Source organism: Paraburkholderia bryophila, from assembly GCF_013409255.1.
Classification (GTDB): domain Bacteria; phylum Pseudomonadota; class Gammaproteobacteria; order Burkholderiales; family Burkholderiaceae; genus Paraburkholderia.
Window position 1 is genome coordinate 806111 of sequence record NZ_JACCAS010000001.1, and the last position, 918839, is coordinate 1724949.

General features: G+C 62.8%; 844 protein-coding genes, 9 tRNA genes, 3 rRNA genes, 1 other RNA gene, 8 pseudogenes and 5 riboswitches (2 of these 870 running past the window's edge). Of the genes and pseudogenes, 340 read left to right on the forward strand and 525 right to left on the reverse strand.

Annotated elements, in window-relative coordinates:
* From GGD40_RS03465 to GGD40_RS03475, 3 genes are all read left to right on the forward strand, one after another.
* Positions 1 to 277 carry the 3' portion of a hypothetical protein gene (locus tag GGD40_RS03465; RefSeq protein ID WP_179742794.1) on the forward strand. Its footprint begins 47 nt before the window's first position, so the window shows 277 of its 324 coding nt (coding positions 48–324); its start codon lies beyond the left edge, outside the window; its stop codon occupies positions 275 to 277.
* Between the two features lie 88 nt (positions 278 to 365).
* The gene (locus tag GGD40_RS03470) at positions 366 to 1511 is read left to right on the forward strand and encodes a glycerate kinase (RefSeq protein WP_179742795.1); all 1146 of its coding nucleotides are present in this window, start codon (positions 366 to 368) and stop codon (positions 1509 to 1511) included.
* Between the two features lie 63 nt (positions 1512 to 1574).
* Entirely contained in the window at positions 1575 to 2027 is a 453-nt protein-coding gene (locus GGD40_RS03475; protein ID WP_105508287.1) for a MarR family winged helix-turn-helix transcriptional regulator, read from the forward strand.
* A gap of 66 nt (positions 2028 to 2093) precedes the next feature.
* Here GGD40_RS03475 and GGD40_RS03480 read toward each other — a convergent pair whose 3' ends face one another.
* Both GGD40_RS03480 and GGD40_RS03485 read right to left on the reverse strand, forming a co-directional pair.
* A complete protein-coding gene (locus GGD40_RS03480) occupies positions 2094 to 3587 on the reverse strand; it encodes a DUF3999 domain-containing protein (protein WP_179742796.1) in 1494 nt (497 codons plus the stop codon).
* A complete protein-coding gene (locus GGD40_RS03485; protein WP_179742797.1) occupies positions 3584 to 3742 on the reverse strand; it encodes a hypothetical protein in 159 nt (52 codons plus the stop codon). The genes GGD40_RS03480 and GGD40_RS03485 overlap by 4 nt, the downstream gene beginning before the upstream one ends.
* A 120-nt stretch (positions 3743 to 3862) precedes the next feature.
* Between GGD40_RS03485 and GGD40_RS03490 the strand changes: the two genes are divergently transcribed.
* Positions 3863 to 4150, forward strand: coding sequence for a hypothetical protein (locus GGD40_RS03490; protein WP_179704962.1), 288 nt, complete (start codon positions 3863 to 3865; stop codon positions 4148 to 4150).
* Positions 4151 to 4255: 105 nt separating this feature from the next.
* Here the strand turns inward: GGD40_RS03490 and GGD40_RS03495 are convergent.
* Positions 4256 to 4342 (reverse strand) — tRNA-Leu (locus GGD40_RS03495).
* 218 nt (positions 4343 to 4560) lie between these two features.
* On the opposite strand from GGD40_RS03495, the gene GGD40_RS03500 reads away from it, so the two are divergent.
* The gene (locus tag GGD40_RS03500; RefSeq protein WP_179704964.1) at positions 4561 to 5394 is read left to right on the forward strand and encodes a squalene/phytoene synthase family protein; all 834 of its coding nucleotides are present in this window, start codon (positions 4561 to 4563) and stop codon (positions 5392 to 5394) included.
* 12 nt (positions 5395 to 5406) lie between these two features.
* Here the strand turns inward: GGD40_RS03500 and GGD40_RS03505 are convergent, their stop codons facing one another.
* The 3 genes from GGD40_RS03505 to GGD40_RS36780 all read right to left on the reverse strand — a co-directional run bounded on the left by GGD40_RS03505 (position 5407) and on the right by GGD40_RS36780 (position 8862).
* Positions 5407 to 6624: a DUF1501 domain-containing protein gene (locus GGD40_RS03505; RefSeq protein ID WP_179742798.1), complete on the reverse strand. Its 1218-nt coding sequence runs from the start codon at positions 6622 to 6624 to the stop codon at positions 5407 to 5409.
* A 61-nt stretch (positions 6625 to 6685) separates the two neighbouring features.
* Entirely contained in the window at positions 6686 to 8245 is a 1560-nt protein-coding gene (locus tag GGD40_RS03510) for a DUF1800 domain-containing protein (RefSeq protein ID WP_179744868.1), read from the reverse strand.
* A 290-nt stretch (positions 8246 to 8535) separates the two neighbouring features.
* Entirely contained in the window at positions 8536 to 8862 is a 327-nt protein-coding gene (locus GGD40_RS36780) for a hypothetical protein (RefSeq protein WP_257030334.1), read from the reverse strand.
* Positions 8863 to 9092: 230 nt separating this feature from the next.
* On the opposite strand from GGD40_RS36780, the gene ompR reads away from it, so the two are divergent.
* From ompR to GGD40_RS03530, 4 genes are all read left to right on the forward strand, one after another.
* Complete coding sequence (ompR, locus tag GGD40_RS03515; RefSeq protein WP_006048917.1) at positions 9093 to 9827, forward strand: osmolarity response regulator transcription factor OmpR; 735 nt, start codon at positions 9093 to 9095, stop codon at positions 9825 to 9827.
* Positions 9828 to 9871: 44 nt separating this feature from the next.
* A complete protein-coding gene (locus GGD40_RS03520; protein WP_035550334.1) occupies positions 9872 to 11221 on the forward strand; it encodes an ATP-binding protein in 1350 nt (449 codons plus the stop codon).
* Positions 11222 to 11419: 198 nt separating this feature from the next.
* Entirely contained in the window at positions 11420 to 11968 is a 549-nt protein-coding gene (locus GGD40_RS03525; protein WP_035550336.1) for a peroxiredoxin, read from the forward strand.
* A gap of 74 nt (positions 11969 to 12042) precedes the next feature.
* The gene (locus GGD40_RS03530; RefSeq protein ID WP_179704968.1) at positions 12043 to 12567 is read left to right on the forward strand and encodes a carboxymuconolactone decarboxylase family protein; all 525 of its coding nucleotides are present in this window, start codon (positions 12043 to 12045) and stop codon (positions 12565 to 12567) included.
* 92 nt (positions 12568 to 12659) lie between these two features.
* Here GGD40_RS03530 and ispF read toward each other — a convergent pair whose 3' ends face one another.
* Both ispF and ispD read right to left on the reverse strand, forming a co-directional pair.
* Positions 12660 to 13139: a 2-C-methyl-D-erythritol 2,4-cyclodiphosphate synthase gene (gene ispF, locus GGD40_RS03535; protein ID WP_179704970.1), complete on the reverse strand. Its 480-nt coding sequence runs from the start codon at positions 13137 to 13139 to the stop codon at positions 12660 to 12662.
* Between the two features lie 93 nt (positions 13140 to 13232).
* The gene (gene ispD, locus GGD40_RS03540) at positions 13233 to 13946 is read right to left on the reverse strand and encodes a 2-C-methyl-D-erythritol 4-phosphate cytidylyltransferase (protein WP_179704972.1); all 714 of its coding nucleotides are present in this window, start codon (positions 13944 to 13946) and stop codon (positions 13233 to 13235) included.
* A gap of 120 nt (positions 13947 to 14066) precedes the next feature.
* Here ispD and mfd point away from each other — a divergent pair, with 120 nt between their 5' ends.
* The 4 genes from mfd to mscL all read left to right on the forward strand — a co-directional run bounded on the left by mfd (position 14067) and on the right by mscL (position 20598).
* Positions 14067 to 17549 carry a transcription-repair coupling factor gene (gene mfd / locus GGD40_RS03545; RefSeq protein ID WP_179742799.1) on the forward strand — a complete coding sequence of 1161 codons (3483 nt, stop codon included), beginning with the start codon at positions 14067 to 14069 and terminating at the stop codon, positions 17547 to 17549.
* 196 nt (positions 17550 to 17745) lie between these two features.
* Entirely contained in the window at positions 17746 to 18972 is a 1227-nt protein-coding gene (gene argE / locus GGD40_RS03550; RefSeq protein WP_179742800.1) for an acetylornithine deacetylase, read from the forward strand.
* A 55-nt stretch (positions 18973 to 19027) separates the two neighbouring features.
* Positions 19028 to 20050 carry a pyridoxal-phosphate dependent enzyme gene (locus GGD40_RS03555; RefSeq protein ID WP_179742801.1) on the forward strand — a complete coding sequence of 341 codons (1023 nt, stop codon included), beginning with the start codon at positions 19028 to 19030 and terminating at the stop codon, positions 20048 to 20050.
* Positions 20051 to 20151: 101 nt separating this feature from the next.
* Positions 20152 to 20598, forward strand: a complete 447-nt coding sequence (gene mscL, locus GGD40_RS03560) for a large conductance mechanosensitive channel protein MscL (protein WP_179704980.1) — start codon at positions 20152 to 20154, stop codon at positions 20596 to 20598.
* Between the two features lie 139 nt (positions 20599 to 20737).
* Here mscL and GGD40_RS03565 read toward each other — a convergent pair whose 3' ends face one another.
* From GGD40_RS03565 to GGD40_RS03575, 3 genes are all read right to left on the reverse strand, one after another.
* Positions 20738 to 22711 (reverse strand): hybrid sensor histidine kinase/response regulator, encoded by a 1974-nt coding sequence (locus tag GGD40_RS03565; protein WP_179704982.1) that lies wholly within the window; start codon positions 22709 to 22711, stop codon positions 20738 to 20740.
* An 89-nt stretch (positions 22712 to 22800) separates the two neighbouring features.
* A complete protein-coding gene (locus GGD40_RS03570) occupies positions 22801 to 23292 on the reverse strand; it encodes a response regulator (RefSeq protein ID WP_179742802.1) in 492 nt (163 codons plus the stop codon).
* 129 nt (positions 23293 to 23421) lie between these two features.
* Complete coding sequence (locus GGD40_RS03575) at positions 23422 to 25032, reverse strand: sensor histidine kinase (protein WP_179742803.1); 1611 nt, start codon at positions 25030 to 25032, stop codon at positions 23422 to 23424.
* Between the two features lie 398 nt (positions 25033 to 25430).
* Between GGD40_RS03575 and GGD40_RS03580 the strand changes: the two genes are divergently transcribed.
* Positions 25431 to 25925, forward strand: a complete 495-nt coding sequence (locus tag GGD40_RS03580) for a hypothetical protein (protein WP_134960000.1) — start codon at positions 25431 to 25433, stop codon at positions 25923 to 25925.
* A 50-nt stretch (positions 25926 to 25975) separates the two neighbouring features.
* Here GGD40_RS03580 and GGD40_RS03585 read toward each other — a convergent pair whose 3' ends face one another.
* Both GGD40_RS03585 and GGD40_RS03590 read right to left on the reverse strand, forming a co-directional pair.
* Positions 25976 to 26200, reverse strand: a complete 225-nt coding sequence (locus tag GGD40_RS03585; protein WP_179703159.1) for a hypothetical protein — start codon at positions 26198 to 26200, stop codon at positions 25976 to 25978.
* Entirely contained in the window at positions 26200 to 28707 is a 2508-nt protein-coding gene (locus GGD40_RS03590; RefSeq protein ID WP_179742804.1) for an AsmA family protein, read from the reverse strand. The genes GGD40_RS03585 and GGD40_RS03590 overlap by 1 nt, the downstream gene beginning before the upstream one ends.
* 225 nt (positions 28708 to 28932) lie before the next feature.
* Here GGD40_RS03590 and GGD40_RS03595 point away from each other — a divergent pair, with 225 nt between their 5' ends.
* Together GGD40_RS03595 and GGD40_RS03600 are read left to right on the forward strand one after the other, a co-directional pair.
* Positions 28933 to 29712: an ABC transporter ATP-binding protein gene (locus GGD40_RS03595; RefSeq protein WP_257030336.1), complete on the forward strand. Its 780-nt coding sequence runs from the start codon at positions 28933 to 28935 to the stop codon at positions 29710 to 29712.
* Positions 29709 to 30515, forward strand: coding sequence for an ABC transporter permease (locus GGD40_RS03600; protein WP_179742805.1), 807 nt, complete (start codon positions 29709 to 29711; stop codon positions 30513 to 30515). Before GGD40_RS03595 ends, GGD40_RS03600 begins: the two co-directional genes overlap by 4 nt.
* Positions 30516 to 30540: 25 nt before the next feature.
* Here GGD40_RS03600 and GGD40_RS03605 read toward each other — a convergent pair whose 3' ends face one another.
* Together GGD40_RS03605 and GGD40_RS03610 are read right to left on the reverse strand one after the other, a co-directional pair.
* Complete coding sequence (locus tag GGD40_RS03605; protein ID WP_179704990.1) at positions 30541 to 31104, reverse strand: DUF6013 family protein; 564 nt, start codon at positions 31102 to 31104, stop codon at positions 30541 to 30543.
* 324 nt (positions 31105 to 31428) lie between these two features.
* Positions 31429 to 32445 (reverse strand): zinc-binding alcohol dehydrogenase family protein, encoded by a 1017-nt coding sequence (locus GGD40_RS03610; RefSeq protein WP_179742806.1) that lies wholly within the window; start codon positions 32443 to 32445, stop codon positions 31429 to 31431.
* Between the two features lie 146 nt (positions 32446 to 32591).
* On the opposite strand from GGD40_RS03610, the gene GGD40_RS03615 reads away from it, so the two are divergent.
* Positions 32592 to 33545 (forward strand): LysR family transcriptional regulator, encoded by a 954-nt coding sequence (locus GGD40_RS03615; protein WP_179742807.1) that lies wholly within the window; start codon positions 32592 to 32594, stop codon positions 33543 to 33545.
* A 68-nt stretch (positions 33546 to 33613) separates the two neighbouring features.
* Here the strand turns inward: GGD40_RS03615 and GGD40_RS03620 are convergent, their stop codons facing one another.
* The 4 genes from GGD40_RS03620 to GGD40_RS03635 form a co-directional block, all read right to left on the reverse strand.
* Positions 33614 to 33937, reverse strand: a complete 324-nt coding sequence (locus tag GGD40_RS03620) for a hypothetical protein (protein ID WP_179704997.1) — start codon at positions 33935 to 33937, stop codon at positions 33614 to 33616.
* 80 nt (positions 33938 to 34017) lie between these two features.
* On the reverse strand, positions 34018 to 36849 hold the full coding sequence (gene ligD / locus GGD40_RS03625) for a DNA ligase D (protein WP_179742808.1): 2832 nt from the start codon (positions 36847 to 36849) through the stop codon (positions 34018 to 34020).
* A 52-nt stretch (positions 36850 to 36901) separates the two neighbouring features.
* The gene (gene ku, locus GGD40_RS03630; protein WP_179742809.1) at positions 36902 to 37987 is read right to left on the reverse strand and encodes a non-homologous end joining protein Ku; all 1086 of its coding nucleotides are present in this window, start codon (positions 37985 to 37987) and stop codon (positions 36902 to 36904) included.
* Between the two features lie 243 nt (positions 37988 to 38230).
* On the reverse strand, positions 38231 to 39460 hold the full coding sequence (locus GGD40_RS03635; protein WP_179742810.1) for a cytochrome P450: 1230 nt from the start codon (positions 39458 to 39460) through the stop codon (positions 38231 to 38233).
* A 277-nt stretch (positions 39461 to 39737) separates the two neighbouring features.
* Between GGD40_RS03635 and serB the strand changes: the two genes are divergently transcribed.
* On the forward strand, positions 39738 to 40577 hold the full coding sequence (serB, locus tag GGD40_RS03640) for a phosphoserine phosphatase SerB (protein WP_179742811.1): 840 nt from the start codon (positions 39738 to 39740) through the stop codon (positions 40575 to 40577).
* Between the two features lie 72 nt (positions 40578 to 40649).
* On the opposite strand, the gene GGD40_RS36785 is transcribed toward serB, so the two are convergent.
* The 14 genes from GGD40_RS36785 to GGD40_RS03705 form a co-directional block, all read right to left on the reverse strand.
* Positions 40650 to 40781, reverse strand: a complete 132-nt coding sequence (locus tag GGD40_RS36785) for a hypothetical protein (protein WP_257030337.1) — start codon at positions 40779 to 40781, stop codon at positions 40650 to 40652.
* 50 nt (positions 40782 to 40831) lie between these two features.
* Positions 40832 to 41281, reverse strand: coding sequence for a hypothetical protein (locus GGD40_RS03645; protein ID WP_179705005.1), 450 nt, complete (start codon positions 41279 to 41281; stop codon positions 40832 to 40834).
* A 198-nt stretch (positions 41282 to 41479) separates the two neighbouring features.
* A complete protein-coding gene (locus tag GGD40_RS03650; protein ID WP_179742812.1) occupies positions 41480 to 42664 on the reverse strand; it encodes a cystathionine beta-lyase in 1185 nt (394 codons plus the stop codon).
* Positions 42665 to 42818: 154 nt separating this feature from the next.
* Entirely contained in the window at positions 42819 to 43508 is a 690-nt protein-coding gene (locus GGD40_RS03655) for a hypothetical protein (RefSeq protein WP_179742813.1), read from the reverse strand.
* Between the two features lie 88 nt (positions 43509 to 43596).
* Complete coding sequence (gene bktB, locus GGD40_RS03660; RefSeq protein ID WP_179705011.1) at positions 43597 to 44781, reverse strand: beta-ketothiolase BktB; 1185 nt, start codon at positions 44779 to 44781, stop codon at positions 43597 to 43599.
* A 74-nt stretch (positions 44782 to 44855) separates the two neighbouring features.
* Positions 44856 to 45806 carry a sugar kinase gene (locus GGD40_RS03665; RefSeq protein WP_179742814.1) on the reverse strand — a complete coding sequence of 317 codons (951 nt, stop codon included), beginning with the start codon at positions 45804 to 45806 and terminating at the stop codon, positions 44856 to 44858.
* 3 nt (positions 45807 to 45809) lie between these two features.
* Positions 45810 to 47201 (reverse strand): 30S ribosomal protein S12 methylthiotransferase RimO, encoded by a 1392-nt coding sequence (rimO, locus tag GGD40_RS03670; protein WP_179705015.1) that lies wholly within the window; start codon positions 47199 to 47201, stop codon positions 45810 to 45812.
* 293 nt (positions 47202 to 47494) lie between these two features.
* On the reverse strand, positions 47495 to 48517 hold the full coding sequence (locus tag GGD40_RS03675; RefSeq protein WP_179742815.1) for a tRNA dihydrouridine synthase: 1023 nt from the start codon (positions 48515 to 48517) through the stop codon (positions 47495 to 47497).
* Between the two features lie 205 nt (positions 48518 to 48722).
* Positions 48723 to 49343 carry a polyhydroxyalkanoate synthesis repressor PhaR gene (gene phaR / locus GGD40_RS03680; protein WP_179705019.1) on the reverse strand — a complete coding sequence of 207 codons (621 nt, stop codon included), beginning with the start codon at positions 49341 to 49343 and terminating at the stop codon, positions 48723 to 48725.
* A 133-nt stretch (positions 49344 to 49476) separates the two neighbouring features.
* Positions 49477 to 50217: a 3-ketoacyl-ACP reductase gene (locus tag GGD40_RS03685; protein ID WP_179705022.1), complete on the reverse strand. Its 741-nt coding sequence runs from the start codon at positions 50215 to 50217 to the stop codon at positions 49477 to 49479.
* Positions 50218 to 50439: 222 nt separating this feature from the next.
* Positions 50440 to 51621 (reverse strand): acetyl-CoA C-acetyltransferase, encoded by a 1182-nt coding sequence (locus GGD40_RS03690; protein ID WP_179705024.1) that lies wholly within the window; start codon positions 51619 to 51621, stop codon positions 50440 to 50442.
* A gap of 103 nt (positions 51622 to 51724) precedes the next feature.
* Positions 51725 to 53572: a class I poly(R)-hydroxyalkanoic acid synthase gene (phaC, locus tag GGD40_RS03695; RefSeq protein WP_179744869.1), complete on the reverse strand. Its 1848-nt coding sequence runs from the start codon at positions 53570 to 53572 to the stop codon at positions 51725 to 51727.
* A gap of 623 nt (positions 53573 to 54195) precedes the next feature.
* On the reverse strand, positions 54196 to 55053 hold the full coding sequence (gene pgeF, locus GGD40_RS03700; protein WP_179742816.1) for a peptidoglycan editing factor PgeF: 858 nt from the start codon (positions 55051 to 55053) through the stop codon (positions 54196 to 54198).
* Entirely contained in the window at positions 55050 to 56387 is a 1338-nt protein-coding gene (locus GGD40_RS03705) for an RluA family pseudouridine synthase (protein WP_179742817.1), read from the reverse strand. The genes pgeF and GGD40_RS03705 overlap by 4 nt, the downstream gene beginning before the upstream one ends.
* A 38-nt stretch (positions 56388 to 56425) precedes the next feature.
* Here GGD40_RS03705 and GGD40_RS03710 point away from each other — a divergent pair, with 38 nt between their 5' ends.
* On the forward strand, positions 56426 to 57286 hold the full coding sequence (locus GGD40_RS03710) for an outer membrane protein assembly factor BamD (RefSeq protein ID WP_179705028.1): 861 nt from the start codon (positions 56426 to 56428) through the stop codon (positions 57284 to 57286).
* 165 nt (positions 57287 to 57451) lie between these two features.
* Here GGD40_RS03710 and rlmD read toward each other — a convergent pair whose 3' ends face one another.
* The 6 genes from rlmD to surE all read right to left on the reverse strand — a co-directional run bounded on the left by rlmD (position 57452) and on the right by surE (position 63630).
* Complete coding sequence (gene rlmD, locus GGD40_RS03715; RefSeq protein WP_179705030.1) at positions 57452 to 58870, reverse strand: 23S rRNA (uracil(1939)-C(5))-methyltransferase RlmD; 1419 nt, start codon at positions 58868 to 58870, stop codon at positions 57452 to 57454.
* 115 nt (positions 58871 to 58985) lie between these two features.
* The gene (locus tag GGD40_RS03720) at positions 58986 to 59762 is read right to left on the reverse strand and encodes a 3'-5' exonuclease (RefSeq protein ID WP_035550433.1); all 777 of its coding nucleotides are present in this window, start codon (positions 59760 to 59762) and stop codon (positions 58986 to 58988) included.
* A 4-nt stretch (positions 59763 to 59766) separates the two neighbouring features.
* Entirely contained in the window at positions 59767 to 60849 is a 1083-nt protein-coding gene (rpoS, locus tag GGD40_RS03725) for an RNA polymerase sigma factor RpoS (RefSeq protein WP_179742818.1), read from the reverse strand.
* A gap of 11 nt (positions 60850 to 60860) precedes the next feature.
* Positions 60861 to 61790 (reverse strand): peptidoglycan DD-metalloendopeptidase family protein, encoded by a 930-nt coding sequence (locus GGD40_RS03730; RefSeq protein WP_035550437.1) that lies wholly within the window; start codon positions 61788 to 61790, stop codon positions 60861 to 60863.
* A gap of 5 nt (positions 61791 to 61795) precedes the next feature.
* Positions 61796 to 62875 (reverse strand): protein-L-isoaspartate(D-aspartate) O-methyltransferase, encoded by a 1080-nt coding sequence (locus tag GGD40_RS03735; RefSeq protein WP_179742819.1) that lies wholly within the window; start codon positions 62873 to 62875, stop codon positions 61796 to 61798.
* Positions 62872 to 63630 (reverse strand): 5'/3'-nucleotidase SurE, encoded by a 759-nt coding sequence (surE, locus tag GGD40_RS03740; protein ID WP_179705036.1) that lies wholly within the window; start codon positions 63628 to 63630, stop codon positions 62872 to 62874. The genes GGD40_RS03735 and surE overlap by 4 nt, the downstream gene beginning before the upstream one ends.
* Before the next feature lie 261 nt (positions 63631 to 63891).
* Between surE and GGD40_RS03745 the strand changes: the two genes are divergently transcribed.
* On the forward strand, positions 63892 to 64866 hold the full coding sequence (locus GGD40_RS03745) for an NADPH:quinone oxidoreductase family protein (RefSeq protein WP_179705039.1): 975 nt from the start codon (positions 63892 to 63894) through the stop codon (positions 64864 to 64866).
* 147 nt (positions 64867 to 65013) lie between these two features.
* On the opposite strand, the gene GGD40_RS03750 is transcribed toward GGD40_RS03745, so the two are convergent.
* The 8 genes from GGD40_RS03750 to ffs form a co-directional block, all read right to left on the reverse strand.
* Positions 65014 to 65838 carry an ABC transporter permease gene (locus tag GGD40_RS03750; protein ID WP_179705041.1) on the reverse strand — a complete coding sequence of 275 codons (825 nt, stop codon included), beginning with the start codon at positions 65836 to 65838 and terminating at the stop codon, positions 65014 to 65016.
* A 94-nt stretch (positions 65839 to 65932) separates the two neighbouring features.
* Positions 65933 to 66745 (reverse strand): ABC transporter ATP-binding protein, encoded by an 813-nt coding sequence (locus tag GGD40_RS03755; protein WP_179742820.1) that lies wholly within the window; start codon positions 66743 to 66745, stop codon positions 65933 to 65935.
* Between the two features lie 163 nt (positions 66746 to 66908).
* Positions 66909 to 67946 carry an ABC transporter substrate-binding protein gene (locus GGD40_RS03760; protein WP_179742821.1) on the reverse strand — a complete coding sequence of 346 codons (1038 nt, stop codon included), beginning with the start codon at positions 67944 to 67946 and terminating at the stop codon, positions 66909 to 66911.
* Between the two features lie 76 nt (positions 67947 to 68022).
* On the reverse strand, positions 68023 to 69297 hold the full coding sequence (locus tag GGD40_RS03765) for a CaiB/BaiF CoA transferase family protein (protein WP_179742822.1): 1275 nt from the start codon (positions 69295 to 69297) through the stop codon (positions 68023 to 68025).
* Between the two features lie 133 nt (positions 69298 to 69430).
* Positions 69431 to 70027 (reverse strand): recombination mediator RecR, encoded by a 597-nt coding sequence (gene recR, locus GGD40_RS03770; RefSeq protein ID WP_179705047.1) that lies wholly within the window; start codon positions 70025 to 70027, stop codon positions 69431 to 69433.
* A gap of 256 nt (positions 70028 to 70283) precedes the next feature.
* Positions 70284 to 70610, reverse strand: coding sequence for a YbaB/EbfC family nucleoid-associated protein (locus GGD40_RS03775; RefSeq protein WP_007182071.1), 327 nt, complete (start codon positions 70608 to 70610; stop codon positions 70284 to 70286).
* A gap of 101 nt (positions 70611 to 70711) precedes the next feature.
* Positions 70712 to 73432, reverse strand: coding sequence for a DNA polymerase III subunit gamma/tau (dnaX, locus tag GGD40_RS03780; RefSeq protein WP_179742823.1), 2721 nt, complete (start codon positions 73430 to 73432; stop codon positions 70712 to 70714).
* Positions 73433 to 73672: 240 nt separating this feature from the next.
* Positions 73673 to 73771: signal recognition particle sRNA small type (ffs, locus tag GGD40_RS03785), an RNA gene on the reverse strand.
* Between the two features lie 462 nt (positions 73772 to 74233).
* Between ffs and trxA the strand changes: the two genes are divergently transcribed.
* The 8 genes from trxA (at position 74234) to GGD40_RS03825 (ending at position 83350) form a co-directional block, all read left to right on the forward strand.
* Positions 74234 to 74560, forward strand: a complete 327-nt coding sequence (trxA, locus tag GGD40_RS03790; RefSeq protein WP_035550463.1) for a thioredoxin TrxA — start codon at positions 74234 to 74236, stop codon at positions 74558 to 74560.
* Between the two features lie 239 nt (positions 74561 to 74799).
* On the forward strand, positions 74800 to 76068 hold the full coding sequence (gene rho / locus GGD40_RS03795) for a transcription termination factor Rho (protein WP_144143367.1): 1269 nt from the start codon (positions 74800 to 74802) through the stop codon (positions 76066 to 76068).
* Between the two features lie 219 nt (positions 76069 to 76287).
* Positions 76288 to 76764 carry a MerR family transcriptional regulator gene (locus tag GGD40_RS03800; RefSeq protein ID WP_176058089.1) on the forward strand — a complete coding sequence of 159 codons (477 nt, stop codon included), beginning with the start codon at positions 76288 to 76290 and terminating at the stop codon, positions 76762 to 76764.
* Entirely contained in the window at positions 76761 to 78317 is a 1557-nt protein-coding gene (locus tag GGD40_RS03805; protein WP_179742824.1) for an MFS transporter, read from the forward strand. The genes GGD40_RS03800 and GGD40_RS03805 overlap by 4 nt, the downstream gene beginning before the upstream one ends.
* 15 nt (positions 78318 to 78332) lie before the next feature.
* Complete coding sequence (locus GGD40_RS03810) at positions 78333 to 79166, forward strand: M90 family metallopeptidase (RefSeq protein WP_179705053.1); 834 nt, start codon at positions 78333 to 78335, stop codon at positions 79164 to 79166.
* Between the two features lie 289 nt (positions 79167 to 79455).
* Positions 79456 to 79722: a type B 50S ribosomal protein L31 gene (locus GGD40_RS03815; RefSeq protein ID WP_179705055.1), complete on the forward strand. Its 267-nt coding sequence runs from the start codon at positions 79456 to 79458 to the stop codon at positions 79720 to 79722.
* 488 nt (positions 79723 to 80210) lie between these two features.
* Positions 80211 to 81968 carry an ArnT family glycosyltransferase gene (locus tag GGD40_RS03820; protein WP_179705057.1) on the forward strand — a complete coding sequence of 586 codons (1758 nt, stop codon included), beginning with the start codon at positions 80211 to 80213 and terminating at the stop codon, positions 81966 to 81968.
* 2 nt (positions 81969 to 81970) lie between these two features.
* Positions 81971 to 83350, forward strand: coding sequence for an MATE family efflux transporter (locus GGD40_RS03825; RefSeq protein ID WP_179705059.1), 1380 nt, complete (start codon positions 81971 to 81973; stop codon positions 83348 to 83350).
* Between the two features lie 165 nt (positions 83351 to 83515).
* On the opposite strand, the gene GGD40_RS03830 is transcribed toward GGD40_RS03825, so the two are convergent.
* Both GGD40_RS03830 and GGD40_RS03835 read right to left on the reverse strand, forming a co-directional pair.
* Positions 83516 to 83953, reverse strand: a complete 438-nt coding sequence (locus GGD40_RS03830; RefSeq protein WP_179705061.1) for a carboxymuconolactone decarboxylase family protein — start codon at positions 83951 to 83953, stop codon at positions 83516 to 83518.
* Positions 83950 to 84399: a MerR family transcriptional regulator gene (locus GGD40_RS03835; RefSeq protein WP_179705063.1), complete on the reverse strand. Its 450-nt coding sequence runs from the start codon at positions 84397 to 84399 to the stop codon at positions 83950 to 83952. The genes GGD40_RS03830 and GGD40_RS03835 overlap by 4 nt, the downstream gene beginning before the upstream one ends.
* 337 nt (positions 84400 to 84736) lie before the next feature.
* Between GGD40_RS03835 and GGD40_RS36630 the strand changes: the two are divergent.
* Both GGD40_RS36630 and GGD40_RS03840 read left to right on the forward strand, forming a co-directional pair.
* Positions 84737 to 84959, forward strand: a pseudogene (locus GGD40_RS36630) (helix-hairpin-helix domain-containing protein); the annotation flags it as partial.
* Between the two features lie 198 nt (positions 84960 to 85157).
* A complete protein-coding gene (locus tag GGD40_RS03840; protein ID WP_179705064.1) occupies positions 85158 to 85586 on the forward strand; it encodes a YidB family protein in 429 nt (142 codons plus the stop codon).
* A gap of 136 nt (positions 85587 to 85722) precedes the next feature.
* Here the strand turns inward: GGD40_RS03840 and clpB are convergent, their stop codons facing one another.
* Both clpB and GGD40_RS03850 read right to left on the reverse strand, forming a co-directional pair.
* A complete protein-coding gene (gene clpB / locus GGD40_RS03845; protein WP_179742825.1) occupies positions 85723 to 88320 on the reverse strand; it encodes an ATP-dependent chaperone ClpB in 2598 nt (865 codons plus the stop codon).
* Between the two features lie 119 nt (positions 88321 to 88439).
* Positions 88440 to 88949, reverse strand: a complete 510-nt coding sequence (locus tag GGD40_RS03850) for an Rrf2 family transcriptional regulator (protein WP_179708740.1) — start codon at positions 88947 to 88949, stop codon at positions 88440 to 88442.
* Positions 88950 to 89394: 445 nt separating this feature from the next.
* On the opposite strand from GGD40_RS03850, the gene GGD40_RS03855 reads away from it, so the two are divergent.
* A complete protein-coding gene (locus tag GGD40_RS03855) occupies positions 89395 to 89946 on the forward strand; it encodes a group III truncated hemoglobin (RefSeq protein WP_179742826.1) in 552 nt (183 codons plus the stop codon).
* Between the two features lie 155 nt (positions 89947 to 90101).
* Here the strand turns inward: GGD40_RS03855 and GGD40_RS03860 are convergent, their stop codons facing one another.
* The 6 genes from GGD40_RS03860 to GGD40_RS03885 form a co-directional block, all read right to left on the reverse strand.
* Positions 90102 to 90578, reverse strand: a complete 477-nt coding sequence (locus tag GGD40_RS03860; RefSeq protein ID WP_179742827.1) for a molybdenum cofactor biosynthesis protein MoaE — start codon at positions 90576 to 90578, stop codon at positions 90102 to 90104.
* A 36-nt stretch (positions 90579 to 90614) separates the two neighbouring features.
* Positions 90615 to 90872 (reverse strand): molybdopterin converting factor subunit 1, encoded by a 258-nt coding sequence (gene moaD / locus GGD40_RS03865; RefSeq protein WP_035550499.1) that lies wholly within the window; start codon positions 90870 to 90872, stop codon positions 90615 to 90617.
* 26 nt (positions 90873 to 90898) lie between these two features.
* Positions 90899 to 92137: a molybdopterin molybdotransferase MoeA gene (locus tag GGD40_RS03870; RefSeq protein ID WP_179742828.1), complete on the reverse strand. Its 1239-nt coding sequence runs from the start codon at positions 92135 to 92137 to the stop codon at positions 90899 to 90901.
* A 243-nt stretch (positions 92138 to 92380) separates the two neighbouring features.
* Positions 92381 to 93832, reverse strand: a complete 1452-nt coding sequence (gene thrC, locus GGD40_RS03875; protein WP_179742829.1) for a threonine synthase — start codon at positions 93830 to 93832, stop codon at positions 92381 to 92383.
* Between the two features lie 8 nt (positions 93833 to 93840).
* Positions 93841 to 95172 (reverse strand): homoserine dehydrogenase, encoded by a 1332-nt coding sequence (locus tag GGD40_RS03880; protein WP_035550505.1) that lies wholly within the window; start codon positions 95170 to 95172, stop codon positions 93841 to 93843.
* A 92-nt stretch (positions 95173 to 95264) separates the two neighbouring features.
* A complete protein-coding gene (locus GGD40_RS03885) occupies positions 95265 to 96515 on the reverse strand; it encodes a pyridoxal phosphate-dependent aminotransferase (RefSeq protein WP_373565254.1) in 1251 nt (416 codons plus the stop codon).
* A gap of 502 nt (positions 96516 to 97017) precedes the next feature.
* Here GGD40_RS03885 and GGD40_RS03890 point away from each other — a divergent pair.
* The 12 genes from GGD40_RS03890 (at position 97018) to GGD40_RS03945 (ending at position 110366) form a co-directional block, all read left to right on the forward strand.
* Positions 97018 to 97392 (forward strand): Mth938-like domain-containing protein, encoded by a 375-nt coding sequence (locus tag GGD40_RS03890; RefSeq protein ID WP_176058079.1) that lies wholly within the window; start codon positions 97018 to 97020, stop codon positions 97390 to 97392.
* 273 nt (positions 97393 to 97665) lie between these two features.
* Positions 97666 to 99387, forward strand: coding sequence for a glycosyltransferase family 39 protein (locus GGD40_RS03895; protein WP_179742831.1), 1722 nt, complete (start codon positions 97666 to 97668; stop codon positions 99385 to 99387).
* A 25-nt stretch (positions 99388 to 99412) separates the two neighbouring features.
* Positions 99413 to 99784, forward strand: coding sequence for an SMR family transporter (locus GGD40_RS03900; RefSeq protein ID WP_176058077.1), 372 nt, complete (start codon positions 99413 to 99415; stop codon positions 99782 to 99784).
* A gap of 281 nt (positions 99785 to 100065) precedes the next feature.
* The gene (locus GGD40_RS03905; protein WP_179742832.1) at positions 100066 to 101217 is read left to right on the forward strand and encodes a DegT/DnrJ/EryC1/StrS family aminotransferase; all 1152 of its coding nucleotides are present in this window, start codon (positions 100066 to 100068) and stop codon (positions 101215 to 101217) included.
* Positions 101218 to 101223: 6 nt separating this feature from the next.
* Complete coding sequence (locus GGD40_RS03910) at positions 101224 to 102267, forward strand: glycosyltransferase (protein WP_035550521.1); 1044 nt, start codon at positions 101224 to 101226, stop codon at positions 102265 to 102267.
* A complete protein-coding gene (locus tag GGD40_RS03915; protein ID WP_179742833.1) occupies positions 102264 to 103211 on the forward strand; it encodes a formyltransferase in 948 nt (315 codons plus the stop codon). Before GGD40_RS03910 ends, GGD40_RS03915 begins: the two co-directional genes overlap by 4 nt.
* Positions 103208 to 104254 (forward strand): bifunctional UDP-4-keto-pentose/UDP-xylose synthase, encoded by a 1047-nt coding sequence (locus GGD40_RS03920; RefSeq protein WP_179742834.1) that lies wholly within the window; start codon positions 103208 to 103210, stop codon positions 104252 to 104254. The genes GGD40_RS03915 and GGD40_RS03920 overlap by 4 nt, the downstream gene beginning before the upstream one ends.
* Before the next feature lie 10 nt (positions 104255 to 104264).
* Positions 104265 to 105158: a polysaccharide deacetylase family protein gene (locus tag GGD40_RS03925; protein ID WP_179705080.1), complete on the forward strand. Its 894-nt coding sequence runs from the start codon at positions 104265 to 104267 to the stop codon at positions 105156 to 105158.
* A 147-nt stretch (positions 105159 to 105305) separates the two neighbouring features.
* Positions 105306 to 105767 (forward strand): peroxiredoxin, encoded by a 462-nt coding sequence (locus tag GGD40_RS03930; RefSeq protein WP_179742835.1) that lies wholly within the window; start codon positions 105306 to 105308, stop codon positions 105765 to 105767.
* A 356-nt stretch (positions 105768 to 106123) separates the two neighbouring features.
* Positions 106124 to 107983 carry a PhoH family protein gene (locus GGD40_RS03935; protein WP_179742836.1) on the forward strand — a complete coding sequence of 620 codons (1860 nt, stop codon included), beginning with the start codon at positions 106124 to 106126 and terminating at the stop codon, positions 107981 to 107983.
* Positions 107984 to 108190: 207 nt separating this feature from the next.
* Entirely contained in the window at positions 108191 to 109435 is a 1245-nt protein-coding gene (locus GGD40_RS03940; protein ID WP_179742837.1) for a C40 family peptidase, read from the forward strand.
* Positions 109436 to 109559: 124 nt separating this feature from the next.
* A complete protein-coding gene (locus GGD40_RS03945) occupies positions 109560 to 110366 on the forward strand; it encodes an SDR family NAD(P)-dependent oxidoreductase (protein ID WP_179742838.1) in 807 nt (268 codons plus the stop codon).
* Between the two features lie 64 nt (positions 110367 to 110430).
* Here the strand turns inward: GGD40_RS03945 and GGD40_RS03950 are convergent, their stop codons facing one another.
* The 10 genes from GGD40_RS03950 to GGD40_RS03995 form a co-directional block, all read right to left on the reverse strand.
* Complete coding sequence (locus GGD40_RS03950; RefSeq protein WP_179705089.1) at positions 110431 to 111441, reverse strand: inorganic phosphate transporter; 1011 nt, start codon at positions 111439 to 111441, stop codon at positions 110431 to 110433.
* Entirely contained in the window at positions 111441 to 112067 is a 627-nt protein-coding gene (locus GGD40_RS03955; protein WP_035550545.1) for a DUF47 domain-containing protein, read from the reverse strand. Before GGD40_RS03955 ends, GGD40_RS03950 begins: the two co-directional genes overlap by 1 nt.
* Before the next feature lie 207 nt (positions 112068 to 112274).
* Positions 112275 to 113663, reverse strand: a complete 1389-nt coding sequence (locus GGD40_RS03960; protein WP_179705091.1) for a replicative DNA helicase — start codon at positions 113661 to 113663, stop codon at positions 112275 to 112277.
* Positions 113664 to 113797: 134 nt separating this feature from the next.
* Positions 113798 to 114250, reverse strand: coding sequence for a 50S ribosomal protein L9 (gene rplI / locus GGD40_RS03965; protein ID WP_179705093.1), 453 nt, complete (start codon positions 114248 to 114250; stop codon positions 113798 to 113800).
* Between the two features lie 27 nt (positions 114251 to 114277).
* Positions 114278 to 114553, reverse strand: coding sequence for a 30S ribosomal protein S18 (rpsR, locus tag GGD40_RS03970; RefSeq protein ID WP_035550554.1), 276 nt, complete (start codon positions 114551 to 114553; stop codon positions 114278 to 114280).
* A 2-nt stretch (positions 114554 to 114555) separates the two neighbouring features.
* Positions 114556 to 114855 (reverse strand): primosomal replication protein N, encoded by a 300-nt coding sequence (gene priB, locus GGD40_RS03975; protein ID WP_035550556.1) that lies wholly within the window; start codon positions 114853 to 114855, stop codon positions 114556 to 114558.
* Between the two features lie 53 nt (positions 114856 to 114908).
* Entirely contained in the window at positions 114909 to 115283 is a 375-nt protein-coding gene (gene rpsF / locus GGD40_RS03980; protein ID WP_035550559.1) for a 30S ribosomal protein S6, read from the reverse strand.
* 156 nt (positions 115284 to 115439) lie between these two features.
* Positions 115440 to 116519: a zf-HC2 domain-containing protein gene (locus GGD40_RS03985; RefSeq protein WP_179742839.1), complete on the reverse strand. Its 1080-nt coding sequence runs from the start codon at positions 116517 to 116519 to the stop codon at positions 115440 to 115442.
* The gene (locus GGD40_RS03990) at positions 116509 to 117267 is read right to left on the reverse strand and encodes an RNA polymerase sigma factor (RefSeq protein ID WP_179742840.1); all 759 of its coding nucleotides are present in this window, start codon (positions 117265 to 117267) and stop codon (positions 116509 to 116511) included. Before GGD40_RS03990 ends, GGD40_RS03985 begins: the two co-directional genes overlap by 11 nt.
* Positions 117268 to 117420: 153 nt before the next feature.
* Positions 117421 to 118335 carry a LysR family transcriptional regulator gene (locus GGD40_RS03995; protein ID WP_179705100.1) on the reverse strand — a complete coding sequence of 305 codons (915 nt, stop codon included), beginning with the start codon at positions 118333 to 118335 and terminating at the stop codon, positions 117421 to 117423.
* Positions 118336 to 118632: 297 nt separating this feature from the next.
* Here GGD40_RS03995 and gcl point away from each other — a divergent pair, with 297 nt between their 5' ends.
* The 4 genes from gcl (at position 118633) to GGD40_RS04015 (ending at position 123411) form a co-directional block, all read left to right on the forward strand.
* Positions 118633 to 120408 carry a glyoxylate carboligase gene (gene gcl, locus GGD40_RS04000; protein WP_035550570.1) on the forward strand — a complete coding sequence of 592 codons (1776 nt, stop codon included), beginning with the start codon at positions 118633 to 118635 and terminating at the stop codon, positions 120406 to 120408.
* Between the two features lie 172 nt (positions 120409 to 120580).
* A complete protein-coding gene (hyi, locus tag GGD40_RS04005) occupies positions 120581 to 121390 on the forward strand; it encodes a hydroxypyruvate isomerase (protein ID WP_179742841.1) in 810 nt (269 codons plus the stop codon).
* A gap of 115 nt (positions 121391 to 121505) precedes the next feature.
* The gene (locus GGD40_RS04010; protein WP_179742842.1) at positions 121506 to 122414 is read left to right on the forward strand and encodes a 2-hydroxy-3-oxopropionate reductase; all 909 of its coding nucleotides are present in this window, start codon (positions 121506 to 121508) and stop codon (positions 122412 to 122414) included.
* A 595-nt stretch (positions 122415 to 123009) separates the two neighbouring features.
* Positions 123010 to 123411 carry a DUF3597 domain-containing protein gene (locus GGD40_RS04015; protein ID WP_179705108.1) on the forward strand — a complete coding sequence of 134 codons (402 nt, stop codon included), beginning with the start codon at positions 123010 to 123012 and terminating at the stop codon, positions 123409 to 123411.
* Positions 123412 to 123560: 149 nt separating this feature from the next.
* Here GGD40_RS04015 and GGD40_RS04020 read toward each other — a convergent pair whose 3' ends face one another.
* The 6 genes from GGD40_RS04020 to GGD40_RS04045 all read right to left on the reverse strand — a co-directional run bounded on the left by GGD40_RS04020 (position 123561) and on the right by GGD40_RS04045 (position 129911).
* Positions 123561 to 124604, reverse strand: coding sequence for an asparaginase (locus GGD40_RS04020; RefSeq protein WP_179742843.1), 1044 nt, complete (start codon positions 124602 to 124604; stop codon positions 123561 to 123563).
* A gap of 76 nt (positions 124605 to 124680) precedes the next feature.
* A complete protein-coding gene (locus tag GGD40_RS04025; RefSeq protein WP_179742844.1) occupies positions 124681 to 125607 on the reverse strand; it encodes a CysB family HTH-type transcriptional regulator in 927 nt (308 codons plus the stop codon).
* Between the two features lie 98 nt (positions 125608 to 125705).
* On the reverse strand, positions 125706 to 126764 hold the full coding sequence (locus GGD40_RS04030; protein ID WP_179742845.1) for a sulfate/molybdate ABC transporter ATP-binding protein: 1059 nt from the start codon (positions 126762 to 126764) through the stop codon (positions 125706 to 125708).
* Positions 126764 to 127810, reverse strand: coding sequence for a sulfate ABC transporter permease subunit CysW (gene cysW / locus GGD40_RS04035; RefSeq protein WP_179742846.1), 1047 nt, complete (start codon positions 127808 to 127810; stop codon positions 126764 to 126766). The genes GGD40_RS04030 and cysW overlap by 1 nt, the downstream gene beginning before the upstream one ends.
* Positions 127807 to 128703 (reverse strand): sulfate ABC transporter permease subunit CysT, encoded by an 897-nt coding sequence (gene cysT / locus GGD40_RS04040; protein WP_179742847.1) that lies wholly within the window; start codon positions 128701 to 128703, stop codon positions 127807 to 127809. Before cysT ends, cysW begins: the two co-directional genes overlap by 4 nt.
* Before the next feature lie 167 nt (positions 128704 to 128870).
* A complete protein-coding gene (locus GGD40_RS04045) occupies positions 128871 to 129911 on the reverse strand; it encodes a sulfate ABC transporter substrate-binding protein (protein ID WP_179742848.1) in 1041 nt (346 codons plus the stop codon).
* 313 nt (positions 129912 to 130224) lie between these two features.
* Between GGD40_RS04045 and lexA the strand changes: the two genes are divergently transcribed.
* The 3 genes from lexA (at position 130225) to GGD40_RS04060 (ending at position 132164) form a co-directional block, all read left to right on the forward strand.
* Positions 130225 to 130875: a transcriptional repressor LexA gene (gene lexA, locus GGD40_RS04050; RefSeq protein ID WP_179705120.1), complete on the forward strand. Its 651-nt coding sequence runs from the start codon at positions 130225 to 130227 to the stop codon at positions 130873 to 130875.
* A 136-nt stretch (positions 130876 to 131011) separates the two neighbouring features.
* Entirely contained in the window at positions 131012 to 131368 is a 357-nt protein-coding gene (locus GGD40_RS04055; RefSeq protein ID WP_035550593.1) for a hypothetical protein, read from the forward strand.
* A gap of 130 nt (positions 131369 to 131498) precedes the next feature.
* Positions 131499 to 132164 (forward strand): DUF2939 domain-containing protein, encoded by a 666-nt coding sequence (locus GGD40_RS04060; protein WP_179705122.1) that lies wholly within the window; start codon positions 131499 to 131501, stop codon positions 132162 to 132164.
* A gap of 157 nt (positions 132165 to 132321) precedes the next feature.
* Here the strand turns inward: GGD40_RS04060 and GGD40_RS04065 are convergent, their stop codons facing one another.
* Entirely contained in the window at positions 132322 to 132786 is a 465-nt protein-coding gene (locus tag GGD40_RS04065; RefSeq protein ID WP_179742849.1) for a universal stress protein, read from the reverse strand.
* Positions 132787 to 133091: 305 nt separating this feature from the next.
* On the opposite strand from GGD40_RS04065, the gene nodI reads away from it, so the two are divergent.
* Together nodI and GGD40_RS04075 are read left to right on the forward strand one after the other, a co-directional pair.
* Positions 133092 to 134006: a nodulation factor ABC transporter ATP-binding protein NodI gene (gene nodI / locus GGD40_RS04070; RefSeq protein WP_179705126.1), complete on the forward strand. Its 915-nt coding sequence runs from the start codon at positions 133092 to 133094 to the stop codon at positions 134004 to 134006.
* 143 nt (positions 134007 to 134149) lie between these two features.
* Entirely contained in the window at positions 134150 to 134989 is an 840-nt protein-coding gene (locus tag GGD40_RS04075) for an ABC transporter permease (protein WP_179742850.1), read from the forward strand.
* Between the two features lie 64 nt (positions 134990 to 135053).
* Here GGD40_RS04075 and GGD40_RS04080 read toward each other — a convergent pair whose 3' ends face one another.
* Complete coding sequence (locus GGD40_RS04080) at positions 135054 to 135476, reverse strand: hypothetical protein (RefSeq protein WP_035550606.1); 423 nt, start codon at positions 135474 to 135476, stop codon at positions 135054 to 135056.
* A 364-nt stretch (positions 135477 to 135840) separates the two neighbouring features.
* On the reverse strand, positions 135841 to 136803 hold the full coding sequence (locus GGD40_RS04085) for a LysR family transcriptional regulator (RefSeq protein WP_179742851.1): 963 nt from the start codon (positions 136801 to 136803) through the stop codon (positions 135841 to 135843).
* A gap of 141 nt (positions 136804 to 136944) precedes the next feature.
* Here GGD40_RS04085 and GGD40_RS04090 point away from each other — a divergent pair, with 141 nt between their 5' ends.
* Both GGD40_RS04090 and GGD40_RS04095 read left to right on the forward strand, forming a co-directional pair.
* Entirely contained in the window at positions 136945 to 138342 is a 1398-nt protein-coding gene (locus GGD40_RS04090) for a M20 family metallopeptidase (RefSeq protein WP_179742852.1), read from the forward strand.
* A gap of 119 nt (positions 138343 to 138461) precedes the next feature.
* On the forward strand, positions 138462 to 139745 hold the full coding sequence (locus tag GGD40_RS04095) for an MFS transporter (RefSeq protein ID WP_179705134.1): 1284 nt from the start codon (positions 138462 to 138464) through the stop codon (positions 139743 to 139745).
* A gap of 77 nt (positions 139746 to 139822) precedes the next feature.
* Here the strand turns inward: GGD40_RS04095 and GGD40_RS04100 are convergent, their stop codons facing one another.
* Positions 139823 to 140875, reverse strand: coding sequence for an NADP(H)-dependent aldo-keto reductase (locus GGD40_RS04100; RefSeq protein WP_179705136.1), 1053 nt, complete (start codon positions 140873 to 140875; stop codon positions 139823 to 139825).
* 159 nt (positions 140876 to 141034) lie between these two features.
* Here GGD40_RS04100 and GGD40_RS04105 point away from each other — a divergent pair, with 159 nt between their 5' ends.
* Complete coding sequence (locus GGD40_RS04105; RefSeq protein WP_035550621.1) at positions 141035 to 141247, forward strand: DUF3820 family protein; 213 nt, start codon at positions 141035 to 141037, stop codon at positions 141245 to 141247.
* A gap of 273 nt (positions 141248 to 141520) precedes the next feature.
* A complete protein-coding gene (locus GGD40_RS04110; protein ID WP_035550623.1) occupies positions 141521 to 141763 on the forward strand; it encodes a hypothetical protein in 243 nt (80 codons plus the stop codon).
* A gap of 129 nt (positions 141764 to 141892) precedes the next feature.
* Here GGD40_RS04110 and cysC read toward each other — a convergent pair whose 3' ends face one another.
* Complete coding sequence (gene cysC / locus GGD40_RS04115; RefSeq protein WP_179742853.1) at positions 141893 to 142429, reverse strand: adenylyl-sulfate kinase; 537 nt, start codon at positions 142427 to 142429, stop codon at positions 141893 to 141895.
* On the reverse strand, positions 142426 to 144012 hold the full coding sequence (locus tag GGD40_RS04120; protein WP_179742854.1) for a tetratricopeptide repeat-containing sulfotransferase family protein: 1587 nt from the start codon (positions 144010 to 144012) through the stop codon (positions 142426 to 142428). The genes cysC and GGD40_RS04120 overlap by 4 nt, the downstream gene beginning before the upstream one ends.
* A gap of 369 nt (positions 144013 to 144381) precedes the next feature.
* Here GGD40_RS04120 and GGD40_RS04125 point away from each other — a divergent pair, with 369 nt between their 5' ends.
* Positions 144382 to 144729 (forward strand): hypothetical protein, encoded by a 348-nt coding sequence (locus tag GGD40_RS04125; protein ID WP_179705142.1) that lies wholly within the window; start codon positions 144382 to 144384, stop codon positions 144727 to 144729.
* Complete coding sequence (locus GGD40_RS04130) at positions 144693 to 145397, forward strand: hypothetical protein (protein ID WP_179742855.1); 705 nt, start codon at positions 144693 to 144695, stop codon at positions 145395 to 145397. Before GGD40_RS04125 ends, GGD40_RS04130 begins: the two co-directional genes overlap by 37 nt.
* 395 nt (positions 145398 to 145792) lie before the next feature.
* Here the strand turns inward: GGD40_RS04130 and GGD40_RS04135 are convergent, their stop codons facing one another.
* The 7 genes from GGD40_RS04135 to GGD40_RS04165 all read right to left on the reverse strand — a co-directional run bounded on the left by GGD40_RS04135 (position 145793) and on the right by GGD40_RS04165 (position 148925).
* Entirely contained in the window at positions 145793 to 145966 is a 174-nt protein-coding gene (locus GGD40_RS04135; protein WP_179742856.1) for a hypothetical protein, read from the reverse strand.
* A 363-nt stretch (positions 145967 to 146329) separates the two neighbouring features.
* Positions 146330 to 146719 (reverse strand): DUF1353 domain-containing protein, encoded by a 390-nt coding sequence (locus GGD40_RS04140; RefSeq protein WP_179742857.1) that lies wholly within the window; start codon positions 146717 to 146719, stop codon positions 146330 to 146332.
* The gene (locus tag GGD40_RS04145) at positions 146716 to 147156 is read right to left on the reverse strand and encodes a hypothetical protein (RefSeq protein ID WP_179742858.1); all 441 of its coding nucleotides are present in this window, start codon (positions 147154 to 147156) and stop codon (positions 146716 to 146718) included. The genes GGD40_RS04140 and GGD40_RS04145 overlap by 4 nt, the downstream gene beginning before the upstream one ends.
* Before the next feature lie 41 nt (positions 147157 to 147197).
* A complete protein-coding gene (locus GGD40_RS04150) occupies positions 147198 to 147422 on the reverse strand; it encodes a hypothetical protein (protein WP_179742859.1) in 225 nt (74 codons plus the stop codon).
* Between the two features lie 8 nt (positions 147423 to 147430).
* On the reverse strand, positions 147431 to 147916 hold the full coding sequence (locus tag GGD40_RS04155) for a hypothetical protein (protein WP_179742860.1): 486 nt from the start codon (positions 147914 to 147916) through the stop codon (positions 147431 to 147433).
* Between the two features lie 83 nt (positions 147917 to 147999).
* Positions 148000 to 148572 (reverse strand): glycoside hydrolase family 19 protein, encoded by a 573-nt coding sequence (locus tag GGD40_RS04160; RefSeq protein ID WP_179742861.1) that lies wholly within the window; start codon positions 148570 to 148572, stop codon positions 148000 to 148002.
* 2 nt (positions 148573 to 148574) lie between these two features.
* Complete coding sequence (locus tag GGD40_RS04165) at positions 148575 to 148925, reverse strand: hypothetical protein (RefSeq protein ID WP_179742862.1); 351 nt, start codon at positions 148923 to 148925, stop codon at positions 148575 to 148577.
* Between the two features lie 187 nt (positions 148926 to 149112).
* Between GGD40_RS04165 and GGD40_RS04170 the strand changes: the two genes are divergently transcribed.
* The 3 genes from GGD40_RS04170 (at position 149113) to GGD40_RS04180 (ending at position 150453) form a co-directional block, all read left to right on the forward strand.
* Positions 149113 to 149400 carry an XRE family transcriptional regulator gene (locus GGD40_RS04170; RefSeq protein WP_179742863.1) on the forward strand — a complete coding sequence of 96 codons (288 nt, stop codon included), beginning with the start codon at positions 149113 to 149115 and terminating at the stop codon, positions 149398 to 149400.
* Positions 149401 to 149585: 185 nt separating this feature from the next.
* Positions 149586 to 150215: an SGNH/GDSL hydrolase family protein gene (locus GGD40_RS04175; RefSeq protein ID WP_257030475.1), complete on the forward strand. Its 630-nt coding sequence runs from the start codon at positions 149586 to 149588 to the stop codon at positions 150213 to 150215.
* Positions 150216 to 150225: 10 nt separating this feature from the next.
* Entirely contained in the window at positions 150226 to 150453 is a 228-nt protein-coding gene (locus GGD40_RS04180; RefSeq protein WP_179742865.1) for a hypothetical protein, read from the forward strand.
* Positions 150454 to 150464: 11 nt separating this feature from the next.
* On the opposite strand, the gene GGD40_RS04185 is transcribed toward GGD40_RS04180, so the two are convergent.
* From GGD40_RS04185 to GGD40_RS04375, 39 genes are all read right to left on the reverse strand, one after another.
* Positions 150465 to 150890, reverse strand: coding sequence for a phage tail assembly chaperone (locus GGD40_RS04185; protein ID WP_179742866.1), 426 nt, complete (start codon positions 150888 to 150890; stop codon positions 150465 to 150467).
* Positions 150891 to 150897: 7 nt separating this feature from the next.
* Positions 150898 to 152328: a gp53-like domain-containing protein gene (locus GGD40_RS04190; protein ID WP_179742867.1), complete on the reverse strand. Its 1431-nt coding sequence runs from the start codon at positions 152326 to 152328 to the stop codon at positions 150898 to 150900.
* A gap of 9 nt (positions 152329 to 152337) precedes the next feature.
* A complete protein-coding gene (locus tag GGD40_RS04195) occupies positions 152338 to 152934 on the reverse strand; it encodes a YmfQ family protein (RefSeq protein WP_179742868.1) in 597 nt (198 codons plus the stop codon).
* Positions 152935 to 154098: a baseplate J/gp47 family protein gene (locus GGD40_RS04200; protein WP_179742869.1), complete on the reverse strand. Its 1164-nt coding sequence runs from the start codon at positions 154096 to 154098 to the stop codon at positions 152935 to 152937.
* Between the two features lies 1 nt (position 154099).
* Positions 154100 to 154543 carry a phage GP46 family protein gene (locus GGD40_RS04205; protein ID WP_179742870.1) on the reverse strand — a complete coding sequence of 148 codons (444 nt, stop codon included), beginning with the start codon at positions 154541 to 154543 and terminating at the stop codon, positions 154100 to 154102.
* A 59-nt stretch (positions 154544 to 154602) separates the two neighbouring features.
* Positions 154603 to 155229: a phage baseplate assembly protein V gene (locus tag GGD40_RS04210; RefSeq protein ID WP_179742871.1), complete on the reverse strand. Its 627-nt coding sequence runs from the start codon at positions 155227 to 155229 to the stop codon at positions 154603 to 154605.
* Positions 155229 to 156347, reverse strand: a complete 1119-nt coding sequence (locus GGD40_RS04215) for a phage baseplate assembly protein (RefSeq protein ID WP_218900804.1) — start codon at positions 156345 to 156347, stop codon at positions 155229 to 155231. The genes GGD40_RS04210 and GGD40_RS04215 overlap by 1 nt, the downstream gene beginning before the upstream one ends.
* Positions 156347 to 157780, reverse strand: coding sequence for a DNA circularization protein (locus GGD40_RS04220; protein WP_179742872.1), 1434 nt, complete (start codon positions 157778 to 157780; stop codon positions 156347 to 156349). Before GGD40_RS04220 ends, GGD40_RS04215 begins: the two co-directional genes overlap by 1 nt.
* Entirely contained in the window at positions 157777 to 159492 is a 1716-nt protein-coding gene (locus GGD40_RS04225) for a hypothetical protein (protein WP_179742873.1), read from the reverse strand. Before GGD40_RS04225 ends, GGD40_RS04220 begins: the two co-directional genes overlap by 4 nt.
* Before the next feature lie 331 nt (positions 159493 to 159823).
* Complete coding sequence (locus GGD40_RS04230; RefSeq protein ID WP_179742874.1) at positions 159824 to 160168, reverse strand: phage tail assembly protein; 345 nt, start codon at positions 160166 to 160168, stop codon at positions 159824 to 159826.
* 3 nt (positions 160169 to 160171) lie between these two features.
* Positions 160172 to 160549 carry a phage tail tube protein gene (locus tag GGD40_RS04235; RefSeq protein ID WP_179742875.1) on the reverse strand — a complete coding sequence of 126 codons (378 nt, stop codon included), beginning with the start codon at positions 160547 to 160549 and terminating at the stop codon, positions 160172 to 160174.
* A gap of 61 nt (positions 160550 to 160610) precedes the next feature.
* Entirely contained in the window at positions 160611 to 162095 is a 1485-nt protein-coding gene (locus tag GGD40_RS04240; RefSeq protein WP_179742876.1) for a phage tail sheath subtilisin-like domain-containing protein, read from the reverse strand.
* Positions 162092 to 162271 carry a DUF2635 domain-containing protein gene (locus GGD40_RS04245; protein WP_179742877.1) on the reverse strand — a complete coding sequence of 60 codons (180 nt, stop codon included), beginning with the start codon at positions 162269 to 162271 and terminating at the stop codon, positions 162092 to 162094. The genes GGD40_RS04240 and GGD40_RS04245 overlap by 4 nt, the downstream gene beginning before the upstream one ends.
* Before the next feature lie 9 nt (positions 162272 to 162280).
* Positions 162281 to 162841, reverse strand: coding sequence for an ATP-binding protein (locus GGD40_RS04250; RefSeq protein ID WP_179742878.1), 561 nt, complete (start codon positions 162839 to 162841; stop codon positions 162281 to 162283).
* Complete coding sequence (locus tag GGD40_RS04255) at positions 162838 to 163161, reverse strand: head-tail joining protein (RefSeq protein ID WP_179742879.1); 324 nt, start codon at positions 163159 to 163161, stop codon at positions 162838 to 162840. Before GGD40_RS04255 ends, GGD40_RS04250 begins: the two co-directional genes overlap by 4 nt.
* Before the next feature lie 2 nt (positions 163162 to 163163).
* Complete coding sequence (locus tag GGD40_RS04260; RefSeq protein ID WP_179742880.1) at positions 163164 to 163403, reverse strand: hypothetical protein; 240 nt, start codon at positions 163401 to 163403, stop codon at positions 163164 to 163166.
* On the reverse strand, positions 163403 to 164458 hold the full coding sequence (locus GGD40_RS04265; protein ID WP_179742881.1) for a major capsid protein: 1056 nt from the start codon (positions 164456 to 164458) through the stop codon (positions 163403 to 163405). The genes GGD40_RS04260 and GGD40_RS04265 overlap by 1 nt, the downstream gene beginning before the upstream one ends.
* Positions 164459 to 164545: 87 nt before the next feature.
* The gene (locus GGD40_RS04270) at positions 164546 to 165223 is read right to left on the reverse strand and encodes a head decoration protein (RefSeq protein ID WP_179742882.1); all 678 of its coding nucleotides are present in this window, start codon (positions 165221 to 165223) and stop codon (positions 164546 to 164548) included.
* A 31-nt stretch (positions 165224 to 165254) separates the two neighbouring features.
* Positions 165255 to 165833, reverse strand: a complete 579-nt coding sequence (locus GGD40_RS04275; protein WP_179742883.1) for a hypothetical protein — start codon at positions 165831 to 165833, stop codon at positions 165255 to 165257.
* A 21-nt stretch (positions 165834 to 165854) separates the two neighbouring features.
* Positions 165855 to 166748: a S49 family peptidase gene (locus GGD40_RS04280; RefSeq protein WP_179742884.1), complete on the reverse strand. Its 894-nt coding sequence runs from the start codon at positions 166746 to 166748 to the stop codon at positions 165855 to 165857.
* Entirely contained in the window at positions 166748 to 168379 is a 1632-nt protein-coding gene (locus GGD40_RS04285; RefSeq protein ID WP_179742885.1) for a phage portal protein, read from the reverse strand. Before GGD40_RS04285 ends, GGD40_RS04280 begins: the two co-directional genes overlap by 1 nt.
* Complete coding sequence (gene gpW, locus GGD40_RS04290) at positions 168379 to 168627, reverse strand: gpW family head-tail joining protein (RefSeq protein ID WP_179742886.1); 249 nt, start codon at positions 168625 to 168627, stop codon at positions 168379 to 168381. Before gpW ends, GGD40_RS04285 begins: the two co-directional genes overlap by 1 nt.
* Positions 168628 to 168638: 11 nt before the next feature.
* Positions 168639 to 170624 (reverse strand): phage terminase large subunit family protein, encoded by a 1986-nt coding sequence (locus GGD40_RS04295; RefSeq protein WP_179742887.1) that lies wholly within the window; start codon positions 170622 to 170624, stop codon positions 168639 to 168641.
* Positions 170608 to 171180 carry a hypothetical protein gene (locus tag GGD40_RS04300; RefSeq protein WP_179742888.1) on the reverse strand — a complete coding sequence of 191 codons (573 nt, stop codon included), beginning with the start codon at positions 171178 to 171180 and terminating at the stop codon, positions 170608 to 170610. The genes GGD40_RS04295 and GGD40_RS04300 overlap by 17 nt, the downstream gene beginning before the upstream one ends.
* 118 nt (positions 171181 to 171298) lie before the next feature.
* On the reverse strand, positions 171299 to 171919 hold the full coding sequence (locus GGD40_RS04305; protein WP_179742889.1) for a hypothetical protein: 621 nt from the start codon (positions 171917 to 171919) through the stop codon (positions 171299 to 171301).
* A 347-nt stretch (positions 171920 to 172266) separates the two neighbouring features.
* Positions 172267 to 172698: a hypothetical protein gene (locus GGD40_RS04310; RefSeq protein ID WP_179742890.1), complete on the reverse strand. Its 432-nt coding sequence runs from the start codon at positions 172696 to 172698 to the stop codon at positions 172267 to 172269.
* Positions 172695 to 172892 (reverse strand): hypothetical protein, encoded by a 198-nt coding sequence (locus GGD40_RS04315; protein WP_179742891.1) that lies wholly within the window; start codon positions 172890 to 172892, stop codon positions 172695 to 172697. The genes GGD40_RS04310 and GGD40_RS04315 overlap by 4 nt, the downstream gene beginning before the upstream one ends.
* On the reverse strand, positions 172889 to 173155 hold the full coding sequence (locus GGD40_RS04320; protein ID WP_373565256.1) for a hypothetical protein: 267 nt from the start codon (positions 173153 to 173155) through the stop codon (positions 172889 to 172891). The genes GGD40_RS04315 and GGD40_RS04320 overlap by 4 nt, the downstream gene beginning before the upstream one ends.
* Positions 173152 to 173403 carry a phage portal protein gene (locus GGD40_RS04325; protein WP_179742892.1) on the reverse strand — a complete coding sequence of 84 codons (252 nt, stop codon included), beginning with the start codon at positions 173401 to 173403 and terminating at the stop codon, positions 173152 to 173154. The genes GGD40_RS04320 and GGD40_RS04325 overlap by 4 nt, the downstream gene beginning before the upstream one ends.
* Positions 173404 to 173566: 163 nt before the next feature.
* The gene (locus tag GGD40_RS04330) at positions 173567 to 173893 is read right to left on the reverse strand and encodes a hypothetical protein (protein WP_179742893.1); all 327 of its coding nucleotides are present in this window, start codon (positions 173891 to 173893) and stop codon (positions 173567 to 173569) included.
* The gene (locus tag GGD40_RS04335) at positions 173893 to 174315 is read right to left on the reverse strand and encodes a hypothetical protein (RefSeq protein WP_179742894.1); all 423 of its coding nucleotides are present in this window, start codon (positions 174313 to 174315) and stop codon (positions 173893 to 173895) included. Before GGD40_RS04335 ends, GGD40_RS04330 begins: the two co-directional genes overlap by 1 nt.
* Before the next feature lie 14 nt (positions 174316 to 174329).
* Positions 174330 to 174695, reverse strand: coding sequence for a DUF4406 domain-containing protein (locus GGD40_RS04340; protein ID WP_179742895.1), 366 nt, complete (start codon positions 174693 to 174695; stop codon positions 174330 to 174332).
* Positions 174692 to 175339 (reverse strand): hypothetical protein, encoded by a 648-nt coding sequence (locus GGD40_RS04345; protein ID WP_179742896.1) that lies wholly within the window; start codon positions 175337 to 175339, stop codon positions 174692 to 174694. The genes GGD40_RS04340 and GGD40_RS04345 overlap by 4 nt, the downstream gene beginning before the upstream one ends.
* Complete coding sequence (locus GGD40_RS04350; protein ID WP_179742897.1) at positions 175336 to 175938, reverse strand: DUF1064 domain-containing protein; 603 nt, start codon at positions 175936 to 175938, stop codon at positions 175336 to 175338. Before GGD40_RS04350 ends, GGD40_RS04345 begins: the two co-directional genes overlap by 4 nt.
* The gene (locus tag GGD40_RS04355) at positions 175935 to 176942 is read right to left on the reverse strand and encodes a helix-turn-helix domain-containing protein (protein WP_179742898.1); all 1008 of its coding nucleotides are present in this window, start codon (positions 176940 to 176942) and stop codon (positions 175935 to 175937) included. Before GGD40_RS04355 ends, GGD40_RS04350 begins: the two co-directional genes overlap by 4 nt.
* Complete coding sequence (locus GGD40_RS04360) at positions 176939 to 177751, reverse strand: ParB/RepB/Spo0J family partition protein (protein WP_179742899.1); 813 nt, start codon at positions 177749 to 177751, stop codon at positions 176939 to 176941. Before GGD40_RS04360 ends, GGD40_RS04355 begins: the two co-directional genes overlap by 4 nt.
* Positions 177744 to 178049, reverse strand: a complete 306-nt coding sequence (locus GGD40_RS04365; RefSeq protein ID WP_179742900.1) for a hypothetical protein — start codon at positions 178047 to 178049, stop codon at positions 177744 to 177746. The genes GGD40_RS04360 and GGD40_RS04365 overlap by 8 nt, the downstream gene beginning before the upstream one ends.
* Before the next feature lie 311 nt (positions 178050 to 178360).
* Positions 178361 to 178585 (reverse strand): hypothetical protein, encoded by a 225-nt coding sequence (locus GGD40_RS04370; protein ID WP_179742901.1) that lies wholly within the window; start codon positions 178583 to 178585, stop codon positions 178361 to 178363.
* A 22-nt stretch (positions 178586 to 178607) separates the two neighbouring features.
* A complete protein-coding gene (locus tag GGD40_RS04375; RefSeq protein ID WP_179742902.1) occupies positions 178608 to 178955 on the reverse strand; it encodes a hypothetical protein in 348 nt (115 codons plus the stop codon).
* Here GGD40_RS04375 and GGD40_RS04380 point away from each other — a divergent pair.
* From GGD40_RS04380 to GGD40_RS04470, 20 genes are all read left to right on the forward strand, one after another.
* Positions 178939 to 179940 carry a S24 family peptidase gene (locus GGD40_RS04380; protein ID WP_179742903.1) on the forward strand — a complete coding sequence of 334 codons (1002 nt, stop codon included), beginning with the start codon at positions 178939 to 178941 and terminating at the stop codon, positions 179938 to 179940. The genes GGD40_RS04375 and GGD40_RS04380 overlap by 17 nt on opposite strands.
* Positions 179940 to 180746: a hypothetical protein gene (locus tag GGD40_RS04385; protein WP_179742904.1), complete on the forward strand. Its 807-nt coding sequence runs from the start codon at positions 179940 to 179942 to the stop codon at positions 180744 to 180746. Before GGD40_RS04380 ends, GGD40_RS04385 begins: the two co-directional genes overlap by 1 nt.
* Positions 180747 to 180953: 207 nt before the next feature.
* Positions 180954 to 181130, forward strand: a complete 177-nt coding sequence (locus GGD40_RS04390) for a hypothetical protein (protein ID WP_179742905.1) — start codon at positions 180954 to 180956, stop codon at positions 181128 to 181130.
* A 375-nt stretch (positions 181131 to 181505) separates the two neighbouring features.
* Positions 181506 to 181706 (forward strand): hypothetical protein, encoded by a 201-nt coding sequence (locus GGD40_RS04395; protein WP_179742906.1) that lies wholly within the window; start codon positions 181506 to 181508, stop codon positions 181704 to 181706.
* 32 nt (positions 181707 to 181738) lie between these two features.
* A complete protein-coding gene (locus GGD40_RS04400) occupies positions 181739 to 182098 on the forward strand; it encodes a DUF1566 domain-containing protein (RefSeq protein ID WP_179742907.1) in 360 nt (119 codons plus the stop codon).
* A gap of 30 nt (positions 182099 to 182128) precedes the next feature.
* The gene (locus tag GGD40_RS04405; RefSeq protein WP_179742908.1) at positions 182129 to 182599 is read left to right on the forward strand and encodes a DUF1566 domain-containing protein; all 471 of its coding nucleotides are present in this window, start codon (positions 182129 to 182131) and stop codon (positions 182597 to 182599) included.
* A gap of 14 nt (positions 182600 to 182613) precedes the next feature.
* Positions 182614 to 183087 (forward strand): HNH endonuclease, encoded by a 474-nt coding sequence (locus GGD40_RS04410; RefSeq protein WP_179742909.1) that lies wholly within the window; start codon positions 182614 to 182616, stop codon positions 183085 to 183087.
* A gap of 28 nt (positions 183088 to 183115) precedes the next feature.
* Positions 183116 to 183358, forward strand: coding sequence for a hypothetical protein (locus tag GGD40_RS04415; RefSeq protein WP_179742910.1), 243 nt, complete (start codon positions 183116 to 183118; stop codon positions 183356 to 183358).
* Positions 183355 to 183567 (forward strand): hypothetical protein, encoded by a 213-nt coding sequence (locus tag GGD40_RS36635; protein WP_179742911.1) that lies wholly within the window; start codon positions 183355 to 183357, stop codon positions 183565 to 183567. Before GGD40_RS04415 ends, GGD40_RS36635 begins: the two co-directional genes overlap by 4 nt.
* A 38-nt stretch (positions 183568 to 183605) precedes the next feature.
* Entirely contained in the window at positions 183606 to 184271 is a 666-nt protein-coding gene (locus GGD40_RS04425) for a DNA-methyltransferase (RefSeq protein ID WP_179742912.1), read from the forward strand.
* Between the two features lie 24 nt (positions 184272 to 184295).
* Positions 184296 to 185678 (forward strand): ISL3 family transposase, encoded by a 1383-nt coding sequence (locus GGD40_RS04430; protein WP_179742913.1) that lies wholly within the window; start codon positions 184296 to 184298, stop codon positions 185676 to 185678.
* Between the two features lie 133 nt (positions 185679 to 185811).
* Positions 185812 to 186465, forward strand: a complete 654-nt coding sequence (locus tag GGD40_RS36795) for a DNA cytosine methyltransferase (protein WP_373565257.1) — start codon at positions 185812 to 185814, stop codon at positions 186463 to 186465.
* A gap of 89 nt (positions 186466 to 186554) precedes the next feature.
* A complete protein-coding gene (locus GGD40_RS36800; protein ID WP_257030338.1) occupies positions 186555 to 187139 on the forward strand; it encodes a hypothetical protein in 585 nt (194 codons plus the stop codon).
* A 12-nt stretch (positions 187140 to 187151) separates the two neighbouring features.
* Positions 187152 to 188606, forward strand: a complete 1455-nt coding sequence (locus GGD40_RS36805) for a hypothetical protein (RefSeq protein WP_257030339.1) — start codon at positions 187152 to 187154, stop codon at positions 188604 to 188606.
* Positions 188603 to 188989, forward strand: a complete 387-nt coding sequence (locus GGD40_RS04445) for a hypothetical protein (RefSeq protein WP_179742914.1) — start codon at positions 188603 to 188605, stop codon at positions 188987 to 188989. Before GGD40_RS36805 ends, GGD40_RS04445 begins: the two co-directional genes overlap by 4 nt.
* Before the next feature lie 9 nt (positions 188990 to 188998).
* A complete protein-coding gene (locus GGD40_RS04450; RefSeq protein ID WP_179742396.1) occupies positions 188999 to 189589 on the forward strand; it encodes a hypothetical protein in 591 nt (196 codons plus the stop codon).
* Positions 189582 to 190046 carry a hypothetical protein gene (locus GGD40_RS04455; RefSeq protein ID WP_179742915.1) on the forward strand — a complete coding sequence of 155 codons (465 nt, stop codon included), beginning with the start codon at positions 189582 to 189584 and terminating at the stop codon, positions 190044 to 190046. Before GGD40_RS04450 ends, GGD40_RS04455 begins: the two co-directional genes overlap by 8 nt.
* Positions 190043 to 190255, forward strand: coding sequence for a hypothetical protein (locus GGD40_RS04460; protein WP_179742916.1), 213 nt, complete (start codon positions 190043 to 190045; stop codon positions 190253 to 190255). The genes GGD40_RS04455 and GGD40_RS04460 overlap by 4 nt, the downstream gene beginning before the upstream one ends.
* Positions 190255 to 190491, forward strand: a complete 237-nt coding sequence (locus tag GGD40_RS04465; RefSeq protein ID WP_179742917.1) for a DUF4224 domain-containing protein — start codon at positions 190255 to 190257, stop codon at positions 190489 to 190491. Before GGD40_RS04460 ends, GGD40_RS04465 begins: the two co-directional genes overlap by 1 nt.
* Complete coding sequence (locus GGD40_RS04470) at positions 190488 to 191609, forward strand: hypothetical protein (RefSeq protein ID WP_179742918.1); 1122 nt, start codon at positions 190488 to 190490, stop codon at positions 191607 to 191609. Before GGD40_RS04465 ends, GGD40_RS04470 begins: the two co-directional genes overlap by 4 nt.
* Before the next feature lie 122 nt (positions 191610 to 191731).
* Here GGD40_RS04470 and GGD40_RS04475 read toward each other — a convergent pair.
* Positions 191732 to 191807 (reverse strand) — tRNA-His (locus GGD40_RS04475).
* Between the two features lie 89 nt (positions 191808 to 191896).
* On the reverse strand, positions 191897 to 192898 hold the full coding sequence (gene dusA, locus GGD40_RS04480) for a tRNA dihydrouridine(20/20a) synthase DusA (protein WP_179742919.1): 1002 nt from the start codon (positions 192896 to 192898) through the stop codon (positions 191897 to 191899).
* A 331-nt stretch (positions 192899 to 193229) separates the two neighbouring features.
* Here dusA and GGD40_RS04485 point away from each other — a divergent pair, with 331 nt between their 5' ends.
* The gene (locus tag GGD40_RS04485) at positions 193230 to 193496 is read left to right on the forward strand and encodes a hypothetical protein (protein ID WP_035550634.1); all 267 of its coding nucleotides are present in this window, start codon (positions 193230 to 193232) and stop codon (positions 193494 to 193496) included.
* Positions 193497 to 193665: 169 nt separating this feature from the next.
* On the opposite strand, the gene GGD40_RS04490 is transcribed toward GGD40_RS04485, so the two are convergent.
* Positions 193666 to 193908 (reverse strand): hypothetical protein, encoded by a 243-nt coding sequence (locus GGD40_RS04490; RefSeq protein WP_179705146.1) that lies wholly within the window; start codon positions 193906 to 193908, stop codon positions 193666 to 193668.
* Between the two features lie 115 nt (positions 193909 to 194023).
* A complete protein-coding gene (locus tag GGD40_RS04495) occupies positions 194024 to 194221 on the reverse strand; it encodes a hypothetical protein (protein WP_105508460.1) in 198 nt (65 codons plus the stop codon).
* 231 nt (positions 194222 to 194452) lie between these two features.
* Between GGD40_RS04495 and GGD40_RS04500 the strand changes: the two genes are divergently transcribed.
* Complete coding sequence (locus GGD40_RS04500; protein WP_373565314.1) at positions 194453 to 194764, forward strand: hypothetical protein; 312 nt, start codon at positions 194453 to 194455, stop codon at positions 194762 to 194764.
* A 17-nt stretch (positions 194765 to 194781) separates the two neighbouring features.
* Here the strand turns inward: GGD40_RS04500 and GGD40_RS04505 are convergent, their stop codons facing one another.
* From GGD40_RS04505 to ssuD, 4 genes are all read right to left on the reverse strand, one after another.
* Positions 194782 to 194997, reverse strand: a complete 216-nt coding sequence (locus tag GGD40_RS04505) for a TOBE domain-containing protein (RefSeq protein ID WP_011488137.1) — start codon at positions 194995 to 194997, stop codon at positions 194782 to 194784.
* Positions 194998 to 195054: 57 nt separating this feature from the next.
* Positions 195055 to 196155, reverse strand: a complete 1101-nt coding sequence (locus GGD40_RS04510) for an ATP-binding cassette domain-containing protein (protein WP_179744873.1) — start codon at positions 196153 to 196155, stop codon at positions 195055 to 195057.
* Entirely contained in the window at positions 196155 to 196988 is an 834-nt protein-coding gene (gene ssuC, locus GGD40_RS04515; RefSeq protein ID WP_179705148.1) for an aliphatic sulfonate ABC transporter permease SsuC, read from the reverse strand. Before ssuC ends, GGD40_RS04510 begins: the two co-directional genes overlap by 1 nt.
* Positions 196989 to 197057: 69 nt before the next feature.
* Positions 197058 to 198218: an FMNH2-dependent alkanesulfonate monooxygenase gene (gene ssuD, locus GGD40_RS04520; RefSeq protein ID WP_179705149.1), complete on the reverse strand. Its 1161-nt coding sequence runs from the start codon at positions 198216 to 198218 to the stop codon at positions 197058 to 197060.
* 513 nt (positions 198219 to 198731) lie between these two features.
* Here ssuD and GGD40_RS04525 point away from each other — a divergent pair.
* Positions 198732 to 199157: a hypothetical protein gene (locus GGD40_RS04525; protein ID WP_105508464.1), complete on the forward strand. Its 426-nt coding sequence runs from the start codon at positions 198732 to 198734 to the stop codon at positions 199155 to 199157.
* Between the two features lie 26 nt (positions 199158 to 199183).
* Here GGD40_RS04525 and GGD40_RS04530 read toward each other — a convergent pair whose 3' ends face one another.
* Entirely contained in the window at positions 199184 to 200314 is a 1131-nt protein-coding gene (locus GGD40_RS04530) for an enoyl-CoA hydratase/isomerase family protein (RefSeq protein WP_179742920.1), read from the reverse strand.
* A gap of 46 nt (positions 200315 to 200360) precedes the next feature.
* Positions 200361 to 201176 carry a TetR/AcrR family transcriptional regulator gene (locus tag GGD40_RS04535; RefSeq protein WP_179742921.1) on the reverse strand — a complete coding sequence of 272 codons (816 nt, stop codon included), beginning with the start codon at positions 201174 to 201176 and terminating at the stop codon, positions 200361 to 200363.
* Between the two features lie 135 nt (positions 201177 to 201311).
* Between GGD40_RS04535 and GGD40_RS04540 the strand changes: the two genes are divergently transcribed.
* The gene (locus GGD40_RS04540; RefSeq protein ID WP_179705157.1) at positions 201312 to 202313 is read left to right on the forward strand and encodes an NAD-dependent epimerase/dehydratase family protein; all 1002 of its coding nucleotides are present in this window, start codon (positions 201312 to 201314) and stop codon (positions 202311 to 202313) included.
* 44 nt (positions 202314 to 202357) lie between these two features.
* On the opposite strand, the gene GGD40_RS04545 is transcribed toward GGD40_RS04540, so the two are convergent.
* Together GGD40_RS04545 and GGD40_RS04550 are read right to left on the reverse strand one after the other, a co-directional pair.
* Positions 202358 to 202783, reverse strand: coding sequence for a DUF1488 domain-containing protein (locus tag GGD40_RS04545; protein WP_257030340.1), 426 nt, complete (start codon positions 202781 to 202783; stop codon positions 202358 to 202360).
* The gene (locus GGD40_RS04550; protein ID WP_035550656.1) at positions 202783 to 203052 is read right to left on the reverse strand and encodes a hypothetical protein; all 270 of its coding nucleotides are present in this window, start codon (positions 203050 to 203052) and stop codon (positions 202783 to 202785) included. Before GGD40_RS04550 ends, GGD40_RS04545 begins: the two co-directional genes overlap by 1 nt.
* Positions 203053 to 203306: 254 nt before the next feature.
* On the opposite strand from GGD40_RS04550, the gene GGD40_RS04555 reads away from it, so the two are divergent.
* Both GGD40_RS04555 and GGD40_RS04560 read left to right on the forward strand, forming a co-directional pair.
* Positions 203307 to 203498 carry a hypothetical protein gene (locus tag GGD40_RS04555; RefSeq protein ID WP_105508468.1) on the forward strand — a complete coding sequence of 64 codons (192 nt, stop codon included), beginning with the start codon at positions 203307 to 203309 and terminating at the stop codon, positions 203496 to 203498.
* An 81-nt stretch (positions 203499 to 203579) separates the two neighbouring features.
* Positions 203580 to 203960, forward strand: a complete 381-nt coding sequence (locus GGD40_RS04560) for a hypothetical protein (protein WP_179742922.1) — start codon at positions 203580 to 203582, stop codon at positions 203958 to 203960.
* A 35-nt stretch (positions 203961 to 203995) separates the two neighbouring features.
* On the opposite strand, the gene GGD40_RS04565 is transcribed toward GGD40_RS04560, so the two are convergent.
* Positions 203996 to 204328 carry a DMT family transporter gene (locus tag GGD40_RS04565; RefSeq protein WP_373565315.1) on the reverse strand — a complete coding sequence of 111 codons (333 nt, stop codon included), beginning with the start codon at positions 204326 to 204328 and terminating at the stop codon, positions 203996 to 203998.
* Between the two features lie 10 nt (positions 204329 to 204338).
* Positions 204339 to 204836, reverse strand: coding sequence for a heme-degrading domain-containing protein (locus GGD40_RS04570; RefSeq protein ID WP_179705161.1), 498 nt, complete (start codon positions 204834 to 204836; stop codon positions 204339 to 204341).
* A gap of 270 nt (positions 204837 to 205106) precedes the next feature.
* Between GGD40_RS04570 and GGD40_RS04575 the strand changes: the two genes are divergently transcribed.
* A tRNA-Met gene (locus GGD40_RS04575) sits at positions 205107 to 205183 on the forward strand.
* A gap of 172 nt (positions 205184 to 205355) precedes the next feature.
* Here GGD40_RS04575 and GGD40_RS04580 read toward each other — a convergent pair.
* Positions 205356 to 206408 (reverse strand): iron-containing redox enzyme family protein, encoded by a 1053-nt coding sequence (locus GGD40_RS04580; RefSeq protein ID WP_179742923.1) that lies wholly within the window; start codon positions 206406 to 206408, stop codon positions 205356 to 205358.
* A 295-nt stretch (positions 206409 to 206703) separates the two neighbouring features.
* Between GGD40_RS04580 and GGD40_RS04585 the strand changes: the two genes are divergently transcribed.
* From GGD40_RS04585 to GGD40_RS04610, 6 genes are all read left to right on the forward strand, one after another.
* The gene (locus tag GGD40_RS04585; protein ID WP_179705165.1) at positions 206704 to 207249 is read left to right on the forward strand and encodes an NUDIX hydrolase; all 546 of its coding nucleotides are present in this window, start codon (positions 206704 to 206706) and stop codon (positions 207247 to 207249) included.
* Positions 207250 to 207258: 9 nt separating this feature from the next.
* Complete coding sequence (gene aat, locus GGD40_RS04590) at positions 207259 to 208011, forward strand: leucyl/phenylalanyl-tRNA--protein transferase (RefSeq protein WP_179742924.1); 753 nt, start codon at positions 207259 to 207261, stop codon at positions 208009 to 208011.
* A gap of 329 nt (positions 208012 to 208340) precedes the next feature.
* Positions 208341 to 209162 (forward strand): arginyltransferase, encoded by an 822-nt coding sequence (locus GGD40_RS04595; protein WP_105508475.1) that lies wholly within the window; start codon positions 208341 to 208343, stop codon positions 209160 to 209162.
* Between the two features lie 227 nt (positions 209163 to 209389).
* Entirely contained in the window at positions 209390 to 210367 is a 978-nt protein-coding gene (locus GGD40_RS04600; RefSeq protein WP_257030478.1) for a quinone-dependent dihydroorotate dehydrogenase, read from the forward strand.
* Between the two features lie 169 nt (positions 210368 to 210536).
* Positions 210537 to 211331: a cystine ABC transporter substrate-binding protein gene (locus GGD40_RS04605; RefSeq protein WP_179705171.1), complete on the forward strand. Its 795-nt coding sequence runs from the start codon at positions 210537 to 210539 to the stop codon at positions 211329 to 211331.
* A gap of 174 nt (positions 211332 to 211505) precedes the next feature.
* Entirely contained in the window at positions 211506 to 212165 is a 660-nt protein-coding gene (locus GGD40_RS04610) for an amino acid ABC transporter permease (protein ID WP_179705173.1), read from the forward strand.
* A gap of 66 nt (positions 212166 to 212231) precedes the next feature.
* Here GGD40_RS04610 and lepB read toward each other — a convergent pair whose 3' ends face one another.
* From lepB to GGD40_RS04640, 6 genes are all read right to left on the reverse strand, one after another.
* Entirely contained in the window at positions 212232 to 212933 is a 702-nt protein-coding gene (gene lepB / locus GGD40_RS04615) for a signal peptidase I (RefSeq protein WP_179705175.1), read from the reverse strand.
* Positions 212934 to 213098: 165 nt separating this feature from the next.
* Positions 213099 to 214118 carry a Gfo/Idh/MocA family protein gene (locus GGD40_RS04620; RefSeq protein ID WP_179742925.1) on the reverse strand — a complete coding sequence of 340 codons (1020 nt, stop codon included), beginning with the start codon at positions 214116 to 214118 and terminating at the stop codon, positions 213099 to 213101.
* A 142-nt stretch (positions 214119 to 214260) separates the two neighbouring features.
* Entirely contained in the window at positions 214261 to 214983 is a 723-nt protein-coding gene (locus tag GGD40_RS04625; RefSeq protein WP_179705179.1) for a FadR/GntR family transcriptional regulator, read from the reverse strand.
* 433 nt (positions 214984 to 215416) lie between these two features.
* Positions 215417 to 216250 (reverse strand): class I SAM-dependent methyltransferase, encoded by an 834-nt coding sequence (locus tag GGD40_RS04630; RefSeq protein ID WP_179742926.1) that lies wholly within the window; start codon positions 216248 to 216250, stop codon positions 215417 to 215419.
* Positions 216251 to 216295: 45 nt separating this feature from the next.
* Positions 216296 to 218239, reverse strand: a complete 1944-nt coding sequence (locus GGD40_RS04635; protein ID WP_179742927.1) for a serine aminopeptidase domain-containing protein — start codon at positions 218237 to 218239, stop codon at positions 216296 to 216298.
* Positions 218240 to 218401: 162 nt separating this feature from the next.
* The gene (locus GGD40_RS04640) at positions 218402 to 219379 is read right to left on the reverse strand and encodes a glycosyltransferase family 2 protein (RefSeq protein WP_179705184.1); all 978 of its coding nucleotides are present in this window, start codon (positions 219377 to 219379) and stop codon (positions 218402 to 218404) included.
* A gap of 270 nt (positions 219380 to 219649) precedes the next feature.
* On the opposite strand from GGD40_RS04640, the gene GGD40_RS04645 reads away from it, so the two are divergent.
* Positions 219650 to 221107 carry an oligosaccharide flippase family protein gene (locus GGD40_RS04645; RefSeq protein WP_179742928.1) on the forward strand — a complete coding sequence of 486 codons (1458 nt, stop codon included), beginning with the start codon at positions 219650 to 219652 and terminating at the stop codon, positions 221105 to 221107.
* Between the two features lie 42 nt (positions 221108 to 221149).
* Here the strand turns inward: GGD40_RS04645 and GGD40_RS04650 are convergent, their stop codons facing one another.
* From GGD40_RS04650 to GGD40_RS04710, 13 genes are all read right to left on the reverse strand, one after another.
* Positions 221150 to 221875: an immunity 52 family protein gene (locus tag GGD40_RS04650; RefSeq protein WP_179742929.1), complete on the reverse strand. Its 726-nt coding sequence runs from the start codon at positions 221873 to 221875 to the stop codon at positions 221150 to 221152.
* Between the two features lie 6 nt (positions 221876 to 221881).
* On the reverse strand, positions 221882 to 222484 hold the full coding sequence (locus GGD40_RS04655) for a restriction endonuclease fold toxin 5 domain-containing protein (protein ID WP_179742930.1): 603 nt from the start codon (positions 222482 to 222484) through the stop codon (positions 221882 to 221884).
* A 54-nt stretch (positions 222485 to 222538) separates the two neighbouring features.
* A complete protein-coding gene (locus GGD40_RS04660; RefSeq protein ID WP_179742931.1) occupies positions 222539 to 223249 on the reverse strand; it encodes an immunity 52 family protein in 711 nt (236 codons plus the stop codon).
* 11 nt (positions 223250 to 223260) lie between these two features.
* Positions 223261 to 223851 (reverse strand): restriction endonuclease fold toxin 5 domain-containing protein, encoded by a 591-nt coding sequence (locus GGD40_RS04665; protein ID WP_373565316.1) that lies wholly within the window; start codon positions 223849 to 223851, stop codon positions 223261 to 223263.
* Positions 223736 to 224224 carry a hypothetical protein gene (locus GGD40_RS36810; protein WP_257030342.1) on the reverse strand — a complete coding sequence of 163 codons (489 nt, stop codon included), beginning with the start codon at positions 224222 to 224224 and terminating at the stop codon, positions 223736 to 223738. Before GGD40_RS36810 ends, GGD40_RS04665 begins: the two co-directional genes overlap by 116 nt.
* Positions 224217 to 224720 (reverse strand): DUF4123 domain-containing protein, encoded by a 504-nt coding sequence (locus tag GGD40_RS04675; RefSeq protein WP_179742934.1) that lies wholly within the window; start codon positions 224718 to 224720, stop codon positions 224217 to 224219. The genes GGD40_RS36810 and GGD40_RS04675 overlap by 8 nt, the downstream gene beginning before the upstream one ends.
* Positions 224721 to 224723: 3 nt before the next feature.
* Entirely contained in the window at positions 224724 to 225146 is a 423-nt protein-coding gene (locus tag GGD40_RS04680; RefSeq protein WP_179744874.1) for a PAAR domain-containing protein, read from the reverse strand.
* 201 nt (positions 225147 to 225347) lie between these two features.
* The gene (locus tag GGD40_RS04685; RefSeq protein WP_179742935.1) at positions 225348 to 226469 is read right to left on the reverse strand and encodes a glycosyltransferase family 4 protein; all 1122 of its coding nucleotides are present in this window, start codon (positions 226467 to 226469) and stop codon (positions 225348 to 225350) included.
* Positions 226466 to 228847 carry a hypothetical protein gene (locus tag GGD40_RS04690; protein WP_179742936.1) on the reverse strand — a complete coding sequence of 794 codons (2382 nt, stop codon included), beginning with the start codon at positions 228845 to 228847 and terminating at the stop codon, positions 226466 to 226468. Before GGD40_RS04690 ends, GGD40_RS04685 begins: the two co-directional genes overlap by 4 nt.
* A gap of 13 nt (positions 228848 to 228860) precedes the next feature.
* Complete coding sequence (locus GGD40_RS04695; RefSeq protein WP_179742937.1) at positions 228861 to 230018, reverse strand: glycosyltransferase family 4 protein; 1158 nt, start codon at positions 230016 to 230018, stop codon at positions 228861 to 228863.
* Entirely contained in the window at positions 230015 to 231193 is a 1179-nt protein-coding gene (locus tag GGD40_RS04700; protein ID WP_179742938.1) for a glycosyltransferase family 4 protein, read from the reverse strand. The genes GGD40_RS04695 and GGD40_RS04700 overlap by 4 nt, the downstream gene beginning before the upstream one ends.
* Positions 231194 to 231204: 11 nt before the next feature.
* Positions 231205 to 232773: a hypothetical protein gene (locus GGD40_RS04705; protein WP_179742939.1), complete on the reverse strand. Its 1569-nt coding sequence runs from the start codon at positions 232771 to 232773 to the stop codon at positions 231205 to 231207.
* The gene (locus GGD40_RS04710) at positions 232773 to 233306 is read right to left on the reverse strand and encodes a GNAT family N-acetyltransferase (protein ID WP_179705216.1); all 534 of its coding nucleotides are present in this window, start codon (positions 233304 to 233306) and stop codon (positions 232773 to 232775) included. Before GGD40_RS04710 ends, GGD40_RS04705 begins: the two co-directional genes overlap by 1 nt.
* 291 nt (positions 233307 to 233597) lie before the next feature.
* Here GGD40_RS04710 and GGD40_RS04715 point away from each other — a divergent pair, with 291 nt between their 5' ends.
* The 10 genes from GGD40_RS04715 to GGD40_RS04760 all read left to right on the forward strand — a co-directional run bounded on the left by GGD40_RS04715 (position 233598) and on the right by GGD40_RS04760 (position 247340).
* Positions 233598 to 233849 (forward strand): acyl carrier protein, encoded by a 252-nt coding sequence (locus GGD40_RS04715; protein ID WP_035550733.1) that lies wholly within the window; start codon positions 233598 to 233600, stop codon positions 233847 to 233849.
* Positions 233846 to 235105, forward strand: a complete 1260-nt coding sequence (locus GGD40_RS04720; RefSeq protein WP_179742940.1) for an acyl-CoA dehydrogenase family protein — start codon at positions 233846 to 233848, stop codon at positions 235103 to 235105. The genes GGD40_RS04715 and GGD40_RS04720 overlap by 4 nt, the downstream gene beginning before the upstream one ends.
* 4 nt (positions 235106 to 235109) lie before the next feature.
* Positions 235110 to 236177 (forward strand): amino acid--[acyl-carrier-protein] ligase, encoded by a 1068-nt coding sequence (locus tag GGD40_RS04725; protein ID WP_179705218.1) that lies wholly within the window; start codon positions 235110 to 235112, stop codon positions 236175 to 236177.
* Positions 236174 to 237277: a DUF1839 family protein gene (locus GGD40_RS04730; protein WP_179742941.1), complete on the forward strand. Its 1104-nt coding sequence runs from the start codon at positions 236174 to 236176 to the stop codon at positions 237275 to 237277. Before GGD40_RS04725 ends, GGD40_RS04730 begins: the two co-directional genes overlap by 4 nt.
* 73 nt (positions 237278 to 237350) lie before the next feature.
* Positions 237351 to 239927: a glycosyl hydrolase 2 galactose-binding domain-containing protein gene (locus GGD40_RS04735; protein WP_218900808.1), complete on the forward strand. Its 2577-nt coding sequence runs from the start codon at positions 237351 to 237353 to the stop codon at positions 239925 to 239927.
* Positions 239928 to 240557: 630 nt separating this feature from the next.
* Positions 240558 to 241292 (forward strand): Crp/Fnr family transcriptional regulator, encoded by a 735-nt coding sequence (locus GGD40_RS04740; RefSeq protein ID WP_006048767.1) that lies wholly within the window; start codon positions 240558 to 240560, stop codon positions 241290 to 241292.
* A gap of 35 nt (positions 241293 to 241327) precedes the next feature.
* Entirely contained in the window at positions 241328 to 242722 is a 1395-nt protein-coding gene (locus GGD40_RS04745) for an undecaprenyl-phosphate glucose phosphotransferase (protein WP_179705224.1), read from the forward strand.
* 2 nt (positions 242723 to 242724) lie between these two features.
* Positions 242725 to 243675, forward strand: coding sequence for a glycosyltransferase family 2 protein (locus GGD40_RS04750; RefSeq protein ID WP_179742943.1), 951 nt, complete (start codon positions 242725 to 242727; stop codon positions 243673 to 243675).
* Between the two features lie 37 nt (positions 243676 to 243712).
* Positions 243713 to 244912 (forward strand): polysaccharide biosynthesis/export family protein, encoded by a 1200-nt coding sequence (locus GGD40_RS04755; protein WP_179705228.1) that lies wholly within the window; start codon positions 243713 to 243715, stop codon positions 244910 to 244912.
* 22 nt (positions 244913 to 244934) lie between these two features.
* Positions 244935 to 247340: a polysaccharide biosynthesis tyrosine autokinase gene (locus GGD40_RS04760; protein WP_179742944.1), complete on the forward strand. Its 2406-nt coding sequence runs from the start codon at positions 244935 to 244937 to the stop codon at positions 247338 to 247340.
* Positions 247341 to 247479: 139 nt separating this feature from the next.
* On the opposite strand, the gene GGD40_RS04765 is transcribed toward GGD40_RS04760, so the two are convergent.
* From GGD40_RS04765 to GGD40_RS04775, 3 genes are all read right to left on the reverse strand, one after another.
* Positions 247480 to 247902: a helix-turn-helix domain-containing protein gene (locus GGD40_RS04765; RefSeq protein ID WP_179705231.1), complete on the reverse strand. Its 423-nt coding sequence runs from the start codon at positions 247900 to 247902 to the stop codon at positions 247480 to 247482.
* On the reverse strand, positions 247899 to 248339 hold the full coding sequence (locus GGD40_RS04770; protein WP_257030344.1) for a type II toxin-antitoxin system HigB family toxin: 441 nt from the start codon (positions 248337 to 248339) through the stop codon (positions 247899 to 247901). Before GGD40_RS04770 ends, GGD40_RS04765 begins: the two co-directional genes overlap by 4 nt.
* 159 nt (positions 248340 to 248498) lie before the next feature.
* Positions 248499 to 249716, reverse strand: coding sequence for a glycosyltransferase family 4 protein (locus GGD40_RS04775; RefSeq protein WP_179742945.1), 1218 nt, complete (start codon positions 249714 to 249716; stop codon positions 248499 to 248501).
* Between the two features lie 168 nt (positions 249717 to 249884).
* Between GGD40_RS04775 and GGD40_RS04780 the strand changes: the two genes are divergently transcribed.
* Complete coding sequence (locus GGD40_RS04780) at positions 249885 to 251276, forward strand: glycosyltransferase family 4 protein (protein WP_179742946.1); 1392 nt, start codon at positions 249885 to 249887, stop codon at positions 251274 to 251276.
* A 149-nt stretch (positions 251277 to 251425) separates the two neighbouring features.
* Here the strand turns inward: GGD40_RS04780 and rpiA are convergent, their stop codons facing one another.
* From rpiA to rnr, 3 genes are all read right to left on the reverse strand, one after another.
* Positions 251426 to 252121, reverse strand: a complete 696-nt coding sequence (gene rpiA, locus GGD40_RS04785) for a ribose-5-phosphate isomerase RpiA (protein WP_179705237.1) — start codon at positions 252119 to 252121, stop codon at positions 251426 to 251428.
* Between the two features lie 75 nt (positions 252122 to 252196).
* Complete coding sequence (gene rlmB / locus GGD40_RS04790; RefSeq protein WP_035550768.1) at positions 252197 to 252940, reverse strand: 23S rRNA (guanosine(2251)-2'-O)-methyltransferase RlmB; 744 nt, start codon at positions 252938 to 252940, stop codon at positions 252197 to 252199.
* Between the two features lie 199 nt (positions 252941 to 253139).
* Positions 253140 to 255659: a ribonuclease R gene (gene rnr, locus GGD40_RS04795; RefSeq protein ID WP_179742947.1), complete on the reverse strand. Its 2520-nt coding sequence runs from the start codon at positions 255657 to 255659 to the stop codon at positions 253140 to 253142.
* A 342-nt stretch (positions 255660 to 256001) separates the two neighbouring features.
* Here rnr and GGD40_RS04800 point away from each other — a divergent pair.
* Together GGD40_RS04800 and GGD40_RS04805 are read left to right on the forward strand one after the other, a co-directional pair.
* Positions 256002 to 256088: transfer RNA gene (locus tag GGD40_RS04800), tRNA-Leu, on the forward strand.
* A 238-nt stretch (positions 256089 to 256326) separates the two neighbouring features.
* A tRNA-Leu gene (locus GGD40_RS04805) sits at positions 256327 to 256413 on the forward strand.
* A gap of 141 nt (positions 256414 to 256554) precedes the next feature.
* On the opposite strand, the gene GGD40_RS04810 is transcribed toward GGD40_RS04805, so the two are convergent.
* The 8 genes from GGD40_RS04810 to GGD40_RS04845 all read right to left on the reverse strand — a co-directional run bounded on the left by GGD40_RS04810 (position 256555) and on the right by GGD40_RS04845 (position 263700).
* The gene (locus tag GGD40_RS04810; protein ID WP_179742948.1) at positions 256555 to 256944 is read right to left on the reverse strand and encodes a BON domain-containing protein; all 390 of its coding nucleotides are present in this window, start codon (positions 256942 to 256944) and stop codon (positions 256555 to 256557) included.
* Positions 256945 to 256973: 29 nt separating this feature from the next.
* Positions 256974 to 258119, reverse strand: a complete 1146-nt coding sequence (locus GGD40_RS04815) for a porin (RefSeq protein WP_179742949.1) — start codon at positions 258117 to 258119, stop codon at positions 256974 to 256976.
* Positions 258120 to 258363: 244 nt separating this feature from the next.
* A complete protein-coding gene (locus tag GGD40_RS04820) occupies positions 258364 to 258720 on the reverse strand; it encodes a Rieske (2Fe-2S) protein (RefSeq protein ID WP_179742950.1) in 357 nt (118 codons plus the stop codon).
* A gap of 21 nt (positions 258721 to 258741) precedes the next feature.
* Complete coding sequence (locus GGD40_RS04825) at positions 258742 to 259302, reverse strand: RBBP9/YdeN family alpha/beta hydrolase (RefSeq protein WP_179705247.1); 561 nt, start codon at positions 259300 to 259302, stop codon at positions 258742 to 258744.
* A gap of 19 nt (positions 259303 to 259321) precedes the next feature.
* Positions 259322 to 260170 (reverse strand): TauD/TfdA dioxygenase family protein, encoded by an 849-nt coding sequence (locus GGD40_RS04830; protein ID WP_179705249.1) that lies wholly within the window; start codon positions 260168 to 260170, stop codon positions 259322 to 259324.
* A gap of 10 nt (positions 260171 to 260180) precedes the next feature.
* The gene (locus tag GGD40_RS04835) at positions 260181 to 261161 is read right to left on the reverse strand and encodes a quinone oxidoreductase family protein (RefSeq protein ID WP_179705251.1); all 981 of its coding nucleotides are present in this window, start codon (positions 261159 to 261161) and stop codon (positions 260181 to 260183) included.
* A gap of 75 nt (positions 261162 to 261236) precedes the next feature.
* A complete protein-coding gene (locus GGD40_RS04840) occupies positions 261237 to 262559 on the reverse strand; it encodes an MFS transporter (protein WP_179742951.1) in 1323 nt (440 codons plus the stop codon).
* 85 nt (positions 262560 to 262644) lie between these two features.
* The gene (locus GGD40_RS04845) at positions 262645 to 263700 is read right to left on the reverse strand and encodes a 3-keto-5-aminohexanoate cleavage protein (protein WP_179705255.1); all 1056 of its coding nucleotides are present in this window, start codon (positions 263698 to 263700) and stop codon (positions 262645 to 262647) included.
* Positions 263701 to 263906: 206 nt separating this feature from the next.
* On the opposite strand from GGD40_RS04845, the gene GGD40_RS04850 reads away from it, so the two are divergent.
* A complete protein-coding gene (locus GGD40_RS04850) occupies positions 263907 to 264908 on the forward strand; it encodes an AraC family transcriptional regulator (RefSeq protein ID WP_179742952.1) in 1002 nt (333 codons plus the stop codon).
* 6 nt (positions 264909 to 264914) lie between these two features.
* On the opposite strand, the gene GGD40_RS04855 is transcribed toward GGD40_RS04850, so the two are convergent.
* On the reverse strand, positions 264915 to 266246 hold the full coding sequence (locus GGD40_RS04855) for a chloride channel protein (RefSeq protein WP_179705257.1): 1332 nt from the start codon (positions 266244 to 266246) through the stop codon (positions 264915 to 264917).
* 492 nt (positions 266247 to 266738) lie between these two features.
* Between GGD40_RS04855 and GGD40_RS04860 the strand changes: the two genes are divergently transcribed.
* The 8 genes from GGD40_RS04860 (at position 266739) to GGD40_RS04895 (ending at position 278989) form a co-directional block, all read left to right on the forward strand.
* Entirely contained in the window at positions 266739 to 267953 is a 1215-nt protein-coding gene (locus GGD40_RS04860) for an MFS transporter (protein WP_035550784.1), read from the forward strand.
* Positions 267954 to 268340: 387 nt separating this feature from the next.
* Positions 268341 to 269228 carry a TetR/AcrR family transcriptional regulator gene (locus GGD40_RS04865; protein WP_179742953.1) on the forward strand — a complete coding sequence of 296 codons (888 nt, stop codon included), beginning with the start codon at positions 268341 to 268343 and terminating at the stop codon, positions 269226 to 269228.
* 303 nt (positions 269229 to 269531) lie between these two features.
* The gene (locus tag GGD40_RS04870; RefSeq protein WP_179742954.1) at positions 269532 to 272030 is read left to right on the forward strand and encodes an acyl-CoA dehydrogenase; all 2499 of its coding nucleotides are present in this window, start codon (positions 269532 to 269534) and stop codon (positions 272028 to 272030) included.
* A 216-nt stretch (positions 272031 to 272246) separates the two neighbouring features.
* Positions 272247 to 273677: a 3-oxoacyl-ACP reductase gene (locus GGD40_RS04875; protein WP_179742955.1), complete on the forward strand. Its 1431-nt coding sequence runs from the start codon at positions 272247 to 272249 to the stop codon at positions 273675 to 273677.
* 2 nt (positions 273678 to 273679) lie between these two features.
* Positions 273680 to 274633 carry a MaoC/PaaZ C-terminal domain-containing protein gene (locus GGD40_RS04880; protein ID WP_179705265.1) on the forward strand — a complete coding sequence of 318 codons (954 nt, stop codon included), beginning with the start codon at positions 273680 to 273682 and terminating at the stop codon, positions 274631 to 274633.
* 37 nt (positions 274634 to 274670) lie between these two features.
* A complete protein-coding gene (locus tag GGD40_RS04885; protein WP_179742956.1) occupies positions 274671 to 275972 on the forward strand; it encodes an acetyl-CoA C-acetyltransferase in 1302 nt (433 codons plus the stop codon).
* A gap of 149 nt (positions 275973 to 276121) precedes the next feature.
* On the forward strand, positions 276122 to 277957 hold the full coding sequence (locus tag GGD40_RS04890; RefSeq protein ID WP_179742957.1) for an AMP-binding protein: 1836 nt from the start codon (positions 276122 to 276124) through the stop codon (positions 277955 to 277957).
* A gap of 42 nt (positions 277958 to 277999) precedes the next feature.
* Positions 278000 to 278989, forward strand: coding sequence for a DUF1571 domain-containing protein (locus GGD40_RS04895; RefSeq protein WP_179742958.1), 990 nt, complete (start codon positions 278000 to 278002; stop codon positions 278987 to 278989).
* Here the strand turns inward: GGD40_RS04895 and GGD40_RS04900 are convergent.
* The 6 genes from GGD40_RS04900 to GGD40_RS04925 all read right to left on the reverse strand — a co-directional run bounded on the left by GGD40_RS04900 (position 278986) and on the right by GGD40_RS04925 (position 283491).
* On the reverse strand, positions 278986 to 279405 hold the full coding sequence (locus GGD40_RS04900; RefSeq protein ID WP_179742959.1) for a hypothetical protein: 420 nt from the start codon (positions 279403 to 279405) through the stop codon (positions 278986 to 278988). The genes GGD40_RS04895 and GGD40_RS04900 overlap by 4 nt on opposite strands.
* Before the next feature lie 43 nt (positions 279406 to 279448).
* Positions 279449 to 281026 carry an FAD-binding oxidoreductase gene (locus GGD40_RS04905; RefSeq protein WP_179742960.1) on the reverse strand — a complete coding sequence of 526 codons (1578 nt, stop codon included), beginning with the start codon at positions 281024 to 281026 and terminating at the stop codon, positions 279449 to 279451.
* Between the two features lie 33 nt (positions 281027 to 281059).
* Positions 281060 to 281533 carry a hypothetical protein gene (locus tag GGD40_RS04910; protein ID WP_179742961.1) on the reverse strand — a complete coding sequence of 158 codons (474 nt, stop codon included), beginning with the start codon at positions 281531 to 281533 and terminating at the stop codon, positions 281060 to 281062.
* A gap of 319 nt (positions 281534 to 281852) precedes the next feature.
* Positions 281853 to 282689, reverse strand: a complete 837-nt coding sequence (locus GGD40_RS04915) for an anti-sigma factor family protein (RefSeq protein ID WP_179742962.1) — start codon at positions 282687 to 282689, stop codon at positions 281853 to 281855.
* Positions 282689 to 283219: a sigma-70 family RNA polymerase sigma factor gene (locus tag GGD40_RS04920; RefSeq protein ID WP_179705281.1), complete on the reverse strand. Its 531-nt coding sequence runs from the start codon at positions 283217 to 283219 to the stop codon at positions 282689 to 282691. Before GGD40_RS04920 ends, GGD40_RS04915 begins: the two co-directional genes overlap by 1 nt.
* A 131-nt stretch (positions 283220 to 283350) precedes the next feature.
* On the reverse strand, positions 283351 to 283491 hold the full coding sequence (locus GGD40_RS04925; protein ID WP_179742963.1) for a hypothetical protein: 141 nt from the start codon (positions 283489 to 283491) through the stop codon (positions 283351 to 283353).
* Positions 283492 to 283839: 348 nt separating this feature from the next.
* Here GGD40_RS04925 and hfq point away from each other — a divergent pair, with 348 nt between their 5' ends.
* Positions 283840 to 284370, forward strand: coding sequence for an RNA chaperone Hfq (gene hfq / locus GGD40_RS04930; RefSeq protein WP_179742964.1), 531 nt, complete (start codon positions 283840 to 283842; stop codon positions 284368 to 284370).
* 20 nt (positions 284371 to 284390) lie between these two features.
* Here the strand turns inward: hfq and GGD40_RS04935 are convergent, their stop codons facing one another.
* Entirely contained in the window at positions 284391 to 284618 is a 228-nt protein-coding gene (locus GGD40_RS04935; RefSeq protein ID WP_179705287.1) for a hypothetical protein, read from the reverse strand.
* Between the two features lie 351 nt (positions 284619 to 284969).
* Here GGD40_RS04935 and GGD40_RS04940 point away from each other — a divergent pair, with 351 nt between their 5' ends.
* Positions 284970 to 285161 carry a hypothetical protein gene (locus GGD40_RS04940; protein WP_179742965.1) on the forward strand — a complete coding sequence of 64 codons (192 nt, stop codon included), beginning with the start codon at positions 284970 to 284972 and terminating at the stop codon, positions 285159 to 285161.
* 203 nt (positions 285162 to 285364) lie between these two features.
* On the opposite strand, the gene GGD40_RS04945 is transcribed toward GGD40_RS04940, so the two are convergent.
* From GGD40_RS04945 to GGD40_RS05010, 14 genes are all read right to left on the reverse strand, one after another.
* Positions 285365 to 286093, reverse strand: a complete 729-nt coding sequence (locus GGD40_RS04945) for a DUF2968 domain-containing protein (RefSeq protein ID WP_179705291.1) — start codon at positions 286091 to 286093, stop codon at positions 285365 to 285367.
* A gap of 47 nt (positions 286094 to 286140) precedes the next feature.
* Positions 286141 to 287532: a sigma 54-interacting transcriptional regulator gene (locus tag GGD40_RS04950; RefSeq protein ID WP_179705293.1), complete on the reverse strand. Its 1392-nt coding sequence runs from the start codon at positions 287530 to 287532 to the stop codon at positions 286141 to 286143.
* A 10-nt stretch (positions 287533 to 287542) separates the two neighbouring features.
* Positions 287543 to 289318, reverse strand: a complete 1776-nt coding sequence (locus GGD40_RS04955) for a TadG family pilus assembly protein (RefSeq protein WP_179742966.1) — start codon at positions 289316 to 289318, stop codon at positions 287543 to 287545.
* Between the two features lies 1 nt (position 289319).
* Positions 289320 to 289694, reverse strand: coding sequence for a DUF3613 domain-containing protein (locus GGD40_RS04960; protein WP_179742967.1), 375 nt, complete (start codon positions 289692 to 289694; stop codon positions 289320 to 289322).
* 73 nt (positions 289695 to 289767) lie between these two features.
* A complete protein-coding gene (locus tag GGD40_RS04965) occupies positions 289768 to 290625 on the reverse strand; it encodes a tetratricopeptide repeat protein (RefSeq protein WP_179742968.1) in 858 nt (285 codons plus the stop codon).
* Positions 290626 to 290638: 13 nt separating this feature from the next.
* Positions 290639 to 291646 (reverse strand): type II secretion system F family protein, encoded by a 1008-nt coding sequence (locus GGD40_RS04970; protein WP_179742969.1) that lies wholly within the window; start codon positions 291644 to 291646, stop codon positions 290639 to 290641.
* Between the two features lie 2 nt (positions 291647 to 291648).
* On the reverse strand, positions 291649 to 292665 hold the full coding sequence (locus GGD40_RS04975; protein WP_179742970.1) for a type II secretion system F family protein: 1017 nt from the start codon (positions 292663 to 292665) through the stop codon (positions 291649 to 291651).
* Positions 292658 to 294028: a CpaF family protein gene (locus tag GGD40_RS04980; RefSeq protein WP_179742971.1), complete on the reverse strand. Its 1371-nt coding sequence runs from the start codon at positions 294026 to 294028 to the stop codon at positions 292658 to 292660. The genes GGD40_RS04975 and GGD40_RS04980 overlap by 8 nt, the downstream gene beginning before the upstream one ends.
* A gap of 3 nt (positions 294029 to 294031) precedes the next feature.
* Positions 294032 to 295273 (reverse strand): fimbrial protein, encoded by a 1242-nt coding sequence (locus GGD40_RS04985; RefSeq protein WP_179742972.1) that lies wholly within the window; start codon positions 295271 to 295273, stop codon positions 294032 to 294034.
* Positions 295274 to 295405: 132 nt separating this feature from the next.
* Positions 295406 to 296815 (reverse strand): type II and III secretion system protein family protein, encoded by a 1410-nt coding sequence (locus GGD40_RS04990; RefSeq protein ID WP_179742973.1) that lies wholly within the window; start codon positions 296813 to 296815, stop codon positions 295406 to 295408.
* 40 nt (positions 296816 to 296855) lie between these two features.
* Positions 296856 to 297809, reverse strand: a complete 954-nt coding sequence (cpaB, locus tag GGD40_RS04995) for a Flp pilus assembly protein CpaB (RefSeq protein ID WP_179742974.1) — start codon at positions 297807 to 297809, stop codon at positions 296856 to 296858.
* Between the two features lie 115 nt (positions 297810 to 297924).
* Positions 297925 to 298389, reverse strand: coding sequence for a TadE/TadG family type IV pilus assembly protein (locus GGD40_RS05000; RefSeq protein WP_179744875.1), 465 nt, complete (start codon positions 298387 to 298389; stop codon positions 297925 to 297927).
* Between the two features lie 32 nt (positions 298390 to 298421).
* Positions 298422 to 298922 carry an A24 family peptidase gene (locus GGD40_RS05005; protein ID WP_179742975.1) on the reverse strand — a complete coding sequence of 167 codons (501 nt, stop codon included), beginning with the start codon at positions 298920 to 298922 and terminating at the stop codon, positions 298422 to 298424.
* A gap of 140 nt (positions 298923 to 299062) precedes the next feature.
* A complete protein-coding gene (locus GGD40_RS05010) occupies positions 299063 to 299239 on the reverse strand; it encodes a Flp family type IVb pilin (RefSeq protein WP_179742976.1) in 177 nt (58 codons plus the stop codon).
* 657 nt (positions 299240 to 299896) lie between these two features.
* Here GGD40_RS05010 and GGD40_RS05015 point away from each other — a divergent pair.
* The 4 genes from GGD40_RS05015 to GGD40_RS05030 all read left to right on the forward strand — a co-directional run bounded on the left by GGD40_RS05015 (position 299897) and on the right by GGD40_RS05030 (position 305920).
* Positions 299897 to 301474, forward strand: coding sequence for a collagen-like triple helix repeat-containing protein (locus GGD40_RS05015; protein ID WP_179742977.1), 1578 nt, complete (start codon positions 299897 to 299899; stop codon positions 301472 to 301474).
* 200 nt (positions 301475 to 301674) lie between these two features.
* Entirely contained in the window at positions 301675 to 303096 is a 1422-nt protein-coding gene (locus GGD40_RS05020; RefSeq protein WP_179742978.1) for a collagen-like triple helix repeat-containing protein, read from the forward strand.
* 313 nt (positions 303097 to 303409) lie between these two features.
* Positions 303410 to 305116 (forward strand): ShlB/FhaC/HecB family hemolysin secretion/activation protein, encoded by a 1707-nt coding sequence (locus GGD40_RS05025; RefSeq protein WP_179742979.1) that lies wholly within the window; start codon positions 303410 to 303412, stop codon positions 305114 to 305116.
* Positions 305117 to 305434: 318 nt separating this feature from the next.
* The gene (locus tag GGD40_RS05030) at positions 305435 to 305920 is read left to right on the forward strand and encodes a DUF2147 domain-containing protein (RefSeq protein WP_179742980.1); all 486 of its coding nucleotides are present in this window, start codon (positions 305435 to 305437) and stop codon (positions 305918 to 305920) included.
* Positions 305921 to 306029: 109 nt separating this feature from the next.
* Here the strand turns inward: GGD40_RS05030 and GGD40_RS05035 are convergent, their stop codons facing one another.
* The 6 genes from GGD40_RS05035 to typA all read right to left on the reverse strand — a co-directional run bounded on the left by GGD40_RS05035 (position 306030) and on the right by typA (position 315892).
* Entirely contained in the window at positions 306030 to 306479 is a 450-nt protein-coding gene (locus tag GGD40_RS05035) for a transposase (RefSeq protein WP_179705317.1), read from the reverse strand.
* A 162-nt stretch (positions 306480 to 306641) separates the two neighbouring features.
* On the reverse strand, positions 306642 to 307739 hold the full coding sequence (gene zapE, locus GGD40_RS05040) for a cell division protein ZapE (RefSeq protein ID WP_035550883.1): 1098 nt from the start codon (positions 307737 to 307739) through the stop codon (positions 306642 to 306644).
* Between the two features lie 90 nt (positions 307740 to 307829).
* Positions 307830 to 309260 (reverse strand): dihydrolipoyl dehydrogenase, encoded by a 1431-nt coding sequence (lpdA, locus tag GGD40_RS05045; RefSeq protein ID WP_179705319.1) that lies wholly within the window; start codon positions 309258 to 309260, stop codon positions 307830 to 307832.
* Positions 309261 to 309406: 146 nt separating this feature from the next.
* Positions 309407 to 310684, reverse strand: coding sequence for a 2-oxoglutarate dehydrogenase complex dihydrolipoyllysine-residue succinyltransferase (odhB, locus tag GGD40_RS05050; RefSeq protein ID WP_179742981.1), 1278 nt, complete (start codon positions 310682 to 310684; stop codon positions 309407 to 309409).
* A 144-nt stretch (positions 310685 to 310828) separates the two neighbouring features.
* Positions 310829 to 313690: a 2-oxoglutarate dehydrogenase E1 component gene (locus GGD40_RS05055; RefSeq protein ID WP_179742982.1), complete on the reverse strand. Its 2862-nt coding sequence runs from the start codon at positions 313688 to 313690 to the stop codon at positions 310829 to 310831.
* A gap of 375 nt (positions 313691 to 314065) precedes the next feature.
* Positions 314066 to 315892 carry a translational GTPase TypA gene (typA, locus tag GGD40_RS05060; RefSeq protein ID WP_179705323.1) on the reverse strand — a complete coding sequence of 609 codons (1827 nt, stop codon included), beginning with the start codon at positions 315890 to 315892 and terminating at the stop codon, positions 314066 to 314068.
* A gap of 344 nt (positions 315893 to 316236) precedes the next feature.
* On the opposite strand from typA, the gene GGD40_RS05065 reads away from it, so the two are divergent.
* The 4 genes and pseudogenes from GGD40_RS05065 to GGD40_RS05080 form a co-directional block, all read left to right on the forward strand.
* Entirely contained in the window at positions 316237 to 316755 is a 519-nt protein-coding gene (locus tag GGD40_RS05065) for a MarR family winged helix-turn-helix transcriptional regulator (RefSeq protein WP_179705325.1), read from the forward strand.
* Positions 316756 to 316801: 46 nt separating this feature from the next.
* Positions 316802 to 318319: an efflux transporter outer membrane subunit gene (locus GGD40_RS05070; protein WP_179705327.1), complete on the forward strand. Its 1518-nt coding sequence runs from the start codon at positions 316802 to 316804 to the stop codon at positions 318317 to 318319.
* A gap of 79 nt (positions 318320 to 318398) precedes the next feature.
* Positions 318399 to 319643 (forward strand): HlyD family secretion protein, encoded by a 1245-nt coding sequence (locus GGD40_RS05075; RefSeq protein ID WP_179705330.1) that lies wholly within the window; start codon positions 318399 to 318401, stop codon positions 319641 to 319643.
* 19 nt (positions 319644 to 319662) lie between these two features.
* A pseudogene (locus GGD40_RS05080) lies at positions 319663 to 321237 on the forward strand (DHA2 family efflux MFS transporter permease subunit); the annotation flags it as partial.
* 128 nt (positions 321238 to 321365) lie between these two features.
* On the opposite strand, the gene truB reads toward GGD40_RS05080, so the two are convergent.
* The 9 genes from truB to GGD40_RS05125 form a co-directional block, all read right to left on the reverse strand.
* The gene (gene truB, locus GGD40_RS05085) at positions 321366 to 322301 is read right to left on the reverse strand and encodes a tRNA pseudouridine(55) synthase TruB (RefSeq protein WP_179742984.1); all 936 of its coding nucleotides are present in this window, start codon (positions 322299 to 322301) and stop codon (positions 321366 to 321368) included.
* Between the two features lie 110 nt (positions 322302 to 322411).
* Positions 322412 to 322777: a 30S ribosome-binding factor RbfA gene (rbfA, locus tag GGD40_RS05090; RefSeq protein WP_179742985.1), complete on the reverse strand. Its 366-nt coding sequence runs from the start codon at positions 322775 to 322777 to the stop codon at positions 322412 to 322414.
* 200 nt (positions 322778 to 322977) lie between these two features.
* Positions 322978 to 325950, reverse strand: coding sequence for a translation initiation factor IF-2 (gene infB / locus GGD40_RS05095; RefSeq protein ID WP_179742986.1), 2973 nt, complete (start codon positions 325948 to 325950; stop codon positions 322978 to 322980).
* Between the two features lie 94 nt (positions 325951 to 326044).
* Entirely contained in the window at positions 326045 to 327520 is a 1476-nt protein-coding gene (gene nusA, locus GGD40_RS05100; RefSeq protein WP_035550919.1) for a transcription termination factor NusA, read from the reverse strand.
* The gene (gene rimP, locus GGD40_RS05105; RefSeq protein ID WP_035550921.1) at positions 327517 to 327975 is read right to left on the reverse strand and encodes a ribosome maturation factor RimP; all 459 of its coding nucleotides are present in this window, start codon (positions 327973 to 327975) and stop codon (positions 327517 to 327519) included. Before rimP ends, nusA begins: the two co-directional genes overlap by 4 nt.
* Before the next feature lie 615 nt (positions 327976 to 328590).
* A complete protein-coding gene (gene rluB, locus GGD40_RS05110; protein WP_179742987.1) occupies positions 328591 to 330483 on the reverse strand; it encodes a 23S rRNA pseudouridine(2605) synthase RluB in 1893 nt (630 codons plus the stop codon).
* Positions 330484 to 330546: 63 nt separating this feature from the next.
* Positions 330547 to 331596: an SMC-Scp complex subunit ScpB gene (gene scpB / locus GGD40_RS05115; RefSeq protein WP_179742988.1), complete on the reverse strand. Its 1050-nt coding sequence runs from the start codon at positions 331594 to 331596 to the stop codon at positions 330547 to 330549.
* 370 nt (positions 331597 to 331966) lie between these two features.
* Positions 331967 to 333208, reverse strand: a complete 1242-nt coding sequence (locus GGD40_RS05120; RefSeq protein ID WP_179742989.1) for a pyridoxal phosphate-dependent aminotransferase — start codon at positions 333206 to 333208, stop codon at positions 331967 to 331969.
* Between the two features lie 101 nt (positions 333209 to 333309).
* Positions 333310 to 334212, reverse strand: coding sequence for a LysR family transcriptional regulator (locus GGD40_RS05125; RefSeq protein WP_176057997.1), 903 nt, complete (start codon positions 334210 to 334212; stop codon positions 333310 to 333312).
* 409 nt (positions 334213 to 334621) lie between these two features.
* Between GGD40_RS05125 and GGD40_RS05130 the strand changes: the two are divergent.
* Both GGD40_RS05130 and GGD40_RS05135 read left to right on the forward strand, forming a co-directional pair.
* Positions 334622 to 335017: pseudogene (locus GGD40_RS05130) on the forward strand (transposase); the annotation flags it as partial.
* A gap of 296 nt (positions 335018 to 335313) precedes the next feature.
* Complete coding sequence (locus tag GGD40_RS05135) at positions 335314 to 335568, forward strand: hypothetical protein (RefSeq protein ID WP_035550940.1); 255 nt, start codon at positions 335314 to 335316, stop codon at positions 335566 to 335568.
* Between the two features lie 286 nt (positions 335569 to 335854).
* Here GGD40_RS05135 and GGD40_RS05140 read toward each other — a convergent pair whose 3' ends face one another.
* Positions 335855 to 336178, reverse strand: a complete 324-nt coding sequence (locus GGD40_RS05140; RefSeq protein ID WP_179705342.1) for a hypothetical protein — start codon at positions 336176 to 336178, stop codon at positions 335855 to 335857.
* Positions 336179 to 336443: 265 nt separating this feature from the next.
* On the opposite strand from GGD40_RS05140, the gene GGD40_RS05145 reads away from it, so the two are divergent.
* The 3 genes from GGD40_RS05145 (at position 336444) to GGD40_RS05155 (ending at position 338154) form a co-directional block, all read left to right on the forward strand.
* Entirely contained in the window at positions 336444 to 337163 is a 720-nt protein-coding gene (locus tag GGD40_RS05145) for a YdcF family protein (RefSeq protein WP_373565317.1), read from the forward strand.
* A gap of 251 nt (positions 337164 to 337414) precedes the next feature.
* Positions 337415 to 337660, forward strand: coding sequence for a hypothetical protein (locus GGD40_RS05150; protein WP_111933697.1), 246 nt, complete (start codon positions 337415 to 337417; stop codon positions 337658 to 337660).
* A 236-nt stretch (positions 337661 to 337896) separates the two neighbouring features.
* Positions 337897 to 338154, forward strand: a complete 258-nt coding sequence (locus tag GGD40_RS05155) for a hypothetical protein (protein WP_035550951.1) — start codon at positions 337897 to 337899, stop codon at positions 338152 to 338154.
* Positions 338155 to 338262: 108 nt separating this feature from the next.
* Here the strand turns inward: GGD40_RS05155 and GGD40_RS05160 are convergent, their stop codons facing one another.
* Positions 338263 to 338553 (reverse strand): putative quinol monooxygenase, encoded by a 291-nt coding sequence (locus GGD40_RS05160; RefSeq protein ID WP_179705346.1) that lies wholly within the window; start codon positions 338551 to 338553, stop codon positions 338263 to 338265.
* A 590-nt stretch (positions 338554 to 339143) separates the two neighbouring features.
* Here GGD40_RS05160 and GGD40_RS05165 point away from each other — a divergent pair.
* On the forward strand, positions 339144 to 340442 hold the full coding sequence (locus tag GGD40_RS05165; protein ID WP_179744876.1) for an EAL domain-containing protein: 1299 nt from the start codon (positions 339144 to 339146) through the stop codon (positions 340440 to 340442).
* Positions 340443 to 340473: 31 nt separating this feature from the next.
* Here GGD40_RS05165 and arfB read toward each other — a convergent pair whose 3' ends face one another.
* Positions 340474 to 340878: an alternative ribosome rescue aminoacyl-tRNA hydrolase ArfB gene (gene arfB, locus GGD40_RS05170; protein ID WP_035550959.1), complete on the reverse strand. Its 405-nt coding sequence runs from the start codon at positions 340876 to 340878 to the stop codon at positions 340474 to 340476.
* A 165-nt stretch (positions 340879 to 341043) separates the two neighbouring features.
* Between arfB and GGD40_RS05175 the strand changes: the two genes are divergently transcribed.
* Positions 341044 to 341685 carry a VC0807 family protein gene (locus GGD40_RS05175; RefSeq protein WP_179742990.1) on the forward strand — a complete coding sequence of 214 codons (642 nt, stop codon included), beginning with the start codon at positions 341044 to 341046 and terminating at the stop codon, positions 341683 to 341685.
* Here GGD40_RS05175 and recD read toward each other — a convergent pair whose 3' ends face one another.
* The 3 genes from recD to recC are packed head-to-tail and all read right to left on the reverse strand — an operon-like array spanning position 341686 to position 350764.
* Positions 341686 to 343695, reverse strand: a complete 2010-nt coding sequence (gene recD / locus GGD40_RS05180; protein ID WP_179742991.1) for an exodeoxyribonuclease V subunit alpha — start codon at positions 343693 to 343695, stop codon at positions 341686 to 341688.
* Positions 343692 to 347390, reverse strand: coding sequence for an exodeoxyribonuclease V subunit beta (gene recB, locus GGD40_RS05185; protein WP_179742992.1), 3699 nt, complete (start codon positions 347388 to 347390; stop codon positions 343692 to 343694). Before recB ends, recD begins: the two co-directional genes overlap by 4 nt.
* Complete coding sequence (gene recC, locus GGD40_RS05190; protein WP_179742993.1) at positions 347387 to 350764, reverse strand: exodeoxyribonuclease V subunit gamma; 3378 nt, start codon at positions 350762 to 350764, stop codon at positions 347387 to 347389. Before recC ends, recB begins: the two co-directional genes overlap by 4 nt.
* A gap of 201 nt (positions 350765 to 350965) precedes the next feature.
* Here recC and GGD40_RS05195 point away from each other — a divergent pair, with 201 nt between their 5' ends.
* Entirely contained in the window at positions 350966 to 353299 is a 2334-nt protein-coding gene (locus GGD40_RS05195; RefSeq protein WP_179742994.1) for an FUSC family protein, read from the forward strand.
* 49 nt (positions 353300 to 353348) lie between these two features.
* Here the strand turns inward: GGD40_RS05195 and GGD40_RS05200 are convergent, their stop codons facing one another.
* From GGD40_RS05200 to GGD40_RS05215, 4 genes are all read right to left on the reverse strand, one after another.
* A complete protein-coding gene (locus GGD40_RS05200; protein WP_179742995.1) occupies positions 353349 to 353558 on the reverse strand; it encodes a hypothetical protein in 210 nt (69 codons plus the stop codon).
* 132 nt (positions 353559 to 353690) lie between these two features.
* A complete protein-coding gene (locus GGD40_RS05205) occupies positions 353691 to 353972 on the reverse strand; it encodes a hypothetical protein (protein WP_176057989.1) in 282 nt (93 codons plus the stop codon).
* Positions 353969 to 354451 carry a DUF2778 domain-containing protein gene (locus tag GGD40_RS05210; RefSeq protein ID WP_179742996.1) on the reverse strand — a complete coding sequence of 161 codons (483 nt, stop codon included), beginning with the start codon at positions 354449 to 354451 and terminating at the stop codon, positions 353969 to 353971. The genes GGD40_RS05205 and GGD40_RS05210 overlap by 4 nt, the downstream gene beginning before the upstream one ends.
* A 710-nt stretch (positions 354452 to 355161) precedes the next feature.
* Positions 355162 to 355773 carry an alpha/beta fold hydrolase gene (locus GGD40_RS05215; RefSeq protein WP_179742997.1) on the reverse strand — a complete coding sequence of 204 codons (612 nt, stop codon included), beginning with the start codon at positions 355771 to 355773 and terminating at the stop codon, positions 355162 to 355164.
* A gap of 322 nt (positions 355774 to 356095) precedes the next feature.
* Between GGD40_RS05215 and GGD40_RS05220 the strand changes: the two genes are divergently transcribed.
* Positions 356096 to 357040 (forward strand): cupin domain-containing protein, encoded by a 945-nt coding sequence (locus GGD40_RS05220; RefSeq protein WP_179742998.1) that lies wholly within the window; start codon positions 356096 to 356098, stop codon positions 357038 to 357040.
* Here the strand turns inward: GGD40_RS05220 and GGD40_RS05225 are convergent.
* A complete protein-coding gene (locus tag GGD40_RS05225) occupies positions 357037 to 357996 on the reverse strand; it encodes a LysR family transcriptional regulator (protein ID WP_179742999.1) in 960 nt (319 codons plus the stop codon). The two genes, GGD40_RS05220 and GGD40_RS05225, sit on opposite strands and share 4 nt — an antisense overlap.
* A 291-nt stretch (positions 357997 to 358287) precedes the next feature.
* Positions 358288 to 359139 (reverse strand): tetrahydrofolate dehydrogenase/cyclohydrolase catalytic domain-containing protein, encoded by an 852-nt coding sequence (locus GGD40_RS05230; protein WP_179743000.1) that lies wholly within the window; start codon positions 359137 to 359139, stop codon positions 358288 to 358290.
* 155 nt (positions 359140 to 359294) lie between these two features.
* Positions 359295 to 359378, reverse strand: a riboswitch (ZMP/ZTP riboswitch).
* Between the two features lie 396 nt (positions 359379 to 359774).
* Between GGD40_RS05230 and GGD40_RS05235 the strand changes: the two genes are divergently transcribed.
* Both GGD40_RS05235 and GGD40_RS05240 read left to right on the forward strand, forming a co-directional pair.
* Entirely contained in the window at positions 359775 to 360056 is a 282-nt protein-coding gene (locus tag GGD40_RS05235) for a hypothetical protein (RefSeq protein ID WP_179743001.1), read from the forward strand.
* A gap of 38 nt (positions 360057 to 360094) precedes the next feature.
* A complete protein-coding gene (locus GGD40_RS05240; RefSeq protein WP_179743002.1) occupies positions 360095 to 360499 on the forward strand; it encodes a DUF2471 domain-containing protein in 405 nt (134 codons plus the stop codon).
* Positions 360500 to 360599: 100 nt separating this feature from the next.
* On the opposite strand, the gene GGD40_RS05245 is transcribed toward GGD40_RS05240, so the two are convergent.
* Entirely contained in the window at positions 360600 to 361067 is a 468-nt protein-coding gene (locus GGD40_RS05245; RefSeq protein WP_105509998.1) for an Lrp/AsnC family transcriptional regulator, read from the reverse strand.
* A 138-nt stretch (positions 361068 to 361205) separates the two neighbouring features.
* Here GGD40_RS05245 and GGD40_RS05250 point away from each other — a divergent pair, with 138 nt between their 5' ends.
* Positions 361206 to 361772 (forward strand): cysteine dioxygenase family protein, encoded by a 567-nt coding sequence (locus GGD40_RS05250; RefSeq protein WP_179743003.1) that lies wholly within the window; start codon positions 361206 to 361208, stop codon positions 361770 to 361772.
* A gap of 147 nt (positions 361773 to 361919) precedes the next feature.
* Here GGD40_RS05250 and GGD40_RS05255 read toward each other — a convergent pair whose 3' ends face one another.
* The 4 genes from GGD40_RS05255 to GGD40_RS05270 form a co-directional block, all read right to left on the reverse strand.
* The gene (locus GGD40_RS05255) at positions 361920 to 364568 is read right to left on the reverse strand and encodes a mechanosensitive ion channel family protein (RefSeq protein WP_179743004.1); all 2649 of its coding nucleotides are present in this window, start codon (positions 364566 to 364568) and stop codon (positions 361920 to 361922) included.
* A 174-nt stretch (positions 364569 to 364742) separates the two neighbouring features.
* Positions 364743 to 365390, reverse strand: a complete 648-nt coding sequence (locus GGD40_RS05260; protein WP_179743005.1) for an NAD(P)-dependent oxidoreductase — start codon at positions 365388 to 365390, stop codon at positions 364743 to 364745.
* A 132-nt stretch (positions 365391 to 365522) separates the two neighbouring features.
* Positions 365523 to 366002: an Rrf2 family transcriptional regulator gene (locus GGD40_RS05265; protein ID WP_179743006.1), complete on the reverse strand. Its 480-nt coding sequence runs from the start codon at positions 366000 to 366002 to the stop codon at positions 365523 to 365525.
* An 88-nt stretch (positions 366003 to 366090) separates the two neighbouring features.
* Positions 366091 to 366570 (reverse strand): hypothetical protein, encoded by a 480-nt coding sequence (locus GGD40_RS05270; protein ID WP_179743007.1) that lies wholly within the window; start codon positions 366568 to 366570, stop codon positions 366091 to 366093.
* A 325-nt stretch (positions 366571 to 366895) separates the two neighbouring features.
* Here GGD40_RS05270 and GGD40_RS05275 point away from each other — a divergent pair, with 325 nt between their 5' ends.
* Positions 366896 to 367477 (forward strand): DJ-1/PfpI family protein, encoded by a 582-nt coding sequence (locus GGD40_RS05275; RefSeq protein WP_105509880.1) that lies wholly within the window; start codon positions 366896 to 366898, stop codon positions 367475 to 367477.
* 188 nt (positions 367478 to 367665) lie between these two features.
* Positions 367666 to 367992: a hypothetical protein gene (locus GGD40_RS05280; protein WP_179705381.1), complete on the forward strand. Its 327-nt coding sequence runs from the start codon at positions 367666 to 367668 to the stop codon at positions 367990 to 367992.
* 69 nt (positions 367993 to 368061) lie between these two features.
* Here GGD40_RS05280 and GGD40_RS05285 read toward each other — a convergent pair whose 3' ends face one another.
* On the reverse strand, positions 368062 to 369831 hold the full coding sequence (locus tag GGD40_RS05285; protein ID WP_179743008.1) for a sensor histidine kinase: 1770 nt from the start codon (positions 369829 to 369831) through the stop codon (positions 368062 to 368064).
* A 408-nt stretch (positions 369832 to 370239) separates the two neighbouring features.
* On the opposite strand from GGD40_RS05285, the gene GGD40_RS05290 reads away from it, so the two are divergent.
* Positions 370240 to 371427, forward strand: coding sequence for an ammonium transporter (locus tag GGD40_RS05290; RefSeq protein WP_179705386.1), 1188 nt, complete (start codon positions 370240 to 370242; stop codon positions 371425 to 371427).
* A gap of 70 nt (positions 371428 to 371497) precedes the next feature.
* Here GGD40_RS05290 and GGD40_RS05295 read toward each other — a convergent pair whose 3' ends face one another.
* On the reverse strand, positions 371498 to 371851 hold the full coding sequence (locus GGD40_RS05295; protein WP_179743009.1) for a DUF190 domain-containing protein: 354 nt from the start codon (positions 371849 to 371851) through the stop codon (positions 371498 to 371500).
* Between the two features lie 134 nt (positions 371852 to 371985).
* Positions 371986 to 372046, forward strand: a riboswitch (Fluoride riboswitch).
* Between the two features lie 80 nt (positions 372047 to 372126).
* Between GGD40_RS05295 and crcB the strand changes: the two genes are divergently transcribed.
* The 4 genes from crcB (at position 372127) to mntP (ending at position 375193) form a co-directional block, all read left to right on the forward strand.
* The gene (crcB, locus tag GGD40_RS05300; protein WP_179705390.1) at positions 372127 to 372507 is read left to right on the forward strand and encodes a fluoride efflux transporter CrcB; all 381 of its coding nucleotides are present in this window, start codon (positions 372127 to 372129) and stop codon (positions 372505 to 372507) included.
* Positions 372508 to 372633: 126 nt separating this feature from the next.
* Positions 372634 to 372817, forward strand: a riboswitch (yybP-ykoY riboswitch).
* Between the two features lie 14 nt (positions 372818 to 372831).
* Complete coding sequence (locus GGD40_RS05305) at positions 372832 to 373422, forward strand: TMEM165/GDT1 family protein (RefSeq protein WP_179705392.1); 591 nt, start codon at positions 372832 to 372834, stop codon at positions 373420 to 373422.
* A gap of 36 nt (positions 373423 to 373458) precedes the next feature.
* Positions 373459 to 374367 (forward strand): cation diffusion facilitator family transporter, encoded by a 909-nt coding sequence (locus GGD40_RS05310; RefSeq protein WP_257030345.1) that lies wholly within the window; start codon positions 373459 to 373461, stop codon positions 374365 to 374367.
* Positions 374368 to 374446: 79 nt separating this feature from the next.
* Positions 374447 to 374620: riboswitch (yybP-ykoY riboswitch) on the forward strand.
* A gap of 6 nt (positions 374621 to 374626) precedes the next feature.
* Positions 374627 to 375193 carry a manganese efflux pump MntP gene (mntP, locus tag GGD40_RS05315; protein ID WP_179743010.1) on the forward strand — a complete coding sequence of 189 codons (567 nt, stop codon included), beginning with the start codon at positions 374627 to 374629 and terminating at the stop codon, positions 375191 to 375193.
* 60 nt (positions 375194 to 375253) lie between these two features.
* On the opposite strand, the gene GGD40_RS05320 is transcribed toward mntP, so the two are convergent.
* Positions 375254 to 376216, reverse strand: coding sequence for a DUF1571 domain-containing protein (locus tag GGD40_RS05320; RefSeq protein WP_179743011.1), 963 nt, complete (start codon positions 376214 to 376216; stop codon positions 375254 to 375256).
* 565 nt (positions 376217 to 376781) lie between these two features.
* Here GGD40_RS05320 and GGD40_RS05325 point away from each other — a divergent pair.
* From GGD40_RS05325 to GGD40_RS05340, 4 genes are all read left to right on the forward strand, one after another.
* Positions 376782 to 377618 (forward strand): IclR family transcriptional regulator, encoded by an 837-nt coding sequence (locus GGD40_RS05325; protein WP_179705398.1) that lies wholly within the window; start codon positions 376782 to 376784, stop codon positions 377616 to 377618.
* Between the two features lie 360 nt (positions 377619 to 377978).
* Positions 377979 to 379394, forward strand: coding sequence for an MdtA/MuxA family multidrug efflux RND transporter periplasmic adaptor subunit (locus tag GGD40_RS05330; RefSeq protein WP_179744877.1), 1416 nt, complete (start codon positions 377979 to 377981; stop codon positions 379392 to 379394).
* An 18-nt stretch (positions 379395 to 379412) separates the two neighbouring features.
* A complete protein-coding gene (locus GGD40_RS05335) occupies positions 379413 to 382547 on the forward strand; it encodes an MdtB/MuxB family multidrug efflux RND transporter permease subunit (RefSeq protein ID WP_179743012.1) in 3135 nt (1044 codons plus the stop codon).
* 3 nt (positions 382548 to 382550) lie between these two features.
* Positions 382551 to 385865: an efflux RND transporter permease subunit gene (locus GGD40_RS05340; RefSeq protein WP_179743013.1), complete on the forward strand. Its 3315-nt coding sequence runs from the start codon at positions 382551 to 382553 to the stop codon at positions 385863 to 385865.
* Between the two features lie 682 nt (positions 385866 to 386547).
* On the opposite strand, the gene GGD40_RS05345 is transcribed toward GGD40_RS05340, so the two are convergent.
* The 4 genes from GGD40_RS05345 to GGD40_RS05360 form a co-directional block, all read right to left on the reverse strand.
* Entirely contained in the window at positions 386548 to 387000 is a 453-nt protein-coding gene (locus tag GGD40_RS05345; RefSeq protein WP_179743014.1) for a hypothetical protein, read from the reverse strand.
* A gap of 962 nt (positions 387001 to 387962) precedes the next feature.
* On the reverse strand, positions 387963 to 388427 hold the full coding sequence (locus tag GGD40_RS05350; protein ID WP_179743015.1) for a hypothetical protein: 465 nt from the start codon (positions 388425 to 388427) through the stop codon (positions 387963 to 387965).
* A 100-nt stretch (positions 388428 to 388527) separates the two neighbouring features.
* A complete protein-coding gene (locus GGD40_RS05355) occupies positions 388528 to 389091 on the reverse strand; it encodes a peroxiredoxin (protein ID WP_179743016.1) in 564 nt (187 codons plus the stop codon).
* 307 nt (positions 389092 to 389398) lie between these two features.
* On the reverse strand, positions 389399 to 390730 hold the full coding sequence (locus tag GGD40_RS05360; protein ID WP_179743017.1) for an EAL and HDOD domain-containing protein: 1332 nt from the start codon (positions 390728 to 390730) through the stop codon (positions 389399 to 389401).
* A 290-nt stretch (positions 390731 to 391020) separates the two neighbouring features.
* Between GGD40_RS05360 and GGD40_RS05365 the strand changes: the two genes are divergently transcribed.
* Both GGD40_RS05365 and GGD40_RS05370 read left to right on the forward strand, forming a co-directional pair.
* Entirely contained in the window at positions 391021 to 392835 is a 1815-nt protein-coding gene (locus GGD40_RS05365) for a putative bifunctional diguanylate cyclase/phosphodiesterase (protein WP_179743018.1), read from the forward strand.
* A gap of 106 nt (positions 392836 to 392941) precedes the next feature.
* Positions 392942 to 394399, forward strand: a complete 1458-nt coding sequence (locus GGD40_RS05370) for an HDOD domain-containing protein (protein WP_179708761.1) — start codon at positions 392942 to 392944, stop codon at positions 394397 to 394399.
* Positions 394400 to 394543: 144 nt separating this feature from the next.
* Here the strand turns inward: GGD40_RS05370 and GGD40_RS05375 are convergent, their stop codons facing one another.
* Entirely contained in the window at positions 394544 to 395974 is a 1431-nt protein-coding gene (locus GGD40_RS05375; protein WP_179743019.1) for an EAL and HDOD domain-containing protein, read from the reverse strand.
* 267 nt (positions 395975 to 396241) lie between these two features.
* Here GGD40_RS05375 and GGD40_RS05380 point away from each other — a divergent pair, with 267 nt between their 5' ends.
* Positions 396242 to 397000: an acetoacetate decarboxylase gene (locus GGD40_RS05380; protein WP_176057972.1), complete on the forward strand. Its 759-nt coding sequence runs from the start codon at positions 396242 to 396244 to the stop codon at positions 396998 to 397000.
* A gap of 143 nt (positions 397001 to 397143) precedes the next feature.
* Here the strand turns inward: GGD40_RS05380 and GGD40_RS05385 are convergent, their stop codons facing one another.
* Positions 397144 to 397938 (reverse strand): ABC transporter substrate-binding protein, encoded by a 795-nt coding sequence (locus GGD40_RS05385; RefSeq protein ID WP_179743020.1) that lies wholly within the window; start codon positions 397936 to 397938, stop codon positions 397144 to 397146.
* A 639-nt stretch (positions 397939 to 398577) separates the two neighbouring features.
* Here GGD40_RS05385 and GGD40_RS05390 point away from each other — a divergent pair.
* The 5 genes from GGD40_RS05390 to GGD40_RS05410 all read left to right on the forward strand — a co-directional run bounded on the left by GGD40_RS05390 (position 398578) and on the right by GGD40_RS05410 (position 404217).
* Positions 398578 to 401256, forward strand: a complete 2679-nt coding sequence (locus tag GGD40_RS05390) for a type VI secretion system Vgr family protein (RefSeq protein WP_179743021.1) — start codon at positions 398578 to 398580, stop codon at positions 401254 to 401256.
* Positions 401253 to 402548 (forward strand): hypothetical protein, encoded by a 1296-nt coding sequence (locus GGD40_RS05395; RefSeq protein ID WP_179743022.1) that lies wholly within the window; start codon positions 401253 to 401255, stop codon positions 402546 to 402548. The genes GGD40_RS05390 and GGD40_RS05395 overlap by 4 nt, the downstream gene beginning before the upstream one ends.
* Positions 402549 to 402565: 17 nt before the next feature.
* On the forward strand, positions 402566 to 402976 hold the full coding sequence (locus GGD40_RS05400) for a lysozyme inhibitor LprI family protein (RefSeq protein ID WP_179743023.1): 411 nt from the start codon (positions 402566 to 402568) through the stop codon (positions 402974 to 402976).
* A gap of 320 nt (positions 402977 to 403296) precedes the next feature.
* Entirely contained in the window at positions 403297 to 403605 is a 309-nt protein-coding gene (locus GGD40_RS05405; protein ID WP_179743024.1) for a phage baseplate assembly protein V, read from the forward strand.
* A 108-nt stretch (positions 403606 to 403713) separates the two neighbouring features.
* On the forward strand, positions 403714 to 404217 hold the full coding sequence (locus GGD40_RS05410; protein WP_179743025.1) for a hypothetical protein: 504 nt from the start codon (positions 403714 to 403716) through the stop codon (positions 404215 to 404217).
* Between the two features lie 136 nt (positions 404218 to 404353).
* Here the strand turns inward: GGD40_RS05410 and astE are convergent, their stop codons facing one another.
* The 14 genes from astE to GGD40_RS05480 form a co-directional block, all read right to left on the reverse strand.
* Positions 404354 to 405424 (reverse strand): succinylglutamate desuccinylase, encoded by a 1071-nt coding sequence (astE, locus tag GGD40_RS05415; protein WP_257030346.1) that lies wholly within the window; start codon positions 405422 to 405424, stop codon positions 404354 to 404356.
* The gene (gene astB / locus GGD40_RS05420; RefSeq protein WP_179743026.1) at positions 405408 to 406748 is read right to left on the reverse strand and encodes an N-succinylarginine dihydrolase; all 1341 of its coding nucleotides are present in this window, start codon (positions 406746 to 406748) and stop codon (positions 405408 to 405410) included. The genes astE and astB overlap by 17 nt, the downstream gene beginning before the upstream one ends.
* 9 nt (positions 406749 to 406757) lie before the next feature.
* On the reverse strand, positions 406758 to 408221 hold the full coding sequence (gene astD, locus GGD40_RS05425) for a succinylglutamate-semialdehyde dehydrogenase (protein WP_179743027.1): 1464 nt from the start codon (positions 408219 to 408221) through the stop codon (positions 406758 to 406760).
* Between the two features lie 2 nt (positions 408222 to 408223).
* Positions 408224 to 409261, reverse strand: a complete 1038-nt coding sequence (gene astA, locus GGD40_RS05430) for an arginine N-succinyltransferase (protein ID WP_179743028.1) — start codon at positions 409259 to 409261, stop codon at positions 408224 to 408226.
* Positions 409258 to 410352: an arginine/ornithine succinyltransferase subunit alpha gene (gene aruF, locus GGD40_RS05435; RefSeq protein WP_179744879.1), complete on the reverse strand. Its 1095-nt coding sequence runs from the start codon at positions 410350 to 410352 to the stop codon at positions 409258 to 409260. Before aruF ends, astA begins: the two co-directional genes overlap by 4 nt.
* A 67-nt stretch (positions 410353 to 410419) precedes the next feature.
* Positions 410420 to 411655, reverse strand: coding sequence for an aspartate aminotransferase family protein (locus GGD40_RS05440; RefSeq protein ID WP_179743029.1), 1236 nt, complete (start codon positions 411653 to 411655; stop codon positions 410420 to 410422).
* Positions 411656 to 411768: 113 nt separating this feature from the next.
* The gene (locus GGD40_RS05445; protein WP_035551096.1) at positions 411769 to 412818 is read right to left on the reverse strand and encodes a GlxA family transcriptional regulator; all 1050 of its coding nucleotides are present in this window, start codon (positions 412816 to 412818) and stop codon (positions 411769 to 411771) included.
* Positions 412819 to 412843: 25 nt separating this feature from the next.
* Positions 412844 to 413635: an ABC transporter ATP-binding protein gene (locus GGD40_RS05450; protein ID WP_134960228.1), complete on the reverse strand. Its 792-nt coding sequence runs from the start codon at positions 413633 to 413635 to the stop codon at positions 412844 to 412846.
* Between the two features lie 109 nt (positions 413636 to 413744).
* Positions 413745 to 414458, reverse strand: coding sequence for an ABC transporter permease (locus tag GGD40_RS05455; protein ID WP_179705429.1), 714 nt, complete (start codon positions 414456 to 414458; stop codon positions 413745 to 413747).
* Positions 414459 to 414462: 4 nt separating this feature from the next.
* Positions 414463 to 415152 carry an ABC transporter permease gene (locus GGD40_RS05460; protein WP_179705431.1) on the reverse strand — a complete coding sequence of 230 codons (690 nt, stop codon included), beginning with the start codon at positions 415150 to 415152 and terminating at the stop codon, positions 414463 to 414465.
* Positions 415153 to 415532: 380 nt separating this feature from the next.
* On the reverse strand, positions 415533 to 416486 hold the full coding sequence (locus GGD40_RS05465) for a patatin-like phospholipase family protein (protein WP_179743030.1): 954 nt from the start codon (positions 416484 to 416486) through the stop codon (positions 415533 to 415535).
* 22 nt (positions 416487 to 416508) lie between these two features.
* Positions 416509 to 417060 (reverse strand): hypothetical protein, encoded by a 552-nt coding sequence (locus GGD40_RS05470; RefSeq protein ID WP_179705435.1) that lies wholly within the window; start codon positions 417058 to 417060, stop codon positions 416509 to 416511.
* 525 nt (positions 417061 to 417585) lie between these two features.
* The gene (locus tag GGD40_RS05475; RefSeq protein WP_179743031.1) at positions 417586 to 418776 is read right to left on the reverse strand and encodes an acyl-CoA dehydrogenase family protein; all 1191 of its coding nucleotides are present in this window, start codon (positions 418774 to 418776) and stop codon (positions 417586 to 417588) included.
* Between the two features lie 138 nt (positions 418777 to 418914).
* On the reverse strand, positions 418915 to 419808 hold the full coding sequence (locus GGD40_RS05480) for an ABC transporter substrate-binding protein (protein ID WP_257030481.1): 894 nt from the start codon (positions 419806 to 419808) through the stop codon (positions 418915 to 418917).
* A 276-nt stretch (positions 419809 to 420084) separates the two neighbouring features.
* Between GGD40_RS05480 and GGD40_RS05485 the strand changes: the two genes are divergently transcribed.
* Positions 420085 to 420996 carry a LysR family transcriptional regulator gene (locus GGD40_RS05485; RefSeq protein WP_179743033.1) on the forward strand — a complete coding sequence of 304 codons (912 nt, stop codon included), beginning with the start codon at positions 420085 to 420087 and terminating at the stop codon, positions 420994 to 420996.
* 85 nt (positions 420997 to 421081) lie between these two features.
* On the opposite strand, the gene GGD40_RS05490 is transcribed toward GGD40_RS05485, so the two are convergent.
* The 5 genes from GGD40_RS05490 to GGD40_RS05510 all read right to left on the reverse strand — a co-directional run bounded on the left by GGD40_RS05490 (position 421082) and on the right by GGD40_RS05510 (position 426352).
* Complete coding sequence (locus GGD40_RS05490; protein WP_179743034.1) at positions 421082 to 422683, reverse strand: rhodanese-related sulfurtransferase; 1602 nt, start codon at positions 422681 to 422683, stop codon at positions 421082 to 421084.
* Positions 422680 to 423288 carry a cysteine dioxygenase family protein gene (locus GGD40_RS05495; protein ID WP_179743035.1) on the reverse strand — a complete coding sequence of 203 codons (609 nt, stop codon included), beginning with the start codon at positions 423286 to 423288 and terminating at the stop codon, positions 422680 to 422682. The genes GGD40_RS05490 and GGD40_RS05495 overlap by 4 nt, the downstream gene beginning before the upstream one ends.
* Positions 423289 to 423321: 33 nt before the next feature.
* Positions 423322 to 424287 carry an ABC transporter substrate-binding protein gene (locus tag GGD40_RS05500; RefSeq protein WP_179744880.1) on the reverse strand — a complete coding sequence of 322 codons (966 nt, stop codon included), beginning with the start codon at positions 424285 to 424287 and terminating at the stop codon, positions 423322 to 423324.
* Positions 424288 to 424430: 143 nt separating this feature from the next.
* Positions 424431 to 425261: a class II aldolase/adducin family protein gene (locus GGD40_RS05505; protein WP_257030347.1), complete on the reverse strand. Its 831-nt coding sequence runs from the start codon at positions 425259 to 425261 to the stop codon at positions 424431 to 424433.
* 11 nt (positions 425262 to 425272) lie between these two features.
* Complete coding sequence (locus tag GGD40_RS05510) at positions 425273 to 426352, reverse strand: LLM class flavin-dependent oxidoreductase (RefSeq protein WP_179743036.1); 1080 nt, start codon at positions 426350 to 426352, stop codon at positions 425273 to 425275.
* A 306-nt stretch (positions 426353 to 426658) separates the two neighbouring features.
* Between GGD40_RS05510 and GGD40_RS05515 the strand changes: the two genes are divergently transcribed.
* Positions 426659 to 427654: an LLM class flavin-dependent oxidoreductase gene (locus tag GGD40_RS05515; protein ID WP_179743037.1), complete on the forward strand. Its 996-nt coding sequence runs from the start codon at positions 426659 to 426661 to the stop codon at positions 427652 to 427654.
* 76 nt (positions 427655 to 427730) lie between these two features.
* Here GGD40_RS05515 and GGD40_RS05520 read toward each other — a convergent pair whose 3' ends face one another.
* Together GGD40_RS05520 and GGD40_RS05525 are read right to left on the reverse strand one after the other, a co-directional pair.
* Positions 427731 to 428684 carry a LysR family transcriptional regulator gene (locus GGD40_RS05520; RefSeq protein WP_179743038.1) on the reverse strand — a complete coding sequence of 318 codons (954 nt, stop codon included), beginning with the start codon at positions 428682 to 428684 and terminating at the stop codon, positions 427731 to 427733.
* Between the two features lie 161 nt (positions 428685 to 428845).
* Positions 428846 to 430027 carry an MFS transporter gene (locus GGD40_RS05525; protein WP_257030348.1) on the reverse strand — a complete coding sequence of 394 codons (1182 nt, stop codon included), beginning with the start codon at positions 430025 to 430027 and terminating at the stop codon, positions 428846 to 428848.
* Positions 430028 to 430444: 417 nt separating this feature from the next.
* On the opposite strand from GGD40_RS05525, the gene GGD40_RS05530 reads away from it, so the two are divergent.
* The 3 genes from GGD40_RS05530 (at position 430445) to GGD40_RS05540 (ending at position 435532) form a co-directional block, all read left to right on the forward strand.
* Positions 430445 to 431743, forward strand: coding sequence for a D-amino acid dehydrogenase (locus GGD40_RS05530; RefSeq protein WP_179743039.1), 1299 nt, complete (start codon positions 430445 to 430447; stop codon positions 431741 to 431743).
* Positions 431744 to 431797: 54 nt separating this feature from the next.
* Complete coding sequence (locus GGD40_RS05535) at positions 431798 to 433246, forward strand: N-acyl-D-amino-acid deacylase family protein (protein WP_257030349.1); 1449 nt, start codon at positions 431798 to 431800, stop codon at positions 433244 to 433246.
* 81 nt (positions 433247 to 433327) lie between these two features.
* Positions 433328 to 435532 (forward strand): OsmC domain/YcaO domain-containing protein, encoded by a 2205-nt coding sequence (locus GGD40_RS05540; RefSeq protein WP_179743040.1) that lies wholly within the window; start codon positions 433328 to 433330, stop codon positions 435530 to 435532.
* 702 nt (positions 435533 to 436234) lie between these two features.
* On the opposite strand, the gene GGD40_RS05545 is transcribed toward GGD40_RS05540, so the two are convergent.
* The 4 genes and pseudogenes from GGD40_RS05545 to GGD40_RS05560 all read right to left on the reverse strand — a co-directional run bounded on the left by GGD40_RS05545 (position 436235) and on the right by GGD40_RS05560 (position 440756).
* Positions 436235 to 437194: a hypothetical protein gene (locus GGD40_RS05545; RefSeq protein WP_218900820.1), complete on the reverse strand. Its 960-nt coding sequence runs from the start codon at positions 437192 to 437194 to the stop codon at positions 436235 to 436237.
* A complete protein-coding gene (locus GGD40_RS05550; protein WP_373565258.1) occupies positions 437187 to 438020 on the reverse strand; it encodes a DUF2515 family protein in 834 nt (277 codons plus the stop codon). Before GGD40_RS05550 ends, GGD40_RS05545 begins: the two co-directional genes overlap by 8 nt.
* Before the next feature lie 68 nt (positions 438021 to 438088).
* Positions 438089 to 439420 (reverse strand): annotated as a pseudogene (locus GGD40_RS05555) (type VI secretion system Vgr family protein); the annotation flags it as partial.
* Positions 439421 to 439631: 211 nt separating this feature from the next.
* A complete protein-coding gene (locus GGD40_RS05560) occupies positions 439632 to 440756 on the reverse strand; it encodes an alpha/beta fold hydrolase (protein ID WP_179743043.1) in 1125 nt (374 codons plus the stop codon).
* A 590-nt stretch (positions 440757 to 441346) separates the two neighbouring features.
* Here GGD40_RS05560 and glgC point away from each other — a divergent pair.
* The 5 genes from glgC to GGD40_RS05585 all read left to right on the forward strand — a co-directional run bounded on the left by glgC (position 441347) and on the right by GGD40_RS05585 (position 447473).
* Positions 441347 to 442612 carry a glucose-1-phosphate adenylyltransferase gene (glgC, locus tag GGD40_RS05565; protein WP_179705464.1) on the forward strand — a complete coding sequence of 422 codons (1266 nt, stop codon included), beginning with the start codon at positions 441347 to 441349 and terminating at the stop codon, positions 442610 to 442612.
* Positions 442613 to 442770: 158 nt separating this feature from the next.
* Positions 442771 to 444231 (forward strand): glycogen synthase GlgA, encoded by a 1461-nt coding sequence (glgA, locus tag GGD40_RS05570; RefSeq protein ID WP_179705466.1) that lies wholly within the window; start codon positions 442771 to 442773, stop codon positions 444229 to 444231.
* 285 nt (positions 444232 to 444516) lie between these two features.
* Entirely contained in the window at positions 444517 to 445383 is an 867-nt protein-coding gene (pdxY, locus tag GGD40_RS05575) for a pyridoxal kinase PdxY (RefSeq protein ID WP_179705468.1), read from the forward strand.
* Between the two features lie 125 nt (positions 445384 to 445508).
* Positions 445509 to 445970 carry a hypothetical protein gene (locus GGD40_RS05580; protein ID WP_035551167.1) on the forward strand — a complete coding sequence of 154 codons (462 nt, stop codon included), beginning with the start codon at positions 445509 to 445511 and terminating at the stop codon, positions 445968 to 445970.
* A 354-nt stretch (positions 445971 to 446324) separates the two neighbouring features.
* Positions 446325 to 447473, forward strand: a complete 1149-nt coding sequence (locus GGD40_RS05585) for a branched-chain amino acid ABC transporter substrate-binding protein (RefSeq protein ID WP_179705470.1) — start codon at positions 446325 to 446327, stop codon at positions 447471 to 447473.
* Between the two features lie 67 nt (positions 447474 to 447540).
* On the opposite strand, the gene GGD40_RS05590 is transcribed toward GGD40_RS05585, so the two are convergent.
* Together GGD40_RS05590 and GGD40_RS05595 are read right to left on the reverse strand one after the other, a co-directional pair.
* Positions 447541 to 449436 carry a DUF3857 domain-containing transglutaminase family protein gene (locus GGD40_RS05590; protein ID WP_179743044.1) on the reverse strand — a complete coding sequence of 632 codons (1896 nt, stop codon included), beginning with the start codon at positions 449434 to 449436 and terminating at the stop codon, positions 447541 to 447543.
* Positions 449437 to 449510: 74 nt separating this feature from the next.
* Positions 449511 to 450176: a hypothetical protein gene (locus GGD40_RS05595; RefSeq protein WP_179705472.1), complete on the reverse strand. Its 666-nt coding sequence runs from the start codon at positions 450174 to 450176 to the stop codon at positions 449511 to 449513.
* A gap of 334 nt (positions 450177 to 450510) precedes the next feature.
* Here GGD40_RS05595 and GGD40_RS36815 point away from each other — a divergent pair, with 334 nt between their 5' ends.
* Complete coding sequence (locus GGD40_RS36815) at positions 450511 to 450645, forward strand: hypothetical protein (protein WP_257030350.1); 135 nt, start codon at positions 450511 to 450513, stop codon at positions 450643 to 450645.
* A 289-nt stretch (positions 450646 to 450934) separates the two neighbouring features.
* Here GGD40_RS36815 and hutG read toward each other — a convergent pair whose 3' ends face one another.
* The 8 genes from hutG to GGD40_RS05635 form a co-directional block, all read right to left on the reverse strand.
* Positions 450935 to 451747, reverse strand: coding sequence for an N-formylglutamate deformylase (hutG, locus tag GGD40_RS05600; protein ID WP_179743045.1), 813 nt, complete (start codon positions 451745 to 451747; stop codon positions 450935 to 450937).
* A gap of 81 nt (positions 451748 to 451828) precedes the next feature.
* A complete protein-coding gene (locus tag GGD40_RS05605; protein WP_179743046.1) occupies positions 451829 to 453226 on the reverse strand; it encodes a formimidoylglutamate deiminase in 1398 nt (465 codons plus the stop codon).
* Positions 453227 to 453241: 15 nt separating this feature from the next.
* Positions 453242 to 454459, reverse strand: coding sequence for an imidazolonepropionase (hutI, locus tag GGD40_RS05610; protein ID WP_179743047.1), 1218 nt, complete (start codon positions 454457 to 454459; stop codon positions 453242 to 453244).
* An 85-nt stretch (positions 454460 to 454544) separates the two neighbouring features.
* Entirely contained in the window at positions 454545 to 455219 is a 675-nt protein-coding gene (locus GGD40_RS05615) for a HutD/Ves family protein (RefSeq protein ID WP_179743048.1), read from the reverse strand.
* Positions 455220 to 455221: 2 nt separating this feature from the next.
* Positions 455222 to 456910, reverse strand: a complete 1689-nt coding sequence (gene hutU / locus GGD40_RS05620; protein WP_179705482.1) for a urocanate hydratase — start codon at positions 456908 to 456910, stop codon at positions 455222 to 455224.
* A 67-nt stretch (positions 456911 to 456977) separates the two neighbouring features.
* A complete protein-coding gene (gene hutC / locus GGD40_RS05625; protein ID WP_179705484.1) occupies positions 456978 to 457673 on the reverse strand; it encodes a histidine utilization repressor in 696 nt (231 codons plus the stop codon).
* Between the two features lie 45 nt (positions 457674 to 457718).
* Positions 457719 to 459242, reverse strand: coding sequence for a histidine ammonia-lyase (gene hutH, locus GGD40_RS05630; protein WP_179743049.1), 1524 nt, complete (start codon positions 459240 to 459242; stop codon positions 457719 to 457721).
* 333 nt (positions 459243 to 459575) lie between these two features.
* Complete coding sequence (locus GGD40_RS05635) at positions 459576 to 460472, reverse strand: LysR family transcriptional regulator (protein ID WP_035551193.1); 897 nt, start codon at positions 460470 to 460472, stop codon at positions 459576 to 459578.
* Positions 460473 to 460577: 105 nt separating this feature from the next.
* On the opposite strand from GGD40_RS05635, the gene GGD40_RS05640 reads away from it, so the two are divergent.
* Both GGD40_RS05640 and GGD40_RS05645 read left to right on the forward strand, forming a co-directional pair.
* The gene (locus tag GGD40_RS05640) at positions 460578 to 461474 is read left to right on the forward strand and encodes an NAD-dependent epimerase/dehydratase family protein (RefSeq protein WP_179743050.1); all 897 of its coding nucleotides are present in this window, start codon (positions 460578 to 460580) and stop codon (positions 461472 to 461474) included.
* 156 nt (positions 461475 to 461630) lie between these two features.
* Complete coding sequence (locus GGD40_RS05645; protein WP_035551199.1) at positions 461631 to 461813, forward strand: hypothetical protein; 183 nt, start codon at positions 461631 to 461633, stop codon at positions 461811 to 461813.
* 108 nt (positions 461814 to 461921) lie between these two features.
* Here GGD40_RS05645 and GGD40_RS05650 read toward each other — a convergent pair whose 3' ends face one another.
* Both GGD40_RS05650 and GGD40_RS05655 read right to left on the reverse strand, forming a co-directional pair.
* A complete protein-coding gene (locus tag GGD40_RS05650; protein ID WP_179743051.1) occupies positions 461922 to 463277 on the reverse strand; it encodes an APC family permease in 1356 nt (451 codons plus the stop codon).
* A gap of 151 nt (positions 463278 to 463428) precedes the next feature.
* Positions 463429 to 464265, reverse strand: a complete 837-nt coding sequence (locus GGD40_RS05655; protein ID WP_179743052.1) for a carbon-nitrogen hydrolase family protein — start codon at positions 464263 to 464265, stop codon at positions 463429 to 463431.
* 242 nt (positions 464266 to 464507) lie between these two features.
* Between GGD40_RS05655 and GGD40_RS05660 the strand changes: the two genes are divergently transcribed.
* Positions 464508 to 465371 (forward strand): response regulator transcription factor, encoded by an 864-nt coding sequence (locus GGD40_RS05660; protein WP_179705503.1) that lies wholly within the window; start codon positions 464508 to 464510, stop codon positions 465369 to 465371.
* Positions 465372 to 465400: 29 nt separating this feature from the next.
* Here GGD40_RS05660 and GGD40_RS05665 read toward each other — a convergent pair whose 3' ends face one another.
* The 4 genes from GGD40_RS05665 to GGD40_RS05680 form a co-directional block, all read right to left on the reverse strand.
* Positions 465401 to 466141, reverse strand: coding sequence for a DUF899 domain-containing protein (locus GGD40_RS05665; RefSeq protein WP_179743053.1), 741 nt, complete (start codon positions 466139 to 466141; stop codon positions 465401 to 465403).
* A 62-nt stretch (positions 466142 to 466203) separates the two neighbouring features.
* The gene (locus GGD40_RS05670) at positions 466204 to 466632 is read right to left on the reverse strand and encodes an SRPBCC family protein (RefSeq protein WP_179743054.1); all 429 of its coding nucleotides are present in this window, start codon (positions 466630 to 466632) and stop codon (positions 466204 to 466206) included.
* Positions 466542 to 466964, reverse strand: a complete 423-nt coding sequence (locus GGD40_RS05675; RefSeq protein WP_179743055.1) for an ArsR/SmtB family transcription factor — start codon at positions 466962 to 466964, stop codon at positions 466542 to 466544. Before GGD40_RS05675 ends, GGD40_RS05670 begins: the two co-directional genes overlap by 91 nt.
* A 290-nt stretch (positions 466965 to 467254) precedes the next feature.
* Positions 467255 to 468637: an NCS2 family permease gene (locus GGD40_RS05680; RefSeq protein WP_179743056.1), complete on the reverse strand. Its 1383-nt coding sequence runs from the start codon at positions 468635 to 468637 to the stop codon at positions 467255 to 467257.
* 471 nt (positions 468638 to 469108) lie between these two features.
* Here GGD40_RS05680 and GGD40_RS05685 point away from each other — a divergent pair, with 471 nt between their 5' ends.
* Together GGD40_RS05685 and GGD40_RS05690 are read left to right on the forward strand one after the other, a co-directional pair.
* A complete protein-coding gene (locus tag GGD40_RS05685) occupies positions 469109 to 470068 on the forward strand; it encodes a PRC-barrel domain-containing protein (RefSeq protein WP_179743057.1) in 960 nt (319 codons plus the stop codon).
* On the forward strand, positions 470065 to 471315 hold the full coding sequence (locus GGD40_RS05690) for an MFS transporter (RefSeq protein ID WP_179705515.1): 1251 nt from the start codon (positions 470065 to 470067) through the stop codon (positions 471313 to 471315). Before GGD40_RS05685 ends, GGD40_RS05690 begins: the two co-directional genes overlap by 4 nt.
* A 154-nt stretch (positions 471316 to 471469) precedes the next feature.
* On the opposite strand, the gene GGD40_RS05695 is transcribed toward GGD40_RS05690, so the two are convergent.
* From GGD40_RS05695 to GGD40_RS05705, 3 genes are all read right to left on the reverse strand, one after another.
* Entirely contained in the window at positions 471470 to 472744 is a 1275-nt protein-coding gene (locus tag GGD40_RS05695) for an IS256 family transposase (protein WP_373565318.1), read from the reverse strand.
* A 73-nt stretch (positions 472745 to 472817) separates the two neighbouring features.
* Positions 472818 to 474191, reverse strand: a complete 1374-nt coding sequence (locus tag GGD40_RS05700; protein ID WP_179743059.1) for an MFS transporter — start codon at positions 474189 to 474191, stop codon at positions 472818 to 472820.
* Between the two features lie 98 nt (positions 474192 to 474289).
* On the reverse strand, positions 474290 to 475453 hold the full coding sequence (locus GGD40_RS05705) for a M20 aminoacylase family protein (RefSeq protein ID WP_218901030.1): 1164 nt from the start codon (positions 475451 to 475453) through the stop codon (positions 474290 to 474292).
* A gap of 126 nt (positions 475454 to 475579) precedes the next feature.
* Here GGD40_RS05705 and GGD40_RS05710 point away from each other — a divergent pair, with 126 nt between their 5' ends.
* Positions 475580 to 476530, forward strand: coding sequence for a LysR family transcriptional regulator (locus GGD40_RS05710; protein ID WP_179705521.1), 951 nt, complete (start codon positions 475580 to 475582; stop codon positions 476528 to 476530).
* 56 nt (positions 476531 to 476586) lie between these two features.
* On the opposite strand, the gene GGD40_RS05715 is transcribed toward GGD40_RS05710, so the two are convergent.
* Positions 476587 to 478023 (reverse strand): aldehyde dehydrogenase family protein, encoded by a 1437-nt coding sequence (locus GGD40_RS05715; protein WP_179705523.1) that lies wholly within the window; start codon positions 478021 to 478023, stop codon positions 476587 to 476589.
* A gap of 232 nt (positions 478024 to 478255) precedes the next feature.
* Here GGD40_RS05715 and GGD40_RS05720 point away from each other — a divergent pair, with 232 nt between their 5' ends.
* Complete coding sequence (locus tag GGD40_RS05720) at positions 478256 to 478627, forward strand: cupin domain-containing protein (RefSeq protein WP_035551235.1); 372 nt, start codon at positions 478256 to 478258, stop codon at positions 478625 to 478627.
* Between the two features lie 125 nt (positions 478628 to 478752).
* Here the strand turns inward: GGD40_RS05720 and GGD40_RS05725 are convergent, their stop codons facing one another.
* The 3 genes from GGD40_RS05725 to GGD40_RS05735 form a co-directional block, all read right to left on the reverse strand.
* Positions 478753 to 480144, reverse strand: a complete 1392-nt coding sequence (locus GGD40_RS05725) for an NAD(P)/FAD-dependent oxidoreductase (RefSeq protein ID WP_035551237.1) — start codon at positions 480142 to 480144, stop codon at positions 478753 to 478755.
* A gap of 71 nt (positions 480145 to 480215) precedes the next feature.
* On the reverse strand, positions 480216 to 481865 hold the full coding sequence (locus GGD40_RS05730; protein WP_257030352.1) for a purine-cytosine permease family protein: 1650 nt from the start codon (positions 481863 to 481865) through the stop codon (positions 480216 to 480218).
* A 26-nt stretch (positions 481866 to 481891) separates the two neighbouring features.
* Entirely contained in the window at positions 481892 to 482158 is a 267-nt protein-coding gene (locus tag GGD40_RS05735) for a hypothetical protein (protein WP_179743060.1), read from the reverse strand.
* Positions 482159 to 482252: 94 nt separating this feature from the next.
* Between GGD40_RS05735 and GGD40_RS05740 the strand changes: the two genes are divergently transcribed.
* Both GGD40_RS05740 and GGD40_RS05745 read left to right on the forward strand, forming a co-directional pair.
* Complete coding sequence (locus tag GGD40_RS05740) at positions 482253 to 482645, forward strand: hypothetical protein (RefSeq protein WP_179743061.1); 393 nt, start codon at positions 482253 to 482255, stop codon at positions 482643 to 482645.
* A 425-nt stretch (positions 482646 to 483070) separates the two neighbouring features.
* Positions 483071 to 483766: a heavy metal response regulator transcription factor gene (locus GGD40_RS05745; RefSeq protein WP_179705531.1), complete on the forward strand. Its 696-nt coding sequence runs from the start codon at positions 483071 to 483073 to the stop codon at positions 483764 to 483766.
* Between the two features lie 29 nt (positions 483767 to 483795).
* On the opposite strand, the gene GGD40_RS05750 is transcribed toward GGD40_RS05745, so the two are convergent.
* Positions 483796 to 484689: a LysR family transcriptional regulator ArgP gene (locus tag GGD40_RS05750; protein WP_179705533.1), complete on the reverse strand. Its 894-nt coding sequence runs from the start codon at positions 484687 to 484689 to the stop codon at positions 483796 to 483798.
* 98 nt (positions 484690 to 484787) lie between these two features.
* On the opposite strand from GGD40_RS05750, the gene GGD40_RS05755 reads away from it, so the two are divergent.
* On the forward strand, positions 484788 to 485405 hold the full coding sequence (locus GGD40_RS05755) for a LysE/ArgO family amino acid transporter (RefSeq protein WP_179743062.1): 618 nt from the start codon (positions 484788 to 484790) through the stop codon (positions 485403 to 485405).
* Between the two features lie 203 nt (positions 485406 to 485608).
* On the forward strand, positions 485609 to 486418 hold the full coding sequence (locus GGD40_RS05760; protein ID WP_179744884.1) for an alpha/beta fold hydrolase: 810 nt from the start codon (positions 485609 to 485611) through the stop codon (positions 486416 to 486418).
* 27 nt (positions 486419 to 486445) lie between these two features.
* Here GGD40_RS05760 and GGD40_RS05765 read toward each other — a convergent pair whose 3' ends face one another.
* On the reverse strand, positions 486446 to 487384 hold the full coding sequence (locus GGD40_RS05765; RefSeq protein ID WP_179743063.1) for a LysR substrate-binding domain-containing protein: 939 nt from the start codon (positions 487382 to 487384) through the stop codon (positions 486446 to 486448).
* 176 nt (positions 487385 to 487560) lie between these two features.
* Here GGD40_RS05765 and GGD40_RS05770 point away from each other — a divergent pair, with 176 nt between their 5' ends.
* A complete protein-coding gene (locus GGD40_RS05770; protein WP_179743064.1) occupies positions 487561 to 488217 on the forward strand; it encodes an RraA family protein in 657 nt (218 codons plus the stop codon).
* Positions 488218 to 488337: 120 nt separating this feature from the next.
* Positions 488338 to 489555 (forward strand): pyridoxal phosphate-dependent aminotransferase, encoded by a 1218-nt coding sequence (locus tag GGD40_RS05775; protein ID WP_179743065.1) that lies wholly within the window; start codon positions 488338 to 488340, stop codon positions 489553 to 489555.
* Positions 489556 to 489792: 237 nt separating this feature from the next.
* Here the strand turns inward: GGD40_RS05775 and GGD40_RS05780 are convergent, their stop codons facing one another.
* Both GGD40_RS05780 and GGD40_RS05785 read right to left on the reverse strand, forming a co-directional pair.
* Positions 489793 to 491067, reverse strand: a complete 1275-nt coding sequence (locus GGD40_RS05780; protein ID WP_373565319.1) for an IS256 family transposase — start codon at positions 491065 to 491067, stop codon at positions 489793 to 489795.
* A gap of 42 nt (positions 491068 to 491109) precedes the next feature.
* The gene (locus GGD40_RS05785; RefSeq protein WP_179743066.1) at positions 491110 to 491982 is read right to left on the reverse strand and encodes a M48 family metallopeptidase; all 873 of its coding nucleotides are present in this window, start codon (positions 491980 to 491982) and stop codon (positions 491110 to 491112) included.
* An 81-nt stretch (positions 491983 to 492063) separates the two neighbouring features.
* Here GGD40_RS05785 and GGD40_RS05790 point away from each other — a divergent pair, with 81 nt between their 5' ends.
* The gene (locus GGD40_RS05790; protein ID WP_373565320.1) at positions 492064 to 493338 is read left to right on the forward strand and encodes an IS256 family transposase; all 1275 of its coding nucleotides are present in this window, start codon (positions 492064 to 492066) and stop codon (positions 493336 to 493338) included.
* On the opposite strand, the gene GGD40_RS05795 is transcribed toward GGD40_RS05790, so the two are convergent.
* Positions 493319 to 493930, reverse strand: coding sequence for a hypothetical protein (locus GGD40_RS05795; RefSeq protein WP_179743068.1), 612 nt, complete (start codon positions 493928 to 493930; stop codon positions 493319 to 493321). The two genes, GGD40_RS05790 and GGD40_RS05795, sit on opposite strands and share 20 nt — an antisense overlap.
* 246 nt (positions 493931 to 494176) lie before the next feature.
* On the opposite strand from GGD40_RS05795, the gene GGD40_RS05800 reads away from it, so the two are divergent.
* From GGD40_RS05800 to GGD40_RS05810, 3 genes are read left to right on the forward strand one after another with little or no spacing between them, the layout of a single operon-like run.
* On the forward strand, positions 494177 to 494767 hold the full coding sequence (locus GGD40_RS05800) for a hypothetical protein (protein ID WP_179743069.1): 591 nt from the start codon (positions 494177 to 494179) through the stop codon (positions 494765 to 494767).
* On the forward strand, positions 494764 to 495345 hold the full coding sequence (locus GGD40_RS05805; protein WP_179743070.1) for a hypothetical protein: 582 nt from the start codon (positions 494764 to 494766) through the stop codon (positions 495343 to 495345). The genes GGD40_RS05800 and GGD40_RS05805 overlap by 4 nt, the downstream gene beginning before the upstream one ends.
* A 43-nt stretch (positions 495346 to 495388) precedes the next feature.
* Positions 495389 to 495634 (forward strand): surface-adhesin E family protein, encoded by a 246-nt coding sequence (locus GGD40_RS05810; RefSeq protein WP_179743071.1) that lies wholly within the window; start codon positions 495389 to 495391, stop codon positions 495632 to 495634.
* A gap of 832 nt (positions 495635 to 496466) precedes the next feature.
* On the opposite strand, the gene GGD40_RS05815 is transcribed toward GGD40_RS05810, so the two are convergent.
* The 7 genes from GGD40_RS05815 to GGD40_RS05840 form a co-directional block, all read right to left on the reverse strand.
* The gene (locus GGD40_RS05815; protein WP_179743072.1) at positions 496467 to 496619 is read right to left on the reverse strand and encodes a hypothetical protein; all 153 of its coding nucleotides are present in this window, start codon (positions 496617 to 496619) and stop codon (positions 496467 to 496469) included.
* 131 nt (positions 496620 to 496750) lie between these two features.
* A complete protein-coding gene (locus GGD40_RS05820) occupies positions 496751 to 497002 on the reverse strand; it encodes an excisionase family DNA-binding protein (RefSeq protein WP_179743073.1) in 252 nt (83 codons plus the stop codon).
* Positions 496992 to 497372: a hypothetical protein gene (locus tag GGD40_RS05825; RefSeq protein WP_257030353.1), complete on the reverse strand. Its 381-nt coding sequence runs from the start codon at positions 497370 to 497372 to the stop codon at positions 496992 to 496994. Before GGD40_RS05825 ends, GGD40_RS05820 begins: the two co-directional genes overlap by 11 nt.
* Positions 497344 to 497658, reverse strand: a complete 315-nt coding sequence (locus GGD40_RS36820; RefSeq protein ID WP_257030354.1) for a BPSL0761 family protein — start codon at positions 497656 to 497658, stop codon at positions 497344 to 497346. Before GGD40_RS36820 ends, GGD40_RS05825 begins: the two co-directional genes overlap by 29 nt.
* Positions 497642 to 498007: a hypothetical protein gene (locus GGD40_RS05835; protein ID WP_257030355.1), complete on the reverse strand. Its 366-nt coding sequence runs from the start codon at positions 498005 to 498007 to the stop codon at positions 497642 to 497644. The genes GGD40_RS36820 and GGD40_RS05835 overlap by 17 nt, the downstream gene beginning before the upstream one ends.
* A 50-nt stretch (positions 498008 to 498057) precedes the next feature.
* Positions 498058 to 498186 carry a hypothetical protein gene (locus GGD40_RS36825; protein ID WP_257030356.1) on the reverse strand — a complete coding sequence of 43 codons (129 nt, stop codon included), beginning with the start codon at positions 498184 to 498186 and terminating at the stop codon, positions 498058 to 498060.
* A 303-nt stretch (positions 498187 to 498489) separates the two neighbouring features.
* The gene (locus GGD40_RS05840; protein WP_179743074.1) at positions 498490 to 499011 is read right to left on the reverse strand and encodes a DUF6471 domain-containing protein; all 522 of its coding nucleotides are present in this window, start codon (positions 499009 to 499011) and stop codon (positions 498490 to 498492) included.
* Between the two features lie 922 nt (positions 499012 to 499933).
* On the opposite strand from GGD40_RS05840, the gene GGD40_RS05845 reads away from it, so the two are divergent.
* From GGD40_RS05845 to GGD40_RS05870, 7 genes and pseudogenes are all read left to right on the forward strand, one after another.
* Complete coding sequence (locus GGD40_RS05845; protein WP_179743075.1) at positions 499934 to 501265, forward strand: hypothetical protein; 1332 nt, start codon at positions 499934 to 499936, stop codon at positions 501263 to 501265.
* Positions 501266 to 502163: 898 nt separating this feature from the next.
* Positions 502164 to 502328 (forward strand): annotated as a pseudogene (locus GGD40_RS37325) (TnsD family Tn7-like transposition protein); the annotation flags it as partial.
* A gap of 135 nt (positions 502329 to 502463) precedes the next feature.
* Positions 502464 to 502685, forward strand: coding sequence for a hypothetical protein (locus GGD40_RS36835; protein ID WP_257030357.1), 222 nt, complete (start codon positions 502464 to 502466; stop codon positions 502683 to 502685).
* Positions 502686 to 502687: 2 nt separating this feature from the next.
* A complete protein-coding gene (locus tag GGD40_RS05855) occupies positions 502688 to 504214 on the forward strand; it encodes a TniQ family protein (protein ID WP_179743077.1) in 1527 nt (508 codons plus the stop codon).
* A complete protein-coding gene (locus GGD40_RS05860; protein ID WP_179743078.1) occupies positions 504211 to 505146 on the forward strand; it encodes a hypothetical protein in 936 nt (311 codons plus the stop codon). Before GGD40_RS05855 ends, GGD40_RS05860 begins: the two co-directional genes overlap by 4 nt.
* Positions 505147 to 505281: 135 nt before the next feature.
* Positions 505282 to 507630, forward strand: coding sequence for a hypothetical protein (locus tag GGD40_RS05865; protein WP_179743079.1), 2349 nt, complete (start codon positions 505282 to 505284; stop codon positions 507628 to 507630).
* A gap of 34 nt (positions 507631 to 507664) precedes the next feature.
* The gene (locus GGD40_RS05870) at positions 507665 to 508249 is read left to right on the forward strand and encodes a hypothetical protein (protein WP_179743080.1); all 585 of its coding nucleotides are present in this window, start codon (positions 507665 to 507667) and stop codon (positions 508247 to 508249) included.
* A 112-nt stretch (positions 508250 to 508361) separates the two neighbouring features.
* Here the strand turns inward: GGD40_RS05870 and GGD40_RS05875 are convergent, their stop codons facing one another.
* Positions 508362 to 509882 (reverse strand): hypothetical protein, encoded by a 1521-nt coding sequence (locus GGD40_RS05875; protein WP_179743081.1) that lies wholly within the window; start codon positions 509880 to 509882, stop codon positions 508362 to 508364.
* A 544-nt stretch (positions 509883 to 510426) separates the two neighbouring features.
* Here GGD40_RS05875 and GGD40_RS05880 point away from each other — a divergent pair.
* From GGD40_RS05880 to GGD40_RS05890, 3 genes are all read left to right on the forward strand, one after another.
* Entirely contained in the window at positions 510427 to 511518 is a 1092-nt protein-coding gene (locus GGD40_RS05880; RefSeq protein WP_179743082.1) for an ArsO family NAD(P)H-dependent flavin-containing monooxygenase, read from the forward strand.
* On the forward strand, positions 511515 to 511937 hold the full coding sequence (gene arsC / locus GGD40_RS05885) for an arsenate reductase (glutaredoxin) (protein WP_179743083.1): 423 nt from the start codon (positions 511515 to 511517) through the stop codon (positions 511935 to 511937). The genes GGD40_RS05880 and arsC overlap by 4 nt, the downstream gene beginning before the upstream one ends.
* A gap of 86 nt (positions 511938 to 512023) precedes the next feature.
* A complete protein-coding gene (locus tag GGD40_RS05890; protein ID WP_179743084.1) occupies positions 512024 to 512743 on the forward strand; it encodes a hypothetical protein in 720 nt (239 codons plus the stop codon).
* 8 nt (positions 512744 to 512751) lie between these two features.
* On the opposite strand, the gene moaA is transcribed toward GGD40_RS05890, so the two are convergent.
* The 3 genes from moaA to GGD40_RS05905 all read right to left on the reverse strand — a co-directional run bounded on the left by moaA (position 512752) and on the right by GGD40_RS05905 (position 516977).
* Entirely contained in the window at positions 512752 to 513879 is a 1128-nt protein-coding gene (gene moaA / locus GGD40_RS05895; RefSeq protein WP_179743085.1) for a GTP 3',8-cyclase MoaA, read from the reverse strand.
* Between the two features lie 79 nt (positions 513880 to 513958).
* Complete coding sequence (locus GGD40_RS05900) at positions 513959 to 516436, reverse strand: arsenate reductase (azurin) large subunit (RefSeq protein WP_179743086.1); 2478 nt, start codon at positions 516434 to 516436, stop codon at positions 513959 to 513961.
* Between the two features lie 16 nt (positions 516437 to 516452).
* On the reverse strand, positions 516453 to 516977 hold the full coding sequence (locus GGD40_RS05905) for an arsenate reductase (azurin) small subunit (protein WP_179706283.1): 525 nt from the start codon (positions 516975 to 516977) through the stop codon (positions 516453 to 516455).
* A 68-nt stretch (positions 516978 to 517045) separates the two neighbouring features.
* On the opposite strand from GGD40_RS05905, the gene GGD40_RS05910 reads away from it, so the two are divergent.
* The 4 genes from GGD40_RS05910 to GGD40_RS05925 are packed head-to-tail and all read left to right on the forward strand — an operon-like array spanning position 517046 to position 521200.
* A complete protein-coding gene (locus GGD40_RS05910) occupies positions 517046 to 518032 on the forward strand; it encodes a substrate-binding domain-containing protein (protein ID WP_257030358.1) in 987 nt (328 codons plus the stop codon).
* A 10-nt stretch (positions 518033 to 518042) separates the two neighbouring features.
* The gene (locus tag GGD40_RS05915) at positions 518043 to 519500 is read left to right on the forward strand and encodes a sensor histidine kinase (protein WP_179743087.1); all 1458 of its coding nucleotides are present in this window, start codon (positions 518043 to 518045) and stop codon (positions 519498 to 519500) included.
* A gap of 14 nt (positions 519501 to 519514) precedes the next feature.
* On the forward strand, positions 519515 to 520852 hold the full coding sequence (locus GGD40_RS05920) for a sigma-54-dependent transcriptional regulator (protein ID WP_179743088.1): 1338 nt from the start codon (positions 519515 to 519517) through the stop codon (positions 520850 to 520852).
* A gap of 39 nt (positions 520853 to 520891) precedes the next feature.
* On the forward strand, positions 520892 to 521200 hold the full coding sequence (locus tag GGD40_RS05925) for an acylphosphatase (protein ID WP_179743089.1): 309 nt from the start codon (positions 520892 to 520894) through the stop codon (positions 521198 to 521200).
* 114 nt (positions 521201 to 521314) lie between these two features.
* Here the strand turns inward: GGD40_RS05925 and arsB are convergent, their stop codons facing one another.
* Positions 521315 to 522388 carry an ACR3 family arsenite efflux transporter gene (gene arsB, locus GGD40_RS05930; RefSeq protein ID WP_179743090.1) on the reverse strand — a complete coding sequence of 358 codons (1074 nt, stop codon included), beginning with the start codon at positions 522386 to 522388 and terminating at the stop codon, positions 521315 to 521317.
* A gap of 2 nt (positions 522389 to 522390) precedes the next feature.
* Positions 522391 to 522906 carry an arsenate reductase ArsC gene (locus GGD40_RS05935; RefSeq protein ID WP_373565259.1) on the reverse strand — a complete coding sequence of 172 codons (516 nt, stop codon included), beginning with the start codon at positions 522904 to 522906 and terminating at the stop codon, positions 522391 to 522393.
* 248 nt (positions 522907 to 523154) lie between these two features.
* On the opposite strand from GGD40_RS05935, the gene pstS reads away from it, so the two are divergent.
* The 8 genes from pstS to GGD40_RS05975 all read left to right on the forward strand — a co-directional run bounded on the left by pstS (position 523155) and on the right by GGD40_RS05975 (position 529172).
* Positions 523155 to 524174 carry a phosphate ABC transporter substrate-binding protein PstS gene (gene pstS, locus GGD40_RS05940; RefSeq protein ID WP_218900823.1) on the forward strand — a complete coding sequence of 340 codons (1020 nt, stop codon included), beginning with the start codon at positions 523155 to 523157 and terminating at the stop codon, positions 524172 to 524174.
* A 62-nt stretch (positions 524175 to 524236) separates the two neighbouring features.
* The gene (gene pstC / locus GGD40_RS05945) at positions 524237 to 525268 is read left to right on the forward strand and encodes a phosphate ABC transporter permease subunit PstC (RefSeq protein WP_257030483.1); all 1032 of its coding nucleotides are present in this window, start codon (positions 524237 to 524239) and stop codon (positions 525266 to 525268) included.
* Positions 525268 to 526125, forward strand: a complete 858-nt coding sequence (gene pstA / locus GGD40_RS05950) for a phosphate ABC transporter permease PstA (RefSeq protein WP_179743092.1) — start codon at positions 525268 to 525270, stop codon at positions 526123 to 526125. The genes pstC and pstA overlap by 1 nt, the downstream gene beginning before the upstream one ends.
* On the forward strand, positions 526112 to 526900 hold the full coding sequence (gene pstB / locus GGD40_RS05955) for a phosphate ABC transporter ATP-binding protein PstB (protein ID WP_257030359.1): 789 nt from the start codon (positions 526112 to 526114) through the stop codon (positions 526898 to 526900). The genes pstA and pstB overlap by 14 nt, the downstream gene beginning before the upstream one ends.
* Positions 526901 to 526909: 9 nt before the next feature.
* Complete coding sequence (gene phoU, locus GGD40_RS05960) at positions 526910 to 527623, forward strand: phosphate signaling complex protein PhoU (RefSeq protein ID WP_179743093.1); 714 nt, start codon at positions 526910 to 526912, stop codon at positions 527621 to 527623.
* 11 nt (positions 527624 to 527634) lie between these two features.
* Complete coding sequence (phoB, locus tag GGD40_RS05965; RefSeq protein ID WP_179743094.1) at positions 527635 to 528363, forward strand: phosphate regulon transcriptional regulator PhoB; 729 nt, start codon at positions 527635 to 527637, stop codon at positions 528361 to 528363.
* Between the two features lie 66 nt (positions 528364 to 528429).
* Positions 528430 to 528714: a hypothetical protein gene (locus GGD40_RS05970; RefSeq protein ID WP_179743095.1), complete on the forward strand. Its 285-nt coding sequence runs from the start codon at positions 528430 to 528432 to the stop codon at positions 528712 to 528714.
* A 131-nt stretch (positions 528715 to 528845) separates the two neighbouring features.
* The gene (locus GGD40_RS05975) at positions 528846 to 529172 is read left to right on the forward strand and encodes an ArsR/SmtB family transcription factor (protein WP_179743096.1); all 327 of its coding nucleotides are present in this window, start codon (positions 528846 to 528848) and stop codon (positions 529170 to 529172) included.
* A gap of 34 nt (positions 529173 to 529206) precedes the next feature.
* Here GGD40_RS05975 and GGD40_RS05980 read toward each other — a convergent pair whose 3' ends face one another.
* The 4 genes from GGD40_RS05980 to arsH form a co-directional block, all read right to left on the reverse strand.
* The gene (locus GGD40_RS05980; RefSeq protein ID WP_179743097.1) at positions 529207 to 529980 is read right to left on the reverse strand and encodes a metallophosphoesterase; all 774 of its coding nucleotides are present in this window, start codon (positions 529978 to 529980) and stop codon (positions 529207 to 529209) included.
* Positions 529981 to 530137: 157 nt separating this feature from the next.
* Entirely contained in the window at positions 530138 to 530614 is a 477-nt protein-coding gene (locus GGD40_RS05985) for an ArsI/CadI family heavy metal resistance metalloenzyme (RefSeq protein ID WP_179743098.1), read from the reverse strand.
* 1 nt (position 530615) lies between these two features.
* Entirely contained in the window at positions 530616 to 530945 is a 330-nt protein-coding gene (locus tag GGD40_RS05990; RefSeq protein ID WP_179706248.1) for an ArsR/SmtB family transcription factor, read from the reverse strand.
* 9 nt (positions 530946 to 530954) lie between these two features.
* Positions 530955 to 531731 (reverse strand): arsenical resistance protein ArsH, encoded by a 777-nt coding sequence (gene arsH, locus GGD40_RS05995; RefSeq protein WP_179743099.1) that lies wholly within the window; start codon positions 531729 to 531731, stop codon positions 530955 to 530957.
* A gap of 162 nt (positions 531732 to 531893) precedes the next feature.
* Between arsH and GGD40_RS06000 the strand changes: the two genes are divergently transcribed.
* The 3 genes from GGD40_RS06000 to arsN2 are packed head-to-tail and all read left to right on the forward strand — an operon-like array spanning position 531894 to position 534328.
* Positions 531894 to 532577 carry a hypothetical protein gene (locus GGD40_RS06000; protein WP_179743100.1) on the forward strand — a complete coding sequence of 228 codons (684 nt, stop codon included), beginning with the start codon at positions 531894 to 531896 and terminating at the stop codon, positions 532575 to 532577.
* Between the two features lie 22 nt (positions 532578 to 532599).
* Positions 532600 to 533859, forward strand: a complete 1260-nt coding sequence (locus tag GGD40_RS06005) for an MFS transporter (RefSeq protein WP_179744889.1) — start codon at positions 532600 to 532602, stop codon at positions 533857 to 533859.
* Between the two features lie 34 nt (positions 533860 to 533893).
* Positions 533894 to 534328, forward strand: coding sequence for an arsenic resistance N-acetyltransferase ArsN2 (gene arsN2 / locus GGD40_RS06010; protein ID WP_179743101.1), 435 nt, complete (start codon positions 533894 to 533896; stop codon positions 534326 to 534328).
* 142 nt (positions 534329 to 534470) lie between these two features.
* Here the strand turns inward: arsN2 and GGD40_RS06015 are convergent, their stop codons facing one another.
* Together GGD40_RS06015 and GGD40_RS06020 are read right to left on the reverse strand one after the other, a co-directional pair.
* Entirely contained in the window at positions 534471 to 534689 is a 219-nt protein-coding gene (locus GGD40_RS06015) for a DUF2188 domain-containing protein (RefSeq protein WP_179743102.1), read from the reverse strand.
* A gap of 194 nt (positions 534690 to 534883) precedes the next feature.
* Positions 534884 to 535468 (reverse strand): hypothetical protein, encoded by a 585-nt coding sequence (locus GGD40_RS06020; RefSeq protein ID WP_257030360.1) that lies wholly within the window; start codon positions 535466 to 535468, stop codon positions 534884 to 534886.
* Between the two features lie 219 nt (positions 535469 to 535687).
* Here GGD40_RS06020 and GGD40_RS06025 point away from each other — a divergent pair, with 219 nt between their 5' ends.
* Positions 535688 to 536299, forward strand: a complete 612-nt coding sequence (locus GGD40_RS06025; protein WP_179743103.1) for a hypothetical protein — start codon at positions 535688 to 535690, stop codon at positions 536297 to 536299.
* Between the two features lie 123 nt (positions 536300 to 536422).
* Here GGD40_RS06025 and GGD40_RS06030 read toward each other — a convergent pair whose 3' ends face one another.
* Complete coding sequence (locus tag GGD40_RS06030) at positions 536423 to 537319, reverse strand: DUF2971 domain-containing protein (RefSeq protein WP_179743104.1); 897 nt, start codon at positions 537317 to 537319, stop codon at positions 536423 to 536425.
* A gap of 291 nt (positions 537320 to 537610) precedes the next feature.
* On the opposite strand from GGD40_RS06030, the gene GGD40_RS06035 reads away from it, so the two are divergent.
* A complete protein-coding gene (locus GGD40_RS06035; RefSeq protein WP_179743105.1) occupies positions 537611 to 538393 on the forward strand; it encodes an 8-oxoguanine DNA glycosylase in 783 nt (260 codons plus the stop codon).
* Between the two features lie 21 nt (positions 538394 to 538414).
* On the opposite strand, the gene GGD40_RS06040 is transcribed toward GGD40_RS06035, so the two are convergent.
* The 14 genes from GGD40_RS06040 to GGD40_RS06105 form a co-directional block, all read right to left on the reverse strand.
* A complete protein-coding gene (locus GGD40_RS06040) occupies positions 538415 to 539071 on the reverse strand; it encodes a nitroreductase family protein (RefSeq protein ID WP_179743106.1) in 657 nt (218 codons plus the stop codon).
* The gene (locus tag GGD40_RS06045) at positions 539058 to 539654 is read right to left on the reverse strand and encodes a 7-cyano-7-deazaguanine synthase (RefSeq protein WP_257030361.1); all 597 of its coding nucleotides are present in this window, start codon (positions 539652 to 539654) and stop codon (positions 539058 to 539060) included. Before GGD40_RS06045 ends, GGD40_RS06040 begins: the two co-directional genes overlap by 14 nt.
* A complete protein-coding gene (locus tag GGD40_RS06050; RefSeq protein ID WP_179743108.1) occupies positions 539651 to 540850 on the reverse strand; it encodes a PfkB family carbohydrate kinase in 1200 nt (399 codons plus the stop codon). The genes GGD40_RS06045 and GGD40_RS06050 overlap by 4 nt, the downstream gene beginning before the upstream one ends.
* Positions 540851 to 541907: 1057 nt before the next feature.
* The gene (glmS, locus tag GGD40_RS06055; RefSeq protein WP_179743109.1) at positions 541908 to 543725 is read right to left on the reverse strand and encodes a glutamine--fructose-6-phosphate transaminase (isomerizing); all 1818 of its coding nucleotides are present in this window, start codon (positions 543723 to 543725) and stop codon (positions 541908 to 541910) included.
* 64 nt (positions 543726 to 543789) lie between these two features.
* Positions 543790 to 544812 (reverse strand): UDP-glucose 4-epimerase GalE, encoded by a 1023-nt coding sequence (gene galE, locus GGD40_RS06060; RefSeq protein ID WP_176057921.1) that lies wholly within the window; start codon positions 544810 to 544812, stop codon positions 543790 to 543792.
* A 57-nt stretch (positions 544813 to 544869) separates the two neighbouring features.
* The gene (locus GGD40_RS06065) at positions 544870 to 545769 is read right to left on the reverse strand and encodes an endo alpha-1,4 polygalactosaminidase (RefSeq protein ID WP_179743110.1); all 900 of its coding nucleotides are present in this window, start codon (positions 545767 to 545769) and stop codon (positions 544870 to 544872) included.
* A gap of 70 nt (positions 545770 to 545839) precedes the next feature.
* Complete coding sequence (locus tag GGD40_RS06070) at positions 545840 to 546979, reverse strand: endo alpha-1,4 polygalactosaminidase (protein WP_179743111.1); 1140 nt, start codon at positions 546977 to 546979, stop codon at positions 545840 to 545842.
* A gap of 134 nt (positions 546980 to 547113) precedes the next feature.
* Positions 547114 to 548487: an exopolysaccharide Pel transporter PelG gene (pelG, locus tag GGD40_RS06075; protein WP_179743112.1), complete on the reverse strand. Its 1374-nt coding sequence runs from the start codon at positions 548485 to 548487 to the stop codon at positions 547114 to 547116.
* Entirely contained in the window at positions 548487 to 550145 is a 1659-nt protein-coding gene (gene pelF / locus GGD40_RS06080; protein ID WP_179743113.1) for a GT4 family glycosyltransferase PelF, read from the reverse strand. Before pelF ends, pelG begins: the two co-directional genes overlap by 1 nt.
* Positions 550142 to 551152, reverse strand: a complete 1011-nt coding sequence (locus tag GGD40_RS06085; protein ID WP_179705568.1) for a hypothetical protein — start codon at positions 551150 to 551152, stop codon at positions 550142 to 550144. The genes pelF and GGD40_RS06085 overlap by 4 nt, the downstream gene beginning before the upstream one ends.
* The gene (locus GGD40_RS06090) at positions 551145 to 552557 is read right to left on the reverse strand and encodes a PelD GGDEF domain-containing protein (RefSeq protein WP_373565260.1); all 1413 of its coding nucleotides are present in this window, start codon (positions 552555 to 552557) and stop codon (positions 551145 to 551147) included. The genes GGD40_RS06085 and GGD40_RS06090 overlap by 8 nt, the downstream gene beginning before the upstream one ends.
* Before the next feature lie 82 nt (positions 552558 to 552639).
* Positions 552640 to 553191, reverse strand: a complete 552-nt coding sequence (locus tag GGD40_RS06095) for a penicillin-binding protein activator LpoB (RefSeq protein WP_179705572.1) — start codon at positions 553189 to 553191, stop codon at positions 552640 to 552642.
* Positions 553192 to 553226: 35 nt separating this feature from the next.
* A complete protein-coding gene (locus GGD40_RS06100) occupies positions 553227 to 557228 on the reverse strand; it encodes a tetratricopeptide repeat protein (RefSeq protein WP_179743114.1) in 4002 nt (1333 codons plus the stop codon).
* Positions 557221 to 559989 (reverse strand): polysaccharide deacetylase family protein, encoded by a 2769-nt coding sequence (locus GGD40_RS06105; RefSeq protein WP_179743115.1) that lies wholly within the window; start codon positions 559987 to 559989, stop codon positions 557221 to 557223. Before GGD40_RS06105 ends, GGD40_RS06100 begins: the two co-directional genes overlap by 8 nt.
* Before the next feature lie 719 nt (positions 559990 to 560708).
* Positions 560709 to 560787: riboswitch (cyclic di-GMP riboswitch) on the forward strand.
* A 57-nt stretch (positions 560788 to 560844) separates the two neighbouring features.
* Between GGD40_RS06105 and GGD40_RS06110 the strand changes: the two genes are divergently transcribed.
* Positions 560845 to 561705, forward strand: coding sequence for a spherulation-specific family 4 protein (locus GGD40_RS06110; RefSeq protein WP_179743116.1), 861 nt, complete (start codon positions 560845 to 560847; stop codon positions 561703 to 561705).
* A gap of 36 nt (positions 561706 to 561741) precedes the next feature.
* On the opposite strand, the gene GGD40_RS06115 is transcribed toward GGD40_RS06110, so the two are convergent.
* From GGD40_RS06115 to GGD40_RS06135, 5 genes are all read right to left on the reverse strand, one after another.
* Positions 561742 to 562593 carry an ABC transporter ATP-binding protein gene (locus GGD40_RS06115; protein ID WP_179743117.1) on the reverse strand — a complete coding sequence of 284 codons (852 nt, stop codon included), beginning with the start codon at positions 562591 to 562593 and terminating at the stop codon, positions 561742 to 561744.
* The gene (locus tag GGD40_RS06120) at positions 562593 to 563336 is read right to left on the reverse strand and encodes an ABC transporter permease (RefSeq protein WP_179705580.1); all 744 of its coding nucleotides are present in this window, start codon (positions 563334 to 563336) and stop codon (positions 562593 to 562595) included. The genes GGD40_RS06115 and GGD40_RS06120 overlap by 1 nt, the downstream gene beginning before the upstream one ends.
* A gap of 22 nt (positions 563337 to 563358) precedes the next feature.
* Positions 563359 to 564012, reverse strand: a complete 654-nt coding sequence (locus tag GGD40_RS06125; protein ID WP_179743118.1) for a VOC family protein — start codon at positions 564010 to 564012, stop codon at positions 563359 to 563361.
* 87 nt (positions 564013 to 564099) lie between these two features.
* Positions 564100 to 565152, reverse strand: coding sequence for an ABC transporter substrate-binding protein (locus GGD40_RS06130; RefSeq protein WP_179743119.1), 1053 nt, complete (start codon positions 565150 to 565152; stop codon positions 564100 to 564102).
* Between the two features lie 57 nt (positions 565153 to 565209).
* Positions 565210 to 566139 (reverse strand): fumarylacetoacetate hydrolase family protein, encoded by a 930-nt coding sequence (locus GGD40_RS06135; protein WP_179743120.1) that lies wholly within the window; start codon positions 566137 to 566139, stop codon positions 565210 to 565212.
* Between the two features lie 265 nt (positions 566140 to 566404).
* Between GGD40_RS06135 and GGD40_RS06140 the strand changes: the two genes are divergently transcribed.
* Positions 566405 to 567064 carry a GntR family transcriptional regulator gene (locus tag GGD40_RS06140; RefSeq protein WP_179705588.1) on the forward strand — a complete coding sequence of 220 codons (660 nt, stop codon included), beginning with the start codon at positions 566405 to 566407 and terminating at the stop codon, positions 567062 to 567064.
* Between the two features lie 23 nt (positions 567065 to 567087).
* Here GGD40_RS06140 and GGD40_RS06145 read toward each other — a convergent pair whose 3' ends face one another.
* Positions 567088 to 568041: a dihydrodipicolinate synthase family protein gene (locus GGD40_RS06145; RefSeq protein WP_179743121.1), complete on the reverse strand. Its 954-nt coding sequence runs from the start codon at positions 568039 to 568041 to the stop codon at positions 567088 to 567090.
* Positions 568042 to 568174: 133 nt separating this feature from the next.
* A complete protein-coding gene (locus GGD40_RS06150) occupies positions 568175 to 569137 on the reverse strand; it encodes an alpha/beta hydrolase (protein WP_179743122.1) in 963 nt (320 codons plus the stop codon).
* 234 nt (positions 569138 to 569371) lie between these two features.
* Here GGD40_RS06150 and GGD40_RS06155 point away from each other — a divergent pair, with 234 nt between their 5' ends.
* The 6 genes from GGD40_RS06155 (at position 569372) to GGD40_RS37330 (ending at position 575403) form a co-directional block, all read left to right on the forward strand.
* Complete coding sequence (locus GGD40_RS06155) at positions 569372 to 569800, forward strand: VOC family protein (protein WP_179705594.1); 429 nt, start codon at positions 569372 to 569374, stop codon at positions 569798 to 569800.
* An 8-nt stretch (positions 569801 to 569808) separates the two neighbouring features.
* Positions 569809 to 570756 carry an NAD(P)-dependent oxidoreductase gene (locus tag GGD40_RS06160; RefSeq protein ID WP_179743123.1) on the forward strand — a complete coding sequence of 316 codons (948 nt, stop codon included), beginning with the start codon at positions 569809 to 569811 and terminating at the stop codon, positions 570754 to 570756.
* A 97-nt stretch (positions 570757 to 570853) separates the two neighbouring features.
* Entirely contained in the window at positions 570854 to 571879 is a 1026-nt protein-coding gene (locus GGD40_RS06165; protein WP_179705598.1) for a porin, read from the forward strand.
* Between the two features lie 203 nt (positions 571880 to 572082).
* Positions 572083 to 573123, forward strand: a complete 1041-nt coding sequence (locus tag GGD40_RS06170; protein ID WP_035551342.1) for a porin — start codon at positions 572083 to 572085, stop codon at positions 573121 to 573123.
* Positions 573124 to 573142: 19 nt separating this feature from the next.
* The gene (locus tag GGD40_RS06175) at positions 573143 to 574945 is read left to right on the forward strand and encodes a hypothetical protein (protein WP_179705602.1); all 1803 of its coding nucleotides are present in this window, start codon (positions 573143 to 573145) and stop codon (positions 574943 to 574945) included.
* A 146-nt stretch (positions 574946 to 575091) separates the two neighbouring features.
* Positions 575092 to 575403, forward strand: coding sequence for a c-type cytochrome (locus GGD40_RS37330; RefSeq protein WP_373565321.1), 312 nt, complete (start codon positions 575092 to 575094; stop codon positions 575401 to 575403).
* A gap of 398 nt (positions 575404 to 575801) precedes the next feature.
* On the opposite strand, the gene GGD40_RS36640 is transcribed toward GGD40_RS37330, so the two are convergent.
* The gene (locus GGD40_RS36640) at positions 575802 to 576041 is read right to left on the reverse strand and encodes a hypothetical protein (protein ID WP_218900825.1); all 240 of its coding nucleotides are present in this window, start codon (positions 576039 to 576041) and stop codon (positions 575802 to 575804) included.
* 3 nt (positions 576042 to 576044) lie between these two features.
* On the opposite strand from GGD40_RS36640, the gene GGD40_RS06180 reads away from it, so the two are divergent.
* Positions 576045 to 576722 (forward strand): response regulator transcription factor, encoded by a 678-nt coding sequence (locus GGD40_RS06180; RefSeq protein ID WP_179705607.1) that lies wholly within the window; start codon positions 576045 to 576047, stop codon positions 576720 to 576722.
* A gap of 236 nt (positions 576723 to 576958) precedes the next feature.
* Complete coding sequence (locus GGD40_RS37210; protein ID WP_179743124.1) at positions 576959 to 577315, forward strand: hypothetical protein; 357 nt, start codon at positions 576959 to 576961, stop codon at positions 577313 to 577315.
* 205 nt (positions 577316 to 577520) lie between these two features.
* Here GGD40_RS37210 and GGD40_RS06190 read toward each other — a convergent pair whose 3' ends face one another.
* The 11 genes from GGD40_RS06190 to GGD40_RS06240 all read right to left on the reverse strand — a co-directional run bounded on the left by GGD40_RS06190 (position 577521) and on the right by GGD40_RS06240 (position 588623).
* The gene (locus GGD40_RS06190; protein ID WP_179705611.1) at positions 577521 to 578921 is read right to left on the reverse strand and encodes an amino acid permease; all 1401 of its coding nucleotides are present in this window, start codon (positions 578919 to 578921) and stop codon (positions 577521 to 577523) included.
* Between the two features lie 140 nt (positions 578922 to 579061).
* Positions 579062 to 580291, reverse strand: a complete 1230-nt coding sequence (gene kynU, locus GGD40_RS06195; protein ID WP_179705613.1) for a kynureninase — start codon at positions 580289 to 580291, stop codon at positions 579062 to 579064.
* A 78-nt stretch (positions 580292 to 580369) separates the two neighbouring features.
* Entirely contained in the window at positions 580370 to 581392 is a 1023-nt protein-coding gene (locus GGD40_RS06200) for an amidohydrolase family protein (protein WP_179743125.1), read from the reverse strand.
* Positions 581393 to 581418: 26 nt separating this feature from the next.
* Positions 581419 to 581943 carry a 3-hydroxyanthranilate 3,4-dioxygenase gene (locus tag GGD40_RS06205; protein WP_035551364.1) on the reverse strand — a complete coding sequence of 175 codons (525 nt, stop codon included), beginning with the start codon at positions 581941 to 581943 and terminating at the stop codon, positions 581419 to 581421.
* A gap of 33 nt (positions 581944 to 581976) precedes the next feature.
* Positions 581977 to 582405 (reverse strand): RidA family protein, encoded by a 429-nt coding sequence (locus GGD40_RS06210; protein ID WP_035551368.1) that lies wholly within the window; start codon positions 582403 to 582405, stop codon positions 581977 to 581979.
* Complete coding sequence (locus tag GGD40_RS06215) at positions 582402 to 583178, reverse strand: 2-keto-4-pentenoate hydratase (RefSeq protein WP_179743126.1); 777 nt, start codon at positions 583176 to 583178, stop codon at positions 582402 to 582404. The genes GGD40_RS06210 and GGD40_RS06215 overlap by 4 nt, the downstream gene beginning before the upstream one ends.
* Positions 583175 to 584212, reverse strand: coding sequence for a 4-hydroxy-2-oxovalerate aldolase (gene dmpG, locus GGD40_RS06220; protein ID WP_179743127.1), 1038 nt, complete (start codon positions 584210 to 584212; stop codon positions 583175 to 583177). Before dmpG ends, GGD40_RS06215 begins: the two co-directional genes overlap by 4 nt.
* A gap of 30 nt (positions 584213 to 584242) precedes the next feature.
* Entirely contained in the window at positions 584243 to 585193 is a 951-nt protein-coding gene (locus GGD40_RS06225; RefSeq protein WP_179743128.1) for an acetaldehyde dehydrogenase (acetylating), read from the reverse strand.
* An 11-nt stretch (positions 585194 to 585204) separates the two neighbouring features.
* Positions 585205 to 586026, reverse strand: coding sequence for a 2-keto-4-pentenoate hydratase (locus tag GGD40_RS06230; protein WP_179743129.1), 822 nt, complete (start codon positions 586024 to 586026; stop codon positions 585205 to 585207).
* Entirely contained in the window at positions 586023 to 587522 is a 1500-nt protein-coding gene (locus tag GGD40_RS06235) for a 2-hydroxymuconic semialdehyde dehydrogenase (protein WP_179743130.1), read from the reverse strand. Before GGD40_RS06235 ends, GGD40_RS06230 begins: the two co-directional genes overlap by 4 nt.
* A gap of 123 nt (positions 587523 to 587645) precedes the next feature.
* Positions 587646 to 588623, reverse strand: a complete 978-nt coding sequence (locus GGD40_RS06240; RefSeq protein ID WP_179705627.1) for a LysR family transcriptional regulator — start codon at positions 588621 to 588623, stop codon at positions 587646 to 587648.
* Between the two features lie 204 nt (positions 588624 to 588827).
* On the opposite strand from GGD40_RS06240, the gene GGD40_RS06245 reads away from it, so the two are divergent.
* Positions 588828 to 588989, forward strand: a complete 162-nt coding sequence (locus GGD40_RS06245; protein WP_035551387.1) for a DUF1328 domain-containing protein — start codon at positions 588828 to 588830, stop codon at positions 588987 to 588989.
* Positions 588990 to 589142: 153 nt separating this feature from the next.
* Here GGD40_RS06245 and GGD40_RS06250 read toward each other — a convergent pair whose 3' ends face one another.
* Both GGD40_RS06250 and GGD40_RS06255 read right to left on the reverse strand, forming a co-directional pair.
* Entirely contained in the window at positions 589143 to 589772 is a 630-nt protein-coding gene (locus GGD40_RS06250) for a GNAT family N-acetyltransferase (protein WP_179705629.1), read from the reverse strand.
* 56 nt (positions 589773 to 589828) lie between these two features.
* Positions 589829 to 590758: a LysR substrate-binding domain-containing protein gene (locus GGD40_RS06255; RefSeq protein WP_179743131.1), complete on the reverse strand. Its 930-nt coding sequence runs from the start codon at positions 590756 to 590758 to the stop codon at positions 589829 to 589831.
* A gap of 102 nt (positions 590759 to 590860) precedes the next feature.
* Here GGD40_RS06255 and GGD40_RS06260 point away from each other — a divergent pair, with 102 nt between their 5' ends.
* Positions 590861 to 591748: an EamA family transporter gene (locus GGD40_RS06260; protein ID WP_179705633.1), complete on the forward strand. Its 888-nt coding sequence runs from the start codon at positions 590861 to 590863 to the stop codon at positions 591746 to 591748.
* Positions 591749 to 591796: 48 nt separating this feature from the next.
* On the opposite strand, the gene rfbC is transcribed toward GGD40_RS06260, so the two are convergent.
* Together rfbC and GGD40_RS06270 are read right to left on the reverse strand one after the other, a co-directional pair.
* On the reverse strand, positions 591797 to 592348 hold the full coding sequence (gene rfbC, locus GGD40_RS06265) for a dTDP-4-dehydrorhamnose 3,5-epimerase (RefSeq protein WP_179743132.1): 552 nt from the start codon (positions 592346 to 592348) through the stop codon (positions 591797 to 591799).
* Between the two features lie 120 nt (positions 592349 to 592468).
* Positions 592469 to 593464 carry a GlxA family transcriptional regulator gene (locus GGD40_RS06270; RefSeq protein ID WP_179705635.1) on the reverse strand — a complete coding sequence of 332 codons (996 nt, stop codon included), beginning with the start codon at positions 593462 to 593464 and terminating at the stop codon, positions 592469 to 592471.
* Positions 593465 to 594222: 758 nt separating this feature from the next.
* Here GGD40_RS06270 and GGD40_RS06275 point away from each other — a divergent pair.
* The 6 genes from GGD40_RS06275 (at position 594223) to GGD40_RS06300 (ending at position 602799) form a co-directional block, all read left to right on the forward strand.
* Positions 594223 to 594597, forward strand: a complete 375-nt coding sequence (locus GGD40_RS06275) for a hypothetical protein (protein ID WP_179743133.1) — start codon at positions 594223 to 594225, stop codon at positions 594595 to 594597.
* A gap of 324 nt (positions 594598 to 594921) precedes the next feature.
* The gene (locus GGD40_RS06280; protein ID WP_179705639.1) at positions 594922 to 595845 is read left to right on the forward strand and encodes a LysR family transcriptional regulator; all 924 of its coding nucleotides are present in this window, start codon (positions 594922 to 594924) and stop codon (positions 595843 to 595845) included.
* Between the two features lie 16 nt (positions 595846 to 595861).
* The gene (locus tag GGD40_RS06285) at positions 595862 to 596536 is read left to right on the forward strand and encodes a response regulator transcription factor (protein WP_035551406.1); all 675 of its coding nucleotides are present in this window, start codon (positions 595862 to 595864) and stop codon (positions 596534 to 596536) included.
* 243 nt (positions 596537 to 596779) lie between these two features.
* Entirely contained in the window at positions 596780 to 600037 is a 3258-nt protein-coding gene (locus GGD40_RS06290; protein ID WP_179743134.1) for an efflux RND transporter permease subunit, read from the forward strand.
* Positions 600027 to 601229 (forward strand): efflux RND transporter periplasmic adaptor subunit, encoded by a 1203-nt coding sequence (locus GGD40_RS06295; protein WP_179743135.1) that lies wholly within the window; start codon positions 600027 to 600029, stop codon positions 601227 to 601229. The genes GGD40_RS06290 and GGD40_RS06295 overlap by 11 nt, the downstream gene beginning before the upstream one ends.
* Before the next feature lie 64 nt (positions 601230 to 601293).
* Positions 601294 to 602799, forward strand: a complete 1506-nt coding sequence (locus GGD40_RS06300; protein ID WP_179744891.1) for an efflux transporter outer membrane subunit — start codon at positions 601294 to 601296, stop codon at positions 602797 to 602799.
* A 133-nt stretch (positions 602800 to 602932) separates the two neighbouring features.
* On the opposite strand, the gene GGD40_RS06305 is transcribed toward GGD40_RS06300, so the two are convergent.
* On the reverse strand, positions 602933 to 604111 hold the full coding sequence (locus tag GGD40_RS06305) for a porin (RefSeq protein ID WP_179705643.1): 1179 nt from the start codon (positions 604109 to 604111) through the stop codon (positions 602933 to 602935).
* Positions 604112 to 604436: 325 nt separating this feature from the next.
* On the opposite strand from GGD40_RS06305, the gene GGD40_RS06310 reads away from it, so the two are divergent.
* Complete coding sequence (locus GGD40_RS06310; RefSeq protein ID WP_179743136.1) at positions 604437 to 604715, forward strand: DUF4148 domain-containing protein; 279 nt, start codon at positions 604437 to 604439, stop codon at positions 604713 to 604715.
* Between the two features lie 325 nt (positions 604716 to 605040).
* Here GGD40_RS06310 and GGD40_RS06315 read toward each other — a convergent pair whose 3' ends face one another.
* The 4 genes from GGD40_RS06315 to GGD40_RS06330 form a co-directional block, all read right to left on the reverse strand.
* Positions 605041 to 606138 carry a porin gene (locus tag GGD40_RS06315; protein WP_179708780.1) on the reverse strand — a complete coding sequence of 366 codons (1098 nt, stop codon included), beginning with the start codon at positions 606136 to 606138 and terminating at the stop codon, positions 605041 to 605043.
* A 360-nt stretch (positions 606139 to 606498) separates the two neighbouring features.
* The gene (locus GGD40_RS06320) at positions 606499 to 607212 is read right to left on the reverse strand and encodes a response regulator transcription factor (RefSeq protein WP_179743137.1); all 714 of its coding nucleotides are present in this window, start codon (positions 607210 to 607212) and stop codon (positions 606499 to 606501) included.
* Between the two features lie 35 nt (positions 607213 to 607247).
* Positions 607248 to 608645, reverse strand: a complete 1398-nt coding sequence (locus tag GGD40_RS06325; RefSeq protein WP_179743138.1) for a sensor histidine kinase — start codon at positions 608643 to 608645, stop codon at positions 607248 to 607250.
* Positions 608646 to 608658: 13 nt separating this feature from the next.
* Positions 608659 to 609336, reverse strand: coding sequence for a response regulator transcription factor (locus tag GGD40_RS06330; RefSeq protein ID WP_179705654.1), 678 nt, complete (start codon positions 609334 to 609336; stop codon positions 608659 to 608661).
* A gap of 383 nt (positions 609337 to 609719) precedes the next feature.
* Between GGD40_RS06330 and GGD40_RS06335 the strand changes: the two genes are divergently transcribed.
* On the forward strand, positions 609720 to 610085 hold the full coding sequence (locus GGD40_RS06335) for a DUF4148 domain-containing protein (RefSeq protein ID WP_179705656.1): 366 nt from the start codon (positions 609720 to 609722) through the stop codon (positions 610083 to 610085).
* Positions 610086 to 610207: 122 nt separating this feature from the next.
* On the opposite strand, the gene GGD40_RS06340 is transcribed toward GGD40_RS06335, so the two are convergent.
* The 21 genes from GGD40_RS06340 to GGD40_RS06440 form a co-directional block, all read right to left on the reverse strand.
* Entirely contained in the window at positions 610208 to 613417 is a 3210-nt protein-coding gene (locus GGD40_RS06340; protein WP_179743139.1) for a multidrug efflux RND transporter permease subunit, read from the reverse strand.
* Positions 613418 to 613429: 12 nt separating this feature from the next.
* The gene (locus GGD40_RS06345) at positions 613430 to 613999 is read right to left on the reverse strand and encodes a GNAT family N-acetyltransferase (protein WP_179743140.1); all 570 of its coding nucleotides are present in this window, start codon (positions 613997 to 613999) and stop codon (positions 613430 to 613432) included.
* 4 nt (positions 614000 to 614003) lie between these two features.
* Entirely contained in the window at positions 614004 to 614570 is a 567-nt protein-coding gene (locus GGD40_RS06350) for a GNAT family N-acetyltransferase (RefSeq protein WP_306456573.1), read from the reverse strand.
* Positions 614571 to 614613: 43 nt separating this feature from the next.
* A complete protein-coding gene (locus GGD40_RS06355) occupies positions 614614 to 615975 on the reverse strand; it encodes a TldD/PmbA family protein (protein WP_179705662.1) in 1362 nt (453 codons plus the stop codon).
* Positions 615975 to 617411 carry a TldD/PmbA family protein gene (locus GGD40_RS06360; RefSeq protein ID WP_179743142.1) on the reverse strand — a complete coding sequence of 479 codons (1437 nt, stop codon included), beginning with the start codon at positions 617409 to 617411 and terminating at the stop codon, positions 615975 to 615977. Before GGD40_RS06360 ends, GGD40_RS06355 begins: the two co-directional genes overlap by 1 nt.
* A gap of 31 nt (positions 617412 to 617442) precedes the next feature.
* A complete protein-coding gene (locus GGD40_RS06365) occupies positions 617443 to 619092 on the reverse strand; it encodes an ABC transporter ATP-binding protein (RefSeq protein WP_179743143.1) in 1650 nt (549 codons plus the stop codon).
* Entirely contained in the window at positions 619089 to 620201 is a 1113-nt protein-coding gene (locus tag GGD40_RS06370; protein ID WP_179705666.1) for an ABC transporter permease, read from the reverse strand. Before GGD40_RS06370 ends, GGD40_RS06365 begins: the two co-directional genes overlap by 4 nt.
* Entirely contained in the window at positions 620155 to 621207 is a 1053-nt protein-coding gene (locus GGD40_RS06375) for a microcin C ABC transporter permease YejB (protein WP_035551435.1), read from the reverse strand. The genes GGD40_RS06370 and GGD40_RS06375 overlap by 47 nt, the downstream gene beginning before the upstream one ends.
* A gap of 8 nt (positions 621208 to 621215) precedes the next feature.
* Positions 621216 to 623174, reverse strand: coding sequence for an extracellular solute-binding protein (locus tag GGD40_RS06380; protein ID WP_373565322.1), 1959 nt, complete (start codon positions 623172 to 623174; stop codon positions 621216 to 621218).
* Positions 623175 to 623411: 237 nt separating this feature from the next.
* The gene (locus GGD40_RS06385) at positions 623412 to 626147 is read right to left on the reverse strand and encodes a TonB-dependent receptor (RefSeq protein ID WP_179743144.1); all 2736 of its coding nucleotides are present in this window, start codon (positions 626145 to 626147) and stop codon (positions 623412 to 623414) included.
* Positions 626148 to 626525: 378 nt separating this feature from the next.
* Positions 626526 to 627101 carry a helix-turn-helix domain-containing protein gene (locus tag GGD40_RS06390; RefSeq protein WP_179743145.1) on the reverse strand — a complete coding sequence of 192 codons (576 nt, stop codon included), beginning with the start codon at positions 627099 to 627101 and terminating at the stop codon, positions 626526 to 626528.
* Between the two features lie 303 nt (positions 627102 to 627404).
* Positions 627405 to 628610, reverse strand: a complete 1206-nt coding sequence (locus GGD40_RS06395; protein ID WP_179743146.1) for a tetratricopeptide repeat protein — start codon at positions 628608 to 628610, stop codon at positions 627405 to 627407.
* 9 nt (positions 628611 to 628619) lie between these two features.
* Entirely contained in the window at positions 628620 to 629048 is a 429-nt protein-coding gene (locus tag GGD40_RS06400) for an ExbD/TolR family protein (RefSeq protein WP_179705675.1), read from the reverse strand.
* Positions 629049 to 629106: 58 nt separating this feature from the next.
* Positions 629107 to 629529, reverse strand: a complete 423-nt coding sequence (locus tag GGD40_RS06405; protein ID WP_035551443.1) for an ExbD/TolR family protein — start codon at positions 629527 to 629529, stop codon at positions 629107 to 629109.
* 12 nt (positions 629530 to 629541) lie between these two features.
* On the reverse strand, positions 629542 to 630459 hold the full coding sequence (locus GGD40_RS06410; RefSeq protein ID WP_134960345.1) for a MotA/TolQ/ExbB proton channel family protein: 918 nt from the start codon (positions 630457 to 630459) through the stop codon (positions 629542 to 629544).
* A 76-nt stretch (positions 630460 to 630535) separates the two neighbouring features.
* Complete coding sequence (locus GGD40_RS06415; protein ID WP_179708786.1) at positions 630536 to 631198, reverse strand: energy transducer TonB; 663 nt, start codon at positions 631196 to 631198, stop codon at positions 630536 to 630538.
* A gap of 1097 nt (positions 631199 to 632295) precedes the next feature.
* Positions 632296 to 638187: an excinuclease ABC subunit UvrA gene (gene uvrA, locus GGD40_RS06420; RefSeq protein ID WP_179743147.1), complete on the reverse strand. Its 5892-nt coding sequence runs from the start codon at positions 638185 to 638187 to the stop codon at positions 632296 to 632298.
* 287 nt (positions 638188 to 638474) lie between these two features.
* Positions 638475 to 640085, reverse strand: a complete 1611-nt coding sequence (locus GGD40_RS06425; protein ID WP_179743148.1) for an amino acid racemase — start codon at positions 640083 to 640085, stop codon at positions 638475 to 638477.
* A gap of 160 nt (positions 640086 to 640245) precedes the next feature.
* On the reverse strand, positions 640246 to 641559 hold the full coding sequence (locus GGD40_RS06430) for an MFS transporter (RefSeq protein WP_179743149.1): 1314 nt from the start codon (positions 641557 to 641559) through the stop codon (positions 640246 to 640248).
* Between the two features lie 71 nt (positions 641560 to 641630).
* Positions 641631 to 642971 carry a CaiB/BaiF CoA transferase family protein gene (locus GGD40_RS06435; RefSeq protein WP_257030362.1) on the reverse strand — a complete coding sequence of 447 codons (1341 nt, stop codon included), beginning with the start codon at positions 642969 to 642971 and terminating at the stop codon, positions 641631 to 641633.
* Positions 642971 to 644734, reverse strand: coding sequence for an acyl-CoA dehydrogenase family protein (locus GGD40_RS06440; protein ID WP_179743150.1), 1764 nt, complete (start codon positions 644732 to 644734; stop codon positions 642971 to 642973). Before GGD40_RS06440 ends, GGD40_RS06435 begins: the two co-directional genes overlap by 1 nt.
* A 145-nt stretch (positions 644735 to 644879) precedes the next feature.
* On the opposite strand from GGD40_RS06440, the gene GGD40_RS06445 reads away from it, so the two are divergent.
* Positions 644880 to 645806 carry a LysR family transcriptional regulator gene (locus GGD40_RS06445; protein ID WP_179705685.1) on the forward strand — a complete coding sequence of 309 codons (927 nt, stop codon included), beginning with the start codon at positions 644880 to 644882 and terminating at the stop codon, positions 645804 to 645806.
* Here the strand turns inward: GGD40_RS06445 and GGD40_RS06450 are convergent.
* On the reverse strand, positions 645776 to 646093 hold the full coding sequence (locus GGD40_RS06450; RefSeq protein ID WP_035551458.1) for a single-stranded DNA-binding protein: 318 nt from the start codon (positions 646091 to 646093) through the stop codon (positions 645776 to 645778). The genes GGD40_RS06445 and GGD40_RS06450 overlap by 31 nt on opposite strands.
* Before the next feature lie 182 nt (positions 646094 to 646275).
* On the reverse strand, positions 646276 to 647175 hold the full coding sequence (locus GGD40_RS06455) for a LysR family transcriptional regulator (RefSeq protein ID WP_179743151.1): 900 nt from the start codon (positions 647173 to 647175) through the stop codon (positions 646276 to 646278).
* 138 nt (positions 647176 to 647313) lie between these two features.
* Here GGD40_RS06455 and GGD40_RS06460 point away from each other — a divergent pair, with 138 nt between their 5' ends.
* Positions 647314 to 648057 (forward strand): SDR family oxidoreductase, encoded by a 744-nt coding sequence (locus tag GGD40_RS06460; protein WP_179705691.1) that lies wholly within the window; start codon positions 647314 to 647316, stop codon positions 648055 to 648057.
* 137 nt (positions 648058 to 648194) lie between these two features.
* Here GGD40_RS06460 and GGD40_RS06465 read toward each other — a convergent pair whose 3' ends face one another.
* The 3 genes from GGD40_RS06465 to GGD40_RS06475 form a co-directional block, all read right to left on the reverse strand.
* Positions 648195 to 649220 carry an aldo/keto reductase gene (locus tag GGD40_RS06465; RefSeq protein ID WP_179705693.1) on the reverse strand — a complete coding sequence of 342 codons (1026 nt, stop codon included), beginning with the start codon at positions 649218 to 649220 and terminating at the stop codon, positions 648195 to 648197.
* 90 nt (positions 649221 to 649310) lie between these two features.
* Positions 649311 to 651020, reverse strand: a complete 1710-nt coding sequence (locus GGD40_RS06470; protein WP_179743152.1) for a tetratricopeptide repeat protein — start codon at positions 651018 to 651020, stop codon at positions 649311 to 649313.
* A 264-nt stretch (positions 651021 to 651284) separates the two neighbouring features.
* The gene (locus GGD40_RS06475; RefSeq protein ID WP_179705695.1) at positions 651285 to 651845 is read right to left on the reverse strand and encodes a DUF4142 domain-containing protein; all 561 of its coding nucleotides are present in this window, start codon (positions 651843 to 651845) and stop codon (positions 651285 to 651287) included.
* 419 nt (positions 651846 to 652264) lie between these two features.
* On the opposite strand from GGD40_RS06475, the gene GGD40_RS06480 reads away from it, so the two are divergent.
* A complete protein-coding gene (locus GGD40_RS06480) occupies positions 652265 to 653245 on the forward strand; it encodes a chemotaxis protein CheV (RefSeq protein WP_035551471.1) in 981 nt (326 codons plus the stop codon).
* A 318-nt stretch (positions 653246 to 653563) separates the two neighbouring features.
* Here the strand turns inward: GGD40_RS06480 and GGD40_RS06485 are convergent, their stop codons facing one another.
* Positions 653564 to 654637 carry an asparaginase gene (locus GGD40_RS06485; protein ID WP_179743153.1) on the reverse strand — a complete coding sequence of 358 codons (1074 nt, stop codon included), beginning with the start codon at positions 654635 to 654637 and terminating at the stop codon, positions 653564 to 653566.
* A gap of 140 nt (positions 654638 to 654777) precedes the next feature.
* Positions 654778 to 655698: a LysR family transcriptional regulator gene (locus tag GGD40_RS06490; RefSeq protein WP_179743154.1), complete on the reverse strand. Its 921-nt coding sequence runs from the start codon at positions 655696 to 655698 to the stop codon at positions 654778 to 654780.
* Between the two features lie 124 nt (positions 655699 to 655822).
* Between GGD40_RS06490 and GGD40_RS06495 the strand changes: the two genes are divergently transcribed.
* Positions 655823 to 656761 (forward strand): DMT family transporter, encoded by a 939-nt coding sequence (locus tag GGD40_RS06495; RefSeq protein ID WP_179743155.1) that lies wholly within the window; start codon positions 655823 to 655825, stop codon positions 656759 to 656761.
* Positions 656762 to 656814: 53 nt separating this feature from the next.
* Here GGD40_RS06495 and GGD40_RS06500 read toward each other — a convergent pair whose 3' ends face one another.
* The 6 genes from GGD40_RS06500 to GGD40_RS06525 all read right to left on the reverse strand — a co-directional run bounded on the left by GGD40_RS06500 (position 656815) and on the right by GGD40_RS06525 (position 664616).
* Positions 656815 to 658062, reverse strand: coding sequence for a metal-dependent hydrolase family protein (locus tag GGD40_RS06500; protein WP_179743156.1), 1248 nt, complete (start codon positions 658060 to 658062; stop codon positions 656815 to 656817).
* A gap of 90 nt (positions 658063 to 658152) precedes the next feature.
* A complete protein-coding gene (locus tag GGD40_RS06505) occupies positions 658153 to 659460 on the reverse strand; it encodes an MFS transporter (RefSeq protein ID WP_179705703.1) in 1308 nt (435 codons plus the stop codon).
* A 222-nt stretch (positions 659461 to 659682) separates the two neighbouring features.
* Positions 659683 to 660600 (reverse strand): LysR substrate-binding domain-containing protein, encoded by a 918-nt coding sequence (locus GGD40_RS06510; protein ID WP_179743157.1) that lies wholly within the window; start codon positions 660598 to 660600, stop codon positions 659683 to 659685.
* 57 nt (positions 660601 to 660657) lie between these two features.
* Entirely contained in the window at positions 660658 to 661911 is a 1254-nt protein-coding gene (locus tag GGD40_RS06515; protein ID WP_111934680.1) for an MFS transporter, read from the reverse strand.
* Positions 661912 to 662069: 158 nt separating this feature from the next.
* Positions 662070 to 663194, reverse strand: coding sequence for a P1 family peptidase (locus GGD40_RS06520; RefSeq protein ID WP_179743158.1), 1125 nt, complete (start codon positions 663192 to 663194; stop codon positions 662070 to 662072).
* Positions 663195 to 663212: 18 nt separating this feature from the next.
* Positions 663213 to 664616, reverse strand: coding sequence for an APC family permease (locus tag GGD40_RS06525; RefSeq protein WP_179743159.1), 1404 nt, complete (start codon positions 664614 to 664616; stop codon positions 663213 to 663215).
* A 123-nt stretch (positions 664617 to 664739) separates the two neighbouring features.
* Here GGD40_RS06525 and GGD40_RS06530 point away from each other — a divergent pair, with 123 nt between their 5' ends.
* The 3 genes from GGD40_RS06530 (at position 664740) to GGD40_RS06540 (ending at position 668193) form a co-directional block, all read left to right on the forward strand.
* A complete protein-coding gene (locus GGD40_RS06530; protein WP_179705709.1) occupies positions 664740 to 665543 on the forward strand; it encodes a helix-turn-helix transcriptional regulator in 804 nt (267 codons plus the stop codon).
* A 272-nt stretch (positions 665544 to 665815) separates the two neighbouring features.
* Positions 665816 to 667171 carry a sensor histidine kinase gene (locus GGD40_RS06535; RefSeq protein WP_257030363.1) on the forward strand — a complete coding sequence of 452 codons (1356 nt, stop codon included), beginning with the start codon at positions 665816 to 665818 and terminating at the stop codon, positions 667169 to 667171.
* Entirely contained in the window at positions 667168 to 668193 is a 1026-nt protein-coding gene (locus GGD40_RS06540; RefSeq protein ID WP_179743160.1) for a response regulator, read from the forward strand. Before GGD40_RS06535 ends, GGD40_RS06540 begins: the two co-directional genes overlap by 4 nt.
* 19 nt (positions 668194 to 668212) lie before the next feature.
* On the opposite strand, the gene cqsA is transcribed toward GGD40_RS06540, so the two are convergent.
* Together cqsA and GGD40_RS06550 are read right to left on the reverse strand one after the other, a co-directional pair.
* Positions 668213 to 669508: an alpha-hydroxyketone-type quorum-sensing autoinducer synthase gene (cqsA, locus tag GGD40_RS06545; protein WP_179743161.1), complete on the reverse strand. Its 1296-nt coding sequence runs from the start codon at positions 669506 to 669508 to the stop codon at positions 668213 to 668215.
* Between the two features lie 226 nt (positions 669509 to 669734).
* Positions 669735 to 671156, reverse strand: coding sequence for an aldehyde dehydrogenase family protein (locus tag GGD40_RS06550; protein WP_179743162.1), 1422 nt, complete (start codon positions 671154 to 671156; stop codon positions 669735 to 669737).
* 123 nt (positions 671157 to 671279) lie between these two features.
* On the opposite strand from GGD40_RS06550, the gene GGD40_RS06555 reads away from it, so the two are divergent.
* On the forward strand, positions 671280 to 672221 hold the full coding sequence (locus GGD40_RS06555) for a LysR family transcriptional regulator (protein WP_179705717.1): 942 nt from the start codon (positions 671280 to 671282) through the stop codon (positions 672219 to 672221).
* 180 nt (positions 672222 to 672401) lie between these two features.
* Here GGD40_RS06555 and GGD40_RS06560 read toward each other — a convergent pair whose 3' ends face one another.
* On the reverse strand, positions 672402 to 673304 hold the full coding sequence (locus GGD40_RS06560; RefSeq protein WP_179743163.1) for a LysR substrate-binding domain-containing protein: 903 nt from the start codon (positions 673302 to 673304) through the stop codon (positions 672402 to 672404).
* Positions 673305 to 673443: 139 nt separating this feature from the next.
* Between GGD40_RS06560 and GGD40_RS06565 the strand changes: the two genes are divergently transcribed.
* From GGD40_RS06565 to GGD40_RS06590, 6 genes are all read left to right on the forward strand, one after another.
* The gene (locus GGD40_RS06565; RefSeq protein ID WP_179705719.1) at positions 673444 to 674766 is read left to right on the forward strand and encodes an NAD(P)/FAD-dependent oxidoreductase; all 1323 of its coding nucleotides are present in this window, start codon (positions 673444 to 673446) and stop codon (positions 674764 to 674766) included.
* Between the two features lie 29 nt (positions 674767 to 674795).
* Complete coding sequence (locus GGD40_RS06570; RefSeq protein WP_179743164.1) at positions 674796 to 675536, forward strand: amino acid ABC transporter ATP-binding protein; 741 nt, start codon at positions 674796 to 674798, stop codon at positions 675534 to 675536.
* A gap of 51 nt (positions 675537 to 675587) precedes the next feature.
* Entirely contained in the window at positions 675588 to 676406 is an 819-nt protein-coding gene (locus GGD40_RS06575; protein WP_179705722.1) for an ABC transporter substrate-binding protein, read from the forward strand.
* Between the two features lie 77 nt (positions 676407 to 676483).
* Positions 676484 to 677284 (forward strand): amino acid ABC transporter permease, encoded by an 801-nt coding sequence (locus tag GGD40_RS06580; RefSeq protein WP_179705724.1) that lies wholly within the window; start codon positions 676484 to 676486, stop codon positions 677282 to 677284.
* Between the two features lie 26 nt (positions 677285 to 677310).
* On the forward strand, positions 677311 to 678648 hold the full coding sequence (locus tag GGD40_RS06585) for an NAD(P)/FAD-dependent oxidoreductase (RefSeq protein ID WP_179743165.1): 1338 nt from the start codon (positions 677311 to 677313) through the stop codon (positions 678646 to 678648).
* Between the two features lie 9 nt (positions 678649 to 678657).
* On the forward strand, positions 678658 to 679341 hold the full coding sequence (locus GGD40_RS06590; protein ID WP_179705728.1) for an SDR family NAD(P)-dependent oxidoreductase: 684 nt from the start codon (positions 678658 to 678660) through the stop codon (positions 679339 to 679341).
* 113 nt (positions 679342 to 679454) lie between these two features.
* Here the strand turns inward: GGD40_RS06590 and GGD40_RS06595 are convergent.
* The 5 genes from GGD40_RS06595 to GGD40_RS06615 form a co-directional block, all read right to left on the reverse strand.
* Positions 679455 to 679544 (reverse strand) — tRNA-Ser (locus GGD40_RS06595).
* A 60-nt stretch (positions 679545 to 679604) separates the two neighbouring features.
* Complete coding sequence (locus tag GGD40_RS06600; RefSeq protein ID WP_179743166.1) at positions 679605 to 681623, reverse strand: sodium:solute symporter family protein; 2019 nt, start codon at positions 681621 to 681623, stop codon at positions 679605 to 679607.
* 4 nt (positions 681624 to 681627) lie between these two features.
* Complete coding sequence (locus tag GGD40_RS06605; RefSeq protein WP_179743167.1) at positions 681628 to 682056, reverse strand: DUF4212 domain-containing protein; 429 nt, start codon at positions 682054 to 682056, stop codon at positions 681628 to 681630.
* A gap of 142 nt (positions 682057 to 682198) precedes the next feature.
* Positions 682199 to 684181, reverse strand: a complete 1983-nt coding sequence (acs, locus tag GGD40_RS06610; RefSeq protein WP_179705734.1) for an acetate--CoA ligase — start codon at positions 684179 to 684181, stop codon at positions 682199 to 682201.
* A gap of 307 nt (positions 684182 to 684488) precedes the next feature.
* A complete protein-coding gene (locus tag GGD40_RS06615) occupies positions 684489 to 685937 on the reverse strand; it encodes a hypothetical protein (protein WP_179743168.1) in 1449 nt (482 codons plus the stop codon).
* Positions 685938 to 686222: 285 nt separating this feature from the next.
* Here GGD40_RS06615 and GGD40_RS06620 point away from each other — a divergent pair, with 285 nt between their 5' ends.
* On the forward strand, positions 686223 to 687107 hold the full coding sequence (locus GGD40_RS06620; protein ID WP_179743169.1) for a DUF1521 domain-containing protein: 885 nt from the start codon (positions 686223 to 686225) through the stop codon (positions 687105 to 687107).
* A 150-nt stretch (positions 687108 to 687257) separates the two neighbouring features.
* Here the strand turns inward: GGD40_RS06620 and GGD40_RS06625 are convergent, their stop codons facing one another.
* The 17 genes from GGD40_RS06625 to sctC all read right to left on the reverse strand — a co-directional run bounded on the left by GGD40_RS06625 (position 687258) and on the right by sctC (position 701383).
* Positions 687258 to 687701: a hypothetical protein gene (locus GGD40_RS06625; protein ID WP_218901041.1), complete on the reverse strand. Its 444-nt coding sequence runs from the start codon at positions 687699 to 687701 to the stop codon at positions 687258 to 687260.
* Entirely contained in the window at positions 687701 to 689050 is a 1350-nt protein-coding gene (locus GGD40_RS06630) for a FliI/YscN family ATPase (RefSeq protein WP_179743171.1), read from the reverse strand. The genes GGD40_RS06625 and GGD40_RS06630 overlap by 1 nt, the downstream gene beginning before the upstream one ends.
* An 11-nt stretch (positions 689051 to 689061) precedes the next feature.
* Positions 689062 to 691140: a flagellar biosynthesis protein FlhA gene (locus GGD40_RS06635; protein ID WP_179743172.1), complete on the reverse strand. Its 2079-nt coding sequence runs from the start codon at positions 691138 to 691140 to the stop codon at positions 689062 to 689064.
* A gap of 1 nt (position 691141) precedes the next feature.
* Positions 691142 to 691882, reverse strand: a complete 741-nt coding sequence (locus tag GGD40_RS06640) for an EscU/YscU/HrcU family type III secretion system export apparatus switch protein (protein ID WP_179743173.1) — start codon at positions 691880 to 691882, stop codon at positions 691142 to 691144.
* A complete protein-coding gene (locus tag GGD40_RS06645; RefSeq protein WP_179705750.1) occupies positions 691879 to 692613 on the reverse strand; it encodes an EscT/YscT/HrcT family type III secretion system export apparatus protein in 735 nt (244 codons plus the stop codon). Before GGD40_RS06645 ends, GGD40_RS06640 begins: the two co-directional genes overlap by 4 nt.
* Positions 692614 to 692624: 11 nt before the next feature.
* Positions 692625 to 692900: a type III secretion system export apparatus subunit SctS gene (sctS, locus tag GGD40_RS06650; RefSeq protein WP_035551582.1), complete on the reverse strand. Its 276-nt coding sequence runs from the start codon at positions 692898 to 692900 to the stop codon at positions 692625 to 692627.
* Positions 692897 to 693541, reverse strand: coding sequence for an EscR/YscR/HrcR family type III secretion system export apparatus protein (locus tag GGD40_RS06655; RefSeq protein WP_179743174.1), 645 nt, complete (start codon positions 693539 to 693541; stop codon positions 692897 to 692899). Before GGD40_RS06655 ends, sctS begins: the two co-directional genes overlap by 4 nt.
* Complete coding sequence (locus tag GGD40_RS06660; RefSeq protein WP_179743175.1) at positions 693538 to 694509, reverse strand: FliM/FliN family flagellar motor switch protein; 972 nt, start codon at positions 694507 to 694509, stop codon at positions 693538 to 693540. Before GGD40_RS06660 ends, GGD40_RS06655 begins: the two co-directional genes overlap by 4 nt.
* Complete coding sequence (locus tag GGD40_RS06665; protein ID WP_179743176.1) at positions 694506 to 695300, reverse strand: FliH/SctL family protein; 795 nt, start codon at positions 695298 to 695300, stop codon at positions 694506 to 694508. The genes GGD40_RS06660 and GGD40_RS06665 overlap by 4 nt, the downstream gene beginning before the upstream one ends.
* The gene (locus GGD40_RS06670; RefSeq protein ID WP_179743177.1) at positions 695294 to 695956 is read right to left on the reverse strand and encodes a hypothetical protein; all 663 of its coding nucleotides are present in this window, start codon (positions 695954 to 695956) and stop codon (positions 695294 to 695296) included. The genes GGD40_RS06665 and GGD40_RS06670 overlap by 7 nt, the downstream gene beginning before the upstream one ends.
* On the reverse strand, positions 695953 to 696900 hold the full coding sequence (sctJ, locus tag GGD40_RS06675; RefSeq protein ID WP_179743178.1) for a type III secretion system inner membrane ring lipoprotein SctJ: 948 nt from the start codon (positions 696898 to 696900) through the stop codon (positions 695953 to 695955). Before sctJ ends, GGD40_RS06670 begins: the two co-directional genes overlap by 4 nt.
* Positions 696900 to 697211, reverse strand: coding sequence for an acyl carrier protein (locus tag GGD40_RS06680; protein WP_179705762.1), 312 nt, complete (start codon positions 697209 to 697211; stop codon positions 696900 to 696902). Before GGD40_RS06680 ends, sctJ begins: the two co-directional genes overlap by 1 nt.
* Positions 697211 to 697669, reverse strand: coding sequence for a tetratricopeptide repeat protein (locus GGD40_RS06685; RefSeq protein WP_257030365.1), 459 nt, complete (start codon positions 697667 to 697669; stop codon positions 697211 to 697213). The genes GGD40_RS06680 and GGD40_RS06685 overlap by 1 nt, the downstream gene beginning before the upstream one ends.
* A gap of 70 nt (positions 697670 to 697739) precedes the next feature.
* Positions 697740 to 698087: a hypothetical protein gene (locus GGD40_RS06690; RefSeq protein ID WP_179705766.1), complete on the reverse strand. Its 348-nt coding sequence runs from the start codon at positions 698085 to 698087 to the stop codon at positions 697740 to 697742.
* A 15-nt stretch (positions 698088 to 698102) separates the two neighbouring features.
* Positions 698103 to 698363 (reverse strand): hypothetical protein, encoded by a 261-nt coding sequence (locus GGD40_RS06695; protein ID WP_179705768.1) that lies wholly within the window; start codon positions 698361 to 698363, stop codon positions 698103 to 698105.
* Positions 698341 to 699438: a hypothetical protein gene (locus GGD40_RS06700; RefSeq protein ID WP_179743180.1), complete on the reverse strand. Its 1098-nt coding sequence runs from the start codon at positions 699436 to 699438 to the stop codon at positions 698341 to 698343. The genes GGD40_RS06695 and GGD40_RS06700 overlap by 23 nt, the downstream gene beginning before the upstream one ends.
* Positions 699428 to 701383 carry a type III secretion system outer membrane ring subunit SctC gene (sctC, locus tag GGD40_RS06705; protein WP_179743181.1) on the reverse strand — a complete coding sequence of 652 codons (1956 nt, stop codon included), beginning with the start codon at positions 701381 to 701383 and terminating at the stop codon, positions 699428 to 699430. Before sctC ends, GGD40_RS06700 begins: the two co-directional genes overlap by 11 nt.
* A gap of 429 nt (positions 701384 to 701812) precedes the next feature.
* On the opposite strand from sctC, the gene GGD40_RS06710 reads away from it, so the two are divergent.
* The 12 genes and pseudogenes from GGD40_RS06710 to GGD40_RS06765 all read left to right on the forward strand — a co-directional run bounded on the left by GGD40_RS06710 (position 701813) and on the right by GGD40_RS06765 (position 710298).
* Positions 701813 to 702112 (forward strand): ribbon-helix-helix domain-containing protein, encoded by a 300-nt coding sequence (locus tag GGD40_RS06710; RefSeq protein WP_179705775.1) that lies wholly within the window; start codon positions 701813 to 701815, stop codon positions 702110 to 702112.
* Positions 702113 to 702272: 160 nt separating this feature from the next.
* Positions 702273 to 702683, forward strand: coding sequence for a hypothetical protein (locus GGD40_RS06715; protein WP_179743182.1), 411 nt, complete (start codon positions 702273 to 702275; stop codon positions 702681 to 702683).
* Between the two features lie 113 nt (positions 702684 to 702796).
* Positions 702797 to 703408, forward strand: a complete 612-nt coding sequence (locus GGD40_RS06720; RefSeq protein ID WP_179743183.1) for a hypothetical protein — start codon at positions 702797 to 702799, stop codon at positions 703406 to 703408.
* Between the two features lie 21 nt (positions 703409 to 703429).
* A pseudogene (locus tag GGD40_RS06725) lies at positions 703430 to 703531 on the forward strand (DMT family transporter); the annotation flags it as partial.
* 197 nt (positions 703532 to 703728) lie between these two features.
* A complete protein-coding gene (locus GGD40_RS06730; protein WP_218900830.1) occupies positions 703729 to 704295 on the forward strand; it encodes a TIGR00645 family protein in 567 nt (188 codons plus the stop codon).
* A 55-nt stretch (positions 704296 to 704350) separates the two neighbouring features.
* Positions 704351 to 705874 carry a fumarate hydratase gene (locus GGD40_RS06735; protein WP_179705782.1) on the forward strand — a complete coding sequence of 508 codons (1524 nt, stop codon included), beginning with the start codon at positions 704351 to 704353 and terminating at the stop codon, positions 705872 to 705874.
* A gap of 206 nt (positions 705875 to 706080) precedes the next feature.
* A complete protein-coding gene (bfr, locus tag GGD40_RS06740; protein WP_105511903.1) occupies positions 706081 to 706560 on the forward strand; it encodes a bacterioferritin in 480 nt (159 codons plus the stop codon).
* 156 nt (positions 706561 to 706716) lie between these two features.
* The gene (murI, locus tag GGD40_RS06745) at positions 706717 to 707610 is read left to right on the forward strand and encodes a glutamate racemase (RefSeq protein ID WP_179743185.1); all 894 of its coding nucleotides are present in this window, start codon (positions 706717 to 706719) and stop codon (positions 707608 to 707610) included.
* Between the two features lie 238 nt (positions 707611 to 707848).
* On the forward strand, positions 707849 to 708085 hold the full coding sequence (locus GGD40_RS06750; protein ID WP_035551619.1) for a (2Fe-2S)-binding protein: 237 nt from the start codon (positions 707849 to 707851) through the stop codon (positions 708083 to 708085).
* Between the two features lie 277 nt (positions 708086 to 708362).
* Entirely contained in the window at positions 708363 to 709103 is a 741-nt protein-coding gene (locus GGD40_RS06755; RefSeq protein ID WP_179743186.1) for an energy transducer TonB, read from the forward strand.
* Positions 709104 to 709130: 27 nt separating this feature from the next.
* Positions 709131 to 709862, forward strand: a complete 732-nt coding sequence (locus GGD40_RS06760; RefSeq protein WP_179743187.1) for a MotA/TolQ/ExbB proton channel family protein — start codon at positions 709131 to 709133, stop codon at positions 709860 to 709862.
* Between the two features lie 16 nt (positions 709863 to 709878).
* On the forward strand, positions 709879 to 710298 hold the full coding sequence (locus GGD40_RS06765) for an ExbD/TolR family protein (RefSeq protein WP_179705792.1): 420 nt from the start codon (positions 709879 to 709881) through the stop codon (positions 710296 to 710298).
* Positions 710299 to 710706: 408 nt separating this feature from the next.
* On the opposite strand, the gene GGD40_RS06770 is transcribed toward GGD40_RS06765, so the two are convergent.
* Complete coding sequence (locus tag GGD40_RS06770; protein WP_179705794.1) at positions 710707 to 711693, reverse strand: LysR family transcriptional regulator; 987 nt, start codon at positions 711691 to 711693, stop codon at positions 710707 to 710709.
* A gap of 123 nt (positions 711694 to 711816) precedes the next feature.
* Here GGD40_RS06770 and GGD40_RS06775 point away from each other — a divergent pair, with 123 nt between their 5' ends.
* The 4 genes from GGD40_RS06775 (at position 711817) to hemP (ending at position 714387) form a co-directional block, all read left to right on the forward strand.
* Positions 711817 to 712695 (forward strand): pirin family protein, encoded by an 879-nt coding sequence (locus GGD40_RS06775; protein ID WP_179743188.1) that lies wholly within the window; start codon positions 711817 to 711819, stop codon positions 712693 to 712695.
* A gap of 254 nt (positions 712696 to 712949) precedes the next feature.
* Positions 712950 to 713348 (forward strand): OsmC family protein, encoded by a 399-nt coding sequence (locus tag GGD40_RS06780; RefSeq protein ID WP_035551634.1) that lies wholly within the window; start codon positions 712950 to 712952, stop codon positions 713346 to 713348.
* 87 nt (positions 713349 to 713435) lie between these two features.
* Positions 713436 to 713918 carry an SRPBCC family protein gene (locus GGD40_RS06785; RefSeq protein WP_179743189.1) on the forward strand — a complete coding sequence of 161 codons (483 nt, stop codon included), beginning with the start codon at positions 713436 to 713438 and terminating at the stop codon, positions 713916 to 713918.
* Positions 713919 to 714126: 208 nt separating this feature from the next.
* Positions 714127 to 714387 (forward strand): hemin uptake protein HemP, encoded by a 261-nt coding sequence (gene hemP / locus GGD40_RS06790; protein ID WP_179705800.1) that lies wholly within the window; start codon positions 714127 to 714129, stop codon positions 714385 to 714387.
* A 314-nt stretch (positions 714388 to 714701) separates the two neighbouring features.
* Here the strand turns inward: hemP and GGD40_RS06795 are convergent, their stop codons facing one another.
* The 5 genes from GGD40_RS06795 to uvrB all read right to left on the reverse strand — a co-directional run bounded on the left by GGD40_RS06795 (position 714702) and on the right by uvrB (position 720555).
* On the reverse strand, positions 714702 to 716108 hold the full coding sequence (locus GGD40_RS06795; RefSeq protein ID WP_179705801.1) for a 4Fe-4S binding protein: 1407 nt from the start codon (positions 716106 to 716108) through the stop codon (positions 714702 to 714704).
* Entirely contained in the window at positions 716105 to 716950 is an 846-nt protein-coding gene (locus tag GGD40_RS06800; protein ID WP_179743190.1) for an FTR1 family iron permease, read from the reverse strand. Before GGD40_RS06800 ends, GGD40_RS06795 begins: the two co-directional genes overlap by 4 nt.
* A 67-nt stretch (positions 716951 to 717017) precedes the next feature.
* On the reverse strand, positions 717018 to 717350 hold the full coding sequence (locus tag GGD40_RS06805; protein WP_035551649.1) for a cupredoxin domain-containing protein: 333 nt from the start codon (positions 717348 to 717350) through the stop codon (positions 717018 to 717020).
* Positions 717351 to 717495: 145 nt separating this feature from the next.
* Positions 717496 to 718044 carry an iron transporter gene (locus GGD40_RS06810; protein WP_035551652.1) on the reverse strand — a complete coding sequence of 183 codons (549 nt, stop codon included), beginning with the start codon at positions 718042 to 718044 and terminating at the stop codon, positions 717496 to 717498.
* Positions 718045 to 718464: 420 nt separating this feature from the next.
* Complete coding sequence (gene uvrB / locus GGD40_RS06815; protein ID WP_179743191.1) at positions 718465 to 720555, reverse strand: excinuclease ABC subunit UvrB; 2091 nt, start codon at positions 720553 to 720555, stop codon at positions 718465 to 718467.
* A 312-nt stretch (positions 720556 to 720867) separates the two neighbouring features.
* On the opposite strand from uvrB, the gene GGD40_RS06820 reads away from it, so the two are divergent.
* Complete coding sequence (locus GGD40_RS06820; RefSeq protein ID WP_179705809.1) at positions 720868 to 722067, forward strand: amino acid aminotransferase; 1200 nt, start codon at positions 720868 to 720870, stop codon at positions 722065 to 722067.
* 108 nt (positions 722068 to 722175) lie between these two features.
* On the opposite strand, the gene GGD40_RS06825 is transcribed toward GGD40_RS06820, so the two are convergent.
* The gene (locus tag GGD40_RS06825) at positions 722176 to 723414 is read right to left on the reverse strand and encodes a DUF3734 domain-containing protein (protein WP_179743192.1); all 1239 of its coding nucleotides are present in this window, start codon (positions 723412 to 723414) and stop codon (positions 722176 to 722178) included.
* Between the two features lie 10 nt (positions 723415 to 723424).
* Entirely contained in the window at positions 723425 to 724222 is a 798-nt protein-coding gene (locus tag GGD40_RS06830) for a 3-hydroxybutyrate dehydrogenase (RefSeq protein ID WP_097391917.1), read from the reverse strand.
* 223 nt (positions 724223 to 724445) lie between these two features.
* Here GGD40_RS06830 and GGD40_RS06835 point away from each other — a divergent pair, with 223 nt between their 5' ends.
* Positions 724446 to 725417 carry a potassium channel beta subunit family protein gene (locus tag GGD40_RS06835; RefSeq protein ID WP_179705813.1) on the forward strand — a complete coding sequence of 324 codons (972 nt, stop codon included), beginning with the start codon at positions 724446 to 724448 and terminating at the stop codon, positions 725415 to 725417.
* 212 nt (positions 725418 to 725629) lie between these two features.
* Positions 725630 to 726475: a 23S rRNA (adenine(2030)-N(6))-methyltransferase RlmJ gene (locus tag GGD40_RS06840; protein WP_179743193.1), complete on the forward strand. Its 846-nt coding sequence runs from the start codon at positions 725630 to 725632 to the stop codon at positions 726473 to 726475.
* Positions 726476 to 726526: 51 nt separating this feature from the next.
* On the opposite strand, the pseudogene GGD40_RS06845 reads toward GGD40_RS06840, so the two are convergent.
* The 4 genes and pseudogenes from GGD40_RS06845 to cueR form a co-directional block, all read right to left on the reverse strand.
* Positions 726527 to 726826 (reverse strand): annotated as a pseudogene (locus GGD40_RS06845) (ABC transporter substrate-binding protein); the annotation flags it as partial.
* 165 nt (positions 726827 to 726991) lie between these two features.
* Complete coding sequence (locus tag GGD40_RS06850; protein ID WP_179743194.1) at positions 726992 to 727345, reverse strand: hypothetical protein; 354 nt, start codon at positions 727343 to 727345, stop codon at positions 726992 to 726994.
* A 234-nt stretch (positions 727346 to 727579) separates the two neighbouring features.
* The gene (locus GGD40_RS06855; protein WP_081935903.1) at positions 727580 to 727726 is read right to left on the reverse strand and encodes a DUF3563 family protein; all 147 of its coding nucleotides are present in this window, start codon (positions 727724 to 727726) and stop codon (positions 727580 to 727582) included.
* A gap of 305 nt (positions 727727 to 728031) precedes the next feature.
* Positions 728032 to 728454, reverse strand: coding sequence for a Cu(I)-responsive transcriptional regulator (gene cueR / locus GGD40_RS06860; protein ID WP_105511922.1), 423 nt, complete (start codon positions 728452 to 728454; stop codon positions 728032 to 728034).
* A gap of 124 nt (positions 728455 to 728578) precedes the next feature.
* Here cueR and GGD40_RS06865 point away from each other — a divergent pair, with 124 nt between their 5' ends.
* Together GGD40_RS06865 and GGD40_RS06870 are read left to right on the forward strand one after the other, a co-directional pair.
* A complete protein-coding gene (locus GGD40_RS06865; protein ID WP_179743195.1) occupies positions 728579 to 728812 on the forward strand; it encodes a heavy-metal-associated domain-containing protein in 234 nt (77 codons plus the stop codon).
* Between the two features lie 13 nt (positions 728813 to 728825).
* Entirely contained in the window at positions 728826 to 729752 is a 927-nt protein-coding gene (locus GGD40_RS06870) for a dTDP-4-dehydrorhamnose reductase family protein (RefSeq protein WP_179743196.1), read from the forward strand.
* 107 nt (positions 729753 to 729859) lie between these two features.
* On the opposite strand, the gene GGD40_RS06875 is transcribed toward GGD40_RS06870, so the two are convergent.
* The 9 genes from GGD40_RS06875 to GGD40_RS06915 form a co-directional block, all read right to left on the reverse strand.
* A complete protein-coding gene (locus tag GGD40_RS06875) occupies positions 729860 to 733348 on the reverse strand; it encodes an error-prone DNA polymerase (RefSeq protein WP_179705821.1) in 3489 nt (1162 codons plus the stop codon).
* Positions 733349 to 733353: 5 nt separating this feature from the next.
* A complete protein-coding gene (locus GGD40_RS06880) occupies positions 733354 to 735201 on the reverse strand; it encodes a Y-family DNA polymerase (RefSeq protein WP_179743197.1) in 1848 nt (615 codons plus the stop codon).
* Positions 735101 to 735940, reverse strand: a complete 840-nt coding sequence (imuA, locus tag GGD40_RS06885; RefSeq protein ID WP_179744894.1) for a translesion DNA synthesis-associated protein ImuA — start codon at positions 735938 to 735940, stop codon at positions 735101 to 735103. Before imuA ends, GGD40_RS06880 begins: the two co-directional genes overlap by 101 nt.
* 632 nt (positions 735941 to 736572) lie before the next feature.
* Positions 736573 to 736686 (reverse strand): 5S ribosomal RNA (gene rrf, locus GGD40_RS06890).
* A gap of 146 nt (positions 736687 to 736832) precedes the next feature.
* Positions 736833 to 739713 (reverse strand): 23S ribosomal RNA (locus tag GGD40_RS06895).
* Between the two features lie 322 nt (positions 739714 to 740035).
* Positions 740036 to 740111 (reverse strand) — tRNA-Ala (locus tag GGD40_RS06900).
* Positions 740112 to 740170: 59 nt separating this feature from the next.
* Positions 740171 to 740247 (reverse strand) — tRNA-Ile (locus tag GGD40_RS06905).
* A 65-nt stretch (positions 740248 to 740312) separates the two neighbouring features.
* A 16S ribosomal RNA gene (locus GGD40_RS06910) occupies positions 740313 to 741843 on the reverse strand.
* Together the 16S, 23S and 5S rRNA genes with 2 tRNA genes alongside form the textbook arrangement of a ribosomal RNA operon.
* Positions 741844 to 742327: 484 nt before the next feature.
* Positions 742328 to 743443: an AI-2E family transporter gene (locus GGD40_RS06915; protein ID WP_179744895.1), complete on the reverse strand. Its 1116-nt coding sequence runs from the start codon at positions 743441 to 743443 to the stop codon at positions 742328 to 742330.
* Positions 743444 to 743715: 272 nt separating this feature from the next.
* Between GGD40_RS06915 and GGD40_RS06920 the strand changes: the two genes are divergently transcribed.
* The 4 genes from GGD40_RS06920 to GGD40_RS06935 all read left to right on the forward strand — a co-directional run bounded on the left by GGD40_RS06920 (position 743716) and on the right by GGD40_RS06935 (position 747684).
* The gene (locus GGD40_RS06920) at positions 743716 to 744930 is read left to right on the forward strand and encodes a DUF2863 family protein (RefSeq protein WP_179743198.1); all 1215 of its coding nucleotides are present in this window, start codon (positions 743716 to 743718) and stop codon (positions 744928 to 744930) included.
* Positions 744931 to 745162: 232 nt separating this feature from the next.
* Positions 745163 to 746041: a response regulator transcription factor gene (locus tag GGD40_RS06925; protein WP_179743199.1), complete on the forward strand. Its 879-nt coding sequence runs from the start codon at positions 745163 to 745165 to the stop codon at positions 746039 to 746041.
* 112 nt (positions 746042 to 746153) lie between these two features.
* Positions 746154 to 746828, forward strand: a complete 675-nt coding sequence (locus GGD40_RS06930) for an energy-coupling factor ABC transporter permease (RefSeq protein ID WP_179708794.1) — start codon at positions 746154 to 746156, stop codon at positions 746826 to 746828.
* A 169-nt stretch (positions 746829 to 746997) separates the two neighbouring features.
* A complete protein-coding gene (locus GGD40_RS06935) occupies positions 746998 to 747684 on the forward strand; it encodes a BspC domain-containing protein (protein WP_179743200.1) in 687 nt (228 codons plus the stop codon).
* Between the two features lie 145 nt (positions 747685 to 747829).
* Here GGD40_RS06935 and GGD40_RS06940 read toward each other — a convergent pair whose 3' ends face one another.
* Together GGD40_RS06940 and yaaA are read right to left on the reverse strand one after the other, a co-directional pair.
* The gene (locus GGD40_RS06940; protein ID WP_179743201.1) at positions 747830 to 748984 is read right to left on the reverse strand and encodes a M14 family metallopeptidase; all 1155 of its coding nucleotides are present in this window, start codon (positions 748982 to 748984) and stop codon (positions 747830 to 747832) included.
* Between the two features lie 42 nt (positions 748985 to 749026).
* On the reverse strand, positions 749027 to 749809 hold the full coding sequence (yaaA, locus tag GGD40_RS06945) for a peroxide stress protein YaaA (RefSeq protein ID WP_179705831.1): 783 nt from the start codon (positions 749807 to 749809) through the stop codon (positions 749027 to 749029).
* Positions 749810 to 749866: 57 nt separating this feature from the next.
* On the opposite strand from yaaA, the gene GGD40_RS06950 reads away from it, so the two are divergent.
* Positions 749867 to 750376, forward strand: a complete 510-nt coding sequence (locus GGD40_RS06950) for a putative toxin-antitoxin system toxin component, PIN family (protein WP_179743202.1) — start codon at positions 749867 to 749869, stop codon at positions 750374 to 750376.
* Complete coding sequence (locus tag GGD40_RS06955; RefSeq protein ID WP_179743203.1) at positions 750373 to 751545, forward strand: pyridoxal phosphate-dependent aminotransferase; 1173 nt, start codon at positions 750373 to 750375, stop codon at positions 751543 to 751545. Before GGD40_RS06950 ends, GGD40_RS06955 begins: the two co-directional genes overlap by 4 nt.
* 136 nt (positions 751546 to 751681) lie before the next feature.
* On the opposite strand, the gene GGD40_RS06960 is transcribed toward GGD40_RS06955, so the two are convergent.
* Positions 751682 to 752329: a glutathione S-transferase family protein gene (locus GGD40_RS06960; protein WP_179705837.1), complete on the reverse strand. Its 648-nt coding sequence runs from the start codon at positions 752327 to 752329 to the stop codon at positions 751682 to 751684.
* A gap of 133 nt (positions 752330 to 752462) precedes the next feature.
* Here GGD40_RS06960 and GGD40_RS06965 point away from each other — a divergent pair, with 133 nt between their 5' ends.
* Genes GGD40_RS06965 through GGD40_RS06990 form a run of 7 tightly spaced genes read left to right on the forward strand, consistent with a single transcriptional unit; the run spans position 752463 to position 758867 of the window.
* Positions 752463 to 754031 carry a 3-hydroxyacyl-CoA dehydrogenase gene (locus tag GGD40_RS06965; protein ID WP_179743204.1) on the forward strand — a complete coding sequence of 523 codons (1569 nt, stop codon included), beginning with the start codon at positions 752463 to 752465 and terminating at the stop codon, positions 754029 to 754031.
* Positions 754028 to 754816 (forward strand): oxepin-CoA hydrolase, alternative type, encoded by a 789-nt coding sequence (locus GGD40_RS06970; protein ID WP_179743205.1) that lies wholly within the window; start codon positions 754028 to 754030, stop codon positions 754814 to 754816. Before GGD40_RS06965 ends, GGD40_RS06970 begins: the two co-directional genes overlap by 4 nt.
* 11 nt (positions 754817 to 754827) lie before the next feature.
* Entirely contained in the window at positions 754828 to 755544 is a 717-nt protein-coding gene (locus tag GGD40_RS06975; protein ID WP_179743206.1) for a histidine phosphatase family protein, read from the forward strand.
* A 20-nt stretch (positions 755545 to 755564) separates the two neighbouring features.
* A complete protein-coding gene (locus GGD40_RS06980; RefSeq protein WP_179743207.1) occupies positions 755565 to 756671 on the forward strand; it encodes a phosphotransferase in 1107 nt (368 codons plus the stop codon).
* Positions 756672 to 756720: 49 nt separating this feature from the next.
* Entirely contained in the window at positions 756721 to 757980 is a 1260-nt protein-coding gene (locus GGD40_RS06985) for an acyl-CoA dehydrogenase family protein (protein WP_179743208.1), read from the forward strand.
* Positions 757977 to 758108 (forward strand): hypothetical protein, encoded by a 132-nt coding sequence (locus tag GGD40_RS36845; protein ID WP_257030367.1) that lies wholly within the window; start codon positions 757977 to 757979, stop codon positions 758106 to 758108. The genes GGD40_RS06985 and GGD40_RS36845 overlap by 4 nt, the downstream gene beginning before the upstream one ends.
* A gap of 57 nt (positions 758109 to 758165) precedes the next feature.
* On the forward strand, positions 758166 to 758867 hold the full coding sequence (locus GGD40_RS06990; protein WP_179705849.1) for a glutathione binding-like protein: 702 nt from the start codon (positions 758166 to 758168) through the stop codon (positions 758865 to 758867).
* Positions 758868 to 759067: 200 nt separating this feature from the next.
* Here the strand turns inward: GGD40_RS06990 and GGD40_RS06995 are convergent, their stop codons facing one another.
* The 30 genes from GGD40_RS06995 to GGD40_RS07135 all read right to left on the reverse strand — a co-directional run bounded on the left by GGD40_RS06995 (position 759068) and on the right by GGD40_RS07135 (position 787553).
* Positions 759068 to 759544: a MaoC family dehydratase gene (locus GGD40_RS06995; RefSeq protein WP_179743209.1), complete on the reverse strand. Its 477-nt coding sequence runs from the start codon at positions 759542 to 759544 to the stop codon at positions 759068 to 759070.
* Positions 759541 to 759999 carry a MaoC family dehydratase gene (locus tag GGD40_RS07000; protein WP_179743210.1) on the reverse strand — a complete coding sequence of 153 codons (459 nt, stop codon included), beginning with the start codon at positions 759997 to 759999 and terminating at the stop codon, positions 759541 to 759543. The genes GGD40_RS06995 and GGD40_RS07000 overlap by 4 nt, the downstream gene beginning before the upstream one ends.
* Positions 760000 to 760034: 35 nt before the next feature.
* Positions 760035 to 761162 carry an acyl-CoA dehydrogenase family protein gene (locus GGD40_RS07005; protein ID WP_179743211.1) on the reverse strand — a complete coding sequence of 376 codons (1128 nt, stop codon included), beginning with the start codon at positions 761160 to 761162 and terminating at the stop codon, positions 760035 to 760037.
* 10 nt (positions 761163 to 761172) lie between these two features.
* Complete coding sequence (locus GGD40_RS07010) at positions 761173 to 762369, reverse strand: acyl-CoA dehydrogenase family protein (RefSeq protein ID WP_179743212.1); 1197 nt, start codon at positions 762367 to 762369, stop codon at positions 761173 to 761175.
* Between the two features lie 48 nt (positions 762370 to 762417).
* Positions 762418 to 762843, reverse strand: coding sequence for a DUF1178 family protein (locus GGD40_RS07015; RefSeq protein WP_179705860.1), 426 nt, complete (start codon positions 762841 to 762843; stop codon positions 762418 to 762420).
* A 244-nt stretch (positions 762844 to 763087) separates the two neighbouring features.
* Positions 763088 to 763612, reverse strand: a complete 525-nt coding sequence (locus tag GGD40_RS07020) for a helix-turn-helix transcriptional regulator (protein WP_179743213.1) — start codon at positions 763610 to 763612, stop codon at positions 763088 to 763090.
* 52 nt (positions 763613 to 763664) lie between these two features.
* Positions 763665 to 763910 carry a hypothetical protein gene (locus GGD40_RS36850; protein ID WP_081935907.1) on the reverse strand — a complete coding sequence of 82 codons (246 nt, stop codon included), beginning with the start codon at positions 763908 to 763910 and terminating at the stop codon, positions 763665 to 763667.
* Positions 763911 to 764233: 323 nt separating this feature from the next.
* A complete protein-coding gene (locus GGD40_RS07025; protein WP_179743214.1) occupies positions 764234 to 764821 on the reverse strand; it encodes an NUDIX domain-containing protein in 588 nt (195 codons plus the stop codon).
* A 43-nt stretch (positions 764822 to 764864) separates the two neighbouring features.
* On the reverse strand, positions 764865 to 765161 hold the full coding sequence (locus GGD40_RS07030; RefSeq protein ID WP_111930369.1) for a DUF2818 family protein: 297 nt from the start codon (positions 765159 to 765161) through the stop codon (positions 764865 to 764867).
* Positions 765161 to 766633, reverse strand: coding sequence for an NADH-quinone oxidoreductase subunit NuoN (gene nuoN / locus GGD40_RS07035; RefSeq protein WP_179743215.1), 1473 nt, complete (start codon positions 766631 to 766633; stop codon positions 765161 to 765163). The genes GGD40_RS07030 and nuoN overlap by 1 nt, the downstream gene beginning before the upstream one ends.
* Positions 766634 to 766658: 25 nt before the next feature.
* On the reverse strand, positions 766659 to 768149 hold the full coding sequence (locus tag GGD40_RS07040; protein ID WP_179705868.1) for an NADH-quinone oxidoreductase subunit M: 1491 nt from the start codon (positions 768147 to 768149) through the stop codon (positions 766659 to 766661).
* A 14-nt stretch (positions 768150 to 768163) separates the two neighbouring features.
* A complete protein-coding gene (gene nuoL / locus GGD40_RS07045; RefSeq protein ID WP_179743216.1) occupies positions 768164 to 770248 on the reverse strand; it encodes an NADH-quinone oxidoreductase subunit L in 2085 nt (694 codons plus the stop codon).
* A 17-nt stretch (positions 770249 to 770265) separates the two neighbouring features.
* Entirely contained in the window at positions 770266 to 770571 is a 306-nt protein-coding gene (gene nuoK / locus GGD40_RS07050) for an NADH-quinone oxidoreductase subunit NuoK (RefSeq protein WP_006052894.1), read from the reverse strand.
* Between the two features lie 20 nt (positions 770572 to 770591).
* Positions 770592 to 771293, reverse strand: coding sequence for an NADH-quinone oxidoreductase subunit J (locus GGD40_RS07055; protein ID WP_179705872.1), 702 nt, complete (start codon positions 771291 to 771293; stop codon positions 770592 to 770594).
* 204 nt (positions 771294 to 771497) lie between these two features.
* Positions 771498 to 771986: an NADH-quinone oxidoreductase subunit NuoI gene (gene nuoI, locus GGD40_RS07060; protein WP_179705874.1), complete on the reverse strand. Its 489-nt coding sequence runs from the start codon at positions 771984 to 771986 to the stop codon at positions 771498 to 771500.
* A 15-nt stretch (positions 771987 to 772001) separates the two neighbouring features.
* Positions 772002 to 773066, reverse strand: coding sequence for an NADH-quinone oxidoreductase subunit NuoH (nuoH, locus tag GGD40_RS07065; protein WP_035551759.1), 1065 nt, complete (start codon positions 773064 to 773066; stop codon positions 772002 to 772004).
* A complete protein-coding gene (gene nuoG, locus GGD40_RS07070; RefSeq protein ID WP_179743217.1) occupies positions 773067 to 775400 on the reverse strand; it encodes an NADH-quinone oxidoreductase subunit NuoG in 2334 nt (777 codons plus the stop codon).
* 111 nt (positions 775401 to 775511) lie between these two features.
* Positions 775512 to 776840, reverse strand: coding sequence for an NADH-quinone oxidoreductase subunit NuoF (nuoF, locus tag GGD40_RS07075; protein ID WP_179743218.1), 1329 nt, complete (start codon positions 776838 to 776840; stop codon positions 775512 to 775514).
* On the reverse strand, positions 776837 to 777322 hold the full coding sequence (gene nuoE / locus GGD40_RS07080; protein ID WP_179743219.1) for an NADH-quinone oxidoreductase subunit NuoE: 486 nt from the start codon (positions 777320 to 777322) through the stop codon (positions 776837 to 776839). Before nuoE ends, nuoF begins: the two co-directional genes overlap by 4 nt.
* A 130-nt stretch (positions 777323 to 777452) precedes the next feature.
* Entirely contained in the window at positions 777453 to 778706 is a 1254-nt protein-coding gene (locus GGD40_RS07085) for an NADH-quinone oxidoreductase subunit D (RefSeq protein WP_035551767.1), read from the reverse strand.
* A 9-nt stretch (positions 778707 to 778715) separates the two neighbouring features.
* The gene (locus GGD40_RS07090; protein WP_179705880.1) at positions 778716 to 779318 is read right to left on the reverse strand and encodes an NADH-quinone oxidoreductase subunit C; all 603 of its coding nucleotides are present in this window, start codon (positions 779316 to 779318) and stop codon (positions 778716 to 778718) included.
* A 21-nt stretch (positions 779319 to 779339) separates the two neighbouring features.
* The gene (locus GGD40_RS07095) at positions 779340 to 779819 is read right to left on the reverse strand and encodes a NuoB/complex I 20 kDa subunit family protein (RefSeq protein ID WP_006052903.1); all 480 of its coding nucleotides are present in this window, start codon (positions 779817 to 779819) and stop codon (positions 779340 to 779342) included.
* 62 nt (positions 779820 to 779881) lie between these two features.
* Positions 779882 to 780241, reverse strand: coding sequence for an NADH-quinone oxidoreductase subunit A (locus GGD40_RS07100; RefSeq protein ID WP_007175615.1), 360 nt, complete (start codon positions 780239 to 780241; stop codon positions 779882 to 779884).
* Between the two features lie 163 nt (positions 780242 to 780404).
* A tRNA-Leu gene (locus GGD40_RS07105) sits at positions 780405 to 780489 on the reverse strand.
* Between the two features lie 113 nt (positions 780490 to 780602).
* Positions 780603 to 780980, reverse strand: coding sequence for a preprotein translocase subunit SecG (secG, locus tag GGD40_RS07110; RefSeq protein WP_179705882.1), 378 nt, complete (start codon positions 780978 to 780980; stop codon positions 780603 to 780605).
* An 81-nt stretch (positions 780981 to 781061) separates the two neighbouring features.
* Complete coding sequence (tpiA, locus tag GGD40_RS07115) at positions 781062 to 781844, reverse strand: triose-phosphate isomerase (protein ID WP_179743220.1); 783 nt, start codon at positions 781842 to 781844, stop codon at positions 781062 to 781064.
* 146 nt (positions 781845 to 781990) lie between these two features.
* Positions 781991 to 783007, reverse strand: coding sequence for an NAD(P)H-quinone oxidoreductase (locus tag GGD40_RS07120; RefSeq protein WP_179705886.1), 1017 nt, complete (start codon positions 783005 to 783007; stop codon positions 781991 to 781993).
* Between the two features lie 218 nt (positions 783008 to 783225).
* Entirely contained in the window at positions 783226 to 785361 is a 2136-nt protein-coding gene (gene pnp / locus GGD40_RS07125) for a polyribonucleotide nucleotidyltransferase (protein ID WP_179705888.1), read from the reverse strand.
* A 362-nt stretch (positions 785362 to 785723) separates the two neighbouring features.
* Positions 785724 to 785996 carry a 30S ribosomal protein S15 gene (gene rpsO, locus GGD40_RS07130; RefSeq protein ID WP_134960466.1) on the reverse strand — a complete coding sequence of 91 codons (273 nt, stop codon included), beginning with the start codon at positions 785994 to 785996 and terminating at the stop codon, positions 785724 to 785726.
* Positions 785997 to 786221: 225 nt separating this feature from the next.
* Positions 786222 to 787553, reverse strand: a complete 1332-nt coding sequence (locus tag GGD40_RS07135) for a branched-chain amino acid ABC transporter substrate-binding protein (RefSeq protein ID WP_179743221.1) — start codon at positions 787551 to 787553, stop codon at positions 786222 to 786224.
* 190 nt (positions 787554 to 787743) lie between these two features.
* Here GGD40_RS07135 and GGD40_RS07140 point away from each other — a divergent pair, with 190 nt between their 5' ends.
* From GGD40_RS07140 to GGD40_RS07150, 3 genes are all read left to right on the forward strand, one after another.
* Positions 787744 to 788325 carry a hypothetical protein gene (locus GGD40_RS07140; protein ID WP_179743222.1) on the forward strand — a complete coding sequence of 194 codons (582 nt, stop codon included), beginning with the start codon at positions 787744 to 787746 and terminating at the stop codon, positions 788323 to 788325.
* 242 nt (positions 788326 to 788567) lie between these two features.
* Entirely contained in the window at positions 788568 to 789203 is a 636-nt protein-coding gene (locus tag GGD40_RS07145) for a carbonic anhydrase (protein ID WP_179743223.1), read from the forward strand.
* A gap of 186 nt (positions 789204 to 789389) precedes the next feature.
* Complete coding sequence (locus GGD40_RS07150) at positions 789390 to 791024, forward strand: SulP family inorganic anion transporter (RefSeq protein WP_179743224.1); 1635 nt, start codon at positions 789390 to 789392, stop codon at positions 791022 to 791024.
* 100 nt (positions 791025 to 791124) lie between these two features.
* Here GGD40_RS07150 and GGD40_RS07155 read toward each other — a convergent pair whose 3' ends face one another.
* The 6 genes from GGD40_RS07155 to GGD40_RS07180 all read right to left on the reverse strand — a co-directional run bounded on the left by GGD40_RS07155 (position 791125) and on the right by GGD40_RS07180 (position 798258).
* Positions 791125 to 792672: a 2-isopropylmalate synthase gene (locus GGD40_RS07155; protein ID WP_179705898.1), complete on the reverse strand. Its 1548-nt coding sequence runs from the start codon at positions 792670 to 792672 to the stop codon at positions 791125 to 791127.
* A 411-nt stretch (positions 792673 to 793083) separates the two neighbouring features.
* A complete protein-coding gene (gene pssA, locus GGD40_RS07160; protein WP_111930397.1) occupies positions 793084 to 793950 on the reverse strand; it encodes a CDP-diacylglycerol--serine O-phosphatidyltransferase in 867 nt (288 codons plus the stop codon).
* Between the two features lie 24 nt (positions 793951 to 793974).
* Positions 793975 to 794613: a phosphatidylserine decarboxylase gene (locus tag GGD40_RS07165; RefSeq protein ID WP_035551798.1), complete on the reverse strand. Its 639-nt coding sequence runs from the start codon at positions 794611 to 794613 to the stop codon at positions 793975 to 793977.
* Positions 794614 to 794754: 141 nt separating this feature from the next.
* Entirely contained in the window at positions 794755 to 795771 is a 1017-nt protein-coding gene (gene ilvC, locus GGD40_RS07170) for a ketol-acid reductoisomerase (protein ID WP_074763518.1), read from the reverse strand.
* A gap of 120 nt (positions 795772 to 795891) precedes the next feature.
* On the reverse strand, positions 795892 to 796383 hold the full coding sequence (ilvN, locus tag GGD40_RS07175) for an acetolactate synthase small subunit (protein WP_035551805.1): 492 nt from the start codon (positions 796381 to 796383) through the stop codon (positions 795892 to 795894).
* Positions 796384 to 796494: 111 nt separating this feature from the next.
* Positions 796495 to 798258 (reverse strand): acetolactate synthase 3 catalytic subunit, encoded by a 1764-nt coding sequence (locus GGD40_RS07180; protein WP_179705900.1) that lies wholly within the window; start codon positions 798256 to 798258, stop codon positions 796495 to 796497.
* 363 nt (positions 798259 to 798621) lie between these two features.
* Between GGD40_RS07180 and GGD40_RS07185 the strand changes: the two genes are divergently transcribed.
* The 11 genes from GGD40_RS07185 (at position 798622) to GGD40_RS07235 (ending at position 808420) form a co-directional block, all read left to right on the forward strand.
* A complete protein-coding gene (locus GGD40_RS07185) occupies positions 798622 to 799185 on the forward strand; it encodes an RNA polymerase sigma factor (protein ID WP_012432361.1) in 564 nt (187 codons plus the stop codon).
* On the forward strand, positions 799182 to 799610 hold the full coding sequence (locus GGD40_RS07190) for a DUF3619 family protein (RefSeq protein WP_179705902.1): 429 nt from the start codon (positions 799182 to 799184) through the stop codon (positions 799608 to 799610). Before GGD40_RS07185 ends, GGD40_RS07190 begins: the two co-directional genes overlap by 4 nt.
* 16 nt (positions 799611 to 799626) lie before the next feature.
* The gene (locus GGD40_RS07195; protein ID WP_179743225.1) at positions 799627 to 800391 is read left to right on the forward strand and encodes a DUF3106 domain-containing protein; all 765 of its coding nucleotides are present in this window, start codon (positions 799627 to 799629) and stop codon (positions 800389 to 800391) included.
* 12 nt (positions 800392 to 800403) lie between these two features.
* Entirely contained in the window at positions 800404 to 800919 is a 516-nt protein-coding gene (locus GGD40_RS07200; protein ID WP_179705906.1) for an RDD family protein, read from the forward strand.
* A gap of 193 nt (positions 800920 to 801112) precedes the next feature.
* Positions 801113 to 802054 carry a UDP-2,3-diacylglucosamine diphosphatase gene (locus GGD40_RS07205; RefSeq protein ID WP_179743226.1) on the forward strand — a complete coding sequence of 314 codons (942 nt, stop codon included), beginning with the start codon at positions 801113 to 801115 and terminating at the stop codon, positions 802052 to 802054.
* Positions 802055 to 802084: 30 nt separating this feature from the next.
* Positions 802085 to 803116, forward strand: coding sequence for a glycosyltransferase family 4 protein (locus GGD40_RS07210; RefSeq protein WP_179705908.1), 1032 nt, complete (start codon positions 802085 to 802087; stop codon positions 803114 to 803116).
* Positions 803117 to 803136: 20 nt separating this feature from the next.
* Entirely contained in the window at positions 803137 to 803835 is a 699-nt protein-coding gene (locus GGD40_RS07215; protein ID WP_179743227.1) for a diacylglycerol kinase, read from the forward strand.
* A 311-nt stretch (positions 803836 to 804146) separates the two neighbouring features.
* On the forward strand, positions 804147 to 804872 hold the full coding sequence (locus tag GGD40_RS07220; RefSeq protein WP_134960478.1) for a TetR/AcrR family transcriptional regulator: 726 nt from the start codon (positions 804147 to 804149) through the stop codon (positions 804870 to 804872).
* A gap of 2 nt (positions 804873 to 804874) precedes the next feature.
* Positions 804875 to 805459 carry an LOG family protein gene (locus GGD40_RS07225; RefSeq protein WP_179705912.1) on the forward strand — a complete coding sequence of 195 codons (585 nt, stop codon included), beginning with the start codon at positions 804875 to 804877 and terminating at the stop codon, positions 805457 to 805459.
* Between the two features lie 57 nt (positions 805460 to 805516).
* Entirely contained in the window at positions 805517 to 806263 is a 747-nt protein-coding gene (locus tag GGD40_RS07230) for an SDR family oxidoreductase (protein ID WP_179705914.1), read from the forward strand.
* Positions 806264 to 806527: 264 nt separating this feature from the next.
* Positions 806528 to 808420 (forward strand): ArnT family glycosyltransferase, encoded by a 1893-nt coding sequence (locus GGD40_RS07235; protein WP_257030368.1) that lies wholly within the window; start codon positions 806528 to 806530, stop codon positions 808418 to 808420.
* Between the two features lie 17 nt (positions 808421 to 808437).
* Here GGD40_RS07235 and GGD40_RS07240 read toward each other — a convergent pair whose 3' ends face one another.
* The 15 genes from GGD40_RS07240 to GGD40_RS07310 all read right to left on the reverse strand — a co-directional run bounded on the left by GGD40_RS07240 (position 808438) and on the right by GGD40_RS07310 (position 824584).
* Positions 808438 to 809076 (reverse strand): DUF924 family protein, encoded by a 639-nt coding sequence (locus GGD40_RS07240; protein WP_179743228.1) that lies wholly within the window; start codon positions 809074 to 809076, stop codon positions 808438 to 808440.
* Positions 809069 to 809482: a group II truncated hemoglobin gene (locus GGD40_RS07245; RefSeq protein ID WP_179743229.1), complete on the reverse strand. Its 414-nt coding sequence runs from the start codon at positions 809480 to 809482 to the stop codon at positions 809069 to 809071. Before GGD40_RS07245 ends, GGD40_RS07240 begins: the two co-directional genes overlap by 8 nt.
* A 26-nt stretch (positions 809483 to 809508) precedes the next feature.
* The gene (locus GGD40_RS07250; RefSeq protein ID WP_373565323.1) at positions 809509 to 812025 is read right to left on the reverse strand and encodes an ABC transporter permease; all 2517 of its coding nucleotides are present in this window, start codon (positions 812023 to 812025) and stop codon (positions 809509 to 809511) included.
* 62 nt (positions 812026 to 812087) lie between these two features.
* Positions 812088 to 812699: a DUF4126 domain-containing protein gene (locus tag GGD40_RS07255; RefSeq protein ID WP_035551846.1), complete on the reverse strand. Its 612-nt coding sequence runs from the start codon at positions 812697 to 812699 to the stop codon at positions 812088 to 812090.
* A 278-nt stretch (positions 812700 to 812977) separates the two neighbouring features.
* On the reverse strand, positions 812978 to 813298 hold the full coding sequence (gene sugE, locus GGD40_RS07260) for a quaternary ammonium compound efflux SMR transporter SugE (RefSeq protein ID WP_105511605.1): 321 nt from the start codon (positions 813296 to 813298) through the stop codon (positions 812978 to 812980).
* A 166-nt stretch (positions 813299 to 813464) separates the two neighbouring features.
* Positions 813465 to 814163 (reverse strand): two-component system response regulator KdpE, encoded by a 699-nt coding sequence (gene kdpE / locus GGD40_RS07265; RefSeq protein ID WP_179705922.1) that lies wholly within the window; start codon positions 814161 to 814163, stop codon positions 813465 to 813467.
* The gene (locus tag GGD40_RS07270; protein WP_179705924.1) at positions 814156 to 817014 is read right to left on the reverse strand and encodes a DUF4118 domain-containing protein; all 2859 of its coding nucleotides are present in this window, start codon (positions 817012 to 817014) and stop codon (positions 814156 to 814158) included. Before GGD40_RS07270 ends, kdpE begins: the two co-directional genes overlap by 8 nt.
* Before the next feature lie 197 nt (positions 817015 to 817211).
* A complete protein-coding gene (kdpC, locus tag GGD40_RS07275; protein WP_035551864.1) occupies positions 817212 to 817790 on the reverse strand; it encodes a potassium-transporting ATPase subunit KdpC in 579 nt (192 codons plus the stop codon).
* A gap of 31 nt (positions 817791 to 817821) precedes the next feature.
* Positions 817822 to 819906, reverse strand: coding sequence for a potassium-transporting ATPase subunit KdpB (kdpB, locus tag GGD40_RS07280; protein ID WP_179743231.1), 2085 nt, complete (start codon positions 819904 to 819906; stop codon positions 817822 to 817824).
* Between the two features lie 64 nt (positions 819907 to 819970).
* On the reverse strand, positions 819971 to 821776 hold the full coding sequence (kdpA, locus tag GGD40_RS07285) for a potassium-transporting ATPase subunit KdpA (protein WP_179743232.1): 1806 nt from the start codon (positions 821774 to 821776) through the stop codon (positions 819971 to 819973).
* A complete protein-coding gene (gene kdpF, locus GGD40_RS07290) occupies positions 821773 to 821865 on the reverse strand; it encodes a K(+)-transporting ATPase subunit F (RefSeq protein ID WP_007583461.1) in 93 nt (30 codons plus the stop codon). The genes kdpA and kdpF overlap by 4 nt, the downstream gene beginning before the upstream one ends.
* On the reverse strand, positions 821862 to 821975 hold the full coding sequence (locus tag GGD40_RS07295) for a hypothetical protein (protein ID WP_028196918.1): 114 nt from the start codon (positions 821973 to 821975) through the stop codon (positions 821862 to 821864). Before GGD40_RS07295 ends, kdpF begins: the two co-directional genes overlap by 4 nt.
* A 261-nt stretch (positions 821976 to 822236) precedes the next feature.
* Entirely contained in the window at positions 822237 to 823214 is a 978-nt protein-coding gene (locus GGD40_RS07300) for a quinone oxidoreductase family protein (protein WP_179708796.1), read from the reverse strand.
* Positions 823215 to 823306: 92 nt separating this feature from the next.
* Positions 823307 to 823696, reverse strand: coding sequence for a methylglyoxal synthase (locus GGD40_RS07305; RefSeq protein WP_035551868.1), 390 nt, complete (start codon positions 823694 to 823696; stop codon positions 823307 to 823309).
* A gap of 108 nt (positions 823697 to 823804) precedes the next feature.
* Complete coding sequence (locus tag GGD40_RS07310) at positions 823805 to 824584, reverse strand: SDR family oxidoreductase (protein ID WP_179743233.1); 780 nt, start codon at positions 824582 to 824584, stop codon at positions 823805 to 823807.
* Between the two features lie 220 nt (positions 824585 to 824804).
* Here GGD40_RS07310 and upp point away from each other — a divergent pair, with 220 nt between their 5' ends.
* The 9 genes from upp (at position 824805) to rng (ending at position 833054) form a co-directional block, all read left to right on the forward strand.
* Entirely contained in the window at positions 824805 to 825455 is a 651-nt protein-coding gene (gene upp, locus GGD40_RS07315) for a uracil phosphoribosyltransferase (protein ID WP_035551870.1), read from the forward strand.
* Positions 825456 to 825826: 371 nt separating this feature from the next.
* Entirely contained in the window at positions 825827 to 826555 is a 729-nt protein-coding gene (locus tag GGD40_RS07320) for a YebC/PmpR family DNA-binding transcriptional regulator (protein ID WP_035551871.1), read from the forward strand.
* A 107-nt stretch (positions 826556 to 826662) separates the two neighbouring features.
* Positions 826663 to 827961 carry a phosphoribosylamine--glycine ligase gene (purD, locus tag GGD40_RS07325; protein WP_179743234.1) on the forward strand — a complete coding sequence of 433 codons (1299 nt, stop codon included), beginning with the start codon at positions 826663 to 826665 and terminating at the stop codon, positions 827959 to 827961.
* Positions 827962 to 828151: 190 nt separating this feature from the next.
* On the forward strand, positions 828152 to 829075 hold the full coding sequence (hemF, locus tag GGD40_RS07330) for an oxygen-dependent coproporphyrinogen oxidase (RefSeq protein WP_179743235.1): 924 nt from the start codon (positions 828152 to 828154) through the stop codon (positions 829073 to 829075).
* Positions 829076 to 829103: 28 nt separating this feature from the next.
* The gene (locus GGD40_RS07335; protein WP_179743236.1) at positions 829104 to 829856 is read left to right on the forward strand and encodes a nicotinate-nucleotide adenylyltransferase; all 753 of its coding nucleotides are present in this window, start codon (positions 829104 to 829106) and stop codon (positions 829854 to 829856) included.
* Between the two features lie 4 nt (positions 829857 to 829860).
* Positions 829861 to 830319: a ribosome silencing factor gene (rsfS, locus tag GGD40_RS07340; RefSeq protein WP_179705938.1), complete on the forward strand. Its 459-nt coding sequence runs from the start codon at positions 829861 to 829863 to the stop codon at positions 830317 to 830319.
* Between the two features lie 64 nt (positions 830320 to 830383).
* Positions 830384 to 830854, forward strand: a complete 471-nt coding sequence (gene rlmH, locus GGD40_RS07345; RefSeq protein WP_179743237.1) for a 23S rRNA (pseudouridine(1915)-N(3))-methyltransferase RlmH — start codon at positions 830384 to 830386, stop codon at positions 830852 to 830854.
* Between the two features lie 82 nt (positions 830855 to 830936).
* Positions 830937 to 831575, forward strand: coding sequence for a Maf family protein (locus GGD40_RS07350; protein WP_179743238.1), 639 nt, complete (start codon positions 830937 to 830939; stop codon positions 831573 to 831575).
* 9 nt (positions 831576 to 831584) lie between these two features.
* Complete coding sequence (rng, locus tag GGD40_RS07355) at positions 831585 to 833054, forward strand: ribonuclease G (RefSeq protein WP_035551889.1); 1470 nt, start codon at positions 831585 to 831587, stop codon at positions 833052 to 833054.
* A gap of 34 nt (positions 833055 to 833088) precedes the next feature.
* Here rng and GGD40_RS07360 read toward each other — a convergent pair whose 3' ends face one another.
* Entirely contained in the window at positions 833089 to 834111 is a 1023-nt protein-coding gene (locus tag GGD40_RS07360; protein WP_179743239.1) for an SGNH/GDSL hydrolase family protein, read from the reverse strand.
* A 230-nt stretch (positions 834112 to 834341) separates the two neighbouring features.
* On the opposite strand from GGD40_RS07360, the gene GGD40_RS07365 reads away from it, so the two are divergent.
* The 4 genes from GGD40_RS07365 to GGD40_RS07380 all read left to right on the forward strand — a co-directional run bounded on the left by GGD40_RS07365 (position 834342) and on the right by GGD40_RS07380 (position 839065).
* Positions 834342 to 834767, forward strand: coding sequence for a CopG family transcriptional regulator (locus tag GGD40_RS07365; protein ID WP_179705945.1), 426 nt, complete (start codon positions 834342 to 834344; stop codon positions 834765 to 834767).
* A gap of 96 nt (positions 834768 to 834863) precedes the next feature.
* Positions 834864 to 836078, forward strand: a complete 1215-nt coding sequence (locus GGD40_RS07370; RefSeq protein WP_179743240.1) for an extracellular catalytic domain type 1 short-chain-length polyhydroxyalkanoate depolymerase — start codon at positions 834864 to 834866, stop codon at positions 836076 to 836078.
* A gap of 130 nt (positions 836079 to 836208) precedes the next feature.
* Positions 836209 to 838617, forward strand: a complete 2409-nt coding sequence (locus GGD40_RS07375) for an ATP-binding protein (RefSeq protein WP_179743241.1) — start codon at positions 836209 to 836211, stop codon at positions 838615 to 838617.
* A 10-nt stretch (positions 838618 to 838627) separates the two neighbouring features.
* On the forward strand, positions 838628 to 839065 hold the full coding sequence (locus tag GGD40_RS07380; RefSeq protein ID WP_179708798.1) for a response regulator: 438 nt from the start codon (positions 838628 to 838630) through the stop codon (positions 839063 to 839065).
* Positions 839066 to 839138: 73 nt separating this feature from the next.
* Here GGD40_RS07380 and GGD40_RS07385 read toward each other — a convergent pair whose 3' ends face one another.
* The 3 genes from GGD40_RS07385 to GGD40_RS07395 form a co-directional block, all read right to left on the reverse strand.
* On the reverse strand, positions 839139 to 840812 hold the full coding sequence (locus GGD40_RS07385; RefSeq protein WP_179743242.1) for a sensor histidine kinase: 1674 nt from the start codon (positions 840810 to 840812) through the stop codon (positions 839139 to 839141).
* 20 nt (positions 840813 to 840832) lie between these two features.
* The gene (locus GGD40_RS07390; RefSeq protein ID WP_179743243.1) at positions 840833 to 841501 is read right to left on the reverse strand and encodes a biliverdin-producing heme oxygenase; all 669 of its coding nucleotides are present in this window, start codon (positions 841499 to 841501) and stop codon (positions 840833 to 840835) included.
* A gap of 194 nt (positions 841502 to 841695) precedes the next feature.
* On the reverse strand, positions 841696 to 842505 hold the full coding sequence (locus GGD40_RS07395; RefSeq protein WP_179705953.1) for a mechanosensitive ion channel family protein: 810 nt from the start codon (positions 842503 to 842505) through the stop codon (positions 841696 to 841698).
* A 130-nt stretch (positions 842506 to 842635) separates the two neighbouring features.
* Here GGD40_RS07395 and GGD40_RS07400 point away from each other — a divergent pair, with 130 nt between their 5' ends.
* Entirely contained in the window at positions 842636 to 842851 is a 216-nt protein-coding gene (locus GGD40_RS07400; protein ID WP_179743244.1) for a hypervirulence associated TUDOR domain-containing protein, read from the forward strand.
* 23 nt (positions 842852 to 842874) lie between these two features.
* Here GGD40_RS07400 and GGD40_RS07405 read toward each other — a convergent pair whose 3' ends face one another.
* Positions 842875 to 844587, reverse strand: a complete 1713-nt coding sequence (locus GGD40_RS07405; RefSeq protein WP_179743245.1) for a putative bifunctional diguanylate cyclase/phosphodiesterase — start codon at positions 844585 to 844587, stop codon at positions 842875 to 842877.
* Between the two features lie 452 nt (positions 844588 to 845039).
* Here GGD40_RS07405 and GGD40_RS07410 point away from each other — a divergent pair, with 452 nt between their 5' ends.
* On the forward strand, positions 845040 to 845960 hold the full coding sequence (locus GGD40_RS07410; protein WP_179743246.1) for a LysR family transcriptional regulator: 921 nt from the start codon (positions 845040 to 845042) through the stop codon (positions 845958 to 845960).
* 215 nt (positions 845961 to 846175) lie between these two features.
* Here GGD40_RS07410 and GGD40_RS07415 read toward each other — a convergent pair whose 3' ends face one another.
* The 5 genes from GGD40_RS07415 to GGD40_RS07435 form a co-directional block, all read right to left on the reverse strand.
* Positions 846176 to 847360 (reverse strand): NAD(P)/FAD-dependent oxidoreductase, encoded by a 1185-nt coding sequence (locus GGD40_RS07415; RefSeq protein ID WP_179743247.1) that lies wholly within the window; start codon positions 847358 to 847360, stop codon positions 846176 to 846178.
* Positions 847357 to 847524 (reverse strand): rubredoxin, encoded by a 168-nt coding sequence (locus tag GGD40_RS07420; protein ID WP_074284961.1) that lies wholly within the window; start codon positions 847522 to 847524, stop codon positions 847357 to 847359. Before GGD40_RS07420 ends, GGD40_RS07415 begins: the two co-directional genes overlap by 4 nt.
* A gap of 27 nt (positions 847525 to 847551) precedes the next feature.
* A complete protein-coding gene (locus GGD40_RS07425) occupies positions 847552 to 848646 on the reverse strand; it encodes an aromatic ring-hydroxylating dioxygenase subunit alpha (protein WP_179743248.1) in 1095 nt (364 codons plus the stop codon).
* Between the two features lie 161 nt (positions 848647 to 848807).
* Positions 848808 to 849308 carry a GAF domain-containing protein gene (locus GGD40_RS07430; RefSeq protein WP_179705965.1) on the reverse strand — a complete coding sequence of 167 codons (501 nt, stop codon included), beginning with the start codon at positions 849306 to 849308 and terminating at the stop codon, positions 848808 to 848810.
* Positions 849309 to 849450: 142 nt separating this feature from the next.
* On the reverse strand, positions 849451 to 849876 hold the full coding sequence (locus tag GGD40_RS07435) for a TOBE domain-containing protein (protein WP_179743249.1): 426 nt from the start codon (positions 849874 to 849876) through the stop codon (positions 849451 to 849453).
* A gap of 212 nt (positions 849877 to 850088) precedes the next feature.
* On the opposite strand from GGD40_RS07435, the gene GGD40_RS07440 reads away from it, so the two are divergent.
* From GGD40_RS07440 to GGD40_RS07465, 6 genes are all read left to right on the forward strand, one after another.
* Complete coding sequence (locus tag GGD40_RS07440) at positions 850089 to 851834, forward strand: SH3 domain-containing protein (protein WP_179743250.1); 1746 nt, start codon at positions 850089 to 850091, stop codon at positions 851832 to 851834.
* Between the two features lie 157 nt (positions 851835 to 851991).
* Positions 851992 to 852459 (forward strand): VOC family protein, encoded by a 468-nt coding sequence (locus GGD40_RS07445; RefSeq protein ID WP_179743251.1) that lies wholly within the window; start codon positions 851992 to 851994, stop codon positions 852457 to 852459.
* Between the two features lie 614 nt (positions 852460 to 853073).
* Positions 853074 to 853559, forward strand: coding sequence for a Csu type fimbrial protein (locus GGD40_RS07450; protein ID WP_244146936.1), 486 nt, complete (start codon positions 853074 to 853076; stop codon positions 853557 to 853559).
* A gap of 17 nt (positions 853560 to 853576) precedes the next feature.
* Positions 853577 to 854311, forward strand: a complete 735-nt coding sequence (locus GGD40_RS07455) for a fimbrial biogenesis chaperone (protein WP_179744896.1) — start codon at positions 853577 to 853579, stop codon at positions 854309 to 854311.
* Between the two features lie 119 nt (positions 854312 to 854430).
* Positions 854431 to 856914 carry a fimbria/pilus outer membrane usher protein gene (locus GGD40_RS07460; RefSeq protein WP_257030370.1) on the forward strand — a complete coding sequence of 828 codons (2484 nt, stop codon included), beginning with the start codon at positions 854431 to 854433 and terminating at the stop codon, positions 856912 to 856914.
* Positions 856911 to 857867, forward strand: a complete 957-nt coding sequence (locus GGD40_RS07465) for a Csu type fimbrial protein (RefSeq protein ID WP_179743252.1) — start codon at positions 856911 to 856913, stop codon at positions 857865 to 857867. Before GGD40_RS07460 ends, GGD40_RS07465 begins: the two co-directional genes overlap by 4 nt.
* A 21-nt stretch (positions 857868 to 857888) precedes the next feature.
* Here the strand turns inward: GGD40_RS07465 and GGD40_RS07470 are convergent, their stop codons facing one another.
* The 5 genes from GGD40_RS07470 to GGD40_RS07490 form a co-directional block, all read right to left on the reverse strand.
* Entirely contained in the window at positions 857889 to 858275 is a 387-nt protein-coding gene (locus GGD40_RS07470) for a hypothetical protein (RefSeq protein ID WP_179743253.1), read from the reverse strand.
* Positions 858276 to 858417: 142 nt separating this feature from the next.
* Positions 858418 to 859221, reverse strand: a complete 804-nt coding sequence (locus GGD40_RS07475; RefSeq protein ID WP_179743254.1) for a transglutaminase-like domain-containing protein — start codon at positions 859219 to 859221, stop codon at positions 858418 to 858420.
* 312 nt (positions 859222 to 859533) lie between these two features.
* Positions 859534 to 861069, reverse strand: a complete 1536-nt coding sequence (locus GGD40_RS07480; protein ID WP_257030371.1) for an HdeD family acid-resistance protein — start codon at positions 861067 to 861069, stop codon at positions 859534 to 859536.
* A 66-nt stretch (positions 861070 to 861135) separates the two neighbouring features.
* Positions 861136 to 861489, reverse strand: coding sequence for a hypothetical protein (locus GGD40_RS07485; RefSeq protein ID WP_179743255.1), 354 nt, complete (start codon positions 861487 to 861489; stop codon positions 861136 to 861138).
* Between the two features lie 252 nt (positions 861490 to 861741).
* A complete protein-coding gene (locus GGD40_RS07490; protein ID WP_179705983.1) occupies positions 861742 to 862665 on the reverse strand; it encodes a recombination-associated protein RdgC in 924 nt (307 codons plus the stop codon).
* A 217-nt stretch (positions 862666 to 862882) separates the two neighbouring features.
* On the opposite strand from GGD40_RS07490, the gene GGD40_RS07495 reads away from it, so the two are divergent.
* The gene (locus GGD40_RS07495) at positions 862883 to 863452 is read left to right on the forward strand and encodes an ester cyclase (RefSeq protein WP_179743256.1); all 570 of its coding nucleotides are present in this window, start codon (positions 862883 to 862885) and stop codon (positions 863450 to 863452) included.
* A gap of 85 nt (positions 863453 to 863537) precedes the next feature.
* Positions 863538 to 863870 (forward strand): hypothetical protein, encoded by a 333-nt coding sequence (locus GGD40_RS07500; RefSeq protein ID WP_179705988.1) that lies wholly within the window; start codon positions 863538 to 863540, stop codon positions 863868 to 863870.
* 23 nt (positions 863871 to 863893) lie between these two features.
* Here GGD40_RS07500 and GGD40_RS07505 read toward each other — a convergent pair whose 3' ends face one another.
* The gene (locus tag GGD40_RS07505; protein WP_176060432.1) at positions 863894 to 864739 is read right to left on the reverse strand and encodes a glycosyltransferase family 2 protein; all 846 of its coding nucleotides are present in this window, start codon (positions 864737 to 864739) and stop codon (positions 863894 to 863896) included.
* A 78-nt stretch (positions 864740 to 864817) separates the two neighbouring features.
* The gene (locus GGD40_RS07510) at positions 864818 to 865762 is read right to left on the reverse strand and encodes a glycosyltransferase family 2 protein (RefSeq protein WP_179743257.1); all 945 of its coding nucleotides are present in this window, start codon (positions 865760 to 865762) and stop codon (positions 864818 to 864820) included.
* Positions 865763 to 866333: 571 nt separating this feature from the next.
* Between GGD40_RS07510 and GGD40_RS07515 the strand changes: the two genes are divergently transcribed.
* Complete coding sequence (locus GGD40_RS07515; protein ID WP_179743258.1) at positions 866334 to 867521, forward strand: glycosyltransferase family 9 protein; 1188 nt, start codon at positions 866334 to 866336, stop codon at positions 867519 to 867521.
* Positions 867522 to 867738: 217 nt separating this feature from the next.
* Here the strand turns inward: GGD40_RS07515 and msbA are convergent, their stop codons facing one another.
* A complete protein-coding gene (gene msbA / locus GGD40_RS07520) occupies positions 867739 to 869532 on the reverse strand; it encodes a lipid A export permease/ATP-binding protein MsbA (RefSeq protein ID WP_179743259.1) in 1794 nt (597 codons plus the stop codon).
* Positions 869533 to 869790: 258 nt separating this feature from the next.
* Between msbA and GGD40_RS07525 the strand changes: the two genes are divergently transcribed.
* Positions 869791 to 870552 (forward strand): glycosyltransferase family 2 protein, encoded by a 762-nt coding sequence (locus GGD40_RS07525; RefSeq protein ID WP_179743260.1) that lies wholly within the window; start codon positions 869791 to 869793, stop codon positions 870550 to 870552.
* 185 nt (positions 870553 to 870737) lie between these two features.
* Here GGD40_RS07525 and dnaE read toward each other — a convergent pair whose 3' ends face one another.
* Positions 870738 to 874322 carry a DNA polymerase III subunit alpha gene (dnaE, locus tag GGD40_RS07530; protein ID WP_179743261.1) on the reverse strand — a complete coding sequence of 1195 codons (3585 nt, stop codon included), beginning with the start codon at positions 874320 to 874322 and terminating at the stop codon, positions 870738 to 870740.
* Positions 874323 to 874755: 433 nt separating this feature from the next.
* Here dnaE and GGD40_RS07535 point away from each other — a divergent pair, with 433 nt between their 5' ends.
* Positions 874756 to 875619, forward strand: a complete 864-nt coding sequence (locus tag GGD40_RS07535; RefSeq protein WP_179706001.1) for a sulfurtransferase — start codon at positions 874756 to 874758, stop codon at positions 875617 to 875619.
* A gap of 37 nt (positions 875620 to 875656) precedes the next feature.
* Entirely contained in the window at positions 875657 to 876556 is a 900-nt protein-coding gene (gene gluQRS / locus GGD40_RS07540) for a tRNA glutamyl-Q(34) synthetase GluQRS (protein ID WP_179706003.1), read from the forward strand.
* A gap of 249 nt (positions 876557 to 876805) precedes the next feature.
* On the opposite strand, the gene GGD40_RS07550 is transcribed toward gluQRS, so the two are convergent.
* The 6 genes from GGD40_RS07550 to purT form a co-directional block, all read right to left on the reverse strand.
* Complete coding sequence (locus tag GGD40_RS07550) at positions 876806 to 878314, reverse strand: DEAD/DEAH box helicase (RefSeq protein WP_179706007.1); 1509 nt, start codon at positions 878312 to 878314, stop codon at positions 876806 to 876808.
* Between the two features lie 424 nt (positions 878315 to 878738).
* Positions 878739 to 880175, reverse strand: a complete 1437-nt coding sequence (locus tag GGD40_RS07555; protein ID WP_179743262.1) for an aldehyde dehydrogenase family protein — start codon at positions 880173 to 880175, stop codon at positions 878739 to 878741.
* A 34-nt stretch (positions 880176 to 880209) separates the two neighbouring features.
* Positions 880210 to 881862: an acetolactate synthase large subunit gene (locus tag GGD40_RS07560; protein WP_176060426.1), complete on the reverse strand. Its 1653-nt coding sequence runs from the start codon at positions 881860 to 881862 to the stop codon at positions 880210 to 880212.
* A 330-nt stretch (positions 881863 to 882192) separates the two neighbouring features.
* Positions 882193 to 882561 carry an MliC family protein gene (locus GGD40_RS07565; protein ID WP_179706011.1) on the reverse strand — a complete coding sequence of 123 codons (369 nt, stop codon included), beginning with the start codon at positions 882559 to 882561 and terminating at the stop codon, positions 882193 to 882195.
* Positions 882562 to 882676: 115 nt separating this feature from the next.
* Positions 882677 to 882853: a DUF6726 family protein gene (locus GGD40_RS37215; protein ID WP_373565324.1), complete on the reverse strand. Its 177-nt coding sequence runs from the start codon at positions 882851 to 882853 to the stop codon at positions 882677 to 882679.
* Between the two features lie 253 nt (positions 882854 to 883106).
* On the reverse strand, positions 883107 to 884327 hold the full coding sequence (gene purT / locus GGD40_RS07575) for a formate-dependent phosphoribosylglycinamide formyltransferase (RefSeq protein ID WP_179706013.1): 1221 nt from the start codon (positions 884325 to 884327) through the stop codon (positions 883107 to 883109).
* Positions 884328 to 884552: 225 nt separating this feature from the next.
* On the opposite strand from purT, the gene GGD40_RS07580 reads away from it, so the two are divergent.
* Both GGD40_RS07580 and GGD40_RS07585 read left to right on the forward strand, forming a co-directional pair.
* The gene (locus tag GGD40_RS07580) at positions 884553 to 885140 is read left to right on the forward strand and encodes an META domain-containing protein (RefSeq protein ID WP_179706015.1); all 588 of its coding nucleotides are present in this window, start codon (positions 884553 to 884555) and stop codon (positions 885138 to 885140) included.
* Between the two features lie 138 nt (positions 885141 to 885278).
* Complete coding sequence (locus GGD40_RS07585; protein ID WP_179743263.1) at positions 885279 to 889493, forward strand: FtsK/SpoIIIE family DNA translocase; 4215 nt, start codon at positions 885279 to 885281, stop codon at positions 889491 to 889493.
* Between the two features lie 110 nt (positions 889494 to 889603).
* Here GGD40_RS07585 and GGD40_RS07590 read toward each other — a convergent pair whose 3' ends face one another.
* Entirely contained in the window at positions 889604 to 890911 is a 1308-nt protein-coding gene (locus tag GGD40_RS07590; protein ID WP_179743264.1) for a lactonase family protein, read from the reverse strand.
* Positions 890912 to 891169: 258 nt separating this feature from the next.
* Between GGD40_RS07590 and GGD40_RS07595 the strand changes: the two genes are divergently transcribed.
* Positions 891170 to 891322: a DUF3096 domain-containing protein gene (locus GGD40_RS07595; RefSeq protein ID WP_081935917.1), complete on the forward strand. Its 153-nt coding sequence runs from the start codon at positions 891170 to 891172 to the stop codon at positions 891320 to 891322.
* A 203-nt stretch (positions 891323 to 891525) separates the two neighbouring features.
* Here the strand turns inward: GGD40_RS07595 and GGD40_RS07600 are convergent, their stop codons facing one another.
* Positions 891526 to 891771: a hypothetical protein gene (locus GGD40_RS07600; protein WP_179706023.1), complete on the reverse strand. Its 246-nt coding sequence runs from the start codon at positions 891769 to 891771 to the stop codon at positions 891526 to 891528.
* A gap of 230 nt (positions 891772 to 892001) precedes the next feature.
* Between GGD40_RS07600 and GGD40_RS07605 the strand changes: the two genes are divergently transcribed.
* Entirely contained in the window at positions 892002 to 893891 is a 1890-nt protein-coding gene (locus GGD40_RS07605) for a glycoside hydrolase family 15 protein (protein ID WP_179743265.1), read from the forward strand.
* Positions 893892 to 894072: 181 nt separating this feature from the next.
* Positions 894073 to 895350, forward strand: coding sequence for a polyhydroxyalkanoate depolymerase (locus tag GGD40_RS07610; protein ID WP_179706026.1), 1278 nt, complete (start codon positions 894073 to 894075; stop codon positions 895348 to 895350).
* 147 nt (positions 895351 to 895497) lie between these two features.
* Here the strand turns inward: GGD40_RS07610 and GGD40_RS07615 are convergent, their stop codons facing one another.
* The gene (locus GGD40_RS07615) at positions 895498 to 896130 is read right to left on the reverse strand and encodes a TetR/AcrR family transcriptional regulator (protein WP_179706028.1); all 633 of its coding nucleotides are present in this window, start codon (positions 896128 to 896130) and stop codon (positions 895498 to 895500) included.
* 235 nt (positions 896131 to 896365) lie between these two features.
* On the opposite strand from GGD40_RS07615, the gene rsxB reads away from it, so the two are divergent.
* The 3 genes from rsxB (at position 896366) to GGD40_RS07630 (ending at position 898474) form a co-directional block, all read left to right on the forward strand.
* Complete coding sequence (gene rsxB / locus GGD40_RS07620) at positions 896366 to 897262, forward strand: electron transport complex subunit RsxB (protein WP_179743266.1); 897 nt, start codon at positions 896366 to 896368, stop codon at positions 897260 to 897262.
* Between the two features lie 29 nt (positions 897263 to 897291).
* The gene (gene nth, locus GGD40_RS07625) at positions 897292 to 897936 is read left to right on the forward strand and encodes an endonuclease III (RefSeq protein ID WP_179743267.1); all 645 of its coding nucleotides are present in this window, start codon (positions 897292 to 897294) and stop codon (positions 897934 to 897936) included.
* Between the two features lie 103 nt (positions 897937 to 898039).
* Positions 898040 to 898474 carry a DUF1841 family protein gene (locus GGD40_RS07630; RefSeq protein ID WP_035551992.1) on the forward strand — a complete coding sequence of 145 codons (435 nt, stop codon included), beginning with the start codon at positions 898040 to 898042 and terminating at the stop codon, positions 898472 to 898474.
* Positions 898475 to 898587: 113 nt separating this feature from the next.
* Here GGD40_RS07630 and GGD40_RS07635 read toward each other — a convergent pair whose 3' ends face one another.
* Together GGD40_RS07635 and GGD40_RS07640 are read right to left on the reverse strand one after the other, a co-directional pair.
* The gene (locus GGD40_RS07635) at positions 898588 to 898971 is read right to left on the reverse strand and encodes a c-type cytochrome (protein WP_035551995.1); all 384 of its coding nucleotides are present in this window, start codon (positions 898969 to 898971) and stop codon (positions 898588 to 898590) included.
* 58 nt (positions 898972 to 899029) lie between these two features.
* Complete coding sequence (locus GGD40_RS07640; RefSeq protein WP_035551998.1) at positions 899030 to 899398, reverse strand: c-type cytochrome; 369 nt, start codon at positions 899396 to 899398, stop codon at positions 899030 to 899032.
* Positions 899399 to 899687: 289 nt separating this feature from the next.
* On the opposite strand from GGD40_RS07640, the gene GGD40_RS07645 reads away from it, so the two are divergent.
* From GGD40_RS07645 to GGD40_RS07665, 5 genes are all read left to right on the forward strand, one after another.
* A complete protein-coding gene (locus GGD40_RS07645) occupies positions 899688 to 900530 on the forward strand; it encodes an AAA family ATPase (RefSeq protein WP_179706035.1) in 843 nt (280 codons plus the stop codon).
* 105 nt (positions 900531 to 900635) lie between these two features.
* On the forward strand, positions 900636 to 901811 hold the full coding sequence (locus GGD40_RS07650) for a vWA domain-containing protein (protein ID WP_179743268.1): 1176 nt from the start codon (positions 900636 to 900638) through the stop codon (positions 901809 to 901811).
* A gap of 56 nt (positions 901812 to 901867) precedes the next feature.
* On the forward strand, positions 901868 to 903088 hold the full coding sequence (locus GGD40_RS07655; RefSeq protein ID WP_179743269.1) for a benzoate/H(+) symporter BenE family transporter: 1221 nt from the start codon (positions 901868 to 901870) through the stop codon (positions 903086 to 903088).
* Between the two features lie 247 nt (positions 903089 to 903335).
* Positions 903336 to 904289: a transaldolase gene (gene tal, locus GGD40_RS07660; RefSeq protein ID WP_179743270.1), complete on the forward strand. Its 954-nt coding sequence runs from the start codon at positions 903336 to 903338 to the stop codon at positions 904287 to 904289.
* A 202-nt stretch (positions 904290 to 904491) separates the two neighbouring features.
* Complete coding sequence (locus GGD40_RS07665) at positions 904492 to 904902, forward strand: VOC family protein (RefSeq protein WP_179706041.1); 411 nt, start codon at positions 904492 to 904494, stop codon at positions 904900 to 904902.
* 24 nt (positions 904903 to 904926) lie between these two features.
* Here GGD40_RS07665 and GGD40_RS07670 read toward each other — a convergent pair whose 3' ends face one another.
* The 4 genes from GGD40_RS07670 to GGD40_RS07685 all read right to left on the reverse strand — a co-directional run bounded on the left by GGD40_RS07670 (position 904927) and on the right by GGD40_RS07685 (position 909184).
* Entirely contained in the window at positions 904927 to 906051 is a 1125-nt protein-coding gene (locus GGD40_RS07670; protein ID WP_179743271.1) for an FUSC family protein, read from the reverse strand.
* Between the two features lie 129 nt (positions 906052 to 906180).
* A complete protein-coding gene (gene mctP, locus GGD40_RS07675; RefSeq protein ID WP_179706045.1) occupies positions 906181 to 907731 on the reverse strand; it encodes a monocarboxylate uptake permease MctP in 1551 nt (516 codons plus the stop codon).
* Positions 907731 to 907970, reverse strand: coding sequence for a DUF3311 domain-containing protein (locus GGD40_RS07680; RefSeq protein WP_035552017.1), 240 nt, complete (start codon positions 907968 to 907970; stop codon positions 907731 to 907733). Before GGD40_RS07680 ends, mctP begins: the two co-directional genes overlap by 1 nt.
* 293 nt (positions 907971 to 908263) lie before the next feature.
* Positions 908264 to 909184 carry a spermidine synthase gene (locus GGD40_RS07685; protein ID WP_179743272.1) on the reverse strand — a complete coding sequence of 307 codons (921 nt, stop codon included), beginning with the start codon at positions 909182 to 909184 and terminating at the stop codon, positions 908264 to 908266.
* Positions 909185 to 909317: 133 nt separating this feature from the next.
* Between GGD40_RS07685 and GGD40_RS07690 the strand changes: the two genes are divergently transcribed.
* Positions 909318 to 910013: a mobilization protein gene (locus GGD40_RS07690; protein ID WP_179706049.1), complete on the forward strand. Its 696-nt coding sequence runs from the start codon at positions 909318 to 909320 to the stop codon at positions 910011 to 910013.
* A 64-nt stretch (positions 910014 to 910077) separates the two neighbouring features.
* On the opposite strand, the gene GGD40_RS07695 is transcribed toward GGD40_RS07690, so the two are convergent.
* The 4 genes and pseudogenes from GGD40_RS07695 to GGD40_RS07710 form a co-directional block, all read right to left on the reverse strand.
* Complete coding sequence (locus tag GGD40_RS07695; RefSeq protein ID WP_179743273.1) at positions 910078 to 910578, reverse strand: pyridoxamine 5'-phosphate oxidase family protein; 501 nt, start codon at positions 910576 to 910578, stop codon at positions 910078 to 910080.
* Positions 910579 to 910757: 179 nt separating this feature from the next.
* Positions 910758 to 911234 carry a DNA-deoxyinosine glycosylase gene (locus tag GGD40_RS07700; protein ID WP_179743274.1) on the reverse strand — a complete coding sequence of 159 codons (477 nt, stop codon included), beginning with the start codon at positions 911232 to 911234 and terminating at the stop codon, positions 910758 to 910760.
* Positions 911234 to 911971 (reverse strand): chorismate--pyruvate lyase family protein, encoded by a 738-nt coding sequence (locus GGD40_RS07705; protein ID WP_179743275.1) that lies wholly within the window; start codon positions 911969 to 911971, stop codon positions 911234 to 911236. The genes GGD40_RS07700 and GGD40_RS07705 overlap by 1 nt, the downstream gene beginning before the upstream one ends.
* Before the next feature lie 103 nt (positions 911972 to 912074).
* A pseudogene (locus GGD40_RS07710) lies at positions 912075 to 913412 on the reverse strand (hypothetical protein); the annotation flags it as partial.
* A 301-nt stretch (positions 913413 to 913713) separates the two neighbouring features.
* On the opposite strand from GGD40_RS07710, the gene GGD40_RS07715 reads away from it, so the two are divergent.
* A complete protein-coding gene (locus tag GGD40_RS07715) occupies positions 913714 to 913983 on the forward strand; it encodes a hypothetical protein (RefSeq protein ID WP_179706057.1) in 270 nt (89 codons plus the stop codon).
* 163 nt (positions 913984 to 914146) lie between these two features.
* Here the strand turns inward: GGD40_RS07715 and htpG are convergent, their stop codons facing one another.
* Positions 914147 to 916045 carry a molecular chaperone HtpG gene (htpG, locus tag GGD40_RS07720; RefSeq protein ID WP_179706059.1) on the reverse strand — a complete coding sequence of 633 codons (1899 nt, stop codon included), beginning with the start codon at positions 916043 to 916045 and terminating at the stop codon, positions 914147 to 914149.
* Between the two features lie 178 nt (positions 916046 to 916223).
* The gene (locus GGD40_RS07725; RefSeq protein WP_179743276.1) at positions 916224 to 917678 is read right to left on the reverse strand and encodes an aminotransferase-like domain-containing protein; all 1455 of its coding nucleotides are present in this window, start codon (positions 917676 to 917678) and stop codon (positions 916224 to 916226) included.
* Between the two features lie 320 nt (positions 917679 to 917998).
* Between GGD40_RS07725 and GGD40_RS07730 the strand changes: the two genes are divergently transcribed.
* Together GGD40_RS07730 and GGD40_RS07735 are read left to right on the forward strand one after the other, a co-directional pair.
* Entirely contained in the window at positions 917999 to 918688 is a 690-nt protein-coding gene (locus GGD40_RS07730; RefSeq protein ID WP_179743277.1) for a VOC family protein, read from the forward strand.
* A 77-nt stretch (positions 918689 to 918765) separates the two neighbouring features.
* A protein-coding gene (locus tag GGD40_RS07735) for an aminotransferase-like domain-containing protein (protein ID WP_179706065.1) crosses the window boundary here: on the forward strand, positions 918766 to 918839 show its beginning. It continues 1123 nt past the right edge of the window; only the first 74 of its 1197 coding nucleotides appear in the window; the start codon lies at positions 918766 to 918768; its stop codon lies beyond the right edge, outside the window.

Here is a 918839-nt window from a genome sequence, read left to right on the forward strand (position 1 = left end):
CCGTGCCGCTTTTCGACGTCGCTTCACAGCGTGGCGTTGCGTCGATTGCGCGCCTGCGCCGCTGGCCTTGCAGGCCACCGGCAGCACGATTGGGTCCAAAGAGCCGAATATTTTAGCAAACTATTTGCGCGCCCAAGCGGGATTCCTCGATTCACCGCATTTTTCTCGTGATTCGGGCCGCTTTCCACGCCGTTTCGGCGCGGTTTCCGCCAGGTTCGGACGATCCTGGCTATGCCGTTCGACATATTCAGTCGGCGCGCCCATGCTGATAAAGTGACGCACGCGCTCGGGGCTGCGCCCGCACTTCTTCCGCAGTGTCGTCGCCGTACCCGCCCTCGCCACGATTCCAAACTATCAGAGACACCATGCCGAATTCGCCGTCCTCGCCCGTCGTCGTCATTGCTCCCGACTCTTTTAAAGGCTCGCTTAGTGCGGACCAGGTCGCGCAGTCGATCGCCTCAGGCATTCGCCGCGCCCGCCCCGACGCCGAAGTACGTATCTGCCCGATGGCCGACGGCGGCGAAGGCACGCTCGACGCCATGCTCACCAGCGGCGGCGAACGCCGCACGCTCAACGTGCGCGGCGCGGCCGGTCCGGTGCGCGACGCGCTCACGGGTCTGCTGGCCGACGGCAGCGCGATCGTCGAAACGGCGGAAGTGGTCGGCATTACGGATCCGGTGGGCATGGGCGTGCCGGTCGAGGCGCGCAGCACGCGCGGCATGGGCGAAGCGATCCGCGCGCTGCTGGACGCGGGCGTTCGGCGCTTTTACGTGGCGCTTGGCGGCAGCAGCACGAATGATGGCGGCGCCGGCCTGCTGGCCGGCCTCGGTCTGAAACTGTTCGACGCGCAAGATCAGGAGCTCGACGCCACGCCCGAGCAGCTCGCGCGCGTCGCGCGGCTCGACGTGTCGCAACTCGACGCGCGGCTGGCCGTCACGCAATTCGTCGGTATGTCCGACGTCGACAACCCGCTGACCGGTGAGCACGGCGCCACTGCGGTATTCGGTCCGCAAAAAGGTGTGAAGCCGGAGCAGATCGCGTCGATCGACGCCGCGCTCGCTCGCTTCGCCGATCTGCTCGAAGCGGCGCTCGGGCGCAGCGCGCGCGACCTGCCGGGCGCGGGCGCGGCCGGCGGCCTCGGCTTCGCGCTGCATATGCTCGGCGCGCAATTCGAGCCGGGCGCGGAAACCGTCGCACGGCAAATCGGACTCGACGCCGCGCTCGAAGGCGCGAACTGGTTGATCACCGGTGAAGGCCGTTCGGACGTGCAAACGCTGCACGGCAAAGCGCCCTTCATCGCCTGTCGCCACGCACAGGCCGCGGGCGTGCCGGCCACGCTGCTGTCCGGCGCGGTGGACTCCGCGGCCTTGCCGCGGCTCGCCGAATACTTCAGCGGCTGCTTCTCGCCGGCGCCCGGCCCGATCACGCTCGAGGTCGCGATTCGCGACGCGGCGCGGCTGCTGGCCGACGCGGCCGAACAATTGACGCGCCTGAAATTCGGCGCGCGTTGACCGACGGGACGGTTGCGGCAACAATCACAGCGCCGCGACCGCATCACTCACTACGGGAAGACCATGAAGGACTCCGCCAAAGCCGGGCTCGAGCAGTTCCTCACGTACCGCCTGCATGTGCTCAACAAGCTTGCCGAGCGTGGCATCAGCGAGCGCTATCAGGACAAGCTCGGCGTGACCTTGCCTGAGGCGCGCGTGATTGCATCGGTGGGCTCGTTTGGACCGTTCTCGATCATGGAACTGGCGCGGCACGCCAACCTCGACAAGAGTCAGGCGAGCCGCGCGGCGGAAGCGTTGATCAAACAGGGGCTCGTGAAACGCGAGCCGAGTGCCGAAGACGGCCGCGTCGTGCTGGTCTCACTGACCCCGGAGGGTCGCGCGCTGTACCGGAAGGTGATGCCGATCGCGCGCAAGTGGAACGGCGATCTGTTCGATTGCCTCGACGAGCAGGAAAAAGTCGCGTTCGGCCATGCCCTCGACAAAATCATCGAAACGATGATGGCGCGCGAGGAGTGACACGCAAAGGCGGCGGCCGGGTCGGCATGCGCTGAACTCAGGCTGCCGTCACGTTTGACGCTGGACTCAGGCTTTGCCGTCACCTTTGGCGTTGGCATTGGCGTTGACGCCGGACCGCGCGGCATCCGCATCATCAGCCGGAGCGTTCATTGCTCCGGATTCGACGGGCAAACCACTTGCCATCGCGCCACTCGCCCCGCCAACTTGCGCATGTGCGCGAGCACCGCGTGCGAGCCGCCATGCGAGCGCCGCGAGCGAACCCACCCCCAGCAACAACGCCGCCCATATCAGGTAGCGACGCCGCGCATCCGGTGGCGCGGGCTGGGCATCGGCGTCCGGCGCAAGCGATAGCGATAGCGCGTCGCCCACACGCGCCGTCGCCGCAACCGACGACGCGCCCGCCAACACCTCATCCCGACTCACCGCCGCCGACACGCTCGCGGCACTCCCCACCGACAGCGTGAACGGCGCGGCCCCATGCGCGGCGAAAAGCAGTGTCGCCGGACGCCAGCCAGCCGCCACCGTCAAGGCGCCGTTACCCAGTCCGCCATTGTGCGTATCGACCACCACCCGCCATTGACGATCGGTATCGGGCGCGAAAGAGAGCGACGGATTGCTTTGCTCGACCGTGCCGTTGTGCAAGCGGAACAGCGTCGCGCTCGACACTTCGCGCCACGGCGCGTCCAGCCCCGTGCGCGAATAGACAACCGCCGGCGCCACCGTATCGGGCTGCGGCAAATTCAGACGCAGACGGTCGACCGGATACGCGCCGCCCGTCGCGAAGAAATACTCGCCCGGCTTCGGCCCGGCATGAGCGACGATGCCTTCGCGCCACGTCCGCTGCGCGTCGGCGCGTTGCGCGTGGACGGCGACGGCCTGCACTTCCATATCGATCGACTCGACATAGGGCGTGCCGTCGAGCCAATGCAGGCGCAGATAGCGCGCCTGCGCGCCGTCCAGTTCGATACGATCCTGGCTCAGCGCGCTGCCGTTGGCGTTGACCTTGAGCAGTTGCGCATCGCCGGCGGGTTGCCAATGGCGCAAGTCGTCGCTGGCTTCGACCGTGACGCGCCCCTGGTAATTGTCGTCCCGCAGGTGGACGAGCAACGCGCTCACCCGACCCGCGCGCGCCGCACGCCCCGCGTCGATCAGATCCGTGTCGTGCTGTTCGCGGGCCGGCGGGGCCGCAGTGGCGCGCAGCGAGCCGTCGGCGGTCATCGCCACGCCGAATGGCGCGCCGGACGCACCGGGCACGGACGACGGCAACGGAAACCAGTTCACCGACCGCAACGTGGGCGCGCTGCGCGCGGCGTCGCGTGGTATCTCGATCGAGTACGGCATGGCTTCGCCGGCGCTGTCGAAGACGCGCACGTCGCCCAGATCGCTGCGTTGGCTCGCCGCGTAGACGGCGGCGGGCAACGTCACGCTGTAATAAGCCGCGCCGTTGTCGAGTTGCAGCGCAAAACGCTCTGCGAAATTGTCGGCAGCCGACGCTGGCGCCGATGCCCACGCGAACACGAACGCACAACACCAGCCGGTCAGTTTCAGGACACGCTTCATTGCTCGGTTTCCACGACCACAGCCTTGGGCGGCAACGGCTCGACGCAGCCGACGAGCAGCCACATCGAACCCATGCCGATGAACAACACAATCTGCTCGACGACGCTCGCATGCAACAGATTAAACAGAGCACACGCGCCGCGAGAGCAGCGCATTGAACCACACGAACGACACAGCCACCATCTCGCCGCCACGCGACGACCCGTCAACCGTGTCAAAATTCGGCAGCGGCCACCGAGCCTTCAATCTCCCACATTTCATCCAAGGAAGTTTCAGTGGACATCAACAAACAGGTCGCGGCTCTCACCGCTTCGGAACTCCAGACCGCCGGCGCCAGCCAGGCGACGGCGATTGCCGTCAGCGTACTGCTGCGTCATCTGCGCTCGCCTGAACTGGCGAAACTGTTGTCGTCGGCATTCGAAAACCATCAGGCCGTGATGTTGAAAACGCCGTGGCCCGAGCCGATGCTGCAAGCGTTCGACTCGACCCGCCGTTTCCTCGAAGGCGCGGCGCAAGCCGAGCTGCCGGGCATGCAGGCGCAACCCGACGCACCGGAAGCTTGAGCACAGCCGGGCAGCACCTGCCCGGCGTCCCACCGAAAAACACGAGACGAAAACAAAAAACCCCGTCAGTCCAAAGACTTAACGGGGTTCTTCGCTACAGATAGATGGTGCGAGGGAGGGGACTCGAACCCCTACACCCTTGCGGGCGTCAGGACCTAAACCTGGTGCGTCTACCAATTTCGCCACCCTCGCAGCCGGATCGACGCAATGCGCCTATCCGATGTCCTGCAGGCTTACGGCCGCGTTCAAAACTCGCGCCCGAAACCGTAAGCGCGAGATTCTAACCGATAGATTCGCGCTTGTCTGCATCTGCGGGGCATCTGTCCGGACGGCGCCGATGCTACAATTTTTGGCTCGATGCACAAACCACGTGCCCCTTCTTTGCCGCCTGTTCCCCACACGCCCATCCAGTGAATTTCGACGACTATTGCCAGCAGAAAGCGGCACCCCCCGGATCGGGCACCTACTACGCGCTGCGTCAGGCGTCCGCGAAAAGCCGGCCGTTGCTCACCGCGCTGTTCGCGCTACGCCGCGAGTTCGAGGAAACGGTCAAGGAGACCAGCGATCCGACCATCGGCCGGACGAAACTCGCGTGGTGGCAAAACGAATTGGCCGCGCTGGCCTCGGGCTCGCCGTCGCATCCTGTGTCGAAGGCGTTGGCTGCGTATCTGCCCGACGTGAAGGCGGCGTATCCCGCGCTGCAGAACTTGCTCGCCGGCTTCGAGATGGACCTCGACCAGGCGCGCTATCTCGACTATCCGAATCTGCGGCGCTATGTGCAAGGCGTCGGCGGCACGTTCGCCGCGCTGGTGGCGCGCGCGGCGACAAGGCGCGCCGCGGACAGCGAACAAGCTTCGAGCTGGTCCACGCCGCTCGGCGACGCGCTGCTGCTCGCGCAGCTCGTGGTCGAGACCGGCAACGATGCCCGCCACGGCCGCATCTATATTCCGATCGACGAGATGCAGCGCTTCAACGTGACCGCGGCGGATCTGATCAATCGAAAATATACCGATGCGTTCACCGACCTGATGCGCTTCGAGACCACTCGCGCGCGCGAGGCGTTGCATGCCGCGCTCGCTGCCGTGCCTGCTGCCGAGCGTCGCGCACAGCGCACGCTGCTCGCGCTCGCCGCGCTCGCGCTGGCGCTGCTGGATGAGATTGAACGCGATGGTTATCACGTGCTGCATCAGCGCATCGCGTTGACGCCGGTTCGCAAGCTGTGGATCGCGTGGCGCGCGAAGTAGACGCGCCCCACATCACGCACGCAATAACGGCAACGGCTCGAACCTCTGCTGCAAAATCGCCGACGCGTCGAGCCCCCACCACGGCCCCAACACCGTCGCATAAAGCTGCCGGAAATCCACGCCGACCGGCAGGTTGCCATTGCCGTCGAGTCGCGCGAGAACCGGCGGCACGCCGTACAACCCGCCGCGCACGCGCCCACCCATCACGAAGTGCGGCGCCACGGTCCCATGGTCCGTGCCGTTGCTCTGATTCTCACGCGGACGGCGCCCGAACTCGGCATAGGTCATCACCAGCGTGTCGTCCCAGCGGCCGAGCTCGGTCAGCGCCGACTTCATCGACGCGAAACCTTCCGCCAATTGTTTGAGCAGCGCCGCCTGCTGACCCGGCTGGTTCTGGTGCGTGTCGAAGCCGTTCAGCGTCAGACGGATCACGGCGACGCCCTGCCCGCTCTTCGGTTTTTCCTGCGACGTATCGCCGGCCGCTAAAACCTGCATTGCCGTTTTGATCGAGCTGCCGAACGCGCCGCCGGGAAACACCGTCTTCAACTGCGCCTGACCTTGCGTGGGACGCAGCCGGTCCGCCGCTTTCACGATGTCGTTTTCAACGTCGAGAATATGCGCGAGTTCCGGGTTGCGTTCGTGTAGCGAGACCGGCGTCGCGAGGCGCGAAGCCTTGACGAACTGCGCCGGATTGACCAGCGCGATCGCGCGCGCGCCATTCGCGAGCGGTCCCATTTCGGCGCTGCCGATCACTACGCCGTCGGCGGCAAAACCGGGCGGCACCGGCGATTGTGCAAACGCGCGGGTCAGCCAGCCTTCGCGCAGATACTGGTCGGAGCGCGAGGCGGTGTCCCAGATCTCGATCGAACGGAAATGCGAGAGGTTCGGTTGCGCGTAGCTCACGCCTTGCACGATCGCCAGTTGCTGGCTGTGCCAGAGCGGCATCAACGGCTGCAGCGACGGATGCAGGGCCGTGCGCTCGTCGAGCTGAATGCCCTGCTCGCGTTTGATGCCGATGTTCTTGCGCAACTGATAGTAAGCCGGATCGGCGAACGGGATCACGGTGTTCAAGCCGTCGTTGCCGCCTTTCAGTTCGACGAGGATCAGCAGGTTGTCGTAGCCGCGAGCCCGCGAGGCGCCGAGGCCATCGAGCTGCGCGCCGAACGCGCGAGGCAGCCAGAGCGTCGCGCTCGCGGCGGCGCCCATCGAGAGAAAGCTGCGTCGTTTCATCCTGCACCTCGTTCGATCGTCATGGCTTGGGTGGCTTGCTTCAATGGCTTGCTTCAGCAGCTCACTTCAACTGATAAGCCGGGTCCATCAGCAACGCTTCCAGGTACGCGCTCGCGGTCGAATCGGTTTCGATCGCGTCCACCGGCGTCAGCGGCAAGACCGCGTGCTGCAGCTGCAACTCCGCCGACAACCCCGGCTTCGCCGTCGGCGCGGTGTTGTAATGCGCGAGCCACGTGTCGATATCGAAGCGTACGCCGCCTTGCGCGTTTTGACCCGTTCGCGCGATCACACGTTGTAACGGCGAATTACCTGCCATGCCGCTAGCCGGTGCGCCACTTGCAGCGACCTTGCCGCTCATCGCACCGTTCACCGGCTTGCTCATCGGCCGCGGCCTCGCGGCCTCCGTCGCGCGGAACAATTGCTCAACAAACTGCTTGCGAGCCAGCAACGTCGAACTGTTGATCCAGGTCGTTCCGCCCGGCCAGCCTTTGACGTTCGGCGGATAAAACAGGTTTTCGCCGAGGTTACGGATCTCCGCGGCGAACGGCGCGGTGTTGTCGTAACCAATATCGAACGCGCGCAGCGTGCCCACCACGAACTCCGCCGGCGACTTCACGAGCACGCCGCGATCGTCGTCGTCCCAGAACGCTTCGCTCATGAAAAGGCCGCGCAGCGCGACCTTGATGTCGTAGTGACTCGCGCGGAACTGCGCCGCGATCGGCGCAATGCGCGCCGGGTCCGGCGTATCGGACACGAATTCGCGCCACAGCTTGCTCGTGACGAAGGTGGCTGTGTCCGGCCGCGCGAGCAGAATGTCGAGCACCTGATCGCCGTCGAACGGACCGGCCTCGCCGAGCACCGTCTTCTCGCCATCGTCGTGCTGGTTCGCGCGCCACACATAGGCCTGCGTGTCGGGATCGAGACTCCAGCCCGTGTATGCGCGCGCGGCTTCCGACACATCGCGCTGCGTGTAATGGCCTTCGCCTAACGTGAACAACTCCATCACTTCACGGGCGAAATTCTCATTGGGCTTACCCTTGCGATTGCTCGCGCCGTCGAGGTATTGCAGCATCGCCGGATCTTTCGCGACGTCGTGCAGCATCTCGCCGAAGTTGCCGAGCGCGTCACGGCGCAACAGCATGTTCTGCTGCGCCATCTGCTGCGGATACCCGACCTTGTCCTGCCCCGACGTGAAGTGATTGGCCCAGAACAGCGTCATGCGCTCGGTCAGCGGCGACGGCGTGGTGAGCATCTCACGTACCCACCATGCGCGTAACGCGTCGTAGCGCTGGCCACGCAGACGTTGCTCGTCGCGGCGCTGATCGTCGCTCCACGTTTTACGGATCTCGCGCGTCGGAATCGGTTCGAGCACCCACTCGGGCAGCGGCGTCAGCGTTTCGGTTCGAGTGCCCGCGAGCACCTTGTCGACGGCCTGAGCGCGCGTGAGTCCCACGTATTGGGCGACCTCGGCGTTGTCCGGTGCGAAGCCGACACGCGTCAGGAAGAAGCGCGCGTCGTCGGCATCGAGCAGGCCTTGCTCGCTGTCGGAAGTATCGGCAGCCGCCGATGCCGTGGCCCGATGCTTCGCGTGCGGAACACGAGGCGTGCCCTGCTGCTGCACGGCCGACGCCGGCGTAGCGGAGACCACCGCGCAGACAACCGCCGCGAGCACGCTGGCCGATGCGGCAAACACCGTGCCGCGATTACCACGTTCTGGCAATTTCATCATGGATCATCCGGGTTGACGCAAGGTCACGGAGCGGCGCTTGCCCATCTTGTGCGTGGCAAGCGGCGCTCTGCTTTGACGATTCAACGGCAGATCGGACGGGAAAGTTGACGGGGGAAGTGCAACGAAATTTTTCACGCGAGGACGCTGCGCGAGATGCCGGCCAGGGGCAGGCACGGAAATAGCTATCGCTTATAAAGTTCGCGGACAGCATCTTCGATATGCTGCCGTAACAGACGCCGTTCGTCGGGCGTCATATGACCGTCACGACGACGTTGATCGAGATCGGGAGGAACTGCGGTGCGCAACATCACGTCGGAAGCGGGACGCTCGATATTGGCGTTATGGCGATTGGGTCTAGGATTGGCGGGTCTGGGCGCGCGTTCGCTCGCAGCTCTGTCGGCGGAAGGCTGGGCATGGGCGAGCGTGGGTCCCAGTGAACCTGCGAGCGTACCGGCAACTGCCAGTGCAATAACGCTCAGGCGCACATTTGGCCAAACCCCTCCCTTCATGTTTTTCCCTTCGTGGCGCGGCAACCGGCTACCTCAAATGCGTATACAAACCCCGGTAACTAGCCGGGTGCGAGAGTTTTTAGTCGAGTGAAGTATCCACCGAACAGCCGCATTCAGTAAAGCAGTCTACCTGCCCGTGCTTTACGTCGTGCCACAGTGCGGGTAAATTTTGTAACTGACTGTAACCCGATAAATGATGCAACCGCGCACCCCTTTCTAATCGCGCTAAGATGCCGACCATGGAAACTAAAAACCCTTCGAAAATCCTCGTCGTCGACGACGATCCGCGCCTGCGCGATCTGCTGCGCCGCTACCTCGGTGAACAGGGCTTTAATGTCTATGTTGCCGAGAACGCGCCGTCCATGAACAAGCTCTGGGTGCGTGAGCGCTTCGATCTGCTCGTGCTCGATCTGATGCTGCCCGGCGAGGACGGCCTGTCGATCTGCCGGCGCTTGCGCGGCAGTAACGACCGCACGCCGATCATCATGCTGACGGCCAAGGGTGAAGACGTCGATCGTATCGTGGGCCTCGAAATGGGCGCCGACGACTACCTGCCCAAGCCATTCAACCCGCGCGAACTGGTCGCGCGGATTCACGCGGTGTTGCGCCGCCAGTCGCCGTCCGAATTGCCGGGCGCGCCGTCGGAAACCACCGAGGTGTTCGAGTTCGGCGAGTTCGCGCTGAACCTCGCCACCCGCACGCTCACCAAGGCCGGCCAGGAAATCCCGCTGACCACGGGCGAGTTCTCCGTGCTGAAGGTGTTCGCGCGTCATCCGCGTCAGCCGTTGTCGCGTGAAAAGCTGATGGAGCTGGCGCGTGGCCGTGAATACGAAGTGTTCGACCGCAGCCTCGACGTGCAGATCTCGCGTCTGCGCAAGCTGATCGAGCCGGACCCCGGCAGCCCGCGTTTCATTCAGACCGTATGGGGTCTGGGTTACGTGTTCATCCCCGACGGTGCAGCCTGAGTTTGTTCTCGCCTCCTGTTTTTGAATTCAGATAAGAAGGGCCCATGCGGATCGACCGGCGCCTCCTGACGCTCGCGTTCGGCGGCCTTTTCTGGCGGACCTTTCTGTTGATCGCACTGTTGATCGCAGTCAGTCTCGCCGCCTGGTTCCAGAGCTTCCGGGTGATCGAACGCGAGCCGCGCGCGCAGCGCGTGGCGTTGCAGCTCGTGGCGATCGTCAAGCTCACGCGCACCGCCCTCCTTTATTCCGATCCCGACCTGCGGCGCGCACTGCTGCAGGATCTGGAGAGCAATGAAGGGGTGCGGGTGTACCCGCGCGAAACCACCGACAAGTACAAGCTCCAGCCCGACGAGTCGCTAAACCGCCTGATCGAACACGACATTCGCGGCCGGCTCGGCGACGACACGGTCATCGCGCAGAGCGTGAACGACATTCCCGGCGTCTGGATCAGCTTCAAGATCGACGACGACGATTACTGGGTCGCCCTCGACCGCGATCAACTCGACAACGCCACCGGGCTGCAATGGGCCGGCTGGGGCGTGTTCGCGCTGGCGCTGTCGCTGTTCGGCGCGGCGTTTATCACGAGTCTGGTGAACCGGCCGTTCGCGCGCCTCGCCATGGCCGCGCGCAAGGTCGGCTCGGGCCAGTCGCCCGAACCGCTGCCCGAGCGCGGCATGGGTGTGGCCGCCGAAACCAATCGCAGTTTCAACCAGATGGTGCAGGACCTCGAACAGCTCGAGGCCGACCGCGCGCTGATGCTCGCAGGGATTTCGCACGATCTGCGCACCCCGCTCGCGCGGCTGCGGCTCGAAACCGAAATGAGCCCGTCCGATCAAAGCACCAAAGACGCGATGGTCGACGACATCGAGCAGATGGACATGATCATCGGCCGGTTCCTCGATTACGCGCGGCCCGTGCAACGTGTTCCGGAACCTGTCGACCTTTCCGTGATCGCAGGAGAACTGGCTGCGCGCATGCAGAGCGAAGACAGCATGCGGCTGATTACGCGGCTCGCGCCGTCGGCGGTGATCGAGGCCGATGAAACCGACATGCGGCGGGTGGTCGGTAATCTGCTGGAGAACGCTCGCAAGTATGGTTTGAGCGACGGCGACGGCATTCCGCACGTGATTCTGGAAACGCGGGTGTCGCACTCGCGGGTTGAACTGTCCGTGGTCGACGAAGGCCCCGGGATTCCGGAAGACCAGTTGGCGCTGGTCACACGGCCGTTCTATCGTGTGAACTCGGCGCGCACGCAGGCGAACGGCACGGGCCTCGGCATGGCCATCGTGCAGCGCCTCGTGGGCCGCTACCGCGGTGCGCTGCGATTGCGCAACCGCACGCCGGGCCCGGGTCTCGAGGTCACGATCGAGTTCCCGCTGGCCAAAGGCGCCTGAGCGGAAACCGGCGTCAGGCGCCTCGGCGCGCCGCCTGCGGCCCACGGCCGCATTGAATAATTGCCACCCGTTCGATTAGCTTGACGCTATAGAACGGGTGGTCCAATAGAACCATAGGGGACACCGTGTGACGCGCTCGTGTGACGAGTTCGGAGCCTAAGACATGCTGTTTTTTCCAACTTACGAAGGAGTATTCGCATGAAAACCGTTGGCGATAAAATCGAAGCGTTCACCATTGCCGCTGCCAAGCCAGGCTTCAACCATCACGAAGAAAACGGCGTCTCGGCGTTCGAAGAAATCACGGAGCAGTCGTTCCCGGGCAAGTGGAAAATCATTTATTTCTACCCGAAGGATTTCACCTTCGTATGCCCGACCGAAATCGTCGAGTTCGGCAAACTGGCCAACGACTTCGAGGAACGCGACGCCGTGCTGCTGGGCGGCAGTGTCGATAATGAATTCGTGAAGCTGGCCTGGCGTCGCGAGCATAAAGACCTGGACAAGCTGAATCACTACGCATTCGGCGACGTGAAAGGCGAGCTGATCGACCAGCTCGGCGTGCGCGACAAGGAAGCCGGCGTGGCACTGCGCGCGACTTTCATTGTCGATCCGGACAATACGATCCAGCACGTGTCGGTGAATAACCTGAACGTGGGCCGCAATCCGGAAGAAGTGCTGCGGATTCTCGACGGCCTGCAAACGGACGAACTCTGTCCGTGCAACCGCTCGGTCGGTGGCGCAACGCTGTAAGCCGTGTCTTCAAAAGCCCGTCAAGCTTGAAAAAGCCGCGGGCTTTTTTATCGGCAACCTGATAGGAGATAACAATGGAATTCTTGTCTTCGATTAAGGCGCGCGTACCGGACTACGCCAAGGACATCCGGCTGAATCTGGACGGCACGATTGCGCGCTCATCGCTGGAAGGAAACGATGCGGTCGGCGTGGCATTGGCGGCGGCATTCGCCGCGAAGTGCACGGTGATCGTCGACGCGATTCGCAATGCGGGCGTGTTGTCGCCCGAAGAAACGAATGGCGCGCTCACGGCGGCCGCGTTGATGGGCATGAATAACGTCTGGTATCCGTACGTCGAGATGACGGGCAGCGCGGATTTGAAATCGCAGCCGGCGCAATTACGGATGAACGCTTATGCGTCGCATGGCGGCGTAGATAAACGACGCTTCGAGATGTATGCGCTGGCGGCGTCGATTATCGGCAAATGCCATTTTTGCGTGAAGTCGCACTTCGATACGCTAGTCGCCGAAGGCATGAGTTCCACGCAATTGCGCGATGTCGGCCGGATCGCGGCGGTGATTAATGCCACCGCGCAGTGTATTGCCGCCGAGAGTAAATAAAACTTCGGTCAGCGCGCAGCACGATGATTTAATCGCCGCTGCGCGCGCGACCTGAATGAGCCGTACCGGATTGATGCAGCCCAACCCGCCGGTCAGTTCTTGATCAACAACACCGCGGCCTGCGCTTCGATACCCTCGCCTCGCCCGAGGTAACCGAGCTTCTCATTGGTCTTCGCCTTCACATTGACGCGCTCCAGCGGCAGGCCGAGATCGGCGGCGATATTCGCGCGCATGCCTTCAATATGCGGCGCGAGCTTCGGCGCCTGCGCAACCACGCTGCTGTCCACGTTCGCGATCGAAAACCCCGCCGCCGTCACGCGCGCAAAACACTCGCGCAGCAAAACGCGGCTATCCGCGCCCGCGAACTTCGCGTCGGTATCGGAGAAATGACGGCCGATGTCGCCCATTGCCGCGGCGCCGAAAATCGCGTCGGTGATCGCGTGCAGCAGCACGTCGGCGTCCGAATGCCCGAGCAAGCCGCGCTCATAAGGAATCGTCACGCCGCCGATAATCAACGGCCGTCCCGGCACCAACGCATGCACGTCATACCCCTGGCCAATTCTGAAATCCATATGCGTCAAGTCCTTAAGTCCGCTTATTCACTGAAATTAAATTCGAAATTGCGATCGAGCAAAGCCGATCCGAATTCAGAACGAATTCGTTGATCACGAAGCCGACACCCGGCTCAGAATCGCCTCGGCCAGCTCGAAATCTTCCGGATACGTCACCTTGAAGTTGCGCAGGCTGCCTTGCACCAGCTTCGGCGCGTGACCCAGCCATTCGATCGCGCTCGCCTCGTCGGTCAAATCGTGGCCGTCGGCCTGCGCGCGCAGAATCGCGTCGCGCAACATGCCGATGCGGAACATCTGCGGCGTCTGCGCCTGCCACAAACCGTCGCGTGCTTCGGTATGGGCGATACGGCCGTCGCTGGACGCCGCGTCGATCCGCTTCAGCGTATCCGCCACCGGCAAGGCCATGATGCCGCCCACGGCGTCATCTTTCAGCGCGCCGACCAGCGCGCGGATCAGCGCGGGCGTGATGCCGGGCCGGGCCGCGTCGTGCACCAGCACCCAATCGTCGTCGTGCGCGCCGAACTCGGCGAGCGCCTGCAGCCCGTTCAGCACCGACGCCTGGCGCGACGCGCCGCCGCAACGGCGCACCGCGAAGCGCAGCCTGCCGAAGCGGCGGCCGTCGAAGTGCTGGTCGTCGGGCGCGATCACCAGCAGGGTTTGGGCGAATTCGCTGCAGGCGTCGAAGGCCGCCAGCGAGTAATGCAGCATGTCGCGCCCGGCTACCGTGCGATATTGTTTGGGCATCGCGGCGCCGGAACGGCTGCCGGTGCCGGCGGAAGGAATCAGGGCAAATAGGCGGGAAGTCACGAGGGCGGAGGCCGCGAAGTCAAAGTAAAGGACGGATTTTATAATAGGTCCTTCGCATCCATGCCCGGACACGCGTAAACTTGCGGCTCACGTGTGAGCCCGAGGCCGCCTTTTTTCTTTATGCCAGACATCGCCGCATCATCGCAGTCCTCCCCGCCCGTCGCGCTTGTCAAGGCCGGCCAGCGTTTCGCCTTCGACGGCACGCACGGCTCGTCCGACGCGCTGCTGATCGCCCGCTACCATCTCGCCTATCGCGAGAAGGTGCCGCTGCTGGCCGTCGTGTGCGAAAGCGCCGTCGATGCGCAGCGTCTGTCGCAGGAAATCGGCTTTTTCGCGCCCGAGGCGCGGGTGCGCCTGCTGCCCGACTGGGAAACGCTGCCTTACGATACCTTTTCGCCGCACCAGGACCTGGTGTCCGAGCGCCTCGCCACGCTGCACGATCTAGGCGAAGGCCGCTGCGACATCCTGCTGGTGCCCGCCACCACGGCGCTGTACCGGATGCCGCCGGCGTCGTTCCTCGCCGGCTATACGTTCTCGTTCGCCCAGGGCGAGCGTCTGAACGAGGCGAAGCTCAAGGCGCAACTCACGCTGGCCGGCTACGAACACGTGAGCCAGGTGGTACGTCCCGGCGAGTACTGCGTGCGCGGCTCGCTGCTCGACCTGTTCCCGATGGGCTCGCCGCTGCCGTACCGGATCGACCTGTTCGACGATCAGGTCGACTCGATCCGCGCGTTCGATCCGGACACGCAGCGCAGCCTCTATCCGGTGAAAGACGTGCGCCTGCTGCCGGGCCGCGAATTCCCGTTCGACGAAGCCGCGCGCACGGCTTTTCGCAGCCGCTGGCGCGAGACCTTCGAAGGCGACCCGAGCCGCGCGTCGATCTATAAAGACATCGGCAACGGCGTGCCGTCGGCGGGTATCGAATACTATCTGCCGCTGTTCTTCGAGGACACCGCGACGCTGTTCCACTATCTGCCCGAAGGCGCGCAACTGGCGTTCATCGGCGATCTGGACGCGGCGATCCGGCGCTTCACCAACGACACGAAGCAGCGCTACAACTTCCTGTCGCACGATCGCGACCGGCCGATTCTCGAGCCGCAGCGGCTGTTCCTGTCGGACGAAGATTTCTACACGTTCGCCAAGCCGTTCGCGCGGCTCGTGCTGCCCGCCAACGCGGGCGGCGGCTGGTCGACCCCACTGCCGAATCTGGCGATCGACCGGCATGCGGACGACCCCGTCGCCGCGTTGCGCGCGTATCTCGCTACCACGCCGAACCGCGTGCTGTTCGCCACCGAATCGGCGGGCCGCCGTGAAACGCTGCTGCAATTGCTGGCGGACAATCATCTGCGGCCGGCTTCGAGCGACAGCTTCCAGGACTGGCTGATCGGCGACTCGCGCTTCTCGCTAGGCGTCGCGCCGCTCGCCACCGGCTTTGCCGTGCCGGTCGACGGTATCGCGGTCATCACCGAAACAGAGCTTTACGGGCCACTCGCGCGGCGCGCCGGGCGCCGCCGCCAGGAGCAGGCGAGCAACGTCGATTCGATGGTGCGCGACCTCTCCGAGTTGAAGATCGGCGATCCGGTCGTGCATTCGCAGCACGGTATCGGCCGCTATATGGGTCTGGTCACCATGGACCTCGGCGAAGGCGAAACCGAGTTCCTGCACCTGGAGTATTCCGGCGACAGCAAGCTTTATGTGCCGGTCTCACAGTTGCACGTGATCTCGCGCTATAGCGGCGCCGATCCGGAAAGCGCACCGCTGCATTCGCTCGGTTCGGGCCAGTGGGAAAAGGCCAAACGCAAAGCCGCGCAACAGATTCGCGATACCGCGGCCGAACTGCTGAATCTTTACGCGCGCCGTGCCGCGCGCGAAGGCCATGCGTTCGCGCTCGAACCGAAAGACTATGTGAAGTTCGCCGAGAGCTTCGGCTTCGAGGAAACGCCGGACCAGGCCGCCGCGATCGCCGCCGTGATCGGCGACATGACGAGCGGCAAGCCGATGGATCGCCTGGTGTGCGGCGACGTCGGCTTCGGCAAGACGGAAGTGGCGCTGCGCGCGGCATTTATCGCGGTGATGGGCGGCAAGCAGGTCGCGCTGCTCTCGCCCACCACGCTGCTCGCCGAACAGCACACGCAGACCTTCACCGATCGCTTCTCCGACTGGCCGGTGCGGATCGCCGAACTGTCGCGCTTCAAGTCGACCAAGGAAGTGAATGCCGCGATCCAGCAGATCAACGAAGGCACGGTCGACATCGTGATCGGCACGCACAAGCTGCTGTCGTCCGACGTGCAGTTCAAGCGCCTCGGGCTCGTGGTGATCGACGAGGAACACCGTTTCGGCGTGCGTCAGAAAGAAGCGCTGAAGGCGCTGCGCGCCGAAGTGGACGTGCTCACGCTGACCGCCACGCCGATCCCGCGTACGCTCGGCATGGCGCTCGAAGGCCTGCGCGATTTCTCGGTGATCGCCACTGCGCCGCAAAAGCGGCTGGCCATCAAGACCTTCGTGCGTCGCGAGGAAGACAGCGTGATTCGCGAGGCGATGCTACGCGAACTGAAGCGCGGCGGCCAGGTGTACTTCCTGCACAACGAAGTCGAGACGATCGAGAATCGCCGGCAGATGCTCGAAGCACTCGTGCCCGAAGCGCGTATCGCGGTCGCGCACGGTCAGATGCATGAGCGCGAACTCGAACGCGTGATGCGCGACTTCGTCGCCCAACGCGCCAACGTGCTGCTGTGTACGACCATTATCGAAACCGGCATCGACGTGCCGAGCGCCAATACGATTCTGCTGCACCGTTCCGACAAGTTCGGTCTCGCGCAATTGCATCAGTTGCGTGGCCGCGTGGGCCGCTCGCATCACCAGGCGTACGCGTATCTGCTGGTGCACGACCCGCAAGGGCTGACCAGGCAGGCGCAACGCCGCCTCGAAGCAATCCAGCAGATGGAGGAACTCGGTTCGGGCTTCTATCTGGCCATGCACGATCTGGAGATTCGCGGCACCGGCGAAGTGCTCGGCGACAAGCAGTCGGGCGAGATTCAGGAGATCGGCTTCCAGCTTTACACCGACATGCTGAACGACGCGGTGAAGGCGCTCAAGGAAGGCCGCGAGCCCGACCTCACCGCGCCGCTCGCCGCCACCACCGAGATCAACCTGCACGCGCCGGCGATTTTGCCCGCCGACTATTGCGGCGACGTGCAGGAGCGTCTGTCGCTGTACAAGCGTCTGGCTAATTGCGAACACAACGATTCGATCGACAGCATTCAGGAAGAGCTGATCGACCGCTTCGGCAAGTTGCCGCCGCAAGCGCATGCGCTGGTGGAGACGCATCGGTTGCGGCTGGCGGCGAAGCCGCTCGGCATTTCGAAGATCGATGCGGGCGAAACGGTGATCGGTTTGCAGTTCATCCCCAATCCGCCGATCGACGCGATGCGGATCATCGAGATGGTGCAGAAGCACAAGCACATCAAGCTCGCAGGTCAGGACAAGCTGCGCATCGAAACGCGCAGCCCGGATCTCGCGGTGCGTGTCGCGACGGTCAAGGAGACCTTGCGTGCGCTCGGTTCGCCGAGCCGCGGCACGGCGCCGGCCGCCGCTGCGCGATGATGAATTCCGCCGTTACGACGTGATTCATGGTTGCACGAGCGCACGCCCTCATGCACGCACTCACGCGCGCAACGTGAGAAAAACGGGGGACGTCTAGCGTCTTTCGGTTCATGCTGCGGTGCGCAAACGCGCTCCGCAGCATACGGCTGAGTTTTTTTTGGGTATGATCGAAAGACTCAAATGCCGGAGTCTTGTCATGTCTCACGTCGCTGAATCAGCGCAGTCCTCGTCAACGTCCGCTTCCGCCGCCTCGCTTTCGCTCCCCTGGATCACCCGCCTCGTGTCGATGGACACGGTCAGCCGCAATCCGAATCTCGGTCTGATCGAAACCGTGCGCGACGAACTGCGCGCGGCCGGTGTCGACGCCACGCTCACGCACGACCCAAGCGGCAAATGGGCCAACCTGTTCGCGACGATTCCCGCGCACAACGGCGAGACCAATGGCGGCGTGGTGCTGTCGGGTCATACCGACGTGGTGCCGGTGGACGGTCAGCAATGGGACAGCGATCCGTTCAAGCCGGAGATTCGCGGCGACAAGCTGTACGGCCGCGGCACCTGCGACATGAAGGGTTTTATCGGCGCGGCGCTGGCGCTCGTGCCCGAGATGCAGCGCACGAAGCTCGCCAAGCCGATTCACTTCGCCCTCTCGTTCGACGAAGAAGTCGGCTGCGCCGGCGCACCGCTGATGATCGCGGACCTGATGAAGCGCGGCGTGAAGCCGGACGGCTGCATTGTCGGCGAGCCGACCAGCATGCGCCCGATCGTTGCGCACAAGGGCATCAACGCTTACGAGTGCTGCGTGCGTGGCCAGGCCGCGCATTCGTCGCTCACGCCGAAAGGCCTGAACGCGATCGAGTACGCTGCGCGCCTGGTCTGCTACATCCGCGACATGGCCGATCAGTTCCGCGAGCAAGGCCCGTTCGACGAACTGTACGACGTGCCCTTCACCACCTCGCAGACCAGCACGATTATCGGCGGCAATGCGATCAACACCGTGCCGGCCGAATGCAAGTTCCAGTTCGAATTCCGCAACCTGCCCACGCTCGACCCCGAACCGATCTTCGCGCGCATCGATCAATACGCGCGCGAAACGCTGTTGCCGAAAATGTTGCGCGAGCATCCATCGGCAGCAATCGAGATCAGGAAGATCGCCGCGGCGCCCGGACTCGATTCGTCTGAACAAGCCGCGATCACGCAGCTCGTGCGCGCGCTCACCGCCGACCAGGACAAGCGTAAGGTCGCCTACGGCACCGAAGCGGGGTTGTTTTCGCTGGCGGGCATTCCGAGCATTGTGTGCGGCCCCGGCGACATCCAGCAGGCTCACAAGGCCAACGAATTCGTCGCGCTCGACCAGTTGGTCGCGTGCGAGCGCTTCCTGCAAAAATTCATTCACAGCATGTCTGTCGACGCACACGCACTCTGAAACCGAGCGGCACAAAATAGGTCTTACTCGTACCGACATAAAACACCCACCCGCCATGTCAACCGCCACACCGCAGCACACGGACCACACGATCGACGGCGAGCCGATTCCCACGCTCGACGACATCGCCACTCAGCATTTTGCGTTGGCGCCGTGGGTGACGCGAACGCCGGTGTTCGACCGGCTCGACTTCGCGTCGCTGGAAGGCACCGTGGTGAACTTCAAGTTCGAACTGCTGCAGGCGGGCGGCAGCTTCAAGGCGCGTGGCGCGTTCACCAACCTGCTCGCGCTGGACGAAGCCCAGCGCAGCGCCGGCGTGACCTGCGTGTCGGGCGGCAATCATGCGGTGGCGGTCGCGTATGCGGCCATGCGGCTCGGCATCGGCGCCAAGGTCGTGCTGTTTCGCGCGGCCAATCCGGCGCGTGTCGCGCTGTGCCGGCAGTATCGCGCCGAGATCGTGTTCGCCGAGGACATTGCCGAAGCCTTCGAACTGGTGCGCCGTATCGAGGCTGAAGAAGGCCGCTATTTCGTGCATCCGTTCAACGGTTATCGCACGGTGCTAGGCTCGGCCACGCTCGGCTACGAATGGGCCACTCAAACGCCCGACCTCGAAGCGGTCGTGCTGCCGATCGGCGGCGGCGGGCTCGCGGCCGGCGTCGCCACGGCCATGCGGCTCGCGAATCCGCGTGTGCATGTGTACGGCGTCGAGCCGGAAGGCTCGGATGTGATGGGCAAGAGTTTCGCCGCCAATCACACGGTCAAGATGGGCCACATGCACGGCATCGCCGACTCGCTAATGTCGCCGCATACCGAGGAATACAGCTACGAGTTGTGCCGCCGTCATATCGACCAGCTCGTCACCGTGTCCGACGATCAGTTGCGCGCCGCCATGCTGACCTTATTCGGACAACTGAAGCTCGCCGTCGAACCGGCCTGCGCGGCCGCCACCGCGGCGCTGCTCGGACCGCTGCGCGAACAGCTGCAGGGCAAGCGCGTGGGCGTGCTGTTGTGCGGCACCAATACCGACCCGGTCAGTTTTGCCGCGCATATTGAACGCGCACGTCATAGCGCGTCATAGTTTCCTGAATAGAAATCCGCTCATGGCTTTCCTTGTCAAAGGACTAGCCTATCCTTCTCAGGTTGGTATCATTCGCTAATCGATATCTGGGAGGAACCTCTATGAGCATGGTCAAGGAATTCAAGGAATTTGCCCTTAAGGGCAACGTGATGGATCTCGCCGTCGGTGTGATTATCGGCGGCGCGTTCTCCACCATTGTCAATTCGATTGTTAAAGACCTGATCATGCCGGTTGTCGGGCTTGTCACCGGTGGCCTCGATTTCTCCAATAAGTTTGTTCGCCTCGGCGACATTCCGGCTAGCTTCAAAGGCAGCCCCGAGTCGTATAAAGACTTGCAGACGGCAGGCGTGGCGGTGTTCGGTTATGGCTCGTTCATCACCGTGCTGATCAACTTCATCATTCTCGCGTTCATCATTTTCCTGATGGTCAAATTCATTAACAATTTGCGCAAGCCGGATGAAGCCGCAGCGGCAGAACCGGCCCCCACGCCGGAAGACGTGTTGCTGCTGCGTGAAATCCGCGATTCGTTAAAGAATACGCCGCGTTAAAGCCGGGGCCTCCGGCGTGTTAGCCGAGGCGCGGTTGAGTAGAAAAAGCCTGTTGCGATGAAAATCGCAACAGGCTTTTTTCCGACCAAAACATCACGCGCCGAGACACGACGCAACGCAACACGACAAAGCAAAGCCTTTAAGCGCCCTTCTGCGCTTTCAGACTCACCGCGCTGTCGATCATCGCCTCGAGCTGGCCGAAGTTGACCGGCTTCGTCAGATGCGAAGTAAAGCCGGCGGCCACACAACGGCGCACATCCTCGTCGGTGCCGAAGCCGGTCAGCGCCACCGCCGGCGCATCCGAATGCTCACGGAACGCCTTGATGAAGTCGAGACCGGTGCCGTCGGGCAAGCCCACGTCGCTGACAATCAACTCGAACGTCTGCAACTGCGTGGCAGCCAAGGCGTCGTCCACGCGACCCACCACCGTCACCTCGTGACCCAGGCTGCGGATCAGTTGCGCCATGACCTCGGCGGTATCCTCGTGGTCTTCGATCAGCAGGATGGTCAGCAAAACGCCCGAGCGCACCTGGTCGGGCGCCACGACCGGCGGCGGAACGGCCGGCGCCGCCGCGGTCGGCAGCGTGATCGTGAAGGTCGCGCCGCAATGCGCGCCGGGACTTTGCGCGATCACCGTGCCGCCATGCACGTCGGTTAGCGCCTTGGTGATCGCGAGCCCCAGTCCCAGTCCACCGAACTGGCGCGTCATATTCTGATTGCCCTGCTCGAACGCGTTGAAGAGCTTGCCGATCTGTTCCGGCTCGATGCCGATACCGGTGTCTTCAACCGATATCTGCACCTGCATGCGTTCGTCGCGGGTGCGCAAATAGATATGGCCGCCGTCCGGCGTGAACTTGGCGGCGTTGCGAATCAGATTCCACAGCATCTGTTGCAAGCGTGCGCGGTCGGCCAGCACGTAGTGGTGCTGCGCGTCTTTATGCACGTGCACGTCCTGCTGCTTCACCTGAATCTCGCTGCGGAACAGTTCGAGCACGCTGTCCATCACTTCGTGCACGTCGACGGTTTCCAGCGACAAACGCAGCTTGCCGTTCGCCACCCGCGTGAGGTCCAGCAGATCGTCGATCAGCCGCGCTTCGAGTTCGACGTTGCGGCGAATCATGCGCACGCTCGCGCGCGCCTGCTCGGGTAGGTCCGGGATCATTTCCAGCACGCTGGCGCCGGCCAGCACCGGCGTGAGCGGCGTGCGCAATTCGTGCGACAGCATCGCGAGGAAACGGTCTTTGGCGCGGTTGGCGTCTTCGGCGATCTGGCGCGCGGCCTGCTCCGACGCGAGCAGCCGCTCGCGCTCCTCGATCGCCTCGCGTTGCGAATGAATGTCCGTGCAACTGCCGAACCATTTGCTGACTTGACCTTCGGCGTCGCGCATGGCCACGACGCGGGCGTCGAACCAGCGGTATTCGCCGTCGTGACGGCGAATCCGCAACTCGTGCCGATAGTCGCCGGCATGGCTGGTCACCGCTTTGAGCCAGGTAAGGCGGATTTCCTCGCGATCGTCCGGATGCACGGCTTCGAGCCACGCGAGACCGTACGAACTGCTGTCGGGGAGACCGGTGTAGTCGTACCACTGCTTCGACAGGAAATCGCAGTCGCCTGCGGCGTTGCAGGTCAGCACGAGGTGCGGCAGCGCCTCCGACAGCGTGCGGTAATGCTGCTCGCGATCGCGCAGCAGCAAGGCTTCGTCCGACGCGCGCTGCAAACGCACTTGCGAGAGCACCCGCTCGACGGCTTCGGGCAGGTAATCGAGGTAATCGCCGGATTTCGGCACCACGTCGGACACGCCCGCGCGCAACGCTTCGATCACGCGCGATTCGTCGGTAAAACCGGTCACGAGGATGGCGGGAATCCGCACGCCTTCCGAACGCAAACGGCGAAAGAAGTCGAGTCCTGTCTCCGGTCCGCTCAACTGGTAGTCGAGCACCAGCAGATCGGGCGCGCCGCCGGCGAGCCGCTCGCGGGCCGCTTCGACGCCGGCGCAGATCGCGACCCGGCAGCCGGCGCGTTCGAGCGACTTGCGCGCAAGCCGCAGGATGCCTTCGTCGTCGTCGACGACCAGCACATAGGCGGCTTGCTGCGTGGACACTTCTTCGGTCATGCGGAATTCTTTCACGGATTCGGATGGATCAGGTTGTCATGCGCGGCTTTCGACCCGCTTCATGGGCGCGGTGCTCGACGGGCGCGGCCTTACGGCGCCCCGAGGCGATGGCCCGACGGCAGCTTCACCACCTGCAGGAAGAAGCCGAGCCGGCGCACGGCTTCGATAAACGCCTCGTATTCGACCGGTTTGGTGATATAGACGTTGCACCCGAGCTCGTAGCAGCGCGCGATCTCGCGCGGGTCGTCGGTGGTGGTCAGCACGATCACCGGCACCGCGGCGGTCTGCGGCGATTCTTTCAGACGGCGCAGCACTTCGAAGCCGTCCACGCGCGGCATTTTCAGATCGAGCAGCACGACGAAGTTCGTCAGATCCTCGCGCGCGGGGATCGCCGTGGCGGGATTCGCGTCAGGGTCGACGACCGGCGGCGGACCGAAGAAATAGTCGAGCGCCTGCTGGCCGTCGCGAAACCGCACGAAACCGTTCGATACGCCGGCACGGCGCAGATTGCGCTCGACGAGCGTGGCATGACCGTCGTCATCTTCGATCAGCACGATGCTGACCGTTTCCCCGTGACTCATAAGCTCTCCGTGCAAACAGGTAGCTGAACCATACCGCTTCTGAATTGTTCTAGTCGCGGCGTGGGTGATTGGGCGTAAGGTCAACACAGGCCCAACCCCACCGCCAGCCTCCAGACCCAACGCCCGGGTTCAATTCCGCGTGGGCTGTTCCGGCAACACCACGAAAAAGGTCGACCCGGCGCCTTCCGCCGACTCGACCCACACGCGCCCGCCATGCCGCTCCACCGTGCGCCGCACCACCGCGAGACCAATGCCGTCGCCGTTCGCGACGTCGCCATGCAGACGCTGGAACGCGCGGAATACCTTCGACATGTAAGCCGCCGGAATGCCGAGGCCATTGTCGCGCACGTAATAAGTGCGCGTGCGCACGGCGCGCGGCTCGGACTCGTCGACCGGATCGGGCTCCAGCGCGCCGACCTCGATGCGCCCAAGGCGCGCCGGGTCGAGGTAGTTCAGCGCGTTGCCGATCAGGTTGCCGAAGACCTGTTCGATCGCACCCGGGTCGCCCCATGCTGGCGGCAGTTCACGCACCGTGACCACCGCCGACTGCTGCGCGATCGCGCCCTCCAGCGCGTCGACCACCCGGCCGACCACTCGCCCGACGCTCACCCGCTGCCACTGGTATTCGAGCCGGCCGGCGCGCGAGATGCGCAACAGCGCGTCGATGATCGCGGCGGCGCGCGTCACCGCGGTGCGCAGATATTGCAGGGACTCGCGCACGTCGCCGTCGAGAATGTGCGTCATGCGTCGCTGCTCGCCCTGCGGCAGGCCGGCTGCGTCGACGATGCTATCGAGTTCGTCGCACGAAACCTGCAGTTCCTTCGAAAACCCTTGCAGGTTCACCAACGGAGAGCGCAAATCGTGCGACACGCTGTAGATGAACATTTCATTATCTTGCGTCTCCTGACGCAATTCCTCGTTGACGCTCGCCAACTCCTGCGCACGCGCTTCGAGCCGCGTCTTCAGCGTGGCCTGGTCGGCTTCCGCCGCGCGCAGGCGGGCGCCGGTCTGATGCAGCACCGCGTCGAGCGCGGCGATTTCGTCGTTACCCGACAGCGGCGGCGCCAGCGTGCGGCCGTTGCCTAGCCGTTCGGCATTATCGGTCAGCACCTCCAGCCGCCGGCCGATGCTGCGCGCGAACACCACGGCGGTGGCGGCCCAGATCAGCATCGAGCCGAGCACCGCGGCGATCAGCGCGTATTGCTGACGTTCGCGCCGCCGCGCGAGCGCCGCCGCGCGCTCGGCGTCGAGCCGCGACGCCTCGTCGGCGAACGCCGTCAGTTCGTCGCGAAACAGCGCGATCTGCTGCGGCAGCGGCTCGGTTTCGAGCGCGGTGAAGTTGGCCGGGCTGCGCCCCGCGTGCAGCGCCTGCGAAATCTCGACGGTCTGCGCGCGATAAGCCTCGATCGCGCGCTGCATCTTGTGAACCCGCTCGACCTGCTGCGGCGTATCGGCCACCAGCGTATCGAGATTCGACAGCCGGTCGCCGAGATCGACCCACACCGCATGGCGGTCGATAAACGACGGATCGCCGACGGCCATGCCCGTGCGAACCCGCGCGGCCTGACGCAGCAGCGGGTCGACAATCGCCGACGACTGATAAAGAATCTGCTTGCTGTTGGAGACCCACTGCGCAGCCTGCGCTGTCTGCTCCTGGGTATCGAAGACGACGCCAAGAAGCGCCAGCTCGACCACGCTCGGCACGGCAATCAGCAGCAGACCCTTGGTGAATAATTTCATGTTCGCCCGAAGGTCGAAGGGTCGGTCAGGCCGCGGCGGCTCGCGAGGACCGGTCGCGTCACGCGGTGCGCGCGCCGCCGCGATGCCGCAGCGGCGGTACGGCGCGGTGCAGCCGGACGGGCCATTATCGACGTGAATCCGAGATATTTCAACGTAGCGGCAAGATGCGCTGGCCCACACAAAAGTGACTTTTTTATTGATGCGACTTGTTTATTCGGCGCGTCGTGCGTCTATCATGGAGGCAGATGTGCTGGGAAGGGAAAGCGCGCGGCGAGGCGGTTCGGCATGATTCGTGCGGGAGGCGGTGGGGTCGGCGTAGCCGTCGAATCACCGTGAATCCGGCCTTGTCGTATGCTATAAAAGATCGACGTGCGGCGCGCGAAGCCGGGAGTGGTCGCATGAGGACGCTGCGTTTCTTGCAATTCTTTTTCAGGCGAATTTTTATGGCCTTCCCGAAAAAGCGTAGGCGCGCGAAGGTGGACGGCGATGAGTCGTTCCTCGCGGTACTACGGCATTTCAAGCCGTTCGGTCAGCTCGACACCAAGATTGCGCGCGCTCGCGCGCAAGACGAGCCGGTCCTCTATGCGCATGTGCTGCCCGGGCTCGACGTGCTCTTATGCAGCGTGCGCGGCGCGCAACCGCCCTATCCGGCGCCGGCCGAATTGCGGCGGCGCTGCATCGAATCCATTACCAACGCGCTGGAACAACCGCTCGACGGCCTCGAAAACGGTGGCTACTGGTATGAAGCGGATGGCTTCGGCTTTCTGGTCTTCGCCAGCCGGGCGCGCGGCAAGATCCTGACGGAGTTCGGTGCAACGCGCATTGGCGGCGCCCGTCGCGGGGTGCGTCGGCAGGATGCGGCGGGAGATGCCGCACCGAGATCGCTACGCTAGGCGCGTCTCTCGTTCGAAACATTCAATAGCTGACAACGCCGCTGGTTTCATCAGGCGGCGTTGCCTTTTCTCGCTCGCCCTGATTGATCCATCCGCGCCCGGTAGCACCTGCGCGTATGCGCGCGGTGTGGCGGTTTTTGCTGGGCGTCAATGTGGTCAGCGCCACGGTCATGCATCGGCGGTACGCTGATCAGCCACAGAAAGACCAGCGACAAGCCGCCGCCCACACTCCAGCTCAACCAGTCGGCAGGTAATAGCGTCATCAGCATCGACATCAGCTCCCCTTGTACTCGGCGGCGCTAGCCGGCGACATCGCGGCGGGCTTCCGGTTCGATGCGGGCGCAGCGGCGGGCGCAGCAGCGGGCAACGAGGCGCCGCCCGACGCTTTATTGACCGGCGCACCGTCCAACGAAATGGCGGCCTTGGGCTGCTGCTTGACGCCCGGCGGCGGCGCGGTCGGCGCCTGCCGGACCTGGGCCAGCAGTTGCGCGCAGGGCAGCGGCTTGTTGTTGCTCGGCGCGAGCAGCGGAATCAACGCGGCGAACGGATTGATCAGCCCGAGACCGATCGCCGCCCCGCCGCGCAACGCCAATGCGGCGGCATTCACGCCAACGTGCGGATCCTTGAAGGTGCCCTTCACGTACAGCGGCGAGCGCAGCGAGAACACCCGGAAGCCCTTGGTGTGCGGATGCACGCCCAGATCCAGGGTCTCGTCCCGCAGATTCACGTTACCGTCGATGTTGATCACCGCGTCGTCTGTATCGAGCGCGAACACGCGCGAATCGAGCACGCCGTTGGTCGCCACGAAATCGGCGGCCGCGCAGTTGATCTTCACGTCGCGATTGCCGAACAGCTTTTCGTACACCACGTTCGCCACGTTCAGGCCCGCCGCTTCCATGATCAGCCGGCTCACGGTACCGTCGGTGACGAGCGCCTTCACCTCGCCGTTCGAGGTCGCCGCCAGCGCCGCGGGCGAATTGCCGGTCGCGGTCAAAGCGGCGTCGCCGTTGATTTCGCCGAGCGCGTTTTGCATCGTCTTGAAGTTCGGGAACAGTTGCTTGAGCTTCAGATGCCGCGCCGACGTCGCGAAGCGCCCCTTCAGCGGCGTCGTGCTGCCGTCCAGATGAATATCCGACGCGAGCGAGCCGCCGGCCACGCCGAACTTGAGCGGTTCCAGCGACAGCACGCCGTCGGTCATCACCACATGCGTATAGAGATCCGTGATCGGCAGATCCGTATTCTTGACGATGCGCCGGCCGGTGAACTTCACGTCGGCGTCGATCGCCTTCCAGCGGTCGGTGCGGAACTCCTCGACCGGCAGCGCCTTATTGGACGGCTGCGCGGTCGCGTCGCCGCGCTTGGCCTTGCTGGCGTTCGAGTCGGCGCCGATCACCGGCGCCAGATCGGCGAATTGCAGCACATGCGACACCAGTTCGCCCTGCAACAGCGGACGCGGCTCACGCGCGGTATAGGTCAGCGAGCCGTTCAGATCGCTGCCGCCCACCCGGCCTGTAAAATTTTCATACTTGAATACGTTGCCGGTGGACTTGAACTGGCCGACCAGACGACCTTCGGTGGCATACGGCGGTGTGTCGGGCAAGGTCACGCCCGTCAGCGAATAGAGTCGCGCCATGCTGTTGCCTTGCAGCCAGAGGCGCAGATCGACCGCCGCCAGATGCGCCGGATCGGTGATCGTGCCGACCAGGCCGACGTGCAGATCGCCCGCCTTGACGTCGGCCTGCACCGGGAACGGCCGGTCCGCGTCCTGCAGGGCCAGCACGCCGCCCACCTTGCCGCTGCCGGACACCGGCGTCTTGTTGTAAGTCCCTTTGATGGTCCAGCCGATGGCGTACGGCGGAATCTCGCGCTTCGCTGCGCCGCTTGCGTTGGCTTCACTTCCGGCCGTCGCGCTCGACGTCGCCGTCGCGCCCGATGCCGATGCGGCCGCGCTTGCGCCCTCGCTCGCGCCACCGGCGACCAGCGCGCCCGAAGCGCCCGTGGCCGGCGTGACCCCCGACGCGTTGATCTCCGTCGCTGATGCCCCCGAAGCAGCCGCAGCCGACGCAGCAGCCGCTTCCGACGCCGCCTGCGCATTAGCCTGCGCGGTCAACTTGCTGGCGCCCGAACGCCCGATAGCCTCCGCCGACGACTTGCGCGACGCCTCTTCCTGCTGCTTCATCGCTTCGCCGATCGGGATCGGTTGGCCGAGCGTGTCGATCGCCATTTGCAGATCGACCTTTTTCTGCTGATCGGACAGCGCGACATTGCCCTTCGCGAACGCGATATCGTGCAGATCGAGCTTCCATTCGGACGGCCCGCTCGACGACGCCAGCTTGAACGTCCAGTTATTGCGCCCGTCGAGCAGGCGTTCGAGATCGACCGACGGATTCACGAGGTTGATCGCCGGAATCACGATGTCGTGCGCCAGCAGCGGCAGCACCTTGACCTGGAAGTCGATCTCGTCGAGCGTGGCGAACTGCGGCTGTTTCGTCCAGTCGGGGTTGCCCACCGTGATGTTGGCCGCCGAGAAGCGCGGCCAGGGCACCCAGGCGCGCCAGCCGGTTTCGCCGACCGGATGCCGCCAGCCGACCTTCAGATCGCCGTTGATCGCGAACGGCCGGCCGATCGCCTGCGTGACCTTGTCGTCGATATAAGGGCGGGCGCGGTTCCAGTCGAAGGTCAGAATGAAGATCACCAGCGCGGCGATCAGGATCACGATGATCGCGAGTATCCATGCGATGATTTTTCCGATCCGTCGCCCGACTGTGCTCGATCCTGCCATTGAAAAGCTCCGCTTATTTCTACGTTGCGTATCGCACAGCACGTATCGTGCCCGATTGCGGCAGTTAGCGAGGGTTGTGCGGCCAGCGGCTCGTGTGGCTTTATCATGCCGCATGGCCCTGCCGCGGACCAGCCGTGATGACCTGAAATTGATGGGCGTCATGGCCGGGTCGCGGCGGCTTTCGGAACACACCCTCCCCACGCCGAACCACCCCATACCCCACTCATGACCGACGTTCCCTTTGTCCTCGCCGACGGCATTGCCCGCCGCGACGCGCAGCGCGGCCAGATGCTGTTGCAGCCGACCCGCTTCGCCCTGTACGCAGGCGAGCGCGTCGCGATCACCGGGCCGTCCGGCTCAGGCAAGAGCGTGTTCCTGCGCGCGCTCGCGCTGCTCGATCCGCTCGATGCCGGACGCATCGTGTGGCATGGCGCGCCGGTGGAACGTGCCGTGATTCCGCGTTACCGACGTAACGTCGCGTATATCCGTCAGCGGCCCGCGTTGCTCGACGGCAGCGTCGAAGACAATCTGCGCTATCCGTTCGAGTTGCGCGCTTATCGCGACGTGCGCTTCGATCGCGCGCGTGCGGCAAGCCTCGCCGTTCAGGCCGGCCGCGCTGATGACTTTCTCGACAAGCGCGCAAGCGAGCTGTCCGGTGGCGAGGCGCAGATCGCCGCACTGATCCGCGTGCTGCAACTCGCGCCCGAAGTGCTGCTGCTCGATGAGCCCACCGCGTCGCTCGACCCGGAGTCGTCGCACGCGATCGAGGGCCTGGTGCACGCGTGGTTCGACGCCGAGCCGGGCCGTCATGCGTCGATCTGGGTGTCGCACGATCCGGCGCAAGCCGCGCGTATGAGCGAGCGCCATCTGACCATGCGCGCGGGTGTGCTCGACGAAACGGTACAAGCCGCGCAAGCCACGCAAGCCGCACAAGTCGACCCGACACGCTCCGCCGCGCCGATGCCTCCGGCTTCGCGGCAGGACCACCAGGAGCTCGGCCAATGACCCTGCAAAACCTGAGTCTCTGGGACGTCGCGATCGCCGCGCTATTGATCGTCGTGAACGGCGTGGTGTCGGTCGCGCTGAAGCTCGATCTCGAACGCCAGCTCGCCTGGGCGGCGCTGCGCACCGTCGTGCAGTTGCTCGCGATCGGCTACGTGCTCGGTTGGGTGTTCCGTTACGACCACTGGTTCGTGGTGCTGCCGCTGATGATCGTGATGACGCTGATCGCCGGTTTCGCGGGCGCGCAGCGCGGCAGCCGCACGTATGCCGGGCAGCGCGCGGATAGCGTGCTGTCGATCTGGGTCAGTTCGTGGCTGGTGGGCGCGGTCGGGCTGTTCGTCGTGATCCGGATTCACCCGTGGTACGAACCGCAATATGCGATTCCGATCCTCGGCATGATTCTCGGCAATACGCTCACCGGCGTGTCGCTTGGTATCGAACGGATGACCGAGGAATTGACCGCGCGGCGCGACCGCGTGGACATGGCGCTGGCGCTCGGCGCGACCCGTTGGGAAGCTGCTCAGGCGCCGGCGCGCCAGGCGGTGCGCGCGGGCATGATGCCGACGCTGAACCAGATGGCCGTGGTCGGCGTGGTGAGTCTGCCCGGCATGATGACGGGCCAGGTGTTGGCCGGTCAGTCGCCGTTGCAAGCCGTGCGGTATCAGATCGTGATCATGTTTCTGATCGCGGCTTCGTCGGCCTTGGGGACGGTGGGCGCGGTGCTGCTGACGTACCGGCGGCTGTTTTCCGCGGAACACCGGTTCCTGTCGGCGCGGCTGGTGGAGCGGGCGGCGGCGCGGCGTTGAGGTGCCACGCCGCTCAGCTCATCCCTCAACGCTTCGCGCTAACAGCCACTTCCGTGCCGTCGTTCAGCGTCAGCGTTTTCGTGCTGCCGTTGACCGGCATCGTGAAACGCAGAATCTGACTGACGCTCACGTCGTTCGGACACTTGAGCGTTTTGCCGCCGGCCGTCACCGTCTTGATGCCGTGCGGCGTCTGCGCCTGGAAGCTCAGTTGCACGCTCGCGGTGCCGTCGGCGGCGACCACCGGCGCAAAGCGGATCTGCGTCTGACGGATCATCGCGCCGTTGGTATCGACCGGTAGCGACGCGTAGTTCGGGCAGGCATCCGTCGCCGCGACCGGGCCGCCCGGCGGCACGGTTTTCCATGTGAAGTCGTCCGATTCGCCGGAGCGGATCGTGCGCGTTTCCTGGGAATTGCCGAACTGCTTCGACGTGACGCGCACCGTGTAACGGATCGGACCGTCGAGCGCGGATTGGGAGGTCACCGTGATCGGCGTGGCCGCGTGCGCCGCCGGCACGAGCAGGCCGGGCGCGAACGCGCAAGCGAGAGAAGCGACAACGGACACGGCGGAGAGTTTGAAGCTGAAGCTCATACTGTCACCTCGTTGTTGTGTCGCTGCGTGCCTGTTTCAGCGCGACTGCCAGAGCAACGCCCGGTGCAGGCCGCGCGGTAAGCGGGCCGCGATGGGCCGGGGCTGGCCTCGCCAGCCGGGTCGCGAGACACGCAACTGTTTTCGCATGATGCGCCACCAGTCTAACGCCTCGCGACGCCGCGCGCGCTGCGCGGAGATCGGGTGTTACCCCGCTTGCGGCGAAGCGTTTTCTGCGCGTGTGAAGCGGAACCCGCACGACGGCCGGCGCGCATCGCTGCGGCGCCGGCCTTGCATCGTCAAAGCACGTTCAACCGACGGCGAGGTTCAGAAACCCGTCAGCACCAGCTTGCCGATCGCCCGCCCCGCTTCGAGCAGTTGATGCGCACGGCACAGATTCGCGGCATTGATCTTGCCGAGATCCTCGCCGACGGTCGTGCGCAACGCGCCCGAGTCGACCAGACGCGCCACCTCGGTCAGCAGCTTATGCTGCTCGATCATGTCGGGCGTGCCGAACATCGAGCGGGTGAACATGAACTCCCAGTGGAACGCGGCGCTCTTCGCCTTCAGCAATTCGACCGGCACGGGCTTGCTGTTCTCGACGATCGTGCAGATGCCGCCTTGCGGTTTGAGCACGTCCGCCGCCGCCGGAAAATTCTTGTCGGTGTCGTTGAACATCAGCACGTAGTCGACCTGATCGATGCCGAGCTTTTTCAGTTGCGCGGGAATGTCGCCGAAATGATCGACGATGTGATCCGCGCCCAACTCCGTGGCCCACTTCGCCGATTCGGGACGCGATGCGGTCGCGATCACCTTCAGCTTCGCCAGTTGTTTGGCGAGTTGAATGCCGATCGAGCCCACCCCGCCCGCGCCGCCGAAAATCAGCACCGTGCGACCTTCGTCCGCGCCTTGCGGCGACACGCCGAGGCGGTCGAACAGCGCTTCCCACGCGGTGATCGCCGTCAACGGCAGCGCGGCCGCGTGCGTGAAATCGAGCGATGCGGGCTTGTGTCCGACGATCCGCTCGTCGACCAGATGAAACTCGCTATTCGCACCCGGCCGCGTGATGCTGCCCGCATAGAACACCGGATCGCCGACCTTGAACAGCGTGACGTCCGGGCCGACCGCGACGACCGTGCCGGCCGCGTCCCAACCGAGAATGCGCGGTTCTTTTTCGACGTTGTCTTTCGGCGCGCGCACCTTGGTGTCGACCGGATTGACCGAAATGGCTTCGACCTTGACCAGCAGGTCGCGGCCGGTGGCTTCGGGTTTCGGAATGTCGACGTCGACCAGGGCTTCGGCGTTGTCGATCGGCAGATAACGGTAGAGACCAACGGCTTTCATACAGACTCCTGTTCGTTCGGATGAGAGGAAGGATCGGTGACGCGGCGGCGCGCCACGTCGTCGATCCCATGAACGTCATCGTACGGCGATTCTTATTCGCGCAAAACCGGCATAATCTCTGAAACATCTTTTTGATTTTCAGAAGAATGACGCCTACCGGCCCACTACCCCGATCATCATCCGCCGAACGCGAGCGGCTCGACCTGCTCGACGTCGCGTTGTTCGTGCGCGCCGCGTTGCTCGCCAACGTGTCGGCGGCCGGCCGCGAATTCGGCTTGTCGGCGGCGGTGGCCAGTTCGCGGATCGCGCAACTGGAAAAGCTCCTTGGCGCCCGATTGCTGCATCGGACCACCCGCCGCATCAGCCTCACGCAGGACGGTGAAGTCTTCATGACGCGCGCCGAAGCGCTGCTCGATGCCGCGGCCGCCGCGCGCGCGGCAGTTGGCCGCGGCCAGGCCGAGCCGCAGGGCCGGCTGCGGGTGTCGATGCCGTCGTCGTTCGGGCGCCAGCATGTGTCGCCGGTGATCAGCGAATTCCTGCGCCGCCATCCTGGCGTGAGCGTCGATTTGCGGCTGACCGATCAACTGGTCGATCTGGTCGACGCCGGGATCGACGTGGCGATCCGGATCGGCGTGCTGAAGGACTCGTCGCTGGTGGCGCGCCGTCTCGCGGTGAACCGCCGGGTGCTGTGCGCGTCGCCCCACTATCTGGCGGAGCGCGGCACGCCGCGTCATCCGTCGGATCTGCCGCAGCACGAATGCATGATCCTGTCGGACCAGCGCGACTGGGGTTTCGTGACGCCCGCCGGGCCGCTCGACGTGCGCGTGAGCGGACGCCTCGTGACGGACAACGGCGAAGTGATCCGCGATGCCTTGCTCGCGGGCTTCGGCATCGCACTTAAATCGACGTGGGACGTGGCGCCGTATCTGCGCAGCGGCGACCTGGTCAGTGTGCTCGACACGTATCCGCTCGCCGAGCAGGTGGCGATCTGGGCGGTGTATCCGAGCCGCGCTTTCGTGCCGCCTAAGACGCTCGCGTTTATCGAGTTTCTTGCCGCGCATTTCGGCGATCCGCCGTATTGGGATGCGGCGGATGCGTGAGGTTTTTTGAGTGCGCCGGCATGGTCGGCGGTCGGCGGTCGGCGGTCGGCGGTCGGCGGTCGGCGTCGTCAATGCTTGCCGCTGCCGCCAGCGCTTTTACCCTTGCCTTTCCCTGCGCCTTTGCCATCGGAATTGACGTCAGCGTGCGCATCATTCTGGGTCTTCTGCTGATACTCGTCGCCGCCGCGGCGGTCGGTGTCCTTCAGCCCGCGCTCCAGATCGCTATGCGCCTGCTTGCCGACATGACGTGGCTCGCCTTCATGTTGCGATTCCGGCTGCTGATCGGCTTCGTGCGGCAAGGGCGCGGACGCCTCCTGCATCGAACGGGGCTGTTTGCTGGCGTGCGGGTCGGCCTTCCTGTCGCCGTCCGACGATTGCGGTGTGGTCTTCATGGTTGACTCCTTGTTGATCGAACGAGGTGATGGGCTGGATTGCCGATTGCAGATTACCGATTGCCGATTGCCGATTGCCGTTAACGCGCGCCTTCCAGTCGTTTTTTCATGGCCGCGGTGAGACGCTGACGCGTCCTGGCATAGTCGGCCCACGGATCGCGCTTAAGGTCGGTCAGGCGCTCGTGCAGGTTCTCGATGGTCCATTGATCGCCGGCCGTGGTCGTGGCGACTTCGTCCCACGACAGCGGCACGGAAACGCCCATCCCGGGCCGCGCGCGCGCCGAGAAGGCGGCCACCGTGCTCGAGCCACGGTTGTTGCGCAGATAATCGACGAAGATTTTCCCCTTGCGATTCTGCGCGCCCATCTTCGCGCTGAAATGCGTGGGCAGCGTGGCCGCCATGTGCTGCGCGACCGCTTGCGAGAAGCCCTTCACGTCGTCCCAGCCGGCCTGCTTTGCGAGCGGCACGACCACGTGCAGCCCTTTACCGCCGCTCGTCTTGCAGAACGACGCGAGGCCGAGTTCTTCGAGCAGCGAACGGGTCAGTTGCGCGGCCTCGATCATGCGTTGCCAGTCGAGCGACGCGTCGGGGTCGAGATCGAACACCATCCGATCGGGCTTTTCGATGTTCGACACGACGGCATTCCAGGTGTGGAATTCGACCGTGCCCATTTGGGCCGCGCCGATCAGCGCCTTGAGCGTGTCGACAGTGATCAGCGGCGGATGGCCGGGGTCGAGGCCGGGATGCTGCTCGACGTTCGGAATCGACAGTTTCTGGCTGTGCTTCTGAAAAAACAGCTCGCCGCCGATGTCCTCGGGCGCCCGCACCAGCGAGACCGGCCGGTCTTTCAGATGCGGCAGCATCCAGTCGGCCACGGATTCGTAGTAGCGCACGAGGTCGATTTTGCGCGTGCCGGTGCTTTTGTCGATCACGCGGTCGGGGTGCGAGATGCGTACGTTGGCGACTTCGGCGGAGGATGCGGAGGATGCGGGGGATTTGGCTGTCTTCGCCGCAGCACGCTTTTTCGGCGCAGCGTCGGACGCGGTATCGGTTTGCTCTTGCACGTCGGCTCCTTGACAGGGGGCTTCCTTGACGATCTGGCGCGCCGGTTTGTCATTGCGCAAACTCACGAACGACGCCTGCCGCACGATGCCATCGCCGGTCCATTCGGCGAAGTTGCACTCGGCGACGAGCACCGGCTCGACCCAATGTACCGGCGTGCGGCTGCGCTCGCGCGGCGCAGCCGCAAACGGCATGCGTTGCGTCTCGTGAGCATTGAGCTGCTTCTTGAGCGAGCGCAGCAGCGCGGCGTCGAAGCCGGTGCCGACGCGTCCCGCGTAGCGCAATTGACCGTTGCCGCCGTAGACGCCGAGCAGCAGCGCCCCGAACGCCGCGCGGCTGCCGGCCGGCTCCGAATAGCCGCCGATCACGAACTCCTGACGTCGCCGGCACTTCAGCTTGATCCACGACGACGAGCGCCCCGACAGATAGCCGCTGTCGCGCCGCTTGCCGATGATGCCTTCGAGCGCCATATCGCACGCGCTTTTCAGCAGATCGTCGGCGCTGAACTCGAAATCGTTCGAAAAGCGCAGCACGGTGTCGTCGACTTCCTCCAGCAGCGCGCGCAGGATGGCGCGGCGCTGTTCGAGCGGCACGCCGCGCAAGTCGTAGCCGTTCAGGAAAGGCAGATCGAACAGATAGACGACGATGTCCTGCGGGCGATTCGAGTCGAACGCATTTTGCAGCGCCTGAAAGCTCGGCACGCCGTGTTCGTCGAGCACGACCGCTTCGCCGTCGAGCCACGCGCTGTCCACGCCGAGCCGCTCGAATGCCTTGATCTGCTTGCTGAACTTCGCGGTCCAGTCGTTGCCGGCGCGGGTGAATATCTTGACTTTGGCGGCTTTGGCGGTTGAGTCGATGCGGGTCAGGATGCGGTAACCGTCGAACTTGATTTCGTACGACCACGCATCGCCCGGCGGAGCGCTGTCGATGAGCGTCGCCAGTTGCGGCTTGAGGGTGGCGGGCAAGCGGGCTTTGAGCGCGCCTTCTATCGACGGTGACTGGGCGAGTTCACGCAGCGATTGCGTGGTACGCGTCGCGACGATGTCGGGGCGGTTGTTGCGGTCTTTTTTATCTGGACGAGCGCGGGAACGGCTGGTGGAGCTTTTCTCCGCGCCCTTGCTGGAGACTCTGCCGGAGCTTTTGTCGGAGCCCTTGTCGGTGTCGTCGTCGAGGCCTTTGCCGGCGCCCCTGTCAGCCCGCTTCGGCGTGGCGCTACTTCGTGACGCCGTCTTGGCTCTTTCACCGCGCGAAGAAGCACCGTCGCCCAGCACACTCCCCGGCTGCGCCTTCAGCACGTCGTACTCGCTTTCCTCGCGCGCTTCGTCGTCGCGCTCCTTGATCAACAGCCACTGCTCCTTGTCGCCGCTTCCGCGCATATGGCTGCGCACGAGCGTCCAGCCGCCGTGCAGCTTGTCGCCATCGAGCTTGAACTTGAGCTTGCCTGCCTCATAGGATCGAAGCGCCTCCTTCGCGCCGCCGAGCGGCTCCCACGTGCCTCGATCCCAAACGATCACTGTCCCCGCGCCATAATTGCCGGGCGGAATCTCCCCTTCGAACGAGCCGTACTCGACCGGATGATCTTCGACATGCACCGCAAGCCGCTTCACCGACGGATCGAGACTCGGCCCTTTCGGCACGGCCCACGACAGCAGCGTACCGTTCAGTTCGAGGCGGAAATCGTAATGCAGACGCCGCGCGCGATGCTCCTGGATCACGTACGACAGCGCTTGATCCGCTTTGTGCGAGGCACTTTTCCGGGCGGTTTTCTTGCGACCGACGCGCGCGCCCGAAGGCTCCGGCGTTTCGTCGAAACGTCGCTTGCGGGTGTAGAGATCGAGTCGGTCGGTCATGGCGATGACGTCGTCGCGGATTGGAAGAACGTGGCGCGTGAGAGGCGGGCCGTCAAGCGGCCGCCCGGCGTTTGCGCGCTGCCGGCGCGGATGTGGATGTGGATGCGGTCTTTGACGTCTTCACTGACTTTGACGCGGCACGACTTGCGCCGCCGGCATTGCTGATCCGACTACGCGTCGCACTTGTCGTACGCGCCGTACTTGCCGCACCCGCTCCGCGCGTCGAGCGAGGTTTTTTGCGAGCCGGTGCGCTTGCTTCGGCATCCGCATCGTCGCCGGCTTCCTCTGCGTCATCTTTATCGTCCGCGGCACGCTGGCGGCCGCCGGTCGCCGGCTTGCCTTTGCCGCGTCCCAGACTACGTTTGAGCAGATCGGACAGATCGAGAATATCGGCCGAGCGACGCGACTCGCGCGGCGTTTCGACTTCAGTGATCTCCTCGGTCTTACCCGCACGGATCTTGCGATCGACGAGCGTCATGATGTCGTCGTGGAACGTGTCGTGATAGTTCGACGGGTCCCAGGCGTCGCTCATGTCCTCGATCAGCTTTTTTGCCATGTCGAGTTCGCGCGTGCTCACGCCGGCGGCTTTCATGCCGTCGGCCGGTAGCTTGAATTCGTCGAAGTCGCGCACCTCGGTGGCCCAGCGCAGCGTGTTGAGCGCCAGCACGGGCCCGACGGGAATCAGCGCGGCAAGATGCTGCTTGTTGTGCAGCACGACGTTCGCCACGCCGATCTTGCCGGTCGCTTTCATCGCTTCGCGCAGCAGCGCGTAGACCTTTTCCCCCTTGCGATCCGGCGTCAGGAAGTAAGGTGTGTCGAGATAGAGGAACGAGATGGCCGGCGCGTCGACGAAAGCAAGAATGTCGACCGTCTGTGTCGACTCGGGATTCGCCGAGCGAATCTCGTCGTCCGACAGCACGACGTATTTGTCCTTCTCGTATTCGAAGCCGCGCACGATGTTCTCGCGTGTCACGTCTTTGCCGGTGCGCTTATTGATCTGCTTGTAGCCGATCGGGTCGATCGTGCGTTTGTCCAGCAGATTGAAACCGACTTTCTCCGACTGCGTCGCCGGATACAACTGCACCGGCACGTGGACGAGGCCGAAGCTGATTGCGCCCTTCCAGATCATGTGTGCCATCGTCTGCTCCGTTGGCCTGAGAGCTTAGATGAAGCAGGCAACGTGCCACGGGTTAATGCCGCGGAATGGACGCACTGCGCGGCTGCGCCGCGCCGACTGCGTCGAAGCGCGGACTGTAAGTCTTGCGTCAGACCGGCAAAAGCTACGGAGCCTAGCGCCGCGCTTCGGAGCGCGGCGCTGCGCTACGAAGCCAGCCGCTGCACTACGAAGCCGGCCCCCGCGCGAAGCGGCCAGCCGCTGCGCCTAAAGCTCCACCGGCACTGCGGCGAACCCTCGAAACCGCACGCGCCCGCCGCGCGTCGGCTCACCGTCCAGCCGGTAGTCCGGAAACCGCTGCACAAACCGGCCGATCGCAATCCGCGCCTCCAGCCGCGCGAGCGACAACCCCGCGCACTGGTGAATACCGAAGCCGAACGCGAGATGCCGGTTCGGCGTGCGACGAATATCGAACCGGTCCGGCTCCGTGAATTGCTCGGGATCGCGATTGGCCGCGCCGATGCACAACGTGACCGGTGTGCCGCGCGCGACCGCGACGCCGCCGATCTCGGTGTCGACCGTCGCCATCCGGTTGCCCAACTGGTTCGAACTTTCGAAGCGCAAACATTCCTCGACCGCGGACTCGATCAGCGACGGCTCGGCCAACAAAGCGCCGCGCGCCTCAGGCCAGTCGGTGAGCGTGACGAGGCCATTGCCGATCAGGTTGGTGGTCGTCTCATGCCCGGCGTTCAGAATGAAAATGCAGTTCTGCAGCAGTTCCATCTCCGACAACTGCTCGCCCCCCTCTTCGCCCTGAATCAGACGCGTCAGCACATCGTGCTGCGGGTCGCCCGGCTCGCGCCGCCGCCGCGCAACCAGATCGCGCAAATACGCGACGAATTCGTTGACCGCGCGATTGCCCCGCTCGAGTTGCGTGTCGGTGAGCGACGGTTCGAGCGCGCCGAGTATCGCGAGCGACCAGTCGCGCAACGGCTCGCGCTCAGCGTGCGGCACGTCGAGCAGATTGCCGATGATCTCGACCGGAATCGCCGAGGCGAACTCGCCGATCAGATCGATGCGCCCGCGTTCGGCAGCCGCGTCGAGCAGACCATTGACGAGCCGGACAAGCCCCGGTTCCATCGCCGCGATCGCGCGCGCCGTCAACGCCCCCGCGATCAGCTTGCGCACGCGCGTATGACGGGGCGGATCGTTGAAGACCAGACTCGTTGTGTGATGCGTGTAGAGCGGCGAGTCGCCGTACTTCGGCTTGAATTCGACGGTCTTGTCGGATCTGAAGGTTTTCGGATCGCGATACACGGCCTGGACGTCGCGAAACCTTGTCAGAAACAAAGAGCCGTCGGGCATGCGTCGGATCGGTTCGTGGGTGCGTAGCGCGTGGTAGACCGGATAGGGGTCGGCGTAGAACGCGGGGTTCAGATGGCGCAGATCGAAGTCGCGCGCGAGGGTGGATGGATCGCTGGCGGTCGCCGGGGGCATGCGTTGTCTCCGTAAGGGGTGCGCCTCATTGGTTGGTGTCGTTGCGCTTCGTGCCGTGCGCGGCGTGACGCTGGTGGCGCTGGTGGCGCTTGCGTAGCTGCGGCGGCATTGATGGCGGCAACGATGAAGAGGCGTCGTTCGATGCGCCAGTATGAACCGGGCGCTTCAGGATTGCACCCACCCGTGCTCACCCGAACGCGCGTCGGCGACCCGTTACAATAGCGGGATTTTCCGCGCGCGCTGCGTCCCCGTCCTCTTCTGCGTCTCTGCGTCGTCCATGAACCTCGTCATTCAAAGCCCCGCTCCTCTTTCCGTCGACCATCACAAAACGCTGATCGCGCTGGCACGCGGCTCGCACGCCATCCAGATCGACGCGAACGCGCTTCGCATTGCCGACGCCAACGTCGACCAGCGCGCCGACCTCGATGTCTACTGCGCCACCCACAGGCTGGACTACGCGTTTGTCGAACCGGGCCGCGAGCTGAGTGACTTCGGGCTGGTCGCAATGGACATGGATTCGACGCTGATCACGATTGAATGCATCGACGAAATCGCCGACTTCTGCGGCCTGAAAGCCGAAGTCGCCGCGATCACCGAGGCCTCGATGCGCGGCGAAATCAAGGACTTCAACGAGAGCCTGACGCGTCGCGTCGCGCTGCTTCAGGGTCTCGACGCCAGCGCGCTCGAACGTGTTTACGAAGAACGTCTGCAACTCTCGCCGGGCGCGGAACAGATGCTGGCGGGCGCCAAGGCCGCCGGATTGAAAACGCTGCTGGTATCGGGCGGCTTCACGTTCTTCACCGAAAAACTGAAGCAGCGCCTGGGTCTGGATTTCATCCGCGCGAACACGCTCGAGATCGTGGACGGCAAGCTGACCGGCAAGGTGATCGGCGAGATCGTCAACGCCGACGTGAAAGCACGCACGCTGCGCGAAATCTGCACCCAGTTGAGCATCAAGCCGACTCGCGCGATTGCCATGGGCGACGGCTCGAACGATCTGAAGATGATGGCCGAAGCCGGATTGTCCGTGGCATTCCGCGCGAAGCCGGTGGTGCGCGAAGCGGCTAGCGTGGCGTTCAACTACGTGGGACTGGATGGTTTGTTGCGGCTGTTCTGATGCATGAATGCTGGCGGACTTTTACGAAATTCCGCCAGCCGAAATCCTGCCGACCGGCGTTGACCGGGTGGCTTATCTATTTAGGATATCGATAAGAAGCGCCACGGACGTGAGCAGAGCAGTGACCGTCGCAAAGGTGCCGACCCGCACCACAAAGCGTTCGACGTTTTCGCTGGATTCGAAATAAGTGGCTATTGTCTTCATACGTACCTCGTTGAAAACCGCAGTCTAAATGCCCTGCTATCTGAAAAAACCTATAGCGGATAGGTGTGAATGATTGCAAACAAAATAGCGGCGGCGGCCACCAGGAAAATCGACGTGCCGATCGCAGCTCGCGGAAATCCTGCCGCAACGAACGCGGTGCGCTGAGCGCGCCCCCTTGCTCTTGCCCGTTCGTCATGCGCGTCGAGCAGGCACGCCATGACGATGACCGAACACGAAAAGCCAACCAGACAACAGGCCACCGTGCCGATCTCCAGCATCGACACGTTGTCGCTCCCGCGCTCCAACTCCGTCAATCCCTCATAAATCGCGGACGCACACAAGCCGGTCGCACACCAGAACAGTTGGCCGTCTTTCACCGATGCGGCGATCAGTGTTCCCGCCGCGCGCCAACCGCGCGCGGGTGCGACGAGCGCGAGCGTAAAGATCGGGCCGATGATCGGCACGCCGAGATTCAGCAACGTCCAGAAGAATAGATTCATCGAAACTCACCATGATGGGGCAACCGTTAGTCGGGATGCACACCATCGTAGCGGCGCAACGTCGCGCTGAACATTCGGCCGGATGGTCAGGTCAACCGGCTATCTTGACAAACAAAAAAGCCCATCGGGGGCACGTCCCAATGGGCTTCACGGTCCTTCGAATCTTCAGTGAATGTTCGCGGGATACGGCTCAGGCGTTCAACCCAATGCCGTCAGACTCTGTTCGATATCCGCGCGCAGATCCGCCGCTTCTTCGAGACCCATGTAGAAGCGCACCAGGGTGCCGCGATGCGGCCATTGCCCGGCGGTACGCATCGACGCGACGTCGTACGGCATCACGAGGCTCTGCGCGCCGCCCCAGCTCCAACCGATCGAAAAGAGCTCGAGCGACTCGCAGAACGTGTCGATTTGCGCCGCGCTGTAGCGGCCGTCGAACACCACCGAAAACAGCCCGCCCGCGCCCGTGAAGTCGCGTTTAAAAAACTCGTGACCCGGACAATCGGCCAGCGCCGGGTGCAACACCGCGGCGATTTCAGGCCGCGTCTTCAGCCAGATGGCGAGTTCGAGCGCCGCCCGGTCATGCTGCGCAAAACGCAGTTGCATGCTCGGCAGGCTGCGCAGAATCAGCGAACAATCGTCCGACGACACGCCGATACCCATGCGCATGCGCGCCGCTTTCAGCTTCAGATGCAGTTCGCGATCGACGGTAATCGTCGCGCCCATCAGCACGTCGCCGCCGCCCGATTGGTATTTGGTCAGCGCCTGCACCGAAATGTCGACGCCGTGGTCGAACGGCCGGAAACCGAGCCCGGCCGACCACGTGTTGTCGATCGCCGTGATGACGTTGCGCGCCCGCGCCACCGCCGTGATAGCCGGCACGTCGGCCACTTCCATCGTCACCGAGCCGGGCGCTTCGAGCCAGATAAGCCGCGTGTTCGGCTGGATCAGATCGGCGATGCCCGCGCCGATCAGCGGATCGTAGTAGCGCACCGTGATGCCGAAATCGCGCGCCAGCCAGTCGCCATGATCGCGGTTCGGCGAGTAGACGTTATCGGGAATCAGCACGTCGTCGCCCGCTTTGACCAGGCCGAAATACACATTTGAAATCGACGACAAGCCGGACGGCTGCAGCAGCGCGTGATTGCCGCCTTCGATCGTGGCCAGCCGCTGCGCCAGCACCAGCGAAGTCGGCGTGGCGTGCAGGCCATAGCGCCACTGCGCGTCGTTTTTCCAGTCGAGCGCGCGCATGGTTGCGAGATCGGGGAACACGACCGTCGACGCGCGCGTGACCGGCATCGAGAACGACTCGAAGCCCGGCGTGAGCTGGTCCTCGGCACGCACGATACGAGTTTGCAGAGCGCGTTTGAGTTTGGATTGGGTCATGGTGAGACTCGGTGAAAGACAGACAGATACGAAGAGTACGTGGTTTCACGACAGACGCCACAGCGGTCGCAGCCGACGAGCGGGTGCGGTTCATGCACGGACGCGCGCACGGACCCGCTGACGCGCGAACCTTGAGGCACGCGCGTCAGCGGATTCATTCGCCGGTTTGCAGATTGCTGACGCCGCCCACGGCGTGGCCGCCGTTTGCGGGTGCCGAACCCGGCGCAGCAACCACTCCGCCCGCGGACGCCTGCGGTGCAGCGACAGCCTGATTCGCGCCGACCGCCGCAGTCGCCGAGGCCGGTGCGCCAGGACGCGGCACCGCCTGTCCCGCCGCCAGCGGCTTCAGATCGAACGGCTGCGGGTCGGAATCGTCGACATTCATACGATCGCCCGCTACCGAACCGTCCGCCGCGAACTTGCCGACCCAGTTGCCCGTGATATGCGTGCCGTCGTTCGATTCCTCGACTTCGAGCGTGTCACCGTCGTGGTCGCCGGCGATCAGGATCACCTCGCCGGTGTCCGTGTATTGATACTCGCCATGCACGCCGGACGGATCGTCGGTTTTCGCGCCGAGTCGCAGCACGATCTGACGCGCGCCCAGCATGCCGGCGTAGCGCGGGAATTTCGCGAACTCGGGGCTCGGTTTGAGCGGCAACTGGATCGCCGGGGGCGCCGCCAGCTCCTTCACCGCGTCGCTTTCCGCCCAGGCCTGCGTGGGCATCCACGCCCCCGCGCCGGCACACAGCAAGGCGGCAACACTCATCACGGCCCAACCGCGCCGCCGCTTTGCTGCGTGCTTTGCTGTGTTATTCGCTGCGTTCTTCGCGTTCAATTCCTGCATCAAATCCTTCCTCGTTGCTTGCTAGCTGCTCGCGACGATCGCGACCGTCGCGAACTTCAGATCTCGAATCTTGGACGCGGAATCAGACTCAGATCCGTTCGAAGATCGCCGCGATCCCTTGTCCGCCGCCGATACACATCGTCACCAGCGCATAACGGCCGCCGACGCGCTGCAACTCATACAGCGCCTTCACGGTGATCAGCGCGCCGGTTGCCCCGATCGGATGACCGAGTGAAATGCCCGAACCGTTCGGGTTCACCTTGGCCGGGTCGAAGCCGAGCTCCTTGCTGACCGCGCAAGCCTGGGCGGCGAAGGCTTCATTGGCTTCGATCACGTCGAGATCGGCGACCGTCAGACCCGCGCGCTCGAGCGCCTTGCGGGTGGCCGGCACCGGACCGATGCCCATGTAAGCCGGATCGACGCCCGCATGCGCATACGACACCAGCCGCGCGAGCGGTTTGATACCGCGCTGCTCGGCGACACTGCGCTCCATCAGCACGACGGCCGCGGCGGCGTCGTTGATGCCCGACGCATTGCCGGCCGTGACCGTGCCGTTTTCCTTCGCGAACACCGGCTTGAGCTTGGAAAAATCTTCCGGCGTGGCGTTCAGGCGCGCGTGTTCGTCCGTGTCGAACACGACGTCGCCCTTCTTCGACGGAATCGTGATCGGCAGGATCTGGTCCTTGAAGTAGCCGTTCGCGATCGCGTTGGCCGCACGGCGATGCGATTCGAGCGCCAGCGCATCTTGCGCTTCGCGCGAGATGTCGTATTGACGCGCGACGTTTTCGGCGGTCACGCCCATGTGGATCGACTGGAACGGGTCGTTCAGCGCGCCGACCATCATGTCGACGAGGCGCGCGTCGCCCATGCGCTGGCCGAAGCGCGCGGCGGGCATCGAGTACGGTGCGCGGCTCATGTTTTCCGCGCCGCCGCCGATCGCGATGTCGGCGTCGCCGAGCAGCACGCTTTGCGCGGCCGAGATGATGGCCTGCAAGCCCGAGCCGCACAGGCGGTTCACGGTCAACGCGGGCGCGTGCTGCGCGACGCCGCCGTTGATCGCGGCCACGCGCGCCAGATACATGTCTTTCGGCTCGGTGTGCACCACGTTGCCGAACACGACGTGCCCGACTTCGTCGCCCGATACGTTGGCGCGCGCCAGCGCTTCACGCACGACGCGTGCGCCGAGATCGGTCGGCGGAAAATCCTTCAGACTGCCGCCGAAACCGCCGACTGCCGTACGCACACCGCTCACCACCACTACGTCTCGTTGCATCGCTCGCTCCTCTTCTAGTCTCTCAAGATAATCTTGCCGGGGACCCGCCGCGCTTGACTTCGAAGCGCGTGGCGTCAGCCCGCCAGCCGCTGTTCGACGGCCGCCCGCGAAGGAATCGGCGCGACCGCGCCGTAGCCTTGCGTGGACAGCGCCGCGGCGACGTTCGCATAGCGCGCCGCGGTAAAGGGATCGTCACCCGCCACCACGCGCGCGATAAACGCGCCGCCGAAGCAGTCGCCCGCGCCGGTGGCGTCGACGGCATCGACGGTGAGACCCGGCACGACGCGCCGCTCGTCCGGTGTCGCGATGTACGCGCCTTCCTTGCCCAGTTTGAGCGCGACCACGCGCGGGCCGTGCGACAACAGGAAATCGACGATCTCGTCGCGGCCGGTCAAACCGGTGAGGTCGGTCACGTCGTCCCAGCTCGGCAGGCAGATGTCGGTCTGGCGGATCGCTTCGAGCATCACGGCGCGTGCCCGCGCCAGCGGCCACAGCTTCAAACGCAGGTTGGTGTCGAAGCTCACGCGCACGCCATTGGCACGCGCATGCGCGATCGCTTCAAGCGCCGCGTCACAGGCGCTCAGGCTGATCGCGAGGCTGATTCCGGACAGATGAATGACCTTGGCCGCGGCAATCGCGTCGCGCGGCAGATCGTGCGGCGCATAGCGGCTCGCGGCCGAACCGGCGCGCAGATAGTCGAACGCGTGGCCGTCAGGTCCGTGCGACACGAAATACACGCCGGTGGACGCATGCTGATCGACTTTGACCAGCGCCGTGTCCACCAGCTCGCGTTCCCACAGATCGATCAGCAGACGGCCGAAATGATCCGCGCCGACCGCGGACACGAAACCGGTCCGCGCGCCTTGCCGCGCGGCGGCGATGCAGAAGTTCGACGTATCGCCGCCGAAGCCTTGCAGATAGTTCGGCCGATCTTTCGCCGACTGGTTGAATTCGATCATCGCCTCGCCGAGCGCGAGGATCTCGGGAGTCCGTGCCGGCTGGGCAGCGGTTGCGCTAACCGTCATTGTTTAAACCTCGCCCCACAGATCGTGGCCGTCGGCGCCGGTGATTTTCACCGACACGAAATCGCCGACCTTGTAGCGCTTCGACGCCTTGGTTGTCGGCGCGATATACACGACGCCGTCGATCTCCGGCGCGTCTGCCGCGGTGCGACCGATGCCGCCGTCGGCATTGATTTCGTCGACCAGCACTTTCAGCGTCTTGCCGACCTTCTTCGCGATGCGCTTCGCCGAGACTTCTTCGGCCACTTCCATGAAACGCGCGCGACGCTCTTCGCGGACTTCGTCGGGCAACGCACCGTCGAGTTCGTTGGCCGTGGCGCCTTCCACCGGCGAGTAGGCGAAGCAGCCGACCCGATCCAGTTCCGCTTCGCGGATGAAATCGAGCAGCGTCTGGAATTGCTCTTCGGTCTCACCCGGGAAACCGGCGATGAACGTGCTGCGGATCGTCAGATCCGGGCACATTTCGCGCCACTTCTTCACGCGCTCCATCACCTTCTCGGCGTTGGCCGGGCGCTTCATGCGCTTGAGCACTTCCGGATGCGCGTGCTGGAACGGCACGTCGAGGTACGGCAGCACGTGGCCCTTGAACGGGCCTTCGGCCATCATCGGAATCACGTCGTCGACGCTCGGGTACGGGTAGACGTAGTGCAGGCGCACCCAGGCGCCGTACTGCGCGGCGAGTTCGCCGAGCGCGCCGACCAGGTCGGTCATGCGCGTCTTGATCGGCTTGCCGTTCCAGAAACCCGTGCGATATTTGACGTCGACACCGTAGGCGCTCGTGTCCTGCGAAATCACCAGCAGTTCCTTCACGCCGGACTTGAACAGGTTCTCCGCTTCGAGCATCACGTCGGCGACGGGACGCGACACGAGGTCGCCGCGCATCGACGGGATGATGCAGAACGTGCAACGATGGTTGCAGCCTTCGGAAATTTTCAGGTACGCGTAGTGGCGCGGCGTGAGCTTCACGCCGGCGGGGGGCACGAGATCGACGAACGGATCGTGCGGTTTGGGCAGATGGGCATGCACGTGCTGCATCACTTCGCCCAGCGCGTGCGGGCCGGTCACGGCCAGCACCTTCGGGTGCACTTCTTCGATCAGGCCGGAACCGCTCGCGCTCTTCTTCGCGCCCAGACAGCCGGTGACGATCACCTTGCCGTTTTCGTGGAGCGCTTCGCCGATCGCGTCGAGGCTTTCCTGCACCGCCTCGTCGATGAAGCCGCAGGTATTGACGACCACGAGGTCCGCGCCGTCGTAGGTACCGGAAATCTCGTAACCTTCGGCGCGCAGCTGGGTGATGATCTGCTCGGAATCGACGAGGGCTTTCGGGCAGCCGAGGCTGACGAATCCGACCTTCGGAGCTGAGGCGGTCGGCGCGGCGGGGGAAGTGGTCTGCGACATAGGGTGGGTCCGGCGTATAGCGGTGACGGTAACGACAAATGGGGACGGTGCAAGACGATGCAATACGGCCTGCGGGGCGGCAACACAACCCCGGGCGAACGCCCGCACACGCAACCTACTATTGTACCGTGCTGACGGGCGGGTGTTCGCGCGCCGCGTGCGCTGCAAGCGGACCACACTGCGGGTTGGCCGCTGCAAATGAAAACAGCCGCTTAAGCGGCTGTTTGGCGGTCTAGGACCGTATTTGTCGCCGAGTTGCCCCGTTCGACGATCGATCAGGCAGGGCCTAATCGTTATAGGATCGTAAGCAACGGACGCTCGCCTGTCAATACTCCGATTGGCGTAGGATCCGGCGCAAAACCCTTGAGCGCCAACGACTCTTCGATCACCTCGAGAATCTCCCGCGAATCCTGCAACCTCCGGATCGACGCATGCAGCTCGACGGCCTGCGACCAGGTGCGCTTCAGATAGCTCAGCCACATCTTGACGCGCCCGTGCTCATGAAGATGCGTGGCGCGAGCCTGCAATTTCCGCAGATACCCGGCGATGTAACCCAACACGATCTGCCATTCCTCACCGGAGGGATTTCGCGCCATCAAGCCGCGTATGCGCAGCGCCAGAAAGGGATCCGACACCGCGCCACGCCCAATCATCACGTCCTCACAGCCGCTGACGGCCCGGCATCGCTCCCAGTCCGACACCGTCCATACTTCGCCGTTCGCAACGACCGGCACGTCGACGGCGGCGTCGATCGCGGCGATCCACTCCCAGTGGGCCGGCGGCCGGTAACCGTCGTCGCGGGTTCGGGCATGCACGACGAGAGACGCCGCGCCCGCTTCCGCCAACGCCACCGCGCAGTCGATTGCGAGCGACGTATCGGCCACGCCGAGGCGCATTTTCGCGGTCACGGGAAGGCGCGCGGGCACGGCCGCGCGAACCGCCGAAACGATCCGGCTCAGTTGTTCGGGGTCGCCCAGCAGCATCGCCCCGCCGCCGTGCTGATTGACGATCTTCGCGGGACAGCCGAAGTTCAGGTCGACGCCATGCGGCGACAGGCGAGCGGCACGCTCCGCATTCGCGGCCATCCATTCAGGATCGCTACCGAGCAACTGGATCACCATCGGCGTGCCGCTGAGGGTGCGGCCACCGTGCAGGATTTCAGGCGCTTCCCGTTCGTAGACGCGATCGGGCAACAGCGAACCCGTCACGCGGACGAACTCGGACACGCACCCGTCGAAGCCGCCCGTGCTGGTCAGCACGTCACGCAGCACGTAGTCGGCGACCCCTTCCATCGGGGCGAGAAACAACCGACTCACGGCGAGGCGAACGCTGCGTCAATGCAGCGCTGTTGCCGGAAAAAGGTGGGAGTGGGACATCCACGAAACATGAGATCGACCGTCGGAATGGGGATGGAATGGGCGGCCAGAGCGCCCTCTCCGAAGAAAATGCCCCCCACACGCAGCCCGCGATTGTACCGCGCGACGCCATGCGCCCGCGGCCGGACCGCCCACCCTTGCGCCCTTACTTCTTCTCCGGCTCCGGATTGCTTTGCGGAGTGGCCTGCGGATTACCTGGCGCCGTGCCGGCATTGGCCGGACCGCCGGGCGTAAACGGGAAGGTCGCGAACATCGACTTCGCCTGGGTCTGCATCTGCTCCTGCATCTGCACGAACATGTTCTTCGACTGCTCGATGTAGCTGGTCATCATGCCCTGCATCATCGGCGCCTGCATGTTCATGAATTGCGACCAGACTTCCGGGTTCATCGCCTTGCCTTCGTACAGATTCTTCGACTGGTCTGCGAGCTTCGCCTGAATGTCGATGAAGGCCTGGATGTTCTTCTCGAGATACGTGCCCATCATGCCCTGCATCGCATGACCGTAGAAGCGGATGATCTGCGACAACATGGACGACGAGAACATCGGCAAGCCACCGCTTTCCTCGTCGAGAATGATCTGCAACAGAATGGCGCGCGTCAGATCCTCGTTGCTCTTTGCATCGATGACCTTGAAATCCTCCTGATCCAGCACGAGTTGCTTCACGTCAGTCAGCGTGATGTACGTGCTTGTCTCGGTATCGTAGAGCCGACGATTCGGATATTTCTTGATCAGTCGTTCGGCTGTTTTCTTTGTAGTAGTAGTCATTTAACGCCTTTGAGCGCGAGTTGAGCGCGGAAACGGCGTCATACCGGCTGCGCAATCGGGCCATTGCGCAGCGAGACGCCGCCGGAACCATCTGAGCCATGGCGCGCTGCCTTGTGAGCGGCGCGCCGGTGACTCAGCCCATATGCAAACCACCATTCAGCGAGAAGTCAGCGCCCGTCGAGAAACCCGATTCTTCCGACGCGAGCCACGCGACGATCGAACCGATTTCGTCCGGTTGGCCGAGACGGCGCACCGGAATCGTTGCGACGATTTTCTCCAGCACGTCCGGCCGGATCGACTTGACCATATCGGTGCCGATGTAGCCCGGCGACACGGTGTTGACCGTCACGCCCTTGGTGGCCACTTCCTGCGCCAGCGACATCGTGAAGCCGTGAATACCGGCCTTCGCGGTCGAGTAATTCGTCTGGCCGAACTGGCCCTTCTGACCATTCACCGACGAGATGTTGACGATCCGGCCAAAGCCTCGCTCGACCATGCCGTCGATCACCTGCTTGGTGACGTTGAACAGGCTGGTCAGGTTGGTGTCGATCACCGCCGTCCAGTCTTCGTGCGTCATCTTGCGGAACACGACGTCGCGCGTGATACCGGCGTTATTCACCAGAATGTCGACCTCGCCGACTTCGCTCTTGACCTTGTCGAACGCGACCTTGGTGGATTCCCAATCGCCGACGTTGCCTTCGGACGCGATGAAATCGTAGCCCAGCGCCTTCTGCTCTTCGAGCCACTTCACACGGCGCGGCGAGTTCGGGCCGCAGCCCGCGACCACCTTATAGCCTTCTTTGTGCAGCCGTTGGCAAATGCTCGTGCCGATGCCACCCATCCCGCCCGTTACGTACGCAATTCGCTGTGTCATAAACCACACTCCGTTATCGTTTTCGAGGCGCCGACCGACGCCTCTTCCCTCGCCTGATGCATCATCTCCGCTGCCGCCGGGCGACCGGCCGACGAGGCCATTTCAGCCACACGCTCCCTGCTGCCTTGCGGCGCGCGGCATCCCTACATAGCACGGAACCGGCGCCTCATGGACGCCCGCCCCGCGCGACACACCTACCTGTTGAACCCGAACTCGAACCGGTTAATCGCGCTCGATCGCCAGCGCGACGCCCATGCCGCCGCCGATACACAGCGACGCCAGACCCTTCTTCGCATCGCGCTTCTGCATTTCGTGCAGCAGCGTGACGAGAATCCGGCAACCGGACGCACCGATCGGATGGCCGATTGCAATCGCGCCGCCGTTCACATTGATCTTCGACGTGTCCCAGCCCATCTGCTGATTCACGGCGCACGCCTGGGCGGCGAACGCTTCGTTGATTTCCATCAGGTCGAGGTCGGCCGGCGTCCAGCCCGCGCGCTCGAGACAGCGGCGCGAAGCCGGCACCGGGCCCATGCCCATCACCTTCGGATCCAGACCCGAGGTGGCGTACGCCTTGATGCGCGCGAGCGGCTTGAGGCCGAGCGCTTCAGCCTTTTTCGCCGACATCACCAGCACCGCCGCGGCGCCGTCGTTCAGACCCGACGCGTTGGCGGCCGTGACCGAGCCTTCCTTCGAGAACGCCGGCTTCAGACCCGACAGCGCTTCAGCCGTCACGCCGTGGCGCACGAATTCGTCGGTCGCGAAACGCAGCGGCTCGCCCTTGCGTTGCGGAATCTCGACCGGCACGATTTCGTCGTCGAAACGGCCGGCCTTCTGCGCGGCTTCCGCCTTGTTCTGCGACGCCGCTGCGAACGCGTCCTGCTGCTCGCGCGTAATGCCGTATTCCTTGGCGACGTTTTCCGCCGTCACGCCCATGTGATACTGGTTGTAGACGTCCCACAGGCCGTCGACGATCATCGAGTCGACCAGCTTCGCGTCACCCATGCGGAAACCGTCGCGCGAACCCGGCAGCACGTGCGGCGCGGCGCTCATGTTTTCCTGGCCGCCGGCAATCACGATGTCGGCGTCGCCCGCGATGATCGCGTTGGCCGCCAGCATCACGGCCTTCAGGCCCGAGCCGCACACCACGTTGATCGTCATGCCCGGCACGGCATTGGGCAAGCCCGCCTTGATCAGCGACTGACGCGCCGGATTCTGGCCGGAGGCCGCAGTCAGCACCTGACCCAGAATCACTTCGCTCACCTGCTCGGGCTTCAGACCAGCCCGTTCGAGTACGGCACGAATCACCGTGGCGCCAAGCTCGGGCGCGGCGACCTTCGCCAACGACCCGCCGAATTTGCCCACGGCCGTACGGGCGGCCGATACGATCACAACATCAGTCATTTCCATATCCTCCGGGCAAGCCGGCCAACTGCGCCGCAGCCCGTCAAGTTAAAAATCTCGTTGCTCAATCTCGCAGCACTTGCGCTGTGACACGCGTTCAAACCTACTCCCGTTGCCGCACATAACGTCCCGGCGCCGGCTCGATCACCGGATAGTCCGCCGAACCGGCCGCCGCGCGCGGCTTAACCTTTTTGCCGCCGTACTGGTCGAGCCACGTGGTCCATTCGGGCCACCAGCTGCCGGGCACTTCAGTTGCCGCGTCGAGCCATGCGTCGGCGCTTCCCGGCAGCGTCTTCGCATCGCCTTCCAGCATCCAGAAATTGCGCTTCTTCTTGGCCGGCGGATTGATCACGCCCGCGATGTGACCCGACGCGCCGAGCACGAATTTCAACGGCCCGGCGAGCAACGGCACCGACGCATACGCCGTTTGCCACGGCACGATATGGTCTTCGCGTGAACCGTAGATGAAGGTCGGCACGTCGATCTTCGACAGATCGACCGGCTCGCCGCAGGTGGTCAACGCACCCGGCTCGCGCAGACGATTCTCGAGATACGTGTTGCGCAGATACCAGACGTACATCGGACCCGGCAGGCTGGTCGAGTCGCTGTTCCAGTACAGCAGATCGAACGGCACCGGCGTGCGACCTTTGAGGTAGTTGTCGACGACGTAGTTCCACACCAGATCGTTCGGCCGCAAGAACGAGAACGTGTTGGCGAATTCGAGACCGCGCATCAGGCCCGGCTTCGCGCCGCCCTTGCCGCCGATGGTCTGCTCGCGCATCTGCACATGTTGCTCGTCGACGAACACGTCGAGCACGCCCGTGTCGGTGAAGTCGAGCATAGCGGTGAGCAAGGTCATGGACGCGGCCGGATGTTCGCCGCGCGCCGCGGCCACTGCCAGCGCGGTGGCGAGCATCGTGCCGCCCACGCAGAAACCGAGCGTGTTGATCTGCTCACGGCCGCTGATCTTGCTGACCGTCTCAATCGCGGTCAGCACGCCCTCGCCGATGTAGTCGTCCCACGTTTTATGCGCGATCGACTGATCCGCATTGCGCCACGAAATCAGGAACACCTGGTGCCCCGAATCGAGCCCGTGCGCGACCAGCGAATTCTCCGGCTGCAGATCGAGAATGTAGAACTTGTTGATGCAAGGCGGCACGATCAGCAAAGGCCGCTCGCGCACGGTGGCCGTGCGCGGCTTGTACTGGATCACCTGCATCAGCTCGTTTTCGAACACGACCGAGCCTTCGGTGTTCGCGAGGTTCTCGCCGACCACGAAACGCGATTCGTCGGTCTGCGAAATCTTGCCGCGCTGCAAGTCGCCGAGCAGGTTCATCACGCCCTGGCGCAAGCTCTCGCCCTTGCTGTCCAGCAAGGTTTTTTGCGCTTCCGGATTCAACGCGAAGAAGTTGCTCGGCGAGGCCGCGGCGGTCCACTGCTGGACCGCGAAACGGACCCGTTCGCGCACCTTCGGATCGGTGTCGAGCGCGTCGACCATTTCCTGCAGATAGCGTGCGTTCAACAGATACCAGGCGGCGGTAAACGCGTAGGCCGGCGCTGCGCTCCATGCGTCGGAACTGAAGCGGCGATCCTTGAGTTCGGGGGACTTGACGGCCGACGACGTGGCTTGCTGGATCAACTCCAGTGCCTCACGCGAATAATCGGCCTGCAGCTTTTGCAGCCGCTCAGAAGGAATCGCGGCGCTCGGAATATTCAACCCGGCGAAAGATGGCAGCGACGGCATGCCGCCCGCGGCCAGCTTGCTGAAGTCGGGCATGCCAGGGAACGACGGCATTGGCGGCAAACCGAATCCCGCCATGGGCGGCACGCCCATTTGCGGCATGTTCGCGATAGAGGGCATCTGCGGCATGGCGAACGGCAAGCCGTTGCCGCCCGGCGGCGTACCGACCGAACGCCACGCATTCATCCACAGGTCGAGTAATTGCTGCATGCCTGCGGCCGGCGTTGCACCGCTCGTACCGGCCTGCTGCGTCTGCTCCTTCGAGGAGTCCGTGCTGGGGGAAGCTGAGGAATGTGATGCTGCCATGCCTGCTTTTGACCGGTAAGTCCTTGCGGACGGGTTGAGAGGCAGGTTCGTGCGCAAGTGGGCGATTGCTCGCGACCTCGTCACGCCCTGTCCTGCACGAGGAGCCGTGAGGAACATTCTTGCTCCCCATCGCAAGGCATGTCAATGCTTGTTCCCGATTTTGCCGCAGTGCGATAGTTTTTTAATTATCGTTTTCCCTGTGTAGAAGATCGCGCTTTTGCGACATGAATGAACCGAAGTGCAAACAGGCGAAAAAAGCTCCCATAGAGCATGGGCTTATGTGTGTTTATCCGTTCGCGTGTGACGCTTTTTTGCGGCAGTTTTGCGCTAGCGCAGAGAATTCCGGCAGTGCAGCAAAATAGCGGACCGCGTCTCCGAATAAACCCTCATACGCAGGTCCGTAGGAATGGGCCGCGTGCTTCCCGACAGGCGTTCCGGCGAGCCCCAAACGCAGCACGCCCGCATGATCGCGCCGGTGAAACAAGGCGTGGTCATGCGGGCGTGAGCGGCTAGTTTTTTCTGTTGATCTAGTCGGCGATCTTATTGGCCTGATCGTCCAGCCAGATCAGCGCGGCCATACGGCCGGTCTCGCGATCGCGGCGATAGGAATAGAAACGATCGCGTTGCGTCACGGTGCAAAGATCACCGCCGACCACGCGCGTCACACCGAGCCGCTGCAAACGCAAACGCGCCAGCGCCGGCAGATCGGCGAAGTATTTACCCGGATTGTGCGGATGCTCGACGAACGCATTCGCCGTCGCCTCGCGTTGTGCGCCGTCCACGCCGTTCATGAAGGCGTCACGCACGTCTGCACCGACCTCGAATGCATCGGGCCCGATCGACGGGCCAAGATAAGCGTGCAATGCGCTCGTCTCGACACCCGCGAGTTCGGCGACGCGCTGCGCCGTCTGTTCGACGATGCCCGCCGCCAGGCCACGCCAACCTGCGTGCGCCGCGCCGACCGCGCGGCCTGCTTCGTCGCAGAACAGCACCGGCATGCAGTCGGCCACCATTACCACGCAAACGGTGCCGGGACGATCGGTGATGCTCGCATCGGCGCGCGTCGGCGCATCGCTCGCGTGACGCTGCGCCAGCACGTCTTCCGCTCGCACTATCCCCGCGCCGTGAATCTGCTCGAGCCACGCGGCCTCGCTCACGCCGGCGAGCGTCAGCAGCCGCGCGCGATTGATCGCGACCGCGGCCGGATCGTCGCCGGCTTTCATGCCCAGATTCAAACCGCCGGGCTGCTCCGCGCCGTCCTGCCAGCGGCCGAACGGCGGCAGACTCACGCCGCCGTTGCGCGTGGTGACCAGCGCGCGCACGCGCGGCGACACGTTCCACGCGGGCTGCACGAGATCGGCAAAGCTCAGTTCCGGCACACTCATGCGCGATCGTCCTTGTCGTGGGGACCGGCTTCGTCCTGATCGTCGTCGCCGTGGTCGTCGTCGCCGGGTTCGTCGCCGTGGTCGTCGTGGTCGTCGTCCGCGTCGTCGTGGTCGAGCGCACCGTCTTCGTCGGCATCGCCGTCGAGCGACGCGTCGTAGTCGTCGTCCTCGTAGTAGGTCTCGTCGAACTCGCCCGCGTCGTCGCGCCCGAGACCCAAGGCCACCGACAACGCCTCCATGTCCTCCGGCACATTGGCGCGCCAGTTCATCGTGCGGCCGGTTTTCGGATGCGTCAGCCCCAGCCGCCATGCATGCAGCGCCTGACGCGCGAAGCCGCCGGGCAGCGGCTTGACCGAGCGCTTGCCGCGCGCGTGCCCATACACCGGATCGCCCAGCAGCGGATGCCCGATATGCGCGCAATGCACCCGAATCTGATGGGTGCGGCCGGTTTCCAGATCGCAGGTAATCGCGGTCACCGGCTGGCGCTCCCAGATCGCCGTTTCGACGCGCCGGAAATGCGTGCGCGCCGGTTTGCCCGTCGCGCCCGTCACCACCGCCATGCGGGTGCGTTCACGCGGATCGCGGCCGATTGGCGCGTCGATCGTGCCGCTCTCGGGCATGTTGCCCCACACCAGCGCGAGATACCGGCGCTTCACCGTGTGTGCCTGCAACTGGCGCACCAGATCGGTTTGCGCCTCGAGCGTGCGCGCCACCACCATCAGCCCGGAGGTTTCCTTGTCGAGCCGGTGCACGATGCCCGCGCGCGGCAAGCCCGCCGCCGCGTCGCCGTAGCGGTACAGCAGGCCGTTCAGGAGCGTGCCGCTCCAGTTGCCGGCAGCCGGATGCACGACCATGCCGGCCGGCTTGTTGATGACCACCAGCGTATCGTCTTCATAGACGATCTCGAGCGGCACCGGCTCCGGCGTGAACGCGAGCTGTTCGGGCAGCAGATCCGGCACGAGTTCGATGGTCGCGCCGAGCGGCACCGGCTGGCGGATCTTCGCGGGCTTACCGTCGATCCGCACGCGCTCCGCCTCGATCCAGCTCTGCAGCCGGTTGCGCGAGAACTCGGGGAATACCCTCGCCAGCACCTTGTCGAGCCGGTCGCCGGCCATTTCGTCGGGCACGACGATGTAGCGCGGGGTCTCGTCCGTGACGCGGTTAGCCACCGTCGGCACAAGGCTTTGCGGGTCGACGGCGTCTAGCGCGTCGCTGCCGAGATCGTCGTCGAGGGAATCGACGCCCAACGCGTCGGACGGGTCAGCGCTTACGCTATAATCTTTGTTGCTATTCCCGGCACCGGTTGCGGTACCTGGAGTATTTGAGCGGGTCATTGAGTCTGGGTCACCTGGACGTAAAGCTAGACTGGAAAATGCGAGCCTTGAACACCATCACTAAAGCGGCGATCAATTTGGCGGCCATCAAGAAGGCGGCCCGTAAAGTGGCCGGATACATTGCGTGTGCCGCAGCCGTCGCCGTTGTTGCGGCTTGTCACGGCCTGCCGGAGAAGACCGACGAAACGGCAACGTGGAACAACAACAAATTATATACGGAGGCGAACGACGCCTTGAGCGGTGGTGATTTCGGCAAGTGCGCGAAGTACTTCGAAATGCTCGAGGGGCGTGACCCGTTCGGCCACTTCGCGCAGCAGGCGCAGATCAACGTGGCGTACTGCAACTGGAAAGATAACGAAAACGCCGCCGCCGACCAGGCGATCGACCGCTTCATCCAGCTGCACCCGGATCACCCGGACATCGCCTACGCGTACTACCTGAAGGGCATGATCCACTTCAACGACGACCTCGGTCTGTTCGGCCGCTTTTCCGGCCAGGACATGAGCGAGCGCGATCCGAAGTCGCTGCGCGAGTCGTATGACGCGTTCAAGATCGTGGTCGACAAGTACCCGAACAGCAAGTACGCACCGGACGCCGCGCAACGCATGCGCTATATCGTGAACGCGCTGGCGTCGCACGAAGTCCACGCGGCGGATTACTACTACCGCCGTGGCGCATATGTCGCCGCGATCAACCGCGCGCAACTGGCGCTGACGCAATACAAGAACGCGCCGGCTATTGAAGACGCACTGCACATCATGATGCTGTCGTACCAGAAGCTGAACCAGCCGCAACTGGCCGACGACACCAAGCGCGTGCTGGCCGGCACCTTCCCCGACAGCCCGTACATCACGGGTCATGCACGGCCGGGTAAGGAAAAGTCGTGGTGGCAGTTCTAAGCCGCACCACGGCACGCTGAAATTAAGCGTCAGCCTGGAATGAAAAAACGCCACGACCCAAGGTCGTGGCGTTTTTGTTTGTGCGGCTAGCTCGGCTTGTAGGACTTGCAGGCCTGACTGCCCACCGATCAGCGCGGGCCAGCGGCGGCCCGGCGACCGCAGCGCTCAGTCCCGTTCGAACAGCGCAATCGACTCCACATGCGACGTGTGCGGGAACATGTTCACCACGCCCGCGCCCACCAGCCGGTAGCCGGCATCGTGCACCAGCAGCCCCGCGTCGCGCGCGAGCGTTGCGGGCGCGCAGGAGACGTAGACGATGCGCTTCGGCAGCGGCCCATTGCCGCTCTGCGCAATCTCCACGAGCGCCCGGGCGACGGCCAGCGCGCCTTCGCGCGGCGGGTCGATCAGGAATTTGTCGAAGTGGCCGAGCGCGCGGAAGTCGTCGGCGGTGACTTCGAACAGGTTGCGGCACGCAAACGACGTATGTCCGGCCACACCGTTCAGCTCAGCATTCTCTAGCGCGCGCGAAGTCAGCGCCTCGCTGCCTTCGATCCCCACCACCTCCCGCGTAATCCGCGCGAGCGGCAGCGTGAAATTGCCGATCCCGCAGAACAGATCGAGCACCCGATCGGACCGCGCCGGCGCCAGCAACCGCAACGCGCGGCTGATCAGTACGCGGTTGATCGCGTGATTCACCTGGGTGAAATCGGTCGGTTTGAACGGCATGCGGATGCCGTATTCCGGCAGCGTGTAGTCGAGCTGCTGGTCGAGCGGATAGAACGGCGCGGCCGTTTCCGGGCCGCCCGGCTGCAGCCACCACTGCACCTTGTGCTGGTCGGCGAAATCGCGCAGCACCTGTTCGTCGGCCTCGGTAAGCGGCGCCAGGATGCGCAGCACCATGGCGGTGACCGACGAACCTACCGCCAGCTCGATCTGCGGCATACGCTCGTAAATCGATAGCTTGCGGATCATGAAGCGCAGCGGCATCAGCATGGCCGATATATGCGGCGGCAGCACCTCGCAGGTCTTCATGTCGGCGATATCGCTGCTTTTCTTCTCGTGAAAGCCGATCCGCATGCCGCCCTTTTCGGGCAGGAAACGCACCGCCAGACGGGCGCGATAGCGATAACCCCAAGCCGGGCCATGAATCGGCCGGAACACGGTTTCCGGACGCAGCTTCGCCAGATGCTGCAGATTGTCCTCGAGCACGCGTTGCTTGACGGCGACCTGCGCGCGGATGTCGAGATGCTGCATCGAACAGCCGCCGCAGGTATCGAAGTAGCGGCATTTAGGCTGCGTGCGGATCACGCTTTCGCGCAATACCTGCACGACCTCGGCTTGCTCGAATTTCGCCTTGCTGCGATGCGTCGAATAGCTGACGCGCTCGCCGGGCAATGCGCCTTCGACAAAAATCACCTTGCCGGGCGTGCCGTCTTCGGTCTCGACGCGGCCGACGCCGCGCGCTTCCATATCGAGCGAAACGATTTCAATGACCGGCTCGTTGCCGGTGACGACGAGTGCGGGCGCCGGCCGGGACGACTTCTGTCGCTTCGGCGAGCGACGATGGGGGGCAGTTCGGGACACCTGCGACTTCCTGACAAACTTGGGGGAAGGCGAGATTGTAGACGAAGCGCCCGCCTTGCCAGCGATTCGGGAAACGAAGCGCCAACGGCGAGCGGGCTAGCGGGCTATCGGCCTGCTACTGATCGAACGCCGCCAGGTACTCGGCCCATTGCGGCGCTGCTTCCTGCGCGAGCGCATTTTTCACCAGATTGATTTCGTCGGCATATTCTTCGGCGGAAAACGCGCCGCGAATCAGCTGGAACCGGCAATACAGCAGGTAAGTATTCACGACGTCGGTTTCGCAGTAATTGCGGATTTCTTCGATCCGCCCTTCCTGGTAGGCGTGCCACACCTGGCTACCGTCCATGCCCATCTTGCCGGGGAAGCCGCACATCTTGGCGAGCGCGTCGAGCGGCGCGTTGGCGCGCGCCTGGTACATGGCGAGCACGTCCATCAGATCCGTGTGACGCGCATGGTAGCGGCTGATGTAGTTGTTCCACTTGAACTCGCGGTCGTCCTCGCCGAGATCCCAGAAGCGGGGAGCGGGAATGCCGTTGACCAGCGCCCGGTAGTTCAGCACCGGCAGATCGAAGCCGCCGCCGTTCCACGACACGAGCTGCGGCGTGTACTTCTCGATCACGCGATAGAACGATTGCACCAGCGCGGCTTCACCGTCTTGCAGTGTGCCGAGCGAGCGCACGCGGAAGCCGTTGTTGTCGCGGAATACGCAGGAAATCGCCGCGACCCGTTGCAGGTGATGCGGCAGGAAATCGCCGCCGGTCTTTTCGCGGCGCGCGGCGAACGCGTGCTCGGCGACTTCGGCGTCGCTCAGTGTGGCGGGCAAATTGTCGAGGCGGCGAATGCCGGCGACATCGGGAATCGTCTCGATGTCGAATACAAGAATCGGTGTCATCAGTCTAGAGAACGGCGTCCTTGCGAACGCCATTAGAGGCGAAGAAGCGCTTCAAACGCACCAGCGCTTCCTGTTGGATCTGGCGCACACGCTCGCGCGTGAGGCCCATTTCGTCGGCCAGCTCTTCGAGCGTGGCGGGTTCGATGTGGTTGAGCCCGAAGCGGCGCTCGATCACATGACGATGTTTGTCCGACAGCCGCGCGAGCCACGCCCGCGTGAGCGTTTCCAGTTCGCGATGCTGGACTTCGGCGTCCGGCGACTGGCTTTGGTCGTCGGACAGCAAGTCGAGCAGGCTGCTGGCCGGATCGAGATCGAGCGGCGCGTCCAGCGACGCGGTGTGCTCGTTCAGCGCGAGGATGTCGGTGACTTCGTCGGTGGTCTTGCCGGTCAGATAGGCAATATCGTCGATGCTGGCGTCACGGCGCTCGGCCGCTTCGCCGGAGTTCATCGAATTCTTTTCCAGATGGCGCTTGGCGCGCAGCACCTGATTGAGCTCGCGAATCACGTGAACCGGCAAACGCACCGTGCGCGCCTGGTTCATGATCGCGCGCTCGATACTCTGGCGGATCCACCAGGTGGCGTAAGTCGAAAAGCGGAAGCCGCGCGTCGGATCGAATTTTTCGATCGCGTGCATCAGGCCGAGGTTGCCCTCTTCGATCAGATCGAGCAGCGGCACGCCGCGGTTCAGATAACCCTTGGCAATGCTGACCACGAGCCGCAAATTACGCTCGATCATGACCTGCCGCGCGTCGAACTCGCCGGCCTTCGCAAGACGCGAGTATTTCTGCTCTTCCTCGACGGTAAGCAGCGGCTTGACGCTAATGCGGTTCAGGTAGTGCTGAATGGTGTCGGCCGTCAGCTCGGCTTGCAACAGCGCGCGGAAATCGTCGGCGTCGGGTGCGGCTTCGGGCGTGCTTTCGCGGGCGTCGCCGCCCTCTTCCGCGCCGCTCTGACGCTCGTCGAGATCGCGCTCTTCGGCGATCTCTTCTTCCACTTCCGAAGCGCCGCTTTCCTCCACCGAAGCGGATACAGCTTGGCTGGTCTTTCCAGACTCGGCTTGCGGCGGGCGGCGCTTCGTTTTCGGCATGGTCGTTTCGCTTATTGCGGCGGCAAATACTTCAGTGGGTCGACAGGTTTACCCTGCCGGCGAACTTCGAAATGCAACATCACGCGGTCGGAATCGCTATTGCCCATCTCAGCGATTTTCTGCCCCTTCGTTACCGCGTCTCCCTCTTTTACCATCAAAGCGCGGTTGTGTGCATACGCCGTGAGATAAGTTGCATCATGCTTGATGATAATGAGATTGCCGTAACCACGCAGCCCATTTCCGGCATAAACCACGCGACCATCCGCCGAGGCTTTCACCGGGTCGCCGGCCGCGCCGCCGATATTGACGCCCTTGTTGGTCGAATCGTTGAAGGTGCCGAGGAGCGGCCCGCGCACCGGCCAGGCGAAGCTCACGTTGCCAGCCGCGGCGCCCGAATCGCTGGCGGCGCCCGGCGCCGGCGGCGTGAGCGATGCGTTGTTCGCGCCCGAGCCGTAGATCGGCGGTGCGGCAACCCCTGCTGCCGCGCCCACGGCCGGCGGCGTGCTGCCGAGCGGCGCGCTTTGCACGGCGCCGCCGTTGCCGATCGGCGCGGTCGACACGCCCGGCGTCAGCGCCGCGGTGTTCGCACCCGGCGGCACCACGCGCAGCAACTGATCCACTTCGATCTGATTCGGGTTGGTCAGATTGTTCCACGTCGAGATGTCGCGGTAGTTCTGGCCGTTCTCCAGCGCGATCCGATACAGCGTGTCGCCCGGCTTCACGCGATAGTAGCCGGGCGGCGGCGGGCCGAGCGGCACCGGCGGCTGCGCAGCCTGCGTGCCGAGCGCGCCGCTGCCGGAGCGGTCGATCACGGGCGCCTGGTCGAGCCTCGTCGCGCATGCCGTCATCAGCAGGGACAAGGCGAGCACGCACACGCTACGCTGGGTTACGGTCATCGGGACATTCAGGCTGGTTCTTTGCATGGCGCGCAACATACTCATCGGTGTTAAATCACTCCGGATTTTAAGGGTACAAAGAAAACGCGATCAAGCCGTGACTCGCGCCATTGCGCGGGCCCGGTCCGCTCAACCAGAGTCAGCACCTGATTCTGGCCTTCCTGCGAGCCGACCGGCGCAACCAGACGGCCGCCGATCGCGAGTTGTTCAAGTAATGCCGGCGGTACGTCGAGACCCGCCGCGGCGATCAGGATCGCGTCGAACGGCGCCGCCGCCGGCAAGCCCAGCCGCCCGTCGCCGTAATGCAGGCGAATGTTCGGAATGCGCAGCGGACGCAAGTTTGTCTTGGCGCGTTCGGACAGCGGCCTGATGCGTTCGATCGAGTAAACCTCGCGCGCCACCTGGCTCAGCACCGCCGCCTGGTAACCGCAACCCGTGCCGATCTCGAGCACCGTGTTCAACGCGCGGCCGGCCGCGGCCAGTTCGATCATTCGCGCGACGACCGACGGCTTGGAGATCGTCTGGTGATGACCGATCGGCAACGCCGCATCTTCGTAAGCCTGGGCCGCGAGGCCCGGGTCGACGAACATGTGACGCGGCACCACCGACATCGCATTCAACACACGCTGATCGGTCACGCCGTTCGCACGCAGGCGTTCGACCATGCGTTCGCGAACCCGTTCCGAAGTCAGTGCCAAGGCGCCGTTCAATGCGACGTTCGGCGCGGCGGTGCGCTCGCTCGCGCGGGGTTTCGCCGATGGCGCCGAGTGCGAAGCCGCGCGCGTGCTCAACCCCGGCATGGCGGGTTTGAGCGGCGCTTTGGCCGACGCCGCGGCTTGCGGCTTAGGCGCAATGACGAGCTGGGACGGCGCTTGCGACTTGGCCTGCACGGGAGACTGAACCTGCGCTCGGGCCTGCACCGCCGCTTGCGGCTTAGCTTGCGACTTCGCTTGCGCCTTGCCGCCAGCAGCAGCCGGCGACTTCTTGGCCGGCTGCTGCCGCGCATTCAGCGCCGCGCTCGCGGCCAACGCCGCCGCGCGTATTTCGCCCGGGCGCCCTTCGGGCCGGCGCGGTTCGCGCACCAGGTCCTCGAGGCCGAGCGGAAAACGCTTGGCGCGCTCGCTGGTCATGAAGCGCTGCTGCCGGCGCGCAGCCAGTCGCGCGCCGCGGGCAACATTTGCGTGTGGGTCAAATCGAGCTGCAGCGGCGTGATCGACACGTGGCCATTGGCGACGGCGTGGAAGTCCGTGCCTTCGCTCGCGTCGCGCGCGCTGCCCGCCGGGCCGATCCAGTAGATCGGTTCGCCGCGCGGATTGGTCTGGCGGATCACCGGCTGCGACGGATGCCGCTTGCCGAGACGCGTGATCTGCCAGCTTTTGAGTTGCTCGTAAGGCAGATTGGGGATATTCACGTTCAACAGCGGATGCCCGGCCAACGGCTGCTGGAGATAATGCGCGACGATCTCGGTGGCGACGCGCACCGCGTCGTCGAGATGCACCCAGTCCTTGTCGACCAGCGAGAACGCGATGGCCGGCACGCCGAACATGATGCCTTCCGTAGCGGCGGCGACGGTGCCTGAATACAGCGTGTCTTCGCCCATGTTCTGACCGTTGTTGATACCCGAGACCACGAGGTCGGGCGTATGGTCGAGCATGCCGGTCAGCGCAATATGCACCGAGTCGGTGGGCGTGCCGTTCACGTAGTAGAAACCGTTCGCCGAACGCAAGACCGAGAGCGGCCGCGACAGCGTCAGGGAATTCGACGCGCCGCTGCAATTCTGTTCGGGAGCCATCACGGTGACGTCTGCGATCGGCTTGAGCGCTTCGTAAAGCGCAGCAAGGCCTGGCGCCAGATAACCGTCGTCGTTGCTGAGTAGGATTCGCATGCGGCGATTGTAACCGAGGAAAGATGGCGCGCGGACGACAGGGCGGCCCGCGTTCGCCCCGTATGCACGACGCACACGCGAGGGTTATGGCGACCCGGCTTGAGTCGCATGATGACATGCGTATCGAGCGCGTCCCGCACACTCAACCGCGCGCGCCACGAGGATAAAAACGCACGGTCGTGCTGATTGTTTTACACTCGACACGCTTACCAAGCCTCGAAGAAAATCCCTCAGTAAGACCCTGATCGATATGGAGACACGATGCGCGCGATTCGCTGTAATCAATACGGCCCGCCGGAGAGCCTGGTCGTCGACAATCTGCCGGACCTCGAGCCGCCGCCTGGCCATGTGGTGATCGACGTCAAAGCCGCGGCGGTCAATTTCCCCGACGTGCTGATCATCGAGAACAAATACCAGTTCAAACCGCCGCTGCCCTTCACGCCCGGCTCGGAAGTCGCGGGCGTGGTGCGCGCGGTCGGCGCCGACGTGACCCAGTTCAAACCGGGTTCGCGCGTGGTCGCGTTCACCGGCCAGGGCGGCTTCGCGGAGCAGGCGCTGGCGCCGGCCGCCGCGTGCGTGCCGCTGGCGGACGGCGTCGACTTCGACGTCGCCGCGGCGTTCACGCTCGCGTATGGCACCTCGCATCACGCGGTGGTCGATCGTGGCGCCTTGCAGGCCGGCGAGACCATGCTGGTGCTCGGCGCGGCCGGCGGCGTCGGCCTCGCGGCGGTCGAGATCGGCAAGGCGCTCGGCGCGCGCGTGATCGCGGCGGCATCGAGCGACGAGAAGCTCGCCACCTGCGTGAAGCACGGCGCGGACGCGACGATCAACTACAGCACCGAAGACCTGCGCGAGCGCATCAAGGCGCTCACCGACGGCAAAGGTCCCGACGTGATCTACGACCCGGTCGGCGGCATCTACGCGGAGCCGGCGTTCCGCAGCATCGGCTGGCGCGGCCGCTATCTGGTGGTCGGCTTCGCCAATGGCGAGATTCCGAAGCTGCCGCTCAATCTGACGCTGCTCAAGGGCGCGAGTCTGGTCGGCGTTTTCTGGGGTGACTTTGCGAAGCGCGAGCCGCAGCGCAATCATGCGGCGTTCCAGCAGATGACCCAGTGGATCGGCGAAGGCAAGCTCAAGCCGTACGTGTCGGCGCGCTATGCGCTGGAAGACACCGGCCGCGCGTTGCGCGATATGGCCGAGCGGCGTGTGATCGGCAAGGTGGTGATTACGCCGTAGCCTTCGGGCTGTTGCTAAGCCGTGCTGCTTGAAGCGCAGCGAACCGTCGAACAGCGGCCTTACAAAACAGCCCTGAAAAACCCAAAAAAAACGGCGCGCGGTTTTCAAACCGCGCGCCGTTTCCTTTGAGCCTCGTTGTCGTTGCGCCTACAACTTTTCCGTCTCGCCCGATTTCGGTTGCCACTTCATCAAACGCCGCTCGCCGACGCCGACGATCGCATCGAGAATCAGCGCGAAGGCGGTCAACACCAGAATCCCGGCGAACACGGTGTTGATGTCGAAAGTGCCTTCGGCTTGCAGAATCAGATAGCCGACGCCGCGCGCCGAGCCCAGATACTCTCCCACCACCGAGCCGACGAACGCCAGCCCCACGGCCGTATGCAAGCTCGAAAACACCCAGCTCATCGCGCTCGGCAAATACACGAAGCGCAGCAACTGCTTGCGGTTCGCGCCGAGCATACGCGCGTTGGCGAGCACTACCGGACTGACTTCCTTCACGCCCTGGTAGACGTTGAAGAACACGATAAAGAACACCAGCGTGACGCCGAGCGCGACCTTCGACCAGATGCCCAGACCGAACCAGACGCCGAAGATCGGCGCGAGAATCACGCGCGGCATCGAGTTGGCGGCTTTGATGTACGGATCGAACAGCGCGCTCGCGAGCGGTGACAGCGCGAGCCACAGACCGACGCCGAGTCCGAGCGCAGTGCCGAGCGCGAACGCGAGCACGGTCTCGACCAGCGTGATCCACAGGTGCAGATAGATCTCGCCGCCCGTGAACCACTCCCAGATGCGCTGCAGCACCTTCTGCGGTTCGCCGAAGAAGAACGCGGCCTTGTTGGGATCGTCGAAATAGAACGGCGGCAGCAGCGTCGGACTGGTCAGCACGTACCAGAGCACGAAGCACAGCACCAGCAGCAGCCATTGCCAGATCACCAGATTCGCCCGGTTCGGGCGCAACGTCTTCCACATGACTCGGTTTGCCTTCGACGATGGATTGGTCCACGTTCTTCACACGCACAGGCCGCGCTGGTTCATCCCGGCGCAACGCAGGCACGGGCCGCGCCTAGACGGCGGTCAGTTGCTGCTGATACCCCTTCAGCACCTCATCGCGCAGCACGCTCCAGATCTGCGCATGCAACTCGACGAAACGCGGATGCGCACGGATTTCGGCGACGTCGCGCGGACGCGGCAGATCGATCGTGAATTCGCCGATCGGATGCGTGCCCGGCCCCGCCGACAACACCACCACGCGGTCCGACATCGCGATGGCTTCGTCGAGATCGTGGGTGATAAACAGTACGGCTTTGCGTTTTGCCGCCCACAGGTCGAGCAATTCGTTTTCCATCAACTGACGCGTCTGGATATCCAGCGCGGAAAACGGCTCGTCCATCAGGATGATGTCGGGATCGAGAATCAGCGTCTGCGCCATCGCGACGCGCTTGCGCATGCCGCCCGACAACTGATGCGGATAGCGGTCGCCGAAACCGCCGAGGCCGACGCGCTTCAACCACTCGTCGGCCTTGGCGCGGGCTTCGAGCGGCGGCACGCCGTGAAACGCGAGGCCGGCCATCACGTTATCGATCGCCGAGCGCCACGGCATCAGCGCGTCCGCCTGAAACATGTAGCCGGCGCGCCGGTTGATGCCCTTGAGCGGCTCGCCGAATACGCTGACCGTCCCCGACGACGGCCCCAGCAGTCCCGCGCCGACGTTCAGCAGCGTGGACTTGCCGCAACCGGTCGGCCCGACCACCGAGACGAACTCGCCCGGCGCGATGCGTAGCGTGGTGTCCTTCACGGCCGTGTAGCGCTGCGCGCGGTTGTCGCGCGCAGCGAACGTGCAGGTGATGTTGTCGAGCGCCAGGGCGGCAACGGTCATCGTTCAGCTCGCTTGTTCGGAGTTCGGTTGGGGCTTGAGAAGTGGTCCTGGCGGTGCGGCGTCGTCATGGCGTGACGGCGCAGCATCGCGACAGCGCGGCCGGTTGCGAAACGCGCAACAGCGGCGCACGTCGCCACCTTCGACCTCGTAAGCGTCGCGGCGCTTACGCCTTGACGGTCGCCAGCGCTTTTTTCACGAAGTCGTTGGTCCACGTCTTCGACAGATCGATCGGCTTGCCCTGCACCGCCGGGTCGAACGCCTGCAAGGTCTTCAACGAGGTCGCGGGACCGTCGACGGGCATCAGGCCGTCGGGCGACATGGCTTCCTTCACGTGCTGCCAGGCGTCCAGATAGACCGCGCGGTCGCCGAGCAGATAGCCTTCCGGCACCGTGTTGATCAGCTCGCTGCCGGTCGCCGTTTGCAGCCACTTGAGCGCGCGCACCATCGCATTGGTCAGCGCCTGCGTGGTGTTCGGATTCTTCGCGATGAAACTCTGCGACGCGTACAGGCAACCCGCGGGCATGTCGCCGCCGAACACGTTGCGCGTATCGGCCAGCGTGCGCGTGTCCGACACGACGCGAATCTCGCCGGTGCGTTCGAGCTTGGTCATCACCGGATCGAGATTGGCGATCGCGTCGATCTGCCCCGACTGCAACGCGGCGATCGCGCCGGCGCCCGCGCCCACGCCGATAAACGCCACGTCTTTCGCGCTCAATCCGGCCTTCGCCAACACGAAGCTCGCCATGATCGAGGTCGACGAACCCGGCGCGGTCACGCCGATTTTCTTGCCCTTCAGATCGGCGATGGATTTGTAGTTCGGCAGCGTCTTCTTCGACACCGCGAGCACGATTTGCGGCGCGCGACCTTGCAGCACGAACTCGCGGAACATCTGCTTCTGCGCCTGCAACAGCAAGGTGTGTTCGAACGCGCCGGACACCACGTCCGCGCTGCCGCCCACGGCCGCCTTCAAGGCTTGCGAACCACCCGCGAAATCGGAGATTTCGACGTCGAGCCCTTCGTCCTTGAAGTAATTGCGACGTTCCGCAATGGTGAGCGGCAGGTAATAGAACAGGTTCTTACCGCCGACCGCGATCGCGACTTTGGACGTTTCAGGTTTGCCCTGCGCGAAGGCAAGCGGCGAGACGCCGAGCGAGACGCCCGCAAGCGCGACGGTGCCGGCGAGGAAGGATCTGCGTTGCATGGTCTTTTGTCTCCAAACTTTTTTTTGTTGTCCGGTTTTTTCTTTTTACCGCGACGCGCGCTCAACTCAATCGCATTCAGACAATCTGTTGCGCGTGCAACCTTGCAATGTCGTCAGCATCATAACCTAGCGATTGCAGGACTTCATCGGTATGTTCACCCAGTTCCGGACCCAACCAGCGCGTTTCGCCGGGGGTGGCCGAGAGCTTCGGCGTGACCGCCGGCAGCGTGATTTCCTTGCCGTCCTGCCACTTGAAGCGCTGGATCATCTGACGCGCCATGAACTGCGGATCGGTGAACATATCCGCGACGCTATAAATGCGGCCGACCGGCACGTCGGCGGCATTCAGTACCGCAAGCGCTTCGTCGATGGTGCGCGTGGCGAGCCAGGTGGCGATCGCGGCGTCGATTTCCAACGTACGCGGCACGCGCCCGTCGTTATGCGCGAGGCCGGGATCGTTCGCGAGATCGTCGCGCTCGATCGCCACCATCAGACGCTTGAAGATCGGATCGCTATTGCCGCCGATCACGATGCTGCCGTCGCGGCACGGATACGTGTTCGACGGCACGATGCCGGGCAGCGACGCGCCGGTGCGCTCGCGCACCATGCCGTACACGCCGTATTCGGGCACCACGCTTTCCATCATGTTGAAGACAGCCTCGTACAACGCGACGTCGACCACCTGCCCTTTGCCGCCGTTCACCTGCCTGTGGTGCAGCGCCATCAGCGCGCCGATCACGCCGTGCAGCGCGGCGATCGAATCGCCGATCGAAATGCCGATGCGCGGCGGCGGCAAATCCGGATAGCCGGTGATATGGCGCAGGCCGCCCATCGACTCGGCGATCGCACCGAAACCGGGCCGGTCGCGATACGGTCCGGTCTGTCCGTACCCGGACAGACGCACCATCACGAGGCCGGGATTTTCCGCGGACAGCACGTCATAGCCGAGCCCGAGTTTCTCGAGCAATCCCGGCCGGAAATTTTCGACGACGATGTCCGCTTCTTTCGCGAGACGTCGCACGATTTCCTTGCCCTCTTCGGCCTTCAGATTGATCGTGATGGATTTCTTGTTGCGCGCCTGCACGGCCCACCATAGCGACGTACCGCCGACTTCCGGATAGAGCTTGCGCCATTTGCGCAGCGGGTCGCCGCCTTTGGGGTCTTCGATCTTGATGACCTCGGCGCCGAACTCGCCGAGAAAGCGCGCGGCGAACGGGCCGGCGATCAGCGTGCCGAGTTCCAGCACCTTGACGCCCGCGAGCGGGCCTGTGGGGCTTTGGGTTTGGGTGGCCTGCGCGCCGGGAATGTCTTCAGGCGCGGCGTTCGCGTGGGATTCGGGAGTGGCGCTCATGGGTCTCCTTGGTTCTAGGCTGGGCTACGCGGCGTGCACCGCGACGACCGGGCGCGCTGGCGGCGCACGCGTTCGCGACGAAAGCTTTTGCGATGCCGCCGCGCGCGATGCAGCGATGCAGCGGTGACGCGCGTTACATCGAGCGACGGTCGAGCATCGCGCGGGCGATCGTGCCGGCGTCGACGTATTCCAGCTCGCCGCCCACCGGCACGCCACGCGCCAGACGCGTGACGGCGAGGCCGCGCGCCTTGAACGTTTGCCCGAGGTAGTGCGCGGTGGCTTCGCCTTCGTTGGTGAAATTGGTGGCCAGCACGACTTCCTTGACGACGCCGTCCGACGCGCGCCGGACCAGCCGGTCGAAATGAATTTCCTTGGGACCGACGCCGTCGAGCGGACTGAGTCGTCCCATCAGCACGAAATAGAGGCCGCGATAGGTCATGGTCTGCTCGAGCATGATCTGGTCGGCCGGCGTTTCGACGACGCACAGCAGCGAAGGATCGCGCTCCTCGTCGAGACAGGTCTCGCAGATCTGCGCCTCGGTGAAGGTGTTGCACTTCTCGCAGTGCTGCAGATGCTCGGTCGCGAACAGCAGCGAGCGGCCGAGTTTTTCGGCACCGCCGCGGTCGTGCTGCATCAGGTGATAGGCCATGCGTTGCGCCGACTTCGGCCCGACACCGGGCAGCGCGCGCAGCGCTTCGACGAGCGCCGACAAGGCGGAAGGTTGTTTCATGCGGATCGGCGTCGAAGTGGAATGGCCCGGGTGGGCGGATCACGATGCGGTTGAGGCGATCGGTTTCTACCATCGCGGCCTGGGTTCGCATTCGAGGCGCGCACGATGCGAACCTCCAGCGAACCGCAGCCGGTTTGTGTCCAACCGGAACAGGCGCGCCGCGGATGCTGCACTGCCAGCATGCGCGGTTCGCGCGTTCCGTTCGCGCCGTGGCTGCGACAGCCGCGGCGCCGACTCCGCCTTGCGGCGGTGTCGTTCAGAACGGCAGTTTGAAGCCCGGCGGCAGCGGCAGGCCCGAGGTCATGCCACCCATTTTTTCCTGGGCGGTGGCTTCGGCCTTGCGCACGGCGTCGTTGAACGCAGCGGCGACGAGGTCTTCCAGCATGTCCTTGTCGTCGGCGAGCAGGCTCGGGTCGATCGAGACGCGGCGCACGTCGTTCTTGCAGGTCATCGTCACCTTCACGAGACCGGCGCCCGACTGCCCTTCGACTTCAATCAGAGCGAGTTGCTCCTGCATTTTCTTCATGTTTTCCTGCATCTGCTGGGCTTGCTTCATCAGCCCGGCGAGTTGACCTTTCATCATGGACATGCTCCTTCTAGATAGCGTGAAATTCGGAAATCGGGCGCGTAATGCACGTTAGGCAAGTTAGGGCCTACCGGCCTACCGGCTTACCGCGCGGCGAATCAGTGGACCGACGGCGCGCCGGCTGAGCCGGCGTCCGGTGTAATCGGGCGGATCGAGCCGGGCACGATGCTCGCGCCGAACTCGCGGATCAGCGACTGCACGAACGGATCGGCGCCGATCTCGCGCTCCGCTTCCTGCTGGCGCTGCGCGCGCGTCGCGGCGTCGTGCGCGGCGGCCGTGCGGCGGGCCGCACCGACTTCGACCAGCACCTCGACGTTGCGGCCGAGCTTGTCGGCGAGCGCGCTTTTCAGTTTCGCGACCTGCGAGGCTTCCGCGTACTGCGGCACCGGCACGTTCAGTTTGAGCGTGTTGCCTTCGAGCGCCATCAGTTCGCTGTTGAACGCGAGCTGATAGGAAATACCCTTGAGCGGGAGGTCGACGGCCAGCGCCGGCCAGTCGCCGTTGAAACCCAATGGGTCGAGCGGCACGGCGGCCGGCAGTGGGCGCTTGTCGATCGCCGGCGCAGGCGACGGCGCGGGGGAGGCGTTCATGCGCACGTCGTCCGGACCGCTATCGAAGACCGGCATGTAGCTGTCGTCCGGCGCGCCGTAGTAGCCGTCGTCCGAGGCCGACAACGGCATGTAGTCGTCGGGCGGCATGTCGTCCCACGGAGGCACCGGCGAGCCGTTCTGCTCGGTGCCGTTGCGTTGGGCGCCATCGCGTTGCGCGGGCGACGCTGCGCGCGGTGCGGCGGCCGGCGGGGCGTCTTGCTGCGGCGCGCGACGTGGCGCGCCCGGCGTCGGCACCGGGACGACGACGCGAGGTGCGGCAGGTTTCGGCGTGGGCGCGGCGGCGGCCGCTGCTGTGGCGCGGCCACGATCCGATGAAACTTTCAAACCGGCACTGCGCAGGACGTCGAGCGCGGCGCTTGCTCCACCGGCGCGACGCGGCGGGATGCCGGCGGCGGGCGACGGTTCCTGCGACGCGACGGCGGACGCGGCCTCTTCCGCGCGTGCGAACGCAGCGGTTGCAGGTGCGGTTGGTGACGACGCGGGTTGTTGGTCTTCGAGGCGGCTGGATGCGGCGGAAGCTGGTGCTGCGATTGGGGCGCTGATGTTGTCCGATGCCGGTGGGACTTCCGTCGCAGCCGGGGCGTGAAGGCCGGGCGCGGCAGCTTCGGACGCAATCGGGGCGTTCAGGTTAGACGCTGCGAGCACTTCTGAAGCAGCCGCGGCGTCGACGTTAGGCGCTGCGGAGATATCTGAAGCAGCCGTGCCGTCGATGTCATTAACCGCTGAGACTTCTGACTCGGCCTTAGTACTCACGCCAGATGCTGCTGAAACATCGACTGCGGTCGCGGCGCTCACACTCGACGCCACAGGCGTTTCGCTCGCAGCGGATTCAACGGGGGCGTCGTCCCACGGAGCCAGGGGAGTTGCCTCGATAGCACCCGTGGATACCACCTCAGTTGTCGAGGTCGCCGACGCGGCCGTCGTTCCGGGCGCGACACGCGGCGCCGACGGCGACAGCGACGGCGACGCGACGGCCGCAGTCGATACAGCCGCAGCCCCAGCCGAAGAACCCATCGCCCCCTGCTGCGCAGCCACCGCCGGCGCACCGGCGCGCCTTGCACCACCGGCACCCGTTGCCCCCGGCGCGCGGCTCGCACCCACCGCGCCGCCACCGCCGCCCGTAGGCGCCGGTTCGAACGCCAGCATGCGCAGCAACGTCATCGTGAAACCGGCGTATTCATCGGGCGCGAGGCCCAATTCACTCCGGCCGATCGTTGCGATCTGATAGAACAATTGCACGTGCTCGGCGCTGAGCGCGCCTGCGAAACGACGCAGATCGGCCGCCTCCGGCCACTCGTCCAGCACCGACGACGGCGCGAACTGCGCCCACGCGATTCGATGCAGCAAGCTCGCCAGATCCTGCAATGCCGTCGAGAACGACAGGCTGCGCAGCGCCATCTCGTCGGCAACCGCGAGCAACGCCGCGCCGTCGCCGTCGGCGAGCGCGTCGAGCAGGCGAATCAGATAGCTCTGATCGAGCGCGCCGAGCATGCCGCGCACCGCTTCTTCATTGACCTGATTGGCCGAGTACGCGATCGCCTGATCGGTCAGCGACAGCGCGTCGCGCATCGAGCCGTCGGCGGCGCGCGCGAGCAGGCGCAGCGCCTGCGCGTCGAACGGCACCTTTTCTTCGCCGAGAATGTGCTCGAGATGCGACACGATATGGCCGGCCGGCATCTGCTTCAGATTGAACTGCAGACAGCGCGACAACACCGTGACCGGAATCTTCTGCGGGTCCGTGGTGGCGAGAATGAACTTGACGTGCGCGGGCGGTTCTTCCAGCGTCTTCAACATCGCGTTGAAGGCGTGGTTGGTGAGCATGTGCACTTCGTCGATCATGTAGACCTTGAAGCGCGCGTCGACCGGCGCATAAACCGCGCGCTCCAGCAGTGCCGCCATTTCGTCGACACCGCGATTACTCGCCGCGTCCATCTCGACATAATCGATGAAACGCCCTTCGTCGATCTCGCGGCACGCGCGGCACACGCCGCACGGCGTGGAGGTCACGCCGGTTTCGCAATTCAGCGCCTTGGCGAAGATGCGCGACAGCGTGGTTTTGCCGACACCGCGCGTACCGGTAAACAGATAGGCATGGTGCAGACGGCCGCCGTCGAGCGCGTGCGTGAGCGCGCGCACCACGTGCTCCTGTCCGACGAGCGAAGCGAAATCCTTCGGCCGCCATTTGCGTGCGAGAACTTGATAGGTCATCCGGAAATTGTATCAGTAACGATGCCGCGCAAAACCGATTCGAGACGGCGCGCGAACGCGTGTGACCGCTTCATTGAAACGGGCTAACGGACCGATAGAAAAAATTGGCGGGGACGAGCGGAAAACGCGATCGCGGCCTCACGACATGCATGAGAATTGCGGCATTGCGCATGACTCAGGGTAAAACAGGAGATGGGGGGTGAAGCGAAGAAAACCGACGACAGAAACAGAAAAAAGCAAGGTGACGAGCCTAACCCTCGGCACTGGTGGAAAACGGCTGTGGCTGCTTCGTTCCCGACCTGACCAGATTGACCATCCCTCCATGCGAGGAGGCCCGTCACGAAACATTCTATCACCGCTTGGGCCGTCGCGCGACTGTTAATACGATCAAAGTGACATCGATGCGCCGAATCGCAACCTTCGCACGTTATCGACAACGCAAGGGCAACGCAACGCGCTGCGCGCAATCGCGCGTGCCGCGCACTTGTGTTTGCTGCGCCTGCCACCAGATAGGCTGCGTGGCGGTCAGCAAAACGTCGCGGCGATTCATCGGCAGGTGTCGGCCCCACTGCCCCTGATGAGTACTATCGCCCCCGGCAACGCATAGCGAATTAAGCTAAACTGCCGTACGGATGACCCGCAAGCGCGCGCCTTCCGCGCATGTCAGCATAAGTCGACGACTTTTCAGGCGTGTGTCGGTTGGGCTCCGATTGCGGCAAAGCGAACGGAAGTTTCCCTAGATTTTGACGTATCGTGGCGAGCAATTCAGGCGGGCCTCGAACCGATAGAGGTATTCATACAATGAGCGAAAACATCAAGCATATTAGCGACGCATCGTTCGAACAGGACGTCGTGAAATCCGATAAACCCGTGCTGCTCGATTTCTGGGCTGAATGGTGCGGTCCGTGCAAGATGATCGCGCCGATCCTCGACGAAGTCGCGAAGGATTATGCCGATCGCCTGCAAATCGCCAAGATCAACGTCGACGAACATCAATCGACGCCGGTCAAGTTCGGCGTGCGCGGTATCCCCACGCTGATCCTCTTCAAGAACGGCGCAGTCGCCGCGCAGAAAGTCGGCGCACTGTCGAAGTCGCAACTCACCGCGTTCCTCGACGGCAACCTGTAAAGCAATGCGCGTCGGCGCGCATGCGGACCCCTCGCGGTCCGCATGCGCGCTGAGTTGAGCATGTTGTCAGTCGGCAACATGCTCAACAAGAAAGATGCCATGCCGTCGCACTGACGGAAATTGGCGTGTGCTATGCTAGAATCCGCAAAACGTCGAAAAGACGTGTAAGTCCTTGAGCGGTTCCGCTCACTCTCCTCCCAGATTCCATTTCGTCGCACCTTCTCCTGCGGGTTCTCCGTATGCATTTATCCGAGCTTAAGACTCAGCACGTGTCCGAATTGATCGAGATGGCCAATGGCCTCGAGATCGAAAGTGCAAACCGCCTGCGCAAGCAGGAGCTGATGTTCGCCATTCTAAAAAAACGCGCCAAAACGGGCGACACGATCTTCGGCGACGGCACGCTCGAAGTGCTGCCGGACGGCTTCGGCTTCCTGCGTTCGCCGGAAACCTCGTACCTCGCCAGCACGGACGACATTTACATCAGCCCGTCGCAAATCCGCCGCTTCAACCTGCATACGGGTGACACGATCGAAGGTGAAGTGCGTACGCCGAAAGACGGCGAACGCTATTTCGCGCTGGTGAAGGTGGACAAGGTCAACGGCCAGCCGCCGGAAGCCTCGAAGCACAAGATCATGTTCGAAAATCTGACGCCGCTGCACCCGAACAAGGTGCTGCTGCTCGAACGTGAAATGCGTGGCGAAGAAAACGTCACGGGCCGCATCATCGACATGATCGCGCCGATCGGCAAGGGCCAGCGCGGCCTGCTGGTGGCCTCGCCGAAGTCCGGCAAGACCGTGATGCTTCAGCACATCGCGCATGCGATCAAGCAGAACCATCCCGACGTTGTGCTGTTCGTGCTGCTGATCGACGAACGCCCTGAAGAAGTGACCGAAATGCAGCGTTCGGTGGCCGGCGAAGTGATCGCCTCCACGTTCGACGAACCCGCTGCACGTCACGTGCAAGTCGCCGAAATGGTGATCGAAAAAGCCAAGCGCCTCGTCGAAATGAAGAACGACGTGGTGATTCTGCTCGACTCGATCACGCGTCTCGCGCGCGCCTACAACACGGTCGTGCCGGCCTCCGGCAAGGTGCTGACGGGTGGTGTCGACGCCAACGCGCTGCAACGTCCGAAGCGCTTCTTCGGCGCCGCGCGCAATATCGAGGAAGGCGGCTCGCTGACCATCATCGGCACTGCGCTGATCGAAACCGGCAGCCGCATGGACGACGTGATCTACGAAGAGTTCAAGGGCACCGGCAACATGGAAGTGCACCTGGAACGCCGTCTCGCTGAAAAGCGCGTCTACCCGTCGATCAACCTGAACAAGTCCGGCACGCGCCGCGAAGAGCTGCTGATCAAGCCCGAAGTGCTGCAAAAGATCTGGGTGCTGCGCAAGTTCATTCACGACATGGACGAAGTCGAGTCCATGGAATTCCTGCTCGACAAGATTCGCCAGACGAAGAGCAACTCCGAATTCTTCGACATGATGCGTCGCGGCGGCGGCAGCTAAGCAAGGCTTCACGCCGACCCGACTGCACCGGTTTCGCAAGCCCGTCACACGCAAAAGAAAGCCGCTCGCCGCAAACGAGCGGCTTTTTTTCGTCCGTGCAGCGGGGTTTTAGACCCTTGGATTTCGTTTGCTGAATGTCGGCCGACGACCAAACATGTACGTGAACGTACACGTTGAAGTACAATGCGACGGTTACCTGCGATAGCTGCACCACCACTTATGCCAACGGACTCCCCCACTCTGCTCACGGTGCGCGACGCCGCCGAACGCCTCGGCGTCACACCGCGCACCTTGAAGTACTACGAGGAACGCGGCCTCGTCTCGCCCACGCGCAGCGAGGGTCGCTACCGGCTTTACGACGAGGAAGATCTCAAGCGCTTCGGGCGCATTCTGCGATTGCGCTCGCTCGGTTTTTCGCTGCACAGCGTTACTGAAATGCTCAAACGGCCGCTGGAACCCGTCGACGGCGGCCTGCGCTATTCGACCGAATCGCTGCAGCAGATTCACGACGCCATCGCGCAACAGGTCGAAGCGCTCGACGCCCGTATCGAATCGATGCGCCGGGAACTCAAGGAAGCGCAAAAGCTGCGTGCCGAACTGAGTCCCGACGTCGACTATCTGAAGCGGCGCCTCGCGGGTGAAAATGCGGAGGCGTTGCTGGCGCAACGGCGCAACGCGCGGGCCAAATCGAAATGACCGCGGCATCCCCCCGCGCGCCGCTATTCAGCGTCGACAAACTGCGCGGCGATTTTTTCCCCTGGGCGCTGGCCGTCGTCACCGGCCTCGACTACTTCGACAATTCGATTTTTTCGTTTTTCACGAGCTATATCGCGGGCGGCATCAACGCATCGCCCGACGAACTCGTGTGGGCCTCGAGCGCGTATGCGGTCGCCGCCGTGCTCGGCATCCTGCAGCAGCAATGGTGGGTCGAGCGCGTCGGCTACCGGCGTTATGTCGCCGGTTGCATGCTGCTCTACGCGGCCGGCGCGGTGGCCGCGGCACTGTGCGAATCGTCGATCGAACTCGCATTCGCGCGCGGCTTTCAAGGCTACTTTATCGGCCCGATGATGGGCACCTGCCGCATTCTGATCCAGATGAGCTTCACGCCGCAGCAGCGGCCCGCCGCCACCCGCGCGTTTCTCGTGCTGATCGTGTTGAGTAGCGCACTCGCGCCGCTGATCGGCGGTCAACTGGTTGCCCATTTCGACTGGCGCGCGCTCTTTCTATGTACGGCGCCGGTCGGCGTTCTGTTCGCCGTACTGGCGTTGCTTGCGCTGCCCGACGCCGGCAACCGTCTGCCCGAAGAGCGCGGTTCGGCGCATTTCTGGCCGTATCTGATCTTCGCGTTCGCACAAGGCGCGCTGCAAATCGTCATGCAGCAGGTGCGCTTCCAGTTGTTCAGCGCATCGCCCGGCCTGATTCTGCTGACGGTCGCCGGCATTACCGCGCTCGGCTGGTTCGCGTATCAGCAATGGCATCATCCATCGCCGCTCATGCGCCTGCATGCGCTGCGCGAGAAGGTCTTTCAGGTCGGACTCGTGCTGTACATGTTCTATTACTACATCTCGACCGTGTTCAGCTATCTGATCTCGCGCTTTCTCGAGAGCGGCCTGGGTTATCCGGTCGAAAACACCGGACGACTGGTGGGCGTCACGTCGCTGATATCGGCGAGCGCGCTGTTCGTCTATCTGCGCTATGCCAAGCTTCTGCCGCGCAAGAAGTGGATCATCGTACCGGGCTTCGCGGTGGCCGCGTTCGCGGCGGCGTGGATGACCCGCATGTCGCCCGGCGTCGGCGAGGCGGCGCTGATCGTGCCGTTGCTGTTGCGCGGCTTGCTGTTGCTGTTCATCGTGCTGCCGGTCGCCAATCTGACCTTCAGAATCTTCGCGATCGAAGAATTCACGCACGGCTACCGGCTGAAAAATATCGTGCGACAACTGACTATCTCGTTCGCGACGGCTTCGGTCATCATCGTCGAACAGCATCGCCAGGCGCTGCATCAAACTCGCCTCGCGGAGTTCGTGAATCCGTACAATCCGTTATTCCAGAACTCGCTTGCCGCCTTGACTCAAAGTTTCGCCGCCGGCGGCCGCTCGCCGTCCGAGGCGCATTCGCTGGCAATTGTGGAAATCAGCCGGACGGTCGCGACCCAAGCCAGCTTTCTGGCCTCGCTGGACGGCTTCACCTTCCTCGTCGGCATTGCGATATGCGGCGGCATCTTTGCCGCGTGGCAAAAACAGATCGACTAAAGGTTGCATCAGGTCATGCTCACGAAACTCACCCAATGGCTGGGCACGCGCCGCCGCGACCGCGCGCTGCGCGACTACGCGATCGACGACGCGTTATGGCAAGCCACGCTCGGCGGCCTGCCGTTCCTCGCGCATCTCGGGGCGCCGGACCTGGCGCGGCTGCGCGAACTGACCAGCCTGTTCATCGCGCAGAAGGAATTCTCGACCGCGCACAAACTCGAACTCACCGACGCGATGACCGTGGCGATTGCCGCCCAGGCTTGCCTGCCGGTGCTGAATCTGAGCCTCGACCTGTATCGCGGCTGGGTCGGCGTGATCGTCTATCCGGGCGAATTCGTGATCCGCAAAACGGTCGAGGACGAAGACGGCGTGGTCCACGAAGTCGAGCAGGACGCGAGCGGCGAAGCGTGGGAAGGCGGCCCCGTGGTGTTGTCGTGGGAAGACGCGCAGATGACGGACGGCACGGACGCCTACAACGTGGTGATTCACGAGTTCGCCCACAAGATCGACATGCTCAACGGCGAGGCGGACGGCCACCCGCCGCTGATGCGCCGCTGGCACGCGCCGCTCGACTCGCAGGCGTGGGCGGACGTGTTCGATCACGCGTACGACCAGTTCTGCGCGAAAGTCGATGCGGTGCCGGAGCGGCGCTGGGCGCGCTTCGAGCGCGATTCGCTGATCGATCCGTATGCGGCGGACCATCCATCGGAATTTTTTGCCGTTTGCAGCGAGGCGCTGTTCGTGCAACCGCAGGCGTTCGAGGCAGCCTACCCGGAGCTGTACCGGTTGCTGGCGCGTTTTTACAGGCAGGATCCGGCGCGAGTCGGACTGACTTTCGCCGCAAATTGACCGGCGCAACGCGGCCACCCGATCCACGGTACGCAATTTAAAAGAAGCCCCGCAGCGCCCGCCAGCCAAGCGTTGCGGCCTCTTGGGCTCTGTAAGGGCGCAGACCTCACGGATAACGGCTGGAACCACGCCCAGTGCTAGCAAAAAGCTGGCACAAAAGTCGTCAAGCGACTGATTTTCTGGCATAATCGCCGTTTTTCGACCATAGGCAAGTGGCTCGCGCCTAGATGCGGTTCGCATTCACTGCGGTCGCACGCGGGTTGGCTACCGCCAGATTAAAGGGAAGACCATGAAAGAAGGCATTCACCCGGATTACCGCGAAGTTCTGTTCATCGACATGTCGATCGACTTCAAGTTCGTGACGCGCTCCACCATCAACACGCGTGAGACTGGCGAATTCAACGGCAAGACCTACCCGTTGGCCAAGATCGAAGTGTCGTCGGAATCGCATCCGTTCTACACCGGTCAACAAAAGATCATGGACACGGCAGGCCGCGTCGAGAAGTTCAACAAGAAGTTCGGCACGCGCGCTACCGGCAAGGCAGTAGCAAAGTAATACCCGCGGCGGTGCCGGTTTCGACCGGCAGCGAAGCAGAAAAGAGGGCAGCGCGAGCTGCCCTTTTTTGTCGCCGTGCCTGGCGCTCGGGGTGCGCTTAAGGTGCGCTGACGTTGGCTTGGGCGCGCTTCGACGGCGAGCGGATTGCATGTCGTGTCGGTCGCGCCCGATTCCATCCGGGCTTCGGTGCCAAGCGTGCCCTACCCGCCGCGTTGCCCGCCACCGTTGTCAGTCTTGCCAGCAGGCCGCGTCAGACTGCCCGCCCATCAGCCGGCACGACCCTGAACGCAAAACCACGCTCCGACGCAACACGACGCGCCCTGTATTACCGCCTCCCCCAACCACGTTGCGCGCCGTTACCGGCCGTGACGCGCATCCCACGGCACGACTACAATGCCGGATGCTCCAGATTAGCCATTCCAGCCGGCCCACCGGTCCGGTCCCAGGCTGCACCGCTTAAGTTAGCTCATCCAATACCTACACACCGCATGAGACCTGTCGTTCGCCTCACTGCCTCCGCGACGAGTGCCCTGCCGCGCTGGCTGCTGCTGACCATCTGTATCGTCTACGCATCGTTCGGGCTATTCGGCCGTGATCCGTGGAAGAACGAGGACGCAGCAGGCTTCGGCGTCATGTGGACCATGGCGAACGGCGGCGCCCACGACTGGCTGCTGCCGAACCTGGTCGGCAAATACATTACCGAAGACGGCCCGCTCGGCTACTGGCTCGGCGCCAGCGCGATCCGCGCGCTCGCGCCGTGGGTCGACGCAAGCAACGCGTCGCGCGTTTTCACGGGCCTGCTGTTCTGCACGGCTTGCGCATTCGTCTGGTACGCCGCCTACCTGCTCGGCCGGCGCGCCGAGGTCCAACCGTTCAAATACGCATTCGGCGGCGAGCCGGAACCGCGCGACTACGGCCGCACGCTCGCCGACGGCGCACTGCTGATCCTGCTCGCGTGCTTCGGGCTGGCCGAACGCGGCCACGAGACCACCCCGCAACTGGCGCAGTTCGTCGGCATCGCGATGATGGTGTACGGACTCGTGCGCACCATCGACAAACCGATTCAAGGCTCGCTCGTCTGGGGCGTCGCGCTCGGCCTCGTCACGCTGGCGAGCAGCCCGGTGCTGGTCGGCGCGCTGCTGCTCGGCACGCTGGCCATGCCGCTGATCGTGCGCGAGGCGCGTTCGCGCTGGCTGCTGCTGGCCGGCTTGCCGGTCGCGCTCGTGCTGGCGCTCGCATGGCCGATCGCCGCGCTCACCGCCTATCCCGACGACGCCGTCTGGTATCTGAATCAATGGGTTCACGTCAGCTTGAGTTCATTCGCTGGGCCGCCCGGCTCGGTCGCCGCGTATGCGCTGAAAAACCTGCCGCTCTTCACGTGGCCCGCGTGGCCGCTCGCGCTGTGGGCGTGGTTCAGCTGGTCGGGTCTGCGGCGCGCGCCGCACGTGGCGATTCCGCTGTCGGTAATCGGACCGCTGCTGGTGCTGGTGATCCTGCAAAGCCATCAGTCGAACCGGCTTTACATGCTGCTGTTGCCGCCGCTCGCGGTGCTGGCCGCGTTCGCGCTGCCCACGCTCAAGCGCGGTGCGATCAATGCGATCGACTGGTTCGCGCTCCTGAGCTTCACGATCCTCGGCAGCTTCGTCTGGTTGGTCTACGTGGCCGGGCTGACCGGTTTCCCGCATCCGCTCGCGCGCAACCTCGCACGTCTCGCGCCGGGCTTCGCGCCGCAGTTCAAGATTCTGTCGTTCGTCTGCGCGGTCGCCGTGACGGTCTGCTGGTTCGTGCTGGTGCGTTGGCGCCTCGCGCGTCATCCGAAGGTGCTGTGGCGCAGCGTCGTGCTCTCCAGCGCCGGCACCACGCTAATGTGGGTTCTGCTGATGACGCTGGCGCTGCCGGTCGTCAACTACAGCCGGACCTATAAAGACGTCGCCGAACAGATCGCGAGCCATCTGCCGGAGGACTACACCTGCATTTCGCCGGTGCGTCTGGGCAATGCGCAGATCGCGACGTTCGCCTATTTCGGCGACATGCACTTCTCGTTCGACCAGGACTGCGACGTGATCCTGCGCCAGGACACCCAGGAATACGGCGAGCCGAGCTCGATGCCGGACTACATCTGGAAGCTGGTGTGGGAAGGCCGCCGCGTGGCCGACCGTGACGAACGCTTCCGTCTGTACGTGCGGATCGACCGGCCCAAGCCGCCGGTCGTCAAGCGCCGCAACTGGCACAAGAAGCCCGACTGACCATGCTCGCCGACGTACGGAAAATCGCCGCGCTCGCCTGGCCCGTGCTGATCGGCCAACTGGCGATCATCGCGTTCGGCGTGATCGATACGGCGATGGTCGGCCGCTATTCGGCCGTCGATCTGGCCGCGCTCGGGCTCGGCTCGTCGATCTACATTTCCGTCTACATCGGCCTGACCGGCATTCTGACCGCGTTGCAGCCGATCACCGCGCAACTCTACGGCGCGCGCCGCTACGCCGAGATCGGCGAAGAAGTCCGCCAGGCGCTGTGGCTCGCGCTGGCGCTCACCGTGATCGGCTTCCTGATCCTGTATTTTCCGGGGCCCGTGCTGCACGTGGCGCGCGTGCCCGAGGCGCTGCACGAGCGCACGGTCGCGTACCTGCGGATTCTGGCGTTCGGCCTGCCGGCCGGCCTCACGTTTCGCGTCTACAGTTCGATCACCAATGCGGTCGGCAAACCGCGGCTCGTGATGATCCTGCAGATCGGCGCGCTGCTGCTCAAGGTCCCGCTCAACACCTGGTTCATCTTCGGCGGGTTCGGCTTGCCGGCGCTCGGCGGGCCGGGTTGCGCGCTCGCCAGCACGATCATCAACTGGGGACTCGCGACGCTCGGCATGGTGCTGCTGACGCGCGTCGACCTGTTCAAGCCGTTCGAGATTTTCGCGCACTTCTGCTGGCCGGTCTGGCGTCGTCAGGCGGCGCAGTTGCGACTGGGCATTCCGATGGGCCTGTCGTACCTGATCGAAGTTACGTCGTACACGTTCATGGCGCTGTTCATCGCGCGCTTCGGCACGACGACGCTCGCCGGTCATCAGATCGCCGGCAACATCGGCGCGGTGCTGTATATGACGCCGCTGTCGATCGGCATTGCGTCGTCGACGCTGGTCGCTCAGGCGCTCGGTGCGCATCGTCCGGAAGCGGCGCGCACGCTGTCGCGCCACGGCATCGTGATGGCGATGGCCATCGCCTGCTGCTACGGCGCGATCATGCTGGTGCTGCGGCCGTATGTGATCGAAGGCTATACGACCAATGCGCAGGTTGCGGCTGCGGCGCTACCGCTGGTGTTGATCGTCATCTGCTATCACCTGTTCGACGCGTTGCAGATCACCACCGCGTTCGTGCTGCGCGCGTATAAGGTGGCGGTCGTGCCGACCGTGATCTACGCGGTCGCGCTGTGGGGTGTGGGGCTGGGCGGCGGGTACGTGCTCGGCTTCAATGTGACCGGCGTGACGCCGGAGTGGCTGACCGGCGCACGGGGTTTCTGGGTCGCGAATACCTTGAGTCTGGCGATCGCCGGTATCGGCTTGCTCATCTACTGGCGGACGGTGAGCAAGCGGTACTTGCGCGAGGGCGCGGGGCTGCCGGTCGATTCGGCGGTTTGATAAGGAACGTTGGGAGCTGGTAGCCACCGGCTCGAACTCATCCACCGACGCGCCATGTGTCGAGGTGGCTTGCCTTATCTGACAGTTAGTTGCGTTCGCACTCGTAAAAAGCGGCCGCGCGAAGCCGCCGCTTATGATCCCCTACTCCGCCGACACGGGAAAATTTCAGCCGGCGTGCGCCGCTTCAGGCGCCGACAATGTCTGCGCCGCCTCAGCCTCCCGATCATGCCGCTCGAAAATCTCACGCGCCGCGAACAACGCATTCAGCGCGGCCGGAAAGCCCGCATAGAGCGCCATCTGCATAAACACCTCGACGATCTCCTCGCGCGTGCAGCCGACGTTCAACGCCGCCTCGATATGCACCTTCAACTGCGGTTGCGCGCAACCGAGCGTCGCCAATGACGCAATCGTCGCGATCTCACGCGCCCGCAGATCGAGCTGCGGCCGGCTATAAATATCACCGAAGCCGAACTCGATCAGCAGACGGCCGAAATCCGGCGCAATCGGCGCGAGCGCGGCGATAACCTGTTCGCCGGCCGAGCCGTCGATTTCCTTCAGTTTGTCCCAGCCTCGGGTGTAGCGGTCGTTGTGTGCGTGGTTCATGGTGAGTCCTTTTCCTGATGTGAAAGCGCCTGAGGTTCGTCGGTGTGTCGTGTCGAACGATCCGCTACCGGTGCTTGGGCGGCCGCTTCGTAATAAGCGATCTTGTCGACGATTGCGCCGAGATTGATCTGCAACTCGGCGATCCGCGCCAAAACCGCATCCCGATGCGCCACCAGCAAATCGCGCCGTGCGCCCATGGTCGGCTGACCGTCGGCGCGTAACGCCGCGAACGCCTGCATCCCGGCGATCGGCATGCCGGTCGCCTTCAGACGCATCACGAAGCGCAGCCAGTCGAGATCGGCCGGCGAATACAGGCGATGACCCGCCTCCGTGCGCCCGACCGCCCGGATCAGGCCAGCCTGTTCGTAATAGCGCAGCGTGTGCGCGGACACGCCGAGCGTTTGCGCGACCTGGCCGATGGTGAGTGCCTGGGAGATATTCGACATGACGGAACTCAGGTTAGGACTTCGAGTGCACTCTAAGTCAAGAGCTCGATGCTGTCATTTGTCTGTGTCGTTCTCTTTTGTGGCGCGCGGCAATGGGATCGATAAACTCAACAATGCCTGTTCGACAGGCAAAAGCTTTAAATCTTGTTCACACAGATTTACTTGTCACAAATCGATCGGTATAAATCGTCCGCGTTCGCAAATAAGGGCGCGCGATTTGTTCTATGCTTAAGCGCAACGCGCGGCTGACAGGTGTGTCGTCCCGAACCGCTCCGGGTTGTTCTGAATCGTTCTGAGTCTTCTTGAGTTGTCTTTCGCGGCTAACTTTTTTGCCCTCAACCTCGAAGCGGCCGGGCTGACGATCAACGGTTCAGCCACCCCGCCGACCGGCGCTGCGGCCGCGACGAAGTCGGGCCGCAGCGCCGGCGGCGACGACAGCAACGACAGCAACGACAGCGTCGGCCAACGCGCCGGCCGACGCGTCGGGCACCAAGGCTTCGAAGAAGAAGGCAAAGAAGAGCAAGGCAGCATCAGCCGCGGCAGCTTCAGGCGGCGCATAACCCGGGGCAGCGCAGGCAGCGAGCGTTCCGTGCGAGGCGTGAAGCGTGGCGTGTGTGATCCAAGCATCACCGCGCTGCACTACACGCAGCAGCATTGTCTAACCGTCGCCAGACCTGCTTCACACGGCGCCGCGCAACCGCGCGGCGTTTTCACCCGCCGGCTCGTCAAACGCGCGTCGGCATTCAAGAGAGACCGTCATGAGCCTACTCGACACACTCGGTTCCCTGATTGGCAAATCGCCTGAAGGCGGCGGCCAGCAAGCCCTGGTTTCAGCCGCCCTCGAATTCGTCAACAACCAGCCCGGCGGGCTGAACGGCCTGATCGACCGTTTCAAGGAAAAGGGCCTCGGCGACGTCGTCACGTCGTGGGTCAGCAACGGCGACAACCAGCCGATCTCGGCCGACGCGCTGCACAGCGTGCTCGGTTCGGACGCCGTCACGAGCCTCGCGGCCAAGGCCGGCGTGCAGCCGGACCAGGTCACCGGCCTGCTGTCGCAGATTCTGCCGCACGTCGTCAACGCCGCCACGCCGGAAGGCGAAGTGCCCGCCGAAGGCAAGCTCAATTCGACGACCGTGCTCGGCGCGCTGGGTGGCCTGTCGGCGCTGTTCGGCAAGGGCAACGCCTGAATCCACGACGCTCGCATTTAGTGGGGCCTACCCGTTGATCGGGTAAGGAAATCGGGCGAAAAAAAAGGGGCAACGAAGACCACTTCGTTGCCCCTTTTCTATTCATCGAGCCGGGCCCGACGCGAACGCATTTCGCTCAATGCACGACGCGTTCGAACACCAGCTTGCCGTCTTCCACTTCGACCGGAATCACGTCTTTCGGACCGAACTTGCCGGCCAGAATCAGCTTGGCGACCGGGTTCTCGATCTCCTGCTGGATCGCGCGCTTCAACGGCCGCGCACCGAACAGCGGATCGTAGCCCACCTTGCCGACGTGCGCGAGCGCCTCGTCAGACACCTCCAGCTGCATATCGAGCTTGGCCAGCCGCTCGTGCAGACGCTGCAACTGGATCCGCGCGATCGACTGGATATTCGAGCGGTCGAGCGCATGGAACACGACGACATCGTCGATCCGGTTCAGGAACTCGGGCCGGAAGTGCAGCTTCACCTCTTCCCAGACCGCGTCCTTCACCGCTTCCTGCGGCTCGCCGACCATTGCCTGAATCACGTGCGAACCGAGGTTCGAGGTCATCACGATCACCGTGTTCTTGAAGTCGACGGTGCGGCCCTGGCCGTCGGTCATGCGGCCGTCGTCGAGCACTTGCAGCAGCACGTTGAACACGTCCGGGTGCGCCTTCTCGACTTCGTCGAGCAGGATCACGCTGTACGGCTTGCGACGCACGGCTTCGGTCAGATAACCGCCTTCTTCGTAACCGACGTAGCCCGGCGGCGCGCCGATCAAACGCGCGACGCTATGCTTCTCCATGAATTCGCTCATGTCGATCCGGATCAGGTGATCTTCCGAATCGAACAGGAACGACGCCAGGGCCTTGCACAGCTCCGTCTTACCGACCCCGGTCGGGCCGAGGAACAGGAACGAACCATACGGCCGGTTCGGATCCGACAGACCCGCGCGCGAACGGCGGATCGCATCGGCCACCGCGGTGATCGCTTCGTCCTGCCCGACCACGCGGTCGTGCAGTTTTTCTTCGATCTGCAGAAGCTTTTCGCGCTCGCCCTGCATCATGCGAGAGACCGGAATGCCGGTGGAACGCGACACGACGTCCGCGATTTCTTCCGCGCCGACCTGCGTGCGCAACAACCGCCGACGCGTCGGATTGCTCTGCTCGTTCGCTTCGGCCTGGGTCACTTCCTTCAGTTGCGCCTCGAGCCCCGGCAGCTTGCCGTACTGCAACTCGGCGACCTTTTCCAGCTTGCCTTCCCGCTGCAAGCGGACGATTTCCGCGCGGGTCTTCTCGATCTCTTCCTTCAACTGTGCGCTGCCCTGCACCGCGGCTTTTTCAGCCGTCCAGATTTCGTCGAGGTCCGAATAGTCGCGGTTCAGTTTCTCGATTTCTTCTTCGATCAACTGCAGACGCTTTTGCGACGCTTCGTCTTTTTCCTTCTTGACGGCTTCGCGTTCGATCTTCAACTGGATCAGGCGACGATCGAGCCGGTCCATTTCTTCCGGCTTCGAATCGATTTCCATCTTGATCTTCGACGCGGCTTCATCGATCAGGTCGATTGCCTTGTCCGGCAGGAAACGATCCGTGATGTAGCGATGCGACAGCTCCGCCGCCGCGACGATAGCCGGGTCGGTGATATCGACGCCATGATGCAGCTCATACTTTTCCTGCAAGCCACGCAGGATCGCGATGGTCGCTTCCACCGACGGCTCGTCGACCAGCACCTTCTGGAAGCGGCGTTCGAGCGCGGCGTCCTTTTCGATGTACTTGCGGTATTCGTCGAGCGTGGTGGCGCCCACACAATGCAGTTCGCCGCGCGAGAGCGCCGGCTTGAGCATGTTGCCCGCGTCCATCGCACCTTCGGCCTTGCCCGCGCCGACCATGGTGTGAATTTCGTCGATGAAGACGATGGTCTGCCCTTCGTCTTTCGCGATATCGCTCAGCACGGCCTTCAGGCGTTCTTCGAACTCGCCGCGATACTTGGCGCCGGCCAGCAGCGCCGCCATATCGAGCGACAGCACGCGCTTGCCCTTGAGCGTTTCCGGCACTTCGCCGTTGACGATGCGCTGCGCGAGACCTTCGACGATCGCGGTCTTACCCACGCCCGGCTCGCCGATCAGCACCGGATTGTTCTTGGTGCGGCGTTGCAGGATCTGGATCGAACGGCGGATTTCGTCGTCGCGGCCAATCACCGGATCGAGCTTGCCCGCGCGCGCGCGCTCGGTCAGGTCGACGGTGTATTTCTTCAGCGCTTCGCGCTGGCTTTCGGCGTCCTGGCTATGCACCTGCGAGCCGCCGCGCACCGCCGCGATCGCGCTTTCGAGCGACTTGCGCGACAGGCCGTGCTGACGCGCGATGCGGCCGGCTTCGCCTTTGTCGTCCGCCACCGCGAGCAGGAACATCTCGCTCGCGATGAACGTGTCGTTGAGCTTCTGCGCTTCCTTGTCCGCCTGATTCAGCAGACCCGTCAGCTCGCGGCCGATCTGCACGTTGCCGTCGGTGCCCTGCACCTGCGGCAAGCGCGTCATCGCGTCGTTGAGCGCCGTTTGCAACGCCTGCACATGCACGCCGGCCCGCGACAGCAGCGAGCGTGCCGAACCATCCTGCTGCGCGACGAGCGCCGACAGGACATGAACCGGTTCGATGTATTGATTGTCATGACCGACCGCGAGACTCTGCGCGTCTGACAGTGCTTCCTGGAATTTAGTGGTGAGTTTGTCGATTCTCATCAAGAGACCTCCAATTTCGAATACCACCAAAATGAGGCGTTTTTTCCAGGTTTCAAGCGCTTTTTTGCCCTTCGCGACAACTATTTAACATTTGACGCGAACGAACTGCCTGGCCGTCCTCAGGACACCGGCGCGGGGTTGCTGCCGGCCGGCCCAACCGGCGCAAGCGGCATGATCGGGATGATGCTGCTCAAGCCCAGCAGCGCCGCCAGCGGCCCATGCGGTTGCGCGACTTCACCGATGGTATGCCGGTCGAGCTCGGCAAGGAAGGCATTACGTGCCGCTTCGAGCGCGCCGCGCAAACGGCATTGCGGCGTAATGACGCACGAACGGCGCGCACCCTGCTGGTCGGGAAAACAGCCGACCAGCGCGAAGTCACTTTCCGTGGCGCGGACGATTTCGCCGACGGTCAACGCGTTGCTTTTATCGGCCAGCCGCAAGCCGCCGTTGCGCCCGCGCACGGTCTCGACCCAGCCGAGTTCGCCGAGTTGCTGAACCACTTTCATTAAATGGTTCTTGGATATTCCGTATGCATCCGAGATGTCCTGAATCGTCGATAAGCCCTCGCCACGGACAGCGAGATACAGCAGAACGCGAAGCGAATAATCCGTGTAGTCGGTCAGTCTCATAAGTGCAGGTATCACGATGAGCGCAAGCCGCGATCCGGAGGAAAACCGCGCCGACGCAAGGGTTGCCGGGGACCGCCTGTTCGCCCTAAGATGCAGGCGCAACGCATGTTTTATTGTTTTGCGCTGACAGACGGAGTTTCTCTTTCGGCAGTAATGGTAACGTTTCCCGCGTAGTTCATTCATACGAAAAGGAAGGGTTTCGCGGCTTACTTCTTTGAGTTTGCCCCTCTTTGAGGCCATTCCTGACGCTCTGTGGCGCGGTGTGGAGATAGACGTCGCGGGTTGCAAGCATTTGGCATACTCGTTGGCCACGGTTATTGGCGGCGTTGACTGGTCGCACTTGCCGGCCGCGCTCATTTGCCGCCCGCATTTGCCGCAGTCATTGGCCACAATCATGTGCCACTCTCATTCGCCAATTCAGCTGGCCGTATTTTCTGGAATCCGCATGAACCCGTCTTTCCCCGCCGCAACGGCCGTCGAGCGCGCCGCCGAGCCCACCGAGGCGAACGTCCGCGATCTCGTCTATGCCTTTTACGACCGCGTGCGTGCGGATGCGCTGCTCGGCCCGGTTTTCGATGCAAGCCTCGCGGGCCGCTGGGACGAGCATCTGCCGAAGATGTGTCTGTTCTGGGGCAGTCTGGTGCTCGGCGCGAAACAGTATCGCGGCAACGTGCAGCAGGCGCATCAGCCGCTCGAAGGCGTCGAGCCGCAGCACTTCAGTCGCTGGCTGTATCTGTTTCTGGATACGGTCGAGTCGCGCTATGAGCCGGCCGCAGCGATCCGTTTCATGGAACCGGCGCTACGCATCGCGCAGAGTTTGCAGTTGAGTCGCTTCGGCTGGGATTACAAGATTCCGGCGGAACAGCAGGCGCTGCTGGAGCGCGTCGCGCCAAAGCGCGCGCGGGATGAAGAGGACGGCCATGACGCGGCGCGTCAGCCGGGTGGGCCGGGTGAGCCTTTTCCGACGCGGATTATCGGCCGGGCAAGGGATGAGTGATTGTCTCTGGCTCGCTAAGCCAAACGCCGCTTAAAGGCTTGATAGCGGACGTAACCGGTTCCTGCAAGCTGCCGGACTGCGACCGACCGACGAAGGTAGGCCGCTCCTGGGCGGCCTCCGTCCGGCGAGACGTAGTCGTCCCCGAACCAGCACACTTACTTCTCCGTCCGGTTCCCTGACTCGATGCCCCAGCGCGCCAGCGCGGCGTCATCGGTGACGCGGGCGTCGACCCAGCGCTCGCCGGCCTCCGTCTTCTCCTTCTTCCAGAACGGCGCCTCGCTCTTCAGATAATCCATCACGAATTCACATGACGCGAAAGCGTCCCCGCGATGCGCCGCGGTCGTCGCCACCAGCACGATCTGATCGAGCGGATAAAGCTTGCCGACCCGGTGCACGATCAGCACCTCGATGCCCGGCCACCGCTCGCGCGCGCTGCCGACGATCGCTTCCAGCGACTTCTCCGTCATGCCCGGGTAGTGTTCGAGCTCCATCGTTTCGACCGCGCTGCCCTCGTTCAGGTCGCGCACGGTGCCGACGAAACAGGCCACCGCGCCGATCTTCGGATTGCGCGCGCGCAACGCGGCGACCTCGGCGGTGAGGTCGAAGTCTTCGGTCTGGACGCGAACGGGCATCTGGGGCTCCTGGTGGTTGGGTGAGGCTGCGCGCGATCAGCCGCCCGTGACCGGCGGAAAGAACGCGACCTCGCAGCCTTCCGTAACGCGCGTGCCGGCGTCCGTCATCACGTGATTGCAGGCCATGCGCAGCGCGCGGCCCTCGGCCAGCGTGTCGGCCCAGGCGCCGCCACGCACGCGCAGCCACGCACGCACGTCGCCGACGGTGGCGATGCCGTCCGGCAGGTCGACCGTTTCATCGGCCAGATCGAGCGCTTCGCGCACACTCGCAAAATATCGCAATTGAATCTTCATCGGGATGCCGCCGGCGCGTGCCGGCCTCAGTTCAGCAATTCGGAAAAGGGAATGAACCGCACGGTCTCGCCGGCGCTGATCGCGTGGTTCGGCGGATTGTCGATCAGACCGTCGCCCCACACCGTCGACGTCAGCACGGCCGAGCTCTGATTCGGAAACAGATCGAGGCCACCGGCCGGGTTGATACGGGCACGCAGGAATTCGTTGCGGCGATCGGCCTTGCTTTGCGTGAAGTCCGCGCGCAGCGACAGCATGCGCGGCGCAACCGTCTGCACGCCGGCGAGGCTCAGGATGAACGGGCGCACGAACAGCAGGAACGTGGCGAAGCTGGACACGGGGTTGCCCGGCAGACCTATAAAGAACGTTTCCGACGCGGGTGCCTCTTCAAGCGCCGCACCCCGCCGCACCGCACCGAACGCCAGCGGCTTGCCAGGCTTCATCGCGATCTGCCACATCGACAGACGGCCTTCGGCCTCGACCGCCGGCTTCACGTGATCCTCCTCGCCCACCGACACCCCGCCGCACGTCAGGATCAGGTCATGCGCCACGGCGGCCTCCCGCAATGTGGCGCGGGTCGCGTCCAGCTTATCGGCGACGATGCCGTAATCGGTCACGTCGCAGCCCAGCTTGTCCAGCAGACCGCACAGCGTGAAGCGGTTCGAGTTGTAGATCGCGCCGGGTTCGAGCGGCTCGCCCGGCATGGTCAGTTCGTCGCCGGTGAAGAAAACCGCCACCTTGACGCGCCGCCGCACCGCCAGCGTCGCGCAACCGACCGAGGCGGCCAGTCCCAACGCTTGCGGCGTGAGCCGCGTGCCGGCCGGCAGGATCACCGAGCCGCTGCGAATGTCCGCGCCTTGCGCCGTGATCCACTCGCCCGGTTGCGGGCTGTGCAGGATCGTGACCTGGTCGCCGGTGGCTTCGGTTTGCTCCTGCATCACGATGGCGTCCGCGCCGGGCGGCACCGTTGCGCCCGTGAAGATTCGCGCTGCGGTGCCGGGCTTCAGCGGTTCGGGCGCATGGCCGGCCGGAATGCGTTGCGAGACCGGCAAACGCTTATTGCCAGCGGCCGCGAAGTCCACCAGGTCCGCCACGCGGATCGCGTAGCCGTCCATGGCACTGGTGTGCATCGGCGGGACGTCGAGCGGCGAGATGACGTCGGCCGACAGAACCCGGTTCAGTGCTTCCAGCGTGGCAATCGACTCGGTGCCGTCGATCGGGCTTGCGGCGCTGAGCAGGGTCGCCAAGGCTTCGGCGGTAGTGAGCATCGGAGCGCGGGGCGTGGGTGTGGACATCTCTGGTTTCGAAGCCGCAGGTTAAAGGAATATTGTAGCGGCCGACGCCGGCGGCATGTGCCACGGCGCGTTATGGAGGGATTTATGGTGTTTGGGGCGCTTGCCGCGGGGGTTGGCGGCAAGCATTCTGACGGGCTAGCCTGCCAGCCCGTCCAACCAGCTATTCAGCCAGCCGAGATGCGTGAGCCGTTCGACTCACCCACCCCCGCAAAAAACTTAACCGCCCGTATTCGCGACGATAAAGTCCTTCACACGCTGCGCATCCGCCGGCAGCACTTCGAATCGCTGCGGCAGCGACTCCAGCCCCTCGAACGCGGCCGGCCGCTCCGGTTCGCGCAGCAGCGCTTCGCGGATCGTTTCGCCGAACTTGATGGGCTGCGCCGTTTCCAGCACGATCATCGGAATACCCGGCTGCAGATGCTCGCGCGCCACCTTCAGGCCGTCGGCCGTATGCGTGTCGATCATGGTGTCGTAGCGCTCGAACACGTCGCGGATCGTTTCCAGGCGGGTCTCATGACTGCTGCTGCCCGACACGAAACCGAACTCCCGCACACGCGCGAAATCGCCGCTCGCGGCGAGGTCGAAGCCGCCCTTCTCTTCAACGTCGCGGAACAGTTGCAGCACGCGCGCCGGATCGCGACCCAGCAGATCGAACACGAAACGCTCGAAGTTCGAGGCCTTCGAAATATCCATGCTCGGGCTGCTCGTGTGATACGTCTCGGCGGCCTTGCGCACACGGTAGATGCCGGTGCGGAAGAACTCGTCGAGCACGTCGTTTTCGTTCGTGGCGACCACCAGCTTCTCGATCGGCAGACCCATCATGCGCGCGATATGACCCGCACACACATTGCCGAAATTGCCCGACGGCACCGTGAACGACACGCGCTCGTCGTTCGACTTCGTCGCGGCGAAATAGCCCTTGAAGTAGTACACGACCTGCGCGACGACCCGCGCCCAGTTGATCGAATTGACCGTGCCGATCTTGTGCTTCGCCTTGAACGCGTGGTCGTTCGAGACCGCCTTGACGATATCCTGCGCGTCGTCGAACACGCCTTCCACCGCGATGTTGAAAATGTTCGGGTCTTGCAGGCTGTACATCTGCGCGGTCTGGAACGCGCTCATCTTCTTGTGCGGCGACAGCATGAACACGCTGATGCCCTGCTTGCCGCGCATTGCGTATTCGGCGGCGCTGCCGGTGTCGCCCGAGGTCGCGCCGAGAATGTTCAGCGTCTGACCGTGTTTGGCCAGCGCGTACTCGAACAGGTTGCCGATCAACTGCATCGCCATGTCCTTGAACGCGAGCGTCGGCCCGTTCGACAGTTCCAGCAACGCGAGCGGCGCGCCGTTCTCGACGCCGAGCGTCTTCAGCGGCGTGATCTGCGCGGCGCTTTCGTCGTCGCGCACGTTGCAGTAGGTCGCGGCCGTGTAGGTCTTGCGGGTCAGCGCGCGCAGGTCTTCGGCGGGAATGTCGTCGCTGAATTTCGACAGGATCTCGAACGCGAGGTCCGCGTACGGCAGCGTGCGCCAGCGCGTCAGTTCGTCGGCGGTAACGCGCGGATAGTCAGCCGGCAGATACAGGCCGCCGTCTTTCGCAAGACCGCCCAGCAGAATCTGGGAAAAGGTGTGGCGCTCGCCGGCTCCGGCGCCGCGCGTGGAAAGATAGTTCATAGTTCGGCCTAGTTCAGCGCTTCCATGCGCAGCTTCGTGACTTGCGAGACAACGGTGCTCAATGCTTCGATCGTTTTGATCGCGGCGTTGACGTGCTTTTCGACCGTTTCGTGCGTGATCAGGATGATGTCGGTTTCGCCCTTGCCGTTCGCGTCGACCTGCTCCGATTCCTTCTGCAGCAACGCGTCGATCGAGATGCCCGTATCCGCCAGAATGCGCGTGATGTCGGCCAGCACGCCGGTCACGTCCGCCACCCGCAGACGCAGGTAGTAACCGCTCGTCACTTCTTCGATCGGCAGGATCGGAGTGCTAGACAGGCTGTCCGGCTGGAACGCCAGATGCGGCACGCGATGCTCCGGGTCGGCGGTATGCAGACGCGTCACGTCGACCAGATCGGCGACGACTGCCGACGCCGTCGGCTCCGCGCCCGCGCCCTTACCGTAGTAGAGCGTGGTGCCCACCGCGTCGCCATGCACGACGACCGCGTTCATCGCGCCTTCCACGTTGGCCAGCAGGCGCTTTTCAGGAATCAGCGTGGGGTGCACGCGCAATTCGATGCCCTTGTCCGTGCGGCGCGCGATGCCGAGCAGCTTGATCCGATAGCCGAGTTCCTCGGCGTATTTGATGTCGATCGCCGCGAGCTTGCTGATGCCTTCCACGTAAGCGCGGTCGAACTGCACCGGCACGCCGAACGCGATCGCGCTCATGATCGTCGCCTTGTGCGCGGCGTCCACGCCTTCGATGTCGAAGGTCGGATCGGCTTCGGCATAACCCAACTCCTGGGCGGCCTTCAGCGCGGTCGCGAAGTCGAGCCCGCGGTCGCGCATTTCCGAAAGAATGTAGTTCGTGGTGCCGTTGATGATGCCCGCGATGTACTGGATGCGATTGGCCGTGAGCCCTTCGCGCAGCGCCTTGATGATCGGAATGCCGCCCGCCACCGCCGCTTCGAACGACACCATCACGCCGTTGGCGCGCGCCGCTTCGAAGATTTCCGTGCCGTGCACCGCGAGCAGCGCCTTGTTGGCGGTGACCACGTGCTTGCGGTTCTTGATCGCGCGCAGCACCAGATCGCGCGCCACGCCCGTGCCGCCGATCATTTCGGCCACGATATCGATCGACGGATCGTCGACCACCGCGTTGAAGTCATCGGTCAGCGCCACCGTGCCGGCTTCCGTGCCGAGCGCCGCTGTCGCCTTCGCGGGATTGCGCACGGCAATGCGCGCGATCTCGATGCCGCGGCCCGCGCGGCGTTTGATTTCTTCCTGATTGCGGCGCAGTACCGTGAAGGTGCCGCTGCCTACCGTGCCGAAGCCCAGCAGTCCAACTTTGATCGGTTCCATGCAGCGTGTGTTTTCGATTAGAGGTTTAAAAGGGAAATCGGGCAGGCGCGTGGCACGGCGCGGGTGGGCCGCGCCCTGCTCCATATTCTGCGCTAGGCGGTGTGACGCTTGCGGTAACCGTCGAGGAAGCGTGCGATCCGGTTGATCGAATCCGCGAGGTCGTCCAGGTTCGGCAGGAACACGACGCGGAAGTGATCCGGCGTCTTCCAGTTGAAACCGGTGCCCTGCACGAGCAGCACGCGCTCTTCCAGCAGCAGATCGAGGATGAACTGCTGGTCGTCCTGGATCGGGTAAATCTTCGGGTCGAGGCGCGGGAACATGTACAGCGCCGCTTCGGGCTTCACGCAACTCACGCCGGGGATCGCCGTCAACATGTCATACGCGAGTTCGCGCTGTTTGTACAGGCGCCCGCCCGGCAGGATCAGGTCGTTGATGCTCTGGTAGCCGCCCAGCGCGGTCTGGATCGCGTACTGGCCGGGCACGTTCGGGCACAGGCGCATGGAGGCCAGAATGCCGAGTCCTTCGAAATAGTCTTTCGCGTGACGGCGGTTCTCGCCGGCGGTGAGGCCCGAGATGAACATCCAGCCGGCGCGGTAGCCGCAGGCGCGGTAGCTCTTCGACAGGCTGTTGAACGTGACGGTGAGCACGTCTTCGGAAAGCGACGCGAGCGCCGTGTGCTTCTTGCCGTCGTAGACGATCTTGTCGTAGACCTCGTCGGCGAAGATCACGAGGCCGTGCTGGCGCGCGATCTCGATCAGGCCGAGCAGCAGTTCGTCCGAATACAGCGCGCCGGTCGGGTTGTTCGGGTTGATCACGACGAGCGCGCGCGTATTCGGCGTGATTTTCGCGCGGATGTCGTCGAGGTCGGGCATCCAGCGATTCGACTCGTCGCAGATGTAATGCACCGGCGTGCCGCCCGACAGGCTCACGCCGGCGGTCCACAGCGGATAGTCGGGAGCCGGCAGCAGGACTTCGTCGCCGTCGTTGAGCAGCCCCTGCAGCGCCATCACGATCAGCTCGGAGGCGCCGTTGCCGATGTAGATGTCGTCCAGTTCGACGCCATGCACGCCTTTTTGCTGCGTGTAATGCATGATCGCCTTGCGCGCGGCGAACACGCCCTTCGAATCGGAGTAGCCCGACGAACCCGGCAGGTTCAGGATCATGTCCTGAATGATCTCGTCAGGCGCTTCGAAGCCGAACGGCGCGAGATTGCCGATGTTCAGCTTGATGATGCGGTGACCTTCTTCTTCGAGCCGTTTCGCATGTTCGAGGACGGGCCCGCGAATGTCGTAGCAGACATTCAACAACTTGTTGGACTTGAGTATCGGTTTCACGGCGGGCACGGGATCCTGGTTGATGACTTGGGCGAACCAGCGCGGGCGCGCAACGCCGGGCGGTTCGCCGATACGGGGAATTCGGTCGCGATTCGGTCGCAGTCCGGCGCGATGTGGCCGCGATTCGGCCGGCGACGACCGCCAGACGCGGATTGCACCGCCTTGACCGGCTGTGGGTCGAAACACAGCCGAAAGGCGCGCGAAAGCGGCAAAACCAAGGCAGGTAGCCGGTAGGTCGCGCCCCGTATCGTCAACGCGGCTTGTGGCGGCGGATCGGCGAGGGGCGCCGCAAGGCGGCTAAAAAGTTATAATTTAGCGGATTTTGGCCGACTTCCGCAATGCACCAACCGCAACGGCAAGCCTTTTCGGCCCTTTTGAGCGCTGTGGGTCGCGCTGTGGGCCGCGTTGGCCCTCCCGTGTCCTACGACTCGCGTCGCCCCGCCCCGCCTGCGTCCCGTGCGGCCGGGTCACGGCCTCGCAAGATGTCCCACGACGACTTCGGAAAACGAATTTGAAATTACATCAGGATGCCAGCGGCGCCCTCAACACCGTCACCGGTTACGGCGCCGACTACGTCGAAATCAATCTGGTGCGTCATTCGGGCAGCATTCTCGTGCTGCCCAACGCGCCGGTCATTCCTTGGCCCGTCTCCTCGTTCGACCAGTTGAGCGCCGAGCATTTCGCCATGCTGGTCGACGCCGCGCCCGAAGTGGTGGTGTTCGGCAGCGGCGAACGGCTGCGTTTTCCGCATCCGCGGCTGACCGCCGCGCTCACCGCGAAGCGCATCGGCGTCGAAACCATGGACTTCAAGGCCGCCTGCCGCACGTACAACATTCTGATGGCCGAGGGCCGCAAGGTCGCGGTCGCGTTGCTGATCGAAGGCTAGCGGAGCCGCGGGCGCGGGTTGGCGTCCGGTTGGCGCCCTTGTGCGGCGGCGACGGGTCGATCCGGCTCGCGTACGGGCCGTAGAGAAAGCGGGCGAACGTTTCCCTACCCGCCATCCAGCAAGTTCACGCAGCTAAACAGACCGCCCACCCTGGTCGCGCCGGGGCCAATAACGTACACTGCGCGCCATCGGAACCGGGCGCCGTTTCCCAACATTTCCAGACAACACCGCTTCGCCGCCCCGCGCGGCGTCGCCAAACAGGTTAAAGAACCCATGAACGATATGCCGTCGAGGCTACCGCTCAACCGCACGACGATCCTGCTGCTCGTGCTGGCACTCGCCGCGATCTGGTTCGTGCCGCTCGGCTGGCGCCATCTGCTGCCGAGCGACGAAGGCCGCTACGCCGAAATGGCGCGCGAGATGTTCGTCACCGGCGACTGGATCACGCCGCGCTACAACGGCTACAAGTACTTCGAGAAACCGCCGCTGCAAACCTGGGCGAACGCGCTGACATTCGCCTGGTTCGGCATCGGCGAATGGCAGGCGCGGCTTTATACGGCGCTGACGGGCTTTGCCGGCGTGCTGCTGATCGGCTTCACCGGCGCGCGCGTGTTCAACGCAGCGACCGGCGTGTTCGCCGCGATCGTGCTGGCCACGTCGCCGTACTGGAACCTGATGGGCCACTTCAACACGCTCGACATGGGCCTGTCGTTCTGGATGGAGCTGACGCTATGCGCGCTGCTGCTCGCTCAGCGCCCCAACCTGCCAACCGCGAACGTACGGGCGTGGATGTGGGTGTGCTGGGGCGCAATGGCGCTTGCGGTGCTGTCCAAGGGCCTCGTCGGCCTGATCCTGCCGGGCGCGGTGCTGGTGCTCTACACGCTGATCGCGCGCGACTGGGCCGTCTGGAAGCGTCTGCATCTGATCGGCGGTCTGATCGTGTTTTTCGCGATCGTCACGCCGTGGTTCGTGCTGGTGCAGCAACGCAACCCCGAATTCCTGAACTTCTTCTTTATCGTCCAGCAGTTCAAGCGCTATCTGACGCCTGAGCAGAACCGGCCGGGACCGTTCTACTACTTCGTGCCGGTGCTGCTGGTGGGCTTTCTGCCGTGGCTATCGGTGACCGTACAGAGCCTGCGCCACGCGCTGCGCCTGCCGCGCCAGCCGAACGGCTTCGCGCCCGTCACGATGATGCTGGTGTGGACCGGCTTCATCTTCCTGTTCTTCAGCGCGTCGCACTCCAAGCTGCTGTCGTACACGCTGCCGATCGCCCCGCCCATCGCACTCGTGATCGGCATGTACCTGCCGCTCGTCACGCGCGACCAGTTGCGCCGTCATCTGGCCGGCTATGCGCTGTTTCTCGTCGTGGCCGCGTTCGGCGCGCTGTTCATGACGCGTTTCGGCAGCGAGCGCAATCCCGCCGAGCTGTACGCCGAATACCGTAGCTGGGTGCTGGCGGCGCTCGGCGTGGCGTTCGTGCTAACGCTGGCTGCGTTGTGGCTGAACCGCCGCAGCCGGGCCGGCAGCCTCGGCGCGCTCGCCACCTTCGGCGCGGCGTGGCTGCTGCTCGGCACGATTGCCGGCACGGGGCACGACGTGTTCGGCAGGCTGAGTTCCGGCGCGCCGCTCGCGCCCGCCATCAAGGCCGAGATCGCCAAGCTGCCGCCGGACACGCCGTTCTACTCGGTCGGCGTGCTCGACCATACGCTGCCGTTCTACGTCGACCATACGATGATCATGGTCGCGCACCCCGACGAACTGGCGTTCGGCATTTCCGTCGAACCGCAGAAGTGGCTGCCGAGCGTCGACGCCTGGGTCGAACGCTGGAAGGCCGACCGCTACGCGCTCGCGCTGATCCCGCCGTCCACCTACGAGCAGTTGCTCAAAACCGGGCTGCCGATGCAGGTGATCGCCCAGGACTCGCGCCGGGTCGTGGTCGCGAAGCCGCTGGCGCCTGCGGGCACGGCGCCGGCGCTGGAAAAACCGCAATCGTGACCCCATCTCAGGATCAGATCGTTCAATGAATCCGATTTCTCTCTTCTGTATCCTCGCCGGCGTGACGTTGAACGCCTGCGCGCAGTTGCTGCTCAAAGCCGGAACGAATGCCGTTGGACACTTCGAATTCACCCGTGCGAACATCCTGCCCATCGGTTTCCGGATCGCGACCCAGCCGCCGATCATCGCCGGGCTGGCCTGTTATGTGATCAGCCTCGTCGTGTGGATCGTCGGCCTGTCGCGGGTGGACGTGTCGATCGCCTATCCGATGCTGTCGCTCGGCTACGTCGTCAATGCGTTCGCGGCGTGGTATCTGTTCGGCGAAGTCATGTCGGTGCAGAAGCTGATCGGGATCGGCGTGATCCTGATCGGCGTGCTGATCCTGGCGCGCAGCTAGGCGTCATGGCCCGGCAGCGGTGTGCCGGGCCCGATTTATTACCGTTTATTGCCTGCGCGGCCCGGTGGCTCAGCGGCTCAGGTCGACGGCGCACTGACTTCGAAAAGAAGCCGTCGGCGAACACATGGAGCGGCCCACCACGCCGGCTCAGCAAGACGTAAGCTTGACCGCGGTATGCTGCGCGGTTGCACCTTTTTTAGTTGTGGCCTTGGGTTTGTGCGGACTTTGTGGTTTACTGCGCGCCCTCTGGCTGACAAGCCTTTCAATCGAGCGAAGCATTCATGACCCAGCCAACCGTGCCGTTTTTGCCGTTTGTGAAACCCGAGATCGATGAAGAAACGATTCAGGGTGTCGCCGAGGTCCTGCGCTCCGGGTGGATCACCACCGGTCCGCAGAATCAGCAGTTCGAGGCGGCGCTCTCCGAGTTCTGCGGCGGCCGTCCGGTGCGCACGTTCAATTCCGGCACGGCGACGCTCGAAATCGGGCTGCGCATTGCCGGCGTGGGCGAAGGCGACGAAGTCATCACGACGCCCGCGTCGTGGGTCTCGACCAGCAACGTGATCTACGAGGTCGGCGCGACGCCGGTATTCGTCGACATCGATCCGGCCACGCGCAATATCGACCTCGATCTGCTCGAAAAGGCCATCACGCCGCGCACCAAGGCGCTGATTCCGGTGTATCTGTCGGGTCTGCCGGTCGATATGGACCGTCTGTATGAAATCGCCCGCGCGCACAAACTGCGCGTGATCGAAGACGCCGCGCAAGCGTTCGGCTCAAGCTGGAAAGGCGAGCGGATCGGCAAGCTGGGCGACATCGTGTCGTTCAGCTTCCACGCGAACAAGAATCTGACTTCGATCGAAGGTGGGGCGCTGGTGCTCAACAACGAGGAAGAAGCGATCCTCGCGCAGAAGTACCGTCTGCAAGGCATCACGCGTAGCGGCTTCGACGGCATGGATTGCGATCTGCTGGGCGGCAAGTACAACCTGACGGACGTCGCCGCGCGCGTCGGCCTCGGTCAGTTGCCGCATATCGAGCGATTCACCGCGCAGCGCCGCAAACTGGCGCGGGCGTACTTCGACGGCTTCGAAGGGGGTGCCGCGGTCAAGCTGGGCTTGGGCCTGCCGCTTGCGGACTTCGACAACAGCAACTGGCACATGTACCTGGTCACGCTGCCGCTCGAGAAACTCTCTATCGACCGCGCGGGTTTCATGGGCGAACTGAAAGAGCGCGGCATCGGCTCGGGCGTGCACTACCCGGCGATCCATCTGTTCTCGCTGTACAAAGCACGCGGTTTCCGGGAAGGCATGTTCCCGCACGCCGAGCGCTACGGCGCGAGCACCGTCACGCTGCCGCTCTTCACGCAGATGAACGAAAGCGACGTGGCGCGGGTCTGCCGCGCGGTCAATGAAATTTGCGAACAATACGGAAAATAAGCGGAAATGAGTTATTCGGAACATCGCGCTGTCGCACCGGAAGTGTCGATCATCATCCCGGTGTACAACGAGGAAGCCGGGCTGGCCGCGCTGTTCGCGCGTCTGTACCCGGCGCTCGACGCGCTCGGCACCGGTTATGAAGTGATCTTCATCAACGACGGTAGCCGCGACAAATCCGCCGCGCTGCTCGCCGAGCAGTTCCGCGCGCGCCCCGACACCACCCGCGTGATCCTGCTGAACGGCAACTACGGCCAGCACATGGCGATCCTTGCGGGCTTCGAGCAATCGCGCGGCGAGATCGTCATCACGCTCGACGCCGATCTGCAGAACCCGCCGGAAGAAATCGCCAAGCTGGTTTCGAAGATGCGCGAAGGCTACGACTACGTCGGCACGATCCGGCTGCAGCGCCAGGACAGCCTGTTCCGCCGCAAGGCCTCGCGCGCGATGAACCGGCTGCGCGAACGCATCACCCGTATCAAGATGACCGACCAGGGCTGCATGCTGCGCGCTTACAGCCGGCACATCATCGACACGATCAATCGGTGCGGCGAAATCAACACGTTCATTCCGGCGCTCGCGTACACCTTCGCGCAGAATCCGGTCGAAATCGAAGTCGCGCACGAAGAGCGCTTTGCCGGCGAATCGAAGTACTCGCTGTATTCGCTGATCCGCCTGAATTTCGACCTCGTGACCGGTTTTTCGGTGGTGCCGCTGCAGTGGCTGTCGTTCATCGGCGTGATCCTGTCGCTCGGCTCCGCGGCGCTGTTCGTGCTGCTGCTGATTCGCCGCTTTATCATCGGCGCGGAAGTTCAAGGTGTGTTCACGCTGTTCGCCGTGATCTTCTTCCTGCTCGGCGTGATCATCTTCGCGCTCGGGCTGCTCGGTGAATACATCGGCCGGATTTATCAGCAGGTGCGCGCGCGTCCGCGTTATCTGGTGCAAACCATTCTCGAGCAGCGCGACGGTACGACCGTGGCCGAAGCGCCGCGTCAGGCCGTCGTGCAGGCCGTGCAGGCCGCGCCGCTGGTCGACCAGGGGCCGAATCCATGAAGCCGCGCGCCGTCGTATTCGCGTATCACAACGTCGGCGTGCGCTGCCTGCAGGTCCTGCTCGCGCGCGGCGTCGAGGTGGCGCTGGTCGTCACGCATGAAGACAGCCCGGCCGAGAACATCTGGTTCGGCAGCGTCGCTTCGGTCGCAGCCGAACACGGCATTCCGGTCGTCACGCCGGCGGATCCGAAGAGCGCCGAACTGCGCGCCGCGGTGAGCGCCGCGCGGCCGGACTTCATCTTCTCGTTCTACTACCGCCACATGTTGCCGGTCGACCTGCTGGCGCTCGCCGCACGGGGCGCTTACAACATGCACGGCTCGCTGCTGCCGAAGTACCGCGGCCGCGTGCCGACCAACTGGGCGGTGATCCACGGCGAAACCGAGACCGGCGCGACGCTGCACGAAATGGCCGCCAAGCCCGACGCGGGCGCGATCATTGCGCAGACGCCGGTGCCGATCCTGCCCGACGACACCGCTGCGCAAGTGTTCGACAAAGTCACGGTGGCCGCCGAGCAAACGTTGTGGCGCGTGCTGCCCGCCTTGCTGGCCGGCGAAGCGCCGCATCTGCCGAACGATCTCTCGCACGGCAGCTATTACGGCGGACGCAAGCCGGAAGACGGCCGCATCGACTGGACGCAATCCGCGCAGCAGGTCTACAACCTGATCCGCGCGGTCGCGCCGCCCTATCCCGGCGCGTTCACGGATTTCGACGGACAGCGTTTCATCGTCGCGCGCGCGCGCCTGGCCGCGCCCGGCGCGCTTCGCTCGGATTTGCCCCCGGGCCTGCACGTAAGCGATAATGCCGTTTTCGCGATCTGCGGCGACGGTCGCGCGATCACGATCCACGAGTTGCGGCGCCAGCTCGACGGCAGCGAAACTGTCGTCACGCCGGCCGAATTCGCCCAGCTCACTCAGATTCCCTCCCAAATTCCTCGCTCCTCATGAAAAAAGTCCTGATTCTGGGTGTGAACGGCTTCATCGGCCATCACCTGTCCAAACGCATTCTCGAAACGACCGACTGGGAAGTCTTCGGGATGGACATGCAGACCGAACGTCTGGGCGACCTCATCAATCATGAGCGGATGCACTTCTTCGAAGGCGACATCACGATCAACAAGGAATGGGTCGAGTACCACGTCAAGAAATGCGACGTGATCCTGCCGCTGGTCGCGATCGCCACGCCCGCCACGTACGTGAAGCAGCCGCTGCGCGTGTTCGAACTCGACTTCGAGGCGAACCTGCCGATCGTGCGTTCGGCCGTGAAGTACGGCAAGCACCTCGTGTTTCCGTCCACGTCCGAGGTCTACGGCATGTGCACGGACGAGCAGTTCGATCCGGAAGAATCGCAACTGTCGTACGGTCCGATCAACAAGCCGCGCTGGATCTACGCGTGCTCGAAGCAGCTGATGGACCGCGTGATCTGGGGTTACGGCATGGAAGGCCTGAACTTCACGCTGTTCCGTCCGTTCAACTGGATCGGCCCGGGCCTCGACTCGATCTACACGCCGAAGGAAGGCAGCTCGCGCGTGGTCACGCAGTTCCTCGGCCATATCGTGCGCGGCGAGAACATCAGCCTGGTGGACGGCGGCGCGCAGAAGCGCGCGTTCACGGATATCGACGACGGCATCGGCGCGCTGATGAAGATCATCGAAAACAAGGACGGCATCGCCACGGGCAAGATCTACAACATCGGCAACCCGACCAACAACTTCTCGGTGCGCGAGCTCGCGCACAAGATGCTGGCGCTCGCGGCCGAGTTCCCGGAATACGCGGAACTTGCAAAGAACGTGCAACTGGTCGAAACCTCGTCGGGCGCGTACTACGGCGCCGGCTATCAGGACGTGCAGAACCGCGTGCCGAAGATCGACAACACGATGCAGGAACTCGACTGGGCGCCGAAGTCGACCTTCGACGAAGCGCTGCGCAAGATTTTCGAAGCGTATCGCGGCCACGTCGGCGAAGCCCGTGCGCTCGTCGAACAGCAATAAGGGCTGATCCTTGGCCCGTATCGTTCTGAAGATCGACGTCGACACGCTGCGCGGCACCCGCGAAGGCGTGCCGAATCTCGCACGCATCTTCGACCGCTTCAAGGCGCGCGCCACTTTCCTGTTCAGCCTCGGGCCCGACCACACCGGTTGGGCGATGCGTCGCGTGTTGCGGCCGGGCTTTCTGAAGAAGGTGTCGCGCACCTCGGTGGTCGAACATTACGGCGTCAAGCAGTTGATGTATGGCGTGCTGCTGCCCGGTCCGGACATCGGCGCGAAGGCGTCGGCGGAAATGCGCGCGATCCACGAAGCCGGCTTCGAGTGCGGCATTCATACGTGGGACCACGTGTACTGGCAGGACAACGTGCGCGCGAAAGACCGCGCATGGACCGCCGCGCAGATGGGCAAGAGCCATGACCGTTTCGTCGAAGTATTCGGCGCGCCGCCGGTCACACACGGCGCGGCCGGCTGGCAGATGAACGGCCACGCGTTCGAGCAGATCGACGCGTGGGGCATGCGTTACGCGTCCGACGGCCGGGGCCGTTCGCCGTATCTGCCGGTGGTCGACGGCAAGACGCTCGCGCATGTGCAGATGCCCACCACGCTGCCCACGCTCGACGAAGTGCTCGGCGTGGACGGCGTCGATCTGCACAACGTCGCCGCATGGATGCTGAAGCACACCGAAAACAATCCGCACGATCAGGTGTTCACGCTGCACGCGGAACTCGAAGGGCAAAAGCTCGCGCCGATTTTCGAACAGCTACTGGACGGCTGGCGCGCGCAAGGTCATACCTTCGCGACCATGGGTGATTACTACGCCACGCTAGACCGCGACACGTTGCCATCGTACCCTGTTACGTGGGGCGAACTTCCAGGCCGCTCCGGCGAGTTGATTGTCCAGCCCTGAGCGGACCGCCAACCGTCGGCAGCCCGCCTGACGAACCGGCCGCCGCGCGAGACCATGCCGCGCGCCAGCCACATCCCCCAGCCTCGATGCCAGGCCGACGCCGCCACAGCCCTGCTGCGGCGCCGGCCATAACAACCGGAGAACCTCGTGCCCATCGCAGTCGACCAACCCATCCCCGACTTCACCGCCCCCGCTACCGGCGGCGAGATCACGCTGTCCAAACTGCGGGGCAAGAAGGTGGTGCTGTATTTCTATCCGAAGGACAACACGCCGGGCTGCACGACCGAAGGCCTGCAGTTCCGCGACCTGTATCCGAAGTTCAAGAAGGCCGGCGCGGAAATCCTCGGCGTGTCGCGCGACAGCCTGCGCTCGCATGACAATTTCAAGGCGAAGCTCGAATTGCCGTTCCCGCTGATCTCCGATCCGGAAGAAGCGTTGTGCGCGCTGTTCGGCGTCATGAAAATGAAGAAAATGTATGGCAAGGAAGTACGGGGAATCGAACGCTCCACGTTCCTCATCGACGCTGAAGGGGTGCTGCGCCAGGAGTGGCGCGGCGTGAAGGTGCCCGGCCACGTCGACGATATTCTGGAGGCTGTACAAGCGCTTTGAGGCGCGCTATATTGGGCCGCAATGAGTGCCTGTCCACCCCAAATTTTTCGCCGCTGCGCCAGACTCGACGGCCGTTTTACCGGATCTGCCGGTGCTGTCGGAGTCGTGAGGCGCAACGCGAGCATTGAAGGCGAGCCGCTTGCCCCGTACGCCGGGGCGGCGGCTTTTTTAATTGCGCGCGGCCGTTCGTTCACTCGGCTGCGTGCTTCCGTTAAGGAGCCGATCGAAACCCAGGCGAACCGGCATCTCTAGACCGAATGCGCGCCTCCGGGCGCAAACTGCGTGCGCACTCACTGGCACCAGCAGAATGCGACAGGCGGCGCACGATATGTGACCCGATTAATTCGAGGGAAACCATGCCTTTGCCTACTCCCCCCAGCAAGCTCGGCAATCTCCTGCCGCCTGACGAATACAAGGCCAAAGCCGCTACGCCGGCGCGCTCCGCCTCGAAGAAACAGGCTGGCGACGGGGAAGCCGCAGAGTCGGCCGATTACGGCCGCGCGAACGTCGCCAAGCCAATGGCGAATGCCGCCAATGCCGCGACCACCTTGCGGACCGTGCCGGCGTCGTCGGCAACCCCTGTTGCGAATGCTTCCGCGGAGCAAGCTGCTCCGGCGCGCGGCCGCAAAACGAAGCAAACCGCTGCCCTGTTGCAGCCGGTTCCCGCCGCCCGCCCGCACGCCGAGCCGGCCGCACCCGCAGCACAACCGGTGGTGGCGCGCGCGCCGAGCGCGAAGCAGGCCGACGCCGCCGCACCCGCAGCCGTTGCGCCCGCCACACGCGGTGCCGGCAAGAAACGCAGCACGAGCGCCGATCCGGCCGAAGTGCAGAAGCTGTTCGTGCTCGACACGAACGTGCTGATGCACGATCCAAGCTGCCTGTTCCGGTTCGAGGAACACGACGTCTATCTGCCGATGATGACGTTGGAAGAACTCGACAACCACAAGAAGGGCATGTCGGAAGTCGCGCGTAATGCTCGCCAGGTGAGCCGTACGCTGGACGCGCTGGTGGCCAACGCCGGCAATATCTCCGACGGCATTTCGCTCGCCCGTCTGGGTAGCCGCGAGGCGTCAGGACGTCTTTTCTTCCAGACCACGCTGGCCACCATCGAACCGGTGGAAGGTCTGCCGGAAGGCAAGGCCGACAACCAGATCCTCGGCGTCGTGCGCGCGTTGCAGCGCGACCGGATGGATCGCCAGGTCGTGCTGGTGTCGAAAGACATCAACATGCGCATCAAGGCGCATGCGCTCGGCCTGCCCGCCGAAGATTACTTCAACGACCAGGTGCTCGAAGACAGCGATCTGCTGTACTCGGGCATCCGCGCGCTGCCGCAGGACTTCTGGACCAGGCACGCGAAGGGCATGGAGAGCTGGCAGGACACCAAAACCGGCACCACGTATTACCGGGTGACGGGTCCGCTGTGCGCATCGATGCTGGTCAACGAGTTCGTCTATCTGGAGCCGCAAAACGGCGAACCGGCGTTCCATGCGCTGGTGCGTGAGTTGAACGGCAAGACCGCGTTGCTGCAAACCTTGCGCGACTACGGCCACCACAAGAACAACGTGTGGGGCATCACGGCGCGTAACCGCGAGCAGAATTTCGCGCTGAACCTGTTGATGAATCCGGAGATCGACTTCGTCACGCTGCTGGGTCAGGCCGGTACCGGCAAGACGCTGGTCGCGCTCGCGGCCGGTCTGGCGCAGGTGCTCGACGACAAGCGCTACAACGAGATCATCGTGACACGCGCCACGGTGCCGGTCGGTGAGGACATCGGCTTCCTGCCGGGTACGGAAGAGGAAAAAATGCAGCCGTGGATGGGTGCATTCGACGACAACCTCGAAGTCCTGCAGAAAACCGACGACGCCGCCGGCGAATGGGGCCGCGCCGCCACGCAGGAGTTGATCCGTTCGCGCCTGAAGGTGAAGAGCATGAACTTCATGCGCGGCCGCACGTTCGTGGACAAGTATCTGATCATCGACGAGGCGCAGAATCTGACGCCGAAGCAGATGAAGACGCTGGTCACGCGCGCGGGCCCGGGTACGAAGATCATCTGTCTGGGCAACATCGCGCAGATCGATACGCCGTATCTGACCGAAGGCAGTTCGGGGTTGACGTACGTGGTCGACCGCTTCAAGGGCTGGGCGCACAGCGGGCACGTCACGCTGGCGCGCGGCGAACGTTCGCGGCTTGCCGATTACGCGTCGGAAATTCTTTAAGTTTCAATTAGTTAGAATTTTTCAGAAGCCGCCTCCGGAATCTTCCGGAGGCGGCTTTTTCATTGCCGACGCGTTTTGCGCAGAGCAACACTTAGCGCATGAACTTCAAGTAATTTGTCAAGACTTCTTGCCGGAGCGATGCGCGACGGGCTACTATCCCGAAATCGTCCGCCGTTAAACGAGCGTTTACCCGCTCTCCTCGTCTTCATGCGCCGACTCGCCCTTTCCTTGCTGACCGTTCTGCTGCTTGCCGCCTGTGCCGGCGCGCCGCAGAAGACGTCGTCGCGTGGCGCGTCGGGCAGTTCGATCGTCGTCGCCAATGGCGCTTATCATGCGCCGCCGCCGGGCTTTCCGAATTTCGTCGATCACAGCATCGGCCGCGAGGAAATCTCCATTCAGGCGATGGGTCTGGTCGGCATTCCCTACCGCTGGGGCGGGAATACGCCGGATAGCGGCTTTGATTGCAGCGGACTGGTTCGTTATGTCATCGCGAGGGCGGCTTCGGTGAATCTGCCGCGCACCACGGCGGATATGAGCGGACGCGGCGAGTCGATCGAACCGGACGAGATCGCGCCGGGGGATCTGATTTTCTTCAACACGACGGGACGGCCGCATTCGCATGTCGGCATTTATGTCGGCAAGCTGCGCTTCGTCAATGCACCGTCGACGGGCGGCACCGTGCGGCTCGATTATCTGACCAACCCTTATTGGGCCAAGCGTTTCGACGGGATTCGCCGGGTCGCCGCACCGGCCGCAACGCCGGCGCCGTTCGATACGCCGAGCTATCAGGCCGCGACGCCGCAGCCTGAGCGGGTTGCGCCGGCTTATGCGGGGGTGGCGGCGGGCGCTGCGATGCCGGCAGCATCGGTGGCCAAGGCTGCGGTATCCGCACCGCCGCCGGCTTATGCCGCGGGCGTGCAGCCGGGGCAGTCGGCGCAATGGCAGGCGCAACCGCCGTCATCACCGTCGTGGTCACAGCCGGCGACTCGCGTCGCGACGGCGCCTCATGCGCCATTGACCGCCGAGGCGCAACCCGTCGCAGCCGCAGCGACTTCGCAAGCCGATCCGTTCGAACCGCCGCCGCCCGGCATGAGCGCCGCGCAAATCCAGGCCCGCGCAGCGGGCGCTGTGTCGCCGGCGCCGGTTCCGGCCGCTCAAGCCAGCGCGTATGACGGCACGCTCGGCACAGCCCCCGCTCAGCAGGCGATGACCTCACGCGCCATCCCGCAGACGGCGTCCACTCGTGCGCCCGACCCGATCGACGCCGCCGCGGATGCGTTCGAACCGCCGCCGCCCGCATCGGTGGCCGCACGTCAGGCTCAGCAGGCGCAGCGAGCCGATGCGAATGACGGCGTGCAGATCATGCGAGCCTCGACGGCCTCGCGCGGCATCCCCGCTCCGACGCAAACCACCGACGACCCCATCGCCCGCTTCGCCAACAGCAACTTCTAAGCGTCCTTGCCTTGTGCGCGGATTCGTCGGCGCGGTGGGTGGCTGCAGGCATAAAGCGCCCCGCCACACCCGCGCCGCCGATCTGCTATCGTCATCGATATTCTTCCGACAGCGGGTGGTGACGATGGATCTTGGGCTGAAAGACAAGGTGGTATTGATCACAGGCGGCAGCAAAGGAATCGGCCTCGCCTGCGCCCGCGCGTTCGCCCTGGAAGGCGCCAAAGTCGCGATCGTCTCACGCGATCCGGCCAACCTCGCGCGCGCTTACGAGCAGTTAAAGCAGGAAGGCCTGCACGTACACCGAACCCGCGCCGATCTGCACGAGCCGCATAGCGCTGCGGATATCGTCGAAGAAGTCAGCAGCGCGGTCGGTCCGATCGACGTGCTGATCAACAGCGCGGGCGCCGCGCGACGCTACGATCCGGAAACGCTCGATGCCGACGCGTTCCGCGCCACCATGGAAGCGAAGTATTTCCCCTACATCTACCCGCAGCAGGAAGTGCTGCGGCGCATGGCCGATCGCGTGAAGGCCAACAGCGGCGCCGAACCGGGCACGATCGTGAATATCATCGGCATGGGCGGCAAAATCGCGAGCGACATCCATATTGCGGGCGGCGCCGCGAATGCCGCGCTGATGCTCGCCACCGTCGGCCTGGCGCACTACTACGCGCGCTACGGCATCCGCATCAACGCGATCAATCCGGGAGCGACGCTGACTGAGCGCGTCGAAGAAGCGGTCAAGCTGGAAGCGACCCAGCAAGGCATCGAAAGCGCGGAAGCGCTCGCACGAGGGCAAGCCAAGGTGCCGCTCGGTCGCTATGCCAAACCGGAGGAAATCGCCGACGTCGCGCTGTTTCTGGCGAGCCGCCGCGCGAGCTATGTGACGGGCGCGATTGTCCCGATGGATGGAGGCAGCGCGCCGCTGATCTGAGCGACGCGCTGTTATTCGAGCGTCAATTACCGAAGGAGCGGCGCGCGTGAAACGCCCGCTGCCCTTACAACAAACGGTGGCCGAGCCACCAGGCGAGCGCGGAGAGCGCAGCGGAGGCCGGAATCGTCAGAATCCACGCCCAGACGATGTTCCCAGCCACACCCCAACGCACCGCGCTCAGCTTCCGCGTTGCGCCGACACCGACGATCGCGCCGGTGATCGTATGCGTGGTGGACACCGGAATGCCGAGCCACGACGCGGTAAACAGCGTGATCGCCCCACCCGACTCCGCGCAAAACCCGCCGACCGGCTTGAGCTTGGTGATCTTCTGCCCCATCGTGCGGACGATCCGCCAGCCGCCGAACAGCGTGCCGACACCCATCGACAGATAGCAACCGCCGATCACCCACAGCGGCGGCGCATCCGCGATTGAGGACGCATACCCGGTCGCGATCAGCAGCATCCAGATAATGCCGATGGTTTTCTGCGCGTCGTTGCCGCCGTGGCCGAGGCTATACAAACCCGCCGACACCAGTTGCAAACGCCGAAAGCGCCGATCGACCTTGCTGGGCGGCGTGCGGAAGTAGATCCACGAAACCGCCAGCATGAAAAACGACCCGAGTACGAAGCCGAGCAGCGGCGAGATAAAGATGAACGCGACCGTCTTCATCAGACCGTCGAGATTCAGCGAACCCCAGCCCGACTTGGCCAGCGCCGCACCCACCAGTCCGCCGATCAACGCATGCGACGAGCTCGACGGAATGCCGTAATGCCAGGTGATGATGTTCCAGCCGATCGCACCGACCAGCGCGCCGAAAATCACGTAATGGTCGACGATCTGCGGGTCGATCGTGCCTTTGCCGACGGTCGCGGCCACCTTCAGGTGGAACACGAAGTACGCGATCACGTTGAAGGCCGCCGCAAAGGCCACCGCCTGCTGCGGCTTCAGCACGCCGGTCGACACGACGGTCGCGATCGAATTCGCCGCGTCGTGAAAACCGTTCATGAAATCGAAAATCAGCGCGACGGCCACCAGGCCGGCAACGACCCAGATAGCGAGTTGTATCGATTGCATTATGCGTTTTCCAGCACGATGCCTTCGATGATGTTCGCTACGTCCTCACACTTGTCCGTGATCGTCTCGAGCAATTCGTAAATTGCTTTCAGCTTGATCAGGGTCTTGACGTTGTCTTCTTCGCGGAACAGTTTCGACATGGCCGAGCGCAGCACGCGGTCGGCTTCCGATTCCAGCCGGTCGATGTCCTCGCAGGCCTTGAGGATCTGGCTCGCCTGCTTCATGTCCGACAGCAGGCCGACGGCGAATTGCACGCGCTCGGAAGTCGCCGTGCAGATGTGCGCCAACTGGCTCGCCTCGGAGGTCACAGCCTGCACGTCGTACAGCGAAATGGCAGTGGCGACGTCCTCCATCAGATCGAGGATGTCGTCCATCGTGGTGATCAGCTTGTGGATTTCATCGCGATCGAGCGGCGTGATGAAGGTCTTGTGCAGCAGGTCGATGGTTTCGTGCGTGAGCTTGTCGGCAGCCTTTTCGGCTTTCTGCACGTTCTGCTTGTGGGTCTCGGCGTCTTGCAGATTGTCGATCAGCAGTTCCAGCTCACGGCTTGCTGAGACGATGCACGCTGCGTGCGCATTGAAAATTTCAAAGAACTTGCCCTCGGTGGGCATGAATCGACCGAACATTGGGATCCCGAAAATTGGTCACGGTATGGCTGACATAAAACCGCCACATTGTACCGTTCCGAGTCCCTGATCACACTTTCGAAAGCGCCGTTACAACAGGCGCTGCGCTTAGCGCTTCCCTTCTCGGCGGATTTCCCGTGAGCTTTCAGCGGGGGTTCCGCGGGCGTTGACGAGGGTGTTGCCGACGCCGCTTACCGGCCTGCCCGATCAATCGCTGTAGAAATTCTGCGCGCCGGCAAAGTTATCGAACTTCGTGAATTGACCATGGAACGTGAGCCGAACGGGACCGATCGGACCATTCCGCTGCTTGCCGATAATGATCTCCGCGGTGCCCTTATCCGGACTGTCCGGGTTGTAAACTTCGTCGCGGTAGATGAACAGGATCACGTCCGCGTCCTGCTCGATAGCGCCGGATTCGCGCAAGTCGGACATGATCGGCCGCTTGTTCGGGCGCTGTTCGAGACCCCGGTTGAGCTGGGACAACGCGATCACCGGCACGTCGAGTTCCTTGGCAAGACTCTTCAGCGAACGCGAGATTTCCGAAATTTCGGTCGCGCGGTTTTCACCGGACGACGACGAACCGCTCATCAGCTGCAAATAGTCGATGATGATCAGCCCGAGCTTGCCGCACTGCCGCGACAACCGGCGTGCGCGAGAACGCAGTTCCATCGGGTTCAAACCACCGGTTTCGTCGATGAAAATCTGCGCCTCGCTCATTTTCTGCACGGCGTGCGTGAGCTTCGGCCAATCCTCGTCGGTCAGACGGCCGGTACGCATGCGGTGCTGATCCAGCCGGCCGACGGAGCCGAGCATACGCATGGTCAGTTGCGAACCCGGCATTTCCATCGAAAACACCGCGACCGGCAGGCCGTACTCGACCGCCACGTATTCGCCGACGTTCATCGAAAACGCCGTTTTACCCATCGACGGACGGCCCGCGACGATGATCAATTCGCCGCCGTGCATGCCCGAAGTCATGCGGTCCAGATCGACGAACCCGGTCGGCGTGCCGGTCACATCGCTCGGATTGGCGCTGTGGTACAGCGTGTCGATCCGCTCGACCACTTGAGTCAGCAGCGGCCCGATTTCGAGGAAGCCTTGCGTGCCACGCGCACCGTCTTCGGCAATCGAAAACACCTTCGATTCCGCCTCGTCCAGCAACTGGCGAACTTCCTTACCTTGCGGATTGAACGCGTCCGCCGAGATTTCGTCGGCCACGGACACCAACCGGCGCAACACCGCGCGATCGCGCACAATTTCCGCGTAGCGGCGGATATTGGCCGCGCTCGGCGTGTTCTGTGCGAGGGCATTCAGGTAAGCGAGGCCGCCGACTTCTTCCGCCTTGCCCGACGTGCCGAGCGCCTCGTACACCGTGATCACGTCGGCCGGCCGCGTGGCCGCGATCAGCTTGCCGATGTGTTCGAAGATGAGGCGGTGGTCGTAGCGGTAAAAATCGCTCTGCGACAGGAAGTCGGCGATGCGGTCCCACGCCGCGTTATCGAGCAGCAGGCCGCCCAGCACCGATTGCTCGGCCTCGATCGAATGCGGCGGGACCTTCAGCGACTCGATTTGGGGATCTTTGGACGGTGCGTTCATGGAGAGGAATTATCGGGTAATCGGGCAGCGACGGCGAGGGGAAAAGCTAAAAACCAGGCACAAAAAAAGGCAGGGGCCGGTCACCCGGCCCCTGCCTTTTGCCAGCAACTTCCTGGCCAATACGACTTTGATGCTTAGACGTGTTCGCCGATCACAGCCACCGTCACATCGACGAGAACGTCGGTGTGCAGCGAAACTTGAACTGCGTGTTCGCCAACCAGCTTCAGCGGGCCTTCCGGCAGACGCACTTGCGCCTTTTCCACTGCGAAGCCTTGCTTGACCAGTGCGTCAGCGATGTCGGCGTTCGTCACCGAACCAAACAGACGGCCGTCAACGCCAGCCTTCTGGTTGATCTGAACCGTCGAGCCTGCCAGCTTTTCGCCTTGAGCCGTAGCAGCCGCCAGCTTTTCAGCGGCGATCTTTTCGAGTTCAGCGCGGCGAACTTCGAATTCAGCCAAAGCTTCCTTCGTTGCACGGCGAGCTTGCTTTTTCGGGATCAGGAAGTTACGTGCGTAACCGTCCTTGACCTTCACGATGTCGCCCAGGTTACCCAGATTGACGACTTTTTCCAGAAGAATGATTTGCATTCGGATGCTCCTTATCGCGTCGTCGGGTTAGGCCTTGTGCTGGTCGGTGTACGGCACCAGCGCGAGGAAACGTGCGCGCTTGATTGCCGTATCCAGCTGGCGTTGATAATGCGACTTCGTACCCGTGAGACGCGCCGGCGTGATCTTGCCGTTTTCGCCGATGAAGTCCTTCAGCGTGTCGAGGTCCTTGTAGTCGATGTGATCGACATTAGCGGCCGTGAAACGGCAGAACTTCTTGCGCTTGAAGAGCGGATTTTGTTGCTGACGACGCTTGTCGAATTTCTTACCAGTCGGGCGGGGCATGTTCAGTCCTTTCCAATGTCCTGCAATGCTGTGATGTGAAATACCAGAGTTCTTGCGTTGCGGTGCTTTTTCGCCAGAAAGCCGGTGAAGAGCGTTTCCACGCCCATCTGACAGCTTTCGAGCTTACCGCTCGCCTCGCCTGCCGCTACCGCCTGCATGGTCAGTTCGACTTGCCGGGTAATACCGGCTTCGACGACTTCCGTGCGGTGGTGCAACGTGCAACCTGCAATCGGAACGCCGGCGGGGGTGTACCGCACCGGTTCGCGTTCGACGACGCTGGCCGTGAGTTGCAGCCGATTCATGGAGCCTTGGGCAAAAGCGACGCTGGAGTCTCTGGTAGCTTAAATAGTGTGTCTTAAGCCTGCGCTTCAGACGGTTGCGTAGCAGCCGACTTCTTGGCTTCTTCGCGCTGCACTTCCTTCATCATCGGCGACGGGCCGGTTTCGGCCTTCTTCAGCTTGACGATCAGGTGACGCAGAACAGCGTCGTTGAACTTGAATGCGTGTTCCAGCTCGTCGAGCGTGGTTTGGTCGCATTCGATGTTCATGCAGACGTAGTGAGCCTTAGCGAGTTTCTCGATCATGTAGGCCAGTTGGCGACGGCCCCAGTCTTCGATACGGTGGATCTGGCCACCGTGCGAGGTGATCGTGGACTTGTAACGCTCGATCATTGCGGGCACTTGCTCGCTTTGATCCGGGTGCACGATAAAGACGATTTCGTAATGACGCATATTCACTCCTTGTGCTGACTTATGGATTTAAGCCACCCGGGCGTCGAACCGGTGTGGCAAGTGAGAAGCCAAAGAGTGTAACCCGAATGGGGCCGGGTTGCAAGATATCCCGTTAATCCGCGGCCCGAATCGGGTGTGTTTTCAAGGGTTTAGTACTCAACTGCCCTCCGAGCGTTCGCTGCCCGACTGCAGACGCGCCTTCAGCGCCGCTTCCAGACCGGTCAATGCATCCGGCGCGGCGTCCGTGATCGCCCACCAGGTCATGCCCGCCGCGCTCCAGTGGGCGATCGAGTAGCCTTCGCGCTCGAGCGTCGCGGGGGCCGTGGGCGCTGCGCCTTCCGTGTTGTGGCCCGTGCCGCCGGAACCTGCTTGCGGAAAGACGTACACGTCGATCACATGCTTGCGGTAGTGGTACACCAGCACACCCACCCGCTGATGCGCGAGGTAATCCAGCCGCCCGCCCTCCAGCGGAAAGCCGCTCGCCGCGAGGTCTTCGACCGGCGGCGAATAGTCCAGCCGACCGTTGAACCACGGTTTGACCGTGTGCTTGTCGGTCGAAATCACGTCGATGTCGCGGCCGGAAACCTGCGCGCGCACATGGCTTTCCACCAGCTCATCGGCGAATGGCGAGAGGTCGGCGGGACGGCTCAGGTTCAGGGTCACCACCGCTGCGCCAGCGCACAACGCGATGGCCAGCGCGGCGAGCCAGCCCGGCGCGAGCAACCGGGACGCGCCGCTCCCACCGCCCGCGCCACCCATGCCGATCGGCTGGCCGAAGCCACCGGACGGCAAACGCCAGCCATCCAGCCAGCCCCGCCGACGGCGCGGACGTGATGGCGCCCTGGCGGCGTCCATCGCGCTGTCCGGTTGCGGGCCCGTTGCCCGTGGATCGTCTGCCGCGGTGGCCGGCCCTTCGATCGCGGCTCCCGGCCGTTCGGTTGCAGTCAGCGGCTGTCCAATCGCGAGGTCCGCTCCATCGGTCGCAGTCAGCGGCTCAGCCGCCGCGACAGCCCCTTCCATCGCCGGCAAGCCAGCCAGAATCCGCGCTCGCAGCGACTGCGGCGCGCGATGATAAGTCGCCGCCCGCAATGCGCCCCGCAAGGCGCCCAGATTCTCGCTCTCACGCCGGCAGGCCTCGCAGCTCTCGATGTGCTGCTGGACACGCCGCGCATCCGGCGCGGGCAATTCATGATCGGCGTTCGCATCGAGGAGCGGCCGTGCTTCGTTACAGTCCATCTGGCGTCTCCTGAGCGTGGCCGGCGTTACCGCCGGGGTTATTGAGTGGCCGTCCGTTGGCGGATGCCCGCAGCGGCGTGACGGTGGCCGAAGCGGTGGCCGGAACAGCACCCGAAACACCGCCCGAAGCAGCACCCGAAGCACCAACAGCCCCCGCCTTGCCGCCACCAGGCGCCGCCATCAGCAGCGCGGCCAGCTTGCGCCGACCCCGCGCGAGCCGCGACATCACCGTGCCGATCGGCACATCGGCCACGATCGCGATCTCGCGGTAGCCCATTTCTTCCAGTTCGCGCAGGATCAGCACCTCCCGATACTCAACCGGCAACAACGCCAATGCCTCGTGCACGCGCTTCGTGTCCTCGTCGCGGATCAGTAGCGCCTGCGGATCCGCACCACCGACGCTCCAGCCGTCGAACGCGGTGTCGTCCATGGTGTCGTCGAACTCGACCGTTTCGTGCGACGACGCGCGCCGCCGCCATTCCGTGTACCAGGTGCGTCGCACGATCGCCAGCAGCCAGGGCCGCGCGGTGTCGCCGCGAAACGTGTCGAAAAACCGGAACGCCCGCATGAAGGCTTCCTGGACGACATCGTCGGCGTCGCTGGCGTTGCCGCATAGCCAGCGCGCGAGGTTGTAAGCCGCATCCAGATGCGGCAGCGCGAGCTGCTGGAAACGGCGGCTCCTGGCGGCATCGGTTGCGGAATCGGCATCGCCGTGCGCGCGCGCGGCGTCTGAATCGGTCTGGACCACCTGGGCCCTCCAGGGCATTGCAGCTAGGCGAATCGTGGCTTGTCGTGAAGCGTTCATGACCACATAACCGGCGACAGGCCGAGTTTATTCCCGCGTCGGCAGCGAAACCTCCAAATAAGACGAGAAACAGCGCGCGCCCATGCCAGCAAGCCACTAATAAGCCGCCCGGTTCCAGTAATCCTCGCTGGCATACACCTCTTTCAGATAATCGATGAAATACCGCACCTTGGCCGGCACATACCGCTGCTGCGGATACACCGCGAGGATGTCGTAGTCCGGCAACGCGAACTCGTCGAGCACGGTTTCCAGCTCGCCGCGCACCAGTTGCTGCTGGATCTCCCACGTGGAGCGCCAGCCGAGCCCAAGCCCTTCCGACACCCAGCGATGCAGCAATTCGCCGTCGTTGCAATCGAGCGTGCCGCCCACCCGCACGGTCGCCAGTTTGCCGTTACGGCGAAAATACCAGCCGCGGTTCTGGCCGCCTTGCAGATTGAACGCGAGGCAGTTGTGCTGCGGTAGGTCTTCGAGGGTTTTCGGCTTGCCGTGGCGGCGAAAATAGTCGGGCGTGCCGCACACCACGCGCCGGTTGGTCGCCAGTTTCACCGCGACGAAGTTCGGATCGACCGCGCCGCCGATCCGGATCGACAGGTCGTAGCCCTCGCGCACCAGGTCGACCACGCGGTCGGTCAGATTGAACGACACCTGCAATTCCGGCTTGTCGGCAAGAAACGGAGGCGCGAGCGGCGCGACGTGTTTGCGGCCGAATGCCGCCGGCGCGGACACGATCAGGTGGCCGTTCACCGCGCGCCGCCCGGCGCTCAGTTCGTTTTCCGCCTGATCCCATTCGGTCAGCAGGCCACGGCAGCGCTCCAGAAACGCCGCGCCGTCTTCGCTTACCACGAGGCGGCGCGTCGAGCGATACATCAACTTCACGCCGAGGCGCTTTTCCAGCGCGTCGATACGCCGCCCCAGAATCACCGGCGACACGCCCTCTTCCAGCGCGGCCGCCGCGAGGCTGCCGGCGTCCGCCACGCGCACGAAGGTTTCGATCTGTTTGAAGCGATCCATCTTTGTCTCCTGTCGACCCGGGGCCGCGCTTCAGCACTTACCCTGGGTCTGATGCAAAACCGTTGCGGTCTTGTCTCAAGGGGCCCGAACCGCGCACCGGCCCACTGCGCGACAGCTTGCCGCAGCCCCGCGCGGTCCCGCGCCGCTCAACCGCGCTAGCGCTCGCACGCCGCCGCGATTCCATACTTTTTGTTTCGAAATAAGCGACCCGGACTGATCTTATCAAACCTTTAGGTCAGGCCTACAGTGCGTTCAACACCCTTAGTTCGCCAATTTCCAGACATTCAGGAGACATTCATGGCCAAGATGAGAGCCGTCGACGCAGCTGTGCTGGTGCTCGAAAAAGAAGGTATCGACACCGCGTTCGGTGTACCGGGCGCCGCGATCAACCCGTTCTACTCGGCCATGCGCAAGGCAGGCAACATCAGCCACGTGCTGGCGCGTCACGTCGAAGGTGCGTCGCACATGGCCGAAGGCTATACGCGCGCTCAACCGGGCAACATCGGCGTGTGTATCGGCACGTCGGGCCCTGCGGGCACCGACATGATCACCGGTTTGTATTCCGCTCAGGCCGACTCGATTCCTATTCTGGCTATCACGGGTCAGGCGCCGCGTGCGCGTCTGTACAAGGAAGACTTCCAGGCCGTCGATATCGAATCGATCGCCAAGCCCGTCACCAAGTGGGCCGTCACCGTGCGCGAGCCGGCGCTGGTGCCGCGCGTTTTCCAGCAGGCATTCCACCTGATGCGCTCGGGCCGTCCGGGTCCGGTGCTGGTCGACCTGCCGATCGACGTGCAGCTCGCCGAAATCGAATTCGACATCGACACGTACGAACCGCTGCCGGTCTACAAGCCGAAAGCGTCGCGCAAGCAGATCGAAGCCGCACTGACGTTCCTCAACGACGCGGAAAAGCCGCTGATCGTCTCGGGTGGCGGCGTGCTGAATGCAGCCGCTGAAGACCTGCTCGTGACCTTCGCGGAAACCGTCGGCGTGCCGGTGATCCCGACGCTGATGTCGTGGGGCGCGATTCCCGACGACCATCCGCTGATGGCCGGCATGGTCGGTCTGCAAACCTCGCACCGCTACGGCAACGCGACGATGCTCGCCTCCGACTTCGTGCTCGGTATCGGCAACCGCTGGGCGAACCGTCACACGGGCAGCGTCGAGGTGTACACCAAGGGCCGTAAGTTCGTGCACGTGGACATCGAGCCGACGCAAATCGGCCGCGTGTTCGGCCCGGACCTCGGCATCGTGTCGGACGCGAAGGCCGCGCTCGAACTGTTCATCGAAGTGGCGCAGGAATGGAAGGCTGCCGGCAAGCTGAAGGATCGTAGCGCGTGGGTTGCCGACTGCCAGCAACGCAAGCAAACGATGCAGCGCAAGACCCACTTCGACAACGTGCCGATGAAGCCGCAGCGCGTCTACGAAGAGATGAACCAGGTGTTCGGCCGCGATACGTGCTACGTGAGCACGATCGGTCTGTCGCAGATCGCCGGCGCGCAATTCCTGCACGTCTACAAGGCGCGCAACTGGATCAACTGCGGCCAGGCAGGCCCGCTCGGCTGGACGATTCCGGCAGCGCTGGGTGTGCGCGCAGCGGATCCGCAACGTCAGATCGTGGCGCTCTCGGGCGACTACGACTTCCAGTTCATGATCGAAGAGCTGGCCGCGGGCGCGCAATTCAAGCTGCCGTATGTGCACGTGGTGGTGAACAACTCGTACCTCGGCCTGATCCGTCAGGCACAGCGCGCGTTCGACATGGACTTCTGCGTGCAGCTCGGTTTCGAGAACATCAACGCGCCGGAAACGAACGGCTACGGTGTGGACCACGTGGCAGTTGCCGAAGGCCTGGGTTGCAAGGCGATCCGCGTGCACAAGCCGGAAGACCTGAAGCCGGCGCTGTTGAAAGCGCAGTCGATGCTCTCCGAGTTCAGCGTGCCGGTGATCGTCGAAGTGATTCTGGAACGCGTGACCAACATTTCGATGGGCACCGAGATCGACGCGATCAACGAGTTCGAAGAACTGGCCGAGAAGCGCGAAGACGCGCCGACCGCGATCAGCATGCTCGACTGAACTGCGCGACGCTGTAAGTAGAAGTAGATGAAGTGACGTGAGGACGATTGGGCAGCGCGGCGGTGTATCACCGCAACGCGCCGCCTGATCGCCGCACGACGCGCCCCATCGCGCGTCGCACCACAAGCTGCACGAAGTTATTCCATTGACCGACCAGAGAGCCAAACGCATCATGCCGAAATTCGCAGCGAATCTCACCATGCTGTTCAACGAAGTCCCGTTCCTCGACCGCTTCGCGGCCGCAGCCGACGCGGGCTTCCACGCCGTCGAATTCCTGTTTCCGTATCCGTACCAGATCGCCGAACTGAGCGAACGTCTGCAACAGAACCGCCTCAAGCTGGTCCTGCACAACCTGCCCGCGGGCAACTGGGAAGCGGGCGAACGCGGGATCGCGTGCCTGCCGGATCGCGTCGGCGAATTCCAGGAAGGCGTGGGCCGCGCAATCGAATACGCGAGCGCCCTGAAAGTGCCGCAACTGAACTGCCTCGTCGGCATTCCGACGGCGGGCGTGGATGCGGACAAAGCGCGTACGACCATCGTCGAGAACCTGCGCTTCGCCGCCGGCGAACTGAAGAAAGCCGGCATCAAGCTGCTGGTCGAACCGTGCAACTCGTACGACATTCCGGGCTTCGCGCTGAACCGTTCGGGCGAAGGCCTCGACGTGATCAACGCGGTCGGTTCGGACAACCTGTTCCTGCAATACGACATCTATCACATGCAACGGATGGAAGGCGAACTCGCGGCGACCATCAGGAAGAACCTGCCGCAGATCGCGCACATCCAGCTCGCCGACAACCCGGGCCGTAACGAACCGGGCACCGGCGAAATCAACTACCCGTTCCTGTTCAATCTGCTCGATTCGCTTGGCTACGACGGTTACGTCGGTTGCGAATACAAGCCGCGCACCACCACCGCTGCCGGCCTCGGCTGGGTGCAAAGCGTGGCCGGGCAGACCCGCGGCGCAGCTCACGCCGCTGCCTGAGCGCGTTGAGGCCTGAAGGCCTCGACGAGCGGCATCAGGCGCATGACGCCCGAGGGACGCCCCCTTGGGCAGCCCCGACACGGGGCACCCCAAACAACACTGGAGATTCAGACACATGGCAAAGATCGGTTTTATCGGCCTCGGCATCATGGGCGCGCACATGGCGCGCAACCTTATCAAGGGCGGTCACACGCTGATCGTGAACGGTGCGTATCCGGTGCCGGACGATCTGAGCAAAACGACGAGCGTGGTCGCGAATTCGACCGCCGTCGCGCAAGCCGCCGACATCGTCATCATCATGGTGCCGGACACGCCTGACGTCGCCAATGTGCTGTTCGCCGACGACGGCGTCGCCGCCGGCCTCACGCAAGGCAAGCTGGTGATCGACATGAGCTCGATCTCCCCGCTCGACACGCAGGAGTTCGCGAAGAAGATCAACGCGCTGGGCGCGGACTACCTGGATGCGCCGGTGTCCGGCGGCGAAGTCGGCGCGCGCGAAGCGACGCTGACGATCATGGTGGGCGGCCCGGAAAAGGCGTTCGCGCTGGCCAAGCCGCTGTTCGAACTGATGGGCAAGAACATCTCGCTGATCGGCGACAACGGCGCGGGTCAAACCTGCAAGGTCGCGAACCAGATCATCGTTGCGCTGAACATCGAAGCCGTGGCTGAAGCGCTGCTGTTCGCATCGCGTTCGGGTGCCGATCCGGAGCGTGTCCGTAAAGCGCTGATGGGCGGCTTCGCCTCGTCGCGGATTCTCGAAGTGCACGGCGAGCGTATGACGAAGCGCACGTTCGATCCGGGCTTCCGCATCGAACTGCACCAGAAGGATCTGAACCTCGCACTCGACGGCGCACGCAAGCTGGGTATCGCGCTGCCGCATACGGCGAGCGCGCAGCAACTGTTCAGCGTGTGCGCGGCAAACGGCGGCAAGGCATGGGATCACTCGGCCATGGTGCGCGCGCTGGAAATCATGGCGAACTACGAAGTCGCGCAAGCGCCGGGTAGCGAAGCCAAGGCTGCTTAATACCGATCGTCTCTTGACAGAGCATCGTTACAGATCGTCGTGATGGTTGCGTTCGCAACGTCGTGACGATCGCAGGTGGGGCGCCCGGTTCGTCGTGCATAGGCACGGCGGAACGGGCAAATCGTGCCGCTCTGGGCTGAGAGCGGCAAGTGGGGTCCGCAGCGGCACCCGGCGGCGCCGGGGAAGCCTTGGTCGGTCAGACGTCGTCGTCGGGTGTCCGGCTGTCGGATTTCATGCTTATGCTTTTTCAGCCAATCTCTCGCAGCGGGTGCATCATGCACACCGCCCGTGCGCAGCTGAGTTCAACTCTCAGCGTGCGCTTGCCTGCGCCTACGGGGCTGCACGTTCAGTCGCAAGCCCGCTTGCATTTGCTTGCAACTCCGTCTTCTCTTCGCGACCTTATTTGACACACCGGTCCGCGCTTTTCTCCTACACTCGTTGAGTCTGGTTGCCGGCTTACGTGCGTTCGCATGCGGCTTGCTACACGCGGTAACGCAGGCCTCTGTCTTATTCGCCCGTTTCCCGTTTCGCAACCAGTGTTCAACCCGTGAGCGAAGCCTGCTTGCGCCAGTAACCCCTCTGCAAAGGATTCAGAATGAGTATCTTTGGTGACATCGTCAACAAGCTCTTCGGCAAAGCGAAGCCCGATCAGCCTGCACCCGCGGTTGAGCCGACCCCGGATCCGGCAGCCGCGCAAGCTGCCGCGCCGGACGCCGCACCGGCGCCCGCGCCGCTCGCCGACGTCGACGTCGCTGCCGTCATGGACCAGTTCGTGAGCGAGAGCGGCCAGACGCTGAACTGGCGCACGTCGATCGTCGACACGCTGAAGGCGCTCGGCGTCGACAGCAGCCTCGATCATCGCAAGCAGCTCGCCCAGGAATTGAAGTACACCGGCGACACGAACGACTCGGCAAGCATGAACATCTGGCTGCACAAACAGGTGATGCAAGCGCTGGCGGCGAATGGCGGCAAGTTGCCGCCGGATCTGGCGGCCTAAGCGCTGGCTGTTCGAATCAACCGCAAGCAGAAATGACAACGCGGCGCCCGGGTCTTACCCGGGCGCCGCGTTGTCATTGAAGCTTCAACTGCGCTGACTCGCTGAGTTGCGGAGTCAATGAACCGCTGACTCGCTCAGCGCGCAACCGATCAGTACGTATCGAACGTCTTCTGCAGCGCCACCGGCCCCGTGCCGCCCGCGGCCAGCGCCAGCATCAGCAGCACGCGCGCCTTGTACGGATTCAGCGCACCCGCGCTGACGAAACCGAGCGCGTCGTCGGCCGCGGCGCCGTTGCGCATTACATGCCCCGATCCCACGCGCGAAGAACGCACCACCGCAACGCCCTGCGACGCCGCGTCGGCAAGCGCCTGCTGCATCGACATGTGAATCGAACCGTTGCCCGTGCCCGCCACGACGATACCGCGCACACCGGCGGCCACCAGCGCATCCACCGCGATTCGCGACACGCCCGCATAGCTCGCGACGATCTCGACATGCGGCCACTTCGGCCCAATCACGAATTCGGTTGCCAGCGTATGCGGCCGCACCACGGCGCGCTGGAATTCGACCCTGCCGTCCTGCACCCAACCGAGCGCGCCGATCTCGGGCGACTGGAACGCGTCCACCGCGTAGGTGCTCGTCTTGACGACGTCGCGCGCGCTGTGAATCTTGTTGTTGAAGGCCACCAGCACGCCCTGCCCGCGCGAGCCCGCATGCGCCGCGACGGTGACCGCGTTGAGCAGATTCAACGGACCATCGGCTGACAACGCCGACGCCGGACGCATGGCCGCAGTCAGCACCACCGGCTTATCCGACTTGACGGTCAGATGCAGCAGATAGGCGGTTTCTTCGAGCGTATCGGTGCCGTGCGTGATCACCACACCGTCGATCCCGTCGGTCGCGAGCAGCGTGTTGATGCGCTGTGCGAGCGTGGTCCACAACGGCATGGTCATGTCTTTGCTGTCGACGCTGGCAATCTGCTCGGGCGCGATACGCGCCACCGTGGACAACGCCGGCACCACGGAAAGCAGTTGCTCGACGCCGACCACACCGGCCTGGTAACCGGAGGTGTTGGTGGCGTCCGCGGCCGCGCCGGCGATCGTGCCGCCGGTCGCGAGCACGGCAATGCACGGCAGCGGCGGCGTAGCGCCTTCGCCCGAAGGCGCGGCGGAAGAGGAAGTCAGAGTATTCATGGCGGCGATTGTAAGCGATGCGCCGCGCGCCGCCATGCGTGAAAAAACGGATGTCCGTTCGTTTCGGTTCTGAGCCTTAAACCGCTTCGCGCAACTGCGCCGCGATTTCCGCTTCGTTCAATTGCGGCGCGAACATTTCGATCAGCCGGTACGCGTACGCGCGCAGGAACGCGCCCTTGCGCAAACCGACCCGCGTGGTGCTCGCTTCGAAAAGATGCTGCGTATCCAGCGCGACCAGTTCGGTATCGCGCTTCGGATCGTAGGCCATGGCCGCGACCACGCCGATCCCCATGCCGAGTTCGACGTAAGTCTTGATCACGTCGGCGTCGATCGCGGTCAGCACGACGTCGGTCAACGCGCCCGCTTTCGCGAACGCCTGGTCGATATGCGAGCGGCCCGTGAAATCCTGGTCGTACGTGATGATCGGGAATTCGGCGATCTCGTCGAGCGTCAGATTCTGCCGGCCCACCAGCGGATGATCCTTCGGCACGACCACGATGTGATGCCACGAATAGCACGGGAACGTGACGATATCGGGGAAGCGGTCGAGCGCTTCGGTCGAGATGCCGATATCCGCTTCGCCGTTGATGATCATCTGCGCGATCTGTTGCGGGCTGCCCTGGCGCAGCGCCAGATGCACCTTCGGGAACACCTCGGTGAATTGACGGATCACCTTCGGCAACGCGTAACGCGCCTGCGTGTGGGTGGTCGCCACGACCAGGTGGCCGCTGTCCTGATCGGCGTACTGACGGGCCACACGGCGCAGATTTTCCGCATCGAGCAGCATCCGCTCGATCAGTTGATGCACCGCCTTGCCCGGTTCGGTGAGACCTGTCAGGCGCTTGCCGCGTCGAATGAAAATGTCGACGCCGAGTTCGTCTTCCAGATCCTTGATCTGTTTCGACACGCCCGATTGCGACGTGTACAACACGTTCGCCACCTCGGTCAGATTCATGTTCTGACGCACGGCCTCGCGCACGAAGCGCAATTGCTGGAAGTTCATCTGTATGTCTCCGGTTCAGCCAGAGTTGAGTTATTTGAGTTTGATTGAAACACCGAGTTTGATGCCTTGCCTGCCATGCTCTCCGGACAGGCGCCCTACTAGTGCGCCGGAAACACCCGCAACGCGCGCGGCACGGCGGTCACGCCGTCGCCGACCGCCAGTTGCAGATCGCGCCACGACTCGCGATCCAGCTCGGCTTCGAGCAGAGTGCCCTCGCGGCCCGCGAGCTCGACCCGCACCGAGCCGCCGAGCGTCACCACGCGCCGCACGTCGACCACGATCCCTTCGCGATGCCCGGACGCTTGCGGATACAACTGCAGGTCGTGCGGCCGTACATAGGCAAACGCCGGGCCGCTGAAATCGGCCTTGATCGATACCGGCAACGCGGCGCCGTCCACCACGAAACCGCTCGCGTCGACGTTGCCGTGCAGACGGTTGGCCGCGCCGAGAAACTCGTACACGAACGAGGTTTGCGGATGGTCGTACACATCTTGCGGACTGCCCACCTGCTCCACGTGCCCACGATTGAGCACGACGATACGGTCGGCCACTTCGAGCGCTTCTTCCTGATCGTGCGTGACGAAGATCGTCGAGATATGCAGATCGTCATGCAAGCGCCGCAGCCAGCTACGCAATTCCTTGCGCACCTTCGCGTCGAGCGCGCCGAACGGTTCGTCGAGCAGCAGCACTTTCGGTTCGACCGCGAGCGCGCGCGCCAGCGCAATCCGCTGCCGCTGACCGCCCGACAATTCCGACGGATAACGTTGCGCGAGCCAGTCGAGTTGCACGAGCTTCAACAGTTCATGCACCTTCTCGCGAATCACCGCTTCCGAAGGCCGCTCCTTGCGCGGCTTCACGCGCAAGCCGAACGCGACGTTCTCGAACACCGTCATATGACGGAACAGCGCGTAATGCTGGAACACGAAACCCACTTCACGTTCGCGCGCGCCGACCGTCGCGACGTCCTGGCCTTGCAGCTCGACCTGGCCGCCGTCCGCGTATTCGAGTCCGGCGATCACGCGCAACAAGGTGGTCTTGCCACAACCCGACGGCCCGAGCAGCGCAACCAGTTCACCCGGCGGAAAGTCGAGCGAGACGTTATCGAGCGCGACGAAATCGCCGAAGCGCTTCTGCAGGTTACGAACAGTGATACCCATTACAGCTCTCCTTGCTTGAGCGGGTGTTGCGGCGAGACAGGCGTTGCCTTGAACGATGGCGATGGCGATGGCGATGAGGCAGCGGCCAGCGCGACGGGACCGGCATACGCGGGCACGTCGCGCGCGGCCGACAGTTCCGCCGACATATGGCGCTCGGCGAGCAGCTTCAGCCCCAGCGTGACGAGTGCGAGCAAGGCCAGCACCGACGCCACGGCGAACGCCGCCGAGAAGTTGTATTCGTTGTAGAGAATTTCGACGTGCAACGGCATCGTGTCGGTCTGGCCGCGAATGTGGCCCGACACCACCGAGACCGCGCCGAACTCGCCCATGGCCCGCGCGTTACACAGAATCACGCCGTACAGCAGGCCCCATTTGACGTTCGGCAGCGTGACGCGGCGGAAGATCTGCCAGCCCGACGCGCCGAGCACGTGAGCGGCTTCTTCCTCGTCGTTGCCTTGCGCCTGCATCAGCGGAATCAGTTCACGCGCAACGAACGGGAACGTGACGAAGATCGTCGCGAGCACAATGCCCGGCACCGCGAAGATGATCTGCACGTTGTGGTCGATCAGCCACGGGCCGAACCAGCCTTGCGCGCCGAACATCAGCACGTAGATCAGGCCCGAGATCACCGGCGAGACCGAGAACGGCAGATCGATCAGCGTGGTCAGCAGCGCCTTGCCGCGGAATTCGAACTTGGCGATACACCACGAAGCCGCGAGGCCGAACACGAGATTCAGCGGCACGGCGATCGCGGCGGTAATCACGGTCAGCTTGATCGCCGACAGCGCGTCCGGATCGGCGAGCGATTCCAGATAGAACCCGAGGCCCTTGCTCAACGCCTGATAGAACACGGCGACCAGCGGCACGACCAGAAACAGCGTGAGAAACAGCAGCGCGACGGCGGTCAGGAGCCAGCGCACGACGGGCGCTTCGGTGACCGGATCGGGGCGGCGCGACACGTTCAAGGGCGCGCGCGGTGCAACGGCGACGGCAGCGACGGTCGCACGGTCGGCGCCGTTCACGTCATTCACGGACTGGCGGCTCATTGCGCGCCTCCGCCGATCGCCGCGACGCTGACCGCAGCCGGCGCCGGACTCGCGCCACCTCGACCCGTGCGGCGTTGCAAATACCACTGCAAGGTATTGATGAACAGCAGCATCAGGAACGACACGACCAGCATCACCACCGCGATCGCGGTAGCGCCCGCGTAGTCGTACTGTTCGAGCTTGGTGATGATCAGCAGCGAGGTGATTTCCGATTTCATCGGCACGTTGCCGGCGATGAAAATCACCGAGCCGTATTCGCCGAGCGCCCGCGCGAACGCCAGCGCGAAACCGGTCAGCAACGCGGGGAACACGGCCGGCAGCACGACGCGGCGAAACGTCAGCCAGCGCGACGCGCCGAGGCACGCGGCGGCCTCTTCCTGCTCGCGTTCGAACTCTTCGAGCACCGGCTGCACCGTGCGCACCACGAACGGCAAACCGATGAAGGTCAGCGCGACCAGCACGCCGGCCGGCGTGAACGCGATCTTCAGGCCGAGCGGTTCGAGAAACTGGCCGATCCAGCCGTTGCCCGCGTACACTGCCGCGAGCGAAATGCCGGCCACGGAGGTCGGCAGCGCGAACGGCAGATCGACCACGGCGTCGACGATGCGTTTGAACGGGAACGTGTAACGCACCAGCACCCACGCGACCAGAAAGCCGAACACCGCGTTGATCAGCGCGCCGCCGAGCGCGGAGAAAAACGTCAGGCGATACGACGCGAGCACGCGCGGCGAACTCACCGCCCGCACGAACTGAGGCCAGTCCAGCGTAGCGGTCTTGAGAAACGTCGCCGCCAGCGGAATCAGCACCACGAGGCTCAGATAAGCCACGGTGATGCCAAGGGTCAAGCCAAAACCGGGCAACGCGCTCGGTTTTCGGAAGGTCAACGTCGTCATGCTGGTTACTCGTTCAGGTTGATGCCGGTGTTGCGAGGACCGAATTCCGGCCGCCGGGCCTTGGGCGGCCAAAAGCGCGCCCATGGGGCGCGCTCGGGGGTCATGCGTTGCCGTTGGCCGGCCACATCGTCGCGTTGCTGCGTCGGGGTTGACCGGCCAAGCCGGCCTTACTGCGGCGCGTAGATCGAATCGAACACGCCGCCGTCGGCAAAGTGCGTCTTCTGCGCGTTGGTCCAGCCGCCGAACGAATCGTCCACCGTGTACAGCTTCAGCTTTGGAAACTTGGCCGTCAGCTCCGCCGGCACCTTGTTCGAACGCGGACGATAGAAGTTGCGCGCGGCGATCTCCTGGCCTTCTTCGCTGTACAGGAAGTTCAGATACGCTTCGGCCACCTTGCGCGTGCCGTGCCGGTCGACGACCTTGTCCACCACGGCGACCGGCGGCTCGGCCAGAATGCTGACCGACGGCACGACGATTTCAAACTTCTCCGGGCCAAACTCCTTCAGCGACAGGAACGCTTCGTTTTCCCACGCGATCAGCACGTCGCCGATACCGCGTTGCACGAAGCTGGTGGTCGCGCCGCGCGCGCCCGAATCCAGCACGCCGGCATTCTTATAGAGCTTGCCGACGAATTCCTTGGCCTTCTGGTCGTTGCCGCCCGGCTGATGTTCGGCATACGCCCACGCCGCGAGGTAGTTCCAGCGCGCGCCGCCCGAGGTCTTCGGATTCGGCGTCACGATCGACACGCCCGGCTTGATCAGATCGTCCCAATCCTTGATGTGCTTCGGGTTGCCCTTGCGCACCAGAAACACGATCGTCGACGTGTACGGCGACGCGTTGTCCGGCAAGCGCTTTTGCCAACCCTTGTCGAGCAGGCCCTTGTTGGCCAGCGCGTCGATGTCGTAGGCCAGCGCCAGCGTCACCACGTCCGCCTGCAGACCGTCGAGCACCGAGCGCGCCTGCGCGCCGGAGCCGCCGTGCGACTGCTTGAAGGTGATCGTCTCGCCGGTCTTCGCCTTCCATTCCTTGCCGAACGCCTGATTGATGTCCTGATACAGCTCGCGGGTCGGATCGTAGGACACGTTCAGCAGCGTCGTGTCGGCGGCCTGCGCCTGCGCCATCACGCCGAGCGCCCCGGCCGCGCCCAATGCGAGCGCCGCGATGATTTTTCTGGTCTTGCCTGCCAGCCCCGTACCTTGGTCGTTCATGTCAACTTTCTCCGCGTTGTGGTCCGCTAAAACAGCGTCTGGTGTTGTTCTACGTCGCGGTCACGTGCACATGAGCGCCAACTCGGAGGCCAGTCTATCGAAGAGCTTTCATCATTAAAAATAATGTTTCTTCATTCTTTAATACTCAAAAGTGGTAATGACAGCTGGGTAAGGCGTTGCGGCACGAACGTGGGCGTTGGAACGCCCTTTTGCGGCGCTGTAGCGGCACCCGAAGCGACGAACTTAAAGTAAAGCTTGAATTGCGCCGAATACTGTATAAAAATACAGTCACCTGTTCATACATACAGTGGCCATGACCAAACTCACCGCACGACAGCAGCAGGTTTTCGATCTGATCCGCCGGGCTATCGAACGCACCGGTTTTCCGCCCACCCGCGCGGAGATTGCCGCGGAACTGGGCTTCAGCTCCGCGAACTCCGCAGAAGAGCATCTGCGCGCGCTCGCTCGCAAGGGTGTGATCGAACTCGCAGCCGGCGCATCGCGCGGCATTCGCCTGCTGAGCGGGCCGGATGACTCGCCTTACCAGTTCACGCTGCCGCACTCGAGCATCATGCAACTGTCCCTGCCGCTGATCGGCCGGGTGGCTGCGGGTAGCCCGATCCTCGCGCAGGAACATATCGCGCAGCACTATGCGTGCGACCCGGCGCTGTTCTCCAGCAAGCCCGACTACCTGCTGAAGGTGCGCGGGCTGTCCATGCGCGACGCGGGCATCTTCGACGGCGACCTGCTCGCCGTGCAGAAGAAGAGCGAGGCCAAAGACGGCCAGATCATCATCGCGCGGCTGGGCGACGACGTGACGGTCAAGCGCTTGAAGCGCCGGCCGAACGGCATCGAACTGATTGCCGAGAATCCCGATTACGAAAACATCTTCGTTGAAACCGGCAGTGCGGAATTCGCGCTGGAAGGAATCGCCGTCGGGCTGATTCGCCCGGGTGAGTTTTAAGCGGTTTGTCTTTGGTGGGGCGTTGGTTGGTTCGTTTGTTTGGACGACACCACCTCGACGCCGCCCCGACACAGCACTAACGCCGCATCAACGTCGTACTCACGCTGCATCATCTTTGCATCGCCTGGAGAGACTCATGGAACGCCTTGCCCGCTTGCTGCCTTTTCGCCAGTTCGGTCGTCTGCGTCATCTGCGCAAGCTGGTGCCCTGCTCGTTGATCGAGGCATCCACGGCGAGCACGCCCTCGCTATTCGATTCGCTCGACGAGGCGTCGAATTTACAGGCGGCGCTTCCGTCTTCCTTGCCGGCGTTTGCGCGCGTGTCGTTGAACTCGGGACTGAATACGGCGGAACCGGCCCGTCGCGCGCCGGTGCGTGTCTATCACGGGCCGTCGCGGCTCATCATGGTCGGCACGGTCGACGCTGTCTGCCGCATGATCGATCGCTGCATCGCCGAAGAAGCGAATGTGCACGGCGCAGTATTCGAAGGCTGAGCGGTTCGGTTCTGAGCGATTGGATTCTGTTCTGAAGCGGTTGTCCTGTCGCATTGCCGGAATCAGTCAGGGATCGTTTTGGCGTGGCCGCGGTCCACGTTAGATCACACCTGATAGAGAGTCTCACTCGATGGCTGTTTCGACCCGCACGAAGAGCAGCGCCACCCGGCCGCTGATCGTTACGTTAATTGTGATCGTGGTGATTGCCGCGCTAGGTTTCGCGTACGCATCGCCGTATCTCGCGCTGAACAACCTTAAACGCGCAGCGGATGCGCGCGACGCGCAAACCGTCAACCAATACGTCGATTTCCCCGCGTTGCGCGAGAGCCTGAAGCAGCAGGTGACCGGCTTGCTGACGCGCCGGCTCGACGCACACAGCAACGGCAATCCGCTCGCCGCCATTGGCGCGATGATCGGCGTGGCGCTGCTTGGTCCGCTCGTGGATGCCTATGCAACGCCAGATGGCGTCGCCGCGTTGCTGAACGGCATGCCGCCGCGCGGCAACCCTGGCGAGCGGCCACCGGTGCCACCCGCGGCGAATAATCCGTCAGCGGCTGAGACGCCTGCGCCGACACCGGCACCGTCCGCTGCGCCAACCCAGCCCGACGCGGCCGCCAACAACGCGAACCCGGCCGCTACACCGTCGCAACCGCCGCAAACCACGGCGGGCTACCGTGGCCTCAACGAATTCGTCGTCACGTACCAGCATGGCGCGGGCGACGCGCGTTACTCGGCGATCTTCGCGCGCGAAGGCTTGTTCACGTGGAAGCTGGCCGCGGTCGATCTGAACCCGTGAGGTCCGGGTAACGTTCGAGCGATGCTCAATTGCGAAGAACCGGCGCGGTTCGATCACCGCGCCGCTCGGACAGGCACTCGGACAAGCGTGAACACGCATTCAGAAAAGCCCAGCGAACACGCATAGGCAATCCTGAACTTGCGCCCCGCTCACCCCATCAAGCCGCCTCTTGCTGCTGCTCCTGCGCGGAAGAGCACGCCACCAGAATGCTGCACGAAATGCGGTCGAGCAGCGGCGTATTGCCGGCGCCCATCCACCATCGCGACAAACCGGTGCGGCAACGGTGGCCGACCACGACGAGATCGACATGCAACTCGTTAGCGAGATTGGCGATCTCGTCGATCGGATGACCGAAGGCGAAATGCCCTTGCGCAGTGACGCCGCGCTCGGTGAGCCAGTCCACGCCTTCCTGCAGAATGTCGCGGGCGGATTTTTCGAAGCTGCCGCACGCCACGTCGGTGAGAAGGCCCGCGCTTTGCGCAATGCTGGAGCGCATATCCACAACGGATAACAAATGCGTTTCCGCTTTCAGATCCAACGCGAGATCGGCGCCGCAACGTAGCGCTTTACGACCTTCGCGCGAGCCGTCGTAGCACAGCAGGATTTTTTGGTAGCTCGCCATGATTTTCTCCCTTCGCGCGGAAAGTGCGCTTTGAATCAATCATGGTGCGCCGCAATTCAGCTTGCAAGGGATGGAAAACGCTAACTGCGCCCTAAACCGGTGCGCACGGCGATGGCGCGGCGATGACACGGCTAGGGCAACGCAATGACACGGCGCCAGGACCTAATGCCGCAGTGCAAGAAAGCCCTTCTGGACGCCCGGGTGCCAGGCATCGTCGGCCAATCGATGTCCTAGAATAGGCAGCCTTCCCGATCATTACGTTCATTCGCATCAGTCGCGCCCTTTCCCGGAGCCTCGTTCGATCCATGTCTGAAGCCGCCATTGAATTCCATCAGGTCAAAAAGCGCTACGGCGACAAGACGGTCGTCGACGGGCTGTCGTTTCATGTGAACGCCGGCGAATGCTTCGGCCTGCTCGGCCCAAATGGCGCGGGCAAGACCACCACGTTGCGCATGCTGCTCGGCATTGCCGCGCCGGATGCCGGCACGATCCGTCTGTGCGGCGAGCCGATTCCCGGCCGCGCGCGCGTGGCGCGGGCGCGGGTCGGCGTGGTGCCGCAATTCGACAATCTCGATCCCGATTTCACCGTGCGCGAAAACCTGCTGGTGTTCGGCCGCTACTTCGGGTTGAGCGCCGCGCAATGCCGTGCGATGGTGCCGTCGCTGCTCGAATTCGCGCGGCTCGAAAGCAAGGCCGACGCCCGCGTGAGCGAACTATCGGGCGGCATGAAGCGGCGCCTCACACTGGCGCGCGCGCTCGTCAACGATCCCGACGTGCTGATCATGGACGAACCCACCACCGGTCTCGACCCTCAGGCACGGCATCTGATCTGGGAGCGGCTGCGCTCGCTGCTCGCGCGCGGCAAGACCATTCTGCTGACCACGCATTTCATGGAAGAAGCCGAGCGGCTCTGCCATCGGCTATGCGTGATCGAAGAAGGCCGCAAGATCGCCGAAGGTGCGCCGAGCGAGTTGATCGCGTCTGAGATCGGCTGCGACGTGATCGAGATTTTCGGCCCCGATCCGGTGGCGTTGCGCGATGAACTCGCGCCGCTGGTCGAGCGCACCGAGATCAGCGGCGAGACGCTGTTCTGCTATGTGAACGACGCGCAACCGGTGCATGCCCGGCTCAAGCAGCGGGCCGATCTGCGCTATCTGCACCGGCCGGCGAATCTGGAAGATGTGTTTCTACGGCTCACCGGCCGCGAAATGCAGGACTGATCGTTGCGAGCGCATTGAGTGCATCAAGCGCTCACGCCTATCGCAAGCATCGCGTGCATCACGCCGGCCACCCGCCACCGCACCTGATCGCCATAACAACGCCCCGAAGGAAATTCCCTCGGGCAAACAGCACGAGACACGCCATGGACGCACGCACCTACGACACCCCCGACCAGGCCCCCAGCGACAAGCCCTCAGCCCAGGAACCCTTCGCCGCGTTCCCCACCAATGCGGTGAACTGGGTTGCGGTATGGCGCCGCAATTTTCTGGTGTGGAAGAAGCTCGCGATCGCGTCGATGTTCGGCAATCTGGCCGATCCGATGATCTATCTGTTCGGTCTCGGCTTCGGGCTCGGGATCATGGTCGGGCATGTCGACGGCGTGTCGTACATCGCGTTCCTCGCGGCCGGCACGGTGGCTTCGAGCGTGATGATGTCGGCGAGTTTCGAGTCGATGTATTCGGGCTTCTCGCGCATGCACGTGCAGCGCACGTGGGAAGCCATCATGCATACGCCGCTGACGCTCGGCGATATCGTGCTGGGTGAAGTGATGTGGGCGGGCAGCAAATCGATGCTGTCGGGTGTGGCGATCATGCTGGTGGCGGGCTCGCTGGGCTATGCGAATTTCCCGTCGATGCTGCTCGCGTTGCCCGTCATCGTACTCACCGGGCTCGCGTTCGCGAGCATCGCGATGATCGTGACGGCGCTCGCGCCGTCGTACGACTTCTTTATGTTTTATCAGACCTTGGTGTTGACGCCGATGATGTTGCTGTCCGGCGTGTTCTTTCCGACTTCGCAATTGCCGGTCGCGGCGCGCGTGGTCACGGGTGTGTTGCCGCTCGCGCACGCCGTCGATCTGATCCGCCCGGCCATGCTGGGCCGGCCGGTCGAGCATGCCGCTCTACACCTGGCGGTGCTGGCCGTTTATACGGTGGGCGGGTTTATCGTTGCGGCGGTGCTGTTCCACCGCAGGATGATGAAATAGGCTTAGGCCTTCGATGCGGCGGATTCGCTTCAGCGCCCATGACTCGCGGTGATAAAAACACCGCTCAGTCTTCGTCGTCCGTCCACGGAATATCCACGTCGGAGATAAACGCGACCGTCGCAAACGGCCCGCCATCCTGACGGCCAATTTTGCCGTCGGCGCGCTGCCATTCGACGCGGAACACCGTGGCCGGATCGTCGGCGATCAGACGCACCGTGCGCACTTCGTCCGGATCGGATTCCTCGACCGGACCGTCGAGCGAAACCTGCAGTTCCTGCGGCCACAGGCCATCGGCCGGATCGTAGATCTTGTCGCCGTCGGGAATCAGCGTGAAGGCTTCCACGCCGATCGTCGCCGAGGCTTCCACGATCATCTTGCCGAGCGCGCGCAGCAGTGCCGTGGCCCGTGCCGAATTCGCCTGACGGATCGCCAGATCCCCGCGCGTCAGCGCCTGCTCAAGTTTTGGGTTTGTTTTTTGTTGCGCCATTCGATGTCCTGAGTCCTATCGCTCTGTTGTGGACAGCGCGCCGTTGCAAGTGCGCGCCGCTCTCCATTTTTCGGGCTGAATCCTACCACCGGCGTCCCCAAAAGGGACGCCCTCCGGACATGCTTTGCTGCATCGCACGCCGTGCGGCGCAGTTCGACAGCCCGCCCCGCCCGCCTCCACCACAGTTTAGGTCGTGATTCGCGTTCCGGCAGGGACATTTGGCTTTCAATTGGCCAGGCAGGACAGCGCAGCAGGCGTACGCGTCCAGCTATCGCGCTGGCCCGACGCGTCGGCAGCGCCGCCGCGTCGAACGCCGACGCTGAACCTTGGCGAGCGCCCATTGTATGGCGCGCGGCTTCGACCGCTAGCCGCCACGCGGGCTCCGTTTTCGCGCTGCCTTCGGCCTGCCGCTCTCCGCCGGCTTCGGGCCACCGATTGCGGCGATCAGATGATCGCGAAACGCCCGCACCGCTGCCGGCAGTTCGCGCCCCGCCATGGTCTGCAACTGGATGCTGCGCTGGCGCAGTTGCGGATGGGTCAGCGGCATCACGACGAAGCCATCGCCGGCATAACGGTCGCGAACCGACAACAGACCCGTGAACATGACCGCGCCGCTCTTCTGCGCATAGCGGTACATCGCGCCGCTGTTGTTGGAGGTGAGATCGGGCTCGAGCAGGATGCCTTCGAGCGCGCAGGTAATGTCGATCAGCTGGCGAATCGTCGTGCCCGGCACAGGCAGCACCAGCGGATAAGACCGCAGGTCGGCGAGCGACAGCTTGGCGCGCGCGGCCAGCGGATGATCCGCGCGCAACAGCGCCAGCACCGGCGCAGGTTCGGTGTGTTCGACCTTGACGCCCTTCTCCGGCGCGAGGCTGAAGGTCAGTGCGAGATCGGCGTCGCCGTCGCGCACGCGGCGAGTGGCCTCGCCCGGCGACATGACCGAAAGCATGAAGTCGATGCCCGGATACTGGCTGCGAAAACTCGCCATCTCGGCGGGCAGGAAATCCGCGGCGAACCCTTCCGAACTCACGATCTTGATCATGCTGCCGTGCAGGCTCTCGAGGCCGCCGATCTCCTTCATCACATGTTCCGCTTCGAGCAAGCTGCGGTGCGCGTAAGCGAGCAACCGCTCGCCGGCCTCGGACAGCGCCATGCCGCGCGGGCGCCGTTCGAACAGCGCGACGCCGAGTTCGCTTTCGAGCCGCGCGATCTGCCGGCTGATCGCCGATATCGCGACGTGCAGCCGTGCGGACGCGTCGCTGATCGAGCCGGTGCGCGCGACTTCGACGAAATAGCGCAATGCGATGCCGTGCAGGGAAAGTGTCATGGGGTGTCTCTCAACCTTTGCCTTTTCGGCAACGCAAGCTTCGAAATACGATCATTGTGACAAAAAAAACGGCCTCCTAGAATCGGTTCGAAGCTGCACATCGCCCCGCATCCGCATTCCGCCCCGCATTGGAGACACACCATGAGCCGCAACGAGGCCATCGAACACGCGACACAGCATTTCGAATCCGGCGCCTTTCTCGAGAACCTCACCCGCCGGGTGGGTTTTCGCACCGAGAGTCAGGAAAGCGATCGCGCCGCGACGCTGCTGTCGTATCTGACCGACGAAATCGCGCCCGAAGCGGAGGGCCTCGGCTTCACGTCGCGCATCGTCGATAACCCGGTCAGCGGCCTCGGCCCCTTCCTGATCGCCGAACGCCACGAAGCGGCCCATCTGCCCACGGTGCTGATCTACGGCCACGGCGACGTGGTGCGCGGCTACGACAGCCAGTGGCGCGCGCCGCTCACGCCGTGGGCCGTGACGATCGAAGGCGAGCGCTGGTACGGCCGCGGCACGGCCGACAACAAAGGCCAGCACAGCATTAACCTTGCCGCGCTGGCGAGCGTGCTGGCCGCGCGCGGCGGCCAGCTCGGCTTCAACGCGAAGCTGTTGATCGAAATGGGCGAGGAAACCGGCTCGCCGGGGCTCGACGCGGTGTGCCGCGAGCACGCGAGCGAGTTCGCCGCCGACGTGCTGATCGCCTCCGACGGTCCGCGTCTCGCCGCGCGCCGCCCGACCGTGTTTCTCGGCTCGCGCGGTTCGGTGAACTTCAAGCTGTCGCTGAATCTGCGCGACGGCGCGCATCACTCGGGCAACTGGGGCGGCCTGCTGCGCAACCCGGCGACGGTGCTGGCCAACGCGCTGGCGAGCCTCGTCGATGCGCGCGGGGTGATCGCCGTCGACGGTTTGCGCCCGCCGCCCATTTCGGAGGCGGTGCGCCGTGCGCTCGCGGACATCACCGTCGGCGGCGGTCCGGGCGACCCCGACGTCGACGACAACTGGGGCGAGCCCGGCCTGAGCGCGCCCGAACGCGTGTTCGGCTGGAACAGCTTCGAAGTGCTCGCCTTCAAGGCGGGCAATCCGGAGAACCCGGTCAATGCGATTCCGTCGTCGGCCTTCGCGCATTGCCAGTTGCGTTTCGTGGTCGGCACCGATTGGCGCAATCTCGAACGGCATCTGCGCGCGCATCTGGATGCGCACGGTTTTTCGCTGGTGCAGATCGACGTCGAGCGCGGCGCGCCGGCCACGCGTCTCGATCCGGACGATCCGTGGGTCACGTGGGCGGTCGCGTCGCTCGAACAGACCACCGGCAAGAAAACCGCCGTGCTGCCGAACCTGGGCGGCACGCTGCCTAACGAAGTCTTTGCCGACACGCTCGGCCTCCCGACCATCTGGGTGCCGCACTCGTACCCGGCCTGCTCGCAGCACGCGCCGAACGAGCATCTGCTTGGCCCCGTGGTGCGCGAAGGTCTGCAGATCATGGCGGGCTTGTTCTGGGATCTCGGCGAGAACTCGCCGCATCAGAAAAGCGCAGCCTGAGGCAGTCCCGACCACCCGCACAACCGCACAAAAAATTCGCGAAGCCCGGGCCAGCGCCAAGTCAGTCCCCGGGCCCGCGCCACTCGCCCCGCCGCATCCGTCACGAGAACACGTTCACGATGATCACGTCCACCTTGCAAGCCAGCGCCGCGCGGCCGTCTGCCGCGAAAGCCCATCGCATCATTCTCGCGGCGTCGATCGGAAACGCGCTCGAATGGTTCGACCTCGTCGTCTACGGCTTCTTCGCGGTAACAATCGCGAAGCTGTTCTTTCCGGCGCGCACCGAAGCGATTTCGCTGATGCTCACGCTCGGCACCTTCGGCATTTCGTATCTGATCCGCCCGCTCGGTGGACTCGTGCTCGGTTCGCTCGCGGATCGCGCCGGACGCAAGGCATCGCTGTTGCTGTCGATCGCGTTGATGATGGTCGGCACATTGACGATCGCCGTGATGCCGCCGTATGCGGCGATTGGTTTATGGGCGCCCGCGGGCATCATGCTGTCGCGCCTCGTGCAGGGATTTTCGGCGGGCGGGGAATTCGGCGCCTCGACCGCGTTTCTGGTCGAACATGCGCCTGAGCGGCGCGGCTTCATGGGGAGCTGGCAGTTCGCGAGTCAAGGTCTTGCCACGCTGCTCGCGTCCGGTTTCGGCGCGCTGCTGACGAGCCAGCTCACCGCAGCGCAACTCGAATCATGGGGCTGGCGCGTGCCGTTTCTATTCGGCCTCGCGATCGGTCCGGTCGGTTTCTATATTCGCCGCTACGTGGATGAAGGCGCGGAGTTCGCGGCCGAGCCGAAAGCCCGCACGCCGCTGCGCGATCTGTTCGGCACGCAGAAGCTGCGTATGTTGCTGGCGATCGGCTCGCTGATCATTTCGACGGCAGCGAACTACATGATCCTGTACATGCCGACCTATGCGATCAAGCAATTGCATCTGCCCGCTTCGACCGGATTCGCGGCGACACTCGCAACCGGCTTCGTGCTGACGATACTGACGCCGTTCGCCGGTCATCTGTCCGATTCGCTCGGGCGCATCCGGATCATGGCGTTCGCCGCCGTGCTGATGCTGCTGACGGTGTATCCGGCCTTTGTGTATATGAACGCGCATCCGTCGTTCGCGACGATGCTGCTCGCGCTGATCTGGATCGGTGTATTGAAGGCGACGTATTTCGGCGCGTTACCCGCGTTGATGTCGGAGATCTTTCCGACGCAGACACGCGCGACCGGTCTCTCGGTCAGCTACAACATCGGTGTCACGGTGTTCGGCGGCTTTGCGCCGTTCGTGATCACGTGGCTGATCGACGCGAGCGGCAATAAGCTCGCGCCGGGGTTTTATCTGATGTTCTGTGCAGCGGCCAGTTTGCTGGCGCTTTATGTGGTGCGGGCGAAGCTGAAGATTCGCTGAGCTTCTTCGAGTTTCACCCGCACCGCCAATGCGTCACCCATGCTTCAGTGACGCTTCAGTAACGCATCACCAACGCTTCAGGGCGCCGGGTTCGGCTGCAATTCATGCAGCGCATCGATTTCCGCGAGGACTTCCGGCGACAGTTTGACGTCGGCGCTGGCGATGTTTTCCTTCAACTGATCGAGCGAGGTCGCGCCGATCAGATTGCTGGTCACGAACGGCCGGCTATTCACGAAGGCCAGCGCGAATTGCGCGGGCGACAGGCCGTGACGTTTCGCCAGCTCCACGTAACGCGTGGTCGCCTGCACGGCCTGCGGCTTGCTGTAGCGCTGGAAACGTTCGAACAGCGAGATGCGCGCGCCGGCCGGCCGCGCGCCGCCCTCGTACTTGCCCGACAGCCAGCCGAACGCGAGCGGCGAATAAGCGAGCAAGCCGACGTTGTCGCGATGCGCGTATTCCGACAGCCCCGCCTCATACGTGCGATTGAGCAGGCTATACGGGTTCTGAATACTGACGATGCGCGGCAAGCCGAGCTTTTCCGCCGCGCGCAGAAACTGCGCAACACCCCACGGCGTTTCATTCGACACACCGATGTGACGCACCTTGCCGGCCTTCACGAATTCGGCGAGCACCGACAGCGTTTCTTCGATCGGCACCGTGTACTCGTCGTCCACCCATGGATACGCGGAGCGGCCGAACGTCATCGTGCTGCGATCCGGCCAGTGCAGTTGATACAGATCGACGTAGTCCGTTTGCAGACGCTTCAGACTGTCGTTCAGCGCCTCGGTGAGGTTCGGCCGGTCGAACTGGTTGCCCGCGCCGCGAATATGGCGCGGGTTATGCGGTTGACGCGCCGGGCCGGCGATCTTGGTGGCGAGCACGATCTTCTCGCGCGCGCTGCGATGCTGCGCGAGCCACGTGCCGATGAAACGCTCCGTCGAGCCTTGCGTTTCAGCGCGCGGCGGCACGGGATACATTTCGGCGGTGTCGATCAGGTTGATGCCGTGATCGAGCGCGTAATCGATCTGTGCGTGCGCTTCCTGTTCGGTGTTCTGCTCGCCCCATGTCATGGTGCCGAGACCGATCAGGCTGACCTGCACATCGGAGTCGCCGAGTCTGCGGTATTCCATTGAACTGTCCTGTTGATTGTGTGAACGGAATCGGCGACGTTACCATGTCGGCGAATAGCCTGCAGCGAGGCTAAAATGCAGGGGCGGCGAACCTTGCTCGCTTGTTACCCGTTATTGCCCGCTCCCCGCTCACCGCGTTTTTTTGCCGACCTTTGCATCATGAACCCCGAACACCTCGAACTGCTGGTCACGCGCGTGATGCCCTACGGGAAATATAAAGGCCGTGTGATTGCGGACCTGCCGGGTCACTATCTAAACTGGTTTGCTAGCCAGGGCTTTCCGCCCGGCGAAATCGGCCGGCTGATCGCGTTGATGCAAGAGATCGATCACAACGGTTTGAAGCCGTTACTCGAGCCTTTACGTAAGCGCTGACATCCTTACCCATTCTTCGCGAAACGCTTGCGTGATACGTGATCGAGTTACGCGTTGAAAGCAGGTTGAAGCACTGCGAAGCCGGATGAAAGTCGTTGCGCAGGCAACGTGCAAGCAATGTAGGCTTGTACAAATTCATACAGACTTTTTCTTGCGCCGCACGCGTGCATGGACTTAAATCGGCATGTGCGCTCGCGCAGTCCTGAATGGTTCGCCGCGTGGTTTGCACCGTGGTTTGAACACTCCTTCGCACGTGTCATTGCCCGCCTCTTCATGTCTGAATTCAGTCTCTCCGCACTGCTGGAATTTATCGGCCACGACCTCTCACCCGTGCGTGCGGTCCTCGCGTTTTTTCTGATCGGCTATCTGGTGGTCGGACTGCCCGTGCATTTCCGCCAGGGCGCCGCGTCGCGCGATATCTGGGGCACCGCCGCCGGCGTGACCATGGCCGCGATTTATGCGGCGTTTATCATCGGTGTGTACCCTGCGTTGCATCATCCGGGCTTGTTGCATTGAAGGTGGACGCGCACGTGCTTGAGCCCTGGCGGCGGCTGCAGCGAGCGCCAGGGCAATGAGCTAGCGGGTTTGATGGTTGCGCGCCGCGTCGACCTGTGAGGGCACGCGGCGTCGGAAGAAGAAAACGCGTTAAGCCGGTAAGCGACCCTGCGCTATATGGGCGAGCAACCGGTCTACTGCCTGTTCGACCGGCAAGCGGTCGGATTCGATCACCACGTCGGGTGCGAGCGGTGCTTCGAAGGGATCGGAAATACCGGTGAAATGCGGGATTTCGCCACGCCGAGCGCGTGCGTAAAGTCCCTTCGCGTCGCGCGCCTCGCAGACGGCCAACGGCGCGTTCACGAAGACTTCGACGAAACCTTCGCCGACAATCTCACGCGCCGCGCGCCGATGCTGATGCTCAGGCGAAATCACCGCGGCAATCGCGACAAAACCCTGCTGCATGAAAAGCGCCGCGACGTGCGCGACGCGGCGCAGGTTTTCGGTGCGGTCCTCGTGCGTGAAGCCGAGATCGGCGTTCAAGCCGCGCCGCAACACGTCGCCGTCGAGCACGATCGACGCCTGTCCCATGTCGTTCAGGCGCTGATGCAACGCGTTGGCCAGGGTCGATTTGCCCGCGCCGGATAACCCCGTCATCCAGATCACCGAACCACGCGATGCGCTCATGCCGGGCGCTCCGGGTGGTCTGCATTTACCGTGCCGGGCGCGACGTTCACGTCGGACTCACCGGCCGCCAGCTCCGGACCCAGACCGTCAAACAACGGCTGCAGCAGCGCCCGCCTCGGCTGCCAGCGCTGCAACGAAGTTTTGTAGATCGGACGACGTACCTGCGTTGCGCTGGCCGTGCTCACCTGACGCGTGGTCTGATGAAACGAGAGGCAGCGCTCGTCCCAGTCGAGCCCGCAATGCGCGAGGATGCGGCGCACATGCCCTTCCAGATCGTCGACCAGCTCTTCGTATTTGACTTCGATCATCACGCCCTCGGGTAGCACGCTTTGCCAATGCTTCATCAACGCATCGTAGGCGCGGTAGTAACGGCCCAGTTCGCCGAGATCGTAACCGAACGGCACGTCATGAAAGACTCGCGAAAAAATCGACAGGCAGGTCTGCAACGGCGAACGGCTGCTATGAATGAATCGCGCGTTCGGCAGTGCCAGATGAATCAGCCCGATGTTGATGAAGTTGAACGGATATTTGTCGACGAAATGCTTGTAGCGCTCGCCGCCCGGCATCGTACTCTGGATTTCCGGCAACGCTTCGTGCATACGCCGCAGATAGTCCGCGCCGAGCGCGTGCAACGGCGCGGCATCGGCGTGCGGCAACCCTTCGATATCGATCCTCAACGGATCGCCTAAGCCTCGGTGGATGCCGCTCACCAGCGCCTCGCCGAATTCCGTGCGCTCGCCGGCGCCGAACACCTTCGGATGACTCGCCAGAATCTGTTCGATCAGCGTGGACCCCGAGCGCGGCATACCGACGATAAAAATCGGCGCCGCCGACGCATCGCCTAACCCGCCTTTGGCCGCCAGCACCTCCGCGCCGAGCAACTGCGGCAAGTGCGAAAACAGGCTCAACGCCTCCGCTTCGACATAACGCACGCCGGGGCGGCGCAGCGCATTGGCCATCAGGAACTGGTCGAACGATTCGTCGTTGCGGCCCATGTCGGACAGCGCCTGACCGTACGCGAAGTGAATCTCCGACTGATTCTCCCGCGTCATCGAATCGGCATGGTTCGCCAGATGCTCCATTGCCGCGAACACCGGATCGTCGACGGCGAGACGCTTGGACTGCACGAAGTTGCGGTAATAGAGCGGCGCCATGGGCGCGGCTTCGATCGCGTGACGATAGGCTTCGTGCGCTTCGTCGAAACGGCCGAGCGCATGCAGACAGTTGCCCAGATTGTTGTGCGAACCGTCGGCCTTCGGATTGAGGCGCACGGCTTCGCGATACGCGTCCAGCGCCGGTTCGAGCCGGTGCATCTGCTCGAAGCACCAGCCGAGGCCGTGATACGTATCCGCGTTGAGCGGATCGAGCGCGATCGCTGCGCGGTACGCCTGCACGGCGTCGGGAAAGCGGTTCAGAACGGCGAGCGTCGCAGCGCGGCGCTCCTGGACGATGGCGTTGGCGGGGTCGAGCGCGCGCGCAGTGTCGAAGCGCTGCAGCGCGCCTTCGAGGTCGCCGCGCGCGGCGCAGGCTTCGCCTTCGGCGCACCATTCGGATGCGGTAGCCGGTTGTGGATCGTGCTTCATTGACGGCTGTTTCTTTCGCAGGCTGCGCATTGAGCGGTCCTGGCAGTGGGCGGATGCGTCCTCGTCGTTCAGCGCGGTGCAGGCGCACATCACGCGCTGAACTCGAGGGGTATTGTCTGATGCGAAATTAACAGGCCCGCCATACAGTTGCGTTTCGAAATTTTAACTAACTGTTACAACCCGAAGTCGCGGTGACGCTTTGCAAGGCCTCTGCAATGCGTGGCGGCTAAGGCGTTGCATCTTTGTCGATGTTTCGTCGACGTGGACAGCGATCGATCAGCCGTAATCTGCGGACACAAATGGCGCTGAACTCCTGAGCCCGCGATTTTTCTGATCCTTATACCAGGAGAAAATCGCCAGGAGAAAATCGTGAGCAGGCTCGTTGCATCGATGGCGCTGTTGGCGGTAACGGCAAGTCTCACCGGTTGCGTGGTCGCGCCGCCCTATGACTACGCGTACGCGCAACCGTATTACCCCAACTATGGTTACGCGTACGGGCCGCCGTATGGACCGGTTTATGGTTCGGTCGGCATCTGGGGCGGCTGGGGCGGTTGTTGTTACTACCGTGGCGGTGGCGGCTATTGGCGTGGCCGCGGAGGGTGGCATGGTGGTGGCTGGCATGGCGGCGGCGGTGGCTATCACGGCGGCGGGTACGGTGGGTCCCACGGCGGAGGGAGTTCGTGGAGCAGCGGCGGGTCGGGGGGACGGGGGCGTTGAGGCGGGGGCGCTATTGTTCGGAGTTGTTCGGCGATGCAGAGGTCAAAACAAGCGGTGTCGAAAATCAACGCCGACTGCCAAAGCAAAAACGGCGTTGTGATTTCTCACAACGCCGCTCGTCAAACTATTTATTACTTGAATTCTTTGGGGTGGCTGATGGGGCTCGAACCCACGACAACAGGAATCACAATCCTTGTGCAGTTTCGTTGCAAAACAACAACATAGAGTGTTTCGGTGGAATTCCCTATGGCGGCAAACCCATGCTGGGCATGGTGGGATTTCCCCATCTTCCAAGGTTTTTGCGGCTCAATGGCCCGGTATATACTGTTCATCCATACAGTATTTTGACCGCGATCATGCGTCACCGCCCGCCCCTGACAGCCGCTGAGCTGGCCGAGATTTACGACCGAGAACCGACCGAGGCGGTGCTGCAGCTTCTTCGGGAAATCCACCGCTTACGCTCGACGATCCGGCGTGCCGATCAGATACGAAAGATGATCGGAAGCGGTGGTCATTCAGCCGTGGCCTCGACCGTGTGGGAATGCTTTGAACGCGAACTTGACGCAGAACCTTGCTTGACCGACCCGCCCACGGCGCGACAGCAGAAAATTCACGATGAGCGAATGAGAATGCTTGATGTGTGGCGAAGGAATGGCCGGAAGGGATAGGTCAAGACGCGCCAGCGAGGCTGGGCTTATTGATGGGACGCAACATGCGGCCCTGCAGGGATGAAGAGACGCCGGGCGCCCGGGCCTGCATATTTCAGCCCGTTATGATCTCGCGAATGATGAAGATCAGACCCATAACCCCGGCCAGAGCCATTGAAGTCTTGGCCGTCTTAAGGGCCTCCTCTAGGATCTTGCTGGAGATAACGGATCCCACCAGGAGCAGGAATGCGGGGACAGTGGCCCCATTCAGGAAGTCGACTACCAAATCGCGCTGCGTGAAGCAGGGGGCGCGCTTGAGCCACCGGCGCTTAACCGGCTTTACGAGCATCGCGCCTAGCCCGCATACAATTGTGCCTATGTCGGCGACACTTCCATCGATCGGGATTAGCACGCGCTTAGACGATGTGCGCAGCCTTCAGCAGGGCGGCGGTAAGAAGGCCGCCGGCCATAGCGCCGCCGATAGCCTGATGTGAACCACCGAAGCCCAGCCAGCCCGCAACAATATTCGCGACGGCGGCGCCGACGATGGCTCCTGCAATAGCGAGTCGAGCAGTTTTGAGAGTCTTCATGGATAGCATCCGTCTTCCCCGGTGTTTTTATTGTGCTGTGATGCAGATGCCGACGTGGTCGGCAAAAAGCGTTACTAACAATTGCCACTATTCTAACGGTTTCACTGACGGTTTGCGCGCGCGCCATGAATTGCGTCGCAAAAATTCGATGCCAGCTACGACCGATGAAAATTAGCCCAAAATTTCCGCTCGCGAATAGAAGATGCTAGTTTCCGCTCAAAATTCAAGCACCTACGGTGATCTGGGGCCGAAAATTTGGAAGTAATTTCCGTTTGCCACCAATTGCAAACAAAGGGTCAATCAAAGTGCGCGCGGGAACAAGGCGGGCGATGCCGCGTCATGACATCGCCCCTAGGTACCACCCTAGGCCGTCGCTGGCCCGCTACCCCAATGCGACCAACCGAACGCGCGCACGCCAGCCCACATCAGGAATGCGCGCCACGCCGGCACGCCGGTCACGAGCGACGCCTCGCGCAAGACGGCGTCAGCCACCTCGCGCGCGACTGGGTGCTCGGTATAGAGCCAGTCATGCAGCGCGGACGCTTCGTGCGCGCTGTCGGCTGTCAACAGGAACGCGACGGGCGTCCGCGGCACCGAGGCGAAGTCTGTCTCGAAGCCTACGGGCACCGTGAATTTCAGCTTCGCCACGGCCGACTGATACACCAGCGGCGACGTCAGGCGCCACGTCCCTCGCCCGCTGTTGGTCGCATCGCTGACAAGCTCAACTTGCAGCTCGGTCAGGAAGGCGCTCACGATGGCGTCGCACCGGACGCGGGCGCCGGCGCAGCGGTCGGCGCACCGAACTGCGCGAGCGCCGCAGACAACGCCACCTGGAACGCCATCAATCCGATCTGCGCACTCGTTTTTGCCGCCGAGTCGATCGGCAGCAAGCCAACCACCTGCACGGCCGCCGGGATCGACGTATTCACGAGGTTCGACACGCTGGTCGGATTGATCGACGCATTCGCAGCACACAGCGCGGCGTTGTCTTTCACGACTTCGCCGAGAATGAGTTGCTGAGCCGGATCGGATACCGTCATTGCCTGGACGGACAGCAGCGTCGGCTGAACGACCGCGCAGGCCTTCGCGACTTGAGTCTGGAAGTCGGTGGCAACCGTCACGGTCTCAGCACAGCCAGCGAAAGCGATGGACAGGACTACGCCTGCCGCAAGCAGCATAAGCTTCTTCATGAATTTTCCTTCGGGGTATTGCCGCGTGCGCGGCGAGACGGTTACTGCTGAGCCGGCGCGACGGCCGTTGCTTGCTTGGCTGACGTACGAGCTGCGACCACGTTGCCAATCGCATGGATGGACGTCACGATGGCACCCGCCACCAGCAACTGAACTTCGGGCGGCATGACACCTTTGCAGCCCGTGGCGACCCATTCAATGAGCGGCACGAGCGAAGCAGCTGTCAGGGTGACACCGCCGGTTACGAGGCTGGATGTTTGGTTCATTGAGGCTCCTATCCTGCGTGGTGGATGACTTCGGCAGCCGAGAACTGATAGCCCTCTTTGCCGTACTTCTGTGCGACCCAAATCGGGAACGGCAACGCATGCATGCCCTCGTCTTTCCCGATGTGGTGCGGCTTGCAAAGCAACATGCCGTTGACGGTCATGTCGTCGACGAACTGAGTCCAGTCGGTGAAGTTGTCCCAGTCGAATGCCTGGATAGCAGAGCCCCACACGCCGGCCTGCGCATCCGCCTTGAATCGATCCCAGTCGATCATCTCGGCGAACGAGCGTTCGATCGGATGGTGATGCGCCTCGAGCGGGTGGCCGCTCTCCTGCGCCGTCGCGTTGCAGATGAAGCAGCGGCCGCCTTCGCGCGCGATCAGCTCCTTGCGCGTGCGCTCGAACAGCGCAGTAGTCTTGCGTGGCTCGTGGCCTGGAATGTTGACGTCGACCGTCAACGTCTCTTTCTCTTCGTGAATCTGGGTAACGTCGGTCATGGCCGTAAACGAGAAAAGCCGCACGAGGCGGCTTGATTTGAATTATTCGCGAGACGAATAAAAGGCAAATATTCGTCTGGCAGTTAAGAGATCCCCAATGCCTTCTTTGCGGCGCCGTAGAGCGCGAGACGCTCGGTGTAGCCGTTCGGCATCGCCTTCGACGTCGCATTGCCGAGATTCACCGCGCGCGACACGCCAAGGAAGTTGCCGTCGACACCAAGCGCGCTCAGCTTCCGGTTGAACCAGTACCAGCCTGCCGACATTGCCGCGTTGCCCGCTTGCTCAAGCAATTCCGGATGGTTCAAAAGATCGAGATCAAGGCTGACCGCAGCGAGCGTGTAATTGCGCCGGCCGGTGATCTGGATCAGGCCGCGACCGCAGAAAAGACGCCCGTCGCCCGGTTGGGTATTGCCTAGTTCGCTCGCCTTGGTCGACGGTGGCTCATACGCCTGCTGCGCCAATGTCGGCCCCCAGATCTCGCGCGTATAGACCAGTCGCGCAGACTCCACGCCCGTCGTTGCCAGAAACGCCGCGACGTCTAGCGGCTCGACGATCCGATACTTGTCGCATGCCGCCTGGATCGGTTGAAGCCACTGTGCCGCGCGCAACTGTGTCGCGCCGCAACCGGCCGCGATGATTGTTGATGTGAGGTTCATGATCAGTCCAAAGTCGGCCACTTGCCGTGCATGAGCGCGCCGATGATGCCGAGCAGCGCGAGAAACGGACTCAGGAAGATCGCGACCTTCCGAAGCAGCCGCGCCATATTCACGAAGAAATTGGCGCTCCGCCGGGTGCCGCTGAAAATCTCGACCAGCACTTTCGTATCGGCTTCGATGCGGGCTGATCGCGCATCGGCCGCCTTGGTCAACTCGGTGTTCTCTTCGATGGAGTCATGGACGCCTTTGAAGCGGCGATCCATCTGGGCCTGCATCTGCACGAATTGTTCATCGACCATTGCGAATCGTTCCTCATTGCTGAGTCTTCGCTCGTTTTGCGCTGGATGGTTCATTGAGCCCCGGGCATAAAAAAAGCCGCTCTAGGCGGCTGTTCGTCGAATCGTCGTCTTGTTACTTGACACGTAGGCCGAATCGGCCTACCTTGCGTATTAGCGGCTGCGCGATCGCGCGGCCCACATCCGATGAGGAAAACCATGGACCGCTTTCGTCTCGCCACTTCTGGCGCTGGAATCACACGTCATGCAATATCACCCTCCATCGCCGGAAGACCTCGCTCGCCTGAAGGACGAATTGGGTCTGAGCAGCGCACAAATGGCCGAGCTGTTCGGCCTGTCTGGCGGCCGGCATTGGCGCAAGTACACGGGTGGAGCGGAGCCCCAGGGAATCAGTCCGCTCCCTCTGTTCTTCGCCGCTGCCCGTCTGGAACTAGACGAGACGACGATAGAACGCGTGCTGCAACGCATGCGCCGAGTCGGAGCCGCGATCGACTTGAGCGGCGGCTCCCTGGCGCTCGATGGAGAGCAGTAGGCGCACTTACGAATACAGGTATCATCTCGCGCTGGCGCACAGCAGAAGCGGGGACATTCATGACGAAGGGGTTGATCGTTTCCGCACTGGGGATGTTTGTAATGGCCTGCAGTGGATGTGGAGGCGGAGGTGGCGGAAGTGCAACCACGACTTCGAATGCACAGAAACAGCCTGTCACGATCGCCATGTACGGCGACTCGACAATGGCTGGCTATACCTATCCGAACGGTCCATGCGGAGCGGCCGGGACCGGCGCGTGCGACCCGTCGACAGCCGTGATCACTCCGGACAACGCGCCATACAACATGGCGGCGTCGCTGGCTGCACAGCTCATACCCGTTACGGTTTCGAATCAGGGAGTCAGCGGCGCCGAGCTGTCCGATCTGATCGCGGGGCGCCATGGCTACGCGCAGTCATGGGCGCAGACGCTTCCCTCGCTTAACGCCAGGATCGCCGTGGCCAATTACGCGATCAACGATCTCGGGCGCGGCGATGAAACGCCGGAACTCTACGGGCAATATCTTGCGGCATGGGTGGACAGCGTGCGAGCAGCGGGCATGATTCCGGTGCTCGAAGAGCCGAACCCAGTTTGTCGCCCAGGCTATGAAAATCTACCCGCCTATGTGGGTCAGATGGATTCGGTCGCGGCGCAAAAAAACGTGCCTCTGATCGACCAGTATTCTTATTTGCTGTCTCTCCCCAACTGGCAGGGAATGCTCAGTGATTGCATGCACCCGAAGCCGGAGATGTATGAAATCAAGGGTAAGCGCGAAGCGCAGATAATCGGCCCGATCGCTGCCTCACTCGGATCATGATGATGACGTGATGAAGCCGAAATTCAGCATTCACCTTGATGGAAGGATCGTTTTTCGACTTGCGACCGTCGGCGCGGTCTTCGTCATGGCTTCGTCGCTGGCTGGCCTGTCGCATCCATCCAATGCTGCGATGGGCCTGTCGGTTGCATGGTCTCTTTTCTGGATGGTGCTTGAGATCGTTTGGTCCGAAGCAGAAGACAACGGCGACGATGACGACGATCTCGCAAGCAGGTGGTAATGCCGTTGCCACTATTCCTGAGGTTCGGCCGCAGCCGGGGGTGCCGTAGGCCAGTCGACAGAGGTCGGCCAAGTCGGCTGTTTTGAAATGTCGCGCAGCGACTGGCGGTAAGAAAGCCATGTCTGATACTGCGCGGTAGAAAGGGACGTGCCCGAACCAGCATCTTGCTGATCTCGATGCCTATTCACGACCCATTCGCATTGAGACATGATCAGGTCTCGTTGCGCCCTAGCAGAAGCAGCTTTGTCATCTGCGGTAGGCTCCGCGGGCGGATAGATCGAAAGGACTCCATCCTTAGAAAACGTAAAGGTATAGCCAGCCGGCCGAGCCATTGCCGATTGCCAATCGGCGTCTGATACTTCAATCAGATCGGCGGGCAACTCAGCGTATTCGACATCTTCGGGATAACCGCTTCCCATGGAAGGAGAGAATTTCATTTTTTCCTCAATACCCTAAGGCAACCCAAACGATGTTGATGCCGCTCGTCCCCACACCGCTCGATGCGAGATAGGCGATCATCCCGACTACTGTCGATGTAGCTGTGCCGAGGCCTATCACGTAGTTCCCGGACGCGGTGCCCGGTATTACGCGAAGGAATCCATTTGGGAATGCGATCGGGAATGTGACGTTGACGTTCCCGCCGGAGCCAGAGACCGCGAGGCCCCATTGAACAATCAAACCGTTCGGCAATTTGGCATAGCCCCCGTTCGCCACAAACGAATTGACGAATTGCCCCAGTTGCACCGCATGTGCCGAAGCCGACGCTGCACCAACGAAGATTGGGGCCGCGTTGGGGCCCGTGCCTAGCGCTGCCCAGTTTGCTTCTTGCGAATAAAGAGAAGGAGTGGTGCCTTGCTCAACCTTGATGCGCCGGAAAACAATACCGAAAGCGGACGAGGTAACGCCGTTCATAACCAACTGCGGGACAACATATGCGGTATTCGTCGGCGTCTGGGCAGTTGTCGAATAGCGGGTGAGTGAGGAGTTGGGAACGGATAACGTTCCGATATTGGAAATATAGCTACCGCCCGAGGTGTACGCCGCGAGAGAAATCTGCACGGTACCCGACGCGCCATTCGAAACGTCCATCGACAGACAGACATTCTGGCCGGCTCCGATCGGCACTTGTTGGCAGGCAACTGCGAACGTATAGGCGGCCAAAGCCCCAGAGTTCGAAAAGAAACTGCCGATCTCACCACTCGTGTCAACGAACTGGGAAAAAGAACCCAGGGTCCAACCAGTGGCCCCGAATTCACCCGAGCTATTGAATAGCAGGTTCGGGTTGTTGGTGCCGTTGATTTTGCCTGATGCATAGAGCGCCGGCACTTGCTGCGTACCGCCCGCGCACTCCATCAGAACGCAGATCGGATTTCCGCTATTCACGCCTGCGATGGTCGCGTGCATGAGGATAGCGGTACCGTTGAGAAGCAGCTCGCTCCCTTGCAACGGCTGCAGGCCGAGGCCATAGATCGGGATTGCGGTCAGGCCGTCAGGCGCATACGTCGACGCTCCGGTGTTCGTGTGTGCGATCTTGACCGCTTGCACGACACCGTCGACCCATGTGCCGGCGATGAGCGGCGTCGCATTGGATGCGGTGTACGCATTGACGGTACCCGTGTCCGCGAGCACGAGCGTGTTCTGGCCAATGCGCTTGATCGCGGCAAGCACCTGGTTGTAGGTCGTCTTGCTCAACGTCAGGCCTGCGCTGGTGACGATGTTCGCCAGCTCCATCATGAGCATATTCATGAAGTCGGCATCGAGAATCGTCGCAGCTACGCCAGTTGCCGGATTTCCGTTCGTGAAGAAACCTTGCGTGCCGGCGGCCGCGGGCGTGGGCAACGATGCTGCGGCTGTCGCCTGATCGGTTTGGTACATGCCTGTCCCTTAGTGATATGCGAAGTTCAAATAGGTGTGTGCGGGCTTGATTTCCGTGAGCTCGCACTGCAAGACGGCATTGCCCCAACTCGCCAGCGCCTGGCCGACGTACGAGGTGCCAATGTTGAAATACGTCACGGTGTTAAGCGGGGAATTGATCTGCCAAGTAAAAGCCCAGTCCTGGGTGCCCAGTTGACTACCCATGCGCTGCTGACCAATTCGGAACGGCGTGAACTCGGTAACGGTCACCGTGTAGCCCAACGTCTTGGCATAGCCGATGAAATACGGAACTGACTGGCCTCCGCTATTCGTGAGGCGCGCAACAACCTGCTGCTGCCGACCCTGAAGCGTCGGTGATGGGCCGGCGCATGGATCTGGCAAACCGAGCGACGCCTCCCACTGAGGCAGAAGCTCAACCGACGTCAGCGGAAATGCATCGACGAGAAGCGCGTTGTTTGCTGCGGTATGCCGCGCCCACGTCGGAGCGAGGCCGGCGACGACCTGAGCCTGTACGGCCGTCGGATCGCGCGGCCACACCAAGCCCCTAGGCATGCATGCCTGAAGCGCCGTGGTGAAGTCGGACGCCTGATAGTTAGGCGCTGTCATTTACGGATTCCAGGTAATCGTGCCGAGTACGGGGAGCTGCCCTGTCGTTCCGACGATGTTTCCGGTCGGCGCCGCTATAACGAAGCCTTGCGTACCGGAAATGGCCGCGATTGCCGATTCGATATAGGACAGATAGATCGTTCCGTTCTGCCCTGCTGTCGTGCTCAACGGTGAGCCATAAAGCACAAAAATCCCGGAGATTGCAGATTGGATTGCGGCCTTCGTCGCAGCCGAGAAGCTGGCTGTTCCGCTGATCGTGAAATTCACAACTTGCTGCATCGGCGCAACTGACCACACCAGCGCCGTTGCAGGCCGAAGTGGATAGATCCAGTTCGCCACCGTCAACAGATCCAATGTCGCCGTCGGCGTGCCGCGCGTCTCGAGCGTCGCAACGCCATTGACGCCTTGCGGGAATCCGCCGTTCAGCGCTTCAGTCACGTCGAACATCGTGTACACGACGACCGTTCCCGCGCCGAAACCGTTCGCGTTGCACCACGCGCGCGTCACGCCATTGACCTCACTCGCCCAGGTGATGTAGTCCTTCACTGCTCCGCCCTGAGGCGGGTTCTGGTACGCGAACAGCATTCGCGGACGGAGGCTCGCATCAATTTCGACGTCGGCGCCGCCGGTGAAGGCGGTCGTGACAGAGCCCGTCGACGAAATGCCCGCAATCGCGGTGCCGAGATTCATCACCGTGCCGACGGCGCAGTTGCCAAACGCGCCAGTCAGCCCCGTTGGGTCCGCGTTCGCCACTGCGTTGACCGTCACAGAATTGCCAACCACCACGCCAAGCGACGTGGTCGTGAATGCAACACCGTCGCCGCGCGTCAATGGCGAGCCGATCGGAATCGACGCCGTGCTCGACGATGCGGGGAACGTCACCTGACCCGGAGTCACCGAACCGGCCTGCGTGGCCGCTTCGCGATAGATGCCCTTCAGCGCCGCCCATGCCTCGAGGAACTCTTCCGTCGCCGTGAATGGGTTCGATTGCAGCGAAACCCAGTCGGTGTAGCCGTACTGCAGATTCGCGAGGCCGGCGAGCGCGGTGCCGAGAACCTTAAGCGCGGAGAATCGTAGGAGCGGATCTGATCCGTTCGGGCTCGCCTGAATGTCGGCGGCCACCTGCGCGCGTAGCTGCGTGAGTGTTGGTCGTGCGAAAGGCATATCAGTTAATCCCCGCCCATGCCCAGGTGTAAAGGCCAGTAGTCAGCAACGTGCCGTTCTGTTTGTATGCAGCGATCTGAGCGCCCAGCGTCGACTGGCGCGGCCACGAGCATGCGATGTCGAAGCGTGCTACCACGCCGTCATCGACAAGCCACTGAAGTGCTTCCGCGAGGTAGTCATAGGCTTTTTGAAGCGTTTCCTGCGTTTGCTTCGCGCGCCGCAAGAGCCAGATTCGTGAACCAATTGGCACGTCGTCGTCGGCCCACCAACCGCGCGGATCATTAGTGCCATCCGGGATCACATCGCCCGGCTGTGCCATGCGATCGGTGAAGATGCTGATGAGGATTGCGGTCTGGAGGTCGTTACCCGTCGCCAGCACGGGCCCCGACATCGTGAAATCGCCGCGGTTGTTCGCGGTATCCCAGGAAATCGTGATGTCAGCCATTTCGTCCGGGCGTAAAAAAGCCCGCACGCGGCGGGCTGGATTTGCGTGACTCGACGAAACTAGTTCGCCATCACATTCGAAGTGCCGGGTGCGGCTGGCACGTAGTGGTCGTGGGAATTGACCGCACCGCTCGGTAGAAGGACGTCGGGCGCGCTGATTGGCGCCGTGAATTGTGCAGTCCCCTTGCTACCAGACGCCCCGCTTTGACCGATGTTTCCGTTGATCTGTACGTTTCCGTTCAACACGATGTTTGGAGCATTCACCGTAAGAGTCCCGCTGGCGTTGCATGTGACGTTCGATGCGTCGTTGACAATTACCGGCTGCCCCCTGGCTTCGACAACAATACCGCCGCTCGCAGTGAGATACACCGACTTGCCGTCCTGGCTGTACAGCATCGATTCACCAGCGGCGAGCCCCCTTGGACGCGACTGCTGGTGATTCGTCGCAAATACGGCACCCGCGCCGTTATCGCCCGCAATATGGAGAGCGAGCACGTCGGCGCCGATCGGTGGATTGGAAGTGAAGCCAAACTCGGCGAGGCGCAGCCTATTGTCAGAGGTGATCAGCCCATTCATACGGACCTGCATCTTCTGCACGGGTCCGCTGTCGTCGACGTAGGTCGCACGGCCGCGACCGAACATGCCACGCAGCCGCATGAAGATGCGCTCGATTCCAGTCGAATCCATCAGTTCACCATGTTCACGTCGGGCGCAAGCGGATTGAGAATGATCGGTTGCTGATAGAAGGCGGCCGGCGGCATGACGACGACATCCGCCGTTGTGCCATCTGCCCCACGCTTGTATGTCACATCCGAGATCAACCACCTCTGCTGCTTTAGCTTCAGCTTCGGAAGATCGATCGGCACGAGTGTGTTGGGCGTCCACAGCACGCCCGCCGAATCGCGCCAGCTATCCGTGGCCACCTGCACAGCATAAGAGCGCCCATAACGCCGCGCCATCTCCCATTGCGCACGCTGCGCAGCGACGTCCTGACCGCCGAATACTGACTCAGCGACGATCGCTCGATAGCGCAACCGCTGAACGGTCGCATCACGCACGCTCGCAATCAGATTTCCGCCATCGCCGATGTCCTCGCACGTGTCGAGGCTCTGCCGGACAGCGTCATAGTCGGAGAAGCGGCCGTCCATGCTGTTCAGCGCACTCGCAGAGAGCACGTTCACGCCTTCCTTGAATCCGCACGCGGCTTGTTGGGTGCCGATGCCGGAGAGCAACAGACTGCCGTCGGGCTGGTCGTACAGCAGAAGCGCGCGAAACCGGCACAGCCGTTCAAGCACGTCGTAGATCGGCTCGCCGACCATGATGTTGAGCTGCGGTATCGGATCGCCTTGATTGGCGCCGTCGGCCAACGCGACCGGCACGCCATAAACGCCACACAAAGTTTGCGCAATCTGGAGCAACGGCATATTCAGCAACTGACCGCCCGTCCACTTCGCCGAACAATCGACAAGATCCTGGCATTTGCTGCGACCAGTAATGCGGATGGTGTGCTCCCGCGCGTTGTAACTCGGCAGGTATCGGTCGACGAAACCGGACAGCACCTTGTCCGCGCCGAGCAGCACCTCAACCTGGTCGCCCTCTTGCACGTCCACGTCCGACACGTTCTCATAAGGCTCGGTGAATGAGACCTCAAAATCCGACGGGCATCGCTCAATCCCGCGCGACAACCGGACTCCTAGCCACCCTGTGATGTTCCGGGTGTTAGACGTCGTGTACGTAGGTTGCCCCAGTGCTGCATTGAGGTTTCGTGTACACGTCGACACCCTGAGGGTGATCTCGTCATCCATCAGCTAGCGAGCGCCTGAAAAGTCGTTGGGCAAAATGCCGGGTGCCGCGGTGCGATCTGCTGCACAAGCCCCGGCTCGCGCGTCGGATCACGATAAATCCGGTTTGCAAGCACAAGGGACGGTAGAGCCGCCTGAAACTTGAACGTCGCTATCGCTGCGAGGTCTGCGCCCCGCACAGTCATGTCAGCAACAATGGATTGGCGAACAGTCCGCAACGCCTGGTAGCTGTTATCGTCCCCGGCATCGCCGGCTACGGTGATCTCCGCATCGAACAGATCAACGGCGCTGGCCAACGTCGTGTTTGCATCGTCATGGGATGCCGGCTGATAGGTCGTAAGCACCACAGCGAGCTGCGCAAGCGCATACCGCCGCAGCAGCGCCGCCAACGCCACCTGCATGACGCTCATTGCCGCGCCGATCTGGCCCGGCGTAGTCACCGCGCTCTGCGAATACTGCGCCAGTACGCTGATCATCCTGACCGAGTCGGCTGGATCGGTAGCGGCCGCCGAGACAGAGGCAATGAACGACTGTGCTGCAGCCCCGAGTGTTGCTGAATCCGATGGGTTAAGCGCAGCGGTCTGAAGCGCGACACCAGCCGAGACGACCGCAGCACGCGCGGCAGTCGCGGACGACAATAAGTCATTCGCCGTCGTGCTCGGCGACACCTGTACGTTAGCGCCCGCGAACCCGTTGTTAGCCCCGCCAAACAGTCGACCGAAGTTACCGAACAGCGTAGAGACAGTGCCGATCACACGCTTGACGTCGTTGATTGCCGTAACACCGAGCTGGTACCAGCCCACCACGGTCGAAACCGCCTGCTGCACGACCGCAGCGCCAGCCTGAATTGTCGTCGATGCGGACTTCACAAAATCTTCCAGCGCGGCGACTCCTGTCAGCGAAGCATTGTTTATGCTGGCGTCACCCGTCGAGATCACCGATGTCGGAAAAATTCGATCACCGGACACGATCAGTGTCAGGCGGATTTCGAACACACGACCCAAGTCGGTGCGCTCCATCGTCTCGACGCTGAGACATGCGACATTCTTGATCATGCCGAGTGTCGGATGCACCAGCGTCTGGTTACCCGGCGTCTCGCAGATCTGCAGCAGCTTGTCGCGCTGCGCGACGACCGGGCCCGCCTTCGTGATCAGGTCGTCCTCAACGAGGAACCCAAGCACTTCGAACTGGCGCCCCTTCTTACCGAGATCCTCGACCCATACTTCGTCGCGGAATGGGTAGTTGTGAACAGCCTGCTTCCGGCCAGCCGCGGTCCGAACCGACTCGATACCGAACGGCAAACCTCCGTAGCTCGCCTGCTTCAGCGAACTTAGCCAGCTCCCTGCCTGGAATCCTATGAGGCTCGCCAGGCTGCCCACCGCGGACGCAACACCACCGATACTACCGGCAACATTCAAAACGTCTGCAGTGCTCAAGGCATTGACCCCATGGCGTAGTTGACCTTCGTCGGCAGGTATCCGCCGTCCGGTGTTTTTGCTTCTACCCGCGTGCCGACCGGCACATTACTGAACGTCACGTGCAGGGCGGCCTGCTGGAGCTGCGCGACGCGTGCGTCGTGGCCGTCATCACCAGTCGGCCGCACCGTTCCGCTGACCGTCGTGCCGCCCTGCTGCATCCCCGCGACAGTCGCATTTCCAATCTGCTCAGGTGAATACGGTTGCTGGCCATTCTCTGCGCGGATCATCCCGGCAATGATTGAGGCGACCTGCCGCGGGTCGCCAAGATCCGGCTTGACGTCTGCGCCCAGACCTGACGCCGCCGACATGATCTTCGTGTAATTCGCTATTTGCAGAGGCGTATTGCCCGTGCGTGCGCCACCAGTCCACTTGTCCTGAATCTGCGCCAGCGTCAATCCGCGATAGTTGCGTTCGAGGTTCGACACTGCTGCCGCTATTCCACGCTCGGGCGTGTCGTATTCGATCTCCCGATTGTGGTCCAGCATGTTCAGCGGATTATTGCTCCGGATGCCAAGCGTAGTCTTCGCGCCGGCCTCGGCCGGATTAGCACCGCCCTGAAGCGACGAGGCAATCTCGGTATTCGAGCGACCCGCCGCGCGCGCGGCGAGCGCACGCGCGAAGTCGCCGGCCGGAAGATGCGTCGACGCGGCAAGCCAATCTCCATTGCGAACGTCTTCGACACCCTGCTTATTGTCGACGTCAGGCAGCCCAGCCAGCTTCGCTACTTTCAGCGCACCCCATGCCGCGATGCCGGCTAAGCCGAGCGTGCCGAGTGCGCTCGCTGCCGCTGGAATCGTGGTTGTCGTGAGGGTGATCAGGCTGGAGATCAGGTTCAACACGCCCGCGATCGGGCCCGCGAACTTGATTGCCGCAATAGCGATCGCTACACCCTTTACTCCGCCCAGATTGTCCCAAAGCACCTTTGCCTCGGACGCAACTTCGTCCCAATTAATTTTCGAGAGCCAGTCGACGAGTTTCTGTACCGACCCGGAGATCTTGTCCGCGATTTCCGCGCGATGCGTGTCCAGCCATTTCGCGAATCCATTGACCAGCGGATCGAGAATCGGAATCAGCTTTGATCCGATGCTGTTCCCAAGGCCAGTGACAGAGTCATCGAGGTCGTTGATGTCCTGATGAAACTGCGCAGCGCGCGCCACCTCGTCCGCCGTCGGAACGAGACCTTTCCGGAACGCGCGCGCCTTGTCCGCACCATAGGTGCCTTGCTGCAGCATAGGCAGCAACCCACTCATGCCGAACGTCCCCGCCACGTCGCGCTGCGCTTCGACAGACTTCTGCCCCTCTATCGCCTTCATCAGACGTTGCTGGGTTGAGTAGTAGTCGATCGTGCCGTCCTTGTTGCGCTGGATTTGCACGCCCATCTTCTGAAGCAGCATCATGGCGTGCGGATCTGCGCCGAACGCTGCCGCACGAATCGTCATCTGCGACCCGCTCATCGCCGAGTCAAACTGATCGGCAGAGACGCCAGCACGTTTTGCGGCCACATGCCACGAGGCGAGATCCTGCGCATTCATCCCCAGCAACTTCGACGACTTGCTCAGGTTGAAACCGAACGTACCGAACTTCGTCGCTAGCGCGGTCAAACCAGCTAGCGAAGCGGCACCGCTGATGGCGGTCAAGCCCGGGATGATTTCGACGATCTTGTCGACCACGCCGGACGCGGCCCGCTCGACGCTGCCGAGGCTCTTGGTGAGCTTTGACAGCCCCACCTGGCCGACATTGCCGAGTTTGCCGACCCGCTTCTGCGCCTTGTCGATCGGATCGGTGATCTTACCGAGAGCTGTCTTGATCTTGTTGACCGTAGCGGTCGCCGCGTCGTCGGCCCGGATGCGAATGACGAATTCTTGGGCCACACTCAATCCTTTTTAGCCATGCGTGCGGCGTGGTACGCGTAATTACGTACCTCGCTCCACGTCATCCGTTTCGTTTCGCTGGGCTGCCAGCGCCAGAAACGCTCAACCAGGCGGACGGTATGCTCCCAATCTACTGGGAGCCCCCCGCGTTTCCCTCGGGGTCGTCCTCATCCGGAGGCGTCAGGTACGCGCTCAGATAGTCTTGTGCCTTGTAATAGTCACGCGACTTGATCTTGCCGAGCACAACCATCGGCACGCCCGAGATCTCGCTGATCAGCCAGCGCATAGACTCCAATGCGCCCTTGCTGCCAGCCCTTTTAACGAATTCGGTGATCTGGTCGAGATTCGGCTCTTCGAGATTGATCTCGTCATATACCGTTTCGCCATCGCTCCCCTTCGTGGTTACCGATTTCGACAATTCAATTGTCAGCATGGGGGGCGGCAGAGCGCGCGGCTTTTTCTTTTCGTTGTTCATGACTTAGCTCACCGACACGGTTTGTTCAGTTACCTGTGGCCCCTTGAACACCAGTTCGAACTTGGCGTCCTCGGTGTCGACCTCCTGCACGTCCGTCGCACCCATGTTGCGGCCCGTAACGATCTTTCCGTTCGCTAGCTCGAGCACAATCGTCGAGTTGCGAATAGCATTGAAATCAGCGACGGTCATGTCGCCGGCGTCGCGCAGCGACATCGAGATGGACGGCGCGACGGGCGTTTCCTTCCATCCGTGAAAGCCATCCGGCCCAACCAGTTCCTCACGTTTCACCGTCGAAACGCTGTACTTGGCGCCGCCCTCGAGTTGCCGAGTTACGCCGTCGATCGCTACCCTCGCGATACCGGCGAGAAGATTGCTGGACATCTTGTGCCCTCCAGAAAATTGAAAAGCCGCCCGTAGGCGGCCTCGTTGATGCAATCAGGCGTTATTGAAGGCGGAACTGAACGAGGATGCCGAATGTACGCATCTGATTGACCGGCGTGCCTGGCCACAAGATGTCGCAGCGATTGGGATTCGCCGTGTTCTTCTGGACGACGAGCGCCGCATTGAACGCGTCCGCATTCTGCGTATAGCCGCCGTCGGTACGTTCACCATACAACGCCCGAATGTTCGCAGCGATGTCGTTCGGCGTGGTGAGCCCCGAATTCGCAGGTGGCCGCGAATCGTTGTCGGCCAGTTTGCAGCGAGCATATTTCGAAGCGAGCATCGCTTGCATCGTGCGAATTTCGAGCATCAACTGGAACATCGTTTCGAGTTCCAGGTAGCTATTGTCAGGGACACCTTGCGTGTTGTCCTGGTACGTCGTGATGATGTTCTCGGTCAACACGGTGCCGTCCTGCCGCACAGTGAACGTCGAGATGCCGTCATACAGTAGTGTTTCGCGCTGGTTAGCAAGGAACTGCGATTGGTTGGGAGGCGCCAAAACGCCCAACAACGGCATGTCCTGCAACGGAATTCCAGGGTCAGCACGAACGCTGACCGCAGTCTGTGCGCACAGAGCCGCTGCCCACAACCAACTCGGAGTCGGGCTTCCGTAGAAGCCCAAAATCGTTTCGTGCTGGTTGTTGCGCGTGAGTCCCAGTGTCGTCTGCGATGCGAAAGTTCCCGCATACGCACCGAGCGCGTGACCGTAGAGCTGTTGCGTCCAACTCCACCGGCCGGTTTGGTCGTTCAAGAACTGCTGCACGGCAAGCAGCGACGCCGTGTCGGTATACGGCGACGCGATGAAATCGAACGTCATGTTGCCGAGATTGCCAAGCGCCGTGGTAAGCGTCGGGTTGGTCGCGCCGCCAGTCATCGCAGTGACGGTATACGCGAGACCCGCGGGCGTTGCCTCGCCGCCAGCCGTACCGTAGTAGTTCAGACGGATGTCGATCTCATTCCCGCAGAGACCCTTGTTGTCCGCGGTCAACGTGACGGTGCTGGTCGTCACCGACGCGGTAACCGGCATCGCCGGCAACAGGTTGATCGCAGCCGACACGGCCGTGGCGATTTGCGCCGTGGTCATGCTCGCCGTGACCGGAATGGTGACCACCTGGCCCGCGATATACAGCGAGATCGTGCCGTTCGCCGTCGGGGCGGCGGTGAAGGCTATCGAGCCGACAGCCGCTACCGCTCCGCTCGCATCGGCCAGCGGCAGATACCATACTTCACCGAAGCTGTCGTTGAGTCGATACGTCGCCAACATGTTGGCGAGCATCGAGCTAGCCCCACCCTGTAGGTTCGCATCGCCCGTGCCGCCCGAGATGATCGGGACGTTAGGAGTGGCGATACCTGCCGCAGTGATCTGGCCAATGATCAGCGCGCGCTGATTACCCTGCGCCGTATTGGCTTGCGAGTTGTCGAGCTCGAAGAACGAGCCAGGCAGGCGCAGGCCGGCGGGAATGACTCGGAACGGAACGTCGCTCATGCTTTTTCACCTTCCCTCGCAGGTGCCGATTTCGCGGTCACCAGCACGACGTCGCCATCGTTGAGAATCTTGGTCCAGAGGATGCTGTCGTCGGGCACGTCGATGCCATCGGCCGGCAGCAATTGCTTCGTCTCCGGGTCCCGTACGGACAGGCCCGGTGCAGGTTTGATGCGCATTCGGCGCTCCTACGAAATGGATTGGGGAAGATCGATCGAGAAATACGGCTCGGTCGTGCCCTCGGGTTCGACCACGGTGACGTCAATGCCCTGCAAGGGGGTGCCGCTCGCCTGATAGAACGCCTCGGGCCCCTGTACGAACTCCATGCCGATCTCGACGACCGCCGAGCCGACGTGTTGCTCGGCTTCCGGTGGACCCGGCACGAAACGCGTTCGGAAAAACGGGAACTGCTGCAGCAAAGGCATCAGGCCGGAGTAGTTGATGACGGCCGCCTTGATCTGGTCGCGCAGCGTCTCAAGCTGCACGCGCAATGCGGCTGCACCAGCATCAGATGCGGCACCAGGACTTTCCGCGCGTGCCTCGACGCGCAAGGTCGCGGTCACGGTGAACGCTGGTGATCCGCTTCTGCCGAAAGACTGGCCATCCTCGTCGTCGACCGTGACAAACAGCACCGGATACTCGCCATCCCAGGACGGCTGATCCCGCGGCGAGAACACATTCGCAGCAGCGTCTGTCGTCGAAATGAGCGCCTGCACGGCGATGTCTCGAAGCTGATTCGAGGTCGTCATGCAACGGCCTTGAGGATGATGTTGAGCCAGCCAATACCGTCGGCATGCTTGTCGAACAGGATGTACACCTGGCCATTTGAGAGCCGCGTCAGCGAGTCGTTCTTAACCGGCGGCGACGAAAAATCCGCTGCGCGCACTCCGACGCTGGGGGCGGTCGTCGTCCATCCGATCCCGCCCTCGCCATTGTCGAAAGACCGCTTATAGGCATCGGTGAAGACGCCCTGCACCGTGAAGGGTTGGCCGCCAGCGGCAGGCTGATACGACAACGGCTCGCCGAACGCACCGTTGATGGCGACGTTCAGCGAATCGAAGTCGACCATGATCAGCCCCGAGTGATTCGGGGGCCGCCGATGCTACCGAACGTCGGGCCGTCATCCAGGGGGATGACCGGCTCTTTCGGGTCAACCAGAAACCCGCGAGCCTGCAACCGCGATACCTCGCCGGCTGGGAGATCGATCTCCTCACCCGCGAGGTGCCGCTTACCCAACGTGTCGAAGACCGTACGACCACGCGCGACGACCGCCTTCACCATCTTTTTCGGTGAAATGGTCAGTTCGGCCATCAGTTCACCACCGCCGGGCAGACGTTCGCCGAGAAGCAGGCATTCACGCGACTCGGGATGACGATCGGCGACGACTGCATCATGATGAAACGCTGGCCCGGATCGTTCTCGACCCACGTCTTCGGCGCGTACGGCATCGGCTCGTAGTTGAAGGCCGGGTCCATGATCATGCCGAAGGCGCGCGTACCGAGCATTTGCGGACCGGACATGATGATGTCGCCGTCGGGAAGCATCGGCTGCTCCACGCCGTTGTCATCGACATACCAGTCGTTGTAGACCCACAGGTCATACTGGCCCCACTTGCCCTTGTACACAGCGCCCTGCTCGATCTGCGCGCCCGGGTTGATGATGTTGCCGCTCTGGGCCAACGTCGGGTACATGATCGCGCCCTTCGCCAGCGGATCCGCCAGGAAGCCGGTCCAAGCACTCGTCGAGAAGACGATGTCGGTCACCTTGGCGCCCGACTTCTTCAGGATGACGTGCTGCCAGTCTTCGATGTTCTGCGTCGGCGTTGCGGTTCCTGCAGCGACGTTCGCCGGCGTCCATTGCTGCCCGGCGCTCAATGCCACCGTCAACGACGGATCGCGGCCGAAGTCGACGACAACAGTCGGGAAGCCTTCGCCCGAAATCGTGACCTTGCCGCCGAGCAGCGCCTGCGCAGCCATCCATTCGAGGCGGCGATTCAGAATGTCGATCTGGTCGGTCATCTCCGCGGCAAGATTGGCCTGCTCGCGCTCGATGCCCTTCAGGTCACCGCCAATGCGTTCGCCGATCTGGCGCATCACGGGCTTGCGCAGATCGGGCGCACGCTTGTCCTTGATGTAGGCGGGCTTGAATTCATTCGTCTGGTAGCGGCGTTGCTCGACCAGCTTGCCTTCGACGAGCGGCGAAACGAACGGTGCCATCCGGCGGATACCGACATCGACGTCGATCGACACCTTTTCGGAATCGGCCGTCACGATGTTGCGGAAGAACTTGTCCAGCAGAAACTGCTGCGCCACTTTCAGATTGGGCACAACCTGAACGAGCGTGTTGGTGTCGTAAGTGAAGCTCACGGTGTTGATCTCCAGTGTCTACGGATCTGTGCGCCCAAAACAAAAAAGCCCGCGGAAGCGAGCTTTTTTGCGTGGGAACGGGACGGTTTAACTCGGATCCGCAGCGGAGACCGAGGACTTGACGAAGATCGTCGCGCTGCGCAGTGCAGCGGTAAGCGTCGTGATGTTCCACGATGCGTCGTAATTCAGCGCGTTGCCGTTGACTTCGGCCATGAGATACACGCCGGTGGTCACCGGACCGCTGGTCGCGTCCGCCGCGTCGGCGAGGATCGCCACCGGCGTCTGACTACCATCGCTCGCCGTCTTGACCGACAAGATGTAGGTGCCGGCGCTGTCCGGAATCGTCAACGTGAACGAGTCGTTTGCGGCGAAAGCCGTACCGCCAGCGGTGATCGTGAAGTTGAGTCCGGACTGCGAGTATGCTGTGCCGACAGTTGCATTCGGCAGTGCATTGCCTTCCGGGTCGGTGACCGTGAAAGTCGTCGCGCCGGTGGCTTTCAGCGTGTACGCGCCCAGCTTCACACCTGCGCCGGTGCTCGTCGAGCCGACAGTGCCGTTGCCGGCGTTCGTGCCGGCGGCGACTTCCACGCTGCTCGAGCTGATCATGCCTAGAACCGAGCCACGCGGCAGCTTGCCGGCGCCCAGGACGATCGGCTGCGAGACGATCTTGAGGTTGCCCGCAATGAGCTGATCCGGGATGTACGTTTCCGCGTAGATGCCCGGTTGTTGGGGATTGTCCCCGATCGAATTGACGGTGAGCGTCATTGACGTTGCTCCTTACTGGATTGGGGACGGGTTACGCTTCGCCGAGGCGTTTTTTGTTCGCCATGACGATCTGTTGCGCCATGGTCGGAGCTGAACCGCTCGCGCTACCGGAGCCGGGGTTCGGCGTCGTGGTGCGCGACATGCGGTCGTCCAGCGAGGAACGGCGTGATCCGCCGGCCGCGTTGGCCGCGTCGAGTGCCGCGATCGCCGCCTTCGACGACATCTTCGTGTCGAAAGCAAACACCCCGGCTTGCGCGGCGGCGCCGATATTGATGCCGTGCGCGATGATGCAGGCGCAGCGCGTACGCTCCGTGGCACGAGCAGCCTTTTTCGCGCCGTCCGATTCGTCGTCGCCGTCATCGTCTTCAGCGCCCGCACGGCGCGCTTCTTCTTTTTCTTTCTCCTCGGCCGCCCTGCGCGCGTCCTCTTTTTCCTTCTCTTCTTCGGCGCGGTCCTTCTCGTCCAGATCTTCCATGCGCTTCGCGTAGTCCTCGTCGGACTCGTCTTCGCGCTGGTCGCGTTCGTCTTGTTCAGCGCGTGCGGCACGCTTGCCATTGCTCAACAGATGGGCGAACGGCATCGCGCCCGCAAGGGTCTTCGTAATGCTCATGAGGTTCCTCTCACAGGTGGGTTAGTCGGCCAGCTGGTCAAGCAAGGCCAATAGCGCCGCGTCAGGCGCCATCACTGCGTCTGCAAGGCCACGGCTGACGCCGTTTGCGCCCATAAAGCAGGCGGCTTGCGTATCGCGAACCTCATCGGCCGCGATATTCCGGTTGCGGGCGACTGTCTCAACGAACAGTTCGCCCATGGTGTTGATGTCGTCCTGCGCTGCTGCAAGAGCTTCCGGCGACAGCGGAATCTCAGGATGAAAATCCGCTTTGCGATCACCGTAGGTAATGAACGTCACGGCAAAACCCGCCGACGTCAGCGCCTTCGACCAATCGATATGCATCGTGATAACGCCGATCGAACCGACGCCACCTGTACGCGGAACAATGATCCGATCAGCTGCGCTCGCGATCGCGTATGCAGCCGAATAAGCCGACTCCGAAAGGATGGCCCAGATCGGCTTGTCGCCGCGCAGGTTGTAGATCGTGTCGACGAGATCGAAACAACCGGCGACCTCTCCGCCCGGTGAATCGACATCGAGCACAATCGCCTTGACTCCAGGATCAGCGTGCGCGCTGAGAATGCTCTGGCGAAGACCGTCGTAGCCAGTCATGCCGGAGTACGGTCGCAGGCAACCCAACTTCTGCACCAACGTACCCTGCACGCCAACCATTGCGATCGACGTGTCGCCGATCATGTCGTAGCCAGGATCGACAACGCGCCCGGCGCGGGAAAATTCTGCGCCGTCTTCGTCCCACGCGCCGAAAGCCATTGGCTGAACAGCCGTGCCATCGAGCCGCGTGAGCTGCGACACGCCCATGCGCTCGGCCAGCGCCGACATGATGACTTCAGCCTTCTCCCGGCGGATCGCAAGCGGCGTGTTGAATAGCCTCTGCGCGAGGTGTGCGAACCGCATTACTCTTCCTCCGGTAGTTTGCTGGCTTCCTTCGCATCCGCGCCGACAAGCGACGTCGGAACCGGCAGTCCAAGGCTGCGATACCGCTCGGCTTCGATCGCCTTGCGGTCAGCAATATCACGCCAGTCGCTACCCGACACCTCGGCGGCTTCATCTTCGAGCGACGACAGCCCCGCGTTGATGCCAAGAATGGCGCCCTGCCGCTCTTTCACAATGTCGACCAGTCCACGACCCGGACCCATCCACTTGGCTCGCGAATATGCAGCACGCGCCTCGACGAAGTCCGGCGCACTAGCTGGCATCGGGTAGCTGTCAATTTCCACTGATTCTTCGAGCCACGCCGTATAGACCGGCTGCGCCTGACCTGAGGCGAAGCCGAGCCGACGACGGTGAAATGTCTTCCATGCCTCGAGCATGGCCGAGCGGTACGAGCTGTAGTTGACCTCAGCCCAGTTTTGACTGATCTGTTGCGCAGCCAGGCCGGTGCCGGCAGCGAAATTTCGAAGCATCGCGCTTTCGAAGGACGCGAAGTTTGCACTTGGTCGGTTCGGCGCAGCAAAGCCCAAGGTCTCCCCTGGGTACAAGTGCGTCATACCTACATCGCCGAGGCGCGTTCCGCGTTCCCGGTGGTATGAGGATCGCTCTTGCTGATACGCACTTACCTTGCTGCTACCCGCTACGGCTTCCTCGACGAGCTCACTGTCAAACGGGCTCTGGATATATGCGGCGAAGAAGGCGTTGACGATCGCGGCATCCAGTTCCGTGCCGTCATATTTGATCAGCATCTTGAAGCGGGTGAGCACCGGTGTCAGAAAGCCAATGCCACGGTGTTGCGCCGCGCGATCATGCTCGAAGTGATGCACGATGATCGGGCGACCCCACTCGGTTTCGCGCTCGATGCGATCCCAATGCACGCTCTGTGCGGCGCTAAACCAATCACCCTGATGCGCGCGCCGAATCCAATAGGCTACAGCCACGCCGTCGGGATCAACCTCCACCCCGCCGCGCATGTTCTGCTGGTCAAACCGCAATTGCGGATTGGAAAGGCGGTCGGGATCGATAATCTGAAGCGCAGTCGCATACCGCGCACGCCCGTAGCCGACACGCTCCGGCTTCCAATGAAGCATGGACAGGCTGTCGCCGTCGATCAGTTGATGACGAAACGCCAGCTGCATCATCTGTGGGAAATTCTGAGCGCGCTGCGAATCGCAGTAAAGACCGCTGTCGTGCGCCCATGCGCGCCAGTTCGCTTCGACCTGCTGGCCCCACTCGTCGGCCCACACATGATCGAATGCTTTGTTGCCCGTCAACGCTTGGAGCGAGCGATAGTCAGGCTTCGCTATCGGCCGGAAATCCGGACCGATAACGTTGTCGACCGTGCGCATTACCGCCGCGGTCGCCCATCCATCATTTCGAATCAGGTCGCGCGCGCGCGAAACAATCCGGTCGCGCGACATGTTGATCTCCCCATCGGGAGACCACAGGTACGGCATCCAATCTTCAGTGTGCGCGCCGTAAAGGTCGGCCGCATCGTACGACGTGTTGCTTCTACCTGCCAACATAGACGCCCGACCCGGGCTTCGCGGCAACGCGTTGCCGTCGGGGCCTAGAATCTGCACGGGATTGTCCATTAGCTATATACGAAGCGTATTTGACGGCGCGCCCGGCGGATGATGCCGAGCTTCTGTTGAAGGATCGAGATGGCGCCGTCCAGTAGACCCAGATCGGTCGCTCGGTACGTAACCGACTTTGCCCCATCACTCTGCGAGTAGCTGGCCTGCGCCACCTGCTGACCGGCCATCAGTTGGTCGTACGCCGACAGCAACGCCGTAAGCTGTGCCTGCAGGTCAGCCCTGCTGCGGCCGTCATAGGCACCCATATGATCCTCAGTTAAGCAAGTTGACTGGCTCGGGAAACGGTCGGGCCATCGGCACCGATCACCTTTACTGACGGTCCGCGCGACAGCGCAACTGGCGCCTCCAGTACTGGTGCTGTCGGTTCCGGCGTGGGCGCGACGTATCCGAGTGCCGTGTGCGCAGCCTTCACTTCGTCGGCCGTATGGTTTAGCTTCAAACCCAGATGCGAGAGACCGCACAACGCGGCATACCCGTACACCCGACAGTCGAGCGCCTCGTTCGCCCGACCCGGCGGAAGATCCCAAACACGAAACTTCTGGCCGCCCGACGTTTTGACGAGAACACGCTCCGACGTGAGCTGCGCGAAATAGTTGATGTCGCGATCGGCCGGAAAATGCATGTAACCCGGTCCCGGCGCTTCCTTGTGAAGACGATCTCGAACAACGTCTTTCGCGGCATTCACGCCGAGTATCACCGGGCGGAAGGTTGCCTTTGTGCGTCGGCTCGGCTTCTTCGTCGGCCAGACCGGATTGCGCTTTCCAGCAACTGCCGACTCGCCCTTGATAGCCCAGACGCGGCGCCCAAGTCGCTCCTTCGAAAAGTCATACACCTTCTGCGTGTGATGGCCGCCCGAGTCGATACAGACTGCGAGAGCCTCAAACCCGCGACCGTCAGCCCGATACCAGACGCGCTTTAGAAGTGCATCCAGCCGGCTCCATGGATCGGGGGTTTCCATGTCGCCTTCGATCACCTCGTGCGCAATCGACCAGCTCTCTTCATTGCGCCCCCAGCCGATCACCTCTATTTCGAAACGGTAATCTTGCGTGTCGACCCCGACCGTGATTACGGCCACGCCGTCTGGCACCTCCGCCGGCCACACTTCGCAGCGGGCCACCAGCTTGTCTTCTTTCAGCGCACGGTCGCCACGGTCTTCATATGTTTCGCCGAGCGTGGTATTGATGAAAGTCTGACGCTCAAGAGGATCGTCTTTCACCTCAAGCCATTCCGCCACCAGGTTCCGCCAACTCGCGTTAGGAAACAGGCTATAGGCAGTCCAGACGTGAAATCCTGCGTGGCCAGCAAACGGCTTTCCGGCGCGCCATTCGCCGCGCGCAACCATCTCAGGCTTGTCGGCGTCATGAATAATGCAGCCGTTGTGCCGACAGACGTAGTAGACGGTGTCGGGCAATCCCTTGCCAGCATCGTCCTTGCCCCACTTCATGCCGTGCGGCGTATCAGGGCCACCCCATTCGAGCACCTGAAATTCACCGCAATGCGGACAAGGCACGTGATAGCGACGCTGATCGCTCGTTTCGTAGCTGCGCTCGATACGGCTATAGCCCTTCACCGTCGGCGTGCTACCGAGAATGATTTTGCGATTCCAGAAAGACTCCGTGCGCTTCACGCCGAGCTTGATCTGGTCGCCTTCTTTGCCGGCACCCTGCACCGGGTATCCGTCGACTTCGTCGAACGCAACGATGCGTGCAGTGATGCGGCGGAAACCACCAGGGCTGTTCGCACCGACGAACGACATTGAAGAGCCGTTGCGAAACACCCGCTTCAGGATTCTCTGCTTCGCATCTTTCTTCTTCAGATCGCCGACGATCTCCGCGATTACTGGCGTGTCGCGCAGCATCGGTTCGATTTCAGTCGTGCTGTAGTCTTCGGCATCCTCGACGCGAGGCTGGACCACCAGCATCGGCGACGGATCCTGATGGATAAAGTAACCAGCGACGTGGTCGAGAATCTTGGTGTAGCCGACACGCGCTGATTTCTGGACCGTGATCCGCTCTACACGCGGGTCGGTTATCGCATCCATGATCCCGTTTTGGTACGGAAATGCCCGAAACTTGCCGGTCTGCGCACTGGTCTCGCGCGACAACACAGCGTATTTGGCGGCCCACTCGCTCAGCGAGAGTTTGGGCGGCGGTTGAATATTGCGCCGGCGAGCAGCCAGCAGTTCACGCAGCAGCGTGTCGTACCCGGTGGCATAGCGCCGCGCCTCAGCGTGCGACTCCATCCCGGGTCAACTCCTCGAGCGCTTCAACAATGATTTCCTGCAGAGCGTCTTGCAACTCGACCGGTGTCTTCAGCAACTGGAGTCGAGGCGCATGCTCTGCGGGGATAGCCAGCAAGCGCGTTCGGACCTTGGCATACTCCTCGCCGACGGCGCGGGCGACGTCTGCAACGGCTACGACGAGACCGGCATCGCGGTCGTATTCGAGCTGGGTCTGGAGTGCCAGATAGTTTTCCTTGACGCGCTTCGCCTCCTCGATGTTCATGTCTGCGCCGGTCGCAACCAGGTGACGCACCGCAGCCTCGGCTGGGGTCTCGCCATCCCTGATCGTTACCTTCTTCGATGCGCGGGTAACGCCGGCCATAGCTTTACCCTGGCCGTTACCTTCGGCGCCCTGGGTAACTGAGCCGACGCCCTTCGTGCGATAGCGTTTGATGTTCGCGTCGGACGCTTCGACATCGACCTCATCGCCCGCAAACACAAGCCAGCCGCGCTCCTTCCACTTGGTGACCGTTTTCGGACTCACGCTGTGGCGGCCTGCGTACTGTGACTGGTTCATGGCCGGTCGTTTTACCTTTTACCCAAATTTGAAAATTTCTCAGCTAGAGAAACATCGCAGTGCGCAATTGTCCGTGACCCTCCTTCTCTGGAGGGGACCCATTCGATTTGGGGGGGCATCATCGCGCGGCCGCCATCGCCTTCGCGATCGCTTTGTCCAGTTCGCCGCGGAACGTCGATGCCACGACACGCTGACCGACACCTCGGAAGTCGAGCCGCTGCGTCGCTTCATGCGCGTCCTCAAACTTGATCATCAGCTTCAGACCAGCTCGCTTGCCGCGTGTCTGCTTAGTTCGCTGCCACACGCCGTCAACAACACCCGCCTTTGTTTGCACTTTCCCAACAAACACGTTTGGCTTTGCTGACAGGCGCTTCACGAGATTGCGTGGCAGGTTGCCGTATTGGTTCACCTTGGCAGAGATCGGCTTCAGCAGCGCTTGGCTGTTCAGCTTGTTCAAGCCACCCGTCTCATACGGCAGAAGATACGATGCAGCGACAGGCTTCACGTACACCAACGCTACCAAGTCTGACTTGGTAGCGCGTTTTACGGCGATGGAATTGACAGTGAACGGCGTCGGTGCGTCAAGCACCTTGCGCATGTTCTCTTGCTCAGCGAGCTTGACTATCTGTGCCGTCGCATTGATTGCCTGCGCCGTTGCAAATGGAAGCTGTTTGCGAGCGAGATCGTCGAGCGCCTTGGCTACGCGCTTAATGTCGGTCCTTACCGAAACTGTGAACATCACCGCTCACGAACGAATAAAAGCGCCCCGCGCGTGGCGAGGCAAATCCGACGACTCTCATCGCGGAGGAGACAGGTCGAGAGCGAAGCGCCGACAAGTCGGATGGCGCTATGCCTGTTTAACCCGGTGGGGCGCTCTTCAGCGCATACGCTCTCGGATTGACGTCGTTCGGTTGTGTTCTGCGTAGCCTGCCTACGCGTAACGGCGTCAGCCCGAGAGCACACAAAAAACAAAATCCGCGAGTCGTTTGACTGGCGGGTTCTTGTGAGAGGCAGTAATTCAGCCTTTCACAAATCATAGGTTTTTACCCCGAAAGTGTAAACCGTCATTTCGGAAACCAAAATGGTTTACACCTGAAATTCATGGGTTGAAACGCTGAATTCGACAGGCGCACCCATCATGCGCCGGTAAGAAGAATATGCTTCGCCGCGCGCTTTCCGCATTGCCTTGTAGAAGCCTTGCGTCGTGATCCCCATCTCTGCGGCGACCAACTTAATAGGTCTGAGACGGTGGATGTAGAAGTGGTACATGGCCGTCTTGCCTGTGCTCTCGGGTTGCGACAACAACGACAGGTTGAAATAACTAAGGTCGGCCGACAGAATCGCATTGGGCGGCTCGCCAACGCGGGATGGCTGAAGCCGCGCCAGAATCGTCGGCGGGATCGGCGGCGCAAACAGCCGGCGCGAACGATGCCACTCAGCCCACTGCAAGCAGAACATGTGCAGTTCTTGATTCGGGTCTTCCTGCTTCTCCTGGGCCTGCAATTGATCGTTGATCATTTATTCCCCGCGCGGTATCGGTTGCATCGAATCATGTTGAATACGTCTTGCTGCGCCTTCTGAATTCCCTTCTGACACAAAAACTTGCGGAAGCCCGGTGTGTAATCACGGTTAAGATCCCGGCAACCGGCGCAGGTCGTTTCCTGCCGCTCCTGCACGATGATCATTGGATCGCGCTGCTCGGGCAGCCTCATACACACCCCATCGACGCGCGGTATTTCGCATAGGGCTTGCGAATGTACTGATCGAACCGCGCACGCGCAGCGGGGTCGTGGTCGAGATCCGCGCGGCTCGCGATCCCGCATACCGTTCGAATGAACTGCGCCGCCATCGACGCGCCATGGCAGGGGTTTTCCTGAATGAAGCTCACCCAATCCCAAAACGCTTGTTCGTTCGACCACATGCCGGCCAGCTTCGCGAGTTCGCCGCCCTTTCGGCGTTCTGCCAGCGCGCTCACATGACCACCGTGAAGTGAATGCCCCAGTGCATCAGCCAATCGACCAGTGCGGCCCGCAGCTCGGCGGCACGCGGAAACGCGAATTCGACCTGAATCCGGTTTTGCTCAAGCACTTCGATCTGCCCAACCAGCGGGCAACCGTCGAAGGAAATGAGCTTCACCTTGGTGATACTGTCGACACGCTGGCTGCTCGACGCGATGAGGCTGTCCGGTATGTCGGCGTATTGGATGTAGGCGTGTGCGCTCATGCCTCGGCTCGCGGCGAAGTTAAGGGTGTCGGGCTGGGCTTGTGGGCGTCGCAGTATTCACGCCCTTCGTGCTGCCAATGTGCCTTGACGCGCGGGCCGAGCTTTCGGCACACGCAGCAGTAGCGCCAGCCACCACGCTCCACCATTTCCTTCGTGATTCGCTTCATGCCATCTCCCTCACGTTCCACTCCGGTTCGCCGCTGGCAAGAAACGCCGCTAGCGTCTTTCGATGCGTGTTCACCCACACTTGCACGCGAATCGTCCCGTCCTCATTGAAACCGGCCACTGAGACGTGCTCGCGCAAATCGTCGCCAATCTCTATGTCCGCGTGGATATAACCTCGGCCGAACGTTCCACCGCTGCGATCGTGCGACTCACATACCGGGCCATAAAGGCGCGTCGCCTTGAACCAGTCGCCGTGATATGTCGACTGCGCGCGGCCGCGCACGCGGCGAAGCGACTTCAACGGGATATTCACAAACACCTGCATTACGCTGCCTCCTGCATTTCCAATCCCATCTTTCGAGCGCGCCGCTGCTCCCATTGCGAAAACCCGGCGTCAAACCTTGCGAACTTCTCCTCACGCGTCGCCGGGCCTTGATCGAGCCATTGGTGGCAAAGCATGCAGCCCGGCAACGTCCGTTCATGGCTCGCCTTCAACCCCATGCCCTTGCCAGCGCTCAGCCGATTGTCGTGGCACGGCACCACCGTCGGATCTGCCCAATCGCTGCGCGCGCATTTCACGTTCAGGAAGCACGGTTCGCCGCGGCACGCCGCTAGATACTTCGCGCCCTCCGCGACCGTGACCCGCCTCTTCCTGGTCTTGATCGCCGCCTTGCGCATCAGCGTCTGCATGTGAAACGTCGTCTTGAAGGCGTCCGTTTGCTTGCGCATGAAGCCGGTACGCTTCATCGGGGCCGACCGCTTCACGCCGTCTCCACATCGAGCAGTTCAATGACAGCGTCCTGCGAGATCACCGGAAAGTCGCCGGCTATTCCCATCAGGCGGCGCGCCTGAAATACCCTCAACCCAAGATCGCGCGCAAGGTTGTGTTCGATGGACGCGCCCCGTGACTCGTTCCATCGCGGCAATAGAGCTATGCCGTCGCAGTCCAACAATTGCTTAATGTCGGCGCGCATGCAGACAAGCCATTCAGCATTCGTACCGGCGTTGATCTCTGCAGGATTGACGATGTCGAACCCCAAGGCGCGCAGGCGCGCTGCTTCGGCGTGGAACATTGGGAAGTTAAGTTCCGCGTAACCCGTCATCGGACCGGCGAGGTAAAGTTTCATGCTGTCTGACTCCCAACGCGCGCCATGGACGAAATGGCGTCGAATACAACGCGATCGGCCTGCCGCATACGGGCAGCCGGGAGGCGGTATTTTTCGTCCTTCAGTCGCTCGAGCACCGGGTCATAACTCGCACGCGTCGGCGCGGGCGCAGCATTTGGCTTTGCCTTCGCTCGCGGCGAGCCTTCTCTCTTGGCCTTCACAGGTCGCTCGACGCGATTACGCTCCCGAAAGCGTGCCGAATAGACCTTAGCGGGCGTGTGCGCTGCCGGCGGCCGCACGGCGTTCGTGCCCGGACCAGCCTTGAAAACGTAGCAGCGGTGAACGCCGATATATGCGTGAACGTGGAATCTGACGCCGTCCGCCAGCAGGCGCAATTGCTCACCCACGTATTTCTTGCGGCCACCGACGGCCTTCACTACCTCGCGTATCGTGCGCGGTTCGCCGTCGGACATGAGTTCGTGGATGAGGCAAAGAACGCTCTGGCCGCGGGCCTTCACTAAGCCGATTGCGTGAGCCTTTGCCTCAATCGAATCAAAGGAACGACGCGGCAAGCGATGGGCCTGCGATTCCACGGTTTCCGTCGATGCGTAGATTTCGCGGAGAGTGGCGATCTCATCTTCGGAATATTCGACAATCTGATTCATTTAACCTCCCTGATCTGGATGCCGCGCGCGGCCATCAGATGACGTTTGATGCGGTATCCCTCAGTGACGCGACCCTTCACGTCTTCGACGACCGTCTCGCCGCCCTGCTCGTAGACGAAGTCCGCGACATAGCGCAGCGGCGGCCGTTTTCGGCCCGCGATCACCACCCCGTCGGCCAAGATGAATGGCACCTGCAGCTCGAGTTCGCTGATCTCGCCGCGAACCTGCATTTGCACCAGCTCGTGCCAGCGATGCATTTCCCGCTTGCTGTCGAACTTGATGCCGCCGCTCTCGCACTTCGTGTTGCGGTACTTCGACGGCTTCACTGGCTTCGTAAGGCTCGCGAACGTCTTGCCCAGAGGCGTCGGGCTGCCGATCTGTGCCGCGGTGCGGGCCGAACCGGCAATGCTCAAAGCAATCGCCGGTGCGCCGACGCCGTCGGCAATGTCGTCGAACGCCGGCACCGGCGCGAGGCCAAACTTCTCGGCAAGCTTCTTCTGTGCGTATCCAGGCCTAGGCGCGCGATCTTCGCGCACGTTCGCCGTACCTACGGTCTTCGTCCCTTCCGGGTAGCGGAGTGCGGTCGTGCGGCTGGTCATGCAGCCTCCGCGTGCGCGGCCTTGTCGCGCGGAATATCGTTGAAGTACCCGTAGAGCGCGTCGTATTGCTCGTCGCCGAAGCGCGCCGCGTCGCGCAGCATCTCTTCCATCCATTCGCCCGGGCCGGCCGCCTTCACCACGCGCGCCTTGAAGCGCATGAAGACCTCGCCTTCCTTTTGCGTGACGCCGAGCTGCTTGCCGCGCTCCGCGACGCCGGCATTCGACTTGTGCCAGTCCGCCGCGATCAAACCGGCTGCAGCGCCCCCGACAGGCAGCGATTGGGCCTTCACCGGAAACAGCCCAGTCCAACCGCGCAGCACGGCTTCCTCGACGCTGACCTCGGGGCTCTGCCCAGAAGCAGCGAGCATTTCGAGTTTCTTGATCGACACGCGTGCCGCCGGCCGAGTCCAGGGGGCGTCCTTGCTTTTCGCTTCGCGGTGTTCGCACCACATGTCCCACACAACGAACGGAATTGCCTCAGGCAGTTCGATGTTCAAAAGCTCTGCATGCAACGCAACTCGCGGCTCTCGCCGCGCAGGTTGGTGGTTCTCTGATGGTTCTTCTGGTGGTTCTTGGTGAATCGGGTGCAACCCATTGCACCCTTTAGCGAAACCCGTTGCACCCTTTGTGTCGCCCGTTGCACCCTTTTGTGCTGCCCGTTGCACCCTTTTTATGGGTGCAACGCTTGCGCCCTTTGAGCCAGACGAAAAGGGTGCAATTTCTGCTCCGTTTATCCATTCAGGATTGATGCGGTATTCGCACGCGCGACCGCGCCCGCCGCTAGCGTTTGCAACCTTGATCAGCCAGCCGCTTTTCACCATGCCTTGAATCTGATACTGAACCGCGCGGGGCGAGCGGCGCACCTTTTCCGCCATCGTTTCAATGCTCGGGAAAATGTGCTCGCCGCTGTCGTCGCAGAAGTCCGCGAGTTTCAGCGCGAGCAACAGCTCGTGATCCTCGCCGGGGTAGCGATCCCAAACCATCGTCTGGATCTTGATGCTCACGCAGTAGCTCCGTCGGCATCACCAACCAAGTGGAGCACCCAGCGCAGCGCCTCGGCACGCATGCTCATCGGTCCAGCACGATCTATCTCGGCGAGGATTTCTTTGCGCGAGCGGATCTTGGGAGATTTGTCGCCCATCACGGCCCTCTGCGCTCGCGATCGCGCATGACCGGTCGAGCTCGATCCCGCCGCGATCAACTCGCTCACCTTGCCGCGCTGCTCGTCGGGCGTCAGCTTTGCGAGCAGCTTCGCGTGCGTGACATTGACCGCACCGCTTTCGACTGCCTTTTGCACGGCCGAGCAGCATTCGAGCAACTGGAGGGTTGCGCGGACTGTCGGTACCTTGCAGCCGAAAATCACGGCGATCTCGTCTTCGCCTCGGCCGATTGCCATCAGGCGCCGCATCTTCTCGGCGCGGCCCAGCGGTGAATCGGACTGGCACACCTCGTTTTCGCTCACGATAATGTCGAGCGCGTCACGGGCCTTACCCTTGTGCACGATCGCTGGAATCTGAATTGGCGCCACACCACGAGCTTGACGCCACTCGTTCGCGAGCCGGGACGCCTTCACCCGCTGCCGACCGACGACGATCTCGACCGCGCCCGTCTCGGGGTTCTTCTGGATCAGGATCGGCTCGATCACGCCTTGGTAATCGATATTGCGCGCGAGATCCTCGTCTACCGGCAGATGCACGCGCGGGTCGTAGAGAGGGGAGGATTCGTCCACGACCAGCACCAGCACGGCGGGGTCAAAGAAAAGGACGTTGGTCTTGCCTGACGCGCCGTACGCGTCGATCGAATTTTTAGCCATGCACCACCACCGCGAGAAGCTGCTGCGGCTTACCCGTGGCCGTCTCCGTTCTGCGCCCGACGACAACCAGCCGATCAGCGTCGAGAAGCTCGCGAACTCGCCCGCAGACGCTCGACAGCTTGAGATTGGTGATTGCGGCGATGTCCTCGCGCGTGAGATGTGCGCGCACATGCTCAAAGGCGTCGAGCACCATCCGTTGCTTAACGGACAGATCCTTGACGGTCAGTGCGTGAAAAGCGTCCTGCTGCGTTTCAGCCACGCGGCGGCCAGAGCGGCCGCTGTAAAAGCTCGCTTCCATATGGGCTTCAGTGAGGAATACTAAATCGGGACATAAGACGCCTGGTTCGCAAGAGGCTTATGTGTCGATTCATCCCATTTGATGCGCCGGCCAGTCCCGGCCTGCTGCACTGCCCTACTTCGTCCCCTCGTGTCCCTTTTTGGGACGCGCTTCGAATGCCAATACCAGCGGGTGTGAGTACCCGTATGCGCTCTTCAGGACGTGATACCCGAGCAACTCGGGGGTCGAAATCCCCTCTTTCGCTGCTTGCACCGCCAGATCAGCCGCCTCCGGCGTCGGAAGCTCAACGGTAAGGCTGGTCTTGCGCTGCGTCATGCGGCCACCCGCGTCCCGTTCTGGGCCGAATTGGCACTGCGGTCGATCAAGTTGGCTGGCAAATTCCCAACTGTGCCAAACAACAGGAGATCAGCCATGCGGGACAAAGCCGCCGAATCACTCTCGATGCCGTGCAATGCCTTGAACGCCTGCATGCCGTCATACGTGCGATCGGAAAGCCGGGTCTTCACTTCGTTTCGATACTCGGTGCGACGTGACATTTCTTCCTCCTTTCAAAGGGAACTACTCTTGATCTTCTTTCGGCAGATCGCCGACCGGCGGCTGCACGTCATCGCTTGCAGCGATCGAATCGAAGCCATTTCCCCAGATGTCGGGCCGCAGCTCGGCCAAGGTAAAGCGAGAGTCGTGAGCAACAATGCGCTTGCAGAGCGCGTTACCGGGCTTCCGCGTGCCCCGAGAGCACAGATACAGATAGTCGACGCTCGCCTCGACGGCATCAGCGAACGCTTCGCGCTCAGCGGGCTTGGTCGTCTGGAAATAGGATCGAAGGTTCATGCTTCGATGATAGATCATTTTGATTTGCTTGAGCAAATCTTTTTGCACGTTGATCAAAATGATTGATTCATCCACTATCGCACCCATGAGAACGGTTAAGGACATCCGCCGGGATAACGCACGCTCACTGGCAACAGATGGGCCGGCCGAGTTCGCGCGCGCAATCGAGAGCACCACCCAACAGGTGAATCAAACGATCGGGCCGAATCCGACTCGAAACATCGGGGACCTCCTTGCGCGCCGCATCGAGGCCGCTTACGGGAAAACCATTGGCTGGCTTGATGTTGACCACACCAAACCCGCGTTTGAAAGCGAGAAGAGTGTCGACAAGGCGGCGCTGATCCCGCAATCCGAGTCACCCAAAACGGATAAAGTTGTTGCTGCAAAACTGACCTCACCGCAGCGCTTGAGAGCAGCGCTCGGCCCCATGAATCTGTCTGCCGAAACTCTTGCAGCAGTCGCAAAGATCGGTGTGGACGTGTCCTCCCAATGGCTCGATGGCGAAGGCCCAGAAATCACCCTTGTGCAGGCCGTCGCTATTCAGAACACATATGGCGTCAATGCGGTTTGGCTGACCAAAGGCAAAGGGGAAGCTGGCGTAGCGGTTCGTTTCAACGACGAGTTCCGCCCGTTTCCGATTACAAATTGGAAACCGATTCCGGTGGTGGGAATGGCGCAGCTGGGTGACGATGGACACTGGGCGGATCTTGAGTATCCGGTTGGGCACGGCGATGGGTATGTGGACTTTCCCTCTCGCGACCCCGACGCATATGCCCTACGGTGCGCGGGCGACTCAATGCGTCCGCGCATTAGAGACGGCGAATACGCAATCATTGAACCGGGACATCCTGTCGAGCCGGGCGATGACGTCCTCGTCAGATCTAAAGACGGTCGCGTGATGATCAAGACCTTCCTCTATCAGCGCGCCGGCCGAATCCACCTTATATCAGTCAACGAAACTCATCCGCCCGTTATATTCGAAGCCGATGAAATCGACCGCATGCATTTCGTGGTGGCTACAGCGCGCGCTTCGATGTTTCGTCCTGGGAGTGCAGACTGATGCGCACTCGTTCCCCTGCTTGCGTAAATGGCCGATTGCGTTGTGTCGTTGTGCTCGCAGCGGCATTCGTCTCGCTCGGCGCGCAGGCGGCGGAAGACAGAGTAATCCTCGCGCAGAAGGCGAAGATTAACGAAGCCTGCACTACCCTTGGCTCTCAAGGCCTTACATGCAAGTTCATCAAGGCCTCCGACATCGACGGCGCGGCAGGCGACGCGCGCTTATGGGTTCCCTCCTCATCCGGGGATCTCGGTGCAATGATGCAACTTCCGGCGGACAGGACAACGTGGCTCGAGCGCGGAGCGGGGACGGAATTCTTTGCGCAGGCGCTGATCTACCAGCGCACTGACCGGCTCGGCATACCCTACTTCTCCGCGCGCATGGCCGTTTTGAGTCGAGTTGGTTCGAACGCGCCGCGCTACGTGGACGACAAAGATGATCTCGCGTGGGCGACCTTCGATTCCCGCCTTAAGTCGGCGCCAGAGGGAAGCGAAGATGCGACTTCATACCTTACTTCGGTGGATGTCGCTGCAGCGAGCGAGGCGGCCGCGATCGGAGACGCGAAAAGCAAAGCTGCGGCCGACGTTATCTACCGTCAGTCCCCCGAGTTCCGGCACGCCACGCTGCGCGCTAACGCCCTCGTATGCGTTCAACTCATAGCCGGCGCCAAGTTAGACTTGGAGCGCGACTCACGCATGGCGGCCATCTCTGGCTACGAGGATGTCGCCGTAAGGCAGAGCGCCGCAGCAACTATTGTGCGATGCCAAGACGTCATCCGTTCAGCTCAGCACGAAAACCTAAAAAAATAACTCCCCGCTATCGGTAGAAATTATTGATAAGTATCTTTGCGCGACCAAAGCAAATCATTTTGCTTGATTAAGCAAATCATTTTGATATACTTCATCTCAAGCGCTGACCAAGCGCGAATGTGACAAGCGCCCTAAGTTGATTGGATTCCAGCGAGTCCCATGTTCTTAGGGCGCATCTCACCACCTTCCAGATTGCTGGAGTGAGAGATGAACGTCCGGAAAGCAATGCACCGCGCTGCAACCAAAAGCCTCGACGGCCATTGCCGTTTCGTCGCGCAGCTCGGCCGCACCGTCGTAGTTCTCTCACTCTCTGATCTGGCCCACTGTCCGAAGGCGCGTATTCAGGTTGCCTTCGCTCGCGGCAAAGAAGTCTTGCCGCGGTGACGGGAGACGTTGAGATGCAAGTCAATCAACCGCAGCACACCGAGCAAAGCCGGTCGCTCGACGAGCTCGCCTACTTCACGCGAGGCGAAAAGTGAACCGCGCTGCTTGCGATAACGATCTGCTCGCAGCTTCCCGCGTGCAGTCCAAGTTCGGCGCCGGCTGCGCAATCACGGCTGTTGTGATCGGTTGCGTCTGGTATCTCTGCGTCGCTTGGCGCGCTGGGGTGTTCTGATGTGCGAACAAATCCGAATCTGGGTCGGCGCAGCCGCTGTCATCGCCATCTACCTCCTGATGTGCTCGGGCTTTGAGGCTCGTCAGGCCGCCGTCGAACGCTGCAGCGTAGTTCGCTGCACCTGATCCCGTAAAGGCTCACCCATGTACACAGACCTTGATCTATGTTTAGCAGTCCTTGGCGGCATGTGGGTCGGGGGCTGTTTCGGTGTGATCGTTGGCGGCATAAACCGGGCCGCAAAGCATGCAGAGTTTCAGGAGCGCCGCAAGCAGTTTCGCGTGCCCGCGGCTCACCGCGAGTTTGAACACGAATGCGATGCGCATTTGCCGCGCGTCGGTGAATAACCAGCAAGTCTACCCCTCCCCAAGGAGACGTAATGCAACAACTTCAGATTCCTCCGCTTGCAGATGGCGAGATTTATCTCATTGGCCTGGTAGACGCGAATGGCGACGTCGAGCACACCATCCTACTGCCCGGTGACAACGATGACGCCTCGCAGGCGGAGCAACTGGCCTGGGCTCAAAGCATTGGCGGCGATCTGCCGAACCGCATCGAGCAAGCCGTGATGCTCGCGAAGTTCCGCGATCGCTTCCAGAAAGACGCGTACTGGAGCAACGAGACATGCGACTGGAATTCCTCTTGTGCCTGGTTCCAGGGCTTCGGCGGCGGCGGCCAGGACGGCACCCACAAGTGCGCCGCGCTCCGCGCGGTCGCCGTCCGCAGATTCAAGAATTAAGTCATTCATCCATTCAACAGGAGCATCGCAATGACGATCACGCTTGAAGCTATTGAGGCCGAACAAACTCGGATCGGCGCCATGATCGCGGCTTTCAAGGCGCAACCGCACGCGACGGAATATCGCGTCGACGGCGTCACGATCCCACTCGCGGCCGGAGAGCGCGTCGCCGGGCCGGTGCTAAACGATGACGGCACGCTGAGCCACTACCTGATCAAGTTGCCCGGCGCGTCCGAAGAAATGGTCAACCACCAGGGCGCTCGCGCCTATGCACACGGTCGTTGCGCTGTGACGCCGACGCGTCGTGAGGGGCGTCTCTTGCAGGCGAACCTGCCTGACGAACTTCCCGAAGAGGCCATTTGGCTCGATGACGAATACGACGGCGATTCCTCTTTTGCCTGGTGCCAGGACTTCTACGGCGGCATCCAGTTCAGCGGCGGCCGCAAGAGCGCCGCGCTCCGCGCGGTCGCCGTCCGCAGATTCATTCCTTCAGTGATTTGATCATTTAATCCGCCATGGCATTCAACAAACTCTCGCTGCAAGACAAGTTACTCACCAAGACCGAGCGGGTTGGTGAATGCCTTGTGTGGACGGGGCAAAAATGCCCGAAAGGCTACGGGCGAATTCGTATCGGTGGGAAGCTCCGCAGAGCTCACATCGTGCACTACGAGTTGCACCATGGGCCAGTTCCAACCGGGAAAGTCCTGCTGCATTCCTGCGATACGCCCGCGTGCATTCATTTAGGCCATCTTTCTCCCGGCACTCAGTTGGAAAACGTGCGCGACATGTTTGCCAAAGGGCGCGCCAACAAAGCCAGAGGCGAAAAAGCTTCTAAGGCAAAACTTACTGCCGAGCAGGTTTTAGAAATCCGGCGTCGGTATGAGCCCGGCAAATATGGGCGTGGCTCGCGAGTCTTGGCCAAAGAGTTTGGCGTTTCCAGTGCATCGATTTTAGCGGTCGTGAAAGGCGAATCGTGGGCGCACATCTAACAGCCGTGAATTGGAAAGGAGCGCTGCGATGAAGGATTTCGGCCAGTGGTTGCGCGACGCGCCTCCCATCCCAGACCCGCTGGAAGTTGACGCGGCTACCGCTCATATCGCGTCGCTCGAAGATGCTGGCGTAATCGACCTGATGAACGACGGCAGTTATATGGTGCGGTGCTGCGTTTGCGGGAGAGACGATGAACTGCCGTGCGACCCGGGCGAGATCGATGTTGGCTACGAGCACTACTGCAATGGTTCGCCGAGGTGCTGTCCGTGACCCCGACGAAAACAATCCTGCAGCCGATCGAGCGCGGCGTGGACTTCGTCGGCCACCTGATCAAGCCGTGGCGCCGCTCGACTCGACCGCGCACGGTCAATGAAGCGCTGCGCCGCACGGCCGCCGCCGCGCCGGCCGATGTGCATCAGCTCGCTAACAGTTACTGGGTAATCGGAATAACGTGTGGAAACCATGATGATGAATTATAATTGTGGAACGGAATTTCGTGTGGAACAGGAGAATCTAAATGGCAGAGAAAGTAACCATCGGCAATGCGGAGCTTTGGCTGGGAGATTGCCGAGAAGTGCTTTGCTTGCTGCCGCCATGCGACCTCGCGCTTACCGACCCGCCGTATGGAATTGGTTTCGCAGCCCAGCCAACCAAATGGCAACGCAGGGATGGGCAGGCGCCGGAGGATTGGGACAACATGACTCCTCCGGCATGGCTCTTCGGCCTGTTGGCGGAGAAGGCTCAAGAACTCATCATCTGGGGTGGCAACTACTACGACTTGCCGCGAAGCCGGGGATGGCTGACCTGGTACAAGCCCGACTCTCCTCCAAGCATGGCCAGCATCGAACTGGCGTGGACCAGCATGGACATGAACGCCAAGATGTTGTCTCACTCCATTTCGGCGACGAATGCGGAGCGCGTTGGCCATCCGACTCAGAAGCCCGTTCGCGTGATGGAGTGGTGCCTGAGCTTCGCCAAGGATGCGAAGACAGTTTTGGACCCGTTCATGGGGAGCGGCACCACGGGCGTTGCATGTGCCACGCTCGGGAAGCGCTTCGTCGGCATCGAGCGCGAGCCTCGCTACTTCGAGCTTGCCTGTCGGCGCATCGAGGCGGCACAGCGGCAAGGGAGCCTGTTGGAGCAGTCCGAACCGGAGGCGTTGCCCCAGCAACTGAGCCTCTAGCCGATTCCACACTAAAATCCGGGGATGAAAGACATTCTCGATATGGAAGGTTGGTCGCTGACCGACAAAAGGACCGAGGGATTGGTGGAAACCTTCTCGGCGGAATACGTGCACGAGCCAATCGCCTGCTCCAAGTGCGGCGGCATCAAGTTGTACCGGCACGGCACCAAGAAGACGACGTACGCGGACGCGCCGCTGCGTGGCTTTGCAGCCAAGTTGGAGGCAACGGTGCGCCGTTACCGGTGCCGGGATTGCGGCGAGACTTTCCTGCAGCCGCTGGGCGGCGTCCTGGACGAGCGCCGAATGACGGTGCGCTGCGCGGAGTTTATTGCCAAGCAGGCCCTGAAGCACACGTTCGTCCATGTGGCCCGCGAGGTCGGAATCGACGAGAAGACGGTGCGAGCGGTGGCCGCGGAGCGTATGGGCGAGCTGGGAGCCACGCACAAGCCCCGGCTGCCCAAGGTGCTGGGAATCGACGAGACGAAGATTGCCGGCGAGCTGCGCCTTGTCCTGACGGACGTGGAAGGCCGACGGCTGCTCGATATGCTCCCCGCACGGGACAAGGGCACCTTGGCTGCCTGGTTGTGGCAGTTCAAGGACCGCAACGCCGTCAAGGTCGTGACAATCGACATGTGGCGACCGTACCAGCGGCTGGCCGCCGAACTGCTGCCCAATGCCGTCGTGGTCGTGGACAAGTTCCACATTATGCGGATGGCCGGCGAGGCGATGGACCGCGTGCGCATTCGGCTTGCCAAGGTGAAGCAGCCGGAAGTGCGCCGGCACTGGGTTCGTTCCAAGGTGATGCTCAACAAGCGGCCGCACAACCTGACCGAGAAGCAGCGCTTCAATCTGGAAATGTGGCTGGACAACGAGCCCGAGATTGCGGCGGCCTATCGCGCCAAGGAAGCGTTCTACGGCCTGTTCGACCTGCCGAAGGACGAAGCAATCAGGGCGTTCGACGGCTTTGCTGCCTCGGTCGAGTCGTCCGTCAAGCCGGAGTTCAAGCCGTTGCTGACGGCCATGCGGAACTGGCGCAGCGAGATTCTGGCCGTCTTCGACCACAAGTACACGAACGCCTTCACCGAGTCGCTGAACAACCTGACCAAGCACATCGTAAAGGCCGGGCGCGGATACAGTTTCGAGGTGTTGCGTGCCCGCATCCTTGCCAACTACGGCGACCCGGTCAAGGAACCGCTCTTCTTCGAGTTCTTGCTGAGGGACGACGGGAACCCATGCGCGAACTGCGGGCTGCCGTGCCGCGCCGAGGACATGCACCTCGTGACATTGCCGCCGGTGACTCGTGGACAGCGTACGAAGCGCGCCCTGGTCTGCGGGGTCTGCGAGCCGCGTTTCAACACGGAGAAGGTTATTGCTCATCGCAAGACTTCCACACGGAAAACCGGATAGCCCAGTTACTTCGGGCTGCTGCGGCAGGCGTCAGCCAGCCACCACGACCGCGCGCGGCTCGCGAATGTCGTTCGGGATCGCGGGCATGCGGTCAACCATGCGCTGACACAGACCTATTGAGGAGGAGTATGACGTGGCTTTACATTCCATCGAACTGTGTGCCGGCGTCGGAATGCTCGGAGAGGGTGCCCGAGCTGCATTCGAGTATCTCGGACACAAACATCGAACCGTTTGTTACGTGGAGCGGGAAGCCAGTGCCGCCGGCCAAATTGCTGCGCTTATGGAAGCGGGAGCGCTTGATGAAGCGCCTATCTGGTCTGACCTTCTCACGTTCGACGGCACAGCGTGGCGCGGACGCGTTCATTGCGTCATTGCCGGTTTCCCATGCCAAGACCTTTCCGTTGCCGGGAGGCGCGCCGGTCTCAACGGGAAGCGTTCTGGACTCTTCTTCACCGTCCTCGACATCGCGGATGCTTGCGGTGCGGAACTCCTCATTCTGGAGAACGTGTCAGGCATCACTTCTGCCACCGCCGCCGTTATGGACGAAACCGAAGGCGAACTCTTCGAGCGCGCGGCCTCCCGAGTCTTGGGAGAACTGGCCGACCGCGGTTGGAATGCGGAATGCCTGCTTATTCGAGCGTCCGACGTCGGTGCAAATCACCAGCGCGAGCGGTGGTTCTGCGTCGCCTGGCGCGTGGCTGACACCCTTCGGGATGAACGGAATCACACAGGACGGCAGAGTGGGTGCGGGGGGGCGAATTTGCGAAACAGGTCACGCAATGGATGACGCCAGTTGTTCCGAACGGTGGCCGCTCAGTGTCAGCGGAAGTAGTGGCGAGTCGAGGCAGCACGGAAAGCGGCAAGCGGACCGTGGGATTGGAGTCGGAAGTTCGTCACTGGGCCACACCGACCAGCAGCGAGAACAGCAACCGTACAACGAAAATGGCACCGAGTCACGGAAACGGGCACGGAATTGTGCTGGCGGGGCAGGCATGCCAACGGGCGACGCCGAAGGCAAGCGAGACGGATCAGGGTGTTTGCCCATCCGAGATAGCGCGTCGCTCACCGGGTCTGCTGACGCAAACGGCGACTTGGGCAACGCCAACAGCGCGGGATCACAAGGACGGCGCGACATCGCTGGAGAACGTCGAAGTGAACGGGCTACTCGGCCGTCAGGTGCTGGCGACATCTTTGCACCCGGTCCACTCGACGATCGATGGCCGGGAATTGTCGCCGACCGCCCGGACCTTGCGCCAGCGACTGAACCCGGCGTTCGCATGCTGGCTGATGGGATGGCCTATCTGGTGGACGAATCCCGCAATCACCAACTCCGTCAAGTTGGAAACGGCGTTGTGGCGCTCCAAGCTGCAACGGCAATTGTCGAACTTCTTCGGCGAGCCGACTTCGCATGAGCCAGCCGCGTTCATCGAAGCAGCCGACGAAGCCCTAACCCAATCCTGAGAGAGAAGAATCATGAGCGATACCCGAGAAGCATTACGGCGCGTTTGCGCAGATATTGGTGCAGTCTCAGCGCTGCTGGGATTTGACGATTATCCAGGCGTTTTTGCGCTATTGCGAAAGATAACCGATCTAATCACTCGCGAAGCTGCGACTGTGCCGCCGATTGATCTGATAATCCGCGACGTTTGCGAGTCTGACGCAGCCGATCCCAACGCGGCAAACTCAATCTGCATCGAGGTCGATGATCTCAGGCTGATTCTAGAGAACCGCCTCGGCGCGGAACTTGCCGCCGCGCCTGCATACCCCGCCACCCTGAAAGCCAGTAACGACAAGGGTGACAGCGATATTTCTGGCATCCAACTCGCCGCGTCTGTGCAGAGCGCTGAGTGGCTTGCCGAAGCGGATCAACTAATCATGCGGCTTTGCGACACCGTGTATACGTGGGCGCGAGGGCCGAAATACTACGAGCGGGAACTCGCGAATCGCAATGCGTCGAACGCGGCCTGCGACGTGCTGAAAGCGCATCTTCGCAAGCACGTTGCCGCCGCGCCTGCATCCTGCACCGACGAGAGCCCAGCGGCGAAGCGGTACTTCCATCCGTCGTGCTCGGTATTCGAAGACATGCTGCGTTCGCTGCAACACGTCGAGGCGGTATATCGGCTGAACGTGGTCGGTGATTCTGGCGATCCGAGCAGCACGCTGGACAATTTACAGCGGGTCATTGCTCGCGCGACCGCCGATTTCCTTCCCCGCGCTGACGAGAGCCAGTCTCACACGGATGACCTCGCCGTCGACACGTTCGCGCGCGTGATGAAGGGCAAGCTCGCCACGGCGCGCGAGAAGGGTCGCGGCGGCTGGGAGCAATGCAGCCCGGTCGACCTCTCACGTTTTCTGCGCGAGCACGTCGAGAAAGGTGACCCGCGAGACGTGGCGAACTTCTGCATGATGCTTTGGCACCTCGGCGCGCAGATCGCCCCGCTTCCGCGCGCCAGCGACGCCGAATCTACTGGCATCTGTTTTTTCTGCTCGATGCCTATCAACGGGGTGCATGAGACGGATTGCCCCCAAGCCGCTCAGCCAGTCGCAGACGATACCTGGGCGACGGCCGTGCAACCGGTCCGATATTTTGTCTATGACAACGAGTGCGGATATGAAGAGTTCGCCACCGACGACGAGCGCGACAAGGCTCATCGCGCGGCGATCGAAGGATACCTTGACGACGGATGGTCGGAGGGGGTTGAAAGCGTCGTATCCGGAATCGTTACCCACAAAACCACCCAAACGAACCTTGAAAATGAGCCGTCGCCGTGCGCTGCACATCCAGACCACGATGACGACGCGTGCGAGGCATGCGTGGCGTGGGGCGAATGGCCGAATCACGACTTCGAAACATCCTGCCAATACGAACCAGAGCGCATCGACCGCGCCGACGATACCGGCGTGGTTAAGACGGGAGAGGCGACGTGAGCGGACTCTTCTACCTTCAGGACGGCCGTAGCTATGTCGGCAACGACGTGCTCTGGTGGGCGGAGAAGGGCCAAGGCGGATACACAACCGACATGCGCAAAGCGCGACTGTTCACGAAGGACGAAGCGCAGCAGTATCACAACGCGCGCGAGACCGACATTCCGTGGCCGAAGGAATATATCGACGCCAAGACGCGGCCGGCAGTCGATATGCAGTACATCAAGCGCGATGAGGCGCTACAAGGCACCGGGATCACGATCATCAAACCGACGATGCCGCCGCGCTACGTCAACCGTTGCGGCGGATGCGGCTGTTTCCTGAGTGACGTCCAGGTAGTTGATAGCTGCGGCTGCCCGAAATGCGGCGCCGACAATCGGCCATAAGGAACCGAAATGACCCCCACCCCAAAACAGGAAGGCGCGATGACGCTGACAGAAGCGCAGACGCAGATGATGGAGCGAGTGATCACCGGTCTTGAGCATGATGAAATGCAAGAAGCTGCCGATCTGATACGCGCCCTTCTCGCTGCCCAGCCTTCGCAAGCACAGGCAGGGGAGGCGCGAAACGTTGAAGGATTGACGCGTGCCGAATTCGAGAGCCGCCTGCGTATCGGATACCAGCACGACAACATTCGTTCTCGCGAGCGCGGACGTGACGCACCAATCAACGGGCTTACGGCAGAGCAGGAGCGCGAGATCGCCGAGCGAGTCGAGCTTAATTACCCGGTCTCCGGAACATTCGCTTGCCCTATATGCGGCAAGGATTCGCCCCACGAGCATAGGGGCGAAGAGATCGCCAAACATCGTGCCGCCCCGCCCGCATCGCCAGTCGCGAGCCACAACGAGCGCGCGGGACTGACGGAGGCGCAGCGCGAGGTTCTATGGTCCATCGTGAGGCGATTGGATCGGGGATACAACGTCGATGTCTGCGCGAGAGAACTGCGCGCTCTGCTCGCCGCACGCACCGGAGGCGACGATGCGTGACGTCAAGCAGTTCGAGCGCTTCAAGGCATACATGGATAGCCCGTGCCACGAGTTGGATCAGCGCGACCTTGGGCGTAACGACCCGCATCGTCTTGTGTTCGCCGAATGGGGTGTTCCTCAGGAGTTTCTATTGTGGCTATGGCAGGCTGCTGAGAAGGCCGCCCTCACCCCGGCAACCGATGGGCAGCAGGTGGTATATCAGGTGCAATCTACGGCCGGCGGATGGGTTGACGTCGCTGAAACACATTACGAGCGCACGCCGCTGGAAAAGCGCATCGTCTACACCCACCCCGCGTCACCGGATAGCGTGCGCAGGGACGCGCTGGAGGAGGCAGCGAAGGTATGCGATGAGCGAGCCTTGCGCCTCACGGTAGCCCAATACGTTCGCCGTGAATCGCAGAATTGCGCGCTGGCTATCCGCGCCCTGTCTCAACAGCCAGACCGAGGCCAATCATGACCGAGCATGAAGCCTTTATGGCGTTCTTCAAAAAGCGCTGGCCCGAGTTCGATCACCCGACCAAATCGGCGTTTGAGGTATGGCAGGCATCGCGGGCAGCAGCACTGGAAGAAGCGGCTGATCTGGCGGAAATGTACGACTCGGGAACAATAGAAGGCCATGAGATCGCAGGTCTGATCCGAGTCCTGTCTCAACAGAAGGAGGGGTGATGGCTGCGTACCTGACACGGCAGGAGCTGTCCGAGCTGGTCGGGTGCCAGCCGCGCAGCCTCGCATGCATGAAGCGCTGGCTCGAGCGCAACCGGTGGCCGTTCGCGGTCAGCATCGCCGGTATCCCGCAGGTGTCGCGCGACTATTGCGACGCACGGCTGCACGGCACTGCGCCGCGCGCCGCCGAGCTCGCCGACGATGAACAAGAACCCGACTTCGCAGCACTCGAAAAATGATCGGACGACGCAAACGGCCGGACGGGTTACCGTTCCGCCTCTACGCCAGCTATGGCAAGCACAAGGTCAGCTTCGGCTACAAACTGCCTTCCGGGAAGTGGGCGTTTCGCCTGTCCGCGCCGGCGCACAACAAAGACGCCATCGCCGACATTCGCAAGCAGGCGGTCGAGCGCGCCGAGGCGCTGAATGGCGACGCCGTCGAGCCCGGCACTGTCGAGGCGCTGATCGAGGATTACTTCGAGTGGCAGGAGCGCATGGCCGCCAGCGACGAGCGGCGCAAGGCACAGATCACGCTGGACGAGAATCGCGTCGAGGCCAAACGCCTGATCGTTGTCTTCGGGAAAATGTCGCCGAAGTCGATCAAGCCGAAGCACGTCTATGGCTACCTGGATAAACGTGCGCAGCTCGGCGCGCCGGCGAAAGCGAACAAGGAAATCGCGCTGCTGTCAGCCGTGTTTGAATACGGCCGCCGGCGCGGCCTGATCGAAGTGAATTCGTGTCGCGGCATCGAGTACAACCCGACGCAGCCGCGCACACGCGTCGTCGCGGCCGCCGACGTGCTGCTCGCCGTCGAGGTGGCGCGATCACGGCGCAGCGTCGGCGATCAACATGCAGCGTCGACATACCTGACGCTCGCGCTGTGCGTGCAGACCGCATACCTGACCGTCAGTCGGCCAACGGAAATGCGCGAGTTGCGGCGCCAGTCGATCAGCGCGGACGGCATCAGCGTGCCGATCGGCAAACGCAAGGCCGGCGAGGCACCGCGCGCGAAACTCGTCTTGTGGTCACCCGAGCTCAAGGCCGTAATCGAAGAGGCCCTAGCGCTTCAGCGGACGGCGAGTATCTACGTGTTCGGCAACACGTCGGGCCAGGTCTACACGCGCAGCGGGTGGAATACGAGTTGGTCTCGGCTGATGGGCTATTGCGAGATCGAGGCGAAGGCGCGCGGTGTTTCGTTCGAGCGTTTCGCGCTGCGCGACATGAGGCCGACGGCGGTTACGGATCGAATGGATGAAGGCGACAGCCGGATTGTCGACGCGACCGGCCACGTCGACGAGCGGATGATCAAGAAGACGTACGACCGGCGCAGGGCGCGAAAAGTGCGCGCCACGCGGTAGAAACAAAAAAGCCCGCGATTAGCGGGCCTTTCTTTCTGACTCATCTTCCAGAAATTGGAATCTTATCTTCCAAAACCTGTAACAAGTCAGTCTCTACTATCGCGGAAACCCGCGTGAATACTTGGGGTGGCTGATGGGGCTCGAACCCACGACAACAGGAATCACAATCCTGGACTCTACCAACTGAGCTACAGCCACCACTGACATCTGCTTGACTTGCCTAAAAACTCTGGCTCGTCGATGAAGAAACGAGATTATACGAACAAGAATTACGTTTGCCTAGTCCTTTATTCAAAAATTTCGACTGGCTCACGCAGATGCTGTCTTGCCTCGTTGAATATGCTCAGATCGCGCGCGGCGAGGCGCTTGCTATCCGACAACACGCGACGCCATCCACGCGCACCGGCCTCGCCACGATAAAGACCGAGCGCATGGCGCGTGATCGCGCCGAGGTACGTGCCGCGCGCCATTTCAGCCGCGCAATACTCGATCAGCTTCGCTTCGACCTGCTCGCGCGTTAGTGACGTTTGCGTCGAGCCGTAGAAGCGTGCGTCGACGTCGGCCAACAGATACGGGTTGTGATAAGCCTCGCGCCCGAGCATCACACCGTCGACGTGCTGAAGATGCGTTTCCACTTCATCGAGCGTTTTGATGCCGCCGTTAATGATGATCTCCAGATGTGGGAAATCACGTTTCAACTGATAAGCGTAGTCGTATTTGAGCGGCGGAATCTCGCGGTTTTCCTTCGGACTCAAGCCCTTGAGAATCGCATTGCGTGCATGCACGACGAAAACGTTGCAGCCCGCCTCGGCGATCGTGCCGACGAAGTCGCGCACGAAACTGTATTCCTCCACGGCGTCCACGCCGATCCGATGCTTGACCGTCACCGGCACTGAGACGGCATCGCGCATGGCCTTCACGCAGTCGGCGACGAGTTGCGGCTCGTTCATCAGACACGCGCCGAATGCGCCGCGCTGCACGCGCTCGGACGGGCAGCCGCAGTTCAGATTGATTTCGTCGTAACCCCACTGTTCGCCCAGTTTGGCCGAGCGGGCAAGGTCGGCCGGCTCGCTGCCGCCGAGTTGCAGCGCGACCGGCGCTTCTTCCGGCGTAAACGCGAGATGGCGCGGCACGTCGCCGTGCAGCAGCGCGCCGGTGGTGACCATTTCGGTGTAAAGCCACGTATGGCGCGAGATCACGCGATGCAGCGAGCGGCAGTGACGATCGGTCCAGTCCATCATCGGTGCGACGGATACGCGGCGGGGACTGGGCGTTTGAGGTGAAGACATGGGGTGGCCAACGGCTTGATTCAAAACACGGATTTTACAGCAACGCTTGAAATCACCAGTCTGGGCGACCGTCTTCGTCCGAATAACCTGCGTGCACAAGCGGTCTTTCCTCCTCAAACCCGCCCGTCCATCGGGGTCGGAACGTCGCTCGCCCTTCTCCCACCGCCCTCCGGCCGATTATTTCAGTATTGAGAACAGTAATTTCAAATTATCAGCACAAATTCTCGATAGTAGGGGTATACACTGCCCTTCATCGACGTTGCAGACACACCTCACCGGCCCCTGCGACGCCTTCCTGAACTGAAGTTGAAACGTTTATCGGAGTCACACCATGAACACCAAGCTTATCGCCGCTGTACTGGTTGCTGTTTCTGCCTCGATCGCCGCTCCCGCTTTTGCTAGCGGCTACGGTCCGGCACCGTCGTATCGTCCGTCGGTCGGCGCCCCGGCTTCGCAACAAGGCCAGAACGCCCAAACCGTCGCGGCAGAACGCGTTCAATCGGAATCGAACGCTTACGGCGGTGTGAAGAGCGTGTCGTCGCAATCGGGTACGCGTGAAGCGACGTCGGGCCCGCAATCGGTTTTCTTCGGCCACTAAGCCGTTGCTGTTGAATCTGCTGCCGCCACGGGCAGCAGATAAGCTGGGCGCCGCGCATGATGCATTCATGCCGGCGCCCAGTTTGCGTTTACAGCGGTTCGTGCCGGCTTGATGCGGGTTTCACCGCCGTGTTGTCGACCTCGTCTCAGCGTCGCATGCACTGCCGACGCTACGGGGCGATGCCCGCATCGATCGTCTCGCGCCCCGCGCGAAAGGCCGCCTCCGCCGCCGCATGCTCGGTCGGCCAGAGACTGTCGATCCTCACGAGCCGCCAGTCGATCACCACGGCGCCGCTCCGCAGCACCCGGAAATGCGCTTTAACGCCGGTCAGCACCTGCTCGACCGCGACCTCGATGTCGTAGTCTTGATAGCGCTCCTGATAATCCCCCATGTCGAGGCCTTTCGGCTCCATGGTCGCCTCCGTGGTGACGCGTGGTGTCAGCTATGGAATCGGTCTCGGGATGGACGCGCGGCCGCACTTCCCCGGCGAGCGCTAGCTCGCGCATCGTGCCGCCCTACCCTGACGATCAATCGCAATCGCCCGACAGATACTGCCGGCCGTTGCAGGTGATCTCGACCTCGCCGCTGCCCGCTTCGGTAACCAGGCCGCTCGCCAGCAATTCAGCCGCGACGGCCTGCGCAAAGGCCGGCGCGGGCTGGCCGACGCCGACATCGTTCAGGCGTCGCAACGCCTCGATCGCTTCGGGACTCAATGATTTGGACATCGCCGTCTCCCGTCGGGATGATCAATTCATCGTAGCAACTTTCAGAGCGGTATGCAGCCGTGCGTCGAGGCATAGGGATTGCGTGCGCAGGTTGTTGGATGCGGCACGTTGAACGTGCGAGGTATCCAGCCAGACAAGGCCGTACGCGCAGAGGAGAAGGACATGAAACGAAGCAGATTGGCGGCGTTAGAAATGGTGACCGCAATGGTGACCGCAACGTCGAATGTAACGTTGAACGCAGCACTGACCACAGCATTGAAAGCGGGCGTCGCGCTCACGCTGTTCGGTGCGAGCGGCACGCTGACGTTCGCCCAAACGCCTCGGCCCGTGCAAACCGCACCGACCGCACAGACAGTACAGACAGCACAAACCAACCCACCCCCTCAACAAGACAGCAACGCGCCCATGGCCAAGCCGCCGGAGGCGGCCTCAGGCGCCGGCGGTTCGAGCAATCCGGACAACATGCCGGTCAAGCGTCCGCCCAAACCAACCAACGACCGGATGATGCGCCAGCCGCCCGCCAGCGGTGCAAACGCGAAATAGCGCGTCCAGCATCGGCCTCAAAGACGCGCGATCGACACCTCCGTCGACTTCACCAGCGCCACCACTTCCGAGCCGACCTTCAGGTCGAGTTCATCGACCGAGCGCGTGGTGATGACGGAGGTGACGATACCGAACGGCGTATCCACATCGACCTCGGACACTACCGGCCCGCGGATAATTTCCTTGACCTTGCCTTTGAACTGATTGCGTACGTTAATTGCGGAAATGCTCATATCGGGTAACTCCAAAGTCCAGAAAAGCGATTGAAAAAACAGGTCAGGCAAGGAATCTCAGACGGCCCAGCGGACCTCGGTCGGTCGAATGACACGGCCTTCGTCACGTGCTTCGACTGCGCGCTGAGACAGCGCGTCGTCATTCGGCACGGTCTTCAGCACGCGTTGCAACACATGGTCTTCGAGCGCCGCGAAACCCGCCGATGCGCGCGCCCGCGGACGCGCGAGCGGCACCGGTTGATCGAGCGCGATCCGCCCTTCTTCGATCAGCAGAATCCGGTCGCCGAGTGCGACGGCTTCGTGCACGTCGTGCGTGACCAGCAATGCGGTAAAGCGATGCTCGCGCCACAGACGCTCGATCAGCGCGTGCATTTCGATCCGCGTCAACGCATCCAGCGCGCCGAGCGGTTCATCGAGCAGCAGCAATTGCGGACGATGCACGAGCGCCCGTGCCAGCGCGACCCGCTGACGCTGCCCGCCGGAGAGCTGCGCGGGCCAGCCGTCGGCGCGTTCGAGCAGGCCGACTTCGGCGAGCACGGCGCGCGCGTCGTCGCGCGCGCTGCGGCCGAGGCCGAGCATCACGTTCTGCAGCACGCTCTTCCACGGCAACAGACGCGCGTCCTGGAACATGATGCGAGTGTCGAGCGGGCCGCCGTCTTCGGCACGTTTGTCGAGCACGCCCGTGCTGGCTTTTTCGAGGCCGGCGACGAGCCGCAGCAACGTCGATTTACCGCAGCCGCTGCGGCCGACGATCGCCACGAAACTGCCGCGCTCGATCGACAGATCGAAATCGGCCAGTACCGTGCGCTCGCCGTAGTGCTTACCGACGCCGCGCAACTGCACCGAGTAATCGGCGGAACCCGCGGCTGCCCCCGCGGCGGAGCCCGCGCCTGAACCCGCGCCGCCTCTCTCAACCGACCTCGCAACCGCCCCGGCAGAAAAATCACGTACCACCGCAAGCCCACGCGCATCGTCACGCGTCGCCGCGCCAACCGCACGCACAGCCCCCACCTGAGCAACCTCATGCGACGCATCGTCAAACTCAAATCCCGCCGCTTCCCCAGCATCACGATCGGCAACACGCGTTTGCGCCAGCTCAGCTTCGAGATCGCTGCCGGCGATCCCGCCAAACGACGTCGAAAAAGTCGTCGCGTTCATCATTTCGCTCCTCGTTGATAAGCCGGATGCCAGCGCAACGACACGCGCTCGAGGCTCTTCGCCAGCACGTCGGCGAGCTTGCCGAGCCCCGCGTACAGCAGAATGCCGACCACCACCACATCGGTTTGCAGGAACTCGCGGGCGTTCATCGTCATATAGCCGATGCCCGACTGCGCGGAAATCGTCTCGGCGACGATCAGCGTGACCCACATCAGCCCGAACGCGAAACGCACGCCGACCAGAATCGACGGCAACGCGCCCGGCAACACCACATGCCGGTACAACGCGAAACCCTTCACGCCATAACTGCGCGCCATTTCGATCAGGTTCGCGTCGACGGAACGGATGCCGTGAAACGTGTTCACGTAGATTGGGAAAAACACGCCGAGCGCGACCAGAAAAACCTTGGCTTCTTCTTCGATGCCGAACCACAGGATCACGAGCGGAATCATCGCCAGTGCGGGGATGTTGCGGACCATCTGCACGGTCGAATCGAGCGCGATTTCGGCGGGTTTGAACAGCCCGGTCGCGAGCCCGAGCACGAGACCGATGCCGCCGCCGATCGCAAAGCCCGATACCGCCCGCCACGTGCTGACCTTGACGTCCGCCCACATTTCGCCGGACTGGATCAGCGACCACGCCGCCTTCACGACCGCGAGCGGTTCGGGCAGCACGCGCGTCGACAGCACGCCGCTGCGCGCGGCGAGTTCCCACGCGAGCAGAATCGCCAGCGGCGCGAGCCACGGCGCCAGATGCGCGCCGATTCGGCGCAACACGCCCGAGCGCGCGCCCGCGTTTTCGTTTCGATCCGCATTCACGGTAGCTTGAGCCATGATGACTTTCCTGATTGCCTAACCGACAGGTGCGACGGATGCGACGGGTGCAAGTAGAGCGCGCCGCGCTCAGCTCGAACTCGCCGCCTTCGGCAGATAGTTATTGCCGACGATCTCGCCGAACGGACCCGACAGCGGTCCATTCGATGTCTTGTTTTGCCGGTTCGGCAGCAGCGGAAACACCAGTTCGGCGAAACGATACGACTCCTCGAGATGCGGATAGCCGGACAGAATGAAGGTATCGACGCCGAGTGCTGCGTACTCCTTCATCAGCGCCGCCACCTGCTCCGGATTGCCGACCAGCGCCGTGCCCGCGCCGCCACGCACGAGGCCCACGCCCGCCCACAAATTCGGGTAGACCTCGAGCTCCGCGCGGCTGCCGCGTTTGCCGCCGTGCAAGGCGGCCATACGACGTTGTCCTTCGGAGTCCATCTTCGAGAACGACGCCTGGGCGCGCGCGATGGTTTCGTCATCGAGCTTGCTGATCAGTTTGTCGGCGGCGGCCCACGCTTCTTCTTCGGTCTCGCGCACGATCACGTGCAGACGAATCCCGAACTTGATCGTGCGGCCGTGCGCCGCGGCGCGCGCGCGAATGTCGGCGATCTTCTTCGCGACGGCTTCGGGCGGCTCGCCCCACGTCAGATAGGTATCGATATGCTCGCCCGCCATGTCGTGCGCAGCCGGCGACGAGCCACCGAACCACAGCGGCGGATGCGGGTTCTGCACCGGCGGATATAACGCCTTGCCGCCCTTCGAACTCAGATGCTTGCCGTCGAAGTCGATCGCGTCGTTGGTATGCGACGCGGCGAGCAGCTTGCGCCAGATATGCAGGAATTCGTCGGTGATCTCGTAGCGCGTGTCGTGATCGACGAACACGCCGTCACCTTCCAGTTCGGTCGCGTCGCCGCCGGTCACGACGTTGATCAGCAGACGTCCGTTCGACAAACGGTCGAACGTCGCCGCCATGCGCGCGGCCAGTCCCGGCGACGAAATGCCCGGACGGATCGCCACCAGAAACTTCAGACGTTTGGTCGCAGCGATCAGGCTCGACGCAACCACCCATGCGTCTTCGCATGAACGGCCGGTCGGCAGCAGGACGCCTTCGTAGCCGAGCGTGTCGGCGGCCACGGCGATTTGCTGGAAGTAGTCGTAATCGGCTGCGCGTGCGCCTTGGGACGTACCGAGATAGCGGCTGTCGCCGTGAGTCGGAATGAACCAGAACACATTCATGTGCTGCTCCTGCTTGTTCGAAACGGGTTTGAATGAAGACGCCGCGGAAATTGCCCGCGCACACGCCGGCCGCGCGCATCCCACGGGCAGCGGTCTGTCAGCGGCCCGGCGATGCAACGCAAAAGAGGATGAAGAAAAAGTGGCGGTAACCGCGCCGGCTAGCGACGACAGCGTCGGCGCGCGTACGCCGGGCGGCGGATGAAGATCGGCATCAGGCAGGACATCGCGACAGCTTCCCTCGACCAGACGTGCGCGTGCTGCGCTCGATTAATTGGGCGACGGCGGTAAACACCGTCTGCATGGAGAAGCAGTCTAGGGATCGGGCCGCGGCTTTTGAACGATTTTTTTTAGCTTAGGTTTTCCACTTTCGTGATTAGCCCGACGTTAAAGCATACGGATGTTGCGCGCCGTGCACGCAGGAAAGCGGAGGTCCCTAGATATAATGGCGCACGTTTCCAATAACCCGGTGCAGGCCGCGCGAACCGCGCCGCCTGAGCTCTCGCGGTGCACTGCATGCAAAAACTCATCCTGCCGTTCGTCGCCGGTTTCCTGGCTTCCCTGTTCTTTCACGAATCGACGCTGGCGCTGTTGCACGCAGCCGGGCTGATCGACCCGACGGGTTTTTCCACCGCACCGTTTTTACCGCTCGGGTTGCCCGAGTTCATCGCCAATGCTATCTGGAGCGCATTCTGGGCCGTGCTGATGGCGTGGCTGTTGCGCGTCGCGCCGCAACGGCGTGCGCCGTGGGTGCCGGCCTTCGTGTTCGGCGGCATTGCGTTGACGGCGGCGAGCGTGTTCGTGGTCGATCCGCTGCGCGGCATCTGGCCGAGCGGCAACATGCTGCCGCGCCTCGCGGTGGGGTTCGCGGCCAATGCAATGTGGGGCTGGGGCGCGCTGGTGTTCATGCGCGCCTTCATGGCGAGTGAGGACGAGGAGTAAGCGGGCTTAAGCGGGACTAAGCGCGCTTAACTGCGCAGATCCCGCAGCGGGTGTTCGCTCGCGGGCCACGGGCTTTCGAACATGTTTTCCACGTCGGCCGCGCTCACGTCTTCAATGCGCGCGAAACGCCAGCGCGGCGCATTGTCCTTGTCGATGATGCGCGCGCGAATGCCTTCGACCGTATCGCCGCGCGTAAAGCACGAACGCGTCAGATCGAGGTCGCAGCGCAACACGTCCGCCATCGAAGCCTCGGCGCGCGTCACCACTTCCAGCGACACCGCCATCGACAACGGCGAGCGTTCGCGCAACACCGCGATCATCTGTTCGGCCCATTCGCCGCTGTCGCCGTCGCGTGCCTGTTCAAGCGACGCGAGAATCCGCGCGACGTCGGGCAGCGCGAAATGCCGGTCGATCAACGCCCGCGCGTTGGCCAGCGACGAAGCCTCGGGCGACGGCACGACCTGATGCGCCAGCGCTTCGCGCTCGATGCACGCCACCACGTCCGCGCCGCGCTCGAACGGCTCGCTGCGCAAGGTGTCGACCAGCGCGGGTAAGGCCGAGTCGTCGAGATAGACATCGGCGAGGCCGGCGTATAGCGCGTCCGCCGCGCCGATGGTCTCGCCGGTCACTGCCAGATAGCGACCGATCGCGCCCGGCGTGCGGGCCAGAAACCAGCTCGCGCCGACATCGGGAAACAGGCCGATGCGGGTTTCGGGCATCGCCATCTTCGTGGAGTTCGTGACGACGCGCAGGCCGCCGGTGCGATGCGCGCCCTGCGAAATGCCCATCCCGCCGCCCATCACGACGCCGTTCATCAACGCGATGTACGGCTTCGGGTAAGTGAAGATCGCGTGATTGAGCTGATATTCCTCGATGAAGAACACGTCGCGCGCGTCATGCTCGCCGCGTTGCGCGGACTCGTACAGAAAGCGGATATCGCCGCCCGCACAGAACGCGCGCGGATGCTGGCTGCGCACCACGACCGCGATCACGTCGGGATTGTCGCGCCACTGGTCGAGCGCCGCGTGCATCGCGCGAATCATGCCGGTAGACAGTGCGTTGAGCGCCTTCGGCCGCTCCAGTTCGATGAAGCCGATGCGATTGGCTACGTAAGTCGCGACTTCGTCGCTGACGGCAGGCGAGGCGGAAATGGACATGGCGTGCTACGCGCGACGGCGCAAAAAGAAATGGAACTGAACGTTATCACGCGCTCGCGGCTTTCGGTTTGGCGCGCGGCTCGGGGGTGGGTTTGGCGGCGGGTTCGGCGGCGGGTTTGGCGGCGGGTTCGGGGGCGGCCTTCGCAGCGGGCTCGACGCCTGCATTGGATGGGCCAAACCAGACGTCGAGCGTCAGGTTCAGCACCGTGTCGAGCGGAGCCGTTGGAAACACCGGGCACGTGAGGTTCAGCGCGACAATGCCATGCAAGGTCGCCCAGAAGGCCTCGGCCCACACGCCCACGTCCGCCGATGCGGAGAGACGCCCCGCTGCCTTCAACTCTTCGAGCGCGCCAAGCATGATGTGAAGCGCCGCGGCGCCGGGGTCGTCGTCCGTGTGCGCGGCTGAGTCCGACGATGCCGACGACGTCGTTGCATCTTCGACTTCCGCACCGGCCTCCTCGTCCGCCGACGCTTGCGCCTTGCGCGCCGCCCCGCCCAACGCCGCGCCGGTGTAGCTCGGATCTTCCATGAAGATCAGTCGGTAAGTCTGCGGATGCTCCACCCCGAACGCGATATAAGCGCGCCCGAGCGCCTTGAGCCGCTCAGCCGGATCGGCGATCCGAGCATGCGGCTCGAACGTCGCCAGCAATTGCGCATAGCCCTCCTCGCACAACGCCTGCGCGATCTCGTCGCGGCTCGCGAAGTGAAGGTAGAGCGTGGCCGGTGAATATTCGATGGCGTCGGCGATCTTGCGCATGGATAGCGCGGCAAAGCCTTCGCGCATCACGATGCGCCGCGAGGCATCGAGGATGCGTTCGCGCAGTGCCTGCTTCTGGCGGTTCTTTCGTTCAGCGATTCCCATGACATGTATTTTCGGGTTGACAAACTGAAAAGTCAAATTAAACTGAACACCGTTCACTGAACGTCGTTCATTAAATTTTAAGTCATCAGGAAAATTCACTCGCGGCGTGATCGGGCGCCATCTCAAGGAGTCGTCATGGAAACAAACGGGAAAGTCGGACTGTTCGGTGCCGCGGGTGCGGCAGGTCAGATCATCGCGGCAGCGCTGAGCGCCGCGGGGCGCGATTACCGCGTGGTCGGCCGCTCGCGTCAGCCGCTCGAAGCGGCTTTCGGTCAGGATCCGCACGCCGAAATCGTCACCTGGAATCCGGACGATCCCGCTTCGATCCAGGCGGCCGCCGCCGACTTGCAGACCGTGATCTATCTGGTCGGCGTGCCCTACGACCGCTTCGCCGAGCATCCGCCGCTGATGGAACGCACGCTCGCCGGCGTGACGGCGGCGGGCGTCGAACGTTTTATCCTGATCGGCACGGTGTATCCGTACGGCCGCGCGCGCAGCAATCCGATTCGCGAAGATCATCCGCGCGAGCCGCACACGTTCAAAGGCCAGATGCGCCTCGCGCAGGAAAAGCTGGTGCTCGCGGCGCACGGCCGCAACGGTCTGTCGACGCTAGTGCTGCGCCTGCCCGATTTCTACGGCCCAGGGATCGAGCGCAGCCTGGTGAACGGCGTGTTCGAAGGCGCGGCCAACGGCACGCGCGCACAGATGATCGGCCCGGTGGATGTGCCGCACGAGTTCATCTATCTGCCGGACGCCGGCCCGGTAGTCGAAAAACTCACGCGTACGCCCGAGGCGTATGGACGCTGGTGGCATCTGGCCGGCGCAGGCACGATCACGCAACGCGAAATGGCGCGGCAAGCCTATGCGCTGGCCGGCCAGAAACCGAAGCTGATGATCGCCGGCAAGACTATGCTGCGCGTGCTCGGCCTGTTCAATCCGTTGATGCGTGAGCTGGTGGAGATGAACTACCTGATGACCGAACCCGTCGTGATGGACGACACGGCGTTGACCGGGTTGATCGGGCCGATTGCTAAAACGTCGTATGAGGAAGGCATCCGGCTGACGTTCGAAGCCGCACGGAAAGCGGCTTCGGCAAAGGCTGCGGCAGGCGGTGGTGGTGCGGCGAAAGCGGCGTGATTCAGGAGGGTGGGTTCAAGTGCGAAACCGAACCGCCGCGCCGCTCACCCCGCCGCGTTACCCGGCGGGAAGTGTCCGCTTTTAAGCAGCACGGGCGTGCCGTTACTGATCTGCAGATGCTCGCGCGCCACGGCCTCGATGCGCTCGCGGCCGGCGTCGAACGCGCGCAGCCAGCCTTCGAGATTTTCGCTGTACGCGCCGAAGTGGTCTTCGAGCGCCTCGACCGAGATCGCGCACGGCACCGGTTCGCCATCCACCAGTGCGGGAAAAACGACAGTGAGATTGGAATCGCGGTAAGCAGGCGCGTCCGCGGGAAACCGAATTTCCATGGTCGCCTCATCAGAAGTATCCGGCGGGAGATCGGGGCCGGCGCGCATCCGCCGGTCCCGGAGAACCCTGCTATGGTACTCGCGCGTCCGGACCACGGTCCAGCCTGCGACGGCCTGCTGCTTCGCGTCGCGCGTCGTCATCAGTGACCTCCGAGCAGCCGGTCGACGTAGTCGCGCGCCGCCTGTTCGACGAAGCCGAGCGCCTCCTCCTCGCTGCCGAAACGCTGCTCGCCGCCCAGTTCCAGCAAGGTCTCGATCCGGTGCGGATCGTCCGGACCGAGCTCCGCGAGACTCACCGAACCGATGTAAGTCCCGCCGACGGCATGGGCCGGCGCCGCGTTGGCCGGCACGAGGCGCGCGGCGGCGCTGATGTAATAGCCGCGATAAGGTCCGCTGACCCGTTCAGCCATCTTCGTTCTCCTCGTTGCAGTTGATGTGGCGATTTGTGTCGTCTGGCGTCGGCGTGGATGCCGCATTGGGTGCATGAAAGCTCACCGCAATCCGTTCACCCATCGCCAACGACGAGTAAGTAAGGCGCTTCGCCAGCCGATAAGTTCGCGCCTACTAGACCGGATCGCACTTGTGCCACGCCTGCCGGTCGAACAGGCTCCGCGGCACGATCCGTGCTGACGGAAGACGCCTTTTCGAGTTCAGCGAGCGCAATATGGGAAAATATTTTCTGCGGAACCACGAACTGCCCGAGCCGGATGCGGCGAATCGATGGTTTGCTTACGCCGAAAGCCACGGCATCGACATTCCGAAAGCCATCAGCATCTGGGAAGACGCGGCCACCGTCAGCGGCACCGAAAGCCGCCGGCTGGTCAGCGCAGCGGGCATCACGGTCGAGACGCCCTAGGCCTGGCGCCCGGGCCTCGTCCCTCTTCGCTTCGCGCCGGTACGGCGCGCCCCGGACATCTATCTGAAAGGAAACCTCACGATGCAATTCATGACGCAATCGCACCGCGCCACCCGCTTCTGCCTGAGCGCCACGCTCGCCATGTTGCGTAAGGCGACCCTGCCTGTCGCGCTGCCCGCTGCCGTGTTGCTCGGCGTGGGCCTCGCCGGCTGCGCATCGTCGAACACCACGTCGTTGATCAATCTGCCGAACGGCCAGACCGGCTTCGCGGTGAATTGCAGCGGCGCGGACGCCGCGTCGAGCTGGGCCTCGTGCTACGTGCAGGCCGGCAAGGCCTGCGGCGCGACCGGCTACGACATCGTGTCGAAAGACAACGACGAAGGCGGCGCCGCGGGCGGCAGCGTGACGAACGTCGTGTCGGCGAACGTCAAGAACCGCTCGATGATCGTGCGCTGCAAGTAAACGCCCGGCGTGACGCCCGTGGAAGCGTCAGTGCGTCAATGCGCCTGCATCTTCGAAAAGATATTCAACACCGCGACGCCGGCAATAATCAGCCCAAGCCCGATGATGGCCGGCAGGTCCGGCACCTGCCGGTACAGCACCAGCGCGACAAGCGTGATCAGCACGATGCCGGCGCCCGACCACACTGCGTAGACAATGCCGACCGGAATACTCTTGAGCGTCAGCGACAGGCAGTAAAACGCGATGCCGTATCCGATCACCACGACCGCCGACGGCACGAGCCGCGAGAAACCTTCCGAGGCCCGCATCGCCGACGTCGCAATCACTTCGGCGACGATCGCGATGCCGAGCAGCGCATAAGGAGGCATCCGCATCGCGTCAGGCCTTTGCAAGCGCGAGCTTGCTGTAGTCATGGCCGAGATGCGCGCACAGCGCTTCCACCACCAGCTCATGATCGGCGCGCTGCGGCAGACCGGACACCGTGATCGAACCGATCACGCCGACGCCGGTCACCGTCAACGGAAACGCGCCGCCATGCGACGCGTATTCGGTGGCCGGCAACGCGTGCTTATCGGCAAGCGTGCTGCCGGCCTGCTGCATCTTCAGACCGATCGCGTACGAACTGCGCCTGAAATGCGCGACCGTGTTGCCCTTGCGGCGCGCCCAATCCACGTTGTCCGGCGTCGCGCCATCGAGCAGGCTGAAGAACAGCGGCTGACCGAAGGTGCGCACGTCGATCGCGGCGGCGATACCGCGCGCTTTCGCGACCTCGTGCAGATAGACGCCAACCTGCCATGCGCGGTCGGCGTCGAATTGGGGGAACACCAGCGCGTGTTCCTGGGCGGCAATCATCTGCAGATCGTGTGCGATATCCATGGCGTTCGGAGCAAATAAGAGTTGAGGCGGTCGAGGCGCGCGTCGATGTCGATGCATGAGTGCGGTCAATAACCGCCTACGACGCGCCGCGCGAAGCGAACCTGGATTCTAGCGTAGCGCCTTACGATGGCCTTCCGGCATACGACGCAAGCAATGCGTACGACGACTTGCGAACACGTCACCGGGAGAATTCAAGCGCGGAGTGAAGTCGATTCTTAAATAGCTATTGCAGCGACGTGCCGTGTACGCTATACTCTTTTCTTCGACGGACGCGGGGTGGAGCAGTCTGGCAGCTCGTCGGGCTCATAACCCGAAGGTCGTAGGTTCAAATCCTACCCCCGCAACCATCAAGCATTTAAAGGCCTGATTTCTCACGAAATCAGGCCTTTTCGCTTTTCCGGGCTGGCTCGTCTACCTGCCCTGTTCACATCATTCGCGTTCCCCGTTGGCTGACTCGCGTTCGCACAACACGCACACGAGCCAGCCGGTCAATCTGGCAGCCAGGCTGCGATTCAACCACTACGCGGTGAGCTGCTCATAAAGCGCGTCATAGTAGTCACGGCAACTCGCCAACCGCAACGCCGCGCCCAGCAAAATGTCCGCACCCACCGACGGCGTTTCGTTCACGATCGGCACGATCACATTCGCCAGCCAGCCTTCGCCGTGAATCACGTCGATGGTCACATGCTCATCGTAGTAATCGAGCTCGTTCAAATTGCCCAAGCCGACGCGCCGGCATCCACGCGCCAGCTTTTCGTATTGCGACGGATCCAGCAGTTCCGTCATCGCCATGACGCCTAGCAGCTTGAAGTAATGACGGCGGTTCAGACAGGTCAGCATGAAGAGATTGTGGCCGGCCAATCCTTGCCAGCCGAGTTCGCCGGCGTGATTGTCGTGCGCGCGGCCCACTCCGACGGTTTCCAGCAGATGCTGGAACAGACTCACATGACTACGAGCGGCTTCGCCGCGTCCGGATTCGTCCCAGAAGTTTTGCGCGAGTTCTTTGCGCACGCCTTCTCTCGATCCGACCATCGAAAACAGCAGCAGATCGAAGAAGCGGATATTCAACGCGCTGTCGCTTTTGAAAAACGCGATCACCTGTTCCCGCGACGCGTCCTTCTCCAGAAAATCAAACAGCGGATGCGCCGCCACTGGATGCCGCGCCCACAGGTCCTTCAACGAGCGCACCATCGCGGCGCTATCGGACGCGCCGGTTTCCATGTCGAGCCGCCCCACTTCACTCTCGACCCACGCGCGCTCGATGCGACTGCGAACACGCGTCAACGTTGGATTGAATTGATTCGCCGTACGCGGCGACGTGCCGTCCATCACATGCAGGTCGTAAAGGGAAAAAAGCGCGCGATGCACTTCAGTCAGCGCCACCGGATCGCGATCGGCAAACGCGCGATTCAGCGCGATCTTCAGTTGGTCGAGAAACCGCGCCTCCCAATCGGGCTCCTGCTCGACCCACTCCTCGAGCGCCGCGCAATCGCACAGCGCGGAAACCGCGAGATCGAGCGGCATGGACAGAATGGACGCCAGAAGCGCTAGCGTAGCGCTGATTCCGTTCATGGGCCAATCCGCCTTATTTTTTGCGTGTACCTCGTTCATGCTTAACCCCTTCTAGTTTTTGTGGACCCGGCCAAAGCGCTCAATACTATCGAAAGCGTTCCGTATCGAACGTTAGATTGCGCGTGAGATTTCGTACGTCGGACAAAGCCTGGACGATGGACGGAAACATCCCCTGCACGCAGTCGGATGAGTTCGCGACGCACGCCGGCGCGCCGAGTTTTCGTGCCTATCGCGAGCCATCAGTGAAACCTCGGCCCAGTGATAAACTCCCAACACCCTTTCTCGTGCCCATCCTATGAAATTCTGTTCTGTCTGCGGCCACGGCGTCAGCTTGAGCATTCCGCCGGGCGACAACCGCGAGCGCTTCGTCTGCGGCAATTGCGGCACGGTGCACTATCAGAATCCGCGCAACGTGGTCGGCACCGTCCCGGTCTGGGACGACAAGGTGCTGTTGTGCCGTCGCGCGATCGAGCCGCGCTACGGCTACTGGACGCTGCCCGCGGGTTTCATGGAGATGGGCGAGACCACCGCCGAGGCCGCCTCGCGCGAAACGCTGGAAGAAGCCGGCGCGCGCGTCGAGGTGCAGAGCCTGTTCTCGCTGCTGAACGTGCCGCACGTGCATCAGGTGCATCTGTTCTATATGGCGCGGCTGCTCGATCTCGACATTGCCGCCGGCGAGGAAAGCCTCGAAGTCAAACTCTTCGAGGAACATGAAATTCCGTGGGACGAGATCGCCTTCCCCACGGTCGGCCAGACCCTGCGCTTCTTTTTCGCCGACCGTGCCGCCGGCAGTTTCGGCCTGCACACGGGCGACATCTTCCGCTCGCTGCGCGAAGGTTGAGCGGCGCCCATGGTGCCCTGGCTCGGACCTGACGATCCGTTTCCCTCTGTCGAGCGTGCCCTCGGCGCCGCCAGCGGCGCGCCGGGGCTGCTGGCCGCCAGCGCCGACCTGCTGCCGTCGCGGCTGATCGACGCTTACCGGCGCGGCATTTTCCCGTGGTACTCGGACGGCCAGCCGGTACTGTGGTGGAGCCCCGACCCGCGCATGATCCTGCGGCCCGCCGAGTTCAAACTATCGCCGTCGTTGCGCAAGACGCTAAAACGCGTGCTGCGCGACGACGCGTGGGAAATCCGCGTCGACCATGATTTCGCCGGTGTGATGCGCGCGTGCGCGCAGGCGCCGCGGCGCGGTCAGCGCGGCACGTGGATAACCGCGGACGTGGTCGAAGCGTATTCGTCGCTGCATCGTGTCGGCGATGCGCACAGCATCGAAAGCTGGTTCGAGGGCAAGCGTGTGGGCGGTTTGTACGGCGTGTCGTTCGGCCGGATGTTCTTCGGCGAATCGATGTTCGCGGAGGTCACGGACGCCTCGAAGATTGCGTTGTCCGCGCTCATCGGCCACTTGCGAAGCCATGGCATCGAGTTGATCGATTGCCAGCAGAACACGTCGCATCTGGCCTCGCTCGGCGGTCGCGAGATCGCGCGCAAGGCGTTTATCTCGCATGTTCGCGCGACGGTCGGCGCACCGCCGATTCCGTGGCGCTTCGACAAGGCGGTGCTCGCGACGCTGCTCGCGCAGCAGCCCGTCGCTCCCGATTGCTGATCACACGCCGAAACAGCCCGCCGCCATCCGCAATATACTTACCGCTACAACTCGCGTCGCCCGTTTGATGATTCAATACCAGAGCTTCATCGCCGCAGCCCCGCGAAAATTTTCGTGTTACCGTTTATGCAAGCTTTCCGGCACGACCGTCTGCCGACCGGCCACGCTAAACGATTGATTGACAAAGCAACACCCGCGCTGGCGCCGAGAGACAGCCAGCCGGGAAGAATCAGGCCGAATCCGGATCCGTCGCCTACCGAGCCATGGGTCACGAGCCGTCACAGGCACGCCGGGTTTGCATTACCAGAGACGCTTCGAGAGCTGCCAACGTGACTCATCCCAACGAGCTGCCTCTTTCACCGCTTTCCGCGCTGCAATTTTATGCAACGGCGCCCTATCCCTGCAGCTATCTGGATGGCCGCATCGCGCGCTCGCAAGTCGCCACGCCCAGCCACCTGATCAATTCCGACGTCTACACCGATCTCGTCAAGGCCGGCTTCCGGCGTTCGGGCGTGTTCACCTACCGGCCGTATTGCGATGGCTGTCGCGCCTGCGTGCCGGTGCGCGTGCCGGTCGACCAGTTCGAGCCGAACCGCACGCAACGCCGCGTCTGGAAGAAGCATGGCCAGTTGATCGCGACCGTCGCGCCGCTGCACTACGACGAAGAGCACTACGCGCTCTATATGCGCTATCAATCCGCGCGGCATGCGGGCGGCGGCATGGACCGCGACAGCCGCGACCAGTACGAACAGTTCCTGCTGCAAAGCCGGATCAACTCGCGGCTGGTGGAGTTTCGCGAACCGTGGCCGGATCAGCCTGATGTGCCCGGCATCCTGCGCATGATCAGCATGATCGACATCCTCGGCGACGGGCTCTCGTCGGTGTATACGTTTTTCGAGCCGGGATTGGCGCACACCAGCTTCGGCACCTACAACATCTACTGGCAGATCGAACAGGCGCGCAGCCTGAAGTTGCCGTACGTGTATCTCGGCTACTGGATCCGCGAAAGCCCGAAGATGGCCTACAAGGCGAATTTCCGGCCGCTCGAAGGCTTGATCGACGGCGCCTGGCACGTGCTCGACCCAGAGAGCATCGACATGCCGCCAGTCGATCTGGCGATCCACGGCCGGCGCGGACCGCTGCGGCCCTGATCCTGCCAGTGAATTGAACCCCGGGTGACGCCGCCGGCTACGCCCGAGTTACGCCCCGAGTTACGACCCGGGCACTCCCAAACCGCGCCCCCACCGTTCGCCCCGCTTTCAATCAGTCTCATTAAAGCCTCAAAGCCGTTAAAATGGAGGGTTCCCATTTTCCGGCCGCCCGGCTTCGTCCCGTGTTCAGTTCCCTCTACCCGCTTGTACGCGCCCAACTCTTTCGCATGGACGCGGAAGACGCTCACCACCTGACCTTGCGCATGCTTGCCGCCGCCGGCCGTACCGGCCTCGCGGGCGTGCTCGCGCCGCGCGTGCCGGATGCGCCGCGCACCGTGATGGGGCTGACGTTCCGCAACCCGGTCGGGCTCGCCGCGGGGCTCGATAAAGACGGCGCGTGCATCGACGGTCTGGCCGCGCTCGGTTTCGGTTTCATCGAAGTGGGCACGGTCACGCCGCGCGCGCAGCCGGGCAATCCGCGGCCGCGCATGTTCCGTCTGCCGCAGGCGAACGCGGTGATCAACCGGATGGGCTTCAACAACGCGGGCGTCGACCAGTTCGTGAAGAACGTGCAAGCCGCGCGCTATCGCGGCACGCTCGGGCTGAACATCGGCAAGAACGCCGACACGCCGATCGAACGCGCCGCCGAAGACTACCTGTACTGCCTCGAACGCGTGTACCCGTTCGCGAGCTACGTGACGGTCAACATTTCGTCGCCGAATACGAAGAACCTGCGCCAGTTGCAAGGCGCGGGCGAACTCGACGCGCTGCTCGCGGCGCTCAAGGACAAGCAGCAGCGTCTCGCGGACCTGCACGGCAAGCTGGTGCCGCTTGCGCTGAAAATCGCACCGGATCTCGACGACGAACAGATCAAGTCGATCGCCGACACGCTGCTGCGTCACCGGTTCGAAGGCGTGATCGCCACCAACACCACGCTGTCGCGCACCGCCGTCGCCGGCATGCAATACGGCGACGAAGCCGGCGGCCTGTCGGGCAAACCGGTGTTCGATGCGTCCAACGAGGTAATTCGCAAGCTGCGCGCCGAAGTCGGCGAAACGGTGCCGATCATCGGCGTCGGCGGGATTTTCTCGGGCGAGGACGCGCGCGCCAAGCTGGCGGCCGGGGCGGCGCTGGTGCAGCTCTACACCGGCTTCATTTACCGTGGACCGGCGCTGGTGGCCGAATGCGCACAGGCGCTGCGTTAAGCGGCAATGACGACGGCGGTGGCGCCGGCCTCAAGGTCGTCCATACCGCCAACGCTATCCATGCAATTCGCATGGGAATATAGACATAAACAAACAGTATTTAGGTTTCGATAGTCTGCTTTGTTATGCTTTCGTCTGTTAAAACGCCAGACGAACAAAAAGGTACAGGATGAAATTGGGCTTGCTGAAAAAGCTTCTGGTCGCCGGTCTGATCGGCGCGTCGTTCACCGCCGTCGCCGCGCACGCGGACGACCTGCTCGACCAGGTCAAACAGCGCGGCACGTTGCGCATCGGCCTGGAAGGCACCTTCCCGCCGTTCAACTCGAAGACGCCGTCGGGTGAACTGGTCGGCTACGACGTCGACGTCGCCAAGGCCGTCGCGGCCAAGCTCGGCGTGAAGCCGGAATTCGTCACGACGGAATGGAGCGGGATCATCGCCGGTTTGCAGGCGGGCAAGTTCGACGTGATCGCCAACCAGGTTGGCGTTACGGACGCGCGCAAGCAGGTGCTCGACTTCTCGCCGGCTTACACGTACTCGGCCGCGCAGTTGATCCAGCGTAAAGACGACACGCGCCAGTTCAAGTCGCTCGACGACCTGAAGGGCAAGAAGCTCGGCGTCGCGCTGGGCACGAACTACATGGACATGGCCAAGGCCGTGCCGGGCATCGACGTGAAGACGTATCCGGGCGCGCCCGAATATCTGCGCGATCTGGCCGCCGGCCGTCTGGACGCGGCGCTCAACGACCGTCTGATGCTCGCGTATCTGATGAAGAACTCGCAGTTGCCGCTGCGCAGCGGCGCGAACGTCGGCGCGGGCAACCCGTCGGGCATTCCGTTCAGGAAGGGCAACCCGAAGTTCGCCAAGGCGATCGACGACGCGATGAACCAGCTCGAAGCAGACGGTACGTTCGCGAAGATCTCGGACAAGTGGTTCGGTATCGACGTCAGCAAGCCGATCAAGTAAGCGGCGCTGCATGAAACGAAGGGCGGCATCGTGATCGATGCCGCCCTTCGCTTTTTGCACCACGCCCGAAAATCCGCCGACGTTTATGATGTGCGCTTTGCGCGTCAACGCCGACGGCAATCCGACGGCACCCCGACGCCAACCTCACGCCAACCCGACCCGACGCTCCCGCTCATGTCCACCACTTCCCTGCTCGTCCAATCGCTTCCCGTGCTTGCACAGGGCGCCGTCCTGACGGTCAAGTTCGCGGTTCTGTCGATGTTCTTCGGCCTGCTGGCCGGCGCCGTGCTCGCGCTGATGGGCGTGAGCCACAACCGCGTGCTGAAGTGGCTCGCGCGCATCTACGTGAGCGTGATGCGCGGCACGCCGCTGCTGGTGCAGATCTTCGTGATTTACTACGGCTTGCCGAGCTTCGGCATTTCGCTCGATCCGACGCCGGCCGGCGTGATAGCGCTGTCGGCGAATGTCGCGGCGTATCTGTCGGAGAGCATGCGTGGCGCGATATTGGGCATTCACAACGGCCAATGGCTGGCCGCCTACAGCCTCGGTCTCTCACGCCGCCAGACGCTGCGCTATGTGATCGCGCCGCAGGCGCTGCGCATTGCCGTGCCGAGCCTGTCGAACAGTTTGATCAGCCTGATCAAGGACACGTCGCTGGTGTCGGTGATTACCGTCACCGAACTGCTGCGCAGCGCACAGGAGATCATCGCGTCGACCTATCAGCCGCTGCCGTTGTATCTGGCCGCGGCCGCAGTCTACTGGGTGATGTGTCAACTGCTCGAAGGGGTGCAGCGCTGGTACGAACGACGCCTCGCGCTGCCGTCACGCAACTGAGCATCCGCTTGAGCCTCCTGCAGTGCCTCCCGCAGCGAGTCCGGAAAATCGCTCAGCTCGCGTCGTCTAGCGGCTCGCGAGCGGCGCCGCGTGCGGGTCCAGCGCGGCGCCGAAGCGCTCGAAACGCGGCGCGTAGTAGTGGTCCGGGTCGAGCGAAAACGCCACGTGACGCGTGCGGCCCATCAGCTCCTTGCGCGGAAAGAAACCGAAGTAACGCGAGTCGGCGCTGTCGTCGCGATTGTCGCCGAGCATCAGATACTCGCCCGGCGGCACCGTTACCGGCCCAAACGAATTGCGCGGGCTGGGCGCGTCGGGCGCGAGCCGCATCGTGTGCGTGACACCGTCGAAGCGCTCGGTCAGATAATCGCCCGGCGAGGTCGCATCGCCCGGCAGCGGCTTCAGCTTCAGCGGCTGGTAATCGGCGCGCGCGCCGTTCACGTACAGCACGTTGTCGCGCATTGCCACGCGGTCGCCCGGCACGCCGATCAAACGCTTGACGATCAACTCATGCGCGACCGACGAATCGATCGTGACGATATCGCCGCGCTGCGGATCATGCAGATGCGCGATCGTGATGTGCGTGAGCGGCACGCGCAGATCGTAGGCCATCTTGTCGACGAAGATCCGGTCGCCTTCGCGGATCGTCGGCAGCATCGAGCCGCTCGGCACGACATTCCAGTCGGCCACGGCGCTGCGAAACAGCACCATCAAGAACAGAAACGCGACGAGGCTCTTGTTGTCGCGCCACAATTTTCCAAGCATGCGCATGGCAGGCGGCTCCAGTGGAAGGTGTTCGAAAGCTGCGGGCCGACGGCGCGATTGAATGCGCGGCGTGGCCCGCGCAAATCGTACCACCGCCTCGGCGAGCCACGCGGCGATGCCAGCGACGAGCGGCGCCAAACCGCGCATCGGCCGCACGCCGCGGCGCAGCCCTCACTCCCCCGCGAACTTCAGCCCCAGCGCCGCGCGCGCGGCGTCGGCCATCGCGATCATCTGCACCGACGTGCTGTGCGGCATCAGCGGACTCTCCAACCTCCCCGCGCGAATCAGCTCGCAGAAATGTGCGCTCTCGTAGTTCAGGCCACCGCCTTCGAACGGCTCGTCGAGTTCGACCACGCGCCCATCGGCGTAACGGATCGTGGCGCGCGACGGATTCCACCACGGCTCGTGAATCGTCACGTGGCCGCCTTTGGCCATTAGCAGCGCGTCGCCCTTGCCGTGCAGATCGAGCCCGCAGAACAACTGCGCGATACCCCGCTCGTGCTGGCTGTTCAGGCTCGCGAACAGATCGACGCCGGTGGCCCCGAGCCGCCCGAGCGTCTGCACCTCACGCGGTGCGCCCAGCCAGTCGACCGCGAGAAAGATCTCGTAGATGCCGATATCGAGCAGCGCGCCGCCGGCATGCTCGAACGACAGCGACGGATGATCGTCCGGCACGCCCGGCACCGAACAGCCGGCGCGCACGAGTCCGACGTCGCCGATCGGCTCGGCCGTTAGATGCGCGCGCAACTTTCTGTAGAGAGGATAGAACGGCGGCTTCATGGCTTCCATGAAGAGCCGTTGCGCGGCGCGCGCGGCGTCGAGCACACGCTCGAGCTGCGGCTGGTTGATGGTGGCGGGTTTCTCGCACAACACGTGCAGGCCGGCTTGCAGTGCGGCGATCGCGTAGTCGGCGTGGCTGTCCTGAACGGTCGCGATATAAAGCGCGTCGATGCCGCTCGCGAGCAGCGCGTCGAAATTCGCGCAGACCTCGCCGCCGAATTCTTCGGCAAAGGCCTTGGCGGGTTCCGCGCGGCGCGACCACAGCGCGCTGAGTTGCGCGTGCGGCACGAACGCCAGTCCCTGCGCAAAGCGGCGGGCAATCCGGCCGGTGCCGACGATCCCCCAGCGAATCACACGGTCCGGTGAAGATTGCTGGGTTGCGTTTGCCGCGGATGTTGACGTAGTTGTCATTGTTTCTTCGAGTCCATGCAGTTCCGAACAGGCGCTATTGTCGCGCATGCCGCTCGCTCACGCGTGAACATGAGCTTGCGTCGTCCGTGCTGCAAGGTCGTCGAAGACAATCCGCCTGCCGCCGTCGCGGCAGTGGGCGCGCTTATTCGCGCGTGACGGGCGGTTCCCCGGAAAACTGGCTGCCGATTTCTTCCGCCGTGTAATCGATCATTGCGAGTGAGGCGATTTCCGCTTCCTTCGGATCGCGCCGTTCGATCGCGTCGACCACCCGCCGATGCGAATTCACCGCCGTCTCCCACAGCCCTTCCCGCGTGCTGACGATCGGATTGACCGTCGACAGCGCGCCGCGAATGATCGCCGCCATCTGCTTGAAGAACTGATTGCCGCTCGCCACCACGATGCGGGTATGGAACAGCTCGTCGGCTTCCTGATAGCCGGGCTCGCCCGGCCGGATCGCGCGGAACGCCTCGAACGCCTCGCGAATCCCCGCGATGTCGGCGGCGCTGCCGCGCGCGGCCGCCTGCGCCGACGCGCGCGGTTCGATCAGGATGCGGAACTCGATCACGTCGCGCAGAAACAGCGGATCGGGCTTCGCGCGAAAACGCCATTGCACGACGTCTTCGTCGATCATGCGCCAATCGCTCATCGGCCGGATGCGCGTGCCGATCTTCGGCCGCACGTCCAGCATGTCGCGCGCGAGCAGCATCGACAGCGCCTCGCGCATGACGGTGCGGCTGACGTCGAACTCCTTCGACAGCACATCCTGCGGTGGCAGGATGGCGCCGTACTTCTCTTCGACGATGCCGGTGACCAGTCCGTCCATGACTTTGCTCACCAGCGATCGATCCTTGTTTGCCTGTTCCATGACACTCTCCCCGAAGCGGTGTTTGCCCCCGCGTAGCCTGTTGATCAAGCGGCCCTCGTGTGTCGTTTTATTGATGCTACCTGGTTGTTTTACGATACGTTGCTAGCTTCAAAACAGATGCGCCAGTTGGGAAACGTCCTGACAGGGTTATCCCTCTGAAGAATTGTTTCGTCCGTGTAACGCCGCATATTTTGATGGGCCATAAGCTTGCGTCCCAAGCATGCCTGCGTTGCAAAATTTGCATAGTGCGAAGACGCACGTAGCGCAGCGATTTGTCTGACCGACACGGCGCGGTGGCGCGCCGCTGGCGGAAAGAGACGGGGCAGCGTCCGAACGACACGTTCGGCGGAGAAGATGACGGCGCGGCTCGATCGCGCGGCGTGCGCGATCCCGAAGGGCGCGAGCGCGAATGCGCCATCGCGAATGCGCCATCTCAATCGAAGCGGCAGGCGGCCATCGGCTTGTGCGCGATGAAATGAAACCACCACGCGCCGCTGTCCTCGACGTCGTCGGGAATACGGTTGCCTTCGCAACTACCGAACACCGTATCGCTTTGAAAGCCGACCTGCGCGAGTTGGCGGCGCTGCTCGCCGAGCGTCGTATAGACGATCACAATGCCGAAGTTGTGCGCGGCCGCGGTCTTCACCGCGTAAGCGCCGTAGTCGTGATTCAGCTTCACATGGCGCAGATAGTTCAACGTGCCGAGCTGAAACCGCCGCACGGAAATCAGCGTGCGCCAGCCGAGCTTGAGCGGGTTGGGCGTGAAATGCGGCAACAGTTGCCAGATGTTCTCGAGATAGCCTGGGCCGCCACGGTTGTGCGAGGAGAACAGCACATAGCCGCCCGGCCGCACCACGCGATACATCTCTTCGAGAATGCGCACGCGGTCGTCGTAGTCGACGCAGTCGATCCCATTCCAGCTGAACTCGGCGAGTCCGTAGTGACCTGACGGCAACGCCGACATATCGCGCGCGTCCATGTGCCGCAAATCGCGCGTCGGATAGCGCGACCTCGCCAGCTCGAGCAGGCTCTCGGTGTAGTCCACGCCGGTGTAGTCGTTCGAGATCGCGGTCATCAACGGAATCGTGCGACCGGTGCCGACGCCGATATCGAGCACGGGCGTACCGCTGCAACGCGGCGCGAGCCAGCCGAAGGCGGCCTCCTCGCCGGGGTCCGAGAAGGTCTTCTCCTGGGTGAAGACGCGCGCGGCGTCGGCCGAATTCCACGCAACGCGATTGATGCGATCCAGTTCGGTTTGACGATGCATGGCGCTCCTCCCCGGAAGCTCACGTGTGCGGGACGTCCCGCGCAATCATGATGCTTCTCCGAATAGACGAACCGCGCGCGCCCGCTTTACAAGCCATTGCGCGGCTCTCGACTGCCGCCAGCTGGAGCGCGTCGCACGCGCGTCGTGGGCTGGTTCGGTGTCGGTCCGCGCGATCTCGCTGAAGCTGTCGCGATAGAAATTCTCAAAGTACGACATCACGTTTTCCTGCGCGCTCGACGACAGGATCGCGTGATCGGTCCGCTCGCAAAACGCCGCGCGAACGTGATGAAAACGCCGCAGCCGCGCACCGTGCGCGCCGAAGTGACATTCCAGTTCCTCGACGCCTTCGTCGAGCACGCCGTAGACGAGACGCGTCTCGGCGCCTTTGGCATCGACCGCGGCAATCAGGCGGTGCGCTTCGCGCGCGCCCAGTTCGATGCCGCTCAGGCGTTCGAGCCGGTCGGCCAGCGTCGCGGCGACACGAGCCGCGAAGCGCGCCGTCAACTCGCGCGCCACCGGCAAGCCGCCCGACTGCCCCTTCAGCACGCGCAGCCATTTACGCGGCTGGCACATGGAGCGCAGATAACTGCGCGTCGACCCGAAGGTTGCGGGCGCAACCGCCGGCTTGCCCTGCTCGTCGCAGAGGTTGCGCCAGGTGAATTTCTGCAGGTTGACCAGCACCGCGCCGGTCACGGCCGGTTCGCGCGCGGCGGCATGCAGGCCGATATAGGCGCCCGCGCAAATGCCGAGCAGCACCGCGCCGCGATGCCCTTGCGCGTTCAGCCAGCGGGCCGCGCACGCGGCATCGTCGACGCCTTCCGGCGCGTACAACGCGTCGAGGTTCAAGCCATCGACGGAAGGCAGGCTGTCGCCCAGACCGCGGAGGTCGACCCGCAGCGAACTGACGCCCTGTTGCGCGAGACGCCGTGCGAAACGCACGCTGAGCCGCGCATTGCCGATCCGCGATACGGCGCCTGTGTTCAACAGCAGCGCGGCCGGCGCGGTGGCGCTTGCATGCGCTTCGCACCGCGCGGCGGGTGCGCAGTAGATGCCGAATAACCTGCCGCCATCGAGCCATACCGGCGTCTCGACCACGTTCGGTGCGACGGGATGGCCGGCGATGTGGTCAGTAGCGTGAGTGGCCACATGAGTGGCTGAATGAACCGCAGCGTGGTCCGCAGCGCCGCCGACATTCGCGCGCGCGCTCGCCATCGTGTCGCCGTCACGATCCGTCAGCCAGTTTTCAATCGATGCAAACGCGGCTCGCGGAAGCTCGCTGTCGAGCGATTCCAGCATGAACTTGCTGTATTCGTCGAACGGCTGCCGCTCGACTTCGAGTCCTTGCTCGCGATAGTGCGCGACCAGCGCGTCGACGCGTCCGGCGTCCAGCGAATCGAGCACGAGCACGCGCGCGGCGGGCTGCTGCGCGTCGCGTCGCAAGTCGACGGCGCGCAGACTCTCCAGCGTGTCCTGATAGAGACGAAAACCGTAGGCCTCGACGAAGGCGTCGGTATCGGGTTCATGAACGCAATCCATCGATGCCGGGATCGACAGCCACTGCCGGTAATGCGCGCGCAACTCACGCTGATAATTCTTGCCGGACAGCACCGGCGCGAGCAGCACGAGGCCGTCCACGCCGCCGAGTTCCTGCGCCGCGAGCGCGGCCAGCGTGCCGCCCAGACGCAACCCGCACAAGCTGACGCGCGCAACACCGGTGGACTCGCGCAGCCACGCGACGGCCTCCTTGATGCTGTCGATCCACGCGCGCCAGCGGCCGGGTTCGCTCGCGTCGCCGGCCGAGTCGCCGGTGCCGGGGTAGTCGAAGCGCAACACCGGCATGCCGCGTTCGGCGAGCCGCTCGGCCAGTCTGCGCAAACCGCGATACGTGCAGAGCGCGTCGTAGCCGAACGGAGAACACAACACCACGCCATGCGGCCCATTCGCCGGATGGAACCAACCGAACTGACCATCGAAGACTACTGGCCTCACGCTTCGCTCCTCACTGTGCTTACCTTTCAAGCATTACAACAAACCTCATACCTATCCTCTGTACGCCTTGCCACATAGCCCTTGTGACTTCGAGGCGCGGACGGCACGGATAGCGTTGTTGTGCGAAAGACAAGCTTCAATGAAACGATGCAAAAAATAGATTCAGCCGCCGTGCGGCGTACGCAGCGCAAAAGTGGAACGGGCCGCGAGCAGCACGTGATAGAAAAACCGCGCGCGCAGTCGGTCGCGCATCGGGTAATGCTTCGATAGCAGCACACGCCATGCGTTGGCCGGTTCGCCGGCTCGCGCATACGCGGACGCGGCGCGCGGCGCGACCCGGCGCAACGCGTCGTCGCGGGCGGCCTGCGCCGCGGCCGGCACGCGGCTCGCGCGCAGTTGCGCGAACGCGTGCATGGCGGGCAACGCATGGGTCGAAATGGACTGCGCCGTTTCGCGCGATATCGACACGAACTCGTCCACGAAACAGATTGCGGCGGCGTCGACGCTCAGGCGCAGACCGAAATCGAAATCGCACGCCTCGCCCACCTCGGCCACCGTGCGATAGCCGATCCGGCGCGCCGCCAAGGTATCCACGAGGTAGCCGTTGTTCGGGAACATCTGGTCGATGCCGGCCAATGCGGGCACGGGCAAGCGGCCGGCGCGTTCCGGCACGCGGCGGTAGTCGACGTTCAGTCGTTCGGTGGCTTGCGGGCGCGGCGTGCCGTCGTCGGCGATCACACGCTGTTTGCCGAACGCCGCGGTCAATGCCGGGTAGCGCTGCCAGCAGGCGTCGAGACACGTCAATGCGTCTGGCTCGAGCAGATCGTCATCGTGCAGCAGCACGAGGCGTGCGCCCTGCGCACGTGCGAATAACCGGTTGACGTTGCCCGCCTGGCCGAGCCGCGGCGTGTTGCGTTCGTAGCGGATGGGCCGTGTGCTGCGCGAACGGCAGCGTTCCACGAGGTGTTGCGCGCGGTCGTCGGCCGAGTCGTCGCCGATGACGATTTCGAATTCACCGTAGGTTTGCGCGAGACAACTGTCGATGGCCTGTTCGAGCAACGCAGGCCGGTTGCAGGTGGGAACGCATAGGGAGATCAACCGTGCGTTCAATCCACTCTCGCCGTTCTCGCCCTGCTTCATGGTCAAACCCCGTTAAATAGCGACACTGAGTGCCGATGCCGAGGGTGTCGCAACGGCCCTACCCTCTATTGGCTATTCATTTAACCCTGGCGGATCGCAACTATCTGTACGGCCACCCACACAGGCACAAGGGGCACCAGGGCACTATTCGAGGCTGCGACGGGACACCGACGCCGACGTGCCACGCATGCCGCAAGGTGCGGCCGCGAACCGACGGCGTCCGCGACGAACCCCACCATTGAAGGACTTCAGCCGCCGGACAAGGGCACCATGGAAAGAAGTATCGTCAGGAACATCTTCATCAACTTCGCGGGAGCGATCGCGCCGACCTTCGTGTCCCTGGTGACCGTGCCGGCGTACATCCATCTGATGGGCGTGGAGCGCTACGGGGTCATCAATCTGGTGTGGGCGCTGATCGGCTACTTCAGCGTGCTCGATCTCGGCACGAGTCTCGCGACGGAAAATCAGATCTCCAAGGCACGCGCCGCCAACGACGATTCGATCGAGCGGATTTTCTGGAGCGCGTGGTTCATGAACCTGGGCACCGGCATTGTCGGCGGGCTGCTGATTTATCTCGGCACCTTCATTTACATCACGCATGGTGTGAAGATCGAACCCGAGTTTCAACGCGAAGTGATGGCGAGTCTGCCGTGGATCGCGGTGGCCGTGCCGATCGCGAACGTCTCGTGGGTATTTGCCGGTGCGATCAACGGCGTGGAGCGTTTCGCCAGTTTCAACATCAATCAGACGATCGGCACCGCGCTGTTTCAACTGCTGCCGTTGGCGGCGATTTTCTGTTTTTCGCCTTCGCTGGCCGTCGTAATACCGGCGGCCGTGCTGGCGCGTTTGATCGCGGGCGTGATGCTTGGCGCGGCCGCGTTTCGCGCCATCGGCATTCGACGTGTAAGGATGCCGCAATGGCGCGTAATGGCAGAGCTGTTTCGTTATGGTCGCTGGATGCTGCTGTTTTCCGGCGCCAACATGATTGCGTCGACGCTCGATCGGGTGCTGGTGGGCGCGTTGCTCGGCGCGCGCTTCGTGACTTACTACGCGACGCCGCAGAACCTCATCACGCGTTTGAATCTGCTGCCGGTTGCGATGGTGCGCACGTTGTTTCCGCGACTCTCGGCGGTCTCGCGCGCAGATGCCGATGCGCTCGCGCATCGGGCGCTCGCGTTTCTGAACGGCGCGTTCACGCCTTGCGTGATCGTCGCGTTGTTCGCGTTGAAGCCGTTTTTGATGCTGTGGCTCGGGCCGACGGTGGCGGCTGCGGCGCCGGTTGCTAGTGTGCTTGTGCTAGGGGTATGGCTGAGTGGGCAGTCGGGCATTCTGGGGATTCTGATTCAGGCGCAGACGAGTCCGGCGGCCATTGCCGGGGTTAGCTGGATCGAATTACCGGTGTTTGCCGGCGCGCTGTGGTGTGGGATTCATTGGTTTGGGATCATGGGCGCGGCGGCTGTCGTGGTGCTGAAGAGTTTCTTCGACTATGCGGTGTTGCTGGTCTTCTCGCGGCTGCATGTGTGGTCCATCGTGCGCAATATGCTGGTTCATCTGATGTTTCTGCTTGTTGCGCTTGCGTTGGCTGAAACGATTACGGCGCTGCCTGTGAGTATTCTGGCGGCGCTGGCGCTAGCGGCGGCGAATCTGGGGCTGTCGCTGCATGGGTCGAGTGAGTTGCGTGGGGTGGTTTATAAGGTTTGGGCGCGGGTGACGTTGTCGATGAGTTAGTGTGGCTTTTTTTGTGAGCGGGCTGGTCGACCGCCGTCCGGCTCAAAGGTCCGCGTAGCGAGGCAGTAGATTCTGATCGACGAGGCGGATCTCGATGCGGTTGGCGATTTCGATGTGCTCGGGGTTGTCCATCGAGAAGACGGTGTCCGTTACGCTTACGATGATCGTGCCGGTCTGGTTCTTGCCATTCACGGGTACAGGGATTAGCGCGCGAGCTTCTGGAACCTGTTGCACGGTGATGATCTTCGGTAGGTAGAGCATCCAGCCGACGCCGGGTTTGTCGTCGAAGACCTGCTTTTCGAAGTAGCCGGCCGGCGAGGCTTCAACAACCATAGGCTGGAACGTCGCAACGATTGTCCTGACTACGTCCGCGAGATCGTCGGCCGCTGCAAAACAGGCGGGCACACCCACTCTTAATGCAAAGTTGTCCGCTAGCACCTTTGCATCGGACACGCGACACGACATGGACGCGCCCTCGTTCGGTCCCGTTCTGGTATTCCAGATAGCGGCATGGGACACGTTCGATGCTCCCCTTCTGAATTCCTCAGTGAGGACGGCGATCGCCGGCGAAGAAGCCGCACCGTCGGCGGTGAATGCTGGGTACTGTGTCGCTTCGTCAAGAGTATTCCCCTTCAGAGACCAGTTCGCACGAGTCATCAGCGCGCTCTTCGTCGAAAGCGTGTCGACGATGGTGGACTCGCGGGCCAGCATCGCCGGGAAATCGCTGGACGATAAGAATGTGTCCCGGAACATCGCGTTGATTTCCATATCCGCTCAGGGTTGATAGGTGGAATGGATGCCGAGGAGCGCGAGTAGCCTGGTCATTTTGCGTTGCGTGAGAGGTGTCTGAAAGTACCACGTCAGACGCGTTGGCGGATTCAAGCGCACTTCGGTTCCTTGCGTCATTGCCTGATCTTCCATGGATTCGAATCCTTTAAAAAAGTCCTCCGCGCCAGGTATAGAGCCGTCGACGAACTGGTCATAGTTGCCCTTGGTCTCCTGCAGAAGACAGTCGACAGCTTGGAATCCATCAAAGTCGATCTTCAGCCAATGCCACTCTTCACTCCAACGGCATGCTTCCTTGTCGAATGCAAAGCCCGTGACGCGCGCCTGGTAGCGGTATGCGTTCCAATTCGCGCCGTGTCTGCGGTGAATTCTCGATCCTGAGTCCGGCGGGCATTTCTTGCAGGTCTCGCCAGTACGCGGGAGCGTTCGCACTGCGGGCGTGGCCTTGCTGTCCTCTTTCGACTTGTCACCCGACACACTGCCCGTTGCCGCCGTTGCCGCGCCACCCAATAACGCTCTGCCCGCGCTCAACAAAACTGGCCCGAGTTCCGCGACTGCTGCCTCTAACAATGGCGCGAATAATGTCCCCATACGTCAATCCTCTCTGTCTTTTGGTGGGTGATTTAATCTGGGCGGCTATCCGTCTCAAAGGTTCGTGTAGCGAGGCAGTAGATCCTGATCAACAAGGCGGATCTCGATGCGGTTGGCGATTTCGATATGCTCAGGGTTGTCTACTGAGAAAACGGCGTCCGTTACGCTCACGATGATTGTTCCGGCTTGCTGTTTGCCCGTCGTTTTTACTGGAATCAGTGCGCGCGCTTCGGGAACCTGCTGCGTCGTTATCACCGTTGGCAAGTAAAGCATCCAACCGACACCAGGCTTGTCATCAAAGACCTGCTTCTCGGCGTAAGCGCGCGGCGCCACCGCCACGTAGGCAGGGGAAAAAGCCTCGATCGCCGCCAACACCACTAACTCCATCGACTTGAGGTCGCTGAACACGGCATCGTTATAGAGACTGACCTCGAAGGAATCCGGCAGGTACTTGTCTCCAACTAGACAGGCAAGCGTCGCCCCCTCGTTATGGTCCTCATCTCCATCCCATAGTGCAACGGACGTGAACGAAGAATCGTTCGCATATCGATGACGGAGGACGGCGACAAGCGCCGCGGACGGCAGTCCGTTCTCGAATGCACGATACATGTGCGCTTCTTCCCGACTGTCCCCTTGCGCATACCAGTCGGCGAACCGTGGGTCGATGTTCGCCATCGCGTCCGTCACGTGCCGAATACGAGTAAGGATTGCTGGAAAATCGGTCGAGGTTAGTAACTCATCGCGGAATTGAAGCCTGATATCCATTTGTACGTTCACTACGGTTGATAGACAGAGGTAACAGCGAACTCCCGCAGCACCGGGAGCATAAAACTCCGTGTTCTTGGCGTTTGGAAATACCATACGAGTTTGGCTGGCGGATTCGCACGAGTGACGCGAGCCTGCTTACCGATCATTTCGGACATGGTTTTGAATCCCTGGAACCACTTCAAGGGCTTATCAGGCGCAGAAAAAAACTGATCGTAGTTTCCCTTCGCTTCCTGCAATAGACAGCCGGAGGGCTGAAACCCGTCGAAGTCAATTCCTAGCCAATTCCATTCGTCGCTCCACTGGCACTGCTCTATATCGAACGCAAAGCCAGTAGTACGTGCCTGATACCGATAAGCATCCCAATTGACACCGTGGCGCCTGCGCACTTTGGCTCCTTCTTCCGGCGGACACTTCTTGCAACTCTCACCCGTCCGCGGCAACGCGCGCACCGCAGGCGTACTTTTGCTGTCGTCCTTCGAAGCATCACCTGTCGCGCTTCCCATTGCCCCCGTAGCCACGCCACCCAACAAAGCCCTTCCAGCGCTCAACAAAACCGGCCCAAGCTCCGCGACGGCGCTCTCCAACAACGGCGCCAGTATCGTCCCCATACGTCAACCCTCCCACAAACTCTGGATGTTCAATCCGCCAGCGCAACACACGCAGAAAGTCATGAAACCGTTCGTCGGCCGAGTTAGCCGAGTTACTCGACCGCTTGATCCAAACCCGCATCGCAGGCTTCTCATAGAAGCCAGGCGAATAAGCTTCGAGTCGCAGAAACTCGACGAGATGAGCATCTTCCCGAAGACCAAATCCTCGCGCGACGTTAAAAGCACGCCACAGCCGCTGCCAAAGAAAAGCGGCGTCTGCCAGTTCCGGCTCTTCGCCTACCAGATCCTGCCGCACCCGCTCGACAAAACCTTTCGCGTCGATATCGGCAAGCGCCGCCACCTGTTCCGCAGTCAACTCAATCATCCGAATGCACTCTGATCAGTTCGCCATCGACCTGCACCAACCAATCGAACGTCGGCACAAAAAACGCCGCACGTTGCGACGACGACAACACCCGTGCGATATCGCCCATAACGCGAGCGTCATAGAAGCGCAATAGCGCCGTACCACCGTTCGGCATCCGCACGTCTAACCGCTCGCGCAATTCCCGCGCGAGCGATTGAAACCGATACGCCGTAGTCAACCACGACACACCCGAAGCGCCCGCCGCAAGCTTCAGCAATCCGTGCCGCATCGCCATCGAAGCGCTATCGAAATCGATCAGCCACGGCCCCGCATCGGCGAGCGAAGCGTCGGGCGTGTCGTCGAACAAAGCAATTGCGGCAGAGCACCGTTCAAGCGCGGTCGCTCCAAACGCGTCGCCATAAAGCAGCCCGTCAACGAGCGCGTAAAGCCGAACAGGCAGTGAGGTCTGTACCCGACGCTGCGTCAGATAACTTTCGAGTTTCGACAACGGCATGCCCTACCCTCGCATCACCGTCGTCGCGCCGCTTTCGGTAGCGGCTCTCAGACATTCGACGCAAAGCGTCGGCGCAGGGCCAAACGATTGAACATCGGCCGATCCTGTGCCGATACCATCACGGCGAGAAAGATCGACCTCACCGCTATCTTCGATTGTCATTCGGGATTGAGACGCGATAAGCACCGCGCCGCAGGTGGCCCGCATGCCATCCACCGCCGTATCTCTCCCATGCATCCGATGCGGAAAACGACGCCCGAGCAAATCGTCCGAGATCGCAAACACGCCCTTGCAAAGCGGGCAAAGAACCTTGTGTCCGACGCCCGCTATCGCTCGTCCGTCGATCGTGGATTTGTCGTTACCTTCGAGTACACGACCGCCGTGTGACGTCGTGTCACCCTCGCGAATGATGGCGCGTTTCACCACTGGCTTCCCTTCGTTCATTAAACAGGCGACGAAGGATTTCATAACGCAAACGGCCGCGCTACCTGCCTGGACTAGCAGGTAGCGCGGCCGTTTAGACCCGCTCCGTCTCAAACAAGAACCGCACGCATCGGAACAAATAAGATTGTTCAGTAATCCGTCTCAGCCACGCTTATATCGCGCCCCTTTCAACCTAAAGTTTCCTCAAGACTTCTCAGGCACCGCGAGATTCGAAGTCACCATCGTCGCAAACCGACGCGGCTGACAACTGGCCAACGTCCGTTCATAAATCGCGAGATAACCGTCACTCACCTGCTGCACGCCGAATTTGTCGAGATTGAGCGGCGCTCGCGCGCACAACGCGGCGTGTGCATCGGCATCCGTCAACAAGTGTCCCAACGCGTCGGCCAGCGCAACCGGATCCTGCACCGGCACCAGCACACCGGCCTCACCGCCATCGAGCATTTCCGGAATACCACCCACCCGGGTCGCGACAATCGCACGCCCCGTCTCACGCGCCTCGCACAGCACGAGCCCCGCCGCCTCATAGTGCGAGGCCAGCACGAACACATCGGCCTGCGCGAGATACGCGCGCGGATCAGCTACAAAACCTTCAAAGCGCGTTTGCTCCGCGACACCCAGCGTCAAAGCGAGCGCTTCCATTGCCGCACGATCAGGCCCATCGCCGACGAGATACAACACCGCGTCCGGCACACGTCGGCGCAGCAGCGCGAACGCATTCAACAGATCGCCGATGCCCTTGCGCTCATACATCCCCGACACCGTGACGATGCACGGATGCGCCAACTGCGGCGTCGACGCCACCGGCGTCCCGGCAAGCCGTGGCGTGCCGATCGTGCCATTTCGCACCACGCTCAACCGCTCACGCGGAATACCACGCCGCGCCATCGCGACCGCTACCGCATCGCTGACCGCCACCACGTGATCGCCGATGCCCATCAGCGAAGCCGTACGCTGAAACTCGTTATGCACCGTCGTGACCAGCACGAAGCGCCGGCTGAACGCGCTAAAGCGTGCGATCAAAGCGCCGGTCATCATGTGCGCATGCACGACGTCGGGATCGAACTGTGCGACGAGCCGCCTGAACCCGGCCACCATCGCCGGCACACGGGACGGCTTGGGCGACTGCGGCAGCACCACATGACGCACGCCGTGCCGCGCCAGCAGTTCCTCGAAACCGCCGCCCGCCGAAGCCACGATCACCTCGTGCCCGGCGCGCGCCTGCAGACACGCAAGGTCGATCATCACGTTGACGATGCCATTGCCGATACAGCGCGCGTGATTGGCGAGATGGATGATTTTCATGGGATTTGCGCAACATTCGTTGAATGAGTCGGCGCCGCCGCTTGCGGCGCAGCCGGCGGCATGAAGCGGTACATCAGCGCCTTGCCGTAGGCATCTTCTTCAGCCAGCACGAGGTATTCGCCCGACGCAAGACGGTGCGCGGTGAGCGGCATCGGCACGTCGGCCCAGCCGCTTTTCGAGCCGACTTCGCGGCCGGGCGACAGACGGCCGACGTCGTGTCCCGACGCGCGGTCGTAGACGCGCACGATCGCGCTGCGCGTTTCGATCGCGAACACGTAGTCGCCCGCCACCGCGAAGCCGCTGATCGACGACCAGTCCGGCGCGCCACGATCGGGCAAGCCGATCACATAGCGCAGCACCGGCTTGCCGCTCTTCCAGTGGTCGTAACGCGCGAGTTGCGAGCCCGCGCTATTCCAGTTGTCCTGCACGAACGGATGCGCGGGCGTCGAGCCAGAGACGAACATCGTGTCGTCGTCGGGGAAGTAGTTCATCCGCGCGATCCGGTAAAACGGTGCGGGCGGCGGGTACTGCCGCATCGCCGCATAGCGGTAGATCGGATTGCCCGCGTGGTCGAAACCCTGCAACGGAAACTGGCGGATACCCTGCGATTCGGTGCCTTGCCAGATGTCGCCACGGCTGTCGACCCACCACGCGCGCAGTGGCGGCGCGTTGGTGCTGCCGGTGCTCTGATCGAACGCGGACGCGGAGAAATCGCCCTTGCCGGTCGCGTCGCGCCAGATCCATTCGCCCTGCGGCGGCTGGTTGGGCGGCCACGTGCCGTCGATATGCGCCTGCGAAAAGAGACCCGATGGAATCGCGGTCTCGCGGTCGTCGGCGAAACGATAGATGCGCAGATACGACGAGTACATATCGGTCGTATAGAGCAGCCGATGTCCGCGCACGTCGCGCACCATCGGCATGCCGCGCTGACCGCCGAGATACAGGTGAAAGTACGGGTCGTACGGATAGCGGAAACGGTCCGCCGTGTAGCCGGCGTACGACCACTCTTCACCGGCGGGCCGCGACAGATCGAGCGTGAAGCGCTTGCTGCCGGTGTAAATGGAAGGCGGCTCGCCGTCCACGAACTGCGCGCCGTCGACGAACAACAGCCCTTGCAGACTGAAACGCTGCGCACCGTCCGGCGTGTAGCTTTCGAGCAGCGCGCCGTCGAAGGTGCTCGGCCCCGCGCCGAACGGCCGCGGCCCTGCGCCGTTCATCGACACGTAGAGATTGCCGGCGCGATCCACGCCGACCCCTGTCAGTCCGTTGAAGCGCTGCGGCCCTGGCGCGCCGGCCCGACCGGCGTAGATACCGCCCTGCTGGCCGAAGCTCGCCGACAGTTGCATGCCCGCGCCGGGTTGAGACGCCGCCGTAAAAATCAGTATCTGCTGACGCACACCGTTATCCGCGACCAGCAGACGTCCACGCGTATCGACGGTCAGATCCACCGGCACGACACCGGCAGGCAGCGCCAGTTCGCCAAGCCGCGCACCGTCGCGCGCATGGTGAACCACGCGCCGCGCGCCATCCGTGCGGCTGTTCTCGATGACCCACAGCGAACCATCCGGCGCGAGCGCGAGACGGCCTGGCTCATGCACCGGAAAACTGCCGACCGGCTGCATGGTCTGCGCGTCGAACATCTGCACGCGATTGTCGAGTTGATTCCCGACGAAGAGCCGTGTTTCATCCGCGGCCAGGCCACGAATCGCGTAATCCCCTTTGGCCGGATACGCCGAAATCAGCAGATACGCGAGATGCCCGCCCGGAAACTTCACCTGCCCAGCGAACGGCACGCCGTCGCTGATGTCCGCACGACTGCGGCGCGCCACGCCGGTCCACTCTTCCCCCTCGCGCGGTGTCGGCCGATGCTTGGCTTCCTCGTTGCCAAGGCTCACCACCGTCTGCGCGGTGTAGACGTATTCGTCGTTCACCGCGATCGCATCGCCGCCCATCATTCCCCAGCCGTGCGACTCGCCGCCGTGCCTCACCAGTTCGCCGTTGCGGTATTGACCGAGTTCACCGCCGCCTTCGTCCCACGGCGCATTCGTGAACACGTCGCCATTCGGCGCGACGGCAATTGCCTGCACGTCGATCTGCATCCAGCGCTTGTCCGCGTAGCCCCACGTATTGCCAACCCACGAGGTCCGATACGACAACGACGGATGCGCCAGCGCCGCCAGCGCTTCGGCCGCCGGCACGGCGGCGGAGGCGACGGTCAACGCGCGCGCGCCGGCCGCTTCGGCAGCGCGCGCCAGCGTCGCGCCAGCGCCGGTCACGGCGCCGCCCGATCCGCCGGCACTCAGCAGCACCAGCACCGGCAACGCCAGCGCCGCGGCGCACACCGCACGTTCGAAAGTTTTTCGGGTGGGACGTCGCATGATCACGGCCGCGTCAGAACGCGTCGATCGCTTCGCGGTAGACGGCGGCGACCTGCGCGGCCACGACCGCCTGATCGAAATGCTTGCGCGCATACGCGCGGCACGCCGCGTTGTCCGGCACCGCGCGTTGGCCGAGAAGCACCTCCATGATGCCTTCGCCGATCGCCTTGAAGCCGCCCGACGGCAGCACCAGTTCCGCCGACAGCGGCGCCACCGCTTCGGGCAACCCGCCGACCGGCGTCACCAGCACCGGCGTGCCGGCCGCCAGCGATTCGATCGTGGTGAGACCAAAACCTTCGAGCGATACCGTCGGCACGACCGACAGATCGGCCGCGCGATACCACAGCGGCACTTTGTCATCCGCGACGAAACCCACTAGCTGAACGTTGCGCTCCAACCCACGCGCGACGATCCGCGCCTGCAGTTGCTCTTCCAGCGGCCCGGTACCCGCGATCGTCAGCAGCACATCGGGCAGCGCGGGTTTGACGATGGCCATCGCATCGATCAGATCCTCGAGCCCCATGCGCGACACGAGGCGGCGCATACAGAACAGCAGCGGACGATCCTGCGGCAAACCAAGCCGCTCGCGCGCCTTGATCCTGGTTGCGCGTACATTGAATCGCGCAACGTCGACGCAACCCGGCACCACGCGAATCCGTTCCTCGCGCACGCCATAGGTTTCGTGAAGCAGTTGGGCAAACGCCCGCGACAGCACGATATGACGCGTCGCGCCGCGATAGACGAACCGTTCGAGGGCGAGTCGCGCCGCGCGCGACCAGCCGCCACCGCCGCCCGGATACGATTCGGCCGCCCACGGCCCATGAAAATGCACGACCTTCGGCACGCGACGAAACACGCCGGCAGTCGGCGCCGCATACAGCGCGAAATGCGAGGCGACGACATCGGGCATCTTCGCGGCGCGCAGCGCACGCGACTGCACGCGCGAGCCCCACAGCCGCGCACCCAGTTGCTCCTGCGCACCGGCGAATGCCAGCACGCGGCCGCCCGACGCGTCGAACACGCCGGGGCTGCCCGCCACCATGCCGCGCACGCTGACGCCCTGGTCGGGCAGCGTGTCGATCAGGGCCTTGAACATACGATCGAGGCCACCGGGCCGTTCGTTGAACCAGTGCATGCCAATCTGCAGCGAATCGATTGGAGTCCCACTCATAATTTCACCGGCGCGCTCGCGCAGTTGGACGGCATCGCGTGGGCTGTGCGCCGCGCGTGTACCTGTTCATAGACGGCCAGATAGCGCTCGGCCATCGCGTGCCAGCTCAAGGTGCCTGCTACTTCGCGCGCGGCCGCGCCGAGGTTTCGCGCGTAGGCCGGGTCGCTAGCCAGACGTTCGATCGCGGCGGCCAGCGCCGTCGCGTCGTTGGGATCGTCGAGCACCATGCCGCTGTCCGCCGTGATCACTTCCGCGCCGCCCGCGGTGCGCACCGTGATCACCGGCAAGCCGGCGGCCAGCGCTTCGAGCAGCACCAATCCCATCGGCTCGTAGCGCGACGGAAACACGAACGCATCGACCGAGCGCATCAGCGCGGGCATGTCCATCACCATGTCGGTGAAGTGGACCCGCTGCGTCAAACCGAGCGACGCCACCAGCGCCGGATACGGACTGTTGTGCAAAATGCCGGCGACGGCGAGATGCACGTCGACGCGGGTCTGCACGAGTGCGTGCAGCACGGTGTCGAGATTCTTGCGCGACATCCGCAGATCACCGGCGAACAGCAGCATGAACGGTGCGGACGGCAAGCTGAAACGCTCGCGTTCCGACGCACCGGGCGTGAACTCGCCGACGTCGACGCCGTTATGAATCACCTGCACGCGCGCCGAGCCGATGCCGAGCGCGCGCACCTCGCCGGCCACTTTCTGCGAGACCGGCACGATCACGTCCGCGTGCCGGAACGCCCATTTTTCGCAGGCGATATTCAGCAGCGTGTAGATCACCTGATACGCGTGATACAGGTTGTGCAGCAGTCGAAACGGATAGAAGCCGCAGCGATACCAGCCGTCGTGTACGAAATGTGCCGCGTTGACATCCGCGCGCGCCCACGCGATAAAGCCGTTCACATGCACCACGTCGAACTCGTCGCGATGCGCGCGAATCCAGGCGCCGCAGCGCCACGCGAACATCTGGTACTGCACGAGCTTGGTCGGCAGCCGGCTGCCGGCAATCCGCACGAAACGCACATGCGGATGCTCGATCAGTTCGGCGGCTGCTTCGGCGGCGAGCAGCGTCACCGTATGACCCGCCGCGAGCGCCGCCTGCACGATCTCGTAGTTGACTCGCCCTTGCCCATCGTTTTTGCGCACGACATGGGTGACGATCAGAATCCTCATCCTGTGGTCCTTCATCTGACTTTCTTCAGGTACTGTTCGACGCGTCGAGCGACCGCGCCGGAAGCGGGCCGCGGCGTTTGACACTCGCGCGCGTAGCGCAGCGAAATGACCGGCAGGGTCACGCCGAGAAAGAAGAACATTCCCGACACGGAGGTCAGCGTGTTGATGAAAATCATCATCGAGAAAATCGCCACGGCCACGCCGACGCCCGACACCGCCATCAGATCGGTGGGATGCAGGCGGCTCGCGCGGTACGCCCGCCACATCAGCATCAGCACGCCGGTCGTATACAGCAGCGTGCCGGGCCAGCCCATCACGAAGGGCACTTCCATCAGGCCGCTGTCGAAATCGACCATGGCCTGCGATTTGTTATCGGAGAGCTTGGTGCCCAGCCCGATCGAGCCGAAGCCCTGCCCCGCGATATCCGTAAACGCCGACGAAAAGAAACTCTTGTAGAACTCCGCGCGCGCCTGATAGCTGTTGTCCTGGCCGAGGTCCTGCATCGTGCTGAAGCGCGCCATGACCGGCTCCGCGACCTGGTCGATCATCATCAGCGGCGTGGCCATCACGGCCAGACCCAGTACGCCGGCGAGCAAACGCAGGCGGCTTTTGCCGTCGAGCATCGCGAACGAATACACCAGCGCGATCGCGAAACCGCCCCACGTGCTGCGCGCGCTGGTCAGCAGCAGCGCGGGAATGCCCACGCAGCCGAGTACGATGCGCGCCTTGCCGCGCGCCGCGAACGACATGAGCAGTAGCGCCATCAGCGTGACCGCGAACGGGCCGCACGAATTCATCGTGCTGCTCACACGCATGCCGAACGGCACCGGCTGCCCCTCGGATTGCATCTTCGACGCGATCAGCCAGAACGCGTCCCACGGCATCGGCGAAACGAATTCGAGCAGGCCATACAGGCTCATCAACAGTCCGCCGAATACAAAGGTCTTCAGCAGCACCCGGTGATAGTCGGGGTAATGACGCCATGTCACGGTCAGGTAAAACGCCACCATCACCGGATACAGCCAGTTGATCAGCGTGTAGGTGGCCGGCGCGGGACCGACCTGCGCCATTCCGATCACGTACGCGTAGAACAGCGCGATCACGATCAGCACCAGCGGCGCCGCGCGGCGCTGGCCCAGCAGCGTGACGTGCTTGAGCAGCGTCAGCCCGGTCAGCGCGACGGCCAGCAACGGCGCGACCATGATCGGGCTCTGGTCGTTGAACGCACCGTTGACGAAGTCGGCGAGACGCCGCACTTCCGGCGTGAGGAAAAACAGCCAGCAGACGAAGCCGAGGTAATGCGCGGGCGAGCGCCAGTACAACACCAGCGCGACGCCGAACGCGCCGAGCGGGAAGAAAAATTCGACCAGCCGGCCTTGATGCAGCAGCACCAGCAGCAGGGTCACGGCGAATAACGCCAACGGCAGGCGCAGCGGATGACGCAGGCCTTTCGTTGGCGTACCTGAGGTGGCCGCCGGCGGCGCCGCCGGCGCTTCGCCGTAGGGCGGCCCGGGCGGCTTCAGTGGCTTCGGGACGGCGAGCTGAGCGGCACGCGAAGGCGTGACCAGCATCCGCCCCATCACAACAGCTCGAAGGTATTGACGAGCACCGCGCCGTCGCGCTCGCGGCGGCGCGTACCGAAGCGCGGCGCGCTGCTGCGCACCTGGCGCGTCAGGCCGATGAACGGCACGCCGTGTTCCAGATACGGTCCTTCGGTCTTGCGAAAGCCGAATTGCTCGTAGAAATCGCGCAAGCCGAGCGGCGCGCTCACCCGCGCGGCGTGTCCCGGCCAGCGTTCCGCGATCGCCTGCAACACACGTTCGATCAGCAGTTCGGCGGTGCCGTCGCCGCGCCGCAGCGGGCTCGTCAGCACCTTGTCGATGGTGATTTCCGGATCTTCCGCGTCGCCGGGCTGCAAACGGGCGTAGGCGAGGATCGGCATGGGCCGCGCGATGTCCTCCACCGCGAACACGTGCAGCGAGTTTTCGTCACGGCCGTCGGCGTCGAGACAGACATGCGACTGTTCGACCACGAACACCGCGCTGCGCGCGCGCAAAATCAGATATAGCTCGCGTGCCGAAAGCTGCTCGAATTCCAGCGTTTTCCAGTTCATCACGTTCCCCAGCGGTCAATGAGTTCAGCGAGCGCGGCTTCGCCCGCCGCCCTCGACGGCCTGGCTCGACAGGCCGGCACGTTGTCATGGCTACACGGTACTTCCGCGAAACGCGCGTTTCCGTGCGGCATCGCACTGACGCTGGGCTTTGACAATTCTTAAATACGACTTATTGGAAAACGGCCGTGCTCACCGCGGCAACCACCACCCCGCAACCACCACATGCGCGCGTTTTCCGCCAGAACCATCCGAGAGACCGTTCCAACTTCAACAATCAGGGGGCACCACACCATGAAAACCGCATTGCGACGCATCCTTTCCGAATCGGCCCGCCTCGATGTCCCGCCGGACAGCCTGGCCGACGACGCCGATCTGTACGCCGCGGGCCTGTCCTCGCTCGCGACCGTGCACCTGATGCTGGCCATCGAAGATCAGTTCGACATCGAGATCCCGGACCGTCTGCTGACGCGCCGGCTGTTCTCCAGCATCGATTCGATGGCCGCCGCGATCACCGAGCTGCAACAGGCGAAGGCGGCAGCATGAACACGCCGCTGCTGGATGCGGCCGCCGCCCAGCCCGGCGGCGACGCCGCCGTCGTGCTCACGGCGGTCGAACCCGAGCCCGGCTGGCGCGCCGCCGCACAACGCTGCGCCGCGATCGCCGCCCAGTTCGCCGACGCGGTGGACCGCGACGCGCGTTTCCCGAGCGAGGCCTTCGACGCGCTCAAACGCGAGCGCCTGCTCTCGGTGATGGTGGCGGTCGCCTTTGGCGGCGCCGGGCTCTCGCTCGCGGAAGTCGGCGCGATCTGCGAGATCCTCGCGCAAGGCTGCGCCTCGACCGCGATGGTGTTCGCGATGCATCAGATCCAGGTGGCGTGTATCGCGGCGCATGGCAGCGGCTCGGCGTGGCATCGACAGTTGCTCGCGCAACTGGTCGAGCGGCAGTGGCTGCTGGCTTCGGCGACGTCCGAGGAAACCATCGGCGGCAACATGCGCACCAGCGCCTGTTCGGTCGAACTCGACGGCGCGCGCTTTCGGATCGAAAAGCTCGCCCCGACGATTTCGTACGGCGCACACGCGGACGGCATTCTGGTCACCGCGCGCCGCACCGCCGAATCGGCCGCGGCCGATCAGGTGCTGATCGTCGCGTTACGCGAAGAAACGCAGCTCGAAAAACGCGGCGGCTGGGATGCGATGGGGATGCGCGGCACCTGCAGCGAAGGCTTCCGGCTGGTCGCCGGTGGTCTCGCCGAACAGATTTTGCCAACCCCGTTCGCCGAGATCGCCGACCAGACCATGCTGCCGGTCTCGCATACGCTGTGGGCGTCCGTCTGGACCGGCGTGGCCGGCGACGCGGTGAATCGCGCGAAAGCCTTCTTCCGCGCCCAGGCCCGCTCGACACCCGGCGCGGTGCCACCGGCCGGCTTGCGCCTTGCCGAAGCGGTCGGCCTGCTGCAGATGATGCAGGCGCGCCTCGCGGTCGCGCTGGACGCTGCCCGCGCCGCGCACGACGCGCGTCATGGCCGCTCGCAGGCCGATGCGCCGCTCGCGGCCCAGCTCGGCTTCGCCTCCGACATGAACACGCTGAAGACCAGCATCTCCAACATGGCGCTGCAAGTCGTGCATGAAGTGCTGATGATCTGCGGCATGGCGGGCTACAAGAACGGCACACCGTATAGCGTCGGCCGCCATTTGCGCGACCTGCACTCCGCGCCGCTGATGATCAACAACGACCGCATCGCACAGAACACGGCGAGCCTGTTGCTCGCGCAACGGCCTGCCGCTCCGGGGAGAGCCTGACAAAATGAACACCATGACCGACACGGCCGCACTGGCCGGCGCTTCTGCCGCTGCTTCTACCGACCAACCCGCCGCGACGAACTTCCGCGACGAACTGCTCGCCGCGGGCCTGCTGATCGACACCGGTGAAAACGGCCTGTACGGCCGTAGCCAGATTTTCGAAGACGTGCTGGACCGCCTGAACGTGGCCATCACGCATCTGGGCGCGGACCAGCAGCCGGAAGTGCTGCGCTTTCCGCCGGCCATGCGCCGCACCGACTTCGAAGATAGCGAATATCTGAAGAGCTTCCCGAATCTGGCCGGCACGATCCACTCGTTCTGCGGCAACGACATGGGCCACCAGCGCCTGCTGCGCGCACTCGACGACGCGATGACCGAGCGCGACGACGATCGCGCGGATGCGTGGATGGAACAGCAGAAGCCCACGCGCGTGGTGCTGACGCCGGCCGCCTGCTATCCGATCTATCCAGTGATGGCGCGGCGCGGTCCGCTGCCGGCGGACGGCCGCACGATCGACGTGCTGTCGTATTGCTTCCGCCACGAACCGTCGCTCGATCCCGGCCGCATGCAGATGTTCCGCCAGCGCGAATACGTGCGTCTGGGCAGTCCCGCGCAGGTGATGGCGTTCCGCCAGATGTGGATCGAACGCGGCTCGCTGCTCGTCACGCTGCTGCAACTGCCGGTCGAAGTGGACCTCGCCAACGACCCGTTCTTCGGCCGCGGCGGCAAGATCGTCGCCGACAGCCAGCGCGCTCAGGCGCTCAAGTTCGAACTGCTGATTCCGATCGCCGATCCGCGCGGCAAGACCGCCTGCCTGTCGTTCAACTATCACATGGACCACTTCGGCGCGATCTGGAAAATTGCCTGCGACGACGGCGAGGTCGCGCACACGGGCTGTGTCGGCTTCGGCATGGAACGCATCACGCTCGCGCTGTTCCGGCATCACGGGCTCGACGTGAATGCGTGGCCCGACGACGTGCGCGCGCTGCTGTGGGGCGATACCGAGGCACGCGTGGCGCACGGCATGCAGACGCTGCCCGCCACTGCACCCGGCGCCGGAGAGAGCGCATGAACCCGTCGCTGACACCTGCGCCGACGGGGCCGCAAACGGCTTTTCCGTTGGGGCGCCGCGTCGATTTGCCCACTCAGGACGGTGCCTCCTCGGCCGTGCCCGCTGTGCCCGCTGTGCCCGCTGCGCTCGTCACACCCGCCGCGCATTTGCGGCAGCACGCGCCGCATGCGCTGCATCAGGGCGAGCGCGTGTGGCAGGAAACCAATTGCTACGTCGATCTGTGGATCGAACTGCTGCACGGTTTCGGACTCGATCCGCGCGCGGCATTGGCCTTCACCGTCACGCAGGACTTCGAAGGCGATCAGTTCACGTTCTTCAAATTCCCGCTCGAAGACCTGGAGCGGCTCTACGGCACCCAGGTGCAGGAACTGGCCATTTACGATTCGCTCGAAGCCCGCGTGCTCGCGCAAACCCAACGCGGCCATACCGTGCTGGTGGAAGTAGACGGCTTCTATTTGCCGAACACGCGCGCCACGTCCTACCGGCGCGAGCATCCGAAGACCACGGTGGGCATCGACTTTATCGATCCCGCCGCGCGCCGCCTCGGCTATTTTCACAACACCGGCTATCACCAGCTCGACGGCGACGACTACGACGGCGTGTTCCGCAAGCTGCCGCAATTCGCGCAGCAACCCGACCTGCTGTTTCCGTATGTGGAATTCGCCAAGCAGGCGCGACCCGCGCTGGAGGGCACCGCGCTCGCGGAAACGTCGGCGGAACTGTTGTGCGCGCATCTGAGCCGGCGGCCGTTGACCAATCCGATATCGCAGTGGCGCGCCGCATTTCCCGCGCATCTCGACATGCTGCTCGAACGCGGCGAGGCGTTCTTCCACCCGTACTCGTTCAACCTGATGCGGCAGCTTGGCGCGAACTTCGAGTTTCTGTCGAAGTATCTGCTGTGGCTTGGCGCGCAAGGCTTCGAGATGCCGGCCACGATCCCGGCCGCGGCGCAAAGCATCGCGGCGGAGTCGATGGTGATGCAGTTCCGGCTCGTGCGGGCGATTGCTCGCAAGCGCCGCGACCTGTGCGAAGACTGTTTCGACGTGCTCGAAAGCGCTTATGAGAAGACGCTGCCGCCGCTCGCCGCGCTGGTGGCATGACGTCTTGACGGTGTGATGTCGTGATAGATCGTCTGACGCTTCAAAGAACACTCGGGGATTCGCCGTGGATGTAATGACGATCGACCCGACGCCCGCCGAAGCCGAAGCCCATGGCTTGCTGGCGGACTCGCTGTGGCCGCAACGCCTCGACAGCGGCTGGCAATGCGTCAGTACGCCGCCAGGCGCTTGCGCGTCGCCCGCCGACCTGCCCGCGCAAGGCTGGCTCGCCGCGCCGGTACCCGGCACGATCGCGAGCGCGAGGCGTGCCGCCGGCCAGTTCGACGTAGCGCACCCCGCCCCGCTCGCCTTCGACGATCACTGGTACCGGCTCACGCTGACCGGCATCGGCCGACGCCGCTTGCGGCTGCACGGTCTCGCCACGCTCGCCGAAGTCTGGGTCGACGGCGTGAAGCGTCTCGATTCCGACTCGATGTTCGTCGCGCACGATCTCGACATCGAACTGAGCGGCGATACCACGCTCGCGCTGTGCTTCCGCTCGCTGACTCCCGCGCTCGCGGCCAAACGCTCGCGCGCGCGCTGGCGGCCGCGACTCGTGACGCCGTCCACACTTCGCAATGTGCGCACGACGTTGCTCGGACATATGCCCGGCTGGTGTCCTTCGGTGCAGGCGGTGGGACCCTGGCGGCCCATCGAATTACTGAGCGACGCGCGCCACGCGATCGACACGATTGATCTGACGAGTCGCGTCGATCGCGACGACGGCGTTGTTTCGCTAACGCTACGTTTTGTGCATCCGCAGGTTGGCGACGACTGCCGTGCCTCGTTAAATTGCGGCGACGCCGTTTCGTCTTTGCAATGGACCGACGCTTACACACTGAGCGGCAGCGTCCGTGTACTTAACGCCCAACGCTGGTGGCCGCACACGCACGGCGAACCCACTTTATATCCGCTGACATTGCAGCTCGATGACGCGCGTGTGTCAGCCGAGCCGTCGTCGCATTCGCTCGGTTCGATCGGTTTTCGCAGCATCGAAGTGGAACGCGGCGCGGACGGCATGGGCTTCGCATTGCGTATCAATGACCTGCCGGTGTTCTGCCGCGGCGCCTGCTGGACCAGTGCGGATCTCGTCACGCTCGCCGGCAGCGAGGCGCAATTGCGCCACGCGTTCGCGCTGGCCCGCGACGCGGGCATGAACATGCTGCGCGTGGGCGGCACGATGGTGTACGAATCCGATACGTTCTACGCACTCGCCGACGAATACGGCCTGCTGATCTGGCAAGACTTCGCATTGGCGAATTTCGACTACCCGAACGACGCCGCATTCAGCGCGTCGATCGAACGCGAAGCCAGCCAGTTTCTGACCCGCACGCGCCGCTTCGCGGCACTTGCGGTGCTCTGCGGCGGCAGCGAAGTCGACCAGCAGGCGGCCATGTTCGGCCTGCCGCCTTCGATGCGCGCGCAACCTTTATTCACCGAACAGTTGCCCGCGATCGCCGCGCGCGAACGTCCGGATGTGCCGTACGTCGGCAACTCGCCGTCCGGCGGCGTGTGGCCGTTTTCGACTAATGAGGGCATTACCCATTACTACGGCGTCGGCGCGTATCAACGGCCGCTCGACGACGTGCGCCGCGCGCAGGTGCGGTTTGCGGCGGAGTGCCTTGCGTTCGCCAACGTGCCCGACCACGCCACCCTGCACGACGTGCTCGGCACGATCCACGCGCACGATCCGCGCTGGAAAGCCGCGGTCCCGCGAGACCCGGGCGCGGGCTGGGATTTCGACGACGTGCGCGACCACTATCTCCAGTCGCTCTACGGCGCGGAGCCGGCGCGCTTGCGCTACGAGGATCCGGAGCATTACCTGGATCTGTCGCGCGCGGTGGTCGCCGATCTGATGAGCGACGTGTTCGCCGAATGGCGCCGCGCGGGCTCTGGTTGCGGCGGCGCGCTGGTCTGGCAGTTGCAGGACTTGCGCGCCGGCGCAGGCTGGGGCGTGATCGACGCCACAGGACGGCCTAAAAGCGCGCTGCACGGCCTCGCGCAGACGCTCCAGCCCCTGCAGGTGCTGATCACCGACGAAGGCCTCAACGGCCTCGATATTCATCTGCTGAACGAGCGTGCTGAACCGTTGCACGCGCAACTGGAGCTGGTCTGCCTGCGTGACGGCTGTGTAAAGGTGGTGTCCGCGAGCCGCGCGGTCGAACTCGCGCCGCACAGCGCGCAGCGCCTGAGCGCCGCCGACTGCCTCGGCCAGTTCTTCGATTTCACGCACGCGTACCGCTTCGGCCCGCGCGCGCACGACGTCACGATTGCGACACTGCGCGACGCAGCGGACGGCCGGGTTGTGTCGGAAGCGTTTCATCTGCCGGAGCGCCGCGTCGGCGAGCGCCATGATCTGGGCTTGAGCGTGACTGTCGAACGCAATGCCGCAGGCGACGGCTGGCAACTCGTCATCGAAGCGAAGCGTTTCGCGCGCTTCGTTCATATCAATGACACACACTACCGGGCCGCGCGCGACTGGTTTCATCTGCCGCCGAACCGCCCTTGCGTCGTACCGCTCATCCCACATGCCGAACTTCGCGAAATGGTTGCGTCCGCATCCAACCCGGCGTTTAAAGCCGATGCAACATGCGCGGCGCCGGCCGGTGAAGTGCGCGCGGTCAATGCGATTTCCGCCAGTTTTTACGGCTGAGCCCGCGCGCCGATCGGACCGGTCCCTCAAGAACCGCATGAAACCTCGCGCTGCGCGAAGCCGCCTGTCTGGTCTGCGGAATCACTGTCGGAATTTGCCCGACTATCGGCGGCTCGAACCCGGCGATTCGTACGGCACCGTACGCAGCGTATAGAACAGTTCTGAATCAAATCCGGCACATCCCGGACACCGCTCGACAACCCTCATGCAAAGGGCATTGCATCCGTGAGACACCCTCTGCAAGGCTCTGCCCAACACCCACAAACTCAATCCGATCAAGGACTTGAGCCGGATAAAAATCCCCCGCGCGAGACCGGCCCGTGATTTGTGGGTTGTACATATTTGAAACAAAAAGCCACATTTTGCTTCGCGCATCGTCAAGTCTTCGCTCGCTGCGCCGCACCAGTGCTGGTTTTCCCCAAGGTTGGCACGCTCCTCGCTAAAGGAAGAGCGCAACACCGCGTCACCGCAAACGAGATCTACAAAAACGGCGGCGGCGCACCAGGCCAATACGGGGCCGGTCCTGTTCATCCTCGCTGCTCGCCAGGCAGCACGTCGTTATCAAGGATGCAGGCATCGGATCAAAAACAGGGAGTCACGCAGCGCGCGACTTCCACGCGAGGACCGATCATGTTGACACTTCAATCAGATCTGCACGGCAACCATTTGCTTGGCGCATTGCCTTCCCACGAATGGCAGGCGCTAGCTCCGCATCTCGAACTGGTTCACCTGCGCACTGAGCAGTTGCTGTGCGACTCCGGTCAACGCATCCATCACGTCTACTTCCCCACCACCGCCATCATCTCGATGCTCTCGACGATGGAAGACGGCAGCTCCGTCGAAATCGCGGCAGTGGGCCGCGAAGGCATGACCGGCGTGCCGGTGCTCACGGGCGGCGAAACCATGCCGAACCGCGTGCAGGTGCAATGCGCCGGCTTCGCGTACCGCATGAGCGCACAGGCGCTCAAGCAACAGTTCGCCCGTTCGGACTTCCTGCGCCGGCTGATGCTGCTGTACATGCACGCGCTGCTCACCCAGGTCGCGCAAACCGCCGCCTGCAATCGTCACCACGCGCTGAACAAGCAACTGTGCCGCTGGCTGCTGATCGAAGTGGATCGCGTCGCGTCGAACGATCTGACCGTCACCCAGCAACTGATCGCCGACATGCTCGGCGTGCGCCGCGAAGGCATTACCGAAGCGGCCGGCAAGTTGCACGACGAAGGCCTGATTCACCACAGCCGCGGCCACATCAAGGTGCTCGACCGCAAAGGCCTCGAAGCCCGTGCCTGCGAATGCTACGGCCTCGTCAAGCGCGAATTCGACCGCCTGCTGCCGCGCCTGCGCCAGGCCGAAACGGTCGAATAAGCAGGGCCTCGTTCGACTATCGGGTAATTTCAATCATGTTCAGGAATACTGCGCGATGCCTCGACGCACTCTTCGTGATTGCGGGAGGCCTGCTCGCTCACTGGATGCGCTTTTCGACGCCGATCGCGTTGTCCGACACCGAGCGCCTGTTGATCGCCTTCAACTGCGTGCTGGTGCTGCTGCTGTTTCCCGGCTTCGGGGTGTATGACACGTGGCGCGGCAAAGCCTTGAGCTCGATGCTGGCGCGCGTCGCCGCCGCCTGGCTGGTCGTTGTCGCCACCGCGCTCGTGCTGGCGTTCACGCTGCATCGCATGGATGCCGTGTCGCGTTTGTGGTTCGGCTATTCGACGCTGATCTCCGGCGCGCTGATCGTGGTCACCAAGTGCGTCGTGCACGTAGCGCTGCGCAGCGTGCGCCGCCGCGGCATGAACTTCCGCACGGTCGCGATCGTCGGTGCGCCCGGCTTCTCGCGCACGCTGCTCGCGCATCTCGAGCACGCGCCGCAAGCGGGCTTCAAACCGGTCTGCGTGTTCGATACGAGCGACCCCCGCATCGACGGTGCCGGTGCCTATGGCGCGCGAATGAAACGCCTGCCGGTGCTGACCGATCTGAACACGTTCGTCAACAAGGTGCGCGACGAACACGTGAACGAAGTGTGGCTCGCGTTGCCGCTCTCCGAAGAACATACGATCTATCGCTTCACGCGGCTGTTCAGGAATGACTTCGTGAATCTCCGCTTCATTCCCGACGTGCGCAGTCTGTCGCTGTTCAACCATGCGCTGGTCGATGTCGTCGGTTTACCGACGCTGAATCTGAGCGCGACGCCGTTCTCGTCGCCGCAAATGTGGCCCAAGCTGATCTTCGACCGGCTGTTCGCGGCGGCCGCGTTGCTCGCACTCGCGCCGGTGTTCGTCGTGCTCGCGATCGGCATCAAGCTGAGTTCGCCGGGACCGGTGTTCTTCCGCCAGACGCGCAAAGGCGTGGATGGTCAGCCGTTCGCCATCTACAAGTTCCGCTCGATGACCGTGCATCAAGAAGCGCACGGCCAGATCACGCAGGCCACGCGCCACGACGCGCGCGTCACGAAACTCGGCGGCTTCATGCGCCGCACCAGTCTCGACGAGTTGCCGCAGTTTCTCAACGTGCTGCTCGGGCAGATGTCGGTGGTCGGTCCGCGTCCGCACGCGGTCGAACACGACGACCTCTACAAGGATCAGGTGTACGGCTACATGCACCGCTACCGCATCAAGCCGGGCATTACCGGCTGGGCCCAGGTGAACGGCTATCGCGGCGCCACCACCAAGGTGGAAAAGATGGAGGCGCGCGTCAAGTTCGATCTGTTCTATATCCATAACTGGTCGTTCTGGTTCGACATGAAGATCGTGCTGATCACGATCTTCAAAGGCTTCGTCGGCCACAACGCATTCTGATCATGCCTCTTCGGAACCCGTTGCTGAAAGTCTCCGTGATCGTGCCGACCTATCGCCGGCCGGTCGACCTCGCGCGCTGCCTCGCGGCGTTGCAACGACAATCGCGCGCGCCGGACGAAGTGATCGTGGTCGCGCGCACCGACGACGCCATGACGCACACCGCGCTGCGCGATCCGGCGGTGGCGGGCACGCTGCCGCTCACGGTGGCGCTGGTCGACGTGCCGGGCCAGGTCGCGGCGCTCAATCGCGGGCTCGATGCCGCCAGCGGCGACGTGCTCGCCATCACCGACGACGACGCCGCGCCGCACGCCGACTGGGTGGCGCGTATCGCCGCCGCGTTCGAACACGACCCGCGTCTCGGCGGCCTCGGCGGGCGCGACTGGGTGCATGAAAAAGGCCGCGTGCTGGACGGCGAACAGCAGCGCGTGGGCAAGGTCACGGCGGCCGGCATGATCACCGGCAATCATCACCTCGGCGTCGGCGACGCACGCGAAGTCGACATTCTGAAGGGCGCGAATATGAGCTACCGGCGCGACGCGGTGCGCGCGCTGCGTTTCGACGTCCGTCTGCGCGGCACCGGCGCGCAGGTCCATAACGACATGGCATTCAGCCTGAGCGTGAAGCATGCCGGCTGGAAGCTGATGTATGACCCGCGGGTGGCCGTCGATCATTACCCCGCGGAACGTTTCGACGACGACCAACGCTTCAAATTCAACGACGCGGCTTTCTATAACGCGTCTTTTAATCTCCGACTCATCATGTGCGAAACCCTGACGCCCTCGGGCCGATGGGCATTCGTCGCGTACTCGACGCTGATCGGCAACCGCGCGGACCCGGGGTTCGTGCGCGCGTTGTCGCTGGCATTCGAGCGCGGCGGTGTGGCGTTGGCGCTGCGCAAATGGTGGGTCGGTTTACGCGCAATGCGCGGGGCATGGCAGGAAGCGGTGCGTTGATGCGATGGCGCGCAAGCTTCACGCGAGGGACCAAACAATGACTATCAAGACGATCGCCGCCGGGCTCGCGGCGGCCTCTCTATGCGCCTGTTCGCTGGCGCCGGGGCCGTATCTCGACACCAACCGCCTGACACCGCCCGCGCCGCCCGAGCAGACCGCGGACAAATTTCCGGTGCGCGCGATCGACGTCGCGTACTTCCGCCAGCAGCGCGCGGCGGCGGTGCCGGCCGTCTGCCCGTTGTCGTGCCTGACCGCGCAGACCCGCGCGGGTTACGACTACCGGCTTGGTATCGGCGACCAGTTGAGCATCATCGTCTGGGATCACCCGGAACTGACCGGCGGTGGCACCGGCGTAGCGAGCCTGCCGCCGTTGCCGAGCGCTGGCGGCGGCGCGGCGCCCTCGCCCGGACCGACGCAGACGCAAGGCGCGACCCCGATCGCGCCGGCGCTGTCGGGCGGCGGCGAAGGCGGCCTCACCGTGCGGGTCGCCAACAACGGCACGATCTTCTTCCCGCGCGTGGGCCGCATCAAGGTGCAAGGCCTGGACGCGCAGCAGGTCCAGGAAATGTTGACGAAGCGCCTGTCGAAGACCATTCGCGATCCGCAACTCGACGTGCGCGTCTCGGGCTTCAACAGCCAGTCGGTGCAGGTCACCGGCAACCTGCGCACCCCGGCTTCGGAGGCGATCACCGACGCGCCGCTCACCGTGCTCGACGCGATCAATCGCGCGGGCGGCGCGTTGCCCGATGCGGATCTGCAAAACGTGGGCGTGACGCGCAACGGCAAACGCTACACCGTCGACGTCGCCGCGCTGCTCGAAACCGGCGATCCGCAGCAGAACGTGCTGCTCAAGGACGGCGACATCATCGACGTGCCGGACCGCTCGAATAGCCGCGTGTTCGTGCTCGGCGAAGTGAACAAGCCCACCTCGCTGCCGATGAACCGCGGCCGCCTGACGCTTGCCGACGCGCTCACTGGCGCGGGCAGTCTCGACGTCAAAACCGGCGACCCGCGCTTCGTCTACGTGGTGCGCGGCGCCGACAAGACGCTCACGCCGGATGTCTATCAGCTCGACATGACCCAGGTCGACGCGTTGATGCTCATGACCAAATTCGAATTGCAACCGAAGGACGTGGTGTACGTGCAGGTCTCGAGCGCGGCGCGCTTCAACCGCGCGCTCGAACAGATCACGCCGACACTGCAGTCGCTGTTCTACACCGTGCAGCTCTCCAGATAATGCGCACGCAACGGAGTCTCCTATGAGTACGTACGACATGCTGGAGCCGGGCCCGCCGCCCGGCGGCGACGAAGACGCGGTGATGCGCGATCTGCTGCGCACGGTGATGGATCAGATCTGGTGGGTGCTGGGCATTGCCGGCAGCATCATTCTCGCCGCGGTGATCTATACGAAGATCGCCACGCCGATCTATTCCGCCGACGCGCTGTTGCAGGTCGACACGCAGAGCAATAACGGCGGCGCGCAGAACCCGAATTCGCCGTCGCTCGTGCCGACGGCAGGCCCGATGCATACCGACGCCGAGATCGAAATCATCAAGAGCCGCGCGGTGGTCGAACCCGTGGTCGAACAGTTCAAACTGAACTTCAGCGCCTCGGCGAAGACCATGCCGGTGCTCGGCAAGATCACGTCGCTGTTTACGCATCCCGGTAAACCGCTCGGGGCCTTCCTCGGCATGCGGTCGTATGCATGGGGCGGCGAGCAATTCGCGGTCGATTCGATCTCGGTGCCGAAGTCGCTCGAAGGCGCGCGTTTGACGCTGAATGTGCTCGACAACGGCCGCTATCAACTCACCGATGCGTACGGCCAGGAGATCCTGACCGGCGTGGCCGGTCGACCCGCCACCGGTAGCGACGTCACGCTGTTCGTCAAGACGCTGGTGGCGCGCCCCGGCACGACCTTCTACGTGACGCGCTTCAACCAGCTCGACGCCGTCTCCGGTCTCGCCGCCGGCCTGCAGGTCAGCGAGAAAGGCCGCGACACCGGCGTCGTGCAACTGTCGTTCATGGGCACCGATCCGCACGCGATCACTGCCATCACCAACGCGGTGGCGGCCTCGTATCTGGCGCAGCGCACCGAACGCGCGCAGGAAGAAGCGAGCCATATGCTCACGTTCCTGAACAGCGAGTTGCCGCATCTGCGCGACGAGGTGAAGAAGGCCGAGACCGCGCTGTCGCAGTATCAGTCGAAGGTGGGTTCGTTCCAGCCGACTCAGGAAGCCGGCGTGTATCTCGCCGGTGGCCTCGATTACGAGAAACAGATCGCCACGTTGCGCATTCAGCGCGCGCAACTGCTGCAACGCTTCACGCAGGAAGCGCCGGAAGTGCAGCAGGTCGATGCGCAAATGGCCGCGTTGACGCGCGAGAAAGCACGCTTCGAAGATCACTTCACCACGCTGCCGAGTTCCGAGCGCAATGCCCTCGCGTTGCAACGCGACGCCAAGGTCGCTGAGGAAATCTACGTGGCGCTGCTGAACAAAACCCAGGAGCTGTCGATTTCGCGCGCCGGCACGATCGGCAACGTGCATATCATTGACGACGCATTGCTGCCGTCGCAGCCGGTACGGCCGAAGTCCGCACTGATCATTTCGGCGGGCACGCTGCTCGGCGTGATCGGCGGCATTCTGTTCGCGTTCTGCCGCCGCACGTTCTTCACCGGGGTGGCCGATCCCGAGTTCGTCGAGCGGCGTTTTCAATTGCCGATTTTCGGCTCGATCGCGTTCAGTCCGGAACAGGCGCGTGCCGACAAGCAGTTGAGCGCCCAGCGCCGGGCCGCGCTGCCCGCACCGCGCTCCACACCGACCGAGGTGCTCGCGTTGCAGTCGGGCGTGATCGCGCGGCTGCGGCCGGGCGCGAAGGCGGCGGCAAGCAAGGCGCGCCGCCGTGCCAGCGTGCCGGTCGGCACGCAGACCGTGATTCCGTCCGGCAAGACGCCGATGCGGCCGCTGCTGGTCAAGACGCATCCGTACGATTCGACGGTGGAAGGCTTGCGCGGGCTGCGCGCCACGCTGCAGTTCGGCCTGCTCGAAGCGCCGAACCGTATCGTCGCGATCACGAGCCCGGCGCCCTCGGACGGCAAGAGCTTTCTGTGTGCGAACCTCGCCGCGCTGATCGCGGAGTCCGGTAAGCGCGTGCTGCTGATCGACGCCGATCTGCGACGCGGCCGGCTCGCGCAATATCTCGGCCGCTCGCCGAACGGCGGCCTGACCGAACTGCTGACGGGTCAGGTCGATCTGGAAACCGCGGCGCGCACGACCGGCGTGGACGGCTTGCACTTCATCGCGGCGGGTGCTTATCCGCCGAATCCGTCGGAGTTGCTGACGTCGGCGCGCTTCAGCGAAATCCTCGCGCGCTTCGAGCAGGATTTCGATCTGGTGATCGTCGACACGCCGCCGCTGCTGGCCGTGGCCGATGCCGCGGTCGTCGCCAATCTGGCCGGTTCGACGGTGCTGGTGATGCGCGCCGGCGCTCATACCGAAGGACACCTGGCCGAAGCGCTGAAGAAATTGCGGCGGGCGCGGGCGCGTGTTGTGGGCGGTGTGATGAATGCGGTACCGTTGAAGAGCCACAATCGCTACGGGACCTATGACTACGCGTACGCGTACACGTATTCTGCCGGCGATCCGCCGGATATTCATGCGCCGCAGTAGGTGGGTCGGCAAGTAGCCCGGAAGAGCGTCAAACAAAAGGGGCTGCGCCTGATTCAGGCGCAGCCCCTTCTAGTTTGCTCGACGAGCGCGCGGCGTGGTTTGAATGCGTGCGCCGCACGCAAACCACGCCGCGCCGTTTTTACAGAAACGCGCTGACGTCAGTATGAAAACGCACGGCCAGCGCCTTGGCGACCTTTTTGCTGATCGCCCGCCGGCCCGCCAGGATATCGCTCACCACGGTGGGCGAAGCGATACCCATCAGATCCTTCTGCCTGAGCCCGTGCGTTTCCAGCAGATGCCGCAGCACCTCGCGCGGTTCGGCTTTCGGAATCTCGACGTGCTGCTCTTCCCAGCGTTCGATCAGGTCGGTCACGATCGCGAACAGATTGGCGAGCGGATCTTCTTCGTTGCCGCTCAGATGATCGGCGAGCGAGTTGGCGAGACGCACCATCTGCTGGTAGTCCAGTTCGTTGCGGATGGGCGTGATCGGCAACTGGGTTTGCAGCGAGGCCCAGGTTTGAGCGATGTCGGGAAAAGCTCCCGGAAGGCGATCGGCATTCATGAGTTTAAATTCTTCCTCGTCCAAAGGTCGTACTCCGCATGCGTCAATACGTGACGAACGAATAACGACTGCCTGTTGTAGTGAATCGCCGCGACGATCCGGAACCGGTTGCCGCCTACATCGAAAACGGTGTATTGCGGCGGCACGTAGTCCACGGCGGCGAACGTCTGCTTCAGGTCGTTATAGCCATACGCGAGGCAAGCCTGCGCCAGTGAATACCATGTCATTAGCGCACTGCGCGCGCCCGGATGTCTGTTTATAAAGTCCAGCAACGCCTTCTTTGAAATGACCCGCATCGTATTTCCTCGCCTGGTTTCGCGCGCTGAACATGCACGCTCCACCTGCAAGGCTAAACATTGCGGCACGGCGCCGATAGCTGGCCGGATGGCATAAGACAAACGCCTGCTGATCGGGTACTGCGGTACGACAGAAAGCATTTTATTCGCGTAACGCGAACTTCGCAAGATGCGAATAACGAGACAGCCTGGCGACGTCGAACGGTCACGCGGGCTCGTGCTGACGGCGCATGCGTGCGCATCGCCGCGAGAGCACACGCACACGCGCAGGATCAAACCACACTCATGCGCCCCCGTGCTTCAACGTCCCCAACTGCTTTCCTGGGCCGGTTCGCCGGGCCATCCCAGCTCGGGCGCGGCCAGATCGAGTTCATTGCGTTCCACGATGCTGAGCCGTTGGCGCAGCCCGCCCGCGGCGATCGTGCGCGTGACTTCGGCCATGAACGCGCGCCGGAACACCGCCGCCGAAAAACGTTCGGCGTTCGCGCGACAGGCGGCCGGCGTGATCTGGTCACGTTGCCGTTCGAAGCGGTCGATCGCGCCGAGCATGGACACCACGGTCTGGCGCGCGAAATACACGCCGGTGGGATGCGGCTCGCCGATCGGCACCACCGTTTCGAGCGCCCCGCCCTTGCCGTAGGCGATCACCGGTGTGCCGCAAGCTTGCGCTTCGAGCGGCACGATGCCGAAGTCTTCTTCGGCGGCGAACACGAACGCGCGCGCGCGTTGCAAATGGTCCTTGAGCACCTCGAAGGGCTGGTAGCCGAGAATCGTCACGTTCGGGCCGGCCTTGGCGCGAATCGCCGCCATTTCCGGCCCGTCGCCGATCACGATCAATTGCCGGTGCGGCGTCGCGCTGAACGTCTCGACGATCAGATCGATACGCTTATACGGCACCATCCGCGACGCGGTCAGATAGAAGTCTTCCTTGTTCGTGCACAGTTCGAATTCGTGCACGTCGACGGGCGGCGGCACCACGGCCGCGTCACGCCGGTACGTTTTCATCACGCGCCGCGCGACGAATTGCGAATTCGCGATCAGACGATCGACGCTGTTCGCCGAATGCGAGTCCCAGCCGCGCAGATAGTGAAGCAACGCGCGCGCGGCCCATGACTTCGGGCCGGTCAGCAGATTTGCTTCGCGCAGATATTGATGCTGCAGATCCCACGCGTAGCGCATGGGCGAATGCACGTAGCTCACGTGGGTTTGATCCGGGCCGACCAGCACACCCTTGGCGACCGCGTAGGAACTCGTAATGATCAGATCGTAGCCGGACAGATCGAACTGTTCGACCGCGAGCGGCATCAGCGCCAGATACGCGCGATAGCGCCGCCGTGCGAACGGCAGGCGCTGAATGAACGACGTGGTGACCGGTTTTCCGCCGAGCGGCCTGCGGTCTTCGAGGAAGTCGACAAGACTGAAAAGATCCGCGTCGGGAAAGCATTCGATGATCTGTTCGAGCACCTTCTCGGCGCCACCCGGTGCGACGAGCCAGTCGTGCACGATCGCCACTCTCATGATCTCCCCACCTATTGATGAACGCCTCCAGGGCTTAGCGAAGAGTGTATGTGCCGCATCGTTTGCCGTGCGTGCGCGTGCCCACATTCGACGCGCGACAGTGCGCGAATAATTAAGCATCGCGATTCGCCTCTTGCGAATCCGCGCATCTCAATTACTCGCCTTCCTATGCGCCCGACGATCGACGCTTCGCCTCCTGTCCATGCTTTGCCGCGTATTCAGCCTGTACCGATCGAGACGTCTAGTGCGTCGGTTGCTTTGGGCGCTTCTGTGGGTTCTGCTGCTTTTGTTAGTGCCGCTGCGCCTGTTGCACCTGTCGCTCCAGACGTCACGACGATGGAAGCCACGCGTGCGTCCGTGTCGCCGAGCGTGCTGTTCGTCGATCAGAGCGGCCAACTCGGCGGTGCCGAATTCGCACTGCTGCAACTGGCCGGACATTGCGCCGCGTATAGCGAAGTCGTGCTGCTGTCCGACGGTCCGTTTCGTACGCGGCTCGAAGCGCTCGGCGCGCGCGTGCAGGTGATCAGCGATGCGCGCGTGTCGGGCATCGCGCGGCAGGCGTCGGGGTGGAATTGTTTGCGCGTCCTACCGGGCATATTTCGCCAGGTGCGGGCCATCGCCGCGCGCGCACGCGATTTCGACGTGCTGTTTCTCAATACGCAGAAGGCGCTGGTGCTCGGCGTACTCGGCAAACCGCTGCATCGCAAACCGGTGATCTGGTATCAGCACGATATTCTCACGCGCAACCATTTCGGCCGCGTGCAGTTGACTGTCGTCAAATGGCTGGTGCGTTTCGCGGTCGATCAGGTGGTGGTGAATTCGCAGGCCTCGGCGCGCTCGCTCGCGGCGTTGACGGGTGTCGCAGCGGACTCGGTGCCGGTGATTTATAACGGCATCGATGCGGCTGCGTTCAGCCGTGGGGAAGGTGCCGATGGTGCCATTGGTGCCATTGGTGCCGATGGTGTCGATCGTGCGGACATCGCCGCGTTGCGGCACCGCCTCGGCCTGCCCGCCGATGCATGGCTGGCGGGTCTGTTCGGCCGGCTCGCGCCGTGGAAAGGCCAGCACATCGCGCTCGACGCGATCGCGCGTTTGCCTGGGACGCATCTGGTGCTGGTCGGCGCGCCGCTCTTCGGTGAGGACGCGTACGCGCAGCGCCTACACGAGCAGGCAGCGGCGTTGGGCATTGCGGATCGCGTGCACTTCGCGGGCTTTCAGGACGACGTGCCCGCGTGGATGAGCGCGATGGATGTGATCCTGCATACGTCGACTGAACCGGAGCCGTTCGGGCGGGTGATCGTCGAAGGCATGGCGGCGGCGCGCCCGGTGATTGCGGCGGCGGCGGGCGGCGTGACCGAGATCGTGCGGCATCGGCACAATGGCTGGCTGGTGAAGCCTGGCGATGTCGGCGCATTGGCGGAGGCGATCGGCACGTTGCGGGACGATCCCGTGCTCGCGCAGCGCCTCGCGCGACAGGCGCGGGATGATGCGCGGTCGGCGTTTTCGGTGGAGCAGTATCTGGAGAAGATGACGCAGGCGATCCGGCGGGTTGCGCGATGAGGTGGGTGAAGCGTGGGTTGCTGCGTGGGTTGCTGCGTGGGTCGTGGCGCTAGTAGATGCGCTAACCGCCGTGGGTTCTGAAAACCCACTGAAGAATACGCGCGTGAGCCTTTCTCAACAGACTCACGCGCGGTTCAAACGTAGCTCGATCAGTCCTTGCTGTACTCGATCGTTTCAACGCCGGTGTCCGTGCCGAGCAGGCACAGATTCGCACCACGGCCCGCGAACAGACCCACCGTCACTACGCCCGGCCATGCGTTGACATGCATTTCCAGCGTGCGCGGGTCGCTAATGCGCAGACCTTTGACGTCGATGATTTCGTTACCGTTGTCGGTAATGAACGGCACGCCTTCTTTCGTCACACGGACCACCGGCACACCGCCGAGCGCGGTGAGTCGGCGGCCGATCGCGGTACGCGCCATCGGCACGACTTCGATCGGCAGCGGGAAGTTGCCGAGCGTGTCGACCAGCTTGCTCGAATCTGCAATACAGACGAATACGTCCGACACCGACGCGACGATTTTCTCGCGCGTCAGCGCGCCGCCGCCGCCCTTGATCATCGCGCCGCTGTGGTCGATCTCGTCCGCGCCATCCACGTACACGCGCAGCGAATCGATTTCGTTCAGGTCGAGCACCTTGAAGCCGTGCGATTGCAAACGCGCGGTGGTGGCGAGCGAGCTCGACACCGCGCCGCGATAGCGCGACTTGCTGGCGGCCAACGCGTCGATGAAACAGTTCGCGGTGGAGCCGGTGCCGACACCGATGATCGAGCCTTCCGGCACGGTGGCGTTCACGTAGTCGGCGGCGGCCTGGCCGACCAGTTGCTTGAGTTCGTCTTGAGTCATGGGAGAGGCTGGCGTGCAGTAAAAATGGCTAGTTTACCGGAGTGGCGCGTGGGGCTCGGGGATAGCTTCCGCGATTTACTTCTTCACCGACCGTTGACGCACCGCTTCGAACAGACACACGCCGCTCGCCACGGAAACATTCAAACTCTCCACCGTCCCGGCCATCGGAATCTGCATCACCATATCGCAGGTATCGCGCGTGAGACGGCGCATGCCCTCGCCTTCCGCGCCCATCACCAGTGCGACCGGGCCATCCAGTTCCGTTTCGTACAGGCTCTTGGTGGCTTCATCCGCCGTGCCCACTACCCACACGCCCGCATCTTTCAGCTCACGCAGCGCGCGCGCCAGATTCGTCACGGTGATGTACGGCACGGTATCCGCCGCGCCGCTCGCGACCTTCGCCGCCGTCGCGTTCAACCCGACCGCACGATCGCGCGGGGCAATCACCGCATGCGCGCCGGCGGCATCCGCCACCCGCAGACACGCGCCGAGGTTGTGCGGATCGGTCACGCCGTCCAGCACCAGAATCAGCGCCTTACCGTTGATACCGTCGAGCAGTTCCGCCAGGTTCTGCGCGAGCGGCATGTCGGTCGCGCGCGCCACCACGCCCTGGTGACGCTCGGTGTGCGAGAGACCCCACAGACGCGTTTCGTCGGCGGCGATCAGACGCACGCCGGCTTCTTTCGCCGTGTGCAGAAATTCGGTCATGCGACGATCTTTGCGCGTTGCGTCGTAATAGACCTCTTCGACCGTCGACGCATCGTGCCGCATACGTGCGGTCACTGCGTGGAAACCGTATAAAACCTTGAGACGTGACATGACTGATACAACCTTTGATTGAGCGCGACTGCAACGCGCGCTGCTGTGATGAAGACGAGCTTGAGTACTTGGCTGGGCGCTTCGTTACGCTACCCGCTTGCAGGTTTTGCTCGATTACTTGACCGCGTTAAAACGAACACCGCGCGCATCGGGTACGTTGCTCCGTACCCGATGCGCGCGGTTCTAAAACAAGGCCGCTTCAGCGCTTCTTGCGAGCCTGCGATTTCGCTGCCGGTTTGGCCGCGGCGCCATGCTTCTTCGCCGCACCGCGCGCCGCGCGTGCTTCCTTCACTGCGACGGTTTGCGCCGGCGCGGCTTTCTTGCGCCGTGCTCCCGGCGCGGAGGCGTTACCACCGCCACCGCCGTCCATGGGCGGCAACGAGCGCACGCGCGCCCCACCGCTTTCACCCGACCCCGACGACTTGTCGGCCAACGCGCCACGCGCTGCCGGCGGCTTGATCGGCGTATCGCGCACGAGGCGGAAGTCGATCTTGCGCGCATCCAGATCGACGCGGCTCACCTGCACCCGCACACGATCCGACAAACGGTAGCGGATGCCGGTGCGCTCGCCGCGCAACTCGTTCTTGATCTCGTCGTACTGGAAGTAGTCGGAGCCGAGTTCGGTGACGTGCACGAGGCCTTCGATAAACAGCGAATCGAGCTGCACGAAAATGCCGAACGACGTCACACCGCTCACCATGCCGCCGTACTCTTCGCCGAGCTTGTCGCGCATGAAGTAGCACTTCAGCCAGGCTTCGACGTCGCGCGAGGCTTCGTCGGCGCGGCGTTCGTTGGCCGAGCAATGCAGACCGAGTTCTTCCCAGATCGCCACGTTGTTCGCGCGCGCACGGCCACGTTTTTCTTCGTCGGCCTGCTGCATGGCGCGAGCGCGCGGCGACAGCGCCGTATTCAACTCGATGCCTGGCGGCGGCTCCGGCTGATACTTGCGGCCCTGCAGGATCGCGTAGATCGCGCGGTGCGTAAGCAGATCGGGATAACGGCGGATCGGGCTCGTGAAGTGGGCATACGCCTCATACGCGAGACCGAAGTGGCCGATGTTGTCCGGGCTGTAGACCGCCTGCTGCATGGAACGCAACAGCATGGTTTGCAGCATCTGCGCGTCGGGCCGCTCGCGGATCTGCGCCATCAGTGCGGCGTAGTCGCTGGCGTGCGGTTTGTCGCCGCCGGCCAGCGAGAGACCCATGCCGCGCAGGAACGTGCGCAGATTCTCGAGCTTTTCCGGGGTCGGGCCCGCGTGGATGCGGAACAGACCCGGATGCTTGTTGCGCTTGAGGAAGTCGGCCGCGCAGACGTTCGCGGCCAGCATGCATTCCTCGATCAGCTTGTGCGCGTCGTTGCGGGTGCGCGGGATGATCTGTTCGATCTTGCCCTGCGCATTGCAGACGATGTACGTCTCGGTCGTGTCGAAGTCGATCGCGCCGCGCTTCTGACGCGCCGCGAACAACGACTTGTACACGCCGTACAGATTCTGCAACTGCGGCAGTAACGCAGCGCGGCGCGTGGCCTCCGGACCCTTGGTGTTTTTCAGCACCGCGGCGACTTCCGTATAGGTCAGACGCGCGGCGGAATTGATCACGCCGGGGTAGAACTGATAGGCCTTCACTTCGCCGCGCGTGGTGACGATCATGTCGCACACCAGCACGCAACGGTCGACGTGCGGATTCAGCGAACACAAACCGTTCGACAGTTTCTCCGGCAGCATCGGAATCACGCGGCGCGGGAAATACACCGACGTGCTACGTTCGATCGCGTCGGCGTCGAGCCCGCTCTTCGGGTGCACGTAGTGCGAGACGTCCGCGATCGCGACGATCAGACGGAAGCCCTCGCCACGACCCACTGGCACCGGCTCGCAGTACACGGCGTCGTCGAAGTCGCGCGCGTCTTCGCCGTCGATCGTGACGAGCGGCACGTCGCGCAGATCGATGCGATGCCGCGCGTCGACCGGACGGACTTCGTCGGGGAGCTTGGCGGCTTCGTCGAGCGCGGCCTGGCTGAACTCGTGCGGCACGCCGTATTTGCGCACCGCGATTTCGATTTCCATGCCGGGATCGTCGATATCGCCGAGCACTTCCACCACGCGGCCAAGCGGCTGCGAATGACGGCTCGGGAAATCGGTCAACTCGACCACCACCACCTGGCCGACCTTGGCCTTCTTGGTGTTCTGCTGGATCAGGATGTCGTGGCCGATGCGCTTGTCTTCAGGCGCCACGATCAGCGCGCCGTTCTCGTTCAGCAGACGGCCGATCACGCGCTTGTTGGCGCGGTCCGTGACCTCGACGATATGCCCTTCCGGACGCCCGCGCCGGTCATAGCCGACGATGCGCGCGAGCACGCGGTCGTTGTGCATGACCTTCTGCATTTCGCCGGTGGGCAGGAACAGATCGTCCTGGCCGTCGTCGCGAATCAGGAAACCGAAACCGTCGCGATGACCTTGCACACGGCCCGCGACGAAGTTCGACGGATGCGTGAGTTGATAGAGATTGCGCTGATCGAGCCGGACCTGGCCGTCGCGCTCCATGGCGCCTAAGCGCTTGAAAAATCCTTCGCGTTCCTGGCGCTTGATCGACAGGGCTTCGGCGATGTCGTTCGCGGCCAGTGGCGCTTCGCTCGTGCGCAGGACGCCCAGAATTTCTTCGCGGCTTGGAATCGGATACGGGAATTTGCTCAAGGGCTTGTCGATGATTTTTTCTCGTTGCATGGACGTCGGATCGGCGATGTGGCTTGGCTTTAGGAAGCGTTTGCTTGGCGCTTGAGTTGCACTTGCGATTGCACAGGAAAGACTCTCTCGGGTCCGGCTCGTTCAAGGCTGAGTCCGACGGGCGAGTGTGCACCGTGCCAACGAACTACTGCGAGGCATTCTAACACCCGTCTTGCACGCCTAGCGGCCCGTCAATAGTCGCTGTGCCGTCGATATGACGTCGTCGCGAAACGCGGGCGGACTCGCTATCGCGATGTTTAAGCAAGTTCTTAGAAACTTCCCAGAAACGCTTGACAGGCATGAATCTGTCGCTATAATGGCGTTCTTTGCAGTTCATCACCTGCCCAGGTGGCGAAATTGGTAGACGCACTAGGTTCAGGTCCTAGCGGTGGCAACACTGTGGAGGTTCGAGTCCTCTCTTGGGCACCAGATTCAAAAGTAAAGCCGCCTCCGGGCGGCTTTACTTTTTGTGTGAGACGAGTTGATACGGCTCCCGCTGTTCGGAACCGATCGGGTCGTTTTCATGGCGTTGGCAGGACGGTAGTCGGTGGTGAAGTTTCACTTCGCTGCCTGATTTAACCGGGCGATTGAAGCAGCGAAGTTTGTTTGTCGGCAGGGTTGACACGCTGAATCTTCACGCTAAAATAGCGGTCTAGTTTGAAGACGTGCCCAGGTGGCGGAATTGGTAGACGCACTAGGTTCAGGTCCTAGCGGTGGCAACACCGTGGAGGTTCGAGTCCTCTCCTGGGCACCACAAGTTGTTCCGGCTTAAGCCGAAAGTAGTTCGAGAAACCCCGTAAGATTAATCGTCTTACGGGGTTTTTTGTTTGTGCCGTCCATATGGAACGCGGCGAGCCCCACCGCCTTGAACCGGCCTTGAACCCGCACTATCCGACTACATCCCACCCAGCGGTTTCGCCACCGTCAGCTTATTGGTCACCGAAGTCACCCCTGCCACGCTCCTGGCGATCGCCGCGACCTTGTCGATCTGCGAAGCGTCCGTGACCGTGCCGTTCAGCGTGACCGCGCCGTCTTTGGCGATGACACTGATATCCCCGGCACTGATCTCCTTCTGTTTCGCGATCGCGGCATAAACCTTCCGCCGCAACACACGATCTGCCTTCCTTCCGCTGACCGGCGCCGATGCGCCGGACGCCGCCGTCGTGGATGCGTTCGGCGCGCTGGCCATTGCACCCGCCATCTGGCCCGTCTGGGACCATGCGCTCATGCTCACCACAGCGATCGCCATGGCGACCGCCAACTCGCGTACCTGAATGCTTGTCATCGAATCCTCCGGTTGTTATGGCGACGCGATCAGAAGTTGTGGCGGATACCAATCATGGCCGCCGTGGTGGACACACCCGGCGCAACCGGCGTCCCATAGACGATCGTCTGGTTCATCGTCCCCTTGTTGCTGACATACCCGACTTGCGCGTACGCCTTCGTCCGCTTCGACAGGCTGTATTCGGCACCCACGGCGAACTCGCTCGAGTGGTTCGCCGAATTGTTCCGGTCCTTCAGGTAGTAGAAGCCGGACGTCACCTTGAAGAACGGACTGAACTGGTAGCCAAGACCACCCGAGGCCATTTCGAAATCCGCGGTGTTGCTTCTGGCCGGATTTTTGCCGATGCCGTACGAGCCGGATATCGACAATCCGCCGATCGTGTACATCGCGCCGAAATAGTAGAAGCGATTGTTGTCCTGGCCCGTTGCAGAGATAGCGGGCGCCGCCGGATAGGTCAGCGGGAACGGATTGGTGTCGTGTCCGTTGTAGTACACGGCGGACAGATTCAGGCCGTAGTTCGAATACTTGAGCACGGCCGACTCGCGCGTGCCACCCTGGAACTGGCCGGCGACGCCGCCCGGCGCGTACTCGAGCGCAAGCGATGCGCCGTAAAACTTCGGCGACGTATAGACCAGCGCGTTGCTGTCGTACAGCGCGCCGATCGGCGCATTCGTGCTGGTGCCGGGCCAACCGGCCACCTGATTGATGCCCAGCCAGGCGGTCAGGATGCTGCCGAAATACTGCGCGCCGCGAACGTCGGTTTCCGCCATCGCGTAGATCATCGGGATGATCTGCCGGCCGGCGTCGAAGGTGCCGAACGGCCCGGATGCGCCGATCGTCGCGTACTGGTTGAAGATCGCGGTCGTACCCGGTGTGTCGGACAAACCCGACTTGCCGTTCGTGCTGTTGAACGAGCCCTGCAGCTTGAAATTGATCTTGTATCCGCCACCAACGTCTTCGCTTCCCTTCAAGCCCCAGAAGCTGGAATAGATGCCGCCGTCCTTGAGTTGATAAACATGCCCCTGGTTACGCGCGGTCGGCTGGAACGTGGCCGCCGAGGTGCTTTGAAACAGCAGTCCACTGTCGACCACGCCGTACAGCGTGACCGACGATTGGGCATGGGCGGCCACGGCGAACATCAGCAGCGCCGCGGCACTGCTCAATTTCAATTTCATTCTGTGTCTCCTATGTTGCGCCGGTCGTCGCCGGCGCTTTTCTGGGTGTTGCTCGAATGAAGCTGCGTTGCTGCAAACCGGCGTGTCAGGCCGGGAAAAGATAATCGGCGAACTGCTGCCGCAACGGCTGCTTAAGTACGTTGCCAGTCGCGCCGTGCGGAACCGAGTCGACGAACGCCTTGCTGCATCATCAAACCTTGCATCGTTGCTTCTCCTGATGGGTTGTACAGTCGCATGCGCTGGATCACGTCGCCGCAGGGCCCGTGGATGCCTGCGCGGGCGTCGCGCTCGGCCCATCGAAACTCATGACCAGCTTCGAACCCACGGCCCGGACCGGGTAAGTCGTCAGACCCAACCCGCCCGTCCCCGGCGTGCAGCCGCTGCGCAGGTCAAATCGCAGGCCGTGCGCGGGGCAGCGCAGCACGCATCCCTCAAGCCGGCCACTCGCGAGCGAGGCCCCGTTGTGGGGACACGCGTCGTCAATGGCGTGGAGCGTGCCGTCGATGTTGAACAGGACGATGCAGCGCCCCTCGACGAAGGCCAGCTTGCGTTGGCCCGGCGCCAGTTCATCGACTGTCCCGACCGGTATCTCGCGTGACATTTCGCGCTCCTTTAGTTCCGCTCAGACAAGCTCACGGATCAGCGTCTCCGCCCTCGCCCACTCACCGAAACCCGCTGCGGGATTCAGGTGCCCGACTTCGCCGAGGTCGACGAGGCGGCTACCCCAGTCTTTCGCCATGGCGGCCACACGCTCGAACTGCGCGAGCGGATCGTTGCGACTCGCGCCGACGATGCTTGGGAACGGCAACGGCTCTCGCGGAATCGGAAGCCAACCGTTCTGAATCAACGCCTCCATGTCGGGATAGCCCATCGGGAGCGGTGCTTCGAGGTCGGCGGGCGCGGCCAGCAACGCGCCGTGAATCCTGCGGCTGTGCTGCTGCGCCCAATGCACGGTGATCATCACGCCCGCGCTGTGCGCGACCAGGATCACCGGGCCGTCGATCTCCGCGAGGGCCGCATCGAGTGCGGCAACGCGTGCCGCACAACTGAGTTTGTCGCGTTCGAGCGGCGGCACCGAGACCGCGTTCGGCAGCTTGTCCTGCAACAGGGTTTGCCAGTGCTCCGCGACGTGGTCGCGCAAACCCGGGACCATCAGAATGGTCGGTGTCGTATCGAGAGACATGAAGTGGTCTTTTGCGCGCTCAGTAAGGCTTGTCGCCGACGATTCCAGCGCGTTCCATCTTGCGATGGCACGGCGGGTAATCCATCACCGCGTAGTGCTGCGTGCTGCGGTTATCCCAGATCGCGATGCTGTTGGGTTGCCAGCGCCAGCGCACCTGATACTCGGGAATGTAGGCCTGGCTGATGAGATAGCGCAGCAGATCGCCCGCGCCCGGATTGGCGTCCTGCCCGAAGCGCACCCGTGCCGGCGTGTGGTAGTTCGTGAAATGGGTGGCGAAAGCGCTCACGAACAGCACCTTCTCGCCGGTCTCGGGGTGCGTGCGCACGACCGGATGCTCCGCGTCCGGAAACTGCGCCTTCAACGCATGACGTTTCTCGATCGGCATCGCGGCGCCGAAGCTCGCCTCGATACTGTGGCGCGCGCGCAGATCGGCAATCTGGCTTTTGACGTGCTCGGGCAGGTTCTCGTAGGCAAGGACCATATTCGCCCACATCGTGTCGCCCCCCACGGGCGGACACTCCACGCAGCGCAGCACCGCACCGAACTGCGGCGCGTCACGCCACGTGGCATCCGCGTGCCACGCGTTTTCGTACCGGTCGTTGGGCTGATCCGGGGTCTTGTAGATGCGCACCAGGCCCGGATGATCCGGATCGCTGCCCACGACCGGATGGTCTTCCAGTTCGCCGAAACGGCGCGCAAACGCCAGATGCTCGGCGCGCGTGATGCCCTGATCGCGCAGGAACAGCACCCGATGTTTCAACAGGGCCGCGCGGACCTCGGCAAACAGGCCGTCGTCGTGAACGGCATCGGCGAGATTTACGTTGACCAGCTCGGCGCCGATCGCGCACGTCAATTGTTCGACTCGCATGGTCAACTCCTCAGATGACGAAGACCGACGACCCGGTCGTCTTGCGCGATTCCAGATCCCGGTGAGCTTGCGCCGCATCCTCGAGCGCGTAACGCTGGTTGAGTTCGATCCTGATGCGGCCCGCGGCGATATGCCCGAAGATTTCGCCGGCGAGTTCGTTCTTCTCGGCGGGATCGGCGATATAGTCCGCGAGCGCCGGGCGGCTCAGATACAGCGATCCCTTCATCGCCAGAATCTGCGGATTGAACGGTGGAATCGGACCGGACGCCGTGCCGACGCAGACCATCAAACCGCGCCGCTTGAGCGAATCGAGCGAGGCGTCGAAAGTATCCTTGCCGACGCTGTCGAACACCACGTTCACGCCAACGCCGTTAGTCAATTCGCGCACGCGCTTCGCCACGTCTTCCCGACCGTAGTAGATGACATGGTCGCAGCCATGCGCGCGGGCCACCTCACCCTTGGCCTCCGTTGAAACCGTGCCGATCACGTTGAGCCCCAGCAGCTTCGCCCATTGCGACACGATCAGACCGACACCGCCGGCGGCCGCATGCAGCAGGAGGGTGTCGCCCGCCTTGAAGTCGTGAATGCGGCGCATCAGATACGCCGAGGTCAGGCCCCGCATGGTCATCCCTGCAGCCGTTTCGCAGGAAATCGCCGCGGGCAGCTTGATGAGCGGCGCCGCCGGCACCAGGCGTTCGGTGCTGTAGGCGCCAAGGGTGTTGATAAAACCGGTGTAGGTCACGCGATCGCCCACCGCGACGTTCGTCACATCCGGGCCGATCGCCTCGACTACACCCGCGCCCTCGACACCCATCCCCGCAGGCAGCGCAACCGGGTACAGACCGCTGCGGAAGTACGTGTCGGCGAAATTCAGACCGACTGCCTGATGCCGCAGACGGACCTGTCCGGCGCCGGGGTCGCCCACTTCGACGTGCTCGTAGCGCAACACTTCAGGACCACCGGTTTCATGGAAGCGCACTGCTTTCGCCATGTTCAATCTCCTATCCAATACTCAAATTACTCAATTGCGAAATAAGGGGTGTTCGGCGCGAGCTGCGCGCCGGGGTCAGCGCACGGCCTGCTGACGCAGGGCGTTCAGGCGATCCAGATCGCCCGCGTAGTTCCGCTTGCCGATAAAAAATGCGACCGCTGCAACGAGCGGCGCGAACGGAACCAGTTGCAACGCGCCAAGCAAGCCGATCCGGTCGGCGATCACGCCGGTGAGTACAGCAGCGGGGGCGAGGCCCAGCAGATTGTTCGCGAGCGTGAGCGTCGCAAACGCCGACGCGTGAATCGACGGCGGGGTGAGGTTCGCCACCATCGCACCCGAAGGGCCGCTAGCGCCTGCGCAAAAGAACATGCCGGCGCCGATCACCATGAGCTGCAACGGGCCCGCAGGCATGCGCAAGCCGATCGCGAGCAACACGAAACACGCCAGGCAGAAAGCGATCGCGGCGCCCCACTTCCGTTCCCGTGCATTCCTGCTGAGGCGGTCGGCCAGGTTGCCGCAGACCACCATGCCGACGCCCGTCACCAGCACGAACACCGCCGCGCCCATTGCCGCCTTACCGGTGGTCATGCCGTAGTAACGGTTCAGGAAGCTCGGCATCCACGCCCAAATAGCGGCGGGGACCAGTAGATGGATGCCGCTGCCGACATACGCACACACAACGGACTTCGTCGAGAAGAGCCCCTTCATCAACGCGCGCAAGCTCATGCGCACGCCGAGCCCGTCCGTCAGCCTGCTCATGCTTGCCGGCTGCAGCGGCGCAAGTCGCTTTTCGGTGACGATCAACCGGTAGACGACGACCAGCACGATCCCCATTGCCGCCATCGCGCCGAACGCCGAACGCCAGCCCAGATGCGCCGCGACCGTGCCGCCGAGCGCCATGCCCAGCACCGAGCCAAATGCTCCGCCCGCCATGAAGGTGCCGGTGAGCGTGGAGCGCAGCCGTGCCGGAAAGATGCTCAGGACAACGGCAATGCCGACGCTGCCGTAGGCGGCTTCACCGATCCCGACAAAGGCACGCGCCAGCAGCATCTCGCCGTAGTTCGTCGACAGCGCGCAGCCCAGCGTCGCGAGGCTCCACAACGCCGCCATCAGGACGATGCTCTTCACGCGGCCCCAACGGTCGGCGAGCACGGACAGCGGGAACGTCAGCACACCGACCATCAGCGCGACCACGCTGCTGAGCGAACCCAGCCGTGTATCGGAAAGCTGCCATGTGGCCTTGAGCAACGGAAACACGGCGTTCAATACCTGCCGCGACATGTAGTCGGAGAGCAGCAAGCCAACCGTCAGCGCAAATACCACCCAGGCATAGACTCGCCCGTCCGCTTGTACTGCCGGAACATCGCCCGTTGTGGGTTCAGCATGCTGCATGAGCATGATTTGTCTCCTCCGCGTCCAGCTCGTTAGCAGGCCGTCTTTGAAGCTCGACGTCGACGACCGGCGTCGGCCGCCTTCCAGTCCGTCACGCCGCGCGCAGCGGCAGATTCCTGACGCCCGCCTGGCGGTTCGGCGCCATGCCGTTGGCAGCGAGGGTCTCGTCGACCGTCTCGTACTGCACGCCGATCCGGTAGATCTCGCGTGCTTCCTTGCCGGTGGCGATTTCACGACCCAGTTCACGCGCGACGCGCACGCACTGCTCAATCTGCTGCACCGACGTGAAGCGTTTGCCGTGCTGGTCGATGATCGTGTCTTCGATGCCGCAGCGCGGATGCAGACCCATCGCCATGGCCATCATGTTGAACGGCAACACGTTCTTGAGCAACGACTCGGCGGTGAGCGTGCAGCCGTCCGGCGCGCGATGCACGAAGTTGGCGAAGTTGAACGGGTTCGGGCCGTCGAAGCCGCCCCCAATGCCGATCCAGGTCAGGTTCAGCGGCCCCTTGTAGACGCCCTTGCGCACGAGTCGCTCGAGCGTCTCGAGCGCGTGAATGCCGGTCAGCTGGAAGTGCGGCTGGATGCCCGAGCCCTGCAAGCGGCGCAAATGCTCCTCGACCCATGCCGGGCCCGCCGGCACGGTCATTTCACTATAGGCCGCCATGAGCGCGGGATTGGCCAGCGAGGTGCCGGCCAGGTACTCCGGATAGAGCAACTCCATGATGTTCATCTGCGTGGTGTTGATCGCGACCGTCACCTGATCCGGCTTCGGGTCGAGATCGGCCAGCATGTGTCGCGTGTCGTCGGACAGCCACTTCGCGGCCTGTCCGTCGTCTTCCGGCGCGAACGAAATCGAGCCGCCCACCTGGATGATCATGTCGGGCACGGCGGCGCGCACGCCCGCGATCAATTCGTTGAACTTCGACAGGCGCTTCGAACCCTTGCCGTCCAGTTCGCGCACATGCAGGTGGAGGACCGTGGCGCCGGCGTTATAGCAGTCGACGGCCTTCTCGATCTGTTCTTCCATCGTCACTGGAATGTCTTCCGGAAAATCCTCCGGCGCCCATTCCGGACCGTACGGGGCAGTGGTGATGACTACCTTGTCCTGATTCTCAGGGTGCAGCGAATCGTCGAGAAATTGCATCTCATTCTCCAGTGTGGGGGATGGCCTTCCGATGCCGCGTCATGTCACGCAAAAGCACCGAACCGATGTCCGCACATTACGGGAATCGCGCGGTACACTTTTGTGATTGCGCGCCATCGTTTTAGGTTTTCATGCCACTCGGTGAAAGTACCTAGAACAGGGCCGGCACGGCACGACACGACGCAGGGTCAATACGGAGGGAAGAGATGGAAACGATGCTGCGGTCGGTCGCGATGAGCGGTTTTTTCGATGTGACGCGGCGGCTCGGACTGAACCCGATCGAGCTTGCGCAGCAGGTCGGGCTCGATGCCGCCGCGCTGGCGAATCCCGACGATCGTGTGCCGGCCGCCGCCTGCTGCCGGCTGCTGGAACTCACGGCCGACAAAGCGTCGTGCGCGTCTTTTGCGCTGCAAATGGCGGGGACCCGGCAGACCTTCGGAACCGGTATCGTCAATATCCTGCTCGCGCACAAACGCACGCTGCGTGAGGTGTTGGTGGCGGCGGCCGAATACCGGCATCTGCTCAACGAAGCGCTCGCCATTTACGTCGAAGACGCCGGCGAAACCGTCACCATTCGTGAAGAGCTCGTCGTTGAACCCGGTACCCCGACGAAGCAGGCGATCGAACTTGCGCTGGGTGTTCTTGCGCGCCATTCCAGCGCGCTGCTCGGCGACAACTGGAAACCGCGTGCCGTCCATTTCACTCACGCCCGACACCCGGACCTGACGTTTCATCGACGCTTCTTCGGCTGTCCGCTGGAGTTCGGTAGCGACTTCAATGGCTTTGTGTGCGCGGCCGCCGATCTCGACTACCCGAACCCGGCCGCGGATCCGGAATTGGTGCGCTATGCCGAGAGCCTCGCCACGCCACTGAATGTGACGGGCGCGGATTCAACCGCGCTCGAAGTACGCAAGGCGATCTATTTGCTGCTCCCGCTTGAGCAGGCCACGGTCGAGCGGGTTGCCCGCCATGTGCATCTAAGCGTACGCACGATGCAGCGCCAGCTCGAAGCGGCCGACACGCGCTTCTCGACGCTGGTCGAGGAAGTCCGGCGTGAGCTTGCCGTGCGCTATATGAGCAACCCGCGCTACCCGATCGGCCGGGTCGCCGCACTACTGGGTTACTCGCAGCAGGGGTCGTTCACGAAGTGGTTCACTTCGCAATTCCGCATGACCCCGCGTGACTGGCGGAACAGTCAGTTGACATGACGAAACTTAGCGCGCTTTACTCCCCGCGCCCCAATTGAAACCGAAACCCAACTGCAGCGACGGCAACCACTTCGCGCAGGCCTGAAAACCCAGATACGCACCGCCGACAGCGAACAGCACCGGGATCAGGAAATCCTGGCTCACGCGGGTAAATTCGAACATCAGCACGACAGCCGTGATCGGCATCTGCATCGAGGCGGCCAGAAACGCTGTCGCACCGACTACCGCGAAGCCGCCCAACGAGGCGCCCGGCCAGATCAGACTCCACAGTCCGCCGAGCACGATCGCGAGCAATGCGCCATTCGCGAGCCCCGGCGTCAGCAAGCCACCTTCAGCGCCCGCACGCAAACTGCTGACGGTGATCACGACCTTCAGCACCAGCAGCATCGCGGCGAGACCGATCGTCAAGCCACCGTCGAACGCGAGGCCCGCCGGTCCTTTGCCGTTGCCGAGCAGTTGCGGAAAATGCATGGCCAGCACGCCGATGATCGCGAAGTTCAACAGCGACAACACCGGCAGACGCCAATCCTTCGGCGCTGCTGCCCGCGAACGCTTCGTGATCTCGGTGAAACCCCACGCCGCCGCGCCGAAAATCGGCCCGCATACGACCGACCACACCACCAGCGACGCGCTCAGCGTCAGCGACGGCACGAGATACTGATGCTCGTTGCCCAAGCCCGCCTGAGCGACCAGCGCAGCCACCGCCGACGTCACGATCGCCGGCACCAATGCCGTCCAGCCGAACGTGCCGAGCAGCACTTCGAGCACGAACACCGCGCCGCCGAGCGGCACGTTATAGACCGCGGCGAGACCCGCGCCGGCACCGCACGCCACCATGATGCGGCTCTGCGCGACCGACAAACCCGCACGCCGCGACAGCCAGCCGGCCAGCATCGAGCCGATCTCGCGCGGCGCCACCTCGCGGCCGAGCGGCGAACCCAGCGCGACGGTGACGATCTGCAGCACAGCGTGAACGGTTGTGCTCAACAGCGGCATTTGCGGATCGTCGGATTTGACGGCTTGCCGGATGCTCACGAGCGGGCGGCCGAAACGGTACAGCGCCCACCAGCCGAGCCCCGCCACCAGTCCGCACAACGTCAGCACGAGCACGCGACGCTCGGGCGCCGCGGCGCTCACACCCTGCAGAAAACTTTCGCCGCTGATCAGGTGCGTGACGCTGTAACCGTAGGCCAGGTGCTGAATGCCGTGCAGCAGCAACGCGAGCAGCATGCCGCCGAGACCTGCGCCGAGACCGGTCAGCAAGGTGACCACGGCCAACGCCGGCAGCGAACCCCGTTCGCGGCGCACCGGTTGTGAAGTGAGGGATTTGACGGACATGGCGCGTAAGCGGAAGCAAAGTGGAGAGAATTTCGCCATATTATTTCGCAACGCAGCATGAGTCCAATGGATTTTTAATCTCGACTAATGCGTCCGACGCATAAGTTATACGATCTGCTTTTCGGGCGTTGTTTCGGTGACGGCGCAGGCCCGCCATCAACCGGAATCATGCGTGCAGCACCTCTATCCGCGGCCGCCATACCGCTGTCAAATCGACCGTTTTCCGACTCGAACCGGCATTAAATTGACATTACAAATAGCAAATTTAGAATCAAACAAAATTACTACAATAATTACATTAACCAAACATAAAGCCTGCATCGCAATGCGGCATCCATTCCGTTCCAGGGATTAATACGGATAAAAGTGCGTTCATCCATGCAAGCGCTTAACGCTCGGCGTACACTCGCTCGAAGCCCATGCCACGGGGCTGCGGGGCTGCAGAGCCGCCCGTCGGAAACGCGGGTTATTAGAGACTCAGGAGAACAATCAATGAGCTGGACACGGGAACAGAGAAACGTCACGATCGCCGCCTATCTGGGCTGGACACTCGACGCATTCGATTTCTTTCTAATGGTGTTCGTATTGAAAGATATCGCGGCGGAGTTCAATACGAAAATCCCGGCGGTTGCCTTCGGCATCATGCTGACCTTGATGATGCGTCCAGTCGGCGCATTGATTTTTGGCTGGCTCGCCGACAAATACGGCCGCCGTCCCACGCTGATGGTCAACATCGCGTGTTTCTCGCTGCTGGAATTGCTCTCCGGCTTCTCGCCGAATCTGGCTACCCTGCTCGTGCTGCGCGCGCTGTTCGGTATCGCGATGGGCGGCGAATGGGGCGTCGGCGGCGCGTTGACCATGGAAACCGTCCCGCCGAAATCGCGCGGCTTCGTCTCCGGTTTGCTGCAGGCCGGCTACCCGAGCGGCTACCTGCTCGCGTCGGTGGTGTTCGGCGTGTTCTATCAATACATCGGCTGGCGCGGCATGTTCTTCGTCGGCGTGCTGCCCGCGCTGCTCGTGTTGTATGTGCGCGCGCACGTGCCGGAATCGCCCGCCTTCAAGACGCTCGAAAAGAAAACCCGTCCGGGTCTGCTCGCCACGCTCAAGCAGAACGTCGGCCTGTCGATCTACGCGATCATTCTGATGACCGCGTTCAACTTCTTCTCGCACGGCTCACAAGATCTGTATCCGACCTTCCTGCGCGTGCAGCATCAGTTCGACGCGCACACGGTGTCGTGGATCACGATCACGCTGAACGTCGGCGCGATTTGCGGCGGCCTGTTCTTCGGCTCGTTGTCGGAGAAGATCGGCCGCAAGCGCGCCATCTTCATCGCCGCGTTGATCGCGTTGCCGGTGCTGCCGCTGTGGGCGTTTTCGAGCACGCCGATTCTGCTCGCGCTCGGCGCATTCCTGATGCAGATCTCGGTGCAAGGCGCATGGGGTGTCATTCCAGTTCACCTGAACGAAATCTCGCCCGATGAAATCCGCGCGACCTTCCCGGGCCTCGTGTATCAGCTCGGCAATCTGATCGCGTCGGTGAACGGCCCGCTGCAAGCGAGCGCCGCGGAAGCGCACGGCAACAACTACGCGCTGATCATGGGTACGGTGATCGGCATCGTCGCGGTGGTGATCGCGGTGCTGATTCCGTTCAGCCGCGAGCGTCGCGGCATCGACATGACGCAGTCGGCGAAAGAGGCCGTGGCCTAGATTCAAGCGTTCGAACTAAACAGCTATTTTGCTGGCCCACTCGCGGCCGCATTAGGGCACAATAGGTGCAAAGGCGGCTCGATCCGCCACGACGCGAAGCCAGCGTCGCATAGAGAATGCAGCAGTAAGCCGGGCCAAACAGAGTAGCAACGCCATACGAGGCCGTTCCGATTTCGATCGGAACGGCCTTTTTTTATTTCCGCGCGTTTTGACGCACCGCGCAAACCGGGAAAGCCAGACTTTCGTCAGGTCTTCTAGAGGAGTTAGTCCACAGCGGACACTTGATCGCAGTCCTCATCCTTCTTATCCTGAAAAAAACGGCTGTTTCAAATAAACATTTGAATCGCTTGTTTGCGGGCCGGACGCCCGGCAACTGGGAGACGCAACATGGCAGTTCGCACAACAGGCCGGCACGCCGGCGATACGAAGTCCCGCATCCTCGACGCCGCCGAAACCCTCTTTATCGAATGCGGCTATGAGGCGATGTCGCTGCGCCAGATTACTTCGCGGGCCGAAGTGAATCTCGCGGCGGTCAACTATCACTTCGGCAGCAAGGAATCGCTGATTCACTCGATGCTGTCGCGCCGCCTCGACAAGCTGAATCAGGAGCGTCTCAAGCTGCTCGACCGCTTCGACGACATGCTCGGCGCGCGTCTGACCTGCGAGCACGTGCTCGGCGCGATGTTCATTCCGGCACTGCGTTTGTCGCGCGATCCGCGGGTGGGCGGCAAGGCGTTTCTGCGCTTGCTGGGGCGCGCGTATACGGATCCGTCGTCCTTCATTCGCGATTTTCTGAATGCGCATTACGAGTCGGTGGCCGTGCGCTTTTTCGACGCGTTTCAGCGTGCGTTGCCGCATCTGCCGCGCGAGGAACTCGGCTGGCGTCTGCACTTCGCGATCGGCGCGTTGTCGGGTGTGCTGGCCGGCACCGATACCGACAGCCTGATCTCCGAGTTCTCGCAGGGCAAGTCGATGAACGACCTGCAGTTGATCGCGCGTCTTGCGTCGCTGATGGTGGCCGCGCTCAAGGCGCCGCTGCCCGACAGCACGCAACTGGCCGCGTTCGCCGCGGTGCTGGGCGACGCGACGGAGAGCGGTGCGGACTGTCCGCTGGAAAGCGCCGTGCAGGCGTCGAACCCGGCCGGCGCGACGCACTCGGCACAAGGCGCAATGCAGTCGACAGAAGCCGATGCGGCGGATGCGCGAGACGGCGAACATCGCGGCGGCGCCATGGACGCCAGTTCGTTTCAGCACGCGCTGCACGGCACGGCGTGACCGCAACAAGCATGCGAGGCAATGCAATAAGCAACGCAAAAGCAACGCAACACGTCGAGCAGTTCAACGTGGACGGCACCGTGACGGTCCGTCCACGCGCAACGCGGAATGAAACGTGCTCATGAAAAACCCAGAGTCGAACAGCCCGTCTAAAGCCCGCACCTAAACGACGTCGCGGTGTCGAACCGAGACACGACACCGGCAACGCCGCCCGCGAACCGAAGCAACAGAATCAACAGAACGCGAGCCCGTCCGCGCCCCGTGGAGGCGTTCGCACGCACCATCGAAACAGGAGGAAACGTCATGCCGTGGTTCATCCTAGTGCTCGTTATTGCCGCCCTGGCGCTCGTCTACGTTCAGGCGCGCGCCGCCTGGTGGGTGGCCTTCCTGATCGTCTGGGTCGCGGCCGCGCATTTCAGCGGCGCAGCGGGTCCGGTGGCGACGACGTTGCTCGCGATTCTGTTCGTCCTCCCTGCCCTCGTCCTCGCGGTGAAACCGCTGCGCCGCGCGTGGCTCACGAAACCGGTGCTCGACATCTTCCGCAAGATCCTGCCGGAGATGTCGCCGACCGAGCGCGACGCGATCGAAGCCGGCACGGTCTGGTGGGACGCCGAACTGTTCTCCGGACGCCCGCACTGGGACACGCTGCTCGGCTACGGTCCCGCCACGCTGACGGCGGAAGAACAAGCGTTCCTCGACGTCGAATGCGAACAGCTCTGCGATCTCGCGAACGACTGGGAAACCACCATGATCTGGCAGGACCTGTCGCCGCAAACCTGGCAATACATCAAGGAACGCGGCTTTCTCGGCATGATCATTCCGAAGCAGTACGGCGGCAAACAGTTCTCCGCGTACGCGCATTCGCAGGTCATCATGAAGCTCGCCACGCGCTGCTCGGCTGCCGCTGTTTCGGTGATGGTGCCGAACTCGCTCGGCCCCGCCGAATTGCTGATGCACTACGGCACCGAAGAGCAAAAGAACCACTATCTGCCGCGCCTCGCACGCGGCGAAGAAATCCCCTGCTTCGCGTTGACGAGTCCGTACGCGGGTTCGGACGCGGCAGCGATTCCCGACGTCGGCATTGTCTGCAAGGGCACGTTCGAAGGCCGTGAAACGCTGGGCTTTCGCGTCACCTGGGACAAGCGCTACATCACGCTCGGCCCGATCGCGACCGTGCTCGGCCTCGCGTTCCGCGCGCTCGATCCGGACCATCTGCTCGGCGCGAACGACGAACCCGGCATTACCTGCGCGCTGATTCCGACCGACCATCCGGGGGTGAATATCGGCCGCCGTCACTGGCCGTTGAACGCGGTGTTCCAGAATGGCCCGAACTCCGGCAAGGACGTCTTCATTCCGCTCGACTGGGTGATCGGCGGCCGGGCGCAGGTCGGCAACGGCTGGCGCATGTTGATGGAATGTCTCGCGGCGGGCCGGGCGATTTCGCTGCCGTCGTCGAATGTGGGGATGGCGAAGATCGCCGTGCGCGGCACCGGCGCTTATGCGGCAGTGCGCCGCCAGTTCCGCACCGCTGTCGGCAAGTTCGAGGGCGTGCAGGAAGCGCTCGGCCGCATGGGCGGCAACCTGTACGTGATGGACGCCGCCCGCAGGCTGTCCGCGCATGCCGTCGACCTCGGCGAAAAACCGTCGGTGATTTCGGCGATCGCGAAGTATCACATTACCGAACGCGCCCGCATGGTCATCAACGACGGCATGGATATCGCCGCCGGCAAGGGCATCTGCATGGGGCCGTCGAACTTTCTCGCGCGTGCCTATCAGCAGGTGCCGATCGCGATCACCGTGGAAGGCGCGAACATCCTCACGCGCTGCCTGATCATCTTCGGCCAGGGCGCGATTCGCTGTCATCCGTACGTGCTGAAGGAAATGGCCGCGACCCGCGAAACCGATCACGCGAAAGCCCTGCGCGATTTCGACGACGCGTTCTTCGGCCACGTCAGCTTCACACTGTCCAACGTGGTGCGCAGTCTGGTCTACGGCGTCACGGGCGGCGCGGTGATCGCCGCGCCGCGCACGGCGTACGCGCCGCTGCACGCGTACTACCGCGCGGCCACCCGTCTATCGACCGCATTCGCGTTGCTCGCCGATGTCTCCATGTTCGTGCTGGGCGGCGACCTGAAGCGTCGTGAACGGATCTCCGGACGGCTGGGCGACGTGCTGTCGCAGCTCTACCTGATCTCGGCGACGCTCAAACGTTTCGAAGACGAAGGCCGTCAGCAGGACGATCTGCCTTTAGTGCGCTGGGGCGTCGAAGACTCGCTGTACAAGGCGCAACACGCGCTCGACGGCGTACTCGCCAACTATCCGAACCGCCTCGCCGCCGGCCTCGTGCGCGTGCTCGCGTTCCCGTTCGGGCTGCCCTACCGCGAGCCGGCCGACAGTCTCGGCAGCGAGATCGCCGAGTTGATGCAGACGCCCGGCGCGGCGCGCGACCGTCTGGTGTCGGACTCGTACGTGCCGCATCCCGACGTCGACGCGCTCGGCTACGGCGAGCTGGTGTTCCAGTTGAACCCGCGCTTCACGCAGATCGACCAGAAGCTGCGCGAAGCCGTCAAGCAGGGCCTGCTCGAACCGATGCCGCAAAGCCTGCCGCAACTGGGCGCGTGGACCGACGCGGCGCAGCGCCAAGGCCTGATCGACGCCGACGAGCGCCGCGTGCTGGACGACTATGCCCGCTATGGCGCGCACGTCGTGAAGGTCGACGACTTCCCGGCCGACTTCGACCTGTTCGCGAGTTTGCAGAAGCGCAAGGAGTCGCTCGAGAAGGCGTTGGAAATGGCAGCTTGAGCGCGGAAAGAACCGTATGAAAAAAACATCCGGGGATGGCGCACCCGAGGCGCCGAACTCAGTGCACACTGACACACGTTTGACGTCCCGCAAGGGGGCCGCCTTCAGGGCGCCCCTTGAAGTGGTGCTCAACGAGGCTTGCCCCAACGGCGCAAGCTTCGAAGCGCCCGCCGGGAGAAGCGCGTACGGGACGTGGCCAGCGGAGCAAATCACTCTATGAACGACTCATACCTGAACTTCGTCAACTCGCCATTCGGCGCGCGCCTCGCGCGTTCGCTCGGCTTGCCGAAGCCCGAGGTGCTGCACCGCTATCGCGCGGACCAGCCCGAATTCGGCGGCATGGTAGCGCTCGGCGCGGGTCGCGAGCCGCATCTGCTGGACGCGCTCGCGAATCTGGTGGCAAGCATCGGCGTGACCAGCGTCGCGCATGAAAGCGCCGGGCTATGGGTGCCACTCGCGAATCGCCGCGGTTTGATGACCGGCCGCTTCGAAGCCGCGGATGGCGGCCCACACGGTCGACTCGCCGCGCTGCTGTTCGATGCGAGCGGCATTGAAGACAGCAGCCAGCTTGAACCGCTTCATGGTTTCTTTCACGACACGCTGCGCTCGCTCGGCAAGTGCGGTCGCATCGTCGTGCTGGGGCGGCCGCCGGAGAGCTGCGCGAATCCGCGTCAATGGACCGCGCAGCGCGCGCTCGAAGGCCTCACGCGCTCGCTCGGCAAGGAGGCGCGGCGTGGTATCACGTCGAACCTCGTTTATGTCGAGCGCGGCGCTGAAAGCGGGATTGAAGCGACCTTGCGATTTTTTCTGTCGCCACGCTCGGCGTATGTGTCGGGTCAGGTGGTGCGGATCGGCACGGTGAACACCGCCAACAACCCCAGCTTGCCCGCGTCCGCGTCCGCCTTCGACTGGACCCAACCCCTCGCCGGCCGGCGCGCGGTCGTCACGGGCGCGGCACGCGGCATCGGCGCCGCGATTGCGAGCGCGCTGGCGGCCGAAGGCGCGCACGTGATCGGCATCGACATTCCGTCGGCGCGCGACGCGCTCGACGCCACGCTGCGTCAACTGAACGGCACCGCGCTCGCGTTCGACATCGCCGCGCCCGAAGCGCCCGCGCAGATCGCCGCCGCGCTCGACGAACAGGGCGTCGACATCGTCGTGCACAACGCCGGCATCACGAAAGACAAAACCATCGCGAAGATGACCGATGCCGCGTGGCAACACGTCATCGACATCAATCTCAGCGCGCAGGAACGGATCGACGACGCACTGCTCGCCGCCGGCATTCTGCGCGACGGCGGCCGGATCGTCGCGGTGTCGTCGATCAGCGGCATTGCCGGCAATCTCGGCCAGACCAATTACGCGACGTCGAAGGCCGGCGTGATCGGCCGGGTGCAGAGCATGGCGCCGCATTTGCGCGCGCGCGGCATCACGATCAACGCGGTCGCGCCCGGCTTTATCGAAACGCAGATGACCGCGAAGATTCCGCTCGCCATTCGCGAAGCCGGCCGCCGCATGAACTCGATGAGCCAGGGCGGCCAGCCGGTCGACGTCGCGCAGACCATCGCGTGGCTCGCGCATCCGGGGTCGGCCGGGGTCAGCGGCCAGATCGTGCGCGTGTGCGGCCAAAGCCTGATTGGAGCGTGAGCATGGCCGAGCCCGGCGATCCGTTCGACGACAGCGGCGCATCCGGTGCATCGGGCGCATTCGGCGAGCGCCGGGCCGACGCGGTCCGCCCGAAGACCGTCGTGATCGAACCGCTACCCGCGCCGGCCAAACTCTATGCGCGCGCGTTGTCGGGCATCGTCAAGCGCGGGCGGCCCACGCAACTGCCGGCGCTGCGCCTCGTGCGCCCCGCCGTCGCGCTCGATCCGGGCGCGGTCTGGCGTTACGCGCGGGTGTGCGGCTTCATCCCGGAGCACGGTGTGCCGCTCACCTATCCGCATCTGCTTGCGTTTCCGTTGCATCTGCTGATGCTGACCGATCCCGCGTTTCCGTGGCCGGCGCTCGGGCTCGTGCATCTGGCCAATCACGTGCGCCTGCGCCGCCCGCTCGCCTATAAAGATCTGCTGCGCGTGGAGGTCGAGTTCGGCGCGCTGTTGCGTCACGACAAGGGTCAGGCGTTCGTCCTGCACACGCGCCTGTACCGGCGCGGCGAAGCGGTGTGGGACGGCGACAGCGTCTATCTGAAACGCGGCGTGCCGGCGACCGGCAGCGCGCTCGCGCCGCTCGAGCTCGGGCCCGACACGCTGCAGCGCATCGCGCGCTGGCAGTTGCCGTCGCAACTGGGCCGCGACTACGCGAAGGTCTCCGGCGACTACAACCCGATCCACCTCAGCGCGCTGTCCGCGAAGGCCTTCGGTTTTCCGCGCGCGATCGCGCACGGCATGTGGACGCTGGCGCGCGCCGCCGCCGCGCTGCAACCGCCCAAGCCGCTCGCCGAAGGCACGCTCAGCGCCGAATTCAAATTGCCGATGCTGTTGCCGGGCGAAGCGTCGTTATGGAGCGCGTCGGCTTCGCTGATTGAACGCGATATCGAAGTGCGCGACATCAGCGGCGAAAAACCGCATCTGCGTGGCCGCATGCAGTGGAAACTGCTATGAGCCGCCTCGTCAAAACAAGAACCTCAAGGAGCCGAGCATGACCCACCCGCAGCCAGCCGTGCGCCGCGTCGCCATCGTCGGGGGCAACCGGATTCCGTTTTCCCGCTCGAACACCGCGTACGCGACCGCGTCGAATCAGGACATGCTGACCTTCACGCTGCAAGGCCTGATCGATCGCTACAACCTGCACGGCGAACGGCTGGGTGAAGTCGCGGCGGGCGCCGTCATCAAGCACTCGCGCGATTTCAACCTGACGCGCGAAGCGGTGCTGTCCACCACGCTCGCGAAAGAAACGCCCGCCTACGACGTGCAGCAAGCCTGCGGCACCGGACTCGAAGCGGCGATTCTCGTCGCCAACAAGATCGCGCTGGGGCAAATCGAAGTGGGCATCGCGGGCGGCGTGGATACGACCTCCGACGCACCGATCGGCGTCAACGAACGGATGCGCAAGATCCTGCTCGAAGTGAACCGCAGCCGCAGCACCGGGCAGCGCGTCGGCGCACTGACCAAGCTGCGGCCCGGCATGTTCTTCAAGCCGCTGTTGCCGCGCAATGGCGAACCTCGCACCGGCCTGTCGATGGGCGAGCATTGCGAGATGATGGCCAAGCGCTGGAACATTTCGCGCGAGGCGCAGGACGTGCTCGCGTACGACAGCCACCGCAAGCTTAACGAAGCGTACGCACGCGGCTTCGTCAACGATCTGATGACGCCGTATCGCGGCCTCTCGCGCGACAACAATCTGCGCGCCGACCTCACGCTCGAAAAACTCGCGAGCCTGAAGCCGGTGTTCGACCGCGACGCCGGCACGCTGACCGCCGGCAATTCGACGCCGCTCACCGACGGCGCCTCCGCCGTGCTGCTCGCGAGCGAGGACTGGGCGGCTCGACATGGCTTGCCGGTGCTGGCCTATCTGAGCTGGTCCGAAACCGCGGCGGTCGACTTTTTCGACAAGAAAGAAGGCCTGCTGATGGCGCCCGCCTACGCGGTGCCGCGCATGCTCGCGCGCGCCGGCCTCACGCTGCAGGACTTCGATCTGTATGAAATTCACGAGGCGTTCGCGGCCCAAGTGCTGTGTACGCTCACCGCGTGGCAGGATGACGAGTATTGCCGCACGCAGCTCGGCTTGCCCGGGCCGCTCGGTGCGATCGACCGCACGAAACTGAACGTGAACGGCAGCTCGCTCGCCACCGGCCATCCGTTCGCGGCGACCGGCGGGCGCATCGTCGCCGGTCTCGCGAAGATGCTTGCGCAACTCGACAAACCGGCCGGCACCGCGCGTGGGTTGATATCGATCTGCGCGGCGGGCGGCCAGGGCGTGGTGGCGATTCTGGAGCGTTGATCCGGCGCGCCTCGTTCGCCTCGACGAATTGTGTTGCTTCACGAAAGATTGCTGCAAACTTTGCTTTGGATTGCTTCGACGCACGCTCGGATGACTGGTCGCACGACCAGCACACAAACAGATGAAGCCACCGCTTCTGGAGACGACCGATGACCCAGCCCGCTCAAACCCCGCTCTCGCCCGCCGATCAGGCGTCGGCCGCCGTGAATGCCGCGCACGCGACCAGCGCCTCGAACGCCAGCAACGCAGCTAACGCGCCGCTTGCCGCGAACGCCGCACCGAACACCGACGGCATCTGGTACGCCTCCTACCCGTCGGACGTACCGCATGACATCGACGTCGGGCAATACGAATCGATTCCGCAGTTCTTCGACGAGTGCGTCGCCAAGTTCCGCGAGCGGGTTGCGTATGTGAGCGTCGGCGCGAACCTGACCTACGGCGAACTCGGCCGCAAGGCCACCGCGTTCGCCGCGTATCTGCAGAGTATCGGCGTGAAACCCGGCGAGCGTGTCGCAATCATGCTGCCGAATACGTTCCAGTATCCGGTGTCGCTGTTCGGCGTGCTGAAAGCCGGCGGCGTGGTGGTCAACGTCAATCCGTTGTACACCGTGCGCGAGCTCGCGCATCAGTTGAAGGACAGCGGCGCGACCACGATCATCGTGTTCGAGAACTTCGCGAAGACGGTAGAAGACTCGCTGCCCGGCACCAAGATCCAGAATGTCATCGTGACGGGTCTCGGCGATCTGCTCGCCGACGGCCTGAATCTGAAGGGACGTCTGCTCAACTTCATGCTGCGTCACGTGAAGAAAATGGTGCCCGCGTACAACCTGCCGCAAGCCGTGCCGCTGCTCAGCGCACTCGCGACCGGTTACACGCGGCCGGTCACGCCGGTACGTCTCGCGCACAACGACATCGCGTTCCTGCAATACACCGGCGGCACCACCGGCGTCGCCAAGGGGGCGATGCTCACGCACAAGAACATCATCGCCAATCTGCTGCAGGCGAAAGCGTGGTCCGAAGGCCAATTGACCGGCGAGATCGAAACCGTGCTCACGCCGCTGCCGCTTTATCACATCTACTCGCTGACGGTGAACGCGCTGATCTTCATGGGACTCGGCGGGCGCAACATCCTGATCGCCAATCCGCGCGACATGAAACGCGTGATGATGATCATCCGTCACGAGAAATTCACCGGCATGACCGCCGTGAATACGCTCTACAACGCGTTCCTCGATAACGAGGAGTTCTGCAAGCGCGACTTCTCGAACCTGAAGCTCGCGATGGCCGGCGGCATGGCGACGCAGAAGTCGGTGGCCGAGCGTTTCAAGGCGGTCACCGGCAAGCCGATCATCGAAGGTTACGGGCTCACCGAATGCTCGCCGATCGTCTCGATGAATCCGGTCGACCTCAGCAACATGCGCGACTTCGAAGGCTCGATCGGTCTGCCCGCGCCGTCCACCCAGGTGCGCTTCAAGAAAGACGACGGCAGTTGGGCCGGCATCGGCGAGGCGGGCGAATTGTGCGTGAAGGGACCGCAGGTGATGAAAGGCTACTGGAATCGCCCGGACGAAACCGCCAAGGTGATCGACGACGAAGGCTGGCTCGCCACCGGCGACATCGGCGTGATGGACTCGCGCGGCTTCATTCGCCTGATCGACCGCAAGAAGGACATGATCCTGGTGTCGGGCTTCAACGTCTATCCGAACGAAATCGAAGACGTGATCGCCGCGCATCCGGATGTGCGCGAGGTGGCTGCAATCGGCGTGCCCGACGCAGCCCAGGGCGAGCGCGTGAAGGTGTTCATCGTCAAGCGCAACCCGTCGCTGACCGCGGAACAGGTGATCGCCCATTGCCGCAAGAATCTGACGGGCTACAAGGTGCCGAAGCTCGTCGAGTTCCGCGACGAGCTGCCGCAAACCAACGTCGGCAAGATTCTGCGCCGCGCGCTGCGCGACGAGGAACTCGCGAAGCAAAAGGCTGCCTGACAGGCAAGGCGCTTTGCGTCGCTTAACCTTTCGGAGAGATTCATGAAGCACCGCCTGTCCGCACGCTCACGCCGCTTGTCGGTGGTCATGGGTCTTGTCCGGCGCGGCGCATCGCGCACCGCAGCGTCGCGCACCACGCTGGCCGGCGCGTTGGCGGCGCTGGCCTTCAGTCTCGCCGCGCCGTCCGCGTTCGCGCAAAACGACGACACCCCGCCGCCGCTCGATACCGCCACCAGCGTCAAGGCGCCGACCACGCCGTCTTCTCAGGTCGGCAAGCTCACGCTGGACCAGCAGGTCAAATGGCTGCGCGCCGCGCAACAAAGCGGTGCGCTGGAAAAGCTCGACGACGCGCAACTGGTCGCGCTGTTCCAGTCGCTCGATCCGCTGACCTTGCCGCGCTATATCAAGGAAGGACCGAACGGCTACCCGTCGTACGAGTTCACGATGTCACGTTCTGAACGTATTCACGGCCAGTGGCCCGACAAGCCCGATCACATGCTGGTGCGTCTCGCGCACGACCCGCTGCGGATCTACGCGAAATGGTTGCCCGACGGCGCGCATGCGGGCCAGGAAATCATCTACGACGAGTCCAAACGCACCGATGAAATGTACGGGCATCTCGGCGGCATCATGAACGTGATGCCGTTGTGGACCTCGCTGAACGGCGCGCTCGCCCGCGCGCAATCAAATCACCAGGTGCGCGATCTCGGCACCGAGTACATTGCCGCGCAATATCTGTCCGAAGGCAAGAAATATGTCGAGGCCGGCTTGCCGCGCTCGACCCAGGTGGAAGTCCAAACGATCGACGGCGTGCGCGTGGTGGCTTTCACCTTCGAAACGCCGACCGGCCAACCACAGTTCTACGCGAAGAAGGAAACGCTCGGGCTCGATCTGCGGCATCCGTATTTCCGCACCGTCGAGTCTTATAACAACGACGGCAAGCTCTTCGAGAAGATCGTGTTCGAAACCATCACGCCGAAAACCTTCGACGATTCGACCTTCGATCCGAAGAACAAGGCGTATAAGTTTTAGCGTTGAGGGCGGACGGTGAAGACGAAGGCCACATGGGAAAACTGCGAGGTTGAAGCCTTGTTTTTTCCGCCGTGTGCCTCGCACCGATACCCTGCGCCCGTGGCAAGTTGCTTGAGAACGAAGTAATCGGAAGCCCGCGTGAGGCCGATCAAAGACGGTTGCGTCCTCAACGAAGTCCGATCGAGAAGCGGCACAAGCGTCGTGTACCAGAGCGCGCCGATGTCGTCGCCCGCGTCGAAGAGCGGAAGCTTCAGACGGTTAGCGTATTCGGCGAATGCGGGGCCGTGCGTCAACGTGGTGTCGACAATCGCCAGCGTGTTGGGACGCGCGTCGGCATTCGCGAGCGACGGCCACGCCGCACCCGCTGCCGCACTCGACAACCACGCGCCGCTCATCATGAAAGTGCGTCGGTCCATTGCCTGATCCTGTCGCTGCGAGTCGCGTACCTGCCCGACACGCTCACGTGTATCCGCGCCGATCCCGCCATTTCTCCGGCCAGATCCCCTGCTTACCCGGCGCGAGAATCCCGTTCGGATCGAGCGCGTCCTTGATCGTTTCCGACAGCCGCAGCAACGCGCCATCGTTGAATCCATACTGCGCGGCGGCAAAATCCATATACGCGAGATGCGCACGATATTGACCGTATCCCGCCGCGCGCGCATCGCTCATTAGCGAACGCAATAACTCGCCGGCCTGCTCAAGCTGGTACGCGTCGTCACGGTCGAAAATCGCCGCGAAGATGTGATGCAGATGCCGCACGCCCGCCGTGAATCCACCGTAGTAATCGAAGCCGTATTCCGCGGCGCGCGTCTTGATCATCGTGTATTGACGCAACGCGTCGCGCCCGCTCGCCGGACACACCGGCGCGAAGTCCACATGCGCGCCCGCGCCGCCGCGCCAGTCGAGCATGCGAAACGCGCTCATCGCCGGCACGCCGGCGAGGTTGCGATCGCCACCCGCTACGGGCTGCGCATCGCCCGTATAGCGCGTGGCGGAAAACTTCGCCTGCGGCACGCGAGCGAACGCGCGCTGCACGATCGCGTAACGCGCGTCGATCAATTCCGGCGCGCCGTAGAGCGCGAAATGCAGATTCCAGCGGCCGACCCCCAGCTTCTTCAGCATGGCCGTCACCGCACTCTCGGGCATGGCGCCCGTGCCTTCGTACCACGGCGAGCGCGCCGACAGTCCCGCTGCGCGACGCAACCCGCCTTCGATCACCGCGTTATTGCGGATCGTGTCGTCGAGCCGTAACGGCCGCAAGATTTCCACGATCGCATCGAGATCCGTTTCGTGCTGAAACTGGATTTCACCGAGCAGATACGCGGGCGGCGTGGGCATCAGCCAGACACCGAGCTTTGTGACGATGCCGTAATTCGACTGCATGAACATCGCGTCGAACGACGGCCCGTAGCCCGGCCGATACAACTGCCATGCGGTGCCGATATCGATCCCGCCCATGCCGGTGCGCAATACGTCGCCGTTGGCGAGCACCACTTCCATGCCGCATTGGGTCGCCGCGTGATCGCCGTAGTCGGTATAGCCGAAGCCGCGTTCGAGCGTATTGCCGACCACGCTGCCCCAACCGGCCGCAGGCGGATCGACCCACAGCCGGTAACCCTTGTCGCGCAAATGCGCGTACAGATCGAAGTAACTCACGCCCGGTTCGACCAGCGCATAGGCCAGCGTCTCGTTCACTTCGATGATGCGGTTCATCCGTTGCAAGTCGAGCACGACCGATCCGGACAAACGCGGCGCGGCGCCGCCATACGCGAAGTTGCGGCCGGTCGAGACCGTCCACAGCGGAATGCGGAATTCATTGGCAATCCGTAGCACGGCGCGGATTTCATCGACGGAGGCCGGCAGCAGCGCCGCGCTCGCCGAAAACTCGCTGGCCTCGCCGGGCGCGAACGGATCGAGATACGCGGCGAGTCCATCCGCCGACGTCACCACGTGCGGCTCGCCGACGATTGCCCGCCAACCGGCGAGCGCGCGATCGAACTGTGCGGCGGATACTTCCGGCGGCAGGCTACGGGTCAAGGCGTCTCCCTCGCGGGCGATAGCCGCGGCGCGCTAGCGACGCATGCCTCCACCACCCATGTGCGCCCCACCGCTCCACACATGCACGGACGACCCGCCGTGCCAGCCACCGCGACCACCCACGCCATACGATCCACGTACATAGCGGACATGATCCATATGATGAAAATGATGAAAACGGTCGACGAAAATAACCGACACGGCGACCCCGAACACCACCGGCGGCCCCCAGTACCACGGATCGTAGTAATAAGCCGGCGCGAGCGCGCCGGCGTCGTCCTGAACGATCTGCCAGGTGCCGTCCGGTTGCAGACACGCGCGTCCGCTGACCTGCTGCATGACGCCGTCGATTTCCGCCTGACCCACGACGAACCGGCACGCCGACGTATCGGCCAACGACGCGTCCGGATCCGTTTGCGCGCCGGCCGGCGCGGCGCAAAGCGCACTCAGACACAGACAGGCTACGCCGGAACCGAGCCTCGTGCCGAACTGATGAAATGTGAGCATGATGTCGCTGCCTCGACGCGTCGGCGTTGCGACGCGAAGAACGCATCGACACCGTAAAGACCCCGTCGGTTTGCCTTGCCCGAAATCCTGCGATGACGATGCGCATGCATGCATCGGGGCATGCGCTTGCAGGATCCAGCAACGAGTAAACGAAGCGTCGCGCGACGCTATTCCGGCCGTACAAAAGAAGCGCGGCGTGTTTCTGTTACCACGTGTTGCAGCGCGAGCGGCCGGTCTGAGAACCGCGCGTTTTTATCATTCACGGCCTGCCGCAAGACTCACCGCAACATGCGGTGCGCGGGCACGGTTGGTTGCAAAGTCACTGCCACGTCTCCGGCTTGCCGCCGAGCGCGCTGCATACATCGACGGCAATGGAGCGCAGCTTGCCCTCCGCGATCGGTCCGGACAACGCGTAGCCCATGCCGTCGCTGATCCAGTAGAAGGTGCGCCGGTTGCCGTCGCGGAACAGGCGGAATGCGGTTTCGTCGCGTGCGATGCCGGTCACGTACAGCGTGAGCCGCGCGCCGCCGGCGTTCTCGTACATGAACTGCGCGGCCGGCCCCGCTTCGCCGGGCAACAGACGCCCACCCACGAGCGAATAACCGTACTCCTGCAACGACGGCACCGACAACGGCCGGTTCAGACGTTTGGACAGCCAGGTGATCAGATGCTCTTCGTCGCTCGCGGCCACTTCCACCGGATGACGCCGCTCCGGCGTATACACCGCATAAGCGACATCCGCCCGCTCGGCGAAGCTCGGCGGCTGGCCGCCCAGACCGCCCCACGCGCCGCCCGTCAGGCGCGGCGCGAGCGGCCCGAGGGCCAGCGCGATGCCCGCACCGGCGACGAGCCAGCATGCCGCGATGCCGACGCGTTGCCACCACGGCGCCGCACGACGCACGACGATAAAACCCGGCTCCGACGTAGCGTCGGCGCGTTCGTCATATTCACGCCGCAGCGGCGCACCGCACAACACCCGCAGCGCGGCCTTCTGCGCGCGCCACGCCGCGACCCGTGCGGCGGCCTGCGGATGCTGCTCGAGTTTCGCTTCGAGCGCGGCGCGTTCGGCGGCCGGCAATTCATCGTCGACCCATGCCGACAGCGCTCGCAGATCGAGCCCGTCGGGCAAGCCGGCTTCGTGGTCGTCGTTATTCATCACGGATTTCTCACCACTTTCAACGGCGGAGTTTTGCGCGCCGGCTCCTGAGCCGGCCCTTCCGTCAACAACACGCGCAAGTGCTCACGCGCACGCGAGAGCCGCGACATCACCGTGCCGACCGGCACGCCGAGCGCACGCGACGCTTCCTGATAAGACAGTTCCTCCACGCCAACCAGCAACAGCACTTCACGCTGCTCGAGCGGCAGGCGGTACAACGCGCGCTGCAAATCGCGCAGCACCAGACCGTCCACCTCGCCCTGCGGCGCTTCGAGATTACGCCACGGCGCGCTGTCGTCGTCGACGGCGATCTCGCGGCGGCCACGCAGTTGATCGATATACAGATGCCGCAGAATCGTGAGAAGCCACGCGCGCAGATTGCTGTTCGGGCGGAACGCGGTCCAGCGGGCGAGCGCACGCTCCGCCGTATCCTGCACGAGGTCGTCGGCCCATGCGCTGTCGCCCGTCAGTGCGCGCGCGTAACGGCGCAACTGCGGCAGCCAGGAGATCACTTCCGCTTCGAAGTTCATCCAGTCGGCGACGCTCCCAGGAAAATGCCGGACCGTGCCAGGTTGGACGGGCTCCGCTCAGAAGAACTCGCGCGACGCGGCAGGTTCGGGGGTACTTGCAACACTCGCAACGTTCGTGGCACTCGAGGCATTCAATACCCGCCGCTGCTGCCGTTGCCGCTGCTGCTCGACGCACCGGTGTCGGTGGCTGACGTGCAGGCGCTCGTCACGAGCGAACCGAGCGCAAGCGCGAGCAACACGAAGATGGCGGAAAGAACGCGGGACGATTTCATGTTGAGTCTCCTCATTGCCGGCGACATGCGTCAGCCTGGCATCCAGTCGGCCTCGCGCACAATGCGACGCTGCCCTACCTGTCATAACGCAGACGAGCGACGATTTATTCCGTTCGCGGCCTCGTCACGCGCTATCTTTTTTCCGCCATCGACGCCCCGAACGCGTGGGCATGGCGGAACAATGCGCTATTCATCGGCAGATTCGTAACGCAACGTTACAGCCAGGCGTTATCGGATGCTTATGTGCGCACAAGCCGTTATAGTGGACGCAGTTCGCCCGCCGACGCGTTCCGCCCCGACACAGGGTAGAATCGCGGCGAACAACCGTATTTCTAACCTGAATTGTCCATGGCTTCCGCAGAATCGCATCCGCAAAACGACTTCATGAACGCAGCGCGCAAAGAACGAAAGCGCGTGGAGATTTATCTCGTCAACGGCATTCGCCTGACGGGGTGCATCGAGTCGTTCGATCAGTACCTGGTGATGCTGCGCACGCCTGTCGGCCTGCAAGGCATCTACAAGCGCGCGATCTCCACGATCCAGCTCGACACCGGCACACGGCCGGCGCCGCGCACGGGGCGCCCGTCACATGGCGAGCACACCACGCGGGGGCCGCACGGCTCGCGTGAGCCGCGTGATCATCGTGAGCCGCGCGAACCGCGTGAACCGCGCGAGTCGTATGGCGCACCGTCATCCGACCGGCCCGCACCCGATCGCAGCAGCGGCAGCACGTCAGACGGCCCGGTGGTCGTTACACGCCGCCGGCGTCTGTTCGGCACGGGCGGTGGCGACGGCGGCAACCACGGTGGCGGCAATCATGGCGGCCATAGTGGCAATGGCGGCAATGGTGGTAACGGCAACAACGGCGGCAGCGAGTAAGCAGCCGCTTCGGCGCTCGGCTACTCCTTAGGATGGCCGAGCCGCATCAAGATTTTCTCCAGGCGCACTAGCTGCTGCTCTGTCAGTTCGAATCCGCATTTGACGGCCATCACGCGGCGGCGCCAATAACCGGCGTCCAGCATGCGTAGCGCCGGTTGCCGCGTGGCCCAATCCAGGTGTTCCAGTTCTGCTTCCACGACGTGCAACGCGTTGAAGCGCGGCCCGCTCGCGGTTTTTTTCCGGTCCATGTTATTCGCTGCCTGGTGATTCGCGAGGGTCCGCGGGTTTCAGCCTGCATCCCTGCCGAATGGGACACAGCCGGTTCACGTCGTGCGGCAGGGTGTGAGCGCCGGCCCACGCGGCTGGTGAATGTCGCGGCCCCTTGCTTGCCGTTTATGCCTGACGGCGACACACGGAAAACGAATTGATGCCGGATGATTTGAAGTGCTGTTTGGCGTCGAATTCGGCGAGTGGTTTTTGTGCGCCGCAATTGAACGGGCATGTTTGCCGTGTGCGACGCCTTAGGCCGTTCGGCCGATGCTCGTCGACGGCCGCCATGCGCTATGCTGGGGATCGTCTCTCTTCGAATGGAGCCTGACATGACCAGCAAGAAGCACCCTGCCACTCATCCCGCGCAAGCAGAACCACCGCCCGTGGAGTCGGACGACAGCCGTCTCGACGAGGCGCTCGACGAAAGCTTTCCCGCCAGCGATCCGATCGCCGTCGACACGACTAATCCGCATCGCTCGTCGGAAAAGGAAACGTCTTCGCAGGGAAAGAAGCAGCATTAACGGTACGCCACCGCAGAGCGCGGCTGCCGAGGACGAGGAAGACTCAAAATGAATCAGGCGGCCCGAAAGCCGCCTGATTATGTCTGCATCGATAACGGCTCGAAGACAGCGATAAGGCGGTCAACCCGCCCCATCCTCTCAGCAAACCACGCAGCGCCATTTACACCGCACTACCGATCTGCGAGGTCTTCAGGCCATCGCACTCAGTGCGACGGCAAACCGCTTTCCAGTTGACGCTGCAGATCGCGCACCTGGCGTTGCGCGGCGCGCAACTGGTCTTGCGCGGCAGCCTTCTGCTGAGCCAGCGCCGAGGCTTCGGCACGGCTCTGTTGCTGCTGGCTCGCCACGATGCTCTGCTGCTGACGCGCTACGTCGAGGTCGGCCTGCAGGCGATTCGCGCGATCTTGCGACAGCGCGATCATGCGCTCCGTGAAGGCCTTCTGCGCTTCGAGCTGCGTGCGGCGAATTTCGACATCCGACAGTTGCATCGTCTGGCGCACGAAATCCTTATAGATCATGTCGGCCCGCGTGGCGTCCTGCGTCTTGATGACGCGCCAGAAATTCTTCTGTTGGAACAACGCCACGTAGTACGTCATCTCCTTGCCATAAAACAGCAGGCTCGCGCCGTAGCTGCCGTTGTACGTGGTGCGCAATTCCGCCAGATCCGCGCCGTGGATCATCTGCTGCAATTCCGCGACATTCCCCGCGGCGGATTGCTTCGCCTCGTCCGGCGTCAAAGCGGTGGTCTGGGCCGCTCCGGCTTGCGTAGTGGCCGGCAACGCGGTCGTCGTGCCCGGCTGGGAAACGACGCCAGCACCGCCGCCAGCGCTCGCGCTGCTGTCCGGCAAAGCCTGCGCATAGACGCCTTGCACGGCCCCCAACGCGATGAAAGCGGCCAGGGTGATCTGTCGTAGTTTCGACTTATGGTCCATGTAATTCCTGCTTAAACAGTTTTTGTTTTAGTACAACCGTCTCATTATTACTCACTTTCGCGGGTTTCGGGCTCCTCGTCGAAAATTTGGTACTTGCGCATCTTCTCCCACAAAACCTTACGACTGATGCCCAGATAAAGCGCCGTATCCTGGCGACGCCAACCGTTTGCGTCGAGCGCGGCGAGCACGCGGTTGCGTTCCGCCATGTCCCATTTGCTGCGGTCCACCACCACCTCGGCCACGCTCTCGGCGGGCACCGGCTGGCTGCTGCGCGCCAGCGCCAGCAGCCGCTGCAGGCGGGCCGCGTCCCACGCGCCGATCTGGCGCACCGTCACGCCGATCCGCTCGGCGAGATTGCGCAGCTCGCGCACGTTGCCGGGGAAGTAGGTGTCGGCAACGGCGTCGGCGAGCCAGTACGGCAGATCGGGTAACGCCGACAGACGCTCGTTGCCGACCACCTGCGAAATGAACGCCTTGAAAATCGCGATCTTGTCGACCGCGCCGCGCTCTTCGAGCGACGGAATCTTCAGCTCGATCACCGCCAGCCGGTAGTAAAGGTCCGCGCGAAACGTGCCGTCTTTCACCAGTTGCGGCAGCACCTTGTTGGACGCCGCCACCAGCCGGAAATCGAGCTTGACCGGCGTGGCCGAACCGATCCGCGTGACCGCGCTGTCTTCGAGCACGCGCAGCAGCTTGACCTGCTGGTAGAGCGGCAAGTCGCCGATTTCGTCAAGGAACAGCGTGCCGCCGTCGGCCTGCTCGAAGTAGCCTTTATGCGCGACGACCGCCCCGGTGAACGAGCCTTTCGAGTGGCCGAAGAACAGCGATTCGAACAGGCCGTCCGGAATCGCGCCGCAGTTCACCGCGACGAACGGGCCCTGCCCGTAACGGCTATGTTTCTCGTGCAGCAGTTGCGCGATGCGCTCCTTGCCGACGCCGGTCTCGCCATGCACTAGCACGCTCGTGTCGCAGTCGGCGAAGGTGTCGACCTCGTGCAGCAGCGCCTGCATGCACTCCGAGTTGGCGATCATCGCGTCGGATTCGTGCGTCTTGGCGCTGTGCGCGCGAATCTGCGCGACCAGCTTCATGACCATGCCGCGCAGTTCGGCGCAGGTGAAGTCGAGCGGCAGAATGTGCGAGTACTCGGACGGATAGCTGGTCGGATCGTGGTCGCGCGGCGCGGCGCCGACCCACACGACCGGGATGCCGTGCGCGGCCTGCCAGTCGCGCAGGACCAGCGCGCCGCTGTCGATCACCGAGACGCTGATGATCGCGAGCGATGGCCGCGACGCGGTCCGTTCAGGCGAAATCGCGACATCGTCTGCGCGGATCACTTCGACGTCGAAGCTCGCCATGCAGCGCGCGACCCGGTCGACGATATCGGCCTTGCCCTCCCAGACGTAGATATCGAGTTCCTCGATTTTGGCGGTGGTTCTCATCGTGGATAGGCTAGTTGACCAGTTGCGGGACGCCGCATGTCAGCGACATGTTGTGGACGGTAGCCGTGCCGATTTGCACGCCGAGCAGCGAGAGCGTCGGAATGAGCACAGTGTCGAGCAGATTGAAGACGGTTTGAAGCAACGGCGTCACGGCGCTCGTGACGAGGCTGAGCAGCGGCGTCAGCAACGCGGACAGATCGTAATTGCCCAGTAGCACGATATGCAACGCCGAAGGCAACGCCGCCAGCAGCGGTGTGGCCAGCGCCGAAGCGTCGGTACCGACCGGATTGGAATTGGCGCTCGCCGTGGAGTCAAAACTGCCCGACGAACCGTTGAACACGATCGGCGTCGAGCCGGGCGTCAGCGAGTATGGGCCGAGAGCGTTCAACTGGACGCTCGCCACGTTGCCGACCAGGATCACCGAAATGTTCGCCAGCGCGATCGGCCCGCCGCAGCTTGAATTCGTGCCGAGGCACAGCGCCGCGATGCTGGGCTGCACCTGAATCGTGGCGTTGGTGGCCGCCTTGCTGCTTTCGCAGTCCACCGAACTCAGCGTCGCCTTGCCCGGCGCGATCTTCAGGTTCAGCACGATCGGCGTGCTGAGCGCCGAGATCGTCGCCACGCCGAGAGGCAAGGTAGGCAGCGGAATCGGCAGCAATGTCACCATCGCATTGATCGACGCCGTGCGTGCTACCGTGCGCGCAGTGGAAACGCCGCCGACCGTGGTCGTGCCGCCCTCGCCCACCGCCAGCACAGGAGGCTGGGTGATCTGCAGCGACAACCCGGCCACGCCGGCTAGCCCGGCATTCACGTTGATCACCGGCGCGGTGCCGTTCGGATTGCTCTGCGCGATCTGCGCGGCGACCATCAACGCATCGAACGCGTTGATGGTCGCGGTCGCCGCGGCGTTCGGATTGGCCAGTCCCAGCGCGAGCAAACCTGGCGCGCTCGCGCCGTTGTCGCCGATCGTGATGTTCTGTGCGCCCGGCACCGCGACGGCAAGCGTCTGCAGCAGCGCCGCGTCGACCGTATTGCCACCCACCTGCAACGCCTGGACCATCGCGACCATCAGCGACTGATAGCTGACCGTGGTGCCGAGCAGGCCCTGCATGCTCGACGCGCCGAGCGCCACCATCAGATCGCCCAGCTTGATATTCGAGGACGCGAGGCTCTGATAATCACCCACGCTCAACGACACCGTGGTCTTCAGCAAACCGCCGAGAATCGCATTCAGCAGCACCGATTGCTGCGTGTTGAGCGTGGCAATGCCAGTGCTCAGCGAGAACGCGTCGATGTTGGATGCCAGCGCGGTGGCCGTCGCCGCAATGGTGCGCGTCGGTCCGAGAAAGAAATACGGCACGGACCGGCTCACCCGCACCTGCACCGCGTTGAGCGGGTTGCCGGCCGTGCTGAAGTACGTATTGGTGCTGGTATCCCAGCGCCCGCAGGTCGTGTTGAGGGTGGCGCCGGTCGGCAAGCCGTTGGCCGTCGCGTTCTGCTGGGCAGCCGAGGTGGCCGTCGCGCAACCGCCCGAGGAACTGACCATCTGCACCGCCGCCATGGCCGACAGATCGGCCGTGCGCTGCAACTGCCGGCGCGCGAAATACACATTGCCGATGTCGATCGCGCCGAGCGCCGCGATCGCGATGCTCAGCCAGATCGCCGCGAATATCGCGACCGCCCCGTGCTGCCGACGCACGCCGGCCGCGCACGCGCCGCCGCGCCGCGCCGCGAACGGGCGCGCGCGGCGAGCGGCGAAGACGACGGCGAACCGGCGGCTGCGCATGTCAGTTCGCTCCGCCACCGGCACCGCCGTTGCCGCCACCGTTACCGCCGGCTCCGCCGTTGAGGGTGGAACCATAGAGATCGGGAATCTTGCTTTTGAACGACTCCATGTACCGCCGGTACGCAAGACCAGCTTCCGCGCCGAGCATCGGCTGCGCGGGTGCGGCTTGCATATTGCTGCTTTGCAGATCGAGCCAGGTTCTGGTCGAATGCCCCACTTCACTGCCCCGAACCGGCGGTTGCTGTGCCTCGGCCGGCTGGGCGGCATCGCTTGTCTGCGCCACGGCGCAAGCCGGCACGCCCAGCGACATCGCCAGCGCCGCTGCCACGCTCCATAGCGGCACGCGCCCGCTGCACTTTACTTTTTTGTCTTTCATGTCCGCCCCCTGATTGATCGACCGCTTGCTCACTACAACGTCACGCCGCCCTCACGACATGGTCACCGCGCAGTCACTGCGCGAAGCGCTGCAACACGCGCGGCGCCGGCTCGATACCCTGCACGCTCGCGACGGTCCCAGCGGCACCCGTCTGCCCGAACTGCTGTTGCGCCGAAGCGGGCTGAGCCCGCGTCCGCGCGCGTCCCGCCGCGGCAATCTTCGCCGCGTCGCTGCGAATCGCCGTGCGTACCTCCGGCGTCAGCTTCTGCTGGTTCATCACCGCCAGCGCCTGCGACTGCTCGCCATTGGCGAGCAGATAAAGCACCACGTTGCTGACGATCTTCGGATTGTTCTGGTCGAGTTCGCCCGCCTTCATCAGCGGCACCCGCGCGCCGTTCACGTCGCCCTCGCGCAGTCGCGCGTAACCGAGATCGGACAGGATCGCCGCGTCGGTCGGCTCAAGTCGCGCCGCCTGCTCCAACTGCTGCGCGGCGCGCGCGAAATCGCCCGCCGCGCCTGCGATCAGACCCAGACCGCGGTAGCCGCGCGCCGCCAGCGGCGTCTTCAGCAGCAGTGCGTAGGCGTCCGCCGCCGCGGCCGGCTGATCGGTCATGCGCAGCGCGTCGGCGCGCAGCAGATTCGTATCCGGGCTCACGCCGTACTGCTTTTCATAGGCGTCAATATGCGCGAGCGACGCGAAATAGAGCCCCTGCGCCTGCATCTGGTCGATCAGTCCGAGATACACGCCAGGCGTGTCCGGCTTGGGATCCTGATTGGCCCGCTGCGCCATGGCCGCGCGCTCGGCTTGCGGCCCGACGCCGTAGCCGGCGAGATCCTTCGACGCGCAGGCGGCGAGCAGCGCACACACCGCCAGCATCGACGCGCCGCGCGCCGCGCGTGGGACGAATTCAAACGATAAACAGTAAGCCATTGCGCAATCCCTGCTATTTCATCGTATGGAGCGAACGCACGACAGCCAGCACGCCAGGGCCGGCCGTCACGATCATCAACGCGGGCAGCAGCGTGACGATCATCACGCCCGTCATCTTCACCGCGAGCCGGCCGATGCGTTCGCGCAACATGGCACGGCGCGCTTCTCGCAGCCGGTCGCCGAACTGCTTGAGCGGTTCCTGCACCGCGCCGCCGTGCCGATCGACCTGCACCAGCAGACGCACCACCGCGCGCATGTCTTCGTTATCGTAACTAAGCGCAAGCCGATTCAGCGACTGCTCGCGGGTACGGCCCGTGGCGAACTGGCGCTGCGCGATTTCAAGCTCGGCCGACAACACCGGCAATACGCTGCCGAAATCGTTGACGATGACCTGGAGGCTCTGGTCGAGCGACAGCCCCACTCCTTGCAGCAAACGCAGCAGATCCACCATCAGCGGCAATTCGTCCACGACCTGGCGCCGACGCCGGCCCGCGCGGCGTTTCAGCACGATCTTGGGCAACATGAAACCCAGCACCAGCGCGATGATGACCAGCATCACGTAACGCGGCCCGGTCACATACCCGCGCGCCAGCGTGCCGGCCAGCACCGGCAACACCAGTGCGGTGAACAGCCGCGCCACCAGGAACAACCCGCGCGTGCGCGTGTCCACGAAGCCGCATTGTTCGAGCACGCGGCGATCTTCTTCGGCAACGACCAACCGGCCGAACGGCGTGTCGAGCCAGCGAATACCTCGATGCGCGAAGTGCTCGAGCAAACCTTTGAGCCCGCTGCGCCGCAGCTCGCGCGGCTGGACTTTTGCGGCACCCGCGGCACTCTCCCCGCCTCGCGCCGTTGCCGCGGCAAGCGCCGCTGTCTGCAGCGCGCGTTCGTCGAGCGCATGCCCTAGCGTGCGCTCGGTGCGCCGCTGCGCCGCCACGCGCGTCAGCACCACGCCGGCGATCAGCAACAAGCCGAGCGCGGCGAGCGCAAGCGCGAGAGCGGTCAGCTGCTGGGCGTGCATCGTCATCCCCTCAGACTGGCCATGCGGTACAGCAGCCACGCGCCGACGATCTGAAGCGCGAACGCGAGGTAGATCATCTGGCGTCCCGTGGGATCGAACCACATCGATCCGAAGTATTTGGGATTCGACAGAATCATGAAGCCGCCGATGCCGACCGGCAGCGCCGCCAGCACCCACGAGGACAGCCGCGTTTCCGCCGACATCGCCACCAGTTCGCGCTCGGCCTGTTCGAGATCGCGCATGAACGACGACATGCGGTCGAGCATCACGTCGGCTCGTCCACCGTATTTGACCGACAGACGCAGAACGGCGCCGACCAGTTCGAGCTCGCGCACGCCGTAGATCAGCGACACCTGGTACAGCGCGCGATCGATTTCGACGCCGCTGCGCAGCATCCGCGACACGTAGTCGAGACATTCACGAAGGGGCGCTTCGCTGGTCTGCAACGCTGCCTGAAACGCTGCGGGCACGCTGTTGCCGAGCGTGATCAAACGCACGATGCCGTCGAGAAACGTCGGCAGTTGTCGCACGATCTGCTGACGGCGTTTGTTCGCGCGCATCGTCAGCAAAAAATAGATAAACATCGTGCATGTCGACAGGGTCGCCACCGCGGCGAACGCTCCGCCGACCGCCGCGACCCATGCACTCAGCAGCCCCACGATCGCCGCCACGCCGATGGACGGCCCTTTCACGTTGACAATGCCGGCACGCGCCATGGCGTGTCTGAGCATGAAACTCAAGCGCGCCTTCAGGTAACGCCCGTGTGCAAGCCAGCCCGCATTGGCAGGCGGCGCCTGCGGCACGATGGGTGCAGGCGCCGCGCCGCGTGGCGACGCAACACGCGCACCGCCTGCACCGGCGCCCACGGCGGCGCCCGGCATCGCCGCCGCCATCCGGCTATCGATAAAGCGTTCGGCACTCACCTGGCCTTTGCGTTGCGCGCCGCGTTGCCAGACCAGCAACGCCAGCGCTGCGCACAGCAGCGCGAGCGCCGCAAAGACCAGTGACGCGCTAGACATTGAAGCCTCCACCGAAGCCGCCGTTACCGCCGCCAAAACCGGCGTTGCCGAACGCATTGCCGCGCGGCTCGCCACCGCCCAACGCCTGACGGAACCGCACCAGCTTCGGCGAATGCGGATGAATGCCGAGCGACACCCAGTTGTCCAGCTCGTCGCCCTCGGCGGTCATGACCGGCTCGTAGCGATACAGCTCCTGGGTCGCGATGATGTTGTCCGACAGCCCGGTGACTTCGGTAATCGACAAAATCCGCCGGCGGCCATTCGAGAGCCGGCCGATCTGCACGATGAAGTCGACCGCGTTGGCGATCTGGCGGCGCAAGCTCGACTCGGTGCCCTGGAAGCCCGCGAAGCCGGCCAGCATTTCGAGCCGGTACAGACATTCGCGCGGCGAACTGGCGTGGACGGTGCCCATCGAACCGTCATGGCCGGTGTTCATCGCCTGCAGCATTTCGAGCACCTCGCCGCCGCGCACTTCGCCGACGATGATGCGATCCGGCCGCATCCGCAGCGTATTGCGCAGCAGGTCGCGGATCGTCACCACACCCGCGCCGTCGAAACCGCCCGGCCGGCTTTCGAGCCGCACCACGTGCGGATGGTTCAGCGACAGCTCGGCCGTGTCCTCGATCGTGACGACCCGCTCCGGCTCGGGAATATGAAACGCCAGCGCGTTCAGCAGCGAGGTCTTGCCCGAGCTCGTACCGCCCGACACCAGCACGTTGCAGCGCGCCGCCACCGCCGCTTCTAGCAGCGCGCCGATTTCCTCGTTGTAGGTGCCGTTGCCGAGCAGGTCGTCCGGCCGCATCGGATCTTTCCGGAATTTCCGGATCGACACGATCGGGCCGTCGATCGACAGCGGTTCGATCACCACGTTCACCCGGCCGCCGTTCGGCAGACGCGCGTCGACCATCGGGTTCGACTCGTCCAGACGCCGCCCGATCGGCGCGAGAATGCGGCGGATGATCCGCAGCAGATGCGCGTTGTCGGCAAAGCGCACCTGGATGCGCGTCAGAATGCCGTGCCGCGACACGTACACGTCGTTGTAGCCGTTGATCAGAATATCTTCGACGGCCGGATCGGCGAGCAGGTCTTCGATCGGCCCGAAACCCGCCAGCTCTTTCGTCAGCGCCTCGGCGATCAGGCGCACCTCGCTCTCGTTGATCGGAATGCGGCGCAGCCTGACGAAGCTGTCCATCTCCAGATCCACGAACTGGTTGATCGCGTTACGCGACCAGCGGCCGAACTCGGAGCCGAGTTCCTCGATACGCGTCAACAGATGTTCGTGCGCAGCGTTCTTGATATCCTGGAACTGCTGGCTGTGCGCGAACGAAGGCGCGTCGTCGGCAAATTCGATCTCTTTTGCCATCGTCTATGACCGCTTGTGAGTGGTTGGGATGAAACGCTTGAGCGCGCCAAGCGCCGATTTACCGTGCACCTGCGCGGCCGCGCGCTGCGCGCCGCCGAGACGCTCGATCAACGGTTCAAGCGCGCGCGCATACGGATCGCGCGCGGCGACGTCGACCAGCAAATGCCCCTGGTTGACCGCCTGACCGAGCGCGACGCGCCGCTCCGGCAAGGTGGCGAGCAACGCAATGTCCAGACGCTGCGCGATCTGCGCGGCGGCGAGGCCGAGATCGGCGTCGAACTTGTTGACGATCAGGCGCACGTTCGCGGTATCCACGCCCTCTTCGCGCAGCGCGTCGAGCACGCCGACGGCCGACACGATCGACGCGACGCCCTGGTCGCACAGCAGCCAGGTTTCATCGGCGGCCTGCACCACGTGCGCGATGAATTCGCTATTGGCAAAGCCGCCGAGGTCGATGATCTGCTGGTCGAAGAACGCCCGCAGCCGGTTCAGCAAACCGATCGACGACGAGTACGACACCTCGCGCATGTCGGCCAGGTTTGGCGGCAACGTGGTCAGCGCGAGACCGCTCGTGTGATGCGACAGCGCGGTCGACACGAAGGTCTGATCGAAGCGGCGCAGATTGCGCACGGCTTCGACGAAATTGAATTCGCTGCGCGTGTTCAGCAGCAGCGAGCCGTCGCCGGCCGGCAGACCGAGATCCAGCAAGGCCGCCTGGCGTCCCTGCGCGACGTCGCGCCGTTGCAGCATCACGGCGAGATTCGCGGCCAGCGTGCTGACGCCCATGCCGATGCGCGCGCCGAGCAGCGCGGTCACATGACCATGACGGCTGACCGGCTCGACCTGGTTGTCGAGCACCTGGCGCGTGATACGCAGCGCGTCTTCGGCCGGCGCGGACATATCGATGAAATCGCGCACGCCGGCGCGCAGCGCGGCCAGTGCGCTTTCGGGTTCAGCCAGCGTGCCGAGCGCGACGATCTGCATGCCCGGATAGGCGTTGCGCACCGCGCTCGCGGCCGCACTCGCCGCGGCCGCGCGGCCGCCCGAAAAGTCGACGAACACCAGCGACGCATTGAGCGTCGCGATGCGCTGCATCAGCATGGTCGGATCGAGCGTGGCGGACTCGACCACGCCGGCGCCTACCAGCGTATCGGTAAGCCAGTGCACGTGTCCGTCGGTAAGCGACGCGAACACGAAATAGTCGGTGACCGCCCGTTCAGTCAATGAATGCGTTCTCGCGTTCATGGGGAACATCCTCATGCGGCATGGGCTGCAAGGCCGCCGCTTCGTCCTGCTCGCCGGCGAGCATGCGCTGATCGCACGCCCTGCGGCTTGCTGCTTCAATCCACCGGCGCGGCGCCCGCGCGCGCGCCGCGTTCATTTCGAAAAGCCCGGCGCGGCGTCGCGTGCCGCCACGCCGCCAATCAACGAACGCCACACCGGCGCGTCGCGCTGTTCGGACTGCTCGCCCGGCGTCGACGGCAAGGTCGCGCCCTTGGCCAGCGGCGACACCAGATGCGGCGTCACGATGATCACCAGCTCCTTCTCGTTCTGCTGGTAGTTCAACTGCTTGAAGAACGTGCCGATCACCGGCAGATCACCGAGCAAAGGCACCTTCGACACGTTCGACGCCGTCTCGCGATCGATCAGCCCGCCGATCACGAAGCTCTCGCCGTCACCGAGTTCAACGGTGGTGTCTGCGCGCCGCGTCGTAAACGCGGGCACCGACACGCCGCTGATCGTCACCGCGTTCGTGAAGTCGAGCTGGCTCGCTTCCGGCGCGACCTTCAGCGCGATGCGCTGCGGACTCAGCACCGTCGGGGTCAACGTCAGCCCGACGCCGTAGGGCTTGTAGACGATCGAGGTCGAACCCAGCGCCTGCGGCACCGGCACTGGGATCTCACCGCCGGCGAGGAAGCTCGCACTCTGGCCGGACAGCGCCACCAGCGTCGGCTCGGCCAGAATGCGCGCGAGATTGTTGTTTTCCAGCAAGCTCAGATTCGCGAACAGCCCATGCGTGGCGGAGTTGAACAGCAGATTGAACGCCGACGTGATGGGCGTCGTACTGGTCACCTGCGGCTGCTGCCCCGCCGTGGCCGACACCGAGGTCAGCGCCGACGGCGCGTACGAACCGAACGAAAAACCGTTGTTCTGCTTGAAAAAGTTGAAGCCCATTTCCTTCAGCACCGTACGGCTGAACTCGACCACCCGCACATCGACCTGAACTACCGCGCGGCTCGCCACCATCGACGTGTCGAACACCGAGCCGTCCTTGCCGAGCGAGCCCTCCGCCGCGACCACGGCGCGCTGGTGCGCTTCCATCGTCGCCGCCGAACCGGACACCACCGCCGTGCCGCCGAGCACCTTCAGGCTCGGCGTGTCGGGGCCCAGCAGCGATGCCGCCGCCGGAGTGATCACGTTGACCGTATAGGTCAGCGGCGCGTCGCGATCGCGCTCCCACACCATCAGACTCGTGGTGCCCGCCGCCTTGCCGATCAGCAGCACGCCACCGCGCTTCTCGCCCTTGATGATCAGCACGTCGGCCACCGCCGGATCGCCGATCGCCACCCGCTGCAACGCGTGGCCACCCGCGAGCGAACGCTGCGCGCCGACCGTCAGCTCAATGGTCGGCGCGACTGCGCCCGGTAGCGGCGCCGCCTGCACGGCCTGCGTGGCCTGCCCTCGCTGTACCACCACCGGTCCGGCCGCGTCGGTCGCCACCGATACCGCCAGCAGCGTTAGCCCAAGCCAGGCGGTCATGCCAGATACAACAATCCGTTTTGTCATGTAGTCATGGACGAGTCAGGCCGCCCGCTCCCTAAACCGCTTACCAGGCGACCGTTTCGGCGCGCCCACCCCGTATCACTTCGATACCGCTCTTTGTCGTGTTCGTACTGGCCGTGACGCGTGTCGCCGGCACCGGCATATGCGACGGCAGCGACGGCAATGGCGGCCGCGCGCCCGCCCCCGCCGGGCCGCTGCTGCCGGACAACGTATCGAGCGCCACGCCGGCCGCGGCGCGGGTCGAGTCCTGCAGAGGGTCGGTCGCGCCCGCGCGGGCCGCCGTCTTCAGGACACCCGGATAAGCCGGCAACAGGCTTTCATCGAGAACTTCGGCATCCTTGGGATTACGCAACGCGAAGATCAGACGGCCCGCGCTTTCGGCGAGCGTCAGGCGATCGACGTCGGCGACCGGCACCGCCAGCACCGCGGTGCGCACCATGCCGTTCGGGTCGCCCGAGGTGTCGCCCACCGCGCTCGCGTTGCCGAACGCCAGCACGCGCACCTTCGACATCAGCAAACGCGCCTGGGTACGATCGACCTCGCCGCCGGCCATGCCGCCGTCACGCTTAAGCGTGAAGAACACATCGACGAAATTGCCGGGCCGCAGCCGGTTGCCGACCGCGTTGCCTTCGTCGACGCGCACGGCCAACGCCCGTTCGCCGGGCTCGATGCGCTCGGCCAGTCCGGACGACAACTGCGCCTCCATCACCGGCGAGTCCGCAACGATGTCCGCATTCGGCACCCGCCCGGCCAGTTGCGCCGGATCGGTGAATGCGCCGTTCGGATTGATTGGCAGCGTCTGGACGCGCAGCTGGTCGACCGTGATCGCCTTGCCCGCCGGCAGCGTGTGGCTGGCCACCACCACCGGGAAACTCGCCTGCGTCGGCGCGACGACCGCCACCGGCGGCGGCCGGCGGGACAATGTCCACGCGAACAGACCCAGCAGCAGCGCGACCGCGATCAGGACGCCGGCGAGAACTTTGGTCAGATTCGGCATGAGGAGTCGCTGCATCGATAGGACAAGGCGCGGCCGTGCGAGCGTCGCTGGGCGCGTACCGACCCGCGCGCCTGCAAACCATCGCGGATGGAAACGCGAAGAACCGGAGCGTGCATCATTGAATGTTCTCCGGATTGAGTTGAACTGTAGCGGTACTGTTGAGTGTTTTCGGCAACGTCACCCCCAGGATCGCCAACGTCGGCACCAGAGGATTGCTCTTGTAGTCGAAGCTGAGCGCGACGCTGATGCATTGCATCGCATTGGCGGGACCGCACGACGCCGACGTCGGCGTGCACGTCAACGCGGTTTTCACGAGCGACGCGGCCATCAGGTTCGCGGCGCTGCAGGCCGCCTGGCCGCGGTTGTAAAGCGCGTTCTGCAACGAGGTGCTGCTCTGCCAGTTCAGCGCGGCGCGCGCGCCTTCTTCCGCGGCCAGCGTCAGGTTCTGCTGGGCCACCATGATCAGCGCGAACGTGACGATCCCGTACATGATCACGAAGAACAGCGGGAAGATCACCGCGAACTCGACGGCCACCGAGCCGCTCTGCCCGCGCCGCCGGCGGCCATGCTCACGCAGCAACGGCTCGCGCCGGAAGGGCTCCCGTGACGGCTTCATTGCACGCCTCCCGCCAGTGCCTGCAGCAGCAGCCAGCCACTCGCCGCGCCCGTCAGACAGGCTGCGTAAGGGGTCGATGCCTTGCCGGCCAGTTCGAAAGTCGGGCCGCCGTGACGGCCGAGGCCGGCAAGGCGGGTGCGCGTCACGATCAATAGCCACAGCGCATGAAGGCCCGCGGCGAGACTGGCCGCCATCCACAGGCCGACCAGCGCATGCATGCCGCACCACGCCCCCAACACCGCGAACACTTTGACGTCGGCCGCACCCATGACGCCGAGCGCGAAGAACGGCAATAACGCGACCAGCCCGATTAACGCGCCGATTGACGCCTGCGTGATGGAAACACCAAATGGCCCGCATTGAGCGAGCGCACAGACGAGTGCCGCGACCAAACCAGCGGCAATCATTGAATTGGGAATACGCCTGTAGCGACAGTCGCAAAAAGCAACCGAAGAGGCCCAGACGATAAATAACAGTACCCCGACGAAAACTTTCATTTCACACTCGACACGCGAAGCAACGCCATGCGCATTACCAAGCAATACGCATTAACGAGGATGGCAGTGGCACAAAAAAGGCCGCAAAGCGAACGGATCGGTGAACGCCGGTTGCTTCGCGGAACTTTTAAGAATGCTGGTTACGCCGCCGCTACGTTGACCTGCGCGAGAATGTTCGTGAACACGGTTTCAATGCCGGTGCCGATCTGGCCGACCGTCACGGCCACGGCGAGCACGATCAACCCCGCGATCAGCCCATATTCGATGGCCGTCACGCCCTTGTTATCTCTCAGGAAGCGTTGTGTGAACTTTTTCATTTTTACCCTCGGACTTCATTTATTTCGTTTGTTTACCAGCTGCCTCGAACGGCGAATTCTTTAGCGCTACGGACCATTGAGCTCTCATTCATGGTCCTGTTTGTTGCGCTGCGGTAACACTCGCCTTGCAGCCTGCTTCAATAAAACGCGTCAGTGTCAGCTGTCTGTTCGATAACGCACCTCCGTCGCCAATCTCTACTGCTTTCGGGTTTTATAGCCGAACAATCTTATTTAAGCAATTGTCCGCTTCCCTGATCCCTATAGCCTATGCGTTTTAACGCTTCACACAGGTTAACGGCAGTTCGTGCGTTGCAGCACATAGTACTAACCATAAGTTAGATTCGCTGCACTAATTATTTGTTTGAACAGAACGTTTCAAGCGCGCCAGTCCCTGCTTTGCGCTTGCGTTACGCCGTACACCGTAACGGCGCGCGTGGCTCGTTACGTTACGCAACGTCGATTAACGCGTAATGCATCGCTTCAAATACCGTCTTTCTGATTTAGCGCCCACTCCATCAAAACATCGCAGAGCCTTATTGCGTATGGCTCCGCGGCATGTGTTGAAAAAAACCTGTGGATTGCTCAGGCGAAATGGCACGGCTCGTGCAGAGATAGGCACGCAGCAGCACCAACAACCACATGCGATCCGAGGGCGACATGAACATTCAAACGACCAACACGACGGTACGGACAACCCTGATGGCGACAAGCATTGCCGCGATGCTCACGCTGGCCGCTTGCGGCGGTTCCGGCAGCCTCAGTTCCGGCACCGGCAGCAACGGCAGCGGCTCCGCCGGCGGCACACTTTCAACCAGCGGCAGCGGCTCGATGGGCTCGGGCGGCTCCGGCACCTCGGGCACCACCGTCGGTTCGTCCGGCACGAGCGGCACGTCGGGCAGCTCCGGCACCAGCGGCACCTCGGGCACCAGCGGCACGACCCCGGTTGCGAACGCGCTCGGCACGGTGGTGGACAACGGCGGCGGAATCATCGGCGATGCCGGCCAGACGGTGTCGAGCATCGGCAGCGTAATCGGCTCGCAAAACCTGCCGGGCGTCAGCTCGCAAACCACGCAAGCCGCCGGCGGCATCGTGCAGCAAGCCGGCGCCGCGGTGTCGACGCTCGGCGGCGGCGTCTCGCAAGGTCTCGGCCAACTCGGCACCGGCGGCAACGCGGTCGGCACGACGGTGTCGAGCCTGGGTGGCGTCGTGGGTCATGTCGGCGGCGCCGTGACGGATGCCGGCAGCCTCGTGACGAGCCTCGGCAGCGGCCCGCTCGCGCCGTTGTCGGCGATCACTTCGCCGCTCGGCGGCGTCGTCACGACGCTCGGCGGTGCAGTCACCAACGGCGGCAGCACGCTCACCAACGCGCTCTCGACCGGCCCGGTCCAGCAAGTCACGCAAACCCTCAGCACCGCGATCACGCCGATCACGACGATGGTGGCGGCAACCACGCAAACGGTCGGCAACACCACCGGACTCGGCGCACCGCTGAACTCGCTGCTGTCGAAAGTGGGCGGCGGGCTCGGCACGGCCGGCGCGCTGTTGACCGCAACCGGCGGCAACCCGATCACGGCCGCGCTCGGCCATACGGTGACCGATACCGGCACCACGGTCGCATCGGTGGGCGGCCTGCTCACCGGCGGCAGCGGCGGCAATCCGCTCGCACCGCTTACCAGCGTGCTCGGCGGACTGGGCGGCGGGACGGGCAGCGGGCCGCTCGCTCCGCTCACCAGCGTGCTCGGTGGCCTGTCCGGTGGCAGCGGCAGCAGCCCGCTCGCCCCGCTCACCAGCGTGCTCGGTGGTTTGACCGGCGGCGCCGGCAGCAGCCCGCTTGCCCCGCTCACCAGCGCCCTCGGCGGTTTGACCGGCGGCGCCGGTGGCAGCCCGCTCAGTGGCTTGACCGGCGCACTCGGCGGCGCAAGCGGCGGCAGCAGCCCGCTCGCCCCCGTCACCGGCTTGCTGTCGAGCGTGACGGGCGGCCTGTCCGGCGCAGCCGGCGGCGGCAGCGGCCCGCTCGCACCGGTCACCGGCCTGTTGTCGGGCGTCACCAACGCGCTCGGCGGCGTCGCCACCACGGCCGCCGCCACGACGGCCTCGACGACCACCGCCGCCACGACCAACTCCGGCGCGGGCCTGTCGCTGTCGAGCACCTCCGGCAAAGGATCGGGCAGCAACCCGCTGGCGCCGGTGACCTCGCTGGTCGGCGGACTGCTCGGCGGACTGGGCAAGAAGTAAGCCGCCCACGCGATTCGCAGGCAGTCACACCGTAACGACACCACACGCACTACAAGGAACGGCAAACCGGAACGCGGCCCACAGGCCGCACCCGGTTGCCCGACCTCGGCTGAACTGGGCCGCGTCGCTCAGAAACCCGTTGCAACGGCGCACTTGACCAACCGCACACACGACACACCCAGAAGACACAGAGGAGCACCATGTCCACTCATCGTTTTTTTACTCTCCATGCGGCGTGCGCGACCGTGTCGTCGTTGCGCGCACCGTTGATCGCCGTCGCGGTCGCCAGCGTACTCGCCGCGTGTGGCGGCAGCACCGTCAGCGCACCACCGACTACCTCAGGCACCGGTAGCGGCGGCGGCTCGGGTTCGGGCGGCAGCGGCTCCGGCACCGTTGCGACCACCAGCACGAGCGGCCTCGTCACCGCCGCCGCGCAAACCACCAGCGACCTCGGCAACACGATCGCCTCGACGACCATTCCCGGCCTCAGCCCGCAAGTCACCCAAGGGCTGGGCAACGCGGTGTCGAGCACCAGCGGCACGCTCAATGCGGCCGCCAACGCGGTCAGCAACGGCCTCGGTCAGATCGGTACGAGTTCCAATCCGGTCGGCGCGACAGTGGGCGGTCTCGGCTCCGTGGTCAGTTCGACGAGCGGTGTCGTGCAAGGCCTGAGCACCGCGGTCGGCGGTCTCGGCACCGGCAATCTCGCGCCGCTGTCGCCGCTCACCACGCCGTTGGCCGGTGCGCTCGCCACTACCGCCGGTGCGCTGAACGCGGGCGGCGCGACGCTCGGCAACGTGGTCAACTCCGGGCCGGTGCAACAGATCACCCAGCCGCTCAGCACCGCGATCACACCGATCGTGACGACCGCCGGACTCGTCACGCAGACGGTCGGCACGCAGACCGGGCTCGGTGCGCCGGTGGGCGGCGTGCTCGCGCAAGTGGGCGGCGCGTTGAGCTCGGCCGCCTCGCAAGTGGGCTCGGCGACCAGGAATCCGGTCGGCGCGGACCTCGGCACGCTGGTCGGCTCGCTCGGCAATACCGTGACGAACGCTGGCGGCCTCGTCAATCCGAACGGCCCGAATGGCGCGATGCCGATTCCTGGGCTGATCACGAGTCTGGTCGGCAGCACCAATGTGGGCGTGGTCAATGGGCCGCCGGCGAACAGCAGCCCGCTGGCGCCGCTGCAAAGCACGCTGGCAAGCCTCGGTCTCGGCAGCAACCCGGTCGGCTCGCTGTCGACGCTGCTCGGCGGCACGCCGCTCTCCGGTCTGACGTCGGCACTCGGCGGCACGCCGTTGGGCGCGCTGAGTTCGGGATTGAGCGGCTCGCCGCTGAGTTCGTTGACGTCGGTGCTGGGCGGCACGCCGCTGGGCTCATTGACGTCCGCGTTGGGCGGCGCGGGTAGCGGCGCAGGTCCGCTGTCGTCGCTGACGGGCGCGCTGGGCGGCGTCACCGGCAGCGCAAGCGGCAGCGGCCAGGCGCTCGCGCCGGTCACCGGACTGGTCGGGCAACTGACCAGCACGCTCAGTTCGGCGGCCGGGTCGACCAGCGGCTCGAGCAGCCCGACGGGCGGCCTGACGACGCTGCTCGGCGGTCTGCTGCCGGCCAGCCATAAGTAGTCCACCTAACGGCATCGGTGAATGCCGCGCGCAGGGTTGATCCGGCGAGACGCACTTCTGGGTACGTCTCGCCGGAGCGCGGAGACCAGAGACCAGAGACATCGGGCATCGAACGAAGCAGTTTAAGCATCACGCATAAGCAGTCCGATTCATCACGTGCTCCGCGCTTGCGCCGTCGACGCTCAAGCTCCACGGAGCGCGTGACGTAATACAAGCAAGCATGGCAGTATGCGTCGAGCCACAGATAAGCGATCGCGACCCGCCCGGCCAGGCGGCACGCCGCAGCACAAGAACGGCATACGAGGAAAATCCGATGAAACTCGGGTACGGCAGCAAATGGACCATCGTGCTCGCGGCGCTCGCGGCGAGCGCCATGCAGGTGGAGGCACAAGCCCAGGCACGTCCGGGCGGCGCCGTCGGCGGCAATCCGCTCGACTCGCTGCCGCAGATCAAGGCGCCCGACAAAGGACCCAACGTGACCGTGCAGGTCGCGCCGCAAGCTCCCCAACTTCAGGAACTGCTCGCCCGCCATCTGACGCCTTCGCGCGTGCAGGTCGAGGGCGTGAAGTCGATTCCGTTCGACGAAGTCGCGGCGCGCTTCACGCCGCTAGTCGGCAAGGACACCACGATCGGCGATCTGATCCAGGTTGCCAACGGCGTGACCAAGCTTTACCAGGACCGCGGCTATGCGCTCTCGTTCGCGTTCATTCCGGCGCAGACCTTCGAAGGCGGCGTGGTGCGCGTGACCGTGGTGGAAGGCTACGTGTCCACGGTCAAGGTGACAGGCAAACCCGGCGCGGTCGAAGACAAGATCCGCGCGATCGCCGACCACATCGTCGCCGACCGGCCGTTGCGGCGCGCCACCTTCGAACGCTATATCAACGTGCTCGGCCTGCTGCCGGGCGTGAAGGTCGCGGCGAACGTGCCGCCGCCGCAGAACACCGACGGCGCCACCACGCTCGAACTGAACGTGGACCGCAAGCCGTTCGATGTCAGCATGGGGATCGACTTCAATCACCCCGGCGTGCAAGGACTGCTGACCGCCACGGAGAACGGCCTGACCGCGCTCGGCGAACAGTTGAGCGTGTCGGCGTTGCTGCCGAAGGGCCGCGACAACGTCACCTATCTCGCCGCGCACGCGGCGGTGCCGATCGGCAGCAACGGGCTGATCGCGAAGATCGACGCGACCCACTATCGCGGCAATCCGGTCGACAACCCCGGCCTGCCCTCTTACATCGGGCGCACGGTGATCAACGACAAGGTGGGCGGCTCGCTCGCCTACCCGATCCTGCTGAGCAACACGCAGAGCGTGATCGGCACGGCGTCGGTGTACGCATCGCACGACGAGGATCGCTACAACAACACGGTAAGCGGCGCGCAGATCGGCCTGCGTTCGCAGGTGCGCGTCATGCAATTGCAGGCCGATTACACCAACGTGCAAACCGGCCAGGTGCGTCGCGCGAGTATCAACGTGGCGAAGGCGTTCGATATTCTCGGGGCGTCGAAATCCGGCGACTCGAACGTGCCCGGTTCGCCGGTCACGAACCCGGCGTCGATCACCTTCGTGCGCACCGGCGCAAGCTTCTCGCAAAGCAACGACTGGCCGATGAAGATCGGCACCGCGGTGTCGCTGACGGGACAATACAGCGCCGTCTCGCTGCCGACCTCGGAACAGATCTCGTTCGGCGCGCAACGTTTCGCGCAGGGCTATCAACCGGGCGAAGCGTCGGGCGATTCCGGCTGGGGCGCGATGTTCGAAATCAACCGTCCGTTCACGCCGGGCTTCACCTATCTGCGCACGCTCACGCCGTATGTGTCGTTCGACCTGGCGCGCGTGTATCTGCATGCGGGCACGCCGTCGCCGTCGCGGCTTTCTTCGATCGCGTTCGGCTTCCGGATCTCCGATGCGAAGTACTACAGCCTGGATCTGTCGGTGGCCAAGGCGATCGGCGATGCGCCGGTGGAAAGCGCATCGCGCGCGCCGCGCGTCAACGCGACGTTCTCGTACCAGTTGAATTGAGGCTCGCGCGATATGCGCTTGAGCGGTGGTTGATCGAAGCCTGATCGAAGCTTTATCGAGGCTTGAGCAATGCCTGAGCCGCGAAAGTGCCGCGTTCTGATTAGAGGGTCCACTATCAAACGACGCGCGCACTTTCACGTATTCTGCGCTGACGATGTGCGGCCGGCGGCGCGCAACCCGCACGCCGCCACCCAAGCGAAGCAGAGAACCTGAGGGGCCGTACAAGGCATCACGGCGGCAGAAACCCGGCAAGCCGCCCGAGATGCCGATAACGCTGCGCGACCATGATCGCGCTGTCTTTAATCAAGGAGGAAGACAATGATGCAATTCACACAACGCGCGCGTGCCATCGCGCTTCGCACCGCCAAACAGGCCGCGCTCGCCGGCGTATTGCTGGCCAGCGCCATGACCGCCATGGCGCAAACCACCAGCCCGGTCGGCATGTGGCAAACCATCGACGATCACACCGGCCAGCCCAAGGCGCTCGTGCAGATCGCACAAGACGGCGGCGGCTCGCTCACCGGCAAGGTGGTCAAGGGGCTCGGACCAAACGACCAGCCGGATCGCCGCTGCACCGCCTGCACCGACGCGCGCAAGGATCAGCCGATTCTCGGCATGACGATCATCAACGACATGAAGAAGGACGGCGACGGCTGGGATCACGGGCAGATTCTCGACCCGGAAAACGGCAAGCTCTACAAGTGCAAGATGCACCTGGAAGATGGCGGCAACAAGCTGGTGGTGCGCGGCTATATCGGCATTGCGCTGCTGGGCCGCTCGCAGACGTGGGTCCGTCAGCAGTAAGAAAACGCGAGACCGCTTTGGCGCGGCCTGGATTGAAGCATAAAAAAACGGCCGACGATTGCCATCGTTCGGCCGTTTTGTTTATGTGAAGTGAGTGGGATCCGTGTCGTCATGCAGCGTGCTTGAAAGGCGACCCAAAAGCGAATGGCGAGACCGGCAGCGGTGTCGTGGGAGCCGGTTTGTACACGGCCGGCGCGACGGTGCGGCTTGGGTCGGTGTCGACGCTCTTCTGTTCCGCGCCCGGATGCGTTCGCATGCGCGCTTCCATCAAATTGCAAAGCTCTTCGCTCGCTGCGCCGAACAGTTGCTCCGTCACGCGCTTGAGCACACCCGACGCATACCACGCCTTGAAGCGGCGATGGCAGGTCTGGTAAGACGGATATTTACGCGGCATGGCGGACCAGGTGGCGCCGCTGTACATGACCCACAGCACGCCATTCAGCACCGAACGGGTATTGGCAAGAGGCCGGCCGCGCAGTTCGGCGCGCGGCCGCAGTTCGGGGAGCAACGGTGCAACGCGTTGCCATTCTTCATCATTGATATCACGGTACGGATCCATGGGTTTCTCCTTCGTCAGAACCACGAGAGAAGATATCCAGTCGTCCGCAGCCGGAATATAAGATCAATCCGAATCCTGAAAATACGTCGGCACTCGTCGCCTATTCGGTGAGCGGAGCGCGACCTATCGCAAAAGAATTGCCCGGCTGGTTGACGCGACCGCTCAGGTCAGCGACGTATCCACGATCCGACGCGGCGTATCGAGGTATTCCTTCGATTGCATTTCGACGATGCGCGAGACCGTGCGCGTGAATTCGTTCGCCATCGGGCCATCGACATAAAGCTCTTCCGGCGGCACCGCCGCCGACATCAGCAGCTTGACCTTGTGATCGTAAAACACGTCGATCAGCCACGTGAAGCGGCGCGCTTCCGACGCCATGCGCACCGACATCTGCGGCACGCCGGAGAGCACCACCGCGTGAAAGCGGCTCGCCAGTTCGAGGTAGTCGTTCTGCGAACGCGGGCCACCGCAGAGCGTCGCGAAATCGAACCACACGACGCCGTCCGCTTTACGCAGCGCCTTCAGCTCGCGCTTTTCGATGCGCAGGATCGGGCTCTCGTCGGGCACCGCGGCGAGGCGCGCGAACGCGTCGCGCAAGGCTTTGTCCGACGCCGCGCCGAGCGGCGTGTGATACACCTCGACCTGAGCCAGCGTGCGTTGCCGGTAGTCGATGCCGGCGTCGACGTTGACCACGTCGAGCTTGCTCTTGATCAGTTCGATCGCCGGCAGCATGCGGTCGCGATGCAGGCCGTCCGGATACAGCGTGTCCGGATCGTAGTTGGACGTCATCACGAACTGCACACCGTTCTCGAACAGCTTGTCGAGCAGACGGTAGAGGATCATCGCGTCGGCGATATCCGACACGTGGAATTCGTCGAAGCAGATCAGCCGGTAGCGCTTCGCAATCCGGCGCGCGAGTTCGTCGAGCGGATCGGCGGTGCCTTTCAGCTCTTCCAGTTCGCGATGCACTTCGCGCATGAACTCGTGGAAATGCAGCCGCGTTTTGCGCTGCACCGGCACGATCATGTAGAAGCTGTCCATCAGGAAGCTCTTGCCCCGCCCTACGCCGCCCCACAAGTAGACGCCGCGCGGCAGGTCCGGATGAATGATCAGCTTCTTGAACGCATTCGAGCGGCGCGATTTGTACTCGGTCCACTCTTCAAAACACCGCTGCAGACGGTCGACCGCCGCGAGCTGCGCCGGGTCCGATTGATAGCCCCGCGTCTGCAGTTCTTTTTCGTAGTATTCGGTGACGTTCATTGTGTTGCTGCAAAAAAGAAAGGCGGGAGGGAGTGAACCCGCCCGCCTTTGTGGTGATGCCGAATTGCGTTCAGTCAGGCGTGCGCGTGATTACATGTTCAGCGCGCGCTTGTCCACGGCCAGAGCCGCTTCGCGCATGACTTCCGACAACGACGGGTGCGGATGGCAAATGCGGCCGATATCTTCCGACGCCGCCTTGAATTCCATCGCCACCACGGCTTCCGCGATCAGGTCCGATGCGTTGGCCGAGATGATGTGCACGCCGAGCAGTTCGTCGGTCTTCGCGTCGGCGATCATCTTGACGAAACCTTCCGCCTTGTTGATGCCGAGCGCGCGGCCGTTCGCCATGAACGGGAACTGGCCCGTCTTGACTTCGCGGCCTTCCGCCTTCAGTTGCTGTTCGGTCTTGCCGACCCACGCGATTTCCGGTTCGGTGTAGATCACCCACGGAATGCAGTTGTAGTCGATATGCGGCTTCTGACCGTCGATGATCTCGGCCACCAGCACGCCTTCGTCTTCCGCCTTGTGCGCGAGCATCGGGCCACGCACCACGTCGCCGATCGCGTACACGTTCGGCACCGCCGTCGCGCAGTGGTCGTTGACGTCGATGAAGCCGCGCTCGTTGGCCTTCAGGCCGATCGCTTCGAGGCCGAGGTTGTCGGTGTTCGGCACGCGGCCGATCGAAACGATCAGGCGGTCGGCTTCAAGCGATTGCGCGTTGCCGTCCTTGTCCGTGTAAGCGATCGTGACATTCTTGTCCGTTGCCTTGATTTCGCCGACCTTCACGCCGACGTGAATGTCCAGACCCTGCTTCTTGAACTGCTTGGCGGCTTCTTTAGCCAGCGACTGGTCAGCCGCGCCGAGGAATTCCGGCAGCGCTTCGAGCACGGTCACGTCCGCGCCCAGACGACGCCACACCGAACCGAGTTCCAGACCGATCACGCCGGCGCCGATCACGGCCAGCTTCTTCGGCACGGTGTCGAACGTCAGTGCGCCTTCGTTGTCGGCGACGATCCTGTTGTCGACCGGAATGCCCGGCAGATGACGCGCCTTCGAACCCGTGGCGATGATCACGTTCTTTGCCGTGACGACTTCCGTCTCGCCTTCGCCGCTCACTTCGATCTGCACGCCGGCGTCCGTCTTGCCGGTGAACTTGCCGTGACCCTTGAGCCACGTGATCTTGTTCTTGCGGAACAGGAATTCGATACCCTTGGTCATCTTCTCGACGATGCTTTCCTTGCGGGCCAGCATCTTCGCGATGTCGACCTTGACGTTTTCCACGGAGATGCCGTGGTCGCCCAGGTGATGCGATGCGTTTTCAAATTCTTCCGACGACGCGAGCAACGCCTTCGACGGAATGCAACCCACGTTCAGGCACGTGCCGCCGAGCTTCAGCGTGCCGGCCGGGTTCTTCCACTTCTCGATACACGCGACGGTCTTGCCGAGCTGCGCTGCGCGGATGGCGGCGATATAACCGCCGGGGCCTGCGCCGATCACGACGACGTCAAATTCTTTGGACATGACAATCCTTTCGATGGCGGAACGGCGCGCGGCCACGCTTCGAGGCGCGCGGCGTTCCTGTGCTGCGGAATGCTGGAAAGACGTAGTGCTTAGATGGCGTCGACTTGTGCGATGACAAGCCGACGCCGGCCCAACCCGACGCGTGCTTACAGGTCGAGCAACAGACGAGCCGGATCTTCCAGCGCGTCTTTCATGGCCACCAGCGACAGCACCGCTTCGCGACCGTCGATGATGCGGTGGTCGTACGACAGCGCCAGGTAGTTCATCGGGCGGATCACGATCTGGCCGTTTTCGACCACAGCGCGTTCCTTGGTGGCGTGCACGCCGAGAATCGCGGATTGCGGCGGGTTGATGATCGGGGTCGACAGCATCGAACCGAACACACCACCGTTCGAGATCGAGAACGTACCGCCGGTCATTTCGTCGATCGACAGCTTCCCGTCTTTCGCTTTCTGACCGAATTCGGCGATCTTCTTCTCGATTTCAGCGAGGCTCAGCTGATCTGCATTGCGCAGGATCGGCACCACCAGGCCACGCGGCGAACCGACCGCGATACCAATGTCGAAGTAGCCGTGATAGACGATGTCGTTGCCGTCGATCGACGCGTTCACCAGCGGGTACTTCTTCAGCGCGTGAACCGCCGCCTTGACGAAGAACGACATGAAGCCGAGCTTCACGCCATGTTCTTTTTCGAACTTGTCTTTGTACTTGTTGCGCAGGTCCATCACCGGAGCCATGTTCACTTCGTTGAACGTGGTCAGGATGGCGTTGGTTTGCTGCGACTCGAGCAGACGTTCGGCGATCCGTGCGCGCAGACGCGACATCGGCACGCGTTGTTCCGGGCGGTCCTTCAGCCACTGGTCGGCCGAGGCCGGGCCCTTGACTTCCGGCAGCGACGGCTTGGCCGCCTTCGGTGCGGCAGCGGCCGGAGCCGGTGCGGCCTTGGCAGCCGGGGCGCCGGCGGTCAGCACGTCGCCCTTGGTGATGCGGCCGTCGCGGCCCGTGCCGGCGACGTCGCCCGACGACAGACCCTTCTCCGCCATCAGCTTGCCGGCAGCCGGCGAAGCAGCGGTGTTCGCACCCGTTGCGGAGGCGGCTTGTGCGGCCGGAGCAGCGGCTTGTGCCGGTTCAGCAACCGGAGCCGGCTTCACTTCGGCTTCGACGGCAGCGGCGCCAGCCTTGCCTTCGGTGTCGATCTTCGCGATCACCTGATCGGCGGCGACGATGTCGCCGTCGTTCGAGATGATTTGCGCGAGCACGCCGGCTGCGGGTGCCGGCACTTCGAGCACGACCTTGTCGGTCTCGATTTCGATGAGAATTTCGTCGATGGCGACAGCCTCGCCGGGCTTCTTCTTCCACTGCAGCATCGTGGCTTCCGAGACCGACTCGGACAGCTGGGGAACCTTGACTTCAACAATAGCCATTATGAATATCCTGAATACGTATCGGGTGACGGCGCGGGGAACGACGACCGCCTGCGAACCATGCCTGCCGTTTGTGAACTTTCGTTAGTTCAGAGAAGGCGGCACGGGAAAGCGCACTGCGCTTTCCCGGTTCGTCTGTTTTGCTTATTTAGCGATCGACGAGCTCTTGAGACGGCCGAACGCGCCTTCGACCAGCGCCTTCTGCTGCTCGTAGTGCTTCGCGTAGTAGCCGACTGCCGGCGAGGCCGAAGCCGGACGGCCGCTGTACGCCAGCTTCTGCCCGTCCTTCATGCCTTCCTTCAGGTGATGCTCGATGTAGAACCACGGGCCTTGATTCTGCGGCTCGTCCTGCACCCAGACCACTTCGGTCGCGTTGTCGTACTTCTTCATTTCCGATTCGAACTGCTTGTGCGCGAACGGATAGAGCTGTTCGATACGGAGGATCGCGACGTCGTACTGCTTCGCTTCGCGGCGATGCGCGACGAGGTCGTAATACACGCGGCCCGAGCAGGCCACCACGCGCTTGACCTTCTTCGCGTCGACGGCTTCGTCCACTTCGCCGATGATCGGCTGGAACGCGCCCTTCGCGAGTTCCGACAGATCCGACACCGCTTCCTTGTGGCGCAGCAGCGACTTCGGCGTCGCGACGATCAGCGGCTTGCGGAACAGGCGGATCATCTGACGGCGCAACAGATGGAAAATCTGCGCCGGCGTGGTCGGTTGAACGACCTGCATGTTGTGATCCGCGCACAGTTGCAGGAAACGCTCGATACGTGCCGACGAGTGTTCCGGACCCTGGCCTTCATAGCCGTGCGGCAGGAGCATAGTGAGACCCGACACGCGGCCCCACTTCACTTCGCCCGACGAGATGAACTGGTCGATCACGACTTGCGCGCCGTTCACGAAGTCGCCGAACTGCGCTTCCCACGCGACGAACGTATTCGGTTCAGCGGTCGAGTAGCCATACTCGAAACCGAGCACCGCTTCTTCCGACAGCACCGAGTCGATCACGTTGAACTTCGCCTGACCTTCGGCAATGTTCTGCAGCGGCACGTACGTGCCGTCGTTCCAGCGTTCGCGGTTCTGATCGTGCAGCACCGAGTGACGGTGCGTGAACGTGCCGCGGCCCGAGTCCTGACCGGTCAGGCGCACGGCGTAACCGGACGCGACCAGCGACGCGAATGCCAGGTGCTCGCCCATACCCCAATCGAGCTTGGCTTCGCCACGGCCCATCGCGCGACGGTCGTTGAGAACGCGCTCGACCAGCGGGTGAACCTTGAAGTTTTCCGGCACCGTGGTGATGCGCTCGGCAAGGCGCTTCAGTTCCGCGAGCGGCACGGCCGTGTCGGCTGCGTCGGTCCACTTGCGGTTCAGGAACGGCACCCAATCCACCGCGTACTTGCTCTTGTAGTTCGACAGGACCGGGTCGACCGTGTGGTGACCTTCGTCCATCGCCTTGCGGTACGCCTTGACGAAATCGTCGCCTTCTTCCGCGGTGATCACGCCTTGCTGCACCAGCTTTTCAGCGTACAGCGCGCGCGTGCCCGGGTGCTTGGCAATGGTCTTGTACATCAGCGGCTGCGTGACCGCCGGCGTGTCCTGCTCGTTGTGACCCAGCTTGCGGAAACAGACGATGTCGACAACCACGTCTTTGTGGAACTGCATCCGGAAGTCGATAGCCAGCTGCGTTGCCAGCACGACCGCTTCGGGATCGTCGCCGTTCACGTGCAGCACCGGCGCTTCGATCATCTTGACCACATCCGAGCAGTACAACGTGGAGCGCGAGTCGCGCGGATCCGACGTCGTGAAGCCGATCTGGTTGTTGATGACGATGTGCAGCGTGCCGTGCGTGCCGTAACCGCGCGTTTGCGCGAGGTTCAGCGTTTCCATCACGACGCCCTGGCCCGCGAAGGCCGCGTCGCCGTGGATCTGCACCGGCAGCACTTGCAGGCCGCTGTCGTCGCCGCGACGGTCCATGCGGGCCTTCGCCGAACCTTCGACCACCGGGTTGACGATTTCGAGGTGCGACGGATTGAATGCGAGCGACAGGTGAACCGGGCCGCCTTCGGTCGAGACGTCCGACGAGAAACCCTTGTGGTACTTGACGTCGCCGGCCGGCAGGTCGTCGACGTGCTTGCCTTCGAATTCGGCGAACAGGTCCGCCGGCATCTTGCCCAGCGTATTGACCAGCACGTTCAGACGGCCACGGTGGGCCATGCCGATGACGATTTCCTGGACGCCGTTGGCGCCGCCATGACGCACGACTTCGTCCATCGACGCGATGAAGCTTTCGCCGCCTTCGAGCGAGAAGCGTTTCTGGCCGACGTACTTGGTGTGCAGGAAGCGCTCGAGGCCTTCAGCGGCCGTCAAACGGTTCAGAATGTGCTTTTTCTTGTCGTTCGAGAAATTCGGCGTCGAACGGATCGACTCGAGCTTCTCTTTCCACCAGCGCTTCTGTTCCGGATCGCTGATGTACATGTACTCGGCGCCGATCGTGCCGCAGTACGTGTCACGCAATGCCTTGACGATCTCGCGCAGCGACGCGCGCTCGAAACCGAAATACAGGTTCGTGGCGCTGAACTCCTGGTCCAGATCGGCTTCGGTGAAGTCGTAGAACGCGGGTTCGAGTTCGGGGATAGCGGGACGTTCGCGGCGCTTCAGCGGATCGAGATTGGCCCATTGCGAGCCGAGGAAGCGATATGCGCCGATGAGGGACTGCACATAGACTTGCTTGCGGGAGGTAGCGAGGTCTTCGCCGCCGGTGGCCGCGCGCGGGATGAAGGCGTTAGCCTTGGCCCGTTGAGCAAACGATTCGACGATCGGGCCGTGGGCCACGTCGTTGGCATTGCTGCCGTCCGATGCAGGAACATTCTGCAACGCGTCGAAATAGCTGCGCCAGTTCTCGGGCACTGACGCCGGATTGTCGAGATACGCTTCGTACATTTCTTCTACGTACGGAGCATTGCCGCCGAACAGATAAGAGTTCGACTGGAATTGCTTCATCATTTTTACGCTCACCTTTCTTCGAGTTTCTCGAGAAATAGCGGGTTACAGAACCTTCCGCGACACGGCCTGACCGTTTGGCGGATTGCGCGAATCAAGTCTTGCTTGGAAGGACCTAAAACTTTGCACCCGGGGAGCATATCACAGAACCGATACTCCAGATAGCAGACGGATTGCCGCTCAAGCCTTTTCTGACGGGGCTTTCGGGCTACTTTCAAGATAGTTAACAGTCTTCTGCGGCAAACGGGGCCAATTGGTCATCAGGCTTCACCAGGCCGCATGGGCGCAGAAACGACAAAAGCCGCCCGGAGGCGGCTTTTGTCTACAGCGAACCGGCTTTGGCGCCCGGTTGTCTGCGTGCCTAGTGCACTGCGCTGCTTAGTCCACTGCGCCCTTACGGCTTGCGCTGCGGCGCTCGTGTTCCTTCAGGTAACGCTTGCGCAGTCGGATGGATTGCGGCGTGACTTCGACGAGTTCGTCGTCGTCGATGAATTCGACCGCGTATTCCAGCGACATCTGGATCGGCGGCACGAGGCGCACCGCTTCGTCGGTACCCGACGAACGCACGTTGGTCAGTTGCTTGCCCTTGATCGGGTTCACGACCAGGTCGTTGTCACGGCTGTGAATGCCGATGATCATGCCTTCGTACAGCGGCTCGCCCGGCGACACGAACATACGGCCGCGATCCTGCAGCTTCCACAGTGCGTAGGCGACAGCCGCGCCGTCGTCCTGCGAAATCAGCACGCCGTTGCGACGCTCGCCCACCGCGCCCTCACGGACCGGCTGATACGAGTCGAACGTGTGGCTCATCAGGCCCGTGCCGCGCGTGAGCGTGAGGAATTCCGACTGGAAGCCGATCAGGCCGCGCGCCGAAATACGGTACTCGAGACGCGTACGGCCACGGCCGTCCGACGCCATGTCGAGCATTTCGCCCTTACGGCGGCCCAGCTCTTCCATCACGCCACCCTGGTGGCCGTCTTCCATGTCGACGGTCAGGTTTTCGTACGGCTCGTGCTTCACGCCGTCGATTTCCTGCATCACCACGCGCGGACGCGACACGGCCAGCTCATAGCCTTCGCGACGCATGTTTTCCACCAGAATGGTCAGGTGCAATTCACCGCGGCCTGCCACTTCGAACGTGGTTTCGTCGCCGGTTTCTTTCACGCGCAACGCGACGTTGTGGTTCAGTTCCTTCATCAGGCGGTCACGAATCTGACGGCTCGTGACGAACTTGCCTTCGCGGCCGGCCAGCGGCGACGAATTGACGAGGAAGTTCATGGTCAGCGTCGGTTCGTCGACGGTGATCATGGGCAGCGCTTCCGGTTGTTCCGGTGCGCAGATGGTCACGCCGATACCGATTTCTTCGATACCGTTGATCAGCACGATGTCGCCGGCTTCAGCCGACTCGACCTGCACGCGCTCGAGACCCTTGAACGACAGCACCTGGTTGATCTTGCGGTTCAGGATCGCGCCATCAGGGCCCGAACGAACGGCGACCGACATGCCCGGCTTGATCGTGCCGCGCGTGATACGGCCCACGCCGATACGGCCGACGTACGACGAATAGTCCAGCGACGTGATCTGCAGTTGCAGCGGCGCGCTCGGATCAGCCGGGCGCACCGGCACGTGTTGCAGCACGGCTTCGAACAGCGGACGCATGTCGCCTTCACGCACGTCTTGCGTCAAACCGGCGTAACCGTTCAGGCCCGACGCGTAGACGATCGGGAAGTCGAGTTGTTCATCCGTTGCACCCAGCTTGTCGAACAGGTCGAACGTCTGGTTGATCACCCAGTCGATCCGCGCGCCCGGCCGGTCGACCTTATTGATCACGACGATCGGCTTCAGGCCGAGCGCCAGCGCTTTCTTGGTCACGAAGCGCGTTTGCGGCATCGGGCCTTCGACCGCGTCCACCAGCAGCAGCACCGAGTCGACCATCGACAGCACGCGCTCCACTTCGCCGCCGAAGTCGGCGTGGCCCGGCGTGTCGACGATGTTGATGTGCGTGCCTTCGTACTCGACCGCGCAGTTCTTCGACAGAATCGTGATACCACGTTCTTTTTCGATGTCGTTCGAGTCCATCACGCGCTCGACGACCTGCTGGTTGTCGCGGAACGTGGCGGTCTGACGGAGCAGTTGATCGACGAGCGTAGTCTTGCCGTGGTCGACGTGGGCAATGATGGCGATGTTGCGTAGGGCGCGGGTCATAGGAAACCTGGAGACAGTTGGAGTGCGCCGCTTGCTTAGCCGGTTACTTATCGGTTGCCAGATAAACCACGAAACCACGACAAGCCCAAAGCGCACTTTTGGGAACCCAACATTATAGCACGCAGAAATGAAGCTATCTCGTATTCCCTGATTGCGCACTCGGCCTTGGCGCGACCGGGCACGGAACACCCTGCCCGCGCCGATCGGCGCAACCCTACGCAAAACCGCGCGCATCGTGCCTTGAGCCGTAATGGATCCTTGCCTAAGCTGTAATAACGCTTGCCGCGTCAACCAACGGACCTCTATACTCCTGCCTAGTCAACCATTGCATTCGCACGAGAATCATGACGGAGCATTCCCCTACTCCCACGCCGGACCTCAGCCAGTATCAGCTCGGCGAAAGCGTCGGCTATCTGCTGTCGCGCGTGAAATCGACCATGTCGAACCTGGTCACGCAACGTAGCATGGCCGAACTGGGCATCACCAGCCAGCAGGGCAGCATCCTGTTCATGGTGGCGAGCGGCAAATGCCTGCTGGCGGCCGAACTGGCGCGCGAATACGGCATCGACGCGAGCGCCGTCACGCGTCTGGTCGACCGGTTGGAGAAGCGCGGCCTGCTGACCCGGGTGCGCAGCAACGAAGACCGGCGCGTGGTGCGCCTCGCGCTGACGCCGGAAGGTCACGCGATCGCGGCGAAAATGCCGGCCATTTTCAACGGTGTGCTGGACGACCTGCTGAACGGCTTCACGCCCGAAGAAGTGGGTTTTCTGAAGAGCATGTTGCGCCGTGTGCTCGTCAATTCCGGTGAACAAACGGGACTAACCCGTGATGCAGCAAGCAATTTTGACAGCAAATCGTCATAGATTGCTTGCAGTGTCCATCATTACATTCCACTCAAAGAGTCGAGCGATGAAATCCCTTTCCCTGTCCGCGTCCGCGCTTTCGCGCCGGACCGCTGTCGCCGCCGCGGTGACGGCGCTCGCCCTCACGGGGTGCGCGAACTACTTCGGCATGAAAAGCGACAAGCAGATCTCGTCGCCGGCTCAGTACGAGTCCTCCCAGAGTCTGTCGGGCCAGGGCGGCCAGTGGCCGTCGCTCGACTGGGCCAACCAGTTCGGCGACCCGCAGTTGCCCAAGCTGATCGCGGAAGCGCTGGAAGGCAGCCCGTCGATCGCGCAGGCGCAGGCACGGATCGCGAAGGCGTCGTCGTATATCGAAAGCTCGCGCTCGGCGCTGTATCCGAAGGTTAACGGCAGCTATTCGTGGACCCGCGAACTGTTCTCCGGCAACGCGCTCTACCCGCCTCCGTACGGCGGCACCTGGTATAGCGAGAACAACGTGCTCGCCAGCGCGTCGTGGGATCTCGACCTGTGGGGCAAGAATCGCCAGCGCCTCGGTCAGGCCGTGTCGCAGGAAAAGGCCGCCGAGGCCGACATGCAGCAGGCGCGCGTCACGCTCGCCGCGTCGGTGGCGAGCTCGTATAACCAGCTCGCGCAGCTATATGCGTTCCGCGACATCGCCGCGCGCGAAATCGCCAACCGCCAGGATATCGGCCGCATTACGAACGGCCGCGTGGCCGCCGGCCTCGACACCAATGTCGAGCGGCAAACCGCGAACGGCAACATCGCGACCAGCCAGTCGAATTTGACCGACCTCGACGGCCAGATCACCGTGGTGCGTTACCAGTTGGGCGCGCTGCTCGGCAAGGGGCCGGACCGCGGCCTGCAGATCGCCCAGCCGGTGCTGACCAACGGCAACGCGGTGGCGCTGCCGGATAACCTGCCGGCCGACCTCGTCGCGCGTCGTGCGGATATCGTCGCCGCGCGCTGGCAAGTGGAAGCCGCCATGCACGATGTGAAAGAGGCCAAGGCCGAATTCTTCCCGGACGTGAATCTCGCGGCCGGCGTCGGCTTCGACGCGTTCGGCTGGGGCCGCTTCCTCAAATCCGGCAGCCGTCAGATGCAACTCGGCCCGGCGATCCATCTGCCGATCTTCGACGCCGGCGCGCTGCGCTCGCAGTTGAAGGGCCGTTTCGCCGATTTCGACCTGGACGTAGCGAACTACAACCAGACGCTGATCAGCGCGCTGTCGGACGTCGCGACGCAAGTCTCGTCGATCCGTTCGATCGACCAGCAGTCCGGCGACGCCCAACGCGCGCTCGACGCGTCGACCAAGGCGTACCAGCTGGCCGTGATCCGCTACAAGGCCGGACTGTCGCCGCAGTTGCAGGTGCTGACCGCCGACCAGAATCGCCTCGCCGCCGAACAGACGGTCACCAGCCTGAAGATGCGCCGCCGCGATATGCAGATCGGCCTCATCAAGGCGCTCGGCGGCGGTTTCGACGCGACGCAGACCGGCCTCGTGGCGCCGACCGATGCCCCGGCATCGGCGACCACCGCAACTGCCGCGACCGCAGCGGCGAACTGAGCGCATCGCACGAAGCCACGCACAACACGCAAGAACATCCGAATAAACGACGACGTTTAAGAGAACCCGGAGCACATCAATGAGCACCCCCCAGCAGCCCGCGGCTAACACCCAACCGGCCCAACCGGCGAACAACGGCAAACGCAAGCGCATGATGACGCTGCTCGTCATCGTGATCCTGATCGCCGCGATCGCTTACGGCTTTTACTACTTCCTCGTCGCGCGCTTCCACGAAGACACCGACGACGCCTACGTGAACGGCAACGTGGTGCAGATCACGCCGCAAGTCACCGGCACCGTGGTCGCCGTGAACGCGGACGACACGCAAACCGTCAAGGCCGGCGATCCGCTGGTCGTGCTCGATCCGGCCGACGCGCGCGTCGCGCTGGAACAGGCCGAAGCGAATCTCGCGCAAACGGTGCGCCAGGTGCGCGGCCTGTTCGCCGACGACAACCAGTACGAAGCGCAAGTCGCCCAGCGCCAGTCCGATCTGTCGCGCGCTCAGGACGATCTGAAGCGCCGTCTGGCCGTCGCGCAGACCGGCGCGGTGTCGCTGGAAGAAATCTCGCACGCCCGCGACGCCGTGAAGAGCGCGCAAGCCTCCGTCGACGCCGCCCAGCAGCAACTGGCGTCGAACCGCGCGCTGACCGCCAACACCACGATCGCGAATCACCCGAACGTGCAGGCTTCGGCCGCGAAGGTGCGCGACGCGTACCTGAACAACGCGCGTAACAACCTGCCGGCGCCCGTCACGGGCTACGTCGCGAAACGTTCGGTGCAGGTCGGCCAGCGCGTTTCGCCGGGCACCCCGCTGATGGCGATCGTGCCGCTCGGCGGCGTGTGGGTCGATGCGAACTTCAAGGAAGTGCAACTGAAGTACATGCACATCGGCCAGCCGGTCGAACTGACGGCCGACGTGTATGGTTCGTCGGTGGTGTACCACGGCAAGGTGGTCGGCTTCTCGGCGGGCACGGGTTCGGCGTTCTCGCTGCTGCCCGCGCAGAACGCCACCGGCAACTGGATCAAGGTGGTGCAGCGTCTGCCGGTGCGGATCGCGCTCGACCCGCAGGAACTTGAGAAGCATCCGCTGCGTATCGGCCTGTCGATGCAAGCCGACGTCAGCATCAAGGACCAGAGCGGCGGCCAGCTCGGCGAAGCGCCGAACACGGTCTATCAGACCAACGTGTTCGAGAAGTACGGCGATCAGGCCGATGCGGAAATCGCCCGCATCATTTCGGAAAACGCCGGCCCGAACGGCGGCACGCCGAAGCCGGCTCAGGCAGCCGCGGCGGCCCCGGCCAAGCCCGCTGCAAAACTGATGTAAGCGGCGCGACGATTCATACAAGGTTTTTTTAATGGCTCAGGCTCAGGCGCAAGTCCCTCACCCGCCGCTCGAGGGCGCGCAACTGGTGATCGGCACCATCGCGGTGTCGCTTGCCGTGTTCATGAACGTGCTCGACACGTCCATCGCGAACGTGTCGATTCCATCCATTTCGGGCGACCTCGGCGTGTCGTCCGATCAGGGCACGTGGGTGATTACGTCGTTCGCGGTCGCCAACGCGATCTCCGTGCCGCTGACCGGCTGGCTCACCCAGCGGTTTGGCCAGGTGCGGCTGTTCATGGCGTCGATCATTCTGTTCGTGATCTCGTCGTGGATGTGCGGCCTGGCGCCGACGCTGCCGTTCCTGCTCGCCTCGCGCGTGCTGCAAGGTGCGGTGGCCGGTCCGATGATTCCGCTGTCGCAGACGCTGCTGCTCGCCAGCTATCCACGCGCCAAGGCGCCGATGGCCTTATCGATGTGGGCGATGACCACACTGATCGCGCCGGTGGCCGGGCCGATTCTCGGCGGCTGGATCTCGGACAACATTTCGTGGCCGTGGATTTTCTACGTCAACATTCCGGTCGGCGCGATTGCCGCCGGGGCAACGTGGATGATCTTCCGCAACCGCGATTCGGAGATCAGAAAAGCACCGATCGACGGTGTCGGTCTCGGCTTGCTGATCCTCTGGGTCGGCTCGCTTCAAGTGATGCTGGACAAGGGCAAGGATCTCGACTGGTTCTCGTCGACGACCGTCGTCGTGCTGGGGCTCACCGCGGTGATCTCGCTCGCGTTCTTTATCGTGTGGGAGTTGACGGCCGAGCATCCGGTGGTCGATCTTTCGCTGTTCAGCCGGCGCAATTTCACGAGCGGCACGATCGCGCTGTCGATCGGTTACGGGCTGTACTTCGGCAACCTCGTGTTGCTGCCGTTGTGGCTGCAAACCGATATCGGCTACACCGCCACCGAAGCCGGTCTCGTGATGGCGCCGGTCGGCGTGTTCGCGGTACTGCTGTCGCCGATTACCGGCAAGATACTGCCGCGTACCGATCCGCGGTATATCGCGACGCTGTCGTTCCTCGTGTTCGCGCTGTGTTTCTGGATGCGCTCGCGCTATACGACCGGCGTCGATACTTATTCGCTGCTGGTGCCTACGTTGATTCAGGGGATCGGCATGGCGGGATTCTTCATTCCGCTGGTGTCGATCACGCTGTCGGGCTTGCCGGGCAACCGGATTCCGGCGGCGTCGGGCCTGTCGAATTTCGTGCGGATCATGTGCGGCGGTATCGGCACGTCGATCTTCCAGACCGCGTGGGATCACCGCACGATCATGCATCACGCGCAACTGGCCGAGCAGGCGAGCGCCTATAACCCGGTCTTCGATCAGTCGATCCGGCAGATGGGCGCGGCCGGTTTCAGTCAACCGCAAGCGTATGGTCTGTTCAATACGATGGCCACGCAGCAGGCCGCGCAGTTGGGTGTGAACGATCTGTTTTTCGTGTCGGCGGGCATTTTCGTCGCGCTGATCGCGCTGATCTGGATGGCGCGGCCGGAACGTGCGGGTGGCGATGCCGGTGCGGCGGCTGCGGCGGCGCACTGAGATTCAGTTTGGTTGCTGCGCTGTAGAGACGATGGAATGCGATGTGAAAAAAAGGCGGGATCGCTTGGTAGCGATCCCGCCTTTTTATTTGTGGCGGGTATGTCTGGTTGCTGGGTTCAGCGAGCTGCTTAACTCTCCGCGGTGACCACCAAACGTTCGGGCGCCAGCACACCCTCACCCGGCTTCGCGACGCCAAGCAGCCGACCTTCCGCGGCATATACTCTGACGCGCGGTGCATTCGCTGCTTCGCTGCTAATACTCAACTCGGACAGCTTCAGACGCTGACCGTGCAGAAAGCGGCGCGTCGCGTCTTCATTCAACTCGACGGACGGGAACGTCGACAACAACGCATCCACCGGTTGCAGCCACGTATCACGCTCGGCTTCCGTGGCGTCGGACAACGCGTCGAGCGTCACCGAATTCTCCAGCGTCAGCGCGCCCACACCCGTACGCCGCAACGCGACCAGATGCGCGCCGCAACCCAACGCTTCGCCGATATCTTCAGCCAGCGTGCGCACGTACGTCCCCTTGGTGCAGGTCACCCGAAACGTCACGTCAGGCAACGCGCACGCGAGCAGGTCGAGCTTGAGGATCGTCACCTGGCGCCCTTCCCGCTCGACCGTCTGGCCGGCGCGCGCGTATTCGTACAACGGTTTGCCGTCGCGCTTGAGCGCCGAATACATCGGCGGAACCTGGGTGATCTCGCCGAGAAAACGGCTCATGGCCGCCTGAACCGCGGCCTCGTCGCACCTCACGGGGCGCGTGTCGATCGCTTCGCCTTCGGCGTCGCCGGTGGTCGTGCGAATGCCGAGGCGCATCGTGGCCTCGTAGGTCTTGTCGGCTTCGAGCAGGTCCTGCGAAAACTTGGTGGCTTCGCCGAAACACAGCGGCAGCAAACCAGTGGCGAGCGGATCGAGCGTGCCGGTATGGCCCGCCTTTTTCGCCAGATAGAGACGCTTCGCGCGAATCAGCGCGTCGTTGCTCGACAGGCCGAGCGGCTTGTCGAGCAGCAGCACGCCATCGAGCGCGCGACGCGGCACGCGGGGACGTTGAGGAGCGGTCATGTCAGAAAGACAGAGTCTTCGATGGATACGGAAAACGGCGCTGGGTGCGGTGTGGGTTGGTGCTTTCGGCTTGGTGCCGTAAGCAACCTACGCCGCCGCTCACAGCGCACTCAGTCTTCTTTCGCGCGACTAGCGTTGGCTTCGTCGATCAGCTTCGACATCTCGACAGCCCGCTCGATCGTCTGGTCGTAGTGGAAATGCAGCGTCGGCACGGTATGGATATGCAGAAGTTTGAACAGCTGATTGTGCAGATGACCGGCCGCATGCGTCAGCGCTTCGAGCGTCTGTCGCGGGTCGCCCGTCAGCGTCGTGAAATAGATTTTGGCGTGCGCGTAATCCGGCGTCAGTTCGACACTTTGAATCGTGACGATACCGATACGCGGATCTTTGACCTCGCGCAGCAGCACGGACAGATCGCGCTGGATCTGATCGGCGATCTGCACGTTGCGATTGGGAGAAGTACGTTTTTTAGGCATGGTGTTATGTGATCCGCTTGGGCGGATGCAAAAAAGTGGGTTCGCGCAGCTGCGGCCTGCCGATGGTTCGTGGAGCGACGCTTGAGCGGCTCCATGCTATCTACAACAGGTCAGACCGCCTGCGCGAAACGGCGGGCCCAAAAACAACGGGCGGAGCGGGCGTTAAAGCCCGCTCCGCCCGTTGAGCCGTGCCGCGTGAATTACAGCGTACGCGCGACTTCGGTGATCTCGAAGACTTCGAACTGATCGCCTTCGACGATATCGTTGAAGTTCTTGATCGACATACCGCACTCGAAGCCCTGACGGACTTCCTTGACGTCGTCCTTGAAGCGCTTGAGCGAGTCGAGTTCACCCGTGAAGATGACGACGTTGTTGCGCAGCACGCGCACCGACGACGAGCGCTTGACGAAACCGTCCGTGACCATACAGCCTGCCACTGCGCCGATCTTCGGTACCTTGAAGACCTGACGCACTTCGACCGTACCGGTAATGATTTCGCGCTTCTCCGGCGCCAGCATGCCCGACATCGCGGCCTTCACGTCATCTACTGCGTCATAGATGATGTTGTAGTAGCGAATATCGACACCGTTGGATTCCGCCAGCTTGCGAGCCTGCGCATCCGCACGGGTGTTGAAGCCGATGATGACCGCCTTCGATGCCGTTGCCAGATTGACGTCGGACTCGCTGATACCACCCACGGCGCCGTGCACGATCTGTACGCGCACTTCGTCCGTCGACAGTTTGAGCAGCGACTGCACCAACGCTTCCTGCGAACCTTGCACGTCGGCCTTGACGATGAGCGGCATGTACGCCACTTCGCCTTCGGTCATCTGTTCCAGCATGTTCTCGAGCTTCGCGGCCTGTTGCTTGGCCAGCTTGACATCGCGGAACTTGCCTTGACGGAACAGCGCGACTTCACGTGCCTTGCGGTCGTCCGGCATGACGATGACTTCTTCGCCAGCTTGCGGGACTTCCGACAGACCCTGAATTTCGACCGGGATCGACGGACCCGCCGACTTGGTCGGCTTGCCGGTTTCGTCGAGCATGGCTCGCACACGACCGTAAGCGCTACCTGCCAGCACCACATCGCCGCGGTTCAGCGTACCCGACTGGACCAGGATCGTTGCAACCGGACCCTTACCCTTGTCGAGCTTCGCTTCGATGACGAGGCCCTTGGCCGGTGCTTCGACCGGTGCTGTCAGTTCCAGCACTTCGGCTTGCAGCAGCACTTGTTCGAGCAGATCGTCGATGCCCGCGCCGGTCTTGGCCGACACCGGCACGAACGGCGATTCGCCACCGTACTCTTCCGGCACGACGCCTTCAGCGACGAGTTCCTGCTTCACGCGTTCCAGATTCGCATCCGGCTTGTCGATCTTGTTGATCGCGACGACGAGCGGCACGCCGCCTGCCTTCGCGTGAGCGATCGCTTCCTTCGTTTGCGGCATCACGCCGTCGTCGGCTGCGACCACCAGAATCACGATGTCGGTTGCCTTCGCACCGCGGGCACGCATGGCCGTGAAGGCCTCGTGACCCGGCGTGTCGAGGAACGTGATCACGCCGCGCGGCGTTTCCACGTGGTACGCGCCGATGTGCTGCGTAATCCCGCCCGCTTCACCCGCTGCAACCTTCGCGCGGCGGATGTAGTCGAGCAGCGAGGTCTTGCCGTGGTCGACGTGACCCATGACCGTGACGACCGGCGGACGCGGCAATGCTTCCGCATCCGAAATTTCGCCTTCGACCAGCATGGCTTCCGGATCGTCCAGCTTGGCCGCAACCGCGTGGTGACCCAGTTCCTCGACGATGATCATCGCCGTTTCCTGGTCCAGCATCTGGTTGATCGTGACCATCTGGCCGAGCTTCATCATCGACTTGATGACTTCCGACGCCTTCACCGCCATCTTGTGCGCCAAGTCGGCCACCGTGATGGTTTCCGGCACGTGCACTTCACGCACGATCGGTTCGGTCGGCGCCTGGAACGTGGTGTTCTGGTCCTGATGCTTGCCGCGACCCTTCGGGCCACCGCGCCAGCCGCGATCGACACCGCCGCTCGTATCGCCGCGCGTCTTGATACCGCGGCGCTTGGCTGCGTCGTCCTGCCAGCCGCCCTTACCGCCGCCCGGCTTCTTCTTGTCGCCGGCAGCCGGCGTGGTCGTAGCAGCCGGAGCCGCAGCAGCCGGCTTCTTGGCAGCCGGACGTGCCGGCGCTTCACCCGCCGGACGCGCCGGCTTGTGCAGCGTGCCCTTGGCTTCCGCGGCCTTGACCGGCTCAGCGGGCTTCGGTGCCGGTTCCGGCGCCTTGACCTGCGCCTTGCGCGGCGTGTTCATCATTTCGCGAATCGCACGTGCTTCGGCTTCTGCCGCGGCACGGCGCTTGGCGATTTCTTCCTGCTCGGCGCGCGCTTTCTCGGCGGCCTGACGCGCTGCGTCTTCGGCCTTCTTCGCGGCTTCGCGTTGCGCTGCGCGTTCTGCCGCGGCGCGTTCGTCGTCCTGCTCGCTTTCCTTCGCGACCACCGGCTCGGCTGCCTTGGCAGCGACCGGCTCGGCCTTGGCCGTCACCGGCTGCGCAGCTTGCGTTGCCGGCTGCTGAGTCTTCTCGCGGGCTGCCGCCTCGGCCGCAGCCGCTGCGCGCTTCTTCGCCGCGTCTTCTTCCGCACGGCGGCGCTCGGCTTCTGCAGCCTGCTCACGCGCCTGACGTTCGGCTTCTTCGCGTTCGAGTTGTTCCTGACGCGCCTTCAGCTCCTGAGCCTGCTTTTCAAGCAGCTCAGCTTCGTGACGAGCTTCCTCTTCACGACGCTGCAGTTCGAGATCGTCAACTTCGACCTCGACATCTTCGGCCACATGATTCGATGCATCCCCGCCTTCACCGGCGGCTTCGTCGCGGCGGACGAAAGTGCGCTTCTTACGCACCTCGACCTGAATGGTGCGAGCTTTGCCCGTCGCATCGGACTGCTTGATCTCCGACGTATGCCGTTTCGTCAGCGTGATCTTGCGCTTGTCTGCATCAGTCGAGCCGTGAGACTTGCGCAAGTGGTCGAGCAGACGCGCTTTGTCCGTTTCGGACAAAGAGTCGGCTTCGCTCGCCTTGGTGACGCCAGCCGCCTGCAGCTGCTCAAGCAGCACGCCTGCAGGCATTTTCAGTTCCGCGGCAAATTGGGCTACGTTGTTACTCGCCATTCATTCCTCTTAATGCAAGGACCGATTCCTTGCGGTTAGCATCGGGTCATGCGGCCTGACGGCCGCGTTCAATTTAGTGCGCCATGGTCATTTCTCACTGGAACCAGTGTTCACGTGCTTTCATGATCAACGCCTTAGCGGCATCCTCTTCCATCCCAGTCATCTCGACCAGTTCATCCACAGCCAGTTCGGCGAGTTCGTCGCGCGTCTGGATCTGGTGTTCAGCCAGCTTCGCGAGCAGGTCGGCGTCCATGCCGTCCAGGCTCTTCAGGTCGAGCGCTACATTTTCGACCTTTTCTTCATTCGCGATAGCCTGCGTCAGCAACGCGTCGCGCGAGCGGTTACGCAGTTCGTGAACGGTGTCTTCGTCGAATGCTTCGATTTCAAGCATTTCGTTGAGCGGCACGTAGGCAATCTCTTCGAGGCTCGTGAAGCCTTCGTCGATCAGGATGTCGGCCACTTCTTCGTCGACATCAAGACGCGCCATGAACAGGTCACGCAATACGCCGCGCTCCTGATTCTGCTTCTGCGCAGATTCGTCCGGCGTCATGATGTTGATCTGCCAGCCGGTGAGTTCGCTAGCAAGACGCACGTTCTGGCCGCTGCGGCCGATCGCGACCGCCAGTTCGTTTTCGTCTACGACGACGTCCATCGAATGCTTTTCTTCATCGACGACGATCGACTGGACGGCTGCCGGCGCGAGGGCGCCGATCACAAACTGGGCGGGATCTTCCGACCATAGCACGATGTCGACGTTTTCGCCACCGAGCTCGTTACGGACAGCCTGCACGCGCGAACCGCGAATACCGACGCACGTGCCGATCGGATCGATGCGCTTGTCGTACGCGACCACGCCGATCTTGGCGCGCACGCCCGGATCGCGGGCAGCCGCCTTGATTTCCAGAAGGCCCTGTTCGATTTCCGGCACTTCCATTTCGAACAGCTTCATCAGGAATTCGGGCGCCGTACGCGACAGTTCGATCTGCGGACCGCGCGCGGTGCGATCGACCTTCGCGATGTAGGCGCGCACGCGGTCTCCCACGCGCAGGTTTTCCTTCGGAATCAGCTGGTCGCGGCGCAGCAGCGCTTCGACACGGCCGGTTTCGACGATGAAGTTGCCCTTGTCGAGACGCTTCACCGAGCCGGTCATGATGTGCTCGCCGCGCTCGAGGAAGTCGTTCAGGATCTGCTCGCGTTCAGCGTCGCGCACCTTCTGCAGGATCACCTGCTTGGCGGCCTGCGCGCCGATACGACCGAATTCGATCGACGGCACCGGTTCTTCGATATATTCGTCGAGCTGAATTTCGGGTTGCTGTTCGCGTGCTTCGAACAACAGGATTTCCTGATCCGGTTCCTGCAAACCGGCTTCGTCCGGCACGACCTTCCAACGGCGAAACGTTTCGTGTTCGCCGCTTTCACGGTCGATCTGGACGCGGATATCCGCATCTTCTTCGAAGAGTTTCTTGGAGGCCGAAGCGAGAGCCGCTTCAAGCGCGGCATATACCACGTCTTTGTCGACGTTCTTCTCGCGTGCCAGCGCATCCACCAGCATCAACACTTCGCGACTCATTGTTTGCGGCTCCTAAAGTCAACTTTCGGAACGAGGCGTGCTTTGTCCATGTCCGCGAGCGTGAAATCGAGCATCGCGGCGCCTTCCTTCCCTTCAAATTCCAGACCGATCGTTTCGCCTTGCGGAGCATGCAGGATGCCCCGGTACGATTTCCGTCCGTCCAATGGCTTTTTCAATGTGATTACCACTTCGCTGCCTGCGAAGCGTTCGAAATCCGCCAGTTTCTTAAGCGGGCGATCGAGACCCGGCGACGACACTTCAAGCCGCTCGTAATCGATATTTTCGACCGTCAGAACGTGCTGGAGCTGACGCGTGACTTTCTCGCAGTCTTCAATCCCGATGCCGGCCGGCTGGTCGATATAGATACACAACATGCCGCGCCCGGTGCGCTCGAGATCGACGAGCTCGTAGCCGAGTCCCACGACCGTGGTTTCAATCAGTTCCGTCAGTTGCACAATGCCCTCTTAGATGTTCGCGCAGCGAGCCTGCCGCTTGTTTTGCAAACAACCAATGCGGGCCGCGCGCCAAGCTGGCGCACGTTCGTGCTACCCGAGATGCCGAACCACGATGAACTGAGCGGCAAAAAAAAATGGGCTAAACGCCCATCATCTTATTACCGGTGGTCGCACCTGAGCCGCACATAAAAAGCCGCACGCCCAGCGACTTCGCGATTGTAGCCATTTTTCAGGACAAACGCAAACCGCAGAACGCCGTGTGAAGCGCATTTCCGCTTGATTTCATGGGAATCTTTCGGGGATATGACGGCATTGCGGGGCTTTTGCAAGGCGGCTTGTGCCGCGCCCCGCCCGCGCCGGACAGCAAGGGGAAAAGAAACCTGCCCCTACTTTTATCTGTAGCGCGGTTTTATGCGTTGCATGAAACCGGCGAAACGCGTCGAACGATTTTGACGGCAACGTCATGGCAATCGTTGAAGAACGATTAACGGCCGGCCGTTACAGATAGATTACCTGCGACCCAAGGGGCCCTGACGGTTGTTTAACGGGCACTCGAAGAACCTGACGACTCGCCTCCCGAGCCCGTTAATAACCGCTCAACCTCACAGAGGCCGCTTAACGCCCGCGTGTGCGGCCGCGCGGTGCGCCGCCGCTACGATTGGCGCCGCCGCCCGGGTTGGCGTTACCGCCGCCCGCGCGGTTACCGTTCCCGCCACGGTTGGCGCCCGGCCCGCGACCGCCGCCGTTGCCAGGATTAGCGCCGCTGCCGCCGCTGCCGCCAGCGCGCTTGCCACCACCCCCCGCACGATTACCATTGCCCGACGGTGCGCGATTGCCGTCGACCTCACGACCGCCACGCGGACCAGCCGCACCGCCGCCACTGCCCATCGGACCACTGAAGCCACCAGCGCTGCGGCCCGTGCCGCGATTGCCGTAGCCGCCACCGACACCACCACCGGCCCCGCCTGCACTGCCGCCGAAGCCGCCGCCCGCCGCACCGCGCCGGCCTTGACCGCGCGGCTGCTGCTGATCGAAACGGCCATGCGACATGAGCACGGGTTCACGGTTGATAAAGCCCATCGACGTTTGCATCGGATCCGGCTGTTTACGCTCCGGCGCTGAATTGCGGCTGCCGCGCTCTTCCGACGGCGCTTTCAGGCCAACCGACGCCATCAGCGCGCGCACCTGATTGTCTTCGAGTTCTTCCCAGCGGCCGCGTTTCAGGCCCTTCGGCAGCGAAATCGCGCCGTGACGCGTACGAATCAGGCGGCTGACCATCAATCCGGCCGCCTCGAACATGCGACGCACTTCGCGGTTACGCCCTTCGGCGAGCGCGACGTGATACCAATGATTGGTGCCTTCGCCGCCACCATCGCGGATGCGCAGGAAACTCGCCGGACCGTCCTCCAGCTCGACGCCGTGCAGCAGCTTCTGACGCATGCCTTCGGCCAGTTCACCGACTACGCGCACCGCGTATTCACGTTCGACGCTATAGCGAGGATGCATGAAGCGGTTCGCCAGATCACCGGACGTGGTCAGCATCAGCAGACCTTCGGTATTGAAGTCGAGACGGCCAACCGCGAGCCACTTGGCGGTTTTCATCGGCGGCAGGCTGTCGAACACCGACGCACGGCCTTCCGGGTCGGCATGACTGACGATTTCGCCAGCCGGTTTGTGATACAGCAGCACGCGCGGCGGCTTGTTGGCCAGCTTGCGCTTGACCGGCTTACCGTTGATGCGGACCTGATCGGTCGGCATGATGCGCTGGCCGATGTGAGCCGGTTCGCCGTTCACCGACACCCGGCCGGCGACGATCAGCTCTTCCATGTCTCGACGCGAGCCCATGCCGGCTTCGGCCAGCACCTTGTGCAGTTTGGGCGCGTCGTCGTCGGCCGCCAGCACGCGCTTGGGCGCGACAGGCTTGCCACGGCGCACCATCGGCGCGGGTGCACCGCCGGTCGTGCCGTTATCCGCGTCGAAAGCCGGCGACGTGACGTACGAGAACAGATCGTCCTGACCGGCTTCCGGCGCTGCCGCCGCCGCTACCGGCGCCTCGGCGCCGCGGCGCCCCTGACGCTGACCACCTTCACGCGGTTGACGCTCACGCTGGCCTTCACGAGGCGCGCCATCGCGCTGACCGCCTTCACGCTTCGCGCCGCCGGCCGCGTTGCGACGTGGCCCCTGACCCTTCGCGCCCGCATCCTTGCGCGGCATCCGCACTTGCGCAACGACTTCGCCATCCGGCGGCGCTTCGGTGACGACCGGCGCGCCTTGCGCGGGTGCGCCTTCGGCGCCCTTCGTCTTTGCTCCAGCCCGGCGGCGCGCAATCAGGCTGCGCGGGCCGCGGCGCAGGCCGCGGCGCGGACGGTCTTCGCCGTCTGCTTCCGCGGTCTGCGCAGGGCGTTCGCCCTCGGCAGCAGACGCTTGCTGGGTGCGCGTTTCGTCAGCGCGCGCCGACGGCACGGCGCGGTCGGATTCGGACGAATCGGTGTCGTGGGTATGTGTCAAAACAACCTCAAAATGTCAGGTCGCGCACGCCCATTGCGGGCGTGGCAAAAAAGTTCGGTTACGTCAGGCGCTGCGCGACTCGGGTTCGTCGTCGGTCAGAATGCCTGCGTCCTGTGCGGCATCGCGACGACCCTCAGAATCGTCGTGCGCCGCCGTGGTCGGGTTCGGCTCGGCGGCGTGCTCCGTATCGCGAAGTACGCCCGAGTCGTGCGCGGGTATTGCCGGATCGGCCTGGGAGACCGGATCGTGATGCTGTGCGGACTCGGCGACGCCGGTCTGCGGTTCAACGTTTGCCGTTTCGGCATGTTCTTGCGCGGCCGAAACGCTCACGGCAGCCGGATGCGAGTCCGGCGTGGACGCGGAGCCGGCAGTGCCGGCGTCCGACAGCGGCGCCTCGCCTGCTGCTTGCGGGATATCCCGCTCTCCGCCTGCGGCAATCGCGTCAACCGATTCATCCGCAATGGCCTCTGCCTCGCTTGCGTTGAATTCAATCGTCGCGCCTGGCGCACCCTCTTCATCTGCGACCGAAGCCTGCTCAGCGGTTCCGATGTCAGCAAACTCGATTGCGTGCTGGCCAAGCAGATCCGCGTTCAACTGCGCGGACGGATCGGCCAGCGGCGGCAATTCGTCGAGCGCCTTCAGGCCGAGGTCATCGAGAAACTGACGCGTGGTCGCGTACAGCGCCGGTCGCCCCGGCACGTCACGATGGCCGATCACTTCGATCCAGTTGCGATCCTCGAGCTGCTTAACGACCTGCGTATTCACCGTCACGCCGCGAATCTCTTCGATGTCGCCACGCGTGACCGGTTGCCGATAGGCAATGATCGCGAGCGTTTCGAGCACCGCGCGCGAATATTTCGGCGGTTTCTCAGGATGCAAACGATCCAGATACGAGCGCATCGCGGGCTTGCTTTGAAATCGCCAGCCCGACGCCAGCCCGACCAGCTCCACACCGCGCCCAGACCAGTCGTGCCTGAGGTCTTCGAGCAAAGTTCGAACGGTGTCTGCCGACACGCCGTCGGCAAAGAGCTTGCGCAACTCGCCGAGCTTTAATGGCTCCTGCGCGCAGATCAAGGCAGTCTCGAGGACGATCTTCGCCTCTTGGGTATTCATGCAGCTAGGTCAGACCCTGTGGTCAAAGAACCGGATCAAACAGACGATTTGGAACTGAAGACGCGCTCGCCCGATTCTGATCGGTCATATTGATGGGAGCACGCACCGGGGGGTGGCGAAACAGACTATCGAGCCAAACCCAGCCGGACGGAGCAGCGAAATTCCTGAAAGGAACCGCGTGACTGAGCGCCATATTACGCAAAAACAATCGGTGCGTAAAGACGAAATCCCCGGCGCATTTTCCAGCAACACGTTGGCGGACATGCTTTTGAGAAAAAACGGGAGTAATTGGACAAAAAACAGAGTTTTCTTGGTCAATCCCGATCAAACGGATCCCGCCTCGCTCTTTTCCGCCATTCGTTCAAGCCACTTAACCCGCTGCGTCATGTTGTGCCAGGAAGCGCTTGAGACGCTCGACACCTGCGTCCAGCCGCGCCGTATCGCACGCGTAGCACCAGCGCACGAACCCTTCGCCCTGCGGCCCGAATGCGCTGCCCGGCGCCACGCCCAGTCCCACTTCGCGCACCATCGCTTTACAGAGCTCGAGGCTGCGGGTCGCGCCCGGCATCGAGAAAAACAGGTACATCGCGCCGGGCGGCGCCTTGACGTCGACACCCCGGATACCCGAGAGCGCACGCACCAGATGGTCGCGTGACGCCTTCAGATCGCGCACCAACTCCTGCGTAAAACGCTCGCCCTGCTGGACGGCCGCGATGCCCGCCTGCTGCACGAAAGCCGGCGCGCACGATGTGTTGTACTCGACCAGTTTGCCCAGGTCGTCCATCAACGCGGCCGGCGCGACAATCCAGCCGAGTCGCCAGCCGGTCATCAGCCATGCCTTCGAAAACGAGTTCACGCAGATCACGCGCTCGTCGCGCGAGGCGAGATCGAGAAACGACGGCGCGGTGCGCGATTGCGGCGCGCCCGCGTCGATAGCGGAGCCACTGACGTCCGCGTCCGCATAGTACAGGCGCTCGTAGACCTCATCCGCGACGATCCAGATGCCGTGGCGCCGGCAATGCGCCAGCACGGTGCGCTGCTCGTCGCGGCTCATCACCCAGCCAGTCGGATTGTTCGGCGAGTTGACCAGCAGCATCTTCGTGTCCGGCGTCAGCGCCGCGAGCAACTGCGCCATGTCGAGCTGCCAGCCGTGTTCTCCGTAGCCGAGCGCCACCGTTTCCACGTGCGCGCCGAGAATCTTCGGAATCTCGACCAGATTCGGCCACAGCGGCGTCACCGCGACGACGCGGTCGCCCGCGCCCACCACCAGTTGCGCCGCGAGCATCAGCGCATTGACGCCCGCGCTCGTGACCGCGATGTTATCCGGCGACGTCGGGCCGTGCAGTTTGCCGACATACCCCGCGAGCGCCGCGCGCAGCGGCGCGATGCCCAGGTTGTGCGTATAGAACGTCGCGCCGGCGGCCAGTGCGGCGCTGGCGGCGTCGCGAATGAAGGCCGGGGTGACCCGGTCGGATTCGCCGAACCAGAAGGGCAACACGTCGTCGACGCCGAAACCGGCGTTGGCGACTTCGCGGATCTGCGAAGGACGCAGTGCGCGCACGGCGTCGCGCGCATTGGGGACGGAGGGCACAGGCAGATCCGATTCGCTCATCGAGACTTCCAGACAGACGTTGGAGGATAAAAGCTGAAATTCAGCACCGGCGACAGTTTAGCGCGAGGGCTGTTTGGGGGACGGCGAAGCCGGGTGCCCCCTCACCCCAAATCCTCCGCCCGCGCCGGCAGTTCGCGAATCAGCCCCCACACCGCCTCCGCCGCCGGCGACAGCGAGCGATCGCGCCGCCGCACCAGTTCGACCGTCCGCTCAGCGCGCGGCACCAGCGGCCGCGCCACCAGCGACGCCCCCGCCGGCAGCGGCAACGCCAGCCAAGGCAGCACGCTGACGCCGACGCCCGCCTCGACCAGCCCAAAAACGGTCGCGGAATGCCCCAGCTCCTGCACCACCGTGGCGCTTACGCCGTATTCCTGCATCACGGCGTCGATGATCGGCCGGCTGCCCGACGCGTAATCGAGCATGACGAGCTGCTGGCCTTCGAGGTCGGTCCACGCCACCTTTGTCTTAAGCGCCAGCGGGTGATCGTCGCGCGACACGACGCAGAACGAATCGGTCATCAGCGACTCGCTGAGCAGATCGTCGGCGGAAAACGGGCCGATGATCACGCCGAAATCGACCTCGCCCGACTTGACCTTGCGCACGACATCGCTTTGCACGTCGTCGCGCAAACCCAGCGTGACGTACGGAAACTGCCGCCCGCAAGCCGCCACCACGCCGGGCATCAGGCGGCACGCGACCGTCGGGCTAGCAGCCACCACCACGCGACCGCGCCGCTGTTCGCCGATTTCGCGAATCTCGCGCAGCGCGTCGTCCAGATCCGTCAGCAGCCGCGACACGCTCGACACCAGATTGCCGCCGACGTCCGTCAGCTGCACCTCGCGCGTCGTCCGATCGATCAGCTTCAGGCCGATCTCGCCCTCCAGTTCCCGCACACAACGGCTGACTGCCGACTGCGTCAGACCGATCTCATCCCCCGCCCGGCTGAAGCTTTGCAAGCGCGCGACCTCAATGAAAACCCTTAGTTGGCGCAGCGTCACATTCATTTACCGACCTCATCAATTTCACCGTTTAATGCGCATTGTATGGTGAAACCGGTCGCCCTATTCGCTTTTAAGCACATCGCTGCAATGCAGCAATAAGGCGCAAACGCACGCTGGACGGGCCTGATTGCACAAGATTGGTGATTGTCCTGATTTGCGGGATGGGTTTTTTGGATTCTCATACGCCCCTAGCTAGCGCCCGCGCTGGCCCGCTGTCACAGGGCTTTCAGGCGGTCGGACTCAACTTGGCACACTTCCTGCATTTACATGCACACAGGGTCGGCGCCATGACTTCTGACTGCATAGCAGACCGTGGCAAGCCCGACCCCCCTTGGCACTCGCCTATCGAGTGCATGGAGAGTGCGCGGCGCGGGGCAGCGCACCGGAGTTAGCTTCGCTGAGGTGAAACATGATGCTGTTCGACGATTTGAGAGACAACGAGTGGGCGCTGGTCGAGGCTTTGTTCTGTGCGGAGCCCGCACGCAGCGAACGCCGCGGTCGGCCACGCGTGGAAGCGCGCGCGGTGGTCAATGCCGTGCTGTGGGTGCTGTCGACGGGCGAAGGCTGGTCCAAACTGCCGGGCCGCTATCCGTCGCCGCCGACCTGCCGCCGCCGTTTCGACGAGTGGCAGGCCGATGGTACGCTCGCCGAAATAGTTAAGCGACTCAACACGAGCGGTCGTGAAGTTTCGCTGCGCGGGCGCATTGGCGCGACCGCCGCGAAGCCGCCGGCGCCGCCGAGCCGTGACCGTCTGCGTGGCGCGTTCTGGACCAATCCGGAATCGTGGCGCGCGCCGGTCAAGATGGCCTGACGCGAATTGTTTTGCCTCCGGGCGCCTGCGGGCGCCCGGCGTATATCTGGGCCGCCGTGCGTCCGTGTCGACGCCTGCCGGCTCCGGATGGGCACCGCCCTCGGCGCGCCCACCACAGTCGTCCCTTCCCGCCAAGCCGAGCTTGATATCGCGCGGCTTCAGACATCTGAGGCCGCGCGTTTGTTGCGGATGAAACATCCATTTACTATTACTTACAGCGTGCTTTCGCAACCCGGCATACCTTATGGATATGCAAACAGGCCTTGAATCGATCGGCTTGACGGGAGCTCAGCATGAAACCAATGTCACTGCTTCTGTGCGGCATTGTGATTTCATCAATGGCCGCACCGGCGCTTGCCCAGCAGCGCCCTGAAGGATGGAACTGGCGGCCGGAACGAACAGCCAGCGTGGAAGCCTGGCAACAGGGTGAGACGCGCGGCCGCGACTTCACGCCGCCGGCGCCGCGCGGCGATTTGCGCGGCGATATCGCCAGTAATGTACGCGCGCGGCCGGAAATGCCGCGTGAGAATGCGCCGAGGCGTCGTTAAGTCGCGATCGCGCTTTCGAATTGAATCGCTGGGGAACCAGGCGATATTACGTTAGTCTGATTTAACGCCATTAGCACAGCGTGGCAGTAGTAAATCCGGTACGCCCGTATCCTCGCGATACGGGCTTTTTTTTGGGCGCGAGCAGAAGCCGCTCGGCAACCCTCGGCGCCGTGCGGACCTGATGAATGTGGTGTACTTGAACCGAAGCAAAACGGCAGCAACAATACCGTCACTCCCAGCCGCGCGAAGCGGCCGGAAAGCAGCGTCAGCGTCCCTGTCTACGGCGCTAGGGCCGGACTTCGAGCGCGGCGGTAGGCCGCGTTTCGGCAGGGGTGACGACGTAGTCGTTCATGCGCTGTGCGGTCCAGCTGAGCAGGCGTTCGTCGTGCGCGAGCCGCATGAATTCGGCTCTGCCCCGCTCGGTGAGTACGGCGATATCGACAGGTGCGTGAAATCCCGGAGCCGGTGCGACGGTGCGCTGACGAACGGTGTCCATCAGGCCCAGCGCGCGAAGATATTGGAAAACACCCGGCCTTCTGGCCCATGGGACCTGGCGATATTGCGCCCGCCGCAGCGCTTCAAGTACCGCTTCGTTGGAATACGTGGTCATCTCACTTCTTTCTTAAAGTGCAGCTATGACTCATCTATGCCCAACACATCACCGCGCCACCAGTGACGCGCTCAGCACCCGCCCTTGGCTGGAATCTGGCTGCATCTGGTGCGGCCGAATCCGCCAGGTGCTGCCTGGCCTCGTTTTCGGAACCCCCGTCTGAACGGCATGTTAGCGTTCTGCCCACGAACCGACGATGCAACCGCTGCGGCGCGATAGCAAGCCCGTAGATTTATCCCGAAAGTCATACGTTACCCCATTTAAATTGATTCTATTCACTTTATTGGCGCTTTTTTTTGCAGCAATCGTGCTATGGAAACGCGCCCGCCGCCCCCTTGCCGTCGGCGCAATCGCCGTGTTCTGGTTGCTCGCCGCGGGCTGGCTCACCGCGCCTTTGCTGGATCTCGCGCAGCCGCGCGAACAGACCGCGATGCCTGCCCGATTCGCGCCGCGCACCGCGATCATCCTGCTCGGCGGCGGCACCCTCTACGATCGCGACCATGTGCTCGTGCCGCCGCACGACGTCCTCGCGCGCATTGCCGTGAGCGCGCAGAACTACGCCGCCTGCAAGCGGAGCGCGACCACCTGCCAGGTGATCGTCAGCGGCGGCAATCCGCAGCGGCATGGCGCGACGGAGGCCGATACCTATCTGCCCTATCTGCTGCGCGACCAGGTGCCGCGCGCGGATATCGTGCTGGAAAACGCCAGCCGCACCACCTACGAAAACGCCCGCAACGTATCGGCCATTCTCAACCGATCACGCTACGACACCTTGATACTCGTCACGTCCGCCTACCAGATGCCACGCGCACTGCTCGACTTCCAGCATTTCGGTCTCGAGCCACAACCGATGATCTCGAACGCGCGCCGCGCACAACTCGGTGTGCTCCCGCGTTATGACAATCTGGTAAGCGCGGAAACTGCATTGCACGAGTTGGTCGGCATCGCGCAGTTTTATGTGTATCGCGCGATTGGATGGTTTTGAAACGCGAGCGGTACAACACGCCGCTTTATTTAGAGATGCGAATGTTTCCCGTATCCGCGATGCATTTCGGCCGTATGCAATTGGCGGAATCGTCCCGGGCAACAAGTGTTGATGGAACGTAACAAGATGTAACGAATTGTCATTGCAGTTACAAAACCATCTGCTGGAGCGGATATTGCTGGCTAGAATGCATTGTCTTTCCGTTTGGACAGGCAAATACTCGGATCCATAACCACTCTGCGGAGGTAACAATGAAGAAAGTGTCCCTGGCGATCCTGGTTTCCCTCAGTGCCGTAACGGGCGCGGCGTATGCGCAGGACAACGGCGTCATGATGAGCACCGATCCGGCCAAGGCCGCCGACGTCGAACAGCGTGCGCAAGATTTGCAAAACCGTCAGCAGGCAATGGAAAGCGCACCGGCCATGCCGATGAAACATCACAAGATGGCTCCGCATCATCACAAGAAGGCCGCCAAGGCCGACGCCGCCAGTTCGTAAGCGCCGCTTCGCTACACGAATCCGCAGCCTGGATTTTTAGCGCACGACAACCGTCACCCGTGGCCTCGCCGCGAAGGTGAAAAGCCGAAGCCGGCACCGCCGGCTTCGGCTTTTTTGTTGTCTAATGGTCCTGCAGCAAAGCTGCGGCGCCCCGCGGACGGTGTGCTACAGTCGCGCACCGTCCGGCGCCCAGCCGGACTCCCCTAACCCGTGCGCACCTTGGTGCGGAGGACAGCATGAGCAACATCCAGCTAGATATCGAATGGACCGAAGCAGCATCCAAGAAAATCGAAAAACTGATGCCGCGCGGCGGTCAGGAAGCGTTTCTGGCGCTGCCGCCCGTCGAATGCCTGCCGATGGAAGGCGACGTGCTGTTTCTCGGCCCGGACGGCAAGCAGCAGCCGTTCATCGTCGCGGAACGCCAGTATCACCATGATGGCGACGCCGACTGGACCATCATCCTGATCCTCGACGTCCCGCAAGCCACGCATTAATCCCACGCTGTAAACGCCAACGGCGAGCACCGCGCGGACCGTTTCCGGACCGCCAGGCGCTCGCCGTTACTTCATGCGATCGAACCCATCGATCGCTCGCTCGACCGCTTACACGATCTTCGACACCACCCGAATTTCCGAGTGTTCGACCCAGTCCGTCACGGCTTGCTTATACGCCGCGATATGCGCGGACTTGGCATGCGCCGCCAGCGCCTCCTGACTTTCCCAACGCTCGACGAACACAAACCGGCGCGGCTCCTGCAGGTCGCGATGCAGATCGTACTGAAGTACGCCCTGCTCTTTGCGCGTCGGTCCGACGATACCTTCGAGCGCCTGACGCAGTTGCTCTTCATAGCCCGGCTTCGCGACCGAGATTGCGACCACTGCGATTTCCGACATGCCTGACCTCCAATTAACGAAAAGAAGCAGCAGCATAACCGCCGGGCGTCAATCGTGCAGGCGGCCGCCGCGCGCTACGAGACGACCGCTTTCACCCTCTCGCGTCTCGCCTGACAAAACCGCCCGCCCCACGCAAAACGTCTGAGCACCGTCCTGGCCTAAATTTTGGCGGGTGCCCATTTACTGCGCTGCTACGCTCGGTTTCATACGGACGATTGATTGCGAGCCGCGCAATCTGTCTTCATGCACTGCGAGCGCGCAAGCAGGTTCGAGCAGGTCGCGCGAAATGCGGGCCCGGCAACCGCCGGATAAGCTTGTTGCAGGCGGTTTCGCGTGGCCCTCAGTTCTGTCCCCGCGTCTGTGATAACCCGCACATTCACGCGAATTGCAAACTGCTAGACTGGTTTGAATACTCCGCCGGAGTCCGGCATGGCTGGCATCGCTCTGCGCGTTCCTGGGCTGTATCCGTCCTGCCCTGCCGACGAATGGGCTGTGCATCCGTTGCGCGCCGAAGCAGTTTGCGCGCCCCGTCACCCGCTTGCCGCGATGTCACCATGTCCGCTCTCGTGCCCGCCTTTATGCCCGCGTCTATGCCAAGCGTCAGCGAATTGACTCTGAGCGGCCTGCTGCCGCATCTGGTCCGGGACGAGTCCGGCTGGACCGCGACGTGGCGTGCCTTGACACTGCATAGCGTGTTCCAGCCGGTGCTGTCGGTCACGCATCAGTGCGTGGTGGGTTACGAGGGCTTGCTGCGCGCGTTCGATCCGGTCGGCCTGCCGGTCTCGCCTGAAGTCCTCTTCTCCGGCACCCGCTCCGCCGCCGACGCGCGCGAACTCGACCGTATCGCGCGCTGCCTGCATGTGGCGAATTTCATGGAGCAAGGCATCAGCACCGGCTGGCTATTTCTGAATACCCGTCCGCAGGTGTTTGAAACCGGCTGGCCGCAACGCACTTTTATCGATGAACTGTCGGCGCATTTCGGCTTGCCGCAGGAACGCATCGTGATCGAAGTGCTGGAGCAGCCCGCCGACGACGAATCCGCCGTCGCCAGCATGCTCGCCGCGTCGCAACCGCGCGATTTCCTGATCGCGATCGACGACTTCGGCACGGGCTTCTCGAACTTCGACCGCGTGTGGCGCTTCCGTCCGGACATCGTCAAGCTGGACCGATCGCTGGTGGCGCGCGCGGGCAAGCGCGAGGGCGACGATTCGATGATTAGCCATCTGATCGCGATGCTGCATCAGTCCGGCACGCTGGTGCTGGCTGAAGGCGTCGAGACCGACGAAGAGCTGATGATTCTGATGCAGGCCGACGTCGACTTCGTGCAAGGTTTCTGGCTCGGTCAGCCGAAGGGATCGGTGCAGGCGGCCTGCGCCAAAGTGCCGGCGCTGATCGAGTCGATGTGGACCAAGTTCGCCACGTACGAACGCGAGCATGCGGGCCACCAGCGGCTCGGTTTCGAAGGCTTCGCGGAAAGCGTGCTGGCCGCAGTCGACACCTTCAAGACTACCGGCGATCTGCGCCAGGCGGCGCAAAAGATCTGGCATCTGAGCGAAGCGCGCCGGGTATTCATCACCGACGGCCAGGGCGAGCAGACGCAGCCTTCAGTCACGGCGGCCTCGGTGCCGCCGCCACCGCTGCGGCTCGCGCCGCTCTACACCGACACACGCAGCAACTGGTCGCGGCGCGCCTATTTCAAGCATGCGCTCGCCGCACCGGGACGCGTCGCGATGATGGGTCCGCATTATTCGCTGGCTGACGGTCAGGACTGCTATACCGCGGCGATTGCGTTCGAGCGCGACGGCGGGACGCATGTGCTGTGCGTGGATTTTGTACCCACCGCGACCACGGCGGATGTGCGTCATGGCGGGCGCGGCGGTAAGCGTTAGCCGCGTCACTCGCGTCACTCAACTACGCAAATCAATCCTCCACCCGGCCGCGGCCGGATTTGATCTCGCTGCGTTTAGCCTTGCCGTCCAGCCGCCGCCGATTGGATGCGCGCGTGGGCCGGGTCGCGACACGCGGCTTGCGCGTCACGCTGACGCTCTCGATCATCTCATCGAGCCGCGCCAGCGCCGCCGCGCGATTCATCTCCTGAGTTCGGTGTTCCTGCGCCTTGATGATCACCACGCCGTCGCGCGTCAAGCGATGGTCGGACAACGCGAGCAGGCGCATCTTCAACACCTCCGGCAACGACGAAGCCTGTACGTCGAAACGCAGATGAATGGCGCTCGACACCTTATTGACGTTCTGCCCGCCCGCGCCTTGCGCACGTACGGCGGTCAACTCGATTTCGTTCGGTGGGATCGGATAGCGGGAAGTCATGAGGCGGGTCTGGGCAAAGAGACGTCAGTGTACACAGCGAGGCGCGCGGCGCGCAGCCCGTCATGGGTTACGGACTATCGGACACGAGCGCCGATGCGAAAAACTATTTGCGTTGGCACACCCAGTTCGCGGATACTGCGCTTTCCGCTTACAGCGTAAATTCATATGAAACTCCGTCCGGGTTTTGTGCTGGAACTGGTCGTCAATTTTCTGCTGCCGTGGCTCGTGTACCGGTATTCGCATCCGCATCTTGGCGAGACCGGCGCGCTGATCGCCTCCGCGGTGCCGCCGATCCTCTGGAGCCTGATCGAACTGGTGCGCTTCCGGCGCGTCGACGCGCTCAGCGTGATCGTCGTGGGCGGCATCGTGCTGTCGATCGGCGCCATGGCGCTGGGCGGCAGTCCGCGTATGTTGCTGTTGCGCGAGTCGCTAGTGTCCGGCGCGATCGGCGTGGCGTTTCTGCTGTCTTTGCCAATGCGCCGCCCGCTGATCTTTTACCTCGCGCGCGCCAGCGTCGCGCGTGAAATGGAAGGCGGCGCCGCGCGCTTCGAAGCGCTGGTGCAGGAACGGCCGGGCCTCTCCGGCGCGCTGCGCATGATGACGCTGGTGTGGGGCGTCGGCCTGACCGGCGAAACGGCGCTCAGGTCGTGGATGGCGCTGACGTGGCCGATCGAGCGCTTCCTGGTGGTGTCGCCGTTCATCGGCTACGGCATTTACGGCGCGCTGACGGTCTGGACCGTGTGGTACCGCAAGAGCCTGCGCAAACGCAGCGAACCAAGCGTGCCGGCGGACGGCGTGGCCGGTTAATCAACGCCACGCTTCCGCGATCCGCGCCGCCAGCCCCGAATCGCGCTGCGTGGGCGTCGCGATCGCTTGCGCCAGCACGGCCTGCGAGCCGATCACTTCGACCCGCTCACGCGCCCGGGTAATCGCCGTGTACACCAGTTCGCGCGACAAGACGCGGCTGAATACCGCCGGCAGCATCAATACCGCGTGCTCGAACTCCGAGCCTTGCGACTTGTGGACCGTGAGCGCGAACGCCGTATCGTGCGGCGGGAGCGCGGCGGGCGACACCGCTCGCAGACCGCCGTCGCCGGTGCGGAAATAGACGCGCAACGCGCCGCCCGCCCCCGGCAATGCAATGCCGATGTCGCCGTTGAACAGGCCCAGCGCGTAGTCATTGCGCGTCACCATCACCGGACGCCCGGCGAACCAATGCGCGCCCACCGCCAAAGTCACCCCAGCCGAGCGCCGCACCTGAGCGGCCATGACCGTATTCACCTGATCGACGCCACGGGGTCCGGACCGGGTGGCGCACAAAATCCGGAAACGGTTCAGCGCGTCGAACAACGGCAGCGGGTCCGGCGTGTCAGTGGCGAGTGCTTCGGCCAGTGCGTCGGCATACGGCGCGAAGCCCGCGGCGAGTCGCGCGACGGTGCGCTCGGCGAGTGTCGCCTGGGTGTCTTCGTGTAGCGCCGCGGCGCACGCTTCGACCGGATCGATGACGAGCACGTCGAGCGCCGCGCCAGCCGAGCCGTTGCGGATCGCCACCGACAGCCGGCCGATCGGCGAGTCGAGGCCGAACCGGTAGTTGCGCTCGAGCCAGACGACGCAATCGGCGAGCGGATTGTTGGCATGGGGCGCCGACGACGCCGCATCGTGCGGCGCACCGGTGTCGGTGTGAGCGAAAAACGCATCCGGCTCTTCATCGGCACCGCGCGAGACGTCGGGCAACGCCTGCGCGAGCCGTGCGTTGTCGATACCCAATGCGTCGGCGATCCGCTGCAAGCCGGGTTGCGTGAACGCCGGCCGCGCGCTGAGTTCGGCGAACACCGCGCCGGCCTCGACGGCGGCGAGCTGATCCTTGTCGCCCAGCATCACGAGCCGCGTCTGCGGCGCGATCGCGTCGAGCAGATGCGCGGCCATGGCGACATCGATCATCGACGCCTCGTCGATCACCACGACGTCGTATGGCAACGGATTGTCGCGATGGTGCCGGAAGCGTCCGCCCGGCCCCGAGCCGAGCAGACGATGCAACGTGTACGACGTCTGCGGCAAACGCGCCGCCAGCTCGGGCGGCAAGTCGCCGGCGCGCGCGAGCAAGGCTTCCTGCATGCGTTGCGCGGCCTTGCCGGTGGGCGCCGCGAGGGCGATGCGCAAATCGGCGCAGGCATCGAGCAGACAGGCCAGCACGCCGACCACGGTGGTGGTCTTGCCGGTGCCCGGTCCGCCGCTGACGATCGTCAGACGCCCCGACAATGCCATGACGGCCGCGACGCGCTGCCAGTCGACTTCGTCGTCTCTGGGTGGGCCGAAGTAGCGTAGCAGGCGTTGGTGCAGGGTTGCGGCGTCGGCTTGCGCGTTCGTTTCGAGGTCGGCGTTGTCACCCGCCCCCGCATGCGCCACCAGCGAGCGCGCCAACCGCCGCTCGTAATCGTAGTAACGCGCGAGGTACAAGCGCCCTTGCCCATCGATCACCAGCGGCCGCAACGCCGCCGAAGTCTGCGACCCGTCGCTGGCCATGCCGCTCGCGAACAACGCCGCGCGCACTTCAGCGCTCGTCGCATCGAAGCGCCGCGCCAGCACCGCAAGCGGCACGCACACGTGGCCTTCATCGGTCGCGCGGCTCGCGGCGAACGCGCCCCGCGCCGCCCATTTCACCGCTTCGGTCAACGCCCCGCCACGCCGCGCCAGCGTCCCGATGCGGCGTGCAAAACCCTCGGCCAGCGCGACGCTGAAATCGGCCGGCGCGGGCAGACTCACGCCGATGTCGTCGATTTCCGGTGGCGCCGACGCGCTCTGGTCGAACGTGCTCATACGCCACCTCCAATCATGGCCGCGTCGAGCAGCGCCACCAGCTCGAACGCGGGCCGGCGCACATGCACGCCGGCTGCCGCGTCGGCATCCCGCCAATCCGGACGCACCCCGCGCACGAACAGATACAGGTAGCCGCCGATATGCGTCTCGTACGTGTAATCGCGCACCCGCGTCTTCAGATAGCGATGCAAAGCGACCGTATAAAGCAAAGCCTGCAGGTGATACGCGTGGCTCGCCATCGCAACTTCGAGCGGCGCCGACCCATAGTCGGCGACGGTGTCGCCAAGATGGTTCGACTTCCAGTCGACGACCCAGAAGCGTCCGTCGTGCTCGACGATCATGTCGATAAATCCTTTGACGAAACCCCGCAGCACGCCGGGTTCCAGTGCGACATCGGGATAGCCGTGTTCGATCAGCAGTTCGCGCAACGCCGGGAAAACGAGCGACGGCGCGGCAAACAGAAACTCGAGTTCGTTCAGCCGCCGTTGCGGATTCAAGCTGGCGAGCGTCATGCCCGGCACGAGTTCGGTGTTGACGATGTCGGTCAGCAGGTTATGCATCATCGCGGGCAGACGCGCGGCGAGTTCCGGCACAGCCGGCGCCGGACGTTCGCGCAGCGCGCCGCGAATCGCATCCGGCCACGTAGTCGGATCGCTAAAGTCAGCGAGTTCAAACATGCGATGCAGACACTCGCCCGCCGCCGCGCCGCGCGGAAACGCGAGAATGTCGTCTGCCGCGTAAGACGGCGTTTGCGGCGCGGGCACGAGCATAGGCGGCGGCGCGAGCGCATCCGCGATCTCGTCGTGATCGGGACGCACGTCTTCCGCCGGCGCATGCATCTCCTCGGCCTTGCTGCCGGCCGCGATCAGTCCGCTGAAACTCGCCATCCGCCACTGATCGCGCAACGGCCGGCGACTGGCACGCGCCTGCATCCTCGCGCCGCTGTCCTGCAGGCTCTCCAACGGCACGCGGCGCTCCACCTTAGGTAACGGCTGCAGCGTCACCGGGCCGCCCGCCAGCGCCTGCCAGCTCGCGGCCAGCGCGGCTTCGTCGGGCGGCTCGGCGAGCCAGTCGTCGAAACTGTGAGCGCCACCGCCTGCCAGCCAGTTCAGCACGCTGCGGCGCGACTCCTTGGTCGAGCGCGACGACAGATAAGTGCCGGCGACCAGATAGCAGCGGTACACCGCGCGCGTCAGCGCCACATACACGAGCCGCGCACGTTCTGCCGCCTGCTCGCGCGACGCATAGCGCGACGCGCGTTCGGCCTCTTCGTCGTCGCAACCGTAGTGCAGCACGGCCGCGCCGTCGTCGTCGTGATACTCGCGTGCGTCGGGCAATCCGGACGACGGCGGCTCGCGCAACGCGCCGTCGTTCAGGAACGGACAGAACACCACCGCGTATTCGAGCCCTTTCGATTTGTGCACGGTCACGATCTGCACGAGGTTGCGGTCCGATTCGAGCCGCAACTGCGCGTCTTCGCCGCCGCCCTGGGTGCGTTGCGCGGCCAGCCAGCGCAACGTGGGCGCGATCCCGGGCTGGGTCGCGGCGCGCGCCTGCACCAGTTCGGCCAGATGATTCACGTTCGTCAGACGGCGCTCGCCGTCGACGCCCGCCACCAGCCGCTGCGCGACGCGCAGTTCGCGCATCAGCGTGCGCCACATCACCGCGAAACCTCGCTCATGCCACAGCGTGCGATAGCGCGAAAAACGTTCGACCCAACCCATCGCGTCCGCGGCATGCGCGGGATCGTCGGCGGGCGCGGGTGCGTCGGCGACCTGCTCGATGCGCCACAGCGACGTGGCGTCGAGACCGAGCCAGTCGGTCGCCAGCGCGGCGCGCAGACGACGCAGATCGCCGGGCGTATCGACGGCGGCCAGCACGCGTTCGATCTGCTCGGCGTCGAGCGTAGCGAACACCGAGGCCTGCGCCAGCTCGACACTGCCGACGCCCCACGCCGCCAGCACGCGTTTGATCAGACTGCCCTGCCGGTGCGTTTGCACCAGCACCGCGATATTGCCCGGCGCGAGCGGCGCGTCGCCGATCGTCACCGCGCCGTGTCGCGCGCCGCGCAACAGACGCACGATCTCGGCGGCGCACGCTTCGCTCGCTTCGCGCTGCGCGTCGCGCTTGGTCAGCGCGGCGTCGCCTTGCGGCAAGGTCCAGATGCGGAAATCGCCGCCGCTCGCGTCGGGATCGACGAAGGGCGCCCGGCGCCGTTCGCCCGCGCGCACCGGTTGATAGTCGAGGCCGTCCAGCACGAACGCTCGCGGGTTGGCTTCGAAGAAACGGTTGCACGCTTCGACGATCGGCGCGGTCGAGCGCTGATTGACCGCCAGCGTGTAACACGCGGACGCCGCCGCGCGCGCCGCCAGATACGTATGCAGATCCGCCGCGCGAAAACTGTAGATGGCCTGCTTCGGATCGCCGACCAGAAACAGCGGACCGGCCGGCGCGAAGATGCGGCTGAAGATCGCGAACTGCAGCGGATCGGTATCCTGGAACTCGTCGATCAGCGCGGCCGGATAGCGTGCGCGCAAGGCATCGGCCAGCCACGGATTCGCTTCAAGCGCCCGGTACAGGTTGGACAACAGATCGTCGAACGACACCACCCGGCGGGTACGCTTGCGCGCAACCAGTTCGGCCGGCGCGTAGTCGAGCCAGGTCTCGACGAGCGAGAGCCAGCGCGCGCGTTGCGCGGCTTCGGCCGCAATCACGGCTGCCGCGAGCGCTTCCGCGTGCTCGAAGAACACGTGTTCGGGCGGTTCGAACTTGACCTTGGTCGCCTTCTTCAACGCCGACACGGTGAGCTTCAACGCGGCACGCGGCGGCGGCGCATGGCAATCGCCTTGCGCGAAGTAATCGGTCCACGCGGCGATCGCGGCGCTCACATGGTCAGGCTTGTGAGTGGTCTTGCTCAGACGGTCTTGCGCATCGGCGAGCAGGCGGACAATTCCGTCGCGCTCCGCTTGCCAGACTTCGCAAGCGGCGTCGAAGCCGGCTTGCGGATCGGCGCTGCCGCCGCTCGCGTCCACCGTGCCCCAGCGCAATTGCGCCAACGGCTTTTTCAGACGCCGCGCGAGTTGCTCGTCGAGCGAAGCGGGACCGGCGCGTTTGGCCACCAGCCATGCGGCGAACGCGGGATGCGCGTGCGCAATCGGTTCGACCTGTTCGCGCCAGAAATCGGCGGCCATTTCGAAACGCAACGCGGCGTCGTCGGCTTCCATTTCGAACGCGAACGGCATTGCGGCGGCGAACGGCGCCTCCTGCAGCGCGCGCTGACAGAAAGCGTGAATGGTGTGAATCGCCGCCTGGTCGAAGGTGCGCAGCGCGCGCCGCACCACCTTCAACGCAGCGTCGCGCTCGATGCCGCTGTCCGGCGCCAGCGTCGTTTCAAAGAGACGCTGGATAAACGGATCGCCGCCGTCGTCGTCCATTTCGATCGCGCGATGCAGCTCCGCGAGACGACCGCGGATCCGTTCGTGCAGTTCGGCGGTCGCCGCTTTCGTGAACGTGACGACGAGAATCTGATCCGCGTTCAGGTTCTTTTCGAGCAGCAAGCGCACGTACAACGCGCAGATGTTCCACGTCTTGCCGGTGCCCGCCGACGCCTCGATCTGGTTCACGCCGTCGAGCGAACAGCCGAACACATCGAGCTCTTCGGCGACCAGCGCATAACTGTGCACGGCGCCGCTCATGACGCGCTCCGCAGATGCTGGACCAGCGGTTTAAAGACGATCGACGCAAGGCTGCCGAACGGTTCGTCGAGTGTGAGCGGCGTGCCGCGCAGCGCGATGCGCAACGCGGCGTCGTCGGATTCGCCGCGCACGCGGTCGTTGATCCAGACACCCTGGGCGGCGGAGTCGCTTTCGCTGACCTTGGTCCACGCGCTCTTCGGGAAGAAGCGCAGCGGCAGTCTGCGCCCTGCCCTGAATAACGCGGCGAGCGGCGCCAGTTGATCGAGCGGCGCGGCAACCGGCGAGAGTTCGAAGCTCTCGCCGCTGCCATGCCAGACGGTGCGGCGCGGGCCATCCGGCCGCGCAGCGCAATAAACCAGGTGCGCGAGCCACGCGGACAGATAGTCGCGGGCAGTCGGCTTGGCGTAGCGGAAAATCACCTGTCCTGTTTCAGTCAGCAAATTCAAGGTGCCATGCAGTTGCAGCGGCGTTTGGGCCGCTTCGCGCAACGCCGCGTCGTGAGGGCCGAATAGCGCGCCGGCCATGTCCGCGCTCTCGGGCCAGCGTGACGGGATATCGAGCACGAACGGCAAACGCTCGACGCCTGAGGCGACCTCGCGGCGCACGCTGTCCGCAAGCTGGCGCAGCGCGCCGAGTTCACGCGCGCGCCAGACCGCGCCGGTCGCGCCGCCCGGCAATTCGGGACTCGCGGCGGCCACGCGGCGCACGCGTTCGAACATCACGTCGTCTTCAATGTCGACGTCGAGCAGCACCGGCAGCAGACGCTCCGCCAACGCGTCGCGCCCCGCGTAGTCCAGGTCGAACGGCTCGGTGTCGAGCAACTCGCCTTGCGCGTCCGACAACACGATGCCCAGACGGTCACGCAACAGCGCCCGCGCCGGATGACGCCAGAAGCGCACGAATTCGTCGAAAGCCACCGGCTCCGAAGCGTCTTCCGGCGTCAACGGTTGATCGAAGAACGGGCCCGCCACCGCATGCTGCGGCGCGGCCAGCAGGGTGGCCAGTTCCGCGCGATCGGCGTCGTAACTGAACAGCTCGTTGTGCGGCACGAAATAGTCCGACGCGAACGCCTGCAACGGGTGGTCGACGATAAACGCATGACGCGCTGTCTCGACTTCCGCCGGACTCGCGTCCTCGCCCGCCGACACCTGCGCGAGATGGTCGAGCAATTCGTCGACCAGCGCGGCCGGCGGCAACGGCGCGTTGTCGCGAATGCTGCGGCCGGTATACGCGATGAACAACTGGTCGCGCGCGGCCAGCAGCAGATCGAGGAACAGATTGCGTTCGTCGTCGCGGCGCTGGCGGTCGCCCGCCTTGCCGAACGCGGCCATCAGGTCGAATTCGTCGGCACGCGCGAGACTGGGCAGCACGCCGTCGTCCATGCCGAGCAGGCAGACGATCCGGTACGGCAAACCGCGCAAGCTGGTCAGCGACGAAAACGTCACGCTGCCCCAGGGCACGCCACCGCGCGCCGGGTCGTCGAGCGCTTCGGTGAGCGCGCCGCGCACCACCGCGGCGGGTAGCGGCACGTGTTGCGCGCCGGCTTGCATCGCGTCGCCCATCTTGTCGATCGCGTCGCGCACGGCCGCCAGCGAATCGGCGAACTCGACGCCGCCGTCGAAACTCTGCGCGAGCGTTTCGAGCAGCAACTGCGTCCATTCGACAGGCGTTCGTTCGATCGCGCATTGCGCCGCGAACGACTCGACGTCGTCGACGAAACGCGACAGGCGGCCTAGCAGTTCGGCACTCGAACCGCCCGCGCCTTCCACCGGCAGCCACGCGTCCACAGGTTCGCCGCCTTCGGGCATGGCGTAGCCGAGGTAGAGACGCGTGAGCGCGTCGGCGAACGTATGTCGGGCGATCGGCACGTGCTCGCCGGTCGGCGGGACCGGCGTGAGCCCACGACGCGCACCGGCCGCCGCCAGCCATTCCTGCGCGGCTTCGAGCGATGTGGCGTCGATCTCGTAGCGCGCGGCGATGGCGTCGACGCGCAGCCATTCGATCAGATCCGGCGCGCCGACGCTGCGCTCGGGCAAGGCCAGCCAGTCGAGCAGCAAACGCGCGACCGGATTGGCCTGCGACGGCGGCAAACCGGTGATCCGATACGGAATGCGGCGCGCGTCGCCGGCGGGCGTGGTGCCGAACACCGCGTCGATCAACGGGCCGGCCGCCGCGAGGTCGGAGACGGCGACCAGCACATCGGACGGCTGCAGATCGTCGAACTCGTCGAACCAGCCGAGCAGACGGTCGTGCAGCACTTCCAGTTGGCGCGACAAGCTATGACAGACATGGACCTCGATGCCGCGCTCGATCGGCAGCTCGTCGGCATCCGTTTCCGGGCGCAGATCGAGAATGCCGTTTTGCACAGCGGCGAGCCAGCTCGGTTCGGGGTTCTCGGTGAAGTCGCCGGTCTCGCCCGATGCAGCGCTTTCGGTCAGTTCGTGCAGCATGTGCAACTGCGCCTGAGTCTGACGCCCCCATTCAGCGAGCAGCGGATGGCCGACTTGCTGATAGTCGAGTTGCCCGGCCGCGTCGAGCGCTTCGACACGGCCCGCGCTGACCACGTCGAACCAGAACTCGCGGCACGGGTTCATCACGTACAAACGCACGTCGACCCAACGCGACAGCGCCCGCAACAACGCGACGTGCAGCGGCGGCATGGTCGGCAGCGCGAACACGCTCACCGCTTCCGGCCAGCGCGCGTTTGAAATGGCTTCGAGGTCGAGCGTGCCGATGTCTTCCAGAAAACGATACGCGGGCGGTAAGGCGGCGGCGGGCGTCTGCGCGTCGCCGGCCAATTCCGCGAGCACCGCGCGCCACAACGCGGCCTGCCAGCGCTCGTCCTCGCGCGCCGCATCGCTTGCGCCGACGAGGCGCGGGCCGGTGTCGTCCAACGCGCCGCTGGCGAAGATCGAACCGCCCTTCTGCCACTGCAGCAACCATTCGGGGCGATAGGTCAGATAGTGCTCGAGTACCGTGGCGACGCGGCGCGCCAGTTCGTAGCGCATCGACGCATCCGCCGCGTCGAGATAGGTGCGCAGTCGCGGCGACGCGTTCCATGGCAACGCTTCGTCCGCGTCACCCAGCAACCGGTAGCAGCGCCACACGAGGCGGTCCGGCGCGAACGGCGATTGCTTCGGCACTTCGATCACGCCGCCGATCTGCGCCCACAGCCACTGCGCGAGGTAACCAAAATTGACATTCGCGCAGATGCCCTGCCGCGCGGCGATGTCGAGTTCGAGCCGGCGCCTGACCGCCGCGCTGGGGACGATCACCGGCTGCGCGGTCCAGGGGTCGGACGGCGCTTGTGCCAGGTCGTCGAGCAGCGCGCCGACAAGGGTTTCATAGCGGTTCGAATAGAAGAGCTGGAGCATGGATCCTGGGGAAAACGTGCGGCACGAGCTATGCGCGAAAAGCGCACCGGCCATTGAAGCGACAGCATAACAAACGCGCTCCCAGGGCAGAACCTGGCCGAACGGACGAGGTCGAAACCCGGCCAAAATCAGTTAGACTCGACGGCAGTTTGAGTCTGTCCCTCAACCGCGTTTTTCCAGTGAGTGGAACCCAGGCAGTCGATGCGCTATTCGGTTGAAATAAAAAAATTCCTCTACAGCCAGTACTTTTATGGCGGCTTGCGCATCGCGGTCGGCGTGTCGTTACCGGCGGTACTGTGTCTGATCGTGTTCCACGATCGCGACCTCGGCTTCACGATCGCGACCGGCGCGCTCGGCGCGTGCGTGGTCGACATGCCGGGTCCGCTGAAGTACAAGCACAACGAAATGCTGGCGTGCACGGTGATCGGCTTTCTGTCGGCGCTCGCCACCGGGCTGGCCACGGTGAATCCTGTGGCGCTCTGGTGTACGGTCGTGCCGCTCACGTTCGTGCTGTCGCTGATCGTGGTGTACGGCAACCGCTGGCCGCAGATCAGCTTCGCCACGCTGTTCATGATGATCATGACGCTGGAGGAGCACTTCACGCCGATGCAGGCGCTCGTCAACGCGTCGTGGATTCTGGTGGGCGGGCTCTGGTACACCTACTGGTCGACCTTCGTGAGCCGCTGGATGATGCATCGCATCGAACAGCAGGCGCTGGCCGAGAGCGTGTTTGCGTGCGCCGACTATCTGCTCGCGCGCGCCGCGTTCTACGACCTCGACAACGATCTCGACGAGTGTTATCGCAATCTGGTCGACAAGCAGATCGCCGCGGTGGACCGTCAGGAGGCCGCGCGCGACATCGTGCTGCGCAACCTGCCCAAGTTGAAGAGCGGCAAGCTCGAACCGCGTCGCGCGATGCTGTTCAATCTGTTCATCAATACCGTCGACCTGCACGAGCTGTTTGTCGGCGCGCATACCGATTACTCGCTGGTGCGCAATACCTTCGGCGGTTCCGATCTGCTGGTGTTTTACCGCGACCTGATTCGCAAGGCGGCCGCCGATCTCGAGGAGATCGGGCTCGCGGTGCTGCAAAACCATCCGCCGCGCCAGCGCTCGAACGTCAAGGCGGAATTGCGCGCGATCGAGTTCGAGATCGAGTTGATGCGCAAGCATGATTTGCCGCGCAAGAATCCCGAGGCGTATTCCGCGGTGTCGGCAAATTTCCGGCGCATCTGGAGCGCTACGCGGCTGATCGACAAGATGCGCAAGAGCCTGTCGAGCGATCCCAGCACCGGCGAAACCGAATTGCGCCTCGACCAGGCGCTCAATCGCTTCGTATCGAGCCGGCGTGTGCCGTTCGGGCAGATCTTCTCGAACCTGACCATGGCCTCGCCGAGTTTCCGGCACGCGTTGCGCGTGACGATCGCCGTCGCCGTGGGGTTCTGGCTCGGCCGTTTGCTGCCGCTCACCAACGCGTACTGGATCGTGATGACTACCGTCATCATTCTGAAGCCCGGTTATTCGCTGACCAAGCAGCGTAATGGACAGCGGATCGTCGGCACGTTGATCGGCTGCGCGGTGAGTATCGCGCTGATGATCTTCGTGAAAGATCCGCACATTCTGCTGGTGGTGATGTTCGCGTCGATGGTGATGAGCTACAGCCTGCTGCTGTTCAATTACACGGCTAGCGTGGTGTTCACGTCGTCGTATGTGCTGCTGATGTTCCATCTGCTTGCGCCGGGCAGCATGCGTATTATCGGCGAACGCGCGATCGACACGGTGGTCGGCTGCGCGATCGCGATTGCGGCGAGCCATCTGTTCCCGTACTGGGAATACCGTTTGATGGGCAAGCTCGTCAATACGATGATCGGCGCGACGCGGCAGTATCTGGAAGCGAGCTGGTGGTGGAGCGGTAAGCCGGCGGCGGCCGTGGTAGCGACCGTGACCGAAGCCGGCGCGCGTGCGCCGGCGGCGGCGATGGCGGATCCGGCGATCGAGTCGGGTCAGCCGGTGGTAGCGGCCAAGGCGGCGGCGACCGCGCTCGACCGCGACTATCGCTATCGGCTGGCGCGCAAGAACGTCCACGTGGCGTTTGCCAATCTCGGGCAGGCATTCCAACGCATGATGCTTGAGCCGAAGTCCGCGCAGAAGTTCGTGCCGGAATTGAATGGCCTGCTGGTACGCAGCCATGTGCTCGCGTCGCAGATTACGGCGGCGGCGCCGTTGCTGCGCACGTCCGCGCAGCAGCATGTGGAAGGTGTTTCGCTCCAGCCATTGCAGCGCGCGCTGAGCGTGGTCCGCGACAATTTGACCGAGGCTGAAGCCGGAACAGCGCCGCCCGCCGATCAGAGCGAGCAGATCAAACTGCTGAACCGCGAACTGGATGCAATGGTGGTCGATACCGAGAAGTCGACGGATGTTTCAGCCGACGCGGTGCATGACATGAAGCTGCTTGCGCATCAGTGCAAGCAGATGCTGGCGGCAGCGGCGCTGATTCGCAAGGATGCGAGCGTGATCCGGCTGCCGGAAGAGTGAGCGCGGGGTTTGCCTCGCTGAGCGACGGATTGCCGCGGTGAGCGCAGGCTTACTGCGCGGCGCCGCTGGCTGGCTTCGCGACTGTCGCTGCTGCTGCCGCGTCCGATGAAATCGTCGATGCGGGCGCATTCTCGCTGTCGAACTCGCGCTTCTCGGTGATCGCGTTGTAGAACAGCGTGGCGATCACCAGCAACACCGCGACCACGATGAAGATCGCAATGCCGATGGTCGGGTTCTTCTTGCGCGGGGGTTTGTTCATGAGGCGGACTCGGTTCGCGAACAGTCGCGGTTGGTGTCGGGGAAGGCGGCATTCTACGCCGAGTGAGCTTGCGTGGGGCTTGCAGTGGGTGGGCTTGGAGGGCGTGAGCCGAGCGATTGGACGACGGCTGCCTCACGTGTTCGCCCGCATGTCCTTGTATCGACCAATCAGGCGACGTGCAAACCACACCAGAATCAGCGACAGCGCGAAGCTGACAAGCAGAATGACGTCAATGACGATGTTCTCGTCATCCTCAATGCCGACCGCTCCACACAGGCGCAGTAACGGGGCAAACGCGTCCCACCCCGCGCCGCTCGCAAGCCACTGGCTGAACCAGGGGCTTCGACCAATGGCGATGGATATCGGCAGTGTCAATATCAAAGCCAGCGCGACGGAAACGAATGTTCTTTTCATCTAACGATGACCTTGCCGTAGTAGTTCGTTTGCGTGCCGGGAATCTTGCCGGTCTTTTGCTGTTTGAGCCATACGCGAAGCCGATTAAAAATTTCGGGATTCGGCAGCGTTATACAACCATCGCTCTTCCCCCAGTACCCCACCGGATGAAGACGAAAATTTCCGCGACGCACGCCATTGATAACAGTGTAGTCGTCAATCGGGCCATCGCTACGGTAAAGAGCGAACCATTCATTTCGATGCGTCCCAGCGATGACGTCGCGCAGCCCTTCCTCCAGACTGCCAAGACGTCCACCGCTTGGGCGATCAACGATATAGTAAGTTCCCATAGGAAGCGGACCTTTTTCGGCCACAGCAGTCGCGTTGGGATCGTTGATATACCTATCAGTACCGGAGAAGGCTGGCACTCCGCCGAAACCTGGGCAAAACAAACTCGACATGTGCTGCGAGTTAAGCGTGAAGAAGCAAACGGCGGGCATTTTGTTTTTCCGATCGATAAGCTGTTGACGTTTTTTACGCGCGACTACTGGCAGGGCAAAACGCTATCACGGAGAACACATGCCACCTGTAAATTCAGGTCAACGGAACCCACGTTTGGGAAGCACACTGGCCTGCTATGCTTCCCCGAAGCTGAGGGAGAAACAATGACCAGGCTATTTTCCGTTTTACTGCCCATTTTTTGGGCGGGTGCGCAATCGAGGGCATAGGCTGGCAGGGACATGTCGACGCCTATGACAACGCGGCCGCGGCTGGCAGCGAATACGCCGCGCTGAATCGTGGAAACCGTGATTCAGTGTGGTACTCGGGATGGTGTGCAGCGATCGAACCACACTTTGCGCGAATGAGCGACGTGCATGAGCGTGTTGACCACTATTGTCAGGCTATGCAGCGCCAACCCGATAACGCCGCCTCAATTCAGACTGATCTGGTATCGACACTGATTGCGGGTGGAACTTCGGCGCATGACTCTCGCAATTCCGCCTACGCGGCTTTCGGCGCATCAATGCAGGCTCAACAGATGAAGCAGGTCCACTGCACGTCGACCCAATACGGCACAACCACTAATACTGATTGCCGGTGATCGGTTAGACCATACGTTCCGGGGACGGTCGCCGCATTGAAATTCCGTAGTCGGCCCATCTCTGCCATTGGCCTATTTGAAAAGCAGACGCCCTCGGCAACTCCCACCTTAAGTCCGCAACAAGTGCGCGTCAACAATCGGCGCAAGTTGTTGTGCATGAACATTCGCCAGATCATGATTGCCACCAGAGACCACATGCAACCGCGCATCCGGCAACAATTCAAAAAGTCGCTGGCCGACTGCGACCGGACTGAACGGATCCGCATCTCCCCAGAGCAAAAGAACCGGTTGAGACATGCCTCGCAGTTCAGGCGTTAAATCCGACTTGAAAGACACAAACCAATCCGGCAGCGATGAGTTGGCCCCAACGAATCCGTGGCGCCAATCCTGTGCGCCTAATCCATTCATGTCGATCCCGCCGGATGTGACTGTCAGAACCAGATGAGTGACCCTCTCCGGCTTTTCCAATGCTGCCAGAACAGCGATGACCCCGCCCATCGATTGAGCGATTAAAGCAGTCGGCTGGTCAATGTGGGACACCACCGTTCGGACGAGGTCGTCAAAATTATTGACGTCTGGAACGGAAGGCTCCTGGCCAAATCCCGGATAGCCCAGGATGACCTTGGAGCCGCTAATAGTTAGCTGATTCGCCAACGGCCGCCAGAACTCGGTATTGCCCGAAGCGCCTGGCAGGAAGAGCAGTTTCGATGGTGTTGGCACGCGTTGTTTCTCCAATGTCCGGATTGGTGTGTAGCGCCGAGAATACGCCGATGGTCGCAAAAAACTTTCGGCAACAGTCCAACGGCCACAAATGGCGAGCCGGACCCCGTCCGCCGAATGTGCCCGAGCAAACCGTGGCCGACCACGAACAGCCAGCGGCTCTCCCGAAGCGGACCCACAGCGTGCCCTTTTGTGCAAAGGTGATTTCGATATCCGGCACTTCTGAGGCCGGCGCTCCACACCTATAGTCAGCTCAGCTTTCGGACGCCAGCCCCAACTTCAGAGGCCCGCACGAAGCATCCCCATTCAACAGGAGCTGACTATGTTGACAAGAACGTCCCCGACGCCTCCCGCCGAACTCGCTGCCGCCACTGCGGACGCGCAATACTTCGAATACACGTCGTCCGCCAATCCGATCGGCGCGAAGCTCATTTCGCGCGTGCCTTTCCGCAGCTTCCAGCCTTCGCTCTACGCGGACGGCGCGACCCGCATCGTCCCACTCGATCTTTCCGCTGATTTGGGCTGCCTCGGTCCCGCGACGGGTCCTGGGTTGAGCGCCAGTTTCCTGCGCATCAACGCGGCAGAGGCATTGACGCTCGCGCCGAATGCGACCTCGCAGGTCTGCTACGTCATCAGCGGAACCGGCAGCGTGGCCCAGGGCGAGAGCCGCTTTCCGTTCGCGCAGGGCGATTTCTTCACGCTGCCTGGCGGCGACACTGCAGTGTTCACCGCCGACGCGACCGCCACGCTCTATTACGTGAACGACGCTCCGCTGCTCACCTATCTCGGTACAACGGGCGTCCAGCCGCGCTTTGCCCCAACGCTCTACCCCGCCGCCCAGACCCAGGCGGAATTGCGCAAGGTCTCGGAAGAAGCCAACGCGGGGCTCCGCAACCGCATCAGCGTGCTGATGGGCAACGTCAATTTCCCGCAGACGCGTACGGTCACGCATGTATTGTGGGCGATGTTCGGTATCGTGCCGCCCCACTCCGTGCAGAAGCCGCACCGCCACCAGTCCATCGCGCTCGACTTCATCGCCGGTGGCAATCCAGGCGTCTACACGCTGGTCGGCACGGAACTGGATGAGAACGGCAACATTGCCAATCCGACACGCGTCGATTGGGAAGCCGGGATGGCATTCGTTACGCCGCCGGGCTACTGGCACGCGCACTTCAATGAAACAGATGAAAGCGCCTATGTGATTCCGATCCAGGATGCCGGCTTGCAGACATGGCTACGCACGCTCGACATCCGCTTCGCGCGTTAAGTCTGAAGCTCCAGTGCGAGTCCGTCGTCCCAGTACGGCGGCTCGCCAATCACCTCGGCGTAGTAAGCCACGAAGGCACGTACCTTCGACGAGACGATTTTCTTCGGTGGATAGACTGCCCAGATCGCGGGTTCGGCGCGTCCCGTGCGCGCTTCCCATTCAGGCAGTACGTGTAGCAGACGCCCTTCGCGCAGAGCCGTGGACGCGAGCCACGTCGGTAGAAGCGCAAGGCCGCAGCCGGCCACGGCGAGTTCCAGCACAGCTTCGGAGTCGTCTGCGCGCAAGCGCCCCTGCAATTGCACCGGCACTTGCGTCTGCTCTGACGACCTCTTTGCATTGGCCCTGCGCGTGAACGACCATGTGTCGTCCGGCAACAGCGACAGACGAAGCGTATCGTGCGCGGACAGATCTTCAGGGACATTCGGCGTGCTGCTACGCTGCAAATACGCCGGGCTGCCGCACACGATACGACGATGCGGAGCAATGCGTTTCGCCATCAACGACGAATCGGACAGCGCACCGATACGGATCGCCAGATCAATGCCGACTTCGATCATATTGAGCGTTTCGTCGGTCGATACCATATCGAGGTCGATGTCGGGATAGCGCGTCATGAACGCCGGCAGGTGCGGCACGATATGCCGGCGCCCGAATGCCGAGGGCATCGTGACGCGCAGCACGCCTTGCGGTGTGAGATTCAGTGACGACGTGACCTGCCGCGCGTCATCGAGCGCCTGTAGGGCAACCATGGCGTGCTCACGAAACAGCCTACCGCCCTCCGTCAGGACGAGCCCGCGCGTCGACCGGTTAAACAGGGCAATGCCCAGATCGTTTTCTAGCGCACTCACGTAGCGTGAAATGGTCGACGTCTTGACTGCCATTTCAACGGCCGTCTTGCTGAAGCTCTGCAGTTCCGCTGCGCAAACGAAGGCCCGTACTGCGGCAAAATAATCCATGGCATTTCTGACGCGAATCGAGCGTTCCGCAAGGGACTTCACGAAGTGAGGACCGGAACCCGCGCAACGCGCTGCCCGCGAAAATTCGGTGCATGCGCGCGAACTGGATAATCCGGATTTGCTTAGGCCGGTAGTGTACTTGTACCGCGCTGCTAACGTGAAGAGGCGTTGATCACAGCGTCAAAGCCATAGGAGCAGTTCGGCCAGCGCTCGTCAGGCGGTTGCCAGAGCTTGCGACGAACTTCCCTTGTCGACCCGCAGCGGCCCGTCAACTTTGTCGGCAGCGGACACTCATTGGATGGTTGACCACACACGTTCCGCGGCACCGAGGGTTTGGGCGATAAGCGTTGAAATCGTCATCGGCCCCACCCCTCCCGGAACCGGCGTCACCGCCGCGCATCGACCCATCAGACCATCGGGATGGATGTCACCTATGCCTCCGGTATGGTAACCAGCATCGATAACAATTGCTCCGTCGCTAATCCAGTCGCTACGAATGAAGTTCGGCTTACCTACCGCGCCGACGATGAGTTGGGCACGTCGAATTTCCGCCTCAAGATTTGACGTCTTCGAATGGCATAGCGTGACCGTCGCGTTCGCATTCGATAGCATAAGCGCCATCGGTTTCCCGAGAATGGGACTGCGCCCTACGACCACGGCCCGCTTGCCAGATACATCGATCTTGTAATGAGCCAGCAAGCGCATGATTCCGGCGGGCGTTGCCGACCCGAATGCGGGTTCGCCTAACGCCATCAAGCCAAAGCCGTGGCTGGTGACGCCATCAACATCCTTGGAGATGGATATTCTGTCGAAGCAGAGGCGTTCGTCCACATGTGCAGGCACCGGGTGCTGAAGCAGAATGCCATGCACCGCCTGGTTGGCATTGAGCCTGTTTATCGCGGAAAGCACGTCGTCCGTCGTTGCGCTCGCAGACAACTTAATCACGATCGAGTCCATACCGACTCTCCGGCATGCACTGCCCTTCATGCTGACGTAGGTCGCGGACGAAGGATCGTCTCCTACAAGGATCGTGGCCAGTATGGGTGTCTGCCCGCCATTTCTTGCCTTGAGGGCCGCAACGTGTTCGGACAATTCCCGCTCGTGCAACGCCGCTACTGCTTTACCGTCGAGAAGTATGCTCATGCGTTTTCCCCTTGCGTGGCCAATTTGGAACCGGCAAGGCTCAAATACTGAACAGGGCAAAGCGCGTGTAATTGGGAGCGCGATTGATTAAGCGCGAGCCGCGTGGGCAGAGAATGGATTTGGGCAATCATCATGGGCAGTCTCAAAGAGATTAATCAAAATGCCCAGGCGAACGGCGTTCTACCGTCTACGCTTCCCGATGGTGACCCATCTATTGCTCGCCAGTCACGTAGAAGCGCTATCTTAGTCGGTTTTTTTGTGGCTACGCAAACCGGCGCGCTACATACGTCTCTATGCCAGGAGCGGCTGCTTCCGGCGAGTCCGCCCAGACTTCGCCGACATCGGAAACGACTCATCGGCCCTGCTCGAGGCAGCGCTTGCACATCGCGGACAGGCTCTCCGGCATTTCCTCCATCGGTCATTCCTCACGAATGGTTCCTGACGGGAAAGTGTGCTGTCAGCGCGGCGTGCCCGACACCATGGGAAAAAGCGGCCGATGCCGGGGGTCGGCATCCGAAGAATCCCTACCCCGAGGCAGGAACAGTTTCCCCCTCTCTGATAGGTCCAACTTTCGACTTGCATCCCGGTCAAATACTGTATAAATTTACAGCTGTATGCCCATACAGGATCAGGCCATGACCTACCTTATACGCATCTTGAACGACGGTGATCGCGAAACGCTTGCCTGGTTGTGCAAGCATGTCGGGGACGTCCGCGTAGCGGCTGCTGCGCGAGATCTAGGCGGCAGCGGCAAGCCGTATGTGTCCGCGGTGTGCCGCTATCTCGGCGTGCGTCCACCGGCGCTGCGGCAGCACAGCCAACCCGTTGGAGATTGCACGGTCGGGGACAGTCATCTCGCCCAGATCCGCCTGTTGCTGGCGCAGCGAACTCAGGCGCCTTTGAAGCAGCGCCTTTGAAGCTGCCCGTTGACCCGAGCCCCAAGGAAGATACCTGCATGATCAACGCCACTGACCTCGATTCGGATGCCGGTCAAATCAACTCTGTCGCCCTCGAACGTGCGCTTCGAAGCGCTTCGCTAGACCTCCAGCAGATCATGGCAACGACCGCCGGTCGTCACATCGACAGCGGCCGGCGCCGTTACTCAAGTAGCGCGCAATCGCCGACCTGGCGCACGCTGCAGACGATCGATGAACTGGTCTTCGAAAATCGCGGCTTCGTGGCCAGGCACAATGAGACAGTCCGTTCGATGTTTCTACGATTCGGCGACAGTCGCCTGTCGGGCGCGGATCTCGACGAGCCCGTCGACTGGCGGCTTGATGATGACGACCTGCCCACGGTTTATCTGATCGTGCGAGCCATGGTGCAGGCCGAGACGGCGGATGCGACGACTGCGGAGTAAGACGTCGACGGCGGGTACGGGGGTGCTCGGCTGAATCGGCTGTTGAGGTCGAGGGTTCAGCCGGCGCACCGCCGGCTAAGCATTCCCCGCCACGCGGCGCTCACGCCGTATACCTCACCGGCAGCGCCGTCGAATACTTGATCTGCTCCATCGCAAAACTGGAACTCACGTCATAAAGCGGCACGGCGGCAATAAGAAGCTTATAAACCCGGTCATAGTCATCGATATCCGACACCACGACCCGCAGCAGATAATCGGTCTCCCCGCTCATCCGATAAACCTCCACCACCTCCGGTATCTGCTGCACCGCGCGCGTGAAGGTCTGCGCCCACTCCTCCGTATGCTGGTTCGTGCGCACCGCGACGAACACCGTCGTGCCCACCCCGAGCTTGCGCGCATCGCATAGCGCCACCTGCGCGCGAATCACGCCGGCCTCCTTCAGGCGCTGCAGCCGCTTCCAGCAAGGCGTTTGCGACAGATTCACGCGCTGCGCCAGCTCGGCGATCGGCATCGTCGCATCCTCCTGCAGCAGCTCCAACAGCTTCCGGTCGATGATATCCATTCCCATCATGACACCCCCATAGGAAATTATTCTACTTTTGAGACTCCGAGGGGAATTATATGGAAACTCTTTCTCCGAGCAAACGGGTATAAATGTCGCTATCCGAAAATAACTCCCAGACAGCCACCCGGCTGCGCAACGATCATGAGCCAAGCCCTTCGTACCGCCCCCCTCGCCCATCTGTGCGATGCGCTCGACGCGATCTTCGAGGCCTGCGCGGCATTCCCCGAGCCGTCGGATTCCACGTTCTTCGCGCGCAGCATGCGCATTGCGCTTGCTGACGCCGCCGCCCACCCCGACTTGCTGACGTCGGCGCAACGCGAAGGCGCGGCGGAAAACTACCGCCGCCATCTGCTGGCCGCCGATCCGCACGGCCGCTATGCGATCGCCGCGCTGGTGTGGCTGCCGCAACAGGCGAGTCCCGTCCACGCGCATCACACATGGTGCGGCTATGCGGTGCTGGACGGCACGCTGAGCGAAACGGTATTCGAATGGAACGGCGCACAGCATTGCGCCAGCGCGACGCGTACGCAAGCGCGCAAGCACGGCGCGGTGTCGTTCGTGCGCGGCGGCCGTGGCGGGATTCATCAGTTGGGCAATCGCAGCGATGCGCCGGCCGTCTCGCTGCATGTGTACGGCGTCGCGGGCGCGCAGATTTCGACGCACGTCAACGACATCGTCCGCACGGCCGATGCACCGGCGCTGGTCTAATAGATCGCGCTAAACGTACGTCCTGATCTGGCCGCAGCGAGACACTTTCACTGCGGCAAAAGACGTCAACGCGTCAGCCGGTCAGACACGGTTAGACACGTCACTCACCGCAACAACTGCCGTCGACCCAATCCGCGGCAACGTCTCTCAACTCTTCCCGCCCGCTTCGCCAGCCGTAGGAATCTGCGGCGGAATCGGCGCGGTCTGTCCGGTCGGCGGCGGTGCCGGACGCGGCTCGTGCGACACGTCGCGCGCCACCGCCAACGGCGCATGCACACCCCGCGCCGCCGCACCTGAACCCGAGCCCGAACCCGTCTCCGCATGCCCATGCCCATGCGGCACGAACCCGGACATCTCATCGTCCTGCAAAGGCTGCCCTTCGCTATCCTTCGACGACGTATACACCCGCATCTGCGGCACCGGAATCTCAATGCCGGCTTCGTCCATCTTGCGTTTGAGCCTCAGATTGAACGCACGTGCGACGCTCCATTGCTGCAGCGGCCGCGTCTTGATCTGCCCTTTCACGACCATCCAGTTCGGATCGAAACGGTCGAGTCCCCACACCTCGATCGGCCCAAGCATCTCGCGCCGGTAACGGAAATCGGCCATCAGATCGGCGCCGACTTCGCGGATCAACTGCGTGATCTCATCGACGTCGGTAGAGAACGACATGCGCACCTCGAACACGGCGTATGCGAAATCACGCGACAGGTTCTTGACGATCTTGATCTGCGAGAACGGAATCGCGTGGATTGCGCCCTGCCCGTCGCGCAAACGCACGGTCCGGATCGACAGATGCTCGACCGTGCCCGCATGGCCACCGTCCACGTCGATCCAGTCGCCGACCGAAATCGTATCTTCGATAATGATGAACAGCCCCGTGATCAGGTCGGTCACGAGCGACTGCGCGCCGAACCCGATCGCGAGACCGATCACCCCGGCGCCCGCCAGCAGCGGCGTCACGTTGATCCCGAGGTTGGCCGCCGTGACGATGCCGGCGACCGTCATGATCGACACCAGCAGCACGTTGCGCACGAGCGGCAGCATCGTGCGGGCCCGCATGCTGGGACCGCGCCCCTTGTTGCGCGAGCCGCCGGGACTGAGCGCCTCGGTGATCGCCGTGTCCACCAGAATCCACAGCAGCCACGCGATAAACACCGTGGCGATGATCGCCGTCACCGCATGCGCAATACCGCGCGCGGCGACGTTTTCCTCGATCACTTCCGCGAGCGATACGCCCCACAGGCGCGCCGCGAGTTCAAAGAAAAATAGCCAGATGAAGAGGGTCAGCAGCGTGCCGCAGAACCGCAGCAGACGCGTCAGATACGGTGAGCGGCGACGGGAGCGCGCGCTGCGCGGACGCGTCATGCGCAACACAACGGCCGACAGGAAAAACGCCAGCACCAGCAGCAGCGCGGTCACCACCGAAATCTGCAGCACGTTCTCGCTGGAACCCGAGCCGCCGAGCGTGGCGACTATCGACGCCGTGGACAACACCAGCACCGGCACGTGCCAGAGCGCGGCGAGTACATCGAACGCATCGGTAGCGGCCTTGTGGTCGTTGCGTTGCTCGTAAGGCCGGTTGCGGATCAGGTGCGCGATCGGCCGGCGGAACGCCAGCGCGAAGTAGCCGGTGAGAATCGCGGCTGTCATGTTGGCCGCCGTCGAAATCAACGCGGCGAGATTCGAGCCGAGCTGATGCGCGACGTCGTAGTTGACCGCCGCATCGCCGAGCGCCCCGCACACGCCGACCAGGAACAGCACGCGCCGCGCGTGATCGATCAGCAGGCGCACCGCCACCCGCCGATGCCCCGAGCCGAACAGCGAAAACATGATCAGGCAGATCGCCGAAAACACCGCGCCCGCGACGATCGCATACGCGACCACCATACCGAGGGTTCGGCCGAGCGCATCGGGCATCGCGCGGACAAACAGCAGCGCGGCGACAAACGCGACGATCCACGGCCCGACGCGGCGCAGCGCGAAGATCAGCAACTCGCCCGTGGTGGGGTTCGGGTTGAGCTCCATGAGAATGCCGAAGCGCCGGTACAGCCGATGCTGCACATAGACCAGCGCGCCGGCACAGGCGCCCCAACCGGCCAGCATCGCGATCATCGAGAACAGAATACGGCCGAAGCTTTCCTGGCCCTGGCCCGAGACGATCGTGTACAACTCGTTGCCGGCGGCGTTGAAGCGGCCGCCCCAATAGCGCACCGGCGTGCGGCCCTGATGCACGTCGGATTCGAACGATGCGATACCCGACGCGATCGCGCCGAGCAAGCCGGGACTCGGTTGAACCGGCGCGGGCGGCGCGACGTTCTGCGAGACGGCGCGCAGCTTCTTGAGCTGGGTGACGAGCGCAGTGCGCTGGCGGTCGTTGTCGAGCGTGGCGATCACGCTGTCGAGCGAACGCGTCAACTCCGCCTGGCTTGCGGCGGTCGGCGCGGACGCGGCGTCCGCCGCTGAAGCGCCGGACGCCGTGGCGGGAGGGTTCGCCGTCGCGCTGTTGATCAGGCTCTGCAACGCGGGAATGACCGGCGTGCTGGAGACGGCGCCGGCGGCCCAGGCGTTGGCGGGCAGCGATCCGGCGCACAGGATCAGCGCGGCGCAGAACGCGGCCGCATATGCGCCAAACCACGAGCCGAACCACGTTGCAAAGCACGCGCGAGCGCTACGGTCACGGCGGGTGCCGGGGCTGTCACGAAGCGCAGAAGATTGAAAGACGGCGTGAATCGCCGGCTGCCCGCCGTTGGACGGCGCAGCCTCGGATTCACGCCGCGATGGGCATGACTGCATGGCAATCCGTAAGAAAACGGGAGACGCCAGTGTAGCCGCAGTTTTATCGGGCGCGACCGAACATGCGTAACCGAATGTTAGGACGCTTGCGGGCTGACGCCTTCACAGGCGCGCCGCGCGTGGTCCCGTCCTACGCCGGAAAGCCAGTTCTGTCCGCCCTCAAACTCAATAAACTCAATACGCCACCGTCGCGATCTGATGAATGAAACGGCCCTGCTCCAATTCGTCGACGAAGGCGACTGCATAGTCTTCCGCCGAAATGCGGCTGTTGCCTTCCGCATCGGCCAGCAGCGTGTTCGTGCCGGTGCGGAACGTGCCCGTACGCTCGCCCGGGGCGATCAGCGCGGCCGGCGCGAAGAACGTCCAGTCGAGATCGGTGACGCTTCGGTAGTAAGTCAGCACGTCGCGATGCGCGAGCGCGACCGCTTTGTACGCGTCCGGGAAGCCTTCCGTGTCGACCAGTTGTTTGCCCGGCGCGACTTCGAGCGAACCCGCGCCGCCCACCACCACGAGGCGCTTCACGCCCGCTGCGCGCACGCCGTCCACCAGGGCCCGGGTCGCCGTGCCCACCATCGCGGCCTCCCCTTGCGGCGGCGAATACGCGCTCGCCACCACGTCATGCCCCCGCACCGCGGCGCCAACGCTCGCCGCGTCGAGCACATCGGCCTGCACCGCGGTCAGATTCGCCACGCCGGCCGGGACACGCGCCGGGTTGCGCACCAGCGCCGTCACCTGGTGCCCACGACGGGCCGCTTCCGCGGCGATTCGCGAACCGATCATGCCGGTGGCGCCAAACAACGCGATCTTCAATTGCTTGCTCATTTCGATGCTCCTGTTATTGGCTTATATGTAACCACATTGATTACATATAATGCGGAAAAAAGAGGGACCCAGGTCCCCGTTGGTTGTCAGGCGCGTGCGTCTTGTCGACAGCACATGCGCCCTCCCGTTCTGCTACTTCTTCGCGACGTCCCCGCTAGCGTGATGCGCGCGCCGCTTGCGTTCCCGCTGCCGCTCGGCCCGCACTACGTCGGCCGTGGCATCGGCCAGCGTCCGTGCGCCGAGCGATGCCTCCATGGCCAGTTGCGCGTCATCGATGATGCCGCGCAGCACACCCTGGATATGGCGCCCAACCATGCACGCCGGATTCGGCTCCTCGCGATGCAATGCAAATAATTGTCCGTCGTCCACCGCGCGATACACCTCGAGCAAGCTGATCTGCTCCGGCGGCCGCGCGAGTAGCGCGCCGCCGCCCGCGCCGAGCTGCGAGGTGGTGAGGCCCGCCTCGGCCAGCATGGACAACAGCCGCCGGATCAACGCGGGATTGGTGTTGACGCTGCCCGCGATCATCTCGGACGACAGCGGCACGCCCTCCTGCAACGACAGCAGCGCGAGCACGTGCACCGCAAATGCAAACCGGCTACTCGTATTCACAGCAAACCTGCCCGGCGACGACAATGTGTAACCATAGTAATTACATTTAAACCGGCTGTCAAACGGGCGACCCTGCCAGGCGGGTTCATCACTTGTCCATCTGCTTCTGCGCGTCGCTCGAATCGCCCGAGGACGATCCCGACGTCGACGCATTCGCCGCCGACGCCGAGCTTTGCGCCGACCAGTCTTGCAGCTTGCGCCCGGCGGTTTCGAGGCCTTGGCCGGTCAGCGAAGCGGCTTTGCCGAGTTGCGCGTTGGCCGAACTCGCCGCGATCTGCAGATTCGCTTGCGCGGTCGACGCCAACGCGCTGGGGTCGATCTTGATGGACGGCGCCGAGGCGGCCGAGTCGAGGTTCTGCTGGGCGGCGTCTTTAGTCGCGTCGACCTGCTGGCCGACGTAGCTGGCCGCCTGATCGAGCTTCTGACTGGCGACCTGCGCGGCGTTATTCAGCGTACCGGCGACCTGCCCTGCCGACGCGTCATTCTTCTGACAAGCAGCCAGCCCGCCGAATACGACGAGGACCACCGCGACACGGCGCAGCAAAGGTGAATGGAGCAATGAAATCATGGTTCTGTGTGAGCCGCGTCGGGCGGCTTCCGCTTGCGAAAACGCGCCAATGATACGCCGTCGCGTTGCACATCGGCCGTAGCCCGCATTCGAACGGCCAGGCACGCGACGTCAAGGCCCACGTTCAACGGCTTGCGCGACGATGCGCATTGAGTCATACCGCATGACACCCGCACTACGCCGCACCTCGTAGGCCCACCTCGAGCCATGTTCGTCGCTCGCATTGATTGCACGCTCCGTCGCGGTTCTGTCAAACGGGTTGGAGTAGACTGCCGAAGCGTATTTCCGCGTTCGATGTGTAGCGTTGATCAATTGGAGGCATGCAATGGCAGCAAAGAAGATCCTGTTCCTGACCGGCGACTTCGCCGAGGATTACGAAACGATGGTGCCGTTCCAGGCACTGCAGGCAGTCGGCCATATCGTCGACGCCGTGTGCCCGAACAAGAAGGCGGGCGATCGCATCAAGACGGCGATCCACGATTTTGAAGGCGACCAGACCTACACCGAGAAACCGGGTCATCTGTTCGCGCTCAACGCCACGTTCGACGACGCCGACCCGCGTCAGTACGATGCGCTGGCCATCGCCGGCGGCCGCGCGCCGGAGTATCTGCGGCTCAATCCGAAGGTAATCGAACTGGTGCGGCAATTCGCCGAAGCAGGCAAGCCGATCGCAGCAATCTGCCACGCCGCGCAACTGCTGGCCGCCGCCGACGTGATTCGCGGCAAGCGCATCTCGGCCTACCCGGCCTGCGCGCCTGAAGTGAAAATGGCCGGCGGCGATTACGCCGACATTCCGGTCGACGCCGCGATCACCGACGCCAACTTCGTCACCGCGCCTGCATGGCCGGCGCATCCGGAATGGCTGCGTCAATTCCTCGTGCTGCTCGGCACCCGGATCGAACTCTGATCCGTCCTGATCGCAGCGCTGAGCTTTAGCTTCAACACTTCAACACTGCAGCGCCGATCCAGCGGCGAGCGCGTTGCCCGATGCGGCAAACCGCGCTCGCCGCCATCCATCCCAAATTTGAGACTCGTCCGATAGTGTTCAACGGAGGGCCTTCCTATAGTCGCCGATCGACTTGGGAGGGTCTTGCGATGGAACTGACCGATTGGATCGTCATCCTCGCCGTCACGTTGATGGCGATTGTTTTCTTCTGCGCACGCACGCCGGCCGACTGGTCGTGCGAGAACCGCGCGCGACGTCTGGCCGGCACACGTCTGCTGGCGCAAGCTGCCTGCTCGCTGTGGGGGGCGCTGCTGATTATCGAGCGCAGTCTGGTCACACTGGAAGGCCTGGGCGGCCGGCATCTCGCACCATTCGAAGCGCTGGCGGGCGTCGTCATTCTGCTGGCGTTCGGTTGCTACTGGTCGATCCGCGGCCGCCGCCTGCTTAGACCCCGGCGACTGTTCACCGCGTGCTGACGCTCACGCTCAATTTAGTTCTATTCGCCGTTGGCCTGCCTCATCCCGCCTAGGTGAGCGCTTGCCGCATCAACCCGCGCTGACACCCGGTTTCGCCTCCACGACATGGTTTGCCGCACTACCGTTCACGATCAGGTTCGGACGGTCGCGCCCCTCGAAGTCCAGCGACCGATCGCGCGGTCCGCGAATCGGTTGAACGCCAGGCGCGGCCGCTGCCGGTGCAGCGCGCGACTCGGCAGCCAGTTGCGCCGACCTCGCCTCGGCTTCGGGCAGCGACAGATAAAACGTCGTGCCCACGCCTTCTTTCGATTCCGCCCAGACGCGTCCACCGTGACGCTCCACCACGCGGCGCACGAGCGCCAGACCAATCCCCTCGCCGGCCACCGTATTGCCGTGCAGTCGCTGAAACGCATTGAATAAACGCGGCAACGCGACCGTCGGAATTCCCAACCCGTTGTCCCGCACGTAGAAGATTCGCAGCGAGTGGACGCCCGGCGGTGCTGCCGTCGTACCGATCTCGATCCGGCCTTCGCGCGCCGGGTCGAGATAGTTCACCGCATTGCCGATCAGGTTCGCGAACACCTGCTCGAGCGCGGTCGGATCGCCCCACACCGCGGGCAAGTCATGCACGCTGACATGCGCATGCCGCGCCCGGATCGAGCCTTGCATGGCGTCGATCACGCGCGGCACGATATCGCGCACCTCGACCTTCTGCTGCCGGTACTCGACCCGGCCGACGCGCGACAGCCGCAACAGCGCGTCGATAATGTGCGACGCGCGCAGCACGGCCGTCTGCAGATAGTGCAACGCTTCGCCGATGTCCTCGTCGACCACCCGTTCGATACGCTGCCGCGCCTCCGTGCCGAGCGACGACTCGCGCACCGCCGCGCGCAGTTCGTCGCACGCGCGGATCAGCTCTTTCGAAAAGCCCTGCAGATTCACCAGCGGCGCGCGCAGATCGTGCGACACGCTGTAGATGAACATTTCGTTTTCCTGAGTCTGTTGCCGCAAGGTTTCGTTGATTCGCGCGAGTTCGCCGGCGCGGCGCGCGAGGTCAGCCTGAAAGCGCGCCTGGATCCGCTCGGCTTCGAGCAGGCGCCGGCTGGTCTCGTGCAAGGTCAGATCGAGCCGGGCGATTTCGTCGCGGCCCGGGCCGATCGGCGCCAGCGGCTCATTGCCGGCCAAGCGTCCGGCGTTGTCGGACAGCAAGGCGAGCCGGCCGCGCACGCCGCGCGTAAATAGCCAGACGGCCAGCGCGACGAACAGCAACGAGCCGAGCACCGCCGCGACCACGAGAATCTGCTGACGTTCGCGCGCGGATTCCGCGGCGTTCGAGCGAAGGGCGTCGAGGCGTCGTTCTTCAGACTGGAATGCCGCCACCTGCTGCCGGAAACGATCGAGCACGTCGGCCGGCGCGAGGTCGCGAAAACGATCGAGCACATCGCGCCGTCGCCCGGAATGCAGCATGTCCTGCACGCGGTCCGACCATTGGCGATAAGCCTGCGCCGCCTGGCGCACCTGCACGACCCGCTCGACCTGCGCCGGGTTGTCGGCGACCAGGTCGGCCAGTTGATCGATACGCCGGTCGACGTCCATCCACACCATGACCGGCGTGACGAAGTGAGCGTCGTTGGCAAGCACCGCGCCGCGCAGCGCCACGGATTCGCCGAGCACCGGATCGAGAATCGCGGTAGTCTGGCGCAGCACTTCTTCGCTATGGATCGCCCAGCGCTCCGCTTGCGCCGCGTCCGACTGCGCCTTGACCAGGCCGGACAGAAGCGCCAGTTCGAAGAGGGCCGGAATTGCGATCAGCAACAGGCCTTTGGTGGTCAGTCTCATGCGTGCGCGGTAGAAGTCGGTAGCCGGCAGATCGTGCTCGGGACGGCACATTATGTCGGCGTTTGCACAGGAAACAAAGCGGCCACGCCATCAACCAGGCTTGAGCCGCCAGCCGGCGTTAGCACAGGCAGCGAATGCGCATAAGTCGTTAGGTGATTGAAGGCAAAGTAAGAAAGTCAGAAGGTCATGCACGACTTTGAACCATGACGCCCTGCCGTGAACGGCAACGCACTTAAACAGTGCCTGATGGGCGTTCGAGGTGCATCTCGTCCGATCGCATGATTTGCCGGATTGCGGCATTTCGCCCATTCAGGTGCGACATTGCACCGTCAATGCGTTTGTCACGCACCCATTTGGCCCACTTCTTGCATCCACTGCCCGCTTTTTGCCTTTAAGCGGGACACATCGATGGAAAGTCTGAAAACCGGCACCGATACCCTGTTTCTTTTGCTCGGCGCCGCCATGGTGCTGGCCATGCACGCGGGGTTCGCGTTTCTCGAACTCGGTACGGTCCGCAAAAAGAATCAGGTCAATGCGCTCGTCAAAATTCTGGTGGATTTTTCGGTCTCGACCATCGCGTATTTCTTCATCGGCTACACCATCGCTTATGGCGTGCAGTTCTTCGGCAGCGCCGAAACATTGGCCGCGCATAACGGCTACGCGCTGGTGCGCTTCTTCTTCCTGCTGACCTTCGCCGCCGCGATTCCGGCGATCGTGTCGGGCGGCATCGCCGAGCGCTCGAAATTCAATCCGCAACTGTTCGCGACCTTCGTGCTGGTCGGCTTCGTTTATCCGTTTTTCGAAGGGATCGCCTGGAACGGACGCTTCGGTATTCAGGACTGGCTGACTCACGTGTTCGGCGTGCCGTTCCACGACTTCGCCGGTTCCGTGGTGGTGCACGCGTTCGGCGGCTGGGTCGCGCTGCCGGCCGTGCTGCTACTGGGCCCGCGGCACGGTCGCTACCATCGCGACGGCGGCATCGCCGCGCATCCGCCGTCGAATATTCCGTTTCTCGCGCTGGGCGCGTGGGTGCTGGCGGTCGGCTGGTTCGGCTTCAACGTGATGAGCGCGCAAACCGTCGACAAAATCAGCGGTCTCGTCGCCGTCAATTCGTTGATGGCGATGGTCGGCGGCACGCTGACCGCGTGGCTCGCGGGCCGCAACGACCCAGGCTTTACGTACAACGGGCCGCTGGCCGGTCTGGTAGCGGTGTGCGCCGGCTCCGATCTGATGCACCCGCTGGGTGCGCTGGTGACGGGCGGTATCGCCGGCGTGCTGTTTGTTTATATGTTCACCTGCGTGCAGAACCGCTGGCGGATCGACGACGTACTCGGCGTGTGGCCGCTGCATGGACTGTGCGGCGCGTGGGGCGGGCTTGCGGCGGGCATCTTCGGTCTGCGCGCGCTGGGCGGCATGGGCGGCGTGTCGTTCGGCGCGCAACTGGTCGGCACGCTGGGCGGCATCGCGGTCGCGACGCTCGGCGGCACGCTGGTGTATGGCGCGATTCGCCTGACGGTGGGCTTGCGGCTCGATCAGGAGGAGGAATACAACGGCGCGGATCTGTCGATTCACCGGATCTCGGCGACGTCGGAGTAAGTCGAAACCGGGCGGTGGCCGTTTTCCGCACCGCGAAGGCCCTGCTGGCGGCATGCCGCCCGCGGCGGCGCTAGCGGCGCGCCGACTCCGGGCGGCACGCCAGATCAGCGCTGCCGAGCATGCCGAATTCGATCGGGCAGAGCGTATAGAACACCGGCACGCCGCCCTGCCGAACGACGGCGAGCAGCGTTTCCGCCTCGCCCTCGGTGACCGCGAAAATCACCTGCTGCGGTTGATCCGCCAGTTCGAAGAACCGCGCGGCATGACGCGCGCCCGCGTGACCGACACCTTCGGCCGCGGCCACGACGGTCGCACCGAGAATGCCCGCGTGCCGCGCGACGGACAGCAACCACTCGACCACCGGTTGATGGCCGTGGCGCCGGTTCTGCTCCGTGTAGAACGTGAGTTGGTACCCTTTCGTCATATCGGCCTCCCTCGAAGCCGCAGTCAAACTGCCGCGTGCCTTGACTTCATTTTAGGTCACGCCTCACGCCACGCTGACCGGATAAACGCTATCGCTCGCCACCCTGTCCCCCCATGCACTCGCCGATGTTAAACTTGCGCGCTGGAGATGGCATTCTCCCTTAACCGCCCTCGGGCTGATGATGCCTGCTACGCCCGGATGATTGCGGACGCGGCATCGCGCGTCGTCCGCCCAGCCCGGTTTGTCGACACTCCAGTCTTGCCAGGCCTCCTCCCATGTATTGGTCCATTCTCGCCGTCGCCATTGGCGGCGCACTCGGTTCGCTATTCCGCTGGTTTCTCGGCATCCGCCTGAACGGCCTATTCAGCGGCCTGCCGCTCGGCACGTTCGCCGCCAATGTGATCGCCGGCTATGTGATCGGCGTCGCGGTCGCCGGCTTCGCGCGCGCGCCGCAGATCGCGCCGGAATGGCGGCTGTTCGTCATCACGGGTCTGATGGGCGGCCTGTCTACCTTCTCCACCTTTTCCGCGGAAGTCGTGCAACGCCTGCAGGACGGCCGGCTCGGCTGGGCAGCGGGCGAGATCGCCCTTCACGTCGGCGCGTCGCTGCTGATGACGATGCTCGGTATCGCCACCGTCTCGCTGCTGTCGCGGTAACGGCAACAGCGCACTAGCGGCGCAATGAAACGCGAACGCAGCGCGCGGCGAGCGACGTCTTTCGAGCAACCGCGCCGCAAGAGCTGGCCAAACGCCTTGCTCCGGTCACAAGCCGACAGCTATAATCGGCCCCTCTTCGGGGAGTAGCCGCCCTGGACTTTATGTTCAGGGGCTCGCGTCAACATACTTGCCCGGTCGCCAGACCGGTCATGGCGCGCGCAGCGTTTCGCCTGGCAAGACCGATGACTCACACTCCCACCAGCCGGGTCGCGGGAGTGCGTGTCATCGTGTATTGACCGTGCGGCCCGGTTATAAAAAATCCCCATGCAATCATTCCTCGTCTCCACAAGCGTGGTCGGGCTCGCCGAAATCGGCGACAAGACCCAGTTGCTGTCGCTGGTTCTCGCCGCGCGGTATCGCAAACCCATCCCGATCGTGCTTGGCGTGTTTGTCGCGACCCTGATCAATCACGCCTGCTCCGGCGCGCTAGGCGCCTGGCTTGCCAGCGTCATCCGGCCGGAGATCATGAACTGGGCGGTGGTTGCGTCGTTCGCGGTCATGGCGGTGTGGATTCTTATCCCCGACAAGCTCGACGACGCCGACACCGTCCCCATGAAAGATTCGATGGGCGTATTCGGCACGACCGCGATCACGTTCTTCATCGCGGAAATGGGCGATAAGACGCAAATCGTGACGGTCGCGCTGGCGGCGCGATTCCACGAATTTTTCGGTGTGGTGGCCGGCACGACGCTGGGCATGATGCTGGCCAACGTGCCGGTGATCTATCTGGGACACAAGTTCGCCGACCGCCTGCCGACGAAGGCCGTGCATATACTGGCGGCGATCATCTTCGTGGTACTCGGCGGCCTGGCGTTGCGCACGGCGCTTTACCCCGACGCTCACCCGATGTTCTGATCCCCTGTCCCCCATCCTGGTAGAGAGGCCGACACGATGTCCGAACGCATGTCCGACGAAGCACTTCGACGCATGGCCTCCGTGATCGCGCTCGCGGTCGCGCTGGGGCTGGTCGTCGTCAAGGTGTGGGCGTGGCTGGCAACGGACTCCATTTCCCTGCTGACCTCCGCGGCCGATGGGCTGGTGGACGTCGTGGCGTCCTCGGTGACCTTTGCGGGCGTCCGCTATGCCGCGCGGCCCGCCGATCGCGGGCATCGCTACGGTCACGGCAAAGCGGAAGCGGTCGCCGCCTTCGTCCAGGCGCTACTGCTGGCAGGCGCCGCACTCGGACTCGGCGTGGAGTCGATTCATCGTCTGTTCGTGCCTCAGGCGTTGAACCAGACGGGATTCGGCATCTGGGTGATCGTGGGCAGTTCCGTGATCGCGGCCGGACTCGTCGGTATGCAAACGCTCGTGGTCCGGCGCACCGGTTCCACCGCGATCGCCGCCGACCGGGCTCACTATGTGACCGACGTGGCCGTCAATCTCGCGGTGCTGGTCGCGCTTCTGCTCGAACGCTTTCTCGGCTGGACGCGTGCCGATGCCATCGGCGCACTGGCCATCTCCGTGTACATGCTGTGGAACGCGCGGGGCATGGCAGCGCATGCGCTACTGCAACTGCTCGACCGCGAACTCGATGAAGCGGAGCGCGCGCGAATCGAAGCCGCGGTGCTCGGTTGCGACGGCGTGAAAGGCCTGCACGACATGCGGACTCGCAATGGCGGAGATCGGTTCTTCGTCGAGTTTCATGTGGAAGTCGACGGATCGCTGACGGTTGAAGAAGGCCATACGATCGGCGACAACGCCGAAAAAGCGGTGCAGCGTTTATTCCAGGCCGCCGACGTTGTCGCCCATCTCGAGCCTGCGGGGATCAAGGACGAACGGCTGGACGACCTCGTCGCCTAGCGCGTTGTTGCTGCTGATGGATCGCGAGATCGACGTCATGCGAACACACTTACATAAGCCTTTCATGCGTGCTATGCTCGCCGCTGTCTTTGGGGAGTAGCCGGCTTCTATCTGCATAGAAGCGCCTGCGTCAACATTCTCGGTCGCTCAGACCGTGGTGCAGGTAGCCCTTGGGTTGGCAAGACCATCGACACATCACGCGACCGGTCGGGCGCAGTGGTGTGTCGCGGTTTCCGCCCGACCTTGAGCGCCTCCTTTCATGAATCCCGTCGCCACGCTGTTCCTTGCTTTCGCCATGTCCACCGACGCCTTCGCAGCCGCTATCGGCAAAGGCGCCACGCTGCATCGCCCGCACTGGCGCGAAGCGCTACGCACAGGTCTTATCTTCGGCGTGATCGAAGCGTTGACGCCGCTGGTCGGGTGGTTCATCGGCAGAGCGGCGGCGCAATACGTTTCCGCGTGGGATCACTGGATCGCGTTCACGCTGCTGGCCATCCTCGGCACCCGCATGATCCGCAACGGCTTCAAGGCCAGCGAAGCCGATGAGAAGAAACCGGCCGCGCACTCGTTCTGGTTGCTGGCACTCACCGGCTTCGCCACGAGTATCGACGCCATGGCGGTCGGCGCGGGTCTCGCTTTCGTCGACGTCAACATTTACTCCACTGCGGCGGCAATCGGTCTGGCTACGGCGACGATGGTCACGATCGGCGTGCTGCTCGGCCGCGTGATCGGCGATGTGGTCGGCAAGCGCGCGGAAATGGCGGGCGGTGTGGTGTTGATCGGGATTGGCTGCGTCATTCTCGTTGAGCATTTGCAGTTGCTCTGAGCGCCTTCGAGCCAGCGTATGCCGACGACACGTCGCGCCTCGGCGTCCGGGCACGAGGCGCTAGCGGAAATCGTAGCTCGGGTTGTGCGGGTCGAAGGCTTCGTCCGTCCATGTATGAGGCACGATTTGCTCGAAGTCGATCTCTTCGAGCGGCACGCCGGCCGCATCCGCCGCGATCACGCTGTGCAGTTGCGGGCGGTGCAGATCGAAGGTCAGCGTCACGCGTGGCGCGAAATGCGCGGGCGGCCCATCTGACGCGTCCCAGGTGAGCGCGAGCAGCCGCTTGCCGTTCACAGTCTCAACTTCGACACGAGACGGTTTTGCGCTCAGGCCTTCCGCTTCGAAACTGCCCTCTTCGTGTTCGAGCGTGTGGACGACGAACTGCAAGCCGAGATCGCGCACGCTATGGCGTGACTGGGTTCTTGCAAACGTGCCGTCCACCTGAAATCTGCCGGACAGGAAGTGCCACGCGCCGCCAAAATGTCCCAGGAAACGTGTCGGGTCGCGGGTCTCGTCGTAGATGATCTCCTGCCCCGCATGCGCGCCATCCGGCAGCCATTTGACGTACACGCGTTGCGGACTGTCCTGACAGTAGACCTCCATATGATCGGCTTGCGTCGGCCATTTCCCGTTCACACGTTCGCGACGCCGCATCCAGTATTCGTACGAGCTGCCGGCGCCAATCGTGACGCGGGTATAGGCCACGATCGCTTCCGGCTTCATTGCGTCGATCAGTGCGATCACGCGTGAGTCCGGCATGGCGCCGAGCGTGCCGTCGTCAATGCGTTCACGGATGACGTTTGCCTGCTCTCCCGCCGACAAACAGGCGAAGCCGGCCAGATCGCCACCGTTCGCGCCCGACGCCGCTTCGTCATTGCAGCGTACCGGCGCTGCGCGTAGAACCTCGTCGGCGGGCGCGGCGCGCGCCGTCAGCGAAACCAGCAGCGCAACGCACATGGCCACCACGGCAATGAAACCGCGATCCGATTTAATGCGACTGCCGGAATGTCTATTACCACGCATAAGCTTCTCCGCCAGGCGCGAGCAATCAGCACGCCCTATCGACTAAACATCAGCCGCGCGCGATTATTCCCCGGCGTTAAAAATAACTCTCTTACCGGAAATATCACGCCTACCCGACAGGCGAAAAAAAAGGCGTCACGTTGCCGTGACGCCTTAAAAAGTTCTAGCCATTCCGAGGGCCGTGCTAGAACCTGAGAGACGGTATTCGAAAGATTTGACCCAACGATGCGGCGCCCAGAAGGACGCGCGGCACAGACTGTTACGGTGGACTGTTTGAAGACACTCGACCAGACACTGCGCGGGCCACGGCGGGGTTCCTGAACTTCAAAATGCAGAACCTCAAACCGTCTTTCGAAATGAGATTCCATTTTTTATGGTTATGCTGACTAAGTCAAGCAAAATCTAAAGAGCCGTTCCTCGTCGCGGCAAAATATTCCGATACAATGAATCTTCTGAGGAAAAAACCAGTCCATGCCCCATTTTGGGGCCCATCGGCGACGCTTTTCGGGACGGTCGCCAAAGCGGCTGTGTTCAAAAAACTGAAATAAAGTTCCACAAAAAACACATGAACAGACCTAAGCCCTCCCGGCCCGACGCGGATCCGCTGAAAGACAAAGACGGTTCGAGCGAAGAAGTCACCGCGCTGGCCCGCGGTCTGACCGTATTGCGCGCAGTCGCCGCAGCCGACGCGCCGCTCAGCAATCGCGAGCTGACCGAGTTGACCGGCATTCCCAAGCCGACCGTTTCGCGCATCACCGCCACGCTGGTCGGCGCGGGTTTTCTGTTCCGGCTGCCGGACAGCGAGCGCTTCGTGCTGACCTCGTCGGTGCTGGAGTTGAGCAACGGCTTTCTGCGCAACTTCGACATCCGGGCGCGCGCACGGCCGTTCCTGATCGCGCTCGCCGAACGCACCGCGCTGTCCGTGCATCTGGCCGTGCGCGACCGTCTCGACATGGTCGTGATCGACGCGATCCGGCCGCGTTCGGCGGTGCTCGTGTCGCGCCTCGAAATCGGCTCGCGGATGAATCTGAGCCGCACCGCAATCGGTCGCGCGTATCTGGCGGCGCTTGCGCCGGCGGATCGGGACAAACTGCTGATCGGCCTGCAGGCCGCCGAAGGCGACGACTGGGGCCACGTCGGAAGCCGGCTTGATGCGGCGCTGGAGGACACCATCGAACGCGGTTACGCGATCGCCACCGGCGAATGGCACAACGGCCTGAACGCGATTGCACTGGGCTTCACCGGCCCCTCGGGTGAGCGCTATGCGGTCAACTGCGGTGGCTCCGCCGACCAGTGTCCGCGCGACTGGCTGATTTCGCGCGCGGCGCCTGCCCTGCTCGAATGCGTCGAGCAAATCATGCTCGAAATCGGCGGCACGCCGGGGCGGCGGCTCGACACCTGATACACCGCGACGCTCGCCAGTCGGTGGCCATGACAACTTCAAGACATCCTGTAACCTTCGTAATCAAACGAAAAAAAACGCGGGTGGACTGTTACAGAGCCCACGACGTAGGATCATGCATTCCCGTCGCGGGCCGCGGCTCCGGCTGGGCGTTATCCCTTTCGATAACATCCGGCTACCGTTTATTGACGCCGCATTGCGTTAACATCTTTGTCCCGCGCCTCGGGTAGCATCGCGCAGAACAAGCACGGCGCTCCCGCTGTCGAAACCGCCTGTCACGCCCGCGTGCCGGTCCGCCTGAAGTCGAAGCGGCTCGACGCGCGAGCGGCTCACCTCAAAGCCAGCCACCAGACCGAACCGATGGACGAACAACAAAAGCATTCGGAAACCACTCGCCCTGCCACACCGGCCTCCCAACCGTCCACTACCGGCGGCCCAGCGCATGTGCCCGGCTCCGCGCCCGGCGCGGTCAAGCGGCATCGCGGCCGGAACATCGCGCTGATCGTGGCGGCACTGGTGATCCTCGGCGTCGTGCTGTGGCGCTGGCATCCGTGGGGCGGCGGCGGCGCAAGCGGAGCCGCCGGCGCCAGTGGCGCGAGCGGCGGCGGTCATGGCGGCCGTGGCGCGGCCATGGCCAACCTGGCGCAACCGGTTCACGTGGCCACCGCGACGCAAGGCGAAATGCCGGTGGTACTAACCGCGCTCGGCACCGTCACCCCGCTGGCCAACGTCACCGTGCTGCCGCAGTTGAGCGGCGTGCTGCAAGACGTGTTCTTCAAGGAAGGCCAGATGGTCAAGAAGGGCGACGTGCTCGCCCAGATCGACCCGCGCCCGTATCAGATCTCGCTTGAAAACGCGCAAGGCACGCTCGCCCGCGACCAGGCGCTGCTGCAAACCGCCCGCCTCGACCTGAAGCGCTATCAGACGCTGCTCTCGCAAGACTCGATCGCGGGCCAGCAGGTCGATACGCAGGCCTCGCTGGTGCGGCAATACGAAGGCACGGTCAAGTCCGACCAGGCGAACATCGATACGTATAAGCTCGACCTGATCTACGCGCGTATCACCGCGCCGGTGTCGGGGCGCGTCGGTTTGCGCCAGGTCGATCCGGGCAACTACGTGACGCCGAGCCTGACCAACGGTCTCGTCGTGATTACGCAGTTGCAGCCGATCAGCGTGATCTTCACGACCTCCGAAGACAACCTGCAGCAGATCCTCCAGCAGACCCAGACGGGCGCGAAGCTGTCGGTCACGGCCTACGACCGCAGCAATACCACGTCGCTCGAAGGCGGTTCGCTCGAAACGCTGGACAACCAGATCGACACCACCACCGGCACCGTCAAGCTACGGGCGAACTTCCAGAACCCGAACAACCTGCTGTTCCCGAATCAGTTCGTCAACACGCGCCTGCTGGTCGATACGATCAAAGATGCGGTGATCGTGCCGACTACCGCCGTGCTGAACGGCTCGATGGGCCAGTTCGTCTACGTCGTGAAGCCGGACAACACGGTCACCGTGCGCCCGGTCAAGGTCGGCCCGGTGGATGGCGAGCGCACCAGCATCAAGTCCGGCGTGCAGGTCGGCGAGCGCGTGGTGATCGACGGTTCGGACCGCCTGAAGGAAGGCGCCAAGATCACGATTCCGGCCGACAAGCCGCGCGGCGCGTCGGGCGCACACGGCGCACACGCTGCAAGCGGCGCCAGCGGCGCAGCCGCGGCCTCGGGCGCATCCGGCACCCGCGGACATCATCGCAAACACGCGACGCAAGACTCGCAATAAAGGCACGGCACTTACCGCATGAATCCATCCCGCGCCTTTATTCTGCGTCCCGTCGGCACTGCGCTGCTGATGGCGGCGATCATGCTGGTCGGTCTCGTCGCGCTGCGCTTCCTGCCGCTCTCCGCGTTGCCCGAGGTCGACTATCCGACCATCCAGGTGCAGACCTTCTATCCGGGCGCGAGCCCGGACGTGATGACCTCGTCCGTGACCGCGCCGCTGGAGCGGCAGTTCGGGCAGATGCCGTCGCTGAATCAGATGTCGTCGCAAAGCTCGGCCGGTTCGTCGATCATCACGCTGCAGTTCAGCCTCGATTTGCCTTTGGATATCGCCGAGCAGGAAGTCCAGGCCGCGATCAACGCGGCGGGCAATCTGCTGCCGTCGGACCTGCCCGCGCCGCCGATCTACGCGAAGGTGAATCCGGCCGACGCGCCGATCATCACGCTGGCAATCACCTCGAAGACGATGCCGCTGACCGACGTGCAGGATCTGGCCGACACGCGTCTCGCGCAGAAAATTTCGCAGGTCGCGGGTGTGGGTCTGGTGAGCCTGTCGGGCGGCCAGCGCCCTGCCGTACGCATTCAGGCGAACCCGCGCGCGCTCGCCGCGTACGGTTTGAATCTGGACGATCTGCGCACCACGATCTCGAACCTGAACGTCAACACGCCGAAGGGTAACTTCGACGGCCCGACGCGCAACTACACGATCAACGCGAACGACCAGCTCACCGACGCCGAGGCGTACAAGAGCGCCGTGATCGCCTACAAGAACGGCCGCGCGGTCATGCTGACCGACGTCGCGACCATCGTGCAGGGCGCGGAGAACACCAAGCTCGGCGCGTGGGTCAATGGCACGCCCGCGATCATTCTGAACGTACAGCGCCAGCCGGGCGCGAACGTGATTCAGGTGGTGGACAGCATCAAGACGCTGCTGCCGCAGTTGCAGGAAGCGCTGCCCGCCGCGCTCGACGTGCAGATCGTTACCGACCGCACCACCACGATCCGCGCGTCCGTGCGCGACGTGCAGTTCGAGCTGGCCATGTCGGTCGTGCTGGTGGTGATGGTCATGTACCTGTTTCTCGCCAACGTCTACGCGACGATCATTCCGAGTCTGTCGGTGCCGCTGTCGCTGATCGGCACGCTCGCCGTGATGTACCTGTGCGGCTTCTCGCTAGACAATCTGTCGCTGATGGCGCTGACCATCGCGACCGGCTTCGTGGTCGACGACGCGATCGTGATGATCGAGAACATCGCGCGTTACGTCGAAGAAGGCGAGGATCCGCTCGAAGCCGCGTTGAAGGGCTCGAAACAGATCGGCTTCACGATCATTTCGCTGACCGTGTCGCTGATTGCAGTGCTGATCCCGCTGCTCTTCATGGGCGACGTGGTGGGCCGTCTGTTCCACGAGTTCGCGATTACGCTCGCCGTGACGATCGTGATCTCTGCCGTGGTGTCGCTCACGCTCGTGCCGATGATGTGCGCAAAGCTGCTGCGTCACACGCCGCCGCACGAAAGCCACCGCTTCGAAGCGAAGGCGCACCGCTCGATCGACTGGGTGATCGCCCGTTACGCGGTCGCGCTCACGTGGGTGCTGAACCGGCAACGCTCCACGCTGTTCGTCGCCTTGCTCACGCTGGTGCTGACCGGCGTGCTGTACGTGTTCATTCCGAAGGGCTTCTTCCCGGTGCAGGACACCGGCGTGATCCAGGCGATCACGCAGGCGCCGCAGTCGGTGTCGTATGCGTCGATGGCCGAGCGTCAGCAGGAACTCGCCGCGCAGATTCTGAAGAACCCGGACGTGGAAAGCCTGACCTCGTTTATCGGCGTGGACGGCAGCAATATCACGTTGAACAGCGGCCGCATGCTGATCAACCTTAAGCCGCGCGACGACCGCAGCAACACCGCGAGCGACGTGATCCGGCAATTGCAGAAAGACGTGCAACATATCGCCGGCGCGTCGTTGTACATGCAGCCGGTGCAGGATCTGACGATCGATGCAACCGTCAGCCCGACGCAATATCAGTTCATATTGACCGATCCGAACATCAGCGAATTCACGACGTGGGTGCCGAAGCTGGTCGACCGGTTGAAGCAGTCGCCTGAACTCGCGGACGTCGCGACCGATCTGCAGGACAACGGCCAGTCGGTGTACATCGAGATCGACCGCGCCACGGCGTCGCGCTACGGCATCACGCCGGCCACCGTGGATAGCGCGCTATACGACGCGTTCGGTCAGCGCATCATCTCGACCATCTTCACGCAGTCGAACCAGTACCGCGTGATCCTGGAAGCGCAGCCGTCGATGCAGCACTACACCGACTCGCTGAATTCGATCTATCTGCCCTCTTCGACCTCGTCGGGCGGACAGGTGCCGCTGTCGTCGATCGCGCGCTTTATCGAGAAACCCGCGCCGCTGCTGGTCACGCACCTGAGCCAGTTCCCGGCCACGACCATCTCGTTCAACCTCGCGCCGGGCTCGTCGCTTGGCGCCGCGGTCAAGGCGATCGACCAGGCGGAGAAGGACATCAGCTTGCCCACGTCGTTCCAGACGCGCTATCAGGGCGCGGCGCTGGCGTTCCAGGCGTCGCTGTCGAACGAACTGTTCCTGATTCTCGCGGCCATCGTCACGATGTATATCGTGCTCGGCGTGCTGTACGAGAGCTTCATCCACCCGATCACCATTCTGTCGACGCTGCCCTCCGCCGGCGTCGGCGCGTTGCTGGCGCTGCTGATTACCGGGCACGATCTCGACATCATCGGGATTATCGGCATCGTGCTGCTGATCGGTATCGTGAAGAAGAACGCGATCATGATGATCGACTTCGCGCTCTACGCCGAGCGCGAGGAAGGCAAGCCGCCGCGTGAGGCGATCTACCAGGCGTGTCTGCTGCGTTTCCGGCCAATTCTGATGACCACGCTCGCCGCGCTGCTCGGCGCGCTGCCGCTGATGCTCGGCACGGGCGCGGGTTCGGAACTGCGTCGGCCGCTGGGTATTGCGATTGCGGGCGGTTTGATCGTCAGCCAGTTGCTGACGCTGTTCACCACGCCGGTGATCTACCTCGCGTTCGACTCGCTCGGCCGTCGCGCGCGTGAACGTTTTAACCGTGGCGGGTCGTCCAATAATTCGACCCCGCCCGCCACCGACGCAGGGAACTGAGCGATGAACCTGTCGCGTCCGTTTATCTCCCGCCCGGTCGCCACCACGCTGCTGGCGGTCGGCATTGCGCTGGCCGGCGTGTTCGCGTTCACCAAGCTGCCGGTCGCGCCGCTGCCGCAGGTCGATTTCCCGACCATCTCGGTGCAGGCCAGCTTGCCGGGCGCGAGCCCGGATACGGTGGCCACGAGTGTGGCCAGCCCGCTGGAACGGCATCTCGGCTCGATTGCCGACGTCACCGAAATGACGTCGTCGAGCTCGGTCGGCTCGACACGTATCACGCTGCAATTCGGCTTGAATCGCGACATCGACGGCGCCGCGCGCGACGTGCAGGCGGCCATCAATGCCGCGCGCGCCGATTTGCCGGCGAGCTTGCGCAGCAACCCGACGTATCACAAGGTCAATCCGGCCGATGCGCCGATTCTGATTCTGGCGCTCACGTCGAAGACGCTGACCGCCGGGCAGTTGTACGACTCGGCGGCGACGGTGCTGCAGCAGTCGCTGTCGCAGGTGGATGGCGTCGGTGAAGTGGACGTGAGCGGGTCGGCGAATCCGGCTGTGCGCGTCGAACTCGAGCCGAATATGCTGTCCCACTACGGCATCGGTCTGGAGGACGTGCGCGCGGCGCTGGCCGCGGCGAATGCGAACAGCCCGAAGGGTTCGATCGAGTTCGGCGCGAACCGCGTGCAGATCTATACCAACGATCAGGCGAGCAAGGCGTCGCAGTACAAGGATCTGATCATCGCGTATCGCAACGGCTCGGCGGTGAAACTGTCCGACGTCGCGGAAGTGGTCGATTCGGTCGAGGATTTGCGCAACCTCGGCCTGTTCAACGGCAAGCGTTCGGTGCTGGTGATCCTGTACCGCCAGCCGGGCGCGAACATTATCGACACCATCGACCGGGTGATGGGGATGCTGCCGCAACTGCACGCATCGCTGCCGGCGGACGTCGACATCGCGCCGGCGGCCGATCGCTCGACGACGATCCGCGCGTCGCTGAAAGACACCGAGCGCACGCTGCTGATCGCCGTCGCGCTGGTGACGATGGTCGTGTTCCTGTTCCTGCGCAACTGGCGCGCGACGCTGATTCCGAGTATCGCGGTGCCGATTTCGATCATCGGCACGTTCGGCGCGATGTATATGCTGGGTTTTTCGATCGACAACTTATCGTTAATGGCCTTAACGATCGCGACCGGTTTCGTGGTCGACGATGCGATCGTTGTGCTGGAGAACATCTCACGGCATATCGAAAACGGCGTGCCACGCATGAAAGCCGCATTTCTCGGCGCGCGCGAGGTGGGCTTTACGGTGCTGTCGATCAGTATCTCGCTGGTCGCCGTGTTCCTGCCGATCCTGCTGATGGGCGGGATCGTCGGGCGGCTGTTCCGTGAGTTCGCGCTGACGCTGTCGCTGGCGATTGGTGTGTCGCTGATCGTCTCCCTCACCCTCACGCCGATGATGTGTTCGCGGCTGCTGCGCGAGCCGCACGAGCAGAAGGAAGAAGGCCGTTTCGGTCAATGGCTGGAACGCGGCTTCTCAAAGATGCAGCGCGGCTATGAGCGCACGCTGGGATGGGCGCTGCTGCATCCGCGCCTGATCGTGACGATTTTGATTGCGACGATCGGGCTGAATGTTTGGCTGTACATCATCGTGCCGAAGGGTTTCTTTCCGCAGCAGGACACGGGGCGGCTGATCGGTGGGATTCAGGCCGACCAGAGCACGTCGTTCCAGGCGATGAAAGGCAAGTTCTCGCAGATGATGGAGATCGTCGGCAAGAATCCGGCCGTGGATAGCGTGGCGGGTTTTACCGGCGGACGGCAGACCAATTCCGGGTTCATGTTCGTGACGCTGAAGCCGAAGAGCGAGCGCAAGTTGTCCGCGGATCAGGTGATCCAGCAGCTACGCGCCCCGCTCGGCGATGTGGCCGGCGCGCGGACGTTCTTGCAGGCGGTGCAGGATATTCGCGTCGGCGGACGGCAATCGAACGCGCAGTATCAGTTCACGTTGCTCGCCGATTCGACGCCCGATCTGTACAAGTGGGGGCCGTTGCTGACCGAAGCGCTGCAGGCGCGCCCTGAACTCGCCGATGTGAATTCGGACCAGCAGCAAGGCGGGCTTGAAGCGATGGTGACGATTGATCGCGCGACGGCTTCGCGGTTGGGGATCAAGCCGGCGCAAATCGATAACACCTTGTATGACGCGTTTGGGCAGCGGCAAGTGTCGACGATTTATAACCCGTTGAACCAGTATCACGTTGTGATGGAAGTCGCGCCGAAGTATTGGCAGAGCCCGGATATGCTGAAGCAGATTTACGTCAGTACGTCGGGCGGGAGTGCTAGCGGTGCGCAGACCACTAACGCGCCGGCTGGGACGGTGACGGCTGCGGCGGCGGCGATTACTTCCACTAGTGCGTCTACGGGCGGTGCGGCGGGGACTACGGCTTCCAGCGTGGCAAGCATTGCTGCTGACTCGGCGCGGAATCAGGCGATCAACTCGATTGCGGCGAGTGGGAAGTCGAGTGCTTCTTCTGGGTCGGCCGTGTCGACTTCGAAGGAGACGATGGTGCCGTTGTCGGCGATCGCCAGCTTTGGGCCTGGGAATACGCCGCTGTCCGTGAACCATCAGAGCCAGTTCGTGGCTTCGACGATTTCGTTTAATTTGCCGCCGGGAGTGTCGTTGTCGACGGCGACTCAGGCGATTTACGACACGATGGCTCAGATCGGCATGCCCGGCACCATTCATGGCAGTTTCCAAGGCACTGCGCAGGCGTTTCAACAGTCGATGTCGGATCAGCCGATCTTGATTTTGGCTGCGCTGGCGGCGGTTTATATCGTGCTGGGGATGCTTTATGAGAGCTATATTCATCCGCTCACGATTCTGTCGACTTTGCCTTCGGCGGGGGTTGGGGCGCTGCTGGCGTTGCTGCTGTTTCGGACTGAGTTCAGCATCATTGCTCTGATTGGCGTGATTCTTCTCATTGGTATCGTTAAGAAGAATGCCATCATGATGATCGACTTCGCTATCGAAGCTTCTCGTCAAGGGCTCTCCTCTCGCGATGCGATTCATCAAGCGTGTTTGTTGCGGTTTCGGCCGATTATGATGACGACTTGTGCTGCTTTGCTTGGAGCCTTGCCGCTGGCTTTTGGGCGCGGTGAGGGGGCTGAGTTGAGGGCGCCTCTGGGCATTGCTATCGTCGGCGGGTTGATCGTCAGTCAGATGCTCACGCTTTACACCACGCCGGTGGTTTATCTTTATATGGATCGGATTCGGGTCAGGTGGGAATCCAGGAAGGCTCGGCGGCAGGGGCCTGCGGCGGTTTGATTTTTTTGCCTGCGCGGCGCTTTTGGTTGTGTGCGTGCGGTGTTGGCCTTTCCTTGCTTTGTTAGTGGTCTATTAGCGTTGCCCCTGTGCGGGGCGGCACCTACTTCTCTTTGCCGCGGCAAAGAGAAGTAGGCAAGAGAAAGCCGCTCACACCGCTAATTCTTAAGCGGGTCCCCCGCGCAGTCACGGTAGTGGCTCATCTGGAATCTGGGTTCTCGCGCATTCCGCGTTCGTGGCACAGCAGTCATTCTTCCGGCGGCGCTGCGCGCGCCGTCGCGGTCGTTCATGCACGGCCCCTGCTAAGCGGGGCCCTCGCGCAGCAGCGGTAGTGGCGCATCTGGAATCTGTGCTCTCGCACACTCCGCGTTCGTGACACAGCAGTCATTCTTCCGGCGGCGCTGCGCGCGCCGCAGCGGTTGTTCACACACCGCCAGTTCTTATGCGGGTCCCTCGCTCAGCCGTGGTTGTGGCATATCTGGATCTGGGTTCTCGCGCACTCCGCGTTAGTGGCACAGCAGTCATCTTTTTGTCCGCGTGAGAGGTACTCCGCGTCAAATCGCGCTGCGGTATTCCCTAATCGGCGAGCGCGCACTCTGCGAATCGGACACCCAAAATCGAGTGCCCGGTCAAGCTTCCGAGGGCAATTCATGATCGCGTCCCTTTCATCGGCCGTGAGCCAATCTTAGTGCGCTACCACCCCGCGCCGCGATGAAGTCTTGGTGCGAACTCGCTTGCGCGGCATCGGACCCGTTGCACAAGTATTCTCTCCGTTGTCTGATGCCCCCTGCCCCGCCGTCGTCAGAAGCTCCGTTGCGTGACGCGCCGTCAGATGCATTTGAGGAACACCCTTCGCATCCAACGCGATGATGCCGTACAACTCCCGGTCAACCTCGACCTCTTGACGATAGTCTTCGCCGGTTTCGATCCAGAGCCCCAGTAACGTGCGCTGGCGATGTCTCTCGTCGAGCGTGATAGCCGGATTCTGATAAATCGAAGTTGCCAGCGTCAAGAGCTTTTCCAGTTGAGCTATTTGCCGCTCAATAAGACGGAAAGCCGATAGCGCAAGTTTCTCGTATTGAATGGCATCAACCGACGGGCGCGAAACGGTTCGAGAACTCTTGAGGGATTTACTCATGTGCGATCTCCAGTTGCTGACTTGGATCGCCCGACACTAGCCTGAAAAATTGGGTGAGCGGGCACATTGGCAGGGTTCACAGACCGGTACGCAACGCCAAAAACCGGCGAGCCGTGAGGCTCCCCCGCCAAGGCCCGCCCAATGAAAGAGACGTGCAAAGGCAGCCGCACGCCTGCGTTAGCAGGCCTGTGGGACGTTGCGTTTAACAGGCTGTGAAACCCGTTTGTCGTGACTACACGACAAAACGAGTCTAAAACGTATGACGTCGGGAGTGATCGCCCGCCCAGGCTAAATGGAGCACGGCGGCCTCATTTCCGAAATTTCCGAACGTGCTTGTCAGAGTGCCAAGAACCCCTTGATGCCGAACGGATCAGCGTCACTCATCAACCGCTACGGGTACATGGAGTACCGTGACGACACGCGCGGTGCTGCGAGAAGAATGACTGCTGTGTCACAAACGCGGAGTGTGCGAGAACCAGATTCGAGACGCGCCGCTACTGCGACTGTTCGAGGGATCTGCTTACGAGCTATCGATCGTGGACGACCGCGACGGCGCGCGAAGCGCCGCCGGAAGAATGACTGCTGTGTCACGAACGCGGAGTGTGCGAGAACTCCGATTCCAGATGCACCACTACCGAAACTGCGCGAGGGACCCGCTTAGCAGGGGCTATGCATGAACGACCGCGACGGCGCGCGCAGCGCCGCCGGAAGAATGACTGCTGTGTCACGAGCGTGGAGTGTGCGAGAGCACTGATTCCAGATGCACCACTACCGTGGCTGTGCGGGGGACCCGCTTAAGAATTAGCGGTGTGAGCGGCTTTCTCTTGCCTACTTCTCTTTGCCGCGGCAAAGAGAAGTAGGTGCCGCCCCGCACAGGGGCGACGCTAATAGACCACTAACAATGCAAGGAGAGGCCAACACCCGAAGAACCCAACCAAAGCACCGCACCGGAACCAAAACCCTCAAAGCTTCTGCTCCACAGCGAGCACCAAAATCCGGGTCCACTGTTTGGCTTGCCGCTCCCCGCTCATGGGCAAGAGCCAGACTTGATGCTTGGCATCTTTAACCTTAAGAGCGACTTGAGACTGCCCACCTTGAGCCTGCACCTCAGCCCCGAGCAAATCGGCAAAGATATAAGCCCCGACCTGATCGCCGAGCCGAACCTCGCAGAGCCTTTTGCCGGCGGCGAGCCGAACAGAGCCCCAATCACCTTGAAGCAGATGAGTCCAATCGCCGTCGCGAACATTAGCCGCCACATCTCGACGCCGCCGCCACCAAACAGCCACAGCCGCGACCACGATCAACCCCACCAGCACAGCAACCCCGACAGCAACACCCAACCCAAAAGCCGCCCGCAAGGCATCAAACGCCCGCACGGCCCCATAAACCACCGCGCCGAGCGCAAAGAGAACGACAAGAATCGGCATCACAAGCTCACAAGACAAAGACCTTCAGCCTAGCACGAGCAACGCCTCTCCCTCACCGCAAAAAACCATTGCAGAAACTGCGCCAGCGGCGCCCACAACCCTATTGCTGCGGATGCGCCGCCGCCCATTCCTTCACAGCCTTGAGCGTATTCTCCACATGCTTCTCGGGCGACAGACTCGTGTACTCATAGATGACCTTGCCATCCGGCGCGATCACATACGAAACGCGATTCGCCATCGACGCATGCATCGGAAACCCCGCGTCATACGCGCCGATCACCTTCGAATCCGCATCCGCTGCGACCGGAAACTTACTCCGGCATTCGCTCACGGAAAACTTCGTCAACGTATCGATGTTGTCATGCGACACGCCAATCACGGTCGCACCGTACTTCTTGTACTCATCGACCGCCTCAGCGAACTCATGAGCCTCGATCGTGCAACCCTTGGTAAAAGCCGCCGGATAGAAGTACAGCACCACCGGCCCTTTCTTCAACTCATCGGCGAGCGAATAGGTGTACGTCTTGCCACCCAGCGAAGCTTCAGCAGTGAACGCCGGCGCGGCATCGCCCGGCTTGAGCGTCGCGGAGGCCGTCAGCGAATAGATCGCGAAGCCGGCCGACATGACGGCGGCGAGCGCCATCGGTATGAATCTCTTCTTCATTTGCGGTTCCTCCGAGCGTTGATGCACGCGATTCGTCCAATGAGTCCATGACCGCATTGCCGAACAGCACAACAGATCGACAGCACGGCTACGGTCGCAGCACGCTATTGGACCACGTACCTGCAAGGTACGCACGATCGCATCGAAGGGATGCAAAAGAAAGGGAATATAAGCTCGCCGGTTCGAACCACGGCCCGCGACAATGCGGCGATGCAGTAACAGTAATCCGGCAGCGCGTGAATGCGGGGATGCAGCAAAACCCGCCCCATCACCTGGCAGCACCACGCGTGCCCCTTACGCCCCCCGCTCAAGCCGCCTCTTCGATATGCGCCCCGAACCAGGCCGCCGCCGACAGATTCAACTCCGCCAGCACCTCAGGCGTCAACGCAGCAAACCCCGCGGGCGCATCGACCGCCGCGGCGATCTGCGCCCCATCGGCGCCCTCGCCCGCCGCCTCTGCCAGCCGCAGCAAGATCCCGAGCGGCCCACTGCGCAACACGATCGCATCGCGAATCTGCGGCGCGAGCCCCAGCTTCTCCAGCACCACAGCCGGCGTGCTCCCCACCACCACATGCACCAGCGAAAAAATCCCGGTCATGAAAGCCGCATCGGCAAAATCGTCGTCCGACGGTCGCAGCCACCCCGCCGCCAGCTCCATAAACCGCGATCGCGTACCCGCCAGTTGCACCAGCGGATCGGCGCGCCACGGCAGATCGCCGCTATCCGCATACAGCAGCAGTTGCGCCCAGCGCGCGATCTGCCGCGTCCCGGTTGCAATAATGGCCTCGCGCAACGACGAGATATTCCGCCCCAACCCGAACGCGCTCGAATTGACCAGCCGCATCAACTGCACGACCACACTGGGATTGAGCTTCAGCTCCGCTTCGAGCTCGAAGATCCCCGCATCGCGCGACAGCAACGCCAGCAACCGCAGCAAGCCCGGCCGTGGCGACCGGTTACGCGGCGCGGCCAGCACCTGCGGCCGCGCGAAGAAATACCCCTGAAACAGATCGAAGCCCAGATCGCGGGCCAGCTCGAAGTCTTCCCGTGTCTCCACCTTCTCGGCAATCAACGTCTTGCCCTGCGCCCGCAGCATCGACGCCAGCTTCGGCAGCGCGGCCCGTTCGGTCAGCAAAAAGTCGATCTTGACGATATCCGCATAGGGCAGCGCAGCGAGCACGTCGTCCGTGAGTTCGACCACGTCGTCGAGCGCCACCTGAAACCCGGCCCGGCGCAACTCCCCCAGCCGGCGCGCAAGGAGCGCGTCGAATTTCACGGTTTCGAGGATTTCGAGCACGAAGCGCTCGGGCGGCATCAGATGGACGATGTCGTTGAACAGCAGCGCGCGGTCGATATTGACGAAGCCGCGATGCAGCCCCAGCGCCGCCTGCACGCCGATCCCGCCGATCGCGCGGGCCACCACCTGGGCGGTCGCCTGGGCGTCGTCGGTGACTTCGGCATAGTTATGCGCGCCGGCGCGGAACAAAAGCTCGTAGGCGCTCAGCGCGCCGTGGCGATCGAGGATTGGCTGGCGGCCGAGGTAGACAAACTGCGCGGCGGACGCCTGTTCGGCGTGGTCGGCGGTTGAGTCAAGCACCTCGAGTCGGGGGATGGCCCTGACAGATTGGCGTTCAGACATGGATCACAGGAGCAAGTATTCAAAAAACGACGCGGCAACAACCTCACAGTCGTACCGCACAACGGGTATGAATCATTAACGGACAACCGGCCATCCCACTTTAATGGAATCGACGCCGCGCGACGCCGCCGTTCCCTTACCGCGTGTTTTTTTTAGTAGCGGCTAAAGATTTCCCGCCGACGGTCGTTATCTCGTTCTGATGGGGCGGCCTGATAACCTCTCGGCCGTCCGATCCCGGCGGCGAGCAAAGCGCCCCGCCTGCAGACGAATACAGGTTGCCAGCGACAAACATGGAAGCGAACAGGATCACCGCGCCCCGCCGGGGCTCCTTGCGCACGGTCATGGACCGGCTTCGTGCGTTCGGCCGGCGTGCGGACGTCAAACCGCAGACGGCCTCGAGCCGCGCTGCGCAACTGGAACAGGTGGTCGGCGCCGTCGACCTGCTGGCGCACATCGACGACGAGTTGCGCTTCATCTACGTCTCCGATGCCAGCCTGCGCTTTATCGGCTATCACCGCGAGTACCTCGAGACCATCACGCTGCACGATCTGGTGGCGGCGGCCGACGTGCCGCGCCTCGACGCGCTGCTGACGCTCGCGGCGACCACCGGCAACGTCGAGAAAGCCACGCTGGGCCTGATCAAGTCGCTGACCTACCCGATCACCGTCGAACTGCGCGTGGTGCGCAGCAGCCACGACGGCACCGACGGCTATGCGATCGCCGGCTTCGACGTGTCCGCCTGGCGCGCAACCGAAGAACGTCTGACCCAGGCGCTGCATCTGGACCGCCTGACCAATCTGGCCAACCAGTCGGCGCTGATCCCGGCGCTGCTCGACGCGCAACTGCAAGCGGACGCGCACGGCACGCCGACCGCGCTGCTGCTGCTCGACCTCGACGACTACCAGCGCGTCAACCGCGCGCTCGGCTACGATGCCGGCGACGAAATGCTGCGCGACACGTCGCGACGTCTGCTGAACATGACGAGCCCCAACGAAACGGTGGCGCGCGTGGCCAGCGACGAGTTTGCGATTCTCGTCAAACCCGCCGCCAACCGCACCGACGCGGCCGCCGCCGCCGAGGCGCTGGCGCGGCGTCTGCTGACCGCGATCCAGCAGCCGTATGTGTATAACGGCCAGCAGGTTCACCTGTCGGCGAGCATCGGCATCGCACTCTATCCGGACGTGCGCCACGCCAACGACAACGCCAGCCACGACACGCATCTGCTGCGCTGGGCCGACCATGCGTTGCTGCAGGCCAAGGCGGCCGGCGGCAACACACTCGCCTTCTACGTCCCGGACGACAACCCGGCCGACGCCGAACGTCTGAAGCTCGAAGCCGATCTGTACGACGGCGTGCGCAACGGCGAATTCTCACTGCACTTCCAGCCGATCACGAGCAGCCGCACGCACGGCGTGGTCGGCGTCGAGGCGCTGATCCGCTGGTTGCATCCGGTACACGGTCTGGTGCCGCCGTCGATGTTCATTCCGCTCGCGGAGTCGATCGGCCTGATCAACTTCCTCGGCAACTGGGTGCTGAAGGTGGCCTGCATGCAACTGATCCAGTGGGACGCGAAGGGGATCTCGCTGCAATACGTGGCCGTCAACGTGTCGCCGCAGCAATTCCGCGATCCGCGTTTCAAGGACTCGGTGCGCGAAGCGATCGAGCTGACCGGCATCGACCCGCGCCGCCTCGTGTTCGAGATCACCGAAAGCCTGCTGATGCACGACCCGGCGCACGCCAAGGGTCTGCTCGAAGAATTGACGGCAATGGGCATCCGTTTTGCGGTCGACGATTTCGGCACTGGCTATTCGAGTCTGGCTTACCTGCAACGATTCCCGTTGGCCAAACTCAAGATCGACAGGAGTTTTGTCGAGAATCTGCTAACCTCCCGGAACGATCAGGCAATCGTTAGCGCGGTCGTCGGACTGGCGCAGACGCTCGATCTCGAACTGGTCGCCGAGGGCGTCGAAACAGAAGAGCAGCGCGCGCTGCTCACCGAGATGGGCTGCGACCATATTCAGGGGTGGCTCGTCTGCAAGGCGTTGCCCTCCGACGAACTCGCGCAGCGTTTCGAAGCGCGCACGCTTCACTTGCATACCGCGTAGCAATGCAGGTCGAGCGCTCAGGTAGCGGATCATGCAGCGGAACAAGCCGGTCTACCAGGACCGGCGTGGCACTCATTGGAACATGTATGGCTTTGGCGGGACTCACATGGTAAAGGCGGCGGTGCTCGACCGGCTCTGGACGCGAATGAGCGAGCGCGGCGATTTCCCCATGCTGTCGCAATCGCTGCGCACCACCATGGCGGCGATGAACAATGACGACCTCGACTTCACCGGCCTCGTGCAGGTGGTCCTGTCGGATTTCGCCCTGACGCAAAAGGTGCTGCGACTCGCCAACTCGGCGATGTACATGGCGTTCGGCGGCAACATCACCACGGTGTCGCGCGCGCTGATGGTGCTCGGCATGGACGCGGTCGGCCACCTCGTGGTTGGCCTGAAGATCGTCGATCACTTCCATCACAGCGCGCCGCGCCGCATCGACGCGAAACTCGAACTGAACCGCACACTGCTGTCGGGCTGCGTCGCGCGCAAGCTGACCGAGCGCGGCGATCTGCGCGCCGGCGAAGAAGCGGTCGTCTGCACGCTCATGCGGCAGATCGGCAAGCTGCTCGTGGTGTTCTATCTCGACGCGGAGTGGGACCAGATTCGCCGCCACATCGACGCCGGCACGCTCGAAGCCGATGCCTGCGTGCTGGTGCTCGGCGTGACCTTCGACGAAATCGGCGAGGAAGCCGCGGTGCGCTGGCGCCTGCCCGACATGATCCGCTCCGGCATGGGCGAGTTCGATCCGCAAGATACCGAACAGCCGCGCCAGGTGCAGTGGCTGCGCGCCATCACCAATTACTCGACAGCGGTTGCCGGCGTGCTCACCCAGCAGAACATGCCGGATTGGGACCGCGAGCAACGCATCGCTGAACTGGCGCAGGAATATAGCCGCGTCCTGAACACTGACCCCGACGTGCTGCTCGAAATGAGCCTCGCGCTCGCCCGCGAAGAAGGCGGCGACGGCGTGATGGCCGAGATCGTCGAGTTGCGCGCGAACGCAGACGCGATTGCACGCGAAGCACTCAGCCCGGAAGATCGCATCGCGGTCGGCGTCGAGGATCTGCGCGGTCTGCCCGTTGGCAGCCCGCTCGCCCCGGCACTCGCTCTCGCGGCCGAAACCGTGCTGGCTGGCTTAGGCTTTGCACGCACGGTGGTGTTCGTCAAGCACAGCAACGGCACGTTCAAGGCGCGCCTTGGTCTGGGTCCGAAGATCGACGCGGCGCTCCCTAAACTCAGCTTCAACACCGCGTTCGAACCCGACGTGTTCCATCTCGCGATCGCGAACTCGGTGGGCATCTTCATCGAGAACGCGCGCGATCCGAAAATGGTTGCGAGGCTGCCCGAATGGTTCCGCCGCTCGTTCGACGACGCCCGCGCCTTCGTGCTGCTACCGGTCGTCGACGAAAGCGATCAGACCGTCGCGCTACTCTACGGCGACTGGTCTCATACGCAGGAGCCACGACGAATTTCTCAAAAGGAAATGAGCGTACTAAATGAATTGGCCAAGGAGTTAGGCCGTTTTTTCGGCCTGGGGCAGATGCGGGAAATGGAGACGATGTGAAAACCTGGCGAGATCGTTGATCGCCACGCTTCACTCTCCTGATTCTGGATTTGCCCGACGCCGGGTTTCAATCGATGTGCCAAGGCCGGCATGCTACGCATGCCGGCCTTGCTGTTTCTGCTTCTTATGATCGAGCGCCGACGCTCAATCTTCGATGCGTTCCAGCCCTTCCGCGCTGCGATCCGCGACACCGGCCCATGCGCCCGCCGCCAGTCCCATCTGCGCGACCTCTTCCACCGTCAACGGCTTCAGACGCTCGCACAGCATGGCGATCTCGTCCCATGCGCCGCGCTCGAGCGCTTCGACCGCGCTCAGCAACAGACCCAACACCCCCTCGCGTTGCAGAATCGCGGATTGAATCGGACGCGACAGCGTCAGCACGTTCAGCGTGCTTTCGAGCGAACCGCCGAACACCGCGTCGACGAATGAAAACACGCCGGTCAGGAATGCCGCGTCGGCTTCGTCGCGGCCGGCTTCGGGCAGGCGTTCGATCGCCAGTTCCATGAAGCGCGCGCGGGTCGCCGCGAGTTGCAGCAACGGGTCGTCTTCAAGCGCGACCTTGCGGCCGTCGGCGTAGAGCAGCAACTGCGTCCAACGCGCGATGCGGTCAGTGCCGGTCGCGTTGATCGCGTCGCGCAGCGTGGTCACTTTGTGGCCGACCGCCAGGCCGCTCGAATTCGCCAGCTTCATCAGATGCATCACGAGCACCGGATTCAGCTTCAACTCGGCTTCGAGTTGCGCGACGGTCGGCTCGCCCGCCAGCAATTGCAGCAGGTTCAGCAACGCATGACGCGGCGCGCTGACACGACGCGTCATCGAGGTCTGCGGACGCGCGAAGAAGTACCCCTGGAAACGATCGAAGCCGAGACCATGCGCGGTCTCGAAGTCGGCCTGCGCGTCGAGACCCGATGCGATCAACAGCTTGCCCGCCGACTTCAGCACGCTCGCCAGTTTCGGCAACAACGCGGCCGGCGCACGCGCAATGTCGATCTTGACGACTTCGACGTATGGCAGCAGTTTGGCGAACGTCTCGTTGGGCTGCGTCACGTCGTCGAGCACGAAGCGATAGCGGCGGCCATGCATTTGCACGATACGCAGAATCAGCGCGTCGTCGACGACGATCGACGGCGACAGTTCGAGCATGAAGCGCTCGGCCGGCAAGCGCAGGATCGCATCGTCGAGCAGCATCTCACGGCTTACATCGACGTAAGCCGGATGACCGGTGAGCGCGCCGCGCAGATTGCCGTGAATCAAGCCGCGAATCACGGCTCGCCTCACTAACTGCGCGGGATCGGGTGCGCGGTTCGCTTGCGCGTCGGCGTCAGTGTCGGGAGCCGCTTCGGTTCCGGGTTCGATTTGTGCAGACGCCGTTGCAGCAGCCGCGGCGCTCGTAGCGTCCGCCGGCGTATGCGCCGCGTCCGCACTCCCCGGCATGGCCGGCTCAAGCACCTTGATTTCGTAGCCGCACAGCATGCCATCACGATTCAGGATCGGCTGACGCGCGAAGCTGGCATTGAGTTGCGCATCGTCCGCAGCGCTGGTGTGGCTCGGATTCTCGATTGCGACGTTGGTCATTCAGGTCATCCCCCGCTCAGCGCCGCCCGGCGCCGCCTGCTGTATTTTGGTTTTGCCGCATTCAACACACGCCGTTCAAGGTCCAAAGACCCGCGGCGCCCGCGATGCGCCCGGCGATTTTAGCGCAGCGCGCCATGCCCGGACATGTCAATGAAGCAATATCTCGAAATAATTGGAGAGGTGTCGGAAAGAGCTACGGCGCGGAATCGACGATACTGTGATGCGGTGCAACAGCGTTCCTCCTGCCTTTAACCACCAAGGAAAAATATGGACGTCAAAAGCGTGCTGTCGAATGCCTTCGCGATGCCGATCACGAGCCCGGCATTTCCCATGGGCCCATATCGTTTCATCAATCGCGAGTTCCTGATCATCACCTACCGCACCGACCCGGACAAACTGCGCGCGGTGGTGCCCGAGCCGCTCGAAATCGGTGAGCCGCTGGTGCACTACGAGTTCATCCGCATGCCGGACTCGACCGGCTTCGGCGACTACACGGAAAGCGGTCAGGTGATTCCGGTGTCGTATAACGGCGTCGCGGGCGGCTACACGCTCGCCATGTATCTGGACGATCATCCGCCGATCGCCGGCGGCCGCGAATTGTGGGGCTTTCCGAAGAAGCTCGCGAGTCCGGTGCTGTCGGTCCACACCGACACGCTCGTCGGCACGCTCGATTACGGCCCGGTGCGAATCGCCACGGGCACGATGGGCTACAAGCATCGGCAGCTCGACCTCGCGCAGCAGAAGAAGCGCCTGGAAACGCCGAACTTTCTGCTCAAGGTGATTCCGCACGTGGACGGCACGCCGCGCATTTGCGAACTGGTGCGTTACTACCTGCAGGACATCGATCTGAAAGGCGCATGGACCGGTCCGGCTGCGCTCGAACTGGCGCCGCATGCGCTCGCGCCGGTCGCGGAATTGCCCGTGCTGGAGATCGTGGAGGCGAGGCATCTGCTCGCCGACCTGACGCTCGGTCTCGGCGAAGTGGTGTTCGATTATCTCGACCAGCCGAAGGTGAATGCGCGTTGAGTTGCAGGAGAGTTGCTGTTGGGCGATGCGCTGACAGTGACGCGCATTGACGTCATGACGCAGTGTCGCCTCATAAGCAAAACGGCCGCTATTGCGGCCGTTTTGCTGTCCATCGGAAGCAGCGTGCTGCTTCGATCGGCGCGTTACTTCAACACCACCTTCACATCGAAGTACTTCGCGGCCAGACGGTCGATCGTGCCGTCCGCCTTCAGCGCCTTCAGCGCCTGGTTCAGCTCGTCCTTCAACGCCTTGTCACCCTTGCGAACGCCATAGCCGACGCCAGCGCCGAGCAGCTTCTCGTCGCTGACAGCCGGACCGGCGAAGTCGAAGCCCGCACCCTGCGGCTTCTTCAGGAAGCCCTTCGAAGCGGCTTCCGCGTCCTGGAACGACGCGTCCAGACGACCCGATGCCAGATCGGCGTAGATCTGGTCTTGCGTCTGATACGGCACGACGTCGACACCAGCCGGCGCCCAACGCGCCTTCGCGTAGGTTTCCTGGATCGTGCCTTGCAGCACGCCGACGTGCTTGCCCTTCAGCGAAGCCGGCGTCGGCAGCAGACCGCTGCCCTTCTTCGCGATCATCTGATTCGGGATCGTGTAGATCGGATCGGTGAAGTCGATCGCCTGACGGCGTTGCTCGGTGATCGTCATGTCCGAGTTGATCGCGTCGAACTTACGCGCCTGCAACGCGGGGATCAGACCGTCGAACGCGTTCTCGACCCACACGCATTTCACTTTCAGCTTCGCGCACACGGCGTTGCCGACGTCGATATCGAAACCTTGCAGCTCGCCCGACGGCGACTTCGATTCGAACGGCGCATACGACGCTTCGACGCCGAAGCGCACTTCCTTGAGATCCGCCGCGGATGCGGAGCCAGCCGCTGCCGTTGCCGTCGCGAACAGCGCGAGCGCAGCCATGTTTCGCCAATTCATCTTCATTACGGGTGTTCCTCTACGGTATTGAATAAGACGGAGCCGAATCCTGGCAAGCATCATTGCCGCGCCAAAAATGCGATTCAAACTCGTGCGGCCGATGTGGTGCAGCGCAACAGCCGCGAGGCCGGGATTGTACAGGCTTCGTCGGGCATGCCTGGCGGGCGGGGGCTGGCGTGAACTTCTGGCGTGTGCGAATCGATGCACCGCAAACGTGCAAATTCGTGTCGCGTTCAGGCAAGGTGGTGGGGGTGATTCAAGCGAGACGGAGTTGGCGGCGGTAGCGCCTTCCATTTTGCGTTTAAGGTGCCAGGCAGATAAAGCGCCTTAATCCATTCCACCAGAAAGTGGCCGTTGCCCTTGACGCCCCAAAATGATGTCACCGGTTGCTCGCGCACGCCGTGGCATGTATTGGGCAATCAGGCCGAGGCCGCTTGAAATCGGGAATCGTAATCCATTTGCCCAACCGAAAGAACATCGGGAAGATCGTTTGACAAAATCCGTGGATATGCCGAGCACATATTTAGTTTTCAGAAATTTATGCCACTTCACACTTACGGGCATCGAACGTCTGGTTCATCGGTCGGGAGTTTCGTAAAATCGCACCGAGCGCGTTCGCTCGTTTAGCTAACACGAAGAGGCTGTATGGGAGCGCAGGACATAATCGGGGCAATGACTGGCGGACTCGTCCAGAGTGATCGCCTGCTGAAGCTGGATACGTCACTGGGAAATAATGTCCTGGTGCCCCAGCGAGTCGTTGGTCATTCTCGAATTGGCCGTCACTACGAGTTCACAGTTGATGTCGTGTCTACCTCCGATACGATTGAACTCAAGAAACTGATCGCCCAGCCGGTAACGCTTTGGGTTCAACAGACCGACAGGTCCTATCTCCCTCATCACGGTTATGTGCATACCGCGCGGCGTCTCGGGTCGGACAGCGGCTTGACGAGTTATCAGATCGGCTTTGCATCGTGGATGCACTTTCTGCGCTTCCGTAAAGATGCACGAATCTGGCAAGACAAGCCAGCCGACGAAATCCTGACCGACGTCTTCAACATGCATCCGCAGGCCCAAGGTGCATTTCGCTTTGCCCTGAGCAAGCCCCTGCCCTCGCGTTCGTTCTGCATGCAATACGAGGACGACTGGAATTTCGTCCACCGGCTGATGGAAAACGAAGGGCTATTCGGATACTTTGAGCAGGCCAGCGACGGTAAGTCCCATACATTCATCCTCACGGACAGCCTGGACACGCTCCAGCCACTTTCGCCGCAGAGTGTCGAGTTCTATCGCGCGGGCACGAATAGCGAAGCCGATGCGCTAGTGCAGTGGTCAGGAACGCGAACACTCCAGAGCACGACGCTCACAACGCGCACCTTCGATTACAAGGCACCTGGGTCGTCCTTTAATCCGAAGGGCACCAATATCCCGACACTACCCACGCAGGGGAACTTACCCCAGCAGGCGGAGGTGTATGAATACACGGGCACCTATACCTACGGCAAACAGGATAGGGGCGATGCGCTGTCAAAAATCCGTATGGAAGAATGGGAATCGCGGGCAAAACGGTTCTATGGCTCAGGCGGTGTGCGTGGTGCCGATGCAGGTCGCTGGTTCGAACTGGATGATCATCCCGACCATGCGACAGATAGTCAGCAAAACCGCCAGTTTGCGATTATCGAAGCCACCTGGTTCATCGAGAACAATCTGCCGGTGTCCAGTCAGGCTACCGATTTCCCGCACAGCCTGAAGAGCAAACTCGCCGCCGCAGAAGCTAACCATGCCGGTCTGAAAATCACGCACGCGGATGGCAGCGAAGGTTTCTTTTTCGTCGAGATCGAAGCACAACGCAAGGTGATTGCGTATCGCAGCCCCTTCGAACATCACAAGCCAGCAATGCACTTGCAATCGGCGACCGTTGTCGGCCCTGCGAATGCCGAGGTCTATACCGATCCGCTGAATCGGATCAAGGTTCGCTTCCATTGGGATCGGCTCAATAGCGGCGACGAGAAAGCATCGTGTTGGGTGCGCGTCGCGATGTCCGATACCGGCGGCGGGTACGGTGGTGTGCATGTGCCGAGAGTCGGCGAAGAGGTCCTGATTAGCTGGATAGACGGCGATTGCGATAGACCCCTCGTAACAGGCCGTGTTTACAACGGCGCGACGAAACCGCATTGGCATTCCAACGGTCTGCTATCGGGCTACAAGTCGAAGGAATATCAAGGCAGCGGCTACAACCAGATGGTGATGGACGACTCCAGTGGTCAGAACCGTGTTCAGCTTTATTCAACGAGTACGAACGCACATTTGCATCTGGGTTACCTGATCGCACAGACCGGCAACACTCGCGGGGCCTATCTCGGCAGTGGCTTCGACCTGAAGTCGGATGCTTACGGCGCGGTGCGTGCGGGCCAAGGCCTGTATGTCACAACCTACCCGGCGTCCTACCAGCCACTGGATGCACGGCAAACAACCTCGCAGTTAGTGAATTCGGAAAGCGTGCTGGAAGCGATGTCGAATGCCAGCACGACACATCAGGCAGAAAGTCTCAAGGATGGCTACGACTCGCTGAAGTCATACACGGACGCGACGCGGAACAGCGTGTCGGGTTCGTCGTCAGGCGGTAACACCGCTGGCGGTGGAACCGGAAACGCAAATGCGTTCAAGGAGCCGGTCATGCTGTTCGGTAGTCCGTCAGGCATTGCGTTGTCTACGCAGAAATCCGCCCATGTCTCCGCCGATCAACAGGTCAATCTGATTAGCGGGCAAAGCACGTACATCGCAACCGGTAAATCGCTCATCGCAAGTGTCGCGGAAAAACTGAGCCTGTTTGTGCAGAATGCCGGGATGAAGCTCTTCGCAGCCAAGGGTAAGGTCGAACTTCAGGCCCACGCGGATAACATCGAACTAACCGCGCAGAAGACAGTGAAGCTGCTGTCCGCGACGGAAAAGATTGAAGCGGCGGCGAAGCAAGAAATCCTTCTGACATCCGGTGGCGCCTACATTCGCATCAAGGACGGCAACATTGAAATTCATGCACCAGGCAAGATTGATATCAAGGGTAGCCAGCATAGTTTTGCTGGTCCCGCTGAGACCGCTTATCCACTTCCGGCGTTGCCTTTCGATCACTTGTATGACCGGCCGGTATGGCTTGTAGACAACAGCGGATATGCAATCGTTGATCGACCTATTCGTGTCCATCTAAAAAACGGACAGGTCGTTACTGGGAAGACTGATCACGACGGAGTCGCACAGTTGGCTATTAGCAACCAGGCGGACGTTCTCCGTGTGGAGATCCTGAAGAAAATCCGGGGAAAAACGGTATGATCAACGATGACTTGCAACAACCCGATTTGTTGGCCGGTAGCGACGCCATTTTTCCGGTCTTTTTGCGAACCAACGTGAGCCCTGACTCCGGTGAACCGCAAACGCAATTGTCTGGTGGGCCGTTCGCCTACGAGACCGGATATATATGTAATGTCGCGATTGCAGACGAGATCGTTGAGATGATACGGAACTCGGGCGAAAGCACGGAAGTCCAACAACATCATGACGTGCCCTTGACACCAAAGGCACCTGCGCCTTCATCTACACAACCGGCTGTAAATACTCCACCGGTGCCGAAAAAGAAAAACAAGAATGACACTGCGGATCATCAGCAACTGATCGACAGGCTGAACAAACCGCCTCATGTCATTGAATTCCAAGGCGTTATTCTTGACAGAAACGAGCGACTGCAAATCATTGCTGCAATCGCTTTATGCGAGAGCGGACACGATCCTTTTACCGCCGAAAATCGCGATACGGAGTTCCATGCGCAACCAAGTCCTAGCTTGAGCTATGGCCGTCTGGTACATATAGGATTGTCATACGGAATCATTCAGTTCACTCAAGACAGCGGAAGTTTAGGAAAGCTCCTGCAAAGAATGGTTCAGAAAGACAGCGCAAAGTTCGCCGAGGTGTTCGGTGACAATTACGCAGAGTTAATAGCGCTCACGACCACCGGCATCGACGTTTCGAATGTTGATTATGCGTCCGGCCAGGCCCATTGGAATTCGATACGTCACACAAGCGAGGGGACGCATTTGGCTTACCTCGCGGCCCACCACACTCTACCGGTCAGTAGCGAAATTCGCGGAAAACGGGTTCAACCTATTGCTGTGAATGTTGGAGGTCTGAAGCAAGACCTGTGGGAAGGCAAATGGGCAACCCGCTTTGTGGAAGCAGGCAAAGTGGACGCCTTCCAAGAGGCTGAATTGGATTTTGCGGTGGAAGGGTATATGAATCCCGCACTCAAATTCTGCAAGGACAAGAATATCCGGTCTGCGCTTGGCATAGCGTTTGTGACAGCGTGTGCGATTCGCGGCGCTAAAAAAATGCTCATTACGGCTGCAGCGAAGTGCTGTGGTGTTGCAGTTCCCTTCGTCAGTGGAGACGATGAGAAACGGGCGGTGGAATATATCGCGCACCTCGATCCGACCCATGCCAACACGCTTGCAGGTATCCCTGTCCAACGCGATGAGATTGTTCGTGCCAAAACACTCTTAAAGGACGAAACAGGATTTCTTGCTGAAGATCTGTACTACCCCGCCACGTATACGTCCGAATACGATCACTAATGTTTAAGATGCCCACCATGAAATTTAATCGCTACCTCGTTCTCGCTTTGTCCTGTGTTTCTTTGAACGCCTTTGCCTTGGACTGCAATAACCCTCCTGGAGGGACTGACCTGGCGAGCGCGCAAGGCAATTTCCAGTGCGCGGAGAAAGCACGTGTTGCAGCCGACAAAGTGCTCAACGATACCTACAAGAAGCTGCTTGGCAGCCTTAAGGATGATTCGGAAAAAGAGAACTTTTCCCGGACTCAAATCGTATCGGCACAGCGCGCGTGGGTCGCATTCAGAGATGCAGAGTGTGAATTTCGAACAAGTTTGAGCGGTGGCGCGCATCAGTGGCTAGTCGTGAACCGATCCCAATGTATCGCTGAATTAACTGCCGATAGGACTAAGGCGCTGCAGAGTTATTTAGAGCAAGCTCAGTCTCAGTGAGTACAATGCGGATGCGTGATAAAAACGATATTATTTTGCATTTTTCCGAAATAAACTGAGCAACAACTCACCTCCGAACAACGGATGAAGAAGCATGTGAAGCGGACGCAGCGACTGGTTCAGGCTTGGTGCGATCAAGGACCAGCAGATCAGCCGTGTTTCCAGCGTGAGGCGGGGATGACCGAAAAGTCCTACGCACATCGGGCGGCTTAAACCCTTGTCATATAAGGGCACGTCCGACGTGCCTAAGGTCATCGAGCTTTCTTGGGGAACGGAAGGCTGAGTCCGATCGTAGTCCACTCGAACATCACAAGCCCGTGATGCATTTTCAGTCACCGATTGTCGTTGGCCCTGCGAACGCGGACGTCTATACCAATCCGCTGAATCCTATGAATCGCATCAAGGTTCGTTTCCATAGGCATCGACTCAACAACGACAACGAGAAAGCATCGTGCCGGGCGCGGGCCGCGATGTCCGATGCCAGCGGTGGGTACGTTGGTGTGCATGTCTCAACAGTCGGTGAAGAAGTGCTGATCAACTGGGTGAACGGCGATTGCGATAGACCCTTCGTAACAGGCTGCGTTTACAACGGCGCCGCGAATCCTCACTGGCATTCCAAGGGCCTGTAACATGATACACGGTATAAAACTTACAGATTCAACAGCGGGCATCGGCGGCACAATTTTTTGGAAATACAATCAGCAATGCCTGGATGTTACGGGTGGGAATGAATATCGATGAAGAGCGCGTTCGCCGCAATGATCATGGTTGTCTCCAGTATCGGATGGGCTGCTCCCCCAAGCGAAAATCTGGTTAAAAGTTGCCTTCAGGCACGGGCAGTTGCGCCCTCCGTCACCATCCGGAACATTAATGTGGACGAGGTTTTTCAAGAGGATGACTACGCGAACGGATTCAATGCAGGCTATATCTTAAAATATGAAGGTACCGATATGGGTTACGCTGAAAGAAAACCAGATCAGGCGTTAATCTATTCTGGAAAACTCTATCGACTGTCCAAGTCCATACCCATTGGCAACAACGGGAAGGCCAAGCCCGCCGCATTCAATCCGATGCTGGCACAATGGAGTCTTGCCAAAGAGGGAAAACATCAGTATTTTTGTGTTGGCTTCAATTTTGACGGACTTGGACAAAGCGGTTCATTTCAAAATGTGCACGGAGGGTATCTCTTGAATTTAAAAAATAGAGATTTATATTTTGCTGTGCGTGACATCAGGCAATGATTCCGGACAGGATAGGTACGATCCGTGCAAATCGCACCGCTCGCATGCTCTTACCTTAAGCCTCATTGCATCACGCGAGTTTGTACGCGAGATGCAATGGGGCTTCCTGCCGCGGTCGGTTTTGAAGGAGTTGGATTTAGACGAGCTTAGACAACGTATCGTCAGTGGTGTCGACTACCAGCAAACCAGCACGCAAACCCGGCTTCACCGTCGCATTCGGAAACACGAGACGTTCTTCCTCATGACGCACGGTATAGCGATAATCACCATCGCGCGCGAGCAGCGTGTCTTTCGCGAACGGCGTGAAGTTCGCGACATCCGCCGCCACCAGCAATTCGAACGCATCGCTTTGCTTGGTGAGCTGATCGATCACGGTGAACACGCGTGGCAACTGCGCTGACGCGTTGCCATGCGTGCCTGCCAGCAGATAACGCACCGCTTCATCCGCACCTGAGAAACGCGCGAGATCGTTCTGTCCAAATGGCCGCACCTTGCCGAGTTCGAGCGTGCACGCTTCAGCGCCGCACGCTTGCGCGGTGAAATGCGAATACGTGTTTCCCTTCGTGGTGTGCAACAGCACCGCACTGATACGTGCTTCGCCGAGCCATTCGAACATTGCGCGCGAGAACGGCTTGCCGGTATGCGGCAGCAACGCAAATTGCTCGAAAGCCGATGCGCGAATCGCCGTATGCATGTCGATATGCCAGCGCTCGCCGGGCGCGTTCGAGTCAGAAGCCGAACCCGAACCCACGAAAAACCGCACCGCAGCCTGCTCCAGCGCAGCGGCACGCGGCGCTTCATAACTCTGCGGCACTTGCAAATGCCGCCCGCTAAACAACCGGTTCAAATCGTCGTCGCGATAACGACACGCGTCCCGCATAGCATCGACATTGCCGAGAATCACCAGCAAGCGGCAAGTCAACGCGGCGGCGCCATGCGCGATATCGCGCACCAGAAACGACAGCAATTCGATCGGCGCCGTTTCATCGCCATGCACACCCGCCGACACCAGCACGCTGCGCATCGCGCCCTGCCCTTGCGCGGCGGGTTCGATCAACAACACGCCGTCATCCAGCCACGACCAACGCGCGCCACTCGCACACACGCCCTGCGTTTCATTCGCGGCAGGCCGCGCGCCCGCTAGCGTGTAAGCGAGAAAATCGTCGAGCATGGCGACCGGCATACCGTGCTCAGCGCTGGAAGTCATACAGCGAACCCAGACCGAGAATCTGCGTCAGCTCGTCGAGCGCGGTGCGCGACTCGTGAAGCAGATGCGGATCGGTCAGATCGGACGGCGCGAGACGGTCGCGATAGTGCTTCTCGATCCACGCATCCAGACGGCCGAACAGCGTGTCGTTGATCCACACACCCGGCGTCACGGCCGCGCGCTCCTCGTCGTTCAGCACCACCCGCAGACGCAAACACGCCGGGCCGCCGCCGTTCTTCATGCTCTCGCGCAGATCGAATATGAGCACGTCGTCGATCGGGCCGGTGTGCGACGTCAGATCGTCGAGGTACGCGGCCACGCGCGCATTCTCTCGGCATTCCTGCGGCACCACCAGCACCTGCTTGCCGTCGGGACGCGTCAGCAACTGGCTGTTGAACAGATACGACGTGACGGCATCGGACACGTTCACTTGCGCGTCGGGCACTTCGATCACGTTGAAGTCAGCCTTGAAACCCAGCAGCTTCGAGCGCAACTCGTCGTACACCGCGCTCTGGTCGACGAACGCCAGTTGATGACAGAACAGCGTATTGCGATTGCCCACCGCGATCACGTCGTTATGGAACACGCCCGCATCGATCACGTCCGGGTTCTGCTGCGCATACACCGTGGCCGCCTCCTCGAGACCATGACGATGCGCGACCGCACGGCTCGCCTCGAACGTCTGGCGCGCCGGGAAACGCTTCGGCTCCGGCCCGCGACGATACTCGCTGCGGCCATACACGAAGAATTCGACGCCACGTGTGCCGTATTCCGAGCAGAAGCGCGTGTGATTCGCCGCGCCTTCGTCGCCGAGCGCGGGCGTGCCGGGCAGCGCCTCGTGCACCGCGAAACGGTCGGCGTCACTGAACATCGCGCGCAACGTACGGCGCGTCGATTCGTGCTCGATCGCGCGATGCAGCTTGCTGCACAGATTGGCCGGCGTGAAATGCACGCGGCCGTCCTGCGTATCGGCGGACGGGCTCACGGTCGCCGCATTCGCGGTCCACATGGCCGACGCCGAACTTGCCGCCGCCAGCAACTCGGGCGCGTCTTTCGCGACGCGCGCGATCACCGTGGCGTCGTCGCCGGAGAAGCCGAGTTCACGCAGCAGACGCATCGACGGACGCTCCTGCGGCGGCAACACGCCCTGATGGAAACCGAGGTCGGCGAGTTGCTTCATCTTGCGCAGACCCTGCTTCGCGGCCGCCTTCGGATTCGCTACCGACTTCTCGTTGTTCTGCGACGCGACGTTGCCGAACGACAGTCCCGCGTAGTTGTGGGTCGGGCCGACCAGGCCGTCGAAATTGGCTTCAGTGGCTTGCATCGTCGATCCTTAGAATTGGAGGCCCGGCGAGACGCTCGCGGGCATTTGCAGTTGCGCGCTTTCGACGGAAGCCATCGGGAACGCGCAGTAGTCGGCGGCGTAATACGCGCTCGGCCGATGGTTGCCGGAGCGGCCCGGACCGCCGAACGGCGCACCGGAAGACGCCCCATTGGTCGGCCGGTTCCAGTTGACGATACCGGCGCGGATGGTGCGCTGGAAATGCGTCCACAGAGCTTCGTCGTCGGCGAGCAGGCCCGCGGAGAGACCGAACTCGGTGTCGTTGGCTTTGTCGAGCGCTTCATCGAAGCTGCCGTAGCGGATGATTTGCGCGAGCGGGCCGAAGTGCTCTTCGTCGGGCAGGTTCTTGACATTGGTCACGTCGAGAATCGCGGGCGTGACGAAGCCGAGGTTAGGATCGCGCTGCTCCATTTTAAGCAGGGCGGTCGCGCCGTCCGCGAGCAAACGTTCCTGCGCGGCGACGAGACGCGAAGCCGCACGCGCCGAAATCACCGCGCCCATGAACGGCTGCGGATCGGCGTTGTATTCGCCCACGGTAATGCGCGCGGTGACTTCGGTGAGACGCGCGAGGAAGCGATCGCCGAACGCGTCGTTCGGCACGAAAATCCGCCGTGCGCAGGTGCAGCGCTGCCCTGCCGACAGAAACGCCGACTGGATCGTGTGGTGCACAGCGGCGTCGACATCGGCCACCGGTCCGATCACGAGCGGATTGTTGCCGCCCATCTCCAGCGCCAGCACGATCTCCGGGCGGCCGCCGAACTGCTTGTGCAGCAACGTGCCGGTATCCGAGCTGCCGGTAAAGAACAGGCCGTCGATCTGCCGATGATTCGCCAGCGCAATACCGGTATCTTTCTCGCCTTGCACGAGGTTCAGCACACCCGACGGTAAGCCCGCATCGCGCCAGATCTGCACGGTCAGCGCGGCGACAGCGGGCGCCAACTCGGACGGTTTGAACACGACCGCATTACCCGCGATCAACGCCGGCACGATATGTCCGTTCGGCAAATGGCCCGGAAAGTTATACGGCCCAAACACCGCCACCACGCCATGCGGACGATGCCGCAACACGGCGGTGCCGTCGGCCATGGCGGAGCGCTTCTCGCCGGTGCGTTCGTTATAGGCCTGAATCGAAATCTCGACCTTGGCGGCCATCGACGCCGCTTCGGTACGCGCTTCCCACAACGGCTTGCCCGTCTCGCGACCAATCGCTTCGGCCAGCGCTTCCTTGCGTTCGGTCACGAGTGCAGCGAAGCGACGCACCACGCCGCAACGCTCGTCGAGGCTCAATGCCGACCACGCGGCGAACGCGCGGCGCGCGCTACGCACGGCGCGATCGACGTCGTCCGCCGACGCGCTATGACCTTCCCTCACCGTCGCGCCCGTACCGGGGTTACGCGACGCGAAAACGGGTCCTGTGCCGGCGGCCCATTCGCCGTCGATGAAAAGCTCGCTCATGATCATCCTTGTTTGTGTTTCTGCGGCAGCACGCGCACGAGGTCGCCTGCCTTGACGTCGAGCGCGGCGGCTTCGGCGGCGCTCAGGCGGAACACGCCGTCCTGCGGCACGCCCGCCACCACGCCGACGCGAAAATCGCCGAGCGACGTGTTCGATACCATCGACTTCGGCCCATCCTTCAACGCGTCCGAAGTCGTGGCGGCGATTTCAACCGGCACCAGCACGCTCTCGCGCACCGTGCGCAAGTCGGCGATATGGCATTCGAGCACCGGACCGGCGTCGAAAATATCGACGTGATTCTCGTAACGCAGCCCTTCCGTTTCGAGCATGCGGCGTGCCGGAATCGTGTCGTTGTGCGTGAGACCGACGCAGTCCTGCGCCTCTTGCGGCAGCAACTCGACATACACCGGATAGCGCGGCATCAGCTCGGCGAGAAACGCCTTGCGGCCGTGCGAACTCAGATAATCCGCCGCGTTGAAATCGATCTGATAGAAATGCGAGCCGACCGCACGCCAGAACGGCGACGTGCCTTCGGCATCGAAATGACCGCGCAATTCCGCGCACAGACGCTGCGGAAACCGCTCGCGAAACTGCGCGAGAAACATGAAGCGCGAGCGCGACAGCAAACCGCCCACTCCGCTCGTGCGATAACGCGGGCTCAGGAACAGCGAGCAGACTTCGGCGTAACCCGTCAGGTCGTGCGAGATGTTCAGCGCGCGCATCCGCGTCCAGATGCCGAGGTCCTGGCTCGCGTGCACCACCGTGCTCACGCGATAGTTGTAGAACGGCTGTTGCAGACCGACCGCCGTTTCGATGCCGCACACGCCGGCCACGTCGCCGGTATCGGTGTCTTCCATCACGAAGAAGTAGCCGGCTTCATGCGGCTCGGCCTTGTCTTCCATCGTGCGGCGCGCGCGTTCCACCCGCGCCGCCAGCGCGTCGCGATCCGGCTTGAAGGTGGTGAGACCCGGGCCGGTTTCCTGCGCGAGCCGCATTAGCGCGTCCACATCGCCTCGTTGCACAACGCGAACGACGATCATTGTGCGTCTCCCCTATGTTCATCCTGATTCGGCGCGTGCAGCGGCACGCAGCGCACCGCGTCGCCCTCGGTCACGCCGAGCGCGACGCGCGCCGCGTGCGGCAATGCCGCGCTGCGGGTCTTTTCAACTGCGTGGCCCGCTGCGTTATCCACCGCATTGCCCGCCGCCAGCTCGCCGAGCACGCAACGGAATTCGCCGTCGGCGCCGTTATGGGCGATCAGATACGTCGACCCGCTCGCCGCAGCGGCCGCGTCGTGCACCACGCGCGTTTCGTTGCGCGTGACACAGGCGCTGCGATCCACCTGCGCGGTCAGCACTGGGCCCGCATCGAAAATATCGATGTAGCGGTCGGTCTCGAAGCCTTCTTCCTGATGAATCTCATACGCGAGCAAGGCCTTCGAATCCGGCTCGCCGAGCACGCGTTGCGCCGCTTCCGGCAGCAACGGAACATACACGGGATACGTAGGCATCACTTCGGCGATAAACGTGCGGCTACGGCCGCCCGATTCAATTTCGATGTCCGCGAAATCGCGGCCGAAGAACTTACGCCCCACTGCTTCCCAGAACGGCGACACGCCGTGCTCGTCGGTAACGCCAAGCAGCAGCGAAAACACCTCGGACGTGAAGCGCTTGCGATTCGCCGCGATGTACATCATCCGCGCGCGCGACATCAGATGCGCGGCGGCGTCGCCGCGCAACGAAGGATCGATGTAGTAGCCGGCGAGCCGGCTTTTACCGGTCAGTTCATGCGACATGGTCAGCGCGTGAATCTTGCGATTCACGTGCAGCTCGCGCGACGCATGAATCAGCGCGTCGTTGCGAAACGCGTAGAACGGGTCCGAATAACCGGCCGCGGCGACGATGCTCGCCGTGCCCATCAGCTTGCCGGTTTGGCCGTCTTCGAGCACGAACAGATAGAACTCCTCGCCCGGAAAATCGACGTCCGCGCGAAACGAGTCTTCCGACAACGCGATGCGCGCTTCGAGCGCGCCCCGGTCGTGCGGTAGCGAATGCAGCACCGGTTGCGCGGTGCGCGCCATCTGTTCGAGCGCGTCGAGATCGGCGAGGCGGCTGGGGCGTACGAAGAGCATCATCGTTCCTGTTGAATGTGACGCAGGATGCCGTGCTTGTAGCTCGTCATCGGTCTTGCGCAAAAAATCACTTCGACGCTGCCTCGGCCTCGGTGCCGGCAATCGCTTCGATCGCCTTCGCCAGACGCGCGAAGCCTTCGTTCATATCGTCGAGCGGCATGACCAGCGACGGCACGAAACGCAGCACGTCCGGCCCCGCCATCAGCATGATCACGCCATGCTGACCGGCAGCAGTGACGAAATCTTTCGCGCGGCCCTTGAAGGCGTCGGTCAATTCAGCGCCGATCAGTAGGCCTTTACCGCGCACTTCCTTGAACAGACCAAAGCGCTCGTTGAGCTTCGCGAGGTGGCCCTTCAGCGCGTCGCTGCGCGTACGCACGCCTTCCAGCAGCTTCGGGTCGCTGATCAACTCGACGACCTTCTCCGCGATAGCCGCGCCCAGCGGATTGCCGCCGTACGTCGTGCCGTGCACGCCGACCTTGAAATGCGCGGCCAGTTCGTTCGTGGTCAGCATCGCGCCGATCGGGAAACCGTTGCCGAGCGCCTTCGCGGTGGTCAGGATGTCCGGCGTCACGCCGCTTTCCTCGTACGCGTAGAAGTAGCCGCTGCGGCCCACCCCCGTTTGTACCTCGTCAAAAATCAGCAGGGCGCCGTGCGCGTCGCACGCTTCGCGCAGTGCTTTCAGGAACGCCGGATCCGCCGGGATCACGCCGCCTTCGCCCTGAATCGGCTCGACGATCACTGCGCAGGTTTGCGCGCCGATCGCTTTCTTCGCCGCTTCGATATCGTTGTACGGCAAATGGACGATGCCCTGCGGCACCGGGCCGAAGCCTTCCGAGTACTTCGGCTGACCGCCCACGCTCACGGTGAAGAACGTGCGGCCATGGAACGACTGCGTGAACGAGATGATCTCGATCTTGTCGGCGCCATGACGCTCGAACGCGACGCGGCGTGCCAGCTTCAGCGCGGCTTCGTTCGCTTCCGCGCCCGAGTTGGCGAAGAACGCGCGGTCGGCGAAGGTCAGGTCTTCGAGACGTTTGGCGAGGCGCAGCACCGGTTCGTTGGTGTAGCCGTTGCCGATGTGCCACAGCTTGCCGCCCTGCTCGTGCAGCACCTTCAGCAGTTCGGGATGGGCATGACCGAGCGCGGTGACGGCAATGCCGCCGGCGAAGTCGATATAGTCGCGGCCTTGCGTATCCCAGACGCGTGAGCCGAGACCGCGATCCGGCACGAAGGCAGCGGGCGAAAACACCGGCACCATCACTTCGTCAAAGGTCTGGCGTGTCACTGTCAGGTCGTTCATGGCAAATCCTCGTTACAGGTGAGAGGTAATACAGGTAGTGTAGGAAACCGTAAGCGAACCGTCTTGCGCATACGCGACGCTTTCTATGAGCTTCCGTACGCGGCGGTTTGCTTTCAATCCGCCTGATCCGGCCGTTCGATCAGCGCGCCCGGCCGCGGTTCGCTGGCCGCCGCGCCGCTCGCGCCGGTCTGCTTGTCGATCCAGTTACGACGATCCTCGCGGGGCGTGACATCAAAACGTTCGCGGTACGCATTCGAAAAGTGCGCCGCCGACGAAAACCCGCACGCGAGGCTGATCTGCACCACCGATTTACTGGTGCGCTGCAACTGCGTGCGCGCTTTGGACAGCCGCAAGCCCAGATAGTATTTGGACGGCATCGAGCCGAGATACTGGCGAAACAGCCGCTCCAACTGTCGCCGCGACACGCCCACCAGATTCGCGATGTCGTCGGTGGTCAGTGGGTCTTCGATATTCGCTTCCATCAGCATCAGCGCGTCGTTCAAACGCGGATGCCGTTCGCCCGGCGCGGTCACGAACGGAATGCGCTGCCGCTCCTCGCCCGCGCGCAACACGCCGACGCCGAGCGTATCGGCAATCCGCTCGGCCAGTTCGGGACCGTGCTCGCGGCCGATCATCGCCAGCATGAAGTCAACGGTCGCCTGGCCGCCCGCGCAAGTGGCGCGATCGCGGTCGATTTCAAAAATCTGCTGGGTGACGATGGAGCGCTCGAACTGCTCGGAGAACTGCTGATAGGTTTCCCAGTTGACGCTCACGCGATAGCCGGATAACTGCCCCGCCATGGCGAGCCACCACACGCCGTGATGAATTCCCGTGACGAGCGGCGTGCGCTGTCCGACGCGCGACAGACTGGCGAGAAACAGGCGGTAGTCGGCGAACTGCTGAAACCGTTCGCTGACGATAATCAACCAGTCGCACGACACCGCGTCGCCGAACGCGGCGTCGGCGGGCCACTGCGCGCCGCCTGCCAGCGGCACCGCGCGGCCGTCCCACGAACAGACCTGCACGCGGTACAGCGCGCGGCCGTCGATCTCGTTGGCGAGATTGAGCGCGTCGACGATCGGCCCGACGCCCGACATCGACACGGGCGGCAAGGCGACGATGGCGACCTGGGTGGTGCGGGCCGGGCTGGACGTGCGAGCCATCAAGTGAAGCGGCGCGAGCCGCGCGTTACTTCAGACTGCCGGACAGGAACTGCTTGAGCCGTTCGCTGCGCGGCGTGGTGAGCACGTCGGCGGGCAAGCCTTCTTCTTCGGTGCGGCCTTGATGCAGGAACATCACATGGTTCGACACGTTGCGCGCGAAACCCATTTCGTGCGTGACGACGATCATCGTGCGGCCTTCTTCGGCGAGCTTCTGCATGACCTTCAGCACTTCGCCGACCAGTTCGGGATCGAGCGCCGAGGTGGGCTCGTCGAACAGCATCACGTCCGGATTCATGGCGAGCGCCCGGGCAATCGCCACGCGCTGCTGCTGACCGCCCGACAGATGCGACGGATACTGTTTTTCCAGACGCGGCGCGAGACCGACCTTTTCGAGGTACTCTCGCGCGCGCTCTTCGGCTTCGCGACGCGACATGCCGAGCACGTGAATCGGCGCTTCGACGATGTTCTCGATCACGTTCATGTGCGCCCACAAGTTGAAGTGCTGGAACACCATCGCGAGTTTCGTGCGGATGCGTTGCAGCTGCTTGTGATCGGCAACTTCCAGATTGCCGGCGCGGTCGGCTTTGGTCTTGACCGTTTCGCCGTCCACAACGATCTGCCCCGCGTTCGGCCGTTCGAGAAAGTTGATGCAGCGCAGGAAGGTACTCTTGCCCGACCCGCTCGCGCCGATGATGCTGATCACGTCGCCCTTGTTCGCGTTCAACGAAACGCCCTTGAGCACTTCGTTGTCGCCGTAGCGCTTGTGGATGTCCTGTACGGCGAGCTTGCAAGCTTCGGTTTGAGTCGTGTGGAGCAAGATGCTCTCCCTTTGAAAATACGGATCAGTCTTCGACGGCGCTCAACCACTGCGATGCACTGAGCGCCCGATGCCAATGTTGCACGATCAGATCAAGGCACGCCGCAGATCAGTGCGTGCGCACCGCCAGGTAACCCAGCCAATGACGCTCGGCACGGCGGAACAGGGCCACCAGCGCGAACGACACCACCAGGTAAATCAGCGCCGCGAGGCCGAACGAGTCGAACGAGCGATACGTGGCCGAATTCGCGTCGCGCGCCACCTTCAGAATGTCCGGCACCGTGGCCGTGAAGGCGACCGTGGTGGCGTGCAGCATCAGGATCACTTCGTTACTGTACAACGGCAGTGCCCGGCGCAGCGCGGACGGTATCACAATGCGCCGGTACATCGTGAACCAGCTCATGCCGTAGGCGCGCGCCGCTTCCACTTCGCCGTGCGAGGTCGAACGGATCGCGCCGGCGAAAATCTCGGTGGTGTACGCGCAGGTGTTCAACGCGAAGGCCAGAATCGCGCAGTGAAAACCGCTGCGGAAAAACGCGTCCAGCAACTCATGCGAGCGCACGAATTCAAGGCTGTACATGCCGGTATAGATCAACAACAGTTGCACGTACAACGGCGTGCCGCGAAACACGTAGGTGTAGAGACGCACCGGCGTCGACAGCCAGCGATTCTTCGACACGCGTGCCACCGCCAGCGGAATCGCCCCGAAAAAGCCGATCCCGACCGACGCCACCAGCAGCCACAACGTCACCGCGAGGCCCGACAGACGCTGGCCGTCCCAGTACAGAAACGCGCGCCAGAATTGATTGAGAATGTCGATCATGGTCTTAGAGCTCCGCGTGGCGCACGCCGGTCGAATAGCGCTTTTCCAGCCAGATCAGCACGAGGTTCGACACAGTGGTAATCGCCAGATAGATGGCCGCGGCGATCAGGATGAAGAAAAACATGTTGAAGGTGCTTTTGCCGGCGTCCTGCGCCGCCTTGACCACGTCGGCGAGACCGATGATCGACACCAGCGCCGTCGCCTTGACCAGCACCTGCCAGTTGTTGCCGATGCCCGGCAGCGCGAAACGCATCATCTGCGGAAACAGGATGCGGGTGAACACGCGCGCGCCGCTCATGCCGAACGCACTGCCCGCTTCGAGCTGGCCGCGCGGCACGGCGAGAAACGCGCCGCGAAAGGTCTCGGTGAAGTACGCGCCGTAGATGAAGCCGAGCGTCAGCACGCCGGCCACGAACGGATCGATGTCGAACTGCGGCAGATTCAACGCGTCGGTGAGGTTGTTGACCGCGATCTGGATGCTGTAGAACAACAGCAGCATCAGCACGAGATCGGGCACCGAGCGGATCAGCGTCGTATAGCCGGTCGCGATGGCCCGCAGCGGGCGATTGAAGGAGAGTTTCGCCGCCGCGCCCGCGAGGCCGAGCAGCACGGCGGCCACCAGCGACAGGACGGACAGCTCGATCGTCTGGATCGTGCCGGCCAGCAACACCGGACCAAAGCCGTATAGGAACACGCGTGTCTCCATCCAGGTTGATTGAGGATGTGCTGGACGGCGTCGGCAACTCGTTCCATCCGCTTGCCCGACGCACTCAGCATGGCGCGGAGTCTCCCAAGCGAAAATTAATTGCTCAATTGGTGCGGGGGTGGCGTGTTGCGACGCAACATTGCATCGTTTGCCGGGTGGGAGCGCTGGCAGCGCTTGGTTTTGCAGGGAATATGTTGTTGTAAGGCGCGGCGCGGGCGGTGGGCGCCGCCGCGATTTAGCAAGTTTCGGGTCGCTTTTTCGATAGACGCGGTGCGGCCGGTGCGGTCGGAATTGGGCGGCCCGGTGTCGCTGAACGTGCCGGAGCGAGTCGGAACGCACCTGAGCGCGCCCGAGCGCCCCTGGGCCCTTCAGTCCATTCCCAACCGCGACCGGATTGCCGGCAGCATGTGTTCGACCGCCGCCCGCCCTTCTTCTATTGCCGGCCCCGCGCGATGAAAGTCGAAGATCCCCATGCCGCCCAGCCGCGGCTGGATCAGAATGTCCGCAGGCTCACCGGCCAGCCGGCTGCGCGTAATACGCACCTGCATGATGTCGATGCTTTGCGCGATCGAACTCAGCATCGACGGCACGCGTGCGCTCGGCGCGGGCGGCACGCGCACGTCGCGAGTGACGGGCGTGTCGGGCGGTGCGAGCCAACGCGGCCACGGCTTGCCGTTACGACGCAGCGCGATCGGCGGCGGCGCGTCCGGATCGATGGCGGGTGTGTCGACCACCGCGCCGCCGAAGTCGCGGCCATTCAAAATGTCGTTGTTCAGATCCACCGCGATCACGCAGTCCGCGCGCATGCCGCGCGCGACCGACACCGGCACCGGATTGCTCAAACCGCCGTCCACCAGCCACACACCGTTGTGAAAGACCGGTGTGAAAATGCCCGGAATCGCAATCGACGCGCGCACCGCGTCGGACACGCTGCCGTCCTGCAACCAGGTCTCGCGGCCGCTATCGAGTTCGGTCGCGACCGCCGCGAACGGCATGTTCAGTTGCGCGATCGAGCAGCCGTTGAATTTGTCCGCGAAGAGCTTGACCACTTTGCGTCCGCCGAGCAGGCCGCCCGAAAAACGCAGATCGAGCAGGCGCACCACGGTCTGCCAGGTGAGCCGCGAGACCCATTCCTCCAGCCAGTCCAGGTCGCCGTTCGCGTAGACCGCGCCGACCAGCGCGCCGATCGACGTGCCGCACACCACGTCTGGCTTGATGCCCGCGTCGTGCAGCGCGCGAATCGCGCCGATATGCGCCCAGCCGCGCGCGGCGCCGCCCCCCAACACCAGCCCGATACGGGTGTATTGACGTCGACGTATCATTTTTTGCCCCGTCTGTTGTCGTCTAGCGCCCGCGAATCACGTCGGAGCGCGATGTCGTATAAACCTTGTGAAACTCGTCGAAGTGCACGTTGAAGATACCTTCTTCGGTCACGCCGCGCTCGCGCCACTTCCAGCTCCACACCGTCTCCGGCTTGAGCGGAAAGACCGCGACCTGGCCCGGCTTGCCGAGCAGGCGGCGCACTTCGTCTTCGCTCATGCCGATGTGAATCTTCGCGAAGTTGGCGGCGGTCAGCACTTGCGTGATGGCCTGCAATTTACCGTCACGATCGATATCGACCATATACGTGTTCAAGCCTTCCGGGCCGCGCGGATATTCAAAGCGTTTCGAACCGTCGGTGAAAGTGCGCTCGGTTTCCGGCTTGCCCATCTGGTCGCGGATTTGCGCTTCGGTCGTGACGCCCGGCGTCATGTCTTTCAGCAGCAACGCGTCGGGTTTGACGGCGTTGAAGAATGCCTTGAGTTTTTGCACGGCCTGGTCGCTCTGTTGTTGGTCGCAGCCGGTCAACGCGACGCACGCGGCCAGCATGACGGCAATTAGCGGTTTGAGACTCACAGCGGATTTCCTGTACCGATGCGGCGGCGTAACGGTCCGCATCGCGGTGGGTGTTGTGTAGGGTGTACTACAGGATAACCGCGTGCGGAGAAAACCGCGAGCGGGGTGGGTTGTGGGATGTTTGCGCGCGCCGCGCCGCAGCACGCAAAAAAGGCGACGCTGTGCAAAGCGTCGCCGACGGTCGATACGGTCAACCGGGAAAATCAATGCGGACAATGCAGCGACGGCCAGGCCGCCGGCATCAAAGCGCCGTTGCCGCGGCACGACGAACGACGAACGACGCGCCAGGGACGACACGCAGCGGTCCGCTCCGAACGTGACGGCGAGCGACCTTAGCCTCTCGCCTTGCGCCAGCGCCGGTGCGACGGACCGCTGCTTGTATGGCCGCCCTGGTCCCTCGATAAGCCTGCCAAGTGCGCTTAATCTAAATGGATTGGCCGGTTTAGACGAGAGCGCGTTTACACCGAATCGGCAGAGGATTCGCAAGCGGCGGCGGCACGACGCGGCCTCACCACGCCGCGCGTTTCAAGCCTGCAAAATCGCGGCGAACCCCGCCCGCCCCACGCCCTGCAGCACCGAATCGTTCTGCGGCGTATGAATCCGCGCGCACAGCACGTCGCGATAGTGACGCTCTAGCGGATTGTCGCGGCTGAGACCGGGGTTGCCGCTCGCCTCGATCGCCCGTTGCACCGCTTCGATCGACTGATTCGTCACCGTGTATTTGACGAGCGGCGCTTCGTCGAGTGCCACCTGCGCGGCTTGCGCGCTCGCGTCGAGCAGCACGCGATTGCTGAACAGCAGCGCGTCGATCTGGCCGAGCGTCTGTTGAAACGCCGGCAAACTCGCGAGCGGCGCACCGAGGCTGCCGGGGCGACGCGTCGAGGCCCACTGCGCGAACCAGTCGCGCGCGGCACGTGCCACGCCGTCGTAAACCGCCGACAACAGCACGCTCATCCACGCGAGTCCGGCCGCGTCGAGTCCGGCGCCCGGCTCGCCCGGCGGATGCACATCCACGGCGTAGGCAGCCGGCACGAACACGTTGTCGAACACCAGTTCGTGACTGCCGGTCGCGCGCATGCCGAGATGATTCCATTCGCTGCCCACGCGCACGCCGGGCGCGTCGCGCGGCACGAGCCACACGCCGACCCGCGGCGGAGTTTCGTCGCTGCGCGCCCATACCGCGAGCCACGTGAGTCCCGGGCTGCCGGTCGAATACAGTTTGCTACCGTCGATCAGCCAGCCATCGCCGCTGCGCTTCGCCACCGTCGACGGCAAGCCGCCGCGCGCCGGCGAACCGAGTTCGGGTTCGACGCGCAGCGAGTTGATCAGCGCGCCATCACGCACCGCTTCACGCGCCACGCGCTCACGCAGTTCGACGGGCCAGTGCGGACTGCACTGCAAGCGAAACTGAAACAGGTACTGCATCACCACGACCAGCGCGGTTGAAGGCTCGCCGCGCGCGACCGCGCGCACGACTTTCAGCGCTTGCGGCAGGCTCGCACCGGCGCCGCCGAGCGATGCCGGCACCGTCAGCGACAGCAGATCGAATTCGTGCAGGCGCGCGAGGTTCGCGTGGGGAAATTCGGCGCTGGCGTCGTAATGCGCGGCGCTCGCGGCGAACTCGCGGGTGAGCTCGGCGAGCAACGCGTCGAAGGCATCGCTATCGAGCGGAGGATGACGCCGCGTCACGGCGCTATCGGCAATCGGGGCATTCATACGGGTACTCCGGCGGGCCGCATCGGGCGGTCGAGGGCGGTCGAGGGCGGTCGAGAATTCAGGGTGAACGGTTGGCACGACGGTCGGGCAGGAAATCGAGCAATTCGTCGCGCAAGCCGTCGAGCAAGCGGCCCAACCTCAAGGCAAAGGAAAACTGCGATCGAAACTCGCGCGTACGTCGAGATGCGCGCGGATCACGTTGGCGGCTTCGTAGGTATCGGCGGTGCGCTGCTGCGCGGCGACGACGCTGTCGTCGATCGCGACCGGATGCACCTGGCCGCGTTGATAGACGGTCTTCAGCACATCGGTCGGCAAGCCGGTGACGCGCGACTGCATCGCCGCGACCTCGTCGGGATGCGAGAGCGCCCAGCGTTGACCGATCGCCACGCGACGCAGGAAGTCCGCGAGTTGTACGCGCTTGTCGGCGATCGCGCGTTCTGTCGCGACCTGATAGCTGAGTCCTTCGGACAGTCCCACGCCGTTCGCGATCAGGCGGTCGTGATCGCGCGCTTCGGCGAGCGCGGTGTACGGGTCCCACACCGACCAGGCATCGACGCTGCCCGACGCGAGCGCCGCTTTCGCATCGGCGGGCGCGAGGAAAACGAAGTTGACGTCGCCCGGTGCAATGCCCGCTTTCTTCAGCGCGGCGAGCGCGAGATAGTGGCCGATCGAGCCGCGCGTCGTCGCGATACGCTTGCCCTTCAAACTCGCGGTGTCGTGCAACGGCGAATGCTCGCTCACGACAATCGCCAGATCCTGTGGATTCGAGCGGGTCGCCGCGACGGCTCGCACTCGCGCGCCCGCTGCGAGCGCGAAAACTAGCGGTGCGTCGCCAAGACCGCCTACGTCGACGGCACCTGCATTCAACGCTTCACCGAGCGGTTGCGCCGCCGGAAAGTTGAACCACTCGATTTTGTACGGCAGGTCTTTCAACTGCCCGGACGCTTCGAGAATGCCGCGCGTTTGCAAAGCCTGATCGCCGACTTTGAGCACCGGCAGATCGGCCGCATACAAAGGCAGCGCGCACAGCATGGCCGACAGTGCGAACACGGCGCGGCCAAGCGGCCTGGACACTATGAGCGGAGCGAGAGAAAAACGGAGAGTCGTCATGGAGGCGTTTGCGTCGAGGTTTAAGCGTTATTGCCGTCGACGATAAGGCCCCTCTCCGTATAAGACAAACGCATTATTCTGCTAAGCAAATATGCGAATTTTCTTCGGCATCGAAGCGTGGATGTGGAACGCTGCGGGTATCATCGACGCCACCGATCCAGCGCGTTTTTACGCGCCATCCCCCTCGCTCAACTCATCATGAAGATCGACGAAATCGACGCCTACGTCACCGTGATTCGCTGTCAGTCGCTGCAACAGGCGGCACTCGCGCTCGGCCTCACGCAACCGGCCATCACACGTCGCCTGCAGAATTTCGAAGAAGCGCTCGGCGTCGAACTGCTCGACCGCAACACGCGGCCATTGAAGGCGACCGCCGCGGGTCGCGTGGTCTACGAACAATGCCGCGTGATCCAGCGCGAACTCGACGTGCTGCGCGAGATCGTCGCCAGCGACACGCCGCCGGTCGGCACGCTGCGGCTGGGCGTCGCGCAGACCATTGCCGATATCGCGCTCGGCGAAGCGATACGCGGTTTGAAAGCGGCTTATCCCGACTTGCAGCCGCGCGCATCGACCGGCTGGGGCAGCCAGTTGTTGCAACGACTCGAACAGGGCGAACTCGACGCCGCCGCGATCCTGTTGCCGGCCAACAAGACCTTCGACGACACGCTCACGGCGCGCTCGCTCGGCCGCGTCAAGCTGGCGGTGGTCGCGCAAAAAGGCCTGCTGAAAAAGCGCGCGCATACGCTGGCGGAATGCCAGTCGATCGGCTGGGTATTGAATCCGGACGGCTGCGGTTTCCGCGACGGCCTGCAACGCACGCTGACGGGTTTGGGGCTGGCGCTGAAGCTCAATCTGGAAACGCTCGGCACCGAGTTGCAATTGCAACTGGTCGCGGACGGCAATGGACTCGGTCTTGTTCCGTTGCCGCTACTTCAGGCCAGTGCTTACGCCGATAAGCTCGATGTCGTATCGATCAGCGACTTCAAGCCGCTGATCGATATCTGGCTCGTGCATCCGCGCGTGCTCGGCAAATTGCAGCAACCGGTGGAGCGCTTTGGCGCGGCAGTCGAACGGCAGTTCAAGGAAAACCGAGGGCAACGCGCGGCCTGAGTCGCGCGTGCGGCGCTCAGGCCTGATCGCGCCAACCCGGGCCGAACCAGACCGACGCGGCCAAACGCGGCCAACGTTCTACTGCTCAAATCACCCGGAACCCATGCGTCCCATCGCGCCCAAGCTGCGCGACGAGACCATACTCCCACTCCAGATACGCATTCATCGCTTCCCGCGCGTTATCGGTGCCTTCATACGGCCGCCGGTAACGATCGATACGCGGCGACGCCAGGCGCGCCTCCCCGTTTTCCAGCGGCAAGCCCGCTTCGATCCACGCCGCCGTGCCGCCGCTCAGCACCTGCACCGGTTTGCCCGTCAACGCCGCCAGCTCGGGCGCGGCAAAACGCGCAAGCGCACTGCTGCCGCACGTCACCACATACCGCTGCGCGGCCGGCAACTTGTGCAATGCGTCGGCGAGTTGCGAGCGGATCACGAACCACGCGCCCGGGATATGTCGCTTCACATAGTTCGCGCTGGTCGTGAAATCCAGCACGACCGTGCCCGGCGTTTGCAACAGCGTGACCAGACCAGCCGGCGTGATTTCATCGGCATCCGGCGGCGTCGGCGCATCGCGTGCGGCAGGCGCCGCGCCTTTCTCGCCGAGGTCCGCGGCCGTCAGGCCGTCCACCACGTACACCTCGACGTTCATCTGCGCGAGCCAGGACGCCGTCATATTGGCGCGCACGCCGTCGTTGTCCGCGAGAATCACGCGCGCGCCGCGCACCGGCGCGAACATGTCGGTCTCCTGCACCAGTTGCCCGCCCGGCGCGCTGCGAAAACCGGGCACGTGGCCCGCTTCGTATTCTTCCGGCGTGCGCACGTCGAAGCGATACACGGTGCGCACCGCTTCGCCGGCCCAGCGCCGCGCTTCGTCGCGCGACGTGCGGCCCACCTTGGCGCAATCCGCGACCGTGCGCGCGGCATCGGCGGCGGCGAGGCGCAGCTTGTCGTCGGCGATCGGTTCGAAACGTCGCGCGCTGCCGTGCGCGAGCGCCTGCCCCGCGAGCGTCCAGCCGATCGTGCCGTTGCGCAGCGCCGCGACCGGATTCGGCACGCCCGCATTGATCAGCGACTGCGCGCCGATAATGCTGCGCGTGCGCCCCGCGCAATTGACGATAATTCGCGTCGCCGGATCGGGCGCGAGCTGGCGCGCGCGCAACACGAGTTCCGCGCCCGGCACGCTGATGCTGCCGGGAATGTTCATGGTCTGATATTCGTCGAAGCGGCGCGCGTCGAGCACCACCACGTCGGTTTCGTGATCGAGCAGAGCCTGCACCTGCGGCGCCGCCAGCGACGGCGTATGCCGCTCGCTCTCCACCAGTTCGCCGAACGCCTTGCTCGGTGCGTTGACGTCCTGGAACAGTTCGCCGCCGGCTGCTTGCCAGCCTTGCAGGCCGCCTTCGAGTAACGCGACATCGGTATAGCCCAACTCGCGGAAACGCAGCGCGGCGCGTTCGGCGAGTCCTTCGCCCGAATCGAACACGACGATCGGCACCGCGCGACGCGGCAAGCGGACCGGCGCATCGAGTTCGAGTCGCGACAGCGGCAAATTAGCGGCAAACAGCGGATGACTACGCGCGTGCGGATCTTCCTCGCGCACGTCGACGAGCGCGATTTCCTCGCGATCGAGCAATGTGCGGCGCACGTCGTCGAATGATCGGGTACGAAAGTTTGTAACGACACTCATGAGATCGAAGACTCCTTCGAGACATTCCAGATATTCGGTAACACGTCGTTCGAGTAGCCGGAGATGAACGCTTTGCGGCCGCCGCCGGCCGGATAAACCGAACGGCTCACCGCGCCGATATTTGCACCGTACACGTGAATGCTGATCGACGTACGGTCACCAAAAGCATTGCTCACGCGATGGATGTCGCCAATGCCCGGCGAGACCGCATCCACGTCCCCGCGATCGAGGCGTTTGGCCGCGCCCTGCTCCTGCAGCGCGCCATCCGGCGCGATGCGATAAGTCTGTGCAATTTCCGCGCCACGCAGCACGCCGATCAGCCCCCACACGGTGTGATCGTGCACCGGCGTCGCCTGCCCCGGCCCCCATACAAAACTGACGATTGAAAAGCGTTGCCGCGAGTCCGCGTGCAACAGGAACTGCTGATAACGCTCGGGATCGGGCTGCGCGAATGCGTCGGGCAGCCAGTCGTCGTGGGCAATCAGTTCGCGCAATGCGGCGCCGCCGGCGTCGAGCAGGTGCGCTTCGGGCGCGGCTGCGTCGACCAGCGACGCGATCCGGCCGACGAACGCGCGCAGGCGGTCCGGCCTCAGGGCTTGGGTCATCGAATGATCGGAGGATAGGTGGGCGTAAGCCGCTCACGCACCGTGAGCGAGCGCGGCGTTGAAGGTGTCGGTCCACAGCGGTGCGACATCGACATGACGGTCGATCACCCCGGCGCGCGCGAACGTGTCCGCCACCTGCTGCTCGCTGGCGATATCCGCCGCCGTCGTGCCGGCAATGCGGCGCAGCTGGCTCTGGTTGCGATACAGCGACACGATCGCTTCTTCCGGCACCCGCAGTTCGGCGGACAGCACTTTGGCGTACGCGTCCTGATGCTGGCCGAACCACGTGCAGGCGCGTTGCAGCCGTACCAGCAAGTCCGCCGACGCGGCGCGCCGCAGTGGCTCGGTGAGTGTCGCGGGATGCCCGTAATACAGGTAATTGCCGGACAGGTAGCCGTTCGCGTTCTTCAGCACGCGCGCGCCCGAGCGCGAGATCGCGAGCGGCACGTTGTAGCCGTAGATCGCCCAGGCGTCGAGCGAGCCGGCGTTGAAGGCGGCGAAACCGTCGCGCGGCGCAAGCGAGGTTGCCTGAATGTCGTTGAACGACAGCCCGGCTTCTTCGAGCATCCGCAGCAGGTAGTAGTGGGTGGTGGTCGCGCGCAGATAGCCGACGCGCTTGCCCTTCAGATCGGCAATCGAACGGATCGTCGAGCCCTTCGGCACCAGCACGACCTGGTTGTTCACGTCGTCCTTGTAGACGGCGATCACGCGGACCTGGGCGTTCTGCAGACGCGCGAAGATCGGTGGGATTTCGCTGCCCGAGGCGATGTCGAGCGCGCCGCCGTTCATCGCTTCGACCATGGCGTTGCCCGACTGGAATTCGGCCCAGTCGATCGTGTAGGGCGTATCGGCGAGGCCGGCGGTTTTCAGCAAGGTGGCGTCGCCGCCTTTGTAGGTCGCGACACGCAGGCGCACTTTGCTCAGATCGAGGTGCTGCGCGGTGGGGTCGGCGGTGCTTTGATTTGTCGCGGGCGTCGCGCCCGAGGCGGCGGCCGACATCAGGCCGCCGCTTGCGCCAAGCCAGGTAACGGCGGGCAGCGCGGCCACCAGCCGGCGACGCCGGGGCGAAACCGGCGTATCGAAACGCTGAGTCATTTTGGGGTGTTCCGTGGGGGGTGCTTTTGGCGTTTGGCGTTTGGCGTTCAGGTCAGCACGTCGGGCTCAGCTTCCACCAGCCCGGCCAGCAGGCTCTCGAAAGCGAACAGCGCGCCGCCAGGACGGCCCACCTGTTCGTGCGTGAGCGTGGCAATGTCGTGCGGGATGGCTTGCGGCGTACCGGCGGCTTCGGCCAGCAGTTGCGCATGGCACGCGTTGTCCAGTCCGATATACCACCACGCCGCCGCTTCCACGCTCGGGCCCGCGGTCAGGATGCCGTGATTCTTCAGAATCACCGCCTTGCGCTCGCCGAGCGCCGCCGCGATGCGCGCGCCTTCGTCGGTATCGAGCACGACGCCGCGGAAATCGTCGAACAGCGCGTGATCCTGGTAGAACGCGCATGAGTCCTGGGTAAGCGGATCGAGCGTGCGGCCGAGCGTCGACCACGCTTTGCCATAGAGCGAATGCGTGTGGGCCGCCGCGATCACGTCGGGACGCGCTTCGTGAATCGCCGCGTGGATCGCGAACGCGGCCTGATTCAGCGGACCTTCGCCGACCACGATCTCACCGTCGGCATTCACCAGCAGCAGATCGGAAACGCGGATGCGGCTGAAATGCTTGCCGAACGGATTGACCCAGAAGTGATCGGGCCACTCCGGGTCGCGCGCGGTGATATGGCCGGCGAGACCCTGATCGAAGCCGTAGCGCGCAAACAGACGAAACGCGACGGCGAGGCGTTCTTGCCGATGGCGGCGTTCCGCCGCGATGCTGTCGCGCGGCGGAATGTCGTCGAACCAGAATTTGCGCAGCGGCGCGTGGCGTTCGAGCGTGCCGCCGGTGGTGATACCGGCGGCGGTAGAGAGAGAAAGGTCAGTCATCGCGTTTCCGTTCAGGCCGCCACGCGTTCAACACGCGCAATGCGCTCACGGGTCGCGGGAATCAGCTCACGGCCGTAAGCGATCGCGTCTTCGAGCGGATCGAAACCGCGCACGAGGAACGTCGTGACACCCAGCGCGTAGTACTCGGCAAGCGTGTCCGCGACCTGCTCCGGCGTGCCGACGAGCGCGGTCGAATTCGAGCGACCGCCGATTTCCTTCGCGACACCGGTCCACAAACGCTCGTCGACGCGGTCCGACTCCCCCGACGCCGCAAGCAGACGCCGCGCGCCTTCGCTCTGCGCCGGGCCGCCGACCCCAAGCCCCTGCGCCGCGCGCAGCCGCCGGGTTTCATCGAGGATGTGCTCAGCGCGCTCCCATGCCGCGCTTTCCGTGGCCGCGAGAATTGGCCGGAACGACACCGAGAAGCGCACCGTGCGGCCATGCTTCGCCGCTTCGGCGCGCACGCGCGTCACCTGTTCCCGCACCTGCGCCTTCGATTCGCCCCACAGCGCGTAGACATCCGCGTGACGGCCGGCGATTTCGAGCGCCGGCGCCGACGCGCCGCCGAAATACACCGGAATATGCGGCTGCTGCAGCGGCCTCACTTCGGAGAAGCCCTGTTCGAAGCGGTAGTACTTGCCGTGATGATCGAAAGGTTTCGCTTCGGTCCACACGCGACGCAGGATCTGCAGATATTCGTCGGTGCGCGCATAGCGTTCGTCGTGCGACAGAAAATCGCCGTCACGGCGCTGCTCGGTATCGTCGCCGCCGGAAATGATGTGCACCGCGAGGCGGCCGCGCGAATAGTGGTCGAGCGTCGCGAGTTGACGCGCGGCCAGCGTCGGCGCGACGAAACCCGGCCGGTGCGCGAGCATGAAGTGCACGTTGCGGGTCACGCTCGCCGCGTGCGAGATGGTCAGCAGCGCGTCGGGACTCGTCGACTGATGCGGCACGAGGATCCGGTCGAAACCCGCGTCTTCATGAGCGCGGGCAAATTGCTCGACGTACGCGACGTCGATCACGGGACCTTCCGCTGCGTGCGTTTCAGACACCTTGCGGGTCTGGATCATGCCGATGAATTCGATGGACACGTGGAGGGCTCCCGGAATGGTGTCTGCCCGGCTGGGCGGTGGCGCGAAGCGCCGGATGCATAGGTGGGGTCAAAGAGTTCAGGGGGTTTAAGGTAGCAGCGCGACATGCGCTTGTTAAATATTGATCGGCCATATCTATATCGGGTTTGCATGTAACGGGTGGTGAGGTTCGAGTCCCCTCCCCGGTCGTTGAGCGCAAACACCCCTCCACTAACGTGGGCATCCGCGCACCGTCAGCAGAAAACCGGAACCTTTGCGAGAATGCCCCATCGCGCGAAAGCGCCGGAAACCGCAAACCAACAGACAATGATCCCCTTCTCGGTCCTCGACCTCTCGCCGGTCATCGCAGGCGCCACGCCCGCGGATGCCTTCAGAAACACGCTCGACCTCGCGCAGCACGCGGAAAAATGGAACTACCGCCGCTTCTGGCTCGCGGAACATCACAACATGACCGGGATCGCCAGCGCGGCGACGTCGGTGGTGATCGGCTATGTCGCCGGCGGCACGAAGACGATCCGCGTCGGTTCCGGCGGCGTGATGCTGCCGAACCATGCGCCGCTCGTGATCGCCGAACAGTTCGGCACGCTGGCGTCGCTCTATCCTGACCGTATCGACCTCGGTCTCGGCCGCGCACCGGGCACCGATCAGAGCACCGCCCGCGCATTGCGCCGCGATATGCAGAACAGCGCCGATTCGTTCCCCGACGACGTGGTCGAGTTGCAGCGCTATTTTGCCGACGCGGTGCCCGGGCAGCGCATTCAGGCAGTGCCAGGCGCAGGGCTGCACGTGCCGCTGTGGCTGCTCGGCTCGTCGCTGTTCAGCGCGCAGTTGGCTGCGTCGCTCGGTTTGCCGTTCGCGTTCGCGTCGCATTTCGCGCCCGACTACATGCTCACCGCGCTGCAGATGTATCGCGCGCAATTCCGGCCGTCGGCCACGCTCGACAAACCGCATGCGATGGTCGGCGTGAATCTGTTCGCCGCCGATAGCAACGACGAAGCGCAGCGTCTGTTCACGTCGCTGCAGCAGCAGTTCATCAACTTGCGACGCGGCACGCCTGGGCAGTTGCAGCCGCCGGTCGACCGGCTCCAGGCGTCGGAGATGGAGCTGAATAACGTCGCGCACTCGCTCGCGTGTACGGTGATTGGCGATCGCGACGCGGTGCGCGAAGGGTTGAAGTCGGTAATCGCTCAGACCGGCGCGGACGAGTTGATGCTCACCGCACAGATTTACGATCACGCGGCGCGGTTGCGCTCGTTCGAGATCGGCGCGCAAATACGCGACGAGTTGGCAGCCGGCGAGTGATCGCGGCGGCGTGAGATGAAAAAAGGGAGGCCAGGTGGCCTCCCTTTTTTCATTGCGTTCGCGTTGCCGCTCGTGCTCATGTAGCTTGCGCGCGAAGTTCGCTGGCCTGCAATGACTGAATCCGTGCCAGTTGTTTCTCGAGTTGCTCAACAAACACCTTGAGTCCTTGCGTGCCCGCATGACTCATCGACGTCATCATGCACACGCCCACTGAAAGCGCCGGTTCGAGTTGCCGGACGGCAAACGTGTCCGCTGCCGACTGCGCCGTGTATTCGTCGATGATCGTAAAGCCGATGCCGCTCTCGACGAGCGCGCGCGCCAGATAGTAGGTCTTGACCTGGATCATCGGCACCCGACCGGCTTCGTCGAAACCGGCCAGCGTCGCGTTGACGATCGAGCCGAGGGGATCCATGGAGTCCAGGCTGATCCACTTCGACAAGTCGAGCTCGCGCAAGTGGACCGGCGCCTTCGCGGGCCAGTCGCTACCGGCGCCAAACAGGACGGCCCGCGCCCGGCCGAGTTCTTCGATAGCGATGCCGGCCATTGCCGCCGGTTCGAACGCGATACCGATGTCGATTTCCTGCGCCAACAGCAGCGCCGACAAGGTCTGCTGGTTTTCGGTGCGAATGTTGATCGATACCTCCGGGCAGAGTCGCGTGAAAGCAGCGACGGCGCGCGGCACGAGACTCAAGCCGAGACTCGGAATACAACCGATGCGAAGCATGCCGCCGGGATGCGAGGCCAGATTACGTGCGAGATGCCTGACACGATCCAGGCTCGCGTGCAGCGTCTTGGTCTCCTGAAACAGCAGCATCGCTTCAGGCGTCGGTTTCAGCCCGCTGGGCAGCCGTTTGAAAAGCGCCACGCCGAGACTGTGCTCGGCCTGCGCGAGCATCTTGCTCGCCGCCGGTTGCGAAATGTTCAGGAGGCTGGCCGCGCCTGACAGCGAGCCGGCCTGCATGACAGCGTGAAAGACTTCGATGTGGCGCAAACGCATGGTCGTGGACGAAACAGAGAGAGGCTTCGGCATGTCAGGCTTCGCGCGGCATCCGGAAGTCGCCGTCGCAAAGCCGCTTTGTTCTGCAACGGCTGCCCGAGCCAGTTTAGCTCAAGCGTCACGCACCACGTCACCGCGATTCGTGCCGGACGGATGTCACGGATGTGACGGATGCCGCACGTTGCCGGTCTCGCTCACGACGGCTGCACGCTCTCGCCCATGCGCGGTTCAAGCGGCTTCCACGTGGCCGCGACCAGCACACCGGCGACCGCGGAGCCGATCAGCAGCCAGAACGCAGAGATATACGCGCCGCCGGACGCATTGATCAGCGCGCCCATGGCGATCGGTGCGAGCGTGGCGCCCATCTGTCCGCCGAAATTCATCAAGCCGGTCGCGCTGCCGATCAGATGTTCCGGGAAGTAACGCAGCGGCATCGCGAAGACCGAGGCATAGACGAAGTTGAACGCAAGCAGACAGACGGTGAGATAAACCATCAACAGCGTCATGCTGGTGGTGTTGATCATCAACGCGATGGATAGCGCACTTACGAGCGCGCCGCCGATCATGAACGCACGCTCGTTTCCTTTGGCGCGCCGGTCGAGCAGATAACCCACCGCGTTGGTGCCGATGAACGCAAGCAGGTTCGGAATGGCCACGGCCATGCCGGTATGCGCGAGATCGATGTGGTACGTATGCATCAGGTACGACGGCATCCACGACGTCACCCCCACATAGAGCACGCTGGCAAAGAACCAGATCGCCGCGATCTTCCACGCCGCGGGCATGCGAAGCAACGGCCCCCACAGCGTGCGATGACGATTGGCGTTGCGCTCCCGCTGCCCTTGCATGCCGCCGCGCAACGAGGTCCAAAGAATTGCCGCGACGACGAGCCCCATCACCGCCAGCATCGTGAACGAACTCCGCCAGCCGAAGCGCGCCACGGTCAGGCCAATGAGCCCGGAGCCCACCGCGTTGCCCAGGAAGGTCGTCGAAATCAGCAGCGATTTGGCGCGCGCCCGTTCTTTGCGTGGAAACACTTCGGCGATCGTCACCGAACTCGCCGGCGAGAACGCGCCTTCTCCAATGCCGAACAGCAGACGGATCGCGACCAGCGAAGCAAACGACCAGACCACGCCGGTAGCGCCCGTAAAGAACGACCAGGAGGCCACGCAAGCCACCACGACGAGCCGCGAACCGATCTTGTCGGACAGCCAGCCGCCGATCAGTTGCGTGACCGCATAGCTGAAGTAAAAGGCGCTCAGCACGATGCCGGCTTGCCGCGCATCGAGGTTGAACTCGGCCCGGATCGGAATGATGGCGGTGCTGATCAGGATGCGATCCGCGTAACCTGCCGCCCACGCAATGAAGAGGCTCATCAGAGCGGCCGTCTTCTGCTTCCTTGAAAACGTCATGTCCATATCGCGTCCCGCCTCGCGTTTGTTGTTCGATTCACCGGCCTTCGACCCCACTGTCTCAATCGATCACGGCGACAAAAACATCGGGCTTCATTGATCGGGTTAGGACGAGGCGGATTGTTTCCCGCCCATATTGCCCCGTCTAATGCATTTTTTTTGCCGGGCATAACCTGCCGTTAACCCTTCGATGACGCCAACTTTCTTGAGCTCACGAGTTCTCGAACTCGGGCTGACGCGTGTTAACTCCAGGTTATACCGGGAATCGTTTTCTCAATTGCGACCGGAAGGCGGCTTTCCCATACTGACGAGGTGCCGTGCGCAACACGTGTCCGCCGTCCCCGGCGCCCTCTCTGCAATTAATTTTCTGGCCAACCTGTCATGCATGTCTGTGTTCTCGGTGGTGGTGTCGTCGGTGTGACCACCGCCTACTATCTGGCGCGTGAAGGGTGGCGCGTCACCGTCATCGAACAGCATCCGCAACTCGGTCTGGAAACGAGCTTCGCGAACGGCGGCCAGCTCAGCTATAGCTACGTCGCACCGCTTGCCGGGCCGTCGGTGCCGGGCAACCTGCCGCAATGGCTGCTGAGCCGGACCGCGCCGTTACGTTTCCAGCCAGGTCTGAGTCTCGCGCAATGGGGCTGGTGCGCGGCGTTTCTGTTCAATTGCACGACGGCACGCAGCCGACGCACGACCATCGAACTGCTGCAGCTCGGCGCGTACAGCCGCGACGTCATGCACGACCTGATGCAGGTGGAACAACTGGACTTCGCCTTCCGCCCGAGCGGCAAGCTGGTGGTCTACCGGAATCGCCATGACTTCGACGGCGCGCGTCGGCAGACGGAGTTTCAGGCGCGCTTCGGCGCGCAACACACCGCGCTCGATGCGGCGTCGTGCATCGATACCGAGCCCGCGCTGGATTCGCTGCGGCACAAGCTCGCCGGCGGCATTTACACGGCGTCCGAGGAAACCGGCGACTGCTACCTGTTCACCCGCGAACTGGCCCGCGTGGCCGCCGAGAAATACGGCGTGGAGTTCGTCTGCGGGACCTCCGTGCGCGGCCTGCGGCGCGAAGGCAACGAGATTGTCGCGGCGCACACCTCGCAAGGCGAGATTGCCGCCGACGCGTACGTGGTCGCGCTGGGTAACGACAGCGCCGCGCTCGTCAGGCCGCTTGGCATCCGCCTGCCCATCTATCCGCTCAAGGGCTACAGCCTGACGATGCCGGTCGGCGAGCATCATGTCGCGCCGCAGGTCAGCGTCACCGATCTTCATCACAAGGTGGTGTACGCGAGACTCGGCCAGCATTTGCGCGTCGCCGGCATGGTCGATATGACGCCGGCGGGTTCGCGTGAAGATGAGGCGCGCATTCGTCTGCTGACTTCGCAGGCACAGGCCACCATGCCGAACGGCGGCGATTTCTCGTCAGTGCGCGCATGGACGGGCTTCCGTCCGGCGACGCCCGACAGCAAGCCCCTACTCGGCGCCACGCCGCTCGCCAACCTCTGGCTCAACACCGGCCAGGGTTCGCTCGGCTTCACGCTGGCCGGCGCCAGCGCCGCGCTGGTCACCGACGCGATCCGCGGCCGTGCGGGCAAGCTCGATCTGCGTCCGTATCAGCTCGCGAACCGCAGCGCCGTGCGCGAGCTGGCGGCGGTAGCGCACTCGTCACCGTCATAATGGCCGAAGCTTCGCGCCTGTCCGCACCATCGTTAAGCCCATCGAGACACAAGGATGACCGAAAAAATGCTGGATCTGATCATTGAAAACGGCACGGTAATCGACGGTACGGGTGCGCCACGCAAGGCGTGCGATGTCGGTGTGGAAGGCGGACGCATTACCCTGCTCGGCGACCTGCGCGGGGTGCCCGCGGCGCAGCGTTTCGATGCCCGCGATCGCATCGTCGCGCCTGGCTTCATCGACGTGCATACGCACGACGATCAACTGTTGCTGGAGCCGGTCGACGGTCCGCATCCCAAGCTGTCGCAAGGCGTGACGACGGTCATCACCGGGAACTGCGGCATCAGTCTCGCGCCGCTCGTAATGCGCGATCCGCCCGCGCCGCTCAGTCTGCTCGGCGACGACGACGTCTGGCGTTTCTCACGCTTCGCCGACTACCTCGATGCGCTCGACGACGCACGGCCCGCGCTCAACGCGGCTTGCCTCGTCGGCCACACGACGCTGCGCGCACGGCACATGGCCAGCCTCGACCGGAGCGCGACGCGCGACGAGATCGCCCGCATGTCGCGCGACCTGGCCGAGGCGCTGGAGGCGGGCGCGATCGGCATGTTGACCGGACTCTACTATCCGCCCGCTCGCGCGGCCAGCGCACAGGAAGTGATCGACATCGGCCGGCCGCTGAGCGCCGCGCGCGGCGTGCTGACCATGCATCTGCGCGACGAAAGCGATGCTATCGACGACGCGCTGCGCGAAGCGCTGCAGATCGGCCGCGCCCTCGCTATCGATACGGTCGTGTCGCATCACAAGATCATCGGCCGCAATAATCATGGCCATTCCACCGAGACGCTCGCGATGCTCGACGCGGCGTCCGCGCACCAGTCCGTCTGCTTCGACTGCTACCCGTACAACGCGTCGTCGACGATGCTGTTGCCGGCACGCGTCAAACAGTCAGACGAAGTGCTGGTCACCTGGTCGAAAGCGGACCCCACGGCCGCGGGCCACTCGCTGTTCGCGCTCGCGAAGGCCCGCAACGTCGATCCGGAAGCGCTCGCGGCCTCGTTGACGCCGGCCGGCGCCATCTACTTCGCGATGAGCGAGGACGACGTGTCGCGCATCCTCGCGCACCCCATGAGCATGATCGGATCGGATGGCCTCGCGCACGACGCACAGCCGCATCCGCGCCTGTGGGGCACCTTCCCGCGCGTGCTCGGCCACTACACGCGTGAGCGCCGCCTGTTCACGCTCGAAACCGCGATCCACAAGATGACGGCGCTGAGCGCGCGACGCTTTGGTCTGGAAGGCCGCGGGACGATCGCGCTGGGCTACTGTGCCGACCTCGTCGTCTTCGACGAACAGCGTATCGCCGACCATGCGACCTTCGAGCACCCGACGCGGGTGAGCAGCGGCATCGACGCGGTGATCGTGAACGGCGAGTTTGCGTGCCGGGATGGGATGCCGGTGAATGTTCACGCGGGTCGGGTGATACGACGCGTTGGTCGCTAGATTAGCGATCTGCAACAGCAACTGGACGTGGTGACGGATAATAGCGGCATCATCATTCGAGCACCATTTCAGGATTCCCCTATGGAAATTAAAGTCAACTTCCTCGACAAGCTACGTCTTGAGGCCAAGTTCGATGACTTCACCGTCGTGGCCGACCAGCCTATCCGCTATAAAGGCGACGGCTCGGCACCAGGTCCGTTCGATTATTTTCTGGCTTCATCGGCTTTATGCGCAGCTTACTTCGTGAAGCTGTACTGCGTGAATCGCAATATTCCGACGGAAAATATCCGCCTTTCGCAGAATAATATTGTCGATCCGGAAAACCGTTATCGACAGATTTTCAAGATTCAGGTTGAATTGCCGCCGGACATGTCGGAAGCAGACCGCCGGGGCATTTTGCGCTTTATCGACCGTTGTACGGTGAAGAAAGTGGTGCAAGCCGGACCCGAGTTTGTCATTGAAGAGGTGGAAAACCTGGATGCCGATGCTCAGGCCTTGCTGACGCTGAACCCGGCTTCGGACGTCAGCACCTATATCGTGGGCAAGGATCTGCCGCTGGAGCAAACCATCGCCAATATGTCCGGCCTTCTGGCGGGCTTGGGCATGAAGATTGAAATTGCTTCGTGGCGCAATATCGTTCCGAATGTGTGGTCGCTGCATGTCCGCGATGCGCATTCGCCAATGTGCTTTACCAATGGCAAGGGATCGACCAAAGAAAGCGCGTTGGCGTCGGCGTTGGGCGAGTTTATCGAACGCCTGAACTGCAATCATTTCTATGGTGCTGCATTCTGGGGCGAAGATATCGCCAATGCGGCGTTTGTCCATTACCCGAACGAACGCTGGTTCAAGCCCGGCCGCAAGGATGCGCTACCGGCTGAGATTCTGGATGAGTATTGTCGGGAAATTTATAATCCCGATGGCGAATTGCGTGGCTCGCATCTGTACGACACCAACTCCGGCAATGTGGAGCGCGGTATCTGTTCGCTGCCGTTTGTACGGCAGTCGGACGGCGAAGTGGTGTACTTTCCGTCCAACCTGATCGAGAACCTGTACGTCAGCAATGGCATGAGTGCCGGTAATACGCTGGCCGAAGCACAGGTGCAATGTCTGTCCGAGATTTTCGAACGGGCGGTCAAGCGAGAAATTCTGGAAGGTGAAATCGCGCTGCCGGATGTACCGCAGGAAGTGCTGGCGAAATACCCTGGCATTCTGGCCGGGATCAAGGGGTTGGAAGAGCAAGGTTTCCCCGTGCTGGTGAAGGATGCGTCGCTAGGCGGCGTCTACCCGCTGATGTGCGTCACGTTGATGAACCCGCGCACAGGCGGTGTTTTTGCGTCGTTCGGCGCTCATCCGAGCTTCGAAGTGGCGCTGGAACGGAGTCTGACGGAGTTGCTACAGGGACGCAGTTTTGAAGGTCTGAACGATTTACCTCAGCCCACTTTTGTCAGTAACGCCGTGACTGAACCGAATAACTTTGTTGAGCACTTCATCGATTCGAGTGGTGTCGTGTCGTGGCGCTTTTTCAGCGCCAAAGCGAATTACGAGTTTGTCGAGTGGGATTTCTCTGGCCAGGGTGAAAACTCCAATGTCGAGGAAGCGGCGACCTTGTTCGGCATTCTCGAAGAGATGGGCAAAGAAGTATATTCGGCGGTGTATGACCAGTTGGGCGCCGTCGCCTGCCGGATTTTAGTTCCGGGTTATTCCGAAGTTTATCCGGTAGACGATTTGATCTGGGATAACACGAACAAGTCGCTGTTGTTCCGCGCCGATATCTTGAACCTGCATCGTCTGGACGACGCCGCCCTGGCCGCCATGCTTGAGCGGCTGGAGAATAGTGAACTGGATGAGTACTCCGATATCGCCACGTTGATCGGCATCGAATTTGACGAGAATACGGACTGGGGGCAGCTAACCGTTATCGAGTTGAAGCTGCTTATCAATCTCGCCTTGCAGCAATTCGAGGCGGCGCAAGAACTGGTGGGCGCTTTCCTGCAGTACAACGACAACACGGTCGAGCGCGGATTGTTTTACCAGGCCTTGAATGTGGTGCTGGAGGTGATGCTTGACGACGAACTTGAGCTGGATGACTACGAGGTTAATTTCCGTCGGATGTTTGGTGATGTTCGGATGGATGCGGTAATGGGGTCGGTGGACGGCAGCGTGCGGTTCTATGGTTTGACGCCGACTAGTATGAAACTGGAGGGGCTCGACAGGCACCATCGGTTGATCGACAGTTATAAGAAATTGCATACGGCGCGGGCTAATGCGGCGGGTGCGGGGAAGTAGGGTTGCGAGGCAGGACTGAACTTGAGCGGCCGTCTGTGGCGGCGTGCATCAATATTGATGCCGCCGAGATGGGCGCCGCCCACCTTGTCACGACCAGAGCGGACAGGTTCGCGGTCGCCAACACCACCGGCTGCGTTTGACAGTCAACACGTCTGGCTCGAAGGCAACCGCTCGAGTTGCAGAAAAATTGCGTTTCCACGAGCATTTCGCGACCGATTCAGGCTCATCAAGAGCATCGACCTATTTCCGGAGAAAGGCGGCGAGCGACTCGAAACGTTGCCGTGTTTCTTCCTCGAAGATCGCAGTCACCGCGTCCACGCAAAGCCAATGGAACCATCGCGGACGTAAGCCCAGTCTAAAAGTGTAAATGAGATCCGATGTGCCGTCGTCGCGATCGCGATGGCGGATCGACGCACTCCACTCATTGAAAATGCCTGCAGGTTGGTCGATTGTGGCTGCGGCGAGTTGTGGTGGATCGTAGGCAATAAAACGCGTACGCAAACAGAATACCCCCTTCCATCCACGTCCGACGTTGATCGAAACGGCCCCAACGTACGGATAACGATAGCCACCTTCCACCGTTTGTCCCAGCGCAGGCGCGTGTCGTGATTGTGGAATGCCTCAAATACCTCTGCCGACGTTGCATGCATGTGAAAAATCAACCGGCTTACCATGAGGCAATCTCGGGTAACGGATCGCTGGTCATTGGTGAACAGGAACGCCAGAGATAACGGTCTCATTCCAATGATCGAGAATCGTGGCGCCCTGAGCACGCGCCATCGTTTCCGCCTTTCTGCGGGTCGCCAGCATGTCCGGCAAAGCACCACGGTAGCGGGCACGCAAGGCGTCGGGCGTGACGTCGCCATCCTTACCGAACGCGTCGAGCCACGTTTCGTCGGTCCTGATCGTTGCGTTCAGCTGATCGCCAACCACCAGTGGCGCGTCTGCCGCACGGAAGTCTTTCGTATATTGAAGATCGATAAACATAGTGTCGACGTGCCAACTCCAGACGACCGTGCCTCCTGCCCTAAGACGTTTCCATTGCTCCAGCGTCAACGGGTAGGTCGGGTCCGCATAGTCGATGCCTGGCGGCGGTGAATATTTCTGCCCGCTCACGGGGGCGTCGAAAACATACGTGTCCAGTCCGCCGAGCCGTGGCGAATCCGCTGCGATGAAGCGCTTCCAGCCGGCCCGGTTGATACGCGCGATGACATCCATGACGTAGCGATAGATCGCGTCGTCGTAAGCACTCAGCGCCACCTGATCCTTGATGTCGTGCGGTGGTGCAGGAACCTTGAAGGTCACCTCGATATTGCGCACGCGCGCGCCTTCCTCGGAGTCCGACATGAATTCGATGTCGGTTGCCTGGGGAAAGAGCACGCCATACCGGCTATCCTTGAGTTCAAAGACTGGCTCGACGCCGGTCGCGATACGGCTCGCGTCGTACATCAACGCCGTGGACACCGTTGATTTCCTGATCGGCACCGCGGCCTTGCGCATGATCTCATCGCTGTTTTCGCCCAATCCGAAGGAGAGGTTTGCCTGCATCACATGTTTTCCTTGCTGAACGTTCGTTGCTTCGCCTTTTGCAGACCACGCGTGGGTCGAACCCAACGCAATTGCGGCGCATGCGGCTATCGTCGCGATCCATCGCTCAAGCATCCTGCCACCCGCCGATTGTTCCAATCTGCTCGATCATGTACGGCCGATATCGCGGCGACGTCATCAGGTAATGGTATTTGTTCAGGATCTTCGTGACGTAGCCCATCCGGTCGGGCGTGTCATAAAGTTTGCCAGTGTCCATTGTCACCTTGATGTCATCCGTTTGCAGACCGTGCGGCTTCAATTCCGATTCCTCGATGCCCGGCGTGACATCCGCCGATGCGTTGAAAAACACCGTGGGGTCCTTCGCGCCCGACAACGAACGCAACACGGGCAACCGACCGAAATCGTTCATATCGATGGCATCGCGGAATTCCTTGTGGTCATACACCATCTTCTGCAAATGAAGCGTCTGCTCGTGTAGCAGAAATTGCCACGCTGCGGAGCGGGCAAGTGGCGGCCGGCCTCTGGCGCTCGATGCTTCATACTGCTCCAGCAGGCCAAAGCCATTGTTCAGATACGGGGTAAGCTTGCATTGGTTCATTTCTGCGAGCGCCGACCCGTCCTTGATGTCAGCCGCGCCGAAAACGACGATCTTCTTGCGCAGCGCTTCGATCAATCCGTTGTTCGGGCCGCTCGCCCAAGGCAGACTCTGAATAATTTTCTTGACCACCGGATCGTATGTGCCGACGTCGCGCTTGTCCTTGCAGTGTTCGAACAGTTCCTTGCCGTGGTCCCGATAGAAGAGGTGCCACGTGGTCACTTCGAGAAAGACCCAGAGATTGCCCTTCGCAAGATAGTAGAACGTCACGCGCGCCGAATCGCGCGCCATACCGAGCGCCGCCTGAGGTTTCTGCACCGACATGAACTGCATCGCAAGATCCATCCCGGCCACGACCTCTTTCGCGGCAAACGCGGCGAGGCCGGGCCAGTAGAAACGTCCTGCCTTGTCCGTTTAATACGATTCAGAGTGTCCGTGTAGACCTCTTCGTTTGCAGGACCAACGACTATCGCCGACTGCAGAAACATATCCGGTTTGCGATGTTCGAACGGGCTGCGATACGCAATAGTTTTGCGTTGCGTCTCAATCTCAACCAGGAAGAAGCCTTCGCTGCCATCGGCGTGCCGAACCTTCAGGCCGGCTTCCGAGGCGTAGTTCGTCCTGATCGTCGCCAACTGGCTGTTCAGGCTATGAGGGAAATCTGCAGCCTGACTGGACACCGGCAGATTGTTTTCAACGAACCAGGCGGCCTCGATAATGGCGAACTGCCGTTTTTGGACGTTATCCGCAGCATGCTCAGGATGATTGTCCAGCTCGAACCACCGACCCGCGTCCGCCCCCCGCGCGCCACCTGCGCCGAAGAAACGCTTGGCCCGCGATTCCCACTCCTCCATACGAATTTTCGACAGGTGCTCGCCTCGGTTCTGACCGGCATAGGTGTAAGCGCCCGTGTATTCATATACCTCGGCTTGCTGGGGAAGGTCGCCTTGCGTGGGAAGCGTCGGGATGTTTGTCCCCTTCGGATTTCCTCGCGGAGCGGGTGCCTTGTAATCGAAGGTGCGAGTTGTGAGAGTCGTGCTTTGCAATGTTCGCGTACCCGCCCACTGCAGCAACGCATCGGTTTCGCTGTTCGTGCCGGCGCGGTAGAACTCTACTGTCTGAGGTGAAAGCGGCTGAAACGCGTCGAGACTGTCCGTGACGACGAGCGTATGTGACTTCCCGTCGCTCGCCTGCTCGAAATAGCCGAACAGGCCCTCGCTCTCCATCAGCCTGTGCACGCAATTCCAGTCGTCATCGTATTGCACGCAGAACGACAGCGAGGGCAACGGCTTGCTCAGGGCGAATCGAAACGCACCCTGAGCCTGTAGGTGCATGTTGAACACGTCCGTCAGAATCTGATCGACCGGTTTGTCCTGCCAGATCCGTGCGTCCTTACGAAACCGCAAGAAGTGCATCCAGGACGCAAATGCGATCTGATAGCTTGTGAGTCCACCATCCGATCCCAGGCGGCGGGCGGTATGCACATATCCATGGTGAGGCAGATAGGAACTGTCGGCTTGCTGGATCCACAGTGTCACTGGCTGGGTGATCAGCGTCTTGAGTTCGATAGTGCCGGATGTAGAAACAACGTCGACGGCGAATTCGTAGTGACGGCCGATTCGTGAATGGCCGACAACCCGTTGGGGTAACAAGGTAGTGCCGCCAAGGGATGTATCCAGCTTAAGCAGGCGATCACTCTGGACGAGTCCGCCGGTCATTGCCCCGATTATGTCCTGCGCGCCCATACCACCTCTTCTCGATAATTGATCGACCTATCGACTATTTCGCAATTCTACAAATATTCAGATTAATCAGCCAGATAATCGATATCGGCAACGGTAAAGCGGTATTTTTCCGCAATCGGATTATGCATTTTGAATATCGACACAACCTCTCGGTGATTTTTCAAATAAATGTCGAAAATCTCAAATTAAGCACGATGCCAGGCCTGAACGCCTACCGATTCCCCGGCACCGCCGCCATCCCATCCACCAGCGCCCGATGAAACGCCTGCGGATCCTGCATCTGCGGCGCGTGCCCCAACTCCGCGAACTCGACCAGCGTCGCATGGGGAATCGCCTTCGCCGCCGCCCTCCCCAGCTCCGGATAATGACCAAGCTTCTCACGCACGTCAGGCGGCGCAGCATCCTTACCGATCGCGGTCGTGTCCTTCTGCCCAATCAGCAACAGCGTCGGCATACTCAACTGCCCCAACTCATACACCACCGGCTGCGTATAAATCATGTCGTACAGCAAGGCCGAATTCCACGCGACGATCTGCTTGCCCGGCCCTCGGTACATACCCGCCAGCATCTGCACCCACGGCTCGTAATCGGCGCGCCAATGGCCCGCGTAATAGGTGGACTGCTCGTAGCGACGAATACCGTCGGCGGTCGTTTTCAGCTCGCGCTCATACCACTCATCCACCGACAGCGACGGCACGCCCTTCGCCTTCCAGTCCTCCAGACCGATCGGGTTCACCAGCACCAGTTGCTGCGTCTCGCGCGGATACATCAGCGCATAGCGGATCGCCAGCATGCCGCCGGTCGAATGACCGATCACGGTCGCGTCGCTGACACCAAGCGATGTCAGCAGCGCATGCGTATTGCGCGCGAGTTGCTGAAAGCTGTACTGGTAACGCTCGGGTTTGCTCGATTTGCAGAAGCCGATCTGGTCCGGCGCGATCACGCGATAGCCGGCGTCGCTCAAACGCCGGATCGTCGCGTCCCACGTCGCCGCGCAGAAGTTCTTGCCGTGCAGCAACACCGCCGTGCGGCCGTTCGGATTAGCCGGCTTGATATCCATGTACGCCATATGCAACGCCACGCCTTGCGACGTGAAGTCGAATTGCTCGACCGGCGCGGGATAGTTGAAGCCCTGGAGTTCGGGACCGTAGGCGGGACCGGCGTTGTCAGCGGCGATGGAGGCGGGCGCCGCCGCGGCAGCGCCTGGGGCATCAGCGGCGCTGGCGGTCGCGGCAGGCGAAGCGCTCGAACCCGTCGAAGCAGCCAACACGGCAGGCGCAACCGTCAACGCACAAACGCCCAACATCGCGAGCAGGGAACGGCGGCGAAAACTCATCGGGATATTTTTCAAACTGAAAGTAACGGGAAGCATCGCGGTCGAAGCGTCAGGCAAGCCACCCACCGAACCGCGGCCGGAAGCGCACGATTCTACGACGCACCACCCGAACTCTGCAGCCGCGCGCGCAGGCTGCTGGCGGCAGCAAACAAGGCAACGGCAAGGCAACAGCGAGGCAACAAGAGGAGCCTCAAACGAGGCCCCCACCAGGGCGGCAAGCAACGCAACCAGTGCCGCACACCACCATGGCACGCATATTGCGCCACCCCACCTCACGCCCTGTGTGTCGTGCCGCACGGAGCCGCCTCGTGCAAGGGTTGATCGTGCGCAACAGGGGTAGGTGGCGACCCTCCGCACAATTCACACTACGTGCTCGCGGCCAATCGGTGCTAGAACTAGCAGACGGGTCCGCGAAGACGGCGCCGCCAGGCAGCACGAATCATCAGCGGAGAGAACCAGCGACCAATCATCCGGGACATACTAACCAGCAACCATCTTGCAAACGACCGGAGCGAGCGTGACGACCCGAGTAAGCGCCAGAGCGCCAACCCGGGCCACCGCGCCAGACCCGGTCGATAAAGGAGACAGACATGGACACTCCGGCACGGCTGAACGATCTGCAACGCACCACCCTCGCCATCGTCCTCGCGGGCGGAAGGGGCACGCGGCTCGGGCCGCTTACCAATAAACGCGTCAAGCCGGCGGTGCACTTCGGCGGTAAGTACCGCATCATCGACTTCGCGCTGTCCAACTGTCTGAACTCCGGCATCCGCCGCATCGCGGTGGTCACGCAATACAAGGCGCACTCGCTGCTGCGCCATCTGCAGCGCGGCTGGAGCTTCCTGCGCGGCGAATTCGGCGAATTCATCGACCTGTGGCCAGCGCAACAGCGCGTGGAAGGCGCTCACTGGTATCGCGGCACGGCGGATGCCGTGTTCCAGAACCTCGACATCATCCGCTCGATCCGGCCGAAGTACGTGGTGGTGCTGGCCGGCGACCACATCTACAAGATGGACTACACGCGCATGATCGCCGATCACGCGGAAAGCGGCGCGGATTGCACGGTCGGCTGTATCGAGGTGCCGCGCATGGACGCGGTGGCCTTCGGCGTGATGGCCGTCGACGAAAACCGCCGCGTGACCGGCTTCGTCGAAAAACCCGCCGACCCGCCTGCCATGCCCGGCCGGCCGGACATCGCGCTCGCCAGCATGGGCATCTACGTGTTCAACGCGGATTATCTGTACTCGCTGCTCGAAGAGAACATCTCCAGCATCGAAACGGATCACGACTTCGGCAAGGACATCCTGCCGCGCGTCGTCACGCAAGGCACGGCGATCGCGCATCCGTTCAGCATGTCGTGCGTGTCGTCGGACCCGAACGTCGAGCCGTACTGGCGCGACGTCGGCACGATCGACGCCTACTGGGCCGCCAACCTCGACCTCGCCTCCACGATCCCGACACTCGACCTGTACGACCGTAGCTGGCCGATCTGGACGTATCAGGAACAGTTGCCGCCCGCCAAGTTCGTGCGCGACTTGAAGGGGCTGCAAGGCACGGGCAACAACCTGCTGGTGTGCGGCGGCTGCGTGATTTCGGGGTCGCAGATTTCGCGCTCGGTGCTGTCGTCGAATGTCAAAGTGAGTTCATTCTGTAACATCAGTGAGGCAGTCTTGTTGCCACAGGTGACCGTCGGCGCGAGCTGCCGGCTGCAGAAGGTGGTGATCGACCGCGGTTGCGCGATTCCGGACGGCACGGTGATCGGCGAAGATCCCGCGAGCGACGCCGAACGCTTCTACCGTACCGACGACGGCGTCGTGCTGGTCACGCCCGAAGCGCTGCGGCAGACGGTGAAGTAAGTGAAGTAAGGCCGCCGGGGTCGCCGATGGCGGCCCCGAAGGTGTCCCTGAGGTGTCCCTGAGGTGTCCCTGAGTTGCCCCTAAGTTGCCCCTAAGTTGCCCCTGAGCCGACAGAACCGACTGACCGCATTCCCTCATCGCAAACGAGACAAAGGCCTATGACGATACGCGCCCTGCACGTCGCAAGCGAGCTGTATCCCCTCCTCAAAACGGGCGGTCTCGCCGACGTCGCGGGTGCGTTGCCGCCCGCGCTGATCGAGCGCGGCGCCGACGTGCGAGTGCTGCTGCCGGGCTTTCCGGCGGTAGTCGCCGGTCTCGCCGACCTGCAACCGGTGGCGCGCCTGGGCCGCCGCTTCGACGCGCCGGACGTGACGCTCGAACGCGGCACCCTGCCCTCGAACGGCCTGATCGTCTACGTGATCCGCGCGGGCACGCTGTACGACCGGCCCGGCAACCCGTATCTGAACGACGAACACGTGCCGTACGGCGACAATGCGCTGCGCTTCGCGCTGCTCGGCTGGGTCGCCGCGCAACTGGCGCAGCGCCTCGACCCGGCATGGACGCCGCAGATCATCCACGCGCACGACTGGCATGCGGGACTCGCGCCCGCCTATCTGAAAGCGGCGGAGCGCCAGTCGGGCCGGCCGCTCGCGCGTTGTGTGTTTACCGTGCACAACCTCGCGTATCAAGGCGTATTTCCGGCGCAGCAGTTCGCTCAACTCGGCTTGCCCGACGACTTTTTCACGATGCACGGCATCGAGTTTTACGGGCAGTTGTCGTTCCTCAAAGCCGGGCTTTACTACACCGACCGCATCACGACCGTCAGTCCGACTTACGCTCGCGAAATCCAGACGATGGCTCAGGGCGGCGGTCTGGACGGACTGCTGCGCCATCGCTCGCACGATCTGAGCGGGATTCTGAACGGCGTCGACTACGACGTGTGGAACCCCGCCAGCGACACCCTGCTCGACTCGCATTACAACGCCACGCGCCTCGCCGGCAAGCTGGCGTGCAAGGAAGCGCTGCAAAAGCGCTTCGGCCTCGCGCAGAAAAGCGACGCGCTGCTGTTCGGCGTGGTGAGCCGCCTCACCGAACAGAAAGGCCTCGATCTGCTGCTCGAAGCGGTGCCGGAAATTGTCAAACGCGGCGGGCAACTGGTGGTGTTCGGCACCGGCGACCCGGCGCTCGAAAACGGCCTGAAGCGGGCCGCGCATGCGCATCCGGAATCGGTCGCGGTGGAACTCGGCTTCGACGAAACGCTCGCGCATACGATCGTCGCGGGCAGCGACGTGATCGCGGTGCCGTCGCGTTTCGAGCCCTGCGGGTTGACCCAGCTCTACGCGCTGGCCTATGGCTCGCTGCCGCTGGTGCACTGCGTGGGCGGACTCGCGGACACAGTGGTGGACGCATCGCTCGAAAATCTCGCCGACGACCTCGCCACCGGTTTCGTGTTCGAGCGGTTCGAGCCGAAAGGCATTGCCAGCGCGATCCGCCGCGCGTTCGCGCTGTACGACCGCCGCACCGAATGGAAGGCAACGCAGCGGCGCGCCATGCGCCAGGACTTCGGCTGGGGGGCGTCGGCCGAGCGCTATCTGGCGTTGTATCGCGAACTCACCTGAGCGGACTGCGGCACGCGCGCCACGCTGGCGCGCTGGCAGCCGCCGTTGCGCGCCGTTCGACAAACCACCATCCGTCTGATGGTTCGACGCAACAACCTCAGGGCCGGATCAACTCGCGCGCGGCAAACTCATGTATTGTTGCCTGACCCTGCAGGGCGTGCATTTTTCTTGCATGATCTGAAGCAATCCCGCCGCATGAGGCGTCCGGCTCCTGCCGGATCACGCCAACGCGGCGCACCTTCCCGTTTCCATTGATCGCGCATGAGCGCTTGCGCGGGCTACACCATGACGAAAAACGTTCTGAGCATTCAGTCCCATGTCGTGTTCGGGCACGCCGGCAACAGTGCGGCCGAATTCCCGATGCGCCGGCTCGGCGTCAACGTCTGGCCGCTCAATACCGTGCAGTTCTCGAACCACACGCAATACGGCCATTGGACCGGCGGCGCGATCGAGGCCGCGCAAATGGAAGCGCTGGTCGAAGGCATCGGCGCGATCGGCATGCTGCCGCGTTGCGACGCGGTACTGTCCGGCTATCTCGGCACGCCGGAGCAAGCCCAGTCGGTGCTGGAAATCGTCAAGGCCGTGAAGGCCGCCAATCCGCGCGCCTGGTACTTCTGCGATCCGGTGATGGGCGCCGCGAGCGGCTGCAAGGTCGAGCCGGGCATCCAGGAGTTTCTGGTACGCACCATGCCGGAAATGGCCGACGCAATGGCGCCGAACCATACCGAGCTGCAACGTCTCGCGGGCCGAGAGATCGAGACGCTCGAAGAAGCGGTGACCGCCTGCCGCGAACTGATCGCGCGTGGGCCGAAGCTGATCCTGGTCAAGCATCTGCTCGACCGCAACAGCCCCGCCGACCGCTTCAACATGCTGGTCGTCACCGAACGGGAAGCCTGGATGGGCCAGCGCCCGCTCTACCCGTTCGCGCGTCAACCGGTCGGTGTCGGCGACCTGACGAGCGCGGTGTTCGTTGCGCGCACGCTGCTGGGCGATTCGATTCGCGCGGCGTTCGAACACACGCTGGCCGCCGTCAACGCAGTGGTCAAGGCGACCTGGCAAGCCGGGCGCTACGAACTGGAACTGGTGGCCGCGCAGAACGAAATCGCGCAGCCGCGCGAGTGGTTCGATGCATGGGTGGCGGACAGCGCTTAAGCCGCCGCGCGGCGTGTCAGGTCCTATCACGTCCTATAATGCTTGCCGCGTGGACGAGGCATCGAGGCATGCCCTCGCCCACTCGCCACTTTTCAGGCATCAAGCATTCAGCAGACGAGGCATCGATGGACGGCTATATCCGCAGCGAGCGGGAAGAATATTTTGAGCAGTTGTGCGTCAGCGTCGACGCCGACGAAACTCACGAACAGGAAGCGATCGAGTTCTTCGAGAACCAGTTCGATCAGGCCGACTTCGATCCCGCGCAGTGGCTCGACATTGCGCTGTACTACTCGCCGGCCGTGGCGCGCGGCATCATCGAGATGGTGACGCCCGACGACCGCGCCCGCAGCAACATTGCCGAAGTGATCGCGGACAACCTCGACATCTCCTACGGCGAAGACGAATGCCAGCAGTTCGCCGAGACCATCGAGTTCGCGCTGAACAACGGCGTGCCGGTGGATATCGACCTCGTGCTCGACGGCTGCCAGCGCGCGATCGACGACCTCGACACCTGGGCCGACGACGACACCAAGGCGCCGTTGCTGCGTCTGCGTGAAGAGTTGCTGCGCCAGCAAGGCGAGCACTAAAAGCATCAAGCCCCACCGCCGGCGCGCTCGCGCCGGCGTCTTAAGCATGTGCCGTAATCCGCACCCATCCGCCCGCGCCGACAGGCCGCCAGCGTATGCGCTGCGGGCCCTGTGCCGAAATGCTCATTCAAAGCGCCTCGAACTGCCAAGACGGCGGCAAATTGGCTTTCTATATTCGCGCCAGATTACCCGGCGTGTGACAGCTACTGCGCGTATTCCAGCATTGTTTATGGCGACCGATCATCCGTAGTCTTGCGATGTGCGCCATGCCTCACCCTGCTTGAGCGCCGATCAGCGTTACTGCCTTGCCGCTTTCACACACCCTGAAACTGTCGATGGAAGGAGAGAGAGACCATGAGTCTTCGCACTACGCTGAAACCACTCGCATTGATCACTGGCGCCCTGTTCGCACTCGCGCCGCTGGCCAGTTCCGCCGATCAGACGGTGAAGATCGGCTTCGCCGCGCCGATGACGGGCGCCAACGCCGGCTACGGCAAGGATCTGGAAAACGGCGTGAGGCTCGCCATCGAGGAAGCCAACGCGCAGAAGATCAAGATCGGCGACCAGGTCACGCAATTCCAGCTCGTCTCCGAGGACGACCAGGCCGACCCGCGCATCGGCGTGCAGGCCGCGCAGAAGCTGGTGGATTCGGGCGTCTCGGCGGTGGTCGGCCACTTCAATTCGGGCACCACGATTCCGGCCTCGCAGATTTATGAGCAGGCCGGCATTCCGGTGATCGACCCGGCCGCCACCAACCCGATCATCACCGGGCGCGGCTTCGCGAACACCTTCATGGTGATTTCTACCGATGCGCAGAACGCCGGCAACGCGGGCGTCTACGCGGTGGAAGTGAGCAAGGCCAAGCGCATCGCGATCGTCGACGACCGGACCGCGTTCGGTCAGGGCGAGGCCGACGAGTTCGAGAAGGCGGTGAAAGCGCACGGCGGCACCATCGTGACGCGCGAGTACACCGACAACAAAGCGGTCGACTTCAGCACGCAGATCACCAAGATCAAGTCGACCAATGCCGACCTGGTGTTCTTCGGCGGCCTGGACACGCAGGCGGCCGGCTTCGCGAAGCGGATGAAGCAGTTGAGCCTGAACGCTCAACTGGTGGGCGGCGGCGGCGTGATGGACGAGGACTTCATCAAGCTCGCCGGCGACGCGGCAGAAGGCGCCCAGGCGTGGGAATACGGCCGGCCGCTGGCGCAGTTGCCGGGCGGCAAGGACTTCTCCGCGAAGTTCAAGAAGCGCTTCGGGGTGGATATCCTGTCGTACGCACCGTTCGGTTACGACGGCGCGTGGGCCGCGATCAAGGCGATGCAGCAGGCCAAATCCAGCTCGCCGAATGTCTATCGTCCGGTGTTGAAGGCGATCGATTTCGACGGCGTGACCGGCAAGATCTCGTTCGATAGCACGGGCGCGTTGAAGAGCGGGTCGTCGACGCTGTATCAGGTCAAGAACGGCGCGTGGGTGCCGATCGTGACGAAGAGCGGCGGTTGAGGTACGAGTTGTTTTAGCGACTTGAAGCGGGGTTGGCACGGCGTGGCTTCACGCCGTGCCAACCCCGCTACTTCGAAGTTGAATTTGAATTTGCCACCTTCGCCACCGTGGCTACCTTGACCACCAGCTCGGCGTCAAGGTCCCGCTCGATCCGCACGAGGTCGTCTTTCATGGCGGCGAATTCATCGGCGGTACACATCTGATGATCGAAGGCGGCTCGCAGTTGCCGCCGGACCTGCAACACGCGCGTCGATGGATCGAAAACATAGCGGGACGTGAACGTCAAAAACCGGTCCTGCACCGAGGTATCGACCGGCAAATCCGTCACGCGGACAAAGCGCGGCAACGTCATTTCCAGCGTCTCGTCAAACGCGCCACCCAGGCAGGCCCATGGCTGCGTTCTCGCCGGCTCGGCCAGCCACGCCTGCACCTGCGAACTCATTCCGCCCGACAGACTCGTCAACGCCGGCACCGCCGTGGTGCCGTCCGACCAGACGAAGTGCGCCACGCTGCCCTGCATCGACGTCGCAAACGGTCCGTGCGTGGCGCTGACGTCGTCCGTGCGTAGCTGGGCCGTGCCGTGCAGGCCCGTCATCAACAGCCGGTTCGCGGCGATCAGTTGCGTGCGCTGCCGCGTCGCTCGCCGGAACGTGTTGCGTTCGAGTTCCGCCGTGTACCCCGTGTCTTCGACGCGGTACGCGTAGTTCGCCGAGCCTTGTTCGTCGACGTCGATCTGCAGACGCGCGCGGCGCTCGCGTACTTGCGTGGCCGGCGTGCGCGACAGCACGCCGTCGTCGACCAGCAGCACCGGCCGGTCCATCACGCTCGGCGGCAGATAGCCGAACGCCACGCCGCCCGCCGTCGTGTCCGCGTACAACGCCAGCTCGGGGATCCACACGATCGCGTGATTGATCGCGCTACTGCCGTAACCGGGCACGGCCGGCAAGCTGTAGTACGGCCCGAGGTTGAGCAGCACCGCCTCGCTGCGAATACCGACCGCCGCCAGCAACGCGCTGTACAACGCGACGTGGTCCTTGCAGTCGCCGTAACGGTTATGCAGGATGTCGATCGCCTTGTGAGGAATCGCCGCCGTCTCGCCGAGAAACAACGCGACGTAGCGGATATTCAAACGCATCCAGTCGTAAAGAACTCGGGCTTTGTCGCGCGGATCGACGCTGCCGGCAGTTAGCTCCTGCGCCAGCCGGACGATCGCAGGATCGCTCATGGTGGCGTCGAGCGCGGGCCCGCGATAACGCGCCGCGAAACTCGCGAAGTCCGGCACCGTCGACACCATCAGCCGATCACCCCAGTTCGCGTAACCCACCGCGCCCGCTTCGAGCGGCGCGTAAGGCCCGTGCCGGTAGTCGAATTCGTAGCGGGTGCGGCCGTTGGCCGTGACCGGCGGCAACGCGGTGTAGCCGCGCGCGTCGGCATAGAGCGGCACGTCGGCGGGCAGATCGAAGATCAGGCGTTGCAGGTCGACGGGGTCGCGCGTCGGCTCGACCAGATAGGCGAACGTACCGGCCTGCAAAGGTTTCGTGCGGGTCTTGCGAAACGCCAGATGCACGCGCGAGCCGGGCTCCACGCCGGGGAAAATCACCGTGCGCAACACGCCGTCCTCGAAACTCGGCGCGCCGGCCGAGCGCGGCTCCTGCACGTCGCGAATCGCTTCCGGGCCAACCGGATGCGCGACGCCGTTCGGGTCGAGCGTTTCGGCGGCCAGTAATTGCACCTGCTCGATGTCCTTGTTGAACCACACATAGCGTTGCGCGATGTCGTCGACGCCACTCGTCGTATTGGCGCGCAGAATCGTGTCGTCGTGCTCTTCGATGGAGCCGTCTTTCTGGATCGTGAACAGGTGGACGTCGCTCTCCATCGTGGAGGGCGCGCGATCGTCGGCGGATGAGGCAGCCGTGTCGTCGGCGAATGCGGTGGCGACGCACGCGCCGCTTAACGTCAACATCGCGGCGATGCGGATCAACCCGGCGTGGCGCCTGTGGAGGCGACCTAAGCGGCGACCTGAGACCCGACCGGCCGTCACTCGCCCTCGCCGATCTGCGCCAGCAACGCCTGCAGTCGCTCCACATGCCGAAGCAGCAAATGGCGATGCTTCTCGATCTGCTCCAGCCGCCCTGCAAGATCGGCCTGGATCGGATCGTCGAGATCGGCGGCGGCGATCACGTCCTCCACTTTCGCGCGCAAGGCCGTCAGTTCGACCGGCGCGTGACTCAGATGCCGCTCGAAACGCCGCACGTCCTGAATCGCCAGATCGCGGACCTTGCGTAGATGCAACTGACGCCGATGCGCCTCGGCGTCGATCGTTTCCTCCTCGACGCGTTTAGCCGCCGCCGGTTGGCCGAAAATCGGTTCTGGCGGCCGCAGCACGGTCTTTTTTCGCACCGGATGCGCGGTGCCGCGAAAGCGCGCGAGCGGCTGTTCGTTGTCGATCGCCTCGCGCGCGTTGGGCGGAATGTCCTGCTCGCCATGCGGCGCGTTCATCCAGCCGTTCGGCAAACCGGTGACCGCTTCGATCCCGCGCACGAATTCCTCGCTGAATTCGCGCTGCCCGGACAACATCAGTTTCAGATAGCTGGCGGAGAAGGTCATCATGCGCGCGAGACGGGTCGCCGCGCCGACCTCGCGGGTCAACAGAACCAGGTTCGCTCGCCAGACCGGGAGCAACAATTCGTCGGAATCTTCCATCGCTGGGTCTTCCATCTTGTGGCCCGATGTAGGGATGCCGCGCTCGCACGCGTCATCGTTTTGAAAGGGTAGTCGCTGCGCGGCGCGCTGCGCAATCCCTGCGTTACATCGCCCGCCGCGCGGCGTTGCGGAAATTACACGCTACGTCGCGTCATTCGTCATCACGCTGCGAACCGCCACCGCTATCGGATTGCGGCCGGCACCGTTATTCATTGACCGATGGATTCATCGCGCGTTCATATGCCCATCGCTCACGGTGTGGCATGCTGACGATTCGTTGCGGCACGCGTCGTGCTGCAACGATAGCGCCACCACTTGAATTAAGGATTTTGTAATGAAGAAAATTGTCCTCACCCTTGCCGCCGCCGTCGTTGCTCTGAGCGCGATCGCTCCCGCACAGGCTTATGAGCATCACCGCGTATGCCACAAGGTACGTGTCCACCATCATTGGGAAAATCGCTGCCACTGATGGGCGTGCCGCCTGGCGGCACACATGCATCCGAGAAGCTCCGTCACAAGCGGGGCTTTTTTTATGCCATCACACCGACCGCAAACTGCCGACCGTCGATCCGGCACGACGCGCGGTAAGCCACGCCGCCCTATACGTTCTGCGCGAAAACGGCAGCATGCAATCACGGACACATGCTGTTACACCTTGACGGTGTGAGCCGACGCGGGCATGACGGCAACGCAAGGCGTCGCGTCATGAACCGCGTGGAAGCGGAAGAGGTGTTTGAATCGTCGGCGCGACGCGAGGGTCACGCCGCCTTGACGTGGTCCAGCGCGGTGGTCACGAGTGCTTCGAGCAAGGGCTCGATTTTCGTGGCGAGCGTTTCGTCATACGCGTACGGCATCTGCTCTTCCATATACGTGATCTGCGACAGCTCGAGCTGCACCGCATGCACGCCTTGCGACGGTTGCCCATACTGACGCGTGATATAGCCGCCCTTGAAGCGTCCGTTGGCGATCGCCGAATAGCCGCCATGCTGCTCGACCACAGCAGCCAGTTCCTCGGCCAGTCCCGCCACCGCGCTCGCGCCGTTCGACGAGCCGAAATTGAAATCCGGCAAGCGGCCTTCGAAGAAACGCGGCACGTGCGAGCGGATCGAATGCGCTTCCCACAGCAGCACCTTGCCGTGTTCCGCTTTCAGCGCGGCCAGTTCATTCGTCAGTGCGTCGTGATACGGCTGCCAGTAAGCGTCGCGACGACGGGCGATTTCGGCGTCGGTGGGCAGATGGCCGTCGAGATACAACGGCTCTTTGTCAAATGTATCGACAGGCAGCAGGCCGGTCGTGTCCTGGCCCGGGTACAGGTTTGCGCCGTCGGGCGGACGGTTCAGGTCGATCACGTAGCGCGCGTAAGTCGGCGCGAGAATCGACGCGCCCATGCGCTTCGCGAACGCATACAGACGGTCCAGATGCCAATCGCAATCGTCGGTGCGTTGCGCGACCGGCGTCATCGTCGCGGCGATATCGGCCGGGATTTGCGTGCCCATATGCGGGATCGAGATCAGCAACGGCAAACTGCCCCGATGCAGCGATACAACCGGCGGAGTGTTCAATGCAGTCATGTCAGTCCGGATTCGATGAGAGGGATGAGTCGCGACGATGCGTCAGTCGGGCGATTTATGCCGCGCGCCCGACCGGGCCGGTCATTTGAGCAGATCGGCGAGCGCCACGCGATAGCGCGCGTAAGCGCCCTCTTCATCGCGATGCCGGCGGTTCTCGACCACCTGAACGCCGCCCGCGTAGACGTCGCGCACCGGCGTCTCGCCATGCTCGCAGAATACAACGCCCGACAGCCACGCGCTCGGCGCATGTTCGGCGATGCTCGCATGGTCCGCGTCGAGCACCAGCCAGTCCGCGCGGCGGCCTGCCTGCAACGCGCCGACGGCGCGGCCGGCGGCGTGCGCGCCGCCGTCGAGCGCAGCGTCGAACAGACGGTCTGCCACATGCGTGGACTGCGCCGACGCCAGCACGTTGCGCTGCCGGCGCGTCAAACGCTGGCCGTATTCGAGCAGGCGCAATTCCGCGCGCCAGTCGACGCCGATATGACTGTCCGAGCCGATGCCGATGCGGCCTTGCGCGTCCAGATACTCTTGCGCCGGGAACAGGCCGTCGCCGAGATTCGCTTCGGTGGTCAGGCACAAACCGGCGACCGCACCGCTTCTCGCGAGCGCGAGCGTTTCGTTCGCATCGACATGCGTCGCGTGCACGAGGCACCAGCGGCTGTCGACGTCGAAGCGATCCAGCAGCCATTGCACCGGACGCGCGCCTTCGGTTTCGACGCACGCGTCGACTTCGGCGGTCTGTTCGGCGATATGGATGTGAACCGGCGCGTTGGCATCGATGCCGCCTAGTAGCGTGCGCAACGAATCCGCCGAGACCGCGCGCAATGAATGCGGCGCCACGCCGTAGCGCAACGTGGCGCTTTCGGGACGCGCCGCGCGCAACGTGCCGAGCAGATCGAGCAGACTCTCCGGCGTGTTGATGAAGCGCTGCTGATCGTCGCGCGGCGCACGCGAGCCGAAGCCGCTGTACTGATACAGCACCGGCAGCATCGTCATGCCGATACCGCTTGCGGACGCTGCATCCACCACACGTTGCGCGAGTTCAGCCTGGTTCGCGTAGCGGCTGCCGTCCGGCGTGTGATGCACGTAGTGGAACTCGCACACCGACGTATAACCCGCCTTCAGCATTTCAATGTACAGCCATTGCGCGACCGCGGCGAGGCCTTCCGGCGTGATGCGCGCGGCGAAGCGGTACATCAGATCGCGCCAGCTCCAGAAGTTGTCGGTAGCGCCTGTGCCCGATGAGGCGCGATATTCGGTGAGGCCGGCCATCGCGCGCTGGAACGCGTGCGAATGAAGGTTCGGCATGCCGGGCAATACTGGGCCGCCGGCTGTCCGCACGCCGGCAGGTACAACAGAGGTATCCGGCGTGACCGCCGTCAGCGTGCCGCTTGCGTCCCACTCGAGCAACACGTTGCGGCGCCAACCATCGGGCAGGTACGCATGCTCGGCAAACAGCGATTGATCTAGTTGTGTCATCTCTCAGGCCCTGGCTCAATTCACACGCGTATAAACGGTCTCGCCCGCGCGCACGACTCGCGCGCACAACGGACGTCCAATCCAGTAAGCCAGCTCGGCCAGCGAGTCGACCGACCACACCGCGAAATCCGCCGCGCGCCCTACAGCCAGCGAACCGTGCGTGTGCGCTTTGCCAAGCGCTTGCGCCGCGTGCGACGTCACGCCTTGCAGCACCTCGGGCACCGTCATACGGAACAGCGTGGTCGCCATATTCATCATCAGCAGCAGCGACGTGGTGGGCGACGTGCCCGGATTGCTGTCGGTCGAAATCGCGATCGGCACCTGATAGCGCCGCAGCAAATCCAGCGGCGGCAGTTGCGTCTCGCGAATGAAGTAGTACGCGCCCGGCAACAACACGGCGACCGTACCGGACGCTTTCATCGCGGCGACGCCGGCTTCATCGAGAAATTCGAGGTGATCCGCGGACAGCGCGTGATGGCGCGCGGCCAATACCGTGCCGCCACCGTTCGACAACTGCTCGGCGTGCATTTTCACCGGCAGCTTGTGACGCGCCGCGGCGTTGAAAACACGCTCGCTTTGTTCCAGCGAAAAACCGATGCGCTCGCAGAACACGTCGACCGCGTCGACGAGACCTTCATCGGCGAGCGCGGGCAGCATCGTGTTGCAGACTTCGTCGATATACGCGTCGGCGCGGCCCGCGAATTCGGGCGGTAACGCGTGCGCGCCGAGAAACGTCGTGTACACCGTCACCGGATAACGCTCGCCCAACTGACGCGCAACGCGCAGCATCTTGCGCTCGCTGGCGAGGTCGAGGCCGTAGCCGGATTTGATTTCGATCGTCGTCACGCCTTCGGCGAGCAGCGGTTCGAGCCGTGCGGCCGACTGCGCGAACAGCGACGCTTCATCCGCGGCACGCGTGGCGCGCACCGTCGAGACAATGCCGCCCCCCTGCCGCGCGATTTCTTCATAGCTGACGCCCGCGAGCCGCTGCGCGAATTCATCCGCGCGCTGGCCGCCGTACACCAGATGCGTATGGCAATCGACCAGACCGGGCGTGACCCAGGCGCCGTGCAGATCTTCGCGCGGCCAACTGGCGTAATGCGTGGGAAGTTCGGAGGCCGCGCCGAGCCAGACGATCTGGCCGTCTTCGACGGCGATCGCGGCGTCGGGCAGCGTGTGGTGGGGATCGCCCTGCGGGCAGAGTTTCAGGTGATGCCAGACGGTTTGCTTCATCGCGTGCTCGTTGCAGCTCGTTGCGTGTCTGTGGTGGTTCGCGTGCGCGCGCCTCGATGTCGCGGCGCGCGCACGCGAAGCGTCGTCATCGTTCGTAGTGGAGGCGGATTGCGAGCAAGGCGCCTGCGTCTTGAACCGCGCAGTGCAGCGCGTGCGGCGCGTTGACGCGCAGCGTGTCGCCGGTGGCGAGCGGCTGCGCGGCCGCGTCGCCGAGGCTCACCGATACGGCGCCTTCAGCGCAGTACAACAGCACGACGTCGGCGGATAAAGCGTGTTGCATCGCGCCGCGCCATACCTCGACTTCGCCGCGCGCCGCGCCACGTCGCACCATCAGATTGAAGTCGCGCGTTGCGCCGTCGACGAGGCGCGCGTCGATCGGCGTCTCGCCGGCAAATCGCGCGATGTCGAGCGGCTGCGTCAACGCGTGCGTCTTCACGACGTTCGCGCTGATCGTGCTGTTCGCGACGCCACTCGACGCGGCTTCGCCCACCAGCACACTCTCCGGCTCGGCGATTTCATCGAGCAACATGCCCGCGCCGGACAACAGCACGAGCGTGCGATCGATGCCCGCAAAACGCGAGAACGGCCCCGCTTGCGCGACATCCGCAATGCTCACGCGCCACACGAAACAATCGAGTCCCGCCTGCTCGGGCACTGCCGCCACTTCGCGCGTGACACCGCCGCCGTTCTTCCACGGCGCCGCCACGAGGTCGGCGCCGCGAATCAGCGTGACGCTGGCCATGCTGCCGACGTCAGCCATGTTCAACGGCCCAGCATCGGCAGATGCAGACCCGCCTCGCGCGCGGTTTCCTGCGCGAGTTCATAACCCGCATCCGCGTGACGCATCACGCCGGTCGCCGGATCGTTGAACAACACGCGGCCGAGACGCTCCTTCGCGGCATCCGTGCCGTCCGCGACGATCACGACGCCCGAGTGCTGGCTGAAGCCCATGCCGACACCGCCGCCATGATGCAGCGATACCCACGACGCGCCGCCCGCCGTATTCAGCAGCGCGTTGAGCAGCGGCCAGTCGCTGACCGCGTCGGAGCCGTCTTTCATCGATTCGGTTTCGCGATTCGGGCTCGCCACCGAACCGGTGTCGAGGTGATCGCGGCCGATCACGATCGGCGCTTTCAGCTCACCGGTCCTGACCATTTCGTTGAATGCCTGACCGAGGCGATAACGATCCTTCACGCCGACCCAGCAGATCCGCGCCGGCAGACCCTGGAACGCGATCCGTTCGCGCGCCATGTCGAGCCAGTTGTGCAGATGCGGATCGTCGGGAATCAATTCCTTGACCTTCGCGTCGGTCTTGTAGATATCTTCCGGATCGCCCGACAGCGCGACCCAACGGAACGGGCCCTTGCCTTCGCAGAACAGCGGGCGGATATACGCCGGCACGAAGCCCGGGAAATCGAACGCGTTCTCGACGCCCATTTCCAGCGCCATCTGGCGAATATTGTTGCCGTAGTCGAGCGTGGCCGCGCCGCGTTCCTGCAGCGTCAGCATGGCTTGCACCTGCCTGGCCATGGACTGCTTGGCCGGCGTGATGATGCTGTCCGGCGCGGTCTTCATGCGTTCGCGCCAATCTTCCACGCTCCAGCCTTGCGGTAGGTAGCCGTGAATCGGATCGTGCGCGCTGGTCTGATCGGTCACGCAGTCCGGCGTGATGCCGCGTGCCACGCATTCGGCGAACACGTCGACCGCATTGCCCACCAGACCGATCGACACCGGCTTGCCGGCCTGCTTCGCTTCGTCGAGCATGGCGAGCGCTTCGTCGAGCGTCTGCGCTTTTTTATCGACGTAACGCGTCTTCAGACGGAAGTCGATGCGCGTCTCGTCGCATTCCACCGCAATCATCGAGAAGCCCGCCATCGTAGCCGCGAGCGGCTGCGCGCCGCCCATGCCGCCCAGACCGCCGGTCAGAATCCAGCGGCCCTTCGGGTCGCCGTTGAAATGCTGGTTCGCCACCGAGAAGAACGTCTCGTAGGTGCCCTGCACGATCCCCTGGCTGCCGATGTAGATCCAACTGCCCGCCGTCATCTGGCCGTACATCATCAGGCCCTTGCGATCGAGTTCGTGGAAGTGTTCCCACGTCGCCCAATGCGGCACCAGATTCGAATTCGCCAGCAGCACGCGCGGCGCGTCGGCATGCGTGCGGAATACGCCGACCGGCTTGCCCGATTGAATCAGCAGCGTTTCGTTCTCTTCGAGGTCTTTGAGCGACGCGAGGATCTGATCGAAACAATCCCAGTTGCGCGCGGCCCGGCCAATACCGCCGTACACGACCAGCGCATGCGGATGCTCGGCGACTTCCGGGTCCAGGTTGTTCTGGATCATCCGGTACGCGGCTTCCGCGATCCAGGTCTTGCAGGTCTTTTCCGCGCCGCGCGGTGCGCGGATGGTACGGGTGGGATCGAGACGCGGGTCGATGTGCTTCGGGTTGTTCATGATGGCCCTCGGAATGCTTGAAGATGGTCGGGAGAGGTTCGGAAAACGAGTCGGGGAAAACGGTGAATCAGAAATGTCCGGTGAAGCGGTAACGGCTGCCGGGATGCCAGAGATTCGCGATCGACGCGACCTGGCTTTGCGACCACGTGCGCCGGTGCAGCACGAGGCACGGTTCGAGTTCGTCCATGGTCAATAGCTCGCGCGTGTCGGCGTCGGCGGCCAGCGCTTCGATGCGGTATTCGACGCGCTGCAGCGGCGCCACCCGCACGAGATACTGGTTCGGCGTGGTGTTGGTGAAGTCCTGCAGCGCGTATTCGGGCGCCACCGCCGGATTGACCCAGCGTTCTTCGAGCTGCACCGGTTCGTCGTTTTCGAAATGCAGCACGCGCGAATGGAACACCGGACTGCCGGCGCTCACCTGCATCTCTTCGGCAAGTGCTGCGTCGGCAATGCTCGCGCCGATATGCAGCACCTTCGCCTGATAGCGATGACCGCGCGCGACGATCTCGTCGGAAATACTGCGGATCGCCACCAGCGTCGATTCGTACTTAGGACGCGCCACGAAGGTGCCCGAACCCTGCACCCGCGTGAGCACCTGCTCCGAGGTCAACTCGCGCAGCGCGCGGTTCACCGTCATACGCGCCACGCTGAACTCACGCGCGAGTTCGTTTTCCGACGGCACCTGGTCGCCTTCAGACCACTCGCCCGCGTGAATGCGCGCGAGGATGAAGTCCTTGATGCCCTGATAGGCGGGTGCGTTCATTAACGTGCTCGGCTTGAATGCGTGAGTCGGGTGCGTGATTACGGCTTACTGTTCGGAGGCAAACGCGAACGGGCTCAGCTTCGCGATCGTGCCGCTCTGCACGAGCTTCGTGACCGCCTCGATATCCGGCGCGAAGTAGTGATCGAGCTCGTAATGCGCGACGTCCTTGCGCACCGCGTCCATCACCTTTTGCAGGCTCGGGCTGGTCTTGTGCGGCGCGCGCAGATCGACACCTTGCGCGGCGGCGAGCAATTCGATCGACAGGATGTTCGCGGTGTTTTCGGCAATGTCGCCGAGCTTGCGCGCAGCGAACGTCGCCATCGACACGTGGTCTTCCTGGTTCGCGGACGTGGGCAGCGAATCCACCGACGCCGGATGCGCGAGCGTCTTGTTTTCCGACGCCAAAGCAGCGGCCGTCACGTGCGCGATCATGAAGCCCGAATTCACGCCACCGTCGCGCACGAGGAACGGCGGCAGACCCGACAGCGTCGCGTCGATCAGCAGCGCGATGCGGCGTTCGGCCAGCGCGCCGATTTCGGCGGCGGCGAGCGCGAGGTTGTCGGCGGCGAAGGCGACCGGCTCGGCGTGGAAGTTCCCACCCGACAGCACTTCGCCGGTGTCCGGGAAAATCAGCGGATTGTCGGAGACCGCGTTGGCTTCGAGCAGCAGCACGTTGGCGGCGTGGCGCATCTGGTCGAGACACGCGCCCATGACTTGCGGCTGGCAGCGCAGGCTGTACGGGTCCTGCACCTTGTCGCAATCGGCATGCGAGACGTTGATGCCCGAACCGTCGAGCAGCGAACGGTAAGCCGTGGCCGCGTCGATCTGGCCTTGATGGCCGCGCAGTTCGTGAATGCGTGCATCGAACGGCTTGACCGAACCGGCCGCCGCGTCCACCGATAACGAGCCCGACACCAGCGCGGTGCGGTACAGGTCTTCGATCGCGAACATGTTGTAGAGCGCGAGCGCGGTCGACGCTTGCGTGCCGTTCAGCAGCGCGAGGCCTTCCTTGGCTTGCAGCGTGAGCGGCTTGAGGCCGACCAGCGCGAGGCCTTCGGTCGCGGGCATGCGCTCGCCCTTCGCGAACACATCGCCGACGCCGAGCAGCGCCGCCGACATATGCGCGAGCGGTGCGAGATCGCCCGATGCGCCGACCGAGCCCTTGACCGGAATCACCGGCAGCACGTCGGCGTTGTACAGCGTGATCAGCGCCTCCATCACTTCGCGACGAATGCCCGAGTGGCCGCGGCCGAGGCTCGACAGCTTCAGCGCGATCAGCAGACGCACCACCGGACGCGACATCGGCACACCCACGCCGACCGCATGCGACAGCACCAGATTGCGCTGCAGCAGTTCGAGCTGGTCGTGCGGAATATGCGTGCTGGCGAGGCGCCCGAAACCGGTGTTGATGCCGTAGGCCGGCTCGCCCTTCGCGGCGATGTCGGCAACGGCTTGCGCGCAGGCGTCGATGGCGGCGTGGCTGGCGGGATCGAGTTGCAGCGCGACGTGTTCGCGAGCGATCTGGCGCAGTTGCGGGAGGGTCAGGTAGCCGGGCTTCAGAATCATCATGGTGTGTGTTCCTGTCTATACAATTTGAGAGAAGTCTAGCGGCACCGTCTTGTATATACAACTTGTTTTTAATCGCCCGGGCCTAGGGGTTTCCATTAGGGAGCGAGCTGTCCGGCATATTGCTGCGAAGGCCGGCGGTGTCGGGCGGTGGCTCGATTGGCGCATGAGCGCTTCCCGTTGCGCTCAACTTGTATATACACGTCCAAAATATGAGTCGCCAAGTGGAAAAAAAACCGCCCTGCGGCGGCGGCCGATCCAGACCCACCGCCACATCGCCACGTCGATTCAAGAGTTATAGGAGAGCCGGTTGAACGCACAACGCGAAACGCGCGGCTAAAGCTTCACGCGCGCCGCGATGAATTCCAGAAAACACTGCACGCGCCCCGTCAGCGACGCGCTCTGGTAATACACCGCGCTCACCGGCTGCCGCTCGTCGCGCAGCAGGTTGCCGAGAATCGGCACGAGGCGACCGTCGCGCACGTCGGCGGCGGTCATGAAGTCGGCCAGACAGGCCACGCCCCAGCCCGACAACGCCAGTTGTCGCAAGGTTTCGCCGCTCGACGCGGTGATCGACGGTTCGATCCTGAACGACTCGGCGCCGGCCTTGCGCCCTTCGCGCAACGGCCAGCGGTTCAGATGCTCCGGCGCCGTGAAACCAATCAATCGATGCGCGCGCAACGCTTCCACCGACTTCGGCTCGCCATATTCGGCCAGATACGCGGGGCTCGCGAGCACCCGTAGCTTGCTGGTGCCCAGCGCACGCGCATGCAGCGTCGAGTCCTGCAGCGCGCCGATCCGGATCGCGATGTCCACCTTCTGTTCCAGCAAATCGACGATCCGCTCGCTGCTGGTCAATTCCAGCCGCACGTCCGGATAGAGCGCCGAAAACGCCTTCATATGCGGGGCGACGCAATGGAGCATGAACGGCGACGCCGCGTCCACCCGCAAGCGCCCGGAAGGCCGCCCTCGCCCGCTCGTAACCGATTCCTCGGCCTCCTCCATCGCCGCGAGAATCGCCCGGGCGCGTTGCAGGAACGCCTCGCCTTCTTCGGTCAATTGCAGACGGCGGGTCGTGCGCCGCACGAGCGCGGTGTCGAGTTTCTGTTCGAGGCGCGTGAGCGCGCGGCTCACGCCGGAAACCGTCTGCTCCAGCTTCTCCGCCGCCTTGGTGATCGAGCCGCTGTCGATCACGGTGACGAACACCAGCAGCTCATCCGTGGAAGTTTTCATTGTTGATTTCAAGTCAATATTGATTTGAGACTAACACGCTTTTTGCGAGAATCAAGACGACGGATACTGGTTGCCTGTCATCGTGTTTCCAACTAGGAGAACGTCTTGAAGATCTTCATCACGGGCGCAAGCGGGTTTATCGGCGGGTCGATTGCGGCGCATCTGGCGCGCGCCGGCCACGGCGTGCGCGGTTTGATCCGCAATCCCGAGCATGCCGCCGAATTGCAACGCCTCGGCATCGAACCGGTGGTCGGTACTCTCGACGACCGCGCGCTGCTGATTGCCGAAGCGCAAGCCGCGGACGCCGTCATCAACGCCGCCAGCAGCGACCATGAAGGCGCGGTGAAAGCGTTGATCGAAGGACTCGCAGGCTCCGGCAAGGTGCTGTTGCATACCAGCGGATCGAGCATCGTCGGCGATGCGTCGGGTGGCGAAGCGGGCCAGTCGCGCATCTATCACGAAGACGCGCTGCCCACGCCGACCGCCGACAAAGCGGCCCGCGTCGCGATCGACCAACTCGTGCTCGACGCCGCGCGCCAGAACATCCGTTCGGCGGTGCTGTGCAATACGCTGATCTATGGTCACGGTGCGGTGCCGGGCAGTGCGAGCGTGCAGTTGCCGCGCCTCGTGCGGCAGGCGCAAAAGAGCGGCGTGGTGCGTCATGTGGGCAGCGGCGGCAACGTCTGGTCGAACGTGCATATCGACGACGTCGCCGAACTGTATCGACTCGCGCTCGAGAAAACGCCGGCCGGCACGTTCTATTTCGTCGAAAGCGGCGAAGCGTCGTTCCGCGACATGAGCGCGGCTATCGCGCGCGCGATGAAACTGGGCGAGCCGCAAGACTGGCCGCTCGACGAAGCGCAGAAGGAATGGGGCTACGAAATGGCCTCGTACGGCCTCGGTTCGAACAGCCGTGTGCGCGGTGTGCGCGCACGCAAACTGCTCGGCTGGCAGCCCAAGCGCAGCTCGGTGATCGACTGGATCGAGCACGACATGATGTGATGTGTTCGGCGGGACTTTCTTCGGGACGTCCCCCCGCGAAAACGTAATCCGTGTAAGCGGCGCCGTTGCGAATTCGTAAGCTCAACTCGCTAGAATCGCGCTCAACTGATCGTGCGATTCGATTCTGCGAGTCGCCCCTGAGCCCGGATTGGATCGATGACTTTGGCGCTGAATTTCGACTGGCTGACGAACCTGCTGGCGATACTTTTCGTGGTGGCGTGTCTTTACGATGCACGTTACGACGAATACGGTACGTTGACACTGGCGGCGGCCGCAATGGGCCTCGCCGTGATGGCAATGGAGCTGTTTCTCAAGCCCGCTTTCGACATGGCGCTTTGAGCATGACGCCGCGCGACGCGGCGTCATGCGCTTTTCTATTGGCTTTTCTATCGACTTGACGTCCCTATCCGGGTGGGCACGCCGCACGCGCGAGCACCCACCCTTGCATCACACCGCGACTTCCGGCGGCGCCTGACGAAACCAGCGCGTGATCCAGCCGAGATAGCACAAGCCCAGCAGGAACCACACCGCACCGAGCACCAGCGCGGTCTTCTCCAGACTCACCAGCAGCCACACGTCGGCGATCGCGCCGGCCAGCGGGAACAGCAGGCCGCCGATTATCCCCATCGCATTCGCCGTGCCCTTCGCGTTGAAGAACTGACGGATCACGCACAGGTTGACCGCGGTGAACGCGAGGAATGCGCCGAAGTTGATGAACGACGTCGAGGTCGCCACGTCGAGTTTCAACGCGACCAGACCGATCGCACCCGCGATCGCAATGTTCAGCGCCGGCGTCTTGAACTTCGGATGCACGAAACCGAAGATGCGCTTCGGCAGCACTTCGTCGCGCCCCATGGCATACAACAGACGCCCCACACTCGCCTGCGCCGAAATACCCGACGCGAACTGCGCGAGAATCAACCCAGCCAGAAACACCGTCACGAAGAGGTCGCCACCCACTTTGCGCGCCACTTCGAAGGCCGCCGAATCCGGGTCCTTGAAGACCGCGCCCGGATGCGCGAGCTGCACCGTGTAGGCCGCGATCACGAAGATCGCGCCGCCGATCAGCGCGATCAGCACGACGGCGCGCGGCATGGTCTTCTCAGGCGCGATGGTTTCTTCGGTGAGCGTCGATACCGCGTCGAAGCCGAGATACGAGTACGCGGCAATCGCGGCGCCGGCCATGGTCGCCGAAAACGGTACGTGCGGTTTAAAGAACGGTTCGGCCGACAACAGGCCGCCGGGACCCGCTGCCGCCGTCACGTAATGGCAGCACAGCACGACGAACAGCGCGACGATCGCCAGTTGCACGACCATCAGCACGATGTTGAAGCGGTTCGCCAGTTCGATGCCGAGAATGTTCAGCGCGCTGGTCAGCACGATGAATGCGACGATCCAGATCCAGCTCGGAATGTGCGGAAACGCGGCGCTCAGGTAGGCGGCGCCGATCAGCCAGATCACCATCGGCAGGAAGAAATAATCGAGCAGCGTCGCCCAGCCGATCATGAAACCAAGGTGCGGGTTGAAGCTCTTACGCGTGTACGTATAGGCCGAACCGGCCACCGGGAACAGCCGCGCGAGTTTGCCGTAGCTGAGCGCGGTGAACGCGATCGCGATCAGCGCGATCAGATAGGCGAGCGCCGCGGTGTCGTTGCTCGCGCTCGCCAGCACGCCGTAGGTGCCGTACACGATCAGCGGCGCCATGTAGGCGAGGCCGAACAGCAGGACCGACGGCAGGCCGAGCGTGCGTTTCAGATGCGTGCTGTGTGGGGCCGCGGGTTCGGCGGCGGATGATGAAGTCATGCGGTGTCTCCTCTTGCAAATGGGCGAGCGTCGCCAGGGCGCGATTTGCGGCGCACCCCGGTCGAGCCGGGTCGTTCAGACTTGCGGGATGCGCGGGGTTCGCGCCGGTGTTTTCTTGTTATCGATGCGCCGCGGTGTGCCGCGGTGTGCCTTAACGCGTGCGGATCACGCGCACACGTTGTCCGTTTTCGCCGTCTTCGGTGGCGAGATCGAGAGCGATACGCGCGTCGTGCAGATAGCGGTAATGTTCGCGCGCGCCTTCGAGGCGCGTGCGGTCGAGCGTGGCCCGCAGTACGGTTTCCTGCTGGCCCGCGTCGCACACCACGTCGCCGAACGGATCGATCAACGCCGATTCGCCGGGGAACGTCAGGTTGTCGTCGCCGGAACCGATACGATTGACGAGCGCCGCGAACATCTGGTTTTCCATGGCGCGCGCAACGATCGCGCGACGATGCACCGGCCCGAACGGGTCCATGTTGCCGTTGGTCACGATCAGCAGATCCGCGCCCAGCGACGCGACCGCGCGCGCCGTTTCGGGAAATTCGATGTCGTAGCAGATCAGCAGGCCGACGGTCAGGCCTTTGAAGCTGCACACTTCGTAGCGGTCGCCCGGTTCGAACACGCCGACGTCCGACGCCCACAGGTGCGTCTTGCGATAGCGCAGCGCGATCTCGCCGTGTTCGTCGACCAGTACCGTGGTGTTGAAGAAGCGATTACCGTCACGCTCGGCGAGACCCACGGCCACCGCCACGCGAGCTTCGCGCGCCGCCTGGCGTACCGCGGTGAGAGAGGGGCCGTCAATCGGTTCCGCTACTGTGCGGATGTTGTCGCGTGTCGGGAAGCCCGACAGCGTGGTTTCCGGGAACACGATGAGATCGGTGCCCGCGGCGCGCTGCCCGATGGTCTGCAGCACGCGTTGCACGTTCGCGCCGCTAACTCCGGCTGCACCGTCTACGATGGGGATTTGCGCGAGTTCGAGTTGAAGCATTGTGTCTCCTGTGTCGATCAGAGTTAGCGCTTTAGCGCTTACTCTGATCCCATGCAACTTGTTGTGTCGACCAGAGTTAGCGCTTTAGCGCTTACTCTGGTCCCATGCACTTGTTGCAAGCTATTGCGTCTTTGCGTTACACGGCGTCTCTTTCACGCCGCCCGCGATCAGGTTGGGCCTATTATTACCAGACATATTTTTGTTCGTAATTACCCTGCTGGGTTACCCTCATCGGAGCACGCATGGAACTCGAATGGCGCGATCTGGCCTTTCATCGCGAGATCGGCGCGGTTATCGAAGCACTCGATAGCGCGCAATTCTGGACGCGCCTCACACGCGCGCTCGAACGCTACGTCGCCTTCGACAACTGGGTAGCGTTGCGCTTCACGCCCGGCGAAGCGCCGCTCGTGTGCGCCGAATCGCCCACGCCGGACGGCGCCGTCGACGCGATGTTCCAGGACTATCTGGCCGCGCTGTATCAACTCGATCCGTTCTATATCGCCGCCACCGACAAACCCGCGTCGGGCTTCGTCACGCTCGCCGACGTCGCGCCCGACAACTTCTCGATGACCGAGTACTACCAGCGGTACTTCAGGAAGAACATCGTCGGCGATGAAGTGCATTTCAACTACATGATCGACGCCCGGCACACGCTCGCGTTTTCGCTGGGTGCGACGCAACGATATGGTGAGCGCGATCTTGCCGTGCTCGCGCTGTGCGCGCCATGGGTGATCGCGTTGTTGCGGCAACGTTTGCCTTATGAGACGTTCGACTCGGCGCTGTTGCCGCCGCAGTTCGGCGAGACCTTAACCGACAGCGCAACGCCAACCCAGTTGCCGACGGACACACCGGCGGACACCCCCGCGTACGCGGCGCGGTTTGCCCAGGTCGCGTCGGCGAGCGGCCGCGCCGCGCTCACCGCGCGCGAAGTCGAAGTGGCGATGCTGACCTTAAGCGGGTTTTCGACGCGCGCGATCGCGGAGAAACTCGCCATCTCGTTCGAGACAGTGCGCGCACACAAGAAGCACATCTATACGAAACTCAACGTCAACTCGCAGTCGGAGTTGTTCGCGTTGTTCTATGACGCGGGACGTCAGGGCGGCTGACGTCCGCTGTTGAAACGAAGCGCGCTGCGTCACGTACCGCACGCGACACAACCGCCGCTGGGCTTTTGATCCTCGTAGCGGTCGTGATGCCTGAGCCAGTCGGTCATGCCTCTCGTTTCTTCTCGGCCCTTCGGTGTGGCGTCGAGATGCGCGTAGGTGTTGATGAACCGCTCGCCGCCGCGTCCGTAGCAGGAATACGTGTGGTACACGTCGCCGCGTTCGTCCTTATAGAACACGCTGTGGCCATGCAGTTCGTCGATCCCCACATCGGTCTCGGTGAAGTTGTAGAACGCCTTCTTGCTGGCCACCTCTTCGGGGGTGAACGACACGTGATAGTCGAAATTGAAATCGCTGCCGTTCGACGACACCCAAGGAAACACCCACCCCATGCGTTTTCTGAACGCCTCGATTTTCGCGAGCGGCGCCAGCGAGACCGTCACGTACGACACATCGTGATGTTCGAGATGCGTGACGATGCCGGTCATGTGATCGGACACGAACGAGCAGCCCACGCAGCCCTCCTCCCAATCCGGACCCAGCATGAAGTGATAGACGATCAACTGGCTGCGTCCATCGAACAATTCGGCCAGCGTCTTGCGCCCTTGCAGCGTGTCGAAAACATAGGTCTTATCGACCTTGACCCAAGGCAACTCGCGGCGTTTGCGCGCGAGCTCGTCGCCGGCGCGCATATGCGCCTTCTCTTCGACCAGTAACGCGCGGCTCGCGGCCAGCCATTCCTCTCTCGATCCAATCCGGTGCTGCGGTTCCATTTGCGTCTCGTTTCCTGCAACGTGCAGGCTGAATCAGACACGTCCAACCCATTCAGGCGCACTCACGTGAAGTAGCGTTCCAGCGAATCGAGTCCACCCGACCAGCCACGGCGATGATCGTCGGCCTGCGCTTCGTCGATGAAGCGTTCGTGCGTAAGCGTCAACCACGTGGCGTCGCCGTCCGGCTCTAGCAGCACCGTGACCAGCGATTCATGTTCCGCGTTGTGGCGCCATCGCCAGGTGAACACGAGCTTGCGATCCGGGACCACCTCCAGATACTGCCCGTTCGCCTCGAGTTCGCGGCCGTCCGACTTGCGATACACGATCGAGTAGCGACCGTCGACCCGCGCATCCAGCTCGGCGCGCACCACCGGCGTATCGCCGGGGTTCATCCATCTGATCAGTTGCGCCGCTTCCGTCCAGGCGCGGAAGACTTTGGCGGGCGCGGCGTTGAGACGCCGCTGGAGGGTGAGGCTGGCTTGGGCGGACATGGGACTTCCTCCTGTTCGACGAAAGTGGCGAGACCATCGAGCGATGCCGACCAGAAACGCTGATAACGGCTGAGCCACGTCATGGCGTCCTCCATCGGTCCGGCCGACAGACGGCACGCCACCGTTCGCCCGGTCTTGCTGCGGGTGATCAGACCGGCCTCGGACAGCACGTCGAGGTGTTTCATCACGGCCGGCAAGGACATCGCGAACGGCTCGGCGAGTTCGCTGATCGACAGTTCACGCCCGGACAGACGCGTGAGCAACGCACGCCGCGTGGGGTCGGAGAGCGCCGCGAACGTGCGATCGAGTAGGGCTTCGTTATACTTAACCATGAGGTTAAGTATAGAAACGCAAGTCAGGAAGTCAAGAACAGGTCGGCGTTTTCTCAACGCAGCCGAGCAAAGCGGGAAGAAAAGCTGAAAAAAGCGGAGGGGCCGACAGCGACGCAGAAAAAAAGATACGCGGCACATCGCAGATAAAGCCGTGCGACGTACCGCGTCAAGGTGGAGAACAACCGACTACACGTTCGAGCCAGGCGGCCTGCAAAAAACCGCCCTGCTCTCGCGCTACTGCAAAATCATTTCAAACCGTGAGACTCGTTGAACGAGGCCCACGCGAACGATCAGATCGCCCAGCCGCCGAGATAGAACCCGACCAGCACGACAGCGATCACGACCGTGCCCACGTTCAGCTTGCGATATTCGCCGCTGACCACGCGGCCGATCACCAGCGTCGCGAAACCGAGCATGATGCCCGTCACGATGTTGGCGGTCAGCACGATGAACACCGCGCACATCAGGCCCGACATCGAGTCGACCATGTCGTCCATATGCAGCTTGCTGACGTTCGACAGCATCAGCAGACCCACGTACATCAGTGCCGGCGCCGTCGCATACGAAGGCACGAGACCAGCCAGCGGCGAGAAGAACATCACCACGAGGAACAGCAGGCCGACCACCGCTGCCGCCATACCGGTCTTCGCGCCGGCTGCCACGCCGACCGTCGATTCGATATATGCCGCGGCCGGTGCGCCGCCGAGCAAACCCGAGAAAATCGAGCTCAGCGAATCGGCGGTCAAGGCGCGGCCGCCGTTGATGATGCGGCCGTTTTCGTCGAGCTGACCAGCTTGCCCTGCGACGGCGCGAATCGTGCCGGTCGCGTCGAACACCGCGGTCATCACGAGAGCCAGCACGCTCGGCAGAACCGCCATCGACAACGCGCCCTTGATGTCCATCGCGCCGATCAGCGAAGCGTGGCCCGGCGCGCTCAGCGACGGCACCGCGAACACGCCGTGGAACGACATGGCCGGATCGATGAAGAAAGCGGCCGTCGAGATCACGACGATCACGATCAGGATCGAGCCCGGCACGCGACGGCGCACCAGACCGAAGATCGCGGCGAGACCCGCCACCGACATGATCGCCGGCAACGCCGTGATATTGCCCAGCGCGACCGGCAAACCGGCGCCCGGATTCTTCACGACGAGACCCACATCGTTCGCGGCGATCAGCAGCAGGAACAGGCCAATGCCGATCCCCGTGCCGTGCGCGATGCCGTTCGGCAAATTGCGCAGAATCCACGAGCGCACGCCGGTCACCGAGATCGCGGTGAACACGACACCCATCAGGAACACCGCGCCGAGCGCAACATTCGGATGCAGGCCTTTGCCGAGCACGAGGCCGAACGCGGTGAAGGCCGTCAGCGAAATCGCGCAGCCGATCGCGATCGGCAGGCGCGCCCAGATGCCCATCAGCAGCGAGCCGAACGCCGTGGTCAGACACGTGGCGACAAACACGGCGCTGGTATCGAAACCCGCTTTGCCGAGCATGCCCGGCACGACGAATACGGAGTAGACCATCGCGAGGAAGGTCGTAATGCCCGCGACGATTTCCTGACGCTGCGAACTGCCGCGCGCGGAGATTCCAAAATAGCGGTCGAGAAAGCCCTTTCCGTCGAATGATTCGACGGCGACTTCGGAAATCGGTTGGGCGTGGGGTTCCATCATGATGAGTGCCTCCTTTATCAGCGTACTGAAGCGGCCGTCACTGCGGGCGCCATCAGGGTCTCGTCTCGTTGAGTTGGTTTATTGGGGAATGTCGTCGTTTTTTGCTGTCTCGAAATGTAGGGCAACACAAATATGTCTCCCATCGCATGAATGGCATGCCGGACATGTCGAGACGCTTATATCTTTTACCCAGCGGCAAACTGGGCAGGCGAGCCGAGCGTTTACACCTACGCTTTGTCACGAAGATGTGAGCGGGTTTTACCGCGTTCGGCGCGCGAAAACGGCGCGCAATCCGCAGATGAAACTTCGCGCGCGGCATGAACCCTGCTAATGCCGTACCTGTCAGATGGCCTGCAAAAGCGGGGCCGCCCAACGTCGCGGGTTACACTCTGGCCCATTCCTGTCTTAACTGCGGCGGCCTTTTTCGACCTTTGGCCGCCCCATTCGCACTGGCCCATGGAGTCCTTCTTGATGAGTGGCGGTTTCTCGCGTTCTGCCTGGCGTTTGCCGGTTCTTGCTCTGTTCGCGCTGTTCGCGCTGTCCGGTTGCAGCCTGCTGTGGGGCCCGCAGCAGGCGCCGATTGTCGATGCCACGGTGATGCCTGTCGAGCCCGCCAGCGCGCCGGTGGCGGCCTCCGAACCCGAGCCGGTCGAAACCGAGGCAGCCCGACCCGAGCAGCCGAAAAAACCGCCGAAACCAATCGTCAAGCCGCACAAGGTCGAGCCGCCGCCGCCCGTCGTCGCACCCCCGCCGCCTCCGCCGACGCCCGCGCCGCTGATCGTGCTACGCACGATCGAGCGCAGCGAGGCGCGCACGCTGCTCGATAGCGAAGTGCAGAAGCCCGACGGCAAAGTAGTAGGCCGCGCGGTCGATCTGATCGCGGACGCGGGCGGCAAGCCGCGCGAGATGGTCGTGAATCTGCAGGGCTTCCTGGGGGTGGGCGACCGCAAGGTGAACTTCCCGTGGAGCGCGTTCCGCTTCACGCCGAGCGCGAAGACCGCGCCGATCATGCTCAACGCGGCCGCCGTACCGGCCAATGCCGCCGCCAAATCGGCCGGCGTGCAATTGCCGCTGATCGACGCCACGGTCGAACGCGCGAACGGCGCCAAGGTCGGCCGCGTGATCGATGTGCTGATCGACAGCAATGCGCAGCCGCAGGCGGTCGTGCTCGACGTCAACGGCATGGTTAGTACTGAACGCCGCACGATTGCCGCGAACTGGTCGGCGCTGCACTTCGTCACGAAAAACAAGGAACTGCATCCGCAGATCGATCTGAGCGACGCGCAGATCAACGCGACGCCGCCGTACGCCAGCGACAAACCGGTGCGTGCCGTGTCGCCCGCACCGCCGCCCGCCCCCGCTGCGGCTACCGCGCCGCCTGCGGCGACGGCCTCCGCCGCGGCAGGTTCCAACGCACGGGCGGCCCGATGAGCGGCCGTACTTTGGTGACCACGCGCAGTCTTCGCGCGCTCGACTGGATGAATTTTTTCGTCGCCAATGTGCAGACGGGGTTTGGGCCGTTCATCGCGTCGTATCTGGCGTCGCACAAGTGGACCCAGGGCGAGATCGGCATGGCGCTCTCGGTGGGCACGATCAGCGCGATGGTGAGCCAGGTGCCGGGCGGCGCTGCGGTCGATGCTTTGCGTAACAAGAAAGGCGCGGCCGCATGGGCGATTCTCGCGATCATTCTGAGCGCGGTACTGCTGGCCGTGAGCCCGACCGTGCTGCCGGTGATTGCCGCCGAAGTGTTCCATGGCTTTGCCAGTTGCATGCTGACGCCGGCGTTGGCGGCGATTTCGTTCGCGCTGGTCGGGCGGGCGAATCTCGGCGACCGGCTGGGGCGCAATGCGCGTTGGGCATCGATTGGCAGTGCGGTGGCCGCGGGGCTGATGGGTGTATTCGGCGAATACTATTCGCCGCGCGCGGTGTTCTGGTTGACGGCTGCCTTGGCCGTGCCCGCACTGTTCGCGCTGACGATGATCCAGCGCACCGACACGATCGAACTGCCGAAAGCCGGCCCAACGCCGAAGCAGATCGAGCGGCGCGAAAGTCTGCGCGAGTTGTTGCGCGACAAGCGGATGTTGTTGTTCGCGGCTTGCATCGTGCTGTTTCACTTGTCGAATGCGGCGATGTTGAATCTTGCCGCAGGCGAAGTGACGGCCGGCATGGGCGACAACGTGCAGCTCGTGATTGCCGCGTGCATTATCGTGCCGCAGGCGATTGTGGCGATGATGTCGCCGTGGGTGGGGCGCTCTGCCGAGCGGTGGGGGCGCAGGCCGATTCTGTTGTTGGGGTTTTCGGCGTTGCCGATTCGGGCGCTGCTGTTCGCTGGGATTAGCAGCCCGTATTTGCTGGTGCCGGTGCAGATGCTCGATGGGTTGAGTGCTGCTGTGTTTGGCGTGATGCTGCCGCTGATCGCGGCGGATGTCGCCGGCGATAAGGGGCGCTATAACCTTTGCATCGGGTTGTTTGGGTTGGCTGCAGGGATCGGGGCTACGTTGAGTACTACCGCTGCGGGGTTTGTGGCTGATCACTTTGGGAATGCGGTTAGCTTTTTTGGACTCGCTGCTGCAGGGGCTTTGGCGGTTTTGCTGGTTTGGGCGGCTATGCCGGAGACTCGGGATGCAGTTGGGGCCGAGGGCTCGGGTGGGGTGGCTGATGGGGAGGCTGCTCGGTGATTGGCGCTGGTAGCGGGCTTTGGGCTTTTGCGGCGCTTTTTTTGGTGCTCTGTGCGGTGTTGGCCTTTCCTTGATTTCACGGTGGTCTATTAGCGATCCCCCTGTGCGGGGGGGACCTGTCCGCATTTTTGTGTGCGAGGCGGGTTAAAGATTTCTAGCCACGTGCGAGCGTGAAGCGCTCGCCAAACAGAATAGCAAACTGGTTCATCGCCGCTTTCCAGTCGAATGCGGCGCGTACGGACTTTGCCAGCACGTTGCGCAGCGCCAGCCACAGCAGCTTGATGGCAGCTTCGTCGTTGGGGAAGTGTCCGCGGGTCTTGATGATCTTGCGCAGTTGCATGTTCAGACTCTCTATGGCGTTTGTTGTGTACACGACCCGGCGTATCTCCGGGGGAAACACGAAGAACGGTGTGACGTGTTCCCAGGCGCGCTGCCAGGATTGCACGATGGTCGGATACTTCGTTCCCCAGGGTCCTTCAGTGAAGTCCTGCAAGGCCTGCTGTGCAGCCTGTTCGCTCGCGGCTGCATAGATCGGACGCAGCGCCGTGGCGACGCTCTTGCGGTCCTTGTGGATGGCGTACTCCAGACTGTTTCGGATCAGATGCACGATGCAGGTCTGCACCGCCGTGCGGGGGTAGGCCGCGCCGATTGCCTCGGCCAGTCCTTTCAGACCGTCCACCACGGCGATCAGGATGTCCTGGCAACCGCGGGTCTTGAGGTCATTGAACACCTTGAGCCAGAACTTCGCGCCCTCGGTCTGTTCAATCCACAGGCCGAGTACGTCGCGCTGGCCGTCGGCCTGGATACCCAGCGCCAGATAGACGGCCTTGTTGCTCACCACACCGTCGCCACGGATCTTCACGCGTAGTGCGTCGAAGAACACCACCGGGTACATCGGCTCGAGCGGGCGGCTTTGCCAGGCCAGCGTTTCAGCCATCACTTCGTCAGTGACCGAACTGATGAAGTCGGGCGAGACCTCGGTGCCATAGCTTTCAGCCAGAAACGCCTGAATCTCGCGCACGCTCATGCCGCGGGCGTACATGGCGATGATGCGTTCATCGAAGCCCGTGAAACGGCGCTCGTGTTTGGGAATCAGGATCGGCGCGAAACTGCCCTCACGGTCCCGCGGCAGATCGAGCCGCACCGGGCCGCGCTCGGTGATGATCGTCTTGCCGCTCGCGCCGTTGCGTTCGTTGGCCTGGCCGTCGGGCTTGGGCTGGCCCGCCGGGTAGCCCAGATGCATGTTCATCTCGGCGCCCATTGCGCGCTCGATGATGGCCTTGTTGAACGCCAGCATCAGGTCCTGAACCTGGACAGGCGTCATCGGACCCTTCACCAGTTCATCAAGCAGACCTTCAGGCAGGGCAGGCAGCGGCCCTCGGGCCGCTGCCTGGGAGGCGACGGTACGTTTCTTTTTCATGATCGGCATATCCATGATTTTCATCCTTCATGATATGCCTCGCCCACGAAATCACGGATAGGTCCTGGTCTATCAGCGACCCTTACCCTATATCCCGCCCAGCAGTCTCCGCCATAAACGGCAACGCCAACAAAGACACGACCCCACACCCAATCAAATACCAGGCCGGCGCAAGATTACTCCCAGAAACCTGAATCAACCACGTAGCAAAAAACTGCGCAAACCCGCCAAAGATCGACACCCCGAGACAATAAACAATCGACATCCCGGTAGCCCGAATCTCGCGAGGAAACATCTCCGGCAGCATCACGATATTAGGCACAGCGGTAAACGCGACCAGCACAGCCAACCCCGCCACCACCGACAACAAAACCGCCACGTTAGGCGCAGCATTAATCACCATAAACGCCGGATACACGGCCAGAATCAGCAAGACCCGCGACACGCCCAACACCCACTTGCGCCCCACCCGATCCGACAACGCACCGGCAAGCGGCGAACAGATCACCGTCACCACGGCCGCAGTCCACGCAGCCCACAACGCCGACGACATCGGCAGATGCAAAATCCGAATCGCGTAAGTCGACAGATAAAACAGCACGATATAGTTCGCCGCCGTCCCGCCAATGGTTGTCACCACACCCGTCGTAATCACCCGCGAATGCTCGCGAAACAGCTTGCGCACCGGCTGCGAAGCCGGCATCGTCGAAGACGACCGAACACCCGCCTGCCCACCCGCACCATCCTCGACACCCGGCAGCGTCTCATCCAGATGGCGCCGGATATAAATCCCGATCGGCCCCATCGCCATGCCGATCACAAACGGCACACGCCAACCCCAGCTCTCCAGCGCGGCAGTCGACAGCGCCGCCGCCAACGCAACGCCAAGCAGCGACCCGCACACCGTATTCAACCCCTGGCTCACGAACTGCCAACTGCCATAAAACCCGCGCGTCTTATCGCTCCCATACTCCAGCAACAGCGACGTCGACGCGCCAATCTCACCGCCCAACGCAAACCCCTGCACCAGACGCGCAAGGATTACCAGCAACGGCGCGGCAATGCCGATCGCCGCATACGTCGGGGCGAACGCGATCATCGCCGAGCCCAGCGTCATCAGCCATAACGTCAGGCTCATCGCCGCCTTGCGGCCGGCACGATCCGCGTACCCACCAAGCACGATGCCGCCCACCGGACGCATGATGAACCCCACGCCGAACGTCCCGACCGCCAGCATCAATTGCGCAAGCTGACCCTCCACCGGGAAATACAGCTTGCCGATAATCGTCGCGAAGAAGCTGTAAATCGTGAAGTCGAAAAACTCGAGGCCGTTGCCCAGCGTGATCGCGGCAATCGCTTTCGCGTGGCTCTTGCGTGCGACAGGCTGCGCGGCCGTCATGCCCTGCACGGCGAGCGCATCAGTGCCGGCGGATTGCGGTGTGGCGGAATAGTCCATCTGTGTCTCCGTGATGTCCTTGCTGCTGAGTCAAAGCGCACGTCGATGCGCACGTCAAAGCGCACGCGCGGGCTCTAAGCGGCCCGTCACCTCCAGCCTCAGACCAGAAACGTCTGCGCGAGCTTCACCCAGTAAGCGGCGCCGGTCGCGAGGCAGTCGTCGTTGAAGTCGTAGCCGGGGTTGTGCACCATGCAGCCGCCCTCACCGTCGCCATTGCCGATGATCAGGTAGCTGCCGGGGCAACGCTCCAGCAGGAACGCGAAATCTTCGCTGCCGGTCAGCGGTTGCATGTCGGCGATCAGGCCGTCTTCGCCGAGCCAGTCGAGCGCCACCTGCCGCGCGAAGCCGGTCATCTCCGCATCGTTGACGAGCACCGGATAGCGGCGCTGGTAATCCACCTGCGCACTGGCGCCGAACACTGCGGCCGTTCCGCACGCCACAGCGGTGATCCGTTCCTGTAAGTAATCGCGCACCTCAGGTTTCAACGCGCGCACCGAGAGACGCATCTCGGCCGTCTCGGGAATCACGTTGGGCGCTTCGCCCGCGTGAATCGCGCCGACGGTGATGATCGCCATGTCGAGCGGCGCGACGTTGCGCGACACGATCGATTGCAACGCCAGCACCATTTGCGCGCACACCACGACCGGATCGACCGCTTTATGCGGCACCGCGCCATGACCACCACGCCCCGTCACGGTAATGATCACCGTGTCCGACGAGGCCATGAACGAGCCCGGCAGAAAACCGAATTTGCCCGTCGGAAAGCCCGGCATGTTGTGCATCGCGAACACGGCGTCGCACGGAAATTTGTCGAACAGGCCGTCTTCCAGCATCTTCTTCGCGCCAGCCTGACCCTCTTCGGCCGGCTGGAAAATCACATTCACCGTGCCGTCGAAATCCTTCTCCCGCGCCAGATGTTTGGCAGCGGCGAGCAGCATCGCCGTATGGCCGTCGTGACCACACGCGTGCATCTTGCCGGGCACCTTGCTCGCGTACGGCAAGCCGGTCGTTTCGTGAATCGGCAACGCATCCATGTCGGCGCGCAGGCCCAGCTTGCGCATGCCACTGCCTACTTTCAGTTGCCCTACAACGCCGGTTTGACCGAGCCCGCGATGCACCGTATAGCCCCATTCCTGCAAGCGTTCGGCGACCAGATCGCCGGTAGCGAACTCTTCATACGCCAGCTCCGGCTGCGCATGAATGCGGCGGCGCAGCGCGATCATTTCGTCTTCGAGTTCGGCGATGCCCGCCGGAATGGCCATGGTGTTCACGTGTCGTCTCCGTCAATGAAAAGCGTGACCCAGCATAGCGACGCCGATTTTCCAGCGGCAGGCGTAGAATCGTTGCGACAGCAACTTCTGGTTGCCACCCTTTTCCTGAATCGACAGATGAAACTGCATCAGCTCAGCACGTTAGCGGCGATTGCGGATACCGGCAGTATCCGGGCCGCGGCTCGTTCGTTAGGCCTTTCGCCCGCCGCGGTCACCAAGGCGGTGCGCGAACTGGAAGCCGATATGCAAGCGCCGCTGGTGATCCGCAGCGCGAGCGGTGTCACGTTTACCGAGTTTGGCCGCACGCTGGTCGTGCATGCACGAGTGGTGTTAGGGCAATTGCAACGCGCGCAAGCGGAGATCGACGCATTGCGCGGCGCGGCAGCCGGCAAACTGTCGATCGGCGTCACGCCGTGGGTCGCGCTGACGTTTCTGCCGCCCACGGTGCAGCGCTTCCGGCAACGCATGCCGGAAGTGCAACTGGAGTTTTTCGAGGGATTGCTCGCGGTCGTGCAACCGCGTCTGCGCGATGGCAGTCTGGATTTTTCGATCGGCCGGCCGCCACCGGCGTCGCCGCAATCGGAGTTTCACAACGTGCCGCTGTTTTCGACGCATTCGGCCGTGGTGGCGCGGCGCGATCATCCGAAAGCCGGCTGCCGCACGCTGCTCGAACTGGAAGACGCGGAGTGGGTGCTGAACTGGGACCCGGCCAGCCGCGAGTCGATCTCGGACAACCTGTTCCGCAAGCGCGGCATGCGGGTGCCGCACACCATTCATCTGGCGCACTCGCTGGCCGTGGTATTGGGGTTGCTCGCGCACACGGACATGCTCAGCATTTTTCCGTGGCCGCTCGTGGAAGTGACGCTCGCGAAAGAAAATCTGTGGGCACTGCCGCTGCGCGAAACCGTGGATGAAACCATCGTCAGCATCACGTCACGCCGTGGCGCGCCGACGAGTCCGGCGGCCGCGTGTTTTCTCGACTGTCTGCGTGAAGTGATCGACGAAGCGGCGCGCTCGCAGGAACCCGAGCAACGCCGCCTGTTTCACTCGATCGAATTACTGCTTTAGCGATTCCTGAGTCGCTAAAGCATGAACGTGAGTGTCAGCGTCAGCGCAGGCTGGGCTCAACCCTCGTAGCCCACCACGCCCTTGATCTCCAGAAAGTCTTCCAGCCCGAACTCGCCGTACTCGCGGCCGTTGCCCGATTGCTTGAAGCCGCCGAACGGCGCGTCGGGATTGTAGTCCGCGTAGTTCAGATAGATCGTGCCGGTGCGCAGGCGCCGGGCCACCGCGCGCGCATGCTCGATGGAACCGGACTGGATATAGCCGGCGAGACCGTAGAGGCTGTCGTTGGCCATCGCGATCGCTTCGTCTTCGGAGTCGTAGGCGAGGATCGACAGCACCGGTCCGAAGATTTCTTCACGCGCGATCGTCATGTCCGGCGTGACCTTGCCGAATACCGTCGGGCGCACGAAATAGCCGTCTTTCAGGCCATCGGGACGCCCCACGCCGCCCGCCACCAGCGTGGCGCCCTCTTCCATGCCGACGCCGATCAAACGCTGGATCTTGTCGAACTGCACTTCGCTGATCACCGGACCGAGATCGGTGCCTGCCGCACTTGCTGGGCCGACCTTTAGAGCTTCTGCCGCTTCCTTCGCGTACGCTAAAGCTTCGGCCTCACGCGCACGCGGCACGAACATGCGCGTGGGCGCATCGCACGACTGACCGCTGTTGTCGAAACAGGCCCGCGCGCCGCGCATCACCGCCTGCTTCAAGTCGGCGTCTTCGAGAATCAGGTTGGCCGATTTGCCGCCCAGTTCCTGATGCACGCGCTTGACCGTATCCGCCGCCGCCTTCGCAACCTGCACGCCCGCGCGCGTCGAACCGGTGAACGACATCATGTCGATGTCCGGATGACGCGACATCGCCTCGCCCACCGTGCGGCCCTCGCCGTTCACGAGGTTGAACACGCCGGCCGGCACGCCGGCCTCGTCGAGAATCTCCGCGAAGATCAGGCCCGACAGCGGCGCCAACTCCGAAGGCTTGAGCACCATCGTGCAGCCGGCCGCGAGCGCCGGTGCAACCTTGGTGGTGATCTGCAAGGCCGGCCAGTTCCACGGCGTGATCAGCCCGCACACGCCGACCGCTTCCTTGCGAATCAGAATGCCGTTCTTCATCGACTCGAAGTCGAAGGTATCGAGCGTGCGGATCATCGTTTCCAGATGCGCGACGCCGGTCCATGCCTGCGCGTCGTTCGCGTATTGCAGCGGCGCGCCCATCTCGCGGCTGATCGCGTGCACCATGTCGTCGTAACGCTTGCGGTAGACGTCGAGAATCGCCTGCAGCAGATCGATCCGCTGCGCGATCGTGGTCTCGCTGTACGCGGGGAACGCGCGCTTCGCGGCGGCAACCGCGCGATCGACGTCTGCCGCGCTGCCGAGCGCAATCTGCTCGAACGCGGTGGCGGTGGAAGGATCGATCACGTCGAGCGTGTTCGCCTCGCCCTGATCGAGCGGATCGACCCATTGACCGTCGATGTAAAACTGTCTGGTGTGTTGCATGGGCTTGTCCTCTACATGAAATGTGGTGGGTCAGATCCCGGGCGCGCGAATCGCACCCGTGGCGGCGTCACCCGCGTTACATCGACGCCGCTCAATCTGAATGTCTTCAAATCGAAATTCACCGCTACGCCGCTTTGGCTCAGACTCCTGTTCAGCTTCGATCCGTGCATCGAATCGTCGAATTCAAGAACTTCGAAACCCGATCTTCAAGTCTATTAACCAGGAGAGCCTCATGAGCAACATCACCTTCACCCGCATCGACGCTAAAGGCCCCGGCGCTACCGGCCTGAACCCGGCCCTGCACGATCCGGCCGATGTCATTCTCGACGGCGCCAAAGCCCCGCACGCTCTCAATGCCTACTCCGACGCGACCAACATGCTGTCCGCAGGCGTCTGGCAATGCGACGCGGGCACGCTGAAACTGGCCGACCTGCCGATTCACGAAGTGTGCGTGCTGATCGAAGGCGAAGTCGTGATCACCAGCGACGACGGCCGCAGCGAACACTATGCCGCCGGCGACGCCTTCATCCTGCACAAGGGCTTCTCGGGCACGTGGCATATGCCGGTCGCGACCAAGAAATACAGCATCGTGTACTGCGGCTGATTCACCCGCTGCGCCGCGTCATTGCTTCACTGAAACGCTTCCCTGAAAACCGCACCCGCTAAGGTGCGGCTTTTTTTATTCCGGCGGCAAGCACAAAACGACAAAACGCCGCCGGCACTCAACCGTTACATCGGAAAACCCAGCGCCTTGATCGAATTGATCCACAGACGCCGCCAGCCGCCGCGATCGTCGGCGCCGTCGAAGGCGTTGAAGGTGATCTTCGCGGCGATCCAGCGCAGCGGCTCCGGCGGAATATACGAGGGCCCCTTGCGCGAAATATCGAGCGACGTGATCAACGTGTCGCGATTCCACAGCATGTCGAGGCCCATCTTCGCACCGAAGCGGCTGCCCGCCACGCCAAAGCCCGTATAACCGGCAACGAACACACTCTTGCCGCCGTGATAGCGCCGCGCGAACACTGCGCCACGCGAGCAGTAGTCGATCGGACCGCCCCACGCATGCGTGAAACGCACGTCGTCGAGTTGCGGGAAGGTCCGATAAAACGCCTCGGCAAGCTTGTAATAGGTGCTCTCGTCACGATCCGCGGCGGGATTCGGATCGCCGCCGAAGTGATAGCTCACCCGGCCGCCAAAGATGATGCGATTGTCTTTCGTGAGCCGGAAATAATTGAGCTGCGTGCGCGTGTCGTAAATGCCCTGGCGATTTTTCCAGCCGATGCGCGCCATCTGTTCATCGCTCAACGGCGCGGTCGCGATAATGTGATCGCGCACCTGCATCACGCGGCGCTTGATGTCGGTCACGCCGACATCCGCGGTGCCTGTGCCGAGCAGCACGCGCGGCGTGACGATGCTGCCCGCCTGCGTGTGCACGACCATCGTCGCGCCGCGATCTTCGAGGCGCGTGATCGGCGAGTGTTCATGCAGCCGCACACCGAGCTTCAGCGCGGCGGCCTTCAGCCCCCATGCGAGCTTCGCCGGGTGAATCGTGCCGCTGCGATTGCGCGACCACATCGCGCCGGCGAACAGCGGCGAATCGAGTTGCTCGCGGGCGCGTTCGCTGTCGAGCAGCACCACGTCGTGACCATGCGCCACATGCAGCTCGTAGTCGCCCTTCAGATGATCGAGGTGGCCCGGATCGACCGCCACCGTCATCTCGCCGTTCCATTCGACGTCGGCTTCAATGCCGTAACGCGTCAACGACGCCTTGAAGCCGTCGAGATTCTCCTGACCCAGTTTTTCGAGTACATCGAGGTCTTGCGGAAAGACGCGCGTCGCGTTCGGCAAGCCGTGCATCACAGACGTCGAAATGATCCCGCCCGGTCGGCCCGATGCGCCGTACGCGACCTTGCCCGCTTCAACCAGCACGACATCCAGCGACGGATCGGCCTCTTTTGCCTGAATCGCGGCCCACAGACCGGTGAAGCCGCCGCCCACCACGACCAGATCCGCCGAAGTCGGACCGATCAATTCCCGTTCGACAGCCGGCGCGCGCGGATTGTCCAGCCAGAACGGAAACAGTTTTACTCCATCAAACGCGCGCTTTACTGACTCGCTCATCTTGTTTGCCTGCTCTACTTGAATGCTTGTTGCCGGGCGCGTCATCGATCCGGTTGCGCGGAAAATGCGCGTCAACCGGCGTCCTGCGTATCCAATGCTTTTTCGTTTTCGCGGCTTTCACCGTGTTCACTGCCCGCTCGCACCGCGCGACGCGGCTGCGTTGGAGTTTGCGTCCGCGTTTGCGGTTCCGCGTGCGCCGCCGCTGTCTTCAGCTTAGTCGCCGGCACCACCGGATGCACGCCCGCATTGCCCACCGATCCGCCTCGCAGCCAGCGTCGCCCGAGTGGGCCATACACGCCGCCTGGTTCGGGAAAGCACTGCAGCAATGCGATATACAACGTGCAGGCGAGCGTCAGCGAGACCGGCATGCTGAGGTCGAGACCGCCGGCAAGCTGACCGAGTGGACCGACGAATTGATCCGGCAGATTGACGAAGCACAGGCCGATCGCCGCGCTCGGAATCCACGCGCCCATCGCGCGCCAGTTCCAGCCGTGCGTGAACCAGTAGTGACCGCCACGGCCGCCGCGATTGAAGACCTGCAAATCGTCCGACAGATAGAAACCGCGCCGCGTGACGAAGCCGATGATCATGATCACCATCCACGGGCAACTGCAGGTATTGATCAGCACCGAGAACGTCGACACGCTTTCGACGAGATTGAACGCGAAGCGGCCGAGAAAGATGAAGCCGATCGCGAGACTGCCGATCAGCAGCGTGGCGCGCACGCGGTTCAACAGTTTCGGGAACATGCTCGACATGTCGAGCCCCGTGCCGTACAGCGCGGTGGTTCCGGTGGACATGCCGCCGATAATCGCAATCAGGCACACCGGCAGAAAGAACCAGTTCGGCGAGATCGCCAGCAAACCGCCCACGTAGTTATTCGACGCGATGAAATCCGGCGCCTTGCTGGCGATGATCGTCGCCGTCGCGAGGCCGAAGAAGAACGGCACGAAGGTGGCGAGTTGCGCGAGCATCACCGCGAGGATCGTGCGCTTTCTCGGCGTGTTCTGCGGAATATAGCGAGCCCAGTCGCCGAGCGTCGACGCGAACGACACGGGGTTGCTCATCGCGACCAGCACGGCGCTGACGAAGGCCGGCCAGAAGCCGACCGAACCGAGCGCGACCTTGCCGGCGTACGCGCTATCGAACGGCCCGGCGAAGGCGGCGATACCAACCACGAACAGCAGGCTCGCGGCCCACACGGCGATCTTGTTGACCCACAACATGAATCGGAAGCCGTAGATGCACACCGTCAGCACCAGCACCGCGAACAGGCCGTACGCGACGCTCAGCGTGATCCAGTTGACCGGCAGGCCGAGCAGATGATTCGCGCCGCCCACCAGCGCATCGCCCGAACTCCACACCGCCAGCGAAAAGAACGCGACCGAGGTCAGCAACGCGAGAAACGAGCCGACGATCCGGCCGTGAATACCGAAATGCGCGCCCGACGAAACCGGATCGCTGGTGCCGTTACGCGGACCGAACAGGCTCATCGGCGCAAGAATGCACGAGCCGATCAGCACACCGAGCACAATCGAATAGACGCCGGCCTTGAACGATAGACCGAGCAGCACGGGAAAGCTGCCCAGCACCGACGTCGAAAAAGTATTGCAACCGCCGAACAGCAGGCGGAAGAGGTCGATCGGCCGCGCGTAACGCGAGCGATCCGGGATGCGTTCGAAACCGAATGTTTCGACTTGGGTGATGCCGTTGCTGCTCATTGTCTCCGACTCCTGTCACGGCCAGGTCATTCACGATGGCTCGCCACGGGGATGCGGCGTCCACTTTTTTGAGATGTCTGGACGCCACTGTAAAGACAATCGGCGCAGGCAAAAATATCGACCGCCCAACCTTTACTTCGATCGCGGACGATGTAAGCGTCAAGGTCCGTTCCATAAGGCTTTCCGAGCATCCGACGACGCCACTCGGAGACATGAAAAAGGCTCCCGTGGGTGAAAACGTCGATGCGAATCGCGAGAATCCGCAACACGCGCGAACATGACGAAATTGTCATGTGCCGCTCATCCTGCTATGGGCGGCGCCCTCCTACGATGACGACTCCTGACTCCGGGACGTAACTCATGCGACGTACTCGACCCACGCGCGACATGGCGACACGCATTCCGAATCCCAGGGCGGTTGCGGCGGTTGCGGCGGTTGCGTCGATACGCCGCTTCTTCAGACGCCAGAGCGAAACGCTGTCGCTCGCCGGCGGCCTGGTCTCGATTGTCATCGGCTCGCTGGCGTTCTGGCTCAACCAGCCCGCGCATCTGTTCGACGGCGCGGCAGCGCAACGCGAGGCCGCCGTCATCTGGCCGCGGCAGGCATGTGATGAGCCGACACTCGTCCACGGTCTGCTATCGCTCGAACTGGCAAGCCATCTTCACCGCGACGTTCCGACGCGGACGCAGCGTTGTGACGTCCAGGCCGACAAGCGCTGCGCACCGCTCAATCTCGCAGCGCTCACACCGTCACGGGAAGCTTGCCGATCTGGCGCCTGAACCCTCGTACGCCAACGCTTTTAACGGGCGGCTCGCACCGTCCTCACGACCCGCATGGTCGCGCCGCCGACCGCCGCTATCCGCCTTCGTCCGTCTTCGCCGCTCCCAACGCGACAGCCCATTCACGTCATGCCATGGTATAACTAGATAACATACTAAGGATACCGTTATAAATTTCTCTACCTGACAGAGTTATAAATCGTCTCAAAAAAATCTCTTCTTATAATCGTTTCGTACGCGTATCCAACGACACGAAAGGGCCTTGAATCGACCCACCTTCGCCAGCGGTGCAGTCCGCAGCCCCTGCCCCTCAGGCGCTCGCACCCGGCACGCTCACGACGCCGAGCTCAACCTCAACCGCCCTGCACCGCCACACCGCGCAATTCGCGCGGCGCGGCGCAGCGGGCGTCAACAGGAGAAAGACCATGCGAATTCTGATCGTCGACAACGAAGCGAAAAACGGCACGTATCTTCGGAAAGGTCTGACCGAAGCGGGGTTTGTCGTCGACTGGGTGCAAGACGGCGTGACCGGCCAGCATCTCGCGCTGACCGAAGACTACGACATGATCATTCTCGACGTGGTCTTGCCCGGACTGGACGGCTGGACCTTGCTGCGCAATCTGCGCCTGACCCACTCCACCCCCGTGCTACTGCTCACCGCCAGCGACGATCTGAACGACAAGGTGCGCGGCCTCGAAATGGGCGGAGACGACTATCTGGTCAAGCCGCTCGACTTCGCCGAATTGCTGGCGCGCGTGCGCTCGATTTTCCGGCGCGGCGCCACGCGCGACCCGGCGCGGGACGCCGCGTCGCTCCATGTGGCGGATCTCGCGCTCGATCTGACGCGCCGCAAGGCCACGCGCCAGGGCGACAAGATCCTGCTGACCGCGAAGGAATTCTCGCTGCTGTGGTTGCTCATGCGCCGACGCGGTGAAATCCTCGCGCGCTCGACGATCGCATCGCAGGTCTGGGACATGAATTTCGACAGCGATACCAACGTGGTCGACGCCGCGATCCGCCGCGTGCGCGCGAAGGTGGACGATAACTACGAACCGAAGCTGATCCACACGGTGCGCGGCATGGGCTACGTGCTCGAAGAACGTAGCCCGCCTGCGGGTTGATGCGGCGCGGGGCGGCGCCGCCCCGCGCCTCAGTCGAGAAACTCGGCGGCCCGCTGGCGCAGCACCGCGCCAAAATCATCGAGCCAGCCGATCGACAACCGCCAGCTCTGCCAGTACAGATCCACATCGATATGCTTGCCGGGCGCGATCTCCACCAGCTCGCCGTTGGCCAGATGCGTGGCGATCATCCGTTCCGGGCACATGCCCCAGCCGAGTCCCATCACGCAAGCGCGCAGAAAACCGGCCACATGCGGAATCCAGTGCAACGGCGGATCGAGTTCCGCGCGCGTGACTCGGCGCATGAAGCGCTTCTGCAACTGATCCTTCGGATTGAAGTCGACGCACGGCGTGCGTCGCAAACTCTCGCGCGTCACGCCGTCGGCGAAATGACGCGCCTGAAACGCCGGCGAGCACACCGCCAGATAGCGCATGCGCCCAAGACGTGTGGAGCGGCAGCCCTGCACCGGCTCGGCCTGCGTGGTGACGGCGCCTTGCACGCTGCCGTCGCGAATGCGCTGCGCGGTGTGGTCCTGATCGTCCACCACCAGATCGAGCAGCATCTCCCGTTCGACGCAGAACGGCGCCACCGCGTCGATGAACCAGGTGCCGACACTGTCGTCGTTGACCGCCACACGCAGCGCCGGCCACGGCTCCACCAATGCGCCAGGCAGCGCCGGCAGGCGGCCGGTCAGCTCCGCTTCCAGCAATTGCACGCGTTCGGTATGGCGGCACAGCAGCGCGCCCGAGGTGGTGGCAACACACGGCTGGCCGCGTTTGACCAGCACGCTGCCGACCCGCTCCTCCAGCAGCTTGACCCGCTGCGAGACCGCGGACGGCGTCACGTTCAGTTCGCTGGCCGCGCGGTCGAACGAACCGTGCCGGACCACGGCGGCGAGCGCATCGAGCAAAGCGTAGTCGAGCATTAGCGTTCCTTAATCTGCATTAAGTAAATTAGCTTCTCTTATGATCGGCGAAACCGCAGACTAGCCCTGTTCGCTTCTCCCGTCTACTGGATCGATTCATGAACTGGCTATCTTTTTCCCACGGCGCCGCCTTGTGCGCCTCGCTGATCGTGACGATCGGCGCCCAGAACGCTTATGTGCTGCGTCAGGGCATCATGCGCTCGCACGTCGGCAAGATCGTCGCGCTGTGCGCGCTGTCGGACTTCATTCTGATCGGCGCGGGAGTCGGCGGCGCGTCGGTGCTGGTGAAACGCTTTCCGGTGTTCGTCCACGCCATGTTGTATGTCGGGCTCGCGTATCTGGCGTGGTTCGGCTTCAACGCGCTGCGCCGCGCTGTGCGGCCCGACCATGCTGCGCTGCAGGCCGAAGCGAGCGGCGCGGCGCCCGTGCAGCGCGCGCTACCGATCGTGCTGATGACACTCGCCCTTACCTGGCTGAATCCGCACGTGTATCTGGACACGTTTCTACTGATCGGCACCGCCGGTGCGCGTGAGCCGGAAGGCGCGCGTGTGGCGTTCGCCCTCGGCGCAATGGTGGTGAGCGGGATCTGGTTCGTCGGTCTGGGTTACGGTGCGCGGGCGATGGCGCCGCTGTTTCGTCGCGCTACCGCGTGGCGTGTGCTGGATGGCGCGATTGGGAGCATGGTGTTGCTGATTGCGGTGACGCAGTTGCGATAGCCTCGTTAAACGCGGTAGTCGTCGACATTGCACCTTGTCTTGCTCGACGACTGCGTTCCATTCGCCGGATCCTGAGCAAATTCCTATCACAGCGTTACGAAATCGCGAATTTACACGGTTAGCGGAATCCGCGAGTATGGTGAGATCAGATGAACGGGCCGTCAGGACGTCCGCGACTCTTGCCGTAACTCGTGGAGACATTGATGCTAGACATAAAAAGAGAAACGCTTGAACTGAATGTTCGAGGCGTGGACCTGAACATTTCATCGCTGCACAGATTGGGGAACGGTGAGCCGATTGTCTTTCTTCACGGCTTCGGCTCCACGAAAGAAGACTATGCCGATATCGCTCGATTGCCCGCGTTCGCCGGTCGCCCGTTTGTTGCCTATGACGCACCGGGCTGCGGCGACAGCGAATGCGGCGACCTGTCCGCGCTATCCATCCCCTTTCTCGTCGACGCCGCGCGCGCTGTGCTGAACCGGCTGGACGTCCAGCGGTTCCATCTGGTCGGACATTCGATGGGTGGCCTGACGTCGTTGATGCTCGCTCATGAAGAGCGCGAACGCGTGTTGAGTTTCATCGACATCGAAGGCAACGTGGCGCCCGAGGACTGCTTTCTGAGCAGACAAATCGTGAGTCATCCGTCCGATGACCCGCAGCGGTTCTTTGCCGACTTCATCGACCGCAACTGGGGCGCGCCCGACTTCTCGAGTTCGCTCTACGCGGCGAGCCTGCGGCACAAAGTGCGCGCGGGCGCCGTGCGCGGAATATTTACGTCGATGGTGCATCTCTCCGACCACGGCAACCTGTTGGCCCGGTTTGTCGATCTGCCGTGCCGGAAGATGTTTATGTTCGGCGAGCAAAACGCCGGCCTCTCCTATTTGCCGCATTTGCAGGAATCGGGTGTGACGCTGGCCTCCATAGCGCATTCGGGTCATTTTCCGATGTACTCCAATCCGGTTGAAATGTGGAAACGGATTGCATTGTTCCTTGGCCACATTGCCCCCGAGTAGCACGATGGCAGCCTTGATCCAGCCGTCTCAATCGCCAGACGCCTGGGCATTCTTCTTCGGCTTGCGTGCGGCATTGTCTTTCGCCCAGGACACCACCGCGTCAACCATCGGATGATGCCGGTTCGCGTTCCACGCGAGCGCGGCCGTCACGACCATGACACGCTCCTTCAACGGGCGAATCACCACGTTTTCCGAGGCCAGTTTTCGCATCGACGACGGCACGAGCGCGATGCCCTGACCGCATCCCACGTAGGCGATTTGCGACGTCACCGAGCGGACCTCATGCAACACGCGCGGCGCGAAACCGTGTGACTGGCAGACGGCGGTCAGAAAATCGAAGTAAGCCGGGCTGATCTGCCGCGACGACATCACGAGCGACTCGTCAGCGAGCGAGCGCAAACGCACGCGGGAGAGTGCCGCCAGCGGATGATCTCGCGGCACCGCTACCGCAAGCCGATCTTCGGCGATTGGCAGCGTCGCGATTCCATGTCCGACGTTACCGTCCAGCCTCACAAACGCGACATCGAGTTCGCCCGCCTCCAGCGCGGGGATCGCCTCGACGCTATCAATCTCCCGAATGAACACCGTCAGGTTCGGATAGTCGCGCTTCAATGCGTTCAATACCGCCGGCACCGTTTCAAGCATGGCCGATGTAATCGCGCCCACCTGCAGGACGCCAGTCTGACCGGCCGCCACTTCCCGTACGACACGCTCAAGACGTTCCACCTGGTCGGCGAACTGCTGGACCGCCGGCAAAATCGCGGCGCCTGCCGCACTCAACTGAGTCCCTCGGCGAGAGCGTTCGAACAGCGTTAACTTCAGCGACTGTTCCAGCACCTTGATCTGTTCCGTTAAGGGAGGCTGAGACATGTTCAACCGTTCCGCAGCGCGCCCAAAGTGCTTTTCTTCGGCGACGGCAAGGAACATCCAGAGTTGACGGATGAGGCGGAAATCGATAGTGGTCATGTCAATGCCCCTTGGCGTGTGGGCGATGGTCAGATTCGGCCGATCGGTCAGTCTTTATCGCAGCAAACGGTCGCGCTGCTTGATCCGCAAATCGTATCAGAGAGATATTGAGCAACGAATTTACATATCAGATGGGGAAGTCGACGATTGCGTCACTGCCCAACTGGACCCTCGTCATGAACCACACTCCCTCGCTCGACCGGCTTGCTTCGCTCGACACCAACACGATCTCCGATGCACTCGACTTTCTCGGCATTCAAGGCGCGACCTATGGCCTTCGCCCGCTATGGGACTGTCCGAAGATCGTCGGCCGAGCCAGCACCATTCAGCTTGGGCCCAAAACCGATGCGGCGCCGACCGCGCATCTGATTACACCAGTCGTCGATGCGGTCACCACCGACGATCGCGTTCTCGTGATTGCGGGCGGCCTCGAAGGTATCTCCTGCTGGGGCGACATTCTGGCGAACGCGGCAGTGGCAAAAAAGATTCGCGGTTCGATTATCGATGGCGTCAGTCGCGATATTGAAGGAAGCGAGTCCATCGCCTACCCGGTCTATGGCCGCGGCATCACGATGATTAGCGCAAGAAACCGGGTCGTTCAGATCGACTCGGGACAGCCGGTGCAGATTGCCGGCGTCACCGTGCACGAGGACGACTACGTGATGGCCGACCGCTGCGGCACGGTGTTCGTGCCCGCGTCGCGTATCGATGAAGTGCTGGAACTCGGCGAAAGAATTACGCGCCGTCAGGACGGTATGGTCGCCGCCGTCCGTGCGGGACGCTCCGTCGCCGAGGTCATGCACGACAAAGAGTTCGAAGCCATCCGTGCTTAATAATCTTCTCCGAGTCGTGCACATGACGAATCCAAGAAAAGCGCGTTTAGAAGATCAGGCACTCGGCAACGGTCGCGCTACGCTCGATCTCCACGGTGCGTCGAGGTGGAGACAAGTCGGATGACAACCAGCGTGAACGGACTCAATCGCTTTCTGGCATCAGCGAGGCCTTCGGCAACCTACGGTGTGATGGATCGGGTCGCCGCCCGGCGCGCGCAAGGTGCCGACGTGATATCGCTGAGCGCTGGCGAACCGGACTTCGATACTCCAGCGCATGTGAGAGAGGCAGGCATTGCCGCCATTCGGCATGGTTATACGCGCTACACGCAGGTTGCCGGAATGCGGGCGTTGCGCGAGGCGGTCGCGGATAAATTTCGTCGCGAGAATGGACTCGATACCGACTGGCGTCAGACCATTGTTTGCAATGGTGGAAAGCAGGTCATTTTTAATGCTATTGCAGCGACGCTCAATGAAGGTGATGAGGTCGTTATCCCGGCACCGTATTGGGTGAGCTATCCGGAGATCGTGCAACTGTGCGGCGGGAAATCCGTCGTTGTCGAATGTGGGGTGAAGAGTGGGTTCAAGATTACGCCCGCTTTGCTGGAGGGCGCGATTACGGCGCGCACGCGATGGTTGATTCTCAACTCGCCATCCAATCCTACGGGTGCGGTGTACAGTCGCGCCGAATTGCTGGCTTTGGCTGAGGTACTGCTTTCACATCCACACGTCTTGGTGCTGTCGGATGATATTTATGAGCACCTCATTTTCGATGGGCTGACGTTCTTTACGCTGGCTCAGGTCGAGCCCCGGTTGCGTGAGCGTGTGCTGACGATGAATGGAGTATCGAAAGCGTATGCGATGACGGGTTGGCGGATTGGTTTTGGAACTGGACCGGGGTGGCTTATCGATGCGATGGGGAAGTTGCAAGGGCAACAGACTTCGGGGGCGTCGACCATTTCGCAGCATGCCGCGTTGGCTGCACTGACCGGCTCTCAACAGTTTGTCTCGGAGTCGCGGTCGGTTTTTCAGCATCGGCGCGATTATCTGGTGCGGGCGATTAATGCTACTGAGGGGTTGTGTTGTGAGGTTCCGCAGGGGGCGTTTTATGCGTTTGCTTCGTGTGAGGGGTTGATTGGGAAAGTTACGGCTGCAGGGAAGCAACTGCTCTCGGATGAAGATGTGGTCAATGGGCTGCTGGACGAGGCAGGCGTAGCGACCGTGCATGGCAGTGCTTTTGGGCTTGGGCCGTATGTGCGGATTGCTTATGCGCTGGAGAGTGCGGCGTTGCAGCGGGCGTGTGAGGCGATTGGGCGGTTTTGTGAGAGGCTTTCTGGGTAGAGGAATGCTTGAGCGAGAGTGTCCGTCGTACCCCATGAGAGTGACGCCGCCCACGGGGTGTCTCGTTGCCATGCTTAGCTTGCCAGATCCGACCGTTTCGCGACGGGGTAGCAAACTGATGCACCTCGGAGTGCTATCTACTCTGATTGCGGGACCACTACAGCGCGGATCGCGACCAGCCACTGCGCCTCGAGCGAACCTGTCCGCATTTTTGTGTGCGAGGCGGGTTAAAGATTTCTAGCCACGTGCGAGCGTGAAGCGCTCGCCAAACAGAATAGCAAACTGGTTCATCGCCGCTTTCCAGTCGAATGCGGCGCGTACGGACTTTGCCAGCACGTTGCGCAGCGCCAGCCACAGCAGCTTGATGGCAGCTTCGTCGTTGGGGAAGTGTCCGCGGGTCTTGATGATCTTGCGCAGTTGCATGTTCAGACTCTCTATGGCGTTTGTTGTGTACACGACCCGGCGTATCTCCGGGGGAAACACGAAGAACGGTGTGACGTGTTCCCAGGCGCGCTGCCAGGATTGCACGATGGTCGGATACTTCGTTCCCCAGGGTCCTTCAGTGAAGTCCTGCAAGGCCTGCTGTGCAGCCTGTTCGCTCGCGGCTGCATAGATCGGACGCAGCGCCGTGGCGACCGCCTTGCGGTCCTTGTGGCTGGCGTACTCCAGACTGTTTCGGATCAGATGCACGATGCAGGTCTGCACCGCCGTGCGGGGGTACGCCGTCCCGATCGCCTCGGCCAGTCCTTTCAGACCGTCCACCACCGCGATCAGGATGTCCTGGCAACCGCGGGTCTTGAGGTCATTGAACACCTTGAGCCAGAACTTCGCGCCCTCGGTCTGTTCAATCCACAGGCCGAGTACGTCGCGCTGGCCGTCGGCCTGGATACCCAGCGCCAGATAGACGGCCTTGTTGCTCACCACACCGTCGCCACGGATCTTCACGCGTAGCGCGTCGAAGAACACCACCGGGTACATCGGCTCGAGCGGGCGGTTTTGCCAGGCCAGCGTTTCGGCCATCACCTCATCGGTGACCGAACTGATGAAGTCGGGTGAGACCTCGGTGCCATAGCTTTCAGCCAGAAACGCCTGAATCTCGCGCACGCTCATGCCGCGTGCGTACATGGCGATGATGCGCTCATCGAAGCCCGTGAAACGGCGCTCGTGTTTGGGAATCAGGATCGGCGCGAAACTGCCCTCACGGTCCCGCGGCAGATCGAGCCGCACCGGGCCGCGCTCGGTGATGATCGTCTTGCCGCTGGCGCCGTTGCGTTCGTTGGCCTGGCCGTCGGGCTTGGGCTGGCCCGGCGGGTAGCCCAGATGCATGTTCATCTCGGCGCCCATCGCGCGCTCGATGATGGCCTTGTTGAACGCCAGCATCAGGTCCTGAACCTGGACAGGCGTCATCGGACCCTTCACCAGTTCATCAAGCAGACCTTCCGGCAGCTCAGGCAGCGGCCCTCGGGCCGCTGCCTGGGAGGCTACGGTACGTTTCTTTTTCATGATCGGCATATCCATGATTTTCATCCTTCATGATATGCCTCGCCCACAAAATCACGGATAGGTCCCCTCGAGCACGGAGAGCTGCTTTTCGATTTCCTCCGGATGCCGCACAAGTAAAACGGAAGATTCAGTTGGCACAGATATGTCGTCGAGCGTGATTGCGTCCAAGGACGTTCCAAGACTCTCTAATCTCTGGGAGAGGACTGGGTGTGTGTCCACCGGGTGGGCCTGAGTTGAACTGCCCAGTGCGTCACGTGCGACCGACCAGTCCATAGCGCTCAACGCAGTTCGACAGCCGTTTTCGAATGTCGTTGAGAGATTTGAAAATGTACGCCCTTCCGCGAGTTGGTCGATATGGGCTTGAGTCAAGTATCCCCATTGGGCAGCGTGAGTCGAGACCTTCACCAACGCGCGCGCAAGGGAACCTGCGTCAGAAGCTTCCGCCCCCGCCTTGTCGGCAAGCAGTTCTCGTTCGCGTCCGATTGCCCGCTCCGCGGATGCGAAGACGGTCCAGCATGTGTCGAGCATCACCAATGCCGGCAGGCGTGCAAGATCAGCCGCTCCGCCAGTCTGAACAGACATTGCAGCCCACGCGTTGCCAAGGCGGGCGTAAGTCGGGGCGAACCGCATGCTGTATGTCGTATCGTCGTCCCGGAAATGCCCGAGCTCGTGTCCGATAACCGCCGCGAACTCCCGCTTGTCGAAAAGCCTCATCATCGCCAGCGATATGAACAACGTTTGATTGGCAAGCGTGCCGTTTTGTCCAAAGAGACTTACTGGGCTAGTGGTAACAAAAAATTTCGGCTCGATTCCAGCGATGATGTTCTTAGGCGGCTGCGCGTTGAGCCGCATTGCGATGTCGTCGACGAACGCATAAAGTTCAGGCTGTTCCTCTCGGGAGAGGAATATCGCTTTGACCAGCATCGGCTGAAGCTTGAACAGTCCGAACGGACCTATCCGTGATTTTGTGGGCGAGGCATATCATGAAGGATGAAAATCATGGATATGCCGATCATGAAAAAGAAACGTACCGTAGCCTCCCAGGCAGCGGCCCGAGGGCCGCTGCCTGAGCTGCCGGAAGGTCTGCTTGATGAACTGGTGAAGGGTCCGATGACGCCTGTCCAGGTTCAGGACCTGATGCTGGCGTTCAACAAGGCCATCATCGAGCGCGCAATGGGCGCCGAGATGAACATGCATCTGGGCTACCCGCCGGGCCAGCCCAAGCCTGACGGCCAGGCCAACGAACGCAACGGCGCCAGCGACAAGACAATCATCACCGAGCGCGGCCCCGTCAGGCTCGATCTGCCGCGCGATCGTGAGGGCAGTTTCGCGCCGATCCTGATTCCCAAACACGAGCGCCGTTTCACGGGCTTCGATGAGCGCATCATCGCCATGTACGCCCGCGGCATGAGCGTGCGCGAGATTCAGGCGTTTCTGGCTGAAAGCTATGGCACCGAGGTCTCACCCGACTTCATCAGCTCAGTCACTGACGAAGTGATGGCTGAAACGCTGGCCTGGCAAAACCGCCCGCTCGAGCCGATGTACCCGGTGGTGTTCTTCGACGCGCTACGCGTGAAGATCCGTGGCGACGGCGTGGTGAGCAACAAGGCCGTCTATCTGGCGCTGGGTATCCAGGCCGACGGCCAGCGCGACGTACTCGGCCTGTGGATTGAACAGACCGAGGGCGCGAAGTTCTGGCTCAAGGTGTTCAATGACCTCAAGACCCGCGGTTGCCAGGACATCCTGATCGCCGTGGTGGACGGTCTGAAAGGACTGGCCGAGGCGATCGGGACGGCGTACCCCCGCACGGCGGTGCAGACCTGCATCGTGCATCTGATCCGAAACAGTCTGGAGTACGCCAGCCACAAGGACCGCAAGGCGGTCGCCACGGCGCTGCGTCCGATCTATGCAGCCGCGAGCGAACAGGCTGCACAGCAGGCCTTGCAGGACTTCACTGAAGGACCCTGGGGAACGAAGTATCCGACCATCGTGCAATCCTGGCAGCGCGCCTGGGAACACGTCACACCGTTCTTCGTGTTTCCTCCGGAGATACGCCGGGTCGTGTACACAACAAACGCCATAGAGAGTCTGAACATGCAACTGCGCAAGATCATCAAGACCCGAGGCCACTTCCCCAACGACGAGGCCGCCATCAAGCTGCTGTGGCTGGCGCTACGTAACGTGCTGGCAAAGTCCGTGAGAGCGGCATTCGACTGGAAAGCGGCGATGAACCAGTTTGCTATCCTGTTTGGCGAGCGCTTCACGCTCGCACGTGGCTAGAAATCTTTAACCCGCCTCGCACACAAAAATGCGGACAGGTTCGTCCGAACGTAAATCGCAACAACGACCAAAATGCAAGTATTGCGGTCAGCGCGATGCTTCCAAGCAGCACTCCGTGGACCCGCTGGATGGCCATTGACTCAAGGGTGTAGATGGAGAACACGAAGAGCGCTGCCTGACCCAGGACCGCGACTGCAAGCAGCAGCATGACGGCCCTGACCACAAACCCGAATGTCCAGCTCAACCGTGCCCGATTGGTGCCCGTGAACCAGCGAGCGCCGTAAATGAGTGTCAGCATCAGAACCCCCAGCGCGCCTAATGCCCAGGAACTTAGGTCAACCAGTGCTACTTCGTCTGCCGGCGAACAAATCGCCTTGGTTTCCGCCGTAGCACCCGTTGCCTCCATTTTTGAGCAAACCGACGCGTAGCTCAGTTGACGCTGCTTATAGTCTTCATCGGTGAGGAAATGCTGGGTCAACACGATGGAGTCGTGGAATTGGCCTTCCAGTTCATTTGCCATGTAACGGGCGGTCAACTGCCCAAGGATGGGGACAAAAAATAGGCAAAAGAAGAGCACGACGAGCGACTGCAAGCGTCAGTGATTGATAATTCGTTATCGGCCGAAAGCAAGGAACGCTTTAATCGCGGAATACGAATATGCCAGATGCATTCCAATCGCTCGTCGATACCGAAGAAAATGTTGACTTGAAGTTCCACATCGCGGCATGCCGGCCATTGCGGCTCGATTGTGACAAAAGAGTGGCAAACTGCACGGGATAAAGTTTTATGATGCGACGCCGTAAACGCGTCTAACTTGTTTGTGCGGATAATTTCCTGGATGACTGCGGCGAGCCACAAAATTCCTTTGCTCATCAAACCGCTCGCTTTGCTTGCGATTCTCGCCGCGAGCGCGTGCGCAACCCGTCCGCCCATCTCCTTCGACCCACCGCCTCCGGCCGGGTGTTGTTCCAACTGGCGGAGTGTTCACTTCGAAGAGATGAGTGCAGAAGGAGTCAGCCATACGCACATCAGTCTGAACGGAAGTTCGACGTTCGACTTCGCTGAAGGCAGGGCCACTTTTGTCGCATACAGGTTGCCCAAGGTGAAAGCGACGACGGTGGAAGTCGATACCTACGCCAGCTCTGATTGGTTACCTCTGGCCACGGTTTTCAGGCCGCGTGTTCTTTTTCTCGACGCGGGTCTCAAAGAGGTTGCCAACAACAAGCTCAACCCGATGGCACGAGATTCAAAGTTCTTTCGGGGCGCCTACTACTTTGCAACGACGCCTATACCTGCTTCGGCGGAGTACATCGTGGTCTACGCCGCATCATCCGCAAATACCGACCGGCTGGTAGCGCGTTCGGAGAATGGTTCACTCTACGGCCTTCCGAATGCCTACGAAGGCGATATCTCGATCATCCTAAAATGAACTGGTTCCCTCGCTCCCCGCGACTTCAACGATTTCTAGCTGTCACGGCATGCACAACACTGCTTGCCGCCTGCCTTCCCACCGATATCGTGCTGGGCCCGAATGACACGAGTGCCCGCGTGCGTTTCCGCTTCGTGGGAGAAGGAAGTGACAACGTGCTTCAATACACTCAGGCACCGTGCCACTTCAAGATGGACCGGGCGACACGGTCGCTCGCCTTCATTACGTATCAGCACAAGTCGTTGAATTTGAATTCGGCGCTAAACCCACCGCCAAAGCTCGATATGCCCAACGATATCCCGGACGAATCGAAGCTCACCTACGCTGAAGTTCGGGTCAAAGCGGGAATTCCCCTTGAATTCGGTTCGCAGTGGTCGCGCGATACCGGGTTTGTGATCTACAACTCGGCCAAGTTTGCCCAGTTCACGCCCGAGCCATCCGCTGATTACGAAGTCACGACGGGCGCCAATATCGGCAAGCCAATGGAGCTATCCGTGACGCAGTTGAAAGTTGTCGACGGGCATGTCGAGCGGTTGCCGGTGGCAGCGATAACCGTACCGGCCTGCAAGAGCTTGTGAATGCTGCCAGGCGCAGCACAGAGGAGCGCTTTCTTTCGGGGCGGTGCTTGAGGATTTCTCGAAGCCGCAACCGAACGCCACGAAAGGAAAACCGGCGTTCCAGTCGCTGGTCAACAGCGTCGTCATCAACTGCGCTACGCGACAAATTTCACAGCCCAAGGTACTCGCCTACACAGGCAAAATGGGGGGCGGGAAACTTATCGAAGGGAAAGAGTATCCGCACACGTTCGAACCCTTTGCCGAGGGTTCGCTGGAATCGGATATTGCCGCGAAAATCTGTATCGGCTAGCAATACCTTGTGATTGAAGAAACGCCGGCAACGGCGCTTCTTCTTATCCGACTGACGACAAGAAATGGAGCGCAGGGTGAAGGATTGCCGAGGTACATTAATTCTGGTTACGCTTCACCGTTAGTTCTGGTTACGCCCAAATTATCTCGGCACATCAATCGGTTACGTCGCCGTCCTGTAGGCATCCAGTCCGACAGACGTTTGCGCAAATACCTTCAACACCCGACCACACGTTTTTCCAATAATTTGGTTTACGGACAACGCCGCCTGAAAACCACGCAGATGACTCACCGTCTGAGCGCACAAAAGCGCCGCACCAGTTGCGGCAGGCACCGAGTGTAGTCGAGCGTCAAATGCGAGTGTCGTGGCTTCACATCAGGTCGCCACGCTCGAAAGAGAACGACGACTAGGCTCGGTTCGCCGGACATCACTGTTGCCTGCGGCTCGACCAGACGAATGCATTGATGCTGGACTAACACCTGTTGCCACATCTGGCGTGACTTTCAGCCAGTTTCGTGAGCAAGTATTGCGCGACATCGTTCCAACTCCTTTGTGAGCAAATCCATTTCGGCTTGCATACCAGCTGCTCGCCGTAGAAGCTGACCAACTTCGTGCCAGTATGCATACCCTAAATCGCCGTCCACCATAGACAGTTCGTGAATCTTCCGAAGCGCAATCTCAAGGTCCAGAATATTTTCCGAAAGCATATGCCGCTCCCCTGTAGTGACGGGCGATGGCCGCGTTATCAGGTGGCCCAACGTCGGTGGTCAGCCTGCCCAGTCGCAAAGACATTTCGAGAACCAGACGATGACCGTGTCGTTCCCGGCATAGCTCATCTGAGCAGCAGCATGACAATGACTGCGACGGTAAATGTAGCTGCCAGAACTGAGACGCCCCCTCCGAACCACATCGCGACGCGGTCGATATTCTTTTGTGATGAAGCGAAGTGGAGTAGCCATTCAGAAAAGGGGTTGAGCTGCTTCATGTCTTACCTCCTTGTGGTTCTGATGATGGGCGAATAGCTGAACCATAATGTGGCGCTGGTGTTCGCTTTGACCATGTGGGGAGCCGATTGATGTCGCTAGGGCCAGATAGCGGCAGTGGCGATATCCTGAGCTAGGAATCATCGGGCGGAGGTCGTCGAAGTACCTGCGACCTCACAGGGTCGTTATCCTCCGTCTGCGCATCCAGCCAGGCTCGCCGCGCGGCGTCCAATCTCTCCCGGTAAGCCTGTACCGAAGCCACTTCGACTTCGACCTCACCGAGTGGGTTTCCCGGCAAAACTTCGAGCAGCGTCCCTGACGCGAGAAGAACGCGGATATGAGAACGGCTCACGAAGAGATATTTCGCGGCTTCTTCAACGGTCATGGTGAACGCCTCCGCCGTTGCTCGCAGCCAACAGTAGCTCACGCGTACGCTGCATCAACCAGGCCATCTCGCCGCGAGAAAAATCCCACTGGCCGGCGCCTACCTTCGCTTTCAGACCTTTCTCGACCCGCTCCAGTGCATCGTCCAGCGACAGGTCAGACGCGGACATCTTTCCCGAGGCGTACTCCGCGAGCTGACCGGAGAGGTCCTCGCACGCGTCATAGCGCGTCCACAACTCTTCGTCTGTGAGACCGGTGTGATATCGCCTGTTCTTCTCGCGCACGAGAAGCTTGGGTTGTGCACCGGGCACGAGTCCAGGCCACGGCTCCCTCGGGAAATCGTCAGGAACCACATGCCGTCTGGTCATCATCTTCTTCCTGACTGCGAACATCGTCAGCATCGCCCCAGTAGGGAGAACCTCGTGGACATTCCGAGACTGCTGTTGAGCCCGGCCGCCTTTGTTTTGGTGCGGCCCAGATTCCGGGTAATGCTGCGGCCGACCGGTCCAGGTCAATGTCGAGCGGATAGTGCCTGAGCAGGCCTAGGGCCACGGTCTGGAAAAGGCCGTTGATGGTTATCTCGTCGGCAGATGCGAGCATCTGCAACAGCTCTCGCGTATCAATAACGGCTTTCGTGCGCTCATGTGGGGTCGTCATAATCAGCTCCGTCGAGCAGACGTTCGGTGACGTCGGTGTACGACGTCACCTCGTACAGCTCGCACCACCTTATCCAGACGTATTCGACATTCAATGACCAGCCTTTCCTGCCGACTAGCTCGTAAATACGTCCGGTCTGAGTCGTGCCCTGCATTGCGACCGGGTCGAACGTCACTATCGGCGAGCTGACACGCCCGGATGAGTCAAACATATCCACGCCAACAAAATGCCGGCCCCCGTCCTCCGTCTCGAATATGCGCCATCGAGACAACGGAATCCGCGGCAATTCGGAAGCGGGGCGTGGTCTCCAGATGGGCATCGCGGTCTCCTGCTGGTGGTGGAAATTCATACCCCTCCAGTTATGTCGTGTCGACCTGGCGGCAATGCGCACGAGTCCGGCTACGTCTCGACCGTCGCATACATCGCCGGTCGGAACGCGCAGGTGGTTCGACGTATCGCCCGCCCCGCATGGTCATCGGAAATCTGTTTTGCTTCGGCCAGTTCGACACCGGACAGCATGTAGACCATGTTTGGCTGCGCATGGTCGCCGCACCTGGTCAGCAGATAGGACTTGGCTTCGCCGCGGCACCTGAATCCCTGCTCAACACCACCCGTTGCAGGTCGGTATGTAGCAGGAAACCCTACTCGCATACGCATGGCGTTGGCGCTCAGCGCTGGATGCCAAGGCAGTTGTGGGACGTCGAAGGATTTCCTGCCTTCTGGAGTCGGCCGAAAAATCACCAGGCCGATGCCAAGATAGCGCCATATTTCCGGTACAAATGTGCCGATAAATTTAGTCTAGCTCACCGATTGAAGAACTCAAGGATTCATCTATTCGGGGCCGCGCTGGCGGTCGCTCAAGTCAACTGCGGCGACAAGGTCCGCGAAGTCGATATAGCTATGGAGGCTGCAACTCCCCAGCACGACGGAGCACTGCAGAAAGAGCGTGAGAGGAATCGCGCCTGTCGAGAATTGAGACGCAAGCGACTTCTCGGTTGTGGCAACTCCGATATCTGCGAGAAGAGAGACGAGTCGGTTCGGCGTAATCCATGGCTTTTCACGCAGTTCGGCCGCAACCACCGCTTGCGCCCGTTCCTCCCACGTTCCGGGAAGAGTTAATGCCTCCAGCCAAAGGCGTGGAGCAAAGGCTTGCGTTACATGGATGATTTGCAGCAGAAGTGTGAGCTTTACCGTGCCGCGAGCGAGGCGCGAGATAAGGGCGCGTTCTGTTTCGCCAACCCCAATGGCAGTCAGCGTTTCGGCCAATCCAGCATAGGTCAATCCCTTTCGCTCAAGCGCGACCCGGATGACACGGGAGGCTAGTCCTCCCCACACCGCATCTTCCTCGCTCACAACAATCCTTGTTTTTTCCGCGAAATCGATTATTTTTACAGATATAAATGTATCGATGGAAACGGTGTTTTTATGGAGTGTTGTTTCCGACGACGGCGCCTCAGGAAGGCGCGCTCTGCGCGATTATCTAGGTCGGAAGCGACAGCGTCTATAGCTCTCAGGCGAGCACCGACAGCTCAGATGCCCGGCCGCCGAAAAATTCAAGCTTCGTTCGTGCCAGACGGATGAAAGACGGCAGCCAACGCTTGGTTCGCGAGAAAAAGAAGAAGTTAAGCCACCAGCGAACCTGTCGCGGCGCGGATGAAATGCCTGTGCTGTTCGTCAACAGACTTGCGAGACATGGCTCGCTTCGGCTACTATGCCTCCCCAAATAACGCGCAGCTATTGGAAATCTAGCATGGATAGATTAATAGTATAGCGAGAAATGCAACGCCCTACAAATCCAATTTTTGTCAAGCAGCTTTCGCTGCGTTGTTGAACTTTTACAGGGACCCCGATAGCGGATTACAGACAGCGGAAAACATCTACGCCCAAAAACAAAACGGCGTCCGGGGCTGCAACCCTGGACGCCGTCTCACGAGGTGCACCCCGAAAGGCACATCTACGCCAAACCACGCGCGTTAGATTACCAGATGGAGTGCGCCGGGGCAAGACACGTCCATTTGGAGGCACTCATGAAGACAACTTATTTGTCGCCGCGCACTCTTGCGCGCAACTTTTCTATCCGCAGCAACATCGCGGCAACCGAAGCTCCGCGAACAAAAACACGGTGGCCGCACACGTCCGCTGGCCGCCGCAAGTCGACGCAGCCACGTTCTCTCGGGCTACCTACGTGGCTGGGCCGAGCCGCGATTAATCCTTGCGAAGGTCAGCGAGCGCCTACTGCCGTCATGCTGTTCTCATCAACTGGTGAGGTGACGCAATGCAGTTGACTGTCGATGAGGCGAGGGACCTGAACAGTGCCCGTCTCTCTGGCCTCCTGGACGACTTCAATCCCTGCGCGCGGTTTCTCAAGGACGTAAGGTCGCTCGACGACGGCTACGACGCAATGGAGTGCATCCCCGCAGAGCGCCTCGGGGAGCGCGGCATTGGCGTAAGTGACCTCCAGATTCCGACGTTCGAGCATGCGCGACTCGCGGTCGAACTATTTGCCTCTGCTCTCGAAAGCGCGGCAGAGCGCAACTTGAATTCCGAAGAGTTCAGACGTAAGACCATCTCCGCGGCCAGGTACATCAATCATCTGACTGACCGGCACGGCCATGCGCTAGAAGCCGCGCCGATTACCGTCGACAGCGCCGGACCGCGTGGTCACTTCGTCATAATTCCGACGGGAATGAGCCAACAGGCACTTCGGAAAGCTTTGCAGCGCGTGTTCGGCAAAGACGGCGAACCCATTAAAATAGCGGTTCCACAAGGTGGGGTGATTCAATACACGCGCCTGCCATCCCTGACCGTGCCGTTCCCAGAAAACGGCGCACCGCGTTCGTTCGGAAAACTCTTCCTTCGCTACTTCGACGACGCCATGAATCTGGCGCATTCAGCCCGCCTGCGCGGCCCTTTCCATCGCGGAGAAGAGGAAGTTGGGCCGGCCTTGCAGGCCTATGCGATTGCGGCAAATCTCGGCGTGCTGATTGTCGAACAAATCGATACGCGCAATGCAAGCACGAAGCTGGCCAAAAGCTTGTGGGCAATCCTTGCTCGTTTCACCGCAGATACCGGCATTCCGATTGTTTGCCTTGCTACACCCGGTGCTGCGGCGGCGCTCTCCGAGCAGAACACTGCGACTACGTTCCTTGCCGGAAAAACCTGGTACAACATTGCGCCGGCACAACGAGGCTCTGCACAGTGGTCCCTGACGTGCGAGTACATCTACTTGACGTATCTGACAGGTTGCATGGGTTTTGCCGAACCGGAATGGTTCGCTGACACCGTGTGGTGGGTGACTTGTGGACGCAGCGAGCTTGCGGTCAAGGTGTGCCTTCATATCGTGAGCGTCAGCCGGAAAGAAGATTTCGAGCGGCCTGGGAAGGACGAATTTCTGAAGTTGGCAAAGGATGCACTCGCCCTTGAATGGCCACATCTCCGTGCCGTCAGGAGACTGGGCGAAGGCGGCTCATTCACCTCTGCCAGCATTCGTAGGCACGGTGACTGGCTTCCCGTCGAGCCGATGATGCAGTCGGTGCCGGGACTGGAAGAGACGAATCCGGTATTTCCAATCACCTACGTGCCAACGCCGGGGGCTAACCATGCTTAGGACCTATGTTCCCGCCACCGCCGGTGAAACCGCGACGAGTCTACTTGAGGCTGCTGCTTTTACGACCGGCACTGAAGCCGCTCGTCGGCTATCTGGACGTTGCTACCGACGTTGTGCCCCGCTAGTCGGGACCCTTCCGTCGCGCGCAAAGCTGTTCTGCGAAGCAACAGAAGATGCATACGGAGCACCCGAACAGGTCGTGTCAGAGTTTTCGCTCGCGCCTTTGTATTTCCAGGGTATGAGCCCTCTAATGCAACGGAAGCTCGTTGCCCAGCTTGTGGACGGGTTGCATTCCCGAACCTGCTGTCCTCGGCTACGGCCGTTCATCCAATGTGGAAATCGCCATGGCTTGCAGTGCCCTGAATGCGCGCGTTTCGCCGCTGAGGTGCATGGGCGCCGCGTTTCGTATTGCATACACTGCATTGATTTCGTTACCCGCTGTCCGGTTCACGAATGCAAGCTGGTCAGCGACGACGATTGCAGCTCCCTCGAAGAGATGCTGGCGTCCCACGCCGGCGAGAATACGGCATGCAATGCAACCCGTTACGCACACGTGGCTCACGCAATGGCGTGCGGATGCTCATCCCAACGGACCAGGGACGGCATACGTCGGCGGCTATGTGAGAAACATTACCTTTCCGGAACCGGACGGTGCCGGCTCGATTCGCTTCGAAGCGCATTCACCGCTGTTTTCTCCGATGGCTTCGAGGACGTTCGTCTGAACGAGCTGCTCGCGAATACGGACATCGCAGCAACCAGCATATACATGCTGAATCGGGAGGAGAGAGCCATCCATCCGGTCTTTCTGATACTGCTTGAATGGCTGTCGGCGGATGTTGACCCGTTGCCCATCAGGTCATGCACAACAAAAACGGGGGGGAGCAATGCGGCACCCGCTATGGATATACGTGACGCGAAGCGCACTGCATGGTTGCGCCATCAAACCGAGTGCGCTGGCATAGGGCGCAAGGAGATTCGGCATCGGCAACCGGCTCTTTGGGTGTGGTTGTATCGACACGACCGTGAGTGGCTGGTCAGCAACCAGGTCGCTCGTCGACGGCGCATGAATCGAAAGCCACGTGCGATGCCGTCGGCGTCGTTCGCACGCGTCGTCTTGTCAAACGAGAGGCCGGTCCGCAGCAGCGCGGCTGGTCGCGAGCCGCTTCCGTCGGCATATCAGACACGTCTCGCCTACGGGATGAATCAATACCTGTTCGACCGTGCAACACAAGCGTTCGGTGGTGCAGGAAAAGCCGCACAGTTGCCCGCCCGTCGCGAGGTCTTCATCGTTCGCAGACTGGAGAGCGCGATTTCGGTCCTTGCTGCGAATGAAATGGCAATGGACGTGGCCTCGGTCGCACGCGAAGCGAGATTGCGGATTTCGACCGTGCTGCGCTATCAACGCGAGGGAGCCCGCTAGACATGCAATCGAATGAAGTTTTTGCATCAATGGTGATGACCTCCATCGCCGACGGTGAGCATTTACCCCTGTACCCGGCGCGCCTTCGTAGCTTCGCGTGCGTTGACCTGACACCAAGTGGACTGCTGTTTCCGAGTGGTATGCGGAGCCTTATTGACCAATTTGGAGATTTGGTTGGACCGCTCGATAAGGTTTTCGCTCGCAATATGCTTTTGCCGTTATTCAAGCGCGCATTGGACCCGGAAGGGCAAGCCTTTCTCGAAGGTCACTGTCTTGACGCGCCAAAAATGGGGCTGCCGGCCGTGGTCGGGCTAAACGGGCCACGCTCTGGCTGGGCGCGCGCTACCGCTGCTTGCTGCCCTATGTGCATCCAGGACGACATCGCCCCGTGCGGCAACCCTTTTTGGAAACGCGACCATCTCGTACCGGGCCTGCTCTTTTGTAGTCGGCATCAACTGCCGCTGCACGTCCCGTGCGAGATGTGTGCCGACTTCAGGAAACATCCGAATCTGACAACGCACCCGGGCAGGCATTGCGGCTGCGGACTGAGGCCTCTCTCGCAGGCGACGGCGTTGTCCGACGCCGACATGGCATCGGAAACGGAGATGGCGAAGGCTGCTTCAAACCTGCTGCAGCCTAACTACTTGCCGCAACTCAATCACATAGGTTTTGCGACCCTTGTTGCAAAATCCGCCAGTGAACTGGGGTTGGTAGAGGAAAAAGGCGTCAACTGGCGGCGCACGGAAGAGTATCTTAAGGATACCCCTCACTCACGTCTAATCTCGCGCACTTCGATTCTGCTCGGACGCGTGCAAGTCGGCGCCGTCCTACGCGGCAAAGCCGTATTCCGAAATCCATTGCAAGGCGTCGCGTTGCTGATTGCACTCTACGGGACCTGGGATGCGGTTGAAGCGGAATGTTTGACCGCGGCATCCGAGGAACGCCAAACTGCGCCCGCGAAGGAAAAGGAGAACGTCAGTCTTCGAAGCACTGCCGCCAGAAACCGTAAATGGGCTGCGAAAAATCACGACCGGTGGTTCGCTCACTACGTTGAGGCGTATCGGGAAGTTCGAAGGATGCATCCCGATGACACTTTCTCTCAACTGATGCGTCGCCTTCCTCGCTGCGCAGGTTATTTTCTGTCTCGCGCAAACATGGTCGCAGCTGGAGAAGACGTACCTACGCGATTTGCCTATGACAAGGCTCTCGACCGGTCATTCTCCGGACACATACGTGCGACGGCAAAGCGGCTTTCTGATGAGGGCTATCGCGGGAGACTTACACAACGCGCCTTGACACGTGGTCACCGAATGGACCTCGCATGGTATCAAATCCGTGACCGATTGCCGCTCGCGAAACTGGCGCTCGCGGAGTGCGAGGAGTCCGAGCCGGCGTATAGACGCCGCCGCTTGATGACGCTTTGCAACTCGGCGACCGTCTTGAAGATGCCGCAATTCACCAAGGGCCAGATTAACGAAATGGACGATGTGGCAGTGCGGAAGTTTCTCAAACACGGAGTCGCACAATGAGCGTCCCCACATCCAGCAGAGAAGATATTGCTGCCTGCGCGGAAAGGTCTGACTATCTCGCGACCAGCACTCTCCAGGCGAAGCGGACGTGGCCGCCTATCGCTGCCCATCGACCACCCGCGAACCAGGGAGCTACCATCGGTGAGTTCAGGCTGTTGAATCTCGCGCGCCCGTTCGTCACGCCGAGAAACATTCGCTTACCACCGACCGACAAGTACGGCTGGCCGCACGGGGTCAACTATGACGCCTTGCTCAAGGCCCGCCAGTCATCGTTGAGTACGCGTACGACATTTCGTGGGCTGAAATTCCGCCGACGCTACGAGGCGTTATCGGGAAATGAGCAGCGCATCCTGTTCTCCCTCGCATTCCATCCGTACGTCATTGATGTGCGGGACCAGTATGGAATCTACGACGTCGCTGCCCTACGCCGCGCACAAAGCAAGCGCGAACTCCTGTTGCGCACAGACCTTATGACCATTGACGTCATCGTTACCTACGTGATGCCGGGCAGCCTGGAGTTGCACTACCACGGTATCTCCATCAAGGACGCGAAATACGTCCCGAACCAGGCGGAACTCGACCGGGAGCAGCGCGAGCGGAACGCTCTCGCGCTTCGTGGATGGACGTGGGAGTTGATGCGTGGCGACGCCATTGGCCAGCGGGAGTTCGTGAATAACTTCGGTATGTATCGAACCGTGCGCGACCAGGATGTGGCTTTGAACTATGACGACGCACATTGGTTTGCGAATGCGTTTCTTAGGAGCAGCGCACGGGGGGCAATGGGCTCCGTGCTTGGACGCATTTCAAGACGCCTTGGCATCAGCGACGATGCCGCGCATCAGCTCTTTGCCGTCGCTGTCTCATACGGTTTCTTGACGGTCGACCATTCGAAAGAGCTAAAGGTGGAGTTACCCATGCACCTGATTCGCTAGCAACAGGCAATCACAGCCGCTCATAGGTTGTCGTCGGGGCCATCCAGATAGCTGGTCATGGCCTCGTTCGGACTCCGATTGTAGAAACATGTCAAATAACATCGATTAGCACACCTAGTTGATAAGAAGCAAAAAATGCAACCCATTTTCTCCGATTTCATTACGCCCCCTGTCCCTAATCCTGAGCAGCTTGCACAGCTGCTCGAGTTTCAATCCGCTACCTGGCCCCACCAGCTTGGCCGATTTACCCCTTTCAAGCGCGAGCGCGATGGCGACTACGTGATTTACCGGTCTGTCGCCTGGAACCCATACGACAAATCCCTCCACGTGCTGCGGGTCACCTCCGGAACACCCAAGGATGTCGGCGCATGGGAAACGTGGCATGAGAGCGCTGACGACAAGCCGCTCGACGACATTTATCTGGTCGATGACACCGTCATGCCCATCGAGATGAAGGGGGCTCGCGACAAGCTGAGACCCAGCGCCATGAAGGGAATGGATAAGCGTATGCGGATTGTGCAGGCGTTCGCGTATCTCGACCCTGTCGGAAAAGGCAACCCTTCCGATTTCATCTTCAATGACCTGGTGGTGGTCAGCGATAGCGCTCGCTCAGTGGCCCTGAAACGCGTAGTCACCGCGCTTGGTCAGCCGCATGGATTCCAGACGGCCATCAGAAAGTTGTTCCACAAATTCGTGCATAACGGCGGCCACCCGAACGCGCTCGCGAAACATACGTTCCGGCAGGGACATCCTAAAATGTCGCGTGTTGGGATAAACAAGATGAAGCCGGGTCCAAAGTCAGCAAGTGAAGTTCGCGTCGCGTCGCGAAACGTAGCGATTGGTGCTGAGAGTCATGAGCGCCGTCATCCCGTTAGGCCGAGCGACGAAACAAAGTTTATTCGCACGTTGGAGCAGCATTGGGCGCGGTTACGTTGCACCATGCGTGAGGCTTATGACCGCATGGTTCTCATGGACTATCCGAAATGGCCGAAACGTCTCATTCCTAGCCTTCGGTCGTTCCGCCATCACGCGACAAAGCGGCTCATCCCTGACCTTTCCCTCAAGAGCCTCAGGGAAGGAAAACGGCTGTCAGCGCAGTACAACGACGCGCGTGTCGGTCAGGCAAGCCATCTCACACAAGGGCTCATTGAGATTCTTGACGTCGACGGCTTCGTTGCGAAGATTGGCGTAGCCGCTCGAATTGGCGCCCGGATTGAAAGTGTCCACATGACGGTAATGTTCGCGGTGTCGCGTCTGTCCGGAGCCATCCTCGGTTACGAGTTAGCCATCAGGGGTGAGAATGCCGAAGCGTTTCGCCGATGCATCGCGTCGGTCTTTCTGCCTAAGGTTGAACGCGCGCAGGAACTCGGTCTCACGTCGACCAAAGGACTGCTTCACGGCAACATTGACGCGATATTCGTCGACAACGGAGCTGGCGCATCCGAGCACGTCATTGTGGCTGCTTGCGATGAGATGGGCCTGATGAGGATGCTGCCGCCTCCCGGACGTGGAGACCTTAAGGGTGTCGGAGAAGGCGTCAACAGCTTGATGATTCTGATGATGCTCGGCGAAGACAGCGCATACACCCGCCGAACCGACCATCTCTCCAAAGATATGCGGCGCCGGAAAGCAAAGGATGTCCCCATTCCATTGGACCAGTTCGAGCGCCTGCTGCTGAAGGCAATCCAGCATTACAACCTGTACACGAACAAAAAGCGGCTTAGGTCACACGCGATGCGAACGGCAGGCGTCGGGCTGACCCCGGAAGCCATCTTCAACTACACCCAGGCACAACGCCGCGGCGACGCCGCTCGCAAGCTTACACCCCGAGAGGTGTTCGAGCGATTTATCCCGTGGCAAACGCGGATTTGTCGGCGAGGTTTGGTCAACTTCATGTCGATGCGCTACACCTCCGATGAACTCGTTGAGCACTTCAATGAGCATGCGAGCCAGCCTGGCAGGCCCACTCCTTTGCCCGCGCGGGTGAAACGTCTGGACGGACACGCCCGAATCCTGCTTTGGCAAAAATCCGATGGTACGACAGCTGTCCTCAACATCGTCGAGGAAGATGCCCGCAATATCGGCTCCGTCACCTGGAAAGGACTGGAGTTCCTTAACGCGGACGATTCGTGGCGAGAAGAAATACTCAAGCCAGCCCGTCGAACGAGTCGCAACCGGGTTACGGGCAGGACTCACTCCAACGTCGTCAAAGCGGACGGCATTCGCGCCGGAAACGAGATGGGCGGACTCGAAGGCGTCAGCGCGAAAAGCGCCAGGGCTAACGCCGAAGGGAAGCAAAACGCCAGGCGGGGTGCCGCCCAGGCTGACGCCTATGGCATTGCGAACACCGGTGTTGAAGTTCCAGGGTCCGAGCCTGCGCGGCGCACAGAGTCCTCACTGGCCGTAGAGTCGTCTTACTTGCAACGACTTGCGCAGCGTCTTTCTCGGCGTATCCCAGGTCAGGAGGCGCTCGAGAAGCGCTGAAGCGAGGCAGATATTTCCGGTCAGGTAACCGGGTATGACCAACACCTTGAAGATTTGGAGCCTTTGCATCGGTGCGATGCGGCTCTACAAACAGGATAATCAAATGGATGAGGTTAAAGAGGTCTTCTTTGCGCCATCAATCGAGTGGTTCAAGGCAATGGCAAAAAAATTGCGTCTGCATATCGGGTGGGACGTCAAACAGTATTACGCGTCGTTGAACCTGCTTGCACGGATTTACGGCTTCGCCAGTTGGCTCGACATCGTTGAATATCAAGGCAGTGCCCATGAATACGTGACCTTCTGGGATTCTGAGCTTGACGAGAGGACTTTCGAAGAGCGACGGTACATGCAAGCTTCCGAGCTGATGCGTACCCTGCAAATTGGGGAGGCAGAGGCCGTAGGAATCCTGGACGAAGTCGCTGTGTCCAGCCAGCGCGCGGCCACGTCAGATTTGACTGAAGGCGACGAAATTAACGAATTTAGTTTCGCGCTTCAGGAGATGCTCGGCGAATACCGTGAGGCGGCGCACGGTCGGAATGCGCAGCCTGCGAAGCCCGTTGTAACCTACAAGAAGCGGCATAGGATGGTCCCCGATGTTGTGGCGCCGAGGGTTCACTAGCGACTTGCTGTTACCTGCATCTCGTGAGGAGGCGAAAGACCGTCCATGCTCGCGGGTTTTACCTCACGCAGCGGTAACGTGATGCAGCGCCCCCCAGCGCTGCATCACCCCATCACTGAGCGACGGTGTTTGCCGGCAAGATGGCGAGTACGAGCCGTTTGCCTACAGCGGGAAGGTCATGGTCGGGAATCGGCGTGAAGAACGGTTTAACTCCAGCCCGCACGACGCACTCAACGTCTTGCAAGTAGGCTAGAAACTCTTCGGCATCGACGGAGTGAACCGCCGCGTCAAGGCCTTGAATAACACCTGCGCGATTCTGCTCTGCGGCCCAGCGTGCTGCAGCAAGGTCCTCGGCCGCCTCATTGATGACGGCGATGGCCTGCGGAGAGAACTGGGGAGATACGTTGACGCGCACCTGCTCGGTCGCGTCCAAGAGGCCTTGCAAGACCTCTGCCGATTGCGCATCGACCCATGCATCACGGGGTATCCGGCCAACCAACTCGTTAAAATCAGACGCTCCGAGGAACGATGCGACCTGGACGAACAATCCGATAGGGTAATCGTCCTCCAGTTCTGCCTCGTCGATTCCAAGGTGTTGTGCCAACTGACTTTTCGACATGCCGCGTTCGTCCAGCAATGTCGCGAGCGCATCGCGATTGACGACGACTGACCCTGGCAAGCCGCTGCCTGCCGGATAGCGTATCGCCGCTGATGGTTTCACCATCGAGCGCAACAGATTCCGCTTTGCAAATTGCTGTGCCCGCTTCAGCAGCGAAGCAGTCGCAGGCTGAGGCGAGGTGTAGTTGACCACGCGCAGAAGTGGTTCGGTTTCCCGAAGCGCATAGACGAGGGGCAACGAGTCATCCCCAATCCGGATAGCCGAACCATCGGCCACGGCGTTTTCGAGCTGCTCGGACGACCACCGCTCGAGCAGCGCAGAATAGACCTCAAGCTCATGGCCAACAGCAATGCGCAGACCGCCGCGCCAGAGTTCAACCTCGCCGCAGTTCTTATGACCCACGTTCCCATACCTCGCGCACGCATAGCCGGCGAGTACGCCAGGGCTTCCCGCATGTTCGACGGTCCGCCGCAGCGACTCAAGGAACGTGGGCATCCCGTCAATCCATTGAGTGACCTGACTTTCGTCCTTGAGCATCAACAATGCGATTGCGTAGCCTGGCTGCAAAACCTCGCCGAACGTGCACATCACCGCCTGCGCGTTGCACGTCAGCGTCGCCGTGAACGGCAGACGCGCGTTCGCCAGAAACAAGTGAATGCTGCCTACAAATGCCCGAGCGGCATCGTCGAAGCGCTCGAACGTGCAGTCCATCGCTCCCCGTTGGCCTTGAGCTGCGAACTGAAATCCGAAAGCCTGCGGCGGTGATTCGTTGCGGTCGTTCATGCCACGCCGGCCGCGCAGCGTCGCAGCGACCTGTGCAGCCTGCATGTGACCCAGTTTCACTCGCTGCAGCTTCAAGTGCTGGCGAAGTGCAGAAACGAGCTGCGCCTCGTCGAGTCCAATAAGCGAATCGACGGTTACACGCGCCGCGTCGAGCGAGAAACTGGACCGAGCAACGAACGAATGGAGAATCGCGGCCTGTTCGGCCAAAGAGGGGTAGGCAAAATTAGACATGAGACGTCCTCAAACCATCGGAGGGCATTCGTTGTCAGGCGGCACGCGTTACCCGAGCGCCCTCCTGGTTAAGGAGTAGTTCACTCAGTGTGGGTGATACGTTCTGGCTTTGCCTGATGCCTTGCGTGCGCGTGACGGGTGCCAACTTACCCGAACGAGGAGTCCTCGCCTTTTTTTAGAATACGCAAGATTTATATCCGGCGTCAATAGCCGGTAGCTGCGTCTCGGCTTCCCTCGTTCCGGTAAGCTCAGGTGTGGTCAACAACCAACGCCTCAATCCCAGCGGCTGTGTCACGTGCTGCTTCCGTAATCTGCCCCAGCAGTATGCTTAGTTCCATGCGCGCACAACCTTGGTCTGCGCTCGGCATGGCAAGAATGCGTCCATGCAGCTCTAGCGCAAAGTCTATGAGTATTTGCAGACGCGCGGCGGAAGGGCCAGGTCCGCAGGTAATCTTCGACAGGTCAGAAGTCATTCAATACCTCACAGACTCGCATCGAATACAACATATCCAGTATTATCGAAGTATTACCTGCCTGACTCACTATGTCCAACAGCAAATCAGTGGCGACGCCGATTGATGTCGCCGTAATCGGCGGCGGCCAGTCGGCATTGGCCGTCGCCTATTTCCTTCGCCGTGCGAGCCTCAGCTATCTTGTGCTGGACGACCAGCCCGCGCCGGGTGGAGCATGGCAGCACGCCTGGGATTCGCTGCACCTTTTCTCGCCTGCACAGTGGAGTTCACTGCCCGGCTGGTTGATGCCGGCCACGCCTGAACAATACCCGTCTCGCGACCACGTCGTTCGCTATCTCGCCGAGTACGAGAAGCGTTACGACATGCCGGTCCTTCGACCCGTGGACGTAACGACGGTGTCACGTCGCGAGGACGGGTATCTTGTATCAACGAACAGCGGCGAATGGCTCGCGAAAGCGGTCGTCAGTGCCACGGGCACGTGGAGCAGCCCCTACATTCCAGACTATCCAGGACAAGGCAGCTTCGAAGGTGAGCAGTTGCACTCGGCGCACTATCGCAACCCGGAGGCGTTCCGCGGAAAGAACGTTTTGGTTGTAGGCGGGGGCAACTCGGGCGCACAGATACTCGCCGAACTGTCGCAGGTTTGTCACGCAACCTGGGTTACGTTGGAAGAGCCCACCTTCTTGCCGGACGACATTGACGGACGCGTACTTTTCGAACGCGCCACCGAGAGATGGAAAGCGCGCGCTGAAGGCCGCCCCGACCCTGCGCCCACCGGCGGCCTAGGCGACGTTGTGATGGTGCCGCTCGTCCGTGAAGCGCGTGAAAGGGGAGCACTGAACTCTGTGCGCCCGTTTTCACATTTTGTGGTCGATGGCGTCGTATGGCCGGGCGGCTCCCGCTCGCATGTCGACGCCGTTATCTGGTGCACCGGCTTCCGGCCAGCACTCGAACATTTACGGCCGCTACATGTCCTCAACGACGCCGGCAGAGTCGATGTAGTCGACTGTCGCTCGGTGCAGGAGCCGGGACTCTGGCTGGTCGGATACGGCGAATGGTGCGGCTTTGCATCAGCCACCCTCGTCGGCGTGATGCGCACAGCTAGGTCGACGGCGGCGCAGATTACCCAATACCTTTCTTCACTATCGGAATCAACATCATGACCGTCACGATTTACCACAATCCGGACTGCGGGACATCACGCAACACGCTCGCCATGATTCGCAATGCAGGAATCGAACCGACCGTCATCGAATACCTGAAAACACCGCCGACGCGTGAAACGCTCGTGGATTTGATTCGGCAATCAGGCCTGACTGTGCGCGAGGTCGTACGTCAAAAGGGTACGCCCTACGCTGACTTGGGACTCGACGACCCGCTCGTGACCGACGACCAACTCATCGCCGCGATGCTGGAGCACCCCATTCTCATCAATCGGCCGCTGGTAGTGACGGACCACGGCGTAAGACTGTGCCGGCCATCCGAGGTGGTACTCGAAATCCTTCCGGAGGCGCAGAACGTGCCGTTCACGAAAGAAGACGGAGAGGTGGTTGTCGACGAACACGGTCGTCGCGTCAAATAGCTTCCGCAGTCTGGAAAGTTTCAACGATACCGCGGAGTGCGTCGTCCCGGGCGCATTTGCGCCACGATTGCCGACGGGAGGGCCGTATGGAAGAAGCTCCGAAAGGATGGGACAGCAACAAAATCGCCAGTTTCTTTGACAGGGCGCGAGGCAACCAGTTTGCAACGTTTGCCAACGAACCTGGTATCTTTGCCCGCTATTCGGACATCGATGAAGGCTTTCGACTCGTTCAGGAGAATGTGCTTCACCGGAGTGCTCACTGGTTCTCTGGATTTTTCATTCTGCGCTCCCATTCGGCATTTCTGGGCGCCTGCCAACTCGTCAGTGGCGGCCAGGTGGTCGAAGCATACGCACTCAATCGCGTCGTCATCGAGCAGGCCCTTTACGGTATCTTCCTGGCACAAAGGCCTGAGCTACGGGAGGTATGGCTCAATCGACATGACAGCCGCGCGGCAAAGGCCGCGGTCAGAACCCAGTTTCGCATCAGCGCAATGCTGGATGTTTTGCGCAACCTGGACCAAACGGAAGCAGATGTCGCTGAGCAACTGTATGAGAGAACCATCGACCATGGGGCTCATCCCAACGAGCGGGCGCTGATGCAGGGAATGGCACACGTCGAAGACGGTGGCGACCTTCACTTTGAGATGAGCTACCTTTTTCCCGAGGGAGCCGTTCTCGATGCATGCAGAAAGACCACCGCGCAATGCGGCGTCTGCGCCCTAGCTATGTACCGGCCACTGTTTCGCGAACGGTACGACATCCTGGACATCACTGGTCTCCTGGACCACCTGAAGCGCGATTTGTAGTCGCGGCATCAACCGCCAATGAACGACATTTCGACTTTGGGCAGGCGACGGGCAGCGCTGTTTTCGCCGCGCTGCTCCGAATAGCGGTCAGCCCGGCGCATCCAAAGGTCGGCCACACGTCGACGCAACGCGTCGTCGGAATCTCCGTTTCGCATTGGCGCGCGTATGTCCAGACCATGCGAGGCAAACAGGCACGTGTAGAGGCGGCCATCCGCGGACAGCCGCAGTCGAGTGCAGTCGCCGCAGAACGGCTGTGAGACGCTCGAGATAACGCCGATTTCTCCCTGTCCGTCCGCGTAACGATATCGCACCGACGTAGCGGACGGATTTTCGCGGCCCGTTGGTACGAGCGGGTATGCCTCATCGATGCAACGAACGACTGCGGACGACGGCACCACCGACTCCATGTTCCAGCCATTGCTCGTGCCGACGTCCATAAACTCGATGTAGCGAACTTCCACGCCAGTTCCGCGAAAGTGACGCGCCATGGGTAGAATCTGCGCATCGTTCACGCCGCGCTTGACGACCATGTTGACCTTGACTGGAGCAAAGCCCGCACGTTGCGCCGCTTCGATTCCCTCCAACACAAGAGCGGCGGGAAAACCTACACCGTTCATCCGCTGAAACACAGCCTCGTCTATCGAGTCGAGACTGACAGAGACGCGCTTCAATCCAGCATCCCGTAGTGCTCCCGCTTTCCTACTCAGCAGAGAACCGTTGGTCGTCAGCGTCAGGTCGACATCCTTACCGAGAGGCGTACGCAAAGCGGCCAGTCGCTCGACAAGAAATTCAAGGTCTTTCCGCAACAGCGGCTCCCCGCCAGTCAGCCGAATTTTCTCAACGCCAAGGCCAACGAACGCCCGCGCAACGCGCTCGATTTCTTCGAAGCTGAGCAACTCACGCCGGGGCAGAAATGCATAGTCTCTGCCAAACACCTCTTTCGGCATGCAGTAGACACAGCGGAAGTTGCAGCGGTCCGTTACCGAGATACGCAAGTCTCGCAAAGGTCGCATACGAGTGTCCCGAAGCGGCATCCCGGCTGTCACGACGTCGGGAATACGGAGGGTGCGCTCCGCCGGGTCAGCGACGGAGACTTCCACCAGCGGGATGACTCGTCCCAGAGAGAATGACCTCATCGTTGCACCCATCCCCGTGTGCGGATAGCCACTGACCAACAAAAGAGAGTGCGGCCGGCAAGGCGCCGGCCGCCGTCGCCTACGTATAACGGCGACTCTTGAAGGTGACTGTCCGCTTGTATTCCTCCATTGACCCGACGCGACGGATATTCGCCCATGTTCCCTTGTAGTAAGGGATGATGTTGCGGTCAGTCCACGTGGTGGTCACATCGTCCTGAATGCCGTTGACGTGGCCGAATACCATGAAGGTCTGGTCATGCTTTATTTCGGCTGCCGGATACGCCATTGCGTACGTGGACCCGAAGTCGTTGTAGACCTCGACGATGTCACCAGCTCCAATGGCAAGCTCCTGCGCGTCGGACGGGTTGATTTCAATATATGCCATCGGGTCACGGGAGCGGACGAATTCGTTGTACTGGTCGTGGTATACCGTTTGCCACACTTCGTTCGTACGCCCGTTGTTAATCCAGAAACGGTATTTTCCCTTCAGGTCTGCAATCGGCTTCGGCAGGCCCGGCCACGGCGATGGCTTGAACTGCGCCTTGCCGTCTGGTGTATCGAACTTGCTATCGGTGTACAGCATTTCGGTACCGATGAGCTTGCCGCCCTCCCACGCTTTTGTGGGCAGTTGTACCCCGTTGTTGGCCATTGCCCTGAGCCGTTCATAGGTGACCAGGTTGCCGGTATTGCCGCCCTGGCTATCGATTTTCCCCACGCCTGGTTGACCTGCGCGCCGGAAGCCATCGTTGAACGCGTCCTCCTCAGTCTTCCAGTCGAATCCGTCAAACCGCGAAGCCATCTTTGTGTTGCCGTCTTTGCGATACATGTCGCGCAGGGTGTTGGCAACACGCGCGGCGATGAGGCAATCCGGCATCGCGGTTCCCGGCGGGTCCATGAACCGCTCTGACAGACGCATGCGGCGTTCACCGTTCATCGAAGTCAGGTTCATCTCACCAGGATGCGTCGCTGGCAGCATGAGGTGTGCCGCCTCTTCCAGCTTTGTCGGATAGATATTGATGCTCGTGACAAACAGGCCGCCCTTGGTCGTCGCGTCATAAATGATGTCGACCATCTGTTCCGTGGTTGCACCCCGAGCACCCTGCATCGCGTCCTTCACAATCTGCGAGCGGCGCAGGACAACTTCACGCAACCCCTGCGCGTTGTTGCTCGTCTGGAAGTTGTTGCACGCCCACCAGGTCATCATCCTTCCCTTGCCGTGGATGAGTTCCTGGTCGATGTATATTTTTGTGTCGCCCGGATACGGCGGGCGCGTGTAGCCCTCCTGGTGACCGCCCATACGCACACAACCCGTGCCTCGTCGGCCAACGTTGTGCGTCGCGAGGACGAGGTCGACGAGCGAGGACTGAATCAGGTAGTTGTCGTTGCCCCAGATAATGCCTTTTTCATAGCTGTGCATCGCTCGTGGCATCTGACCCGGAGCCTTCGGTTTGTATGACCATTCCGCCGCCTGCCGAATCTTCTCAACGGGGACCCCAGTAATCTTGCTGCAGTCGTCCATCGACAGCTTGTTGGTCTGAACAGCGGCGTCGAACCCATTCGTGTGGGCAGCAATGAAGTCCCTATCTATCCAGCCCTGCTGTACGACGTAGGTGAAGAGCCCGTTGAACAGCGCGATGTCAGTACCTGGCTGAATATCCAGATGAAGCACATTGTCCTTACCTGCTACCTGTTCTGCGACCGCAATCGTCGCCGTACGCCGTGGGTCCACGAAAATCACCTTCGTCTTCGGAGACGCCTCACCAGGGAAGCGTTTCTGCTTCTTGTCAGCGGTCGCGCCTGTTAGATTCGGCACCCAGTGATTCAGGAAATAGTTCGTCTGCGTCTCGTACGAATTCGCGCCGATAGACCAGATGACATCAGCCAGTTCGGCGTCCTCATACGAGTTGTTCAGTTCGCCAACACCCATCTCGCGCGTGGCGTGGCACTCCGAGTTGTACGCCGGACGATTGTGGATACGGACCATCGGGGTTTGCAGCGCTGTAAACATCAGCTTGCCGGAGCCCCAGGTGTTTTCGAATCCACCTCCGGCACCACCATGGTCAAAGGCGGAAAACACGATGCCACTCGGGCCATCCTTATCCAGCACCTTCTTCATCAGGCCAGCATAGAGGGCCATGGCCTGGTCCCAATCCGTATCGACCCACTGGTCGCTCATATATACGCGCGGATACTTCAACCGCTCCTGGGTTATCCCGTCGGCCGTATACATGTATGACGCCATCTTCCCGCCCCGCGTCGAACTCAAGCCGCTATTCACGACGCAAGCCTTGTCCGGAACAATCATGATGGTATGGCGGGAGCCATCGCGGTCAGCAACCACGTTCTCCATCGCAGGCGTCATGATGAGCGTGAGCGGGGGCAACTGCTTGCGGAAATCCACGCCAAGCGCATTCTGGTCCGGCGCCCGGCCACCCTCCTGGCCTTCCGGCCACTTGTAGACGTGATACCCACATCCGACGATGCAGAAGTGGCAGGTCAGGTTGGTTCGCTGGGCCGTGACCGGCGGTAGAGCGATGCGGTCCTTGTCGTTAGCCATTTTCAGCTCCTCGAACTCAAAGAACGTTGGCCTGACGGCCGTAGATGAGACCGTCCACGCCGATTGCGGTTACGCCGCCTGTCTTCTCGTCATACTGAAGGCGCACGCGTGGAAGATTTTCAGTGGCTTGCCCGATAATCATCTGTCCGGCCTTCTCGGCGTCGAACATGCTGAAATGGCAAGGACACTTGAAAACCTTTGTCGCCGGCTCGTACATGACGGGACAGCCCATGTGGGTACACATGGCGCTGTAGGCCACGATATCGCCATCGGGGCCAACGCCGCCTGGCACACGCCCCCCCATCTTGATTGCGACGCAAGGCGATGCGGCGTCCGGGTACGTGAATGAGACCGGCGCATTGAGCGCCATGCTTCCAGCGTGGGCTACGGGTTTTCTCGGATACGGGAGATTCGTCTTGCTGGTATCCACGGGGTTCGCGGCAGAAGCCACGTTAGGCGCAAGCGCGGACGCAGCAGTCGCCGCAATCGAACCACCGCTGAGTTTCAGAAATGTACGGCGGCCGACTTTGAGTTCGGACATGGTCTCCTCCTTTGCTTGAATCTTGCTCGTGTAGTCGTTAGCATCGGATGAAGGGCAAGAGATATGCCATGCAGCCCAAAGTCCGCTGGACGCTTGCTCGCGGCAGGTTTTCAAGCAGTAGACGTGATGAACCCTATTACCGTCCGGTAACGGTTCATATTGAGGAGGCAGCCGTTATGTCACCACTTCGTAACGTTCGACGGCGGCAGGTTCTCCGCTTTGCACTGAGCATTCCTCTTCTTTCGTCCCTCAAGATTGCGTCCGCCAATGACGCGGCTTCAGTTGCGTTTGGGACAACGGCGGTCTTCCTGGACGATGAAATCAACCTGCTCGACCGATGGAGTAGCGAACTCGGGAATGTATGTGGCGCGGATGTGAGGTTTGTGCAGCGCAATAGCTATCGCGAAATTGATGACCTGCTTGCTGCCGGCCGACTGGACGTTGCGTGGGTTTGCGGATTCCCTTATGTCACGCATCCTCATACGATGCGCTTGATGGCGATACCGGACTATGGTGGCCAGCCTCTGTATCGTTCGTATCTGATTGTTCCGAGAAGCGATACGCAGACGACGCACATCACTCAACTCAGGAATCGGGTGTTCGCGTTCAGCGACCCGGAGTCGAACTCTGGCTTCCTCGTTCCGACCACTGAGCTGATACGCGCGGGTATCCAGCCGAGCCGCTTTTTCAAGAAGTCCTTCTTCACCTATGCGCACAGGAAGGTCGTTGATGCGGTGACATCCGGGCTTGCAGATGCCGGCGAGATTGACGGATACGTCTACGACACCATCGAGAAACAGTACCCCGAGCGCACTCGCAACGTACGGGTCGCATGGCGTTCCCCTCAATATGGTTTTCCTCCGATTGTCGGCCGCCATACGCTCGACGATGAATCATTTGTTCGCATTCAGCGCGCGCTGGTCGGCATGAAGGACCATCCCGCTGGCCAGGATGTACTGCAGCGATTGAATCTCGATGGCTTCGTGCCCGACAACGACAAGGTGTTTGACGGCATCCGCCGGCTCGTGGCCATCCTGAACTCCGGACCCGTTTAGGGCCGCGCAGATGTTTTCCCATCTCAGTTACCGCTACAAGATTCCGCTCGCGCTGAGTGCGGTCATCCTGCTGACGGAACTGCTCGTGACCATCGCACTCGTGAGCGTCGCGATTTCCGACGCCAGAAATGACCTGGAGAGCAGTGCGCAGAATCTGTGTCGCGTGCTCACGCTATCGGTTAGGGACGCCCTGGTGAAGGATGACCTTTGGCGCGCCTTTGAGGTGATTCGGACTCCCGTGACAGTCAAGGAGCCCACGAACCCATTAAAAGAAATCGTCCTCTTCGACGCGAAGGCTCGCGTCTATGCGTCGACGTCCCCACGAAAAGAACGCATCCAGAGTGTGGTCGCCCAGCTCCCTGCCCAGTTTGGCGCCGTCATCGCGCACCTCAACAGCGCCGGCGACCATTTCTTTTTCGACTTTCCTGGACTGCTCGCGACCCGCGACGTAACGGCCGGCATGCCGGTGGATTCGGACGACGGGAGCCGCCTGGGGTATGTGGTTCTGGTCTATGACGCGAACATTCTTTATGGCCGCATACGGACCACGCTAATCAAACTCGCGGTGGCAACCGTGCCAGCGTTGTTGCTGCTCATACCGTTAGGCTGGGTCTGGGGTGACCGGATGGCGAAACCACTGTTGCGCCTCACAGCTGCCATGGCGCGCATCGGAAAGGAGCATCCGGATAAGGTTAGGGCTGGAATCAGCGCGCAGGGAAACGACGAAATTGGCCAACTGGAACAGCAGTTCCATGCAATGCTCGGCGAACTGGCCCAAAAGCAGGCGTTAGAACGTGAGGTCGTAGTCTCTGAGCGACTGGCGGCGGTAGGCCGGGTCGCAGCCGGCATCGCACACGAAATCAACAATCCGCTGGGCGGCATGTTGAACGCCATCGACACGCTCAACACCCACGGGGAGCCCGACGCCCAAACCAGAAAGACCCTGGGGCTCCTCGAGCGCGGTCTGGGGCAAATCCGTGCGACTGTTGGCGCATTGCTGTTTGAAGCGCGACTGGACTCACCAGCGATGAACCCGTCGGATTGGCAGGACTTGAAGCTGTTGATAGCTCCGCAGATACAGGCGAAGCAAGCGACGTTTCAGTGGGAAATCGAGCTGGACGAGGTGATTGCCTTACCCGCCCATCTGGTGCGCCAGCTCGTCCTCAACCTGCTGCTGAACGCCGTGAAAGCGGTAGAGGTCGGCGGGCAGGTGAATTGTCTTGTTGCTGCCCGAAAGGCTGCGCTACAGATAACGGTGTCAAACACCGGTCAGCACATATCCGGCGTAGCAATGGAGCATCTGTTTGAGCCGTTTGGGTCGGTAGCGGTAGCAGAGGGGCGGCGGTCTTATAGTCTCGGCCTGTGGGTGAGTTATCAAATCATTACGCAACTCGGTGGCACAATTTCAGTGGACAGCGCACCGGGGCAGACGTGTTTTGCGGTCCTTCTGCCTATTACGTCTGCGTGAGACAGGAGAACATCATGTCGAAGACGCTTATCTGTGTCGTTGAAGACGACTCCATCATGGGCGAGTCGTTAGCCGACCGCTTCCGCCTTGAAGGTTTCGACGTGGACTGGCACACAGATGGCGAATCTGCATTTAGTGCGTTGCAGGAGCGACCTTATCAAGCGGTCATCAGCGATATCAGGCTGCCGTTTATTTCGGGAGAGGAGCTCTTTTCACGTTTCGCAGCAGCTCATGCGTCGATTCCACCGTTTATTTTCATCACGGCCTACGCCTCGGTCGATACGGCGGTTTCCCTGCTAAAGAGCGGCGCTGCGGACTACGTTACCAAACCGTTTGATATCGGAGCGCTGGTTGAGAAGGTCCGATTGCTCACAGGAACTGCCATACCGGACCACGCCATGCCCGCGCAGAGCGAGCTGGGGGTGTCAGAAGCGATGCGGCGTCTCGCCGAGCTTGTGCCAAGAGTCGCTGGTCGCGCCAAATCGATTCTGGTTACCGGCGAATCTGGAGTCGGCAAGGAAGTGCTCGCGCGGTTCATTCATCGGCATTCTCCCGGCGACACGCTTCCTTTCGTTGCAGTCAACTGTGGCGCTGTCCCTGACACGCTTATCGAATCCGAATTCTTCGGTCACGAGAGAGGAGCATTCACTGGTGCCGAGCGCCAAAAGAAGGGGTATTTCGAGCAGGCGGAGGGAGGCACGCTCTTTCTCGACGAGATTGGTGACTTGCCCTTGTCGATGCAGGTGAAGCTGCTGCGCGCGCTGCAGGAGCGTCGCATTACGAGAGTCGGCGGGGAGAGAGAGGTCGAAACGAACTTCCAGCTCGTTTGCGCGACCAATCGCGACCTTACGGAACTGGTCCGAGTCGGGAAGTTTAGGGAGGACCTGTTTTACCGCATCAACATCCTGCAGCTACGCATGCCCGCGCTTCGCGACCGGCCCGACGATGTTCTATGGCTTGCGCACCGCTTCGTGCGCGAGATAGCTGGTCGGCTCGGCGAGACGACGAAACTCTTTCACCCCTCGGCTGAGGCACGGCTCGCGACTTACGGTTGGCCCGGCAACGTGCGAGAGCTACAAAACCGTCTTGAGCGCGCGTGTATCGTGTGCTCCCGCAACATGCTCTTTTCGTCCGACATTTTCGAGGAAGATGGGTCGCAGGCGGCCGCGGCACTTGATATGGATACCCCGCTGGACGGCTACATGGCTGCATGTGAGAGTGCGTTCATTCGGGCCGCGTTGTTGCAGCACCTGGGGCATATTACTGAAACCGCCCACGCCCTTGGCATTTCCAGGAAGAGTCTCTGGGAAAAGATGCGTAAGCATGCGATTGCAGTCGAGCCGCTTCATTGAAAAGCGTAGGCCGGGTCAACACCTTGCAGGACTGCGGGCATGGAAACTGAAGAGAACGACGGGATGCTTGAAATCCGGCTGGTACGGATACGTGGCCACGTGCAGGGCGTCGGCTATCGGGAAGCGTGTGTACGCCGTGCGACGGCGCTAGGCGTAACTGGATGGGTCCGTAACCGCCTGGACGGTTCGGTAGAGACAATGCTACAGGGCTCGCCGGAGCAGCTTGCCGACATGTGCGCCTGGTTAAGCGAGGGCATGTCCGCAGCGCTTGTCGACGAGCTTGCGGTCACCGAAGTGCAGCCACCCTTTGTCCGCTTCGACAACTTTGAGCGACTGCCCACTCTGTGAGTGCCTGCGATTCACCGAGAAGGGGAAAAGGTGTTCCCCCCTTCGTGAGACGTCGAAAATCGCCGACAGCGCTGCCAGCGCCGTCTCCTTAGAAGGCTACGGCGGCTGGCTAGGTCACGACGTCCGCTGATACCAGTGACGTGACGAATTGACGACTTTCACGACCATAAGCATGACCGGTACTTCTATGAGTACGCCGACCACTGTCGCGAGTGCCGCTCCCGATTTCAGACCGAAGAGACTAATCGCCGTCGCAACGGCCAGTTCGAAGAAATTCGACGCACCGATAAGACAGGACGGTGCCGCGACGTCATGCGACACGCCCAGCCGCCTGTTCGCCAGATAGGCAAGCGATGAATTTACGACGACCTGAATCAGAATCGGCACCGCAAGGAGCGCGATGACGAGTGGCTGGGCGATGATTTGCTCGCCTTGGAACGCGAAGAGGAGGACGAGCGTCAGCAGGAGCGCCGAAATCGAAAAGGGGCCAATCTTGGCCAGAGCGCGCTGGAATACCGCTTCACCGCCGCGAAGAAGCATCTTTCGAAGCACCTGCGCAATGATGACAGGGATGACGATATACAGCACGACCGACGTGAGCAGCGTATCCCACGGCACCGCAATGTTCGAAATGCCCAGGAGCAGGCCAACCACCGGCGCGAATGCGAAGACCATAATCAAGTCGTTCAGCGCGACCTGCGACAGGGTGAAGTATGGGTCGCCCTTCGTCAGTTGACTCCACACGAAGACCATCGCGGTGCAGGGCGCAGCAGCGAGGAGGATGAGCCCCGCGACATAACTGTCCAGCTGGTCCGCCGGCAATAGCGAGGCGAACACGTGGCGCACGAATACCCATGCCAGGAATGCCATGGTGAATGGCTTGACGGCCCAGTTGATAACCAGGGTGACACCAATGCCCTTCAACTGGGTGCGCACCCTCCCAAGCGAAGCGAAGTCGATACGCAGAAGCATCGGGATAATCATCACCCAAATGAGAATCCCGACCGGGATGTTGACGTGGGCGACCTCGAGCGTAGACACAGTGTGGACCGCGCCGGGCAGCAACTTCCCGAGAACGATGCCGACCACGATACACAGCGCGACCCAAACGGACAGATAGCGCTCGAAGAATCCGATACCGCTGGGTGCCTTCCGCGCGGCCTTCGCGACTGTTTGACTGCCTGCCATCGTTACTCTCCTTTCTCGCGCAGCGATGTGCCGATGTTCTGCATTTCCTGCTGGACAGCAAGACGGTCGAGCTTTTCGAATGGCAGGTTCGTGAAAAGCTCAATGCGCTTTTTCATCTGCACGAATGCTTGCAGAAAGGCCTTTCGCTTATCGTCGTCCGAGCCCTCGGCTCTGGACGGGTCAGATACACCCCAGTGCGCTTTTGCCGGATGGCCGGGCCATATCGGGCAAACCTCTCCTGCCGCGTCATCGCAGACGGTGAAGATGAAATCAATATGGGGCGCGCCGTCTTCGGCGAATTCGTCCCAGCTCTTGCTGCGCATCCCTTCGGTCGAAATTCCCTGCGAGCGCAGGAGGTCAATCGCGAATGGGTTCGGAGCCGTGCCCGGGTGGCTGCCGGCGCTGTAGCCGACGAAGCGGTCGCCAGCGAGCTGGTTGAGCGCTGCCTCTGCAAGGATAGAACGCGCGGAATTGTGCGTACAGAGGAAAAGGACGTTGTATTTACGATGTTCGGTCACGTGGTTCTCCAGCCCGTTGTTGGATACGGCTTGTTGTATCGACATCTCCAATATAATGGAAATGTTGGTTTGCGGCAAGCGGCCCAGCCCGCATGATGCCTCAGCCGTAGCGGACCAATTTCGTCGTCACAGAAAATTCACGCAGCCAATCCTTGTCACTGGAATGTCACGAACTATACTTAGCATCCCGACAGTCGTAACGTATCTAGTTTTATGGAAATGATGCTTACTTTCTGAGGATGACCAACATGAACAAGCTGTTCCTGCAACGCCTTGCGGGTGCCGTAGTGATGGCTACCTGCGCGGTCGCCACCCACGCGGCAGAAATCACCGGCGCCGGTTCCACTTTCGTTTATCCGATTCTGTCGAAATGGTCTTCGGACTACAACCAGGCTTCGGGTACCAAGGTGAACTATCAGTCCATCGGTTCTGGCGGTGGCATCGCGCAAATCAAGGCGGCGACGGTCGATTTCGGGGCAACCGATATGCCGATGTCGGTCGAGGACCTGAACGCGAAGCAGATGGGGCAGTTTCCGTCCGTCATCGGCGGTGTGGTGCCTGTTGTCAATATCGAAGGCGTCACGCCCGGCAAACTTCGATTCACGGGCCCCATCCTTGCGGACATCTACCTTGGCAAAATCAAGAAGTGGAGCGACCCGGCCATCGCAAAGGTCAACCCGGGCCTGAAACTGCCGGACGCGAACATCACGGTCGTGCACCGCTCGGATGGCTCAGGCACCACGTTCAACTGGGTGAACTACCTGTCGAAGGTCAGCCCTGACTGGAAGAGCAAGGTGGGTGAAGGCACTTCGGTTGCATGGCCGACCGGTGTGGGCGGCAAAGGGAACGAAGGCGTCGCGGCCTATGTGAACCGTCTGAAGAATTCCATCGGTTACGTCGAATATGCCTACGTCCTTCAGAACAAGATGACGTATGGCTCCGTGCAGAACAAAGCTGGCAACTTCGTGGAGCCGAATGCGAAGTCGTTCCAGGCTGCCGCGGCTACAGCGGACTGGAGCAAGGCGCAGGATTTCGACCTTGTGATGACTGACGCCGCCGGCCCGGACGCCTATCCGGTAACGGCCACGACTTTCATCGTCATGTACAAGCAGCCGAAGAATGCCGCGCAATCAAAGGCGGCCATAGCGTTCTTCCGCTGGGCGCTCGAAAAGGGGCAGTCGCAGGCTCAGTCACTCGACTATGTTCCGCTGCCGGAGCCGCTGGTCAAGCAAATCGAATCGTACTGGTCCACCAACTTCAAGTTCTGACGCTCCCGTAACTGACGGTGGCGCAGCGCTATTGGCGCGCGCCACCCGTTGAGGAAACGCTGATGCCTACCACTGCAGAAGACCTCGCCAAGGGGTTGCCGGGCGAGCGCCGAAAAGGCACCTTGCTTGGAACCGAGTTGACGTTCCGCACCCGCAAGCGCTGGCTTCCCGACGCAGCGGCAGACCGAATGTTCTGGTTTGCGACCTTGTGTGCAGCGATATTTGTGCTCGTTCTGCTCTCAGGCGTGGCGTTCTCGATGCTATGGGGCGGTCGCCTGGCATTCCAGACGTTCGGCTGGCGATTTCTCATCAGTACCGATTGGGATGCAGTGGCCCACAAGTTCGGTGCGCTGATTCCGATTTACGGCACGCTCGTGAGTTCATTCCTCGCGCTGCTTATCGCGGTTCCAATCAGCTTCGGGATTGCAATGTTCCTCACGGAGATTGCGCCGCGCTGGATGAAGGGCCCGGTCAGCACGGCCATCGAACTGCTCGCAGCGATTCCCAGCATCATCTACGGCATGTGGGGTCTGTTCGTTTTTGCTCCGGTGCTGGCCGACCACGTGGAACCGTGGCTCATCGACACGTTGGGCAACGCGTGGCTGATTGGCCCGCTCTTTACGGGCGCGCCGATTGGGCTTGGCATGCTTCCGGCCGGCATGATTCTCGGCATCATGATTATCCCGTTCATCACCGCCGTGATGCGCGATGTGTTCTCGGCGACGCCGCAGATGCTCAAGGAATCGGCGTTCGCGCTCGGCGCAACGCGCTGGGAGGTGATACGAAAGGTCGTGCTGCCCTACACCCGCTCAGCGGTCATCGGAGCCATTTTTCTCGGACTCGGTCGCGCCCTCGGAGAGACGATGGCGGTCACATTCGTGCTTGGTAATGCACACGACCTGAGCGTGTCGTTGCTCGACCCGAGCAACTCCATCGCGGCCACACTCGCCAATGAGTTCACCGAAGCCGATTCGCCTATCTATCTGTCCTCGCTTATCGCGCTCGGTTTCGTTCTGTTCGTGGTGACGTTCATTGTGCTGGCGCTCGCGAAGCTGTTGCTGCTACGCCTGAATCGCATGGAAGGAGCAAAGTAATGGAAAGCTTCGACATGGGGAAATTCCGGCGCCGGCGCATGACGAACAACGTTGTCTTCGTGCTGTCCGTTGCGTCAACGCTTTTCGGCCTCTTCTTTCTGTTCTGGATTCTCGCGACCACGGTGATAAACGGTTTCGGCGCACTCGGGCTGAGTCTCTTCACGCAGATGACGCCGCCCCCTGGCCAGCAGGGTGGGCTGCTGAACGCACTCTACGGCAGCTTCCTGATGATAGGCATCGCGTCCGTCATAGGGGTGCCGCTCGGGTTGATGGCGGGAATCTACCTCGCGGAGTACGCGCGACGCACGCGTCTGGGTGCGGTCGTCCGCTTCGTCAACGACATCCTTCTGAGTGCTCCATCGATTGTCATCGGCCTTTTTACCTACGAACTCATCGTGCGTCAGGTCGGTCATTTTTCGGGCTGGGCCGGTGCGGTCGCGCTGGCCATCATCATGCTACCGGTCGTCATCCGCACCACCGACGAGATGCTTCAGCTGATTCCGGACAGCATGCGGGAAGCCGCGCTGTCGCTCGGTATCCCGCGCTGGAAAATCAGCTCACGCATCCTGCTGAAGGCGGCTAGTGCCGGCATCGTGACCGGCGCGCTGCTAGCCGTCGCACGCATCAGTGGGGAAACGGCGCCACTGCTCTTTACCGCGCTGAACAACCAGTATTGGTCAACGACACCGAACGGGCCGCTGGCAAACATCCCGGTGGTCATCTTCCAGTTCGCGATGAGCCCATACGAGGCGTGGCATACGCTGGCGTGGGCCGGCGCTTTCCTGATGACGGTCTTCGTGCTCGCGCTGGCCATCCTGTCCCGCACCTTCTTCAATCGCGCTCATGCCTCCCGTTAAGATGCCATCTGCCCGGACGACCAAAGCGCGCATCAGTGTGCGTAGACTGAATTTCCACTACGGCCGCCGCCAGGCTCTGTACGACGTCAACGTCGATTTCCCCGACCGCGAAATCACCGCCATCATCGGCTCGTCAGGGTGCGGCAAGTCAACGCTGCTGCGGGTGCTGAACCGGATGTACTCCATTTATCCAGACCAGGTAGCTACCGGAAGCGTCGAGCTGGATGGAATGAACATCCTCGAGCCGCGTTTCAAGCTGAATGAATTGCGACTCAAGGTCGGCATGGTCTTTCAGAAGCCGACGCCCTTCACGATGTCGATATACGACAACGTCGCGTTGGCTATCAACCACCATGAGGCGCTGACGCGCAGTGAGCTGGATGAGCGCGTCGAGTTCGCGCTCCGGCAGGCCGCCATCTGGGATGAGGTCAAGGACAAGCTCGACCAGAGCGCGCTGGCGCTGTCAGGTGGCCAGCAGCAACGTCTGTGCATCGCCCGCGCACTGGCCATTGACCCGGAAGTGCTTCTACTCGACGAGCCGACCTCCGCACTCGACCCAATCGCAACAGGCAAGATTGAGGAACTGCTTCATACCTTGCGCAAGCACTACACGGTCGTCATCGTCACTCACAACATGCAGCAGGCAGCTCGCGTGTCCGAGCATACGGCGTTCATGCACCTGGGAAAGCTCATCGAGTTCAGCACCACCGAGCAAATCTTCTCGAAGCCCACCCAGAAGGCGACCGAGGACTACATCACTGGCCGCTTCGGCTAGGGAGTGGAAATGTCCGACAAACATCTCTCAAGTCAGTTCGACGCCGACCTCAACCTCGTCTCCAAGCGGCTGCTGGAGATGGGAGGTCTCGTCGAGCAACAGATTACGCGCGCGATGCAGGCCCTCGATACTTTCGACCTGGACATCGTCGAACAGGTGATGATGGATGAACATCGGCTGAACGAGATGGAAATCCAGATAGATGAGGAATTGAGCAACATCATCGCTCGCCGTCAACCAGCTGCGCGCGACCTCAGACTCCTGATGGCTGCGTCGAAGACCATCACCAACCTTGAACGCGCCGGCGATGAGGCAAGAAAGATAGCAAAGCGCACGCGGCGCATCGCGGAGAGTGGCGCCGGACGAACCATCAATATCGCGGAAATCAAGCTGTCGGGGGAGATGGCTACCCACATCCTTCGCCGCGCGCTGGACGCGTTCGCAAGACTCGACACGGTCGCCGCGGCCCAGATTGTCCGTGACGACGAAGCCATTGACGACCAGTTTCGTGCATTCGTTCGCAAGCTTGTGACCTACATGATGGAGGACCCGCGGGGCATCTCTGTCGGACTCGATTATCTGTTCGTGGCAACGGCAATCGAACGTATCGGTGACCATGCGACGAACATCGCCGAGTTCATCATCTATGTCGTCAAGGGGACGGACGTACGTCACCTGCCTCATGATGAACTCGAGCGCCAGGCGCTTGATAGCAAGGACTGAAGGAAACTGCAATGCACATCAGCGTGCTCATCGTCGAAGATGAACCTGCCATCATTGAATTGCTTGCCGCCAACCTGAAGCATGCCGGCTTCCACCCATTGCCGGCTCGGAATGCGACAATCGCTAGCGCGCTAATATCGGAGATTTTGCCCGACCTGATTGTGCTCGACTGGATGCTTCCCGGGATGTCCGGGCTCCAGTTCATGCGGAAGCTCCGTGCAGATTCAAGGACACGCGATGTGCCCGTCATCATGCTGACGGCCCGCGATGAGGAGCAGGACCGGGTGGACGGCCTCGAAGCCGGGGCAGACGACTACCTCGTCAAGCCATTTTCGCCGAAGGAACTGGTCGCACGTATCAAGGCGGTGCTGCGCCGCCGCGCCCCGCAACTGACCGATGATGCCGTGTCTGTCGGTAACCTCATTCTTGACCCGGCGACGCGTCGGGTGTTCGTCAAGACCGAGGGAGACGATATGCCCGTGCAGCTCGGTCCAACAGAGTTCAAGCTGCTTCACTACTTCATGGCACACCCGGAGCGGGTACACAGTCGCTCACTGGTTCTTGACCAGGTCTGGGGCGACCACGTATTTATCGAAGAGCGAACAATCGATGTGCATGTCAAAAGGCTGCGCGCGGCGCTAAAACCGGTTGGTTACGACGCCATCATCGAGACGGTGCGCGGCAGCGGTTACAGGCTTTCGGGAATGGCGCCGTCACAACCCGTTGCGACCGCAGCATAGGGTAGTTTCGGGCATGTCTAAAGCGACGCCGCGGCGTGTTGGATTTCAGAGACTGGACGCAAAGCCATGAAGGCGGTCAAACATCAGAACGACGTTGGCGACGACCATCCGCTTTCCGGGAAGAGCGGTTCGGACTTGAATGCCTCGAAATTGTCGAGCCGAGTGCACCTGCTGGTTTGGGGACCGCTCCGGCTCGCGTTGGGCGTGGTGCAGATGGTGTTCGCCGGGGCAGCTTTCGTGAGCCTCCTGCTGACGGGGCTGACATACGGGGCATTGACGTGCGCCGCAATAGCAGGCGTCGCGACGCTCGCCAGTCGAGCCCTGTATCACAGGCGCAGCGGACACCGTTGACGGACGGTCTGCCGGGAATTCCAGGCTCGGGAGCCGAGCAAGCCTTCTGGCTGTGGCCCAAACCGGACCGTCGCGCCAATGTCACCTCAATAGCGTTAGAATCGTCGGCTAATCTAGACGACACGTGCACCATGAAGGAAAAAGACGCAATCAAAGCCCTGTCCGCGCTCGCCCAGCCGACGCGTCTGGGTATTTTTCGACTGCTGATTACGGCGGGGCCGGACGGGTTGAGCGTAGGTGTTATCCAAGAGCAGATGGAACTGGCAAGCGCCACGCTGTCATTTCATCTCAAGGAACTGACCCATGCTGGCCTGGTGTCGTCGCGGCAGGAGGGGCGATTTGTCTATTACGCCTCAGAAATTGACCAGATGAACGGGCTGGTCGACTTTCTGACTGAAAACTGCTGTCAGGGTGTCGAAACGGCCGACTGCAAACCTCGCAAGAAGGTCAAGTGCTGACCTCAAGCCTTTAACCTGCAGCTACGGCTGGCGCTCAGACGGCTGCGTCTTTGGTCAGCGACTGCGTATGCACCACCACCCCATCTTTGTCGCAGAGAATGACGCCATACCCGGGATTTTCATCAACCTTTACCAGCGGCTGCTGCTCCATACGCAACGCGATACCCAGGTGAGGCGTCGTCATTACGGTGTAAGGCGTTCCGCGCCAGATACCTGAAACGTTTCGATGCAAATGGCCACAGAACAGATAGGGTTGGCGATTTCGATGGCGTCGGAGTATGTCCGCTAGTTCAGTGTCGCCGTCGGAAAGTCGCAACTTGTCCAGCGCAGGAATTCCGACGTTGGTTGGTGGATGGTGCATAAAGAGCAAGGCCGGTCCGTCCGCGGACGCTAGCGTTTTGTCCAGCCACGCTAGTCGCTGCGGACTTAACTGACCTGAGTGCTTGCCATCAGCAAGTGTGTCCAGGTAAATCAGTTGGTGCCCATCTACTTCTTCCACATCCTGCAAAAACCCTTCGTGCAGTTGCGCGTCGGGAAAAACCTCTGACAGCGCCACCCGGTCGTCGTGGTTACCCACGAGCAGTCGCACTGGCATCCTGACATCGGCCAGTATGTTGGCCAACACAGAGTACGCCGCCGTATTGCGAAGCTGTATAAGGTCGCCAGTTATGACTAGCCGCTTCGCGTCCCCATGATTGGACAGCATGTCGTCGATGCAACGACGTAGTCGTATTTCCGGGTCAACACCCGTCGAATGAAGCACACCGGGATTCAGCAAATGCAAATCCGTGGTCCAGAGAAGCTTCATGTAGTGGCTGCCAGTAATGTTGTTGGACAGCAGGCTGCACGGGCGAAATCATATGCTTCGCGTGCGCCTTGCCGCTCATTGAAAAGGCCACCCGAGCCCGCTTGTTCGTTCCTGCCATGTGTATGTCGCCAGCAGGCGGCGGGCTCCGCCGTTGGCGCTAGCCGCAGCTGCCGACCTTCTTCTCAATGACAGCGGGGATAGAGGCGACTGGCGCGCAGCATGCCCCGCTCGCTTCAGAAGTGGGTGATTGATGGCTGTCAGCACCGAACATCGGAATGCCACCAAGCGTGTGATACGTCTCCCACGGTACGCCGGCCGGGTCCTGCGTCCAGTATTTGTTCGAGCTGGCGTAGCAGCACTGTGCTGCGGGCTGGTCCTCGACCGCAACGCTCCCTGCGATGACCTGCTGCCTTAGCGCCGACAGCTCCTCGTCGCTGTCGACCTGGAAACCAAGGTGATTCACACCCGTCTCACCGCCGCGCGCGGAAATCGCAAAATTCACGCGCGGGTCCTCGAGCATCCACTTCGCGTAATCGTCTTTAAGCACCGTTGGCTGGGCGCCAAACATGCTGCTGTAGAACCGCACGCTATCGTCGAGTTTCGGAACAACAACGTGAACGTGAAATCGCTTCATTTCAAGCCTCCGTTTCGTTGGTCGCGCAAGCGCATTGCTCGGCGGCGCAGCAGTTTTCCATCAGGAAGTCCACGAGTGTCTGCATGTGCTCGTAGCAGGCGCTGTAGATGATGTGCCGTCCCTGGCTCTTGCCTTCAATGAGTCCGGCGTGAGCGAGTTCCTTCAGGTGGAACGACAGCGTGGGCGAAGGAAGCCCGAGACTGTCAGCAATGGCACCCGGACTCATGCCTGACCGACCAGCGGTAACCAGAAGACGGAACACGGCAAGCCGGTTGTCGTTTGCGAGCGCCGCGAGTGCCTTGACCGCCGTTTTTGAGTCCAAGGTTGCCATCACAGTCCCTTATCGGTTACTTGCCTGCGCTTCCTTGCGCGAATTGTCGGCGATTGCCTGCGACGCGAGGTCGGTCACCGGGTCGAGCGGACGACCGTCCTTCACGCGCTCGCTGTAACGGTCGACCAGATATGCAGCCCGGCCGCGAAGCAGCAGCGTGAACTTCACGAGCTCCTCCATGACATCGACGAGGCGGTCGTAGTAAGACGACGGTTTCATCCGGCCATCCTCTTCGAATTCCTCGAACGCCTTCGCAACCGAACTTTGATTGGGGATGGTGAACATTCGCATCCACCGTCCGAGCTGACGAAGCTGGTTCACAGAGTTGAACGACTGCGAGCCGCCGCTGACCTGCATGACGGCAAGCGTGCGCCCCTGTGTCGGGCGGATACCGCCGCTCACGAGCGGCAGGTGGTCAATCTGCGTCTTTATCAGGCCGGTGATGGTCCCGTGACGCTCGGGGCTGCACCAGACATGCCCCTCCGACCACAGCGACAGCTCCAGTAGCTCCTTCACTTTCGGATGGTTCTTGACATCGACGTCGTCCGCGTGCGGAAGACCCCGCGGGTCAAAAATCCGGGTCTCGGCGCCGAACCGTTGCAGCAGGCGAGCGGCCTCTTCGACGAGCAGGCGCGAATAGGAACGCTCGCGAAGCGAGCCGTAGAGCAGCAGTATCCGTACGGGCGGCTGCCCTTCCATGCCCAGTTGCGCGGCGATATTGGTGTCGAAGAAATCCGGTTTGGCGGCCGGGAAGCTCTGGTCACCGTTGATTGCATGAACTGTCATCTGGTTTTCCTGCTATTTGATAGTTCCAATTATATGGAAATATTTGTCCTATTCAAGGCGCTTTGGGGCGACACCCATCAACTCGAACTTCTGCGCCATCGCATGCTTGCATTCTACTATATTTCCGGTATTCTGGAAATGTGAAATCTTTGGAGCGATGTCATGAACCGCGACTCCCTCGCTACATCTGAATCGCTTTTGCCCATGTCCGGCAGGTGGCGTTGCCGCCCGATTCGCGGCTTCATGATGCTGATGGCGCACGAGCGCTCGGTCGGCTCGCCACAGGTGACAGCGGATGCGCTGCGCCAGCCGGCGGCAGGTTCTTCGTCTCTAGCGGACGACGTGGCACTGGCCTTCCAGAAGGAGACGGGACGTTCCACTTCAGCGATTGCGCTGACGGCTGCGCTCGACGAGAAGCTCGAGCGTGCCCGATTCCTTGCTATGCGCGGCGCGGCAGCGGCCGTCCTTGTTCTGGACATGCATGAGATAGGTCGGGCATGGCCTCCGTGCGATTGGGCGGCGCCATTGCTCCAGGTCCGCAACCAGCTAGCCGACGAGGGCTCGAGGCTCTTCGTCGCGCTGGCGACGCCGGTCGAGACACGCGGTGTCCGTGCGGTGCTCCGGCGGGCAAGAGCGCGGATAGTCGCGCATCGCATTGGACGATTCTGCAGCCACGAGGGAATCGGCTATCTCGATGTAGTCAGTGAGGCGCGGGAACGTGCGTCGCTGACGGTGGCAGATTCTTTTCACGAGCGCGTCGCCATTGGCGTTGCGAACAAGCTGGCCTCTGCACGGTTCTTCTGCTGCGACGCGTTTCGCATCGGGCCGGCACCTGCCGCAACCTGAGCCAGATGAGAGGTTGAATAAATTGAGCACAACGTCGAGCCGAGGTGAGAGCGCAAGCGGAAATGTTGCGCCGGCAGATAGTCAGGACAGACTCGTCACTTGGGCCTTGGCATTGGCGCAGCTGGTCTCCTGGGGCTCCGTGTATTACTCGTTTTCGTTGCTGGTCGTGCCCATGGAGCAAACCATGGGTTGGAGCCGGACGGCGACGAACGCGGCCTTGTCCGTGGGGCTGCTGGTTTCCGGCTTCGCGGCGTATCCCATTGGCCGCTGGATTGACCATGGGCTGGGCCGCCGGGTCATGGTCGTCGGGTCAGTTATCGCTGCCGCCATGCTGTTGCTCTGGGCCGACGCGCAGTCGCTAACGTTACTTTTCGTTGCCTGGATTGGCCTTGGGATTGCGATGGCGGCAACGTTCTACGACCCGGTGTTCGCAGTCGTGACCCATCGGTACCCAAAGAGTTTCAGAACGAAAATCACGCTGATTACGCTCGTGGCCGGGTTTGCCAGCACGGTCTTCATCCCACTGACGCAATTCCTGGTTGGCTCGGTTGGATGGCGGACGTCACTCGTGGTTCTTGCCATTGCGAACCTCGTCGTCTGCCTGCCAATTCATGTGCTCGCCATTCGCTCGTCGCGTTCGGACGCGAGTCCACGGCCTAGCCGCGGCGCGGTCAAGCTCGCAAATGACGAGGCAACACGCCGCGCACTTCGGACGCCAACGTTCTGGGCCCTCGCTGTGTGCTTCACGGCCTATTACGCGACTTTCGCGGCGCTCACGTTCCATCTGGTGCCATTGATGGTAGAGCGAAGAGTATCGAACGCGGTGCTCGTCACAACCATGGCACTCATCGGCCCCGCACAGGTAGCCGCTCGGGCAGTGTGGTTCACTTTCGGGCGAACGGTCCACGTGAGCACTATTGGCGTCATCGTTGTGACGCTTTTCCCGCTGTCGACCATCGTTCTCATAGGCGCCGGTCACTCGGCCGCCTTGTTATGGCTGTTCGCACTCTGCTACGGCGCTGCAAACGGAATGATGACAATCCTGCGGGGTACCATCGTCCAGGACCTGATGTGGACCGAAGGTTATGGTGCAGTCAGCGGCATGCTGTCATTCCCATCCAATATCGCCAAAGGGATAGCGCCAATCGCTGCCGCAAGCATCTGGACGCTCACTCACGGCTACGTCGCTGTCGAGTGGACGGTTTTTCTCGTCTCGATACTGTCGGCAATCGCGTTTTTCGTCGCGGTCCGATTCAGCCGCCATGCAACCCGCGTCACCTGAAAGTTGCTCAAATTTCTAAAACATCGATAAGGCCATGAAAATACGTCCGGCACAAAACGACGACCTTGGCGCCATCAAGGCACTGCTGGCAGGAAATGACCTTCCGTCCTCCGACGTGACGGCCGAGCTACTGAAGGACTTCGTGGTTGCCGAAGATACGAATGGCATCCTCGTAGGCAACATCGGGCTAGAAAGATTTGGACGCGATGCGCTACTGCGGTCGCTGGTGGTGACGGAGGCTGCCCGCGATAGTGGTTTAGGTGGCAATCTAGTGGCTCAGGCGGAAGACTTCGCGCGGAACTCAGAGGTTGGTGAGTTGTGGTTGCTGACCACGACCGCCGCCGAGTTCTTCCGGCGCGCTGGCTACGTTACTGTCGACCGCGCGGCGGCACCCGATAAAGTCCAAGCCAGCATGCAATTCGCTGCCTTGTGCCCGGCGTCTGCGGTTTGCATGAAGAAGCGCCTTTGACCCGCCGAAGTTATTGGCCGTGACTGTCGACCCACGTACGCTCCGACGCTAATCTAGCAACCCGCGCTCCGTACCCGGTTTCGCACGTCCCGAGCCATCGTCAAAACGACTTCGGGGCACCTCTGTCGCGTATCGACGGTTGTTATCCCTTGCGCCACTTATCCGGCTTTCCGGATGTCGTGGTTCGAACTCGCTCAACATGAACCGCTGCGTTCGGGTTCATCTGCTTTGCACGCTCTATCGCTTGGGCCTGCGTCTGCGTCACTGCGCTTGCTCGTTCCGAATCAGGCTTCCGCACGGCGTACGTCTTGTCGTCGCGGCGTTCTACAAACAGATTGTTGCTATCTTTCTTGCCGGTCATGAAAAACCTCACAGAGATAGGAAATTACGTGCAGTAGACGGCTTTATCGTCATTGAACATACTGCCTATAGCAAAGATATGCAAGTCTGCTACCACATATGGCGACGGACGAAAGCCCGCAGCTGAGCCGCGTAACTAGGCTGGCGCGTCTCAAGCTTCGAGAGGCGCCTCGCGTAGTTTCAGTGGTGTCGCTATCAACTGTAATACTTGACCAGTTGCACGAATCCGTTGGGGAGTCGACGAACGGCGAGGTCGTGACCAGCAGCCTGGCTCAATGCAAAACCGCCAAACTGAACGCCCCCGCCGAAAGTGACGCCGGGAGTCATCTGAACACCGTTGATGTCGACCGGCACCTTGGGCGAGAAACTGCCGTCAGAGGTGACCGCAAAGACTTCATCAAAATGAACACGCACAAGGCCGTCCGCATCTGGCGTTGCGCTCTGCGCCGCTGCGGCCTGTTGGGCATTCGCCTGCTCAGCTTGAGCGGGCGCGTTGAGAACTGCTGACGCCGCTTGAGCCTCCGGAGCGTTCGTTGCCGCAGCAGCCTGGGTAGCGGGCGCCGATGCCGCGTTATCGCTGGCCGCATCCTGTTTGTCGCCGCATGCAGCGGTCAGTGCGGCCGCGATAAGGGCAGCCGTCAGAATCAATTGCTTCGTCTTCATGTTTAAGTCGCCGGTGGGCTCGTTATTTACGGTAAGGGGAATAACGGCCACCTCATGAAAAGCTTGAGATTTGTCTGACGAAATCTTGTTTCGTGCATGCTTGTCGCCGTGCCCCATCGACGCTCATCCCGGTCCAACAGGCGTGTGAGGTGTCAATCACCGGGTGTCTCGAGGGGCGGTCTGAGCCCCCAACCAGCGGAACACGTTCTTGATGGCCGCAGGTAGCAAGCGATGCGGCCTTTTGCCTTTTCCTCCGCAGGTCCTCACATCTAAAACGCATAGCTAGATTTTCAGGAGGGCCGTCGAGCGAGGCGGCCACTTACTGCCAGGAGAGCTATGCCCCGTGTCACACGACGCGGGCCGTTTAATTGGGAGCTACCCGACCAGGGATTCGATGGGTTGCACTATGCCGGCTCGGTGCCGGTAGGTGCGCAGGACATGCGCAGGGCGACGGACAACGCGCAAGCGCGTCTCGAGGCGGCCAAGGCCGGTGGGTTTAGGCGGTTCGAGCGCACTGAAGCGGTTCAGTGGACCAAAGACGTTAAGGGGTGTTTGGCTGAGGCAATCGGTGTTCCGCTCGCCGACATCGTCGCAATGGACCGACGAGAGCCTTTCGCGTCCACGGCGCCTGTTGCGGACCAGCCGATACGGGATGTCGACGTAACAATAGGATGCCGCCGGTTTGATATCAAGGCGTCCTGCGACCGGCTGCCTGGAATCCAGGAGCGCAACGACAGATATTTCGCGGTCAACGCCGACCAACTCTCGCGCTACGAGAGTCTTGGTTACGACGGCCTGATGTTTGTCCGCATCGTCAAAGAGGGCAAGTTGGCGGACGTCTGGTTCGTGAGTTTGCAGGAAGTGCGGCGGGCCAAAAGGCATCCTGCCGTGACAGAGAACGTCAGTGACTGGTATGCGGTGACGATACCGCGAACCACCGACGCGTGAGATTAACGGGTAGCCCGAGACGGCTCGCAACCACAATTTTTTAAGAGCGATATGACAACACCACAAACACGGCGGACGGAAGCGCCGCCATAGAAATGAGGCCCCGACCTACGGCCGTCTTAACTATACAGTCTTGTTCACGATTGGACTCATGGGATGGTGGTCAATCATCCAGCGAGCCGCTTCGGCATGGAAGCCGCTTGTGCCGAGGAATATGTGAGCGGTCCGCGCAGAGACAGTCGGATTCCGAAAGTCGCCGGGATACAGAATGACCTCCTGGCGAAACCCGTAACCCACATTGTCGACAGCTGACAGCGTTAGCCCAATTTTCGTGTCTTTCAAGAGCTGGTAAATCTCTTGCTGCTGAGGGACCGGTGTCCGCTCGCCGAGCGCGACCGACACGATAGCTTCTTGGGGAATATCCGCAGTGAAGACCGGAAATTTTCTTATGTCGAGGTGCTCCGTCTTCTTGCAGTCCCGAAGGGGACGCACAATCCGCACCTCTTGTTCGTATTTCCATTCGACGGATTTGGAGCATAGCTCCGCCAAAGGAACAGGCTCGGATTTATACGAGTCGATGTGTTTCCTCGGGCGCTCCTCAACGTATTCGACCTCGATTTGACCGGCGAAGAACTCATGGTCGGCGTCGAAGGCGATGACCGCACCTTGGTACTGGTCAGCGTAATGCGACCACATCAAGATTGAGTTGGGAGCCTTGGACAGGCAAAGGATGCCTATCTGCTGATTGAGTTCGACGAGTATGTGTCGTGACGTGATATCGCTGGCCACCTGTCCATCAGTGAGCTGAACGACCGCCGTCAGCAGGGTCTCACGCCGGGGAGCGAGTATGTCGAACGAGAAGCCGATTCGGTCTCCCGCCTGGTCTGCTGGGACGACTATCTCCGGCAACAGCTCGAATGGGTCGTTGAACCCACCCGGCTGGGTCATGCGGATGGACCCTCCAAGTATCCTCTTTAGCGTGTCGATGCTGACGTACTTGTGCAGCCGGTGCTTGGCCATCACTACCTCGTATCTGAGTGTGGAACTTGCGATGAGTAATTGCGGGCCAGCCATAGCCCTTGTGCTCCAGGTCTCGCCCATTTTGCGCAAACGAAACAATTGTGCAGCCGCGCAAGAGTGAAGCAAATCAACCGACGCGTGTGGCAAGAAAGGTGGTACATCGGATTTTCTCTTCCTATACTCGACAGAGCATGTTGCCTATCGTGTCCGCAGGCCTGTTGTATCATTCGGCGCTTCACGAATTTCGCGTGCCTATTGCCGCGTAAATATTACCTAACCAGCTTCGGCCCCATGCAAACCATGTACGCTCATATCGCGGGCGAATTCCGCGAACTGACACTGCCGCCGGTGCACGAAGAAGTGCTTCCCGGGCTTCCGTGGGGAGCATTCGATGAACTGATGACGCCAGCCTATTGGCGCGGTCAGGCGTGGCAGCACACTGAGTCCGGGACGTTCTGCGATTTCCGCCTGGGTCGTACTTTGCAGGAAGAGGTCGCGGCCTGTTTGCTCGGTGGCTGGGGCATGCCGGCAGAGTTGGCGCTGGCCGCCTACTCGCGTGTTCGTGAAAAAGACATGCTGCGCGCGGGCACCACGGCTCAGGAGCTTGAAGAGGTTCTGAGCGAACCGTTCACCTTCCACGGTCGAGCCCGTAAATATCGATTCATCCGACAGAAAGCCAAGTATTTGAGCGGCTGTCTTCAGCGGTTGCACTCTTTCACTCCGCCCGACGACGACATTGTCTTCCGGGACCAGTTGAATGAGCTTCCTGGTATCGGACTGAAAACAGCATCGTGGATTGTTCGCAATTTGCGTCCGCAGAGTGAAGTTGCGATTCTGGATATTCACATCCTGCGCGTAGGCCAACATCTCGGTCTCTTCCCGGAAGAATGGCAACCGGAGACTCACTATCGGAAACTGGAGGCGCGCTTCATTGCCTTCGCACGCGCGATTGATGTCTCGGCTGCGACCCTTGACGGACTGATGTGGGACCACATGCGCCAGCTGTCAGTCATTATGAGGAAGGTCCAGGTCCAAGCGGCCGAGCAACTCGACCTGTTTGGCAACGCCCACTGACAGTTGCTGTGCTTCGGTAAGTCAGGCCGACAGTCCAATAGCCGCCGCTCCGACAGCAAGTAGTTGCTCGGCCCCGGGCAAACTATCAACGACCTCGTTGCCAACGATTCCCAGCGGGCAGAATCCTAGCCCGTACGATTCGGCAGCGAGCGCAAGTGTCTGGAGCAACGTTCCCGAATCACGCCACACCAGCGATTCGCTTTTCTCGTATGCGGCCATTGGCCTCGCCATGTCGGCGATGAGCACAATGAACGCTCCATCTGCGTCCGGAAGCATGCGTTTGCATTTGCTCACCCAGCTTGTGCGCAGCTCGGCAGGGACGTTCAGCTCTTCGAGAACAGACTCGTCCGCGTTCACTCGATAGACAGTGGCACCGGCAAACAGCAAAACAGAGATTGGGTGTAACGCCCCCGCTGAAAGCGCGGGGCGGCGACTTCGCCGCAGCGGGTCGCCGTCCTTCCAAAACCGCGGCACTAGGGCGAGACGCAGCGCATCGACGAGTTCGTCGAGCGGCGCTGACGTCAGTGCTCGAACCGAGCGCCGACTTTCGAAGACATCCAGGAAAGACCTCTCCGCCGGCGCGCTATGCTGCCCGAACGGCACAACCCGCAAAATCGGCCAGGGATAGTCCTGGAACGGACCATCCCGGAGAGGCTGGGGGTCTTCAGTATGGGTCAACGCCGAGTTCCTCCAGCACCTCGTAGTGCTTCGCGCACCCTCGACACATTCCGCAAGCTTCATTGGCAACATGGCAAGAGTGAGCCCACGCGAGAACCTCCGCGGGGACGCCTGAAGCCTTGATAAGCTCCGCACCGCTTAGCTTGATTGCCGGTGCGGCGAGCGCTATCGAACCCTCCTGGCAAGCCAGGACAGCATTCATCGCCGCCAGGAATTCGGGTTTGCCGTCGGCATGCATTCCATCGGTACGAAGGGTTCCGATTAACAGAGCGTTCACGTTGAGCGCGACTGCTTTCATTGCGGCCAACGTGACTAACATCTGATTCCGGAACGGCCACCATTCTGAAACCGGCGCAAGCTCAGACGCTGCTTGACCGGCCATATCGCCACTGCCAAGTGCTCGAAGGTCAGCTTCGATGACATGATGTTCAATACCCAATGCTTCGCATACTGCGCCCGCAGCTCGAACCTCGGCTTGCGCGGCACATTGACCGTACGCGACCGTGATTGCGACTTCGGGCTTCTTCCAGTACGCGATGGCTATTGAATCCATCCCGCCGGATAACAGCAAGGCCGTTCTCATGCTTTCCATGCCGTGTGATGCAACGCGGTGACGAAGTCGAAGAAGACCTTGCACTTGGAGCCGGTAACCATCTTGAGGTCCTCCTCAGTTACGGACTGGGCAAGAACGTAAACAGGGAGATTCTTCGCTCTGGCGTAGCCCGCCTCGAAAACAGTGCCCGCATCGAGGCCATCCAATATCGCGAAGACCCGGTCACACGTATCGAGCGCAGCCAAGTCAGCAGGTCCCACTACTTCTGCAGGGCCAGGGCCGATGTCGTGCACTGGAGAAAACACCGTCAGCCCCAACTCGGTCAGGTAGCGTCGTGCCTCGTCGACGAGCCAACGCTGCCCCAGATTGAAGAAGGGGCTTGCGACGTAGACCTTCCCCGGTACTGTTGACGCCGGTACACGCTGCGCCTGCGAAAGCTCAGCAGCCGATGCGACTGGCAACGCCATCGTTTCCGCATACTGTGAAACGGCGCGCGAAGCCAGCTCTGCCGCAGTCCCGGGACTTTCACGGTGCACGGCCCATCGCGCTGCAAACACGGCAGCGAACACGTCCCCAGAACCGATAGTCCACACTAGGTCACTACGGTAAGCGGGAATCAGCATTGGATTCGTAGCCGCGGTATGGACATATGCGCCTACCGGCCCCGATTTGACGACCACAACTTCTGCGCCAAGCTGAATCAGCTTGGCGGCGGCTTTCACTGGGTCGAGCTCGCCAGCCATCGCTACGATTTCGCTGCGGTTTCCCACGATGGCGAGATGGTCGGCTTTGCTGCCGTTCTCCCAAAATGACTCCGGGTTGAATGCCGATTGCGGGTCGTACACACACCACGTGGCGTCAACTCTTGCCGCCCCCTCCAGCATGCCGAAACGCAACACCGCTTCGTCTTGTACTTCAATTGGCGCGTACTTTGGGATGGAGGATAGGGCCGGTCGCAGCACCGGCGTCGACATGCAATGCACATATTCGAACGAAATCCCGGTCTCTGCTGGTGTCGTGACCAGGTCGAACTTGAAGACCTCCGCTGCCGTACGAAACTCATCCTCGAGTTCCTGGCAGGCATACGTGCGTAACGTCACCTTTCCGACGTGACCGACGATTGCCGTCGCCGCTCGCCCACCGGAGCCATAAATTTGGTCCCATGCTGGCCAGAGGCACTGTTCGTGATAAACGCCGCCGACTACGGTTATCGCATTCGACGTCATTTCAACCTCACTTTGACACTGCACGTTCCGCCCTGAACACTCAGGACCTCGGCAACATACTGTCTACCGCTCTGGATGCACTGAATGAATTGCAGCATGGAGCGCGACGTGATGGAGCCGACCGTGTTTCCGCCGAGGTCCTGCGCAACCAGACGAGGAGGCGGTCCAGGAATGAACGCAACAGTCAGGAGGTAGCCCGCACGAACGCTTCGAAGCGCCGCTGGGTTTGCGGAGTTGAGGCTCGTGACTTCTTCAATGACGCAGGGGTCGACGCCCCCACCAACGCCGCCTCCAACTCCGACCTGATTCGGCGCTACCACCGGTGCCTTCGGTTCAGGCCGCCAGTTCCCACCACCACCTCCTCCTCCAGACATAACAACCCCTTTTGATTACGTGTATTTAGAGCGGCCCACTAAACAGCAGGCACAAAACGACCCAACACCGTGCTGAATCATTTGAATCAGGGCGTTAGTTTCGTATTCATCGGAAAGCTTCGACATTGATTCTAAATACTACTACAAGGTAGTCAAATGAAAGTTCTTCTGCAAATCTGATGAACGGCAAGACGGGTCACCCGATTATCCAATAAGCATAGGTAAATCCTCTTTTATAAAAGCGGGGGATTTATTCAGCACGCATGCAATGGCAACTGCTCTGGCCGGATGCCTGTGAACTCGGCAAGTCAACCTCAGGCGAAGTTGATTAGACAAGCCGACACGCCGCGCCTCTCCCCCTGAAACATGGGTCGGGCAACGAACCTTTGCAAGCGGTGCGTCGGAGTCTCCAACTCTTTTGAAGGAGCCCCGTCGACGATTTGGCTATTTCGAGCGGCGCGACATCGCTGCGGCGACACAGCCTGCGAGAAACCAGAAATCTGGGGGTAGTCGCAAAAAAGGGGCGCTGGAAAATGCTCCAGCGCCCCTTTGACATTAATTCTGGTTACGCCTTGTCAGGTAAGGCTCAGCGGCAGGTTACAGCCCCCGTAACCAAAACTGAATCAAGGCCTCGTAACTGAAACTAATGCAACTCAGCAGGATCCCTAAGCCGCCCGCCCCCCTCACTCCACCGTCACCGACTTCGCCAGATTCCTCGGCTTATCCACATCCGTCCCCCTCGCACAAGCCGTGTGATAAGCCAGCAACTGCAGCGGCACCACATGCAGAATCGGCGACAACGGCCCATAGTGTTCCGGCATCCGGATCACATGAATCCCCGCCTCGCTACTAATCCGCGTATCCGCATCGGCAAACACATAAAGCTCCCCACCCCGTGCCTTCACTTCCTGCAGATTCGACTTCAGCTTCTCAAGCAGCGCGTCGTTCGGCGCAATCGTCACGACCGGCATGGCATCGGTAACAAGCGCGAGCGGCCCATGCTTAAGCTCTCCAGCCGGATAAGCCTCTGCATGAATATACGAGATCTCCTTAAGCTTAAGCGCCCCTTCCAACGCGATCGGATAGTGAACACCACGCCCAAGAAACAGCGCGCTCTCCTTCCCGGCAAACTTCTCCGCCCACCCGATAATCTGCGGCTCCAGCGCCAGCACCGCATTCAACGCTGCCGGTAGATGACGCAACTGACGCACGTAATCGGTTTCATCGCTCGCGCTCACAACACCGCGGATTTTCCCCAACGTAACCGCCAGAACAAACAGCCCCACCAACTGCGTAGTAAACGCCTTGGTCGACGCTACTCCAATCTCACGCCCCGCGTGCGTATGAAACGACAACGACGTCAGCCGCACCATCGCACTCGTCGCCACATTGCACACCGACAACGTATGCGTATGCCCAAGCGACTGCGCATGCTTCAACGCAGCGAGCGTATCCGCCGTCTCTCCGGATTGCGAAATCACCACCACCAGCGCCTTCGGATTCGGCACCGATTCGCGGTAGCGGTATTCGCTGGCAATCTCGACCTGAGTCGGAATCTTCGCGATCGACTCCAACCAGTATTTCGCGGTCAGCCCCGAGTAATAGCTGGTACCGCAAGCCAGAATCAACAAACTGTCGATGCCAGCAAACTCAGCCGCCGCCTGCTCGCCGAACAGCGCCGCATCGAACGAATCGCCTTGCGGAACCGTGTCGGCAATCGCGCGCGGCTGCTCGAAGATTTCCTTCTGCATGAAGTGACGATACGGCCCGAGTTCAACCCCACCGCCATACGCCGTCACCACCCGCACTTCGCGCTGCGCATCGGCGCCATCACGGCCGATAATCCGCACACCCGCCAGCGTCAACTCGCAGACATCGCCCTCTTCGAGGAAGATGAAACGCTCGGTCGTACCGGCCAGCGCCAGCGCGTCGGAGGCGAGGAAATTCTCGCCCTCGCCCAGCCCGACCACCAGCGGCGAACCCTGCCGCGCGCCGACCACGAGCGACGGATGATCCTTGTGCTCCACAGCAATCGCATAAGCGCCTTCCAGATGCGTCACCGCCTCGCGAACCGCGGCGAACAGGTTGCCGCGATAAAGACTGTGCACGAGATGCGCGACCACTTCGGTATCGGTCTGCGAAACGAAAACATAGCCTTTACCACGCAGCATCTCGCGCAACGGCTCATAGTTTTCGATGATGCCGTTATGCACCAGCGCCAACTCGTCCTTCGAGAAAATCGGATGCGCGTTGTCCGTCACCGGCGCGCCATGCGTCGCCCAGCGCGTATGCGCGACGCCCGTGCCGCCTTCGAGTTGCGTGTCGAGCGTTTGCGTTTCGAGGTCGGCGACGCGCGCCGTGCTGCGCGCGCGACGCGGACCGCCGTCGGCCAGCACAGCGACACCGCAGGAGTCGTAGCCGCGATATTCGAGGCGTCGCAGTCCCTCGATCAGGACCGGTACGATGTTACGTTGCGCTACCGCGCCGACAATGCCGCACATAGTATTTGCTTTCCTACTTCAGGATGATGGGAGTGAAGCGAACCGCTTCGAGTCGATTCAGGCTTCAGGCGTAACCGGCGGGATTGGTCGACTGCCAGCGCCAGTGGTCGGCGCACATGCGTTCGATACCGTATTGCGCGCGCCAGCCGAGCAAGCGCTCGGCCGCGGCCGGATCGGCGAAACAGGAGGCGACGTCGCCCGGACGGCGCGCCACGATTTCGTAGGGCACCGGCTTGCCGGAGGCCTTCTCGAACGAGCGCACCACGTCCAGCACGCTATAGCCCTGCCCCGTGCCGAGATTCACCACAAAGCTCGCATCGCGCTGCACGAGCGCATCGAGTGCGGCCAGGTGGCCGCGCGCCAGGTCGACCACGTGGATGTAATCGCGCACGCCGGTGCCATCCGGCGTGTCGTAGTCGCCACCGAATACGCGCAGCTTCTCCAGCTTGCCGACCGCGACCTGCGCGACATACGGCATCAGGTTGTTCGGAATGCCGCCCGGATCTTCACCAATCAGCCCACTTTCATGCGCGCCGACCGGATTGAAATAACGCAGCGTGGCGATCCGCCACGACGCATCTGCTAGCTGCAGATCGCGCAGCACCTGTTCGGCGATCAGCTTCGATTGACCGTACGGATTGGTGGCGGACAGTGGGAACGACTCATCGATCGGCGAGGTTTCCGGCACGCCGTACACCGTGGCCGACGAACTGAACACGAACTGCTTTACGTTGCGGTCTCGCATCACGCCGAGCAACGTCAGCAAACTGCCGAGGTTGTTGTCGTAGTACTCGAGCGGCTTGCTGACCGACTCGCCCACCGCCTTCAGCGCCGCGAAGTGAATCGCACCCGTGATCGGATGCGTGTCGAAAATACGCTGCAACACGGCCTTGTCGCGCGAATCGTTCTCGTAGAACGCCACGCGCTTGCCGGTGATCTGTTCGACCCGCGCGAGCGACTCGCGGTTACTGTTGACGAGGTTGTCGACCACCACCACATCGTAGCCGCCGTTCAACAATTCCACGCACGTATGCGAGCCGATAAAGCCCGCGCCGCCGGTTACCAGAATCGTGCCTTTCATGACCATGTCCCACTCCCCGTTTCAGATGTTTGAACTCGCGGCCGGCTTGCGCCGGACGCCCGGTCACGGTTGCCCGGCCGGACCCACGCCGACCGTGGCGAGATCGCCGTCGGTGACGTACGGCACGATCCCGTCCGACGCGATGCGCGCCGCCGTGGCGGGTCCGCATGCGGTGTCGGCGGGATCGCAATAGTCGATCGACAGCACCGGCAGCCGGTATTGCTCGCGGATCGTCGCGGCCTTCCCGAGCAGCCAGTCGCGGTCGGCTTGCGGCACCTCGGTATAAGCCTGCTTGCTCGCATCCCAGCCGCGATACAACGATTCGAACGCGACCACATAGGCGAGATCGTGGACCTGCGGCAAGATCTCGAAACCACGATTGAAAATCAGCCTGGCTTTCGGATAACGCGACTTGATCGCGCGGATCACGCGGATCATGCCGGCTTCCTGCGCGGCGCGCGCGGTGTCGGTTTTAGCGATCAGCTGATAGGAGTCGAGCGTGTCGAGGAAGAAGCCGCGATAGCCCTTTTTCCACAACGGCGCGATCACCTTGTCCACGAAAAACGCGGGCCACTCGGGCGCCGTCTGGTCGACCACGTGCGAAGCCCAAGCCTCGTTGACACCCGGCAGCCACGTGCGCGGCATCGCGCTGAAATAGCTGCGATGCGGGTTCACCTCGCCGACGCTGACGTAAGCGAACCACGCGGGATGCGTTTTCGGATGAGCACGCGGATCGAACCGCGCATCGGGTTCCACCACGACCACATCGAAGCGCGCCAGTTCATCGATCGGCGGATTCGCGCCATAGAACAGCGCAATCGAAGGCCCCGCCGGCGTGCTCACCGCGTCCTGCGCATGCGCCACCGACGCCAGCGCGCCGAACGCGGCCATGCGCGCGAAGCGGCTAACAAGGCCTAGTAAGTGGCGCAATGAAAAGCGCCGGTCGTCATCGTGTTGAGCCAAACCCCGTCCCTCTTAGATGTTGTTCGAGCGAATCCGCTCGCCTTACGCGTGCCGTGCGCGCCTCGCCGCCTTAGCTGCCGGAAGTCAGAAACGACCACCAGCAAATACTATCCAGCGACTCGGTCGAAATCGACGGACTGAAGCCCGCCTGACGCGCCGCCGTCCACGCAGTTTGCGCGCTCGACGTCGCCGTGCACGACGACGCGTAGTCGAGCGAACCGACGAAAAAGCCGCTGCGCCCGAGGTTTTTCTCCGTGCTTTGCCAGGACTGCAACTGCTGCACGAGCGACGTGCTCACCGACGGCAAATAGACCTGCTCCGTGAGCACACCGTCGATCAACCACGGAAATGCCACGCCGCCGCTGCTGCCACCGATGGTCTGCACCGGTGCGGCATTGGGCACCAACGCCAGATTCGGGAAACGGTCGCGCAGTTGCTTGACGAGATCGAGCCCGCCTTGCGCGCAGGTGGCGTCGCACGGACCGGCCGACGTATTGGTCCCGTGTCCAACGATCTCGAAGTTGTCGAGCATGAAGCCGTCCACGCCGGTGGCCGCGAGACGCGGCGCGACGTAGTTCACGATCAGGTTCTGATAGTCGGCGTTAGCGGGATTCATCCAGTACTCCGGGAAGCCCGAATATTTGCCGAGTTGCGCGGCGGTATTCGCGCCGCACGACACGAAACCGGACGGCACCGTGCTCCAGTAGGTGCGCGATTTTTCGCAGGCGCCGAGATTCAGATAGCTCAACACTTTCGCGCCGTTCGCCTTCAATGCCGCGATCTGCGTGGCGGAGAACGCGGGCGTGCCGGTGCCGGGATCCGCGTCGATCACGATCAGCTTGAAGGTCGACGCCACCTGGCTGAGGGTGAGCCCGCTGGCATCGCCGTAATACACGGCCCAAACCGGTGCGACCGGCAGCGCACGCGCCGCCGCTATCACGGGCGCGGGCGTGGCCGGTGTGGTGATCGACGCAGGGGGCGGCGGCGTAACGGTGCTGCCGCCGGAAGGCGTCGCCGACCCCGCGGTCGCGGCGCCCGACGTACCGCCGCCCGAACCGCCGCCACCGCCGCCGCATGCGGCCAGCAAACCCGCCGCAACGACAACCACCGCGCCGCGCCAACGCAACCTGCGACAACCCGCGCGACGAAGCTCGATGGCAAGACACGCGCGCGCGGCCCGGCGCACTGGGCCGAGGAAAAGCTGAAACATAGTGGAATCCGGAGTCGAACGATACGAGGGCAAGGCGCAGTCACGCCGCTTCGATTCACACAACGCGTCTGGCTCTTACCGTATGAACGGCCGCCCAGCCACGATCTTGAATCGAAAACGGCAGCGCCGCTCCTTCAACCCCGCAACATATACGTTTCGTATTCCAATGACATGAATTTTCTATCGAGCACTTTCACGGACGCCACCACCACGACCAGCAACGCGAGCGCGAAACCATAGCCGTAGTAGTCCGGACCGAGCCTGAGCGTGATGCCGGTGAACAGTCCGTTCAGCAACACGAACGCCGCGGTGAGTCGCAGCACCATACGCCGTCCGTCCAGATAGAAGAACACGTTGAGCAGCCCCAACAGCAGCACCTGCAGACTCGCCGAGACGACGTCCACGACGAGCAGCGGCATATACAGCGGCGAAATGCCGAGCGAAGCCAGCACGCGCTCGCCGAAGGCGATGATCAGCAACAGCACGATGGCCTGCACCTTGATGATCTCGTACAGGCCGGCGCGCACGCTGCCGACCATCATGTCGCGCATTTCGTTGATATGACGCAGCGTGGCGCCGCTGCGCACCGCGTTGTAAAACGCGTCGTAATACTCGACGAAATCCGCTTCGATCCGCACGAGGAAGGTCGCCATGCCCGGCATCACGCACACATATGCGATGAAAATAGGAATGTCGTAAATCACCGACGCATGCAGCTGCCCGACCACGCGGGTGCCCGTGCCCGGCGTATACCAGAACATGAACTTGTCGAGCCACACGCCGATATTGAACAGCAGCCCGACCAGCGCCAGACTCGGATAGGCGAAACGCCGCTCGAACACTTCGAACGAAATGAACCGCTCGGAGCGGTAGTTGCGATAGATCAGCCCCGACAGACCGGCCAGCAAAACGATATGCCCCGCGACAAAACCGCCGAGCAGACCGACGAGTCCATAGCCGTTCAACGCGAGCGCGAGACACACCACGCACGCATAGCCGACGAAGAACACCATCAGAATCTGCCGGTACTGCTTCACGCTCGACAGGAAGATGACGGCGATCCAGATATTGCTGACCACCACGAAGCCCGTGATCATCAACAGACGGTAGATCAGCGGCTCGCTGCGAAACCCGACCAGCGTCGCGATCACGGCGACCACGGCCGCCAGCAGCGACGACACCAGCACCACGCCGTTATAGTTCGACAGCACCAGATCGTCGCGCTTCTCGAACAGTCGGTCCGAAATGAAGCGCGTGAACGACAATTGCAACGGCCCGGTCAGGACCAGGCTCAACGCGATCAGATAGGTGACCGACACCTGGAACTGCACGATCGCGAACGTCGGTATCACCGACGTGAGACTGATCAAACCGATAATCAGAATGCCGAAGATCGACAGAATCAGCGGCCCTGAGCTGATCAAGCCCGCGTAAGCATAAGCGCGCGCCACGCCCATCAGCGTGTCGCGGCGCATGATCTTGCGCAATTCGAAGCCAATCCCCGCCATTAGCGTGTCTCCTGCGATTGAACGGACGTCGCGGTCTGCGCACGCGCGCCCGCTCCGTTCGATTGAGTGCCATGGTTCACCGGGCAGCGCGCGGCGTCGCCGCCCGCGGCGTTCGCCTTGCGATCCGGCAGCGCGGCCAGGCGCTCATACAGAACCCGATAGCGGTCGATCATCTGCGTCTTCGTGTAGTAGCGGCGCACGCGAGCAAGGCCCGCCTGCTGCGCGGTCAGCCAGCGCGCGTCGTCGGCGAGCAGCGACAGCACCGCCTGAGCGAACGCCGCCGGGTCCGCGAGCTGCACCACCATGCCGGCCGAACCGAGCGCGCGGTCTGCTGCGTCGACGCCTTCGATCAGTTGCCGGCACGAGCCCACGTCGGTCGTGATGGCGGGCACGCCGGCGGCGAAGCCCTCCAGCACCACCAGCGGCAGCGCCTCGCTGATCGAGGTCAGCGCGATCACGTCGACCTGCGGCAGCATCTCGTCGATACGCTGGAAGCCGAGGAATTTCACATTCCGGCCGAGCCCGAGACTTTCCACCAGCGCACGGCATTCGAGCGCATAGGCGGGATCTTCCTCTTCCGGCCCGATGATCCAGCCTTCCAGATCGGGCAGACTGCGCGACGCGATAAAGATCGAGCGAATGAAGGTCTTGATGTCCTTGATCGGCACTACCCGGCCGATCAGCGCCACCACGCGGTGCGCGCGCGGTTTGCGCAGCGCCACCAGCGGCGCGAGACCGTCGACGTCGATGCCGTTCGGAATACATTGCGTGCGCTCGGCACGCGCGCCGTCGGTAATCTGGCGCTGGCGGTTCGTCTCGTACAACGCGACGATGTCGTCGGCAGCGTCATAGGCGAGCTTGCCGATTGCCTCGAAGAAGCGCACCCACAGCTCGCGGAAATAGCTGACTCGCGAGATATCGCGCTCGAACACGCCGCGGTTGTCGCGAATCCACTGGCTTTGCAGCAGATCGATCTTGCGTTCTTTCGTATAGATGCCGTGTTCCGAGATCAGCAGCGGCCGGCCGGTGCGGTAATGCATCAGCGCGCCGAGAAAGCCGCCGTAACCGGTCGACACCGTGTGGTACACCCGCGCCGGCAACAGCTTTTCGGCGACGCGGGCGAGTTGCCACAACGGCTTGTGCATGATCCGCACGGTCCAGAAATAATCGGTGAACGACGGATCGGTGCAGTACTTCTGATACTGATCGACGATCGTGTCCCACGCCGCGCGGCTCGACAGAAACTCCGCTTCGTTCAACGCGCCGTTCTCGCCCAGCATCGGAATCATGCTGGCCATCAGCGCGCCGGCGTCCACGCCGCTGCGCGTGTCGCGCAACGCATCGTGCAATTCCTGCGAACGCGCGAAGGCCGCGGCGTCGCCGGCGACCGCGCGCGGCCGTGGCAGATCGGCCCGCTCCGACTCGTACAGGAAGTGCGTTTCGATATGCACGACGTTATCCGGCAACGCGTACGCAACGCCCGAATAGTCCTCCAGGCGGCTGCCGATGAACACGATCGCGAAACGGGTCGTCGGATAGGAGCGGATCATTTCATTGACCCAGCTCGACACCCCGCCACGCACGAACGGGAACGTGCCTTCGAGCAGCAGGCAAACATCGGCGTCGGCGGCGCGACGTACAGGAAGTTCTTTGATCATGACCAGTACTTCACCACCGGTTTGAGTGTGGGCAACGCGGCCGCGTTACCCAGCGAGCCGAGCAGTTGCGACACGCTGGCATAGTTGCCGCGCAGGAAATCCGCCTCCGCCAGCCACGGCACCAGCCGTTCGCGCGGGAAGCCCAGATCCAGCGCCCGCGCAATATGTTCGTGGGCGGCATCCGGCAGACCGTTCGCCAGCGCGAGACGGCCGCGAATCAGCCACAGCGCCGCGTCGCTTTGATCGGTTTCGAGCGCCGCCTGTGCGTAGCGGTCGGCCTGTTGCAGCGTGTGACGGTAGACCGCGCCCTGCACCAGGTTCTGGTACACGAGTTCGAAATAGAGTTCGGCCAGCAGACGGTTGAGCGCGTGGCGCTCGGCGTCGCTATGGGTGGCTTCGAGCGCTTTGCCGGTGCGGAAGATCTTCTGCATGATTTCGTTCTCGGCGTGATCCAGCGTGCCGTACGCAATCAAACGAATGTCTTCCAGCGGATCGGCGAGCAGTTCGCGCAGCAAGGTGCCCGTGGTGCGAGTCGGCATGCTCTGGATTGCTACGAGTGCCGACAAGCGATCGGTAGCCGACACCTGGGTATTCGCAAGACGTGCCTGCAGGCGCGCGCCGCCGCCGTGCGACACCCGCGACACCAGATAGGTGACGAATTCCGGACGCGGCACGTCGGTGAGCTGATCGCTTTCCTTGCGGCCGGGAAACAGCGCGGCCCAGATGCAACTGATCAGCACCACGATGCCGCCGAACAGCGGCACGAAGGTGCACGACGCCCACAGGAACAGCAGCGACATCGCGCGCGGTTCGCGATAGTTCAGCGGCAGCCAGCGGCGCAAGGCGATCGCCTCGGCCAGCCCGGCCACGGCCTGCAGCGCGAGAAAGCGCAGCAGCGGGTCGACCGTGCCAGCCGGCGCCAGCAAGCTCGCGACCGCCAGATACTGGAGGACCGCCGCCACCAGCGCGACCAGCACGCTCACGATGAGAGACAGGGGCTTAGACATCGAGGCCGCTTCGTTTGAGAAGACGCAGCAACGCCGCGCCCGGCTCGTCGCCCTCGAGGTGCAGCGTATGAACGCCCACGCGCGAATGTTCCAGATCCGAGTTGAACTGGGCCGTCAGGCTGGCTTCGATCCGCGCCAGATAGCCTTCGATCCCGGTCGTGTCGGTCGCCGGCATCAGGTTCACCAGCACCGATTGCTTCGCGGTCTGCACCGGCCACATCACGTCGAGCGAACGACGGCGACGCATCACGTGTTCGAACAGCGAATCGCCCTCTTCGTCGCGCGGGAACGCCAGCGCCACCAGCGACGACGCCACGCCCGCCTTCTGCTGCAGACGCGTGAGGCGGCTCAGGTCGAGCGCGAATTCGTACGGGCAGTTCGGCACGCTGTCGAGAATGCGCTGCACGAACGCCGAATGCTCGACGCCGTCGGCGTAGTAACCCAGCAGCACCAGCAGCAGTTGCAGGTTGTCGAAATTGAGCGACAGGAACGGCATGCGCTTGACGATCAGCAGCGCGCGCAATTCGCCGTCGGCCGATACCAGCGGCGCGCAGACCAGATACTGGCTGACCGGCACCATGGTGTCTTCGTTCTTCAGATGCGCGACGCTCAGCGTGGTGAGCGCGTGCGTCACGAGTTCGTCGTTCGCTTCGAGTTCGAACGCGTCGCCGATCTGCGCGATCGCCTGAGTGCCGAGCTTGCCGTCGCGCACCGGGTACAAGGCCGCCACTTCGATCTGGCAGGCCTGCGCGACGAATTCGAGCAAGCCGCTCGCGCCGGTCAGCGCGTCGCCCGGCGCAGCGGCGGCCGGCACGGCCAGCGCCGTGTCCGTCGCCACTGAAAGCCGGCGCAATTCGGTGATCGAATCGCGCAGCGTGGTCGGCCGGGACAACAGGTCTTTCTCGAGCCGCTCGTGCGAGAGGCGCATCAGATAGTGACTGTTGGTCAGCGCGACGAGCCGGTCGTTCAGATAATCGTTCAGCGACGACGCCCGCTCGGCGCGGGTGCCCCATGTGTCGCCGAAATGCCCGGCGAGAATGGTCTGGATCAGGCCGCCCGCAAAAAACATCGCGGGAAACGCGTTGCCGTGCGGATAGAAGAAGGACCATGCGCCAAGCATGATCGCGCCGGACAGCAGGCCGAGCAGGCTGCCGTAGCGCAACGCCACCAGCAGCGACACCAGCCACACCCACGGGTAGCCGGCGTGCAGCAGCAACGGGTCCTCGGGATGAAACCAGTGCGACACGGCCAGCACGGCCACCACGAGCGCGATGGTTTCCACGATCGCGAACGGCCGCGCCACCGCGGGCGCCAGAAAGCGGCGCACACGTCCGAGATTGCCGAACGGATGCGCATGGCGCGGCTTCGAGGCGCCCGGGTTGTTTTCCACGGCTGCGGTATTCACGGCCATTTCCTTTTCACTTGTCGTATCGGGTTCCGGTGCGCGGTCCGCGCTTCACGCGCCAGCCGGCCACCCGGGGATAAGCTTACTGACGCGCCTGCAACGGCGACAGCACCTTGGCGATCAGCGAGCTCGCCACGCTCGACAGACCCGAGCGGCTCCAGCCGGTGCGCGTACCCGTCGCGCTCCACACCACGGCGCCGTTCGACACGTCGATCAGTTCGAACGTCACGCCGACCACCGGCTCGCCGTCCACGCCGGTCTTGTAACGCCATTCTTCGACGGCGCCCGAGAGCACGTAACGGGCATTCTGCGAGCGCGCCCAGTCGAGCGCCTTGTCGCCGTCGCCGCGTTGCGTCGTGTCGAACATCGCGTTGCGGCTGGCATCGGCCGGCGCAATACGCACGTCCGCAATGCCGCCGGCGCGCAGCGTGTTGGCCGCGATCGACTCGGCGCTGTGACCGGCGTCCGGCGTTTCAGTGTAGTTGGCGATCGACACCACCGCCACTTTGTCGCCGCGCGAAAGCGTCGGACCCGAGGTCTGACGGACCGTGCCGCAAGCGCTCACGAGCAGGGCCAGCGTGGTTGCCGCGACACACCAGGCGCTGGTTCGAGCCAATTGTTTGATGCCGTACATGAAGAATTCTCCTTGGATGGATTCGAAACCGGGATTCAGTAAAACCAGCTATAACGCGCGCCGATCTGGGTCACCGGCGTGCCGAGACGCGACACGCGCTGATGTGAGAAAAAGACTGCCGCATGGTCGCCGCCGAACACGGTGCCAGCGAGCCCAAGGCTGACTTCCGGCCCCCAGCCCTGGAGCGTGTCGTGCAGCATGCCGACGTCGAGAAACGGCCGCCACGCGCGCGTGTACTGATCGATCAGATCGTTGCCGAAACCGAAGAAAAGCCCGTATTGCGAGTACGTCTGGGGGACGAACGACGCCGCGGTGGCGGGACCGGCGGCCACCGGAATCAGCCGCGAAATCAGGCCGTCGGCCGCGCCGCTGGCGCTGTAGTCGCCGTGCGCGCCGATCAGCCGTATCGTGTAGTCGGGGTAGTTGGTGCGAATCCGATAGCCGATCTCGCCCGTCGACAGCACACCGCTGCCGAGGTAGTGACGCGCCTGACTATAGAAACGGTCGGCTTCGACGGTGCCGGTCGCATACAGGTGCTGCGTCGCGTGATAGGTGACCGTGCCGATCACGTTGTCCTTCATGCCGCCGATCTGCAGCGCCTGCGATTCCAGCGCCGTCTGGTTACGGCCGGCCTTGAGCTCGAACGACAGCGGCGAGTTTCTGCCCCACTCCGCGCCCACCGCGACGGTGTAGAAGCTGTCGAGTGCCTCGCGACGGCCCGCGCTCACCTGGAAGGCCGTGTCGTAGGTTTGCCGGCGGGCGAAAAACTCCACCGAGCGATCGATTGCCGGGACCTCGGTGAGCTGCGAGGCATCGGTCGAATGCTGGAAGCGCTGCACACCCGTCACGCCGACCATGTACAGATCGGCCACCTTGATGCTGCCCGCGAGCGTTTGTTCGATGTAGTCGAGCGGATGCTCGACATAGCTCGTGACCGTGGCATCGAGCGATTGCGGCCAGCTCAGCGCGGTCTGCTGCAAGCGGCTATGCATTTCCGAATCGTCAGGAGCGCCTTCGAGTCCCTGAAACGAGAGATCTTCGGCCGCGCCTGGACGGTCGACCTCGATCGACGCGTCGATCCGGTTGTAGAGCGGCAAGTGCGAGCCTTGTTGATCCAGCAGACGCTCCATGGCGGGCTTGTCGTTCTCGGCTAGCGCGATCGCGATCAGTTGCTCCGAAGGCTGCAGCAGCACGGACGCGTACTGGCGAGCCAGCCAGCGCTTCGCCAGCGGATTCGCTTCTTGAGACATCGCCCAGGCCAGCGCCACATCGCGCGCCACCGACGAAGTCAGACGCGCCTGATCCGGCGCCGCCGTCGCCGCCGCGGTCGCTTTCGCCGGCTTGAGTTGCGCGGGCGGCAGGCCCGGCGTATCGCCGAGCAGCGTGCGGCGCACCTCGGTGTGGTCGTTGCGACCGGCGTCGGAGGCGAGCAGATCGGTCAGGAACGCCTTCGACACATCGCCGTTTTCGAAGATCGAGGCGAGCGTCACGCGGCGGCCGAGCAACTGTTCGCGCACGTCCCCGCCCTGCGACGTCCGTGTGCGCAACGCGACCTGACCCGCCGCGTTGTTGGCGCGGATGTCGACCCCTTCCTGCTGCATCTGGCGCCAGACATTGCGCCGGATCGACCACGCACGATCGGCGCGGCCGGCCATCTCCTGCGCTTCCGCGTAGGTCAGTTGCCAGAGCGGATCGCGTGACATGGAGGCCGACTGCAGGCGCAGATACTTGAGCGCCGCTTCCGGCCGGTTCAAACGCATCAGCGCGGCGGCCAGCGGCCCCCACAAGGCGGGCGCCTGGGCGGGCGCGTCGCGCCACTCGGCCACCGCGTCGCGCAGTTGCGCTCCGCTGCCGTAGTCGACCAGCGTCCACAGCAATGCGGCGCGCAGCTCCAGCGTGGCGCCGGGCAGCGTCGCGGCGGCCTGCAGGTCGTGTAGCGCGTCGTACGGACGGTCGACCTCGAGATAATATTCGGCCCGCGCCTGCAGGAAAGCCGGATCGCGTTCGGCCGCGCTCAGTTGCGCGGGCGACAGGCTCGCCAGCAACTGCGCGACGCGATCGAACTGCTCCGCGATGGTGTAATAGTGAATCGCCCCCTGCAGCGCGAGCAGCGACTGGTCGCGACGGAATTGCAGTTCGGACGTGCGAGCCGCATCGATCGGATATGCGTCATAGAAGTACGTCATTGCGCTCAGGTCTTCGGGTGTCGCCTGATTGCTTGCCAACAGATGCTTGTACGCGTCGTTCGCCATGTCGTCGCGTTGCAGAAGACGCGCGAGTTGCGCGGCATTGCGCCAGAACAGCACGTCGTTGTCTTTCGCCCCCTTGCGTGCCGCGAGGAGTGCGTTGAGCGCACCTTTGTAGTCGCCGTGGCGATACAGCATGCTCGCCGTGCGCAGCGCGTATTGCGTGTTGTCCGGATAGAGCTGATTCAGCTTGCGGTAATAGGTCAGCGCTTCGTCGTCGTGACCGGAGCGCTCGGCGAGCAGCCCCAGGCGGGAATCGATCGCTTCGGCCGGCGAATTGTGTTGACGGCCGCGCAGGAAAGCCAGCGCGTCGTCAGGACGACCGAGACGCTCGTAGGTCGCGACCACCGAATCGAGCAGCTTCAGATCGCCGGGAGCCGCATTCGACGCCTGAATCAACGCCGCCAGATAGGCGTTGTCGTCGTTGAGCATCGGCGCGAGGCGCATCACGTTTTTCCAGCCGTCCGGATCCTGCGTGACCTGCGCGTAGACGAGCCACATCTGCAAGGCGAGCGGCGACGCATGATTCCATTCGGCGACCTGAGCGAGACGTTTGGCCCAGATCGCCGAGCCCGGATTCTTCTGGATCTGTTCGGTCGCCACGCGCTGCGCGTTCGGCAAATCGTTCGATTCGAGGAACGACTGATACAGCAGGCCCTGGACGTCGGTCCCCGATGCGGCGGCGGAGCTCGACGCGGCGGCCACCGGCGCAGAGGATGCCGCGCTCGTGCCCGATGCCGTAGCAACAGACGAAGCACCCGTAGCATTCACCGCTGCGGCCACTCGCACAACATGCGCGTCACGGCCGTGCGTGCCGATCCGCATCACCCGGCCGGAACCGGCTTGCGGACCGTCCATATAAGCGTACGGCTGTTGCGAGCCATCCAGCTGCTCGCGCTCGCGGATGAACGCGACCAGCCGCAGCGCACCGCCGTTGTCCGGCTGAGCCTGCGCATAGCCGGCCAGCGCCTTCGCGTAACGATCGACCAGGTCCGGCCGATGCGCCGCGCGCGCCAGATTCAGCAAGACGATCAGCGTCTCGTGATCGTGGGCAAAGGCCGCGCCGTGCTGCTCGGCGGCGGCAAGCGCGTCGTCGAGCAGATTGCCCGACTGCAGCGCCCGGATGCCTTCGATAAAGCATTGCCGCTGCGCGTCGAAGGTCGCCGCGTTCGCCTGAAGACGGAACCAGCCGTCGGCCGCGCCGCGATAATCGCCGCCGTACATCGCGAACCGCACCACTTCGCGGTTCCAGCGCGTTTGCTGCGCCGGATCCTGGACCGCAAGGCGCGCATACAGTTGCTCAGCGAGTTGTTGCGCACTCACCGATGCGGCCATCTCGGCCAGCACCTGCAGGTCGTCGGTCGACCACGACAGCGCGGCCGCATTCGCGAGCTGCGCGCGCAGACGCACTAGCGCGGCGTCACGCTCCGGGTCGTTGACGGGCAGCGCAAAAATCTCGCGCGTATCGACGGTCAGACGCAGCAACTGCGCCGCGCGGCGCATCGCCTCGGACGGCATGGCCGCCATGCGCACGGCGATCCGGCGCGCGTCTTCGTTGCGGCCCAGCCGCACGTATTGCGTGCCGAGCACCGACAGAATCTCGGCGTTATCGGGCTGCACGCGCAGCCAGGCTTCCAGATAAGCAATGCTCAGATCGCTCGGCGCGTCGGTCGAGGTCATCCGGCTACGCAAACCACCGCGCGGATGCACGAGGTACAGCGTCACCAGTACGACACCCGCGAGCAGCAGGACGAGCCAGGTCGGCGCGATGCGGGGGCGGGTATCAACCACAGGCGGCCTCGACTGACAGATAGTTCAGTTTCGGGCCGATGTCGGCCGGCGTGTCGAAACGCAGGAAATCACCGTCGCGACGGGCCGCGACCGGCTGGTTGTTGATGCTGATCCGGCACGACTGCGCGTTCGCCAGCTTGACGAACGGCAGATAATGACCGGCAAATTCAAAATGCATACCCTGCGGCGTGCGGCGGAAATTGCGCACGAAACCGTTGGCTTCGGCGATATACGGCACGCTCGCCGCGCCGCCGAGCGCGAAGCGCGCACTGCCGTCGTCGATATGGATATAGGTGCCGTCGGGACCGTTAGAGAAACCGGTCACGCCCTGCGCCGCATCAAGCGACGGTCTGGCGGTCTGCGGCCAATGCAGCTCGCGCACCGAGCCGTCGCCACGCACCACCCAGCCGCCTTGCGAACCCACCTCTTTCGCCACGGCAAAAGTGCGCCAGTCCAGCACCTTGCGGATGTACTCGGTCACATACACCGGCAATACGGGCTGCTTGAGCACCGTCGAGAAGATCTGGTCGAGCGCGCGCAACGACGCTACCTTCGTGCCGCTGTACATGTGGTAGTAGACGTCGATCGGTTTGAAACGCAGCGGACGGTCCGTCATCGCGTAGGTTTCGAGTACGCGCGTAAAGCCATAGAACGGGCCTTGCCAGTCGTTCGTGTAGACGTTCTCATCCTGGTTCGGCGCATAAACCTGATAGGCGCCCGGCCCTTTGTCGACGCCGATCGGCGCGATATTGGTCCAACTGTTGGCCGACTTCGTGATGACGGTGTCGCCGCCGTTGAAGTTATAGACGCCGGCCTCATACACCTTGCGCACGACGAACGCGGGCGGCTGGCAATCGCCGGACCATTGCAGCACCACGGTCTTCTTGCCGGGCGGCGCAAGACGCGAATTGATGTAGTCGATCGAACCGGTGATCTCACGGTCGATATTGAATTTATACCCCGGAATATTCAGCGAAAACGCCGCATCGCCGCCCCCAACATCCACCTGGGCGCCGGTCTTGTTGTCGACATGTTCCCATTGGAAAGGATGCGAATACGTGTGCGTGCCGATCTCGACGTTCGGCAGCGCGAACATCTTGCGGGCGATCTCTTCGAGGCGCGGCGAAATATCCGCATGCAATCCCTTCGCGCCAACCTCGCCTTCAATGACCGACAGCGTCATCGGCACCTTATAGCGGCTGAAAATCTGCTGGTAGAGCGCCTCGCCCGAATAATCGGGACCGGGGAATTCGGCGCGCGACGCAAAGCCGTCGCCGTCGACATGCGACATGAACAGGCGGCGGCCGTTCTCGGTCGTGACGCTCGGCGACGGAAGGTCTTGCAGATGCAGCGCGGCTTTCATGAACGCCATTGGCTGAATCGCCCAGCGTTCCTGCTCGATGCTGTCGAGCGAGGCCACGGTGTAAGGGCTCAGTGCGTAACCGCCCCACGGTGTGAGCGCGATCTGGTCGACCAGCACGCCATTGGCCGAGATGCGCAGCAGCGACTGGCTGCGCGGTCCGACGCGCACACCCAGCAAATCGCGCGGCTCGGGTTTCGGATTGATTTCGAAGCCGACCATGGGATCGCTCTTGACCACCGAGACCGGCGCGGTCAGCGTGCCGCTCACGTCTTGCAGATCGAGCGCCGCGCCGCCCGAACCGGCAGCGTCGAAACCGAACTGGCCGAGAAACGCGATTGGCACATGGTCCGCCATACGCGCGGCGACCCAGCGTTGCCAGGCTTCGGGATCGGGCGCCGCGCCGCGCTGGATCCACGCGACCACGCCGGCATAACGATCCGGCGAAATGGTGTCCGGCAGACGCGACGAGAAGTCGGCGTATTCGACGTCGTAGCCCATGTAATTGAGCGGCGTGGCCAGGTCGCGCACACCGGCGCTCAAGTCGAGCGGTTCTTTGGTGTCACGGTCCTGAACCACGAGAATCTTGCGCGGCATCACTTCGATCCTGCCGATGCCGACCACGTCGCGCCCCCGGCTGGTCACGTAAGGAACCATGCCGGCCGCGACCACGCGAGCCGCGGTTTCGCGGGCGCACTGACGGTCGTTGCGCGCGCAGTACTCGACCGACACGACCGGCACGCCGGTCTGCTGGGTGAAGGCGCGGGCCTTCGCCAGGCGATCCGCGCGTTGCGCTTCAGGCACCTCGAGCGGGCGGCCGCTATCGTCCAGTCCGCGGACTAGCGAGTCCCCGACCACCGCGTACAGCGATTTCGCATACGGCAGCGCGGCCTGCGTGACATCGGCGCCACCAGCGACCAGCCGTGCATCCGGATGCGTCTCACGAATGCGCGCGGCCGCGGCGATGGCGACCGGCGTCTCGAGCAGGAATCCACGATAGCCACGCCGCCAGAGCGGCTCGACCTGACGGGCGATAAAAGCTTCGGATGACTCACCGGGCTCGCCGGCCGTAGTGCGCGCGATCCACGTGGTATGACGCAGCGGATGAGCCAGCGGCTCGAAACCGGTGGCGGGGTCGACCACGACGGCATCGAATGCCTGCAGTTCGCCGACCGGCGGATTGGCCGCGTAGAAGAAAGCGAGATTCGGCGGGGCCGTGGCAACGCCAGCGGCGGCCGATGCCGACGACAAAGGCGCGGCCTGGAGGTGAACGCCAAGCGGGGCAACGGCGCTCGAGCCAAGTAGCACTGCAATCAAGGTACGCCGGAGAAACCGTTCGCCGGTTCGTTCAGCTACCTTGCGAGAATTCCCGCCGGCCCGTGTCCCGGTCCGCTTCTTCATAGCCAAAATCTTTTCCCCGTTCTCTGCTGACTGAACACGAGCGGCGATATCTCCACAGGGAGAAAATTCCGCTTGCTGATTTTTGAGCCGGCCTGTTTGGCATTAATTACGCAACCCAATCCGGCGTTGCGCCGGATGCGAAACCGGCCTGTGTTTGTTTCTTGTTAAGGCCGTGGAAGATAGCACATGACTTGAGTCGTCTCAAGCTGGCTTCAGCCATTGTTGACATCCACGCGGCTGAATACAACGCAATGCATCTGCTTGAATCTCAAGGCAAACGATTGCGTGGCAAATCCTCTGTCTGGTAAAGCCTGGCTTGATGTGTTGGGAATACGCCGCACTCAAACCCGAGTCACCATGAACACGCTCAAATCATCTGATCAATAATTGGGTAAAACTGCACCACCGTTCTTTTTTCAAATAACCTTTCGCGATTTTTTTACATCCTTTTGCAAAAAGCCAATTCGCCTCGATTTGCAAAAGGCGAACTTTCCCCAATGCCGACCCCGGCAAGTAATAAACCGTAATACCAGACGAAAATCGATTTCATCCATCGCGCGCGCCAACTCGGAAGAAAAAATGCCGCTGGATCGGGAAGACCCTGGTCTCAGCCGCTCCGCCACGGCCGACGGCGGGTCCGCGGACGCGATCGGAGCGGCGGCATCGTATGCGCGATGATTTATCGGCCGAGCCCCTAAAGGAATCGGCGGCATTGCCGTTAGCGCAGTTGGCAAACCCGGAGTGATCCGGCGACGCAAAACTATAGGGACTCCCTTGGGGAGTTTGCCAGTTGCCCGCCGTAACCGCGGCGGGCCAATCGACAACGGTCTTCGCCAGACCGGGTCAGGAGGCGAGATGAAAAAAATCCAGGGGTTGGGCACGCTCGGCGTTGCGGTTCAGGAATCCAACGAAACGAACCGCCGCACGACACACGTCGGCAAAGCGCTGAAACGGGCCACGCTGATGGCCTGCCTGGTAACCGGTTGTCTGCACGGCACGGCATTCGCGGGCACCACCGCCGCGCTCGCTCTGGTGGTGCCTTCCTACTTCAACGCGACAAAAAGCGTGGCCGACTGGAACAGCATGGTCACCTCGGCTCACCAGGTATCGACCACCGCCATCCTGAATCCGGACAACGGCCCCGGCGCCACCACGGACCCGAACTACGCGGCGGCGACGGCCAAGGTTCGCGCGGCGGGCGGCAAGGTGGTCGGCTATGTGCACACGTCGTATGGCAAGCGCTCGCTCTCCGCGGTCGTGGCCGATATCAATGCGTATGTCGCGCTTTACAAGGTCGACGGCTTCTTTATCGACGAGATGTCGAACGACAGCAAAATCGCTCACATCCAGTACTACCAGTCGCTGTACAACTACATCAAAGGCCTGAACGCGACCTACTCGGTGACCGCCAATCCGGGCACCAACATTCCGGAGCTTTACGCGAGCTTGCCGACGGCGGACACGTTCGTCGTTTTCGAAAGCACCGCCAAGGCTTACGCGAAATACGAGCCGTTGAGCTGGCAGGCGGCGTATCCGAAGACCCGCTTCATCCACATGGTGTATAGCGCGACGGCCGCGCAAATGCCGGGCATCGTGCAATACGCGAGCACGCACGGCGCGGGCGGCGTGTACGTGACCTCGCTGGGCGGCTCCAATCCTTATAAGGCCTTGCCGCCCTACTGGAGCGCCGAAGTCACGAACGCCATCGCGCCGTGAGGATGCGAGCAGCAGGTCGATATCTTGCCGCGCGAGCTAGAACACGCCCATCAGCCCGGACAACTGCGAGACGTATTCTCCATAGCGCGGATCGCTCTTGACCTGCTCTGGTTGGCGCGGTCGCGGCAAATCGATCCTGACGTCATGGATCACGCGCCCCGGCCGCTCCGACATGACCAATACCCGGTCCGACAGAAACACCGCCTCGTGGATGCTGTGCGTGACCAGCAACACCGTCAGCGTGCTCTGCTGCCAGATTCTCAGCAGCTCGACATTCAGGCGGTCGCGAGTCAGCGCATCCAACGCGCCGAACGGTTCGTCCATCAGCATCACGCGCGGCTGCAGCAGCAGAATCTGGCCGATCGCGGCGCGCTGCCGCATGCCGCCCGACAACTCGTGCGGATAGCGGTCGGCGAAGGCCGTTAGACCCAGCGTCTCCAGCAGCGCGGGCAAGCGTGCTTCGACCTGCGCGCGCGGCAGATCGCGCAGCTTCGCGCCGAGCCGGATATTGGCCCCGACCGTCAGCCACGGCAGCAGATTGCTGGTCTGAAACACCACGCCGATATCCGGCACCGGTTTGCCGATCGGCTCGTCGCCGAGCAGAATCCGGCCGGCGTCGCACGGCACGAGGCCCGCCACCATGCGCAGTAACGTGCTCTTGCCGCAGCCGCTCGGGCCGAGGATCGACACGAACTCGCCCTGGCGAATCTGCATCGAGACTTCGTCGAGCGCGCTGAAGGCCTGCGCGCCGCCGCGCGCGGCGAAGCGCTTGCCCACCTGCTCCACCGCGATCAGCGCGGGCGCCGTGCCGTCGCGCGGCAACGGTTGAACCGACGTGCCGCTTGCCGGGGCGCGCTCCACGATACGCAACTTGTCGACCATCGCCATCAGACTGTCACTCCTCTCCACCACACGCCGCGCGACACCAGTTCGACGGCCCAGTAAAACAGCATGGCCAGCCCGGTCACCATCAGGATCGCCGCGAACGACAACGCCGTCTGCGCATTCGACGTCGCGAATACGATCAGGTGGCCGAGCCCCGACTCCGAGCCGATGAATTCGCCGACGATCGCACCGATCACCGCCAGCGGCATCGCGATCTTCAACCCGTCGATCAACGCCGGCAGCGCGGCCGGCAAGCGCAAGTGCCAGAAGGTCTTCGCCGGCGACGCGCCGAGCGCGCGGAAATGCTCGTCGAGATTGCGCGGCACACCGGCGAGTCCGCCCATCGTCGCGATCACGATCGGGAAGAACGCGAACAGCACGGCCGCCGCCAGCTTCGACGCGAAGCCATAGCCGAACCAGACGATCAGCAACGGCGCGAGCGCGATCTTCGGCATGCTTTGCAACGCGGTGACAAGCGGAAACAAAGTGCGCCGCGCGATGCTCGACATGCTGGCGAGCAGACCGATCGCGAGACCGCCGACCAGCGCCAGCGCGAAACCGGCGAGCACCTCCCAGGCGGTCGCGAGCGTGTCCGACAGCAACTGCCCGCGCATTTCCCAACCGGCCGCGAACACTTGCGAGAGCGCCGGCAGCACGTAGTCGCGCGTGCCGGTCCAGCGCACGCCGAATTCCCAGATCAGGCCAATCACGACCCAGAACGAGACGGTTTCGATCAATCGCTTCATGAGGGTTCCGAAGGGTGTCGAATTACGGACGAGCGGACGGATCGCGCGATGCGGGGTCGCTGGAGGGCTCGCCGGTGGGGTCCGACGAGGCCGCTTCTTGCGCTGCCGTTTGCGCCGACACCTGCGCCGACGCCGACGCCTGCGCCTGCTTCTGCGCCACCAGATGCGGCGGCGGCGGTACGACGAAACGCTCGAAGCGATACTGATCGAACGACTCGATCGTGCGCTCCCACACTTGCGGTTCGTGCGCGTCGCGCTCACCGATCTGCGTCATCTCGCAGTACACCTCGACGTTATTACCGTCCGGATCCTTGAACACGAGGAACAGGTTATTGCCCGGACCATGCCGGCCGATGCCGCGCACGATCTCCACGCCATGCTCCTGCAGCACCTTCACCGAGCGCTCCATTTCCTCGTAGCTGTCGATCAGATACGAGAAGTGCTCCAGACCCGGTCGCGAGTAACGCGGCAGATCGTCGAAGTCGGTGGAATCTTTCGGTAGCTGGGCGAGCGCGAGATCGTGATGATCGCTGCCGGCGCGCAGAAACACCATCTGATCACCGATCCAGTCGGACACTTTGAGGCCCAGCACGTCGGTATAAAACCGCGCGGACTTCTGAATGTCGCGCACCATCAGCACCATGTGTCCAAGTCGCTTCGGACGCAAACTGTTCATTGCCTGTCTCCTCTTTGCCCACGCCGCGCGCAGGCTGGTTGGAGGGCGCGCCTCATACTTCGACGAGGCACACTCTCCCGATCGGGTTCATTCGACGAATCGGTTCGTATAAAGATCGGCCGCCTTCACCTTCGCGCCGGTACCGAACGCACGCGACACGAAAGCCGCCGTCGACTCCATGCGCGCTGGACGCAGCCAGCCGGTCTTGTGGTCGGTCGGATCGTCGGTAATCAGGCCGTTGGTCTCGACGATCTGTTGCAGCAGGATCGTCTTGTCGAGCACCGGATACTGCGCGGCGATCGCATCCGCTGCTTCCTGCGGATGCTCGCGCATCAGCGCATAGCCGCGATAAGTCGCGGCGACGAAACGCTTGACCACGTCGGGATGCTGGGCCACGAAGGTATCGGTGGTCACGAGGCCGTTACCCATCATATCCAGACCAAAATCCCGGTAGAACACGCGGCCGAGTTGCTGACCGGCGCGCTTCGCGAGCGCTGCCTGAACCGGCAGGCTCGCGCCCTCCCAACACTCCGACAGGTCGATTCGCTTTTGCAGCAGCGCCGTGTTGATGACCGCCGGGTCGAGGCGCACGGTCTTGATCGCGTCGGGTGCGAGGCCGTTCTGTTTGAGCCACGCCGGCATGATGTTCTGCACCGGCGACGCACCGCCGCCGCCGAGCGTCAGACCCGCCAGATCCTTCGGCGAATTCACCTTGAAGCCCGGCCGTTCGAGATAGCACATCGCCCCCGGCCAGCGCGTGTTAATCGCGCCGACCATCACCGCATGGCCGCCATGCGCGCGGTTCAGCATCACGCTCACCGGATCGCCGTAGCCGAATTCGAACAGACCGCCATCCACTTCATTGACGGTGCGCTGGCCGCCGTAGCCGCGCATCACGCTGACGTCGAGCCCGGCCTCGCGGTAGTAGCCCTTCGATTGCGCGAGCAGAATGCCGCCGGTGCTGCCCTGCGGCAGCCACGCGAGATTGACGCGCACGGCGTCGGCGGCCTGCGCCGGGGCGCTTGCGAAAAGCGCGACGGCAGCGAACGCTGCCGCGCTCGATGCAATACGCCACGCAGGCTGCCGCATGGCCCGCTGCATGATCCGCTGCAAAAACGCGCGCCCTATCCGCTGCAACATGTCGTGTCCCCGTCCCTGAGTGGAGTGAAAAAAGAAGCGCGGCAAGCGTGACGACGCTTAGCCCGCCACCAGCGGATTTTCAATCGAGCCGATGCCGTCGATCGATGCGACCATCACGTCGCCCGCCTTCAGATAAATGCCGCGTCCCATGCCGACGCCGGTCGGCGTGCCCGTAGCGATCAGATCGCCGGGTTGCAGCGTGAGGATCGTCGATAAATATTCGATCTGCTCGGCGATGTTGAAAATCATCCCGGACGTATTGCCGTCCTGCATCATCTCGCCGTTCACCGCGAGGCGCATGCGCAGATTCTGCGGTTCCGCGATACACGCGCGCGGCACGAACCACGGCCCGAGCGGACCAAAGGTATCGAAACTCTTGCCGCGAAACCAGTCGTGTTTGAACGGATAGTCGGTGCGCCGATTCAGGTCGCGCGCGCTGACGTCGTTCAGAATCGTGTAACCGGCGATGTAGTCGTACGCGTCCCGCTGCGCGATATGGCGGCCGGTTCTGCCGATCACCACCGCCAACTCGACCTCCCAGTCGACCCGCTCCGCGTGCGGCGGAATCACCACGTTGGCGAGCGTCGGCACCACGCTGGTTTCGGCCTTCATGAACATGTACGGCGTGCTTTCCTCGCGCGGCGCCAACTCCGTGCCCATCTCCAGCGCGTGCTCGTAATAGTTCGACGCCGCCGCGAAAATCCGCCGCGGCTGGTACGGCACGCACAACGTATGGCCAGTGAGCGGGGCGAGATCGAGCGTGCCGGCTTCGATCGCGCGGGCCGCGTTGCCGAACCGTTCGACGATCGCCGCGCCATCGTTTTCCCATCCGGCGATCAGGCTGCCGACATCGTCGATATCCGCACCGGACGCGTTCGACGCGCTTTGCTTCAACGCGGCCTGCGCGTCGTACAGCGCATCGCCGACCGCCAGACCAGTGGCGCGGCGGCCATTCGATTCATAAGTTGCGATACCAAACCAGGTCACGTGTTGCCTCGCTTTTTTGCGTTTGTAGGGAGTCAGTCAGTTGCCGAGGACCTCATCAGTGCACTGAACATTTCGTATACATTCAGTCACTCATGTATTCTTATTAAAATCCTCGTATACACTTATCGGGGCGTGAACACGTTCGCGCGTACACTGCATGGGCTTGCACAGGCCGGATATGCGCGGTGGCGATTGAGGCGGTTGGGTCGCTGGCGCATAATGAGGGCCACCTGCCCACGGTTTCGCTCAACCCACGACCATCACGATGACCACGCTCTCCTCCAAGATTTACCGTTTGCTGTGCGACGAGATCATCGACGGCACGCTCGAACCGGGCCAGAAACTCGAAGAAGCGGCGCTCGCCGAACGCTTCAACGCGTCGCGCACACCGATCCGCGAAGCGCTGCGCGAACTGGCCGCGCGCGGCATGGTCGAGCTGACGCCGCGCAAAGGCGTGGTGGTTGCGCAGTTCAGCATCGACGAACTGGCCGACATGCTCGAGGCAATGTGCGAACTCGAAGCGCTGTGTTGCCGTCTGAGCGCGCAGCGCATGAGCCTCGTCGAGAAGAAACAGCTCGAAGAACTGCAAACCGAAATGAACGCCGCGATCGCGCGCGGCGATGAAGCGGAGTACTTCGAACTCAATCGCGACTTCCACGAACTGATCTGCAAGGGCGCGCAAAGCAAGTCGCTGGCGTCGATCATGGCGGTGCAGCGGCAGCGGCTGGCGGGCTTTCGCGCCGCGCAGCCGGCTTCGCCGTCGCGCTTCGAGTCGGCCACCGACGAGCATCGCGAGATCGTCTCCGCGATCCTCAACTCCGAACCGGAACGCGCGTACAACGCCATGCGCGACCACACCGCACGGCTGTCTATCGTCGTGCTGGGCCGCCTCAAACGGCAACGCGCGGAACGCGAGAACGCCTGAGGTTGGGCTCGATTGCCGCACGCTCACGCGGCCACCGCCGCGAGCGCTGCCATCGACGGCATCGAGAACTCCAACGCCTGCAACTGCTGCAATAGCGCGCCGGATTGCGCCGGGTTCATCGGCGTGAGCGGCGGGCGCACGCGATTCCACGCGGCGTCGTTCGCGAAATGCGCGACGATGCTTTTCAGCGCGGGGATCATCGGTTGCGCCTGCACGGCCAGCCGCACCGTCGCTACCTTGCCTTCCCACTGCGTTCTCTCTTCCGGTGTCGCCGCGTTCAACAGGCTCGCAATCGCATGCGGCTGAATATTCGCGGTCGCCGAAATGCAGCCGGCCGCGCCGAGCGGCAGCGCCTTGCCGAGCAGCGCCTCGGACGCGGGAAACACCGCGAAGCCGGGAAACTTCTCCAGCATCGCCGCCGTGTTGGCCCAATCGCCCGAACTGTCCTTGATGCCCACCACCGTGCGCGGATACGCGGCGATCAGCCGTTCGATCAGCGTGTGCGTGATCGGCACGCCGGTGAACTGCGGGATGTGATACAGCAGCACGCGCAAGCTGTCGGAGCCGACCGCTTCGATCACGTCGGCGTAGTACGCGAACAGGCCGTCGTCGCTGACGCCCTGGTAGAAGAACGGCGGCAGCATCAACGCGCCCGCGCATCCGGCATCGTTCACGTGACGCGTCAACGCGATCGCATCGGGCAGCGCGCACGCGCCGGTGCCCGGCAACATCTGCGCGGGGTCGATGCCGGCGTCGATCACGTCGTCCAGCAACGCGTGCCGCTCGGCGAGACTCAGCGAGTTGGCTTCGCTGTTGGTGCCGAACAGCGCGAGTCCCGCGCCCTGCCCGACCAGCCAGCGACAGAACGCGACGAAGCGCGGCGCGTCGACGGTGGAGTCCGCGGTGAACGGCGTGATGACCGGCGCGAATACGCGCGGTGTCGCGAATGGGTGTTTCGGGGACGTAGTGCGGGACATGCGGGCCTCCTTGTTTGCAGTGCGGACAGTAGCGGTCGTGCGGTTGTGACGGTCGTTTGCGACCGTCGATTGCGCGGTCGACTACGTGGGGCGATTGCGCCAACGGATGTCGTCGATCGACTCCGCGCCCCACCTACCCACCGAAAAAATCAAGCATCGCGTCCCCCAGCAACGTCTCGCCCGAATCGAAATGCGCGACCACCGACGTATGGTTGTGCCGCAACATCTGCATGAAACGCGGCGCGCGTTTCGCTCGCGCGTCACCGGCGCGTTGACGCGCCAGCAGCACGCGCTCGAAAAAAGCCGCGCCGTAGGCATCCAGATAAGGGTTCTCGTATTCGGCGACCACCACCATGAGCGGTGTATCGAAGTGTTCGGCGTAGGTCAGCGGCGAGCGCGCGGCGTAGCGTGATTCGTCCGCGCCGAAATAGGCGCGCACGCCGGCGGCATTCGGGTTATCCGCGAAAACATCGGCCGCGAGCCGCGCGCTAATTAGTACCGCGCCCGCCACAGCCGACGCGTTTTCCCCGTCACGCAGCCCTGCAAACAGCGGATCGCACAGATAGCTGGCGACATGTGAGCCGCCCGCCGAATGGCCGACTAAATAGATCCTGCGCGGATCGCCGCCGAACTCGACGACATGCGCATGCGCCCACGCCAACGCGGCGGCGACATCGTCAGCGCCGGCGGGATACGACGCTTCCGGCGCGAGGCGGTACTCGACATTGAGCGCCACGCAGCCCTGCCGCGCGAACCAGCGCGAGACGTTGTCGTAGATCAGTCCGTTGAAACTCTTGCTGCCGCGCAGAAAAGCACCGCCGTGGACGAACAGCACGACATCGGCATTGCCCTTGCGTCGTGTCTCTTCCGAAACGAACACATCGAGCCGCTGCCGTTCATGGCTGCCGTACGGAACGTCGCGCGCCGCCTCGAACGATGCGCCCGCATCACGCGCCGCGGCCACCAACGGCGAATACGCGCAGATCACCAGATCGCGGTGCGCGTTGATGTCGCTCCCCCATACCGGCCCGATCTGCGCGAAGCGCTGCCTGAGCGTGGCGGACAGACTGCCTAACGGTTCCTGCGAGGTCTGCATCGGTGGTCCTTCATACATCGCGGTGATTCAGCGGGCTGCTGAAGCAAAGCCGCCTAAGCGGAGCTAGCCCCGATCAGCGTATGAAGACCATTCTGGTATATCAATTTGTTTTTGTGTATACATTTGTTATCCGTAGTATACCTGGTGAAGTTGCGGACACACTTGATTCACAGTCACGACAACCCTCCCTTCGCCTGCGGGCGATTCATCGTCAGGACAACCCAAGGACATCTCATGGACAAGCTCCGTCATATCGCGCTCTCGGTGGAAGATCCCGAAGCCGCCGCGCAATTCTTCGAGCAGGCGTTCGGCATGCGGCGCGCGGGCAACGCGATGCGCGGCATCTATATGACCGACGGCACCATGAACGTGGCGCTGCTCAACTTCAAGGACGAGACCGTGCCCGGCTATGCGGGCCTGAAGGACGTGCGCGGCGTGATCCACTTCGGTATGTGGGTGGATAACGTCGACGACACCGCGGCGCGCGTGGTCGCGGCCGGCGGCACGTATCTGACGGGCCGCCACGAAAAAGATCCGAACGTGTTCTACGAAGTGAAGTACCGGATGCCTGACGGCACTGTGTTCGACATCACCGAAAACGGCTGGAAAGGCGCGGTGAAGGAAGTGGCGCCGACGGTTGCATCGTCCACCGATCCGCAATGAGCGCGGGCATGAGCAGCACGCACGTGCTGGCGCTGATCGCGCTGCCCGACGCGACGCTCGATGCGCTGCGGCGCGATTACACGCTGCACTACCACCCGGATGGTTTGAGCGTCGAGGCGTTGTCGTCGCGCGTTGAACTGGCGAACGTGCGCGCGGTGGTGACCAACGGCTCGACCGGTTTGTCGGACGCGCAGATGGCCGCGCTGCCCGCGCTCGAAATCGTCGGCGCGTTCGGCGCGGGCTACGAGAATGTCGATGTCGCCGCCGCCACGCGACGCGGCATCGTCGTCACGCATGCGCCGGGCGCGAATGCGGCGACTGTCGCCGATCATGCAATCGGTCTGCTGCTCGCGCTCGCGCGCGGCTACGCGCCGCTCACCGACGCGGTGCGCGCCGGCCATTGGCGCACCTCGCGCGCCGAGCGGCCGACGCTAACGGGCGCGCGCCTAGGTCTCGTCGGCATGGGTCGGATCGGCCGGTTGATCGCCGCGCGCGCGCAGGGCTTCGACGTCACGCTCGGCTATCACGGACGTCAGCCGCATGCCGACGCGCCCGGCCGCTACTACGGCAACCTCGTCGAACTCGCGCGGGACAGCGAGTTTCTGGTGATCGCCTGCAACGGCGGCCCGGCGACGAAACATCTGATCGATCGTGACGTGCTGCGAGCGCTCGGGCCGCACGGCTATGTGGTGAACGTGTCGCGCGGTTCAGTGCTGGATACGCAGGCGCTGATCGACGCGCTCGCCGACGGCGCGCTCGCGGGCGCGGGGCTCGACGTGATCGACAGCGAACCCGAGGTGCCGCGCGCGCTGCTCGATCATCCCGGCGTGCTGATTACGCCGCATATTGCGGGGCGTTCGCCCGCTTCATGGATCGCGCAGCGCGACGCGTTGCTCGCCAGTCTGTCGCAGCACTTTGCCCACGCACCGATCGAATTCGCGGTGCGCACTGCCTGAAACGGGGCGGCGCAGTATCGCGCCGCCCTCTCCGTCGTCCGCTGTTCCCGCTGTTCCTGCAATTCCCGCTGTTCCCAACCGCACCAGAGGATCCGCCATGAACGTTCGATCGTTGGGCGCGCTCGCGCTCAGTTGCGTCACTGCATGGGGACTCGCGTCCCGCGTGGTTCATGCGCAGACGTCTGTCACGCTGTACGGACTCGTCGGCCTCGATATCGCCGACACCAAACGCAGCAACGGCCCGCCCGCCGCGATCGCCGAACAAAGCCCCGGGCTCACGGCGCCGTACTGGGGCATCCGCGTCAACGAGGAACTCGGCGCCGGCTACCGCGCGATCGCCGTGCTCGAAAGCTTCTTCCAGCCGACCAACGGCGGCGTCGGCCGCACGTCCGCCGATCCGTTCTGGGGCCGCAACTCGTACGTCGGCATCGCCGGGCCGTTCGGCCGCGTCACGCTCGGGCGGCACACCAACCTGCTCTACCTCGCCGAACAGGCGGTCAATCCGTTTCAGGCGTCGATCCTGTTTTCGCCGCTGGTGATGCAGACCTTCACCGCGCCGTACGGCGGCAGCATCGCGGGCGATACCGTGTGGAACAACGGCATTCAGTACACCAGCCCGAATCTGAACGGCCTGACCACCACCGCCGTGTATGCGCCCGGCGGCTTCGCGGGCTCAAACGGGGTCTACAACGCCGCGTTATCCACCACCTATGCCGGCGGTTCGCTCACCGCTGTCGCGACCGTGCAACGCACGCGTGTGGTGGCCGGTGTCGCATCGCCGACACAGAACGCGTACCTCGTCGGCGGTGCGTACGATTTTTCGCTGTTCAAACTGTACGGCGCATTGCAAGGACTGCGCACCGACTCAACCGGCGTCGGCGCGCACACCTTCGAAGCGGGCCTGTTCGTGCCGCTCACCGCGCAACTCAGCGCGCTCGCCGAATGGGCGTACACGCGCCGCAGCGCGCCTAAAAACGCCGTCAGCGGGCGCAACACGGGCTCCGCGGGGCTCGACTACTTCCTCTCCAAACGCACCGATCTGTACCTGCTGACCGTCTACGACCGGCTTTCCGGCTACGGCACGGCAATGACCTATGCGACCGGAATCCGGCATCTGTTTTGACGCGCTATGCCATTCGGGTCAACCCGCTATAACTAAACCGCTGTTTTGTATAAAAAAATAAAGCTCGGAATCCAAATTTTGCCGTGGGTATAATTTTTTCCAGTTTGTGTATACACGACAGAAAAGGAAGGCACCGCGGCTGTCGCGCGCGACGACAGCACTCTCAACAACACGAAAAGAACGACGATCTGTTTGGAGATGGAATGAAAAAGAAGACTCTCGTGTCAGGCGCCATGATGCTTGCATGCGCCGGGGCACATGCTCAGTCGAGCGTCTGGCTGTCCGGTTATGTCGACCTGAACATCGAACATCTGATCTCATCCGGCTCGGGCGGCAACGTCACGCGCATGTCGAGCGGCGGGTTGAACAACTCGCGTTTCAACCTGAGCGGCGTCGAGGATCTGGGCGGCGGCAACAAGGCCGTGTTCACCGTCGAGCCGATGTTCTCCGCGAACACCGGCGTGCAGTCGACGCAGTTCCGTCAATCGTTCGTCGGTCTCAAGGGCAACTGGGGTGAAGTGACCATGGGGCGTCAGTTCACGCCGTCGTACTGGATTGCGGGCTACGCCGATCCGAGCTGGGCGGCCGATTTCAGTATGGTCAACAACATGGAGTTCTTCTACGCGTCGTATCGCGTGGATAACGCGATCCAGTACAAGACGCCGAGCTTCTACGGCTTCACCGGCCGCATCATGGCCACGACCGGCGTGGGCGACAGCACTCGCGCGGGGCGTTTTCTGAGCACCAGCCTCGACTATCGCCACGGGCCGATTTTCATCGGCGCGGTGAGCGAGTTGCAGTACACGCGGGACATCTTCAAGTCGTCGCAGATTCATTCGTCGCGCGATAACTACTTTGCCGCCGTCTACAAGTTCGGTGGCTTCGAGCCGACCCTGATCTATCACACGTACAACGGCTATTACGCTTATCCGCCGTACGTCGCGTTCAATTCGCAAGGTTGGGACGCGCAGGTCGGCGCGCGCTGGAATATCGACGGCCGCAGCCGCGTGTATGTCAGCGTGGTGCATCGTCACGACGACAACAACAAAAGCATTTCCAGCGCGACCGGCGGCGTGATCGGCTACCTGTACGGTTTGTCGAAACGCACCGACCTGTATGCCACTTTCGCTCACGTGAAGAGCCAGAACAACGTGCCGGTCGCGTATCCGGTGACGTTCCAGGTCTATCCGAACGCGGGACAGAATCCGAGCGGCTTCCAGTTCGGTATTCGTCACGCGTTTTAATATAAAAAGGAGGAAGCCCATGCTTCGCACAAGCCATCTGAAATCCACTCTCGCAACCGGCGCGCTGCTGGCGTTCATGTCAGCCGCCGCGTACGCGAGCGGCGACGCGGCGCAACCTGTGGCCGCGGCATCGGACGCGGCCGCAACCGCTGCGGCGGCATCGGCGACGCCCGGCACGCCGGCGGTCAAAGACCCGTACCTTGCCGCGTGGTTGCGCCTGACGCCGAATCGGCCGCCGCTGCCGCTCAAGCCGGGCGTCGACTACGGCATGGACCCGGCGACCGGTCAGTTCGTGTGGCCGAAAGCGACGCCCGAAGTTCACCAGGGGCAGCGCTTCCCCGGCGAAATGACCACGTGGGACAAGAAGAGTTACGCGAAGGACGTGAAGGTGTTGGCCTTCTATCCGCTCGTCGATTCGCCCTTTCACGCCTGGAACAATATCGCTGACTTCGACGGTCGCCGTTACCTCTACATTCACGACCGCGACTATCTGCGGATCATGGACGTAACCGATCCCGCCAACGGCAAGGTGGTGTTTTCGGAAGGCGGCACGTGGGGCCCGAAAGGACCGACCGAGCATTTCGATCCGAACAACGTACACAACTACCTGGGCGGCGCCACCATTGTGTGGAGCAAGAAGCTCGGCAAGCCGGTGCTGGTGGCGTCGTTTGAAATTGGCCGCTATGGGCTGATGACGGACAAGAGCGAGCAGCCGGACAAGGTCGAAGCGCAGCGTCACTACAACTCGCTGAAGGGCTTCAAGGTTTTCGAAATGGACGGCCCGCTGCCGAGCCAATGGAAGCTGATCGCGACGCGTACCACCGACTACAAGCATCCCGATGCGCCGGTCGGCCAGCAGCAGGGTTCGGGTTCGCTCGATGCGCCGGAGTACTACGGCGGCAAGTACATGATTCTGTCGGCCGCGCCGGATGACAGCTATGGATTGACCGAGTACCCGAACTATCTGTATTCGCCGGGCTATCAGGTGTGGGACATGTCGGACCCGGCCGATCCGAAGTTCGTTTCGCAGATCTCGGTGCCGGGGCAGATTCTCGGTAATGAAGCCCATGAGCAGGCTTATCTGCAGAATCCGCGCGCGGGGAATCGTACTTCGTGGATGGGGTCGCGGATTCCAATCTTCTTGCCGAAGCCGTTGGAGCAAGGCGGCAAGATTGGCTTTGGCGCGATGGGTGGGCTCGGGTTGTATTCGTTCGATCTGTCGAATCCGGCTAAGCCGAAGGTGCTGGGCAATGTGAATACGGCGCCGAGTTTCGCGGGCACCGAATACGACAATGCCGATGTCAGTCAGTACGAGCGCACAGGGTTCGTGCTGACGAGCGGTTATCCGATGAATCGCGATTGCTATGAGCCGTATAAGGACATCTTTGTCGTCGATGCGCGCGATCCTTCACATCTGAAGGTAGCGGCGAAGTTGCCGCAGCCTACGCCGCCTGAGGGGGCGCCTTTTACCAGCTTCTGCCAGCGTGGGGGGAACTTTGGGCCTAAGCGGTCGAACGCTATTGGGCAGCCTGGCGGGTCGCGGCAAGGGGTGATTCCTTACTCGTTCTATAACGCCGGTGTGCAGATCTTCGATGTGCGAAATCCGGAGAAGCCGACTATTGCCGGGTATTTTGTGCCTGCGTTGGCGGATGAGAGTGAGTTGCCTAGCTATACGCTTGGGAAAGGTGTGCTGGCGATTTATACCGAGTACGACCGCAATATCATTTGGGCCTTTACTGAGAATGGCGCGTATGCGTTGTCGACGCCGTTGTTGGGCAAGCCTGTGATTGGCGCGCCGGCTAAGCCGTGGCCGCCGCGGTGAGCAGTTTGGTTTTTTGTTGTTCCATGCTGTTGGATTGAGCGCTTTGCTTTTGCCCCGCCGGCGACTTCGTTCGGTGGGGCTTTTTCGTTTCGTCTGTCTGGAGTGTGATTGTGAAATGGATTGGGGTTGTTCTGGTTCTTGTGGGTGTGGTTGGGGGGAGTGCTGGTGCCTTTGGTGCTACGGCTACGGCCGGGGATGCTGCGAATGTCGCGCACTCGACCTCGGCCAGCGAACAGACCTGCCGGGCTTGTCATGCCATCGATACCACTAAAGTCGGGCCGCCCTTTCGAGCTATCTCCGAGCGCTATCGCGGGGATCCTGATGCGGTTGCCAAGCTTGAGAAAAGTATGCTTGAAGGGAGTTCTGGGAAGTGGAATACCGGGGCGAGTATGCCAGCTAATGCTATTTCTCATGCTGATGCTGAGAGGTTTGCTCGGTGGATTCTTGGGGTTAAGTAGTTTGGACGTTTGCCTGTTGACGGTGTTTTTCTGTGCTCTTTGGGTGTTGGCCTTTCCTTGATTTCACGGTGGTCTATTAGCGATCCCCCTGTGCGGGGGGCACCTACTTTTCTTTGCCTGCCGCCGGCTTGCCGCAAAGCAAAGTAGGCAAAAGAAAGCGGCTCACACCGCTAACCATTAAGCGGGTCCCCCGCGCAACTACGGTAGTGGCTCATCTGGAATCCGTGTTCTCGCACATTCCGCGCTAGTGACAAAGGCGTCATTCTTCCGGCGGCGCTGCGCGCGCCCCCGCGGTCATTCGTACCCTCTCGCGTTCCGTCTCGCGTTCCGTCTCGCGTTCCGTCTCGCGCTCGTCGGCGTTCTCGGCGTTCTCGGCGTTCTCGGCGTTGAGCCGATCGTCAGTCGTGCTGGGTTCTGCATCGCTTCGTTCCTGCGCTCGTCGAATGATTATTTTTATCTGCTTCGAACATTTGCCGGCAGGTGGGCTTGGGTTTCGATTGCGGGGTGGAATAAAACGGCGGGAGGATGTGTTTAACCATCTGTACCCCATCCTGCGGCTCTGAGCGGTCGATGAACACGTGCTGGCGTGCGTAGGGATGGATTCTGTGCCCAGATAGTGCTAAATCGATGCCGGTCATGACATGTGGAACATCTTGATCATTGAAGACGACCAATGTGTCGCGCAGAAAATCGCCCGCACGCTCAATGCGGGCGGCATCTCCGTCGACGTGACGGACAGCGGCCGCAAAGGCATCAGGCGCTTGATGAGCACGGACTACGACGCCGTGATCCTCAGCCGAACGCCGCCGGACCTCGACGGGCTGAGCGTTCTGGCGACGCTGCGCGGCATTGGCGCGCAATCGCCGATTTTGATGGTGAGTTCGGTGGCCGATGTGCATGAACGCATCGAAGGCCTGCGGGCCGGCGCGGATGACTATATGTCCATGCCGTTCTCGTTCGACGAAATGCTCGCCCGCATCGAAGTGCTGCTACGAACACGGCCATCGCTTAAAAAGGAAGCGCAGCCGATGTTGCGCGTCGACTCACTTCGGCTCGACCTGGTCAAGCGAACGCTAATGTTCCAGCAGGACAAACTCTGTCTGCAACCGACCGAGTTCCGCCTACTCGAATTCATGATGCGGCACGCGGGCCAGGTACTGACACGCAGCATGATCTTCGAAGCCGTATGGGACCGCCATTTCGATCCCGACACGAATCTGATCGACGTCCACGTCGCCCGCCTGCGCAAAAAGGTCGGCGAGCTCGGCGCGCAACAAATGATCCGGACAGTGCGCGGCTCCGGTTATCGATTCGGCTAGCAACGCTAGCGAGCGACACCAGAACAAACGGCAACAGGCAACAGTTGAATGAACGACGCGTGACAGAGCGCAAGAATTCACGGAGTACTTTCGCAGTTATCGCCACATTGGTCTTCGTATTACTCCTTGAACACCCAATGGATGACGGCATCGCTATTCTGCGAAACGTTCGAACCCGATCTACCGGAAGTGCTTTCCGGTACGGGAGTAAGAACGTCACTCACAAGGAAGAGAGCATGTTTATACACAAGATCTCGGTTCACGGCGCGCCCTTCATGGCCGAAAAGCGTCTGGAGTCAAACGATTGTGCCAGTGGTTACACGGCGGCAAAGAGTTGGGCGAAGGACGTCCCCATCGACACCAAACGCGTTGAGTTGCAATCTTGCTACGGCGCCACGGGCGGACCATTTTCAAACGCTCAAATGTTATCCAACAGAACGGGGCTACCGGTAATAGGCTACGCCGGAAAGGTAAGCAACGTGAAGGGCGAACCGGAGTGGTTCACACCACAGTCTTCCGGAGTCGCGGCTTTTACAGGCAAGGTAAACGACGCGATAGGTTCGGCCAAAACATGGGGAAGAACAAGTCCGTAAGAGGACCCGACGTCCCGACACCGTGAAGTGCAAAAGCGGCGAAGGACCAACCCCAAAACCGCGACGTAAGACCGACCCCGGCGGCGCGCGCAGCGCCGCCGGAAGATTGACGCCTTTGTCACGAGCGCGGAATGTGCGAGAGCACGGATAATAGACCACTAACAAAGCAAGGAAAGGCCAATAAACCAAAAACCCAACCCTAACCTCAAGCCACCTCAACCCCGGCAGGCCGCCCAACTCTCTTCCGATACCAAACAAAATAAACAACAAGCAGCCCAACAACAAACGGCACCCCAATCACAAGCGTCAACCGAAACTCCCGAGTAAACCAGGTAGTAGCAAGCGCACTCAGCATGAGCCCAGCCCCGAGAAGGGAAGTAAAAGGAAACCCCCACATCTTGAACGAGAGCGACGCCCGCGCATGTCTGCGCCGAAAAAACAGATGAGTAACAAAGATCATGAACCAGGTAAACATCGCCCCGAACATGGAGACGGACATCATCAGCACAAACGAAGCATCGGGATAGACCACATTCAGCACAGTAGCCAGAGCGATCCCAATGGTAGAAAGCCACAACGCCGCCACAGGCACCCCATTAGAACTCAGCGCCCCCAACCGCCTCGGCGCATACCCCGCCCGAGAAAGACTAAACATCATCCGTGTAGTGATATACAGCTGACTATTCATCGCCGACAACGCCGCCACAAGAATCACAAAATTAATGACTCCAGCGGCCCCCGGCACATGCGTAGCGGCCATCACCCGCACGAACGGGCTCTCATCGGTCCCAGCCGCATTCCAAGGAACGATAGCCAGCATCAAAGCCAGCGTCAGCAGATAGAAAAACACCAACCGGAACATCGTCGCACGAAACGCCCGGGTAATAGCCTTCTGCGGATCCCTGGCCTCCCCCGCCGCAACAGCAATCATCTCGATGCTCAAGTAGCTGAAGATCGAAACAATCACCGCGACCCACATCCCCCACACACCTTTCGGAAAGAACCCGCCATGGGACGTGTAATTGGCAAACCCAATAGAAGACTGAGCCGGCGCCCCAAACACCACATAAGCACCAAGCAGAATAAAGCCGACAATCGCCACGATCTTCAGCATCGAGAAAACATACTCGACCGCGCCGAAGACCTTCACGCTCACCGAGTTGATCCCGATCAGCGCAGCGGAAAATCCCACAATCCAATACCATCCAGGCACAGCAGGAAACCAGTACTTCATATAAACGGCAATCGCCGTCACTTCGGTGCCGACCGCAAAAACAATCGACGACCAGTACGCATACCGCACCAGAAACCCGGCCCACGGTGCAATATAGTGCTCCGCATAAGCCCCGAACGACCCCGAAGTAGGATGCGCGACCGTCATCTCCGCCAGACATCCCATCAACAGCAACGCGATCAGCGCGCCGATCGCATAACTCACCAGCACGCTCGGCCCGGCAAACCCGATCGCAAATCCACTGCCCAGAAACAGCCCCGTGCCGATCGCACCACCAATCGCGATCATCGACAATTGCCCCGTCGACAGTCCACGGTGCAGTCCCTTTTCGCGTTCGACAATCGTGTCGAAGCCTCGCTGCTCTTGCGTCATCTTTGTGTCTCCTCCTGGATGCGGCCGCGTGCGTCGCACGCACGCCGCCGGTGCCGCGCTGTCGTCTTACTCTCTTACGCTCTTGTCCGACTCTTTACGTCTCGCATCGCGGCGCTTGCCTGCTCATTGCGCAATCGCGCTCAGGTCACCGACTTACGCGCCTTGAACTCGTCGGTGTTCCATGCATCGGACGAGATGATGTCCTTGAGCTGCGCGATGGTGTCCCAGATGTCCACATAGCGCACATACAGCGGCGCAAAACCGAAGCGCAAAATATCCGGCGCGCGGAAGTCGCCGATCACGTTGCGTGCAATCAGCGCCTGCATGATCGCGTACCCTTCGGCATGTCCGAGCGACACCTGGCTGCCGCGCTGCTCCGCATCGCGCGGCGACGCCAGCGTGCAACCCAACCCCTTCAATTCCTGATCGGTCAGTTCGATAAACAGATTGCCGAGCGCCACGCTCTTGTCTCGCAACACATCGAGATCGACGCCGTCGAATGCTTCGAGCGCGCTCTCCAGCGCAATCACGCCGAGTTGCGGCGCGGTCCCCGTCAGCATGCGGTCAATGCCCGGATGCGGCGCGTAGTCGTGCGTGAATTCAAACGGCTTCGAATGGCCGTGCCAACCGGTCAGCGGCTGACGCATCGCTTCGATATGGCGCGACGCGACGAACACGAATGCCGGCGCGCCGGGGCCGCCGTTCAGATACTTGTAGCCGCAACCCACCGCGAAATCGACGTCGCAACGGTTCAGACCGACCGGCATCGCGCCCGCCGAATGGCACAGGTCCCACACGATCAGCGCGCCGGCCTCATGCGCCTGACGCGTCACCGCTTCCATGTCGTAGCGCTTGCCGGTCTTGTAGTTGACCTGCGTGAGCGAGACGATCGCCACGCTGTCATCGATCGTCGCGACGATCTCATCGGGATCGACGCAGCGCAATTCGCAACCGGTCATCTCCGCGACGCTCGACGCGATATACACGTCGGTCGGAAAATTGGTGCGCTCGGCCAGAATCACGTTGCGGCCGGGTCGCATGCGCGTAGCCGCTACCAGCACCTTGAACAGATTCACGGAAGTCGAATCGGCGACGATCACTTCGTCCTGCCCCGCGCCGATCAGCTTCGCGATCTTGTTGCCGGTACGCTGCGGTGCCGGATACCAGTCGGCGTCGTTCCACGAACGGATCAGGCCATGCGCCCATTCCTGTTTCAACGCCTGCTCGATCCGTGCGGGCACATTGGAGGGCATCGCGCCGAGCGAATTGCCGTCGAGGTAAATCGTGTCGGCGGGCAGATCGAAGCGCGCGCGGCAGTGGGCCAAGGTATCGGCCGCATCGAGCGCGGCGCAGTGTTCCCGGGTGATCATCTGGCTTGTTTCCTGTGATGTCTTATTGCAATGACTGGACTGACGAAACGCAATGCGGGCTGCGTTGCCGGAGTCGGTTTAAACGGTGTGCGCGACGTCCACCGGCAAATCGAAGAAGCGCTGCGCATTGGCGCCGAGAATCTTCGCTTTGGCCGTGTCGCTCAACTGCGGGTGATGCGCGACGAGATCGCCGATCTTCTGCTCGCCGAGCGGAAACGGATAGTCGGAACCGAGCAGCACGTGATCCTCGCCCATCGTGTCCACCAGCAGTCGCAACGCGCCCTGGTCGAACACCGCACTATCCACGTGAAAGCGATCGAGATACGACACCGGCGGATTCGGGCAATCCTCGCGCACAATGTCGCGCTGTTCCCACGCGTTCTGCACGCGGCCGAGCAGGAACGCGAAGCTGCCGCCGCCGTGCGCGAAGCACAGCTTGAGCGACTTCGGAATCCGCTCGAATGCCCCCGACAAAATTAGCGACACCATGCTTAATTGCGTTTCGGCCGGCATCGCCACGAGCCACGGCAACATCCACTTTTTCATGCGGCCGTCGGTCATCATGTCCCATGGATGCACCAGCACCGGAATGCCGTCGTTCGCGCAATGCGTGAGGAAGGTGACGAGGTGTTCGTCGTCGAGATCGCGCGGGCCGAGGTGATTGCCGATCTGCACGCCGCGGTGGCCGGCGCGATGCGCGCGGGTCGCCTCGCGGCACGCCAGATCGATATCCTGCAAGGGCACTTGGGCGAGCGCCATCAAACGTTGCGGTGCGTACGCGCAGAGTTCGAGCGCCTGGTCGTTCATGCGCGCGGCCCACGCGTGCGCGGCGCCGGCATCGTAGCGATAGCCGAACATCACGGGCGTCGCGCACATCAGTTGAATATCCACGCCGAGCGCGTCCATCTCCGCGATGCGCAGCGCCGGGTCCCACAGCGCGCGATACACCGGGCGAAAGCTCTTGTCGCCGGTCATGATCATGCCGCGTTCGCCATCCGCGTCGATCTTCAGCCACGGCGCGTGGTCCGCGTCGAGGCGCGCGGCCTCTTCCCGCGTGATCGGCGGAAAGAAGTGGGAATGCATGTCGATTCGAAGTGTCATCGTGATTCTGTCGGGTATCGTTTGAGTCAGACGGCCTTGCCGGGATGCACATGGCCGCAATGCGCGCAGCGGCGTTTCTCTTCCGACGCATAGAACGCATTGAACAGCGGCGGCAGATCGTTGACGATGCTCTTGAGCTGCACCTCGACGCGATAAACGAGCTGCCCGCAGTCGTCGCAATACCATTCGAAGCCATCCACCACGCCTTGCGGGCGCTGCCGCTCGATCACGAGGCAGACGCTGCCCGCCTCCGGCCGCTGCGGCGAATGACGCACATGCGGCGGCAGCAGAAACACATCCCCTTCGTTCAGGTCGACGCGTTCTCGCTTACCATCGATCCACAGATACAGGTACGCGTTGCCGCGCATCTGATAGAAGAATTCCTCGAGCGGATCGTCGTGATAATCGGTGCGGTGATTCGGTCCACCCACCACCGTGACGATGAAATCACTGTCCTGCCACACCTGCTGGTTGCCGACCGGCGGCTTCAGCAAATGCGCGTGATCGTCGATCCAGCGCGGGAAATTGAACGGTTTGCCGTACGTGAGCATGGCTGTCTCTTGGTTTGGTTTTAGCGCGCGTGTCTAGCGTTTCGGTGCGTACGCCACCGCCTTCATCTCGATCAGCAGATGCGGATGAGGCAATTGATGCACGGCGACCGTGGTGCGGGTCGGGCCGGTTTCGTCGAAGTACTCGCCATACACGGCGTTGTAGCCACCGAAGTCGTTCATGTTGACGAGAAACGACGAGATCTCGACGAGGTTCGACAGATCCGCGCCTTCGCTCTGAAGAATATCGCGAATGTTCTCGATCACCACGCGCGTTTGCTCGCGAATGTCGAGTTGCACGGTGCCGAGCTCGTCGGCGCTGGCGCCCGCAATCGTATTGTCCGGCCGGCGCGAGCTGGTGCCGGAGACGAACAGGAAGTCGCCGGCCCGCGTCACATGCGGGAAACGGCCACGCGGTTTCGCTTTGCCGGGCACCACGCGCCCTTGAATGGTCGGTTCGGTCATTGAGAGAGTCGATAGGTAGTGAATTCGGTACTGCCGAGGCCATTGACGACGCAATGCACATGCGCGGCGACCGGCAACGGATGAGCGGCGGTCGCCGCGCCCGCCATGATCAGCGAACCGGCGGGCAGCACGAGCCCGCTTTGCGAAATCAGACGCGAGGCCTGCACGACCGAGCGCAACGGATCGCCGAGAATCGCGGCCGTGGAGCCGGCCTGCACGACACGGCCGTCGACACGCATCGTCACGCCCGCATTGCGCAAACCGTCGAAGCTGCGGGTCCACGGGCCAATCACCAGGCCTGCGGACGAGCAGTTGTCCGCCACCACGTCTTCGAGCGAAAACTTGAAGTCGCGGTAGCGCGAATCGATGATCTCCATGGCCGGGGCCACGGCTTCGAGGTAACGCGACGCTTCGAGCAAGGTCAGCGGTCGATCGATTTCGCGGCTCGTCAAAAAGCAGACTTCCGGCTCGACACGCGGATGAATGAAACGGTCGAGCGCGACACGGCCGCCGTCTTCGTCGAGCATGGCGTCGGTGAGCCAGCCCCAGATCAGGCTATCCACGCCCATCTGGATCATTTTCGCGCGGCTCGTAAAGCCGAGCTTCACGCCGACCATGCTTTCGCCGCGGTGAATGCGCCGTTCAATGGAGGCGCGTTGAATGCCGTACGCCTCGTCGAGCGAAAACGGCGTGGCCGTGGTGAGTTGCGCGATCGGGTCCGCGTGGCGCGCGGCGTTGTCGATGCGCTCGGCCATCGCGTCCAGCGAGATCATGCGGCCTCCTTCGCCAGCTCGCGCGCCTTGAGCATATCGAGCGCGACGTCGACGATCATGTCCTCCTGGCCGCCGACCATCCTGCGCTTGCCGAGTTCGACCATGATCTCGAAAGCGGACAGGCCGTACTTCGCCGCCGCCGCTTCCGTGTGACGCAGAAAGCTCGAGTACACCCCGGCATAACCGAGCGCGAGCGTTTCCCGGTCCACGCGCACCGGCCGCTCCTGCAACGGACGCACGATATCTTCCGCGGCGTCGATCAGCTTCTTCACGTCGCAGCCGTGGTTCAGCTTCATACGATCCACCGCCGCGATAAACACTTCGAGCGGCGCGTTGCCGGCGCCGGCGCCCATACCGGTGAGCGACGCATCGATGCGGTCGCAACCATGTTCAAGCGCGACGATCGAATTCGCCACGCCCAGCGACAGATTGTGATGCGCGTGCATGCCGGTTTGCGTGGCCGGATCGAGCACGGCCTTGAATGCATCGAAACGCTCGCCGACGTCGCGCATATTCAGCGCGCCGCCCGAATCGACCACATACACGCACTGCGCGCCGTAGCTTTCCATCAGCTTCGCCTGCTTCGCCAGCGCATCCGGCGAGGTCATATGCGACATCATCAGAAAACCGACGGTGTCCATGCCGAGCGACCGCGCGTACTCGATATGCTGCTTCGAAATATCGGCTTCGGTACAGTGCGTGGCGATCCGCACGACACGCGCGCCAGCGTCATACGCCGCACGCAAATCGTGGACGGTGCCGATGCCGGGCAACAGCAGCGTGGCGACTTTCGCGCGCTTCACGGTTGCCGCGACGGCTTCGATCCATTCGAGATCGGTATGCGCGCCGAAGCCGTAGTTAAAGCTGGAACCGGACAGGCCGTCGCCATGCGCGACCTCGATACTGTCGACGCCCGCTTCGTCGAGCGCGCCCGCGATTGCCGCGGCATGTTCCAACGAATACTGATGGCGGATCGCGTGCATGCCGTCGCGCAGCGTCACATCCGAAACGTAAATCTTGTTGCTATCGGTCATTGCGTTTGTCCTCGTGTCTTCGCCGTCACGTCACGCCGCCACGCGGCTGGCCGCGATCTGCTCGGCCGCGGCCAGCGCCGCCGAGGTCATGATGTCCAGATTCCCCGCATACGAAGGCAGGTAATGCGCGGCGCCCTCCACTTCGAGGAACACGCTCACTTTCAGGCCCGCGCGGCGCTCGTTCGCATGCAGCGCCAGCGGATTCGCCGCGGTATAGCGGTCGAACTGTACGGCCTGCTTCAGCCGGTAGCCGGGCACGTAGCTCGCCACCGCGGCGACCATCGCGTGAATCGAGCTTTCTATTTCGTCGGTGTCCGCTTCTTCTTCGGTCAGGCAGTAGACGGTGTCGCGCATCATCAGCGGCGGCTCGGCCGGATTCATCACGATGATGGCCTTGCCGCGCGTCGCGCCGCCCACCGTTTCGATCGCTTTCGAGGTGGTCTCGGTGAACTCGTCGATATTGGCGCGCGTTCCGGGCCCGGCCGAACGGCTCGCAATCGACGCAACAATTTCCGCATACCGCACCGGCGCAACGCGCGACACTGCATGCACGATTGGAATCGTCGCCTGGCCGCCGCAGGTGACCATGTTCAGGTTCGGTGCGTCGAGATGCGCAAACAGATTGACCACCGGCACGACGAACGGTCCGATCGCGGCCGGCGTCAGATCGATCACGGTCACGCCGTGCTCGCGCAGTACAGCGGCGTGGCGATGATGCGCGCCGGCCGAGGTGGCATCGAACGCGATGCGGATGTCGCTGAAATTCGGCATGGCGACGAGGCCTTCAATGCCGTTCGCGGTGGTCGGCACGCCGAGCCGTTCGGCGCGCGCGAGGCCGTCCGAAGCCGGATCGATACCGACCATCGCGCCCATTTTCAGGTGCTTCGCGTTTCGCAGCACCTTGATCATCAGATCGGTGCCGATGTTGCCGGAGCCGATAATGGCGACGGCCTGCTTGTCCTGCTGAAGTTGATCGTGCATGGCGTTCCCGGTCACGACGTGGAGTCAGGGTGATGAGCGAAGCTCGCGCTAACGGAGCCGAGTCCTTCGATATGGGCGGTGAAAACGTCGCCGGCGTTCACGGCGACCATCGGCCCGAGCGCGCCGGTCAGCACGATGTCGCCGGCCCGCAGCGGCGCGCCGACGCGCGTCATCGTATTGGCGAGCCACACGGCCGCGTACAGCGGATTGCCGAGGCAGGCCGCGCCGACGCCGACGCTCACCTGATCGCCGCGCCGCTCCATCACCATGCCGCACTGGATCGCGTCGAACGCGTCGAGTTTGACCGGGCGGTTGCCGAGCACGAACAGGCCGCTGGAGGCGTTGTCGGCCACCGTATCGGTCAGGCGGATATCCCAGTTGGCAATCCGGCTGCCGACGATCTCGATCGCGGGCAACGCGTAAGCCGTCGCGCCGATCAGATCGGCGATCGTGTGACGTTCGTGCGGCAGATCGCGAGCGAGCACCAAAGCGATTTCCGCTTCCACTTTCGGCTGCTGCGTGCGCGACAAGGCGATCTCTTCGCCGTCGGCAATCGACATATCGTCGAACAGCATGCCGAAGTCCGGTTGATCGACGCCGAGCTGCGTCTGCACGGCTTTCGACGTCAGGCCGATTTTGCGACCCACCAGTCGGCCGCCGCTTGCGAGCTTGCGCTCGGTGTTCAAACGCTGCACCGCGTACGCGGCTTCGAGCGCGTCGCCGCCGAGCGCGGCGATCGCATCACGCTGCGGTGAGATGGGGGCGCCGTTCCGCTGCGCTTGCCACAGTGCATCGGCAATCAGTCGTGCGGCGTTCAGGTCGATGGCGCTCATGCGATCCTCACGCAAACGTTGGTCAGTTCCGAATAGAAATCGAGCGAATGACGCCCCCCTTCGCGTCCGATGCCCGAGAGCTTCGTGCCGCCGAACGGCGTGCGCAGATCGCGCACGAACCACGCGTTGACCCACACGATGCCGGTTTCGATCTGCCGCGCGACGCGATGGCCGCGAGCCAGGTGCGTGGTCCAGACGCTGGCGGCGAGACCGTACGCGCTGTCGTTCACGCGGCCGATCACTTCGTCTTCGCTATCGAACGGTGCAACGTGGCACACAGGTCCGAAGATTTCTTCTTTCACGCAGCGAGCGTTATCCGCGAGGCCGGTCCAGATGGTCGGCATCACGAACGCGCCCTGATCACGCGCGTCGCCGAATTGCGGCACGGTGCCGCCCGTTACGACGGTGGCGCCCTCTTCGACCGCCAGCCGGAAATACGACAGCACCTTCTCGCGATGCCCGCGCGAAATCAGCGGGCCCATCGTGGTCGATGGATCGTCGGGCGCACCGATCCGCAGCGCTTCGGTCTTTTCCTTCAGCGCCGCGACGAAGCGCTCGAAAATCGGTCGCTCCACATACACGCGCTCGCTGCACAAACACACTTGGCCCGCATTCGTGAAGCTCGACTTCAGCACGCCGGCCACCGCTTCATCGAAGTCCGCGTCGGCGAACACCACCGCGGCGTTTTTACCACCGAGTTCGAACGAGATTTCCTTCACGCCGTCGGCAACCGTTTTCATGATCGTGCTGCCGGTGCGCGATTCGCCGGTGAACGTGATCGCGCTGATCTCCGGATGACGCGTCAGGAATTCCCCGGCCGCATTTGGCCCGTGACCGTGAATCAGATTGAACACGCCACGCGGCAGACCGATGTCGTGCATCACTTCGGCCAGCAGCGTGGCCGAAGTCGGCGTTTCCTCCGAAGGCTTGGCGACGACGCAATTGCCCATGGCCAACGCCGGCGCGACTTTCCACGTGAACAGCAGCAACGGCAGATTCCACGGCGAAATAATGCCCACCACGCCGAGCGGTTTGCGCGTCACGTAGTTGATCAGTTCGCTGCCGTCGGCCGCGTGGGTTTCGAAGAACTCGCTGTTGGCGGTGCGGATCAGATCCGCAAACGTGCGGAAGTTCGCGATGCCGCGCGCAATGTCGAGCTTGCGGGCCTGCTCAAGTGGACGGCCGGTGTCGGCGACTTCGGCGGCGACGAAATCGTCGAACCGCGCTTCGATGCCGTCGGCGATCTTGTGCAGCCAGTCGGCGCGCTGCGCCGGCGTGGTGTTGCGCCAACCGGCGCGTTGCGCGGCGGCGGCGGCACGCACGGCGGCGTCGACCGTGGCGGCGTCGGCCTCGCAGACCTGCGCGAGTTCGTGGCCGTCGACCGGACTGAAGTTAGGAAAAGTGGTGGCGGTGGCGACGAATTCGCCATTCACGTAATGGCGAAGTAACGCACCTGAAGATTGAGCGCGCTGCGCGGCGGCCGGGGTGAAGGTCACAACGTCTCCTGCTCGATTGAAGTATGGGCAGGAGTCTAAGGTCGAGGCTTCGCGCGGCGGTAATCAAAGATTGGGTGGTGGGTATGCTAAAGGGGAATACCAGAAACGGCCTGCTCAGACCGTTCAAGCCACCACGTCGGCCACGGGCGCGGCCACGCTGACCGCCTCGCGCAAGCATTCCACGAAGGCCTGACACGCGGCGCTCTGCTCCTTGTGCGAGCGCACCGAGAAGCCGACCGTGCCGAACGCGCCGCTCTCCGGCAGATCGAGAATCCGCAGCAAACCGGCGTCTTCGAACTGCTGCGCCGCAACGCGCGGCATCAGCGCGATACGTGGCGTGTCGAGCAGCAGACCGATATTCGTCAGCAGCGACAGCGACTCGACGATATCGGTCGGCAACGGCAAGCCCGCCGCCCGAAACAGATGTTCCGCCGAAAGCCGCGCGGGCGAATCGGGCGTGGGCAGGATCCACGGCGAGCCGACCAGCTCCGCCAGATGCGTGACGCCCGCCGGCGCCGGGCCATAGCCCTTGCCGACCACCACGCACAGGGATTCGTCGAACAGCGCCTCGTGCGTCAGCGGAAACGCGCTGGCAATCGGCAATTCACGCTCGGGCAGGCGGCCGACCACAATATCGAGGTCACCGGTGGCCAATGCCGGGAACAGATGCGCGGTGGTGCCCTCACGCACCGTCACCAGCACGTTCGGCGTGCGCGCCTTCAGCATCGCGATCGCGGTGGGCAAGAGCCGCGCCGACGCCGAAATCAGCGTACCGACGATCACATGACCGCTGGTGCCGAGGCGGAAATCGTTCAGCTCGTCGGTCATATAGCGCAGTTCCGCCATCAGCGATTTGACGCGCCGCCCGAGCAGCAGCCCGAGGTCGGTGGGCACCACGCCGCGATTCGAGCGGGCGAACAGCGCGCCGTCGAAACAGGACTCGAGCTCGTGGATGACCTTGGTGACGGCCGGCTGCGTCAGGCGCATTTCATTGGCCGCGCGCACGACAGAACGCGTTTCCAGCACACGTTCGAAGATCATGAGCTGATTGAGCTTCAGCTTGCGGATCAGGGAGATCTCGCTGAGCGGATTGGATTGCATGGCGAAGGAGCGCGGAAATCGACGATGCGCGATGGTAACAGCACAAAACCGTGCGGCCGATCCGGGCCACCCCTTGGTTCGTCCTGTCTGGGCACACCTATTGCTCTATTCCGCTCGCCGGCACACACCCCGTCAAAGCACGTCGTGCCCACAACGCGTGGCCGTTTTCAAGTTCAATCCAGCAATCCATCGGTGGGAGGCCCCATGCTTCGATACGCTGTTATCTTCTTCATCATCGCCATCATTGCCGCGGTGTTCGGTTTCGGCGGCATAGCCGCTGGCGCCACGGAAATTGCCAAGGTGCTGTTCTTCATCTTCGTGGTGATCTTCCTCGTCACCTTGCTGATGGGCGTGATGCGGCGCTGAGCGCCCTCACCCCATCGGCGTCCGTCACTTCATTACGGATGCCCCCGCCCCGGTGCGCGCGTCAGCGCTCGTTGCGGCTTCATTGCAATAATTGCCACACGGTATTGCAATAGTTGCTGCGCGCACCGGGGCTTATTCTTTTCAGACCATCGTTCAAGCCGCGCGCGCGACCGGCGCCGGCACACTCAATCGATGCGACCAGTTAGCCAGCGTGCGTGTCGCCACCGGCGGCTTGCTCAGGATCGCGCTGTCGTAGTGCTTGCCGTCGAAGCGCACGAAGTCGACGATACGAAACCCCTGCCCACGATAGAACGCGATCAGATGCGCGGCCGGTTGCGGCGTATCGAGCGCGAGCTCCGCATAACCGCGCGTCGCGGCCCAGTGATCGGCGAACGCAATCAGCAAGGTGCCGATGCCGCGCGCCTGCCACATCGGTTCCACGGCGAACTGCCGCAAGCTGGCGATATCGTCGCGCCGGTACAGCTCGCATGAGGATTCGCGGTCCGGTGCATAGAGCGTCATCGTGCCGACGAGGCGGCCCTCGCACACCGCGACGTAGCAATCGCCGCGCGTGGCGCGCGAGCGGGTGGTGTCGACCGTTTGATCCACACAGGTGCAATTGAGACCGGCCTCGCCTAGCGGTGCGAAGGCTCGATGCAGCAACGCCGTCAACGCGACGAACGAATCGCGCGCCGGATCGAAGCGGCGCAATTCGACACGGCCGACGCCGTGATACACGTAGTCGATGCGAACGGATTGCTGCTGCGTTGCACGTTGCTTCACGGTGAGCACCTCAGGCTGTCAGGATGCTCGAAGTGTAGATTTGGGGTAGCAGCGTCTCAAGAAAAAATGTCGTAAAAACTCACTGAGGACGTGACGGGTGTGGGTTGCCCGTCTTCACGAAGACTGAGATGCAATTCCTCGCACAGAAACGTGTGCAAGGTTTGAATCGCGGCCGCATGGGTGCCCGGCACTTGTCGCATGAAGAGCCCAAAGTCCGCGGTGGGCGCATCGGGCAAACCGTCGGCCTGACCGAGCACGCGCATCGACTCCGGGCGGATATTGCCGTCGAGCAGCACCGACACGCCCAGCCCCGCCTCCACCGCCGATTGCACCGCGGGCAAACTGATGCTCGTGCACACAATGCGCCACGCGACGCCCGCGCGCCGCAACGCGGTCAGCACGAGTTGCTGCCACAGACACGCGCCGCCGAACGCCACCACCGGCAACAACGCGTCCACGTCGCGGCTGAACCCGCGCGCGCCGACCCAGAAAAGCGGCTGGGTCCACGTGAGCAGCGGCGTCGCATCGATCAGCGCGGGATCGCCGACCACCACGTCGAGACCACCCTCGCCGAGACGGTTCGACAACGCCTCGCTACTGTCGACGACAATCTCCAGCGCCACCTGCGGATAAGCGGTCGAAAAGCGCCGCAACGCGCGCGGCAGACGGCCGACCGCAATGTCTTCAAGCACGCCGAGGCGCACGGTGCCGGAGACCTGCCCCGCGCTCAACGCGCGCCGCGCATCGGCTCCCGCACCGAGGATGGTATGCGCGTACGGCAGCAGCAGATGCCCGGCCTCGGTGAGTTGTACGCCACGCGGCGAACGATCGAGCAAACGCTGCCCAAGCTCCTCCTCCAGCCGCCTCAACTGCATGCTGACCGCGGCCTGAGTGCGCGCGAGACGCGCCGCCGCCACGCCCACCGCGCCGGTTTCAGCCACGGTCACGAACGCGCGCAGCAGACTGCTGTCGAGATCACGGGTCATCAATTTTCCTGAAGTGGACATAAGCAATATCAAGTTATCTTAATACCGCCCACGCCGCTAAGATAGCGGCCACGAAACCGAAATTGACGGCCACACACAACCATGCAGGACACCACCCTCCAACCGGCGCTGAGCCCCGCGCAGCCCGCGCTAAAACCCGCTGGCTCCCCGTGGGCAGCCTTGCTGTGCATGCTGTCGATGGCGAGCGTGCAGTTCGGCGCCGCGCTCTCCGCGCCGACCATGGCCGCCTACGGATCGCTCAGCACGACGTGGCTGCGACTGAGTTGGGCCGCCCTGGTGCTGGCCTTGCTGGTGCGCCCGCGCCTGCTGAGCTACTCGCGCGCACACTGGCTCGCGGCCGGCGCGCTCGGCGCAGCCATGGCCGGCATGACCTTGTGTTTCTTCTCGGCGCTGCAGCGCATTCCATTGGGGCTGGCCGTCGCGATCGACTTTCTCGGGCCACTCGCCGTCGCCACGTTCGCGGTGCGCCGCCTGCGGGCGCTGCTGTGGCCGTTGCTGGCGATTGCCGGCGTGGTGCTGCTGTCGCGCGATCGCGGCGGCTGGATCGGCGAACCGCTTGGCGTGCTGCTCGCCTTCGGCGCAGCGCTCGGCTGGGGCAGCTACATCGTGCTGATGAAGAAGGCCGGTGCGTTATTTGCGGGACTCGAAGGACTGTCGGTGTCGCTGCTCGCCGCGGCGCTGATCGCCACGCCGTTCGGACTGGCGCAAAGCGGCGGCCACATTGCGGGCGCGCAGATAGCGGCCACGGCGGGGCTCGCGCTGCTGGTGCCGTTGCTGCCGTACGCACTGGAGATGGTCGCGTTGCGGCACATGCCCGCCGCGTCATTCGGCATCCTGATGAGCGTCGAACCGGCGATCGGCGCGGTGGCCGGCTTCGTCGTGCTGCATCAGCCGATGGGGGTCTTGCAGATCGCGGGCACGCTGCTGGTCGTCACCGCGAGTGTCGGGGCGGTGGTCGCCACGCGTTGAAGGTGAAGGCCGGTAACGTTGCAGTCACGATCGCGGCTACGCGCCCGTTCAGGCAATGTTTTCCGCTTCATAAAGCCGCCGGCCCGCGGCGTCTTTCGTGCCGAGCGTTGGCGCGAAATCGATCGGCCAATCGATGCCGATATCCGGATCGTTCCACACAATGCAGCGCTCGAGTTCGGGGAACCAGTACTCCGTGGTCTTCCACAGACATTCCGCCGCCTGCGAGAGCACCACGAAGCCGTGCGCGAAGCCCGGCGGCACCCACATCTGCCGATGATTCGCCGCGCTCAGATACGCGCCGGTCCATTTGCCGAAGTTCGGCGAATTGAGCCGTACATCGACGGCGACGTCGAACACTTCACCGACCGCCACGCGCATCAGACGGCCTTGCGGACGCTGCACCTGATAGTGCAGTCCGCGCAACACGCCGCGCACCGCGCGCGAATGCCGGTCCTGCACAAACGTGAAACCGGGCGCGACGTCGTCGGTAAACTCGTCTGTGCTGAAGCTCTCGAAGCAGAAACCGAACTCGTCGCAAAACACTTCGGGCTCGATGAGCCTCACCTCCGGCAATGCCGTCGCGATGACCTTGTTGCCCATTGCCGCTGTACTCGTAAAAAGCCTGCCCGGCGCGATGTCGGCCGCCGCTGCGACCACGACCACCGGTCATGAGGCGCGCCTCGGGCACGCCTGCCCTCGCTCGCGCGAGTTGAGAGAACGCTAGACCTCGGACGCCACCCGGCTGCGCGCGCGATATTCGGTCGGCGACAACGCCATCCGTTTGCGGAATATTTTGGCAAGGCGATCGCCGTTGCCGGTACCGCTGCGCCGCGCGATCTTGTCGACCGGCAATTCGGTTTCGGTCAGGAAATTGCAGGCAATCCGTAGCCGCACCTGCAACAGATAGTCCGACGGCGTGAGCTGCATTTCGTGCTTGAAGCGCCGCAGGAAATTGCGCTCGCTCATGGCGGCCACTTGCGCGGCATCCGCCACCGAGACCGGGCGATCGCAGTTCGCTTCCATCCAGCGCGCCGCCGCGCGGATCTTCTCGGCCACGCTGAGCGTGCCGCCTTCCGCCGGTAACGGCACCCACGTTGCCGCCATGCCAGGCATGACCCGATCGGCGACGCTGCGCGCCAGTTCGGCGCCCAGGTCGCGCTTGATGAACATCAGCGCGCTGCGGGCGCAGTCGTTACGGTCACTGGAGCCGCCGAAGGCGCTGTCCGCCGATGCACCTACAGGGAAGCGATTGAGTTGCGGCCCGGTGGACTCGGTCGGGCCGGCGGCGTCGAGCACGAGCCGTCCTTCGCCGATCGCTTCGATGGTCCGGGTGCGCGTTTGCACCGAACGCAGCCAGTTGAGCAGCCGCTCGTCGTGCGCGGCCGTCTGCGCGCCCTGACCACCGGCGATATACAGCACGTCGAAACCGCTGCCGTAACGCGTGTCGATACGGTCGGTCCAGATCCGCACTGACGACGAACTGGCGACGCTGCCGCCGTCCATCGACAGAAACTGCACCTCGTAAGGCGGTTCCTCGCCGGCACGCGAACCCGCGAGTTCATTGGCGGTCTGGAACATTTCGATCACCGTGCCCGGCCCGAGCAGCCAGAAGCCGTTGAACAGCACCACGCCGATTCGCCGCGCCGCACTACGCACGTTCAATGTCGGCGTATGGAGCCAGGTGATCCTCGCGGTATCCAGGTGCATCTGCGGCATGATCTTTCCCCAAACTAGCCTACGTTGTGGACCCCGATGCCCCGTTAGCGCCCCTCAGCAAAATGCGTTATTAAGAATGAAACCGCCGATAACGCCGCTTAACGGATTAAGCGTGATGTTAGCGGAATGCTTCGCTATAGTAAATTTGAAAAACAAATCGGCATCGAGAAACACAAGGTATGAAGAAAAACATTATCTGGCGTTTCATAGGGTAGACGGCCTGTCGCGGTGCGGTGGTGCGGCGGAGTTTCGGTGCGATTTTTTCGTCTGCTTGCATAGCCGCTTGTGGACTCGTGTTCCGGCTGGTCTGCCGTCACTCCCGCGCAAGCCAGCGTGGGTTTGATTCACTGTCCGAGGTGATTCACGATGCGTCGAAAAGTGTTTCAAACCTGAACTCGACACTTCGCGAATAATGACAATCCAATCGGATTTTTATTCGCAAACCGGGAATTTATCTGCTCTTTCATTGATACCGACCCCGATATCATACGAATCCGTTCTTTAAGCATTTTTCAGTCCATTTCTTACCGACAAAAAATGTTTCGATATTGAAACATCCAGTGGGTTTACGTCTGACTTAAGCGTCCTCCGATCCATGCGGCTCAACAAAAAACGTCAGACGATTGAACCGTGCGGCGGCGATCGGGTCGTGCGGCGTTCTTAAACAAAGTTTCATTCCCTGATCGTGCACTTTAAGGATCGTCTAAGAATCGAGGCGCCATAATTTGTGCATCGTGATAGCCGCAAGGAGCAGAGCCATGACGCGCCCCATGAACATCGAAAGAGTCAACGAGTATGGACAGCAGGCGATCCGCATCGACATTGAAGGCCGCGCGGTGCTGCTCGACGCGTCCGATCTGGACGCCATGATCGAGCATCTCGGCGCACTGCGCGCGATGATGCGCCCGGAGGTGCCGAAAGAGCCGTTGCGCACACATCAATATGTGGTCGAAGTCGATCCCTGCTGGCACACCGAGAAGCATCCGCTGCACGATGGCGCCGTGGTGTTCATGCGTCATTCAGGACTCGGCTGGGCCGGCTTCGCGCTGCCGACCGACAGTCTCGCCAAGTTGCATCACGCGCTCACGCAACATCTGGAAGCCTCGCTCGAAGTACACGGCATGCTCAACTGAATATTGCGCTGCGCGCACAACAGCGTTTCAGAATGCGCGCGCAACGCGCCACCCATCCCACCTATACTGTGCCCAGCCGCGTGGCAGCGGCTACTTTCTTTCAAGTCTTATTTCCGAAGCGCGGCTCCGTCCGCGCTCTTTTTTTGCCCGCATTTTCCCATTACTTAGGTTTGCAGATGTTTTCATCCAGGCACGAACGTCCCGCGTAATCTGCGTTGTTCATGAACATTTCATAAAATTAAAAAAGACTTAATCCACCTAGCTGTCCGGTTTTACTCGCCATCGCCGATGATGCATCCCATCGCCCTTCTCTACTGTTCCACTATGAACCAGCTACAAGCGATGCGTGTCTTCACACGAGTAGTCGATCTCGCCAGCTTCAATCTCGCGGCAAGACAGTTAGGCATGTCCGCGGCCGCGGTCACGCGCAGCGTCGGCACACTGGAGGCGCATCTGAACATGCGTCTTCTGAATCGCACCACGCGCAGTCTGTCGCTGACCGACGTGGGCCGCGAGTACCTCGACGGTTGCCGCGCGATCATCGAAAAGCTCGACGAGATGGAATCGACGCTGCTGGAAACCACCCGCGACCCGCAAGGCACGCTGCGCATCGCGACGCCCATGACGTTCGCCAGCGCGGGCCTCGGCGCACTGCTGGCCTCGTATCGCACGCTGCATCCGCGAGTGGACTTCGACGTCACGACGTTCGACACGCACATCGATCTGGTGGAAGGCGGTTTCGACGTGTGCTTCTCCGACGACCGCCGGCTCGCCAACTCCACACTGGTGAGCCGCCTGCTGACCAGCGTCGACGAGATCACGGTAGCGTCCCCCACCTATCTCGCACGCAACGGCACGCCGCGCGATCCGGCCGCGTTGAACCGGCACGGTCTGCTGACCGTGTCCGACGGTTCGTCGCGCACCTGGGAGTTCACCGACGCCGACGGCCTTTACCGCGTCAACACCGGCAGCGCGCTCACCGCGACCAGCAGCGCGATGGTGCGCGTGGCCGCGCTGAACCATATGGGTATCGCGCTGCTGCCGTTGCCGATCATCGCCGACGACCTCGCGCGCGGCGCGCTCGTACCCGTGCTCGAACAGTTCGAGATCAACGGCGGACCTCGCCTGGTGTCGATTCTCTACTCCGGCCGCAACTATCTGTCGATGCGCGTGCGCAGCTTCATCGACTTCGCGGTCGGCCAGTATCGCGCACCGGACCGTCAGGTCGCTTTGCGCGCGGTCGCCTGAACCGGGCTCGCGCATCATGCCCAAAATATTGACCATAGAAGATGACGAGCTGATCGCCCACGACATCGTGCGCACGCTCACCGCCAGCGGCTTTTCCGTCGAAGTGGCGCGCACCGGCCGCGAAGGCATGGCGAAGGTGATGGCGGGCGACTACGACGTCGTGACGCTCGACCGCATGCTGCCCGATCTCGACGGCCTGACGATCGTCGCGACCATGCGCGGCGTCGGCATGGAAACGCCCGTGCTGGTGATGAGCGCCATGTCCGACGTCGATCAGCGCATTCAAGGTCTGCGTGCCGGCGGCGACGATTATCTGACCAAGCCCTTCTCACCCGAGGAAATGTTCGCGCGCGTCGAAGTGTTGCTGCGACGCCGCCCGCGTCACGCGAAAGCCGAGACGCTGCTGCGCAGCGGCGCGCTGGAACTGGATCTGGTGCGCCGCAAAGTCATGCACCGGCAGCGCGAACTCGACCTGCAACCCACTGAATTCCGCGTGCTCGAATTCATGATGCGTCACACCGGCCAGGTCCTCACGCGCACGATGATTTTCGAAGCCGTGTGGGGCTGCCGTTTCGATCCCGGCACCAACCTGATCGACGTCCATGTAGGCCGCTTACGCAAGAAAGTCGACACGCCCGGCGAGCGTCCGTTGATTCGCACGATTCGCGGTTCGGGCTATCTGTTCGGCTGACGCATTCCAACCGTTGTGGTGAACGAACTTTAGCGCTGCCTGCAGCGCTAAAGCCGTTGCGGCACGCGTGCCGATGCGATGACGAACCACGCGCCGCTTCCTAAAACTAGTTTCATTTGATTAGTCCACGCCTGTTAGGCCCCGCTCTCCAGAATGCCGGTACCGGGTCGCGCCATCAGGGCGAGCCCCACTTGACACACGCCCGCGCAGATTCAATCGCGCCTCTGAACGGAGCAGCCTTCGATGTTAAAAATAGTCCGGTTGGCTTTAACCCGGCCCTACACCTTCATCGTGCTGGCGCTGCTGATCCTGTTGATCGGCCCGCTTGCCGCGTTGCGCACGCCGACGGATATCTTTCCCGACATCCGCATTCCCGTGATCAGCGTGGTGTGGAACTACGCCGGCCTGCAACCGGACGACATGTCCGGGCGGATCGTCAGCTACTACGAACGCACGCTCGGCACGACCGTCAACGACGTCGCGCATATCGAGTCGCAATCGTTTCGCGGCTACGGCATCGTGAAGATCTTCTTCCAGCCCACCGTGGATATCCGCACCGCCACCGCTCAGGTCACCTCCGTGTCGCAGACGGTGCTCAAGCAGATGCCGCCCGGCACCACGCCGCCGCAGATCCTGAACTACAACGCGTCCACGGTGCCGGTGCTGCAACTGGCGCTCACCAGCAATACGCTCGACGAACAGAAACTCGCCGACTACGCGACCAACTTCATTCGTCCGCAATTGCTGAGCGTGCCGGGCGTGGCGATTCCGACGCCGTACGGCGGCAAGACCCGTGAAGTACAGATCGACCTCGATCCGCAGGCCTTGCAGGCGAAAAAACTTTCGGCGAACGATGTTGCCACGGCGCTCGCACAGCAGAACCAGATCATTCCCGCCGGCACTGAGAAGATCGGCCGCTTCGAATACAACATCAAACTGAACAACAGTCCGCTCGCGCTCGACGAGCTCAACGCGCTGCCGATCAAGACCGTGGATGGCGCAACCATCTACATTCGCGATGTGGCGCACGTGCGCGACGGTTATCCGCCGCAAAGCAACGTGGTGCGCGTGGACGGTCATCGCGCGGTGCTGATGAGCATTCTGAAGAACGGCTCGGCGTCGACGCTCGACATTATCGCGGGCGTCAAGGCGCAACTGCCGCGTATCGAAGCGACCTTGCCGCCGAGTCTGAAGCTCGTCACGATGGGCGATCAGTCCACCTTCGTGAAAGGCGCGGTCAGCGGCGTGGCACGAGAAGGCGTGATCGCCGCCGCGCTGACCTCGCTGATGATTCTGCTGTTCCTCGGTAGCTGGCGCTCCACGGTGATTATCGCGGCGTCGATTCCGCTCGCGGTGCTGGCCGCGATTGCCGGCCTCGCGGCGATGGGCGAAACGCTCAACGTGATGACGCTCGGCGGCCTCGCGCTGGCGGTCGGGATTCTGGTCGACGACGCCACTGTCACGATCGAGAACATCAACTGGCATCTGGAGCAAGGCAAGGACGTGCGAAGCGCGATTCTGGACGGCGCCGCGCAGATCGTCGCGCCCGCGTTCGTGTCGCTGCTGTGTATCTGTATCGTATTCGTGCCGATGCTGCTGCTCAACGGCATTGCGCGTTTTCTGTTCGTGCCGATGGCCGAAGCCGTGATCTTCGCGATGATCGCGTCGTTCATTCTGTCGCGTACGTTCGTGCCGATGATGGCGCAATACCTGTTGCGCCCGCATGCATCGGGCGGCCACGCCTCGGGTGAACTGGCCGCCACGATGGACCCGCACGGTGGTCACTTCCACATGCCGCCGTCGCGCAATCCGTTGGTGCGTTTCCAGCGCGGCTTCGAACATCGTTTCGAGCGCGTGCGCGGCGTGTACCGGATCGTGCTGGGTCTCGCACTCACCCACCGCAAGCGCTTCGTGACGGGGTTTCTGATCGTGGTCGGCGCGTCGTTCCTGCTCGCGCCATGGCTCGGCCGCAATTTCTTCCCCAATATCGACTCGGGCGAGATTGCAATTCACGTGCGCGCGCCGATCGGCACGCGGATCGAAGACACGGCCGCGCAATTCGATCTGATCGAGAACGCGGTGCGCCGCGCGATTCCGCCGGATCAGCTGCGCAGTATCGTCGACAACATCGGCTTGCCCAATAGCGGTATCAATCTGACCTATAACAACAGCGGCACGACCGGCCCGCAGGACGGCGACATTCTCGTTTCGCTGGACGAGAACCATCAGCCGACTGCGGACTACGTGCGCACGTTGCGCGAAACATTGTCGCGCCAGTTTCCGGGGACGACGTTCGCGTTCCTGCCGGCCGATATCGTGAGTCAGATTCTGAATTTCGGTGCGCCCGCACCGATCGATCTGCAGGTCGCCGGGCCGAACCAGGCGGCCAATCACCGCTACGCCAACGAAGTCATGCGCCAGATGCGGCTGATTCCCGGCATTGCCGATACGCGGATCCAGCAGGCTTCCACGTATCCGCAATTCACCGTATCCGTGGACCGCTCGCGCGCCGATCAACTCGGCATTACCGAACAGGACGTCACCAACTCCGTGGTGGCGAGCCTGTCCGGCACGAGCCAGGTGTCGCCGACTTACTGGCTCAATCCGAAGAACGGCGTGTCGTATCCGATCGTGGCGCAAACGCCGCAATATCGGATGACGTCGCTGTCGAACCTCAGCAATCTGCCGGTCACCGGCAAGGCCGGTCAGGCGCAGATCCTCGGCGGCATTGCGACGATCACGCGAGGCGTAGGCGATGCGGTCGTGTCGCACTACAACATCGAGCCGCTCTACGACGTGTTCGCGACGACGCAAGGTCAGGACCTCGGCGCGGTCGCCACGAAGATCCAGAACATCGTGCACGCCACCGCGAAAGACGTGCCGAAGGGCTCGATCGTCACGCTGCGCGGCCAGGTGCAGACCATGAATAGCGCCTTCCTCGGTTTGTCGCTCGGCCTGCTCGGTGCGATCCTGCTGATCTTTCTGCTGATCGTCGTGAATTTCCATTCGTGGAGCGACGCATTCGTGATCGTCACCGCATTGCCCGCGGCACTAGCTGGCATTGTCTGGATGCTGTTCACCACGCACACGCCGCTCTCCGTGCCGGCGCTGACCGGCGCGATTCTCTGCATGGGCGTGGCGACCGCCAACAGCATTCTGGTGGTGAGCTTCGCGCGCGAACGGCTGGCGGTGACCGGCAATGCGCTGGTCGCCGCGATGGAAGCCGGCTTCACGCGCTTTCGCCCGGTGCTGATGACCGCGCTCGCCATGATCATCGGCATGGCGCCGATGGCGCTCGGTCTCGGCGACGGCGGCGAGCAGAACGCGCCGCTCGGCCGCGCCGTGATCGGCGGCCTGATCTGCGCGACCTTTGCCACGCTGCTGTTCGTCCCCGTCGTTTTCAGCCTCGTGCATCGGCGCGATGCTGCCGGCCATGGCCACTCGCCCGCCCCTTCTCACGACCACTCTTCATCCGAACCCGGAGTCCATCATGTCCACTGAGATCGAGATCAATTCGCCCAAACGGCTGCGTCATCTGAGGCTCGTGGGTATCGTCGCGCTGCTGGTCGCGGCGGGCATCGTGGCGAGCGGTATCGCGAGCCGCGTCCACGCGAAGCAGGAATTGACCACCTGGTCCGCGCAGCAAGCCGTGCCGACGGTGGTTGCCTACACACCCAAACACGACGCCGACGCGCAGGCGCTGGTGCTGCCGGGACGTCTGTCCGCCTTCGTCAACGCGCCGATCTATGCGCGCGTGTCCGGCTATCTACACGCGTGGTATGCGGATATCGGCACGCACGTCAAAGCCGGCCAATTGCTCGGGGTGATCGACACGCCGGACCTCGATCAGCAATTGCAGCAGGCGCGCGCCGATCTGCAGAATTCGGTGGCCAATGAAAAACTCGCGGCGTCCACTGCGCACCGCTGGACGGAGATGCTGAAACAGGACTCGGTTTCGCAACAGGACGCCGACGAGAAGACCAGCGATCTCGTTGCGAAGCAGGCCACGGTCGCGGCGGCCCAGGCGAATGTGGGCCGCCTCGAAGCGCTCGAATCGTTCAAACGCATCACCGCGCCGTTCGACGGCGTCGTCACCGCACGCACCACCGATATCGGCGCACTAATCAACGCCGGTGGCGGGAACGGGCCGGAGTTGTTCTCGGTATCCGACGCGCGTCAGCTGCGTGTCTATGTCAGCGTGCCGCAAGACGAAGCGGCCGCGATCCAACCGGGTATGAGTGCAACGCTCACCGTGCCGGAACGTCCGGGCGTCAAGTTCAACGCCAAACTGGTCGATACCGACGACGCGATCACGCCGTCGTCCGGTACGTTGCTGGTGCAACTATCGGTCGACAACAAAGACGGCGTGTTGATCCCCGGCGAGTACACCGAGGTGCATTTCGATTTGCCGACCAACGCAGACGCGTTGTCGATTCCCGCGAGTTCGCTGATTTTCCGGCAACATGGCTTGCAAGTCGCCGTGGTTGGCAGCGACAACCGCGCGGTGTTGAAACCCGTATCGATCGCGACCGATCTCGGCACGCACGTCGAGATCGCGTCCGGTCTGAACGCGAGCGACCGCGTGATCGACAATCCGCCCGACTCGCTCGCCTCGGGCGATGAAGTGCGGCTGCAAGGCACGCCGGGCACAGCGCTGGCGGAGCGGCGCGCGGCGGAGAGCACTCATGGATAAACGCCGCTTGCGCGTTGCAAACGTGGCGAAACTGGCGAACGTTGCAAGCGTTGCAAGCGTTGCAATGGTTGCTTTAGCCGCCGCGCTGCTGGTGAGCGGCTGTTCGTTCGCGCCGGTCTACCACGCGCCGGCCGCCAGCATTCCCACCACCTTCAAGGAAGGCGGCGCATGGCAACTCGCGCGGCCTGCCGACCGTGTGCCGCGCGAGGCGTGGTGGACCGTGTATCGCGATCCCGTGCTCGACCATCTGGAGCGACGGGTGGCGGCGGCCAACCCGAACGTCGCGGCCGCGATGGCGCGTCACGACGAAGCCACCGCGTATCTCGCGCAGGCCCGCTCGGGCCTGTTGCCGACCATCGGCGCGGAAGCGTCGGTTGAGCGTCAGCGGCAGTCGGACAACCGGCCTCTAAGAGGCGCGGGACAGCCTTCGGTCTACGGCACGAATAACGTCGACGTCGGCATCAGCTACGACCTGGATCTGTGGGGCAAGATCCGCAACGAGGTAGCCGCCGGCAACGCGGCGGCGCAGGCCAGCGAGGCCGATCTCGAATCGGTGCGCCTGAGCTTGCAGGCGGATCTGGCCAACGCGTATTTCAATCTGCGCGGACTCGACGCGCAACAGCAGTTGCTCAACGATACGATCGCCACTTATCAGCGCGCGCTCACCCTCACCATGAGCCGCCACGCCGGCGGGATTGCATCGGACCTCGACGTGTCGCGCGCGCAGACGCAACTGGACGCCGCGCGCGCCTCCGCCGACGATATCGCCGCGCGCCGCGCGCTTTACGAACATGCGATCGCCAGCCTGACCGGCCAGCCCGCATCGATTTTCGCGCTGACGCCGGTGACGGAGGCGACGTACCTGCCGTCCATTCCTACCGGCGTGCCGGCCGCGTTGCTGCAGCGGCGACCCGATATCGCGGCGGCCGAGCGCCGCGTCGCACAAGCGAACGCGCAGATCGGCGTGGCCAAGGCGGCGTTTTTCCCGGACATCTCGCTGGGTCTCGACGGTGGTTACCAGAGCGATACGCTTTCGCCATGGTTGATGGCGCCCAACGAAATCTGGTCGGTGGGTCCGAGTCTCGTGTTCACGCTGTTCGACGGCGACCGCCGTGAAGCGATGACCGATCAGGCGCGCGCCAAGCTCGCCGAGAACGGCGCGAAGTACAAGGCGACCGTGCTACTCGCGTTCCAGCAGGTGGAGGACAACCTCGCGCAACTGCACCATCTCGGCGATGAAGCCACGCAGCAGAACGCCGCGCTGATCGCCGCACAACGCACGTTGACGCTGTCGATGTCGCGCTACCGCGACGGCGTGGTCAGCTATCTGGACGTGGTGACCTCGCAAACCACCGAGCTGACCACGCAGACCGATGCGTTGAACCTCGAAACAAGGCGTCTACTGGCTTCCGTGGGCTTGATCGAGGCGTTGGGTGGCGGCTGGTCAACGGACGGCGCCAAGGCCGCGCCTGCGGTCCAGGCGACGCAGTTGAAGGCGGTACCGGTTGTTGCAGGCGCTTCCAGCACTTCTGGCGCCTCTGCCGCCATTGCATCCGCATCCGCAGGTTAAACGAGCGACTGCCTTCAACAACGCTTCGCCGCGAACCGTTGCGGCCGCAAACAAAAAAACGTCGCGAGTTCTCTGAACCCGCGACGTTTCTTCTCTCTGGCGCGCCCGTTCGGAGCCGCGCCCGTGGTATGCCTTAGAACCGGTGCCGCACGCCCACCGCCACAACCGCCTGCCGGTCGCTCGACGAAGCCGCCAGCGAATAGATCGACGCATTGCCCAGCACCGCGATCCCATTCGCGCCCGTCACGTGCTGATACGTGCCTTCCAGATACAGATCGGTGCGGCGCGACAGCGCGTAATCGGCCTGCAGCATGAACTGATTCCACTTCGGCGAGTAGCTCTGGCCGCCGGTGCTGAAGTGGCCATCCGTGAAGGTATACGAGCCGCCCAGCGTGAACGCCGGCGTGATCGCGTAGCGGGCGTTCAGCTCATAGTTGTTGAACGTCAGCAGATCGCCGTTGAGCGTCGAATACGCGCCACCCTGCGTGATCTGATGCGGGTCGTTGAGCATGGTCCGCGTGAAGACGAGGCCAAGGGTCGCCGCGCCGAACGTGTAGCGTCCCGCGGCGCCGAGCACGCGCTGGCGCGCGCCGGTGAACACTGCGTCGCCGTCGCTGCTGCTCACCGCGCCGCCGGTATTGGCCGGCTGGTTGACGCCGCCCGGCTGGTTGATCTGCAGGTACGCGACAGCCAGGTTGAACGGACCGCCCGCCCATTGCGCGCCGAGGCTATACGCGTTGTTGTTGCTGAAGCCGCCCGCCGCATTGCTGAACGCGTACGCGCCGCCGACGGTGACCCCGTAGTAGGTCGCGCTGCGGTATTTCAGCGCGTTGTTCATACGTAGGTCGTTGTTCAGGTTGTCGTTATCGAACGGGTGATCGGCGATATTGCCGCCGAAGCCCGAACCGGTCGCCGACAACGGCGCTACGAAATCGACCAGGAAGTCGTATTGACGGCCCAGCGTCACCGTACCCCACTGCTTGCTCGCGATCCCGACCCACGCCTGACGGCCGAACTCATCGCCGCCGTTGGAGAACTTGCCGCTGTCGATATTGAAGCCGTTCTCGAGATCGAAGACCGCGCTCAAGCCGCCGCCCAGATCTTCGTTACCGCGCAGGCCCCAGCGGTCGGTACTGACGTTCCCGCTTTCCATCATCCAGTTGCTTTTGCCGCCGTTGGCCGATTTCTGATTGCTGATGTAGTCGAGGCCGGTGTCGAGCGTCCCGTAGAGCGTCACGCTGCTTTGCGCGTGTGCCGCCGCGCCGAGGGTGCTGGCCAGCGCGACGAGTGTGGTTGCGAATGCTTTATTCATGTTTGATTCCGGGTAAGAGAAGGCACCGGTCCGCGCAAGAACGGACTGGTCCCGCACACCGTACGGGTAGCCGCAATGTAAATAGCGGCGGTGACACACCCGTGATCAAAACCGGCCGTTTCATGAAACGTTTTTTATGTTCATGACATGTCCGCGAGGGACCGATGAATCAGCGCTTCGCCGACGCTGTAGCAGATAAATTTCTTTTCATGCACACACGGCCGATCCGCTAACGCCACCTGACTATCCTTCTCATCAACCGATCCACGAAACCATGAGGTTCGCGTATCGGTGCCACCCAACCTGATTTATGAGGATTACGAACATGAAATCTCTGACGCTCGCCATCGCTTTCATCGGTGCAACCGCAACGGCTTCCGCCTTCGCTCAATCGACCACCGCGCCGATGCAACAGAACGCCGCGCCGGCCATGCAAGTAGCGGCGAACACCACCAGCACCACCGGCAACGTGACGGGTTCGTGGGTCGCGCCGTACGGCCAGGCCACGCCCGGCAAGACACGCGCTCAGGTTTATCGGGAACTGGTGCACGCGGAGAAGGACGGCCAACTGGCGTATCTGAATTCGACGATTTACGCGCACTGAGATGCTTCTGCTGAACCCCAGCCGACGGTGCGCCACGTGGCCGCTGTCGTCTGGACTCGCTTGACTGCCCATCGCAACGCTCTGTATCGACACCCGCCATATCAATGACTCTTCGCACCGCGATCAAACGAACCGCTTCGTTCGCCGTCGCCGCCGTGGCTGCTGGACTGCTGTTATCCGGCTGCGCGACGAGTACGACACCGACCTCCGCCGACAATTGCGTCGGGCCACCCAGTTACTGCAACATTTACTTTGGTTCATGAAAAAAGAGCGCGCTACCCTTTCGGGCAACGCGCTCTTCTACTTGATACGAGTACTTTGTGCTTTAGAACGAGTGACGCAGACCGACGCGGCCGACCACCTGTTTACCGTTCGACGACGGATCGAAGCCGGCGATTTGCGCGACTGCGCCGCCACTGGCTTTTTGCAATGCCGCGAGTGCGTAGACGGCGGTGCGTTTCGACAGTTCGTATTCCGCGCTCAGGTTGAGCTGCTGGTACTTCGGTTCCTGGTTGGTCGCGTGATCGCGGCCATCCGTGTACGTGTAGCCGGCCGCGAGATTGAGCTGGCTCGTAGCGGCGAAGGTACCGGCGAATTCATAGTTCTGGAACTTGACGTCCTGACCGGCATCGCCTTGCTGGAAGTCGACGTTGGAGAAGTTGCCCATCAGTTTGAATTTGCCGAGCTGATACGACGCACCGGCCGCGAAGATGCCCTGGCTGCGCGCATTGGCCAGGTAGTTACCGTACACCGCGTTGGTGAAGCCTGAGCCGTTCTGATAGCTCTGGACGGCCTGTTCCGGGTCGTTGACGCGCAGGTAGCCGGCGCCGATCGAGAACGGTCCGTTCGTGTACGACGCGGCCGCGCTATAGGCGGAGTTATTCGAGAACTGGCCGGCCTGGCCGCCGAACGAATAGAGTGCTTCGCCGGTGAAGCCGCCGATGGTGGGACTCGTGTACTTCACGGCATTGCTGATGGCGAAGCCGTTATCGAGGTTATCCATATCGTTCGGGTGGGAGAAGTACCAGCCGCCGTAGCTATCGTTGAGCGAGTACGGCTCGATCAGGTCGACGAGCGGATCCCATTGACGCCCGAGGGTGACGGTACCGAGCGTTTGGCTGTCGAGGCCGACGTAGGCATTACGGGAGAAGGCGAGGCCGCTGCCGAGGTTGCCGTTGGACGAGTTGAAGCCGCTTTCCAGGTCGAAGATCGCGGCGAGGCCGCCGCCCAGATCTTCTTTACCTCTCACACCCCAGCGGCTGCCCGCGCTGACGCCGCTGGCCATCTGGTAGAGGTGGTTGCCGTTGACGTTGCTGGCGAAGTCGATACCGGTATCGAGAATGCCGTAGAGCGTGACGCTGCTTTGTGCGTGCGCAGTGGTTGCCAGGCCGGCGCATAGCAGGGCTCCGAGCAAGTGTGCCAGCTTCATCTTCTGATTCATGAATCACCTTTCGTTTAAATAGGATGCCTGATAGGTGTGGGGGCTTTTTTTTTCGCTGCCACGGGAGTGAATATAGCTAGGCTAGAAAGCGGTGCCGCTGTAAGACAGAATTTCAGTTTTTGCGTGGGGTTTTTCATTAATTGGTCGTTGACCATGAGGGTTTCGTGAGGTTTTGGTTCTGGTTTTTTTCGGGCCTGTTTTGTTGGCCTTTCCTTGATTTCACGGTGGTCTATTAGCGTTCCCCCCGCACAGGGGGAACGCTAATAGACCACTAACAAAGCAAGGAGAGGCCAAAGCAGCAAGCAGCACACCCCAAGCGCCGAGCAGGCCAAAAACCCCGAGTCACACCCCAACAGAAACCTGATACCCAAACCGACTAACAGTTTCAATCCTAACCTCAGGCACAACCCCAAGAATCTTCCGTCGAAGCCGAGAAACGACGAGATTAACGCTAGAAGGATCGACATCATCCTTCTCAGGCCACGCGTAGCGAATAAGCTGATCCCTGGCAACAGGCGCATTCACCTGCCGCAGTAGACATTCGAGCAGAAGAAACTCCCGCCGCGTAACCGCCACCCTACGCCCGCCAAAAACAAGCTCCCGAGTCGCAACATCGAGCGAAGGCACCTCAACGAAAGAGGCTCCGGCAACAGACGCAGAACCCCCAGAAGCCGAACCAACACCGCCACCGCGTCCAACCCGCTGTAAAGCCTGCATCCGCTCATGCATTTCAATAAACGAATAAGGCTGACAAAAACAGGCATCCGCGCCAGCCCGCAAGACGCGAGTACGATCCTGCGCGGAAGCCACCCCCAAAACAGCCACAATCGCCGCCCCACTCCCCGCACCCGCAAACTCCGCCACAAACTCAAGCAGCGCAGAATAAGCCCCACCATCCAGCACCATCAAAACAATCGCGTCGAACGGCTCCTGCCCCGCAAGAAAAACCCCATCCCGCAGATCATCGGCCCGCTGCAAACTATGCGCACTCTCCTGCAGCGCCTTGAAAAGCCACGCCGCTTCCGGATGCGACGGCCCCACAAACAGGACGCGCATTCACCCCCCCGTCATGACAAGAAAAGCACGCGAGCTCATGCCAACGTCCTCGACCAGCATTCGATGGAAATCTTCGCGCCCGGCTCCGCATTGCCGATCTTCATCGTGAAGTCATGCACCCGCATCACCGCGGAGACAATGCTCAACCCAAGCCCCGATCCGGACAGATGCCGGGTACTCTCGCCACGATAAAACCGCTGCAACACCGCATCGCGTTCTTCGGCGGCAATGCCCGGACCGTTATCGACAATATCCACCTGCGGCCCCGCGGACGTCTGCCGAAGCTCCATCCGCACCGCACCCCCTTCAGGCGTGAACTTGATTGCGTTGTCCACCAGATTGCTCAACGCTTCGAACAGCAACGCGCGATCGCCATGAATCGCGTCAACCGGTTGCGCATGCACCGAAAGTTGAATCGCGCGGCTCTCCGCAAGCGGCTCGTAAAGCTCGCCGACTTCCTGGATCAACGTCTCCAGTTGCACTTCGCCGAACCCGCCGCGCCGCTGCAGGGTGCCGATCTCGGAGATCCGCAACATCGCGCGGAAACGGTCGAGCAACGCATCGGTCTCGGTGCGGGCGCGCTCCACCAGCGTCGACAATTCGGCGTCGTCGAGCGTTCCGGTGTGCTCCGCCGCATGCGCGAGCAAGGTCCGCACATGCGCTAACGGCGTGCGCAGATCGTGCGCGATGCCGTCGCACGCGCCCTTCACTTCGTTCATCAGGCGCTCGACTTCGGCCAGCATATGGTTCACCAGATGCGCGAGCATATCCACTTCGTCGCGTCCGCCAATCGGCAGACGTTGCGCGAGATCGCCCTGCGCAATACGCTGCGTGACGCGGCGGATCGCCTTGAGCCGGCGCATTTGCCGCACGCTCAACGCCAGCCCGCCCGCCACGCCCGCGAGCAGACAGACAATCCCGCCGCTCACCAGCGCGTCGATCACCGCCTCGCGAATCCGCAGAATGTGCGTGAGATCGCGCGCGATCACGAGCGTCGAGCCGTCCTTGCGTCGCTCGGCCATCGCGCGCACTACCGGCGCCTGATCGTTACGCCCCATCGAGAGCGCCAGATCGAGCGTCTTGCCTTTACGCGTGGTGGGCAACTGCGTCGGATACACCAGCACGTCGCCGGCAATCAAGCGGCCGTCCGGAGCGAACAGGCCGTAGTAATTCGTATGCATGCGCTCGTGCTCGATGCGCCTGTGGATCGCATCGGCGATACCGGTGTCCGGCAGCGAGTCGAAGTAGATCAGTTGCCAGTCCATCACCACATCGGTTTCGCGCTCCATATCGCCGGTCACGGCCCAGCCGATGAAGCCCAGCAACAGCATCACCGAAAACGAAAAAATGACGGCGTAAATGGAGAGCAGGCGAAAGGTGGTGGAATGCCAGCGCCGCCCGAGCGCAGATTGAGCGGGGAAGGTTGTGTCCATCAGGAAGATTGGTTCATGCGAGGATATAGCCCGAGCCGCGCACGGTCTGGATCATTTGCGTCACGCCGGGCGGATCGATTTTTTTGCGCAGGCGGCCCATATGCACATCGATCAGATTGGTGCCCGGATCGAAGTGATAGCCCCACACCGCCTCGAACAGCATGGTGCGCGTAATGGTCTGCCCGGCATGACGCATCATGAATTCGAGCACGCGGTACTCGGTGGGCAGCAGCACGATCTCTTCGCCGTCGCGCTGCACCTTGCGTGAAATCAGATCGAGTTCGAGCGGACCGACCCGTAGATGAGTCTCGAGTTGCGTGGCCGGCGTTTGACTGCGGCGCAGCAGCACTTCGAGACGCGCGGTCATTTCTTCTGGATCGAAGGGTTTGGTCAGGTAGTCGTCGCCGCCGGCACGCAGACCACGCACCCGTTCGTCGACATCGCCCAGCGCGCTCAGCATCAGCACCGGCGTTTGAATGCCGATGCTGCGCATGGTGGTGAGAATCGTCAGACCGTCCACGCCAGGCAGCATGCGGTCGAGTGTGATCACGTCGTAATCTTCGCTGATCGCGCGCGCCATGCCGTCGCGGCCGTTGGCCACCCAGTCCACGGTGAAGCCGCGGCTTTTCAACTCACCGACAATTTCATTCGCGGTAATTTCGTCATCTTCGATCGTGAGTACTCGCGACATGATCAATGCATGCGCCGCAGCCAGCTCTACCGATGCAAGCGGCGGGCGCGACCGGTTATCAGTAGGAGGACATGATGCCATATTCGGCTTGCGCATTCAGTGCACGGGCGTGCGCTTCGGCGGTTGCCGGCGCTATGCGCGAGTGCATCCCGGCAGGCTACGCGGGGTCGCATGGCGGATGAATATCCGCTTCATGAAGAAATATTTAAGTTTGGCCGCAAGGACGCTGAAGGCGCTTAAACGCGGTTGAAATCCGGCACGCGCGTCGATAAAACATATTTCATTTTGCCGACGCCGCTTCGGTATACCGCCTCCACTAGCCTACAGCCATCCCGCCGATCGTACTGGCGGTCCGACTCGATCCTTCTCGTGGATGGTAAAAGATGAAACTCGCAACGAAGACCCTGCTCGCCTCCCTGCTTCTGATCGGCAGCGCATCGGCCATGGCCGCGCCCGGACTCACGCAGCAGCAATGCAACGATTATCCGTTCACCCAGCTAAAAACCGAAGTGACGCACAAGCAATTGATGAACGAACTGGGCGAACTCGAAGCGGTAGGCTACAGCCCCAGCAACGACGACGACGATTATCCGAGCGACCTCGAAGCCGCCCAGCAGAAGCTGCAAGCCGAATATCGCGCGGACTGCATGCCGGCCGCGCCGCATGTGTCGGCCAGCGCAACGCAGTCGCCGGTTGGCACGGCGACGCCCGCAGCAGCGCAAGCGGTGGCGAATCAGCCAGCAGGCTAAGCGTCGCGCGAGGCAACGCTGTGCGGTTCAACGCATGGAACGTCTTGCGAAAGGCCTGAAGCTACGCGAGCATCACGAGCTACACGAGACGTTGCGAACTGGTTGAGCCCGCAACGTCTCCGTCAACGCCCGTTCGTGAACTGCGCGCGTTCGTTCTCACCCGAACGTGCTCGCTGCGCACGCCTTTCATCGCGCTTGCGATGCAGCGCGGCCAGCCGTTTTTTGCCGTGCGTAAGCGACGCGATCGCATGGAACGCGACCGGCGCGAACACCAGCCCGAACAACGTCGCCGCCAGCACGCCGCCGAACACGCCCGTGCCGATCGACCGGCGGCTCTCCGCCCCCGCGCCGCTCGACAACACCAGCGGCACGACACCGAGCAGAAACGCCGCCGACGTCATCACAATCGGCCGGAAGCGCGCGCCCGCGGCTTCGGTCACGGCGCGCGACAACGGCATGCCGCCCTGATACAGATCGCGCGCAAACTGCACGATCAGAATCGCGTTCTTCGCCGCCAGGCCGATCACGGTAATCATGCCGACCTTGAAGTACACGTCGTTGGGCATGCCGCGCAACAGCACCGCGCTGACCGCGCCGATCACGCCGAGCGGCACGACCATCAGCACCGCCAGCGGGATCGTCCAGCTTTCGTACAGCGCGGCGAGCGCCATGAACACCGCCATCAGCGACAGGCCGATCAGCATCGGCGTGAGCTTCGCGGCCGCGGTTTCCTCGCGCGCCGCGTCGACCCAGTCGTAGCTGACGCCGACCGGCAGCGACCCAGCCAGCCGCTCCATCTCCGCCATCGCCGCGCCGGAGCTATAACCGGGCGCCGCGTGGCCGCTCACGTCGAGCGACGGGTAGCCGTTATAACGCGTCAGCATCACCGGGCCGATGGTCCAGTGGCGGGTTGCGATCGCCGACAACGGCACCATGCCGCCCGTCGTGTTCGGCACGGCGAGCGCGAGCAGATCGTCTTCGGTCATGCGGGTGGCGGCGTCGGCGGAAATCACCACGCGCCGCATCCGGCCGCCGGCCGGAAAGTCGTCGATATAGGTCGAGCCGAAAGTGCTGCCCAGCACGTCGGTAAGGCGTTCGAACTGCACGCCGAGCGCGTACGCTTTGGCCCGGTCGATGATGAGTTCGACGCGCGGCGCGTCGGGCAGATCTTCCGAATGCACCGAGGCCAGCATCGGACTCGCCTTGGCCTGCGCGAACAGTTGCTCGCGCGCGGCCTTCAGCGCGTCGAGCCCCACCCCGCCGCGATCCTCGAGCCGGAACACGAAGCCGTCCGAATGGCCGATGCCCGGCACCGCGGGCGGCAGTTGCGCTTCGACGTCGCCGTCCAGAATCTTGTCGAACTTCTCGTTGAGACGGTCGCGCAACACCAGCGCGTCGGTATCGCGCTTGTCCCAGTCCTTGAGTTCGACGAAGCCCATCGCCACGTTCTGCCCGCTGCCGGCAAAGCTCCAGCCGATCACACTGGTGACGTTCGCAATGGCCGGCTCGGCGTGGAGAATCGCTTCCATACGCTTCACCACGGCCAACGTACGTTCCTGCGTCGCGCCTGCCGGCAATTGCACCATGACCTGCAACTGGCCTTCGTCCTCGCTCGGCAGAAAGCCGCCGGGCATGTGCCAATACAGCACGCCGCACACGCCGACCAGCACGACATACACGGCCAGCATCGGCCCGATCCGGCGCAGCATGCGCGCGGTCAGCCCGCGATAGCCGCTCGCGGCGCGATCGAAACCCGCAGTGAAACCGCTTGCCGCGCGCGCCGCGAAACCGAGCAGACCACGCCGCGCTTCGCGCTGGTGCACCGATTTCGTGTGCGCTTTCAGCAGATTCGCGCACAACGCAGGGGTCAACGACAAAGCCATGAACGACGACACCAGCATCGACGCGATCATCGCCACCGCGAACTGCCGGTAAATGCCGCCGACGCCGCCCGGAAAGAACGCCATCGGCACGAACACCGCGGTCAGCACGGCGGTCACGCCGATAATCGCGCCGCCGATCTGCGACATCGCCTTGCGGGTTGCCTCGCGCGGCGGCAGGCCCTCTTCTTCCATCACGCGATGCACGCTCTCCACCACCACGATCGCATCGTCGACGAGAATGCCGATCGCCAGCACGAGGCCGAACATCGTGAAGACGTTGATCGACAGGCCGCACGCGTACATGGCGAGAAACGCGCCCATTAGCGTGACCGGAATCACCACGGTCGGCACCAGCGTGTAGCGCAGATCGCGCAGAAACAGCCACATCACGAAGAACACCAGCACCACGGCTTCGGCGAGCGTGACGAGCACTTCATGAATGGCGATCTGCACGAAGTGCGCGTTGTCGAACGGAATTTCGACGGCGACGCCCGAGGGCAAGCCCTTCGACAATTCCGCGAGCCGCGCGCGAATCGCAGTCGAGGTTTCGAGCGCGTTGCCGCGCGGCCCTAGTTGAATGCCGACGGTGGCCGACGCCCTGCCGTTCAGGCGCGAATAGAACGTGTAGTTGTCGCGCCCGAGTTCGACCCGCGCGACGTCGCGCAGACGCACCGCCGAGCCGTCGGGCCGCGCCTTGATGACGATCTGGCCGAACTCCTCGGGCGAGATTAATTGCCCTTTCACGCTGACCGATGCCGTGAGCTGCTGACCCGGCACGAACGGCGCGTCGCCGATCGCGCCCGCCGTGACGGTGGCGTTCTGCGCGCTGATCGCGGCGTTCACCTCGGTCGGGCCGATGCCGTACTCGCGCAGCTTCATCGGATCGACCCACACGCGCAGCGCTTCGTCGGCGTCCCACAGTTCGGCCGCGCCCACGCCCGGCGCGCGCTTCAGTTCGCGCAGCACGTAGCGGCTCAGATAGTCGCTCAATTGCACCGAGTCGCGCGTGCCGTCCGTAGACGTGAGCGCGACCAGCATCAGGAACGTATTGGCCGCCTTGAAGACGCTGATGCCCTGCTGCACGACCTGCTGCGGCAGACGCGGCTCGACCTGCTTGAGACGGTTCTGGATGTCGACCAGCGCCATGTCCGGATTAGTGCCGGGCGAGAAGGTCGCGTCGATTTCGAGGTTGCCGAGGTTGTCGCTCGTGGTCTCGTAGTACAGCATGTTGTCCGCGCCATCGAGACTCTCCTCGATGATGCTGCCGACGTTGCCATCCACGACCTCGGTCGACGCGCCCGGATAGCTCGCGGAAATGACGATGCGCGGCGGCGCCAGACGCGGATACTGCGCCACCGGCAGTTGCGGAATCGCAAGCGCGCCAGCTACGACGATGGCCAGCGCGACGATCCACGCAAACACCGGACGGTCGATAAAGAAGAAAGGCACGCGTTAGTCCGTTCAGAGAGGCGTGATTGGCGTGATCGGCGCGAAAGCGGGCGCCTCGGCGAGGCGCGCCATATGCAGCACATCGGCCAGCACGCCATCACGCAGCGCGTAGCCACGCGAACGGCCTTCTTCGACAAAGCCGAACTTGCGATACAGCGCGATGGCCGGGGCGTTGTCCGCGAACACCGTGAGTTCGATGCGACGCAAACCGAGCGCGCCGTCGGCGCTATCGATCAGCGCCCGCACCAGCGCCGTGCCAACGCCCTGCCCATGATACGCGTCGTGTACGCAGATCCCGAGCTCCGCGCCGTGCGAGCGCGCCCGTGGATAGACGCTCAGCCCGGCGTGGCCGACCAGTTGCCCGTCCAGCCACGCGCCGACCGTCACGCCCTTGCCGAGGCGCCGCTCGTGCCACGCGGTGATCTGCGCGACATTGCGATAGCCGAGCTGCAACGTGCCGCGCCGTACGCCGGGCAGGCTCATGATCGCGGTGAACGCTTCCATGTCGGACGGCTCGCAGGCTTTGATCGCAATGCGATTGTCGAGCGCCGTGGCCTCGCTGTGCAACGTGTCGTTTTTCATGGCTTCATTCCGATGCGTTGCTTCGCGTGGCGTCCGCTTTCAAAGCAGACGCATCCGGGCCGGACATTAGCGGCGCGGGTTCCTGAAAGCGCGCCATGATGAGACTATCGATCAACACGCCGCGCCGCAGAACCGCACCACGCTGATGCGCTTCGATCTCGAAGCCGAACTTGTGGTACAGCGCCAGCGCCGCACGGTTATCGGCAAACACGTTCAGTTCGAGACGGCGCAAGCCGAGCCAGTTGTCGGCGAGGTCGAGCAGTTCGACCATCAGGCGATTGCCGATGCCGCGCCCGTGCCACGCGTCGTGCACGCAAATGCTGAACGAGCCGACATGCGCGCGGCGCCCTTTCATGGGCGAAAGTTGCGCCGACCCGACCAGCGTGTCGCCGACCGTGGCCACCATGGCAATCGTAGTGGGTTCGATTTTGCCGATCGACTCGCGCGTTTGCGCGAGCGTCTCGAACGGTACGTGCGGGTTGCCGTCGACCACCGCCGGCAACTGCATCAAGGCGTGGTATTGCTCCGAATCGGTGGGACGCAACGCGCGCAGCGTCAGTCCCTCGGGCAAGCTCTCAGAATTGGATTTTGTTTTTGAGTGTTGATCCATAGGCCTATAACGTCAATTCGAAGGACCTCACCAGAATGCCGGGCAGTTGCATGCCGCCCGTCGCGCGCTCGCCCCACGTCGAGTCGCTCAATAGCAGTTCGGCCTGCGCGCCGAGTTGTTCGAGTTCGCTGCCGAGCAGCCGGTACAGACTGTCGTCGAAACGCATGGCTTCGAGCGGTGCGACGATCTCGCCGTTTTCCACCCAGAAGGTCGCGAAACGCGTCATGCCGGTTAGGCGGCAATTCATCCGGTCCGAGAAGTTCACGTACCAGAGATTGCCGATATAAAGGCCGGTGCCGAGTTTCGCCAGCACGTCTTCTTCCGGCAGGTCGCCCGCTTTCATGGACAACGCCACCGGCGACTCGCTCGCCAACGCGCCGTTCGGCGTCAACCCATATTCGCGCGCGCTGCGTGCGTTGGTCAAACGTTCGGCGCTACGGCCGGCTTCGATCAGCGGGACGCTGTCGCGCAGATAGCCGTCGTCGTTGAAGCTGGGCGTAATGCCGAGACTCAGATCTTCGCTGATCGAAACGCGCGGGTCGACTACGATTTCTCCCACATGCAGTTTGTACAGCTCGCTGCGCGAACTCGCCTGCGCGCGTGCGGAAAAACCGCTCCATGACGCAACGCCGAGCAATTCGGCGAGCGCAGCGGGAGCGATCCACGCGCGGTAACGGCCCGGCTCCAGAGTGCGCGGTGTGCGCGCAAGCACCTCGAGACGCGCGGCGGCCTGCTCGACCTTGCGGTTGAACGCGGCGTCGCTCCAGTCGTCGCCGGCGTAGCTCGTTTTGATCGCGCGACCGCTCGGGTCGTACAGCGACCAGCTGAAATTGAAGTTATCGACTTCGTACCAGCCGCGACTGCCGCTCGTCGATGCGAAGCCGCGCACGATCGTGCCGCCCGCGTAAAAGCCCACGAAATCGAGGCCTTCCGCCGCTTGCGCGACGGTGCGCAGCAAGCCGTCCGGCTCCGGCAATTTGCCGGAGCGTTGCGTGGCGCGCGCCCATTTCGAGGTATCGAACAGCAGATGCGGATCGTCCGCGGCATCGCGCAAACCTTCGCGCAACGTGGCGAGCGCGGCGCTCACTTCGTCGAGATCCTGTTGCAGATCGCCGCACACGGTCAGCGTGGAATACGCCTGACGCGCGCCGTCGATCAACCGCAAGGTCAGCTTGCCTTGCGACACGCTGCCGGTCTGCCGCACTTTGCCCGCGTTGAAGCGGATAAAGTCCGACTGTTCACCGGCAAACGAACTCAGCGTGGTTTCGCCGTCTTGCTGCAGGCGCTCGATCGCGTCCGCCAGCGACGTGAAATGCTGCTGCCAGTCGACCGACGTCGTGGCGCGCGAAGCAATGAACTGGTTCATCAGGCGCCTCCGAACACGTCGATATCGCTAAACACGCAAGCCGGCGAAGCATGCCCCACGCGAATGATCTGCGCCGGTTCGCCTTTGCCGCACATCGACGTGCCATACACCTCGCGCGTGCCCGCATTGCCCACCGCGCTCAGACTGCGCCAGAAATTCGCCGAGATGCCGCGATAGTTCGGCTGCTTGACCACCTGCGTGAGCTTGCCGTTCTCGATCAACTGGCCGTATTCGCAGCCGAACTGGAATTTGTTGCGATGGTCGTCGATCGACCAGGACGTGTTGGTGCGCATCAGAATGCCGTGTTCGATATTGCCGATCATCTGCTCCAGCGAACTCTCGCCGGGTTCGATGTTCAGGTTCGCCATACGGTCGATCGGCGGACGGTTCCAGTTCGACGCCCGCGAATTCGCGACGCCCGACATGCGCGCGCGTTGCTGCGACAGCGCGCCGCCCAGCGGCCGTTCGAGCACGCCGTCGCGAATCAGGAACTGCTTGTCGGCGACGGTGCCGTCGTCGTCGAACGCGTACGAGGCGGCTTCCTCGCGCAACTCGGGGTCGAACGTGACGTTCAGCAGTTCCGAGCCGTAGCGGTACGAGCCGAACATGTCCTGCTTGACGAAACTCCAGCCCGCGAAATTGCGTTCGTCGCCGAGAATGCGATCGAGTTCGAGCGGGTGGCCGATCGACTCGTGAATCTGCAGCATCATCTGATCGGGCATCAGCAGCAGGTCGCGTTTGCCCGACGGGCAATTCGGCGCGGCCAGCAATTGCAGCGCTTCATTGGCGACGCGCACGCCGGACCCTTCGAAACCGAAGCGCGCGAGCACTTCAATGCCGCCCTGCCCGAGCGTGCCGTAGTTGCCGCCGAGCGTGCGCACCTGGGTGTCGCCGTTCGCATGCGCGGCCACGCTCAATTGCGGCATCACGAAGCGGAATTGCTGGTCGATGCGCACGCCGTCGCCGGTCATGTAGAGCTGGTCGGTATGCGTGATCTGCACGCCCGCCACGCGCTCGACAATCTTCGCGTCGAGATTGGCGCTCGCGCATTCGGCGGCCAGCATCTCCAGCCATTCGGCGCGGCTCGGCAACGCGTGTTGCGCATTCGGCGACACGTAATGGCCGCTCGCGGTGGGACGCGCCACCTCGCGATGATCGATCAGCGACAACACCGCGCTCGCTTGCGCGCGCGCGGTGGCAATATCGAGCGCCGCCTGCAGGCCCGCTGCCGTGAGATTCGCGGTGGCCGCATAGCCCGAACCGGCGCCGACCCACGCAATCAACATGGCGCCGCGATCGCGCACGGTGCGCAACGGCTGTGCAATGTCGTTGCGGATCTCGTGATCGTCGATCTGCTCGTCCACAATGCGCAGCGACCAGAACGCCGCGCGGCTTGTCAGCGTACGGGCGGCTTGCGCCCAACGTTCGTCAATCATTCACGTGTCTCGTAGATCTCGTGGAAAACGATCAGGCGGTCGGCTCCGGCACGATCATGGATGAGGCCAGCAGCGACTGCGTGTAGGGATGCGACGGGGCATGCAGCACGTCGAGCGTATCGCCCGCTTCGACAATGCGGCCCGACTTCATCACGATCACGCGGTGCGCCATGGCGCGCATCACCGCCAGATCGTGCGTAATGAACAAATAGCTAAGCTTGTACTTTTTCTGCAGATTTGTCAGTAGATTCAGCACCTGTTTCTGGATCGACACGTCGAGCGCGCTGGTCGGCTCGTCGAGCACCAGCAGTTCCGGCTCGACAGCCAGCGCGCGGGCAATCGCGATCCGCTGACGCTGGCCGCCGGAGAACTCGTGCGGATAGCGCAGCATCGCGTCCGCGGGCATGCCGACTTCTTCGAGCAGACTGCCGATGCGCGCACGCCGCGCTTTCGCGTCGATTTCCGGACTATGCATCACCAGACCTTCGCCGATGATCTGCTCGACCGTCATACGCGGCGACAGCGAGCCGAACGGGTCCTGAAACACGACCTGCATGCGCGCATAGAGCGCACGGCGAGATTTCGCCGTCTTCAGCGAAGCGAGCGGCAAACCGTCGATATGAATCGCGCCGGCCGCCGGTCGCTGCAGACCGAGCACGGTTGCCGCGAGCGTCGACTTGCCGGAGCCGGATTCACCCACGATGCCGAGCGTTTCACCGCGCCGCACGCTCAGATCGACGTCCTGCACCGCGCGGAACGTCGAGCGGCCGAACAGCGAACGCCAGCCTTTCGCGGACATGCTGTAGTCGACCGCGAGTCCCTGCACTTCGAGCAGGCGCGGTGCGCCCGGCTCGACCGGCTCGACCGCGCGCTGCGGTTCGCTGTCCAGCAAGCGCCGCGTGTAAGGATGCTGCGGATTGGAGAACAGCGCTTCGGTCGTATTGGTTTCGACCAGCACGCCCTTTTCCATCACCGCGACACGCTGCGCGAAACGCTTCACCAGATTCAGATCGTGCGTGATCAGCAGCACGGCCATGCCGCGTTCCGCCGCTTCCTGCTCCTGCAATGAGATCAACAGATCGACGATCTGCTGACGCACGGTGACGTCGAGCGCAGTGGTCGGTTCGTCGGCCAGCAGCAAACGCGGACGGCACGCGAGCGCCATGGCGATCATCGCGCGCTGACGCTGCCCGCCGGACAGTTGGTGCGGAAAGCTGTCGATGCGCCGTTCCGGCTCGGGAATGCCCGTGCGCCGAAGCAGTTCGATGCCGCGCTGGCGCGCCGCATTAGGCCGCAAGCCTTCGTGCAAACGCAGGCTCTCGGCAATCTGCTTGCCGATCGTGAAGAGCGGATTGAGCGCGGTCATCGGCTCCTGAAACACCATCGCCACATCGGCGCCGCGCAGACCACGCATCTGCTGCTCGGTTTTCTGCAACAGGTCTTCACCGTCGAGCAGCATGCGGCCGCTCAGTTCGGCATGTTCGACCAGACGCAGAATCGACAACGCGGTGACACTTTTTCCCGAACCCGATTCGCCGACCAGCGCGACACGCTCGCCGCGCGCGATCGAAAGACTGAGTTCATGCACGGCGATCTTGTCGCCGAACTTGACGGAAAAGCGGTCGATTTCCAGCAACGGTCGGCCGTTTTGCGCCTTGCCGGGACTCTGTTTGTCGCTCATCGCGGACCTCCACCGAAAGCGGAACCACGCGAACGGGTATCGAGCGCATTACGCAACGCGTCGCCCATGAACGTCAGCAGCAACAGCGTGATCACCAGCGCGGCGAACGCCGACACCGAGATCCACCATGCGTCGAGATTGTTCTTGCCCTCCTGCAGCAACTCGCCGAGGCTCGGCGTCGGCGGCGGCACGCCGAGGCCGAGAAAGTCCAGACTGGTCAGCGACAGAATCGCCGCGCTCATGCGGAACGGCAGGAACGTGATGACCGGCGTCAGGCTGTTCGGCAACACGTGGCGCCACATGATCTGCCAGTTCGACAGCCCCATCGTGCGCGCCGCTTTGACGTAATCGAGCGAACGGTTGCGCAGGAATTCGGCGCGGACGTAGTCGGACAGCACGAGCCAGCCGAACATGGACAGCAGAATGAACAGCAGCCACAGCGTCGGTTCGAAAATCGACGCGAAGATGATCAGCAGATACAGGTCCGGCATCGAACTCCAGATTTCGATCAGGCGCTGGCCGATCAGATCGGTGCGCCCGCCGTAGAAGCCCTGCACCGCGCCCGTCAGGACGCCGATCGCCACACCGGACACTGTCAGCGCCAACGCCATCAGCACCGACAACCGGAAGCCGTACAACAGTCGCGCCAGCACGTCGCGGCCGAACTGATCCGTGCCGAGCCAGTTCGACGACGTCGGCGGCGCGGGATACGGATTCGCGGCGAAGTAGTCGATCGTGTCGTAGTTGAAGTGATTCGGCGGATAGATCGCGAAGTTGCCGTTCGATTCGAGCCGCGAACGGATATACGGATCGAGGTAGTTCGCCTTGGCCGGGAAATCGCCGCCAAACAGCGTTTCCGAATAATCCTTCACGATCGGAAAGTAGTAGTGGCCGTCGTAACGCACCATCAGCGGCCGGTCGTTGGACAGCACCTCGCCGAACAGACTGATGACGAACAACGTCACGAAGATCACGAGGCTCCAGTAGCCGAGACGCTGCCGCTTGAAGCGCTGCCACGTACGCCGCCACGGAGACGGCGACGCCGCGTGCGCCGCACTGGACTCAGCGGTCCAGGCGGTTGAATTGGATGCGGGGGTCGACGAGGACATAGCAGACGTCTGCGATAAGTTTGGTTACGAGGGCGATCAGCGTGAACAGGAACAGCGAACCGAGTACGACCGGGTAATCACGGCGGATCACCGAGTCGTACGACAGTTGGCCCATGCCATCGAGCGAGAACAACGTTTCGATCAGCAGATTGCCGTTCAGAAACGCACCGACGAAGGCCGCCGGCAAACCGGTCAGCAACGGAATCGCGGCGTTGCGCAGCACGTGTTTCCACAACACGTCGCGCTCCGGCGCGCCCTTGGCGCGCGCGGTCAGCACATATTGACGGCCGATCTCTTCGAGAAAGGTGTTCTTGGTCAGGATCGTGACGATCGCGAAGTTGCCGACCACCGAAGCCGTGACCGGCAGCACGATGTGCCACAGATAGTCGAGTACTTTGCCGAACGTACTGAGGTCGCTGAAGTTATCCGACGTGAGGCCGCGCATCGGAAACACCTGCCAGAACGTACCGCCGCCGAACAGCATCAGCAGCAGCACGCCGAGCACGAAGCCGGGAATCGCGTAGCCGGCAAGCACCAGCACGCTCGTGACCGTGTCGAAGCGCGAGCCGTTGCGAATCGCTTTCGAGATTCCCAACGGCACCGATATCAGATAAGTGAGCATCACCGTCCACAGCCCGAGCGTGATCGACACGGGCAGTTTGGAGCGGATCACGCCCCAGACGCTTTCGTGCTCGTAGTAGGACTGGCCGAGATCGAAAGTCGCGTAGTGCTTGAGCATCAGCAGATAGCGTTCGAGCGGCGGCTTGTCGAAGCCGAACTGCTTCTTGATCTGCTCGATCTGTTGCGGGTCGACGCCCTGGCTGCCGTGATAGCCGCCGCCACCGGCCCCCGCCTCTCCGCCACGGCCAGTGCCGTGGCGGAGTTGCGTCATCACCTGTTCGACCGGCCCACCCGGCACGAACTGCGTGACGACAAAGGTCAGCGTGACGACGCCGAGCAGCGTCGGCACCATCAAAAGCAATCGTCTGAGAATGTAGGCAAGCATGCGGGTCCTCAGTGGGCCGTGGCCGCTGATGCGGCGGTGGCAGCGGTGGTATTTGAAGCGGACTGGGTGGTCGGGGCTTTGACGTACCAGTAGTTGATCACCCAGTCTTCGTACTGGTACGACATCGGCACGGTCTTCGGAAAGCCGAGCGTGGTCTTGTAGCCGATTCGCGCGCCCGGCGAGTAGTACTCGGGCACCAGATAGAACGAATAGATCAGGACGCGATCCAGGGCCTTGGTCGCGGCTTCCAGATCGTCGAGATTGTCGGCGGACAGCGCAGCGTGAATCAGCGAATCGACGGCTTTCGAACGAATGCCCGGATAGTTCTCGGAGCCGATTTCCGACGCGGCCGCACTGCCGAAACGGCGCGTCAGTTCCGCGCCCGGAATCGTCACTGGTGGGTAGATGAACGTGGTCATGTCGTACTCGAAGTTGTTGAGACGCTTCTCGTACAACGCGCTGTCGATCTCACGCATATGCGCCTGAATGCCGAGCGTGCTGAGCGCCTGCATATACGGCAGGATCAGGCGGTCCATGCCGGGTTGGTCGTCCATCACCTCGATCACCATCGGCGTGCCGTTCGCGTCGCGCAACGCGCCGTCGCGATAGTGCCAACCGGCTTGCCCGAGCAGATCGCGCGCGGCGCGCAGATTGCCGCGCAGCGAGTTCGGCGGGATCGTGTCCGGCTGCTTGAGCATGGGGCCGAATACTTCGGGCGGTACTTCGCCCTTCAGCGGTTCGAGCAATGCGAGTTCTTTCGGGCCCGGCATGCCGGTCGCGCCGAACGGGCTCGCTTCGAAATAGCTGTTGGTGCGACGGTATTGACCGTAGAACATCATCCGGTTCATCCAGTCGTAGTCCAGCGCCATGGTCAGCGCCTGACGCACGCGCGGATCCTTGAACATCGGCTTGCGCAGATTCATCAGCATGCCCTGCATCTGCGCGGGACCGTCGCTGAAATCGCCCTTCTTCAACAAGCCGTTGTCGAAGTTCTTGCCGACGTATTTGCGTGCCCATTGGGTAGCGCTGTACTCGACGATCGCGTCGGCGTCGCCGGCCTTGAAGGCTTCGAGTTGCGTGTAATGATCGCGGTACAGTTTGAACGTGATGCGCTCGAAGCGGAACATGCCGCGCCGCGACGGCAGATTCGCCGCCCAGTAGTCAGGATTGCGGCGATACGAAATCTGCTTGTCGTTCTTGCGGTATTCGATCAGATAAGGGCCGCTGCTGATCGGCGGCTGGGTCGCGATCTGGTCGAACGGCGGGCGTTTGCCGTCGGCCTGCATGCCCCACTTCGGCGAGAAGATCGGCAGATCGCCGGCAATCAGCGGCGCGTCGCGCTCGGCGTGCTTGAAGTCGAAACGGATCGTGTTTTTATCGATCACCGTCGCGCTTTTGATCACCGAGAACTGCGCATTGAAAACCGGTGAAGCGTGCGAGCTCGTCAACGTGTCGAACGAATATTTGACGTCGGCGGCCGTGATCGGGTCGCCGTTGGAAAAGCGCGCGGCGGGATTGATATGGAAGGTCGCGGAGCTGAGGTCCGCGGCAACGTCGACGTTGTCCGCGATCAGTGGGTATTCGGAGGCGAGTTCGTCCCAGCTACGCTGCATCAGCGTGTCGAACATCAGGTTCTGAATGTCGGGCGCCGGGGCGCCGCGCAACAGAAACGGATTCAGCGAATCGTAGCTTTGCAGTTCGTTGTAGTTCTCGAAACTGAGCGAGCCTTTGGTCGGCGCGTCAGGATTCGCGTAGTCGAAGTGCGTGAAATTATCGGGGTATTTCGGTTGATCGTATTGCGCGATCGACGGTTTCGCCTGCGCCACGTGCGGGGTCGTAGCGAGCACGACCAAAGCGCCGAATGTGCCATTGGCTAGCGCGCTCGTCATTGACACGCGTGCGGCGCGGCGCATCGCGACGAGTGAACAGCCTAGTGCGTCGTGCAGGCGCAGCAGTCCGGTTTTCATCATTCTTTTCGTCAGCCCATACAGTGCGCACCGGCTTGTGGCCCGAACGCGATTCAACCCGCGACGCGGCAACAGCCGGTCGCCATTGCCGGTGCGAGTTGATCCGTTACAACGACAGCCCGTATGCACCGTCGTCGCAAGAAAAGTACTCGACCAGAACAACCCGCTCCGGTTCCTTGACTGCAAGAAACCGGAGCGGCAGATCCTTCATGATTCGTCAGCCTGATCGCTCAGACATCAGAACTTGTACGTAGCGCCAACCTGTGCAAAGCGGCCGATGTACGAATAGATCGATTGGTCGTAACCATTCTGATCCAGCGTGCCGTTCGCGAAGATCGGATCATACGGCGGCGTGCGATTGAAGATGTTGTCGATGCCGCCGAAGATCGTCCAGTGCTTGAAGCCCGTGTACGTGACCATCAGGTTGAACTGGCTGTACGAACCGACCTTGCTCGTGGCCGGCGACAGGTTCTGTGCGTACGGACCCGTGAACTGCCACGTGAGCGCCGCGTCGAACTTGTGGTACGACCAGTCCACAGTGGTGTTGCCCTTCCAGCGCGGGAAGCTGCCGCCGAACGGTTGCGTGAGGGTGTAGTTGTTACCCGCACCGTTGACCGGCGCCTTACCCGGGCTGCCGATCTTGAAGCTGTTCACGTAAGCCCAGTCGCCCGACAGGGTGAACGTACCCGCAGTCGTGGTCGGCAGTGCCTGGCGGAACGTACCTTCAAAGCCATTCGTATCGAGGTAACCCAGGTTCGCGTACGGAATGACCTTGTACAGCAGATTGCCGTTGGCATCGAGCACGGTCTGCGACGGCGAGCCCTGGCCGATCACGTTATCCACGCGAATCTTGTACCAGTCGAAGCCGATGTCGGTCGTGCGGGTCGGCGCCAACTGGAAGCCGATGTTCAGGTTACGCGTGCGTTCCGGAGCGAGATTCGGATTGCCCTCGGTAATCGACGTGTAGTTCTGGCCCGACGCCTGGTCCACCTGGATGCCCAGCGTTTGCGACTTGCTGTTTTCCACGAACGTCGGCGCACGGAAACCGCGGCTATACGACGTGTACATCGTCAAAGCCTGCACCGGCTGGTAGCGCAACGCGAAGCGCGGCGAGAACGCACCGCCCACATCGCTGTAGTGGTCGTAACGGCCCGACTGGCTGAACGTCAGGTTGTGGATGATCGGAATGTCGATCTGGTAGTACACGGCCGCCACGTTACGCTGACCGTTCACCGTCTGCAGATTCGGGTTGATGACCTCACCCGTTGCAAACGCGGCGCCCGGGTTCATCACTTCGCTCTGGTGCGTGAACTGCGCGCCCATACCGAAGCCCACATCGCCGGACGGCAGATGGAACAGCGTCGGCGTGGACAGCGTCGCGTCAACCGTGTCGAGCTTCGAGATCGCCAGGTTGTTCGCGTCCTGATACAGACCATTCAAACCATTGGGCGTCGCCGACGGATTCGCAAAGTCGAACGTACCGTTCTGGTAGATGTTGGTCAGTGCATTCGCGTTCAGCTGGTTCGTGTACGTGTTCGAAACCGTGCTTTGCGAGTGGCTGACCGACGTTGCCCAATCCCAATCGCCGTTCGGCAAACCGAACGAACCCTTGAGACCGGTCGACGCGCGCCAGTAGGTCGCATACGTCTTTTCCGACACCGTGTTCGGGAACGCGTACGTGAGCGGCGTATCCACGCCGTACGGGTTGTAGGGGCTGCCCGCCGGCACGTTGATGTTGAACGGCGTGAGCAGTTTCGTCGCCGGGTTCATGACCAGCGTCGGATTCTGCGGATTGCCGACCACGTTGCCCCACAGACCGTCATTCGTGGTGGTCGTGTTGCTGCTGATCAGGAAGTCGCCGAATGCGGTCGTCTGATCGTTGATCTTGAAGTCCGCGTGGACCTTGGCGTTGAAGCGCTCCATCATCGGCGCGATCGACATGCCTTCCGCGGTGTTATAGCCGCACACCGTGCCCGGCTGTCCCGCCGTCAGCGAGTTGGTGGCCGAAGGGTGCACCGAGCCGCCGAACCCGCAACCGCTCAGCGCCTGCGGGCCACCCGGCGTATTCCAGTACGACGGTGCGAGCAGCGAGAAGCCGCCCGGCTGATTCGTGAAGTCCTGGTTGCGCGTCGAGTCACGGTCCGCCAGCGTAAAGCCGTTCGACTTGTAATAGCTCGCCGCGGCCGTCACGTTGAAACGATCGGAGTTCAGGTCACCGAAACCGCCCAGCACGCCGAACTTGGTCGTGCCGGCGCCGCCGCCGCCGTTGATCGCGCTGCCGTAGCTGCCGTCGAGTTGCAAACCTTGGAAGTCGTGCTTCGTGATGATGTTGACCACGCCCGCGACAGCGTCCGAGCCGTATTGCGACACGGCGCCGGTCTTGACGATTTCGATCCGGTCGATGTCGTTCAGCGGCAGCGTGTTCAAGTCGAAGAACGAGTCGACGCTGTTCGAGAAGAACGCGAACGGCGCGACACGTTGTCCGTCCACCAGCACCAGCGTGTATTTTTCGCTCAGACCGCGCAGTGCGATACCCGCAGCGCCCGCGGCAAAGTTGCCGGACTGGCCTTCGCTCCAGCTATTCGCCGAGTTGGCCGAGGTGTCGCGCAGAAAGTCAGCGACCGTCGTGGCGCCGCTATTCAGAATGTCCTTTTGCGTCACCGTCTGCACCTGATTGAAGCCGACCTTGTCGGAACTCCGGATCAGCGAACCGGTAACTTCGAACCGCTTCAGTTGCTGGACTTTGCCCTTACCCGCGGCCGGCGCGGCGTTGTCCGCCGACGGCGTCGCAGCAGCGCCCGACGCGGCAGCAGCGGGCGTAGCCGGCGTGCTTTCCGTGGTCGTTGCGCCTGCCGCGGCACCCGTCGGGGCCGGCTGGCTTTGTGCGAACGCCGGTACGGCGATTGCGGCCGACAATGCCAGTTCAGCCCAGATTATTCTTTTGATGGCCAGCGCCAATGCCCGTTGTTTCATTTTTCCCCTTCTCGCTCGTCAGTAAGGCCACAGCTGTATGTGAGAGAGATCTTGTGAATCTCTCTACTCGATATACGGCGATCTTGCGCCGCGCTCCGTTAAAGCCACTCCACTCTCTTTAAGGCTTCTCTAACCGGCGAAGACATGCCGGCACCGCAAGTTCAGCCAGACAGGCGGAGTACTTCAAATAAGTCAATTTTGGACTACCAAATTATTACAAACGAAATGCGCAGCGCTTTCTAATTGTTTTCACTTCTTATGTCGTACAACGTATGCGGGGACGACAGGTGGTTTAACGCGCCTGAACAACCCTTCCAACCTTAAGTCATGCTTACAGATATAAATCGACTGATTTCGCGAGAAATTCCGAGTTCAGCACTAGAACAACCGCGGTGTGCCCACCCACACGAGTACTGCTTCTTCGCTGGCGGTATTGGCCCAGGCATGCGGCACAGTGGACTCGTAATGCGCGGTGTCACCAGCCTGCAACACGAACGTCGTACCTTCCAATGTGAGCGATATCTCGCCGCTCATCACATACAGAAACTCTTCCCCTGCGTGCGTCGTGACCTCCGACGGGTGCTGACCCACCGGCATTCTGACGAGAATGACTTCCAGCTTGCTGCCGACCGACAGATTCGTCAGCCGTCCAAAAATATTCGCGCTTCCGTCGAAGCCGAAGTACTTCAATTCGTTGCCCCTGCGCACCGACCGGTCTTCAGTCGGCGTGTCGACGAAGTACTGCACCGTGACGCCTAATGCCCGTGCAATACCCACCAGCGACGTGATCGAAGGTGTTGCATGACCACGCTCCACCTGCGACAGAAAGGGTTTGGAAATACCCGCAGTCTTTGCCACTTCATCCAGCGTGCGCTTGAGCCGTTGGCGAAGCGCGCGGATTTTGCTTCCTATTGAGACTGCTACCTGTGCCTTGTTATCGAGTGGCAAAACCATAGCAAGACAGAATCCCGTAGTCAAAAATAGTTTGATAGAAGCTAATTAAGTTCCATGATTTGCAACACTCTCCGTGAAGCACGCTGGATAAGCGTGATGAGATGCCGCCACGAAACGTTCTATCAGGTTGGTTGACCTGAGACGTCCATGCTCTCCGTAAGCCCCGCGCTGGTTGCGCGTTCAACCTTGTCCAGGCAGCGGCGAGTGCGTGGACACTACGCGGCGAGCGCGCCTCCCCCGGAACTGCTAGAGGATTGATTCGAGCGCGCGTCGCCAGATCAAACACGGCGGCAAAACAGCTTCTTACTTCGACGCCACCAGCACCCACAAACGGGCGAGGTCGGCCGAGCCGTCTGTGCCCTTCACGGTACGGAAAGTCTGCAACGCCCGCGCTTTATCGCCCGCGACGTAGTACGCCACGCCGAGATGCAGTTGCGCCTGATCCGGGTGGTCGAGACCGCCCTTCGCGATTGCTGCTTCCATCGCGGCCAGACCTTGCTTGGCCTGCCCCGCGAATACCTGGTTGAAGCCGACATTCACTGGCGAGACCGGGTTGGCCGGGTCGGCGGGCGCTTGCGCGCGTTTCGCCGCGAGTGCCTGCAGGCGCTTCTCGCGATCCGCCTGCGCGTCATGTCCCAGCACGCCGGACGTAAAGCCCTGGTCGATCACCTGCTTGCCTTCGGCGGTTGTGCCCGCAACGATGGCGAGTTGGGTCATCTCCATGTAGTCGTCCGCGGTGGACAACGAACCGGTGGCGCGACGCAGGCGATACGTGTCGATATCGAGCGCCGACGAATAGCCGGGCTTATTGCGAATCGCCGCGAACATGTCATCCCAGTACGACTGCTTCGGATGATAGGCAACCAGCTTTTCCAGCGCACCGCGGTAGGTCGTGTCGTCCTTCACACGCTGCGCACAGGTGCCGAGCAGTTGCAGTTGCGACTCGTCCGGTGCGTGACCGGCACGCGCCTGTGCGTCGATGCCCGGCTTCAGCAAACTGACCACGCTCGTGCAATCGTTCGACAGGTAGTAGGACTGAACCAGCAGGACGCGCATGTCGGGATCGCCGCCACCCGCTTTCAGATAACGCTGTGCGACCTTCGCCGCTTGCGCGTAGTTCTTCTGCTGGAAATAGATGCCTGCAAGCGCCGCGGTCGTACGTTGCTCGTCCGCACCGCTCAATTTGCCTGAGCTGAGCAAGGTTTCGTACGATTGCGCGGCGACACCGTTTTCTCCGGCGGCCGCCGCGGCCGCACCACGCATCTCTTCGATCATGGTGCTTTCATACGGCGTCTTGCCAGGCACCGCGGCCGCCTGATCGATCTTCGTCAACGCGTCCTTGTACTTGTGCGCACGATACAGATCCTGCGCGGCGTTCAGCGGCTTCGCCACATCCGGCCGCAAGGTGTCCGCCGCATGAGCGGCGAGCGGCAGCATCGTGAGCGCGGACAGTCCGCCGACAGCGGCCGCAATCACAGCGCGCTTGAACCGTTGATGGATCGTTAGCATTGCCCTTTCCTATTGCATGTACTGCTCATTGCCGATCAGGCCGATTTTCGTCGCGCCCAGTCGCTGTGCGGACGCCATCACGGCCGCGACATCCTTGTACGGCACCAGCTTGTTGGGCCGCAAATGAATTTCCGCCTGCACCGGTTCTGCCGCGACCTGAGCGAGACGCGATTCGAGCGCGGCGCGGTCCGGCACCGGTTGACCGTTCCAGGTCGTGGTGCCGTCGAAATCGATATCGATCTGCACGACTTCCGGCTGCGTGATCGGCGGCGGCGGGTTGCCGACCGGCAGATTCATCTTGATCGCGTGCGTCTGGATCGGGATCGTGATGATCAGCATGATCAGCAGCACCAGCATCACGTCGATCAGCGGCGTGGTGTTGATGTCGACCATCACATCCGGTTCGCTGCCGCTGCCCGACGATACGTTCATTCCCATTGTCGACTCCTGTCGACCGGACTCGGCGCTTCAGCGCTTAGTCCGGTCCCATACAAACCTAGCCGCCGCGCGCCGGCGGCTCCGTGATAAACGAAACCTTGGCGATACCGGCGCGTTCGCACTCGGTGATCACGCGGCCGATGAATTCGTAGCGCGTCAACTGATCGCCACGAACATGCACTTCCGGCTGCGGTGTTTGCACCGACACGGTCTTCAGTCGTGCCAGCAGCGTCGGCGCATCGACCTGCTTCTCGTTCCAGAAGAAGTCGCCATCCTTGTTGACCGCGATGACGATGCTCTTCGGCGTGGTCTGCAGCGGTTGGATCGTCTCCTTCGGCAACTGCACCGGCACCGTGTGCGTGACCACCGGAATCGTGATCAGAAAGATGATCAGCAGAACCAGCATCACGTCGACGAGCGGCGTAGTGTTGATACTGGAGATGACCTCGTCGTTGTCGTCCTGCCCGACGCTCATTGCCATGACGGACTCCGCTTATTGGGCCAGCGAGGCTTCACGCGCCGTGGCGCGCGCCGAGCGGCGGCTGCCGGCCAGCAGGACGGTGTGCAGTTGTGCGCCGAATCCACGCACACGCTCCATCACCGACTTGTTGCGGCGAACCAGGAAGTTGTAGCCGAGCACGGCGGGCACGGCGACCGCCAGACCGATCGCGGTCATGATCAGCGCTTCACCCACCGGGCCCGCGACCTTGTCGATCGATGCCTGGCCGGCAATACCGATCGCCGTCAGCGCGTGATAAATCCCCCACACCGTACCGAACAGACCGACGAACGGAGCCGTCGAGCCGACCGTACCGAGGAACGCCAGGCCGTCTTGCAGACGATTCGACACATTGGTGATCGCACGTTCGACAGAGTTATCGATCCACGTGTTGCGGTCAACGGCTTCGAGCAGCGCTTCGTCGTGATGCTCGCCGGCTTCGATCGCGGTTTCGGCGATGAAACGGAACGGCGACGCTTCGTCGAGCAGCTTCGCGCCTTCAGCCAGCGACGGTGCGGTCCACAGTTGTTCGTCGGCGCTCTTCGCACGGCGGTTCGCACGGAACTGCTCGAAGAACTTGGTGATCATGATGTACCAGCTACCCATCGACATCAGCACCAGCAGGATCAGCACGAAGCGTGCGACGAAGTCGCCGTTCTTCCACAATGCGCCGAGGCCGTACGGGTTGTTGACGGTTTCGGACGCAGCGGGTTGCGGCGGCGGCACGGCGTCGTCAGCGGCCGAGGCCGTTTGCGGCGTAGCGGTGGCGGCGGCCGAGGCCGGTGCGGCGGCTGCCGACGCGGTGGCGTCGCTAGCCTGTGCATTAGCCATATGCGGTGCTACAAAGGTATCCACCGTGGTTACGGCGAACAACAGGGTTGCCGCCAATGCGGCGAGAGTACGCTTCTTCATGCCTGCTCCATGTTCATTAGTACAACTTCTAAACCAAGACTGACAAATCGCTACCGGTACCGAACAGCCTGTGCACTCAGTTCAGGTTAAACGAGAACGGAACTTGCACACGGACAGCCTGGCCTTGGGAAACGCACGTGAACTGCTTGACCGCGTTGAACGCAGCGCGATCCAGTGAAGAATCTTCCGACGACTTGGCAACACGCTCATTCGTGATATGGCCTTGCGGGTCGACCACGAACTCGATCAGCACATCACCCGTGACGTTGTTTTCCTGCGCCTCTTTCGGGTAATGAATCGACGAGCGAATCTGATCCGAATTCGGGCACACCACGCCAACTTCAGTGCTGACCGGCTTGGTCGGCGCGGGCGGCGCAACCACCGGCGCTGCCACAGCCGGCGCCGACACGACCGGTGCGGACTGGTGCGTGATGGTCTGCTGCGGCGGCGTCTGCACCTGCACTTCCGGCGGCGGCACGAACGGCGGCGGCGGCGGCGCGAATTTCGGCGGCGGCAACTCCACGGTCGGCAACGGCGGCGGCGGCGGCGGTTTCACCGGCTCGATGATCTTCGTTTCAATGGGATGCTGGATGACCTGCACGACCTTGGTGGCAAGGCCGTTGACGAGTGCATAAATCAGCACGACGTGCAGGAGCAGAACGGCTGCGATACCGCCATAGCGGCGTACTGGGGTTTGCTGCTTGCGCCCGAACTCGCGGGGTCGTCCTGGCCTCTGCATCCGGGCCGCTGCTGCCGGAAATTGTCCTTCAACTTTCGTACCCACCTTTACTCCTCCGGCGTGAACCGTCCATTTCTGTAACTGCAGTGCGCTTATAACGCCCCGAAGAAATTGCCTCCGGGGAACTGCAAACAACTTCCACTTCAGCCGAGCCCGTTGATCGGGCAGTGGTTTGTTTTGCAGTGCAAAACGACTGCCGTGCTTTCCAGCTCCGATTCGACGACACGTGCAGCTATGAGAAACAGCCGCAACAAGTCCCGCGACACTGATCGCTTAGTCTAAGTAGAACTACTAATAGATTAATTTCGTCTCGCGGATTTCTCTTTCGCATCCAACGCCGGTGACGAATTGGGCAGGGTTCGCGGTAGTGCCTGGAACTTTTTGCGCAAACGTCACATGCGTTTCATGGGAGGCAACGATAGCAGGACAAAAAATGCGCGGTCAAACTTTTTTTGATGGGAGCATACTAAGTTTAGAGAGAAGCCTCTAACTAATGCCGTATTCGCGACGCTTTAAAAGAATAAGCGTATGTCGAACAGATGCCGAATCGCTTGTCGCGACCCAACATTGAGGATGCCGCCGCTCACGCGGGGCGCATCAACGGACACTTGAGCGGTTCACGGAGCCAGTTCGCAGCAAGGCGAAAACGCCTTCCAGGCGGGCTTTCCGCGGTGGCTGCAGGACAGCCGAAGCGGATTGGGAACAGCAGGGTCAACGTGATGATCGGCGCCGGAACGAGACCGCGGCCGAAGGCGAGAAGATAGCAGAAGGAAAAGCGTGTTTGAAAAAACTTTTTAGCGGTATTTACGACACTCTAAATGCGCATCTCGCTGACGTCTTTTGGTTTATTACAAATACACTCTATTAAATTACATATAGCTAACAGTCGAAATAATGGTACGCAGTTAATGCCCGTGGGTTGCAACTATTAATATCAGACGGGTTGCGACCATTAATATCCGCTGGTTGCAACTATTGCTACCAACACCACACATGGCGTCTCAGACAGGTTGACACCGCGACATCAGACGCACGGGTCTGCCTGTCGAACCAGGGCGGCGCAACGACCCATTACGTCGCCCTGCTGCCCCACCCCCTCAACCGTTCGTCCCTTCGCCGGCCGCGATCGCCGTACTGTGCTGCGTCCGGGCAAGCACAGGCCGCAAGGCCACGCCCGTGTGGCTGGCCGCGACCCGCACAAGCCCTTCGGGATCCGTGGCAGCGACCATGCTGCCGCCGCCCACGCCGCCTTCCGGACCCAGGTCGATGATCCAGTCGGCCTCCGCGATCACGTCCAGATCGTGCTCGATGACCACAACGCTATGCCCGCCGTCCGCGAGACGGTGCAGCACGCGGATCAGCTTCGCGACGTCGGCCATATGCAGGCCGACCGTCGGTTCGTCCAGCACGTACAGCGTGTGCGGCGGCTTCTGACCGCGCCGTGTGATGTCGTCGCGCACCTTGCTCAACTCGGTCACGAGTTTGATCCGCTGCGCTTCCCCGCCCGACAACGTGGGCGACGGCTGACCGAGCGTCAGATACCCCAGCCCAACGTCTTTCATCAATTGCAACGGATGCGCGATGTTCGAGATCGGCGCGAAGAACTCGACGGCCTCGTCGATTTCCATGGTCAGCACGTCGCCGATATTCTTGCCGCGCCACGTGACCGCGAGCGTCTCGGGATTGAAGCGCTGCCCGTGGCACACGTCGCAACCCACCTTCACGTCGGGCAGAAAACTCATGCCGATGGTGCGCACGCCCTGCCCCTCGCAAGCGGGACAACGCCCTTCGCCGGTATTGAACGAGAAGCGCGACGCCGTGTAGCCACGCGCACGCGCTTCGAGCGTACCCGCGAACAGCTTGCGAATCGCGTCCCATACGCCGATGTACGTGGCCGGACACGAACGCGGCGTCTTGCCGATCGGCGTTTGATCGACCTCGAGCACACGGTCGATCGTCTCCCACCCGGTGATCGAATCGCAGCCTTGCCACGCATGCGTAACGTCCAACGGCGCACGCGGCGCCGAGCGCGCCAGCACGCTCGAACGACGGTTCGCCGCCGGTTTCTCCTGCGCCGCCGCGCGTGCCCGCCGCGTGGCCGGCGACGACAGCACCGAGCGCCCGACCGCATCCAGCAGATTGGTCATCAGCACGTCGCGGGCGAGCGTGGACTTGCCTGAGCCGCTGACGCCAGTCACCGCGACCAGCCGCGACAGCGGAATGCCCACGGTGACATTGCGCAAATTGTGCAGCTTCGCACCGTGCACGGTCAGCCAGTTCTCCGGCACCGCGGGCGCGCGCTTACTCGCCGCCGTCACTGCGCGACGCGGCTGCAACGGATGCACGATCGGATTGGCGAGAAACTGCCCGGTCAGCGAATCCGGCTGCGCGGACAGATCGCTCACACTCCCCTGCGCGACCAGCGTACCGCCACGTTTCCCAGCACCCGGTCCAATATCGATGATGTGATCGGCACGCCGAATCGTATCTTCGTCATGCTCGACGACCACCAGCGTATTGCCTTTATCGCCGAGCTTACGCAGCGCGTTCAGCAAGATCTGGTTATCGCGCGGATGCAAACCGATGGTGGGCTCATCCAGCACGTAACACACGCCCTGCAGATTGCTGCCCAGTTGCGCAGCCAGCCGGATACGTTGCGCCTCACCGCCCGACAGGCTCGGCGCCGCGCGATCCAGACTCAGATAACCGAGCCCGACTTCTTCGAGAAACTGCAGACGGCTGCCGATTTCGCTAATCACGTCGCGAGCGATTTCCGCGTCGCGCCCGCTCATTTCCAGCGTATCGATCCACGCGCGCGTATCGGACACGGTCCATTGCGCGACGTCGACGATCGCTTGCGCGTTGAACGTCACCGCGCGCGCGGTCGGGTTCAAACGCGTGCCGTGGCAATCGTGACAAGGTTCGTCGACGAGGCCTTCCGGTTCCTGCTCTTCCGACGGCAAGCTCTGCTCGCGACCGCGATTGTCGTCGGCGACGATCGTGTCGTCGTACGCGGCGCGCTGTTCGCGCGTGAGTTCCAGGCCCGTGCCGACGCAGGTGGTACACCAGCCATGCTTGCTGTTATACGAGAACATGCGCGGATCGAGTTCCGGATAACTGGTGCCGCACACTGGACACGCACGTTTGGTGGACAGCACCTTCACCGCGCCCAGCTTCGCGGTAGGCATGCCGCCGCTAATCGCGGCGTGCAGACCGTCGAGCGGGGTCAGCAGATGCATCACGCCTTTGCCGATTTCCAGCGTCTGGTGGAGCGCCTCGCGCAAGTCGGCTTCATGATCCGCCGACACGATCAAATCGGTCACCGGCAGTTCGATGGTGTGTTCGCGGAAACGGTCGAGCTTCGGCCATGGGTCCACCGGCACGAATTCGCCATCCACGCGCAGATGCGTATTGCCGCGCGCCTTCGCCCATTTCGCGAGATCCGTATAGACGCCCTTGCGGTTCACCACCAGCGGCGCGAGGAATCCGACATGCTGGCCCTTGTGATCGCGCAGCAACTGCGCCGCGATCGATTCGACGCTTTGCGACGTGACCGGCGTGCCGTCGTGAATGCAATGCTGCAAACCGAGCTTCACATACAGCAGACGCAGGAAGTGCCATACCTCGGAGGTCGTCGCGACGGTGCTCTTACGGCCGCCGCGCGAGAGCCGCTGTTCGATCGCGACGGTCGGCGGAATGCCGTACACCGCGTCGACCTCGGGCCGCCCGGCCGGTTGCACGATAGAGCGCGCATACGCATTCAGCGACTCGAGATAACGGCGCTGCCCTTCGTGGAACAGAATGTCGAACGCGAGCGTGGATTTGCCCGAACCGGACACGCCGGTAATCACGTTGAACTTGCCGTGCGGAATGTCCACGTCCAGCGCTTTCAGGTTGTGCTCGCGCGCATTGACGATCCGCACTACGTCTTCGCCTTCGATCGCCCGCCGCGCGCGCGCCGCGCTCAATGCCTTTTGCAACGGAATGCCTTGCGACGCCGGTTCGGCCGCCGCATCCATGGCGCGATCGTATTGCAGCAGCGCTACGCCGGTATGCGATTCCGCGCACTGCTTGACCTCTTCCGGCGTGCCCGCGCACAGCACGCGGCCACCGCCGTCGCCGCCTTCGGGGCCGAGATCGATCAGCCAGTCGGCCGCGCGAATCACGTCGAGATTGTGTTCGATCACGATCAACGAATGGCCGCTCGCGAGCAGCTTGCCGAACGCCTGCATCAGCTTGGCGATGTCGTCGAAATGCAGGCCGGTGGTCGGTTCGTCGAACATGAACAGACGTTTCGCGACCGGCTTGTTCGCGCTGCGCGCGGTGCTCGCCTGCGCCGATTCCGCGAGGAAACCGGCCAGCTTGAGCCGCTGCGCTTCACCGCCGGATAAGGTGGGCACCGGCTGACCGAGCTTCACGTATTCAAGGCCGACGTCGACGATAGGCTGCAGCACGCGCAGCACTTCGGCGTCTTTCGCGAAATAAGCCGTGGCTTCGCTGACGGTCAATTCGAGCACGTCGGCAATGCTCAACGCACGCGCCGGTTCGCCACGCTCGATCTTCACTTCGAGCAGCTCGGCGCGATAACGGCGCCCGTCGCAATCCGGACAACGCAGGTACACGTCGCTCAGGAACTGCATTTCAATGTGCTCGAAACCCGAGCCGCCGCAGGTCGGGCAGCGCCCGTCACCGGAATTGAAGCTGAACATGCCCGGGCCGTAGCCGCGCTGCTGCGCGAGCGGCGCCTTCGAGAACAGCTTGCGGATTTCGTCGAACGCGCCGACGTAACTGGCCGGATTCGAGCGCGCCGTCTTGCCGATCGGCGACTGGTCGACGAACACGACATCGGTGACCTGGTCGGCGCCGGTCAGGCTACGGAATGCGCCGGGCGATTCCGTGGCCTGACCGAAGTGCCGCGCCATGGCCGGATACAGCACGTCTTGCAGCAGCGTGGATTTGCCGGAACCCGACACACCCGTCACGCAGACGAGCCGCTGCAAGGGGATGTCTACCGTGACGTCACGCAGATTGTGTTCAGTCGCGCCTTCCAGCACGATGCGCGGCGTTTTGGCATCCACCGGACGCTGCGACCAGTGCGCCGCGTCCGCCACATGCCGGCGGCCGCTGAGGTATTCGCCGGTCAACGTGCCGGACGAACGGATCGCCTCGGGCACGCCGTCGTAAATGATCGAGCCGCCGCGTTCGCCAGGCCCTGGGCCCATGTCGATCAGCCGGTCGGCCGCGAGCATCACGGACGGATCGTGTTCGACCACCACCAGCGTATTGCCTGCGTCGCGCAGGCGATGCATCGCCTCGACGATGCGGTTCAGGTCGCGCGGATGCAGGCCGATGCTCGGCTCGTCGAGCACGAACAGCGTCTTGGTCAGCGACGTGCCGAGCGCCGTGGTCAGGTTGATCCGCTGCACCTCGCCGCCCGACAGCGTGCGGCTTTGCCGGTCGAGCGTCAGATAACCGAGGCCGACGTCGCACAGATATTTGAGGCGCGTGCGCACCTCGGCGAGCAGCAGCTTGAGCGCGTCGTCGAGCAGCGCGCTCGGCAGGCTGATTTCGTCGAAGAAACGCCGGATGCGCTCGATCGGCAGCAACATCAGATCGTGCACGGTCAGACCCGGCAACGCCTCGAGTTGCGGACGGGTCCACTCCACGCCGCGCGGCATGAAGCGCTTGCCTTCCGGCAGCACCTGGTCCGCATTCGCCTTACTGCCGAGACGCCACAACAGCGATTCCGTTTTCAGGCGCGCGCCGCCGCAGGTTTCGCACGGCGTGTAGCTGCGGTACTTCGACAGCAGCACGCGGATATGCATCTTGTACGCCTTCGATTCGAGATACTCGAAGAAGCGTTTGACGCCGTACCAATGGGTTTGCCACGTGCCGTTCCAGTCCGGCGAACCGTTGATGACCCAGTCGCGCTCGTCGTCCGTCAGCTCGCCCCACGGCGTGCCGCGACGGATGCCGGCTTTCGCCGCGTAGCGCATCAGATCGTCCTGGCACTCCTTCCACGCGGGCGTTTGCATCGGCTTGATCGCGCCTTCGCTCAACGTCTTGCGCGCGTCCGGAATCACGAGCCCGAGATCGACGCCGATCACGCGGCCGAACCCGCGGCAGACTTCGCACGCGCCGTAAGCCGAGTTGAACGAGAACAGCGCCGGCTGCGGATCGGCATAGCGCAGATCGCTTTCCGGACTATGTAAACCGGTGGAGAAACGCCAGATCACCGGTTCGGCCGCTTCGCTCACCGGCCCTTCCGGCGACCCCGGCAGCACGTAAATATTCACGCGCCCGCCGCCGCGCTTGAGCGACGCCTCGATCGCCTCGACCACCCGCTGTTTATCGACCGAACTCAGCCGGAAGCGGTCGGCCACCACGTCGAGCAGCTTGCGCCTGCCGGTGGGCGAATCCACCTCGCGCTGCGCCTGAACGCGCGTATAGCCGCTCGCCGACAGCCATTGCTCCACTTCCTGCTCAGAGGCGGACTCGGGCAATTCCACCGGGAACGTGACCACGAGACGCGGTTCGGCGCCGTGCTGCGCGGTGCGTTCGAGCAGTTCGGCGTAAATGGTTTCCGGCGTGTCGTGACGCACCTGCAACGACGTCTGACGGTCGAACAGTTCGGCCGCGCGCGCATACAGCAGCTTCAGGTGGTCGTTGAGCTCCGTCATGGTGCCGACCGTGGAGCGCGAGCTGCGCACCGGATTGGTCTGGTCGATCGCGATGGCGGGCGGCACGCCGTCCACCCGGTCGACCTGCGGCCGGTCCATGCGGTCGAGGAACTGCCGCGCGTAAGCGCTGAAGGTTTCGACGTAGCGCCGCTGCCCTTCCGCGTACAGCGTGTCGAACACGAGGCTCGACTTGCCGGAACCGGACGGGCCGGTGACGACCGTCATTTCGCCGGTTCGGACGTCGAGATCGACGTTCTTGAGGTTGTGCTGACGCGCGCCGCGAATCTGGATGATGCCGTTAGATGCCAATTTTTCGACCGTTTGAAGGAGTGGGCCACCTCTCACGGACGCCTCGCGACCGCGCAAGTTCGGTGCAGTTGGGCCGGCGGGGACACACGCCGAAGCCCGGGTTGCAACGGGATACTATACTGTATATTTATACAGTTTTCTATGACACGAGCAAGCCGACCAACCGGTCAGCAAGCGTTGTGCCGTCGTTAAACATGTATCGGGGAAGCGCCGGAACCGGCGTGGGATCAAACAGGATGGAGAAACAGAACCGCGCCGGTGCGCGATAACGCGCCGACGCGGCCGGCCTAGCTAAACACACCTTCCACGCGAGTGCGGACCCGCGTGCGTGCGCCACGCACGCGCTTCGCGTCCCGTGCGGCGGCTTGCGGCGCAGTGGACTCCGACGTGAGCGCCGCCGGTGCGCCAACCTCCGGCGCGATCACCTCAACCGCGCTTTCCAGCGCCCCGCTCGCGCCTAGCGCGTAAGCCACGCAGCGGCGAGCGAGCACGTCGGTCGGATCGACGAAGCGCACCGTCTGCCCACCTGCGCCAGCGCCCGCGCCGCTCGGCGCGGTATCACGCATCAGCAGCGGCAACTCCGTACACCCAAGCACGATCACCTGCACGCCCTGAGCGACCAGATCGTCGATCGCCGCGGCAAGATCCTCGCAACACTCGCCGGACCTGGAGCCCGCCTTTGCGCCGTTCGGCCCGTAGATCGCGTTCATCAGCCGCGTCTGCGCGGGTGCGCGCGGCGCGATCTGCACGAAGCCGCTCGCTTCGAGCGCGCTTTCGTAGACGCCGCTGGCGAGCGTGCCCGTGGTGGCCAGCACGCCGATCTCACGCACGTCGGGAAACGCATCGCGCAGATAATCGGCGGTACAGGTCAGCATATTCACGATCGGAATGGTCAGCGACGGCTGGATCTGTTCGACGAACGCATGTGCCGTATTGCACGGAATCGCGATCAGATCCGCGCCGCCCTCTTCGAGTGTCTTGCAGGCGGCGTAGAGCGCGAGCGTCGGATCGGTGCCACGGCCGAGCAGCGCGTCGGTGCGATCCGGAATCTGTGGATTCTGTTCGACCATGATCTTGATGTGATCCTGATCGCGCGTGGCGGGCGTGTTGCGCACCAGCTTGCTCATGAAATCGACGGTAGCCGCCGGGCCGACGCCGCCCAGCACGCCCACCTTGAAGCGCCGCTCCGGCTGCGTAAATTGCGCCGCGGCAACGTAGCGCGCGTAGACCAGATTGGCATCGACGAGCGGCACCGGCCGCGTGTCGAGCGCGCGCGCCACCAGCGCGATTTCCGCGAGACCAGGCACGATGATTTCGGCGCCTTGCGCGACGAGGTCCGCGCAAGCGGCACGCAGCAACTCGATCGGCCGACCGTAGAAGTGACCGCTGCGGATGCCCGCGTCGCCGTACACCGCGCTGGTCACGCAATCGACGCCCGCTTCGTTGAGCGGATGCAGCACGTCGAAGCGAGCGGCTTCGAAATAGCGTTCAAAGAGTCCGTTGTCGCGGATCGCGTCGGAGGTCAGCACGCCGATCCGGCGCACCGACGGAAACGCCTGGCGCACGTGCGCCGACAGCGCGCTCATGATGTTCGCAACCGGTAGCGCGATGTTCGCCGACAATTCGTCGATAAAGGTGTGGCTGAGAAAGCACGGCAGAACGATCGCATCGACGCCGCGTTTTTCGAATGCGCGCAGCGTGTCGAACACGTGAATCTTGAAGGTGGCGTTCGCCGCGCTCTGCGAAGCTGGACCTTGCCAGCTCCGCTCTTCAAGCACGAGATCGAACGGCTTCATCGCGCCGGGCCGGCGCCAGGCCGCGCTCATCCGGCACAAGACGTCGGCGCTGGCGAGTTGCGCCGCGCCGGTCACAACGCCCAGCGAACGATAGCGATTCATGATGACCTTCCCCTGTCATTTTTTTTCGTCCGCCTAAATGGCGGCCGAGTTCTGCGCGCTTGAGGATGACATTATGTCGCGCGAGTATGACGTGGGGTTAACCACGAAAAACAATTTCCGTCTGTTTTCAGACCGGCGCAGCAACGCGCCGGCGCGTCGTTTACGCTGCTTCGACGGCCGCCTGCGTCGTGCCCTGCTTGCGGCGTTCCAGCGTGCCGATGCACACCAGCGAAATCCCGGCCAGCACGCTGTAGAACACGGCCAGCGGCCACCAGGCGCCCGGATAGCGATGCGCGAGCACGGTGCCGATCAGCGGCGTCAAGCCGCCGGCCAATGCCGCGCACACCTGGTACGACAGCGAGATCGCTGAATACCTCACGCGCACCGGGAACGCGGTCGACATGAAGCCGGCCATCACCGCATACGAACTCGACATGCACATTACCGCCAGCGCGATGCCGATCACGATCGCCAGCGGCCGGCCGGTCGAGACCAGCGCGAACATCGGATACGGCGACAGCATCGCCAGCGCCGCCGCGCCTTTCAGGAACCGTCCGGTGCCGATGCGTTGCGCGAACCAGCCCGAACCTAGTTGCGTGAACAACTGGATGAACGCGACCACGAACAGACAATCGAGAATCAGCGAGCGATCGAGGCCGAGCGTCTGCGTCGTGTAATTGAGCATGAAGGTGTTGACGAACCACGCGCCGGCCACGCCGATCACGTTCGCGCCGAGACACAGCAACAGCGTGCGCCACGCGTCGCGCACCACTTCGGCGACCGGCAGCGCGGCGACCCGGCGCTGTGCCTTGAGCGCCTTGAATTCCGGCGATTCGTCGACGCCCACGCGAATCAGCAGACCGACCACCAGCAGCAGCGCGCTGGCGAGAAACGGCAGGCGCCAGCCCCAGCTGAGAAACGCGTCCTTATCCATCGACGCCACCGCGCGAAACGCGATCAGCGACAGGATCAAACCCGCCGGACTGCCGAGCTGCGCGAACGACGCGAAGAAAGTCCGCTTACCCTGCGGCGCATGTTCACTCGCCATCAATACCGCGCCGCCCCACTCGCCGCCAATCGCGATGCCCTGCGCGACGCGCAGCAGCACCAGCAACACCGGCGCCCACACACCGGCGCTCGCGTAAGTCGGCAGAAAGCCGATGCCGACCGTGCCAACGCCCATGATCGCGAGCGTGGCCACCAGCGCTTTCTTGCGGCCGATGCGGTCGCCGAGATGGCCGAACACCAGGCCGCCGAACGGTCGCGCGAAAAAGCCGACCGCGAAGGTGCCGAACGACGCCAGCGTCGCGAAGAACGGATCGCTGCCGGGAAAGAACAGCTTGCCGAAGATCAGCGCGGAGGCCGTGGCGTAGATGTAGAAGTCGTACCACTCGATGGTGGTGCCCACGAAAGCCGCCGCTGCGGCGCGCGTGGGTTGCCGGGCTGCGGCGTGGTCGTCTGGCTCGCGATTCATGGGTTTGTCTCCAAGGTCGTTCTTCTGGATGACGCGGCTTCTGTGAGCCGTCGTCGGGGGAACTGCGGTGGCTAGCCGGGTGGGCTCACGTTGAGCGCGGCGGGTTCGGGCAGGTCAGGCTCGGGAGCGTCACTTTCGTGCTTGCGGGCTTCGAGCACACCGCCTTCGGGCTCATGGCCCTTCGGCATCTCGCCGCGCAACACACCAGCCTCGAACAATCTCTGCTGCGTAGCTGCGTCGATCCCCAACCCGTCCAGCACCGCGCGCGTGTCGCCGCCGAGCGCCGGTGGCGCGCTGCGATACGTGGCCGGCGTGCGCGACAGCTTGATCGGCGACGCCGTGCCGCGATAGTCGCCCAACTCGACCACCATCCCGCGATGCAGCGTATGCGGATGGCGCGCGACCACGTCGACGGTTTGCACCGGACCGCAGGGCACGCCCGCGTTGATCAGCGCCTGCGCGAGCGGCTCGCAGTCGTGTCCGGCGAGCAGGTTTTCGAGCGCCGCCTTCAAGGGCTCGCGATGCGCGCAGCGGCTACGGTTGTCGACATAGCGCGGATCGTCGGCGAGTTCGGGCGCGCCGAGATGCGCGCATAGTCGCGCGAACTGCCGGTCGTTGCCGACCGCCAGAAAGATCGGCGCGCTCGCGGTGCGATAGCTGTCGTATGGCGTGATGTTGGGATGTGCGTTGCCGCTGCGCTGCGGCGTGCGGCCAGAGCCGAAATAGTTCGGCAGATGCGGATGCAGCAGCGACACGCCGCAGTCGTACAACGCGATATCGATCGACTGGCCGCGTCCGCTGGTCGTGCGTTCGGCGAGCGCGAGCAGAATGCCCGCGAGCGCATTCAGGCCCGTGACCATGTCGACGACCGGCAGGCCGACGCGCGTGGCCGGTCCGTCAAGTTCGCCGTTCACGCTCATCAGGCCGGTCATCGCCTGGATGGCGGCGTCGTAGCCGGGTAAGCCGCCGAGTGGACCATCGGGGCCGAAGCCCGAGACCGCGCAGTGAATCAGTGTTGGAAAACGCTCGCGCAGGTCGCGTTCGTAGTCCATGCCCCAGCGCGCGAGTGTGCCGGGTTTGAAGTTTTCGACCAGCACGTCGGCGTCTTCCAGCAGCTTCCACAGGATCGCGCGGCCTTCGTCGCGTGACAGGTCGACGGCAATGCCCTGCTTGTTGCGGTTGACGCCCGCGAAATACCACGCGGTGTCACCGTAGAACGGCGGGCCCCAGCCGCGGGTTTCGTCGCCGTCGGGGGGTTCGAGTTTGATCACCTGGGCGCCGTGATCGGCTAGCGCTTGCGTGCAGTACGGGCCACCGAGTACGCGGCTCAAGTCGATGACCTTGATGCCTTGCAGGGCGCCCTGGGTGCGTGGCGTGCTTTGTGCGCTCTTTGTACTACTGGACGCCGTCATCACGCGCGCCCTTCCGGCAACACCTGCAGCGCCTGTTCGAGCGTCACGTTGCGGCCGTTCACCAACGCATCGATCACGCCGGGTTCATCGGCTGAACTCCGCGGATTCAGCGGATCGGTGGGCAACAACTTATGCCGCACCACCAGATGACTCAGCGCAAGACGCCGGTAATCCGGCGCGAGCCGCACGCCTTCGCACGCCATCAACACCGCGGTGCTCGCGTGATACAACGCCGTGCCCGCCTGCCGGACCCATTCGTCGCGGCCGGCTTCCGCGACGCTCGCCAACGCATCGCAGGCGCGCGTCAGCGTGGCGCGCAGCAACGCGAGACTCGTCGCCGGCAAACCCGCCGAGCCGAGCCGATCCAGCAGATACGCGCGCAACGGTTCCAGTGCGCCGTCGCGTTTCGCCGCGCGCGCGATGTCGAGCGCGACGATATTGCTGGTGCCCTCCCAGATCGAGCCGAGATGCGCGTCGCGCACGAGCCGTGCGTCGCTCCATTCTTCGATGTAACCGGTGCCGCCGCGCACCTCCATGGCGTCGCCGGTCACGCGGCGCGCGTCACGGCAGGCGCGGAATTTGATCAAGGGCGTGAGAATGCGCACGCATTTCGCCGCCTGATGGTCGCCGGCATCGGCCTGGTCGAGCAGCAGCGCGATCTGCATGAACATCGAGCGCGCCTGTTCGGCGGGCAGCATCATCTTGAGCAATTGACGCTGCATCAGCGGCATATCGATCAGCTTGCGGCCGAACGCTTCGCGATGACGCGCGATATGCAGCGCTTCCGTCACGGCACGCCGCATCAAGCCGGCCGCGCGCACGCCGTTCGACAGACGCGACATGTTGATCATGTCGGCCATCTGATGAAAACCGCGCCCTACTTCGCCGATCAGATACGCGGTGGCGCCTTCCAGCACGATCTCGCCGCTCGCCATCGAACGGCTGCCGAGCTTGTCCTTCAACCGCACGATCCGGTAGGCGTTGCGCGAGCCGTCCGGCAGCGTCTTCGGCAACAGAAACAGCGCGAGGCCGTTGATGCCAGCCGGCGCGGTATCGGGCCGCGCGAGCACCATCGCGAGATCGGCGTCGGCGTTCGAGCAGAACCATTTATCGCCGTGCAGGCGCCATGTTTGTTCGCCCTGCGCATCCGTTTCCAGCGTAGCGCGCGTCGCGATCCGCGCGACGTCGGAGCCTGCCGCCTGCTCCGTCATGAACATCGCGCCTTGAAACAGCGAGTCGAAATCGCGCGACGCCAATCGCGGTAAAAACCGCGCGACCAGTTCAGGCGCGCCGAATTTGCGCAGCGTGCGCGTGAGCGAATCGGTCATGCTCACCGGACAGCACAGGCCGAATTCCGCCTGCACGAACAGGAAGGTCAGCGCGTATTTGACGAGCGGCGGCGGCGTTTTCTGGCCTTCGCGGGTTGCGTGGCTCAGCGACGCGAGTCCCAGCTCGGCGTACGCCACACGTTCCAGCGCGATGTAATCGGGATGCTTGTCGATACTTTGCAGCGCTTCGCCGCGCCGTGTGCGATGGCGCAATTGCGGCGGGTTTTTGTCGGCGGACAGCGCCCAGATGTCGAGTTCACCGGACGCGCGTTGGCCGAGTTCGACGAGTTGGCTGTCGAGTTCCCGATACAGCGTGTCGCCGAGATGCAGTTTGAGCAGACCCGCGAAATCGGGGTCGCTGGTGAAGAAATTGATGCCCCGGCTATCGGGAATATTGGACGCGCCGGGTGCCGGCTGCGCGGTGATGTCGCTCATGCTTGTCTCGTCTCCATCCAACTTGTAGCCCAGGCCCTGGTTGCGCCTTGTGGAAACAGCATAGAAGCGGCTTCGATAATCGTCTAATACAACTTAGTTCCGGTACGATAGACGCAGCTTATCGATCGGAAAACCGGAGACCGCCATGGACCTGAAGCAATTGCGCTATTTCGTGGCGGTCGCCGAGGAACTGCATTTCGGCCGCGCGGCCAAGCGGCTGTTCATTTCGCAGCCCGCGCTCAGTTTCGACATTCGCAAGTTTGAAGAACAGCTTGGCGTGCAACTGCTCGCGCGCACCAACAAAACGGTGGCGCTGACCAATGCCGGTCAGGTGCTGCTCGGCGAGGCGCGGCGGCTGTTATTGCAGGCGAGCGAGGCGGAGCGCATTACGGTTCGCTCGGCGCATGGGCTCGCGGGCCGCCTCAGAATCGGCTTCGTGAATTCGATGCTGTACCGCGGCATGCCGCAGGCCGTGCGTCGATTCGAAGCCGATTACCCGGGCGTCGAAATCGTGCTGAAAGAGATGAACACGAGCGAACAGGTGCATGCAATCCAGCGGATGCAGATCGACATGGGCTGCGCGCATTGGGGCAATTTCCCGTCCGACGTGACTTCCACGCCGGTATTTTCCGAGCCGTTTCTGATTTGCCTGCCGGCCGATCATCCGTTGGCGAAGCGGCGCAAAGTGGATTTGCAGGCGCTGGCGCAGGAACCGTTCATTCTGTTTCCGCGCACCGTGTCGCCGCATTATCACGATCTGATCATCGCGCAGTGCGTGAGCGCCGGGTTCAGCCCATTGATCCGCCATGAAGCGCGTTTGTGGCAAACCGTCGTGACGATGGTCGGGTTCGGCATGGGCGTCGCGCTGGTGCCGTACACGTTGCGGCAGATCGAAGACCCGCGGGTGTGTTTTCTGCCCTTGAAGGGCGAGACGCTGCTATCGCAAGTCCTGCTGTTGCGCAGAAGCGGCGACGCGGAGCCGGTTGCCGACCGCTTCGTCGACTATCTGCGCGACAGCGGGAGCGAGCCGCGCAAAGCCGCTCAGGCGCCCTCTTCGCGGCGTCCTTCGTAGGCGGTCAGAAGGCGGTGGGCGATCATGTCCACGGCCGGCTTGACGAGCCCGTTCTTGTCGGTCCACACCTTCGGCGTCAAGGTGCCGCTCAGCGCGACGCTGTCCGCATCGCTCAGCGCGAGTAGCGCGGTTTGCACGTCGTCGTCGAACGCGATCACGTTGACGAAAATCGTGTCGCCGTCGTTGGTGGTCGCCCGTACCTTGCACGTCACGAAACGTCTGCCGTTTTGCCCCGTGCGAATCTGCGCTTCGCCATACAAGCGCCCGCCCACCAGTCCATCGATCATTGCCCTGCTCCTGTTATTGCGTGCCCCGACGCGACTGACTTCGGGGCGTGCCGTGCAAAAAGCCGGATTGCCCACAGCACGGTGCGTATGATCCCACGAGACGCCGCAACGCTCGCATAAAAGAACGCGCGGAAAAACGCGCCGCACGCGAATCGTTCGCCGCGCAAAGACCGCTCGCGCGTTCACGCGCCGACGTCCGACGCCTCGAAAATCTCGCGCAGCCACTGCGCGAACACCCGCACCCGCGACGACAACTGACGGTTCTGCGGATACAGCACGGACACCGTCATCGGCGGCGGCGGGAAGTCCGCGAGAATGATCCGCAAGCGCCTCGCCGCCAGTTCATCCGCCACGCGGTATTGCGGCACCTGCACGATGCCGAGCCCGGCAAGCGCCGACCCCGTATAGAGTTCCACGCCGCTCACCGAGACCGCTGACGGCAACACCATCGCCACCTCACGGCCGTCGACGCTGAACTCCAGCGGCACCGGCTTGCCGGTCGCGCTCGACACATAATTGACCGCCCGATGCGTGGACAACGCGGCCGGATCGGCCGGATCGCCATAAGCCGCCAGATACGCGGGGCTCGCGACCGTCACCTGCGGCAGCAGTGCAACGCGCCGCCCGATCATCGACGAATCCTGCAGATTGCCCGCTCGCAGCACGCAATCGATCCCTTCGCGCACCAGATCGACGTAGCGATCGTCCTCGCCGATCATCAGCTCGATATCGGGAAAACGCGCGAGAAACGCCGGCAGCGCCGGCACGATGAAGTAGCGCGCCAGCGTGCCTTGCAGATTCACCCGCAGCAGCCCTTTCGGCGCGAGGTTCGAAAACGAGCCTTCGGCCTCCTCCATATCGGCGATCAGCCGCACGCAGCGGCCGTAATACGCTTCGCCGTCGGGCGTGAGCCGCACCGTGCGCGTGGTGCGCTCCAGCAGCCGCGCGCCGAGCCGCTGCTCCATGCGCTTCATCAGCGTGGTGACGGTGGCGCGCGGAATCTGCAGATCGTCCGCCGCGCGCGTGAAGCTTTGCCGCTCGGCGATCCGCACGAACACGCGCATTTCCTCGAAACGATCCATGCTGGACGCCCTTTGCAGGCGGCTTGCCGCCCATTATTAAAGCAAATGGAATGATGATGCCCAGTCTAGCCGGATTATCTCGGCGAAGAAAGCGCTCATGATGCGTCTCATCCACTCTCCATCCAAAGGGAACGAATCATGAACAGCACGAAAAACGCTCGCGTCGCTATCGTCACCGGCGCCTCGCGCGGCATTGGCGCGGCGGTCGCGCAACGCCTCGCGAACGACGGTTTCGCGATCGTCGTCAATTACGCGTCGAGTTCGACCGAAGCCGACGCGCTCGTCGCCAAACTTGCGGCAGAAGGCGCCAAAGCCATCGCGGTGAAAGCCGACGTATCGAATCCCGACGACGTGCGCCGCCTGTTCGAGAGCACCGAACAGCAATTGGGCAAAGTGGATCTGCTGGTCAACAACGCCGGCGTGTTCAAGCCCATGCCGCTCGCCGACACCACCGACGCCGTGTACGAGCAGACCTTCGACATCAACGTGCGCGGCACCTTCAACACGTTGCGCGAAGCGGCCAAACGCATGAACGACGGCGGTCGCATCGTCAATTTTTCGAGCACGGTGCTCGCGCTGAATCTGCCGGGCTACGCGATCTACACCGCGACCAAGGCGGCGGTCGAAGCGTTCACGCAGATCTTCGCGAAGGAACTGCGCGGCCGTCACATCACCGTCAACGCGGTCGCGCCGGGGCCGGTCGCGACGGCACTGTTCTTCGAAGGCAAGAGCGACGAGCAGATCCAGACCTACGCGAAAATGCCGCCGCTGGAACGCCTCGGCGAGCCGGACGATATCGCAGCGGTGGTCTCGTTCCTCGCGAGTCCGGACGCAGGTTGGGTCAACGGTCAGACGTTGCGCGCCAACGGCGGTTTGGCCTGAGTGAAGTTGCAATGACGCAAGACGCAGCGCGGAAATGACATCGCCACGCGCTGCGGCTGAACGCGCGAGAACACGTTTGACCGCAGCGCGTGGCGAGGCAATTACGTTTCTACGTTGGGTAGCGAAAGACGCTTAAATTAAACCGCCTTCGGATTGCGCTCCGTGAACCCTTCCTGATGCCAGTAAGGATAAGCGGGACGCACGGCGCTCGCCGCGTCGAGCTTCGCCATTTGTTCAGGCGTCAGATTCCAGCCCACCGCGCCGAGGTTCTGCCGCAACTGTTCCTCGTTGCGCGCGCCGATCAGTACCGTCGACACCGTCGGCCGCTGCAACAGCCAGTTCAGCGCAATCTGCGGCACGGTCTTGCCGGTTTCGGCCGCGACCTCGTCGATCGCGTCGAGCACGCGGAACAGATACTCTTCCGGCACCGGCGGCCCCATGTCGGCGGTTTTATGCAGGCGGCTGGTTTCGGGCAGCGCCTGGCCGCGCTTGATCTTGCCGGTGAGACGCCCCCAACCGAGCGGACTCCACACCACCGCGCCGACGCCCTGATCGATGCCGAGCGGCATCAACTCCCACTCGTAATCGCGGCCCACCAGCGAGTAATACGCCTGATTCGCGACATAGCGCGGATAGCCGTAGCGGTCCGCGACGTCCTGCGACTTCATCAGATGCCAGCCCGAAAAATTCGACACGCCGGTGTAGCGGATCTTGCCGGCGCGCACCAGATCGTCGAGCGTGGACATCACTTCGGCGATCGGCGTTTTCGCGTCGAAACCGTGCAACTGGAACAGGTCGATGTAGTCGGTCTGCAGACGCTTGAGCGCGGCGTCGACCGCCTGAATCAGATGAAAACGCGACGAGCCGACGTTGTTCGGACTGTCGTCGAAACGGAAGGTCGCCTTGGTCGAGATGATCGCCTTGTCGCGCTTGCCCTTGAGCGCCTCGCCGAGCACCGATTCCGATGCGCCGTTCGAATAGATGTCGGCGGTATCGAACATGGTGACGCCCGCGTCGAAGCAGATGTCGATCAGACGACGCGCTTCAGCGACGTCGCTGGTGCCCCACGCTTCGAAGAACTCGCCCTTGCCGCCGAATGTGCCCGTGCCGAAACTCAGTACCGGCACCTTGAAACCGGATGCACCCAGATGTCTGTATTCCATTGATGAATCTCCGTGGCCTAGCCGTCGATAAACGGAGGTTCAGTCTACGCGCGTCGGCAGAAACGCGTCGGCTAGCACGGCAGCTTTTGGCTAAGTTGTCAGCGTTGCGAGCGCGCTGCGCGTGGCGTGGATCACGCTGTCCCAGTCGCCTAACGCCGGCTGCCGGAATAGCCGCGCGCGCGGATACCAGGGCGTGTCGGTGCGCTCCAGCATCCAGCGCCAGCAAGTATCGAAGCGGTTCAGAATCCATACCGGCTTGTCTAGCGCACCGGCCAGATGCGCGGTGGACGTGTCGACGGAAATCACCAGATCGAGATTGGCGACGAGTGCCGCGGTGTCGGCGAAATCGTGGAGCGCTTCGGTGTAGTCGATAACCGTGTGACGGCCTGCATCGCTGTCGGACAACTGCAACGCGGCCGCGCCTTTTTGCAGGCTGAAGAACTGCACGTTCGGCACGTCGAGCATCGGCGCGAGGCGCTCGAACGTGATCGAACGGCGCGCGTCGTTCTTGCGCAATTCCGCGACGTGCGGCCGGTTGCCGCCCGCCCAGACGAGGCCGACTTTGAGTCGGCCGTTTGCGTGCTCGTTAAGACGCTCGCGCCATTGCTCGACGGCTTCGTTGTCCGCCAACAGATACGGCGTTGCCGATGGAATGCTCGCGAGGTCGGTCTTGAACGCGAGCGGCAAACTCAGCAGCGGACAGTGGCAATCGAACGGCGGCAGCGGCTGCCCGGCTTCAATCAACTGATCCACACCGTCGAGCGTCGTCATGAGCCGCATCAACTCGGCGGGCACTTCGAGCACGACCTTCGCGCCGAGTGCCGACACCAGCGCCGCATAGCGGCAAAACTGCAGCGTATCGCCGAGGCCCTGTTCGGCGTGCAGCAGAATCGTTTTGCCTTCAATAGAAAAATCGCCGAGCCACAGCGGCTGCGCGAAGCTGCGCTTGCCGGCCTTGATCCGGTTGCGCTCCCAGCGCCATTCGTATTTGCGAAAGCCGGCTTCGAGCTGCCCCATTTGCAGCAGACACAGCGACTCGTTCCAATGCGTTTCCGCCGCCGTGGGATTCACGGCCAGCGCACGCTCGTAACTGGCCAAGGCTTCCGCGTGCCGATCGAGGTCGATCTGCGTGAGGCCGAGGTTATTCCATGCATCGGCGAAAGTCGGCGCGAGTTCAAGGGCACGCCGGTAGCTAAGCTCCGCGTCTTGCGGCTGGTTCAGATCGCTGAGCGCATTGCCGCGATTGCTCCATGCATCGGGATAGTTCGGCTGCAACGCCAGCGCGTGATCGCAACTGGCGAGCGCATCGGCGGGACGGCCCAGATCGCGCAGCACGCACGCGCGATTGTTCCAGGCCTGCGCGAAAGCCGGCGTCAGCGCAATGGCGCGGTCGAAACTGCCGAGCGCGTCGAGCGGCTGGTTCAGACCGGCTTGCGCGTTGCCGCGATTGTTCAGCGCGTCGGGGAATTTGGCTTGCAAGGCCAGCGCGCGATCCGCGCTCGCGAGGCCTTCGTCGAAACGCTGCAACGCGTTCAACGCATAGGCGAGATTCGAATGAATCGCCGCCTGTTTGGCGTTGACCGTCAGCGCCTTCTTCAGTAAATCGACGCCCTCTTCCAGACGCCCGGCTTGCAGCGCGAGTGCGCCCAGCAATTGCAGCGCGTCGACATGACGTGGCTTGAGTTCGAGAATCTCGCGATAGAGTTCTTCGGCTTCGGCGAAAGCGCCGTTCTGTTGAAGCGCTACGGCTTGCCGAAGCATCGAGTCCAACTGTTGCGGCAGATTGGCAGGCTTGCCCATACGGTGAGCTTGAATTGAATGCGGGTGGAATCGTGAAAGCGCTTTCGAGGGCGATGCGGTGCGTTGATCGTGCACGCATCGCGTTCGAAAGAACGAAGCCGATTATCGCCGAAAAGACCGCATTCGAATGGCCGACTGCATTCAGTGGGAGCCGCGCGGGACGGATAGCCGTGCCGCCGTGCTCGCGGCACGGCGGTCCCACAGCGTCACGCTGCGGCACGTATCACACCGCAACATGACGCGTTTTACCGTGCCTGACGCGCGTTATTGCGTGCTGGTGGCCAGATGCTTGCGCTTGGCGAGATCCTGCGCCATGGCGTAGTGCGCCTGGATGGTCGGCAGCGCCTGCTTCGCGACCGCCTTCAACTGGTCGTCACGGCCCGACGCGATTTCCGCCTGGAACGCCGACAGCGCCTTCTGCTCGCCGACGAGCGCGACCTGTTCGATATAAGTCTTGTCGAAATCGGCGCCGCGCAGGTTGTTGATGCTGGCCAGCACCGCTGCATCCGGATCGTTCTTCGGCACGTCGACGCCGCGCGGGCTGGCTGCGCGCAGCGCGTCGGAGATTTTCGCGTTATCGGTCGAGACGCGTTCGGCGAAGGCCTTGACGTCGCGATCGGTGGAACGGGACGTCGCGATGCGTGCGGCGTCGCGTTGCGTCGCGACGACCTGGGTACCGTCGGCGATGAACGCCTGGTCCGCGGCGTGCAGACGGCTCGCATCGGCTGCAGCGGGTGCGGCTGTTTGTGCGTTGGCGACGTTGGCGACGAGCAGCAGACTGGCCATGCAGGCACCGGTGAATGTGGCGAGAGGCAAGCGGATCATATGTTTTCCTTGAGGTGGAAGCGAAACGACAGCGATGCGTGTGCGCCCCGCGTCAATCTGCGACGCGCGACCGCACTCCGACCTTGCAGTCAGCTTGCGGGCCGCTGACGGCGCCACGCTTTTATCGCTGTGAATTCTAGGAGGCGCGTCGTACCCCATGTGATACGACGCTGTGGCTTCTGTAACCTTAGGTAACCTTCATATGAATGCCTTGACAGGCCTGTATTGCGGCGGCTTGCTTCGCGCCCTGATAGTGCGTGGGTGTTAACCAGCACATACGTCAAGAATGCGGCTGAAACCGCAAGGAAACGCTGAATTTTCCGGCGCTCGCGCCGATAACAGAATGGTAGGGCGCGCGCCAGCGTCGAACGTAGCGATGCATGGCGTAACCACACGCACCGCAATTCTGGAGAGAGCCGATGGCCGTAGATCACCGCGCGAATGACGAACGCACCAACCTGACGAGTTCCAACAAGTTCGAGCTGTTGCTGTACCGGTTGGGTTCGGTTCCCGGCAGCGATCAGCATGAGCTTTACGGCATCAACGTGTTCAAGGTCCGTGAAATTTCGACGATGCCGCAGGTGACGCCGATTGCCGGATCGTCGCCGTATGTGATGGGCGCGGTGGATATTCGCGGGCAGATCATTCCGGTGATCGATCTGCCGCGATTGATGGGTTGCGAGCCGACGCGCGGTTTGAACATTTTGCTGGTGACCGAATTCGCGCGCTCGACGCAAGCGTTTGCGGTTGAGGAAGTCGACGATATCGTGCGGCTGGAGTGGAATCAGGTGTTGTCCGCTGAAGGCGCGGCGGGTGGCAATCTGGTGACGAGCATCGCGCGGATCGACGGTAATACGGGGGATTCGCGGCTCGCGCAGGTGATCGACGTGGAGCAGGTGTTGCGGGATGTGTTTCCTTCACAGCATCCTGCTGTCGATCCGGCGTCGGTGATGGGCGAGGCGTTGGGGATTCGGCGCGGGGCCAAGATTCTTGCCGCTGACGATTCGGGGTTTGCTCGTAAGTTGATCGAGCAGGCTTTGAGTGCGATCGGGGCGGATTATGTGATGACCAAGACTGGCGAGGAAGCCTGGAATACCTTGCAGCAGGTGGCGCGGGAAGCGCAGGCTAATGGTGGGCGGGCTAAAGACAGTATTGCTTTGGTGTTGACCGATCTTGAGATGCCGGAGATGGACGGGTTTATGTTGACCCGGCAGATCAAGGCCGATGAGCGGACTCGGGATATTCCCGTCATTATTCACTCGTCTCTTACCGGGGCGGCTAATGAGGCACATGTGAAGAATGCTGGGGCTAATGGGTATGTGGCTAAGTTTGCCGCTGCTGAGTTGGCGGATGCTATTCGGAATGCGTTAGGGAAGGCGCCTGTGGAGGTTGGGGCCTGAGCGGCGCTTTTTTTGGCCTTTCCTTGTGTTGTTTGTGGTCCATTAGCGTTCCCCCTGTGCGGGGGGCACCTACTTCTCTTTGCCGCGGCAAAGAGAAGTAGGCAAGAGAAAGCCGCTCACACCGCTAATTCTTAAGCGGGTCCCTCGCACAGTCTCGGTAGTGGCTCATCTGGAATCCGTGCCCCCGCACACTCCGCGCTCGTGGTACAGCAGTCATTCTTCCGGCGGCGCTGCGCGCGCCCTCGGGCGTTTTCATGTGACTGACTCTCGGGCTGTTCTTGATACGCGTGCCTCGTGCGGAGCAGGCCGCCACGCATATCACACTCCTAGCCCTAGCCCCGCCGAATAGCTCAATCGGCCAGTCCGGACGCCGGTTGTATTCAACATTTCGGGCGCGTGAAAGCGCGCTAGTTTCGCGCGTTGCGCCGGGGTACCGACGTCCATTTGTGCCAGCAATTCGGCCACGACGGCATACAAAATTCCAATCCCCCCGTCTTCGATTTTTACCGCGATTCCCACTGCACCCCGTGCGCCCCATTTTCGCGTCTGCTCCGACGCACGTACACCAATTGCGTAACTCCCGTCTGCACCGACCTTGCCGACGAGCGCACCGTCAAACGCCTCCATCAACGTCGTGCAAAATCGTCCCTCTCCGCCGACCAACTCCGGATACGCGGTCATCGCCCGATAAATACGCGCCAGCGCCGCCGTCCGCGGCTCAACCGCCAACGCTCCATCGACCTCATCCCGCGCCGCAGCCAACTTCGCGAACAGGCGGGCAAGACGGTCCAACGCAAACGCCGGCGTCGGCAAAGTGCAGCCATCCGTCGCCCATCGCACCTCGCCTTCCGGCAAATCACAAACCTCCGCGACCGTGCGCTTCACCCGCACCTGCAACGGATGCTCAGGCCGCTCATACCCACTCATCGATTCGCCAATCGAACGCGCGCCCGCCAGCATGCCGACATGTTTGCCCGAACAATTGCTACACACCGCCCCAGGCTTGAAATCACGCTTCAACCAGTCGATGTACACCGCATCCGACAAAGGCGTATGCCCGCCGCAGCGCAAGTCCGCTTCGCTCGCCTCGACCTTCGCCAGCATCCGTTGCGTCCGCTCGATATGACGCGCCTCGCTACTATGCGACCCACACATCAACGCCAGATCCGCCTCGTCGAAACCAAACCGCTCAAGCGCCCCCGTCTCGATCAGCGCCAGCGCTTGCGCCGGCTTCGCCGCGGAACGCACCAGCGTGACACGCGAGGGATCGCCGAACGAATGCAGCAGCCGGCCACTCGCATCCACCACCGCGATATGCGCCAGATGCGTGTTCTCAATCACATCGCCACGATAGACAGTCGCCGCAACCGGCGCCGATTCCCGCAATGTCATAGTCAATCTCCGTCCGATCGCCTGCTAGTTGCGATCACAATGAATAGAACGTTCGCGAGCGATTCTACGTGTGCCCGCCAGGCGAACGCAAACCCAACCCTCGGCACAAGCCCACGCCGAAAAGCGCCTTAAACGAAGCCCTAAACCCCATCATGAATGTGCTCGACCAGGTAATCGATCAGCGCCCTCACCTTCGGCGGTAAAAAGCGATTCGGCGGATACAACAACCACACCTCCCCCACGTACGCGCGAGCCTCAAGTCGCCAATCCGGCAACACCTGCACCAGTTCGCCACTTAGCAGCGCATCCGCAGCGGCAAACTCCGGCACGCTAGCTATCCCGAACCCCTGCTGCGCAGCTTCGAGTCGCGCCCCTGCATGATTGGCAATGTAGCGCCCCTTCACCTCGACGCTCTGCGTCTCCGTACCACGACGAAAGCGCCAACGGTTGTCATTGGCGGTTTCGCCAAGGTAGATGCACGCATGCTTGAGCAGATCCCGCGGCGTCACCGGCGTCCCACGCTCGTGCAAATACCCCGGCGACGCCACCAGCAACCACCGCACCGTCCCCAACCGGCGCCCCGCGAGACTCTCCGGCGGATGCTCGGTCAAGCGGATCACCAGATCGACATCCTCCGCGAGCGGGTCGACATCGTGATCGGTGAACAACAGTTGCAAGTCCACCTCGGCATAAGCGCGTAAGAAACCCGCCATCAGCGGATGAATCACACTCCTGGCAAACTGCGTCGGCGCGCTCAAGCTCACCTTCCCTTGCGGTCTGCCGGCCAGTTGCCCGGCCGCATCGACCGCGCCCGATGCAGCGCTCACCATGTCGCGACAAAAACGCGCCACCTGAGCGCCCGATTCCGTGACCCGCACGGTACGCGTCGACCGTTCGAGCAAACGCGTCGCCAGCGCGTCCTCTAGCCGCTTGATCTGCCGGCTGACCGTCGACGGCGTGCTCCCCAACTGCCGCGCCGCCACCGAAAAATTGCCCGCATCGACCACCCGCGCGAACACCGCCATATCCGGCAGCAAGGCGAAAAGTTCGGTAGGCGTCATCGTGGCGGACTCGTCGGTGATAAATCGATTAATGCATTCGCGACATAAACGCTGTGCACGGCGACCCGATTATCACCTCAGACGCAAAACCGGACAATACGCACTTATCCGCCAGAGGTCCGTCATGTCGCAACACGCCCAACAAGCCCAACAAAAGAAACAGGAACGCCTGCTCCTGATCTCCGATCTCATGCTGCTCGCCGTCGCGGTCGTTTGGGGCACCAGCTACGGCGTGGTCAAAAGCGCGCTGGTGTTCTACCCGGTGCTGGGTTTGCTCGCGCTGCGCTTCGGCATCACCTTCGTGATCCTTTCGCCGGCGCTGCGTCACCTGCGCGCAGCCGACGCCCGCACCCTGCGCGGCGTCTCGATCGCAGGCCTGCTACTGCTCGGCATCTTTCTCTGCGAAACCTTCGGCATTCTGCTGACGCGCGCCGCCAACGCCGCGTTTTTGATCAGCCTGTGCGTGGTGCTGACGCCGCTCGTCGAATGGATGATGCTCAAGCGTCGGCCGAGCCGCGTCGAATGGATGGCGGTGGCGCTGTCGCTGCTGGGCGCATGGCTGCTGGCCGGCGACGGCGCGCTCAGCCTCAATCCCGGCGACGCGCTGATTCTGCTGGCGGCCCTGCTGCGTGCGTTAACGGTCTGTGTGACGAAGCGGGTCATGCGCGATTCGGCGTTGCCGCCTTTGACGGTGACCGCCGTTCAATCGGGCGTGGTGGCGTTCGGCAGCGCGGCGGCGGCTTTGCTGTTCGCGCCGCAACAGTGGCGGGCGGTGCCTTCGCTGGCAGGGCATCCGGCGTTCTGGGGTTACATCGCCTATCTGGTGCTGGCGTGCACGCTGTTCGCGTTCTTCGCGCAGAACTTCGCGATCAAGCGCAGCAGTCCGACCCGCGTGTCGTTGCTGATGGGCAGCGAACCGGCCTTCGGCGCGCTGTTCGCCTGTCTGTGGCTGGGCGAACGGATTTCGGTGAGCGCGTGGGTCGGCGGTGCGCTGATCGTCGCGGCATCCGTTCTGGCAACGGTGCGCTGGACCGCATGGCGAGTGCGCACTGCGGACGCCTGAAACAGCGCCCGCGTGCGTCGTCTTCTACAGCAGCGGGCCATCCCGCTCACAGCTCAACGCGACGCAACGGCACCCCGTTCGCTGACCACCTCGCCACGCTGCAACACATACGCGATCCGCTCGCCCTGCCCGGTCAGCAGGCCGATATCCTTGAGCGGGTCGCCGTCCACCACCAGCAGATCGGCAATCGCACCAGCCTTCACTGCACCCAGCTTGCCGCTCAGATCGACGATCTCCGCCGCAATCGTAGTCGCCGAACGCAACGCCTCCAGATTGCCGAGCACGTCCGCACGAATCCGCAACTCGTCGCTCTGGAACGTGTGCATCTCGCCCAGCAGGTCCGAGCCGAAACCCATCGGCACACCGGCCTTCGCGTAGATCTGCAACGAGTCGCGGCCCGCTTGCCGCACGGTTTCGATCTTCGCGAGCGAATCGGCCGGCAAGCCGTAATCCGCACCGTGTTTGGCAAGCGCATCGTAAGTGACCAGCGTCGGCACGACGAACGCGCCATGCTCACGCATCAGATTCGCGGCGGCCTCGTCGACGAGATTGCCGTGTTCGATCGTGCGCACGCCGCAGCGGATCGCGCGCGAAATCGCCCGGCCGGTGTAAGCGTGCGCCATCACGTAGGTGTTGGCCGCTTGCGCTTCGGCGACGATCGCGCGGATCTCATCCTCGGAATACTGCGTGTTGCCGATCGGGTCGGTCGGCGACGCGACGCCACCGGACGCCATGATCTTGATCTGCGTCGCACCCTTCTGGATCTCCTCACGCACGGCGAGCCGCACGGCATCCACACCGTCGACCACGCGCGCGATCGCCCCCGCACGGAACGCGCACGAACACGGTTCGAGCGTGTCGCCACGCGGCCGGAAATCGCCGTGACCGCCGGTCTGCGACAGCGCCTTGCCCGACGGGAAAATGCGCGGCCCGGGAATCAGGCCGCTTTCCAGCGCCTGAGTCAAACCCCAATCCGCGCCGCCCGCATCGCGCACACTCGTAAAACCGCGACCGAGCATCGCCTTCAGAATCGGCAGTGCGCGAATCGCGGTGAGGATATTCGGCTGCGCGGCGTTCACACCGAGGTTCGCCCGCGAAGCGAGCACATGCACGTGACAATCGATCAACCCAGGCATCACCGTCTTGCCGCGCGCATCGATCACGCGTGCGTTGGGCAGGTCCACCGGACGATCGGTGACTTCGACGATATGGCCGTTTTCGATCACGACATGATGATGCTCGAGCAACGCGCCCTGCGTCAGATCGAGTACGTTGCCGCCGCTGATTACCGTAATGCTCATTGCTGTCTTCCTGACTGACTTGACCGACTTGACTGGATGAAGGAATTCGCGCGGCGCGCAATGGCCGCGCGCAGACTGACTCAGGCTGACTCAGGTGTCGAGGTGACGCGACTCGCGCACGAAGAACGTACCGGTGAGGCTGATGGCCGCGGCAATCATCACGTAGATCGCGGGCGCCATATTGCTGCCGGTCGACGCGATCAGCCACGTAATGAAGAACGGCGCGAAACCGCCGAAAATCGTCACCGCGAAGTTATAGGCAACGGAGAGCCCGGTAGACAGCACCTTGGTCGGAAACAGCTCGGAAAACGCAGCCAGGATCGGCCCCGTGTACATCGCGATCAGCAGACCGAACACGCCCTGAAACACCATCAGCGAAGCCAGTCCCGGCGCGCGATTGATATAGGCGAACATCGGCCACGCCAGTAGCAAAATCGCGGCGGCGGCGCCGGACAGGAAGCGGCGGCGGCCGAAGCGGTCCGCCAGTTTGCCGACCACCGGCGCGAAACACATGATCATGAAACCGCCGAACATGCCCGCCGAAAAACCGGTGGATTGCGGCAGGTGCAAGGTGCGCACCGAATACGTCGGCATATAGAACAGCAGCACGTAGGTGCAAACGGTCCACAGAATCACCATCGAAAAACTCGCGAAGGTCTCGCGCGGAAAACGTTGCAGCACTTCGGCGAGCGGCGAATCGTTTTTGGCTTCGTCGGCGACGGCGCTGAAGGCGGGTGTTTCATCCATGCGGCTGCGAATGAAATAGCCGACCGGCCCGATCAGAATGCCGATCAGGAACGGCATTCTCCAGCCCCACGAATGCAGCGCGTCGGCGCTCAGGCTCGCGGTCACGAACGTGCCGACCGCCGCGCCCAGCAACACTGCAAAGCCGATGCTCGATTGAATCCAGCTCGAATAGAACGCGCGCTTTTCCACCGGCGCGTATTCGGTGAGAAACGCGGTGGCGCTGCCCATCTCGCCACCGGCCGAAAAGCCTTGCAACAAGCGCGCGACGACGATCAGCACCGGCGCCCACAGACCGATCTGGTCGTAAGTCGGCGCGAGGCCGATCAGCGCGGTGCCGAGCGCCATCAGCAGAATGGTCAGCGACAGCGCCGCCTTTCGTCCGACTTTATCGGCGTACACGCCCAGCACAATACCGCCCACCGGACGCATGAAAAATCCCACGCCGAAGGTGGCCACGGCGAGCAGCAGCGAACTCAGCTCATTACCGGTCGGAAAGAACAGCTTGGCAATGATGACCGCAAAGAAACTGTAGACGGTGAAGTCGAACCATTCGAGCCCGTTGCCGAGCACGGTGGCGACAATGGCGCGGCGCCGTTGCCGCGCGAGCGTATCGACGGACATCGTGGCGTTGGATACAAGCGTTCCTTGCATGGTCTCTTTCCTCATCGGCCGCGTGTCACGCGGGAGGCAGGCGGAAGTATCGGCAACTCGCCGCGCCGTGCTCGAACCTCGAACCTTAAACGGCGCCTTCGCATGCATAACGCCGATCCTAGTGAGACCAGAATTGTTTTCGAAACGATAGATTCGCATGCATGCATGCGTACAGCGCATGCGAAACTGTTTTCACAGTGTTTCAGGCCGTTCCGGAGCGTTTCAGGTCAGCACGCCGCCGCGTTGTTCTTCGGCCTGCTCGAACAACCAGCGTGTGAACGTGCGCGCCGCCTGGTTCTGCGAGCGGTCGTTCGGCGACACCACGTAATAGCCGCCGCCATGGCTCGCCGAAGCGTGCGTGGCGCGCACCAGCAGGCCTTCGTTCAGACACGCGTCGATCATATTGCGCCAGCCGAGCACGACGCCCTGGCCGAGAATCGCCATCTGCACGAGTTGCGGATAATGATTGACGACGACCGACCGCGGCACGGCCGGTAACTGCACGCCGTTGAAGCCGAACCATTCGGACCACGACATCCATTGCCGCTGACCGTCTTCCTGCACCAGCAGGGTTTCGTGCGCGAGCGCTGCCGGGTCCAGCACGCGGCCGGCAAGATAGCCGGGCGAACACACCGGGTACACCTCTTCGTCAAACAGTCGACGCGCGGTGAAATGCGGTTCGGCACGCTGGCGTATGTAGTACAGACCCACGTCGAATTCCGCGGGCGACAGCGACGCGAGTCCGTCGCGCACGATCATTCTGATCTTGACGTTCGGATGCGCGGCACGAAACGCGCCGAGCCGCGGCGTGAGCCACAACACGGCGACGCCGGATGAACACGCAATCGTCAGTTCCTGATCGCCGTAATGCTTCATCACGTCGAGGGTCGCTTCGGAGCAACTGGCGAGCAGCCACTGCACCTGCTTCGCGTAGCCTTCACCGGCGATCGTCAGACGTAACGCGCGGTGCTCTCGCACGAACAGCGAGCGGCCGAGAAAGTCTTCCAGTTGAGCGATCTGCCGGCTGATCGCGCTCTGCGTCAAATGCAGTTCGGCGGCGGCCTTGGTGAAACTGGCATGCCGCACGGCCGATTCGAATGCGACGAGGCACTGCAGCGGGGGCAAGGGAGCGATGCGCATGATGACGGGAACCGGATGACGATGACGCCATCATAGCGGCCGCGCAGGCCGCTTCGATCAACGGCTCGGCGCGAGCCCGTCTTCCGGTTCCAGCGTACGGGTGCGCTTGAGTTCCGGGAAGAAGCGCATCCACAGCAACGCGACCGCAATCGTCGCGATGCCGCCCACTAGTACGGCGGGTTGCGCGCCCCACCATCCGGCCGTCACCCCTGATTCGAATTCACCGAGCTGATTCGACGTACCGATGAACAGCGAATTGACCGCGCTCACACGTCCGAGCATCTCCTCCGGTGTACGCAATTGCACGAGCGACAGACGCACCACCACGCTGATCGTATCGGACGCGCCCAGCACCATCAGCGCGAACAGCGACACGAAGAAATCATGCGACAGCCCGAACACCACCGTGGCCGCGCCGAACGCGATCACGCCGCCGAACATCGCCGCGCCGGGCCGCTTGCGTAACGGAAAATGCGCGAGCCACACGGTGCCGGCGAGCGCGCCGATCGCGGTGCCGGAGCGCAACAGACCGAGACCGAGTGGACCGGTATGCAGGATGTCGCGCGCGAACACCGGCAACAAGGCGGTCGCGCCGCCGAACAGCACAGCGAACAGATCGAGCGACAGCGCGCCGAGAATCACCGGCTGCTTGCGAATGAACGCGATGCCCGAGAACACCGATTCGAGCGTGACCGGTGCGCGATTGGCGGGCCGGGCCTGGAGCGGAATCCCCCACACGGCGGTAGCCGCCGCGGCGAACGACAGCATGCACGCAAGATAGGCCGCGCCGGGACCGATGCCGTACAGCAAACCACCCAACGCGGGACCGGCGATCTGCGCGGTCTGATTCGCGGACGTGGCCCACGCCGTCGCTTTCGGCAACTGGCCGCGCGGCACGACGGCAGGCAACAGCGACGCGACCGCGGGCGATTCGAACGCGCGCGCCGCGCCGACGCAGGCCGCCAGCACGTAGATGACCGGCGCGCTGATCCAGCCGCCGAAGGTGCCGCAAGCGAACAGCAGCGCCGCGACGCCTTCGAGTCCCTGGCAGATCGCGGCGATGCGGCGGCGGTCGTAACGGTCGGCGACCTGGCCGACCACGAGCGTCAGCACGAACATCGGCAGAAACTGTGCGAGGCCGACGAGGCCCAATGCGAACGCGCTATGGGTGAGCGCGTAGATATGCCAGCCCATTGCCACGGCGAGCATCTGGAATGACAGCGAGGAGAGAATGCGGGTGCACCAGAAACGTTGAAACGCAGGGTGTTTCGGCAAACTGACGGGTGAGGGGTCGGCGGGCGCGGGAGGCATCGATATCTTGCTCTTGACTAGGCTGGCGGGGGCGGCAGCTAGTTTAGAGCAAGATCGGCGCTCGTGTGATTCCGCGCCGCACGGACCATTGCAGGACTTATTACGCGGCGTTTCGATGCCATGAAGCGTCCCACATAGCGAGCGCGCCGCGCGACGAATCAGGCTCGACGGCTTTCGCTATCGGGCCGCCATCCCACTTCGCGAAGCGCGGCGAGCAGGCGCTCCGCGCCGATCGCTTCCGCTCGAGCGCCGCGTGCGGTCAGATCTTTTGCGGCCAGCAGCGCGTTGACGATCGCCTCTTCGACCGCCTCGGCCGCGGCCGAGAACAGCGCCGACATGTGATCGTTATTGACCATCTCGACGGCGGTGGTCGGCGCGCCGACGCGTCCATAGTTCGCGACCGGCAAGCCCGAGTTGCCCACGGAAAACGCGAGGAAGATATCCCCGCTCGGGTCTTCCGTGCCGCCGCCCATCCGCGCAATACCGACACTGCCGCGCTGCGCGAGCCGCGTGCATTGATGCGGCAACAACGGCGCGTCCGTGGCGATGGTCACGACGATCGAGCCCATGCCCGCTTCGCCGGTGCGCCCGTCCGCGGTCTCGCGAAACGGTGAATGCACCTGTTCCAGCACTTCGCCCACCGGATAACCGGCGACGCGCAGCGCGTCGCGCCGTCCATAGTTCGCCTGCACCAGAGCACCGACGGTCCAGCCGCCCTCGCCCGTTTTCAACACCCGCGACGCCGTGCCGATCCCGCCTTTGAACTCGTGGCAGATCATTCCCGTGCCGCCGCCGACGTTGCCTTCCCCCACGTCGCCGGACCGCGCTTCGGCACGCGCCCGCTGCACGTGATCCGCAGTGACGTGCTGCCCCCAGATGTCGTTGAGCAACCCGTCGAAGGTTTCGAGCACGACCGGCATGCACCAGTAGACGTCGCTCGCCACCGCATCGCGCTCGGCGGCGATCAGCGCGTCGCGCACCACGCCCACGCTGTGTGTATTGGTGTACGCGATCGGCGTGGTCAGCAGACCGGCTTCGCGGATCCATTCAAGGCCGGTTGCGTCGCCATTGCCGTTCAGCACGTGACAACCCGCGAAGCACGGCTGCAACCGCGCGCTGCCGGCGCGCGGCTCGATGATCGTCACGCCGGTATGCACCGACGCGTCCCCCGCTACGACGTTCAACGTGTGATGCCCGACCCGGACGCCGGCGACGTCGGTAATCGCATTGAAACGCCCTGGTGTGCCACGTCCGATACGGATGCCGAGTTCTCTCGTACGCATTGCCTGTCTTCCTTCGATTCAAAGTTCGCGAAACGTCACGCTATGACGTGCCCACGCCGCGTACATCGCGAGCGCCAACACCAACAATCCGCCGATGATGTACAGATCCGTCGGCTTGGCCGCGCTCTGCATCGTCGTGTACAACACGTAGCCCGCGCCGCCGAGTGCCACCAGCGGCGGCAGCGGCCACAACGGCATGCGGTAATGATGCTCGACGTCGCGCCGCACGATACGGCTCGCGAGCGCCGCCAGCGCGATCACCATGTAGATCACCAGCAGCAGATCGACCGTGAACGCCGTGAGGTCGTCGAGGCTGGAGACGAACAGCAGCAGCGTCGACGGAATCGCGAGCGTCAACGTGGCGAGCCACGGCGAGTCGAAACGCGGATGAATATGCGTGAACGCGCGATTGCAGCTACGCACCCACAACGCGTGCCGTCCGCTGCTATAGAGCAGACGTCCCACCTGAATCACGATCGCGATGATCGCGTTGAACACCGACAGGAAAATCCCCGCGCTCACCACGCGCATCACCGTCGGGTTGCTCAGTTCGCGCACTACGTAGCCGATCGGATCGGCGCTCTTCGACATATCGATCAGCGACGGCGCGCCGAGCACAATCGCCGTCAACGGCACGAGTTCGACGAGCAGGATCACCAGCAGCGAAAACATCACCGCCTTCGCCACGTTACGATTGCCGCCTTCGAGGTCTTCCGCGAGAAACACCGCGGCGCCGAAGCCGTTGTAGCAAAAAATCGCCGTGCCTACGGCCGGAATGATCGCTGCGGCGGTCGCCGAAATCAGCGTGCCCTTGCTCGCCAGTTCCGGATGAACCAACGCACTGAACGCGCGATGCGGCTCGGAGAAACCGAGGTAGGCAATCAGTAATAACACCAGGACTTCGACCGTCAGAAACGCGCCGGTAATCCACGCGTTGGTCTTGATGTTCAGAATACCGAGCACGTAACTCAGCACCACGATCGCCAGCGCCACCGACTGATTGCCGAAACTCGTGCCGAGCGCGTTGTTCAGGTAAGGCGCCGCGCCGCTCGCCAGCACCGCCGGAATGAACACGCTGACCGCCAGCACTGCAATGAAGGTCAGATAGCCCGGCAACGCGCCGAACACCCGCTTGGCCATCACATACTCGCCGCCCGCGCTGCGGTGCGCCGCGCTCAATTCCGCGTAACACAGCGCGAAGGCCAGCGCGAGCACGCCGCCCAGCAGGAACGACAGCACCGCCCCGCTGCCGGCCTGCTGGATCGCGAACGGCGCGATCACGAAGATCGAACTGGCGGGCGTCACGCCCGATACGGTAATCATCACCACGTCGCGCACGCTGAGCGACTGCTTCAGCGAGTGCGACGTGCCCAGCTCGACAGAGACGGCTTGCGCCGCGCCCGATGTTTCGGTGATCGCCATCGTCCTCTCTCCTTTGCAATGATTTTTTCAGCGCCCATACTTGAGCACCGTTGGGCGGAGTGTAGGAAGCCAATTTGCGCGCCGCTATTACCGCTTGGGGTTACGCCAATTAGGTGGAGACGCATGGATCGACTGTTCACGGAAGTAGCGATGCATCAAGCGCTGGCGCGCGTGATCGACCATCTGGGCGGCCCCCGGTTCTGGCGCAATCTGATTCTTCTGCTCGACGAAGTGATGCCGTTCGATAACGCATTGGCGGTACTGATCGGACCCGACGGCGTGCCGCGCGTGCTCGACGAGTTCGATACCGGCGGCACGGACGTACCGTCGCCGGTGCCGCTTTATCTGAACGGGCTGTACCTGCTCGATCCGTTTTTGCAGGCCGCGCACGACGGTCTCGCCGACGGCCTCTATCGGCTCGAAGAGGTCGCGCCCGATCTGTTCCGGCAGAGCGAATACTTCCTGAGTTATTTCCGCGACGCAGTCGGCGAAGACGAATTGCAACTGATCGTGAAGCTCGCGCCGACGCACGACGTGGTGTCGTTGTCGCTCGGCGCGAAAACGCGCTTCGACGTCGAGGCGCTTGGACGTCTGGCGGTCTGCGCGCCCTGGCTGATCGCGACGATCCGTCAGCACCAGGCGCGCCTCGCCACCGAACCGGGCAAGCGCGCCGACAGCGGCGATCTGTCGGGCCGGGTCGAGCGTGCGCTCGCCGGGTTCGGCGCGGAGTTGCTGTCCGAACGGGAAATGTCGATCGCGCGGCTCGTGCTGCGCGGCAATTCTTCGAAAGCGATTGCCGAGCGACTCGCGATTTCGCCGGAGACGGTGAAGGTGCATCGGCGCAATCTCTACAACAAGCTCGGCATCTCGACGCAGCCGGAGCTGTTTTCGTTGTTCATTCAGGCACTGGGGCATGAGGAACAGTAGGCGATTCTGCGTTGCGCTCACGCCCGCTTTCTCACGCCGTTCCCCACGGCCGGCAGCCGGTTTAATGCATGCAGCATAAACGACTCCTAGCTGAGTCGGCACATCGACAATCCGCTCAATTCGCGTTCAAACAACGGCGATAAATATGATGTAATGGCCGGATCGGGCGCTGCAGCCGCCTGCCTCACCGTTCAGGCGGCGAGGCACGGGGAAAACGATCGTCAGGCTGAGCGCTCATCCGGATATTTCTGGCAGATTCCTATTCGACACCGATGAGTACAACCCGAGTATCGCCGTGGGGCATTCGCAAGCTCACGTCACTGCGCGCGCTGCTCGCGCAGGCATTCGTCCCCGCCGGCCGCAACCTGCAGTACATGCACAACCGGATGCGTCCTCTCGCGATCATCGCGGTCATTGGCTTTCCGCTTTATTTCTACGTCTGGCACGATCTGTTTCCGCAGCCTTACGAGAATCTGCCGCTGCGGATCGTCGGCTCCCTGCTGTTCATGCCCATGCTGTTCGCCGAGCATTGGCCGGCATCGCTCAAGCGCTTCATGCCGTACTACTGGTACGCGGCGGTGTTCTATTCGTTGCCGTTTTTCTTCACCTTCATGCTGTTGAAGAACAACGGCTCCGACGTGTGGATCCAGAGCGCGTTGATCGCCGCCTTCGTGCTCGTGCTGCTGCTCGACTGGCTGATGCTGCTGCTCAATTTCGTGATCGGCATCGGCGTAGCGTGCCTCGCCTACTGGTTGACCACCCATCCCGCGGTCTTCAACACGGCCTATCCCACCCATCTCGCGATTTTCTCGTTCGCCGTGGCGATCGGCGTGCTGGCGAACTACGACATGGAGCGCATCCGGATCGAGCAGGAGCGGGCCATGCTCGCCACCGCCGGCAGCATCGCGCATGAGTTGCGGACCCCGCTGCTCGCGATTCGCGCGGGCGCTTTAGGTCTGGGCCGCTATCTGCCGTCGCTGCTGGAAACCTATTCGATCGCGCAACAGGGCGAACTGCCGGTGCCGAAGATCCGCCGGGCCCATCTTCAGTCGATGGACGGTGTCATCTCCCGGATCGAACAGGAGGCGCTGCATTCGAACGCCATCATCGACATGTTGCTCGCGAATGCGCGCTTTACCGGCGGCTTCTCGCACGGCACCTTGCATTGCTCGATCGGCGAGTGCGTCAGAGCCGCGCTCGAACGCTATCCGTTTCGTGACGGCGAACGCGAGCGGGTGCTTACCGACCTCGCGACGGACTTCACGTTTCACGGCGCGGACATGCTGATGACCCACGTGCTGTTCAACCTGCTCAAGAACGCGCTGCGCAGCATGGCGAGCGTCGACAGCGCGCTGATCTCGATCCGGCTCGTGACCGGGCCGCGGTCGAACCAGTTGCTGTTCCGCGATACCGGCGTGGGCATTGCACCCGATGTGGTGCCGCACATCTTTACCCGCTTCTACACGTCGCCGGCCGGCGTCGACGACGCGTCGATCGGCACCGGCATCGGCCTGGCTTTTTGCCGCGACGTGATGCGCGACATGGGCGGCGCTATTGACTGTCAATCTGTCGAGGGCATGTTTACCGAATTCACCTTGACCTTCCCCCGAGCTGGAACAGGAACATGAGCACGATCAAGCCATTCTATTTTCCGACGACCGTCACCTTCGTCGACGACAGTCCGACCTTCCTGTCGAATCTTTGCCTGCAACTCGACTCGCAGCTCGCATTTCAGCTCTTCAGCGCGCCGGCCGAAGCGCTGCAATTCGTCAACAGCAGCCCCAGGCCGAGTTCGCCGAACCAGCCGATCTTCGCGCCGTTCCGCGACCGTACCGACGAGGACGTCGCGCAGCAGGTCATTTCGCTGAGCGTCAACACCGTGCGCAACCAGGTGCACAACGCGCAGCGTTTTGGCGCGACCTCGGTGGTGGTGGTCGACTACGACATGCCCGGTATGAACGGCCTCGAATTCTGCCGCCGCATGACCGACCCCGCCGTGCGCAAGATCATGCTGACCGGCAAGGCGGACGAGCACATCGCCGTGCAGAGTTTCAACGAGGGGATCATCGACCGCTTCATCCGCAAACAGGACGTGTCGGCGATCTCGTCACTGAATCGCGCGGTGCGCGACATGCAGAACGCTTATTTCGACAACATTTGCCACTCGATACTCGATACGCTGGCCCTGTCGGAGTACGCCTTTCTGCGCGACGAGGTGCTGGCCACGCGCGTGGCCGAGCTCTCCAGCGCGCTCGGCATCGTCGAACACTACCTCTCGTACAGTCCTTGCGGTCTGCTGATGCTCGACAGTAAAGGCAGCACGTATCTGCTGATCGTCCATACGCCGGAAACGTTGCGCGGCGTGCGTGAGATCGCCGTTGCGCAGGAGGCGCCCGCGGCTTTTCTGGCCGAGCTCGATAGCCACCGCCGTCTGCCCTACTTCTGGCAATCCGACGGCGACTACCCCGCGCAATGCACGACGTGGGAAGACTACATGTACCCCGCAACGCGATTGAGCGGCCGGCAGGAGTACGTGTACGCGGTGATTCCGAATCCGCCTGGACTCGATCTGGAACGGGTGATCAGCTACGACAGCTATCTCGAGAAGCTTGACCGCGATATGGAAAAGACATGGCGCTCGAGGAACTGAGCGCCATGTCCGGCGGCTATCAGGCCGCTACCGCGCTGTCCGCTTCCGTGCGTTCGCGGCTGCGTCGGCGTGGCGACAACTCGTCGCCGAGGCGACGCGTGGACGGCCATTTGTCGAGTTCGACCTCGCTGCGAATGTCGCGGCAAACACTCACCACCCGCTCGAGCTCGGCATCCGTCAACGCCGCGTGAGCCGATAAGCGAATCAGCGCGCGGTTGCGCGGCGTAGCGGGCGCGCAGAACACCGAGCCGAAAATGCCGCGCGCCTCCAGTGCATCGCGCAACACGATCGTGCGTTGCTCGGTGCCCGCTTCGAGCGCGATGATCTGACTCTCGCTGCCGTTCAGGTTGTACCCTAGTTCCGTCAGGCGCTCGCGCAACCACGCGGCGCTCGCGGCCAATCTCGTGCGCCGCTCGTCCGACTCTTCGATCACCGACAAGGTCGCGTCCAGTCCGCTGAACTCATGCGGCAGTAGCGTGGAACTGAAGATCGACGGATTGGCGCTGTACTTGAAGTACTCCTGGAAGTCGGCTGCAGCGGTAATAAAGCCTGCCCGGCCGGCGAACGCCTTCGCGAGACTGGCGGTGCGAAACGCAACACGCGACTCGAGTCCGAGTTCGACGACGAGTCCCGCGCCGTGCGGACCGTGCGTGCCGAGCGAATGCGATTCATCGACGACGAACACGCACGCATGCCGTTCGCACACGTTCGCGAATTCGACGAGCGGGCAGACGCTGCCGTTCGTGCTGTAGATCGAATCGACCAGCACCACGCCCTGCCCGTGCCGCGCGATCTGCTGCTCGAGATGGCTCGCGTCGTTATGGCGGAACGCGATGGCTGTCGCGCCCGCAATGCGCACCCCTTCCCACAACGACATGTGCGCCATCATGTCGAGATAGACGGGGGTCTGCGCGGTGGCGATCGCCGGAATCAGGCCGATATTCGCCGCGTAGCCGGACTGACACAGCACGCCGGCTTCCGCGTGCATGCATTTCGCGAGCCGGTTTTCGAACAGCGACAGCGGACAGTCGCCGCGCAGGAACACCGCCGACATGAGCAGGCCGTTGCCGTCCGCATATAACGTGTCGGCGGTCCGGTTGATGATGTCCGGATGCCGGGCAATCGCCAGATAGTCGTTACTCGACAGATGCAATGCATCGGCACCGGGCAGACGACCGCGCATGATGTGGCCGCCTCCCCATGTTTGCTGCACACGCTCATGGAAATAGCGCTCGACGCGCGAGGTCACGAAGTCCGGCAACGCGGCGTGCGGATACCGTTGCCCTTGCGTCAAGGGATCGAGAACGTTTTTCATACAAGCTCCTTATGGTTGGCTGCCAATAGCGGTCAGCGGGTCCATAGTGAGCCTGTCATTTATGACGTGTCAGGAAAACCGGACGAGCAATCCTGCTAGAAAGTGGTCTTTTTCAAGCGGTATTTGATGAAATCGGCACGTCGGTACCGAGTGGCTTACGCGGCTCCATGCGCAATGCATAACATCGCATTTTTCGATACACGACGAAGCCAATCCCGGTGCGTCGTCACAACACGCCAAGCAACGATTTCGGTTCGAGGAACGCTTCGATTCCGAAGGTGCCGTACTCGCGCCCAATACCGGATTGTTTGAAACCGCCGAACGGCGCGGCCGGTTCATGCGCGAGCGTGTTGACGAGCACGCGTCCCGCTTCGATTCGCGACGCGACTTCATGGGCCCGCGCTTTGTCTCGCGACAGCACGTACGCCTGCAAACCGTACGGCGTGTCGTTACCGATCGCAATCGCCTCTTCCGTATCGCCGTAACCGATGATCGACAGAACCGGGCCGAAGATCTCTTCACGCGCGATCGTCATGGTGTTGGTAACGTCGCTGAACACGGTCGGGCGCACGAACCAGCCGGCGTCGATGCCGTCGGGCCGCCCTTCGCCACCCGCGATCAGGCGTGCGCCTTCGTCGATGCCGATACGGATATAGCGCTGCACGCGTTCCCACTGTTTCTGGCTGACCATGGGGCCGACCGTGGTGTTGGGATCGCGTGGATCGCCTGCTTGCGTGAGCGCGACCTCCTGTTGCACACGCGCTTCGAATTCCGCGAGCCGTTCGCGCGGCACCAGAATGCGCGTCCCGGCGATACAGGCCTGACCGCTATTCATGAAACCGGCCTGAATCGCGAGCGGCACGGCTTCGTCGAAGTTGGCGTCGTCGAGCACGATCACCGGCGACTTGCCGCCGAGTTCGAGCGTCACCCGCTTCAGGGTCTCCGACGCCGTGCGCAAGATCGACTTGCCGACGGCGGTGGAACCGGTGAACGAGATCTTCGCGACGTCGGGATGCGCGCTGATCTGCGCGCCGACCGTTTCGCCGCGCCCTGTGACGATGTTGAACACACCGGCGGGCAAGCCTGCTTCGTGCAGCGCTTCGGTGACGATGCGCGTCTGGATCGCGCTCATTTCGCTCGGCTTGATGACCGCCGTGCAGCCCGCCGCCAACGCCGTCGCCAACTTGCCGCAGATGAAGCCCGCGTTGCTATTCCACGGGGTAATCAGACCCGCGACGCCCAAGGGCTGCATCACCACTTCGGCCGTGCCGGCACGGCGCGTGAACGCGTAGTCCTGCAAGACTTTCGCCGCTTCGAGCAACACGTTGCTCGCGTGTTGCGCCATCCAGCGGCCACGCGATACGGGTGCGCCGTATTCTTCGGTGATGGCTTCGTAGAGTTCGTCTTCTTTCGCGGCGACGGCTTCGTGCATCCGCTTCAACATTGCGATGCGTTCGCTTTTGGTGGTGCGGGAGACGCTTGCGAACGCACGCTTCGCAGCGGAGATGGCGTCTTGCGCGTCCTGCGCGTCGGCAAGGCGCACGCGGCCGATTACCTGCTCGGTGGCTGGGTTGAAGAGGTCGAATAATTCGCTGCCGTGCGGCGTGACGAATTGGCCGTCGATATAGATTTTGTCGATGAGTTGCATGGTGGGTTCGGTTCCTTTTTTCGTTCCCGCTGCGGGGAATGGGTTGACAGGTAGAAGATAGATCGAACTCATTGCAATGACTAGCCGTACAATCAGGCATGACTTGTTGAATGATTTAGGACAATGAGAACTTCGGGACTGGGTGAACTGGAAGCGGTGCTGGCCGTTGCGCGTCATCGTAGTTTTCGGGCGGCCGCGACTGAGCTCGGTGTGTCGACGTCGGCGCTGAGTCATGCGGTCGCGGCGCTGGAAGCGCGTATGGGCGTGCGGCTTTTTAACCGTACGACGCGCAGCGTGTCGCTATCTGAAGCGGGCGCGCAGTTTGTCGACAGCGTGGCGCCGGCGATCGCGACAATTCGCGGCGCGATCGAACAGGCTGGTAGCTTGCGCGACACGCCGGCGGGGACATTGCGCATCAACTCGTCGGTAGGCGCGGCGCGGCAGGCTATGCCGATGTTTATCGACTTCCTGCAGCGCTATCCCGATGTGAAGCTCGATCTGGTCACCGAGGGGCGGTTGATCGATATCGTCGTCGATGGTTTCGATGCTGGGATACGTCTCGCTGACATCGTGCCGCAGGACATGATCGCGGTGCCGTTCGGGCAGCAGCAAAGGTTCGCTGTGGTCGGCAGCCCGGCGTATTTCGCGCGTTATAAACCGCCGCGTACGCCGGCGGATTTGCATGCGCATAGCTGTATTCGCAGCAGGATGCCGAGTGGCGGGATTTATCAGTGGGAGTTCGAGCGGCGCGGGGAGACGGTGCGTGTCGACGGTAAAGGTGTGCTGACGCTCGATGAACCGAATCTGATGCTGGAAGCTGCGCGTGCGGGGCTTGGCTTGGCTTATCTGACTGAGTGGAATGTTGCCGCGGATCTGAAGGCCGGCACGTTGGTGCGGGTGCTCGCGGATTGGACTCAGCCGATGGATGGGCTGTGTTTGTATTATCCGGGGCGCCGGCATGTGCCGGCGGCGTTGCGGGCGTTGATTGGGGTGATTCGGGAGGGGGTGGTGGGGAAGAAGGTGCGGGGGACGGTGGCGGGGAGGCGTGTGAAGGCGAAGGGTTGAAGAGCCGAGTGTTCGCCGCTCGGGTTGTGGATTCGGGGAAAATTGAACATGCCGAATATAACGCCTGTTTTTCTTATATCGCTCCGTCCATAAACTTCCCCGACGTCAAATGCCCGCTGTTGATCGCACTGGCCTGCTTACACACCCCGCTACCGTGACAACGCCATCATCGATCCTCCATCACGCCGCAAACCGCCCGGCCATCTCTCGCATCGTTTCGGTCGTCAATGCCAGAAAAGCCTCGACAATCGGATTGGTGTGCTGCAGTTGCGGGCAAACGGTAAACCCGCGGAATATCACGTCGGGGGAAAACGGACGGAACACGATCCGCTCCGGGTTCGTATCCAGCGTGGCCAGCGGGTTCACGATGCCGATCCCCAACCCGCGCGACACCATGGCGCAAATCGTCGCGCCATAAGGCGTTTCGATAGTCGGCACCTGATTCGTTTCCGCTTGCCGCAACACCCGGTCGAGCGACGAACGCGTGTCGTCGGCATACGACGGCAGGATCAGACTTTGATCGCGCAAATCGCGCGCGTGAATCTGCTGGCGCGCGGCAAGCGGATGCCCGGCCGGCAGCGCGCATACGCCCGCCAGACGATACAGCTCGGCGCTGGTGACACCGAACGCATCCGGCGTGGTGGTGGCGAAACCGATATCGCAATACGCCGCCGACGCCCAGCGCTGGATCGTCCCTTCGCTGCGCATTTCCAGCGACACCGCAATGCGCGGATACGCCGCGAGAAAGCGCTCGAGCACCATCGGCACAAACGACAACGCGAGCACCGGCGCAGCCACGAGCCGCAAACGTCCCGTCCCGAGCTGGCGAATCTCGCGGGCCGAATGAGCGAGCTTCTCCAGCCCGACGAAACTCCGGTCCACTTCGCGATAGAACGCGCTGCCCGAATCCGTGGCCTGTATCCGGCCGCCGTTACGTGTGAACAATGCGAGGCCGGTCGATTCCTCCAGCTCGGCAATCAACCGGCTAATGCTCGGCTGCGACGTGCCGAGCTCCTCGGCAGCCGCCGTCATCGACCCGCGCAGCATCACCAGCCTGAATGCCTCGATTTGCCGCTGATTCACCCTGCCCGCCCTGTCAGTTAACGCGACCTGTTGATCAGCTTGCCATATCAAAAATGAATGGCAGACGTTTTTGTCCGTATTTGACCGGATAAACGGCGCAAACCTACACTGGGTCGCAACAGTCAACCGCGAAGATTCCATGCGACCCGACGCACTACTTTTTCACGACGATTTCAAGCTCGCGCCCTACTGGTGGGACGCGGCGCCGCCCGAAACGGCGCGCGAGCCGTTGCCCGAGCGCGTCGATCTGGCGATCGTCGGCAGCGGTTACTGCGGCCTGTCCGCTGCCGCGGAAGCCGCGCGTCAGGGCGCGAGCGTCGCCGTGCTCGACGCCGCGGAACTCGGCGCGGGTGGCAGCACACGCAGCGGCGGGATGGTGTCGAGCGGGCAAAAGCTCGCGTTGACCAACGCGATTCGAGGCGTCTCCCCTGACCGCCTGAGCCGCCTGATGCGCGAATCGATGGCGAGTTTCGAATACCTGCAACAAATCATCGTCGACGAAGCGCTCGACGCCGATCTGCAGATCACCGGCCGCTTCTTCGGCGCCTTCACGCAAGGACATTTTGAGCATCTGCGCAAACAGGGCGATCTGCTGCGCGAGAAAACCGGCGTGACGGTGCACGTGATTCCTCGCGCGGAACAACGCGCGCTGATCGGCTCGGATTACTACTACGGCGGCATTCTTGTCGATGAATACGGCGGCCTGCATACGGCCAAATATCATCGCGCGCTACGACAGCTTGCGCGGCGACGGGGAGCGAGCCTGCATTCGCACGCCGCGGTGGAGCGAATCGAGCGGCACGGCACGCGCTTTCATGTGCACACCGCCCGCGGTCGCATCGACGCGAAGCAGGTGCTGGTCGCCACCAACGGCTACACCGGCCCGCTATTGCCGTTCCTGTCGCGGCGCGTGTTGCCGGTGGCGAGTTACCAGATCGCGACCGAGCCGCTGCCCGCCGGACTGATGGCCGCGCTCAACCCCGGCCGCAGAATGATCAGCGACTCGAAACGCAATCTGTTTTACACGCGGCCCTCGCCGGACGGCACCCGCATGATCTTCGGCTCGCGGCCGGCCATTCGCGAAGTGAGCGAACGCGAGGCCGCGCGAATTCTGTACGCGAAGATGATCGAGCTTTGGCCCGCGCTGCGCGACGTGCGCGTCACGCACGCATGGAAAGGCTATGTGGCGATGACCGGAGACAGGCTTGCGCATATTGGCGTGCACGATGGCATTCACCATGCGCTCGGCTGCAATGGCAATGGCGTCGCGCTGATGAGTTATCTCGGGCAGCGCGTCGCGCGGCACCTGCTTGGCCTCGACGCCGCGCCGGGCGCGTTCGGCGAGGGCTCGTTCCCAATCAGCGCCGCGGGCATGGCGAGCCGCTGGGCCGTGCCGGTCGGCACCGCACTCTACCAACTCGACGACCTGTGGGACGGCCGCGCACGCGCCGCCCTGTCGTGAAACACGTCGATATCAACCAGGAGCCGCAGATGATTTCGCTGCAGAACGTGTCGAAATGGTATGGCGAACATCAGGTGCTGAGCGATTGTTCGGCGCGCATTCAGGCGGGCGAAGTCGTCGTGATCTGCGGACCGTCCGGCTCCGGCAAATCGACGCTGATCAAAACCGTCAATGGACTCGAACCCATTCAGCAAGGCGCGATCGAGGCGGCGGGCATCACCGTGGCCGGCAAACCGTCCGCGATGAAAAAGTCTGATCTCGCCGAACTGCGAACACGTGTCGGTATGGTGTTCCAGCAATTCGAACTGTTTCCGCATCTCACCGTCCATCAGAACCTGATGCTCGCGCAAACCCGCGTGTTGAGGAGAAGTCGTGATGAAGCCACCGACAAGGCACGCCTGCTATTACAACGCGTGGGCATGCGCGCTCACGAGGACAAGTTTCCGTCGCAACTCTCGGGCGGCCAGCAACAACGTGTCGCCATTGCGCGAGCGCTTTCGATGGACCCGGTCGCGATGCTGTTCGACGAACCCACTTCCGCGCTCGATCCGGAAATGGTGAACGAAGTGCTCGACGTGATGACCGAACTGGCGCAGGAAGGCATGACGATGCTATGCGTCACGCACGAAATGGGTTTCGCGAGGCGCGTGGCCGATCGCGTGGTGTTCATGGATCAAGGCACCATTGTCGAGGACGGCACGAAAGACGCTTTCTTCGACCGTCCGCGCTCGGCGCGCGCCCGTGACTTTCTCTCCAGGATCCTGCACTGACTTTCCCGTAATTTTCTTTTGGCCAATGGTCTCTTCGACGGAGCAAACATCATGCGGTTTCGCCACTTTCTCAGCCTCGTTGCGATAGTCGTTCCTCTCTCGCTGACAGCCGCCGCCCCGGCGCATGCCGACGACGTCGGCACCTTGACGCCCGGCAAGCTGATCGCCGGCGTGGATGCGAACAACAAGCCGTATTCGTACATCGACAACGGCACGATGACCGGCTTCGACGTCGAACTGCTTCGCGCGATTGCCGCCAAACTCGGCCTGAGCGCCGACTTCCGTGCGCAAGACTTTAGCGGCCTGTTGCCGAGCGTGGCGAATCAGCAGATCGATCTGGCCGCCGGGTCGATCTCCATCACCAAGGATCGTCTGAAGATGGTCGACTTCTCCGAGGGCTACCTGACCGGCCTGCTCAGCGTGGCGACCTTGCCGGACAGCCCGATTTCGAGCGATCCGGCTTCGGTGAAAGGCAAGCGGATCGGCGTCGTGCAAGGCACCATCGAAGACACGTATTCGGACAGCTACCTGCCCGGCGCGCTGATCGTACGCTTTCCGAATCTGAACGCGGGTTTCCTGTCGTTGCGCTCGAAGTACATTGACGGCTACTTCGTCGACAAGACGCTCGTGGCCGGTCTTCAGAGCAAGTATCCGCAACTGAGTATTGCCGACAAACTCGATATCTCCGCGGTGAATCTGCCCGCCGGTTTTCCGGTGCACAAAGGCAATGCCAAACTCGAGGCCGCGTTGAACAGGACGCTCGACCAACTGGTCGCCGACGGCACGTGGCTCAAGCTCTACGAGAAATTCCACCCGGGCTATCCGAAGCCGACCAGCCTGCCGCCCTACGCCATGAAGACCGGCAGTTGAGCGGTGAGCCAACTGGATGTTCAGTGGAAGTCAGCGCGGCAACATGTTTGCCGCCGACGCATAGATAGGAGCGCGTCATGAATGCATTCCTGCAGAATTTTCTCGACTGGCCCTTGCTGATCGGCTCGCTGCCGGCGCTGCTGTGCACCGGCCTCGTCAATACGCTGGTGCTGTCGCTGTTCTCGACCCTGGTCGGTATTGTCGTGGGCATGGTGCTCGCGTTGATGGCGGTATCGCATACGCGTTGGTTGATGCTGCCGGCTCAGGTATTCATCGACGTGTTTCGCGGTCTGCCCGCGGCGCTGGTCATTCTGCTGGTGGGCCAGGGGCTGGCGCCGGTGGGGTTGTCGATCTTCGGCCCCAATCCGTTCCCGCTCGCGATCGTCGCGCTCGGCCTGATTTCCTCGGCGTATATCGCGGAGATCTTCCGGTCCGGAATTCAAAGCGTGGGGCGCGGACAACTCTCGGCCTGCCAGGCGCTGGGCATGACGTATTGGAGCAGCATGCGTCACGTCATCGTGCCGCAAGGCATCCGGCGCATTCTGCCCGCGCTCGCCAATCAGTTCATTTCGATCGTCAAGGATTCGAGCCTCGTTTATTTCCTCGGCTTGCTGACCTCGCAGCGCGATCTGTTCACGATCGGGCAGAATACTTCGGTGAATGCCGCCAATCTGTCGCCGCTGGTGGCGGCCGGCGCGGTCTATCTGCTGATCACCGTGCCGTTGACGCACGCGATCAATCACATCGATCGCTGGACCAATCGCTTCGCGAATCCGCGTCAAGGCTCCGCGACCCGCAAGCAACGCAAGGCTCAGGCATCCGCGGCCGAATCAGCCAACGCCAGGACCAACGCCAGCATCGCCGAACAACATCAATAACCGCTATCCGCAGGGCACCGAATAACATGGGACCAAAAGTCGACACCGTCGCCGACGACACGAACGTACCCGCAGAAGTGGATGTCGTCGTGATCGGCGGCGGGATTATCGGCGTAAGCACCGCGCTGTCTCTCAGCAATAAGGGCTTGCGCGTGGCGCTCTGCGAGAAAGGTCATATCGGGGGCGAGCAGTCCAGCCGCAACTGGGGATGGGTGCGCGTCACGCACCGCGACATGCGCGAGTTCGAGCTGAGTATCGAAAGCCTGAAGCTATGGCGCAAGATGGACGAAACGCTCGGCATCGAAACCGGCTTCAATCAGTGCGGCATTCTTTACATGACCGAGGACGACAAGGTCATGGAAGACCATCGCACGTGGCTGAAGCATGCCCGCGCCATGGCAGGCGATGCATTCGATACACGCCAGGTCGACTCGAAAGAAGTGGCCGGCTTGCTGCCGGGCGCCACGAAAACATTCAAGGGCGGTTTATATACGGCCGGTGACGGACGCGCCGAGCCGCAAAAAGCCGCGCCCGCGATGGCCAATGCTTTACGCAAACGCGGCGTCAAGATTCTGACGCCCTGCGCCGCGCGCGGCATCGAAACCAGCGGCGGCCGGGTTAGCGCGGTCGTCACCGAGCACGGCACGATTCGTTGTCAAAGCGTCGTGGTGGCCGGTGGCGCGTGGTCGCGGCTCTTCTGCGGCAATCTGGATGTCGACCTGCCCCAATTGCTGGTGCGCGCATCGGTCCTGCGCACCGAGCCGATCGAAGGCGGCCCGACCTGCAGCGCCAGCAACAAGCAGTTCGCGTTTCGCAAGCGCGCGGACGGCGGTTATACCGTGGCATACGGTTTTCGCACCTACAGCGATCTGACGCCCGACAGTTTCCGTCTGTTCTTCAAATACATCGAAGCGTTGAAGAGCCAGTTGGGTTCGCTGCGGATCGGCATCGGCGCGCGCTTCTTCGAAGAATTGCGTCGTCCGCGTCATTGGGCGCTCGATCAGCCTACGGTCTTCGAACAGGCCCGCACGCTCGATCCCGAACCGATCCCCGCTTACGTGGACGGTGGCCTGCATGAGTTCATCAAAGTGTTTCCGCAGCTCAGCGATGCGCGCATCGCGCAGCGTTGGGCAGGCTATATGGATGTCACGCCGGATGCGATTCCCGTGATCTCCGGCGTGGATGCCGTGCCGGGGCTCTTTATCGGCACCGGCTTTTCAGGCCACGGATTCGGCATTGGCCCAGCAGCCGGCCAACTGATGGCGGACCTCGTCACCAACGACACGCCGCTCGTCAATCCTCACGCATTCCGTCTGAACCGCTTCAGCGACGGCACGAAAATCGTGATCGACGCGGGCTTCTAGGGAGCCGCCATGCAAAAGGTGGTGATGATTTCCGGCGCGAGTCGCGGCATCGGCCTCGCGATCGCGAGAGAACTGGCGCGGCGCGGCTATCGTTTGTCGTTGGGCGTACGCGATCCCGCATTGCTCGCGAATGAGTTCGATGCGTTCGTCTGCCCTTACGAAGCGCGTGACCCGGAGGCGGGTCGCCGCTGGGTGGCCGCGACCGTCGAGGCGTTCGGCCGCATCGATGTGTTGATCAGCAATGCGGGCATCTGCAAATCCATCAGTCTCGAAGACGGCACCGACGAGATGCTCGAAGAAACGCTCGATATCAACGTGAAGGCCCCCTTCCGTCTGATTCAGGCGGCGTTGCCCCATTTGCGCCGCGCCGGCGATGCTCGCGTGGTGCAGATCGCGTCATTGTCGGGCAAGCGCGTGAAGAACCTCAACGCCGGCTATCAGATGTCAAAGCATGCGGTGATCGCGCTCAATCATGCGGTCAGACGCGCGGGCTGGGACGACGGCATTCGTGCGACCGCGATCTGCCCAGGTTTCGTCAACACGGAGATGGCCGCGGGGATCGCCGACCTGCCGCCCGACGCCATGACGCAACCGGAAGACCTGGCACGCATCGTCGCCAATACGATCGAACTGCCGAACTCGGCGAGCGTCGCGGAGATCCTCGTCAATTGCCGGCATGAGGATCTGTTCTAGGCATCGGGGTGCCATGCACGCGGAAGGTCCCGCCTCAAACGGACTCACGTGGGCGCGGCCAAAACAAAAAGCCGCTGAATCTCTTTTAGATTCAGCGGCTTATCATTCAGTTCTGGCGGAGAGACGGGGATTCGAACCCCGGATAGGTATTAACCTATACACGCTTTCCAGGCGTGCGACTTAAACCGCTCATCCATCTCTCCGGCGGGGAGCCGAATTATAGCAAACTTCGGGCCTTGCGCCACACCCCTATGCAAACCGCGCTAAGGATGCCGGATGTAGTCCACCAGCGCCAGCGTATAAGCATCCGGTTTCCGGTCCACGAGACTCACGCCGATCGCCACCAGAAACCCCGCCGGCACGCCGAACACACCCGAACTGATCGGCTCGATCCCGAACCACCTCGCGCCGGCGAAGCCCGTCATCTGCGTGAAGAACGGATACGTCGAGACGATGTAATAGATGCATACCAGCAGCCCCGCCAGCATCCCCGCCACCGCGCCGAGTCGCGTGGTGCGCTTCCAGAACACCCCCAACACCAGCACCGGAAACAGACTCGACGCCGCCAGTGAAAACGCCGCCCCCACCAGAAACAGAATATTCCCCGTATTCAACGACGCCACATACGACGCGAACAGCGCCACCCCCAGCAGCAGAATCTTCGAGACCGTCACGCGCCGCTGGCTCGACGCCGTCGGATCGACCATGTGGTAATACACGTCGTGCGACAACGCGTTCGCAATCGTGAGCAGCAAACCATCGGCGGTCGACAACGCCGCAGCCAACGCACCCGCCGCAATCAACCCCGACATCACATACGGCAGCCCGGCTATCTCGGGCGCGGCGAGCACGACCATGTCCGGCTGCATCTGAATCTCGCTCCATCGCACGATGCCGTCGAGGTTCGTATCGTTCAGACTGATCAGACGCGGTTCCACCCGGTTCCATTGCGTGAACCATTGCGGTAGATCGGCAAAGTGATGACCGACCAGGTTGGTCAAGATCTCGTACTTGATCAGCACGGCCAGCACCGGCACCGTCAGATAAAACAGCGCCACGAAAAACAGCGTCCAGCCGACCGAGCGGCGCGCGGACGCGACCGACGTCGTCGTGTTATAGCGCGTCAGAATATGCGGCAAGCTCGCCGTCCCCAGCGAAAGACACAGCAGCAGCGACAAAAAATTGCGCTCATGAATGCGCCGTTCCTCATCGCTGGCCGCAGGAAACGGCTCATGCATCGGCACCGGCGCGGCGGCCCGCATCAGCATTTCAGCGCGGCGCTGGCTCCAGACGATCTGCGCGGCGGCGGCATCGCGGGGAAACTGGTCGAGCGCTTTCTCGCGTTCCTTGATCTCGCGCAACGGACCGTTGTGGCGGCGCAAATCGGCCACCTCCTGCGTGAGGCGCAACTTCTCGTCGATGAACGATTGCGGCAGCGTATCGAGCCGCACCTGAATACGGGCGGCCTGGCGTCGATAGTCGTCGCGTACGGTCTGTTCGAGCGGCGCGTCGCGCACCTGTTTCTCGAGACCTTCCACGCGCGCCATCAACCGCCCATAGTTGAATTGCGGCAACCAGCCGAGTCCGTCCTTGTGCGCGATCATCGACACCGGTATCAGGATCGCCGCGATCAGAATGATGTACTGCGCGACCTGGGTCCACGTGACGGCGCGCATGCCGCCCAGAAACGAGCACACCAGAATGCCCGCGAGCCCGCAGAAAATGCCCACCGCAAAATCGACGCCGATAAAGCGCGTCGCGATCAGACCGACGCCCTGAATCTGCGCGACCAGATAAACGAACGAACAGAGAATCGCCGCCAACGCCGCGAGCCCGCGCACTGCGTTGCTCGAAAAACGCGTGCCGAGAAAATCGGGAATCGTGTAGCGCGCCAGTTTGCGCACGTACGGCGCGAGCAGAAACGCGACGAGGCAATAGCCGCCGGTCCAACCCATCAGATACGCGAGCCCGTCGTAGCCGGTCGCATAGATCGACCCCGCGAGGCCGATGAACGACGCCGCCGACAACCAGTCGGCGGCCGTCGCCATGCCGTTGAACGCGGACGGCACACGCCGCCCCGCCACGTAGTATTCGACCAGATCGGAGGTGCGTGACAACAAGCCGATCACCGCATACACCGCGATCGGCACGAACAGGAACACATAGCCGATCCACACGCCGGGGCCGGTGGTGCGTTCAATGCGCCACATCACGTAGATGAACAGAAGGAAGCCGAGCGTATAGAACGCGTATGAACGGATCAGGCGATTCGTGAGCTTCATGGACTCAACGTCCGCGCGGCAAGGAGGCGCTGGATTCCGCGCTAGACTCAGAGCTGGAATCCGCGCTGGAATCACCGCCGGAAACAGCATCCCCATCCACGCCAGCATCCGCCTCGAACGCGCGCAGCAAGCGACGGTCGGCGCGCTGCATCAACACGATATACACGACGATCAACGCCATGTAGACCAGAATCGCGCCCTGCGCGCCGAAGTAGAACGGCAGCCTGAATCCCCCCATCCGTACCTGCTCCAACGCCGGCGCCATCAACGGCAAGCCGAACGACACGAGAAAGCCCAACGTCATCAACGTAGCGATCAGCGCGACGTTGAAGCGCCAGTACTTGCGATGCGCGCGCGCCATCGCCGCCGACACCGCGGGCGGTTCGGGCGGGGGATTCAGCGTAGCGTGAGAGGAGTGGTGTGGCGCGGCCATGCGCCTATGTATCAAAAAGCCACCGGGCAGGCAATCGGGATTGTCCGCGCGGTGGCTTCTTACGGCCTGATTCGAGCGAGAGATCGCGTCATCCGGTCAGCCGCGCATCCTGAGATGCACGCCCGGCCAGAACCCTAACTCATTACAGCGACTCGCCGAGCTGATCGAGAATCGCCGGGTTCTCCAGCGTCGACACGTCCTGGGTGATTTCCTCGCCCTTCGCGAGCGAGCGCAGCAGGCGACGCATGATCTTGCCCGAACGCGTCTTCGGCAGGTTCTCGCCGAAGCGGATGTCCTTCGGTTTCGCGATCGGACCGATCTCCTTGGCGACCCACGCGCGCAATTCGTTGGCGAGCTTCACCGCCTCTTCGCCTTCCGGACGTGCGCGCTTGAGCACGACGAATGCGCACACGGCCTCACCGGTCGTCGCATCGGGCCGCCCCACAACCGCAGCTTCGGCCACGAGCGGATTCGACACCAGCGCCGACTCGATTTCCATCGTGCCAAGACGGTGACCCGACACGTTCAGCACGTCGTCGATACGGCCCATGATCGTGAAGTAACCGGTGTCCTTGTCGCGCACCGCGCCGTCGCCGGCGAGATACAGCGTGCCGCCGAGTTCATCGGGGAAGTAGCTTTTCTTATAGCGCTCCGGATCGCCCCACACGTTACGCAACATGGAAGGCCACGGACGCTTCACCACCAGAATGCCGCCCTGCCCGTTCGGCACGTCCTGACCGGTTTCGTCGACGACCGCGGCCATGATGCCCGGCAACGGCAGCGTGCACGAACCCGGCACCAGCGGCGTGGCGCCCGGCAGCGGCGTGATCATGTGGCCGCCGGTTTCGGTTTGCCACCACGTGTCGACGATCGGGCAACGGCCGCCGCCGACGTTCTCGTGATACCACACCCACGCTTCCGGATTGATCGGCTCGCCGACCGTGCCGATAATGCGCAGCGACGACAGATCGTAGCTCTTCGGATGCACCTTCTGATCCGCCTCGGCGGACTTGATCAGCGAGCGGATCGCCGTGGGCGCGGTGTAGAACAGCGTCACCTTGTGCTTCGCGATCATGTCCCAGAAGCGGCCGGCGTTCGGATAGGTGGGCACGCCTTCGAACACGACCTGGGTGCCGCCGAGCGTCAACGGACCATACGTAATGTAGCTATGGCCGGTGATCCAGCCGATGTCGGCGGTACACCAGAACACGTCGGTGGGCTTCCAGTCGAAGGTCCACTTCAGGGTTTGCGCGGCCCACAGCAGATAACCGCCGGTGCTGTGCTGCACGCCCTTCGGCTTGCCGGTCGAACCGGACGTATAGAGAATGAACAGCGGATGCTCGGCGCCGACCCACTCGGGCGGGCATTGATCCGATTCGGCTTGCGCGAGTTCATGCATCCACAGATCGCGGCCTTCGTGCCACGCGACCTTGCCGCCGGTGCGCTGATAGACGATCACGCTCTTCACCGCTTCGCAGCCGCCCATAGCGAGTGCTTCGTCGGCGATATTCTTCAGCGGCAGTGCTTTGCCGCCGCGCATCTGTTCGTCGGACGTGACGAGCGCGACCGCGCCCACGTCCACGAGGCGCTCGTTGAGCGACTTCGACGAGAAGCCGCCGAACACCACCGAATGCGTGGCGCCGATCCGCGCGCAAGCCTGCATCGCGACGATGCCTTCGATCGACATGGGCATATAGATCACCACGCGGTCGCCCGTCTTCACGCCGCGTTTCTTCAACGCATTCGCGAAGCGCGACACGCGTTGCAGCAGATCCTGATACGTCACATTGGTGACGGTGCCGTCGTCGGCCTCGAAAACGATCGCCACACGCCCGCCGTTACCCGCTTCGACATGACGGTCGAGGCTGTTGTACGACGCGTTCAGCCGGCCGTCTTCGAACCACGTGTAGAACGGCGCGTTCGATTCGTCGAGCACCTTGGTGAAGGGCGTATTCCAGCTAAGCGTTTCGCGGGCGAGGCGCCCCCAGAAACCTTCGTAATCGCGTTCCGCTTCGGCGGCGAGCGCCCGGTACGCATCCATGCCGGAGATCGCGGCGCCGGCCGCTGCTTCAGCGGAGGGCGGGAAAACGCGGCGTTCCTGAAGAACCGATTCAATCGCAGACATCGACAACCCCTTGGTGAAAATCAAACCTGAAACCTGTGCCGGCGCGCGAGCGGTCAACGGCATGCTGCCAGGATAAATGCCGCAACTTACCTGTCACTTACATCAGGTCGTCGCGGCGCATCGTGCAAGAGATACTGGGATTGTTATGTTAGCTGATGCGCTCCGGCAATGTCATCGGCAGCACGGGGCAATGCTTATCTGGAGCGGGTGCGCGCGATCGACACCAGGGTTAGCCCGGAGACGTCGACGCGCTTCTGCGTTGAGATCAGTGTTAACCCGTGCATCGGAACGGACTCACACGAAACGCCTACCCGGGCGACTCGCCGCTCGACGATCCGGTCATCGCCCTGAAGGCGTCCATATCGAGCTGCGCGAACTCATCGTCGAGAAGCTGACCGTGGATGGCCTGGATCTGGGGCTCCGGCAGATGCAAGTGGCGCGCGATGTCCGGCCGGTCGACACCGCCCCGCAATTCCCGGATCACAGCTTGCTCCACCTCCGGCGACACGGGCGTATTCGTAGCCGGGCTCGGCGGCAGGTTGGCACGTTCGATCCGGATCTGCTCATCCACGGGCCGCAGCGAACGTTGCAAATATAAAAATTCCGCATGCCAAACAGTTTCTTCCGACAGGCGCAAATTGTTCGCTATCTGATAGGGCGGCAGCCCCGCTTCGGCCTGCTTGATGATGGAGGAGATCAGCGCGCCTGAAATTACCGCGGGCGCCTCGTCGACACGCCGACGCTTCGCTACAGACGACGATGAATCAGGCCGGCCACGGGCCGGCTGCGTTTCACCGCCCGTCGACGTACCGGGTTGCGGAGACCGAGGCGCAGTCCGGGCCGGCGCCGGCGCCGGAGCCGTGCCGGGACGTTCAGCCTCCCGGTGAAGGCGCACGTCGGGTATCGGATTCTCCGGATTCTGATTGCCGTATTGCAGCCTGATCAAACGCACCGTTTCCGGTTGCACACCCGTCTCACGTGCAACTTGCAGGTCGGACACGCCCGTATGAAGCCGCGCGACGACCTCATCCCTGAACGCTTTTAACCTGAGCGGCCGAACCACCGGCCGGTCCATGGTCTCCCCGATCAGGCAGATCCTGCGGTGGCGAATTCCCAATTCATCCGCCACGGCGGCTCGCAGCCAGCCGTCTCCCAGAAGCGCCTTTACTTTAGTTCGCGTGGCTGGCAATAACTGGGCGCGCCCAACGCGCTTCAAGATCGCGCTCGATAGCTCGAGGTCGCTTGGCGCGCGCAGTGCGCCGACTATCTGGCTGACCTCGCGTTGCGCCTCGGCTATCGCATGGACCGTTTCCGGCTGTACGCCCATATCGTGCGCGATCTGAGCTTCGGGGATTCCCAGGTTTAACCAGGCAAGGACATTTGTTCTGAATTCCTGCGACATCAGAGGCGGAACAGCGGGGATCTCGATCATCCACCTGATGTTACAAACGACGGCTTTCCCAATACCCGCTTTAGCCGAGGCGGCGGCTGCCGACCAACCGTCAAGCAACAGCGCTTCCGCTTTTGTCTTCGTTTCAGATCGAAGCACCGGCCCTCCACCCGGCAGGCCGCCGCCACGAAGCTGCCCGTTGTCCCGTTCGGCTGCCCCGACGCTGCACTGAAACGTCGCCGGCGACGCGGCCGACGTATCGAACACCGCCGGCGCCGGCCCGAGTCGAACGCTCTGTGCATCGCTTCGATTCGTCGCCGCCGGTTCGCGGTCGACCGCTGGACTACTGACTGACTGGAGCTTCATTTCGCTATCCCTGTCTGAAGGAGAAATCGGAGAAGTGCAGGTCCATTGAAATGCCGCGACGCCGTCAGCAGGTCTTATCTATTTGGATGCACGAACGCGCGAATCGTCACGATCGGCTAGACGCAAGGGTCGAAGTCAAATATAGCGTGATGGATATATATAAGTACGCCGAATCGCGTTCCCATCTCTCTACTATTGATCAAGCGGCGCCGATCCCACCTATTTGGCGACGTGGACCCGGCTAGCAAGCTCAGGCCGGTTTCTTTTAATTTCAGGAATCACGACATGCAAGCAACGTTGCAAAATCCGTCTTCTTTCTTCCCAAACCTGACTCAACTGACCGCGCAGTTCGGCGGTGCGTCGTCGTCACTCTCGCGAACCCCGGCAGTCAATAACGGCCGCAACGCGCCCTCGCCGATGTCGAACATGGCGAGCGGCTTTTCGAAGAGCACGTTCTCGGTCTTCGGTCAGAACACGGCGAATGGTCAGAGCAGCACGTTCTTCGCGCAAGGCATCACGATCAATCGCGGTTCGGCCGCCAACGCCATGCAGGCAAGCTGGGGCCGCAATACCAGTCAGGCTGGCTACGGCGACTACTCGCGTGGCGGCAACGGCACGTCGCAAGGCCGGAACTGCGGCTGCAACGATCGGAGCCGGACCGATCAGACGCAATGGAGCAATACGCCGGTCGCCAACAACAAGACCAGTATCGATCTGGGCGACTACAAGCTCGACTTCAGCAAAACCAATTCGTCGATGCTTCTGACGAACAAGAAGACCGGCGACGCGACGAACATCTACGGTGACCCGCATATCGAACAGCATGCCAACGGCGCCAACAAGACGTCGGCGATGTTCAACGGCCCGATGACGTTCATGCTGCCGGACAACACCAAAGTCAGCGTGGGCACCCAGGCGGCCAAGAACAACCCGTCGGTCTCGTACGCGGATCAGGTCACGATCACCAGGGGCAATCAGGCGTATCAGGTCTCAGGTCTGAGCCAGCAGGACTCGGCTGCCCTCAGCGTGCAGAAGAGCAACAACGGCCGCGCGCTCGACGCCGCCACGCCGGACGGCTACACCATCGTGGCCGCCCGCAACGGCAGCGGCTTCATCGACCCGACCACGGGCAAGCAACCGACCGCGGACGACTTCAAGAAAGCCGCCTAAGCCAACCGCACGAAACGGGGGATGACAGCGCAGCGCGTTATCCTCGATGGATGCCGCGAACACATCGGCCATGTGTTCGCGGCATCCGGCGATTTTGCCGTGATCTAAAGACTGCCGGCGGAGCACCCGCTTTGCCGGCAGTCCCTGGCGCTAAGCGCTTTCTCCATCACCGGCCGCGAGGCGCGCGCTCGCCACCCGCACACGCTCCTTCGCATCGTCATGCCGGCCTCGCTCCACCTGCCACGCACTCAACGCGTGCGCCGCTTCGGCGCGCGACGCCGCGTGCGTGTCGCGCGCGGCGCTCAGTTGCCGCTGCAATGTGGGCAGGCGCGCATCGTGCGCGCGCAGCGTCGCATGCCATTGCGCGCCAACGCGCGCGTCACGTCGACAAAATTCACGCCGACAAAACATCAGCACGCGTTGCCGTTGCTCCGCATGCCGTTCCAGCGCGGTGAACTGTGCGGCGAGCGCATCCGCCGCGTGCCGTTCATGCCGCCGCGCGTCGGCCAGCGCACGCAGCTTGCGCCGCACCCGCAAACCGCGCACCCGGACCAGCAGCCGCCAGAACGCCGCTTCCCGCGCCGCGTCGCGCATCACACCGCCCGCCCACCGGCACGCAACGCATGCAGCAGCGCACGCGTCTCGTCCCATTCACTGCTGCGGTCGTACGGTTGACGCAAAAACTGCTGGATCGCGGGACGCCGCTCGATGGCAAGGTCCGTGTCGGCGTCATGCCCTCGCTCGTATTCGCCGATCTGCAACAGCATCTCGATCTCTTCATAACGCGCGAGCCAATCGCGCACCCCGTTGGCGTCGGCGAGTTGTGTCCTGTCCGCGACGCGATTCATCAACCGGCTGCGGCTACGCAAGATATCGATCGCCGGATAGTGGCCGGACGCGCCCAGTTTCGACGACAACTGGATATGCCCGTCCAGCAGCGAGCGTGCTTCTTCCGCGACCGGGTCCGACAGATCGGATTCATCGGCGAGCACGGTGTAGAAACCTGTGATGCTGCCTTGCGCGGTCACGCCGGCGGTTTCGATCAGTTTCGGCAAACGCGCGAACACGCTCGGCGGAAAGCCGCCTCGCAGCGGCGGCTCGCCGACCGCGAGACCCAGTTCGCGCAACGCGCGCGCGTAGCGTGTCAGCGAATCGAATAGCAGTAACACGTTGCGGCCGCTCGCGCGCAATCCCACCGCGACCTGCGACGCGAGTTCCGCCGCCTTGATCCGCTCCGCCGCGGGACGGTCGGACGTCGCCGCGATCACGACGGTCGACGCGCGCCGGTGGGCGAGATGATCATGAATGAATTCGCCCACCTCGCGACCCCGCTCGCCGATCAACGCGACCACGATCGCATCGGTCGACGCGCCGTTCGCGATCATCCCCATGATCGTGCTCTTGCCGCCGCCGGCCGGCGCGAAGATGCCCGTGCGCTGGCCGATGCCACAGGTCAGCAGGCCGTCGATCGCGCGCACGCCAGTGGCGAACGGGGTCGTGATCACCGGGCGCTCCAGCGGATTGAGCGTGATCTCACCGCCAGCCGAGCCGGCAGAGCCCGCTGAGCCCGCCGAACCTCGCGCGATGTCCCGTTGCGGCGGCAGCGGTCCACCGTCGAGCGGATTGCCGAGACCGTCCACCACACGCCCGAGCAAACCCGCCGCGTCGACGCTGCCCCACGCCGCGCCGCAGCCCTGCACCTCGGTGATATCCGACAGCCCGGCGAGTCCGGCCAGCGGCATCACCAGTGCGCCGTCATGCGCGAAGCCGACGACTTCGCCGTACTGCGCCTCGAGCGTATCCGGTCGCACCAGCCGCACCTTCTCGCCGATTCGCAACGACACGCCCACCACCCGCGCAATCACGCCGCGCGCTTCGACCACCCGGCCGCGCAACTCGGGCGCGGACGCAAACGTGGGCCAGCCCGTTCCCGACGACTTCATCGCGCGCTCCGTCATGGCGCGCCCAGCGTCGCGATGGTCTGAATCCGATAGAGGTCGAATGGAATCTCTTCGATCGCGAGCACGTCGGTGCGCCAGCCAAAGTCCCGCAACAGTCGCGCGAGATGCGGGCGCAGCACCGCATTCGTGACGATCAGCCCGATCCCGGACAGGTCCGCGCCCAAGACCTGCTGCGCGCGCTCCATCTCTTCGGCGGACAGCACGCATAGCGGCTCGCCGTCGGCCCCGCTGCGGATCTGCGCTTCGAGGCTGGCCTCCCAGTCCGGCTCCAGCACCGCCGCCGAAATCGTCCACGATTCGAGGTCGGCGAAGTTGCGCGAAATCTGCCGTCCCAACTGGATGCGCGCCTCGCGCACCATCCGATCGAGCGTGCGTTCACCCGCCGGCACGCGCACCACGGCTTCGAGAATCGCCCGCAGATTGCGAATCGGCACGCGCTGCTGCAGCAGTTGCCGCAGCACGCCGGCAAGCTGCACCGTACTCGCGGCCTGGCCCGCCTGCGCCACCAGCTCGCGGAATTCGATCCCCAGTTGATCCAGCAGAAAGCGCGTTTCCTGAGTGCCGAGAAAATCGGCCGCTGAACGCTCGCACACCTCGCCGAGGTGCTCGCATAGCGCTTCGTCGACGCTGGCTTTACGAATCGCCGGATCGTCGACCGAGGCCGCCTGCGCGTTCGGCACCCACACCGATTTCTCGGCGCGCGGACGGTAGCCTTCGGTACCCTCGAACGTGATGCGGCTGCCGTCGCCGCTCAGTAGCGTATGCCCGGCGACCAGCGTGCCGCTCGCGAACGGCACATCCTCGACATCGACGATGTAGCGCTCCGGCGCGAGCCGTGCGTCACGCAGCAGCGCGAGACCCGGAAACGGCACGCCCAGCTCGACCATCAGATGCCGCCGCAACTGCCCGAGTTGCCGGTTCAGCGCTTCGGGCCGCAATGCGTCGAACGCTTTCAGGCCGAGCCGCAATCGCAAGGTCGCGCTCGTGCCCAATTCGACATCGTCGAGAATACGCGGCACGTAGTTGCCGCCGTCGCGAGTCATGCCGGGCATCAGCGCGCGTTGCGAGTTCGTCGCGGCCGCGGCGTTGCGCATCAGCGTGATCGCCAGCACCACCAGCAGTCCGCCGGCCAGCAGAAACTGCAGATGCGGGAATCCCGGAATCGCGGCCAACGCGCAACAGGCGGCGCCGGCCATGCCGATCGCCTTCGGGTGCACCGTCAGTTGCCGGTAGATATCGCCGCCGAGATGCGCGTCCGCGCTGTCGGCCGAGGCCACGCGCGTGACCAGAATGCCCGCCGACACCGATACGATCAGCGACGGAATCTGCGCCACCAGGCCATCGCCGACCGTGAGAATCGTGTACGTATGCAGCGCGTCGGCGAACGACATGCCGCGCTGCGCGATACCGATCGCCAGCCCGCCGACGATATTCACCAGCGCGACGACCAGCCCCGCGACCGCGTCGCCCTTGACGAATTTCATCGCGCCGTCGAGCGAGCCGTAGAAATACGTTTCGCGTTCGAGCGCCGCGCGCGCCCGGCTCGCCTGCGCGGGCGAGATCACGCCGGAGCGCAGATCGGCGTCGATACTCATCTGACGGCCGGGAATGCCGTCGAGCGTGAAACGTGCGCCGACTTCGGCGACCCGGTCCGCGCCCTTCGCGACCACGATGAACTGGATCGCCGCGAGCACGATGAACACCACGAGGCCGACCGCCACGTTGCCGCCCACCACCAGTTCACCGAACGCGCCGATGATCTGGCCGGCGTGCGCATGCAGCAGAATCATCTTGGTCGACGCAATGGCTAGCGAGAGCCGCAGCAGCGTGGTGATCAGCAGCAACGACGGAAAACTCGCGAGGTCCGCAGCCTTCGACACATACAGCGTGGTGCTCAGCATCGTCAGGCTGGAGGCGAAACTCACGCAGATGAACAGATCGAGCACGAACGGCGGCACCGGCACGATCAGTAACGCGAGCACCGCCAACAGGCCGAGCGCGACGGCGAGATCGGCGTGCCGCGCGAAGAACGCCGACAGATCGTAGCGACTAAGAATGGAACGGTTCGGCATGTTATTGACCAAGCTCCCGGTGTAGCGCACGGCGACGACTCTTGACGTAGGGGTCGCCCTCGTCGTCGCGGTATTCGCGTTTGATTTCGTTCTTGTCCATGCGCATAGTGCGCAGCCACAAGAACCGCTGGATGAAATAGTCGGCGAGAGCCGGCGCGATCTGCGACGCGGCCATCCACGCGAGCAGATGCGAGTGCGAGGTCGCCGTGAAGCCGAGTAGCGCCGGCAACGCGAATCCATAGATCGGCGCGAGCTGCCGCAACCACGCGATCAACGCCTGCCAGAACAGCAACAGCAGGACCGTGAACTGCAACAGCGTGAGCAACGTGTCCCACACGAGCCGCAGACTGAACATCTGCTTGAGACCATTGAGCGGATTGAGCCGCTTCAGATCGGGTTTCACGCGCTTCAGGGCGATCAGCCCGCGTGTCTGGATCAATTCCGGCACCACGGCGGCCAGCACGCCGACGCCGAGCGTGCTCAGCACCTGCGGCATGAACGACGTCAACAGCGCGAGTGTCCGCGCGAACCGGTCGTCGAACGGGAGGCTTGCGTCGAGCGTCGTCACGGCCAGGATCAGCCGCGTGCCGAGCGCGTACAGATGCGGGGCTTCGATGAACAGATACAGCCACCAGCACAGACCGCTGAACGCGACGCTCAGGTGCGTGCTCTTCGCGGTCTCGCCGTCGTCGCGCGCGCGGCGCAGCCGTTTGGGCGTCGGCGCTTCGCTCTTGTCGCTCATGGCAAGGCACGCAAATGGATCAGATGGGTGAACACGATCTGCAACTGCGCGAACAACGCGGGCACGCTGAGCATCGCGGCGAACGAGAGAACCATGGCCTTGACGGTGCGCGCGGTGGCGAACGGATTGAGCCGTTTGGCGTGGCGCGTCATCAGGCCGAACGCGACGTCGATCAGCAGCACGAGACCGAGCAACGGACTCGCGAGCCGCAGCCCTTCCGCGAATGAGCCGGCTAGCGAAGCCGTCGTGTCGCGCAGCGCGACGTGCCGGAACACCTCGACCAGATCGACGCGCCAGCGGCCCGGCGGCCACAGCACCCAGGCATCGGTGAAGAAGCCGAACAGCAGCGGCAGACCGGGGCCCGTGAACATCGCCAGCGCGGCGAACTGCGAGAACAACGTTTCGAACAGCGCGGCCTCCTGCTGGAAGTGCGGATCGTAGATCGCCGCGCTCGCATAGCCGCCCTGCTGATCGAGTACCGCGCCGGCTGCGGCCGCCGCATGAAAGATCGTGCCGAGCAGCAGGCCGAGCACCGCACCGGCCACCGCTTCGACGCACAGGGCCGGCCATGGCTCGGCCGGCCAGCCGACCTGTTGCGGCAGCATCGCCAACGCGAGCAGCATCGGCACGCGCACCCTCACGCCCAACGAGCCGCTCTGCCCGAAGGGAATCAGGAACAGCGCGACCGCGGGCCGGATCGTGCAGAACGCGTAACCCGCGAAATAGCTCATGTAGTCCGGGTTCAATGCAGACGCCCCGCCGCGATGAAGGTGAACACATGCGCGAAAAACCGCGCCATCTCGCGGCTGGCCCAAGGCGTGGTCACGATCAGCACCACGCCGACGCAGATGATCTTCGCGCCGTAAGGCAGGCTCTGATCCTGAATCTGCGTGATCGACTGCAACAGCCCGATCAACAGACCGACGATCGTCGCCACCGCGAGCGCGGGCAGCGACAACCAGAACACCAGCATCAGCGCGTCGCTGGACAACGTGGCGAGAGACGGGAGCGCGTTCATTTGACGTAACCGACGATCAACGCATGCATCAGCTTCGAGATGCCGGACACCGACACGAAGATGAACAGCTTCAACGGAATCGAGACCGTGCTCGGTGACAGCATCACCATGCCCATCGCGGTGAGCACGTTGGCGACCACCAGATCGACCACCAGAAACGCGATATAGAGCAGAAAACCCGCCTCGAAGCCGCTCGAAATTTCGCCGATCAGGAACGCCGGAATCAGCAGGCTGAGATCGGTCTCGCGGGCGTCGCGCGCCGGGTCGATACGCTTCACCGCGCCCACCAGAAACTTGCGTTCGTCGGGCCGCGAATGCGCGAACATGAATTCGCCGAGCGGGCCGCGCACCGCCTGGAACAACTCGGCAGGTCGCGGCAACTGGAACTCATCACTGTCCGCGCCCGGCAGCGCGGCCTCGATCTTCGCGAGAGTCGGCGACATCACGACCAGCGTCGCCGCGAGCGCGATACCCGAAATCGCCATGTTGCTCGGCGCCTGCTGCACGCCGAGCGCCGAGCGCAGCAAGGTCAGCACGATGCTGAATTTCGTGAACGAGGTCGTCATCACGACCGCCAGCGGCAGCAGACCCAGCATGAAGAACATGCCGATGGTCTGCAACTGGTCGAATTGAGCGGTCATGCCGGCCGATCCTCCTGGGTCAGCCGGGTCACGCGCACGCCGAGCGAGCCCTCGATCTCGATCAGCTCGCCGCGCGCGAATGGAATGCCCTGGCACAACAGCGTCACGGTTCGCTCGCGTGCGGGCAGACGGAACGCGACGATCGAGCCCTGGCGCAAATGCGCCAGCTCGGCAACCGAGAGCGACAGCGTGCCGAGCACGGCGTCGAACGCGAAGGTGAGGGAGTCGATCGGCAGCAGTTCGCTAGTGACTTCGACGGCGGGGGTTTCATCGCTCAGAACCTGGTCTATCAAGGTGTGCTCCTCAGTGAATTTCAAAAGAATCCGGCACGCGCCGAGTCGCAACGGCACGCGCAGAAAACAGGCGTCACGATCGAACAGCAACGCGTCGCCGACCGCGAGCTTGCGCAGGCGCGGCAGCGACAGCGACGGGCCGGGCACGCAGATCGGCAGCCGCACGAACAGACGGCGCAGCAGCGCGTCGGCGGACGGCGGCGGCGGGACATGCAGACGCAGCCAGGCATCGACCGCGGGACTGCAAAACGAGAAATGGGCGGTTCGGCCACTCGCCATCTGTGTGACGGCGAGGCCATAGGCGCCTGCTTCGGGAACGGCGTCGAACGCGACGCCGGTGAGATCGATCGTGAAACCGAACAGGCCTTCGAGCGCGCAGAGCCAGTCGCTCAACGCGTCGGCGACATGCGTCAGCGCGGCGACGCCGAGCGTGCCGGGCACCTCCGCCGCGAGTTCGGGCAGCAGCGCGCCGGCATCGCAGGCGGCGCTGAACGGCGCTTGCGACGCCACACCCGACAGCCGCAACGGATAGCGCGCGCGGCACAGCTCGAATTCGAGCGTGAAGGCGCGCCGGCCCGCGCGCACGATGCGCGGCGAGCCGAAGTGCCGCAGCGCGAGGTTGTGACGCTCGGCGTCGGCCAGCGTGAGGGTGTCGAGATCGGGCCAGAGGGTCATGCGGCCTCCCGGGTGACGACGTGGCGAACGACGTGAGCCGAAGCAGGTCGCGCGGACGGGTCGGGCGTGGGCGGCGTCGGCCATATCCCTACCGGCGCGGCCAGCGCAGCCACCGTCTCCCGTACGCCCTGCCCGATCGCATCGATCGTCGTCCGCCCCGCGCCGTCGTTCAGGTCGTAGTGGCGCAACACCGCAGCAACGCCTTCGCGAATACCGCGCTCAAGGGTCCGCAATTGCACCGTCAAACCCCCATCGATCACCCCGGCCTCGGTCTCGATCACGCACGAATGCGCTGGCAATCCCGCATCGGCGAGCACGGTGCAAAGCGGCGCGCCGAGTTCGTGCTGAATCGTCGAGGTCAGCCGCGCCGTGTCCTCGAAGACGGCCGGCGCCACGCGTATCGAAACGAGCCGCTGCGATTGCGCCACCGCCACCGCACGGCGCAATTGATGCATCAACGCCGCCGACGGCGGCAGCGCGCCGACAATGTCGTTCACCACCCCCAGCACGATCTGCGCGAGCCGCTCCTCGAGACGTTGCGTGACGAACGCAGCCGCGGCGTCGCGTCCGGCGTAATCGCGCAACGCCGCCAGCTTGCCGGCCGAGTGTCCGTGACGCCACGCGCGACGTTTCAAGTCGCGCACCTGCTCGCCGAGGCGGCCGCGTTCACGTGCCGCTTCGGCCGCGCGCTCCGCTTCGACGGCGCGCAGTCCGTCGAGCGACGCCAGTTCATCCGCGCTCACATGGCCATCCGATTCGATGCGCCATGCACCCACCCGGCAGATCAGCATCGCGGTACCTCCATCAAACGTTTCGCGTCGGTCAGCAGGTCAGCGGCATCGGCCGCCGACAAGCCCCGCAGGCCATAGCGCTGCGCGGACTGCGCGACCTCGCGCGGCAGCCGCAAACTCCACCAGAACGCGTGGCTCAAATCCGCATCCGCCCGTTGCGCCAACGCGAGCCCAAGCGCCGTCATGTCGTGACGATCGAACGGCGACGCGGCTGGTTCGACATTCAGGTCGGCCGCGAGCGCGCGCGGGTGCCGTTGGATCGCGTCGAGCAGGCGCGGCGCGACGCTGGCGGCGAACGCCGTATGCGCCTGCGCGGCCACGACGCGCCGCAACGAACGCGCGCAGGCGAGCGCGGCGACGACGCGGCACAGTCGCGCGCACGCCGGCCGCGGCCAGACCGGCAATACGGATGACGTGTCGGCGAGCGTCGCTTCGGCCAGTTGCGGATAGCGCTCGAACAGAAACGCGTGGGCGGCACGCGCGCTGCGCTCGTTACGCACCGGACGCGCCGATTCGAGCCAACTGTGATGCGCCCAGTACGCCGGCGCGCATCGAGAGGTCGATGTCGGACTCGCGAGGTTTGCGGCGCTCGAATGAAGGCCGCTCGCCTGCTCTGCGGATAACGGAACGGAGAATCGAACAGGTTGCAGGGTCATACGTCGTCTCCGTGGCGGGCCGCTGATCGGGATTGGCTACCTGAGGTGTTGGCGGTGTTGGCGCCTTCGCCGTCGTCGGCTTCGCGGGTTGGGTTGGCATCTCGCGCGCCGTTGCCAGCGCCGCCCCGAAGTTCGGCGCCCTGTGTTGCGGCCGGACCACCGCGCGGCTTGCGTTTAAACCACGTGCGCCGTCCCGAGCGCCACAGCCACATGAAGCCGGCCGCCAACGCCACAAACAGCGCCAGCACGGCCAGCACCACCGTGGCGCGCGACGGGCCACTGCCGCCGTCATGCACACAATCCGTCGTGGTCACGCCGCCCGCGGCGCTGGCGACATCCGCGCCTTGTCCGCAATTGCCGGGAAACGTCAGCACCGGCGTGACCGGCAGCAGCGTCAGCGAGACGCGCGCGGGCGTCAGTCCTTCGACACTGCCGGCGACGATCGCGCGAATCCGGTCGCGCAGCAGGTCGAGGTTGTAATCGCTGCGGTAACGCATCATCACGGACGCCGACGGCAACGTGTCCTGCGCGGGATCCATCGGATCCTTCTCCGGCAGCACAATGTGCACGCGCGCGAGCAGAACGCCGTCCATCTTTTCGAGCGTCTCGGACAGCTCCTGCGAGAGCCCGTACACGTAGCGCACGCGGTCCTCCTCGGGACTCGAAATCAGTCCCTGGCGGCTGAACAGCTCGCCGAGATTCGCGTGGCCGCCGCGCGGCAGCGCGTAGGCGCTCGCCAGTTCCGTGGCGATCACCGCGTCGTCGTCGTCGACCGAGACGTTCCACGTCTTGTCCGCGTTGCGGTCCTTGTAGCCGGTGATCCCGTGGTGGCTCAACGCAGCCACGATGTGGTTCGCCTGGTCCTCGTCCAGGCCTTCGAACAATGAGGTTCTGCAGCCGGCGAGGAGCAGCAGGACCGGCAGCAAGATCAGGGCGCGGCGCATCAGCTTCGCTGCGACAGCGTCTGGATCGCGTTGCCGATCTGGTCGGCCACACGCACCGTCATCTGCACGCGCACCGTGAACGCCCCCATGTCGGCTTGCAGACGCAGCAGGTCGATGGTCGAGACGCGGCCGGAAGCGAGCTGACCGAGATCCACCGACAGTTGCTGCACGGACATATCCTGCGCGTTCTGGGCATGCGCCAACAGACGCTCCATCAGCGAACCGGGGCCACCGGCGCCGGCGTCGGCGGGCGACATCGGGACCGATGCGCCGGCAGGCGCCGGCGGCGTTGTGATCGGAAGTTGCAACATCAATACCTGCCTCGAATAGTCAGTCGTTCAATCGTTGAAAGGGGGGGCGCGGCCTGAGCGGAGCGTGCCGCGCCGGATGCGTGTGCAGCGTTGGCGTTGATAAAACGCGCGCATTCCGGCAGCTTCAGAAACGCCAGCGCCATCGAATTCGCACTGGGCTCGTCGCTGCCGACCACTTTCATCAGCGTGCGTGCCCCCAGCGCGTAATGGCCGTCGAGCACCTGGGACGTACCGAGCCACGCACACGCGAGCGCGTTGTCCGGCACGACCTCGAGCGCCTTCGCGAATAGCTGCGACGCGCCGCGATAGTTCGCGCGATCGACCTCGACGAGCCCCAGCCCGAGGTACGGAAAGGCGCGCTGCGGATACAGCAGCGCGAGCCGCTCGAACAGATAGCGCGCGTCGTCGAAACGACGGTAGACGCGGGCAAGGTGACCGATCGAGATCAGCAATTCCAAGCTGTCGTCCTGCATCTGCATGGATCGCCGAAGACGCCGGGAAGGCGCCTCCGTCCTGGTTAAAAAAGCGTTATCGGGTGTTCTGCGCCACGGCCTTCTGCGAGTCGTTGACGCTGTTCATCATGTTCGTGGCGGCGGAGTTGAAGGTGCTGAGTTCGCCCACCGCCTGCTGGGCTCGCAGCATTTCGACGTTCCCCTGGTTGTTGCCTTGCGCGCCATCGACGCCGTTCGCACCGATACCCTGCTGGAGCCCGTCGGCGTTCTCGGCTTCCTGCAGCGTGCCGTTCACTTTGTCGTTCTCTTTGGCGAGAATCTTCTCGAGCAAACCGAGCAGCCCGCCTGTGGACAGGCTGTGATTCTCGCTAAGCGCGGAACTGGGGGCGCCGGGCAAAAAATTGTTGATTCCGTTCAGATTCACGATTCCCACTCCTTACTATTTACCGCGCACGTTGACGAAGCTCGCGCTTCGTTCCACCACCTGTCGAGCCGCGCGTAAACACTCGACAAGCAACCTCAACTCTTTTTGCTCGACCGTTGACGCACTCGCCAACGCGTCGCTCAAACGATCGATTTCCGCCGTCAACCGGGCCGCGATCATCGTCCGGCCGGCGCCGCCGCCTTCGGCGAGTTGCGCTTCGAGCGGCAGATCGCCAAACGATCCGAGCGTGCTTTTACCGGCAGTTTTCGGGGGCATGGGCAGATTCCGCAACGAATTCGTAGATCGAGCCGTCGTCGTCGCGCGTGACTTCCGCGGCGCAAGCCGAGAGGCGGCTGATGTGGCCGATCGGCAAGCGCGCGCCGACGAAGTAGCGCACACCCTGCGCATCTGTCAGCCAGGCCGCATGACGGCTCGCGAGCAGATTCAGGCCGAGCGCGTCGAGCGGCACGCGCACGCGTTCGGCTTGCTGCGCGTGACCGGGAAACGCCAGCTCGCGCAAGCCACTGATGTCGGCGCGCGCGAGACGCGCCACGCGTGCGTAATCCCATGCTTCAGGCGACAGGAATCCATGAGCGTCGGGCAGCAGCGCGTTGAACGCGCCGGGCTGGGTGGCGCGCACCTCGGCGCCGCGGTAATAGCGCGCGAGAAATTCGCCGACCTGCTCCTCCAGTTGCGCCAGCACGAAGACATGCATCACCGGCGCCCGCTGCCGCGACCAGGCGTGCGCGGTCAGCGCGGCGAGATCGGTCGCGGTCTGCACATAGCCCTCGTAGACCAGCGCGCCGGTCTTCGGATCGACATGCGTCGTCACCAGCCGGAAGGTTTCTTCGTGGCGCGTGAGACGCGGCTCGACAGACGGCGATGACGAACCAAACCATGCCAGCATCGCGAACGCGACGGGTACGCCGAAGGCCGTCGCCTTCGTTACCGGCGCGGCGTCGGACCAGCGCTTCGCGACATAGCCGAGGGGTTCGTGACGCAGCAGATACGCACGTTCGGCGTGCCGCGCGAGCGCTGGACCCGGCGTATCGCGGCCGGCGAAGCGGAACGTGACGCCAGCCACGGAAAACCATGCGCCGCGCTGCATCCGCACGCGACGTCCCGGCGGCACGCGGCGCCCGAACACGGCGACGCCGTCGTGCTGCGCCACCAGCGAGAGCGTGTCGTGTCGCAACTCGACGGTGGCATGCAAGGGTTCGACGCCGTCGTCGATCACGATCAGGTCCGCGTCGCCGCCGCTGCCGATTCGCAACGGCTGGCCGGCGGACATCACCACGCTCGCGCCGGTATGCACGCCGTCCATCACGACGATCTGCGCGTCAGCGGTCATCGCCGGCCTCCCATGGCATTTTTTGCACGAGCGGCAAAGCGGGCGCCGCGACGGGAAACGAGACCCCCACGTCTGCACCACGCACCCCGCTGGAACCCGCCAGCGTCACATTCGGCGCGCCGTCGCCGGTCACGCTCTTCAAACGCGGTGTAATCAGAATCAGCCGCTCGAGCCGCTCATGCCTGGTCTGCGTATCGCGGAACAGCGCGCCGAGGTAAGGCACGTCGCCGAGCACCGGCACCTTCGACGTCGTGCGCTCGCTGCGCTCGTACTGATAGCCACCGATCAACAGACTCTCGCCGTCGCGCACGATCGCCTGCGTGACGACCGAATGGTTGTCGACCTGCGGAATCCCATCCACCGACGACGTCGCGTTGAACGCGCCATCGTCGATCTGGATGTTCAGCCGGATATTGCGACGCGGCTCCCCGCTCGATTCGATGTTCGGCGTCACCTTGAGCGTCAGGCCGGTGTCGATGTTGTAGAGATCGACAGCCTGATTGCCCGCCACCCGCACGTACACCGAACTGCGCGACGTCAGCGCCGCTTCCGTGTTGTTCAGCGTAAGCACGCGCGGACGCGACTGCACCCGCGCTTCGCCGGTGTTCTCGAGCGCGTTGAGCTGGGCGAACAGGTACTGCGCGGAGTTCCCCACCAGCGTCGCCAGATTCAGTCCGGCCGCCGCGCTGGCCGGCGTCAGCAGCGCGGCCGCGCCGAACGAGGGCGGCGCGCTCGCGGTCCCGGAAGCGCCGTTGATCCGCCCATTCGCGCCGCCCCAACTGACGCCCAGCGAGCGCGCCGCGTTCGACGACAGATCGATCACCACCGCGTCGATCTCGACCAGTTCCTGCGGCTGATCGAGCATGGCGATCGCGCGCTCGTAGTTCGGCATCGTCGACGCGAGGTCGCTGATGATGACCGCGTTGGTGCGCGCGTCGGCCACGATGTTGCGGCGCGCGGCCGGCGCAGCCGACGACACGCTGCCGTCGATTTCAGGCAACGGCGCGGCGGCACCCCCGCCGCCGAGCGGCCCACTCGCCAGACCGAGCCCTAGCAGACTCGGCAGCGGCGGCGGCCCGCCACGCGCATGGCGTGCTTCGGTCAGCGCTTCGGTCCGTGCGGCGGCACGGGCATCCACACGGGTATCCGCATGAGCATCGTCGGCGCGCGGGCGCGGCGCGTTACCCGGCCCGTTATCCGCCATCAACTGACGCAGCAACGAGGCGACACCCGGCATCACCCGCTCCTGCGCCCCGACGGTGTAGCGAATGTCTTGCGCCTGCGCGTAACGCAACGGGAAAATGCGGATCACCGGGTCTTCGGGGTTCGGCGCGACCGTGGTCTGCCGCTGCGCCTGGTCGATCGCTTCCGCGACGGCGTCGACAAAGCGCGAAGGGCCCGCCACCTTCACCGTCGTCGCCGAATATTTGATCGGCAGACGGGCGTCGTCGAGATCGAGATTGCGCAACAGCGAGGCAACCGCTTCGCGAGTCATGGGCGCGAACGGGATCACCCGGCTGCGCACGTCGGCCGCGGTCGTCACATGCATCGCCTTGCCGTCGAAGTACCAGACGAGCCCGTAGGCCTCCGTCAACTGGGTGAACACGTTGCCCGGTGTGTCGTCGAAGCGGCCGTTGACCGCCCCTTTCACATCGCGGCCAATGTCGGCGCTCAAACCTTCGACGGCAAGCACGTCGCGCAGCACATCGGGCAGCGGCGCACCGTTCACCGCGTAGTGAATCGGCGTGCCGTGCCATGCGGGCGTGGCGGCATTCGCCGGCGCAATCGGTGCGAGCGATGCAATCGATGCAAGCGGCAACAGCGCCCAGGCCGCCCCGAACGGACCCGCGATGTGACGCAGAGCGGCGCGGGTCGCATACGGCGGCCGGGGCGGCGGACCGTCACCCGTCCTGATAATCGAATAGTTGCGCCACATCATAAGCATTAAAAATCCCTGGCTACGTTCATTGACAGCGTTGTAGAGAATTTAATGGCGACAAGCCGATGCCGGGTAATACACATGTAGGACGTAAGCGGACGGCTTAATGCTTTGACCCGAACGGCCATGGCGGTCCATTACCGCCATTAGCCGCGGATATCGATCCAACGATCCGGCTTATCCTGAAATAAACCGGTCTTATCCAAAAAATACGAAGAAGATATAAATATCGGTAAGTCGTACCCCTGTATGACCTACTTCGTTCACAGAGAGAGAGGATTGACCAACCCGCTAATCGATTAATCCGATCATGACAAACGACCCACTCAATCCATCACGAAGCGAATTATCTTTATCGAAATTTCCTAGTGATTTTTCGGGAACCGATCACTTAATTTCTGCAGGCCCACGTCAGATTCCTACACGCAACTTCGTATGGTGATGATGCGGTTTTGCAATTTCGCGCCCGGCCTTGCCAGACCGAAGCTTCGCTCGATCAGAATCAACGGTTTTGCAACCTGTTTGCGGCTCGAGGAAATCTATTGGCGAATCATTGAAGAAATCGCGCGTCAGGAATCGCTGACGGTAGGGAAACTGATTTCCAAATGGGCGCTTGAAATCGATATGACACAGGAAACCATCTGCAATTTCACCGGCTTTATCAGAATTATCTGTGTCACGCAAATATTGGAACAGACATATCCCATCGACATGAAGACAATCACGCCGGAATAATTATTCATTTCGCATAATTCAGTACAAGGAGGCCCACCGAACCGATCCCCTCATTCTTTTTTACTCAGCAACACACGACACCGATCGATCACCACGCGCAATTGCTCACGCAAAAACCGCAACTGAATGGTTTAACTTTTAATCAGGGATTTTTCTCACTATGGCGAATACGATCGACAATTTCGGCAACAACATGCCGTACGATTTTGGCGATACCTCGATGCCGCAGCAAAACGGCATGCAGTTCAACGCGAATTTCAGCACGGTGCCCATGTTTCCGCCTGACGACGACGGCGGTATCGGCGCTGCCGGTGCTGCTCGCGGTGCCGGTGGCATGCGGCAGTCTTTTGCCGTGCCGGGTCAGAACGTCGACCCACAGGGACTGGCAGGCGCCGGTGCGGGCGGCGGCGGTGGCGCGGGCGGAATGGGGATGGGGCTAGGCGGCATCATGAACATCGTCAAGTCTGTCCTTTCCGCCGTGATGCAACTCGCGCCGCCGCTGCTCGGCATGATGGGTTCGCTGATGGGCGGCCTGGGCACGCAAGGCGGCCAGGGGAACGGCACCGCCTGACGCCAGCCTGAAGAAACTGCCGGCCGCCGCGTTTTCGCGCCGGCAGCCAGATCCGGGGCGGCGTTCACGACACGCCGCCCCCGCGCCTACCCCGCCTTTCCTTTCTGAACACAATGAATACTCTTCGCGAGCTTGAGCCCGCCGATCGCCAGCGGCTCGACACGCTCATTCGACACGCCAACACGGAACGGCACCCGGCCATGACCGATTTCATCGGCGGCGGCCATCGACACATTAATGAAGCGCTGCGCAATGCGTTGCCGCCCGACGAAGCCGTGCAAGGTTTTCTCGATGCACTTCCGCTCATGACGGATTACACCGGCGCCTCGTACCGCGTGTCGCATATCGCGCGAACCGGTCTCGCCGCGCTGCAACGCGGACACGCGCGGCGGTTCGCCGACCTCGGCGCGCAATGCGCCTTCGTGCTGCCGCGCAGCGCGGCTGCCTTTGCGCTGCGAACGGCGTCGGCGTATCCGCGCGAAGGCCTGTGCGAGTTGTACTCGATCTTCGACGAATCGGTCCCGCAGAAGAATCTGTCCAGCGCTTGGCTCACGGATCTGGTCGTCGTGCCGCCCGCCACGACGCTGTGCCTGAAAGCGCTGCGCTTCGTGGCGAGCGCGGGGCCGACCGACGCCGGCCCCACGCGCGTTATCGCCCATTTCGCCGGCGCCGATCCGTCGTGCGCGGCGCGTTACGACCTAGTCAGCGGAGTACGGCACCGCTGACGCGAGGCTGCGGTCGAGCCCGAACGGCCGACGCTCGCGCACGGTATCGCGCTCGCCTGCGTCGTCACGGGGATCGCACTCGCGAGCCTGAAGGTCGGACGGACGCCGCCTGTGGCGTCTTGATACAATGGCGCGCCCGTTGCGGACATTTCCGGCTACCCGTTGGCCGTGCTCCGCGTCGTCCGCGCCCCGTTTGTGTCTCCGCTCCGTGCGCCCCGCTCGCCGGACCGGTGCATCGAGGCCGTATTCCGTCACCTGCGTTTCATCCGACTCCGCCTATGTCCGCTCCGCGCCCCGACTCAGCCCGCACGCGCCGCCCCATGCGCCCGCTGCCCGCCATCATCTTCATGAGCCGTTGGCTGCAAGTGCCGCTCTACCTGGGCCTGATCGTGGCCCAGGGCGTCTATGTCGTGCTGTTCCTCAAGGAAGTCTGGCATCTCGTCACGGCCGCCATGACGCTCGACGAAACCAACATCATGCTGGTCGTGCTCGGCCTGATCGACGTGGTGATGATCTCGAACCTGCTGATCATGGTGATCATCGGCGGGTATGAAACCTTCGTGTCGCGCCTGGGCGTGGAGGGTCATCCGGACGAACCGGAATGGCTCGACCACGTGAACGCCGGCGTGCTGAAAGTCAAATTGTCGATGGCGCTGATCAGCATCTCGTCGATCCATCTGCTGAAGACCTTCATCAGCCCCGACCAGAATTCCACCCACACCATCATGTGGCAGGTGATCATCCACGTCGCCTTCCTCGTGTCGGCGCTGGTCATGGCGGCGGTCGACCGTCTCACCACCAGCACGCACCCCAAACATTTTCAGGAACCCGCCGGTTTGCACGCGCTGGGTTCCAACGGTTCCACTCCCCTGAAGGCGCACGACTGACTCGCGCAGCCCTGCGATCAGTACAACAAGCGCCATTGTCCCCACTGAGCTAGCCATGACCGTCATCAAACAGGAAGATCTGATTCAGAGCATTGCTGATTCGCTTCAGCACATCAGCTATTACCACCCGCTCGATTACATCCAGGCCTTGGGCCGCGCGTACGAACTCGAACAGAGCCCGGCCGCGAAAGATGCAATCGCGCAGATTCTCACCAATAGCCGCATGTGCGCCGAAGGCAAGCGCCCGATCTGCCAGGACACCGGCATCGTCACGGTGTTCGTGAAGGTCGGCATGGACGTGCGCTGGGACGGTGCGACCATGGGCGTCACCGACATGATCAACGAAGGCGTGCGCCGCGGTTATCTGAACCCGGACAACGTGCTGCGCGCGTCGATCGTGAGCCCGCCCGAAGGCGGCCGCAAGAACACGAAAGACAACACGCCGGCCGTGATCCACTACGAGATCGTGCCGGGCAATACCGTGGACGTGCAGGTCGCGGCCAAGGGCGGCGGCTCGGAAAACAAGTCGAAGTTCGCGATGCTGAATCCGTCGGATTCGATCGTCGACTGGATTCTGAAGACCGTGCCGACCATGGGCGCCGGCTGGTGCCCGCCGGGCATGCTCGGCATCGGCATCGGCGGCACGGCTGAGAAAGCCATGGTGATGGCGAAAGAATCGCTGATGGACCCGATCGACATTCAGGACGTGATCGCGCGCGGCCCGCAGGACTGGATCGAAGAACTGCGCGTGGAACTGCACGAGAAGGTCAACGCGCTCGGCATCGGCGCGCAAGGTCTCGGCGGTCTCGCCACCGTGCTCGACGTGAAGATCATGGCCGCGCCCACGCACGCCGCGAGCAAGCCGGTCGCGATCATCCCGAACTGCGCGGCAACGCGTCACGCGCACTTCACGCTGGACGGTTCGGGCGTGGCAAAGCTCGAAGCGCCGTCGCTCGACGCCTGGCCGAAAGTGCAGTGGGAACCGGACACCGAGAAGAGCCAGCGCGTCGATCTGAACACGCTCACGCCGGAACAGGTCGCCGCGTGGACGCCGGGCCAGACGCTGCTGCTGTCGGGCAAGATGTTGACGGGCCGCGACGCCGCGCACAAGCGCATCGCCGACATGCTGGCGAAGGGCGAAAAGCTGCCGGTCGACTTCACGAACCGCGTGATTTACTACGTCGGCCCGGTTGACCCGGTGCGCGACGAAGCCGTCGGTCCCGCGGGCCCGACCACCGCCACGCGCATGGACAAGTTCACCGAAACGATGCTGTCGCAAACCGGCCTTATTTCGATGATCGGTAAAGCCGAACGCGGCCCGGTTGCGATCGAGTCGATCAAGAAGCACAAGGCCGCGTATCTGATGGCCGTGGGCGGCGCGGCGTACCTCGTGTCGAAGGCGATTCGCAGCGCGAAGGTCCTGGCGTTCGAAGACCTCGGCATGGAAGCGATCTACGAGTTCGACGTGCAGGACATGCCGGTGACCGTCGCCGTCGATTCGAACGGCACCTCCGTGCACCAGACCGGCCCGAAGGAATGGCAAGCGAAGATCGGCAAGATTCCGGTCGCAACGGTTTGAACTTGTATTAAGACAGGTTGATCTCTTCAACCGATAAATCTCAAGCCGGGGTCTCGTACCCCGGCTTTTTTTCGGTTGAAATGAGAACGTTACTCATCACGCAAAAAAACCTTCAAAATCAAGCATAAAACTGTATTTTTGCCTTGGCTTTTTGCGCTTCGGCGTTTATTGTTCTGGGAAATTCAAATCCCCTACAAGGACATCTCATGCAAGGCGACAAGAAGGTCATCGAATATCTCAACTCGCAGTTGAAAAACGAACTGACCGCGATCAACCAGTACTTCCTGCATGCGCGCATGTACAAACACTGGGGCCTCGAGAAGCTCGGCAAGCACGAATACGACGAGTCGATCGGCGAGATGAAGCACGCCGACTGGTTGATCGAACGCATTTTCATGCTCGACGGCCTGCCGAACCTGCAAGACCTGCACAAACTGCTGATCGGCGAGGAAACCAAAGAAATTCTCGAATGCGATCTGAAGCTCGAACAGATTTCGCAAAGCACCTGCAAAGAAGCGATCGTGTATTGCGAATCGGTTCGCGATTTCATCTCACGCGAAATCTTCACGAAGATTCTCGACGATACCGAAGAACACATCGACTGGCTCGAAACGCAGATCGATCTGATCGACAAGGTCGGCATTCAGAACTACCAGCAAACCGCCATGGGTCCGATCGGTTCCTGAGCGAAACAGGCTGGAACCCGCCGCGCGCGGGCTCGTGAGAATGTGCTTTACCTGCAGCGTTCTTCATGACCCGCGCCGCGCGGACGATATACTTGCGCACTTCCCTGTTTTGCTGAGTTTTCGTTGACCGCCGTGCCACGCGCGTCCTCTCCGCCTATGCCTACAGATTTGCCGTCCACGGGTGCTCGAACTGTTACTGCCGCCGCGGCTGCGTCGCGCGCGCCGGTCGGCATTTTCGATTCGGGCCTGGGCGGACTGTCGGTGTTGCGGGCGGTGCGGGCGCAACTGCCCGACGAATCGCTGCTGTACGTGGCCGACTCGCTGTACGCCCCTTATGGCGAACGAGACGACGACTTCATCGCCGACCGCACGCTCGCCATCGGCGAGTGGCTGGTCAAGCAAGGAGCGAAGGCGCTGGTGGTCGCGTGCAACACGGCGACCGCGCAATCTATCGCGCTGGTTCGCGAAAAGCTGTCCATTCCGCTGGTCGGCGTCGAACCGGGTATCAAGCCCGCCGCGCTGCAGTCGAAAACCCGCGTGGCCGGCGTGCTCGCTACGCAAGTCACGTTGCGCAGCGCGCGCTTTCAGGCGCTGCTCGATCGCTACGCGTCGGATTGCCGCTTTCTCTGCCAGCCGGGCCATGGGCTTGTGCAAGCGGTGGAACGCTGCGACGTCGACTCGGCGGAACTGCGCGCGTTACTGCGCAGCTACCTGGAACCCATGCTCGAGGCGGGCGCCGACACGCTGGTGCTCGGCTGTACCCATTACCCGTTTTTCGACGCAGCGATTCGCGACATGGTCGGCGACCGGCTGATGCTGATCGATACGAGCGTCGCCATTGCACGCCAACTCGAGCGCGTGCTCGACCAGCACGGTCTGCGCGCCGCAGCGGGCGACACTCACGCCCCTGCTCTGCCCCGCTTTTATTCCACCGACGACGGCGCGCATCAGAAGCAGCTCGCCGCGACGCTGCTGCACCTCGACGCCCATGTCGAACGCGTATTGATCCCTTCGCGCCGCACCGCAGCGCCAAACTCTCAAGCCGCATAAATCTGCTCCCGCGCGACATCTTTTGCGTCGCCGAGGGACTTCCCACGTACTTTTGCGGCAATTTTTCGCCTGATTGCCCATTTCTTTCGCTCCACGGGCCCCGCGCGCCGGATTCTGCCCTATAGACGAAACCCTTCTAAGAGTCTGGTTTTGTTACAAAAAATCATGCAGGACGCTTGCCAAACGCTCCAAACAAAATGATAATAATTCGCATTAACGTTATCTATGACGCCCTGCCATGATTGTCTGTGTCTGCAAGTCTGTTTCTGACCGAAAGATCCGTGCCTCGATCGAAGATGGCATGGACTCGTTCGACGAGCTTCAGTTCGAGCTGGGCGTCGCGTCCTGCTGTGGCAAGTGCGCCGAGTCCGTGCGCGACGTCATGATGCAAAGCGGCGTTTGCGCGAGCCGTTGCGGCTTCGAGCATCATCCGCAGGCTGTTCCGCTGACGTTTTACGAGCGCAAGGCCGCCTAAGGCCACGTTTCACTGCGCGGCCCCGGCCGCGCTGCAAAGCGCCCGCTGTCCCGATTGTTTCACGCGCCTGTTTTACGCTCGTTTTTTGTTTTATCCCACTGCCGTCAGCAAGCCAGTATCCGTACCAGCCAGCTAGCCCCGCTCACCCGTTAAAAAGGAGTTTGAGATGGAATTGCTGATTGGTTTCGTGACTACTTTGTTCATTTCGCTGCTGATCTTCCGAACATGACGATGTCTTGTCTGACGCGCTGTTTCGACAGCGCGCCGCCACGCTAACATGCAGGCCTCGCATACCGTTTCAGCCGGCGTCACGCCGACTCCCTCCGCCCGAATGAATTCACGCGCCCTGACCGCGACAGCCGCGGTTGCGGCGATTCACGTCGCATTGCTAGCCGTGGTCCTGACGTTGCGTCACGATCCGGTCCAGCCGGTACTCGAATCGCATGTCATGACGGCGCAGTTGCTGCCGCCGACGCCGGTGGCCGCGCCGGTCGCGTTGCAATCGATCGCGCCGCCCCCTCCCAAGCCGACGCCGCCGGTTCATACCAAGCCCAAAGTCAAGCCGACGCCAACGCCCAAGCCGACTCCCACGCCGTTGCCGCAAGCGGCCGCGCCGTCGCAGACCGCGATTGCCGCACCGGATCCGACGCCGCCCGCGCCGCCCGCGCCGGCTGCACCGGCCGCGCTGCCGGCAGCCGCCGCACCGGCGATCGCCCGTCAGACGATGGAGATCGCCGCGCCGAAGAACGTCTCGCATCTCGACTGCAATATCGCCAAGCCCGATTACCCGTCGCTGTCGAAGCGGCGTGGCGAAACGGGCATCGCCTACGTGAAGTTCGTGGTCGGCCTGAGCGGCAAAATCGAGAACATCGAACTGAAGAAAAGCAGCGGCTTCAGCCGCCTCGACGACGCCGCGGTCGCGGCCGTCCATGCGAGCGCCTGCAAGCCCTATCTCGAGAACGGTCAGCCGGTTCGCGCGGCGTACACCCAGCCTTACGACTTCAATCTGAACGATTGAAGCAGATTTTAAAAACAAGGAATTGCAATGCAAAACTACGGATTGGCGCACGTGTGGGCGCAAGGGGATTTCGTGACGCGCGGTATCGCGCTCGCGCTGTTGATCATGTCGGTCATGTCGTGGAGCGTGATCGTCATCAAAGCCTGGAATGTGATACGCCTGAAGCGTCTCACGAAGAACGCCGAGCAGGCGTTCTGGCATTCGGACGATCTCGCCGACGGCGTGAAGAAGCTCGGCGCGGAATCGTCGACACCGCAGGACAATCCGTTCCTCGCGCTGGCACTGTCGGGCCAGGAAGCGGCCGATCATCATCATCAGACGCAGCCGCATCTGCATGACCGCATGGACGTGTCGGACTGGGTCACGCGCTGCCTGAAAGACACCATGGACGACAGCGTCGCGCGTATGCAAAGCGGTCTCGCGATTCTCGCGTCGATCGGCAGCACGGCACCGTTCGTCGGCCTGTTCGGCACGGTGTGGGGCATCTATCACGCGCTGCTGGCGATCGGCGCGAGCGGTCAGTCGTCGATCGATCAGGTTGCCGGCCCGGTCGGCGAAGCGCTGATCATGACCGCGTTCGGTCTGTTCGTCGCGATTCCCGCTGTGCTCGGCTACAACGCGTTGACGCGCGCGAACAAGTCTGTTGTCGCCAAGCTGAGCCGCTTCGCTCACGGTCTGCACGCATTCTTCGTGACGGGCGCGCGTTTGTCGTCGTCGAAACGCGGCGATGGCCTGCGTCTCGCGACCCGCACCCACTGATCGACGAGGCACTCCGATGGCAATGAGCCCTTTCGCCAGCGACGATGACGACGGCCTGATGAACGAAATCAACATGACGCCGCTGGTGGACGTCATGCTGGTTCTCCTGATCGTCTTCATGGTGACGATTCCGGTGATTCGTCACGCGGTCAAAATCGATCTGCCGCACGCGAGCAGTCAGAAGGAAGACACCAAGCCCGCGCAAGTCACGGTCTCAATCGACGCGGACGGCAACGTGTTGTGGGACGACCAGAAGGTCGACGAAGCCGCACTGAGCACGAAGATCGCGCAAGCCGCGCAGGCGGATCCGCAGCCGGAACTGCATCTGGACGCGGACCGCAAGGTGCCGTACGAGAAAGTGGCGGAAGTGATGTCGGCGGCGCAGGCCGGCGGCCTCACGAAGATCGGTTTCGTGACGCAGCCCAAGAGCAAGTAACAGCCATTGAGTTGCTTCGAGGGCAGCCCTTCAGCTTGGAAAGCATCCGCCGGAAAATACCGGAAAGCCCTTAAAACAAGGGTAAAAAGTAAAAGGCCTTCATCGTCAGATGAAGGCCTTTTTTTGTGCGCACTCGGCGCCTTCGGGCGGCGTGACTACTTGCCATCATTCGAAGATTGATAGCTCGTCGTGTCACTGCATGCGACAGCCGTGATCGACACGGACAGCGCGGTCAGCCCTATCAGGCCGGCTATCATAGCGGCCATGAGTTTTCGCATAAGAGACTCCTTAGCGAAGGGATTTCAATATAGGCCCGCCAGCGCGCGCATTCAAGCAAACCGTCATTGAAAGTACTCATGACAGCCCGCGCTTAAATGCTAAAAACGATGCCGCGGCCTGCAAGCACGACTACGACACCGCCGCCAGCATCGGCCGGGCCGCCGCTTTTTCCTCACGCGCGGGGCATTCGCCCGTAATGTGCTTGCCCTCGTCCGGATCGAGCATCTCGACCAGATAATCGACGAATGCCCGCACGGCCGGCACCATGCCCTGCCGCGACACGAAAACCGCGTACAACTGCGGCGTCGGAAAGGTCCAGCCCGGCATGACCGGCGACAGTTGTCCGGCACGCAACGCGGCGCCGTACATCATCTCCGGCAATGCGGCGATACCCACACCGGAGAGCGCCGCTTCGCGCAGCATCATCAGGTCGGCGGTGACGAGGCGCGGCTCGTGTTCGTGCGCGTGACGCGTGCCGTCGGGCGAGATCAGATTGAACACGTGACGTCCGTCGCCGCTCGGCACGTCGAGTGTTTCGAAACGGCTCAGATCGGCCGGCAGCAGCGGCGGCGCATTCTGTTGCAGCAGGCTCGGCGCGCCCACCAGCATCTGCTGCGTGCGCCACAGCGGCCGCACCACGATGTTAGCGCTTTCCGGCGGATCGGAACGCACGCGCAACGCGACATCGATCGAATCCTCGAACAGGTCGACCACGCGATTGGTCACGCGCATCACCACGCGCACTTCCGGATAGCGATGCATGAATTCCGGCAGGATCTGCGACATGATGGTCTGCGAGATCGTGACCGGCACACTGACGCGCACCGTGCCGCGCGGCGACGAGCGCAACTGCTGCACGACGTTGACGGCCGCCTGCGCCTCCGCCAGCATCGCCTGACAGTGCTGATAGAACAGTTGCCCGGCTTCCGTGAGCGCCAGCTTGCGCGTGGAGCGCTGCAGCAGGCGCACGCCCAGCGACGCTTCCAGCTCCGTCAGGCGGCGCGACAGGCGCGACTTGGAAATCCCCAGCACGCGCTCGGCGGCGGAAAAACCGCCATGTTCGACGACCTGCGAAAAATACATCAGGTCGTTCAGATTGTGTGAATCGATCTTCATCTCATCGTTCCATTAATAGAACAATCCATTGCGCAGCGGTGGCTGGCACCCCTGAAAACGGTCCCTATAATAGCTCCATGTTTCAAAAATAACGCTATTCCCCATTTTTTTGAGGTGACTTTGATGAGCACGAGCCGCACGATCGAACGCACGTTTCCCGCTGTTCGCACGACCGAGGGCGGAGGCTTTATCGTCCACCGTCCGTTTCCGACCCGCCTGCTGATGGACTTCGATCCGTTCCTGCTGCTCGACGAAATGGGGCCGATCGACTACGCGCCGGGCGAGGCGAAAGGCGCGCCCGACCATCCGCACCGCGGCTTCGAGACGGTCACGTACGTGCTCGAGGGCCAGTTCGGCCACAAGGATTCGGCGGGCCATTCCGGCACGCTGCATGCCGGCGACGTGCAATGGATGACCGCGGGCGCGGGCGTCGTACACAGCGAGATGCCGGACCCGTCGTTCGTACAGACCGGCGGACGTGTGCATGGCCTGCAGTTGTGGGTGAACCTGCCGCGCCGCGACAAGATGATCGCGCCGCGCTACCAGGAAATGCCGTCGTCGAGCATTCCGGTGGCCACGTCCGCGGACGGCCAGGTGCGCGTCAAGGTAATCGCCGGCGAAGCGCTCGGCGTGAAGGCCGCAATCGAAACGCGTACGCCGATTCTCTATCAGCATTTTTCGCTGCAGCCGGGTGCGACGATCCGGCAGCCGGTGCCGGCCGACTATCGCGTGTTCGCTTATAGCCTGTCGGGCAAGGGCTTTTATGGCGAAGGCGAGGCGCGCCAGGAAATCGACGCCCAGAAAATGGTGGTGTTTCAGAACGACGGCGAATCCGTCACGTTGACGGCCGGCGCCGAACCGCTTGAAGTGCTGCTGCTGGGCGGCGTGCCGCTGAAGGAGCCGGTGGTGCGCTACGGCCCGTTCGTGATGAACACGGAAGACGAGATCCGTCAGGCCGTGGTCGACTACCAGGCGGGGCGGATGGGCGCGATCACGCATTGAGCGATCCGGCGAGGCAACGTGGGGTTGGGCGGGCCACTCTGGCGGCCCACGCCGCCCTCGCCACATTTGGCTCCGCCGCTCGCACTGCGCTTGCAGCCTCACGCTGCCTCACTCGCGCCGCCCGCTTGTACCGCTCAGCCCAGTCACGAAGCCCGTTAAATTCGTTCACAATAGCGATTCATTCCGCGCGCCGCGCCGTTTATCCATAACGGGACGCGGCGCGCGGCAATTTCCGTCCCTGTTCAGGAGCGCGCATGGCAGAGTCCACCGTCACCGCCCACATCGGCTCGACGAATTTCCAGGTCCTGTTGGACGACGGCAAGCACACGTGGCTTGCCGACGAACCCGAGTCAGCCGGCGGCGGTGATCGCGGCCCGACGCCCGTCGCGATGCTGCTGTCGAGCCTCGGCGCCTGCACGTCGATCACGCTGAAGATGTACGCCCAGCGCAAGGAATGGCCGCTCGCCGACGTGCGCGTCGAGCTCTCGCTGGCAAGCGGCGACGCGGGCACGACCATCGACCGCAAGATCGTGCTGGAAGGCGATCTGTCCGACGAGCAGCGGGAACGGCTCTTGCAAATTGCCAATGCGTGCCCAGTTCACAAGATCCTCACGCATCCGATCACGATCCGTTCGGGCCTCGCCGTCGCTTAAGCGGCAAGGAGCGGCTGCGGCGAATAGCGCTTCGCCGCGGCGGCGTGGACCGCACGTATTGCAACGCTTTCATAGGAAGCCGTCGTTTTGAATTTCGAACACCTTATCCAGATCAACGACCCGTTGAATCCGTTTGTCGACTCGATGACCCGCGCCCAACTGTGGGAAGGTCTCGTGCTGCGCGCCGAACAGCCGCAACTGTTCGTGATAGGTCTCGACAGTTGCACGATCCTGTCGCGCGTCGGCAATGTCATCGAACGGAAGCTGCACTACGGTCAGGCGACCGTGCGTGACCGCGTCACGCTGCAGGACGACCAGAGCGTGCGCTACGACATTCTGCCGACCGCAGACCACGTCGGCGGCTCGCTGACCATGACCATCGAGCAGCCGGACGAGCTACAACTGTTCCTGCGCTTCGAATACGCGACGACGCTGCCGGAGTCGACGGATCCTGACGCGCATCAGACGCAGGAGATCGTCAAGTCGGCGTATCGCGAGAACGATATCGATACCGTGCGACTGATCCGCCAGTACGTGCAGACCAAGCAGGAACCGGGTTCGTTGCACTGAACACTGAAGTACGCGCAGGCGCCCTGCCCGCGCGCTGCGCATCGAGCGCAAGACCGCTTGCCGGGGGCGGTCGTTCATCTCTCTTCGTCACTATCACACCAGCCCGCTTTGACTATCGAAAATTAAATCCGATGAATTTCTCTTTCTTGTAAATGGGAATAGTTATCATTTAGAATTAATCCATCGAATCGACCAACAGCTAAAACGAATGACCGATCTCAACCGCCCTTCCACACTCAGCCTGCGCCGCCCGGCGGCCGCGCTGACCAGCCGTCCGAAACCGTCGACGGCAACGGCAACCGCGGCAAAGCCTGTTGCGGATCGTGCGAGCGGCTCGGCGGGAACATCGGAGCGGGCCGTACGCAGCGACACTTTGCTGCAGGGAAATAGTCACGTCAGCATCCTGCACAACGGCGAAACCTACCAGCTGCGTGCAACGCGCTTAGGCAAGCTGATTCTGACGAAGTAACTCCGAACATAGCAGTAAGTACCGGGTATTGTGGGGACCACCTCCTCGAGAGGTGTTAGGCAGTAGCCAGCCACGACGGCTTGCACGTGAGAACTAGACCCCTTCGTGCAGACACCAAGCCAGCCGTCGCAGCAAGCCAGGCCGCTTTTTTTTGGTTCTCACTCAATGCGGCAACACGAAACGTCGTGCGCCAGGCATGCAGAAAACGGAAAAGCCGTGGAGATGAAATTCATCCCACGGCTTTTTGTTTGGTGACACGGGTCGGCTTGTTCATACACCTCAGCGAAAGCGATAGCGGCGCAATGCAGTTGACGCTATTTGGACGCCCAGCCCCAGAACATCAGCCACCATGCGCTATCGACCACCGCCAACGCCCCGCCGAACCACAGCATGGCGAGACCGCGCTGCACGAAGCGCTCGCTATAACGACGCGTCACCAGCCACGCGAGCCATGCGCTCCACAGGTTGGCGATCGCCAGAATGGCGATGCGCAGATCCGACGCCCACCACAACGACACATGTTCCGCACGCAGCAGCGACAGCGTCGTAGCGGACAAGCCGAGGAACACGCCGGCGCCGGCAATCGGAATCAGCCCTTGCGTCAAATGATGCAGACGCACGGTGTTAAAACGACCCAGCATGCGCGTCGCGCCCATCAGCAACACCAGCAGCGCGGTGCCGTACACCAGCGCCGTGGCGACAATGTAGCCAATCACCATCGTGCCGTCGAGCCACGAAAACACATCGTTCTGCTCGGGGTAATGCGTGAACAGGAACCACGGCGCGTTGGTCTCCAGCGGCCAGGTGATGTCGTGATCGACTAGCCACGTCGCGAAGAACATCTTCAGGTCGATGAACCAGCGCGAAGCGGTCCAATGAAACGCACCGATCGCGATGCCGAGCAGACCGTACAGGATCAACGCGGTGTCCCATGGGTTCGCCTGCTTGTCGCCGAGTTGCACGACTTCCGTCGACGGCGCGCGCCACGTCAATGCCACCGCATCGCGGTGGCCGCTGCAACGGCCGCACATATGACAGTCCGACGCGCCCTTCATGTTGCGCAACGGCACGAGCGGTGCGCAATTGATCGGAATCACGCGGTGCCCATGTTCGCCATTCTTGTATGAATGGCGCCACGCGTCTTCATCGACTTTGTAGTGAAACGGCGCGAGACGCGCCAGAAGCGAAAACACCCCGTTGACGGGGCACAAGTACTTGCACCAGACGCGCTTCTCGCGCCCGTACAGCAAGCCGATGATCATCGCCGCGAACGTCGAGCCGCCCAACACCAGCAGCACGGCTTTCGGATACTGGTAGACGCTCACCATCTGGCCGTAGATCGTGGTGATGCCAAACGCGACGAAGGGCCAACCGCCCCAGCGCATCCAGCGCGGAATCGCCCAGCCGCGACCGTATTTGCTGGCGAATTCGGCGAGCGCGCCTTCCGGACACAGCACGCCGCACCAGACACGCCCGAGCATCACCATCGACAGCAAAACAAACGGCCACCAGATGCCCCAGAACACGAATTGCGCGGCGAGCGTCAGGTTGGTCCATAGATGCGCGGTGTCGTCCGGCAGCGGCATCACCGCCGGCACGAGAATCAGAAACGCGTACACCGCCACCACCACCCACTGGATGCCGCGGATCGCGGAACCATGACGCTGCATCCACTGCCCGGCCGCGGCGAGGCGCCCCGGACGGGTCATCGCGCGACTCATGCTGGGCGCCCCGCCGCTTGTTGCACCGGCTTGCGATTCGCCCGACGCACCAGCAGGTAGACGACCGCCCAGTACGCGGCATAAGCGAGCAGATTCATCAACGCCGGATGCGCGCGATAACCGGTGAGCGTCGCGACCAGCGAACCGAGGGTGCTCGAATCATCGAGAATCGCCGACGAATTCCACATCTGGTCGACGAGCGTCGGCAGAAATTCCTTGTCGATCAGCTTGTCGACGCCGGTCTGAAACAACCCCGCGCCAAGGAACAGCAGCATGATTTCGGTGACGCGGAAAAACAGCCGCCATGAGAAGAACTTTCCGCCCAGTTGCAACACGTAGAAGGTCAGAAACGCGAGACCGAGGCCGATCACGACCGCGAGCATCTGACTGCCGTCCACGTGACCCGATTGACCGAAGCCCAGACCGTACAGAAAGATCACCGTCTCACTGCCCTCACGCGCGATCGCCAGCGCCACCAGCAACGCGACGCCCCACCAGTTCGAATCGCGTTGGCTCTTTTGCAGCGACTGTTCCATGTCGCGCTTGAGCGAGCGGCCATGCTGCTTCATCCACAGCACCATCTGCACGATCAGCACGCAGGCGACCAGCACCATCGCAGTCTGGAAATAATCCTGCGCGTCGCCGGACAGCACTTCGGTGAAACCGACCAGCGCGGCGCCGAGCGCCACGGCCGCGATCAAACCGGCCACCACGCCGCCCCACAGGTACGGCAAACCGCGACGCGCATCGTCGTCGCCATTTTTCAACCACGCGTACAGGATGCCGACGACCAGCAACGCCTCGACACTTTCCCGCCACACGATGAATAGAATCTGACCCATCTAACTCTCCTCGACTGCTTTGACGAACACGCTACCGCGCGACGGCGCGCGCTCGTGATTCAAGCCACTACTTCGCGACGATCACGCCCTGCGCCTGCTGGTGGAAGTCGTCGAAAAACTTGTACTCGCCCGGCTCGAGCGGCGCGATCACCACGAACGAATCCGCGCCGGGCGCCAACACTTTCTCTTTGCGTAATTGCACGCTTTCGAATTCGGCGGCGCCTTTGCCGATGTTGTGCACTTCGATCTTGATACGCTGCCCCGCCGGCACTTCGATGCGGGCCGGGTTCAGCTTGCCGTCGTTCATTTCAAGCTTGAAGGTCGGCAAATCGACGGCATGGGCCGCACCCGCCAGCAAGGCGGTGGTGGCGAGAAGCGCGATCTTTCGGTGAATTCTCATTAGCTTTTCCGGAAAAACGCGGCGCGCCGGGTTTGATTCCCAGCGCGCCGGCTGCTGCATTCATTCACTTCCGATCACGTCGCGACGCGCGTTCAGGCACGTTCAAGCGCAGCGCAGCGCGGCGCGGCGTGACGAACCGCGACGATCAGTAGCCGCCCTTCTTGCCGATACCGGCGAAGGTGAAGTCGTAGTCGAGCGTGATCGGCTTGAACCACGCGCCCACGCCGGTTTCCTTGTCGACGTGACGGCCGAAAGCCATGTGGCCCGTTTGCATCGGCGCCTCGACGATCAACTTCAGGTGGTATTTGCCCGGGCCTTGCAGCTTGACGTTATCGCCGTAGTGCGGACCGTCGTTGGCGACCATCGCCATCATGTCGCCCTTCTGCGTCTGATTCGAACCGGCTTTCGTCAGCTCGTAACGCACTTGCAGATACGGCATCCAGTCGCCTTCGGCGAAACCGGTCGGATTATTCTTGACTGCGTGAATGTCGGCTTCCAGATGCACGTCCGAATCCGACGCCTTGCGCATCATGCCTTCGGGTTCCATCGTGATCGGCTGCAGGTAGACGGCGCCGATCTCCATGCCGCCCTGGATCTGCTGCTTGCCGATCGGATATTCCGCGGCCGTTGCCGAGAGCGCCGCGACGGCAGCCACTGCTGCTGCGCCACCGCGCACAAATGAAGAAATCCGCATTGAAACTCCTAGTTTTTATCAGTGAGACTGGAATGAAACCCATTGGAACAGTGCGTTCATGCATGTCTCGGTCGGCGCGGCCATTATCTTTCAAAACACCGACAGACCGTAAGCAAGTCGCATATACGAACGTTAATGCGAACTATTCTCAATATTGAATGAGTTTATCATCGATCGCAGGTGAGAACCAATTGGAGCGTGCGCAAAGCCTTATGGCAGCAGGGTATTAAGGCATTCTTAAGGAAATGGGCGGACGTACTGACAGATGCCGCACCGCCCGGGTGGCGGGTAGCGGTCGGTCTGCCAAGGGTCTTATGCAGGGATGTTGTCGGGCGCTTGCCGATCGTTTGTCCGACATCAAAAGAAAAGGCGCGGCAGACTGCCGCGCCTCGAGTGCTGGCGATACGTGAATCAGACGAATCAGACGCCGGAGATGTGGTCGCCGACGTTCGCACCGAACACGCGTTGGCGCAGCAGCGCCAATTGGTCGCGGGTCTGCGCGGCTTTCTCGAATTCCAGATTCTTGGCGTGCTCCATCATCTGCTTTTCGAGGCGCTTGAGCTCCTTGGAGAGCTGCTTCTCGGACATGTCCTCGAACTTCGCGCGCGTTTGCTGTTCCTTCAGTTCGGCGCGCGCGTCGTCGACGTTGTACACGCCGTCGATAATGTCGCGAATCCGCTTGACCACCCCGCGCGGCGTAATGCCGTTCGCGAGATTGAAGGCGGTCTGCTTGGTGCGCCGCCGCTCGGTTTCGTCGATCGCGCGACGCATCGAGTCGGTCACCTTGTCCCCGTACAGAATCGCCTTGCCGTTCACGTTACGCGCCGCCCGGCCGATGGTCTGAATCAGCGAGCGCTCGGAGCGCAGAAAGCCTTCCTTGTCCGCGTCGAGAATCGCGACCAGCGACACTTCCGGAATATCCAGCCCTTCGCGCAGCAGGTTGATCCCGACCAGCACGTCGAACGTGCCGAGCCGCAGATCGCGGATGATTTCAACCCGCTCCACCGTGTCGATGTCGCTGTGCAGATAGCGCACCTTGACGCCGTGATCGGCCAGAAACTCGGTCAACTGCTCCGCCATGCGCTTGGTCAGCACGGTGACCAGTACGCGATCGCCGACCTTGACGCGCTCGTTGATCTCGCCGAGCACGTCGTCGACCTGGCTGCGGGCCGGCCGCACCTCGATTTGCGGATCGACGAGCCCAGTGGGTCGCACCAGTTGCTCGGCCACCTGCCCAGCGGTTTTCTGCTCGTAATCCGCCGGCGTGGCCGACACGAATACCACCTGGCGCATCTTGCGTTCGAACTCGTTGAACTTGAGCGGCCGGTTGTCCAACGCCGACGGCAAACGGAAACCGTAGTCGACGAGATTCTCCTTGCGCGCCCGGTCGCCGTTGTACATGCCGTTCAACTGACCGATCAGCACGTGCGATTCGTCGAGCAGCATGATCGCGTCCGGCGGCAGGTAGTCGACCAGCGTAGGCGGCGGCTCGCCGGGCGCCGCGCCCGAAAAATGCCGCGAGTAGTTTTCGATGCCTTTGCAGAAGCCCAGCTCCTGCAGCATTTCCAGATCGAAGCGGGTGCGCTGCTCGAGACGCTGCGCTTCGACCAGTTTGCCGCCGCCATAGAAGAATTCGAGCCGCTCGCGCAACTCGTTCTTGATGGTTTCGACCGCGCGCATCACCGTATCGCGCGGCGTCACATAGTGTGACGACGGATACACCGTGAAACGCGCGATCTTCTGACGCACGCGGCCGGTGAGCGGATCGAACAGTTGCAGCGTTTCGACTTCGTCGTCGAACAGTTCGAGGCGCACCGCCATCTCGGCGTGCTCGGCCGGGAAAATGTCGATGGTGTCGCCGCGCACGCGGAACGAGCCGCGCTGGAAATCGGCTTCGTTGCGGTTGTACTGCATCGCGATCAGCCGCGCGATGATGTCGCGTTGGCCGAGTTTGTCGCCGGTGCGCAGCGTCAGAATCATCTTGTGGTATTCGGACGGATTGCCGATACCGTAAATCGCCGACACCGTCGCCACGATCACCACGTCGCGCCGCTCCAGCAGGCTCTTGGTGGCCGACAGCCGCATCTGCTCGATGTGCTCGTTGATCGACGAGTCCTTTTCGATGAACAGGTCGCGCTGCGGCACGTACGCTTCCGGCTGATAGTAGTCGTAGTACGAAACGAAGTACTCGACCGCATTACGCGGGAAAAACTCGCGGAACTCCGAATAAAGCTGCGCGGCGAGCGTCTTGTTCGGCGCGAACACGATCGCCGGACGACCCAGCCGGGCGATCGTGTTGGCCATGGTGAAGGTCTTGCCGGAGCCGGTCACGCCGAGCAGCGTCTGGAACGACAGACCGTCTTCGACGCCTTCGACGAGGGTGTCGATCGCCGTGGGCTGGTCGCCGGCCGGCAGGTACGGCTGGTAGAGCTGGAACGGCGAGCCTTCGAACGTGACGAACTTGGATTCGTCGAGCGCGTCTTCGGCTTCAGTGTGGTGTTGTTCGGACATGTGGGGCGGCACCGGGCCTTGGGCAAAGAACTATTCTAACGGGTTGCGCGAGCCCGGGCTGAGCGGGTCCGCGTAGAGGTTGGAACTCGATCCACTGACTACCACGTGGCGCCCGGCTGCCTGTTTTTCAAGCAATTAATTCCCTTCGACAGGCCGCGTCGGCCGAAAAAAGGCCGTGAATTCGTTACAATGCGAAGTTGCGCTCGCTCGCAGCCGCCCGCCACCCGCCTGTGTTTTTTGTCAGACGCCGCTGGCCGGGCCGCCCCGCGCTCGATGCCGCCGCCCTCTTTTCACTACTGCTGCCCACCCATCATGTCTCTGTTCTCCGCCGTCGAACTTGCTCCCCGCGACCCGATTCTGGGCCTGAACGAAGCTTTTAACGCCGATGCGCGCGCCACCAAGGTCAATCTTGGCGTCGGCGTGTACTTCAACGAAGAAGGCAAGATTCCGCTGCTGCGCGCCGTGCGCGAAGCCGAGCGGGCGCGCGTCGAAGCCGCGCTGCCGCGCGGCTATCTGCCGATCGAAGGCATCGCCGCCTACGACGCAGCCGTGCAAACGCTGCTGCTCGGCAACGACTCGGCGCTGATCGCGGCCGGTCGCGTCGTGACGGCGCAGGCACTGGGCGGCACGGGCGCGCTGAAGATCGGCGCGGACTTCCTGAAGCGCCTGGATCCGAACGCCAAGGTCGCGATCAGCGACCCGAGCTGGGAAAACCACCGCGCGCTGTTCGAAAGCGCGGGCTTTGAAGTGCTGTCGTACCCGTACTACGACGCGCAAACGCATGGCGTGAACTTCGAAGGCATGCTGGCCGCGCTGAACAGCTACGCGGCGGGCACGGTTGTCGTGCTGCACGCGTGCTGCCACAACCCGACTGGCGTCGACCTCAGCGTCGAGCAATGGAAGCAGGTGGTCGAAGTCGTCAAGGCGCGCAATCTGGTGCCGTTCCTCGACATCGCTTATCAGGGTTTCGGCGACAACATCGAAGCAGACGCCGCAGCCGTGCGCCTGTTCGCCGCGTCGGAACTGAACGTGTTCGTGTCGTCGTCGTTCTCGAAGTCGTTCTCGCTGTACGGCGAGCGTATCGGCGCGCTGTCCATCATCACCGCGAGCAAGGAAGAATCCTCGCGCGTGCTGTCGCAACTCAAGCGCGTGATCCGCACGAACTACTCGAACCCGCCCACGCATGGCGGTTCGGTGGTCGCCGCGGTGCTCGCGTCGGCCGAACTGCGCGCCACGTGGGAAACGGAGCTGGCTGAAATGCGCGACCGTATCCGCGCCATGCGCAACGGTCTGGTCGAACGCCTGAAGGCAAGCGGCGTGGATCGCGACTTCAGCTTCGTGAACGCGCAACGCGGCATGTTCTCCTACTCGGGTCTGACGTCGCCGCAAGTGGACCGTCTGCGCGAAGAGTTCGGCATTTATGCAGTGGGCACCGGCCGTATCTGCGTGGCCGCGCTGAACACGCGCAATCTCGACGTCGTGGCTAACGCCATCGCTCACGTGTTGAAGTAAGACGGCATGCCGGCGCGCGGCTTGTTCCGCGCGCGGCCTGGCTGACGTGAAAACGGCGCCCTCGAGGGCGCCGTTTTTCGTTTGTGGCGGGTATGGCTTGCGATCTTCTCAGCGTGAATCGCGGTGAATATCGTGCGTGACAAAACCCGCATCGTTATCCGGCATGTCGAGCCAATCGGGTTGAGCAAGCGAACGGTGGATGTCGTCGAGACCGCTTTGCCAGTGTTCGCGCATCGTCGTCAGGCCGAACTGGAAGTCCTTGAAATGCCCTTCGTATTCCTTTTGCCGGTAGATCAGATGCATCACGTTGTAGCGCTTCGAACACGATAGATCGTCGGCCAGCTTGCACCACGGATCGTCACGCTGATCGGACGGTACACGGTCCAGCACCTCGCGCAGCACATGCCGGAAACGCTGCGAGCGTTGCAGCATATCGGTCACGAGGCGCGTTCGGCTCGAGTACTGGATGTCTTTCATGCGACCCTGAACGTCGGTGATGTTGTCCGGCACCGGCCCGATCGCGCTCCACAGATCGACCTGGAACGCGAGCGTGTCGTGACGCGGCGTGGACTGCATCACCTCGTAGAGCGGCGTATTCGACATCAAGCCGCCGTCCCAGTAGTACTGACCGTCGATCTCGACCGCCGCGAAGCCCGGCGGCAACGCACCCGATGCCATGAAATGCTCAGGCCTCAGCGTGGTATGCGTGTTATCGAAGTACGCGAAATTCCCCGTACCGCAATTGACCGCCCCCACCGACACGCGCATTTCCTTCGAGTTGATCCGGTCGAAATCGCACAGCGCTTCAAGCGTAGCCTTCAGCGGCCTGGTGTCGTAGTAGCTGGCCATTTGCGGCGGCCCGGACACCGTGGGCAACGGCGGCGGGAAACGCGGCACAAAAAAGCCCTTTTGCCCTTCGACAATAGCGCCCATCGCCTGGGTGGCCGTGAAAGCCTTGCGTATCGCCTCGCTGGAATTGAAGAGCGCGTGTTCGATAAAGGCCGGCAGCGGCGGACCGAATGCCGGCTGGCAGATCGTCTCCCAGAATTGCAGCAGTCGTTCGACGCGCTTCTCCGGCGGATTGCCGGCGATGATGGCCGTATTCAACGCGCCGATCGAAATACCCGCCAGCCAGTTGGGCTCGATGCCGGCCTCGTAGAGCCCTTGATAGACGCCGGCCTGGTAGGCGCCCAATGCGCCACCGCCTTGCAGCACCAGGGCGACGGTTTCATAGTTGGGCAAATGGAGGTGCCGGCCGGGGTGTGCAGCGGGCGCGGGACCCGCGCCCTCGCCCTCCCCGTCGCCGGGCGCGCCTACGCGCGCCCGCTTGAGATTGCGTTGCGCCATGGGCGCCTCCTTATTGCATGTACCAGCCGTGGCTCACAATAAAGGACTGGCCGGTCAGCGCCGCCGTCGGAAAGGTGGAGAGGAACAGCACCGTCTGCGCGACGTCTTCCACCGTGGTGAAGATGCCGTCGACGGTGCCGCCCAGCATCACGCGCTTGATCACGTCTTCTTCGCTGATGCCGAGTTCTTTGGCCTGTTCGGGGATCTGCTTGTCGACGAGCGGCGTGCGCACGAAACCCGGACACACCACGTGCGAACGCACGTTGTGCTTCGCGCCTTCCTTGGCCAGCACACGCGAGAGGCCCAGCAACGCGTGCTTGGCGGTCACGTAAGCGGACTTCAGCGGCGACGCTTCATGCGAATGGACCGAGCCCATGTAGATCACGATGCCGCCGCGATCGTCTTTATACATGTGCTTGAGTGCGGCCTTGGTGGTCAGGAAGGCGCCGTCCACGTGAATCGCCTGCATTTTCTTCCAGTCGGAAAACGAATAATTTTCGATTGGATTGACGATCTGGATGCCGGCGTTGGAAATCAGAATATCGATCGAGCCAAATTCGGCGGCAACCTTGTCGATGCCCTGGTTGACAGCGTCTTCGTTCGTGACGTCCATGGCCACGCCGATTGCCTTGCCGCCGCCCTGTTTGATTTCTTCAGCGACGGCGTTCGCCCCGTCCTGATTCAGGTCGGCGATCGCGACCGCCGCGCCCGCTGCCGAAAGGGTGAGCGCAATCTGCTTGCCGATGCCGCTAGCAGCACCGGTGACTACCGCGACTTTGCCATTCAGATTCGTGTTCAGTGACGACATCCAGAACCTCCATGCAGTTGATGAGCAATGAGACCACGGACCGCGGGCGGCGTGAAGTCAGCCAAACGGCATAGGCCGTTCGGCTGAATGCTGCACTGCGGCCAACGCTGCTATTGTGCATGAACCGTGTGAACTCCATCGGTAAAACGCACATCGACCGGGATCTCTTTAAACTGGATGTTTTCGGCGAGATTCCTGTGGCATCACCAACAAGGAGGAAGGCATGAATTATCGACGTCTGGGCCGCTCTGGCCTGCAAGTCAGCGAACTATCCATCGGCTCGTGGGTCACCTACGGCAATCAGGTCGACCATGGCGCGGCGCGTGAATCGCTCGCGGCGGCGCGCGACGCCGGCGTCAACTTTTTCGATAACGCCGAGGTCTACGCCGGCGGCAAGTCGGAAGAGATCATGGGCCAGGCGCTCAAGGAACTGGCGTGGCCGCGCGTCAGCTACGTGGTGTCGACGAAATTTTTCTGGGGCCTGGCGGAAGCGCCGAATCAGTACCACACGCTAAACCGTAAATACCTGCTGAACGCGATCGACGCGTCGCTCAAGCGTCTGCAGCTCGATTATGTCGATCTGGTGTTCTGTCATCGTCCTGACCCGAACACGCCCGTCGAGGAAACCGTCTGGGCCATGAGCGACATGATCACGCGCGGCAAGGCGCTGTACTGGGGCACGTCCGAATGGAGCGCCGACGAAATTCGCGCGGCGTACGACATCGCCGAGCGTCATCATCTGCACAAGCCGGTCATGGAGCAGCCTCAATACAACCTGTTTCATCGCAAACGCGTCGAACAGGAATACAAGCGGCTTTATGAGGACATCGGTCTTGGACTGACCACGTGGAGTCCGCTTGCGTCCGGTCTGCTCACCGGCAAATACCGCGACGGCGTGCCCGCCGATAGCCGCGCACAGTTGCAAGGCTACGACTGGTTGCGCAAGCAACTCACCGACTCGGGCAAGAACAATGTGGTCGGCAAACTCGGCGAAGTGGCCGACGAGCTGGACTGCACGATCGGTCAACTGGCGATCGCCTGGCTTCTGAAGAATCCGCATGTGAGCACGGTGATCACGGGTGCGTCGCGGGTCGAACAGATCGGCGAGAACATGCAATCCGCCGAAGTGGCCACGCGAATCACGCCGGAGATCAAACAGAAGATCGAAGACATTATCGGCGACGCGTACGACTGACCGGACTCGCGCCGTGCCGCGTAACATGGGCCAGACTGAGCCACGGCCGTGTTACGCGGAGCTTGCTGCAAAGCGCGAAGCGTGGCGCGGCGTCGCGTACAATACGCGACCGCGCCTCGCATCGGCGCTCTATGCCCGCTGTGCAGCCATATTGCACCCGCATCGCCGGATCCGACCTGGGCCGGCACGCCTTCTTTCAGCGTCTCCTCATCATGCTTAGCTACCGCCACGCCTTTCACGCAGGCAATCACGCCGACGTCCTGAAACACGCCGTCGTGTTGCAGCTCTTGCGCTACCTCGGCCAGAAGGACAAATCCTACTGGTATATCGACACGCATGCAGGCGCCGGCGTCTATTCGCTGAAGGAAGGCTACGCGATCAAGACTGGCGAGTTCCAGACCGGCATCGCCAAACTGTGGGAACGCAACGATCTGCCGTCGTTGTTCGCCGATTACGTCGACGAAGTGGCCGCGCTTAATCCGGACGGCCAACTGCGCTTCTACCCCGGTTCGCCTTACATCGCGTGGCGGCAGTTGCGCGAGCAGGACCGCATGCGTCTGTTCGAACTGCACACCACCGAAATCGACGTACTTCGCCACAATTTCCGCGACGCGGGCCGCCGAGCCATGCTTTACGACGGCGACGGCTTCGAGGGCATCCTCGCGTTGCTGCCGCCGGCGCCGCGCCGTGCGCTGGTGCTGCTCGATCCGTCGTACGAAGACAAACGCGATTACACGCGCACGCTGCGCTGCGTCGAAGAGAGCCTGAAGCGCTTTCCGACCGGTACTTATGCGGTCTGGTATCCGCAGGTGCGGCGTCTTGAATCGCAACGCTTTCCCGATCAACTGAAGAAGTTGCAGGAGCGTAACTGGCTGCACGTGAGCCTGACGGTGAGCAATCCGCCGGAAGATGGCTTTGGCCTGTTCGGTAGCGGTATGTTCATCCTGAACCCGCCGTATACGCTGGCCAAGACGTTGAAGGATCAGATGCCGTGGCTGGTGAAGGCGCTCGGTGAAGATAAGGCCGCGCAGTTCAAGGTCGAGTATCGCGGCGACTGAGGTTGGCGGCGGGCAAAAACCGCGTCCCCGATAGCTCGCTGCCCTACCAGCCTACTTCAGTTGCATCGCGGCCTTCCGCGCAAAATCGTTCGTGTTCGTATATGTTGCGTTCAGATCGATCTTCTTCGGATCGAGCCGGTTATCGAACGACGACAGCGCCCGCAACGAAGTTGCCGGGCCATCCGCGGGCATCAGACCATCCGGCGAATAGGCGTCGCGCACGTTGTGGAAGGCTTCCACATAAAGCGCCGGGTCGTTGAGCAGATAGGCCGAGGGCACGATCTTCAACAGATCGGCGTCGCTCGCGGTCTGCAGCCAGTGGTCCGCGCGCACGATCGCATTGGCGAGCCCGGCGCGCTCACGCTCACCTTTGCGCCTTTTAAGTCGCCCAACGTCTTGAGCTGATCCGCTTTCGATTTCAACACCGCGACGACGACCAGGCACTGGCGGTGCGTCGCGATGCGTTACAGGAGATCGGGGAGAAAGGAAGCGACCAGGCGGAAACGCCGGCGACGCCTATTGCGATCGCGGCACGGGGCGCGGCTGCGGCCGTGGCGGCTGCGGTGTGTTTCCGCCCATGGGCAACTGGATATACGGCGCAACAACGTAAGGCATCGACGAATTAGGCGCGAGCTCGGTGGGCGCTGCGATGGGCTGCGCTCCGACGATCGGCTGATGCGAGAGCGGCGCGGTTTGCAGCACGGTTCCGCTTTGGCCGTCGTTGATACCGTTCTGCGAGTCGAGGATCAACGGCTTGCGCGTCGTGTTCGTGCTCGACGCGGCGTAGGCAACCGGCGCGGTAAAAATCGTCGTCAGCGAGACCGCTGCGGCCACGGCGAAGATGAATTTGAGCGAACGGACGGAAGGCATAGGACGCACCGGTTGAATTTTGAGAACGCCGGAGAAGATACTGAAAACGTCTTACCTTACCGCGACGTCTCCCGCCAGGCTAGTTCATATTCGCCAGTAACGGGCATCGTACGCGCCGTGTTGTGCGATTTTTCCGGGCCCAGATGTGACAAAGCCCCGTCAACACGGGGCTCAACACTTACTGCAAGGGCTGCGCTACCGAGCGCTACCGGTCCAACGTGACGCGGATGAAACTTACAGCGAGTAGCCGTTCGTTTCGAGCGTGCGGATGCGTTGTTCCAACTGAACGATATCCGACGACGATGCCAGGTAGGCTTCACGACGGTTACGTTCTGCGGCTTCAAACCAGGTGCTCAGCTTTTCAAGAATGTATGCAAACATGATGTTCTCCAAGGATCAGATTGAATCCCCGGTGCACTGTTCATCAGGGATTTCCCGTAAAAGGGTTAACCCGGATTATAGCCCTATGGTGCAACCTTGCTAATGAAATGCCCGCATGACGTGCATTCCGCTTTGGAATGGTGCACGGTAACAGTGCAGCTAAGTCTTTGATTTATCTATCCAGAAAGTCTGAATTTCCTGGAAGTCGATATCACCCCAAATTATTTTGCACTTTGTTAGTGCAAATACCGCCCGGTTGCGACAAAACTCCGCCGCAGGTTGCACCTTCCGCCGTTAACGCACGATCAAACTGGATGACAACCGTGCCCCGACACTAGATCGGTGTCAGCGAGCCGCTCGATAATCGGACAATCAGGCCGGTCGTCGCCGTGACAATGGTCCGCCAGATGCGCCAACGTGTCGCGCATATCGGTGAGTTCGGCGATTCGGCGATCGAGTTCGGCTACATGTTCCAGCGCGATCGCCTTCACTTCGGCGCTGGCGCGTGAGCGGTCGTGCCACAACGCCAGCAGCCGTCGAATATCTTCGACCAGGAAACCGAGCCGGCGCGCCTGCCGGATAAAGCGCAGCGAGTGAACCTCCTGCGGGCCGTATACGCGATAACCGGCGCTGGTGCGCGCCTTCGCCATCAGCAGGCCGACGCTTTCGTAGTAGCGAATCATCTTCGCCGTGACGCCCGACGAGCGGGCCGCTTCACCGATATTCATCACTGTTCCCCCAAGGTAGGAATGGATCCTACACCTTCCCATGATGGGAGGGTCTAGCACTTAAGTGCGGATCGGCAGGCATAATTCAACTCTCGCAATCTCCATTTCCTCGAGACCCATCCCGATGACGATCGAATTTCAGGTAGAAGGCATGAGCTGCCAACACTGTGTGGCAGCGGTGACGAATGCAATCCGCGAGCACGATGAAGCCGCGCAGGTTCAGGTGGATCTGGCGGCGGGACGCGTCATGGTTGAATCGGCGCAATCGGCTGACGCGCTGAAGGCCGCCATCGACGACGCCGGCTACACGGTCAAAAGCGTGACCAGCGGCGCCGCAGGCGGCGGCGCGCTTCGCTAGGCGGGTTCACGTCATGTTCAAAGTTGCTGTCATTGGCGCCTCCGGGCTGCTCGGCCGTGCGCTCGTTGCCGAACTGGCGCAGCAGACCGGCTGGCAAGTCGTCGCCACGACGTTCAGCCGCCCGGTGCCGAACGCCCTCACACTGGATATTCGCGACGCCCGCGCGGTCGAGCAATTCGTCGAGCGCGAAGCACCGGACGCGCTCGTGATTGCCGCCGCGGAACGTCGGCCGGACGTGTGCGAGCACGATCCGGCGCTGGCCCGCGCACTGAATGTCGACGCGGTGCGCACCTTGGCCGCCGCGGCAAACCGGCGCGGCGCCTGGACGCTGTCGATCTCCACCGACTACGTTTTCGACGGCGCCCACCCGCCCTATCGAGATGACTCCGCGCCCTCGCCGCTCAACGCCTATGGACGCAGCAAGCTCGAAGGCGAGCGCGCGCTGCTGGACACGACCGATCTCGGCTGCGTACTGCGTTTGCCGCTACTGTATGGGCCGATCGTCGGCTGGGCGGAATCGGCGGTGACGAGTCTCGTGCCGGCGATCGCGGCATCGGCATCGGCATCGGCGGATGGCAAGCCCGCGGTCATGGATGCCTGGGCGATCCGCTATCCGACCTTCACGCCGGATATCGCGTTCGTGATCCGGCAGATGCTCGAACGGCACGCGCGCGGCGAAGCGATCAGCGGCATCGTGCAATGGTCGGGCGACGAGCCGATGACCAAGTACGAAATCGCGATACGTCTTGCCGAAGCGTTGCGGGTCGACGCGCGGCTGACGCCGCAACACAGGCCGACCGATGCGACGCCGCGTCCGCATAACTGCCATCTGGCGTCGGACCGACTCGAAGCGCTTGGGATCGGCCGCCGTACGCCGTTCGATACGGCGATCCGACAGGTGTTGGCGGCGTTTCCGTGGCGCGGTGATAAGGCGGCGTGAATGCGGGCGCTGGTGTGAGCGCGAGTTTGAGCTTGAGCGCTTGAGCGCTTGAGCGCTTGAGTGCCTGACCACCCAACCACCCCACACCCGCAAAACCCCAAACCGTCTCAATGAAAATCGCGACTCGCCGTGGCGAGTTCGCCGAGCCAATCACTCAGATCCACAAGACGATGCGCGACGAGATGAATCACCTCGCCCGTGTTTTTCCGTTTCCCCTTGCCGCCCGGCTTCCCATTCACCGTCTGCCCCGCCTTGCCGTTATCGCCACCAGTCGCAACGCCATCGTCACGCTGCACGACGCCGTAAACCGCCAGCAACGACGCGCCTAGCAACACCTTGCGCTGCTTCTCCACCAGCGACGGCCAGACGATCACATTGACCGACCCCGTCTCGTCTTCGATGGAAACGAACACCGTCCCGTTCGCCGTGCCCGGCCGCTGCCGCACGGTGACGATGCCGCATGCCCGCGCCAGCGTGCCGTGCTGACACGCGGCAAGTTCGGCGGCCGCGCGAAAACGCTGCTGCGCAAGCCGCGGACGCAACAACGCGAGCGGATGACGATTGAGCGTGAGGCCAATGCTGGCGTAATCGTCGACGATCTCGCGGCTCTCGGCCGCTTGCGGCAATGCCAATGGCGCTTCGGCGATCGGTGCGTCGCGCAGCAGTTTGGGCACCGTGTGCTGCGCGGTCACGGCCCACCACGCTTCACGCCGATGACCCGCGATACTGACCAGCGCATTCGCCGCGGCGAGCGCTTCGAGATCGCGCCGCGTCAACGCCGCGCGACGCGCCAGATCGTCGACGTCGGCAAACTGCGCGTCGCGGCGAGCCGCCATGATGCGTTCGGCGGCGCCCTGCGCCAGTCCTTTGATCAGATGCATGCCGATACGCACCGCCGGACCGCGCGCACCATACGTGTTCGACGCTTGAAACACGCGAGCCGTCATGCGTTTGGCCGCGCGACGGATCGTCCGGCTCACCGTCAACCGCCGCAGCGCCAGATCGCGCAATTGCTGCGCGGATAGCACGGCGTGCTGACGATGCAGACAGGTCTCGTCCGCTGAAATCCGCTGCCCTTCGTGATCGCGCCGCTCGAACGTGGATTCCCAATCGCTCAGCGTCACATCGGGCGGCAACACCGGGACGCCATGACGCTTCGCATCCTGCACGAGTTGCGACGGCGAATAAAACCCCAACGGCTGGCTGTTCAGCAAGCCCGCCAGAAAAGCCGCCGGCTCATAACGCTTCAGCCACGCGCTGAGATAGACGAGCAACGCGAAACTCGCCGCATGACTCTCCGGAAAACCGTACTCGCCGAAGCCCTCGATCTGCTTGCAGATGCGCTCGATAAATGCCGGCTCATAACCGCGTTCGAGCATGCGCTCGCTCAAATCCTTCTGATACTTTTCGATGTTGCCGCTGCGCCGCCACGCGGCCATCGCGCGACGTAACTGATCGGCCTGCTCGCCGGTATATTTCGCCGCGACCATCGCCAGATGCATGACCTGCTCCTGGAAAATCGGCACACCGAGCGTGCGTTCGAGCACCGGCCGCAATTCGTCCTTGGCGTAATCGACCGCTTCGAGACCTTGCTTGCGACGCAGATAAGGATGCACCATGCCGCCCTGAATCGGCCCGGGCCGCACGATCGCCACTTCGATCACGAGATCGTAGTACTTGTCCGGCTTCAAACGCGGCAACATGCTTTGCTGCGCGCGCGATTCGATCTGGAACACGCCGATCGTATCGGCGTGGCCGCACATTTCGTAGACGGCGCGATCCTCGCGCGGAATGTCCTGCATTCTGAAGCGCGGAAATCCACGTCTCAGCGCGACGAATTCCAGCGCGCGCCGGATCGCCGACAACATGCCGAGCGCCAGCACGTCGACCTTCAGCAGCTTGAGCGCGTCGATGTCGTCCTTGTCCCACTCGATCACGCTGCGGTCTTTCATCGTCGCGTTTTCGATCGGCACGAGCCGCGATAGTTTGTCTTTCGCGATCACAAAACCGCCGACGTGTTGCGACAGATGGCGCGGAAAACTACGCAACTCCCTGGTGAGACGAATCAGGTTCTGCGTGATGTGCGAGTTGGCGTCGAAGCCCGCTTCGGCCAGATATTTGGCGACCGCGTCCGTGCCGTCCCACCACTGCTGCGACTTGCTGATCCGTTCGATCAACGACGCCTCGAGACCCAGCGCCTTGCCCACGTCCTTCAGCGCACTGCGCGCGTGATACGTAATCAGCGACGCCGTCAGCGCCGCGCGATGACGGCCGTACTTGGCATAGATATATTGAATCACCTCTTCGCGGCGCTGATGCTCGAAATCGACGTCGATATCCGGCGGCTCGTTGCGTGCACGCGAGATGAAGCGCTCGATCAGCATGTTCATCTGCACCGGATCGATTTCCGTCACATGCAGGCAGTAGCACACGATCGAATTCGCCGCCGATCCGCGTCCCTGGCACAGGATGTTTCTCGAACGAGCAAAGCTCACGATATCGTGCACGGTGAGGAAATACTTTTCGTATTTCAGGTCGGCAATCAGCCCCAGCTCCTTCTCGATCTGACCGATTCGTTTCAGGTCCATCCCGTCGGGCCAGCGCTCCACCGCGCCGGCCATGACCAGCTTGCGCAGATAACTCGACGGCGACTCGCCGGCCGGCACCAGTTCTTCGGGATACTCGTATTTGAGTTCGTCGAGCGAGAAGCGGCATAGCGCGGCGATCCGCAGCGTTTCTTCGAGCGTGTCGCGCGGATACAGTTTGCCGAGCCGCACGCGCGTGCGCATGTGCCGCTCGGCATTCGCCTCGAGCGCGTGGCCGCATGCCGAGAGCGGCGTCACGAGGCCGATCGCGGTCATGGTGTCCTGCAAAGGCTTGCGCGAGCGCGTATGCATCAGAACGCCGCCGGCCGCGACCAGCGGCAAACCACTCGCGGATGAAATCATCCGCAATGCGTCGATCTGCAGATCGTCGCTGCCGGTTTGCCAGAGTTCGAGCGCGATCCACGCACGCTGCGCCGCGAACGACGCGAGCCAATGCGCGCAACGCAGCGTGTGAGCAAGCGTCGCCGTGCGCTGCGGCACAAGCATCAGAAGGCAGTCCGGCAACGCCTGCAGATGTTCCAGATGCGGCAACGAATCGGCGATGTCGGACGGGCCGAGGCGATAGCTGCCTTTGTCCGCGCGTGAGCGGGCCAGCGTGATCAGTTCGGAAAGGTTGCCGTAGCCGTTGCGGTTGGTTGCGAGCGCAACCAGCGTGCAGAAGGGCTTGCCGGTGTCGTCGGTCAGATTGAGTTCGCTGCCGATGATCAGATGAGGGATGGGTTTTGATTCGTGGGGTTCTGTCAGTTGACGCTCGCGCTCCTGTTCGATTTCTTTTAACGCCGTGTGCGCACGTACGACACCCGCCAACGAGCATTCGTCGGTAATGGCGAGCGCGCTGTAGCCGCACGACATGGCCTGTTCCACGAGTTCGTGCGGATGCGATGCGCCACGCAGAAACGAGAAGTTCGTCAGGCAATGCAACTCCGCATACGCCGGCAAATTGGCCGCGAGCGCATGTTCAATGGGCGATGATGGTTGCGAATTCGTCATGATGTTCAGCCGAACAATCCCTGCAAATACCATTCGCCGCTAATACGTTCACGGTATACCCAGAACATGTGACCACGATCGTCGGCCGCGACGTAGTAATCCCGCTCGACACGATTGCCGTCCCACCACCCCGCTTCAATCCGCTCGGTGCGTGTGAGCATTTTCAGCGGCCGACGATAGATCGGCCGCTGGTCGCGCATCATCAGACGCAGCGGTTTGTCGAGCATCCAGACCGGGCGAGGTTGCGAAGGTAACGCGCTGTCGGGCAGGTCGAGGGAGATTTGCGCGGAGGGTGGTTGCGCGGGTGGGGGGAGGTTGTTGGCGGTGTTGGCGGTGTTGGCGGTGTTGGCGGTGTTGGCGGTGTTGGCGGTGTTGGCGGTGTTGGCGGTGTTGGCGGTGTTGGCGGTGTTCATGGTCGCGTGGATTGCTTGCGCTTTCTGCGCCACCGCATCATCACCTGCTTGCTCGTCTTCCGCGGCGGCACGCCGCAACTCATCGGTCAGCCACGTCTTATCCGCTTTGCCTTTTCCCCTCGCCTTCGCCGGCGAACGTTTCTTGCCTGAAAACCCCTGCGCCTCGTACGCCTCCACACGCATTGCCCGCTCCGGACGATGATCGTCCTGCATCGACATCTGCAGCACGTTCTCCGGCCCCAACCGCGCACTCAAGCGTTCGAGCAGGCGCGCAATCGACTCGCCATCTGATTCGGGCATCGGAAACAAGGTGTCCGATTGCCCCGCATAGTCCCCGATCTGATCCGCAACCAGTTTCAACTCGATAACCGGCGCCACCAGAACGGTCTGATTCAATTTCTCCCGCAACAACCAGATCAAATGCTCGGCATCACGCGACGGTATCGCCCAGGCGACTCGTAAACTCGATGTCTTCGGCGCATGACGAGACGCCAATTCATGCTCGAGTAGCAAGGTATAAGCGCTGAGCGCCGCATGATGCGCGCTCAGCCAGCCGGCCAGTTGCACAATCAGTCGACGTGCGGCAAACAGTAATGCATCGGCGTTCTCGACCCGCGACGGCAATTCCAGCTGCGCATGAAACGACGCCGGCGCACGAAACGATTCACGCGGATCGGCCCGCGTGCCATACGCCTGCGCCAGCAGATCCAGTATCCCGCTGCCGAAACGCCGCACGACGCCCGACCTCGGCAATTGACGCAGATCGGCCAGCGTACTGCAGCCGACATGCGCGAATGCATCGCGATGCGCCTGCGTGACTGGCAGCAGCGCTACGGATAAACCGTCGAGGACTCGCGCGAGCGACGTTTCCTTCATCACATGCCAACGATGCCCCTGCCTGCTGGCCCTCGCCTGCGCCAGCAGCCACGCGCCCCAGGCGGTCGGCGCGCAGGCGATACGCGCCGTGTAGCCGAATTCCGCCACCGTTGCGGACACTCGCGACAACAACGTGCGCAAACCGCCGAACAGCCTCAACCCGGAGCCCACTTCCAGCAGCAGCGTGTGCGCGTCGGTAAGCGAAACTTTCGGCGTGTAGGTCAGCAAAGCGAGCGCTATCGCTTCGAATGCCTGCGTTTCGCGGGGGATATCGGCGGCGAGCAACTTCAGACCCGGCGCCAACGCCAATGCATAGGATCGCGAATGACCCACTTGCACGCCAGCGCGCAAGGCGTCGAAATCCTGCAGCAGGATGTGCGCATGATCGGCCAGCGCATAGCAACGCCCCTCGATGACGTCTTCGCCACTTCGAGGTGCGCGGGTCTCGTCGCGTTCGCGTGGTTCACACTGATTCGGCTTGGCGGGCGAACCATCCGGGAACGGCGCGGGAGGCTTCACCGCTTCCAGTGACAAGAGCGGCAATGTGACTGCGATCCACAACATGTTTGATCTCTCGTCCTTGATGGACGTCGACTCGGTTTTGCGGCAACAACGCGCTCTGTAAAGGCAAAATGAGGCGCAGAGGCTCAGCTAGCGGCGGCCCGCGACGCTTGAAGATGTCGATCGACACACCGATCTCCTGCAGCCACTGCCGACGGTTGATCGTCTGTGCATTGGCCGGCAATAGCGGCGCGCAAATCATGCGTAACGGTGCTGGCGACGACTGCGCGGCCATCTCGACGGGCCGGATCAAAAATGCCAGCGACGACGATTCCTGAGCTGCCACCTGCAAGCGTCGAACCTTATCGGCGCGTGCATTCGGCAGCCAGACCAGGACCGCGCCGATGCCATCCTGCTTCAATGCCTGAGTGGCGACCCATAGCGCCTGGTCTTCGCTCGCGCGTACCCATAAGACTCGCTCGACATCGATCCCCCAGGCCCCGAGTGCCGCGGCACAAGGCTGATAAGGCGGCGCCACGAATAGCACGTGCCGTCCGGCCTGCCTGGTCAGTTGATGAAGCGCGTGGGACAACAGACGCACTTCCCCCACGCCACCCTGTTCGATCAATAACTCCGTCAAACCACCTGCAGACCAGCCTTGTCCTGGTAGCAATTGATCCAGCTCGGCATAGCCGCTGGAAATCACACGCGAGTCCGCTGCGGCAAGCTCATTGCCCTGCCATATCTGACGCGACAATTGCGATGACAAGGCTGTAGTCGCAAGCCGAATCGCTGCTGCCATAGACACGCTCTTTTTCAATAGGGAACGCTCCGCCCTGCCCAGCATCAAGCAGGCACGGGGGTGATACGTTTAACTGTATATTTATACAGTATTCCGAGATGGATGTTAAGGCTGCGGATGCGGCGCGAAGTGCGTAAGGAGGAAGGCGCTTTAAGGATGAAGTTTTGTTTGCGTTGACCAGCAGTTGCACCGTGCCCCGCTGTGGGCGATCACCGATGCGAGCGAACGGCTGGACCGCTTTACAGCAGGCATGAGGTATCAGACGCCAGCGCGAAAGCGGGCCTGAGCGGACTGGAGGGGAGAAGCTGGCCGGCAAACTCGCTGCGCGCGGGTGACGCAGCGTATCGGGAAGGTGCACGTGAGACGCGCAGACGCGAATGTCGGAATTGCCCCGGCCTGGAGTGAGCCAGCGATGTGAACGCGTAACGAACCGGCGGGGATTGAGACGCCGCTCGGAGCTTCTGGGGGCAACGTGACGGGTTGCCGAGCCGAGTAAGAGCGGTGTTGCGCAACGCGCAAGAATAGTTGGGCGATGACGGCGGTGGACGTTGGGTACCTTGTTGTGATTTTCCGTCGCCGTAAACGCAGAAACCCCACCTTTTGGGGTGGGGTTTCTGCGTTGCTGCTTGGGAGCCTGACGATTACCTACTTTCACACGGGCAATCCGCACTATCATCGGCGTGGAGTCGTTTCACGGTCCTGTTCGGGATGGGAAGGGGTGGTACCGACTCGCTATGGTCATCAGGCATGACTTGTTGCCGCACTGCCCTTTGGGCAATACAGCCAATCTGGAAGAAGTAGTTGAGAGGATGCCTCTCGGTATTACTTTGGGCTGTGCCTGTATTGCACAACACTGATCTCAACCGTGTGTCGTGAGAGACACACCTGTTATAGGATCAAGCCTTACGGGCAATTAGTATCAGTTAGCTTAACGCATTACTGCGCTTCCACACCTGACCTATCAACGTCCTGGTCTTGAACGACCCTTCAAGGGGCTCGAAGCCCCGGGGATATCTCATCTTAAGGCGAGTTTCCCGCTTAGATGCTTTCAGCGGTTATCTCTTCCGAACATAGCTACCCGGCGATGCCACTGGCGTGACAACCGGTACACCAGAGGTTCGTCCACTCCGGTCCTCTCGTACTAGGAGCAGCCCCCTTCAAATATCCAGCGCCCACGGCAGATAGGGACCAAACTGTCTCACGACGTTTTAAACCCAGCTCACGTACCTCTTTAAATGGCGAACAGCCATACCCTTGGGACCGGCTACAGCCCCAGGATGAGATGAGCCGACATCGAGGTGCCAAACACCGCCGTCGATATGAACTCTTGGGCGGTATCAGCCTGTTATCCCCAGAGTACCTTTTATCCGTTGAGCGATGGCCCTTCCATACAGAACCACCGGATCACTATGACCTGCTTTCGCACCTGCTCGACTTGTCGGTCTCGCAGTTAAGCACGCTTATGCCATTGCACTATCAGCACGATTTCCGACCGTACCTAGCGTACCTTCGTACTCCTCCGTTACACTTTGGGAGGAGACCGCCCCAGTCAAACTGCCTACCATGCACTGTCCCCGATCCGGATTACGGACCAAGGTTAGAACCTCAAACAAACCAGGGTGGTATTTCAAGGATGGCTCCACGCAGACTGGCGTCCACGCTTCATAGCCTCCCACCTATCCTACACAGACCGGTTCAAAGTCCAATGCAAAGCTACAGTAAAGGTTCATGGGGTCTTTCCGTCTAGCCGCGGGGAGATTGCATCATCACAAACACTTCAACTTCGCTGAGTCTCGGGAGGAGACAGTGTGGCCATCGTTACGCCATTCGTGCAGGTCGGAACTTACCCGACAAGGAATTTCGCTACCTTAGGACCGTTATAGTTACGGCCGCCGTTTACCGGGACTTCAATCAAGAGCTTGCACCCCATCATTTAATCTTCCGGCACCGGGCAGGCGTCACACCCTATACGTCCACTTTCGTGTTTGCAGAGTGCTGTGTTTTTATTAAACAGTCGCAGCCACCAGTTTATTGCAACCCCTTCACCCTTCTGGCGCGAGCCAGTCAAGCTACAGGGGCGTACCTTATCCCGAAGTTACGGTACCAATTTGCCGAGTTCCTTCTCCCGAGTTCTCTCAAGCGCCTTAGAATACTCATCTCGCCCACCTGTGTCGGTTTGCGGTACGGTCTTGTTAAACTGAAGCTTAGAGGCTTTTCTTGGAACCACTTCCGATTGCTTCTTCACCTAGGTGAATGGCCTCGCACCCTTGAATTCCGCGCCCGGATTTGCCTAAGCGCCTTCTCCAATGCAAGGACCGGGACTTCCAACACCCGGACAACCTTCCGCGATCCGTCCCCCCATCGCATTTAACAATGGTGCAGGAATATTAACCTGCTTCCCATCAGCTACGCATTTCTGCCTCGCCTTAGGGGCCGACTCACCCTACGCCGATGAACGTTGCGTAGGAAACCTTGGGCTTACGGCGAGGGGGCTTTTCACCCCCTTTATCGCTACTCATGTCAGCATTCGCACTTCCGATACCTCCAGCGCACTTTTCAATGCACCTTCGCAGGCTTACGGAACGCTCTCCTACCATGCACATAAATGTGCATCCGCAGCTTCGGTATATTGCTTAGCCCCGTTACATCTTCCGCGCAGGACGACTCGATCAGTGAGCTATTACGCTTTCTTTAAAGGATGGCTGCTTCTAAGCCAACCTCCTGACTGTTTTAGCCTTCCCACTTCGTTTCCCACTTAGCAATATTTGGGGACCTTAGCTGGCGGTCTGGGTTGTTTCCCTCTTGACACCGGACGTTAGCACCCGATGTCTGTCTCCCGTGATTGCACTCTTCGGTATTCGGAGTTTGCTATGGCGTAGTAATCCGCAATGGACCCCACAACCATGACAGTGCTCTACCCCCGAAGGTGATACACGAGGCACTACCTAAATAGTTTTCGGAGAGAACCAGCTATTTCCAGGTTTGTTTAGCCTTTCACCCCTATCCACAGCTCATCCCCTAACTTTTCAACGTTAGTGGGTTCGGACCTCCAGTACGTGTTACCGCACCTTCATCCTGGCCATGGATAGATCACCTGGTTTCGGGTCTACACCCAGCGACTGAATCGCCCTGTTCGGACTCGCTTTCGCTACGCCTGCCCTAATCGGTTAAGCTTGCCACTGAATGTAAGTCGCTGACCCATTATACAAAAGGTACGCAGTCACCCCTCAAGGAGGCTCCTACTGTTTGTATGCATGCGGTTTCAGGATCTATTTCACTCCCCTCCCGGGGTTCTTTTCGCCTTTCCCTCACGGTACTGGTTCACTATCGGTCGATCACGAGTATTTAGCCTTGGAGGATGGTCCCCCCATCTTCAGACAGGATTTCACGTGTCCCGCCCTACTTGTCGTACACCTAGTTCTTCCTCGCTGTTTTCGTCTACAGGGCTATCACCTGCTATGGCGGCACTTTCCAGAGCCTTCGACTAACAATGAAGATAAAGAGTACAGGCTGGTCCCATTTCGCTCGCCACTACTCTGGGAATCTCGGTTGATTTCTTTTCCTGCGGTTACTTAGATGTTTCAGTTCACCGCGTTCGCTTCGCATGACCTATGTATTCAGTCATGGATACTCCATTCGGAGTGGGTTTCCCCATTCGGACATCTACGGATCAAAGCTCGTTTGCCAGCTCCCCGTAGCTTTTCGCAGGCTACCGCGTCCTTCATCGCCTGTGATCGCCAAGGCATCCACCACATGCACTTGTTCGCTTGACCCTATAACGGGTGTGTCTCACACCGCGTTCACTCGGAACGCAGCGCGGGTCACATCGTTACAGGTTGAGTATTCGTGTTGCGCCGTATTCCAAGGCAATCTTTCGATTACCTTTTCATACATTGATACAATCACAACCCTGATTCACCTACTCGCCTACCCATCTCTAGATAGCCTTTCGTGAATCTCTTTACTACTTCTTCCTGATTGTTAAAGAACGACAGCCGATATCATGATTGCTATAACCACGTATCACTCTGACTGGCTCAATCGCCAATGCACAACCCTCTGCAGTACTTCCGCAGAACGCTATGCATTGATGATTGGTGGAGGATGACGGGATCGAACCGACGACCCCCTGCTTGCAAAGCAGGTGCTCTCCCAGCTGAGCTAATCCCCCAGTCACACATGAACTTCAAGGGTGCCTTCAACCGGTTAGCACAGCCACCGCAGAAACAGTGGTGGGTCTGGATGGATTCGAACCATCGACCCCCGCCTTATCAAGACGGTGCTCTAACCGACTGAGCTACAGACCCCTGAGTCTGTCTGAATTTACAGCCGATAAGCGTGAGCGCTCAACGTTCGACACGTTCAGCTCTAGAAAGGAGGTGATCCAGCCGCACCTTCCGATACGGCTACCTTGTTACGACTTCACCCCAGTCATGAATCCCACCGTGGTAAGCGCCCTCCTTGCGGTTAGGCTACCTACTTCTGGTGAAACCCACTCCCATGGTGTGACGGGCGGTGTGTACAAGACCCGGGAACGTATTCACCGCGGCATGCTGATCCGCGATTACTAGCGATTCCAGCTTCACGCACTCGAGTTGCAGAGTGCGATCCGGACTACGATCGGTTTTCTGGGATTGGCTCCACCTCGCGGCTTGGCAACCCTCTGTTCCGACCATTGTATGACGTGTGAAGCCCTACCCATAAGGGCCATGAGGACTTGACGTCATCCCCACCTTCCTCCGGTTTGTCACCGGCAGTCTCCCTGGAGTGCTCTTGCGTAGCAACTAGGGACAAGGGTTGCGCTCGTTGCGGGACTTAACCCAACATCTCACGACACGAGCTGACGACAGCCATGCAGCACCTGTGTTATGGCTCCCTTTCGGGCACATCCACCTCTCGGCAGACTTCCATACATGTCAAGGGTAGGTAAGGTTTTTCGCGTTGCATCGAATTAATCCACATCATCCACCGCTTGTGCGGGTCCCCGTCAATTCCTTTGAGTTTTAATCTTGCGACCGTACTCCCCAGGCGGTCAACTTCACGCGTTAGCTACGTTACTAAGTCAATGAAGACCCAACAACTAGTTGACATCGTTTAGGGCGTGGACTACCAGGGTATCTAATCCTGTTTGCTCCCCACGCTTTCGTGCATGAGCGTCAGTATTGGCCCAGGGGGCTGCCTTCGCCATCGGTATTCCTCCACATCTCTACGCATTTCACTGCTACACGTGGAATTCTACCCCCCTCTGCCATACTCTAGCCCGCCAGTCACAAATGCAGTTCCCAGGTTAAGCCCGGGGATTTCACATCTGTCTTAGCGGACCGCCTGCGCACGCTTTACGCCCAGTAATTCCGATTAACGCTTGCACCCTACGTATTACCGCGGCTGCTGGCACGTAGTTAGCCGGTGCTTATTCTTCCGGTACCGTCATCCTCCCGCCGTATTAGGGCAGAAGTTTTCTTTCCGGACAAAAGTGCTTTACAACCCGAAGGCCTTCTTCACACACGCGGCATTGCTGGATCAGGGTTTCCCCCATTGTCCAAAATTCCCCACTGCTGCCTCCCGTAGGAGTCTGGGCCGTGTCTCAGTCCCAGTGTGGCTGGTCGTCCTCTCAGACCAGCTACAGATCGTCGCCTTGGTAGGCCTTTACCCCACCAACTAGCTAATCTGCCATCGGCCGCCCCTGTAGCGAGAGGTCCTAAGATCCCCCCCTTTCCTCCGTAGAGCGTATGCGGTATTAATCCGGCTTTCGCCGGGCTATCCCCCACTACAGGACACGTTCCGATGTATTACTCACCCGTTCGCCACTCGCCACCAGGATTACTCCCGTGCTGCCGTTCGACTTGCATGTGTAAGGCATGCCGCCAGCGTTCAATCTGAGCCAGGATCAAACTCTTCAGTTCAAACCTGTTACTGTTTTTCGGTTCCGTTAAGAACCGGTCGCTCACTCAACGTACTGACGAATTGTTCGATCATCTTGCGATGCTCAAACCTTCCTTTCATTACTGTGTGAGACTTGATACTTTCGCTTTGCGGCAGACCCCGAAAGATCCACCTCGCGTCTCGCATCAAGCGCCCACACTTATCGGCTGTTAATTTTTAAAGATCGATTACGCATTCACTACCGAACCCGCACCGCTGTCGTCAACCTCACAACTACCCGGTACCGCTTCGTCCTGCGTCGCTGCATCTGCAGCAGAGAAACGAGATTATGAAGAACTTTCGCTGCGTCGTCAACAGGTTTTTCTAACTTTCTCAACCCGTTCACTTCGCTGAAACCCTTGCCATTGCTGGCTCTCCCGCCTCCCGTGCCTCGTTGTCCGAAGCACGAAAGAGCGAGATTCTAGCGACCCACGCGGGGCCTTGCAAGCGTTATCTGGAATTTATTCAAGGCGCCTTTTCTACCCGCGCCGACTCGTCGACACCCGGCACTTTTAGATCAGGCGCAAGCGCGCGTGCGCCCGGCGCACCGATCGTCCAGTCATGTAGCACGGTATAGGCAACCGCAAGCAACGTCGGTCCGATGAAAACACCCAGGAAACCGAATGCAAACGCGCCGCCCAGGATGCCCAGCATCACCAGAATCAGCGGCATATCGCTGTTCTTGCCGATCAGGATCGGCTTGATGACGTTGTCGGACATACCGACAACCAGCACGCCCCACACGACCAGGAAGATCGCCCACCCGGTCGCGCCGCCGTGATACAGCCAGATCGCTGCGGGTAACCACACGACCACTGGACCACCCGGTATCACGGACAGGAAGAAGGTTGCCAGCCCGAGCAGCGCCGGCGCCGGCACGCCAGATATCCAGCAACCGAATCCGGCCAGGATCCCCTGCACGAGCGCCGTGCCGAGAATCCCGTACACCACGCCCTTCACCGTGCTGCCTGCCAATGCCAGCAAGTAATCGGCGCGCTCGCCCGCGATCCGCCGCATGCCCGCATTCAACCAGGCAGCAGCGCCCTCTCCGCCGGTATAGAAGAAGAAGGCGAGCACGATACTCAACGCCAACAGCCCCAGACCATGGGTAACCGCAAGCGCTGCCGCAAGGATCCACTTGCCTGCGGGTGCCGCGAGCGAATGCAATTGCGCGATCAACTCTGAATTCCCGCTGGTTAGATGCTCCCAGAAGGTCTCGATGCTCGAGCCAATCAGGGGAATACCGCCAACCCACGGCGGCAGATCCGGCAACCCGGCCTCAAAGAGCCTCTGCACCAGCGCGACGATTTCATGAACATGCGCGCCGAATGCAAAACCCGCATAGACGAACGGCCCAAGCACCACGACCAGAATGATGATCACGATCAAAGTGGCGGCCCATTTGCGCCGCCCACCCACAGCCGCGGTCAGCCGCCGATACAAGCCCCATGAGCTATAGCTGAGGATGGCGCCCCACAGCAGCGCAGTCGTAAAAGGCGCGAGTACCAGCAGCGAGCCGCCCACCAGAATGATCAATGCGAATACCGCGGCAAGACGTTCGATCAGTTGGTCCGATTTCACGATGAATCTCCTGTTGCGCCAGGCCACGGCGGCGAGTGGACACACACTTGTCAGACGATCTCTGAAAGCGGTCAGTATAGAAGCGAGTCAAGCCTCCGGGGGCGTCTTATATCATCCGGCGAGGTCGGCGGGTAACGCGGCCTCGCGCCACGTAGGAAAACCGAAATCTCCGTGCAGAAATGCCTTAATCCACCTGGCGTAACCGGCCAAATAATATGGCGGCGGATAAAAGACTAGAATATAAGGTTCTGTGCACCCCAACTTCCGGATTTATGCGCTCGCGAATCGCCAAACGTCTCCCCCCCGATGCCGACAAGCTCGTCGGTCTCTCGCTCGCGCTTTTCGCGTCGGGCAGCCGAACCGAAGACCGCTTCTGGGAAGCGAAACTCGACACGCTGCTGACCAAGATCGTCCGCAATGCCAACCAGACCACGCTGGACGCAGCGCTCGATCATCTGCAGCAGAATCATCCCGATGCGTACGGCGCGCTCGCCGACATGGCGGAAACTCACAGCGAGTCGTTCATCGTCGAGCATGAGGGCGTGCCTTACGAAGCCCTGCTGATCGCGGCGCCCGTGCTCGCCTGGACCCGCTACATGATTCCGTCGGGCCCGCTCAAAACCGACGCGGCCGACGCGCTGCGCGCGCATCTGCAAGCTCACGTGCTGGCGGCCAATACGCGTGTGGCCATGGCGCCGTTCCTGTACAGCATCGATCAGTTGCCGCGTCATCACGTCGAGACATGGCGCATCGCCCAGCAGCTTACGCAGGCAGCAATGGCCGGCGGCAACGCCAAACTGAATTTCGGCGAACTGCCGGAAACCTCGCCGATTCTGGCCGACCCGCGTTTCCTGCTGGCGGTGGTGGCGGCGCCGGTGGGCGAGCCGACCTTCCGCTGGCAGGAAGAAGAGCACGGCAGCCGGATCGAGCGCGGCCAGTGCCTCGAACAATGGACCACGCAAGGCGGCGCCAATCTGTCGCTGGTGCTGCCGGGCTGCGAGTTCGAATGCCTGTTGCCGGATGCCTATTATTCAGCCTGCCGCGACGCCGACGAACGCGTGCGTCCTCACACAGTGCGCACCGCCGTGCGCTACCTGTTCGACACGATCGGCGCCGCGCCGCAAGAATTGCGCGCGGTGGTCGCCGGCTTCGGCGAACGCCGCATCGACGAATACCGTGTCGGTTTCACGCGCCGAGGCAGTAACGAAGTGATCTACGGCGTCGTCTGGCCGCTGTACGGCCGCGAGAACAGCGAGCCGGGTATCGACGAAGAACCGCAGGAAGTCGCCGCATCGGACGATCCGCTCGAAGAAATCGTTGCGCTGCTCAAAGATACCGGCGTGACCGACGTGCGTCGTCATGCGGGCCGCTTCGAGCCTGAATATTGCGACGACTGCGGCGTGCCGCTCTATGCGGATCCGCTCGGCGAAATCGTCCATGCCGAGATGCCGGAAGATGCTGAGCCCGCTCAACCGCATTTCCATTGAGCATCGGCGCGACGACCGCCAAAGCGCGTCGCCGCCTAGATAAAAAAGCCCCGCCACACGCGGGGTTTTTTTTCGCCAGGCTTTTTTACGTCATTCCTCCTATGCCTTTTGGACAGGCCGTCAAATTGAAGGGAATTTGTCATCATAGGAACGGCGACGCATCGCACTGCACTCGACGCGTTTGCCGGGTGCGCGCATCGCGCCACCTCGCCCGATTCATCTGGAGACATGCATGCGATTCTCGATACTCAACTCAGACGCGGAACGGCGTGATGGGCTCAAAGTACTACTGCGGCAAATCGACCGGCTGGCACGCTTCAACGAAGCACAAGACTGGCGCCAGGTTGAACGCACGCTCAAGCGTCAGTGGCCCGATCTGCTCGTGATCGACTGGCAGGACTGGATGTCGGTGGCGGATACCCGCGATCTGCTCAGCCATTACCCGGACCTGCGCATCGCCGTGCTCACCGATCAGATCTCCCCCACCCATGTGCGAGCGCTCATGGACGAGGGCGTACTCGGCGTCGTCTCACGCGAAACCGATCCTTGCCTGATTGTGCGTGCATTCGAAATGGTGCTGCTGGGCGGTCACTACGTGCCGCCCGGTGCGCTGGCGCTCAATCCTCCGCTGCCGCCGGACATTGCCATCCGCCCATTCGACGAAAAAACGCCGCCGCCGCGCCGCGGCAAATTGGCCAGCGTGCTGTCACCCCGCCAGGAGCAGATCATGCGCTGCGTCCACATGGGCAGCACCAATAAGATGATCGCGCGCACCCTCGGTATCAGCGAAGGCACCGTCAAGATTCACCTGACCAGCATATTCCAGCAACTCGGCGCACCCAATCGCGCGGCGGCGGTCGCGCTCTACAACGGCTGGCTGTCGAACCATTTGCAAGTGCTACGCAATGGCGGTGACGGCACGGCGCGTCCGATCATGGGACAAAGCAACGTCGTGCCATTGCGGCGCCGGTTGCGCAGGCGCTTTCAGTATCCGTTGCCCGCCAATGACGCGACGGCTCCGCTCGCCATGGCAGCCGAGCCGAGTCCGCCCTATGGCGACGCATTGTCCACCGGTCCGTCATTGGAACCGCCTCCGCCAGGAGCGGCATAACAGCCCCAAATGAATGCGCCAGACGCCGGGCGCGCATGTTGTGACGGCGTCCATGCCCGCTGGCATGGAATCCGCTCACACCTTTTCTCGTCCAACGAGTAATATGAGATACATGGGTTTCCTCTACACACCGCTTCCGTTCTGGGTCGCTGTCGGTGGCTGGATCGCCACTGCGATAGTGGTCGCGCTCGCGCTGTGGAAAAATCCTTTCAAACGACTTCAGGACGGCACCTTGCAGCATGTCTGGCTTGCGATCATCGTCGCAGTGTCGGTGCTGTGGGCAAGTAATGCGTGGCTCGACGACGGCACGGTGATGCATCTGCTCGGCGCCACGCTGGTCGTCACGCTCTTTGACTGGGCGCTGGCACTGATCGCCATGGCCGTGGTCACGGGTCTTGCCGCCGTCGTCTTCGACGCTCCGTGGCAAGGTATCGCGCTGACGTTCCTCGTGTACGGCGCATTGCCGGTCGGTATTTCGACGCTGGTCCAGCGCGCCAGCATCGCCTGGCTGCCGCGCAACCTCTTCATGTTTATCTTCGGCCAGGGCTTCGTCTCACCGGCTATCGCCGTGTCGCTCACGGCCGCCGCCGCACTCGGCATTCACATCACGCTCGCCGATGGCTCGATGACCGTGATGCCTGCCGGCTACGCGTTCAGCGTGCTGCTACTCGCTACCGGCGAGGCCTGGTTCACGGGCATGTCGACAGCGCTGATCGCGGTCTACCGCCCCGCCTGGGTCACCACTTACGACGTCCGGAGATACCGATTGGGTGGACCACGCATCTGACTCAGGCTCTGCATGGAACGCGCATTCGCGGCAATCGGCCACGCGGCCGTCTTAAGCCGCCTCGATCGCGCACACCACGACAGGACAAAATATTTGTGTCAGGATTGAACTCCACCCTATCGCGAGGCATCTTACGTGCCTCATGTCACATTAGCGTCTAACGAACTAGATGGATTGCACCAACGTCCCGCGCCGATTGCTGCGGCTGGTCGGCCGGTTGGCGACACTTGCAGCGAGTCTCTCGCTCATTTGCAGCGCCCCCGTATTCGCCGATCAACTCGAACAGCACAACGACCTCGTCAACAAATTTGTCAATGACATGCATGCGGACCCGCTCGTCGCGGACTGCGCCGCTCATGGCAATTTTGTCGCCAGCACCTCGACCGCTTTCGACCACGTCGAGTTTCCCCCCAGCTCTTTCGACAGCGCGCATGCGTCGGTCACGCCCTGGAACGATTCGTTCGACGAGGGCAAGCAACGCGTCAAGGTCGACAACATCGTCATTGTCGAAGGGCTCGGCATTGCGCAAGGCGGGGGCGGCGATCCGGCCGATCTGAAATTCCGCTGCGGCTATGTCGGCGCCCAGATGCTGGCGTTCAGCTGGAACGACCCGGTGCCGCCGGCTCGCGCGCGCAGCGGTGAGCCTTCGGGGTCGCACGCCGTGGCGGGCAAACATAAGAGCGTCAAGGGCAAGCATTCGGCAAGCGGCAAGAGCACGAAGAAAGCGACGACGAAATCGTCCAAGGCCAGCTCGGGTAAATCGTCGAAGTCGACGTCGACGTCGAGCAAGTCTTCGAGCAAGTCTTCAAGCAAATCGACCGCGAAAAAGACCACGACGAAGAAGAAGGCTCAATAGCGGCAGTACGATCACCGATGCAGACTTGCGAGCCAGGAGCGAAGCGCCATCCGCAATAAACCGCAAGCCCGCGCTCACACAAATCACTACCGCAAAAAAAGAGGCACACGTCACCGTGTGCCTCTTTTTCCATGCAGCGCCCGCTTTAAGCAAACGTCTCCACATGCCGCAAAATCGCCTGCAGCATGGCCGCGCCTAGCGACGCGCTACGGTCGCCGTTCCAGCCGACCCGCTCGTCGGGCAGATTGGCGTTGTCCTTGAACGGCATTTCCAGCGTCAACGACAGGCAGCCGAATTCGTTGCCGATGTACTTCGACGCCAGCTTCAACGCGTCCTCGCGATACTTGCTCGCGGCGTAACCGTATTTGTCCTGGAAGTCCGGGCTCGCCTGCTTGAACGCTTCGATAAACGCCTTCTGCTCCTCGCCCTGCCGTTCGGTAAAGCCCGGCAGCATTTCGGAGCCGGCCACGAACACATAGGGCAGCGCCTCGTCGCCGTGAATATCGAAGAACAGGTCGCAACCCACGGCGTGAATCGCGTCGCGCACCACCAGCACTTCAGGGCTGCGCGCGGCGTCCGGCTCCATCCATTCGCGATTCAGATTCGCGCCGGTCGCGTTGGTGCGCAGATTGCCGCGCACGCTGCCGTCCGGATTCATGTTCGGCACGATATAAAACACCGCGTGATCGTAGAGCTTGCGCGCGACCGGATCACCCACCCAATCGCCCCAGCCCGCGAGCCGCTTCACGAGACCTTCGATAAACCATTCGGCCATCGTCTCGCCCGGATGCTGGCGCGCGATCAGCCAGATTTTCTTCTTCGGCGTGTCGCCGGTTTCCGGCGTGCCGAGCGTGAGCAGCGACATGGGCCGGCCTTCGACGGTCGTGCCCAGTTCGGTCAGCGTGGCCTGCGGCAACTGCTGCACCGCGCCGAGAAACTCCGAATGACGCTCCTCGCTATACGGCTCGAAATACGCGTAATAGATGCGGTCGAAATCGGGCGTGTGATCGATCGTCAGCACGCGGCCGTCGTACGAGGTCGGCACGCGAAACCAGTTCACCCGATCATAGCTCGCGACCGCCTGATAGTCGCGCCAACCTTCGGCGAACGCGCACGCGGCGGCATTCTCGAACGTCATCACACAGCGCTCGCCCGCCGCGCCGGACAAACGGAAGTAAAACCACTGCGCGAACTCGGCATGGCTGTCCGGCCGCACGCGCAGACGGATGTTGCCCGCGTCTTCGCAGGACAATACTTCGATCGCGCCGGCGTCGAAATTACTCGTGATGGATAACGTCATGGTGTTCTTCTCTACTGGTTGCACCGCGAAACGCTTCAACGCTTATTCAGCGACGCGGCGGCGGAATACGTAAGTGGAATCGTTCGATGCCGCGGCGTCGAACGCATAACCTTCGGAGTCGAACGCCTTGAGCTGCTCAGGCCGGTCGAGACGGTTTTCCACCGCATAGCGCGCCATCAAGCCGCGCGCGCGCTTTGCATGGAAGCTGATGATCTTGTAGCGGCCGCCTTTCCAGTCTTCGAACACGGGCGTGACGACCGGCGCGTCGAGCAGCTTCGGCTTGACCGATTTGAAATATTCGCCCGATGCGCAATTCACCAGCACCCGCGACGCCGCCGCGTTCTTCTTCAACTGCGCGTTCAGGGCCTGCGTGATCCGCTCGCCCCAGAACGCGTACAGATCCTTGCCACGCGGATTGGCGAAGCGCGTGCCCATTTCGAGCCGGTACGGCTGCAGCAGATCGAGCGGCCGCAGCAGGCCGTAGAGTCCCGAGAGCACCCGCACGTGGCTCTGCGCATAGTCCAGATCGGCCGACGACAAGGTCTTCGCGTTGAAGCCCTCGTACACGTCGCCATTGAACGCGAGTACCGCCTGCTTGGCGTTATGCGTATCGAACTTCGGCGACCAGTCCGCGTAACGCTGGAAGTTCAGATGCGCGAGCTGATCCGAAATGTCCATCAACGAAGCGATCTGCTGCGGCGACAAACGACGCAATCCGCCGATCAATTCGGCCGCGTCGTCGACAAAATCGGGGATGGTGTGCTTTTTGACGTGCGGTGGGGTTTCGTAGTCGAGCGATTTCGCCGGCGACAGAACGATTATCATAGAGGCTTGCAGGCACGCCGTGCCTGGCGGTCAAAGACGAAAGCCAGATTGTAACGAATGCCCGGTTCCCATGCCTCACACGGCGCTTTGCGCGTCGTCCTCGATTCCAATGTGTGGATCGATATTCTCGTGTTCGACGACCCGCATACGCGGCCGATTCGCGCCGCACTCGAAAGCGGCACGCTGGCCGCGCTGATCGACGCGCGTTGCCTCGCCGAACTTGCCTATGTGCTCGACTATCCGCAATTCGTGCATCGGAAGGTGGATAAAGCCGCCGCGCTCGCGGTCGTCGCGCAGCTTTCGCAACTCGTCGAAACCGCCGCGCCGGCTGAAGACGCCAGGCCTTTGCCCAAATGCAAAGACCGCGACGACCAGAAGTTTCTCGAACTCGCCCATGCCGCGCAGGCCGACTGGCTTGTCTCGAAGGACCGCGCGGTGTTGAAGCTCGCGAAACGGATCGCGCGCGATTTCGGTTTCCAGATCGCGCAGCCCGCGCCGTTCGTCGACGCCATCGCCGCTTCGGCTCACCCGCTCACACACTCCACCCCGCTCCGGACAGCGCCATGAATGCACCGCACGACACGCCCACGAGTCCTTCGTTTCCGTCTCGCCTGCCGAATGTCGGCACGACGATTTTCACCGTGATGAGCGCGCTCGCCGCCGAAACAGGCGCGGTGAATCTGGGCCAGGGCTTTCCCGATTTCGGCTGCGATCCGCGCATTATCGACGCGGTCTCGAACGCCATGCGCGACGGTCACAATCAGTACCCGCCCATGGCCGGCGCGGCGCCGCTGCGTCAGGCGATTTCGGACAAGATTGCCACGCTGTATGGCCGCCGCTACGACGCCAACACGGAGATCACCGTGACCGCCGGCGCCACGCAGGCGTTGCTGACCGCGATTCTGTGCACCGTCCACCCCGGCGACGAAGTGATCGTGATCGAGCCGAATTACGACAGCTACGTGCCGTCTATCGAACTGGCCGGCGGCAAGCCGGTTTTCGTCACGCTCGAGGCGCCCGACTACGCGATTCCGTTCGACAAGCTCTCTGCCGCGATCACGCCGAAAACGCGGCTGCTGCTGATCAACACGCCGCACAATCCGACCGGCACGGTCTGGCGCGAGCAAGACATGCGCAAGCTCGAAGAGATCGTGCGCGGCACCAACGTGCTGATCCTCTCGGATGAAGTCTACGAACACATGGTGTTCGACGGTGCGCCGCACGAAAGCATGGCCCGTTATCCGGAACTGGCGCAGCGTAGTTTCGTGGTGTCGAGTTTCGGCAAGACCTATCACGTGACGGGCTGGAAGGTCGGCTACGTGGCCGCGCCGGCCGCGCTCATGGCCGAGTTCCGCAAGGTGCATCAGTTCAACGTGTTCACGGTCAATACGCCGATGCAGATCGGTCTCGCCGACTACATGAAAGACCCGGCGCCGTATCTCGACCTGCCCGCGTTTTATCAGCAGAAGCGCGACTTCTTCCGCGCGGGTCTCGCGAACTCGCGCTTCAAGCTGTTGCCGTGTACGGGCACGTATTTTCAGTGCGTCGACTATTCGGCCATCAGCGACCTGCCCGAAGCCGAGTTCGCCCAATGGCTGACCGGCGAGATCGGCGTCGCAGCCATACCGGTCTCGGCGTTCTATCACGAGGCGCACGAATCGGGCGTCGTGCGCTTCTGCTTCGCCAAGCAGGAGAGCACCCTCGCCAACGCGCTCGAACGGCTGGCGCGGCTCTAGGACGCCCCGCGCGATGCTGCGAACGACACCACGTTCCCCGCTATCGCGCGCCGCGGCCAGGACGGCGTGCATGGCACGCCGCCACCCGCTCAGGCATGACGCCGCGGCGAACTCGAATCAGCCGCGGCGCATCTCATCAAGCCGGGCGCGACGCCGCAACATACGCCTTGCGGTCCTCGGTGATACGTTGTGCGGCCGGCCGCGCATTGATCTCCTTCACATAGCTTTTCCAGTCGACGCCCGCATCGAGCAGCAAATCGCGGCCGTAAATGGTTTGCGTCGCCATGCCCACCAGCGGCAAGCTCACGAAACCCGCCGTGTCGGCAACGCTGAAACGTTCGCCGCCCAGGTACGGCCCGAACTTCGCGATCCGTTTGAAGCCGGTAATGTGATGCGCCAGCAGCTTCTCGACACGCCCTTTGGTCGCGTCCGTCACGGTGCCGCCGAAGAACGCCTCTTTGTAGAGATTGCGCGCGGTCAACTCGAGGTGCACGTCGACGAACATGACCAGCTCGCGCTCCTTGGCCGCTTCCCACGGATCGGCGGAGAAAATCGCCTTGTCGGGAAAGCGCGCGGCCAGATACTCGACGATGCATTGCGACTCGCACAGGTCGCCGTCTTCGGTCTGCAGATACGGCACCTTGCCGAGCGGCGAATGCTCCAGCACGGCCTCGTCCTGGCTCGGCATCACGAACACTTCTTCGAACGGAATGCCGTGTTCGAGGAGCACGAACTTCACTTTGTTGTAATAGTTAGAGAGCGCGAAACCGCACAGCTTGATCATCGGGTGTCTCCTTTCTTTGGGTTGGTGCGACCGTGCATTGACGCATCGATGTCAAAGCAGCGGCCTTCGAACAATCATCCAGTAAATTGCACGATCGTGCTATTCTAAAATAACCATGGAGTCGAGCATCACAATGACCTCTCGCAATTTCAGTATCGAGACTATCGGCATTGTCGGAACCGGAGCAATGGGGCGCGGCATCGCACAGATTGCCGCGCTCGCGGGCCTCACGGTGCGTCTGTACGACACCAATCCTGCTGCGATCGGCGCCGCGCGCGATTACCTCGCCGAGACTTTCGCCAAATTGACGGCCAAAGGCAAGCTCGATCAGGCCCGCTCGCTCGCCGCGCTGGCAAACGTGAGCGGCGCGCAGGCCATGGGCGACCTCGCCGGCTGCGACCTGGTCGTCGAAGCGATCGTCGAGAAGCTCGACGTGAAGCAGGCGCTGTTCCGTGAACTCGAAACGGTGGTTAGCGGCCGCTGCGTGCTGGCGTCGAATACGTCGTCGCTGTCGATCACCGCGATTGCCGCCACGTGTACCGATCCGTCGCGCGTGGTCGGCTACCATTTCTTCAATCCTGTCCCGCTCATGAAAGTCGTCGAAGTGATCGACGGTCTGCGCGGCGACCCCGCCGCCGGTGACGCGCTGATGGATCTCGCCCGTCGCATGGGTCACACGCCCGTGCGCGCGAAAGACATGCCGGGCTTCATCGTCAATCACGCGGGCCGCGGCATGAATACCGAAGGCTTGCGCGTGGCGGGCGAAGGTGTCGCGAGCTTTGTCGAGATCGACCGCATCATGCGCGAGCAGGCCGGCTTCCGGCTCGGACCGTTCGAGTTGCTCGATCTGACCGCGCTGGATGTGTCGCATCCGGTGATGGAGTCGATCTACCATCAGTTCTATGAAGAGCCGCGCTTCACGCCGTCGCCGATCACGGGCACGCGGCTCGCGGGCGGACTGATCGGCCGCAAGACCGGCGAAGGGTTTTATCGTTACGAAGATGGCAAACAACAGGTGCCGGCCGAAGCGCCCGCACCGTCCGCTTTGCCGGCCAGCGTGTGGGTCAGCAAGCGTTATCCGCAAGCTCATGAAGCCGTCGTCCAACTGATCGCCCAGGCCGGCGTGACACTCGACGAAAGCGCGACGCCCGCCGCGGACTCGTTGATCGTGGTCACGCCGTTCGGTCACGACGCGACCACGGCCGCAGTCGACGAAGCGCTCGACGCCAGCCGCGTGGTCGCGATCGACGCCCTCTTCCCGCTCGTCGCCGCACAACGCCGCACGCTGATGACCACGCCCGCCACCACGCGCGCCGCGCGTGACACCGCCCATGCACTCTTCGCCGCCGACGGCGTGCCGGTCACCGTGATTCGTGACTCGACCGGCTTCGTCGCGCAGCGCGTGGTAGCGACGATCGTCAACATCGGCTGCGATATCGCGCAGAAGCAGATCGCCACGCCCGACGATATCGATCTCGCGGTCACGCTCGGCCTCGGCTACCCGCGCGGCCCGCTCGCGCTGGGCGATGCGCTCGGCTCGAGCACGATCCTCACCATCTTGCGCAACATGTTCAGCGTGCTCGGCGACCCGCGCTATCGTCCGTCGCCGTGGCTGGCGCGGCGCGCGCAACTGGGTCTGTCGCTGACGCAACGCGACGCCGCCGACATCCAACCCGACACGCAACCGGAGACACAACAATGAGCGCCGAACTGCTGACCTCGCGCCCGACCGAAAGCGAATCGACGCTCGTCCTCACACTGTCGAACCCCGGTGCGCGCAACGCGCTGCACCCGGACATGTACGCAGCGGGCATCGAAGCGCTCGATTCGGCGGAACGCGATCCGTCGATCCGCGCCGTGGTGATTACCGGCGCCGACAACTTCTTCTGCGCGGGCGGCAATCTGAACCGCCTGCTGGAAAACCGCGCGAAAGATCCGTCCGTGCAAGCTGAAAGCATCGATCTGCTGGGCGAATGGATCTCGGCGCTGCGGCTCTCGTCGAAACCGGTGATCGCCGCCGTCGACGGCGCGGCGGCTGGCGCCGGCTTCTCGCTCGCGCTTGCATGCGACCTGATCGTCGCCGCCGACGACGCCAAGTTCGTCATGTCCTACGCACGCGTCGGCCTGACGCCCGACGGCGGCGGCTCTTGGTTTCTCGCCCAGGCTTTACCGCGCCAACTGGCCACTGAAGTGCTGATCGAAGGCAAACCGATCGGCGCCGCGCGTTTGCACGAACTTGGGGTCGCCAACAAGCTGGCCAAAACGGGCGCCGTGCGCGACGCCGCGGTGACATGGGCCGACGAACTCGGCAAGATTTCGCCCAACTCGATCGCGCGCATCAAAGGTTTGATCGGCGCGGCAGGCGCACAACCGCTGGCCGACCATCTGGTCGCCGAGCGCGACAGCTTTGTCGCGTCGCTGCATCACCGCGATGGCCTTGAAGGCATCTCAGCGTTCCTCGAAAAGCGCGCGCCGGTTTACAAATGAACGAAGGGACCATGCCCGACTATCAATTGCCCAAACGCCGCCGCATCTTCCTGATGCGTCACGGCGACGTCACCTACTTCGACGATTCCGGCCGCGCGATCGATCCCGAAACCGTGCCGCTGAATGCCAACGGCCGCGAGCAGGCCAGCGCGGCGGGCCGGGTGTTCGCCGAACAGCAGGTGCGTTTCGACCGGGTGATCGTGAGCGGCTTGCCGCGTACTGTCGAAACCGCCCAGCGCGTGCTCGCAGGAACGGGGCAGCCGATCGAACTCGAAGTCGAACCGGCGTGGCAGGAGATTCGCGGCGGCAAGCTCAGCAACATTCCGCCGCAGGATATCGAAGCCGCGTTTCTCGGCGTGTTCGACGGCATCGTGCCGGAAAGCACGCGCTTTCTCGACGGCGAGACGATCGGCGCGTTGTTCGATCGCGTGTTGCCGGCTATCGACGCCTTGCGCGCGGACACCTCGTGGGACACCGTGCTGCTGGTTCTGCACGGCGGTGTGAATCGCGCGATCCTGTCGCACGCGATCACGGCGGGAGGCCGCACGTTCTTCGGGCATCTCGCGCAAGCCACCGGCTGCATCAACGCGCTCGACGTCGGCGTCGCGCCGCGCGACTGGGTGCTGCGCACAGTCAATTATTCACCGCCGTCGCCGCTACATCGCGACGTCCGCAACACCACGATGGAAATGCTCTACGCACAATTCATTCAATACAAGCGTAGCTGAACCCGAACTGGAGGAGACACATGGTGCAAGCCACACAGAGCGGCGAACCAGAACACAAACCGGATTATTCGGCTTTCGAAGGCACGCGCCCGGTCAACGATCGGCAACGCTTCGACAGCGACGCCCTCGCGGCGTGGCTGGCCCGGCATGTCGACGGTTTTGCCGGGCCGCTTACGCTGGAACAGTTCGCCGGCGGACAGTCCAATCCCACCTTCAAACTGGTCACGCCGTCGCGCTCTTACGTGATGCGCGCCAAGCCCGGGCCGGCCGCGAAGCTGCTGCCGTCCGCGCATGCCGTGGAACGTGAATACCGTGTGATGCATGCGCTGGCCGGCACCGACGTGCCGGTCGCCCGCATGCTCGCCCTGTGCGAGGACGAAAGCGTGATCGGCCGCGCGTTTTACGTGATGGAGTTCGTCGAGGGCCGCGTGTTGTGGGATCAGTCGTTGCCCGGCATGGCGAGCGCCGACCGCACGGCGATTTACGACGAAATGAATCGCGTGATCGCGGCGCTACACAGCGTCGACGTCACCGCCGTCGGTCTCGCCGACTACGGCAAACCGGGTAATTATTTCGCCCGCCAGATCGGCCGCTGGAGCAAGCAGTATCTTGCGTCCGAAACCGAGCCGATCGACGCGATGCAGCGGCTGATCGACTGGCTGCCGCAGCATATGCCGGCGGAAACCGGCGAGCGCGCCTCGATCGTGCATGGCGACTATCGGCTCGACAATCTGATCTTCCACCCGAGCGAACCGAAAGTGCTCGCGGTGCTCGACTGGGAATTGTCGACGCTCGGCGATCCGCTCGCCGACTTCGCGTATCACTGCATGGCGTGGCATGTCGATCCGACACAATTCCGCGGCATCGCGGGGCTCGATTGGGCCGCCCTCGGCATTCCCGACGAAGCCGAATACGTCGAGCGTTATTGCAAGCGCACCGGCTTCGAGATTCACGGCGATTGGAACTTCTATCTGGCGTACAACATGTTCCGCATCGCCGCGATTTTGCAAGGAATCATGAAGCGTGTGGTCGACGGCACCGCGGCCAGCGCTCAGGCGCTCGATGCCGGCAGCCGCGCGAAACCCATGGCGGAACTCGCCTGGCGCTACGCGCAGAAGGTGCGTTGAACACAACGAGCCCAATCGTCCGTTACCCGTTTTATCCGCGAGGTCCTACATGAATTTCGATTACACCCCGAAGGTTCAGGCGTTGCGCGAGAAACTGCTCGCCTTCTTCGATGCGCACATCTATCCGAACGAACAGGCGTTCTATGCGGAAATCGCGCGCAATCGCCACAACGGCAACGCGTGGCTGCCCACCGAACTGATCGAACAACTCAAAGTGAAGGCGCGCGACGCCGGCTTGTGGAATCTGTTCCTGCCTGAATCCGTGCGCGGCGCCGGGCTAACGAATCTCGAATACGCGCCGCTGTGCGAAATCATGGGCCGCGTGCCCTGGGCGCCGGAAGTGTTCAACTGCAACGCGCCCGACACCGGCAACATGGAAACGATCGAGCGTTACGGCAGCGAGGACAACAAGCGCGAATGGCTCGAACCGCTGCTGCAAGGGCAGATACGGTCGGCGTTTCTGATGACGGAGCCGGAAGTGGCGTCGTCGGATGCGACCAATATCCAGACCAGCATCGTGCGCGACGGCGACTACTACGTGATCAACGGCCACAAGTGGTGGTCGTCGGGCGCCGGCGATCCGCGCTGCAAGGTCTATATCGTCATGGGCAAGACCGATCCCGACGCGCCGCGCCATGAGCAGCAGTCGATGATCCTGGTGCCCGCCGAAGCGAGCGGCATCACCGTGCATCGTCCGCTGACCGTGTTCGGTTACGACGACGCGCCGCACGGCCACATGGAAATCACGCTGGAAAACGTGCGCGTGCCGGTGACCAATATGCTGCTCGGCGAAGGCCGCGGTTTCGAGATCGCGCAGGGCCGCCTCGGACCGGGACGAATTCACCACTGCATGCGTTTGATCGGTCTCGCCGAACGTGCGCTGGAACTGATGGCGAAACGTTCGATGCAACGCGTGGCGTTCGGCAAACCGGTTGCCGCCCAAGGCGTCACTCAGGAGCGTATGGCCGAGGCACGCTGCATGATCGAACAGGCACGTCTGCTCACGCTGAAGACCGCGTACATGATGGACACGGTCGGCAACAAGGGCGCGCGCGGCGAGATTGCGATGATCAAGGTGGTCGCGCCGAACATGGCGTGCCAGGTGATCGACTGGGCCATTCAGGCCCACGGCGGCGGCGGCGTCAGCGACGATTTCCCGCTGGCCTACGCGTATGCGTCCGCGCGGACGCTGCGTTTCGCCGATGGTCCCGACGAAGTGCACCGCAACGCGATCGCCAAACTCGAGCTGGCGCGGCATATGGATGCCGGCGCGGCGGCTCGCGTGGAAATGCCGGTTACGCGTGTTTGAACCTGCTTGAGGTTGAGGTTGAGGTTGAGGTTGAGGTTGAGGTTGAGGTTGAGCTTGAGATAGGCACGGCGGTCGGCATCGTGACGATCCGCGACGTCGCCAGCAGCATCGTGCGATCTATGCTCTAATTTTCGTCAACAGCGGCGCCCTACGTGGCGCCGCTTTCACGAAACAATGGAGCCACGATGATCGACGTCTATAGCTGGGCAACCCCGAACGGCCACAAGGTCCACATCATGCTCGAGGAGACGGGCCTCGACTACGCCGCGCACGCCGTGAATATCGGCACGGGCGACCAGTTCAAGCCCGAATTCCTCGCCATCAGCCCGAACAACAAGATCCCGGCGATCGTCGATTCCGAAGGTCCTAAAGGCGCCGACGGCCAACCGTTCGCGTTGTTCGAGTCGGGCGCGATCCTGATCTATCTCGCCGAGAAGACTGGCAAGTTCCTACCGACCGATCCGGCCGCGCGCTATTCGGTATTGCAATGGCTGATGTTCCAGATGGGCGGACTGGGTCCGATGCTCGGGCAAACGCACCACTTCCGCATCTACGCACCGGAGCCGATCGAGTACGCGATCAATCGCTACACGAACGAGACGCGGCGTCTGTACGGTGTGATGGACACGCAACTCGGCAAGACGCAGTACCTTGCCGGCAACGATTACACGATCGCGGACATCGCGGCGTTTCCGTGGACGCGCTCGTGGAAAAACCAGGGCGTCGATCTGGATGCGTTTCCCAATGTGAAGCGCTGGCATGAAGAGATTGCCGCGCGTCCGGCGGTGGTGCGCGGTGTGGAAGTGCTGGCTTCGGTACGCCAGCCGGTCATGGATGAGAAGGCGAAGGAAATGCTGTTCGGCGCGACGCAGTATGCGAAGCGGTAGGTTTGCTGTGGCGCGGTTGCGGTGGTTGTGATGTGATTGTGGCGACGGCTGCTGCCATTGCATAAAAAACGCGGGTCGGCATGAATGCCGCCCGCGTTTTTTTGCTTTCGCGCTCGCACTGGCTTCAGCGTCAATGCCAGTGCCAGTGCCAGTGCCAGTGCCAGTGCCAGTGCCAGCAAATCACACCGGCCTTGCCCGCGTCAGAAGTAATGCCGCGTGATGAACTCCGCGACGCACACCGGCCGCTCACTGCCCTGCCGTTCCAGCGTCACATTCCACACCACCTGCACGCCGGCGTCGTCGACCTCGCTGACGGAATCGACCGCGAATTTCGCCCGCAATGACGAGCCGACCGGCACCGGCGACGTGAACCGCACGCGATTCAATCCGTAGTTCACGCCCATACGCTGTCGCAGCGCTACCGTCTTTCCCAGCAACGCCGGGATCAACGATAACGTCAGAAATCCATGTGCGACCGGACCGCCGAACGGCGACTCACGCCGCGCCCGTTCCGGATCGACGTGAATCCACTGATGATCGCCGGTGGCCTCCGCGAAGCGGTCGACGCTTGCCTGATCGACGGTCAACCATTCGCTGACGAGCGGCTCGGCGCCGACCAGTTCCCGCAGTGCCGCGGCATCGCCGAAGGTCGCGGCAGACGCCGCGCCGACCGTCATGACGCCGCTCCCGGATTGCGCAGTCCGAACAAACCCTTCGAGCGCACCGTGATCACCGTTTCACCATGCTGGTTGATGCCTTCCCATTGCGTCGACACAATGCCGCGATCCGGCTTGCTCTCCGACACGCGCTTGTCGAGCACGACGTTCTTCATCGTGATCGTGTCGCCTACGCGCACCGGCTTCAACCAGCGGATATCGTCGATACCGGGCGAGCCCATCGAGGTGGAACCCGCAAGCGTGTTGCGCACGAGCATGCCCATCATCACCGAACAGGTGTGCCAGCCGCTCGCGACCAGGCCGCGGAACGGCGACTGGGCAGCAGCGGCTTCGTCCAGGTGAAACGGTTGCGGGTCGTACTTTTGAGCAAAGTCCACAATTTCTTCACGCGTGAACGTGTGCTTGCCGACCTCAAAGCTCGTGCCGACTACCATGTCCTCGAAACTGAAACCCATTGTCGCGCTCCTTGTTTTCCGATTCGACCGGCCGATCAAGCTTCCGCGGTCATGAAGCCGGACAGCGCGGCGAACCGCGCGAGATGGTGATCGACATCGCCCAGTGTGGTTTCGATGATCGCAAGGCGTTTGAACAGATGCGCCGCCGCGACTTCGTTCGTCACCCCCATGCCGCCATGCAACTGGACCGCCTGCTGACCGACGAAACGCGCAGCCTGCCCGACTCGCGCCTTCGCGGCGGAGACGGCCCGGCGACGCTCGTCGGGGTCTTCGCTGGTGTAGCGCATGGCGGCCAGATAGGTGACCGAGCGCGCTTGCTCGGCGTGAATCAGCATCTCGACCATGCGGTGCTGCAAGGCCTGAAAGCGCGCGATCGGCTGGCCGAACTGCTGGCGTGTTTTCGTGTAGTCGACGGTGGCGAGGTTCAGCGCGTCTAGCGCGCCGATCGCTTCCGCGCACAGCAAGACCGTGCCGTAGTCCGCGATGTGTTCGAGCGCGGCCGCGCCGGCGTGCTTGCCTTCGAGACGGCGCGCAGGCGTGCCGTTGAATTCAAGCGTCGCGGCGCGTTGACCGTCGATCGTACGGTAGTCGGTCAGTTTCACGCCCGCAGCTTCGCGCGCCACGACGAACAGCGCGATTTCGCCGTTCTGCCGAGCCGGCACGATCCAGTAATGCGCTTGCGCACCGTGCAACACGACCGACTTCGTGCCGGTCAAGGCGGGCTGCTCGCCGGAGCCACTCGCGGTCGTGGCGACGTCAAACAGATCGTAGCGCGCGTGGGGCTCGTGAAACGCCACGGACAGCTTGATCTCGCCCTGCGCCGCGCGCTCCAGCAACGACGCATCTTCGCCCTGGCCGCTGCCGGCAAGACGCAATGCCTCGATGCCTACCGCGGTCGCCCAATACGGCTCGACGACTAGCGCGCGGCCGAGTTCCTGCATCACGACCAGCATGTCGATCGGGCCGCCGTTGAAGCCACCTTGCGCTTCCGGCACCGGCAGCGCGGTCAGGCCCAATTCGGTGAATGCGGCCCAGTGCGTATCCGAGATGCCCGCTTCCGACCGGACAATCGCCTGGCGCGCTTCGAACCCGTAGCTCTTGTCCAGATAGCGACGCAATGCGTCGGCGAATTGCTGTTGTTCGTCGTTGAAATTGAAGTCCATGCGCCGCTCCTCAAAGTCCGAGAATCATCTGCGCGATGATGTTCTTTTGAATTTCGTTCGAGCCGCCGTAAATCGACGTCTTTCGGAAGTTGAAGTAATACGCGGCTAGCGGCGCGGCGTCGTCGTCGCCGGCCAGACTATGATCGCGCTCGCCTTCGAGGAACGGTACGTCGAACGGTGCGGCAAGTGGACCGACGGCTTCGAACATCAGTTCGGTGAGCGCTTGCTGGACCTCGGTGCCTTTGATCTTCAGCATCGACGCCTCGGGCCCCGGTCCGCGTCCGCCGGCTTCATTGGCGACCACGCGTTGCACGGTGACTTCAAGCGCCATCAGATCGATCTCGAGGCTCGCGACTTTCGCGGCGAACACCGGATCTTGCAGCAGCGGCTTGCCGTTCTTTTTCTGATCTAGCGCGAGACGTTTCAGGAAAACCAGTTCGCGCTTGGATTGCCCGACACGCGCAATACCGGTGCGCTCATGGCCGAGCAGATATTTCGCGTAAGTCCAGCCGCGGTTCTCATCTCCGACCAGATTCTCGACCGGCACTTTCACGTCTTCGAGAAAGACTTCGTTGACTTCGTGATCTTCGTCGAGCGTGATGATGGGACGCACCGTGATACCCGGCGTTTTCATGTCGATCAGCAGGAACGAAATGCCCTCCTGCTTCTTCGCACCGCTGTCGGTGCGCACGAGGCAGAACATCATGTCCGCGTACTGACCGAGCGTGGTCCAGGTTTTCTGGCCGTTGACCAGGTAATGGTCACCGACGCGTTCGGCGCGCGTGCGCAGCGACGCCAGATCGGAACCGGAACCCGGCTCGGAATAGCCTTGGCACCACCAGTCCGAACCGTCGAGAATGCGCGGCAAATAGTGACGTTTCTGCGCCTCGTTGCCGTATTTCATCAGCACAGGCGCCACCATCGAAACGCCAAAGGGCAGCACGGACGGCGCACCGATGCGCGCGCACTCTTCGTCCCAGATGTGTCGTTGAGTCGCGTCCCAGCCCGGGCCGCCATATTCTTTGGGCCAGGCGATCACCGACCAGCCGCGCGTGCCGAGCAGCTTGTGCCAGCCCGCAAAATCTTCGCGGGAAAGACGTTTGTGATTGAGTACTTTGTCGCTGAGCTCGCGAGGCAGATTCGCTTCGAGCCAGTTGCGGATGTCCGCGCGGAACGCGTTATCAGCGGAGGAATAGTCCAGATTCATGCGTAGTGTCTCCTGGCCGCAACCGCCCACCGCCAGTGAGCCACTGCACTATTGCAGCGGTTCCTTCAAGGCAGCCGGGACCGGCAGCGGCATCACTTCGATGCCTTCTTCGACCAAGGCTTTCGCATCTTCGGGTGTCGTGACACCGCGAATATTGCGTGCCGGCGCTTCGTTGTAGTGAATGCGCCGTGCTTCCTCGGCGAAGCGGTCGCCCACGTTCTCAGTTTTTTCCAGTACCTCGCGCAACGCTCGCATGACACGCGCCTGCATGTCACCCGCAGCCGCTGGTGCCTTCGCCTCCGTCGCACCCGATAAATTCAGGCGCGGGGCCGACGGCAAACGGCTTACTTCGTTCGCACCGCAAATTGGACATTCGACCAGCTTGCGGGACTGCTGCGACTCGAAGTCTTCAGCCGAAGCGAACCAGCCTTCGAACCGATGGCCATGCGGACACTGTAAATCGAGGACCTTCATATGGAATCAGGGCTTGCGTGCCAGTTTAGCGCAAAACATAAATTTGTGAACGGTCGTTCGCAAAACTATTGCGAACCACCCGCCGACGCCGGACGCTCAGGGCAAATCAAACGCGGTGGGCGATTTTAACGCTTTGCGCAAAGGGCCGCCGAAGGTCGCCTGATTGGAAAATGACGTGACGCTCGAACGTTGAATCAGCCGGGGAGTTGCGTTCGGTCAGCATCTTCGCACACTGACCGTGGCGCTACGCCACCAGGCATTCGAGTTGGCGGTTAAGCCGCGGCTCGAGTTCGCGCGCTCCTTTGGCGAGGTTGATCTGCTTGGCCGACTTCGCAACGTCAAACACGTTTGCCCTGATGTCATAGCCACCGCGCGCTGTCAGCCAGGCCAGGATGTCCGACAAATGCCAGACCGACGCACTGCCTTCGTGGACCGGCGGCGGGAAGTCGATTGCGTGGCTCAGCATCAGCTTGCGCATGTTCTGTCGCGACACGCCGGCGACCTCGGCGACGTCGGTAAGGCCGACGAAATCCGGGCCGGCTTCGACGAGGCGAGCAGACGGCACCGCGCGCTTGACGTCTTCGAGTGCGCTGACGAGCGCGGCGAACGCGGACACGCCTTCACGCGAAAAGAACAAAGCCATGCGACCCGGTTGCCCCACGCCGACCGTGGCGTCGTCGCAACCCGCCTCGCCCAACCGCTCGACGATGGCGTCGAGATCGCTGTCTTCAGCAGCGAGCCGGTACTTCAGGATGAACACATATTCCATACGTTACTCCTACCTTCATTCGGCCTGAACTTTCGTTCCGCAGCGCTATGCGCTACCGCTGGGCCGTGCAATTGTCGACAATGCGCCTGAGATGTCTGGCATGGTTGCCGGGGTTCCTGGGCGTGCTCCAGACACTCGATATACAAAACTCTCCACAACGACATTCTGCGTCTTTGTAAGGACAGTATATTTTTCCCCACGCGTGCCCTTTACCACCGCTCTGAACACGCCAGCCGTTCGTTTCCGCATAGACCAGCGCGGCCTCGATCTCCTTCTTGGAGTGGGTTCCACGTTTCATCTATACCCTCCAATTTAGTGACTTAAAGCAAGGTTGTCAAGTGACAACTTTATGCCGTTCGCTCAAAACCAACCACCCTTCGATCCGTTCGTCATCCGAATCAATCTAGCCGATGAACATGACCGGAGAAGATCAATACTAGAGCGACGAGCGTCGTGAGGCGAGACTGGCGAATGGCATAGGACGGAGCGGCATTTTTTCAGACAACGGCCAGGCAACCCGTCTCGTCCGGCGTAAAAAAGCCCCTGCTGGTCGTAGACCAGCAGGGGCTTTTTTACGGATCCAGGCCGCTGCGCGTTTTCCCACGCGCCGGGCTAACTGCGCTACCGCGGCTGCGCAGTTGTTGGCCAGGCTCCCGACAACACTTTCTCCAGCCAGAACGTGCCGATCACCGTCTTCACGTCGGTGATCTTGCCGGTACGTATCCACTCCGACACGTCGGCAACGCTTGCTGTAAACAGTTCGAGGAACTCACCTTCATCGAGCTTGCGCTCACCCGCGCTCAAACCGCGCGCAAGGTAAATGTCGATGAACTCGGTCGAGTACGAAATGATCGGGTGAATGCGCGTCAGGTAGACGAATTCACGCGCTGTGTAGCCCGTTTCTTCCTGCAACTCGCGTTTCGCGCAAGCGAGCGCGCCTTCGTTCGCGTCGAGCTTGCCGGCCGGGTATTCGACCATGACCTTGCCCATCGGATAGCGATACTGGCTTTCCAGCAGTACACGGCCGTCGTCGAAAAGTGGAATCACCATGACGGCGCCCGGATGCTGAACGTATTCGCGCGTGGCCTGCTTGCCGTCCGGCAGGCGAACGGTATCGCATTTCAGCGTCAGAAACGGCCCTTGATAGATCGTTTTGCTCTCGACACAAGTCTCGGTGAGCGCGGCGTCGTGATTAGGAAGTTCAGCCATATGCGGACCTCGGGACAGCTTGGTGCGCGACGGCGAGACGCCGTCAGCGGCGTTTGACGAGATACTGGAAGGTAAAGCCGGGGAATGCGAACACGACGAACAAGGCGAACGTGATCGCGTAGAACTGCCAACCCTGCTCGAAGCGGTTACCCGCGCGCGCCTCGAGCAGAAAACCCAGCGCGCCGACCGCGAAGTACAGCACGATCAATTCGGCAATCCGGATCCAGGCGCTCTTCTTCACCGCTTTCAACGGCACGGCGGCGAAGAGGCGCTGATTCAGGAACGGCAGGTTGGCGCCAACCAGCGCCAACAACACGATAAACCAACCCGCAGCCGACATCAGAGCAGCAGCGTGTGCTGGATAGCCTGCAGGCAGGCTTTCAACAGCGGGTCCGGCACGAGGCCGAGCACCAGCACCGCCAGCCCGTTCAGCGCGAGCAGAGCGCGCGTGCTGGAGTCGGCGTGGATCGGTGCGGTGTCTACCGGGTCGTCGAAATACATCAGCTTGACGATACGCAGGTAGTAGAACGCACCGAACAGCGAGGTCATCACGGCCAACACCGTCAGCCAGGTCAGACCGGCGTTCATGGTGGCCTGCAGTACAGCGAGCTTCGCGTAGAAGCCGACCGCGGGCGGAATGCCGGCCAGCGAGAACATCATGACCATCATCACGAACGCGAACACCGGGCTGCGTTGATTCAGGCCCTTGAAGTCTTCGAGCGTGTCCGCTTCGAAATCGCGGCGCGCCAGCAGCATGATGACGCCGAACGTGCCCATCGTCGTAATCAGGTAGACGATGCTGTAGAACATCGCCGAGCCGTACGCGTTGGCCGCGCCGGTAGTCTTGTGGTCGACCACGCCGGAAAGCAGACCGAGCAGCACGAAGCCCATGTTCGAGATCGCCGAATACGCGAGCATCCGCTTGACGTTGCGCTGCACGATACCGGTGATGTTGCCGACGATCAGCGACAGCGCCGCCATAATCACCAGCATTTGCTGCCATTCGACCGCCAGCGGCAACAGACCCATCACGAGGAAGCGCAGGCCCCACGCGAACGCGGCAACCTTCGGACCGCCGCCGACCATCAGCGTCATTGCCGTCGGCGCGCCCTGATACACGTCAGGCACCCACATATGGAACGGCACCGCGCCCATCTTGAAGGCTACACCCGCCACGATAAAGATCACGCCGAACAGCAGCACGCTCGGGTCGTAGTGGCTCGTGCCGATCGCCTTGAACACTTCGTTCAGGTCGAGCGAACCGGTCGCGCCGTACAGCATCGAGATGCCGTACAACAGGAAACCGGAAGCCAGCGCGCCGAGCACGTAGTACTTCATCGCCGCTTCGTTCGACGGCGCCGCGTCACGACGCAGCGCGATCGCGCCGTACAGCGACAGCGACATCAGTTCCAGACCGAGATACAGCGTCAGGAAGTTGTTGCCCGAGATCATCACGAGCTGGCCGAGCAACGAGAACATGCCCAACAGGAAGAACTCGCCGCGGAACAGGCCGCGATCTTCGAGGTAACGGCGCGAATAGACGATCGATACGGCATAGCCGAGCGTCACCACCGCTTTCATCACGTTGGCGAACGGGTCCACCACGTACATGTGGCCGAAGTAGTAGCGCACTTGCGGGTCGAACGCGTTCATCGCAAACCAGATGCCGGCGATGAGCGTCGAGAAGAACGCAATGAAGTACGTGGTACGGCGACCGGCCTGGCCGACGAACGTGTCGTTGAGCCACGCGACGACAACGGCGAGCATCACCAGCGCGTCGGGCAACAGAGCAGTCATAGGGGCGTTTTGCATGGTCTTTAAATTCCTCCGCTCGGCGTTACTGAGGCAACGGCAGCTTTGACTGCGCAACGTGGGAGAGGAGGTTTTCCACGGATACGTGCATCACATCGGTAAAGGGCTTCGGATACAGGCCCATGAACAGCGTCAGTGCGGCAAGCACTGCCAGCATGAAAAATTCGCGACGGTTGATGTCGACAAGGCTCTTCACGTGATCGTTGGTGATCGCGCCGAAGTACACGCGCTTGTACATCCACAGCGTGTAGCCCGCGCCGAGAATCAGCGTGACTGCCGCGCCACCCGCGATCCAGAAGTTGTACTGGACGGAGGCCAGAATCACCATGAACTCGCCGACGAAACCGGAGGTGCCCGGCAAGCCGCAGTTCGCCATCGAGAACAGCATCACGAACGCGGCGAACTTCGGCATCACGTTGACGACACCGCCGTAATCGGCGATCTGGCGCGAGTGCATACGGTCGTACAGCACGCCGATACACAGGAACATCGCGCCCGACACGAAACCGTGCGAGATCATCTGCACGATCGCGCCTTCCACGCCGAGCTGGTTGAAGATGAAGAAGCCGAGCGTCACGAAACCCATGTGCGCGATCGACGAATACGCGACCAGCTTCTTCATGTCCGCCTGCACCATCGCCACGAGACCGATGTAGATCACCGCGATCAGCGACAGCGTGATGACGACCGGCGCGAGGAAGTGGCTGGCGTCCGGTGCGATGGGCAGCGAGAAGCGCAGGAAACCGTACGCGCCGAGCTTCAGCATGATCGCGGCCAGCACGACCGAGCCGCCAGTCGGCGCTTCCACGTGGGCGTCAGGCAACCACGTGTGGACCGGCCACATCGGCACCTTCACGGCGAACGCCATGAAGAACGCGATGAACAGTAACACCTGAGGCGTCATCCCGATCTGCGCGTGCTGCCACGTGGCGAGGTCGAACGTGCCGGTCTGGACGTACAGGTAAATCAGCGCGACCAGCATCAGCAGCGAGCCCATCAGCGTGTACAGGAAGAACTTGAACGCCGCGTACACGCGGTTCGCCCCACCCCACACGCCGATGATGATGTACATCGGAATCAGCGTCGCTTCGAAGAACACGTAGAACAGCATGCCGTCAGCCGAGCTGAACACGCCGACCATGATGCCCGACAGGATCAGGAACGCGGCCAGATACTGCGCGACGTTCTTCGTGATCACTTCCCACGCGGAGATCACGACGATCACCGTAATCAATGCAGTCAACACGACGAACCACATCGAGATGCCGTCGACACCCAGGTGATACGAAATGTTGAAACGCTCGATCCAGTTGGCCTTTTCGACGAACTGCAGATCGGCGGTGCTCGAATCAAAACCCGTGATCAGCGGGATCGTCGCGATGAAGCTGACGACCGAACCGATCAGCGCAACCCAGCGCGCAGGCGCCGGGTTCTTGTCGGAACCGATAGCCAGAACCAGCAGGCCAACAAGGATCGGTAACCAGATTGCGATACTGAGAATCGGATAAGCGTGCATTAGTGTCCCTCGCCTTATTTGCCGCCGAGCGTTACAAACAGGGTCAGGAGCCCCAACATGCCGATAATCATGGCAAACGCGTAGTGGTAGATATAGCCGGATTGAAGGAAGCGGATTACGCCGGCGAACCAGCCGATAAAGCGTGCGCTTCCGTTGACGATACCGTCGATCACCACGACGTCGCCTTCCTTCCAGAGGCCACGGCCAATGGCCACGGCGCCCCGCGCGAACACGACTTCGTTGATCTTGTCCATGTAGTACTTGTTATCGAGCAACGTGTAGATCGGGCCGAACGCGCGCTTGATGACAGCCGGCAGGTCCGGGCGAACGATGTACAGGAACCACGCCACCACGACACCCGCGAGCGCCAGCCAGACCGGCAGACCCGAAACCGAGTGCAGACCCATCGACGCCCAGCCGTGGAACTCTTCGGCCATCTCGGAAACCGCCGGATGGTTTGCGCCGATGAAGATCACCTTGTCGAACGCCACGCCATGCTGGAAAAAATCGCCGAACAGCATCGGACCGACGCCGATCGCACCGATCACCACCGACGGAATCGCGAGCAGCACCAGCGGCAGCCATACCACCCACGGCGTTTCATGCGGCTCGTGAGCGTGGTCGTCGTGACCGTGCGTGTCGTCGTGGCCATGGCCGTGGCCGTGTGCGTCGTGAGCATCATGCGCGTGCGCGGCGGCTTCGATACCCATCGGCGATTCCGGATGCTTCGGACCGCGGAAGCGCTCCTTGCCGTGGAACACCAGGAAGTACATACGGAACGAATACAGTGCCGTGACGAACACGCTCGCCACCACCGCGAAGTACGCGAAACCCGAGCCCGGCAGATTCGACAGCTTCACCGCGTCGATGATCGAGTCTTTCGAGTAGAAGCCCGAGAAGAACGGCGTACCGATCAGCGCCAGTGACCCGACCAGCGACGTGATCCACGTGATCGGCATGTACTTGCGCAGGCCGCCCATGTTGCGGATGTCCTGATCGTGGTGCATGCCGATGATCACCGACCCCGCGCCGAGGAACAGCAGCGCCTTGAAGAACGCGTGCGTCATGAGGTGGAACACGGCGACCGAATACGCCGACGCGCCGAGCGCGACCGTCATGTAGCCGAGCTGCGACAGCGTGGAATACGCCACCACCCGCTTGATGTCGTTCTGGATGATGCCGAGGAAGCCCATGAACAGCGCGGTAATCGCACCAATCACCATGACGAACGACAGCGCCGTATCCGACAGTTCGAACAGCGGCGACATACGCGTGACCATGAAGATACCGGCCGTCACCATGGTTGCCGCGTGAATCAGCGCGGAAATCGGCGTCGGGCCTTCCATCGAATCCGGCAGCCACACGTGCAGCGGGAATTGCGCCGACTTACCCATCGCGCCGATGAAAAGGCAGATGCAGGCCACCGTCAGTAGACCCCAATCCGTACCCGGAAAGCTCAAGGCCGCGAGTTCGGTGCGCTTTGCGAAGACGTCGCCGTAGTTCATCGAACCGGCGAACGCGAACAGCAGGCCGATACCCAGCAGAAAGCCGAAGTCGCCGATGCGGTTCACGATAAACGCCTTCATGTTCGCGTAGATCGCGGTCGGGCGCGTGTAGTAGAAACCGATCAGCAGGTACGACACCAGGCCCACCGCTTCCCAGCCGAAGAACAGCTGCAGGAAGTTGTTGCTCATCACGAGCATCAACATCGAGAACGTGAACAGCGAGATGTACGAGAAGAAGCGCTGGTAGCCGTCGTCGTCGGCCATGTAGCCGATCGTGTAGATGTGCACCATCAGCGACACGAAGGTCACCACGCACATCATCATGGCCGTCAGCGAGTCGACCAGGAAGCCGACTTCGAAATTCGTTTTACCGATCGTCATCCATTGGTAGATGGTCGCGTTGAAGCTCGCGCCGTCCATCACCTGGAAGAACACCACGGCCGACAGGACGAACGCGATCGCGACGCCGAGGATCGTGACCGAATGCGCACCGGCTCGTCCTACCGCTTTTCCGAACAGCCCTGCGATCAGGGAACCGGCCAGCGGTGCCAGCGGGATCGCCAGCAGCAGGTTTTCATTGAGTATCGTGGACATAACCGCTTTTCCTGAAATTAACCTTTGAGCTGATCGAGATCCTCGACATTGATCGTGTCGAGGCTACGGAACAGGGTCACCAGAATTGCGAGGCCGATCGCCGCTTCCGCCGCCGCTACCGTCAGCACGAAGAAAACGAAGATCTGGCCATGCACGTCGCCGAGGTAATGCGAGAACGCGACGAAATTGGTGTTCACCGCCAGCAGCATCAGTTCGATCGCCATCAGGATGATGATCACGTTGCGGCGGTTCAGGAAAATGCCGACGATGCTGATCGCAAACAGGATCGCGCCGAGGACAAGGTAATGGGCAAGGGTCAACATGATTTCTATCTCCTGTCCGCTCAGCTGTTCTTGGCCGCTGCCGAGTCGGCTGCTGCTGCCGCCGCTGCTGTTGCTGCAGCCGCGGCTTCTTCCGCCGCGACGGTTGCCGCGGTCTTTTCCGACTTCATCTTCACGATACGCACACGGTCCTTGGCACGCACCTTGACCTGTTCGCTGACGTTCTGGCGTTTGCTGTCTTTCTTATGGTTCGTGGTCAGCGCGACTGCCGCGATGATTGCGACCAGCAGCACGAGGCCGGCGACTTCGAACGCGAAGATGTAATCGGTGTAGATCACCTTGCCGATCAGGCGGGTGTTCGACCAGTCGCCCATGCCATTCGCAGCGGCCGTGGTGTCGCGCAGCGCGGTGGCGGTCGCGCCGTAACCGTGCCACAGGATCAGCGCGGTTTCGATCACGATGATCGCGCCCACCAAAGTGGCCATCGGCACGAAGCGTTTGAAGTCTTTTCGCAGCACGTCGACATTGATGTCCAGCATCATCACGACGAACAGGAACAGCACCATCACCGCGCCGACGTAGACCAGCACCAGCAGGATCGCAAGAAACTCGGCTTCGAGCAGCATCCAGATCGCGGCTGCGTTGAAGAACGCCAGCACCAGAAACAGTGCGGACGATACCGGGTTGCGCGAGGTGATCACCTTCAGCCCTGAAACCACCAGGAACAGCGCGAAGATGTAGAACAGTACGGTCGTGAATTCCATGATTACCGGTTCATCGTTAGGCCATCGTCAGGCATTGTTCTTTGGCACGCGGGGTTGGCCGGACGGACAAGCCGTCAGAACAACCACACAGGTGCGCCGTGCCGCGGCGTTCAAACCGCGGCGCCCGGCCCGACAACAGGCCGTTTTGCTCATGCATTTACTGCCGCATTGACTGCTTCAACTGAAAACTGCAAATGAAGCGTTTCAACGATACGGTGCGTCGGCTGCCTTGTTCGCGGCGATCTCTGTTTCGTAACGATCGCCAACGGCCAGCAGCATGTCTTTCGTGAAATACAGATCGCCACGTTTTTCGCCGTGATACTCGAGAATGTGCGTTTCGACGATCGAATCGACCGGGCAGCTCTCTTCGCAGAAACCGCAGAAGATGCACTTGGTCAGGTCGATGTCGTAACGCGTCGTGCGGCGCGTATTGTCCGCACGCGTTTCCGATTCGATCGTGATCGCGAGCGCCGGGCACACCGCTTCGCACAGCTTGCAGGCGATGCAGCGCTCTTCGCCGTTTTCATAACGGCGCAGCGCATGCAGGCCTCGGAAACGCGGCGAGATAGGGGTCTTCTCTTCCGGGAACTGCACGGTCACCTTGCGCTTGAACGTATAACGTCCGGTCAGTGCGAGGCCCTTCAGCAGTTCCGTCAGGAAGAAGGTCTTGAAAAAGTTTTGGATTGCGGTCATGGGTTCATCCGCCCTTTATTTCCAGATATTCAACGGCGACATGATCCAGAAGCCGACCACCACCAGCCACACCACGCAGACCGGAATGAAAACCTTCCAGCCCAGACGCATGATCTGGTCATAGCGATAGCGCGGGAATGTGGCGCGCGCCCAGATGAACACCGACAACAGCAGGAAAACCTTGAAGACGAGCCAGAAGATGCCCGGGATAAACGACAGGAACCCGAACGGAGCGCTCCAGCCTCCAAGGAACAATGTTGCAGCCAACGCCGAGATCACGATCATGTTGATGTACTCGCCGAGGAAGAACAGCGCGAACGCCATCCCCGAGTAATCAATCATGTGGCCCGCGACGATTTCCGACTCCCCTTCCACCACGTCGAACGGGTGACGGTTCGTTTCGGCGATGCCCGAGATGAAGTACACGACGAACATCGGCAGCAGCGGCAGCCAGTTCCACGACAGGAAGTTCAGGCCGTGCGAAGCGAAGAAGCCGTGTTCCTGCGAATTGACGATGCCCGACAGGTTCAGCGTGCCGGCGGTCATCAGCACGACGACGAGCGCGAAGCCCATCGAGATTTCGTACGAGACCATCTGCGCCGCGGCGCGCATCGCGCCGAGGAACGCGTATTTCGAATTCGACGCCCAACCCGCCAGAATCACGCCGTACACGCCGATCGACGAAATCGCCATGGCGTACAGCAGACCCGCGTTGATGTCGCCGAGCACCGCGCCCGCCTGGAACGGAATCACCGCCCAGACCGCGAAGGCCGGCACCACCACCATGATCGGCGCGATCAGGTAGATCCAGCGGCTGGCTTGCGCCGGCTGAATCACTTCTTTCAGCAGCAGCTTCAGCACGTCGGCGATCGGCTGCAGAAGACCTGCGGGGCCGACGCGGTTCGGGCCGAGACGCACGTGCATCCAGCCGATCAGCTTACGCTCCCAGAGAATCAGGTAAGCCACGCACAGCAGGATCACGACGGCCACCACCAGGATGCGCACCAGTGCCCACACCGTGGGCCATGCCACACCGAGAAGCTGGGTGCCGCCCGAGTTGATCGTATCGAACAAGCTCATTTACGCCTTCTCCACCAGCAGTTCACCGAACAGGCTGCCCAGCGCTGCACCGGCAGGCGTAGCCGCCGATACGCGGACGACCGTCTCCGCAAGATTCGCGTCGCGCACGGCCGGCAACTGCACCGATTGCTCGCCCTGGCGCACGCGCACTGCGTCACCTTCCTTCAAACCCAGCTTGTCGAACAACCCGGCCGGCAGACCGACCGAGTTCGCCGCACGCGACGCCGCCGTCAGATGCAGCGATTCAGCGCGACGCACGAGCGCGTCGGCGTGATAGATCGGCACGTTCGCGATGCGCTCGAACTGGCCTTCCGCTGCCTTGACTGCCTTGCCGCGCGCGACCGTAGCACCGGTCTGGTTCGACAGACGCGAGGTCAATGCACCGTCACCGAGCGCTGCCGTGCGGACTTCTTCCGACGTGTCGAATTCAAAACCCGGCACGCCCAGCAGGCTGCCCAGCACGCGCAACACCTTCCATGCCGGACGCGTGTCGCCGAGCGGACGCACGACGCCGTTGAACGACTGCACCGTGCCTTCGGCATTGACGAACGTACCGGACGTTTCCGTGAACGGCGCGATCGGCAGCAACACGTCGGCGTAGTCGGCACCCGTCTGGAACGGCGACATCACGACAACCATCTCAGCCCGGTTGAGCGCGGCCAAAGCCTGCGCCGGATTGGCCGTGTCGAACTCCGGCTCGACGTTCAGCAGCAGATAACCCTTGCGCGGCTGCTCGAATACTTCGCGAGCGTTCAGACCGCCTTGGCCAGGCAGCGCGTTCACCAGATGCGCGCCAACCGTGTTGGCCGTTTCCGTGAGGAAACCCAGCGTCGCACCGGTCGCGTCCGCGATCCATTGCGCTGCGGCGTGAATGACAGCGAAATCCGGATGACGCACCGCCGCGTTGCCCAACAGCACGAGGCGGCTTTGGCCGGTGCTGAGCGACTTCGCGACCTGCTTGTTGGCGTCGGTGGGCTGCGTGCCGGCGAAAGCTTCCGGCAGTGCCACACCCTTCGCTTCCGACACCGCGCCCGCGATACCCGCCAACGCGTCGAGCCATGCCGACGGTGCGGCGACCACGCGTTGCGCTTGCGGAATCAGCGCGTCGTCGTTCGTGGCCTGCACGAGCGTGAGCTTCGCGCCGTTCTTCGCGGCTTGCCGCAGACGCGCGGCGAACAGCGGATGGTCGCGGCGCAGATCCGAGCCGATCACCAGTGCGGCGTCGACATTCGACAACTCGGCGATGCTCGTGCCAAGCCACGGTGCACCGTTCACCGGTGCCGAGAAATCCGACTGACGCAGACGGAAGTCGACGTTCGGCGTGCCGACCGCTTGCGCCAGTTGCTTCAACAGGAACAGTTCTTCGACCGTGCTGTGCGCGCTACCGAGTACGGCCAGCGCATCCGCGCCGTGGTCGCCCTTGATGCCCTTCAAACCCTTGACCACATAGTCAAGCGCGGTTTGCCAGTCGGTCTCGATCCATTTGCCGTCTTGCTTGAGCATAGGCTGCGTCAAGCGCTCGGGGCTGTTCAGGCCTTCGTACGAGAAGCGGTCCTTGTCCGAAATCCAGCACTCATTGATGGATTCGTTTTCGAACGGCAGAACCCGCATCACGCGGTTGTTCTTCACTTGCACCACGAGGTTCGCGCCGACGGAATCGTGCGGGCTCACCGACTTGCGGCGCGACAGTTCCCACGTGCGGGCGCTGTAACGGAACGGCTTGCTGGTCAGCGCGCCGACCGGGCACAGATCGATCATGTTGCCCGACAGTTCCGAATCCACCGTCTTGCCGACGAACGACGTGATTTCCGAATGCTCGCCGCGGCCCAGCATGCCGAGTTCCATCACGCCGGCCACTTCCTGGCCGAAACGAACGCAACGCGTGCAGTGAATGCAACGCGACATTTCTTCCATCGAGATCAGCGGGCCGACGTTCTTGTGGAACACCACGCGCTTTTCTTCGCTGTAGCGCGATGCCGACTTGCCGTAGCCCACGGCCAGATCCTGCAACTGACACTCGCCGCCCTGGTCGCAGATCGGGCAATCGAGCGGGTGGTTGATCAGCAGGAATTCCATCACGGCTTGCTGGCCCTTCACCGCCTTGTCCGACTTGGTGCGCACGATCATGCCGGCCGACACCGGCGTGGCACATGCGGGCACGGCCTTCGGCATCTTTTCGACGTCGACCAGACACATCCGGCAGTTGGCCGCAATCGACAGCTTCTTGTGATAGCAGAAGTGAGGAATGTACGTGTCGACCTTATGCGCAGCCTGGATCACCATGCTGCCTTCAGGTACCTCTACTTTCTTGCCGTCTATTTCAAGTTCAACCATGATGGTCAATCTTCCTTAACCTGTTACCGCTCAATCGTTCGCCCGGTTCACCGCCCGTTTCAGGCGATGAATCCCGCGGATGACGTGTTCTTGTGCGCGCTTAGGTGCGTACTAAGCCGCTACGGTTTCCGACGCCGCCGCTGCGCCGGCGTGACCGCCGACGAGGCAATGCTTGTGGGCGACGTGATATTCGAATTCGTCCCAGTAGTGCTTGAGCATGCCGCGAACCGGCATGGCCGCCGCATCGCCGAGCGCGCAAATCGTGCGACCCATGATGTTTTCAGCGACCGAGTTCAGCAGATCCAGATCTTCCGGACGACCGAGCCCATGCTCGATACGATGCACGACGCGGTAGAGCCAGCCCGTGCCTTCGCGGCAAGGCGTGCATTGACCGCACGATTCTTCGTAATAGAAGTACGACAGACGCAGCAGCGAGCGCACCATGCAACGCGTCTCGTCCATCACGATGACCGCGCCCGAACCGAGCATCGAGCCTTGCTTGGCGATCGAGTCGTAGTCCATGTCGGTCTGCATCATGATGTCGCCCGGAATCACCGGCGCCGACGAACCACCAGGAATCACGGCCTTGATCTTCTTGCCGCCGCGCATGCCGCCGGCCAGTTCCATCAGCGTCGAGAACGGCGTGCCGAGCGGAATTTCATAGTTGCCCGGACGTTCGACGTCGCCGGCGACCGAGAAAATCTTCGTGCCGCCGTTGTTCGGCTTGCCGATTTCGAGGTAATTCTGCGGACCGACTGCGAGCAGGAACGGCACTGCGGCAAACGTCTCGGTGTTGTTGATCGTGGTCGGCTTGCCGTACACACCGAAGCTCGCCGGGAACGGCGGCTTGAAGCGCGGCTGGCCTTTCTTGCCTTCCAGCGACTCGAGCAGCGCGGTTTCTTCGCCGCAGATATAGGCGCCGTAACCGTGGTGCGCATGCAATTCGAACGAGAAGCCCGAACCCATGATGTTCTCGCCGAGGAACCCGGCGCGGCGAGCCTCTTCCAACGCTGCTTCAAAGCGTTTGTAGGTTTCCCAGATTTCGCCGTGAATGTAGTTGTAGCCGACCGTGATGCCCATCGCGTACGCGCCGATGGCCATGCCTTCGATCAGCGAATGCGGATTGAAGCGCAGGATGTCGCGGTCTTTGAACGTGCCCGGTTCGCCTTCGTCCGAATTGCAGACGAGGTATTTCTGGCCGGGGAACTGACGCGGCATGAAGCTCCACTTCAGACCGGTCGGGAAGCCCGCACCGCCACGGCCGCGCAGACCCGACGCCTTGACGTCGCCGATCACCTGCTCGGGCGGAATTTTTTCTTCGAGAATACGGCGCAGCTGGGCGTAACCGCCGCGCGCCACGTAGTCTTCGAGATGCCAGTTGTCGCCGTTCAGGCCGGCGAGAATCAGCGGTTTGATGTGACGATCGTGTAAAGACGTCATTTTGAAAGTTCCTCGAGCAGCTGGTCGATCTTCGCGCGGCTCATGAAGCTGCACATGCGATGGTTGTTCACCAGCATCACCGGCGCGTCGCCGCACGAACCCATGCACTCACCCTCTTTCAGGGTGAACTTGCCGTCGGCCGTGGTTTCGCCGAAGTCGATGCCGAGCTTCTGCTTCAGATAGTCAGCCGCGTTGTCCGCACCGCCGTCCGGGCCGAGCTGGCACGGCAGGTTCGTGCAGAGCGTGATCTTGTATTTGCCGACCGGCGCAGTCTCGTACATCGTGTAGAAGGTAGCGACCTCCTGCACGGCGACTGCCGGCATGCCGAGATAGTCCGCGACGAACTGCATGAGTTCGGGCGACAGCCAGCCATGCTCTTCCTGAGCAGTAGCCAGCGCCGACATCACGGCGGACTGTTTCTGATCGGCGGGATACTTCGCGATCGCACGATCGATTTCTTTCAGGCCTTCAGCTGAGATCATTTTCAGACACGACTCTTTCAATTCCTACCGAACGAAAACCCGTCGCTCACTCATGCTGCGACAGACCCGGCGTTCCTTTGCTTGACGCGCGCTTCGGTGCAAGCTGAAGACGCGCGGCGATGAATACGTCCTAGCGATCTACTTCGCCGAACACGATGTCCTGCGTACCGATGATCGTCACGGCGTCGGCGATCATGTGACCGCGTGCCATTTCATCGAGCGTGGACAGGTGCGCATAACCCGGCGCGCGAATCTTCAGGCGATACGGCTTGTTCGCGCCGTCCGAGATCAGGTAGATACCGAACTCGCCCTTAGGATGCTCGACTGCGGCGTACGCCTCGCCTTCCGGCACATGGAAGCCTTCCGTGAAGAGCTTGAAGTGGTGAATCAGCTCTTCCATGTTCGACTTCATGCCGACACGCGACGGCGGCGCAACCTTGTGATTGTCGACCATCACCGGACCCGGATTCTTGCGCAGCCACTCAATGCACTGTTTCACAATCCGCGTGGATTGGCGCATTTCTTCGACGCGAACCAGATATCGGTCATAACAGTCGCCATTAACGCCGACCGGAATGTCGAAATCGAGCTTGTCGTAGACTTCGTACGGTTGCTTCTTGCGCAGGTCCCACTCGATACCCGAGCCGCGCAACATCGCGCCGGTCATACCGAGGTTCAACGCACGTTCCGGAGTGACCACGCCGATACCGACCAGACGCTGCTTCCAGATCCGGTTGTCGGTGAGCAGTGTTTCGTACTCGTCGACGCACTTCGGAAAACGCGTAAAGAAATCGTCGATGAAGTCGAGCAGCGAACCCTGGCGGTTCTCGTTCATCTTCGACAAGGCCTTCGCATTGCGAATCTTCGAGGCCTTGTACTGCGGCATGGCTTCCGGCAGATCGCGATACACGCCGCCCGGACGGTAGTACGCCGCGTGCATGCGTGCGCCGGACACCGCTTCGTACACGTCCATCAGATCTTCGCGCTCGCGGAACGCATACAGAAACACCGCCATCGCGCCGACGTCGAGTGCGTGGGCGCCGATCCACATCAGGTGGTTCAGCACGCGCGTCACTTCGTCGAACAGCACGCGGATGTATTTCGCGCGGATCGGCACGTCGATGCCGAGCAACTTTTCGATCGCCATCACGTAGCCGTGCTCGTTGACCATCATCGACACGTAATCGAGACGGTCCATGTACGGCACGGACTGGATGAAGGTTTTGGTTTCCGCGAGCTTTTCAGTCGCGCGATGAAGCAGACCGATGTGCGGATCGGCGCGCTGGATGACTTCGCCGTCGAGCTCGAGCACGAGGCGCAGCACACCGTGCGCTGCCGGATGCTGTGGGCCGAAGTTGAGCGTGTAGTTTTTGATCTCTGCCATGGCGTTCTCTTAGTGTTTCAGACCGCCATAGCGATCCTCGCGGATCACGCGCGGCGTGATTTCCCGCGGCTCGATCGTCACAGGCTGATAGACGACGCGCTTCTCTTCCGGGTCGTAACGCATTTCGACGTAGCCGGAGACAGGGAAATCTTTACGGAACGGGTGACCAATGAAACCGTAGTCGGTCAGGATGCGGCGCAGATCTGGGTGGCCTTCGAAGACGATGCCGTACAGGTCGAAAGCTTCGCGCTCATACCAGTTGACCGAATTCCAGATGTCGACGACCGAGGGGAGAATCGGCACTTCGTCGTCCGGTGCGAACACGCGCAGACGCAGACGCCAATTGTTCTGCACCGACAACAAATGCAGCACGGCCGCGAAACGCGGACCGTCGTAAGCGCCTTCGCCGTAGGTCTGATAATCGACGCCGCACAGATCGACGCATTGCTCGAAACCGAGCGAGCGGTCGTCGCGCAGACGGGTTGCCACGTTGAGGTAGTCGCTTGCCTTCACGACGATCGTCAACTCACCGATTGCCTCGGTCGTGCTCAACAGGAGGCCGCTGAAGGCCGCCTCGAGGTTCGCTTTCAGGGTCTCGAGTTTGCTTGCCATATTGTGGGGGAGGCGTTGGCCTTATTGACGGGCGATTGTGTTGGTGCGGCGAATCTTGGCCTGCAACTGGATCACGCCGTACACCAGCGCCTCCGCTGTGGGCGGACAGCCCGGCACATAGACGTCGACCGGAACGATGCGATCACAGCCACGCACTACCGAATACGAGTAGTGGTAATAGCCGCCGCCGTTCGCGCACGAGCCCATCGAAATCACCCAGCGCGGCTCGGCCATCTGGTCGTAGACCTTGCGCAGAGCCGGCGCCATCTTGTTGCACAGCGTGCCGGCGACGATCATCACGTCCGACTGACGCGGACTCGGACGAAACACCACGCCGAAACGATCAAGGTCATAACGGGCAGCGCCCGCATGCATCATCTCGACCGCACAACACGCAAGACCGAACGTCATCGGCCACAACGAACCGGTGCGCGTCCAGTTGATCAGTTTGTCAGCCGTGGTGGTGACAAACCCTTCCTTCAAGACCCCTTCGATACTCATTTGCTTTCCACTCCAGACGGGGCGGCAAGCCTGGCCACCCACGCAAACCGGCGATTAATCCATCATTCCCAGTCGAGGCCGCCTTTCTTCCAGATATAGGCGAAGCCCAGCAGGAATTCGAGCAGGAAAATCATCATTGCCATGAAACCGGGCCAGCCGATGTCGCGCAAGGCGACGCCCCACGGGAACAGGAACGCGGTTTCAAGGTCGAAAATGATGAAGAGAATGGCGACGAGGTAATAGCGCACGTCAAACTTCATGCGCGCATCTTCGAATGCTTCGAAGCCGCACTCGTACGGTGCGTTTTTCTCGGTGTCGGGCTTGTTAGGACCGAGGATTTTACCAATGCTGACCAGTGCTACGCCTAAACCGGTGCCCACAATGAGGAACAGCAAGACGGGGAAATAGGCTGCGAGGTTCAAGACTATCCTCAATCGGTTGGTTCTGAGTGCCGACAGGAGCATAGCACTCCTGCCGCGAAATCACTTCCGAAACGCACAAGCTGCAAGCCCAACGCAAGCCGTGCGCCAGAAACAAAAAATGCCAGCCGAAGCGAAGCAAGCGGCTAGCATTTAGATAACATTTTGGTGCCGACGGCGAGACTCGAACTCGCACAGCTTTCGCCACTACCCCCTCAAGATAGCGTGTCTACCAATTTCACCACGTCGGCACTGCATGCAATCCGGGAAAACAACTTGTAAAACCCGCGAATCGCTTCAAGACTCAAATTATAACTGGCTTAAGCGGTTTGTTCAACGCACAAAATGCAGTTTGAACGAAAATTTATTTCGGCACGTCAGTCGCCGGCGTGGACGCAGCCGATGCCGGCAATGCAGCCGAACCACCTGCCGGTGCCGCTGCCGCGGAAGCCGCAATCGGTGCAGTCACCGCCGCGCCCAGCAAGCCTGCGGAGGGCTTCGCGCGATACGCGCCGAGGTAAGTCAGCGTCAACGTCGTGACAAAAAACACCGCTGCGAGCACGGCGGTTGTACGCGACAAAAAGTTCGCCGAACCCGTCGCGCCGAACAGACTGCCCGATGCGCCGCTACCGAAAGCAGCGCCCATATCGGCGCCTTTGCCGTGTTGCAGCAAGACGAGGCCGATAACCCCGAGTGCCGACAACAGCTGAACGACGATAATCAATGTTTTCAAATACAGCATCACACTCACCTGAGTCTTTATTAACCGGACCACACACTGTGTGTGGCACGGGAATGGGGCATCCTCGCCGAGGCGCCCTGCTTAGCCAGCGACGCCCACTACAGCCGCAGCCGCCTTGCAGATCGCCAGAAAATCCTGGTCTTTCAACGACGCGCCGCCAATCAGGCCACCGTCGATATCCGGTTGACGGAACAATTCTTCCGCGTTTTCCGGCTTCACACTGCCGCCGTACAACAGCGGCACATCCGCCACTTCCGCGCCCTTAGCCGCCAGACGCGAACGCAGGAACGCGTGGACCGCCTGCGCCTGCTCCGACGTCGCGCTCTTGCCGGCGCCGATCGCCCAGACCGGCTCATACGCGACGACAATACGCGCCGCGTCTTGCACCGACAGCTTCGCCAGCACTTCGTCCAGTTGCGTGCCGACTACCTGCTCGGTCGCACCGGCTTCGCGCTCTTCGAGGGTTTCGCCGACACAGACGATCGGCGTCAACCCCGCCTCCAGCACACGCTGCGTTTTCACCGCGACCAGCTCGGCGCTTTCGCGATGATATGCACGGCGTTCCGAGTGTCCGACGATCGCGAGCGAAGCGCCGAAATCCACCACCATCGGCGCGGCCACTTCGCCGGTATAGGCGCCATGCGTGAACGCGGAGACGTCCTGCACGCCCCACACGATCCGGCTGCCCGCCAGTAACGACTGAGCCTGCGCGAGATACGGGCTCGGCACACAGACACCGACTCGCAGGTCGCCAGGCAAGGCGCTCGCGCCTTGCGCCACGGCCTGCAACAGGGCCGCATTTTCAGCGAGGCGCCCGTGCATTTTCCAGTTACCGACTACCAGCTTGGCTCGTTGTTTCGACATCGTCTCGTCTTATCTTGGCGGCGGACTTCGTTTGCGCTTACAGCCCGCCTTTCGGATTCATGCGGCGTGCGCAAAACGCGCAATTTTACTGCGTGGGGTGGATCGGGTCAAACAGCCTGTGTCAAGGCCGTATCGAGCCGCTCGCGTCACGCGTCCTGACCCCAGCTCAGCACGATTTTGCCGACGTGCGTGCTGCTCTCCATCAGCGTGTGCGCTTCGGCCGCCTGCGCGGCCGGAAACACGCGATGCACCACCGGCTTGATGCGCCCGTCTTCGAGATGCGGCCACACGCGTTCTTTCAACTGCGCGGCGATCTTCGCCTTGAATTCGATCGGCCGCGGACGCAGCGTCGAACCCGTCACCGTCAGCCGGCGGCGCAGCACGTCGTTCAGATTCAGCTCCGCTTTCGCGCCGCCCAGCAACGCGATCAGCACGATCCGGCCGCCTTCGGCCAGCGCGGTGAGCTCACGCGGCACGTAGCTGCCCGCCACCATGTCGAGCACCACGTCGACGCCACGGTCGTTGGTAAGCGACTTGATGACTTCGACGAAATCCTCGGTTTTGTAGTTGATCGCCCGCTCGGCGCCCAACGCCTCACACGCACGGCACTTTTCGTCCGAGCCGGCGGTGGCGAACACACGAAAACCCAGCGCATGCGCAATCTGGATCGCCGTCACGCCGATGCCGCTCGAACCGCCTTGCACCAGCAGCGTCTCGTTCGGCGCGCCTTCGCCCTTGCCGAGTTGCGCACGGTCGAACACATTGCTCCAGACCGTGAAGAAAGTCTCCGGCAGCGAAGCCGCTTCGACATCCGACAAACCCCGCGGCACCGGCAAGCACTGCAGTAGCGGCGCGGCCGCGTATTCCGCGTAGCCGCCGCCGGCCAGCAACGCGCAGACGCGATCGCCGATCTTCAGACCGAACGGATTGTTCTTCTCGTCGATCGTGCCGCCGACAATCTCGCCCGCGACCTCCAGCCCCGGCAGATCCGACGCGCCCGGCGGCGGCGCATAGCCGCCCTTGCGCTGAAACACGTCCGGACGGTTGATGCCGGAAGCCGCCACCTTGATCAGCACCTCGCCCGCTTTCGGCTGCGGCATGGGCCGCTCGGCGAGCTTGAGGACATCCGGCGCACCGAATTCGGTGATTTCGATCGCTTTCATCTGCGTCAACTCCAAGATTGGATTGCGTTGCACACCCGTTGCACACCTATTGCACGCCGCTCAAAACGCGAACCGTCTGACTTACGACGAAGCGCTCCATGCAAACAGAGTACCCGGTTGTACTCATTCGCATACGTTCGCAACGCAATCCACCCTGCACCCTTCATGAAAAACGGCCGGCGCGCATTCGCGCTGCCGGCCGTTGCCCCGCTACCGGATTACTCCGGCGTCGGCTCGCCTTGCGGCGCGTCGTTCAGCAACGCCTTGGCCGACAAGCGCACGCGGCCCTTTTCGTCCGTCTGGATGACCTTGACCTTCACTTGCTGGCCGTCCTTCAGGTAGTCGTTGATGTCCTTGATACGCTCGTTGGCGATTTCGGAGATGTGCAGCAGACCATCCTTGCCCGGCAGGATGTTCACGATCGCGCCGAAATCGAGCAGCTTGAGCACGGTGCCTTCGTACACCTGGCCCACTTCGACTTCCAGCGTGATGTTCTCGATACGCTTCTTCGCTTCGGCCATCCCTTCGCTGCTCGTGCTGGCGATGGTGACGACGCCGTCGTCCGAAATATCGATCGTCGTGCCGGTTTCTTCGGTCAGCGCGCGGATCACCGAACCACCCTTGCCGATCACGTCGCGGATCTTTTCCGGGTTGATCTTGATGGTGATCATGCGCGGTGCGTAGTCCGACAGCACCGTGTTCGCGCCCGACACCGCCGAGGTCATCTTGCTCAGGATATGCATGCGGCCTTCCTTCGCTTGCGCGAGAGCGACCTGCATGATTTCCTTGGTGATGCCCTGGATCTTGATGTCCATCTGCAGCGCGGTCACGCCTTGTTCCGTACCCGCCACCTTGAAGTCCATGTCGCCGAGGTGATCTTCGTCGCCGAGGATGTCGGTCAGCACGGCAAACTTGTTGTCTTCGAGGATCAGGCCCATCGCGATGCCGGCGACGTGCGCCTTCATCGGCACGCCGGCGTCCATCAGTGCGAGGCAGCCGCCGCACACCGAAGCCATCGACGACGAACCGTTCGATTCGGTGATTTCCGACACCACGCGAATCGAGTAGCCGAACTCGTCGGCGCTCGGCAGGCAGGCCGCCAGCGCGCGCTTGGCCAGACGGCCGTGACCGATTTCACGGCGCTTCGGCGAACCGACGCGACCCGTTTCGCCGGTCGCGAACGGAGGCATGTTGTAGTGGAGCATGAAGCGCTCGCGGTACTCGCCTTCGAGCGCGTCGATGTTCTGCTCGTCGCCCTTGGTGCCGAGCGTTGCGACCACCAGTGCTTGCGTTTCGCCGCGCGTGAACAGTGCCGAACCGTGCGTACGCGGCAGCACGCCGGTACGGATTTCGATCGGGCGCACGGTGCGCGTGTCGCGGCCGTCGATACGCGGCTCGCCGTTCAGGATCTGCGTACGGACGATCTTCGCTTCGATGTCGAACAGCACATTGCCGACGGTGGCCTTGTCTGCCGCTACCGTGCCGCTTGCCGCTGCGTCTTGCTCCAGCTTCGCCGACGTCGCTGCGTAGACTTCCTTCAGCTTGGTCGAACGTGCCTGCTTGTCGCGGAGCTGGTAAGCAGCGAGCAAGTCGGCTTGCGCCAGTTCCGCCACGCGTGCGATCAGCGGTTCGTTTTTCGCGGCCGGCTTCCAGTCCCATTCCGGCTTGCCGCCTTCGCGGACCAGCTCATGGATCGCGTCGATCGCGATCTGCATCTGGTCGTGACCGAACACGACACCGCCGAGCATGATTTCTTCGCTCAGTTGCTGCGCTTCCGATTCCACCATCAGCACCGCGCGTTCCGTACCGGCGACGATCAGGTCGAGCGCCGATTCCTTCATTTGCGGACGCGTCGGGTTCAACACGTATTCGTTGTTGATATAGGCCACGCGTGCTGCGCCGACCGGGCCGTTGAACGGCAGACCGGAAATGGCGAGCGCCGCCGACGCGCCGATCAGCGCGGGAATGTCAGCGGGGATTTCGGGGTTCAGCGACAGGACGTGGATCACGACCTGGACTTCGTTGTAGAAGCCTTCCGGGAACAGCGGACGCAGCGGTCGGTCGATCAGGCGCGAGGTCAGCGTTTCGCCTTCCGACGGACGGCCTTCGCGGCGGAAGAAGCCGCCCGGGATCTTACCGGCGGCGTAGGTTTTTTCGAGGTAGTCGACGGTCAGCGGGAAAAAGTCCTGACCCGGCTTCGCGGTCTTGGCGCCGACCACGGTTGCCAGGATGACGGTGTCTTCGATATCGACGATCACCGCACCGCTCGCCTGACGAGCGACTTCGCCCGTTTCGAGGCGAACGTTATGTTGGCCCCACTTAAATTCTTTGACGATCTTATTGAACATAGTCATTGCTTTTCCTCTTCGTAATGCCGCGCGGACCAGAAGCGGCGCGGCAACGCCAGGACCGGCGCCGCAGGGGGAAGAGTAGTGTTATGCCATTCCAGAGAACCACGCCCTACGTCGAGTACGCGCGCGAACCGCTGGAATGACACAAAGCTCTGCCCTGAAGCCCGGCCATGTTTCTTTTGTGCTGCCTGCTCTACTGCTTTTACTGCTGCTTTCCTACTTCCTGCTCCCGCCGCATGAACCGGCACGCCACTGCGGAAAACAGGCGGCGCGCGTCACATGAAGCGCACCGTGCAAAAACAAAATGCCTGCATCAGCGGAACTGACACAGGCATCTTGCCAAGAGCGCCTAACCGCGCGCCCGATTACTTACGCAGACCCAGCTTCTCGATCAGCGTGCGGTAACGATCAGCGTCCTTACCCTTCAGGTAGTCGAGCAGCTTACGACGGCGGCTCACCATGCGCAGCAGACCGCGGCGGCTGTGGTGATCTTTCGTGTGAGCCTTGAAGTGGAGCGTCAGTTCGTTGATGCGGGTCGTGAGCAGCGCGACCTGAACTTCGGGGGAGCCGGTGTCGTTAGCTGCGCGTGCGAATTGCGCAACGACGTCGGACTTCTTGCTTGTTTCAACTGCGGACATGTCGATTTCCTTAAGAACTAGACAGGCGGTCACGGAAGAAAGGCCGTGCCGTGGGTTACTCCCGTAGCTGAAGCCTAAACACTAATAGGCCATGCCTCACAACGGGACGCGTATTGTAGCACAGCCCTTTGCGGCCGCGAACCCTGCTGCACCGGGACGATTCAAGGGCAATTCGAGGACGATTCGAGGACAACTCGGCAGCAGGAAGGCTGCGCGAGACACGCCTTACGGCCGTTTCATCTTGCAGCTGGTCGGCGGCACGGTACGCTCGGACGGCAGCGCCAGCACCGTGCGGAAACCGTAGCCGGAGCCTTCGTTATCGAAATGCACGCCCGGTGTGCCGGCTTTGTCCATCTCCATCACGTAGAGCGGCTGGATCAGTTGATGGTCGTCGGCGCGCATCCACGAGGCGAGGAAGCCGTTGTCGAACCTGATGCCCTCAAGCGCGTGGGCGACGACCAGCGGGTCGGCGCTGCCGGCACGGTTCATCGCCGCGGCCAGGGTTTCGACCATCAGCGGCATACGCAGCACCGGGTAATCGTCCTGGGCGGCCGGAAAACGGGCCCGGAACGCGGCGTACCAGGCGTCGGAGGCTACGCCGCCCGCGTTCGGATGCCAGTCGGCCACCGCGATCACGTGTTTGACGCCGGCGTCGCCGAGCGCGGCCGGCGCGCCGAGGCTGTTGCCGTAGAAGGTGTAGAACTTCGTGTCCAGACCCTGCTCGCGCGCCGCTTTGACGAGCAGCGTCAGGTCGTTGCCCCAGTTGCCCGTGATCACCGCATCGGCGCCGCTCGCGCGGATCTTCGCGATATACGGCGCGAAATCCTTCACGCGGCCGATCGGATGGAACTCGTCGCCGACCACCGCGATATCCGGGCGCTTCGCCGCCAGCGTGGAACGCGCGAGGCTGCTGACGTCGTGGCCGAAACTGTAGTCCTGATTCAGCAGGTAGACCTTCTTCACCGCCTTGCCGCGCTGGATCACATCGGCCAGCGCATCCATGCGCATGCCCGCGTGAGCGTCGAAGCGGAAGTGCCAGAAGCTGCAGTTGGCGTTGGTCAACGCGGGGTCGTCGGCGGAATAGTTGAGGAACAGCTCACGGTTGGCCGGCTCGCGGCTGTTCTGCTTGTCGATCGCGCCGATCAGCGCGGCGGCGACCGCCGAACTGTTGCCTTGCATGATGTAACCGATATGGCGGTCGGCGGCCGCGCGCAGTTGCGTTAGCGCCTCTTCGGCGCTGCCTTTGCTGTCCAGCACGACCAGTTCGAACGGATGCGCGCCGTCGGCGAGCTTCACGCCGCCCTGCGCGTTCACCTGCTCGACGCCGAAGCGCAGATTGCGCTCCACCGCGGCGCCCGCGTTCGCGAACGGACCGGACATGCCTTCGATCAGCGCGAGCTGAATCGGGCCGCCGGTCGGTTTGCTGGCGGGCTGGGTCGCGGGTTTTGCTGCGAATGCGGGTGCCTGACTTGCCGCCGTCTGCGCCACCGCGTAACCCGCCGCCACTATCGAAATTATCGCCAGCGCGCCTGCTGCCGCCCGTTGCCACTTCGCCATCGTGATCGCCCCGCTTGATTCGTCGAAGCGCGGATCATAGGTCGTTCGAGACGGAATAAGCAAGCCGCCGCAAGCGTTACTGTACTGACCGGGCGGCCTTGCACGAAGCGCCGCTGTTTCGCCGCAGCGCGTGTCAAAATACCGGGTCTCGATGATAAAAACCGCGACTCAAATGCCATCGGAGGAATTCATGTTCAACCGCCACGCCGTCACGGCGGCTTCGACCGATACGCCGGCCGCCGGTACGCCGGCCGCCCGCGTTCAAGCCGCTTCGCGCCTGCGCCGCGCCGCGCTCGTCTGCCTGAGCGCGCTGGCGCTCGCCGGCTGCGCGCAACCCTGGCAGCAATTCCAGACAGGCGCCGACGAATCGACCATCGTCGCGCGCCTCGGCCCGCCGCGCGAAAGCTACGACCTGCCGAACGGCGGCAAACGGCTAATGTGGCCGACCCAGCCGATGGGCGAAACGACCACGGCCGCCGACATCGACGCGTCCGGCAAGATCGTCAACGTCCGTCAGGTGCTGCAGCCCAACGAGTTCTACCGGGCGGAAATCGGCAAATGGACCAAGAGCGACGTGCTGGTGAACTTCGGCCGACCGGTCGAAACCGCGTACTTCCCGTTGATGAAGCGCCAAGTCTGGACCTACCGTTATCAGGAAGACAACGTCTGGTACATGATGTACAGCTTTTATTTCGACGATCAGGGCATTCTGCGGACCACGCAGAAAACGCCGGATCCGTTGCATGATCCCGATCGCCGCGGCCTGTTCTAAGCATTTGCTCGAACCGGTCCGTATGGATCTACGAAAGCCGCCTCCCCAGGCGGCTTTTTTTTATTTATTTCGCATGCAGGCGAATTTTATTTCTCGCCCAGTGGATTTATTTTTTGATAGAAAGGCATTCGTAAGCATTGATTCGATATCCGCTGAGGCGACGGAACCGCTGGCTGACAGGCGAGCACAGCCGTCGCGAAACTCAGCCGGATCAATGCGCCCCACTCACGGAGCCGCTATCGATGAACCGTCCCAAACGCCTGCTGGTCGCCAACGTCGCGTGGGCGCATGAAACCGCCGTGCGCAACCCCGCGTTTTTTCGTGATCTGGTCCGCGGGCAAAACCCGCACGTGCTGTGGATCGGCTGCTCGGACAGCCGCGTGCCCGCCGAAACCATCACACATTGCGAGCCCGGCGACCTGTTCGTCCATCGCAACATCGCCAACCTGTTTCAGCCGGACGACGACAACTCCGCGAGCGTCCTCGAATACGCGGTGAAGGTGCTGAAGGTGGGGCACGTGATCGTTTGCGGTCACTACGGCTGCGGCGGCGTGCGCGCCGCGCTGCTGCCGCCCGAGCCGAGCCTGCCGCATGTGGACCGCCGGATCGCGCCGTTGTGCGCGCTGGCGGGCGCGCATCGCGACGAACTCGACGGCCGCGCGACCGAGCGTGAACGCATCGACCGGCTCGCCGAACTCAACGTGCTGGACCAGGTACGCCGCTTACGCGCGCATCCGATCGTGCAGGAAGCCGGACCGGCGCCGCTCGTCCACGGCTGGATCTTCGCGCTCGAAGACGGTCGTATCAAGGTGCTCACGTCCGGTTACGAAGCCGACGACGCGATGACCTGCGCGACCGCTGCGCATAGCGCGGCTTAACGGTAAAGAACGCTGAAGAACACAAAGGAGCGCTAACCCGTGCTGAAGAACGCCGCATCGCACGCATGCGCATGCATGCACGCGCCGTAGCTTTCGCAGCCGACCCGGTAGTCAGCAACAGTTCTTCGCTCTTCGCCACCCACCCAAGCCGCGCGCCAGCGCCTTACATCTCACTGCACGGACACCATGAATCTACGCGCTTTCTTTTCTACGTTTCAGCGCGACCTGCTTGCGGGCACGGTCGTTTTTCTGGTGGCGCTGCCGCTCTGTCTAGGCATCGCGAACGCGTCGGGCGTCGAACCGTTCGCCGGGCTCGTTTCGGGCATCGTCGGCGGTCTGGTGGTGGCCGTGCTGAGCGGTTCGCGCCTGAGCGTAAGCGGTCCGGCAGCGGGCCTCGTCGTGATCGTCATCGACGGGATCGCGCAGCTCGGCAGCTTTTCCGCGTTCCTGCTGGCCGTGCTGCTGTCCGGCGCGATCCAGTTCGGCTTCGGCATGCTCAAGGCCGGGCGATTCGCGGCGTATGTGCCGTCACCGGTGATCAAAGGCATGCTGGCCGCGATCGGCGTGCTGCTGATCGTCAAGCAGTTCCCGCTGGCGTTGGGGCTGGGCGGGGCCTCGGGTGCTTCGTCGGCTTCGTCGGCTTCGTCGGCTTCGTCGGCTTCGTCGGCTTCGTCGGCGATGTCCGCGGCGTCCGGCGCGCAAGCCGTCGGCGCGATCGCTACGCCGTTCGGCTCGATCTCGCTCGCGGCCTGTGTCATCACGCTGTTGTCGCTGGCGATTCTGGTCGGCTGGGAAACCCGCGCCATGCGACGCTTCAAGCTCGTGCGTCTGCTGCCCGCACCGCTCGCCGTCGTGTTGCTCGGCATCGGCGCGACTTTGCTGCTCAGCGTGCTCGCGCCTTCGCTCGCACCGCCGGCCGAACACCGCGTTGCGCTGCCGTCGCTGGAATCGTTCGCGGCGTTGCAGGTTGCGCTTCAATGGGCCGACTTCGGGCCGCACTTCGCGCAACTCGTCAATCCCGACATCTGGCGCGTGGCCATCACGCTGGCGATCGTCGCGAGTCTTGAAACGCTGCTGAGCCTCGAAGCCGTCGAGCAGATCGATCCCCAGCGACGCGCCGCGCCGCCGGATCGCGAACTGAAGGCGCAAGGCGTGGGCAATCTGATCGCGGGCGCGATCGGTGGCTTGCCGATCACGTCGGTGATCGTGCGTAGTTCGGCGAACGTGCATGCGGGCGCGCAAAGCCGGCTGTCGGCGATCATTCACGGCGTGTTGCTGCTGATCAGCGTGTTTGCGCTCACCAGCGTCATCAATCTGATTCCGCTCGCCTGTCTCGCGGCGATCCTGATTTTCACGGGCGTGAAGCTCGCCAAACCGTCGTTATTCGTCGCCATTGCCCGGCAAGGTTTCGCGCCGTTCGCACCGTTTATCGTCACGCTGGTCGGCGTGCTCGCGACCGATCTGTTGATCGGCATCGTGCTCGGCATTCTGTGCAGCGTGCTGCTCGCGCTGGTTGCCAACCTGCGCGGTCCGATCGTGCTGGCGCAGCACGGCGATCACTATCTGCTGTCGTTTCGCAAGGACGTGTCGTTCCTCGGCAAGGTACCGCTCAAGCATTACCTGCAGCAGATTCCCGACGGCGCCACGTTGATCGTCGACGCGACGCGTGCCGATTTCGTCGATCATGACGTGCGCGAACTGCTCGACACCTTCGTGGCCGATGCGCCGCGCCGAGGGATCGCGGTCGAGGTGCGACATCAGGTTCAGGCGCAGGCGCGCGCGGCGCGTGGCTGGTCGATGCGGCGTGCGGCGGCGGAATAGCGCACGGCTTGCCAAGCGAAAAAGCCCCGCGCCATTCAAGGCACGGGGCTTTTTTCTAACGTTCCGCGGCCACGCCATCAGCGCCCCGCGTTCGTATCACTCACTCCGAACGTTGCGGATTCAACTTGTCGACGTTCGAATACAACTTGTTGAGCGCCGAGATATACGCCTTGGCGGAGGCCGCGACGATATCCGGATCGGTGCCGACGCCGTTGACGATACGCCCGCTCTTCGACAGCCGCACGGTCACTTCGCCCTGCGCCTGCGTGCCGGTGGTGATCGCGTTCACCGAGTACAGCAGCAGCTCCGAACCGCTGCCCACTTCCGTTTCGATCGCATTGAGCGTGGCGTCGACCGGGCCGTTGCCGCGTGCTTCGCCGGTCACCTCTTTGCCTTCCACCGAGAACACGATCTTCGCGTGCGGCTGCTCGCCGGTTTCCGAATGCTGCGACAGCGACAGGAACTTGTAGTGCTCCTTCTCCTGCGCGGCCGCCGATTCCTCGGTGACGATCGAGATGATGTCTTCGTCGAAGATTTCCGACTTGCGATCGGCCAGTTCCTTGAAGCGCGCGAACGCGGTGTTCAGCTCCGCCTCACTGTCCAGCGCAATGCCCAATTCCTTCAGACGCTGCTTGAACGCATTGCGGCCCGACAGTTTGCCGAGCACGATCTTGTTCGCGCTCCAGCCCACGTCTTCGGCCCGCATGATTTCGTAGGTATCGCGCGCCTTCAGCACACCGTCCTGGTGAATGCCGGAGGCGTGAGCGAAGGCGTTCGCGCCGACCACCGCCTTGTTCGGCTGCACGACGAAACCGGTAATTTGCGACACCAGTTTCGACGCCGGCACGATCTGCGTCGTGTCGAGGCCCACCTCGAGACCGAAATAATCCTTGCGGGTCTTCACCGCCATCACGATTTCTTCGAGCGACGTGTTGCCCGCGCGCTCGCCGAGACCGTTGATCGTGCACTCCACCTGACGCGCGCCGCCAATCTGCACGCCGGCCAGCGAGTTCGCCACCGCCATGCCGAGATCGTTGTGGCAATGCACCGAAAACACCGCCTTGTGCGAGTTCGGAATGCGCTCGCGCAGCGTTTTCACCATCTGACCGTACAACTCCGGCACGCCGTAACCGACCGTATCCGCGATGTTGATCGTGGTCGCGCCTTCGGCGATCACTGCCTCGAGCACGCGGCACAGGAAATCCATGTCCGAGCGGCTGCCGTCTTCCGGCGAAAACTCGACGTCGTCGGTGAATTTGCGGGCGAAACGCACCGCCAGCTTCGCCTGCTCGAACACCTGGTCCGGCGTCATGCGCAGCTTCTTCTCCATGTGCAGCGGCGACGTGGCGATGAACGTGTGGATGCGGAAATGATCGGCCGGCTTGAGCGCGTCGGCCGCGCGCTGGATGTCTTTGTCGTTCGCGCGGGCCAGCGAGCAGATCGTGCTGTCCTTGATCATGCCGGCGATGGTTTGGATCGCGTCGAAGTCCCCGTTCGAGCTCGCCGCGAAGCCGGCTTCGATCACGTCCACTTTCATCCGCTCGAGCTGCTTCGCGATGCGGATTTTTTCTTCTTTCGTCATCGACGCGCCGGGCGATTGCTCGCCGTCGCGCAAGGTGGTGTCGAATATGATCAGTTTGTCGGACATGTCGGGTCTCCTGAGGAGTCGTTCAATTGTGGGGATCGGATCTTGGAATGGGGGTGTCCGGAGGTTTCTGCGCCACCGCTGGCGACGTTCGGCCACAGACGCGGCAAACGGAGCGGCGGGCCGAATATGACTCACTCAGCGACTCACGCGACAATACGTGCGACGATCAGCGCGAGCCACGCGCTAGCACGCTTGATGGCGCGCCGGCCTGCGAGGCACGTGGCGCATCAAAAGAGTGTGTGAATGTATTCAACGAACGACTATAACGGCATTCCCCCTGCCGTGCAATTAGCGCCGAACCTGCCTGCGCGGCGCTGCCGACGGGCTCCGCACAACGAAAAACGGCGGCCTTCCGGCCGCCGTTTTGTCCTATCGCATGCAGGTTGTAAGACACCCGCTTTCGCTCGAATTTCACCGGTCCCGCACCACCGAACGCGCCGGATTGGCGCGGCCGCGCAGCGCCTGGTAACCCCAGAACACATAGCCCGACAGGCCATACAGCACGAACAGGCCGAACAGCATCAGCGGCGGATCGGACGACACCAGCACGAACGTCAGCACCACCAGCAGAATCACGCCGAACGGCACGCGATGCCGCACGTCCAGCGCCTTGCCGCTATAGAACGGCGCGTTCGACACCATCGTCACACCCGCGTAGATGGTCAGGACGAAGGCGACCCACGGCAGCCAGACCAGCTTGAGCGGCACGCGGTTGTCGGTGGCGAGCCACACGAAACCGGCGATCAGCGCCGCCGCCGCCGGGCTCGGCATGCCCTGGAAGAAACGCTTGTCGACCACGCCGATGTTCGTGTTGAAGCGCGCCAGACGCAGCGCCGCGCCCGAGCAGTAGACGAACGCCGCGAGCCAGCCCCAACGGCCAAGGTCCTTCAGAATCCATTCGTACATGACGAGCGCCGGCGCGACGCCGAACGACACCATGTCCGACAGACTGTCGAACTGCTCGCCGAATGCGCTTTGCGTATGCGTCATACGCGCGACGCGGCCGTCCATGCCGTCGAGCACCATCGCGACGAAGATCGCGATGGCCGCGACTTCGAAGCGCACGTTCATGGCCTGCACGACGGCAAAGAAGCCGCAGAACAGCGCCGCGGTGGTGAACGCGTTAGGCAGCAGATAAATGCCGCGTTTTCTCAGGAACTGCTGACGTTGCGCGCGCCGGCTGTCGACCGCCGCCTCAGCCACCATCGGCTTGTTACGGCGAAACGGACGCGGCAGCGGTCCGCTGTTGCGGGGGCGACGCGGTTTGAATGCGGCCATTCGGAAAACCTCCTTGGTGCCGCTTTATAGTTCAGCGAGGATCGTGGACGACGCCGAAACCTTCTCGCCGATCGACACACGCGGACGGCTGCCCACCGGCAGATACACGTCGACTCGCGAACCGAACCGGATGAATCCATAACGTTGACCACGCGTGAGCGGCTCACCCGCCCGGACGTAGCAAAGAATGCGCCGCGCGATCAGACCGGCGATCTGCACCGAAGTCACCGTCTGGCCGCCGGCCATTTCGATCACCACCGCATTGCGTTCGTTTTCCGTCGACGCTTTATCCACGGCGGCATTCAGATACGCGCCCGGGAAATATTCGACCTTGGAAATCGCGCCATCCACCGGCGAGCGTTGCGAGTGGACGTTGAACACGTTCATGAACACGCTGATCTTCAGCGCTTCACGATTGGCATACGGATCATGCGCGGTCTCGACTGCGACGATACGGCCGTCCGCCGGACACAGCACCGCATTCGCCTGAGTGGGAATGGGACGTGCGGGATCGCGGAAGAACTGGACGACGAAGATCAGCAGCAGCCAGAACAGCCATGAAATGCCGAACCCCGCGAAGAAGTGAACCAGTAGTGCAACGACGGCCGCGATGGCGATGAACGGCCAGCCTTCTCGCGCGATGATCGGATGAGGGTAATTCATGAATGGCTTCTGTGTTTTTGTAAAACCGTAGGATAGCAAAAGCCGCCCAGGGTTCAGCACCCTTGGACGGCTTTTTGATCTGCCCGGCTCTTTCGTTACGTTTGCGGCTTGGCGCCGCACCGGGCAAAAGCGGTGACTAGCTTAGTTCTTCGACTGGTCGACCAGCTTGTTGGCGGCGATCCACGGCATCATCGAACGCAGCTTCGCACCGACCGTTTCGATCTGGTGTTCAGCCGTCAGACGGCGGCGCGATTGCAGCGTCGGTGCGCCGGCCTTGTTTTCGATGATGAAGCTCTTCGCGTACTCGCCCGTCTGAATGTCGGTCAGCACGGCCTTCATCGCCTTCTTCGTTTCAGCCGTCACGATGCGCGGACCCGTCACGTACTCGCCGTATTCGGCGTTGTTCGAGATCGAGTAGTTCATGTTGGCGATGCCGCCTTCATAGATCAGGTCGACGATCAGCTTCAGTTCGTGCAGGCATTCGAAGTACGCCATTTCCGGCGCGTAGCCCGCTTCCACCAGCGTTTCGAAGCCGGCCTTGATCAGGTCGACCGTACCGCCGCACAGCACGGCTTGTTCGCCGAACAGGTCGGTTTCCGTTTCTTCGCGGAAGTTGGTTTCGATGATGCCGGCACGGCCGCCGCCGTTCGCCGCAGCGTACGACAACGCGATGTCACGTGCTGCGCCCGACTTGTCTTGTGCGACCGCGATCAGGTGCGGCACACCGCCACCTTGCGAGTACGTGCCGCGAACCGTGTGGCCCGGAGCCTTCGGCGCGATCATGATCACGTCGAGGTCGGCACGCGGAATCACTTGACCGTAATGCACGTTGAAGCCGTGCGCGAAGGCCAGCGCCGCGCCTTGCTTGGCGTTCGCGTGCACTTCTTTTGCGTAGACTTCGGCGATCTGCTCGTCCGGCAGCAGCATCATGACGACGTCCGCGCCCTTCACGGCTTCAGCCACTTCCTTGACTTGCAGGCCGGCGTTTTCAGCCTTGCTCCACGATGCGCCGCCCTTACGCAGACCGACCGTGATGTTCACGCCGCTTTCCTTCAGGTTCAGCGCGTGCGCATGGCCTTGCGAGCCATAGCCGATGATGGTGACTTGCTTGCCCTTGATGAGGGAGAGGTCAGCGTCCTTGTCGTAGAAAACTTTCATGTCGGTTCCTTGGCTAAATTCGGTGATAACTGTGAAATTCAAATACTGCGAATGTTGTGCTGCCTGGCGGGATTTTTAAGGCTCCGCCCGGCCTTGATCGAGACGGGTTGGCGTTGAGCGTCACACTTTCAGAATGCGCTCGCCGCGACCGATGCCCGAACCACCCGTCCGGACGGTTTCGAGAATCGCCGTGGAGTCGATCCCTTCGATGAAGGCGTCGAGCTTCTCGCTCGCGCCCGTCAATTCGATCGTGTAGGTCTTTTCGGTGACGTCGATGATGCGGCCGCGGAAAATATCCGACATCCGCTTCATTTCCTCACGTTCCTTGCCGACCGCCCTCACCTTGATCAACATCAGCTCGCGCTCGATGTGGGCGCCCTCGGTAAGGTCGACCACTTTCACCACCTCGATCAGGCGGTTCAGATGCTTCGTGATCTGTTCGATCACGTCGTCCGAGCCAATGGAGACGATGGTCATGCGCGACAGCGAACGGTCTTCGGTCGGAGCCACCGTCAAGGTTTCAATGTTGTAGCCGCGTGCCGAGAACAAGCCCACCACGCGTGATAACGCGCCCGGTTCGTTTTCCAGCAGGACTGAAATGATGTGTCTCATGATTCGCTTCTTCCAGATGTTTTGTCGATGTCTGCGAGCGGATTCGCGCCGCTTCGCCCGCGTTCGCCGTTTTTGACGGCACGCGTGACGAAGCCGGCACGAAAGCCGTCGTTATAGATCTTCCGAACCCATGAGCATCTCGGTGATGCCCTTGCCGGCCTGGACCATCGGCCAGACGTTTTCGGTCGGATCGGTCTGGAAATCGAGAAACACCGTGCGATCTTTCAGGCGCAGCGCTTCCTTCAACGCCGGTTCGACGTCGGCCGTGTGTTCGACACGGATACCGACGTGGCCGTACGCTTCGGCGAGCTTCACGAAATCCGGCAGCGCATCCATGTACGAATGCGAATAGCGCTTGCTGTATTCGATCTGCTGCCACTGGCGCACCATGCCCAGATAGCGGTTGTTCAGCGAGATGATCTTCACCGGAGTCTCGTACTGCTTGCAGGTCGAGAGTTCCTGGATACACATCTGGATCGAGCCTTCGCCCGTGATGCAGAGCACGTCGTCGTCCGGGTGCGCCATCTTCACGCCCATCGCCGCCGGCAGGCCGAAGCCCATCGTGCCGAGACCACCGGAGTTGATCCAGCGGCGCGGCTTGTTGAAGCGATAGAACTGGGCCGCCCACATCTGGTGCTGGCCGACGTCGGAACACACGAAGGCATTGCCGTCGGTCAGCTCCCACGCCTTTTCCACCACGTACTGCGGCTTGATGATGTCGCTCTTGCGGTCGAACTTCAGGCAGTCTTTGGCGCGCCAGGCTTCGATGTCCTTCCACCAGTCGGCGAGCGCCGCGGTGTCGGGGCCATGCTCGGCCGTTTGCAACTGCTCGATCAGTTCCTTCAGCACTTCCTTCACGTCGCCGACGATCGGAATGTCGACCTTGACGCGCTTGGAGATGGAAGAAGGATCGATGTCGATATGGATGATCTTGCGCGGACGCGACGCGAAGTGCGCCGGATCGCCGATCACACGGTCGTCGAAACGCGCGCCGATGGCGATCAGCACGTCGCAGTGCTGCATGGCCATGTTGGCTTCGTACGTGCCGTGCATGCCGAGCATGCCGAGGAATTTCTTGTCGCTCGCGCGGTAGCCGCCCAGACCCATCAACGTGTTGGTGACCGGATAGCCGAGCAGGTCGGCGAACTGGTTCAATTCACGCGCTGCGTCCGCAAGGATGATGCCGCCGCCAGTGTAGATGTACGGACGCTTCGCGCCCAGCAACAACGACACGGCCTTGCGAATCTGCCCCGAGTGGCCCTTCGTGACCGGGTTGTACGAGCGCAGCGACACGCTCTTCAACGGTTCGTACTGGCACGGCGTCTTCGACACGTCTTTCGGAATATCGATCAGCACCGGGCCGGGACGGCCGGTACGGGCAATGAAGAAAGCTTTCTTGACGGTGGCGGCGAGGTCGCGCACATCTTTCACGAGGAAATTGTGCTTCACGCAGGGACGCGTGATGCCGACCGTGTCGCACTCCTGGAAAGCATCCTGGCCGATCGCGGCAGTCGGCACCTGGCCGCTGATCACGACGAGCGGGATCGAATCCATGTAGGCGGTGGCGATGCCGGTCACCGCATTGGTGACGCCCGGACCGGACGTCACGAGGCACACGCCGACCTTGCCGGTGGAGCGCGCATAAGCGTCGGCTGCGTGGACCGCGGCCTGCTCGTGGCGCACGAGAATGTGCTGAAACTTGTCCTGCTTGTACAGCTCGTCGTAAATATAAAGTACCGAGCCGCCGGGATAGCCCCAGATGAACTCGACGTCTTCGTCGGCCAGTGCCTTCATGAGCACGGTGGCGCCGATAGAGTCAGCTTCGGGATGAGGAGTCGTATCCGACGTGGAGAATTCCGCGCTGGGCATATTCATTTATTCACCTTTCGAAATTTCGGCAAAAATTTGATCGGGTGCTCTCTGCCGGGCTTGTGGCTCGGGTTCAAGCTGCGCGTCCAGTTGACAGGTGAGCTTCTTGGGCCACACCTCAATTGAGACAAATCACTTGTGTTGCGAACCAGCGAAGATATCTGCTGACGCCCACGCGGTCAAGCAAATATTGCCTGAGCGCCCTGCCCCCGAATCTCTCCGGTCTCTCCAGATCGACCGAAAGCTTGTTATAGAGATGCAAGGTGGATCACGTTTCGCCCCAGCGGCGCAAAAGTTTGTTAGGATCCGCGAGTTTTACGACATTTTTCGACCGATTACGCGCACGCTCGCTGCGCCGACCCCCAACGGATGGCATCAGACAAGGAACTCGCCGATTTTTTGGCGGGCGTCGAAAGGCGCGCATTCAAGCAGACGGTCTACGCCGTGCGGGACGACGACGCCTCGCTAGATATCGTGCAGGACGCGATGATCAAGCTCGCCGAAAAATATGGCGACCGTCCGGCGGCCGAACTTCCGCTGCTGTTTCAGCGTATTCTCCAGAATGCGATGCACGACTATTTCCGTCGTGCGAAAGTGCGCAATACTTGGGTGAGTCTGTTTTCGTCGCTCGGCAACGCCGACGACGAAGATTTCGACCCGCTCGAGACCTTCGAAGCCCAGCAAGGCTCGGCGGGTTCGGAGAGCAACGAACAAAAACTCGAACGCGAACAGGTTCTGCAGTTAATCGACGACGAGATCCAAAAGTTACCGGCACGTCAACGGGAGGCGTTTCTCATGCGTTATTGGGAAGATATGGATGTCGCCGAGACTGCCGCCGCGATGGGCTGCTCCGAAGGCAGTGTGAAGACGCACTGCTCGCGGGCCACGCACACGCTGGCGCAAGCGCTCAAGGCTAAAGGAATCACGCTATGAGCTCCCTGGAAACCAAAGAACTCGAGTTCGCCCGCCAAATGCGCCGCGCGCTCGACGAAAACGCCGCCAGCATTCCCACCGCCGCCGTCGACCGGCTCGCCGCGGCGCGCCGTGCCGCGCTCGCCCGCAAGAAGCCCGAAACGGTGAGCGCGCCGGTGTTCGTGCCCGCTTTCGCCGGCGCGGGCATGCCGGCTGGCATGCCGCCGGTCGAATTGCCGCAGCGCCGCCGCTCGCCGCTGCGCCGCTTCGCGCTCGCGTGGCCGCTCGTCGCGCTGGTCGTGAGCCTGGTGGGAATTGCCTACTGGGAAGACCAGCAGCGCACCGCCGAACTCGCCGATATCGATGCCGCCATGCTAAGCGACGATCTGCCGCTCAATGCCTACCTTGACCACGGCTTCAACGCGTATCTTTCACGCGCCCACTGAGCGGGAGATTCTTCGGGTGAGTTACAAGCGCGGCCTGGCCGTTGTTTTCGGATGCACGATCGCGGCCCTGGTGTCGTTCGCCGCGACTTATCCGCGCTTTTACCCGAGCCCGACGGGCCCCAGCACACCCGCCGCGGGTAGCAACACGGCCACCGCCAAGGCGCCCGCGCCCACGCTCGCCGTGGAACTGCCGGGCCTGCCCGGCAGCAACAGTCCGATGGCATGGTCGCGTCTCAGTTCGGCCGACCATATCGCGCTTGCACCGTTCGAACCCCTTTGGGATTCGTTCAGCGATGAACGCAAGCGCAAATGGATCAAGATCGCGTCGCGTTACCCAAAAATGTCGCCCGATGCGCAAAAACGCCTGCACGACCGCATGACTGAATGGGTCCGCATGACGCCCGATCAACGGCGCGTCGCGCGTGAAAACTATCAGGTGTCGAAGGAACTGCCGCGAGAGACGCGTCAGTACGCGTGGAAGACCTATCAGCAGTTGCCTGAAGAGCAGAAGGAACGGCTCGCGGCCAGCGAGCGCAAGCGTAGGCCGAGCGTGATCAGCGCGCCGCCGTCGGGGCGCACCGAGATCAAGGGCATCGATCGTCTCGTCAATGCGCGTGAGCACGGCGCGAGCGGCGCGGCAGCGGCCAGCGCGGCAGCAGCAGCGGCGCTGCCGAGTCCGGCCGCCGTCGTGCCGGCCATTCCCGCCGCGGGCAGTTTCGTGCCCGCCACGCCGCTGCCGGTTTCGCCGGCCGAGGCGCCGTCGATTTTCAACGGCTCCTGATCCGGCTCGCCCGTGTCCCAGCCGCTCACCACCCCGACACTGCCCGTTGATGCGCCCAGCATCGCTCCGACCGTTCGACGGCGCCTCGCGGCGCTGCTCTACGAAGCGGTGATCCTGTTCGGCGTGGTGTTCATCGCCGGTTATCTGTTCAGCACGCTCACGCAGCAACGCAACGGTCTGACTCATCACGACCTGCTGGCGGCCTGGATCGGGCTCGTGGTCGGTGTGTACTTCGTGTGGTTCTGGACCCACAGCGGCCAGACCCTGCCGATGAAAACCTGGCGCCTGCGCGTAGTCGCCGCCGACGGCGCGCCGCTTTCCACCGGTCGCGCGATCGTCCGCTACGTGCTGACGTGGCTGTGGTTTCTGCCGCCGCTCGCCTTGCATCCGCTGCTTGGGCTGAAGCTGCCGCAGACGCTGCTGATCGCCGGCATCTGGTTCGTGCTGTGGGCTGCAACGGGCCGCTTCGATCCGCAGCGTCAGTTCCTGCACGACCGCCTCGCCGGCACCCGGGTGATCGGTGTATAGCATCGAGCTAAAACGCCTCTCGCCCCCTCGCCTTAACCCCGCACGCCCCGCACCGCGCACGACCGTCCCTCGCCGTCGCCCCACCTCCCCGCTGCCGCCCCACTTCCCGCAGTAATAAGAACTTCTCGTGACTGTCACGGCACAGTCACGCGAGCCAGGCTCAATACGGTCACTGCAACTCGACGCGTGAGCCATGGACCCCAAAACGTCCGCGACTTCCCTGTTCCGCCAAACCGGCCCGAGCGTCGACCCTGTCGCGTTCCGCCCGGAACCCAACCCCAGTCACGGCTTGCCGCTGCCTATGGCCTCCTTGCCGCTCGACGCTTCCGCCGGTCATCACGACGACGACCATGCCGAGCCGCATCGTTATCGCACCATCTGGCTGTCCGACATCCATCTCGGTTCGAGCGGCTGCCAGGCGCCCTATCTGCTCGACTTCCTGCGCTACAACGAGTCGGAATATCTGTACCTCGTCGGCGACATCATCGACGGCTGGCAGTTGAAGAAGGGCTGGTACTGGCCGCAGGCGCATAACGACGTGGTGCAGAAGATCCTCCGCAAAGCCCGCAAAGGCACCCAGGTCGTCTACGTGCCCGGCAATCACGACGAAGCCGCGCGCCAGTTCTGCGACCTCGCGTTCGGCGACATCCACGTGCGCGGCGAGGCGTTCCACACGACGCTCGCCGGCAAACGCCTGTGGATCGTGCACGGCGATCTGTTCGACGGCGTGATCCAGCACGCCAAGTGGCTCGCGTATCTCGGCGACACGCTCTACACGATGATCCTGATCCTGAACCGCTGGTTCAACCGGATCCGCAGCCGGCTCGGCTTCCCGTACTGGTCGCTGTCGCAATACCTGAAGCATCAGGTGAAGAACGCGGTGAATTTCATCTCCTCGTTCGAACGCGTGATGACCGACGAAGCGCGCCGCCGCGGTTGCGACGGCGTGGTCTGCGGACACATCCACAAAGCCGAGATCCGCGACATCGACGGCGTGCTGTATTGCAACGACGGCGACTGGGTCGAAAGCCTCTCCGCGCTGGTCGAGACGTATGAAGGCGAACTCAAGGTGATCTACTGGACTGTGATGCGCTCCCCGGAAGTCGACGTGCAAAAGGCCCGGGCGACCGCGTAGTCCCTCTTAACTTTCATAGGGCCAACACCGATGAAGATCATGATCGTCACCGACGCATGGGAACCGCAGGTCAATGGCGTCGTGCGCACGCTGAAGAACACCACCCGTGAACTCACCGCGCTCGGCCACAACGTCGACCTGCTGACGCCGCTCGAATTCAAGACGATCCCCTGCCCGACTTACCCCGAGATTCGCCTGTCGCTGCTGCCGCGCCGCAAGCTGCACGAACGGATCAACACGTTCGCGCCCGACGCACTGCACATCGCCACTGAAGGCCCGCTCGGCATGGCCGCTCGCAATTACGCGATCAAGCACAAGCTGCCCTTCACGACCGCCTATCACACGCGCTTTCCGGAGTACGTGCAGGCGCGCTTCGGCATTCCGATCGGCCTCACCTACAAGTTCCTGCACTGGTTCCATAAGCCTTCGCTGGCGGTGATGGCGCCGACGCCGGTGGTCAAAACCGACCTCGAAAAATTCGGCTTCACGAATGTGGTGCTGTGGACTCGCGGCGTCGATCTGGAGATCTTTCACCAGATGGACTCGAAGGTGCTCAACAGCGCGCGGCCGATTTTTCTGTACGTGGGCCGCGTCGCCGTCGAGAAAAATGTCGAGGCGTTTCTGAAGCTCGATCTGCCCGGCTCGAAGTGGGTTGCCGGTGAAGGCCCCGCGCTCGCCGAATTGAAGTCGCGCTATCCGCAGGCGAATTATCTGGGTGTGCTGACGCAAGCCGAACTGGCCAAGGTGTATGCTGCCGCCGACGTCTTCGTGTTCCCGAGTCGCACCGATACCTTCGGGCTGGTGCTGCTCGAAGCGCTCGCCTGCGGTACGCCGGTCGCGGCGTATCCCGTCACCGGTCCGATCGATGTGCTCGGCAACGGCGGCGCGGGCGCGATGCACGAAGACCTGCGCGAGGCCTGCCTCGAAGCCCTGAAGATCGATCGTAACCATGCACGCGCGTGGGCAGAGCGCTTCTCGTGGACCGCGGCCTCGGAACAGTTCGCCGCCCATCTGAAGCCGCTGCCGCGCACGTCGTACCGAGAGGAAAGCGCCGCCGCCTGACGCGGCGCGCCGAGCTGTCCATGCCAATCAGACAATCCACCGCAGCGCGCGCCACCCCACGCGCGCTACGCGCTATCGACGGCGCGAACGAGACGGCGAACATCGAACCGTTCGACGACGTGAGCGAACCCGGCACGCCGGATCATGCGGAGCGCGCGCAGGGATTGAGCGGCATGAACGGCGCTCACGGCGCGACGCATACGGGTGCGAGTCGCGCGGACGCAAGCCCCGTGAACGCCAACCAAGCGAACACAAACGACACGAGCAACGCGAGCGAAACCCAGCACGAACCGCTCAGTCCCGACGACCCGCTCGCGCCGCTGCCCTTCAATCCGTACAAAGGCAATCGCGGCCTCACCCGCGCGTGGCACGCGATGAAAAACTCGCTCGCCGGCTTTCGTGTCGCGATCCGAGAAGAAAGCGCGTTCCGTCAGGAATTGACGCTCGCGGCGATTCTGATTCCGTGCGGCGTACTCGTGCCGGTCGAACCCGTATCGCGCGTGCTGCTGCTCGGCTCGGTGCTGCTGGTGCTGATCGTCGAGTTGCTGAATTCGAGCGTGGAAGCCGCGATCGATCGCATCTCGCTGGAACGCCATGAACTGTCGCGTCGCGCGAAGGACCTCGGCAGCGCGGCGGTGATGGTCGCGCTCGGCATGTGCGTGATGACGTGGGGGCTGATCGTCGGGCCGCTCGTCGGGCATTGGATCCGCACATGGTGACGGACGCTTGCGCGCATAGCGTGCGAAAACCGCCTGAAAACACGCGGAAAAAGCACTCGGCGCGCCGGCGCAAGGCGTCCGAAAGAATGAAAACCCTGAGTATCTGCTTGGTATAAGAACGGTCGGTTTATAATCGTCCGACAGTCCCACAAGAAAACGCTGGGTCGTCCCCAGGTTTTTCTTGCCCCGCAGGGATCTGCCGCACAACGGCAGATTTGAGGGCACTCAATATACCAACCGCGTCCGGGTGGATCACGCAGCAGCGGCATGCCGCCCAAGCGCCCAGCCCGGCGAAACCAGGGCCGGACGACATGGAAGCCAAACCTCCCCGCCGCACGCGCGAACGGATTCTCGAACTCTCGTTGAAGCTCTTCAACGAAATCGGCGAGCCGAACGTCACGACGACGACGATCGCCGAGGAAATGGAAATCAGTCCAGGCAACCTGTACTACCACTTCCGCAACAAAGACGACATCATCAACAGCATCTTCAGCCAGTTCGAGCAGGAGATCGAAAAGCGTCTGCGTTTCCCCGACGACCATCGCGCGACCATCGACGAAATGTGGTCATACCTGCAGTACATGGTCGATTTCACATGGCGCTACCGTTTTCTGTATCGTGATCTGAACGACCTGCTGGCGCGTAATCGCACGCTCGAAACGCACTTCAAGCAGATCATCAGTCACAAGGTGCGGTTTGCCAGCCAGTTCTGCGAGCAACTCGTCGCCGATGGTGAAATGGTCGTCACGCCGGAAGAGCTGAGCGTGATCGCCACTAACGTGGGCGTGATCGGCACCTACTGGCTGTCGTATCAGTTCGTGATGAACCCGCGCAAATACAACGAGCAGGAAGCGATGCGCGCGGAGCTGCATCAGGTGAGCGTGCAGATCGTGTCGCTGATGGCGCCTTATCTGCGCGGCCGCTCGCGGCAGATTTTCGACGACCTCGTGTCGGGCAAGCTGCCCAAGCGCGAGTTTTACGACTACCTGCCACCGAAGGAAGGCGCCGCGCCCCGCAACGAACCGAAGGACGTTTGAGCATGAAGTCGGTGTGTGTGTATTGCGGCTCCGCGAACGGAGCCAAACCGCTGTACGCGGACGCGGCGCGCGCGTTCGGCCGCGCGCTGGTGCAAGCCGATCTCGCGCTGGTCTATGGCGGCGGCAAGGTTGGCCTGATGGGCGTGATCGCCGATACGGTCATGGCCGAAGGCGGCCGTGCGATCGGCGTGATTCCCGAGCTGCTGGTCAACAAGGAAGTCGGCCATAACGGGCTGACCGAATTGCACGTGGTGCCCGACATGCATCATCGCAAGAAGATGATGGCCGATCTGTCCGACGCGTTCGTGGCGATGCCTGGCGGCGCGGGCACGCTCGAAGAGTTCTTCGAGGTCTACACGTGGGCGCAGCTCGGCTATCACCAGAAGCCGGTGGCGCTGCTCAATATCGACCGCTTCTACGATCCCTTGATCAGCCTGCTGCAGCACACGGTGGAAGAAGGCTTCATGCGTCAGACCTACTTCGACATCCTGCAAGTGGATGCCGATCCGGTCGAACTGATCGGCAAGCTGCAACGCTATCAACCGCCCGCCAACGACAAGTGGGCGATCAAACGCGACGCGGTTTGAATCTCGAAGTTTGAAGCTCCAAGCGGGCGCGCTCCGCGCCCGGCCAACGAGACTCCCATGACAAAAACGGTTCTGATCACAGGCGGCAGCCGCGGCATTGGCCGTGCGACCGCCCGATTGCTGGGTGCGCTCGGCTGGTCCGTCGGTGTGAACTACGCGAGCAACCGCGCGGCGGCTGAAGCCACCGCCGCCGACGTCGAACGCGCCGGTGGCCGCGCCTTGCCGATTGCCGGCGACGTCTCCAGCGAAGCCGACGTGATCGCCACGTTCGACACACTGCAGCAGGCGTACGGCCGCGTCGACGCGCTCGTCAACAACGCCGGTATCGTCGCGCCGTCGAGCCAGCTTGCCGACATGGACCTCGCGCGCCTGAAGCGCATGTTCGACGTCAACGTGCTCGGCGCCTATCTGTGCGCGCGCGAAGCGGCGCGGCGCATGTCGACGGCTCGCGGCGGCGCGGGCGGTGTGATCGTCAATGTGTCGTCGGCGGCGTCGCGGTTGGGTTCGCCGAACGAATACATCGACTATGCGGGGTCGAAAGGCGCGGTCGACACGCTCACGCTCGGTCTTGCCAGGGAACTCGGCCCGCAAGGCGTGCGCGTGAACGCGGTGCGCCCCGGCCTGATCGACACCGAAATCCACGCGAGCGGCGGCAAGCCGGAGCGCGCCGCCCAACTCGGCGCGACCACGCCGTTGGGCCGCCCGGGCAGCGCCGACGAAGTGGCGCAATCCATCGTCTGGTTGCTGAGCGACGCCGCGTCGTACGTGACGGGCGCGCTGCTCGACGTGGCCGGCGGCCGCTGAGCGCCGTTTTCCCCCGCTCTCATCTCCCACCAGCCGCTTCTCGCGGCGATCTTTTTCTCTCCTCCTTACAGATTCCCGTCGATTTGACGAGGAATCGCGGTCAGGTGCGAAATAGCCGCGCCGATTCCCGCATTTTCTGTAATCAACAGTAATAAACTCGGACTACAATCGCTGCGAATCGCATGGCATGCAAGCGCCTGCGACACCTGGCAAAAAACATCAGTAAGCGGCCCATGTTGCCGCCTACGGCGATTAGAGATCTTCATGCAAGAAAACCCATCCGCGCCATTGGGCACGGGCGCGGGTACGCCCAACGGCCTCCTCGCCGATGCAGGCACACCCGCACAACCGGCGCCCGACGCGCCGGCTCGTCCCGCCGATCGCGGCGCGCGGCGCTGGCGCGCGCTCGCCAAGGCGCGTCCGTTGCGCTGGATCGTCGCGCTGGCCATCCTGTGCGCGTGGATTCTGCCCGGCATCCTCGGTCATGAACCGTGGAAGCAGGACGAGACCTACACCTTCGGGATCATCCAGCACATGCTCGACACCGGCGACCTGGTGGTGCCGACCAACGCCGGTCAGCCCTTCGTCGAAAAGCCGCCGATCTACGACTGGGTCGCCGCCGGACTGGCGTGGATGTTCGGCCGCTACCTGCCCTTGCACGACGCGGCGCGTCTGGCCAGCGCGCTATTCGCCGCCGTGACCGTCTACTACACCGCGCGCGTCGCACGTCGCGCGGTGAATGCCGCAAGCTGGTTCGATCTGCGCGTGATCGGCACGCTCGCGTTGTTCGCCAGCACGCTGGTGGTCGTCAAGCACGTGCACGACATGATGACCGACGTCGCGCTGATGGCCGGCGCGGCGCTCGGCTTCTGCGGTCTGTTCGAACTGGTGCTGGTGCATTTGCGCGACGAGGCGCGTCTATTGCCGGTCGACGTACGTCGCCGGCGCGACGCCGTGCGCAGTGCCGCGGCCATGTTCGGCGCGGGCGTCGGCGTGTCGCTGCTGGCCAAGGGGCTGTTCGTGCCGCTGGTATTCGGCGCGACCACCTTCGCGGTGCTGGTGCTGTATCCGGCCTGCCGCAGCCGCAGCTTCGCGGGCGCGCTCGGCCTCGCCGCGCTGGTCTGTGCGCCGTTCGCGCTGATCTGGCCGATCTGCTTCTATCTGCGCTCCGAGCCGCTCTTCATGGTGTGGCTGTGGGATAACAACGTCGGCCGCTTTTTCGGTTTCTCGGTCGCGCAGCTCGGCTCCGAAAGCGAGAGCCGGCTGTTCGTGTTGCGCACCGTATTGACCGTCGGTTTTCCCGTGGCGCCGCTGGCGTTGGCTGCGCTCGTCGGCGGCGCATGGCGGCGCTGGCGCGATCCGCGCGTGGCGCTGCCGACGATCTTCGCGTGCACGGGTTTCGTCGTGCTGCAAAGCTCGGCGACGATCCGCGAGCTGTACATCCTGCCGTTCATCGCCCCGCTCGCGCTGCTGGCCATGCAAGGCGTGGAACGGCTGCCGCGCCGTCTGCATACCGTCTGGGACATGACGAGCCGCGTGCTGTTCGGCAGCACGGCGGCGCTCGCGTGGATCGTCTGGTCGATCATGAGCAATCCGGCGAACACGCATGCGTCGCTGCACTGGCTCGGCCGCTGGCTGCCGCTCGATTGGGTGCTGCCGGTCAAGCCCGGCCTGATCGCCGCGGCGCTGGCCATGACGCTCGGCTGGCTGTGGCTGCTGCCGGTTTTCAAGTTCGCCGGCAAATGGCGCGGCGTGCTGAGCTGGTGCGCCGGTGCGATTCTGGCGTGGGGGCTGGTGAGCACGCTGCTGTTGCCGTGGCTCGACTATGGCAAGAGCTATCGCGCGGTGTTCGAAGACCTCGGCGCGAAGATGAATATCGAGTGGAACGACGGCGACTGCATGGCGAGCAGCGCGCTCGGCGAATCCGAAGCGCCGATGCTGTACTACTACACCGGTATCGAGCATCAGCCGACGGCCGATACCCGCTCGACCGAGTGCACGTGGCTGATCATGCAAAGCCGCCGCGACAACGCCAAAGCGCCGGAAGGCGACGACTGGCGCCTGTTCTGGTCAGGCGCGCGTCCGGGCGACACGGATGAATTGCTGCGGGTGTTCGTGCGGACCCCGGCTGCCGATGTGAGCGGCGGCGGGGACTAACAGGGCGCGGGGCGCGTTCAGAACGACGATCCCCGTGTCTGTAGAAACGCGAGTTCCTCCGCCGTCGACTCGCGCCCCAGCACCGCATTGCGATGGGGAAAGCGCCCAAACCGCTCGATGATGTCCGCATGGCGCACCGCAGAACGGTAATACGATCCGCCCTGCGACTCCGCTTTCAACCGTTCGAACAAACGCAGCGATTCGCGCTGGCTGTCGAGCGTTTCGTCGTGTTCGAACGGCAGATACGCGAAGGCACGATGATGCGCGCCCGGCAACAACCGATCGGCGCCGCTTGCGACCATCTGCCGCGCGATCTGCAACGCCTGATGATCCGCCGCGAACGCGCGCGGCGTGTTGCGATGGCAATTGCGGGAGAACTGATCCAGCACGACGATCAACGCCAGCGCACCCAGCGGCGTTCGCGTCCAGTCGTCGAGTTGCGCTTCGCGCGCTGCGTCGATCAGCGTGCCGAAACGTTCGCGCAGCAGCGTATCGAAGGCGTCGTTGCGAGAGAACCAGCGCTTGTGCGCGTGGCCGAAGCCCGGCGTACCCGGCGCGTCGAACCAGCAGTCGAGCACGGCGCGCGCTTCAGGCGCGAGCGACGCGTGGTCCGCGCACGCCGCCGTACCCGATGTCGCGCCAGACCCTTCAACCATTTCGGTTGCGCATCCAGTCGGCGGTTTCGAAGAACGAACCCAGCAGACGCTCGCGCAACGGCTCGTCCAGACCAATATCCTGCATCGCCCACGCCATGCATCTGAGCCACTGGTCGCGCTCGCTCGACGCAATCGCGAACGGCAAATGCCGGGCCCGCAACCGCGGATGCCCGAAGCGGCTGATGTAGTGATCCGGCCCGCCCATCCAGCCGCACAGAAACCAGAAAAACTTGTCGCGCGAACCGTCGAGCGACGCCGGGTGCAACGCCCGAATGCCGGCGAAGTCCGCCTCGAGATCCATCAGGTCATAAAACCGGTCGACCAGCTCGCGCACGCGCGCTTCGCCGCCCACCAGTTCGAAGGCCGTCGGCTGTGCCGCGGACACTTCGTCGTCAAGATCGCTCATACCCACTCGTCAAACAGAAAGAAAAATCACGCGTCCCGCAGCGATTGCAACGCAGGGCGCGCCAACACATGCCGCAAGCTCAACCAGCCGCCGAGCCCAGCGCACGCGACACCCGCCGCAATGCCCGCCGGCAGCACCCAGGGATCGAAGCTCAGATAAAACTCGAACACGCGCGTGGCCAGGACATAGCCGATGATCTGCGCACCGATCGCCGCCATCAAACCGGCCAGCGCGCCCACCGCGACGAACTCGGCGATCTGCACCGCGCGCACCTGGCGATGCGACGCCCCCAGCGCGCGCAGCAGCGCGGATTCTCGCATGCGCTCGTCGCGCGTGCCGGCCAGCGCCGCGTACAGCACCAGCACGCCCGCCGCGAGCGTGAACGCGAACAGGAATTGCACCGCACCGATCACCTGCTCCAGCACCCGCTGCACCTGCGCGAGGATCGGCCCGGTGTCGATCGCGGTGAGGTTCGGATAGGTGGCGATCAGGCCGTCGATCGTCGCCTGTCTGTTCTGCGGTAAATGGAAACTCGTGATGAACGTCGCGGGGAAATCCTTCAACGCGGCCGGCGGCATCAGCACGAAAAAGTTGACCTTGAACGAACCCCAGTCGAGCTTGCGCACGCTCGTCACCGGCGCCTCCATCTGCAGGCCGGTCACATCGAAGCGCAGCGTGTCGCCGGGTTTGACGTTGATCAGCTTGGCGAGCCCCTGCTCGATCGAAATCTGCGGCGCTGTCGCGGCGCCGTACCACTTGCCGGCGGCGAGCACGTTGTCGTCGGGCAGCTCGGACGTGTACGACAGATTGAATTCGCGGTCCACAAGACGCTTGGCGTCGTCGCCCTTGAACGAATCCGGATTGACCGGTTTGCCGTTGATGGCGATCAGCCGGCCGCGCACCATCGGCGATAACGCCGCGTCGGTCACGCCGTGCGCGCTCAGATACTGCGTCACGACGTCGCGCTGATCGGGCTGGATGTCGATGATGAATTCGTTCGGCGCATCGGGCGGCGTCGATTTGCGCCAGCCGGCCACGAGGTCGTTGCGCGTCATCGCGATCAGCAGCAGGCACATCAGGCCGATGCCGAGCGCGGTGATCTGCAGCGCACTCGCGCCGCTGCGCCGCTCCAGCGACGCCAACGCATAGCGCCAGCCGATCCCCGCATTGACGCGCTCGCTGCGCACGAGCCGCGCCGCGCCCCACAGCGCAACTCGCGCGATGCAAGCGAACACCAGCATGCCGCCCGCGAAACCACCCGCGACGATGCCGCCGAGCTTCAGTTCGCCCGCCGCGATGATCAGCAAGCCAGCGAACAGCGCGATGCCGAGCGCGTAGGCCGCCCACGCGGTGCGCCCCGCCTCGCCCCATTCGCGGCGCAGCACGCGCACCGGCGGCACGCGCGTGAGCGGCAGCAGCGGCGGCAACGCGAAACCGAGCAACAACACGAGACCGGCGGCGATGCCTTCGAGCATCGGCCAGATCGTCGGATACGGCAGCACCACGTCGATCAGCGTGCCCAGCCACGTCAGCAACGCCAGATGACCGAGATAACCGAGCACCACGCCGACCAGACCGCCCACCAGACCGAGCCCGGTGAACTCCAGGATGAACAGCGCGCGCAGCGTCGACTGACTGACGCCGAGGCAGCGCATCGACGCGCAGCCGTCCAGATGCCGGCGCATGTAGCGATGCGCGGCCATGGCGATCGCCACGGCCGCCAGCAGCGCCGTGAGCAGCGACACCAGCGTGAGGAAATGACTCGCGCGGTCGAGCGTCTGGCGCACTTGCGGCTGGCCGTCCTGCAACGATTCGAGCGCGACGCCGCGCATCTTGCCGTCGTCCACCCGCTCATGCGCGAACTGCGCGAAATTCGCCACCGACGCATCCGTGCCCGCCACCAGCAGCCGGTACGTCACGCGGCTGCCGTAGGCGATCAGGCCGGTCGACGGCACATCGTCGGCGCGCAGCATCAGGCGCGGCGAAAAATTGACGAACGCGAAGCCGCGGTCGAGTTCGCGCGTGATCACCGCGCCGATCGTGAAATCGCGGCTCCCGACCTTGACCTTATCGCCGACGTGCAACTTCAACGCGTCGAGCAGCGCCTGATCGACCCACACGGTGCCGGGCGCCGGAATCGAACGCGTGGGATGGTCAGGCGCGCCGGGCGCCGGGGCGATGCGCAACTCGCCGCGCAGCGGATAACCGACCGACACCGCCTTGACGGCGGCGAGCCGCGAGACCGGCTGGGCGCCGGTCGAATTGACCATACTGGGAAAAATCGCCGTGGTGGCGGTGTTCAGTCCAAGCGCTTTGGCTTGCTGACTGAATTGCGGATCGACCGGATGATCGGCCCGCACGATGAAATCGGCGGCGATCATGCGCCGCGCGTCGCGCTCGAGCCCCTGGTGCAGCCGGTCGGCCAGAATGCCGACGCTCGACAGCGCCGCGACGGCCAGCACCAGCGCCAGCAGCAGCATGGTCAACTCGCCCGCCCGCCAGTCGCGCGCGGTCATGCGGAGCGCCTGACGCAACACCTCCATGCCGCTCAGCCCACGCGCTTTTACCGCGGCTGCGCGCGCCGTCGAACCCCGTACCGTTTCACTCAATCGTGCCTGCTCCTGGCAAAGCGCGACACCATATGCGTCGCCATCCCGCGAAAGCCGCCCTGCACGCCGCGCCACAGCCGCGGCAAGGCCCAGCCGGCCAGCATCAGGAAGCCGACCATCAGCACCAGAAACGCCACCGGCACGAACAGCGCGAGCAGCATGCCGCCGAACACGAGACCGTCTTCGGCGGTCGACGTGACCACGTTCGACACCGGTTCCGGCGACAGATTGATCAGCGCGCGCGTGCCGGCTTTCGCCAGATGCGCGGTGCCTGCCAGCGTGCCGCCCGCAAGCGCGGCGACCGTCAGCAGCGCCGGATCGGCATGGCCGAGCGCGCCGGCGGCCAGCACGGCGCCGGCAGGAATGCGGATGAAAGTGTGGATCGCGTCCCACAATGAATCGAACGCGGGGATCTTGTCGGCGAGAAATTCGGTGACGGTCAGCACGCCGGCCACGCCGATTACCCATGGCGACGACAGCGCGGACAGCGTATCGGGGAGATGGATCAGGCCGAGCCGGGCGAACACGCCGGCCAGCAGGACCGTCAGATAGAGGCGCAGACCGCTGCCCCATGAGAGGCCCGCAGCGAGCGAAAGTGATTCAAGCATGGCCGCCTCCGGGCGCGCTGTGCGTGCCGGGCGCTTCGACGGTAAAAGCAGGCGGAGCCACCGCACCGAAGTCGTCAGACCCGCGCCAAGCCGGCCGCGCCAAATAGGCCGCGGGCAATGTCAGGTTGGATTCGATCTCATTATAGCCACGTTAATTCGCAGAACGCAGAGACGTGAACAATTGGCGAATTCTAGCGGGCCGTGTGGCGGGTGGATTGACGCATTTTCCGCGCTTTTTGAGGCGAATCGTAAGGTTTTCGGGACACCTGGGCGGCGCCTCAATGCCCCGACGACAGTTTCAACCCGATCAGCCCGATCACGATCAATGCCGCGCTGGCCACTCGCGCCACCGTCAACGCTTCGCCCATCATCACGATGCCGAAGATGAACGCGCCGACCGCGCCGATCCCCGTCCACACCGCGTAGGCGGTGCCGAGCGGGAGCTGGCGCATCGCCATGGCGAGCAGCACGAAGCTGCCGAGCGCGGTCACGATCGTGAACACGGACGGCCCCAGGCGGGTGAAACCTTCGGACGTTTTGAGACCGGCGGCCCAGGCCACTTCGAGCAAACCGGCGATCAACAGAAGAAACCAGGACATGAGACAACTCCATGGTCAGATGGGGCCGTCCCCGTTTGTAGCGGATGCGTAAGGTCGTCCTTACGATGTGTAATTATATCAAAATAGCCCGCAAGCCGCTCCCGGCCCGCCAGAAGCGGCTCCGCGCGCGGTTCGGGGCATGGTTCGGAGCCTCGTCAACCTGCCGTCAAACCGCTCCGACCAGACGGTAACCAACCCCCGTTTCCGTGACGATATGCTCCGGCTGCGCCGGGTCGCGCTCCAGCTTGCCGCGCAGATGCGCCATGTAGATGCGCAGATAGTGATGACTCTCGACATGCGACGGCCCCCACACATCGCGCAGCAGTTGCCGGTGCGTCAGCACGCGGCCGGCATGGCGCACCAGCGTCGCGAGCAGCCGGTATTCGATCGGCGTCAAATGGATCGCCGTGCCGTCGCGGGTGACCTGGCGCAAGGCCAGATCCACCATCACCGCGCCGAAGCGCACCTGCGGCGATTCGTTCGCACCGCCGTGATTGCGCCGCCGCATATGCGCGCGAATCCGCGCCAGCAGTTCCGACACGCCGAACGGTTTGGTGAGGTAGTCGTCCGCGCCGGCATCGAGCGCGGCGACCTTTTCGCTCTCCTGCGTGCGCGCCGACAGCACGATCACCGGCAGCTCGCTCCAGCCGCGCAATTCGCGAATCACGTCGAGGCCGTCGGTGTCGGGCAGGCCGAGATCGACGATCACCAGATCGGGCTTGCGGGTGGCCGCTTCGACCAGGCCCTGCTTGCCGGTTTCGGCGTCGTGCACGACGATGCCCTCGCCTTCCAGTGCCGTGCGCACGAAGCGGCGAATCTGTTTTTCGTCTTCGATCAGGACGACGGTGATGCTCGGGTCACTCATGGGTAGGCTTGGCCAGCGGGGGGTTAAGTGATGAATCGTCGGCGTGACCGGCGAGCTCGCCATGCGTCGGAGAATCCAGCTCTTCGTCTTCCAGCACGTCCGGCGCGTCGGGCGGCGTTTCCACCGGCAGCGTGAACCAGAAGCGCGCGCCTTCGACGCGGCCGTCCGCGGCCACCCGGTTGAGCGCGCCGATTGTACCGCCGTGCGCTTCGACGATCGCGCGGCAGATCGCCAGGCCGAGACCGATGCCCGGCTTGGCCGACTCCTTCTCGCCGCGCGTGAATTTCTCGAACACGCGCGCTTCCATGCCGGCGGGTAGCCCGGGGCCGTTATCGTCGACGCAAACGCGCACGAACGACTTGCCGTCCGCGTCGAGCCGCTGCGCGCCGATGGTCAGCGGCGTGTCCGGCGCGGTGTATTTGGCCGCGTTCTCGAACAGGTTCGAGAAGAGCCGCTCCATCAGCACCGCGTCGAGATGCAGCAGCGGCAAATCGCCCGGCAGTTTGACCTGCACCGGATGTTTCGCCAGCACGCGTTTGCACGCGCGCAACGCGGCGCCGACGGTTTCTTCGAGCAGCGTCCACTGCTGATTCAATTGCAGACTGCCCGCCTGCAGACGCGCCATGTCGAGCAGATTCGTGACGATGCCGGTCATGCGCAACGCTTCCTCGTGAATCGCTTCGACGAGATCGTCGCCGGGTTGCGCTTGCGCATGCCCCTCGCGCGATTGCGCCAGCATCGACGAAAACCCGACGATGGTCGTCAACGGCGTGCGCAGATCGTGCGAGATCGCGGACAGCAGCGAGTTGCGCAGACGCTCCGATTCCATGTTGACGAGCGCGTCGCGCGCAATGTCGACGTAATGCACCCGCTCCAGCGCGAGCGCGATCTGCGCGGCGAACGCGTCGAGCATGCGTTGCTGCTCGGGCACGTCGAGCTCGTGTTCGTCGCGCATCACGACCGCGAGCACGCCGCGCGTGCGCATCGGCGCTTTCAGCGGCAGATACAAAGCGGCGGCAGCCGGCAACGTGTCGGTGCCGTGGCCGGCCGGCTTCTGCTGATCGTAGACCCACTGACCGACGTCGATATCGAGCAGCTCGCCTTCGAGCGTGACGGCCGCGTCCGGATCCTCGATCTTCTGCTTCACCTGATCGACGCTATCCGGCAACAGCATCGCCACGCGCGCACCGAACACCTCGCTAACGTGACGGCTGCCGATCTCGACGATCTGCTCGGTGGTCAGCGCCGCGGCCAGCTCGCGCGCCATCGCGTACATCGCGCCGGTGCGTTGCTCGCGACGCCGCGCGACGCTCGCCTCGCGACGCAGACTCGACGTCAGATGGCTGATCACGAGCGAGGTCAGCAGCATGCCGAAGAAGGTCAGCAGATACTGCGTGTCCGACACCGACAGCGACATGCGCGGCGGCACGAAGAAGAAATCGAACGCGGCCACGCTCAGGAACGACAGCACCACACCAGGGCCGCGCCCGAGTTTCACCGCGGTGAAGATCACGCCGAGCAGATACAGCATAACCAGGTTGGTCAGATCGATGTGATCGATCAGTTGACTCGACAGCAGCGTGATGGCCGTGCAGATCGCCAGCGCAATGCCGTACGCGCCGGGCGGCGACCGGCGTTCGCGCGCCGCGCTCAACGCGTCGCGCCATGCGTTCGCTGTCGTGTTCAGTAAATGACGATGCTCGCCGCCGTCCCGGTCGGACGACGCGCGAATCAGCGTGAGATCGAGTTCGCCGGTCTGTTCGGCAAGACGCTCGCCGAGCGGACGGCGCAGCCAGCGCTTCAGGCCGGTGCGCGCCGATGCGCCCGCCACCAGTTTCGACACGTTGCGGGCCTGCGCATAGCCGACCAGCGCGGCCACGGCATCGGTGCCCGCGAGCGTCGCGGTTTCCGCGCCGAGTTCGGCGGCCAGCTTCAGCGCATTGAGCGTGCGTTCACGACGCGCGTCGGGCAGGCGTTGCAGCGCGGGCGTCTCCACATACACGGCGAGCCAGTCGGCCTTCAGGCTGGCGGCGAGGCGGGCTGCCGCGCGCACCAGCATCGGCGCTTCCGGGCCTGGGCCGACGCATACCAGCAAGCGCTCGCGCGCCTGCCAGATGCGCTGGATCGAGCGATCGGCACGATACTCGCGCATCTGCGCATCCACCCGATCGGCGGTACGGCGCAGCGCCAGCTCACGCAGCGCGATCAGGTTGCCCTTGCGAAAGAAATTGCGCACCGCGCGCTCGGCCTGCTGCGGCAAATACACTTTGCCGTCGCGCATGCGGTCGAGCAGTTCCTCGGCCGGCAAGTCGACCAGCGTGACTTCGTCGGCGCGATCGAACACGCGGTCCGGCACCGTCTCCCACACGCGAATCCCGGTGATCTGGCCGACCACGTCGTTCAGACTTTCGAGGTGCTGCACGTTGACCGTGGTGTAGACGTCGATGCCCGCGTCGAGCAGTTCGTAGACGTCCTGCCAGCGCTTCAGATGCCGCGCGCCCTGCACGTTCGAATGCGCGAGTTCGTCGACGAGGATCAGCGTCGGCTTGCGCGCGAGCGCGGCGTCGAGATCGAACTCGCCGAGCTTGCGGCCGCGATACTCGATCTGCTGCAGCGGCAGCACGTCGAGCCCGTCGAGCAGCGCCGCGGTTTCGCTGCGGCCATGCGTTTCGGCGATGCCGACCACCACGTCCGCGCCTTCGTCGTAACGGCGCCGCGCGGCCTGCAACATCGCGTAGGTCTTGCCCACACCCGCCGACGCGCCGAAGAAAATCTTCAGCCGGCCACGCTGACGCTTCTCTTCGTCGCGTTGCAGTTTGTCGAGCAATTCATCAGGATCGGGGCGGTTCATGCTCAATGGTTTTCATAGTTGGACGAGCGGCGGTGTGTGCATGGTGGCACGCCGGCGGCCGGCCCGCAAATAGGGGTGCCGCGCGCGGCGGTGCATTGCCGTGTAGTGCCTGCGGTTCATCACCGTCGTCGCGCTCCGTCAAAAAGGCAAAGGCGGCGTCGTGCGGACGCCGCCTTCGCGAAGCACCGCACGTGCTATCAACCGTGCTTCATCTCGTCCAGCGCCAGATTCAATTGCAGCACGTTCACACGCGCCTCGCCGAGCACGCCGAATTGACGGCCGCTCGTATAACGGTCCACCAGCGCCTGCACGTCGTTGACCGCCAGCTTGCGCGCATTCGCGACGCGTTCGATCTGATACGCAGCGGCCGCCGGGCTGATCTCCGGATCGAGACCGCTGCCTGACGAGGTCACCAGATCCACTGGCACCGGCTTCGACATATCGGTGCCCGCGGCCTTCAATGCGTCGATACGGCCTTTGACTTCGTCGAGCAGCGCCGGGTTGGTCGGCCCGAGATTCGAACCGCTCGAACCCGTCGCGTTATACGGCATCGGGCTGGTGGCCGACAGACGGCCCCAGAAGTACTGCGGCGCGTCGAACTGCTGGCCGATCAGCTTTGAGCCGACCACCTTGCCGTTCTGTTCGATCAGACTGCCGTTGGCCTGATCGTGGAAAGCCGCCTGGCCGACCGCGGTCATCACGGCGGGATAAGCGAGTCCGGTGACGGCGGTCAGCACCGCGAAGATCACGATTAACGGACGGAACAGATTTTTCATGATGTTTAATCTCTCTTGAGCTTCAGCGTTCTCAAACCCAGCCGAACGCGGCCAGCACCATATCGATCAGCTTGATGCCGATGAACGGCACGATGATCCCGCCCAGACCGTAGACCAGCAGATTGCGGCGCAACAACACCGCCGCGCCGAGTGCCCGGTAACGCACGCCCTTGAGCGCCAGCGGAATCAGCAGCACGATGATCAGCGCGTTGAAAATCACTGCCGACATGATCGCCGAGGCCGGCGTGGCCAGATGCATCACGTTTAGCGCGTTCAACGCCGGATAGGTCGTGGCGAACGCGGCCGGAATGATCGCGAAGTACTTGGCGACGTCGTTGGCAATCGAGAACGTGGTCAACGAACCGCGCGTCATCAGCATCTGCTTGCCGATCTCGACGATCTCGATCAGCTTGGTCGGATTCGAATCGAGGTCGACCATGTTGCCGGCTTCCTTCGCCGCCTGCGTGCCGGTGTTCATCGCCACCGCGACATCGGCCTGCGCGAGCGCCGGGGCGTCGTTAGTGCCGTCGCCGGTCATCGCGACCAGACGGCCTTCGGCCTGGTGCGCGCGGATCGTGGCGAGCTTCGCTTCCGGCGTGGCTTCGGCGAGGAAATCGTCGACGCCCGCTTCAGCCGCAATTGCAGCGGCCGTCAGACGGTTGTCGCCGGTCACCATGATGGTCTTGATGCCCATCTTGCGCAGTTCGGCGAAACGTTCCTTGATGCCGCCCTTCACCACGTCCTTCAACTCGATCACGCCGAGCACGCGTGCGCCCTGCTCGCCCTTTTCGGCAACCACCAGCGGCGTGCTGCCGCGCCGCGCGACTTCGGCCACGGCGTTGCTGACTTCGTTCGGGAAACGGCCGCCGTGCGCTTCGACGTAGTTCTTCACCGCGTCGGACGCACCCTTGCGGATTTCACGGCCCGGCAGATCGACGCCGCTCATCCGCGTTTGCGCGGTGAAGGCGAGGAACACCGCCTGCAGCGAAGTCATATCGCGTTGGCGAATGTTGAAGCGTTGCTTGGCCAGCACGACGATGCTGCGGCCTTCCGGCGTTTCATCGGCGAGCGACGACAACTGCGCGGCGTCCGCGAGCGCTTCTTCGGTGAGGCCCGGCGCCGGCACGAATTGCGACGCCTGACGGTTGCCGAGCGTGATCGTGCCGGTCTTGTCGAGCAGCAGCACGTCGACGTCGCCGGCGGCTTCCACCGCGCGGCCCGAGGTGGCGATCACGTTGGCCTGCATCATCCGGCTCATACCGGCCACGCCGATCGCCGACAGCAGCCCGCCGATGGTGGTCGGAATCAGACACACCAGCAGCGCGACCAGCGCGGTGATCGTCACCACGTGGCCGGATTTGGCGGCTTCGACCGAGAACATCGAGAACGGCAGCAGCGTGGCGGTGGCGAGCAGCATCACGATGGTCAACGCGACCAGCAGAATGGTCAGCGCGATTTCGTTCGGCGTCTTCTGACGCTTGGCGCCTTCCACCATCGCGATCATGCGGTCGAGGAACGCCTCGCCCGGATTCGCCGTGACCCGCACGACGATCCAGTCGGACAGCACGCGCGTGCCGCCCGTCACCGACGAAAAGTCGCCGCCCGACTCGCGGATCACCGGCGCGGATTCACCGGTAATCGCCGATTCGTCCACCGACGCGACGCCGTCGATCACTTCGCCGTCGGCCGGAATCACGTCGCCGGTTTCGACCAGCACGACATCGCCCTTGCGCAGATCGGAAGCCGTCAGAATGCGGATCGGCGACTTCGGATGCGGCTCGTTGAGCTTCTTGGCCATCACGTCTTTCTTCGCGCTGCGCAGCGACGCGGCCTGGGCCTTGGAACGGCCTTCGGCGAGCGCTTCCGCGAAGTTGGCGAACAGCACCGTGAACCACAGCCACAAGGTGACCGCGAGAATGAAGCCCGCGGGCGCCTCGGCCTGGCCGCCGAGCGCGGCGATCCAGAGAATCGTGGTCAGAATGCTGCCGACGTACACGCAGAACATCACCGGATTACGGAACTGCGTGCGCGGCGTGAGCTTTTTAAAGGAGTCCACGATCGCCGGGCGCAGCAGCGCCGGATCGAACATGGACCTGGTTGCATTATGTTCAGTCATTGAATCCTCGAATTTCCCGTTTGCACCTGTTCAGTCTTGGGTCGCATGTGTCATGTCGGGCCGCTCAATGCGCGCCCATCATCATCAGATGTTCGACACCAGGACCGAGCGCAAGCGCAGGCACATAAGTCAGCGCACCGACCAGCAACACCGTGCCGAGCAGCAGCACGACGAACAGCGGGCCGTGCGTGGGCAGCGTGCCGCCGGTCACGCCGATACGCTTTTTCGACGCCAGCGAGCCGGCAATCGCGAGCACCGGGACGATCGTGCCGAAGCGGCCGAACCACATCGCGATCGCGGTGAGCCAGTTGTAGAACGGCGTGCTCACGGTCAGGCCGGCGAACGCACTGCCGTTGTTATTGGCGGCCGAGCTGAACGCGTAGAGGATTTCAGAGAAGCCGTGCGCGCCGGGGTTGGCGATACCCGCCTTGCCCGCGTCGCTCAGCACCGCGATCGACGTGCCCACCAGCACCAGCATTGGCGTGAGCAGCACCACGATCGAGACCATCTTCATCTCGTACGCTTCGATCTTCTTGCCGACGTATTCCGGCGTACGGCCGATCATCAGGCCCGCCACGAACACCGCCAGCAGCGCGAACACAAGCATCCCGTACATGCCGGAACCGACGCCGCCGAAGATCACTTCGCCGAGTTGCATGAGCAGCATCGGATAGAGGCCGCCGATCGGCGTCAGCGAGTCGTGCGTATTGGCGACCGCGCCGCACGAAGCCGCCGTGGTGGCGACCGTGAAGATGCCCGACTGCGCGATACCGAAGCGCGTTTCCTTGCCTTCCGCATTACCGCCGGCCTGCAGCGCATTGGCCGACTGATCGACGTGCAACGCGGTGAAGGCCGGATTGCCGCTCTGCTCCGCGCTGATCTCGCCGAACACGCAGACGCCGAACGCGATCGTCATCGCCGCGAGCACGGCCACGCCCTGCTTGCGGTCCGAAATCATGCGACCGAACACCAGCGCCAACGCCGCCGGAATGATCAGGATCGAGAAGATCTGCAGGAAGTTCGAGAACGGCGTCGGGTTTTCATACGGATGCGCCGAGTTGCCGTTGAAGAAGCCGCCACCGTTGGTGCCGAGCATCTTGATCGCTTCCTGCGACGCCACCGGACCCATGGCGAGCGTCTGCGTCTTCACGGGCGTATCGACCGTCACCGCATTGCCCTTCGCGTCCTTCACCGGGTTGCCTTGCGCGTCGACCTTCGGCGCGGCGTAGGTGGTGGTTTGCAGCGTCGGGACGTCCTCATAGGCCTTGAAGTTCTGGATCACGCCCTGGCTCATCAGCACGGCCGCGATGATCGCCGACATCGGCAGCAGCACGTACAGCGTCACGCGCGTCAGGTCGACCCAGAAATTACCGATGGTCTGCGCGGTGTGGCGTGCAAAGCCGCGAATCAACGCGATCACCACCACGATGCCGGTGGCCGCGGAGAAGAAGTTCTGCACGGTCAAGCCGAGCATCTGCGTCAGATAGCCGACGGTCTGTTCCGGCGTGTAGTCTTGCCAGTTCGTGTTGGTCACGAAGCTGACGGCCGTGTTGAACGCGCCATCCACCGTCATCGGGCCGAACTGCTGCGGATTGCCCGGCAGCCACTGTTGCACGCGCAACAGCACGTACAGGAACAGCGCGCCCAAGGCATTGAACGCGATCGTGGCGATCGCGTAGTGCTTCCAGCCCATTTCCTTCGACGGATCGACACCCGCGATGCGATACAGCAGACGTTCGAGCGGGCCGCCCAGGCGCACCACGCGCGAGCTGCCGTCCATCACGGCGCTGAGATAGCGGGACATCGGCACCGCGGCTGCCAGCAGCACGACGATGAAGAGGCCCGCTTGCAGGACATTGTTCGAGTTCATTCAATGTCCTCCGCGCGCAACAGCGCATAGACCAGATAAGCAAACAGCAGCGCGGTAGCGGCGCCTGACAACCAGAGAATCCAGTTCATGACCGCGCTCCCTGCCCACGACGAAACTGCATCAACTTCTCGCAGCCGGCAATCAATGCAAAGGTCAGCGCGAAAAACAGCACCAGCCCCCCGACATACAGCACATCCATTTTTGTTCTCCATATCACGGACTTTGGATAGGTGGAACGTTATGCCGAACCGCGTAAAGGCCTGGTCAAAGAGTCCGCGTCGGGTGTAAAAATCGTGTAAACGGACGGCCTGATCCGGCGGTCGTTAATGACTGGAATAGAGCGAGGGGGCAAGGCGGTAACAGCGAGCGGCTCGAATGATTCGAGCGCGGCGGCGAAGCAAAGGGGCAAGGCGTGGCGGCGGCGGCGCGATCAAACGCACCGCCGCGCGACTATTTCGCGTTATTGAGGCAACAGTACCGTCGACCCGGTCGTCCGGCGCCCTTCCAGATCGGCATGCGCCTGACCGACATCCGCCAGCGCGTAGCGCTGATTGATGCTCGCCTTCACCTTGCCCGACACCAGCACGTCGAACAGTTCCGTCGACATCGACTCGTACTCGGCCCGTTTGGCGATATACGTGAACAACGTGGGGCGCGTAAAAAACAGCGAACCCCGCCCCGCGAATTCCGACGAATCGATCGGCGGCAACGGTCCCGATGCATTGCCGAAGCTCACGAACATGCCGAGCGGCGCGAGGCAATCGAGCGACGCCGTAAACGTGTCCTTGCCGATCGAGTCGTACACCACCGGCACACCCGCGCCGTTGGTGATCTCACGCACGCGCCTGGTGAAGTTCTCGCGCGTGTAGACGATCGCGTGATCGCAGCCATGCGCCTTGGCGATCTCCGCTTTTTCGTCGGAGCCGACGGTGCCGATCACGGTCGCGCCGAGCGCTTTCGCCCATTGGCACACCAGCAGCCCGACGCCGCCCGCCGCCGCCTGAATCAGAATCGTGTCGCCAGCCTTCACCGGATAGGTACGGCGCAGCAGATACTGCGCGGTCAAGCCCTGCAACATCACCGAGGCCGCCTGTTCGTCGGTCAGCGCGTCCGGCACTTTCACGACTTGCGCCGCCGCCAGCACGCGCTCCTGCGTATAAGCGCCGGGCGGACGCGCCACATAGGCGACGCGATCGCCAGTCTTGAAGCCGGTCACGCCCGCGCCGACCGCGGTCACTTCACCGGCCGCTTCCATGCCGAGCCCGCCGGGCAGCGGCAGCGGATACAGGCCGGTGCGGAAATAGATGTCGATATAGTTCAGCCCGACCGCCGTCTGCCGGATGCGCAGCTCGCCCGCGCCCGGCTCGCCTACCTCGACGTCGACCCATTTCATCACCTCCGGGCCGCCGGTTTTATCGAATCGGATTGCTTTGACCATCATGTCTCCTTGATGTGATGTTGTTGCGTGAATGCGGTGCAAGGCCGCCTTCGAAACCGGTGCTTCTGACCTGCTGCGTCAAACCTGCTGCTTCAGGCCTGCTGCTTTTGGCGCAAGGTCAGCACGTCGAGCACCATGCGCGCCGTCGAAATATTCGTCGCGCACGGAATGTTATGCACGTCGCAAGCACGCACCAGCGCGTTGATGTCCGGTTCGTGCGGCTGCGGCGTCATCGGATCGCGTAGAAAAATCACCATGTCCACGCGCCCTTCCGCGAGTTGCGCGCCGATCTGCAAGTCGCCGCCGTGCGGGCCCGACAGCATCCGCTCGACCGTCAGGCCGTGCGTGTCGGCAATGCGTCCGCCGGTCGTGCCGGTCGCGACGATCTCGCAACGCCGCAGCGTCTCGACGTATTCGCCGGCCAGTTTGACGATGTCGTCTTTCTTGTGATCGTGCGCGATCAGCGCAATGCGGGTGCTCATGACGTAAGACTCCTGAAACCGTTGTGATTGTCGTTGTTGTAGTGAGGATGAAACCGCGGGCACGCGCTCAGGCACGCGCCCGCTTGAAACTGGACGAAACCGGACCGTTCAGAACGTGCCCGGATAAGCGCCGCCGTCGATCAGCCAGTTCTGGCCGGTGATGTACCCCGCATGCGTACTGCACAGGAATGCGCAGGCGCGGCCGAATTCGTCGCGCGTGCCGAAGCGGCCGGCGGGGATCGTCTTCATGCGCTGCTTGCGCGCGTCGTCGACGGAAATGTTTTGCGCCTTGGCCTGCGCGTCGAACGTGACCGCGATGCGGTCGGTGTCGAACAGGCCCGGCAGCAGGTTGTTGATCGTCACGCCGGTCGGCGCGACCTTGCGCGCGAGTCCGGCGACGAAACCGGTCAGCCCCGAGCGCGCGCCGTTCGACAGGCCCAGCACGTCGATCGGCGCCTTCACCGCCGAACTCGTGATGTTGACGATCCGTCCGTAGCCGCGTGCGCTCATCGAGTCGAGGGTCGCGCGGATCAGTTCGATCGGCGTAAGCATGTTGCTCTCGAGCGCGCGGATCCAGTCCTCGTGCGTGAAGTTGCGGAAGTCGCCCGGCGGCGGCCCGCCCGCGTTATTGACCAGAATGTCCGGCTGCGGACAGGCCGCGAGCGCGGCCGCGCGGCCCTCCGGCGTGGTGATGTCGCAGGCCACCGTCTTCACTTCCACGCCGCTCTGGCGGCGAATTTCCGCGGCGGTCGCTTCGAGCGTTTCCGCGGTGCGAGCGACGATCGTCAGGTTGACGCCCTCGGCGGCGAGCGCTTCGGCGCAACCGCGCCCCAGGCCCTTGCTGGCCGCGCAGACCAGCGCGGTGCGTCCGGCGATTCCCATGTCCATGGTGTGTGTCCTCGTGGTGGCCAAGCGTTGCACAGAATCCCCCGATTCTAGAAGAATCGGTGCCGGACTGCGCCGGGTCGCTGCAATCTCCGGTATCGTCGGACGGTACTCTTTCGGTAAACTTGCGCCGTGGCGCGTCCGCCAGCCAGCCTCAGCCAACCTCAGGCAGGCTCGGCGGCACGCCGAACCGATCCCTCTAGCCGCCGCTCGCGCCCCCGCCATGACTCAGGACAGCCGTTTTCCCAATCTTTTCATCCTCGATCACCCGCTGATCCAGCACAAGCTGTCGCATATGCGCGACCGGGACACCTCGACTCGCACGTTCCGCGAACTGCTGCGTGAAATCACACTGCTGATGGGTTACGAAATCACCCGCAATCTGCCCATGACCACGCGCCGCCTGACCACGCCGCTGGTAGAGATCGACGCGCCGGTGATCGCCGGCAAGAAGCTCGCGATCGTGCCGGTGCTACGGGCCGGCATCGGCATGTCGGACGGTTTGCTGGAACTGGTGCCGTCGGCGCGGGTGGGTCACATCGGCGTGTATCGCGCCGACGATCATCGCCCGGTCGAATACCTGGTGCGCCTGCCGGACCTCGAAGACCGCATCTTCATTCTGTGCGATCCGATGGTCGCGACCGGCTACTCGGCCGTCCACGCGGTGGACGTGCTCAAGCGCCGCAACGTGGCCGGCGAGAACATCATGTTCCTCGCGCTGGTGGCCGCGCCGGAAGGCGTGCAGGTGTTCCAGGACGCGCATCCGGACGTCAAGCTGTATGTCGCGTCGCTCGATTCGCACCTGAACGAGCATGCGTACATCGTGCCGGGTCTCGGCGACGCCGGCGACCGTCTGTTCGGTACGAAGAACTGAGAACTGCATGAAAAAGTGCGGGGTAGCGGGCGTAAAACGCCGCTGCCGCGCACTTTCGTCACCGTTTCCCGCCGCCTCCCCCTCTGCCGCACCCCGCCGCCGTGATAAAATTCGAATCCGCTCAAAGAGCGGCTCAACTGGCGCTATTGCCCGGCGCATCGCGCCTTCACACGGGCGGCGAACCTCGGGCGACCCGCTTTGGGAAGCGGGTCAAGGGCGCCTGGACACGGCCGGGGCTCACCCCGTGCGGTCACACACCAGACGGTTAGACATCGAGGCGCGCAATCGCGATTCCCACGCGCAAGCGCCCGACATCGCAACGACAATTGCACAATGCGTGCGCCCCACTGGCGCGCGCGATGGAGAAAGGTATGGCGGGTCATTCGAAATGGGCCAACATCAAGCATAAGAAAGCAGCGGCCGACGCCAAGCGCGGCAAGGTCTGGACGCGGCTCATCAAGGAAATTCAGGTCGCGGCGCGCATGGGCGGCGGCGACATCGACTCGAACCCGCGTCTGCGGCTCGCCGTCGAAAAGTCGTACGACGCCAACATGCCGAAAGATAACGTCAACCGCGCGATCCAGCGTGGCGTGGGCGGGGTCGACGGTGCAAGCTACGAAGAAATCCGCTACGAAGGCTACGGCATCGGCGGCGCGGCGGTGATCGTCGACACCATGACCGACAACCGTACCCGTACGGTGGCGGACGTGCGTCACGCGTTCTCGAAGAACGGCGGCAACATGGGCACGGACGGCTCGGTGTCGTTCATGTTCGATCACGTCGGCCAGTTCCTGTTCGCGCCCGGCACGGCGGAAGACAAGCTGATGGAAGCCGCGCTCGAAGCCGGCGCCGACGACGTCGTCACGAATGAAGACGGCAGTATCGAAGTGCTGTGCCCGGCGAACGATTTCCCGAAGGTGAAGACCGCACTCGAAGCCGCGGGCTTCAAGGCCGAACTGGCCGAGGTCACGATGAAACCTCAGACGGAAGTCGAATTCACCGGCGACGACGCGCTGAAAATGCAGAAGCTGCTCGACGCGCTGGAAAATCTGGACGACGTGCAGGAAGTCTATACAAACGCCGCGATCGCCGACGAATGAGCGCGCCCCGGCGGCGCGCCGGCATCGCGAACCTTGCTGGTTGCTGGTATTCCACGGCTGAGCTGTCCGCTTCAGCCGTTTATGGTTTTTAAGTCTCGGGGATTCACATGAAGTTACTCGTCGTCGGTTCCGGCGGTCGCGAACATGCGCTCGCATGGAAGCTCGCGCAATCGCCGCGGGTTCAGCTCGTCTATGTCGCGCCGGGCAATGGCGGCACCGCGCAGGACGAACGTCTGCGCAACGTCGACATCACCGAGCCGGCCGCGCTCGCCGATTTCGTCGAGAAAGAACAGATCGCCTTCACGCTGGTCGGGCCGGAAACGCCGCTGGCGGCCGGTATCGTCAATCTGTTCCGCTCGCGCGGTCTGAAGATTTTCGGGCCGACCAAAGAAGCCGCCCAGCTCGAAAGCTCGAAAGACTTCGCGAAGGCGTTCATGAAGCGTCACGCGATTCCCACGGCCGAATACGAAACCTTCGCCGACGTCGCCGCCGCGCACGCGTATCTGGACACCAAGGGCGCGCCGATCGTCATCAAGGCCGACGGCCTCGCCGCCGGCAAGGGCGTGGTGGTCGCGCTGTCGCTGGAAGAAGCGCACGCCGCGGTCGACATGATGCTGTCGGACAACAAGCTGGGCGATGCCGGCGCGCGCGTCGTGATCGAAGAATTCCTCGCCGGCGAGGAAGCGAGCTTCATCGTGATGGTCGACGGCAAGCATGTGCTGCCGCTCGCCTCGAGCCAGGACCACAAGCGTCTGCTCGACGCCGATCAGGGCCCGAACACCGGCGGCATGGGCGCGTACTCGCCCGCGCCGATCGTCACGCCGCAACTGCATGCGCGCGTGATGCGCGAAATCATTCTGCCCACCGTGCGCGGCATGGAGAAGGAAGGCATCCGCTTCACCGGCTTCCTGTACGCGGGTCTGATGATCGACGCGCAAGGCAACCCGAAAACGCTCGAATTCAACTGCCGGATGGGCGACCCGGAAACGCAGCCGATCATGGCGCGTCTGAAGGGCGACTTTTCGAAGGTGGTCGAGCAGGCGATTGCCGGCACGCTCGACACGGTCGAACTGGAATGGGATCGCCGCACCGCGCTGGGCGTCGTGCTCGCCGCGCACAACTATCCGGACACGCCGCGCAAGGGCGACCGCATCAACGGTATTCCCGCTGAAACGGTGGATTCGGTCACGTTCCACGCCGGCACCACACTCGCCGACGGCAAGCTGACCACCTCCGGCGGCCGCGTGCTGTGCGTGGTCGGTCTGGCGGATTCGGTGCGCAGCGCGCAGTCGGTGGCGTACGAAACGATCAACCAGATCGCCTTCGACGGCATGCAGTATCGCCGCGACATCGGCTACCGCGCGCTGAACCGCAAGCACGACGCCAGGACCGAAGGCAAGCACTAAGGCAAGCACCAAGCGGCTACGCCGCTTTCCCGCGGGTAGCGCCGGCGGCGCTACACTGCGGGTTTTCGCGGCGGCGATGCCGCACGACGAAAGCCGTACGGCCCAGCGCCTTTCCCGACGAAGCCCCCGCCTTCGCCCTTCACGATGAACCCGCGGCACGACGAGCGCGCCGCCCTCAGCATCTGCATTCATGACCGATTCGAGCTACGACGCACAAGCCGTGCGCAGCTGGCTGCAAGGCCTGCAATCGCATATCGCGGACACGCTCGGCGCGTTCGACGGCACCACGTTCGCCACGGACGCCTGGCAGCGCGCGCCCGGCGAAAAGCTGCGCGGCGGCGGCTGCACGCGGATTCTCGAAGGCGGCCAGTTCTTCGAGCGGGCCGGCATCGGCTTTTCGGACGTCGCGGGCGACGCGCTGCCGGGTTCGGCGAGCGCGGCGCGTCCGCAACTGGCCGGCCGTGGTTTCGAGGCGATGGGCGTGTCGCTCGTGCTGCACCCGCACAATCCGCACTGCCCGACCGTGCATATGAACGTGCGCCTGCTGATCGCGACCAAGGCCGGCGAAGAGCCGGTGTTCTGGTTCGGCGGCGGCATGGATCTGACGCCGTACTACGGCTACGAAGAAGACGCGCAGCATTTCCACCGCACCTGCCGCGATGCGCTGCAGCCTTATGGCGCGGACCTGTACCCGAGTTTCAAGCGCTGGTGCGACGAGTATTTCTTCCTCAAGCACCGCAACGAACCGCGCGGCATCGGCGGGATTTTCTTCGACGATTTTTCGGCACCGGGCTTCGGTCAGTCGTTCGCGATGCTCAGGAGCGTCGGCGACGCGTTCCTCGCCGCGTATATGCCGATCGTCGAAAAGCGCCGCAACATTCCGTACGGGCCGGCCGAGCGCGATTTCCAGGCTTACCGGCGCGGACGCTACGTCGAGTTCAATCTGGTCTTCGACCGTGGCACACTGTTCGGGCTGCAGAGCGGCGGACGCACAGAGTCGATCCTGATGTCCATGCCGCCTGTGGTGAACTGGCGTTACAACTGGCAGCCCGAAGCGGGCACGCCGGAAGCGCGTCTTTACAGCGATTTTCTCGTGCCGCGCGACTGGGTGTGACGCGCTTTCCGCCCGCACCGCCCCGCACGTGGCCACGACAAAGGACCTTCACCTGAAGCCGAACGCTCACCCTGCTGCCCTGCCGCGCCGGATCGGACTGCTAGGCGGCACTTTCGACCCGATCCACGACGGCCATCTCGCGCTCGCGCGGCGTTTCGCCGAGGTGCTGCAACTGACCGAACTGGTGCTGCTGCCGGCCGGCCAGCCGTGGCAGAAATCGGACGTCTCGCCGGCCGTGCATCGCCTCGCCATGACCCGCGCGGCGGCTGGCGAACTGGTGCTACCGCACGCAACCGTGCGGGTCGCGACCGACGAAATCGATCACGAGGGTCCGACTTACACGCTCGACACGCTGCAACGCTGGCGTGAACGCGAAGGCAAGGATGCATCGATAGCGCTGTTGATGGGCGCGGATCAACTGGTGCATCTCGACACATGGCGCGACTGGCGGCGCCTGTTCGACTTCGCCCATATTTGCGCGGCCACCCGGCCCGGTTTCGACCTCGCGTCGATTCCACCGGCGGTCGCTCATGAAATCGACGCGCGCCGTGCCCGCGCCGACGTTCTGCAAGCCACGCCCTGCGGCCACTTGCTGATCGACACGACGCTTGCGTTCAACGTCTCGGCCACCGACATTCGCGCGCATCTGCGCGAACAGGTAAGCCAGCGGCTCGCCCTCGCGGGCGCCGAGCCGCAAGACCAGAACCAGGCCCGGGCCGCAAGCCATGTCCCCACCACGGTGTGGGACTATATTCTTCAACATCATCTGTACCACCGGTAACCCCATGGATATTCGTAAACTGCAACGCGTGATCGTCGACGCTCTCGAAGACGTCAAAGCGCAAGACATCAAGGTGTTCAACACCAGCCACCTGACCTCGCTGTTCGATCGCGTGATCGTCGCGAGCGGCACCTCGAACCGCCAGACCAAGGCGCTCGCTTCCAACGTGCGCGATAGCGTCAAGCAAAACGGCGGCGACGTCATCAGCACCGAAGGCGACGACGTCGGCGAATGGGTGCTGGTGGATTGCGGCGACGCGGTCGTCCACATCCTGCAACCGGCGCTGCGCCAGTACTACAACCTCGAGGAAATCTGGGGTGACAAGCCGGTGCGCATCAAGCTGTCCACGCCCGATCCGTTCGGCGGCGCGCGTTCGAGCGAGCCCGACGACGAAGAAGACGAAGAAGACGAAGCGCCGGCCGTGAAGAAGCCCGCGCGCAAGACGCCGGTTCGCCGCAAGTAAGCGCAACGGCCGGCCTTGTGCCGGCACGTCGTCAAAGTCTTCGAAGTCTTCGATTCCACCGCTGATGAAACTGCATATCCTCGCCGTCGGCCATAAGATGCCGGACTGGATCGCCACTGGCTTCGACGAATACGCGAAGCGCATGCCGCCCGAGTTGCGTATCGAGCTGCGCGAGATCAAGCCCGAGCAGCGTTCGTCCGGTCGGCCGGCGGAAAGCGTGATGGCGTCTGAGCGTCAGAAGATCGAAGCCGCGTTGCCGAAGAACGCGCGGATTGTCGCGCTCGACGAGCGCGGCAAAGACTGGACCACCATGCAACTGGCGGGCGCGCTGCCCGACTGGCAGCAGGACGGCCGCGACGTGGCTTTTCTGATCGGCGGTGCAGACGGGCTCGACCCCGATCTGAAAGCACGCGCCGACATGCTGTTGCGCGTGTCGAGCCTGACCTTGCCGCACGCGATGGTCCGCGTGCTGCTCGCCGAACAGCTTTACCGCGCGTGGACCATCACGCAGAATCACCCCTACCATCGCGTGTGAGCGAACGAGGCTGCTGAAGGAAACGCGTGTTTCGAGCACTTCGTGCGTCTCGCGCGCTTTTCCGATTCATCGAGACCTGTTCATGCCCACGTCCGCCAACTCCCTGCCTCCGCTGCATCCGTTCGTCTATCTCGCTTCGCAAAGCCCACGCCGCCAGGAGTTGTTGCAACAGCTCGGCGCGCGTTTCGAATTACTGCTGCCCCGCCCCGATGAAGACGCCGAAGCGCTCGAAGCCGAGCTGCCCGGCGAGTCCGCGCGCGACTACGTGCAGCGCGTCTGCGTCGCCAAGGCGCAGGCGGCACGCGCGCGCCTCGAAGCCGGCGACCACAGCGCGCGGCCGATTCTGGTTGCGGATACAACCGTCACGATCGACGGCGCGATTCTCGGCAAGCCGCTCGACGCCGACGACGCCATCGCGATGCTCACGCGCCTCGCCGGCCGCACTCACGAAGTGTTGACCGCCATCGCCGTGATCGATGCACAGGGCGCATTGCTGCCCGCTGCGCTGTCGGTGTCGACGGTGCGTTTTGCTGCACTGCACGCGGACGCGATCCGTCGCTATGCGGCGAGCGGCGAGCCGCTCGGCAAAGCGGGCGCGTACGGCGTGCAGGGACGCGCCGCCGAGTTTATCGAACATATCGACGGGTCCTATTCAGGTATCATGGGTTTGCCGCTTTTTGAAACCGCTGCGCTCCTGCGCGCAGTGCGCATCGACTTCTAAAATAACACCATGAATGAAGAAATCCTGATCAATGTCACGCCGCAGGAAACGCGCGTCGCGCTAGTCCAGCAAGGCGCCGTCCAGGAACTTCACGTCGAACGAACGCTGTCGCGCGGCCGCGTCGGCAACGTCTATCTCGGCAAGGTTGTCCGTGTGTTGCCGGGCATGCAATCCGCCTTCATCGACATCGGTCTCGAACGCGCCGCGTTTCTACACGTCGCCGATATCTGGCATCCGCGCATTGCCGGCGAGCCGCAACATCAGGCGCCGCATCAGCCGATCGAAAAGATCGTCTTCGAAGGGCAGACGCTAATGGTGCAGGTCGTGAAGGATCCGATCGGCACCAAGGGCGCGCGGCTCTCCACGCAAGTGAGCATTGCCGGGCGCACGCTCGTGTATCTGCCGCAGGAGCCGCATATCGGCATCTCGCAGAAGATCGAGAGCGAGGCCGAACGTGAAGCGGTGCGCGCGCGTTTAACCGCCGTGCTGCCCGCCGATGAAAAAGGCGGCTACATCGTTCGCACCATCGCGGAAGACGCGACCAGTGAAGAACTCGCCGGCGACGTCTCCTATCTGCGCAAGACGTGGGCAACCATCATCTCGCAGGGTCAGCGCATGCCGCCGACCAGCCTGCTGTATCAGGATCTGAATCTCGCGCAACGCGTGCTGCGCGATTTCGTCAACGACGACAGCTCGCGCATTCAGGTCGACTCGCGTGAAACGTATCAGATGCTCGCCGACTTTGCCGCGGAATTCACGCCGGCGGTGTCGTCGAAACTGCATCACTACACCGGCGAGCGGCCGCTCTTCGATCTGTACAACATCGAGGCGGAGATTCAGCGCGCATTGTCGCGCCGCGTGGATCTGAAGTCGGGCGGCTATCTGGTAATCGACCAGACCGAAGCGATGACCACGATCGACGTGAACACCGGCGGCTACGTCGGCGCGCGCAACTTCGACGATACGATCTTCAAGACCAATCTCGAAGCCGCGCATACCATCGCGCGGCAGTTGCGCTTACGCAATCTTGGCGGCGTGATCATCATCGACTTCATCGACATGGAGAACGTCGAGCATCGCGATCAGGTGCTGGGCGAGTTGAAGAAGGCGTTGTCGCGCGATCGCACGCGTGTGACCGTGAATGGTTTCTCGCAGCTTGGGCTGGTGGAAATGACGCGCAAGCGCACGCGCGAATCGTTGGCGCATGTGCTGTGCGAACCGTGTCCGGTTTGCCAGGGCAAGGGGCAGGTCAAGACGCCGCGTACGGTGTGCTACGACGTGCTGCGCGAGATTCTGCGCGAGTCGCGGCAGTTCAATCCGCGCGAGTTTCGCGTGGTGGCGTCGCAGCAGGTGATCGATCTGTTCCTCGAGGAAGAGTCGCAACATCTGGCCATGCTGATCGACTTCATCGGCAAGCCGGTGTCGTTGCAGGTGGAGTCGAATCTGAGTCAGGAGCAGTACGACATTGTGTTGATGTAGGCAGCGCGCCACGCGCCGCCCACCGCTTCGCTCGTTAATGCCCCAACCCGCTCGCTGCGATCTGCTGCTCCACGTACTGCGCGAATAGCGCATGCACATGCGTCGTCGGATGCAGGTCGTCGGCGAACATGTACGTCTGATCGGCATTGGCCGTCGTGTAAGTAGCCGGCGAGCACAGCAAGGATGTGTCGTCGGGCGTCTTCGACGGATCGCAGGCCATGGCGGTGTTCGACACCGTGAAGCCGTAGCTCTGAAAGTTCGCGATGATCCCGTTCAGCCAGGTATAAGCGTCGACCGAGATCACCTTGCCTTGCAGCCCATTGGCTTGCAACGCCGTGGTGAGGTCGCTGTTGAAGAGCTGCGACAACTGGGTCAGGTTAGCGCCGCCGTCAGGCTGGGCGAGCCCTTTGGGCGACAGTCCGATATTCGGCAGGTTGACCACCACCACGTGCGTCGCGCCATTCCCCACGATCTCTCCAACGATCTGCGCGAGCGCCGCAGCTGCCGTCTGCACGACCGGTGCGGCGCTCGGCAGCGTGCCCGCGCGCAGCACGTCGTTCGCGCCGGCCCATACGAGCACCAACTGGTTCGCATTGAAGCTCGTGTGGGCGCTCAGATAGCTCCCAACCTGCTGATTGACCGGCATCTCGACGTTGCCGATCACAGCGGTCAGGAAGTCGTACTGATCGGCCGGCGTCGCCACCGTCGAGCCGCCTTGCGCGTAGCCCAAGCCACTCTGCGGACTCAGTTCATGCGTGAGGTTGATCGTGAATGCCGCGGTCAGCGTGTTGCCGTAGTACTGCGCAACATTCTGAGTCCACACCTGCCCGGGATTGGTCGTGAAGCGTCCGCCGCCCACCGCACTCGCGACCGGCGCATAGGTGCCGACATCCGAAAGACTGTCGCCAAACGACACCACCTGCAACGTGACGCCACCCGCCGGCGGCGTCGTGCTGCTGCCGCTCGAACCGCCACCGCTCCCGCCCCCGCAGCCGGTCAGAAAGAAAATCGCGCTGGTAAAAATTGCAGCGCATAGCGTTTGCTGAAATCCTTTCATGTCGACTCCCTGCTGATCGGTCGGGCTGATGCGAGTATGCGCACGGCGCGGCGTATCGGCTGCCGCACATTGCACTGACTAGAGTTCGCTAGTTGGAGCAAGAAGCATGCGCCGACATGGGCGGACTCAATGCACCCCGATTTTTCTCGTTGACCTCGGCCAGCCGACAGGCGTATAACCATCCCATTGGATGGTAATGGGATTCCAATCGGATTCCAAACGGAGTATGAATGCCTAAGCTCAACCTCGTCGATACCTCGCGCCCGAAAGGCGGCGAGACCGAAAAGATCACCATCAATCTCGGCCCGGTCGACCTCGGACAGATCGATCTGCTGGTCGAAGAAGGCTTTTATTCGAACCGCACCGACCTGATTCGCACGGCGATCCGCAATCAGCTCGCGGTGCATGCGCAGGTCGTCACGGAAACCGTGACGCGCCGCGCGATGGTGCTTGGCCTGCAGCATTTTTCGCGGCGCGATCTCGAAGCCGCGCAGGCCGCGCATGAGCAATTCGACATTCACGTGCTCGGCCTCGCCAGCATCGCCGCCGATGTCCCGCCGGAACTCGCGGCAGCCACGATCGCGTCCGTGGTGGTGCTCGGTGCGTTTCACGCGTCGCCCGCGGTCAAGGCGGCGCTCGCGGGCCGCATCAGCTAGGCGAGCTTTTCGATAGATAGATTGATTGCATGGCGTAGCCAGCGGCGCTCGTCCCGAGCCTCGCTCACGCCTCAACGCAGGCCAACGCAAACCATCATGAAAGTGAACGACGATTTTTTGAAGTCGATGAAAGAAGCCTTCGACCTGTTGCGCACGAAAGGCCCCAAGGAAGCCACCGCCGCCGTTCAACGAGCGCTCGCGGGCGGCAAAGGCCATGACAGCGGACACGGCAGCGGACACAGTGGCGGCGACAGTGGCGGCAACGCCAGCAACAGCGCACAACAGGCGCAGGCCGGACAACCCAACTCCACGCCCCCCAACACGCAACCGAACATGCCCCGCAGCCCAGGCGAATGGACCCAGGCGTGGAGCAACGCCTACGCTCAAACTCAAGCGCACCCAACTCCCCACTCCCAAGCCGACACCACGATCGACGCCGACGCGCCCGGCGTCTTCAGCACGCACACGTTCAGCAATCACGCGGGCCAACGCGGCTACAAGCTGTACGTGCCGGCGGTCTATAACGGCGCCCCTCTGCCGCTGATCGTCATGCTGCACGGCTGCACGCAGAACGCCGACGACTTCGCCGCCGGCACACGCATGAACGAACTGGCGGAGCGTCGCGGCTTCCTCGTCGTCTATCCGAATCAATCGCAGGCGGCGAATCATTCGACGTGCTGGAACTGGTTCAAGCCGGAGGATCAGCAGCGCGATCAGGGCGAACCGTCGCTGATCGCCGGCATCACGCGCGAGGTGATGGCGCGCTATCGCGTGGATCCGGCGCGAGTGTATGTCGCGGGTCTGTCAGCAGGCGGTGCGATGGCGGACATCATGCTGACCACGTCGCCCGATCTGTACGCCGCCGCCGGTGTGCATTCGGGTCTGGCCTACGGCAGCGCGAAGGGCCTGCCCTCAGCGCTCGCCGCAATGAAAGGCGGCATCAGCGGGCAACGTCACCGCACTCACGCCGCGCCGCAACGTCCGCTGATCGTGTTTCATGGCGATGCGGATCAGGCCGTGCATCCGTCGAATGGGATCGCACTCGTCGCGCCGTTCGATGCGAGCGCCACGGATATCACCGCAAGTACTGTCTCCGCCGCTCAATCAGACACCACCCGCGCGACCCACGCACAGCGTCGCTATACCGTGCAGCGCCGGCTCGCCGCGAACGGCGTCGAAGCGGAGTACTGGACGATTCATGGCGCGGGCCATGCGTGGTCCGGCGGCAGTCCGCGCGGCACGTACACGGACCCGTCGGGCCCCGACGCCGCCGCGGAAATGGTGCGATTCTTCCTCGCTCATCCACGGTAACGGTGAGTGGCAGCGTTAAGCGGTGGCGATAAGAAGCAACGATAACGACAACACCAAACGCCGCGCGCCGCCGCCAGCGCCGCACCACACCCGCTATGCGAAAATGCCCTATACCGTTCGTGGAGCCCGCATGGCAGACCTCACATCTTCCGTGTCTTCGAGCCTTGAAGACAACTGCGCAAGAGAACCCATCCACATTCCCGGCGGCATCCAGCCGCACGGCTTTCTGTTCAGCCTCGCCGCCGATGGCACCGTGCTGCAGGTCAGCGCGAATATCGCCGCCATCACCGGCATGCCGCCCGAGCGCGCCCTCGGCGCACCGGCCGCACAGCTCGTCGGCGACGCATGGGCCGCGCGCATTGTCGAAGCGTTAGGCACGCATCAGGAAGACGGCCTTCCGCTTTATCTCGGCTCCATGAGCGACCCGCGCGCGCGCCGCGCCGGCACGCAGCCTTCGCACGGAGCCGACACGCCAGACATGCCAGACACGCCGTTCGCGGTGATCGTGCATCGTCATCAGGACATTGCGATCGTCGAACTGGAACCGGCGCGCGGCACGCTCGACGTGTTCTCGTCGATGTACCCGCTGGTGCGCACGTTCATCAACCGTCTGCAAGAGGTGGACAGCGTCGACGGCCTCGCGCAGTTGGCCGCCGACGAGGTGCAGCGCATCACCGGCTTCGGCCGCACGCTGGTCTACAACTTCGACGAAGCCGGCAGCGGGCACGTGATCGCCGAACATCTCGAACCGGGCTACGCGTCCTATCTCGGCCAACGCTTCCCCGGCTCCGACATTCCCGCACAAGCGCGTGCGCTTTATGTGCGCAACCGCATCCGTCTGATCGCCGACGCCGACTATCAGGCCGCGCCGCTCGTGCCGCCGTTGCATCCATCGACGGGTCGGCCCACCGATCTCACCTACGCGTCGCTGCGCAGCGTCTCGCCGGTCCACGTGCAGTACATGAAGAACATGGGCACGCTGTCGTCGATGTCGATGTCGATCGTGGTGCGCGGCAAACTGTGGGGACTGATCTCCTGCCACCACGACAGCGCGCGGGTGCCGCCGTTCGAAGTGCGCAGCGCGTGCGAGCACATCGCGCAGGTGCTGTCGCTGCAAATCGAAGCGAAAGAAGCCCACGCCGAATCCGAATATCGCCTCGCACTGCGCCGCACGCTCGCGCGCTCGCTCGCCGCGATGGCCAACACGGACAGCTTCGCCGACGCGCTCGTCAACGCACCCAAAGATCTGCTCGGGCTGACCGCGTCGGACGGCGCGGCGATCATCTTCGACGGACGCATTCTGCTGGTCGGCGCCACGCCGCCCGAAGCGGCCGTGGCCAGGCTCGTCGAATGGCTCGACACCCAGGTCGACGACACTTTCGCCACCGACTCGCTCGCCACCGCATGCCCGGTTCTGCCGGCTCATCCGGACTACGCCGGCCTGCTCGCCGTCTCGATCTCGAAGCTGTTTCGCAACTACGTGCTGTGGTTTCGCGAGGAGGTCGTGCAGACCATCCAGTGGGCCGGCGACCCGCGCGCGAAACTGGCCGGGCTCGCCGATTCGCTGTCGCCGCGCAAGAGCTTCGACGTCTGGACCGACACGGTGCGGGGCCATTCGCTCGCGTGGCGTCCTGCCGAACTCGAAATCGCGCTCGAATTCCGCACCGCGCTGCTCGGTATCGTGCTGCGCCGCGCCGAGGAACTCGCGCAACTGGCGCTCGAACTCGGGCGCGCGAACAAGGAGCTCGAAGGGTTTTCATACACGGTGTCGCACGATCTGCGCGCACCGTTGCGGCATATCGTCGGCTTCGCCGATCTGCTGCGCGATATGGAGAGCGAGCGCCTGTCCGAACGCGGCCGGCATTTCGTCGAGCGGATCCTGTCGTCGGCGCGCTTCGGCGGCAAACTGGTCGACGATCTGCTTGCCTTCTCGCAGATGGGCCGCGCGGCGCTGCGTGCGCAATCGGTCGAGCTGACGCAGATGGTCAACGCGCTGATCGCCGACGAAGCGAAAGAGGCCGCGCCACGCGAGATCGCCTGGCATGTCGGCCGACTCGGCCACGTCACCGCCGACGCGGTTTTACTGCACGTGGTGCTCCGAAACCTGATTGAGAACGCGGTAAAATTCACGTCCACCTGCGAGCATGCCGTGATCGAAATCGGCCGTTATCCGGGCGAAGCGGAACTCGCCGGTCAAGACGTTTTCTTCGTCAAAGATAACGGTGTCGGCTTCGATATGCGCTACGTCGACAAACTCTTCGGCGTGTTTCAACGGCTGCATCGCGTCGAAGAATTTCCCGGTACGGGCATTGGGCTTGCTGGTGTCAAACGCATCGTCGAACGGCACGGTGGAAAAACGTGGGCCGTCGGCGAAATCGGTCAGGGCGCGGCACTGTATTTCTCGCTGCCGCAGGTGTTCATTGCCGACGCCAGCCAGGGCGAGGAGTCCGCGGCGGCGGCGGTGGCGCGGCTGACCGCGTTGTCGCCGGGCAAGCGCTTCCGCCCGGTGCCGAAGGAGTCGAAAGATGAACCGAAATGAAGGAAACAGCGTGCTACGACCGATCCTGCTAGTAGAAGACAATCCGAACGACGTTGAACTCACGCTGATCGCGCTGGAGAAAACGCGCCTCGCCAATCCGGTCGTGTCGTTGCGCGATGGTGCGGAAGCGCTGCAATATTTGCGCCGTGAAGGGCAATGGGCGGATCGGTCGGAAGAAAATCCGGCGGTGATTCTGCTCGACAAGAAACTGCCGAAGATCGACGGTCACGAAGTGTTGAAGGCCGTGCGCGGTGACGATAATCTGAAGCGGATTCCGGTGGTGATGCTGACGTCGTCGCGTGAGGAAAGCGACCTGCTGCGCAGCTACGATCTCGGCGTGAATGCCTACGTGGTGAAACCGGTCGCGTTCGACGACTTCATGGCCGCGATCAACGACCTCGGCATGTTCTGGGCGGTGCTGAACGAACCGCCGCCGTATCCTCGTTAAGCGCGTTTGTGCGGTTGCGTGGTTAAGGGGTTGAGCACCGCACGCTGAGCGCGCCGCGGTTTGCGCGCACCGCTCAGCGGTACACCGGCAGTCTGACCCGGAACGTCGCGCCCTGCCCCAACCCCGGACTCTCGGCCACGATCGTGCCGCCGTGCAGATCCACGAGATTCTTCACCAGCCACAATCCCAGACCCAAACCCGCCACACGTCCGGAGCCTTCCGGACTGAACTGCTGGAAGCGCTCGAAAATCCGCTCCAGCGATTCCCCATCCAGACCCAAACCCGTATCGCGCACCGCCAGTTCGACGCGCTCGCCTTCGGCTCGCACCGACAGCGTGACGCTCCCCTTCGGGCAGAACTTCACCGCGTTCGACACGAGATTCCAGACCACCTGCTTCATGCGACTTTCGTCGGCGAGCACCATCGCGGACGTGAGGTCGTCCGCGATCAGTTGCAGGCCCTTGGCTTCGGCATGCATGCGCATGTCTTCGGCGATGATGCCGGCCAGCGCGCCGAGGTCGACCGGCTGCAGATTGACCGACAGTTTGCCCGTCACGATCGCGCCGCTGTCGAGCAGATCGTCGACCATGTGCGAGAGCTGGCGCGCGTTGCGTCGGATGACGTCGGTAGCGCGCGTGACATGCGACGGGTCCGCCGCGCGCTGCAGCAGATCGGTCCACGACAGAATCGCGGACAGCGGCGAGCGCAGTTCGTGGCTGACGGTGGTGACGAAATGGTCCATAGCCATCGCGAGACGTTCGCTATGTTCGCGCGCGCGTTTCTCCGACGCGGCGATTTCCCGCTGCTCCAGTTCCACTTCCTTGCGCGCGGTGATGTCGAGCGTGAAGCCGATCACCGAACTCAGCGTGTTGTCGGGCGAAAACCGGCCGACGCCGCGCACCAGAATCCAGCGGATCTCTCCGCTCGCCCAGCCGACCCGGTAGTCGACGTCGAAATGCTCGTGGCTGGCGAGACCCTGATGCATCGCCTCGCGCACGCGATCACGGTCGTCGGGATGCACGATCTCTTCGAGCAGGCGCTGTTCGGTGAGCTCCGAAGTCGCCCCTAAACCGAGGTTGCTCTTGCACTGATCGGTGCATTCGATCAGGCCGGTCGCGGGGTCGAGTTCCCATGCGCCGAGTTGCGAAAACGCGAGCGCCAGATGAAAGCGCTCCTGGTGTTCGCGCAACTGGGCCTTGGCTTCGTCGGCGAGAAGGAGACGCAATTGCGCCTGTGAGCGCAGCTTGGCGCGCTCGCGCTGGTCGCGCTCGTAGTCGGACACGCCCTCCGTAACTTCGCTGACGCGCAGCGCAATCTGGCCGCCCTGCCCGCCTGGTCCATTGCGCGCGCCCAGCAGGCTCGCCTTGATCTTCCAGTAACGCGGCACATCGTGCGGCGCATCGCTGCCGCTGTCCTTGCCGTTGTCGCCGCGACGCGACTCCGGCATCTCATAGCGAAGCAGCGGCGACCATTTCGCTTCGGCCGCCGACAAGTCGCGCAGCGCGCTACCTAGCCAGGCACGGCGCGCTTCGCGCTGTTCCACGGGACCGAACTGGTTGACGTCGAAAATCGATTGACCCAGCAAGTCGCTCAACGACTGTCCCATCAACGCGAGATAGCGCGCATTGGCCAGCACGATCTCGTAACGATGATTGAGGATCAGATAAGCATCTGGCAACGACTCGAACGCGCTCGCCGCGTCGAACCGATGCGAAGGATGGGAGGGATTCTGGTGACGGCTATCCATAGGCGTATTCCGGGCGCGCTTCAATCGACGTTCGCGCAGGCCGCCGACGTGGGGCATTGCGCGAGTTCGATCAGACGGTCGAACGCATCGGCCGCGCCGCGGCACGCTTCGTCGATCGTGGCTGGCGTGTGGACGTCGGCCGACAGCGCGCGGATAAAGGCCTGCCAGCGTGCGCCAAGCGTCTCGCGGCCGACGGCGAGGTAACCGAGCGGATGCGGCGCGAGGCGGTCTTTCAGGCGCGCGTATAACACCGCGCCGCCGAGCTGCGATCCTTCGATCACGTAGCAGACACCCCAACGATAAGCGGCGCTTTGCGTGCCACGCCATGCCTGCATGCGAACCGGCACCGTCACGTTAATGCGTTCGTCTTGCCCGCGAGCCGCTACGTGCGCGAGATCCGCGTCGATCAACGCAAGACGGTCGATGCGCGCAGGCAACGTAGACGCTTGCGGCCCGTCGTCGAAATGGTCGAGCCAGGCTTCGAGCGGTTTGAGCCAGTTGCGCAGTATCGCCAGATGCGCAAGATAATCGCGCAGCGCCACGCTCTCCACCGACAACGGCATGATCACGTGCAGCAGTTCATGACGCTCCGCGGTGGCGGCACGCAATGCGCCGAGCGCGACGTCTTTATCCGGCGACACGCGGTTGACGGATTCTGGTGTGTCGATCAAACGAGTCCGCTTCAACATGATTGAGTAGCGAGTGATTATAGGGGGACGTGCGCGCACGCGCGATAGGCCATTTGCACGGGGTGCTTTGCATGCGGCAGCGCGAGATCGCGGGCCAATTGCGGGCCAACTGTCGCGCGAAATCGCTCGTGTAGAGCCTGCACACCGCGCGCGAAACAGCATGCCGATCACGCGCGAACCAACCACACCGAACGTCAAGCCGCGACCGGGCAACCGGCCTGTTCGAGTGCGCTTTGCGCATGGTCGTGCAGGTCGTCGCTGGTCAACGACGCATCCGGCGAGCGCACCCACGCGGCAATGCGCAGCGTCGCGCCGCCGCTGTCCGGATAGTCGGCCACCGTGATGACCGGCGCGAGCGTCGAGCCGCCCAGCACGCGCGGTTCGTCGGCGACGAGTTTCTTCAATTCGCCGATCGCCGCGTCGACGTCCTTGCGCTCGGCAAGACCCACTTCGACCTCGATGCGTTGCGTGCCGCCGCTGCTGTAGTTGATCACCGGATTGCTCCAGATCTGGCTATTCGGCACGAACACCGCGTTGCCGTCGCCGCGTTCAATCCGCGTGGTGAACAGTCCCACTTCCCGCACGATGCCGGCCGCGGCGCCGCTACCTTCGATCACGTCGCCGACGCGAAACGGCCGCAACATCAGCAGCATCATGCCGGCCGCGATGTTCTGCAGCGTGCCCTGCAACGCGAGGCCGATCGCGAGGCCGGCCGCGCCGAGCACCGCGAGCACGCTGGCGGTCGCGATGCCGACTTCGCCGAGCGCCGCGATGAACACGAGCACACGCACGGCCCAGGTGCTCATGGCGGCCAGCATCGGCGCGAGCGTCGGGTCCGCATGGGTACGCGCGAGCGCACGGGCAAACATGTTGCCGGCGCGATTGGACAGCCACCAGCCGACCACGAGGATCAACACGGCGAGGACGATATGAAGGGCGTCGTGCGTCATCGTGACGAGCAGCGACGGCTGGAAATGCAATAGACGGGCAAGGAGATCGTTCATGGGTCGTCGTTCCGTTGCGATAGGGTTCACCCGGTGCAACCAAGCAGGATACGTTCCCGCCCTTTACAAAACGGTTGAGGCGGCACACGGCTTGCTCGACGGCTAGCGGTCTACGGCCGGGAGCGCACTCATGACCCAACAGTTGAAATTACATGACCGTGTCAGTTGGAACACGCCGCAAGGGCTCACGCACGGCAAGATCGTCCGTGTCATTTCTACCCACACGAGCGTGGACGGTAGAACCGTCGATGCGTCAGCGTCCGACCCGCATTACGAAGTGGAGAGCGACAAGAGCGGCAAGCATGCCGTGCATCGCGGCGAGGCGTTGCAGCGATTCAAGGAGTAACGAAGGAATACAGCGCAGACGCTTCAAACAGCGCCCAACGGCTTCAACAGATTGCACAACGCGGCGACCGTGATAGGCCGTGAAAACCAGAAGCCTTGCGCTTCATCGCAACCCAGCGCTTCGAGTTGCGCGGCCTGCTCCGCGGTCTCGACGCCTTCGGCCGTCACGCGCAGTTTGAGCGCATGCGCCATCGCGATGATGGCGCCGACCAGCGCCTCGCACTGCGGATCGGTGTTCATGCGCATGACAAACGAGCGATCGATCTTGAGGCGGTTCAGCGGAAAACGCGTCAGATACGCGAGACTCGAATAGCCGGTGCCGAAGTCGTCGAGCGCCACTTCCACGCCCAGCTCACGCAGTGAATGCAGCGTCTGCAAGGCCAGTTCGGTGTCGCCGAGCAGCACGCCTTCGGTGATCTCGACTTCGAGGTACGACGGATCGAGCGCAGCGTCTTCAAGCGCGCTGCGTATCGTCTCGAACAGGTTCTGCCGCTGGAACTGTTGCGGCGACACATTGACGGCGACTCGCGGCAGATTGCCGGTCAGGCGCAGCAGCTTGCCGGCGTCGCGGCACGCGGTGCGAATCACCCATTCGCCGATCGTTTCGATCAGGCCTGCTTCTTCCGCGACCGGCACGAATTCGACCGGGCTGATCAGCCCACGCTGCGGATGGTTCCAGCGCAGCAGCGTTTCGACCTGCGCGATGCGGCCGTTCGACAGCGTGACCTGCGGCTGATACACCAGATGCAGTTGCTGCCGTTCAAGCGCTTCGCGCAGCATCCGCTCCAGTTCGAAACGGCGCGCGGCCTGCCCTTCGAGCGCGGTGGAAAACCGCCGCACCGCATTGCCATGCACCGCCGACGCCGCCGACAACGCCACACCCGCGCGACGCATCAGCGTAGGCGCATCGGCTCCGTCGGCCGGATACGCGACGATGCCGATGCTCGCGGTAATGTTCAGCGCGGTGCCGCCGCAATCGATCGATTCGGCGATGCGGCCGAGCGCTTCGGTAGCGAACGTTTCGGCTGCCGCGCCGCTTTCGTTGATCAGCAACGCGAACTGCGTGCCGCTAATCGACGCGATCGTGCCGTCGTTGGGAAAGAGCCCGCGCAATCGCTCGCCGACAATCTGCAACACGAGTTCGGCCGCATGCAGGCCGAGCGCGTCGCGCAGTTTGCGCAGATGATCGAGTTCGGCGATCACCACGCTGAAACCGTTGCCGTTGCGCGCACAGCGCTCGATCATCATGTCGAGGCGTTCGGTGAAAAGCGTCTGGTTCGGCAGGCGGGTCACGCCGTCGTGATGCGCGACGTACCAGAGGCGTGCTTCGGACAATGCGTAGCGCGTCATGTCGATCACGATGCCGACGTAGCGGGCCGGCTCGCCGACGAGCACCGTGCCGGTCTGCGCCGAGTCCGTGACCAGTGGCGCCAGCGCCAGCACCACGCGAATCGTCGTACCATTGCGCCGCACACTGGTCCACTCGCCTTCGTAGCGAGCGCCGATCGCTGCCAGCGGTGGCAATTCGGCGCGGCGCTTCGCGAGTTCGGCGGGATCCAACAGAGATTCGAACGACCGCGTGCCGAGCAGCTCGTCGGCGGCGAATCCGGTCAGCTTTTCGAAAGCGGCGTTGACGGCGTCGAACGTGCCGTCCGCGGTGCAGATGAACATGCCGTAGGGCGCCGACGCGAGCGCGGCGTCGCGCGTGTGCGCATCGGCATAGAGGTGATGTTGCATCGCGCCGGCCTTTGAATTTCCCAGGTGGTAAAAGCGAACAAGCAATCGCGAACAAGCGTGTCCGCTGGCCAACCGTGCGTATGATAACGGCTTTCCCGCCGCGCTCCCCTCGCGCCCGACGCGGATTCTTCACGCCAATCGTTTCCCTCCGTGTAATCCCCGATTCGCACGCCGCGCCGGCTGTCGTTCGCCTGTCGGTCGGCTGTCGTTCAGCCGCAGTTCGGCGGCCGTTCATTGGCGAATCGCGCACCTCATACCGCACCGGCTATGGCCAGGATATTCCGTGCGTCATAAGTCAATGCGCATCGGCGTTTCACCGCGTTGCACAGGGTGTCGCCGGATTGACGACCGTTATATCCGTGGATATATTTTGCTCGCACTTTCCCCGATACAAAGCGCCGTTCCGCCGCATCGATCCGCACGGATCCGCACGTCACCGAGTCCCGCATTTCATGTCCAAGGAAGTCATCGACTCGCACCTGCTCAAGGTGCTGCACACGCTACTGACCGAGTCGAGCGTGTCGCGCACCGCGACCTTGCTCGGACAATCGCAGCCCACCGTCAGCGTGGCGCTGCGCAAACTGCGCGACATGACGGGCGATCCGCTGCTGGTGCGCAGCGGCAGCCGGATGGTGCCGACGCCGCACGCGCTGACGCTGATCGAACCCGCCGCACAGGCATTGAGCCATATCGCGGCGATCCTGCATCCCACCACGTCGTTCAATCCGTCCAACACCAGCCAGACTTTTCGAATCGGCTCGCCCGATTATCTCGACGCGTTCTTCGTGCCCGCCGTGGTCGACGCGTTCCATCGCGAAGCGCCGCACGCCAAGCTCGAATTCCGGCATCTGATGATGGTGGACGGCGGTTATGAACACGGCCTGGAAAGCGGTTTTCTCGATCTGGTGATCGGCAACTGGCGCACGCCGCCCGAGCATCTGCATCTGCAACCGCTGTGCAAGGACGAACTGGTGTGCCTGCTGCGCAATGGTCATCCGATCAAACCGGGACGGCTCAACAAAGCGATCTACGAAGAAGCCGAGCATCTGGCGGTGACGACCTACAACACGACCGCATGGGGCACGGTGGATATCGAACTCGCGCGCAACGGTTTGTCGCGCACGGTCACGACGACGCTGCCGTACTTCGGCATGGCGCCTTACGTGCTCGCACGTTCCAATCTGCTGTTCACCACCACGCGTGCGTTGGCCACGCACTACACGAAGCTGCTGCCGCTGCGCATCGAACCGGTGCCCGGCGAACTGCGCGCGCTGACCTACTATCAACTGTGGCACGACCGCACGCATCGCAGCGTGGCCGCGATCTGGCTGCGCAGGTTGATCGCCAACGTCGCGAAAGATCTGGCTTCCTGATAAAAATTCACGGCAACTTCTCGCCGACTCCGCACGCAAGCGCAAGATAAAAAAACGCCGCAAGCAGAGCTTGCGGCGCGAACGGGATCAACGGATGCTTTTCAGGTGACAGGCCCTGTAGAACACCAGGCGATCACGAAGTGAGGTCGGTCAGAAGGAAGATTGTTATCGCGTGCTGCGTTAAGAGTTACGAGTTAAGCGTTAAAGATTAGGCGTTACGGGTTCGGCGGCGGCGCCATCGCTTTGATCAGCGCCGCTTTGCCCTCGACGGACTTGCCGAGCAGCGCGAAGCCCAACGTGCGTTCGCCATCCACCTGCGTGCATACCGCACGCGCCGCATGCACCGCTGTGTCGTCGCCGGTTTCGATCGACCACGCGCCCTCGCCTTCGGGCGTGACGACCACCGCGGGACTCGCCGGCGTCTTCACCGTGATCGGCATCACCGGGAACGCCACGCGCGTCGGCTCGCCGGCCAGCGTGCGTGCCAGCGCCCGCGCCGCGTGCATGATCGGCAGCACATACGGCTGCACTTTGCCGTCGATCGCCGCGCAATCGCCGAGCGCATAGATATCCGGCGCGCTCGTGCGGCACCAGGCATCGGTGCGAATCCCCTGCTCGATCTCGAGCCCGGCCGCCGCGGCCAGCGCCGTGCGTGGCGCAAGCCCGATCGCCGAGACCACGAGGTCGGCGTCGATCCGCTCGCCGTCGGCGAAACTCAGGCGATAACCGTCCGACAGACGATCGATACGGCTCACGCTCCGCCCCGGATGAAAGCGAATGCCGCCCCCTTCAAGCGCGCGCGCGAAAATCTCGCCCACCTGCAGCGGCAACAGACGCGCCAACGGCGTGGTCGCCGGATCGATCAGATCGACCGCGTAACCGGCGGCGACCAGATCGTTGGCGAACTCGCAGCCGATCAAACCCGCGCCGAGAATCGCCACCGAACGGCAGCGCGTGAGCGCCAACCTGAAGCGCGCGTAATCGTCGAGATCGTTGATCGACAACACGTCGTCCGCGCCGTCGCCGCCTACCAGCAAACGACGCGGATCGGCGCCCGTGGCCAGCACGAGCTGGCGATAGCTGACCAGTGCGCTATCCACCACCAGCGTGTGCTCGGCCGGCATGATGCGCTCGACGTTCTGATGCACGCGAATCCACGCGCCCAGTTGCGAGGCCATCGCCATGGCGTCGAAACTCGCCAGCGCTTGCGGCTCTTTCTTCATTGCCAGCGCATTCGACAACATCGGCTTCGAATAGAAGCTGCCGTCGTCGCGACTGATCATCACGATCGGCACGGTGCTGTCGAGCTTGCGCAGTTCGCGCGCCACCGTATAGCCCGCCATGCCGGTGCCGACGATCACCACCGGCGCCGCGCCATTCTCCTGCTGCGTGGCCGTCATGCGATCACCTGCATGTCGAAATCGTGTTTGCCGGTCGCGCAGTCCGGACACAACCAGTCGTCCGGCACGTCTTCCCAGCGCGTGCCTGGCGCGATGCCCGCTTCGGGCAGACCCAGCGCTTCGTCATAGCGAAATCCGCAGATCACGCATTCCCATACTTTCATGACTTCTCTCCCGAATCGCCGCGCGCGTTAGCGCACATAAGCCTGGCCGAGACCGATCTCGGCCAATGCGCGCCGGTAAGCGCCCGACGAGCGGTCCGCCAGAATCGGCGCTTCTGCGGCGCGGTCGATCGGCAAGTCTTCCGGACGTTGCTGCTCGACGATCGCGCGGTCTTCCTCGAACACCTGACGGTTGAATGCGTAGACGTCCTCGAGCGGCAGATCCTTGTCGAAGTTGCGCACGATCGGCACGAACAGACGCGTCTTGCGCGCCGACACCGGGCTCGCGGCATTCAGGATCGACAGACGGCCGTTCTCGGGAAACTGCACGGTCAGGCGCGCGAAGAACGGCACGTCTACTTCGAAAATGCGGTGCCACAGATAATCGTCGGGCGCACGATGTTGCATCGACTTCGGGAAGTTGCTGACGTTGCTCACATACTCCGCTTTCATGCCGCGTTCGCGTCGTTCGACGGAGTACTGCGGCACCACCGGGTTGTACCGGTCGGCGAAACTGTCGTGATGAATCCACGCGAAGTGCGCGACGTCGATAAAGCCTTCGGTCTGACGTCCCGCCGACGCGTTGATGTCGATCGAGGGCGGGAGGATCTGCTGGAAGTCCGGATCGTCCCAGTACGGGAACGCGGGCAGCGCTTCCGTGCCGCCGCCGAGCGACACCCACACGAGTCCATAGGCCTCCTGCGTCGCATAGGTGACCAGACGCAGGCGCTCAGGGATCGGGCCGTCCGTTTGCGACGGAATGTGATTGCACTTGCCATCGCTGCCGTACGCCAGGCCGTGGTACGGGCACACGATGTTGCCGTTATCGACCCAGCCCTGACTCAGCGGCGCGCCGCGATGCGGACAGATGTCGCGTGCGCTCACCAGTTGGCCGTTCGAGCGGAACACGACCAGCGGCTCATCGAGCAGCGTCACGCTGATGGGTTTGTCGGTGACGTCCGCGGCGAACGCGACCGGATGCCAGTAGCGGCTGAGAATCTCCCAGTCGTGGGCGTCGAACGTGCAATTGCGGGGTAACGCGGGGGAGCGCTGAAACGTCAGCGGCTGGGTGGTCGTAGCAGCAGCCGACGAGGAAGCGCTAGGGGTAGCGATGGCGGAACTCATGCGTGTCTCCAAAACCTGGTGGGGGTTCGTCGCGCCCATGTGAAGTCCTGAGCGCGTGGAGAGAACGATAGCGGGATGAGGTCCGTCGACCCATCCCCTGAGGTGCATCTAGTCTATGTACGAAAGCGCATAGGGTGTCCCCCTGCGCTATGTGCAAAACGTTACGCGGCGCGCGGCATCGCTGCTTCGATAAATACCGCGCAGAGCGCTTCCATGCCCTTCGCGTCTTCTTCGTCGAAGCGTGCGATCAGCGGGCTGTCCACGTCCCACACGCCGATCAGCGTGCCGTCCGGCGCGACCAGCGGCACGACGACTTCCGAATTCGATGCGGAGTCGCAGGCAATGTGACCGGGAAATTCATGCACGTCGCGCACCACTTGCGTCTGACGGGTTTGCGCGGCCGTACCGCACACGCCCTTGCCGAGCGGAATCCGCACGCACGCGGGCTTGCCCTGGAACGGACCGACGACGAGTTCCTGACCGTCGTGAAAGTAGAAACCGGCCCAGTTCAGATCGCTCAGCGAATGGAACACGAAGGCGGAAAAATTCGCGGCGTTGGCGATCCAGTCGGTTTCGCCGGCGAGCAGCGAACGCGCCTGCGCGACCAGTTCTTCGTAGTGCGCGGCTTTGGGCAGAGTAGAGGCGGAGGAAACTTCGAACATGACGGTGTCCGTGACGAAAGCGGAAAGAGGAACAGCAAGGCTGTGCAGTTTAATGCAAGCGGCTGTTTCGTTCTCGGGACGCCCTCTCCCCGCTCGCCCTCGTCAATCTCGGCCAGTCGCAAAACCGGCCGACACGCAGCGCTTACTGATCGACGCCGATGATCACGCTCGACGCCTTGAAGATCGCCGTGGCCGCTTTACCGTTCGCGAGCGCCAGACGATCGACGCTGTCATTGGTGATGATCGCGGCGATCTGCGCGCCGCCGGCGCTGATCGTCACTTCCGAATTCACCGCGCCCTTCGTCACCGCCGACACTGTCCCGGCGACGCAATTGCGCGCCGACACCTGGTTCTTCGCGACGTCGACCATCACGATCACCGACGACGCCTTGACCAGCGCGAACGCTTTTTTGCCGGCCGCGAGACCGAGTTTGGTCGCGCTGCCATGCGTGATGATCGCGACGATCTCGAGACCGTCCTGGGTCCGCAGCGTGACTTCGTCGTTGACGGCGCCGTGCTTGACTTCGGTGACGTCGCCGGTGAATTGATTGCGTGCGCTGGTTAGCATGTCGTTCTCCTGGTGGTGGGGCCGCGTACGTGAGCGTCGAGGCCCGATGTGAAGGTGATGCAGCCGTATTGCACGGTCTGAAACGCCATGAAAACACGAAAGCGCTATGTATGCTTTTTCACAACGCGGAGAGAACGCAACATATCGTTCACCTCGACCGTTTCGCCGACACCGTATCATCGTGCCCTTAGCCCTTTTCCCCGTCGAAGCTCATGCCTGTCGCCGTCACGTCCCGCCTTGCCCTCATTAGGTCGAACCACTGGTCGAACGCCTGCCGCGCCGCCGCGCTGTGTTCCGCGCTGACCGCGCTCATTGCGCTCGGCGCCTGCAGCAATCCATCGCAGTCCCACGACGCCCGTGTGCCGCTCGACACCATCACGCTGTTTCCGATCGCCCACTACGATCAGAACGTCGATCACTGGCTCGAACCGGACAGCCCCGACTACGACAAGCCGTTCCTGAGTGCCGCGGACCAGCAGGCGCAAGTCAAGGCGCTCTACGCGCGCTACTTCGGCACCGGCAGCGACGCGCCGTCACCGTGGAATTCGGCGTTCGTGGCGATGCGGGTTTATCGTCAGCAAGGCGCGGACATTGCCGCGTTGCAACAGCGCAGACTCGACAAGTTCGACAACACCGGCAAGAGCGGCGCGGCGCTCGGTTATGGCGAGAACTTCCGTCCGCACGACAAGGCGTGGATCGACGCGATCGCGCAAAACGAAAACGTCGCGCAGTTCACGCAGAACGCCGCGTATCGCGCCGAACAGCGCGCGATCGCCACGACCAATCTGATGGTGCGCGAATTGCCGACCATCGACCCCTCGTTCTATGACCATCGCCTGGCCGGCGAAGGCTATCCGTTCGACAACCTGCAGATCTCGGCGGTGCGGCCGGGCACGCCGCTTTATGTGCTGGGCAGCACGGTGGACGGCGCATGGCGCTACGTGCAGACGCCCGACGTGCAGGGCTGGGTGCGCAGCGACGGCGTCGGCATGACCGACGACCGCTTCGTCGATAGGTGGCGCGCCGCCACGGCGAAATCGCTGGGCGCGGTGATCGTCGCGTCGGCGCCGGTGCGCGACGACCGTGGCGTGTTCCGCTTCGACGCGCCGGCGGGCACGCTGCTGCCGCTGCTGCCGTTGCTGCCTCGAACGGCGGCATCGGCAAGTCCCGCGAAGCGGGCAGTGGCCAACACGGTTCCAGTGAAATCACGGGCTGCCGCAAACGCAGCCAATGCCGCAAGCCGCGCCTTGGAAACCGACGCCCTAGCAAACGCGCCAGACACCTCCGCACCGGTTAGCGCCAGCGCTTCCCGCCAGCTCCTCGTGCCCGCCCGCGATGCCGACGGTCAGGCGCTGATCCGCACCGCCACGCTGACCGATACGCAGATCGCAGCGACCCCGCTCGCCGCCACGCCGCGTCATCTGGCCATGCTGATGAAGACGCTGATCGGGCGGCCGTACGGCTGGGGCAATAGCGGGCTCTACAACGACTGTTCTTCGGAACTGCAGAGCATCTTCGCGACCTTCGGCGTGTGGCTGCCGCGCCATTCGTCGACGCAGATGAACGCCGGACGCATGGTCGATCTGTCGGCGTCCACGCCCGCGCAGCGGCTCGACTATCTCGCGCGGCACGGCGTGCCGTTGCGCACGCTGATCTACATCGGCGGGCATGTGATGCTGTACATCGGCAACACGACCCGCAATGGCGTCGCGGTGCCGGTGGTCTACCAGGACGTGTGGGGCCTGCGCCCTGCCGACGACAGCCGGCGCGCGGTGATCGGCGGCTCGGTGATATTGCCGCTGCTCGAACATATTCCGGAGGACGCGACGCTGCAGTCGCTGGCGGCAACGCCGACCTTCCAGGTCAGCATTCTCGGCGCGCCGGACGGTGCCGCATCGACACCGGGCGCCTCCGGCACGCCGGCCACGCCGCCGGACGAAGACAATCCGGCCGGCTGACGTGGGCGGCCGATGCGCCTGCCCACCGCACGCCCGTGCTGAAAATATTTTTCCCGGAGTGTCGATTCAACGGTCGTGCACTCGTCGTACTGTCGAAGGCCTCGCTCAGCGGGCCGGTCTTCCACTCACGAAGCCGTTCAACCAAGGAGTCGCCGTCATGTCCAGCACCGCTGTCAAACCGATCCCGGATGGGATGCATTCGCTGACCCCGTATCTGATCTGCGCCAACGCCGCGGACGCCATCGCGTTCTACGTGAAAGCCTTCAACGCCGTCGAACAGTTCCGTCTGCCCGGCCCCGGCGGCAAAGTGATGCACGCCTGCCTGAAGATCGGCGACTCCATGCTGATGCTCACCGACGAATGGCCCGAGCACAACACGCTCGGCCCGCTTGCGCTGAAAGGCACGCCGGTCATGATTCACCACTACGTGGAGGACGTCGACGCCAGTTTCAACCAGGCTGTCGAGGCCGGCGCGACCGTGCTCATGCCCGTCACCGACATGTTCTGGGGCGACCGTTACGGTCAGTTGAAGGACCCGTTCGGCCACGGCTGGTCGCTCGCCACCCACACCCAGGATCTGAGCCCGGAACAGATCCAGCAGAACATGGGCGATTGCATGAAGTAACGCGCGAGTACGCGGGTACAACAAATAGCGGCGCCAGGCCGACCCTCGGGTCGGCCTTTTCTTTGCCGGAAGAACCCGCATCGACCGGGCGATCGCAGCACTCACAGTGGCAATCATTTGCCCGAACGCCAATCGCGCATAGGCGGCCAATTAAATATCCGTTTTAATCAGACTCAATTCGATTCAAGCCAAATTGTTAATTACCTGATTCGCATAATTTCAAATCGTCGCTAACATCTTCAAATTGCCAGATGCAATTTGAATTCGGAAAAATACCACGCTTAGGTATTTTCCCCAGCCTCGCCACGCAGAAACAATTTCCGCCGGCACGCCCGCCCAGCCTATCAATTGCCATTGACACACCACTGACCCATTGCCTGAACCGCAAATTGTCACCTAAGCATTTGTATGGCAAAGAAAGTCTGGTGTAGACTCATTTTCAACAATTGGAATGACGTTTTTTTAAAGCGAACACTCAGCGGGGGAATTTCAACCACTCGCCCGCTATCCGGCGGCTTGAATTGAAATTGACCGCGCGATAAAACCGGTGTCCTGTCGGCCTGAGAGGTTTCATGATGAAACGAAAACTGCTGTCATCCAGCCTGATCGTCGCAATGATGTTCGGCTTACCTCTTCAGCTTGCGCGCGCCGCCGTCTATTCGAACGGCACCGCGACCAGTACCTTCACCGTCACGCTCACGCTCGCCGCCAACTGCTCGATCAGCGCGACCCCGCTTAACTTCGGCAGCAACGGCGTGCTCGCCACCGCGATCAACCAGCAGACCACCGTCGCGGTCACCTGCACCAACACCACGCCATACAACGTCGGGCTCGACGGTGGCACCGTCACCGGTTCGACCGTGACGAGCCGTCTGATGGCCGGCACCGCCACCGGCAACACCGGCACCACCGTCGGCTTCCAGTTGTATCAGGACGCCGGTCACACCACGCTGTGGGGCAACACGCAAGGCACCAACACGGTCAGCGGCACCGGCTCCGGCTCGTCGCAATCCATCACCGTCTACGGCCAGGTGCCGGCGCAAACCACTCCGAAACCTGACACGTATCAGACCACCATTACCGCCACGGTCTACTTTTGACGCGCGGCGCCTGGCGCCTGGGCGCGCCTCGCCGGCTCGTCGCGGGAAGCGCGTTCGCGTGGTGCTTGAGCGCGGCCGTCGCGCCGTTCGCGCAGGCGGCGACGCTGCAGATTTCGCCGGTCATGGTGGATATGTCGGCGGACGCCAACGCGAGCGGCATCACGCTGAAGAACCCCGGCGAGAAACCGCTGTTCGGCCAGGTGCGGGTGTTCCGCTGGGATCAGGCTAGCGGCGAAGACACGCTCACACCCACACAGGATCTCGTCGCCAGTCCGCCGCTGATCCAGATTGCCGGCCACGCCGATCAACTGGTGCGGCTGGTGCGCACGAATCCGGCGCCGTCGGCGGCTGAACAGGGGTATCGCGTGTTGATCGACGAGTTGCCCGAGCCCGACGCGGCGCCCACCAGCGGGGTGACGATCCGCCTGCGCTATTCGGTGCCGGTGTTCGTCGAACCGGCCGTCGACATCGGTCAGCCGAAGCTGTCGTGGCATCTGTCGCGCGGCACGCAAAGCTGGATGCTGCGGGTCGACAATGCCGGCCGCAAACGCGCGCAGATCGCCGCCGTGCAACTGATCGACAACGCCGGCAACGCCTACCCGATCAACAAAGGACTGCTCGGCTACGCGCTGGCCGGACGCGAACGGCACTGGCCGGTCGCGCTGCCTGACAACGTCGCGCAGAACGGCCCGCTGAAAGTGCGCGCCTCGGTCAACTCGCTGCCGGCCGAAGCCGCCGTGAAGCTCGACTAGGCAAGCGGCTGCGAGCTGCAATACACGGCCACGGCGCGACCCGGCGCACACGAGTCCGGCCACGAGCGCGCGCCGGCCGGAGGGAACCGACACGATGGACCGCCACGCAACCGATGAGAATGACACGACGGCGAATACGTCATGGATGGAAGCCGCATGCCGTCGCGCTCGCGGTCACGCTGTCTCTGCTCGGCGCCAGCCGGGCCGACGCACAGACGCCGCCGACGCTACGGCAATCGCAGCAACCGCAGCCGCCGCAAGCGCAGGCGCCTCAGCACGCGGCCACGCCCGGCGCCGCCGCACAGGCCACCCCGCCCGCCGCGGGCGCCGCGCCGGCGCGTGATCTGTATCTGGAAGTCATGCTCAACGGCCAACGCACTTCGTTGATCGCGCACTTTCGCGAAGTGGGCGGCCGCCTCAGCGCGACCGCGAGAGACCTGAGCGACATCGGCGTCGCCACGGACAAACTCGGCGCCGCCGACAGCGCGTCGCTCGAACTCGACCGCATTCCCGGCCTGCAGTACCAGTACGACGCCGCGAGCCAGAGCATCGACCTGCAGGTGCCCGACGCGATCCGCAAGCCGTACACATTCGACACCCGCGAACTCACGAAAACGCCGGACGCCGCGTCGTCGCGCGGCTTCCTGATCAACTACGACGCGTTCGCGCAAACCGACACCAACGCGCAACTCGCGCTCTGGAGTGAGGAGCGCTACTTCGATCCGAACGGCGTGGTGAGCAACACCGGCATTGCGTACCTGTACCGCGATCTGCATCGCTACGTGCGCTACGACACGTCGTGGAGCAAGTCGGACCCCGCCAAACTCACCACCACGCAAATCGGCGACACGATTTCTTCGTCGCTCGACTGGAGCCGCTCGATCCGCATCGGCGGCTTCCAGTGGCGCAGCAACTTCGCGCTGCGCCCCGATCTCGTGACGTTTCCGGTGCAGTCGCTGTCGGGCACGGCGGTGGTGCCGTCGGCGGTGGATCTGTACATCAACAACGTGCGGCAATACAGCGGCAACGTGCCGAGCGGACCGTTCATCGTCAACAACGTGCCGGGCATTACCGGCGCGGGTGAAGCGACCGTCATCACGCACGACGCGCTCGGCCGCACGATCTCGACCTCGCTGCCGCTCTATGTGGATACGCGCATGCTGGCAGCCGGTCTGTCGAGCTATTCGTTCGAAGCGGGTTTCCTGCGGCGCAACTACGGTATCGATTCGTTTTCCTACGATCCGCGGCCGGCCGCCAGCGCGACCGCGCGCCGCGGCATCAGCGATTCGCTCACACTCGAAGGTCACGCGGAAGCGACCGGCGGCCTCGTCAACGCGGGCGCCGGCGCGCTGGTGCGCATGGGCATGGTGGGGGTGATCAACGGTTCGGTGTCGGGCAGCGCCGGCAAGCTGAACGGCACGCAACTGGGTCTCGGCTATCAACTGATCGAGCCGCGCTTTTCGATCGACGCGCAGACCTTGCGCGCCTACGGCAACTACGGCGACCTCGCCGCCCGCGACGGCACGCCGGTGCCCACCACCACCGACCGGGTGACGCTCGCGCTGCCCCTCTTCAGCCGGCAGACGCTGTCGCTCAGCTACATCGGCTACCGGTATCCGGGCGTGTCGGCGTCGCGGATCGGTTCGCTGTCGTACACGCTGAGCTTCGGCAATCTGGCCTCGCTCACGTTCAGCACCTACAAGGATTTTCTGCAGCACGACGCACAAGGCGTGTTCCTGACCGCGAGCTTTGGTCTCGGCAACAACACGTCCATCAATGCGAGCGTGGGCCGCCAGAACGGCCAGTCGACCTACAACCTCAATGCGCAGCGGCCACCCGATTACGCCGGCGGCTGGGGCTGGGGCGTGCAGGCGGGCGGCACGGGCGCGGTGCCGTATCGTCAGGCGCAGGCGCAATACCTCGGCAAATACGGCGAAGTGACGGCGGTGGCGCAGGACATCGACCGGCATGCGGGCGCCTCGCTCGACATGACCGGCGCGATCGTGCTGATGGACCATACGATCCAGCCGGCGCGCCGCATCGACGACGGTTTCGCGCTGGTCTCCACCGACGGCGTCGCGGGCGTGCCGGTACTGCACGAAAACCGCGTGATCGGCACGACCGATCGCAGCGGTCATTTGCTGATTCCCGATCTGAATGCGTACCAGCACAACCAGGTCGCGATCGACAGCATGAACCTGCCCGCCGACGCGCGCATCGCGACCACCTCGATGGATCTGGTGCCGCAGTCCCATGCGGGCGTGCTGGCGACCTTCCGGGTGTCGCGTTACAGCGCGGCTTCGGTGATCCTGCGCGGCGCGGACGGCAAGCTGCTGCCGCCGGGCACGCGCGTGCATCACGTGGAAAGCGGCGGCGATACGATCGTCGGGTATGACGGGTTGACGTTTATCGAGCAACTGCAGCGCGACAATCATCTGGAGGTGGACGGCGTGAACGTGCATTGCAGTGTCGCGTTCACGTATGAGCGGCCCAGCAATGGCTCGCTGCCGACGATTGGGCCGTTGACGTGCGGGAAGGCGACGTCGAGTGCGGGGAAAGGCGGTGTGGGTGAGGTGGCGGCCAACCCCACGGCGGCGCGATGAAGCGGCTCTTTCTGCTCCTTGCACTGTGCGCCCTGCTCGGCTGCTTACCGCGCGCCGCGAGCGCGCAAACCTGCACGGCGAGTCCCTCCGCGCTGAGTTTCGGCAACGTCAGCCCGATCGCGCTGAGCGTCGTCAACGCGACCGGCAGCATTACGGTTCAGTGCACGTGGCCGGCAGTCACGTTGACGCCGAGCGTGCAGGTCTGCCTGAACATGGGCGGCACGACGCCGCGCTCCATGACGAGCGGCGCCAACCAGTTGCAATACAACCTGTATCAGGACGGCGGCTATTCGATTCCGTGGGGGTCGTCGGCACTCGGCACGACGCCGATCTCGCTGATCCTCAACAAACCCTTGACCGACGTCACCGCGTCGGCGACGGTCAATTTCTACGGCCAGGTCAGCAGCAACCAGCCGACCGTGCCGACCACGGGCAACGTCAGCACGGTGTATTCGCAACTGCTGAGTCAGACGTCGCTGAACTATGGCTTTTATCTGCTGATCGGGCCAACCTGCGCGTCGCTGACCACAAGCGGCGGCAGCTTCGCTTTCACGAGCAGCGCCACGGTGATCAACAACTGTCTGATCAGCGCGACCAACATCGCGTTCACATCCACAGGCGTATTGAGTTCGGCGCTGAGCGCGACGGGTGCAGTGACGGCGCGCTGCACCAATAACGACGCCTACCAGATCACGCTGAACGGCGGTTCGAGCGGCAACGTCGCGGCGCGCCAGATGCAGCGCTCGGGCGGCGGCGGCGCGGTGAATTACCAGCTTTATACCGATGCCGGCCACACACACGCATGGGGCGACGGCACGGGCAGCACGACGGTGGCCACCGGCACGGGCACCGGCAATCCGGTCGCGATTCAGGTCTACGGTCTGGTGCCGGCGCAGAGCACGCCGATGCCGGGGAGTTACAGCGACACGATTACCGCGACGATCAGTTTTTGAAGGTCGCGGGACAGGCGTGAGTTAGAAATTGACGGTCCAGACGGTCTGCCGGGCGTCGCGAGCGGCGACGTATTCCACCGGCGGCAGCGCGTTCCGTCGCGCGTTCTGCGCGGTGCTTTGCGCCGCGCTCCCGGTCGCGTTCTGAGTCGCGTTCTGAGTCGGGTTCGCCGATCCCGCCGGATCGATCCCGGCTTGCGTGATCTCGAACGGCGCGCCGTGCAGACAGGACACCATCGGCTGGTTCGCCATGCTGATTGCCGCGTCCGTGGCTTGCACGAGGCAGGTTTCCTGCACGGTCAGACTGACGGCGATTGCCGCCAGCTCAGTCGGTGCAGCTTGCGAAGCCGGCGCGCTAGGTAAGGCAAGAAGAACGGCCGCGAAGACGGCGGCCAGGTTACGGGAAATCATGCTGTTCCGGAGTCGGCGCTAAGAGCGAGCGGTGTTAAGTCGAAAGCCGGGTTAAAAACCAGGTCGAAAGCGAGCGTCAAACACAGATGCACTGCATGTCGGCATTTGGCGCAAAAACTTTAGATCTTCCCCGGCGAACGCACTAAACCGCCTCGCACACCACCGCGAACTTCAGCAACTGCGTCGGCCCGAACGCATTGCTGATGGCAACGTCCGCGGCATCCCGCCCGCGCGCCATCAGCACCCGCCCGATGCGCGGCACATTGTTACGCGGATCGAACATCTGCCAGCAACCGCCGACGTAAGCCTCGAACCACGCGGCAAAATCCATCGCCGAATACGGCGGCGGCACGCCGACGTCGCTGATATAACCCGTGCAATAGCGCGCCGGGATGTTCATCGCCCGGCACAGCGCCACGGCCAGATGGGCAAAGTCCCGGCACACGCCCTTGCGCTCCTGCCACGCCTGCCATGCGGTCTTGGTGGGCCGCGCGAAGTCGTAGCCGAACTCGATATGCTGGTGCACGTAGTCGCAGATCGCCTCCACGCGCACGCGCCCCAACGGCAATTTGCCGAACGTCTGCCAGGCGAATTCGGACAGCAGATCTGTTTCGCAGTAGCGGCTGCCCAGCAGGAACACCAGCGAATCGTTCGGCAACGCCTCCACCGGATGTTGCTCGGTAAACGGCGGGCGCCGTTCCGGTTCGGACGACACCTCCAGCACGGCGCTGGTCGAGAACGACACCCTGCCCTGCGGCGCCACCAGCCGGCTGCACAGATTGCCGAAGCCGTCGCGATACTGGGTGATCGGCACCGACGGATTGACCGTCAGCAGATCCGGACTCAGCACTTCTTTGACGTGCGAAAAGTGGGTGTTCAACATCAACATCATCGGCGTCGGTTGCACGCACTCGTAAACCAGCTCGTAGCCGACGTGCAATTTCATCGTGTTCACACTTGCAAAGAAAGCCGCCGCCTCAGTGGGCGTGAAGCGCCCGGCACGGTTTGATCTTGGAATGAGCCACGGCCGGTTCCGGCGTGCTCGGGTGCTGTCGAAGAGGCCAGTGACGACCTGAGCATACACCCGCCATATTGGATAAGTAATGTCACTTTGGCCGCAGTGGCACGCGCGAAAGTTATCAACAGAAACTGTTCGCAAATCTGTGCATAACTATCCGGCAAAATCTGCAAGCTGTTGATGCGACTGCTATTTTTACCGCATCGTCGAAGTTGGGCAGAGGCTTGCCACGAAGCGGAGTCAATCGTGCGGTTGGCTGGGTGTTGCGCTGGGTGTTGTGCTGGATGGGGCCGAGTGCGCCACCTCATGCGCCGCTTCGCGCACAGCCGGTGCATTGCGCGCCTCCTCGCGCCATTGACGGCGCGAGCGAACCATTCTGCGCACGGCCACGCGCGCCATCGTCACCCAGCCCGACGGCCGCGGGTCGGCGAGCATGCTGAGGGCGCGCGCGTAGTCGAGCGTGAGGCCGGGCGTCCATGCCATCGTGGCGGCGCGTTTGCGCAGTTGTGCGGCGACCCACAGTTCCGGCGTGGTGATCACGCGCAGAAACGGCCGCCATCCGCCGAGATCGCCCCACACGCGCGCCGACGCACCCTCGATCGCCGCTTCCAGCGCGCGCGACACACTGCTCGAGCAATTGCGATGCGTGAGGTTGTAGGTGGCGTCCTCCCGATAGGTGTCCCAGAACCGGCGCAGACGCACCGGATCGTAATTGCGAATACGCACCTGAACCGTCGACGGGCACCACGCTTTCGATTCGGTCGGGTAATCGGGCTGGAAGACGCCCGGCACGTCGTTCTCGCGTGTGGCGCGCAGGAGCCGCGCGAAATCGTCAGGTGAGCGATCGATCTCGACGCCCGGGTACAGGCTGATGTAAATGCCCTCGGGCGATTCGAGCGCGGCATGGCCGGTGGAGATCACGCCGTTGCGATCCACCGCCGCGATATAACGATCAACGATCGGCTGGCGGCGCGCCTCGCTTTTGGCGGTGCCGACCGGAGTCCAGACGTGGATGGTCAATGCGGTTTCGTCGGCGCCGGGCGGGCCGTCCCATTCGAGGTTGGGCGGTCGGCGCGACGCGGCGGGGTGGGTGGGGTCGGCGGTACTGGTGGCGCTCGCGGTATTCGCGGTATTCGTGGCATGCGCGGTGCTTGCAGCATGCACGGCACTCGCGGCGGCGTTAGCGCCATCCGTCGCTTGCTCGCCAACCACCGCCGGATTCGACGCCATCCGCCGAACCCGCGTACTCAGCAGAATCATGTTCCAGCCGCCGAATATCAGACCGAGGCCCAGGCAATACGGCACGGTGCCGACATAGTGCGTCGGGTACGGCTGGTAGAAAAAAACCGCCAGCGCAATTTCAACACCGCCGCCGATCATCGCGAACCGCCACGTGCGATAGCGCACTACTCTGGCCGAGACGATCTGCAGCAAACCGTCGGCCAGAAACAGCGTGCCGAAAATCATCGACAGAATGAAGTTGCCATGATGATGGCCGGCGAGAATCAGCGCGGCCGCGCAGCAGAACGCGAAGCCCTTCACGTAGCGCAGCGTGCGCTGCCCGCCCATGCCGGTCCACGCGACGGCCAGCGTGGCGAGACCTTCGAGCAGCAGCAGCAACGCGAACGGCGTGATCGGAAAATACAGCGCGTTGTCGAGCGCGTCGACGAACACCACCACGCCGAGCAGCAGGCTCACCCAGCCGATCAACTGCAATGTGCGCCAGCGCGTACGCAGGTAATCGACTCCCAGCAGAATCATGACCAGACGAACCATCGGCAAACCTCCGTGACGGGCGCGCGCTTCTGATCGCAATCTTAACCATGTTTGCGGGAATGGTACTCACACGTACTTGTGCTTCTCATGGTGACGCGGTTTCGACGAACGTCCGTCGCGTTTGCTCGAACGCGTGCTCACGCTCGCGGCGGTGTGCGTTTCATTCCGCGGCGCGGCATACGAACCGCTCTGAACGCCAGTCGGGACAGCAGGCGCGGTCATCTCGCCTCGCGGCGCGCTCAGGACAGCCTGCGCATCCGGCGACGAGCCGCTTGCCGCATCGACGACTCGCTGCAGTTCGTCCTGCGCATAGGCCGGCAACGGGGCAGGCGGATACTTCGCGTCGGTTGCGCTGGCCGAGGCGGGCACGGCAGCGGCGCAAGCAAGGCCGAAGGCGATCATCAAAGGGGCGAGTTTCATGTCGGGTCCTGGTCAGGAGGACGCGGCCGGCATGGAGGCAATGACAGGCCGGGCGCGCGTCGATGGATCGGAAGGTTCCTGACGGCTTGCACCGTCAGCACAAGCAGTGTGACGGCCGGGACATGAAGGGTAAATTTTATTAAGCCGGATTCAGATAGGCATAATTCGGCTTAATAAGTGCCGACGCGGGCATCTGAGCACGCGCCGGCCTGCAACCTCGTGAACGCGAACGAAAGCGCAAACGAAACGGCCTCAGGCCGCCGCGGCTTGCGGCATCGCAACGTCCTGCTCGCCGCCCAACGCGTCGAGCAGATCGCTCAGCATGCGGTCGAGTTCGGCGGTCATCAGCGTGACGTCGGAGTCGAAGCGTTCGTCGTCGTTGTGCGCGGTGGGATCGCTCGCCTCTTTCAGCACGTCGAGCGCCGCAATGCGCTTGATCACCAGCGACGGCGTCAGCACGAACGACACGCGGTCGTTCCACGTCATCGCGAGTCGCATGCATTGCTTGCCGGCTTCGATATGGCGGCGCATGTCTTCGGCGTCCAGCGTATGGCCGACGTAGCGCACGGTCGCGTTGCCTTCGGTCGGCGAGCGCAACTCGGTATCCTGATCGAGCGTGAAACCGGCGGGGCCTTCGCCGGAGAGCAGCCAGTCCGTCATTGCGGCGACCGGCGATTGCGTGACGCGCACCGTGCCGAGCGGCAGTTGATCGATCGACTTCACCAGCAGGCCGCGCACTTCATCGGCGACCGCTTGCGATGCCGCGTCGATCACCAGCCAGCCGTTCTTGCAATCGATCCACACGCGTGTATCGCGGCGGATGCTGAACGCGCGCGGCAGCAGGTCGTCGGTGACCTGCTCCTTGAGTTCGCGCATCTGCTTGCGGCCGGGTTTGAAGCCCTGCTGTTCCTCGAGTTCGGCGGCGCGCGCCTTGGTCACCTGCGTGACCACCGATGCCGGCAGCAGCTTCTTTTCGGTGCGAAACACCAGCAGCATCTGGCCATTGAGCGCGTACACCAGCGAGTCGTTGTCGCGCGGCGAGGCCCAGCCGTGGCTTTGCATCTCGACGGTATTGCCGGGCGCAAATGCGTGCGGCGCGAGCCACTTCTGCATCTGTTCGGGGGTGACGGACCACGGAGCGGGAAGACGGTGCAACTGAAGGTTTTTGAACCACATGGGCGACGGTCGTGTTTGGAGCAAGGCGCGTCATTCTATATGACGGCGGAGAGATCGCGCGCCCTGGCGACGGCCGCTTAAGGTTCGATCAGATGTCCACGCGAACCGGTCATTTTCAAATCCAACAATAAAATCCTTTAAGTGAAAGGCCAATTATCAAATGCAGTCGTTAGCTGGAGAATGTGTTTCATCTACTTCAACTTCTCCGGAGCCTGTCATGTCCCGCCAATCTTTTGCCCGTCTTTCCCGTCACGCGCTGCTTGCAGCTAGCCTTGCCGGCGCCGTGGGCTTCGCTCATGCCACTCAGGCCGCTCAAGCCACGAGCGACGCCGACCTGCCCGTGCCGCACCACGTCGCCGTTGACACGCGTTCCGCGCACAGCGCCGCGATCGTGCAAACCGCGCGCCGTTACGCCGCGTTCTGGAACACCGGCGACACGTCCTACGCAAAGCTCGCGCTGTCGCCGGCGTTTATCGATCGCACCTTGCCTGACGGACGGCCGCAAGGGCCTGAAGGGCCGTTAGCGGCATCGAAGGGATTTCGCGCGGCGGTGCCCGACCTGCATGCGGAAATTGATGACCTCGTGGTGGCCGGCGACCGCGCGTCGGTTCATTTGCATTTCCATGGACACTTCACCGGCCAGTTCCAGAATCTCAAAGGCAGCGGCCAGACCGTCGACTTTCAGGCGTTCGATCTCTACCGGGTCCAGGACGGCCGCATCGTCGAGAACTGGCACCTCGAAGACAATCTGACGCTGCTCAAACAACTCGGCGCGATCAAGCCGTAAAGCTGGCGCGGTGCCGTTGATTAAGCGCGCCGGACGCGGAAATCACCTAGACTTTTTGAGAGGCGTGATAGGGAAGGAGGTGACCATGGCCGATGAAACCGCACCCTGGCAAATGGTGGAGTACGAGGGTTTCGAGATTCACGTGGCGCCCTTTCCGAAGACCCCGCCAGCCGATGCCGGCAGCGGCGGGTCAGCGCCGGCGGTGGTGGATAACCGCTACACGTATGTCGGCTACGTCTGCCATCCTGGCGCCGATGCGGCGATTCCCGGTCATGCGGTGCCGTTCCATGCGGATGGAGAGGAAAGCTTCGCCGGTCACGACGAAGCGCTCTACGAAGGGGTGCAGGTGGGGCGCAGCATCGTCGAAGGAACGCATCCGGATTTGACGGTGCTGCCGTTGGTGACGGGCGGCGTGTGAACGTTGCGCCCGGCCGCTAGCAATCAGCTAAACGCGCGCTTGATGCGCGACTTGAACAGTGCGCGCCGCAAACGGCCGTTTTGCTCCGGTTCCGTCACCGCCAGCCCGCCTTCGACCGCTGTGCCGCGCCGCAAAAAATAACGGTCGAACGTGGCCTGCGTCATGCCCCACTTGTTGAGGAACTGACGACGCCCGTCGTTCTTCACGACCTTGCCGGTGCTCTTCTGCTGGAAGTGATACACGAGACTGTCGCCGACGCCCAGGAACACGCGGCAACCGGCATCCCACAGCTTCATCGAGAAATCGTTGTCGCTGCTCATGCCGGGGCTCAATTCGCTGCTATAGCCGCCGAGCTTGTACCACCAGTCGCGATGCACGAGCGTGGGCGGCCAGGTCGCGCCGCGCCAGTCCGCACGCACCAGTTTCGGCGTGGCCGCGACCAGTTCGTCGGCGCGGAAATTTTCCACGTCGCGGCCGAAGTTCTGCACCACCACGCAAGGGTTGCCCGAATCGACCGGCTCGACCATCGTGCCCGACAGCATGAACAGGTTGTCGGCCGGCATCTGCGCGAGCCGTTTGACGAGCGCGTCGTCCCAGCCAGGGCAGCAGTACATGTCGTCGTTCATGTAGACGATGTAGTCGTGCGTGGCGCGCGCCGCCGCGATATTCACCGCGTGGCAGATGCCGATATTGCCGGGCGACGCGGTGTGTTCGATGCCCTCGTCGCGCACCCACGCCAGCGTGCCGTCCGAGCCGTCGTTGACGTGCACGATGATCTGATGCGTGTGCGTCGAATGACGCCGCAGGCTCTCGATCACGAGGCGCAGATAAGGCAGGTTGTTCCAGGTCGGGATGATGATTGAGAACATCGAATAGGTATTCCGTGGTGATGGCCCATACAAACGGATCGTGCCGCTGGGATGCGGCGCGGATCGGCTGCGCCCGGTCTAATCTTTTGCCGTTTTGTCGAACGGCTTGTTGAGCGGATCGTTGAACGGCGTGTTGAACGTGAGCTTGGCGGGAAGATCCGCTTCCCAGCCCTCCAGATCCTCGAACGGATAACGGCCCAGCGCATACAGCACGCGTTTGAGGCGGCTTTTGAACGGCGCGCTCGGCACATTGGGCAGCGAACCCGGTGCGGCGCCGGCCGTCCGGCGAATATAGTCGCGCGCGAAATCGCGCTGCGAGATGCCCCACTTCATCAGGAATTCGCGGCCGCCGCGATTGCGCCGGATACGGCCGGTCGATTTGGTGCCGAAGTGATAGATGCGGCAGGCGCCGACCGAGCGGAACGTGCGGCAACCGACCAGCCAGAGCTTCATCAGGAAGTCGTCGTCGCTGCTCATGCCGGGTCCGAACTCGATGCTGTAGCCGCCCACCATGTGCCACAACTGACGGCTGATCAGCATGGGCTGCAACGCGACGCCGTCGCGATCGACCGACTTCATCGCGGCGGTGTACCTGAGCAGCCCGGCTTCGTCGAAATTGTCCGGTCCGCTGCCGAAGTTGGCCGCCGTGACGTTCGAATTGCCGGTATCGGTCGGCTCGATCAGCACGGAGGACAGATACGCGGACGAATGTCCCAGCGAGCGCAGGTTGGCCTCGAACGCGAGGTCCCAGCCAGGCGTGACGAACATGTCGTCGTTCAGGAACAGAATCCAGTCGCGCGTGGCGAGGCGCGCCACGTCGTTCAACGCCAGGCAGACGCCGACGTTACCTTTGCTCCACGTATGGAGAAGGCCTTCCGAGCGCACCCAGTCGAGCGTGCCGTCGCTGCCGTCGTTGACGTGCACGATGATCTCGTGATCGAACGCCGAATGACGGCGAACGCTGTCGATACACAGCTTCAGATACGGCAGATTGTTCCAGCTCGGAATCAGGATACTGAACATGAGGCGACGGGAAAGCTCGTTGAATGTGATCGCGCGACGCGGGAATGCTGAGTGCCGCGGGAAAGAAACGGGAAGGCAGACGACATGACCACGGCCGCCATGGACAACGCGTTGCCCGCGCAATGCTTAAGCGGATCGAGCGGGTCCAGCCGACCGGTTGACGCAAACGTGAGCGGAAATAGCGCTGACAACGGGCTTCGTGAGTTGACGCTCAGAAACGGAAAATGGGCGGGCGTCGACATGTCTTATGAATTTAGCCGGCCGCCGCGACAGTTGCCGTGCGACCCGGTAGGATGGCCCCGCCATTGTACCGGGTTAGGGTCCTGATCCCGCAAATCGGCCGGGAGCCCAAACCCCGCGCGGGTTGCCGATAACGCGGGCATTGCCACGGCGTGGCCACGGCGGCATCGGCGAGGCAATGTCCGCGTAAGCTTGCTGGAGCGTGCTGGTACCATACGGCCCACTCGCCCGCCCCTGCAAGCCGCCGTCGCGCCGACACGGCGGGCGCTGCGCTGGCGGCCGGCTTCAGAATTTTTTCCGTTTTTTCCAGTTTCGAGCAATGAACCGATTGATGAGCGCGCTCTACCGCGGTGCGCCTGCCGCCTTGAAACGCTTCGTGGAGACGGCTGTCGAGCGCTCCACCCGCATCCCTTACGCGGGCGTTGCGCATGAGCCCGAGGTGTTCCTGCGCAAGACGTCGCGAGCCAAGATCGTCAAGAAGTACCTGCACAAGCACTGGCTGCTCAAATGGCGCGGACAATCCCGCCTCGAACTGAGCAGCGCCGCCGACGCAAAGCGGCTGCTATGGATCTACACCGGCAAGCGCAATTTCGGCGATGCGACGATGGACATGTCTGGGCGCGCGCTACTGAAGGGTCGCGGTTTCGACATCGACCTGTTCACGCTACCGAACCTGCACAAGCTGTTCGAGGAAGACGACGTCTTCCAGCACGTCTACTCCGATTTGCAGCAGCTTGCCGGCCGTCAGTACGACGCGATCGTGATGTCGGAATTCAACCTGCCGTCCATCAAGCTGAAGGCACGCAATTTCAGGCGTTTGCCTTACGTCTGCCTGTTCCAGTATTTCTACGGCCCGGACCGCAACCAGACGACATTCAGTTACGCCGCGGTGAATCACGCGTTTTCGCTGGGCTATGCGCCGGCGAGCATCGTCGCGCTGAGCAAGCCTTATCTGACTGGGAAGGCTGGCACGCGCGAGTCGGTGCGTGCGCTGGTGCCGAACGAGCCGTTCGTGGCACTGGCAGTGGGCGGACTCGACACGAACCGCACTTATGGGCGTTGGGGCGAGTTACTGGATCTGCTCGATCGATCGGACGAGCCAGGCATACCGAGGCACATCGTGCTACTCGGTTCGGACAACGGCCTGGCCATGGCGGAGGTGTTGCTGAAGCGCACGTTTAGCACGCTGAAGATCAGTTCGTGCGTTGCTCGATTGACGTTGCTGCAGTCACGCGAGGTCGCGGCACAGGCGAGCCTTTTTGTGGGCGCGGATGGCGGTTTGATGCACGTGGCGCACTCCACACCGACGTCGAGCGTGTCGCTGTTTTCCGACCGCGAGCCGCCTTACCTGCGGCTGACCGAGGCGTGCCGCTCGATTGGTATTCAGAGTACTGGCGACGTCGACGAGATTGCGCCGACGTCGGTTATGAACGCGATTCGGACGCAGCTGGTGGGTTTGTCGAGCTCGGCGGATCCCGCGGGCTTGGCGGGTCCGGATAAACCAGGCGTTGCAGCCTAACAGCGGAAGGCGCCGCATCTTTTTCGCCGCTCAACTGCCGAGTCCCCCTGAAGACCGACCGCCGCGGCACGCGAAGCGCTGCCGGAAGAATGACTGCTGTGTCACTACCGCAGGCAAAGAAAAGTAGGTGCCGCCCCGCACAGGGGCAACGCTAATAGACCACCGTGAACTCAAGGAAAGGCCAACACAGCAAGCCCCGCGCCCCGCCGCGCCCCCCTCAAGCCGCATCCTGCTGAAACTGAATCCGATGCAAATTCGCATACAGCCCGTTTTGCGCCAACAGATCGCGGTGGCTGCCGCTCTCGACGATCCGCCCTGCGTCCATCACTAGAATGCGGCTCGCGCGCTCGATCGTCGACAGCCGGTGTGCGATGACCAGCGTCGTACGGCCTTTCATCAGGGTTTCCAACGCTGCCTGCACATGGCGTTCCGACTCAGAATCCAGCGCCGAGGTCGCCTCATCGAGAATCAGAATCGGCGCGTCCTTATAGATAGCCCGCGCGATCGCCAGACGCTGCCGCTGGCCGCCCGACAGCATCAGCCCGTTATCCCCAACCAGCGTATCGATGCCATTCGGCATAGCCTGAACCGTATCCCACAAGTTAGCCGCACGCAGCGCCGCCTTGACCTTATCCGAATCGGCCACTTGCCCATAAGCAACGTTATTGGCAACGGTATCGTTAAACAGCACGACATCCTGACTGACCATAGCAATCTGCCCACGCAGCGCGTGCAGATCGTATTCCGGCAACGCCACACCATCGGCCAGAATCTCCCCGCCGGTCGGATCAAAAAACCGCGGCAGCAAATTCACCAACGTAGTCTTGCCACTACCCGACGGTCCCACGAGCGCAACCATTTCCCCCGGCGCCACCTTGAACGACACCTTATCCAGCGTGTGCCGATTATTCGTCGCACTAGCGCCATAACTGAACGACACATCGCGGAACTCCACTTCACCGCGAGCGCGCTCGAGCGGCTTGCCGCCGCCTTCCGGCTCGGACGGCTCGTCGATCAAGCCGAAGATCAGTTCACACGCCGTCATGCCGCGTTGCAACGGCTGATTTACGTCCATCAGATGCTTGAGCGGCGAGATGATCAGGAGCATCGCCGTAACGAACGCGACGAACCCGCCAACCGTGGTCTGATCCGAGGACGACTGCATTACCGCGATCGTGATCACGATCGCCAGCGCGATCGACGCGAGAAACTGCGTGAGCGGCTGCGCGAGACCGCCGGAAACGGTCATGCGCATTGCGTAGCCGCGCAGGCGCTGGCTCATCGACGTAAAACGGTCGATCTCGTACTGCTCGCCGTTATGCACCTTGACGACCTTGTAACCGCCCACCGTCTCTTCGACGATGTACGACAGTTCGTTGGTCAGCAATTGATGTTCGCGGTTCAGGCGCCGCAAACGACGATTGATCTTGCCGACCAGCCAGCCGATTGCGGGCAGCAGCACCGCGACGATCAGCGTCAGACGCCAGTTCAGATAGAACAGATAGCCGAGCAGGAACACCACCGTCAGCGAATCGCGCACCAGCGTAACCATCACGCTCAACAGCACGTTGAGAATCTGGTTCACCTCGAAGACGATCGCGTTGATCACCGTACTCGCGGTTTCACGCTGGAAAAACGCGACGCTCGTGTGAATCATGCGGTTGAACATCTTCAGGCGCAGTTCGAGCAGGATCCTGTTCGACACATACGCGAGCAGATAGCCGGATGCGTATTGCGACAGACTGCGAATCAGCGCGAGACCAATCACCGCGGACGGCACGAACCACTTGGTGTTGTCGTTGGCGTGCGCGCCGAAGCCCTTGTCCAGCAACGGCTTAAGCAGGGCCGGGATCGCCGCGTCGGTCGCGGAGCTGACGGCCATCGCGACGATCGCACCGATGAGGACCCAGACCATCGGCTTGATATACGGCCACAGGCGTCGAAAAATGACGGACGGCGACGATGCCTCGCCAGTGCCGATGGGTTTGCTTAACGTTGGCTTCGCGCTCAAGGAATCCTCTGGGAATGCGGGACGGCTGCCGCGCGGCGGACGGAATGCCCGCCGCGAGGAAATTCAAAGAAGAGCATTGTAAACGGTTGCGGGCGACGGCTGGGAGCTGGCCGAATGGCCTGTGTATACTGGCAACTCGCTGCTGCAACTCGCTGCTAACACCTCGCTGGTGGCTCGCCCCGAGTTGCCGGCGCGACCCGCTCGCGAATGTCGCTCGTGCGGCTCGTTCCATCACTTTGCCCTCCACCCGATTCAGGCATGCAAGAAACCACCCTCGGCGTCGCCATCATCACCAAAAACGCGGCGGCACGGCTGGCCGAATGCCTGCAAGCGGTATCGTTCGCCGACCAGATCGTCGTGATCGACGGCGGCAGCACCGACGGCACCGCGGATATCGCACGCGCTCACGGCGCCCGCGTGATCGAAGAGACCGACTGGCCGGGTTTCGGTCCGCAGAAAAACCGTGCGGTGGAGGCGCTCTCCACCAACTGGATTCTTTCCCTCGACGCCGACGAAATCGTCTCGCCGGAACTGGCCGCGGCGATCCGCGCGGCATTGATCGCGCCCACCGCCGACGTCTACGCGGTGGACCGCCTGTCGAGTTTCTGCGGCCACTGGATTCATCACAGCGGCTGGTATCCGGACTGGATTCCGCGTCTGTTCAAACGCGGCGCGGCGCGTTTCTCCGACGACCTCGTCCACGAGCGTCTGGTATTCGACACGCCCACGCAACGGCTCACCGGCAAACTGATGCACTACTCGTACGAGGACTTCGAAGGCGTGCTGCGCAAGCTCGACACGTATTCGACCGCCGGCGCAGTGCAACGTCATGCGGCGGGCAAGCGCGGCAGTTTCGGCAAGGCGCTCGGGCGCGGCGCCTGGGCGTTCGTGCGGACCTACGTGTTGCGGCGCGGCTTTCTGGATGGCAAGGCCGGTTTCATGATCGCGGTGTTCAACGCGGAGACGGTGTACTACCGGTTTTTGAAGCTGGCGCGGCTCGGGGATCAGGCGCGGCGCTGAGTGCGGGACAGGACGCGGCGTGGGCCGTGAAATGTGTTGCTGCGCCGCCTGGTTGTGTTTTGCTGCGCGGCCTGATTGTGGATGTCTGTCCGGTCCGCTGCTGCCGTCTCGCCGCAACCGTAGCTAAGCCCTAGCCCAACCGTCCGATCGTTTGCCCGCGGCCGCCGGCGCGGGCAACCCAACCATCAATAGACGATTTCGATCGAGCTGCCGGCAAACTCGCCGCGCAACGCCGCGAGGAGTTCGTCGGTCGGCTTCACGCGCCACGCGTCGCCCAGACGCATTTCACCCTGCGCGCTTTCACTGCGATACACCACCTGCACAGCCAGCCCGTTCGGGATCTGCACCGCCTGACGCTGACGGCCATTGTCGCCGCCATAACCGCCGCCTCCGCCGCCGTTACGCCCGCCACCGTTACCACCGCGCGCCGACGCAACCGGCGCCGGAGCGGCCGCCGGCTCGTCCTTACCCGCGCTATGCGCTTCGAGCACGCGCCGCAACGCGAGCGCGTCTGCGTTGCCGTTCATCTCCACCTTCACGGCCTCCGCATAACGGCAGCGTGCGCGCCCGAGATCCATGACCGTTTCGACGGTAAAGCGGATGCCGCCGGTGAACGCGTCGTTACGCGCCTGACCCTGCACGACCAGCAGTTCGTCTTCCTTGAACAGTTGCTTGTGGGCTTCGAACGTCTCGTTGAACACCGTCACTTCGCACTGGCCCGTGCCGTCGTCGAGCAGCGCGATCAGCATCTTGCCGCGCTGGGTCATCTGCGTGCGCATCGACGCGATCACGCCCGCGACCAGCTTGTCGCGCCCTTCCTTCAGTTCGCCGATCTTCTGACGCACGAAGCGGCGCACTTCGCTCTTGTACGCGTCGAACAAATGGCCCGACAGGTAGAAGCCGAGCGCGGCCTTTTCTTCCTGCAACTTCTTCTTTTCCGCCCACTCCGGCTCGTCGACCAGTTCGTGACCTTGCGACGGCGCGTCGCCCATGTCGAACAGGCCCGCTTGCAGCGCATTGGCGCTCGCCTGTTCGGCGGCTTCCATGGCGAGCGAGACGGAGGCGATCAGTTGCGCGCGATTGGCATGCAGCGAATCGAACGCGCCGGCGCGGATCAAAGCCTCGACCGTGCGACGATTGACAATACGGCGGTCGACGCGATTGCAGAAATCGAAAATGTCGATGAACGGACCGTCTTCCCGCGCGCGAATAATTTCTTCGATCGCGTTCTGGCCGCTGCCTTTGATTGCGCCGAGGCCGTAACGGATCGTTTTCGAGCGCTTGCCGTCCGGCTCGGCGACCGGCTCGAAGCGATATGCGGACAGATTCACATCGGGCGGCAGCACCGCCATCTTGTTCGTCAGGCAGTCTTCGAACAGGATCTTGACCTTGTCCGTGTCGTCCATGGCGAGCGACATATTCGCCGCCATGAATTCCGCCGGATGGTGCGCCTTCAGCCACGCGGTGTGATACGCGAGCAGCGCGTACGCGGCCGCGTGCGACTTGTTGAAGCCGTAGCCCGCGAACTTCTCCATCAAGTCGAAGATTTCGTCGGCCTTTTCGCCGGTCAGCCCGTTCTTCGCGGCGCCCTGGCGGAACAACTCGCGATGCTCGGCCATTTCCTCGGCCTTCTTCTTACCCATCGCGCGACGCAGCAAGTCGGCGCCACCCAGCGAGTAGCCGCCGATGATCTGCGCCATCTGCATCACCTGCTCCTGGTAGACCATGATGCCGTAGGTCTCTTTCAGAACAGATTCGACGCGCGGATCCGGATACTCGACGACTTCGCGGCCGTGCTTACGCGCGCAGAAGCTCGGAATCAGGTCCATTGGGCCCGGACGGTACAACGCGACCAGCGCGATGATGTCCTCGAAGCGGTCAGGCTGCGCGTCTTTCAGCATGCCTTGCATGCCGCGGCTTTCCAGCTGGAACACGGCGACGGTATTCGCTTTCTTCAGGATCGAGAACGACGGGGCGTCGTCCAGCGGCACCTGCGCGAGCGACCAGTCCTGCTTCGACGGATCGAGACGGCGGATATAGCGCTCGGCCCAGTCGAGAATCGTCAGCGTGGTCAGACCCAAAAAGTCGAACTTCACGAGGCCGACGGCTTCGACGTCGTCTTTGTCGTACTGGCTCACGACACCGCTTTCGTCGCCCTGCGTGTACAGCGGACAGAAATCGGTCAGCTTGCCGGGCGCGATCAGCACCCCGCCCGCGTGCATGCCGACGTTACGCGTGAGGCCTTCCACACGCTGCGCGAGTTCGAGCAACTGATGCACTTCGTCTTCGTTGTCGAAGCGCTCCTGCAGCAGCGGCTCTTCCTTCATCGCGTCCGCGATCGTGACGTGCTTGCCCGGCTTGAACGGAATCAGCTTGGCAATACCGTCCGTGAACATATAGCCGAGATCGAGTACCCGGCCGATGTCGCGCACTGCCGCCTTCGCCGCCATCGTGCCGAACGTGGCGATTTGCGACACCGCGTCCGCACCGTACTTTTCCTTCACGTACTGGATCACGCGATCGCGGCCGTGCTGGCAGAAGTCGATGTCGAAGTCGGGCATCGAAACCCGTTCCGGATTCAGGAAACGTTCGAACAGCAGGTTGTAGCGCAGCGGATCGAGGTCGGTCACGCCGAGCGCGTACGCGACCAGCGAACCCGCGCCCGAACCCCGGCCGGGGCCGACCGGCACGCCGTTGTTCTTCGCCCAGTTGATAAAGTCCGCCACGATCAGGAAGTAGCCCGGAAAGCCCATCTTGATGATCGTGCCGCACTCGAATTCGAGGCGCGCGTAGTACGTTGCGCGTTGCGCTTCCCGTTCGGCCGCGTCCGGGTACAACTGTTCGAGACGCTTCTCGAGCCCCTCTTTCGACAACTGCACCAGGTAGTCGTCGAGCGACATGCCGTCTGGTGTGGGAAACAGCGGCAGCTTCGGCTTGCCGAGTTCGAGCGTGAGGTTGCAGCGCTTGGCGATTTCGACCGTATTGGCGAGCGCCGACGGAATGTCCGCGAACAGCGCGGCCATTTCTTCCTGCGTGCGGAAAAACTGCTCGGAAGTGAAGCGTTTCGAGCGGCGCGGATTCGCGAGAATGTCGCCTTCGGAAATACACACGCGCGCCTCGTGCGCGGTGAAATCGTCTTGCGTCATGAACTGCATGGGATGCGTGGCGACCACCGGCAACTTCAGCGCCGCGGCAAGCGCGACCGACTGCTGCACGTACTGCTCGCCGCCCGGCTGACCGCTCCGCTGCAACTCGATATAAAAGCCGCCGGGGAATACCTTCGCCCAATGCAACGCATTGCGTTTGGCCGCTTCTTCGTTACCCGCCGCGAGCGCAAGGCCAATGTCGCCGTGCTGCGCACCGGACAACGCGAGCAAGCCTTCGCCCAGGCCGGATTCGAGCCAGCCGGCCTCGACTTCGGCACGCCCGCGATACTGATTGGTGAGCGACGCCTTGCTGAGCAACTCGCACAGATTCAGATAGCCGCGCCGGTCTTTGACCAGCAGCAGCAAACGGGAAGGCTTGTCGCGGTCGTCGGGATTGGTGATCCAGACGTCGCAGCCGGCAATGGGTTTGACCCCTTTGCCACGGGCTTCCTTGTAGAAGCGGACGAGGCCGAACGCGTTGCCGAGATCGGTGAGGGCGAGCGCGCCCTGACCGTCTTTGGCAGCGGCCTTGACGACGTCGTCAAGACGCACGATGCCGTCGGCAATCGAGAATTCGGAGTGAACGCGGAGATGAACGAAGCGGGGATCTGACATGGGCGACATTGTAACTCCACCCTCCGGGAGTTTTCAGGCCAAAACCGCGGGTTGGCCGTTCGGCATAGGACGCAAACGCGGGAGCCCCATGCACTGGCGGTTCGCGCTATTTTTAACAATTCCGGCGGCTACGCGGGCGTCACGCCGCTCGCCCGCAGCGTCAAAAAACGCTGCGCGAATTCGCGTGAATTTGCCCCGCCTTTGTCCACAACGCGCCGCAACGCGTCACGAGATCGCGGACGATTTGCGCTAGCGCAAGCCCCTGGCCATTCGGCCGAGTCGGGGAAAGTGCCGGGTTGAGGGATAATACGGGTTTCGCCCTATTCGACGTGGCCGCGCCAAACGGGATCCAAACGGGGTCCAAAACGTGAGCGCCCAACCGCGGGCAGCACCACTCGCCCCGTTCTCCGCGCCGCCGGCCACTTCTTACCGCTGGACACACATGAGTATCGTCAACCTCTCCGCGTACCATTTCGCGACCATCGAAGACACCGCCGCATGGCGCCCGTTCGTCACCGAACGCTGTAACGGGCTCGGCCTGCGCGGCACCGTGCTGCTTGCGCCGGAAGGCATCAACCTGTTCGTCGCCGGCACGCGTGAGGCGACCGACACGTTCATCGACTACATCCGTCACGACGCGCTGTTCGAAGGCAAGTTCACCACGCTGCAATTCAAGGAAAGCGTGTCCGACAAGCAGCCGTTCACGCGCATGCTGGTCAAGCTCAAGCGCGAAATCATCACCATGAAGAAGCCGGCGATCCGGCCGGAACTCGGCCGTGCGCCGTTCGTCGACGCGCCCACGCTGAAACACTGGCTGGACCGCGGTCACGACGACCAGGGTCGCCCGGTTGTGATGCTCGACACGCGCAACGCGTTCGAAGTCGACGTCGGCACCTTCGAGAACGCGCTCGACTACCGCATTTCGAAATTCAGCGAATTTCCCGAGGTGATCGAGCAGAACCGCGCCGACCTCGAAGGCAAGACCGTCGTGTCGTTCTGCACCGGCGGGATTCGCTGCGAGAAGGCCGCGATCCACATGAAGGAAGTCGGCATCGAGAACGTGTATCAGCTCGAAGGCGGCATCCTGAAGTATTTCGAGGAAGTGGGCGGCGCGCATTATCAGGGCGACTGTTTCGTGTTCGATTACCGCACCGCGTTGAATCCGCAACTGGAACCCACGTCGACCGCGCAGTGCTTCGGCTGTCGCGCGGTGGTGCCGCCCGAGGCGCAGCAGTCGCCGCTGTACGTAGCGGGCAAGACGTGCCCCGCGTGCCATCCGGACGGCAAGGCGGCGCACGCGGCGTGATGCTGGTGGACATGCCGGCGGTGCGGATCACCCAGCCATGAACTATCGCGGGCGCTTCGCGCCATCGCCTACCGGGCCGTTGCATTTCGGCTCCCTCGTCAGCGCGCTCGCCAGTTGGCTCGACGCGCGCGCACATCGCGGCGCGTGGCTGGTTCGTATCGAAGACATCGACGGTCCGCGCACCGTGCCGGGCGCCGCCGAGAGCATTCTCTCGACGCTCGAACGTTTCGGCATGCACGCAGACGAGCCGCCGGTCTGGCAAAGCCGTCGCATGCCGCGCTACCAGCAGGCGCTGGAGCAGTTGAAGTCCACCGGACTGATCTATCCGTGCGGCTGCACGCGCAAGGAGATCGCCGACTCGCTGCTGCACGCGCATGCGCGCAATACGACCCTCGCTTATCCCGGCACGTGTCGCACCGGCCTGCATGGCAAGCCAGCGCGCGCGTGGCGCCTGCGCGTGCCCGACGGCGACGCGGCCGTCATCACCTTCCAGGACCGCTGGCAAGGTCGGCAGACGCAGAACCTGGCCACCGAGGTCGGCGATTTCGTGCTGCGGCGCGCCGACGACCAATGGGCGTATCAACTGGCCGTGGTCGTCGACGATGCGGACGACCACATCACGCATATCGTGCGCGGTGCGGATCTGATGGATTCGACGGCGCGGCAGATTTATCTGCAGCGCTGTCTTGGCGCGCCGACGCCGCACTATTTGCACGTGCCCGTGGTCATGAACGAACACGGCGAAAAGCTCAGCAAGCAGAACGGCGCGACCGCGCTCGATGACGACCAGCCGCTCGACGCGCTGAAAGCCGCGGCGCGGCATCTCGGCCTCGATCTAACGACGACGACGAGCGGCCCAAACACGGCAGAAACGCTGGAAAGCTTCTACCCAGCCGCCACGGCAGCGTGGGCCAAGCGAATGGGAATCCGCGAGTGAATGCGAGCGGGAGTTTTTGCCTGGCGTGCGTACCGCGAACCCGGTTGAACTGAACCCGGGCGGTGCCAAACAAAGCAGAAAGCGAAGAAAAAGACGAAGAAAAACGCGAAGCAAAAACAAAGGGCGGTTCAAAGAAAAACCGCCGCGATGACCCACCTGTTCGGATCAAAACTATCGGCTGCCACCCCGCTCGGGGCATAGGGCGCAGCGCTGATCAACCCGCAAAAACCACAATCCGCAACCGCGCGATCAGGAAGACGGAGTAGTCGACTTCCGCGGCATCCCAAACCCACCCAGCAACGCCGCCAACGGCTGCTTGGAACCAGACTTCTGCGGCGCGGCAGCGGAAGAAGCCGCAGCCTCTTCGACCTTGCGAATCGAAGCCGGCGACGGCTCATAAGGCTTGAGGAAGAAATCGTCCACCGGCTGCGCGCGATGATGATGCGGCCGATCGAACGAACCCGACGACGCCGGACCCGAACGCCGGCGAGCACCGCGCTCATCACGGCCCTCGCGACCCTCACGGCCTTCGCCGCGGCTTTCGCTACGCTCACGGCGCGGCGCGCGCTCTTCATGGTGATGACGCACGGGCGTATTCACCGTGAGATGCTGCACGTCCAGCGGACGCTTGATCAGCTTCTCGATATCGGCGAGCTGCTTGCGCTCGTTCGGGCTGCACAGCGACAACGCGTCGCCCGACGCACCCGCGCGGCCGGTACGGCCGATCCGGTGCACATAGTCTTCCGCATTGAACGGCAGATCGAAGTTGATCACCGCCGGCAATTCGGCGATATCCAGACCGCGCGCGGCGACGTCGGTCGCCACCAGCGCTTCGATCTCGCCGCGCTTGAACGCGTCGAGTGCCTGCATCCGCTCGTTCTGCGTACGGTCGCCGTGAATCGCGGTCGCGACCACGCCGTCGCGCTCCAGACTGCGCGCAAGCCGGCTCGCGCCGATCTTGCTGTTGCAGAACACGATCACCTGCTTGAGGCTGCGTTCGCGAATCAGTTGCACAACCGCGCCGGTCTTATCGCCTTCCGCAACTTCGTAGACGATTTGCGTCACGTTGGTCGCGGTGGAATTGCTGCGAGCAACTTCAATGGTCTGCGGGTCGCGCAGATACGTAGCGGCCAGTTTCTTGATTTCGCCCGAGAAAGTGGCCGAGAACAGCAGCGTTTGACGTTCTTTCGGCAGCAAATTCAGAATGCGCTGCAAATCCGGCAGGAAGCCCATGTCGAGCATCCGGTCGGCTTCGTCGAGCACCAGAATCTGCACCTGGCCGAGATTGGCGGTTTTCTGTTGCACGTGATCGAGCAGACGGCCCGGCGTGGCGATCAGAATTTCGACGCCGCGGCGCAATGCTTCGGACTGCGGGTTCATATCGACACCGCCGAACACCACCGTGCTGCGCAGCGCCGTGTGCTTCGCGTACGACTGCACGTTCGCGGCGACCTGGTCGGCCAGTTCGCGGGTCGGCGTGAGAATCAGCGCGCGCACCGGATGGCGGGCCGGCGAAGCGCTCGTGCTCGCCTGCGGCAGCAGCCGCTGGATGATCGGCAGCGAGAAGCTCGCGGTCTTGCCGGTGCCGGTTTGCGCGGCGCCCATCATGTCACGGCCGGCCAGCACGACGGGAATCGCCTGTTCCTGGATCGGCGTCGGCGTGGTGTAGCCCGATTCTTTGACGGCTTTCAGGATGTCGGGCGCGAGGCCGAATTGATCAAAAGTCGCAGTGCTGGGCGTGACGGCTGTGTCGGACATGGTGGCTTTCGCTAATAAATGCGCTTGGCGCGTGCGCGCGGCAGCGGTCGGAACCGCAGAGGGCATTGTGATGAAGGCGGAGCCACGGCGTTCCGCACGGGACCCGTTGGTAAAGCAGGAAAAAATGCGGCCGGCTCCGGCCGGCGGAAACACCCGCCGGAAAGGCCGGTATTGTAGCACTTCAGCAAAAACACTCATGGCGCATCCGCCGGCTTTCTGCTTACGTCGGCGAAAGCCGCGCCGCCGCTCGCTGTGCGGCGACCGGCAACGCGCTGCGCATGCCACCAAGCCCAACCAATTCCGGCAAACACCCGCAAAACACCGGCAAAAACACCGCCGCGCCTCGCTGGCGAGCGTAGTGCGCGCAGGCGACAGTTCCGTGACAGCCGGCGCTCACCGGGGGCTAACCGCCATTTACCCGCGCTTACCAGGTTTCGCGCATCACCATCAGGCGCAATTCGGTCATGTCCTCGATCGCGTAGCGCACGCCTTCGCGGCCCAGCCCGGAATCCTTCACGCCGCCGTACGGCATGTTGTCGACCCGGAACGACGGCACGTCGTTGATCACCACGCCGCCCACGTCGAGTTCGTCCCACGCGCGGTGCGCATTCGCGAGCGAATCCGTGAAGATGCCGGCTTGCAGACCGAAGTCGCTGTCGTTGACGGTGGCAAGCGCCGCACCGAAGTCGTCGAAACGCTCGAGGATCGCCACCGGACCGAACGCTTCCTTGCGGTACAGGTCGCTATCGCGCTTCACGCCTTCGAGCAGCGTGGCCTCGAACATCGCGCCCTCCACCTTGCCGCCTGCGACGATCGTCGCGCCCGCCTGCACCGCGCTGTCCATCCAGCCGGCGAGGCGTTTGGATTCCGATTCGGAGATCATCGGCCCCACGAAGGTCTTTTCGTCTTTCGGATCGCCCATGATCAGCGACTTCGTCTTCGCGATCAGCTTCTCGCGCAGCGCATCGTAGAGGCTTGCGTGCACCAGAATCCGCTGCACGCCGATACAGCTCTGCCCCGACTGATAGAACGCGCCGAACGCCAGCCGGTCAACCACGTAGTCGAGCTTGCCGCCCTGATCGCCATCGACGATCGCGGCCGCGTTGCCGCCCAGCTCCAGAATCACCTTCTTCTTGCCGGCCTTTTTCTTCAGATCCCAACCCACCGCCGGCGAGCCGGTAAAGGACAGCAGCTTGAAACGTTCGTCGGTGGTGAACAGATCCGCGCCGTCGCGGTGCGCCGGCAGAATCGAAAACGCGCCCTTCGGCAGATCGGTTTCCGCCAGAATCTCGCCCATGATCAAGGCGCCGACCGGCGTGCGGCTCGCCGGTTTCAGCACGAACGGCACGCCCGCCGCGATCGCCGGCGCCACCTTGTGCGCGGTCAGATTCAGCGGGAAATTGAACGGCGAGATAAACGAACACGGCCCGATCGGCACGCGCTTCACATAGCCGTGATAGCCCTTGGCGCGCGGCGCAATCTCCAGATTGATGATCTCGCCGTCGATCCGCACCGATTCCTCCGCGGCCACCTTGAACGTATCGATCAGCCGCGTGACCTCGCCCCGCGAGTCGTTGATCGGTTTGCCGGCCTCGATGCACAGCGCGAGCGCCAGTTCATCGTAACGCTCGCGAAAGCGCTTCACGCAGTGTTCGAGCACCGCCTGACGCTTGAACGGCGGAAAGGCGCGCATGGCCGGCATCGCCGCGACCGCGTGGCCGATCGCCTGGTCGATCGCGGCGGCGTCGGCCATGGCCACACGGGTGGCCACTTCGCCGCTGAATTTGTCGGTGACTTCGAGATCGGTGTTGGCCGCCACTGCTTCGTTGGCGAGGTAGTACGGGTAAGTCTTGTTCAACATGACGCGCTCTCCTTGTTCCGATGCCTGACAGTGCTCACAGTTGCGCGCTCAACCGCTTGATCTCGCGGTTCAACACGCGCTCGTTATCCGAATAGTCAATCGGCAGATCGATCACATGCACGCCCGGCGTGACGAAGCATTCGCGCAGCAAAGGCGCGAACTCCGCCGCCGATTCGATCCGATGCCCCTTCGCCCCATAACTCTCCGCGTAGGCGACGAAATCCGGATTCGCCAGCGTCATGCCGTAGTCCGGGAAATTCATGTTTTCCTGCTTCCAGCGGATCATGCCGAACGCGTCGTCGCGCAGAATCAGGACCACCAGATCGAGCTTCAGGCGCACCGCCGTTTCCAGTTCCTGCGAATTCATCATGAAGCCGCCGTCGCCGCACACGGCCATGACCTTGCGGTCCGGATGCACGATCTTGGTGGCGATCGCGGACGGCAAGCCCGCGCCCATCGACGCCAGCGCGTTATCGAGCAGCAGCGAATTCGGCTCGTGCGCGCGGTAATAGCGGGCGAACCAGATCTTGTACATGCCGTTGTCCAGACACACGATGCCGTCCACCGGCGTGGTCTCGTACACGTCGTTGACGATCCGCACCGGGTACATCGGGAAGCGGTCGTCGTGCTGGCCTTTGACCAGATGCGCCTCGAAGTGCTGCTTGATCTCCTTGAAGCGCGTGAAGTCCCAATGCTCCTGACGCTCCTTCAGACTTTCCTTCAGTTGCCACACCGCGTTGGCGATATCGCCGACCACTTCGATCTGCGGGAAGTACACCGTATCCACTTCCGCGCCGAGAAAATTGACGTGAATCACCGTCTTCTCGCCCGCCTCGCCGCTGCGCATGAAGAACGGCGGCTTCTCGATCACGTCGTGGCCCACATTGATGATGCAGTCGGCGTGATCGATCGCGCGGTGCACGAAATCGCCGTCGGACAAGGTCGCGTTGCCGAGCCACATGGGATGCGATTCGTCGATCACGCCCTTGCCCATCTGCGTCGTGAAGAACGGAATACCGGTCTGGTCGACGAACTCGCGCAGCATCTTGGTGGTGGTTTTGCGATTGCCCCCCGCGCCGATCATCAGCAGCGGATGCTTCGCGCTCTTGATCGCCTCGACCGCGCGCGCCACGGCTTTTTCCTCGGCCACCGGACGGCGGCTGAAGCTCTTCGGGATCGGCTTGCCGTCGCCCTCTTCATGCGCGACGTCTTCGGGCAATTCGAGGTGGGTCGCGCCGGGCCGTTCTTCTTCGGCCTGCCGCACCGCTTCGCGCACCGCCGCCGGAATATTGCCGATCGAGACGATCTGCCGCGTGTACTTGGTGAGCGGCTCCATCATCCGCACCACGTCGACGATCTGGAAATGGCCCTGCTTGCTCGACTTGATGGGCTTCTGGCCGGTAACCATCAGCATCGGCATGCCGCCGAGTTGCGCGTACGCGGCGGCGGTCACGAAGTTGGTCGCGCCTGGGCCGAGTGTGGCCAGACAGACGCCGAGGCGGCCGGTGAGACGCCCGTAGGTGGCGGCCATGAAACCGGCCGCCTGTTCGTGGCGCGTCAGGATCAGACGGATTTTGGAGCGGCGCAGCGATTCGAGCAGATCGAGATTTTCTTCACCGGGAATGCCGAACACGTACTCGACACCTTCGGCTTCCAGCGATTTGACGAACAGGTCCGATGCTTTCATGGAGGGTCTCGCTTGATGAAACGGCCGCGGGCCGTGAGCCCGGCCGTCAGGGTCCGGGAACGGACGAAACGGACAATACGGACGATCGAAGACGACAGCAGCCGCGCGGAGAACGCGCGGCATGGCGGAACGGCGTGGTGCATGCCACGCCGGACAGCTTACTACTCGAACGGAAAGGATGTGTGCGGGCGGGCAGTGCCGCGCGGCGGAAGGCGGGTAACGCAGGAGAGGCAGGCGATGCGGGTAACGCAGGTGACGCGGGCGAAGCAGGCCGCGCAGGCGAAGCAATCAAAACAGGCGGCGTTGACAGCCAAGGCCGCCGCATCGCGTTCAGCGATTGATGGTGACGCAGTCGGACAGCATGGGCGGTGCGTTTTCGCCGTCTGTCGCGTCGTACAGGTCGGCGCGCGGCCCCTTGGTCCACCACGTGTAGCTGCCGGCCTGGTATTTCGCGCCGGACGCCGACAGCGTGTTGACGAACAGCAGCTGCTGGCCCTTCACGGGGACGAGCGCGAAGCTCTGGCCGTTGGCCGCGTTCCAGTAAGTGACTTGCAGAATCTTGCCGGTCGCGCAGGTGTATTTGTGCGTCTGACGGTTTTTGGTTTGAATCTCGGCGAGGCGTAACGGTTCGGCGCACGCATTGCCATAGAGCGCCGCGAGACCGGCCGCCGTGGTGACTGCAACAAGCCATTTCTTCATAGGAAGCCTCGTTAGTTGCTGCTTGCCGCCGATGCGTCGCGCGATGCCGATGGCGCGACGGACGCCGCCGCGCAGCGCGGCTGCATGAAGCGCCTCGACATCGCCGACCGCGTGCTTACGGATCGATCACACTGGCGCACGCGTCGGTCGGCGCGGCGGCGACGTGCCCGACCAGCGGCACGATCTTCAGTCCCGCCGATGCGACCCGGCACGGCGCGGCCGCGAGACCGCAACCTGTCAGCCCGGCGCTCAACGCGAGCACCACGCTCAATGCGCCCAACCGCCCGGCCACGCCACGCTGTTTTCCAGCGCGGGCAACGGACTCGACACCCGCGTCGTACTCAGACCCGGACTCAAAGTAACTGCTCGACTGACTGCTGCGGAATCCCTGCACCATGCCTACCTCGTACACTTGCTTACTTGCTTCAACGATTCGGGTTCCGCGCACACGGCGGACTGTATGGCACATAGACACAAGTCGCCGTGCATTCGTTCGCCCTGTTTCGCGTAGCATTGTTCGACGTCACCTCGACGTCGCGTCAACGTCACTTCGACTTGGTGGACACCGGCCGCACCGCCGCCGCGGCCTGCTTCGCGCGCGAGCGAGCCTCGTCGAGATTCTCGCCGGTGGCCAGCGCCACGCCCATACGACGCTTGAGGAAACTCTCCGGCTTGCCGAACAGCCGCAGATCGGCGTTGGGCACGGCCAACGCCGCCGCCACGCCTTCGAACGCGATGCCGGTTTCGTCGAGACCACCGTAAATCACCGCCGACGCGCCCGGCGCCCGCAGCGACGTATCCACCGGCAAACCGAGGATCGCGCGCGCGTGCAGTTCGAACTCCGAGAAGCGCTGCGAGCACAGCGTGACCAGACCCGTGTCATGCGGACGCGGGCTAACTTCCGAGAACCACACCTCGTCGCCGCGCACGAACAGCTCGACGCCGAACAGGCCGCGGCCGCCAAGCGCCGTCGTCACTTTCTCCGCGACTTCGCGCGAGCGTTGGAGCGCGAGCGGGCTCATGGGCTGCGGCTGCCACGATTCGACGTAGTCGCCTGCCACCTGCACGTGGCCGATCGGATCGCAGAAATACGTGCTGACCGCGCCGCTCGCCGGGTCGATCGCGCGCACCGTCAATTGGGTGATTTCGTACTCGAAGTCGATAAAGCCTTCGACGATCACGCGGCCGTGATTCACGCGGCCGCCGGCCATGGCGTATTGCCACGCGGGTTCGACATCGGCGTCGCTCTTCAGCACCGACTGGCCCTTGCCCGACGACGACATGACCGGCTTCACCACGCACGGATAGCCGACTTTGGCGATGCCGGCGCGCAGTTCGTCGAGCGAGTCGGCGAACGCGTACGGCGAAGTCGGCAAGCCGAGTTCTTCAGCGGCCAGACGGCGGATACCCTCGCGATTCATCGTGAGCTGCGTGGCGCGCGCGGTCGGGATCACTTCGGCGAGACCGTCGGCTTCGATCGCGGCGAGGGCCTCCGTCGCGATCGCTTCGATCTCGGGGACGATCAGATGCGGGCGTTCCTGCTCGACCAGCGCACGCAATGCGGCGCGGTCGGTCATGTCGATCACGTGAGCGCGATGCGCGACCTGGTGGCCCGGCGCGTTCGGGTAACGGTCGACGGCGATCACTTCGACGCCCAGCCGTTGCAGCGCGATGATCACTTCCTTGCCGAGCTCGCCGGCGCCGAGCAGCATGACGCGCGTAGCGGATTCAGAAAGGGGCGTGCCGATCCGTTGGCCGATCTGCATGGGGTCTCCAGATAAAAGTCGGATGAGGGTGGGATTGGATAGAACGCGATGTTAACATGCTGACCCCTCGCCGCGCCTTGCTCGCGGCGTCTGCATTGTCATCTGCGCGTGGGGCGCGCAGGCGCGCCGCGGACCGATTAAGCGCTTTGCACGCCGTTGCGCTCGCGTGCGGCGAGCTTAGTGCGTTACCCTTACGCCTTCGCCAGTTTGAAGAGGAACGACGCCATGCTCCAAAGCTCCTCCGCGCGACGTATTGCGCGCTTTACCTCACCTTTCGTCTCGTATTTCGCTCTGCGTTCTGCTCCGCGTTTTGTTCCTCATGCGCGCACGGTTTTGGCCGGGCTAGGCGTCGCCGCGCTGTTGAGCGCCTGCGCGATCCCGAAACATCCCGATTCGGAAGCCGCGGCTCCCGACCCGTTCAACCCCGCCGCCACGCAATTGCTCGATGACACGAGCTGGGTGCTGAGCGGGTGGAAGCAGGCCGACGGCAGCGCGCGCGATATTCCGTCCGCCGATCAGGGCGCGCCGATCACGCTCACGCTCTCCACCGACAAAGGCCAGCGGCACGCGAGCGGCTTTTCCGGTTGCAACCGCTACATGGGTTCGTATGGGCTGAAAGACGGCAAGCTGAGCTTCGGCACGCTGGGCGGCACGCGCATGGCGTGCATGACGCCGGGCGGCCAGATCGAAGGTGCGTATCTGAACGCGCTGACGCATATCGACCGTACCGGCGTACAGATGCGCGCGCCGCAGCAGATGCAACTGGTGCTCGATAACGGCGATACGCTGACGTTCGACCGCAGCGCTAAATGACCGGCGCGCGGAGCGCGGCAACGCACCGTTTTTCTTTCGACGCAAGCTCGCTTGCGTCTGCTTTCGAAGCCGCTGGCTTCGCCGGTTTAAACTCGACGGATTGCGTTCTCGCGCGTCCGTCATTCGTTGATGTCTAGCATGCACACGGTAGTTTTCGGCTGGTTCGGCGGGTCGGCCGTCTGGTTCATTCCTCTTTTGTGGCGTCTCGTGAAGTCGGTGCTGCCGGGCGGCGCGGGTTTGCGCGGCCCGGGCACGATCCGGCTGTGGCTCGGCTTCGTCTGCGTGATGGTGGCGAGCTGCACGCTGGAGGCGTCGTTACTCGACGTGGTCGGTGTGAACGGTTTCGGCCACGCGCTGGCCACGGGCTTCAGCCATCTGCTCGGGCATATCGGCACGCCGCTCGCGGCGCTGGCGCTGCTCGGCATCAGCCTGCCCTGGCTGATCGATTTCCGTTGGCGCGATGTCGCCGTGTGGGCCGATGGCGCGTTTGGGCTGGGCTTGTCGCGCGGGCTGGCTAAACGCGATGAAGAAGCGCGCCGTCATCGCAGCGTCGACGAGGGTGTGTCGTCGCATGTGTCGCCGACGACTAATACCATGGCGCCTAAGACTAACGGCCGTTACGCGCGGCCGACGGTTTGGCGGCCGCCCGCGCGTGGGCGTGTGGCGGATGTGGGGGCGGCCGGTGCGGGTGCTGCTGGTGCTACTACTGCTGCGGCTAAGGATGCGGCGGCGCGGAATGCCGGTGCGAGTTGGCGTGCCGGTGCGACGCCGTCGCGGGCCCGCGCGGCGCAGCCGGCGGAGCCGGTGCTGCGCACGGGCGTAGCGACGCCGCCGCGGCAAGCGCAGATGCCCGCGCAAAAGTCGGGCGCGGATAAGGCCGCGTGGATGCCCGCTGAGCCAGTTGCGCCAGCGGGATGGTTGCGTGAGCAAAGATCGGCGGCCGGTGCTGCTGGTTTGGCCGGTGCTCCGGGCACCGCGAATGCCGGTGGCTTGGCCAGCGCTCCGGGCACCGCGAATGCCGGTGGGTTGGCCAGCGCTCCCGGTCTGGCGAGCGCCGCAGGTTTGGCAAGTGCCGCAAGCGCTGCCGCCGCTCAAGCCGGCGCCGCGAAAACGGCGCACACCATGACTGCGGCTGCGACACGCGCCGCGCCTCGTACTGCTGGACCGGCTTTCACAAGTTCACCCGCAAACACGGCTGCGGGTTCCGTCAGGAACGCCGCAATCCAAACGGGTCGTCCGTCGACCGGTCAAAGCTCAGCGACTCCGGCGGGTCCGATCAATCGCGCTACCGTGCAGCGACAACCGTCCCCAGTTGCGCCGCGCGACGACATCGCAATGTCGACGGCAAGCACACGTCGCCCGGTCGCTTCCGGGTACACGCGACCCATGCCGACCACGCAAAAAGTCGCACCGCCCGCGAGCGTAGAGGAGACGCTGCGCAGCATCGCGGAAAACACCGCACGCTGGACCGACATTGCCGGCGTGAGCCTCGCGCGCACGAGCGGCGCGGAAAATGCAAAGCTCGGCACGGGGCTGACGAATGCGGCGGCCTTGGCTTCGGCCTCAGCCGAAGCTGAGCATGTTCACCCGACGCAACCCACGGTTGAAGCGGAGCAGACTGAAGCCGCGTTCGCGATATCGCCTGAAGCACGGCATGCGCACAGCGCATTCGATGCACCGCTTGGCGCTGACGCACGCGCCGACGTTGACGTTGCCCCTCGTGTTGACGCTGCCGTTGACGTTGACGCCCACGCTGACACCAAAGCCGAAGCGGAAGCCGACGCCCAAACACACGCTCACAACGAAGCCGAGACCCACGCAGACGCTGACACCAAAGCCAACGTCGACACCGACGCCAACGCCAACGCCGAACCCGTCGTGCAATGGCCGATTGAACCGCCGGTCATTCAACCGCCGTTGACAGCCGCGCCAGCATTCGCGCCGGTCGTGGCGCCCGCATCGGCGACGGATGCGCCTGTGACTTCGTTCACCCCCACGGTTGCCGTTGCCCCCACCTCGCAGCCTGCCGCGCCTGTCGCCACACCCACGCCGTTCCAGATCTTTGCGGCCCGCTTGCAACAGAGCGAGACGTCCAACAACGAGTCTCCGTTAAACGACGCAGAAAACGCAGAAGACGACGCAACACCATTCGTCGCTCATGCTGAATATCTGGCGAACACCGACGTCGAAAACGCGCAACCGGCCGCCCAGTTCTCGCCGCGTTCGCACGTAGCGGCATCGGAAAACGCAGCGCCAGCCGGGAATACCGCAACAACACACCCGGCAGAGACCGAGCCGGTCGCTCAGCCGCCATCCACAACGCCGGCGCCGGTTGCCGAGGTCGTCATCCCGAAGCCGCTCGCGCCTTGGGAAACCATCACCGATGCTGCCGCGTCGTCGCACGCGGCGCTGTCAGCGAGCGAATCGCCTGTGCGCAGCGACGCACCGTCGGAAACATCGGTGCCGCCGCATCAAGTCACGCCGTCGCCGCATATCGAGAGCCCGAGCGAAGACGCGGCGCCACGCGCAGCGGAAACGGTGGACTCCCCTGCCCCATCCGGCGCATTGCGGGCATCGGAATCGTCAACGGCCCATAGCGCCGCGGACGTAGTCGCCGACGTGCAGCCGACAGACGTTCCGTCGCCGGCATCGAATGTGGTTCGCTTTCCGTTTGCAGCGCAGGCAGGAACGACTTCACCGTCAGCGTCGCCCGTCGAATCCGCCGGACCGATTGAGTCCGTTGAGTCCGTCGAGTCCATCGAGTCCAGCGAGCCGGCCGAACCCGCCGACCCCACCCCCGCCGCCCAACGTCCACCCCTACGCGGCCACAGCCCGGCCAACGGTTTCGAATTCCGCGCCCCCGCCGCGTCGATGGTCGAACTCCCGCCCCTCGACCTGCTCGCGCCCGCCGACATCGATATCGAACCGGTCTCCGAAGAAAAGCTGATCGAAACCGGCCTGCTGATCGAACAACGTCTGCAGGAGTTCAAGGTGCCGGTCACCGTGGTCGGCGCATCGGCCGGTCCGGTCATCACGCGCTTCGAAGTCGAGCCGGCGCTCGGCGTGCGCGGCAGTCAGATCGTCGGTCTGATGAAGGATCTGTCGCGCGGCCTCGGCCTCACGTCGATCCGCGTGGTCGAGACGATTCCGGGCAAGACCTGCATGGGTCTCGAACTGCCGAACGCGAAGCGGCAAACCATCCGTCTGTCCGAAATCCTCGAAGCAAGCGTCTATCAGAACTCGCATTCGCAATTGACGCTCGCGATGGGCAAGGACATCACCGGCCATCCGGTGGTGGCCGATCTGGCGAAGGCGCCGCACATGCTGGTCGCGGGCACCACAGGGTCGGGCAAGTCGGTGGCGATCAACGCGATGATCTGCTCGCTGCTCTACAAGGCGACGCCCGAAGAAGTGCGCCTGATCATGATCGACCCGAAGATGCTGGAGCTGTCGGTCTACGAAGGCATTCCGCATCTGCTCGCGCCGGTCGTCACGGACATGAAGCTGGCGGCCAACGCGCTGAACTGGTGTGTCGGCGAAATGGAAAAACGCTACCGCTTGATGTCCGCGGTCGGCGTACGTAACCTGCCCGGTTTCAATCAGAAAATTCGCGACGCCGAAGCCAAGGGCAAGAAGCTCGGCAATCCGTTCTCGCTGACGCCGGAAGCGCCCGAGCCGCTCGCGCCGCTGCCGCTGATCGTGGTGGTGATCGACGAGTTGGCCGATCTGATGATGGTGGCCGGCAAGAAGATCGAAGAGCTGATCGCGCGCCTCGCGCAAAAAGCGCGCGCCGCCGGCATCCACCTGATTCTGGCGACGCAGCGGCCGTCGGTCGACGTGATCACCGGCCTCATCAAGGCGAACATTCCGACCCGCGTGGCGTTCCAGGTGTCGTCGAAAATCGACTCGCGCACGATTCTCGATCAGATGGGCGCGGAGTCGCTGCTCGGTCAGGGCGACATGCTGTTCCTGCCGCCGGGCACCGGCTACCCGCAGCGCGTGCACGGCGCGTTCGTCGCGGATGAAGAAGTGCATCGCATCGTCGAATATCTGAAGCAGTTCGGCGAGCCGCAGTACGAGGAAGGCATTCTCGACGGTCCCGCCACCGACGGCGGCGCGGCTCAGGACCTGTTCGGCGAATCGCCCGACGCGGAAGCCGATCCGCTTTACGACGAAGCGGTCGCCTTCGTGGTGCGCACGCGGCGCGCGTCGATCTCGTCGGTGCAGCGGCAATTGCGCATCGGCTATAACCGCGCGGCGCGTCTGGTCGAGCAGATGGAAACCGCCGGTCTGGTGTCGGCGATGGGCATCAACGGCAGCCGCGAAGTGCTCGCGCCGGGACCTGCGGAGTAGCCGCACGATCGAAAGCGAAACACGGAGCCAAAGCAAAACGGGCCGCTCGAATTTGAGCGGCCCGTTTTTTCATCCAACGCGTGTAGTCGAATCACACGCCGCACGCGTCATCACGACGGCGACACCAGCTTGAAATCCACCGGCGAATCGATCTCGATCCGCTTCGGGTTCGCCTCGAGCAAGCCACTCTGCTGATCGCGCCTGAACACATACACCGTGCCGCTATTCTGATTGCCGACGATCAGCCAGTTGCCGGTCGGATCGATCGCGAACTCGCGCGGCGACTTGCCGAGGCTCGACTGATGGCCGATCTTCTTCAGATGCCCATTGGCCGGGTCCACCGAGAAGATCACGATGTCGTTCGCGTCGCCGCGATTGGACGCGTAGAGAAAGCGCCCATCAGGCGACAGATGGATCGCCGAGCCGCCCACCGCGCCCTTGAAGCCCGGCTCGGTCAGCGAAAGCGTCTGCACCTGCGTGAGCTTGCCGTCGTCGTAATTGAACGTGCTGACCGTGCCCGCCAGTTCGCTCGTCAGATACGCCTGCTTGCCGTTGGCGCCGAACACGAGATGCCGCGGTCCCGTACCCGCCTTCTCCTGCGTGTAGCGCCAGTCGGTCGGACCGAACAGGCCGCGGCTGCCGTCCGGCGTGTAGCGGTACGAGTACAGCTTGTCGGCGCCGAGGTCTTGCGCGAACAGATAGTGGCCGTCCGGCGAGAACACCGTGGAGTGCACGTGCGAATTGTCCTGCCGTCCCTTCACCGGACCGCCGCCTTCATGATGCACGGTCAGCACCGACGCGCCGACCTGGCCGTCGTCCTGCAACGGGAACACCGCGAAGCTGCCGCCCGGATCGGCCGCGACCGAGTAGTTCGCCGTCAGCAGATACTTGCCGTCCGGCGACAGGCTCAGATAGCACGGATCGTTGCCGTCCGACGAGACCTTGTTGAGGAAGCTCAGTTGCCCGCGCGCAGCGTCGAAGCGAAATGCGCTGATGCCGCCGCGCTGCGAAGCCGGGCCGTTGTCGCCGGGCAATTCGTTGACCGCGTAGACGAAGCGGCGGTCGCGGCTCACCACCAGATACGACGGGTTGACCGTTTGCGCGACCGAGACGCGCGTTGCCTCGCCCGTCTTCGTGTCGAAGCGATAGACGTAGAGCCCTTGGCTCGTGCCGCCGGTGTAAGTACCGACCAGCATGTCGTAAACACCATCGGCCGGGACCGGGCCGGAATCTTGCGCAAACGCATGCGTTGCAACAATCGAGACCATGAGCGCGAAACCTTTTATTATCGAGCGGGCGGAGCGCAACGGAGTAGGCCGCCCCGCACGCCATGAAGTGGATTGAGCCGCGTCTGTAGCAGCGGCAGGCTGATGAGAATCCGCGACGGCACGCTGAGCGGCCCGGTGACGACGAAGCATTGAGACCTCCTGGACATCGGTTATTCGGTGAATCGGTTGTAATGGTGTCTCTGGTCTGCCGCGCGATGGGTCGAGCGTTGTTCTTGTCGAAGCAGTATAGAAGCGTTGTGTCGGATCATGCAGCGAATCCGGTCGACTCGCAGGCTGCTGCATGCGAAGCTGAATAGGTAAATAGTGTCCCGCCTGACGGGGCATTTTTTCAATCTTTTTCAATCCTTTTTCAACCGTTACTCACGCGTCTCACACTATGGAGTCTTCATGAACGTCACACTCAGCCTGGGCCCGCTCGTTTCGTTGATCGCCGGCATTCTGATTCTCGTCATGCCGCGCCTGTTGAACTACATCGTCGCGCTCTATCTGATCATCATCGGCATCATCGGGATCTTCGGCATGGGGTCGACGCATTTCTGAGTTTCTGAACCAGAGACAGCGGACCGGCCGCGAACGAACGCAGCCCATGGACGCACGAAAACGCACGACCGGCATTTGAATCCGGTCGTGCGTTGGTTCAGGGTGAAGGGGCAACGCGCAACTCGCGCATGCCTCACGCGCGAGCGCGCTTCAGCGTCAGTTCGTCATGCGGCCGGTAGTCGGACCGGCCGTCAGCCGGACAGTCAGCCGTTCGAAAGCTGATCGAGACGCAGACGCCCCTGCAACGACAATCCGCCAACGGCATAATGGCCGTCACCGTGTTGATAGCGGCGGAAGCAGGCCCGTTCGACCAGAAAGGCCATGGCCGTCAACATGCCGTTGCGGCTTAGGCCCAACCGGCCATGATCGAGAGACAACATCGAATCGTCGGCCACCTTGCTGGCGGCGGAGAGTATGGTGATGCAATCGGTTTTCGACGGGTTCAGCATCGTTCGGATCCTCGGAGGCGGCGTCTGGTTGCGCCAGGGGCAAGGCCGATCACGATCCGGAGCGTTCCGGGCATCGGCTCGAAATCCGATTGTAGGCAGGGATTTGACAATTTACCAACCCGCGTTTCGCGGTATTGCCCGATGAACCAAAGCGCATTAGGCGAGTCCGGTAATAACCACGACCTCGCGCGCGGCGGTGCTCGCCGTGCGTCACTCTGACACGCTATTCCATGCCCGCACTCATCGAAGACTATGCGCTTATCGGCGACGGCCACACGGCCGCGCTCGTCTCCCGCGACGGCTCCGTCGACTGGCTCTGCTGGCCGCGTTTCGACTCCGGCGCCTGCTTCGCCGCCCTGCTCGGCACGCCCGACAACGGCCGCTGGCTGATCGCGCCGATCACCGACGGCGCGCCCACCCCGCCCACCTTCACGCGCCGGTATCGCGGCGAAACCCTGATTCTCGAAACCGACATCGAGACGCCCGAGGGCGCCGTCACGCTGATCGACTTCATGCCGCCGGGCAACGGCTGGTCGGAGATGGTGCGTATCGTCGTCGGCAAACGCGGCACCGTGCGCATGAAAATGGAACTGGTGCTGCGCTTCGACTACGGTTTTTCGGTGCCGTGGGTCGATCGGCTGAAGCACGACAACGGCATCAAGGCGATCGTCGGGCCGGACACCGCCGTGCTGCGCACGCCCGTCGAATTGCGCGGCGAGGATATGAAAACCGTCGCCGAATTCACCGTGAAGGAAGGCGAACGCGTGCCGTTTTCGCTCGCCTACGCGCCCTCACACTTGCGCATTCCGCCCGCGCGCGATCCGCATACATCGCTCGCACGCACCGAAAATCACTGGCTCGAATGGTCGGCGCGCGGCACCGTCGAAGGACGCTGGGCCGAGCCGATCCGCCGCTCGCTGATCACGCTGAAGGCGCTCGCCTATGAGCCGACCGGCGGCATTGTCGCCGCGCCCACCACGTCGCTGCCGGAACAGCTTGGCGGCACGCGCAATTGGGACTACCGCTACTGCTGGCTGCGCGACGCCACCATCACGTTGCTCGCGATGATGCGCGGCGGCTACTTCGACGAAGCGCGCGCGTGGCGCAGTTGGCTAGGCCGCGTGATGGCCGGCGCGCCGGATCAGTTGCAGATCATGTACGGCATTGCCGGCGAGCGGCGTTTGCCCGAGTTCGAGATCGACTGGCTGCCGGGCTATCAGGACGCGAAGCCGGTGCGGATCGGCAACAACGCGGTCGGCCAGCGTCAGCTCGACGTGTACGGCGAAGTAATGAACGCGCTGCATCTGGCGCGGGTCGGCGGCCTGCAGGCGGACGACACCGCGTGGAACGTGCAGCGCGCGCTGCTGAGCCACCTCGACACGATCTGGCAGGAACCCGACGAAGGCATCTGGGAAACCCGCGGCGGCCGCCAGCACTTCACGTTCTCGAAGGTGATGGCGTGGGTCGCATTCGACCGCGCGATCCGTTCGGCGGAAATGTTCCAACTCGACGGGCCGCTCGACGCATGGCGCGCCACCCGCGCCACGATTCATGCGCAGGTCTGCGAACAGGCGTGGAATCCGACGCTCAACGCGTTCGCACAGTCGTACGGCAGCGATCAACTCGACGCCAGCGTGTTGCTGATGCCGCTGGTCGGCTTTCTGCCGCCCGACGATCCGCGCGTCAAAGGCACGGTCGCGGCAATCGAAAAAAATCTGATGCACGACGGCTTCGTGATGCGCTACCGCACCACCGAATTCGACGACGGCCTGCCGCCCGGCGAAGGCACGTTTCTCGCGTGCTCGTTCTGGATGGTGGACAACCTCGCGCTGCAAGGCCGCCTCGACGAAGCAATCGCCATGTACGAGCGGCTGCTCGCGCTCGCCAACGACGTCGGCTTGCTCGCGGAAGAATACGATCCGGCGACGAAGCGCCTCGTCGGCAATTTCCCGCAGGCGTTTTCGCATGTGGCGCTGGTGCACACCGGCCTGAACCTGATGAAACACGAGCAGCAGATGGCCCAGGCGACCGGACAGCCGCCGCATAACGGCACCGGACAACCGGAACTTGAGGCTGAGGCAAGCCCCGATAGCGGCGGAGCAGCATCGCCAGTAGCATGATTTAATGACAGTTTGCGTGCATGCAGTACGCAAATTGCTGCATTGCACAAGTAAGCGTTGTTCGATATGATCGGACAGATTGTCGGCCGAAAATCAATGCGCCCACAACCAATTTGGCCCGCCACAACGCCACACGCGTGTTTGCGAAGCCCCATGCGAACCGCCTTGAAACGGAGCACCCATGCTCTACCAATTGCACGAATTCCAGCGGGCGATGTTGAGCCCTCTCACCGCCTGGGCTCAGGCCGCTTCCAAATCATTCGCGAATCCCGCCAGCCCGCTAGCTTATGTGCCCGGCGCCACGCGCCTCTCGGCCGGTTACGAACTGCTTTACCGGCTCGGCAAAGATTACGAAAAGCCTGAGTTCAACCTTCATCAGATTGTCAAAGACGGCCACAACATTCCGATCATCGAACAAACGATCGTCGAGAAACCGTTTTGCCGCCTGATGCGCTTCAAGCGTTTCGCGGACGACAGCGACGCTGTTACCCAATTGAAAGATGAGCCGATCGTGCTGGTGTGCGCGCCGTTGTCGGGCCACCACGCCACCTTGCTGCGCGATACCGTGCGCACGTTGTTGCAGGATCACAAGGTCTACCTGACCGACTGGATCGATGCCCGCATGGTGCCGCTCGAAGCCGGCGAGTTCCATCTGGACGATTACGTCGCCTACATTCAGGAATTCATCCGCCACATCGGCGCGAAGAATCTGCACGTCATCTCGGTTTGCCAACCCACGGTGCCGGTGCTCGCCGCCATTTCGCTGATGGCGAGCCGCGGCGAAGAAACGCCGCGCACCATGACGATGATGGGTGGCCCGATCGACGCGCGCAAGAGCCCGACCTCGGTCAACTCGCTCGCCACGCAGCACTCGTACGGATGGTTCGAAAACAACGTGATCTTCACGGTGCCGCCGAATTATCCGGGCGTGGGCCGTAAGGTTTACCCGGGCTTTCTGCAGCACACCGGTTTCGTCGCAATGAACCCGGAACGTCATGCCGCTTCGCACTGGGACTTCTACCAGAGCCTGCTGCGCGGCGACGAAGACGACGCCGAAGCGCATCGCCGTTTCTACGACGAGTACAACGCCGTGCTCGACATGGACGCCGATTACTATCTCGACACGATCCGCGTGGTGTTCCAGGACTTCAATCTGGCCGAAGGCACGTGGGACGTGTCGGGTGAACGCGTGCGTCCGCAGGACATCACGAAGACCGCGCTGTTCACGATCGAAGGCGAGCTCGACGACATTTCCGGCGACGGCCAGACCTATGCCGCGCACGATCTGTGCACCGGCATTCCGGAGAAGGACAAGCGTCACTTCACCGCGGAAAAGTGCGGACACTACGGCATTTTCTCCGGACGCCGCTGGCGCACCATCATCTATCCGCAGTTGCGCGACTTTATCCTCGCGCACAACAAGGCGCCGAAGGTCGTGAAGGAAAAAGTCGAAGCCTGACTGGACCGAACACCCAGCGCGTAGTCACTCACAACGGCCTCTTCGGAGGCCGTTGTCGTTGATAAAGCCGGCAAGTGATGACGCGAGTACGACGGTTAGGAATACCGCGCGAATACCGCGGCATTACACCCACCGCGATATTCGCCGCTACTTTCGCAACAGATACGCGAGCAGCAACTCGGTGTTCATCTGAATCACTTCGCTGCGTTCGGACGCGCTGCTGAAATCGCGGCCGAGGGTGGCCTCGAGCGTGAAGCGGTTCGACACGATGTAATAACCCATGCCGGACAGCGTCACATAAAAGCGCAACGGATCGACGTTGGTGCGAAACAGACCCGCGCGTTGACCCCGCTCGAGAATGCCGCCGAGCGTGGCGACGATCGGCGAGATCATTTCGCGGATGCGCGTCGACTTCTGCATGTAGCGTGCTTCATGCAGATTTTCGTTGTTGATGAGACGCAGCAGTTCGGGATGATCGCGGTAGTAATCCCAAACAAAATGCGCGAGCCGCGTGACCGCCTCGACCGGCGCAATACCGGCCAGTTCGAGCGTGCGTTCCGCTTCGTTGAGCGCGCTGAACGCGTGCTCGAGTACGGCAGTAAAAAGCTGCTCCTTGCTACCGAAGTAGTAATAGAGCATGCGTTCATTCGTCTCCGCGCGGCGGGCGATCTGATCGACGCGCGCGCCGAATAGCCCACCATTTGCAAACTCTTCAGCCGCCGCAAGCAGAATGCGGCGCCGCGTGCCTTCAGGATCTCTTTTGATTTTCGGCTGATTCATGGTGGCATCATCTTCGTGAGCCGCGTTATCCGGATCGCGCCGCCGGTCTCTCCTCGGACCTTGCACCGACAGCGTTGAACGGGCGCGCCATGGTTGGGGGACACCCTTCTGCGGTCTTTCGAAAAAGCGCTTCGATTATGGCACATGGATTGCGGATGGCAATTGGGGAAATCGGCGATAATGTGCTATTTAGTTCAAGCTGTTCGGCCGCAAGCCAAGCTCCAACGTCGTGACCGTGACAGACAATAAAACACTCGCAGATCGCATCGAAGATCTGCTCCCCCAGACGCAATGCACGAAGTGCGGTTATCCCGCGTGCCGGCCTTATGCCGAGGCCGTCGCGAGCGGCGCGGCCCTGTATAACCAGTGCCCGCCGGGCGGCGCCGAAGGTATCGCGCGTCTCGCCGCGTTGCTCGGCAAACCGGCGATTCCGCTCAATTCCGCCAATGGCATGGAAAGGCCGCGGCCGTTGGCGGTTATCGACGAACAGGTTTGCATCGGCTGTACGTTGTGCATGCAGGCGTGTCCGGTGGACGCGATAGTTGGCGCACCGAAACAGATGCATACGGTGATCGCCGAACGCTGCACCGGCTGCGATCTGTGCGTGCCGCCCTGCCCCGTCGACTGCATTGCGCTGCCGCCGGTCACCGGCGCGGCAACCGGTTGGGACGCGTGGAGCCAGAGCCAGGCCGACGCGGCACGCGAGCGCCATAACCGGCGCGAAGCACGCCTTGCACGCGAACGCGAAGCCGCCGAAGCGCGTGCTGCAGCGCGGCGAGGCGGTAGCGGCGCCACTATCGCAGTGGCCCAAACGGTTGAAGCCGGCGCCTCGGTTGCACCTGCGGCGGCCGCCGTGGAAGACGCCGACGCGAAGAAACGCGCGATCATCCAGGCCGCGCTCGAACGGGCTCGCAAGAAGAAAGAAGAGTTGGCCGCCAAAGGCCAGGGGCCGCTGAACACCGAGCAGGTCAGCGCGGACGTGCAAGCGCAGATCGACGCCGCCGAAGCACGCCGCCGCCGTCTCGAACTCGCCGTGGGCAACGCCGGCGCCGGCCAGAGCGACGACACAACGGCCAACGCCACACCCGCCGACGGCGCCGCGAAAACCGGCCCGTCGTCCAAGCCGCACTAACAGCAACCGCACCCGCACGCTCACCCAGCATGAACGCGAACAAACGCCGCGCCATCTACGAAACGCTTCAGAGTCTCAACCCGCATCCGACCACCGAGCTCGAGTACACCTCACCGTTCGAACTGCTGATCGCCGTGCTGCTGTCGGCGCAAGCTACCGACGTGTCGGTCAACAAGGCGATGCGCAAGATGTTTCCGGTCGCGAACACGCCGCAGCAAGTGTTCGATCTCGGCGAGGAAGGCGTGGTCGGGTATATCAGGACCATCGGCCTGTACCGGACCAAGGCCAAAAACGTCATCGCGACCTGCCGGATTCTGCTCGACCAGTTCGGCGGCGAAGTGCCCGAAGATCGCGAAGCGCTCGAAAGCCTGCCGGGCGTCGGCCGCAAAACCGCCAACGTCATTCTGAACACCGCGTTCGGTCATCCGACCATCGCCGTCGATACGCACATCTTTCGGGTTGCCAATCGAACCGGTCTGGCGCCCGGCAAAGACGTGCGCACGGTCGAAGCGGCGCTGGAGAAATTCACGCCCGCCGAGTTCAAGCAGGACGCGCACCACTGGCTGATCCTGCACGGCCGCTATGTGTGCAAGGCGCGCAAGCCCGAATGCTGGCATTGCACGATCGAACCGCTCTGCGAGTTCCGGCCGAAGACGCCGCCGCCGGACCTCTGAGCGCCGCGCCGCCAGCGCCGCGCCCGGCCCCAGCGTAAAATATCGGGTTGCACGGGCGCCTCATCGGCCCACATGACACCCCACCCACAGCACCGGTCCCATGATGTTCAATCCCAGCCGCGATGAAGTCCGCCTCTTTTTCACCGACACCTGGCGCAAACAGCGTCAAGGCGAAATTCTGACGCCGCTGGAGGCGATCGCCGCCGACTGGATCGTCGAGCATCCCGAGTACCACGCCGACCTCACCGACGGCGACGCCGCGCAGGCTCAGGACTACTCGCCCGAGCGCGGCCAGACCAATCCGTTCCTGCATCTGTCGATGCACCTGGCGATCACCGAGCAGTTGTCGATCGACCAGCCGCCCGGCATTCGCGCGGCGCACGAGCGGCTGGCCGCGCGCCTCGGTTCCACTCACGAGGCGCAGCACGCGATCATGGACTGCCTCGGCGAGACCATCTGGGAAGCGCAGCGCACCGGCACGCCGCCGGACACGGACGCGTATCTGCAACGTATCGAGCGGCGCGCCACCCGCGACTGACGCCCCAGACTGACGCCCGAGACAAACCCAAAACTGACGCCCCAAAAGCAAACACCCCGCCGAAGCGGGGTGTTTTTCATTCCGGAAGCCACGCGGCAACCAGCCGGACGCGCTTACTTCTTCTGCACCAGATCGCCGTTCAGCGATTCGACATACGCCGCGATGTCTTTCATATCGCCTTGCGACAAGCTCTGCACCTGCGCCTGCATGATCGCGTTGTTGCGACCGAGGTGCGGGTTGCCGTTGCCCATCTGGTATTGGCGCAGCGCCCAGTAGACGTAATCGGCGTGCTGACCGGCGAGCTTCGGATATTCCGGGCTCACCGGCTTGTTCAGATTGACGCCGTGACAAGCCGCGCAGTTGTGGGCGTCGGCCAGCACCTTGCCGTTGCCGGCGTCGGCGGCGTGCGCGAGGTTCGCTGCAACCAGACCGATTACTGCCGCCGACGCGCATGCAGCCTTGAACACCGTGTGGAGTGCCTGTTGTGGCTTATTCATGAATTCTCCTATCCCGCGAATTGATTAACCGGGTGACTAGACGGACGACCGCGGCCGATCACTTGTCGGGATTGCTTTTCGAAGAGGAATTTTGCGCTGCGTAGTAAGCGGCGATGTCGGCGATGTCCTGATCAGACAGCGACGTGGTGATCGCATGCATGGTTTCGAAGTGGCGGTCGCCCTTCTTGTAGCCGTGCATGGCGTTTTCGAGGTACTGCTGATTCTGGCCGCCTAGCATGGGCACGCGGTACACCTCAGGGTAAGCCGTGCGGTATTCGGGAATGCCGTGGCAGCCGATACACATTGCGACCTTGCCTTGACCCGCCTTGGCATTGCCGACGACATCCGCTGCCTGCACACTGGCCGCATAGCCCGCGAGCACCGACAGCGCTGCGATCACGACGTGTTTGCCGACGAATTTATTCATAGCATGTAACCTGGCATGAGGGGAACGGGCGCCCAAAAAGGCAACGGCCCGCGCCGTTCTTCTTATAGGGTAGCCACGCAGGCCAAAAAAATCGGGCTAATTGTACCGCGACGTCGCGCGAAACGTCCACCGAGCGGGGTGAGCGGCCCGTCCGCCCGCCGCAAAGCCAGCGCTAGCGCCGCTTTGCTCCGCCGTACGGCATCGCGGGTCACACCTTACGCGAGCCCGTTTCAGGCCAACAGGCCTTCTGACTTATACTGGGTTTTTTCCCAAAAAAGAGCATCTCGCCATGCGTTTCGAAGGCTCATCGCAGTACGTCGCCACCGACGACCTCAAGCTCGCGGTCAACGCCGCGATGACGCTGAAGCGCCCGCTGCTCATCAAAGGCGAGCCCGGCACCGGCAAGACCATGCTCGCGGAAGAAGTCGCCGCCGCACTCGGCATGCCGTTGCTGCAGTGGCACATCAAGTCCACCACCAAGGCCCAGCAAGGGCTCTACGAGTACGACGCGGTGTCGCGCCTGCGCGATTCGCAACTCGGCGACGAACGCGTCAAGGACATCCGCAATTACATCGTGAAGGGCGTGCTGTGGCAGGCGTTCGAGGCGGACGAGCAGGTCGTGCTGCTGATCGACGAGATCGACAAGGCCGACATCGAATTTCCGAACGATCTGTTGCGCGAACTCGACCGCATGGAGTTCTACGTGTACGAGACGCACGAGCTGATCCGCGCGAAACATCGCCCGCTCGTGATCATCACGTCGAACAACGAGAAGGAATTGCCCGACGCCTTTCTGCGCCGCTGCTTTTTCCACTACATCAAGTTTCCCGATCCGGTCACCATGCAGCAGATCGTCGAGGTGCACTACCCCGGCATCAAGAAAGAACTGCTGGCCGCGGCCATGCAGAGCTTTTTCGAACTGCGCAATGTCGCCGGCCTGAAGAAGAAGCCGTCCACCTCGGAACTGCTCGACTGGCTCAAGCTGCTGCTCGCCGAGGACCTTCCGCCCGAAGCGCTGCGCTCGACCGACCAGAAGCAGATCATCCCGCCGCTGCACGGCGCGCTGCTGAAGAACGAACAGGACGTGAGCCTGTTCGAACGGCTGATCTTCATGAACCGCAACAACCGTTGATGCCCGCCTGACGCGCGCCTGAGCCGGCGCCGCGCAGGCGCCGATGCAACGCCACCCGCCACCGATGAGCCCGTCACACCGACCACCCGCCGCCGAGGACCCCGCATGCTGATCGACTTCTTCTACTCGCTGCGCGCCGCCAAGCTGCCGGTGTCGGTAAAGGAATATCTGACGCTGCTCGAGGCGCTCAAGGCCAACGTGATCGCGCCGTCGCTCGACGAGTTCTACTACCTGTCGCGCATCACGCTGGTGAAAGACGAGCAGTACTTCGACAAGTTCGACCAGGCATTCGGCGCTTATTTCAACGGCGTCGCGAAAGCCTCGGAACTGGCCTTCGACGTCCCGCTCGACTGGCTGAAGAAGAAGCTGCAACGCGATCTGTCGCCGGAGGAAAAAGCGCAGATCGAAGCCATGGGCGGCCTTGACAAGCTGATGGAGCGCCTCAAGGAACTGTTCGACGAACAGAAAGAGCGCCACGAAGGCGGCAGCAAATGGATCGGCACCGGCGGCACCTCGCCGTTCGGCAACGGCGGCTATAACCCGGAAGGCGTGCGCATCGGCGGCGACGCGGCGGGCAACCGCACCGCGGTGAAAGTGTGGGAATCGCGCGCCTATCGCGACTACGACGACCAGGTCGAAATCGGCACGCGCAATATCAAGGTGGCGCTGCGCCGTCTGCGCCGCTTCGCGCGCGAAGGCGCCGCCGAAGAACTCGACCTGCCCGACACGATCCGCAGCACCGCCGCGAACGCCGGCTGGCTCGATCTGAAGATGGTCCCGGAGCGGCACAACAAGGTGAAAGTGCTGATGCTGCTCGACGTGGGCGGCTCGATGGACGACCACATCAAGCGCGTCGAGGAACTGTTCTCCGCCGCCAAGGCCGAGTTCAAGCACCTCGAGTTCTATTACTTCCACAACTGTGTGTACGATTTTTTGTGGAAGAACAACCGCCGCCGTCACGCCGAGCGCATGCCGACGTGGGACGTGCTGCACAAGTTCACGGCCGACTACAAGCTGATCTTCGTCGGCGACGCGACCATGAGCCCTTACGAAGTGCTGCAGCCGGGCGGCTCGGTCGAATACAACAATCCCGAGGCCGGCGCGGTCTGGCTACGGCGTCTGGCGGACCACTTCCCGCATCACGCGTGGCTCAATCCCGAACCGGAAGGGCTGTGGGCGTATCGCCAGTCGGTCAGCGCGATCCGCGAAGTGCTCGGCCACCGCATGTTTCCGCTCACGCTCGCCGGGTTGGAGACCGCCATGCGCACGCTGAGCAAATAAATCCGTTCGTGCCTTATCTTCACCTGCTTGATCTTCAACTATAAGAAAGCTGCCGCATGCGTCCGTCTTCCTCCCCCGATTTGTCCCCGTCCGCCACGCCGCCGGGACGTTCCAACCCGTTCGCCGACACCTCGCTGTCCACCATCGTCGCCGGTTTCGTCGCGATGATGACCGGCTATACCAGCTCGCTCGTGCTGATGTTCCAGGCGGGTCAGGCCGCGCATCTGAGCGATGCACAGATTTCGTCGTGGATCTGGGCGCTGTCGATCGGCATGGCCGTCTGCACGATCGGCCTGTCGCTACGCTTTCGCGCGCCGATCGTGATTGCCTGGTCGACGCCCGGCGCGGCGCTGCTGGTGTCGTCGCTGCCGCATGTGGCGTATCCCGAGGCGATCGGCGCGTTTATCGTCTGCGCGGTGCTGCTGACGGTGGTCGGTCTGACCGGCTGGTTCGACACGCTGATGAAAAAAATCCCGGCCGGCATCGCCTCGGCGTTGCTGGCGGGGATTCTGTTCGAGATCGGCATTGAGATTTTCCGCGCCGCGCAATTCCAGACCGCGCTCGTGCTGACCATGTTCTTCACCTATCTGATCGTCAAACGGCTGGCCCCGCGCTACGCGATCGTGACGACGCTGATCGTCGGCACGGCGGCGGCCGGTGGGCTCGGCCTGCTCGATTTCAGCCGCTTTCACGTGGCGCTCGCGCATCCGGTATTCACGATGCCGGCGTTTTCGCTGGCCGCCAGCGTCAGCATCGGCATTCCGCTGTTCGTCGTCGCGATGGCGTCGCAGAACGTGCCGGGCATCGCCGTGCTGCGCGCGGACGGTTACACCACACCGTCGGCGCCGCTGATTTCGACGACCGGCCTCGCCTCGCTGCTGCTCGCGCCGTTCGGCTCGCACGGCATCAATCTTGCGGCGATCACGGCGGCGATCTGCACCGGCCCCGAAGCGCACGAAAACCGCGACAAGCGTTACACCGCGGCGGTCTGGTGCGGCATTTTCTATCTGATCGCCGGGGTGTTCGGCGCGACCATCGCCGCGCTGTTCGCGGCGTTGCCGAAGGCGCTGGTCGTGTCCGTCGCGGCGCTGGCGCTGTTCGGCTCGATCATGAGCGGCCTCGCCAATGCCATGCAGGACGTCAGGCAGCGCGAAGCGGCGCTGGTGACGTTCATGGTGACGGCCTCCGGGCTGACCTTGCTGTCGATCGGCTCGGCGTTCTGGGGGCTGGTGGCGGGCGTGGTGACCCAGGTGGTGTTGAACGCGCGGCGTGGCTGAACGCCCCCATCGTCCCCAGCGCCCGCAATCAGGGTGAACCGATCGCGTTGGGCAAGTGTCAACCCTGCATCAGGCGATCCGCCATAGAATAGAAGCATCCGGCAGCGCTTTCCGTCAAAATGCCCCGGCAACATGACGGGCAGCGCTGCAGCGTGACCCGCGGCCGCCGGCACTGTGAATCCGATCAGTCCGGCGGCGATCTCATTTCTCCTGAACCACGGCGCGCATGCGCCCTGAAGGCTCGAACATGACAACCGCACTCGACCAACTCAAGCAATACACCACCGTCGTCGCCGATACCGGCGACTTCCAGCAGCTTGCCCAGTACAAGCCGCAGGACGCGACGACCAATCCGTCGCTGATTCTGAAGGCCGTCCAGAAAGACGACTACAAGCCGCTGCTCGAAAAGACCGTGAAGGCGCACGCGTCGAAGCCGGTTGGCGCGATCATCGACCAGTTGCTGATCGCGTTCGGTACCGAAATCCTCAAGATCATTCCGGGTCGCGTGTCGACCGAAGTGGACGCGCGCCTGTCGTTCGACACGGAAGCGTCGATCGCCAAGGGTCGCGAGTTGATCGCGCTGTATAAGGACCAAGGCATCGGCCGCGAACGTGTGCTGATCAAGCTCGCGTCCACATGGGAAGGCATCCGTGCCGCCGAAGTGCTGCAGAAGGAAGGCATCCACTGCAACATGACGCTGCTGTTCTCGCTCGCGCAGGCTGCGGCTTGTGCTGAAGCGGGCGCACAACTCATTTCGCCGTTCGTCGGCCGCATTTACGACTGGTACAAGAAGAACGCCGGCAGCGCGTGGGACGAAGCGAAAGACGGCGGCGCCAACGATCCGGGCGTCAAATCGGTGCGCCGCATCTACGCGTACTACAAGAAGTTCGGCTACAAGACCGAGGTGATGGGCGCGAGCTTCCGCACGCCGGGTCAGGTTCTGGAACTGGCCGGCTGCGATCTGCTGACCATCAGCCCGGATCTGCTGCAAAAGCTGCAGGAGAGCACCGAGAAGGTCGAACGCAAGCTGTCGGCGGACCTCTCGCAGGGTGCGGATATCGAACGCGTGCCGGTGGATGAATCGTCGTTCCGCTTCCTCGTCAATGACGAAGCCATGGCGACTGAAAAGCTCGCCGAAGGTATCCGTGCGTTTGCTGCAGATGCCGTCAAGCTGGAAAAGCTGATCGAAGCACTGCGTTGATTGCAGTCGGCTAAACAGCCTTAAGCAAAAGGCCCCGGACCTGACGGTTCGGGGCCTTTTGCCGTTTACAGGCCCGCCCCACCCTACGATATAAAGTCACGATCCCGCCGCAACGGACGACTACAATTTTCACCACGCCCGTCCCTCGTGGCGGTTTCCAGAGGGCCGCCGGTGCCTGCTGTTCCTACTTCAGGAGACGATCATGTCCGTTCAGCCTTACGTGTTTTTCAACGGCCGTTGCGAAGAAGCGCTCGACTATTACACCGAGAAACTCGGCGCCGAAGTGCTGCTCAAGATGCGCTACAAAGAAGCGCCGCCCGACCCGCATAACCCGCCGCGCGCCGGCCTCGAAGAAAAGATCATGCACGCGTCGATCAAGATGGGTTCGACCGTCTGGATGGCCTCCGACGGTCATTGCGATCCCGCCGCAAAAATGGAAGGCTTCGCGCTGTCGCTCACGGCCGACCCCGCCGTCGCTGAAAAATACTTCAACGCCCTCGCCGACGGCGGCCAGGTCACCATGCCGTTTCAACCGACCTTCTGGAGCAAGGGCTTCGGGATGCTGGTGGACCGTTTCGGTCTGATGTGGATGGTGACGTTGCCGGAAGACTGAACCTGTCCCACGCAGCGAACTCTGCTAAACCTTCAGCAAGGTCCGCGAATGCCGTTCGATATTCCAGTTCGGCTCGGTCTCCAGCAATAGCGCGCGCAGTCGGTCCACCTGCTCCGCGAGCCGCTGACCGAGCCAATACGGCCCCTGCAGATCGGCCGGCAGTCGGAGCGCCGCGTCGCCATGCGCCTGCGCGAGCGGCGACGCGGCCGGAATCCCGAAGTGCGTCGCCCGGCCGAAGCGCAAGCCACGCGAAATCCCCAGCAGAATCGCCCGCACGGCGCGCACTTCGGCGCCGCACTGCGCGCCATACGCGGCGCGTGCGAGCGCGTCGGCGTGCATCAACGGGCCGGTAGCGAGCAGTTCCAGCGAGCTGAGCACCGAACGGTGCAATCGCTGAATCTCATCGAGTCTGGACTGCGGCACGTCGATCTCTTTTGCGACCGACGGCATCAGCGCACGCAACTGCACCAGCCGCTTGTTGATCGCCAGAAAGTGCTGGACCTGTTCTTCCTCGCTGATCGTCTCGCCATCGATCAACCGTGTGTAGATGCGCGCGCATTCGCGCAGATTGGCCGCGATGCCGTAGCGCCACGAATAGGTGGCGTGCAGCGGCAGCGCGAACGAAAACGCCAGCGCGATCACAATGCCGATCAACACGTTCAGCGTGCGCCACAGCCCGACGTCGATCAGATTGTCGCCATGCCCGGCGACGATGCACATCGTAATAGCCGTCAACAGCCCGATATAACCGGACGAGCCGATCGCGAACCACGCGCAGATCGCCGCGACGATCGACATCAGCACATAGGTCAGCGGCAACGAGCCCGTGAAATTCTGCACCAGGATCAGCGCGAGTCCGATCGTCGCGCCGAGCAGCGTGCCGGCCGCGCGTTCGGCGGCTTTCTTACGGATGTTGCCGTGATGCTGCAAGCCGCCGATCACCACCAGCAACGTCACCGACGACCAGATGCCATGCGGAATGTCGATACCCGTGGTAGCCAGAATCGATACCAGCATCGCGAGGCCGACGCGCAGGCTGTGCAGCACCTTCGCGTGACGATAGCGGTAGTACGGCGAGGTGATCGCGCGCACCATCCGGCTGAGCGCCGAGCGGCGTGGAATCACGGTGTGGGAATCGGCAGAGGCCATGGCGGCGCGGCGAATTCTTCGAAAGACAGTTCCGCTATCGTGCCCTGGACGGCCCTATAAAGACAGACGCCCGCGAACTTTCGTCCGCGGGCGCCGTTATTCATGCTGCGATGAAACAGTCAGACGCTGTTAGCCCTCGACCACATCCAGATAATCTTCCGGACGCGTGCGGTCCTCGCCGCGCTGCATGCCGAACGCGCGCACCAGCAGGCTGACCACCACCGACACCACCAGGTTCACGATCAGCGACCACACCGCCGCATACCCCGGAATCGCCAGACCGAACAGGTGAATCGTGAAGATCGAGCCCGCGAGCTTCAGCGAAATCGCCATCCACGTGCCGGTGGCGATACCGACTGCCCAGCCGGCCAGCAGGCCGCGATAGTCGAGCACGCGCGTGTACAGGCCGAGTACGATCGCCGGCAGCGTCTGGATGATCCAGATCCCGCCGAGCAGTTGCAACTGGATCGCGTACGTGAGCGGCAGCCCGAGAATGAACGCGACCGCGCCGACCTTCACGATCAGCGAGACCAACTTCGCGACATTGGTCTCCTGCTCGTTCGTCATGTTGCGATTCACGAACTCCTTATGGATGTTGCGTGTGTACAGGTTGGCCGCCGCGATCGACATGATCGCCGCCGGCACCAGCGCGCCGATGCCGATCGCCGCGAACGCCACGCCGACGAACCACGACGGGAAGAAGTGCAGGAACAGCGCCGGCACCGCGAAGTTCGGGCCGAACGCCTTGAAGTACGGCGCGAATTCCGGCATGTCCTTCACGCCCGAGGCCAACGCCATGAAGCCGAGCAGCGCGAGCAGGCCGAGCACCAGCGAATAAGCCGGCAGCATCGCCATGTTGCGGCGGATCGTGTTACCCGACTTCGACGACAGCACCGCGGTGATCGAGTGGGGATACAGGAACAGCGCGAGCGCCGAACCCACCGCTAGTGTGGCGTAGGCGCTATAGCCGTTCAGGCTCGACACGTCCGGCGCCTTCAGCAGCAGCTTGGCCGGCGGCACGACGCTGAAGATATGCCCGAAACCACCCAGTTGCGGCGGAATCACGATGATCGCAGCGAAGATCACGATGTAGATCAGGATGTCCTTCACGACCGCGATCATGGCCGGCGCACGCAGGCCCGAGGTGTACGTGTAGGCCGCCAGAATCGCGAACGCGATGATCAACGGCAGATCGCCGACAAAGCCCTTGGTGTCGAAACCGAGCGCGCCGATCACCACTTCGATACCGACCAGCTGCAGCGCGATATACGGCATGGTCGCGACGATGCCGGTGACGGCGACCGCGAGAGCCAGCATACGGCTGCCGTAGCGGGCCGACACGAAGTCCGCCGATGTCACGTAGCCCTGACGTTTGGCGATGCTCCACAGTTTCGGGAACACGACGAACGCGAACGGATAGATCAGGATCGTGTACGGCAGCGCGAAGAAACCGGTTGCGCCCGCACCGAACACCAGCGCCGGCACGGCAATGAAGGTGTACGCGGTGTACAGGTCGCCGCCCAGCAGGAACCAGGTGACGATAGTGCCGAAGCGCCGGCCGCCGAGGCCCCACTCTTCCAGATGGGCGAGATCGCCGCGCCGCCAGTGGGCCGCGACAAAGCCGAGAATCGTGACACCGATGAAAAACAGCACGAAGACGAAAGTTGCGGTGGCGTTCATTAGCGTGCGCCCCCTTGCGGACGGCCCGATGAGCGCGCCTTGGTCTTGAAGTACACGAGCGCCGTGATGACGGCGCTGATCAGCACCCACAGGAGCTGATACCAGTAGAAGAACGGGAAATCGAACAGTTGCGGTTCGACCTTGTTGTATGACGGCACCCAGATCATCGCGATCCAGGGCAACAGCAGCAACCAGAGCCAGTGCTTGCTGGCCTTGTTCGCGTCGGCGTCGTGAGCCATGACGTCTCCTCTTCCCTATTATTGAAATGTTGTTGGCCCGTGTTTGACGGGTGGTGGAACCCATTGCGGATAGCCACGGGCGCCCCGAAAGCTTCGAAAGAGTATAGGAGCCGCGAACATGCGGTCAAGCAGGGACGACCCGAGGCGCGACCATGCTGCTGGGGCGCGCGGAGCGGCGATTTAGCGGAAACGAGGGGGTGCAGCGGACTAAAGAACCGTCGCATGAACGCAACGGGGAGGCGCGAAGCCTTGGGGAAGTCGAGCCAGCCTCAGCCGGCCCGACCTTTACAGCATCAGATCACGAACGAGTCGCCCTTCTGGCCGGTCGATTCCTGCAGACCCTTGATCCACTTGCGCGCCGGCAAGCCGAGTTCCGCTTCGATCAGCTTCGCGCGCGCTTGCAGCGCCGTGAACGGCACGTCGAGCGCCGGGCCCGAGAACGCGATCGCAATGCGGTTGCCGTCGTGCACTTCCGGCAGCGCGATCACGCGGCCGTCGAAGGCTTCGTTCAGACGCTTCATGTTGCGCACGAAGCTCGGATGATCGCCGAACAGGTTCACCGTCACCACGCCCGCATCGGTCAGGCACGCGCGCACCGCGCGGTAGAAGCCGACGCTGTCGAGCACCGGGCCGCGCGCGGTCGCGTCATAGACGTCGACCTGCAGCGCGCCGATCGTGCCGTGGTTGGCGCTGTCGTTGACGAAGTCCCACGCGTCGGTTTCGTGCACGGTCAGGCGTGCGTCGTCGTGCGGCAGTTCGAACATCGTGCGGGCGGCAATCACGACCGCCGGGTTCAGTTCCACCGCCTCGACCTTGGCGCGCTTCAGGAAACGGTACGCGAACTTGGTCAGCGCCGCCGCGCCCAGACCGAGCTGGACGACCCGCTTGGGCGTTTCGATGAACAGCAGCCAGGCCATCATCTGCTGCGCATATTCGAGTTCGATGTGATCCGGCTTGCGCAGACGCATGGCGCCCTGCACCCATTCCGTGCCGAAATGCAGGAAGCGCACACCGCCTTCTTCGGAGAACGTCACCGGGGCGAAACGCGGCTTGCGCGGCGCTTCGATTTGCGGCGCGTCGTGCAGATCGTCGTCGTGCAACGCGCGCTTCTTGCTGCGCACGACTTGCTGTTTGCCGCCGGTAGCAGCGGTATCGGCGTCGCGATGGCGGAAGGCGCGCGCTTCGGCCGAAGCGCGCTTGATCAATTTCGTCATGTGAGGATGTCGCGCCAGAGGCACAATTTTTGGTCGAACGAGAGCATAGCATTCGCCGGACTGGCGTTACTTCACCGAAACCTGCTAGCCTCGGTTTCGGCGCTACCAGCTTCATCACACAGGAACCGTAAGCATGAGTCATATCCACTTCATCGGCGGAGAAAAAGGCGGCGTGGGCAAATCGCTCGTCGCGCGCGTGCTAGCCCAGTATTTCATCGATCGGAGCGTCTCTTTCGTGGGCTTCGATACCGACAGATCGCATGGCGCGCTGCTGCGGTTCTATGCCGACTTCGCCGCGCCTGCCGTTCTCGACCAGCATGACAGCCTCGATCCCGTCCTGGAATCGGCCATCGCGGAACCGCAGCGACGCATTGTGGTCGATCTCGCGGCCCAGACGCAGCAGGCGCTCGCCGGATGGCTCGACGATTCGGACGTATTCGGTTTTGCCGAGGAACACGGCCTCGCGCTAACGTGGTGGCACGTCATGGACACCGGGCGCGATTCGGTCGATCTGTTACGGCAATGGCTCGACGATTTCGGCGGACGCATCAAGCTGGTACTCGTGCTAAACGAAGTTCGCGGCGACCGCTTCGACATTCTGGAGGCATCGGGCGAGCGCAAGCGGGCCGAAGCACTTGGCGCCAGCGTGATAACACTGCGCCACCTGCCCGATACGACGATGCAGAAGATCGATCGACAGAGCGCGAGCTTCTGGGCGGCAGTCAATCATCCGGACCGTGCCGCCACCGGGCTCGGCTTGCTGGAGCGCCAGCGCGTCAAGGTGTGGCTGCATCGCACTTATGCGCAACTGGACACGCTCGCCTTATAGACGGATCCGACTTCTGCGCGGGGTGCATGAGAAGCATGCCCCCGCGGTCCGCCTGAGCGAGTAGTCAGGTTGCAGCTTTCAGGAGTTCCAATGGAACCTCAACGCGCATTTTGACGATCGAAGGCTTGAGCTCGCGTTCCGATAGGCAGTTGAGCCACACCTGCGTTGGAATCGCCCTATAGAAGCGCTTTTGGCCACCCGCCAGAAAGTCGGCCAATTCGACGACCTCTCCCGGATAGAGAAGCGCTGCGGCTTCTTGCGCTTCGTCTGGGTCAACGACAGCGGCAGCCGTGCATTGAAGATAAAGGCAGCGCAGGTTGTTAGTCCCACGTTTGCGCGTTGAGTCAAAGAGCGTGAGGAAAACTCGTGGATTCTTTTCGATATTCTGCGAGTGGACCGCCTTGACCCATGATGACCAGTAGAGACTCAGACCTCCACGGGTCGCAGCCCAGACAGGGGTATTCCAGGGTTGCCCATCGCTCTCGGTTGCGACGTTGAAATACGGCTGGCCACTCAACAACTCGACGGCTCGTGCTACGAGGTCCGCATTCGTGGGGTCGGTCATGGTGATTCTCCTGCAATCAAACCACTAATAGTCGGACGCTAACGTCCGGCCATCCACCATAGATACGAGGCCCAAACGCGCGTGCTTCCCCTCGATTCTGTTTTGATTCCATCCTACTGCAAAGCGACCGTCCCACAACGCTCGCATTCGCCGTTGAGATCGGCCATTGAGAAACAACGTCAGGAAACAATCTCTCGCCAATGCGACAGTTTCTGATCGAAAGACAGTGTCGCATTCGCCGGACTAGACGAGGGCAGCACGAGCGTTTCATACCCCGCTTCGCCTATCACGTCCGCAAATCGCCCCGCCGTCTTGCCGTTGAAACACACCTTCTTCAGCAACGGCGCATGCTCGCGCAGCGCATCGAAGTCGTTCGGCTTCGCATTCCGGATCGCCGAATCGAGACTGCCTTCGCGATGGCACGCGGCGAGCACATCCCAGATGCCGATTCCGTGCTTCAACACGAGCTCGAGACGTGCGTCATAAGCGAGCGCATGCAATTGAGGCTCGCCAAGCACTTCGCCGAGCAACCGCCAGAACTGATTACGCGGATGCGCGTAATACTGCGTCGCGACCAGCGACGCTTCGCCGGGAAAGCTGCCCAGAATCAGCGTATGGGTATTCGTCGCGACGACGGGAGGAAAGCCACGCAGCATCAGCGGTCTCGTTCATTGGATGAACGCTCCACCGGCGGATCGTCTGACGGAACCTCCTTGGGGGCGTGCGCGCGTGAGACGGTGTGTTCAAGCGGACGGCCATGCTCGCGCACACGTGGATGCGCCGGGTGCGCTGTTTGGGCCGAGTTCGCGTCATCAACGCGGGCCGAATCCATTGCCGCCAGATGCGACCACAGCGCGGGTAGAAAGCATTCGGTCACCATCAACGGCGCGCCATGACGCTCAAACACCGAGCGACGCGCGACCAGCGTATGCGGCGACGCCGTGGTCGCGGCAATTTCACGCGCCGCCAACCGGTACAACGGATGACGTTCGGTCAAGCGCCGGCTCACCAGCGCGGAACGCGCGACGCTGCTGTCGCTATACAGCAGCTCGGCCAGCGGCCGCGTGCGCAAACGCCGGGTGGCCTGCCACACGCCGACGCTCGCGACGAGCGGCGTCACGCTGTGCGCGGCGACGAACGGCACGCGGTCGACCGACAGCACCACTTCGCGAACCCACACCGGCGCGCGTGGCGCGAGGCCGAGCGCGGCGGACTCGTCGGCCCACGGCAACGCGACGCTTTCACGCGTGACGCGCACCGCAACCGCACCGAGCGCACGCAGATGCGCGGTCAGCGAACCGCCGCGCGTCAGCCAGTCTTTCTGGGCGGCGCTGAAGCCGGGTAAAGGAGCAACGCGCCAGTGGGCGTCGGCGGCATCGAAACGGATAGGCATGGTGTCGGATTATAGCGGCGCTGAGCGAGGAACCTGTGGCGGCCGCACCGTCTCCGTCTCTTCCCGCAGCGGTTTCCCCAAAACATCCAACCACGCGCCACGCTTACTGTTTGGAGGCCGGTATCGCCTGCAAGCGGGCCACCACCCGCTCGACCACCGGCGCCCAGTGCGCCGGCTGCGGCTGCCTGAACAGTTCGATCGAGTCGTACCAGGACTGCGTCTCCTCGGTGCCCCACGACCAATGCGACACGTGGTCGAGCATCGCAAGGACCGGGCGCCCGAGCGCGCCGCCCAGATGCAAGGGCGCGCTGTCGATCGTCACCAGCGCATCGAGCACGCCGAGATGCGCCGCCACGTCGTCGAAGCCGCTTTCATAGCCCGCCGTCAGATCGCACACGCGATAGCCTTGCGCGATCAGCGCCGCCACGTCCTCGTGACGGCCGGGCGTGAGCGGGTGGAACACGACATCCGGCAGCGTCAGCAGCGGAGCGAGCGCGGCAAGCGGAATCGATCGCTTCGCATCGCGCCGATGCGTCGGGCTGCCGGACCACACCAGACCGACGTGACGCTTCGCAGCTGGCGCACAGGCGTGGATCCGCTCGCGCCATGCGGCCATCTTCACGACATCGGCGTGCAGATACGGCGCGCCGCGTAGTTCGTCCGGCCGCAGGTCGAGCGCGAGCGGCAGGCTCATCATCGGCAAACCGTAGTCGGGCGTGCCGAGCGGGCCGTCCTCGATCGACACGCAATCCGCGTAAAAACGCGCGAACAGCGGTTGCAAGGCGCGCCGCACGGCCAGCACCAGGCGGCCGCCTTCGGCGTGCACGCGCGCGGCCATTCGCGGGACGAAACGAACCATCTGGATATCGTCGCCGCTCCCCTGCTCGCTATGCACGACGAGCGTTTTACCCGCCAGCGATTCGCCCCGCCAGCGCGGACACAGCGCCGCCATCACCGTGACGATGTTGTTGGGCTCGCGGTCGACGCGCGCAAGCCGCGCCTCGAAGCGCAGCCATGCACTCGCCCATGCGCCGCGCCGCAATTCCAGATCGGCCAGATCGACGGCCGCCTCGACCGTCGACGGATCGAGGGCCAGTGCCGCTCGCAACGCCACTTCGCTGGCGTCGTAACGCGCCTGCTCGGCCAGATACATGCCGATCGCCGCCGACACATGAGGATTGCCGGGCGCGGCGCGATCGACGGCGCGCATGGTGGCCTCCGCTGCGGCCGCGTCGTTGCATTGCCACTGTGCGTGACTGAGTTGCCAGGCCATTTCCGCATCTGCGGGATGGCGCGCGAGCCGCTCGCGGCAGATGCGTTCCACCGCCGGCCAGGCGCGAATCTCACGGAAGGCCAGCGCGAGTTGCAGCGGCAGCGCGGGATCTGACTCAGGGTTGAGCGCGTAGGCGCGCGCAAGCGCCGCGAGGCGCTCGGTCCGTGCGGGGGATGTGGTCAGGGCGGAATCGTGCATGGGAACTCACGGGAAATGTCGACGCGCGAACGCGTCCTCGTTGAATAAGATCCGGCGCAAATGCGACCTAGAAGATTGCGATAAATCCTTCAGGCATCCGAATTTAGAATGCGGAAGAATAAGACAATTCCCCGTGATTACGTCTCATAAACCAATCTCAATTTATGGTCGTTGATTATGTTTAGTTAGTTACCCATACTTATTCAGGTCAGCCAAACAGGCCATGCCTGGCGGCCGACATAATCGATAATTAACACTACAGGAGTCACCCTTGAATACCGTCAACACGAAAGAAACGTCTGACCGAATTGCTCATCTGGCCGCGCTGGTTTTGCGGCGTTCGTCGGTTACGTTCACGGAGAAGGAACTCGCCGGTTCGGCGCTCGCGCAGCATCACACGTCGAAGCAGACTAGCCAGAAGATCGGCAGTCTGGCGGCAAAGGTACTGGCCGACCAGGCGTCCTGCCAGGAAGCCAAGGAACTGGCCGGCTGCGTGCTCTCGCAGGTCACGCATCTGAACGGCCCGGTTCCGGCCCGCTAAGGTTCGCGCTCGCCGGCGCACTTGCAAGCTCACTTGCAAGCTCACTTGCCGGCGCACTTGCCAAGCCTCGCTCTGCTGTTCGGGCGCGGCCAAAAAAATGCGCTGCCTTTCGGCAGCGCATTTTTCAACGCCCAGCGTCAACTACACGCCAGTCAGATCGCACTCACTGCGCACGCGCCAGCAACAACGCGTTGGTGCGCTTCACGAAGCTCGCCGGATCTTCCAGCGATCCACCTTCAGCCAGCATGGCCTGATCGAACAGCAGGTGGCACCAGTCGTCGAAGTTCGCGCTGTCCGCGTGCAAGCCCTTCACCAGCGCGTGTTCGGGATTCACTTCGAGAATCGGATGGAACGACGGCGCGTCCTGGCCCGCGGCCTTCAGCATGCGTTGCAGATAACCGCTCATTTCACCGTCGTCGGCCACGAGGCAGGACGGCGAATCGGTGAGGCGGAACGTGAGACGCACGTCTTTCGCCTTGTCCTTCAGCGCTTCCTTCATCTTCTCGACGAGCGGCTTGAACTCTTCGCCGACCTTCTCCTGCGCCTGCTTTTCTTCATCGTTCAGCGCGCCCAGATCGAGATCGCCACGCGCCACGCTTTGCAGCGGCTTGCCGTCAAATTCGTTCAGGAACGACAGCATCCATTCGTCGACGCGATCGGTCAGCAGCAGCACTTCCACGCCCTTCTTGCGGAACACTTCGAGATGCGGGCTGTGGGTCGCGGCCAGCCAGGTATCGGCGGTCACGTAGTAGATCTTGGTTTGCTCGGGCTTCATCCGCGCGACGTAGTCCGCCAGCGAAACGGTCTGCTCCGCCGTCTCCGTATGCGTCGACGCAAAGCGCACGAGCTTCGCGATCCGCTCGCGATTGGCGAAGTCTTCGCCGATGCCTTCCTTCAGCACCTGGCCGAATTCCTTCCAGAAACCGGCGTACTTGGCGCGCTCGGCTTCGTCTTCCGAATTGGCCAGCTCTTCGAGCATGGACAGCGAACGCTTGATCACGCCTTCGCGAATCGTCTTGACGTCGCGGCTTTCCTGCAGGATTTCGCGCGACACGTTCAGCGGCAGATCGCTCGAATCGACCACGCCCTTCACGAAGCGCAGATAGCCCGGCAGCAGTTGCTCGGCTTCGTCCATGATGAACACGCGCTTCACGTACAGCTTCAGCCCGCCGCGGTTGTCGCGGTTGAACATGTCGAACGGCGCGTGGGTCGGCACGTACAGCAGTTGCGTGTACTCGCTGCGGCCCTCGACGCGGTTATGCGTCCAGATCAACGGGTCCTGATGGTCGTGCGCGAGGTGCTGATAGAACTGCTTGTACTGCTCTTCGGTGATCTCGTTCTTCGAACGGGTCCACAGCGCGCTGGCCTGATTGACGGTCTCGTCTTCGTCTTTCGTGACCATCTCGCTCTTTTCCGCGTCCCACTCTTCCTTGTGCATCAGGATCGGCAGTGCGACGTGGTCCGAGTACTTCTGAATGATCGCCTTCAGACGATGCGACGACAGCAGTTCGTCTTCGTCAGCACGCAGATGCAGCGTGATGGTCGTGCCGCGCGCGGCGCGCTCGATGCTCTCGACCGCGAAATCGCCCTCGCCCGCGCTTTCCCAGCGCACCGCGTCCGACGCCGGCAAGCCGGCACGGCGCGTTTCGACCGTGATCTTGTCGGCAACGATGAAGCCCGAATAAAAGCCCACGCCGAACTGGCCGATCAGCGCCGCGTCTTTCTGCTGGTCGCCGGAGAGCTTGCCGAAGAATTCCTTGGTGCCCGAGCGGGCGATCGTGCCGAGGTTGGCGATGGCTTCGTCGCGGCTCATGCCGATGCCGTTGTCGTCGATCGTGACGGTGCGGGCGGCCTTGTCGAACGCCACGCGAATCCGCAGGTTCGAATCGCCTTCGTACAACGCGCTGTTTTCGATCGCTTCGAAGCGCAGCTTGTCGGCCGCGTCGGACGCGTTCGAAATCAGCTCGCGCAGGAAAATTTCCTTGTTGCTGTACAGCGAATGGATCATCAGGTGCAGAAGCTGTTTCACTTCTGCCTGAAAGCTCATGGTTTCTTGTGCCATGGTCGGACTTCCTCTCTGTTACGAATGGGATTCAAATCAGGGTAATGCGGAATGCCTGGCGCGGCCGGTGCGACCAGTGCAAGCGGCCGCGCAGCGCCGGCTGTCGGTACGCCGAGTCGATTCGTCGATTCGGCGGCTACCGGATTGTCCGCGTATTTTGGGGCAAGGCCGCCCGGTTTCAAGAGGCGCGGCGTGCGACCCCGTCGAGATAGCGGGACAGAAACGTCGCCAGTTCCGGATCGCCGCAGTTGGCGATATTGAAGCGCATCCAGGTGGTCGGCGACTGCTGCGGCGAGAACAGGCTACCGGGCGTCAGCAGAAAGCCGGCTTCGTGACCGGCCGCCGCCAGCGCGCCGGCATCGACGCCGGTATCGGCCCACAGGAACATGCCGGCCGCAGGCGTCAGGAACAGCTTCAGGCCGGTCTTTTCCAGCATCCGCACGGATTTTTCGCGCACGCCGTCGAGCCGTACGCGCAGCCGCTCGACATGCCGCCGGTAATGGCCCTCGGTCAGAATCTTGTACAGCACCCGCTCGTTCAGTTCCGGGCTGGTCATGCCGACCAGCATCTTCTGATCGCTGACCGCCCGCGCCACGTCCAGCGCGCACGCGATAAAGCCGACGCGCAGATTCGGCGCGAGCGTCTTCGAAAAGCTGCCGAGGTAGATCACCCGCTTCAACTGATCGAGGCTCGCGAGCCGCGTGCCCGGATAGCTCGGCGGACACAGGTCGCCGTAAATATCGTCCTCGACGACGATGAAGTCGTACGCCTCGGCGAGCCGCAGAATGCGGAACGCCTGGGCCGCCGTCAGCGACGTGCCGGTCGGGTTCTGCAGCACGGAGTTGATCACCAGCATCTTGGGCCGCCACGTCTCGACCAGCGCTTCGAGCGCGTCGAGGTCCGGGCCGTCCGGCGTGTACGGCATGCCGACCAGCCGCGCGCCCTGCGACACGAAGCGCCCGAACATCTGAAACCACGCCGGATCGCCGACGATCACGGCATCGCCCGGTTTCACGTAGATGCGCGAGATCAGGTCGATGGCCTGCGTGACGCCGGACACCATCACGATCTGGTCCGGCGAAGCACCGATCTCCAGCTCCTCGAGCCGCGTCTGCAACTGCTGGCGCAGCGGCAGAAACCCCTGCGGCGTGCCGATGCCGAGCATCTGCGCGCCGCTTTGCCGGCCGAGCGTGCGCAACGCGTTGGTGATCAGGTCGCCGTCGAGCCAGCGCACCGGCAGATAACCGAGACCCGGACTGCGCTCCGAGCGCGCGCCGGTGTGCAGCATGTTGCGCAGCAGCCAGACCACGTCGAGCGCGGCCGGCTCGGGCGTCGCGATGCTCGGCGCGCGCGTCTCGACCAGCGCCACGCCGCTCAAGCGCTCGCGCACATAAAACCCGGAACCGCGCCGCGACTCCAGATAGCCTTGCGCGACCAGCCGCTCGTAGGCCTCGACCACGGTGAAGCGCGACACGCCTTTGTCCAGCGCGAGCTTGCGGATCGACGGCATGCGCATGCCGGGACGAAACACGCGCTCCTCGATGCGGCGGCGCGCCCATTGGACGAGCTGTTCGACCAGCGTCATCGAAGTGGTGTCGTGCGGCGTGGGAATCTGGGCAAGCGGGACGGACATGACAGGCTCCAACTGTTCCCCGAGCGAACGTCGCTCAGGACGTCGTACAGGCGTACTGGAAAGTATCGAATCGATTGTACCGTTACTGTGCTGGTCGTCGCCGCTACATTTTGAGAGAAGCAACGGGGCAACGCGACCCGGCCGCGATGGGACGGACGTCCCACCGGCCGCCAGCGAACCGGCACGACCCGCCGAAAACACCCCGCGCATGGCCCGCCGATCCGGCAAACGGTTATGCTTACGGCCCCGGCAGCGCAGCCGCCCACCCTGGCGCGCGCCGGCCGGCCACAGACAACCCGTTTCCCGTTTCCCGATCCGTCATGACCGCCCATACGCTTCGTCTCGACCACCTCGTGATTTCCGCCCGTACCCTCGACGAGGGTACGCAGTACGTCGCCGATACGCTCGGCGTCGCACCGGCCGGCGGCGGTGCGCATCCGCTGATGCGGACCCACAACCGTCTGCTGAACCTGTGGGGCAACGTGTATCTGGAAGTGATCGCGATCGATCCGCAGGCCGCCGCGCCGGCCGACGGCAGCGCGCCGCGCGCCCGCCTGTTCGCGCTCGACGATCCGGCCACCCAGGCGCGGCTCGAAAGCGGGCCGTACCTGTCGCATTGGGTCGCGCGGGTCGACCGGCCGAAGCGCCTGCAGGCGTGGCAAACGCAGTATCCGCAGCGCATCGCGCCGATCGTGCCGATGACGCGCGGCGATTTCACATGGGGCCTCTCCGTCCCCGACGACGGCGCGTTCCCCAATTGGCAAGGCGCCGGCGACGGCGTGCTGCCCTCGCTGATTCAGTGGGACTCGGCGCACCATCCGTCGGCGTTCCTGGCGGACTCGGGCATCGCGCTGAAAGCCTTGAAAGGCACGCACCCGCAAGCCGACGCCGTCGCGGCGCAGTTGCAATGGCTCGGCGCCGCGCATCTGATCGCGTTGCAGCCCACCGAGGGCGCCGCGGCGCTCGTCGCCGAATTCGATACGCCCGACGGTCTACGGACCCTTAATTAAAGCAGCGCGCGCGGGTCGCCGACTCGCGCGATAATTGAAGTTTTGACCGGTTCCACCGATACCAGCAGAGGAAGACCATGGACCAAAGCGACTTGAAAGCCCCCACGTGGCAACTATCCGAACGCGCACGCAAGCTCACGAGCTCGGCGAT

Coding starts and splice junctions, on each gene's coding strand:
- GGD40_RS03470 (WP_179742795.1), top strand. CDS start 366: ATGCCGAATTCGCCGTCCTCGCCCGTCGTCGTCATTGCTCCCGACTCT.
- GGD40_RS03475 (WP_105508287.1), top strand. CDS start 1,575: ATGAAGGACTCCGCCAAAGCCGGGCTCGAGCAGTTCCTCACGTACCGC.
- GGD40_RS03480 (WP_179742796.1), bottom strand. CDS start 3,587: ATGAAGCGTGTCCTGAAACTGACCGGCTGGTGTTGTGCGTTCGTGTTC.
- GGD40_RS03485 (WP_179742797.1), bottom strand. CDS start 3,742: ATGCGCTGCTCTCGCGGCGCGTGTGCTCTGTTTAATCTGTTGCATGCG.
- GGD40_RS03505 (WP_179742798.1), bottom strand. CDS start 6,624: ATGAAACGACGCAGCTTTCTCTCGATGGGCGCCGCCGCGAGCGCGACG.
- GGD40_RS36780 (WP_257030334.1), bottom strand. CDS start 8,862: ATGAAGGGAGGGGTTTGGCCAAATGTGCGCCTGAGCGTTATTGCACTG.
- ompR (WP_006048917.1), top strand. CDS start 9,093: ATGCCGACCATGGAAACTAAAAACCCTTCGAAAATCCTCGTCGTCGAC.
- GGD40_RS03520 (WP_035550334.1), top strand. CDS start 9,872: ATGCGGATCGACCGGCGCCTCCTGACGCTCGCGTTCGGCGGCCTTTTC.
- GGD40_RS03525 (WP_035550336.1), top strand. CDS start 11,420: ATGAAAACCGTTGGCGATAAAATCGAAGCGTTCACCATTGCCGCTGCC.
- GGD40_RS03530 (WP_179704968.1), top strand. CDS start 12,043: ATGGAATTCTTGTCTTCGATTAAGGCGCGCGTACCGGACTACGCCAAG.
- ispF (WP_179704970.1), bottom strand. CDS start 13,139: ATGGATTTCAGAATTGGCCAGGGGTATGACGTGCATGCGTTGGTGCCG.
- mfd (WP_179742799.1), top strand. CDS start 14,067: ATGCCAGACATCGCCGCATCATCGCAGTCCTCCCCGCCCGTCGCGCTT.
- argE (WP_179742800.1), top strand. CDS start 17,746: ATGTCTCACGTCGCTGAATCAGCGCAGTCCTCGTCAACGTCCGCTTCC.
- GGD40_RS03555 (WP_179742801.1), top strand. CDS start 19,028: ATGTCAACCGCCACACCGCAGCACACGGACCACACGATCGACGGCGAG.
- mscL (WP_179704980.1), top strand. CDS start 20,152: ATGAGCATGGTCAAGGAATTCAAGGAATTTGCCCTTAAGGGCAACGTG.
- GGD40_RS03565 (WP_179704982.1), bottom strand. CDS start 22,711: ATGACCGAAGAAGTGTCCACGCAGCAAGCCGCCTATGTGCTGGTCGTC.
- GGD40_RS03570 (WP_179742802.1), bottom strand. CDS start 23,292: ATGAGTCACGGGGAAACGGTCAGCATCGTGCTGATCGAAGATGACGAC.
- GGD40_RS03575 (WP_179742803.1), bottom strand. CDS start 25,032: ATGAAATTATTCACCAAGGGTCTGCTGCTGATTGCCGTGCCGAGCGTG.
- GGD40_RS03580 (WP_134960000.1), top strand. CDS start 25,431: ATGAGGACGCTGCGTTTCTTGCAATTCTTTTTCAGGCGAATTTTTATG.
- GGD40_RS03585 (WP_179703159.1), bottom strand. CDS start 26,200: ATGTCGATGCTGATGACGCTATTACCTGCCGACTGGTTGAGCTGGAGT.
- GGD40_RS03590 (WP_179742804.1), bottom strand. CDS start 28,707: ATGGCAGGATCGAGCACAGTCGGGCGACGGATCGGAAAAATCATCGCA.
- GGD40_RS03595 (WP_257030336.1), top strand. CDS start 28,933: ATGACCGACGTTCCCTTTGTCCTCGCCGACGGCATTGCCCGCCGCGAC.
- GGD40_RS03600 (WP_179742805.1), top strand. CDS start 29,709: ATGACCCTGCAAAACCTGAGTCTCTGGGACGTCGCGATCGCCGCGCTA.
- GGD40_RS03605 (WP_179704990.1), bottom strand. CDS start 31,104: ATGAGCTTCAGCTTCAAACTCTCCGCCGTGTCCGTTGTCGCTTCTCTC.
- GGD40_RS03610 (WP_179742806.1), bottom strand. CDS start 32,445: ATGAAAGCCGTTGGTCTCTACCGTTATCTGCCGATCGACAACGCCGAA.
- GGD40_RS03615 (WP_179742807.1), top strand. CDS start 32,592: ATGACGCCTACCGGCCCACTACCCCGATCATCATCCGCCGAACGCGAG.
- GGD40_RS03620 (WP_179704997.1), bottom strand. CDS start 33,937: ATGAAGACCACACCGCAATCGTCGGACGGCGACAGGAAGGCCGACCCG.
- ligD (WP_179742808.1), bottom strand. CDS start 36,849: ATGACCGACCGACTCGATCTCTACACCCGCAAGCGACGTTTCGACGAA.
- ku (WP_179742809.1), bottom strand. CDS start 37,987: ATGGCACACATGATCTGGAAGGGCGCAATCAGCTTCGGCCTCGTCCAC.
- GGD40_RS03635 (WP_179742810.1), bottom strand. CDS start 39,460: ATGCCCCCGGCGACCGCCAGCGATCCATCCACCCTCGCGCGCGACTTC.
- serB (WP_179742811.1), top strand. CDS start 39,738: ATGAACCTCGTCATTCAAAGCCCCGCTCCTCTTTCCGTCGACCATCAC.
- GGD40_RS36785 (WP_257030337.1), bottom strand. CDS start 40,781: ATGAAGACAATAGCCACTTATTTCGAATCCAGCGAAAACGTCGAACGC.
- GGD40_RS03645 (WP_179705005.1), bottom strand. CDS start 41,281: ATGAATCTATTCTTCTGGACGTTGCTGAATCTCGGCGTGCCGATCATC.
- GGD40_RS03650 (WP_179742812.1), bottom strand. CDS start 42,664: ATGACCCAATCCAAACTCAAACGCGCTCTGCAAACTCGTATCGTGCGT.
- GGD40_RS03655 (WP_179742813.1), bottom strand. CDS start 43,508: ATGCAGGAATTGAACGCGAAGAACGCAGCGAATAACACAGCAAAGCAC.
- bktB (WP_179705011.1), bottom strand. CDS start 44,781: ATGCAACGAGACGTAGTGGTGGTGAGCGGTGTGCGTACGGCAGTCGGC.
- GGD40_RS03665 (WP_179742814.1), bottom strand. CDS start 45,806: ATGACGGTTAGCGCAACCGCTGCCCAGCCGGCACGGACTCCCGAGATC.
- rimO (WP_179705015.1), bottom strand. CDS start 47,201: ATGTCGCAGACCACTTCCCCCGCCGCGCCGACCGCCTCAGCTCCGAAG.
- phaR (WP_179705019.1), bottom strand. CDS start 49,343: ATGACTACTACTACAAAGAAAACAGCCGAACGACTGATCAAGAAATAT.
- GGD40_RS03685 (WP_179705022.1), bottom strand. CDS start 50,217: ATGACACAGCGAATTGCGTACGTAACGGGCGGGATGGGTGGCATCGGC.
- GGD40_RS03690 (WP_179705024.1), bottom strand. CDS start 51,621: ATGACTGATGTTGTGATCGTATCGGCCGCCCGTACGGCCGTGGGCAAA.
- phaC (WP_179744869.1), bottom strand. CDS start 53,572: ATGCAGCAATTACTCGACCTGTGGATGAATGCGTGGCGTTCGGTCGGT.
- pgeF (WP_179742816.1), bottom strand. CDS start 55,053: ATGAGTGTGCCGGAACTGAGCTTTGCCGATCTCGTGCAGCCCGCGTGG.
- GGD40_RS03705 (WP_179742817.1), bottom strand. CDS start 56,387: ATGACCCGCTCAAATACTCCAGGTACCGCAACCGGTGCCGGGAATAGC.
- GGD40_RS03710 (WP_179705028.1), top strand. CDS start 56,426: ATGCGAGCCTTGAACACCATCACTAAAGCGGCGATCAATTTGGCGGCC.
- GGD40_RS03720 (WP_035550433.1), bottom strand. CDS start 59,762: ATGACACCGATTCTTGTATTCGACATCGAGACGATTCCCGATGTCGCC.
- rpoS (WP_179742818.1), bottom strand. CDS start 60,849: ATGCCGAAAACGAAGCGCCGCCCGCCGCAAGCCGAGTCTGGAAAGACC.
- GGD40_RS03730 (WP_035550437.1), bottom strand. CDS start 61,790: ATGAGTATGTTGCGCGCCATGCAAAGAACCAGCCTGAATGTCCCGATG.
- GGD40_RS03735 (WP_179742819.1), bottom strand. CDS start 62,875: ATGACCAGCGAGCGCGCCAAGCGTTTTCCGCTCGGCCTCGAGGACCTG.
- surE (WP_179705036.1), bottom strand. CDS start 63,630: ATGCGAATCCTACTCAGCAACGACGACGGTTATCTGGCGCCAGGCCTT.
- GGD40_RS03745 (WP_179705039.1), top strand. CDS start 63,892: ATGCGCGCGATTCGCTGTAATCAATACGGCCCGCCGGAGAGCCTGGTC.
- GGD40_RS03750 (WP_179705041.1), bottom strand. CDS start 65,838: ATGTGGAAGACGTTGCGCCCGAACCGGGCGAATCTGGTGATCTGGCAA.
- GGD40_RS03755 (WP_179742820.1), bottom strand. CDS start 66,745: ATGACCGTTGCCGCCCTGGCGCTCGACAACATCACCTGCACGTTCGCT.
- GGD40_RS03760 (WP_179742821.1), bottom strand. CDS start 67,946: ATGCAACGCAGATCCTTCCTCGCCGGCACCGTCGCGCTTGCGGGCGTC.
- GGD40_RS03765 (WP_179742822.1), bottom strand. CDS start 69,297: ATGAGCGCCACTCCCGAATCCCACGCGAACGCCGCGCCTGAAGACATT.
- recR (WP_179705047.1), bottom strand. CDS start 70,027: ATGAAACAACCTTCCGCCTTGTCGGCGCTCGTCGAAGCGCTGCGCGCG.
- GGD40_RS03775 (WP_007182071.1), bottom strand. CDS start 70,610: ATGATGAAAGGTCAACTCGCCGGGCTGATGAAGCAAGCCCAGCAGATG.
- dnaX (WP_179742823.1), bottom strand. CDS start 73,432: ATGACCTATCAAGTTCTCGCACGCAAATGGCGGCCGAAGGATTTCGCT.
- trxA (WP_035550463.1), top strand. CDS start 74,234: ATGAGCGAAAACATCAAGCATATTAGCGACGCATCGTTCGAACAGGAC.
- rho (WP_144143367.1), top strand. CDS start 74,800: ATGCATTTATCCGAGCTTAAGACTCAGCACGTGTCCGAATTGATCGAG.
- GGD40_RS03800 (WP_176058089.1), top strand. CDS start 76,288: ATGCCAACGGACTCCCCCACTCTGCTCACGGTGCGCGACGCCGCCGAA.
- GGD40_RS03805 (WP_179742824.1), top strand. CDS start 76,761: ATGACCGCGGCATCCCCCCGCGCGCCGCTATTCAGCGTCGACAAACTG.
- GGD40_RS03810 (WP_179705053.1), top strand. CDS start 78,333: ATGCTCACGAAACTCACCCAATGGCTGGGCACGCGCCGCCGCGACCGC.
- GGD40_RS03815 (WP_179705055.1), top strand. CDS start 79,456: ATGAAAGAAGGCATTCACCCGGATTACCGCGAAGTTCTGTTCATCGAC.
- GGD40_RS03820 (WP_179705057.1), top strand. CDS start 80,211: ATGAGACCTGTCGTTCGCCTCACTGCCTCCGCGACGAGTGCCCTGCCG.
- GGD40_RS03825 (WP_179705059.1), top strand. CDS start 81,971: ATGCTCGCCGACGTACGGAAAATCGCCGCGCTCGCCTGGCCCGTGCTG.
- GGD40_RS03830 (WP_179705061.1), bottom strand. CDS start 83,953: ATGAACCACGCACACAACGACCGCTACACCCGAGGCTGGGACAAACTG.
- GGD40_RS03835 (WP_179705063.1), bottom strand. CDS start 84,399: ATGTCGAATATCTCCCAGGCACTCACCATCGGCCAGGTCGCGCAAACG.
- GGD40_RS03840 (WP_179705064.1), top strand. CDS start 85,158: ATGAGCCTACTCGACACACTCGGTTCCCTGATTGGCAAATCGCCTGAA.
- clpB (WP_179742825.1), bottom strand. CDS start 88,320: ATGAGAATCGACAAACTCACCACTAAATTCCAGGAAGCACTGTCAGAC.
- GGD40_RS03850 (WP_179708740.1), bottom strand. CDS start 88,949: ATGAGACTGACCGACTACACGGATTATTCGCTTCGCGTTCTGCTGTAT.
- GGD40_RS03855 (WP_179742826.1), top strand. CDS start 89,395: ATGAACCCGTCTTTCCCCGCCGCAACGGCCGTCGAGCGCGCCGCCGAG.
- GGD40_RS03860 (WP_179742827.1), bottom strand. CDS start 90,578: ATGCCCGTTCGCGTCCAGACCGAAGACTTCGACCTCACCGCCGAGGTC.
- moaD (WP_035550499.1), bottom strand. CDS start 90,872: ATGAAGATTCAATTGCGATATTTTGCGAGTGTGCGCGAAGCGCTCGAT.
- GGD40_RS03870 (WP_179742828.1), bottom strand. CDS start 92,137: ATGCTCACTACCGCCGAAGCCTTGGCGACCCTGCTCAGCGCCGCAAGC.
- thrC (WP_179742829.1), bottom strand. CDS start 93,832: ATGAACTATCTTTCCACGCGCGGCGCCGGAGCCGGCGAGCGCCACACC.
- GGD40_RS03880 (WP_035550505.1), bottom strand. CDS start 95,172: ATGGAACCGATCAAAGTTGGACTGCTGGGCTTCGGCACGGTAGGCAGC.
- GGD40_RS03895 (WP_179742831.1), top strand. CDS start 97,666: ATGAACGATATGCCGTCGAGGCTACCGCTCAACCGCACGACGATCCTG.
- GGD40_RS03900 (WP_176058077.1), top strand. CDS start 99,413: ATGAATCCGATTTCTCTCTTCTGTATCCTCGCCGGCGTGACGTTGAAC.
- GGD40_RS03905 (WP_179742832.1), top strand. CDS start 100,066: ATGACCCAGCCAACCGTGCCGTTTTTGCCGTTTGTGAAACCCGAGATC.
- GGD40_RS03910 (WP_035550521.1), top strand. CDS start 101,224: ATGAGTTATTCGGAACATCGCGCTGTCGCACCGGAAGTGTCGATCATC.
- GGD40_RS03915 (WP_179742833.1), top strand. CDS start 102,264: ATGAAGCCGCGCGCCGTCGTATTCGCGTATCACAACGTCGGCGTGCGC.
- GGD40_RS03920 (WP_179742834.1), top strand. CDS start 103,208: ATGAAAAAAGTCCTGATTCTGGGTGTGAACGGCTTCATCGGCCATCAC.
- GGD40_RS03935 (WP_179742836.1), top strand. CDS start 106,124: ATGCCTTTGCCTACTCCCCCCAGCAAGCTCGGCAATCTCCTGCCGCCT.
- GGD40_RS03940 (WP_179742837.1), top strand. CDS start 108,191: ATGCGCCGACTCGCCCTTTCCTTGCTGACCGTTCTGCTGCTTGCCGCC.
- GGD40_RS03945 (WP_179742838.1), top strand. CDS start 109,560: ATGGATCTTGGGCTGAAAGACAAGGTGGTATTGATCACAGGCGGCAGC.
- GGD40_RS03950 (WP_179705089.1), bottom strand. CDS start 111,441: ATGCAATCGATACAACTCGCTATCTGGGTCGTTGCCGGCCTGGTGGCC.
- GGD40_RS03955 (WP_035550545.1), bottom strand. CDS start 112,067: ATGTTCGGTCGATTCATGCCCACCGAGGGCAAGTTCTTTGAAATTTTC.
- GGD40_RS03960 (WP_179705091.1), bottom strand. CDS start 113,663: ATGAACGCACCGTCCAAAGATCCCCAAATCGAGTCGCTGAAGGTCCCG.
- rplI (WP_179705093.1), bottom strand. CDS start 114,250: ATGCAAATCATTCTTCTGGAAAAAGTCGTCAATCTGGGTAACCTGGGC.
- rpsR (WP_035550554.1), bottom strand. CDS start 114,553: ATGCCCCGCCCGACTGGTAAGAAATTCGACAAGCGTCGTCAGCAACAA.
- priB (WP_035550556.1), bottom strand. CDS start 114,855: ATGAATCGGCTGCAACTCACGGCCAGCGTCGTCGAACGCGAACCGGTG.
- rpsF (WP_035550559.1), bottom strand. CDS start 115,283: ATGCGTCATTACGAAATCGTCTTTATCGTGCACCCGGATCAAAGCGAG.
- GGD40_RS03985 (WP_179742839.1), bottom strand. CDS start 116,519: ATGGACTGTAACGAAGCACGGCCGCTCCTCGATGCGAACGCCGATCAT.
- GGD40_RS03995 (WP_179705100.1), bottom strand. CDS start 118,335: ATGGATCGCTTCAAACAGATCGAAACCTTCGTGCGCGTGGCGGACGCC.
- gcl (WP_035550570.1), top strand. CDS start 118,633: ATGGCCAAGATGAGAGCCGTCGACGCAGCTGTGCTGGTGCTCGAAAAA.
- hyi (WP_179742841.1), top strand. CDS start 120,581: ATGCCGAAATTCGCAGCGAATCTCACCATGCTGTTCAACGAAGTCCCG.
- GGD40_RS04010 (WP_179742842.1), top strand. CDS start 121,506: ATGGCAAAGATCGGTTTTATCGGCCTCGGCATCATGGGCGCGCACATG.
- GGD40_RS04015 (WP_179705108.1), top strand. CDS start 123,010: ATGAGTATCTTTGGTGACATCGTCAACAAGCTCTTCGGCAAAGCGAAG.
- GGD40_RS04020 (WP_179742843.1), bottom strand. CDS start 124,604: ATGAATACTCTGACTTCCTCTTCCGCCGCGCCTTCGGGCGAAGGCGCT.
- GGD40_RS04025 (WP_179742844.1), bottom strand. CDS start 125,607: ATGAACTTCCAGCAATTGCGCTTCGTGCGCGAGGCCGTGCGTCAGAAC.
- GGD40_RS04030 (WP_179742845.1), bottom strand. CDS start 126,764: ATGGGTATCACTGTTCGTAACCTGCAGAAGCGCTTCGGCGATTTCGTC.
- cysW (WP_179742846.1), bottom strand. CDS start 127,810: ATGAGCCGCCAGTCCGTGAATGACGTGAACGGCGCCGACCGTGCGACC.
- cysT (WP_179742847.1), bottom strand. CDS start 128,703: ATGACGACGTTGACCTTCCGAAAACCGAGCGCGTTGCCCGGTTTTGGC.
- GGD40_RS04045 (WP_179742848.1), bottom strand. CDS start 129,911: ATGAACGACCAAGGTACGGGGCTGGCAGGCAAGACCAGAAAAATCATC.
- lexA (WP_179705120.1), top strand. CDS start 130,225: ATGACCAAACTCACCGCACGACAGCAGCAGGTTTTCGATCTGATCCGC.
- GGD40_RS04055 (WP_035550593.1), top strand. CDS start 131,012: ATGGAACGCCTTGCCCGCTTGCTGCCTTTTCGCCAGTTCGGTCGTCTG.
- GGD40_RS04060 (WP_179705122.1), top strand. CDS start 131,499: ATGGCTGTTTCGACCCGCACGAAGAGCAGCGCCACCCGGCCGCTGATC.
- GGD40_RS04065 (WP_179742849.1), bottom strand. CDS start 132,786: ATGGCGAGCTACCAAAAAATCCTGCTGTGCTACGACGGCTCGCGCGAA.
- nodI (WP_179705126.1), top strand. CDS start 133,092: ATGTCTGAAGCCGCCATTGAATTCCATCAGGTCAAAAAGCGCTACGGC.
- GGD40_RS04075 (WP_179742850.1), top strand. CDS start 134,150: ATGGACGCACGCACCTACGACACCCCCGACCAGGCCCCCAGCGACAAG.
- GGD40_RS04080 (WP_035550606.1), bottom strand. CDS start 135,476: ATGGCGCAACAAAAAACAAACCCAAAACTTGAGCAGGCGCTGACGCGC.
- GGD40_RS04085 (WP_179742851.1), bottom strand. CDS start 136,803: ATGACACTTTCCCTGCACGGCATCGCATTGCGCTATTTCGTCGAAGTC.
- GGD40_RS04090 (WP_179742852.1), top strand. CDS start 136,945: ATGAGCCGCAACGAGGCCATCGAACACGCGACACAGCATTTCGAATCC.
- GGD40_RS04095 (WP_179705134.1), top strand. CDS start 138,462: ATGATCACGTCCACCTTGCAAGCCAGCGCCGCGCGGCCGTCTGCCGCG.
- GGD40_RS04100 (WP_179705136.1), bottom strand. CDS start 140,875: ATGGAATACCGCAGACTCGGCGACTCCGATGTGCAGGTCAGCCTGATC.
- GGD40_RS04105 (WP_035550621.1), top strand. CDS start 141,035: ATGAACCCCGAACACCTCGAACTGCTGGTCACGCGCGTGATGCCCTAC.
- GGD40_RS04110 (WP_035550623.1), top strand. CDS start 141,521: ATGTCTGAATTCAGTCTCTCCGCACTGCTGGAATTTATCGGCCACGAC.
- cysC (WP_179742853.1), bottom strand. CDS start 142,429: ATGAGCGCATCGCGTGGTTCGGTGATCTGGATGACGGGGTTATCCGGC.
- GGD40_RS04120 (WP_179742854.1), bottom strand. CDS start 144,012: ATGAAGCACGATCCACAACCGGCTACCGCATCCGAATGGTGCGCCGAA.
- GGD40_RS04135 (WP_179742856.1), bottom strand. CDS start 145,966: ATGAAGACTCTCAAAACTGCTCGACTCGCTATTGCAGGAGCCATCGTC.
- GGD40_RS04145 (WP_179742858.1), bottom strand. CDS start 147,156: ATGAAGAAGCTTATGCTGCTTGCGGCAGGCGTAGTCCTGTCCATCGCT.
- GGD40_RS04150 (WP_179742859.1), bottom strand. CDS start 147,422: ATGAACCAAACATCCAGCCTCGTAACCGGCGGTGTCACCCTGACAGCT.
- GGD40_RS04155 (WP_179742860.1), bottom strand. CDS start 147,916: ATGACCGACGTTACCCAGATTCACGAAGAGAAAGAGACGTTGACGGTC.
- GGD40_RS04160 (WP_179742861.1), bottom strand. CDS start 148,572: ATGAACCTCACATCAACAATCATCGCGGCCGGTTGCGGCGCGACACAG.
- GGD40_RS04165 (WP_179742862.1), bottom strand. CDS start 148,925: ATGAACCATCCAGCGCAAAACGAGCGAAGACTCAGCAATGAGGAACGA.
- GGD40_RS04170 (WP_179742863.1), top strand. CDS start 149,113: ATGCAATATCACCCTCCATCGCCGGAAGACCTCGCTCGCCTGAAGGAC.
- GGD40_RS04175 (WP_257030475.1), top strand. CDS start 149,586: ATGTACGGCGACTCGACAATGGCTGGCTATACCTATCCGAACGGTCCA.
- GGD40_RS04180 (WP_179742865.1), top strand. CDS start 150,226: ATGAAGCCGAAATTCAGCATTCACCTTGATGGAAGGATCGTTTTTCGA.
- GGD40_RS04185 (WP_179742866.1), bottom strand. CDS start 150,890: ATGAAATTCTCTCCTTCCATGGGAAGCGGTTATCCCGAAGATGTCGAA.
- GGD40_RS04190 (WP_179742867.1), bottom strand. CDS start 152,328: ATGTACCAAACCGATCAGGCGACAGCCGCAGCATCGTTGCCCACGCCC.
- GGD40_RS04195 (WP_179742868.1), bottom strand. CDS start 152,934: ATGACAGCGCCTAACTATCAGGCGTCCGACTTCACCACGGCGCTTCAG.
- GGD40_RS04200 (WP_179742869.1), bottom strand. CDS start 154,098: ATGCCTTTCGCACGACCAACACTCACGCAGCTACGCGCGCAGGTGGCC.
- GGD40_RS04205 (WP_179742870.1), bottom strand. CDS start 154,543: ATGGCTGACATCACGATTTCCTGGGATACCGCGAACAACCGCGGCGAT.
- GGD40_RS04210 (WP_179742871.1), bottom strand. CDS start 155,229: ATGGATTCGACTGGAATCGAGCGCATCTTCATGCGGCTGCGTGGCATG.
- GGD40_RS04215 (WP_218900804.1), bottom strand. CDS start 156,347: ATGGATGACGAGATCACCCTCAGGGTGTCGACGTGTACACGAAACCTC.
- GGD40_RS04230 (WP_179742874.1), bottom strand. CDS start 160,168: ATGAACAACGAAAAGAAAAAGCCGCGCGCTCTGCCGCCCCCCATGCTG.
- GGD40_RS04235 (WP_179742875.1), bottom strand. CDS start 160,549: ATGTCCAGCAATCTTCTCGCCGGTATCGCGAGGGTAGCGATCGACGGC.
- GGD40_RS04240 (WP_179742876.1), bottom strand. CDS start 162,095: ATGAGCGACGTTCCGTTCCGAGTCATTCCCGCCGGCCTGCGCCTGCCT.
- GGD40_RS04245 (WP_179742877.1), bottom strand. CDS start 162,271: ATGCGCATCAAACCTGCACCGGGCCTGTCCGTACGGGACCCGGAGACG.
- GGD40_RS04250 (WP_179742878.1), bottom strand. CDS start 162,841: ATGACGACCTCGAATCAGCTTCGAGACATCGCCGTGCAGGCGCTCATT.
- GGD40_RS04255 (WP_179742879.1), bottom strand. CDS start 163,161: ATGGTCGACTTCGATTCGCTGAACGTCGCCATCAACGGTGCGTTCGGC.
- GGD40_RS04260 (WP_179742880.1), bottom strand. CDS start 163,403: ATGGCCGAACTGACCATTTCACCGAAAAAGATGGTGAAGGCGGTCGTC.
- GGD40_RS04270 (WP_179742882.1), bottom strand. CDS start 165,223: ATGACGCTCACCGTCAATTCGATCGGGGACAATCCCCAACAACCGGGC.
- GGD40_RS04275 (WP_179742883.1), bottom strand. CDS start 165,833: ATGAGCATTACGAAGACCCTTGCGGGCGCGATGCCGTTCGCCCATCTG.
- GGD40_RS04280 (WP_179742884.1), bottom strand. CDS start 166,748: ATGCGGTTCGCACACCTCGCGCAGAGGCTATTCAACACGCCGCTTGCG.
- GGD40_RS04285 (WP_179742885.1), bottom strand. CDS start 168,379: ATGGACAATCCCGTGCAGATTCTAGGCCCCGACGGCAACGCGTTGCCG.
- gpW (WP_179742886.1), bottom strand. CDS start 168,627: ATGGGTGCCTATGACGGCCGCAGCAGGGCTGACCTGCAGGCACAGCTT.
- GGD40_RS04295 (WP_179742887.1), bottom strand. CDS start 170,624: ATGGAGTCGCACGCTGAGGCGCGGCGCTATGCCACCGGGTACGACACG.
- GGD40_RS04300 (WP_179742888.1), bottom strand. CDS start 171,180: ATGAACCAGTCACAGTACGCAGGCCGCCACAGCGTGAGTCCGAAAACG.
- GGD40_RS04305 (WP_179742889.1), bottom strand. CDS start 171,919: ATGTTCACAGTTTCGGTAAGGACCGACATTAAGCGCGTAGCCAAGGCG.
- GGD40_RS04310 (WP_179742890.1), bottom strand. CDS start 172,698: ATGATCAACGATCAATTGCAGGCCCAGGAGAAGCAGGAAGACCCGAAT.
- GGD40_RS04315 (WP_179742891.1), bottom strand. CDS start 172,892: ATGAGGCTGCCCGAGCAGCGCGATCCAATGATCATCGTGCAGGAGCGG.
- GGD40_RS04325 (WP_179742892.1), bottom strand. CDS start 173,403: ATGAGCGCACACGCCTACATCCAATACGCCGACATACCGGACAGCCTC.
- GGD40_RS04330 (WP_179742893.1), bottom strand. CDS start 173,893: ATGCAGGTGTTTGTGAATATCCCGTTGAAGTCGCTTCGCCGCGTGCGC.
- GGD40_RS04335 (WP_179742894.1), bottom strand. CDS start 174,315: ATGAAGCGTACCGGCTTCATGCGCAAGCAAACGGACGCCTTCAAGACG.
- GGD40_RS04340 (WP_179742895.1), bottom strand. CDS start 174,695: ATGAAACTTTACCTCGCCGGTCCGATGACGGGTTACGCGGAACTTAAC.
- GGD40_RS04345 (WP_179742896.1), bottom strand. CDS start 175,339: ATGAATCAGATTGTCGAATATTCCGAAGATGAGATCGCCACTCTCCGC.
- GGD40_RS04350 (WP_179742897.1), bottom strand. CDS start 175,938: ATGACCAGCCGCACGACCGCACTCCGCTACCCGGAAGGGACGAAGACC.
- GGD40_RS04360 (WP_179742899.1), bottom strand. CDS start 177,751: ATGGCTAAAAATTCGATCGACGCGTACGGCGCGTCAGGCAAGACCAAC.
- GGD40_RS04365 (WP_179742900.1), bottom strand. CDS start 178,049: ATGGAAGCGAGCTTTTACAGCGGCCGCTCTGGCCGCCGCGTGGCTGAA.
- GGD40_RS04370 (WP_179742901.1), bottom strand. CDS start 178,585: ATGTCACGTCGCACCGAGTATCGAAACGAAGTGAAGACCCGGCTTTCC.
- GGD40_RS04380 (WP_179742903.1), top strand. CDS start 178,939: ATGATTGATTCATCCACTATCGCACCCATGAGAACGGTTAAGGACATC.
- GGD40_RS04385 (WP_179742904.1), top strand. CDS start 179,940: ATGCGCACTCGTTCCCCTGCTTGCGTAAATGGCCGATTGCGTTGTGTC.
- GGD40_RS04390 (WP_179742905.1), top strand. CDS start 180,954: ATGAACGTCCGGAAAGCAATGCACCGCGCTGCAACCAAAAGCCTCGAC.
- GGD40_RS04395 (WP_179742906.1), top strand. CDS start 181,506: ATGTACACAGACCTTGATCTATGTTTAGCAGTCCTTGGCGGCATGTGG.
- GGD40_RS04400 (WP_179742907.1), top strand. CDS start 181,739: ATGCAACAACTTCAGATTCCTCCGCTTGCAGATGGCGAGATTTATCTC.
- GGD40_RS04405 (WP_179742908.1), top strand. CDS start 182,129: ATGACGATCACGCTTGAAGCTATTGAGGCCGAACAAACTCGGATCGGC.
- GGD40_RS04410 (WP_179742909.1), top strand. CDS start 182,614: ATGGCATTCAACAAACTCTCGCTGCAAGACAAGTTACTCACCAAGACC.
- GGD40_RS04415 (WP_179742910.1), top strand. CDS start 183,116: ATGAAGGATTTCGGCCAGTGGTTGCGCGACGCGCCTCCCATCCCAGAC.
- GGD40_RS04425 (WP_179742912.1), top strand. CDS start 183,606: ATGGCAGAGAAAGTAACCATCGGCAATGCGGAGCTTTGGCTGGGAGAT.
- GGD40_RS04430 (WP_179742913.1), top strand. CDS start 184,296: ATGAAAGACATTCTCGATATGGAAGGTTGGTCGCTGACCGACAAAAGG.
- GGD40_RS36805 (WP_257030339.1), top strand. CDS start 187,152: ATGAGCGATACCCGAGAAGCATTACGGCGCGTTTGCGCAGATATTGGT.
- GGD40_RS04450 (WP_179742396.1), top strand. CDS start 188,999: ATGACCCCCACCCCAAAACAGGAAGGCGCGATGACGCTGACAGAAGCG.
- GGD40_RS04455 (WP_179742915.1), top strand. CDS start 189,582: ATGCGTGACGTCAAGCAGTTCGAGCGCTTCAAGGCATACATGGATAGC.
- GGD40_RS04460 (WP_179742916.1), top strand. CDS start 190,043: ATGACCGAGCATGAAGCCTTTATGGCGTTCTTCAAAAAGCGCTGGCCC.
- GGD40_RS04465 (WP_179742917.1), top strand. CDS start 190,255: ATGGCTGCGTACCTGACACGGCAGGAGCTGTCCGAGCTGGTCGGGTGC.
- GGD40_RS04470 (WP_179742918.1), top strand. CDS start 190,488: ATGATCGGACGACGCAAACGGCCGGACGGGTTACCGTTCCGCCTCTAC.
- dusA (WP_179742919.1), bottom strand. CDS start 192,898: ATGTCTTCACCTCAAACGCCCAGTCCCCGCCGCGTATCCGTCGCACCG.
- GGD40_RS04485 (WP_035550634.1), top strand. CDS start 193,230: ATGAACACCAAGCTTATCGCCGCTGTACTGGTTGCTGTTTCTGCCTCG.
- GGD40_RS04490 (WP_179705146.1), bottom strand. CDS start 193,908: ATGGAGCCGAAAGGCCTCGACATGGGGGATTATCAGGAGCGCTATCAA.
- GGD40_RS04495 (WP_105508460.1), bottom strand. CDS start 194,221: ATGTCCAAATCATTGAGTCCCGAAGCGATCGAGGCGTTGCGACGCCTG.
- GGD40_RS04505 (WP_011488137.1), bottom strand. CDS start 194,997: ATGAGCATTTCCGCAATTAACGTACGCAATCAGTTCAAAGGCAAGGTC.
- GGD40_RS04510 (WP_179744873.1), bottom strand. CDS start 196,155: ATGAACGCGACGACTTTTTCGACGTCGTTTGGCGGGATCGCCGGCAGC.
- ssuC (WP_179705148.1), bottom strand. CDS start 196,988: ATGGCTCAAGCTACCGTGAATGCGGATCGAAACGAAAACGCGGGCGCG.
- ssuD (WP_179705149.1), bottom strand. CDS start 198,218: ATGAATGTGTTCTGGTTCATTCCGACTCACGGCGACAGCCGCTATCTC.
- GGD40_RS04525 (WP_105508464.1), top strand. CDS start 198,732: ATGCAAAAACTCATCCTGCCGTTCGTCGCCGGTTTCCTGGCTTCCCTG.
- GGD40_RS04530 (WP_179742920.1), bottom strand. CDS start 200,314: ATGTCCATTTCCGCCTCGCCTGCCGTCAGCGACGAAGTCGCGACTTAC.
- GGD40_RS04535 (WP_179742921.1), bottom strand. CDS start 201,176: ATGGGAATCGCTGAACGAAAGAACCGCCAGAAGCAGGCACTGCGCGAA.
- GGD40_RS04540 (WP_179705157.1), top strand. CDS start 201,312: ATGGAAACAAACGGGAAAGTCGGACTGTTCGGTGCCGCGGGTGCGGCA.
- GGD40_RS04545 (WP_257030340.1), bottom strand. CDS start 202,783: ATGACGACGCGCGACGCGAAGCAGCAGGCCGTCGCAGGCTGGACCGTG.
- GGD40_RS04550 (WP_035550656.1), bottom strand. CDS start 203,052: ATGGCTGAACGGGTCAGCGGACCTTATCGCGGCTATTACATCAGCGCC.
- GGD40_RS04555 (WP_105508468.1), top strand. CDS start 203,307: ATGGGAAAATATTTTCTGCGGAACCACGAACTGCCCGAGCCGGATGCG.
- GGD40_RS04560 (WP_179742922.1), top strand. CDS start 203,580: ATGCAATTCATGACGCAATCGCACCGCGCCACCCGCTTCTGCCTGAGC.
- GGD40_RS04565 (WP_373565315.1), bottom strand. CDS start 204,328: ATGCCTCCTTATGCGCTGCTCGGCATCGCGATCGTCGCCGAAGTGATT.
- GGD40_RS04570 (WP_179705161.1), bottom strand. CDS start 204,836: ATGGATATCGCACACGATCTGCAGATGATTGCCGCCCAGGAACACGCG.
- GGD40_RS04580 (WP_179742923.1), bottom strand. CDS start 206,408: ATGAACGGAATCAGCGCTACGCTAGCGCTTCTGGCGTCCATTCTGTCC.
- GGD40_RS04585 (WP_179705165.1), top strand. CDS start 206,704: ATGAAATTCTGTTCTGTCTGCGGCCACGGCGTCAGCTTGAGCATTCCG.
- aat (WP_179742924.1), top strand. CDS start 207,259: ATGGTGCCCTGGCTCGGACCTGACGATCCGTTTCCCTCTGTCGAGCGT.
- GGD40_RS04600 (WP_257030478.1), top strand. CDS start 209,390: ATGGACGCGGAAGACGCTCACCACCTGACCTTGCGCATGCTTGCCGCC.
- GGD40_RS04605 (WP_179705171.1), top strand. CDS start 210,537: ATGAAATTGGGCTTGCTGAAAAAGCTTCTGGTCGCCGGTCTGATCGGC.
- GGD40_RS04610 (WP_179705173.1), top strand. CDS start 211,506: ATGTCCACCACTTCCCTGCTCGTCCAATCGCTTCCCGTGCTTGCACAG.
- lepB (WP_179705175.1), bottom strand. CDS start 212,933: ATGCGCATGCTTGGAAAATTGTGGCGCGACAACAAGAGCCTCGTCGCG.
- GGD40_RS04620 (WP_179742925.1), bottom strand. CDS start 214,118: ATGACAACTACGTCAACATCCGCGGCAAACGCAACCCAGCAATCTTCA.
- GGD40_RS04625 (WP_179705179.1), bottom strand. CDS start 214,983: ATGGAACAGGCAAACAAGGATCGATCGCTGGTGAGCAAAGTCATGGAC.
- GGD40_RS04630 (WP_179742926.1), bottom strand. CDS start 216,250: ATGCATCGTCAAACCGAACTGGATCGCATCAATCGCGTTGCGTGGAAT.
- GGD40_RS04640 (WP_179705184.1), bottom strand. CDS start 219,379: ATGAAGCAGGGCGAGAACGGCGAGAGTGGATTGAACGCACGGTTGATC.
- GGD40_RS04645 (WP_179742928.1), top strand. CDS start 219,650: ATGGAAAGAAGTATCGTCAGGAACATCTTCATCAACTTCGCGGGAGCG.
- GGD40_RS04650 (WP_179742929.1), bottom strand. CDS start 221,875: ATGGAAATCAACGCGATGTTCCGGGACACATTCTTATCGTCCAGCGAT.
- GGD40_RS04655 (WP_179742930.1), bottom strand. CDS start 222,484: ATGGGGACATTATTCGCGCCATTGTTAGAGGCAGCAGTCGCGGAACTC.
- GGD40_RS04660 (WP_179742931.1), bottom strand. CDS start 223,249: ATGGATATCAGGCTTCAATTCCGCGATGAGTTACTAACCTCGACCGAT.
- GGD40_RS36810 (WP_257030342.1), bottom strand. CDS start 224,224: ATGATTGAGTTGACTGCGGAACAGGTGGCGGCGCTTGCCGATATCGAC.
- GGD40_RS04675 (WP_179742934.1), bottom strand. CDS start 224,720: ATGCCGTTGTCGAAACTCGAAAGTTATCTGACGCAGCGTCGGGTACAG.
- GGD40_RS04685 (WP_179742935.1), bottom strand. CDS start 226,469: ATGAAAATCATCCATCTCGCCAATCACGCGCGCTGTATCGGCAATGGC.
- GGD40_RS04690 (WP_179742936.1), bottom strand. CDS start 228,847: ATGCGACGTCCCACCCGAAAAACTTTCGAACGTGCGGTGTGCGCCGCG.
- GGD40_RS04695 (WP_179742937.1), bottom strand. CDS start 230,018: ATGAGTGGGACTCCAATCGATTCGCTGCAGATTGGCATGCACTGGTTC.
- GGD40_RS04700 (WP_179742938.1), bottom strand. CDS start 231,193: ATGAGGATTCTGATCGTCACCCATGTCGTGCGCAAAAACGATGGGCAA.
- GGD40_RS04705 (WP_179742939.1), bottom strand. CDS start 232,773: ATGGGGCGGATGCTGGTCACGCCTTCGCGTGCCGCTCAGCTCGCCGTC.
- GGD40_RS04710 (WP_179705216.1), bottom strand. CDS start 233,306: ATGAACTGGAAAACGCTGGAATTCGAGCAGCTTTCGGCACGCGAGCTA.
- GGD40_RS04715 (WP_035550733.1), top strand. CDS start 233,598: ATGAAAACCGCATTGCGACGCATCCTTTCCGAATCGGCCCGCCTCGAT.
- GGD40_RS04720 (WP_179742940.1), top strand. CDS start 233,846: ATGAACACGCCGCTGCTGGATGCGGCCGCCGCCCAGCCCGGCGGCGAC.
- GGD40_RS04725 (WP_179705218.1), top strand. CDS start 235,110: ATGAACACCATGACCGACACGGCCGCACTGGCCGGCGCTTCTGCCGCT.
- GGD40_RS04730 (WP_179742941.1), top strand. CDS start 236,174: ATGAACCCGTCGCTGACACCTGCGCCGACGGGGCCGCAAACGGCTTTT.
- GGD40_RS04735 (WP_218900808.1), top strand. CDS start 237,351: ATGACGATCGACCCGACGCCCGCCGAAGCCGAAGCCCATGGCTTGCTG.
- GGD40_RS04740 (WP_006048767.1), top strand. CDS start 240,558: ATGTTGACACTTCAATCAGATCTGCACGGCAACCATTTGCTTGGCGCA.
- GGD40_RS04745 (WP_179705224.1), top strand. CDS start 241,328: ATGTTCAGGAATACTGCGCGATGCCTCGACGCACTCTTCGTGATTGCG.
- GGD40_RS04750 (WP_179742943.1), top strand. CDS start 242,725: ATGCCTCTTCGGAACCCGTTGCTGAAAGTCTCCGTGATCGTGCCGACC.
- GGD40_RS04755 (WP_179705228.1), top strand. CDS start 243,713: ATGACTATCAAGACGATCGCCGCCGGGCTCGCGGCGGCCTCTCTATGC.
- GGD40_RS04760 (WP_179742944.1), top strand. CDS start 244,935: ATGAGTACGTACGACATGCTGGAGCCGGGCCCGCCGCCCGGCGGCGAC.
- GGD40_RS04765 (WP_179705231.1), bottom strand. CDS start 247,902: ATGAATGCCGATCGCCTTCCGGGAGCTTTTCCCGACATCGCTCAAACC.
- GGD40_RS04770 (WP_257030344.1), bottom strand. CDS start 248,339: ATGCTTTCTGTCGTACCGCAGTACCCGATCAGCAGGCGTTTGTCTTAT.
- GGD40_RS04775 (WP_179742945.1), bottom strand. CDS start 249,716: ATGAGAGTGGCGATCGTGCACGACTGGCTCGTCGCACCGGGTGGCGCC.
- GGD40_RS04780 (WP_179742946.1), top strand. CDS start 249,885: ATGCGCCCGACGATCGACGCTTCGCCTCCTGTCCATGCTTTGCCGCGT.
- rpiA (WP_179705237.1), bottom strand. CDS start 252,121: ATGACTCAAGACGAACTCAAGCAACTGGTCGGCCAGGCCGCCGCCGAC.
- rlmB (WP_035550768.1), bottom strand. CDS start 252,940: ATGTCACGTCTCAAGGTTTTATACGGTTTCCACGCAGTGACCGCACGT.
- rnr (WP_179742947.1), bottom strand. CDS start 255,659: ATGCAACGAGAAAAAATCATCGACAAGCCCTTGAGCAAATTCCCGTAT.
- GGD40_RS04810 (WP_179742948.1), bottom strand. CDS start 256,944: ATGACAAGCATTCAGGTACGCGAGTTGGCGGTCGCCATGGCGATCGCT.
- GGD40_RS04815 (WP_179742949.1), bottom strand. CDS start 258,119: ATGAAATTGAAATTGAGCAGTGCCGCGGCGCTGCTGATGTTCGCCGTG.
- GGD40_RS04820 (WP_179742950.1), bottom strand. CDS start 258,720: ATGTCACGCGAGATACCGGTCGGGACAGTCGATGAACTGGCGCCGGGC.
- GGD40_RS04825 (WP_179705247.1), bottom strand. CDS start 259,302: ATGTCTCTCGATACGACACCGACCATTCTGATGGTCCCGGGTTTGCGC.
- GGD40_RS04830 (WP_179705249.1), bottom strand. CDS start 260,170: ATGCGAGTCGAACAATTGACGTGCGCGATCGGCGCCGAGCTGGTCAAC.
- GGD40_RS04835 (WP_179705251.1), bottom strand. CDS start 261,161: ATGGCGAAAGCAGTGCGCTTCCATGAAACCGGTGGTCCTGAAGTGTTG.
- GGD40_RS04840 (WP_179742951.1), bottom strand. CDS start 262,559: ATGCTCATGCAGCATGCTGAACCCACAACGGGCGATGTTCCGGCAGTA.
- GGD40_RS04845 (WP_179705255.1), bottom strand. CDS start 263,700: ATGCAATTTCTCGACGATTCGCTGCACCCTGAGAATCAGGACAAGGTA.
- GGD40_RS04850 (WP_179742952.1), top strand. CDS start 263,907: ATGGAAACGATGCTGCGGTCGGTCGCGATGAGCGGTTTTTTCGATGTG.
- GGD40_RS04855 (WP_179705257.1), bottom strand. CDS start 266,246: ATGTCCGTCAAATCCCTCACTTCACAACCGGTGCGCCGCGAACGGGGT.
- GGD40_RS04860 (WP_035550784.1), top strand. CDS start 266,739: ATGAGCTGGACACGGGAACAGAGAAACGTCACGATCGCCGCCTATCTG.
- GGD40_RS04865 (WP_179742953.1), top strand. CDS start 268,341: ATGGCAGTTCGCACAACAGGCCGGCACGCCGGCGATACGAAGTCCCGC.
- GGD40_RS04870 (WP_179742954.1), top strand. CDS start 269,532: ATGCCGTGGTTCATCCTAGTGCTCGTTATTGCCGCCCTGGCGCTCGTC.
- GGD40_RS04875 (WP_179742955.1), top strand. CDS start 272,247: ATGAACGACTCATACCTGAACTTCGTCAACTCGCCATTCGGCGCGCGC.
- GGD40_RS04880 (WP_179705265.1), top strand. CDS start 273,680: ATGGCCGAGCCCGGCGATCCGTTCGACGACAGCGGCGCATCCGGTGCA.
- GGD40_RS04885 (WP_179742956.1), top strand. CDS start 274,671: ATGACCCACCCGCAGCCAGCCGTGCGCCGCGTCGCCATCGTCGGGGGC.
- GGD40_RS04890 (WP_179742957.1), top strand. CDS start 276,122: ATGACCCAGCCCGCTCAAACCCCGCTCTCGCCCGCCGATCAGGCGTCG.
- GGD40_RS04895 (WP_179742958.1), top strand. CDS start 278,000: ATGAAGCACCGCCTGTCCGCACGCTCACGCCGCTTGTCGGTGGTCATG.
- GGD40_RS04900 (WP_179742959.1), bottom strand. CDS start 279,405: ATGGACCGACGCACTTTCATGATGAGCGGCGCGTGGTTGTCGAGTGCG.
- GGD40_RS04910 (WP_179742961.1), bottom strand. CDS start 281,533: ATGCTCACATTTCATCAGTTCGGCACGAGGCTCGGTTCCGGCGTAGCC.
- GGD40_RS04915 (WP_179742962.1), bottom strand. CDS start 282,689: ATGAATAACGACGACCACGAAGCCGGCTTGCCCGACGGGCTCGATCTG.
- GGD40_RS04920 (WP_179705281.1), bottom strand. CDS start 283,219: ATGAACTTCGAAGCGGAAGTGATCTCCTGGCTGCCGCAGTTGCGCCGT.
- GGD40_RS04925 (WP_179742963.1), bottom strand. CDS start 283,491: ATGAAATCGTCCCGCGTTCTTTCCGCCATCTTCGTGTTGCTCGCGCTT.
- hfq (WP_179742964.1), top strand. CDS start 283,840: ATGGCTTCCGCAGAATCGCATCCGCAAAACGACTTCATGAACGCAGCG.
- GGD40_RS04935 (WP_179705287.1), bottom strand. CDS start 284,618: ATGGACCGGAAAAAAACCGCGAGCGGGCCGCGCTTCAACGCGTTGCAC.
- GGD40_RS04940 (WP_179742965.1), top strand. CDS start 284,970: ATGACCAGCAAGAAGCACCCTGCCACTCATCCCGCGCAAGCAGAACCA.
- GGD40_RS04945 (WP_179705291.1), bottom strand. CDS start 286,093: ATGGACCATAAGTCGAAACTACGACAGATCACCCTGGCCGCTTTCATC.
- GGD40_RS04950 (WP_179705293.1), bottom strand. CDS start 287,532: ATGAGAACCACCGCCAAAATCGAGGAACTCGATATCTACGTCTGGGAG.
- GGD40_RS04955 (WP_179742966.1), bottom strand. CDS start 289,318: ATGCGCAGCCGCCGGTTCGCCGTCGTCTTCGCCGCTCGCCGCGCGCGC.
- GGD40_RS04960 (WP_179742967.1), bottom strand. CDS start 289,694: ATGAAAGACAAAAAAGTAAAGTGCAGCGGGCGCGTGCCGCTATGGAGC.
- GGD40_RS04965 (WP_179742968.1), bottom strand. CDS start 290,625: ATGGCTTACTGTTTATCGTTTGAATTCGTCCCACGCGCGGCGCGCGGC.
- GGD40_RS04970 (WP_179742969.1), bottom strand. CDS start 291,646: ATGCACGCCCAGCAGCTGACCGCTCTCGCGCTTGCGCTCGCCGCGCTC.
- GGD40_RS04975 (WP_179742970.1), bottom strand. CDS start 292,665: ATGTCTAGCGCGTCACTGGTCTTTGCGGCGCTCGCGCTGCTGTGCGCA.
- GGD40_RS04980 (WP_179742971.1), bottom strand. CDS start 294,028: ATGGCAAAAGAGATCGAATTTGCCGACGACGCGCCTTCGTTCGCGCAC.
- GGD40_RS04985 (WP_179742972.1), bottom strand. CDS start 295,273: ATGAACGCGAGAACGCATTCATTGACTGAACGGGCGGTCACCGACTAT.
- GGD40_RS04990 (WP_179742973.1), bottom strand. CDS start 296,815: ATGACAAAACGGATTGTTGTATCTGGCATGACCGCCTGGCTTGGGCTA.
- cpaB (WP_179742974.1), bottom strand. CDS start 297,809: ATGCCGAATCTGACCAAAGTTCTCGCCGGCGTCCTGATCGCGGTCGCG.
- GGD40_RS05005 (WP_179742975.1), bottom strand. CDS start 298,922: ATGAAAGTTTTCGTCGGGGTACTGTTATTTATCGTCTGGGCCTCTTCG.
- GGD40_RS05010 (WP_179742976.1), bottom strand. CDS start 299,239: ATGAAAAAGTTCACACAACGCTTCCTGAGAGATAACAAGGGCGTGACG.
- GGD40_RS05015 (WP_179742977.1), top strand. CDS start 299,897: ATGAACATTCAAACGACCAACACGACGGTACGGACAACCCTGATGGCG.
- GGD40_RS05020 (WP_179742978.1), top strand. CDS start 301,675: ATGTCCACTCATCGTTTTTTTACTCTCCATGCGGCGTGCGCGACCGTG.
- GGD40_RS05025 (WP_179742979.1), top strand. CDS start 303,410: ATGAAACTCGGGTACGGCAGCAAATGGACCATCGTGCTCGCGGCGCTC.
- GGD40_RS05030 (WP_179742980.1), top strand. CDS start 305,435: ATGATGCAATTCACACAACGCGCGCGTGCCATCGCGCTTCGCACCGCC.
- GGD40_RS05035 (WP_179705317.1), bottom strand. CDS start 306,479: ATGGATCCGTACCGTGATATCAATGATGAAGAATGGCAACGCGTTGCA.
- zapE (WP_035550883.1), bottom strand. CDS start 307,739: ATGAACGTCACCGAATACTACGAAAAAGAACTGCAGACGCGGGGCTAT.
- lpdA (WP_179705319.1), bottom strand. CDS start 309,260: ATGTCCAAAGAATTTGACGTCGTCGTGATCGGCGCAGGCCCCGGCGGT.
- odhB (WP_179742981.1), bottom strand. CDS start 310,684: ATGGCTATTGTTGAAGTCAAGGTTCCCCAGCTGTCCGAGTCGGTCTCG.
- GGD40_RS05055 (WP_179742982.1), bottom strand. CDS start 313,690: ATGATGAAGCAATTCCAGTCGAACTCTTATCTGTTCGGCGGCAATGCT.
- typA (WP_179705323.1), bottom strand. CDS start 315,892: ATGACCCGCGCCCTACGCAACATCGCCATCATTGCCCACGTCGACCAC.
- GGD40_RS05065 (WP_179705325.1), top strand. CDS start 316,237: ATGACGGAGCATTCCCCTACTCCCACGCCGGACCTCAGCCAGTATCAG.
- GGD40_RS05070 (WP_179705327.1), top strand. CDS start 316,802: ATGAAATCCCTTTCCCTGTCCGCGTCCGCGCTTTCGCGCCGGACCGCT.
- GGD40_RS05075 (WP_179705330.1), top strand. CDS start 318,399: ATGAGCACCCCCCAGCAGCCCGCGGCTAACACCCAACCGGCCCAACCG.
- truB (WP_179742984.1), bottom strand. CDS start 322,301: ATGACCGCTCCTCAACGTCCCCGCGTGCCGCGTCGCGCGCTCGATGGC.
- rbfA (WP_179742985.1), bottom strand. CDS start 322,777: ATGCCTAAAAAACGTACTTCTCCCAATCGCAACGTGCAGATCGCCGAT.
- infB (WP_179742986.1), bottom strand. CDS start 325,950: ATGGCGAGTAACAACGTAGCCCAATTTGCCGCGGAACTGAAAATGCCT.
- nusA (WP_035550919.1), bottom strand. CDS start 327,520: ATGAGTCGCGAAGTGTTGATGCTGGTGGATGCGCTGGCACGCGAGAAG.
- scpB (WP_179742988.1), bottom strand. CDS start 331,596: ATGAATACCCAAGAGGCGAAGATCGTCCTCGAGACTGCCTTGATCTGC.
- GGD40_RS05120 (WP_179742989.1), bottom strand. CDS start 333,208: ATGAGCGAATCGGATCTGCCTGTGCCCTCCGTCCCCAATGCGCGCGAC.
- GGD40_RS05125 (WP_176057997.1), bottom strand. CDS start 334,212: ATGAATGTGACGCTGCGCCAACTAAGGGTTTTCATTGAGGTCGCGCGC.
- GGD40_RS05135 (WP_035550940.1), top strand. CDS start 335,314: ATGAAACCAATGTCACTGCTTCTGTGCGGCATTGTGATTTCATCAATG.
- GGD40_RS05140 (WP_179705342.1), bottom strand. CDS start 336,178: ATGACCACGTATTCCAACGAAGCGGTACTTGAAGCGCTGCGGCGGGCG.
- GGD40_RS05150 (WP_111933697.1), top strand. CDS start 337,415: ATGAAGAAAGTGTCCCTGGCGATCCTGGTTTCCCTCAGTGCCGTAACG.
- GGD40_RS05155 (WP_035550951.1), top strand. CDS start 337,897: ATGAGCAACATCCAGCTAGATATCGAATGGACCGAAGCAGCATCCAAG.
- GGD40_RS05160 (WP_179705346.1), bottom strand. CDS start 338,553: ATGTCGGAAATCGCAGTGGTCGCAATCTCGGTCGCGAAGCCGGGCTAT.
- GGD40_RS05165 (WP_179744876.1), top strand. CDS start 339,144: ATGCCAAGCGTCAGCGAATTGACTCTGAGCGGCCTGCTGCCGCATCTG.
- arfB (WP_035550959.1), bottom strand. CDS start 340,878: ATGACTTCCCGCTATCCGATCCCACCGAACGAAATCGAGTTGACCGCC.
- GGD40_RS05175 (WP_179742990.1), top strand. CDS start 341,044: ATGAAACTCCGTCCGGGTTTTGTGCTGGAACTGGTCGTCAATTTTCTG.
- recD (WP_179742991.1), bottom strand. CDS start 343,695: ATGAGCACGTTCGACCAGAGCGCGTCGGCGCCACCGGAAATCGACGAC.
- recB (WP_179742992.1), bottom strand. CDS start 347,390: ATGAGCGGCGCCGTGCACAGTTATGCGCTGGTCGCCGAAGAGCTCGAT.
- recC (WP_179742993.1), bottom strand. CDS start 350,764: ATGCTCCAGCTCTTCTATTCGAACCGCTATGAAACCCTTGTCGGCGCG.
- GGD40_RS05195 (WP_179742994.1), top strand. CDS start 350,966: ATGCGCTATTCGGTTGAAATAAAAAAATTCCTCTACAGCCAGTACTTT.
- GGD40_RS05200 (WP_179742995.1), bottom strand. CDS start 353,558: ATGAACAAACCCCCGCGCAAGAAGAACCCGACCATCGGCATTGCGATC.
- GGD40_RS05205 (WP_176057989.1), bottom strand. CDS start 353,972: ATGAAAAGAACATTCGTTTCCGTCGCGCTGGCTTTGATATTGACACTG.
- GGD40_RS05210 (WP_179742996.1), bottom strand. CDS start 354,451: ATGCCCGCCGTTTGCTTCTTCACGCTTAACTCGCAGCACATGTCGAGT.
- GGD40_RS05220 (WP_179742998.1), top strand. CDS start 356,096: ATGTTGACAAGAACGTCCCCGACGCCTCCCGCCGAACTCGCTGCCGCC.
- GGD40_RS05225 (WP_179742999.1), bottom strand. CDS start 357,996: ATGGATTATTTTGCCGCAGTACGGGCCTTCGTTTGCGCAGCGGAACTG.
- GGD40_RS05230 (WP_179743000.1), bottom strand. CDS start 359,139: ATGAGCATACTTCTCGACGGTAAAGCAGTAGCGGCGTTGCACGAGCGG.
- GGD40_RS05235 (WP_179743001.1), top strand. CDS start 359,775: ATGACCTACCTTATACGCATCTTGAACGACGGTGATCGCGAAACGCTT.
- GGD40_RS05240 (WP_179743002.1), top strand. CDS start 360,095: ATGATCAACGCCACTGACCTCGATTCGGATGCCGGTCAAATCAACTCT.
- GGD40_RS05245 (WP_105509998.1), bottom strand. CDS start 361,067: ATGGGAATGGATATCATCGACCGGAAGCTGTTGGAGCTGCTGCAGGAG.
- GGD40_RS05250 (WP_179743003.1), top strand. CDS start 361,206: ATGAGCCAAGCCCTTCGTACCGCCCCCCTCGCCCATCTGTGCGATGCG.
- GGD40_RS05255 (WP_179743004.1), bottom strand. CDS start 364,568: ATGCAGTCATGCCCATCGCGGCGTGAATCCGAGGCTGCGCCGTCCAAC.
- GGD40_RS05260 (WP_179743005.1), bottom strand. CDS start 365,390: ATGAGCAAGCAATTGAAGATCGCGTTGTTTGGCGCCACCGGCATGATC.
- GGD40_RS05270 (WP_179743007.1), bottom strand. CDS start 366,570: ATGATTTCATTGCTCCATTCACCTTTGCTGCGCCGTGTCGCGGTGGTC.
- GGD40_RS05275 (WP_105509880.1), top strand. CDS start 366,896: ATGGCAGCAAAGAAGATCCTGTTCCTGACCGGCGACTTCGCCGAGGAT.
- GGD40_RS05280 (WP_179705381.1), top strand. CDS start 367,666: ATGGAACTGACCGATTGGATCGTCATCCTCGCCGTCACGTTGATGGCG.
- GGD40_RS05285 (WP_179743008.1), bottom strand. CDS start 369,831: ATGAGACTGACCACCAAAGGCCTGTTGCTGATCGCAATTCCGGCCCTC.
- GGD40_RS05290 (WP_179705386.1), top strand. CDS start 370,240: ATGGAAAGTCTGAAAACCGGCACCGATACCCTGTTTCTTTTGCTCGGC.
- GGD40_RS05295 (WP_179743009.1), bottom strand. CDS start 371,851: ATGACGAAAGGGTACCAACTCACGTTCTACACGGAGCAGAACCGGCGC.
- crcB (WP_179705390.1), top strand. CDS start 372,127: ATGTATTGGTCCATTCTCGCCGTCGCCATTGGCGGCGCACTCGGTTCG.
- GGD40_RS05305 (WP_179705392.1), top strand. CDS start 372,832: ATGCAATCATTCCTCGTCTCCACAAGCGTGGTCGGGCTCGCCGAAATC.
- GGD40_RS05310 (WP_257030345.1), top strand. CDS start 373,459: ATGTCCGAACGCATGTCCGACGAAGCACTTCGACGCATGGCCTCCGTG.
- mntP (WP_179743010.1), top strand. CDS start 374,627: ATGAATCCCGTCGCCACGCTGTTCCTTGCTTTCGCCATGTCCACCGAC.
- GGD40_RS05320 (WP_179743011.1), bottom strand. CDS start 376,216: ATGCGTGGTAATAGACATTCCGGCAGTCGCATTAAATCGGATCGCGGT.
- GGD40_RS05325 (WP_179705398.1), top strand. CDS start 376,782: ATGAACAGACCTAAGCCCTCCCGGCCCGACGCGGATCCGCTGAAAGAC.
- GGD40_RS05330 (WP_179744877.1), top strand. CDS start 377,979: ATGGACGAACAACAAAAGCATTCGGAAACCACTCGCCCTGCCACACCG.
- GGD40_RS05335 (WP_179743012.1), top strand. CDS start 379,413: ATGAATCCATCCCGCGCCTTTATTCTGCGTCCCGTCGGCACTGCGCTG.
- GGD40_RS05340 (WP_179743013.1), top strand. CDS start 382,551: ATGAACCTGTCGCGTCCGTTTATCTCCCGCCCGGTCGCCACCACGCTG.
- GGD40_RS05345 (WP_179743014.1), bottom strand. CDS start 387,000: ATGAGTAAATCCCTCAAGAGTTCTCGAACCGTTTCGCGCCCGTCGGTT.
- GGD40_RS05350 (WP_179743015.1), bottom strand. CDS start 388,427: ATGCCGATTCTTGTCGTTCTCTTTGCGCTCGGCGCGGTGGTTTATGGG.
- GGD40_RS05355 (WP_179743016.1), bottom strand. CDS start 389,091: ATGAAGAAGAGATTCATACCGATGGCGCTCGCCGCCGTCATGTCGGCC.
- GGD40_RS05360 (WP_179743017.1), bottom strand. CDS start 390,730: ATGTCTGAACGCCAATCTGTCAGGGCCATCCCCCGACTCGAGGTGCTT.
- GGD40_RS05365 (WP_179743018.1), top strand. CDS start 391,021: ATGGAAGCGAACAGGATCACCGCGCCCCGCCGGGGCTCCTTGCGCACG.
- GGD40_RS05370 (WP_179708761.1), top strand. CDS start 392,942: ATGGTAAAGGCGGCGGTGCTCGACCGGCTCTGGACGCGAATGAGCGAG.
- GGD40_RS05375 (WP_179743019.1), bottom strand. CDS start 395,974: ATGACCAACGTCGCAATCGAGAATCCGAGCCACACCAGCGCTGCGGAC.
- GGD40_RS05380 (WP_176057972.1), top strand. CDS start 396,242: ATGGACGTCAAAAGCGTGCTGTCGAATGCCTTCGCGATGCCGATCACG.
- GGD40_RS05385 (WP_179743020.1), bottom strand. CDS start 397,938: ATGAAGATGAATTGGCGAAACATGGCTGCGCTCGCGCTGTTCGCGACG.
- GGD40_RS05390 (WP_179743021.1), top strand. CDS start 398,578: ATGGGAGCGCAGGACATAATCGGGGCAATGACTGGCGGACTCGTCCAG.
- GGD40_RS05395 (WP_179743022.1), top strand. CDS start 401,253: ATGATCAACGATGACTTGCAACAACCCGATTTGTTGGCCGGTAGCGAC.
- GGD40_RS05400 (WP_179743023.1), top strand. CDS start 402,566: ATGAAATTTAATCGCTACCTCGTTCTCGCTTTGTCCTGTGTTTCTTTG.
- GGD40_RS05405 (WP_179743024.1), top strand. CDS start 403,297: ATGCATTTTCAGTCACCGATTGTCGTTGGCCCTGCGAACGCGGACGTC.
- GGD40_RS05410 (WP_179743025.1), top strand. CDS start 403,714: ATGAAGAGCGCGTTCGCCGCAATGATCATGGTTGTCTCCAGTATCGGA.
- astE (WP_257030346.1), bottom strand. CDS start 405,424: ATGACTTCCAGCGCTGAGCACGGTATGCCGGTCGCCATGCTCGACGAT.
- astB (WP_179743026.1), bottom strand. CDS start 406,748: ATGCAAGCCACTGAAGCCAATTTCGACGGCCTGGTCGGCCCGACCCAC.
- astD (WP_179743027.1), bottom strand. CDS start 408,221: ATGAGCGAGCTTTTCATCGACGGCGAATGGGCCGCCGGCACAGGACCC.
- astA (WP_179743028.1), bottom strand. CDS start 409,261: ATGATCGTCGTTCGCGTTGTGCAACGAGGCGATGTGGACGCGCTAATG.
- aruF (WP_179744879.1), bottom strand. CDS start 410,352: ATGCTCTTCGTACGCCCCAGCCGCCTCGCCGATCTCGACGCGCTCGAA.
- GGD40_RS05440 (WP_179743029.1), bottom strand. CDS start 411,655: ATGAACGACCTGACAGTGACACGCCAGACCTTTGACGAAGTGATGGTG.
- GGD40_RS05445 (WP_035551096.1), bottom strand. CDS start 412,818: ATGGCTCGCACGTCCAGCCCGGCCCGCACCACCCAGGTCGCCATCGTC.
- GGD40_RS05455 (WP_179705429.1), bottom strand. CDS start 414,458: ATGATCGACATTCTCAATCAATTCTGGCGCGCGTTTCTGTACTGGGAC.
- GGD40_RS05465 (WP_179743030.1), bottom strand. CDS start 416,486: ATGATACGTCGACGTCAATACACCCGTATCGGGCTGGTGTTGGGGGGC.
- GGD40_RS05475 (WP_179743031.1), bottom strand. CDS start 418,776: ATGAATGCCCCGATTGCCGATAGCGCCGTGACGCGGCGTCATCCTCCG.
- GGD40_RS05480 (WP_257030481.1), bottom strand. CDS start 419,808: ATGCTGTGCGCGCTGCCTTTGTATGCGGCCGATCTGCCGGTGCTCAAA.
- GGD40_RS05485 (WP_179743033.1), top strand. CDS start 420,085: ATGAAGATCGACGAAATCGACGCCTACGTCACCGTGATTCGCTGTCAG.
- GGD40_RS05490 (WP_179743034.1), bottom strand. CDS start 422,683: ATGAGTGTCGTTACAAACTTTCGTACCCGATCATTCGACGACGTGCGC.
- GGD40_RS05495 (WP_179743035.1), bottom strand. CDS start 423,288: ATGACCCAAGCCCTGAGGCCGGACCGCCTGCGCGCGTTCGTCGGCCGG.
- GGD40_RS05500 (WP_179744880.1), bottom strand. CDS start 424,287: ATGTCGGCCGCCGCCTCGGGCGCGACGCCCGCGACAAATCAAAGCACC.
- GGD40_RS05505 (WP_257030347.1), bottom strand. CDS start 425,261: ATGACTGACCTTTCTCTCTCTACCGCCGCCGGTATCACCACCGGCGGC.
- GGD40_RS05515 (WP_179743037.1), top strand. CDS start 426,659: ATGATCCCCTTCTCGGTCCTCGACCTCTCGCCGGTCATCGCAGGCGCC.
- GGD40_RS05520 (WP_179743038.1), bottom strand. CDS start 428,684: ATGCCGAAGCCTCTCTCTGTTTCGTCCACGACCATGCGTTTGCGCCAC.
- GGD40_RS05525 (WP_257030348.1), bottom strand. CDS start 430,027: ATGAGCCTCTTCATTGCGTGGGCGGCAGGTTACGCGGATCGCATCCTG.
- GGD40_RS05530 (WP_179743039.1), top strand. CDS start 430,445: ATGCATGTCTGTGTTCTCGGTGGTGGTGTCGTCGGTGTGACCACCGCC.
- GGD40_RS05535 (WP_257030349.1), top strand. CDS start 431,798: ATGACCGAAAAAATGCTGGATCTGATCATTGAAAACGGCACGGTAATC.
- GGD40_RS05540 (WP_179743040.1), top strand. CDS start 433,328: ATGGAAATTAAAGTCAACTTCCTCGACAAGCTACGTCTTGAGGCCAAG.
- GGD40_RS05545 (WP_218900820.1), bottom strand. CDS start 437,194: ATGCTTGAGCGATGGATCGCGACGATAGCCGCATGCGCCGCAATTGCG.
- GGD40_RS05550 (WP_373565258.1), bottom strand. CDS start 438,020: ATGGATCTTGCGATGCAGTTCATGTCGGTGCAGAAACCTCAGGCGGCG.
- GGD40_RS05560 (WP_179743043.1), bottom strand. CDS start 440,756: ATGAGTTTTCGCCGCCGTTCCCTGCTCGCGATGTTGGGCGTTTGTGCG.
- glgC (WP_179705464.1), top strand. CDS start 441,347: ATGGACACTCCGGCACGGCTGAACGATCTGCAACGCACCACCCTCGCC.
- glgA (WP_179705466.1), top strand. CDS start 442,771: ATGACGATACGCGCCCTGCACGTCGCAAGCGAGCTGTATCCCCTCCTC.
- pdxY (WP_179705468.1), top strand. CDS start 444,517: ATGACGAAAAACGTTCTGAGCATTCAGTCCCATGTCGTGTTCGGGCAC.
- GGD40_RS05580 (WP_035551167.1), top strand. CDS start 445,509: ATGGACGGCTATATCCGCAGCGAGCGGGAAGAATATTTTGAGCAGTTG.
- GGD40_RS05585 (WP_179705470.1), top strand. CDS start 446,325: ATGAGTCTTCGCACTACGCTGAAACCACTCGCATTGATCACTGGCGCC.
- GGD40_RS05590 (WP_179743044.1), bottom strand. CDS start 449,436: ATGTTGACGTTAAGCGGCGCGTGCGTCGCCACCGCATTCGCCGACGAC.
- GGD40_RS05595 (WP_179705472.1), bottom strand. CDS start 450,176: ATGGAAGATTCCGACGAATTGTTGCTCCCGGTCTGGCGAGCGAACCTG.
- GGD40_RS36815 (WP_257030350.1), top strand. CDS start 450,511: ATGAAGAAAATTGTCCTCACCCTTGCCGCCGCCGTCGTTGCTCTGAGC.
- hutG (WP_179743045.1), bottom strand. CDS start 451,747: ATGACTGCATTGAACACTCCGCCGGTTGTATCGCTGCATCGGGGCAGT.
- GGD40_RS05605 (WP_179743046.1), bottom strand. CDS start 453,226: ATGACACAACTAGATCAATCGCTGTTTGCCGAGCATGCGTACCTGCCC.
- hutI (WP_179743047.1), bottom strand. CDS start 454,459: ATGAAGCAAACCGTCTGGCATCACCTGAAACTCTGCCCGCAGGGCGAT.
- GGD40_RS05615 (WP_179743048.1), bottom strand. CDS start 455,219: ATGGCTGACGTCGGCAGCATGGCCAGCGTCACGCTGATTCGCGGCGCC.
- hutU (WP_179705482.1), bottom strand. CDS start 456,910: ATGAACAACCCGAAGCACATCGACCCGCGTCTCGATCCCACCCGTACC.
- hutC (WP_179705484.1), bottom strand. CDS start 457,673: ATGAACGCACCCGCCTATCAGGGCATCAAGGACTTCATCCTCGCGCGC.
- hutH (WP_179743049.1), bottom strand. CDS start 459,242: ATGATGATTCTGAAGCCCGGCTACCTGACCCTCCCGCAACTGCGCCAG.
- GGD40_RS05635 (WP_035551193.1), bottom strand. CDS start 460,472: ATGAAAACTTCCACGGATGAGCTGCTGGTGTTCGTCACCGTGATCGAC.
- GGD40_RS05645 (WP_035551199.1), top strand. CDS start 461,631: ATGACTTTGGCGCTGAATTTCGACTGGCTGACGAACCTGCTGGCGATA.
- GGD40_RS05650 (WP_179743051.1), bottom strand. CDS start 463,277: ATGACTTCATCATCCGCCGCCGAACCCGCGGCCCCACACAGCACGCAT.
- GGD40_RS05655 (WP_179743052.1), bottom strand. CDS start 464,265: ATGCTTCAACTCGAACTCGCGCAAATCCCCATCGTAGACGGTGCAGCC.
- GGD40_RS05660 (WP_179705503.1), top strand. CDS start 464,508: ATGGAACTCGAATGGCGCGATCTGGCCTTTCATCGCGAGATCGGCGCG.
- GGD40_RS05665 (WP_179743053.1), bottom strand. CDS start 466,141: ATGGAACCGCAGCACCGGATTGGATCGAGAGAGGAATGGCTGGCCGCG.
- GGD40_RS05670 (WP_179743054.1), bottom strand. CDS start 466,632: ATGTCCGCCCAAGCCAGCCTCACCCTCCAGCGGCGTCTCAACGCCGCG.
- GGD40_RS05675 (WP_179743055.1), bottom strand. CDS start 466,964: ATGGTTAAGTATAACGAAGCCCTACTCGATCGCACGTTCGCGGCGCTC.
- GGD40_RS05680 (WP_179743056.1), bottom strand. CDS start 468,637: ATGATGGAACCCCACGCCCAACCGATTTCCGAAGTCGCCGTCGAATCA.
- GGD40_RS05685 (WP_179743057.1), top strand. CDS start 469,109: ATGAGTGGCGGTTTCTCGCGTTCTGCCTGGCGTTTGCCGGTTCTTGCT.
- GGD40_RS05690 (WP_179705515.1), top strand. CDS start 470,065: ATGAGCGGCCGTACTTTGGTGACCACGCGCAGTCTTCGCGCGCTCGAC.
- GGD40_RS05695 (WP_373565318.1), bottom strand. CDS start 472,744: ATGCCGATCATGAAAAAGAAACGTACCGTCGCCTCCCAGGCAGCGGCC.
- GGD40_RS05700 (WP_179743059.1), bottom strand. CDS start 474,191: ATGGACTATTCCGCCACACCGCAATCCGCCGGCACTGATGCGCTCGCC.
- GGD40_RS05705 (WP_218901030.1), bottom strand. CDS start 475,453: ATGGCCATTCCGGCGGGCATCGCCGAACTCGAAGACGAAATGATCGCG.
- GGD40_RS05710 (WP_179705521.1), top strand. CDS start 475,580: ATGAAACTGCATCAGCTCAGCACGTTAGCGGCGATTGCGGATACCGGC.
- GGD40_RS05715 (WP_179705523.1), bottom strand. CDS start 478,023: ATGCAACACACCAGACAGTTTTACATCGACGGTCAATGGGTCGATCCG.
- GGD40_RS05720 (WP_035551235.1), top strand. CDS start 478,256: ATGAGCAACATCACCTTCACCCGCATCGACGCTAAAGGCCCCGGCGCT.
- GGD40_RS05725 (WP_035551237.1), bottom strand. CDS start 480,144: ATGAGCGAGTCAGTAAAGCGCGCGTTTGATGGAGTAAAACTGTTTCCG.
- GGD40_RS05730 (WP_257030352.1), bottom strand. CDS start 481,865: ATGAGCAGCAACGGCATCACCCAAGTCGAAACATTCGGTTTCGAACGC.
- GGD40_RS05735 (WP_179743060.1), bottom strand. CDS start 482,158: ATGACAATTTCGTCATGTTCGCGCGTGTTGCGGATTCTCGCGATTCGC.
- GGD40_RS05740 (WP_179743061.1), top strand. CDS start 482,253: ATGGCGACACGCATTCCGAATCCCAGGGCGGTTGCGGCGGTTGCGGCG.
- GGD40_RS05745 (WP_179705531.1), top strand. CDS start 483,071: ATGCGAATTCTGATCGTCGACAACGAAGCGAAAAACGGCACGTATCTT.
- GGD40_RS05750 (WP_179705533.1), bottom strand. CDS start 484,689: ATGCTCGACTACGCTTTGCTCGATGCGCTCGCCGCCGTGGTCCGGCAC.
- GGD40_RS05755 (WP_179743062.1), top strand. CDS start 484,788: ATGAACTGGCTATCTTTTTCCCACGGCGCCGCCTTGTGCGCCTCGCTG.
- GGD40_RS05760 (WP_179744884.1), top strand. CDS start 485,609: ATGCTAGACATAAAAAGAGAAACGCTTGAACTGAATGTTCGAGGCGTG.
- GGD40_RS05765 (WP_179743063.1), bottom strand. CDS start 487,384: ATGACCACTATCGATTTCCGCCTCATCCGTCAACTCTGGATGTTCCTT.
- GGD40_RS05770 (WP_179743064.1), top strand. CDS start 487,561: ATGAACCACACTCCCTCGCTCGACCGGCTTGCTTCGCTCGACACCAAC.
- GGD40_RS05775 (WP_179743065.1), top strand. CDS start 488,338: ATGACAACCAGCGTGAACGGACTCAATCGCTTTCTGGCATCAGCGAGG.
- GGD40_RS05780 (WP_373565319.1), bottom strand. CDS start 491,067: ATGCCGATCATGAAAAAGAAACGTACCGTAGCCTCCCAGGCAGCGGCC.
- GGD40_RS05785 (WP_179743066.1), bottom strand. CDS start 491,982: ATGCTGGTCAAAGCGATATTCCTCTCCCGAGAGGAACAGCCTGAACTT.
- GGD40_RS05790 (WP_373565320.1), top strand. CDS start 492,064: ATGCCGATCATGAAAAAGAAACGTACCGTAGCCTCCCAGGCAGCGGCC.
- GGD40_RS05800 (WP_179743069.1), top strand. CDS start 494,177: ATGACTGCGGCGAGCCACAAAATTCCTTTGCTCATCAAACCGCTCGCT.
- GGD40_RS05805 (WP_179743070.1), top strand. CDS start 494,764: ATGAACTGGTTCCCTCGCTCCCCGCGACTTCAACGATTTCTAGCTGTC.
- GGD40_RS05815 (WP_179743072.1), bottom strand. CDS start 496,619: ATGAAGCAGCTCAACCCCTTTTCTGAATGGCTACTCCACTTCGCTTCA.
- GGD40_RS05820 (WP_179743073.1), bottom strand. CDS start 497,002: ATGACCGTTGAAGAAGCCGCGAAATATCTCTTCGTGAGCCGTTCTCAT.
- GGD40_RS05825 (WP_257030353.1), bottom strand. CDS start 497,372: ATGATGACCAGACGGCATGTGGTTCCTGACGATTTCCCGAGGGAGCCG.
- GGD40_RS36820 (WP_257030354.1), bottom strand. CDS start 497,658: ATGACGACCCCACATGAGCGCACGAAAGCCGTTATTGATACGCGAGAG.
- GGD40_RS05835 (WP_257030355.1), bottom strand. CDS start 498,007: ATGAATTTCCACCACCAGCAGGAGACCGCGATGCCCATCTGGAGACCA.
- GGD40_RS36825 (WP_257030356.1), bottom strand. CDS start 498,186: ATGGTCTACATGCTGTCCGGTGTCGAACTGGCCGAAGCAAAACAGATT.
- GGD40_RS05845 (WP_179743075.1), top strand. CDS start 499,934: ATGCAGTTGACTGTCGATGAGGCGAGGGACCTGAACAGTGCCCGTCTC.
- GGD40_RS36835 (WP_257030357.1), top strand. CDS start 502,464: ATGAATCAATACCTGTTCGACCGTGCAACACAAGCGTTCGGTGGTGCA.
- GGD40_RS05855 (WP_179743077.1), top strand. CDS start 502,688: ATGCAATCGAATGAAGTTTTTGCATCAATGGTGATGACCTCCATCGCC.
- GGD40_RS05860 (WP_179743078.1), top strand. CDS start 504,211: ATGAGCGTCCCCACATCCAGCAGAGAAGATATTGCTGCCTGCGCGGAA.
- GGD40_RS05865 (WP_179743079.1), top strand. CDS start 505,282: ATGCAACCCATTTTCTCCGATTTCATTACGCCCCCTGTCCCTAATCCT.
- GGD40_RS05870 (WP_179743080.1), top strand. CDS start 507,665: ATGACCAACACCTTGAAGATTTGGAGCCTTTGCATCGGTGCGATGCGG.
- GGD40_RS05875 (WP_179743081.1), bottom strand. CDS start 509,882: ATGTCTAATTTTGCCTACCCCTCTTTGGCCGAACAGGCCGCGATTCTC.
- GGD40_RS05880 (WP_179743082.1), top strand. CDS start 510,427: ATGTCCAACAGCAAATCAGTGGCGACGCCGATTGATGTCGCCGTAATC.
- arsC (WP_179743083.1), top strand. CDS start 511,515: ATGACCGTCACGATTTACCACAATCCGGACTGCGGGACATCACGCAAC.
- GGD40_RS05890 (WP_179743084.1), top strand. CDS start 512,024: ATGGAAGAAGCTCCGAAAGGATGGGACAGCAACAAAATCGCCAGTTTC.
- moaA (WP_179743085.1), bottom strand. CDS start 513,879: ATGAGGTCATTCTCTCTGGGACGAGTCATCCCGCTGGTGGAAGTCTCC.
- GGD40_RS05900 (WP_179743086.1), bottom strand. CDS start 516,436: ATGGCTAACGACAAGGACCGCATCGCTCTACCGCCGGTCACGGCCCAG.
- GGD40_RS05905 (WP_179706283.1), bottom strand. CDS start 516,977: ATGTCCGAACTCAAAGTCGGCCGCCGTACATTTCTGAAACTCAGCGGT.
- GGD40_RS05910 (WP_257030358.1), top strand. CDS start 517,046: ATGCAGCCCAAAGTCCGCTGGACGCTTGCTCGCGGCAGGTTTTCAAGC.
- GGD40_RS05915 (WP_179743087.1), top strand. CDS start 518,043: ATGTTTTCCCATCTCAGTTACCGCTACAAGATTCCGCTCGCGCTGAGT.
- GGD40_RS05920 (WP_179743088.1), top strand. CDS start 519,515: ATGTCGAAGACGCTTATCTGTGTCGTTGAAGACGACTCCATCATGGGC.
- GGD40_RS05925 (WP_179743089.1), top strand. CDS start 520,892: ATGGAAACTGAAGAGAACGACGGGATGCTTGAAATCCGGCTGGTACGG.
- arsB (WP_179743090.1), bottom strand. CDS start 522,388: ATGGCAGGCAGTCAAACAGTCGCGAAGGCCGCGCGGAAGGCACCCAGC.
- pstS (WP_218900823.1), top strand. CDS start 523,155: ATGAACAAGCTGTTCCTGCAACGCCTTGCGGGTGCCGTAGTGATGGCT.
- pstC (WP_257030483.1), top strand. CDS start 524,237: ATGCCTACCACTGCAGAAGACCTCGCCAAGGGGTTGCCGGGCGAGCGC.
- pstA (WP_179743092.1), top strand. CDS start 525,268: ATGGAAAGCTTCGACATGGGGAAATTCCGGCGCCGGCGCATGACGAAC.
- pstB (WP_257030359.1), top strand. CDS start 526,112: ATGCCTCCCGTTAAGATGCCATCTGCCCGGACGACCAAAGCGCGCATC.
- phoU (WP_179743093.1), top strand. CDS start 526,910: ATGTCCGACAAACATCTCTCAAGTCAGTTCGACGCCGACCTCAACCTC.
- phoB (WP_179743094.1), top strand. CDS start 527,635: ATGCACATCAGCGTGCTCATCGTCGAAGATGAACCTGCCATCATTGAA.
- GGD40_RS05970 (WP_179743095.1), top strand. CDS start 528,430: ATGAAGGCGGTCAAACATCAGAACGACGTTGGCGACGACCATCCGCTT.
- GGD40_RS05975 (WP_179743096.1), top strand. CDS start 528,846: ATGAAGGAAAAAGACGCAATCAAAGCCCTGTCCGCGCTCGCCCAGCCG.
- GGD40_RS05980 (WP_179743097.1), bottom strand. CDS start 529,980: ATGAAGCTTCTCTGGACCACGGATTTGCATTTGCTGAATCCCGGTGTG.
- GGD40_RS05985 (WP_179743098.1), bottom strand. CDS start 530,614: ATGAAGCGATTTCACGTTCACGTTGTTGTTCCGAAACTCGACGATAGC.
- GGD40_RS05990 (WP_179706248.1), bottom strand. CDS start 530,945: ATGGCAACCTTGGACTCAAAAACGGCGGTCAAGGCACTCGCGGCGCTC.
- arsH (WP_179743099.1), bottom strand. CDS start 531,731: ATGACAGTTCATGCAATCAACGGTGACCAGAGCTTCCCGGCCGCCAAA.
- GGD40_RS06000 (WP_179743100.1), top strand. CDS start 531,894: ATGAACCGCGACTCCCTCGCTACATCTGAATCGCTTTTGCCCATGTCC.
- arsN2 (WP_179743101.1), top strand. CDS start 533,894: ATGAAAATACGTCCGGCACAAAACGACGACCTTGGCGCCATCAAGGCA.
- GGD40_RS06015 (WP_179743102.1), bottom strand. CDS start 534,689: ATGACCGGCAAGAAAGATAGCAACAATCTGTTTGTAGAACGCCGCGAC.
- GGD40_RS06020 (WP_257030360.1), bottom strand. CDS start 535,468: ATGGGGCACGGCGACAAGCATGCACGAAACAAGATTTCGTCAGACAAA.
- GGD40_RS06025 (WP_179743103.1), top strand. CDS start 535,688: ATGCCCCGTGTCACACGACGCGGGCCGTTTAATTGGGAGCTACCCGAC.
- GGD40_RS06030 (WP_179743104.1), bottom strand. CDS start 537,319: ATGGCCAAGCACCGGCTGCACAAGTACGTCAGCATCGACACGCTAAAG.
- GGD40_RS06035 (WP_179743105.1), top strand. CDS start 537,611: ATGCAAACCATGTACGCTCATATCGCGGGCGAATTCCGCGAACTGACA.
- GGD40_RS06045 (WP_257030361.1), bottom strand. CDS start 539,654: ATGAGAACGGCCTTGCTGTTATCCGGCGGGATGGATTCAATAGCCATC.
- GGD40_RS06050 (WP_179743108.1), bottom strand. CDS start 540,850: ATGACGTCGAATGCGATAACCGTAGTCGGCGGCGTTTATCACGAACAG.
- glmS (WP_179743109.1), bottom strand. CDS start 543,725: ATGTGCGGCATTGTCGGCGCGGTAGCGCAACGTAACATCGTACCGGTC.
- galE (WP_176057921.1), bottom strand. CDS start 544,812: ATGGTCATGAAAGGCACGATTCTGGTAACCGGCGGCGCGGGCTTTATC.
- GGD40_RS06070 (WP_179743111.1), bottom strand. CDS start 546,979: ATGTTTCAGCTTTTCCTCGGCCCAGTGCGCCGGGCCGCGCGCGCGTGT.
- pelG (WP_179743112.1), bottom strand. CDS start 548,487: ATGGCGGGGATTGGCTTCGAATTGCGCAAGATCATGCGCCGCGACACG.
- pelF (WP_179743113.1), bottom strand. CDS start 550,145: ATGATCAAAGAACTTCCTGTACGTCGCGCCGCCGACGCCGATGTTTGC.
- GGD40_RS06085 (WP_179705568.1), bottom strand. CDS start 551,152: ATGTCTAAGCCCCTGTCTCTCATCGTGAGCGTGCTGGTCGCGCTGGTG.
- GGD40_RS06095 (WP_179705572.1), bottom strand. CDS start 553,191: ATGTACGGCATCAAACAATTGGCTCGAACCAGCGCCTGGTGTGTCGCG.
- GGD40_RS06105 (WP_179743115.1), bottom strand. CDS start 559,989: ATGAAGAAGCGGACCGGGACACGGGCCGGCGGGAATTCTCGCAAGGTA.
- GGD40_RS06110 (WP_179743116.1), top strand. CDS start 560,845: ATGAAAAAAATCCAGGGGTTGGGCACGCTCGGCGTTGCGGTTCAGGAA.
- GGD40_RS06115 (WP_179743117.1), bottom strand. CDS start 562,593: ATGGCGATGGTCGACAAGTTGCGTATCGTGGAGCGCGCCCCGGCAAGC.
- GGD40_RS06120 (WP_179705580.1), bottom strand. CDS start 563,336: ATGAAGCGATTGATCGAAACCGTCTCGTTCTGGGTCGTGATTGGCCTG.
- GGD40_RS06125 (WP_179743118.1), bottom strand. CDS start 564,012: ATGAACAGTTTGCGTCCGAAGCGACTTGGACACATGGTGCTGATGGTG.
- GGD40_RS06130 (WP_179743119.1), bottom strand. CDS start 565,152: ATGTTGCAGCGGATAGGGCGCGCGTTTTTGCAGCGGATCATGCAGCGG.
- GGD40_RS06140 (WP_179705588.1), top strand. CDS start 566,405: ATGACCACGCTCTCCTCCAAGATTTACCGTTTGCTGTGCGACGAGATC.
- GGD40_RS06145 (WP_179743121.1), bottom strand. CDS start 568,041: ATGTCCCGCACTACGTCCCCGAAACACCCATTCGCGACACCGCGCGTA.
- GGD40_RS06150 (WP_179743122.1), bottom strand. CDS start 569,137: ATGCAGACCTCGCAGGAACCGTTAGGCAGTCTGTCCGCCACGCTCAGG.
- GGD40_RS06155 (WP_179705594.1), top strand. CDS start 569,372: ATGGACAAGCTCCGTCATATCGCGCTCTCGGTGGAAGATCCCGAAGCC.
- GGD40_RS06160 (WP_179743123.1), top strand. CDS start 569,809: ATGAGCAGCACGCACGTGCTGGCGCTGATCGCGCTGCCCGACGCGACG.
- GGD40_RS06165 (WP_179705598.1), top strand. CDS start 570,854: ATGAACGTTCGATCGTTGGGCGCGCTCGCGCTCAGTTGCGTCACTGCA.
- GGD40_RS06170 (WP_035551342.1), top strand. CDS start 572,083: ATGAAAAAGAAGACTCTCGTGTCAGGCGCCATGATGCTTGCATGCGCC.
- GGD40_RS06175 (WP_179705602.1), top strand. CDS start 573,143: ATGCTTCGCACAAGCCATCTGAAATCCACTCTCGCAACCGGCGCGCTG.
- GGD40_RS36640 (WP_218900825.1), bottom strand. CDS start 576,041: ATGACCGGCATCGATTTAGCACTATCTGGGCACAGAATCCATCCCTAC.
- GGD40_RS06180 (WP_179705607.1), top strand. CDS start 576,045: ATGTGGAACATCTTGATCATTGAAGACGACCAATGTGTCGCGCAGAAA.
- GGD40_RS37210 (WP_179743124.1), top strand. CDS start 576,959: ATGTTTATACACAAGATCTCGGTTCACGGCGCGCCCTTCATGGCCGAA.
- GGD40_RS06190 (WP_179705611.1), bottom strand. CDS start 578,921: ATGACGCAAGAGCAGCGAGGCTTCGACACGATTGTCGAACGCGAAAAG.
- kynU (WP_179705613.1), bottom strand. CDS start 580,291: ATGATCACCCGGGAACACTGCGCCGCGCTCGATGCGGCCGATACCTTG.
- GGD40_RS06200 (WP_179743125.1), bottom strand. CDS start 581,392: ATGACACTTCGAATCGACATGCATTCCCACTTCTTTCCGCCGATCACG.
- GGD40_RS06205 (WP_035551364.1), bottom strand. CDS start 581,943: ATGCTCACGTACGGCAAACCGTTCAATTTCCCGCGCTGGATCGACGAT.
- GGD40_RS06210 (WP_035551368.1), bottom strand. CDS start 582,405: ATGACCGAACCGACCATTCAAGGGCGCGTGGTGCCCGGCAAAGCGAAA.
- GGD40_RS06215 (WP_179743126.1), bottom strand. CDS start 583,178: ATGATCTCGCTGGACGCGATGGCCGAGCGCATCGACAACGCCGCGCGC.
- dmpG (WP_179743127.1), bottom strand. CDS start 584,212: ATGACCGATAGCAACAAGATTTACGTTTCGGATGTGACGCTGCGCGAC.
- GGD40_RS06225 (WP_179743128.1), bottom strand. CDS start 585,193: ATGCACGATCAACTTCAGCAGGACAAGCAGGCCGTCGCCATTATCGGC.
- GGD40_RS06230 (WP_179743129.1), bottom strand. CDS start 586,026: ATGAGCGCCATCGACCTGAACGCCGCACGACTGATTGCCGATGCACTG.
- GGD40_RS06240 (WP_179705627.1), bottom strand. CDS start 588,623: ATGCAATCCAATCCGCTCAGCGAGATCTCCCTGATCCGCAAGCTGAAG.
- GGD40_RS06245 (WP_035551387.1), top strand. CDS start 588,828: ATGCTTCGATACGCTGTTATCTTCTTCATCATCGCCATCATTGCCGCG.
- GGD40_RS06255 (WP_179743131.1), bottom strand. CDS start 590,758: ATGACCCGTGATCTCGACAGCAGTCTGCTGCGCGCGTTCGTGACCGTG.
- GGD40_RS06260 (WP_179705633.1), top strand. CDS start 590,861: ATGCAGGACACCACCCTCCAACCGGCGCTGAGCCCCGCGCAGCCCGCG.
- rfbC (WP_179743132.1), bottom strand. CDS start 592,348: ATGGGCAACAAGGTCATCGCGACGGCATTGCCGGAGGTGAGGCTCATC.
- GGD40_RS06270 (WP_179705635.1), bottom strand. CDS start 593,464: ATGCCGCAGATGCACCTGGATACCGCGAGGATCACCTGGCTCCATACG.
- GGD40_RS06275 (WP_179743133.1), top strand. CDS start 594,223: ATGACGCGCCCCATGAACATCGAAAGAGTCAACGAGTATGGACAGCAG.
- GGD40_RS06280 (WP_179705639.1), top strand. CDS start 594,922: ATGAACCAGCTACAAGCGATGCGTGTCTTCACACGAGTAGTCGATCTC.
- GGD40_RS06285 (WP_035551406.1), top strand. CDS start 595,862: ATGCCCAAAATATTGACCATAGAAGATGACGAGCTGATCGCCCACGAC.
- GGD40_RS06290 (WP_179743134.1), top strand. CDS start 596,780: ATGTTAAAAATAGTCCGGTTGGCTTTAACCCGGCCCTACACCTTCATC.
- GGD40_RS06295 (WP_179743135.1), top strand. CDS start 600,027: ATGTCCACTGAGATCGAGATCAATTCGCCCAAACGGCTGCGTCATCTG.
- GGD40_RS06300 (WP_179744891.1), top strand. CDS start 601,294: ATGGTTGCTTTAGCCGCCGCGCTGCTGGTGAGCGGCTGTTCGTTCGCG.
- GGD40_RS06305 (WP_179705643.1), bottom strand. CDS start 604,111: ATGAATAAAGCATTCGCAACCACACTCGTCGCGCTGGCCAGCACCCTC.
- GGD40_RS06310 (WP_179743136.1), top strand. CDS start 604,437: ATGAAATCTCTGACGCTCGCCATCGCTTTCATCGGTGCAACCGCAACG.
- GGD40_RS06320 (WP_179743137.1), bottom strand. CDS start 607,212: ATGCGCGTCCTGTTTGTGGGGCCGTCGCATCCGGAAGCGGCGTGGCTT.
- GGD40_RS06325 (WP_179743138.1), bottom strand. CDS start 608,645: ATGGACACAACCTTCCCCGCTCAATCTGCGCTCGGGCGGCGCTGGCAT.
- GGD40_RS06330 (WP_179705654.1), bottom strand. CDS start 609,336: ATGTCGCGAGTACTCACGATCGAAGATGACGAAATTACCGCGAATGAA.
- GGD40_RS06335 (WP_179705656.1), top strand. CDS start 609,720: ATGAAACTCGCAACGAAGACCCTGCTCGCCTCCCTGCTTCTGATCGGC.
- GGD40_RS06345 (WP_179743140.1), bottom strand. CDS start 613,999: ATGAAAAACGACACGTTGCACAGCGAGGCCACGGCGCTCGACAATCGC.
- GGD40_RS06355 (WP_179705662.1), bottom strand. CDS start 615,975: ATGAACCAGTTCATTGCTTCGCGCGCCACGACGTCGGTCGACTGGCAG.
- GGD40_RS06360 (WP_179743142.1), bottom strand. CDS start 617,411: ATGATTGACGAACGTTGGGCGCAAGCCGCCCGTACGCTGACAAGCCGC.
- GGD40_RS06365 (WP_179743143.1), bottom strand. CDS start 619,092: ATGAGCGACAAACAGAGTCCCGGCAAGGCGCAAAACGGCCGACCGTTG.
- GGD40_RS06370 (WP_179705666.1), bottom strand. CDS start 620,201: ATGTCCTCGTCGACCCCCGCATCCAATTCAACCGCCTGGACCGCTGAG.
- GGD40_RS06375 (WP_035551435.1), bottom strand. CDS start 621,207: ATGCTTGCCTACATTCTCAGACGATTGCTTTTGATGGTGCCGACGCTG.
- GGD40_RS06380 (WP_373565322.1), bottom strand. CDS start 623,174: ATGAAAACCGGACTGCTGCGCCTGCACGACGCACTAGGCTGTTCACTC.
- GGD40_RS06385 (WP_179743144.1), bottom strand. CDS start 626,147: ATGAAACAACGGGCATTGGCGCTGGCCATCAAAAGAATAATCTGGGCT.
- GGD40_RS06390 (WP_179743145.1), bottom strand. CDS start 627,101: ATGGTTTTGCCACTCGATAACAAGGCACAGGTAGCAGTCTCAATAGGA.
- GGD40_RS06395 (WP_179743146.1), bottom strand. CDS start 628,610: ATGCTAACGATCCATCAACGGTTCAAGCGCGCTGTGATTGCGGCCGCT.
- GGD40_RS06400 (WP_179705675.1), bottom strand. CDS start 629,048: ATGGGAATGAACGTATCGTCGGGCAGCGGCAGCGAACCGGATGTGATG.
- GGD40_RS06405 (WP_035551443.1), bottom strand. CDS start 629,529: ATGGCAATGAGCGTCGGGCAGGACGACAACGACGAGGTCATCTCCAGT.
- GGD40_RS06410 (WP_134960345.1), bottom strand. CDS start 630,459: ATGAAGAAGCGTACTCTCGCCGCATTGGCGGCAACCCTGTTGTTCGCC.
- GGD40_RS06415 (WP_179708786.1), bottom strand. CDS start 631,198: ATGCAGAGGCCAGGACGACCCCGCGAGTTCGGGCGCAAGCAGCAAACC.
- GGD40_RS06425 (WP_179743148.1), bottom strand. CDS start 640,085: ATGAATCGCTATCGTTCGCTGGGCGTTGTGACCGGCGCGGCGCAACTC.
- GGD40_RS06430 (WP_179743149.1), bottom strand. CDS start 641,559: ATGAATCGCGAGCCAGACGACCACGCCGCAGCCCGGCAACCCACGCGC.
- GGD40_RS06435 (WP_257030362.1), bottom strand. CDS start 642,971: ATGACGGCGTCCAGTAGTACAAAGAGCGCACAAAGCACGCCACGCACC.
- GGD40_RS06440 (WP_179743150.1), bottom strand. CDS start 644,734: ATGAGCGACATCACCGCGCAGCCGGCACCCGGCGCGTCCAATATTCCC.
- GGD40_RS06445 (WP_179705685.1), top strand. CDS start 644,880: ATGGACCTGAAGCAATTGCGCTATTTCGTGGCGGTCGCCGAGGAACTG.
- GGD40_RS06450 (WP_035551458.1), bottom strand. CDS start 646,093: ATGATCGATGGACTGGTGGGCGGGCGCTTGTATGGCGAAGCGCAGATT.
- GGD40_RS06455 (WP_179743151.1), bottom strand. CDS start 647,175: ATGGATCGTTTCGAGGAAATGCGCGTGTTCGTGCGGATCGCCGAGCGG.
- GGD40_RS06460 (WP_179705691.1), top strand. CDS start 647,314: ATGAACAGCACGAAAAACGCTCGCGTCGCTATCGTCACCGGCGCCTCG.
- GGD40_RS06465 (WP_179705693.1), bottom strand. CDS start 649,220: ATGGAATACAGACATCTGGGTGCATCCGGTTTCAAGGTGCCGGTACTG.
- GGD40_RS06470 (WP_179743152.1), bottom strand. CDS start 651,020: ATGGGCAAGCCTGCCAATCTGCCGCAACAGTTGGACTCGATGCTTCGG.
- GGD40_RS06475 (WP_179705695.1), bottom strand. CDS start 651,845: ATGATCCGCTTGCCTCTCGCCACATTCACCGGTGCCTGCATGGCCAGT.
- GGD40_RS06480 (WP_035551471.1), top strand. CDS start 652,265: ATGGCCGTAGATCACCGCGCGAATGACGAACGCACCAACCTGACGAGT.
- GGD40_RS06485 (WP_179743153.1), bottom strand. CDS start 654,637: ATGACATTGCGGGAATCGGCGCCGGTTGCGGCGACTGTCTATCGTGGC.
- GGD40_RS06490 (WP_179743154.1), bottom strand. CDS start 655,698: ATGACGCCTACCGAACTTTTCGCCTTGCTGCCGGATATGGCGGTGTTC.
- GGD40_RS06495 (WP_179743155.1), top strand. CDS start 655,823: ATGTCGCAACACGCCCAACAAGCCCAACAAAAGAAACAGGAACGCCTG.
- GGD40_RS06500 (WP_179743156.1), bottom strand. CDS start 658,062: ATGAGCATTACGGTAATCAGCGGCGGCAACGTACTCGATCTGACGCAG.
- GGD40_RS06505 (WP_179705703.1), bottom strand. CDS start 659,460: ATGCAAGGAACGCTTGTATCCAACGCCACGATGTCCGTCGATACGCTC.
- GGD40_RS06510 (WP_179743157.1), bottom strand. CDS start 660,600: ATGCGCATCGCTCCCTTGCCCCCGCTGCAGTGCCTCGTCGCATTCGAA.
- GGD40_RS06515 (WP_111934680.1), bottom strand. CDS start 661,911: ATGCCTCCCGCGCCCGCCGACCCCTCACCCGTCAGTTTGCCGAAACAC.
- GGD40_RS06520 (WP_179743158.1), bottom strand. CDS start 663,194: ATGCGTACGAGAGAACTCGGCATCCGTATCGGACGTGGCACACCAGGG.
- GGD40_RS06525 (WP_179743159.1), bottom strand. CDS start 664,616: ATGGCGATCACCGAAACATCGGGCGCGGCGCAAGCCGTCTCTGTCGAG.
- GGD40_RS06530 (WP_179705709.1), top strand. CDS start 664,740: ATGGATCGACTGTTCACGGAAGTAGCGATGCATCAAGCGCTGGCGCGC.
- GGD40_RS06535 (WP_257030363.1), top strand. CDS start 665,816: ATGAGTACAACCCGAGTATCGCCGTGGGGCATTCGCAAGCTCACGTCA.
- GGD40_RS06540 (WP_179743160.1), top strand. CDS start 667,168: ATGAGCACGATCAAGCCATTCTATTTTCCGACGACCGTCACCTTCGTC.
- cqsA (WP_179743161.1), bottom strand. CDS start 669,508: ATGAAAAACGTTCTCGATCCCTTGACGCAAGGGCAACGGTATCCGCAC.
- GGD40_RS06550 (WP_179743162.1), bottom strand. CDS start 671,156: ATGCAACTCATCGACAAAATCTATATCGACGGCCAATTCGTCACGCCG.
- GGD40_RS06555 (WP_179705717.1), top strand. CDS start 671,280: ATGAGAACTTCGGGACTGGGTGAACTGGAAGCGGTGCTGGCCGTTGCG.
- GGD40_RS06565 (WP_179705719.1), top strand. CDS start 673,444: ATGCGACCCGACGCACTACTTTTTCACGACGATTTCAAGCTCGCGCCC.
- GGD40_RS06570 (WP_179743164.1), top strand. CDS start 674,796: ATGATTTCGCTGCAGAACGTGTCGAAATGGTATGGCGAACATCAGGTG.
- GGD40_RS06575 (WP_179705722.1), top strand. CDS start 675,588: ATGCGGTTTCGCCACTTTCTCAGCCTCGTTGCGATAGTCGTTCCTCTC.
- GGD40_RS06580 (WP_179705724.1), top strand. CDS start 676,484: ATGAATGCATTCCTGCAGAATTTTCTCGACTGGCCCTTGCTGATCGGC.
- GGD40_RS06585 (WP_179743165.1), top strand. CDS start 677,311: ATGGGACCAAAAGTCGACACCGTCGCCGACGACACGAACGTACCCGCA.
- GGD40_RS06590 (WP_179705728.1), top strand. CDS start 678,658: ATGCAAAAGGTGGTGATGATTTCCGGCGCGAGTCGCGGCATCGGCCTC.
- GGD40_RS06600 (WP_179743166.1), bottom strand. CDS start 681,623: ATGAAGCTCACGAATCGCCTGATCCGTTCATACGCGTTCTATACGCTC.
- GGD40_RS06605 (WP_179743167.1), bottom strand. CDS start 682,056: ATGGCCGCGCCACACCACTCCTCTCACGCTACGCTGAATCCCCCGCCC.
- acs (WP_179705734.1), bottom strand. CDS start 684,181: ATGTCTGCGATTGAATCGGTTCTTCAGGAACGCCGCGTTTTCCCGCCC.
- GGD40_RS06615 (WP_179743168.1), bottom strand. CDS start 685,937: ATGAAGCTCCAGTCAGTCAGTAGTCCAGCGGTCGACCGCGAACCGGCG.
- GGD40_RS06620 (WP_179743169.1), top strand. CDS start 686,223: ATGCAAGCAACGTTGCAAAATCCGTCTTCTTTCTTCCCAAACCTGACT.
- GGD40_RS06625 (WP_218901041.1), bottom strand. CDS start 687,701: ATGCGCGACGCGGCGCGGGAAGCGGCGTTCTGGCGGCTGCTGGTCCGG.
- GGD40_RS06630 (WP_179743171.1), bottom strand. CDS start 689,050: ATGAAGTCGTCGGGAACGGGCTGGCCCACGTTTGCGTCCGCGCCCGAG.
- GGD40_RS06635 (WP_179743172.1), bottom strand. CDS start 691,140: ATGCCGAACCGTTCCATTCTTAGTCGCTACGATCTGTCGGCGTTCTTC.
- GGD40_RS06640 (WP_179743173.1), bottom strand. CDS start 691,882: ATGAGCGACAAGAGCGAAGCGCCGACGCCCAAACGGCTGCGCCGCGCG.
- GGD40_RS06645 (WP_179705750.1), bottom strand. CDS start 692,613: ATGAGCTATTTCGCGGGTTACGCGTTCTGCACGATCCGGCCCGCGGTC.
- sctS (WP_035551582.1), bottom strand. CDS start 692,900: ATGAACGCGCTCCCGTCTCTCGCCACGTTGTCCAGCGACGCGCTGATG.
- GGD40_RS06655 (WP_179743174.1), bottom strand. CDS start 693,541: ATGACCGCTCAATTCGACCAGTTGCAGACCATCGGCATGTTCTTCATG.
- GGD40_RS06660 (WP_179743175.1), bottom strand. CDS start 694,509: ATGACCCTCTGGCCCGATCTCGACACCCTCACGCTGGCCGACGCCGAG.
- GGD40_RS06665 (WP_179743176.1), bottom strand. CDS start 695,300: ATGCTGATCTGCCGGGTGGGTGCATGGCGCATCGAATCGGATGGCCAT.
- GGD40_RS06670 (WP_179743177.1), bottom strand. CDS start 695,956: ATGACCCTGCAACCTGTTCGATTCTCCGTTCCGTTATCCGCAGAGCAG.
- sctJ (WP_179743178.1), bottom strand. CDS start 696,900: ATGCGCCGCGCCCTGATCTTGCTGCCGGTCCTGCTGCTCCTCGCCGGC.
- GGD40_RS06680 (WP_179705762.1), bottom strand. CDS start 697,211: ATGTTGCAACTTCCGATCACAACGCCGCCGGCGCCTGCCGGCGCATCG.
- GGD40_RS06695 (WP_179705768.1), bottom strand. CDS start 698,363: ATGCCCCCGAAAACTGCCGGTAAAAGCACGCTCGGATCGTTTGGCGAT.
- GGD40_RS06700 (WP_179743180.1), bottom strand. CDS start 699,438: ATGACCGCTGACGCGCAGATCGTCGTGATGGACGGCGTGCATACCGGC.
- sctC (WP_179743181.1), bottom strand. CDS start 701,383: ATGCTTATGATGTGGCGCAACTATTCGATTATCAGGACGGGTGACGGT.
- GGD40_RS06710 (WP_179705775.1), top strand. CDS start 701,813: ATGGTGATGATGCGGTTTTGCAATTTCGCGCCCGGCCTTGCCAGACCG.
- GGD40_RS06715 (WP_179743182.1), top strand. CDS start 702,273: ATGGCGAATACGATCGACAATTTCGGCAACAACATGCCGTACGATTTT.
- GGD40_RS06720 (WP_179743183.1), top strand. CDS start 702,797: ATGAATACTCTTCGCGAGCTTGAGCCCGCCGATCGCCAGCGGCTCGAC.
- GGD40_RS06730 (WP_218900830.1), top strand. CDS start 703,729: ATGCGCCCGCTGCCCGCCATCATCTTCATGAGCCGTTGGCTGCAAGTG.
- GGD40_RS06735 (WP_179705782.1), top strand. CDS start 704,351: ATGACCGTCATCAAACAGGAAGATCTGATTCAGAGCATTGCTGATTCG.
- bfr (WP_105511903.1), top strand. CDS start 706,081: ATGCAAGGCGACAAGAAGGTCATCGAATATCTCAACTCGCAGTTGAAA.
- murI (WP_179743185.1), top strand. CDS start 706,717: ATGCCTACAGATTTGCCGTCCACGGGTGCTCGAACTGTTACTGCCGCC.
- GGD40_RS06750 (WP_035551619.1), top strand. CDS start 707,849: ATGATTGTCTGTGTCTGCAAGTCTGTTTCTGACCGAAAGATCCGTGCC.
- GGD40_RS06755 (WP_179743186.1), top strand. CDS start 708,363: ATGCAGGCCTCGCATACCGTTTCAGCCGGCGTCACGCCGACTCCCTCC.
- GGD40_RS06760 (WP_179743187.1), top strand. CDS start 709,131: ATGCAAAACTACGGATTGGCGCACGTGTGGGCGCAAGGGGATTTCGTG.
- GGD40_RS06765 (WP_179705792.1), top strand. CDS start 709,879: ATGGCAATGAGCCCTTTCGCCAGCGACGATGACGACGGCCTGATGAAC.
- GGD40_RS06770 (WP_179705794.1), bottom strand. CDS start 711,693: ATGAAGATCGATTCACACAATCTGAACGACCTGATGTATTTTTCGCAG.
- GGD40_RS06775 (WP_179743188.1), top strand. CDS start 711,817: ATGAGCACGAGCCGCACGATCGAACGCACGTTTCCCGCTGTTCGCACG.
- GGD40_RS06780 (WP_035551634.1), top strand. CDS start 712,950: ATGGCAGAGTCCACCGTCACCGCCCACATCGGCTCGACGAATTTCCAG.
- hemP (WP_179705800.1), top strand. CDS start 714,127: ATGACCGATCTCAACCGCCCTTCCACACTCAGCCTGCGCCGCCCGGCG.
- GGD40_RS06795 (WP_179705801.1), bottom strand. CDS start 716,108: ATGAGTCGCGCGATGACCCGTCCGGGGCGCCTCGCCGCGGCCGGGCAG.
- GGD40_RS06800 (WP_179743190.1), bottom strand. CDS start 716,950: ATGGGTCAGATTCTATTCATCGTGTGGCGGGAAAGTGTCGAGGCGTTG.
- GGD40_RS06805 (WP_035551649.1), bottom strand. CDS start 717,350: ATGAGAATTCACCGAAAGATCGCGCTTCTCGCCACCACCGCCTTGCTG.
- GGD40_RS06810 (WP_035551652.1), bottom strand. CDS start 718,044: ATGCGGATTTCTTCATTTGTGCGCGGTGGCGCAGCAGCAGTGGCTGCC.
- uvrB (WP_179743191.1), bottom strand. CDS start 720,555: ATGTCCGAACAACACCACACTGAAGCCGAAGACGCGCTCGACGAATCC.
- GGD40_RS06820 (WP_179705809.1), top strand. CDS start 720,868: ATGTCTCTGTTCTCCGCCGTCGAACTTGCTCCCCGCGACCCGATTCTG.
- GGD40_RS06825 (WP_179743192.1), bottom strand. CDS start 723,414: ATGGCGCAACGCAATCTCAAGCGGGCGCGCGTAGGCGCGCCCGGCGAC.
- GGD40_RS06830 (WP_097391917.1), bottom strand. CDS start 724,222: ATGTCGTCACTGAACACGAATCTGAATGGCAAAGTCGCGGTAGTCACC.
- GGD40_RS06835 (WP_179705813.1), top strand. CDS start 724,446: ATGAATTATCGACGTCTGGGCCGCTCTGGCCTGCAAGTCAGCGAACTA.
- GGD40_RS06840 (WP_179743193.1), top strand. CDS start 725,630: ATGCTTAGCTACCGCCACGCCTTTCACGCAGGCAATCACGCCGACGTC.
- GGD40_RS06850 (WP_179743194.1), bottom strand. CDS start 727,345: ATGCCTTCCGTCCGTTCGCTCAAATTCATCTTCGCCGTGGCCGCAGCG.
- GGD40_RS06855 (WP_081935903.1), bottom strand. CDS start 727,726: ATGTTTGCATACATTCTTGAAAAGCTGAGCACCTGGTTTGAAGCCGCA.
- cueR (WP_105511922.1), bottom strand. CDS start 728,454: ATGAATATCGGTGAAGCGGCCCGCTCGTCGGGCGTCACGGCGAAGATG.
- GGD40_RS06865 (WP_179743195.1), top strand. CDS start 728,579: ATGACGATCGAATTTCAGGTAGAAGGCATGAGCTGCCAACACTGTGTG.
- GGD40_RS06870 (WP_179743196.1), top strand. CDS start 728,826: ATGTTCAAAGTTGCTGTCATTGGCGCCTCCGGGCTGCTCGGCCGTGCG.
- GGD40_RS06875 (WP_179705821.1), bottom strand. CDS start 733,348: ATGACGAATTCGCAACCATCATCGCCCATTGAACATGCGCTCGCGGCC.
- GGD40_RS06880 (WP_179743197.1), bottom strand. CDS start 735,201: ATGTTGTGGATCGCAGTCACATTGCCGCTCTTGTCACTGGAAGCGGTG.
- imuA (WP_179744894.1), bottom strand. CDS start 735,940: ATGGCAGCAGCGATTCGGCTTGCGACTACAGCCTTGTCATCGCAATTG.
- GGD40_RS06920 (WP_179743198.1), top strand. CDS start 743,716: ATGCGCTCGCGAATCGCCAAACGTCTCCCCCCCGATGCCGACAAGCTC.
- GGD40_RS06925 (WP_179743199.1), top strand. CDS start 745,163: ATGCGATTCTCGATACTCAACTCAGACGCGGAACGGCGTGATGGGCTC.
- GGD40_RS06930 (WP_179708794.1), top strand. CDS start 746,154: ATGGGTTTCCTCTACACACCGCTTCCGTTCTGGGTCGCTGTCGGTGGC.
- GGD40_RS06935 (WP_179743200.1), top strand. CDS start 746,998: ATGGATTGCACCAACGTCCCGCGCCGATTGCTGCGGCTGGTCGGCCGG.
- GGD40_RS06940 (WP_179743201.1), bottom strand. CDS start 748,984: ATGACGTTATCCATCACGAGTAATTTCGACGCCGGCGCGATCGAAGTA.
- yaaA (WP_179705831.1), bottom strand. CDS start 749,809: ATGATAATCGTTCTGTCGCCGGCGAAATCGCTCGACTACGAAACCCCA.
- GGD40_RS06950 (WP_179743202.1), top strand. CDS start 749,867: ATGCCCGGTTCCCATGCCTCACACGGCGCTTTGCGCGTCGTCCTCGAT.
- GGD40_RS06955 (WP_179743203.1), top strand. CDS start 750,373: ATGAATGCACCGCACGACACGCCCACGAGTCCTTCGTTTCCGTCTCGC.
- GGD40_RS06960 (WP_179705837.1), bottom strand. CDS start 752,329: ATGATCAAGCTGTGCGGTTTCGCGCTCTCTAACTATTACAACAAAGTG.
- GGD40_RS06965 (WP_179743204.1), top strand. CDS start 752,463: ATGACCTCTCGCAATTTCAGTATCGAGACTATCGGCATTGTCGGAACC.
- GGD40_RS06970 (WP_179743205.1), top strand. CDS start 754,028: ATGAGCGCCGAACTGCTGACCTCGCGCCCGACCGAAAGCGAATCGACG.
- GGD40_RS06975 (WP_179743206.1), top strand. CDS start 754,828: ATGCCCGACTATCAATTGCCCAAACGCCGCCGCATCTTCCTGATGCGT.
- GGD40_RS06980 (WP_179743207.1), top strand. CDS start 755,565: ATGGTGCAAGCCACACAGAGCGGCGAACCAGAACACAAACCGGATTAT.
- GGD40_RS06985 (WP_179743208.1), top strand. CDS start 756,721: ATGAATTTCGATTACACCCCGAAGGTTCAGGCGTTGCGCGAGAAACTG.
- GGD40_RS06990 (WP_179705849.1), top strand. CDS start 758,166: ATGATCGACGTCTATAGCTGGGCAACCCCGAACGGCCACAAGGTCCAC.
- GGD40_RS06995 (WP_179743209.1), bottom strand. CDS start 759,544: ATGACGGTCGGCGCGGCGTCTGCCGCGACCTTCGGCGATGCCGCGGCA.
- GGD40_RS07000 (WP_179743210.1), bottom strand. CDS start 759,999: ATGGGTTTCAGTTTCGAGGACATGGTAGTCGGCACGAGCTTTGAGGTC.
- GGD40_RS07005 (WP_179743211.1), bottom strand. CDS start 761,162: ATGGACTTCAATTTCAACGACGAACAACAGCAATTCGCCGACGCATTG.
- GGD40_RS07010 (WP_179743212.1), bottom strand. CDS start 762,369: ATGAATCTGGACTATTCCTCCGCTGATAACGCGTTCCGCGCGGACATC.
- GGD40_RS07015 (WP_179705860.1), bottom strand. CDS start 762,843: ATGAAGGTCCTCGATTTACAGTGTCCGCATGGCCATCGGTTCGAAGGC.
- GGD40_RS07020 (WP_179743213.1), bottom strand. CDS start 763,612: ATGGAATATGTGTTCATCCTGAAGTACCGGCTCGCTGCTGAAGACAGC.
- GGD40_RS36850 (WP_081935907.1), bottom strand. CDS start 763,910: ATGAAACGTGGAACCCACTCCAAGAAGGAGATCGAGGCCGCGCTGGTC.
- GGD40_RS07025 (WP_179743214.1), bottom strand. CDS start 764,821: ATGGCTGAACTTCCTAATCACGACGCCGCGCTCACCGAGACTTGTGTC.
- GGD40_RS07030 (WP_111930369.1), bottom strand. CDS start 765,161: ATGTCGGCTGCGGGTTGGTTTATCGTGTTGTTGGCGCTGGTTGGCGCC.
- nuoN (WP_179743215.1), bottom strand. CDS start 766,633: ATGCAAAACGCCCCTATGACTGCTCTGTTGCCCGACGCGCTGGTGATG.
- GGD40_RS07040 (WP_179705868.1), bottom strand. CDS start 768,149: ATGCACGCTTATCCGATTCTCAGTATCGCAATCTGGTTACCGATCCTT.
- nuoL (WP_179743216.1), bottom strand. CDS start 770,248: ATGTCCACGATACTCAATGAAAACCTGCTGCTGGCGATCCCGCTGGCA.
- nuoK (WP_006052894.1), bottom strand. CDS start 770,571: ATGTTGACCCTTGCCCATTACCTTGTCCTCGGCGCGATCCTGTTTGCG.
- GGD40_RS07055 (WP_179705872.1), bottom strand. CDS start 771,293: ATGGAATTCACGACCGTACTGTTCTACATCTTCGCGCTGTTCCTGGTG.
- nuoI (WP_179705874.1), bottom strand. CDS start 771,986: ATGACCGCAATCCAAAACTTTTTCAAGACCTTCTTCCTGACGGAACTG.
- nuoH (WP_035551759.1), bottom strand. CDS start 773,066: ATGAGCTTGTTCGATACGATCAACTCGGGCGGCACCCAGCTTCTCGGT.
- nuoG (WP_179743217.1), bottom strand. CDS start 775,400: ATGGTTGAACTTGAAATAGACGGCAAGAAAGTAGAGGTACCTGAAGGC.
- nuoF (WP_179743218.1), bottom strand. CDS start 776,840: ATGACGTCTTTACACGATCGTCACATCAAACCGCTGATTCTCGCCGGC.
- nuoE (WP_179743219.1), bottom strand. CDS start 777,322: ATGATCTCAGCTGAAGGCCTGAAAGAAATCGATCGTGCGATCGCGAAG.
- GGD40_RS07085 (WP_035551767.1), bottom strand. CDS start 778,706: ATGGCAGAGATCAAAAACTACACGCTCAACTTCGGCCCACAGCATCCG.
- GGD40_RS07090 (WP_179705880.1), bottom strand. CDS start 779,318: ATGGCAAGCAAACTCGAGACCCTGAAAGCGAACCTCGAGGCGGCCTTC.
- GGD40_RS07095 (WP_006052903.1), bottom strand. CDS start 779,819: ATGAGTATCGAAGGGGTCTTGAAGGAAGGGTTTGTCACCACCACGGCT.
- secG (WP_179705882.1), bottom strand. CDS start 780,980: ATGCTGTATTTGAAAACATTGATTATCGTCGTTCAGCTGTTGTCGGCA.
- tpiA (WP_179743220.1), bottom strand. CDS start 781,844: ATGTCGAAACAACGAGCCAAGCTGGTAGTCGGTAACTGGAAAATGCAC.
- GGD40_RS07120 (WP_179705886.1), bottom strand. CDS start 783,007: ATGAAAGCGATCGAAATCACCGAATTCGGTGCGCCGGATGTCCTCAAG.
- pnp (WP_179705888.1), bottom strand. CDS start 785,361: ATGACTATGTTCAATAAGATCGTCAAAGAATTTAAGTGGGGCCAACAT.
- rpsO (WP_134960466.1), bottom strand. CDS start 785,996: ATGTCCGCAGTTGAAACAAGCAAGAAGTCCGACGTCGTTGCGCAATTC.
- GGD40_RS07135 (WP_179743221.1), bottom strand. CDS start 787,553: ATGGCGAAGTGGCAACGGGCGGCAGCAGGCGCGCTGGCGATAATTTCG.
- GGD40_RS07140 (WP_179743222.1), top strand. CDS start 787,744: ATGTTCAACCGCCACGCCGTCACGGCGGCTTCGACCGATACGCCGGCC.
- GGD40_RS07145 (WP_179743223.1), top strand. CDS start 788,568: ATGAACCGTCCCAAACGCCTGCTGGTCGCCAACGTCGCGTGGGCGCAT.
- GGD40_RS07150 (WP_179743224.1), top strand. CDS start 789,390: ATGAATCTACGCGCTTTCTTTTCTACGTTTCAGCGCGACCTGCTTGCG.
- GGD40_RS07155 (WP_179705898.1), bottom strand. CDS start 792,672: ATGTCCGACAAACTGATCATATTCGACACCACCTTGCGCGACGGCGAG.
- pssA (WP_111930397.1), bottom strand. CDS start 793,950: ATGGCCGCATTCAAACCGCGTCGCCCCCGCAACAGCGGACCGCTGCCG.
- GGD40_RS07165 (WP_035551798.1), bottom strand. CDS start 794,613: ATGAATTACCCTCATCCGATCATCGCGCGAGAAGGCTGGCCGTTCATC.
- ilvC (WP_074763518.1), bottom strand. CDS start 795,771: ATGAAAGTTTTCTACGACAAGGACGCTGACCTCTCCCTCATCAAGGGC.
- ilvN (WP_035551805.1), bottom strand. CDS start 796,383: ATGAGACACATCATTTCAGTCCTGCTGGAAAACGAACCGGGCGCGTTA.
- GGD40_RS07180 (WP_179705900.1), bottom strand. CDS start 798,258: ATGAATATGCCCAGCGCGGAATTCTCCACGTCGGATACGACTCCTCAT.
- GGD40_RS07185 (WP_012432361.1), top strand. CDS start 798,622: ATGGCATCAGACAAGGAACTCGCCGATTTTTTGGCGGGCGTCGAAAGG.
- GGD40_RS07190 (WP_179705902.1), top strand. CDS start 799,182: ATGAGCTCCCTGGAAACCAAAGAACTCGAGTTCGCCCGCCAAATGCGC.
- GGD40_RS07205 (WP_179743226.1), top strand. CDS start 801,113: ATGGACCCCAAAACGTCCGCGACTTCCCTGTTCCGCCAAACCGGCCCG.
- GGD40_RS07210 (WP_179705908.1), top strand. CDS start 802,085: ATGAAGATCATGATCGTCACCGACGCATGGGAACCGCAGGTCAATGGC.
- GGD40_RS07215 (WP_179743227.1), top strand. CDS start 803,137: ATGCCAATCAGACAATCCACCGCAGCGCGCGCCACCCCACGCGCGCTA.
- GGD40_RS07220 (WP_134960478.1), top strand. CDS start 804,147: ATGGAAGCCAAACCTCCCCGCCGCACGCGCGAACGGATTCTCGAACTC.
- GGD40_RS07225 (WP_179705912.1), top strand. CDS start 804,875: ATGAAGTCGGTGTGTGTGTATTGCGGCTCCGCGAACGGAGCCAAACCG.
- GGD40_RS07230 (WP_179705914.1), top strand. CDS start 805,517: ATGACAAAAACGGTTCTGATCACAGGCGGCAGCCGCGGCATTGGCCGT.
- GGD40_RS07235 (WP_257030368.1), top strand. CDS start 806,528: ATGCAAGAAAACCCATCCGCGCCATTGGGCACGGGCGCGGGTACGCCC.
- GGD40_RS07240 (WP_179743228.1), bottom strand. CDS start 809,076: ATGGTTGAAGGGTCTGGCGCGACATCGGGTACGGCGGCGTGCGCGGAC.
- GGD40_RS07245 (WP_179743229.1), bottom strand. CDS start 809,482: ATGAGCGATCTTGACGACGAAGTGTCCGCGGCACAGCCGACGGCCTTC.
- GGD40_RS07250 (WP_373565323.1), bottom strand. CDS start 812,025: ATGGAGGTGTTGCGTCAGGCGCTCCGCATGACCGCGCGCGACTGGCGG.
- GGD40_RS07255 (WP_035551846.1), bottom strand. CDS start 812,699: ATGCTTGAATCACTTTCGCTCGCTGCGGGCCTCTCATGGGGCAGCGGT.
- sugE (WP_105511605.1), bottom strand. CDS start 813,298: ATGTCCTGGTTTCTTCTGTTGATCGCCGGTTTGCTCGAAGTGGCCTGG.
- kdpE (WP_179705922.1), bottom strand. CDS start 814,163: ATGAGTGACCCGAGCATCACCGTCGTCCTGATCGAAGACGAAAAACAG.
- GGD40_RS07270 (WP_179705924.1), bottom strand. CDS start 817,014: ATGAACCGCCCCGATCCTGATGAATTGCTCGACAAACTGCAACGCGAC.
- kdpC (WP_035551864.1), bottom strand. CDS start 817,790: ATGAAAAATCTGTTCCGTCCGTTAATCGTGATCTTCGCGGTGCTGACC.
- kdpB (WP_179743231.1), bottom strand. CDS start 819,906: ATGACTGAACATAATGCAACCAGGTCCATGTTCGATCCGGCGCTGCTG.
- kdpA (WP_179743232.1), bottom strand. CDS start 821,776: ATGAACTCGAACAATGTCCTGCAAGCGGGCCTCTTCATCGTCGTGCTG.
- kdpF (WP_007583461.1), bottom strand. CDS start 821,865: ATGAACTGGATTCTCTGGTTGTCAGGCGCCGCTACCGCGCTGCTGTTT.
- GGD40_RS07295 (WP_028196918.1), bottom strand. CDS start 821,975: ATGGATGTGCTGTATGTCGGGGGGCTGGTGCTGTTTTTCGCGCTGACC.
- GGD40_RS07300 (WP_179708796.1), bottom strand. CDS start 823,214: ATGGTCAAAGCAATCCGATTCGATAAAACCGGCGGCCCGGAGGTGATG.
- GGD40_RS07305 (WP_035551868.1), bottom strand. CDS start 823,696: ATGAGCACCCGCATTGCGCTGATCGCGCACGATCACAAGAAAGACGAC.
- GGD40_RS07310 (WP_179743233.1), bottom strand. CDS start 824,584: ATGGACATGGGAATCGCCGGACGCACCGCGCTGGTCTGCGCGGCCAGC.
- upp (WP_035551870.1), top strand. CDS start 824,805: ATGACTCAGGACAGCCGTTTTCCCAATCTTTTCATCCTCGATCACCCG.
- GGD40_RS07320 (WP_035551871.1), top strand. CDS start 825,827: ATGGCGGGTCATTCGAAATGGGCCAACATCAAGCATAAGAAAGCAGCG.
- purD (WP_179743234.1), top strand. CDS start 826,663: ATGAAGTTACTCGTCGTCGGTTCCGGCGGTCGCGAACATGCGCTCGCA.
- hemF (WP_179743235.1), top strand. CDS start 828,152: ATGACCGATTCGAGCTACGACGCACAAGCCGTGCGCAGCTGGCTGCAA.
- rsfS (WP_179705938.1), top strand. CDS start 829,861: ATGGATATTCGTAAACTGCAACGCGTGATCGTCGACGCTCTCGAAGAC.
- rlmH (WP_179743237.1), top strand. CDS start 830,384: ATGAAACTGCATATCCTCGCCGTCGGCCATAAGATGCCGGACTGGATC.
- GGD40_RS07350 (WP_179743238.1), top strand. CDS start 830,937: ATGCCCACGTCCGCCAACTCCCTGCCTCCGCTGCATCCGTTCGTCTAT.
- rng (WP_035551889.1), top strand. CDS start 831,585: ATGAATGAAGAAATCCTGATCAATGTCACGCCGCAGGAAACGCGCGTC.
- GGD40_RS07360 (WP_179743239.1), bottom strand. CDS start 834,111: ATGAAAGGATTTCAGCAAACGCTATGCGCTGCAATTTTTACCAGCGCG.
- GGD40_RS07365 (WP_179705945.1), top strand. CDS start 834,342: ATGCCTAAGCTCAACCTCGTCGATACCTCGCGCCCGAAAGGCGGCGAG.
- GGD40_RS07370 (WP_179743240.1), top strand. CDS start 834,864: ATGAAAGTGAACGACGATTTTTTGAAGTCGATGAAAGAAGCCTTCGAC.
- GGD40_RS07375 (WP_179743241.1), top strand. CDS start 836,209: ATGGCAGACCTCACATCTTCCGTGTCTTCGAGCCTTGAAGACAACTGC.
- GGD40_RS07385 (WP_179743242.1), bottom strand. CDS start 840,812: ATGGATAGCCGTCACCAGAATCCCTCCCATCCTTCGCATCGGTTCGAC.
- GGD40_RS07390 (WP_179743243.1), bottom strand. CDS start 841,501: ATGTTGAAGCGGACTCGTTTGATCGACACACCAGAATCCGTCAACCGC.
- GGD40_RS07395 (WP_179705953.1), bottom strand. CDS start 842,505: ATGAACGATCTCCTTGCCCGTCTATTGCATTTCCAGCCGTCGCTGCTC.
- GGD40_RS07400 (WP_179743244.1), top strand. CDS start 842,636: ATGACCCAACAGTTGAAATTACATGACCGTGTCAGTTGGAACACGCCG.
- GGD40_RS07405 (WP_179743245.1), bottom strand. CDS start 844,587: ATGCAACATCACCTCTATGCCGATGCGCACACGCGCGACGCCGCGCTC.
- GGD40_RS07410 (WP_179743246.1), top strand. CDS start 845,040: ATGTCCAAGGAAGTCATCGACTCGCACCTGCTCAAGGTGCTGCACACG.
- GGD40_RS07415 (WP_179743247.1), bottom strand. CDS start 847,360: ATGACGGCCACGCAGCAGGAGAATGGCGCGGCGCCGGTGGTGATCGTC.
- GGD40_RS07420 (WP_074284961.1), bottom strand. CDS start 847,524: ATGAAAGTATGGGAATGCGTGATCTGCGGATTTCGCTATGACGAAGCG.
- GGD40_RS07425 (WP_179743248.1), bottom strand. CDS start 848,646: ATGAGTTCCGCCATCGCTACCCCTAGCGCTTCCTCGTCGGCTGCTGCT.
- GGD40_RS07430 (WP_179705965.1), bottom strand. CDS start 849,308: ATGTTCGAAGTTTCCTCCGCCTCTACTCTGCCCAAAGCCGCGCACTAC.
- GGD40_RS07435 (WP_179743249.1), bottom strand. CDS start 849,876: ATGCTAACCAGCGCACGCAATCAATTCACCGGCGACGTCACCGAAGTC.
- GGD40_RS07440 (WP_179743250.1), top strand. CDS start 850,089: ATGCCTGTCGCCGTCACGTCCCGCCTTGCCCTCATTAGGTCGAACCAC.
- GGD40_RS07445 (WP_179743251.1), top strand. CDS start 851,992: ATGTCCAGCACCGCTGTCAAACCGATCCCGGATGGGATGCATTCGCTG.
- GGD40_RS07450 (WP_244146936.1), top strand. CDS start 853,074: ATGATGTTCGGCTTACCTCTTCAGCTTGCGCGCGCCGCCGTCTATTCG.
- GGD40_RS07460 (WP_257030370.1), top strand. CDS start 854,431: ATGACACGACGGCGAATACGTCATGGATGGAAGCCGCATGCCGTCGCG.
- GGD40_RS07465 (WP_179743252.1), top strand. CDS start 856,911: ATGAAGCGGCTCTTTCTGCTCCTTGCACTGTGCGCCCTGCTCGGCTGC.
- GGD40_RS07470 (WP_179743253.1), bottom strand. CDS start 858,275: ATGATTTCCCGTAACCTGGCCGCCGTCTTCGCGGCCGTTCTTCTTGCC.
- GGD40_RS07475 (WP_179743254.1), bottom strand. CDS start 859,221: ATGAAATTGCACGTCGGCTACGAGCTGGTTTACGAGTGCGTGCAACCG.
- GGD40_RS07480 (WP_257030371.1), bottom strand. CDS start 861,069: ATGGTTCGTCTGGTCATGATTCTGCTGGGAGTCGATTACCTGCGTACG.
- GGD40_RS07485 (WP_179743255.1), bottom strand. CDS start 861,489: ATGAAACTCGCCCCTTTGATGATCGCCTTCGGCCTTGCTTGCGCCGCT.
- GGD40_RS07490 (WP_179705983.1), bottom strand. CDS start 862,665: ATGTGGTTCAAAAACCTTCAGTTGCACCGTCTTCCCGCTCCGTGGTCC.
- GGD40_RS07495 (WP_179743256.1), top strand. CDS start 862,883: ATGTCCCGCCAATCTTTTGCCCGTCTTTCCCGTCACGCGCTGCTTGCA.
- GGD40_RS07500 (WP_179705988.1), top strand. CDS start 863,538: ATGGCCGATGAAACCGCACCCTGGCAAATGGTGGAGTACGAGGGTTTC.
- GGD40_RS07505 (WP_176060432.1), bottom strand. CDS start 864,739: ATGTTCTCAATCATCATCCCGACCTGGAACAACCTGCCTTATCTGCGC.
- GGD40_RS07510 (WP_179743257.1), bottom strand. CDS start 865,762: ATGTTCAGTATCCTGATTCCGAGCTGGAACAATCTGCCGTATCTGAAG.
- GGD40_RS07515 (WP_179743258.1), top strand. CDS start 866,334: ATGAGCGCGCTCTACCGCGGTGCGCCTGCCGCCTTGAAACGCTTCGTG.
- GGD40_RS07525 (WP_179743260.1), top strand. CDS start 869,791: ATGCAAGAAACCACCCTCGGCGTCGCCATCATCACCAAAAACGCGGCG.
- dnaE (WP_179743261.1), bottom strand. CDS start 874,322: ATGTCGCCCATGTCAGATCCCCGCTTCGTTCATCTCCGCGTTCACTCC.
- GGD40_RS07535 (WP_179706001.1), top strand. CDS start 874,756: ATGAGTATCGTCAACCTCTCCGCGTACCATTTCGCGACCATCGAAGAC.
- gluQRS (WP_179706003.1), top strand. CDS start 875,657: ATGAACTATCGCGGGCGCTTCGCGCCATCGCCTACCGGGCCGTTGCAT.
- GGD40_RS07550 (WP_179706007.1), bottom strand. CDS start 878,314: ATGTCCGACACAGCCGTCACGCCCAGCACTGCGACTTTTGATCAATTC.
- GGD40_RS07555 (WP_179743262.1), bottom strand. CDS start 880,175: ATGTTGAACAAGACTTACCCGTACTACCTCGCCAACGAAGCAGTGGCG.
- GGD40_RS07560 (WP_176060426.1), bottom strand. CDS start 881,862: ATGAAAGCATCGGACCTGTTCGTCAAATCGCTGGAAGCCGAAGGTGTC.
- GGD40_RS07565 (WP_179706011.1), bottom strand. CDS start 882,561: ATGAAGAAATGGCTTGTTGCAGTCACCACGGCGGCCGGTCTCGCGGCG.
- purT (WP_179706013.1), bottom strand. CDS start 884,327: ATGCAGATCGGCCAACGGATCGGCACGCCCCTTTCTGAATCCGCTACG.
- GGD40_RS07580 (WP_179706015.1), top strand. CDS start 884,553: ATGCTCCAAAGCTCCTCCGCGCGACGTATTGCGCGCTTTACCTCACCT.
- GGD40_RS07585 (WP_179743263.1), top strand. CDS start 885,279: ATGCACACGGTAGTTTTCGGCTGGTTCGGCGGGTCGGCCGTCTGGTTC.
- GGD40_RS07590 (WP_179743264.1), bottom strand. CDS start 890,911: ATGCTTCGTCGTCACCGGGCCGCTCAGCGTGCCGTCGCGGATTCTCAT.
- GGD40_RS07595 (WP_081935917.1), top strand. CDS start 891,170: ATGAACGTCACACTCAGCCTGGGCCCGCTCGTTTCGTTGATCGCCGGC.
- GGD40_RS07600 (WP_179706023.1), bottom strand. CDS start 891,771: ATGCTGAACCCGTCGAAAACCGATTGCATCACCATACTCTCCGCCGCC.
- GGD40_RS07605 (WP_179743265.1), top strand. CDS start 892,002: ATGCCCGCACTCATCGAAGACTATGCGCTTATCGGCGACGGCCACACG.
- GGD40_RS07610 (WP_179706026.1), top strand. CDS start 894,073: ATGCTCTACCAATTGCACGAATTCCAGCGGGCGATGTTGAGCCCTCTC.
- GGD40_RS07615 (WP_179706028.1), bottom strand. CDS start 896,130: ATGAATCAGCCGAAAATCAAAAGAGATCCTGAAGGCACGCGGCGCCGC.
- nth (WP_179743267.1), top strand. CDS start 897,292: ATGAACGCGAACAAACGCCGCGCCATCTACGAAACGCTTCAGAGTCTC.
- GGD40_RS07630 (WP_035551992.1), top strand. CDS start 898,040: ATGTTCAATCCCAGCCGCGATGAAGTCCGCCTCTTTTTCACCGACACC.
- GGD40_RS07635 (WP_035551995.1), bottom strand. CDS start 898,971: ATGAATAAGCCACAACAGGCACTCCACACGGTGTTCAAGGCTGCATGC.
- GGD40_RS07640 (WP_035551998.1), bottom strand. CDS start 899,398: ATGAATAAATTCGTCGGCAAACACGTCGTGATCGCAGCGCTGTCGGTG.
- GGD40_RS07645 (WP_179706035.1), top strand. CDS start 899,688: ATGCGTTTCGAAGGCTCATCGCAGTACGTCGCCACCGACGACCTCAAG.
- GGD40_RS07650 (WP_179743268.1), top strand. CDS start 900,636: ATGCTGATCGACTTCTTCTACTCGCTGCGCGCCGCCAAGCTGCCGGTG.
- GGD40_RS07655 (WP_179743269.1), top strand. CDS start 901,868: ATGCGTCCGTCTTCCTCCCCCGATTTGTCCCCGTCCGCCACGCCGCCG.
- tal (WP_179743270.1), top strand. CDS start 903,336: ATGACAACCGCACTCGACCAACTCAAGCAATACACCACCGTCGTCGCC.
- GGD40_RS07665 (WP_179706041.1), top strand. CDS start 904,492: ATGTCCGTTCAGCCTTACGTGTTTTTCAACGGCCGTTGCGAAGAAGCG.
- GGD40_RS07670 (WP_179743271.1), bottom strand. CDS start 906,051: ATGGCCTCTGCCGATTCCCACACCGTGATTCCACGCCGCTCGGCGCTC.
- mctP (WP_179706045.1), bottom strand. CDS start 907,731: ATGAACGCCACCGCAACTTTCGTCTTCGTGCTGTTTTTCATCGGTGTC.
- GGD40_RS07680 (WP_035552017.1), bottom strand. CDS start 907,970: ATGGCTCACGACGCCGACGCGAACAAGGCCAGCAAGCACTGGCTCTGG.
- GGD40_RS07685 (WP_179743272.1), bottom strand. CDS start 909,184: ATGACGAAATTGATCAAGCGCGCTTCGGCCGAAGCGCGCGCCTTCCGC.
- GGD40_RS07690 (WP_179706049.1), top strand. CDS start 909,318: ATGAGTCATATCCACTTCATCGGCGGAGAAAAAGGCGGCGTGGGCAAA.
- GGD40_RS07695 (WP_179743273.1), bottom strand. CDS start 910,578: ATGACCGACCCCACGAATGCGGACCTCGTAGCACGAGCCGTCGAGTTG.
- GGD40_RS07700 (WP_179743274.1), bottom strand. CDS start 911,234: ATGCTGCGTGGCTTTCCTCCCGTCGTCGCGACGAATACCCATACGCTG.
- GGD40_RS07705 (WP_179743275.1), bottom strand. CDS start 911,971: ATGCCTATCCGTTTCGATGCCGCCGACGCCCACTGGCGCGTTGCTCCT.
- htpG (WP_179706059.1), bottom strand. CDS start 916,045: ATGGCACAAGAAACCATGAGCTTTCAGGCAGAAGTGAAACAGCTTCTG.
- GGD40_RS07725 (WP_179743276.1), bottom strand. CDS start 917,678: ATGTCCGTCCCGCTTGCCCAGATTCCCACGCCGCACGACACCACTTCG.
- GGD40_RS07730 (WP_179743277.1), top strand. CDS start 917,999: ATGACCGCCCATACGCTTCGTCTCGACCACCTCGTGATTTCCGCCCGT.